A 758,800-nucleotide genomic window follows, 5' to 3' on the forward strand; every position below is an offset into this window, starting at 1 on the left:
GAACGCCTTGCATTATCAAGTTTTATTTCAGAACAGGATACGCAACTAGTAGAAAATATTACTCAGCGAGTTAAAGCAGAATATCCGGAGCTTGCAGAAGAAACACAAGAACGAATAGGGACGCTTGCATATTTTGCATATCAGCAATATCAACAGCAACCGGAAATTGCACCGCAACCGCAATTGGCAATGACACAAGTTGTAATGATGGGAGTTGCAACTCTAGAGTTTGGCACTTACCTGATCAATACGGCAATAACAGCAGCTGCAGCCTGGCAGCTTAGCAGTGGTGTTGAGCTGGACAAAATTGCTGCGGTTTTTCTTTCCTCAAATGAAAATGAGCATTATAATCAGATAATCCTGCAAAAGTGCAAACTTGAGCAAAACCAAGCTCCTCAAGTAAGTAAGTTCAAGGATTCAGCTATCTCCGGTATGCCTGATCCTGAGGATGAAGAGCACAAGGTAAGCCAAGAATCATTTAACCCAAGTAAGGAAGGAAATTTTGATAAAGTTGCAAGAGATAGTAGATATGGTAAGCTTTACCGGGATATAAAAAATGATAAAATATGGTACTCTAAAGAAAGAAGTGGTGATAGGGCGCATGGAGGAGAACATTGGAAACAATTTATTGAAAGAGATGGTGAGCTTCAGTGGAATGCTGATATAGATATGACTGGAAATGTTATGAGTAAATATAAGAGTAATGTTGGGAGAGCAATTGATATGAAAAATTTAATAGGAATTAAATAAAATGGCAGATGAAAAATCATCACATTGTTGCTCTGATATGGATTATTATGCTACTTCTCTTACAGAGGAGCATGAGTTATTAAGGTATCATCCAGAAAAAAGAAAGTACCGTTTTATTTTGCACGGCTATGATTTCGGTATGGAGCTGGAAATGTATTATTGCCCATGGTGTGGGGCTCAATTGCCAAAATCTTTATCAAAAGAATGGTGTAAAGTTATAAAAGAAAACTTTGGTCTAGATGATGTGTTTGCTCAGGAATGGGCAGAGTTACCAGAAGAATTCAAAACCGAAGAATGGTGGAAGAAGCGTGGATTGTAACACAACTGTAATGGACCTCTTCGGAAACTGATTCTTAGTTCAGATAATTCTGCAACTCTGGAGTTTGGCACTTACTTGATCAATTCAGCAATAACGGCAGCAGCGGCCTGGCAGCTTAGTGGTGGCGTTGAGCTGAATAAAATTGCTGCGGTTTTTCTTTCCTCAAATGAAAATGAGCATTATAATCAGATAATCCTAGAAAGGCGCAAACTTGAGCAAAACCAACTTCCTCAGGTAAGTAAGTTCAAGGATTCCACCATCTCCGGCATGCCTGATCCTGAGGATGAAGAACATAAGGTTGATCAAGAATCATTTAACCCAAGTAAGGAAGGAAATTTTGATAAAGTTGCAAGAGATAGTAGATATGGTAAGCTTTACCGGGATATAAAGAATGATAAAATATGGTACTCTAAGGAAAGAAGCGGTGATAGAGCGCATGGAGGAGAACATTGGAAACAATTTATTGAAAGAGATAATAAATTGTTTCATGAGGCGGATATTGATATGACAGGTAAAATTATGAATAAACATAAAAGTGATGTGGGAGCAGTAATTAATAAAAAAGATTTAATAGGTATTAAATAAAATGGTGTATTCAAAACAATTACACTGTTGTTCTAATATGGATTATTATTCTACTTCTCCCAGGGAAGAACATGAGTTAGTAAGATATCACTCTGAAACAAGGAATTATCATTTTATCTTACATGGTAATAATCTTGGTATGGAACAAGAAATGTATTATTGCCCATGGTGTGGGGCTAAATTGCCAAAATCTTTATCAGAAGAATGGTGTAAAGTTATAAAAGAAAACTTTGGTCTAGATGATGTGTTTGCTCAGGAATGGGCAGAGTTACCAGAAGAATTCAAAACCGAAGAATGGTGGAAGAAGCGTGGCTTATAACACAACTGTAATGTATGATTTTTACTAGCCTATTATTGTAAAATACTAGCAACAACAATCTAGATTTGTACTTTCTGGGTTGTCTCGCTATTTTGCATATCAGCAATATCAACAGCGACCGGAAATTGCACCGCAACCGCAATTGGCAATGACACAAGTTGTAATGATTAGAGTTGCAACTCTGGAGCTTGGTACTTACTTGATCAATTCAGCAATCACGGCAGCAGCGGCCTGGTAGCTGAGTGGTGGCGTTGAGCTGAATAAAATTGCTGCGGTTTTTCTTTCCTCAAATGAAAATGAGCATTATAATCAGATAATCCTAGAAAGGCGCAAACTTGAGCAGAACCAACCTCCTCAGGTAAGTAAGTTCAAGGATTCCACTATCTCCGGCATGCCTGATCCTGAGGATGAAGAACATAAGGTTGGTGAGAAATATAATGAATGTGAAAAATCAGAAAGTAAAGTGTGGCAAGAATTAGAACGCTATAAAACAATTGATGGCAAAAGCTCATCCCGAACTTGTTTCGGGATCTTATCAGAACTTCATAAGATCCCGAAACAAGTTCGGGATGACCCTTTGGTTCGAGATGGCATTCGTGTATTCGAGATCTGAAAGGATTGCATGAGATGCTGCTTGAAACAGCCACGAAGTGAAATAAATTCAGCATGACCTTGTTTGTAGCGATTAAAAATGATGGTAAAGGCAGCAGCCTGTCAGGCGTTGAGCTGGACAAGATTGCTGCGGTTTTCTTTCTTCAAGTAAAAATGAGCATTTTTACAATTCTTTGTCGTCAGCTCCTAACATCTGCAGTGAGGAGGAATGATAATGATATACTATTCTCCTTGAGCTAATGAAAATCCTTTCTTACCATCAAACTCAAACAAATTTTCTACCTTAATAAAATCAATATCAGCTAAACTTAAAGCCTCCAGTAATTTAGCCACTGTCACATGCTTAACTGCCTCACCCACTGTTTTAGACACAAAACGACAGCACCAATGATCGGACAACAACTCAAAACGCTCATCTCGTGGCCACAACTTCAACCCCTTACAAGCTACAGTTTGCAATTCCAGCCCTTGCAAGTTGATGCTTTGAATTTTAGCAGCCACATCATGAGCAGATGATACATTCATAGCAACAAAAATATCAGCCCCAACTAGCATTTTAACTTCTTTGGTATTAATTGTATAAACTCTAGTAGATTGCTCTAATTTTGGTGTTGATGAATAATCCACTACTTTTAAGGCACTTGGTACCTCGCCTAATCTTTTAATAATTGCTGCAGCGAACTCTTGTGTTCCTACTTTTTTAGAGCTGGTTTGATCATTATAAATATCTGTTGTATGAATTCCGTCTTCTATGGTTTTTTTCCAGGCATTCTCGATAGCAGCTGCTATTTTACCTTGCCCAATATGTACTAACATCATCACTGTAGCATTTAGCAATCCTGAAGGATTAGCTATATCCTTACCTGCGATATCAGGAGCTGACCCATGCACAGCTTCAAACATGGCATAATGTTCTCCAATATTTGCACTGCCAGCAAGCCCTACTGAACCTGAAATCTCTGATGCAACATCTGAAATAATATCACCATATAAATTTGATGTTACGATCACATCAAACAAATCAGGTGCTGTGGCCAACCGTGCTGTTCCAATATCAATAATATAATGTTCAGGTTTAATTTGTGGATATTCTTTGGCAACCTCATCAAATACCTTATGAAAAATACCATCAGAAAATTTCATGATATTATCTTTACTAAAGCAAGAGACTTTTTTACGGTTATTTTTTATCGCATATTCAAAAGCATATCTGATAATTTTCTCACTACCAATACGGCTAATTAATTTTACCGATTCATACATATTATGAGTATGACGATATTCTATACCTGCATATAAATCTTCCTCATTCTCACGAATAATTGTTAAATTCAGTTTTGGATGCAAAGTCTCAACAAATGGATGATAGGAGATCGAAGGACGTACATTCGCATAAAGCGACAGTGCTTTACGTAAGGTAACATTTAAACTTTTATAACCACCACCTTGGGGAGTTGTAATCGGAGCTTTCAGCAGTACCCTGGTACGAGCTAGCGATTCCCAGGTATCTCCAGCAATACCAGAGGTATAATTCTTCTGGTATAGTTTTTCTCCTATCTCAATAGCTTCAATACGTATTTTTGCTTCTGATTCCTTTAAAATGCGTAAAACCGCTTCCATAATTTCTGGACCGATACCATCGCCTCTTGCTACGGTAACTGCTGTAAATTCTGACATATTTTACCTCTGATACTTAAATAATTTAATGTCTATAGTTTCAGGATAACCGTATCGCTAAATATGAAATCTATATAAACTAACAATTAGAATAACATGCAGTTTTATGTGCTACCAAGTGAAATTGAGATAATAATTGATAAAATTCAATAAAGCGCTGTATTTAAGTAATGTTCTAAATTAATCATGGATAGTATAGCTTGAAAAGAATATGATGCTCATTATCTTATAAAAACAATTTTATGACCATTACAATAGATTTTCAACTTTTATCCAGCGGCTTGAATGATAGGCAGCGTGCGGCAGTATTTCATACCGAGGGTCCGCTCCTGGTACTAGCTGGAGCTGGTACCGGCAAAACCAAAGTATTAACCACCAGAATTGCTAATATTATTAATAAACAATTAGCAGAGCCACAAAATATATTAGCCGTAACTTTTACCAATAAAGCTGCAAAAGAAATGCACGAGCGTATTTGTGGTATGATTGACTGTTATGGCCTTAATATCGGTACCTTTCATTCGATCGCAGCAAAAATTCTCCGTAGCCATATTAGTATTTTCGCCTCTAATCTAAGCACTAATTTTACCATTATTGACCAGGATGAACAAACTAAGTTAATTAAAGATATTGCCATCATTAGTGGAATTGATATTAAAACCTATACTCCCAAATTACTGCAAATCATTATTGCTCGCTGGAAAGACCAAGGTTTATTACCAGCTAAGGTTTCAAATAGTGATCTAAAATCAGATGTACAAAAAATAGCAAAAAATATCTATATTACCTATCAAAACCAGCTAATCGCTGCCAATGCCGTAGATTTTGGTGATTTATTACTTTATAACAACGAACTTTTTATCAATAATCCTGATTTGTTGAAATATTATCAAAACAAATTTAAATATATTTTAATTGATGAGTATCAAGATACTAATGCTGTGCAATATTTATGGACTAGAATGTTAGCTTCTAATTCCAAGAATATATGTTGTGTCGGTGATGAAGATCAGTCCATATATAGCTGGCGTGGGGCAGAAATAAGCAATATCATGCGTTTCTCGCGCGACTGGGATAATGCCACAGTGATTAAGCTTGAACAAAATTACCGTTCTAGCTCAGAGATCCTGGCAGCAGCATCAGGCTTAATTAATAATAATAAAAATCGTCACGACAAATCATTATGGACAGAAAATAACACTGGCGAAAAAATTAAAATTATTTCCTGTTGGAATGATTTAGAAGAAGCAAGATTTGTAGTCAGTGAAACTGAAAAATTAATGTCAACTTGTGGTTATCAGGCAAATCAGGTAGCAATATTAGTCCGAGCTGGTTTTCAAACAAGAGCATTTGAAGAAGCTCTGATTAATAAGCTCCTGCCCTATCAGATCATTGGTGGTGTCAGATTTTATGAAAGGATGGAAATACGAGATGTCCTAGCCTATATTAGAATTACCTTAAACGATAATGATAATCTGGCTTTAGAACGTATTATTAACATCCCCAAAAGAGCGATTGGCAATATTACACTTAAAACTATCAAAGACTACGCGACAACAAATAATATTTCAATGTTGTATGCAATCAAACAAATGCTGCCACAACAAATTTTTAAAAATAAGATTCAAGAAAATTTAGAACAACTAACCACTCAAATAACTAATTGGGCGCAGCGAATGCAAAATGAATCAGCAGTAACTGTGACCTCGTCGATATTGGCCGAATCTGGTTATCTGGAGATGTTAAAACAAGAAAAAACCGAAGAATCTCGTACTCGCATCGAAAATATCAATGAAATGCTTAGCGCTATAGCGGTTGCTAATAATATATATGAGTTTCTGGAACATGCTAGTTTAGTGATGTCCAATGATTCATTAGCATCAAATTTTGGCGGAGCAATCAGTGTAATGACTCTACATGCTGCTAAAGGATTAGAATTTGAAGTCGTATTTCTACCTGGCTGGGAAGAAGGTATATTTCCTCATCAAAAATCACTGACAGAAGAAAAAGGTTTAGAGGAAGAGCGACGTATAGCCTATGTTGGCATTACTAGAGCTAAAAAATTATTATATATCACCTTTGCCGAACGACGAAGAATGTATAATGAAATACTGGACTCGTTACCTTCTAGGTTTTTGGCAGAAATAGCTGAAGAAGTCTGTATACGTTCTTCTTCTACCAACCAGTTAAATTATCTCGGTAAGAGAAGCGGCATATCACAATCTTATAAAGAAAATAAGTTTAATCAATTATTAAAACCACCAGAACATCTTCTTACTAATGAGCAGAATATGTTACGACCAGGATCCAAAGTTACACATATTAAATTTGGTACTGGGGTGGTGATTCGTCAAATAGATGATGTCCTGGAAGTAGTGTTTGCAAATGATAAAACTATTAAAAAAATCAAAAAAGATTTTTTGCAGTAATTGACATAATTCACTGAATTATGGTAATCATAATTTACGATTCCAGATCCAACGCACTGTTCTTAAAATAGGTGAATAAAAATCTTCACCTATCGGCATATTAATTTTGTTTAGATCCGTATCAGGAATTGATAAAAACTGAATCCTTGGTGCATCAGAGATAATAGCGATGGGAGTACACTCATTGCCCTCACCCATAACTAACACGGCAGCGACTGCTAAAGCGTCTAAATTGTTAATTACAGTCATTTTGATACCTCTACCAAAAATATCTTGCTTGCCTATATAACTGAACAATGGTTCAAAACCACAATATCCGATAGCAATTCCGGTTACTCCTCGACGCAGCGCTGTAATATTACTATCAGTAATTATTATCCCTAAATTACTAATATTATTTTTTGCACGCAAATATTGCCAAATCTTAGCAGCAATTTGTTGGATATCCAATGGATACAAAATGTAATGATTATTACCATTTGATTCATCAATTCCAGCAAACGGTACTAACATATTATTTTTTATCGTTAAACAAACTCTACCATCATTATACTCATCGGCAATATAAGCATCAGCTTCTTTTTTTATCAGATCATTTTTATTTGGCACGTCCGCACAAGCTAATATGCGATTCTGGCTTAGACTAATAATTTTGGAAGAAATAGCTATTATTGTACTTTCTGTGAGGGATGGCAGACAACGATCTAGTATCTCAGTAATTTCTTCACCTGAACTAACCGGAGCAGTTTTAACAGCCTGAATGTGCATTTGATATACTCCTGGTCATTCCATCCAGAAATTGCCATAATAATTTAGCACCATTTGTTGCTCCATCAATAACCGATTGCTGCTGTCTTGAGCCAAGCTCCTCAATAATTCTAGCACATTCGGCAGAATGCCATTCATCTGCTTCCAGATGTACTGTAAAAAATTTCAACGATCTTTGATCATTAACATCATAAAATTTCTGCAAACCTTCTATTTTTGACTTGGCAACCTCTGGAGTTTGGCGTTCATATGCATATAAAGCACCAAGACCAGTGGCAAAATCTTGATATACCAGCCTAAAATAGCCATCTACCAATAGCCTGGTTTCATTTAAGGTCGGCTCATTTAGCATATCAAGACGATTACAACCAAGCTTTTCAGCGAAACGTAACCATAGCTCTGGATGATTATCCTCACCCTGCTCTTCTTCAATCAAATTTTCTAATAATATCTGCCGATGAGGTAAATGCTCACATGAAGAATGAATAGCGCTAACATATCTTGGAAAAGCAGCTACATGCTTATAATATTCCTGAGCATATAATTGTAATGTCTCACTGCTTAAACAACCAGCGCTCCAAGATTGATAAAAATCATGTTTTAGCAAATTATATTGCTCTAATTCGTCATTTAATCTAGTAATAAAATTCATATCCTTACCCGGGGTTTAGAGGGTAGATGCAAACAAAACATTAATTGAATTTTTGCCTATTTTCTTATCTTTCTACTACAAATTTTATGATAATAGCACCACTATTATCATAAAATTTGCCTTGAAATATAAGAAAATATTCTAAAAATCATCTTAACGTTTTATTTGCATCTATCCTCTTAAATATTTATAAATGATAAAATCTTTATGCTCACTAATTATGTTATAAGACCAATTCTCAAGTAAATGCAATGGAAAAAATACATCTCCACCATAGACTCGTTTAAATTTAGTCAATATAAATTCTGCAATTAAATTATTTACTAAAAATAAATTTGTAATTTGCGCACCACCGATCATAAAACACTTATGGTCTCTATAATCGTTTATTAAAATCAAAAATTCCTGTAGAGAAGATACAAATACTATATTTTCTTTAATCTGAACTCTAGCTGTTCGCGAAAAAACTATATTCCACCTGTTCTCCAAAGCTCTCTCAGGCATTGCAGCAAATGTCTGATACCCCATAATCATTACATTACCGACGGTTGTTTTACGAAAATGTTCAAGCTCTTCTTCTGCATTCCATGGTAATTTATTATTTTTGCCGATGGCGCCCATTAAATCACAGGCCATAATTCCAGTTATTAATTGGTTGTGCATTCCTCACCTAAAGTCACCTCTGTCCTCTTGTCATCCAAAAAAAGTTGTCAATCATCCCGAACACATAACGTCATGTTGAGGATAACACTCAGTGTGTGTTCAGTATACATTTTAGACGTGATTTATAAAACCTTCTCAAAGAAATTTGATCTTAGGTACAAAACACCGCTTTTCTTGCTACAAAAAAGCGTTGATGTTTTTCGATGTCATGCACTCGTAAATAATCCACTCCTAGCTGAGATAGTTCCTGTGACACAGCTAACGTTTCTATATCTCGATCTACAGCTTGCGCTTTACAAAAACTAGTCATGTAGGACTTTCTTGAATGACCGACAAATATCTGACACTCCAACTCTTTTAGTTTTTGAGTAGCTCTGAATAACATTAGATTTTGATAAATTGATTTACCGAAGCCAATGCCAGGATCAAGAATAATCTGTTGCCTCGCAAAACCACAAGCAATCAAACGAGCGATAACTTTCTCTGTCCATAGTAATATAGTATCAATAGGAGGTATATTAAAATCTATGCAATTATTTTTATCTGGAGGTATAGAAAGTGAATGCATTACCACAATGTTACAGCCATGATCCGCTATAAACTTTAAAGTGTTATCATCTAACTCACATTTTTGATCATTGATCCAAGCAATATCATATTCTATTATTGTTCTATGGATCACTTCCGGTAAAAAACTATCGATACTGATAGTCAATTCATAACCGGACTCCTGTAGCTGTTTAATATTTTGTAAAACTGGCTGTAACCGCCTCCATTCTTCTTCTGCTCCTACCATTATCGCATTTGGACGCGTAGACTGAGCACCAATCTCAATGGTATAAGCCCCCTCCTCACTCAAAGCTAATATTTTTTGTGTGGCGATTTGTGGATCAAAATATAAACCACCATCAGAGAAAGAGTCTGGAGTGATATTGACAATAGCCACTAATTTTGGATTTAAGACTAAACTTCTTAGAAAACACTCTTCAACTCTTACATTTTGGTGAGCTATCTGAGCAAAATTCATACCATAATAATTACTATCAGCTTCTTGCCAGCGATATTGCACATTCATCATTGCCAGCAAATGTATTAAAAACGGCCGCAACAATAATTCCGGATGTGGCACTTTTAAGTCAGGCAGCTCTAAATTATGAGCATCCCATAATAATATGTCTAGATCTATTGGACGAGGAGCCCATTTTGTACGTAATTGATCTCTGCCACATAACACTTCTATTGCTTTAAGGTCAGATAGTAACTCGATTGGAGACTTAGTTGTGAGGCCTGCGACTATCATGTTAAGATAGGGTATATTCCAGGATTCTGGTGCATCTGCAGGCAGCAATGCTTTAGTTTCCAGAACAATTGATTCTTCCAACATTGTAAAACCATGCTTCTCTAGCTCCGTCACTGCTTTTCTTAAATACGCTAACCGATTACCTTGATTTGAACCAAGACTAAGATAAATCATTAAATCCAATTATTTTGGTGTTTTTTAGATAGTATTCAGTTAACTTGAACTTTGTGTCTAGGTAGTCATGCTGAACACACTTGATGTCATCCTGAGTTCAGGATGACTACCAGGATATTATAACTCGGATGAACAATCTGGAAGCTATTTTTTTCCGAAATAACTGAACGACACCCCTCCATACAACCCTGGTATTGGTGGCGATATTTTAGTAGCAACTACTTTAATTTGTAGATTATTATATCCTACTTCATTGATATAATTAAACAAGGCATCGTAAACACTTACAGTCAAATGCTCAATCAAATTAAACTCTTTGCCTTCGACAGTTTCTTGAATTAACTCTACTGCTTGTCGATAGCATATACTATCACTGATAAGATCAGTATATGCCCCCTTAGGAGCTGCTGGAAAAACAAAACTAGTGCTAATACTAACCGCCTGTGGATTTGCTCTTTCTTCAGCGCTACAGCCTAAATATACCCAAATTCGTAGGTCAGTAATTTTTAATTCAGGTAAATTAATTTGATCAGGCATATACTCCTTTTATCTTTTTGGTTCGTTCAGTAAATAATCTTCTTTCCATATTTCTCTATATAGCATTGGATCAATATTGCCGCCAGAAAGCAATACCAGAATCTTTTTTGAACCTTGTTGATTCTTCAACCATTGTTGTACACAAGCCATATTTAAGGCACATGATGGCTCACAAGCTACTTTGAGCAAATGAATGAGCCAAGCAGTCCAATAATATATAGCATATTCATCAGCTAGTAAGAATTGATCAAGCTTTTGAATATAGCGAAAGGTACGCATCGATAATGCTAAAGTTCTGAGACCATCAGCGACTGTATCAGGAGAATGTGTAAACGAGTATATACTACCCTGCTGCAAGGATAAAAAAGCATCATTAGCTTGCACCGGCTCACAGCCTATTAATAAGCTGGTAGGAGACAGTAATTCTTTAGCCAGATAAGTTCCAGAAATCAAACCGCCACCACCACAGGAAGCAAAAATAGCGTCAGGACTAAATTTCAATTGTTGTAAGGCTTCATAACATAAAGTCCCTCCCCCTGCTATGGTCGCATCGCTATCTGAAGGGTGTAAATAATAAAAGCCATTTGCAGCATCATTTTTTGCCTGTAGTTCTGCATCAATTCTAGTTTCAGTATAAATTACCTCAGCTCCATAATGTACTGCAGCTTGCTGTTTAACCTGGGTAGTATTTTGTGGCAAATATATCCGAGCATGAATTCCTAGTAGCCTAGCTACCCAAGCCAGCCCAATACCATGATTACCAGTACTGTAAGCGACGATTTTTTGTGGCAACTGATTTTGTTCCTGTAACTCCAACAAATGATTAAGTACTCCTCGTACTTTAAAAGCTCCGGTTTTTTGTAAAGACTCTGCTTTAAAATAGATCTCGGCATTTAATAATTCATTTAAAGTTTCAGAATGCAGTATTGGAGTTTCGTGCAAATATGCACTTATTCTCATATAAGCTTTAGCTACTACTGATGGTGATTGAATATAATCAAACATAAAAATTTATTTATAGTATATAATTGCTGGTAATCAAATAAGCTCTGCACCTTTGCTGAGTCAGATAAACGAAGGTTAAAATTGAAGAAGTGCTAGGAGTTCCTTCGTCTGCGAAGCGGAGCGTACACTTTGTTTGTTTCGCATCGCAGACTCTTCGAGAACGACAACGCAATTTTCAATTTTCACCGAGTATATCCTTGAAATGTAGAGTAATGCGGCTTATATAAGCTACAAGTTGAGAATTATAAAAATTCAAAATTATTTATCAAGGTTTTTACATGCAAGCATCACAAACACTACCATTACTTGCACTCAGAGATATAGTAATATTTCCAGGGATGATTGCTCCTATTTTTGTTGGACGCGAAAAATCTATTTTAGCACTCTCTGCAGCGCAAAAAGTTGAAGGTAGTCAATATATATTATTAGTTACTCAGATACAACAGAATGCTGATGATCCAAAACCTGGAGATCTTTATAAAATTGGAGTAATCGCCAAAATTATTCAAACGATTAAGCTACCCAATAACAATGCAAAAATTTTAGTTGAGGCCATTAATCGAGTCGAACTATCAAAAATTTCCAATCATGAATGGTTAATAGCCAACTATAATATTATGCCGGATCAAGAAGTTGATGATTTGGAAGAACTGAATATAGTCACATTAAATGTGGTAAATATTTTTAAAGAGTATGTACAGCAGAATAAAAAAATTAATCCTGAAATTTTAAATATAATTAATGAGCAAAAAAATCCAAGTTATATCTTAAATATTTTATCATCTCACCTAACCTGTGCAGTAGAAGTAAAGCAAACTCTACTTAATGAAGTAGATCTGCTGCAACGAGCAAATTTATTAATACAGATTATTGAAGCTGAAATGGCTCAAATCACTACCGAACAAGCATTGCAGCATAGGGTAAAAAAACAGATTGAAAAAACTCAGCGAGACTATTACCTGCACGAGCAAATGAAAGCTATCCAGAAAGAACTCGATGGTGGTGATGAAAAGTCTGATTTTTATGACATTGAGAAAAAAATTAAAGCCTTAAAAATGTCAAAAGAAGCTCAAACAAAAGCTGAAGCTGAGCTTAAAAAATTAAAAATGATGAACCAGATGTCAGCTGAATCTTCAGTGATCAGAAATTATCTGGATACGCTGGTAGCTTTACCTTGGGGAAAAATTGACAAAGAAAAAATAGACATCAAGAAAGCTGAAGCAATTTTAAATCGCGATCATTTTGGTCTAGAAAAAGTTAAGGAACGGATCATTGAGTATTTAGCAGTATTACAACGTTCTAAAAAAATTAGAGGACCAATATTATGTTTTATTGGACCTCCAGGAGTTGGTAAAACTTCTTTAGTGAAATCGATAGCTGAAGCAGTTGGTAGAAAATATACTAAATTTGCTCTTGGTGGTGTTAGAGACGAAGCAGAGATTCGTGGTCATCGAAAAACTTATCTCGGCTCAATGCCTGGCAAAATCATTAATTCATTAAAAAAAGCAAAGACTGATAACCCAGTAATGCTGCTTGATGAAATCGACAAAATGGGAGCTGATTTTAGAGGGGATCCAGCAAGTGCTTTACTGGAAGTACTTGATCCCGAACAAAATAGCACTTTTGTTGATCATTATCTGGAAGTAGAATATAATCTGTCAAATGTAATGTTTATTGCCACTGCTAATACTTATAACTTACCACGTGCATTACTGGATCGTATGGAAATAATAAGTATTTCTGGTTATGTGGAAGCAGAAAAAATGCAGATTGCAAAAAAATATCTAGTCCCCAAACAATTTAAGATGCATGGCGTTAAGCAAAATGAAATCCATATTACTGATGAGGTAATTCTGGAACTGATCAGATATTATACCAAAGAATCAGGGGTTCGTTCCTTGGAAAGAGAAATTGGCTCGTTAACTCGTAAAGGACTAAAACAAATTCTTAGTAATAAAAATATTCTGGAATTAACAATTACTCCGGATAATCTCGAAGAATATCTAGGAGTTAAAAAATATCGTTTTGGTTTAGCTGAAGCAAAAGATCAGATTGGTGCCACTACGGGTCTTGCTTACACTGAAGTTGGTGGTGATTTATTAACCATTGAAGCAGTATCTTTTCCTGGTAAAGGCGAGATCAAAACTACCGGTAAACTTGGTGATGTAATGAAAGAATCTGCCGCAGCTGCATATAGCTGTTTCCGCACTTGTGCTGATAGTTTTGGTTTAAAATATGAAGATTACAAAGATCTGGATATTCATATACATGTACCGGAAGGAGCAATTCCAAAAGACGGACCTTCTGCGGGGATTGCAATTTTTACCACAATAGTATCATTAATGACACGAAGACCAGTAAAATATACAGTAGCGATGACTGGAGAAATTACTTTAAGTGGTAAGGTTCTACCTATTGGTGGGTTAAAAGAAAAATTACTTGCTGCTAGTAGAGGTGGTATTAAAACTGTCTTAATTCCACAAGATAATGTTAAAGATTTAAAAGATATTCCGGCAAATATTAAAGATAATTTAGAAATCTTGCCAGTAGCAACTATTAATCAAGTTTTAGAATTTGCATTAGTGAAATAGATGGATATTTAGACCTTGCTGTGATTTTTTACGCTCAAAAACATCACTAGCATCGCTGGAGTATTGTATAACAATAGTTAAATCTACTATCTCTGTTGCCTTTGTTCCACCGCTGTCTTCTCGGCTCTCTTTTGCCATACCGAACACATGTAATGTCATCCTGAAACAAGTTCGGGATGACATTACATGTGTTCGGTATGGCAAAATTCGAGGTGACAAAAAAAACAGCGGTAGAACAAAGGCAGAGGGATGACAAAAACAGCGGGAATGACATCAGGGCATTGAATGTCATTAGTTAAGTTGTATAAACATCAAGTGTAATCGATTAACTATAATAACTCCAACATCTACTCAACAAGTTTTTAATTATATGTCAGATTTATTCAACTTTGATCAACAAAAGAAACTAAAAAATAAAGAGCAATCTTCTTATACTGCAAAAGATATAGAAGTCCTGGAAGGTTTAGAACCAGTCCGTAAAAGACCAGGTATGTATATAGGGGGTACTGATATTACTGCCATGCACCATTTGGTTTCCGAAGTATTGGATAACTCCATGGATGAAGCGGTGGCCGGCTTTGCAAATCTGATTAGCATTACTGTACATAATGATAACAGCATTACCGTTACTGATAATGGTCGAGGAATTCCGGTAGATAACCATCCCAAATTTCGTAATAAATCTGCACTTGAGGTAATTTTAACTACATTGCATTCTGGTGGCAAATTTTCTGATAATGTCTATCAAACAGCTGGAGGACTGCATGGAGTGGGTGTTTCGGTAGTTAATGCATTATCTGAGCATCTACAAGTTACGGTTTATAAACAAGGAACTGCTTTTACTCAAACCTATGCCAAAGGCCATCCTTTAACTACCTTACAAACTGCAGATGCGCCAAAACGATTGAAAGGCACTGCTATTACCTTTCGTCCCGACCAAGAGATTTTTGGAACATCTGCACGCTTTAGCCCGCAAAAATTATATGATCTGGCAAAATCAAAAGCCTATTTATATCAGGGTGTAGAAATAGAATGGGAATGCCATCCTGCTTTGATTAATGATTCCATAACTCCAACAAAAGCCATTATCCATTTTCCAGCAGGGTTGAAAGATTATTTAAGTTCCAAAATTGATCAGGATAAAATAATTGCTGGTAATATTTTCAGTGGTATCCACCGTGTCAATAAAGAGTCCATAAAACTTGAATGGGCTATTGCCTGGCATGATGACACTGGTTTTATCAAATCATATTGTAATACTATTTTTACCCCGTTAGGTGGAACTCACGAACAAGGAATAAAAACTGCTTTATTGCGTGGTTTGAAAACATATGGGGAGATGGTAGGAAACAAAAAAGCTCAGCATATAATAATTGAGGATATTCTAGATTCTGCGTGCATTATCATGTCAGTATTTTTTAAAGATCCAGTATTTCAAGGACAAACTAAAGAAAAATTAGTCTCACCCTCTATTAGTAAAATTATTGAAAATATTATCAAAGATCATTTTGATCATTGGCTCAGTAGTAATAAAGCAGCAGCAACAAGCTTATTAGAATTTATTATAAATACCGCTGATTTACGAATTAACCGTAAGAATGAAAAAAACATTGCTCGCAAAACCGTAATCCAAAAATTACGCTTACCTGGTAAATTAGCGGATTGCATAAAAGAAACAGCTCAAGGTACGGAATTATTTATTGTTGAAGGCGATTCTGCTGGTGGATCTGCTAAACAAGCCAGGAATCGTGAAAACCAGGCAGTATTACCCCTACGTGGGAAAATACTTAATATTGCCAACTCAACTATGGATAAAATTGCCAATAATCAAGAGATACAAGATTTAGAAATAGCGCTTGCCTGTGGATCGCTAAAGAATTTTCGTATTGAAAATTTACGATATGAAAAAATTATTATCATGACTGACGCTGATATTGACGGTGCCCATATTGCTTCACTGCTGATGACATTCTTTTATTTCAGAATGCCCAAATTAATCACCATGGGACATTTATATATTGCTCAACCACCACTTTATCGCTTGACACAGGGTAGTAAAACTTATTACGCTGCAAACGAAGAGCAGAAATCTATTTTAATAAAAAAATTATCGAAAAATAGTAAAAGCAAAATTGAAACTGGTAGGTTTAAGGGACTAGGAGAAATGACACCAGCACAATTAAAAGAAACGACTATGCATCCTGAAGGCAGGATAATGTTTAGAGTAAATTTACAAAATCAGGAAGAAGCGTTTACTATAGTAAATGATTTGATGGGCAAAAAACCAGAAAAGCGTTTTGAATTTATTCAAAACCAGGCTCTAATCAAGATGGGAAATATTATAAATAATTTAGATATCTAAAAAGTAGTTAAATATGTATTTACGCCTAATCACTTTTAATATTATTTTACTTATTTGCACATATGCACTTGCGGATAAACAAACATCCAATCAGCTTTATTATAAGCAATTTCAAGAAATCTTTGAACGCATCAATAAAGATTATGTACAAGATCCTGATAAACAAAAAATGACTGATTCTGCAATTAATGGGATGTTAACTTCTCTCGATCCTCATTCTGGCTATTATACTGATGAAGATTTAGAAGATTTTATTAATCAGACCAAAGGTGAATTTGGCGGTATTGGCGTTGAAGTAATGTATGATAATGGTGCAATCAAAGTAATCTCGCCAATTGATGATTTGCCAGCTGACAAAGCAGGTATTAAAGCTGGAGATTATATAGTTGGAGTCAATGATGAATTAGTTTCAACTATTGGTTTTAATAAAGCCGTCAAAGAAATGCGAGGCGAGCCTGGTACTAAAGTAAAGTTATTTGTCATTAAGAATGATGAAGTTAAGCCACAAGATATTGAATTAACCAGAGAAATAGTAAAAATAAAACCAATCAAGTCTCATTTAGAAGAAGGCGGTGTCGCTTATATAAGAATTGTTACATTTAATGAACACACTATACAAGAGCTAAAAAAAGCTTTTAAAAGCGTTGAGGCCAGTAGCACTGCTGCTGGTGGTATTAAAGGTATTATCCTTGACTTACGGAACAATCCAGGTGGCTTATTGGATCAAGCAATTGCTGTTAGTGAATATTTTATTGAATCAGGAGCGATTGTAAGTACTAAAGGTCGTACTGATGCTAATAATTCAGTGCTTACTGCTAGTAAATTTACTGCAAAAGCACCAAATGTTCCGATAGTAATTTTAATTAATTCAGGATCAGCATCTGCTTCTGAAATTGTTGCTGGTGCTTTACAGGATTATAAACGAGCAATAATTCTTGGTACTAAATCTTTTGGTAAAGGTTCAGTTCAAACCTTTGTACAAGTCAGCCCTAGAGCTGCAGTCAAGCTCACTACCGCTAGATATTATACACCTTTAGGTCGCTCGATCCAGGCTGAAGGTATTGAACCAGATATCATCATTGAGCCTGCAAAAGTTGAGTATCCTGGGCAAAAAAATGAAGAGAGACGTTTTTCTGAGTCTTCTTTAAAAAATTATCTAAAAAATGATAATAAAGACTTAAAAGACGATGATCAAAAAAAGGACAAGGAAAAACTTAAAAAAGATAAAGATAAAGATAAACCGGAATTAAAAATAGAAAAGGCTGAAAACTATCAACCGTCAGAGCTATATCAAAAAGATTACCAATTTGCTAGAGCTTATGATTTAATTCGTGGATTAATTCTAAGCAAAAATAAGTAATGTATATACCCTCGACTTCAAAAGTTGATAGGAAAACGAGCGGTAAGCACTTGCTGCACGTTACTTATACTTGAGGACATGCGAATCCCGAAGTTTGACGCACCAAATCTTGAAGTATTGCAGGTATTCGTTAAATTTTAAGAATTGACGTTGTCGTATTTGAAGATCTTTGTTACACAACAAACTAAAGCTGCAGACTTCGATGCTTTCGAGTGGATCTTAAAATTTAACTTCGTCTACTCTAAACTCAAGCTTAAAAGCACATAGTATATAATATGTACGCCAATAAAAAACGAATTAAAAATTATTTGATTATTATTAATATTTTGCTTGGCGGAGTAACTTTAGCACTATTAATATTTGGAGTATTTGTTGTTCAACCACAACAAGTGGCAACAGCCACTAAACTTCAGCAATACATATTTTTTGATTTAAAAAAGTTGGCAAAAAATAGTGTATCTGTTTTAAATCCTAGTGCAGAACAACACACTACTGAACATAAGGAAGCACAAATAGATGATAGAAATAAATTTATTCTCCGAACTCAACATCCCCGCATAGCAATAATTATTACTAATCTTGGATTAAATAGATTACTGACGGAGCTTGCTTTAACTATGCCACCTCAAATCGCTTTAGGGTTTTTACCATACACCACAAGCTTAAAACCTTTATTATATAAAGCTAAAGAAGATGGTCATGAAATATATCTGAATATCCCATTTGAAACAGATCGTTATAATAATCATGGACTTAATGCTAATTTCACTGCTGATGAAAATATTAAAAAGTTAAAAAATATACTAGCTACTTGTAGTGGATATCATGGAGTTTATAGTAAAAATCAGGAAAATTTCATTGATAACCATAATTTTATAGACTTAATATTAGAGGAATTGATTGTCAGGAAACTTATTTTCATAGTAGGTAAAGATATAAATACAGTTTTACCTAAATATATCTTAGGTAAAAAACAAATTATACCAACTAGTATAATAATTGACCAAGAAGCTGAAGCTGAAGAAATTAAGAAAAAGCTTGATTTATTAATAGAGCAAGCAAAAACAGATAATACTGCTATAGCATATGTGCATGGTTATGCTATTACTCTAGATATAGTAAAAGATTGGCTACCAACATTAAAGCAGCATAATATTGAATTAGTGCCAGTATCTGAATTATTCAAAGAGTCAGATCTGTGAATAATATAACGCAAAAAAATTACAGCAATTTACCATATCGACCAGGAGTCGGTATGATGATAATTAATAACAAAAATATGGTGTTTGTTGGTAAACGTGTTGATACTAGAGTTGAAGCATGGCAAATGCCTCAGGGTGGTATTGACCTTGGAGAAACTCCAAGTAGTGCGGCAATGCGAGAAATGGCTGAAGAAATTGGTTCTGATAAAGGCTATATTCTAGCAGAAAGTAAATACTGGTATAGTTATGATTTGCCTAAATTTTTAATTCCAAAATTGTGGAATGGTAGTTTTCGTGGACAGAAACAACGCTGGTTTTTGATTAGATTCACCGGATCTGACCATGATATTAATATTAGTGCCTATAATCCAGAATTTAGTGAATGGCGTTGGGTTAGTTTTGCAGAATTGCCAATAATCATTATTCCCTTTAAACGTAAACTATATCAAGCCGTCATTGATGAATTTTCTGAAGTATTATCTTCATTATTACTAGGTGCATAGATTCTATAATGTGAGCATTGTTCACAGTTTTTAAAATTGAACGTCAATATAAGACTTACAAAGCTGACAACCAAAGTCATTGCGAGGGCGTTGGCGAAGCAATCCAGTTCTTTGCGCTGGTTTTTCTGGATTGCTTCAGAGCTAAAGCTCTTCGCAATGACGATTTTTTCTAAAAATCGTGAATAACGCTCACTCTATAATAATATCTTTTATCTGTAATTGAACTTTTGTCACTTGTTGCCAGCTATTTAATTTTAGTGTGCCGATGACAGATAAAGTATAAGGTTTTGCATTTAGTAAAATATCAGCAATTGCACTATTAATCGCATTAAAAGCAATAGCACTGATCGGCTTATTATTATAACTATCTTTATTAGGAGCTAATAAACAACTAATATGGTTAGTGCCAACAATGTTTGCTTTTAAGACAAAGAGATTGGAAAACCTAAATATTGGCTCAGGATTACCATTACCAAATGGTTCCAGATGATTTACTTCTTCCATAAATGCTGTAGTTAGGCTTTTGCTAGTCAGCTCCGCATCATAATATACTATACTTTGTTCATCAAAACTCATCGCATCAAGCGGACACGCCTGGTTAAAATATTGTTGCAGTGCGGTTAATTGCTCTTGCATTACTGTAAAACCTCCAGCCATCGCATGACCTCCTCCATTTACAATTAGGCCTTGATGCTTAGCATTAATAATTTTACTACCAAAATCAATGTTTTTAATCGAACGACACGAAGCCTTACCCACACCATTATTTAATGCAATCACCGCTGTTGGCTTATTAAATCTATCTTTCAACCGGCTTGCGATAATACCAATAACTCCGACATGCCATCCTTCCCCAACAATAAACAACATATTTTCACTGCTTTGAGCCTCTGCTTTCGCGATTGCGTCAGAAAGTATCAGCAGCTCAATTGCCTTTCGTTCACTATTATATACTTCCAATTCCTGGGCAAATTTTATGGCGTCAGCCTCTATGTTAGTGGATAATAAATTTGCACCAAGACTAGCCTTCCCTACTCTACCACCAGCATTAATTCGTGGACCAATAACAAAACCTAAATGATAACAATTTAATTTTTCTGTGATATTAGTATTATCGCATAATGTTTTAAGACCGATATTCTGACGCTGCAGCATTATTTTGAGCCCTTGAGCCACAAAAGCTCGATTTAAAGCAATTATTGGCATAACATCACATACTGTCCCCAGCGCTACCAAATCCAGATATTGCATTAAATTTGGCGGCAATTGCTCCTTAAAATAACCATCATTTACCAGCCTTGTCCTTAATGCAATAATAAATAAAAACGACACTCCAACGGCTGCCAGATATTTATAATCACTAGTTTCATCAATACGATTTGGATTAACCACCGCAACAGCATCGGGTATTCCCTCAACACTTAGATGATGATCGATTACGATTACCTCAAGCCCGATATTATTGGCATGCTCCACTGCTTCAAAAGCTACCGTGCCACAATCTACAGTAATCACCAGTTCAGTACCTGAATCACGGATACGCTGCATCGCTGTCATATTTGGGCCATACCCTTCCAGAATTCTGTCCGGAACATAGATATCAACTGCTACACCAATATCTCGAAAAAATAATTTTAGTAAAGCACTAGAAGTAGCACCATCAACATCATAATCAGCAAATATACAGATTTTTTGCTGATTTTTGATTGCAGTAATTGTCCTAGTAACTGCTTTTTCCATATCTAGTAAATGTAGAGGATCTGGTAATAAGTCTCTGATTTTTGGCGATAAAAATTCTGAAGCTTCTATTAATGAACTGGTTCTAAACGACAATAATTTTGCTAGCAAATCACTGATTACTAACTGATTGCTTAAATCCCGAATATAATTTTCGTTTAATGGATTCTGTTGCCAAATTTTACCGCATACTGATTTTGTCATAATTATTACATCAAGCTCCTTAGCTTATATAATACTTCCAACGCCTCTTTTGGTGATAAATTATCTGGATTGATATTATCAAGTTCTTCTATTATCTTACTGTATTTCACAGTTTTTATTTCTTGAGCACTATTATTAAAATTAAATAAACTTAAATTATTGGATTCAGTACTTAATATCTTTTTTTCTTGTTTATCACTAATATTTTCAAATTTCTGTAAAATTTCATTAGCTCTTAATATTACTGCTGGTGGCAATCCCGCAAGCTGAGCCACATGTACCCCATATGATTTATCAGCATAACCTGGAATAATGTGGTGCAAAAATAAAATCTCATTGCCTGTTTCTTCGATAGCCATAGTATAGTTAGTCAAACCAGGCAATAATTTATCTAGTTTGATCAATTCGTGATAATGACTGGCAAACAAGCACCTACATCTTAAAGTATCATGTACATACTCAAGCACCGACCAAGCAATGGCAACACCATCATAAGTTGAAGTGCCTCTCCCGACCTCATCAAGGATAATCAACGACTTACTGGTAGCTTGCGCTAAAATTGCTGAAGTTTCTAGCATCTCAACCATAAAAGTAGACTGCCCTTTGAATAAATCATCGCCAGAACCAATACGACTGAAAATCTTATCAACTATGCCTATTTTTGCAAAACTGGCTGGCACAAAACTTCCGATTTGTGCTAGAATGGCGATAATCGCATTCTGTCTTAAAAAGGTGCTTTTACCAGACATATTTGGTCCGGTTAATAGCTGAATACGATTCTGTTCGGAAATAACACAATCATTATTGGTAAATGATTTGTTATTGATATTTTGACTTCTTTCTACTACTGGATGTCTACCAGCATTTATCACAAAACTGCTATCATCAACGATTCCAGGTTTTGTATAATTATATTCATCAGCAATATAAGCCAGATTACAAAATACATCAAGAGCGCTTAGGCTCTCGGCTAATTTAGTCAAAATAGTGGATTTATCAATAACTTGCTGGCATATTTTAACATATAACTCCTGTTCAAAAGCTACCACTAGACTACGCGCATTAACTATATCACTTTCCAGTTTCTGTAACTCAATAGTAGTATAACGCACCGCATTAGCAGTAGTTTGCCGGTGGATAAATTGTTCATCAGTAATTTTATTACTATGACGTGCAGTAATTTCAATAAACAAGCCAATAACGTTATTATGCGATATTTTTAAATTTTCAATACCGGTTTCCTGTTGATATTTTATTTTCAGTCTATCAATATGAGTTTTACTATCATTAATTAGCGTGTATAACTCTGCTACTCGCGGATGATATTCAAGGCGAATAATGCCACCTTCACTTAAACTATTTGGGGCAGTGTCCAGTATCGATTGACTGATTAGATCATATAATTCAGTATCTCCAGATAAAGACCCCGCTAAATGTTCTATATTATCCGCTAATTTTATACCAAAATTACTGATAAACAGTGCTTTAATTTCCAGAGCTGTAGCCATAGTATTTTTTATACCTAATAAATCTCTGGGTAAACTACGTCCCATGATTACTCTCGTCAAACAACGTTCAAGATCATCAATTTTCTTAAATAAGCTCCTGATTTTCACTGTTACTGCTAAATTATTATAAAAGAAATCAACTATTGCTAAGCGATTATTGATAGCAGTAATTTGAGTTAAAGGAGCGGATAGAAATTGATATAAAAGACGACTACCAGCTTTAGTAACAGTATGATCAATCACTCCTAAAACACTACCTTTAACATGGCCACTAAGATTTACCGTTAATTCCAAGTTACGCCTAGCAGCAATATCGATATTCATGAAATGATGGTAGTTTACAATTTTAGGGAAAGGCAACTGAGTTAAATGTTGTTTTTGTGTTAATGATAAATATTCAAGGATACTACCAATAGCACTGATCTGTAATTCTGAAACTTCACCAATAGCGCTGATGTCCGATATATTATAAAAATCCAAAGTGATTTTTAGGGTTTTATTAGTGCTAAAAAAACTATTAACCTGAAAAGTAATTGGCTGTAATAATCTATGAATTGCCTCAGCTAATGTTCCTCCTCTTAAGCTTTCACTTAATAAGATTTCTTTTGAAGCTAGCTTGGCCAACTCATTAACCACTTCCGATAACGGCAATTCGACTACAGCAATAAAGGAGGTTGACAGATCAACATAGCAGATTGCAGCTTTATCTTTTATAGTTACTACACTGGTTAAATAATTTGGCGTCGCCGTACTTACCAATACATCCTCAGTAATAGTGCCTGGAGTGATAATTCGCGTTACTTCTCTTCTAACTATTGCCTTGTAACCTCCTCTTTTTCTAGCTATTTCTGGAGTCTCAAGCTGCTGACAAATCGCAACTTTCTGTTCTGCTTCAAGTAATTTATTTAGATAATGTTCCAATGCATGCACCGGAACACCACACATGGCAATGGCATCTTCACCAATTTTGCCACGCCTAGTTAAAGTAATGCCAAGGATTTTACTGGCTAGAATTGCGTCTTCAAAAAATAATTCATAAAAATCACCCATTTGAAATAATAGCAAATAATCAAAATGAGCAAATTTGAGATCTAGATATTGTTGCATGACAATGGTCGATTGTTCATAACCATATTTTTGATGAAATTCAGCTAAATTCATGTTGGTTTCCATTTACCTTCACAGAGCCTAAGAGCTTTACTAATTTATTAGTTATATTTTGACGCATCTCTGAATCATAAGCTTTCTTATCACCACCAAAAACCGGCTGAGGCCAAGCAAGATCGTGGCTATATCTTGCTACAATATGTATATGCAATTGTGGTACTATATTGCCTAAAGCTGCTACATTTAACTTATCTGGAGCAAACGCATCAATCATCACTTGAGAAACTAAACTTATTTCTTCCATCAAGATTATTCTGTCTTGTTGATTTAAGTCGATTATTTCTTTTAAATTATTTTTTCTAGGTATTAACACAACCCATGGAAAGAAAGAGTTATTTACCAGCATTACTTTGCTTAATGCAAAATTTATCAGCTCAAAACTATCATTACTTAACCGTGGGTCAAGATAAAATATATTATTATTCATTATACCTCAAAATGGAGAATGTTTAATAAATTATACTCGTCATATTGTCATTCCTGTACAAAGCACTACTCATCATACTACCCTCAGTCATTACGAGGTGTACACACCCTGTCATAGCACACCGAAGGCGAAATTCAGTCCCCATCGTCATTGCGAGACGAAGTCGAAGCAATCCAGAAAATGAACAACATATTTACTGGATTGCTTCGAGCACTATTGTAGTCTCGCAATGACGGAGTGTGTACGCATCGCAATAACGTGAGGCGCCTGGATCGCTTCCGCCTTTTCTGCACTTGACGTATTATACTCTTGTATTAATAAAAAGCTTTTAGATATTGAATCGGATTTTCTAAATCTTGTAACCTGACATCAGTTGCTACTGTTGCGTTTTTTAATAATACCACGCGGTCGGCAATCCTGGTAATAAAGTCTAAATCATGCGAAGCGATGATCATGGTTACTTTCATATCACGTATAGAGCTTAATAAAGACACAACATCGATGATTGTCGCTACATCTAAACCAGAAGTGGGTTCATCACAAAGTAATATTTCAGGCTGCATCATTAAACTCCGCGCCAGTGCAACTCTTTGTTTTTGTCCACCAGATAATTGATGAGGAAAACACTCAGCTTTATCAACTATACCTAAATTCTGCAGTAACTTAATAGCATTATTATTATGATTCACTAGCGATTCTCTGTGATGAATATTTGGTGCATAAACCAAATTTTCCAATATAGTCATATGTGGAAAAAGCTGAAAATCTTGAAACATAAAACCACTTTTACCAGTAAATATAATTTCCCCTGAATCCAACTCTTCCAATTTTTGAATACATCTAAGTAAAGTTGATTTTCCACCACCAGAGGGTCCAGCAATACCAACAATACTATTTGTTTCTATGTTCAAGTTGATATTATTTAAGACTAAACTGGTACCATATCTCTTGCAAACATTATTAATGCTTAGCATAATTCCATCTCAATTCAAGTTTTTTACTAATATATTCAATTAATAAAACTAAGCCATAATAATAGCAGCCTGCTATACAAAGCGGTATAAAATAAGTAAATTGCTCAGCTGCTACTACTTGAGCCCTACGCAGCAGATCCATGCCGCCAATTGTTGAAATTAAAGCTGTTTCTTTAAGCAACCCAATTACTTCATTTACCATTGCTGGTAGGATATTTCTAGTAACTTGCGGTAAGATTATATCTTTCCACATATAAAAATTTGGAATTTGCAAAGTCTTTGCTGCTTCAAATTGTCCTTTTGATAAGCTTTCAATACCTGATCTTAGAATTTCTGTAATATAAGCAGAGCTATTTAATCCAAAAGTTAATATGCCAGCTACCAAAATGTTTAACTTAATTCCGATGATTATTGGTGCCAAAAAATACACAAAACTAAGTTGCAAGATTAATGGCGTACCACGTATAATTGAAATAAAACGATTGATGACAGCATTAGCAATATTGTTATATCGCAATATTGCCAGCAATGTTCCGAATAATAATCCGATAACAATACCACCAATTAAAAGCTGTAAAGTAAGTAAAATTCCACTACCGATAAACGAAACATGCTGAATTAATTCTTCCATTCAATATTCTCCACCCATTTTTCCTGCAGTTTTTTAATTTCGCCCCTCGCCTTTAAAGCTTTAAGAGCAAGATTTACTTTATCTTTTAACGACGAACCTTTATTAAAAGCCATACCGTAGCCATCACCTGATTCAGCAATAACCGCATAAGATAAACCGGGATTTTCTTTGCTAAATATAGCACCCTGCACGCCATTTACTAAAACAACATCGGCATTACCTGCTTTTAACATTTCTACAGCTTGATTATTATGATCCACAGCTATTATTTCTGCTTTAAGGATATTAGCCTTTAACCATATTTCCATGGTTGACCCAAACTGGCAGGCAACTTTCTTGCCTGATAATTGTGATTGATCAGTAATAGGTTGCCCATCCTTAAACAAGGTAGCAAAATTCTCGGTATAATAGGCTTCTGAAAAATCAAAATTTTGCTGACGCTCTTCAGTAATTGTGATAGTAGCAATTCCTATATCAATCTGCCCGCCCGTAAGAGCCGGTAAAATACTGCTAAATTGTATATTTTCAAAAACTGCTTCTTTTCCTAATTCCTTAGCAACTAATTTAGCCAAGTCAATATCAAAACCCTTGATTTCACCATGGTCATAATATTCAAATGGTGGATATTCGGCAGAAGTACCAAACTTAAGGATATTTGCGGATTCTTTATTATTGCAACCTGCAAAGAAAAACGTTGAAACAATTAGTAAACTGGTAATGTATTTTTTCATAATCTACCTATATTCATATTTTATTCACTTTATGAATATACAAATTATAACTTGCATTGTCAATGATTTATGAATATTATTTCAATAATAATGATTACATATTCACTTATTATACCAATCATTAGAATTAAACTAACACTAGGAAAACGAAGGTCGAGAAGCGCAAGCAGTCGTTTGGGTACGTGAGCAGCGCAAGTAATGAAGTTTGACAACGTGATAGTTAATTATAATGAATTGGTGCAGAGGTTTTAGATGTCACGCAGCAACGCAATAGATGGCCATATTTTAAGCATTATTCAGAGCCATGAAATTCATGAGCAAATAGATTTACAGAATATGCTAAAAGAGCGAGGTCATGATATTCCACAAGCAACTCTTTGCAGACGATTAAAGAAATTAAAAATTGCTAAGGTTAGTGGAGTATATAAAGCGATAGATTTAAATATGCCAACCTTGCCTATTGTACTCAATATTCAAATCTCAGAATTTGGCTTGATTGTATTGCATACTCACCCAGGAAACGCTAGCAGCCTTGCTTATTTTATAGACCAGAAATATGTAAGTTATCGTAATTCAGACTCTGGAATTCTTGGAACAATAGCAGGAGATGATACTATTCTTTTAATTATCAAAAGCAAAAATGATTTAAACAAAGTACTCAAACTTCTACAAGAAGAATTTCCATATTTAAGGATTGCTTAAATACGGAATTTTATGTTTAAGCAAATTTTGCTATAATCTGCCATCCCTAAACACACTAAAAGTCATCTCGACATACAACGTCATCCTGAACTCACAATGTCATCCTGAATTTATTTCAGGATCTTATGAAGTCCTGATGAGATCCAGAAACAAGCTCGGGATGACTATGTTAGTTGCGATGACTTAGCTTATTTATTAAGCTAAACTATTTTAACTATAATAAACGAGGTAAAAATGACAACAACAATCACTTGGGAAGAATTTGAGCGCGTTGATTTACGCTCTGGGACAATTATCAAGGTCGACACATTTCCACGAGCCAAAAAACCTGCTTATAAGATATGGGCTGATTTTGGTTCTGATATAGGCGTTCTTCAAACTTCAGCTCAGATCACTGTACATTACACGCCAGAATCTTTGCTTGGACGCACCATTGTTGGCTGTGTGAATTTAAGCGAAAAAAATATCGCAGGCTTTCTCTCTCAATTTTTACTAGTCGGTTTTGCCGATGCAAATGGTAGTATTTGTTTAATCGCTGCTGATCCCAAAGTACCAAATGGCCAAAAAATGCTTTAAAATGTTGTGTTACAATAAACTCACATTAAAAAATAACTTAATTATAAAACCTATTTTCCTACTTTGTTAGCTTAATTATATGTTAACATTTTAATTATAAATTAACTATATGGAGAGAATTTATGGCTGGTTGTTGGGAAGGTTTTACTAATATTGTAAAAAAGATTTGCACTTGCTGCAAACCTGTAATTGAGAAAGTAATAGAAGTAGGTGCTAAAATATTAGAAGCAAAATTAAATGAGGAATTAAGCAAACATAATATAGATGATGGGATTAAGCAGGCAATAAAAAAGTCTGCGGAAACATTTATTGACGGTGGCACAGTGGTTACAGAAAAAGCATTAAACGATTGGACTAAACAACATGTAGAGAACAATATAAAGCTTGCCAGACAACATACAAAACATACCGAGGTTCCTTTTGAACAATATAAAGTTCCTGAAAATGAAATTCCGGTTAATCTTGTTGGACAACATTCCAATGAAATTAATCTAGAGCTACAACAATAATACTTGCTAACAAAGGCCTCTCTCTCAAAGTAAATTTTGCGAGAGAGGCCTTTTATCTTCGTCTATTCAGCTAGAGAAGCTATAGTTCCTGCATGAAGAACTCCTGCCATCTCAACATAACTAAGCTCATTACTATTCAAGATAAGATCGTAATGCGATGTATGTCTTGGAGCAATTTCAACAATTTCCACTGTTTCATTAAAACCTAGATTTGATAAAAATTCCTTTAAGGAAAGTACCTTATCAATTGCAATTTGTTCATCTATAGGAAGAGGATGCAGCGCATCTCTAGCATATGCAATCATTTTATCAAATTGGCTATTATAGGCCTCCGTTACTTGAGCTCTAGTAAGTAGCTCCAACGTTTCTTCGGAGCTTTGTTTTTGCGTATAAATTCTGCTAAACTGATCAAGTGGCACTAAAGGATCACGAAAATTTTTAATATCACCATCTTGTTGTTGAGCCTGATTATTACGGTCTTCCAACCTTTTTAAAAGTTCTGTAAATGGACAGAATATCAACACTGATCTCAATGGCAAAATAATATTTTGCGTAGAAAGATACTCTAAAAAGCCACCGCTTCGATCAGCATGCATAATCACTGATCTTCCATTTAATGAATGATCAATAGCGTCACCAAACATTGCAAACTGCATCAATGGATCTGTTGGCTCTCGTGGATCACGGCGTAAATCAAGATCTTCTTCAAAACGATCTGGCTCTAACTCTTTTAAAGCTTTAACAATAGATGATTTGCCGACGGTTGAGGTTCCGGCAATGAGGATAAAATCTCCTTTACCTACATAGCAAGGAAAATAGTGAAACTCTGCTAATTGCGCTTGGAAGGATGACTCCATTAATAAATAATTAACAATAGACTCATTTAGAAATATACACTTCATATATTACCAGTATTTTATATTTTTATAATCAGCTTATAATATACAAATATAAACATATCAATAAATAACGTAAGTTGCCAATTAAAATACTTTTTAAACACCACAGAGACCAGTTCAAGCTGTCATTGCGAGAGAGCGCAGCGAACGTGGCAAAGGATAATTCAAGTAAAACCTGGATTACCACATTCGCTGCGCTCTCTCGCAATGACGTAGAAATGGGAGTTTTTAGCAGTTTTAATTGGCAACTCGCGTTAAATATTATGGAAACAGTTTACTTAAATTATTAGTTGTATTATATTTATAATTATTAATAAATACATTGCTTTTCTTTACTATTTATGATATTAATAGTCTTTAACTGAAATTTATTAAGAGATGATATATGACAATAGAAGATAGCGCTTGGGATTTTCTGCCATCTTACTCTAAAAATGGTAATATAGACAATAATGCTATTATTTGGCGGTTTACTCAATCAGTAACAATAGATTTATTAACCAATAACCTTGATCAAGAAGTTTACGATACCGCAAAAAGCTTTTTACACTCTAATATATTAGTAGAAGATGGAATTATAGTTACTTTTATCGGTAACACAGCAACAGAGCTAAATAATCATTTTCAACATGTTAATGTTAAACCAGGAGGCGCAATATATTATCGCAATAACGAAAATAATATATAGCTTCCCCAGTTGAACTATAGTTTCTATGGAGAATAACAAAAGCACTTAACTAAAAGCGCTACTTGTTATTCTTCATGCTGTGTTTTTATAATATTATTCGCTTCAAGTAATTCCTGTTGAGTATTTACACCAACTACAATTTGGTTATCAGTAGATAATAAATAAGATACTTTTTCATTATAATTCTGGCATACTTCAATTATATTTGTCAAATAAAACTCACTGGATAATTTTTGCTCTGGTATTACACAATACGGTATATATTTTTTTAATATACCCGGTGCAAACACCATAACTCCTGAATTACATAAAGTAATTTTCTTTTCTTCTTCACTCGCATGTTTAAATTCAACAATTTTAACAAAATTACCAAATTTATCAGTAACTATTCTTCCATATTGCCCAGGATCATCACGCTCAAATACTAAAGTACTTACAGCTGAATTTGTTAATATTAAATTATTTAATAATTCTTTGATAATTGACGAAGAAATAAAAGGATTATCACCATATACCACAATTACCGGTATGTGCTCTGCGATTAAATCTAATACACAATATACAGCATGAGCAGTGCCCAGGGGCTGTTCTTGTAAAGCAAATTTACAAAATTCTTGATAAGGAGCCAAATGAGGCTTTAGTTGCTCAGAATAAACTAAAATAATATCTTTAGTTACAGCACGAGTATTTAACAACACTCTTTCAATCATTGGTTTACCACCAACTTTATGCATTACTTTGGGCAAATCTGAGGCCATACGGCTTCCATTTCCTGCCGCCAAAATGATAATTTGACAACTCATATACTTAACCTAATTTAGTATTTCTAAACTTAAAATGTAGCTAGTACTTCATCTGATATTTGATAATTACCAAATACTCTTTGCACATCATCACTTTCTTCCAAAATATCCACCAATTTAAGTAATTTTTCAGCTGCAGCGTGATCATCAACAATAATGGTATCGTGAGGTTTCCAACCAATATATGATTCAATCGGTTCTCCATATTTTTGCGTAAAAAAATCAAGACAATCTGAAAATTTATCAATCTCAGTGTATATATAGTGATATGAATCGTCCGACACCACATCATTTGCAGCCATCTCAATTGCATCATTAAGTATAACATCATTGGTTGCAATTGCAGCATCATATTGTATCATTCCCAAATGATCAAACATAAAACTTACACTACCAGTTTCAGCTAAATTTCCACCAAGTTTGGTAAAAGCAGCTCGTACATCAGCCGCTGTTCGGTTTTTATTGTCAGTAAGAGCCTCAACAATTATTGCAATACCTGATTGCGCAAACCCTTCATATCGTATTTCGACATAATTATCAGCTTCAGTATCACTACTAGCTTGGTTTATAGCTCTTTCTATTCTTTCTTTTGGTAAATTATGAGTACGCGCCGCAATAATTACATTGCGTAACCGAGGATTATTTTGGACATCGCCTCCTCCTAATTTAGCTGCTGTAATTATTTCTCTTACTAATTTAGTAAACATCTTTGCACGTTTCTTGTCTTGCGCACCTTTACGATGTTGAATATTTTTAAATTTTGAATGCCCTGCCATATGCTCTCATTTAAAAAATTATCTCTCAGTTGAAATTTTAAGTGAATTTAACATATTTAAAGTTTCATATAAAGGCAAACCAATAACATTGGAATGAGAACCGGAAAGAAATATGACAAAAGATTCAGCAAAGCCACTCAGAGCATAACCACCAGCTTTATTTATTCCCTCGCCTAAACTACAGTAAAACGCAATATCCTGATTGGTCAGATTCTTAAACTTTACTATTGTTTGCACTAATTTTTGCCGTATCTGTAACTGATCGTTAAATTTCTTAATAATACAAACACCGGTATATACTCGATGACGCCTACCAGAAAGCTCTTGCAAACAATTTTTAATATCTTCATCATTCAAAGCTTTAGGCAATATCCTCCTACCAGTGGCTACTACGGTATCTGCAGCTATTACAATTCCCTGTTCTATTTGATTGGTAATTTTATTTGATTTGGCTAGAGCTAGCCGAGTTGCAAGATGAAGCGGTAATTCCTTACGCCTTTCAGATTCATCAATATCTGCAGCAATGATGCTATCAGGAATGATTCCTACCTGCTTAAGTAATGCTAATCTGGCAGGAGACTGTGATGCTAAAATAATTGGTAAACTAGACATGTACTATAATTCCGTATATGTTTTTGCTGAGTTAAGTTATAGTAGTAGACACTAAATGATAACAAAAATCAGTAAACTAAGGTAAAGAATTGGTTGGCGTTGGTTAAAAGTGCTGGGAGTTCTAGAATCGAGAAGCGCAAGCAGTCACTTGAGTTTGTTTTGCACCGCAGATCTTTGGATACGACAACGCAATTCTCAATTTTTACCGAGTCTACTAATGGCGATGAATAACTCGCCCCTTAGTCAAATCATATGGTGTCATCTCGATAGTCACCTTATCACCAATCAGTATCCTGATACGATTCTTGCGCATCCTACCTGAAGTATGAGCGATGATGATATGATCATTCTCCAATTTAACTCTAAATGTTGCATTGGGTAATAATTCAAGTACCGTACCCATAAATGTAATCAGCTCTTCTTTCGTCATCAAATGCCTGAAATAAATGTTGAGTTAGAATAGCGAAATCAAACATTAAAATCAACAACTTATATTAGACCTCTTCTTACAAACCCTACTTCCACAGATGATTTACGACAGACCAGGCACTCAAACCCGCAACAAGCCAAAAATACGCTGTGGTTTTGCCTCATCCCCTCTCTTCCTTCAAATCATCTCCCACGATTGAGTTTATTTAACACCAGTTGCCAATTAGAATTGTTAGAAACTCACGTTTCTACGTCTTGCTTGGAACTGGCCTCTGTGGTTTTAATAAAATATTTTAATTGACAACTCACATTTACTTAACACCCCTTCAAAACAAAATACCTTGTTTATCACTACCCAAGGAATACATAATAATATTTAGCTAATGAAATAAAAAACGAAAAAGCGTTGTTAACTAACAAGCTGACAGCATTAAAACAACAGCGCCATTATCTTTCTACTTCAAATTTTATTCTAATAGCACCACTATTATCATAAAATTTGCCTTGAAATAAAAAAATATTCTAAAAATTACCTTAACGTTTTGTTTACACCTACCATCTATTAAGCTTTATACTTTTACCGGCATAATCACAAAATAATCAGTTGGATTCTCGAGAACTTTAATTAAAGCCGGGGAGAAAGAATCTTTAAAATGTAATTCTACTTGATCACATTTAATAATATTTAATACATCACTTAAATATTTAGGGTTAAATCCTATGGTAATTCCGCTATTACCTTCAAAAACACAATAATTTTCTAATATTTCAGAATATGCCAATTGTTCCTTTGCTACTCCCCTTGCCTCACCTGAAGCGGTAACCTGCATAAATGCATCGGTTAAAGTAATTTTAATGGCACGAAATTTATCAATAGTGACAGTTGCCACCCGATCAATAATATTAGCTAATTCTTTAGGATTTACAGTTAACTTATGATTACTTTCAGTGGGAATAAAAGCAGAATATTCCGGAAACTGACCATCAATTAGTTTAGACACAATAATTACATTATTACAAACAAATTTTACTTTATTAATGGCCAAGGAGATTTCAATATCTGCATTCGCATATCTGGGATCTTTAATTAGTTTTAATAATTCATGCACGGTTTTACGCGGTAAAATAATACCAAACTCCTGTACTACCGCCCCTATTTCTACGGAAACTACCGACAATCTATGGCCATCAGTAGCAGCAGCGCAAAGATGATTTTCTTTTACATGCAAATAGATACCATTTAGATTATATCTAGTCTCCTCTGTAGACATTGCAAATTGCGTACAATCAATTAATCTAACCAGGCTGGAACAAGGGATAGTTAACACAATTTCTGCTTTTATTGTGTCCATCTCTGGAAATTGGCTTGCTGGTAATGTTGGCAAACTAAAAAAACAATTCTTACCGATCAGTTCCAACTGATTACCATCACTGGTTTGTTTGATTGTGATTTCCTTATCTGGTATTTTTCTGATAATATCAGTTAATACTCTGGTAGATACCGTAGTAACTCCTGAGCTTAATACTTGCGCGCCAATATTCTGACTAAGATATAAATCCATGTCTGTGGCTGCAATTTCCAGGCTATTATCCACTGTAGCTAATTTTACATTGCCTAATTCTGCTATTACATGCCTTTTTTCTACTACTGAATTGGCAAAAGTTAATACATGCACTAACTCTCTGGTTTCAACAATAATTTCTAGACCATTTTTATTCATTATTCCATACTCCTATGACATGAAAATTAACTTTGTAATATTCTAGTTAAGGTACTAACTTCTTCCCGAAATTCCACATCAAGCGCACATAATTCTTCAATTCTCTTGATCGCATGCATTACTGTAGTGTGATCTTTTTTACCAAATTTTTTGCCAATATCAGCCAAGCTTTTAGGAGTTAATATTTTTGACAGATACATTGCTAGCTGCCTTGGTCTTGCGACTGATCTTACCCTACGCGTGGAAGACATATCTGCCACTTTAATATTATAACGTTCAGCAATTTTTCTTTGAATATCTTCTATGGTGATAATTCTTTCATTAGAACGTAATAAATCACGTAATATATCCTGAGTATTGCTAAGATTAACCTCTCTGCTTACAAGAGTAGAATGCGCGATTACCTTATTTAAAGCTCCTTCTAACTCTCTAACATTAGAGGTTATTTTAGCTGCCAAAAACTCAATTACATCTTGTGGAATATGAATATTCATTTGTTCGAGTTTTGATTCCAGAATCCCTAACCGCAATTCATAGGTAGTACTATGGACATCAGCCACCAAACCCCAACCAAGCCTTGATTTAATGCGGTCTTCTATATCGTCTAAATCTGATGGAGATCGATCACAGGAAATAACCATCTGACGATTATTATCAATTAAAGCATTAAAGGTATGAAAGAATTCTTCCTGGGTGCTATCTTTACCGCAAATAAATTGAATATCATCAATCATTAACACATCTACCGAACGAAACTCTTCTTTAAATGACATCACATCTTTATTGCGCAAAGCTTTAACAAACTGATACATGAATTTTTCCGCTGACATATAAATCACCTTCCGCAAAGGATTATGATGCCTTATATACCATGCGATTGCATGCATTAAATGAGTTTTGCCAAGACCAACACCACCATAAAGAAATAACGGATTAGACTCAACTACTACGTTTCGTGATTCTGCCACTGCCCTTGCTGCTGCATATGCAAGTTCATTCGGCGGACCAACAACAAAATTCTCAAAAGTAAATCGTGGATCTAAGTTTGCAAAACTATTATCTGAACCCAATATCTGCTTATTACTATTTTCTACAACAATTTGTTCGTTCACATTAGATGATAGTAGTTCTTGCTCCTGAACTGATAACACCTTGGTAATGAGTTCAATAACTTTAATATTCTGGTCATAATGTTGCCAGAATTGCAAAATAACAGTTAAATAATGGGATTTAACCCAATCACGAATGAAATTTGTTGGAGTAGATAATACCACATTATGAGTTGTACACTCCATCAAATAGATTTTACTAAACCAACTTCTATGGATTGCTTCCCCATAGTAATCTCTTAGATCGCGAGATACTGAACACCAAATTTCTTGGTGCTTGTTATGCCCGATTACCGCTACTCCATTATTCAGCATAATATTTACAACACCTGCCAAGGTAAATTATTATTTTTCCAACCTTTTCCATGCTCACCACCCAAAAATCCATCGACTATATTATAGCAGTTTAAATAACCGTGATTGGTAATAAAATTTGCTGCCTCAAAAGACCTGACTCCACTGCGACACAAAAAAAATAAATGTGTATGATAATCATTAACTTTAATTGACATTTCTTCAACGAAACTCGGGTTTTGAACCATATCTGGTAATATTCTCCAGCTAAGCAGTAGTATAATATTATGTTTATTGTTTAATATTACACCATTTTCTTGCCATTCTTTATCCGTTCTAACATCAATAAGCATTGACCCCAAAGTTGTTTGCATCAATCCATATGCTTCTATAGAAGTAAGATTTCGAACTGTCATAAAATATATTGTAAGCTACATTGGTGGAATTAGAAAAGCAAAACTAATGATTATGTTATAAATATCAAAAATCATTAATCTTGTTGACTGATTTAATTTTATAATTTTATATTCTATGAATATATTATTATTGGAGATTTTTTTCAAGATTTATTAGCAAGAATAGTTAGGATTGCTTTCAATCCCTTTTATATAGCATTCATTCACGTGTGTTGGTACAAAAAGTTGCCCCCAGCTGTGCAACTAATGTAATCAACTCCTGTCTGAATCTTAGTGAATTTAACTATAGCATTTAATTGCTAATCATTTGAATATAATTTATTGCTATCATTATCAAGTCCCAATAATATAGCATTTTTAGAGCTCATTATACCTCCATTAAAATTAATAATAATTATGCTATCATGAACAGTCAGGATCTAAACTTGATTATTAAGAAATTATTATATAAAAGCAAGCATCGTGGTTGTAAAGAAACAGACTTAATACTTGGAAAATTTGCTGAGGAATTCATATTTAGTATGAATTCTACAGAATTGACTGAATTTACAAAAATTCTTGAACAAAATGATGCTGATATTTACGATTGGTGCTCAGGCAAGATCCCTCCACCATCGTCTCTTAATTCTAAAACAATGCATAAATTATTAGAATTTAGTATTAATATAATTAAATAATTTGTAGAAGTGGGCTTACAATTGCAACAATAGCAATTCGTTGCCACCTCGTCTGAGCTGAGGAACTTTAGTCACCATAGTCATTGCGAGGCTTCCAGCTGAAGCAATCCAGTTCCTGGATTCACTGGATTGCTTCAGCTGGAAGCCTCGCAATGACGAAAAAATTAAGCTATGGCGTGGTTCAAATGACTTTTTAGCTCATATTAAACACTCTAAATCAAATTAAGTATCAATGACTAAGCAAATTATTCCTTCATATGGCAAAAATTTCTTTGCATATGAATATTTTTTAAATAAACAACAAGATGTTTTACTACTAACTTCTGATGATTGTGATGCCACCAGAGCTTATCAACAAATTCAGTTTTTTCATCAGCAGCATCATTCTGGACAAGTTAGACCTCTTGTGAAACTCGCTTCTGAGAGGGGATTTGAAGGAGACACGGAACGCAGAACCGGAGCGCACTTTAGGGTGCGTGAGGATTCGAGTACCGGATCGACGTACAAATCATCCGCAGAAGTAGAGTTTCACAAGGGGTCTATTTTATATTTACCAAGTTTTGATACTATCCCGTATGACCGAGTATCACCAAAGCAGGATATATTATCCACTCGCGCTAAAGTCCTAACGAATTTAACTACGACCTCTAAAGAAGCAAAATTATTAATCACCAATAGTATCAATTTATTACATAAACTGCCACCGACAAAGATCTTTGCAGCCTCCTCGCTTGAACTATATAAAGGGATGAAGTGTACTACCGCCAAGCTAGCTAATTTTTTGGTTCTAAATAGCTTCAACCGTAGCAGCACCGCGACTGATCATGGTGAATTTGCTGTTCGCGGAGAAATAGTGGATATAGCGCTATCTGACGCCGCATATCGTATAAATTTTGCTTGGGGAGAGCAGATAGAATCAATCAAGCAATTTGATCTTGTTACTCAAATTTCTACTATTGAATGTAAACATATCGTAATTTACCCAGCAAGTGAGATTATTTTGAATCCAGAAACTATAAATAATTTTAAAGATAATTATTTATTAAATTTTGGCGTTAATCATACTAATCAGCCACTATATCAATCAATAATGGCCGCTAAAAAATTTGTCGCCTATGAACATTTACTACCATTATTCTACAAGGAATTAACTGGACTAATCGATTATCTCAAGAATCCAGTTATTATTTATGATCCTCTAGCTGTTCATGCTCTATTGGAATATGAAAATACTTATCGTGATCTATACGAATCACGCCTACTCTCCAATAAAACTAAGTTAACAACTTTCTATCCGGCATTACCACCAACGGAGTGCTGTATAACTTATGCTAAAATTAAAGAAATATTAGAGCAACCGTCTAATATATGCCTGGAATATGCCGGACTCACTGCATCACCGCTAAATTTGTCGACTACTAGTTTTATTGAACAAAAAACTATTTTTGAAAAGCTCTTTGAAATTATCTCTAGTAGTCCAACAAAAATTCCAGTGATCTTTTTTGAAAGCAGAGTTAATATGGAGAGGATCAAACAGATTATAAAAAACTATGACTACCTCCATGCTGATATTACTAATCTAGAACAAGCAAAAATAGGTATAGTAAATTTATGCTATGTTCCACTAACCCACGGATTTTATACTGAAAAATATTTATTTATTGCAGAACATGATATTTTTAAAACCAAACCACCAACTACCGCTACTGGCACTGCAAAACGTCGATTAAAAAATATCCTCACTGAATTAGATAATCTACAGGAAGGAGAGCTGGTAGTGCATACCGAACATGGTATTGGTCAATTTATTGCTGTAGAAACCATCTCAGTCGGTGGTAAACCACATGACTGCCTTAAAATTGTATATGCAGATAATGATCGGCTCTATGTACCGGTAGAAAATATTGAATTAATAAAAAAGTACGGTAGTTTTGAAGCTGAACTCGATAAATTAGGAAGTATTGGTTGGCAAAAACGTAAAGCAAAACTAAAAAACCGAATTACTGAAATCGCAACACAATTATTACAGTTGGCTGCCAGAAGAAAATTAATTTCAGCACCAATAATTACCTTTGAAACCCCCGAATTTGCTAAATTTTGTTCAGGATTTCAATATGTAGAAACTGAAGATCAGCTTAAAGCGATTGCAGATATTAAAGACGATCTAACTTCTGGACTATTAATGGACAGGTTAATTTGTGGCGATGTTGGCTTTGGCAAAACCGAAGTTGCTATGCGTGCTACATATATGACCATAGCAAACACTGATGACCCGCTATCACAAGTAGCTATTATTGCTCCTACTACTATATTATGCAAGCAACATTATCTTAGATTTACCAAAAGGTTTAAACCACATGGATTTAAGGTGGCACAGCTCTCTCGTCTAGTCAGCACTGGGGATGCCAGACAGAACAAAGAACTAATTAAGAATGGTGAAGTTAATATTATTATTGGCACTCATGCTTTACTGGCATCAGAAATAAAATTTCATAATTTGAAAATGATAATTATTGATGAAGAACAACATTTTGGCGTTAAACAAAAAGAGCGTTTGAAAGAGTTAAAATCTGATATCCATGTGTTATCACTCTCAGCCACTCCAATTCCTCGTACTTTACAAATGTCCATGGTCGGCTTAAAAGACCTTAGCTTAATCGCCACTCCACCAGTAGACAGATTAGCCGTACGCACGGTAGTTATGCCATTTGATCCGGTAGTGATCAGAGATGCTTTACTGAGAGAACGTTTTCGTGGTGGCCAAAGTTTTTATGTCTGCCCCAGAATTAAAGATATCGAATATGTCGAACAAAAACTAAAAGAAATGGTGCCAGAATTAAAATATAAAATTGCCCATGGCCAAATGCCACCATCAGCTACTGATAAAATTATGGAAGAATTTTATCATGGGCAATTTGACATACTATTATCGACAACTATTATTGAATCCGGCATTGATATTCCCACTACTAATACCATGATTATTCATAAAGCCGATCAACTTGGCTTAAGTCAACTTTATCAGCTACGAGGAAGAATTGGCAGAAGTAAAGTTCGAGCCTATGCTTACCTAACAATCGCAGATGATAAAAAAATTACCACTCACTCCGTCAGGCGTTTAAATATTATTCAAAATGCCGATGCTCTTGGTTCCGGATTTGTTATCGCCAGTCATGATATGGATCTCCGAGGGTTTGGTAATTTGGTTGGAGAAGAACAATCAGGACAGATAAAAGAAGTTGGAGTAGAGCTATATCAAGAAATGCTAGACCAACAAATCGCCAATTTAAAAGATCTACCAGAAAGTTCAGATAATTTTATGCCATCAATTAACCTGGGAGTACCAGTCTTTATTCCTAATGATTATATTGCAGATTCGGCATTAAAATTAGGAATCTATAAAAGAATAGGTAATTTATCGGCAGATCATGAGGTCGAAGAATTTTATGCCGAGATGTTGGATCGCTTTGGTTCAATACCAATAGAATTGGATAACTTATTAAATATAGTCAAGATAAAATATATTTGCCGTAAACTACAGATCGAAAGTCTGGATTCCGGCAGCCAAGGATTTGTCTTAAAATTTGCCAAAGGAGCAAATGTAGCAGATATTGTAATGAAATTTGTTGATCAGTATCCACGTCAAGCAAAAATCAAACCTGATAACAAACTAGTGTTTATCAAAGATTTAGACCCAACAACTATTATTAATGATGCTTCAATGATATTACAGCAGCTGGTTGCATTATCAGCTAAAGTCAGTTAGTTGGTGGTGCGACACTTTTATATTTTCTATTGACTTCAAGATTTATTATACCTGTTTTTAAGTGAGCTAGTTTTAAAAAAGTCGTCATTGCGAAGAGCTTTAGCTCTGAAGCAATCCAGTTCTTTGTGCTAGATTTTCTGGATTGCTTCAGAGCTAAAGCTCTTCGCAATGACGTTGATCGCCAGCTTTGTAAGTCGTATATTAACGTTCAATTTTAAAAACCGTGAATGCTCACAACTCACAACACTCATCTCAAAATGTTAATGAAAATACATATTTTTTTGAAATACAAATAAAATATTGACTTTTGCTTTGAAAAACATCATTATATTTAATATAAATTAATAAAGATATTAAGCATATGAAAGAAACTTATAACTTCCAGCAAAAAGATTCAATTATAGATATTACTTCCCTCATTGAGTTTACTAATTTTCTACAATCTAATCAAACAATAGATTTATCTGTAGAATATAAAGGTGAAAGACTGATAGATCACGTCCTAGCCAATAAATCAACTATAGAAATACAACAAATTTTTGATGCAATAATCGAACAAATTTTTCAAAACAAAGATTTGATCATTGACTTTAATACCCTTGATCAAAATGGTAGAAGCTTGTTTAGTAAATTATATGAGAAATATAGCGTTTCGCAATCAAATGAAATAGAAGGATTATTCAATCAATTATTAACGATTTCTAATTTTTCTAATAATCCAATCGATTGGAATCAGCATGTTGATGTAAATGGCAATAGCTTAATGCTTGCTCTAGCACAAAATCCTAATCAATATGCGCTTGTCAACCAGTTTATCGCTGCAAGAAATGCAGAAGGGTTACCATTGTTCAAGGTTAACCAAATCAATAATGTCGGTAAAAAATTGATTGATGTTTTTAAAGAGCAATTAGATGCAAATCAAGTAGTAGATATGTCAATATTTACTAAACTACGTGAATTAGGTTCTGGCGAGCCAAAATCGCTTTTTGTACCAGTTGCTGCTAAATTAGATGTGAATAATGTACATAATCTAATTAATGAACAACCAATTAAGAATATGCAACAAGAATTGCATGGCAAGTATAATGCTATGTCTGAATTGGATATTCAAAATGCTTTAATAGAAATCGAGCAATATATTAACCTCAATAAGAATGAAGAAAATATTATCAAATTACTAGACGGTGCTCTAGAAATTTCCGCTATTAATGCAGTTCAGCATTTAAATGAAATTAAAGGCAATAGTATGCTGCAAAACGACCATAACAATGCTTGGATCTTTCCTACAGAAATAGCTTATGTCTGGCAAGAAAGTAAGCAACTTGGATTACAAGAGTTATTTGTACAAAAACTAGCTGAACTTATGGGCTGTCCATGGGGTCATCTAGTAAACATGTACCAGACTCTTGAAAAAAATGAAATGGCTTTATATAAGCCGGTGATACCGTTTGAAAAACTATTTAGCGATGAGGCATTCTTGAATGAAATGACTGACAAAGCTTTCATTGAATTAAAAAAATTAGGTCTTTCTAAAGCTAATATCCAAAATATTGCTAATAATTGGTATAAAGAACAAATTAAAACTGCCAAAGATCATGAGCTTTCAGTGGAATCTGAATTATTATTAGGTATTTTTAATAAAATAGACCTCTTTCGAAACTGGACTAAATATGTTATAAAGTCGAATTTACTTAATTTAGAACTATATGAGATATAAAAATTTAAGCATTTTATCGGAAGAGCATTTTAGAAGATTAACAGGGGTAAGAAATAGTACATTTGAAAAGATGGTAGGGATTTTAAAGACAGAGAAACAAATAAATAGGAGGTACCAAGGTGGCAGAAGAGCTAGTCTTAGTATGGAAGACAGCCTATTAATGACACTTGAATATTTAAGGGAATACCGTACCTATTTTCATATAGCTAAGAATTATGGAGTTAGCGAAAGCAGTGCATTTAAAACAATTCGTTTTGTTGAAGACACTCTAATAAAACATCCGGATTTTGCTCTTCCAGGTAAGAAGGCTCTAGTTAAAAGCGGTATGGAGTATGAATTAGTTTTAATAGATGCTACAGAAAGCCCTATAGAGCGACCCCAAAAAAACAGAAATACTATTACTCAGGTAAAAAGAAAAGACATACGTTAAAGACTCAAATAGTAGTAGATAAGAAAAGCAAACGAGTCATATGCACTTCTTTTTCCAATGGTAAGCGTCATGATTTTAAATTATTTAAAGAATCAAGAACCCATATACTGCCTGAGGTTAAAGTGATTACTGATACTGGTTATCAAGGCTTACAGAAGATTCATACAAATTCTGAGCTACCAAAGAAAAAGAGTAAAAAGAATGCTTTAACTAAAGAAGATAAGAAAAATAATAGAAGTTTAGCAAGTGACAGAGTATTAAATGAAAATGTTATCGGTATGTTAAAGCGTTTTAAAATAATTGCTGATAAATATCGAAATAGACGCAAAAGATTTGGTCTTAGGTTCAATTTAATTGCTGGTTTATATAATTGGGAGCTTGGTAAATGAGTTTCGAAAGAGGTCTAATATTTAAGGAGATGGTAGGTAATGCAACGCTATATAGCCAAGATTATAAAGGATTTTTTACTCTAATGAATGGTGTAGTAGCAAATTACGAATATTTTGATCCAAACGATAATATATTTTACCAAATCTTGAAAGCATCATCTGAAGAAATAATAGAAGAAAAATTAAAACTAGAAGAGCAAGAGATAATTTTTGAAAAAAAACAAATAGTAAATAAAGAAGAGGAGTTAGAGATAATATTCGATAATTCTCAGAAGCTAGAATTGATTGATATTTCAGAAAAATCAAATGTATTGAAGATTATCGAAAAGCCAAACCAATTCTTTATCGAAGAAGAGACTAAAGAATTTGTTATCAAACAACCAATTAAACAAGAAGTAATGTTTGATTTTGACAATTTTGGCACAACAGTAATGGCTACGAAAACTCTGCTTCAGCAATTAAATGGTACAAATACAATAATGTTAATTACGCAATTTATCAAAGAAAATCAGTTTTTAGATCTAACTTTACCAGGACTACAGGATCGTCACGCTATCTTTGACTTGTTAAATAAAACCCAAATGATAGAAATCGCACAACTTATTGATATATTAACTACTAACCCAAATATTAAATTATATTGGGGGCTACAAGATATGTTTGGAAATACAGCGTTGATGAGGCTATATCAAAAAGCATGCGAAGCAGATCAAGTAGCAGCTTTTGATAGTGTAGCATATATTTTAATCAGTAATGCTGATATTGCAAATCAGTTATTAAATATACATAACAACGAAGGTAAGAATTTGCTCAATATTTTAAGTCAAGAGCATCAGATCGCTTATAAGGAAATGTTAACGTCCGGCTTAATAAATCAAAAAGAAATTTTTGAAGGATTTGGCTCTTTCTTAATTAACTCAGAACAGAATCAGACATTAAAACTGAAAGATATTTCACAAGATGGTACTGGTACGTTAGAAATTATTGACAATCGTCAAGATTTAGAAAAATTACAGATAATGGTATTTGAGCAACCCATGCAAAAACAAACCATTGAACTGATTAAGCAATTGAATGTGGGTAGTGCAGTTATCCAACTTGAGCAGTTTATTACAACAAACGGAGTACTAGATTTAACCTTAGTTGGAGAACAAGGAGCTCCTATTGTTTTCGATTTATTTAATAAAATTCAAGGGCCAGAAATTGTGCAAGTCACTGATATGTTAATTACCAACCCTAACGTTAAAATACACTGGCAGCAACAAGATTCACAAGGTAATACAACATTAATGCTTTTATATCAAAAAATGTCATTGATGAACCCACAGGAGGCACTTGATCCCATTACCTTAGTGTTGTTTCAACATCAAGATCATCTGCAAGAGATCATCGCTCCTCACAATGAAACTGGTCAAGGCTTATTAGAGCTGCTAACCATGGAGCACCGTAATCTATATAATGAAATGTTTAATGTAGATCTATCGGGTCAATTAAATATTATAGAACAACTCTAAATAATATAGACCTCTAGTTAACCTCAAGTTTTAACTTGAGGTTAACTACGCACTCAATTCCTCTAAACTCCATCTTGCTCGTGGACAGAAGTCCTTACCGTTAGTTAATCCAGCATTAAATCTTTCAAGCCCGGCATAAGCAATCATTGCAGCATTATCCGTACATAATTTTATCGGTGGTGCTACCAACATATAATCTACTTTAGCAGCACTTTCTCGTAAAATATTGTTAATATACTGATTGGCCGCTACTCCACCAGCAATAACAATAGTTTTCGATGTGTTGGATAGCGGCTGATAAAGAGCAATGGCTTTTGCCAGTTTTTTAGATAAAATTTCACCGACAGTATATTGAAAACTTGCGGCTAGGTCATTAATCGTTTGCTGACTCTGAAGATCAAGCGAAGGTAACAATGTCCTGACTGCAGTTTTTAAACCTGAGAAAGACATATCACAATTATTCTGATTAATAATCGGCTTTGGCAAAGTATATTTATGTGGATCGCCTAATTTAGCCAATTTCTCAATTTCTGGCCCACCAGGAAATGGTAATCCCAACATCTTAGCTACTTTATCAAATGCTTCTCCAACAGCATCATCAATAGTCCGACCTAAAATTTTATAGCACCCCAAAGCATGAACTTCCACAAATTGACAATGTCCTCCAGAAACTAGTAATAACAGATAAGGGTATGGGATTCCATGACTTAGACGCGCAGTCAACGCATGTCCTTCCAGATGATTAACCGCAATAAACGGTTTGCTTAAACTTGAGGCTAAAGCTCGGCCAAACATCGAACCGACGATAACGCCACCAATTAAACCAGGACCAGAAGTAGCAGCAATGGCATCAATATTTTCAATATTTAACTTTGCTTCTGCTAAAGCTGCTTGCACTGCATATTCCAAATTTTGCAAATGCTTTCTTGCTGCTATTTCTGGCACTACACCACAAAAAGGCGCATGTTCACTATTTTGTGAAATTACTATATTAGATAAAATTTGTCGTGGAGCAGCAACCACTGCTACCCCAGTATCATCACAGCTGGACTCAATGCCAAGAATTTTTATCAAATTTATAAACTCCACAAACTTAATCGTCATTGCGAGGCTTCAGCCGAAGCAATCCAGTGAATCCGGTATAAAGAACTGGATTGCCACGGTCGCGCATTGCGACCTCGCAATGACGATTGGAATGACAACGCCAATACGCAAGTTGCCCATAATTGTTACCTCACCTCAGGTGACCTACACTCGCTGCAAGACTAGCCGCCACAAATTTCTCCAAATCTCCATCAAGTACAGCTTGAGTATTGGAAGTTTCATAGCTTGTCCGCAGATCTTTAACCATTTGATAAGGCTGCAAAACATAAGACCTAATCTGGTGCCCCCACCCTATTTCAGTTTTGGTGGCATTGGTTGCATTTACTGCAACTGCTCTTTTTTGCAATTCCAGCTCGTATAATCTGGCTCTAAGCATGGTGAAGGCCTCTGCCTTATTCTTATGCTGTGATCGATCACTTTGGCACTGTACGGCGATATTAGTTGGTAAATGAGTAATTCGTACCGCAGAATCAGTAGTATTAACATGCTGCCCACCGGCTCCAGAAGAGCGATAAGTATCAATCCTTAAATCCTTCTCATCGATAGTAATTAAGATATCATCATCTAACTCCGGATAGACCCAACATGAAGCAAAACTGGTCATCCTTTTTCCGGCGGCATTAAATGGTGATATCCGTACTAACCTATGTACTCCTGACTCAGTCTTAAACCAACCATAAGCTTGATGACCATTAATTCTGATCGTACATGACTTGATTCCAGCTTCTTCTCCAGAAATTAAATTAATAATATCCGCCTTAAAGCCAAGGCGTTCTGCAAAACGCAGATACATTCTCATCATTATCGAAGCCCAATCATGACTCTCAGTACCACCTGCTCCAGCATTAATATCTAAGAAACAATTATTAGCATCAGCTTCTCCAGAAAACAGACATGCTGTTTCAAGTTTTTCAGCGACAATAGTTAATTGCTCCAACTCTCGTTGCACCTGATCTAACACTAATTCATCATTTTCTTCAGCAGCTAATTGCGCTAATTCTAGGTTATTGCTTAAATCATACTGTAATCCATCAACAGCACCTAATTTATCTTGCAATCCACTTTTTTCCTTGAGTATTTTCTGCGCCTGTTCGGGAGTTTCCCATAAATTCTGATCTTCAGACAATGTTTGTAATTCAGCAAGCCTTAACTTAGCATTATCAAAGTCAAAGTGACCTCCGCAATAAAGCTAAAGATTGCTCTATCTTATGGCAACAATTATCAATTTCTGCTCTCATTCATTTACTCCACTAACTGAAAGTAATTAGTATAAATCGACGTTACTTAAAACTCTACTTTTATTTTTTCTACTCTACCTGTATGATCATCATATTTAAATAATAATAACGATGACCAATCAGAATTACATCAGAAATTTTTCTATTATTGCGCATATTGATCATGGAAAATCAACGTTAGCCGATAGATTAATTGAATATTGCGGCGGATTATCACAAAGAGAAATGAGCCAACAAGTACTCGACTCCATGGATATTGAAAAAGAACGCGGCATTACCATTAAAGCTCAAACGGTACGTTTACATTATCAAGCTAAGGATAGCAACACTTATTATCTCAACCTCATGGATACTCCTGGCCATGTTGATTTTGCTTACGAAGTTAGCCGATCTCTAGCAGCTTGTGAAGGTTCACTGTTAGTAGTCGACGCTAGCCAAGGTGTAGAAGCGCAAACTCTTGCCAATGTTTATCAAGCTATCGATAATAACCATGAAATTATTCCAGTACTGAATAAAATCGACCTACCGGCAGCTGAACCAGATCAAGTAAAACAACAAATAGAAGATGTAATTGGCATTGATGCCAGTAATGCTCTACTGATTTCTGCAAAAAGCGGTATTGGTATTGCAGAAGTGCTTGAAGCAATTGTCAACAGATTACCAGCACCCAAGGGTAATGCTACTGGTAGCTTAAAAGCATTGTTGGTTGACAGCTGGTATGACCCTTATCTTGGAGTGGTGATTCTGGTACGAATTGTCGATGGTGTATTACGCAAGGGTAGTCGAATTAGAATGATGTCTACCAATGCAGTCTATAATCTTGAGAATGTTGGCTATTTCACTCCTAAAAAACATTTGTCTGATATACTTCATGCTGGAGAAATAGGTTTTTTTACTGCTTCAATCAAAACTGTTGCAGATTGTAAAGTAGGCGATACTATTACTGATGAAAAAAATCCTTGTACTACTGCCCTTCCTGGCTTTAAGCCTAATTTACCCGTGGTCTTTTGTGGATTATACCCAACTGATAGTTCACAATTTGAGTATCTTAAAGATTCTTTAAATAAACTACGGCTTAATGATGCAAGTTTTGAATTTGAACCAGAAACTTCTACTGCCCTTGGATTTGGCTTTAGATGTGGATTCTTAGGATTATTACATCTGGAAATTATTCAGGAAAGATTAGAACGTGAATTTGATCTTGATATGATTACCACTGCTCCAAGCGTAGTATATAAGGTACATCTCCGTGACGGTAGTATATTGGAGGTTCATAACCCAGCTGATTTACCGCCTGTACAAAATATTGAGTCTATTCAGGAGCCATGGATTAAAGCAACAATCATGGTTCCTGACAGCTTCTTAGGAGCGGTCTTAGCTTTATGTACCGATAAAAGAGGTGTACAGGTAGAATTAACTTATGTCGCTACTAGAGCGATGCTAGTATATAGGCTACCATTAAATGAAATAGTATATGATTTTTATGATCGTCTAAAAAGCTGTTCCAAAGGATATGCTAGCTTTGACTGGCAGCTAGACAGTTATGCAGAGAGTGACTTGATAAAATTATCTACTTTAGTCAATAGTGAGCTGGTTGATGCTTTGGCTATTATTGTTCATCGCTCGCGTGCTGAGAGTCGTGGCCGTGAATTATGTAAGCGCCTTAAGGAGTTAATTCCACAACAATTATTTCAGATTGCCATTCAAGCAGCAATTGGCAGCAGAATTATTGCACGTGAGACAGTTAAAGCATTACGTAAAGATGTCTTGGCAAAATGTTATGGTGGTGATATTAGCCGTAAACGAAAATTACTTGATAAACAAAAAGCCGGTAAAAAACGGATGCGTAATATTGGTAATATTGAAATTCCTCAGTCAGCTTTTATTGCGGCATTAAAAATAGGAGATGAATGACAGGTATAAAATGAGAGTGTTCGCGGAAACAAACCACGTATCAAGTTAAGGAAAAGAGACGATACTAACCACCTTTAAGCTTTGACATTCACATGTAAGCTAGGATATTTTTTATATTTCAAGGCAAATTTTATGATAATAGTGGCTCTATTAGAATAAAATTTGGAGTAGAAAGATAAGAAAATAGGCAAAAATTCAATTAACGTTTTATTTACATACACCCTCTTATGCTCTAGCATGAATTTAGTAGATTTTCTGGATTCCTGCCTTAGCTTAGAATGGCATCTAGTATATAGTAACACCACAACTCACAAACTTAGCATAAAACCAAAAAACCGTAAACAACGCTCACCTAACTAGACTTCATCAATCTAACTCATTTTGCAAAATATACCAATTTCTTTATGTTTCGAAATATATATCTAGCAATAATCATGTTCACTATTGCTAATCATAACACAACGAAAGCCTCAGCCTGGTTACCACAAGCTGGTAATTATAAATATCATGCTGCTATTCACGCTGTTGATCAACGATCTATAAAAAATAAAAAAAGTAGAGCAAAAACGTTCAGAGAAATTCAAGAAATTATTTATTCGCTGACAGAATATCGAAACAAAAACAAATTTTCTCCTAATTCAATTCAATATTTAGAAATACAAAAAGACATCGATTATTTGAGTAAAGAAGCAGCTCTACTTACCTCATATAATGATGAACAAATGTACTGCTCATCGGTAGAATATGGCTTATTAAATAGTAATATAAGCTTTGGTATCAAAGCACTACACAAAGACAACAAATTTGATTCAGGATCCACAAAATTTACAGCTTCCCACGCAAGTTCAGCGGATATATTCGCTAAATTCAAACTCTTAGAGCGTAATTCTTATATTTTTTCAATACAACCTCAAATTTATATTCATGAAGAGTCAACAACGTTCCAGGAGTTATTTTATGAAACTGCACTTCTGGCTGGTACCACTTCTACTAAGGGTAAATTTACATTTATTGTGGATAGTGCGATTGCACTTGGTCATGGAATCAGTTCAACCACTCATAAAAAACGTTATTACAGTTTTGCAGTCTCTGAGAGTATTAAATTACCATATGGTTTCATGCTAACCAATTTTTCTAAATATTATCTTCGAAATAATTACGGTTCTACCTATAATGACACTATTTATGAACAACTTTCAATTGCAAAAGAAATTAATTTTGATACTGTAAAACAAAATAGTTTTACTATCAGTTTTGGATATTTTTGGAACCGTAGTTTAAAATATAAGAGCTATAAAATATCTGGCACAGTATTTTCAATATGGACAGAAATATAATCAATAATCTAGATAATGAATTAACCATAAGCATGGTATCTCAAGAGTATGGTATCAAAGTTATTGATGCCACTATCCCTATTAAAGTTATAAATTATCAAAATATTGCTAAATATGTTAATCAAGGCTTTTTTGTTTATATTGATCATAATGGTCAACAGTTTATTGCTGTAAATGATTGTGATATATTACCAAATTTACTAAATTCTGAATCAAAAATTACATTAATCAGAAGAGATGATTTTTATCTAATTTTAGAGCAAAATTTCAGTCATTTAAATATCGTCAAAGCTAAATATTGGTTAGATTTTGTTACTTTTACTCCAACTACAAAAAATATTAATTTTTTAAAGATAATTATAGGCTTTAACATATTGTTTTTCTCATGTTTATTTCAATCAACTACCTTCTTCCATCTATTCAATAATCTTTGTTATTTCACTCAAAATATGTTAAAGATATTTTTGTTTAAACGAGCAATAATTAATAATTACGATCTTTTAATTCCAATATGTTCAAATGATAATATTCGTGGCAACAAATTACCAATATACACAATTCTAGTACCACTATATCAAGAAGCAGCAAAACTTGCTTCAATAGTTAAATCCCTTACCGCTTTAAATTATCCTAAACATCTACTAGATATAAAAATAATTATTGAAGCAGACGATTATTTATTAGTAAACCTACTTGCCCATTATAATCTACCATCTTATATCCAGGTACTGATTGTACCATACTCGATCCCACGTACTAAGCCAAAAGCTCTTAATTATGCTATTACCTATGCTAGGGGAGAATATATTACAATTTATGATGCTGAAGACCAACCTGAACCGGATCAGCTGCTGAAAGTAGTGAATGCATTTCAACAATTACCCAAAGAATTTGCTTGTATCCAAGCAAAACTAAGTTTTTATAATGCTGATGAAAACCTATTAACTAAATTTTTCAGTATTGAATATACTATCTGGTTTGAATATTTGCTTAAAGGTTTAAGCCTGTACAATTTTCCAGTACCATTAGGTGGAACTAGCAATCATTTTAAAGCAGATATCTTGCAGATGATTGGATATTGGGATGCGTATAATGTCACTGAAGATGCAGAGCTCGGTATTAGGTTATATGCACATGGTTATAAAACTCATATAATTGATTCATATACCTTTGAAGAAGCACCAATTACAATTGGTAACTGGATTAATCAAAGATCACGTTGGATCAAAGGATTTATTCAGACATTTGCCATCTTTGTTGCTTATAAATCTAAACGAACCACCTTTACTTACTTACAAATAATTGTAATTTATATTTTTATTGGACTTTCTACTTACAGCTTTTATTGCTTTCCTTGGTTGATTATGATTGTGATCATTAATAGCAACCCAACTATTAATTATTTATGGTTAATCAATAGTTTTTTTGCTTTGGTATATAGTTATAGTACTGCTTTATATGCTCTAAATTATGTCAGTCATAAATCTTCTTGGAATAAAAAAAGATTTCATCTGCTTGATTATTTAGGGCTAATATTTTGGCCATTTTATTTTATCTTGCATAGCGTGGCTAGCTACAAAGCGATGTGAGAAATTATCAGAAAACCCTTTGCCTGGAATAAAACCCAACATGGCATAAGCACTCAGGATAATAACAAATTACGTAGTATAAATATTGATCAAGATTCTTAGAGGGTAGATGTAAACAAAACGTTAAAGCCAATTACTCTCCCACTAGAAGTGGGAGTAAGGTAGTAACTTTTTTGATGCTGTTTGTAAGTGTTGTTCACGATTTTTTAAGTGTACCAGATGTCATTCCAAGCTAAGCAGGAATCCAGTTTTTTCTACTTAAATCTTAAGCTGGGCAAAAATCTACTAGATTTTTTGGATCCCTGCTTAGCTGGGGATGACATCTAGGGTATTTTACTCACAAACAGCATCAAAAAAGTCACTACCTTATCGATTTAAGTTATATAGCTAAACCCCTATAAAACGGTTATAACATGTACTTTTCAAACAGAGTGTCTACGTCACAGCGATATTTCCTTCTTCTAGATTTAGCTTGAGCCCATTTTGGTTCAATAGGATTCAAATCAGGAGAATAAGGCGGTAAGTACTCCAATATATGACCAGCTTTTTCTATCATAGTTTTTAAATACGGACTTTTATGGAAACTTGCATTGTCTGTCACAACCACGGAATTATTAGGTAATTTCGGTATTAAATCTTGTTCTACCCAGCTGTTAAAAATAACTGTATTAACATTGCCGTCAAAAATTGACACGGTTAGCAGCGATTTACCTACTAATGCCCCTATAACATTAGTTCTTTTTGACGGATGCCAATCATGAACACCATAACACCTCTTGCCTTTTGCCGAATATCCGTGAGTTCTAGGCGCGCTATGGACAAACCCGCTCTCATCGGTAAAGACAATAACTTTTTCCTCTGCCTCGTACTTTTTTATCTTATTCTGAAATTCTAACCTCTCTTCTTCTTTTGCCTTCGGATGTTTTAAAGCTTTTTTTATACGTAATGTTCAACTTCTTTAATGCTTTTTGTATTCCAGATTTACTCACTCCTAACCGCTCAGCTCTTTCATATTGATACGCGTCACTATATTGCACCACGTCTTCTCTCAATTTATCAATCGGTATTTTTTTCGAAGCTCTATTCCTATTCTTTAGAGGAGATATTTTTTTAGTCCATACAAATACCGTGTTTTTTCCTACTCCAAAACGTTTTGATATTGATTCAAAACTCATCTTCTCTTTTTCTTTGATAGCCAGTACTTTCTTTCTAAAATCTATCGAATATGTCATAACAATTATTTTAATTATACCCTTTGATTATAACCGTTTTATAGAGGTTTAGCTATACAATAGAACTGCTCAGCGAAAAGTGTAATGATTATCTTAATACAGCATTAGGCCAAACTTTTGCAGATTATCCTTTAACTGGAGATCATTATGATAGTAATTATTGGCCACAACACTGATTATGAATGATCTTATTTGTTATGAGCTCATTTTTTGAGAGTGTTCAATGCACTGTATTAAATCTTCTTACTTGAGACCACGATAGTGGTCTCGCAATCTGATATATCTCTACGAATTTGAAAGTGCTGAAATGCGTTATGTATCGTCTGAGCTGAGGAGTAGCCTTTAGGTTACGACGAAGCAATCCAGAAAGATTAACACAGTAAAAGCTGTGTCACTGTTATGATTTTTTTTCTGGATTGCTTCGTCCTGTGCTTACGCACATTCCTCGCAATGACGGGCTTTTGGAGTGTTTTTTAGCCACTTCAAATTCTAGGGATATATCAAGCTCGCAATGACGTGCTCTATTTTTATATTGCACAGTTCAGAGAATACTCTCATTTTTCTGCTAATATGTTTTAAAGTAGCATTTAAAATATATCTTACTTGAAAAATACACTGCTTTCCGCTAGTCTGAGGAGCTTAACACAACGAAATAGAATAAATTTGGTGGATAATACAGATCATAACAACTTTGTGCCGGTCAGTCTTGAAGAAGAAATGAAACGCTCTTACTTGGATTATGCAATGAGCGTAATTGTAAGCAGAGCTATACCTGACGTACGAGATGGGCTAAAGCCTGTGCATCGTCGCATTTTATACGCTATGCATGAAGCAGGTTTTATTGCCAGTAAACCGCACCGAAAATCAGCAAGAATCGTCGGTGACGTTATCGGTAAATACCATCCTCACGGTGATGGCGCCGTCTATGATTCTTTGGTACGCATGGCACAGGATTTTTCTTTAAGAGTACCATTAGTAGATGGGCAAGGAAATTTTGGTTCAATGGATGGCGACTCTGCTGCGGCTATGAGGTACACTGAGTCACGATTAGCTAAAATCTCTCATAATCTGCTTGCAGATATCGATAAAAATACTGTTGATTTTATACCAAACTACGATGGTTCTGAGAACGAACCATTGGTATTACCATCGATGTTTCCCAATCTTTTGGTTAATGGTGGTGGTGGAATTGCAGTTGGAATGGCCACTAACATTCCTCCACATAATCTAGGCGAAGTTATTGATGCCTGCTGTTTATATGTAGATAATAATGATATTGATATATTGGAATTATTATCAGTGATTAAAGGTCCAGACTTTCCTACTGGCGGTATAATTCTTGGCACCAACGGTATCAGATCTGCTTATCTTACTGGTAGAGGCAGTATCTTAATTCGTGGTCGCACTGAAATTGAAGAACAAGGTAATAGACAAGCGATAATTATTACCGAAATCCCATATATGGTCAATAAATCCAAACTGGTAGAAAAAATTGCTGAACTTGTGCGTGATAAACGTATTGAAGGAATCAGTGATCTCCGCGATGAATCAAATAAGGCCGGTGTCCGAGTAGTAATTGAAATTAAGAGAGATGCAGTAACAGAAGTAGTGAGAAGTCAGTTATACTCTTACACTCAATTACAAACTAGTTTCGGCGTCATTATGCTTGCTCTTGATAATGGCTTGCCAAAAGTTATGAATCTAAAAGATATTATCAGTAGCTTTATTAATTTTCGTGAAACAGTAATTACCAGAAGGACGATATATTTATTGAATAAGGCGCGGGATAAAGCACATATCTTGCTTGGGCTTAGAATAGCAGTTAATAATATCGATGAAGTAATTAGAATTATCAGAGCCGCTAGCGATCCGCTACAAGCAAAAGAACAGCTGATGCAAAGAGCATGGGATATAGCTGATATTATTGATCTAATAAAATTAGTAGATGATAAAGCTGAATTTACTACTGATAACGCCTGTAGCTTTACTGAAGCACAAGCAAAAGCCATTCTAGAGATGAGATTACAGCGCTTAACCGCAATGGAGAAAAATAAACTAGAACAAGACTTGACTGAGCTAGCGCAAGAAATTGCTGATTATCTAGAAATTTTAAGTTCAAGACCTAGATTGCTCGGCATATTAAAAGACGAACTTATTTTAATTAAGAATGAGTTTACCACACCTCGCTTGACCAGTATCGAAGAAGGTAATTTCGATACTGATATGGAAGAATTAATCCAACGTGAGGATATGGTAGTCACCGTAACTCATAGCGGATATATCAAGCGTGTACCACTGGCTACTTATAGAGCTCAAAATCGTGGTGGTAAGGGGAGATCCGGATTATCGATGAAGGACGAGGATATTACGACCCAGATTTTTGTTGGTAGCACTCATACCCCAATGTTATTTTTTTCCAATATCGGCCAGGTATATAGTTTAAAACTTTATAAACTACCTCTTGGTAATCCTCAAAGTAAAGGCCGCCCAATTATCAATATTCTACCGCTACAAACCGGAGAAGCTATTACCAATATCATGCCCTTACCTGAAAATGAAAATGAGCTTGATAATTTAAATATCATGTTTGTAACCAGCAAAGGTAACGTTAGACGTAATGATCTTTCTGATTTCAAACGTATCCAAGCTAACGGAAAAATTGCTATTCGATTAGACCAGGACGACACGCTGGTAAATGTTAAAGTATGCAAAGAAGATGAGCATATTTTACTTGCGACTAAAGCTGGTAAAGCTATTCGCTTTCCAGTCAATTCCGTACGTGTATTTAAGAGTCGTACTTCAGATGGAGTACATGGCATGAGATTAGCAGCAAATGATAGAGTGATTTCTATGACTGTACTAAAAGGTATATCCTGTACAATGGAAGAGAGACAAGCTTATCTATCTATTCCTATAGAGAATAGGCTTATAATAGCTACTGGAACAGATTTTGACCCTCAACAATTCGATGTTAATTTAAGCAAAGAACAAATTATAAATATGGCACTTGCTGAAGAACTGATTTTGACTGTAGCCGAAAATGGTTTTGGCAAAAGAACTTCTGCATATGAATATCGCATTACCGATCGTGGTGGCAGTGGCATAGTAAATATGGATTTGTCTGATAAAACTGGTAATGTAGTTGCAGTAATGCCCGCCGGAGTCACTGACGAATTAATGTTGATTACCAATAATGGTAAATTAATTAGATGTAAGCTTGAATCTGTACGCGTTACCGGACGTAGCACCAGTGGAGTTATTTTATTCAAGATGGAAGCTGGTGAAAAAGTATCCTCAGCTTCTCTCATTGTTGATTCTGCAGAAACAGAAGATACTGATATAAACGCCAGTGATGCATAAATTAGATCTATAACTTTCTCCATTCAATATGCTCTTGCGTGCAGAAATCTGCACGCAAAACCTACTACTCTACAATATATAATGAGGTAGAAATATGTTTTATTTCTACCTCTATTTCACCTCATTCTACTATCTTGTATAACATCAGTAAGTATTATTAAAATATCTTACAGCAATTCTCCGCTTCTTTTCCCAGTAAATCTGGCTCTTCAGTAGGCTTTGCAAAAACAGTTGCAAGACAACATAACAGCTCCCAGCAACAATTTTCCGCGTTGTTATCTACTTGAGGAATAGGAACAAAGTTCAACAATTGAAGAGGCTGTATAGATTGAAGAGGCTCTACAGCAATAGTTGCTAATTTAAATTCTTTAAAAATTGGTTGCTCTAGTTTGATTTTAGCAATTTTATTAAGGTAATATTGTGTGTTATTTTCATTATCATCATTTATTGACGGCTGGTAGCATGATACCATTTGTGGTCGTTGCGAATAGTTTTCCTTTGGTTTGATAGCTAATATCATTTTTTCTAATTCTTCTTCATTATTTTTCATACAAACCCTTAAAAGTTAAAAATTATTGCTCTGTAACCAAATAGAATTATAGTTAATATTAAAAATCAATATATCCACTTGGTTACTTATCAGTAAAATACATTAAATTAATTATTATTCAATATTGATTATTAATAATTAACTTTTGTTTGTGAAATAAAATCACTGCAGTTTTTCCTTTCACAAATAAAAATGAGCTTTATAATCAAACAATATTAGAAAACGTAAACCGATTTACATGAAAATCAAGTTCCTTTCAGAAAGTACCATCAATAAAATTGCGGCAGGAGAAGTCATTGAACGTCCAGCTTCAGTAATCAAGGAATTAGTAGAAAATGCCATTGATGCAGGAGCTAGTAAAATAGATATTATTTTAGAACAAGCAGGCAAAAATCTGATAATAATTGCCGATGATGGTTTTGGAATGTCACCAGAGAATCTTGAAATAGCCATACAACGACATACCACCTCTAAGCTTGATGAAACAGATTTATTGAATATTAATAGTTTTGGTTTTAGAGGTGAAGCATTGCCATCGATTGCTGCGATAAGCAAGTTGCTAATTACCTCTAAAACCAAAGAAAGTGACAAAGCTTTTCAAATACAGCTAATTGGTGGTAATCCAACGCCTGTGAAGCCAACCACTCATAATAACGGCACTAAAATTGAAGTACGTGACCTGTTCTTTGCTACTCCTGCTAGGTTAAAGTTTCTAAAAACTGATAGTGCAGAGCTTGCCGCTTGTGTTGATTGCGTCAAAAAGATCGCGCTAGCTCATCCGAATATCGCTTTTAATCTAAGCAATAATGGCAAAAATATCATTAAGGTAAAGCAAGCTCAGCATAATGTTCAAGAACAAGCATCAAAGCAAAGAATCACCGAGATTATGAGTGAGGCTTTTATCCAAAATGCCGCTACGATAAATTTACAGCACGATATATTAGCCATTACTGGTTATACTAGCATCCCAACCAACAATAAGGCAACTGCAAGCGAACAGTTTTTATTTGTAAATAACCGACCGATAAAAGATAAAATCCTGAATACAGCTTTACGTATAGCCTACCAAGATTATCTAGCCAGAGATCGTCACCCAATAGTAGTAATTTTTATGCAAATTGATCCGCAATTGGTAGATGTTAATGTTCATCCTGCCAAAAGCGAGGTAAGGTTCCAAGACCCTAATTTAGTACGTAATTTATTAATAAATGCTATTCGTGATGCTTTGTTTACTGCCAGCCATCAAGCATCCACAACAATAGCTGATGCAGCAATGAATCTATTCACTACACCACTACCTGCTAAAGATTACGTCCGTCAACAAAATGCTCGAAATCATCATGTTTTTGATCACGATAGTATTTATCGCAATATAAACGCACCAACACAGTTAGTACAAAGTAAGTTACTAACTACTACTCCTCAAGCGCTTATACCAACAGAAGCTGAAAATAATAATGATAATATAAATTATCCTCTTGGAGCGGCTAAAACTCAGTTGCATAACACTTATATTATCGCTCAAACAACTGATAGTATAATTATAGTGGATCAGCATGCTGCAGATGAACGTCTAGGGTATGAAAGAATTAAACAATCTTTAAATAATAATGGCGTAATCAAGCAAAGGTTGTTAATTCCTGAAATAGTAGAATTAGCCAGTGAAATATTCGCAGAGCAGTTTTTTGCTCATCAAGAAACTTTAGCAGCATTGGGTTTAACAGTCGAAAAATTCGGCGAGCGTTCAATTATTGTTTCAGAAATTCCAAGCCTAGTTGGAGACATTAATATTCAGAAACTAATCAACGATCTAGCAGAGCATATTGATGAAACTGGTGCACAATCAAATTTAACTGAATTAATAGAACATATTACCGAAACTTATGCTTGTCATTATGCAATCAGAGCTGGTAGAAAATTATCAATCACTGAAATGAATGAATTATTAAGACAAATGGAAAAAACACCATTTTCAGGTCAGTGTAACCATGGACGCCCTACTTATATTGAACTAAAACTTAAAGATATTGAAAAGCTCTTTGGTAGAAGGTAATTTTCTTGACCATGATCCACATAATATGTAAAACTATCCATTTCATTGCAGATAAAGAGACGTAATGCCTAATTACAATAATATTTTTATTACTCACATTAATCAAATTCAACAAGAAGGCAGGTATCGAGAATTTATAGCATTAAATAGGCTTGCTGGTGATTTTCCTAAAGCTCTTATTAATCACGTTAATAATCATGAAATTGTGATGTGGTGTATCAATGATTATCTTGGTATGAGCCAACATCAAGATGTTTTGGATTCGGCAGCAATAGCATTATCAAAACATGGTGTTGGTTCAGGTGGCACCAGAAATATTGGTGGTAATAATAATACCATTGTCGAATTGGAAAGTGAGTTGGCAGAATTACATAGTAAAGAATCAGCTTTGGTATTTACTTCAGGTTATGTCGCTAATGACACTACTCTCAGTAGTTTGAGCAAAATTATCCCAGGTCTTACGTTTTTTTCTGATGAAGCAAATCATGCTTCAATTATTGCTGGTATCTGTAATTCTAGGGCTGATAAATATATCTATCGACATATCGACATCTTGCATTTAGAAGAGTTATTACAAAAAGTTGATATTAATAAACCTAAAATAATTGTTTTTGAATCAGCATATTCAATGGATGGACTATTCTCGCCCATAGCAGAAATTTGTCAGTTGGCAAAAAAATATAATGCCTTAACTTTCATTGATGAGGTGCATACTGTTGGTTTATATGGTAACGGCGGTGCGGGGTTTGCTGATATGCAAGGATATGCCGCAGAAATTGATATTATTCAAGGAACCTTGGCAAAAGCATATGGTGCCATTGGAGGCTATATTGCAGCAAATCACACCATAATAGATGCAATCAGATTAACTGCACCAGGTTTCATCTTTACTACCTCCCTACCCCCTATTATTGCCAGTGCTGCATTGGCTAGTATCAGACATTTAAGAAACTCCGACATCGAGAGAAAAACCCATCAAATGGTGGTAGCAAAAGTAAAGAATATGTTTAAAAATGCTAAAATTAATTATTTTAAGAATGATAGTCATATTATTCCAATAATTATCGGTGATCCAGTTAAGACCAGACAAGCTTCTGAAATGTTATTAAAAAATTATGGAATTTATGTACAACATGTAAATTTTCCTACTGTACCAAGAGGAACAGAACGCCTCAGAATTATTCCAACTCCAAATCACACTGATCAAATGATTCAGGAATTGACCGATGCTTTAATAGCAGTTTTTAATGCATTAAATATAGAATATCAAAAGCAAGCCGCCTAATACTTGTTAAACTTTGAGAATTGGCGTTGTCGTATCTAAAGATCTGCGGTGCTCACGTACTAGAGTACGCTGCGCTCCGCAGACGGAGATACTCCGAGCGGATCTCAAAGTTTAACTTCGTCTACCAATTTTTAATTTCATAGAATATTAAGAAGTAAATGATAGCATTCCCTGACATTAATCCAGTGATCGTTGCTGTAGGCCCTCTGGCAATTTCATGGTATTCACTATCTTATGTCACTGGGATATTAATAGGATTAAATTTATCAAAAAGAATTGTAACTAAATTTTCTTTAAATATTGCCCATAAAAATCTTGAAGATTTTATTAGCTGGGCAGTCATAGGCATTATAATAGGTGGTAGGCTAGGTTATGTCTTATTATATGATCCTGTTAAATTTCTTACTCATCCCATTGATATTCTCAAAACTTATGAAGGAGGTATGTCATTTCACGGTGGCATTACTGGAGTTATTATAGTTGGATATATTTTTTGTAAAAAATATAAACTACATTTTTTACAGCTCACCGATATATTAGCTATAGTTGCGCCTATTGGATTATTTTTGGGTAGAATTGCTAATTTTATCAACGCAGAATTGTATGGCAGAGTTACAGATGTTGCGTGGGCAGTGATTTTTCCAAATAGCGATCAACGTCCACGCCATCCCAGTCAGATATATGAAGCTCTATTAGAAGGTTTGGTATTATTTATAATTATACTGTTTAGCGTTTTTCGTTGCCGTACTCTTAATAATCCTGGTAAAACATCCGCAATATTTTTAATTTTATATTCTATTTTTCGAATAATCATCGAAAATTTTCGTGAGCCTGATTTTCAAATTGGTTTTATTTTGAATTACATAACTATGGGGCAGATTTTATCCTTACCGATGTTATTTTTAGGATGCTATCTATTAATCAAACGCTAACATACAAAATTAATGCCAATCGATTCAACAATCAGAGAGCTAATCCAACGAAACGGTTATATTACCGTTGAGCAAATGATGCATCATGTATTAACTGCTAATCCTGGTTCTTACTATCAGCAACAAACAATACTCGGTGAAACAGGAGATTTCGTTACTGCTCCGGAGATATCACAAATATTTGGTGAAATCATTGGCATATGGTGCGTTGAGCAATGGTATAAGTTAAAATGCCCGACAAATATTAGCATAGTTGAGCTTGGGCCAGGGCGTGGTTTGCTGATGCGTGATTTATTGCGGACAGTACAGTTAGTTCCGGAATTCTATAATAATGTGAATATCCAGCTGGTAGAGATTAATCAGAACTTTATTAAACTGCAAAAAGAAAATTTATCAAAATTTGATGTGAATATCAAATGGTTACCTGCAACATACGCGATTGATGACTCTCCTGCTCTTATTATTGCCAATGAGTTTTTTGATGCCTTACCAATAAAACAATATACTAAAATAAAAAAAGATTGGTATGAGATAATACTTATTGTTGACCCTCTTGATGGTAAGATAAAATTTGATAAAATTTCCATGCACAAAGAGTTACAATCACAATTGGAACAGGATCATATTAATGCGCATGATGGTGCTGTTATTGAAGAATCTCTGGAATCATTGGCTATTATCAGATTTATCGCTAATCATTTCAAAAAACATGGTGGTGCTTCACTAATCATCGATTATGGTTATGATATTAAACTACCGCAGAGAAATAGATCGCATTATGGTAGTACGCTACAAGCTGTAAAAACGCATCAATACCATTCACTGCTTGAAAATTTAGGTGAAGCTGACTTGTCAGCCCATGTCGATTTCAATGCTTTAAGAAATACCGCTTTTGCACACGAACTGATAATAGATGAATGTATTTCGCAAGCAGAATTTTTAATCAAATACGGTATTCTCCAAATGGCTGACCGCTTGCGTAACCGTTTAGCCATAGATGAAAAACATATTATAGATCAACAGGTGCAGCGCCTAATTGCGCCATCACAGATGGGAAATTTGTTTAAGGTATTGGCTATGTCTAGAAAAAATTAGCATAATATTGAAGCATGCTTAAGATTTATGTGAGCGTTTACGAGCATTAGCTGAAGCAATCCAGTAAACATCTTTTGTTCATTTTCTGGATTGCTTCGACCATAAACAGTCTTGCAATAACAACTTGCTGGAGTGACCAGCTTCTTTTCCGTAACTTGACACGTATGTATTAGTGGCACGGACTTAAGTTTTTTTTATGTCGGAATTGATATTTTCTCTGTCTTTAATGCCACTATTAAACTTACTTTTGCAATTTTGAACGTAAGGTAGAATAGAAGTCAAAGACATAGGTAAGAATGCTAAAACAGCGAAAGCCACTGCCCAACCACCACAGAATATTGATAATAAGAGAGTAGTGATAGCTAAAAAAATTCCCAATGCCATTGCAAAACACTGCCCTCTTTTTATAGAACGCTGACTATTTTCAAGCGTAGCAAAATCTAGAGCATGCCGATGATGCTGTTCTTTTTCAGCCATGTCAATAAGACGCGCCAATGTACCTGGGTTCATAGTTTCATATTCACTCATGATATCTAGCGGCGGTAGAATATGCTCAAATTTTTTGCGATAGAAGCTATTATCCATTTCTCGTGGATTAGATAACCTACCATAGCCTTTATTCAGTCGATTGCCACTAGCAAAAAAAGTTTTAATTTCTTTCATAATTCTTGTCTTAATTTCTCAAAGGCGCTGTTTAAATCTTGCTCCATTTGAGCAAAATAATGAAGTGACGGCTCTTGCTTTTTCTTAGCGATTTCAGTGAATAAGTTCTGAAATACACCCATAAAGCCAGTTATAAAATATTTATTCATTTACACTCAAAAAATTATCTTCTGGAATCCAAGGTTCTCCTCTGAAATTTACTGCATTATTAAATTTATTGCAACAAGTTATAAATTTTTTATCGCAGCCAGCAATCAGTATTACCTCTTTATGTTCTTTTAAAACATCTGGTATAGCTTGATCAAGTTCAAGATTATTATCAAGCTGCTTTAAGATTTTTGCAATAAATTGGGTTTCTTTAAATACTAACTCACCATCATCAAAATAACCATTTTCTTTATTTAAATCTACGACTATCAATATATTACCAATAACTTCTGATATATTATAGCAGTGGCTATATAGTTGCTTATCAGCTTTACACCTCTTGTCACCAAAATTTGTTCGGCAAGTTTTACTAAATTTTTGCAACAATGATTGTTGATATTTTTTGCTTTCTGGTTCAAGATACAGGCGAAAGCCTAAATCGAATTTTGTATATACACTGCAATAATAAGTAAGCCAATGATAAGAATATCCGGAAAAATATAAAATGATTTTGACAGTAGCGGTAGTTAAATCCATTGTTGAAATAATACCATTAACTTCAAATATGCCATCAAGAATAATATTATTATAAGCAGAATCATTAAATTCTCCGCTAATCACTGTTATTCCTGAATTAGGCAAAAAAATTTGATTTTGCAAATTAATCGCTATACTAGCCGAAGTTAAATATAAATTTTGACCAGTGCTCAAAGTAATTTCAAAGCAATAGACAAAATTTTCACCAGCAGTAATTTTCTGCTGTATCTGTTCCGGTAAATCCCTCATGCTATTACCTCATAAAGTTCTATTTCAGCTAATTCAATAGAATTATCAGCTGCATAAGTATAAGCGAAACTATCACTGCTAAAACGTACACATACATCAAAAATAAAATCTGCCATTAATACTGAACCTGTAGCTAAGGCTTCAGAGATGATAATGATGCCGTTATTCTCATCAATTATAGCTTCAACCAGTTGATTTTCTATATAAACATTTACACTGTCTTTTACAGGTTTAGTAATTTTACGCCAGTATGGCAGCACTGGATCATCATATAATTTAATCAATGGAAACTTAGTGCTCTTACCATCGCCAATAGCAATAAACTGTTTTGCTACCTGACAATCAGCATGATCTCTAAAACGGAAAGAAAAATTCTGCCCGCGACGAGCTCTAAAAAAACTGTTAAAATGTTCAAATTGGCTTTGGCTTAATCGACAATTTTTGAGCAAATATTTTTGCCGCGCGGCTTCTCGCTCTAAGTTTCTAACCTCGCGTCCAGAAATAGTAGTAATCACCGAAGTGGCAAATTCTGGTTGCCCTAGTGCAAAAACCTCAATAAACTTTGGCAGTCGGACATCATGAAAATTCATAGATCAAACTCTTGTTTAATTAGTGCTTGGTAATGCATAATTAACTTTGTGGTAAGGAGATCCTGGCTACGTTCAAAATTAACTACAGTTGAACGTAAACCGGCAATGATATATCCGATAGCGCCAGGATTGATTGCATTTAATCCTTTGTTAATTAAGCTAGCGAGTATAGTCAGATTTCCTTGATTTTTATCACGAACAAAAACACAAATTTCAAATTCGATTTCATAGATCTGCTGATCAAATTTTGATAAATTATTTGCATCTATTATATTAATTAATAAAAAAGGGTATTTAGCATCTTGTACTACTGAGAGATAAATTTTATCCACTATTTGTTTAATCTCTTGCTCGTCATTAAGTGCATTATATAATTTAAGCTGAAAATCATGTAAAAAATTGAGCGACATATTATTGTTTAATTTTTATTTATATGTTTTTAATTAAGACTGGATTGCTTCGGGCTAAAGCCCTCGCAATGACGGTGGTGGGGGCTTTAGCCCGAAGCAATCCAGTTAAAATCTTCTACAAAATCTCTAAAGCAATTATTTGCAACCATTTATTTCGCTCATTCAAGTTTATTATCCTTTTTATTTCAAAACAACCTACTATTGAGGTCAATACGCAGTTTTATGGTAATGCCGGCGATAAAACGCAGCTTGAATAAAAATAAAGCCTCAGTCATCACATGATCAAAATTAAATTGTTCCAACATATTCAACCTATTATCACATGCTGGTTGAATATCAGCATAGGCAACCAATTTTGCTCGCCAATCTTCAAATTCTATTTCATGCAATGTAATATTTTCTAAAAACTTGATCTGATGTCTAAGATTTTTACTAGATGAGTATTGAGCCATTTTAAATCTTTAGCTGTCTGTATGATAAATATAAATTTCTAACAGCACTTGAGAAGGAATTCTCAAGTGCTGTTTCACGATCATACATTTCTGCAACATGCAATAAAACTCCATGCTTAATGGTAGATGGGATATTGCTACTGCTAAATCCAGAAATAGACCTCTTTCGAAACTCATTTACCAAGCTCCCAATTATATAAACCAGCAATTAAATTGAACCTAAGACCAAATCTTTTGCGTCTATTTCGATATTTATCAGCAATTATTTTAAAACGCTTTAACATACCGATAACATTTTCATTTAATACTCTGTCACTTGCTAAACTTCTATTATTTTTCTTATCTTCTTTAGTTAAAGCATTCTTTTTACTCTTTTTCTTTGGTAGCTCAGAATTTGTATGAATCTTCTGTAAGCCTTGATAACCAGTATCAGTAATCACTTTAACCTCAGGCAGTATAGCTAAACCCCTATAAAACGGTTATAACATGTACTTTTCAAACAGAGTGTCTACGTCACAGCGATATTTCCTTCTTCTAGATTTAGCTTGAGCCCATTTTGGTTCAATAGGATTCAAATCAGGAGAATAAGGCGGTAAGTACTCCAATATATGACCAGCTTTTTCTATCATAGTTTTTAAATACGGACTTTTATGGAAACTTGCATTGTCTGTCACAACCACGGAATTATTAGGTAATTTCGGTATTAAATCTTGTTCTACCCAGCTGTTAAAAATAACTGTATTAACATTGCCGTCAAAAATTGACACGGTTAGCAGCGATTTACCTACTAATGCCCCTATAACATTAGTTCTTTTTGACGGATGCCAATCATGAACACCATAACACCTCTTGCCTTTTGCCGAATATCCGTGAGTTCTAGGCGCGCTATGGACAAACCCGCTCTCATCGGTAAAGACAATAACTTTTTCCTCTGCCTCGTACTTTTTTATCTTATTCTGAAATTCTAACCTCTCTTCTTCTTTTGCCTTCGGATGTTTTAAAGCTTTTTTTATACGTAATGTTCAACTTCTTTAATGCTTTTTGTATTCCAGATTTACTCACTCCTAACCGCTCAGCTCTTTCATATTGATACGCGTCACTATATTGCACCACGTCTTCTCTCAATAGACCTCTTTCGAAACTGGACTAAATATGTTATAAAGTCGAATTTACTTAATTTAGAACTATATGAGATATAAAAATTTAAGCATTTTATCGGAAGAGCATTTTAGAAGATTAACAGGGGTAAGAAATAGTACATTTGAAAAGATGGTAGGGATTTTAAAGACAGAGAAACAAATAAATAGGAGGTACCAAGGTGGCAGAAGAGCTAGTCTTAGTATGGAAGACAGCCTATTAATGACACTTGAATATTTAAGGGAATACCGTACCTATTTTCATATAGCTAAGAATTATGGAGTTAGCGAAAGCAGTGCATTTAAAACAATTCGTTTTGTTGAAGACACTCTAATAAAACATCCGGATTTTGCTCTTCCAGGTAAGAAGGCTCTAGTTAAAAGCGGTATGGAGTATGAATTAGTTTTAATAGATGCTACAGAAAGCCCTATAGAGCGACCCCAAAAAAACAGAAATACTATTACTCAGGTAAAAAGAAAAGACATACGTTAAAGACTCAAATAGTAGTAGATAAGAAAAGCAAACGAGTCATATGCACTTCTTTTTCCAATGGTAAGCGTCATGATTTTAAATTATTTAAAGAATCAAGAACCCATATACTGCCTGAGGTTAAAGTGATTACTGATACTGGTTATCAAGGCTTACAGAAGATTCATACAAATTCTGAGCTACCAAAGAAAAAGAGTAAAAAGAATGCTTTAACTAAAGAAGATAAGAAAAATAATAGAAGTTTAGCAAGTGACAGAGTATTAAATGAAAATGTTATCGGTATGTTAAAGCGTTTTAAAATAATTGCTGATAAATATCGAAATAGACGCAAAAGATTTGGTCTTAGGTTCAATTTAATTGCTGGTTTATATAATTGGGAGCTTGGTAAATGAGTTTCGAAAGAGGTCTAATTTATCAATCGGTATTTTTTTCGAAGCTCTATTCCTATTCTTTAGAGGAGATATTTTTTTAGTCCATACAAATACCGTGTTTTTTCCTACTCCAAAACGTTTTGATATTGATTCAAAACTCATCTTCTCTTTTTCTTTGATAGCCAGTACTTTCTTTCTAAAATCTATCGAATATGTCATAACAATTATTTTAATTATACCCTTTGATTATAACCGTTTTATAGAGGTTTAGCTATATATGGGTTCTTGATTCTTTAAATAATTTAAAATCATGACGCTTACCATTGGAAAAAGAAGTGCATATGACTCGTTTGCTTTTCTTATCTACTACTATTTGAGTCTTTAACGTATGTCTTTTCTTTTTACCTGAGTAATAGTATTTCTGTTTTTTTGGGGTCGCTCTATAGGGCTTTCTGTAGCATCTATTAAAACTAATTCATACTCCATACCGCTTTTAACTAGAGCCTTCTTACCTGGAAGAGCAAAATCCGGATGTTTTATTAGAGTGTCTTCAACAAAACGAATTGTTTTAAATGCACTGCTTTCGCTAACTCCATAATTCTTAGCTATATGAAAATAGGTACGGTATTCCCTTAAATATTCAAGTGTCATTAATAGGCTGTCTTCCATACTAAGACTAGCTCTTCTGCCACCTTGGTACCTCCTATTTATTTGTTTCTCTGTCTTTAAAATCCCTACCATCTTTTCAAATGTACTATTTCTTACCCCTGTTAATCTTCTAAAATGCTCTTCCGATAAAATGCTTAAATTTTTATATCTCATATAGTTCTAAATTAAGTAAATTCGACTTTATAACATATTTAGTCCAGTTTCGAAAGAGGTCTAATATAGTGCACAACCAAGGTTGCTGAATTTATTGGTTGCAATAAATTCAAACTGCTTTGACTAGTATCAAAATAATATTGTTCATTAGACCTCTTTCGAAACTGGACTAAATATGCTATAAAGTCGAATTTACTTAATTTAGAACTATATGAGATATAAAAATTTAAGCATTTTATCGGAAGAGCATTTTAGAAGATTAACTGGGGTAAGAAATAGTACATTCGAAAAGATGGTAGGGATTTTAAAGACAGAGAAACAAATAAATAGGAGGTACCAAGGTGGCAGAAGAGCTAGTCTTAGTATGGAAGACAGCCTATTAATGACACTTGAATATTTAAGGGAATACCGTACCTATTTTCATATAGCTAAGAATTATGGGGTTAGCGAAAGCAGTGCATTTAAAACAATTCGTTTTGTTGAAGACACTCTAATAAAACATCCGGATTTTGCTCTTCCAGGTAAGAAGGCTCTAGTTAAAAGCGGTATGGAGTATGAATTAGTTTTAATAGATGCTACAGAAAGCCCTATAGAGCGACCCCAAAAAAACAGAAATACTATTACTCAGGTAAAAAGAAAAGACATACGTTAAAGACTCAAATAGTAGTAGATAAGAAAAGCAAACGAGTCATATGCACTTCTTTTTCCAATGGTAAGCGTCATGATTTTAAATTATTTAAAGAATCAAGAACCCATATACTGCCTGAGGTTAAAGTGATTACTGATACTGGTTATCAAGGCTTACAGAAGATTCATACAAATTCTGAGCTACCAAAGAAAAAGAGTAAAAAGAATGCTTTAACCAAAGAAGATAAGAAAAATAATAGAAGTTTAGCAAGTGACAGAGTATTAAATGAAAATGTTATAGGTATGTTAAAGCGTTTTAAAATAATTGCTGATAAATATCGAAATAGACGCAAAAGATTTGGTCTTAGGTTCAATTTAATTGCTGGTTTATATAATTGGGATCTTGGTAAATGAGTTTCGAAAGAGGTCTATTGTTAAGTACCGTTTTCTCTTCATCTTTCTCAGTAAATATCTCTTCTATTTTCTGTATCGGTTGATATTTTAGCACGAATTGCTGTTGTTTCTGTAACTTAGCTCGAAATTCTATATGCTTGTTAATTAAACTTAAACCGATAAAATTCTCAGCTGCCACCAGCGCAGTATCAATTAAATTAGTTATTAAATTATCATCATAATCGTCTGATATTCTCAGATAATTTTTGACTTCATTCAATTGCCATAATTCCTGCGGTAGTATTTCAATAATTTTAAAACTATTTTGGGTCAACATAAAATCGCACCATCACACCATATAATTAACTCTAAAATTTAGCAAATCTCAGTGCTTCAGGATTTACTACATCGCCGCCCACTCTTTTTACTGTATAGAACTTTACAAAAGGTTTCTCTGTGTACTGGTCGCGCATAATATTGACACCGCTGCGATCGACAATCTTATAAGCTGAGTCAAAATCTCCAAAAGCTATTGCGCATTTACCTACTTCAATTGACGGCATCTCTGCACAACAAACCACTGGTATACCAAAAATAGTATGCGACAATGACTCAGTAAAAGTTTGCTGCCAGATAAATCTGCCGGTTTCATCTTTAAGCTGTTGAATTGCTGATAAAGTTGTCCTATTCATTAAAAAACTTGCATTGGTTAAATATTCTTCATCAAGATCATTAATAAGATTGAGTAACAAATCCTGTAGCTTAATATCTCCAACATCTATGTTTTTGATTTTATGATCATCATGTAAAATTCCTTTCGGCTGTTTCTCACCACTACCATTAATAAAAGCTGCATTTTCTATTTTAATGAAACTATTTATCAAACATTTTACCAACCAATCCTCAATCTGAATCGCAGAATCATCAATTAACGCCTGAGTGGCTTTTGGTTGAGCATAAAGCTCGTGCACTAATATTCTTTTTTGCTTTAATTTTGGAGTTTCGGTGTCTTCACGTCGCTCAGCATCACCAATCCAACCACTGGTAAATTTACCGTCTTCAATGACTACATCAAGCGCATTAGTAGAGATGGTTTCTATTGATGCCAGTTGTCTCATTGGTGAACGTGCTTTTATCTCGCCAACAATTTTACTATATAGTGTCGGTACTAATAACACATCACCTTCACCAGCTGCACTACTTAGTGATTTCTGAATTAATGAATTCATATTACCTTTTCGAAGATAATCACCAAAGGCTGCTTTATATTCAATATTATTATTGTCGTTTCCCAGTTCTGGGCGCGCTAATACAGTTTGAATATTATTAATTTTATCCTCTAACATTTTGATTTGTTTAGTTATTTGTTCGGTATTCTCACTGTTTGTTGCTTCTATATTCATATGTTCCTGTTGATTGACGTTAACTATATTATAGATTTTAGCATGGGTATTTGCCGGGAAAGTAACAATGCTTACTTCCAGTAATTCGGCTTTTTCAATAACTCGCTGTCCCAAATGATTATAATATGCTGATTGTAAATTAAAGCCGATACTAAGGCCATCTACTGCACCTTGCTTTACCAGTTCAATAGCTTCACGACCTGATCTGATATTGCCATTAATTACCGCTTCTATTTGCAAACCGTAATTATCTTCATGCAAAGATTTTATAGCCCCAATTGGCTGAATAATATCATGCTGCCATAAAAACTTTACCGTTTGATTATCTGGACTTAAGAACGTTCCTTTAATAATAATATCATTCTGCTGATCCACAACGTTATAGACGCTGGCATAACCAGTGATTGTAATATTATTATCTGCGATGGATTTGATAATGAATTTTTGCGAGATCATCTGCACATAACTACCATAATTAAACACATCACTATGATATACATGATAGTATAGCTCGCGCTAAGAGTGTTAGCTCAAAAAATATATTTTATATTATTTTATTATTGTCATCAATTTAATTTGATAGTATATTATATCTAATGGATCTAAGACATAATAAATATATAGGTATAATATGAAAGATTTTTCACAAATATTAAGAAAAATTGATGATGGAAAAGAAAAGATTGTAATAGACAAAATAACGGAAGAACAAATACCAACATTTATTAGTAAGATTAACGGTAATACGTCAATAAAGTCCTTAACAATAAGTCGTTGGATATCAACCTGAATCTAAAGTAGTAATAAATGCACTAGCTAGTGTTTTACAAACTACACAAATCACTCAGCTTATACTAGTAGATATTTATCTGACAGGCAAAAACATACAAGCACTTGCCGTGGCTTTACCAAGTAGCAAAATTACTTACCTTACATTAGGAAATGCTAACATAAATAATGAACTTTTAGAAGCAATAGCAGCATTTTTACCAACTACTAAAATTACTCACCTTATGCTGTATAGTAATTATTTTAACAAAGTTGGGCTACAAGCATTAACTGATGTATTACCGAATACTCAGATTACAGGTCTTAATATAGAAGAGATAAAACCCATTTATAGTTTTGATTGTATATCAAGCTTACTCAATATTATACCTTATACTAAACTCACCGAACTTTCTTTCTCATTATGTAGTAGCACAGCTGCTGATGTAAGTAAGGTCATTGAATTTATTGCTTGTAGCAATATTAGCATTGCCATTCGCATGACCAACGGTCGATCTGATGTTTTAAATATTATTACAGCGTTTAACAAATCACTACAAGAAGGAATCATAGATAATGATCTGCTCCTTAAAGCTTGCTATAAATTGATAAATGATGATAGACTTAACGCGCTAAAGGGTTTTATAGCAACCCATGATATAGATTTGAACTACTTGATCGGTAACCAAACACTATTTGATCTGTTGATTAATTATAAACCTGTGATACGACCATTATTAGAAGAGATAAATACAGAATACAGCGCTAAAATTGTAGATACTACGGAATTGTATTTTAAATGTTCAAAACTAATAGAACAAGGTAATTATCTAGCAGTAAAGGAACTACTACTTGCTGAGAAGATTGATTTAGATAAACTTATTGCAAGCAATGGTCAATTATCTTTGACTTTAGAGGAATGGTTAGGATTTCTTAACGAAAATATTCATCCCGAAGCTCAAGATAGCTTTTCAAACATGTTAAGGGAAGTGAAAATCGAATTAGCGGGCTTGGCTGATAATAAAGGATATACAGATATTATTTTTAATGACCAATAATTTGCAGAGAAAATGTTTAAACTGTTGTTATAGTTAGATATCGAAGCAATAAACGTTAAAACCAGCATCATCAAGTTGCCTTAAGCATTATCTCTAAATACTACATATGACAAGCTGACAATACTGGTAAATAATTTATTTAAATAAACTTCAATAAATTATTTAATAATTAATCTAGTAATCTACCTGTTTCTTGCACTAGTCTATCGGCTAATACTACTGTAGCAATAGCACCTTTAATACGAGCTACTGACTCTTTAAAGTTATTTGAATCATCTTCATAATTAGTATTCAAATAACCATTAGCTGCATCATCCTGTACCTGAACAGAGTTTGATAAAGCAGCAGAAGCATTTTTCAAGCTTTCAATTTGTCCACCAATTGATGATAAACCATTGGTGACTAAATTGCCTACTGTAGTTGAGATAAGATTTTGAGCATTAGCTTGGTTAGCAGGGATTAACAGATCACCTGCGGCACCAGCATTTAACGTTGTGGTAAGTGCTTTTAGGCCAGGAGTACTAACTTTAATAATATCAGTCATTAATATCCCAACTCTAACGTTTAGCGGAGCATTAGCTACAGAGGTTGCAACGTTGTTATCAAAAAGAATTCTACCATCAAAAGTAGCTCCTACAAACTGGCGGTTAAGATCAGTAGTGTTAGCTGTATATAACGCATTTAGAGCAGCTAAAGTTGTAGGGTTTGCAGTATTAGCCTGAGCAATAATGTCCTGTAGTCCTACAAGCTGTTGCTTTCCTGCTAATAATATTGATTGTGCAACTTTAAGCAGATTAATACCATAAGAAGCACTTTTAGAGACGCTTTTAAGCACTGATGCTGTATCACGTAACTGAGAACCTACTACATAATCTACGATATTAGCTTTGCTTCTATCACCAGTAGCTAAACGCTCACCGCTTTCTCGTAATTTTGTGGTAGCCGCTTTCATTGCATAGCCAGCGATCTGGCTGATTGGATTCATAAAATCAGTCATATAACTTAATTCTCCTTTTAGTGTTTTTATTAATTATTAATTTAATAGGATTATATATATTTTTAATATAAATAAATAATCTTATTACTCATTAAGCAACATTCGTGCCAAATTTTGTTAATTTTTATCTAAGAAAGAAAAAGAATTATTTTAATAACAGAAAATTTATTTTAGTTGTGGTATTTTAACGCATATTTATAATGCCAGTTGCCAATTAAAATATTTTTTAAACACCACAGAGACCAGTTCAAGCCGTCTGAGCTGAGGGGAGCTCAGCTGCCGTAGCAAAGCTCCATCAGCTCAGACGTAGAAATGGGAGTTTTTAGCAGTTTTAATTAGCAACTCGCGTTATATAGCGAAAGCTAATTACTCCCACTTCTAGTAGGAGTAATTGGCTAGATTACCGCTGGAGCGAATTGACAACTCACTTATTCAATACAGATCTGGAATTTATTTGTTACTGAACTAATATATATTTTAAGCCACCCATAACATAAACTTGAATTACCAAACTAGAATGCTATGATTAGCTTAAGATCTCATAGCAAGTAAAATGAAGAGGTCTATTGGTTATATAATATACTTAAAAAAGGTAATCATGGCTGAACTTAGGCTCCCGCCAAACTCAAAAGTACTAGAAGGAAAAATGCATGTTGGACTTGATACTGCAAAAATTCCTCAAAAATTAAAGATTTATAGATATGATCCTGATACAAAAGAAAATCCAAGAATGGATACGTATGAAATTGACCGAGATCAATGTGGTCCGATGGTACTTGATGCTTTAATAAAAATTAAGAATGAGTTAGATTCAACTTTGAGTTTTAGACGTTCATGCCGTGAAGGTATATGCGGCAGCTGTGCTATGAATATAGATGGAACCAACACATTAGCTTGCATTAAACCAATAGACTCGATCCAGGGAGACATTAAAATTTATCCATTGCCACATATGCAGGTTATTAAAGACTTGATACCTGATATGACACATTTTTATGCTCAATATGAATCTATTCAACCATGGCTTAAAACTGATAGTCCAAAACCAGCAGGAAGTGAACAGCTACAATCTCCGGAGGATCGTGAAAAATTGGATGGGTTATATGAATGTATATTGTGCGCTTGCTGTTCTACCTCATGCCCAAGCTATTGGTGGAATAGTGAAAAATATCTGGGGCCGGCAGTATTATTACAAGCATATAGATGGATCTCTGACTCTAGAGATGAATATGCAGGCGAACGTCTGGATGATCTAGAAGATCCATTCAAATTATATCGCTGTCATACTATTATGAATTGTACAAAAACCTGTCCTAAAGGACTAAATCCGGCAAAAGCCATTTCAGAAATCAAAAAATTAATGGTTCAACGTCAAGGTGTTTAATATGAAAAAAAATCCTCAATCTAATAATAAACCAGAAAATACCGAGAGCTCATCAAATAACAATGGTTCTGCAGCATTGCCACCCTACCATATAAAACTACCACTACCGCTATTCCAAAAACTAATAAGTGAATTATACACCTATGAAACTGTAATCCTTGGACAACCAGCAAAAGAAGAAATGTCAGATGCAGATCACGCGAACGCTAAGCTTAACCAAGAAATATAAGCTTAATGCTGGAATATATAATAGTTACAATTTTTGGATTACTTATCGGTAATTTTGCGACGACCATATTTTATCGTTTACCACGAAATATTACTATTTGCGGTATTAATCAAAACTGCGACCAACCTCCATTCTGCTCTTATTGTCGCCATCTGCTTAAGCCCTATGAGTACTTACCATTACTAAGCTGGTTTAGTACATTTGGAAAATGCAACTATTGTAATTCTAATATTCCAGCTCAATATTTTATTTTAGAAATCAGTGCAGTCATTCTTTCCAATAGCTGTTTTTATTTATTTAATGGGATTACTGATTTATATATATTGATATTTGGCTTTGGAGTCAGTTGCTTGCTGAATATCCTTATTTATCGTGAACATAAGGCTATACCACAAATAATTATAATATCTATGTTATTTTGGGGAGCTATTTATCGTACTTTAACTGAACAAACTATTATACTATGGTTATCAAGTCTATCTATTGCTTTTATTATTAGTTTATTTTTATTAAACAATAAATTTAATAATACTCTTCGTTCTCAATGTATAATTAATATATTAATGTTAACCAGTGTTTGGTGTTCTCAAGAAGACTTAACATTATATATCATAATTATTGCAATATTATGTATTTTATGGAGTTTTTGGAAACAACTGGACTTATATTCATTAAGTATTCTTACCCTCTTCTGTATCACGATATCAGATGCTATTTTATTTCTGAATCAAACATAACATGATGGAAAAGCACAATGAATAACAAATATTATATTACTACCCCAATATATTATGTCAATGACGTACCTCATATAGGCCATGCTTATACTACTATTGCAGCAGATGTTATTGCTAGATTCAAGCGCTTAAGCGGTTGTGAAGTAATGTTTTTGACTGGCACTGACGAACATGGTCAAAAAGTTGAAAAATCTGCAGCTAAGGCTGGGCTTGATCCACAAAGCTTTACTGATCAAACTTCGGCAAGTTTTTATAAATTAATGACAGTAATGAATATTTCTAACGATGATTTTATTAGAACCACCTCATCTCGACATCAAGAAAGTGTTAAGAAATTCTGGCAACGATTAAAAGACAGCGGCAATATTTATCTAGGAACATATGATGGTTGGTATTCAGTTCGGGATGAGGCATTTTATGATCAAACAGAGCTGACTGCTGAAGGTAAGGCTCCGACAGGTGCTGATGTTGAGTGGGTAAGTGAACCAAGTTATTTTTTTGCTTTATCCAAATGGCAAGATCAATTATTAGCATTTTATGAAGCTAATCCTGATTTTATCAGACCATTATCTAAACGTAACGAGGTCATTAACTTTGTTAAAAGTGGATTACAAGATTTATCAGTATCCCGTACTAGCTTCAGTTGGGGAATAAAAGTACCTAATGATGAAAAACACGTAATTTATGTCTGGCTTGATGCACTCATTAATTATATTTCAGCACTTGGATATCCTGAGGATCAGGATGGCAAATATCAAAAATATTGGCCAGCAGATGCTCATATAGTAGGTAAGGATATTTTACGGTTTCACGCCATATATTGGCCGGCATTCTTAATGGCCGCCGGATTAGAACTGCCAAAATCTATTATGGCTCATGGATGGTGGACTAATCAGGGACAAAAAATTTCAAAATCTATTGGCAATGTCATTGATCCATTAAAGCTTAGCGATGAATTTGGCGTCGATCAGGTAAGATATTTTTTAATGCGCGAAATTACCTTTGGTGCTGATGGTAATTATTCACCAGAAAATCTAATTAACAGAGTTAATAGTGAACTGGCTAATAAAATAGGAAATTTACTGCAACGTACCAGTACTTTGGTACATAAATATATGGCAGGAAAAGTTCCGGAGATTAATTCAAATCAACTAGAACAGGCTTATAATTTACCAATTCTGATAATGGCAGCACAGATGCCTCAGTCTAATGCAATATTAATGGCATCGCTTGAAATAAATAATGTCTTAAATAATATCATAATTCTTAGCGAACAGGCAAATATTTACATTGATCAACAAGCTCCGTGGAAACTGGCTCTTACAGATATTAATCAAACAAAGCTAGTATTATTTGTATTACTTGAGACCTTAAGATTTATCGCTATTATGTTACAGCCATTTACCCCAGAGGCAGCTAACATAATGCTTAATCAATTGGGAATTCCCTCTTCGCAAAGAAACTTTGCCTACCTAAATAAAAATTATGCGATTACCTCTGGTAGTGAGTTATTACCTCCTACAGCTGTTTTTCCTAGAATAGGATAAATATCTTGTTAAACTTACTCCGATTAGTTAAGTTAACTTTCTTGACAACTAAAAAGCTTATATATACACTGTAATCACTAACAAAATTACCAGAGTAGTATACATATGAATAAAAGCGCCATAATTTTTATAACGTCATTATTATTTTTGTTTGGCTGCAGCAGCACAACAAAACCACTAGCCAAAGAAGAAATTGTTAAACAAAAAGCTGATCCCAAAGATTCTATAAGTAATAATGTTGATAGTATTAATCGTGGAGTAGCACAAAGAGTTCCGCGGTTTTAGCTAAATATTTAATAATGTTCAACAATTTGTAATTAGTCAGTGAACGTTGTTCACGTTAGTCATCCTGAACTCGTGTCAGGATCTCATCAGGACTTCATAAGATCCCGAAGCAAGTTCGGGATGACTTTATGCGCGTTCACGGGGTTTTAAGATTGAACGTTAGTACAGGACTTACAAAGCTACAACCACCGTCTGAGCTGAGGAGTGAAACGACGAAGCAATTCAGAAAATAGCAAAAAAACATTGATTTTAACTGGATTGCTTCGTCGTTTCACTTCTCGCAATGACGATTTTTTAATCCGTGAAACGCTCACACTTTATATGTCTAGGATGACTACCGTATCCTGCTTGAGACGAAGTCGAAGCAAGACGGTGTAGAGATGGATCAAAGCTTGACCTGTTCATATCGTCTCTTTTTCTTTAACTTGACTGTATGATTTATTAAACACTCTTAAAAATTCAAGCTACTCTCTTAATAGTAAAGCTCTTTTCTCAAAAGCTTCCATTAACTTCTCTACCGCTCTATAAAAAAATAAACCTATTAGTTTATCTAATAACAAAGACTTAAATTGAAAATTAATAGAAAACTCTACTACGCTAGTTTCCATTTCCTCATTATGAAACAACCATCTGTTTTGTAAATATTTAAATGGACCAGAAATTGCTTCAACTTCAATAATATATTCTCCTGTGGGTGTAATCGTATATATTATGCGTGATTGATATTTTTCTACAAAAGTTTTAAACTTGATTACTAATTCTGCGATAATTTGGCATTGGTCTTGTGAAACTATCCGAGCTGCTTGACACCATGGTAAGAATTGTGGGTAATCTTCTACTGCAAGCACCAAATCAAATAATAATTTTGGTGGATATGGTAGTATTTTAAGTTGATGAAAAGAATGCACAATTTCAACTAACCTTAGACATTTTTATATTTTTAAGTTTTTGGAAATCTGCTCCAGCATGATAAGATGAGCGAGTTAAGGGACTCGCTGATACCATCATGAAACCTTTGGTTTTTGCTACTCTTTCTAAATAGTTAAACTCATCAGGAGTAACATATCTTGCAATTTTTGCGTGTTTTGGAGTAGGTTGCAAATACTGCCCTATAGTTAAGAACTCTACTTCAGCTGCACGTAAATCTTCCATAACTTGAATGACTTCATCAGTCTCCTCACCGAGCCCGACCATCATTCCAGATTTTGTAAAAATTGTTGGATCAAGTTTTTTTACGGTATGTAATAAATTAAGCGAATGATAATAACGAGCTCCAGGCCTAATCGTTTTATATAAAGATGGTACAGTCTCAATATTATGGTTATATACATCAGGTTTTGCCTGCACCACAATTTCAATTGCACCAGTTTTTTTTAAAAAATCAGGGGTTAAAACTTCAATAGTAGTAGCAGGTGATAGCTGCCTAATTTTGGTAATGCATTCAGCAAAGTGCCCTGCACCACCATCATCAAGATCATCACGATCAACTGAGGTAATCACCACATGCTCTAACCCCAGTTTTTTTACGGCAATTGCCAACCTTTCTGGTTCATGTGGATCTACCAGATCAGGTCTTCCGGTTGCAACATTACAGAAATGGCAAGCGCGAGTACAAGTAGAGCCAAGAATCATCACTGTTGCGTGTCGCTTAGACCAACATTCACCGATATTAGGACACGCTGCTTCCTCACAGACCGTATTTAATTTCAGGTCAGTAATTAGCTGTTTGGTATTATGATATTCATAGGAATTCGGAGCTTTGACTTTAATCCAAGCTGGCCTTGTTTTAACCGTTCCTTCTTCAATTACTATATCTGGCATATTATTTTAATTATCTATGTTTCTGGATTGATATCTTCTAATGATTCTGTTAATTTTATATCACTAATACCCATTAGCTTTACAGAACCTATTAAATATCCATATTGATACTCAAAATCTTTGCATTTATACTTAAAATCTTCCTGCGCATTATTGTTAACTATTTCTTTTGCAAGAACAAATAAAACTTTTTGTTGTTGTTCTTCTGGTAAATAATTACTAATAAATTCAAAAATATGTGACCATGAATCACTTGATATACTCTTGGTGTCGTTTGATGTAAACACTATCAGTAATGTTTCTTTCAATAAATCTTTATATAAATCCGTTAGTTCTGTAATACTAATAATATTAATCAATAGCACAGTATCTGCTACTGATAAACTTTTGTTATCTAGCAAAGCTTTTGCTCTACCAATAATTTCACTGATTAAATATTTATACAAACATTCAGGAGCTTTATATTCTTTTGCTAAAGAAACGTTATATTTTATATTTTGCAGACTCTTTGAAATTTGTTGAGATATTATATTGTCATCATCAGTAATAATATCTTTTTCATGGCCAACTTCTTCTCCCTGCTTTCCAGTGGATAACACAGACAAATATCCAATATCACTAAAAAGTGCCTCTAAAGACTCACGTCTTAGTCCTTCTAAACAGTCACTAAACACATTTCTTAACCCGCTGCCGTTAACATAATCATCTAGTGGTATTTGTAAAATTGCTGGATATTTCATTATGTTACCTCACTTTCCGGCTAGGTTCTTAGCTATTTTTTGAGCATAATCAAGGAACCAATTTATATGTGGATCGCCCTCTCATAAGCCTGCAACACAGACTCATGCATCATTTCAGATAAAGTAGGATGTGGAAAAATCGTATTTATTAAATCTAGCTCTGTGGCCTCCAGGTTTTTAGCAATAACATAACCTTGAATTAATTCAGTAACTTCAGCACCAATCATATGTGCACCAAGTAACTCCCCGGTCTTGGCATCAAAAATAGTTTTAATCAAGCCATTCAACTCACCTAATGCCAAAGCCTTACCATTAGCTTGATAAGGAAACTTACCAACTTGCACCTGGTAACCAGCAGCTTTTGCTGCACTCTCGGTCAAACCAACGCTGGCAATTTGTGGATAAGAATAAGTGCAACCAGGAATATTATTCTTATTAATTGGATGTGGTTTTAGTCCTGCAATCATATTTGCTACTATTATTCCCTCATGACTGGCTTTATGAGCAAGCCATGGACTACCGGCAACATCTCCGATTGCATAAATCCCAACCTCATCAGTTTGCATAAATTCATCAGTAACTATATGACTATTAGCAACCTTAATCTTAGTGTTTTCTAAACCTATATTTTCAATGTTACCGCTAATTCCTACCGCCATCAATAATTTATCTGCAGTATGCAGGTGTTTTTTCTCTTCAAATTGTATATTAACTGAGATTTGACTTTGATTTATCTTATGATCCAGTAATTTTACATTAGTAAAAATTTTAATGCCTTGTTGTACAAAGATCTTTTGCGCTAGTGCAGAAATTTCTAGATCTTCTATTGGAAGAATTCGATCTTGAGCTTCTAGTATTGTAACATCTACTCCAAGAGTATTATAGAAAGAAGCAAACTCTACACCAATAGCCCCAGATCCAACAATAATTATTGATTTTGGTAAAGAGTCTGGAATCATCGCCTCGCGAGAAGTCCAGATTTGTTTGCCGTCTGGCTCAAATCCTGGTAATATTTTAGGCTTTGCTCCGGTAGCGATAATAATATTACTGGCTTTAATACTAAATTGTTCTTTTGAATTTTTAACCTCAATTATTTTATTCTTTGCTATTTGCGCCGTACCCTCAAATACATTAACTTTATTCTTTTTCAACAATCCTTTGATACCACCAGTTAATTGACTAGAAATACGCCGTGAACGCGCTACCATTTGCTTGATATCTATCTTATATCCAGCTATATCAATGCCAAAATCTTGTGCATGTTTAATATGATAGAGCATTTCTGCTGATTTAAGCAATGCCTTAGTCGGGATACAGCCCCAATTAAGGCACACACCACCAAGATGCTCCTTTTCTACTAGGGCAACTTTTTTGCCTAGTTGAGCACATCTGATCGCAGCAACATAACCCCCCGGCCCTCCACCTATTACTATTACATCATAATTTTCCATCCACACAATCCTATAATTTTCAGAAATATATCTTTTGCTGAGAATTATAAGAGATTGTGCGGTAGATATCCAGCCTTATTGAGAGGTAAGTATTTAAAAAATTTTATTTGGTTTAGCAGTGTTTCTAAAAATTACAAACAAATTGCTTAAGGTACTTTCAAGGCTAAAGAACAAAAGACTATGCTAATCAAAGCTTAGGTTCTCCGTTATTATAAGTTTATCATCGCCTGAAACCGACTTCCTCATACTCATTGCGAGCGCAGCGAAGCAATCCAGTCTTATAGTATCCTTCTCTCTTACTTGAGCTAATTTCTAGATCCTCACGAAAATTGTTGCTAAAGGATTTCACAACATTTAAAGCATGAAGAACTATCATCAACCATACTATGTGCACCTATTATAGCTAAATTCTGTGTATTCATATTAAATACATATGGTTCAACTGAAAACTGTTCATTACTTATTACTTCGATTTGACCTCCATTCTCATTTACCTTATTTGTTAATTTATTTAAATTTCCACTATTAACCGGCAATACGTATATATTGCTCTTATACATAACTAGTGCAGGACTGCGTTCCTGCACAACACCTATTACTATTGGGTTACTTGGAAGTGATATTTTAACTAACTTACCAATATCGTTGTAATTTATTGTAAAATAAGCTGAATCTATTTCGCTTATTCGTTGTCCGTTAGGCTGAGTTACCGCTAAGCTAATATTTATATTTTCTCCCGGTGGTACTATTGCTTTCGGTAGTTCAACTGATTGATATTGTGTAATTCTAACCTGATAGTGACTATATGGACTATGTACCATCAGTGTAAAATTAGTATTACAAATTGTCTTTTGCATTATTCCATATGCAAAATCCCCCTTTTGTATCACAGCAACTTTTGTATCACTAAAATCATTTTTCCATTCCAGCCCTTTTTCCCAACTATTATCATGAGTATGAGCTTGAACATTCATGTTCCTTACTTGAACTGAACCTGATAATTGATATTTTATCTCCAAGCCATCATTATACGCCGCTATTGCTTCAGATTGCATCTCAGTAGTAATGATACTATTGCCATATTTTTTTGCATTTTGTTTAATAAGTTCAACGCATTTCTGAACCGAATTGATACAAGAAATATCCTCTCCATTATGCCTAAGGGAATCCTTGTTGCTCATTTTAGCAACTCCAAATTCTTTAGCTATCATAACAAAAAACGTTGCTAAAGGTAAACCTGTAGGATATAGATCTAATAACGGTTCAAAAGCTCTTAATTCACCAAAAAGTAAAGCATATTTTAAATTATGTTCTGCAGTATCAAATCCGTTTTTCCGATAAATCGATTCCCTATCCGCACGCATAGATAAATTAAATATCTCCAACCCTTCTAAATAAAGTCCTTCAGGATTCAACATTACATCATTATAGATCGAGGCTTTATTTATCGCAGCTTTTAGCTTTTGTTCGTTTTCTTGTTTTTTCTTTTTTTCTATTTCAGCTTCTTTCTTGGCTGCTTTTGCTGCTCTATCTTGTGCCCGCGTATTAACACCGCTTGTATTGCTTGTTGCACTACTAGAGCTCTTTTTAGATCTAGAGATCTCTTCTCCCCATTGATCCCTATGAGAACCATAATATTTCATATTAACCTCGATTTCATAATATTATATTTATCTTTTTTAGAATATATCACACTTACAGCAATCTGCGAATATTGCACAACAGCCCAGACAAGAACACGCAATTTCTATACATTTAATACAATCGGCACAACTACACCCTGTAGTTTCAACGGTATGTTCGGCAACGATATTTGCATCAGGAGTGCTTCTTGGAGTCAGAGAATTCAAACTCGGTGATTCTGGTATTATTTTACCGTATGTAGGTGTAGTAGTATCACTTAAACTTCTATAGGTATCTTGCTCACTTTTCATATAATTACCTTTTTTACTATTGATTGGCAATTAGTATTACCAATATCAATATTAACATAAGATTATACAACCGCAAGTTAAATTGTATAGAATTATATAAAATAAACTAAACCAACATCAAAATAGGTCTCTCGATCAATTTTTTAAATGCTGCCAACAATTTTGCTCCAATGACACCATCTACTACTCGATGATCACAGGAAAGTGTTAGCTCCATCATCGTAGCAATTGTTATTTGATCATTTATTATAACCGGGCGTTTTACGCTTTCACCAACGGCCAGGATACAGCTTTGTGGTGGATTGATAATCGCGCTGAAATTTTTAATACCATACATCCCAAGGTTAGAAATGGTAAAACCACCACCTTGAAATTCTTCCGGCAATAATTTATTTTCTCTAGCTCTTTTGGCCAAATCCTTCACTTCATTAGACAAACTAATTATATCTTTTTTATCTGCTGATTTAATTACCGGAGTGATAAGTCCACCAGCAATCGCTACAGCTACTGAAATATCGACATTATTGTAATAATGTATTGCATCCAATTGCCAGCTAGCATTCGCCTCTCCTACTTCTCGCAGTGCTTTTGCCATTGCTAAAATTACAAAATCATTAACCGAAACCTTGTTAGTTGAATCATTGGTGCCGGCACTATTAAGCTCTTGCCGCAAAGCAAGTAATTTATCGACATTACATTCTATTGAAAGATAAAAATGAGGTATTGTTTGTTTAGATTCCAATAATCTTTTAGCGATAATTTTTCTGACATTACTATTAGGTACAGCACGATATTCTTCAGTATTCCTAGATAGTTTACTGTTAATTAAATTTTGCTCGCAATTATTTGATGAACTCTGCGCAGCCAATATATCTGATTTTATAATTCGCCCATGAGGGCCACTACCACTTATATTTGCTAGGTTAACACCGGATTGTGCTGCAATTTTTTTTGCTAAAGGCGATGCGAATATCCGAGGCACAGCAGTTTCAGTAATTTCTGCACTAGCAAGAATCTCAACAGGTTTTACTGAATCCCCGCCTGCACTAGGATTATCGGAAGCGCTGGAATGGCCAGCAACAGCTGATGCTGCTTGGATAAAACCTTCCAGCATACCAGCATCCTCTCCTTCCTCAAGTAATACTGCAATCAATGAATTAACCGCTATATTCTCACTACCAGCAGCACAGATAATCTTACCCATTATCCCTTCATCGACAGCTTCTACTTCCATCGTTGCTTTATCAGTTTCAATTTCTACTATTACTTCTCCTGAAGAAACCTTATCTCCTTCCTGCTTCAACCATTTTGTCAGATTGCCTGAGGTCATAGTCGGAGATAAAGCGGGCATTAAAATCTTTATTGGCATAATTTTTACTTATTGGTTGATGAGTGATGAGATCCACAAAATTTATTCAGGATGACAATCTCACAAAACTTCATAAATTTTGTTGAGCTGGATGGTTAGACGAAGGTATTAACCTCGAATTGCTAGGAGTTCTGGAGTCGAGGAGCGCAACGTATACTTAATACGTGAGCACCGAAGAACTCCAGTGACGACAACGCAATTCGAGGTTAATACCGAGTATAACAGACTTTTTTGGCGGCCATGACTATATCTTCTACACTCGGTAAAGCTAATTTTTCTAAATTAGCTGCATATGGCAACGGCACATCCTTACCTGTTACTATTGCTATTGGTGCATCCAAATAATCAAATGCCTCCTGCATTACCAGACTTGCAATAGTAGTACCTATACCACAATTAAACCACCCTTCTTCAACTGTCACTAAACAGTTGGTTTTTTTTACTGAGGTAATTATAGTATTAATATCTAATGGTCGAATGGTACGTAAATCTATTACTTCAACACTAATTCCATCAGCTTGTAAAATTTCAGCAGCTGCGAGAGCAAATTTTACCTGTAGCGAAAAAGTAACAATAGTAACATCACTACCAGTTGTTACTATTTTAGCTTGTCCAAATGGTATAGGCTCCAAACTATCCGGTATTTCAAAAGCTTGGCCATATAAAATCTCGTTTTCTAAAAAAATCACCGGATTATTATCTCGTATAGCCGTAACCAGCAAACCATATGCATCTTCTGCACTATAAGGTGCTATTACTTTTAATCCAGGAATGTGAGCATACCAGGCAGCATAATTTTGGCTATGTTGAGCTCCTACTCTAGCTGCCGCTCCATTAGGGCCACGAAACACTATCGGGCACTTTATTTCGCCGCCTGACATATAATGAGTTTTAGCTGCCGAATTAATAATCTGGTCTATAGCCTGCATCGCAAAATTAAAAGTCATAAACTCAACAATAGGCCTAAGTCCGGCAAAAGCTGCACCAATTGCAAGACCAGTAAAACCATGCTCAGTTATCGGCGTATCGATTACTCTCTTTGCACCAAATTCATCGAGTAAGCCTTGAGTTACCTTATAAGCTCCATTATATTCGGCAACTTCCTCTCCTATAATAAATACATTATTATCTCTCTGCATCTCTTCACGCATCGCTAAACGCAATGCTTCACGTACTGTAGTTCGTTTCATACTAAATATACTTCACTATAAAGTTCATGCTCCGCAGGTGCTGTCGACAATTCTGCAAAGCTCACTGCTTCCTGGATTATCTCTTTTACCTTTTTTTCTATCAATTTCAAATCTTCTGCTGATGCATATTTCTTGTCTAAAATTTTCTGCTTGACTTCAGCTAAAGGATCGCGATCTTTATACTGTTCAACTTCATCTTTACTACGATAAGTAGCGGGATCAGACATTGAGTGACCACGATAGCGATAAGTTTTCATTTCTAGAATCATTGGTCCATTCCCTGCTCTTACAAACTCTGTTGCCTGTCTGGTTGCAGCATATACTGCTTCAATATCCATGCCATCTACTTGCAATCCTTGAATAGCAAAAGATTCACCTTTTCTATATAAATCAGTCATGGCAGTGGAGCGCTCAACCGAGGTGCCCATTGAATATTCATTATTTTCGATAATGTAAATAACCGGTAATTTCCATAAAGCAGCCATATTCATCGCCTCATATACCTGCCCCTGATTAACCGCACCGTCCCCTAAAAAAGTAAAAGAAATGTTTGTTGATTCTAAGTATTTCTCGGCAAAAGCAAGCCCGGTACCGATTGGCACTTGTGCCCCTACTATACCATGACCACCATAAAATTTACCAGAAACATTAAACATATGCATCGATCCGCCCTTGCCTTTTGAGCATCCACCACTCTTGCCCATTAATTCTGCCAGTACATATTTAGGTTCAGTGCCGGATAAAATTATATGGGCATGATCACGATAACTGGTAATAGTACTGTCATTTGGCGATTTTACCATATCTATCCCAGTGATTACCGCTTCCTGGCCTATGTATAAATGACAAAAACCACCAATCAACCCCATACCATAAAACTGGCCGCATTTTTCTTCAAAACGCCTAAGTAATAACATTTGTTTATATGCTCTCAAATATTGAGCAGCATCTAATTTATATTTTTTTAAATTGATCATAATTGATAATTCTTAAGCTAAAAAATTATTAGGTTCTGTGCATAAATTTTATGGAACTGTGTCAAGCCGTCATTGCGAAACGTATTTTTAATTGACACAGTTCAGCTATTTCAAAAAATCTTGATTATTTTGCAGCAAAAACACATAAATAAGCCCACTAAAATTTTTGTACACAACGCCTAATACTATGCTTATGAATGCCTTATTTGTCAAACTGATTATCTAAAAAAACATTAACAATTTACTCATCTCCGTCGATAAGCAACATAGATCATTTTAAAATTAATAATTAATATTGTTAATGAAATTATTATTTATATTTTTAATCAATTCATCAATAAAGAGTTGTTGGCATATAATAACATGCATCAATTAGTATATAAAATATAAATATTAAAACTTAATGACAAATAATTATGATTGATTCCTACCTGTTTATGTCATGGTCTACAGACCAGAATGAAGCACTAGAACTTATTAATTTTGGTGCTTAAAGAAGTTAATTCTTAAAGCAAATCAGGCCGCAATGTTGGAGTTACAAAATTTGTATAAATCAAGCTGTGCGTAAGGTGAGTTTTTAAATTGAAACTCACAACGAGTTGTTTGTAAAATGACCTTTTAATTTCACAATTAGGTTCTAAAAATATATTTATTTTTACTTATAGTTGATTTTGTAAATACTTTTTTAATACTTATGTTGTATAAATTAGTTTAACCGGGAAACAAATGTATTTTTGTTTTAGGCTTAGTAGGTTTACAGGATTGCATACTTTTAAAAGTACCTAGGTTAATACTAATATTTTAAATTTATATTAATATTAAAGTGTGATCCTGACAAGTTTTGGATTTTCTGGATTCCAGCCTTAGCACGGTGTATACTGCATATATCTCAAGAATTGGATTCTAAAATGAGGGGCGAGCTTTGGTACGTAGGTCACTCTTGAGGAGTGGAGCTTCCGAAATTTTGAAAACCAATTCTTGAAAGATAAGCAGTATATAACCCCAGTTGCCAATTAAAATATTTTATTAAACACTACAGATGCCGGTTCCAGCCGTCATTGCGAGAGAGCTCCACTCCCTCGCAATGACGTAGAAATGGGAGTTTTTAGCAATTTTAATTGGCAACTGGCGTTATATAGGTTCAGCAACTCGGTTCCAAAATTATCTATGCAACTCCGAACCCATATATCACTGAGCTTTGTTGGATGAATTAGAATTTGAAAAAGTTGTTAAATTTTTGTCAAAAATCAGGCAAATTTATGACGATAAAGGATCTTAGGTTTGTAAGACATGCTCACCTTAAAAAGTAGTCATTTTAACGCTTTAACTTTACTATTTCCACTGCGCCACTGCTTTTTTTGCTTATTCAAAAATCCGATTCATACAAAGCCATTTTCTACAACTTCTTGCACCACTTTGTTTTTAAAAATCGCATGTTTATGAAGCCCCGAGGCTATTATTGCTGGAGCTAACTGCCTTATCATATCTAATGCTGCAGCTTTTTCTAGCGAAGAGGAGTGGAAATCTTCTAAAAAGTCAATATTCTTTAAAAAAGCTGCTATAGAGCCCTTACGCACAGTAATACCATTCAAATTTGCAAAATTTTCAGTATCAGCCAAAACGTCATCAGGGCTTACTCCTTTTATATTCATAAGACCACCTCATTATGGATTAAAAAAAGTAGTGGGATAGTAAGGTTAAAGAGTTAAAATGACCATTTTTAAGGTGAGGAAGCTCTACGTATTCTTATTTGTTTACACAACAAAATCCCTAACAAATTTTATGTCACCACGTAACTGACCGACAACTATCATGCTACCTACCTAATACATATATAAAAGTAAACAAAAATAACCATACTACATCAACAAAATGCCAATACCAGGCAGCAAATTCAAACCCTAGATAGCCATTACCTTTCGCGAAGTCTCCATTCTTAGCGCGGAAATAACAAACAGCAAGAAAAATTGTACCAATAATTACATGTAAGCCATGAAAACCTGTGGCTAAGTAAAAATTTGCCGCATAGATACCATCGCTTAATTTGAATTTGGCGTGATGGTATTCATAAGCTTGCATAGTAGTGAACAAAATACCCAGTAATACGGTATATCCTAATGCGGTAACACAGTCTTTTTGATTGTTTTCTTCCATAGCATAATGAGCCCAGGTAACCGTTGTTCCAGATAATAATAAGATTAAAGTATTAAGAAAAGGTATGTCCCATGGGTCAAAAGTTTCAATACCGGCAGGTGGCCAAACACCTTCTTTTACAACCCAAGCACCATCTAGAATACCTACTGGATCTAGATGAGCTTTAAAAAAAGATCCAAAAAATACCGCAAAAAACATTATCTCTGATAAAATAAACAACGCCATGCCAATACGAAGCCCTGTTCTTACTGGTATAGTATGGTGTTTACCAATAATACCTTCATGGACTACATCACGCCACCAGTGATATAAACAATATAATAATGAGCATACCCCCAGGCCAAGTACATATTCTCCAGTAAAGTAATGATGCATAACCATTACGCTACCAGAAGTAACTAATAACATTGAAAATGCTGTAAGAATAGGCCAGGGGCTAAGATCAACTAGGTGAAATGGGTGCTGTTTGTTTGCCATAAAAAATTTGTATATATTTAGATATAATAATGAAATGGATTACAGCAAAAGTCTATCATTATTTATGATTATTGACTTCACGAATCTTAAAAAAACTGTAAGATAGAGTGATAGTGTCAACAGCTGCCATTTCTGGATCATTCTCAAATTCTGGATCAATAAAAAACGAAACAGGCATCAGCAATTTTTGTCCTGCCAGCAATAATTGTTCTTCAAAACAAAAACAGTGAATTTTAACAAAATATCTTCCAGCTTTATTGGGGGTAACGTTGTAGACTGAAGTGCCGATAATATCAACATTACTGATATTTTCAGACTCATAAAAAACCAAAGTATTCTGTCCTGGTAATATTGAAACCCGTCGTTGCTTAGGTATGAAGCGCCATGGTAATGCCGGATCGACGTTTGCATCAAATTCTATAACCAGTTGTTTCTTACCTTTTTGCAAATGATAAGATTGGAACGCCTGTTGTGTGGTGCCACCAAATCCTGTAACTTTACAAAATAAGCTGTAAATCGGAACAGATGCAAAACTTAAAAATATCATGCTCACACTCAATCCCACCAAGGATAAAGCAAGTTTTCTGTTTGATGGTTTCATATATATTATATTTTTGTGCCTATATGCAAGAAGTATAGACGAAGGTTAAAATCAAGGAGTGCTAGGAGTATCAAAGCCGAGAAGCGCAAGCAGTTACTTAATACGTGAGCATCGCAGACCTTTAGATACGACACCGCAATCCGCAGATTTTCACCGAGTATAGCTGTGGCCAAGATAAACTTCTCGTACCTTATCACTATTAACTATTTCTGTCGGATCACCTTCCATTAAAACCTTACCATCATATATAATATAAGCTCGATCAACTATATCTAATGTTTCCCTTACATTATGATCGGTAATAAGAATACCAATATTACGCTTTTTTAAGTATTTTACTAAGTGTTTTATATCAATAATAGCAAGTGGATCAATGCCAGCTAATGGCTCATCTAGCATCACAAATTTGGGATTAGAAGCCAAGGCTCTAGCTATTTCCAGCCTGCGTCTCTCACCACCAGATAGGCTGATTGACGGTGAATTTTTTAAATGACTAATTGAAAATTCAGCTAATAAATCTTCTGCCTTTTGTTCTATTATTTCCTTATCGCATTCTGTAATTTCAATAACTGCCCGCAAATTATCAAATACCGATAAACCTCGAAAGATTGATGGTTCTTGAGGTAGATATCCTAATCCCATCTGTGCACGTAGATACATTGGTAAATTAGTAATATCATGATTATCAAAAAATAATTTACCTGAATCAGCTTTAACCAATCCGGCAATAATACTAAAGCAAGTAGTTTTACCAGCTCCGTTTGGACCAAATAATCCCACCACTTCTCCAAGAGTAACCTGCAGCGATACACCTCTGAGAATAGGTCTTTTGATGAATGATTTAGAAATATTTTCTATTCTTAAACTATTGGCCGGCGCTGTCAATGGTTGCTCGTTGCTGTTTGTTGTTATGGTGGTCAATTTTGTTTAACCTAGTATAATATAGTAATTTCTCAGTCTGAAGAATATGATCCTGATAAATAAATTTAATATTACCAGTCAATGTTAGCTCTTCCTGTTGATGATTATAAACCGCTGCATCAGCGATTATAGTATTTTGGTTAGATATTTTTAGTGCTGATAATTTATTAGGAATTATTATTTTATCTATTGTCTGTTTGCCCTTAGCGGAGCTGTTGTATAATATCTTTAATACAGAAGTCTTTAAAATCATATCATCAAACCATATGATGACTGTTCCAGAAAAATCTACTGTTCTACTATTTTTATCAAAAGTTACATTATCAGAATGAATATGTAAATTACTATTGTCACCATAAGCTGTTAATGAATAACAGCTCATAACTATAAGAGATATTTTGTAAAAAAGAATCATTACCAGATTCCATTTAGAAGTCTGAAATATCAATCCTTGCTCGAACATGACCCTGTAATTTCATGGTATTGAGGGTACCATCAGCGGCTAAATTATCAGCACTGATTCGTGAGTTGTTGTAATAAACAACTACTTTCTCATTGCTGGTAGCTTTATGATCAATCAAATTAACCAGTATCTCAGCAGTATAACATTGTAAGTCATTTAACATAATCTGGACATTATCTGTTAATGTAATTAATTTGATATCATTATCAATTAATGCGTGCCGTGCATTAATCAATATATCATTATCAAAGAATTTATATCGTGCAGCAATTTGCTTTAATTCATATTGATCTTCTGCAATTTTTACAGCTGTATCCGATATAATTTTATAAGGTTGCATATTATTGCTGATCCCTTCAAAAATAGAATTAAACATAGTAATTTCATAATTTTGCGATGGTGAGATAGCAGTATTTGATTTAGTAAATTTTGAATTATTTTCAATTGTCACTTGTGGTAAATTAACCCAAGAATAAAATAAAAGTAAAATGATGGTAATACCAATAATAAATATAAATTTGAATATACTTATTGTCCGTTGGTAATGTTTTATAAATGGCATTAGCTATATTTTTTGTTGGTAGTGGATAAAATTAACAACACTGCCAGTCCAGCAATTAAAATTACTGAGGTTTCACCTAGAGTATCATAACCTCTATAACTAGCTAGGATGCCAGCTGCTAGTGATGGCGTACCTATTTCAATTCTGGTGTTAGTAGTGTAATATTGGCCTAAATGAGTATGCAGAGCTGTACTCGGATCACCATATTCAGGTAAATCAAACATAACCCATATTAATGTGGCACTAAATAATAAGCATATAATAACAGCTGGTATAATTCTATTGTTTTTTATGATAATAGGAGAGGTTTTTAACATTTTAATAAAATTAAGTAATATGCAGGTTGCAAGGCAACTTCCAAGCGCCACTTCGGTCATCGCCACATCCGGAGCATCCATCAATAGATAACACAGACTAATCAGCAAGCTAAATACTGACATCAAAACTATATTTTCAAGTAAACTGAGGCTGATAATCAGCTTAATACTAATGATTATCAGGGTTGTAGTGACAATATATAATAAATAAACACTAGCATGAAAATCTAATGAGGATGGTATGGTAAACAAATTATCAAACATTAGACCTCATACATAACTATATCTGGTTTATAACTTTGTTGTCAAAATTTGACTCAAGACGCAACATGTACCCCTTAACTTGACACATATGCGTCACTAACTGACCGACCGCTGACCGCTATACAATAAATCCTCGTTCTATCCGTGATCCGCGTTATCATTATGTTGCATATATTGCCCTATTAACTCCAATTCCTTAAGTTCTTCTACCGTCAAGGGTATATTATTTTGCACAGGTTTTATTTTCAGCTGTTCTTGAGCTAGATCTACTTCATGGACTTGATCCTGTCTTGCACTTGCTCATTATCTTTATTGAACAATGCTATTTTCAAATAAGCGCATGCATCTGGCTTGAAGTATTTATTTACTTCTTTTAATTCTTTAAATGATATAACCTTTCCTAAATCTGGCTCATGACTTATTAGCAAATCTACAAAATCCTTATCTAATGCACCCCATTCTTGTTTCCATTTTTGTAATAGAGTTACAAAATTATCTTTATTAGCAACTTTACATTTAATTGTCTTAAAGTAGTCTTCCTTTGCTTTAAGAAGCTCGTTATTAATATAATTTTTGGATTCTTGATCTTCTATAGCTTTTGTATCAACATCCTGTTTCAAAGCTTTCAAAGCTGGTAATGGATACTTTAATTTGTTTAAAAAATTAGCTAAATTGCTTAACCCACCAAATCTGAAGTCGAAGTCAGTTAAAAGCGTCTCTATAGCTTCTTCTATTTGCGTAGCTTTTGCTTTGTCATATATCTCCCCCTCCTCAAGCTCACTAACTGCGTGAATTTTGTTCAATAGCGCTTCTTGGCTTATCATATCGATTTTTATAATTTCAATAATTTTTCCATCCAAGTTTTTTGAATTCTTTATGAATTCTTCTCTTATATTAGCAAAAATGTTATAATAGAAACTTTCAATTAAGTCCCCATATGTTATTTCATCATTTGTAATTTGATTATTGTTTATATAGAGTCCAAGATTGAAATTAAAGATTCCATGAAACAATTGGCTTTTCATATTCCACAGATGTGGTGCTTTTGCAGTAATATCCTCATACCATTGTTTTACAATATTATTTACAGCATTTTTAGCATTTATCTCAATGTTCAACATATGCAGAAAAAGATTCTTGACGCTCACATCACCAACATCTTTAATAATTCCCTTGATATCTTTAGAAAAACTCAATTCATGCCCAGCTGCAATATGATGCTGCAATGATTCATATAAACTTACTAATTTACCACATTCACAAGCATTCAAACCAGGGAATACCGCAACAAATTCTTCTTGAGCCTTCTCTCCTTGATCCTTTGCAAATCTCCATAAGCGAGCCAGTTCAGTTTTAAAATGCCATGTCAATCCTGCCGATTCCTTAGTTTGTTGTGCAACATCAATCAGGCGCTTAACTTCACTGATCATACCAGTCATGTCATTCTTACCTTCAGGGTCATACCTACCATAACTCATCAACTGGATTTGGGAGTTTTTATCAGTTTCACTGGAAATGTCAGAACATTTCTTAGCAATATACTTCTCCATAAACTTAAGTAAACTATCAATTTCATTGTTCGGATTTAACTTAGCAGCATACTCATACTTATCTTGTAATATTTTGATTAATTTTGGCAAACCCGCGTAATTTTTTGAATTTTCAACATTAGACCTCTTTCGAAACTCATTTACCAAGCTCCCAATTATATAAACCAGCAATTAAATTGAACCTAAGACCAAATCTTTTGCGTCTATTTCGATATTTATCAGCAATTATTTTAAAACGCTTTAACATACCGATAACATTTTCATTTAATACTCTGTCACTTGCTAAACTTCTATTATTTTTCTTATCTTCTTTAGTTAAAGCATTCTTTTTACTCTTTTTCTTTGGTAGCTCAGAATTTGTATGAATCTTCTGTAAGCCTTGATAACCAGTATCAGTAATCACTTTAACCTCAGGCAGTATATGGGTTCTTGATTCTTTAAATAATTTAAAATCATGACGCTTACCATTGGAAAAAGAAGTGCATATGACTCGTTTGCTTTTCTTATCTACTACTATTTGAGTCTTTAACGTATGTCTTTTCTTTTTACCTGAGTAATAGTATTTCTGTTTTTTTGGGGTCGCTCTATAGGGCTTTCTGTAGCATCTATTAAAACTAATTCATACTCCATACCGCTTTTAACTAGAGCCTTCTTACCTGGAAGAGCAAAATCCGGATGTTTTATTAGAGTGTCTTCAACAAAACGAATTGTTTTAAATGCACTGCTTTCGCTAACTCCATAATTCTTAGCTATATGAAAATAGGTACGGTATTCCCTTAAATATTCAAGTGTCATTAATAGGCTGTCTTCCATACTAAGACTAGCTCTTCTGCCACCTTGGTACCTCCTATTTATTTGTTTCTCTGTCTTTAAAATCCCTACCATCTTTTCAAATGTACTATTTCTTACCCCTGTTAATCTTCTAAAATGCTCTTCCGATAAAATGCTTAAATTTTTATATCTCATATAGTTCTAAATTAAGTAAATTCGACTTTATAACATATTTAGTCCAGTTTCGAAAGAGGTCTATTATCGTGAATAAGTCTAAGATCTTTTTTAATAATAGGATTTTTTGGTTCTAAAGAGCCATGGTTGCGCAGAAATTGCACCATTTCATTACTATTACCATTAAAACCGGAACGTGATATTAAGTATTCCAGCTTATCCATTAAGGTTTCTCTACCGTTAGTATAGTTAATATTAAATATCGGCAATTTGGTGTTAGGATTCGTAGTATTCAGCAACGCTTTAATTGCGTTCCATCGTTCTGCTTGATTACCATCAGCAAGCCATAATAATATATTATCTTTAGTATTTATACCAATTGCAATAATTAACGCGGTGGCCTAAAATGGATTTTTAACGGATAAAAGGTACTCAAATAGCTAAGTTAATATTGCCGCTAGGTTTTCATGATCATGATTTTATAAAAATGATGAAACATGAGCCGCATGGTCGGAATCGCATACGTTTATTGGCGATGTATCACCTTCAATTAGGCAAATCTTTTAAAGCCATATCTGCAATAGTGAAGTTGCACTGGAAAACCGTGCAATCATGGCTCAGAAGATTTAGAAATCATGGTTTTGAAGGTTTATTTGAATCACAAAGAAGCGGCGCTCCTAGGAAGATTAACACTCTACAAAAATCTGCTCTTTTTGATAAAATCAATATGCTCAGTGAAAGTGAAACTGGCGGTATATAACCGCAAAGGAGCTACATAACATGTTGCTTGAGGAATATGGCGCTAAATGCGCTTTAAAAACAGTCTACAATACTATGCATCGCCTTGGTTTTAGCTGGATTACTTCTCGTTCAATGCATCCAAAGTCAAATCAAGAGACTCAAAATACATATAAAAAAACTTCCCAGACATGTTAACAGAATTATTACCAAAAAATATCGATAGATGTAACGTTGATATATGGTCTCAGGATGAAACTCGAGTTGGGCAACAAGGTAGCTTAACTCGTATATGGGCTAAACGCGGCACTAGACCCCGTAAAGTTCGGCAACAGCAATTCATTTCAACATACATTTACGGAGCTGCTTGCCATGATACGGGAGAATCTTTTGCATTAATTTTACCATATGCCAACACACGGGCAATGAATAAATTCTTAGAAGACCTTTCTCTCACTACTCAAAGCAACCGACATATAGCTTTACTAATGGATAATGCAGGTTGGCACACAGCCAAAAAACTAACTGTTCCAAGCAATATCACTTTGATACCGCTTCCGCCTTATGCACCAGAACTTAATGCAATGGAACAAGTTTGGGAGTGGATCAAAAATCATTTCTTGTCTAACCAATGTTACGGTGCATATGAAGATATTGTCACTATGGCTTGTTACGCTTGGAATCAACTTGCTCAGAATGTAGATTTAGTAAAATCAATTATGTATAGAGACTGGATAAATACACCGTGTTAATTATTGCAATCGGTATTAGATCAATGGGTTTATTAACATCAAAAGCTGGATAAGCTGCTTATAACATACTTGACATTATTCTCAACTAACTTAAAATCATTCTTAGTTAACAACTTATCAATTATGGACTCAAAATTTGCTATCCCCCACTGATCTGCTAATTTTGCTAAATACTCAATATTTATTACACAAGCCGGAAGTTGAGTAAATATACTGATATCCAAAGAGCTTAGGTTAAGTGCAAAATATTGATTGGACGGCAGCTAGCATCAAGATGCTAAATAGTGAGATAATGTTTTATGATAAGTTGGTAGATTTTGTTAATTTCTTGCCGCAAGAAGTTGAATTCCTAAAAGATGTAGACGGTAAAACTTTAATTGGTACCTTGGTTAGTCGTGTAATGTCTCTTGAGGAATTTCAACAATTAATGTTAGTTTGCTATAATGGACTGAAATTTCAAGACAAATTTTTTACTAATTTTGTTTCCTATTTTAGGTTATTTTTAAGCTGCATGCTGCATTTTGCAAATAATCCAGATATACATTCATAGGTTTTTGATAAGCGATACTTGAATGAAATCTTTGATAATTATATTTATTCATATAATTTTTTAATACCATCTTTAAGCTCTTTAATGTTTTTAAAATCATTGATGAAGATGCAATTACATTTTAAAGTTCTAAAAAATCTTTCGATTACTATGTTATTAATGCTTCTACCTTTGCCGTTCATTGAGATTTGAATATTATTATTTTTCAATATCTCGGTATGATCATGTCCAGTATATTGACTACCTTGATCACTATTAAATATCTGAGGTGCGAGATATTTATTAAGCGCATCCTTTGCGAGGGAGCGCAGCTGCCGTGGCAATCCAGAGTGTACTTCAAATACCCATACACCCTACTCGCTATCTTACGTGTATCTAGAGTACATTTAACTTTTTATATACAGTTCTGTACACCTGTCTTAGATTATAAATATCCATATTGCACTTTTTTCTTTTAAAAGTAATCTATATAATTTATATCTTACTTTAATGACTATACTTTACTTTTTATTATAGTTTTACAAAATAGATACATGTTGTAAATACTTGCGTTTATGTGTATATTGTTATAATATCTTCACTATAAATATAATATGTTTTATCTATATGTATGTAAGCACGGTAACAATATCCTCTAAAGGGCAAATAGTTCTACCTAAAAAAGTTCGTAACGCTCTTAATACTAATATCATATCTTTAATTATTAATGATCAGAATCAAGTTCTAATTACTCCAATACATGAGTTGGGTAGTAGTCTTGCTTCTTATTCCAAAGATACAGATCTATCTTTGGAGGAAATAAGAGAAAAGGCTTGGAAAAATACTATTTTAGCTAAGACTAATGATTTTGCGAGTGAAGAATGAAATATTATTGTGATACTAATTTTGTTGTTCGTTACCTATTAGGCGATAACAAAGAAATGTTAGCAAAAACTAAAGAGGTTTTTACACAAGTACAAACCGGTAAAATATTTTTAATTCTTGAGCAAACAGTTTTTACCGAAATAGTTTTTGTCCTGTCATCATTTTATAAAGTTCCTAAAAATAAAATATCAGAAATATTATCTGAACTTCTCGCTTACAAGGGAGTTGTTTGTGAAGATAAAGCATCATTATTACTAGCTCTTGATCTTTATCATAAACAGAATCTGCATATAGTAGATTGTTTGCTTATTGCGAAAGCAGAGCTGGCTGGTCTAGATATTCTTTCTTTTGACCAAAAATTGATGAACGTTAGTAATAAAAAGGATAGGCTTTAAACTATGGCCAGAAAAACAGTAGGTTATATTAGGGTAAGTCACTTTGACCAAAATCCAGAGAGGCAGTTAGAAGGCATTAAGTTAGACAAAAAGTTTATAGATAAAGCTTCTGGTAAGGATACCAACCGCCCTGCTCTAGAAGAACTAATCGGCTATGTACGGGAAGATGATATAATTATCGTTCATTCTATGGATAGATTAACACGTAACCTTGATGACCTTAGAAAGATTGTAAAAACACTCACCTCACAAAACATACAAATTAAATTCATTAAAGAAAATCTAATCTTCGCCGGTGACGATTCCCCAATGGCTAATCTATCACTATCAGTAATGGGGGCATTCGCAGAATTTGAAAGATCTTTGATTAAAGAAAGGCAAATGGAAGGTATTAGCTTAGCAAAAAAGAAGGGACTTTACAAAGGAAGAGCCGCAGTCCTTAACCAAGAGCAGGTCACTCTATTACAATCAAAAATCACTCTCGGTATTCCAAAAGCTAAAATTGCTCGTAAACTTAACATTTCTAGGCGTACCTTGTATAATTATATTCCTGCTGAGCCGAGCAAAAGTGCAGATCATGTGTAAATATCATTTTAACTACAATTGAAATAAATATATTTATATGAAACTCAAAGATTTGAAAAAAATGGCCGCAATTTTAAGCCAATCTAATCAATACCGAGTTACTGAAAAATATCAAAGACCAGAATTTTACAATATCGGCGATTCTGATCCTAAATTAATTGGTGTATTTCTAGACATCGAAGCTACCGGCTTGTCCTCTGCACAAGACAAATTAATAGAACTGGGAATGGTCAAATTTGAATATTCAGAAAATGGCCGTATTTTTCGTTTGCTGGATGAATTCAGCAGATACCAAGATCCACACATGTCAATCCCCGAATATATTAGCAAACTCACCGGTATTACCGACGACATGGTAAATGGTCATCAAATAAACGAACATGAAGCAGCATCTTATCTACAGGAGGTAGATATAATCATTGCCCACAATGCTCAGTTTGACAGGACTTTCTTTGAGATGACTTTTCCTGCTATTCCCCCTAAAGCTTGGGGTTGCTCAATGTGCGATATCGATTGGAAAATCGAGGGAATCTCAAGTCACAAACTGGAATATATTGCCTACAAATACAATTTCTTCTATGAAGGACATCGTGCTGTTATTGACAGTTTAGCCGGAATACATATTTTAGCTCAAGACTTACCTAACTCTAAACAACCAGTTTTAAAACAGCTACTTGCCAATGCTCTACAATTAAAGTTTAAATTATGGGCAACTGATTCACCCTATGACAGTAAAGATTTATTAAGAGCACGTGGTTATAGATGGTCTAATCATCCAACCACTAATTATAAATCTTGGTCTATTGAACTTGCTGAAGATAAAGTTGCAGAAGAAATAGATTACTTGCGCTCGAATATTTATGGTGGCTCCACTCTTAATATGCCGGTAGAGATAGTTGATGCTTATAGCAGATTTTCTAATAACTACAAACATTTACAAAATGCTACAAAGTATCAGGATAAAATAGAGTGGATTAAAATGCTATGTTTAAAATAAGTTATTATAAAAATAATGAATATTTTTGTTACTGATAACTGCCCTACAATATCAGCGCAAGCTTTGGATAACAAGCGTGTTGTTAAAATGGTGTTAGAGACAGCCCAATTGTTAAGTACTGCCGTGTTCATAAATAGTACTATTACTAATAATATCTATAAACCAACCCACATAAAACATCCATGTACTATTTGGGCAGCAGCAACTATAGGAAATTGGGACTGGTTATTACGGCACTTTATAGCTTTATCTGAAGAGTATAGCTTTCGCTATAACAAGCAACATGCTTCAGAAAAAATATTACCATATTTATTGGAATATCGAACTAATATCAAGAGCGGGTCAATGACTCCTTTTGCTAATTGCACTAGATCAGAAGCTATGCAAATAGATTTCAAACATATAAACGACACTTGTGAAGCTTACAAAAAATATCTACTTGCAAAATGGTATCATGATAAATCACCACCTAAATGGATTAACAGAGAGCCACCTTTATGGTATAACCAGTAGGTTTAATAAACATATTTCATTCTGAACAATACTTAATTTAATACCTGACATATGCAATATCGTTGGCTAAAAGAAAATAAATATTATAACGTACATTTGCAGTTAAACTTATTTGGCGGCAACGGGTGTGATTTGTTCCTGAGGCAGTATTAATACCGATTGCAATAATTAACACGGTGTATTTATCCAGTCTCTATACATAATTGATTTTACTAAATCTACATTCTGAGCAAGTTGATTCCAAGCGTAACAAGCCATAGTGACAATATCTTCATATGCACCGTAACATTGGTTAGACAAGAAATGATTTTTGATCCACTCCCAAACTTGTTCCATTGCATTAAGTTCTGGTGCATAAGGCGGAAGCGGTATCAAAGTGATATTGCTTGGAACAGTTAGTTTTTTGGCTGTGTGCCAACCTGCATTATCCATTAGTAAAGCTATATGTCGGTTGCTTTGAGTAGTGAGAGAAAGGTCTTCTAAGAATTTATTCATTGCCCGTGTGTTGGCATATGGTAAAATTAATGCAAAAGATTCTCCCGTATCATGGCAAGCAGCTCCGTAAATGTATGTTGAAATGAATTGCTGTTGCCGAACTTTACGGGGTCTAGTGCCGCGTTTAGCCCATATACGAGTTAAGCTACCTTGTTGCCCAACTCGAGTTTCATCCTGAGACCATATATCAACGTTACATCTATCGATATTTTTTGGTAATAATTCTGTTAACATGTCTGGGAAGTTTTTTTATATGTATTTTGAGTCTCTTGATTTGACTTTGGATGCATTGAACGAGAAGTAATCCAGCTAAAACCAAGGCGATGCATAGTATTGTAGACTGTTTTTAAAGCGCATTTAGCGCCATATTCCTCAAGCAACATGTTATGTAGCTCCTTTGCGGTTATATACCCGCCAGTTTCACTTTCACTGAGCATATTGATTTTATCAAAAAGAGCAGATTCTTGTAGAGTGTTAATCTTCCTAGGAGCGCCGCTTCTTTGTGATTCAAATAAACCTTCAAAACCATGATTTCTAAATCTTCTGAGCCATGATTGCACGGTTTTCCAGTGCAACTTCACTATTGCAGATATGGCTTTAAAAGATTTGCCTAATTGAAGGTGATACATCGCCAATAAACGTATGCGATTCCGACCATGCGGCTCATGTTTCATCATTTTTATAAAATCATGATCATGAAAACCTAGCGGCAATATTAACTTAGCTATTTGAGTACCTTTTATCCGTTAAAAATCCATTTTAGGCCACCGCGTTAATTATTGCAATTGGTATAATAACAAGCAAGGTGGCTATAAAATAACTTTTTGCAATAATCAGCTAGAAGTAGATGCTACTTTAATAAACGCCAAAAGACTCGGGGCTATCAGAATTATGGATAGACTTATAATATTCCTCTTGACCTAAGCTTTAACTTCATAGATAAAATGCTCCTTATATTTAATTATTAATTATTATTAAGAGTAACCATGAATAAAGCTGAATTAATTGATTATATTGCAAATAGACAAGATTGTACCAAAGTTGAAGCTGAAAGAATAATCAATGTTTTTACCGATGCTATTACTGGAGCTTTAAGTGAAGGACAGGAAGTTGGGTTAATAGGCTTCGGTAATTTTTATGTCGCTGAAGTTGCAGCAAGAGAAGGACGTAATCCTAGCACCGGTTTACCATTATCTATTCCGGCTTATAAACAGCCAAAGTTCAAAACCGGCAAGAAATTAAAAGATGCTTGTAACCTTTAATAGCCGAGTCAAATGAGGTGGCATTCATATTGGATAAGACGCTGAAACTAAACTGGCTCTACTTGATCTTAATAGCTACTTCGCTACTATTGAACAGCAGTTAAATCCAGAATTACGTCAAACCTATCGTTGTATTACCGGTGATAACCGATGCTACTTGCACCATTGCAGCAAGTTAGATTTGAATTAGCGGCAAATTGGAGTAGGGCGTTTTTTTGCTCTTGTTGCAGCTTGTTCTTTTGTAGAGGCACGCAAATACCCATATACACGAAATTTTTAGTCATTTAGTCATACGTAAATAGTCTATTATAAGTCATGCAACGCTTTAAAATAGACGGGATTTTGTTGGTCTACGTGAGGTAACTCATAATGACATCAATGCGTAGAAATGATATTATATGCCGCTGTTTAACATCAATGCGGCTTTACGGTGAAATGTTAAGCGCTCGATCATAAAATCGGCTACTACCTCATCTCCTGCTTTTTGAGCTATTTCAAGCTCTTGCTGTAAAGTTTTTTGGATTACTGCCTGATCGGCCGCTAATTCTTCAATCATCTGTTGCGCAGAAATATTTTCATCGCCGGATTTAATCGAAGTATTTTTTATATAAGCATCAAACGTAGCCGGGGCTTTCTTACCTAAGCCCCTAATGAGTTCAGCCACCGTGTCAATAGCTTTTGCAAGATCAATGTACTGCTCTTAGAATAATAAATGAAGTTCTCTAAAATTTGAGCCCTCAACATTCCAGTGATAGTTTTGAGTTTTTCAATACAGAGCATAATTATCAGCGAGTATAATCTTAAGTGCTTCTACTACGGCTTCATCGGTCATAATACCTTCTTAGTCTTTAAGTTTTATAATTTCTTCGGTGGATAAACCGGTAGCGGTAGCTATAGTATTAATATCTATATTTTGAGATAATAAATTCTTAGCAATTTCTATATTTCGTTCAGCCTTACCTTCTTCCCTACCTTCTTCCCTACCTTCGGCTCTACCTTCTTCCCTACCTTTCTGTTCATATTTTTTTAAAGTATTAGCTTCTATCATAAGCCATTTAAGATGATCTTCATAAGCTTCTCTTTCTTCGGCAGTAAAATTCATTACATTAAGTACATTGATAGCTTTCTTGAGATCGGGATTATTTAATTCTTGGGGTAAGTTATCCGCAATGAGCAAGTCGTTTCTGGTGAGGAACGCCAACCACATGTCCAGTGCATTCTTTATCTTAAGGACAATATCAGCTAGTTCTTCATCGGAATTATCGCTAAATTTCTTAAGTTCTATAGTATGGAGCTCTAAATCTTTAAAATATAACAACCCGGTTTCTTTCTCGGTAATATGAAATACATTATGATACTTCTTTACCTCAGGTATAGAGGTAAAATTAAGTATATGAATACCTATGGCTTTTGAAAGCTTGGAATAATCTTCAGCTACCTTTAATTGCTCGGTATATATTTTAGCCCAATAATATAATGCTCTTTTATCATAATCGGCTTCATCGCTAATCTGAATTTCAATGTTGAATCTTTTGCCGTTCTGATTGGTAGCTTTAATGTCTAGTATTGACAGTTTATCAGTTTTAAAGTTTTTAGGATTATATGGATTAAGCAAAGTAATATCCAATACCTGATCTTCTGTTCCTACTATCGAATTAATCAAGGATATCAGTAAATCCTTGTTCTCCTCAACGCCGAAGATTTTCTTGAACGCGATGTCGACTCTAGGGCTAATTTTGTTCATAGGAACTTGTTCTTGCTGTATATAAATAGAGCTAAATTATAGTATAAATCGTACTAAAACACTAGTGAATAAGAGATATTAATTTTAATTTACAGTATATCTGAGCTTTAACTTTTCAGCTAGATAGTAGAAGTTATTTAGCAGAACTTAAAATTGGCATTTTACGTTGTATACGATCTATTGCATAAAAGTAATTTTAGCGAGTGAGTGCACCTAAAACACGCTAGCAAGCTCGTTAAAATTACTTTTAATTTGTATGCTTATAGTGTATTTCAATATTTTTGTTGCTAAATTCTTATTATAGCCATGGATCAAAATATGCTCTTTGGAAGGATCATATTTTTCATTCACTTCTTCATAAAGTGGGTTTTGATAAATTAATTCCACATACTTTTCATTTGGTGTTTTCCATCCTAAAGAGCTATGAGGCCTATCCCAGTTATAATAGTGCTCCCAGTACTCTAATTCCTCTTTGAGCTTAGGACTTTTGATGTCAATACTTGAATAGAACTGATCAAGATCCGTACGTTAGGTGCGTTCTACCTTTCCATTAAGGTGTGGAGAAGCTGGCTTAATTGGCCTGAATTTAATCCCATACTCCATTAATCTTTCTTGGACTTCATAAACAAAGAACTCCTGTCCCCTATCTGTCTGAATGCGTTGTATTCGGAAGGGCATACGTTCCATAACCTGTTCTAAAAATCAAGTGTATTTATCGCAGTTCGTCGTTTATATAAAGCTAGAACTTTGTATCTAGTGCAATCATCTATAGCAGTATATTGATATAAGCTACTTACAATTTTACAAACGTCCATCTGCACTCGTTCCACTGGAAGCTTGCAGTTATACCTTTTGGCTTGTTTACGATAATACCTTTTCTTTTGTAAGTACGGTATATTATTCTTCTTAAAGACTTTATGAATGGTTGCTAGTGATAGAGAAATATCATGCAATCTCTTAATCTCACTTTGTACCCTTCTAACCCCTAATTTACATTCATTACGTATAGATGACAAAAGTTTTTCTTGTTGATCTGATACTTTTCTTAGGAGAAGAATGAGGCTTGCGACTAAGCTCTTTTAATCCTTTTATACCTTCTTCTGCATAACGTTTTAACCATTTGCGTAAAGTAGGTCGAGAAATGCCACATCTGCTACATACAATCCCTGCGTCTTTTACTTCTTGATATAATTTAATCCAATCTAAACGCGTTTTTTGTAATTTATCCATTCATGGATTTTAGCACATCTAAAAATTGAAACAATGTCTGTGAATCTCACAACTGATACGCTCTCTCTATTGTGCTACCAGGTAGGAAATTAGAGTGCAGATATTCAAACGATTGTATCCGCTCTTCAACCGCCGCCCTTATCCGACAAAAAGATTTGTTCAGAGTACTCACCTATGTCCTGAATAATACGCTCAAAGCGATAATAGCAAGTCGCATCCTGGTTTATCTCTGATTGGCCGTATCCCTATAAAAAAGATTCTCTTCCTCAAGCGGGTACGCCCGCTGTCTCCAATACTGGTGCCAATGAACATTAGGTCGCGCTCGATGGGAGCAAATATTAGTGTATCCCAATCAACTACATACAACGCACCATCTTTATCAATCAATAAGTTCCATCCATGAATGTCCGTGTGGCATAAAATATACTCGAGTGGCTTTTTTGCAGCAAGCATGCAAGTTCTTCAGCGCGCTCAACAAGTTTAAGTATTTCCATGCTTTTGGATTTCATGAACAATGCCATTCTAGCTGCAACAGGTTCTCCAAAAACCTCATCTTCAATGCGTCTAAGAAATTCTTTGAAGGTTTTGCGCCATTTAGAGGAGAACATTTCTCGTGGCACACCATTTGTTATGGTGCTAGGAATATCGGTGCTGTGAAACTTTTTCATGGTGGCGCCAAATTCAATCCACTGCCGGTCTGATAGCTTTACTTCCATCCCATTATGTCCCTCTATGTAAGGATATAAAATCACCTTAAAGGATGCCAAGTTTGCCTAAAGCTGACCTATCCTGGTTGCTAGAGGTGGGATTACTTGTTTGAGACCCAGGTTGGTAAGATATTTTGGAACCATTACTACAGCATCAAAAAATTCCTCGCGTCGTAACTTTAGAAAGTAATCCACTTTGCTGCTTGTTGTAACGAGGTAGACAACCGTATTAAGATCGGCACCAAGTGGAAGGAAGGAGATTTTATCCACGTTCAATCCATACTCAATCCCGTAAACATCTGATGATTTCTTCATCTGCAAGATCAGGTTTTATCAGCATATCAGTTACCCTAAAATTTTCCTCATATAATAACGCTTATGACCTTTTGGGCAATCATCCAAAACGCCAAAAACTTCGTATCCCGCTTTCAGATAGAAATCTTTCGCTTGAAAATCAAAGGTATCGAGGTGAATAAGTCTGATATTCATGGATCGTGCTTCTTGTTCCATGGCATATAGTAACATGCTACCCAAACCTTGTTTTCTTTTATCCTCATCTATGAAAAGCACGCTGATATACAGGCATTCTCTGAGGTAAAAACATCCTTTGATGCCAGCAATAATATTATTTCTTTGATCTTTGATGAGATAATTTTTCTCAAGCTCAACATTACCAACAAACGATAGTTGTTCTGCATTGAATTTATCTATTTTTGTATTGAGGATTTCTGCTTGATCTAACGTTGCTTCAAAAAGTTTGTGGTTAGATTTTAAGACATCCGTATGGATTGCATTCGATAATTCATCCCCTATAAACTCAAATCTTTTTTGGATATTGCCATTTACTTCAACATTCTCCAGAAACATCTGAAGAGGTCGAACCCATATCCCAAAATCACCATAAAGCGTTCGATAAATAACCATATCTTCCAGGCTTTCAGAGTGCTTGGCAACATCAATAACTTCATACAAGTTACCTTTATAATGGCGGTACTTGCCTTTTGATATAGATGAATCTTTTTTCATATACTCTCTGCAAATCTAATTAGTTTCTTAAGTTCTTCAAATAGCATCCAAACCTCTTGTTTAAACCAATCTAGCCATTGAGCTTCGGAGATGGGGTATTCAGAAATACGAACCATGCCTACGTAAGTTTTAAGCTTTGCAAGAAGGTAGTTGATGCGCAAGGTCGTAAAATCCGCTTCATGTGCACGTATCTCTTTTAAGATAGTTTTTTCACATTCATTAAATGTGGAGATTTTCTCTACGAGAATATGCCGCACAGAACCACGGTTGATCACATACCCCCCAGCATGTTTTATGACCTTATTTTATGATGTCATATCTATTGAATCTTTTATTAGAGCATCCAACATCTGCACAGCCTTAGTAATCTTTGAGCTAGCAAATTTCGTATTGTCATGAGTGCTAGCAATCTGATGCAGATTTTTAAATCGCAATGGTAAACTGTATCCAACACCACGAGTATTGAGAACAAGGTTTCCTAAGCTTGGATATAATTTTTGAACAAACTGCTTGATTTCCGAGAGCTTACGGTGCATACGGGTAAGGTCTGAAATGATCAGATCATACTCTTTCAAAATTTCTATGATTTTTTCATAGAGAAGTGGATTTGGGTGCCTGTGAAACAGTTGATATAAGACAGATGCCATGAAAGGCTTAATCCTTGTTTCTCTAGGAATACCATCAATTTCAAGACGCAATACCAGGCTATCTGCATCAATCGTGATAACGTTTTGATTGTTGGTATCAATAAGCGATACAAGCTTCATGTCACCTCATAAGCAATACGCAAGCAATTGTTTTTAGCTTTGATCCTACTAATGTTCACATGTCTTATCTCACCTACAGAAGATAAATGTGTGCCACCACAAGGTACTGGCAACATATCACCTATTTGCATAGCCCGAAATTTCTTATTTTCAGGAATGTTATAAGACAACTTATAAAAGTGTTGCTCAAATGACTCGGGATCAATCTCAAAAACCTTTGTTTTGTCATTTTTTGCGATTGCTTCGTTTATTTCATTCTGGAGTGTCGTTGCATTTATTGCCTCATCACCTTGAAACTCAACATAAGCTTCGCCTGGAAAGGAATGTCCTTTAATTGCCTTTAGTTTTGGATACAGTATTTCTATGACATTTCCAAGTAAATGACCTGCTGTGTGATAACGAGCGTTTATCAACCTTCTCTCTTGGTTTACCAAGCAATACACTTTCGAGCCCACCGGGACTTCATTAGTCGTAGATGTTATATAGTGCTTTATTTCATTATTGAACTGTGTTACCTTAATGACATTAGCTTCAAAATGATCGTTTTTGATAATGCCATGATCGGAAGGTTGACCACCTCCCTGCGGATAAAATGTTGTTTGATCAAGGATTATAAAAATGCCTTTTTCATCTTTTCCTGCTTCTTGAATCAAACCTTCAAAATGAAACTGATATGTATCTTCAAGGTATAGTTTTTTAGTCATATATTTACCCTTAATTTGTTGTTACATATCAGTATTATTATATGAAACTCACAGGATAAGTATGACTATAATATCCTAAAACAAGGATATTAAGTTTTATTTATCTTAATAATATCCTGTAATTATCCTAAAATCAAATGATTTTCTAATTTCGAATCCTGTTTGTTACTCCATTTCGTTCTCTAAAAAAGGTAGGCTCTAAAAAGCCTACCTTCACAAACCAGTAAGATCAAGGGTTTTGGACATGCGTATCTTCGTGGTTGACGTTCGCATGTAACTTTGATGTAGAGAGTAAAATAAGAGATTTTACGGTGAAATTGGCTATTTTGTGATTCTCATCGTCAGCATGTGGTGCATGACTAAAAGGCGCTAAAGCCTATGAATACTGAAGTTTAAGGGCAGTTTGGGAATTTAAAAAATGACGCCGAAAAAGTTCAAGCGCTGCAAACTGGCGGATAGGGTGGGATTCGAACCCACGGTACGGTTGCCCGCACGCCAGTTTTCAAGACTAGTTCCTTAAACCACTCGGACACCTATCCAAGAGGATTCATACCAGATTCTACAAAATCTTGCAAGGAAAATAGTAATTTCATAGAGGCTTCTGTTATAAACTTTATTTTGTCGGCGCTTGAATAGTGTTAAGCTTTTAAAACTGGTCAAAGCACAAGGTTAACTGAGTTCTTTTGTACCTTATACTTAGAAATACTACCCATGATCTTTAATTTTGATAGAAGTTCCTTGAATGTTAAGTATAATTAATCTATATTAAATACCTAACACATACATAATCTTTAAGCAAACTCCTATAAATTGACTCAATATTTTATCCACAATAATATCAGATATGAAAGCTAAACTATTGAATTTTGTAGCACTTGATCTTGGCAGCAGTAAAATTGCAGCTATAGCGGCGCATATTGATAAAAAAGGTGAAATTAAAATATTAAGTCATAATTTACATCATGCCGTTGGTATTAAATCTGGAATTATTACCGACCTGCAGGCTGCTGAGTCTAGCATTATTAACGCTATTTACGCCATCGAAAAAGAATGTAACAAAAATATTAGACGAATAGCCATCTCATTATCAGGGACGGGTACCAAATCACATTATACAAATCATAAAATTAAGCTCTCCGGATCACAGATAACCATCCAGGATATTAAAAAACTATTACAAAAAATGTTAATAGAATTTAAGTTTAAAGATCAGGAAATCATCCATTATTTTCCAGTAGAATTTTTAATTGATGATCATCATATTGTTGAAAATCCGATTGGAATGTTTGGTAAAGAATTAAGTTGTAGATTACATATTATTACCGCTAACTCAAACGTATTAATTAACCTGACCAATTGCCTAGCTAAATGTCAGATTGAAGTGAGCAATATTATCTTATCAATATATGCCACTGGCATTGCTTGCTTATCAAATGATGAAAAAAACCTTGGAGCTATTATCATCGATATAGGTGCAAAAACTACTGCTGTTGGAATTTTTTTGGCTAATAAATTAATATATTCTAATTATATCACTATAGGAAGTTGGCACATAACCAATGATATAGCGAAAGTATTCTCTGTTAATATAAATACGGCAGAAAAGCTAAAAATATTATATGGTAGCGCCCTACTCTCACCTTTTGAAGCAGATATACCTTTACGCATCGAAGAATTTGAACCTGATAATCAATATAATCCTAATATGGTTATTAGCGTGAGTCAGTTAACTGCTGTGATCAATCCAAGAATAGAAGAAATTTTATCTATGGTTAAGCAGCAATGTGATCAAGCAGCTGTTGATCATTTAATTGCACGACGGATAGTATTAGCCGGAGGCGGTGCTGCACTTAAATCAATTAGAGAACTTGCAAGCACTGTTTTTGAAAGACCAGTACGTATCAGTAAACCTAATGGCCTAGCTGAAATTGAAACCTCTAACCTCGGAATGTATGCAACTGCTATCGGTATGGTTACTCATCACGCTCATAGGCAACAAAAGAATTCTTTGGATCTTCATAATATTAACGAAGATAGTGGCTGGTTTAAAAAAACCTTAATGTGGCTTAAGGCCAATCTCTAAGAGCCTGTCTGACACGTAGATATAAGAGAGGAATTTTTCAGACAAAAACGAAGTCGAGTACCCTAAGCAGTCTCTATTGTTTGTTGCGGAATGGAGACGAGAATAGTGATAGGAGTATCGAATTTAAGATCCGCAGTTATTTATAAATTACTCACATAACCAGCTGAACCTGATCCTAGTGTCCAACCACTTCCTCCATGGCCATAGTTATGTGTTATTATCTTACCATCAACAAATTCTAATGTCATCTTGGAAGAACCATGACGCATAGGACGATGGCAAACAATTCCTTACCCAGATTTTCTATTTCTAGCTTCGGTGGTGTAATTTTTCTAATTTCAGGTAATCCACTGGCCATCACTATAGCTGGTATAATGAACAGTAAAACGGAAATATCAATATGTCTTAACTTATCTAGTCTATATAAACCCATAATACACCTTGTATTGATTAGCCTTTTCACAAAAAGATATTATAATACAATTATTTAGTCGAGCGCTTTATATAATTATATTGATAGCCTATAGATTTATTCAATACAATCTATATATTTACCTTGATTATTAATATCTATTTTGCTATTTTGTAAATTCACGGTACCTTAGAAATACTATAACGACACTGGTTTGTTCCTAACCATTATCACGGACTCTTGCTTTGAGCCGGGAGTCCTGCTATTATATGATAGTGCCTTTGGCACAAAGGTAGCAGGGCATGAGTGTCGTCATGGTTTCTATGCTCCCGGCACCACAAATTCATTGTGAACATTCATGGTTTTTGCTGTCCTGAGCTGAAATTTTGTCAGAATAGTAAGATTAATGAATAATAATAAATCATGACACCAATGACACAAAAGAGTATCTCTGTTTGTATTATCGGCAAACCTAATGCTGGTAAATCATCATTGCTGAATAAGATTATTGGGCATAAAATTTCTATAGTCACCCCAAAAGTTCAAACTACCCGTTCAATGATCACTGGTATTGTAACCATCAAAGATACTCAACTTATTCTGTTTGATACCCCAGGTATATTTGAACCCTCAAGGCAGCTTGAGCGAGCAATGGTAAGATGCGCCTGGTCTAGCCTTCACGGCGCCGATCTGGTATTGCTGATTATCGATAATTTAACTCTATTCGATCAAAAAATGATTGGAATTTTTGAAAAATTACGCTCACTAAACATCAAACCGATTTTTCTTCTAAATAAAATAGATGTAAAAGAGAAACAAAAATCCCAAAATGAAGATTATTTAAAAGAACATTTTTATAATCCGGACATTTTTAAGATATCAGCTTTATCTGGAACTGGGGTGCAGGAACTAACAGACCATTTATGTATGATAGCCCCTCCTTCCCCATGGCTATATGAACAAGATGATATCACTACTCAACCTATGCGTTTCTTGGCCTCAGAAATTACTCGCGAACAATTATTTTTAACATTACGTGAGGAGTTACCGTATAACCTCACCGTCCAAACTGAAAGCTGGAATGAAGATAATAGTAAACCTCTTTCGAAACTCGCTCCTGTGGAACAAGTGCTAGAAGCATACGGAGCGGAGAACCGCAGCGTACATAAAGTACGTGAGGATTCGAGCCTAGGAGCGACGACGCAATTGTCCACAGGAGTAGAGTTCCAAAAGAGGTCTAATGCAATCACTATCCGACAAATCATTGTTGTATCACGTGAAAATTACAAAATTATGATTCTTGGAAAGAATGGTACAAAAATCAAAGAAATTGGCACTTTGGCACGTTTAGAAATGGAAAAATCTTTTGAGACTAAAGTACATTTATTTCTATTCGTAAAAGTTAGAGAATTATGGGAAAATATGCCGGAATTCTATAATTATATGGGACTCAAGCTTACCAAAGAGAAAAAGTGAGAATAAGCAAAGTAGGCCTCTATTGGAGCCTTTTAATCGAGAGTGTTTAGAACCCATATGCTATCAAGTTAACGCAAGTTGCCAATTAAAATGGTCAGAAACTCCCGTTTCTACGTCTTGCTTGAGACCATTTAACAGACCGTCATTGCGAGGCGTAAACCGAAGCAATCCAGAAAGACAACCCTTTTATAAACGGATTGCCACGGTTCACTAACGTGACCTCGCAATAACGGTTCGTATCGTCTCTTTTCCTTAACTTGACGCCGTTTCCGCGAATACTTTCGATTAATCTTCTCGCACCACCAATACCGAAACACCAGCATGCCTTACTATTTTAGAAGCATTTGGTCCAAGCATATAATCTCTAAGTTGAGGCCTAACTGCAGACACAATAATTAAATCAGCTTTAATTTCACTAGCATATTGAATGACTTTATCATAAACCGCTCCACGATCAACACGAAAATTTACCTTCATATCTTGTGGAAGATATTGCTGAATTAATGCTTGAATTTGCTCCTCATACTTCTTTTTTTGATCTTTGCTCCAATTTTTAGGCAAATAATCTTCTATAACTTTCATACCAAAATCTGGGATAATATGAATAAAATTTAATGTTGCATCAAAAGCTTGCACAAAATTAATTGCCACTGGCAATATAGCTTTAACTGATTGTTTATCTGCTAAATCTATAGGTATTATAATATTCTTGAACATATATACTCTAGTTTTATGAGAAATATTTTTGTTTATCTAAAGTACCCTCACTATGATCAACGATTAAGGTAATGGTGGCATCACCTGTAATATTAATCGTGGTACGCAACATATCTAATATTCTATCAATTCCTGCTAAAATAGCTACACCTTCTATTGGTAAATTTACTGAAGATAATACCATTGGTAACATAATTAGCGAAGCCCCTGGAATACCGGCGCCGCCTATAGAACCAAGCGTTGCTGTAATCACAATCACCACATAATCATGTGGCGCTAAAGTAACACCCATCATTTGAGCAAAGAATATAGTGCATAAGCCAAGGTTAATTGCAAACCCATCCATATTGATAGAAGCTCCAAGTGGCAATACAAAAGATGTACTCGATTCAGATACACCCATACGCTCTCTACATACTTGCATCGTTGTTGGTAGCGTTGCTTTACTACTTGAGGTCGAGAAAGCTACAACCTGATATTCTAAACTTTTTCTATAAAATGGCATCGGTGAAATTCGGCAACAAACATATATCAACACTCCAAATATCAAATATTGACACACCATAGCCATACTTACAGCCATTACTAATTTCGACAGGCTAATCATTACCCCTATACCTTGTGTACCAACTACCCAAGCTGTAAGCGCAAAAGCACCATATGGAGATAATAGCATAATGCAGGAAATCATTCTTAGAACCATTTTAGAAATAGCATGGCACAAATCTTTAATTTTTTCAGCACCTGTTCCTATTGTATTGATAGTAAAACCAGTAAATATCGCAAAGAATACTACTTGCAATACATTGCCTTCTGCAAATGCTCCCATAACATTATCAGGCACCATATTTATAAACATTTTGACAATATCAAACGATTTTGCTTCAATATTATTATTAGCTACTGCGCCAAAGTCAATATGCACCCCCTCGCCCGGTTTAATTACCAGCGCTACAGTAATACCAAATAACACTGCAAAAAAAGTTGTACCCCAAAATGCTACTACAGCCTTCATTCCCACTCTACCTAAAGAGCTTGGATCACTCATACTAGTAATACCAGAAACTAAACTAAAAAAAATTAATGGCACAATTACCATTTTAATCATCCGCAAAAAAACATCACCAACTGGCTTAATATAAGTAACGTATCCGGGAGCACTTAACCCGAATACTATACCCAGAATTAATCCTAAGATTACTTTGTGCCAGAGCTTTAATGTCATAGTATATCTCATTTTTTAAATGTACCAGTTACCCAATCTAAATAAGGTTGAAAACCGTCAGTAATATTAAATTTTATAATTTGTGGTAATTGATAATTATGTATAGCGATAATTGCTTGTTCTATTTGTTGATAATTGCTTGACTTGGCTTTAATCATTAATCGAAATTCTTTTTCATTATCTATCTTACCATCCCACTTAAAAATACTTTTTACTTCATCAATTTGCACACAGGCAGCTAAATCACTGAGGACTAACTCTTGAGCTAGTTGCTCCGCTATCTCTTTTAAGTTAGTAGTAGTTAGAATTATGCATACCTGTTCCATTAGACCTCTACAAAACAATTTGGGGTTTCAAATAATTTTAGCTTAACTATTTGGAAACTACTCTCAGTAAACAATTTAGGCATCACCTCCATTTTCAAATGCAAGGCAATGTTTTCTGCTGTTGGGTTATTTGCTAAATAATAAATTTTTTGCCCGGTATATTCAGCAATGGATTGACCAAGAATTTTATCTTTGCTGGATAAAATTACATTATGATCAAAATTATCATCAGTCCAACCTTTGACTATATTTTTTATTAGGCTAAAATCTACCACCATCCCTAGATCATTTAGTACTTCTGTCTGAGCAGTCACCTCCAACACATAACGATGACCATGTAAAAATTTACATTTACTATGATGATCAATAACTCGATGCCCGGCATCAAATTCTATTCTGCGAGTACAACTTATCATATCGTATAATATTATTAAGATTTTAGCAATAAAATTAACCAGTAATTATTGATTTATCGATTCCTAAATACTGAAAAGCACTTAAGGTAATTACCCTACCTCTTGATGTACGTTGTAATAGGCCTATTTGCATTAAATATGGTTCTATAGTTTCTTCAATGGCATCTCGATGTTCCGATAATGCCGCAGCAATAGTTTCAATACCTACTGGTCCACCATCATAGTGCATGGCAATAAATTTTAAATAGCGATAATCATTACTATCTAACCCAACTTTATCTACTTCTAAACGATTTAATGCTGAATCTGCAAGTATGGCATTAACCTCAGTAACACCATCTACTAACGCAAAATCACAAATTCGTTTCAATAGCCTTAATGCAATTCTAGGCGTTCCTCGCGCACGTTTTGCAATCTCAGCAGCTCCATCATCAACTAAATTAATATTTAATAGTGAACCACCTCTAACTACGATCTGCTTTAATTCGTTTAATTCGTAAAAATTTAACCGCAAAGGAATTCCAAATCGATCACGCAATGGGCTACTAAGTAAACCAAGTCTTGTGGTCGCCCCTACCAAAGTAAAATGCGGCAAGTTAATTCTTACTGATCTAGCTGTTGTACCTTCACCAATAATGATATCTAAAGCAAAATCTTCCATTGCGGAATATAATATTTCTTCAACATTAGTATTTAAGCGATGAATTTCATCGATAAACAAAACATCATTTTCTTGTAAATTGGTTAATATTGCCGCTAAATCAGCAGCTTTGGATAGAGCAGGACCAGAAACTGATTTTAAATTAACCCCCATTTCTTTAGCTATAATAGCGGCCAGTGTAGTCTTACCAAGACCTGGAGGACCATAAAACAAAGTATGATCTAATGATTCCTTACGACTCCTGGCTGCTTGAATAAATATTGATAAATTCTCTTTAATTTTTTGCTGCCCAACAAAATCTTTTAAATAACTAGGTCTTAAAGATGATTCTTGATCATTTGGCTGTGATTCTGTCGACAAAATATTATTATTAGACACTAGTATGTTACTCCGTAATCCATTACGAGTTTTAGTTGAATAGACGAAGGTCAAAATCAAGCGAGAATGTTCAAAGAACCATACACACCAAGTTTAAGGGAAATTGATGCTCAATCGTCATTGCGAGGGAGCGCAGCTGCCGTAGCACTCCAGTTAAATAGTCTTTCACATTTTCTGGATTGCCACGGGAGCAAAGCTCCCTCGCAATGACGACATAGGTGCTAAGCAAAACTGTTTATATTGTCTCTTTTTCCTTAACTACGCGTATGGTTCAAAGAACTGTAAATCTAATACAACACCGCTAATTCGATAAGCTTAACGAGTATATTTAAAAGCTAATCTAATCAACTCATCTATCGAAACATCAGGCTGTGAAACTAAAACTGTACTTACTATATTTTGGGCTTCGGTTTTGTTAATTCCTAAATTTACTAAAGCTGATATCGCATCCATCGCAATATTATTGTTACCATTACCACTTATATCCTCAAGTGATATAGGCATACCTGGCAATTTATCCTTTAATTCAATAATAATTCTTTCAGCCATTTTTGCACCTACTCCTGTAACGGCCTTAAATATATCTTTATCTCGCGCACTAATTGAAATACTAATTTGATAAGGAGTAAGATGAGATAGAATAGCTAATGCTAACCTTGGCCCTATGCCATTAACTGACAATAGCATATTAAAAGTATGTTTTTCATCTATCGATAAAAATCCGTAAAGATTTATGTGATCTTCCCTAACATGAGTCTCAATAAAAAATTGATAATATTCATTCTCAATTAAATTAGATAAATTTTTTGTTGAACAATATACTAAATACCCTACCCCGCTTACATCTACTATTACATGATCATCAGCACATGATACTTTACCGCGTAATCTGCCTATCATTTAGTCAACTATTGTTATTAATGCATATACTCAAGCAATGATAATAGCAACCAATCATACTTAAAGCAACTAAACATACAACTTTTTAAAGTATATTAAAATATAAAATGTACTAGCTAGTTACGTTATAGCTTTCCAGTAATTTTAAAGTAACGCGAGTTGCCAATTAAAATACTTTTTAAACACTACAGAGGCCAGTTCCAGTAGTCTGAGCTGCGTTCCCTCGCAATTGTAAAAAAAGAATATGGTATAATGAAGATAAGAGGGAAAGAACTTCTCTAAGATTAAGAGAGGAGTTCGCGGGCGTAAGCGACCGTTTCGCAATAGGTTGTTATAACCGTGTCGTCATCAAGGTACTTTAGCCCTTTCCCTCGAAACGTTTGAATAGTTGCTAGGGTTATAACGCCAGGTTACAATCGAAAACAAACTCAAAAATCTCGAGGTACTTATGACTCACTCGCTAAAATTACTTTTATGCAATAGATCGTACACAACGTAAAATGCCAATTTTAAGTTATTCTTACAATAGAACATAGGGACAAAAAATTGAAACTAATGTCTGTGAATCTCACAATTTTGGTAACATGATCAGCATGGCTTTAGCTGCTCCATTCCTTCCATTTCTACATATGTTACCACTACAGCTTCTTATTAACAACCTTTTATACGACATCTCAGAAATTCCTCTTCCTTTTGATAATGTTGAAGAAGATTATCTAAAAAAATCACATCAGCTTAAAATAAAATCAATATATAAATTTAGGTAATTATCCCTTGACAACAAGTAAGAAAAAATCTATACCTGATTAAGTACAAAAAGTATAGATGATTATGGATAAAATCAAAAAAGAAAAATTTACAATAAAACAATTCAATGAGAAATATATTGATGATAACGCTTGTTTGCATCAAATATTTTTAAACAGATATTCTTATTTAGAAAATTGCCCTAAATGCAATGATAAATTTAGTTATCATAAGGTAACAGATCGTAAATGTTATGCTTGTGCTTATTGTGGGAATCAGTTGCATCCTCTAGCAGACACAATATTTCATAAATCATCTACAAGCTTGAAAAACTGGTTTTATGCTATATTTCTTTTTTCTACTTCTAAAAACGGAGTATCAGCAAAAGAATTAGAAAGACAATTAGGTGTTACTTATAAATGTGCTTATCGTATCGCTAAGCAAATCAGAAAGTTATTTGATGAGAATGTAAGTATGCTAACCAATATTGTTGAAATAGATGAAACTTATGTGGGGGGTAAAGAAATAAATAAACATAAGCATAAAAAAACACCTAGCAATCAAGGTCGTTCACTTAAGACTAAATCCGCAGTTCTTGGAGCAGTTGAAAGACAAGGTAATATTATCGCCAAAGTAGTAAACCATACACAAAGCTCAATTGTAAAGCCTTTTGTTCGTGACAATATTTGTATTACTGCGGAAGTAAAAACAGATGAATACAAAGTTTATAACTCACTTAAGTTTATGGGTTATAGCCACGATACAGTTGACCATGGTAAGAAAGAGTACGTCAACGGCGATACCCACACCAATAATCTTGAGGGCTTTTGGTCGCAATTAAAGCGTTCTATTAACGGAACTTATCACTCTGTTAGCCCTAAATATTTACAAACTTATGTAAATGAGTTTGCTTATAGATACAACAGAAGAAATGATATTACGCCTTTATTTAAGTCTATGATTAAAAAGGTCTTGATGCTTGTTTAATCAAGGTATCAAAAACCGATTTGTCAGCTACCGGCTTAATTTCTTCTTCCAATTGCCAGATTTTGTTAATCTCTTGATTTATAAACTGTTTGTTTTCTTTAATTTTATCTTTTAACATTTGAATTTCTTTTTCTTTTTGTTGGATTGATTTTACTATTTTTTGTTGTTCTTCAAGAGAAGGAAGAGGGATATTTATATCTTGTAAACGCTGAATCCTAATTGATGGATACCCATCATTTAAACTAATATCCTTTGCATCTATACTTGATAATATATAATAAAGATATTCACATAATACTTTATTTTCATCAGGTTGAATAACTGCTAAATGTGAAGCTACATAACCATCGCATCCCATAATTGCACGATGGTTCAATAGGGTTGAAGCTCCGCTCTTTGGAAAAAGAATAGAATTTTTAGAAAATAACTTCAATCCTTTAGTTCCTTTATTATTTAATTTATCGCGAGTGCTAATTAAATTAGTAGATAAGTGTTCTTTAGCAACATCTGAGACTCTAAAAAATGGATATGTACCACCTTCAAATAATGAACTTTCTTGTGGAGCCGAGTTGCCGCTTTCAATTACGGCAATCTGTTGTAGCTTAACAAGAACAAAGTTAGCTTTGCTGTTATTATCTCTATAAACGTTTCCAACTAAGTTATAACCATTATTCTTAACCTTCTCTAAATCTATAATTTCAAAGCCTATTTCGAGCATATTGTCTTGTAAATCCAGCGTTTTATCTGGCTTTTTAATGTCTGAGCTTTCTATCTTCTTTAAATCATTATTTCCCTTAATTTTTCTTTTATGATTATCAAGAGTAACCCCTATATTTTTAGCTTCGAAAAACCAATAATTCTTTTGGTTATTAGGTCTGTGAGCATCGGTAAAATAAAGAATGTCCGTTTTTACTCCCGTATAAGGCAAGAAAGTTCCTTGAGGTAAAGAAAGGACACTCTGTAGCCTTGCTTTTGATAATAAAAACTTGCGCACGTTAGCGGTATCTTTCCTAAATAAAAAACCCTCTGGCACTACTAAAGCCATTCTACCACCATCTTTTAAGGCTCTAAGACAGTGTAAAACACAGGCAGCATCACCATTGTTTTTAGCAATTCCGTTGTAATAAAGAGGTGATATATTATTCTCTGTTTTAATTTTACCGTTTATACTAACCTTTCTTGTAATAGTTTGAGAAAAAGGCATATTTGTAACTATTACATCAAATTTTTTTATTTCTCCGTTTGGCAAAATATAATCAGGATTTATAAGAGTATTAATTTGTTGTATTCCACTATGTCCGTCTCCATGCAAAACCATATTCATCTTAGCAATTCTTGCGGTTGTAGTTATTTCTCTGCCGTAAAGTGTATTATATTTTAATCTTTTTAAATCTTCTTCACTTTCAATAATATTGTTTTCTTTTATGTAGTTAAATGCTTCTGTTAAAAATCCTCCTGTACCGCAAAATGGATCATAGACCGATTCCTTAAATTTAGGCTCAACAAGGCTGATTATAGTTTTTACAACATTTCTAGGCGTAAAATATTCACCTAGGTCATTTTCGGTCGAGGTTGTTTTTTCCAGAAAATATTCAAAAGCGTCGCCTTTTATATCCGTGTCTATTGTTGATAAAATTAGCGGGTCAATAGCGTCAATGATATGTCTAAGTGTTTGAGGATTTTTTATTGAAATAGGAGTAAAAACATCGCCTCCGTATTTATCCTGAATTTGCTCTATTACATAGCTGTTCACATATCCTATTATATCCTCGTTTGATTGTGATTTTATGGAATTCCACCAAGACTTTTTGTTGTCTTCGCTTAGCAATTTCAAAAACAGGATATTTGCAAATTCACTAAATCTTTCAATTCCAGCTCTCAATCCTTCACTTCTTAAAACATCGTTTAGATTTCTAAATTGAGATATTAGTTCATCTCTTGAAACTTTTACCTCTTGAGGAATTGTCCAAGTTTCGTTACTGTTAGCATTTAAGAATGCTAAAGCTTCCCTTTCTCTTAGTAATTCTCTTACCTCTTCACCATTTAAAATCAGCTCCTTATTATTTGGAACAAAACGAGTTTCACAATAAGCTCCATTCATCGCAAAAACTAAAGGAACATTTAAGGCCTTTGCGTATTCTGTACCTTGATTAAGAGCTGGCTCAAGATTTATTCCGCTTTTTTTAGCCTCTATTATTGCTATCGGTCTATTTGTACCTGTTTGGTAAAGTATGTAATCAGGCTTCTTACCTTTTAACTTCTTTTGCTGATCTGGATAAGGTGGTTTTTGGAAATATACATTTTTAAGTTTTGAATCTCCATCTATATGCCAACCTTTATTTATTAGATTATTATTTATTATCCATTCAGTTTGTTGTTCTGCAAGGGGTGACATTGTTGTTTTACCTTTTTTATCTTATTGAATAAGTTTTTTACTTCTAAAGTAAATAGAAATCCAATAAGATTACTAAATAAGAGCTAGATTAGTGCGATATTTTTATTATATCTTTTGATTACTTGTTGTCAAGGGATAATTACCTTTAATTTAACTGCTCCTTCAGTTAAAGTACCGGTTTTATCAGTACATAATATATTCATACTTCCTATATTTTGCATGGCTATTAATTTTTTAACTATCATCTGCTCTTTAGCCATGTTTCTTACCCCTACAGCCATAGTAACAGTTGAAATCATTGGTAATAATTCGGGGGTAAGGCCGACAGCTAAAGCAATAGCAAAGATAAATGATTCTAGTAATGTTTTATGAAGAATGAAGTTAACCAACAATACTAATAGAGTACCCAAAGTACTAATACGCATTAAAAACAACCCTAAATCTTTTATCCCAATCTCAAATGCTGTAGTATGAGTTCTAGAAGTAACGGTTCGAGCTATTTTGCCAAATTCTGTAGCAAGTCCTATACGACATACTATTGCTTTGGCTGTACCTGAGATAGCAACACTACCCATAAGTAACATATCAGCAAAATTTATAGTATTATTGCTATAATTAAGGTCTAAATCATATGCTTCTCCTGTAAAAGTAGATTTATTTACCGATAAATTTCTTGACTCAATTACTCTACAATCTGCAGGCACGATATCTCCTGCAACCAATAAAATAATATCTCCTGGCACCAATTGATCAGCATAAATTTCCTGTTTTTCATTATCTCTTATTACTGTACACTTTAAAGCAACAAGTTTTTTTAAGGATTCAATAGTATTAAAAGCTTTATATTCCTGATAAAAATCAAGAGTTACACTTACAAATGTAATTAAGGAAATAACAATAAAACTAGGAGTGTCTTTTAAATAGACCTCTTTCGAAACTGGACTAAATATGTTATAAAGTCGAATTTACTTAATTTAGAACTATATGAGATATAAAAATTTAAGCATTTTATCGGAAGAGCATTTTAGAAGATTAACAGGGGTAAGAAATAGTACATTTGAAAAGATGGTAGGGATTTTAAAGACAGAGAAACAAATAAATAGGAGGTACCAAGGTGGCAGAAGAGCTAGTCTTAGTATGGAAGACAGCCTATTAATGACACTTGAATATTTAAGGGAATACCGTACCTATTTTCATATAGCTAAGAATTATGGAGTTAGCGAAAGCAGTGCATTTAAAACAATTCGTTTTGTTGAAGACACTCTAATAAAACATCCGGATTTTGCTCTTCCAGGTAAGAAGGCTCTAGTTAAAAGCGGTATGGAGTATGAATTAGTTTTAATAGATGCTACAGAAAGCCCTATAGAGCGACCCCAAAAAAACAGAAATACTATTACTCAGGTAAAAAGAAAAGACATACGTTAAAGACTCAAATAGTAGTAGATAAGAAAAGCAAACGAGTCATATGCACTTCTTTTTCCAATGGTAAGCGTCATGATTTTAAATTATTTAAAGAATCAAGAACCCATATACTGCCTGAGGTTAAAGTGATTACTGATACTGGTTATCAAGGCTTACAGAAGATTCATACAAATTCTGAGCTACCAAAGAAAAAGAGTAAAAAGAATGCTTTAACTAAAGAAGATAAGAAAAATAATAGAAGTTTAGCAAGTGACAGAGTATTAAATGAAAATGTTATCGGTATGTTAAAGCGTTTTAAAATAATTGCTGATAAATATCGAAATAGACGCAAAAGATTTGGTCTTAGGTTCAATTTAATTGCTGGTTTATATAATTGGGAGCTTGGTAAATGAGTTTCGAAAGAGGTCTAATATAGAGAGATAACTCCAACTATTAATAATAGTAGTATTAATGGATTCTTAAAACGCGATAAGAACTGAATAATCAATATATATTTTTTGGAGCTTTTAATTATATTAGAACCAAATCTCTGAGCTAACTCTTTGACTTCATTAGTGCTTAACCCATTGTAATTATTAGTATTAATAAATTGCTTTAACTCGTCCATAGACATTTCCCACCAAGAAATATCAATCATATAGCCTTATCTCCCATATTATACTTCTAAGCTTATTAGATTTAGGTTTAGCTTAAACTAATAATAACTAACTTGATATATAAGCTTCAGGCATTAGTAGGCATCGTCAAATTGTTTGTAATTCACCGTTTAGAAAAATTTATAGTCAATTGGAAAATGTTATGCCTAGAATCTAGTAATTTACCACAACTTGATGGTATAGATTGCTTTCTATAAATAACTTAGTTAAAATAAATTAATACAACTTATGTCTTAACAATAAATATAAACTAAATAAGTATGCTTAGTCATTTGTTAAATTTATTGCTAGTAGTGAAGAAGGAAGAACTTACAAAATTCATCCTGATGGCAGCTTTGATTTTCTTTATTTTATTTAATTATAGCTGCATTTATTCTTTGAAAGAAAGTTTAATTGTATCGAGCTTTGGTGCTGAAGCTATAAGTTTTATAGAGTTATGGGTAGTATTGCCTACGATATTTATATTTACTCTAATTTATATTAAAATAAGCACTATGATCCAAGATAAAGAAAAATTATTTTACTTGATTTGTAGTTTCTTTCTTATTTTCTTTACCACCTTTTCTTTTCTATTATATCCAAATCTTGAGTATATTAGACCTGATCTTAATTTTACTAAAAAATTAATTAATGACTTTCCTCATTTAAAATGGTTTATCATTATCTATGGTAATTGGCCTCTAGCGTTATTTAATATTTTCTCTGATCTTTGGATCAATGTAATGTTAATGTTATCATTCTGGCAATATGCTAATAGCATAACTCCTACCGAACAAGCTAAGCGTTTCTACCCGATGTTTGGTCTTATAGGTAATCTTTCTTTTATCGGCAGTGGAATGATTTTAAAACAAATTGCCTTAAATAATGTCACTATTAAATCTATTTCTTATATTACTGTTTTAATAGTAATAGTAGGCTTGATATGTATGATATTATTTAAGTATTTACATATACTCTCCAAAAAAGAAAACTCTCTATTTGCAGGATCTGCTATAACACCCATAAGGAAACGACAACTTTCTTTTAGAGAAAGTTTAAAATTAGTATTTAGTTCTAAATATTTATGGCTTCTTGCAATAGCTGTTATGTCTTATGGTATTATTATAACTTTAAGCCAAGGATTATGGAAAGCACAAGTTGTAAGTTTATATCCTTCAACAAATGAGTATATTTTATTTATGGCTGATTACCAAAAATGGATTGGTATAGTTTCAGTAGTAATGATGTTAATTGGAAGTATAATGATAAGAAAACTGCCTTGGTTAACTTCTGCTATTATTCCTCCAATCATAGCGTTGATCACAAGTAGCATATTCTTTTGTTGGATTTTTCTAGATAAATTCTTAACTCAATTTATATCAGAGCATTTATATCTGGTATGGGCTGTTTTAATTGGTTCGATACATTTAATATTAATAAAGGCAACAAAATTTGCATTGTTTGATACAACCAAAGAACTTGCTTACATACCATTAAAAGAAGATTTAAAAGACAAAGGTAAAACAGCGGTAGATTTACTTGGTGAACGCATAGGAAAATCTGGCGGGGCTTTGCTGCAATCAACATTATTTATAATGATTCCCGGTGCCTGTTATAACCAATTTTCATTACTTTTTTTATTAATATCCATGTGTGTAGGAGGTTTTTGGGTAATTGCTATTATATTATTAAATAAACAATATATAGCAAAAACCCAAGGGTAAGTGTAGCGGTTTGCTTTCACAATGACATTGGATTATCTTACAATTACTTCGATTATAAACGGTCTCAAGCAAGATGGGTTATTCTTCATTTCCTTAACTTAACGCCTATGGTTTGTTGAACGTTCTCTACTGATATTTTGCCTTCATTCAACAATAGTGTTATTATGCATCTTAAGGATCTTATTAACCAACTTACTAATTCCCCTATGTATTTGAGTTAACGAGGCGTTTAACATAAAAGCAGGAGTAGTGACTAGTTTATTTTCTTTATCTATAACTATATCTTCAGCTAAACAAATTTCTTCTATTGCATCCAATTTAGTAATAAGTTCATTTTTGTCACCAAGAGTAATTCTAATTTTAGCCTGATTTTTTAATACCGCTGCTAAAATCGTAGGGGCAATACATATTCCTCCAATAGGCTTTGAGGATCTATGAAACTCGATAATGATCTTTTTCAAGTCTTCGATTACTGTAGCGTTTTCATTTTTAAAGGCTAAATCAGATAAATTTGTTGCTGCTCCAAAGCCGCCTGGCAATATTAAAGCATCAAAATCTTGTACCTGCAATTTATTTAGTGCTTCAATTTTTCCACGAGCAATGCGTGCCGATTCAACAAGTACATTCCGCTCTTCAGCAATTTCTTCTTTAGTTAAGTGGTTGATAACAGAATGTTGTTTTTGATCTGGAGCAAAAATCTTAGTATCTACATTATTTTTATCTAGCTCAAGTAACGTAAATACTGTCTCAAAAATTTCGGCTCCATCCAAAGCACCACAGCCTGAAATTACTACAGCAACTCTTATCATAATTTCCTCAACCAATTATTATATTCTTAAATGTGATTTTTTAGTATGCATTACTAGTGTAGTTAATATAGGCATAATTCCTAGTCTTATCGCAATATAGTACCGTTTAATTTACAGGTAATATTTAGGACATCTTGCTTATAGCCGTCCAATAATTTTTTACTAATATATAACTTGAGTAAGGATGAATCTTTGCTCCTATTAATATTCCTCCTGTTATAAGCCCTGAGGTGTAATTAGCAATTTTTTCCCTGGCAATACCCCATCTACGCAAGGCTTCCTCTAAGCTACTAGTATTATGAGTAATTCCTGGAGTAGTTAAATCTGCTGCCAATGGCCCTATCACCACTAAGCCTCCAATTCCAGGTAGAAGTAAAGTAGTTCCTACAGTCATTACAGCTATAGCAAATAAGCCTATAGCCGTGCTCCGAGCACCTTCCAATCCTTTACCCCTCATAGTTTTATTGTTATCAATTTTTATTGAGTTTTTACCGTTTAAGAAATATTTATCTCGAGTTTTCTCTAATAAAAAAACACTAATTTCCTTTTCTTTACATCCATTCTCAACTGCAAACTGATAGGCTTGTTCTGCTTCTTCACGACCTTTAAAAAGTGAAGTTAACAGTTCTCCATCAATATTTATTAATTCTGTGCTACTAGGTTTCATTGCCATTGAATTCCCCATTAACAGTTTAAATGGCATACTTCTTTTGCTTAATTCTGATAAGTAGGCCTTCTAGCCACAAACACTTTGTCGGAAATTTGGAGGGTTTGTGGCTAGAAGGCCTGACAGCAAAAATTTGAAAACGACATTTATGGTGCTTCTTCCATTTGACCCCTATAGGGATTAAGTAACGTTACTTCCGATACTTGATCATCAGCTCCTACGATTGAATTTATTAAAGAAATAAGTAGATCCTTGTTTTCTTCAACACCGAAGATTTTTTTGAAGGCTATATCTATTCTAGGAGAAATTCTTTCTGTCATTTGAAATGCAATATACTAATTATTGAAATTAATTATATAATTAGAGCAATTAATATACAAAACATTTACTCGATGGAAAAATGTATATTTTGGATATGCTGTCGATGATTTTTGTATATTAGACCTCTTTCGAAACTCATTTACCAAGCTCCCAATTATATAAACCAGCAATTAAATTGAACCTAAGACCAAATCTTTTGCGTCTATTTCGATGCAATTATTTTAAAACGCTTTAACATAATTTATCACCGATAACATTTTCATTTAATACTCTGTCACTTGCTAAACTTCTATTATTTTTCTTATCTTCTTTAGTTAAAGCATTCTTTTTACTCTTTTTCTTTGGTAGCTCAGAATTTGTATGAATCTTCTGTAAGCCTTGATAACCAGTATCAGTAATCACTTTAACCTCAGGCAGTATATGGGTTCTTGATTCTTTAAATAATTTAAAATCATGACGCTTACCATTGGAAAAAGAAGTGCATATGACTCGTTTGCTTTTCTTATCTACTACTATTTGAGTCTTTAACGTATGTCTTTTCTTTTTACCTGAGTAATAGTATTTCTGTTTTTTTGGGGTCGCTCTATAGGGCTTTCTGTAGCATCTATTAAAACTAATTCATACTCCATACCGCTTTTAACTAGAGCCTTCTTACCTGGAAGAGCAAAATCCGGATGTTTTATTAGAGTGTCTTCAACAAAACGAATTGTTTTAAATGCACTGCTTTCGCTAACTCCATAATTCTTAGCTATATGAAAATAGGTACGGTATTCCCTTAAATATTCAAGTGTCATTAATAGGCTGTCTTCCATACTAAGACTAGCTCTTCTGCCACCTTGGTACCTCCTATTTATTTGTTTCTCTGTCTTTAAAATCCCTACCATCTTTTCAAATGTACTATTTCTTACCCCTGTTAATCTTCTAAAATGCTCTTCCGATAAAATGCTTAAATTTTTATATCTCATATAGTTCTAAATTAAGTAAATTCGACTTTATAACATATTTAGTCCAGTTTCGAAAGAGGTCTATTAACGAAAATTAGACTTAAAATGAACAGTTATTTTGCCGAATTCTGTTCATTAAGTGATGTATTTTTTGGATATACCCAAAATATACATTTTATGACAAAAATCGGTTACGCACGCACATCAACTGTGGAACAAAATCTAGACTCTCAAATTATCGCACTTAAAGCAGCAAATTGTGAAATTATCCGAACCGAACAAAAAAGCGGAAATAATTTAGCAGATCGAAAAGAGCTAAATAATATATTGGATTTTATTCATAAAGATGAATACTTAGTAGTAACACGTATAGATCGTCTTGCACGTTCGTTAAAAGATTTACAAATTATAGTAGATCTACTCAAAGCAAAAGGCGCTCACCTCATTACCATAGAGCAACCGGTTGATACCTCAACTGCAACAGGCAAAGCATTCTTTGATATGCTCGGCGTCTTCGCCGAGTTTGAAACTAACTTACGCCGTGAACGACAAGCTGACGGTATTGCTGCGGCAAAAAGCAAGGGTATTTATAAGGGGAGGCCGCAGTCCATTGATCAGTACAAGATAAGCCACCTATCGGTGGCAGCTTAGCTTTTTACATCTCTTGCCAACTTCTGTTATCAAAGGTAATATGCAAGTCATTACAAATAATCAGAGTAAAAGATGGAAATAATCGGTAAAGGAATCTCTATAAAACATATTTTTCTTGATCGGGGTAATTGGCGTCGATTTCACTGAAAAATATAGCGAGCTGAGGTATGGTATTATCTTTAACGTTACTAAAGTTATATTGTGCGGAACGAAATATTTAGGATTTAAGAGTTATAGCTGCCCTACATGTGATCACGGTAAATCAGTAGTATTTAGTTGTAAAGGTAGATTTTGTTCTCGTTGCGGTAAGAAGCAAACAGATCAATGGATAAGTAAAGCTACCAATGTTCTACCAAAGACACGTTGGCAGCACATTACATTTACAATGCCCGACTCATTATGGCCAATATTTTGGCTTAATCGCAATCTGTTTGGATTAATTTCTGCTGTTGCCGCCGGAATTATTAAGGAAATAGCAACAAAGAAAAAGATTGTAGTCGCTATATTTACTGCCCTGCACACCTTCGGTAGAGATTTAAAACGTAATGTTCATATCCATTTATCGGTTACTTGCGGCGGTATAGATAGCAAGGGTAATTGGCGTAAATTATTTTTCCCTGCCGAGCCTATTAAAAAAATGTGGAGACATAGAATTCTTGAGTTATTTCGCTCAGAATACGCCTCAAGTAATTTGAAATTACCGTCGAAATATCAAAATGATGGCGATTTTAACAACTGGATGATCGGCCTATATGAAATCAGTTGGTATGTTTATTTGCAAAAACCATCAGACGATCATAAACGCAACATAAACTATTTAGGGCGATATATAAAACGACCTCCTATTTCTGAGGCAAGAATAGAGGAATATGATGGACTGCAAGTAACGTTTAGATTTCTTGACCACTACAATAACACGATTGATCACGTCACAATGCCTGTACTGCAGTTTATATCTAGCCTGATTATGCACATACCCGATCGTTATTTTCGAATAATAAGGTACTACGGCTTTTTATCTAACAGAACTAGAGGAATACAACTACCTATTGTATATAAGGCGATAAACCAAATTATACCTAAGAAAATCAAGTCATTGAACTGGAGATTAATGATTTGGTTAAACTTTAAAAAAGATCCGTTATCTTGTCCAAACTGTAATCAATTTATGAGCCTGAGACAGGTTTATTACGGTTTATCTCCACCCTTGTTATTAGTGAAGATCAATGAATTATTGTGAACGCCTCGGTGATATTCATATGGTGAACCGTTGCTTCACGCCACGTTAATATAATTTTAAAAAATTGGCCTATTTTGAGATAGATTTTAAGAGAAGATTTTTATACAAGTGTCAATAATTTCTAATATCACAATTTAACAACCAAATTTTTAAAGAAAATTTTAAAATTTTCAAAAAAATATTTTTGGTAAAATTTTTGAAATTCCTATACTATAAAATAGCACTATATGATTTTGGATGTCCCTCACAATGCAATATTTGATCCTTCTTTGCGCCTACTACTGCTATTACTGCTTTAGCAATGCCAATACTCAAATGCCCGTCAGTAGAATAAGTTCTAACTAAACTATTAATTATACTTTGACGTTGTGATGATTTTTCATTTTTATAAGCATGATAAGCATCACTAATCATTACATCGATCAGCTTGATTGCTCCACCTAACAAAGGAACTCCTTCAATTAATTTAGTACCATAATTTGCTGCCTTAGTTGCTAGCGTACTGATGCTAGTGACTACACCAAGTGCAGCACTACTAACTGCCTTTGCTTGCTCGACTCGGTCGCTACCTGCGTCACCTTGAATTAATCCGGTTTCCAAATTTCGGTAAGCACCAATATAATTGAGTAATACCCAATAGGCAGTAGTATAATAATTGTACAGTTTTGGTTCTGCTTTAAGTGACCCAAGCATTTGATTGACCGCTGCCATTTCTCTGACACCAGCGGCATCTAATACCTCGTGTATCTTTTTAACCTCAGTCTCTAATTCGCTGTTTTTAGTCATTAGTGCTTCAAGCTGACGCTGCATTACTACAAATCTCTCAGTCAATTCATCAAGACGGTCTGCGTCTAACGCAATTTGCGCTGCAGTATGTGGCTTTGGATCCATTGCCTCAACTGCATCATTAATAGCTTGTGTTTTTTCTGCTTTAGCTTGGTCAAATTCTTGAGTGATCTTATTGATATTTTCCTGTACGACCCTATCACTTATATTAAACGTTTTAAATCTACGCAATTTTTGTTCAACCTCAATCGAACTTTCTTGCAACTCTGTCAATTTTTTTAGTAATAGATTACGATCATGATCTAATGTTTCATTAATATGGGTAATGTTGCCTTTGGTTAGGTGGTTTAATTTACCCTCTTGTGCCAAACGATAGGCTTGATTAAAATCATCTAAAGCTCTTGCACTATCACCTAAACTATTGAAAGCTTTACCACGATTGCAGTAATATAACGCATTTTCAGGACTTAGGTTGATTGCCATATTGCAGCACTCAAGTGCTTCTTCTAACTTACCTAAAACCTTGAGAGCATTACCTTTGTTATTGTAATACGCTACATTGCTAGGATCTAAATTAATAGCAATATCATAACATTTTATTGCTTCTTTTTCTCTTCCTAACCTAGATAAAACAACACCTTTGTTGTAATAATAACTCGATTTATTATCATCTAGATCAATTGCATGATCATAACATTCTATTGCTTCATCAAAATTACCTAAATCATGGAGAGCATTACCTTTATTGTTATAGTTATTAGGATCATTAGGATAAAGTTTAATTACTGTATCGAAACACCGCTTCCCTTCTTCATACCTACCTGACTTAAACAAAGCCACACCTTTTACACTGTAAGTATCAGCGTCATTAGGGTCTAAATTAAGCACTTGATCATAACATAACACCGCCTCTGCGTACTTACCTGTCTCAGATAGAGCAGCACCCTTTTTGTAGTGATACATTGGGTGATTAGGCTTCAGCCTGATCGCCTCACTATAACAACTGATCGCTTCATCGAATTTACCTAGTTCAGATAAAGTAAAACCCTTATTATGATGAGCAGCGTCATTACTAGGGTTTAGCCTAATTGCTTCAGTATAAAGAGTGATTGCTTGATCAAGCTTCCCTAACTCAAAGAAAACCGCCCCCAAATTGGTGTAAGCATCAGCATAATTATTATCGAGTCTGATTGCAGTAATGTAACAATTGGCAGCTTCTTCTTTTTTACCTACAGTGTAGCACTTATTACCCTTACCAAACCAAAATTTCGGATCTTGTTCATTCTCCTCAATCATCCCACCGTGAAGACGTGGTTGGAGATCCAAGCTAAAATCACCGTTACTTAAAATGCTGACTCTGGCATAGGTGGTTGCAGCTGCAGTAATATGGTTAAATTCTTTTATATTAGTTACACTTCTTAGTACTGATGGCCAGTTTTCTCGCTTAAGATCATAACACATATCCTGCTCTCTATCGTATAGATATGTGGCGGCAACCTTCGCTGGCAAGTAAGTGAGTACTACTTGTTGCTGCTCACTTACAGGTAATATCCGCGTAATATCTTGCGGCAATGATGTTTTGGCCGAAAGCGGTGGTTGTGGTCTTAGCTGTCTAGAAAAATAGTTATTATAATTTTTATGATCAAATATTAGATTTAGCTTACTCATAACCCCTCCTGATTTAACAACAAAACCAGCATTCTCTAACAAAGATAATATTTTACCCTAAAGTATGCTTTTGTTAGATTTAATATACTATAAGTTGTATTTTTAGCAATTATTAATATATGAAAATATAACACATGAATTACATTTTTATATATTAATAATATTTATACCAATAATGTCGTCTCAGACACATTAAACGTCATCCCGAATACCTAATGTCATCCCGAACACGCAGTCGATAAAAATAATATTAATAAGACAAATAATACCGATTGCAATAATTAACACGGTGTATTTATCCAGTCTCTATACATAATTGATTTTACTAAATCTACATTCTGAGCAAGTTGATTCCAAGCGTAACAAGCCATAGTGACAATATCTTCATATGCACCGTAACATTGGTTAGACAAGAAATGATTTTTGATCCACTCCCAAACTTGTTCCATTGCATTAAGTTCTGGTGCATAAGGCGGAAGCGGTATCAAAGTGATATTGCTTGGAACAGTTAGTTTTTTGGCTGTGTGCCAACCTGCATTATCCATTAGTAAAGCTATATGTCGGTTGCTTTGAGTAGTGAGAGAAAGGTCTTCTAAGAATTTATTCATTGCCCGTGTGTTGGCATATGGTAAAATTAATGCAAAAGATTCTCCCGTATCATGGCAAGCAGCTCCGTAAATGTATGTTGAAATGAATTGCTGTTGCCGAACTTTACGGGGTCTAGTGCCGCGTTTAGCCCATATACGAGTTAAGCTACCTTGTTGCCCAACTCGAGTTTCATCCTGAGACCATATATCAACGTTACATCTATCGATATTTTTTGGTAATAATTCTGTTAACATGTCTGGGAAGTTTTTTTATATGTATTTTGAGTCTCTTGATTTGACTTTGGATGCATTGAACGAGAAGTAATCCAGCTAAAACCAAGGCGATGCATAGTATTGTAGACTGTTTTTAAAGCGCATTTAGCGCCATATTCCTCAAGCAACATGTTATGTAGCTCCTTTGCGGTTATATACCCGCCAGTTTCACTTTCACTGAGCATATTGATTTTATCAAAAAGAGCAGATTCTTGTAGAGTGTTAATCTTCCTAGGAGCGCCGCTTCTTTGTGATTCAAATAAACCTTCAAAACCATGATTTCTAAATCTTCTGAGCCATGATTGCACGGTTTTCCAGTGCAACTTCACTATTGCAGATATGGCTTTAAAAGATTTGCCTAATTGAAGGTGATACATCGCCAATAAACGTATGCGATTCCGACCATGCGGCTCATGTTTCATCATTTTTATAAAATCATGATCATGAAAACCTAGCGGCAATATTAACTTAGCTATTTGAGTACCTTTTATCCGTTAAAAATCCATTTTAGGCCACCGCGTTAATTATTGCAATTGGTATAATAATATTGACAAAATGTTAAAAAAATGTGATTATATATTAATATAAATAACATTAAATTAAACATATGAAACCATTTACTTCAGCTGCTCAAGCTATAGGTTATAGTAGCTTTTTTGTTGCTTTATCTGCTCTAATGAGCTACCTAACATATGATAATATTACTTCTAACGAACCAGAATATTATACTTATCCTGTTGCCACAACAGGAGCAGTAATAATTACCATAGGTACCATAGGTAACGCTATTGACTATTTTACTGGTGCTGGAGAGATAAAAAATTCGCTTCTAGATTCGGAATAGAAGGTTAAGTTTTTGCACATAATATATGTTCTATAAACATATTTCTAGCGACTGACTGCGGCTGACCATTATGAGAAAAATATCGATTGAAGAAATAGCTGGTGAGCTCTAGAGCTTGCCTCTTTGATTGTTCATCTATAACAAGTGGTATAGATGAAGATAAAAATCTTGGTAAAGGCAACAACTTGTCAGCATATTTTGCTCCTGAGCTAGTTGACACGGCTTTACCTGACTTTGGCGAAACATAAGTAAGATCATGGTTAACATTGGTCACTGCACAACGCTCTAATTGTAGCTCATAGCCTGAATGTTTTAATATCTCCAATTCAATTTTTATATATTCTAAAAAACTAAAGCTGGTTGCCAAATTATCTAAATATTGCTTTAATGGTAGAAAGAAATTATTATGTGGTTCACGCTCATGAAAAGCAAAGGTGATGATATTAATTATTGAATTAAAAGCATAGAGCTTGGTTTTATCAGCTATAAAATAATTACTATACGATTTTATTAATTCACATTTTGAGTTACCTATATGTTCTATCAATCTTGCTTTCCAGTAAAAATCCACCAAATTTCCTATTTGATAGATAGAACGTGATCTATACGAAGCCTCATTGATTACCCCTGAGTATAGACCATGCCCTTTAGTAAATAATAAAATAATACTACTACGCTCTTTCAAAGGCTTTTTTGCAATGATTATACCGATATCTTGAAAATTCATATCATCCGTAAAATACTCCCTTAAAACTTGGTAAACAAGAAATTAGCAAAGTATATGAGGATTCCCTGCTTAATTTTTCTAACAAAATTGCCTCTCAGAGTAAGTTTTGTTAGAAGATTATTGAACCTCTATACCTTTTATCCTACTATAGCTTACTTAAAAGATAACTTACTGTATATTTTTCACTAAGACAAGAAGTTTGGTACCATGACTATTAATGTCGTAAAATCTATCAGTATGCTACAAGTACCATTGTATATGTATAGTATTGTGAAGTTAATAATAGAGCTCATACATAACCTCATTCTAAGTAGTTACGCAAGAAATCTACTCATAATTTGTATAGTAGTTTTTATTACACCTATTAACAGAGCTGTGGCCGAAATGCCTACTATAATATTAGCTTCCGATCATCGTTGTCCTTATAGTTGTAATCCTCATGATCAAAATCCTGGATATCTAGTTGAAATGGCACAAAAGATTTTTGAGATTTATGGAATCAAGGTAGAATATAAACTAATGCCTTGGGCTGATGCCTTAAAGGCCGTAGAAGAAGGTAAAATAGATGGAGTGATAGGAATTAACGATATTGGAGGTAGAGATTTAATTATCTCAACTACCCCTCAAGCACTTACCGTAACTAGTGTATTCACTAGAGTTGGCGCTGATTGGGTGTATGATGAACCAGAATCGTTAACTGGCAAAAAAATTGCTATGGTGCTTGATTATGATATAAAAAATGCTTCCATACAGCAGTATATTACTACCAATTACTTACGTGATCCTTGGTCATTTGTAGTAGAAAGCGGAATTGATGCGGTAGCTGACTCTATAAATAGTATAGTCGATAAAACTTCTGATGTGTATATCGGATGCCAGGAAGTAGTAAATTATTATTTGGATAGTAACAACTTAAACTCAAAGATTAAAAACTGTGGTAGAATAGAAGAAAATTCCGTACCAATATATATTGCTTTCTCAGCTAGCTCGGCTAAAGCTATTGAATATATCAAAATGCTGGAAGACGGCATGATCTCAATTGATACTATAGGTGACCTTACCAGTTTAAAAAACAAATACCAAATTGCTCAATAATAGACCTTTTGCATAATCTAAAAATGGTTGAGGATTGTTGTTTAGACAAAATGTAGACGCGAATCGCCTACTGCGCCTTGAGTCAAATTTTGATAACAAAATTATAAATCAAATAAGCTATACAAAAGGTTCAATCTTTTTATGTCATTTAAAATTATCCCATATCAAAAAATCACTCCTAATATAGATCAAGAAGCGTATATTGCTGATGGGTGTGTAATAATCGGCACAGTAACTATTGGAACAAAATCAAGCATTTGGTTTAACAGTGTATTACGTGGTGATGTTGCCCCGATAGCAATAGGAAAAAACACTAATGTTCAAGATGGCAGTGTGATTCATACTTCCAGATTTAATGGCTCAGTAAAAATCGGTGATTTTGTTACTATAGGACATATGGCTCTTATCCACGCTTGCACTATACAAAACAATGCTTTCATTGGCATGCGCGCAACCGTAATGGATAACGTAGTAATAGAAGAGTACGGCTTTGTAGCGGCAGGTGCATTAATTACACCTAATAAATTAGTCAAATCAAAAGAATTATGGGCAGGAGTTCCTGCTAAATTTATTCGCTATATTACTGAAATAGAAATAGAACATATGCAAGCTACTAATGAGAATTATGTCAAACTTGCTAGCCTATACCAGAATACAGCAAGCACTCAATAATTATCTGAGAATTTAATTTATGAGTTGTTTGATTTATACACCTTATTATAATCCAATTGTTCAAAAAAGTTAAAACTAGCCGTTAGAAATCATTTGAAAACTTTCAAGAATCGAGAACGCTTGCCCCATGATTTAGATCACCAACAAGGTTAAGTGTTGATTCTTTTGGTAATTGTCCGTCTTGATTTCTATTACCATGGTATCCTGTACATTTTGTTGCTCATACTCAATCTCTCTGATTAAAGCATTGACTACCTTGCGATAATTTTTTGAATTAATTTGCATAGCTTTGTCGTAGGCTTGAATCACTTTTATTATCGAAATAATATTGAGCATCTTTTGGGTTGATCTCTGTTATTTTCATTCTAATACAATTAAATATTTTAAATCTGCACAGCACTCAAATGTAACGCAAGTTGCCATTAAACCAATTCACCCGGAGTATAAAACAAGCCTTAATATTTGCACGAAACCTTTGATACTCATAGAACTTACATTCTAATAAACTCTAGGAACGGCCCAAGGATAACCAAAGGTAAAAATGCTATTGCTCCAACCAACAATACAATAATTATCAGAAAAATACTTAGCTCACCACCAAACTGGCTTTCTTCTTGTCGCAGATTAACAATCTTTTTTTTGTTAGCAAAAGATCCACTTAATGCTAAAGAATAATATATTACTGGATAACGTCCAATTAACATTGCTATTGCTGTGGTATAATTAAAGTAATCATTAGCAATATTAATACCAGTGAGTACAGAGCCGTTATTAGTAAAAGTAGAAGCAAAATTATAAGTAATATCTGTTACTGCTTGCGAAGCGGGGTAAGTAATTAAAGCTTTACTTATAGGCAACAACAATGTGATACCAGTAAAAAATAATATACCAACTGGCACTAATAAAAATACGACTACCACATAATTTATTTCACGAATGCTAATTTTTTTGCCAAAAAAATTGGCATTATTACCAGTAATTAATCCGCGTAAAAATATTGCCACTACTAAATAAGCAAGCATTGCAAAGAAACCCGAACCCACCCCTTCCAGAACAAATTTACTTAATACTAAACTGGCAAACATTACTAATGTACTTAATGGCGAATAATTCTCCAAACAAGCATTAGCTGATCCTGAAGAACTGGTAGTAATCGATAATATCCACATTAAAGACGGAAATTTGTCATAGATCAATTCTTTACCAGTATAATTAAAAGTATCCTGCAGACTCTCCTTTGATAAAACCAGTGGTACACCATATTCATTTTCTCCAAGATTAATTAGCCACAAAGAAATAACCATGATAAATAACACTACTGCATATAATGACCAACTTAACTTAGGTTCTTTTAAAAGATAACCATAGGTAAATATTAAAGCTACAGGTAGCCATAACACTAAAAATAAGGAAAATATGACTACCACTCGATTCGGCGCTTCAAAAGGATGCGCTGAAGCACTGGCAAATAAAGAACCGCCATTAGCAACCAAATTTTTAATAGCCACCTGCCCGGCTACCGGTCCAATAAATAACTGCTGTTGATTACCAGTTAAATCTATATAATTTAACTGACCTACAAAATCAAAAGGGACTGACTGGCTAACTAAAAATAACGATATAACTAAAGAGATTGGTAATAATATTAAAAATATTGATTTAAAGAAATCTTCATAAAAATTTCCAAGCAGAGGGTTGTTATTGTTAATAATTCCTCTAGTGAAAGCGATAAACACAGCGATACCAGTCCCACCAGATAAAAAATTCTGTAAGGTTAACGCAAATAATTGGCTAAACATACTTAACTGGGTTTCAGGATTATGACTTTGCCAAAAGGTTCCGGTAGTAAATGAAACTGCTGCATTTAAACTTGCAGCTAACCCTAGCCCTTCTTGTAAATTACTATTTAATGGTAGATATTCTTGAAAATAGATAATAATAAAGGTAACCACAGTACATATGATATTAAAACACATTAAACTTCTGAAATATTGATCCCAAGTTTGCGGCTTTATATTCAATAGTGGAATTCTTAAATTATTAATTAGAGAATTAGCTTCATCTCTATAAACATAAGCTACATATTTACCTAGCAGAATAGCCAACCATGTTAATATAATAAAAAAAATTATGGCGGCCATTAGCATTCAGATTTCCTTGTAAACTTTGTCAATTTATGTACAAACTCAATCTTTCAACATATCTATTGGTAATATTTGGCTCTTCCAGAGGTTTTTTGATACCACATCCACAAATCATAAAACCTAGTAAGCACATCAGTAATTTTTGCTGCATATATATCAAATTTATTTATTAACAATATTCGAGAGTGTCCAGTCTTTAAGGTACGCTCCCCCCCCTTTACTCGAGCTTACTTCGATCACCATGGAGTCTAAGAGCTCCCGATGATGACGCCTTGTATAGTGGATTTTGCTACAGGCATTAGTAAGAATCAAGAACCAAAAAACACCTCGCCAGCCGATAGACTATATATTTGACCACAAGCAAGTTTAATTCGTATATTACCTGTAAGATCTATGTCCTGAAATCTACCGGAAATTCTGTTTTTACCGTCATCAATTGTAATTACTTTATTTAATTTATCAGCTTTCTTGAGCCATAATTGTCTAATCGGCATAAATCCTTGCTGTTGCCACATGGAAAAATACTTTTCAAAAAAACTTATAAACAAATGTAAGGTTTGATCAGAGCCTACTTTATCAATGCCAAAATTAAATAAATTTGTAGCTGGTTGATCAATATCTGATGGGTTAGATCGCAGATTAATCCCTACTCCTATGATTAAATAACCACTATTTGATAACTTGATTGATTCAAGTAAGATTCCAGCTATTTTTTTGCTATCAACTAAGACATCATTAGGCCACTTTAATCCAATTGTTAAAGTAAGATTTGCACTCTTAGCTATGGCTATAACAGTATCATAAACAGCTAATGCTGTGGCAAATGATAATTGTGGTTGTATTTCGATAGGAATATTTTTTTCAAGTAGTATACTGGCATAAAAATTACCAGGCTCTGAATACCATTTTTTAGAATATTTACCACGTCCGGCTGTCTGACTTTGAGCCCAGATGACAAAATTACCAGTTACTCCTGCTTTAGCTAACCTGATTGCCTCAGAATTTGTACTATCAATTTCATCAAAAATCAGTAAATTATATTTTTTAAGCCATGGCAGATGCATTATTCATCTCTTACTGTCTAGTATAATAATATGCTGTAGACTGGAATTACAACAACATAATTCCAAAGGAAGATTAAATAAAGTATACATTTAAGCTGTTAGTAATTCTAAATAATTAGCAGCAAATAATGAAAATAATAATAGGAAAGTTACCACAAGACAGGTAATAAATAATAAACCGTTACTAGTTGGTATTATTTCTATTTGCTTAATATTGTCAGCAAAATACATTGACCTAACAATCTTCAAATAATAATAACTAGCGATAATACTACTCATCATCCCAATAACAGCAAGCATTATTTCTTGTTGTTTGATTGCCTGGTAAAAAATATAATATTTACCAAAAAATCCTGCTAATGGCGGTAAGCCTATCATAGAAAACATCATCACTGCAATTGCTGCCGCAATCGCTTTTCTGTTTGTAGCAATACCGCTAATATCATCAAAAGTTGCTTCTTCAGCATTTTTTCCAAGCAACGCAATAAGACAAGCAAAAAAACCTAACGCTGCAATAATATAAATAACCATATAAACTATGGCTGATAAAATTCCAGCAACATTATGCAAAGATAAAGATATTCCCATTAAGACATAACCAACATTTAAAATTGTACTATATGCCATTAATCTTTTTATAGATTTTTGCATAATGGCTCCAAGTGAACCAATAACCATCGAAAATATAGCAACAATTTTAATTAAAGACACGGTAATTTGTGGATATTCTCCAATCATTAAAGTAAGTATATTCAGTAAAACAAATAGTACTCCTATTTTTTGCGCTGTTACAAAATAGGTAACAGTAGTTACTGATGACCCCTCATATACATCAGGAGTCCACATATGCAGCGGTGCCGCAGAAAATTTAAATAACAAACCACTTAACATTAATACAGCACCAATAATAATCCCTATATTAGGAAGCTGTGCTGCGTTATTAAACATCTCAAAGATTACTTTAAAGTCCAAACTGCCAGCAAAACCATATAAAAACGACATCCCTAGCAAAGTGATACAGCTAAGTAATGCTCCTAATACAAAATATTTTACTGCGGCTTCTGCAGATTTTATATCTAGGTTAAACCCTGCTAAAGCGTATCCAGCCAACGCAGTTAATTCTAATCCACAGAATAATAATAATAAATTACGTGATGAGATCGATAAAAAAACTCCAACTGTTGAAAATAATAACAAGGTTATATATTCCATTCTGATATTCACAGCAGATATTTTACAAAATTCATAATATATTACTATGCTCATTATTGTAAAGCCAAGTACCAGTAATTTGTAAAACGATGTACCAAAGTTACTAACAAATGATCCGTTACATCCCATACCATGAGAGCCTAATAATAGCACTAGTACTAACATCAAAAACATTAGTACCATAATCGTAATCTTAACAATTAAGTTTACACGTTCACGACAAAATACAGCCGCCAGCTGCGCCAATAGCGCAAGAACTGTCAATATAAACTCTGGCATTATTATCATAAAATGCGTTAACACAAATGTACTTCAATTAAATTCAACAATTCCAGTTTTTTACACTCATACAAGTGAAACTAGATAGCACGCATTAAAATATTTTATCAACACCCCAAAGGCCAGTTCCAGCTATCTTGCCTGAGGAAGCGCGAGTTTTTCGGCAATTTTAATTGGCAACTCGCGTTAGTATACCAGTGTAGATTTGTGTAAGATTATGCACTGGTAATTCTAGCGCTTCCATTATCCCACCAGGTATAATCCCAAAATAAATAATACAAATAATTAACGGCAGCAAAGCAAGAGTTTCATACCATCTCAGATCTTTAAAATCTACAATTCTTTGTCCAACAATCCCCAACATCACTTCCTTGTATAATTTTAACATATATACTGCACCAAATATTACTCCAGTTGCAGCAAAAATCGCTGCTATGATATTTATTTTCAAAATACCTACTAAACTAAAAAATTCTCCGATAAAACCACTAGTACCTGGTAATCCCACTGCCCCAAGCATACTAATCATAAATAACACTGCCAAGAGTGGCATTTTATGTGCAACACCACCATATTGATCAATCATCTTGGTATGATTTCTTTCATATAATACGCCAACAATCAAGAATAAAGCAGCAGACACAATACCATGACTGATCATCTGAAATATTGCCCCATTAATGCCAGCTTCAGTAAAAGTAAAAATACCAGCGGTAACATATCCCATATGAGCAACCGATGAATAAGCAATCATTTTTTTCATGTCCTGTTGTGCAAGCGCTGTAAATGAAGCATAAATTATAGCAAAGACACTAATGATCACCACATATATTGAAAATTCAGCTGAAGCGAGTGGTAGCATTGGTAAAGAAATTCTCAAGAAAGCATAAGCCCCTAATTTTAATAGAATACCCGCTAACATTACTGATCCTGCTGTCGGAGCTTGAACGTGAGCATCAGGCAACCATGTATGAAATGGCGGCATAGGCACTTTCACCGCAAAAGCAATAAAAGTTGCGATCCATAAGATTTTTTGTGTTGAATCACTAAATCCTGGAACAATATTGGCTAAAGCTGGAATACTAAAAGTGTGAGCATTGGCATAAATATAAATCAAGGCTAACAAGAAAAATACCGAACCAAAAAAAGTATATAAGAAAAACTTAAAGGCTGCATATATCCTGTTATCTCCACCCCATACTCCAATAATGAGATACATTGGTATTAAGATAACCTCAAAAAATAAATAAAATAATAATAAATTAAGCGAGCTAAATGCACCTATACAAAACGATTCTAGTAATAAAAAACATAATAAATATTCTTTTATTTGTTTCTTTATAGTAAAAACACTTGATATAATGCAGATCAAAGTAAGTAAGGCTGTTAGAAAGACAAAATATATCGATATACCATCAATACCTACATAAAATTCAAGCCCAATAGCATTAATCCAACTATACTGCTCAACAAATTGATAGTCAGGATTACTAGTATCAAACATCACTAGTATATATATAGTGGAAATTAAAGTTAGAATTGAGCTTAAAGTCGCCACATACATAGCATATAATTGCTTGTTAGCAGTTTGACTTTGGCTAATAAAAAAAGCAATATATAGCGCACTAGCTAATGGCAACAAAACACTAATGGATAATACTGGCAATTCTAACATTCCTAAAAGCTCTACAATACTTGTATGAAATTTATTACAAAAAATGTAACACACACCGTGATAGTCAGAATTATAACAAAAGCATAATTAAAAATATATCCAGTTTGTAATTTACTTACCACCCAACCACAACCATTAGTCAGTTTTGCAACAGCTCCTGGCCCTCCACAATCAATTACTCGCGAATCAAAAATAGCAGATATTCTAGCCAAGCAATTTACCGACTTGATAAGTGCATAATCATATAGCTCATCCACATAATACTTATTTTGTAAAATACGGTTTATAAAGCTAAATTGCTCTGCAATAGCTACAAACAGCTTGTTTTTATATATATAAATTCCTACTACAATACCTAATATTCCAACTAATAATGGCAATAGCTGAATCACTGAAGCAATGGAATCAGCAGGCGTATCATGAGGTAAATTGTAAATACTATCCAGAAAATAACCAGGTATTTTACCAATATCTAAAATATAATCACCAGCAGCTCCAGCACATATCGCACAAGCAACTAATATTATCAATGGTATGTTCATTATACCACTTGCTTCATGAGTATGAGCAAAAGCTTTTGCCGATAAATTAGTATTGCCGTGAAAAACCAAAATAATAATCTTCATCGAATAAATTGCAGTGAGAATAGCTGCAATAATTCCCAGAGCAAATACAATTTCGCCTGTACTGCCTGCCTCATAGGCAGATTCAAGAATCAAATCTTTGGAGTAATAACCAGCTAACGGGAAAATACCGATAATGGCTAATGAGCCGATTAAAAAATAAGCATAAGTAATTGGCATCTTGCTCCGCAGGTTCCCCATCTTAAAAATATCCTGTTCATGACAAGCATGAATTACATTGCCGGCGCATAAAAATAATAAAGCTTTGAATGCAGCGTGAGTAGCTAAGTGAAATATTCCTGCTTGATATGCAGAAACTCCACAAGCAACAAACATATAACCAAGCTGGCTGCAAGTAGAATAAGCAATGATTTTTTTAATATCACTTTGTGTTACCGCAATTGTCGCTGCAAATAAACAAGTAATGCCACCAATAATGGCAATAAACTGCAATATTGCTGGACTATATTCAAACAGATAAGAACATCTTGCCAATAAGAATACCCCGGCAGTTACCATGGTAGCCGCATGGATCAAAGCTGAAACCGGTGTTGGACCTTCCATAGCGTCCGGTAGCCATACGTGCAATCCAAGCTGTGCAGATTTACCCATACAACCAATAAATAGCATTGCACATATCACATCCAGTACCACAAACTGTAATCCAGCAATATTAATAAACATCTGAGATAAGGATTTTGCTTGGGCGAAAACATTGTTAAAATCAGCACTATCTGTATAAATAATGATTATTATCACTCCCAGAATAAATGCACAGTCACTAACTCTATTGGTAATAAAAGCTTTCACTGCCGCACTATTTGCTGAATCCTTATGAAACCAGTAACCAATTAACAAATATGAACATAATCCAACTCCTTCCCAACCAAAGAATAATTGAATAAAATTATCTGCCGCCACCAATGCCAGCATAAAGAAGGTAAATAACGACAAAAAACAAAGAAATTTTGGTAAATGCTGATCATCGTGCATATAGCCAAGAGAGTAAATATGGACAATGGTTGATACACCAAGAACCACTAAAAACATTATACTAGTAAGCTGATCAACGTAGATTGCCCAATTAACTTTAAACACTCCGAGTTCTATCCATCGCAACAATATTACATGGTGTATATTACCTTTAATTCCAACATCAAAAAATATAATACAAGCACAAATTGTAGCGGTTACCATTAGCAAACAGGCTATGGCACCAGCGCTTTTATGGCTAATATTACGACAGCACAAACCATTAATGATTCCAGAGAATAACGGTAAAGCTACTATCAAAATTGCTAATATCTGCACTCGCTTAACCTTTCATTTGACTAATTTCTGTTAATTGTACAGAACGCTTATTCCTAAAATACACTACTATTATTGCCAAACCAATTGAGGTTTCAGCAGCAGCAATTGTAAGAATAATGATACTAAAAATTTGTCCGGACAAATCTTGCAAATACACAGAAAACGCGACAAAATTGATATTAATGGATAATAACATTAGTTCTACTGACATTAAAATTGTAATTAGATTTTTACGATTCATGAATAGACCAGTAATACCGATGGTAAAAATCAAAGCCGCCAAAATCAGGTAATGCTCTAAGGTAATTATGTTAGTCATATTGTATTTCCTGAACTCCTTGTTTTACACCTAGCTTAGTAACATTCATACCACTATCTTTATTACGTTTTAATTGCTGGTGGATGTTTTGACGTTTTACAGTTGTTGATGGTCTTAAAGTCAGAGCGATACAAGCAACCATTGCCACAAACAGAATCAGACCAGCTGCTTGAAACGGCAATACAAAATCAGTATATAGTATTTTTCCAATAGCTAGAGTATTACTAATATTAGTTGGAGTTGTATATGCAACATTAGATATATTTATTGATTTAGTGCCCAATAAAATAATTAGTATAAGATCAGCAAACATAATAACAGCGATTATCGATGCAATTGATAAATTCTTTTTTAACTCCCCTTGCACTTCAGCAAATTTAATATCCAGCATCATTACCACAAACAAAAATAATACCGCTACCGCCCCAACATAAATAACTATTAACATCATTGCCAAAAATTCTGCACCTAATAGAATCATTAATCCCGAACCATTACAGAAGGCAAAAATAAGCCACAATACCGCAATAACCGGATTACGACTAGTCACTACGCAAATGCTGCTGATAATTATTAGACTGGCAAATAAATAAAAGAATATCATTGTAATTTAACCGATTTTATTGAGAGTGTTCAATGAACCGAAACGAAGTCCAGTCATTGCGAGGCGGCTTAGCCGCCGCGGCAATCCAGTAAAACGAGTTATATAACTGGATTGCTTCAAAACCTGACGGTTCCTCGCAATGACGACTTGACACAGTTTATTGAACACTCTCATTTTATAACTTTATATATTTAGTGCACTTGAATAGACGAAGGTCAAAATCAAGGAGTGCTAGGAGTCACGGAGCGCAGCGTATTTAAATACGTGAGCACCGCAGATCTCTAGTTGACGACACCGCAATCCACAGATTTTCACCGAGTATTCATCTGTATTGGTAATCTTTCTTCAACTTCAACGCCAATTCCTGTTCCCAAATATCACCATTACGAAGTAAACGTTCTTTATCATAAAGAAGTTCTTCATGAGTTTCAGTAGCAAATTCAAAATTAGAACCCTCTACAATTGCATCTACTGGGCACGCTTCCTGACATAAGCCACAATAAATACATTTCGTCATATCAATATCATATCTAGTAGTACGTCTACTACCATCATCTCTTTCTTCTGCTTCGATTAAAATTGCCTGAGCAGGACAAATTGCTTCACATAATTTACAAGCTATACATCTTTCTTCTCCATTTTCATAGCGCCTTAGCGCGTGCTCTCCTTTGAACCTAGGGCTTACCTTACTTTTTTCATATGGATAATTTATCGTAACTTTCGGCTTAAATAAATATTTAAGAGTTAAAGCTAGCCCAGCTATTATTTCAAACAGAAAAAATGACTTTAGATAATTATACATATTACAGCTCTTCTCTTAATATTAGTCATGCTGAACCTATCAGATATAACTGACAACACGAATCATCTTGTTTGAGACCTTTTATAGGCGTCTCCACCTAACTAACCGACGCTAATCGGTAAATTATCAGTATACATCAATACTGACGAAACTAACACCACCCAAAACAATGTTAATGGTAAAAATACTTTCCAACCAAGTCTCATCAACTGATCATAACGATATCGTGGCAAGGTCGCACGAATCCATAAAAAACAAAATAGCAATATAGTTACTTTAAAAATAAACCACACTACTCCTGGAATAACTCGTAAAATATCCAGATCAAACGGTGGTAAATAACCACCTAAAAAGAAAGTGGTAGTCATTCCACTAACCAAAATCATATTTGCATATTCACCTAAAAAGAATAAAGCAAAAGCCATTGAGGAATATTCAACATTATAGCCGGCTACAAGCTCTGATTCTGCTTCTGGCAAATCAAATGGTAAGCGATTAGTTTCTGCCAGTACTGAAATAAAGAATACTACCGCCATTGGTGCCAGCAATAAGTGCAGCCACCACGGAAAACCGCGCTGCACTTCAACAATTTCAGATAAATTCAAGGTGCCGGTAGTAAGTAATACCGTAATAATTACCAACCCCATCGATACTTCATATGAAATCATCTGTGCTGACGAACGAATTGCACCTAGAAAAGCATATTTTGAATTACTGGCCCATCCAGCCATAATAATACCATAGACGCCAAGCGATGATATAGCTAAAATGTAAAGTACACCGACATTAATATTTGCCAGCACCAGATCAGCATCAAAAGGTATTACCGCCCACCCAATAAGACTTAAAACAAAAGTAATCATCGGCGCTAATATAAAGATTGCTTTATTAGCTGGAGTTGGAACAATGATCTCTTTGAACATTAACTTGACAGCATCGGCAATAGGCTGCAATAGCCCAAAAGGCCCGACTATATTAGGACCTAACCTCATTTGCATGAGGCCAATAATTCGACGTTCTGCAAGAGTCAAATAGGCAACACATAATAGTAAAGGTATGGTAATACATACTATACGCACCACTATCATGAGAATAGGAACTATATACTCATAAAATAACTCCATCATGCAACGATCTCCTTATATTGTTGCAATGCTTGCGTACATTTCGCCATCGTTATTGAAGCACGACTAATAGTATCAGTCATGTAATAATTACCTTTGATCTTTAAAATAGAATTATTTGATAATTTATCCTTTTTAGAAAATTTTATTACTTTATTTGTAAGCAACTGATCAATATTTGCAAATACTGGACACTGCTCTGCTATCTGTTTTCTAATTTCACCTAAATCAGCATGTGCTTGATGAACACCAAGTTGCTCAGCTAGTGCTTGAATAATCACCCAATCGAATTTAGCTTGATACGGTGGCTGCACTGCTGCTCTAGCTAGTTGCACCCTGCCCTCCAAATTAACGTAAATCGCATCTTGTTCCGTATAGGCAGCTGACGGTAAAATTACATCAGCCCTGTTCGCTCCAGCGTCACCATGATGCCCTTGATATACTACAAAAGCCTCTCCCAGCTCTTTCATATCAATCTCATCAGCACCTAGCAAATAAACCAACCGAATCTCTCCAGTTTTTGCTTTTTGTAAAATTTCTTCAACATTATTACCTTTATTGCCTGGAGTAAAACCAATATCTAAGCTTCCTACCATCCCAGCATGATTATGCAATATATTAAAACCATTCCAATCTTGACGAACTAATTTATATTGCTCAACAATATCATGAATTATACTCAACAATGCATAGCCATCATTTCTAGAATAAATGGCGTCTCCGACAATAATCATTGGATATTTTGCATTCTTTAATATTTCAGAAAATTCATGCTTACCAGTAGCAAGCAATTTTAGAATATTCGGTTGATTACCAAGCTCCTGAATTTTATAAGTCTGATCATCTACCTCTCCTATTCGAGCTACAACCAACGCTCCTTGTCTTTGCATTTTACCGATACGTGCGTTTAAAACCGGAGCTGATTGTCTAGGGTTAGCGCCGATCAATAAACAGACATCAGCCTGTTCTATACCTTTGATCGTAGTGTTAAATAGATAATTTCCTCTGCTAGAAGCATCAAGCTTATAGCCATATTGATTAGCATCAATATTAAAACAGTTAAACTGCTGTAATAAATTCTTTAATAAAAACATTGGCTCAACTGCCGTTAGCGTGCCAGCTATCGCTGCTATTTTTTCTCCACTAACCATTTTAAAAAATTTCGCCACATGGGATAGCGCCTCATCCCACGAAGCTTCAACTAATTTGCCTTGTTTTTTAACATATGGACGATCAAGCCTCATATTCTTTAGGCCATCACAAGCAAATCTTGCTTTGTCTGATAGCCATTCTTCATTAATATCTTCATTTAATTTCGGTAATATTCTCATTACCTCCATCCCTCTGGAATCTATTCTAATATTAGATCCTAAAGCATCAAACACATCAATGGATTCAGTTTTTGCAAGTTCCCAACTACGAGCTTTAAAAGCATAGGGCTTTGATGTCAGCGCACCGACTGGACAAAGATCAATAATATTGCCCGATAACTCCGAAGTTAAAGTGCGTTCCAGATAACTAGTGACTTCCATATGTTCACCACGATACAACGCCCCTATTTCTGGTACGCCGGCTACTTCAGTGGCAAATCTTATACATCTAGTACAATGTATACATCTGGTCATGCTGGTTTTGACCAACGGCCCCATATTTTTATCCTGCACCGACCGCTTATTATCACTGAACCTGTTACCGCCACCACGCCCATATTTAAAAGCCTGATCTTGCAAATCACATTCCCCACCCTGATCACAAATAGGACAATCAAGAGGATGATTGATCAGCAGCAGCTCCATCACTCCTTCTCTTGCCTTTTTTACTTTTGGAGTATTGGTATGGACAACTATACCTTCACTTACTGGCATAGCACATGAAGCAACCAGCTTAGGCGATTTTTCCATTTCTACTAAGCACATACGGCAATTACCGGCAATATTTAATCTTTCATGAAAACAGAAATGCGGTATTTCTTTGCCAGCAATTTCACAAGCCTGCAAAACAGTTATACCATCTTCAACTTCAAGCGCGACGCCGTCAATGACTAGCTTTGGCATGGTTATTCCTTAAATTCTTTTTAAGTAACAATGCACAGAATGTTACATACTTATCTAATATATTAATGATTAACTCAAATTACTCCTATTTTCAAGCACAACCTGTTGCTGCTTATGGTGATTTCTAAATACTATTCGATAAACTGTGTAAAATTGTTATTTAGCACTTAATGGCATTATTGCTACCTCGTTTGTAGTAAATATCTTTTTGGCTCCTAGACATTCCGAGTTAGTATCAAGTTAACGTGAGTTGCTAATTAAAATACTTTTTAAACACCACCAGAGGCCAGTTCTAGCCGTCTGAGCTGAAGGAGTGCAAGCTCCACTCGCAATGACATAAAAACGGGAGTTTCTGACAATTTTAATTGGCAACTCGCGTAAGTTAAAATGAAGAATTAAAATAGATCACCAAATTAGTTTATAAAATACTTATATTTTTGTACTACGCTCACCGCATTAAGTTATTTTCATAAGTTAAAGATCTTAAAATATAAGATTAATTAAATTTAATTAACTAATATTAAATTTAATTTAATATTAGTTAATACAGCTTAGGTAAAGCTGTATTTTCTCAACGAATTATAGAATAATTGAATTTATTATGAAAGAAAAACAACTACCACCACACATACAAAAAGCACTAGACAGTCTTTACGCTCCCACTACCCTCCATTTTAATACTCCTCGCACTATCTTCCTTTTTAATAATAATAATAATCGTATAGACAATTTTTATATTGACAGGACTTACGCAAATCGCACGACAGGGCTCTTTAATTCCTGGATTAAATAGTTCCTTAATAACCCGCTCTTTAGCTGATATACGGTGCTAGAAGCAGCATTTGCAGCTTTTTTCAAACAATTCCAGACCATGATAGCGCAAGCTATATGATTTCTCTGTATTCTTCCTATTCTACATTGGCACTTTTCAATACCGGTGACTTGCTTGACTTCACGATGAAATTCCTCAATCTTCCACCTGAAGCCATACTCTTGTTGTACAGCATCAAGCGAATTTTGAGCCATGTCGTTTGTGACGACATAGTCAGTTCTGTTGGTAGAAACAGTTACTCTGAATAATTTCACTTTATGATCTTTAGGAAATTTATGAATCTTGATAATCTTACCGTTGCTAATATCATCAGTACTCCAATCCAAAGAATCAACTCTACAGTAAGCCTTATTACCGTTGCTATCGTCTACTAAACGATTACTTTTGATAGGACAATAGTAATATTTACCGATAGTTTCTATTTGAAGTAGAATCGAGGTTGTCGCATACCAACTATCCATAAGTACTGTGTTAAATGCAACCTTTTTGCTATAATGAGCATTACGCAGCATTTCTTTAACGTGATCTATTTTAGTTAAACCGTCTTTATCGGGATTGAATATCCTATAATCTATTATCCAAAACTTATTCTCTTCAGGATTAACATAAACACAGGTCACAATACCTATGCCTTTTATTACTTCCTTGGCATTGCCGCTATATTGATACCTGACTTCATCTATATTATTCGAGTAACTTTTATCTAATACGCTATCGTCAAATAGCAACTTGCCGTTAGCGCTGAAGATAATCTCTTCTTTACCGTGTTCCCATATTAATCTTGGTGATAATTTAGCATTCGCTAGATATCTTCTGACCCTGTCGTCGCTTAAACCTTCTACATGATCAGCAAAATTTGTAATAGTATAATTTGTCTGGCTCGATAATAAATACTGACAATAATCTATTCTTGTAGTCATCTTATACTCACAATCTAAATTACATTATACTCCCATAATATCTCGATTCTTATCTAATTTCATTAGTCTTGCGGAAGTCCTGATTGAAAACAATTTTTATAAAACACTAAAATTATTTAGATCTGAATTTTTCTCAGAAATCACAAAATTCATACAAACTGAACCACAAGACAAAGATATTGATATTACTAGTTTAGCTTTTCGTCAAAAGTTTATAAAATTCTACATCGTTTCTAAGTTTGATCTTAATAAACTTTTACAGTTCTTTTTATCAATCCCAAACACTGCTGATGTAATATCACATAAGGAAATAAATTTATTGATACTCAATGGAGCTTCATACGATCATCTTCCACAGATACAACAAGATAAAGCCTGTAGTTTACTACTAAAACTAATAGATTCAGATTCTTATACAATTGACCATTTGACTCAAAAAGAACAAATTACTTTGAGCAAAGAGATTATACAATTTCACAACGCCATCAACTCTGACCACTTAAACCTTGAGTTAGTAGAAGTAATGTTACAGCAAATGGATACCCAATATTGTGATTATGATATTAGTTTTTATGTAATTTTAGACAAACTAGCAGCAAAGAAAAACCAACAGCTACAGAAATTAGTATTTAATAATCTTGAACTAGCTGCTGAAAGAGAGGATTATCAATTAACAAAGAAAATCTTGCTTAGCACAGAAGACAAAGAGTTAACTCAAACTTCATATATTATAACACTAAATACTGCTATCACAGAAGGAAATATTATCTTACTGCGATTGATAAAGGCTCTCAATCCAGAAGGTTTAATTAATCTTTTAAATGGCACTAATAAAATTGGTAAACAGCAAGAAGAAAGTCCTTCCTTCTTAATAAATGCTGTAATAAATTCAGATAAATCTAACAAACATTTAAAATTTTTAAAAAAGTTCTTAATCTATAGAAGATATAGATGTAAATAAAGGTATTGTTGATATCGATGATGATACCATTACACCACTATTATTCAGTATTCCTCAGTCTAAGGTGGAAGCCTTTAAACTACTCTTGCAATGCCCCAATATTAAAGCTGATCCTAAAGAAGTACTTAGTACAATCGCCAAGGTATCTGATGAAAATATTCAAAAATCCATGTTTGATATATTTTTAGAAAATGATCAATATATAAGCAGCAAGTTTGAATTATCTATTAACAATGAAGTTGCAATAAAGTTTTTAGGACAAGATACTAATTATAATGACATGGCAGAGTGATTGAGTTAAAATAATACTTCTATTTTTTATAATTTAACTTTATAAATACAAATGCTATTCTAGACGGCATTGAGTTGGATATAATAAATAGGAATCAATGACAACATCAACATATAAGCGAGTATTACTAAAAGTTTCCGGTGAAGCCTTAATGGGTACCAAGCAATTTGGTCATGATTACAATACCATTAGAGCAATTGCCGATGATATTAAAGCGGTAGTACAGCTTGGTGTTGAGGTATGTATAGTTGCCGGCGGAGGAAATATCTATCGTGGCAGCGATGCTTCACTACTTGGTATGGAACGAGCTGCAGCTGATTACATGGGCATGCTAGCCACCATCATTAATGCTTTGGCTTTGCAAAGTATTATGGAAAGCATTAATATTCATACCAGAGTACTTTCTGCCATACCAATGGCCAGTATTTGCGAGCCCTATATCAGACGTAAAGCCAAACGTCATATGGAAAAAAAACGAGTAGTAATTTTTGCAGCAGGTACCGGTAATCCATTCTTCACTACTGATAGTGCCGCAGTATTACGAGCAATAGAAATGAATTGCGATTTATTGTTAAAAGGAACACAAGTCGACGGTATATACGATTCTGATCCTCTAAAAAATCCTGATGCTATAAAATATGATCGCATCACCTACTCTGATATTCTGAAAGATAATTTACAAGTAATGGATATGGCAGCAATTGCTTTAGCCAGAGAAAATAAGTTGCCAATTAAAGTGTTTTCCATCAAAGAAAAAGGTAATTTTTTAAAAGTGTTGCAAGGTCAAGGTGACTATACTAAAATTCAGTAATCTATACGAGACTAGTCTAATAATTTAATACCTATACCACATATTAGGGGATAAAAATCATGGATAAAACAACTATACGCAAAGAATTGACCACCAGGATGGAAGGAGCAATGAAAGTACTAGATCATGAATTAAAAGGTCTACGTACCGGTAGAGCATCAATAAATCTATTAGATCCGGTAGTTATTGAAGCTTATGGTAATAGAATGCCAATATCTCAGGTAGCAACGGTATCTACTCCCGATGCAAAAACCATTACTGTGCAGGTTTGGGATAAAACCATGGTCAAAGCAGTGGAAAAAGCTATTACTGAAGCCAATTTAGGGTTAAACCCATCATCAGACGGGCAGTTGGTACGGATGAGTCTTCCGCCATTAACAGAAGAACGTCGTAAAGAATTGGTTAAGCTTGCGCATAAATATGGAGAAAACACTAAAGTATCATTACGTAATGTAAGACGGGATGGTAATGAGGAGCTAAAAAAGCTAGAGAAAAATAGCGAAATTTCTAAAGATGAACATCATAATTTATCTGATGATATTCAGAAACTAACTGATGAGTTTAGCAATAAAATTGACTCGTCTATCAAGCAAAAAGAACAGGAAATTTTAACTATTTAATGAATATACAAAAGATGATATAATAATATTTATAGGATTGTTAAAAAAGAATAAAAATTATGGGAATAGCAGGTGCACATAGCTTAGTTAACAAATTAATGACAATTGGGCTTACAAACAATCAAGTGGAGTTGGTTACTGAGGTTGTAGATCAGTTTGTTACCAAAAGCGAATTTAACGATATAAGTAAAGTCTTGGTAACAAAAGCAGATTTAACTATAGCTACTGCTGAACTTAAGACGGAATTCAAAAGTGATATGGCTGATCTCAGGGCTGAGTTCAAAAGCGATATTGCTGAACTTAAGACTGAAATTAAAGGCGATATTGCTAATCTTAGAGCCGAATTAAAAAGTGATATGGCTGAACTTAAAACTGAAATTAAAGGAGATATCTCTAATCTCAGAACTGAATTAAAAAGCGATATTGCTACAATAAAGATTGATATGTTAAAATGGCTATTACCTTTTTTACTAACCATAATTGGATTAGTTATGTCTGTATTCATAAAATTAATTGTATAAATTAATCATATACAAATATGTCAATCCAAAATATTGAATTCACTAACGCTCTATCAGAACGTTACTTATCGTATGCCTTATCTACCATCATGTCACGCTCATTGCCTGATGTACGAGATGGCCTAAAGCCAGTGCATCGCAGACTATTATATGCGATGCTCCAATTAAAATTAAATCCAGATTCTGCCTATAAAAAATGTGCACGTGTAGTTGGTGATGTTATTGGTAAATATCATCCTCACGGTGACGTTGCGGTATATGATACTCTAGTACGATTAGCACAAAATTTTTCTCTACGCTATCCACTAATTGATGGTCAAGGAAATTTTGGTTCAATCGATGGCGATAATCCGGCAGCAATGCGTTATACCGAATCACGGATGACTGAAATTTGCACTTTCTTAATGGCCAATATTGATCAAGACACTGTTGATTTTCGCCTAACATATGACGATTCTGACCTTGAGCCAGTATTAATGCCAGCAATGTTTCCGAACCTATTGGCTAATGGCTCTGAGGGCATTGCGGTAGGCATGGCAACATCCATCCCCTCACATAATCTTCATGAGTTATGCGATGCGATGCTACATCTGATCGATAACCCTAAAGCTACTGTACTAGATATTTTAGAGTTTGTGCAAGGACCTGATTTCCCTACCGGTGGCATCATTATTGACGATGCTAACTCAATTAAACAAAGCTATGCTCTCGGTCGCGGTAGTTTTAAGGTTAGGGCACGTTTTCATACTGAAGCAATTAAAGACGGCAATTATAAAATAATAATTAATGAAATTCCTTATCAAGTTCTAAAATCCAAAATTTTAGAACAAATTGCTGCTTTACTTAAAGACAAAAAATTACCGTTAATCACTACTATACGTGATGAATCAGCAGAAGAAATCAGGATTGTTATTGAAACTAAAGCAAGCTACCCTGCTGAAGCGGTAATGGAGTCGTTATTTAAACTTACTAATCTAGAATCAAGAATTCAACTAAACATGAATGTCATCGGTGCTAATCAAATTCCACGAGTAATGAATCTACTCGAAGTATTACAGGAATTTCTAGCCCATCGACAAAATATTATTACCCGCAAATCCAAATTTTTAATTGCTAAAATTGAACATCGATTGGAGATTCTGCAAGGTCTAAAAATTGCCTACCTCAACTTAGATGAGATTATTACCATTATCAGAGAAGAAGATGAACCGAAACAGATAATGATTGATAAGTTTAATCTAACTGATATTCAAGTCGAGGCCATATTAAATATTAGATTACGTTCTTTAAGAAAATTAGACGAATATGAGATAATTAATGAATATAATAGTCTGCAAAAACAACATGCAGAACTGACAGAGATTCTAGCTAACCCAAAACAATTATGGAAAATAGTAAAATCAGAAATAAAAACTATCCAAAGCAAATTTGGCATTAGTACCACTCTTGGTAAGCGCCGAACCAGTTTCTCAGAATTATCCACTATCCCACCAATAATTGATGTTGATACTATATTGCGTGAACCAATAACTATTTTTTGCTCTAAAATGGGTTGGATTCGTTGCTTAAAAGGACATACTCATACTCAAGACTTATCTGTAATCAAATACAAGGAAGGTGATGCTGAGCAATTTATCTTAGAAATTTATTCAACTGATAAGATTATTTTTTGCAGTACCGAAGGACGAGTTTTTACCATTGCCGCCAATACTATCTATCAAGGAAAAGGACATGGAGAAGCGATAAAACTAATTGTGGATATTGGCAATCATTCCATCACTAACATGTTTATTTATACGCCGAACCAACAAATATTATTGGCATCTAGTTCAGGGAAAGGATTTATTGTACTGTCAAACGATTTACTCGCGCAAACCAGATTAGGCAAACAAATTATGACACTAGCTGATAACCATCAATGTATTGCTTGCTTACCAGTTATTGGAGATACTGTGGCTTGTACTGGATCAAATCGTAAACTGTTAATTTTCAGCTTAAACGAAATCCCGATCATGAAACGAGGGCACGGGGTAGTGTTACAAAAATTTAAAGATGCTTTATTAACTGATATCACTGTTTTTGATGCAGCGAGTGGCCTTAGCTGGCGTCACAACAACAAAATAAAAACAGAAAAAGACCTTGTAAACTGGCGTGCAAAACGCAGCAGCAGCGGCAAATTACCACCAACTGGATTTCCTAAAGATGGCAAGCCTTTTACAATTATTTAATAACCGCTCTAATTATTGCTTCCTCAAGATCGAGAATTCTTTTCTTGGATTCAATATAATTATTAGATACTATCACAAAACTATAAGGAGTATTATCACGATCAAATACATAACCGGCTAAAGAAGAAACCCCAGACATACCTCCAGTTTTTGCAAAAATTTGCACTCCCTTAAATCTATTAATTAGCGAACCATCTTCACCTGCCCTAGCCAACATCATCATTAATGATTTAAAATTATTCTGACGATAGAGCGCTGTTAAAAAACTATCAAATTGGGTAACTGTCAACATATTATAACGAGAAAGTCCTGAACCATCGACTATTACCGAATTTTTCAGATCAACTTTAAATTTATCAAATACTAATTGTTTTAATAAAACTCCAGTATCTCGCCAATCATCTTTAGCAAAGTCAGTAGCATATTCTGCAAATAAATAATCTGTTATATAATTATCAGAATTTTTTAGTGCACTGGATGCTATTTGAGCAAAATTTTTACTACGCTTCACCAGCTCTTGGCCGGTAGCTGGAGTATGACCCAACAAAATTTCACCAGTTACAGTGATATTATATTGATTCAATATTTTAGCTAACATCAGCCTTACATGAGCCAAATTATCGTTAACTACCGCTCCTATAGTAATTTTTCCACTAGCCTGATTAAGTGTGCCATCAACTATAAGTTGATCTTGAACAATATTAATATTAACCTTTGCTTTATGCTGGTCTAAAACTGTAACTGCTTTATTAATTAAATTATATGGAATCAACTCCTGTGTTGTCAGCTTGATTAAGTTACCTTGGGTATCAGCTGCATTTGCTACTATTCTTGTACAATTTTTATTCACATGTACTTTCGTTACCGGTGCACCATAGCAATAAATACCATCTATCACCATTTTATTTACAGTCACTGCTGGGATAGTGAATGTATGATTGATAATATAAAAATTGCCTTGAATCTCATTAACACCAGTTTGTTTTACCATAGATATTAAAAAATCTAGATCATTAATTAAAAAATCTGGGTCTTGGATATCAAGATAATAATCATTATTATCTTTAATAATTCTACTGACAAAATTATGATCAATTCCAAAATATTGTTGTAATGATAGAATAGTAATTAACTTTAAACTGCTGGCAAAGGTATAATATCGATCAACATTCTGAGCATATATTACTTTATTGTTCTTAAGATTCCTGATTTTTATTCCGATATTGAGGTGTGGCGCAACTTTGTTAATCTCTTCCTGAATGACGTGTGTGATATTAGCTTGAGCAGAGCTCCAATAACATAGGATAGATATTACAATGATAATAATTCTTGGCATCAGCCCTCTTATATGTACTCGCTGGTATAATTCTCACCTAGCGCATCAAGATGATAGATGAACAACTCTTGCAGTGGTTGAGAAAGTAATTCTATGACATTTGATGTGGCAGCAATCATAAACCCTGTTAATGGCACTTTAACCACAATGTTCTGATTTTTATCAGCATGACTCAATATAGTATCTATAGATTTATTTACTCTGATTATTTCTAAACGCCCTCCTGGAGGAATGGTAATCTCAACAAAACCGAAATCTGGAGCAAAAATATACTTTTCAGTACCTCCATCGCAATCAGGATGACTTATAATGAAAGCTTTTTTTTCATTATTTATCTTAGTTTCAAAAATAGTAAGTAATCCTTTAAGCTTTATCTCATCATCGCGATAATATGTCTCTTGCGCATTAGATTTGATAAGTTTTTCTAACAATTTAATTAATAATACTAACATACTATAACTTTGGGACAAGGTTAATCCATTATGATATCTGGTTTTTGTATCAAATCGCTATAAAATTCAATAATCTTTTGTTGTACTTGTACATAATCATTTGAACAATTTATAGCTCCTCGAAATTCGCCAGAATTAGCTAACCCCCCACTATACCAACCTATATGTTTACGGGCTAACTTCATACCAATATCATAACCATAATAATTTAGCATAGCCTCATAATGCTCTAAGATTATCTCAAGTTGAACGCTAAGTGCTGGTGGTGGTGTTTCTTCACCAGTCTTTAAATAATGAACAACAGCGGCAATAAACCATGGCTTACCATAAGCGCCACGACCAATCATAATACCATCAGCATTAGAGACAGATAAACAATCTTTGGCTTTTGCAAGAGAGGTGATGTCACCATTAGCAATTACCGGTATTTTTACCGCTTCTTTCACCTGCCTGATAAACGCCCAATCTGCACTACCACTATAAAATTGGCATCTAGTTCTGCCATGAACTGTAATCATCTGAATTCCAGCATTTTCAGCAATTTTTGCTAATTGTGGCGCATTCTTACTTTGGTCATCCCAACCCATACGCATTTTTAAAGTAACTGGAATTTTTACTGCCTTAACTGTTGCTGCCAAAATTTTAGCAGCAAGCTCCTCATCTCGCATTAATGCAGAACCTGCATATCCTCCAACTACTTTTTTTGCCGGACAACCAAAATTTAAATCAATAATTTTAGCTCCCATATCTTCATTCATTTTTGCTGATTCAGCAATTACATCTGGTTCACAACCAGCTAATTGTACACAAGAACCAGTATCATCATCATGGATAATTGCACTCTTCTTTAAAGATTGTCTAGTCTCCATAATCATTGCACGACTGGCTACCATTTCTGATACTACCAAACCAGCCCCCAACTTTTTAACTAATTTTCGAAAAGGAAGATCGGTAACGCCTGACATAGGAGCTAGTATTACTGAATGTGGCAATGTAATATTACCGATTTGTATGGTCATAGATTTTATTTTTATAATTATCATATTAAGCTCTTTCGCGTGAAAGAACCTAGATTCTGGGAACAAACCAATGTTCACCTATGTCAAGGGGCTTAAAAACTTTCAAGTCAATGCTATGCTTCTTTGCATGTTCAAAAAATGTTAGCAAGGCTTCCTCATAACCATCATCTGCTAAAGGAAAAGTTGAATGATGAGAAGGAACTGCATAAGGCATATTAAGATCCTTGAAAGCTAAAATTGCCTCTTCAGGATCCATATGACTATAACTCATAAACCACTTAGGTTTAAATGCTCCTATTGGCAATAAAGCTAAGCGAAAACTACCATGTTCTGCTAAAGAATTTCTAAAATACTTTCCTCCAGCATAACCAGTATCACCAGCAAAATAGATATTCCCTGAACTTGTTTTGATAATAAAAGAAGCCCACAGCGCCCTATTTGTATCATTCATACCACGCGCAGACCAATGTTGGGCAGGGTCTAAAATAATCTCAATATCCTTATTTATTTTTACCGATTCGAACCAGTCTCTAGCTGTTACTTGTATATTTCTATTATAATTTTTTATTATAGTATCATTACCGAGTGGAACAATGATTTTTGGTTTATCTCTTATCCATAAATCACCTAAAGTTTTAAGGTCTAAATGATCATAATGATTATGAGTAATTAATATGATATCTATTGGCGGTAGGTGCTCAAGTTGAATACCCGGCGCACATACACGCTTGGGGCCAGCCCAATTGAATGGACTAGCTCTCTCTGACCAAACAGGATCAGTTAGGATGTTTAGCTTAGTGGTTTGTAATAAGAAAGTAAGATGTCCAACCCAAGATACTCTTAACTCCCCGTTAGAAACTTGCCTAGGTGGCACATCTGTAAATTTATTAACTATTTCTTTTGGCCAAGCTTCTGCTTTTCTTGTGAGTCTCCATTTTAAAAAATTAGGAAATTTATTTGATGGTAAGATCCCTGGATTAAAAAAACGTTGGCCATTAAAGTGATCCGATACAGAACCTGAATAATATTGATTATAGTTTTTCATATTTAGCTAAACTTCAAAAATTGGTATTGTTAAGTATTTTAAGATCTGATCTTGATAAAAATTAGATATCACTTCACAATATTTAATAACATATTAACCATTAAATATCACTAATATACCTATGCACCCTAGAGACGAGTATGAATATCAAGCGTTAATTCAACTGATCTACATTAAGAGAAGTCTATTAGTTAATTCATTTGTCGGCTTTAACATTGATATTGGTACGCCAGATTATAGCTATGAATAATCCTTTAGCACGTGGCAAGATAATAATGGCCAAAATTAGCGCTAATCCTGGCCATACTATCATAGAAACCCATTCTGGCCAGGTTGTTCTTGGTGCAACAGTAAGTAAAATGGGAATAAGAATATGTCCAACCATAAATATAGTTAACCATGCTGGTCCATCATCAGCTTTAATTCGTCCAAAACACTCATTGCACGACATGCAATGCTCTACCTGTTTTAAATAAGTCGTAAACAAACGTCCTTTGCCACAACTTGGACAAAAACCAAACAACGCACGCCCTACTATAAGCCAAAAATTTTGTGAAGTTGGATTATTTGTTGATTTCATAAAATTTTTCTAGGCTTTTGCATAAACTTAAGGCTCTTGCGAACATTTTTCTATTTAAAAAAAATTATACTGATGCCCGTGGAGTGTTGTTCACGGATTTTTAAAAACCGTGAACGCTCACAATTATATAGCATCATAAATTGCGATCATTTCCTGTAAATGACCGCTACCATGTAATACAAAATGACAACCAGCAGCAAAAGATTGATGAGTAACTTCTATTAAGCTGCTAATAAATGTTTGATGTAAATGTTTATGCTGTTCATGAGTTAGCTCTTCAAGGTTTTTATGAGTAATAGTTTTGATACCAAGGTGGCTATGTAAAGCAAACATACAAATATCATCTGATACCAGCTTTCCAGTAAAACCTATTTCCTGTTTAATAAATTCTATTGCTGTATGAGATAATGTTACCGGTGTCTTAGGATCAAGAGCGTGAAATATTATATGAGCGGTCATTGCCCATTCTATTTTTGGATGTTTAGATAATTGTTGGAATACCGCAAAATCAGTAATCATTAAATCTTTGAGTGTTGCTGTAACAATTGGCAATTCCTGGTGGCTATCACAAGTGGCTCTGCCGTGACCTGGTATATGTTTAATTATTGCTATACCACCGGCGCTAGCAATACCATCGATTGCTGCCGAACATAAATCCACCAGCTGTTGTACGTCGCCACCAAAGCTGCGATCTCCAATTACGGCATCAGTATATGTATAACGCAGGTCAGCTACAGGAGCACAAGGAGAATCAATGCCTAAGCGTTTAAGATCTTGCATTAATATAGTGTAATTAGCTTGTACCGTCTGTAGCGCTAGAGCTTTATTATGGTGGTACAGCTTAGCAAAATATTCTGCTGCCGGATATTTTGTATCAATGATTGGTGGTTGTAGTCTAGCTACTCTTCCACCTTCCTGATCAATAAAAATTATTGGCTTGTAATCAGAATATAAATTTTTTAATTCAGTAATTAGTGATATTAACTGGGTGGTAGATACTATATTACGTTTAAATAAAATAAATCCTGAAATGGGGTGGCTACTCAAAAATTCTTTTTCTTGTTGAGTTAATATAGGGCCAGAAATACCAAATATTAGCGGTTTTTTTTGCATTAAGACCTATGTAATTTATCCAGGTTACTAAATTTGGAATAATGGCTATCGTAATAAATACGGACATTACCAATGGATCCATTACGATGTTTGGCTACTATAATTTCGGTAACATTTTTTATCTGCTCAAGTTTGCTTTGCCAGTCAATATATTTCTCACTTCCAGGAGTTGGTTCCTGTCTAGTCAAATAATACTCTTCTCGATAAAGAAACATTACGATATCGGCGTCTTGTTCAATACTGCCTGATTCTCTGAGATCTGAAAGCATTGGTTTTTTGTCTTCGCGTTGTTCTACAGCTCTTGATAATTGGGATAAGGCAATTACCGGTATATTGAGTTCTTTGGCAATTGCTTTTAAACCTTGAGTAATTTCTGAAACTTCAAGCACCCGGTTTTCAATTTTAGCCGAACCTCTGATTAATTGTAAATAATCTATAAATAATATAGCGAGATTATGTTTGCGTTTTAGCCGTCTTGCTCGAGTACGAATTGCTGAAATTGTTAAAGCTGGTGTATCATCAATAAAGAATGGTAACTCGGATAGTGCAATGGCAGCTTTGCGTATATCATTATACTGTTCTTCTTTGATAAATCCAGAACGTAAGCTTGCGGAATCAATAGCAGTATAACTTGAGAGTAAACGGTTAGCCAGTTGTTCTGAAGACATTTCCAGAGAAAAGAAGCCAACAGCTGCTGAAGCGCTCGGATCATTAGCTTTACTGTTCATAGCTTTACAAGCATTAATAGCTAGGTTAATTGCAAATGCGGTTTTACCCATTGACGGCCTACCAGCTATAATAACCAGATCTGAATTATGAAAGCCAGAAAGTTTCATATCAAGATCAAGTAAACCGGTGGTAATTCCGGTAACATGACTGGCATTTTTCATCGCACGATTGATGCTAGCTAATGAATCTGACACCGAATTTGCAATTTTAACAAAACTACGCTCATTAAAGCCTTCGGTCGCTAGATGATACAAGTTGTTTTCGGCTTGCTCAATTTGGCTGCTAGCTTCATTGGTGATAGCCTGGTCGTAGGCGGTATTAACTATATCTTCACCAATTTTTATTAAATTACGTTTTATGGCTAGATCGTAGATTAGTCGACCATAATCATATGGATTAATCACCATAATGGCTAGTGTTGCCAATTTAGTCAGATATTCTGATCCTCCTGAGGTTTGAAAATCTTCTTCACGATCAAGTATAGTTCTGATCGCTAATTGAGTAGGAGTTAAGCTTTTATCAGTAATAGCTATAATGGCTTTATAAATCTTTTGATGTAATATTTCAAAAAAATGTTCTGTTTTTAAAAACTCTATGACTTGGTTAAGCAAATCTGGGTTAATTAAAATAGCCCCAAGTAGCATTTGTTCTGCTTGTAAATTATAAGGTAAAGCACGATGGAGAACTTGCTTGTCTGATATTTCGTTTGTCATTTTATATGTACGATTATGCTGAATTTTTATAGATAAGTGAGTATCGTTCACTCAAATTGACAAAATTTGCAAAACCTGTGTCTCAAATTAAGGCAATTGGAGTAAATGTAAACCGTCATTACGAGCATAAGCGAAGCAATCCAGGAAACATTTACCGGATTTACCACGCCCGAAATGTGCTCAAGCAAGAAGGTGTAGAGTAGTTCAAGGATTCTCGCTCGTAGTGACAATTGAGCGTTAACTGTCCTTAATTGGAAATGCCTTAACCATTGTGAAGTCCACTTAGATATTTCTCGGCCTCAAGAGCAGCCATGCAACCAGTGCCGGCTGCAGTTACTGCTTGTCTAAATATTTTATCCTGTACATCACCAGCGGCAAACACACCTTCAATATTGGTTCTTGTTGAATCATGTTGGGTAATAATATAGCCCTCATTATCAATGGTAAGCTGCCCTTTAAATAAATCAGTGTTTGGTTTATGTCCGATGGCAATAAAAATACCATCACAGTTGAGTTCGCTAATCGCACCACTAATAGTATCCTGAATTTTTGCTCCAGTTAATATTTTAGGATTGGTATTACCTATAGCTTCAATTAGGGTATGATTCCAGATTACAGAAATTTTAGGATGCTTAAATAAGCGTTCTTGTAAAATCTTTTCAGCTCTAAAACTATCTCTTCGATGAATGATCGTAACCTTACTGGCATGATTTGTTAGGTACAATGCTTCTTCAACTGCACTATTGCCACCACCAACAACCAACACCTCTTTACCTTTAAAAAAGAATCCATCACAAGTTGCACAACCAGAAACACCATGACCTTGAAAAAACTTTTCTGATTCCATACCCAACCATTTTGCTGATGCTCCGGTGCAAATAATAATACTCTCTGCCTGGTAATGCTCACCTGATTCAGTAATAGCAATGAAAGGTTTCTTTGATAAATCAATGGTAGTTATGTGTTCATATGTAACTTTCGTGCCGACATGTTCTGCCTGCTTAGTCATTTGTTCCATTAACCATGGTCCTTGAATAATGTCTGCAAAACCGGGGTAATTTTCTACATCAGTAGTGATGGTAAGTTGTCCACCAGGTTGTGATCCTTGGAATAATATTGGTTCAAGTCCTGCTCTTGCCGCATAAATTGCTGCGCTAAGTCCTGCTGGACCGGAGCCAATAATAAGTACTTTAGTCGAAATGGTCATATATTTTGTTTTATAATTGTTGGTAATAAAGAATTAAATAGACGAAGGTCAAAATTGAAGAAGTGCTAGGAGTATCAAAGTCGAGGAGCGCAGCGTACTTTAGTACGTGAGCACCGCAGATCTTTGGATACGACAACGCAATTCTCAATTTTGACCGAGTATTATAGTATTGTTTTAATCCATGATCTTATAACCAATATCTGGTCATTTGTCATTAATGCTGGTGCATGCCCAGCATAATCCACTATATAAAGGTCAAAATCACGTGATTTTTGCATCTCTTTGATAGTACTATCTTGTAGAATATTTGATAGTGCGCCGCGAATAACCAGCAAAGGACATTCGATATTGCGCCATATTGGCCACATACTAACGTCTTTTAGTTTGGTGGGATCGGCAGCTACTCCATGTACTATCATGGGATCATAGTTCATTTGGTATTTGCCATCTATATTTAGTTTGAAACTATGTTGAGTTAAATAATCCCAATCTGCTTCATCAGAAATACCAAATTGGTTATAAATCATTTTTAAATGCTGTTTTGCACTACCAAGATCGTCAAGATAAATCACTTGACCAGCATATTTAATAATCCTGAGTAAAGCTTCTACTGGCAAAAAAGGTCCAATATCGTTAAGAATCATTCCTTTAAAAATATCTTTATATTTACTTGCTAGAGTCATCCCTATAATACCACCCATGGAAGTGCCAAGCCATATAGTATTATGAAGATTGTTTTTAATATTAAGTTTTTCTAGAACTAATAAAGTATCTTGCATATATACTTGGTAATTATAATGGTTCTTATCAGCAAAAAAATCACTGTCACCACGTCCTGGATAGCAGAGAGCAATTACTCGGTAAGTATCTCCTAAAGCAGTTCCTAATTTAGCAAAGTCATGGGCATTCCTGGTTAAACCATGAGCGCAAATTAAAATATTATGGTTATTCGGATCACCAAATTCAAGGTAAGATATTTGGTGTTTAGGAATTGATTGCGGATTGAGCCAAGTAGTGTATGGATCAATTTCAATTGAGTGTTTTTGTAATTTCATCAAATTATTAAAATTTTTTTTTACAGAGCTTACTACCAAATAGTGTTATTAAAATTCAATTTAATTAATTGATCTTTACTGATCAGGTTATATCCCAACACGCTAGCATGTGCTACGATTATACGATCAAACGGATCTCTAGTCCAATTTAGCATTAAAGCTTCCTTAATAATCCTACTCCACAATGTTTCATGATCAATTCTTAGTCCTATTCTAAAATGTAAGTCATTATATATTGTTTCCGAATCAACAGAGATTTTACCGATTTCGAAAAGATATTGAAGCTCAAGTAATATAATAGGACTAATCAATAATTCATTAGATTCTATGTGTTTTTGAGCCTTTGTAGAGACTTCTTCAATTGTGCCTGCATATAGCCATATTACTATATGAGTATCAATCATTATTTTTTTCATATTTCCACTCTTTAGCCCAATTGTTATATATCAGTTCTTTGGTAGAACAGTTAATAACATTGTTTCTTTTTACTAAAGATGATAATTTTGATTTTTTGCTTTCAAGAATTATTTTTAGTTTATGTCCATTTCGTTCAATTTCTATAGGTTGTCCTGTTTCGATTACTTTATCAATTTCGCCAAAAATCTTTTGTCTTAAATTAGTAACAGTTGTAACCATATTTTCCTCAAATATATGTACGTGCTATAGTAGTATAATGTACGTACAATCAGAAGTCAAATTCGATGTTTATTAGTTTAAATCATTTAAGAATATACTAACCATTACCGGCATGTATATTAATACAAATAATAATGAAAGTAGCACAGTGGCAGCAACTCTTTCGGGATGAAATTTTTGTAAACTAGCAATTACAATTATATTGGCAGCCATTGGCGCTGTTGATAGCAACTGCAAAGCAGTATAATAGTTTTCATCATACCACTTCATTATAAATCGATCTAAAAAAATAAAAATATTGATCGCAATTGGATAAAAAACAAATTTTGCAGTAAAAGTAGCCAGGGTAAATTTTAAATCTATTTCAAATTTATGCAATTTTGAAATACCTAGTCCTACCATAATCATTCCTAATATTGAATATGCGCCACGCATACTATAGATAAAATCATCAAGGAAGTCCGGTAATTCAAAATCAGCAAAGCTAAAGCAACATCCCAGAAAAAAGCTGTTTAAAGTAGGTAGTTTAAATATTTTTATAATACTGTCTTTAGTTGAGCTGAAACTTCTGGCGCAAAAATAATAACCTACAGAGGATTCATAAATAGTTATACCGATGATAGCCATCATATAAATACTTAAGGTATAATCGTCAAAAAGTGCTGCAGCAATTGGTAACATAAAATATCCAACATTGGCATTACCAGCTGAGAATGCAATGATGTTTCTAGTATGATCTTGCCAATATCTGCCAAAGAAATAATAAGAAAATATAGAGAGGCCGCTAGCTATCAGGAATGTTACTAAAGTTATGCTTAAAGCAGAAAAAGTAAGGGTGGTGCTTGCTGGAATTGCAAAAAATACTATTGGTGAGATAAAGTAAAATAAAAGTGAAGCTATGCTTTCTTTTTCAACATTGGAATACCTTCCTGCCAAAAATCCTATAACTACGCTTAGTAATACAGAAACAGTTTTTAAGAAAACTATGCTTATGATTGACATGAAATAGGCAGCTTTGCAAAAATGTTAAAGTAGACCTCTTGCATAAGCTAGAAACGGTTGCGAAACTTTTAGGAAAAATGCAGATGAGGATCGCAAGAGAACCGGAGTCAAATTTTGACGATAAAATTATGCAAGAGGTCTATTGCTAATTAATCTATTTAATATGTTTGTGCCAAAATAGCAATCAAATTCTTTTTGAGGTAATTTTTATGATTAAATTTTAAGAAATCAATCTCATGTTCGCTTAGTTTTGACAACAAAATCACCTCTCAAGATCAGTAAGGAAAGAAGTCTATTGAACTTAGTATAATTTAATATTATAATGCGCTTTTAAAACTGGAGAAAAATGATGAGCGAGATCTTAACTCTCCCAGCTGAAACCCGAGAACAACTTGGTACTGGTGCAGCTAGGGCTTTGCGTAGAAACGGAATGGTTCCTGCGATTATTTATGGTGTTGGTAAAAAAAATCTAGCAATAGCAATTCTAGAAAAAGAAATTACTAAACTTTACCGAAAACCTAATTTTATCTCAACGGTTATTCAGCTTGAGGTAGGTGGTAAAAAACATAAAATTTTACCTAAAGCAATTGAACTGCATCCTGTAACTGATATGGTTAGGCATGTGGATTTTATCTACCTGGATAGCAAAGTACAAAAATTAGAAGTGCCAATAGTATTTGAAGGAAAAGAACGCTCTGTAGGTGTTAAGCGTGGAGGATTTTTTAATATAGTTAAAAGAACAATTACCTTGGAGTGTGAAGTAAATCATATCCCAGCTTGTGTTACTATTGATGTAAGCGAGATGAGGGTGGGGAATTCTTTGAAAGCCAAGAATATTGAATTACCAAAAGGATGTAAGTTGTTTTGTAAGCCAGACCTGATCATAGCTTCGATAATTGGTAATAGAGGTGGTAAGGCCGATGATGAGAATGCTGCTGCCGCCAAGGCATAGTCTAAAATGCAGCTAATTGTAGGGCTTGGCAATTGTGGTAAAGAGTATTTAAATACTCGTCATAATGTGGGTTTTGCAGTAGTTGATTATTTAAGTAATAGTTTAGGGCTTTCTTGGAATAGCGATAAAAAAATGCAAGCTAATATAGCTTGTGGCATACTGGATAATAGTAAGTTAATTTTTTGTAAGCCTAATACTTATATGAATTGTTCCGGTATTGCAGTACTTGCTATTGTAAGCTACTACAAGATTAGGCCAGAGGACATATTAGTGATTCATGATGATATAGACCTGGAGTTAGGGAAGATCAAGGTAAAATTTGCTGGTGGTAATGGTGGCCATAATGGATTAAGATCGATAGATCATTTGTTAGGTAAAGATTATTATCGCTTACGAATAGGCATAGATCGACCAGTTAATAGCGAATTTTCAGTATCTGATTATGTATTAGGTAGCTTTACTGATGATGAATATAATTGTATTCTTAATTCTATAAAAATAGTTAGCGATAATTTTAGTCTATTAGCGCATGGTCAGATCGAGGATTTTAAACAGAAGATTTGATGATATACACGTTATATACATGCCAATTTTATGCTGATTTTAAGTTCTCCATTTTTTTACCAAAATTTGTTGTTATCCTGAACTAGCGATAGTCATCCCGAACTTGTTTCTGGATCTCGTCAAAATTGCACAAGATCCTGAAGTAAATTCAGGATGACTAAGATCTATCAAAAATATCTGAGAATAAACTTATGACATTAAAATGTGGTATTGTTGGACTACCAAATGTGGGTAAATCAACTTTGTTTAATGCCTTAACTGCTAGTCAGGCAGCTGCAGCAGCTAATTACCCATTTTGTACCATCGAACCGAACACTGGTATTACAGCTGTTCCAGATGAGCGCTTGGAGCAACTAGCCTCTATTGCTGGCTCAGGCAAGATAATTCCTGCTTATATAGAATTTGTTGATATTGCGGGACTGGTTGCAGGTGCTAGCAAAGGAGAGGGACTAGGTAATAAGTTTTTATCTCATATTAGGGAGGTCGATGCAATTTTACATGTACTACGTTGTTTTAAGGACGACGATATTACTCATGTACACGGTGCGATTGATCCGTTGCATGATGCAGAAATAATAGAAACAGAGCTTATACTTGCTGACCTTGAATCAGTCGAGCGTCGTTTAGCTGCTACCAAAAAACGTTTAAAAACAGGTGACAAGGCTTTGAATGCAGAACTAGATTTACTGCAAGCTATATACCAGCTTTTAAGTGCAGGAAAGCCAGCACGAGATTTGGTAGGGGCATATGACAAGAGTGAGATCAGTAAATTACAACTATTAACTGCAAAACCAGTGTTGTATGTCTGTAATGTTTTGGAACAGGAAGCATGTGATGGTAATGAATTTACCAATAATATTGCTGATAAAGCTAAAAAAGAACAAGCGGAATCTATTATTATTTCATCAAAAATTGAAGCAGAAATAGCTAACCTTGCTAGCGTACAAGAAAAAATTGAATTTTTAGATAGCATAGGATTAGCTGAAACAGGATTAAGCAAGATTATCAAATCTTCGTATAATCTACTGGATTTACAAAGTTTTTTTACCGTCGGTCCAAAAGAGGTGCATGCTTGGACTTTCAAGGTTGGTACGCTTGCGCCAGAAGCTGCTGGTATTATTCATACTGATTTTGAAAAAGGTTTTATCCGTGCTGAGGTGATATCATATAATGACTACATCTCTTGCAGAGGAGAGGTAAGAGCTAAAGAAATAGGTAAAATGCGTCTAGAGGGTAAAGAATATAGAGTACAGGGTGGTGATATAATGCATTTCAGATTCAACCTCTAATATACTCGGTGAAAATCTGCGTATTGCGGCGTCATGTCTAAAGATCTGCGCTCCTTGCTTATTTAAGATACGCTACGGTGCTCGACTTTGACATTCCTAGCACTCCTTGATTTTGACCTTCGTCTATCTCGAACCCAAACTCGTTCAATGAACTAATTAAAGTAAGATTCGTCATTGCAAGACTACGATAGTAGTCGAAACAATCCAGTAAAACATGTTCGTTTATTCACGGAATATATATGAAAATTATTGGGCAGATTCCACTTTGGATGCTACTTTGTTTATTTGCGTTATCGCATACTACTGAACTGGTGTATACGGCTGCGCTTCCAGATATTTCCAGTTACTTCAATATTAGCGGTGGAGTAGCGCAAGTTAGCTCGAGTATATATTTTTTAGGTTTTGCCTTAGGTATATTATCGTTAGGTAGGGTGTCTGATATTTTTGGTAGGAGACCTGTGGTACTGGGTGGTATGACCTTATATTTGATGTCGATAATTTGTAGTATTTTTGTAAGTGATATTCAGACATTAATGATATTACGATTTACTGCCGCATTTGGAGCAAGTGTTGGTTCGGTAATAGGTCAGGCCATGGCCAGAGATTCCTACGAAGGAGCAGCTTTGTCGTATGTTTATGCTAGTGTATCAATGTGGCTAGCATTAGCACCATCACTTGGTTCTGCCATTGGTGGATATGTGGTAGAATATTTTGGTTGGCGCTATATTTTTGTATTTTTGAGCGTAATATCTTCTTCATTATTATTAGCTTATATCAAATATTTACCGGAAACCAACCCTTATATTGGAGTTGCACAACGTAGTAAATATTCAATGGTGTTTAAGGTAGTTATAAGAGATCGAATAGTATTATTATACGCTTTTATTATTGGTGCTTTTAATGGTATGGCTTTTGGTTTTTATATGGAAGCACCGTTTGTATTTATCAATAAAATTGGTATGTTGCCATCACAATATGGCTGTTTAGCATTCTCACTTAGTTTTGCGATGGCATTTGGTAGTTTTAATGGTAGATATTGGATCAATAAAGGAGTTAGCGGTACCAAAATTATGGTTATCGGTTTATTGTTAAGTATTGTTGGTTGTGCATTACTGGTAATATCGTCTTATTTAATTTTAGATAAAACCACAAAGTATTTTGTAATAATCATAATCTTTGTGCCAATGGTACTACATATGATAGGTCATGGATTACTTATGCCAATGACTTTGCGATATGCTTTAGAGGATTACGCCAAAGTTACAGGAACAGCTGGTTCGATCTTTGGTTCGCTATATTACTTGCTTGTAGCGATAATTAGTTTTACAGTATCAAAATTACATAGTGAAGATATTAATAAATTTAGTATATTACTATTTAGTTTGAGTGCTTGTTGTAGTTTATCTTTTTATCTAATTCAAAGATGGAGTTTGAGTAAACAGAAATATAACTTTAACTAGGCGGCTTGTGAACATTTCTCTCTAATGGCTGATTTCTTCGTTGTTTTCGTCCTCGAATCCTCACGTACTTAAGTACGCTGCGGATCGAGAGGGCGAAAACTCCTATAAATCTGCTTATCATAGAGAATGTTCACAAGCCGCCTAGTTTAGGCCGGTATAGCTCAGTTGGTAGAGCGGCACATTCGTAATGTGTAGGTCGGGGGTTCGAGTCCTCTTACCGGCACCATTTGGAAAGCATTTTGTAAATTATTTTTTAAGTAAACAGGAGTCTTATTATGATCTATTCAACACATTCTAATCAAAATTCATATCCGTTTATTTTGCCGGAATTACCTTTTAATCGTGAAGATTTTCTTCCACATTTTACTGCAGAAACGTTCGAATATCATCACGGTAAACATCATCAGGCTTATGTAACAAATTTAAACAATTTACTGCAGAATAATCAGGAATTACAAGATAAGAGCTTGGAAGAATTAATAAAACTGACTCATTCTAAAAATCAGGCTTTATTTAATAATGCTGCTCAGATATGGAATCATAGTTTTTTTTGGCATTCAATTAAACCAAATGGCGGCAAGATTCCTGGTGAGAAGATGTTAAATCACATTAACAAAGATTTTGGTAGTTTTGAGAATTTTGTCACTGAATTTAAAACTGCAGCAGTAAGTCAATTTGGTAGTGGATGGGCTTGGCTTGTGTGTGAACAAGGAAAGCTAAAGATAATTAAAACTGCTAATGCTGATACGCCAATTACTCAAGATATTCAGCCTTTACTTGCTTGTGATGTTTGGGAACATGCTTACTATGTTGATTATCGCAATAAGCGCCCTGATTATGTTACAACCTATATTGAACATATGATTAATTGGGAATTTGCCGAACTTAATTGTAATGAATTACTAAAATAAAGTTATTATTATTAATGTTTGTAAATAAAATATTGCTATATTTGCAAATAAATGCTAATATAATATTATAAATATAAACATGGGTATAAGTTTATGAAAAGCATTTATGATTATAATCAGGAGATAGTTCAGAAGGTACAAGCTGACTTACAGATACAAAAAGCTCAGTTGATAAAAGGTGCTTCTCATGATGACAAGAGAGACAAAGGATCTTTACCATTAGATTTTCTAAGTATAAGATATGGTTTAGATGGAGAAGCAGGGCAGAATAACTTTAATCCATATAATTCCCAAGGGTTTACAAATTTTGAGTTTAAAAAACCTGAGGCTCCAAAGCAATTTGTTCCACAACCATTAAGTCAAGTAAATAGTGGATTACTGCAAATTGTTGCCGATTCTTATAGAAGAGGAGATGAGTCAATAAAGTTAACAGAAGGTACTTTAAATCAAATAAGAATTGCGCTTCAAGATTCTTCAACACTAGCAGCGCAGGACGCAATTTTTATCATAAATAAAGCTGTTGAAAAGGGAGAAAATGTTCCTGCAGATTTAATGAACGTAGCATTAATTACTAATAAACTAAATTATGGCAGTAATATAATCCCAACGCAAAAGCCAAGCTATAATTCACAGATCATTGCGGCAATAGCTAGTGGTTTTCAAGGTAATGAAATTGGTGTTACTAAATTCAATGAAATAACTCTTAATCAACTAAGAGCGGTGTTAACTGATCCATTTGCTGGTGCTAAAGTAAAGCAAGATGCTATTTTTATTGTTACTGAAGCTTTAAAGAAAGCAGGAACACTAGGTGCAGAAGAATTAGTAGTGCCTAATGATTTGGTTAAATTAGCTGGCTCGAGTAAGGAAATAGTCAAAACTCATTAAAGTTCTTTCGTTCATAATACGATTATTATAATTCCAATTGCTTCATAAATTTTAACCATTCCCTTCTCATCTCACTGTACGTTCAGTTTTCCCGAATACAGCGAACCGATAGTGTATTCATCTTAAATCATTCACAGGCTTTCGGATGTGTTCCAGCATTCCACTACCGATGTATATTATACCTTTGGTATATAGTTTGCTATTTGGATAGTGTTGCCATCCATAACCGTGGCCTTTTCTTCTACGGTGTAAATATCTCCGAAAACGTATATTGATGAACCTCTGTAGTTTCCTGAATGCTTGACTAGCATTAGTATGAAGATAGTAATTGCTCCATCCTCTTACCATTGTATTAATTTGTTCTACAAACTCTTCGGGTTGTATAGGGGCTCGCCATGATGTTTTATATTTTATACTATTTCTAATCTTTTGTTCAGACGACTTCGCTGGAAATATATATATGGTATTCTTTCCACTAGTAGGACTTTGTCGTTTTATAAAATTAAATCCTACAAAATCAAAACCTTCTATTAATCTTGTAACTTTTGTTTTACTTTGATTTAATTTTAGGCTTAATCTTTCGGTAATTTCCTGAAATTTCTTTAAAGCTTTATAACCATCTCGTTGGCACACTAAAACTACATCATCGGCGAAACGATGTAATTTCCAGGGGTATTGCATTTTATGCCATATTTGATCTATTAGATTTAGATAAATATTGCTATATAAAGGTGAAATAGGTGAGCCCTGTGGCACGCCTATCTTCACTCTTTTCTGATTACCAGACTTATCTATGTCAACTTTCAGGCTTTGCTTTATCAACCTCAACATAGCTCCATCACTTATTCTCTGCTTAATTAGTATTAGCAGGTTACCGTGAGGAATACTGTCAAAATATGATTCAAAATCTATTTCTACTACCGTAGCGGCTCGATCATATAAATCTTCTCTAATTGCTAGAGAAGCTTGTTTAGCATTTCGTTTCGGCCTATAACCGTAGGAGCAATCATGAAAATCAGCTTCGAATATTGGTTCAATGACTATCTTCATTGCTGTTTGCACTATTCGATCTTTTACCGTTGCAATTCCTAATAAACGTGTGCCGCCTTTAGGTTTTGGTATTGCTACTTGTCTTATAGATGAAAACTTGTAACTTTGATCTTTTAGCCCTTGCTGCAATTCCCTGATCATTTCTTCTTCATATCCTGTGGTTATGATCTGTTCAATCGTAACACCATCATTTCCTGCCGCACCTTTGTTAGCCTTAACTTGTCTCCAAGCTTCTTGCAATACATCTGTACGATAGACTTTATCATATAAACTATAAAATTTGTAATTTACCTCCTGCTTGGATTTAAGATATAGAATTCTCTGAAGTTGACTAACTTTACTTATTCCATTCCTAGCTTTTATGCAATTGGACACTCTCAACTCTTTTAAATTCAGCTACTAAAGTAGAGCCCCTTTTCTCTCAATATGTTTCCATATCGATACAAACGATACTATGGGCTCAGCGGACTTCTTGTATAACCGCTATGGATTTCGGCGTTACCTTATACTATAGCGTTCTTTCTGGCCAAGAAAATTATACAAGATCTCCCGACCTACGACGAAATACATTCCCAACGTGCAACCTCTTCTACTCCGGCACCCACAAGATAGTTCATATAACCATTTATCCCTATCCTTTACTAGCCTTCCCGTGACTACGATACAGTCGGCAAGTGCATTAATTCTTTTACGAAGCTAATTTGAGTTCACTTTTGTTGCAGCCCGTTGTTTTGCATACAGATCACTTAAGCCTATAAATCACTCTATAAACTCGACCCTTGCTAGACTCCCAAACGGTCAATTGGAGTCAGGAAGACTTTCACTTCCCTTGTAATTCGCCTGCATCGGCGTGCCATAGTCCAACCACAAGAACAAAATATTTAAGTACCAATTAATATATATAAGAATTTAGAATCTATAGCAAAGCTATTTGAAAGTGGTAAAAACATCAAATTAACTGCTCAAACCGTGGGGTTAATAACGTCTGCATTACAGCAAAATGCTCTACCGCAAGCTAAACAATATGCAGCTGATATAGTATTTGATACGGTAACGAAGGACAAGGGCTAATTACAGAGGAACTGCTAGAACTTGCTCAAGATATTGCATAAAAAGCATTTTTGACTATTTTTCATCAAGTTGGATTGATAAACCTTCTTATCATGAGTGTTCACGGTTTTTGAAAATACCCTGGTCACTCCCGATCCCTCGATGTCATCCCGGCGGGGGTCGGGATCCAGTTTTTTCTACTTGAAATCTTAAGCTAAGCAAAAATGTAGAACCCCAACTCTGGATTAGAATAAAATTTGGCGTAGAAGGATAAGAAAATAGGCAAAAATTCAATTAACGTTTTGTTTACATCTACCCTCTAAGAACCGTGAACAACGCTCACCCATCATTTATCACTTCAATAGCCGCAAAAGCGGCAATTTTGAGAATTTGGCTCGCACTGGATCCCATTGGCACTATTTGCACGGAATACTCAAACCCATTCAGTATTGGACCAATAAATACCCCAGCTCCCAGTTCTTGCAATAATTGAGTAGCAATGGCTGCCGAATGTAGATCTGGCATTATCAATACGTTAGCTGAACCAGATAAACGACAGAAAGGATAAATTTTATGTAACTCTGGATTTAAGGCAATATCTGCCGACATTTCTCCATCATATTCAAAATCTACTTTCATATTATCAAGTATTTTAACCGCTTCTTGGATACGACTAGCCTCTTCACGCATAGGATTGCCAAAATTTGAGAATGATAATAAAGCAACTCGTGGATAATAACCCATGTTCTTGGCAATTCCAGCCATTTGTATAGCAAGCTCTACCAATTCTTGAGAAGACGGCAGCTCATTAACAGCATTATCAGCAATCAATACTTGGTGTTCTTTAGCAAGCATTATTGAATAACTCAGGATTCTGTTGCCAACTTTTGGCTGTATTACTTTGGCAATATCTTCAAAATTATTAAAATAACTCTTATTGAGGCCAGTAACCACTGCGTCTGCATCACCACTAGCTACCATACATGCAGCAAACACATTACGATCAGTTTTAACTAATCTGGCGCAATCACGATATAAAAACCCTTTACGTTGTAATTTACTATACAGAGCATCAATATATTTTTTGAGATTTGGGTTAATTGCCGCATTCATTATGGCAATGCCTTCCAAATTATGTTCTACTCCCATATTATTGATCATGGGAGTGATTTTATGAGAACGTCCAACTAAAATGGGGTAACCAAGAGCATCATCACGCATCATCATTGCTGCCTTAATTACTTCTTCTTCCTCACCTTCAGCAAAAACAATTCTTTTCGGATGCTTATGAATTTTTTCAAATAAAAAATTCATATAGCTGGATGTCGGATTTAGTCTACTCATTAATTCAGCTTTATAAGCCTTACAATCAAGATTAGTAATCTTTGTCGCTCCACTGGCTATAGCAGCAACAGCCACTGCAACAGGGATAGTGCTAATTAATCGTGGGTCAAATGGTACCGGAATAATATATTCCGAGCCAAAACACATTTTACGATCAGGATAAGCTTTATATACTTCATCTGGAACAGGAGATCTGGCTAATTCAGCTAGCGCTTGACTTGCTGCAATTTTCATTTCTTGATTAATGGTAGTAGCACGTACATCTAATGCTCCACGAAAAATATAAGGAAACCCCATCACATTATTGACCTGATTATTATAATCAGAACGACCAGTTGCAATAATGGCATCACTGCGCACTGCCTTGATACTTTCTGGCGAAATTTCAGGTTCAGGATTGGCTAGAGCAAAAATAATAGGATTTAATGCCATAGCAGCAACCATTTCTTTTGTGACCGCTCCACGCGCAGACAAACCAAGAAAAACATCAGCACCATTCATTGCTTCAGTTAAAGTACGCAATTTAGTCTCAATAGCATATTTTTCTTTCCATTTATTCATTCCTTCAGTTCGCCCTTGATAAACCACTCCATTAGTATCACAAAGTGTAATATTCTGGCTGACAGCACCTAACGCTATTAATAATTCTATGCAAGCAAGTGCAGCAGCCCCTGCACCATTAACTACTATCTTCATCTCAGCAAAAGTACGATTTGTCAGATAAGCAGCATTGATTAATCCTGCACTAGCGATAATTGCAGTACCATGTTGGTCATCATGAAATACTGGTATCTGCATACAATTATTTAAACGCTCCTCAATAATAAAACATTCAGGAGCTTTAATATCTTCTAGATTGATACCACCAAAACTATAGCCCAAATATTTCACTACATTGATAAATTCTTCCGGATCAGTAGTATCAACTTCAAGATCAATTGCATCAATATCAGCAAAATTTTTGAATAGTACAGCTTTACCTTCCATGACTGGTTTTGAAGCAGCAGCACCTAAATTACCTAAACCAAGTACCGCTGTACCATTAGATATAACCGCAACTATATTACCACGAGCAGTATATTTATAAATATTATCCAGATTTTTTGCAATTTCAAGACAAGGAGCTGCTACTCCTGGCGTATAAGCAAGCGACAAATCCTGTTGGGTAACCAAAGGCTTAGTAGGAACAACAGCAATTTTACCAGGTCTATCTTGAGCATGATATTTTAGAGCTTTTTCATATTCTGACTTATTAATTTTATCCATATGCTGTACCTCTTATATTTTTCGATGCCGCAATAAATTCTCTATAATATACTAAAGAAAGTATTAATTCTTACTTTTATTAAATATAAAATCAACCTAAAATATACATTAAAATAGATAACGATACTACTGAAAAAATAGTCATAAATGTAATAATTGATGCCATTGACTCTGGGTCTCCGCCTAGTTGTCGAGATAAAGCATAAGCTGTACTAGCACAAGGTATACAACTATATAATATGCCAATTGACCGTTCCAAGTCATTAACAGACATTAACCACAGCACAACAAAAGTAACTATGGGTAGTAGCACCAATTTGATTAAGCTGGTATACAATATTTGTCGATAGTATTTTCTATATGCTATAAATTTTAAGCTAGCACCAACATTTAACATTCCAATAGCTAATGCTGAATCAGAAAGACTAGATATGGTTTTTTGTACCCCAAGATTTAGCTCTACCTCAGCATAATTGAAGATAAAACCTAAAATACTGGAGATAATAAGAGGATTAGTGAAAATAAGCTTTAATGATAATGTTACAAAATGTAAACCATGATGTTTTTCATTTTTCTGATTGGAAACAAAGCTGGCAAACACTAGTATAGATAACAAGTTAGTAAAAACAATCATATATGAAGAAATAACCGCAACTATCGTCAGACCAAAAGCATCAAACAACGCATTACTTACACTAAAAAAGATATAGTTATTATAACGTATTGAACCCTGAAAAATTGAAGTAAATTGTATTTTATCGCCATTAGTGTGCCTACGATGCAGGATTAAGGCGATAGATATAATACTTGTAGAGATAACCAATCCTAATATTAACTTGAATAGTGAGACTGATTTTAAATCAGCTGTTGAAATGTAATTAAACAATAATGCAGGAAACAATAAAAAATAAGATAGCTTCTCCAAACCTCGCCAAAACTCCTCTGAAACCAGCCATTTTCTTTTGATGATACTGCCAATAAGGGTAATCAAAAAAATTGGCAAAGTGCTGAAGAGTATGTCTTGCATTGTAAGATGTTTTAGAATTGCGCTGAATTTTGACTATTCGAAGAGTGTTCAATGAACTGTGTCAAATCGTCATTGCGAGGGCTCTGTCTGAAGCAATCCAGAAAAAACTCAGAATAATTGACTGAATTGCTTCGGCAACGCCTCGCAATGACGAATCTTACTTTAATTGACACAGTTCATTGAGCACTCTCACTATTCGACATAATATCACAATTTTGATATTTAAGCAAAGTCCTGCTTAAATAGACTTATCATTAAGCCAGTATTTACTGAAAGCAAGAAAATGATGATTTTCAAAATTATGCTTTCCGTATGTCAGCTGCTGCCCATGGAGATCGGTAATATTACCACCACTAGATATTATTAAAGCGTGCCCTGCTGCAATATCCCATTCCATCGTTTGTTCAAATTTTGGGTATATATCAGCACTTCCTTCTGCGATTAAACATAATTTGATTGAACTTGAAATATTTATTACTTTGCTAATATCATGGTTTTGTAAAAAAGTACTAGTATTTTTATCTAAATCCTGAGCGCCAACAACAGCAATATATTTATCGTTTCCTGGTAAGCGCTCATTTTGTTTTAGCAACAGTTGATTTTGCTCAATACATAAACCGTGATTACTATCAGTATAATAGAGCTTAGAGGTAGCTGGTTGATAAATTAGGCCAATAATAGGAATATTATCCTTAATTAGAGCGATATTCACAGTATAGCTCTCCTCTCTTCTGATATAACTTCTAGTACCATCTATAGGGTCTACCAACCAGAAAATATTAGTAGTTAATTGTTGCTTGAATCGCTCTTCACAAATAACCGTTATTTCTGGGGCAATCATTTGCAAACCCTGATAAATAAACTGGCTAATCTCCTGGTCAGCATTAGTAACTGGAGAATTATCTGCTTTATAATTAACAATAATACCAGAATCTTTTACCTTTAAAGCTATTTGACCAGCTTCGGTGATAAGTGTCTTGAGAGCATTGATTGAATTATACATATAAATCAGTAAGATGATGCTGCCTGCAACAAGCTTTTAAGGTGTTTGAGAGTAAGAAAGCAATGGTCATCGGACCAACTCCTCCAGGAACCGGTGTAATAAAACGTACTTTATCATACACATTAAAAAAATCGACGTCACCAACTATCTTTGGATTATCAGCAGATAGTCTGGTAATACCAACATCAATTACGATCGCAGTAGGATTAAAATACTTAGCAGATAACTTCGCAGGAATTCCGATTGCAGAGATAACTATATCGGCTTGAGAGGTGATATTTTGTAAATTCTTGGTTTTAGAATGACAGATTGTAACCGTACAATCCTCTTTAAGTAAGAGCGCAGCCAGCGGCCTTCCTACTATATTTGAGCGACCGATAATTACAGCATGTGCTTCTGCTAAAACAACATCACATTTTTTTATTAAGGCAAGACAGCCCAAAGCAGTAGGAGGAATAAAACCATCAAAAATTGCATTATTGTATAAACAACCAACATTTAATGGATGAAACCCATCAATGTCTTTATCCGGATTTATTGCTAAAGCAATATTTTTCTGATTAATATGAGCTGGCAACGGTAATTGCACAATTATACCTGATATAGTATGATTGTCATTTAATGCTGTAATACAATTTAGCAGTTCTACACTAGTAACCGTTGACGGCAAATTTACGGTAGTTGCGTTCATACCACAATCAGCTGCCGCTTTTAATTTACCACGAACATAAATTATACTTGCTGGATTATCACCAACTAAAATAACTGCAATTGTTGGAACAATATTAAACGAGAGCTTCAACAACTTAACTTTTTCTGCCAATTCTTTTAATATTGTAACTGCACACTGCTTACCATCAATAATATTAGATGGATATTGCTTCATCTTGGCAACCCCTTGGTTGTTGAGTACTCAAAATGCAATGCTTTACCATCAAACACCCGTGCATATGCATGATGCACTGCCTGCGCCGCATCTGAGAAACCAGTGAGAATCAATTTGAGCTTACCAGGAAACGTCGCAATATCACCTATCGCATAAATTCCATTAATATTAGTCATACAGTGCGGCGATGTTACTGCTATATGATGAGATTTTAACTGCAACTGCCATTCAGCAATTGGCCCAAGCGTTTGTAATAAGCCAAAAAATGGGCATAATATGTCCGCTTCAATGGTCTTAAGATTACCATCAAGGTCTTTGACCACTACCGCCTCCAGGTAACCATCGCTACCAATTAACTGATCAAGTTGATACCCAGTGATAATTGTAATTTTACCTGCATCAGCCAATTGTTTAATTTGCCTTAAGCTCTCCGGCGCTGCTCTGAATTTATCACGTCGATGCAACAAATAAACTTTGTCGGCAATCTCAGCAAGAGTTATTGCCCAATCTACCGCAGAATCCCCTCCTCCAGCAATTATAATTTTTTTATTAATAAAATCATTGCGACTTTTTATGAAATAAAATACTGATTTATTTTCAAACAATTCAATTCCCGCCAGCGGTGGCTTGTTAAAATCAAATGCACCAGCTCCTGCTGCAATTATTATAACGGTGGCTTGTATGGTTAACTCTTGAGAAGTTTTGATGATAAAATTATTATTTTCTGTGGTAATAAGCTCTATAACTCGTTGATTGAAATGATATACAGGATTAAATGGCGCCGCTTGATCCACCAATTGTTTAACTAGATCCGCTGCTAAAATTTTAGGATAGCCTGGGATATCATAAATAGGTTTTTCTGGATATAGCGCATAACATTGCCCCCCTGGTTGCTCCAGCGCATCAATAATATGACAACGCATACCTAGCATACCAGCCTGAAAGGCTGCAAACAACCCTACAGGTCCTGCTCCAATAATAACAACATCAGTGTGCATAGCTCATATCTCGATAAAATATAGAACAAGCACTATACATAACAAATTATTTATTTTGTGTAAAGAACGATAAAGCACTAATTAACTTTAAGGATCTTTTGTTGATCATCAGAGATTATTAGATTATATTGCTGGTTAAAAGTTTAATAAATGCCAGATTATATTATTCTCGAGCAACATGGTGAAGCCTTAAAAGTTCCAGTCCGACGAAGTCAGAAAGCAAAAAGAATTGGCATCAGGATTACTTACAAATCATCAGTAGAATTAGTGCTACCATCCGGAGTAAAACCGGAAATAGGTCATAAGTTCTTATTAAGTAAAGAACATTGGATTAGAAAAAAACTACAAAAAGCTATTATATCGTCACAAATTCCTAGTAATATTATTCCAATTCTTGGCAAATCATATAATATGCTTTGTCATCAAGCTGATGATAATTCAGTGAAGCTGCAGCATGAGTGCATTGAGGTATATTCTAGAGATAACAACTATCATGATGTTTTAAAAAATTTCTTAAAAGGCATATTATTACAAAAAATAATAATATTAGCAGCACCGATAATCACTGAATATAAACTACGCTACAATAAAATCAGAATTACGTCTAATGTCAGTAAATGGGGAAGCTGTTCCAGTAAAGGCAATTTATCCTTTAATTGGCGGCTTGTCTTTGCTCCTGAAGAAGTTCTGCAATACGTAGTAATCCATGAAATATGTCATCTTAAGGAAATGAATCATAGCAAAAATTTTTGGCATCTCGTATCCATCATTGAGCCTGATTATTTATTACCCAAACTATGGCTGAGAAAAAATGGACATTTATTGAATTACCACTTAAATGCAGCAATATCGTTATAAAATAACTATAGAATATTTAGGAACTGGACTAGCTGGATGGCAACGTCAGGCTAATAGTTTATCTATTCAACAAATATTAGAAGAGGCCATTTACTGCCTGACTAAAACAACCACTATCGTTGTTGCCGCCGGTAGAACAGATGCCGGGGTTCATGCATTAGGCCAAGTAGCTCATTTCGACCTGAGCCGCTACCTTGATCCATACCATATCATGCGTTCCTTAAATTATTTTATGAGACCACATTCAGTCGCAATTATAGATTGTCAAAATGTGACAAATGATTTTCATGCCCGATTTTCAGCAATAAAACGCCACTATATCTATAAAATTGTCAATAGACCTGGACAAGTAATACTAGACGCAGAACGATCTTGGTGGATTAGGTCTAGATTAGATATACCAGCAATGCAACAAGGAGCTTCTTATTTATTAGGTCACCATGATTTTACTTCTTTCAGAGCCAGACATTGTCAGGCGCAATCACCAATTAAAACCTTATCTAAACTTGAGATAATTAAATGTGATCAAGAACAGATTAATTTTTATTTATCAGCTCCATCTTTTCTGCATCATATGGTACGCAATATTGTTGGTAGCTTAGTATTGGTAGGGTTACAAAAATGGCAACCGGAAAATATTAAAGCAGCTTTGGATTCCAAAAAGAGAGAAGCAGCTGGTACTACTGCTCCAGCTAAGGGATTATATTTTGTTAAGGTTGATTATTGAACATCTTTAAATTACTATCTTGGTTATACAATAATAATTATTATTGACATATAATAATATCATTTGTATAACTTAATAAACAATTATGCGTCAAGTTAAAGAAAAAGAGTCAATATAATAGACCTCTCTCACAAACTCTACTTCTGTGGATGATTTGTACTTTGACGCGGTACTCGAATCCGAAACAAACCAAAAGTACGCTGCGGGTCAAGGTTCCGTGTCTCCTTCAAATCCTCTCTCTCTTCGCTGAGTTTCGAAAGAGGTCTAATGATCGTCATTGCGAGGGCGTTGTCGAAGCAATCCAGAATAGTTAAAAAATCTTAGCTTTTAACTAGATTGCTTCGATTTCTAATAAAATCTCGCAATGACGGCTGTGGAAAGACGAGACACAAGGATCACGCTTAAATAACATCTCAAAAAGCACGTTATTATCACTACAAATCATGAATTATGAAAATCAGTCAAGCTATTGCTTATGCTAATCAAAAACTGCAACAGGTAGGGATAAAGTCATTTTACCTAGAGAGCAGAATTTTGCTTAAGCACTCGATAAATAAACCGTTAGAATATCTGCTTGCAGCAGCTGACCTGGAATTGTCAAATACAGAGTTAACAATATTTCTTAATGCAATAGAAAGACGCCTCAAACTTGAACCTATAGCATATATTGTGGGTTATAAAGAGTTTTATGGTTATAAATTTGCTGTTGACAATAAAGTATTAATACCTAGAGCAGATACTGAAGTTCTAATCGATGCAACACTAACGTTAATGGACTCAAAAACATCATGCAGAATACTTGATCTTGGTACAGGTAGTGGCTGTATAATCATTACGTTACTATTACAAATACCACTAACAACTGCAACAGCCATAGATATAAGTATCGATGCTATCAAAATCGCTACCATCAATGCTGAAATTCATAATGTACTTCACAGATTGAAGTTAATTCACGGCGACTGGTTTAACAACATTGCTCCACAAAAATTTGATTTGATAGTCAGTAATCCTCCTTATATAGCTGATCACGAAACTTCCATTATGACTCCTGAAACCATACTTCATGAACCAACACTAGCTTTATTTGCTGAAAATGATGGCTATTCCAGCTATAATACAATTGCAGAAGTTGCAAAACATTTTTTAGCTCCAGGAGGCAAATTATTACTTGAGGTAGGTTATTCGCAAGCTGAGCAGGTTATTAAAATATTTACTCTGGCCGGTGGTTATAACCTATATCAAACTTATCAGGATCTTGCTGGTCATACACGAGTAATCTGCTTTAATTAAATCATCTCTCAAAAACACTATTATTTTCATGATTCTAGTATATAATCCGATGCAATAATGTTGATATATACTCGATGAACTTCAAAAACTGGCGTTGTCGCCTTTGAATATCTACGGTGCGAAACAAACTTAAGACTGCTTGCGCTCCTTGAATTCAAAGCTCCTAGCCCTTTTTGAAGTTGATCTTCGTATACCGACTCTTCATTTGCACGGAATATATAAAAGTGTTAAAAAATATGTCAAATAACGACCACGAAATAGATAAAGCAGATAATTATAGTGCCGACTCGATTAAGGTACTTAGAGGCCTGGATGCTGTCAGAAAAAGACCAGGAATGTATATTGGTGATACTGACGATGGTTCAGGGCTACACCACATGGTTTATGAAGTTGTCGATAATGCCATTGATGAAGCGTTGGCAGGTCACTGTGATGCTATTGTAGTCATCTTAAATAGTAACGGTTCTGTAACGGTACGAGACAATGGTCGTGGTATCCCAGTAGATATTCACGAGGAAGAAGGAATATCCGCTGCCGAAGTAATCATGACTCAATTGCATGCCGGCGGGAAATTTGATCAAAATTCATACAAAATTTCAGGTGGCTTACATGGTGTTGGCGTATCAGTAGTCAATGCGTTATCAGAGTGGTTGGAATTACGTGTTTGGCGGTCAAATCAAGAATATTTCATGCGTTTTAAAAACGGTGTAGCTGAGGCTCCGCTTAGTATTACTGGTGTTACTGTTGATAAAAAAGGAACGGAAATCACATTTTACCCATCAAAAGATACTTTTAGTACTTTGGATTTTAATTTTACCACTCTTGAGCATCGCTTAAAGGAATTAGCCTTCCTAAATTCCGGGGTGCAAATTTTATTGAGTGATCACCGTAGTAGCGAACCAAAACAAGTTGAGTTTGCTTCATCAGGTGGGATTACTGCTTATGTCAAATATATAGATCGAGCAAAAGTAGCGCTACATCATTGTATATCAGTAACCACATATACTCCTGAGACCGGCATTACCGTAGAGCTTGCCATGCAATGGAATGATTCCTATCATGACAATATCCTATGCTTTACTAATAATATCAGACAGCGCGACGGCGGTACTCACCTTATAGGATTTAAAGCAGGATTAACCAGAGTTTTAAGTGGATATATAGAAAATAATGGTCTGAATAAAAAAAATAAAATAAATTTTTCTGGTGACGATATTAGAGAAGGTCTATCTTGCGTATTGTCAGTTAAAGTGCCGGATCCTAAATTTTCATCACAAACAAAAGATAAGTTAGTTAGCTCAGAAGTGCGAACAGCTGTTGAAAATGCCACATATAGCAAAGTGCTACAATGGCTGGAAGAGCATCCTAATGATGCCAAAATTGTTATTAATAAAGTAATTGAAGCCGCTGTTGCTCGTGAAGCCGCCAGAAAAGCAAGAGAATTAACCAGACGAAAATCTGCACTTGAAATATCAAGTTTACCAGGAAAATTAGCTGACTGCCAAGAAAAAGATCCGGCAAAATCAGAATTATTTATCGTAGAGGGAGATTCAGCTGGTGGCACCGCAAAGCAAGGCCGTGATCGAAAATATCAAGCTATCTTACCGCTAAGAGGAAAAATCCTTAATATTGAACGAGCAAGATTTGATAAAATGCTTGGCTCTGAACAGATTGGCACCTTAATTACTGCGCTTGGAACTAGTGTCGGCAATGATGATTTCAATATTGCAAAACTTAGGTACCATAAAATAGTAATTATGACTGATGCTGATGTTGATGGTTCGCACATCAGGACGTTATTATTAACTTTCTTTTATCGTCACATGCGAGAATTAATGGATAGAGGTTATTTATATATAGCCCAACCACCATTATACAAAGCAAAAAGAGGCAGTGCTGAGTATTATTTAAAAAATGAGCAAGCACTACAAGAATATTTAATTAAGTCAGTAATTAATGATTCTGCTTTATTATTAGCCGACGGTAACCGGGTACAGGATCAGGAATTACAACAAATAATTGCTCAAATAGAAAAATTTGTTACAGCATTAGATCAAGTTAATATCAAATTCCCTAAAAATATTCTGGAATGTTTGGCTATAAATAATTTGCTGGATAATAATTTATTTGATGCAAGCAACAAAGAACAGGTTATGGCTCGCGTCAGCACTTTAAACCTTGGAGAATTTGAGCCAGGTAAGACAGATTGGCAAGTGGTGATGGGAGATAATTATATTGAATTTTTCCGCTTGGTTAGAGGATTAAAAGAAAGTAGAACTTTATCGAGCGAACAAGTTAATTCAGTGGAATTTAGGAAGATTAGAAACTCTGCCATAGCTTTACATGATATTTTTACTAAACCAGTACAATTGATAATAAAATCACAAGAATATAAGAATATTATTTTACCGACAATATTACTACATACCCTTCTCGGTCATAGTAAGCGTGGTATAACTATACAACGTTTCAAAGGGCTTGGTGAAATGAATTCCGAGCAATTATGGGAAACTACTTTAGATCCAATCCGTCGCACCTTATTACAGGTAAAAGTAGGTGAAACAGATGATGCTGAAGAAATCATCTCAACTTTGATGGGTAGTGTAGTAGAACCTAGACGTGAATTTATTCAAGAAAATGCTTTGAATGTAGTGAATTTAGATGTTTAGGCATACAGCACATAATAAGATATAAAGGAAAAATTATGCATCAATTACAATATAAAAATATTTTTTCAGTTATAGATGATTACGACGTATTTTTATTTGATCTATGGGGAGTCATTATTGAAGGTGATCAACTATATCCAGGAGTAGTTGATGTTATTAACGCTGTTTCTTCTGCTAATAAACAGGTATTTTTTGTCTCCAATGCCCCACGTTCAAAATTGTGGTCACATAAAATAGTAACTTCATGGGGCATTAAAACAACTCCAGAAATGGTAATAACCTCAGGAGAAGTTGCCAGACAAGTAATAAAAAATAGCGCCACAACACTTGGAATAGAGCTACCGGTAATTTATCACTTAGGAGCAGATCGTAACGATGATATTACTCAAGAACTGAATTGCCAGCTTACAACAGAAATAAATGATGCCAATATTTTATTATTAACTATATACCGCGATGAAGGCGAGGATACAAATCAATTTGATCAAATATTGGAGAGCGCAGTATCACGTAAAATAATAAATATCTGTGCTAACCCAGATATTATAATTCCAAGGCAGGAATCATATAGATATTGCGCTGGATATTTTGCTCAAAAACTAGAACAGCTGGGCGGCAAGGTAATATATACCGGAAAACCCTACACTGAAATATATGATCAAGTAACACTGCAATTACCATTAGTGCCTAAGAATCGTATTCTAATGATTGGCGATACTTTTGAAACCGATATTTTAGGAGCTAACAAAATTTGCATAAATTCGGCCTTAGTCTTGACCGGTAATGCCAAAAAATTCCATCAATCACATACTACTATAGAAGATAAATTGCATAGTATCTATCTGGGCGCAGTTAAGTTCGAAGCTCAACCAGATTTCGTTATTGATCTTACAGAATAATATACTCCATGAAGATTAATTTAATAATTTAATATAAAATTCTTCTTGAATATTGATATTATATTAAATATAGTTAAGTTTCAATTTTTATAATTAGGAGGCTATATATTTATGAAAACTCAAGAAGAAACTACAACTTTCAGTATGTTAGTCAATGGAGAATGTACTGATCAGAACTTATTAAATCAACATCTTTTTATTGAAAAGCCTGACTCTCAAATATTGAATATAAAATTTGTAGGACCAGGATTATTAATGATTGACTCTATGTACTCTCCTATCAATAAACAAGCACTACAACAAGAAAGCTCTACATTAGTTTTTGGACATAATTGGTATGGATGGAATGATATAGAAAATATATCTACTATTGCTACTCCATATATAGCGCAACATAATATAACTAAACTTAATATAATATTGCAAATGCATGGATTTGTGGAAGATAACTCTTACTATTTAGGCATGGAATACGACCCTACGGCAATTTGTGGAGCTCCAAAAAAGGTACTATCTAATCAGTTTATTAATGAGTTATCAAAATTAACTAACCTTGTTGAGAGTACCGACCTAATATCCATTGCTTGTTATGGTAAAAAAATGATAGAGCTAGGCGATCCAGAGATTATTCAACAGTTTAGTAACACAACATTTTGTTTTTTTTCTAAAGATGACGTGACTTGGCAAGGTGATATTTGCAATGGTTCACACCAATTAGATAGTTTTTTTCAATCCTGGCGTCCGAAGCACAAATCCCCGCCAATAAACCAAAATGCCCTGTATACTTTATATCTCTAGGTGTATAAGGTTGTTTTTAGGTTCTTTTGTAACTGTGCAATTATATCCTCAATATTTATTGTACTTTTCCCTTGTAGGAATACATATTTGCCAATAAAGTTTATGTGTTCCCACCTTACTGGTGATATGCTGTTTAAATAGTTTATTCCTTCTATATTTCCTTGTGCAATGCACTCTGCAAGTAGTTTATCTAGTATAATTGCATTGTATAATATTATAGAGTTTGCTAGTAATCTAGAGCATTGATTCCAGACCTCGTTCTCTAAAATGGTCTGTCCTCTGAACTTTCCACTATGCACTTTTGCTATAGCTCTACGTAGCTGGTGGTAAGACTCAACCCTGTTTAAAGCTTTACGAATTTGACTACGTAAAATATCATCATCTATGAAATCCAGTAAATAGATGCTTTTCAGTATTGAATCATATTCCCAAAGAGCTGTTTTAATTCTGCTATATCTTTTATGAGATGACAACTTACTTATGATTGTAGCTTGTGTTGATTCTTGGGTAGCGAGTGATACAAAAATTCTTTGAATATTTTCCCATTCCTCTGTGATAAGTTTTCTATTGGCCAGTTTAGTAGGTTTGATAAAGCAGTCTTTATAAAGGACCAGAGGTTTCATGCTCCTGAGACTTTTGACTTGTTCTTCTGGATCAGAAAAATTTGGCATAAATAATTTGCTTATGGAATCAAGCACAGCAAAATTGACTCTGTTGATTGAATGCATGTCTCCCGATACAGCGTCTGGATCAACGTCAGAAGTATTATTATATATAATGTCGTAGGTATAATGGCTCTCATGTTCATTGGCGCCAATAATCTTGCAATTGATCGGTACATGGTTGAGTACCATACTAAATGGGACAATACCTTTTTTTAAGCCAAAATATTTTGGAGAGTATCTAGCTTGCATAGTATCTAGCCTTGTTTCAAACTTTTGACCATCTACTGCAGCCAGTAACTTATCTGGTAAAATGTTCCACGAATTAAAAACCTTCAGACTTGCTATTTTGTTACTGATAATATCGTTAGCTTCTCGTAAATTCTCTAGGCTCAAAAAGTTTTTTTCTATATTACTCAGAGTGCTATAGCTTATATCACAACTTCGCGACATGCGATAAGTACCAAAGCTAAACCCGTTTGCTACAATGCATGCAATGATTCCTTCGTAATCAGCTTTTTGCTTAGAATAACGTGGTTTAATATGATCAAAAGCTTCACAGAAGTTGGTTTGTTCGTTGATAAAATATAGTAATTCGCTGATATTGATATTTGGCACTCCAGCAAAGAAATTGTCATCTTTCTCCTCTGTAGTAGGGTTGATTAAATGCCATTTGTGCTGTGTTTTCCCATCCTTATCAACTTTGTCATCTTTAGTCTTGCTCTCTTTTATTTTAATGTGACTGTTTTCTTTACTGGCAATTTTTCTATTCACTTCTAGAATTTTTGTATGAAGTTTTACCTCTAACTCATTAAGTCTTTGTTCTATGTTGACTGCGATATTAGGATAGTTCAGTTTTTGTAGGAGTTCGTCTTTATTTTGCCATACCTTATCAGAGACAAGATCTGCACTCAGGCTTTTGTATTTGATACTTTCGTTACAAAAAATATTTCCTTTATCAATTTCTTTCGCAATAGATTGATATAGATAAAACTCATATTTATCAGGATGATAAGCATTGATCTTGGTAGCTTTGTCTGAGTTTGTTCTTGCTTGCTTTGTACTTTCAGATTTAGCAGTACTATCATTTTTTGCAATATGTAGATACTTTCTGATATTTTTTGGGATAAATTTATCAGGAAATTTATCTGTAACTACTTTGCTCAAGGGCAAGTCTTTATCAAACACATCCTTCAAGAATGATATGGCTTGCATTAAATCATCATCCTTTTTAATGCTACAAAGCTCTATCGATCTGAATAGCATACGGAGATTGCCTTTGATACGCTTAGCCTTATTAACATAGAATTCCCATTTAGCAGACTCAAAATCAAAGGATTGTCCTGCAATATAGTCAGCGGTTGGTAGATATTGAGTTTTAGGAAGAATATTGTACGCAGATTTCCAAAAATTTGTATGGTCTATTTGCTCTGCATCTTCTCCCATAAATCTTAATAAGCTACTTACTTTTGGTAAATTGTTGTTATAATGGATTGTATGGAGTAAGAGTTGCTGATTAGCATATTCATTGGCTTCTTGAATGAAGTTGTTATTATAATAGACCTCTTTCGAAACTCATTTACCAAGCTCCCAATTATATAAACCAGCAATTAAATTGAACCTAAGACCAAATCTTTTGCGTCTATTTCGATGCAATTATTTTAAAACGCTTTAACATAATTTATCACCGATAACATTTTCATTTAATACTCTGTCACTTGCTAAACTTCTATTATTTTTCTTATCTTCTTTAGTTAAAGCATTCTTTTTACTCTTTTTCTTTGGTAGCTCAGAATTTGTATGAATCTTCTGTAAGCCTTGATAACCAGTATCAGTAATCACTTTAACCTCAGGCAGTATATGGGTTCTTGATTCTTTAAATAATTTAAAATCATGACGCTTACCATTGGAAAAAGAAGTGCATATGACTCGTTTGCTTTTCTTATCTACTACTATTTGAGTCTTTAACGTATGTCTTTTCTTTTTACCTGAGTAATAGTATTTCTGTTTTTTTGGGGTCGCTCTATAGGGCTTTCTGTAGCATCTATTAAAACTAATTCATACTCCATACCGCTTTTAACTAGAGCCTTCTTACCTGGAAGAGCAAAATCCGGATGTTTTATTAGAGTGTCTTCAACAAAACGAATTGTTTTAAATGCACTGCTTTCGCTAACTCCATAATTCTTAGCTATATGAAAATAGGTACGGTATTCCCTTAAATATTCAAGTGTCATTAATAGGCTGTCTTCCATACTAAGACTAGCTCTTCTGCCACCTTGGTACCTCCTATTTATTTGTTTCTCTGTCTTTAAAATCCCTACCATCTTTTCAAATGTACTATTTCTTACCCCTGTTAATCTTCTAAAATGCTCTTCCGATAAAATGCTTAAATTTTTATATCTCATATAGTTCTAAATTAAGTAAATTCGACTTTATAACATATTTAGTCCAGTTTCGAAAGAGGTCTAATAGATAAAACTGGTAATTAAATTATTGATGATTTCTTTGTATCTCTGATTAATGTAGCATAGCAAACATAGTTTTCTAAGAGACCTGCTAAGTTTTTCTAATCTGTAAATATTGTATTCATCTGCAATACCAGCGTAGTACCTAATACATTTAGGTGATATTTCAAGTTTATCTATTAGCTGTTTAGATAGTTTATAATATTCTGAATACGTAAGAGACTTAGCACATTCTGCTTTGAGCTCTAAATATTTAAAATTCTTTGGTTCTATCTTGAGTATTGATAAATTTACTGTAGAACCTGATTGAGTCATATTTGACAAAAAGGTCTCAAAGGCTTGAGATATATTACTCGTAAGGATATTGTCTATACGTTTAAATTCGATGCTGATTGCTAAACTTATGATGCCCTGTAATATAGTATAACTTGGCAATGTGATTTGTCTTATCTGAATCTGAGACAATAGTTCCCTAAAAATATCTAGATGATTTGCATGAATACGAGCTAAAAGTAGAGCTTGTTCTACAAGCTCTTTGTGTGCCTTATCGTTGAAATCTCGAAAATTCAGTAAAGCAAGAATCTTCTTATTGGTTTCGTCTTTTTTTGCCTTCAGCAATATACTTTTGTGTTTATTTTGGATAGTAAAATACTGAGTCAATACATAATCTAAGTCTTGTTGGACATCTTCGTAATTAAAAGAAAATAACCGACCTTTGGCTTTAAAATAGCCAAGTTGTAATATTGCATAAACTTTAGAAGAAATATCAGGAATTTTTTCAACAAACTGTCTCTCTTTCTTATTTAAAGTAAAGAAAACAATCTTTTCTTCTAATGTAAATTTTGGCAAAGAATAAAGATCATTGATTTCAGCTTCGCTTAAAATTTTGATACGTTTATAACCTGTAACCATAAAATTATAACTTTTTGTATAGGATAAAACGGCCGTTAAGAGAATGCTGTTTTGTAGGTGCGTTATATGTTATATAGTATATATACTATGTATAGTTTTCTTCTAATACTAGAGTTAAAACTTAACGGGCTAAAAAATGACCAAAATTATTGCTTATATTCGTACCTCAACAGATAAACAGGAATTAAATAATCAAAAACTTGCAATATTGGAATATGCACAAAAAAATAATTTAAAAATAAATGAGTTTGTTGAGATTCAAATGTCTTCTAGAAAAACTCCTAAACAGAGGAGAATCGAAGACGTCTTAGAAAGACTCTCTAGTTCTGATATGTTGATTGTAACAGAGCTTAGTAGACTTGGTAGAAGTACTCCTGAAGTTATAGAACTGGTCAATGCGCTAGTTGCAAGAAATGTCAGGGTGGTAATACTTAAACAAAACCTTGATATCAGCAAGCAGGATATGAATTCCAAAGTTACAATTACCTTGTTTGCATTATTTTCGGATCTTGAACGCGATCTGATTAGCTTACGTACCAAAGATGCCCTTGCACTCAAAAAGTCTCAAGGACAAATACTAGGTAAGCCAATTGGAACTCTACAAAAAAGTAAGTTTGACAAAGATGCCAGCAAAATTATAGAACTCTTAAAACTTGGACTTTCAATAAGAAAAATAGCAAAATTCTTTGGTTACAAGAATCATATCTCACTCAACACTTATATTAACAAAAGACATTTAAAAGACGGAACTTTAAATGATCAGAGCGGGGGCTTGAAAACAGCCTGAAACTCTATATCTCAAAGGGTGTAGAGAGTAGTTGGTTTATCGGCGGGGATTTGTGCTTCGGACGCCATCCTATAACATGAGTGTTATGGAACGTTGTTTACTTACATATGCTATGAATGTTAAAGAAAAATTGCATGTGCCGCATGTAATAAAAGCAGAGTTAGAAGTAAATTTCTCTGAAATATTAAGTACGTTATATATTTCAGAAAATATAGCCAACAATCCATTTATACAGACACTAATTAGCACAGATATTATAAATAGTGGAAAGACAGAAGAGTTATTAGGTAATGAAATTATTAGTGCTTTTCCTGATATTTCAGCATCGAGTTTTGGAGCAATATTAGGCGCATGTATATTTGATTATTTTCACCATGAGGCTTGAGGCAATACGAGCCACCAATAAAACAAGATATAGAATTGAGATAAGCGTTGTTCACGGTTTTTAGAAAAACCGTCATTGCGAAGAGCCTTAGCTCTGAAGCAATCCAGAAAATCTAACGTAAAGAAACTGGATTGCTTCGGCTAAAAGCCTCGCAATGACGATGGTTGTAACTTTGTAAGTCGTATATTGACGTTCAATTTTAAAAACCGTGAATGCTCACTTCAGAGATCTTTGGTAAAGGGATCCAAATAATATAAGCAATTGACACTATACCTAAAATATAACAATAATATACATGTGGTATAATACTAACTGGTGATAAATTGGCCAATGAGCTTACTAATAATATTTGCGCGCCATATGGTATTATCCCTTGAAATACTATTGAAAAAATATCTAACCAAGTAGCACTATAATGCGGAGGGATTTTGTACTTCTCCGCTATATCTTTTGCTATTTCTCCACTAAAAATAATTGCCACAGTATTATTGGCAAATAGCAAATCAAAGACCGAAACTATTTTAGCAATTACAAACTGTGCTGCCCGTTTATTGCCTCTCTTACGAATGACCTCAGATAAATAAAGAGCTATATCTTTACTACTTTTGCTGGCAAAGCCTGATAGTCCACCAACCATTAAAGAAAGCAACATAATTTCTTGCATATGGGCAAAACCCTTTACTATATCATTACTAAAATTAATTATGCTATAATCTTGATTTATATAGCCAATAATCCAGGTGAATAGTAAAGAAACCACCAGGCAAACAAATACATTTGTACCAAATAAAGGTAATGCTATTAATAAAATATAAGGCATAATTAAAATAACATTATACTCGCCTTCAGAAATTATAGTGCTGCTATGATGGTCATTACTTAACAATAATAAAATAACTACCGTAATTATTGAGGCAAAAAGAGAAACGATTGCGTTAAGCTTAAATTTTGCTTTTGGATCAGCTTTTTGCGACATTACTGCTGCAATCGTAGTATCAGAAACGATTGATAAACTATCACCAAACATTGCTCCACCAACCACAGTAGCCATGCCAATCTCTGCCGGAAAGGCACCATGTTCTATTAAATTAGCGGCAATAGGAGCGATAGTTGCAATTGTACCCATAGAGGTTCCAATTGCTGTTGAAATAAAAGCTGCTGTAATAAACACTCCGATTAGCAAAAACTGTGCCGGCACTAAAGATAATGCTAAATTTACTGTAGCATCTACGCTACCAATAGCTTTCGTTACAGCACCAAATGCCCCGGATAATAAAAATATTATACACATAGTGATGATATCGCGATGTCTTACTCCATCAAGAAAACAATTAATTTTTTCTTCAGTGGTACCACGATATAACGACCAAGCTAATGCAATTGCTGGAATAATTGCGACAATCGGTGAGACTTGATAAAAAGCATAATCAACACCAATAATAGTATAATATATTCCACTACCTACATAAAGTAGTACAAAAAATAAGATTGGTAAAAAATTAATTAATATATGCATGACTAAAACACTCGCTAATATATGATAATAAGAAATTTATAGAATTTTAAAATAAACCAGCAACCCATGAATTAAAACGACTACTACTTCAGATATTACAGTAATTTGAGTCAATTTAGCCAGGTTCCTTGAGTATCATTACGAGGAGTTATGACGACAGAACACTCAAGTCACCACTAGATCGCTTTGCTCCACTCGTAAAGCTGATCAGTATTTACCATTAATTCATGCGGAAAGGTTTGGTATTTAATATGAAATACACATTCGAAGCTGAGGATATTGAAACAGAATAGTTATTGACCAGGAAATCATTAGATATAATTTCTATATTAGACCTCTTTCGAAACTCATTTACCAAGCTCCCAATTATATAAACCAGCAATTAAATTGAACCTAAGACCAAATCTTTTGCGTCTATTTCGATATTTATCAGCAATTATTTTAAAACGCTTTAACATACCGATAACATTTTCATTTAATACTCTGTCACTTGCTAAACTTCTATTATTTTTCTTATCTTCTTTAGTTAAAGCATTCTTTTTACTCTTTTTCTTTGGTAGCTCAGAATTTGTATGAATCTTCTGTAAGCCTTGATAACCAGTATCAGTAATCACTTTAACCTCAGGCAGTATATGGGTTCTTGATTCTTTAAATAATTTAAAATCATGACGCTTACCATTGGAAAAAGAAGTGCATATGACTCGTTTGCTTTTCTTATCTACTACTATTTGAGTCTTTAACGTATGTCTTTTCTTTTTACCTGAGTAATAGTATTTCTGTTTTTTTGGGGTCGCTCTATAGGGCTTTCTGTAGCATCTATTAAAACTAATTCATACTCCATACCGCTTTTAACTAGAGCCTTCTTACCTGGAAGAGCAAAATCCGGATGTTTTATTAGAGTGTCTTCAACAAAACGAATTGTTTTAAATGCACTGCTTTCGCTAACTCCATAATTCTTAGCTATATGAAAATAGGTACGGTATTCCCTTAAATATTCAAGTGTCATTAATAGGCTGTCTTCCATACTAAGACTAGCTCTTCTGCCACCTTGGTACCTCCTATTTATTTGTTTCTCTGTCTTTAAAATCCCTACCATCTTTTCAAATGTACTATTTCTTACCCCTGTTAATCTTCTAAAATGCTCTTCCGATAAAATGCTTAAATTTTTATATCTCATATAGTTCTAAATTAAGTAAATTCGACTTTATAACATATTTAGTCCAGTTTCGAAAGAGGTCTATTATATAATGTGTTTTCATTCTAACTTTATTTATTATAATAAGTCAAGCAATATTTATTGTAGATTCTGGCATTGTTAAGTAAGTATAGATATAACTAATAAAGTAGGAATTGATATTATAGGAGTTGGTTAAGGAGATGTTTTGTTGTAAGCATTGTGGTGGTTACAAAGCAGTTAAGAACGGTTTTGTTAAGAACAAGCAAAGGTATTTATGTCAAGAATGCGGTAAACGTCTAGGCTTAGTGACGAAAGAGAGAAATACTCATGAGAGCAAAAGATAAAAGTAGTTGTACACGAAAGTATTGGTTATAGAGCTATAGAAAGATTAGAAAATATACCAGCTTCGTTGCTTGTAAGTTGGGTTAGAAGCTTTGCAAAAACTCTAAAAGAGAAACTATGTCTTACTCAAATTCCTAATAATCTGAAGGAAATTGAGATATTAGAGATTGACGAACTTTTTACTTATTATCAAAAAAAAGTAAAAGAACCTATGTGTGGATTGCTGTGGACAGGAACAGGAATCAAATTATTGATCTTACAGTAAGTAAAACAAGAAAGAAATCTTTGTATGTTAAAATAGACCTCTTGCATAACTATAGCTGGTTTATAATTTTGTTGTCAAAATTTGACTCCGGTTCTCATGTATTAGATATACACTGCGATCCTCGTCTGCATTTTTGTCTGAAAAATTCCCCAACCATTTTTAGGTTATGCAAGAGGTCTAATGGCTCAAAGATTAGAGAGCAAAGAGTGTACAATAAAGATTTTATGTACTGATGGCGCTCTATGAGGAGGTATGCGTGTTATCGCCTGGCAGAACGTCATTTGGTTACAAAATCTGAAACATCTTTTAGAATCAAAAAATTCTCTTATACGCCATTATTTAGCTAGATTTAACAGGAGGACAAAGAGGTACAACAAGGCTTTTGATATGATATTCTGGTCTTTGCTTTATTTGTTCAATAAATCTCTTTTACTATCTATACTTATTTAACAATGCTTAAATTTTGGTTTATTATATTTTATCTAATAATAAATAAAATTAACTTAATACTATCGTAATGCTGTAAGTTAGTAAAATTATTGCTTATTAATTAATTATATGTTAGAATTAATCTTTAAGAAAATGTAAACTATTTAAGGGTACAGATATTTATGCCAGAAGTTTTTTTTAATGGCCCATCAGGTCGCATCGAAGGACGATATACCGAATCCAGCAACAAGAAGGCGCCTCTTGCGTTGGTACTACATCCGAATCCTTCATATGGTGGCACGATGAATAATAAGGTAGTATATAATACCTACAAAGCTTTGGTTGAACACGGATTCACTGTACTCAGAGTCAATTTTAGAGGAGTGGGACGTTCCCAAGGAGTATTTGATAACGGTATTGGCGAAATGACTGATGCTGCCACAGCGCTAGACTGGTTACAAATTAATAACCAGTATAGTGATATAAACTTAATTGCAGGGTTTTCATTCGGTGCCTGGATTGCTATGCAACTTATTATGCGCCGGCCAGAAATTAACCATTTTATAGCAATTTCTCCACCTGTAAATAAATATGATTTTTCATTTTTATCCCCTTGCCCAATTCCAGGTCTTATAGTGCAAGGAGATCAGGACAGTATAGTTTCAGAAGAAGCAGTCGTAGAACTGGCAAATAAATTATCAAAACAAAGACATATACAAGTAGATTATAAGCTAATTAACGGAGCAGACCATTTTTTCCGTAATAAAATTGAAGAATTAACTCAAGTTCTAAGTGAGTTTTTGCAATTAAAATTCTCTAATCAGCCAAATAACCAGCAATTTGTACAATCAAACATCAGGGATATTGAAGAAACTATACAAGAAACAAAACGCCAGAAAGTGTTTCTTGATTAACCGCAGTAGTTGAAGGAAAAGTGCTAGGCAATTGCTTTAAATTACGAACCGCAAGGTAGGCAAAAGCCTGGGCTTCAATAAAGTCTGCGTCCAGACCAAGAGTTTTAATATTAAAAACTATATCGCCAATCTCTGCTCGCAAACCTGATAGGATAGTGCTATTATGCACCCCTCCACCACAAACATATATCTTCTCTGGTACTGTTGGCATTTGCTTTAACCCAACAACTATAGAAGATACCGTAAATTTTGTTAAAGTAGCAATAATATCTGCAGGATCAAGGTGATTAAATAATTGTTCGTTTTTGCTAAAATAATTTCTATCCAGAGATTTAGGCGGAAGCTCAGCAAAAAACTTATCCTCTAACAAGCTAGAAACTATCTGTTGTTGCGCTACACCATTTTTTGCAGTTATGCCATCTTCATCATATAACTCATTATAATATCTTAGCATCGCATCGTTGATCAAAGCGTTACCTGGACCAGTATCAAACGCAAGTAACACAGATTCTTCAATATAAGTTATATTTGCTACCCCACCTATATTTAATACTACCACCGGCTTTACTTCATTTTGCATTAAACATTGATGAAATATAGGAACCAGTGGTGCTCCTTGTCCTGCACAGGCGATGTCTCGTCTCCTAAAATCACTAACCACATTAATTTTAGTACGCTGAGCTAACAAATGGGGATTACCTATCTGCCAAGTAATTCCCTGAGCCGGATTATGATATATTGTTTGCCCATGAAACCCAATTACCGCTACTTGATTGGCTGGTATCCGCTCCCTATCTAATAGCGCCAAAACACAATTAATATGATAAATGGTAAGCTCATGCTCCAATTCCAACCAGTCACTTTTAGTTTCAATTAATAGCTTCAAGCGTGCTTGGAATTCAGCAGGATAAAAAAGATGAAAATTTGCAATGCGTTTAAAATAATATTCTCCATCAGTTTCTATTAAAGCGGCATCCACACCATCTAGAGCTGTACCACTCATTAATCCTATAGCTAACAATTATTTCTCCTTCAATACAGGCTCTCTGAGCTCCTGCTCAATATTTTTTTTACTGTGCTTACGTCTTTGTAAGTTTCTTTGTAAGGCATTAGATAAAATTTTTATACGCTTATCCACTTTAGGTGATTTGCTTTGTGGTTGCAATGTCATAATTATTCAAAAATCCATGAATTTAGAAAAAATACTATAGCCAGGTTCAACAGCTGCTTAAATTCTCCTTGACCTATCAATAAATATATGACAGAAATACACTCCCAGCAAGTGAAGAAATAGACGAAGGTCAAAATCGCCGCTATAGCTCAGTGGTAGAGCGCATCATTGGTAATGATGAGGTCGAGAGTTCAATTCTCTCTAGCGGCACCATATACATACTAACCTTTCATAGCTTTCCTAATTTTATTCAAAAATCTGTATGCTCTTCATATGCAGAATTATTATTAAAAGGAGGTAGTTATAATACCTCCTACAGTCTCTCTATAACTGAGTTACAGATGGAGGGGATATGCAGCAAGTATTAAACCACATCCCTACCTATAGTTGCAACAACGACAGTATTTTTTACCACTTTGTTGGTAATTTTGTACCGCCTGAGTGGCGAAATCTTACATATAATTTTAGCAAATCTTTAAGTAAAACTGCTAAACAACTTTTATCTTTAATAGTTTTATCGTATGCAGGTTTACGGTTGTCGAGATAATAATACAGATGAATTACAAGAAAGCTATTATTTTTTGAACAAGAGCTGGGAGTTTGTCAGCGTCGAGTGCGGCAGTGTCTGTTGGAACTGGAGCAAAGTGTGTTTATCCAGCAGGAACTTAAGACAGTAATTTTTAATTCTATCAAATGCCGTAATATTCTATGTATTAATCAGTATTCTTCCGCAATATCAACTTAAAAGAATGTTATTTTGAAGAAGACAAGTTTGGCTTTGTCAATTCCATGTATCGGCTGTTTATAATACCCGTACAAACTGCAGCTAATAAATGGCCTGAATTTGCTCCGTTTAGAGAAAAACTAGCCAAAATTCCAGATGAACGGCTAGAAATACTGCATGTAGTGCTGCCTAATAGCGACAAGAACAAAACTGGCAAACATACTTATACTTCAGAATATATTTATCTTAGTGAAGCAAAAATAATCACTGAATCAGGATATTCCTATTTCCCGTTTTTGGTTACGCGCTGGATCAAAGAAGAAGGTGAAGCCTATGGCTATGCTCCTGCGCACCATGTATTACCAGATATTAAGTTACTTAATAGTTTACGACAAATAACTCTCAAAGTAGCACAGAAACAATTAGACCCACCGTTATTAGTACCGAAAGACGGCTACTATCTACCACTATATACTACTCCCGGCAGTGTCAATTTTTACCGCAATGGCATGGCTGATAAAATAATCTCATAATATAATTACTCGCTGTAGTACATTATTTAGCCGCTTGGCGAATTCTCCAACATCGTTCACCGGTTCACCTTCAATAATACAAGCTTGATCAAAAATCAACCTAACTAATTCCTCATTATCATAATTATTTTTATCAGACAACACATCTTGATTTATTTTCTCAAGAATTTGATGCTTAGGATTAAGTTCCAGTATTTTTGCAGTTGTTGTCACCAGTTGTTTCTGCTCTATTAAAAACCGTTCCATCCGTATATCCATTGCCCCATCCCCAATAGCAAGACAGGCAGGACTTGCTGTTAGTTTTCGTGAAATTTTTACATCACGCACCAAGTCTCCTAATATCTGCTTAAAATATTGGATCAGCTGCTGATAATCTTCTGTAACTTCAACATTATCTTCGTCATTAGTGTTTGATGTTTTTTCCTGAGCTTCCGGCGTTTCCAAATTAATATCTGCTCTTGTAACTGATTTTATCTCATAGTCTTTATATTTACTATTTACATTTACCCAAAAATCATCAACAGTATCGGTAAATAATAATACATCTATACCTCGACTGATAAATCCTTCAATTTGTGGACTGGAACGTAATTTAACCGAATCATCTCCACTTAAGTAATAGATAGTTTTTTGCTCTGGATTACAGCGGCTGATATACTCATCCAGACTAATCATTTTATCAAGTTGATAACTTTTAAATATGCAAACTTCCAGCAACTTATCATGATCAGCCATTGCTTCACATAAGCCTTCTTTTAATACTCCACCAAAATTTGTCCAAAAATTGAGGTACTCTTCCGGAGCTTCCTCTTTTTTCTTCTTCAATTCATTGATTACTCGTTTAGTGATTGCTGATTTTATTTTCTCAATTATCGCATTATGCTGCAATGTTTCACGATTAATATTAAGTGGCAAATCTTCTGAATCAACTACACCACGTAAAAATCTGAGATAATGTGGAATCAAATCAATATTTTCATCCGAAATAAACACCCGTTTAATATATAATTTTACTCGGCGCCTACGATCAGGATGAAATAAATCAAAAGTCTTACTCGATGGAATAAATAATAAATTAGTAAACTCAGCAGCCCCCTCATTCTTATTATGCATAATCAACCATGGCTCATCAGCTGCATATGACAGGCTTTTATACAATTCCTGATATTGCTCTTTGGTAATTTCTGACTTAGGCCTTGTCCACAAAGCAGAACAAGAATTGACCTGCACCTCATTGTTTTGTGCATAAACAAAATATACTGGAACAGTGATGTGATCGGAATAACTCTTAATGATATGTTTTAATCGAAAATGATCAAGATAAGTATCTTCCTGAGCTTTAACCTGAATCACTATCTCAGTACCGCGCAAAAATTCCAATTCAGCTTCAGCAACAGTATACTCCCCTGCTCCATCTGAATGCCAAACATAAGCCTGTTGCTCTCCAGCTTTTTTTGAAGTGACACTAATAGCGTCCGCTATCATAAAAGCAGAGTAAAAACCAACTCCAAATTGTCCAATTAATAAATTATCTTTTTTAACGTCACCGGATAATTGTTCAGCAAACATTTGTGTTCCTGAACGAGCAATAGTACCAAGATTTTCGATTAAATCTGATTTATTCATTCCAATACCATTATCACGTATGGTAATAGTACGTTTATCCTTATCAACTTTGACTGTAATTTTAAAATTACTATCATCAGCAATTAAACTATGATCAAGCTGTGATAAATACCTTAATTTATCACAAGCATCTGATGCATTTGAGATTAGCTCTCTCATAAAAATCTCTTTATTGGTATAAAGAGAATGGATCATCAAATGTAAAACCTTGCCAACCTCTGCATCAAATTTCTTTTTTTCCTGAGACATACTGCACACCACCTTAATTATTTGTACCTATTAGATCTATTTCATATAGTGCTTTAAGATCAAATTTAAATAGTCAGGTTCAATATTTTTTATTGCTAAGATTTTAAAACTACTAGTTGACCCTCGAATAATTTCTAAATTTATTTTAGCGATCTTCCATTCATTTGCTAAAAAATCAACGATCTCTTTATTGGCCTTCCCATCGATTGGCACCGCTTGAATAGAAAGTTGTAAATAATTTTTACCATTAATTTCTATATAATTGCCAATTGCATTAGATTTTGCGCTCGCCTTAACCTTAAGACCGATCAATAGTTTCGTCATTAAATTTATCTGCCAGCTTTATGTAAGTCTCTTTAAATAATGGAACATAAGTAAGAATTCTTTGATAAATAATATCGGCCAAGTTTTCATCATAAGTATGAGAAGTAAGATTTCGATCTTTTAGCATTCGTAACCATTGCTCTTCATGATCAATAAGATATCCTTTATATGCTTCTCGTAAGATATCCTTTGGGTATAGAACTTCAACTCCTTTACTCTCTAGGATAGATTTCAAAAGTTTCCAGAAAAGTTCAATTGTAAACTCAAAACGTTGAATAGTTGCATCAATATTACTACGATCCTCTTGCAAAGGTTTTACAGCGATAATCTCAAGCGCATATAGTGCTTTTTGCAACTTTACAAAAGCTAATTTAATCTTGGATTCACTCATAAAGCTTGATTCCCTGATCGATAATAGATTTTTTGATTGGTGATATATCACTTAACTCATCAAGTCTAATACAATCAATTTTAAGAAGCGTATCTGCAGCCTCAATAATATCTAAAATTGTTAACCAATTGCTATCGCTAGCATCAGGACAATAAATAGCTAGATCAATATCCGCTCTCTCTTGATTATCACCACGTGCACGCGAACCAAATAACCATATTTCTTGTACAAAAGGAAGTTGTATTAATTGCTTAAAAAATTGATAATTCTTAATTGCCATTATTAATTACTTAAATTTATACGGTCTGTTTTTATCTAACAGATATTGGATGACCTTATGATTATTTTCATCAACTTCTATATAATCCATATAAGTTTCCCGATCAAAATGACCGTTTATCTCACGCTTAGACAATCTTGCTTTTTCAATGTCACTAAAAGAAAGCTGATAAGCCTCAGCTAAAGCATGTATTACTTCTAAAACATCAGCTAATTCAACTATAATATCTTTTACTTCTTGAGCTTGCGATACTTCTCCAGCTTCTTCAATAAGTTTACATTTCAATGCTTGACAAAATTCTTCATGGCTAAGAATTTTAGGGTGAATAACTACTCCCTCTTCAATCATTCTAACAGGCAGCTTATTTCTAATAAGCTTCTTAAATTCAAACCGTTTCATGAGCTTTATTTTGAGAGTTAATTATCGTGAGCGTTGCTTATATTAGCCATTCTGAACACATTAAAGTCATCCCGAACTTGTTTCGGGATCTTATGAAATCCTGATGAGATCCCGAAACAAGTTCGGGATGACTTTAAGCTCAAGAGAGTTGGTAACAGCAGATTATAACACAGTTTATTGAACCATCCATACTAAGTTAAGGAAAAAGATAAAGATATGAATCGTCTTGCTTGAGCTCCCCGCCGTCATTGCGAGGCGTTGCCGAAGCAATCCAGAAAATGGACAACATGTTTTACTGGATTGCTTCGACCACTATCGTGGTCTCAAGCAAGACGGCGAGAGTGGTTACTCGCTTCATTTCCTTCAGTTTATTGAATAGACCTCTTTCCCAAACCCATTTATGATGAGGAATTTTTAGGAGACACGCAGGCGAGCACCGCAAGCAGTATTATAGAAATACGTGAGGAGTGCTCGGCCTGCGTGTCGACAATAAAATTACCATCAGAAATTGAGTTTGGGAAAGAGGTCTACTAATTCACTGACGAATATATCTTAACATCGCTTCATATCTAGCTATATTGCTACAAATCAGATCCATATAAAGCTGATCATTAGCTTTTTCTAACTCAGCCTTATAATTATTAATTTTTTCTATTATTATATTTTTTTGTTCAACAGCTAAATTAACTGAAAATTCAGTAAGAATATTTACTGCTGTTTCTGTTACTTGCGCTATACCACCATCGACAAAATATCGCAAAATATCACCGTTTTTAGTAATTTTAACAATACCTGCAGATAAATTCGAAATTAACAACATATGTCTCGGCAACACGCCAAATTCTCCTTCTTCTCCAGGTATTATTACCATCGATGCTTGACAACTTACTAGCAAACTAGTAGGAGTAACAATATTAACTAGAATTGTTGCCTTCTTATCCATACCAGTCAAACCTATTTCTTATTTGCACTCTGCTTAAGCTTTTCCGCCTTTGCAATCACCTCATCAATGGTACCAGTCATATAAAAAGCCGCTTCCGGTAAATGATCATATTTGCCTTCAATCAAATCTTTAAATCCGATTATAGTATCTTTTAACTCAACAAATTTTCCTTTAGCGCCAGTAAATACTTCAGCAACAGTGAAAGGTTGAGATAAAAACCTCTGAATCTTTCTAGCTCGTGCTACCACTAATTTATCTTCTTCAGAAAGCTCATCCATACCAAGAATTGCAATAATATCTTGTAATGATTTATAATTTTGCAATATTTGCTGGACAGATCTTGCCACTGAATAATGCTCTTCTCCTACAATATCCGGATCCAACATTTGCGAGTTACTATCAAGTGGATCTACTGCCGGATAAATCCCTAGTTCGGCAATATTTCTACTTAATACTGTAGTAGCATCTAAATGCGTAAAAGAAGCAGCAGGAGCTGGGTCAGTTAAATCATCGGCTGGCACATATACCGCTTGAACAGAAGTAATAGAACCACTTTTGGTTGAGGTAATACGCTCTTGTAAGGCTCCCATATCTGTTGCCAGAGTTGGTTGATAACCAACTGCAGATGGTATCCTACCTAAGGTTGCTGACACTTCTGCACCGGCCTGGGTAAATCTAAAGATATTATCAACAAAAAATAATACATCTTGACCACCATCCAAATCACGAAAATATTCAGCCATCGTAAGACCAGTTAATGCAACTCTTGCTCTTGCCCCAGGCGGTTCATTCATCTGGCCATATACTAAACTAACTTTTGACTTAGTGAGTTCTTCTAAATTAATTACTCCAGAATCAATCATCTCGTGATATAGATCGTTACCTTCTCTAGTTCTTTCACCAACTCCAGCAAATACCGTAAAGCCACCATGTGCTTTAGCGATATTATTAATTAATTCCATAATTAACACAGTCTTACCAACACCAGCACCACCGAATAAACCAATCTTACCGCCTTTAGCATATGGAGTTAACAAATCAATAACTTTAATCCCAGTAACCAATATTCGTTTTTCTGTGGATTGATCAATGAATGCTGGTGCTTGCCTATGAATGGTTACAGTTTGCTTAGCATTAATGCTTCCTAAACCATCAATAGGTTCTCCGATTACATTAATTATTCTACCAAGAGTTTCAATACCTACCGGCACCTGAATTGGATTACCAGTATCTGTAACTAGCGTTCCTCGCACTAATCCTTCAGTAACTCCCATAGCAATACAACGCACCACATTATCGCCTACATGCTGAGCAACCTCTAAAGTTAGTTTATTGCCATTATTATCACACTCTAAAGCATTTAAAATTTGTGGCAACTTATGACCTTCTCCAAATTTTACATCCACTATTGCTGAAATAATTTGCGTAACTTTTCCAATATTATTTGACATTTATATACCTTAATATAAAAAATACTTGTTATATACTAGTTAAACTTTGTCTATTTATTTGAACATCTTTTGCGCCAAGTTGAAGAGAGCATTTATAAACTGTGTCAAGTTAAGGAATAAGGTCGATATGACTCGTTATTACGAGCTCCCCAGCGTCTGAGCTGAGACGCCTCCACGTCATTGCGAGACCACGTTAGTGGTCTCGCAATGACGGCCGTGGTGCACAAGCAAGACTGTTCATGTCGTCTCTTTTTTCTCACTTGACGTAGTTTATTGAACACTCTCAAGCAGAATAATATTATACCACCTCTGCCCCAGAAATAATTTCTATCAACTCCTTAGTAATAATTCTTTGTCTCGTTCGATTAAATTTTAATGTTAATTCATTCACAATTTTATTAGCATTCTTGGTTGCTCCATCCATAGCTGTCATTCTAGCTCCTTCTTCACTTGCCTTACTATGAACCAATGCATAAGTTAGTTGTCCCATAACATATAAATTAATAGCACTACTAATACATTTATCTCCTTCATACTCATGAGCTAATTTATCAACTGGTTGATAAGAGCCACTAACTATTGGAAATAACTGAGATTTGATAATCTTATAGGACATAGCATTTTGGAATTTATTAAAAAATAAATAACAATTACCAACAGCATTACTTCTTACAAAATTCATAATTTTTTGTTGCAACTGATATTGCATTAATTCAGCATTGTTTTTTGAAACATTAAGATAACTATCTATATACTTAGGATACCGGTTTTTTAAAGCCTCATACCCCTTCTTACCTACAATTATTAGTTTTATTTGTTGATTATGACGTTCTAAATTGATAATTTCCTGCTTTACCTGTTTAATTACCGTACTATTAAAAGCACCGCACAAACCACGCTCAGAAGTAATTAAAACTAATAAATTTGGTTTTTCAGAATCTGTTGTATCAAAAAAGACTTTTTCTTCTTTTAATGATTCCAATAAATCCACATTACTAGCTATGCTTTGCACCGTACCCACTATTAATTCCAAATAATGATCAGCATCAATAATATGAGCCCTCGCTCTCTTAAGCTTAGAAGCTGCAACCAGCTGCATTGCTTTAGTAATTTTCTGCGTCGATTTTATACTTTTTAAGCGGGTACGCAACTGCTTTAAACCTGACATATATACTGCTCATACTTCAAGAATTGTTTTTTGATTTTATCAGCGATTCGCATCCTCACGTATATATAACAGCTTGCGGGTGCTCACACCTCAAAATCAAATCCAATTCGCAGGTATTGAGCAGTATACCCCTATAAAACGATAAGTTTTCTAGGCTCCGCAATTCGTAGAAAGAAATGAGCATACAACCCTATTTTACTAAAAACTCATGAACAAATTTTTCTAACAGCAACTTTAATTGCTGCTCTGTACTCTCAGTAAGTTTTTGTTCATCTTTTATAGAGGTTAAAATATCAATAGACTTAAACCTTATTTCTTCAAGCAGTTTGTGTTCAAATTCTTTAACTTGAGCAACTGGAATCTGATCTAAATAACCTTTGACGCCAGCATATAAACTAATCACCTGCTCTTCTACCACTAACGGCGCATATTGTGGTTGCTTCAATATTTCCGTTAACCTGAGTCCACGCGCGATTAATGCTTGCGTCGATTCATCCAAATCTGATCCAAATTGTGCAAAAGCCGCCATTTCTCTGAATTGAGCTAAGTCAAGTTTGATTGATCCTGCCACCTGTTTCATAGCTTTTATTTGGGCAGCTGATCCTACTCTACTAACACTAATACCAACATTGACCGCTGGCCGAATTCCTTTATAAAACAACTCACTTTCTAAAAATATTTGTCCATCGGTAATTGAAATAACATTTGTCGGTATATAAGCTGAAACATCGCCGGACTGAGTCTCAATTATTGGTAACGCCGTTAACGAGCCTGCACCACACTTATCCGACATTTTAGCCGCTCGCTCCAACAACCTTGAATGTAAATAAAATACATCACCTGGATAAGCCTCTCGCCCCGGCGGTCTACGCAGCAACAAAGAAATTTGCCGATATGCCACTGCATGCTTGGTTAAATCGTCGTAGACAATCAGCGCATGCATACCATTATCACGAAAATATTCCCCAATACTGCACGCTATATATGGTGCTAAAAACTGTAAGGGAGCAGGATCAGAAGCTGTAGCAGCCACTACTACCGTATAATGCATCGCTCCAGCTTTGGTTAGCTTATCAACTACTCTTGCTACTGTAGAACGTTTTTGACCTATAGCTACATAGATACAATAAATTTTATTGTGCTCATCATCAGTTAAATGTCCATGCTTTTGATTAATAATAGTATCAATAGCAATGGCAGTCTTACCAGTCTGGCGATCTCCAATAATTAATTCACGTTGCCCTCTACCGATTGGGATTAAAGCATCTATTGCCTTGATTCCCGTTTGCACCGGCTCATGTACACTCTGCCGTTGAATGATATTAGGAGCCTGCACTTCAACTCTATTATAAAATTCAGTAACAATTGCACCTAGACCATCAACAGGATTTGCCATACCATCTATAACCCTACCAAGTAGAGCTTTACCCACCGGCACCTGTAAAATTTCTTTGGTTCTAGTAACGCGATCCCCTTGTTTAACCAAACTATCATCGCCCATTATTACAACACCAACAGCATCATTTTCAAGGTTTAAAGCTAGCCCCTTCACTCCAGAAGCAAACTCCACCATCTCACCAGCTTGTACATTTTCAATACCATAAACTCTGGCAACTCCATCACCAACTGCAATCACCTCTCCTATTTCCTGAATATCATTTAAACCAATACCAGCTATTTCTCGTTTTAAAATTTCAGAAAACTCGACAGCATTCAACTGCTTATTGCTACTCATATTTATTAACTACCTAATTATATTTGTAATTTTTTCTATTCTATTCAAAGCACCGGCAATTGAACAATCTAACAAATAATGATCATATTCTATAACCAAACCACCAACAATCTCTGGATCGAAATAAAATTTTATTTCTAATTGTGACTGTAACAATGACTCCAGATAATTCTTAACTTGATCTTGAATATTTAACTGTAAAACACCAGAAGAAGTAACTGCTGCAAGTTTAATATTTTTGCTGTCATTTAATAATTTATAATAAAAAAGTACAATATCAGAAAAGAGATTAAAGCGTGCATTATTAACTACTATAGCTAAAAACCTTTTGACCATAGAATCTGCAAGCAAATATTGGGTAATAATATTAACCAATCGTAATTTTTGCGTCTTGCTTACAACAGGAGTGCATAATAATAATTTACACTCCATATTTGCTATTAAAATTTTTTCAATTGCTTGCAGTTCAATCATAATTTTATCTTGTGCTCCGACGGTGACAGCACTACTAAATAAACTTACAGCATAATTTTTTACTAGCCTAGTATTGTCCATAACGTTATGAATTGAATAATGCTCTTAAATTAAATATGACTCTGTGTATAACTTAAAGATATACACAAGTCAAAGTTTGTCCTGAAATGCAAGACTAGCTATATCTTAAACTCAATTAAGCATATTTTTGCAAGCAAATAATGCATATGATGTTATGATTTTAAATTCATAATAAAAATTTGTTGATTCTAATCATTAATTCCAGTAAGATGCGCCATCACAATCAACTATAAGGATTATTATATTCACAAATTATAAAAAAGTTCTTTTTAGCTTACCTATCAAATTAACTATTGTTATTTTAAGTTGTCTTATCTTTGGCAATTTTATTCCAGAAACATTAAAAGCTCTTTTTCTCTCAGTAAGCTTATCTATAAAAAGCATATTACTATTCATACTTCCTATTATTATATTTTCTTTTGCATTTTATAGTTTTGCTCAGTTAAAGAATGGCTTGATGATGTTCACCATCTTACTATTAAGTATGATGTGTATCTCAAATTTAGTCGCTGTACTATGCTCCTATTATGTAGGAATGCTATCACAAGATATAATCGCAACAGTAATAAATGACGATGTAGTATCAGAAATAACCCTAGAGCCGCTGTTTGAACTAACTTTACCTAAATTATGTGATAATGCTGCAGGGCTTTTATTTGGAATATTACTAGGTATTTATACTAGCACTAAGAAAAACAATAGCTTACGACAAACGGCTAAAAAATTTGCTGATGCAGCCAACAAATTCTTACACCATATTTTTATTCCGGTTTTACCATTATTCATTTTAGGATTTATACTAAAACTTCAACATACCGGAGCTTTAAATATTTTATTTAAAAACTTTTTACCATTATTATTAGTATTAGTAATGTTGCACTGTTTGTATATCGGCACTGCCTATTTAATAACGATGAATTTTAATATGACCCGTATGATAGCAGCGATCCGTAATCTAGTACCAGCCGCTATTGTTGGGTTTAGCACAATGTCTAGTGCCGCAGCATTACCAGTTCTTACTGCAGGAGCTGTTAAAAACGTTAAAGATCAAGAATTAGCACAAACGATTATACCATCAATAATTAACACCCATATGCTGGGTGATGCATTAGGTATACCACTGATGGCACTGTCATTATATATGGTAGAATACCATAACCTACCAGAGTTTTCCGCCTATTTTGCTTTTGCTATTAGCTACGTGCTTGCAAAATTTGCTGCTGCTGGAGTGCCAGGAGGTACTATCATAGTAATGATCCCTGTCCTTGAATCTAATTTACAATTTACTCCAGAAATGAGCGGTATTATTTTAATGATGTATATATTGTTTGACCCATTTTGCACAACTGCCAACATATTTGGCAATGGCCTATTTCCAATAATATTTGAAAAAATATGGTGCCGTTTAAGGAAAAAAAATAAAAGCACCTAGATCTAATGTAGACATACCCATAAAGCAATGCTATTTCTAAAATAGTAATCTAGAGTTGAATTTAAAGAGCTAAAATAATAATTAATATGCTTAGTGCTAACGATAAAAAAATTCAAAATTTAACTACAGCCGTACATGAAGTTTTAAATAATAAGCAATTTGCAGCAGAAAATGAATATTTAATGACTAAGTTTAATATAAGCACCGAGGAAATAGTAGATGCTTATATAGAGTATGATTTAGATATTTTTTCTTACTCCAACGAAATTTATGGAGCAACTACAAACAGACTAGTGCTACATTTGCATAATCAGCTAAAAAATAGTTGGCATATAGATCGTCAAAACATTGTTGAAAGATTTATTCAAGAGCTAAATTGTCAACATATGGCAGATATTGGCTTTGGTGTACCGCAACAATACCTTAAAAATTTCCTGACCAAAGAGCAAAAAGATCAATTTGACTTAACAAAAACCATAACATTAATTGATTTTGAAAAATCAGCTTTGGAATTTGCAGCTACTCTCTTGCACTTATGGAATCCAACTTGGAGCCAATACATTAGTTTGCAACAACAAGACATGACAATATTATGCGAGCGTAAGCAAATACTTGCAGAATATGATTTATTAATTTTTCAAGATTCAATAGAGCATGTACCAGATCCTAGTACATGTTTAAAAAGCTTTGTAAGTAACTCAAAAAATTCTGCCAAATTCTTATTATCATTACCAATAGGATCATTAATACCCTCACATCACATTGAGTGGAAAGATATACCAGAGAGCAAAAACTGGTTAGCAGAATGTGGTTTGGCGGTAACAGATTATAGCTGCACTTCAGTCAATCCAGCTGTTGATTTATTTGCTGAACAATTAAACTATAACTTAACAAATTATATTGTAGTATGTCAAAAATTATAGAAATTTCATAAGTGTTCACGGTTTTTAAAAAAAGTCGTCTGAGCTGAGGCTTTTAGCCGAAGCAATTCAGAAGATCTAGTGCAAAGAACTGGATTGCTTCAGAGCTAAAGCTCTTCGCAATGACGTTGGTCGTCAGCTTTGTAAGCCGTATATTGACATTCAATTTTAAAAACCGTGAACAACGCTCACGACTATTTTAAAATCCGCGAACAATGCTAACCATAAATGTGATATTAGACCCCCTTTATCACAAATCTAGCTTTTCTTTGCAGAGTTGAATTTTAGGCTCTTACGTGCACAAGAAACCTAAAATAAGTAGCTTTAAACCTATACAGAAGGAAAACAACATTTAAGATAAATTTTAGAATATATTTTATATGATTCCTTCTGCCTCTGCTGCTACAACTATAGCATCTCTAACCCCGCGCACTGCATCAATTAGTTTTTGAGTATCTTCAATTATATCTTCTTCTATATTTAATTTTTCCATTTCCATGGAAGCTGAAAACAAAAATCGATCAAAATATCTCATAGTTTCGTTGCCATCTTCCACGTCAATCCCTGCACGTACTATATCAAAAATATCTGCAGCTTTTCTCAAACTTTTATATTTTTCTTCAATATCATTTTCTTGAGCCGACTTCTTTGCTTGATATAATTTTTTTATTACTTCATCAAAAATTAAAACAACCTGCTGAGTCTTATTAACATATTTTATGGCAACAGATTTATACTGAGCATATGGATCCATAAATATTTTCCTTCATTTAATTTTTATCTATTATCTAGCAATCCTTCAAGAAAATCATTAAATAACTCTGCTTGAATTTCTATCATCCTTAATTGAAACACATCTGCTGCTATTTTTTTCTGTTGCTCATCTAAAGCAGCTTCAGTTTTTTCTTTTTCTGTACTATACTTTGTGAGAGCTTCATTCGCCCTTGCTAACGCCTTATCGACAAGTCCTGTTGACGTAGTATTTACCAATCCATTCAAACCTATAGATAATCTATCACAAACACCTTGTACTATATTCACCGTATATTCTTCTGTTGCATTCATTGCAACATTGCCTGGATTCTGAAAAAATAAACTTACTCCTGCTAGATCTGTTCCTTCAAAAGTAATAAAACCGTTATCATAACCTGCAACATTAAATAGCACTCCACCATCTAATGAAAACCGAACTTCAGTAACAGCCCCACCTCCATCAACATCAACTTGAATTTGGATATCATGACCCACAAGATTAACCGGTAGCACTCTGCTACTATCCATATATAAAAGAGTTGAACCAGCATTTACTGTTGGAGTAATGACTGTATTATTTCTAAATAATTTATCCACCGCATCTAAATTATTTGTTATTGCATCAAAAAAACGCTCCTGATCTTTTATAGTTAATTGGGGTATTTCAGGAGTATCTCCATCAGCCGGAAGCATCCGCAACCCTAAACCAATACTACCAAGACCAGTTATACCTACAAGCCCAGGAACAATACTAAGCATATTTTTTACAATATTATCCGTAATTTGCATTTCTCTGTTATTTGCTTTGCCTAAAACAGCATCTTTAGCATAATCGTTTCCTTTCCAGTTTTGTTGAATGGCTGAGAATTTTATATAATCGTTATAAGCATTAAGTAGTCCTCCAATTTGTTCTGCTGCTTGCTTAACATCATCGATAACTCTTATTGTTTGTTTCTGACCCAGGTTATTAATTTTCCTTAGATCTAAATCAACTCCAGCTAAAACTCCTGTTAATTTATTGGAAGCACTAGTGATTACTACTCCATCTACCTCAGCACTAGCATTTGCGCCAGGTGTAGGAACAACTACTCCAATTGCTCCAGCTGCTCCACCATTTCCAAATTCAGCACCAAACTCGTCACCACCACCATTTACAGCAATCGTTCTAAGTCCAGTTACAGTACTTCTAAGAACTAAAGCTTGCTGATTAGTACCTACCTGTGTTACTAATTCTGCTTTTATATCCTCAGCATTTAACTGAGCATTTAACTTATTGCAAACAATTTGCAAAGTATCATTTTGTAGAACATTAACAATAATAGCTGGCACAACAGCGACTCCATTAGTAATATCTATCTGTATTGCTCTATCTTGGGTCATTGCATTATATCCCACTGCGAACAAGCCAGTCCTTACACTGGCAGCAGTAGCAAGTGCAGTAACTGTTACCTCTATGTCTCCTTTAGCTGCTTTTTTAGAATCAATAGTGGCAGTCACATAATCTCCAGCATTACCTACATCATTAGTAATTGCGTCAACGGTTTTTTGAGAAAATGCTTCACTCGTAGAATTTAATATACCTGCCTTAAACTTAGTGGATGCAATCTGCAAAGCACTTATTGATTGCTGTAGCTTATAAATAGCTTCAACTTCTTTATCACCAAACTCAATCTTATCATCTATTTTCTTAACTTCGTCTTGAAAAGGTTTTAGCCTTCTTTCCTTCATAGCGTCTATATCAAACATAGAGCTAAAATTTATTGGTCCGCTATTTGCTACTTTTGGCATTTTAATGTACTCCTAACTTTATAAATTATATTGTAATTATAATAACAAATTAATGTATTAAATTTCAAATGAAATTAGCATAATTGTCTATATTTAATCTAAATACAGCAATAATCATGCCAAAAATTTTAAAACAAGATAAATTAGTTAAATAATTTTCTTCAGTTTTATCGTCAATAATTGATCATGTAATTCCGCACTACTACTATAATCTGCTGATAAATCCACTGCAAATTCACTAAGAGTTTGGGTATTTATAAATTCTCCATGTATTTGCAACATCGCATCTAAATGAGCTTTATACCTCTTGAACTTCAAGATTTGGGGTGTCAAACTTCGGGTTTGCTCGTGCTCACGCACTATATCCTGCTTGCGCTCGCTCACCTCTAGTTCTCCTACCAACTCTTGAAGTTGAAGAGGTATACTTACAATTTCTAAATATACTCGGTCTGAAATCTCAAACCCTGCTTCTTTACGCGCTTGTTGAATAATTCGAATCAAATCCCGAGCCGTACCCTCTGCCTGCAACTCTGCAGAAATTTCTAAATCCAGAATTACCAGTCCGGAATTATCAGCTAAGGCTTTAGCGCCAAAAGCCGCTTTAGGTACCAATATAATGGCAAACTCCTCTGGATTCAATAATTCGCCTGCAACCTCGAGCTGTTTATCCTTAATCACCCAAATATTTGACTTACTTGCTGCGATAATATCTTTCATTTTATGCGGTAAACGCTTTCCTAGCATTGGAAAATTTATCGATAATTTTTTAGTGGCATATTGATCTAGATCTTGTCTGTGGATTATTGTTTTCACATTAATTTCATCTTTAATCAACTCATCAAATTCTGTTAATGATCCAGCGCCATCAGTAATTATAGTTAATGATTTCAGTGGCTGTCTGGTTCTAATATTTTCTAGATTTCGAATAAATAAAGCACTACTACAAATATCCTGTACTTTATCCATCTGCATCATTAAATTCTCATCAGTAATTAGCTGATCTAATTGTGGAAAATCAGTTAAATGAACGCTCTCTCCTCTTTCTACTCCCCCAGTTAGACCTAAATAAATTTCTTCAGTAATCAAAGGTAATAACGATGATATCGCCCGACACATTACCTCCAAACAAGTATAAAGTGTATTATAAGCATCAATCTTATCCTGATCCCGCTCACTTTTCCAAAAACGGTATCGGCTGCGTCGAATATACCAGTTATTTAACACCTCAAAAAAATCAGCAATCGCAGCATAGGCTGATTGTGTATCAAAATTATCAAGCCCTTGCTCAATTGAATTTACTGCAATTTTTAATTTTGTAAAAATATAACGATCTAATAAATCACTGGAGTTAAAAGTTAATTCAGCTTTAATACGGTCAGCATTAGCATATAAAATAAAAAAATGATAAGCATTCCAGATCGGTTTAATAAACAGCCGTAAAACCTCATAAACCATCTTACCGTCTTTATCAATCAGCAACTCCTGCCCCTTCACTACCGCAGATGATAACATTGTTACTCTTAACGCATCTGAGCCATATTTATCAAACAATTCCAGCGGATCAGCATAATTATTCAGCCGCTTTGATAATTTTTGGCCACTACTATCTAAAATTACTCCATGACAAATACAGTTTAAAAATGGCGGTCGATCAAAAAGCGCTGTTGATAATACCATCAATGTATAGAACCAGCCTCGAGTTTGAGCCGAATATTCGACAATAAAATCAGCTGGAAAATGAGTTTCAAACCATTCCTTATTCTCAAACGGATAATGCACCTGTGAATACGGCATCGATCCACTTTCAAACCAGCAATCAAAAACATCTTCAACGCGTCGCATCACCGATTTACCAGTTGGATCATCAGGATTTGCTCTAGTTAGGCTATCAATAAAGGGGCGATGTAAATCCTGGATCTTTACGCCAAAATCATGTTCCAGCTCAGCAATTGAACCATATACATCAATCCGCGGGTAATTTGGATCATCAGATTTCCAGATTGGAATCGGCGTACCCCAAAACCTATTACGACTAATTGACCAATCTCTGGCATTCTCCAACCATTTACCAAATAAACCATCTTTAACACTAAAAGGTATCCAGTTAATTTGTTGATTAAGTTCAACCATACGCTCTTTAAAACTTGTTACCTTCACATACCAGGACGGCACTGCCTTATAAATTAGCGGCGTGTCTGTACGCCAACAATGCGGATAATTATGAATATATTGTTCGGTTTTAATCCAATTACCCTGATTTTTCAGTTTGATAATAATTGCATCATTGGCATCAAATACCTGCATACCCACAAAATCTGCAACTTCACTGGTAAAAATACCCGCATTATCAACTGGACAAACCAGCTCAATATTATGTTGTGCACATAGATTATGATCATCTTCACCAAAAGCAGGAGCTATTGACACCACACCAGTACCATCAGTATCGGTAACAAAATTACCGATCAGAATCCTGAAGCTATTAGGATGATCACTAAAATATTCAAATAATGGCTGGTATGATAAACCTTCTAAATCACGACCAGTAATCACTTCAAAATCCTGCTCATCATTTATTGCCAGTTCTTTGGCATATTTAGCTAAGGCAGATTTAGCTAAAATATAACAAATTTTATCTTTAGGTACTAGCACATATTCAATATCAGCACCAACCGCTAAAGCAAGATTAGGTGGGAAAGTCCAGGGCATTGTCGTCCAGGCCAGTATCCTATACTCTTGATAATTATAATTACTTTGAAGATTACGTGGTTTCTCTTTTAAAATAAAACTAACAGTAACTGCTTTATCTAATTTTTCTCTATAAGCATTATCAAGCCTAGTCTCAAAATTAGATAATGGAGTTTCACATGCCCAGGAATATGGCATCACCCTCATCGCTTCATATACCAGACCTTTCTTATATAATTCTTTAAATGCCCAAAGTACTGATTCCATAAAATTAAAATCCATAGTTCGGTAAGAATTTTCGAAATCAACCCACCGCGCCTGTCTATTTACATATTCCTGCCACTCATTAGTATATTTCATTACTGATTTTCGACAATGATCATTAAATTTATCAATGCCAAATTCAGTGATCGCCAAACGCCCGGTGATACCGAGCTCTTTTTCTGCCGCCATTTCTGCCGGCAGCCCATGACAATCCCAACCAAAAATTCGTTCACATTTTTTGCCTTTACTAGTTTGATATCTTGCGTATAAATCTTTGATAAAACCAGTTAGTAAATGACCATAATGAGGTAAACCATTGGCAAAGGGTGGCCCATCATAAAAGATGAACTCGTCACTTCCTGCTCTATTATCTATAGATTTCTGAAAAATATTATTTTGCGCCCAATAAGCTAATATTTTTCGTTCTAATTCAGGAAAATTAACGTTTGAAGCCACATCTTGGTATATTTTCTCAGTCATGTTATTAATAATTAAAATTTATAAAATTTTATTCAGCATAAATTAAAAGGATGTAGACGAAGGTCAAAATCAAGAAGTACTAGGAATCACAGAGTCGAGGAGCGCAGCGTACTTTAGTACGTGAGCACCGCAGATCTCTGATGATGACGCAGTAATTCTTGATTTTCACCGAGTAAACAGTCTTAATATGGGAATACTACTTAACTCCGGTAACTTAGCAAAATTTTTTAATTTGGCTATATTGATAATATTTTCAAGAGCATCATCAATAAACCGGTCGGTATCAACAGCATTTTCTGATTCGTCAGCAATATAAAATAATATTGCTGATAAATATACAGAAACCAACAACCCTCTTTTGCTATAATGGTTAAAATCAGTAGCAGTATCTCCAGTATAATACCAGATTAAATTACAACTATTCCATGCCATTCTCATCGCAAAAAATATATTTTCTGGCAAGATAAAATAGGCATTATTTCTAATATGGATCAGTTTTGAGATATTTTTAATTCTAATCTGCAACGCAAGGGCAATTTTTTCTCTGATTCTCAATTGTGTGATTTGAGTCTGCTCCTGTAATTGCAACATCATTTTTTGATCTTGCCAATTTTCAAAAAACTCTACCACCTCTCTAACGCCATCGGGAAAAAGTAGATAATGATAATCCTTGTTAAAACCACAATGCTGACTAATATCCTCTAACAATGTTTGAGACCAGCAATTAAACAATAATAATTCTTGTGCTTCTGCTATAAATTGCTGTTTTTCTGCTGTATACTTTTCTTCTAGTAATGTTGTCATAATGCTTCTCAAAACTTGACACCAACCTATTATACATGTATCATGCCACTAGTTCAATAGATGAAAGGAGTATATTCTAGTGATATTAGTTAACGTTCATGCCGGTAACGGTGAGCAAGCAATAAAAACATTAAAACGTAAGATGCAGAGAGAGCTGATATTTCGCTCAATGAAAATGTCACGTTTTTATGAGCCACCTTCCGAAGCAAAAGTACGTAAACAACAGGAAACTGAAAGAAGAAAACGCAAAGTAGTACGTAAACAAATGATGGAAAGTTAGAATTTTGGAACTTTAATAATAGTTCTTTTTTTACGAATTATTACCTTCCATGATTATCTTTGTTGTTCGTAACTTTATGCTCATGTTCTTTGTTATTAGTGTGCTTTCCTGTATTCGGAGATACAGCACATTGGCTATGATCTGCACTGTGTAATTCTTTGTTAATTTTAAGCGCATCTAATTTTAGCTGATCTTGCTTGAATTGTGCTTTTAAATTTGCTCTATCTATTGGTGTATCTTTCTGCTCAACAGAACTTTTAGGTTTGTTATCTAAATCATCCATGCTACGAGTAATTGGTTTGTCCTTCTGCTTTGCACTTATCTCTAAAGATTCATTTTCCTTTCTAACTGCACTAGTTAAACCTGAATGCTCTTTAGTTTCGATTTCATTATTAGGATTATATTTACTATTTGGATTTAAAGCATCTTTAATACCCTGCCAAGCTCTAGCAAATGCACCCTGTGGTTTTGGTACTTCAGGAACATCCTTATTAACCTCTTGCTGTTTACTTTCAAATTTACTTTTTATCTGCTCAGGTTTAAGTTGATAAAAATTGCTTTCACGCATAGTCGCAACCATAGCCTTATTATCAACTTGCAACTGGCGAGTTTGTTCTTTTAATTCTTGTAAATTATCGTAACCAACATGCCCCATCTTTCTTTCAGAATTTATTAAATTCACTAATTGCTCTCTTACCTCTGGCTTCCCCTTTAGCGCTTCTTTTAGCATTTCACTGAATTCTTTGGCACCACCAACAGCTCCTGCTATTTCCGAAGTAGTCGCAACCAATTCAATCCCACTCTTTATTTTTTCAGCTGTTTCCAATCCGTGTTTAATATTATGAGCAGCTTCTATTCCTTTTGTTGGATTTAAAGCTACAGTAGCTATATCAAGTCCAGCATTAATCACCCCAACTATTTTTCCAGCCACCTCTAAAGTATGGTTATGTTTTAACTGCTCTTTATTACTTAATTTATCACTTTCTGTTTTATGTAAATTATCTTCCACCACTTTTAGTTTAGGTTGCAAATCCAATGTTTTTTGCTTAACGTAAAGCGCAGTCGCATAGTCAATTAATGCATCATTTTCCTTGTCAAGCGCACGCGTCTTCACAGCTTTTGCTGCATCGATCCCTGTTTTAACAACTTTTACCCCCAAAGCCACTGCTGCTATTGCTATAGGAGCTACTCCTCCCGTCACTACTCCAAGCGCTAACCCAACGGCAGCCGTAATCATCGCCCCAGTATTACTGGTCATCACTTTAAACGCAGCACCAGCTACTTTTTTTACCCCGTCCCAGGCTTTCTGATACCATTTTTTAGGGGCAGCTCCTTCTTTAGGAGCTTGCTCTTTCTTAGCAGACACTTCATTTACTTCAAAAGCTTTTTTTGGCGATTGAATTACCGAATCATCTTTTGTTTGGCGAATAATTTCAGCTCTTCTTTTTGCTTCTTCTTCTGTCTTCATATTTTTAACTGATCAATTAATATATACTTAATTATTAAGTATATATTAGATCGCCATTATCTAAAAAAATGAATCTTCTTTCAATAGTACAAATTACCATAGTGTAGTATTTATGACGTACAGAACCAGTATAAAATAGTTACATTACCTAGCTAATCACGAAACTGCTTTTAATATAATAATATACCAGGATTTTACTAATATATTATGCTTCTAGTGCCATAGTTGTTTTTAGCTATATATTAATGCCATAAATACTACACTGTCGTAATTCGTGCTATTGGAAGAAGATTCATTTTTTTAGATAATAGTGATCTAATATATACTTAATAATTAAGTGTATATTAATTGATCAGTTAAAAATATGAAGACAGAAGAAGAAGCAAAAAGAAGGGCTGAAATTATTCGCCAAACAAAAGATGATTCGGTAATTCAATCGCCAAAAAAAGCTTTTGAAGTAAATGAAGTGTCTGCTAAGAAAGAGCAAGCTCCTAAAGAAGGAACTGCCCCTAAAAAATGGTATCAGAAAGCCTGGGACGGGGTAAAAAAAGTAGCTGGTGCTGCTTATAAAATGGTAACAGGAAATGTATATTCGATTGCCATTGCGGCAGTAGGACTTGGGCTCGGCATAGTTACCGGAGGAGCAGTGCCTATCGCCATAGGAGCTGCAGCCCTAGCAGTTAAGTTGACCAAGACTGCTATAGATGCCGTTAAAGCAAGTAAAAGCCGAGCATTAGATAAAGAAAATGATGCATTAATTGATTACGCAACTGCGCTTTACGTTAAGCAAAAAACATTGGATTTAGCTCCCAAATTAAAAGCGGCAGAAAAAGATCTATATACACCAGATAATAATGACAAGATAAGCCACCTATCGGTGGCAGCTTAGCTTTTTACATCTCTTGCCAACTTCTGTTATCAAAGGTAATATGCAAGTCATTACAAATAATCAGAGTAAAAGATGGAAATAATCGGTAAAGGAATCTCTATAAAACATATTTTTCTTGATCGGGGTAATTGGCGTCGATTTCACTGAAAAATATAGCGAGCTGAGGTATGGTATTATCTTTAACGTTACTAAAGTTATATTGTGCGGAACGAAATATTTAGGATTTAAGAGTTATAGCTGCCCTACATGTGATCACGGTAAATCAGTAGTATTTAGTTGTAAAGGTAGATTTTGTTCTCGTTGCGGTAAGAAGCAAACAGATCAATGGATAAGTAAAGCTACCAATGTTCTACCAAAGACACGTTGGCAGCACATTACATTTACAATGCCCGACTCATTATGGCCAATATTTTGGCTTAATCGCAATCTGTTTGGATTAATTTCTGCTGTTGCCGCCGGAATTATTAAGGAAATAGCAACAAAGAAAAAGATTGTAGTCGCTATATTTACTGCCCTGCACACCTTCGGTAGAGATTTAAAACGTAATGTTCATATCCATTTATCGGTTACTTGCGGCGGTATAGATAGCAAGGGTAATTGGCGTAAATTATTTTTCCCTGCCGAGCCTATTAAAAAAATGTGGAGACATAGAATTCTTGAGTTATTTCGCTCAGAATACGCCTCAAGTAATTTGAAATTACCGTCGAAATATCAAAATGATGGCGATTTTAACAACTGGATGATCGGCCTATATGAAATCAGTTGGTATGTTTATTTGCAAAAACCATCAGACGATCATAAACGCAACATAAACTATTTAGGGCGATATATAAAACGACCTCCTATTTCTGAGGCAAGAATAGAGGAATATGATGGACTGCAAGTAACGTTTAGATTTCTTGACCACTACAATAACACGATTGATCACGTCACAATGCCTGTACTGCAGTTTATATCTAGCCTGATTATGCACATACCCGATCGTTATTTTCGAATAATAAGGTACTACGGCTTTTTATCTAACAGAACTAGAGGAATACAACTACCTATTGTATATAAGGCGATAAACCAAATTATACCTAAGAAAATCAAGTCATTGAACTGGAGATTAATGATTTGGTTAAACTTTAAAAAAGATCCGTTATCTTGTCCAAACTGTAATCAATTTATGAGCCTGAGACAGGTTTATTACGGTTTATCTCCACCCTTGTTATTAGTGAAGATCAATGAATTATTGTGAACGCCTCGGTGATATTCATATGGTGAACCGTTGCTTCACGCCACGTTAATATAATTTTAAAAAATTGGCCTATTTTGAGATAGATTTTAAGAGAAGATTTTTATACAAGTGTCAATAATTTCTAATATCACAATTTAACAACCAAATTTTTAAAGAAAATTTTAAAATTTTCAAAAAAATATTTTTGGTAAAATTTTTGAAATTCCTATACTACTAACATAGTTAATACTGGTTTGGATATAGCTGGAATAGCAATGGATCCAACCAAACTAATAAGCGCTGGTAAAGGCCTTGTAGCTGGAGCCGGTGTACCATTAAACGCATTTAACGCTGTAACCGGCGTAACGGATATAGTGGGAGCAACAGACGACCTTAAAGGATTATATGCATCAGCCAAAGAAAAAATAGCAAAATCTCCGGATTTGCAAGCAGAATTAAGAGAATTGATAAATTCTGAGCGTAAGAGAGGTAATGTCGGTTACGATAGTTTGCAAGAATTAAAAGAACAAACTCGCCAGTTGCAAGTTGATAATAAAGCCATGGTCGCAACACTACGTGAAGAAAATTTTTATCAACTTAAACCTGAGCAGATAAAAAATACCTTTCAGAGTAAACAACAACTACTAGAGCAGGAAGTTCCGGCAGTACCAAAACCAGAAAGCGCTTTTTCCAGAGCTTGGCAAGGTATTAAAGATGCTTTAAATCCAAATAGTAAATATAATCCTAATAATGAAATTAAAACTAATAAGCATTCAGGTTTAACTAGTGCAGTTAGAAAGGAAAATGAATCTTTAGAGATAAGTACGAAGCAGAAGGATAAACCCATTACTCGTAGCATGGATGATTTAGATATCAAACCTAAAAGCTCTGTTGAGCAGAAAAATACGCCGACAGATAGAGCAAATTTAATAGCGCAACTCAAGCAAGATCAGCTAAAATTAGATGCGCTTAAAATTAACAAAGAATTACATAGCACAGGTCATAGCCAAAGTAATACTGCTGCGTCTACAAACACAGGAACACATAAAGCTCAAAATACTAACAAAGATCATGGTAGACAATAAAATTCAAAGCGCCCCAGACCATCTACGCGTAGCAATCTATTTTTAAAAACTATTTTGCCAATATTATTTGTTTATCTGTTGCCAAATAAAAAGGTTCTTTCGCTGAAAAATTAGTATAAATAATACTTGGCAATGTTTTTACTACTACCGGCAACATCAATAATTTCTCTTGATTATCAGTCTGGAAACGATAAATCTCACCATCACTATTTAAAATATTTAACATTGATAGATCATCTTTTTTTGTTAAAAAAGGTGGAAACAAAAATGCTGCCTTAATCTTCTTCTTATCTTGCCCTCCTAAATCAGCTACCCATTTTATTTTACCACTGACTCGACTAACAGCAGCTACTTGTTTTGCATTATTAGTAATAAACAAACTGTTTCCAAACATTGCCATAGATTGTACATCACTCGCTATAGTAGTCCAAATTATAGCTCCAGTGCTAGCATGTAATTTCAGTAATTTATTGGTACTGCTAGCAATATATATATATTCACCATCTACTATTGGTGCGCAAGATAAAGTTACCGCCTCAAAACCAGGCAAAGCCACTTCATTACTTTGCGATAAATTTATTCCCCATCGTTCTGCTCCTGTATTTGTATCCAAAGCAAATATTTGACCAGAGCTATAATTAACAATAACATAGCCATCATATACTACTGGGCTTATATAATTATTCGATGATAATGTTTCAAACATCCCCTCATGTTGCCAAACAATATTTGTACTTACCGTATCATACGCAAACAACTGATTACTAATAGTCTGAACCAGTATTAAGTGATTATTTAGCATTACTGGTTTAGTTCTAATAATGTCCGGGAACTTTTTTCTAACAACTTCGTGACCAGTAGCACTATCTACAATAATTAAAAACCTTGATCCATTTGCAACATATAATTTATTTGCATTATATATTAACCCACCACCAAGATAGTATTGATCCAATGATTTATTGGTAACATCACTAAACCACAAATGTTTTTTAGTTTTTAAATCAAATGCAAAAACTGTACCCTTAGCATTAACACCATACATAATTTCATCAATAAAATATGGCTGAGAAATAAGTGAGCTCTTAGTTAAAGCTATGGCTTTATTTTTTGGTAAATTATCAATAAAATTATCAGATAGTGATAAATTATTACCAATTATTACAGGTTCTGCTGAATCTGCAACCAACTTAGGAGTAAGCTCTACAATGTTCTTGGTTTTTTTTGATCCTAAACCATTACACGCCATAAGAGCACAAGCAATAAATAGTACTGCAAATCGTTTGATCATATCTGTTCTACCTCTATTCAATTTTTGATAACAAAGCTTTCGCCTGTTCTTTAATTATCTGCGGAGTAGTATGAAGAGCCATAACCGCCTTTAGTACATTAAGAGCTGATTCTGGCTCTTCATTTCTTATATGCCATATAGCTTTAATAATACTTGCTGTACCAAAGAATTCTTTAGTTTCATTACTAAAATATTGCAAATATTTTTGCAATTTACTTTTATCTGAAGCAACTATTTTTTTCTGATCAATTACTAATCCTAACCAAACAATTCGAGCATAAGCTGTAGTGGTTTCATAATAATTCTCGTTATCAATAATCTTCTCTAGCAACACTTTAGCTGAGTCATAATCTTTAACTGCTATTTTTAAATTAACCTGCTTTAATGCCGCAATCTCTCTAACTCTATTATTATTTTTTGTGACCAAATTATCCAATGATTGTTGAATCAGCTTACTATCAACAGATTTTTCTAAAATCAAGTTATCCATTGATTTAATCAACATATCACCCATTTGCATATTATGTTGTGCACGAGTTCCCATATACCAACTAAAAATCAACATAGCAATTACTGATAATATGGTAATCAATATAACTACAGGCAAAGCCTTTTTAAAATAATATACCTTCTTTTCATAACTCTGATCACGCAAAACTTCTTCTAAAATATCAGTCATAAATCATCCAATGTGAGTGAAACATAAGGTAGCGAAGTTTAGTACTATAAAGCAATTAAAATTATCATAAATGTAAGTCATCTTGAACTAACGATAGTCATCCCTAACACAAGGAGTCATCCCTAACACAAGGAGTCATCCCGAACTTGTTTCGGGATCTCATGATAATAGAAGGAGATGCTGCTCTGAAACAGCTTAAAGTGAAATAAATTCAGCAAGACCTCTGTTAAACATATGGCACTGTAAACATTGTTATTATACTAGTTTAATGCAATGCTCAATTTTCACCTAGTATAGCTTCGTCTTCTTCTAATTCTTTATGATACAATTTATAATACTCGCCTTTTGCCGCCAACAATAACTCATGAGTACCTTGTTCTATCAACTTCCCTGATTTCATTACTATTATATTATCTACAAATGTAATGCTAGACAGGCGATGAGTTATAATTATTATTGTTTTACCTTGCCCGCGTAATACCGTCAACATATTCAATATTCTTTGCTCAGAACTGGGATCAAGAGCAGATGTAGCTTCATCTAGCACTAAAATAGGAGCATCTTTTAATATTGCTCTGGCAATAGCCAGTCGTTGACGTTGTCCACCAGATAAGGTAGTACCCTGAGTACCAATAACCGCATTATATCCACCAGGTAGATTACTAATAAACTCATCAGCATCAGCAAGCTTTGCCGCTGCTATAATTTGATCTTCACTAACATTTACCTGACCATAAGCAATATTCTCAGCAATAGTAGCATCAAATAATATTGTTTCTTGAGTCACTAAAGCAATTTGTTTTCTTAAACAATTGATAGTTAAAGCTTTAAGATCGTGTCCTCCAATTAAAATTTGACCAGTATCTGGATCATAAAATCTTACCAATAGATTAGCAAGTGAAGTTTTGCCACTACCAGAACGACCGATAATTGAGGTGATTTTCGCTTGTTCTAGCTTAAGATCGAGATGACGTAAAGCAATTTTTTTATCAAATTTAAGTTGGATATTCTTAAAAATAATATCGGTATTAGTAAAATCTACCGTTTTTGCATCTATGTCATCAGCTATAGTTGGCACAATATCCAAAATGTGAAACACACGCTTTGCTGCAGCAATCCCTTCCTGAAGATTAATATTCAATGATAGTAAGCTTTTAAAAGGACGATAGGCTGATACAAAGGCAGTAATAAAAGCAAACAAGGCTCCTGGAGTCGTTTTTCCTTCAATGATCATTAAACCACCATACCAAACAATACCACCAATAGATAACCCACTTAAGATTTCCATAATCGGTGAAGTTAAAGCATCAAATTTAGCGGTTTTTTTATAGAAATTCAGAATATTGCCAGTAATTTGCTGTGCTCTACTAACTTCCACAACTTCAGTAGCAAATGATTTGATAATTCTAATTGATTGAAAAGTTTCATCCAATCTAGCAGTATAATTACCTAATTCTTCCTGCGCCGCAGTAGAAATTTTACGAATCCTGCGCCCAAGTTGTTGTACAGGATAAACTGCTATAGGGAATGCCACAAATACTATTAATGATAATACTGGTTCCAACCTAAACATTACTATTATCAAAAATAATACTGATAGAAAATGCTTGGCACATCCTACAAGTAAATTAGATACCGCACCGCGCATCAATGAAATATCGTTAGTAAATCTTGAGATCAGCCTTCCTGAAGATTGCGACTGAATGAACGACCAATCAGCAGCAAGTAAATGACTATACATTCTCATTTGCAAGTCTGTTAGAATTCTCTGTCCAACATATTTAATCAAATAACTTTGATAGTACTCTGCTATACCTTTTAGCGAATAAACTCCTACCATAATTAATGGTAAAATTACCAGCATAGTGCGATCATGTGTCAGAAACACCTTGTCGATAGCAGGTTCTACCAATTTAACTATTGTCGCCGAACAACTTGCTACAATTACCATAAAAAATATAGCGCACGACAGTGGTTTACTATATGGCTTAACATGCTCTCGTAACAATCTTTGCAATACCTGTATTGCATTATATTGCGTTAGTAGATGTGAGTGCATTATGATGAACTAAATATTATAATTTGTTAAATTGCGTTTGTGAGAAGAGCTAATAGACCACTAGTGCTAAATAATTTAGTCTATTTCGCCTGGCAAATTCAAACAATAGCCACTAGAGCGTACTGTTTTAATAAAAGGTATTTCATCTTTCTCTAATTTCATCAAACTCCTTAATCTATTGACATGTACATCAACAGTACGTAATTCGATGACTTTATCAGATCCCCATACATAATCTATAATTTGTTCACGTGAATAGATGGTTTTTGGTGCCTGAATAAATAACTGTAAAATCTTAAATTCTGTTGGACCAAGATGGATTAATTTGTTACGACGAAATACTTTATAAGTTGCCAAATCCATACTGGCATCTTTATATTTTATGATTTTATCTTGAAAAATAGGTTGAGACTTTCTTAATAACGATTTGATAGCCATCATCAATTGATTAGGAGTGAATGGTCTATGAACTATTTCTACCAAATTATTATCTACCAATTGGTAGTTTTCTGCAGATTCAGATTCATCTATTAAAAACACTAATGGTAACTTGGATAATCTAATAATTGATCTAATATTATTAGCAACTTTTAAAGCATCGTTATTTTTAATTCTAGAACTAATTACAATAATATTAGGCGCAGTTACCACAGCTATTTTGTGAGCCTCAGCAGCATCATATACTCGCTCAACATTAAACCAATATCTTTCAATAGTATTACATACGGAGGCACTAAGATTTTCATCAGATTCTATAACTAAAACTTTTGGTGGTAATTTATCGGACATATACTTCCTTATGATTTTGCAGCAGCGGCATTTTAACTCGAAATAAAGTTACGACCAAGTAAAATATGATTAACCACTACATTTTTTTGCATTAAGCTCTATGAATACATTGATTTAGCAATAGACCTCTCTCACAAACTCTACTTCTGCGGATGATTTGTACGTCGATACGGTACTCGAATCCTCACATACTTAAATAAGCTGCGGTTCTGCGTTCCGCGTCTCCTTCAAATCTTCTCTCAGAAGCGAGTTTTGAAAAAGGTCTAATGATTATTTTCATATCGAATGCAGATTATGCTTGAATTAGGTAGTTTTAATTGTTATAAGTGACCTTAAATTTTAACCTATTATTTATTGTTTGGAGTTTGTGTAGATGGCTTTTTATGAATCAGTTTTTATTATACGTCAAGACATCTCTTCTTCTGATGTAGACAAGATTATTGATGATTTTACTAAAATTGCAAAAGAAAATGGCAGTACTATCATAAAAACTGAATATTGGGGACTAAGAACATTAGCTTATGAGATTAATAATAACACTAAAGGACATTATGTGTTTCTTGGCTTAGAAGCTAAAGCTGCCGCAATACAAGAGATGGAAAGAAAAATGAAATTAAGTGAAAACATTATCAGGTTTCTGACTATCAACGTAGAATCTATAAGCAGTGAACCATCTCCGATCTTAAGAAGTAAGCATATTGATAGTGAAGAAATAGTAGATGTTACAATTAGTAAAGATTAATAAAAATTGAGATAATATTATGTCTGATGATACTGCTGCTACGCCATCAATGCCTAGAACAGCCGACAGAACCAATAAAAAAGTCTTCTTTAGAAAACGTAAAGGATGCCCATTATCTGTACCTGAAGCTCCAGCTATTGATTATAAAAACCCTGATTTACTAGCAAAATTTGTATCAGAAGGTGGTAGAATGCTGCCTAGCCGTATTACTAACGTTTGTGCAAAAAAGCAGCGACAGCTAAAAAAAGCTATTAAAGTTGCCAGGATTTTAGCTTTATTGCGCTTTGTATTTCAAGGCTAAATAAATAAAAGTGTTTATTAAGCACTTTATCAACAAATTGTCGTTGTCACGCATTTTAATGCCGTAACGATCAAGAAAATATCCGAAAGAGTTATTAAGGTTTGAAATATGGAAGTAATTTTAGTAAAACATATAAAAAAACTTGGCAAAATTGGCGAGGTTGTAAAAGTAAAAGCTGGTTTTGGTCGTAATTACCTTTTACCTCAAAAATTAGCAATACGTGCTACAACATATAATGTTAAGTTACTGGAACAGCAACGAGAAGAGTTCGAAGAAAAAAATGCTAAGGCTAGAACTGAAGCAGAAAGCATAGCCCAGCTAGTCATTGGAAAAGAATTAGTTTTTATCAAACAAGCTGCTGATGATGGTAGATTATTTGGTTCAGTAAATAACAAAGAAATTGCCAAAGAATTATCAAAACTTATATTACATGATATTCCATATTCAACTATAGTTTTAGGATCTCCAATTAAGTCTTTAGGAGTATCTTCGGTTGAAGTAGCATTACATGCAGAAGTAAGCACTAATATAATTATAGTGATTGCTAGATCTGACTCAGAAGCTATAGAGGCCTTGCGCTCTTTTAAAATTACTAAAGAACTACAAGAAAATCAAGATTTGTAATATTAATTTTGATCTCATTCATGCACAGGCAGAAATATTCAGCTTTTTCTTAATCTTAGCTAAAGTAGCTAAAATATAGTAAATTCTGAGAGTGTTCGTGGAAAGTCTATGCGTCAAGTTAAGGAACAGAGAAAAACCCGTCATGCCGACTTCACTCGTCTTGCTTGAGACCACGTGACACTCCTACCGTCATTGCGAGACCACATAGTGGTCGAAGCAATCCAGTCAGTTTTTTAACACCGGGTTTTTTCTGAATTGCTTCGCCTTCCGGCTCGCAATGACGTATCTTATTTTTAATTGCACAGTTCAGCGAACACTCTCTAAATTTCTGGATTCCAGCTTAACTTGGAATCAGTTAAGTTCAGTGGCGAAGCTATCATCATCGATTCTTATTGTTAAAAAACCGAACTATCAAAGGCAAATTAATGCCAGTAAGGATAGTTATTATACCTATCAGATGAAAAAATTCAAATTGTTCTCCTAAAATCGTCACTGCCATAATAGCAGTAAATAATGGAGCTGCATAAAATAATATTGCTGAAAGATTTGCACCAATTTTTAATATGCTGAGATTCAATGACAACATTCCAATAATTGAGACACAAAAACCTAAACAAAAAATCACAACCATATTTTGTAAGTTTAATACTAATATATTTTTAAAATAAAATACATCTACCAAATATAGTGGAAAAATTAACATTGTACCTATAACAAAAGTAGCATAAACAAAACTAAGAAAAGTTAAATTATTAGGCTTAAATTTGACTGCAAATACATAAATTGCCCAACATATTGCCGCTGCAAGAGCTATGAAATCTCCGGTATTATTAAACAATTCAGAGAGACCATATAAAATACGTCCATGACTAACAATGATTACAACACCAACAAAGGAAAACATAATTGAATAAATTTGCAACTTTTTTGGTTTTTCTTTACTTATAATTATTCCAAAAGCCAATACCAATACCGGGAAAATACTGACAATAATCGAAATATTGGTAGAGCTAGTGTATTGCAAAGCATAATAAACAAATAAATTAAAGAGTGTTACTCCAGAAATTGCAATAATGGATAAAATTCGAATATTAGCCCTTATGTTTGAAATTTCAGCAAGAAAATGTTTGAATGCAAAAGGCGTTAAAATGATAAGTGCAACTAGCCACCTATAGAACAATAAGCTGATAGGCGAAACCTCATCATTTATTACATACTTGGATAGTACATAACTTACAGAACCCATAAAAGGTGGAATTAGAGCGATAATATAATACCACCATTTTATGTTAGTCTGCATATTCTACTTTCCACAAATTGTTATTTATATTTATTATAATATATTAAGGAATTTAATACAGGATAATAGTTGATCAATGATGATAGTTTATTTAATATATGCCTCATTAATAATTATAGCAACGGAATGAGTAAAAATCTCTTTATCAAAACTTACGGATGCCAAATGAATGTCTATGATTCCATCAGAATGCAAGACTTATTAGTACCATTCGGCTATCAAACCACAGAAGATATTGAAGCAGCCGATATGGTGATTCTTAATACTTGTCATATTCGTGAAAAAGCTGCTGAAAAAATGTATTCTGAACTTGGACGCATTAAGAAATTAAAAGATCGAAAAAAGAAAAATGGTAATAATAACATAATTATTGCTGTTGCTGGATGCGTAAGTCAAGCAGAAGGTGATGAAATTTTTGTAAGAGCTCCTTATGTGGATATCGTTGTTGGTCCACAATCGTATCATACCTTACCTGAATTACTGACAAAAATAGCCAGGCATGAAAAAAATGTAATTGAGCTAGATTTTATCCTGGAAGAAAAATTTGATAAACTACCAGAGCAGATGAGTGTACAAGGAGCTAGCTCTATAGTATCAGTACAGGAAGGTTGTGATAAATTTTGTACATTTTGTGTAGTACCATATACTAGAGGAGCAGAATTTTCACGCCCAGTAGCTCAGATTTATCGTGAAGTACTACAGCTAGCTTCATCTGGTGCAAGAGAAGTAACTTTACTGGGACAAAATGTCAATGCTTACCACGGTCGCAGTATAGATGATAATATTTGTAGTTTAGCTGATCTAATTAGCCATATTGCACAAATTCCGACTTTACAAAGAATCCGTTACACTACCTCGCATCCGATTGATATGACAGAAGATTTAATCTTGCTGCATGCAACTGAGCCTAAATTAATGCCTTTCTTACATTTACCAATTCAATCAGGTTCAGATAAAATATTAAAAGCGATGAACCGTAAACATGATCGAAATTATTACTTATCAATAATTGATCGTTTACGTGAACTACGTGCTGATATAGTATTTTCTTCTGATTTTATTGTAGGGTTTCCCGGTGAAACCGAAGAAGATTTTGCCGATACTATGGATTTAGTTAAAAAAGTAAGATATGGACAATGCTACTCATTTAAGTATAGTCCAAGACCAGGTACACCAGCGGCAATGAAAACTCAAGTGCCGGAATCAGTAAAAACGGAAAGACTAGCTATTTTACAGCAAGAGATTAATGCTCAGCAATTAGAATTCAACCAACAATGTGTAGGCAAAGTGATGCCGGTGTTATTTGATCGTGACGGTAAATTTGCCGGACAAATTATTGGCAAAACTCCTTATATGCAGTCGGTACACATCACTAATCAAGATGAGAATTTATATGGAAAAATAGTAGATATTCAAATTACCAGAGCACTTCCGAGTAGCCTGGCTGGAGAATATATTAGTTAAATTTTTGTAAAATATTATTTAAAACCCCTCTATGAGATTCCAGCGCTACGGAATGATAATACAATAAATGCTTAAGCTATTATCTTTTTATTTTAAATTATTGGTTATGCTGGGTCTAGTTGCTATAGCAGTCGCAGTATATATAGTCTATCACTATTCAAGAGATCTACCTGATTACTCACAACTTGCAAATTATCACCCACCTTCTGTAACCAGAATTTATTCACGCGACGGAAAATTAATAGAAGAATATGCAGTTGAACATCGAGTATTCGTTCCGATTGGCAGCATTCCGCACTCTTTAATTGAGGCTTTTATTGCTGCAGAAGACAAGAATTTTTTTACTCATCCTGGTGTTGATATTCTCGGCATTATTAGAGCTGCAATCACCAATATCTCCAATATGTTACAACATCGTCGTGTCGAAGGAGGATCAACAATTACCCAACAGGTAGTTAAAAACTTTTTATTGACGCCAGAGCGTTCATTAGAGCGTAAAGTAAAAGAAGCAATCCTTTCTTATATGATTTCACAAACATTCACCAAGGAACAAATTCTTGAACTTTATTTAAATCAATTATACCTTGGTCGTTCTGCTTATGGCGTTGCTGCTGCAGCACAAAGCTACTTTAACAAATCAGTTGAAGAATTAAATTTATGCGAATCAGCATTACTTGCCGGACTACCGAAAGCACCGTCAGCATTTAATCCGGAAAAAAATTATGCTAGAGCAAAAGAACGTCGAGATTATGTGATCTCAAGAATGTTAGAAGACGGCTATATTACTCAAACCGCTGCGCTTGAAGCGATTGCATTACCGATCACTTTAGTAAAACGTGATCGTACAGAAACAGTAACTGCTGGCTATTATGCTGAGAAAGTAAGAGACGAAGCTGTACAAATATTTGGTAAAGAAGATTTTTACAAAGGTGGGCTCACTATTATTACGGCATTAGATACTAAAATGCAGGCTTGTGCTGAGCAAGCACTAAGACATGGTATTAGAGAATATGATAGAAAACATGGTTTTCATGGTAAAATAACTAATATTAACCTTGATCACTGGCAAACTGCATTAGCCAAAATAGAGAAGCCACCTTCACTGCTTGAATATGAATTAGCTGTGGTCTTGGAGGTCTCAGATTTACAAGCAAAAATTGGTCTCCAGAATAGTAAAATTTCAATTATTCCATTAGCAGAAATGCAGTGGGCGGGAGCTAATTTAAAATCAACCAAATCTTTATTAAATAAAGGCGATGTAATAGTAGTCGAAGCCATTAAAAATAATCATGAGCTTCATGGATTAAGACAGATCCCACTAGTAAACGGCGCTATTATGGTGCTTAACCCCACTACTGGTGAAGTATTAGCAGCCCTTGGCGGTTATGATTTCAGCACCAGTAAATTTGACCGCGCTACCCAAGCGCTACGTCAACCAGGTTCATTAAGCAAGACATTCGTCTATTTAGCAGCTCTAGAAAATAACGTTCAACCAAATAAAATCTTTACCGATGGCCCTATTGAAATAAATCAAGGTGTCGGTATGCCCAGCTGGCGCCCTAAAAATTATAAAGGAGATTTCCTCGGTGAGGTTACTATGCGTACTGGTCTTGAGAAATCAAGGAATTTGGTAACAGTAAGGGTAGCTCAAACTGTAGGACTCAATAAAATCGCTGAAATAATCAAAAGATTTGGCATTAATAATGAACCTAAAAAAGTATACTCCATGGTACTCGGCTCAATTGAAACTACATTGGAGAAAATGACAACAGCATATGCAGTTATTGCTAATTCTGGAAAAAAAGTCGTGCCAAAATATATTGCATTAATTAAAGATCGTCATGGTAAGATAATTTATTGCAATAATACTGAAAAATGCGAGGGTTGCATAGTTGAGGATCAGCATTTACAAGACAATATACCACCAATTATCATATCCCAGGAACCACGTTTAATTACCGACGAAGCAAGCGCTTATCAAATCACATCAATGCTTACGGGAACAGTTGAGAGAGGTACTGCCGGGATTGCTAAAAAACTTGGTAAAATTATCGCCGGTAAAACAGGAACTACTAACGATAGTCTGGATACCTGGTTTATTGGCTTTACTCCACGAATCGTAGTTGGCACTTATATTGGTTACGATACACCTAAAACATTAGGTCGGACTGCAACAGGATCTAGTGTAGCTTTACCAATTTTCATTCATTTTATGGAAAATGCCTATACTGATATTCCTACACTAGCATTTAAGCTACCAGAATCCATAAGATTAGTAAATATTGATCCACGTACTGGTATCCCTACAACTAACACCGGTAGCATTACTGAAGCTTTTAAAATCCATGATATTATCAATGAATTACCTAACCTTCCTACTGAAGATAATGATGCATTTCATAATTTACCAACTAAAGACCAATCACAAGAAATATATTAGGCTCTATAAAATTTTCACAACACAAGAACCTAACTGAATATATCAGATTTTTACTCTCCAGCAATTTGACGGAACCGCTAAAACAACATATATTGTTTAACATTCAATCAAGTGTGAAAAAAGTTTATTGCACGACTTGAAGAAATATACTAAAAACTAACAAATATAATCTACAAATATTGAGCAAATAAATGACATTTTCTGATAAATCACCTGCTTCAAATAATTCATATGATGAATTTCCATATGAGAGTTACCCTTTTCCTCATACCAGACCTGAATATATGAGAACTATTGGGCTATTATTTGGCATGACTCCACCACCATTGAAAACTGCTAGAATTCTAGAATTAGGATGTTCTAATGGTGGTAATATTATTAATTTTGCTGAAACCTATCCTAAATCTTATTCGTTAGGAGTTGATTTATCAAAAACAGAGATTGAGCATGGGCATAAGCTAATACAGACGCTTGGGTTAAAAAACATTGAATTAAAACATATGTCTATTACTGACCTTGATGAATCATTTGGTAAATTTGATTACATAATTTGCCATGGAGTATTTTCTTGGGTACCTGATGCAGTTAAAGATAAAATTTTAGAAATATCTAATAAATTATTAAATAAAGATGGCATATCCTTTATCAGCTATAATGTTTTACCTGGTTGGAATATGCTCAATAACATACGTGATATGATGCTATTTCATTCATCCATTTTTGAAGATACTAATAATAAGGTCAACCAAGCCAAGTTATTCTTAGATTTTGTTAATGATTCGCTGCAGGATTCTACAGCTCCATACGCTAAATTTTTAAAAGAAGAAGCTCTAGCATTAGCTAAACATGAAGATCAATATTTGCGGCATGAATATTTGGCAGAAGAAAATACTCAATTTTACTTTCATCAATTTATGGATTTAGCACGCGCTCACTCTCTGAATTATCTTGGTGACGCTAACATTCAAACTATGTATTTAGGGAATTTACCGGCGAAGGCTTCAGAAAAACTTGCGGTAATTAATGACATTGTCCGAACTGAACAATATGTTGATTTTATTAATAACAGAAGATTTAGATGCACTCTACTAGTGGGTAAAGATACCGTCATTAATAGAGCTATTACTCCAGAAATCTTGGATCAATTCTATACCATGTGCACGTTATCTGCAGATAAACTAGAAAGCGATATAGACCTAAGCAATGCATTAGAAAGCATTACTTTTACTTTAGAGTCTGCCGCTTCAATCTCAACTTCTTCTCCGATTATGAAAGCTATCTTTTATAGCTACATAGATAATATAGGCAATCCATTGAAAATAAATAAATTATTACACGCTGCTTCAGCAAAATTACCACAATTTGCACTCAAAGACTTTACTCAAGAATTTAATAACAATATTGGAAAGTTGGTACTTAGCGGCTATATTAAACTTTTTGAAAGCAAACCTGCTAGTATTTTTGAGATTTCAGCAAAACCTAAAGCAAGTAATTTAGCGAGATATCAAGCCACTCACGCTTCAATCAATAAATTATGGATTACCACTCAAACTAATCAGTTACTAGCAATCCAACTACCTGATAAATATGTCCTTGAATTACTCGATGGCAATCATAATATAGAACAAATTACGGCAAAAGTTACTGATAAATTTGTTAAGGGTGAATTAGTTGCAGCAGATGGGGATGTCAAAATTACAGACAAGACTGCTTTAGGAAACCTCGCTTCAAGATGCGTACAATTGAGTTTAGAAAAATTTAGACGTAATTTTATTTTGGTTGCATAAGGTTTACACACACTTCCTTTTTAATCTTATTTATTAGGCAAATATTTATGTTAATTGATAAAATAGCTGCACAAAATTCACAAGATGAAATAAATGTAATTATTGAAATACCAATGAATGCACCTCCAGTTAAATATGAGTTTGATAAGGATTCTGGAGCTATTTTTGTTGATCGTTTTATCCAAACATCAATGTTTTATCCATGTAATTATGGCTTTGTTCCGCATACTTTATCTGGTGATGGTGATCCAGTTGATGTGTTGGTTATTTCAAACTATCCAGTGATCCCTGGTAGTGTCATAAGAGCTAGACCAATAGCAGTTTTAATGATGGAAGATGAATCAGGAGTCGATGAAAAAATAATTGCAGTGCCGGTATCAAAATTAGATTCTTCTTTTAACGCTGTACAAGATTTGGAAGACCTTAATCCAATTTTAAAACAAAAAATATCGCATTTTTTTGAACATTATAAAGATTTAGAAAAAGGTAAATGGGTTAAGGTCACTGGCTTTGAGGGAGCACAAAAAGCAATGGCTTTAATCAAAGAGGGCATAGTCCGTAAACTTAGCTGAAATCGTTTTTCAGTTTTGTCCTGGAAATTTATGAACTCTAATTTTTTCACACACTAACGTAAGTTGCAATTAAAATATTTTTTAAACACCACAGAGATCAGTTCAAGCCGTCTGAGCTGAGGGAGCTTTTAGCAGTTTTAATTGGCAACTCGCGTTACACTACGGTCATCTTTGCAACACTACTGTCATCCCCGGACACCCAAGTCATCCCGAACTTGTTTCGGGATATCTCATCAGGAACTACATAAGATCCCAGAAACAAGTTCGGGATAAAGTGGTACGGCGTCATTCATATGTGTTGATACAAAAATTTTACAAGTCTCAGCTGTGCGTAGTAGTCTACGCTCCGCAGCGAAGCTCTTAAATTTATTTTGTCTGAACCTTAATGAATTTAGCTATAAGTGTCTAGTAAAACGAGTATCTTAAAACTGAATTGCCGCGACCACTAACGTGGTCTCAAGCAAGACGGTTGTATCATCTCTTTTTCCTTAACTTGGCGCTCAGGTTTTCGCAAACACTATCTTGTATGCCAAGCTTTGTGTTGTTTTAATAAGTTAAAATGCTCTCGCAAAAACAGAATGCCTAACAATAAACTATCTTATATAAAAAAGCCCTTGTGTAAAACAAACTAATTTATAATATATAGATTAAGTACAATCATTGCTTTATAGTCATTATATTATGCTCAATAATTATCTTATCAGATTCTTACTAATCTTGCTGCCACTATCTGCTGAATCAAGTGTTGCTGCAAAAATTACCGAAATCGAAAGATTAAATGCTCCAGATGATGTTGCTTTTTTTGATGAAAATGGCCAAAAGCATTTTATTGCTGAATTTGATGGCAAAACATTATTACTTACTTTCTGGGCTACATGGTGTGCTTCATGTACTAAAGAAATGCCTGATCTTGATATGTTACAAAAAGATTTTCGTAAATTACCATTCGCAGTAATAGCGGTATCTCAGGATTTTCAAGGAATACCAGTTATCAAAAAATATTTTGAAAAAAATGAAATAAGATATTTAGATATTTACCATGATTACCGCAATCAACTTTTTAATGCCTATGCTGTTGTTGGATTACCTACCAGCTTTTTAATAAATCAGGAAGGTAAAATAGTGCTCAGCTTTACTGGAATCATCGATTGGTATAATGATGAGATAAGACAGATGATACTATCTCATATTCCAGGTGATCCTCCAGAACCCAAAAATAGCTATAAAGCCCCTGCCCTGAATCAAGTAATGAAGCCTAGCCTTACTACCAAAGATACGCAGCCTTCGCCTCAACCAGCTGCCGCTGAACAAACAAATAATCAGCTAGATACGCCACCACCTGCTACTAATACCCCACAACAGAATACAAAGGATAATAATGCAAAAAATCAATAATAAAAATCTCATTACGGTTGCTGATGACAGCATCGCCAAAACTGGACGCCAAATAAGTAAATTAGAACAAATACTTTCAATATTACCCTTTAAGTTTCAAAGCCAAAAACCAGTGATTGCGGTATTGTCATTAAGCGGCGTTATTGGTAAAGTAAGTAATTTAAAATCAGGTCTTTGTTTACATAGTCTTAATGAATTAATTGAAAAGGCTTTTGCCATCCCAAAATTACAAGCTATCTGCCTTAGTATTAATTCTCCTGGTGGCTCACCAGTACAATCAGAGTTAATTGCAAAACGCATTACCTCACTTGCCAAAAGCAAAAAAATCCCAGTCTATAGTTTTGTTGAAGATGTGGCAGCTTCAGGTGGATACTGGCTCGCTTGCGCTGGTGATGAAATATACGCTTCAAAGAGCTCAATAATTGGTAGCATCGGGGTCATTTCCAGTAGCTTTGGATTTCATGAGGCTATCAACAAAATCGGCGTTGAACGTCGTGTCTATACTGAAGGTCAAAATAAAGCTATTCTTGATCCATTTCAACCGGTTAAAGCAGCTGATATAAAAATTATCAAACAATTACAACAGCAAATTCATCAACATTTTATTGATTATATAAAAGAACGTAGAGCTGGAAAACTAACGCAAAGTGATGATATATTATTTAATGGCGAGTTCTGGGCTGGTGAATCAGCACATGATTTTGGTTTAATTGATGGTATTACTGATATGTATAGCTTTATTAACAATAAATTTGGTGACGATATCAAAATTGAATATATTGCTGGCAAACAATCATGGCTTAAGAAAAAACTTGGGATGACTAACAATAATCATAATCTGCATGAAGTAGCAGATTATTTTCTAGACGCTATTGAACATAAAATATTATATAAGAAGTTCGATTTACATTAATCATGGTGAACTGAATAAACAAGTCTTGACAATCTATTTACAACCGCAGAAGTAGAGTTTGTGAAAAATACCCATTGAATCAAACGTAAGAAGGAGTCATTATGCAATATACCAAGTTAAAAATTCCGGACATCGTTTTACTAGAACCAAAAGTATATTCAGATAATCGAGGGTTCTTTTTCGAAAGCTTTAATCATGCTAATTTTGAAAACGCAATTGCTCAGAAAGTGAACTTTGTTCAAGACAATCATTCATGTTCTGTCAAAAATGTTTTAAGAGGGTTGCACTACCAACTACCACCAAAAGCGCAAGGTAAATTGGTACGTATTATCAGTGGCAAAGTTTTTGACGTTGCAGTTGATATTAGAAAAAATTCACCAACATTTGGAAAGTGGGTTGGAGTAGAACTATCAGCAGAGAATAAAAAACAACTATGGATTCCAGCTGGCTTTGCTCACGGTTTTTTGACACTTACAGAGTCTGCTGAGACGTTATACAAAACTACTGACTATTATGCTCCAGATCTTGAAAAAAGTATTTTATGGAATGATAGCGATATTGGAATAGAATGGCCAAATATTGTAGATATTGTACAATCTACGGAAATCATAGTTTCCGATAAAGATTTGCGTGGTGATAAATTTTATATGATAGGAGATGGTATATAATTTATAATATTGATTATTGCTTGACTCTTAAGACACTATCAAAGTTGTTAGAACCTACAATTGTGATAGAACCCTTCTAATAATATCAATTCTTCTTCCGATTTGTTTTTCGTATGAATATAAATCTTTTATTTTTAAAGCACCCAGTTTGCTAATAGATTTTAGCTCACTAGGGTTGTTTAAATAAAACTCTATTTTCTCCACAATATCACTTGAATTAGGTTTTATTATTACAATTTCTTTGCCATTTACAAACCTACCTCTATTCATATTTAATTCATCAGTTGCAAACATCACCACTTCGTGTAATCCAGCTTCTGTTATACTTGCTGTCGGAAAACCGTCAAAAGATCCTGGAGATATAATAAATGGTATGTTAGGAGATATTATTATATCTTTATCTTTATAAAAATCTTTAAACCATTCTGTTGTTTGTAAGCCATAAAATTTGATTTTATTTCCAATTTTGCTTGTATTTATAACATTACTATCAAATGAACCTACTACATGCAATACTACATTATCATATTTTTCAGTAAGTATATGAGCTGAATCTATAAATTTATCGTATCCTTTATCTATACCGCATTCAGTATATTTGTGAGCTACAAAACAAATATCTAATATTTTTTTCTGAAAACCATACCTTTGTTTATTTTCAACTTTCATATCTAATAATTCTTGCGGAGTTACAACACCAAAAATTAGCTCTATTTTTTCTTTTGAACATAATTTATTTTTTATTAAATAATCATAAATAAACTCCTGAGTAACAATTACCTTTTTACAATAAGTGGATCCTAAGTATCTTTTTAGATCATCATCTACTTTTTTATCATTTACTTGTAGTGTTCCACCTGGGTATAAATTTATAATAAATGGAAATTTATATTCATAACCTAAATCAAAACGTCGCGCATTCCCTAAAAAATTTACATAAATCAGCTTAGGCTTATAAGAGGCTATAACTCTATAAATAGCTAATTTATTTTTAAATAAAGGAAATTTATTTAAAAATTCATCAATAACTTCTTGTAAAGTTTTAGTTTCTTTAATGCATCCTAAACATTCACCTGTTGCAGCTATTCTTATATTCTTAAAATGCTTTAAATATTCTATATATTCTGTATACCTAAAAGGTGATAACGGATGCGGAAAAACGTCATCAAAAATTAACAAGTCGGTCTTTAGTGGGTCAAACCATCTACTAATTCTAAATAGACTAGTGATTGTTTTATTTTTAATTTTGTTCCTCACTTGATTAATTCTAAATAAACTGACAATTGTTTTATTTTTAATTTTATTCTTAACTTGATTAATTAAGGATTTAATCAATGGCCTTAGCAGATAACTATTATTTTGATTAATAGTTTTTTCAAATACACTTTCAATCTTCGAGTATAAATCCCAAACTACTTTCTCTCCAAATGCTTCTTCAATATTGTTAAATAAATCTCGGTTACTAACATATTCTAAAAACACCTTGTTATACTTATAATTGAATAATGCACTTAATTTTTGTAAAACTAGATGTATTATTTTTTCTTTTTCCTTAGAGCTTTTTCCAAAATAATAACTATCTTGATTAGTATTATATACAGACATCACCTTGTCATAATAATAGCAACGTCCTTTTTCCAAATACAAATAGTAAATCCCTATATCAAAGGCTACAATAAATTTATCTATTTTGCTAAAATCAAAAACATTCTGATAAACCCTTGATGAAAAATGCAAATAAACTGGTATCTTATCGGTTTCTAATTTGAATTTAGTAGGGCAATATTTATATAAACCACTATGTGGATCAACAATATTTTTTGTTGATCCATCTTCGCCAGATATTCTAGTGTTATGTGCAAACATAATACAGTCTTTATTTTTTTCTAGTATATCAACAGCAATTTGTAATTTGTTTTCATCACACCAGTAATCGTCTCCTTCTATCTCTGCAAAATAGTGAGTGTTAACAGAACATAAGCCTTGATATATATTATCTACAATACCATAATTCTCTTTTCGCAAAATATGCTTTATCTTTTGAGGATATTGCTTTGCATATTTTTTAATTATATCACTTGTTCCATCAATTGAGTAGTCATCTAGAACTTTTATTATAAAATCAAAATTAGTTTTTTGAGCCAATATACTTTTAATAGATCGTTCTATATATTTTTCATGATTATAAGTTATCAGGACAACAGTTAACAATGGTACTTTCATTCATCCTCTTCATTTACAATAATTTTATTACATAACATATTATTCAATAATTAAGTTTTGTGCTTAAAACTATAAGGTGGTACTCTGATTTATGAATTTACCTGTTGTTGAATAACCTTAAGCTACTAGTAATAGAATGGCTCATTACATCTGTAAAAAACGCAGGGCTTTTTAGAAAAAATCAGAACAAATTATATTACTGCAGTACATGGATTCACTTAAAATAAAAGGTGTTTTTATAGATACAACAGGATCATATATAGCTTTTTTAATCAACCATTTGTAAAAATGGTTGATTAGTAACTTAGCTCCTTCTGTATTTAAATGATCATCATCATAGTAATATATGATATTATTTTTCTTTCCATAACATTTAATATCATCACAAAAAGCTGATATTGGATCATATACAAGTAGAGATGGAACTCGTTGTTGAATTTTAGCTACTAACTCACGGTATTCTTTTTGCCTTGCTTGTACTACGTCTCTATGAACTAAACAATCTGCAGCATCTTGTTTTGATATATTAATTGGCCTTTTGAAACAGGTTCTAGGGTCAACACCTAATTCTGGAATATCTATAGCAAATATCACCTTTTTGCCAAGAGAATGAAAATAATTAATTGTTTCAACATACCCCTCGACAAAAGCCTCCTGGCTAGTAATGGCCAATTGACCGCCTTGCACAGGCTCTATAACCCAACCATTAGCACTCTCATGTTGTTCTTCAATGCCAAAACCTTTGCTCGAGAAGTAGATGGATCCTCTGCTGACTAAAATGACGTACTTTACGCTAGTATAAAGTTGCATGGTGTTATTTATATATTCGATCTGTTGATTATGGAGGGTCAGCTGTTCGTTCTTTTTGATATAATTTGGACTATAAGCGACATAGTTTACAAATGGTAGTATACCACCCCCCGCAATTAATAGCATATCTAAATTATGTAGTACAGCTCCATACCCGAAAGCAAGCGCATGGCTATCACCTAGAATAGCAAAGTCTGGTTTTACTGAATTAGCTATTCTCCAAAAAGGATCGGAGATTTTTAAAGCTAAAAAGTCTTCATTAAGATGTATAGCCCATGGAAACGCCATACTCCCTGCCCGAAATGCATATCCTTTATGTTTACAAATTTGATAGCCAAAGATACCTATTAATAACAAAGTTGTAGATAATACAAAGACTATAAATGTCTTATTTTTTGTTGTTCTAATAGGTTTTTCTATAAATCTATAAGTTAGCCATGCTAGGAAAATGCTCAATAACAATATTATCCAAATCACCTTGCGCCCTAGAGTATGGTTTTCTAATATAGTAGCAAAAGACAATAACGGCCAATGCCACATATATAGTGGATAACTAATTAATCCTAACCATACACATATTTTATTAGATAATATTATTTTATTTATCCAAGCATCTTCTCCAGCAGCTAAAATCAATAAGGTGCCTAGCACCGGTAGGATTACAATAAAACCAGGGAAGTTAGTAGTTTTTTTGAGCAGGATAATACAAGACAGATTTAGCAGAAACCCTGCCATCGCAGCGCTATTTTTTAGCGTCATATCACCATCTAAAGGGTAATCCTTGTATACCGCTATATTAAGCCAATGATTTATTAATTTTTTAAGTTTCTCAACTATATTTATTCGATTCAAAGAAAAATACGCTAAACAAGCTCCACTAAGTAGCTCCCATATACGCGGTAACGGTAAGTAAAACGCTTCTATATTGTTTTTAGCTACAGTTTTTGTACTAATATAGAACGAACCTAATATTATTACCGTACAAATCGATATCAAATTAAACCCTTTCTTCTTGGCTAAAAAAAGTATTAGAGGCCAGAAAATATAAAATTGTTCCTCAATACATAAAGACCATAAATGTAATAAAGGTTTGAGGTTTGAGGTATTATCAAAATATCCGGCTTCGGAGATTAACACAAAATTAGTATAAAAAAATGCACTTGCTAACGCATGTTTTCCAAGTTGAGTGTATTCCATACTATCTAAAACAAACCAACCAAACGTTAAACACGAAAGCAGTATTAAAATTAATGCTGGAAAAATCCGCTTTACACGTCTAGCATAAAAATCATAGAGACTAAAATTGTTAGCATCAAAATTGCTAAGGAGTATTTTACTAATCAAATATCCAGAAAGAACAAAAAATATATCAACACCTATAAAACCGCCTTTAACCGCTTTAGGAAAAGCATGATATAAAACTACTGCAGCAACTGCCATACCTCTAAGACCATCTATATCGCTTCGATAATTAATACTAACATTTTGTGCTCGCATTGGTTATTTACCTTGTATGGGATTCTTGATTTATTAGACCTCTTCGGAAACTTTACTCGAGGTAATTTTGTTGTCAAAACTTGTCTCCGCTCCGAAACAAACTAAAGAGTACGCTGCGGTGCTCGCCTTCGTTCTTCCTAAAAATTCCTCTCTTACATGCAGTTTCCGAAGAGATCTATTATCATTTTTATATAATCATCAATTTAGTAGCTTTAAACTTCGAGCATTTTCGAGATTTGCTAAATGTTTTTTTCTTTGATGATTGCATATCATAATTTTGATCAAATTTCTATGATCGATATTAAATATTTCGATAGTTTAGCAATTCATGCAACAAAGCACTTAAAAGCTATCTAATCTTAAGTGAGTTTTGCTATATATTTAAAACTTTGATTTGACTTAGGTTTATGATATAAAACACTTAAAGTTAAGCTAGCCAAAGCTCAGACATTGAATTTTAATATGAATGACACTCTAATATTAAGCATCGCTCTTGTCACTTATAATTGCCAAAAATTTGTATCACAAGCTATGGATAGTATATTGATGCAAAAGATTAATTGTGATTATGAAATTATTGTTGCAGACGATCATTCTACCGATAACACTCTTCAAATTTTATTAGAGTATCAAAAACTTTATCCAAAGTTAATCAAAATTCTTAATTCTACTCATAATTTAGGGATCACAAAAAATTACCAAAGAGCTTTTAAAGAATGTAAAGGAAAATATATAGCCATACTTGAAGGTGATGATTATTGGATTTCTCCAAATAAAATTTCTAAACAAATTGAATTTCTAGAACAAAATAAAGATTGTAGTTTTTGCAGCCATAAAATTTTTATACACAATGAAATTAATAATAATGCTACCTTATTTGCACCATTAAAGAAACAGAAATTTACTACCAAAGATTTAATTATTGATAATTTTATAGGCAATTTTTCTACATGTATGTATAGGCAAGAAGTAATCAAAAAAATACCTTTAAAATTATATGATCTTCAGGTATATGACTGGATGTTTAATATTATTAATTCAACACATGGGACTATAGGTTACTTACTTGAACCTCTTTCAATATATAGACAACATGAAGGTGGAGTATGGTCTTCTGGTAATAAACTTAAGCAGAGAGTAGATATAGCCATTGCCATAGATAAATACAACTTGTTCTTAGATAAAAAATATGATAAGGAGTTTCATCTAGCAAAGTTTAAATATACTAAATCTCCAACATTGAAAACTATTCAAAATTTATTTTCTGTTGCGGGCATTAATTATATTTTACATTATATATTACCTCCAATTTGTATTATATTAATAAATAAATTTAGACATTACAAAAACCATAAATGAATAAATATAATACTAAACCTCTCTTACAAACCACTTATGAGAGAGAATTTACTAGAGACACAGAATCTTCTAGGCTTACAACATCCTCTAATCTTGTTGCGGATTCGAATCCCAAACTTGCATACAAATTATCACCAGAAATAACATTAGATAATGAACCTACCGTTAGTGTAGTAATTGCTTCATATAATCATGGGTTATATGTAGCGGAAGCGCTTCAAAGTGTACTGGATCAAACCTATCAGAACTTTGAAATTATAGTTACTGATGATGGTTCTACAGATAATAGCGTTGAAGTTATTAAAAAATTTAATGATCCTAGAATTAAACTTTTTGAATTTAAAGAAAATCAAGGTGCTTGTGCTGCAACTAACAACTCGATTAATAATTCTAAAGGAAAATATATAGCTATAATGAATTCTGATGATGTATGGGCTCTAGACAAACTTGAAAAGCAGATAAATTTTCTTGAACAAAATAAAAATATTGATGCTGTTTTTAGCTCAGTAGAGTTTTTAGACGAAAATATGAAGGAATTTTCCACCGAAAATCGACCTTATTTTTTTGAAATTTTTAAGCAACCTAATAGATCATCGGGAGAATGGCTTGCAACATTTTTCTTTCAAGGTAATTGCCTTTGTCACCCAAGTATCCTAATTAAAAAACAATGTTATAATATATTAGGATTATATGATAATAGATTTAGGCAACTTCCAGATTTTGACATGTGGATAAAATTCTGCAAAAATTTTAATCTTTATGTTTTAGCTGAAAATTTAGTAAAATTCAGACTTTTAAATAACCATAAGAATGCTAGTAGCCCAACTACTCAAAATCAAATCAGAGGAAGAAATGAGCATCATTTAATTATGCAATCTTTTTTTGCAGGAATTAAGTTAGAAACGTTTAAAGAAGGATTCTATAAACATCTAAAAAATAAAAGCTGCCAATCAGAGATAGAATATGAAATTGAAAAAGCATTTTTATACCTTAAAACAGCTCATAGCATTATCGGAATAGAAAAGTTATATAATTTTTTAGAACAAGATAATTATAGAAATATTTTAGATAAGCTTTACAATTTTAACGACAAAACATTTCAAACTGTGTCAGCATCTAGCAATGCTTTTGGAGTTCAAGATATCAACTCATTAATATCCACTTTATTTTTTAAGATTCGCCATTACCCAAAAATAAAGTTATTTAAAATATTAACTATAAGAACTCTCCTATATATTAAATCTAAGCTTACAATCAACTAACTAACTGAGGTTAATTATGTCTGTTACTACATTTGAATACACAAAAATAGTAGGTAAAGAAAATATTGAATTTGGTAACAATATTATAATCGATGATTTTGTTTTTATATATGCTAAAAATAAAATGAAATTCAGTAATTTTGTTCACATTGCTAGCTTCGCTACTATCATTGGAGTGGATTACTTTGAAATGCAAGACTTTACTGCTATATCTATTGGCTGTAAGGTCTTAACAGCTACTGATGACTTTAAATCATGGGGATTTGGGAATTCAACAATTAATGCAAAATATAGGAACGTCACAAAAGCGCCGGTAATATTAGAAAAATTTTCTATAGTTGGTGCTAATGCAGTTATCTTGCCAGGAGTAACAATTGGTGAAGGAGTAGCAGTAGGAGCCGGATCTATAGTCACTAAAGATTTAGCACCTTGGGGTGTTTATATAGGAAATAAAAGAGTAAAAGAGCGTGATAAAAAAGGGGTCTTTGATACTTACGAGAAATTTTGCCAAGAAAACAATTATTAAACTGTGAGCGTTTACGGTTTTTAGAAAAAACCGTCATTGCGAGATATTGTTAAAAATCGAAGCAATCCAGTCTTATAAGGCTCTCCCACTCGAGCTAATTCAGATCACCACGGAGCTTAACGGCTCCTCGTGATGACGCCTTGTATGGTAATACTAACGTTCAAACTAAAAAACTCGTGAACGCTCACAGTAAACTTACACATTTATAAAAATTTATAAAACCTCAAGAATTAATCTACTTATCTTGTATACGTCTTCATTAGACAAGCTATAGTACAAAGGTAAACATAAAACTCTGCTAGATATATCATCAGCAATAGGCATCTTAGATTCCTTTATATATGGTAGAGTGTGCAATGAGGGATAAAAATATCTTCTAGGAAATATATTATGATTATTTAATTTTTCTTTTACAGCAAGTAACGCTTTCTCATCTTCAAATAAAACAGGATAGTAAGCATAATTATACCTGGTATTCTTTCTGATTTCAGGTCGCGATATTTTATAATTAGCTAACAAGATACTGTCATATAAATCACAAATCTTTTTTCTTTGAGAAATTATATTTGGCACCTCCGGTAAGTTACAAAGCCCCATAGCTGCGTGAAATTCAGAATTCTTTCCGTTAATACCGATTCCAAAAAATTTTTCTTGACCATCATGACCAAAATTCCTCATATAGGATATTTTCTCTGCCAGCTCTAAGTTTTGAGTTATAACAGCTCCGCCTTCAACAGTCTGAAATAATTTAGTTGCATGAAAGCTTAAAGTAGATATATCTCCATAATTCACTATTGATTGCCCTTTATATTCTACTCCAAAACAATGAGCTGCATCATAAATAATTTTTAAATTATAATTATTAGCGATACTCTCAATAGCCTCAATATCACAGGGGTTACCATATACATGAGTTACTAAAAGTGCTGAAGTTTCCGGAGTAATAGCGGCTTCAATTTTATTAGGATCAATAGTTAGAAAACTAGGATCAATATCTACAAAAACCGGTACACACCCTTCCCATGCTATTGAAGAAGTTGTAGCCACATATGAAAAAGGTGTGGTAATAATTTCTCCTTTTAAATCTAAAGCTTTAATAGCTAACTGCAAAGCAATGGTGCCATTAGAAACATAAAAAAGATTTTGAGCATTACAATAATCTTTTAACTTAAGCTCCAACTCTTTTACTAAAGGCCCAGCATTAGTTAGATATTCTGCTTCCCATATTTTCTGAAGATATTCATTGTATTTGGTTATATCTGGTAAAAAAGGTTTGGTGATAGGAATCATGATAAAATTTTGCTACCTTTATAAATTGCTATAACTGAAACGAATAATAGTACTATAAGTACAAAGAATCTAGATTTTTATTTTAGTTTATTTAGCTTATAAGAAGCTCAATTAAATGACCTTTCTTCCTATACAAAACTAGTAATATGTCATACAATACTTGTCAGGCATTACATAATAAAAGTATAAATGAAAATATTATTATTTGGTAAAAATGGTCAAGTAGGCTTTGAGTTGCAGAGAACTCTTGCAACGCTTGGTGAAGTCAAAGCTCTGGGCAGCAAAGAGCTTGATATAACAAATTTCTTGGAATTAAGAAATTGTATTCGTCAGTATGCTCCTAATGTCATAGTAAATGCGGCGGCTTATACTGCAGTAGATAAGGCTGAGACAACCCCTGAACTAGCTTATCTTACCAATTCTGAAGCAATTACCGTGATGGCTGAAGAAGCAAAATTATTGAATGCCTGGCTAATTCACTATTCAACAGACTATGTCTTTAATGGAGCTAAAGCTTCTCCATATATTGAAAACGATAACACAGCACCTCTTAGTATTTACGGTAAAAGCAAGAAAGCGGGAGAAGATGCTATTATAGCATCTAACTGCAAACATTTGATCTTACGCACCAGCTGGGTTTATGCTACTCATGGGGCAAATTTTGCTAAAACGATACTGAGACTTGCCAAGGAAAGAGATAAATTATCAATTGTCAATGATCAATTTGGGGCTCCAACAAGTGCCGAATTAATATCAGACATAACTGCTTTGATACTGTACAGAATATTTTATGATCCAGATCTGACAGTAACCGCAGATACGGATCTCTCGTTTCAAAGCACTTCGGGTATATATCACTTAGTAGCATCTGGAAAAACCTCTTGGTATGGATTTGCAGTTAGGCTAATTGAAGACGCGATTGCCGAAGGTGCTGAGCTAAAATGTAGAGCAGATAACATAAAACCAATTTCTACGTCAGATTACCCTCTTCCAGCTAAGCGCCCCATCAATTCAAGTCTTGATACTAGCAAATTAAGAAAAAAATTTGGACTCACCATTCCTGATTGGGAGCTTCATTCCAAGCGATTTATATCAACTTTGTTAAGCAATTAGATTTTGCCGGAAAAAAATGCAAACACCAAACTTATTTCTTGAACAACAATGGCCTAAAGCAATCATAGCTGGAGTAGATGAAGCTGGGAGAGGGTCACTGGCAGGACCTGTAGTTGCCGCCGCCGTAATTATACAACAAGATCATCTTATTACAGGAATCAATGATTCCAAGAAGCTCTCACGCGCCACCAGAGAAAGCTTGTATAATCAAATCATTCATCATTATAGCTGGGCTGTGGGTATAGTTTCAGCCGCAGAAATAGATCAAACTAATATTCTTATTGCCACTAAAAAAGCTTGTATATTAGCTGTTGCCAATTTAAGCATCCTAGCTGATATTGTACTGATTGATGGTAATATGAAATTTACCGACGCCAGATATCGTAGTATTATCAACGGTGATAATTTGTCACTCTCAATCGCTGCAGCCTCGATTATTGCCAAAGTTACCAGAGATCATTTAATGTTTGAATTAGATCAGCAGTTTCCCCAATATTTATGGCATCGAAATGTTGGATATGGTACCAAACAACATATAAATGCAATTAAACAATATGGATTATCTTCATATCATCGAAAAAGCTTCAAATTAAAAAGCGGGATCTAATTATATTGTGGATGATAATGAATTAAATAATATTTTTGCTAGAATTAAAAAATTTCAAAACAACAAAAGCTCTACCAAAACACCAGACACAAAATCAATAAATCCTTGGATAATTGCCATAGAGTTGGTATCAGGTGCTATTGTGGGGATAATAATTGGACATTTTTTTGATAAAATATTTGATTCCAAACCATTATTTCTTATAATCTGCTTATCACTTGGGCTCATAGCAAGTTTTAAAACTATTTGGCAAAAGATTAATGACCGAAACCACTCATAACCCTTTATCTCAATTTAGCATTAAAAAACTAATTAATCTTGATTTATTCGGAGTTGATATTAGCTTTACTAATTCTGCTTGTCTAATGAGCATAGCTGGGATAATTGCCTTATCTTATTTAACTGTTGCATTACGTCCAAAGCAGCTAATTCCTTCAAAATTACAATTGAGTGCTGAACTATTATACAATTTAATAGCTTCAATGTTGGAACAAAATGTTGGAACTCAAGGTCGAAAATTTATACCGTTGATCTTTTCATTATTTATGTTTATCCTACTCTGTAATTTACTCGGTCTGATACCATATAGTTTTACCGTGACTAGTCATATCTCTATTACCTTTGCTCTAGCAATGATGGTCTTCTTTACCATAGTGATCATTAGTTTTGCCAATCATGGATTGAAATTTATGAAGATATTTCTGCCCCATGGTACACCGTGGTGGCTGGCACCGCTAATGATTATTATTGAATTATTTGCTTTTCTTGCACGTCCGGTAAGTCTATCTTTAAGACTTGCTGCCAACATGATCGCTGGCCATGTGTTATTAAAAGTGGTAGCTGGGTTTGTTATATCTTTAGGGTTATTGTTAAAGATTTTACCAATTCCATTTGTTGTGGCTTTGATTGGCTTCGAGGTTTTTGTGGCAATTTTACAAGCCTATATATTTACCATTTTAACATGTGTATATTTAAACGATGCTATTAATCTGCATTGACTATATAAATGTTTTCGAGAATTTTAATTTGAAGGGAGTAACATATCTATGGAAATGATGTCTATTAAGTTTATTGGAGTAGGATTAATGGCTTTCGGAATGCTTGGAGCTGCTATTGGTGTTGGTAATATTTTTTCTTCATTACTAAACGCAATCGCACGTAATCCTTCTGCTGCTGATCAACTACAGCGCCTTGCTCTTATAGGGGCAGGTTTAGCAGAAGCTATGGGCTTATTTTCCTTTGTTATTGCGATGCTATTAATTTTCTCTTAATAATATATCATGACGAAACTATTAATTGGCTACTGAGCTAACATGACTATCTAAGCACATACGTCATTCCGAACTTGTTTCGGGATGACTTTCTGTGTTCGTGGTGACATTGTATTGTATGTTCTGGGTGACCATTGCACTCAGGGAATGACCTATGCTCGAGATAGTAGTAGCCTCTAATTAGTTTAAAATGACAACCAACAACAGATTTGCCAAAAGCGTGATTGATTTCTTTTATGCCTCAGTTTGATATTTCTACCTATTCTTCACAAATCTTCTGGCTGGCAATCATATTTAGTTGCTTATATCTAGTGATATCAAAAATCATTGCACCAACTTCAGAAAAGATTTTAGCAAACAGACAGCAGATTCTTGATGAATATGCAAATAATGCTTTTACCGCAGCAGAAAATGTAAGAAGAATTCAAAAGGACTATGATAATAGTTTTAAACAAATTCTACTTGCTACAGAAAACATTAAGCAGGAAACTCTTTCAGCTATAGATCAATTAATGATTGCACAACGCGCAACTATTGATCAAGATTTAGCAAAACAAACAGCATTAGCTAAAAGTGAAATGGATCAAATAATTGTATTATTTGCATCAACCAAACATGAGACAATTATTGAATTGGCCAGCTCTATACTACAAAAAATTACCCAACAACCACCAGACTCACAACTACTTCAAGAATGTTATAAAAAGATTAAATGATGTCCTTCTTTAATGAAAGCTTTTGCCTGGCTATCTGTTTTCTTATTTTTCTATATTTTGCCTATAGGCCAATAAAAGCTTCTATTATCAAAGCATTAAATACTAGAATTGAGCTAATTAAAGCACAATTATTAGAAGCTCAATCATTAAAAAATGATGCAGAATTATTGTTAAACAAAACCGAACAACAACTAAGTCAACTTTCATCGATACGTGAAAAAATGATACTTGAAGCTAAAGCTTCCGCAGATTTTTTGTTTGCTAAGCAAAACCAGGAAATTGAGGCATTACTTGAATATAAGAAATCTGAGACTATAAATGCACTTAATAATCAAAGGCTCCAAGCTTACAATCAATTAAAAACTGAATTAATCACTGATGTAAAAAAACTGGTGACTGCATATTTCAAAGCTTCAAACAACGCATCCTTGTCTGATATAGAAATAGCAAAAAATCTTCATGGAAAGAATTGACCTCTCAAAGTGACCGTTCACGGTTTTTAAAATTGAACGTCAATGTACGACTTACAAAGCGACGACCAACGTCATTGCGAAGAGCGTTGCTCTGAAGCAATCCAGTTTTTTACGCTAGATTTTCTGGATTGCTTCAGAGCAACGCTCTTCGCAATGACGACTTTTTTTTTAAAACCGTGAACGCTCCCTCAAATGATAGTAAAGTGCCCACGATATGTTTTTTCCATAAGTGTATTGCGATGCTTAGCAATAATTTCTCGACATAATTCTGCTGATTCAATAGCACGTTGCTTTTTAGCAAATTTATGTTCTCTGGCAGTACAAAATTCAGCTATACTTACATTTTGCCATACCAGACCATCATATATTTTTGCTTTAATATAACCACTTACACTCATATTTTCATAATCACCAACAACCCCACTAATAGCATCATCATTTAATAAGAGCATTATATCTCCTATTTTAGGTTTAATAATCTCATCGATATATTTTATATATACGTTCCCAGTTAACTGGATACGATCAGGTATTCCCATATTATTTATACTCCGTGATATGAGCTTATAGCTTTCTCAGTTGATATACTGATATACGAAGGTCAAAATTGAAGAAGTGCTAGGAGTATCAAAGTCGAGGAGCGCAGCGTATACTTAATACGTGAGCACCGCAGATCTTTATATACGACAACGCAATTCTCAATTTTCACCAAGTATACCGGCGAAAAGACGACTTTCAAGCCTACGCCTACACACCAAACCAATTATTTTTTTTGATCCTGCATATACCCATTTCAAAAACTCTGTACCAGCTTCATCATAAAGTTGATAATTAATCTTCTGTCTTAGGGTTGAACGCTGCAATGCTCCGGCACCACAATTAAAGGTAAAAGACACTAACGCATCAAACTGATAATCTGATAATTCAACATCAATATAGCGCACCACTGCTCTTTCTGCACCAAATAAATCACTGATCAGAATTTGTTCTGCAGTTTCCTCAGACAAAGAATCATATTGCTCATTTGCAGCCAATTTATGACCATATCCTATAGTGGGACACCCTCCTGCACAAATATATGGCACTTTACTAAAACCTTCAAATTGCTTAATCAACATAATACCAGCACTACTAGTAAATCTATGCATTATTTGTTTTTCCATAATTTACTAAAGGTTCTCTGACCAAAATAAAAACTGATAATACCAGCAAAAATTGCCTGATCTTCTAAAGTCTAAATAATATTAATGTATTCTATCAATGGTGCCGTTGATAAAATCGTTTGATATTGGATAAATTTCACACTAGCGTACATGATAAAGAAACTGTAAGCAAGCACTGGTCTGACTGTAGCATTTAAGGCATCAACCCAACAAATGCCAGATTTATAAGTTGAATATAATGAAGCTTGTTCTAATATATCTTTGGATATCTGAATTTCTTCTAATGTTTGTGATTGACCATGTTTGCTATAAGCAATTTGGCGATCCATAATCTGCAATTCATGTTTTTTATCATTCTGATCTTTAAAAAACTTTAATATTTCCGGTACTATTGAACCAATAAAACCAACCATTGAAGCTAGTAATGTAATCATAAAATATATCTCCAATTACCAATTATAACCCTGCCCCACCACTACAGCCGCAAAAGACTGTGTTTCAACAATCCGATAAAAAGAAATAATATCCATCGCATTAGTCTGTGATGATATTTGATGTGACTGCCGTTGTTGCCACAGAATATTTTGTGGCCAAGTGATTTGGTATGAAACTGAATAATTTTGTTTCAATATTATGGTAAATTGATCGGTTTGCATCTGATCCAGAATGATCGCACAATTGTCATTTAAATATAAAGATATATATTTTATTGTAGCTGGCAGTGTAAATTGCTCAGCTATTCCGATAAAATTACTATCAGCAATAACTTCATGTTCACGTGCTGCTTGCACTGCAGTAGTTACCTTAAACCATCTGTGCTCATAACCAAAAATAAAAAAACTATTTTCTTCACTAACAAAAATAATCATCCCAGCTCTAGCTTTTAATAATTGCCAACCTTTTGCCAGATCAGCACAATAACATATATCTCCTTCATTTTCACCAAAGGCTAATATATATTTATCACCAACTACCAGAGTATCAGGGAGCTGCTCTATAAAATTACGAACAGTACTATTGCAAAAACTATCGATTTTTAATAGTGCCTCGTTAAATAATATTTCCTTATCAGTTTGCATCGGCGTCATTAGATCAATATTATAATGATGTGTTTTCATTTATACCTTTGTTATTTTAATATGCGAGAAATTGATTTTAGATTTACTGGATTCCTGCCGTGGCTCATAACCATTCCTGCGAAGGCAGGAATCTATATCATAATATTTATCAAATTCTCTTATATCCCCGAATATCTAAGATTCTCCTAATAGTAGTATCAGATGATTTGCGGTGAGTACCATGATCTTGAGCCATTATACTAATATTGACCTCACCACTAAGAGCTAATTCATTACAATTTATGATTAATTTTTGTTCTTGAGTAGTAAAGTAATGAGATTGATTTTCAGTGGTTACATTAATAGTAAATTCACATTTCTCATTAATATTAGCTGAGACCCAATCATCTTGACGACATGATCGCTGACGCCAGCTAACCTCAAGTTTTCCTGCGGTTAATTGGCAATGATCAATAAAAGGCGCTGGTAATTTTTGTGATTTATTGCTAAAAACTAATTGTTGCATTAGCTCCAGTCTAGCCAATTTAAATGATAAGGTTCTTTGTTCCAATGCTTTTGATACGGCAATTAATGATGCATAATTATTCAGTAAAACAAAATTTTCTCCGGCAAGATGAGTGTGGATATAGTTCTCGGTTGCAAAACACCCTCTAATAAGCTGACTGACTTGGTATAAATTGTCAGCGACTTGCGACCATTTATTGAATTTGATTATCTCCGCTCCGCATAAAGCTAAATTCCAACCAGCAGCAACATCTTTTTCAAAATCACGATAAAATATAGTGAAACTGGATAGCTCATCAATTAAGAAGATATTGGCAGACGATGTTATTTGTGCTGATGCTAACACGCCAATGCCACCACGAGGCATTAAATTGTTAGCAATATTTATATAATCAAGCTGTCGGCCATCAGCTAGTGCTAATGAAACATGTAATGATTGTTTAGTATTACTATATAAATATACGGCCACATAAGCCTCATGCAGCTGAAATTCCATCCCAACCGGTAAATCAACTACTAAAAATTTATGATCTATCGGCTCCTGATATGTTAAATCTAGCAACCCAATCATTACCGGCAAATAATAGCTGGTAAGATCATCAACAATGCCGGTTATTGTTAGTGAGAGCCTGTTAATGCTAATCGTAATTATTCTAATCTGATATTTTTGATTTAAATGAGAGAAGGTGATAAAGTCAACCGGCTCAAATATCAGACCATTGGTTATCGGCAGTATAAATTTTATGATCTTATCTTCGACTTGAGCATTCTTTAAAATTAATTTTCCTAATCTTTTAGCTTCAAAAACGGATAAAGCTATCGGTAATTTCACTACTGCATTACGCTTATTGCTTAAATATTCACTATTTATGTGACAATAACCATGATTATATAGCTAAACCTCTATAAAACGGTTATAATCAAAGGGTATAATTAAAATAATTGTTATGACATATTCGATAGATTTTAGAAAGAAAGTACTGGCTATCAAAGAAAAAGAGAAGATGAGTTTTGAATCAATATCAAAACGTTTTGGAGTAGGAAAAAACACGGTATTTGTATGGACTAAAAAAATATCTCCTCTAAAGAATAGGAATAGAGCTTCGAAAAAAATACCGATTGATAAATTGAGAGAAGACGTGGTGCAATATAGTGACGCGTATCAATATGAAAGAGCTGAGCGGTTAGGAGTGAGTAAATCTGGAATACAAAAAGCATTAAAGAAGTTGAACATTACGTATAAAAAAAGCTTTAAAACATCCGAAGGCAAAAGAAGAAGAGAGGTTAGAATTTCAGAATAAGATAAAAAAGTACGAGGCAGAGGAAAAAGTTATTGTCTTTACCGATGAGAGCGGGTTTGTCCATAGCGCGCCTAGAACTCACGGATATTCGGCAAAAGGCAAGAGGTGTTATGGTGTTCATGATTGGCATCCGTCAAAAAGAACTAATGTTATAGGGGCATTAGTAGGTAAATCGCTGCTAACCGTGTCAATTTTTGACGGCAATGTTAATACAGTTATTTTTAACAGCTGGGTAGAACAAGATTTAATACCGAAATTACCTAATAATTCCGTGGTTGTGACAGACAATGCAAGTTTCCATAAAAGTCCGTATTTAAAAACTATGATAGAAAAAGCTGGTCATATATTGGAGTACTTACCGCCTTATTCTCCTGATTTGAATCCTATTGAACCAAAATGGGCTCAAGCTAAATCTAGAAGAAGGAAATATCGCTGTGACGTAGACACTCTGTTTGAAAAGTACATGTTATAACCGTTTTATAGGGGTTTAGCTATATTCTTTGACGCGATCGACAAGATAAGCCACCTATCGGTGGCAGCTTAGCTTTTTACATCTCTTGCCAACTTCTGTTATCAAAGGTAATATGCAAGTCATTACAAATAATCAGAGTAAAAGATGGAAATAATCGGTAAAGGAATCTCTATAAAACATATTTTTCTTGATCGGGGTAATTGGCGTCGATTTCACTGAAAAATATAGCGAGCTGAGGTATGGTATTATCTTTAACGTTACTAAAGTTATATTGTGCGGAACGAAATATTTAGGATTTAAGAGTTATAGCTGCCCTACATGTGATCACGGTAAATCAGTAGTATTTAGTTGTAAAGGTAGATTTTGTTCTCGTTGCGGTAAGAAGCAAACAGATCAATGGATAAGTAAAGCTACCAATGTTCTACCAAAGACACGTTGGCAGCACATTACATTTACAATGCCCGACTCATTATGGCCAATATTTTGGCTTAATCGCAATCTGTTTGGATTAATTTCTGCTGTTGCCGCCGGAATTATTAAGGAAATAGCAACAAAGAAAAAGATTGTAGTCGCTATATTTACTGCCCTGCACACCTTCGGTAGAGATTTAAAACGTAATGTTCATATCCATTTATCGGTTACTTGCGGCGGTATAGATAGCAAGGGTAATTGGCGTAAATTATTTTTCCCTGCCGAGCCTATTAAAAAAATGTGGAGACATAGAATTCTTGAGTTATTTCGCTCAGAATACGCCTCAAGTAATTTGAAATTACCGTCGAAATATCAAAATGATGGCGATTTTAACAACTAGATGATCGGCCTATATGAAATCAGTTGGTATGTTTATTTGCAAAAACCATCAGACGATCATAAACGCAACATAAACTATTTAGGGCGATATATAAAACGACCTCCTATTTCTGAGGCAAGAATAGAGGAATATGATGGACTGCAAGTAACGTTTAGATTTCTTGACCACTACAATAACACGATTGATCACGTCACAATGCCTGTACTGCAGTTTATATCTAGCCTGATTATGCACATACCCGATCGTTATTTTCGAATAATAAGGTACTACGGCTTTTTATCTAACAGAACTAGAGGAATACAACTACCTATTGTATATAAGGCGATAAACCAAATTATACCTAAGAAAATCAAGTCATTGAACTGGAGATTAATGATTTGGTTAAACTTTAAAAAAGATCCGTTATCTTGTCCAAACTGTAATCAATTTATGAGCCTGAGACAGGTTTATTACGGTTTATCTCCACCCTTGTTATTAGTGAAGATCAATGAATTATTGTGAACGCCTCGGTGATATTCATATGGTGAACCGTTGCTTCACGCCACGTTAATATAATTTTAAAAAATTGGCCTATTTTGAGATAGATTTTAAGAGAAGATTTTTATACAAGTGTCAATAATTTCTAATATCACAATTTAACAACCAAATTTTTAAAGAAAATTTTAAAATTTTCAAAAAAATATTTTTGGTAAAATTTTTGAAATTCCTATACTACAAGATAAAATTAGATTTATTAAACGTGGGCAAAATAATTCATGCCCTATGGTTAATCAAATGCTGGTTAAATTATCTGATAATAGTTATCTCGAACAACAACAGGTGGCAAAAAATGATATAATCAGCAAATTAGAATTATATTTTATAGTATAGGAATTTCAAAAATTTTACCAAAAATATTTTTTTGAAAATTTTAAAATTTTCTTTAAAAATTTGGTTGTTAAATTGTGATATTAGAAATTATTGACACTTGTATAAAAATCTTCTCTTAAAATCTATCTCAAAATAGGCCAATTTTTTAAAATTATATTAACGTGGCGTGAAGCAACGGTTCACCATATGAATATCACCGAGGCGTTCACAATAATTCATTGATCTTCACTAATAACAAGGGTGGAGATAAACCGTAATAAACCTGTCTCAGGCTCATAAATTGATTACAGTTTGGACAAGATAACGGATCTTTTTTAAAGTTTAACCAAATCATTAATCTCCAGTTCAATGACTTGATTTTCTTAGGTATAATTTGGTTTATCGCCTTATATACAATAGGTAGTTGTATTCCTCTAGTTCTGTTAGATAAAAAGCCGTAGTACCTTATTATTCGAAAATAACGATCGGGTATGTGCATAATCAGGCTAGATATAAACTGCAGTACAGGCATTGTGACGTGATCAATCGTGTTATTGTAGTGGTCAAGAAATCTAAACGTTACTTGCAGTCCATCATATTCCTCTATTCTTGCCTCAGAAATAGGAGGTCGTTTTATATATCGCCCTAAATAGTTTATGTTGCGTTTATGATCGTCTGATGGTTTTTGCAAATAAACATACCAACTGATTTCATATAGGCCGATCATCCAGTTGTTAAAATCGCCATCATTTTGATATTTCGACGGTAATTTCAAATTACTTGAGGCGTATTCTGAGCGAAATAACTCAAGAATTCTATGTCTCCACATTTTTTTAATAGGCTCGGCAGGGAAAAATAATTTACGCCAATTACCCTTGCTATCTATACCGCCGCAAGTAACCGATAAATGGATATGAACATTACGTTTTAAATCTCTACCGAAGGTGTGCAGGGCAGTAAATATAGCGACTACAATCTTTTTCTTTGTTGCTATTTCCTTAATAATTCCGGCGGCAACAGCAGAAATTAATCCAAACAGATTGCGATTAAGCCAAAATATTGGCCATAATGAGTCGGGCATTGTAAATGTAATGTGCTGCCAACGTGTCTTTGGTAGAACATTGGTAGCTTTACTTATCCATTGATCTGTTTGCTTCTTACCGCAACGAGAACAAAATCTACCTTTACAACTAAATACTACTGATTTACCGTGATCACATGTAGGGCAGCTATAACTCTTAAATCCTAAATATTTCGTTCCGCACAATATAACTTTAGTAACGTTAAAGATAATACCATACCTCAGCTCGCTATATTTTTCAGTGAAATCGACGCCAATTACCCCGATCAAGAAAAATATGTTTTATAGAGATTCCTTTACCGATTATTTCCATCTTTTACTCTGATTATTTGTAATGACTTGCATATTACCTTTGATAACAGAAGTTGGCAAGAGATGTAAAAAGCTAAGCTGCCACCGATAGGTGGCTTATCTTGGATATAGTTTCTTCAAAAATAGGCAAAGAATCAACAAAATCTGTATTCTCATAATTAACTTGCTGTATACTTACTTGATCCTGTACCACATAAAGTAGGTTCATTAATTTACCCAGGTCACACATATGTAACTCACTTAAACAATGTATTAGTGAATTATACAACATCTCATCATTACTAGTACGAACTATATAGATTATTGAAGCCAGCACCGCCTTAAAATCCCAATTTTGTGGCAGACGATCATGAACATTATTCATTCCAGATAATAGATCTACTACTGCTGGTATAGTTAATTGGTTATGCACACTATGCCACTTACTATTAGTCCAACCACTAAAATCATTGCTTTTAAAGTCATTTATCTCCTGAGTGATTTGCTCTTCGGTTAGCGAAAATTTCTCCTGTAAAATTGTCAAGATTTCTGATGCACTAATTTGATTAAGTTCATAACCATCTAAACGGCCATTACTTAGATCTAACTTAATTATACTAGAGATAGGTTTTTTTGGTTCTACCGAACCTAAATTACGCAATGCTTTAATAATCTCAATCTCTCCATCCGCTAGATCAATTAACCTTTCTCCATTATCATTTTTATAATTTACATCAAATAACGGTATCTGTTGCTCATCTGTCTGCCTAAGTAGAGTCTTAGCAATACCCCACCTATCCCCAAAACAATAATTTTCTGATTTTAAAAAAGATAGTGGCAGGTTATTTTGTTCGTCACCGAACTTTTGAGTCCAATCTACCTGATGTTTGGACATAGCTTTAACAATACCGCCTAAGTTAATTGCGTGGATCCCATTACTAGTTGTTATTATATCCAAAACAGAATCACCATTTTGGCTTTTAGCATTAAGATCGATTATTATACCTTGGCCATAAAAAATATCTAAAATTAAATCTTTATAATACATAGAAAAATAAATAGATCCTGGAAATCCTCTCAATAGTGAGCAAGCAAGATCTTGTAAATCATATTTACCTTTTAGTTTCGTAATTATATTTGTTAATTGTTCACCTGCATCCGCAATAGCAGTAAGCACTTCTAAGTCGGTTGGGGGAATTGTTAATATAGCACCCTCTACCGCTGTTTGCAGTAAACGTTCAGTTGTTTCCTCAATTTTTCCATTGAGTTCTCTAAATCTTTCAGGAATATGCACATGTTTCATAATTTTATACCTTGTTGTTAAATGTATCTGATATAATAGTATCTATTCACTAATATGTCAATATTTTATTTTACTAAAATAGAATATATATTAAATTAATATGCAAAATCTTTACCAATTAAGGTAGTATCAAGTTATTTATCAAATAGAGATCTGGATAATAGACTTAATCACAATAAATTTCTGTGAGAGGATTTGAAAGAGATACTACAGCTTGATCCACAAGTGTATAGCTTCAATCTATAAGGTAGTAACTTTTTTTGATACTGTTTGTAAGTTCACGGTTTTTGAAAATACCCTCGATATCATTCCGGCGAAAGCCAAAAATCCAGAAAATCTAGTAGATTTTTATCAACTTAAGATTTAAGTAAAAAAACTTGATTTCGACGAAAGCCGGAATGACATCGGTATTTTTTAAACCAACTTTAGACAGTTATAAGTGAGTGGAGTGTTGTATTGACGGGTTTATATATCCTTCTTTTCCCTTAACTTGACGCGTATAGTTCGTATAGTTTCAGTTCCATCCTTTTTGCTTGAGAACAGGAGTTTCTGGCAATTTTAATTCTCGGTAATTCCTAAAATAGAATGATGGTTATTAATTTTAATTTTATTCTTTTGTCCAAAATATTGAATCATTTCTTCAATAACTCCTTGTTTTATATTGCTTGCAATATTCTCTCCCTTGCTTTTTTTAATATTTCGTATTTTTGCACTATCGGTTTTAATTGATTTTATGTGAGCAAAATATGCTTTGTTATTTTTAATAAATACTGGGGTATTGATGCCCAATTTGGTCTGAAAAATAACCATGTTAAGTTCAGTAGGCAAAGCATTATTATGATCTAAATCAGCTCTAATCATAAAAAACTTTGGATCTACTATGACCCCTAATAGTTTTAATTGTTGAATATCAATATTTTTAGGATTGTAGCTTACTGCGAGTTCATTAAATTTTTCTAAGTTTAACCCACGTAAATGCTGAGCTTGCCATAGCTTTTCTGCTTTTGTGCTAACTACTTCAAAAGCTTCGAGTATACTAGGGTTTATATTATTAATCTCAATTAATAATAAATCTCCGTCACTACCTACCTCTATTGGGTAAGATACTTCCTCTACAGCCATTTCAAAGATAGTAGCTGCTACTTCAGAGAGTAAAGCAGTTTTTCCATTAATAACATCATTATAGGTTACATTATCAATATTCTGTAAAGACAGGTTATATTTTTCTACAATTTCTTTTAAGCTAGCACCGCTAGCGACATCATCTTCTAGATTCTTATTAAACTCCATTCGTAATTCATCAAATTTCTGCTGCTTTAACGAAGCTGTAACCTGCTTTCTAGCTTTATCAAAATTTTTATTATCAAATTCATCAATATTCTCTTGGTAAAAATTCATTAATTCTTCATTAGTAATCTTAATTCTTTGTTTGATTATGCTGCTCGGAACTATAATGTAGGATAAATCACGCCTTTCTGGTAAAACAAATGAATCTTGATGATCATGATAAAACTGCGTCAACTGATCTCTAGTAGGTACTGGGGATATAAGCTTATTGTTGGTATTATCAAGATCAATTTGTACTAAATCTACATCTCTTTTTTCAGACATATAATCAATGACATTATTTACCATGATTTCTGGAACCTGAAAAGTATCTGAGAATACATTCAGTAAAGCACTTTTTAGAATTTCTTCTTTAAGACGTTGCAGGTATTCTTCTTCTTTCTGGTAAGAATTTCTAATCACCGAATGAAAAATCTGAATATCAAATTCTCCATATGAATTGTTAAAAATTGGTGCTTGTTTTATAAACTGGATTACGGTATTTTCGCTCAAATTAAGATCATAATATTGCGTAATATGATTGAAGATACTACTATTAATTAGTCTTTGTAGAATAATCTGATCAATTTCCAATTCTTTAATATCTTCATCGGTTAAATGAAGATTATTTTGCTTTTGTATAATCGCAATTTCCTCAGATTTTGCTTTTAAAAAAGCTTGTTCGGTAATATTCTTAGCATCGGAGAATGTTACTAAATCAAAATTATTGGTAGCTTGTAATACATCTTTTATGCCAAAGCCAATAAAAGCAAACACTACGACTCCTAAAAAGATACGTACGCCAATGTTATTGGCCATTTTTCTAATTTCACGTAACATAATAATTACAAATACCTATTTACTTATCTTTACAAACACCTAAAATAATTAGCATTCTCAATATCTGCAAGTGATTTCTCATCATGAAACCTTTTATTATCGCAAATTGGAAAATGCATTTTTCATTAGCTGAAGCAGTAGACATATGTTTTGACATTATCTCTCAAGATCTTCAGCATAATTTAATTATAGCAACACCAGCACCTTATCTTGCTTATCTTAGTAATAAGTTTGAATCGATAAAATTTTGCGCACAAAATGTAAGTCACTTTGCTGATCCTGGGGCATATACTGGCGAATTCTCGGCAATGATGCTAAAAAGCTCGAACATAGATTATGCAGTGATTGGGCATAGTGAGCGTAGAAATATATTTAGTGAAACTAATGAGTTAATTGCACAAAAAGTTCGTCACTGTATACAAAATAGAGTTACGCCAATAATTTGTATTGGTGAATCATTATTTATCAGAGATAAGTATGATTACAAAACTTTCCTCACAACACAATTAATCAATTCGATAGCTGATCTCAGTTTAATTCAACAGAGGTTTATTATTGCTTATGAACCAATATGGTCTATCGGTACTGATATGATCCCTACGAATGAGCAATTAATAGAAATCTTTACTCATCTCCACTCTATTTGTCATCAAACTCAGATTGCAAATAACATAAATTTGGTGTATGGTGGGTCGGTAAATTTAAATAATATACAACAGATATTAAACATACCATATATCCAGGGAGTATTGATAGGAAAAGCTGCTCTAGACTCCGGGGTATTATCACAAATGTTAAAAAATATTTAGGCATTGCCTAACAAAAAAATTCTGATTTTAATTTTAGTTTGGTACAACCATGAGTATATTACTTTTTGTTCATGTTATAATCGCTGTATTACTGATCGCTGTTATTCTACTACAACAAACCGGAACTGATGGATTAAGCGGGATTGGCGGTGGTAGCGGTGGAGGTAATATGGGAATGGTTACTGCTCGTTCTGCGGCTAACTTTCTGACAAGAACAACTATAATATTAGCTATACTATTCTTTATTAATGCCATTATTCTTGCTAATCTCTCTTCGCAAAAGCAAGTTGATCTTGATAAAAAAATCAATGAGTCGTTAATAAAAGAAGAAGGAACAACTTTACCAATGGCTAAGTAATGAACCGATTAATATGTTTGAAAATCCTCCTATACTAATACAAATACCATTTGCATCTCCAAATTGGTTGCTTAAAATGTTGCCTTGGATAAATATTGGCAATAGTGTTTATAAGGTTAGTTCAATAAATTTTGAAAAAAAACACCACAACAACGACTTACTATTCCAAAGAACACTAACATCATAACAGCAGCCGACTCTTATTTTTTATCAGATTTACTAAGATGTGTGTCTTTATTTAAACCTTTGCCGGAAGAACTAATAAAAGAAATAATACAGAATGTATATCAAAAAAATGTCAAAGTAGGAGATGTAATTGTTAAACAAGGTGATATTGCTAAAGCATTCTATATTGTTGTTAATGGCCAATATAATGTAACTAATAAAACTATTGATGATAAAGAGACGATATTAAATTCATTAACTAGCGGTGATTATTTTGGTGAAATGGCTCTTTTAAAAGAAATTCCACGGCAAGCAACTATTACGGCTGTCACTAAAGGAAGCCTCATTGTCTTAAATAAAGAAGCTTTTGACAAGATAGTAAGTGATTCGCAACTAAAGAAACAATTAGAGGAAATAGTTGAGGTAAGAAAAAAAGAATTAACAACAATAAAACAACCCAATGAAAATCTATCATTCGTAACAGAATTTGCAGAACCACCACATCCAGACAATTATCCAAATTTTATAGAAAATTCAACCGAGAATCAATTAGATATAATTCAAGCAACTATAACCTTAAATACAAAAAATAATGATGAGAATTATAGCCAACAATTAGATGAACAATTAGAAACTACTGCCAGAAAGATAGAAGATAGAGAAGAATGGGAAATTATTAATAATAAAAAATATGGATTATTACATAATATTTCTGCTGCTATGTCATGTGACGCCAAGCTAAAATCCTTAACCCCTGATAATTTCGACGATTTATTATCTTTAGTTTGGAATAAACCTTCTTTCTTTTTGGCAAATCCTAAAGCTGTAGCTGCATTTGCTAAAAAATGTACGCATAATCATATAGCACTTAAAACTGTTGATATACATGGTGCAAGCTTCATCACATGGCGTGGTGTTCCAATAATACCATCTAATAATATGGTGGTAGACAATAGCTTGGGCACTCAAAGTACTAATATTCTTTTAATGCGTATTGGTGAAAAAGAAAAAGGAGTAGTAGGCTTATATCAAGATAATAATAACCTTCATAAAATTTCAAGCTTAACTATTGAGCCTATAATCGACGCTAATGAAGATTTAATATCTAAATATAAAATAACCAGACATTTTTCTGTGTTTATATTATCTCTAGACGCTATAGCAGTATTAAGAAATGTTGCTTTAGGTTCTTGTGTGGAAATTTGAAAACAGTCAATTTTTCGTTATTTTGTTCTCGAATGCATTAGCCTTATAATTGATCCAGCTTTCAACAAAATCTTTGATTAAAAAATAATGACAGCTATCTCTATTCGTGGACTGAAAAAAACTTATAATAACGGTTTTAAAGCGCTAGATGATATTAATCTAGAAATACAACCAGGGGAGATATTTGCACTTCTTGGTCCAAACGGTGCGGGTAAGACCACACTGATCAGCGCTGTATGCGGCATTGTAAAAACTACTGCTGGTAGCATTAAGGTATTTGGTAACGATAATATAAAAGATTATCGCGCAGCCAGGTCGCACATAGGCTTAGTACCGCAAGAATTAACTACAGATGCATTTGAAAGTGTCTGGAACACGGTTAGTTTTAGTCGTGGTCTTTTTGGAAAACCAGCAAACTCATCTTATATCAAAGAGCTTCTAGAAAAATTATCGCTCTGGGATAAGAAAGATGAGCAGATCCGTATGTTATCTGGCGGCATGAAACGGCGAGTGATGATTGCCAAGGCACTGTCACATGAGCCAGATATTCTGTTTCTGGATGAGCCTACAGCTGGTGTTGATGTAGAATTACGCAAATCTATGTGGGCACAGATGTCTGTGCTTAGAGAATCTGGCGTGACTATTATTCTTACCACTCACTATATCGAAGAAGCTGAGGAAATAGCAGACCGTATCGGAGTAATTAATAAAGGAAAATTGATCATTACCGAAGAAAAAACAACGTTAATGAAAAAATTGGGTAAGAAGCAGTTAATAATAAATCTCCATGAACCTCTTGCAGGAATTCCGAAACAATTGTCAAAATTTAATGTACAGCTTGCTGAAGAAGGAAAACAGCTAGTTTTCAATTATGATCCATTGACAGAAGATAATGAGGTAGCAAATTTACTAGATAACTTAAAAGAAAATGCCATAAAGTATAAAGATCTAGCTACACGCCAAAGCTCACTTGAAGAAATATTCATACAATTAGTAGGTAAATCATGAATTACCACGGCATTTGGGCTATCTTTAAATTTGAAATGGTGCGAGCTTTTCGTACCATAGGACAGACCATTGCTTCACCGATTATTTCAACCATACTCTATTTTATTGTTTTTGGCTCAGCCATCGGCACGCATATCAAGGATATTGATGGAGTGCATTATGGTGCATTTATAGTTCCTGGATTAACTATGCTGACAATATTAGGGCAAAGCATTGCTAATGCATCCTTTGGTATCTATTTCCCACGCTTTACCGGGACGATCTATGAAATTTTATCAGCGCCGCTTTCATCTTTTGAGGTTGCTATTGGTTATGTTGGTGCTGCTGTAACTAAATCATTGATCATTGGTGCGATAGTGCTGCTGACTGCTGGGTTTTTTGTCCCTATTAAAGTTATGCATCCAGTGTGGATGGTATTTTTTCTGCTTATGACCTGTATTACCTTTAGTGTGCTTGGCTTTATCATCGGTATTTTGGCAGATGGGTTTGAGCAATTACAGCTGATTCCTTTACTGGTCATTGCCCCGCTAACCTTCTTGGGTGGAAGTTTTTACTCTATTAGTATGCTTCCGGAATTTTGGCAAAAAATTTCTCTTTTGAATCCTGTTGTTTACCTTATCAGCGGTTTTAGGTGGAGTTTTTATGAAAGTGCAGATGTTAGCTTAGGTATTAGTGTGGTGATGATATTAATCTTTATGACAATTTGTATTATGTTGATGGCCTGGATATTCAAAACTGGCTATCGACTAAGAAATTAGTAAAATAATCTGTGAGCGTTGATTCACGAGTTTTGAAGTTGTTATGGCACTTTTAAATTATTTTATTAACAGTGCCATAGTATGTATAGCAAAGCCAGTTGGATTATGGTACGTTAATAATTTCAGAGCGAGGTAGATTACTTTTGTTGCACACAGCTGAGACTTACAAAATTGACGTACCATAATCCAACTGGCTTTGCTATAACTTATTTTGATAAGTAACGAAGCCGATAAGCATTGTTAGTTACATTCTCCATTAGCCATTGATAAATTTTATCTGGCAAACCAAGAGGACAATGGTTCCAGTTTATAAATAAATCAGCTCTAATATCGGTAGCATTAATTGAATTCTCTATCGTTGTTAGGTCTAAAGCCCAATTAGGAAATAAATGCAAGTAATATGAAGATTGATCTTTTGAACAGCCCAGTAAAGTAATTGATGAATTACCAAAATATTTTTTGGCCTCGATTTTCACTGCTTCAAGCCATTCTTGATCTTTTTTAAAGTCATTGACAGGCGCAATAAAAACTCGTTTATTTTCTTTTTCAGTTAAATTTATACGAATCATTTGCTCTCTTTCGTGGACAGTAAATGGATTTTTAGAACTAAGAGGAGCATTGGCTGAACCTAAAATAACAAGGGTTCTTTGACAGTTCTTTAAACCATTCTGTAATATTTTTAGGTGTTCTTGATGAAATGGCTGGAAACGGCCAATAAAAATGCAGCCAGTTTTAGGATTATGGCTACAGCCAGTGAAAAATGCAAAAATTCCAACATAGCACAAACATTTAAGATTTTTAATGACTTGTAGCTTCATATATTATCCGCATATAGATAGAATATTTAATAACTTTGTGCTTGGCGGTTAAGCCAATTTTTGAGATAGCTTTCAGCAATCTGTTCATCTTCGATCAACACCAGATTTTCAGCATTACGCTGATCGGCTGCTTTGCTAAAATTGAAGCTGCCAGTAAGTACTTTACGCTTATCAATGACTATTACCTTGTTGTGAGCAATGCCTGGCACCTTATCTATCTTGACTTTAATTCCGGCATTTTGTAATTCAGTTATTTTAGAATGACGATCATCTAAATTGCTACGATCAAGCAATACTTGCACCTTTACTCCACGATTTATCGCTGCAATTAATTGATATATTATTGGCTGAGAAGTAAAGCTATAAGCTTGCACATAAATAGTATCTTTAGCTTTAGCTATTTCCTGAGCAATTAATGCTCCACAACCTGAAGGTGGAGTAAAACAGACATTAAATTTGTCTGTTTTAGGATGAAAATTATGCCAGGTACCTATGCCTACCATCTCTTCATATCCTATTCCAGCAGTAACTCCTAACATAAATATTCCGATTACAGATCCACGTATTCCATATAATTTTTTAATGGCTAGTTTAGTTTTTCTGTTAGTCATAATTTTTATTCTTTAATTTATATTATTAAGTATATAATCCGAGTAAATGAAAAGTTGGTAAATGTAACCAACATCATCCCGAACTTGTTTCTAGCTATTTCACATAAGTGTAAGCGTTCACAGGTTTTTAAGATTGAACGCAAGTCAGCGGCTTACAAAGCTACAACTACCGTCTGAGCTGAGAAGTGAAACGACGAAGCAATCCAGAAAATAGCTAAAAAACATTGATTTCAACTGGATTGCTTCGTCGTTTCACTCCTCAGCTCAGACGATTTTTTTAAAAACCGTGAACAACGCTCACGAGGGAGTTGTGCTCAAGTTCCGCGTAGTGACCTTTGTTTCGTACACTTGCATCCGAAATTTTAGAAAACCAATTCTTGAAAGATGAGCAGTATACTTAGTCCAGCATGCAACTAATGTTATAGTAATGGTTTGTTAATATAACATAAATGGTAAATAATGTTTGGAAAAATTTTTTCGATCTTAGGCGGAGCTATAGGTAGTAGTTTTGGTGGTGGAATATTATCAACTATCGGTCGTTTTGCTGGGAACATGCTGGGAACGTATTTGGAGCAATCTCAGCATAAAGTAGAAGAGCATCATCGTTTTAAAAATGTTAAAGATAGCTTTGCTTTATCCAGAGCAATGTATGGCGAGGTGATACCACTAATATTTGGTACTGCAAGGGTAGGTGGGAAGATTATTTGGGCACAACAGATTAAAGAGGTGCGCAATAATTCTACTGAAAAAAAATATTTCAAACAATTTCATCAAGTTAAAGAATTACATCATACTACCGAATGTGAGTATTATTTGTCATTTGCCGTTAGTATCTGTGAAGGTAAAATTGCTGATGTTATTAGGGTATGGGCTAATGATAGCTTAATTAATCTTAGCGATTATAAATGTCGACTCTATCTTGGTACTGAGGAACAATTACCGGATAGCTTGATTGTTGCTAGCACTGGTGGTCAGGCTCCAGCATTTCGGGGTTTAAGTTATATTATCTTCGAAGAATTACCATTAGCAGATTTCGGCAGTACCGTTCCTAATTTTTCATTTGAAGTTATAAGAAAAGCTAATATCCAAGCACAGTCAACAGTTGAAGATATTGTGAAATCAATAGTAATGATTCCGGGATCCGGAGAATTTGTTTATGACACGGTAGTACAACATAAGCGTATTGGCACTAATATTGCCAAAAAAATTATTAATTCTCATAATTATAAGAATATTGCCAATAGCGTCTATAGCTTGAATCAGCTACAGATAATATGTGAGAATGTGGAGTGGATAGCACCGGTAGCGTGCTGGTTTGGCGATAGTACAGATGCTATTGATTGTATAATCAAGCCGGCGATTGAGTTTAATGATCAGTATGTAAAATATTCCGAAGAATGGCAAGTTGGTAGATATTCGCGCTCAACAGCTAAGGAAATATCTAAAGATGAGGCCGGTAATCCCAGATATGGCGGTAGTGTCAATGATGCTAGTATAGTTCGTTATTTACAGGAATTAAAAAGACGTAACTTGAAAATAATGTTTTATCCGATGGTGTTTCTCGATATACAAAATAAGCCGTGGCGTGGTCACTTAACCGGTACTGCTGAAGCAATAGTTGAGTTTTTTAATAAAGAGGAAGGCTATAATAATTTTATCTTACATTATGCAGAATTAGTAAAAGATTATGTTGATGCTTTTGTTATCGGCTCAGAGCTTATTGGCTTAACCAAAGTGCAAAATACAGTGAGGCAATATCCGGCAGTAATTGAGCTCATTAAATTAGCAGAGCGAGTTAAAGCCATTGTCGGTAGTGTGTTAGTAACCTATGCCGCTGATTGGTCAGAATACCATCACACTACGGGAGGATGGTATAATCTTGATCCTTTATGGGCTTCGCCCTATATCGATTTTATTGGCATCGATGCTTACTTTCCAGTAACCAGAACCACCAATTCCAATATTAGTTTTGAGGATATGGTAGCAGGATGGCAAACAGGAGAAGGGTTTGATTATTATACGGATAATGAAATCCGATATGATCTGGCGCCAGAATATGCCTGGAAAAATCTGCGTCACTGGTGGGAAAATCGCCACCAGAATCCGGATGGCATGTTTACCGAGTGGCAGCCTCGGTTGAAACAGATCTGGTTTACTGAATTTGGCTTCCCATCAATAGATAAGGCGACTAATCAGCCGAATGTATTTTTTGACCCTAATTGTGTTGATGGCGGAGTACCGAGATATTCTTCTGGTGATATCGATTTTTCTATTCAGCGTAAAGCAATTAAAGCATTTATTGAATATTGGCAGTCGCAGGAATATATCGGGCAAATGTTTTTATGGACCTGGGATGCTAGGCCTTATCCGGCGTGGCCACATATGAATATATGGCGTGATGGATATTTATGGGAGAAAGGTCATTGGGTCAATAATAAATTTGGTGCTGCAAGCATTGCGGCAATTATTCTTGAATTATCAGAGCGGTGTGGTCTTAATCTTAATAAAATCGATGTGGTGACTTTGGATGATATTGTCGAAGGTGTTATATTTAACCGACCGATGACGATTACTGATGCTATTAATATTTTAAGAGTTGGTTATTTTTTTGATATTACAGCAAGTGCACAAGATAAGCCACCTATCGGTGGCAGCTTAGCTTTTTACATCTCTTGCCAACTTCTGTTATCAAAGGTAATATGCAAGTCATTACAAATAATCAGAGTAAAAGATGGAAATAATCGGTAAAGGAATCTCTATAAAACATATTTTTCTTGATCGGGGTAATTGGCGTCGATTTCACTGAAAAATATAGCGAGCTGAGGTATGGTATTATCTTTAACGTTACTAAAGTTATATTGTGCGGAACGAAATATTTAGGATTTAAGAGTTATAGCTGCCCTACATGTGATCACGGTAAATCAGTAGTATTTAGTTGTAAAGGTAGATTTTGTTCTCGTTGCGGTAAGAAGCAAACAGATCAATGGATAAGTAAAGCTACCAATGTTCTACCAAAGACACGTTGGCAGCACATTACATTTACAATGCCCGACTCATTATGGCCAATATTTTGGCTTAATCGCAATCTGTTTGGATTAATTTCTGCTGTTGCCGCCGGAATTATTAAGGAAATAGCAACAAAGAAAAAGATTGTAGTCGCTATATTTACTGCCCTGCACACCTTCGGTAGAGATTTAAAACGTAATGTTCATATCCATTTATCGGTTACTTGCGGCGGTATAGATAGCAAGGGTAATTGGCGTAAATTATTTTTCCCTGCCGAGCCTATTAAAAAAATGTGGAGACATAGAATTCTTGAGTTATTTCGCTCAGAATACGCCTCAAGTAATTTGAAATTACCGTCGAAATATCAAAATGATGGCGATTTTAACAACTGGATGATCGGCCTATATGAAATCAGTTGGTATGTTTATTTGCAAAAACCATCAGACGATCATAAACGCAACATAAACTATTTAGGGCGATATATAAAACGACCTCCTATTTCTGAGGCAAGAATAGAGGAATATGATGGACTGCAAGTAACGTTTAGATTTCTTGACCACTACAATAACACGATTGATCACGTCACAATGCCTGTACTGCAGTTTATATCTAGCCTGATTATGCACATACCCGATCGTTATTTTCGAATAATAAGGTACTACGGCTTTTTATCTAACAGAACTAGAGGAATACAACTACCTATTGTATATAAGGCGATAAACCAAATTATACCTAAGAAAATCAAGTCATTGAACTGGAGATTAATGATTTGGTTAAACTTTAAAAAAGATCCGTTATCTTGTCCAAACTGTAATCAATTTATGAGCCTGAGACAGGTTTATTACGGTTTATCTCCACCCTTGTTATTAGTGAAGATCAATGAATTATTGTGAACGCCTCGGTGATATTCATATGGTGAACCGTTGCTTCACGCCACGTTAATATAATTTTAAAAAATTGGCCTATTTTGAGATAGATTTTAAGAGAAGATTTTTATACAAGTGTCAATAATTTCTAATATCACAATTTAACAACCAAATTTTTAAAGAAAATTTTAAAATTTTCAAAAAAATATTTTTGGTAAAATTTTTGAAATTCCTATACTATAAAATAAAGTCAGTATTTGGCGAACAATCTGATGTTGCAGTGACAAAATGGTTTAGTGATATTTTAAACAAAGTAGCCCCTGAGAATTGGAAATGGTATACTACCAAGGTTCAAGGTATATTTAATGAAGTATTTACTTTTGCTGAGTCTGGGCCAGGATTTGATCCAGAAGATGATGTGAAAATTGATAGTTACCATTTTTATGGATTGAATGATCATATTATAAATAAATTAATTAATAAAATTATGCCTGGGCTTGAACATGATCGCCAAGTAGCTGATTGGCAAGAAGCTGTGTATCAAGGTTTCTCAGTTGAGGTGGCTGAATTTTTTGAACAAATGAAGCAAGGCACTATAGAAGAAATGAAAGCATTATTTGATTATATGCATTATAACTCCGAAAAATTATACGGTGACTTCACTAGTATAAAGCCTGATTTAATAAAACATTACTATCAACAAATGGAGCTTCAAGACCACGAGAAAGCTAATAAGTTTTTAGATTTGTTAAGAACTCATTGTGCTCTTAACCAAGAAACAAAAGAGTTGATAGATTTCGTAGATGCAACTAATGTTGTGACTGATCTAGTCAGTTACGTTGAGTTGCATGATAGTAAACTTGGTGGAGAGATTCAGGACTTAGAATCCAATGAGTTTTAGGTTGCAGATAAGTACTTTTATTCTGACAGATGAATTTTATGGCGGACCTGCGTAAGCATATATTTATGCGTAAAGGTGAGATCAGACAAATTCACTGTCATTACATAGTATCATAGGCTATAGTTGAGAAATGACAGTAAAACTTAAGATAGATTTTTTAAGTTTTACTAGACCTCTTCGAAAACTGCATGTAAGAGAGAAATTTTTAGGAAGAACGAAGACGAGCACCGCAGCGTACTCTTGTTTGTTTCGGAGCGGAGACAAGTTTTGACAACAAAATTACCTCTTATATCTACTGATCTGACATGCTCTTAGACTTGGATACTTTTTTGATTGTTGCAACAACGCCTTTAGAAATAGCTTAGTTACCAGATTTAACAATAACTTCTACGGTTTGTGTATCAGCATTTTCAAATAATAACTGCAAATTAAATTTGTCACCTACATTTAGCGCTTTTTGTAACCCGAAGAGCATAATATGCATTTTACCTGGTGCTAATGTTATAGTACTCCCAGCTGGAATAACAATATTATCTATCTTTATCATTCTACTAACTCCAGTTTGATCAACAAAACTATTGTGTAGTTCAATATTATTAGCAATATCTGTTGCTGCTGCGCTTATAAGTTTATAATCTTTATTTGAATTATTCTTTATAACTAAATATGCTGCAGAATTGCCTTGAGCAGACATTGATGGTCTAGCCCATGGAGATGTTATTTCTAGACCAGTATGTTGTGTTACTTTATTTTTACTCTGTGTAGTTTTTGGATTTAAATCATCAGCAAAAATGTTTGGTATAAAAGATAGAATAGCCAATAATAATAAAATTTTTTTGTACATATGACGTCACTCACTTATTAAATTTACGATAACATTATATTATATAACTCACCTTACGCAAGAAAAAGAAAAGCTGAATAAAAATATAAATTAGATATAATTCTACAAACAAAAATTGATTAGCATGCACGCGACACTAAATATTGACGTTGTTGCAAGAATCAAAGAAGTATCCAAGTCTAAGTGGCAATAGACGCCTTGCCACTTCCATACAAACGCTGTAATAAATTCAGCTAAATCAAACCAGCATATGGAGTTTTAAAAAAAAACTCTTGTCTATAAACCTATATGCCAAGATTGATATAAACAAAGGTTTATATATAGACAAAGATAACATTATAACACCGTGTTTAACTGCCATTTATGAAAATAACGTAGAAGCTTTTGAATTATTGATGAAGACAAGCGCTGCAAATACCCCAAAAATAGCTGCACAATACAAAATAACGCCCGAAATACACAAAGGCGTTATAAATAATCTTAAAGAAGTGCTTAATGCAATCACCGAAATATCTGATTAATTGCCAATCGTTACTAGCTGAGTAAGCACGAATTTGTAATATTGGTTGAACTCCTTCTCTAGACCATTTCATATGTTGCTTGCCTTTACATCTTTGATTAATCAGACTTTCGACAGTGCATTCAGCTAAATTACTCGTAAAAATAAGATTTTGATCTTGCCGAGTATTATAATCAACAATTTTTAACTCGTTATTGGCATTGTATTGCTTTAATTCACGAAGGTTTTTAGTAACTTAACATAAGGTCTACGATTTCTTTTGGTGCCATGATTTTACCAGAGATTATTACATCATTATTTATAAATCTACCTTCCAGATTTTTGTATTGCATTACTAAACGATATTCTTGCATGATTTTTGCGACTATTGATGTTATATTTTTTAATATAACTCACAACCTCCTACTCACAAAATATTTATACTTCCATATCCAATCCAACCTAATTTAATATAGCTCATATTTGGAATCGCTGCGAAAGCCTATAATACCAATATCTTAAAAAATGAATGAGCTAAAAATAAAATTTGCAATAAGTTAATAGTTAAGATATTATAATCTATATTAATAATTTAATAAGTAAAATTAATATGAAGAGCAGCACAAAAATGAAACAAATGATCCTCTAGTAAAAAAACTTAAAATACAAAATCCAGATGACCAGAATCAACTTGTTAGCATGGATATAATAATAGAAAGTCAAATAGATAAAAACAATATTTTCCATGAGAACGAGAGGCATGAAACTCCTATTATTGTTGCGATACAGCGTAACGACAATAAGAGTATTAAATTTTTGTTAAAACAAGCTTACGAATTGAACGTGTTAAACACAGTTCTTAAGCAGAAGCCATTGCATAATTTAAATGCTCCACTTTATGCAGCTTCATGTAGGAACTGGTATTTTATAGAAGAATTATGCGAATATATATTTAATAAATCAATATTGATACTTCAAGATATCAATAACAATAACAAAACAGCATTACACTATGCTGTTGAAGCTGGACACTTCCCAAGTGCTGAGAAATTGCTGAAGCACAACCAAGATCTTATTAAATTAAAAGACAGTAATGGATGGAATGCTTTACATAGTGCTGCTGCTAAAGGGTTCTTACCAATTGTTGAGTTAATTTTTGAGCAATCGCTAAAGCAACACCCAAAACTGATTAGAGTAGAAGATAACAACGGGCAAAATGCCATACATATTGCTGCTGCTGCAGGGCATTTACCAATTCTTGAATATTTGCTGGAGAAAAACCAAAAACTGATGACATTTGTAGATAACAATGGGTGGAATGCCTTATATCATGCTGTTGCTGGAGGGCATTTATCAATTATTGAGTATTTGCTAGAGAAAGACCAGAATCTTATTAACGCAAACTATAAGGGGCAGCATGTTATACATATTGCTGCTGCTGCTGGGCATTTACCAATTCTTGAATATTTGCTGGAGAAAGACCCAAAACTGATGACATTACAAGACAAGGATGGGTGGAATGCTTTACATCATGCTGCTGCTGAAGGGCGTTTACTAATTGTTCAAAAATTGCTGGAGAAAGACCAAAATCTTATTAACTCAAAGGTTAAGGGGCAACATGTCATACATATTGCTGCTGCTAAAGGCCATTTATCAATTGTTGAGTATTTGCTAAAGAAAGCCCCGGATCTTATTCAATTAAAAGACAATTATGGGTGGAATGCCTTACATCATGCTGTTGCTGAAGGGCGTTTACTAATTGTTCAGAAATTGCTGGAGAAAGACCCAACGCTGATAGACAATGAGAAGCATGTCTTAAATCTTGCTGCTTCTAAAGGGTTTTTACCAATAGTTGAGTATTTGCTAAAGAAAGCCCCAGATCTTATTGGATTAAAAGACTATAATGGGCAGAATGTTATAAAAATTGCTACTGATAAAGGATTTTTACCAATTGTTAAATTGCTGAAAGAGCAATTCAAAGACAATGCTGAACAGAATGTCACGAAGGAATTTATAAACAACTGTTTTTTAGATCTTAATAAGAAGGAGGCAAAAATTACTGAACTAACTTTTTATTCTGATGTAGACACAAATATTATTCAAGAAGAAGACTGTAATTTGCTAGGTAACACCACATATCTACAGAATGAGATTGAGCGATAATCAAATTTTGTGTATAGAGGAAAATTGGAAAATTTGAAGCGTGATCATAAAAGACTTGACAGCAATTACAAATCGGTTGGAAGTCCGTGGGTTGAAATTCAGATATTTATTTTAATTAAGATAATTAATTATATTTAATAATTAAAGCAAATATATAAAATTTTCTTGACCTTAAATGAAATCTTTGATAAAAAATAGCTAATTTTAAATGGAATTTTATGAAGCTAAAAATACAATCTTTAGGTAAACAAATAAATCGTGAACCACATCCTCGAAAAAGCAAAAATCTAGAAGAACTATTCTTATCAGACGTAGAAGAAGTCACCGAAAAGAACCAGATCAAAAAAAACGATCTTAATGAAGATAGCCAATTTTTCGAAGAGGCATCATATAAGACAAAGAAATCTTCGGACAAAAAAATTATCAAAGAAACGTCCGGTAAGTTAAAGAGTGTAAACAAAAGGCAAGAGTTTAAAGAATTAGAGAAGGGAAGAAAAAAACTTAAGATCGACACAACGAAAAATAAAAAAGAATTTTCTGAAGAAGGGTTATACGAGCCGGAGGAGCCTTCCGATAAGGAGATTATCGAAAAACAATCAAATGAGCCCCTTGTACTCATAGGTTCAAATAAATCCGATCCGCTTTCACGCGAAAGTCTCAAAAGCAAATTCGAGGACTTAAAACACAAATTAGAGAAAATTGGCGAAAACTTAACATATTCCTCTATCTCCAATCTAGGAACACGCCCACAATCTATTCTAAAGGTTTTAGATTTTTTTTGCGGCGAAAACGGTTTGTCCTTATTAAAGGCTATATTAAAATCCGAACTAGATTTTACTTTTTTTACCAACATTTCAAGAACGCTTAAAGTATTTAAAGAAGTATCCGAGGTTTTATACGTTAAAGATGAATCTGGATATGTGCCTTCAAAAATTTTCAAAGATTTATTAGAAAAGTTTAACGTTGACGTTTTATATGAATTTTCAAACTTATTTTATCGTCGCGGAACCGAAGCTGTGCAAGAAATATACGCCCTTCACTACTTATCTTTGGGTCAAGATAAAAAATACACGCATATGTTTGAAGCCTTCACGCAAAATAACATAGATCTAGCTTTGTTTATTCGTACCTTAGGAGTTGGGGGGATAAACGACTTTAAAGAATATTTTGATCGTTTTTTTATTAAGGTAGCCGAAACAAAATATTCGAAATCTAAAGAATTCAGATTTTTGGAAGATCAAGGCTGTGATTTTAACGAGATATCTGGAGTAATTAAAAGCAAAAAATGCACGGAAACATTAGAGAGATTTAAAGGTCTTTTAAGTCAAAAGGGCTTTATCCCTCCAAGCGATACAAAAGAAAAATCTTTTATAACAACAGAAGAAGCAGAGGAAATGGAAGAAGAATCTTCGTCTTTTTCAAAAGACGAAATATCAGAAAATCATTTAGATTTGAAGCTTCAAAATGAAAATATCGTTTCCAGAAATTATACTTTGGAAGAGTTAAAAGAATTAAAAAAAGAGTTGAACGCTAAAGAGCCGAGGGCTCTTAAATTTTGTAAGAGTTTATCTTCAAGAGAGTCGGTTCAACAAAATTTTTTAATTTTCTTTAGTGGAGAAGAAGGATTTGAAATGTTAAAGTTTGTTTTAGATTCTAAACAATATTGCACTTTATTTTCCCGCATCTTTCGTGCTCCGTACAATAATTGTTATTTAGAATTTGCCAAATTTTTTAAATTTTTATTTAAAACTGACCAAGGATTGAAAATTCTTGACGCTTTTAAGTCAATTTTTCCGGAAGGGATAGGTTTACTTGGAATATTGCTAAAAGGTTGCTACAAGAACGCTATCGAAGAAATGTCACGTTTCGTCAAATTAGTTTTTTCAAAGAACGAAGCGGAGGACTACGAAGTATCGCCTTTACTTACGGCTCTTAGAACTTTAGATTTGAACGGCTTGGCCACTTTTATAAGCGGTGGAAAAATCTTGGCTTTTGAAGAAACGATCGAGTTATTTTTCTATAAAGAAGATTCGGTTTATAAAGAATCGGAAGAATTAAAATTTTTTAAATCGCAAAATATAAGATTTTTGCAAATAAGAGATACTTACAAAGGCGGTTGGAAAGATAAATTTTGCTTGTTTCTAAAAGAAAAGGGCTTTAAAAAAGAAAATGACGAAAAAGACGTTATGTTTGACGAAACGGAGTCAATGGTCAAATATTCTTTTACCGCAGAAGATTTGAAGAAGCAGTTCGCCGATTTACAAGATAAATTAGGAAAAGAACTATCGCCAAAAATAGAATTTTCTTCTATATCTAATTTGGTTCGCGGAAATAAAAATATCGATTTTTTGCTTTTTTTGCAAACGGACAAAGGATTGCCGATCTTGACTTTTCTTTTAAAATCGAATTTCGACTTTAAATTTTTCTCCTCCTTAATCAATACCGTGGGGTCACGGGCTACGCAAGTCTTCGTCTCGGTTTTTCAAGTATTGTTTGAAAAAGACGTAGATACGTACAAAGAATCCGAAATTAATTCCGCATATAAGAAATTTGTTCCCGGCGGGTTTAAAACTGTCTTATCGCTTTTAAACAAGAGTATGGACAAGGCAGCCTATAACCTAGAAAACCTAGCCGATTTATTGTTTTCTAAAGACGAACAAACTAAACTTAAGCCTTCTCCTATTCTTCAAGCTTTCGAAAAAAATAAAGTAGATATCAAGAAATTTATTCTTATATTACGCACGACTGGAAAAGATTCGGTGGAACTTTTTGAAAAATTATTTAATCTATTATTTGAAAAGAAAAGCCAAAAATATGTAAAATCGCAAGCTTTTCACTTGCTTGAAAAAAAAGAAGGGTCTTTTGACAAGATAGTCGAAAAATATAAAACGCAGCCGACAAAGGCCTTAAATCGGATCGAACAGGATCTGGACGCTCTAGGTTTTGTTAAGCAAAAAGAATATTATAATAAAAAAATACAAAAAGAAAGCGCGTTTGACGTCACTTTAACGCATTATAATGATGAGCCGTACGAGGCGGAAGCGGTAAGTCTATTATCAGCCGACGAAAAAGATGTCGACGTATATTTAATAGGTTCGAACGTAGAAAACTCTAATTAGTTCAGCGTGGAACTCAGTTGTAGAAGTAGGCTTTGATACTGTCTTAAGAATCAAGTACTAAATGTGGATTAAATTGATTATTATTCTTAATTACTTCAAACACGACATGTAGCAGCTTACTGATCTTGTGATCTTGTATTAGTTTTCCGGACAGTGATCTAAAAAATGGTCATTTTATTAACTCTTTTACCTTACTATTTCTACAGCTTGTTTGTTTATTCAAAACTCGACTTTACCTCAAAATCCGATTCATGCAACAGCGCCCTCAATAATGCCTCATTGCTCATTCGTTAAGTCCGAAGGGTAAATTTTGTTTGATGTAATTTTAGCCTCTTCATTTTTGAGGTACTATATCATAAATTTTTGTTTCCGGAATTAGGTAAATATCCAAACCTCTCTACCTTTTCGGACACGCTCTTAACAAAAGAAGTTATAATAGATAAGAGCTACAAGCTTTTGATTTTTAAGAACAGCTACTTCTGCTGTTTTCTTAAGAAAGCTGGGATTTCATGAATGTTGTTAGAAGTTGAGCCAGTTGATGGTGAAACTTGATCTTTATAATAATCAATATCATCTGCAGTTCTAATTTTGTCATTAGACTTCAAAGAATTCCACATTTTGCTCAGCAATGAATTACGAGGATTACTATGATTTTGTGATGATCCAGCAGAGCCAGGCATCTCTGTTGTTCTAAAAGCTGTATTTGTGGTATTAATTGAAGGTTCAACAGCAGGTTGCGCAATATTTGTGCTGTCTGTCATAGTATAATTTCCAAATTGCGGTACTTCTTCTTCATAAATTGTGGGAGCGGATGTAGTTGGTGTTGTTGCTACTGTAGCTGTAGGTAATATAGTTTCTCCTACCGAGGAAGCTTTAGTTGATGCATATGTTGGTTTGATATGGGCTACATGATTCTCAGCGTCAATCCCTGTTGCTACTACTGATACTCTGATAATACCATTAAGTTCTGGATTAAACGTCGAACCAAAGATGATATTAGCTTCACTATCACCACCTACTTCTTCTCTTATTCGATTAGCAGCATTATCAACTTCAAATAAAGTCATATCACTACCACCAGTGATATTAATCAATACCCCTCTCGCTCCTCGCATTGAAGTATGATCAAGCAGTGGGTTTGATATAGCAGCTTCGGCAGCACGTACTGCTCTATCTTCTCCTGAAGCTTCTCCTGTCCCCATCATAGCCTTACCCATTTCACTCATAATCGTACGTATATCAGCAAAATCAAGATTGATTAATCCCGGCATAATCATTAAATCAGTAACACCTCTGACTCCTGCGTGTAATACATCATCAGCCATCTTAAATGCGTCAGCAAAAGTGGTGCGTTCGTTGGCAATACGAAACAAGTTTTGGTTAGGAATGACAATTAAAGTATCAACAAATTGTTGTAAATCATTCAAACCCTTATCGGCAGTTTTCATTCGATGAGCTCCCTCAAAATGGAAGGGTTTGGTCACAACTCCCACTGTAAGTATCCCTAGTTCCTTGGCAATGCGAGCGATTACTGGAGACGCCCCAGTGCCAGTGCCGCCACCCATCCCCGCAGTAATAAATACCATGTTACTTCCTTCCAAGTAACCCATGATTTCATTTACTGACTCTTCAGCAGCTAAAGCTCCTACCTCTGGAGCTGCTCCAGCTCCTAATCCTTTAGTGATTGTAGCTCCTAGCTGAATTCGATTATCACACAAGGAATGTTCTAATGATTGCGCATCAGTATTTGCTACCACAAAATTTGCGCCTTGTAAATTTGCTGCAATCATGTTATTTACCGCATTACCACCAGCCCCACCAATACCAAAAACCGTAATAATAGGCTTTAACACAATATTTTCTGGGGCTTTAAAACTTACACTCATAATTTTCTATTTAATTTTTAATTTGCAAAATTCAATATTGCCTCTGCTATTTCTGTAGCCGCAGATTTTCTTGAATATTGATGAGAAGTTATAGGCATTTTAATTTCTTGAAAATTTTGGTCTAATATTATTGTATTACCCGTAGCGGCTTCAGACATTATATGTTTTTTATGAGTTTTATTCATGGCGTTATTTTGGATAATAACAGTACGGCCATCCAAATTATCAATCGCTTCTGAAATCATTGACGTTGACTCTCCAGGTAAAAAACATTTACCATCTTTTGCATTTTTTATTACCCATAATCCTGCTTTATAAAAACCACCAACTTTATGATTAAAATCATATAATTTAAATGCTGATTTATCCATGTATTTTGCTAACTCTTCGATAAAAGCATTGGTAACTGGATCTATTTGTTTACCCTGATGAACCCATTCACGTTTTTTAAAAGTTTGAGGATCATATAGTCCAGTTCTTGCACCATTAAAGATCATTAAAGAATATTGTCCATTTTTACAAAAATTCCCAATATATTTGGCTGTTTTTTTAGCTTCAGCAACAGTATATATTGCTATTTTATTATCTTTTGCCGGCGCATCACCACCCAAAATTATCATCGCTATTTTAGGTTTTTTTGCTAACCAACTAAAATCTTTTTGATATTTTTTATAATGCTGCTCTAAAATTGTTGGAGTTGAATTATGAGCCACTCCTATGGTCTGGATAATTTTACTACCTTTTCGTTCTGCTGCTTGCAAAAAATTTGAGTCGATACTAGATGTCGGTAAAGCTATTAAATTGGCTTTACCCAATATTTGATTGTGCTCATCAAATATCAAGTGAGTAGTATTAACTATGAATATATTAGGACATGATTGACGGTAAATATTATTAATTATATTAGCTCCTTCTAAACCAGAAGTTAACAAAATAGTGTTGTTATTTTGTTTGCATTCACCATCAAGAATGTGTTTTAAAGACATTATTTGAGTGCTATGTATATACTGTATTGATTGTTTTGGTAATTTGGCAATAACTGCATCAGCTATACCGTATAGTTGGTTCTGATCTCCAATCTTACCCTCATTTAAAACTACAATAATATCTCCACTAAAAGCTATGGTTTTCATGGGTATTATTGCTAATAAGGCAGTATAAATAACGATAGTAAACCAATATCTATAAATCACCACATTAATTATCCAATATGTAATATGAGTTTTAAAATTATTGAAGAACACAGCTAACCTCAACGACAAAATCATCTTAAAGTTTTGCGGTATACACTCCCATGAAATTTATCATAATTACTACTATAATTCAATCTTAGTTTTGTACAAAAACTATCTACAATTTACAACCATTAATCATATAGATATAGCGTCAGTCAATTAGATGCTAACAGTCAAATTTGTTAGGATTCGTTGTGCGAAACAAATTAAAATATTGCTGCGTTTACTCACCCCCAAATTTAACTGTCACTATCTAAGAGCTTGTCAGATCAGTAGATATAAGAGAGGAAGTTTTAGGAAAAACGAAGTCGAGTACCGGCAAGCAGTCTTTTTGTTTGTTTCGGAAAGGAGACGAGTTTTGACAACAAAATTACTTCTTATATCTACTGATCTGACAGGCTCTAACTGACTCTAGCTATACTTCTATCCGTAGTTTAGTCATAAATTTATTGTATTAACAAAATAGATAAACTAGGATGCAATAAAATCAATATCTGACTAATATAAAAATTAAATGAAATTACAAAGATCTATAAAATTATTACCTTTGTTATTTACCATAATAACAGTGAGCATCTTGTTATTATTAGGGTTTTGGCAACTTCAGCGGTTACAAGACAAAAATTTGCTGCTTAAGAATATCGGTCATAACTTAAATAATCAACCGCTTGATATCCAATTGATGAGTCAAGCAAACATATATTCCAAAATTAATCTTCATGGTAAATTTCTGACTAACCATGATATCCATCTTTATCGACGTATAGCTAGTCAACATGGACAAGATGGTTATTATCTACTATCGCCATTTCAGACAAATAATAACCAACTTATTTTAGTTGCTAGAGGTTGGTTCAAATCAATGTATAAGTCTGAGATATCCATGGGTCTTTCGTCATCACCGGAACAGATAAGTGGAATAATACTTGCTGGTGAACAAAAACAGTTTTTTATTCCTGGTAACGATTTAAAAAACAACATCTGGTTTATTCTGGACTTAACTCAGATAGCACAATTTTTAAAATTAGAATTGCCTGAATTTTATTTACTACAACTAGAACCAGATGATTTACCAGATTTTGTCAAACCTATCCTTGCTGATAATCTTACTAAAATTAAAAATGACCATCTGGAATATGCGCTTACTTGGTTTATTTTAGCTATAAGCTTAATAATTATATTTATCGTTTATGCCAGGAAAGAATCAAATTAACGTAGACCTCTCTCACAAACTCGCACCAAAAGAACAAGTGCTAGAAGCACACGGAGCGCAGATCAGCAGCATACATAAAGTTTGTCCGGGAAATTAGCACTCAAACATGTACTCTTCTTACCAAGCTATTACCGGAGCATGATCAGAAGGCTTATGTTGCGCTCGCATGTCATAGTCAATATAACTATTCTGAAAATGACCGGCTGCTCGACCTGATGCAATTAACATATCAATACGCATTCCTTTATTTTGCTCAAATGCCCCTGCCCGATAATCCCACCATGAAAACTCTTGAGTATTAGGGTTAGCCAAACGATATAAATCATAAAACCCCATATTTAATATCGAACGCATTTTGTATTTCTCTTCCACTGTGCAGCAGGTAGTATTACTTAACTCTAGCGATGAATATATATCAATGTCAAATGGTGCAATATTGAAATCACCACCAATAATTAAAGATTCATCATATGCACGTATATTTTCTAAATAATTAATTAGTGCATCATAGAATTGGAGTTTAGTTTTAAATTTGTCGCTGTCAACTTCACCACCATTTGGAGCATATAATGAAATAAAACGACAAAAACCAATATCAGTGTTACAAGTAATTTCAATAAATCTGGATTGCTCAAAGCACGGATTGGCTGGAAAATTTGTAACTACTTCATTAGCTTTAAATTTAGATAAAATGGCTACTCCATTATATGATTTTTGACCATGTATATAATAGTTATATGGTGTTTCTAATTCTGTAAGAGCCCATTGCTCTGTTTCGCATTTAAGTTCTTGCAAAAACAAAATATCAGGATTTTCTTTTACAAGAAAGTCCTGCAATAGAGATATGCGCTGCCTTACTGAGTTTATATTCCATGTTGCAATTTTCATATTACTCTCATATTGCCTGACAATATTCACAATAATAACTACCTCTTCCAGCTAAAATTATTTTTCTTATTATATTGCTACAAATGAAGCATGACTTCCCTGCTCTGTTATATATTAATAATTCTTGTTGAAAATATCCCGGTTTACTATTAGCATTAATGAAATCTTTTAAAGTAGTACCACCTGCCGCTATAGAGCTGATTAATACATTCTTAATAGCAAGCACTAAATTTATAATCTCTGTTTGGCTAAGACTATAAGCAGGCCTTAAAGGATGTATTTTTGCCATGAATAAACTCTCAGAAGCATAAATATTACCCACTCCTACGACAACATTATTATCCATTATTACATTTTTGATTATTTTATGCCTTTTTGCTAACTTACTAGCCAAATATTCTGCGTTAAATTGCTCTGTTAAAGGCTCTAGCCCTAAAGCTTTAAATATTTGTTGATCTAATAATTTTTCTTGCGGTAATAGATAAATCATCCCGAACCGCCTAGGGTCGTTAAAAACCAACTGTTGTTGATTATCAAGATAAAAAATCACATGATCATGCTTTTGTGAAGAATAATTCACCTGCTGTATGGTAAAACTACCGCTCATGCCAAGGTGAACCACTATAGTAAAACTATTATCAAGATTAATAAGTAAATATTTTGCACGACTCATTATACTTAATATTCTAGCATTTAATACTATATCAAAATTATCGGACAATACTTGCCGTAAGGCCTTACATTTTTTTTCGTAATTTATAATGATTTTATTGATGATACATAATGCAAGACCAGTTTTTATGGTCTCTATTTCTGGAAGTTCTGGCACAAATTATAATTAATGATTGATGGTCTATAAGCCGGATTTTGTAAGGTGTAACCCTTTGCAGTTATTTGTCTAGGATAAATGTTACCATTTACCTCAAGCGATCTACCCGTGTGACCTCTAAACAGGGACATTTAGGAACTAAGTTCTAATCACACCTATTTGATCTTGCTCCTGATGGGGTTTACCATGCGTAACTTGTTACCAAGCGACCGGTGTGCTCTTACCACACCTTTTCACCCTTACCAAAATATATATTTTGGCGGTATATTTTCTGTGGCACTTTCCCTAGAGATTAATATCCCCGCTGGGCGTTATCCAGCATCATGTCTCTATGGAGTCCGGACTTTCCTCATAAAAAATAGTTTATCTAAACCACATTTCATGCAACTGCACGACCATCAAGCAGCATTATGAATAAATATTTGGTTAAGTCAACAGAGTTCTTACAATATTTTATATTGCAAGAACTCTGTTATTATGGATTATCGTATCATCTTATGAATAATTATCTGGCGCCGCTGCCTTATTTAGTTCCAGATCACGAGCTGCTGCTATCTTACGCATTTTATTCATGTAAAAACCTGTTCCTGCTGGAACTAGTCTACCTACGATTACATTCTCTTTTAACCCTCTTAATTCATCTACTTTACCGGCAATCGCTGCCTCAGTAAGGACTCTGGTGGTTTCTTGGAATGAAGCGGCAGAAATAAATGATCTCGTTTGTAGCGAAGCTTTAGTAATACCTTGTAATATTAAATGTCCTTGTGCAGGTTGCAAATTATTTTCAATCAATTTTGCATTCATTTCAGCAAATTCACGACGATCAATCTTCTCACCGACTAATAAAGTAGTATCGCCAACATTAGTAACTTCTATTTTTTGTAACATTTGGCGAATAATAACTTCTATATGCTTATCATCAATTTTTACTCCCTGCAGGCGATAAACGGCTTGAATCTCTTCAACCATATAACGCGCCACAGCTTCTACTCCCATTACTTTCAAAATATCCTGTAACACCGGATTACCATCAATGAGCATATCACCTTTTTTGACAAAATCTCCCTCACTAACTACCACATGCTTACCTTTTGGCAACATATACTCAAGAGGTTGAGATCCATCTGTAGGATGCAGTACTATGCGTCGTTTTGATTTATAATCTTTACCAAACTCCACTCTACCATCAACTTCTGCAATAATAGCATGATCTTTTGGTCGACGAGCTTCCACTAATTCAGCAACTCGCGGTAAGCCACCAGTAATATCTTTAGTTTTAGTTGATTCTCTTGGAATACGAGACAAAATATCTCCCGCTGAAACCATTGACCCATCTTCAACACTCAATACGGCATTTACCGGCAAGTAATATCGTGCTTCCAAACCATTAGACAACAATATCACCTGCCCAGATTCATCTAACAATTGTATCCTTGGACGTAGTTCTGCTCCTCGTGAATATTGTTTGGACTCAACAACAATTTTACTAGCAATACCTGTAGCTTCATCAACAATATCACGAACTGAAATACCATCTACCATATCTTTAAACGCTATTCTACCAGCTTTTTCTGTAATAATTGGTATAGTATAAGGATCCCATTCTACTATTTTTTGCCCTTTGAGCACAGTATGTCCTTCATCAATTAATAATCTGGCTCCATATGGTACTTTATGTCGAGATTTTTCCTGTCCTTTAGCATCAATCAATAATATCTCACAAGAACGACTCATGACAATCTGACGACCATCTGAATTCATTACCACATTACGGCCTAGAATCTTTACCTTCGCCTCATATGAGGCCTCTATTGCAGAAACCTCTGCTCCTTTAGTTGCTGCTCCACCAATATGGAAAGTTCTCATTGTTAACTGTGTACCAGGTTCACCGATAGATTGCGCTGCAATTACTCCTATTGCCTCACCTACTGCTACTAATGTACCACTAGCCAGATCTCTACCATAACATTTAGCACACATACCTTCGCCCAAACGACAGGTTAACACTGATCTTACTTTGATAGAATCAAGCCCGGCAGCTTCTATTTGCTCTAATTTGGCTTCATCAATCAATGCTCCAGCATTGATTAATAACTCATTAGTCATTGTGTGATAAACATCAATAGCAGTAGTTCGACCCAAAACTTGTTCTGACAGCGACACTATAACTTCTCCACCATCAATGATAGCTCCAACTTCTAGCCCATCATTGGTACCACAATCCATCTCAGTAATAATACAATCTTGAGCAACATCAACCAATCTTCTAGTAAGATAACCAGAATTTGCTGTTTTTAAAGCTGTATCTGCAAGTCCTTTACGAGCACCATGAGTTGAATTAAAATATTCCAATACTGTTAATCCCTCACGGAAATTTGAAATAATAGGAGTTTCAATAATTTCTCCTGAAGGTTTAGCCATTAATCCACGCATTCCAGCCAGCTGTTTAATTTGTGCAGCTGACCCTCTTGCACCAGAGGTGGCCATCATATAAATTGAGTTTAATCTTTGCTGACTTGTAGTATAACGATCTGAAGTTGAAGGCATTGCCACTTCTTTCATCATATCATTCGCTACTTTGTCAGTACATCTTGACCATGCATCAATTACCTTATTATACTTCTCACCATAAGTAATCAAACCATCAGAATATTGCTGTTCAAACTCTTTTACCTCATTCCCTGTAGTGTCAATATGAGCCCATTTGGATTTTGGTATTACCATATCATCCATACCGAATGATATGCCAGAAGAACAAGCATATTTAAATCCAAGCTGCATCAAATGATCAGCAAGAATTACTGTAGCCTTCTGACCACAATGACGATAAACAGCATCAATAACCCCTGAGATATCTTTTTTGGTCATTGGCTTATTTATTAATTGAAAACTAATATGCTGATTTTGTGGCAATAATTCGCCAATAATTAGACGACCTGCCGTAGTATCAGTTATTGCTTTAACGACCACTCCCTCAATATTTGTCACATTACAACGAAATTTAATTTTAGTATGAATAGTAATGGCCTTATGATACAACGCATGTTCAATTTCTGACATCTCAGCAAAGACCATTCCTTCTCCAGGTTCACCATCCAAAGCTAAGCTTAAATAATAAAGCCCAAGTACTATGTCTTTATCAGGGACAATAATCGGCCGTCCGTTTGCCGGACTTAGGATATTATTAGTTGACATCATTAACACCCTGGCTTCCAACTGCGCTTCAACAGATAGCGGAATATGTACTGCCATTTGATCGCCATCAAAGTCAGCATTGAATGCTGCGCACACTAACGGGTGTAATTGAATTGCCTTACCTTCGATGAGTAGAGGTTCAAATGCTTGAATACCAAGGCGGTGTAATGTCGGAGCACGATTTAACATCACAGGATGTTCTCTAATTACTTCTTCCAGCACATCCCAAACTTCCGGCTTCTCTGTCTCAACCATTTTTTTGGCTGCTTTAATCGTTGCCGCAATACCATATAACTCAAGTTTGGCATAAATAAACGGCTTAAATAATTCTAATGCCATCTTTTTTGGTAGGCCGCACTGATGTAATTTTAACTCTGGTCCAACTACAATTACAGAACGTCCAGAATAATCTACCCTTTTGCCAAGTAGGTTTTGACGGAAACGTCCTTGTTTTCCTTTTAGCATATCACTCAATGACTTAAAAGGACGTTTGTTAGTATTCTTTACTACTTTACCACGTCTACCATTATCAAACAAAGCATCGACTGCTTCCTGCAACATCCGTTTTTCATTTCTTACAATAATATCAGGAGCTTTAAGCTCTAATAATCGTCTTAAACGATTATTTCTATTAATTACCCGCCGATATAATTCATTGAGATCAGAAGTGGCAAACCTTCCACCATCAAGCATTACTAGCGGCCTGATTTCTGGTGGAATTACCGGTAGGATATTCATAATCATCCATTCTGGCTTATTACCAGAATCGACAAAATCTTCAACAAGCTTAAGACGCTTTACTAATTTTTTACGTTTTACTTCAGAGTTAGTTTCTGCAAGCTCTAACTGTAATGACTTACGTAACTCAGGTAAATCAAGCTCTGATAGCATCTGCTGTACTACTTCAGCACCTATTGACGCTACAAAATTATCCTCTCCATACTCATCTTGAGCGCGCTGCAAACCATCTTCTGATAATAATTCGCCTTTTTGTAATCCAGATAATCTAGGATCCATGACAATATAGCTTTCAAAATAAAGGATCTTCTCTAGATCTTTCATTGCCATATCTAATAAAATACTTATTCTTGACGGCAGTGATTTTAAAAACCAAATATGAGCCACTGGCGCTGCCAATTCAACATGCCCCATTCTTTCGCGTCTTACTCTTGCGCTCGTGACCTCTACTCCACATTTCTCACAAGTAACTCCACGATATTTCATTCTTTTATATTTACCGCAAAGACATTCGTAATCCTTTACTGGGCCAAAAATTCTTGCACAAAACAAACCATCTTTTTCTGGTTTAAATGTACGGTAATTTATTGTTTCAGGTTTGGTTACCTCTCCAAAAGACCAGGCAAGTACCTGTTCAGGACTTGCAATATTAATTTTTATTCGATCAAATTGTTGAGTGTTACTCAATTGTCCATAAAAATTAACTATTCCTGCCATAAATATTTTCCTCAACTTAACTCTTAATACAAATTCTTGATATCTTGACGAAATTCTCGAACATACTGCTCATCTTAACCGATCATTTCGAACATACTGCTCATCACGAACACAAACAGTCATCCCGAACTTGTTTCGGGATGACTGTTGTTTGCGCTCGGGATGACTATTTTTCTAGTGTGCACTAGAGAGTTCATCCTTGATTTGAACCTAAATGACATCATCGTGAACATGTCACATGGATAGACGAAGGTCAATTTCAAGAAGAGCTAGGAGTGTTGAAGTCCAGCAGCGCAGCGTACTTTAGTACGTGAGCAGCGCAGATCTTCAAAACACGACAACGCCAATTCTTGAAATTCACCGAGTATATCAGGTTGTGGTGCTATCCTCTAGCTGTACATTCAAACATAAAGAACGAAACTCTTTTATCATCACATTAAAGGACTCAGGGATTCCCGACTCAAAATTATTATCCCCTCTAACAGTAGATTCATAAATCTTTATTCTACCAGCAACATCATCTGATTTGACAGTTAGCATTTCCTGCAAAGTATAAGCCGCACCATAAGCTTGCAGCGCCCAACATTCCATTTCACCAAAACGCTGACCACCAAAATGAGATTTACCACCCAAAGGTTGTTGTGTCACCAAACTATAAGGACCTATAGAACGAGCATGTATTTTATCGTCAACCAAGTGATGTAGCTTTAATAAATATTTATAGCCAACCGTAATATTACGATCAAAATACTCCCCTGTACGCCCATCTATTAGCCTGGTCTGACCAGAAACATCTTGTTTTGCCAACTCAAGCATTGCTTTTACATCTTCCACTTTTGCACCATCAAATACTGGAGTAGCAAAATAAACTCCTTTTTTATTTGCATCACAAAAATCTATTATTTCTTCTTTTGACATTTGCTGAATTTTATTTACCAATAATTCAGAATTGAAAATTGTCGTAACAAAAGATTTAATTTCATCAATATTGATTTGATTACTACAATATTGATCGCATACATTTCCGATCTGTTTACCTAAATTGACCGCTGCCCAACCCAAATGAGTTTCTAGAATCTGCCCTACATTCATACGAGACGGCAAACCAAGTGGATTTAACACTATATCAATAACTGTACCATCTTCTAAAAACGGCATATCTTCCTCAGGCATGATCCGCGAAATCACCCCTTTATTTCCATGTCGACCAGCCATTTTATCTCCTGGCTGTAATTTATGCTTGGTAGCAATGAACACTTTTACAATCTTCAAAGCCCCTTGAGGTAAATCATCTCCGCTTTGAACTTTTTCCACCTTACTAGTAAAACGCTTATTAAGCATGTCTTTCTTTTCATCATAATGACGCTTGATCTGCTCTATTTCGTTCATAACGCCTGAGTCTTCAACAATAAACTGCCAAAATTGTCCACGAGACAAACTTTCAAACGTTTTTTCAGTAATGACAGTAGCACTCTTAATTGTTTTAGGACCACTAACTGCAGTTTGACCTATTAAAATAGCTTCAAGACGCATAAATACAAAATGCTCAATAATTTCAAGCTCGTCATCTCTATCCTTAGCTAATTTTTCAATTTGCTGTTTTTCAATTGCCAAGGCACGCTCATCTTTTTCTACTCCACGACGAGAAAACACTCTAACTTCCACCACAGTACCAGTAACCCCAGGAGGTACATGCAATGACGAATCTCTAACATCAGCAGCTTTTTCTCCAAAAATTGCTCTTAACAATTTTTCTTCGGGAGTCATTGGTGACTCACTTTTCGGCGTCACTTTACCAACCAGAATATCACCAGGTTTTACCTCAGCACCAACATACACTATTCCAACTTCATCAAGATGACGTAAGTTTTCATCACTGACATTTGGAATATCTCTGGTAATCTCTTCTGGCCCTAATCTGGTATCTCTAGCTACTACTTCAAATTCTTCAATATGAATCGAAGTATAAACATCATCTTTAACTATACGCTCAGAGATTAATATGGAATCTTCAAAATTATAACCACTCCAAGGTATGAAGGCTACTAACACATTTCTACCTAAAGCAATTTCTCCACAATCCGTACTTGGACCATCAGCAATTACTTCGCCTTTGCTAACATAATCTCCAACCTTTATTAACGGCTTTTGGTTAATACAAGTATTATGGTTAGATTTTTGAAATTTAAGCAAATTATATATATCCACCCCAGGAGAGCCATCTTTCTTTTGCTCAGTAGTTCTGACAACAATTCTTGTCGAATCCACTTGTTCTACTATACCATCATTTACAGCAACAATTGATGCTCCAGAGTCTCTAGCTACCACTCCTTCAATACCAGTACCAACCAATGGTGCATCACTTTTAATTAATGGCACTGCTTGACGTTGCATATTTGAACCCATAAGAGCTCTGTTAGCATCATCATTTTCTAAAAAAGGAATTAATGAAGCTGCCACTGATACTACTTGCATCGGCGTCACATCAATAAAATCAACTTCAGCAGGGGATATCATTACAAAATTACCGCCATCGGTACGACAATTAATGGCTTCATCCAGCAAATTACCATCCTTATCAACAGCAGCATTTGCTTGCGCAATTTTATATTTACCTTCTTCAATTGCTGATAAATATTGAACTTCCGTGGTAACTCTACCCTCCACTACTTTACGATAAGGACTCTCGATAAAACCATATTTATTAACTCTGGCGTACGTAGCCATCGAATTAATTAAACCAATATTTTGCCCTTCAGGAGTTTCAATCGGACATATTCTGCCATAGTGAGTAGGGTGTACATCTCGCACCTCAAAACCAGCTCGATCACGACTCAATCCACCCGGCCCTAATGCTGATAACCTACGTTTATGCGTAATTTCGGATAATGGATTAGTTTGATCCATAAATTGGGATAATTGCGAAGTACTAAAAAATTCTTTTATTACGGATACTAGCACTTTTGAGTTCACTAAATCATGAGGCATTACCGCATCGATATCAACTGCAGAAATTCTTTCCAGAATTGATTTTTCCATCCTTACCAAACCAATTCTAAACTGATTTTCAATCAATTCACCAACTGATCTTACTCTTCTATTACCTAAATGGTCAATATCATCGATTTGTCCTTTACCATCCTTGAGTGCAACTAGAACTTTAAGAATATGCTTTATATCATCTGTAGTTACAGTTGTAGTACTAGATGGTTCATCAAGTCCTAATCTGGCATTCATCTTGATACGCCCTACTTCAGATAAGTCATAGCGCTCAGCATTAAAAAACAAGCTGTTGAATAAGGCAAGTCCTGCATCAAAAGTAGCCGGCTCTCCCGGTCTTAGAACTCTAAATATATCTATAAGCGCCGAAAGTTGATCTTGATTCTTATCTGCAAACAAGGTATTTCGAATATAAGAACCTGATTGTGAACCAATCGCAAGCACAGCCAGAGATTTAATCTGTAACTTGTCAATGGCTTGCAACATATCTGCTGTAACCACTTCACCAATATCTGCTAACACCTCTCCACTTTGTGGATCTACCAAATCATCAGCCAAACATTTTTCAAGTAAGAATTCTTTTTCTACAAGGATATTCTTTACTCCATCTTTAGCAAATTTCTTGGCAAGTCTCGGAGTTATTTTTTGCCCAGCTTCAAGCACTACCACCCCGGTATCCGCATCTACTAAATCATTATTTAATCGATGCGCAGTTACTAATTCCGGTAAAAATTTTGTTGACCAACCGTTCAGAGAAGCATGATAGGTCATTGTATCATAATAAAATTTTATGATTTCATTAGCCGACATTCCAATGGCACGAAGCAACGTTGTAACGTACAATTTTCTTTTTCTATCTATACGAAAATACAAGATATCTTTTGCATCAAATTCAAAATCCAACCAAGAACCTCTATATGGTATTATTCTTGCTGAATATAAAAATTTTCCAGAAGAATGAACTTTGCCTTCATCATGATAAAAGAACACACCTGGAGAGCGATGCATTTGAGAAACCACCACTCTTTCTGTGCCATTAATTACGAATGTTCCATTTTGAGTCATTAATGGAATATCACCCATGTACACTTCTTGTTCTTTAATACCTTTAATCTCTCTAGCACCAGTACTTTCTTCGATCTCCCAAACACTAAGACGTAAAGTCACTTTTAACGGCGCAGCATAGCTCAAACCTCGTTGATGGCACTCTTCTACGTCATATTTAGGATTATCTAGTTCATATTTCACAAACTCTAAATTAGCTGTGTTAGCTGAATCATGAATCGGAAAAATAGAATTTAAAACAGCTTGCAGCCCTTTGTTTTCACGCTCACCATCTTTAATTCCAAGCTGTAAAAAGTTTTTTTGATAAGAGTTCTTTTGCACTTCAATAAGATTCGGTATTGAAGCTACTAGATTTATTTGACCGAAATTTTTTCTTATACGCTTATCAATCGACAAGGATTGCGCCATATAATCTCCAGAGTAAAATTTAATTATATCTTAAATACGACGTAGAACTATTATTACTGTAAAATTATAAAATAACTCATAGTAATAAATATAGAACGACGAACATTACTAAGATTGATGATTTATAGATTTATAAAATTGCATCTCAAAGAAGAATTTTATAAGTCTATAAATTAAGGATATATAAACCTATAGATATAAAGTAGTATAGCAAGAACCACTTGAATTGAACTTATAGAGCTACGCTTGCGCGGCGCAGATAATTCATGAGCAAACTCTAAACTCAGAAAATAGCTCAACCAAATTATATTAGACCTCTCTCACAAACTCTACGTTCTTGCGGATGATTTGAATTCTGGTGCGGCACCAGAATCCGCAACAAACCTAAAGCGTGCTGCGGGATCGAGTTCCGTATCTCCTTCAAATCCTCTCCCATGATTTAGTTTGTGAGAGAGATCCATTATTTACCAACAATGTAATTCTAAAACTTAAATAAGAATCCATGTAGATTTTTACTGAAGTACCGCTGCGCTGCTCAGACCCCAAAGTACGAAATAACAGCTTGATATAATTTATTGAATACTCCAGACATTCCACACAAATTTGCTACACTTAACTCAAGTGGTTTTTACTAGCCAACTATTTTATTTCAACTTTAGCACCAGCAGCTTCAAGCTTTACTTTAATTGCTTCTGCGTCACTCTTGTTGATACCTTGCTTTAATGGCTGCGGCGCTCCTTCCACTAAATCTTTAGCTTCTTTCAAACCTAAGCCAGTAAGCGCACGCACTTCTTTAATAATTTCAATTTTTTTATCACCAAAACTTACTAAAATAACATCAAATTCTGTTTTTTCTTCTACTACCGCAGCAGCTACTGGGGCACTTGCGGCAGCAACTGGAGCTGCTGCTGATACTCCCCATTTTTCTTCCAACAGCTTTGAGAGCTCTGCAGCTTGCATTACTGTTAATGATGATAGCTCATCTACAATTTTTGTTAAATTTGTCATAAATTTACCTCTAAAATTCTAATTGATTAATATTTATTTATCTGCAAATGCTTGCAACACTCTCGCAAGTCCTGTAGCCGGGGCTTGCAATACAGTAGCAATTCTTGTTGCGGGGGCTTGCAATACACCAATAATTCTACCCCTTAATTCGTCTAACGATGGCAGCTTAGCTATTAGCTTTACTTCATCAATATTTAACAGCTGATTATCTACTATACCACCAATAATCTTCAGCTGTTCATTTAACTTTGCAAATTCAACAATCGTCTTAGCTGCAATAATTGGGTCTTCTGAATAGGCTATAGCTGTAGGACCACAAAATAGCTCAGATATTTGTTTTATTCCAGCATTATTAGCAGCTATCTTCGATAGCGTATTTTTTACTATCTTAAATCCAGCCCCTTTTTCTCTCAAAGATCTACGCAACACCGTAATCTGCTTAACAGTAAGACCATGGTAATGAGTTACTATTAGAGACCCAGATTGCTGGTATACTTTTGCTAATTCTGAGACAAACTTCTGTTTTTCTGACCTTAACACCAAAATTCTCCTTTATACTATTTGCGATATAGTAGCTGTATCTATTTTTATCGAAGGCCCCATAGTTGAAGATAAATACATAGCCTTTAAATAAGTACCCTTTGCACCAGTTGGCTTAGCTTTAATTACAGCAGATATTACTGCATGCAAATTTTTCAACAAATCTTGAGCTAAAAACGATAATTTTCCAACCCCAGCATGAATTATCCCAGCTTTCTCAACTCTAAATTCTACCTGACCACTTTTTACATTCTTAATGGCTGTTACAATATCAGTGGTTACTGTTCCTAGTTTAGGATTAGGCATCAACCCCTTAGGACCCAAAATTTTTGCCACCCCACCAACTACTCCCATCATATCTGGTGTTGCTATACATGTATCAAAATTAATTTTACCAGCTTTAATTTCATCGATAATCTCTACAGAACCAGCTGAATCAGCACCAGCAGCAAGCGCATCTGCCACTTTATCATCTCTACAAATAACCGCAACTCTTACAATTTTACCAGTTCCAGCTGGCAAAGCAACAACCCCCCTTACCATTTGATCAGAATGACGCGGATCTACACCCAACTTCATGACAATTTCTAAAGTTTCATCAAATTTTACATAAGAACAGCTGCGTAAAACCTCTACTGCTTTTTCTAAATCATAAAATACTTGCTGATTTATTTGTTTGCGGGCAGCACGTAACTTTTTAGCCCCTTTTCTACCTTCTGTGTCTTTTTTATTCTTGTCTTCGTTAGCTTTCATAATCAATCCTGTTTCACTTCAATGCCCATAGAGTCTGCCGTACCACAAATAATTTTAACTGCTGCCTGCAAATCATTAGCATTAAGATCAACCATCTTGATTTTTGCAATCTCTGCGACTTGAGACATAGTTACTACACCAACCACAGCCTCTTTTTTAGTAGAAGCAGAACCCTTTGCAATCTTTGCAAATTGCTTTAAATAATATGATGCAGGAGGAGTTTTTGTAATAAAAGTAAAACTTTTATCCTCAAATGCAGTAATTACAACTGGCACCGGAGTTCCAGGATCCATTCCTTGCGTAGCAGCATTAAAAGCTTTACAAAACTCCATTATATTAAGCCCTTTTTGACCAAGAGCTGGCCCTATGGGCGGAGAAGGATTGGCCTTACCAGCAAGCACTGTTAGCTTAATATAAGCTGTAATTTTTTTTGCCATTCATTCTTCCTTTTAAATTTAACAATTAATACTTCACACAAAAACTAGAGTTTGATTGGTCAAAATCAAGAAGATTTAGGAATCACAGAGTCACGTAGCATACTCTAAATATATAAGCATCGCAGACCTCTGATAATACGCAGTAATTCTTAATTTTCATAGACCTAATTATTTAAGCTATACCTTTTTCACTTGATTAAAAGCCAAATCTATCGGTGTCGCTTTACCAAAAATTGAAATAGATACACGTAACCGTAATTTTTCATTATCTATATCATCTATAACACCATTAAAGCTGTCAAACGGCCCATCAGTCACTATCACAACCTCACCTATTTCATATAGTTTAGCTGAAGTAACCCCCTTCTTTTCCGACTCTAACTGCTCAAAAATATTCTTTACTTCTTTTGCGCTAAGTGGGTATGGCTTACTTTTTTCACCTAAAAATCCAGTAATTTTTGGTACGCTTTTCACTAAATGCCACGACTGATCGGTCATCTTCATCTTAATCAGAATGTATCCTGGCATGAATTTCTTTTCTGTCTTCACAGGCTTACCACGCTTTATCTCAGACACTTCTATTACTGGTACAACTATTTCCTCAAAAAATTCGGACATACTATTTTTAGCAATCTGATCAAGAATCATTTGCTTTACTCGTTTTTCAGAGCCTGATAAAGTATGTATAATGTACCATTCTCCCACAATTAAACTTCCTAAAATCAACTATTTTCCAATGTTCAGCAAAATACGCACTAAACCATGAATACCATAATCTAATATCATACAAATGACACTACAAATCAATACTGCAACAACTATTATAGAAGTGGAAGTAATTAATTCTTTTTTATTTGGCCACACAACCTTATAAGCTTCTTGCTTAACTTGCTCATAAAATTTTATAATCTTATTATCTTTTAACATACACCAAATAAAGCTAAGTGGCAGGAGCGACAGGGATCGAACCCGCAACCTCCGGTTTTGGAGACCGGCGCTCTACCAATTGAGCTACACTCCTATCATATTTTTATTATTTAATCAACATAATTTTACAACTAATACCATCTAACAAACAAAGGAAAAGATATTTGTTTATTTTTTAGACTTAATTGAATCTGCCACCAACTGCGGCACTTGATCATAATGAGAAAACAACATACTATATTGCGAACGACCTTGCGATAAAGAACGCAAACTATTCACATAACCAAACATCTCAGCTAAAGGAACATTGGCAGTAATCACCTGCGCATTACCACGTGGTTCCATATTTTGAATTTGCCCACGACGACTGTTCAAATCACCAATAATATCCCCCATATACTCATCAGGAGTAACTACCTCAACCTTCATTATCGGCTCCAACAATTTAGGACTCGCCTTTGGCATTCCTTCTCTAAACGCCGTTTTAGCAGCAATTTCAAACGCTAGCACACTAGAATCAACATCATGGAAAGCGCCATCAATTAAAGTAGCTTTAAAATCTATCATTGGATAACCAGCGATAACACCACTATCTTTGATGTTCTTTAGCCCTTTCTCAACCCCTGGGATGAATTCCCTCGGAATAGCTCCACCAACTATTTTACTCTCAAACACAAATCCTGAACCAGGCTCTAGCGGTTCGAATATTATTTTAACTCTAGCAAATTGCCCAGCACCACCAGATTGTTTTTTATGAGTATAATCGATTTCATAGACTTTAGTTATCGTTTCACGATATGCTACCTGCGGCGCCCCAACGTTAGCCTCTACCTTAAACTCACGCCTCATCCGATCAACAATAATTTCTAAATGCAACTCTCCCATACCTTTAATTACTGTTTGCCCGGTTTCCTGATCACTAGTCACTCTTAAAGACGGGTCTTCTGCCGCAAGCCTTGATAAAGCCAAAGACATTTTTTCCTGATCAGGCGTAGATTTTGGCTCAATAGCAAGCTCTATAACCGGCTCTGGAAATTCCATCCTTTCCAAGATAATTTGATTATCAACATCACACAAAGTCTCACCAGTAGTAGTATATTTTAACCCAGCTAGAGCTACAATATCGCCAGCAACAGCCAATTTAACATCTTCTCTGTCATTAGCATGCATTAACAACATTCTTCCAACTCGCTCTTTCTGCTCTTTGACAGTATTCATTACAGTAGCACCAGATTGAATTTGACCAGAATAAATCCTAACAAATGTCAGCGAGCCCACAAAAGGATCAGTCATTACTTTAAACGCCAAAGCAGCGAATTTTCCTGATGCTGAAATCACAAAATCCCGCTCTTCACCAGATTTCAGATCAATTCCTTTAACCTTACCAATATCCACTGGTGATGGTAAATAATCTATAACTGCATCTAACAACGGCTGTACTCCTTTATTTTTAAAAGCACTACCACATAACACCGGTACAAAAATACCAGCAATAGTTCCTTTCCTAATACAAGCCTTTATCTCTTCTTCCGTTAGCTCCACACCTGACAAATACTTTTCCAACAAAACATCATCAAGCTCTGCAGCCATATCAAGCAAATTAGTTCTATATTCCTTAACCTGCTTCAGCATATCATCCGGCACCTCTTCATACGAATATTCGGCACCTAAAGTTTCATCTTTCCAAATAATTGCTTTCATCTTAATTAAATCAACGACACCTTTGAAATTTTCCTCTATCCCCACTGGTAACTGAGTAACCAACGGATTAGCACCAAGACGATCTTTCATCATCTCAACGCATCTATAAAAATTGGCGCCCATTCTATCCATTTTATTTACAAAGCACATCCTTGGTACTTTATATTTATCAGCCTGTCGCCACACCGTTTCAGACTGAGGCTCAACTCCAGCCACTCCATCAAAAACTGCTACCGCACCATCAAGCACTCGCAACGAACGCTCTACTTCTATAGTAAAATCCACGTGCCCAGGCGTATCAATAATATTAATTCTTTGATCACGCCAAAAACAGGTAGTAGCAGCAGAAGTAATGGTGATTCCACGTTCTTGCTCCTGCTCCATCCAGTCCATGGTAGCTCCACCTTCGTGTACTTCGCCTATTTTATGAGACTTGCCAGTATAGTACAATATACGCTCTGTAGTTGTAGTCTTACCCGCATCAATGTGAGCACAAATACCGATGTTACGAATATCCGATAAGTCAAATTTTTTGGTCGACATATTTAACTACCTCTGGGTTCTGCGTGAGCTAAAATGTGAGAAGGCTTTATTAGCCTCAGCCATCTTATGAGTATCTTCTCTTTTCTTCATGGCTCCGCCACGATTATTAGCCGCATCAAACAGCTCTTCAGATAATTTGTCAATCATCGCCTTTTCTGAACGTTTAACGCTAGCCGCAATAATCCAACGACAAGCTAAAGCATACCCTCTTCTTTCATCAACTGGAGATGGAACCTGATAATTTGCCCCACCAACCCTAACTGAAGTTACCTCAAGATAAGGCTTAACATTATGCATAGCATTATTAAATGTTTCAAAAGGATCAGCACGATGTTTTTTTTCTATTCTATTTAAAGCTCCATATACTATCTTTTCAGCTAAAGCTTTTTTTCCTTCTTGCATGACATTATTTATGAACCTAGCCAACAACACACTGTTATACTTCATATCTGGCAAGATCACTCTTTTTTCTGCAGCATGACGACGCGACATTTTATTTCTCTCTAATGATTATTTAAAAAACTGATATTATTTTGCTTTCGCTGAAGTTCCATATCTAGAACGCCCTTGTTTACGCCCCTTCACTCCTTGAGTATCATAAGTTCCACGCACTATATGATATTTCACACCTGGTAGATCAGGCACCCTACCACCACGCACTAACACCGCAGAGTGCTCTTGTAAATTATGCCCCTCACCCGGAATGTAAGCATTAACATACTGCCCATTACTTAAACGAACTCTGGCCATCTTACGCAACGCAGAATTTGGCTTTTTTGGAGTAACTGTCTTAACTATAACACACACTCCTTTCAAAAAGGGATTGCCTCTTAATGCAGGTGATTTTGTTTTGCGTATCTTTGACTTCCGCCCAAAGCGGACCAGCTGATTATTCGTTGGCATTCAATTCCCCACATCTAAAATAAGTTAAAATTTCGGCTGAATATAATCAATTTTTCAAACAAAAGCAAGCAGCTTCTTTTGAAAAACACTGTTTACTACTTCAATACACATGGAATATATGGATTTCTAAGTATCAGATTGATAAATGCCATAGATTTATGTAAGAATGATAATAATATTCTGTCTCACAAGTTAATATTCTTTCCATACTAAACATTTCGATATTAAATAACAAAACAAAATATTTGATTTTACTAAAATAAACCCTATCCTTACGATACACTCCACACTAAATTATAGCTGTTAAAAAATAATAAAATGCAACCTATCGAATTTTCTAATATAGCTGAACAAGTTTTATTGTTTATAGCCGATACCATAGAATCACTTGATCATGATGGATCAATTGATATTGATTTTAACAACGATATGATCAATATCTCTACTAATAAAGGAATATTTGTTATTAACAAACATTCCGCCTCAATGCAAATATGGTTAGCTTCTCCTATTAGTGGCCCTTATCATTTCTCTTATACTAATGGCAAGTGGCGCTCTCATACCGGCTCAGAATTATTTGAGATTTTAACTAATGAATTACAAATTCAATTTAAGAAGTAAGACGTATAGTAATATATATCACATATATATGTAATAGTATGAAGAAGAAATCATGAATACCAAAATTACTAATCGCTCTTATATCTATGCAGTAATTTTTCTGAGCATATGTTGTTATTTAAGCGCTATAGCTCAAGCAACTCAAACAGTAATTTTGCATCATTCTTCTAATAAATATGGACCTATATGGGTTTATGATAGTGCTGATTTTAAGCGCTGTTTATCATTTGTACCACCTGGTCAGGTTATCCAAAGTTGTATGATGACATCAAAACCTGACAAACTAATTTTTGATTATGCAAAAATGGTGTTAGGTACTTTGTACTTGAATAAGAATCCTAAAAAAATTCTAATGATCGGCCTTGGAGGAGGAAGCGTTGCTAAAGCTTTATATACAATACTACCTTCAGTCAAATTAGATATTGTTGAAATAAATCCAGATATTCCGGCTTTAGCAAAGAAATATTTTGCATTTAAAGAAGATGATCATACACAAATCTTTGTTGAAGATGGTTTTGATTTTATTAAAAATTCTCATCATAATAGCTATGATATAGTTATTATAGATGCTTTTACTAAAGATTATGTCCCTCCATCTTTTTTAACATTAGAATTTATACAAAATGTTCAGAATATTTTAAAACCAAATGGAGTGGTAGCGGTCAATACCTTTAAAAACAACAACTATTATGAGCTAGAATCAAGGTTATACAAAGAAATATTTGGTAATTTCTTTAATTTAATAAGCTTAGAAACTCGTGTAATTATAGCAAAAAAAGGGAAGTTACCATCTTTTGCAAAAATTCAAAAACAGGCCATAAATTGGAAATTTAGTTTTACAAGATTGGATATTAACGAAGAATGGTTACTAGATAAATTTATTGAACAATAATAACGTGTGCTTACATAACGCTTGCAGCACAAGAACGAGTTTATGAGCTAGAGCTATGCTATATATTGTAGCCTAGGAACACCAACAAATAATTAACAATGTACACTCCCCAATTCTTAAAATTAATAAAATACATAAAACTCTATAAACAGGATATCATCATTGTAATGATATCCATAATATGTGTATCCGGATCTTTACTGATGCTTGGACAAGCATTCAAACAGCTTATTGATAATGGTCTAACTGCAAAATATATTTCCTCAGTCAATAATTCAATATTACTAATTTGTCTGCTGATCATCATCTTTGGTATCAGCAGTTTTTTTCGCTCCTATTTTATAAATAAAGTTGCAGAAAAAATTACCGCTAAAATTAGAAACGAAGCGGTTATCAACCTACTGCAGCTTGATATTTCCTATTTTGAGGACTCCAAGATCGGCAATATTATCTCCTGCCTTATTGCTGATGTTGAATTAATCGCAAAACTGATTATTGATCTACTATCATTTGTAGTGCGTAATTTGTTGATGCTAATCGGCAGTATGGGACTAATGTTTATCCATAACACTAAACTTTCTTTAATTGTACTCAGTGTAGTGCCACTATTATTGATACCGATATTAAAGCTTGGACGCCATGTGAGAGTTTTATCAAAAAATGCTTTAACTTTGCAAGGCAATATTGCTGCTAATTTAGCAGAAAATTTTACCAATATTCATACTTTATATGCATTTAATCAACAACAACACAAAATCAATGAATTCATTGATCAAACCAATATTTATCTCCAATATGCTTCACGTAGATTAAAAATTAGAGCAGTATTTTTTGCTGGCTCGATCTCGGTAGTGCTAGCTGCAATTACTCTAGTAATATGGATTGGTAGTAAAGATATTGTCACTAATACCATCACTTCAGGTCAAATGATTTCTTTTATTTATTATGCTATTATCGCTGGTATGAGTGCTGGCGGCATCGCAGAATTTATTGGCGAAGCACAAAAACCATATGCCGCAATAGAACGAGTGTTTGATCTGCTAAATTTAAAACCTCAACAACAATTGAATATACATAATAACATTGCTCCGGCAGCTACTGCAAATAATATAACATTCAATAATGTAAGCTTTTCCTATCCCAGTCGACCACTAATCCAAATATTAAATAATATTACATTTAAAATTCACGCTGGCCAGTTTATCGGGATTGTCGGCAGATCCGGAGCTGGCAAAAGCACTATAATGCAGTTACTATTAAAATTTTACCTGCCTACTAGTGGTAATATTATGATTGATGATCAGGATATTGCTGTAACAAACACTACAAAAGTACGTAAATTAATTGCATATGTACCTCAAGATCCTAGTATTTTTTCTGGTACGATTAGATCCAATATCGCTTTCTCCAAACCAGATGCACATGAAGAAGAGATAATTCATGCAGCAACCGTTACCGGTATTCTGGATTTTGTCAACGACTTAAAAGATGGGTTAGATACACAAATTGGCGAAAAAGGAGTTAGACTATCTGGTGGACAAAAACAACGCATAGCCATCAGCAGAGCTATCCTATACCAACCAGAAATTTTATTACTTGATGAAGCCACAAGCGCTTTAGATAGCGAAAGCGAACAAAGATTATTCGCTGAATTACAGAATTTCATGCGTGGTAAAACTATAATTTCAATTGCTCATAGAATTTCAACCATTGAAAATGCCGATGAAATATTGGTAATAGATAAGGGAGTTTTAAGTGCTAGAGGCACTCACGATCAGTTACTAGCAACCTCCAATATATATCGTATTCTATGTGAAGAACAAATAATCAGCTTTATCTAATAGTTTAATGACTATACCAGATCAATTATAATATTATTCTATCCTTGCATTATCACTCAAAGTAACCTATAGTTGAATTAAGCGAGAAATATCAAACCTTTCTTGCTTAGTTAATTACTAAAATATATTGAGGTTACTGCCATGAGAAAATATGACAATATTTCAAATATACTTAATACAATTCCAGGCTCTCATGTTACACCATATAAAGCTCAGCAACGAGCAAAAGAAGATGAAGTCATAGCCATATATCAAAAATATGGAATTTTCCCTTACTCCGGCACTTGTAAAACTATATCATTATATGACAAAGAAGTTACAGATATGAGTATGACTCTCTCTCAGAAAATATTAATAAAGCAATAAATACTTGTGTAACCATAAAAAAAGGGCAACAATATGATTCATGGGATTATAGCGCTTGGGAGCTTCGTGCAAAGATTTGTGATACACCGAATATTTAAATGTTGGTACATTTTCACCGCTTAATCCTTTAACTAATCTAACAACTGGCACTGCAGGAAGCGACAGATTTGGATCTAGCACCATCCGTTGACATCGGATCAAGTAGAGATTCTGCACTTAGTACCGCAGCTCGAATATACATGGAATCCAAAGTAGAACAGACCATCCTTAAAGATGTAAACGACAGGCAGCAAGAAAAAATTTCTAGAGAGTTGGAACAACTTCGTGAAGCACATTCGCGATTTTGTTAATATTCTATACTAAATCTAATATATTATTGAGAGATGGATAATGCAATTATGTTATTCATCTTTAAAAAAAAGCTAATGTAACGCCAGTTGCCAATTAAAATTGCTAAAAACTCCCATTTCTACGTCTGAGCTGAGGGAGCTCCGCTCCCGTGGCAATCCAGTTTTACTTAAGTATCATTATTTTCTGGATTGCCACGGGAGCGGAGCTCCCTCGCAATGACGGCTGGAACCGGCATCTGTAGTGTTTAATAAAATATTTTAATTGGCAACTGGGGTTAATGTAATATGGTGATCAAAGAAATTCAGAATCTTGATAAAGTTACCAGTTTTTTAGATATTACAATTATTATAGTGTTTTTGCTAATAAGCTTAATAACAGGATTATTAGCAAGTAAGCATATAAAAACATTGCAAGACTATGCCATTAGCGGTAAAAATTTTAGCCATCCAGTTATTATAATATCAATTATAAGCATGTTTAGTAGTGACTTTACCACGATAGCATCGATAATTCGCGATGGCAGCTCATATTTTATTGTATTTATTTTACTTGGAATATTTGTACCATTAACAACTATGTATTTTATTTCTACACCACACTTTTTGAGTAGTTTATCAATTGCAGAAGCTCTTGGAGAAATATACGGTAGATACATAAGGATTATCATTGCTGTGTTAGGTATTTGCCTATGTATATCTGTCGCTGTGTTTGGTATTAAATTATGGCGTTATGGTGTCATATTATTATTTCCCCAACATTTCTTTCATGATTTGAGTTTTTATATAACTTTATCTACCATATTAATTTCTGTTATTCATTCAACCTTTGGTGGTATTAGAGCGCTAATTCTTACTAATGCAACATATTTTCTGGTATTTTGTGTTACTATTATAACTTTAGTATTGGTAACACTATTTGCTATGGATAACCTTTATCAACTTCTCACCACTGTTCCACACTATTCTGTGGCTAAAGATCTACAACCAACTGAGCAAAGTTTTTTTAGCTTATTACTTTTTGCTATTATACCTAACTTATCTCCAATATCTTTCCAAATAATGATAAATCTTAAAGAAACCTCGCAAATTTCCCAAACACTTATCACTACAGCTATTATATGTATTTTTATGACATTAATATTTTGTGTATTAGGCGTATTATTACGAGATTATGATCCACTTACAGTTAACGTCAATATTTATGACGGAATAAAGGGCTGCATTATAATTGGATTAATGGCACAAATTATACCAATAATTACGGCTTGCATCAATTCCTCTGCCATTCTTTTTACTAATGACCTTTCTCAATTGCCAAATTTTAAATGTTTTAAGAACAAACTTTTAATTGCTCGTATTTTTTCTGTTTTTACTGGAACACTTATAATTGTTCTTGTGTTTAATAATTATAGTCAGATCAATTATATAATATACCTTGGTGCTGATCTATATATATGGGTAGTAGCAATATTATTATTGTTTATGATATTTAAAATTAATCTACCAACAAAGAAAAGATAATACCACCTATCATATCGCATCATTTTCCTAAACCCCGTACCACCCTACTCTTTTGTCTCACTAATTATAATATCATTGGCCTTGTACCAATTAGGAGAATGTAGCTTAAAGCCTTTGATTGCCGCACGAGCTAATCTTTGTGCTTCCGGCAAATTACCAGTCTTATATGCTAGCATTGCCAAGCTAAGTAGACTTTCTGCTTGACGCCCTGTTTGTTCATAATAAACAGCAAGATAATACAGCACTACTGGATTATCATTTTCTTTCTCTGCAATTCGCTGCAAACTTTGATAAAACGGCTGCATCTTTTCTGACTGATGTTCGTATATAGTAATACCGACAATAGCCTGACCGAGCTTAATCAATAAATCATTTGGCATTAATTTTGCTGCTATCGTATAAAAAGTTAAGGCTTCCTTTTTACCAAATTCGAATAAAATCTGCCCTTTTAGCTCATTATAAAAAGGATCATTAGGTTTTAATACTAATAACTGATCAATATGCAAGATCGAATTATTAAAATCACTCATTCGGAAATAGATAATGGCTTTAATATAATGCCTGATTTCCGAATTATATTCTTGCAGCTGATTATCAGATAATTTTTTAGGATCTATGGTAAAAGCCAATAATTTTGCTGCACTTCTGGCAAATTTATATTCTAAATCTGCAGCATTACTACTATTTTTAAATTTAGATTTTTGATAAAAATTTTGTAAAAGCACAAGTCGCTCACGGCTTGATGGATGGGTTTGATCATATGGATTAACAAAAGTGCCATGATGCTGTTGCTCCATATATTCAAAGAAACTAATCATCCCTTTACAACTATTGCCACTATTTTCAAGTAGCCTCAGCGCCGTTTGATCAGCTGCAGACTCAAATCCTCTAGAATAAGATAACAATGAACGCTCAGAAAAATGGATACCACCTAGTACCATTGCGCTAGCAAGCTCAACATTACCACTGAGGCTACTTGCCAAACCAACTGCAATAGAAGATAGTGCCACTTTATTATAAATATCAATATTCTCTGCTTGCCTAACTACATGTCGGCCTACTATATGCCCTATTTCATGCGCTATAACTCCACGAATTACATCTATCTCTGGAAATTTACTGATCAGGCCGCTATAAATATAAATTTGATTGCCGCCTGCAGTAAAAGCATTCAACTCATTACTATTTACCAGATAAATTTTGACTTCCAATTTTGCAGCTCTGATTATTGGCTCCGCAATTGCACGAATGGTTTCTTCTATTTCAGAATCTCTGATAATATTATTACCAATAGTCGTGATAGGCACAATAATGGCCAGAAGAAATAGTAATATATTTTGTAACATAGGCGTTTTGTACAAATTACTTGAAAAAGTATGAAATTTATATCAAATTTCAATTCATAATTAAAATGTCGAGTATTTATATATGTCTAAACTAGCAATAGTCACTGGTGGTACCAGAGGTATTGGTGCCGCTATTTCAATAGCTCTGAAAGAGCAAGGATTTATCGTAATAGCAAATTACCATAACAATCATGAGGCAGCAAATAAATTTGCAGCAGCAACAAATATTAAAATAAAAGATTGGAATGTGGCAAACTATGATGAATGTATAAAAACTGTACAAATCATTGAAACAGAATTCAATAAACCGGTCAGTATATTGATAAATAACGCCGGTATTACCAAAGATAGTATGCTGCATAAAATGTCTAAAGCAGATTGGCAAGATGTAATTAACATTAATCTTACCTCCTGCTTTAATATGTGCAGTGCCGTCATTAATCAAATGCGCAATCAAAATTATGGCAGGATAATTAACATAAGTTCAATTAATGGCCAAGCTGGTCAGTTAGGCCAAACCAACTATTCAGCAGCAAAAGCCGGTATTATTGGTTTCACTAAAGCCTTGGCTCGTGAATCTGCTACAAAAAATATTACCGTCAACTGCATCTCTCCCGGCTACACTCAAACAGAAATGGTAGAAAAAATGTCGATGGAGGTATTAGAAAAGATAGTTTCACTAATTCCAATGAAGCGATTGGGACAACCAGCAGAAATAGCGCGAGCCGCTGTTTTTTTATGCGCTGAGGAAGCAGGCTTTATTACCGGAGAAACTTTATCGATTAATGGTGGACATAACATGTTTTGAGGGTTCTAATATTGTCTCTTTCTACACATTTTGTTTGGACTACCAGATATGTTAGCAAGCTGTAATACAAGGTATTAGAGCGTAATATCTTTGTGTCGTCAAAACTCGCAATGAGTTGTCCAACCATTGACAAAATATGCTTTGGTAGTATATTAAATAGGGATGCATTCACTATCAATAAATGAGAGTAATTTATGAAAAAAGAATATTACGATGATAATTATTACGATGATAATTATGTAAACAACGTAGAGGAAAAACAGGAAGTAGTGATCACTCTCCATGGGATCGATCAATATCTACAGGCACATCAGCACGAAGATATAAAGCAAAAATTAAGTTCTATCTCCATCATTCCTACTTCTGCCAATGATTTTACTCGCACCTTAACTGCGCATAAGACAGACCCGAGATTTATACAAAATCTGCGCGCAGATGAAGCACTAGATTTAGTAGTAGAAAGCATCTTGTTTGGTGGTGATGAAGCACTAGATTTAATAATAGAAAGCACCTTAGTGGGTGAGGAAGTAATTATACCATTAGCACAAAGCATCTTTGAGTGATTATGTAGGTAATAGGAATGGTTTTGTTGCATGTATAATAAAGGTCTATAGGTAAGTAGAGAAACTGAGATTTTGGACGTCAAGCAAGTCTCCATAATTCTCCAACTACATCAACAGACCTCTTCCTTTTCTTTGTTGCTTAAATTATAAAAGGAAACTTATTAAAGTGGTTGGATATCAAAACAATAAAAAATTTGTGCCTATAGCTTCAGTATATTACAATATTATCAGTGTAGTATATTTTTTCGAGAATGTTCATTGAACATTCTCATTTTTTCAGTCTCTACTGTTGCACAGCACCACCTCATCTTAAACTTCACTATATTAACTTCTAAAGCTCAATATTGCTAGTTATTATAATCAAATAATATTTGACTTTAGCTATGGTAATTTATATACTGCAAAGCGAAATTTTAACTTATATAAGATGAGAAAGATACGTGACTAAAATAATCAAGTCTAAATATAAAGCAAGTAGAAGACTAGGAGTCAGCATCTGGGGTGATGGTAAGGACGCTTTCCATACCAAAAATTATCGCCCTGGTCAACATGGACAAAACGCCATGATTAAAGTATCAGACTATGGTTTGCATCTAAAAGCTAAGCAAAGACTTAAAGCTCATTATGGCCGAGTCAATGAAAGACAGTTTCGTAATATATTTACACTAGCTTTAAAAATGAAAGGGAATACTGGCGAAAATTTTGTTGGCCTTTTAGAGAGTAGACTAGATGCCGTAGTTTATAGAATAAATCTAGCTCGTAGTATCTTTGCAGCAAGACAATTAGTATCGCATGGACATATTACAATTAATGGCAAACGAGTTAACATACCTAGCCAGAGACTAAATGATGGAGATATTATAGAACTAAAAAATAACTCCAAACAAATTCCTATAGTTTTAGAAACTGCAACTAAAGCTGAAAGAACCATCCCTGGCTATTTAACTTTTGATCAAACTACAATGTCAGGAAAATTTGTTAGAGTTCCAATGATTTCTGACGTACCTTATCCTTTTGATCCTGATGTGCAGTTAGTGGTTGAGTTATATTCAAGATAATCGCTTATATAGGTTCAGCAACTCAGCTTCAAAATTGTTGAACCTAATGCAATTCTGTGCACATTAATGTCATCCCGAACACAAATGGTCATTCGACACAAAAGGTCATCCCGGAACTTGTTTCGGGATCTTATGAAGTCCTGATGAGATCCCGAAACAAGTTCGGAATGACTACTATATTTAGGATCGTATAGGTTTAGCACCATATTCCAGAATTAGAGGTCTAACTTGCATATTTGCCGATGGTTTAATTCAATTTTTCTTAAGTTCTGCATACAAAATTTTATAAAGATTAATTTATGGTAGTTTTTAGTCGAAAAATAACAAAGATTTTGTAGGAATAATATACCTATTTCAAAAAATCTATGTTATTTTGCAGACAAAAAACGCATAAATAAGCCCTTTAAAATTTTGTACGCAATGCCTAGTACTAAATCGCTGTTTTTCTTGATTAGTGGTCTACTGATACTATTAATATCAGTAACAGTTGCTGCCAAGACTACAATACCTACAGCTAAAACGCCAGCATTCATGGTTGCTGATTTTGTTGAGTATAACGCAACAGAAGAATTTATTTATGCACGTGGTAATATTAAAATCACTATGGATAATTACCTTCTTACTGCAGATAAGATCCTATACGATATAAACAATGACTTACTGTGGGCAGAAGGCAATGTTAAAATTCAAGATCATAAAAAGCAAGTCATCTATGGAACCACAGTTTTTCTTAAAGATAAATTAAAAGCTGGCCTCATTGCAGATTTTGTATTTAAATTTAGTGACAACACTGTACTTGCAGCTAAACTTGCAGAAAAAGTAAATCCTCAACAAACCATTTTAGCTAATACCTGTTTTACTCCATGCAACATACCATCAAGTGGTAAACCAATTTGGCAAATTTCTGCACAACAAACAATAATAGATCTTGACCGTCAAATCATTAGCTACAAAAATCTGTTCTTTGAAGTATATAAGATTCCCGTATTTTATACGCCCTATTTCTCTCACCCTACTCCACATGCCAGCGCTCAATCAGGAATATTAGTACCTGAAATTAAAAAAAATAAGCTAGGGATCCCACTGTATTTTAGAGCTAAGCCAAATCTGGATTTCACTTTAACACCTAGATTAGCCAAGAAATATAATTTGTTTGAGTTAGAAGCTCGTCATAAAATAAACAATGGTAGCTATATAATTTCGGGTAGTTATGGAAAAATCCCATATAATATTAGAGATCAAGGTAAAATAATAAAAAATAGTAATGTCAATCGGTATCACCTCTTTGCCTTAGGCACTTTTTCCAAAGATCAATATCAATATGGTTTTGATTTAAAACGCACCTCCGATAAAGCTTATTTAAGAAATTATTATGAAATGCATGACGCTTATTTAGCATCAAAACTATATCTTAATAATATACATAATAATAATTACCTATCTGTTGAGGGGCTACATTTCTATGGATTAAAAGTTGATGATTCTAAATCTACCGATCCATTGATTTTACCCAAAATTCGTACAAAAAATGTAATAAATTTAAATGATAATGAAGATTTGCAGCTAATTATCAACAATAATACTTCTATGTACCAACAACCAGGAGGTAAACAATTAACCCGTTCTGCCTTAAGGATAGCTGCAACCAAACAAATTATAACTAGCGATGGTCATTTATTTAATACTAATTTACAAACAAGAGGCGATGCCTATCTTATTAACAATATGCCTACACCAAATTTACCAGCCAATAGTTTAAGCTATAATAAGTCATATGTCCGGCATATCCCTGAATTGCAAGTAACTTGGAGAATTCCACTAATGAGTCATTTTGCTCTATATGGGCTTAGTATTGAACCGATCATCTCGACCACTATAGGCCGTGATTTCCAGTCCAACGACCATAAATTTGCATTCATTGATAATAATCGCTACGAATTATCAGAAAATAATTTATTTCTTGCCAATCGCTATAGTGGCCTTGATTATCATGAATTCGGCAAACGTATAAGTTATGGAGTGAATACAACCTTGCTTAAGGACACAAACTATTTCAATGTATTCTTAGGGCAATTATTGCATAAACATAACTTCACAAATACTGAAAATGCACAAAATGTTGGCCGATTAGCAATAAATATTAACCACGCAGAATTATTTTATAGATTTAGAAAAAATAAAAAATTTACAGCAATTATGGATGAGGTAGGAAATCGTTTTTATAATGATAAAATACAATATACTCTGAGTTTTATAAAATTAAATAATTTAAAACAATATTATTTAGTAGATAACAAACAATTATCTGCTAACACTAATAATATAAAACAAATTCATTCTGACATCCAATATCAATTAACACCATCCTGGTTGATTGGCTATGAAATACAAGTTGATATATCCACCAGAAAACCACAACTACTCTATAAAAGTATCAAGGTGACATATGCTTTTGATTGTGTTAGTATAACCGGCAAGTTATATGATGACTATACTTCAGACTATTCTAGAGGTATAACCAAGGTAAGAAGTAAGACTATATCTTTAGGTCTGAAAGTATTAAATATGTGAGCTTTGAAATGAACCAACCAACAAGCATCGATCTTAAGAAATTCTTAATCAGTACAAAACTAATTATGAGATATACTAGATATTTTTATATCTTATTAATACTATCCATATTTCTTATCATCAATTCAGCTAAAGGTTCACTTGCAAATATTGTAGCGTTAGTTAACAATGAACCTATTACTTTATATGAATTTCAGATGAGGAAAAAAATGGTTATAACGCTAAATAACGTGCATAACCCTGATGCTAAAGCTGATGCTCAAATTAATACAGCAGTGTTAAATAGTTTAATTGAAGAACAATTATTATTTCAACATTCAAAAAAAGTCGGTGGTAAAATTAGCGCCACTGAATTGGAAGAAGCAATTACCACCATTGCTCAAAGAAATAAAATGTCTAAAGAAGATTTGTTTAAATATCTATCCAGTCAAAATATAGATCCAGATAGTTTTCGTAAGCAAATAACAGCAGAATTGATCAAAATAAATATCTTATCTTATCTCTCTAGATCAGTGACAGTTACACCACAAGAAATTGATGCAGCTATTTTACTTAATAACAGCAAGGATGCCAAAATCTCTGCTCGTATTTTTACCTCAAAAGATAAAACAACACCAACATTACAAAAGATGTATAGTTTGCATAAAGCTTTAAAAACTTGTAATGAGGTAAGAGATGCTGCATACTCAAATTTTGCTACAGCTATTACCATTAACGAAAACCTTAGTACCCTAGATCATCAATTGCAAACTATTATAAGAGATCTAAGTATTAATCAGAAAAGCAGCGTATTTGAAACTGCCAAAGGATTCCAATTAGTATTAATGTGTACTAAGGTAATAGATAACATAACTTCAGCAGAGAATGATTACATTACTAATTTTTTAACAAACAAAAAAATGTCGCAAAAAGCACAAAAGTTTTTTGAGGATTTACGTAAAAAAGCATATATTAAAATAATGCTATAAAATTAGAAACTAAATATTTAGATTTTATGAATCATCAATCTAAAGTGTTAATTGTTGAAGATAATGAATTAAATTTAAAATTATTTCATGATTTGCTGGTAATTCAAAATTATGAAGTAATGACCTCTAAAAATGGTTTAGGTATTCCTGATCTTATTGAAAATGAACGTCCAGATCTAATCTTAATGGATATACAGCTTAATGGTATATCGGGTATAGATATCATTAAAGAATTAAAAAAAAATCCCGCCACTTCATCTATTCCAATTATAGCAATTACTGCTTTTGCCATGAAAAATGATGAAGCCAAGATATCTGCTTCTGGTTGCGACATGTATTTACCCAAACCAGTATCAATTGACTTGTTTTTTCAAGCTTTACACAAATTTATTGAACCAAATAATAAAAACTAATGACTGCAAATGTACTGATAGTAGATGATCTGGAACCCAATGTTAAGCTATTAGAGGTGAAACTACTTAGTGAGTATTATACTGTATTTTCTGCAAACAACGGCGTCAAAGCGCTTGATGTACTGGCAAATAATAAAATTGATGTCATTTTATTAGATGTAATGATGCCAGAAATGGATGGTTTTGAAACCTGTATAAAAATTAAGGCTAATCCTGAAACTACTCATATACCGGTGGTAATGGTTACAGCATTATCAGATATTGAAGACAGAATAAAGGGACTGGAAGCTGGAGCAGATGAATTTCTTACTAAACCAATAAATGATGTAGCGTTATTTGCTCGTGTAAAATCTCTATCACGAATGAAAACAATTATTGATGAACTAAAACTTAGAAATAAAACCAATGCTGCTCTTGGAGCTTCGACAATAGAAATAAAGGATAATTTTGTAGACAGTAAAATACTAATAATTAATGATGACGTAGTTCAAGCACGTAACTTAAGCAAAACATTACTAAAACTATCGCCGCAAATTAAGATTGTCACAAAAATAGAGGATATTGATAGTATAATTAACACTTATATTCCAGATGTAGTGATTATTAGTTGTCAATTAGAAGCAGGCGACCCTTTGCGCATTAGTGTAATGCTAAAATCAAAAGAAATTTTACGACATACTATGCTAATGCTGCTTGCTGAAGAAGAAAATATGCAAATGGTTATTAAAGGAATGGAGCTAGGTATAAACGATTATTTTATATATCCAGTTGAAGAAAACGAACTATTAGCACGGATTAAAACACAGTTAAGAAGGAAAAAATATCAGGATAATTTACGCAATGAACTCGAACAAAGTGTTAATCTTTCAATTAAAGATGGTCTTACAGGAGTTTTCAATCGCCGTTACTTCGATATTCATATTCAACAAATGATCAAGACTTCTACGGAAACTAACAAGCCATTATGTTTATTGATGCTGGATATAGATCACTTCAAGCAAGTTAATGATAGCTATGGGCATCAAGCAGGCGATGCCGTTCTAGTATCATTTTCAATGATTTTAAAAAATCTGTTTAGAGTTACCGATCTTATAGCAAGATATGGTGGTGAAGAATTTTCCGTATTACTAAGTGAAGCATATCTCAAAGAAGCCGTAACTATTGCAGATAGAGTACGCTCTACCATAGAAACAACAAATTTCGTTATACCTAATTACCCACCATTGACAAAAACCACCTCAATAGGAGTAGCTGAATATAAACATGGTGAGTCTATAAGTGATTTTATATCACGAGCAGATAAGTCATTATATGAAGCAAAATCGACTGGGAGAAATAAAGTAGTAGCTTCATAAAGTTCTGGTTTTACAGATTGCATTAGGTTCTAGAGCATTGCTGCTTTGTTGCATCAATCGAATTTTTGATACCCCTTTTCCCATGATTTGAGTTTATGCAACGCGCACAGAAATTGGCTTGCCAATCTCAAATATTTTGTTTAAAAGTTGATACTTGATTGTCACTTCATTTTTCACGTTATCATCACCTCTTGATAGGAATTTACTACCAACTCTCTTATCCATATTTATTCTTGTTCCTCCATACATGATATAGCTGAAACAGTTGAATTAGTTTAATATAGCTAAACCTCTATAAAACGGTTATAATCAAAGGGTATAATTAAAATAATTGTTATGACATATTCGATAGATTTTAGAAAGAAAGTACTGGCTATCAAAGAAAAAGAGAAGATGAGTTTTGAATCAATATCAAAACGTTTTGGAGTAGGAAAAAACACGGTATTTGTATGGACTAAAAAAATATCTCCTCTAAAGAATAGGAATAGAGCTTCGAAAAAAATACCGATTGATAAATTGAGAGAAGACGTGGTGCAATATAGTGACGCGTATCAATATGAAAGAGCTGAGGCGGTTAGGAGTGAGTAAATCTGGAATACAAAAAGCATTAAAGAAGTTGAACATTACGTATAAAAAAAGCTTTAAAACATCCGAAGGCAAAAGAAGAAGAGAGGTTAGAATTTCAGAATAAGATAAAAAAGTACGAGGCAGAGGAAAAAGTTATTGTCTTTACCGATGAGAGCGGGTTTGTCCATAGCGCGCCTAGAACTCACGGATATTCGGCAAAAGGCAAGAGGTGTTATGGTGTTCATGATTGGCATCCGTCAAAAAGAACTAATGTTATAGGGGCATTAGTAGGTAAATCGCTGCTAACCGTGTCAATTTTTGACGGCAATGTTAATACAGTTATTTTTAACAGCTGGGTAGAACAAGATTTAATACCGAAATTACCTAATAATTCCGTGGTTGTGACAGACAATGCAAGTTTCCATAAAAGTCCGTATTTAAAAACTATGATAGAAAAAGCTGGTCATATATTGGAGTACTTACCGCCTTATTCTCCTGATTTGAATCCTATTGAACCAAAATGGGCTCAAGCTAAATCTAGAAGAAGGAAATATCGCTGTGACGTAGACACTCTGTTTGAAAAGTACATGTTATAACCGTTTTATAGGGGTTTAGCTATAAGCTAATTCGTTCCGAATTATAGTTAAAATCTGTATCTTTCTATTAAAATAATGAAGATTGTGTAGCTATAGCTTAAATCGATAAGGTAGTGACTTTTTTGATGCTGTTTGTGAGTGTTGTTCACGATTTTTAAGGTACCAGATGTAATTCCAAGCTAAGCAGGAATCCAGTTTTTTCTACTTAAATCTTAAGCTGGGTAAAAATCTACTAGATTTTTTGGATCTCTGCCTGCGGCAGGGATGACATCGAGGGTATTTTACTCACAAACAGCATCAAAAAAGTCACTACCTTATCGATTTAAGCTATAGGCGCCGCGCGGAAATTTTGTGGGTGTTCAAGGTTTTTAGAAAAAGTCATCACAGATTTTGTTAAAAATCGAAGCAATCCAGTCTTTATATAAGTATGTTCCCCCTCCTTATTCGTGACGATGTCTTGTATGTGTCATACTAACGTTTAAACTAAAAAACTCGTGAACAACGCTCACTTTTGATAGATATTTTACATAATCTAGTTAAATTACGTTTAATTATGTAATATTGCTAATGTATAAGGTAGCCATAAATTTTATAGTTCATAAACTTCAGGAAAATATTATGAAAAAGAAATCACCTATACCTACCTCAGAACAAGAAAAAGAATATTATTTAAAAAAAATTGTAGAAATCAAACAAAATGGAGTTTCAGAGCAAGTAAAACTATTGGTTATAGCGATGATGCAAGGACAAAAGGTCAGTGTAGAAGAATTTGTTAAAACACTTAATGACCCAGTGGTAACTGCGCGCTTTAACTTAGAAAAAAATATCGAAAACAAAGAAAATAACCCGTTCTCAGCAAATATTTCAGGAAAAAACTCGCAAATACAATATGATGACGATCTAAATGATAACTAATTTTCTACTATTATAACTCTAGTATGACTATAACCATTATTATCAATGACCCGGATGATTTTTTTACCGATAGTTGCCTGCCATAAAAAGAATTCTGCTGCATAGGTTTTAGCAATAAATTGATCATCTACAAACCAGAATAGCGTTGCAACATTTGCATCAGTAATCGCTGAAAAAGTAATAAATTTACTGACTTTAAGTGAATAAACGACATTTTTCAGAGGAGAGGTAATTTCTGGTTTCTGGTAACTATTACTGCTAATTCCATAAACACTTGTAGTGGCCGACAAAAGATTTTTATTTATACTTATCTGGTTCAGATCACTAGACCAAAATTTGTTGATCTGATAAGAATTATTTTTGGATGTCAGTTGTCTCTCTTGTTTTCTATATATACCGCTAGGCTTAATTGGTGATTTGCCCGGAATAAACCAGCTATCAGTTTTAATAGGACATAAGTCATTATCTATATCGCCAGTATCCGCGCAAGCTAAAACCTTGGTAATTTTTAATGATGGCACTTTATAGCTAATTAAATCTTCAATCGGACTTATACCAGTTAAAGAATCGATAATATTAAAAAATAATGGTGCTGCCGTTTTTACGCCGATAAACTGCCCCTTAACTTTTCCCTGAAAATCACCGACCCACACTGCAAGCACATACTTACCAAATATACCTACAGCCCAACTATCCCGGAACGCACTAGAAGTTCCTGTCTTCCAATAAACTGACAAATTTATTGCTGTACTACCCAACATATTGGCATTTAATCCAGGTCTTGCAACGCTCTTTAATATGTCTAGAGTTATATAACTAGCTTCCGGTGATAATAGCGAACTAATACCAAAATTATTTGGCTGCACCTCTGTTACTTTCTTAAGTTCCTGATATACTCCCATATTTGCAAGCATAGCATATAATTTTACTAGCTCTTCCATGGTAACTTCTACTCCACCAAGAGCCAATGATAATCCATATTTATCTACAGGCAATAACTTGCCAACTCCAGATTTTTTTAAAAATTCATAAAAAGTTGGGTTGAACAATTTAGAAGCGAGATATAATACCGGAACATTTTTACTCTTAATCAACGCATCCTTAGCGCTAATAGGCCCGATAAAATCACCGTCAAAATTTTCTGGTAAATAATTACCATAATTATATGGTGTATCTTTTAATAGCGTTAGTGGATGAATTAACCCTTGATCAAAAGCTAAAGCATAGACAAATGGCTTTAAAGTCGAACCTGGGGAACGCCTGGTTCTTGTCCCATCAATCTGACCTTGAATAGTAACATCAGAGAAATTAGCTGAACCAACACTTGCTAGCACTTCCATAGTAGTAAAATCTATCAATAATGCAGCAGCATTTTTGATGCCATAAATTGTTGACGTATTTACGTAAACCTCAAGCTGACGAGCAATAAAATTCTGGATTTCTTTATCTATTGTAGTGGTAATATTACGATGATTATTAGTAGCAAGCATTCTTAACGTAAACTGCGGTGCTATAAACGGTAAATCTTGTATAGAATTAAATTTAGCTGGCAAATCAAATAATTTGTTATAAACTTTATCTTGCGGATGCAACTCCTGCCACTGCTCAAATAAAAATTTCCTGGCTAATAAAGTTTTATTATTAGCTACTCCGCTATTTGGAGCTCTTTTGAGTGGATTCTGAGGAATAACCGCCAGACTTAAACTTTCAAATAAGTTTAAGTCCTGTGCTTGACGACCTAAATATATATAGCTTGCTGCTCCTACTCCTTCAATATTCCTACCATATGGCACTAAATTTAAATAGGCTTCTAATATATCCTTCTTTGAATAATGTAATTCTAACTGCAGAGCTTTTACTATTTGCCAAATTTTGCCTAAGACATTACTAGATTTAATTTTGAATTTCAATCTAGCCACCTGCATAGTAATAGTGGAACCACCAACTTTACGATTACCTCCAAAATATGTCTGTACAAAAGCTTTATATAGAGCAATAGGATTAATGCCTATATGGCTATAAAAATATTTATCTTCATACAACAACACTGCTTCGATAAACTGCGGCGCTATATTATCTAGTGATGTATATAATCTATATTTCTGATCGACTGAAATAGTCAAACGCATTAGTTTTTTATTTCTATCTAAAACTATTCGAGAAAAATCTGTGTCTTCCAGTAATAAAGGCTTAGAAAGAATTATATACGACAACAAAATAGCTATCATCAATATTAGAAATCTAGTAAAAAACATGTGAAATTTTTTATAATTTTAATACAGCCTAAATTACTATTGACTCAAGCAGTCTATAGTATATACTACCTTAGTATTTTTAAAATGTAATTTGATTATTAATATGTTTGCAGTCATTAGAACAGGTGGAAAACAATATAAAGTTGCTAGAAATAGCAAAATAAAAATTGAGAAAATTGATGGTATTCCCGGGGCGAAAGTTGAATTTAATGAAATATTGATGATTGGCGAAGCATCAAAAGCATTTTTTATTGGCACTCCTATTGTTAAGGATGCACTTGTAACAGCTGAAATTACTAGCCAGCTTAAAGATGATAAAATACTAGTATTCAAGAAAAAACGTCGTCAAAACTATCGACGCACTGCTGGACATAGACAAGAATTAACAGAAATAAAGATTTTAGATATTACAAAGAAATAATATTTCGATTTTATTATAAATGGTATTGAAAGATGGCAACGAAAAAAGCTGGTGGTAGTTCTAGAAACGGCAGAGATTCCGCTGGTCGCAGACTAGGTGCTAAAAAATCTGATGGACAATATGTTATACCTGGTAACATTATTTTTAGACAACGTGGGACAAAATTTCATCCTGGCCAAAATGTAGGCATTGGTAAAGATCATACATTATTTTCCTTAATCGAAGGTAAGGTAGAGTTTACCCACAAAAAAGGACGTAAAATAATAAATGTACTTGCTGGATAAATAGTAGAGAATTATTTTATAAATAAACTTCTTTTCCAAACTCATTGTTGGTAGCAAAACTACTTTTCAGTTTTATTGCTATCTATAATCAAGTGATAGAATCACTTGACATTTATTCTTATGATTTTGTGAGTTTAAAAGGGCTAGTTTTTGACCTTCTGGAACAATCAACGCAAATTCGTCGCAAATCTTATTTGCCAACAAATCTACTTCCCCAATTTTTATCTTTGTTATTAAAATTATATTTTATAATAAGTTATTTATCTATAATTAAATTATTTAGTTAAGCAATCACAATGAGTACCATAACCGTTAACGAAGTAGCTAATATTACTGTTAGTAATAATTCTTCTATCTTTTCACTAATAGCTTCTGCAGATATTGTCAGTAAATCAGTGATGCTATTACTCATTATTGTCTCTATCTGGTCATGGACAATAATATTTGATAAAACTTTACGTCTAATTAAAATTAAAAAAAAAATCACTGCTTTTGAGGCAGTATTTTGGTCTGGACAAATTCTGGATCAGTTATATGAAAACATCAAGAACGCTGTTGACAACCCATTGTCCGCAATATTTGTTGGAGCCATGCATGAATGCAAGCGTAGTAGCAGAAAAAATCAAACGGACTCTTTCTTAAAAATTGGTCAAAAAGAACGGATTTTACAATCCATGCATTTAATACGAGACCGTGAACTAGAAAAACTGGAAACAAATTTGACTTTCCTGGCTACAGTAGGTTCAAGCGCAACTTTTATCGGATTATTCGGCACCGTATGGGGAATAATGCATAGTTTTCAATCCATTGCTGCTTCAAAAAACACTTCATTAGCAGTAGTTGCACCAGGAATAGCCGAAGCATTGCTTGCTACTGCGATTGGTTTGCTTGCGGCGATTCCTGCTGTAATTTTTCATAGCTATTTAATGAATAAGGTAATATCAATTAGTAATAAGATGGATGATTTTGTAGGAGAATTAAATACTCTGTTATCTAGAGCTATTGATGAAGAAAAAATATGATAGACTCGGTGAAAATTGAGAATTGCGTTGTCGTATTTGAAGATCTGTGCTGCTCACGTACTCAAGTGTACGCTCCGCTGCTCGACTTCAATACTCCTAGCACTTCTTCAATTTTGACCTTCGTCTATACCAACTCAAAATTTTGAGAATGTTCAATGAACAAGTCGTCATTGCGAAGGCTTTGCCTGAAGCTCTTCGCAATGACGAGAGAACCAATGACTGAGTGCAAGTGAGAGGTATGGTTTATCGAACACTTCAAATTCACGAGACATAAACTTGTTGTCCTCTTATATGATAAAGTTAAGGAAAAAGCATAATCTATGGCCTTTAAACTAGCAAATACACAATATAATAGACGCAGTAGGCGTAGCATAAGCTGCGAGATCAACATCACCCCGCTAGTTGATGTGATGTTGGTATTATTAGTAATTTTCATGGTTACTTCGCCAATGCTAGTGGCCGGTATTAACGTTGATTTACCGGAAACAAAAGCCAGTCCAATTTCAGGTCAAGATGAACCGCTAGTTTTAACTATTAACAAAAAAGGTGAACTCTTTCTAGTTGAAACCAAAATAGAACGTACCCATATAGCAGAAAAACTTACTCAAATCACCGCAGAAAAAAAAGATACCAGAATTTTTATCAGAGGTGACAAGGCAGCACCTTATGGCGAGATTGTAAAAATCATTGCTGAAATTCATGCTGCCGGTTTTTCAAAAGTAGCACTTATTTCTAATATTAAACACAATGAAAAATAATGATAATACTTCGCTTCTAGCATTATCATGTTCTCTTGCTGTGCATTTATTGGTGTTTTACATAGTAATATTTGGTTGGGCATTTGAAACTAAAGTACTTGAAGAAGAACAGGTGATCACCTTTGATATGCTACCAACTAGTGCTATATCAAACGTACCTACTAAAAAGGTTCAACAACCTGAACCAGAAAAAGTTGAGGACGCAAAAAAAATATTAAACACTAAAACCGATCCCGTTCTTGAAGTCCCAGCTCCAGTTGTAAAAAAAGAACCGACAGCTACTGCCACAGAAACTCCAAAACCTGCAATAGTAGAACCAGAATTACCAAAAGAAAATTCTATAGTCAAAGAAGAAGCTATTAACATTAAAAAACCAGAACCAATTCAAAAAAAAGAACCTAAACCTGAACCTAAGCCAGAAAAGCAAATTCCCAAAGAACCACTTAAGAGCCAAAAAAAGGAAAGCAAACCTACTGCAAAACCAGATAAAAAGAAAAAAATTATCAATGATAAAGATCTAGATTCACTACTTAAGACTTTAGAGCAATCATCTGATGGTAATAATAACAAATCAACTAAACATGCAAAAAAATCAGAACAAGGTGATGTAGACAAAGAATCAAAAGGTTCGTATGATGAGAACTTAGCTTTATCTATCAGTGAGATAGCTTTAATTAAACAACAAATTGAAAAACATTGGAATGTACCAGCTGGTACCGCAAATATTGAACAAGTTAGAATTACGTTATACATAGCTTTGAATAAAGATGGTACCGTAACGCAAGTACAAATCAAAAACAAATTTTGTGGAGCTGCGACACCAGACGCTTGTATGATGGTTGCCAATAGTGCCATGAGAGCAGTATGGCAAGTTAGTCCTTTTGAAAATTTATCAGCTGAACGTTATAGTATCTGGAAAGAATTTAATTTTCTTTTTGACCCTAGTGAGCTATTAAGATAAATATCCATGAGCCTTAGGCTCTACGAACAGAATTTGGAGTTATATTAAAATGATTCGCCTATTTTTTAGCATATTATTATTGTTAATTGCATTTAACAGTCAAGCCATCGAAACTATCACTATCAACCGTGGTCATGCAGATCCTATTCCGGTGGCAATTAATCATTTCAATGCGGATAATAGCGCAGATAATATAACCGGTGATAATATCACCAATGTTATTGCCAACGATTTAAAGCGATCAGGATTATTTAAGCCAATCTCTAGAGCAGCGTTCATTGAACATAAAATTGGCATTGAACATAAACCATTATTTGTAACTTGGAGACAAATAAACGCCAATTTATTATTAAATGGTGAAGTAACTCAAGGTGAGCATGGCAAACTGAAAGTTAGTTTTATTTTATGGGATACGGTGCTAGAAAAAGACATAGTTGGTGAAGTATTTGAGATACCTGCTAATTTATGGCGTCGAGTAGCACATAAAATTGCTGATAAAATTTATGAGAAGGTTACTGGTGATAAAGGCTATTTTGACACCAAAATTGCCTATGTTGCTGAAACTGGCACATACCTCAAACGAGTAAAGCGCATTGCGGTTATGGATTACGATGGTGCTAATCATCAATATTTAACTGATGGCAAAGATTTGGTATTAACGCCAAGATTCTCACCACAAAGTGATAGATTATTATATATTTCCTATGCTCGTAAAATTCCGCGGATTTATATGCGTAACTTAAAAACTGGCAAAGATACTGTTGTAGGCGATTTTCCTGGTATGTCTTTTGCCCCACGTTTTAATGCAGATGGCAGTAAAGCCTTAATGTCGATTGCAAAACATGGTTCTACTCACATTTTTTCTATAAATTTTCAAACAATGCGTATCACGCAACTGACTCAAGGATCCAGCATTAATACCTCACCCAGCTATTCTCCAGATAATAGTAAAATTGCATTTAATTCTGATCGCAGTGGCTCAAGACAGCTCTATATTATGAATGCTGATGGTTCAAATGTTGAGCGGATCAGCTTTGGCGGCGGGTTCTATACCGCACCATCATGGTCACCACGTGGTGATTATATTGCTTTCACTAAAATGACCAGAAGTGGAGGATTTACTATCGGGGTCATGCACCCGACAACAAATGCTGAAAATGTTGGTGAAAGAATTATTGCCAATGGTTATCTAGTCGAAGGTGCAACTTGGGCAGGTAATGGTCGAGTAATTATGTTTGCTAAAGGTGAACCACCAAGAGGAAATACTGCCGGCAAAAATCGAATATATTCCATAGATCTTACCGGCTACAATGAACTAGAAATCCCAACACCTAAGGATGCTTCTGATCCGGACTGGTCTAGAACTCTGCATTAAAACTTGCCATTGACAATATTTATATTCACTTATATATAGTTAATTAAACCTCTTTTGAAACTCAGCGAAGAGAGAGGATTTGAAGGAGACAGGATGCGCAAAACCGCAGCGTACTTTGGGTACGCGAGGTGAGTGCCGAACTGTATACAAATCTCTCTCTTCGCTGAGTTTCAAAAGAGGTCATTATTATCACCAGGGGTGCTTAAGAGCACTTATAGCTAAAAAAACTTAGTTATAAGTACTCTTAGGCTGAGAAAAACCCTTAGAACCTGTTCGGAGTAATGTCTGCGGAGGGAGAGTGTTGCTTTCATTAAATATCTGAGATGAGCTTCGTGCTCTTCTCAGCTCAGACTATTGATAAACAACCTCTGCCCTTCCCTCTGGTGATCAAAAACCAAAAGAGGGATACATGCGCGACCTTACCAAAAAAGACCTATCAATCTTGATCGGCAACAGTTTAGATCATTTTGACACTACTTTATATACTCTCCTAGCACCACATCTAGCTCCGCTCTTTTTTCCCAATACTGATAAAACAGTACAATTAATAATGGCCTACTCTGTTCTAGCTACTTCAATTTTTACTAGACCATTAGGAGCGATAATTTTCGGCACGGTTGCACGTCGTGCTCCAGATCTAGGTTTATATTATTCCTTGATTGGTCTGGCGATCACTACCACTATGATCGGGTTTCTAGCTGATTATAACACTATCGGGTGGTTAGCGCCAGCAAGCCTAATTATAATTAGACTTGTTCAGGGAATTTTTGCGGAAGGAGAACACGTTATCGCCAGATTATATATTCTGGAAGGCAAATCTGATGCTAAGGCACTACAAACTTCTTATATTAGACCTCTTTCGAAACTCATTTACCAAGATCCCAATTATATAAACCAGCAATTAAATTGAACCTAAGACCAAATCTTTTGCGTCTATTTCGATATTTATCAGCAATTATTTTAAAACGCTTTAACATACCTATAACATTTTCATTTAATACTCTGTCACTTGCTAAACTTCTATTATTTTTCTTATCTTCTTTGGTTAAAGCATTCTTTTTACTCTTTTTCTTTGGTAGCTCAGAATTTGTATGAATCTTCTGTAAGCCTTGATAACCAGTATCAGTAATCACTTTAACCTCAGGCAGTATATGGGTTCTTGATTCTTTAAATAATTTAAAATCATGACGCTTACCATTGGAAAAAGAAGTGCATATGACTCGTTTGCTTTTCTTATCTACTACTATTTGAGTCTTTAACGTATGTCTTTTCTTTTTACCTGAGTAATAGTATTTCTGTTTTTTTGGGGTCGCTCTATAGGGCTTTCTGTAGCATCTATTAAAACTAATTCATACTCCATACCGCTTTTAACTAGAGCCTTCTTACCTGGAAGAGCAAAATCCGGATGTTTTATTAGAGTGTCTTCAACAAAACGAATTGTTTTAAATGCACTGCTTTCGCTAACCCCATAATTCTTAGCTATATGAAAATAGGTACGGTATTCCCTTAAATATTCAAGTGTCATTAATAGGCTGTCTTCCATACTAAGACTAGCTCTTCTGCCACCTTGGTACCTCCTATTTATTTGTTTCTCTGTCTTTAAAATCCCTACCATCTTTTCGAATGTACTATTTCTTACCCCAGTTAATCTTCTAAAATGCTCTTCCGATAAAATGCTTAAATTTTTATATCTCATATAGTTCTAAATTAAGTAAATTCGACTTTATAGCATATTTAGTCCAGTTTCGAAAGAGGTCTATTTATGAAAGCTCTATTATGCTTGGTATTGGACTCGCCTCCATTGCTGCTTATTTAGTAGAACTATCTACATTCAAAGATGCCTGGCGTATTTGCTTCTGGTGTGGAGGTTGTACTGGATTGGCTGGTTATTATTTAAGACGATATTCAATTAATAAACGAGATGTTTTGCAAGCAGCCGCAAAAAGCAACTACTCGAATCTCTCTCAAGTTATGTGGCAGCACAAGTTAGTTATTGTACAAATCGCCGCTGTAATTAATATTTATTATCTTACCTATTGCATACCATTTATCGTAATGAACAGTTTTATCCCGTTAATTACAAATATTAGCGCAAGTACAATGCTAGCCCTGAATACCAGTTTATTAATCTTTGATATGCTATTCATCCCAATATGCGGAAAATATGCACAAAAATATCCTCCGGCGTTAATTATGAAAAATTCATGTATGGTGCTTGCGATTACTATTATTCCATTATGGTATAGTCTTAATCATGCTTCGCTATGGTATGTCACAGCAGTACGTCTATGGATAGTAATCTGGGGAATTATGTTTTTATGTCCACTAAATCTTTGGTGTAAGAAACTGGTAAATTCACCAGATCAATATTTGGTAGTAGGCATCGGCAATGCTTTAGCCTCAGCAACTGTAGGTCGACTTACTCCTGCAATCTGTTTGTCTTTATGGCATATTACCAATATCTCACTATCTATAGCATTGTACATTATTGTAATTATTATTGGTGCTATCTATGTAATCAATCTATTAGGCTCTGGAAAGGAAATTTTATAGAGCCTAACAAAAAAGTTCAGTAGACTTCTTATCTACTATTCTTGATTCTAACTAATTATACGCATATAGTAGTATTTATCTCAAATACTATTGAACTTATATAAAATGACCGAATATAAAAAAATTATTGCACAAAATAAACAAGCTTTATTTAATTATTTTATCGAAGAACGCTTTGAAGCCGGTATTATTTTAAAAGGCAGCGAGGTACAATCATTACGTCAAGGCAAAGGTAATATCACCGATAGCCACGCTACTAATGCCGGTAATGAGATATTTTTATATAATTGTCATATTGCCGAATATGATAAAGCTCATCAGTTTAATCATGATTCACGACGACCACGCAAACTATTACTACATACTAAAGAAATTAAAAAAATTATCGGTAAAGTCAGAGTAAAAGGTTACACTCTGATTGCATTAACCTTATATTTTAATAGCAAGAACATTGCCAAAATTGAGCTAGGACTAGCTAAAGGCAAAAAACTGCACGACAAAAGAGAATCCATTAAAGCCAAAGATTGGCAAAGAGAACAAGGAAAATTAATGCGCCGCAAATTTTAGGTAATATTCACACCAAATCAATATTACTCTAAGTCAATTATTATAATAAATTTACAACATGATATGCAATTATAAGTATTGTGTATGAACTATAATAAATTGTTGATTTATTAATATTCAAATTATTGATAAAATTTTTTGTTGTAATAATAGATTGGACAAAATATAAAAAATTAATGATCTCCACTACTATGCTAGGAACTATCACATTTTCAGCAACAACAGTGCTTGCTGATTCAGTACCACCTGACCCGGTTGTACAGTTATTTACCGTAGCAGCTGACGTAACAAAACTCATTTCTAATATCGTAAAACTCAAGAATGATCCGCTACCTCAAAAGGCTGGAGATGTTGTAGCTATAATATCTAATTTGATGGCGCTATCTAGGGATAGTAAGGGAATTGGCAATGCTTTTCAACACTATCCTGCAGTGGCCAAGACTTTCTTTGATACATTAGACCTCTTTCGAAACTCATTTACCAAGATCCCAATTATATAAACCAGCAATTAAATTGAACCTAAGACCAAATCTTTTGCGTCTATTTCGATATTTATCAGCAATTATTTTAAAACGCTTTAACATACCTATAACATTTTCATTTAATACTCTGTCACTTGCTAAACTTCTATTATTTTTCTTATCTTCTTTGGTTAAAGCATTCTTTTTACTCTTTTTCTTTGGTAGCTCAGAATTTGTATGAATCTTCTGTAAGCCTTGATAACCAGTATCAGTAATCACTTTAACCTCAGGCAGTATATGGGTTCTTGATTCTTTAAATAATTTAAAATCATGACGCTTACCATTGGAAAAAGAAGTGCATATGACTCGTTTGCTTTTCTTATCTACTACTATTTGAGTCTTTAACGTATGTCTTTTCTTTTTACCTGAGTAATAGTATTTCTGTTTTTTTGGGGTCGCTCTATAGGGCTTTCTGTAGCATCTATTAAAACTAATTCATACTCCATACCGCTTTTAACTAGAGCCTTCTTACCTGGAAGAGCAAAATCCGGATGTTTTATTAGAGTGTCTTCAACAAAACGAATTGTTTTAAATGCACTGCTTTCGCTAACCCCATAATTCTTAGCTATATGAAAATAGGTACGGTATTCCCTTAAATATTCAAGTGTCATTAATAGGCTGTCTTCCATACTAAGACTAGCTCTTCTGCCACCTTGGTACCTCCTATTTATTTGTTTCTCTGTCTTTAAAATCCCTACCATCTTTTCGAATGTACTATTTCTTACCCCAGTTAATCTTCTAAAATGCTCTTCCGATAAAATGCTTAAATTTTTATATCTCATATAGTTCTAAATTAAGTAAATTCGACTTTATAGCATATTTAGTCCAGTTTCGAAAGAGGTCTATTGTATGCCAAAATAAAAGATCCAACACAGCTGCCTGGAATTATAGCCGGACTGAAAGCTAATTCGACTAATCCAGACGCGTTTGGCAAGTATTTTTTATCATTAGGCGGCGTGTCTCCGGAAAAAGCAGCTGCAGAAATGGCGGCTATAGAGGCCTTTGTTAATATCAATGTAAAGCTTAAAAATACAATGGACGGATTATTTGTTAAGCTTGCTGCTGATTTACAAATAACACCGGCTCAAGCAGAACAAATGTTGATTAGTAGCGTTGCTAAACAAAATCCTGCCGCTGCAGAAATACTTAAAATATCCATTCAATATATCGATAGTACATATAAAAATTCAGAAAATCCTTTTACTATGGGTGCCGTTAAGAATTTCATATTTGATCCAAATGGTCCTATAGCTCAATCTTTATCAGGCAGTGATAAAGCCACTAAGTTAGCTGCTTTACCACCTGTACAAAAACCTGATACTACAAGTGTATATGCTGAAGCACTACGTAATACTGCTACAGACGTTTTACGTTTAGTAGATAATAGAATTGCTGTGCTTGCTATGAATGGTGGAAATCTGGCAGAAGGAGATGGAGTTGCTGCTGGTGACGGTATGTTTGACCATTACGGAGTTTGGGTTAAAGGTATGATCACTCAAGCACAACAAAAAGAATATGGCCTTATTCAAGCATATAAACTAAATCAGTCAGGCGTGACTGTAGGCGCTGATATTGGTAACACTCATAAACTGGGAGCAGCTTTTTCGTATACTCACACTACAGTTAATGGTAAAGGCGGTCATATCAGTAAAGATAGAGTAAGGAACTATATTGGTACTGTTTATGGATTATATGATTTCGAAAATAATATCTTTATCAGCGGTCAAGGTCAGTACGGAACTAGTAAGATGAAAAAATCAAGAGATACTAACGATTTAAATCATAATAATGCTTACGGAAAAACCAAAGGCACCATCTTCGGTGGTAAAATGGAAGCAGGCTATGATTATAAAACCAGCTATAATGAAAATTGGCACTTAATTCCAAGTACTGGTATCTCTTATAATAAATTAAATGTAAAGGGTTATCGCGAACAAGGCAGTGCTGACACCTTAACAAGACAAATAGACAAAAGAAATTCATATACAACATCAGCTCTGTTTGGAATAAAAACTAGTTATATTGTTAATATGCAAACTTATAATATAGTGCCAGAAGCACATATTAATATAAGTCAAATTCTCAAACAAAAAAATGGAGCTAGTGTTGTGTCAATTATTGATGCAATAGCTCCAACAACAACTCCATCAGCAAAAGCAGCAAAAACAACTTATGTATTTGGTGGCTCAGTCCAGATTTTACAGTTAAAAGCTTTTGATGTAACTTTAGGATATGATCATACTAGAAGTAAAAAATTCTACGCCAATACTGGATATTTAAACCTAAGGGTAAATTTTTAATTTCGAATATTATATTACTTACTCACCTTACGCAAGGAAAGGAAAAGTGGAATAAAAATGGGTAATCATTGTTCAGCGTGAGCGTTCACGGATTAAAAAATCGTCATTGCGAGGAGTGAAACGACGAAGCAATCCAGTTGAAATCAATGTTTTTTAGCTATTTTCTGGATTGCTTCGTCGTTTCACTCCTCAGCTCAGACGGTGGTTGTAGCTTTGTAAGCCTTGTACTAACGTTCAATCTTAAAAACCCGTGAACGCTTACTGTTCAGCAGTCTGGCAAAAAAACATAACAAAATAAACCTTAAGCAGTGCTAATAAATACTTTTACCACTTAAAATTTATTTTGTCATGCTTTTTTGCCAGACTGCTGAATGGTTACAAAAATGGTGCATTCGATTGGATTCGAACCAACGACCTTTGCCTTCGGAGGGCAATGCTCTATCCAATTGAGCTACGAATGCTATATATTAGACCTCTTCGGAAACTGATTCTTAGCGAGGAAGTTTTATTCGACCTGTAGTTGAGCACCGCTCAATATTTAATATATTTGAGAAGCGCAAACAAATTTCGACGACAAAATTACCACTAAGAATCAGTTTCCGAAGAGGTCTATTATAAAATAGTAATACCGCGAATACCTCCATGATAACAATCTAACTCAAATGAATTTGGATGTAATTTTTCACAACTATCACACGATCTTATATCAATAATATCCTGGTTATTATCAATAGTTTGCAATTGTAATAGTAATTTATGTAGAGATTCTACAGAACTTTCTGATTCATTACCACCTATTATATTCACCTTTATTAATCCAGAATCCTGAATATTATTGGGGTTAATTTCTGCAAAAAACTTAATTAATTGATCTTGATCCAAATTTCTTGCAAGAGCAACTTTTTCTAGTTTAGCAGAAAAAATACTATAAGCTATCTCTTGATTTAATTCTTTGGTATATAAAACCAATTCATCTTGCAGAGTAACAATTATATATTCTTTACTTTTTACTTCTATTCTTTTCATATATTATTTTCCAAAACTTTGATCTTTATTTTGATTTTGTTGACGATTTTGTGGAGTAGATGGTTGAGTGTTAGAATTAGATTTGCTCGGCGATTGGTTACGAAATTGCTCAACCTTTTTTATAGTTTCGGGAGAGTAAGTGGGTTTATCCAGCTCTTTTTGTTTAGCTTGATTTAGTTGAGGAGTATTTATCTCTTTTTGTAGCGATGCCACAGGTTGCTGAGGAGCATCCTTTTTTGGTTGCTGTGATTGTGCGGCCTTTCCTCCTGTGATAGTTTTCCAGGTGTTTTTTACTGCATCGACAATATTACTTGCTACTTCTTTAATGGCTTCCGCAATTTTTACCACTGCATTCTTAATCTTGCCCCAAGTGCTTTGCTCTTGTTGTGCTTCTACCGGCTTAGCTAATTTAGAGGTATTTTCTTTAATATTTTTTTCTAATTCTTGCTCTATTTTAGAAAAAGATTTATTAGGATCTTGCAGGGATTCTTTAACGTTACTCAATAAATTGCTTTTAATTTCTTGCCGTTGCTGCTCATTAATATTGATCTTTTGTTCTGATAAGCCTTGATTTAACTTATAATCCAAGTTTTTTTCTATAACAGCTTCAACTATTTTAGGATTGGATTGTCTAATTTTTTCTACTGTTTTAGCAAGTGGGTCATACATTATATAGCTAAACCTCTATAAAACGGTTATAATCAAAGGGTATAATTAAAATAATTGTTATGACATATTCGATAGATTTTAGAAAGAAAGTACTGGCTATCAAAGAAAAAGAGAAGATGAGTTTTGAATCAATATCAAAACGTTTTGGAGTAGGAAAAAACACGGTATTTGTATGGACTAAAAAAATATCTCCTCTAAAGAATAGGAATAGAGCTTCGAAAAAAATACCGATTGATAAATTGAGAGAAGACGTGGTGCAATATAGTGACGCGTATCAATATGAAAGAGCTGAGCGGTTAGGAGTGAGTAAATCTGGAATACAAAAAGCATTAAAGAAGTTGAACATTACGTATAAAAAAAGCTTTAAAACATCCGAAGGCAAAAGAAGAAGAGAGGTTAGAATTTCAGAATAAGATAAAAAAGTACGAGGCAGAGGAAAAAGTTATTGTCTTTACCGATGAGAGCGGGTTTGTCCATAGCGCGCCTAGAACTCACGGATATTCGGCAAAAGGCAAGAGGTGTTATGGTGTTCATGATTGGCATCCGTCAAAAAGAACTAATAGACCTCTTTCGAAACTGGACTAAATATGTTATAAAGTCGAATTTACTTAATTTAGAACTATATGAGATATAAAAATTTAAGCATTTTATCGGAAGAGCATTTTAGAAGATTAACAGGGGTAAGAAATAGTACATTTGAAAAGATGGTAGGGATTTTAAAGACAGAGAAACAAATAAATAGGAGGTACCAAGGTGGCAGAAGAGCTAGTCTTAGTATGGAAGACAGCCTATTAATGACACTTGAATATTTAAGGGAATACCGTACCTATTTTCATATAGCTAAGAATTATGGAGTTAGCGAAAGCAGTGCATTTAAAACAATTCGTTTTGTTGAAGACACTCTAATAAAACATCCGGATTTTGCTCTTCCAGGTAAGAAGGCTCTAGTTAAAAGCGGTATGGAGTATGAATTAGTTTTAATAGATGCTACAGAAAGCCCTATAGAGCGACCCCAAAAAAACAGAAATACTATTACTCAGGTAAAAAGAAAAGACATACGTTAAAGACTCAAATAGTAGTAGATAAGAAAAGCAAACGAGTCATATGCACTTCTTTTTCCAATGGTAAGCGTCATGATTTTAAATTATTTAAAGAATCAAGAACCCATATACTGCCTGAGGTTAAAGTGATTACTGATACTGGTTATCAAGGCTTACAGAAGATTCATACAAATTCTGAGCTACCAAAGAAAAAGAGTAAAAAGAATGCTTTAACTAAAGAAGATAAGAAAAATAATAGAAGTTTAGCAAGTGACAGAGTATTAAATGAAAATGTTATCGGTATGTTAAAGCGTTTTAAAATAATTGCTGATAAATATCGAAATAGACGCAAAAGATTTGGTCTTAGGTTCAATTTAATTGCTGGTTTATATAATTGGGAGCTTGGTAAATGAGTTTCGAAAGAGGTCTAATGTTATAGGGGCATTAGTAGGTAAATCGCTGCTAACCGTGTCAATTTTTGACGGCAATGTTAATACAGTTATTTTTAACAGCTGGGTAGAACAAGATTTAATACCGAAATTACCTAATAATTCCGTGGTTGTGACAGACAATGCAAGTTTCCATAAAAGTCCGTATTTAAAAACTATGATAGAAAAAGCTGGTCATATATTGGAGTACTTACCGCCTTATTCTCCTGATTTGAATCCTATTGAACCAAAATGGGCTCAAGCTAAATCTAGAAGAAGGAAATATCGCTGTGACGTAGACACTCTGTTTGAAAAGTACATGTTATAACCGTTTTATAGGGGTTTAGCTATAGTAATAACACAGAACTGTTCAGACATAGGTAGTAGATTCTGGTTTACTACAATATCTCTAATGGGAGTGTTCGGTGAACTGTGTCATTTTAAAAATCATCTCCTAAATTTTAGTCTGTCTGGGAAATAAATATCCAGCTGAGAAATTGCCAAAGCCCAATTTGGTACCGGCATATTCCATTTAGCTGTAATTTGTTTTATAGCGCAAAACATCAATTTAAACAAGGCGTTTTCTGATGTGAATGAGCCTTTAGTTTTGGTATATTTTCTGACTTGACGATGAAAACCCTCTATAGGGTTGGTAGTATAAATCAGCCTCCTTACCTCGTTCGAGTACTTAAAATAAGTGGTTAAATTATCCCAATTTTGTTGCCAGGATTTTATAACCATTGGATATTTTTTACCCCATTTTTCGTCAAGTTGTAATAGATTATACTCAGCAGAATCCTTACTTGCTGCCTGATAGACAGTTTTTAAATCTACCATGAATTCTTTTTGGTTCTTACTGGCAACATTTTTTAATGAATTACGAATTTGGTGTACTATGCAAAGCTGTACTTCAGTTCTAGGAAATGCCGTACTGATCGCTTCCGGAAAACCTTTGAGACCATCTATGCAGGCAATCAATATATCTTCAATTCCTCGTGCTTTTAAATCATTTAATACTGAAAGCCAGAAATGCGCTCCTTCTGATTCAGCGGGATAAAATCCCAGTATCTCTTTATATCCTGAACTGTTGATGCCCATAATATTATAGAGTACTTTAGTGATGACTTTATTATCCTGCTTTACTTTAAAAAACATTGCATCTAAAAACATCACTGCATATACCGATTCAAGCGGTCTTGCTCGCCATTCATTTAGCATTGGCACTAGTTTATCAGTTACACTAGAGATAGTAGCTGCCGATACTTCTACCCCATAAATTTCTTGTAAGTGATTAGCTATCCCATCATAGGATGTCCCAAGACCGTAAAGGGCTAGTATTTTATTATCAAGTTCCTCATTTAATATTGTTTGGCGTTTTTTAATTAATTGTGGTTCAAAACTACCGTTGCGATCTCTGGGTACTTCAAGTTCAAAGGCACCACTACCGGTTCTCATAGTTTTAGTAGCAACGCCATTTCTGCGGTTGCCGCCTTGCTCAAGCGTCTCTTCTTCTAAATGAGAATCCATCTCACCTTGCAAAGCTATTTGTGTTAAGTCTTTAACTAAATTTGTTAACAGCCCACCTTTACCAAGTAATGGTTTGCCTTGATAGAGACCCCTAACAATCTCGGCTAACGCCTCATTTTGTGTCGAAGGTAAATTTGTTACTTGCTGCGCTAAACTAACTTCAGTTAAATTATAGCTAAACCCCTATAAAACGGTTATAACATGTACTTTTCAAACAGAGTGTCTACGTCACAGCGATATTTCCTTCTTCTAGATTTAGCTTGAGCCCATTTTGGTTCAATAGGATTCAAATCAGGAGAATAAGGCGGTAAGTACTCCAATATATGACCAGCTTTTTCTATCATAGTTTTTAAATACGGACTTTTATGGAAACTTGCATTGTCTGTCACAACCACGGAATTATTAGGTAATTTCGGTATTAAATCTTGTTCTACCCAGCTGTTAAAAATAACTGTATTAACATTGCCGTCAAAAATTGACACGGTTAGCAGCGATTTACCTACTAATGCCCCTATAACATTAGTTCTTTTTGACGGATGCCAATCATGAACACCATAACACCTCTTGCCTTTTGCCGAATATCCGTGAGTTCTAGGCGCGCTATGGACAAACCCGCTCTCATCGGTAAAGACAATAACTTTTTCCTCTGCCTCGTACTTTTTTATCTTATTCTGAAATTCTAACCTCTCTTCTTCTTTTGCCTTCGGATGTTTTAAAGCTTTTTTTATACGTAATGTTCAACTTCTTTAATGCTTTTTGTATTCCAGATTTACTCACTCCTAACCGCTCAGCTCTTTCATATTGATACGCGTCACTATATTGCACCACGTCTTCTCTCAATTTATCAATCGGTATTTTTTTCGAAGCTCTATTCCTATTCTTTAGAGGAGATATTTTTTTAGTCCATACAAATACCGTGTTTTTTCCTACTCCAAAACGTTTTGATATTGATTCAAAACTCATCTTCTCTTTTTCTTTGATAGCCAGTACTTTCTTTCTAAAATCTATCGAATATGTCATAACAATTATTTTAATTATACCCTTTGATTATAACCGTTTTATAGAGGTTTAGCTATATTACTGTTTATATTCTTCTTCATGTCAAACTCTCTGCTTTCTGTACAGTTTATAAAGATAAATTACTTATTAATTTATCTTTATCCTGAATCGGTTGCAAAGATAATTTTTTATCATTAAAAAATTATCTTTCTAGGTTTGACACAGTTTGTTGAACGTCCTCAAAGTACATGTTATAACCGTTTTATAGGGGTTTAGCTATATTAGCATTCCATGTTTCTGAAGAATTACCAACGGTCGTGTTTTTAGGAGTATTTAAATGACGTTGTACCAATGATTCTTTGTCTAAATCGCTAAATACCGGAGCTTTCATTTCTGGAGATTTAGTTAAATCAAAAGCAAAATTCAATGGTGGCGTTAGATTATGTAATAATTTTCTTGCATCTGTGGTTTCATGGTGTTTGCCAGGTACTGCATGTTCTAGTTTAGCGGTTTGAGGACAAGATAAGCCACCTATCGGTGGCAGCTTAGCTTTTTACATCTCTTGCCAACTTCTGTTATCAAAGGTAATATGCAAGTCATTACAAATAATCAGAGTAAAAGATGGAAATAATCGGTAAAGGAATCTCTATAAAACATATTTTTCTTGATCGGGGTAATTGGCGTCGATTTCACTGAAAAATATAGCGAGCTGAGGTATGGTATTATCTTTAACGTTACTAAAGTTATATTGTGCGGAACGAAATATTTAGGATTTAAGAGTTATAGCTGCCCTACATGTGATCACGGTAAATCAGTAGTATTTAGTTGTAAAGGTAGATTTTGTTCTCGTTGCGGTAAGAAGCAAACAGATCAATGGATAAGTAAAGCTACCAATGTTCTACCAAAGACACGTTGGCAGCACATTACATTTACAATGCCCGACTCATTATGGCCAATATTTTGGCTTAATCGCAATCTGTTTGGATTAATTTCTGCTGTTGCCGCCGGAATTATTAAGGAAATAGCAACAAAGAAAAAGATTGTAGTCGCTATATTTACTGCCCTGCACACCTTCGGTAGAGATTTAAAACGTAATGTTCATATCCATTTATCGGTTACTTGCGGCGGTATAGATAGCAAGGGTAATTGGCGTAAATTATTTTTCCCTGCCGAGCCTATTAAAAAAATGTGGAGACATAGAATTCTTGAGTTATTTCGCTCAGAATACGCCTCAAGTAATTTGAAATTACCGTCGAAATATCAAAATGATGGCGATTTTAACAACTGGATGATCGGCCTATATGAAATCAGTTGGTATGTTTATTTGCAAAAACCATCAGACGATCATAAACGCAACATAAACTATTTAGGGCGATATATAAAACGACCTCCTATTTCTGAGGCAAGAATAGAGGAATATGATGGACTGCAAGTAACGTTTAGATTTCTTGACCACTACAATAACACGATTGATCACGTCACAATGCCTGTACTGCAGTTTATATCTAGCCTGATTATGCACATACCCGATCGTTATTTTCGAATAATAAGGTACTACGGCTTTTTATCTAACAGAACTAGAGGAATACAACTACCTATTGTATATAAGGCGATAAACCAAATTATACCTAAGAAAATCAAGTCATTGAACTGGAGATTAATGATTTGGTTAAACTTTAAAAAAGATCCGTTATCTTGTCCAAACTGTAATCAATTTATGAGCCTGAGACAGGTTTATTACGGTTTATCTCCACCCTTGTTATTAGTGAAGATCAATGAATTATTGTGAACGCCTCGGTGATATTCATATGGTGAACCGTTGCTTCACGCCACGTTAATATAATTTTAAAAAATTGGCCTATTTTGAGATAGATTTTAAGAGAAGATTTTTATACAAGTGTCAATAATTTCTAATATCACAATTTAACAACCAAATTTTTAAAGAAAATTTTAAAATTTTCAAAAAAATATTTTTGGTAAAATTTTTGAAATTCCTATACTATAAAATACAATTCCTGATGGAGCTCCTTTATCACCAATATCTGCGGATTTAATATTCACTGTCGCGTGTTTGCTTAACTCTCCCGTGACTCTTGCTATATTATCATCTGATACTGCTTTAGATTGTGGTGACCGATCTCGTCCTCCAACTAAATAAGCATCTAATTTTGTGCCTTCTGGAAAATTTGCGACTACATTTGCTAGTGATGTAGTGTCAGTAAATTTATCAACATGTGCTAAGGCGGTTTTTTTTGTGATAGGATCATGAAGAATAACAGCAACACATTGTTGTATATTATCAGTGCCTATTTTCTTATCTGAAAAACCAACTTCATGCTGTTCTACCCTATCCGCAGTATAATCGACCTTACCTTGTTGTAGATCATAACCAACTGCATAATGTTCTAACGCTTCTTTGTGATTACCTCGTGCTCTATTCACACCACCAAGCGCTAATCGTGCGCTTAATTCTGCAGATTGATCATTATTCTTTAAGCTATTCTCTAAGGAAGCTTGATTGTCTTTTTCATACTTCTCAAGAGTGCCATTTGCTTGATGAATATTCGCCAGACTTTTATAATCTATTTCAGCGCCAGAATAATCTTTAGCTTCCATACGTCCTGATGCACTCTTCTCAAAATTTGACGTAGCTTCTGTATAATTTCCTAGTGTAACCTGAGTTGTACCGATATTACGATATACATCTGCTAAGAATTGATTATTAGGGTGATCTTAGGGGTAACCTTTTCAACCTCTTGAAATTGCTGTAAGGCTTGTTGTGTTTGTCCTTTGCTTAAGAATTCGTAACCCTTGTTGTACAAATTACCGACTTCTTGAGGGGGAGTATAATATGGCTTGGCGCTTAAATACTCAGAAAAGCTAGATTTTAAAGATGATAATTGATTTAACATCTCAGTTTGAGTTGTTTCTGCAGCTTGTCCGTTAATTAACATATAAATCTATACCTATCTGAGAGAAGTGGTGTTGGGGATGGAAGCAGATCCGCTTATCCGTAAAATGTAGAAATTGTGAGAGAGGTTCTAATATAAAATATATATTCAAGCCATAGTACCGTCAACTAACAACCTAAAATTTTGTAAGATTTCAATGCTCATTTCTAATCTACTGCAAGTAATTTTGGTAAATTGTAGAAGAATCGCTACAAGAAAGTCTATTCTAAATCTGATTTATACGACAAATTCATGCCGTCCCATCGTTTTATAGTAGGAGTGTCAATATTAAATAAGTCTAGGACTCTGGCTACCGAATGATTTATAAGATCATTGATATTTTCTGGGGAATTGTAAAAAGCAGGCACAGGTGGAGCAATGATGGCACCATATTGTGATGCTTGTAGCATATTTTGTAAATGTCCAATATGTAAGGGGGTCTCTCTAGTCATTAAAACTAATCTACGTCTTTCTTTTAAAGTTACACCTGCTGTACGGCTAATCAAATTATCTTCGTAACTACTAGCAATTGAAGCTAAAGTTTTCATACTACATGGAGCAATTATCATGCCCATAGTTTGAAAAGAGCCACTAGCTATTTTAGAACCTATATCTGTGTAGTTATAAACATAAGTTGCCAAACTTTTTACTTGTTTAATTGAGTAGGTAGTTTCTTGAGTAATTGTTAGATAGGCAGATTTTGAGATAATTAAATGACTTTGTATATTATGACATTTTAAGTACTCAAGCGTTTTTATACCATAAATTGCGCCTGAGGCTCCTGAGATTGCCACTACTATTTGTGGGATATAGTTATTGTTCATTAGGCCTCTTGCATAACTTATTCTGATTGTTCATTTTGATGTCAAAACTTGGCTCTGGTTGCATGCGATCCGCATCTGCATATTATCTGAGAATTCTTAACTATCATAAGATGCATCAAAACTTGTTTCGGGATGACTCATCTGTCCGGGATGATATCTTCAGCTTATGCAAATGTATTGTATCTATGTTTTTTCAAGTTTTTTAAAAAAAGCTGTCTAATATTCTTAAGGATGTAGCATATGGAAAGGAGGAGCATTACTTGGTTAAAATTAGTTTTACGTTGTCCGTAATTCAAGATCTTAAGTTATTGTATCTTAATTATTAGTAAGTATACGCCGGCTCGTGTGTAAGACTTATACTCTTCTGCTTTTACAATTGTTTTTTGATTTTATCAGTGTTTCGTGTGCGAAACAAATTAATTTTGCGCACACTCACACCTCAAAATCCAATCCAATTGTTGAAATCCTTCGAGGATATTACACTCCGAGCAAATTCGGCGTCAATAAAACTTTAATCTACCTAACTCGTAGGATACAGGTGTGACATTAAAAAGACAAGATAAGCCACCTATCGGTGGCAGCTTAGCTTTTTACATCTCTTGCCAACTTCTGTTATCAAAGGTAATATGCAAGTCATTACAAATAATCAGAGTAAAAGATGGAAATAATCGGTAAAGGAATCTCTATAAAACATATTTTTCTTGATCGGGGTAATTGGCGTCGATTTCACTGAAAAATATAGCGAGCTGAGGTATGGTATTATCTTTAACGTTACTAAAGTTATATTGTGCGGAACGAAATATTTAGGATTTAAGAGTTATAGCTGCCCTACATGTGATCACGGTAAATCAGTAGTATTTAGTTGTAAAGGTAGATTTTGTTCTCGTTGCGGTAAGAAGCAAACAGATCAATGGATAAGTAAAGCTACCAATGTTCTACCAAAGACACGTTGGCAGCACATTACATTTACAATGCCCGACTCATTATGGCCAATATTTTGGCTTAATCGCAATCTGTTTGGATTAATTTCTGCTGTTGCCGCCGGAATTATTAAGGAAATAGCAACAAAGAAAAAGATTGTAGTCGCTATATTTACTGCCCTGCACACCTTCGGTAGAGATTTAAAACGTAATGTTCATATCCATTTATCGGTTACTTGCGGCGGTATAGATAGCAAGGGTAATTGGCGTAAATTATTTTTCCCTGCCGAGCCTATTAAAAAAATGTGGAGACATAGAATTCTTGAGTTATTTCGCTCAGAATACGCCTCAAGTAATTTGAAATTACCGTCGAAATATCAAAATGATGGCGATTTTAACAACTGGATGATCGGCCTATATGAAATCAGTTGGTATGTTTATTTGCAAAAACCATCAGACGATCATAAACGCAACATAAACTATTTAGGGCGATATATAAAACGACCTCCTATTTCTGAGGCAAGAATAGAGGAATATGATGGACTGCAAGTAACGTTTAGATTTCTTGACCACTACAATAACACGATTGATCACGTCACAATGCCTGTACTGCAGTTTATATCTAGCCTGATTATGCACATACCCGATCGTTATTTTCGAATAATAAGGTACTACGGCTTTTTATCTAACAGAACTAGAGGAATACAACTACCTATTGTATATAAGGCGATAAACCAAATTATACCTAAGAAAATCAAGTCATTGAACTGGAGATTAATGATTTGGTTAAACTTTAAAAAAGATCCGTTATCTTGTCCAAACTGTAATCAATTTATGAGCCTGAGACAGGTTTATTACGGTTTATCTCCACCCTTGTTATTAGTGAAGATCAATGAATTATTGTGAACGCCTCGGTGATATTCATATGGTGAACCGTTGCTTCACGCCACGTTAATATAATTTTAAAAAATTGGCCTATTTTGAGATAGATTTTAAGAGAAGATTTTTATACAAGTGTCAATAATTTCTAATATCACAATTTAACAACCAAATTTTTAAAGAAAATTTTAAAATTTTCAAAAAAATATTTTTGGTAAAATTTTTGAAATTCCTATACTATAAAATAATTAACACAATATTTAAAATATAACTATAAACTACTTACAATAAATTAGTTGCAAGCATCTTTCATCTTCTTTCCAGCTTTAAATACTGGTTGTTTATAGGCCGCAATATGCATTTTCTCACCTGTCTTAGGATTACGTCCTTCTCTTGCTTGTCTACTTTGCACTTGAAAAGAACCAAACCCTACTAAATTAATATCATGTCCTTTACCCAGAGCCATTATAACACTATCTGTTACGCTATTTAGAGCTCTTTCTGCATCTGCTTTTGAGTTACCTGAAAGCTCCGCCATAAGGCTAATCAGTTCTCCTTTATTCATAGATTACTCCTGTTTAATTTATTGACATGGATTTTTGTTATAATCAGGGATTAAATACTTAGCGCTGCCTGACTATGGGTGATGATATAACAGATAGGGCATTGATAGCAACTGGAACTGTTATGTTTGATATTTTAATAGATTATTTATCCATACGATTTAAATTGCATTGCTGCAATCTTGCATCATAGTGCAATTCTTAAGTGATTTAAGTCAATGTTTTTGCAAATTACTGGGCACTTCCCCGCACAGAAATTTTATAGAGATTATTTTCAGTAGGTTTTAGCCGAAAAATAACGGGAATTTTGCAGGTAAAATGTACAAAATAAGCCTATTAAAATTCCCGCGTAAGAGCCTAGAACTGATTTAGTAATTTAATGAGTTGATTAGTGTTGTTGAGATTAGCAAGTTCTTGGTAGCCACCTATAAAAACTTCGTTAATAAAAATAAATGGTACCGTTGATTGCCCCGTTTGGCTACATAATTTTGCGTATTGTTCTTTATCCCAAGTGATATCTATATCGATGTAAGGTATATCTTTATTATCAAGTAGTTTTTTGGCTTCAATGCAGAACGAGCATTCTTCCCTGCCATAGATAACAATTTTTCTTTTATATTCTCTAATATCTTTAGCTTTTAGGTCTTGACTGTATATTGTATATACAAGAAAGCAGAGTAATGCTACTATTGGTAGGTAGAAACTTTTTATCACTTAGCTCCTCCTGTATAACTTATTCTGGTTGTTAATTTTGTTGTCAAAATTTGGCTCCGGTTCTCATGCGATCCTCATCTGCATTTTTCCTAAAAATTCCTCAACCATTTTTAAGTTATGCAAGAGGTCTGTAGATAGTTGTATAATATAATTGTTGTTAATATATCACACTATATAAATCGTTGATATATTAAATATAGCAAAACTATTTCATTAAATCTACCTACACGAACAAAATAATATCAAATCCCATCATAATATTACCAAATTCTTGATTCAATATCAATTAATTATTAGATCCTATTATGCTTAGTTGAGACTAAAGACTCTTGAATGTTCAGAGTTACAATAATTCACACCAATATCAATTGATAATATATATGCAAAAGGATAAGATATTTATTACAAAAATCTGTATTTTCAGGCCAATTATTTAGTTATGGAGTATTTTGTAATTTATGATCTCTAAAAACATTGAAATTATCTTAAATAAGGCTTTAGCAATAGCTAATGAATATCATCATGAATATGCGACATATGAACATTTGCTGTTAGCATTGCTTGATGATAATGATACGCAAAAAGTATTTAAATATTATAAAATGGATGCTGATATTGTTGCAAACAAACTACGCCGGTATCTACAGCAGGATTTAGCAGAATTAGTGAACCGCGATAATCTGGAAGAGGTAAAGCCAACCGCCGGGTTTCAGCGTATTATTCAACGAGCAGCAATTCATGGTCAGGCTAATGGGCTGGCGCGTGTTAGTGGAGCTTATATGCTTGCCGAGTTTTTTTTAGAACAGGAAGCATATGCTGTTCATTGTTTGCGAGAAAGCAATATAACCAGACAGCATGTATTGAGTTATCTAGCAAAAAACAGTGGCAAAAAAGAATTGCGACAATCTCAGTCAGAGCCTTATTCAACTTTATTAGATGATAATAAAGCTAAGGTTGAAAAAAATAAGTGCACTCATGATAGTATTATAAAAAATAAAACGCAAATGCCAAAATCAACATCTCAACAGATAGAATTGGATAATTATTGTGTTAACCTAAATGTCAAGGCACGTGATGGTAATATAGATTGTTTAGTCGGTAGACAAAATGAAATCCAAAGAACTATAGAAATATTGTGTCGTCGTCGTAAAAACAATGCTTTGTTGGTAGGCGAACCTGGAGTAGGAAAAACAGCAATTGCTGAGGGGTTAGCACTCAGGATAGAGAAAGGAGATGTGCCTGACGTACTAAAAAAATCTATAGTTTATTCTTTAGACATAGGCAGTGTTGTAGCTGGAACAAAGTATCGTGGAGATTTTGAAGAAAGAATAAAGAAAATATTTACTGAGCTTAAAGCCAGACCAGAAATCATCCTATTTATTGATGAAATACATACAATAATAGGAGCTGGCTCGACTACTTCTGGTGCTTTAGATGCTAGTAATTTGTTGAAGCCTGCGTTTGCTAAAGGCGAATTACGTTGTATCGGTTCTACTACTTTTCGTGAATATCACAATTATTTTGAAAAAGATATGGCGCTTGTACGACGTTTCCAAAAAATTATTGTAGATGAGCCTGATGAACAAACTACAATTAATATTTTACAAGGTCTTAAAGGGTACTATGAGCAGCACCATAAGGTTAAGTATGATGATGCTGCTTTGACTGCTGCCGTAATATTATCCGTAAGATATATTAATGACAGACATCTACCAGATAAAGCAATAGATTTGATGGATGAAGCTGGAGCAAGAAAGAATATCAAAAATATGCCAGATAGCATTCCTATTGTCACGGTCAAAGATGTTGAAGAGTTAGTATCAACTATTGCTAATATTCCTAATCTTTCAGTTAGTGCAAGCGATATTGTCGGTTTAAGAGACTTAGAAGGAAATTTAAAAATTATATCTTTGGACAGGATGAAGCAGTCGCTAAACTGGTTGCAAGTATTAAATTATCACGAGCCGGTTTAAAAAAGAATACGCGTCCAACCGGTTGTTACCTTTTTGCTGGTACTACTGGTGTAGGCAAAACCGAGTTAGCCAAACAGTTGGCTAAATTTTGCAATATGGAACTTATTCAGTTAGACATGTCAGAATTTTCTGAAAAACATTCAATGTCTAGGTTATTAGGTAGCCCGCCTGGATATACTGGTTTTGACCAAGGTGGGCAGTTAACTGAGGAAGTAGATAAATATCAATATTCGGTAGTGTTATTTGATGAGATCGAAAAAGCTCACCCGGAAATTCTCAATTTATTACTGCAAATTATGGATGAAGGAACGATAACTGATAATACTGGTAAGGAAGTTAATTTTACTCACACCATTATTATATTAACTACTAATCTGGGTTCTGAAGCTTCAACAAAGACTCCTATGGGCTTTGGTAGCAATGATTATATTAAGAAGCATAATGCAAGCTTAGACGCTATTAATGCAGTGTTTACTCCTGAGCTTCGTAATCGTTTGGATAGTATTATCATATTTAATCCTTTAGATGATAAAATCATTAATATGGTTATAGAAAAGAATCTAAAAGAGCTAGCTACTCAGTTAATTGAACGTAATGTGCAAATTTCAGTTAATCAATCGGTGACTAAATATTTAGCAAATAATTGTTTGGCACAAGAAAATGGTGCACGTATTTTAGATCGAATAATTGATAATACTTTAAAACAGCCAATCGCTGATGAAATTTTGTTTGGTAAATTACAGCATGGTGGCAGTGTATCGATTACCGCAACTAAGAGCGGTGATTTAAAATTTAAATTTGTTGGTAAATCAAAAACTGAAACTACTAATTCACTAGAATATAGTGAGGAGGTCTAATATTATTCTTGACATATTATAGCGGGATAATGTATTTATTTCTCATGGATACTTAAAGACCTCTCTCACAAACTCTACGTTCTTGTGGATGATTTGCACGAAGGTGCGGCACTCAAATCTGAAACAAACCTAAAGTGCGTTGCGGGTCGAGGTTCCGTGTCTCCCTCAAATCCGCTCCCACGCTTGAGTTTGTGAGAGAAGCTTAAAGTCTAAATTAAAAATATAGAGTATTTAACGTGAAAACTTATTCTGCAAAGCCATCAGAAATTAATAAAAAATGGTGGGTCATAGATGCGAAAGATGTGGTTCTTGGAAGATTAGCAGCTGAAGTATCAAAGATGTTACGTGGTAAACATAAGCCTAGCTTTACTCCGCATATGGATTGCGGTGATTATATAATCATAGTGAATGCTGCTCAAGTACATTTAACTGGTAAAAAGTCTGATCTTAAGGACGGAAAGTTTTATCATCGGCATACAGGGTTCCCAGGTGGTATCAAAACTACTACAGCAGGCAAAATGTTAGTTGGAAAATACCCAGAACGTGTTATAAAACTCGCTGTAAAAAGAATGATAACCAGAAACGTTTTGGGCTCTAAACAAGTTAGCAATCTATATGTATATCCAGGCGAGAGTCATCCGCATCAAGCGCAGCAACCTGAAATATATGATTTTGCCCATCAAAATAATAAAAACAAGAAATAAATTCATATGACGATAAACACTAAAAATAGTACGACTACAAAACAAGAGCAAGGTAAAAGTAAACAAGCTTATGGGACTGGTAGAAGGAAAAATGCTATTGCCAGAGTATGGGTAAGTCATGGTACGGGAGCTATTATAGTAAATAAGAAATCATTGGATCAATATTTTCCGCGTGAGGCTCATGTAAAAACTATTATGCAACCATTAGCCGTGACCAAGATACTTGGTCAATATAATATTACTTGTACAGTAAAAGGTGGTGGTTGTTCAGGACAGGCAGGAGCAATAGTGCACGGTATGGCACGGGCTCTAAATGAATTTATTCCAGAGTTGCATCAGATGTTACGTAATGGCGGGTTCTTAACTAGAGATTCAAGAGTTGTCGAGCGTAAAAAATATGGTAGGCACAAGGCTCGTAAGAGTACTCAGTTCTCAAAACGTTAATAAGGTTTGAGCGATTGTTTATTAGGCTTCTCTCATAAATGCATGAGAGAGGATTTGAAGGAGAGACAGAACGCAGTTCCGTAACGTATTCTTGGTTTATTTCAGATTCGAGGACGAAAACAACACAAGATAAAGACCATTAGAGAGAAATTGTTCACAAGGCTTAGTGAGAGAGCTATAGAGAGCTATATTTAATATTTTATGGCGAGGTAGCTCAGTTGGTTAGAGCAGCGGAATCATAATCCGCGTGTCGGGGGTTCAATTCCCTCTCTCGCTACCATCCAGATATCTTATTTATATTATACCTCTGTGAGCGTTTACGGTTTTTAAGTTTAAACGTTAGTAAGCACATACAAGGCATCATCACGAGCTTATATCCCCACAAATTAAGACATGCTCTCTTTGATATATAGCAAAGCCAGTTGAATTTATGATACGTTAATTTTGCAAGCCTGGCTGTGCTCTCACGTAGTAATCTATGCTGTGAGCCCTCCGCTCTTCCCATAATTTCAACTGGGAAGCTATAAGTAGTGACAAAGGCTGTTTTATAGGGCTTATGACACTTAGCTTATTGAATTCGATATAAATTTTCCTAAAGTAAAATAGGAATATATTTTTTTGTTTGTGGTATCGAGGGTGTTCAATGAACTGTGTCAATTAAAGTAAGGTTCGTCTGAGCTAAGACCACGTTAGTGGTCAAAGCAATCCAGTCAATTTATTGACACGCCGAGTTTTTTCTGGATTGCTTCGCCTTCGGCTCAGCTCAGACGATTTGACACAGTTCATTGAACACTCTCGTGGTATCCGATTTTAAACTCACAACGCTCACCAATTTATGCACTATTTGAACAGAACTGACCTGTCATTGTGTCTAACGCGATTAATTTACTACCTTCGTATGGTAGATAATATTCAATAATAATTAATGACTTTGATATGCTTAGAATTTGAACATAATTAGGATATTCCCAATCAAATTTTCTTTTCCATAATACATTACTACATGTAATGACTGCTATTCCTTCGCTGTCAATAACAGCCATAACATATAAACCAGTTAATGTTGCAGCAGAAAAGTAAGGTGATATATTATAGTAATTTTGATTATTACTAAATAAAACATCACCGTAGCAATCAATAGCCATACATTTTCTGTCAATTATATCAAAACGATAAATATTACCCCTTGCATAAACAACTAAGATATGATTTGCTTCTGATAAAAAAAATGGTGGTTCCTGCTGAATACATTCTCCAGCACGAAAAATTACATAGTATAATTGTTCATCATTAGATATCTCCAATATGATATCACAATTAAAGCCGAAGAAAGTTGCCTGATAACTTTCTCTATAAGCTTCAACTTCTTTCTCTATGCCAACCACAGTAATAGATTTCATAATTATCCAAAATCTCGCGATAACTTACTATTTTAGCAGAGATTATCATACGAATACAACCTATTCAAGAAAGGTCTATTATTATCTTCAATACTTTCATCAAATTGATCAACTTAGCATTGAGAACCACAGCTTTAAAACCGCACCTGAGTTTGACATGTAATTCTGGATATTTTAACTGTAACTCCATATTTTGATGATAATTGCACTATTGTTTATTTCATTTTCTCAATCAAACAACTCAATGACTTGCTTAACATCTCCATCGCTTCTTTTATATCAACGTTAGGCACCCCCGTAGCCGTATTTGCTTGTGCTATAATGCCTGTCAAATTCACTTTAAATGGTTTTTCAAGAGTGCTTCTAGCGATGTCAAGCATACTTTGCCCCTTATCATTCCTAATTTTTGATTTAACCTCCTCTACTGGTTTATTATCTTGTAAATTAATTGAAGGAATAGAAGCTTGTTCTTGTTTATCAATTGACTGAGTATTGTTACCATTAAATTGTTTTGCGGCGTTAACCCGTAATGTATAATCATAATATTGTGCAAAAATTTCGTTTAATATTTTTGATTCTTTCTTAATGGCACTTATTGTTACTTTATCTTCTGGAAGAATAGACTTTTTTTTCAAACCGCTTTGTTGATCCTGTGTAACCGCTTTGTTTGCACTAACTGGATTCTCTTTATTACCATATATTCTCATAAACTATACCTACTTATTTCGTTAATTAATATTAACATATATTATAGATCTTTCACTATAAATTGTCAATATCTTTATAAAATTTGTATAGAATTATACCCTCCATTTTTCAGGAAGCCTTATCTTCTTCTCCTCTACCCACTTACGGAAGCCTTCTTTATTAATATAGATCTCGCTATCTTCTTTTCCTACAAATATTAACTCAGCATGTCTTTCAGCACTTAATGGCATAACCTCTACTCCTTCCATAGTAAGTAAATAATTACAACTATGAGTGATTTTTTTTATGACTGCATCATATGTAAACGTAGATTCCGGAGCAGCACAATTAACAAAATGTTCGACAAATTCACCTAGAGAGAGATCATCATTCTCTTCGAATATCTCACGAATAGCTGCATCAAAGTTATATTTAATATCCTCAGCCTCATCTTTTTCTAATACTAAATAATCTTTCTCATTAGCAGGATCATTTATCTGTTGAGAATTTAATAACTTATTGGCTTTGTAATCTCTTGCGTATTTAATGGTTAACAGGATAGCCGCCACAGTAAAACATAGGCTTGATAATATATCAGCATACACAAAATTCATAAAATCAAATCCTACTCCAAATAAGGTAAAGACAATAGGGTAAAGAGCATTTATACGAATTATCCAACTAATCATTATCCTTATCTGCTCTATAAAATGTTTAAACATACCTTTAATATATAATTTTAGTTTAATATAGCTTATTCCATACTAAAGTCTCTATTTTATCGATTTAAGCTATCCTCGATTCTTTAATGACTGGTCATACTCACGTGAATTGATTTCTATATTTAGCTTATGCAAATTTATGGCGATAAAGATCTTGAAGTTTGCCAGGCATACTCATCTTAAAAAATGGTCATTTTAACTCTTTAACCTTAACTATTTTCAGCGCTTTTTTATTTATTCAAAAACTTGATTTATCCCAGAATCCGATTCATGTAGTAAAGCCCTCATCGTATATACATCAAAATAAGAGACGCTTCCTAGTAATTTATGATGTTTTTAAGAGAGATATTTTTATTAAATCATAATGACCTAATATATACTTAGATTCTTAAGTTATATAGTTAAAACATGAAGACAACAGAAGAAGAAAAAGCAGCAAATAGAGCTGAAATCATTCGGCAAACAAAAGATGATTTTGCGATCCCATCACCAAAGAAGACCTTGGAAGAAAAAGAAATATCGCCAAAAAAAGAAGAAACTGTTGCTAAAGAGGATACACCTAAACAATGGTACCAAAAAGTCTTTGACGGAGTAAAAAAAGCAGCTAGCGCAGTTTATACAGCAGTAACAAGTAATGCATATTCCGTAGGCATGGGAATAGCAGCGCTAGTGGGCACCGTGGCTACAGGAGGAGCAGCTCTTATAGCCATGGGAGCTGCTGCTTTAACATTTAAGGTGACCAAGACTGCTATAGATGCTGTCAAAGCAAGTACAAGCCGTAGTTTAGATAAAGAGAATGATGCACTCATTGATTACGCAACTGCCTTATGTGTTAAGCAAAAAACATTAGAGCTAGCTCCTAAATTAAAAGCAGTAGAAAAAGATCTATATACACCAGATAATAATGATAAATTAAGCACCAAGGAGCAACATCAGTTTAATACTAAGCTAGATATTGCTGAAAAATTGACTAATATAATTAACACAGGTTTTGACATAGCTGGATTAGCCATGGATCCGAGTAAGATAGCTCGTGTTGGTAAAAATTTGGAAGTTGGAGAGAGCGCGGCTTATAATGTTACTACTGGTGCAGCAGATCTAGTAGGAATAGGTGATGACCTTAAGGGATTGGCTACAACAATTAAAGAAAAAATAGCAAATTCTCCAGATCTACAAGCAGAATTAAGAGAAGCGATTAATTCTGAACGTAAAAGAGATAATGTTGGTTATGATAATTTACAAGAATTAAGAGAACAAACTCGTCAATTGCAGATTGATAATAAAGCTATGGTTGCAACTCTACGCGACGACAATTTTCATAAGTTTACCAAAGAGGAGATATGCAATCAATTTGCGATTGAACAAAATCAAATAAATTCAGAGACCCCAGCGGTAAAAAAAGCAGAAAGCTTACTTTCCAAAAGTTTACATGCTATTAAAGATGCATTCGATCCAACCAGTAAATATAATCCCAATAATGACATTGATGCAAGTAAGCATTCAGGTTTAACTAGCGAAGTTAGAAAAGAAAATGAAGCTACAATAGAAAGCACAACACAGAAAGATAAGCCGATTACTCGAACTCAGGAGGCTCCAGAATTCAGCTCTAAAAGTGCTAATGAGCAAAAAAGTACCACAATGGATAGGATGGCTTTAAAAGAACAATTGACGCAAGATCAGCAAAAAATCAATGCTAACATGGATAAATTCATTAAATCGCATAGTGCATGCGCAGATCATCACTGTAATATATCCCCAAAGGCAGTAGTCAATAACAAGGCACAATCTAATGATAAAGAGGTCAAAAGATAGGAAAATCTTAGAATATGTAAACAAAGCTATTCATCAAAAGCAGGTTTACCTGGTAATTTTGAGTTAATATAATCAATGAAGCAAGTTGGTAGTAAGTTTACTAGTTTTAATAAAATATAGATGATTAAAGGAAAAGCTATCACTGCCTTGTCTTTCTGTACTCCTTGAATAATAATTCTTGCCGCCTTTGTTGCTGAAATTTTAAATGGCATTGGAAAGTCATTAACTTCAGTCATTGGGGTATCAATATATCCTGGTATTACTACACTAACTTTTACCTTGAACTGTTGTAGATACCCCCGTAATGCATCTCCAAAAATTTTTACCGCAGCTTTACTAGCAGAATAAGAAGGCGCACTAGATAAACCGATAAGTCCTGCCATTGAACTGATAATCACTATATTACCTGATTTATTTTTAATCATAAACGGTAATGCTGGTATAATCGTATGTAAACTACCATGCAAATTAGTGTTAAAGATTTTATTAACTTGGGTTGATGTTTCTGACCCTACTAAAGTTCCAGCTGATACTCCAGCACAAGCAATGATAATATCTATTTTGTGTTCTTGACAAATTCGAGTAATGGAATCATGCATCAATTGTTGATTCTGCACATCCATAATAACTATCCTTACTTCAGCATGACGAGCCTTACAATGCAATTCTACATTCAATAATTTTTTTTCTGATCTACCAAACAAGAAAAGTCTAACATTTATATTAGCGTATTCTATTGCCAGTGCAGCACCTAAACCACTTGAAGCACCAGTAATTATGATTGTTTTTTTTGCAATAGTCATTTATTATTCGTGTCTAGTTATACCTAATAGATTTTTGTCTTAACTTAAAGTAAAGATTAGGCTTTAGATAATATGTCATCCAGTTTACAGCAAGGTTTAATCTTTATTATTTCCTCACCTTCAGGTGGCGGTAAATCCAGCCTGACTAGAGCTTTATTAAAACTTAATCCTCAGCTACAATTATCAATATCTACCACCACACGCCCACCAAGACCAGGTGAGGTTAATGGCACTCATTATTATTTTAAAACTAAAGCAGAATTTCAGCAACTAATTGACCAGAATTTGTTACTAGAACATGCCAAAATTTATGACCATTATTATGGTACACTGAAACAGCCAATAGCAACAGCACTAACTAATGGTATCGATATATTATTTGATATCGACTGGCAAGGCACTCATGCGATAAAACAGCTTTTGCCAAAAAATACAATATCAATTTTTATTTTACCGCCATCTATGGATATTTTAAAACAGCGCCTACAACAAAGAGCTCAAGATACCGCAGAGATAATAGAACGAAGATTGCAAGCAGCAATTGAAGAAATTAAATGTGCCAAATATTATGATTATGTGATCACCAATGATCATTTTGAGACTGCTTTACAAACTCTACATGCAATATTTATCACAGAAAAGATAAAACAAAGCAAAGTTATTCAATTAGCATCATTCGACATTATATGAGCACCACTTCAAAAAACAAGATTATTGGTGCTTTACTTGGTACCATCGTTGAATATTATGATTACAGCCTGTATGGTTTTTCCGCTAGTGTTATAGCTGCAAAATTCTTTCCAAACACTGATCTCTTGACTAGTTTAGCTAATACTTTTGCTGTGTATGCTGTAGCTTATCTGGCTAAACCTCTGGGGGCATTAGTTTTTGGCCGTATAGGAGATTATCTTGGTCGAAAAGTTGCTTTAAATCTCACTATAATCGGAATGGTAGTACCAACTGTTTTAATCGGATTATTGCCTGAATATTCTACTTTTGGCATCTGGAGCACCGTTATTTTAGTTCTCTGTCGATTTATACAAGGTATTTTTATGGCCGGAGAATATGATGGAGCGGCAATTTACGTAATTGAACATTTAGGAGCCAAATATCACTATACCGCCTCAGCAATTACTAGAACTACCGGAGTTATTGGATTATTACTTGGTATTGGAGCCACCAATTTTTTTAATGCCCATATTTTTCCGGAATGGGGATGGCGTATACCTTTTTTATTAAGCTTACCTTTAGCGCTAATTACTTTATATTACCGTAGACAACTTACAGAAACTCCGGATTTTCAGGAGGCCAGAAAATTACAAACTCCATTGCGCAGCATAACTAATTTATGTCAATATCAGTGGCAAACCTTATTAATAGTGATTTTAATTGCCGGAGGATTTGGCGTTACCTATCAAGTTTCTATTGTGTTTATGAAGCAGTATTTGCCGATTGTATTAGCTCAAACCAACCTTATTATCAGTACTTTTTCCGTGTTATTAGTAATATGTTTAGGAGTCTCAATGCCTATTGCTGGTTTATGCGCAGATCGCTTCGGTGCAATGATTGTAATCAAAATTAGTGTATGTGCTACTATTATTGCTTGCATGTTACTCAGTATTGCAATTACATATAGCATGCTCAATCTAGCTTTAGCGGCTTGTTTATTACTTGCTACTTTTATCGCTCCTTTTAATGCATTAGCTCATGGCATTATTATTAAAGGCTTTCCGGTCAATGAACGTTACCGCAGCATTAGTCTAGGACATGCTATTGGTGGAATGTTAATGTCTGGTACCGCTAATTATATTTGCTTGATGTTTATGAAATCATTTGGATGGTATCTATTCCCGGTAATATACGTAGCTGCTTTTGCGATATTATCTTATGTAGCAATATCTCTTTATCAATATCAGCTTAAATCGGCAAGCAAAACCTCAAACATCCATAATAGCTATCAACCGGAAAATACCAGATGAATGCTGCCGAGAAATGCTATATAATTTTATGTACATTCTTTGCAGTGTTAGTGGTAACTGGAAATTTAATCTACCAAAAATTTGTTTATTTGCCCCTATCTTTTTATACTTTTGAGCTATCAGTAGGAGCAATTTTTTATCCTTTAACATTTTTAATCACTAACTTGATCACTGAATTTTTTGGTAAACAGAAAGCAAAATTCTGCGTACGACTAGCTATATTAATGAGCCTAAGCATTGCACTGATCATTACCATAATGAACAATCTTGAAGCAACCAACTGGTCTAAAATTGACGACCAAACCTTTAATGATGTCTTCGGGGTCTATGGTATTTCTTTAGCCGGCTCACTGCTTGCAAATTATACCGCTCAACTTCTTGACATCAGACTTTATTTATGGATAAGAAGAATCACTCATCATAAATTTCTTTGGGTCAGGAATCTTAGTACTGCAGTATCTTTACTGATAGATACGACTATAGTAATTGTCTTTATCACTATTTTTAGTAATTCCATACCATTTGAGCAAATGATCCCATTAATTATTAACAGCTATACATTCAAACTATTTTTTTCAATTTGCACTACTCCCCTATTTTATTTTTTAGTTTATGTAATTAAGTCAATTGTTGAATAACCGCTTCCTTGCACTCTTGCCGTATATAAAAATTAATGATACATTACAATTCCCACTTAAACATTAAGGAGTTTTATATGAAACAATTTTTCAAGAATTTTGAAAATCAATTTAAGCAAAATCAATAGACCTCTTTCGAAACTCATTTACCAAGCTCCCAATTATATAAACCAGCAATTAAATTGAACCTAAGACCAAATCTTTTGCGTCTATTTCGATGCAATTATTTTAAAACGCTTTAACATAATTTATCACCGATAACATTTTCATTTAATACTCTGTCACTTGCTAAACTTCTATTATTTTTCTTATCTTCTTTAGTTAAAGCATTCTTTTTACTCTTTTTCTTTGGTAGCTCAGAATTTGTATGAATCTTCTGTAAGCCTTGATAACCAGTATCAGTAATCACTTTAACCTCAGGCAGTATATGGGTTCTTGATTCTTTAAATAATTTAAAATCATGACGCTTACCATTGGAAAAAGAAGTGCATATGACTCGTTTGCTTTTCTTATCTACTACTATTTGAGTCTTTAACGTATGTCTTTTCTTTTTACCTGAGTAATAGTATTTCTGTTTTTTTGGGGTCGCTCTATAGGGCTTTCTGTAGCATCTATTAAAACTAATTCATACTCCATACCGCTTTTAACTAGAGCCTTCTTACCTGGAAGAGCAAAATCCGGATGTTTTATTAGAGTGTCTTCAACAAAACGAATTGTTTTAAATGCACTGCTTTCGCTAACTCCATAATTCTTAGCTATATGAAAATAGGTACGGTATTCCCTTAAATATTCAAGTGTCATTAATAGGCTGTCTTCCATACTAAGACTAGCTCTTCTGCCACCTTGGTACCTCCTATTTATTTGTTTCTCTGTCTTTAAAATCCCTACCATCTTTTCAAATGTACTATTTCTTACCCCTGTTAATCTTCTAAAATGCTCTTCCGATAAAATGCTTAAATTTTTATATCTCATATAGTTCTAAATTAAGTAAATTCGACTTTATAACATATTTAGTCCAGTTTCGAAAGAGGTCTAATATAAAAATGGTGTCATTGTTAACAATTTTGACGTTTCTGCAGCTGCAGCAAAGTTTCATGTACCAGAAACAGCAGGTGAATTTCTTGCCAAATGCCCAGGGGTGATGGATCCATTAGGTGACACTCCTGGTATTGACAAATCTTGGCTTTCTCCTTATTCAGGAGTTAAGGCTGATAAAGCAGAACGAGCTTCTAAATTTGTTAACGCTTTAATTACATCAACTTTATTATCTGAAAATAAAATTGAGCAAGCCCTAAATTCGATGAACCAATTAGATGTTCGCGGTAAAGTAATGCTATTAAATATCGTTACTAATCCTTTAAATAATCAATTATTTTCTGAGGTTGCAAAAGAAGTCATATTTTTCAATATTAATACAAATATTGATATTGGACATGTTAGTTATAGCCATGCTTCTCAAATAACAGATGGTCAAATTGCTGATCGATATTTTGGAAAATATTTGCCTAAACACGATAATCAGATTGAGCTACCCAATCTAATTGATATGCTGCCAAAAAGTGAAATCAAAAAAGACCCGCAGCAGCCTAACAAAATAGAGCTCTTGATGCTACAACAACAAGAGAAGAAACAGAAGCAATTGGAGGAGCAAAAACAGATTTCACAAGAAGATATAGTCAAAGCATTAATCGAGTCTGGTAGTGTAACATGTAAACTACTACCCAAAATTGCTCCTAAAAGTTTTTATGAAGAAATAGCAGATAAAATATGTCATTCAAAAGCCCCAGAGCTAGTAGTAGATAATATTTTAGAAGGTTTACTTGGCATTGTAGAACAGCTTCCTGAAGAATACTCTCAGTGCTAAACAAAGCACTGAATTTTATAGAGATTATTTTTAGTGAGTTCTGGTAGAAAAATGACAAAGATTTTATAGATAAAAAATACCTAAACTTAATCAAGCCATCACTGCGAGGAGTTTGCTAGGCAAATTTCTTGCAGTGATGGTTCCTTCGTAAGCGTTGTTCACGGTTTTCAGAAAAGTCATTGCGAGATTTTGTTAAAAATCGAAGCAATCCAGTAAATTATTTTTCTTAATTTGCACTACTCCCTTATTTTTTGGTTTATATCATTAAGTCAATCGCCAAATAAATATGCTTTAACCTATAGTTTAATTATTGCAAATTTATTTATACTATGATACTAATTGATTTACATTATCATATAAGGAGGAATATATGTCAAAAACTCTCTCACAATTTTTTAAAACAAATATGAATCAGCAAGAGATTGTTAAAGACGAATTTAACGTTTCTGCTGCTGCTCAAAGGTTTGGTGTAGCAGAAACAGCAGATAAACAATCATTTGTTATCGGCTGCCCTGGGATAATGAATCCACTTGAAGCTTCTCCTATTGAAAAATCTTGGATTTATGATCCATGTGTTAAACCTGATAAAATTAATCGAGGCGATCAATTTGTTAATGCTCTGCGTATAGCGGATTTCTTATCTTTAGAGAACTACGAAGGAGCTAGAGAGATAATGCAAACACTAGATATTAGAGGCAAAGTAATGCTATGCTCAATAATTACTAATGCTAATCGACAATTATTCTCTGACTTTAATTATGTAAAGAACCTAATAAATGATAATATTTGGCAAAATTTCGTACCAGATCATGCTAGTAGTCATGTATCTCAAGTAACAGATAATGAAATTGCAGATCAATATATCCACCCATATTTAGCTAAATTAAACAAAATAAACGTGGAGGCATTAGCTGGAACATTGGTTATTAGTGGTAGCATCGCTGGGTATGAGGATGTATTACAGGATTTAAGACAAACTAATACAGATGATTTCAGCTTGTTACCTATATTAGTGTCGTCTTTATCTACCCCAGAATCAGAGCTAAATGTTAATGCTGTCCTGTTGGGACTGGGACTGTATAATTTGAGTGAATGAACAACTCGCACATCATTCTGACATAATTGTATTACGTATGAGTGAGTGTCCACAGTTTTCAGAAAAGTCGTTATTGCAAAATTTTGTTAAAAATCAAAGCAATTGCAATTGTAAGATAAAAATATGATATAATAATAGACGCGAGAGGAAAAGGAGCCCCGAATGTTGATAAGACATTGGGGGCTACGAGCGTAGGCCACCAGGAAGCAATAGGGTTTTGTACCCGTTTACAATCTAAAATAAATAGTCTATTACGAGGTACTCATATCAGGATTGTATCATAATTTTATTGGAATTGACATCAGCAAAAATGATTTTGTGGTGGCAATTCATCAACAAAAAGCTACTTTTTTTTTTGCTAATAACGTTGAAGGAATCAACAAATTTATCAGTAATTTACATAAAAAAGTACAAAGCATGATAGTATTGGAAGGCACTGGTAGTTATGAAATGTTAGTATTAACCAGCTTAACTAAATCTGGTTTTGCCGGTGCACCGAGGCAGATGCTAAAAAGGTAAAAAACTTCATTAGATCACTAGGCAGTCTGCAAAGACTCATGCAATTGATGAAGGTGTTGATGCCTTGCTACCAGAACTTGGTAGCACTATCGTGGTCTCGCAATGACCAATGACAGTTCGTGTCGTCTCTTTTTCCTTAACTTGACACGTATGATTTGTTGAACGTTCTCGCTTATTATCTTACTCAACAGATTTGATCTAGTCTTAATAAAGTACGCTCTCCTTGCTCCTTACTCAAGCTGATTTCTCCTGGATGGATTCACCGATGGCCTCTCTGATGACGCCTTGCAGCGTCGAGGCAAGTTATGTTCAATTCAGTAGAATTTGGTGCTAGACGTGAGTAGTGAAGCCAATAATAGGTGAACTTTGATCAACAACGCACTTAAGTTCTAATCAATTGACTATAGGTAACAATAAACAGGATTCGGTTGTGCTCACCTAGAGTCCTTCCACCTTAAAATTTAACTGTTACCACCCAACTGTCTCTAGCTATATGATGATATACTAACGTTCAAACTTAAAAATTCGTGAATGCTGACAAAATTTAAATGATATATGAGGAGAGAATTTAAGAGAGTTTCAGATGGCATAAAATGTTTATGCCATCTGAATAGAGAGTAGAAATTAGAAGTTTACACGAACTTTTAAAGTACCTTGGTGACCAACATACTTATTAGCTAAGTGTGCATCATAGCCTGCACCATACTCAAACATCCCAGCTTTAGCAGTTAAACTACAACCAAGATTATAGAATGTTTTAGCAGGTTTATTAGATTTGGCAGTCAAAGGAGTTTGCATACCATCTAATCTAATATCCATTTTGGCAGATTTACCACGCATATCTTGTCTAATAAAGCCATGCAATTCTGGAGTTACAACAACACCACTCATTTCAGTGTTCATTGCTACTCTTGCACCAATAATTGCTTCAATCTTATCGTTTGACTTTTTACTGATAGACAAGTTTTGTACAGTAGTACCAGTTTCTTTATAACCATTATCATTGAACTTATTATAAGCTAAACCAAACATTGGTGTAACAGTTGCATTGTCAACAAAACGATAGTTATATCCACCTAATACTTCAGCACCATAAGTCATAGTATCGTACTTACCGGCAGCTGTTTGATTAGTAGTTGATGTAATACGCTTCTCAGTATTTTTAACTTTACCTGAACCAAATGACGCTACACCTTGGACAAACCAATTATCAGCAATTTGTTGTAAGCCATATACAGAGAACATCATCATATCAACTTTAGTTTTATCACCAGCTTTGATATTTTTATGTTTTACATCTGTTCTGAGAATAGTTAAAGCAGCTCCAACAGTCATACGATCATTAGCTTGGCAATCAAAACCAACAATACCACCAGTAGTTTTAGCTTTATAACCAGATACGCCTTTTCTCATTTTCTGAGTAGCTTGGCTATAGAAAGGCATAGCCCATGCACCATAACGTGCAGCCAATCCTTCATCACCAGCAGCAACACCTAATCCTTCAGCTTGTGTGTATTGTGATTGTTGAGCAGACCCGGCTCCAGCTCCTATAGCAATTGAAGTTAACTTAGAACTAAGTACATTTACAACTTCATTACTAGTATCACCTATTACCTTATTACCTGTATTAATTGGATCCTGCAATCTTGCAATAGCTTCACCAGCTTTCTTCGAATCACTAGTATTAATTACAGCTACATCATCTATGAAGGATTTTGCATCACCAGTGTTGTTTGGATTAGCAAAAGCTTCTATGTTTCTTGAATCAAATCCAGTAGCTTTAGCAATAGTTGTCAAAGCTTCTTTAGTGTTATCTGTTTGTTTAATGGTATCTTTGTCTAAACTCCACTTAACAAACGGATTATCACTTGGATTTCCTATCACTAATGTAAATTTAGAAAGGTCTGACACACTTCCACCATTAGCAGTACTAATCCACTTAAACTCTTTTCCAGCTGCAGCAACTCTGCCCACTACCATATTATAGAGAGTGATCGTTGGAGCAGTAGCTTTTGCAAAATCAACCTTAGCACCAGCACCATCTATTACTATATTACCAACATTTGTTCCATCATATGCAGTAACAACTGAGATATTACCACTAGCAGTAGAAGCAGTTGCACCTGTAACTTTTAAAGTATTGGTTGATAAAATAAATGTACTATCAGTTGCTTCGATCTTACCAATAGTTCTGGTTTGAGGAGTAGTAGAAGGTAATCCTACTATTACTGTTGATTTATTAAATTTCGTATTATCTGCAAAGATATTCGCATTTAATATTTCAAACTTCTTCCCATCATTATTTGCACTAAAATCTACTAATTGTAAATTTTTACCGCTTTCACCGATGTCTTTATTAACAGTAACACTATTATTAAATGTAGCTGTACTATTTGCAGCTTTACCTGTGACAATTGCACTATCTACTAATATAGAATCCAAGGCCTTTATATCATTTATTTCAGACAGCCGCAGTGTAAGATTGCTATCACTAATACCTAAAGCTGTAACTACCGCTTGTCCATCTTTTAAGTTGGCACCAGTAAATATAGCGTTCGCACTACCTGTAGTACCAAGAGTTAACTTATCTCCTGAAATACTACCAGTAAAGGTGGCTGTTTTAGTATCTGCAACAGCAGTATCTTTAGCATTAACAACATCAACTGTAGCATTCTCTTGGAATGTTGCCTTTTTCAACTGATTAGTTGCACCCAGCTTACCTATGACTAAACCATCCTTATTTAATATTACTGTAGCTTTTCCAGCTGTTGTAGTATCTACCACAGCAAAGAAATCTGCAGTAATTGTAATAGTGTCATCAGTAGCTAAGATTAAGTTTCCAAATGGATTAGCTTTACTACCGAAGGCTTTAGTGATGTTTTGATTACCTGACACTTGTATATTATGGTTCTTTTCAGTAGTCGACACAGTAGAAATCGCAACAGTACCAATATCAACACCAGCAGCTAATTTTACTGTAGAAGCAACCTTACTATTGGTAAATGCTAATGCATCTGCTCCGAAAGCTGCAGTAGTAAACTCAACGTCTTTATTTGAAATTTTAACAGTTTTTATTTGGTTAGCACCAGCAGCACCAATTGGTGCATCTACTTTTATATTGGCGTTATTGATAAACTCAACGACTCCTTCACCAGCGCCAGCTATAGCAGCATTCTTAGATTTTATATTAGCAGCATCAACATTACCAGCAAATTGTACTGTACCTTTATTAGCTATTGTAATATCACCAGCTTTTACATGATCATTAAACTTAACAATTTTAGTATCTCCACCTTGAATGTCGATATCACCTATTTTAGTAACAAAAACACCACTAACTTCTGAAGATCCAACAAAGGTTAAACTACCTTGACCAACAACAGCAACGTTTTTAAAGCCATCAACTGTAAATAGATTCACTCCATTTTCTACTGTCAAGACGCTTCCTACAGCTGTAAACTGGATCTCTTTTAATTTTTTGTCAGCTTTACTTAATACTGTTCCTTCTTTCAAGACTGTAGCACCAGCAGCAGCTGCAACTATTACAGTACCTTTACCATTATCATGGGCAAATTCTTCGATTTTATAATTACCAACATTGGATAATGTCAAAGATGAATCTTGTTTACCAATATCAATTTTCTTGATAGCAGCTGTACCACCAGTTAATACGATATTAGCTCCTCCATCTGCTTTTAATAATTTCAAAGCTTTATTAGGAGTACCAACATCACCAATCTGACCATTAACTGTTAATATCTTACCACCAGTAACTGCGCTTGCATCAATAGTACCCGTACCAGCTACAACTGCAGGCGTAATAGTAACAGCACCAGTAATGGTATGAGCTACATCATTGGTGAATGCAACTGTATTATCAGTTGTAAAAGTTATACCAGTAAGATTTCCTGTAATATTGGTTGTGGTTGGAGCTACAGAGTTCAGAATTAAAAGACCACCGATATTATTAGCAGTAAGATTTCCCTTAGTAACTGTTGTAGCACCTACATTACGAACAGTGTTCATACCAACATTAGTAGTATTGATCCCTACTGTACCAGTAACATCCGATGCTGCTACATCTCCTTTATATAACCCAGCTCCATTCACAGCAAGATTTCTAGCTATTGTTCCAGTTTGAGTTACTGTACCACCACCAACAATTACGTCTTGAGTTGCGTTACCTATAACCAAATCACCAGCAGTAGCACCAAGAGTAACATCAACAGCACCTACTGTATTCCTCATAGTCAAATTACCTTTAGTAAGTGTAACCGCAGCTGCATCCTGAAGCGTATTTATACCAGCATTAGTAGTATTAATCACTACTGTACCAGTAACATTCGATGCTCCAGCTGCTCCTTTATATAATCCATCTCCATTCACAGCAAGATTTCTAGCTATTGTTCCAGTTTGAGTTACTGTACCACCACCAACAATTACGTCTTGAGTTGCATTACCTATAATCAAATCACCAGCAGTAGCACCAAGAGTAACATCAACAGCACCTACTGTATTCCTCATAGTCAAATTACCTTTAGTAAGTGTAACCGCAGCCGCATCTCGAAGCGTGTTAATACCAACATTAGTAGTATTGATCCCTACTGTACCAGTAACATCCGATGCTGCTACATCTCCTTTATATAACCCAGCTCCATTCACAGCAAGATTTCTAGCTATTGTTCCAGTTTGAGTTACTGTACCACCACCAACAATTACGTCTTGAGTTGCGTTACCTATAACCAAATCACCAGCAGTAGCACCAAGAGTAACATCAACAGCACCTACTGTATTTCGCATGGTCAAATTACCTTTAGTAAGTGTAACCGCAGCCGCATCTCGAAGCGTGTTAATACCAACATTAGTGGTATCGATCCCTACTGTACCAGTAACATCCGATGCTGCTACATCTCCTTTATATAACCCAGCTCCATTCACAGCAAGATTTCTAGCTATTGTTCCAGTTTGAGTTACTGTACCACCACCAACAATTACGTCTTGAGTTGCGTTACCTATAACCAAATCACCAGCAGTAGCACCAAGAGTAACATCAACAGCACCTACTGTATTCCTCATAGTCAAATTACCTTTAGTAAGTGTAACCGCAGCTGCATCCTGAAGCGTATTTATACCAGCATTAGTAGTATTAATCACTACTGTACCAGTAACATCCGATGCTGCTACATCTCCTTTATATAATCCAGCTCCATTCACAGCAAGATTTCTAGCTATTGTTCCAGTTTGAGTTACTGTACCACCACCAACAATTACGTCTTGAGTTGCGTTACCTATAACCAAATCACCAGCAGTAGCACCAAGAGTAACATCAACAGCACCTACTGTATTCCTCATAGTCAAATTACCTTTAGTAAGTGTAACCGCAGCTGCATCCTGAAGCGTATTTATACCAGCATTAGTAGTATTAATCACTACTGTACCAGTAACATTCGATGCTCCAGCTGCTCCTTTATATAATCCATCTCCATTCACAGCAAGATTTCTAGCTATTGTTCCAGTTTGAGTTACTGTACCACCACCAACAATTACGTCTTGAGTTGCATTACCTATAATCAAATCACCAGCAGTAGCACCAAGAGTAACATCAACAGCACCTACTGTATTCCTCATAGTCAAATTACCTTTAGTAAGTGTAACTGCACCATTTGCATCCCTAATAGTGTTAATACCAGCATTAGTGGTATTAATCACTACTGTACCAGTAACATCCGATGCTCCTGTATATAAAGCAGTATCTCCACCACCAACTCCTCCTACAGAAAGATTTCTACCTACTGTTCCAGCTTGGACTACTGTACCTGCTCCCGTAATGGTTACATCACGAGCTACGTCATTTAATGCCGTAATTGCTCCATTGGTTATGATAACATCATTAGCCACGTTATTAGCTATTGCTGTACCACCGTTCACCTTCAGATCATGACCTGCATCATTCATCGTCAACGCACCACCATGTACGGTAACATCATGAGCAGCACCAGCAAGAACATCATTAAGGCCAATTACATTTCCTGCATTCACGGTAACGTGCATATTAATGTCTTGCCCCGCAAAATTAACGTCATGTCCTATAGTAAAAGTTTGTCCAAAATTACCACCGGCATCAACAGCAGGAGCCACAAATACTATATTACCTCCAGTACTAATATTAAACGCCCCACCCAATAGAAGACTATCAGCAGCTGAAGTAAAAGCTTTATTTAAATTACCGCCGCTGTTTGTTCCACTTATAATAATAGCGTCAGCACCGACAGTTGCAATAGCACCCAACGCTGTGCTATTTAAACCACCAGCGATTACTGCAATCGCTGAGGCGGTAGTTAGTAAGTTTTTAAGAAATTTTGGTTTCTTTTCCATAATTCTTTCTTCCTATTTAAAGTTAATTTATTTTGTTTGACGTTATTTCAAGTTTTGTCATTTTGTTCGATTATTTTTACAATCAAGTTGAATTGTTGCGTAAATTACTAAATTTGTTATTTGGTCATTTGTCATTGCGAGATTTTGTTAGAGATCGAAGTAATCCACTTGGATTGTGGATTGCCACAGCCTCTGACAAAGCCTCGCAATGACATTCTCTATTTAGTTAACTTACTTTAACACACCCGAATTGCAACAACTAAAGAGCGCAATCACTTAAAAATCGAGATAACGTTAAATTTATTTTATTCTAGAATAATTAATTTTTATTTCCACTACTTAATTTTGATTTTTACCGCTTTTACTAAATTTGTCCTCAAAGTCAATACAAAAAAACTCTCAACAATTGAACTACATTAGTTTTCATGAACTGCATTAACAACAATAATATCAACGTAAAATCTTAGTTATGTAGTATTAACAAGATATAATAAACCCTAGAATATACGACATGGTCGCAGTATAAAAGGCACTAGTAGACAAGTCTAAATAAATTGATAAGATTATATAGGCATTTTTATTATTGTGATTTATTTCACACAGTCGTTAATAACATCGTAACTAAATTAACTACCAGCAATGTCACTGCTTCACTAGATTGACTTCTCGCCCTCAGTGCGCATCCCTACATTAACGCAAGTTGCCAATTAAAATTGCGAGAAACTCCCGTTTCCGCGTCATCAACTATGATTCTAATAAAATTTTAATTGGCAACTCGCGTTACATTAATCTCGACACGCAACGTCATCTCGAACTCGTTTCGGAACCTCATCATAATTTCACAAGATCCCGAAACAAGTTCGGGATGACGTTGCGTGTTCTGGGATAATTAGGTTCCATAAACAGTGTTAAACAAAATATCAAACTTGAATATCATCATCAAACAAATTATTATACCAACCTTATACTAACCAACGATAACTAGCGCACCTAAGTGATAGAATATATCTTACAAGACGAAACAGAATCAGCAGCATGGGCAGGTAATTTTGCTACTACGCTTAAGGCGAGCAATATAGTTACTTTTTCTGGAGATTTAGGTAGTGGAAAAACATTTTTATGCAGAGAGATTATCAGATATTTTTGTGGAGCACAAACTAATGTTAGCAGCCCTACTTTTAATTTATTACAAACATATCAAAATATGAATCACGAGATAAATGGCAGTGGCGATGGCTTTACTATCTATCACTTTGATTTATATAGGTTAAAGCATAGCGATGAAGTTTTTGAGCTCGGAATCGAGGAAGCCTGGTATAATAATCTTTGTTTAATAGAATGGCCGGAAATTATCGAATCAATCTTGCCAAAAGAAACTATAAAAATTCATTTACAAGTGCTAGAAGGGAACAAGAGAGCATTATCGATAGGAAGTTAAAATAGGGAGAATGACACTCTCTACTCATAAAACTATAAAGTGAGAGAGGTCTAGTGTTCACGGTTTTTAGAAAAGTCGTCTTGTTTGAGATTTTATTAAAAATCAAAGCAATCCAGTCTTTTAAGGCGCGCCTTCCATTACTCAAAGATGATTTCTGGATCACTTTGAGCCTAACGGCTCCTCACCATCTGATATATCCCCACGAATTTGAAAGTGCTGAAATGCGCTATATATCGTCATTGCGAGGAGTAGTATTTAGGTTGCGACGAAGCAATCCAGAAAGATTAACACAGTAAAAGCTGTGTCACTGTTATGATTTTTTCTGGATTGCTTCGTCATGTGCTTACGCACATGGAAGCAATGACAGGCTTTTGGAGTGTTTTTTAGCCACTTCAAATTCGTGGGGATATATCAGCTCGTGATGACATCTCTATGTTTAGGCTCGTTACGACGCACCCTTATGCGAACGGTGCCTTGTTAAGCAATATCTAACGTTCAAACTTAAAAACTTGTGAACACTTGCATAAACAACTTAACCTTTGGTCGTACATTTTTTAGTAAATGCGTGATCAACATGTTCCGAAACACTATTACCCATCAATTGAAAAATCTCCATTGAAGCTTTCGACATCATATCCATAATTTCTTTAGAATTATTCATTGAATTTTCGATGGTTGATTTAATATATTGTTGCTGACATGCCGCCGCTTGCTCAATATTTTCAGCCGATAACATCTCCTTAACTGTATTAAACATTTCGCTAGCGCTATTCTGCAGCGCCTCAGCACTACGTTTAACCATGACTTGCGCACTATCTGAAGCCAACTGATTTGCAGTAGTTAATATCTCGGTATTCTTCTTTACTCCATTTGTAAATGAAGAGAAGTCCATAGTTGGTACATTCTTCATATTACCTAAAAAGGCTTCCGGGTTTATAAAAGATTTCATTGTATCAAAAAACTGTGTAGCTGATTGTGAGCCATTATCTTTATTCATTAAATCCTCCATTTATAATACATATATCATTACAACAAAGCTACTCTGAAAAGAAATACTAGTCAAGGATTTCTATTAAAAATTTATTATCTATTTAATGATTTAGATTTACTAACTTCTGCCAACTGCGCCTGCAACTGCAATACTATATGCTGCAATGCTTCAAACTCCTCACGCGACACATATTTTCCTCGCAATAAATTATCTTCAATAAAATCACGACTTTTATCAATCAAACCATTATTAGCTTCACCACAAACCGTGCCAATACCGGTTAATATTTTCATTACTTTACGCATTATCATTACTCCGTGATCTTACAGCTGACATTATTTCCTTCAACTCTTCTATAGATAAATTAGCAGTTTTCTTTTGATCAAATACGATATGTCCTTCATCTAAGATTATCAATCTATCACCATAATGTACAGCATCTTCTAAATGATGCGTGACCATTAACGTCGTAATTTTATTGGTGGCAATTGCTTTGCTGGTAAATTGCATCACCTCCCTCGCTGCCCTTGGGTCTAAAGCTGAGGTTGGTTCATCCAAAAATAATATTCGTGGCGGATGCGCAAGCACTAACGCCAACAGCAAAGCCTGTTTCTCACCACCAGATAAAGTCCGTACTTGTTGATGTAGATATTGCCCAAATCTTTCGGGATTTGAGGTTAATGCAATTATTTGTGCATGATTTAAGCGCTCCGCAGCGCTAAATCGACTTTCCCATAAATCAATATTTTCTGCTAAAGTCAATTCTACAAATAACCGATCTGCAGCTACTTGCGAAACAGTGATTAACTCTTTGGCTTTTTGCGATAAAGTCATGCTGGATAATAGCTGTTCTCCAATAAATACTTGCCCACTGGTTGGAATACGCTCTCCTGACAATACTTTAATCAAACTCGATTTACCACTACCATTATGCCCAAGGATGATCACAAATTCTTCCGGTAAAATAGTAATACTAGTCTCAAATAAAATCGGCGCTGCTCTATCGCTTGCTACAATTGCGATCTTTTCTGCGTAAACTTGAGCACTCATAATTTCTTACTCGGCACACGAACTTTCCTTAAAGCAAAAAATAATGCCATACCTAACAGCAATTTAAGATTGGCTGGATTTACTCCTATTCTTAATAAGCAACTTAAGCAAAGACAGTATAAAAATATACCAACAAAACAAGCCAACATTTCTTTAGCAACGCAAAACTTTATTTGTTGCCTAATTACCAAATGCCGCCCGATAACAATAGCTCCAATACATATCAACGCAATACCAAAACCCATATTAATGTCAGCAAAGCCATTTACCTGCGCCGCTAATGCCCCGGACAAAGCAGCCAATGCTCCACTTAAAGATAACCCAATCAACCGGTAATTCTCAACCGCTTTACCCAACACTCGCAATAACCCCTGATTATAACCAAAGGCTCTCAAAGTGAGGCCAAAATTACTTTTAAGCAGTATAATAAATAATATGACTAGAATAATAGCAAGGAAAGCTAATGGTATTAACCAAAGCTCAAATGGCGTTAATGATAAAATCGTGGGCTTCTCCAACACCGATAGATTCGGTCTGCCTAATACTTGCAGATTAACCGAATATAGCATAAAGCTGGCCAGAATCCCGACCACTAGATCTGAGATCATGTTATGTCGCTGCATGACACCAACTATATTACCAACTATAACTCCAGCAATCATACTAAAGATCATTGCTGGAATTAACCCTAAATCAATAGTCCTAGCAAACACCATCGCTCCTAAGACATAAGTGCCATCAACACTGAGATCAGTGATATTCAAGATATGATAACTTAAATAAATTCCTAAAATTAGCGGAAAAAATAATAGCGACTGCTCGAGCGCCGCAAAAATCAGAGTCATGATATATCCTCAGATTTTGCTAAATTGGATAAGCGAAGACGAGAGCGTTCGCTGAACTGTGTCAAGTCGTCATTGCGAGGCGTAGCCGAAGCAATCCAGAAAAAACTCATATAGCATATTAACTGGATTGCTTCGACCATAAATGGTCTCGCAATGACGACTTGACACAGTTCATTGAACACTCTCATGACATTATGTGTTCGAGATTGTGAAACGAAGTCGAAGCAATCCAGGAAATGATACTGATATTACTCAAAATTCTACCATAGGCAGTTGTAATATTGATATTTCTTCCTTAGAAAAGATATTCTGCTTCAACAACGCATTCTTATTAATGAAAAGCACCAAATCATCTATAGTCTGATAAGGTATATTACTTGGTTTATCACCAGCTAAAATAGCCTTTGCTATCACGCCTGATTTTATCCCGATATCTTTCTCTCTTACTCCTACAGCAATGGTGGCTCCACCTTTAATCGAACCCTCATCAGCCGCAATCACCGGAATCAAACGTTTGTTTGCTTCCTGCACAATTCCCTTAATCCCACTAACTATTAAGTGATCTTTTAAGATCACAAATGCTTGAACATCAGCAGCGGCGCTTTTTAGCGCTAATGGTAAATCAGCCAATGTTTGAATCATTAGCAAATGCAAATCAATACCCTCTTCTTCCGCAAAAGTTTTTAATAGCTCAATTTCCGGTGTTACTTTTTCACTAGCACTATAAATCACTGCTATTCTATGCAATGGCGGTAATTTGATTAAAAATTCAGTCACCGGAATCTCATCATTTACTCCGGTAACATTAGGATTATTCAATGGCTTTAAATCAGCAGCCACACAAATTATTGGTTTATTTTTAATATGAGCTATAGTCATTTGACTGGCAGTAGTGCCAATAGGCATAATAATGTCAATATCTTGTTGCTCTTGCAGTTGCCTAATTAATGCCGACATGATATTAGCATCGCCTTGAGCATTTTTTACAATAAGCTCACTATCATTGCCTTGCAAAGATTCACTGATGCCAGCCACAATTTGTGACATTGCTTCATGTTCTAGAGGAACAATAACCGCAACTTTTTTATTAGCTGCTTGTATGATACTAGGGAAGATGAGGATATTAAAGAATAAAAGAAAAATATATTTAGTAGACAGAAGTTTTAAGTAAGACATAGACCTAATACCGTAATTCAAAATTGATAAATTTGCAAATAACTAAAACAGATTATCAGCGCCAACGCCAACACCCATTAATCATCAAATAATCAACTCTAAAAAATAGCATAAATAACTGCATTAGTGATAAATTGGTACTACAAGAAATATAATAAACTTTTAGTGTACACTAAAAATACAAACGAATCAACAGTCAATTGACCCAAAACTTTATTTAATTGACTATTATTACTCCATTGTTATTATATATTTTCCGGTGATTGAAAACCACCACAACCATCAGCGGTATCCTGCCGCTACTATTAGGACTCCTTTAGCTTTAAGCTGGGAGTCCCTTTACCATATAATAGTGCCTTTGGCATAAAAGTAGAGGGACATGACTGATGGCATGGTTTTCAGCTCCCGGCACCAATTTTTGTGCTTTTACCAAGGAGTTACTATATATGGAATATAATTTAATAGCGGATTTTCTAGCTAAATTTGCTGCTTGTTCTGATCCAATCAAAGCTGTGATTATCGTCAATACCAGTATAATATCAGTCAGTTTCTTATATATCGTTAAACAAACCATTACTGAATCATTAAAATTGTTCAATAACTGAATCAAAACTGTTATCAATCGTTAACTTTAAAATAGCTATTATCCAGAACACAAAGGTCACCCCGAACACAACGCGAGTTGCCAATTAAAACTGCTAGAAACTCCCGTTTCTACGTCTGAGCTGAGGGAGCTTTGCTCCCGTGACAATCCAGTTTTACATTAAATATCATTATTTTCTGGATTGCCACGGGCAGCTGCGCTGCCTCAGCTCAGACGGCTGGAACCGACCTCTCTGGTGTTTAATAAAGTATTTTAATTGGCAACTCGCGTGAACACACAATGTCATCCCGAACTTGTTTCGGGATCTTGTCAGAACATCATAAGATCCTGAAACAAGTTCGGGATGAGATTAAGTGTTCGGAGGACCCTTGTGTTCGGATGACATATGCCTATAAGACGACATATACACATAAGTATTATATATCATATATGAAGTGTCAGTAACTTATCCACTATTTATACCGCTTAATTACTCGCTCGATTGCATCAAGACCACGAGTCAGCTCATCCATTGCGGGGCCAAAACTAATACGGCTATATTGATGAAACCGTGCATATGTTCGCCTTTTTTCTGGATTAACGTCAAAAAATATACCAGGTACCGTAATCACCTTTTCTTCTAGACCAGCCTCAAAAAACTTATAACCATCAGCTATTTTCGTCGGCAACCCTGATAAATTAGCCCAGATATAAAATGTTCCCTGCGGCTCTTTCTCTACTTTAATACCCATCTTGGTTAATCTATTTAGCATATAATCACGTTTCTTGATAAAACAACTTTGTAACGCCTTAGTCTCTTGGATGACATATTCTGGCTCAAGCAAAGAAAGCGCTTGTTGTTGAACCATATTATTTGCTCCACCATCGAGAAAAGAACCAGCACTAGTAACTACCTGAATTACATCTTTAGGAGCGACTGTCCAGCTTATACGCCAACCTGGATAGCGCCAATTTTTTGTAAGTCCATCAATAATAATTACTGGATCAGTATTGACATCCGTAACATATTTAGCTGCTGATATCATTGTAGGAGACTGACTATTAATATCCGTATAAATATAGTGAGAATAAAATTCATCAAGAATTAAGGAGCAATTATAATCTCTGCCTAATTCTACTAATTGCTGCAGTTGATTACCTGCTATAACTTGACCAGTAGGGTTGCATGGATTGCTTAACAATACCGCACTCAAACCACGACCAGTAATTTCTTGCTTGATATGCTCTAACGACACTTGATAACCACAGGTTACGTCCTGAATAATTGGAATCGGGACAAAGGCTTTGAATACCCCGAGCAATTCTTCGTAAGCGGTATAATCTGGAATAAAATGCCCCATATTAATGCTACCCATTGATGCAGCAATCCGCGTTAAGGCAATCCTTCCACCACCAGATATACTAACATTTTCCCATGTATATTGAGACGATTTACCCTGACGATATCTATAGTTATACAAATCAGCAACTTTTTGTCGTAATTCCAATTGACCTGAAGTTGGGCTATATTCATGCAAATGCAAAGGGATGTTGAGATTTTCCACTCTCTTGGGAGCATCTTCCAATATTCCAGCCTCAGGAGCACCCTGCCCCAGATTGGACCACAAAGGATCTCCAGCTTTCCAACCTTTTTCTGTTGCTCGTTGCATAACATAAATCACCCCAGTCTGCGGCAATTTTCTAAAACCAGGAATTTTTAAATAAGGCATATATAACTCCGTAAATTTCAATACTTCGTAAATTTTACTGAACAGATAGACGAAGGTCAAAATTGAAGAAGTGCTAGGAGTCACAGAACCGAGGAGTGGAGCGTATACTTTTAATACGCGAACACCGCAGGTTTCTGATGACGACAACGTAATTCTCAATTTTCACCGAGTGATAGAGTATAATTAGAAGTCGAGGTCTGCATACCCACCAGCCGGAACAAAACCAGCTACCTGATCTTGTAGCAACGGTCGAAAACTTGGCCTAGATTTCAAAATAGCATACCAATGACGCACTACCGGCCAATGATCCCAGTATATTTCACCAAAATAATCAATTACCGATAAATGACAGGCAGCAGCAATATCAGCACAAGTAATACGTTCAGCTATTACATAATCCTGCTTTTCCAATAAATTCGATAAATACTTCAAGTGATGAGTGAGATTTAACTTCATTGCTCGTAATCTCTCTGTTCTTGGCCCCCCTAAGTGAGATAATAATCTGATCACTTTTTCATCGATCAGAATTTTAGTCACCTCATGATAAAATTTATCATTAAACCAGTTAAGCAATCGTCGAATTTCACATTTAATTTCACTATCCTCATCCATAAAAACAAAATTTGGATATTTATCATATAAATACTCAGTAATAGGATAAATACCTGCAACCACTAACCCAAAAGATTCTGCTAATACCGGCAGTCCGCCAGCAGGATTAATGCTCATAAATTCAGGACGACGACACCAATATTCTTCCTTAATCAAATTAAAGGTAATATCCAACTCTTTTAAGTAAACTCTAACCTGCCTCGATAAAGGACATATGGGATAATGATAGAGCTTTCTCATCTTAAGCCAAATTTAAATGATTTATACTAATTATGACGTTTCTATATCAGAATCAAACCTAGCACCAGATAAATTAACATCAGATTAGTAATTCAGGAAAGTATCGACTAGCCATATTTTTCTTCCACATACTAATACTGACCGCTGCTTTAACTTAATTAAAATATCGATATTTGGAAAAAAAAGCAAATATATAAAAATATTAGATCTCTTCGGAAACTGCATGTAAGAGAGGAATTTTTAGGAAGAACGAAGGCAAGCACCGCAGCGTACTCTTGTTTGTTTCGGAGCGAAGACAAATTTTGACAACAAAATTACCCCGAGTAAAGTTTCCGAAGAGGTCTATTGATATTTCTCCATTTTATGTAGTGACATTAAAGAATCCGTACAATCTTTCTAATAAAACCTAAAATTCCGAGAGTGTTCAATGAACTGTGTCAAATCGTCTGAGCTGAGCCGAAGGCGAAGCAATCCAGAAAAAACTCGGCGTGTCAATAAATTGACTGGATTGCTTTGACCACTAACATGGTCTCGCAATGACGAGCCTTACTTTAATTGACACAGTTCATTGAACACCCTCAAAATTCCCTATCAAAAAAGTTAATAATAAGATAATTATTGTCATTTAAAAAATCTATTGCTTATATATATTACATTATGCTATTATAGTTAAATAAGGTTAATTAATTCAAATATTATAAGGATTGATATGAAAAGAATAGGTGAAGGACAAGACCAACAACCCCCAGTTAACAAACCTAATACAATGGTAAATGCTGCTTTGTCTATGCTGCCAAAAAGCCAGCAGGGAAAACAACCGGAGAAAATGCCTGATGAAGTAGTGCTAATTCAGCAATTTGCTCAATCAGTAGTAATTCAAGAAAAAAAACCAGTTAACTTAACTTACTCTCCACAACAAATCATACAAAAACAACATGAAGAAGAGTCAAAATTTAGCAAAATAGAACAGAAAAAACCTTTACAGCAGCAAGTTTTTAAACCGATTGTAATGAAAACCGGTGGCGCATTTCAAGCAATGCAACAAATAGACGAAGACCCAAGAATACAAGGTTTTAAGGATAGACTTATAAACACCCAAAATATTATAGATGAAATTAAACAAAAGAAAACTTTTTCACTTGATTATATACCTATAATAGAAAAAAGATTGCAGTTACCTAGTGAATATCTAAACATCGATGCTGAAGTGCTAACCAATAGTCCAATAGGAATGCAGTACCAAGATCAGGAAGGTTTTAATGTCGGTGCTTTCATGAGACGCTCTGGTCTTCAGCTGCTTAGTGCTGGTGTTAGACATGCTGATCACCAAATTGCTTCAAGCACTTTTAATGCATTAAATGTAGTGCTTCAAGATCCAATGTTAACTGAGGATTCAGAAAATATCGCCCTAGACACTCTAAAAGTTGCAGCTTCTAAAGGCCAGGTACTACCTACAGAAATATTGCAAACTGTAAGTAAACATTTTGCAAATCGTGAAGCGATTTACACCTATGTTATAGCCGCAAAAAATACTACAGCTGTGCTACCAAAAGCTGGCTTAGAAGCTTTAGGAACTGCATTAGCTAATCCTGAACTTCACGAACCTATCGCTATGACTTTTGCTTTTGTAGCACAGAAAGTAGGAAAACCAACATTATCACCAGATACAATATTCGCTTTAACTAAAATCGCAAAAGATCCTAATAGCAACCCAGCAGTTAGACAAAATGCGATTATTGCGCTAAAACTTAGAGAACCAGAATCACATACTTTAGTAGTTGAAACTTTAAGAGAATGTATTAAAACCAACCCAAACAACGCTGTAGGAGAAGTAGCGGGAAAAATATTAAAAGGGTTGGCCTTAGAGAACGAAATATTCTTTAAAGAGCAACTACAATCTCTAATAATAATAACTAGTAGACTAGAAAATGAGCTACAATTTGCACTCGATGAAATAGCAATACAAGCAGTAGCTGATACTCTTACACAACAAGTGCCAGCAGATATAACAGAAGCAGCTCTAGTTGTTTTTGGATTAGCTGCTCAGAAACAAGTGCTACCAGAAAACGTCTTACAAGCCATTGAACCACATTTATTCAGTGAAGATGTAGGAGTCTCAACTAGAGCCGTCTTAAGCTTAACGCTTATTGCAAAGCAACAGCCTCTACCTAATACGACTTCTGTAGCACTTAGTAACATGTTGCTTGATCCTATGTATGATCAAGCTGAAAATAGCAGCCTTAAGATTCTCATTTCCGAGGTTTTTGGGCATGGAAAATTTAAAGAGCAAGTTTCTGCTGAAGTAGCAACAAATTTACTGCAATTTGTACAAAACACAAAAGAACTGCCTTACATTGCAGCTCAAGACTTATCCTCTATGAAAGTAAATATTTTATGTGGATTAAGCAAACCATCAAATGAAATTAAAGAAATAGTATTGAATGGCTTGATAAATATTATAGAACAAAAGTCTGATGAACAAGTTGTAGAGATTGCTCAGAAAATATTTACTCACATTACTGAACAACTATAAATTTAACTCAATAGACCTCTTTCGAAACTGGACTAAATATGCTATAAAGTCGAATTTACTTAATTTAGAACTATATGAGATATAAAAATTTAAGCATTTTATCGGAAGAGCATTTTAGAAGATTAACTGGGGTAAGAAATAGTACATTCGAAAAGATGGTAGGGATTTTAAAGACAGAGAAACAAATAAATAGGAGGTACCAAGGTGGCAGAAGAGCTAGTCTTAGTATGGAAGACAGCCTATTAATGACACTTGAATATTTAAGGGAATACCGTACCTATTTTCATATAGCTAAGAATTATGGGGTTAGCGAAAGCAGTGCATTTAAAACAATTCGTTTTGTTGAAGACACTCTAATAAAACATCCGGATTTTGCTCTTCCAGGTAAGAAGGCTCTAGTTAAAAGCGGTATGGAGTATGAATTAGTTTTAATAGATGCTACAGAAAGCCCTATAGAGCGACCCCAAAAAAACAGAAATACTATTACTCAGGTAAAAAGAAAAGACATACGTTAAAGACTCAAATAGTAGTAGATAAGAAAAGCAAACGAGTCATATGCACTTCTTTTTCCAATGGTAAGCGTCATGATTTTAAATTATTTAAAGAATCAAGAACCCATATACTGCCTGAGGTTAAAGTGATTACTGATACTGGTTATCAAGGCTTACAGAAGATTCATACAAATTCTGAGCTACCAAAGAAAAAGAGTAAAAAGAATGCTTTAACCAAAGAAGATAAGAAAAATAATAGAAGTTTAGCAAGTGACAGAGTATTAAATGAAAATGTTATAGGTATGTTAAAGCGTTTTAAAATAATTGCTGATAAATATCGAAATAGACGCAAAAGATTTGGTCTTAGGTTCAATTTAATTGCTGGTTTATATAATTGGGATCTTGGTAAATGAGTTTCGAAAGAGGTCTAATATAAAAGAAAAAACACGCTCTCAAAATGGGAGCGTTCGCGGTTTTTAAAATTGAATGTTACTATAACAGTAAGTGTCCACGGGTTTTTAAGATTGAACGTTAGTACAAGGCTTACAAAGCTACAACCACCGTCTGAGCTGAGGAGTGAAACGACGAAGCAATCCAGAAAATAGCTAAAAAACATTGATTTCAACTGGATTGCTTCGTCGTTTCACTCCTCGCAATGACGATTTTTTAATCCGTGAACGCTCACCTATGACGTTCTCATGTCATCATTACGGGAAGTTTGCGCAAAACACCACGACGAGGCAATCCAGAAGATCTAGTGCAAAGAACTGGATTGCTTCAGAGCTAAAGCTCTTCGCAATGACCTTTGGTCGCCAGCTTTATAAGTCGTATATGACTTCAATTTTAAAAACCGTGAACGCTCACCTTTTCCTTAACTTGACGCGTAGGTTTCTGTAAAACTAATAAAATCAGAATTCATTCTCTAAACTGAAGATTAAGGCGCTGTGCTATTGTATGATAAGACTTTATGGCATTTGAGTCTCCAGCGACAAGAGTTTCAAATCCAAATTTTTCATTACTATGTATATCCCATAAACGACAGTTATCTGGGCTAATTTCATCAGCAATCATTGTTACAAATTTCTCTCCATTAAATACACGACCAAACTCTAACTGACATTCCACTAACCTGATTTCAACTCCAACAAACAATCCTGTTAAAAAATCATATGTCCTAATAGCATGATTCTTCACTTGTTTTATTTCTTGTTCGGTTAACCAACCAAAACTAATAATTTGATGTTCATTAATAATCGGATATTTTAGATCACTATTTTTAACTCTAAAATCAATTACCGGATAATCAAAAACATACCCTTCTTCCATGCCAAACTCACTGACATATCGTCCACAAGCTATTGTAGCAATTGATATCTGGATCGGGAACATATCAACGAGTTGCACTAATTGTTCTCGCATATTTATCTTTTCAATCAGATGGTTTTCTATCCCTACCATGTCTAATTTACTCATAATAAAGGATGATATGTTATTATTAATCACTCCTTTGCCAGGAATATCCATTTTAATTCCACCTTCAAGTCTAATCTCATCAGTAAATGCCATAATTAAAGCAAAGTCTTCTTCTGACTGATATAATACCTTGCTTGATCCTTGATAGATTTTGTTTTTCATATCTAAAATATTAGATTAAGGTGAAGAGTTGAGCTAACTGAACTATATCAAGTTCAACTTAAGAGTTTGAAGAACTTAACAAGTTGTAGATTATTTAGGTGCGTGAGACGCAGATTTTCGATGACACGGCACACTAATTTTTGATATTTAACAAATATATCGCTTCAGATCCTGACATAATTCTTCATAACCAATTGATTCTGATAGACAATTGCCAACAATAGATAAAGTTGGCTTCGTAGCAAAGATGTTTATAGCAATATTTTTAATATCTTCAATATTAGCTGCCATAATATGTTCCATTATTTCTTCCACTGATAAATATCTACCAAAAATTGCATAATACTTTCCCACTTCTTCAGATTTACGACTTGAACTTTCTTCTGACATATAGATACTAGCTTTAATTTGCGCTTTAGCTCTATTTAAATCTTCCAAACGTATGTTATATGTGATTTTCTTAATTTCTTCAACTAGAGAAGAAATCATGAAAGCTACTTTATCATGACTGGTAGCAGCATAGATACTAAATAAACCACTATCATGATAAGCACTAATGTAAGTGCCCACTGAATAAGCAAGACCGAGATTCTCTCGTATTTGTTGAAATAATTTCGAAGAAACTCCTCCACCAAGCATCAGAGATAAAAGCTGCGAGTGATATAGCGCCGGTAAATTTAAATATGACGTATTTTCAAAGCCTAAAATGACCGTAGTTTGCTCTAATTCCTTAGTTGTAAAACGATAGCCGCTGGTATATTCAGCGCTAACATAACTATTATCCTGTCCAGTATGTAATCCAGAGAATAGTAGTTCTGCTGACTTCATAATATTTTCATGAGTAACATGACCAGCTACAGACAAATAAATATTATTTGCATTATAGTGTTTACGTAAATAATCTTTAAAAGACTGATGATTAAAGCTATTTAAAATATGCTCTTCACCCAATATTGATCTACCTAATGGTTGATTACGGTAAGCTAAATTATAAAACACCTCTTGAGCGAGATCATCTGGGTCATCAAACACTTGTGCAATCTCTTGTAAGATTACTTTACGCTCTTTGACGATATCTTCTTCAGCAAACAATGAATTTTGCAAGATATCTGCAAGTATTTCAAGCGCTTGGTAACAATCACCATGTAATACTTTAGCATGATAGACTGTATGCTCACGACTAGTATAAGCATTAAAATGTCCCCCGATAGCATCGAAGTTTTCAGCGATATCGAACGCTGAACGAGTACTAGTTCCCTTAAAAGCCATATGTTCAAGAAAATGCGAAATACCTGAGGTTTCTATAGTTTCGTAACGACCACCAACTTTTACAATTAAATTAATGGCTACAGATTGCACCCCAGGCATCATATAGGTTACTACTGTCAAACCATTTGCTAACTTACTAACATTAAATGTCATATTTTACTTATTGTTTTAATAAAATTTGCCAAAAGTGGAGCCACTACTGCGGTAGTATATTTATCATTTACCCTCGCATACGCATTTTCGGCATATTTTTTTGCATCCATTGAGTTAATTAATAAATAGGCTAGTTTTAGCGTTAAATCGTCAACTGAGCCAGCAGTACATAATAATCCATCATGTCTATTACGTATAATTTCCGATGGTCCTTCAGTATTTGTAGAAACTATCGGCATACTATTCACCATCGCCTCCAAAATGATTATGCCAAACGGCTCATGTAACGACGGGACACAAAATATATCGACTTCATTAAAAAACTTTTCTTTATTATTTATCCATCCTACAAATGACACATATTGTTCCAACTTAAGTTCCTGGACTAATTTCAATAATTCGCCTTCTTCTTCACCACCACCACCTATTATCGCTTTAAAGTTATAATGTTGATCTCGTAACTTTGCTAAACTCTTTAGTAAAATATCCACACCCTTTTTTTTCACAAATCTGGTCATTGTTCCAATAACTACAGGGTTATGGAATTTACGCGCCACCAGATCTTTACGTATGTTTATCATATTTGGTATCACCTGGATACAGGATTCTTCAAAATGCTGCTTAATCAAATATTCTCTCATATGCTCAGTTAGAGCAATAATATAATTGCATTTTAATAAATCGGCTATCTTATAATTATGTGCTACACCAACTATTGGACAACGCTTCCCTACTTTACGAGCAAAGTTCACTGCTCTATTACCATGAACTATTATTAAATTAGGTTTAATAAAGATCACCAATATTATCAAATATAACATTGAGAAAAAATCCCAAGGCCCTAAGTTAGGTAACTTTATACTAGTAGCACTACTAGAGTTTATTTTTGCAAAAACACTAGTAATATTAATGACATTAATGTTTTGTGATTTTAAGGCAAAACTATAATCCAGAAAAGATTGTTCTATACCTCCGAGCTTACGACTAAGCATGATATTTAATACTTTCATTTAGGTCTCTTATAAAATTTTAGTATTATAATCTCATAAAACACTTGCGCGCAATATAATAATATTAATTATGCTTCAATATCGCCATAAGTTGCTCAAATTGTAATATGGATTCTTGAGTAGTATCAAGGTCTTTAAGCTTATAAATTGAACGTTCTTGCTCTTCGTCGCCAATAAAAATAACGTATCTTGCGTTTCGTGATACAGCACGTTGGATTCTTTTATTAATTTTACCTTGAGCATCCAGCATAATATTTACATCATTTTGGCGTAATTTATCTGCTAAAATCATACTTATATTAATATTATTTTCACTAATCGGTAAAATAAACACAGGCCTGATCGCTGGGATAAAGTAATTTTTTATTAAAGCAATTCGTTCAATTCCAGCAGCAAAACCAATTGCTGGAACATCAAGACCTTGCATCAATTTTGCCAGACCATCATAACGCCCGCCAGCAAGAACTGTAGATTGCGCTCCAAGCGCTGTGGTAGTATACTCAAATGCGGTATGACTATAATAATCAAGACCTCGCACCAACCGATCATTAATTCGATAACTCACTTGTAATAAATCAAGATATGCCAACACTTCAGAAAAATACTGTTTTGAAAAATCAGTGTAATATTCAGCTATGACTGGAGCGTCATTGATGATCAACCTGTCATTTTCATCCTTAGAATCCAGAATGCGCATCGGATTTTTACTAAGACGCACTACACTATCAGCAGACAACTGATTTTTATGGTCATTGAAGTATTCAAGCAATTTTTTTTCATAAATTAATCTTGATTCATGACAACCCAAAGAATTTATTTCTAAAGTAACCTGATCTGATATCTCAAGAGCCGCTAATAAATCAAATGCAAGTTTTATGGTTTCTGCATCAGAATATGCACCACTAGCACCAATATATTCAAAATTTACTTGATGAAATTGACGTTGGCGACCTGCTTGTGGTCGATCATACCGAAATAATGGTCCATATGAGAAAAATTTTACTGGTAGGTGATGCAGTAAACTCCCATGAATAACACTTCTCATAATTCCAGCAGTAAATTCTGGTCGTAGCGCGATGGTTTCATTACTTTTGTCAAGAAAACTATACATTTCTTTGCTAATTACGTCTGAAGTTTGACCTAAGGTACGATCAAACACTTGAGCATATTCAATAATCGGAGTACTCATAGGAGAATATCCATATAACTCTCCTACCTTTTGCGCACTATTGATGATATATTGGTGAATCTTAAAATTTTCTGGTAATAAATCTTTAGTACCACGTACTGGTTGTAGTTTATTCATAATTTTATTAAATTATCTTAAATAGATTTTAATTTCCTGGAGAAAGAAGTTGACATCATAGCTTTTTTACTAGATAAAGTAAAATGCATTCTGAGTATACTCGTTTTAGTTGAAGAATTGGCGTTGTCTGCCTTGCGATCTGCGGTGCGAAACAAACTTAAGTACGCTGCGCTCCTCGACTTGGCGCTCCGAGCGGATCTTCAACTAAAACTTCGTCTACCAACTTTTCATTTACGCGAAGTATACCATCAACATCAAAAAATCTAATGAATATCTTAAAGTCAATCAACCAATCCTCCGCTTGGCAACGTGTGCTAATTGGCATGATCGCTGGCATTATCATTGGGCTATACTTCGGTAAACAGGTCTCATCACTTTCATATTTAGGAATAATTTTTTTAAACCTAATTAAAATGGTTACCATACCATTAATATTCTTCACTATTATTTACGGAATTACCAGTATCGATAGTTCTGGTGGATTATATAGAATCAGCATCAAAGCAATAGCTACTTTTATTCTCACTGCTTTCATGGCGGTATGCGTCGGCCTAATAACTGCTAAACTGTTACAACCTGGACACAATATTGACCTAAGTATATTAATTAATAATGCTCCACCTCATTCACAGACCCAATCTCTAATCGATATATTAATAGGCATAATTCCAACTAATGTAATAGCAAGCTTAGCAGAAGGTCATATTTTACAGGTTATAGTCTTCTCATTCTTTGTTGGCGTTACGCTACACACCAAGCGTGATAGCTGTCAGGATCTGATAAAAATATGCCACCAAATCTCCAAACTATTATTTCAAATGATTGAAACAATAATGCGGATTGCTCCTATCGGCGTTTTTGGTTATATCGCGGCCATTGTCGGTAACGAAGGAATTACTATATTATTTACTATGGCTAAGTTAGTGCTAGCAATTTTTGTTGGCTGTATTATCCAATATATTTTATTTGGAGTAATGATTTTATTGTGGGGTAAAATGTCGCCAATGCCATTTTACCGTAAAATGCTGGAACCACAATTATTAGCTTTTTCTACTAGTAGCTCCAAAGCAACTTTAGTGCCGTTAATGAAAATAGCTGAATCACGACTTGGCATTTCAACCCAGAACAGCAAGTTTTTATTACCATTATCCGCTGCTCTTAATATGGACGGTGGCGCTATCTATCAATCAATTTGCGCCGTGTTTTTTAGTCAGGCTTTAGGTATTCATCTATCGTGGGCAGATTATGGCACTTTAATTATAATGTGCACGATTGCATCTATTGGTGGTGCTGGTATTCCTGGTGGAGTATTATTATTTTTAGGAATGGTATTACAATCAGTAGGGATACCAATTGATGGTGTATTAATCGTAGCCAGCGTTGACCGTATCTTGGACATGGTTACCACCATGATTAACGTTACTGGTGATGCTTGTGTAACTTTACTTATTGACCGCTCGGAAAATACGTTGGATAAGAAAGTTTATGATAGTTAAGTAATAGAACTAAGCCGTCTTCTTTTTGGTATCAAGAATTAAAATATCAGCTGGAATATTTAGATATTTATGCAATTTCCTGATCATTGGCAAGGTTAAATTTCTTTTTCTATTAAGAATTTCTGATATCCGCCCTCTAGATCCTATGCTTTCTTCTAAATCTTTGCGTGATAATCCCAGTTGTTCCAATCTAAAATTAATAGCTGCAATCGGGTCAGGCAGCTCCATTTTATAATGTTTATTTTCATAATCTTCTACTAAAATAGATAATATCTCTAACTGCTCTGCTCGTTCAGAATTCTCAGCAGCATCAAGTAATTGATCTATTATTTGCAATGCGTTTTCATATTCTTGTTCAGTTTTAATTGTATGTATTTCCATAATTCTATACCTCTGTAACATTAATTTTATCATATTCAGCATGAGTACCCACAAATCTTATATACATTATTTTTATGTCGTACCTTACATAAGTAACTAACCTATATTTATTGCCACAAATATTAAAAACAACACGATTATTACCAACAAAACTAGCGCTCGAAAATAATCGCTTTACTTCATTTGTGTTCTCAAAATTTCCTCGTTTTAAAATTTGATACCAGGCTTTTAAAGGTTGTTCAGAATCAGCATGACCGCTTTCCCAAAAATCTTTTAGCTTTTTTACTGAAATTATTCTCATAAATCTGAATCTTTAGCTAACTTAGGTAGTATACAATACTCCCATTATGGTATCAAGGTTTTTGTATACGTCAAAAATTTAGCGTAACTTCAAGCCAAATAAACAGCAAAAATGATATATACTATAACTACCATCCCTTGACTATTGATATTATTATGTTATTTTATATCTTCCAGGTGCTACAAACACCTTAAATCCCCACCGGCGGTTTGATTCCGCCGTAATATAAGGACTCCTACGGCTTTAAGCCAGGAGTCCCTCTACCATACAATAATGTCTTTGACATAAAAGTAGAGGGGGCATGACCGGTGGCATGTTTTGTAGCTCCTGGCACCAATTTTATTAAATTGAGTAGGAGTATACATATCGTGGAATACAATTTTATCGCCGACCTTCTTGCGAAGTTTGCCGCTTGTTCTGATCTAATCAAAGCAGTAATTATTATTAATATTGGCGTAATGTTTGTCAGTTTGTTATACTTTATTAAACAGAGTATCACTGAATTTATTAAATCAAGCAAAACTAATAATTAAAGGTGTACATAATCGAAAATATTAAAAATTATGACAATAATTAATACACATTCAGTAGTAAAAAATCTAATTGCACACGGTTGGACAGAGAATCAAGCGGAAGTTATGACTGACCTTTTCAGTCAATGCGCAACCAAGGATCAATTGGATGAAATAAAACAGACTATGGTTACTAAAGCCGAGCTCATGGAAGTAAAAACTAATCTTAAAGCTGAGATTATGGAAGTAAAAGCTGAGATTATGGAAGTAAGAACTGAAATTATTAAAATAGAAAATAAAATTACTGATATCAAGCTTGATTTATTGAAATGGACGATGCCAATGTTTATGACTACCATAGGGTTAATGGTTTCAATTCTGATTAAAATGACTTATGGATGAACGAACGCACAATCATAAATCCCGTATTCTCACCATCGTTGAGTAACGCGCTTCTTTACTAAAGTTGAGGCACTGACTAATTGAATCAATAATATCATCATTTTTAGAGTTAGGAAAATTTAATAATTCCTGTAACAAAACAATATTAAATCTTGATTTTTTAGGGATTAATATTTTACTGGCCTGAAACATAGGCACCACTGAAGCAAATCTAGTAACTTTATCCAGTTTTGGTTTAATGGCGATAATGTTCTTAAAACCATTAAATTTAAAATCTTGAATGATTTGCTGACCACTAGCTCTATCTTCAATCAGGATAAATTTTGGCTGATATTTTCCTGCTAATTGCTCAATATTTTTTTTTAAATCTGGATATGTTAATTTAGCTCGCAACATTGATACTAAATAATATATATTCTCAATCACCCCATAGACTGTACAAACACTATAATCTGCATTTTCGGAAACCTTGATTGCCGTATCCCAGCTTTGAATAAAATAGTCAAAACGATCAGGCATGGTCTCATAAAAATTAATGTCCTCTAGTGCCAGTAATGAGTATTTCTGCGGAATCGGTTCTTGCAAATATTGTGCTGCAAAAGCCTGTAAGCCAATTTCCTGCTCAAGCTTCAATAAATGTTCTGTTTGATCTCGTTCCTGGTGTAATACTTCTCCTGCTAAAAATTCATATTCTTTATTATTAATATAAAATTTAATATTCTCGCTGGCCTTAACCGGAATTTTTAAATGTTCCCAATGATCACTATTACTCAATAAATGCCCAGATAAATCTTCGCTATGCAATCTTTGCATTACCAAGATAATTGCGCCATTATTTTTGTCATTAAGTCTGGTGATAAAAGTTTGTTCAAACCATTCGATTACTCGATGACGTAATTTTGGTGAATTAACCTGCAATGGGTTATGAGGATCATCGATAATTAAAAAATCACCACCCTCACCGGTCGCAGAGCAACCAACCGAAGTAGCAAATCTAAAGCCATTAGCATCAGTCAGAAATTTACTTTTCTGATTATGCTTCTTACTTAAGATAGTTTGCGGAAAAATTTGTTTATACCAATCAGAAGCCATTACCAACCGACAATCCATGGAATGCTTGATACTTAATATTTGAGAATAGCTAGCCGCCATAATTCGTTTTGAGGGATCATGACCGAGCACCCAAGCCGGCCAAGCAACACTGATACATAATGATTTCAAACCTCTCGGTGGCAGATTAATAATTAATCTTTTAATCTGCCGATGATGCACTGCTTCCAAATACTCTGCAATCAACTCAATATGCCAGTTTGATTTATATTCTGTACCTGGATTAACGCTATTAAAAACCTTATTAATAAAACTACAAAAATCCTGACGTAATATCGCTTGTAACAAGCTCTCTGGATATTGCACAATTAATCTTTTTTAGAATATTTGCTCAGGAAATACTCAATAATTTCCTGATCTGCTGCCGGCATTATGGTTTTGACATTTAGCGATTCTTCTTTGCTGACCTTGTTTAACTGAATAATCAAAGTAACTAATTTATTCAAAGTATCAGTAATATTCTTTTTTACAGTTAGTGCACTCTTAGACTTATTCAGACGCAACTCATCTAATTCATCTTCAAGCATTAACACTAGTTTTGCAATAAAACTATATAGTTTCGAGATTGTTGGTTGAAGCATGATGTCTAATATTTTTACTGTTGTAGTTATTACGAATTCTCCTAGCCTAACCTCATGAGCTGATATATCCCCATGAATTTGAAAGTGCTGAAATGCGCTATATATCGTCATTGCGAGGATTCTCGTGCCAACAACTGATCGCCACCTGCAATAGCCTCCAACCCAAAAAAACTTCTTTTTTCATTAATCGTCATAAAATCTGCACTAGCAATTTTTGCCCATAAATTTTCACGTTTCTCGGTTAATGCCGAAATACTATCTCGATCAAAATCAATAATGATTTCATCCTGATACCAATGTGAAAACCAATGACCTAAAGCATCAGACAATTTATCCAACAGTGGAATTAAAGTTTCTTCCCATAACGCCAAACGTGCTTCTTGCATATTACTATAAGTATTATCACCACTGATGCCGAGCAATTGCGGAGGAACACCAAAAGCCAAGGCGATTTCTCTGGCAGCTGAATTTTTTAATTCAATAAAATCCATATCTTTCGGACTAATACTAATTTCCCGCCAATCAAGCCCTCCTTCCAATAACAAAGGTTTGCCTGCATTACGACTATTAGTAAATTTTTCATATAGTTGTTCCTGCAAACGAGCAAACTGTTCATCAGTTAGATATCCTGATCCATCTTTCATGATCAAAGCGCCACTAGGCCTGGCACCATTTTTCAATAATGAATTATTCCAGGTGGTAGCATGCTGATGTAATTCTACATGCGCACTTGCTGCCGATAAGCATGATAGACCGTAATATTTATTGGTAGGATGATAATTCTTTAAATGTAATATTTTACTTCTTCGACTTATTTGATCAATAATATAGGTTTTTGTATGAGTACTGGTGTTATATCTATAACTAACCGCCACATTCTGGTTCGTAACAACTTCAATAGCAGCAGCAGGTAACAAATATATTTCATATGGCGGCGAATCATTAAGTGCTGCCGATAAAATATAAGCATTACCATATAATAACTTACTGGCAATGACCTCACTAAAAAAATCTGCCCCGGCTTTTTCAGGGTTTGGTCGATGTAGCAGTCGATAAACCGGATGATCTTTACCAGCTCTTGTGCTGTGATGACCTTTATTGACTACCAAAGGTACATGCCCTGCTGACTGAGCAATTAAATTAACACAACGGTAAACTATGACATTTTTATGATAGGCCTCAACACCAACTGCTCGATCTGTGAATCCTTCGTAATTATAAGCCAAATCTATTAGATTATGTGACTTGTGAACTTTAGGTTTAAAAATTTTTTTTAAGTAACTTTGAATCATTTAAGTTATATTTTTATTCGAAGTGTGTTTATATCATGAATTATGTTAGCCACTAATACTTAATGCATAAATATCTTTGCAAGTTTTGAAATTTTGCAATACAATAAACATGTTAATATGGTGATATATAAAATGTCAGTTCAATTACTCGAATTACTGTTTTTTGCCGGTATAGCTTTTTTAATCATAAACAAATTAATTTCTACGCTTGGCACTACATCTGATGACGATCCGGCTAAACGTAATTCTTATTTTGGCGAAAATGCTTCGCTAAAAGATGTTACTAATACCGCAAATACCACGAATGTCGCGGGAAACATAATGAAGCCCAATTTTCTAAAAAAGAAAGTACAAGATACTATTAGCAATCTTCCTGAACTGATTATAATGGATAATGAACAAGCGATAATTCAGGGATTGACTGAATTACGTGATCGTATGCCATCTTTTAACCCCGGTAATTTTCTACGTAATGCAAAATCTGCGTTTAAAATGATCATAGAAGCTGGTGTCAACAATAATACAGCAATGTTGGAAGAGCTTGTTGACAAGAGATATTTGTCACTATTTGCTGATATAGTATCCAGTTATGGCAAAATTCAGGAAACTACTAATCTAGAAGCTAAAATTTCAGAAATTTATATGTTTGGTAATAATGTTTTCATTAAGGTAGTATTTAACGGTACTGAAGTGACCGATAATATCGCGAATTTATATGAAGAATGGACTTTTAGTAAGAGCCTTATTGCTATGAATAATAATTGGTATCTTAATAATATTGAAAGATTACAATAAATTTTATACAAGAGACCTATTTATTACAAACATAGTCGATTTACGGTTTTTTAAATGTACTCGAGTCATTCCCGAACACGCTATAATGTCATCCCGAACTCGTTTCGAGATCTTATGAAGTCCTGAGGAGATCCCGAAACGAGTTTTAGCTATTCCACACAATTTATGTGTGAGCGTTCACGGATTAAAAAATCGTCATTGCGAGGAGTGGAACGACGAAGCAATCCAGTTGAAATTAGCCATTTTCTGGATTGCTTCGTCGTTCCACTCCTCAGCTCAGACGGTGGTTGTAGCTTTGTAAACCTTTGACTTGCGTTCAATCTTAAAAACCCGTGAACACTACACTCATGAAACTAACGCTAATTTATCTTATCAAATTTTATCAGTTCTTTATTTCTCCATGGTTAGGTAAGAATTGTCGTTTTTATCCTTCCTGTTCTGAATACGCAAAAGATGCAATCATGGTACATGGTTGTTACAAAGGTATGTATTTAGTACTATATCGAATTATCAGATGCCAACCATTATGTAATGGTGGCTATGATCCGATACCACCATTACCGTCACTTGATCGAGATAATAGTAACTCAAACAAAAGTAACAGCGAGCCGTTGTAAGTTAAAAAACTCTCTCCTTTTATGAACAATAATGCCAGTATCACAGGTCACAATTTAATCAAATCCTTACTAGATTCTATACCAACTTTACCTGGTATATATAGAATGCTCGATTGCAACCAGCAGATTTTATATATTGGTAAGGCCAAAAATCTTAGAAAACGCCTAGCATATTATACTAAACAGGATCTAACTACTAAAATAACGATCATGATTGCCTTAATAAGTGATATTGAATACACAATTACAGGCTCGGAAGTTGAAGCTCTATTACTTGAAGCTCAATTAATTAAAAAATGGAAGCCCAAATTCAATATTTTACTAAAAGATGACAAGTCATTTCCCTACATAAAATTACGCTTAGATCATGATTATCCACAATTAATAAAATATCGTGGACAAGATTTAACCAATGGTAAATTTTTCGGACCTTTCATTTCTTCCAGTCAAATTGATATAACACTCTCAGAATTACAAAAGATTTTTAAACTAAGATCATGCACAGATAATTTCTATGCTAATAGAAAACGTCCATGCCTGCAATACCAAATTAAACGTTGCTATGCTCCTTGTGTCAATAAAATTTCGGCACCGGATTATGCTGATTTAGTACTCCAGGTTCAAGATTTTTTATGTGGCAAAACTCAATATTTACAACAACGATTGGCACAAAATATGGAAATATTAAGCACCAATCTGGATTTTGAAGCAGCAGCAGAAATCAGAGATAGGATCAAAGCACTAAGTTATATCCAACTTAAATCAGGAGCAAGCATTAGTGAGGATGCTGATGTAATTGCTATTGCAGAGATTCATGGTCATTATTGTATTGCAGTGTTTTTGTACCGAGGCGGCCAAAACTGCGGTAGTAAATCGTATTTTCCATATATTCCTGAGTATAATAGACCTCATTCGAAACTCAGCGAAGAGAGAGGATTTGAAGGAGACACGGAACGCAGATCCGCAGCGCACTTTAGGTTTGTTTCGGATTCGAGTACCGCGTCTTCGTGCAAATCATCCGCAGAAGTAGAGTTTCAAAAGAGGTCTAGTAATAAAGTTGAAGTACTAACAGCTTTCCTCAGTCAATTTTACCATACTCATTCTCCACCAAAAGCAATAATCTTGAGTGACGCTATTCCACAATCAAAATTACTTGTAGAAAGTATTAACAAGTTACACCAAACTAAATCAGCTATTATAATCCCTAAAGGCGGTATTAAACGTGATTTAGTCTTAAATGCCTATACTAATGCACAGCTGGCGCTAGAACAAAATATTCAAAAATCTATCAAACATCAGACAATCTTTGCAGAAATCAGGCAACTATTTGGGTTAAAAATTGTTCCTGATCGTATTGAAGTTTATGACAATAGTCATATTATGGGTGAATTTGCGGTTGGCGCCATGATAGTGGCAACTCCTAATGGTTTTGATAAAAAAGAATATAGATTATTTAATATTTTACAACAGAACTCTGGGGATGCCAAAGCTGGTGATGCCAAAATAGGTGATGACTACCAAATGCTAAGAGAAGTCATGACACGTAGATTAACCAGTCTACGTAAAGATCCCACGAAAACACCAAGCTTAATCATTATCGACGGTGGTAAAGGGCATTTATCAGTTGTCCAAAAGATCATGCACGAATTCAACTTATCTATACCCTTCGTTTGTATGTCTAAAGGTTTGATTAGAAATGCCGGACATGAACAGTTTCACCTACCAAATCAAGAAGCATTTACTTTAGATAATCAGACATCATTAATGAAATATCTTCAAATATTACGTGATGAGGCTCATAATTTTGCAATTATTGCGCATCGAGCCAAACGTTCAAATGCTATTAGAATATCTAAATTAGATGATATCCCTAATATTGGCCAGATAAGAAAAAGAGCTCTACTTAATTATTTTGGTTCATATCAAACTATCTGTGAAGCAACTATTGATCAATTATCACAAGTGCCAGGTATTAATCGCAGAGTGGCAACTACTATATTTAATAATTTACACCTATAGCGTCGGTCAGTTAGGTGATGATAGCTATATCTTCTTATGTTGTTGCATGCTGAAATTTTAATGTGGTTATTTATGATAAGGATGATTAGTTAAAATTGTTTGAGCTCGATAAATTTGTTCAAGCAAAATAATTTTTGCCAATTGGTGAGGAAAAGTCATAGTTGATAAACTAATTTTATTATCTATCGTCTCTAATATTGAAGCATCAAGACCAAAAGCTCCTCCGATAATAAAATCTATACCTTGCATTATCTGGCTATCTATTAAACCAGCAAAATCATAACTCGAAAGGCTTTTGCCATTACTATCCAAAATTATTCTGGATGATTTATGGCGATAACGCTGAGTAATTAATTTTGCTTCAAATTGCTTAATTTGTGTTGCCGGTAATTTTTGTGAATAGGTAATTTCTGCTGAGTTTATTTGCCATTTAATCATTTTCTGATAATCATCAGCAATATGTTGATAATTTTCTGATAATTTCCCTATTGAAATGATATTTATGATTTTACTCATTTACTTTAGGCTATCAGCTTTCAGTATGAAATCTAACATTAGGTATATTCAAATAATGTATTGCAAGTTTGGTGATAAAGGCACCACTGGCAATAAGAATAACCATATATCTGATAGTATCAGGATTTGGATTATGTGCATTCATATCTAGAAATATACTAAACACTAACCCCCATAATATCGCCACTTCAGCATTAAACCCTCCAGAGATACAAGAAATAATCCTATCTTGTCTTAATAAATCTCTTAAAATTCCACCACCATTTGAAGTCAAGAAAGCAAAAAATGGTCCCCATAACTCAACCGGTTCTATCCTCATCATAATTACTACCGAGACTCCAATTACTATCATTGCAGCTTGCCCCATAGCGTCACATACTATTAGTAAATTAGTCCAGAATTTTTGTATAAAATTATCGGCAGCAGAATTATTATTATAATAATTAAGTAATCTTACCGTAGCAAAACCAATAACCACAATAATCAATATATAATACATATATGATGGCGTCAGGATAATACCAACTGTTTCTCGATTTACTATAACATCACGCATAATTCCACCGCCTACTGATGGCAGCATAGCCAGCAAAAAAGTACCAAATAAAGTTAAATTTTCTTTAGCAGCTATCGCAATCCCTGAAATTGCAAAAGCTATGGTACCAATCATACCTACCATATAAAACCACTGCGAATCGATAGTCTGCAGTAATAATACCGGATATACATAATTTTTTACTATATTTTTATATTCAGGACTGATAACAAATTTTTGAATTTCTTGATTAAAATGATCGACTAATTCTAGTGGTACAGTTTGTTTACTAAACATGAAATGAATTGGTGTTTTAATATTTAACTGAAGCTCACGTACTTTATCTCCAGCACCACGGTTTAAAACTATAGCTGCACCAACAACCCGATCAGCCATAAACCCATCAATTTCACCACGTAACAATGCTCGTAATGCCTCTGTATCATTTTCATATTGAAATAATATGTCACTATTTGCGTTATCTGCTATAAATTCATTAATCTTTGCATCAGCATAAATAAAACTTTTAGTTACTCCCAAACGAAAATTTTGCAGTCTTATCTGCGCTAAATACTCTGAAATATTATAAAAAACCAATTTCTTTTCTGTATTCTTTAATACAAACAAAGAATTTTCTTCGAATCTATAAGGAATAGAAAAATATACGAATTGTGATCTTTCCTCAGTATAGGTTGCACCAGCAGCCATATCTCTTTTACCTTCTTTGAGCTCTCTTTGATGCCTGCTCCAAGTAATAGGATCATACTTGATCTCAACACCCACCCGCTCTGATATGGCTTTACCAAGCTCTATATCCATACCTGTTAGTGTATAACCACCAGAAGTAATTCGATTAAACTGATATGGCTCCCATAAATACCAACCATTGGTTAACATTTGTTTGTCAGAAGCATCTATACATTTATCCAAGCTAATGTCCTGGAGAGTAATAGGAGGCTTTGCAGCAACAGAGTACTCTGCACTAGCAATAGCAGTAAAATGCGGTAACATGACGAGGAACAGTGCTACAATTTTAATGTACTTATTAAACAATAGCACTTTCTTATAAACCACTCCTGCAAGAAGTTTAAGGAACACAAATTTCAAGAATTGTCTAATATTGATCATAGTTTATGATTAAATAGAAATTTGCTAAATTACATTATTTAAAGATGCTAGTTATCTCAAAAGCTTATTCAGAGTAGCTAAACAATCAGATTATTGAAATTGCGGACGCAAAACAAACAAAATCACTCTATCGTAAATAAAATAGTTATACTTTTGTTGTTCTCGGCACAATTAATGCAGTTTTTGCACCAAGAGCTCTCCGTCATGAAATTTAACACTAAATTTATCATCAAGAATAGCTTCTTGTCGCGAAGACACTATTTTACCACCATCAGTTTTAATTATAGCAAAACCACGCCTTAACGTATTATTATAATCTAAACTTGACAGTAATTGGGAATTTAAATGCAATTTATAATTATAATTATCAAAAATTTTATTAAACGATCTCGTCAGATTATCATGTAAATTATTTAGCCGTAGTGAACAATAATCAATATAATGCCCGGGGTTTAACCGATCTATAGTTAACTGAGTGATGATACTGGACTTGAATTGCAATAAATTTGGCATGGACTCTACCAGTCTTAAGCCCAGCTCATCAATTTTTTGCGCACCAGTTTCTATATAATATGTAGGATAACGCAGTACCTTAACATAACTTCCAATAACTTGTTGCTGATATTTTAACAACTGAATTACACTATTTAACAGCCTATTATAGTGCACCTTTAAAGTATAATGTAAGTCAGCAGCTACAGGCACAGCAAATTCTGCTGCAGCAGTTGGAGTAGGAGCTCTCTTGTCAGCAGCGAAATCTATAAGAGTGTAATCAGTTTCATGACCTACCGCAGAAATGATAGGGATCTTGGACGCAGCTGTACTTCTTACTACTATTTCCTCATTAAATGACCATAAATCTTCAATTGAGCCGCCACCTCTAGCAACGATAATTAAATCTGGTTTATGCTCATCATCCAGATTATTGAATCCAGAGATCGCTGACGCAATTTCAGCTGCCGAATTTTCTCCCTGTACAGTAACCGGCCAAATAATAATACTCGTCGGAAAACGATTGACAATACGATGAATAATATCTCTAATAACCACACCAGTAATTGAAGTAACAACCGCTATTTTCTTAGGCATGAAAGGCAAAGGCTTTTTATTTTCTGCAGCGAACAATCCTTCTTTTGCCAACTTTTCCTGACGTTGCGTTAAAATCTGCATCCATAAGCCATCTCCAGCAGCGTCAATTTTTTCTATAGATAATTGATAACGTGATTGTCCAGCATATGCAGTAACTTTTCCTGTAGCAATAACTTCCATACCATCTGCAAGCGGAACTTTGAGTCTTGCTAAAGTTGGACGCCAACAAGTACAGCCAAGAACAGCTAAATGATCTTTTAAATTAAAATAAGCATGTCCGGAACTAGCAATTTTTAGCCCAGAAATTTCTCCTCTAATTCTAACTACTCCCAGATTAAGTTCTAGCAATTCCTTAATAATATTTGAAATCTCATTTACTGAGAATTCTTTTAAGGATTGAGAATTTGTTAAACTATTAGCTAACACGATCATACCCTAGGATATAAATTGAATAGGCGAAGGAGATAATAGACCTCTTGCATAACCTATTCTGGTTGGTAATTTTGTTGTCAAATTGAGAGTGTTCAATGAACCATAGTAAATTTTATTTTTTACGCCAGTCATCTATACTCCTAAGTTTTCTAGTCGTAGGCATTTCGTCTGTATTTTTCTTATCCTTAGGTGGATATTCAGGCATATTGCTTTCTTTACGTTGCTGGTTAATTTCATCTACATGCTTGGCAATTTCTTCTGCGATTTGAGTCTTACGTTCTTCAATCTTTTCAAGAATTTGATTGCTATAGCTAAAATTATCAACAGATTTTGTTAAATCTTCTATTTCTTTTTTAGCTTTATGTACGTCTACAGTAATATCTTGATTATAATATTTTTCTAATAATATTGGTAATTCTTCTAGTTTAATATCATCTCGTTTATAATGATCTTTTAACAAATCATATTTTTCCTGAATATTCTCTACAGCTTTCTCATTCATGGCCTCATAATAATCTTCTTTACGTATATACCGATCATTATCTATTAATTCTTGGCGAATTTCATGAGCCCTGTCAATCATCTTCTGTGATTGAGCGTCTGTAGCTTTTTCACGCATAAACTTCTCACCCATTAATACTGGGTCTTCGCCTTCTGCTAATTTATTACGAACATCATATTCAAGTTTTTTCCTGGATAACTCCTGATAATGATTTAACAACTCGGTATTACCAGAAGCCTCAAGTTTTGCTAAATATTCTGGGCGCAGAACATCATCTCCCGCACTTATTGTTGCCTTATCAAGCTGCATTTTAAGTTCTTTATATTCCGTGTCTCGTTGCTGATCTCGCAAAGATTCATTATAAGTTCTAAGTCTAGGATCATTTAAATCAAAATCATGCCATACCGCCCCTACTTCTCCAACTCTATCTTTACCTACAACCGCAGCCATAGCATCTCTCTTTAATCCTTCATATCCTGAAAATAATTTTTCTCCAATACTGCGACGCTTGGCATCTTTTAATTTTTCACGCTCTTCCATACGATTATTAAGTTCTTGCATACTACGCAATGCAGAAAATCGCTTACCAATAAGACCCACTCCACGCTTTGACATTTCCTGATGTGCATTAACATAAGCTTTTTTGAAATCTTCGGTCGCCTTAGCATTAGCAGACAACTCTCTTAATGACTGACCGTCTTCCTGCTTTGTTTTTAACATACTATCTATTTCCTTTTTCTCGTCAGGCTTTAACTCACTATATTTCTTGCCTGGAAATTTCTCTGCTGCAAATTCATTATTAAGATCCTTAAAATTCTTAGTCGCTAACTTTCCTGCTTTTTGCTGTAGTTCTTGCTCATTAAGTTTAGGGTTAGCTTTAGCTAATTGTGCTTTTAAAGCATCTTTATACTCCTGAGGCGCTTCTGCTTTTGCATCCTTCTGCTCCATACCAGTAGTTCTTTTTACTTCAGCGAGTACTGAAGCACTAGCAGATTTTGGATCAAGAGCTTTGTTTGCCAATCTAGCTTTTTGCTTCTCTTCATACAAATCTGCAGCCGCATTAGAAACTCTATCTGGCAATCCTTTTACTGCTTTTGCTGCCTCAGAAACCTTATCAAAAGCTTTATTTACCGCAGGTATCTTCCTTAAAGCCCCTTCAACCTTATCACCAACAAATTTACCAGTAGATTTGACCATTTCGCCTACTCCTTTAGCGCTCTCATGGCCAACACTCTGCACATTCGTTAAATTTCCGGAAGTATTAGACAAGAATTTTGCTACTGATAAACTAAGACCATTAAATTTCTGTAATAAATACACCGCCACAAAAATGAGCAACAACCCATCAAATTGGATAAAATTCCCTTGGAAAAAATTATTAATTCTATCCTCATCCTTAGTGGGATCAAGGAATGGTAAATCTACATACCTCTTTTCAACGCAAGCATAAGCTTCACAAAATGTACCATCATCCTTTTCATAATCCTGAGGCACTGGAATTAGCACTTGATCAGGACGAGGATCAGGCCATTCGCCTGGCTCTGGAAACCACCAATAAAATATCGAATTCCCATGCTAAGATCCAAACTTTCAGTGAAACTACCAAATAAATCTCCTATAGGTCCCAAATTTGGGAAATCATACTTACATACTCTAAACCCCAAAGAAGAATATAATTCTGCTCTAATTATCATTGAAATAAACGCAAGACCGGTAAATAAAATTATTGGTTGCAACGCATATGATATTAGTTGTTTTAGCCAATTTTCAAATAATGAACGAGTAACCTGAAATAACAGGAAGCATATAAAAATAGGCCCCATGGTAATAATCATCCCAATAGCTATTAATGCTGTTAGATAAATTACCGCAGCCTCAAACATCATCATAATCACAAAATATAATGCTATTAAGAATAATATGATGTAAATAAAACCACGCCAATCAATAAAAAGTAAAGACCATAATTTAGCCATAGTCTGAGGAGCGGTCATCAACCCTATCAAACTTGATGATCCTGGTCCGCTCGCCCCAGCTTCTTGAATAATCTGTAATATTTGCTCTACCCCACCAACAAAATAAACGAATAAATAATTGTTAAAAAATGACCAACTATATTCTGCACTTAACAATGCTGAAACAATACTAAATTTCACTACCCTAACTATTAGCTCTGTATGAGTAATATTGATATTACCGGCTAAAAATGATAAAGCCGTAAACATAATATATAAAGATAACATGGCTGCTACAGCCATACGATATCCAGGATTCTTAATGATATTTAGATAGATGTTTCTAATTAGTCCATATTCTTTTTTATTACCATTATCGCTATATACATTAAGCGTAGGATCACTTTGCTTGAGAGACTTACTAATATCTGAATAGCTCTTACGATCTAATCCATAACTAGTACCACTAGTACCAAATAAATTATTTTTTACTAATAAGGTTAAAAATTGAATAGGATCAGGCCTATTATCACTTATACCAGATTTTATTACTACCCTATATTGCCCATTATTATCATCATAAAATTTATCCAAAATCTTAAAAAATAACTGACTATCCGCATATTCCTGTTTTTGATTCCCTGATCCTTGATATTTATAGACAATGCCACCAGCTTTTCTAGTTTTACCAGTCTGACTCACATCATAAAGACTATAGCCAGAAGTAGGTTCTCCTAGATGAAAAGTAATACCTTCTGGAGAACGTTGATCAGAAAAAGAGGCGTTAGGATCAGTGCCTCTCTTAGCAAGCAAAGCATAGAGCCCTACTCCATTTTTAAATAAACAAGGTGCATTGCCAATTCTAGCATCCTTAGTGCTGGTGCACATTTTCCCATTAAAAGTACATTCCTGCAATCTTTCACAAAATTTTGATAAAGTATTAAAGTTAGTGTCCATGCCATACCATGGACCCCAAGCAGATAATTCTGAAGCACGATTCTTATCTTCTCCATATTTCCATGTTTTAACAATCATAGTTAAAGGACGACCATTTACTCGATAACCACTATTAACCCACGGCGCTACCTGATTACCTTGAACCTGTGAATTTAATTCTTCTGGTTTATATCTGGAAGAAACAGTAAATTTTTGAAAACCAAAATCATCTGAATCAATGCAACGATCTCCTGTGCAAGCAGATAAGCACAATATACAAAATAAAATAGAAAAGATTTGATTAATTTTCACCTTTACCACCGCCTTTATCACCGCCTTTTACTGAACTATCTCCATCTCTTGATTGCAGTTTACCAGAATGATTTTTGGGCTTATCATCTCGCGCACCATAATTTTGATCAATTACTTTATCTTTGAATACTGAAGCTGCTCTCTTAACAGTATTGGTAACCGGGCTTACAGCTTTCTTCATATCACCAATGATCGAATCAGTAGGATTAGCTGCTGCCTGCACATTTCCTTCCTGCCGTGCCGGCATTACATTAGTAAGCTGCGAGACCACGATTGTAACATATTCAACTAACCCATATGACATTAAACAATATGAATAAAATAATAATGAAGATGTTACTAATTTCATAAATGAACCACTACCACCAATCACATCGTTTATATTACCAGGCGTTGCTATATTAGTAATATAAAATGGAATACCTTCTAGGAATGGTAGCTTAAATGAAAAACTTAATGGGATCCCTAAATGATTAAGATCAAGACCAATTTCAATCGGAATCAACCAACCCCAACAAGCTTTTGTAACTGCACTAGCTAACTGAGTTGATATAATCTGATCTATAAGCAGGAAAAATATTAATAATATTGTCGGTTGGATCATATAACTAAATAAAGTAGACATCCAATTATTGAATAAGCTTTTAGTTTGCTCAAACAACACAAAAGTAATAAAAAATGGCGCTAATGAAATCATTACTGCTAACCCTACAAATGCCAGACAATAATTAATTATCACCTCAAGCACAGCCCTAAAATATAATAAAATTGAGTAAATAGTCATAATGGCAAAAAACGTTAGACCATTATGAATTTGTAATAATTGGATTAATAATAATCCCCAAATTCTACCATCTGTATATTTATCAAAGATTGGATCAATAAATCCAAAAATATTTCCAGCTGAACTTGATATATCCACAACATTGGCCATCAGATAATCGCTACCATATACGAACATGTTAAATAGATTATCATTAAAAAAGTTCCAACTATTTTCACCAAATAATATAACTATGATACTAATTTTAATTACCCTCATTACAATATCTGTAACTGTAATTTTAGTAGCTCCAGCCAAAAAGAATAAGCCGTATAAAAGTATATATAAAATAAGCATTAACCTAGCAATACGTTGCAAGGTGGCATTAGTAACCAATTTGCTATAAAATTGCTTGGTTAATTTATTAAATTCTTTGCGTAAAGGAGTGATAACTTTTTTATATACAATATCTGAGAACCATTTTGTTCCAGTATAATTGGCAAAATTGACATTAATTGCACCTTGTACTTGAGAATTAGGATTAATAACTCGTAACCATAAATAACCGGCTTGCCCAGCATCAGCTCTAGTGGTCTGGCTAACTCCTGAGCCACTACTTGGAGCAGATAAAGAAGAAGAAATACCATATTCAACTTTTATAGCCGCTTGTTCTTCAAAACTTACACTCTGATCACCATTGCCTATCTCAATCTGCATGGTATATCGACCAAAATATAAAAATCTTGCTGATAGGTCTGCTACTGATTGATTAATGAGAGCAGATTTTAAATTTGATTCTTGCGAGTACGTGTTCCAACTACTCATTAATTGCTGTGCCTTGGTAAACATATCGGAAATTGGCCATGAGGTAAATGTTAAATCACTGGAGTTTTTAGAACTATAATAGATAAAATCTTTATTATTGAAGCTGGAATGCACAAAAATATCTTGCTCTTTTTTCACTACCTGCCCACCAATCTTAATACCCATTCCCCGCCCTTTATCATAAAAACATAGAGATTGCATATTATTAAAATCTGTTCCTAAAGCACAAGAATCTTGAAGATTACTTAACGGTGGTTCATACGGCCTACCCATCAATACATTATATATATTACCACTATTCTTATAGGTTCCATTATTACATATCACTGAACTATTGCCAGTACCTAAAAATTTACACCATATTCCTGCTGGAGCATAAATAATCTTATTATCCATACCAGCACTAACTGTATCAGGACTTACGCAAATCGCACGACAGGGCTCTTTAATTCCTGGATTAAATAGTTCCTTAATAACCCGCTCTTTAGCTGATATACGGTGCTAGAAGCAGCATTTGCAGCTTTTTTCAAACAATTCCAGACCATGATAGCGCAAGCTATATGATTTCTCTGTATTCTTCCTATTCTACATTGGCACTTTTCAATACCGGTGACTTGCTTGACTTCACGATGAAATTCCTCAATCTTCCACCTGAAGCCATACTCTTGTTGTACAGCATCAAGCGAATTTTGAGCCATGTCGTTTGTGACGACATAGTCAGTTCTGTTGGTAGAAACAGTTACTCTGAATAATTTCACTTTATGATCTTTAGGAAATTTATGAATCTTGATAATCTTACCGTTGCTAATATCATCAGTACTCCAATCCAAAGAATCAACTCTACAGTAAGCCTTATTACCGTTGCTATCGTCTACTAAACGATTACTTTTGATAGGACAATAGTAATATTTACCGATAGTTTCTATTTGAAGTAGAATCGAGGTTGTCGCATACCAACTATCCATAAGTACTGTGTTAAATGCAACCTTTTTGCTATAATGAGCATTACGCAGCATTTCTTTAACGTGATCTATTTTAGTTAAACCGTCTTTATCGGGATTGAATATCCTATAATCTATTATCCAAAACTTATTCTCTTCAGGATTAACATAAACACAGGTCACAATACCTATGCCTTTTATTACTTCCTTGGCATTGCCGCTATATTGATACCTGACTTCATCTATATTATTCGAGTAACTTTTATCTAATACGCTATCGTCAAATAGCAACTTGCCGTTAGCGCTGAAGATAATCTCTTCTTTACCGTGTTCCCATATTAATCTTGGTGATAATTTAGCATTCGCTAGATATCTTCTGACCCTGTCGTCGCTTAAACCTTCTACATGATCAGCAAAATTTGTAATAGTATAATTTGTCTGGCTCGATAATAAATACTGACAATAATCTATTCTTGTAGTCATCTTATACTCACAATCTAAATTACATTATACTCCCATAATATCTCGATTCTTATCTAATTTCATTAGTCTTGCGGAAGTCCTGTGTATATACTATTGATAAATACTCTCCTGGATCATCAAAATCACTAGTGAATTTATCAGAATTAGAAAAATACCCTCCTTTATCAATAAGAGTTATATTCACTACATCGCCAGCATATACAGGAATTCTTGATCTACCGTTAAAATTAAAATAATCGCTGTAATCAGTTGTCCTTTGTTGAAACAACATCTCTGGCTTCTTTTGGTATTTGTCTAATTGTCCATTTTTAAACTGATGAAAATCAGAAATATACTGACCTGATTGATAATCGAAGGTTTGAATAAATACTTGCGGCTCAATAAATCTAGGATCTATGCGATACATAACTTTATATTTCCGCGGACGTGTCTCTACCCCCTTAGTACTCCAATCAAACTTTATCATTTTACCGTTTTCAACTTGGCTACCAGTAGGCACCCATTTTCCAGACTCTGACAAGTTAAGAATTTTAGAGCCATAATGAAAATTACTAACTTCAGGAACTTCTAAACAACTTGAGAAGTTACTTGCTAATCCAATTAAACTAAGGGCTAACCAACCAGGAACTGCAAAAACCTTCATTGGTAATAATAAACAAGTGATAAATAAAATTAGCGATCTTATATTAGACCTGAGGATAGAGCTAACTTCACTAAGATTCAGACGCAATGAATTTAAATAGCCTAGGATACTTATGTAATGCATACACATCAAGTTAAGGAAAAAGAGACGATACAAATCGTCATTGCGAAGGCTTTGCCTGAAGCAATCCAGAAAACGAATAACTATAACTGGATTGCTTCGACCATAAATGGTCTCGCAATGACGATTGATGTAGGCTCTTTTCCTTAACTTGTCACATATGCTTGCGTAATGACGGTTGGATTTTATGCCGAGCCTTTGTGCGTGTATGTATAATACGTGCGCAAGGGCAAGACCCCTGAGGATTAAGATTTTTATAGTCTGCTTGATAAAATTACTATTACTTGCCATAACTATTTTTTTGTTTCAACTTTGCCTGATGATGCTGCTCTATCAGCTTTATCAGCAGCGTCTTTATTTTCACTTAAAGCTCCCTTTCTCTTAGCTCCTCGTTCCTCAGCATCTTTCTTATATCCATCTCTACTTTCCTGGTCTAACCCAACTTTCTTTAGCGCCCAATTTTCTTTAGCGCCCAATTTTCTATTGAGCCAGACATTGCATTACCAGCACTCGTTGCAGAAGGTCCAGCAGTACCAGTTAATTTTACCACCATCTTACTTGATAACTCTGCATAGCCATACATACAATAAGCAATAATAACCAACGCTATCATGTGCTGTAAATTTATGCCCATTGACCCAGAGCGATGATCAAATCCCCAAGGCGCAAACCAGTTGATACAAAATAATTCAACATCCGCAAAAGCAGGACTAAAGCCAGGAATGTTAGGAAATGGTAATTTTATTGGCAAAGCACATTTCCAACAAACACTATAGCCAACAGCAAAATCCAGATAAATTGTAAATAATTGAGTAAGAATAATGATCCCAGCCATCAGCACTACCGGCTCTACCATATATCTGAAAGTAAACCTGACCCAATTATCAAATAGGTATTTGGTAAAGTCAAATAACATAAAAGTAAGAAATAACGGTGCAAGACCTATTAATACCGCCACCGATAAAAACGCCATCATATAAATAGCAATCGCTCTAAAAGTCGTAATAATTAAAATAGCTAATGCAATAACTACAATGATAAAATATAACATTCCGCTAATACCCATGCCAATTAAAGCCAATAATTGAGCAAAAAAGGTTTGGGTAAAAAATATCTTACTCATCAATGCATCCATAAACATAAATGGATTTGTTATCTTATCACTAGTGGAAAACATACTAAATCCACTCATACTTGAAATTATTGAATCAGAGAACCCAGTAACAAAATCAAATACATAATTATTGAAAAAATCAAAAGTCTTATGACTCATTAACCCTGACACGAAAGCGATCTTAACCACCCGCGTTACTAAATCTAACTGACTAATCTGAACCATCCCCAATAAAAACATCATCCCGTATACCATGATATACAAGCTTAACACACCCTTAATATAAGTGAAAAAACTAATACATGATGAATATTCACTGGCGCCACCATCATAACAAGTCATGTTTTTAAAGACCTGTATTGACGCAGATTTGATCATATCTTTCATTAGACCTCTTTCGAAACTCATTTACCAAGCTCCCAATTATATAAACCAGCAATTAAATTGAACCTAAGACCAAATCTTTTGCGTCTATTTCGATATTTATCAGCAATTATTTTAAAACGCTTTAACATACCGATAACATTTTCATTTAATACTCTGTCACTTGCTAAACTTCTATTATTTTTCTTATCTTCTTTAGTTAAAGCATTCTTTTTACTCTTTTTCTTTGGTAGCTCAGAATTTGTATGAATCTTCTGTAAGCCTTGATAACCAGTATCAGTAATCACTTTAACCTCAGGCAGTATATGGGTTCTTGATTCTTTAAATAATTTAAAATCATGACGCTTACCATTGGAAAAAGAAGTGCATATGACTCGTTTGCTTTTCTTATCTACTACTATTTGAGTCTTTAACGTATGTCTTTTCTTTTTACCTGAGTAATAGTATTTCTGTTTTTTTGGGGTCGCTCTATAGGGCTTTCTGTAGCATCTATTAAAACTAATTCATACTCCATACCGCTTTTAACTAGAGCCTTCTTACCTGGAAGAGCAAAATCCGGATGTTTTATTAGAGTGTCTTCAACAAAACGAATTGTTTTAAATGCACTGCTTTCGCTAACTCCATAATTCTTAGCTATATGAAAATAGGTACGGTATTCCCTTAAATATTCAAGTGTCATTAATAGGCTGTCTTCCATACTAAGACTAGCTCTTCTGCCACCTTGGTACCTCCTATTTATTTGTTTCTCTGTCTTTAAAATCCCTACCATCTTTTCAAATGTACTATTTCTTACCCCTGTTAATCTTCTAAAATGCTCTTCCGATAAAATGCTTAAATTTTTATATCTCATATAGTTCTAAATTAAGTAAATTCGACTTTATAACATATTTAGTCCAGTTTCGAAAGAGGTCTATTTTCTCAAACAAAGGAGTCAGAATGAGCGCTGTAAACTGACCAGTAGCTTTCGAAGTAAAAAATTGCACTGTATATTGACCAAAACTCTCTGGATAATCAGCTTTGTTATTGTATACTCTCATCCACAAATAACCTTCAACACCGTCTGGCACTTTAATTTCTCCATTAGACCTCTTTCGAAACTCATTTACCAAGCTCCCAATTATATAAACCAGCAATTAAATTGAACCTAAGACCAAATCTTTTGCGTCTATTTCGATATTTATCAGCAATTATTTTAAAACGCTTTAACATACCGATAACATTTTCATTTAATACTCTGTCACTTGCTAAACTTCTATTATTTTTCTTATCTTCTTTAGTTAAAGCATTCTTTTTACTCTTTTTCTTTGGTAGCTCAGAATTTGTATGAATCTTCTGTAAGCCTTGATAACCAGTATCAGTAATCACTTTAACCTCAGGCAGTATATGGGTTCTTGATTCTTTAAATAATTTAAAATCATGACGCTTACCATTGGAAAAAGAAGTGCATATGACTCGTTTGCTTTTCTTATCTACTACTATTTGAGTCTTTAACGTATGTCTTTTCTTTTTACCTGAGTAATAGTATTTCTGTTTTTTTGGGGTCGCTCTATAGGGCTTTCTGTAGCATCTATTAAAACTAATTCATACTCCATACCGCTTTTAACTAGAGCCTTCTTACCTGGAAGAGCAAAATCCGGATGTTTTATTAGAGTGTCTTCAACAAAACGAATTGTTTTAAATGCACTGCTTTCGCTAACTCCATAATTCTTAGCTATATGAAAATAGGTACGGTATTCCCTTAAATATTCAAGTGTCATTAATAGGCTGTCTTCCATACTAAGACTAGCTCTTCTGCCACCTTGGTACCTCCTATTTATTTGTTTCTCTGTCTTTAAAATCCCTACCATCTTTTCAAATGTACTATTTCTTACCCCTGTTAATCTTCTAAAATGCTCTTCCGATAAAATGCTTAAATTTTTATATCTCATATAGTTCTAAATTAAGTAAATTCGACTTTATAACATATTTAGTCCAGTTTCGAAAGAGGTCTATTACCATCAGCATCAACTACAAGTCCTGCAGGAGTATAATTAGCACCATAATTAGTGCTAGATGATGAACCAGAAGAGCTTGCTCCAATGAGACTACAAGCTATAGGGCCTGCAGTAGGATAATCTTTATATAATTTGACGGGATTACTAAAGCATGAATAGTTGACAGTTTTACCGCCACCTGCATATGCAGTAATAGTACCATCAGGATATATCTTTACATCAGGCCCAAATGCATTTGTACTACCACTCATGATTTGTATAGTTCCATCAGCTTGAGTAACTGCGCTATAGCCACTAGTATTAACACTATTGTCTTTAGGGCCAAGATTTGGACTATCTCCATATTTTGTTATAATATATTGAACTCTACCACGATCAGTTGCCACTGGATCAGTTAAGCCAATACCATTAGTTCTACGGCATTTAGTGTGTTTGATAGAGAAGATATAACCACCAGTGTCATTAGGAAGCTTTTTACTGCGATCATATAGACGATATTGCAAATAAGCTTTATCTCCTTCCACATAAACATTATCATAGATAGTACGAGTTTCCTGATTAATAATAGACCTCTTTCGAAACTGGACTAAATATGTTATAAAGTCGAATTTACTTAATTTAGAACTATATGAGATATAAAAATTTAAGCATTTTATCGGAAGAGCATTTTAGAAGATTAACAGGGGTAAGAAATAGTACATTTGAAAAGATGGTAGGGATTTTAAAGACAGAGAAACAAATAAATAGGAGGTACCAAGGTGGCAGAAGAGCTAGTCTTAGTATGGAAGACAGCCTATTAATGACACTTGAATATTTAAGGGAATACCGTACCTATTTTCATATAGCTAAGAATTATGGAGTTAGCGAAAGCAGTGCATTTAAAACAATTCGTTTTGTTGAAGACACTCTAATAAAACATCCGGATTTTGCTCTTCCAGGTAAGAAGGCTCTAGTTAAAAGCGGTATGGAGTATGAATTAGTTTTAATAGATGCTACAGAAAGCCCTATAGAGCGACCCCAAAAAAACAGAAATACTATTACTCAGGTAAAAAGAAAAGACATACGTTAAAGACTCAAATAGTAGTAGATAAGAAAAGCAAACGAGTCATATGCACTTCTTTTTCCAATGGTAAGCGTCATGATTTTAAATTATTTAAAGAATCAAGAACCCATATACTGCCTGAGGTTAAAGTGATTACTGATACTGGTTATCAAGGCTTACAGAAGATTCATACAAATTCTGAGCTACCAAAGAAAAAGAGTAAAAAGAATGCTTTAACTAAAGAAGATAAGAAAAATAATAGAAGTTTAGCAAGTGACAGAGTATTAAATGAAAATGTTATCGGTATGTTAAAGCGTTTTAAAATAATTGCTGATAAATATCGAAATAGACGCAAAAGATTTGGTCTTAGGTTCAATTTAATTGCTGGTTTATATAATTGGGAGCTTGGTAAATGAGTTTCGAAAGAGGTCTAATATTTGCTACTTTGTAGTTACTACCTTCAGTGCTAGCGCTAGTTGGGCTTTCATTACCATCAAACCTGTATAAAATTCCACAAGCGTCACTTGCTGAACACCAAAACTTAGATTTCGGCGGCTGAGTTATGCTGCTTGAAGGATTTTGATACTCTGAAGGAAAATTTTGCGGGAATCGATCACATATATATTTTACTTCTTCTGGTGGATGTACACTACTTCTTTTAATTACTTGACCTGATGGCAATTTATACTTTGATTCTTCCATACTCCAGCTACCACTAGGACCGGCACATGTCATATTGGTTGAAATAGCAGAACTTTCTATATCCTTACCAGTTATAAAACCACTCGCATCAGACATATAAGCATAAGGACCAGTTTCTGTTTCCATTGCTGGATATACCGTTGCCTTAACCCAGTTCATTCTCTCGCCTATCTCTCCATGATTAAAACATGCACCAGAAGCCTTATATTCATCACAAAAAGTATCCCTCTCCCAATTATTCCTGCCCCAAATAAGCGAATCACAATCACAATCTTTTCGTAAATCACACTGAAAAGAACATTTCACCGGATATTTCACCCCATTATAAGGCGAATATCTACCACATATAGGACTGTATGTGGTATTACCATCAAAACAATTTACTGGTGGTTCAAGCTGTTTTGTAAAAATATTATATGCAGTAGTGTCTCCATTGTTACCTAAAGTCACTCGTATACGATCATTTCTATACATTTCAGTGATGTTCCGCCATTCACCAAGTGTTGCGCTAAAAATTAATGGTGTTGCTTCTTCATCTTCAACTCGTGGGATTGCTATCTTTTGATTATTTTTATCTAAATTGCTAGAGGAACCTAAATTATTCTTTGGTAAATATGCTTTGCAAAGAGAAACTTCTCCTTTGACTCTTAACTTGATAATTTGTCCAGATGAGACCGTCAAATTACTATTTAACCATTCGCCATAATGTAGCGGATCCTTAGTGATTATTGCTTTACCATCAGAATCAGTGCCACTAGTTGAAGTGTAGTTACTATCCGCCCGCAAAGTTATGGTATTAGTAATACTATCTGCGCTAACTTTTTTTTGACCATCCATAGAATATCTTTGGAAACAACCATCGGTAATTTTAACACCACCTATAGTTGCAAGAATTGCCATAATTAAACATACAATTAAGGCAATAATTGCGGCACCAGCTAAAACTTTTAATAAACCTTGATTCATATTTAACTTCTACTTTTAAGCCCCACCGCCGCCACCGCCACCGCTACCGCCACCAATCTTATCCGACGCTTCTTCAGCACCGCCACCGCCACCTTCGCCACCACCTTCACCGCTACCGCTACCTTCTTTTTTATCGTCTTTTTTCGCTGATTCAGCTAATTCTTTAGCAGCTTGTGGGTCTCCCTGTGAAGCTTTTACCGCGTTTTTAATAAAATTAGCAGCCTTAATTGCTGTATCCACTACTTTCTGTGGGCTTGCAGTTACTGAATCCATAATCGGTCCACCGGTAATATCAGCAGCAAACTGACTAAACGATTTTGAGAAATGGTAAAAAATATAGGTAAATACAAATACATAAACCATATTCACTAGTAATCCAAAAATATCTCTAATTGAATAAATTGGAAATAATATAACATTATACTTTTCCCATCCCTGACCAATATAATGTTTGAGTAACTTATATCCGGCACTATCTCTGCATTCAGTAGGATTACCTGCTGGTTCTCTTAACTCAAAAGTACTAAAATTAACACCACTTACTGTATAATCATGACGTTTAAATTGACAATTTTTATATATCGCCGAATCATACATCGTAAGTAGTAACGCTACAAACCCCGCCAATACTGCTGGCTGTAACGCACAAGACAACGTTACTTTCAACCATGAATCAAAATAACTCTTGGTCCGTTCAAATAAGGCCATGGTAATAAATATAGGCGAAATATAAGCCATAACATATAACGTAATTAAACATACTAGATAACTAGTAATGAATTGTAACATGATAGAAGTAAATATGATGACAAACACCAAGCCACAAATGACAATAATAATGTTACCAGCCATAAAGAAACCAAACATTACTGCGAAAAACGTCAAACCACCAACTGTTTTTAAAGCTTTTGTTCCATCTTTACCAGAAGACCCTAACTGTATTGCATTTCCAGAGTCACCTGACGATGAATTAGAACCTGATAAAGAATCTAAAACTGTAGACATATTATATAATAGCTGCATCCCAAGATAATAACCTATTCGACAGTCTATAGCATCCCATAATGCAAAATACTTATAGCCTTTTTCATACTTTGATTGATCAAATTCACATAAACCTTTTGAACCACCACTGCTAAAAACTATATAAGCAAAATCAGAAGTAGCACTGGTTAAAAATGGTAAAGCGAATTCTACCATCCCGTTTTTAGTAGTTAATTTACCTTCTTTAAAAAAGGCTGGACCAAGTCCTACTGCAAAATAACTGATAAATAGAAACTTCAATATAAACATTGCTACTTTGTCTAAATTGGCATATTCATGATTTAGCACTACTTTAAAACCATAAAATATTACATATATAATCAAAGCTGCACGAATAGATGTTTTTAAAGCCTCTTGAAAAGTTGCAAATGGACTAAGCGAAGTTAAAGTTACTTTAGTTCCAGGTTTACAAGTGTTATATTGAAAAAACACCTTATCTAGCGTTTCTTTTAAACAACTTACTGCCACCCCAGAAAAATTAAATAATAGACCTCTTTCGAAACTGGACTAAATATGTTATAAAGTCGAATTTACTTAATTTAGAACTATATGAGATATAAAAATTTAAGCATTTTATCGGAAGAGCATTTTAGAAGATTAACAGGGGTAAGAAATAGTACATTTGAAAAGATGGTAGGGATTTTAAAGACAGAGAAACAAATAAATAGGAGGTACCAAGGTGGCAGAAGAGCTAGTCTTAGTATGGAAGACAGCCTATTAATGACACTTGAATATTTAAGGGAATACCGTACCTATTTTCATATAGCTAAGAATTATGGAGTTAGCGAAAGCAGTGCATTTAAAACAATTCGTTTTGTTGAAGACACTCTAATAAAACATCCGGATTTTGCTCTTCCAGGTAAGAAGGCTCTAGTTAAAAGCGGTATGGAGTATGAATTAGTTTTAATAGATGCTACAGAAAGCCCTATAGAGCGACCCCAAAAAAACAGAAATACTATTACTCAGGTAAAAAGAAAAGACATACGTTAAAGACTCAAATAGTAGTAGATAAGAAAAGCAAACGAGTCATATGCACTTCTTTTTCCAATGGTAAGCGTCATGATTTTAAATTATTTAAAGAATCAAGAACCCATATACTGCCTGAGGTTAAAGTGATTACTGATACTGGTTATCAAGGCTTACAGAAGATTCATACAAATTCTGAGCTACCAAAGAAAAAGAGTAAAAAGAATGCTTTAACTAAAGAAGATAAGAAAAATAATAGAAGTTTAGCAAGTGACAGAGTATTAAATGAAAATGTTATCGGTGATAAATTATGTTAAAGCGTTTTAAAATAATTGCATCGAAATAGACGCAAAAGATTTGGTCTTAGGTTCAATTTAATTGCTGGTTTATATAATTGGGAGCTTGGTAAATGAGTTTCGAAAGAGGTCTAATGATTGACTCTTGGAAGCGCCATAACATGATTGCCCTATAGTTTTACAAGTATTATCCTCTGGAGCAGGTGGTGGTGGTGGAAGTTTTGTTTGTTTACAAGCTATAGGTAAGCTACCACGCGAGGTAGGCATAGTTAAACATATTATTGTCTCTAGTTGTCGAACGGTTAATACCATGTCTTTTAACACAGGACTTCCACCCAATTCTGAATTAGTATTCATACTACCAAGCGTTCTAGAATCACCGACTTTCATGGTAATGGGATTGCAAATTGGTGTCGCACCAGTAGCATTCTTTAAACAAAATGTAAAATCAGAATTATTAACATCACATGCATCTTCTACATATGCAGTCATATCAATATTACCAATTAAGTGCCCATATGCAGTATTAGCACGCAGATCATTATCAAGATTAGATGCGGGAATTGTCGTACATGAATCACCAAAATTAGCAAAAACCTCGCAAGACAGCATCAGCAATATGATCACCAGCAAAAATTTTATATGTAACAACCAACAAAAAGGCTTAGTAACAAACTCACGTAGAATGTCACCCTCGCATCCACTGTTATCCGAATACACGATGTCATCTGAACACCCACTGTCATCCCGAACTTGTTTCGGGATCTCCGGAATAATATTGTGCGTTCGAGTGACAGTGGACGCAAAGATAGTGAGCGCCGGAATGACAATGTATCGCAGGGATGGCATCGAATAAGTAACCTTATGTTTTATCACCACCTTCACCCTGATTTACGTTTGATTCTTTCGACTGATTTAAATCCTCTTTCTCTTTATCTTGATTTTCCTGAGATTCTGGCGCATTATTTTCTACAATAGTATCTTTTCTTTCTACAGTTTTTGATAATGACTCATCATCTTTGGTTGGTGCTTGTGTACTACTATCTTTTTCAGGCACTGATGAACTTTTCTTATCAACGCCGTCGACGTTATTACTACTATTTAAATTACCGAATTGCTTTAATTTTTCATCGATACTCCCTTCAGTTCTTTGTACAGAACCAAATAATTCCATAGCACCACCACCTTTATTAACATTACTATTTAGATCCTGGGCGCTATTTTGAGTAGGACTCATGGTAGATTTAACATCTTGTGTAGTTTGTGGTTTTACCACGCCCCCGCCACCACCCAGTTTTTGTTCCGGCTTTAATTCACTTAAGACACTAGCATTGATTTTAGCGATTTCTGCCTTTTGTGTTCCAGAAAACATTGATTCGATATTTTTAGCATAAGCTTCCTGGTGTCCATTCATCTTATCATTATTCATAGTATTTCTGAGTGCTGCTTCATATACTGACTTCACCTTAGCAAATTTTTTCTCTTCACTGGAAAAAGCCACATATCTTGAAAACTCTGATTTAGAAAAGCCAGTAAGCTTATCAGAGTCAATATTACGATCGCTAAAGAATTTCTCTAGATTTTCTCTAACCTCAGCTGTCTCTAGCTTCCTCATTGGCCCAGTATCGGCAACTGAAATATTTTGTTGTTGTACCTCAGTTTCTGATGATCTATTAGCATTTTGAGATCCAGTACCAGTATTTCCTCCAGAACCACTTTCAGTTTCACCACCAACATTTTCATTTGCGCTTCCACCACCGCCGCCAACATTACCACCAATCTTATCTCCGCCACCGCTGCCACCACCACCACCACCGCCAATATTTCCACCAATCTTATCGCCACCACCGCCGCTACCACCGCCAACATTACCACCAATCTTATCGCCAGCACCACCACCAGCGCCACCTCTCCCAGCACCGCCAGCACCACCTTTCATTGCCCCACCAACCGCACCAATAGCCGCCATTCCTGCTTTAAATATCGCTTGCGGTTTTATGGTAACCGCACTGAGAGAAACTCCTTCAGTCATATCCGCAGCAAATTCCGACAATTGCGCGCTAAAGTGGTACATCAAGTACAAAGTAAAACAAGCCGTAATTAATGCCAACACTAAATCTTTGATCTTTTCAAATAGCACCTTAGGCGAAATAAAAAACATTGCTGGTGAAAAAGTAATTGCACTTAAGAACTGAAATTTTGCCATATAATCATCAGTGCCACTTTGGGGTTTTACCATTTCTTCAACTGAAGATTTACCAAAATCGTACATAGCAGCTATGGGATTATTTAGCATAAACCCTAAGCTGTTTTTACATCCCTTAGCTTCATCGCCATCCTCACCACCATCATAACTAGCCCAATTGTTGCTAACGTAAAATATCCTTGTTTGTCGATCATTACTTTTTAAATCCTTTGAATCATACCTACAACTTCCATAAAAGCCAAAATCATAGACTGAAAACATCGTAACCATAAAAGTTGTTACTACCATAGGTTGCAACATAAATGATATCATTAGCTTTACCCAGCCATCAAAATAACCTCTAGTATATTGAAATAACAACATCGGTACAAATAATGGCGCCAACACTCCAAGGATTACTATTGAAATCATACAAATCACAGTGGCATTAACCATATAAGCACCAACTGAAATCACTAATAATGGGTACATTAAAGCAAGAGATACTAAAGTCATATTCCCAGTTATTACCGCTGGAATTAGTAAATAATAATATGGTGGTACCGAAAAGCTAAAGAAATCAAAATTTTTAAAATCATGAGTACGAGCTTGATTCTCTACTATCATAGTTTGGATAAAATCTAGTCCTAGATAATGACTTACTCTACAATCTAAAGCGTCCCACAAAGCAAGATGCTCAAGACCTTTTGCATAACTCATATCAAACTTACATAATTCAGAAGGAGAAGCATTCATGATCCAACTCGCCATTTGATTCATCCCACCAAGTAAAAACGGGAATGCCCACTGAATCATTCCATCCAACCTGCCATAGTCTGAAGCACTATAAGGCTGAATATTGATTCCTACTGAAAAATATGTAACAAAAATAACCTTTACGACAAAATTGACAAATTCGGCTTTTGGCGGCACATTTCCTGTCAATAAAATTTTAAATCCAAAGAAAATCACATATATGGTTAAAAAAGCAGTAACAGTTTTATGCATGTTTCGTTGAAACTTAAAAAATGAACTAGTTTCCCGCTTAGATGAATTCACTACCGACTTAATATCATCAAAAGTACAAACGTCACTACTTGCTAGCAAACGAGTAGCCATCTCTCGAATACATTCGATTAATGGACCAGAGATAATTACGGCAGTTTTAGAATTATTATACGCTCTTTGGTAACAACCGCCAGTATTACTACATTTCATTAACGCCATATCATCTTCAGCAGTATACAAAGAGCCAGATTGGTTTAAATCCATAAAGCTTGCATAAATTGATTGAGGATATGGTTCTTTTATATATTTACAACCTACTGGTATCCAACCACTAAATGCCTTAGTTGCAACACATAATTTATCATTCTCTCTTATCACCTTCCATGGAAACCAAGGCACTATCCCAATATCAATCATGTCACCTGAAGCATCTTCCTCTGTATTACTAAAATCTTCGTGGTAAGATAATTTTGGAAAATCCCATGATTTTTTGATATCCTCCCATGGACTTTTACCAGTAAACATTGACGCAGCAATGGCAATTGCAGATTTCGCTACCGCTTTCACACGAACTACAGCTAATTTAGTATTGCTACATACCGCAAAACTTAATTTTAGCTTGGTCTTTGGATCATCAGGTTTGCTTGGATTGGTTGAATCTCTTGCAAGCCTTGGGTCTATTCGATTTGGACGCTCACAAGCGTTTTTAAGAAATGGTATACCAGTATCACTAAGATCTGTTTCATTCATTTTTAAACGCAGCACTGAATTAGCATAAAGACCAGGTGACAAAATATTAGCCACCATAAAAGAAAAAAATGAAGCCGGAATACAAGTATGTGAGAATTCTGAACGCAGCAAATCTCCAACTCCTTGAGTCTCACAGGTAAGACCTGTAAGAACATCAATAATTGAATCCATAATATCTTTTGCGTCTGCTTTTTGTACATTACTCAAATTTACTACAGCAATTATCAACAACGCTGACACAATTTTAGATAAGCTGGAATATACAAGTTGCATTAGATCTCTTGCATGACCCATAAATAAATGAAAGATTTTTAGGAAAAATTGACTTGGCCGCCCTAGCATATATAGCCAAGAACACTTATGTAATGACAAAATCAGTTTATGCAGAAGGATTATATCACGTATTGTCATGACACCTTAATAAAGAGCTTCGTATGGTGAATTTTATAGCAAGACTAGACTTCTTATCTATGTCTACTCTCGCAAACAATTGTGTCACACTGTTTGCACAGCAAAGATCACTAAGGTTTTGACGCTGAATTTCAGGCCGGGCTTGCGCATGCAGATTTACCTTGAGCACAAATGAGCCGCACAAAATTTGGTGTCTTGAAGCTATATTGTAAAACATTTGTTTCCTTTACGTAAATACAACAAGCGTAAACGCGTAATAAACCCAAAGCAATTCTGTTGTCAATTGCTTCTCAGGAGCTATATAGCAAAGCCAGTTGGACTATGGTACGTTAATCTCAGAGTGAGGTAGATTACTTTGTTGCGCACAGCTGAGACGCAGCATATTTGATGTACCATAATTCAACTGGAGAAGCTATAGTGAACAAGTTTTTACTTGATCTTTATCCATAAAATTCCTCATCTCCATCAAGGTATAATAGTGAGAGTTCAATAGACTGTGTCACAAACCATCGCTTTATTAAGCAAAACAATCCAGGAAAAAAGCTGGCAGCGCTTAATTAAATTGCCACGCGAACCAGAGATTCGCTCAGCTCAGACGTGCTTTACTTACTTAATTAACACAGTTTGTTGAACAAACTCATATTATATTGCTTTTACTTCTTCATAAAATATCGGCAACCATTTTTCTGGGTTTTCCCCATACTCTGCTCGAATCCGATCAAGTAATAATACTGTTTCTGCCCTACCTGATAGTACATTAACTATATTAGTCATACCACTTAAATTAACCTTAGCCACTACAGCACTTATTCCTTGTTTTATTAAAAAATACCGAGATGCAGGATCGGTAGTCTTAATCAAAATATATTCTCTCTGACTTAACATAAAAGCACTACGATACACATCCGTTGCTTTAAGATTAGGTAAAAATATTTGTGTTGCCGTTTGTTGTATTAAAGTATCACTTATTCTACTTTTCGCAGCATCTTCCACACTCTGTGTAGCAAAAATAACAAAAGTATTTAATTTTCTTAGAACTTTTAACCAATCCTTGATTTTTGGAGCAAACACCGGGTTATCAATTAACGCCCATGCCTCATCAAGCACTATCATTGTTGGAAAACCATCCAGAGAAATATTAATACGGTGAAACACATACAATAATACTGGTGATAGACTAATAGTATCTTTCAATAATTCAGCCATTTCAAAACCAAACACTCTAGCTTTAGCCAAATCAATATTATCTTCCTCATTATCAAATATTTTTGCATGCGATCCCTTGCTGTGCCACATAGCGATTCTACCGGCCAAAGTACCTGGTCCATCGATACCCAAAAAAGGAACTATATTGCGTAATCTTCGATCTTTTTTGTTTAATCGATAATTGCCATCTAACGCTTGGGTTAATAATTTAATATCTTCAGCAGAAATAGTTTCTCCATTAGTGGTTACTAATATCTTAAACCAGTCTAATATAAACGACCTATTTTCTCCATTATCCGGTAATTGCAACGGATTAAAATTACATTGCTTACCAGGATCAATGACGGTATAAATACCACCAAGTGCACGAATAAAAATTTCACCGCCACGATCTTTATCAAAAAAGAACATGCGTGGCTTAAATTTCTGTGCCTGAGCACATAAAAAATTCATTAACACAGTTTTACCAGCCCCGGTAGGGCCAATAATTAAAGTATGACCAACATCCCTCACATGAAAATTAAAATAGAAAGGAGTGCCAGAAGTAGTATCCAGAATAGTTACATGCTCTCCCCAATGATTACCAGAAATTTTACCAATCGGATAATTATGCATCGAAGCAAACCCCGACATATTAAGTGTATTGATAGTAGATTTTCTAATTATATAATCTATATTGCCTGGCAACTGCCCCCAATAGCTAGGCTCGACATTTACTTTTTCACGTACTGGTTGCAGGCCACAGTTAGATAATTCTACCGAGGCCATGGATAATGCATTTTCTAAAGCTTTCAAATTCTCGTCTATACATAGAACAGAAAAATGATGTTCACCAAAACCAATATCTCCACTCATCGCCATATCAAGCGCTTGCGAGATCTCAGCAATTTGCGACACCGCCTTATCTTGAGCCTGAATCATTCGATTTTGTTGTAATGTCATCGCACTAATGGCTACAGTTCTGTTAGAAAACACAAAACTCTGGGTCATGATAAATTCAAAAGGCATTTGTAAAAAACCGTCAAACATCCCAGCTGAGGTACTAGGGCCATATTCCAATATACTTACTATACCAGCGTATTTTCGTCCACTTGCTCCACGAGCCTCAATTGAACGAGATCCAAAAAACAACCTATGAGTTGGTATATATTGGTCAATTTGTCCTCGTGGAACGATCATGGGCATTGATTGGCCACAATTTACTATAGTCCCTAAAAAGCCTAAAATTTCACAATTATAGCCGCTACTAGATTTTTCAATTCCTAGTAATTTTGCATCATAATCTCTAAATGTATTTAAAACTCTCGTACTCATTTCTTGGAGACTTTCTTTCATCTCCCGCATATCACTTTCCCAAGCTGATTTATTGGAACTCTGTTGTAATTTCTTTAACAAATGTTCTACTATAGCAGCACCGGCTGTATCTGGCTTATATAAAATACTAATATATAATTCGTTAAAAAATGAAGCGGCACCAGAATGTTTCTTTCTCCATTCATTAGACAGATATGCAATAAAATCATTAGGTACTTTTATGGTTGGATCAATGCTGTAATGCATCTTACTAACCACTGGTTTTCGTCTTCTGACCGTATGAAAATATAGAATAATATTACCTGACGCCATTGTCTTTAGTAATGAATTTCTCATACTTTTTCGGATATCTAAATCATCATCATCAGCAGTTTCGAATGAAAAACCACTAATCTTTATCACCTGAAGCAATTCATTTTTCTTGGTCAAAATAGTATTACTATCCCAATGACACTTATAAGGAATAAAGTGTGACACTGGTTTTTCTCGACGCGCCTTAGATTCTTTTGCGGCAGTAGTTTTAAATAATTTAATCACTAAAAAATACCATTTAACAAAAAATGCTGATTTCAGGTGGCTTATACATTCTATGAACTATGCTTGAGTTGATATAGATGATATTTTCCCATACCAAAGAGCTCAAACTATTCTCAAGACCAATATCTCAATATCAAATACTATATGAATTTGCACCATAAAAAGATTTATTAGGACATTGGTTACACTTACTACCTTTATTTAAATAAAGCTCCATAAACCTTGGTTCTTTAAAACACAATAAATACCCTACCAAGTGAACTGCACCAGCAATAAAAATAATACCTATACCCGAAGTTTGAATAAATGCTCCAACCGAAATCATCATATTCAACATCGCAAATTGGATACTGACGCCAAATATCATTGTAGGCCTGGTTAATCCTACAAACAATGGATCTGATGTTAATTGTCCCGCCATCTCTGTCTCCCTCAACTATTTTATAATTAACGCTATAGTAATTGAAAGTATCATAATAAATCAAACCTATAATACTAGCAATGCTGTAGGTTTTTCAGATGCGATACATATCAACATCAAAACAACCTAAAAACCACAAAAAAATTAAAAAAATTAAGGAAGCAAACAAGAATTCAGTTATCTTTTAGGGTATAACCAAGAACAGTTTAATTATTACAGATGGGTTTTATGCTGAGCCTGCGTAAACATACATATAATATATGTGTGCAAGGGCAAGATCAGGCAATTCACTGTCATTACAAAAGTAACACAGGTCATCCATATATTAGTGAATTTAGAGAGAGTGTTCAATGAACTGTGTCAAATCGTCTGAGCTGAACCGACGGCAAAGCAATCCAGAAAAAACTCGGCGTGTCAATAAATTGACTGGATTGCTTTGACCACTAACGTGGTCTTAGCTCATACTAGCCTTACTTTATTTAATTGACACAGTTCATTGAACACCCTTATTTTAGGTGGATTCGATGTTATAGCGACTAGATAATTTATACCGATTGCAATAATTAACACGGTGTATTTATCCAGTCTCTATACATAATTGATTTTACTAAATCTACATTCTGAGCAAGTTGATTCCAAGCGTAACAAGCCATAGTGACAATATCTTCATATGCACCGTAACATTGGTTAGACAAGAAATGATTTTTGATCCACTCCCAAACTTGTTCCATTGCATTAAGTTCTGGTGCATAAGGCGGAAGCGGTATCAAAGTGATATTGCTTGGAACAGTTAGTTTTTTGGCTGTGTGCCAACCTGCATTATCCATTAGTAAAGCTATATGTCGGTTGCTTTGAGTAGTGAGAGAAAGGTCTTCTAAGAATTTATTCATTGCCCGTGTGTTGGCATATGGTAAAATTAATGCAAAAGATTCTCCCGTATCATGGCAAGCAGCTCCGTAAATGTATGTTGAAATGAATTGCTGTTGCCGAACTTTACGGGGTCTAGTGCCGCGTTTAGCCCATATACGAGTTAAGCTACCTTGTTGCCCAACTCGAGTTTCATCCTGAGACCATATATCAACGTTACATCTATCGATATTTTTTGGTAATAATTCTGTTAACATGTCTGGGAAGTTTTTTTATATGTATTTTGAGTCTCTTGATTTGACTTTGGATGCATTGAACGAGAAGTAATCCAGCTAAAACCAAGGCGATGCATAGTATTGTAGACTGTTTTTAAAGCGCATTTAGCGCCATATTCCTCAAGCAACATGTTATGTAGCTCCTTTGCGGTTATATACCCGCCAGTTTCACTTTCACTGAGCATATTGATTTTATCAAAAAGAGCAGATTCTTGTAGAGTGTTAATCTTCCTAGGAGCGCCGCTTCTTTGTGATTCAAATAAACCTTCAAAACCATGATTTCTAAATCTTCTGAGCCATGATTGCACGGTTTTCCAGTGCAACTTCACTATTGCAGATATGGCTTTAAAAGATTTGCCTAATTGAAGGTGATACATCGCCAATAAACGTATGCGATTCCGACCATGCGGCTCATGTTTCATCATTTTTATAAAATCATGATCATGAAAACCTAGCGGCAATATTAACTTAGCTATTTGAGTACCTTTTATCCGTTAAAAATCCATTTTAGGCCACCGCGTTAATTATTGCAATTGGTATTATATTTCAGGATATATATAAAATGAAACCAATAGAAAGGTTTAAAGCATTGTATCTGTGCATCTTTTAGTAATCAATAATGATAATTTGCTATTATATTTAAGACAAAACACCGGATTTGGTGATGGTATGTATAGTGTGATATCAGGCCACGTTGACGGCAATGAATCAGTAACTACAGCAATGATAAGAGAAGCTAAAGAAGAAGCAGGCATTGACATAAAACGTGCTGATCTTGAAATTACCTATGTCATGCACCGCAAAACACCAAATCAGGAAGTAATAGATTACTTTATGAAAGTTACAAAATGGCAAAATAAAATTCAAAACTTAGAACCTACAAAATGTAAAGAATTGAAATTTTTTAACATAAATGATCTACCAGATAATATGATACCTTATGTTAAGGTTGCTATAGAACATAGCCTACAGGGAATTAAGTTTAGTGAATTTGGTTGGGATTAATTGTGCGTTGTTCACGATTTTTAAATGTCCCTAGATGTCATCCCGGCTCAAAGCTTGAAAACCAGAGAAAATCTACTAAATTCTTACTCAGCTTAAGATTTAAGTAAACGTTCATAATCTCTATCTCTTATTAAGGTTTTACAATCCCAACGGTACCATCAAGTTTTGTATTAACTAAAGATATAGTATCGATCAAACTATTACTAAAATCTAAATTAGTTAAATCAGCATAATCAAATTTTGTACGATATAGTATAGTAGATTTAAAATTGCTGCTGGTAAATCTTGAACCACTTAAATCTGCGTCAGTTAAATTAGCTCCAGTTAAATCAGCGTAATCAAATATACAGCTTTGCATTTTGCTTTTAGATAAGTCTGTTTGTTTAAATATAGTATTAGCAAAATTTATTTGCGGTTTAAAAGTCAAATTTGCCAAAGATAATTCTTGAAAATTCATATTAGATAAATTACTGACATTTTGTAAATCTTTTAAAGATAAAATATTGGTATCTGATTGAAATTGTTCAAAGCCTTCTGTGTTTAATATTAACGTTTTGGTTGCAGTAGAATTAATCAGATTGATTTTAGTCCCTCTAACATTATTAACTTGTGAATTGACTATTTGCGAAGAATCGAATGTTACTTCTTGTAGATTAGAGTCTGTAAAAGCTGATTGAGTGATATTACTTGAAGTAAATTTTACTTTAGTTAAATTTGTAGCTTTACTGAATATCTTATTAAGCTTTGACTGCTTAAATTGAGATTTATCAACTGATGAATTAATAAACGTTCCTCCGGTCAGATCAGAGTTAATAATTGTTAGATTATTAATGGTAGTATTATTTAGCATGATATTCTGAAGATTAGAATCTTCTATGGTAGTATTGGTAATTCCGGCTGTATGAAGGTTGCTGCTGGTAGCATTAACCTTTTTGATATTTACAGCTGACACGGTAGCTCCATTTAGGTTTGTATTTTGTAAATTACTGTCCGTAATTTTCGCTTGTTCAAAATTTACATTACTTAAGTCTGCATTTTGTAGATTGCACTGGGTAATAAGTGTTTTAATAAAATGAGCATGCTGAAAAGAAGTAAATAAAAAAGCGCAATTATTTATTTGAGCCTCTATAAGTTTAATTTCATCGAAAAGTGAGTGAGAAAAATTAGAATCGGTTAATGTGGCTAAAGTAAAATTAGCATTCGTTAAATCAGCAGATTCAAAATAACAATTTTGGATCTTGATACTATTTGCCTGTACATTACTTAAATCTGTACCATAAAAAACTGATTCAGTAATTTGTGCTTTTTTGAATTCACCTTGTCCCAAATTACTTTGTTGAAAATTACTATTATTAATATTACTTTGTTCAAAAATTGTAGCTATCAAGTTAGATTTTGTAAAATTGACTTGATCTAGTGTTGTTCCGGTAAAATCAGCTTCTTCAAAATTGCTATTAAAAAAATCAACATTTTTTATAGTTGCTTTCTCAAAGATAGAAGCTTGAAAATCTGCATATCTAGCATTTATATTATTAATGATAGTATTAGAGAAATCACTATCTTGAATTATTGACTTTTCTAAAATTACATCTTTAAAGGTTGTTGCTGAGAAATTAATACGTGACATCTGACAAAAACTCAGATCTATACCTGATAGATCTAAACCAGAAAGATTCACTCCTGTAAGCTTTAGACCTCTAAGATTTGAACCAAATTCTTTTTTTATATCAGGTTCTAATTTATTGTTACGGTTATTAACGATAAATTCTTTTACTTTATTACTTTGAGCATCGGTCAATAACCCATCACTATTTCTAGATTGTTCTGAGCATCCAGAAAAAAGCAGTAGTAAAATAACTAATATTTTCATATTTGAGCTTTACTTTTAGTATAAGAGAATAAATATGAAAATATTACTATTTTTACTATACCGCTAGGAATGAATACAATAAACCCATTATATATTGCATTATTAAGACTCATAAATTGGCTAAGCCAGGTAATACCAAAAAAATAAATTATAATATGTCCAATAAAACAGCAAAATGCGACAGGCCAAAATTTTTGTGATATATTAGACTCGCTTATGTGAGTAAATTTGTAGGAGAGAGGATATTCAAAACCGGAGCGCACTCTAAGTTTGTTTCGGATTTGAGCACTGCATCGGCGCACAAATTGACCACAGAAGTAGAGTTTCAAAAGAGGTCTATTTTTTATTATACTAATGATAGGAGCTGTAATCATACACCCCACCAAATATCCACCGGTAGCTCCCATTACATATTCTATTCCATAGTTATACTTGCTAAACACTGGTAACCCACATATGCCGCAAATTAGATAAATACCAACTGTAGCGAAAGCAAGATATGGTTTATATACTAGTCCAATCATGCTTACCATCATTGTAAGAAAAGTAATCGGCACTGGCTTTAGGGGAATGCTCAATTGACTACTAGCAGCTAATGCCAAGACACCAAAAATAATTTGTGATAAACTTGCATATTTTTTAAAAAGCAAATTGTAGTCACTGCTATAATAATTGCGTAACTCTCTCATAATTGTTCTTCTTGATATTCTTCATCTCTCATTTTTGCACTAGCTGTATGTATACTAAGTAGCTTTAATTTACGATGTAATGCCGAACGCTCCATACCTACAAACGATGAGGTTTTAGAAATATTGTTATTAAAACGACTCATCTGGGCTGATAAATATTGTCTCTCAAATACTTCTCGGGCTTCTCTAAGAGGCATAGACATCATATCAAGATTATTGTCGGGCTTGGTTATAGTTACCCCGTGATTTAAAATATCTGATGGTAGCATATCTGGTTTGATTATTTCGTAACCACCAACAGAGACAGGATTCATGATCAAAGTCCATTCTATCACATTTCTTAATTGACGAACATTACCTGACCAACTATAAGCCTGTAGCGCAGCCATAGTATCTTCAGAAAATTCACGTTCCTTAAGTCCTGAGAATTTGGCCAGCTGCTTTACAAAATATTTTACTAACAAAGGAATATCATCTTTTCTTTCTGATAAAGAAGGTACTTTAATCGGCACTACATTTAAACGATAATATAAATCCTGTCTAAAGCGACCTTGATTAATTTCATTTTGTAAATTTTTGGTCGTAGCGGTAATAAACCTTATATCTACTTTCACGCTTTTGCCAGTTGCAGGTTTTTCAAATATTTGATCTTGTAAAAATTTTAGTAGTTTTATTTGGATAGGCATTGCCAAGTCACCAACCTCATCAATATAGAGAGTACCATTATTAGCAGCTTCCAGCACGCTAAGGCGTTTGGTAAAAACACTATTAGTATCTTGGCGTTCAGGTTCTCCAAATAATTCTTGCTGCATTTTATCTGTAGACATACAAGTAGGGCTAAATACAATAAATGGACCATGAGCTTTTTTGGATTTTTTATGAATTAAACGCGCTGCTAATTCTTTACCACTACCCATTTCACCATGAATCATTACTCTACCAGAGGTGGGAGCTACTTTCTCAATATCAGATTTAAGTTTGACCGTAGAAGAGGAAGCTCCTACTAATTCTGTTTTATCTACTACTTTTGACTTTAGATCTAAGTTTTCACGTTTTAGTTTCGCAGCTTCACAAGCTCTTTTTAATACAATCATCAATCGATCATGGGTAAATGGTTTTTCTAGATAGTCATAAGCTCCCATTTTAATTGCACTAACTGCTGTTTCTATGGTACCGTGTCCGCTAATAACCACTACTGGCATTAATGGATAGCGTTTTTTGATAATTTCTAAAATGCCAAGACCATCTAAATCACTTCCTTGTAACCATATATCAAGAATTATTGCAGAAGGGACTTTTTCAGAAATTAATTTAAAGGTTTGAGTACTATTTGCAGCTACTCTTGAATTAAACCCTTCATCTTTTAAAATATCTGAAATCAGGTCACGAATATCAGCCTCATCATCAATTATAAGAACATCTAAAGACATAATAAATTACCTATATTATATAATGTGTATAAAGAATGGTTATTACTTAGCCAAATACAGATTCATTACGAACTGACTTAGAATTTGTCTTAAAAGTCTACTTTCAAGCCAAATTTTAGTAATTCCAAAAAGCTTTTAGGATCTATTCAAGATCTCTTATTAAAGAAGCTAAAATGAATTCATCGCTTTAACTACTGTACAGAGTAGCTATTCATAAAAAATAAAGCAACAATTTTTACTGTATTTTTGCCACATTAGCCTTTTTTCTTTACAAAAAAGTTAAAAATTAATATTTTGTAATCTATGTTGTAACTTAGATTTTAATTCAGTTAAGTTAAATGTTAACTTTATTAAAGCTCCGCCTTGTGGAGCATTGCTTATTTCCAGTGAGCCGAAATGGTCTTGAGTAATTTTTTTAACTATAGCAAGCCCTAGACCTGTGCCTTTTGCTCTGTTGGTAATGTAAGCTTCTGTAGCGCAGTTTAGCAATTCCGGAGTGAATCCAGGGCCATTATCTGCAACAATAACATATACTAAATCAGTAGTTTGGGTTATAGAAACGTCAATTATTTGCTGGGCTATTTTTTCTGTAGCTTCTTCGGCGTTTTTTAGCAAGTTAAGCATAATTTGATGAAGTTGCGTGATATCACCAACGAAATTTATTGCTTTTTCACTGCTGGATAATTTGTAAGTAATTTTATCGTTAATTGATTTTCTTGAATCAACCATATCTTTTATTAAGGACACTAATTCACACTTGGTAAAGGTAGGTAATGGCAATCGGGCAAAATTTACAAACTCAGAAACAATTTTTTTAATATCATTGATATGACGGGTAATAGTGTTTATGTATCGGTCGAATGCAGTTTGATCTGAAACTTCATGACGAAATTTTTTAAATAGCCTTTCTGCTGAAAGTTGTATTGGAGTGAGAGGGTTCTTTATTTCATGAGCTACTCTACGTGCTACGTCTGACCATGCAAGAGCTCGTTGGGCAATTAATAGATCTCGTTGCTGACGGTTAATCTGTTGAATCATTCTATTGAATGCAGAAGATAAAACCTTAATCTCGTCATTATTTAAATTTCCTTCCGGCACTTGAATAGTTAAGTCTCCATCTTTTACTTTCTCTGTCGCGATTACCAATTTATGGATAGGGCTAACTATTTGACCGGCAAAAATTGCGCCCCAACTTATTGCAGCTAATAATAGTAATAATGCTATAAAAATAAAGATCATAGAAAATTTGATCTGCATACTGGAGATATGGGTTTTAAGCTGGTAATAACTGCTAGCTGCACCATTGGTTTTATCAATATGGTCGATAATTTTGCTGTCGATAATTCTGCCAACTAATAAATAAGTATCATTATATTCTCGTAGTTTTATCAACATTCTAATTTTAGTGGGATCAGAAGTAATTTCAACTATTTCACCGCGGTCAGCCTTTTCAATTAGATGCATTGGTATGGTAGTAAAACTTAAGGAAAAGCTTAATGAAGTTTGAGCCAGAATGGTATTAGTAGTTTTTTGAAACACTATCGCTTCGTCTAAAGAACGCATTTCAGCTTCAGCATTTAAGGCTTTGGCAAAATAAGTCGGGTTGTGAATCAAATCATAATACATTTCACTAAGGTCATCTGCAGATGCTGCTGCACTTTCCTTTAAGCGTATAGTATGTTCTACAAGATATGATTCAGCAACGCTAATTGATTGATCCAGTACTGTAGATATTTTTTTATCAAACCATATTTGTAGGCCAAAATTAAAAAAATACGCTGAAAATACCGAAACAATTATCGTAGGAACAGCAGCCACTAGACTGAAAGCGACAATGATTCGGTTTTGTAATTTAGAAGTATTACTGGTAGATTTGTTGGCAGAATGTTTAAAGATTTTATATGATAAGACAATACCTAGAGCTAAGAAAATTATTAGATCAACTAAAATTAATCCTATAACTTTGCTTGGATCAGGTCCCAATACATTTGTTTCTTTGGTAATCGTGCTATATGTAAAAATTGATAAAACGATAGCCATTACTACTAAAAGCAATAATAATTTATTGCTTTTAGTATAGTGTTTTTTTAATAAGAGTATAAGGTGGTTAAACATTGAATGAGATATTATATTTAATATTTATAGTGTTATAGCGCCGATCAGTTAGGTGATGATAGTCAAATTTTAAGGTAAGGTTGTACCTTAAACGTAACGTAGTTATCTCGAACAAAGAACAGTCATCCCGAACTTGTTTCGGGATCTCATCAGGAGTTCATAAAATCCCGAAACAAGTTCGGGATGACATTATGTGTTCGAGAGCATTGTGTGCTCGGATATACCTAGATGACTAATGTTATAAGTCATTTCTGAAATCTTTGCTATATTCAGCTACATTATAAACCATTTTCTTAATTTAATCTAGATTCTGTAAAAATTTATTGCACGAGTTAAGAATTATGATATTAAAAATGGTGTATATTTGATCAACTTCATAAATAGTATTAAATGAGGTGTTGTAGATGAAGAAAATTATAATATCTGGAATGATTGGTAATGCCCTGGAGTGGTATGATTATGCATTATATGCTCAGTTTGCACCTATTATAGCCCAGCATTTTTTTCCTGATTCCGAGATTAAGGAAATACTGACATTTGCAGTATTTGCTTCTGGGTTTATTGTCCGGCCGTTAGGTGGCGTGTTATTCGGTAGTATTGGCGATAAATTCGGTAGGCGGATTGCTTTAGTAATTGGCATATTAACTATGGCAATTCCTACTGCAGGCATAGGATTGCTGCCAAGCTATGCGACCATAGGACTGGCGGCACCAATAATTTTGGTTATTATTAGGTTGATTCAGGGTTTTGCACTAGGAGGAGAATTTAGTGGCTGTATAGCCTATATAGTGGAACATGCCAGTATAAAACATCGTGGACTTGCTGGTAGTGCAGCTTTTGCTAGTATGTGTATTGGAATGTTGTTAGGTGTGATAACTGCAAATGCTTTTTCATATTTTATGTCTCAGGAAGCATTATTTGCTTGGGGATGGCGATTACCTTTTGTAGCTGGTTTGTTCATTGGTGGAATAGGTTTATATATCAGGAAAAATTTGTCTGAGAGCCCATTATATAGCGCAGCAAAAGAGAATGGTAATTTAGCAAGATATCCTTTGCGTGAAATCGTGACTAAATATCGAACTCAATTATTAGTAGCAATAGGGATTTATATTACGGTAACAGCTCCTTTTTATACCGCTACGGTATTTATTGAGAATTTTATGCAGACTCTAGGTTATACTCGCACTCAGAGTTCAATGGTGTGTGGAATAATTTTAACTACTATGATCATAGTTTTTCCGATTTCTGCTTTTGTTTCCGATAAAATTGGGCGTAAACCAGTTTTGCTTACTGGAATATTATTGATGATATTGTTAGTGTATCCAATATTCAAGCTACTTGGGTCAATGGATTATACTTTGGCGGTATTATCACAAATCCTATTTGCTGGAATAATAGCTATATATATGGGTCCAATTCCAACCTTATTAGTAGAGCTTTTTCCAACCAGAGTACGTTTCACTGGTGTTGCCTTATCATATAATCTGAGTGCAGCAATATTTGGTGGTTCAGCACCAATGGTGGGTGTGATATTAGTGGAATATACCAAGGATAAATATGCCTTATCATATTATTTGATGGTTCTTGCAGTGATTTCTTTAATAGTACTAAAGTTTTATAAAGAGACTTATAGAAAGAATTTAGCTGAAGAGATTACATTAGACCATGGAGAATCCAAGAATTTGCCACGAGAATATAGAGCTTTAACATAATGACATTTCAGGTACCAAATGGTGAAAAGAAGATATTAATGCACTCATGTTGCGCTCCTTGTTCTGGAGAACCAATGGAGAAAGTAATTGAGGCTGGTATTGCATTAACTATCTTTTTTTATAATCCTAATATTCATCCTAAGAAGGAATATGAAATACGTAAGCAAGAGAATATCAGATTTGCTGAAAAGATGGGCATACAGTTCATAGATGCTGATTATGATGTTCAAAACTGGTTTGCCAGAGCAAAAGGCATGGAATATGAACCAGAACGAGGCAAGCGTTGTTCTATGTGTTTTGATATGCGCTTTGAGCGCACTGCTTTATATGCCTATGAAAATGATTTTAAAGTCATTACCAGTTCGCTAGGGATTTCTCGGTGGAAGGACATGGAGCAGATTAATCAATCTGGACTTCGTGCTGCCTCTCATTATGATGGAATAACATATTGGACCTATAATTGGCGAAAAAATGATGGTAGTAGTAATATGTATAATATTGCCAAACGGGAGAATTTTTATAAGCAGGAATATTGTGGTTGTATTTATTCTTTAAGAGATAGCAATGAGTGGCGACGAGCTAATAATCGTGAAGAGATAGCTATTGGAGAACAGTATTATACCAAATCATTATAACAGATTGTGAGTTAATTTTCTAAGAACTTTTAATGGCTTATTCTACAACTGCTTTGTCTCCATCTAAAACTCGCACTAGACCTCTTGCGTAACCTAGAAATGATTGATCAATGAAATTTTTACTTTATAATCTCGAATTAGCACTATAATGAATTAATCTATATGGTAATTATAATAAATTTTATTACTTATTTCGGCACCGCACTATTATTAACACTCCTTTTCACGTGGTTATATGAAGGGATAACACCTTACAATAGTTTTAAACTGATAAAGGAGAATAATATCTCAGCAGTAATTAGCTTTGGTGGTGCGCTTATTGGTTTTGTTTTACCATTAGCTACTATTCTCATACATAGCCAGTTTATTGAGGAAGTAGTAGTTTGGGGCGTAGTAGCAGCTTCAATTCAATTGATGGTTTATGTTCTAGCACGTGTATTTATTCCGGCACTAAAAAAGAATGTTACTGAAAATAATATAGCTGGTTCGCTTTTCTTAGCTTTTATCTCTTTGATAGTGGGGATCTTAAATGCAGGATGTATGAGCTATTAACCATGAGAAGGTCAAAAAATATTTCATTATACCTTGTATGTAGTATATTTTTGACGAGTTGTGATAAACAAGCTTATCACGGTGTTCTTGATTGCAAAGAAGATTATAACATGATCATATGTGATACCGCGTACGCTAAAGCAGTGAATAAAGATTATGATAAAACTCCTACAACCCTCGAGCAATGTCAGCAACAATATGAACAATGTGAGATGTGGCTTGATGGATATGCACCGTCAATGAAAGGCTTCACTGTAAGTTTACCAGATGATGGATATCCTGTATATGAACAAAAATCGCAAAGAAGCTGGTGGGGCAGATCATCATGGTGGGGCAGCAACAGATCATCATGGTGGAGCAGCGGAGGATCATCATGGTGGGGCACGAAGCCACGATCAGGAGGTTTCGGTAAACACGGCTTTAGTTTCGGTGGATAAGCAATGGAACGCATAGTGATAAATCCAAGGCAGGGATGGCAAGATTTAGTTGAAAATTTAGGGTTTTATTTTCATACAATTGATAATGAAATTTATTGGGATGAGTCAGCATATTATCACTTGTCTTTAACACAAGTGGATCAATTAGAGCAGGCTACAGAAGTTTTACATAGTTTGTGTGAAAAAGCGGTGAGATTTATAATTGAAAATAAGAGATATGAAGGTTTTGGTTTTTCACCACTATCTATAGCTCTTATTGAGCAAAGCTATAATAGACCTCTTTCGAAACTCATTTACCAAGCTCCCAATTATATAAACCAGCAATTAAATTGAACCTAAGACCAAATCTTTTGCGTCTATTTCGATGCAATTATTTTAAAACGCTTTAACATAATTTATCACCGATAACATTTTCATTTAATACTCTGTCACTTGCTAAACTTCTATTATTTTTCTTATCTTCTTTAGTTAAAGCATTCTTTTTACTCTTTTTCTTTGGTAGCTCAGAATTTGTATGAATCTTCTGTAAGCCTTGATAACCAGTATCAGTAATCACTTTAACCTCAGGCAGTATATGGGTTCTTGATTCTTTAAATAATTTAAAATCATGACGCTTACCATTGGAAAAAGAAGTGCATATGACTCGTTTGCTTTTCTTATCTACTACTATTTGAGTCTTTAACGTATGTCTTTTCTTTTTACCTGAGTAATAGTATTTCTGTTTTTTTGGGGTCGCTCTATAGGGCTTTCTGTAGCATCTATTAAAACTAATTCATACTCCATACCGCTTTTAACTAGAGCCTTCTTACCTGGAAGAGCAAAATCCGGATGTTTTATTAGAGTGTCTTCAACAAAACGAATTGTTTTAAATGCACTGCTTTCGCTAACTCCATAATTCTTAGCTATATGAAAATAGGTACGGTATTCCCTTAAATATTCAAGTGTCATTAATAGGCTGTCTTCCATACTAAGACTAGCTCTTCTGCCACCTTGGTACCTCCTATTTATTTGTTTCTCTGTCTTTAAAATCCCTACCATCTTTTCAAATGTACTATTTCTTACCCCTGTTAATCTTCTAAAATGCTCTTCCGATAAAATGCTTAAATTTTTATATCTCATATAGTTCTAAATTAAGTAAATTCGACTTTATAACATATTTAGTCCAGTTTCGAAAGAGGTCTAATAAACAGTCTCGTAGTTTATATGGTAGGTTTGATTTAGCTTATGATGGTACCAATCCTCCTAAAATGCTTGAGTACAACGCTGATACCCCTACTGCGTTATTTGAAGCAAGTGTTATTCAATGGGAGTGGCTGCAGTCCTTAAAATTTAAAGCAGATCAATTTAATAGTATTCATGAAAAGCTCATTGAAGCGTGGCAAGAGCTTATTCCTTCAGGAGCATTGGTGCATTTTAGTGGTTTTTTAGATAACAGAGAAGATTATGGTACGCTAACTTATCTCGCCGATACAGCTCTTCAAGTGACAAAACAAGTAAAAGTACTAGAGTTACAGAATATTACTTTGCGTAGGAAGTGGTTTAAACAGCAGCTTTGTGATGAAGAAGGATTTAAAATTGCTTATTTATTTAAATTATACCCTTGGGAATGGATGGTAAAAGATGAGTTTGCTATTTATTTATTAGAATCAGATATAACGCTCTTTGAGCCCGCTTGGCGTATGATATTACAGAACAAGAACATTCTAACTATATTATGGGAGTTGTTTCCAGATTGTCCCTATCTATTACCTGCTTATTCTTCGCCAGAGAAGATAAAAAACACATTTGTGAGTAAGATAAAAGAAGGACGAGAAGGAGATGGAGTATTTTTCTGCCGCTCTATAGAAGCTATGGAATTGCCTAAATCTATAGTTGCCTCGGATTTTATTTACCAAGAGTGGTTTAATGTACCAAATTTTGAAGGAAACTATCCTACCATAGGAAGTTGGATTATTAATGGGCAGGTTGCAGGCATTGGAATTCGTGAGGATAAATCTCCTATCATTAAAAGGTCAAGTAGGTTTGTCCCTCATTGCTTTTCCTAATCATCTACTCTCTAGCTCTATAAATATTTGTCCATAAGTTATTCCCAGTCTATAACTTCCTTACTGTCAAACAAAAGCCATAAATAAAAAAATAATTATTAAACTTTTTATTATTAAATTTATCTTTAAGTTTTTTATAATATAATCAGTATTACAAAACATATATAGGTAGTTTTATGAATAAACTTATTCCAATTTTTCTAGCTCTAGCTTTCTCAACTGTTGCCATTGCTACAGACGGCCAAAAACATGAGGACAACACCAAAAAAGAACATCATGAGAATACAGAGCACCACAAAGAAAAACCTGAGCATAAATCTGAACATCCAGATAATAAACACGAAACTGAAAAACATAAAAAGCACAATTAAGTGTATTTAAGTAAAGAAATTTTTAATATCATAAAAATAATGACAAATGATCAATATTTTCACTTGAAGATTTCGCTTTTTATATTATAATTGCCATTACAAAAACAACGAGGTTTATCTTATGCACAAAATTATTACAATTCTTCTAGCCCTAGCCTTCTCAACCGCTGCTCTTGCTAGCACTGCACCAGCAGATGCATCAAAGAAGCCTGCTACTGCTAACCAAGCACAAGCTGGTGGACAAGTAGAAGCAGAAAAAGAAAAAGAAACTACTGAAGAAAAAAAATAAGCTATTATTTTTTTCTTTATCTTTGATAAGTTAACCGATAAATGTTTAATCGTTTATCGGTTTTTTTGTCAGTGTTTCTGGATCACTAACATATAGTTAGCGTTCACGAGTTTTTTAGTTTGAACGGTTTAGTATTCACACTATAGCAAAGCCAGTTGGATTATGGTACGTTAATGGAAGAGCTAGGTAGATTACTTTGTTGCGCACAGCTGAGACGCAGCATAATCCAACTGGAGAAAGCTATACAAGGCGTCATCACTAGGAGGCCGTTAGGCTCGTGGTGATCCAAATCAGCTTACGTCAAGAGGAGCTACTAAAAAAACTGGATTGCTTCGATTTTTAACCAAATCTATGACGATCTTTTCTTAAAACCATAAACAACACTCAAAGCTTGACGATTTTTCTCAAAATTCGTGACGCTCACAGCATATGAGGTCAGTCAAATATTTGAACTACCTCCTCTCTTAAAAGCAATTGCTCCAATTCTTTGTTGCTACTATATTCTAATATTATTTTTTCTTTCATTTGATGTCTAAACCAAGTACTTTGCCTCTTAGCATATTGTCTGGTTCGACACTGAGCAAGATTTAGTGCTTCAGCTAAAGTGATCTGGCCATCCAAATATTCAATAATTTCCTGCACACCCACTGCTTTAATGCTAGAATCTTTAATGCTAGATTTATTTTTTATCAACCGTTTTATTGCCTCTACTTCCGCTACTGCACCATGATCAAACATTTGTTGTAATCTTACATTACAGCTAGACACTAAAAAATTCCGTTCTGGATTTAATAAAATCACCTTAATTACCAAGCCATTTAGAGGTGCTATAGCTGTATTATTCTGAAAAGTTATAATTGACTGACCTGTTTGCTTATATACTTCATAAGCACGCATTGTTCGTTGTTTATCCAGCATATTTAATTTACTAGCAGCTATTGGGTCTAAATTTTGAAGATCCTCAAAAAATTTTACCTGTCCATACTCTTCATGCAACATTTTAACCTCTGATTTAATAATCTCAGAAATTGCTGGTATGCTACTATAGCCAAAGATTAAAGTATTAATATACAGGCCACTCCCACCAACTACTATAGGAATTTTATTTCTAGAATTTACCTCTTTAATTACTTGGGCTGCAATCTCAGCATATTTTACTGCTGAATAACTTTCTTCATTGATATCTAAAAAATTATATAATAAATATGGTAGATCTTTCTTTAAACTGTCGGCTGGAGATGCGGTAATAATTGGAATTTGTTGGTATAATTGCATCGAATCGGCGCAGATAATTTCTCCATGATATTTTTGAGCCAATTTATGCGCAAAATATGTTTTGCCACAACCGGTTGGTCCGCAAACTATGACGACCATGTTCATATATTTAATTTGAATTGAATTAACAGGTTATTTCTGCGCTAATAATCCATTTCACACAATATCATCTCAGCGCTTACTAAGTGCTTAATGCCATTTCGAACACGCAATGTCATCCTGAATTTATTTCAGGAAGGACTTCATAAGATCCCGAAACAAGTTCGGGATAACATTGTGCACGTTCTGGATGATATTGTGCGCGTCAGGAATGACATTAAGTGCCAGGATAACAAGGCATGGAGGTAATTATATTAAAGCTGAATGCCAAAAGGAGCAAGCATTGCCTTTACCTCAGTTTTGAGAACCATTAACCCTTCACTATTACATGATTCACAACGTATTATGATTGCTTCTTCTGTATTCGATGCGCGCATTAACCACCAACCATTATCAGTATTTACTCTCAAACCATCAACATCATTAAAACTAATGCTCATTTTGATCAGCTGTGTTTTAATATTGTCGAGAATAGTAAATTTCATAGCTTTTGGAATTTTTATCCTAATCTCTGGAGTATTATAAGTTTGCGGCAATTGACTAAGCATTTCATCTAAAGAATAAGAAGATTTTGATAATAATTCTATTAGACGAATGGCCGCATAAATTGCATCATCATAACCATAATATTTATCAGCAAAAAATAAATGTCCACTCATTTCGCCAGCAAGTAACGCTCCAACTTCTCTCATTTTATTTTTAATAAAGGAGTGTCCGGTTTTCCACATTAGTGGATTACCACCATGTAATCGTATCTGATCAAATACTACCTGGCTGGTTTTGACATCCATAATAATTGTTGCTCCTGGATTTAGTGCTAGTACATCTATAGCAAATAAACATAGCAGCTGATCACCCCATACTATACCTCCTGTTCTCGTTACAATCCCAATGCGATCAGCATCACCATCAAAGGCAATACCGCAATCACACCCCTGCTTCTGTACAACTTCAATTAATTGAGTTAAATTTGCAGCGACTGTAGGATCAGGATGATGATTGGGAAAATCTCCATCGATTTCACCATTAATTATGACATTGTCGTTAGTTAACCGACGAAGTAGTAATTTAATAGCTTTACAAGCTGCTCCATTTCCAGGATCCCAAGCAATTTTTAAGTTACTTTTGAGATTGGAGTGATCCAAGATTTCTGTAATATACTGCTCGTATATATCTATTTCTTGCACATCATAACTGGACGTAGACTGTAATAACTGCTCCCAATCGGTGTTATTTATCGTACTTAATAAATCCTGGATCTGCTCTCCAAAAAAAGATTTACCCTGGACAACCATTTTAAAGCCATTATCATCTTTTTGATTATGAGAGCCGGTAATCATAATACTAGCCGCGGGCATGAACTTTATGTCAGCAAAATATAATGCTGGCGTTGGCACTACGCCAACTGATATTACTTTACCTCCAGCTGTGATTATACCTTCTACTAAAGCTTGATAAAGCTCATCCGAACTATGTCTTCCATCTCTCCCTACACAAATCACGCTATTATTAGCAGTAATATTTTCTCTTGTAAAACAGAAACCTATCTTATAAGCTGCATCAGTGGTTACATCTAATTTAGCATCACCACGTATATCATATGCTCTAAAAATAATTGGGTTAATTATCAATCCTGGCATTATTCTTGGCATCTTTTATATTCTCATCTTAAATTTTATCCACGTTAATTATATAAGAGATTTGATGAAAATACTAGCATTCGATACTGCAAATAACATCGCAACGGTAGCAATCTCAGAAGGGCAAAAAATTCTTGCTTATATCGAAGAGCTAAGACCGTCAATGCAAGCTGAACGGTTAATTAACATGATTGAATCTGCCCTAGAATATTCAAAACTTGGATATCGTGATATTGATTATTTAGGAGTTACCAATGGGCCTGGAAGTTTTACCGGCATTAGAATAGGATTAGCAGCAGCAAAAGGTATTTTATTTAATAGTAAGATAAAAAGTACTGCTATTAGTAATTTTGAGGTAGCAAATTTTAGAGCAACTCTACAAGCCAAAAATTATCAACAAAGCATCATCTTGCTTGATGCTTACCGTAGTCAGCTATATGTACAGATATTTGATAATCATAATAACTCTAGCAGTAACCCTCTATTATTAGATTACGAAGCTGTCATTAACTTATTGCATCAACAACAAATCAGAACAATTTGCGCTGGTAGTGGTATAGTGCGTATATATAGCAAGATCAAGCATTTATCATATATTACAATCTTGCCAAGATTCAGCAGAGTTAAGTCAATATATCTATGCAGATATATTGATTTAACTCTAAATAAACGGAAATTACTACCGTTTGAGCCTTTATATATTAGAGGAGCTGATGCAAAACTCCAGAATAGATGATGTTGTTAATCAAATTGTTGACTATAGCAATTATTCTGCTATATTGTTAGGCTCCTAAGGTGCTTCAAAAAACACCATAAGAACAACCGGTTTATTTCAAACCGTTATGCCTCACTCCCTTAAGCTTCAAGCCGGGAGTCCCACTACTATACAATAATGCCTTACGGCTAAAGGTAGTGGGGCATGAGTTGTTCCATGTTTTTTGAGCTCCCGGTACCAGATTTTATCTAGATTTAAGGAGTTCATGTCGATGGAATATAATTTTATTGCTGATTTATTAGCTAAGTTTGCTGCTTGTTCTGATATCATTAAAGCTGCTATTCTCATTGATATTGGAGCGATATTAATTAGCGTATTCTATTTCATAAAACAGACTATTACTGAATCTATTAAATTAATAAAAACTCCACCTTATACTGATATCTAGAAGTAGAGCTGAGAATGTTCAATAAAATATGCGTCAAGTTAGGAAAAGAGGCGATATGAGCAGTACACTACCACACCTCGTCATCACGAGTTGATATATCCCACGAATTTGAAAGTGCTGAAATGCGCTATATATCGTCATTGCGAGAAGTAACCTTTAGGTTACGACGAAGCAATCCAGAAAGATTAACACAGTAAAAGCTGTGTCACTGTTATAATTTTTTTCTGGATTGCTTCGTCATGTGCTTACGCACATGGAAGCAATGACGAGCTTTTGGAGTGTTTTTTAGCCACTTCAAATTCGTGGGGATATATCAGATTGCGAGGGCTTTGCCCGAGGCAATCTAGCAAAACGAGTAACTATACTGGATTGCTTCGACCATAAATGGTCTCGCATGACGAGGTGTGGTAGTACTTGCTCATATCGTCTCTTTTCCCTAACTTGACGACGCATATGGTTTATTGAATACTCTCTACAATTCCACCTCTTCAATAACCACACTACCATCCGCTGATTTGGTAATTTTTTCGATTTTTAGTTTAGCTTCGTTTAATTTTTTCTCACAATGATCTTTTAACAATATACCCCTCTCAAAACTATTAATTGCCGCTTCAAGATCGTGCTGCCCAGAATCAATTTTTTTGACTATTTCTTCAAGTTCTGCTAAAGCTTGTTCGAAAGTCATATTTTCAATGGATTTTAATGTAGTCATGTACTAAAATATTTTTATTTAATAATAAACATTATATTGATATTTATGCAAGCAAGAATTTACAAGCCGGCTAAAGCAGCCACACAATCTGGTGAGAGTCAAACAGAATGGGTACTGGAATTCATCCCCAACAAAGAAGATAAGTTTATTGAACCGATAATGGGTCGCACTACTTCCAAAAATATGATGGACGAAGTGCGAATTAAATTTTCTAATTTAGAAGAAGCAGTCCATTTTGCTACTAACAAAAATCTTCAATTTGAAGTTATTCCTCCACAGCCACGAAAAATAATAAAAAAAAGTTACGCTAGTAATTTTAAGTAAATTTTGTTACCAACTAAGATTACTAATTTTTATTTCAAATGATTTATGACTGACTCTACTAATTCTTCTAATAACCATAAACATACACAAAATTTTGACAATAATCTCAAAAAAGCGTTTGATGATTTTGTCAGATCATTCAAATATTGGCGGATATTTTACTTAATCGGTATTAGTGATATACGAAAAAGATATGCTCGCTCCAGTATTGGACAATTTTGGTTGACTCTATCATTAGCAATTAATATCACAACTATTGGCATAATCTGGTCAGTGCTATTCAAAACTAGCCTTCCAGATTATTTACCTCATCTTGCTACCGGAATGCTGTTTTGGCTGTATATTTCCAGCTGTATTACAGATGGCAGCAATATCTATATCAGCTCTACAGGATATCTTATAGGACTCAGCCTGCCTAAATTATCTTATATTAATAGTTTATTTGTTAAAAATATAATAATATTAGTTCATAATTTACCAGTAATAGTAGTAACCTATCTAATCTGTATGCAAAAAATATCTATTGGCGCACTTTTTGTTGCTTTATCAGGATTCGTATGCACTTCCATTTTTCTCTTTCCAATAACTATAATTCTAGCCATTTTTAGTGTCCGTTTTCGTGATTTTCCTAATATTATTGCTAGTATTATCCAAGTTGTTTTTTATGCTACACCAATTATGTGGAAAATTGAATCAATACCATCAAGGTTTCATGATTATATTTTGCTTAATCCATTAGCCATATTTCTTTCCTTATGTCGCGACCCATTACTGGAAATTACTATTCCACACCAATATTGGTTAGCAGCAATCTGCTATATTATTACAAGCTGGATCATAGCTATACTATTCTTTAGCAAATTTAGACATAGAATAACCTACTGGTTATAATTTTGTACAATTCTATCACTTATAGCAAAGCCAGTTGAATTATGGTACGTTAATGGAAGAGCGAGGCTGCGCAGCGTAGATTACTTTGTTGCGCACAGCCGAGGCGCAGCATATTTGGCGTACCATAATTCAACTGGGGAAGCTATAATTATCCTCACGGAGTTACTGTGGCCTATATCAATCTCATTAATGCTGACGTAGTTTTTGCTGTATATAATAGTAAAACTCGTTCGGTACGCAATCAGCTCATTGGAGCAATTGGTGGTAAAATCAATGCCATTGATCATACAACCTATATAAGAGCTCTTAATAAAATTACTATTGAAGTTAAGGAAGGTGAGCGAGTTGGGCTAATTGGACATAACGGCGCTGGTAAAACAACCCTACTTAAAGTACTTGCAGGTATTTATGAACCTACAGAAGGCACCATCTACCTCGAAGGTCACATCTCTTCCTTAACAGATATTACTATGGGCATGGATCCAGAACTTAGTGGACACGACAACATAATTATGCGCTGCATATTTATGGGCATGAGTTTTAAGGAAGCTAAAAGTAAAGTAACCGAGATTATTGATTTTTCTGAATTACATGAGTATATCGATCTACCAACACGCACATATTCCACTGGCATGTACCTCCGGCTTGCATTCGCTATATCTACTGCTATAACTCCAGATATATTAATCATGGATGAAATGATTGGTGCCGGCGATGCTGCCTTTATCCATAAAGCTAGAACCCGTATCAGTGAATTAATAGAACGAACAAAAATTATGGTACTTTCCTCACATGATTTACAAATAATGAAATATACTTGTAATCGTGGCATCTGGATGGAGAAAGGGCAGATTCGTATGGATGGAAATATGGAAGAAGTTATTGAGGCCTATAAAGAATTTACTAATAGCTAGCAAGCGCTGTAGAAATTTTAATTTTATTTTGCCTTACGACCCGTTAAGTGAACTATAACAAGCTATAAAAGGCTATATCCTTTTCAAAGATATAGCCATTCTTTTAATTTGGAATATCTACGTAAAGTTTTATTATCCTTGACCGCTATAGCTAATGCTTTTTTCTCACCAATAATTATTACCAATTTTTTACCACGAGTAATCGCTGTGTAGATAAGATTACGTTTTAACATCATAAAACTTTGCATGGTCAGCGGAATAATCACGGCAGGATATTCTGAACCTTGGGATTTATGTATGGTGGTAGCATAAGCTAAAGTAATTTGGTCTAAGTCAGTATAATCATAGATAACATTACGATTATAAAAGTTTATAGTTACTTCCTGCTCTTGCTCATTGATATTATTGATGATGCCGATATCACCATTATATGTTTCTTTATCATAATTATTTTCGGTCTGCATTATTTTGTCACCTAAAGAAAAAATCTGACCAAACTTAACAATGCCGCTATTATAATTGGGGTTTAACGCCTGTTGCAGTTCTATATTGAGTGAGCGTACCCCGACACCACCTCTTTGCATGGGACATAATATTTGGATATCATTTACCGGATGGAGATTAAATTTCTTTGGTATCCGCTCTTTTACTAAATTAATTATTTTATTAGTAATATCATCGCCTTGTTCTGCTTCAATAAAATAAAAATCAGATTCTTCTTTAGTAAATTGTAAATTTGGAATAATGCCATTATTAACCCGGTGAGCAGTGGTGATAATGTTGCTACTAGCCGCTTGCCGAAATATTTCTGTTAGTTTAACAGTAGGTATAGCGGCAGAATTTATGATGTCATTTAAGACTTGTCCAGCACCAACAGAAGGTAATTGATCCACATCGCCCACTAACAGCAAAGCAACGTTTTGAGGTAATGCTCGGAGCAGCGAATAGAATAGGGAAACATCGACCATTGAGGTTTCATCGATAACCAGATAATCACACGGTAATGTTGATTGCTCATTATGCTTGAAGCCGCCATATTTATGGTCTATTTCTAATAATCTATGGATAGTAAGAGCTTCAAAACCGGTACTTTCGCTAAGACGTTTAGCGGCTCTGCCGGTAGGAGCGCAAAGCTTTATTCGCAATTTATTTGTTAGCAGTATCTTAAGTATAGCATTTACTAACGTTGTTTTTCCGGTGCCAGGTCCACCAGTAATTACTAAAACCTTGGTGCTTAATGCTTGTGTAATTGCTTCTTTCTGGTTTTGTGCTAATTCTATATTTAATTGTTGCTCTACCCATGGTATAGTTTTGGTTGCATCAATTTCCTCCCAAGATATATTTTGCTTAGCTAATGCAAGTAATAATTTTGCTATATTTTTCTCGTAGAGATAATAGGTATTTAAAAAAATACTATCAATATTATTAATGGTATCATTAATTAAAGTGCCTGCAGTAATCTCAGTTTGTATAGCAAGTTCAACTAAATTACTTTCTAAATCCAGTAATTTTTGGCTACTATCGATCAATGTTGCTAGTGGCAAGCCACAATGACCGTTGGTGGTGGCTTCAAGTAATAGATGAGCAACGCCTGCAGTAGCTCGGATTAATGAATTTCTTGCAATACCTAAATTAGCAGCGATAGTATCAGCAGAAATAAAACCAATACCTCTTATATCTTTAGCTAATTGATAAGGATTTTTAGATACCACTTCAATTGCTTGTTCACCATAGGTTTTATAAATTTTGGTGGCTCTGGTTGTACCAACTCCATGAGATTGTAAGAAGATCATGATTTCACGGATGATTTTTTGATCCTGCCAATTGGCGCAGATACTTTGTGCTCTGATGACCCCAATTCCGTCAACTGATGATAAAAGCTCCGGCTTAGTTTCAATCACTTCAAACACTTTATCACCAAAGGCGGTAATTAGCTTTTTGGCAAAATAAGCGCCGATACCTTTAATTAGACCAGAGCCAAGATATTTTTCAATTCCTTCTAAAGTATCGGGAGGTAGAGATTTTAAGAAATCAGCTTTAAACTGTTTACCATGGATACGATCATTTTGCCAAATCCCACTGCATTTGATATATTCTCCTGGTGATATAGAAGGGGTATTACCTATTACTGTTACTATATCTTTATGGTTTTTTATCTTAATGCGTAACACTACAAAACCGTTTTCAGGGTTATGATAGGTTACTCGTTCCACAGTACCTGCAAGATGTTCTTTATTACTTGCTTGCTTCATCTTTAATATACTTCACAGAAAATTTAGAAATTATATCAATCAACTGATATAATAGGATATTATTTTGCTTGTATCATTTGGTAGGTTCATACTGACGGTGCCTTCATTCTTCAACAATTGTTTTGGTGCAATCTAATAATTGTCAAGTTTTGAGTTTAATATAGTTACGTTCACTATATCCAGAACAAAAAATGGCGTTGATGCTTTAATGTTATAAGTATTAATAATATTTTCCAATATGTGTAAGGGTAATTTTCTGGCGATTGCTATCTTAGGGGCTTGGTTCATTGCCTCCTTTTTTGTAATGTAAGGATCTAGCATAGAGTTGGATGGAACAGACATTATAATATCGCTACCTATAGATTGATTTTTTACTGCTGGCGACAGTAATTTATTCCAAAATTCTTCATTATAAAGCGCAACGTTACACTGATCTTTAAAAATTAATTGTGGGCGACCATAAAAATATCCTTCTGATGCGTAAGATTGACTCAATAAAAAAGACCCTCTAACCATCCCATTTTTATCATGAATTAAATTTCCTTTAGCTTCATTAGGCCATAATTTATGCCCGACAGCGTAAATAATCAGGCTGTAACAAATAATCACTATAACCATCAATATAAATAGCAAGCTACTTATTATAAAATCTTGTTTCATACCAGGCCAAGCCAATGCACAAACATATCAATCATTTTTATAAAGATAAAAGGTGATAATATACCACCAAGACCATAGAGCAAGAGATTGCTCCATAAAGAGTGTTTACTATAATATATTGGGTTGCTAAAGACGATAGGTATCAATACTAGAGTTACCAAGGCATTAAACATTACCGATGATAAAATTACGCTATCCAGTGAATTAAAATAAAAAAGATTTAGTACAGATAAAGATGGAAAGGCGGTGGTGAATAATGCTGGAACTATAACAAAATATTTTGCTATATCAGCGCCTAGGGAGAATACTGTTAATGCGCCAAGCTTGATAGCCATAATTCTGCAAACATTGCGTATATCAAGTATATTGGCAATATTATTATTGGATAACACTACATTACTGGCACTCTTTACAGATTCAACACTACGATCAAAAGCAATGCCTATATCAGCTTGTGCAAGTGCGGCTATATCTCCGACACCATCGCCATACATTGCAACGGTATAACCTTGTTGTTGTAAATTTCTGATGAACTCTAATTTTTTTTCTGGTGTTACTTCGGCGTAATATGCATGCATACCTAGTTTTTTAGCAATATAGCCAGCAATATTTGCATTATCTCCTGTTAGCATAATGGTAAGGATACCATCATCCTGTATTTTCTGAATTTGTTTTTTTATCTGTTTTCTTAGTTTATCACGTAGATGGATGATCCCAAAAATCTTATGATTTAACGTTACTAATAAAACGGAGCCACATACCTCAGTGATATCTCTGATTGCCGTTCGTATATTCTCTGGCAGTAATTTTGGATACAGTCCAAGGTATTTACAAATTTCAGTAATACTTCCTTTGCGGATATCAAATTCTTGGTATAGTTTGTTTTCGTTTAAAAAACCAGGAGGATAATAATAATCGCAGCCACTAATAGGGTGAGTCGCAGCAAAAGGTAAATATTGGTATTTGGAGAAGTCGATATTGGGAACATCTTCCTCTAACTGATGTTCAGTAAAATGTTTTATACTTTCTCCTTCAGTAGTATCATCAAGGACAGAAGATAAATAAAGTATGGTATTAATGAATTTTTCTGATAGCTCCTGGTCTACAGCTATAAAATCAACCATCTCACGTTGTCCAACTGTTATCGTGCCGGTCTTATCTAAAACTACTACATTAACGTCTACGGCATTATCTAATGCTACTTTGTCACGAATGATAATATGTTTTGTCTTTAATGCGCCAGTACCATACATAATAATGGCATGTTGTAGTCCTGATAGAGTAGTAGGCAGTAAAATGACTACCATATCTAATAAGTAGATAATGGGTATTTTTATCCCAGAATAATCTGCAATTGCTGCAATACTAAATAATACAGAAATAAATAGTACCCCAAGCCCCCAAATAATCCTTTGTAAAGCTATTTCATTTGATCCTTGTTGTCGTTCAATATTGGAAAGTAATTTTGTTAATTTGGCGAAAAAGGATTTGCGCCCAGATAAAGTTACTTTCATTATTAGCCAATCACTGCTTTCGATAAAACTACCGGTAACTAGTCTATTGCTATAATCATCATGACTTTTTAATGTTGGTGATAGTGCTCCAGTGCTATCGGTCTCATTAACATACCCAGTTCCAGCAACAACTACCCCATCAAAAGGCACTATTTCTCCTGATAATAACAATATTAGATCGCCTGATTTAATACTGCTACATTTCACTTCTATATATTTTTTATGGTAATCATTATTGATATCATTAATGGCAAAGATTTTTTTTATAATTTTTTCTGATTTATTATCATTGTTAACCGAAGCATTTTTGCTCCATCTTATTTCTACTAATACTTCAGCTAATTTTGCAAAAAGTATAGTCATCCATAACCAAAAAGTAATTATCATCGATAATTGATAATTACTTTCTTTAGCATAATATTGAGATATTGTTAGTATAGTGGCTGTAAAAGCTATCACCCATACTATCATTAGTATAGGGTTACTACGTAGAAGCCACGGACTACTCATCTTAATCAATATACGTGAAATAATATCTATCACTTTTAGTCACGCAAGCATGAGGTTTTAATTATTTTTAGATTCTTCCTGGTCAGATTTATTGGTATTTGACGTGCTATCATCATTATTACTATTAGTGTTACCTTCTTGTGATGGTTGTTTATCGTCTGTTGCTGTACCAAGAGCATACACACACAGTTCTTCCAGAGAGACATTATTTTTATTAGCAAGTTCTTGTAATTTAGATATCGCATCCATTACGTCAGCTGGAACTGTCCCGCCACGTTGTTTTGATAACCAATCAGCTTGAAAATGCAAAGGATGATGAGCTGCTTCTGGTTGTCCAATATAAATTGAGAAAGGTGATAACTGACCGCCAAAGTCACAATTAATAGTAAATTTTTTCATAAAGTTTACACCGATGCAGTAAATTGTAGAATATTCAATAACACTGTAGTTAAGAATGTTCACGGAAACCTATGCTTCAAGTTAAGAAAAAGAAGCGAGCTGCCACCGTCGTCATTGCGAGACGAAGTCGAAGCAATCCAGAAAATGAACGACATATTTTACTAGATTGCTTCGACCACTATCGTGGTCTCGCAATGACGACGGTGGAGAGCTCAAGCAAGGCTGTTCGTATTGTCCTTTTTCTTCACTTGACGCGTAGGTTTTCCGCAAATTTTCTCCTGTTGTACAATTTTATTAAATAAAATTGTACAACACTATGTTAGATTAGAAAGTACTTTAAATAATAAGTGGTTTAATTTTTTCTATCAAATGGTTGTTTGAGGATAACATGCCGCATTTCGTTGGTATAAGCATACCGCCACTTTCTCGTATTATAAGGGAGAATGCTGCTTTTAAAGTGTAATCAGTAGTTGTGCTGTAAAAAATATCACATTTACCAGTAGCAAACATAATCAGATTATAACACTCAGAGCCAAAGCATCTAACGTTTTGTGATATCTTTAAACCAGTGGTTATATCATTAGTAACTACTACGGCTTGTTCTATATTACTGCAGCCAGAGGCGCGTAGTCTGGTAACTTTGCTACTAGTTCTAGAATCCGCTTCACTCCAAACGCCGCCACCTTTTTCAGCATAATAAACTTCATTAAGCACGGGAAAATTTATAATGCTAAAGATGGGAACAAATTCTTGCTGTATTTTTTTTAAATAGGTAACTGTAATTCCAAAAAACGGTAAGCTTTTACCAAGATTTTGTATTCCCTCTATAGGATTAACAAATACTATTATTGTTGCCTGGTCATTAACCGAATATTTTTCGTCGGCAAAAAATAAAAATTGATAATGTTTTTGTAATTCTTCTTTCAAGAAATTTTTAGTACGTAGATAAGAGTTTGTACAAAATTCTTGAGTACCGCGACTAGAGTTTTGTAGCATTTCCAGTTCAAAAAAATCTCTTTGTAAAAATTTTGTGGCTTTACGAGTTGCGGTGATTAGGGAGTTTATCGTTGGTTGCATCTATGCTCTTTAAAATAATAGTAAAATTGGGAGAGATCTATTGTTTTGCTCTCTCAACAAAAGTTACATCTTCCGTCTTAATAACAATCTTTTCGCCAGTGACTAGATATGAAGGCACCATTACTTTTACACCATTAGTTAAAATTGCTGGTTTATAAGAAGAAGTAACGGTAGATCCTTTTATTACCGGACCGGTTTCAGCAATCTCAGCAACGATGGTGTGTGGCAGTTCTGCCTTAATAGGGGTTTCTTCATAAAATTCGACTGTAACAACCATATTATCGCTAAGAAAAGGTAGTTTGTCTCCTAGGATTTTCTGGTTTATAAAAATTTGTTCAAAAGTTTCATTGTCCATTAACACTAGATTATCATCTTCTGTATATAAAAATTGTAAATCTCTTTGTTCCAGTTGAGCTCGTTCGACATAGTCAGAAGAACTAAATCTTTCAATAACTTTAGTTCCTGCTTTCAAGTTTTTCATTTCTACTTGCACATAGGCTCCGCCTTTACCAGGTTTGGTATGTTCTGGTGTTTTACTGACAACCCATAAATCACCTTCATATACTAAAATGTTACCTGCTCTGATTGAATTTGCTGAAATTTTCATGAAAAATCTATTATTTAGTTGCTTGAATTTTTAGATTAAATAAATCTCTAAATTAGTGTAATTATACTGCTCAACGCTTGCGAATTGATTTAAGATATTATGGTGGGCGATAGTGGACTCGAACCACCGACCTTTACGATGTCAACGTAATGCTCTAACCAGCTGAGCTAATCGCCCTAAACAGAACTAACTTCTACCGAAAACTTAGTAAAATTTCAAGTTTAATTTGCATTAAATAAAAAACTTGCTAAAAATACCTTAAAAAATACTATAATATGATAATACGCTTAAAAACTAGAGCCTTTGATTTGCAGCATCGTTTTGTTATCGCTCTTGATGGTCCTTCTGCTTCTGGGAAAGGGTTGATTGGAAAAATGCTTGCGCAATTTTTTAGCTTGCAATATTTTCAGTCCAGCCTGTTATATAGGGGGTTAGCATGGATGTGCATCAACGCGGGAATAGACCCGGAAAATAAGCTGGAGGTAATTAAATTATTATCAACCGATCCGGATATTTTGCTAGTTACGGCTAAAGCCGATTTAAGTGACGAATATGTCGGAGAATATGCCTCAAAAATTGCAACTATACCTGAGGTAAGAACAGAGCTGAATAAATATCAAATAAAATTAATTGCTGATATCCCTCGAATTATCATGGAAGGCAGAGATATTGCCACGGTGATTGCGCCAAAAGCTGATTTAAAAATTTTTCTCACAGCTGACGTTGCTATAAGAGCTGAACGACGATATAAACAGTTGCAGCTTGAGGGCAAAAAATATATACTTGATGAGATTAGGCATCAGTTGATTACAAGAGATTTACGAGATCAAGAGCGTAATATTGCGCCGTTAACTCAAACTGCTGATGCTTTAGTTATAGATACTTCAAATCTTATGCCGGATGTTGTGATTGCTAAGATTGAAGAATTTATTTTAACCAGATAGCTAAGTGCTGTCTTTGTATTAACCATTAATCACATTATGTATGTTAGCAGGCGTACTAACATATCAGAGAATAATATGCAAAAAATAAAAAAGAGATTCATTCCACAATTTGTACATCTTACTGAGTCTCAAGAGGGGCTAGAAGATTTTGCGGCTTTGCTTGAGCAAGTAAACACTAGTCATGTAAAAGAAGGGACGGTGGTTAAAGGGCAAGTAATTAGTGTCGAGAAAGATGTAATAGTAGTTGATGTTGGTTTGAAAAATGAGGGTAGAGTCCCTAAAGAAGAATTTGCACTATCAAAAAATCAACAGTTTCCACAAATTGGTGACATTGTCGATGTGTATGTTGAAAAAATTGAAGGTCGCAACGGCAGAACTATCTTAAGCCGAGAAAAAGCTATAAGAGAAGAATCATGGGTACATTTAGAAACCGCATGTGATAAGGGTGAATTCGTTGACGGCGTGATCTTTGGTCGGGTTAAAGGTGGTTTTACTGTCGATCTTTCTGGGGTTGTAGCGTTCCTGCCTGGAAGCCAGGTGGATGTGAGACCGATAAAAGACATGTCGGCACTGATGGGTATTGTTCAACCTTTCCAAATACTTAAGATGGATAAAAAACTTGGTAACATTGTGGTATCAAGGCGTGCTATTTTAGAAGAATCGAGATCAGAAGCTCGTGATGAAATGTTGTCGAAGATTAAAGAAGGTATGGTTCTTGAAGGCATAGTAAAAAATATTACCGACTATGGAGCTTTTATTGATTTAGGTAGTTTAGATGGGTTATTGCATGTCACTGATATTTCCTGGAGTAGAATCAATCATCCTTCTGAGATACTGGCATTAGGTCAGAAAGTAAAAGTTATGGTCATTAAGTTCCATGAAGATACCAAGCGTATTTCTTTAGGAATGAAACAGCTTGATGATAATCCATGGCAGAATATAAAAGAAGAATTTCCTGTCGGCAAAATTATGACTGGTAAAGTAGCTAATATTGCAGATTATGGTGCTTTTATTGAGCTAAAAGATGGAATTGAGGGGCTAGTACATTCTAGTGAGATTAGTTGGATTAAATCGACGCAGCATCCTAAAAAACTGTTAACTATTGGTCAGGAAGTGCAATTTATAATCTTGGAAATAGATACAGATAAACATAGAATATCACTAAGTATTAAACAATGTAATGAAAATCCTTTAGTGAAATTTGCCGTTATCCATCCTGTAGGTAGTATTGTACGTGCTCCAATTAGAAATATTACGGATTTTGGGATGTTTGTTGCAATTGATGAAAATATTGATGGCATGGTACATGAAACTGATATTAGTTGGGATGGTAAAGGCACGGAACTATTAAAATCTTACGCCAAAGGTGATGTAGTAGAGTGTAAAGTCCTGTCAATTGATATTGAAAAAGAACGTATTAGTTTAGGGATCAAGCAATTGAAAGAAGAGCTTGTTGAAGTTGATGAGTTGGATGAGTTTAAAAAGGGTCAAGCTCTTACCTGCGTCGTAACTGCGATTAAAGAAGATGGTATAGAAGTCAATATCAATGATAAAGCAAGCGGAGTGATTAAAAAAGCAGAACTTTCTAGCGATAAAATCGATCAAAAACCAGAAAGATTTGTAGCTGGAGATAGAGTGGATGCTAAAATAATTTCTGTCGATAAATCTTCACGTAAAGTAGTTTTATCAATAAAAGCGCTTGAGATAGAAGAGCGTACAAAAGCTATAAAAGAATATGGTTCTGCTGATAGTGGAGCAAGTCTTGGTGATATACTGGGGGTAGCATTAGGTAAAGATCACTAAGACTCGGTCAAAATCAGGAATTGGCGTTGTCGTTCCCGAAGATCTGCGGTGCGAAACAAACAAGTGTACGCTCCGCTCCTCGACTTCGGAACTCCTAGCTCTTCCTGATTTTGACCTTCGTCTTACCATCAATATGTTTCAAAGAGTTTGACGATTATAAATAAGGCGCGTCATTGCGAAATCAGCTTTGCTGATTGAAAATCCCCACAGGAACGACATGTTTTACTGAATTGCGGCCACTAGTGTAACCTCGCAATGACGTTTTATATCGTCTCCTTTCCTTAACTTGATGCGTATGCTCACGCATCACATCAATTGAGTATTTATGGATAGTATAGTTATTGTGGGCGGTACTCCACTTAAAGGTACTATAGAGGTGAGCGGTTCTAAGAATGCTGCTTTGCCAATTATGACTTGCGCAATGTTAACTGCAGACAAGTTAATATTACATAATGTACCTAGGCTTGCAGACATACGCACCATGAAAATTTTGCTTGAACAGCATGGGGCAATAATAGAAGTCCATAATAATCATAAGAGTTCAACCCTTATTATTGATTGTAGTACCATTAATAACCTTACTGCGCATTACGATATGGTGCGTAAAATGCGTGCTTCCATATGGGTGTTAGGGCCGTTGCTTGCTAAATTTGGTACAGCAGAAGTTTCGCTTCCTGGGGGATGTGCTATTGGTGCAAGACAAGTAGATCTACATTTAGCTATACTTGAGTCTATGGGTGCAATAATTGAGATAAAGCATGGATATATCTATGCTACTACCAATGGTCATAGGTTACGAGGAGTACATTTTTGTTTTAATAAAGTATCGGTAGGAGCTACTATCAATGCGGTTATGGCAGCAACTTTGGCAGAGGGGACAACCTTGTTGTCTAATTGTGCCCAAGAGCCAGAAATAGTTGATTTGTGCAACTGTCTAAACAAAATGGGAGCCAATATTATTGGTATAGGTACTAGTGAGCTGGAAATTATAGGCTCACTTTCATTACATGGTGCTGAATATAGAATAATGTCAGACAGAATTGAGGCCGGTACATATATGATAGCAGCCTCAATTACTAAAGGCGATGTAACTATTCGTGGTATAGATTATCATATAGTAGAAAATCTGGCGTTAAAATTAACTAGTGCTGGTGTGTTAGTTAAGCCAACTGATAATGGCATTATAGTACGATGCACTGATACGCTCAGATCAGTAGATATGCAAACTCAGGTCTATCCTGGATTTGCCACTGACCTACAAGCACAATTTATGAGTCTAATGACTGTGGCTCAAGGAGTATCGGTGATCACTGAGAATATTTTTGAAAACAGATTTATGCATGTTCCAGAATTAAATCGGATGGGTGCTAATATAACAGTTAACGCCAACACTGCTGTAGTGCGTGGAGTAGGTCATTTAAGTGCTGCTGAGGTAATGGCAAGTGATCTTAGAGCTTCAGTATCATTGATACTTGCTGGCCTTGTAGCGGTCGGAGAAACAAAGGTACGCCGTGTGTATCATTTGGATAGAGGATATCAAGCTTTAGAAGAAAAATTGGCTAGTTGCGGAGCTCAGATAAGAAGAGTAGCTGGTGATACAATATAGAAACCTCTTCGAACACGCAAAGTCATCCCGACACAATTGTGAACGAGCCGTAGGCGAAGTGCGGCAATCTAAAATAGCACGAAGAACTTTCTTTTATACTAGATTGCTTCGATTTCTCTAAATCTACAAGCAGGCAAGCGACCTTAGTATATCTAGAGTCAGTTAGGTGGTGACGATGCTATTATATTGGCTTTGATAGTTCTTTAGTTACTCTAAGAGTGCTTTGCAACAGTTTTACTTATTTTTAATATAATCTATTGTTAGATTACGAAATTTTTAAGACTATTGTGTCATTTTAAATTACAATGACTTAAGAAAAAATTTGTTAGAGACGGATATTATGAAGAGTAATAGTGAAGATAATAGTAATACATTACCAGAACCTAAAATTACCGAAGATAGGAGCTATGATAAAAAATCTCCAAAACTAGTGTTAGAGGAGCTGCGAGGAAAATCTTTTGCCCAAGAAATAGAGAATGACAAAGAAAAATCTGCAGTACTTTTGAATAGAGCAAAACAAGCTGAAGCATTACTTGGAGCGGATGATCCCATTACCAAGCAGGAACAAAAGTCAGTAGATGTTTATAAAAGAGCTTTGGCATTAATAGGATCTGGTGGGTTGCAAATTAATGGCAATAATGCCGGAGAGAAACAGTCGGGAGCTGAGAATAATTTACCAGTATCTTCATACTTAAGTCATGGAGCGCGGGTGATGATTGAAATTCCACCTGGTAGTGGTGATGATTTGATAAATTGGATGACTTCCGGTGATAAAGATAAAAGTGGAATGTCAAGAAAACAAAGTCAGCAAGGAGCAATTGATGAAGATAAAATTGTATATAACCGATCCGCTGCTACTCATGATGTTACTATTAAAGAAAAGGTAAATGAGAACGGAGAAAAAGAATTTTCTTTAAAAGAAGAAAAAGGTTTTACTATAGGATTAAGGGATTTTGTTGGTAATCAATTTGGTATGAAAACTAACCATTTTGGGGTGGATCTTGCGATGAATGCTGAATTTAACGGCAAGGATTCTGAGGGAAAAATTGTTGGTAGACCGGATGGAGATCATGGGCATTTATATATTCACTATATCGCACCAGAGGGTAATAAACCTGGAAGCATATTGATCGGTATTGAAGGTGGGGCTCCAACTTCACACAAACACTCCAAGACTGGAGCATCTGATCCACTAAGCCCGGTTGATAGTTCAAAGTTTGATGATGTGGCTACTAAAAAGGCTATTGCTGGTGAAAAAGAATATGAGAATACCCTAGTACCTAAAAAATATGGTGGTATGGTTGTTAAGCTAGATCAGGAGAAATTAAATGATATAGTGAAAATAAACGCCAAAGATCTTGATGGTGGATTAGCGTATGTTAAGCCAGGTACATCTCCTAAAGACTTTCTAAATAAATTAGAAAATAAAGAATATCATAAAACTCCGAAATTGCAAGAATCAAAAAAACAAGAGCCTACTTTAGAAAAGCCCTCAATGTGGAAGAAAATTGCCAATGTAGTGACTAAAGTTGTAACTTTAGGAATTGTAAAGCCATTTCAGAAAGAAATTGATGCGTATAATGCTGAGCACAAAACACTTAAAACTCAAGCTAAGGTTCAGGCAAAAGATAGTGATAGAGTTGGAGATAGAGCTAAAGTTGAACAACAAGAAAAATCTACTAATGTTAGTATCTCAAGTCCTGATTTAACAAAGGATAAGACTATAACGCGTTCCAACTCAATGGATTCGATAAGTACAGAGGCAAGCTCTTTGGGTGACAGATTACGTTCTGGATCACAAAGTCCTCCTGGTAATAATAAGGATAATGTTAAAAAAATGGACGAAAAAGTACAAAAAAAGGAACCTTCTTCTGATATAGGAGGTAGGTAGGCTTTAAAATTACGTAGATTGGGGCTTGGGTGGGTCGATGTCACTTATGTAATGATGGCGAATTTGTCTGGTTTTATCTTTGCACATGTATTAGTATATAGCAAAGCCAGTTGGATTATGGTACGTTAATGGAAGAGCGAGGTAGATTACTTTGTTGCGCACAGCTGAGACGCAGCATATTTGACGTACCATAATCCAACTGGAGAAGCTATACATAATATATATGCTTACGCAGGCTTGTCATAAAATCCGTCGGTCATAAACTAAAACGGCCTAGATTATATCAGTTGTTGGCAGCATTTTTAGCGATTTAAGTATAGTTGAGTTGCAAGTAAAATCAATTTTCACAGAGCCTAAGCTAATTATTTAGGTAATTTTTCATTATGGTGGTGTTGCATACCTCTATTATTACTCTCTTTCCAGAAATGTTCCCAGGATCATTGCAATATTCTCTAGCGGGACAAGCGTTGCGTAAAGGGATATGGTCGTATGAAACTATTAATCTTCGTGACTTTGGCATAAGTAAGCATAAAAATGTTGATGATGTAGCTTATGGTGGAGGACATGGTTTAATTATGAGAGCCGATGTGTTGGGTGCAAGCATCGATCAGGCAATGTCGAAATATCCTGATAGTAAAGTATATTATCCTTCTCCACGAGGTAAATTGTTGAACCATGGGTTAATACAGGAAATTATCAATGAAAAAGAAATAATAATTTTATGCGGGCGTTTCGAAGGGATTGACGAAAGGGTAATAGAAGAATATAATGTACGCGAAATAAGTATAGGCGACTATGTGCTTTCTGGTGGCGAGTTGGCGGCACTGGTAATTCTTGATTGTATGGTTAGATTATTGCCAGGCGTAGTTGAAAATCAAGCAACTTTGCAATCAGAGTCTTTTGAGCCAAGCGGTGAGTTTAATGGTTTGTTGGAATGCCCATTATATACAAGGCCTTTTGAGTGGAGAGGGCGTTGTGTACCTGAAGTGCTAGTATCAGGACATCACGAACGCCTTAGAGAATGGAAAAAAGAACAATCTACGTTAATTACCAGCAAACGTAGGCCAGATTTATTAAAAAACAAGTAAAAATTCAACTAATTATAATATGGCTGATATGGCTGAAGGAGAAAAAATAAATGAATATTATTGATCAGTTTGAGCAACAACAAATTACAAAACTTACTACAAATAAGGTGATACCTGAGTTTAAAGCAGGCGATACAGTAAATGTAAGTGTTAGAATAACAGAAGGGACTACAGAAAGATTACAATCATATGAAGGTGTGGTAATCGCCAGGAGAAATAGGGGGCTTACTTCTTCTTTTGTAGTGCGTAAAATTAGTCATGGTGAAGGAGTGGAAAGAAGGTTCATGATTTACTCACCATTGGTGCAAACTATCACAGTAGTTAAGCGTGGTATAGTAAGACGTGCAAAGTTATATTACCTCAGAGAAAGAAGTGGTAAGGCTGCTAGAATAAAAGAAAGACTTAGATAATTGGTGCGCTTAGTTAAGGTCTAGCAAATTGAGAATATTCGCAAACCTTAAGAAAAAGGACGATATAAACCGTCTTACTTGAGCTCACACGTCCTTTCTCTCAGCTCAGACGGATTTCCACTCGCAATGACGTTCATATCGTCTCTTTTTTCTTAACTTGATGCGCATGGTTTATTCACCAGAGCGGAACTTAGCTAACAATGATTGTTTTTAATAGAACTACAGATTTTGTAGCAATTATTGCCCCAGCCTCTAAATGTGATGAGGCAGAAGAAAAATTAAATAAGGCTCAAAAACTTCTTAGCTCTCAGGGTTTAAAATCAATATTTTTTCCAGATATTTTTTCTGGAGATATTTTTCCATTTTTTGCAGCAAATAAAAATATAAGATTAAAAAATTTACAACAAGCTCTACTGCATCCAGATGTTAAAATTATTTGGGCTTTTCGTGGAGGCTATGGATGTAGTCAAATAATTTTTGATTGCCTGGATTTATCACCTGTAGGTACAAAAATTTTAATTGGTTATAGTGATATAACAGCTCTACATTCATTATTTAATCAGCATTATAAAATACCAACTTTGCATGCTTCAGTATTAACCTCTGTATTATCAAAGCAACAGCATGATTTTGACTTGATCATGAATGCTTTAGCTGGCGGCGAGATTAAGATCAAATTAGAACCAGTCAATGTTTTAGATCATCATGATGTAAGTGGTGAAATCATTGGCGGTAATTTAACAGTGTTTTGTAACTTGCTTGGTACAAAGCTACATCCTGTAACTAATGACAAAATTTTGTTATTAGAGGATGTTAATGAAAGTGCCTATCGTATCCATCGATATCTTGTGCATTTAAAAAATGCTGGCATCTTCGATAGTTTAAAAGCAGTGATTTTTGCTGATTTTATTCATAAAGATCAAGATATTCAGCAAACAATTCAACATTTTTGTTTTAGTGAAATTAACAATATTCCAGCTTATCATGCTGGAGGTATAGGTCACGGTATTGTGAATTATCCAGTAGTTTTAGGAGAATTGGCCTGGATTAAAGATCAACAGCTTACTGTTAAGAACCCCTTTAGGTTAGTGTAATATGATTATTAGAATAGGCACCCGTAAGAGCAGATTGGCGCTGATTCAAACTGATCTTGTGATACAGCAGATAAAATCATCTTACCCCGAAGTAAAGTGTGAAATTGTAGCCATTACTACTACTGGTGACATGATTTTAGATAAGCCATTATATGAGATTGGTGGCAAGGCTTTATTTTTAAAAGAAATAGAAACAGCTTTGCTTAATTATAAAATTGATATTGCGGTACATTCATTAAAGGATGTACCAGGTCAGTTACCTTCGGGGTTAGTATTAGGAGCTGTATTAGTAAGAGAAGAAGCCAATGATGTATTAATTAGTCTAAAAGCTAGTTCAATAAAAGAGCTACCACAGCATGCAATAGTTGGTACTTCTTCCGTGCGTCGTAAAATATTTTTACAAAATCTTAGGCCTGATTTAAATATTGTAAATTTTAGAGGTAATGTTGAATCAAGGCTAAATAAGTTAATGCAAGGTGAAGTGGATGCAACAATTCTGGCTTTAGCAGGACTAAAGAGATTGGATATATTTAATAATAATTATTGTCATGTAATACCGATTGAGCAAATGTTGCCGGCGGTAGGGCAAGGAGTAGTAGCGGTTGAAATTAGAGAAAATGATAGGTTAATGCAAGAGGTTTGCGATAAAATTAGTCATCATGCTACTTGGCAATTAACGCTATTAGAACGGGCATTTATGGGGTATCTAGATGCAAGTTGTAAAACACCATTAGCCGCGCATGCTGTAGCTATTGATCAAGATCAGATGAATGCATATTTTATGTTGGCAGATATACAAGGAGATAACGTATTATTTCATCAGCAACAAGGTAAAATTAGCGAAGCTTTTGATATTGGCATTGCTAGCGCTAAACAATTGAGTAAACATTTGTGTCGTTATTAACATCATGTAGTCATTCTTAGAACCGCTCACCGCTGCTATATTATTTGCAAAATACACAAACTCTGGAGTTTTATAATTTAACGATTGATGCATTCTTTGTCATTATAAACTCACCACCTTACGCACGCCATCTACCCAAGCTGGAATTACAAAATTTATACAAATTAGCGGCTTGTGCGTAAGGTGAGTCAATAAGTACCTAGTGCTTACTCTCCAAAATCAATATAAACCTCAGCTTATATTGACCTCAAGATTTATTATATCCGATATTACTCCTTCATAATATATTCTTGAAGTTTATAATAAATCCTAATTAACTCTTGTGAAAAATAATAGGTTTGGTTTAAAAATAGCGCTGTCAGTTCCGGGTGTTCTGGGTATTCATGAGCTAGATTATTACGTAATTCTCGAATCGCTTGCCAAATATCTTTGTTTTCAATTATATTAAATTTTTCAAGCCTATGTAATTTATCAAGCATGGTCAAATTTTTATAATTCTCATTTGCTGTTTCAAAGAATAGATCGATTACTTTACTTCCTATATAATCCTGAAGTTTTGAGAAACGGTTAACCATTAATTCAATAACTAAAAACTCTTCTTCACTAAGATTTTGTATTTTTTCTGCAGTAAAAGGTATTAAATTAGATAATTTTTCCCGTGCATAAATTATCCTTTGTTTATGGATATCAGCAATTTTTATGATTTCATTTTTTATTAATTTATTCATGTAATTTAGGTGATATATAAGTAGTAACTAAGACTTATAAATAGCACTAGATTTATAAACATCAATAGCATAGCACAATAGTACTTTGATAATTCCAGCAATTGGTATCGCAAAAAATATTCCGATAAACCCAAATAAATTGCCGCTTGCGAATACTGAAAAAATAATCCACAATGGATGTAAGCCTATTTTACTGCCAATAATTTTGGGAGTCATAATATAGCTCTCCATAATATGTCCAACAACATACAGAGCAATAATATAAACAATTTTTATGGTGCAACCAAAAGTAAAATAGCCAATTGCAATAGCTATAGCTATAGAAATTACTGTTCCTATAATCGGAACAATGATTAATACCCCTGAAATAATGCCTAATAATAATCCAAAATCTATTCCGATAATCGATAATCCTATACAATAGAAAGCAGCAAGTAGAAAACAGATGTTTAACTGCCCTCTAACATAAGCAGATAATAATTGGTTTATGTTTGATAACAAAATATTTATTTGCTCTTTTTTAGCCAGTGGTAATAATCCTTCGAGATGTTTAATAATTTTTGGCCAGTCACGTAATAAATATAACAAAATAATTGGCACCAGAAAAAGTAGCACCAAGACATTAATGGTAGCCATAGTATACTCCCAAATGTTATTTACTATTTTTCCCAACATGCTCATAGTATTGTTAATAAAAGTTTGGCTAGAACTTTGAATTTTATCGGCAATAGTTGGATCTATTGTATGAAGTTTATTGGTAAGCTGTGGGATTAACTCGGTTTGTAAGTATGTTTTATATACTGGGATTTTACCAATCAGTAACGCAATTTGATGATATAATAATGGCAGCACTAGAGTTAGTAATATGATAACACTACTCAAGAAAATAATAAGAATAGTGTAAACAATTATTGGTCTTGGGAATTTATATTTTGTATATAAATTATCAATTAATGGTTCTAATATGTAAGCAAGAGTAAAAGCAATAAAAAAAGGTAATATAGTATTGGCAATTAATATAGAGAAAATTGTTAGCCCTGAGATAAGTAGTAACCAAAAGATTATCTTCAACTTAACCACCACCTTTTATTACATCTATTAAACTATAGAGATTTCCGTACATTTTAAAGCTAAGACCATTTAGATAAAAACTTTCTGCCAGTTTATAATCATTACTTTTAGTAAGAATAGTCACTTTATATTTTTCATCATAATTATGAGCTATTGAAAAGCTCTCAAGGTCACTAACATTTTGTAATTTATCTTTGATTCGAGTCAGCTCATCTTCAGTAAAAGCTTCAAGGTCTAGAATTATTGTTCTAATATCATCTTCTACTATCTTAGTAGTAACTAGTTTAGGTTTTGGTGCTTCGTTGTCAGAGATAATGACAAGATCTTGAGCATCATTATTGCTAAAGCGCCCATATTTATTCAGTACGTTTTTTAACACTGTATCTATTGTCTGCGTAACTTCACCCAGATTATTTAAAGGATAACTCTGGTTAGATGTGGTTTTACCATTATTATCAATTATTATATATTTTACGTCCATTACCGCAGCACCAGTATTAATATCGGTGAAATACTCGCAAACTATTAGCATAACTTTTTTTAGCAGTGTAGCAGGAAATATATCTAGAAAGTTCGAAAATGATAAAGTTAATACATTATCTGTATTAATCTTTTTTACTAAACTTATAGACGATTTTGGATAAAATAACTTTGCTTGATCTAAGATATTTCGATTTTTTGACCATTTCTTGTTCCACTCTTGATCAGCATCCCAAAGTGTTAGGATATTTTTTTGTTTTGAAATTGGTAAAATTAAATATTCATAAAAGCGATCTTTTACTGAATTATTGCCGTATTCAAATAATAGTTGCTGCACAGGATATAAATTATATTGGTAAGTTACAGTTGCTTTATACAGATTGTCAGTTTCTGTAACATTTTTAGCCGCTACAACAGTAAAAACATTTTTAAGTTTTAAATATGGGACAGCAGTTACAGCACTGGCGTTAATACCCAGCGTATCAGCAACCATAAAGAATGCTCGTTGCATGCCTTGATTTTGAGCCTTGATTTTTGACTCATATTTATTGTTTCCCTGTGCTTCAATATATAATTCTGAAACTTCAAGGCTTGCATTGGCAGCATTGATAAAAAACATGCATATACTAATAATAGTAAGCATATTAATTTTAGTATGCAGGATTATTTGTTTATATAATTTTTTCATTCATCAGCTTTTTTTGCGACTGTCACCATAGCCGGCCGTAGTAATCGATCTTTGATTTTATATCCGGCCTGCATTGTGCCAATTATATTATCGTGATTATATTCATCTGTCACTATTTGTGAAACTGCATGGTGTAAATTATAATCAAATTTCTCACCAGGAAGCGGAGCTATGGATTCTAAACCATATTTTTTAAATATTGACTCCAATTCCCGCTTAGTCATATCGACACCAGCAATAATATTCGATAGAGACTCCTTGTTTTCCTGAATTTTGTATTCCAACGCTCGACATAAATTATCCATAACTCCAAGCAAATCTTTGGCAAAATTAGTGATAGAATAGTCTTTGCTTTCTTCTAACATCCGATCATAGCGACGTCTTACATTCTCAGACTCAGCTACTGTACGTAATAACTGATCCTCCAACAATGCTATTTTATCCTGTAAGACATCAATTGTGTCCATGGATTCTGATTGATCTATTGAGTCAGAATTATTTTGATTATCCTCTTTACTTGCTGGTTCATGATCTTTTACTATTTCGTGATTTTTCATAGCTATCTGTCTTTTTTATTGCAACGATTTTTCATTCTAAGATATAGTACTGACTATTATATTTTCAAGTAGTTTTAACATGAGTAACGATTTTATGCGACATTTAGGCAGAAAAAACAACGAATTACGACCTGTAACCATTGAAACCTCAGTATTAAAACATGCTGAAGGCTCATGTTTAATAAAATGTGGGAACACTCATGTGCTTTGCTCAGCAACTCTTGATGCCACAGTTCCATCTTTCTTACGAGGACAAAATCAAGGTTGGGTGACAGCAGAATATAGTATGTTGCCAAGGTCAACAGAAACGCGTATAAAGAGAGAAGCAGCTTTAGGCAAGGTCTCTGGACGCACACAAGAAATTCAACGTTTAATAGGACGAGCTATGCGAGCCGCTGTGGATCTTAAGCTTCTTGGCGAGCGGCAAATTATCATTGATTGTGATGTAATTAATGCTGACGGTGGAACAAGAACCAGCGCTATTACCGGTAGTTATATAGCATTACATTTAGCTATAGCTAAGTTAATGGATAAAAAAATACTAAAAGTTAATCCTTTAACTCAGCAGGTAGCCGCAATTTCCTGTGGTATATACAATGATACTGCTATAGCTGATTTGGATTATATAGAAGATAGTAATGCTCAGGTAGATGCAAATTTTGTTTTTGCTGGTAATGGCAGCCTTATTGAAGTTCAGGCTACAGCAGAAAAAAAATTTTTCTCTGAGCAGCAATTAACTCAAATGCTGGAATTGGCAAAGTTAGCTACCTCGCAGCTATTTATGATTCAGAATCAAGTGTTATTGACAGTTTTGTAGCAGTGAGGCCATTTTCACGATTTTTAAAATTGAACGTTACTAGACGTTCTTATGTCGTCATTGCAAGAAAGTTTGCGCAAAACTACGACAAAGCAATCTAGAAATTAGCCCAAAGAGCTGATAAAGACTGGATTGCCACGCGAACCAAAGGTTTGCTCAAAGCTTGACGATTTTTAAAATGACACAGTTCAGTGAACACTCCCCTCACTTTAGATTTTTAACTAATTTACCACTATTATGATACTACGAATAAATATTATCTCATTTGTTAAAACACTATTTAGCCAATTATGGCTTTCAGTGAGTTCAGTTGATTTTTACCAAAATGTTTATCACTCATACAAAGGATACGGGTTAAAGTATATATTTACTCTCTCACTATTCTCGTCTTTAATTTATTGTGCTTTTTTCTTAAATTATGTTGTAGCTTTCAAAGAGTATTTTGTACATAACACAATATCAAAAGATACAGAAACCTTTGAGTACATAATGCAACAATTACCAGAACTTGTATATGACGGTATGAACATCAAAGCAGAAGCAGAAACCCCAGTATATTTAAAGGATAAAAATAATAATGTACTTGCAGTACTAGATCCTAATAATCAATTGCCACATGTTGATAAAGAAAAGATTCCAATAATTTTTACTAGTAGTAATATATTAATCTTCTTCTTTGAGGCTAATGATAAGAAACGTATATCTATTCCTATAGAATACTTCAGAATACTTGGTGTCGATGCCAAAATATTGAATGAAGCTACCTTAAAAAAGCATTTTGCCAATATTTTTGTTAATGCACCAACAATTTTTATCTATATATTAACGCCTCTTGTAGTATTAAAACGGTTTATTGGTATTTTACTAGATAAAAGTTTAACCATTGTTTTGGTTTACCTATTGACTAATTTATTAGGCCCTAGAACTAATATGAAAGCTTGTACACGTTTAGTACTGTTTGCTGGTGGAGCAACAACATTAATACAACCTTTGGTGTGGATGATTTTACCAGAGCTTGAGATTCTAGTTTTTATTTTGCAGATGTGGACTAATTTCTTATTGTTTTTAGGGATCGTCAGAATACGTTCTGCAAAGTAGCATCTGACTATTTTACTTCAAGTTCTTATGATTATGTCCATCCAGGCTAAGGTTAATATAACATTTATGTATGAGCCAACATTTGCTACTTTGATAGTTATATAAACTCCAGTTGCCAATTAATATGCGCAGCTAATTCATCTAACTGTAGCAAAGATTTAATTGAAGGCTTTTGTTCTAAGCAACTGATAATTGATTAGACATGCTACCATATGACTAAAAGCGTTTGTAGGCGATCTATGTCTTGAATGCTCCAGTTTATCAAGAAGTTTTATCCTGCCAATAACAGTTTCGACTAGAGTTCTTTTGAGTAACATTAATTTATCAGTTTTTCATATTCTTTTTGATTCTAGTCAAGCGAGGTAGATTACTTTGTTTCGTACAACCGAGACGTAGCATATTTGGCGTACCATAATTCAACTGGAGAAGCTATACATAAAATTTGTTTACATCTACCCTCTAAGCACAACGGTACAATTACCTGCAGAGGTAGAGTTTGTGAGAGAGGTCTTTACCTTTTAGCTTAAATTACCTGCTTCTATTTCAAGTTTTTCAAAGTGAAATACCGCGAATCCAAATCCAATACATACCGGAATCATAATAACCAGTAATCCCCAATGACCAAAATATTCAACTAAATAAACAAGGCCAAAAGAAGTGATAACATGCATTATAGCACGTGATAAAGCAAACATTAAGCCAGCATAAGTAAAACGTTTAAAAATAGGAATATGACTATACATAACAGACATCGCTGAAGCAGCACTAAGAATGAATAGCATGATAAATGACTGAATTAAAAACAAATCATTCGCAGTTTTAATATTAGATAACAAATATGGACAAATTAAGATAAATATTGAAAATATAATTAATTTTACTTTAATAATTTTTAATGGATGAATTCTATAGCTTAAATAAGTTATTATTAGATAGCCTAATAAATTCATCATTGACACTATAAAATTTTGATGAATAACCTGTTCAGCGCTATAGCCAAAAGAATCTTTAAGGATATGTCCACAGTGAATATATACAAAATAAAAGCATACGGGCCAGCTGCATTGTATTAGGAACAAGGAAAGTAGTGTAGTTTTATTGACTTTTTCTTGAAAAGTAGGATAATTTAGAACAGCCTCTATATGCTCCGGGGTTCGATTAAGCACTTCAAGATATTTTTTAGCTTTTCGTTTAAAATCAACAAAATCAGGAGTTTCTCTTAAACGAGTTCTGGCTATGGCTCCAATAACGGCAACACCTGCTCCAATCCAAAAGGCAATTCGCCAATTAAAACCAAAAGAAGTCACTAAAGAAGCAACTCCTAATGCAACATTTCCTCCTATAACAGAGAAAACCGCAATTAAGGTTGTAACCGGATATTGCACTGGCGGTTTAGTAATCTCAGTCATGTAAAGCTCAGCTCCTACTATTTCTCCCATTGAAGACATCCCTTGAACGACTCGGCATATCGTTACTATCCAAGCAGCGGTGATACCAATTTGTTCATAAGTTGGGAGATTAGCCATAACAACACAGGAACAAGCCATCATTGTTGTTGTGATAATAACAGTCGCTCTACGCCCTATATTGTCTCCTATGTAACCAAATAATAGCGCCCCTATTGGTCTGGTAACAAAAACAGAACAAAAAGCAAAAGCAGAGATTAATTTAGCTGCATGAGCATCTGTTGCTGGAAAAAATAACTCATTTAGAAGAACAGCCATATGCACATAGAGCATTAGGTCGAAATATTCTAGAAAAGTGCCTATTGATAATAATCCAATACATTCTTTTTGTTCTTTATTTAAACCTAGCATATCTGTATTTTTATTGATTATTAAATCGTAAGTTTAATATATAAGAAGAATTTAATCTAGTATAAAAATACATAATATTTAAAAAATTGAATTTATAGTTAAAACAGTTGAATTAGCTTTTAATTTTATGAAGTCATCATGATGAATTCATTAGACCTCTTCGTAGCTGTTCCAGAGCAGCATCTTATTAATTATCGATTTCGAACACGCAATGTCATCCGTCATCCTAATCATGCCTTGAACTTGTTTCATGGGTTGTTTCGGAACCATCAGTTCAAGGTGATATTATGCTAACTCAACCTAATCAACTATAATATAGCTAAAGTTAGAGTTAGAGTTAAATGGTGACAGTTAAAATAGGTGGGAAGCGCAGCAGTGATTTACTTTGTTTTGCATAACCAAATTCTGACAAATTTGACTGTCACCATCTAGGCATAAGATAGTTTTTAACTCTCTTGCTGTAGATCACAATAGAGAGGTCTATTCTACAACCTTAAACCATGCACAATATAAGGCTGGTAAAAACACTAGCGTAAGTATTGTAGCGACTGCAAGCCCACCCATGATAGCATAGGCCATAGGTCCCCAGAATACTGTGGGAGCAATTGGAATCATTCCTAGAATTGCAGCTGCCGCAGTCAGAATTACCGGACGAAAACGATGCATTGTTGCGGCAACAACAGCATCCCAGTGTGGCAAGCCATGAGCAATTTCAGTTTCAATTTGATCTATAATAATAACTGAATTACGAATAATCATACCAATCAAGGCAATAATTCCTAAAATAGCCACAAATCCTAATGGTTTGTTAGCAATCAACAGTATAGCAACTACTCCGATTAGGCCTAAAGGTACTACGCTTAGGACTAGAATAACACGTTGGATGCTTTGTAACTGTATCATCAGCAGGGTTACCATAATTATAGTCATTAATGGCACCACAGCCGCAACTGCAGCCTGAGATTTAGCACTCTCTTCAGTTGAACCACCGGTCTTAATATGATATCCAGCTGGTAATTGAGCATTAAGTTCTAAAATTTTAGGTTGTAGCCTTTTCACCACAGTTGCAGGTAAAACTGCTGCAGTAGTGTCAGCTTGCACAGTGATAGTAGGCAGACGATCTCGACGCCAAATTAAAGGATATTCCTGTTCATATTCCACCTTGGCAACTTGCATTAATGGAACCTTACGTCCACTTGAAGTGGAGATCTGTAGCGTACTTAAAGAATCAAGTGAGACACGCTGCGAAGCTTCTGCTCGAATTACTACATCTATTAAATAAATACTATCGCGTATTTGAGTAATTTTCATTCCAGACACTACTGCATTTAATGCAGCAGCCAGATTTTCTGAACTGATACCCAGAAGTTTTGCTTGATTCTGATCAACTTTGATTCGTAATACTCGCGCTGGTTCGATCCAATCAAAATTAATATCTTGAACTTGTGATTCTGAACCAATAATTTCAGCAAGACGATAAGCTATATCTCTGACTTGTTCCAAATCATGACCGCTTACTCGATATTGCAGTGGCCAACCAATAGGCGGCCCCATTTCCAAAGGCATGATGCGGCTATTTATTGCCGCAAATTTTTCTTTAAATTCTTTTTGTAAATAACTTCGCACACGTTCTCGTGCTTCGATATTTTTAGTTACAACTACTGTTTGAGCAAAAGATGGGTTTGGTTGAGCGGCATCTAGCGGTAAATAAAAACGGATTGCACCACGACCAATATAAGAGCTCCAACGCACAATATCAGGATTATTTTCCAGTAATTGTTCCAGTTTTGCTACTTCTGCAGTGGTAGCAAATATAGAAGAATTTTGTGGTAGTTGCATATTTACCAGCAGTTCTGGACGATCAGATGATGGAAAAAATTGCTGAGGAATATACTTCATACTTGCAATTGAGATTATAAATAATGCTACTGTGATACCGATAGTTCTTTTAGGAGCACGCATTGCCAACAATAAAATGGTACGAAAAAATTGTGATAATTTACTTTGTTGTTGATCATGATGTTGCAGCTTATCCGGAAGGATAACCAGACCAATTATTGGAGTAAACACTACTGCTACAAACCAGGAAGCAATCAAAGCAATACCAATCACCGCAAATAAGGAGAACACATATTCACCAGCAGAGCTACGAGAAAAACCGATGGGTATAAATCCTACTACCGTAACAAGTGTGCCAGTAAGCATTGGAAAAGCGGTGGAAGTATAAGAAAAAGTAGCTGCACGAACTTTATCCCAGCCTTCTTCCAGCTTCATAATCATCATTTCAACGGTAATCATTGCATCATCAACAAGTAACCCAAGGGCAATAATTAATGCTCCTAAGGAAATTCTTTGCAGATCAATAGACATAAGTTCCATCACCAGAAAGACTATGGCTAATACTAATGGAATCGAGCAAGCAACTACCGCTCCTGCGCGTAGGCCAAGGCTTAAGAAACTTACAAATAGCACGATCATGAAAGCTTCTTCTAATGCCTTCATGAACTCAGCAATGTTTTCTTCTACTACTGTAGGTTGATTAGCTACCAACTGATGTTCAATACCAATTGGTAAGTCAGCAGTAATGGATTGCATTGCTTCTTTAACATTTTCACCGAGAGCTAAAATATCTCCACCTGCAGTCATAGAAATAGCAAGGCCAATAGCAGCTTTTCCATTAAATTTAAATAGAGTTTGAGGAGGATCGATATAATCTCTTTTGATAGTTACAATATCACTTAATGGAAATAATTTACCGTTTATATTAATATTCACCTCACGTAGATCTGCCTCTGACTGGAATCCACCGGAAACTCGTAATAATATGGTTTCATTTTCTGTTTGCACCACCCCTGCTGGTTTTACAGAATTTTGTGCTTGTAACATTTGAATAAATTCCATTGGTTTGAGACCAAGGCCAGCCAGTCTCCTGGTAGAAAATTCAAGGTAAACCTTTTCATCCTGATTGCCTAAAATTTCTATTTTTGATACATCTGCTATTTGTAAAAGTTTGGAGCGTATATCTTCAATATAATCCGTTAGTTCGCGTCCAGAAAAACCATCGGCAGTAAAAGCATAAATAATGCCATAAGTATCACCAAATTCATCATTAAAGAATGGTCCTACTACTCCTTGCGGTAAAGTGACGGCGATATCATTAATTTTCTTACGCACTTGATACCAGCAGTCTGGCACCTTGGCTGCTGGAGTAGAGCCTTTTAAATTAACAAAAATAGTTGATGATCCTGGAGTAGTAAAGCTACGTACAAAATCTATATTAGGAGTTTCTTGTAGTTTTTTTTCTAAACGTTCAGTAATTTGGTTCATGGTTTCATCAATGGTGGCTCCAGGCCATTTTGCCTGGATCAGCATGGTTTTAATCGAGAAAACAGGATCTTCATTACGACCAAGGCGCTTATAGGACATAATCCCGGCGATTGTTAACATAATCATCAGGTACCATACCAGTTCGCGATGATTAATAGCCCATTGTGAGAGATTAAAGCGCTCTTTCATTATATTACTTACTACTGTCTAATAATTTAACTTGTTGTCCAGGGTATAGCGAGTGAACTCCTGCTGTTACCACGACTTCACCATTTTGTAGACCTTCAGAAACTATAATAGAATTCTGGGTATAACCAATTATTTTAATATTTCTTAAGAGCACTGTACTACTATTGGGATCAACTACCCATACAGCTGGGCTTGAACTAGATTTATTCAAAGACATTACTGGTAGCTCGATAGCCGAACCTTTGCTTAACACTACACTACCGGTAACCGTTGAACCAAGTTTCATTGCTTCTGGAGGATTAGTTAAGCCTACTTTAACGGTAAAGGTACGAGTAAGAGAATCTGCTTGTGGAGAGACTTCTCTGACACGTCCAATAGTTTTAATACGAGGGTCAAGGCTTAAAGATACTTCTACTGATAAATCACCATCAGGCTTATTTTGAAATAATTGTTCTGGCACATTAAATACAGCGTCTCGTCCTTCATCGGTAGCTACACGCATGATGGCTTGTCCGGTTCTCACTACTTCTCCAGCCTCGGACATAACTGCCGTTATTACCCCAGCTACATCAACTTGTAAATTAGTATATTCAAGACGGCTCTGTACTTGGTTTAAATTAGCTGTAGCTGCTTCAACTTTTGACTGTGCAGATTGTAATTGTGTGGCAGCATCCTCATATCTTGCATTGGTGACTACGCCTTTGCTTAGCAGGGTTTTTTGTCGTGCTTCATTACTAATAGCTTGTGTCAGTAAAGCTTGAGCCGCACTAAAATTTGATTTAGCAGTAATAAGATTATCTTTGGCATCTTGTGGATCAATACGAGCAACAGTTTGTCCTGGGGTAACCATATCGCCAACTGAAACCAAGCGTTCGATCAATTTTCCATCGATACGAAAGCCAAGTTCTATTTCATTTTTTGCTAAAATTTCGCCAGTTAAAGATAATGACTGTCCCGCAATTTTATGTTCAACTTTAATAGTGCGTACCGGGCGTACAACTTTTATGTCAGTTGGTTTAGGATGATTATTACCTGAATAAGTTATAGCTATTATAATTATGCAAGCGAGAAATATAATAATTTTACGCACGCCTATTTTCTGCACTAATTCATTATCAGTAAATTTATTAATTAAGCGGTAGCCATATTGAAGTAGTGGCATTTGGATAATGATTTTTTGATGATTAGCTGATAAAGATATCATTCTGAGGTTGAATTTCATCTTATTTTTTAGTTATATGGAGTAATTAATAATTTAGCTAAGCTAATGGTGGCAGAATTATTACAATAACTTATGGGAAAGGGAAATTAAAATTTATGCAGCTCTTAAAACTAAGCTTATTTTTAATGTTTGTCTTTAATAATTTTTATATTAATGCAGCCAACAAATCGTACAAAGGAAAAGGATTGGAATACCAAAAACTACAGCCTCTTACCCATGTAATCCATATTCTCACAATTGACCCAGCTCTTTACCGTCTTGAACTGGTTAAGGCTCATAATGGAGTGTTCGGAAGAGAAACAGTTCCGGCAATAGCGTTACGTAAAAATGCTGTTGCTGCGATAAATGCAGGGTTTTTTGAAATAGGTAATAGTGAAGATGGGCGTCCCAGTGGTAATTTGGTTATTAATGGTAAAATCTTGAGTGTAGCCAAAAATCCTCAAGCTTCACTGATATTAGCTAACAATAGCATTGATATTATGTTTATCCGTTCTAATGTTAAAGTTAAATTCAACAATAAAGAAATAAATGTCGATAAAGTAAATCAGTTTATTAAAGAGAATGAAACAGCTCTATATAATTCTCTATGGGGCTATAGTACATTAACGTCATATGACCGTGATGAATTTTTAATTAGCAATGAAAATATTATCGCTAAAATCTTTAAACATGGAGATAGCGTTATTCCTTCTTCTGGGTGGATATTGTCATTACCACATACTTATCAATTGCCTTTCGTTAAGGTTGGAGATCCAATTGAATTGGATCTTAATTTTGAACAAGAACAAGAGCAAGTTTATTTAACTGACAGTGTCATGGGAGTTCCTATATTAATCAATGAAGGAAAAATTGTAGCTGAATTAGAAAAATTTGGTAGCAAAAGCTTTACTTTACACCCTCATGCTAGGACAGCTATTGGTTTTCGTGCCGATGGGACTATTGTTATAGTGGTAGCAGAACATTTATACGCACAACCACTGCGAGAAGTTACCCTGGGACAAGTGCAGGATATGCTTAGAAGAGAAGGTTATTATGGTGAGAAATTAGCAACTACAAATATACTTGAGGCTTTAGCTGTGGTGGAGCAACAATTACAGAGCAAAACAATGGCTGTTGGCTTGACTTTACCAGAATTAGCAAAATTAATGATAGAATTAGGGTGTATTAAGGCGCTTAATCTTGATGGTGGTGGCTCATCAACAATGTTTTTAGATGGAGTAGTAGTGAATGCTACAGTTGGAGATAGTGATGAAGGAATGGGTAAAGCAGTACTGAGACCTGTTTCAGATGCTTTAGTTATCCTTAAGCGATAAGTTCCTCTCAACTTTTTCACAATTAAGTATGCTTATAAAACAAAAGTAAGTCTTGGTGACCCCTACGGGACTCGAACCCGTGTTTTCACCGTGAAAGGGTGACGTCCTAACCTCTAGACGAAGGGGCCTTTTAAACACTAAAAACCATCTTATTTTTTAGTGAAGGAAAAATATGTTATACATAATTATCAAATTTTTGCAAGCATCAATTTGTTTGTTGAATCATTTTATTCTGAAGAAGAATAATTGATGTAGCAATATTTTTCTTTAATTCTTGACATATAAAGATAATTGAATAAAATTGGCTCACTCATTGAAAAGACATATATATTAGCCGGCTTAATGCTATGTTTGTTAGGTGTTATTTGTTTTATAGCTATGTATGCTTATAGTCAATTCAGTAGAATTTGGTGCTAGAGCTGAGGAGTGAAGCCTATAAATAATAGGTGAACTTTGATCAATAACGCACCAAATTCTACTGAATTGACTATAGCATACAGCTATACGATGGGCTTGTAGCTCAGCTGGTTAGAGCGCACGCCTGATAAGCGTGAGGTCGGAAGTTCAAGTCTTCTCAAGCCCACCATTATATAAGAGGTCTATTGACTAATATATAATAATCTTATATAAGAATCGCTATATATGTTTCGCTTACTTTAAAGCTCAGCGAAATTATAGTTTGTGGGGATGTAGCTCAGGGGTAGAGCATCTGCTTTGCACGCAGAGGGTCGGGGGTTCGATTCCCTTCGTCTCCACCAATAAAATCCAAGCGCTATCCGTATGGAAGCGTGCTGAGTCAACGAATATACTTAAATTAAGCTAAGTTTTAGTATAACTGTTTTCCATTTATCTCCTACTCATCCGCTATGTATGGCAGCTCTTCTTTATAACAAAGAATTCAAGCCTTCTCTTGCCATCACACAACCTATTGATGTTATATAACCCTTCGAAGTGAGTGTTGTAAATTTAAACTATATATTTATGACGCTTAGATATTAATGGACAAACTATACTGGTAGAAGATACAAATAATAAAAGCCTAGATGCAAGAATAATTCTTGTTTTCATCTAGGCTCTTAAATATTTCTAAAACCTTCGTAAATTTTCTATTTCTTCAAGGCTTCTATACCATCTTTCAAGCCTTTATTTGAAATAGGTAAATTAACCTGTTTACCTTCATTCATAAACCCTAGCATGTTAGTAGCACTACTAAGTATAGTATTTAAATCCTTATCTGACAACTCTGCCACAGCATGACAACCAACAGCAGTACATAAACTGTATTTGCCTGGAGCGACTAGATTCTTCTCGTCACTAATAATTGAAGTACCAGCTTGTAAATTTACTCCCAACGGCAATATTTGGATCATTTTTAGCTTCTTTTCTTTATCGAAATAACCAACCTGGTATACAGCTATAACTTGTGCTTTATCATCCTTAGTAATGGATACTTGCTGACTTAGAAAACAAAGCTGTTTTTTTTGCTCATCTTTATTACAGACAATTGTCCAATCTTCAAATTTCTGGGCTTCTTTGACATCAGCATTGACCACCTGAAATTTACCAAAAAACACTCCACCACCTATAATAGCGAGTCCTGTAACAATAAATAGCCACTGTTTTATTTGAGTTTTCATAAATATAACTAAAGTTAAACGGGGTTGGTGGGCGATGACAGACTCGAACTGCCGACCACCTCGGTGTAAACGAGGCGCTCTACCAACTGAGCTAATCGCCCTATATAAACAACAAGGAATATGCACTAATTTTCCAAAAGAATCAAGCCATATATTTAGGCATTGCGTACAAAATTATTTCAAAAATCATTAGTTTTGCTAGGTTCTGCGAAGTTTTCTAAAAATCGCAAATTTTTTTGCTGATTCAAGTCAAATTGTCATCCTGAACTTGTTTCAGGATCTTTTTTCTTCGAAAGATGCTAAAAACTTGTTCAGCATGACAACAAAGTTAACAAAAAATTTATGATGTTTAGAAAACTTTACAGGAGCTAGTCACAGGAGCTAGAAATTCTAATCAACCTAATTGATTCAGTAATAGTCTGTTTAATAAAATAGAATAGACTGACCGATATTATACCAATATCAATAATAATGGCGGCTTTGATAAAATCAGAACAAATAACAAACTTGGCCAATAAGTCCGCAATAAAATTATACTCCATATCCAAAACTCTTTCACTAATCTTGATAAAATCTGGTGCCGGGAGCTGAAAAACCATGGATACACTCATGCCCCGCTACCTTTATGCTCAAGGCACTATTGTATAGTAGAGGGACTCCCAGCTTAAAGCCTAAGGAGTCCGGGGTAACGGTTCGGAATAAACCGGTGTATTTTATGGTGTTTTTCAGGCACCATTGGAGCCTATAGAATAGCAAAATCACAGAAAATAGTCAATAGCGTCCGTTACAAAACTACTACTTATGGTGTTTTTTGTTTTATTTTACTAATGAACATTGCAAAATCACGAGCACTACTAAAATCCTTATATACTGAAGCAAAGCGTATATAAGCCACCTGATCAATTTTTGCCAGCTCATTCATAATAATTTCACCAATTTTACGAGTTGGGATTTCCCGCAAATTACTACTTTCCAGCTCCAGAACTATTCTATCAGCAAGGGCAATAATCTGGTCATTTGATATATTACGTTTACGTAATGCTGTGGTAATAGATTGTTCTATTTTATGACGATTAAAAGGTTTTTTTACTCCCGTCCTTTTGACTACTAATAATTCACGCAACTGGATTCTTTCAAATGTAGTAAACCGCCCCTGACATAATTCGCAATAACGTCGACGACGCACTGTTTTTCCTTCTTCAGTATCTCTAGAATCTTTAACAAATGTATTTGGTTGATGACAAAATGGACATTTCATAATTCAATATATTAAATAGATTACTGATGCAGCGTCCTGAACCATACGTGTCAAGTTAAGGAAAAGAGACGATACTAACCGTCATTGCGAGACGAAGTCGAAGCAATCCAGTAAAACGAGTAACTATAACTGGATTGCTTTGGAGCTAAAGCTCCTCGCAATGACGAGGGAGCATCTCAAGCAAGACTGGATTACTTCATTTCCTTAACTTATGCGCGTATGGCGCTCTGAACTCTCTAAACTATAACTGGAATTGCTTAGTAAGTGTTAAAACTTTTTCCAGCACCTGATGTTCAATCGCAGAATTATCCTGAGTATTAGTTAGTCCATGTAAAATATCGCTAATCAACTCACCAATTTGGATAAATTCCTGTTCTTTAAATCCTCTAGTGGTACATGCAGGGCTACCTAACCTGATGCCAGAAGTGACAAAAGGTGAAGTAGTATCAAAAGGAATATTATTTTTATTACAAGCAATCCCAGCTCGATCTAATGATTCAGCAGCAATTTTGCCGGTAATATTCTGTTTCCGTAAATCGACAATAACCATGTGATTATCAGTACCACCGGTCAATATTTTATAACCATTCTTTTGTAAGGTTTCACCCAAAATTTTTGCATTAAGCAAAACCTGCTTAATATATTGCCGATAATCATCATGCAACGCTTCAGCAAAAGCCACAGCTTTGGCCGCGATTACATGCATCAATGGACCTCCTTGCAAGCCAGGAAAAAGTGCGGAGTCAATTTTTTTTGCAAATTCCTGATCATTTGATAAAATAATCCCACCACGTGGGCCACGCAAAGTTTTATGAGTAGTAGAAGTCACCACATCTGCGTACATTAATGGACTTTGATGAAAACCAGCAGCTATTAATCCTGCTATATGCGCAATATCAGCCATAAAATATGCCCCAACTAGATCAGCTATAGCTCTAAACTTAGCAAAGTCTAATTTACGTGTGTAAGCAGAATAGCCAGCAATGATTAATTTAGGACGGTGAAACTTTGCTAGAATCTCGACTTGATCATAATCGATTAATTCAGATTCAGGATCTACTCCATAATGGACTGCTTTAAACCATTTGCCGGACATATTAGGCAATGCCCCATGAGTTAAGTGTCCCCCACTATCCATAGACATACTAAGTATTGTATCTCCTGGTTGTAATAGAGCCAAAAACACTGCTTGATTAGCTTGCGAACCAGAATGCGGCTGGACATTTGCATATTCACAACCAAATAGTTTTTTCACTCGCTCAATTGCTAATTTTTCAATTTTATCTACTTCTTGACAACCGCAATAATAACGTTTACCAGGATAGCCCTCAGCATATTTATTAGTTAAGATTGAGCCTTGCGCGGCTCTTACCGCAGCGCTGGCAAAATTTTCTGAGGCGATCAGTTCAATACAATCACGTTGTCTTGCATATTCTAAATCAATGATCGCGGCAACTTCATGATCTACTTCAAGTAAACTCTGGTTTAGGTTATTCATATTTTATACTTCCATACTATCGCTTATAAATTTTAGAGCATACTCAATCCCACTAGCATCAATTGAATGCGTTAGATTTGGCACTGTTAAGCTTGAGTATTTTATATTATGCTTTGCTAGATAATCAACAATATTTGACATCTCACTAATATCCACCACCTCATCAGCATCGCCATGAATTAAACAGATCGGAGTTTTTTTATTCACGCAAGCAGCAGGATTGATCAACTTTCCTGAAAAGCCAATCATGCTGGCAAAAGGTTGCGCTTGTATTAACGTAAGATATAACCCAATCATCGTACCTTGCGAAAAACCAATAATTATGGTCTCACGATTAGTAAGATTCAGTTGTTGTTGTTTATCAATAATTATGTTCATCAATAATTCAGCACTGGGAATAATTAATTGCTGCATTTTTTCTAACGTCCGATTATTCAAACTGAACCATTGCCTGCCGTACGGCGCCATGTCAAACTGCTGCACCGCATGCGGTGAAATAAAATGACAATCAGGCAAAGCATCTTGCATTAAAGGTGCCAAACTAATCAAGTCATGGCCATCAGAACCAAGACCATGTAAAAATACTACCAATCTTTTCGCAGCATCTGTTATAGGTTTAATTTCTGGATATGGCAGAATTTCAAGATTTTTCATATGATTCTTTATTTTTAAAATTATTTGCTGTAAATTTTTTTATAATATTCACAATATTTCTGTATACAACAATTCTTACAGTCAGGATTACGTGCTTTGCAAATATACCGACCATGTAAAATCAATAAATGATGGGCAATTTTTTGCCATTTTAGTGGAATTACTTGTAATAACTCTACTCCCACTTGCTGATGCTGCTGTGCATGCGCCAAACCCAACCTTTTAGATACACGAAATACATGAGTATCCACCGCAATAGTTGGCTGATCAAATGCGCAATTTAGAATTACATTTGCGGTTTTAACTCCAACACCAGGCAATTTTATTAATTCTTCAAATGATGCTGGCACCTGCCCGTTATGCCTTTCAATCAGTGCTTGGCAAGTTTTTATAATATTTGCCGCCTTGGTATGATACAAGCCTATTGTTTTGATATAATTTTTGAGCCCATCTTCACCCAAAGCCAACATTTTTTCCGGGCTATTATAATATAAGAATAAATCACTACTTGCCTTATTCACACTCAAATCAGTAGCCTGCGCTGATAATACCACAGCAACTAATAATGTAAAATTATTGTTGTATTTTAATTCTGTAACCGGATTTTGGTTATGTTTATGGAGCTCACTAAATATTTGCTCAACGATTTTAACTTGCATAGTGATAAAATTTCTGGCAATTAAGATATAATCTTTATCATGGTTTTAATTATGACAGCAAATGAAAATTTTGATTATATCCAAAATGAAATTACCAACAACGATATAGTATTATTTATTAAAGGTACTGCAGATTTTCCGGAATGTGGGTTCTCCAGTGTAGTAGTATCAATATTTAAAAAACTTGGCGTACCGTTCAAAGACATTAATATACTAACTTCAGCCGATTTACGTCAAGCAATCAAAGATTTTAGCAATTGGCCTACTATCCCCCAAATATATATTAAAGGTGAATTTATTGGCGGTTGTGATATTATCAGAGAAATGTACGATACCAATGAGCTCGCCACATTGCTGAAAGCAAAAAACATTTTATCTTCATAAAAATCTTACTGTCCAAATAATCTTGTCTCTTAAAAAGCCTTGATTCCAAGGCTTTTGATCACATTGCAATCAAAATTCAGCTAGACTTATTGATCAATTATGCCGACAATGAATTTGCTAAAATACTACATTGAGGATAAATCTTTTCATCATTAGTCGAAAAACAATGAAGTTTGGCATGAGTTTTGCTTAATATCATTATGTTAAGATATTTACGCATTACCAAGTGATTTAATAATTTATTAATAAATTACCGAAAGTGCAAATTTAATATCTTAGTGAGTCAGTATAAATTCATTATTACATTAATAAATTTATAATGTCTCAATAAGTTTAATTATTATAAATCTTTAATAAGGAGAATAGGTAATATGACCGATTTTATTAATCCAATTAGCCAGATCGCTGGCTATGCAATGAAAGCAGCTACCGTAAAGTTACGTGAAAGCGGTGAGCGTTTAGCTACTGGCGATAGAAGTAAAGCTAATATCGTAGATTATGTAGTAGGTGCGCAATTACGTGATACAGCATCAGTGCTAAAAAGCGTCTCTAAAAGTGCTTCTTATGGTATTAATCTGCTTAAAGTTGCACAATCAATATTACTAGCAGGAAAGCAACAGCTTGTAGGACTACAGGATATTATTGCTCAGGCTAATACCGCAAACCCTACAACTTTAGCTGCTCTAAATGCGTTATATGTAGCCAATACTACTGATCTTAACCGCCAGTTCTTAGGAGCAACTTTTGATGGTAGGACTCTTTTTGATGGTAACGTTGCAACCTCTGTAGCTAATGCTCCGCTAAACGTTAGAGTCGGGATATTAATGACTGATATTATTACAGTTAGTGCTCCCAACCTACAACAAACTGTTTCAAAGTTAGATGCTGCTGCCGCAGGTAACTTACTAAACGCTGCTAACCAACTTACTGCTCAAACTCTTATTGCAACTACAGTAGGTGATATAGTAACTAATGGTTTATCATCAATTGGTGGACAAATTGAAAGCTTGAAAAACGCTTCTGCTGCTCTATCAAACTCTGTTCAAGTACAGGATGATGCAGCTAATGGTTATTTGAATACCAATTATGAAGATGATTCAAATAACTTTAAAGAGTCAGTAGCTCGTATTAAAGGTGCTATTGCTACCGTAGTATTAGCCGATAGATTAGTACAAGAAACAGGCAGATTACTAGATTAATTATTTAATAATCAGAAGTTTGATACGAGTTCTGCTTATTTTAAGTAATCTAAAGTTGTTTATAGATTACTGATAAGTGTAAATTAACGTCTTATTGAGCCATTATTAAGTTCATGCATAATAAATTTATAATGACTCAATAATAAATTTATAATGACTCAATAATAAATTTATAATAAGGAGAAATAGGAATATGACCGATTTTATTAATCCAATTAGCCAGATCGCTGGCTATGCAATGAAAGCAGCTACCGTTAAAGTTACGTGAAAGCGGTGAGCGTTTAGCTACTGGCGATAGAAGTAAAGCTAATATCGTAGATTATGTAGTAGGTGCGCAATTACGTGATACAGCATCAGTGCTAAAAAGCGTCTCTAAAAGTGCTTCTTATGGTATTAATCTGCTTAAAGTTGCACAATCAATATTACTAGCAGGAAAGCAACAGCTTGTAGGACTACAGGATATTATTGCTCAGGCTAATACCGCAAACCCTACAACTTTAGCTGCTCTAAATGCGTTATATGTAGCCAATACTACTGATCTTAACCGCCAGTTCTTAGGAGCAACTTTTGATGGTAGGACTCTTTTTGATGGTAACGTTGCAACCTCTGTAGCTAATGCTCCGCTAAACGTTAGAGTCGGGATATTAATGACTGATATTATTACAGTTAGTGCTCCCAACCTACAACAAACTGTTTCAAAGTTAGATGCTGCTGCCGCAGGTAACTTACTAAACGCTGCTAACCAACTTACTGCTCAAACTCTTATTGCAACTACAGTAGGTGATATAGTAACTAATGGTTTATCATCAATTGGTGGACAAATTGAAAGCTTGAAAAACGCTTCTGCTGCTCTATCAAACTCTGTTCAAGTACAGGATGATTCAGCTAATGGTTATTTGAATACCAATTATGAAGATGATTCAAATAACTTTAAAGAGTCAGTAGCTCGTATTAAAGGTGCTATTGCTACCGTAGTATTAGCCGATAGATTAGTACAAGAAACAGGTAGATTACTAGATTAATTAAATTATTAAATAATTAATCTAATATACTCTATTAAATAAAAGGTTCTGCTGCTTAAAGCAGAGCCTTTTATTTTTATTTAAATTTAACAAGTGACAAAAATAAAATTTACGGATAATATCTAAATATTAAATATTGTAATTAACTTAATTGATTAAACTTATGTCATCAAAAAACCGTGCTGCCCAAAAATTAATTTCTTTCGTCGACAATCCTGCTGATTTAGAACGTATTAAAAAAGATATGGATGACGGTTGGAATATCATTAGTTTAGTACGTAATACAAACTGGTATGTTGGGATTATGGAAAAAACACCAAGTAATGATGATGTACCGACTGAAGATAAAACCGTCTTTATTCCTCCAAGAAAAAAGTTTAAAATATCGTATTAGCTAGTATCCAACCAAAACTGTTCTTAAAATTTAACTCCACAAACTCTAGTTTATAGAACTCGTGAGCATTTGAGGTTTTTTAGATGCTCTTGATGTCATTCCGATCTAGAACCAAAACTGAAAAACCTTGAATCAACACTCACCAGAACTCAATTACAAAAGACTAACCACCACAGTTGCCAACTATAGCAAAGCCAGTTGGATTATGGTACGTTAATGGAAGAGCTAGGTAGATTACTTTGTTGCGCACAACTGAGACGCAGCATATTTGACGTACCATAATCCACTGGAGAAGCTATAAACCCACACAAGACTCTAGCTTTTATGCCTGAACCGAGGCAGCTTTAACCTTTGTGTTAATCAAGTATTTACTTAAATCATTATTTTTTGCTGGATTCCCACATTTGCTGTGCTCTCAGAATGACGGTTAAAACTGATATCATTGACGAGCTTTCATAAAACATTTTAATTAGCAACTGAGTATTATATACAACCTCTTAGCATTAAGCTAAAAATCGCTATATTATAACTTCAATCTTATACAAATTATACAACTAAAGATTATTTTACTTTTATAAAAATACACTATAGATTACATAAATTGTATACTATAATGTTATTCAAATTTATTAGCGGATATTATTATGTCAAATGTAATTAAATCCCAAGCTCCTTTCGAACGCTTAAAATCATATGAAGCTTCCCCTGATATTAGTTTGCGAAAAGCAATTATTACCCAAGCAATCATTGATGCTACTAACACTTCAAATCTTCGCGAAGCAAAAAAACTGGAAATGGAAGCAAAAGCCTGGATTTTTGGTGGAAGTGAATATTTTCAAGAATTATGTATTGAAGCTGGTATAGAACCATCATTTGTAATTAAATTAGCTAAAAAAATTATTAAATTACATAAATCTCAAACCAAATCACCTAAAAATCATCAATACCACGTAAAGAGCAAAGACCGCAGTGGTAAAAATAATGATATAAGCAAAAAATTAGAAATTATAATTTGAAGTATTTTCAGTAATTGATGTATAGTGTCATAAGTGATGCTAGAACTGAAAGAACTACATAAATTTTAAAGCTTTATTAGAGGGTAGATGCAAACAAAACGTTAATTGAATTTTTGCCTGTTTTCTTATCTTTCTACTTCAAATTTTATTCTAATAGCACCACTATTATCATAAAATTAGCCTTGAAATATAAAAAAATATTCTAAAAATCATCTTAACGTTTTACCTACATCTACCCTCTTAAATAAAAATCTAAAAATATCCAAATTATGCATTTTATTGATGAGGCTAAAATATATTTAAAAGCAGGCGATGGTGGGAATGGCTGTATTAGTTTTCGTCGAGAAAAATATGTTGATATGGGCGGGCCTGATGGCGGTGATGGTGGTAGTGGTGGTAGTATTATATTTGAAGCAGATCTGCATTTAAATACTTTAGTAAATTTTCGTTATAAACAGCATTTTAAAGCAGAAGACGGTAAAAATGGCAAGGGTGCAAACAAAACTGGTAAATCAGGTCAACCATTAATACTTAAAGTACCAATAGGTACTCAAATTTTTACTGATGATGGTTTGTTATTATATGATTTGGTGACTGCTAATCAATGTTTTGAGATCTTAAAAGGTGGAACTGGGGGATTAGGCAATAGCCATTTCAAATCTTCAATCAATCAAGCACCACGTCGAAGAACTGAAGGAGAAATTGGCTGCGAGTTACCAGTTCAACTCCGACTTAAAATATTATCTGATGTAGGTATCGTCGGACTACCTAATGCCGGCAAATCAACATTCTTATCGGCAGTAACTGCTGCCTCCCCTAAGATTGCCGACTATCCATTTACGACTTTGGTACCAACGCTTGGAGTAGTTTATCTAGACGATGAAGAATTTATATTAGCTGATATTCCAGGTTTAATTGAGGGGGCTCATACTGGCCATGGCCTAGGAGATAAGTTTTTAAAACACATAGAGCGCTGCAGTGTATTAATTCATTTAATTGATGTGATAAGCGAAGATATAGAAAATGATTACCAAATTATTAGACATGAATTAGCTTCATATTCAGAATCCATTAAGAATAAAGATATTATAATTTGCTTAAATAAATGTGATGCTTTACTAGATGACGAAATTCAGCAAAAAATTGTATTATTACAAAAAATAACTGGCCATAAAGATATATTCGCAATTTCAGCGATTAGCAAAAATGGTATTACTCCATTACTACGTTTAGCTTTAACAAAGATTAAAAATGGTAAACTGCTTGCGCCATAATTCTTTTTTATTAGTAAAGCTAAATTGCTGTTGACAAAAATGGCATGGTATCATAGAAGAGGTTTAGTTTTACAAGTGAGCTTGATCATAAAGTGCTACTAAAAATAGTTGATCTTTTTTAAATCCGTTAATTTAAGAGCCTGTCTTAAAAGTAGAATAAGAGAGGAATTTTTTAGACAAAACGAAGTCGAGTGCCTCAAGCAGTCTCTTGTTTGTTGCAAAACGGAAGACGAGTTTTAACGACAAATCACCTCTTAGATGCACGTGTCAGACAAGCTCTAAGTTGCTCACAAAGGAACGTATTCATAGTGGATGTACATTCGTATTTATTTAAGAACCGATTCAGAAGGATTTTTTGGCCAATACACCATCATGAACTTGGAAAATTTATACCAATCTCTGGACTAATGTTTTGTATTTTATTTAATCAAAATGTACTCAGAATTCTTAAAGACAGTATCCTGATCTCAGAAATTAGCGCTGAAGTCGCTAGTTTTGCTAAGGTTTATTGTGTCACTCCAGCAGCAGCCATCTTTGTAATTATTTACGCAAAACTAGTTAACCATTTAAACTTTGAAAAAATCTATTACTACCTTATTAGTGTCTTTATTGGATTTTTTGCTATTTTTGCATTTATATTATATCCTAATATTAGCTACTTTCACATGGATGCCACTGCACTAGATCAGCTAATGTCTGCTCATCCTCATTTAAAGTGGTATATAGCATTAGCTGGAAACTGGGGCTATATTATTTTTTATACTTTAGCTGAGCTATGGCCGAATATTTTTTATGTTTTATTATTTTGGCAGTTTGCTAATGAAATTACTACTACCGAAGAAGCAAAAAGATTTTATACTTTGTTTTCTTTATTTGGTAATTCATCACTAATATTTGTAGGATTATTAATGATGAATTTAGCTTCTGAACGTACAATCATGCAATATTTTATCCAGGTTGCCAACAGCAAAGTAGTTTTAACACAGGTATCGGTACTTTGTGTAGTAATCTTTGCATTATTATCATGTTTGTTGGTAAGATTTATTGGCACTAATGTCATGACCAACCCAACATTTTATAATAGAGCTAAAGCTCCAAGATCTACGAAAGAAAAAATGAGCATCATGCATAGTTTTAGATATATTGCAAAATCAAAATATCTATGGTTAATGCTAGTTTGTTCAGCGGCTTTTGGGTTCGCAATTAACTTGGTTGAAGCGGTATGGAAAGCAAAAATCAAAGAATTATACCCTACAGTGAATAGTTATGCTGAATTTAATAGCTTATATATTCTTTGGACTGGCGTTGCAATCATTGTCATGACTATCATCAGTAACAATATTATGCGTAGCCATAGTTGGTTTGCAGCGGCTGTAATATCTCCAATTATAATTATGATTACAGGAATTGCTTTTTTTCTTCTGGTAGTATTCGATCACCAAATATTAAGCTTTTTTGATGGCGCGATAATAATGACCCCATTAGCACTTGCTGTCTCAATTGGAGCATTACAAAATATATTGGCAAAAGGTAGTAAATACTCGATCTGGGACACTTCCATACAAATGCTTTATATACCCTTAGATGATGAACTAAAAACCAAAGGTAAAGCTGCTGTAGACGTTGTTAGTTCTAAAATAGGAAAATCATCAAGTGGTTTGGTACAATCTCTCATCTTTACAATATTTCCAGCCGCTACCTTTACTTCTATTTCACCAATATTAATGGTGATTTTTACATTAGTATGTGTTCTTTGGATTTACGCTGTAAGAAAAGTTTATTTTGAATATTTAAAAATTGTGTAGTTAATAGACTTCTCTCACAAGCAAGTAGTATATATTTAAACCCCACTTTAGGTGAATTAGGCGCTTTAGCTAAAATTTATATCAAAATCAAGTAATTCCTTAGATTCACGTAACCCTAAGCATAAATCAAAAAGTTGATTTGTATATTTTTCTTTGACAATATGCAGGCTATGCAACTGTAATCTACGTAATTCTTTTGTAGTTATAGGCAAAGAGTGGCAAATTTTTATCAAATCATCATCGGTAGCGAAATGCCTTTTAGGGATATTGATATTGATTGCACAGCTTTCACGGAAAGCAGCAATTATTTGCATTCGACAAATAAAATCTTTAGAACGGTTTTGAAATTTCACCTTTTTCCAGGCCTCAGTAAATTTTACAGTGTAATTTTCTGTTCTCAACAAAGTGATAATTGTATTATTATAAATATCATTTAAGTGATGAAAATCTATAATGTTCTGTAAATATTGATAAATTGCGTGCAGATATTCTACATCTATAATTGCGTATTGTAACATTTGATGTGGTAGTGGGCGTTGTAGCCAGTTAGCTGTTTGATAAGTTTTATCGATATCAACACCACAAATCATTTTGCATAAATCACCATAGCTTAATGCAATTCCTAGTCCAGCCACTCTAGCAGCAAGTTGCGTATCAAAAACGTTCTTTGGCAATTTTTTAAATAGCTGGTAAAAAATTTCAAAATCTTCTCGTGGAGAATGAAATATTTTCAAAATTTGATCATTTAACAAGATACTTTTGATTTTAGTCAGATTTAAACCAGCGAGCGCGTCGATCACTAGCTGATGGTTATTGCTAATAATTTGGATAATGCTTAACTCTGCGTAATATGTATGTCTACGCTCAAACTCAGTATCAATACAGACTATTTTTGAGTCATTAATGATGATATCACAAAATTCATCTAATTGTTGTTGAGTATTAATTAGTATCATTTGGTTTGAATCAATCTAATTAATATTAATTGGAATCTTCCATTATACTGTTTTCTCCGGTAACTGATATTTCTGTAGTATCTATCAGTACATGCAAGTAATTGATTGGTTCGACGATGATATTCTTTCCTATTTTTAAATGCTTTACATAAGTTGCTCTTTGTAAAATTAGAGTAGCATCATGTTCAATTATTAAATGGCAGATAGGAATCAATTTAGTGCCATATGCTTTCCATGGCAAGATCCATTTTTTATTAGCTGTAATATGGATATCCGGCAGTGGTATTGCTATATTCGCTATTTTAAGTGGTATAGCAATACCCTCTCTATCTTTTGTCATGAAAATATATCAATCAATTTGCAAATAATTTAATATTTATAATATTGCCAATAGTTTTAAGCAGATTTTGTGTTAACAATCCATAAATTACATTACCAATCATAATTACCAAAATAATAATCAAAAAAGAATAAAGAATATCTGCTGGATAATGCATTGCTAAAGTAATTCGTGATAAACCAACCATCAACACTATGCCAGCAGCAAAGAGCTTTTGTTTGATGTTCAGGTATGACCAAGTACAATATGCTATCAATAAAGCAAGGCCTGTATGAGCACTAGGAAAGCTGGACAGACATCTTTCCGTACTAATGTCAGTTATAGTGACAAAGCTTATTGGTGGTAATGAGCAAAATGGCCGAGGTAAATTAAAAGAGAATTTAAGCAAACTATATACCAGGCCAAAAACTATATACATTATCGCAATTTTTGCCAGTTCATTATAAATAAACCAAAATTTTAAATTTCGTTGAGTGATGTCAGAAATTTTTTGTAATTTTAGATAAAAATAAGTAGCACTGACTATATAATATACAGCAAAATTACCAATAAAAAAAGACCAGGTAATAATTTGTAAAAAATATGGCAATATACCAATATTAGTGTTAAGGTTTATCAGTATAAATAATTTTTGATTCCAACCGTAAAAGTTATAAAATATTTCAAACATTTTGTTGTATCTATATGTTTCATGTAACAGTGTTAGGTTGTGGAGGGTCAGTTGGTGTACCGATGATTGGTTGCAGCTGTAATGTTTGTAAATCAAATTCACGCTACAATAAAAGAACTAGATCCGCAATATTTATTAGTGATGAGAATAGTAAAATCCTGGTAGATTTTGGCTTTGACATAAAAGATCAAATAGTGCGAGCTGGAATCAATAAACTAGATGGGGCAATATTAACGCACGATCATGCAGACCATGTTGCTGGGATTGATAATTTAAGGTTGTTCACACGAATTCAGCAACAACCTTTAAATATTTATACTGATCATACTACAGCTACAGCAGTTGAGCATCGCTATCAGTATTTATTTGCTAATAAGCAGTTGATCATGAATGAGGTGGGTTTCTTTGATAGATTGGATATAGGAAATCTTAGCTTACAGCTATTCCGACAACATCATGGACCAATTGACAGTATCGGAATTAGGATTAGAAACTTTGTATATTCCAGTGATATAGCTGATTTTCCGGTAGAGTCTAAACAATATTTGTATAATATTGGGATTTGGGTTTTAGATTGCACTGGTGATCAATCCACTAAAACTCATGCTGGGCTTGATAAAATATTACAATGGAATGAAGAATATCAACCGCAGCAAATCTTCTTAACCAACATGCAACATACTATTGATTACCATGAAATATCAACCAGACTACCAAAAAATATTAGGCCATTATACGATGGTTATCAGTTTATAGTCAATTAAGCATAAATTTGACTGTCGCTACCGTGAGTGTTTTTAGAAAAAGTCTTCATAGATTTTGTTAAAAATCGAAGCAATCCAGTCTTTATTAAATACTCTCCATACTTGAGCTGCAATTGGATCACCACGAAGCCTAACGGCTCCTCGTTATCTGATATATCCCCACGAATTTGAGCGTTCACGGATTAAAAATCGTCATTGCGAGGAGTAAAACGACGAAGCAATCCAGTTGAAATCAATGTTTCTTAGCTATTTTCTGGATTGCTTCGTCGTTTCACTCCTCAGCTCAGACGGCGGTTGTAGCTTTGTAAGTTCTGTACTAATGTTCAATTTTAAAAACTCGTGAACGCTTACTTACCACCTAACTGACCAATGCTATAAGTGTTCTTAGTGTTCTTGGCTATATATTCTCTGACATTAATCATTTATTCCATATTCAATTTTATAGTATAAGCTGCCACCGCCTGTAACATTTAACTCAAATTTAATATTATTAAATCCAGGCTGGAGTTTACTTTTAATGTCTATAGTACCTAAGTCGCTTCTATACTGACCAGAGTCAGCTTTTGTCAAATCAATATCGAGCAATTTAAAATCTTTTTGTCCTGCTACAAAATTACCGTTAACTTTTACCTGTACCCAATCATCATAACCAATTTTTGCAATGCGGAAATAACTTACTTTTGATAGATCTTGAATATTAAATTGTAAAGTTGAGGTGAATGTATTAGGTCCTCCTACAGTATTGCTCTTATCTGTACCAAATTCATAGCTATTAGCTGTCTTCTTTTGAGCATATGAAGCAGGGAATGTGTGAGTGTTACTAAACTGCACTGCTCCTGGCATACAACTTATAGTATTACCATCAGCATCTTTATCCAATTTTTCAAACGCAACCGTCATCTTGCTGGCATTAGCAATACAATAACGTGTAAGCGGCGCAAAAGTACTATATCCAGATGGGCATTTTCCTACAGCTTGCATACCAACATCAGTTTCAGGCCAAGTTGCACCAGCACCATTTGCCCAATCAGGACTAGTAATCGCTTGACATTTTGGCCGTGGTATCGTTGTGCATAACCCTAGCTCCACCGGAGTCTTATCACGAAGAACGTATTTTGTTTTATCATATCCGGCTCCCGGGCTGCCATTTAAATCGTAAAAATCATTATCTGATAATGAAGCACCTATATTATAGTTTGGATCTGGCTTATACCTTTCATTATTTAATAAACCGACCTTACAAACTTCTCTACCTGAGTTTTTATCGTTTGTGTAACAAAATGTACCGCCTGGACAAGATTTTATGGTGATACCAGCGCCGCCATTTATACCTGGTAACGAACCCACTTCAAGGACACATAATAATTTCTCTAAGAGACCAGGTGTGCTATCACACAAATGTAACTTACCAACATATTCAGGTGACTGTGCTTTATTAGCAAAATCTACACAATTTACTGTATCTTCCTCCAATAACTTGGCCAGCACGCAACTAGTAGTATTCGCTGCACTACAGCGATCCATAGTAGATACTTGCAGGCAAGTGAATGTTCCACCCTGAATATATTTTCCCTCTCGTATATCAGGTTTCTTTGGGTCATTGTCATTACCACCAACATATTCAAGACCAGTTAAATATACTCCGTCTACTTCTTTAAGACTGCCATCCCCTTGCACAACATAAGGAGCAGGTGTTTTATCATCTGGACCCGGTTTATAATCACCATAAATACTTGATGGATTAATTGATTTAAGGCCACTAAAAGGTTTCTGTGTAAACTTGTCATCAGTAACATTCGAGGTAAAATCATATCCGGCTAAGTTCACTCTATAATTATAAATATCAAAATTATTAACTGACAATGGCTGCATTACTGCACTGGTATAATCTTTTCCACTTTTTAAAACCACTATAAAAGCCGGTTTAAAATAATCATTCTTACACTTTGATCTTAATTCAGAAGATATACTAACATCAGGATCTTGATTTGCCTCCTGACAACCAAGTACCTTAGGCGTTGAAGATATGCCACTACAACTCACTTCCATACCAGAAGGAGATGTGCATTTTAAAGCAGAATTGGTACAAACGTTACTACTATTATCTTGACAACTTACGACATCGCCTGATGATGATATACAGAAAGCACCAGCATTCTGACAAGTTGCGTCAGCACTAGCTTTGCACATTACAGCTGTAGGCGAAGGACAAGCTTGCATTGCAGAGGAAGTAGTGATTATTTTACCACAAACAGTACTACTTATACTTTGATAATCTACCGTACCTTGATACTGTGTCCCAGACGATGAGGTACAAGGTTTGCCATCATTCTGACAAACAAAGTAACCAGAATTTAATGATGATGCACATTTACTCTTGACTTTAGGTTTCATCGTTATTCTGTTTTCACAACCAACTAAATCGTTATCGTCTCCAAAAACACAAATTTGCTTCGGATCCTGTTGGAATGTTTCAGATCCTCGTGGCATATCAGCTATAGCAGTAGATTGTCTACGTATTACCACAGATAACTTTCTGGCATTACCATTTGTGTCATTTAAAGAAACATCTTCTTTTAGAAGAGTCATATTATAACCATCTTCTATTTTAGGAAAAATTAGAGAAACATCTATGAATGCTCCAGTATTTACTCCCCATACTTTCTGACATGTACCACCACTATTTTCATCACAACCAACCAAACCATTAATAAAATAATTACTAGGAACAGATGTTTTGCCGGTACTCGATCCGTAAGCCACTCTAAATCCAGATAAACACCAGCTGTTAGCACCAGGATTACACTGCGGCGCTTTAATCTTAGTACGAACACAAACAGAACCAGGACTATCCGTACATGAAGGAATGACATCCCAAAATCCACTAGCAGTATGTATACCTTTAGCCGAACCACTAAATGGCCCTGATATTTCAACACATTTGTCTGTTTTTGTTGGATCTTCTTTATTCCGACAAAGTGGCACAAAATTATCAAAACTTATCCGGATACTATTGCGTACAAAATTGTTGACCAACTGTGATACTACACATTTATGATCCGAAGTTGACATCAGAGGAATTACGGTATTATTAGAATAGCCCCCTACTTCACAAATAGCATTTGTTGTAGGTGATGGTATAAATGGTGTAAGCTGTGGACAATAAGGTGGAGGATATGGTCCTACCGGCACTTCAACACAACCAAACTTATAAGAATCTACTACCCTATTAAATTGTCCAAATTCTTTAAGGATAGCTATAAAAATACTTCCTATATAATCCATGATGGCATTTATAGCATCAAAAATTACCTTAAATAAATCAAGTCCAGGAATTATTACTCCGCCTATTGCATCTAATAAAGAGCCAATCATATCGCGCAAAGAATTCCCAGTGTTAATTACTGTAGTTACCAAAAAAATTAGCACTTTAGCAATTGGATGAAGTTCTCCAGTATTATGCATAGCCTGGTTGGTAGGATTCCAATCCATTAAGTCTACCCCTAACGCACCAAGCGTTGTTACCGTATCTACTAATGATGGATCTTTATAAGCACATAATTTTGGTTTAGTTAACATAACAGACTTACCGTCATCACCAGGAAATTCTTCATCAGCTTCTTCAGCCCCATATGTATTAAGATGCCTACCTTTAGTATAACCAGGATCTGCAGGCAAAGGATCGCCAAGATCGGCTGGAGTTTCAGGCACTGCAATACGAGCGCAGATCCTTAACAGTGGAAGCGCATAAGCTGTCGGCCAATTAACGCAGTCACCGTCCCAATTTAAAGTTGTAGAATTAGTCCAGCAAGCAGCTATATTACAGGCTTGATATCTGAGGCGAATTTTTGGAGAAAAATAAGTACTTTCATTTGTTGCTTCCGCACAATGCTTCAAATACCATGCAATAAATACTCCAGGATAATCAAACTGAGTTAAACAAGTATTATCATCACGTCCTTTATTCCATGGTGGACATAGTGGATTCTCATCGCCTTTGTCTTTACTTTCCCGATTCCACAACTCATATTTTGTACCATAACCACAGTTACACGGATTTTTTAAACACTTCGCTATAGCACTCCAAAAAGACGCACTGCAATTTAGCGACCAAAACATTATTAATAATACAAGACAATATTTTTTTATCACTGCTATTTTTAACTCTAAAATTATATTCCAATTTATACTTTATAGTTATTTGATTTTATAGATGTCATTCCAAACTCAACAGCGTCATCTCGAACTTGTTTCGGGATCTTATGAAGTCCTGATAAGATCCCGAAACAAGTTCAAGATCTCATCAGCTCAAAATGATATTATGCTAATTCAACCTAAACAACTACTAACAACTATAATCTATGAAACACTCACAAATTGGATACGAAGGTCAAAATCAAGGAGTGCTAGGAGTCACAGAGTCGAGGAGCGCAGCGTATATTTATACGTGAGCACCGCAAGATCCGAGTGACGACGACGCAATCCGCAGATTTTAACCGAGTATATTATTGGATGTTATCCAAAGCCTCATACAAATGATCAATCCAATTATCAGGATGACCTGGGTATTTTTCTAATATTTGCTGATATACGGCTAATTCCTCCGTATCAGCGGATAATATCCTTACCATTCCGATAAAACCCCCTATGCTTAATTCGGCAGCAATAGCTTGTGCACCTTGTTTAACCAAAAACATCCTTGAAGCGAGATTAAATGTCAATAATTTATCAATTTCAGCTTTACTTAAACCAAGCAACTCACCTGCATCATCCATTCTAACGTCAAAAGGTAAAATAAAACTGGTATCAATCAATTTAACCCATTCTTTATACAACTCAGCTTCTGGTGATTGTAGAACTCCTAAATTTAAATTACTAGACATTACACCGTTATTTTTAGCCAATTTGTCTAAAATATCTGCTACAATATTACTAAAATATTTAGGATCTAACACCTATTCCACACCATCTATTACTAATATCTTAGGAGCATTATTATTAGTAATAAAATAATAACTGAGTGCATAGATTAATCCCATACGCACGCTGTTATTTTGTTGCAACTTGTCCGTGAACTGATTTACTAATTTTGGATCTTCAGGCCAAAATTCTTTGGTAAAATATTGAGCACTAAACTTATATAAGTTAACTCCTATAATAGCTTCTGAGGATACTTTAATTGTTTCACTTTTATCAAAGATACCATAAAATAATCCACCTTCATTAAAAATCTCTAATCTAGATTTTATTAATTCTCCACCAGCAGCAGAAAAATCTGCATCTTTTAAAATTGTAGATAAATTACGGTTTGAAACATTTATAGTAAAGATATTATTGATTAATATATTTAAGAAAGAATCTTCTTGCTCGTTTAATGGCTTTACATAATGATTACAAATAACTCTTAGAAATTCATAAATAAATGTACGCGTCTCTTTGGTGTCATCATATAACAAGGGGTTGATTAATGATTTCTCAGTTTCCCACCATTGACCTTCAAGAGCCTCAATAAATATTTGTGAATCATTGTTATGTACAAAATATAAAATAGTTGGATTATATTTTGTAGCCTCAGAAACTAAAAAATTAGTCAATACAGTTTTACCAGTTTTAGTCGCACCATAAATACAGTTATTTACTTTATTACCCTTGGTATGTAAATTCATAAAATATGGAGTACTTTTCTCCGTTCTAAGCAAGGTCACAGCACGTCCCCATGGATTATACTGTTCACCACTAGGAAAATTATGTAGCGAGGCAAGCGCTGCCGTATTTTGCAAAATAGTAGGAGTCATTCTCCGCAAGAAAACAAAATTTCCTGGTAACTGCGCCCAAAAAGTTTGTTCTAAATTAATATCTTCTCTGACATGTACTATGCCAATCTTGGATAATTCTTGAGATGCATCATGGATGTCTTCTTCTAATCTATCAACATCATCTCCTATAATAGCAATGGAAATTTGTTGACGACAAAATTTACTTTTAAATGCTCCATCCACATCCATAATTTGTGTAATGCCCTTTATATTATTTAAATCACTATCTCCACTAACTCTGAGTATATTATCTTGCTCTGTAAATGCAGAGGTTATTTCTTTTTTATTAACAAAATAAAAAACCTCTGTAGCGATCATTTCAATTGGTAACTGCAAAAAAACATCTATCGCTTCCGAAGAAATTTCGTGATATTCCTTAATCGAAAGCATTGCTGCAAATTTCTTGCCCTGTTCATCTATAACCTCAAGTTTATCTCCTCCCACCGCATATTGATGAGATGCCAAAGCAGAAGATAAATCAGTAACTGGCGTCAAACAATTATCTTCGTTAAGATGCACAATCCGACGATACAAAAACATGGGATCAGAAAAACTACTTTCTCCTTCAAATCTTATTGGCTCTTCCGTAGTTCCTGTGGTTTTATGCAAAGGCCTTATATCCTCTAAGATCAAGAAACAATCTTTGAAAAAATGATGTGGGTTTTGATATTCCGTAACACCTCCTTTTGAGGACTTTAATTTTGTTATTAAGCCCTTCGACAAACCCGCTATTTTTTCTACTTTTAAAATAATTGAGAATGTTTGCTTTATATCTTTCCAGTGTTTTTATAAACCCGTCAAAACAAGTAAGATTGTTATTTTGGACGCTTTGAATCCATCGGCTTATCTGCGTCAGAGCCATTTTACGATTATGATGCGCATTAAAAATATGAGTTAACTTGATAGCCATTTTGTGAACTTCTTTAAGCAATGGTGAATGTATGTACATAAATTCCAGTATTGCTTTTTCCTGGATAGAAAGGCACTCGTGTTTTTTTCGAACAACCCACATCATACCTTCGAGCTTTGCATAATCCTCTGGAGTTAACAGAGATTTCAGACGCTTCATTTCTTCAATACGAACCCTGTCAAGCGGCTCTCTATAAAGCTTTGATACATGATATCTGTCAATAACAACAAGTCGTTTCCCAAATACCTCTTCTGCAGATTTGACAAATCCATCATACATGTCGGTACAGATGGATCTTACGGTCTTCTTTAAATGACCTGGTATTGATTCTAAAAACATTTTTACGGTTTCTTTTAATCTATCCGGCAAGACGGCGATCACCGATAACTCACCAGATTTGTCTTTAACGCTGACGATCGTTAAATAATCGTTGTGACCTTTTTTTACAGCAATTTCATCAATTCCTATTGTTTCCAAATTAGTATACATCGCCCAATCCACAATCATATTAACGCTCCTGTTAAGAGCAGACTCTACGATTTCAGAGCTAATCTGTTCTTTTTTACCGACATCCTCGATAGTACTATGAATTAGTTGGCGGTTTATATATTTATCAAGACCTTTGGTTGTTTTAGATTTTCTTTCACACCAGTCATACTGTTCCGACGTAACCGGATGATCATCACAATGTTGGCATTCATATCGAGCAACGCGTATACGCAAGTATACCGGTGTGTCTAGGATAGACAGGTGGCGTACTGTTATTGTTTCGCCAAAACCATACCGTTTATTTGTTAATTGTCCGCACTTATGGCAGGCTGTTTCCTTCTTTGTGCTTTCTACGTCAAAGATGATATTCCCTTGCGTATCAATGGTTTGAGCTATTATTTTTAGAGAATCTATATCTAAGGGGAGTGTAAAATTTGACATTTTGACGGCTATTATTGAGGATTATATATTTATCCATACCCTATAACCCATATTCTCATTGATTGCTATCCCACAGGAACTACGGAAGAGCCGGATTTACCTCAGGTTACCAAGATTTTTCCCTTGTTACTAGATAAACCTGTAGTACTACAAGAAGTCTTTAATCAATTTCAAAAAGGTAACTACCCAGAAATGGTTAAAACGTTGCTGTCTAACGTTAAAGACAACCCAAATATCGAAAAATATTTCTCTGAAAACAGGGATCTGTTTGTTAATGTGTTAAATACAACCATTGAGCAAACTCCTGCTCTCAAAGGGATGGGACTTAAAGGAGAATTGTATGACATCGTACCAGCTCTGTTGAAACATCCAAAGGAACTGATCGAAATTATTGATGCTCAAAAAACTGGCAATTATACCGAGATCACTCAAAAATTTAGTGAATTGGCAAAAGATCCTGCGCTTAAAGGAACTCTTGCTAAAGCCGGAGTAGAGCTCACAGCAAAAGCGGTGGAAGCAACAATAGGAGTAAAAGTTACAGATGATATTGGTCGAATCTTTGGAATATTAATGGAAAATAACCAAGCTAAAGGAAAAGTTCAAGAAATTGTCGAAGCTTATCAACAAGGAAAATGGACTAATGTTGCCAAAGAAACATGTAGGTTACTCGAAAATCCTGAATTAAAACAATATATCGAAAACAATACGGAAAATTTAAAACAAATAGTGAATAAGGTAGTCGGTGAATTAAAGAAAGATCCGGAATCAGTGGTTTCAAAATATCTTGCTGGAGCTGATGTAGGGCAAATTGCTAACACTATATTACAAAATCCAGAACCAATGAGAAATTTAGTACAAGCATATGATGACGGTAATAAAACAGCGATGGCTCAACACGGAGCAAAAATTCTTGCTACTATAGCATATAATGACCCTACATCTGCATTAAATGTCACAGCTAATGTTGCCACACAAGGTGCACGAGCTTTATATAACTGGGCAACCGGAACTGGAAGTCAATCAGCTGAAGCAAAAGAACAACAACAAGCTTGGGTAGCGAATATTTTAAAAGACGTGGTTTATGCGTATCGAGATACTGAAGCGCCGCTAAAACTCAATGATTATCTAAAAAAGGATCTTGAATCTGAGCTAAAAGCAAATCCAAATTTAATGAATAGCTTATTGCAGAATATGACAATAGGTAAGAGCGTAGATGAAAAATTAAAACTAGAAAATCTAGTAATTGAAGGAAATAGTTTTACTAATTCCAAGCTAGAAAATGTCTCATTTAAGGACACAGAATTTAAAAATGTAGATTTTACTGGTGCATCTTTTAAAAATGTAAATTTATCCGAAGCAACTATAGATGCCGCTACTTTCAAAAGCATGCTAAATGAAGTAAAAGCAGGTCATATTTCTTTAAATGGTGCAAAAATAATTGGAGATTTATCCGGGATGGATTTATCCGGGCTAGCGTTAAACGGTGCTGATCTTAGCAAAGTAACTGGCATGCAAAATGTGAATCTAAAAGATACAAACATAACTGATGCTAAATTGCCAGAGAGTAAAGTGCTAGCGGATACTTATAACCTTGATAAGGCAGTTGTTACAAGTATAGCCGCTGATAATAAACCAATTACTCAATCTGCGATTGCTGCAGGTACAATTCCCCAGGAAACAATTCAAGCTCAACAAGATAAGTTTATTGATAAAGCAGTAGAGCAACTTTCCAGAGTTATTGAAGATAGGCATGAACCGGTAATGACCGATGCTCAAAAAACTGCTCTCAGCACTAATATCAAAGGACTTATTCGAGATGGTGGCACTGTTGGTGAGTATATAAAAAAGGGCTTGGAAGCAACCCCTGAAGATGTATTGAATAAAAAATTCCCAATTGATCCGAAAAGCATAACTCACGTTGCTGATTATGCTGGTAAAACCAATAATCTAATGACTATTCTTCTAGAAAATAAAACTAGTGATGTCGAAACAATTAAGGGGGTTATAACAGCTAATTATATAGCTGATAACGTAACCAAAGAATTATTCAAAGAAGGTGGTAATAGAGGTCAAGACGGTCTAACTATTAAACAAATAACACAGCAAGCAGTCACTAAGTTTATTCAAGAAAATCCCGAAGCTAAAACTGGGCTAATTAAATCTTTAGAAGAACCAGGACAAAAACTGATGAATAGCATTAGTGAAACGATAATAAATACCGCAGTAGAAAAAACCTGGGCAGGAACATTAAGACGAGATGAAGACAGAATTCAGCTCAAAACAAACATTCCAATTGCAGAGGTAGCAAATAAGGTCAAAAGCGAAATGAATTATGTTTGTGGTTCAAGTAAGTTCAATAAGCAAGAATTAGATAATATCGAAGCTATGGCAAGTAAAATTGGTACAGAGTTATTTGATGCAGGCTATGCTAGCAATCCTGGCAGAGTGAGTGATGTTAAGCTTATTGAGCAACAGTTAAAAGATACTTTTTATCAGGTTAAAGTAGAGAATAAAGTGGTTGATATCTCTGAGATGATAGATCAACATATGGATAAAATGGTTGGAACAAAACTGGATAGGGGAACTTTTTCTGATACTCCGGGAACAGGACTTGCTGGAATATATAGTGCACGAGATGCAGCACCTTATACTGCGGCTGGCAAGGTTACTGGTGGTATACAGCTTGATCACGCTGTAGTTGCCACGCTTGAAACCTCGATAAAAACAACCATCAAAGATGCGCTGCAATCATCTTCATTAGCAACACAAATCCCAACCCCAGAAATCCAAGGTACAACCCCAGAAATCCAAGGTACAACCCCGCCTCAAAAACAAGATATATCAGTTGTGAGTCAGGATTTAGTAAAAGAAACCCCGGCAATTAAAATACAACCCCAAATACCTATAGCTGATCCTGTGCAAAAGCAAGAATCCGTAAGCCAGAATATAGCAACTGAAGCTCCAGCACTCAGGATAAAGCCCGAGTTGGATGGTGTTGAGGCTATAGCAAAGACAATTGGTATAAAATTATTTGGCGCAGGTTACACTAGCAATGGTGGCAGAGTAAATGACGTTAAGCTTATTGAGAGTGGTTTAGAAGCTATTATTACTAAAATTGAAGGAGAGAATAAAGAAATAAATATCTCAAAGGTAATGACAGAAAAAAATGCAGAGCAGATTATTGAAACATTAGCAGAAAAGCTCACCACACAATATCGTGACAAAGGCTTACAAAGCACCTATGCTGGCTGGATTTCAGGTGGTAAACAACTTGACCAAGCTAAAATCGCCAGTAATGAATTTAAAACTTCAGCAACTGAAATAGTAAAAACTGCAGTAGAACCGCTATTATTAGCAGCACAAGCGCAAGAAATCAAAAATATTCCTGTAAGCCAGGATGTGGCGACTACAACTAGACAAGAACAATCAATAAGATCGGCACCCGATCCTTATCCGCTAAATCAGAAAGAGCACGAAGGTATAGAAACTATAGCCAAAATAATTAGCACAAATTTATTTAAATCAGAAGCAGAAGAAAATGGCGCAAGATTTAGTGACACCAAAATCATTGAAAATGCATTAAAAAATGTTATTCATCAGATTAAAATAGAAAATGAGGGAAAAGATATCTCAGAGGTAATGACCCCAAAAAATGCGCAGCAGATTATTAAAACATTAGCAAAAGAACTTGAACCGGAATTTCGTAAAAGTACAGAGGAGATTGTCGATCACAAGAATCGGAGCACTGGTGACATACAGCTTGATCAAGATAAAATCGTTACCGGTGATTTTAAAACTAAGTTACAAGAAAAAATAAGAACTTTAGTAGATCCAATATTAACGACAGCAAAAAACCTTGACGTTATACAAGAAGCTGTAAAAGGTATAACTAACCCAAAAATAGTACCTACAGAGAAACGTCCCGCTGTTACTCAGAAAGTTAATCAAGGTCATGGTGTGGGGTAGATGCTAGGTTGAAGAAAGAAGTGATTAACAAGACCATAGGCGTCAAGTTAAGAAAAAGAGACGAATAACAGTCAAGCTTTGAGGCTTTAACCAAGACAATCCTAGTAAAACGAATAATTATAACTGGATTGCTTCGATCATAAATGATCTCGCAATGACGGTTCGTGTCGTCTGAACTGCAGGTAAGTGAAGCAGTGCGCAACATCGTCATTGCGAAGGCTGAAGCCCGAAGCAATCCAGAAAATACGAAACATTGCACCTTGCTGGGCAATCCAGTGATAGATCCTTGTTTACTAGATTGCTTCGGCACGCCTCAAGCTCAGACGGTGGTAGGAGGCTCTAACTGACTAACGCCATATCAACCAGAATAGGTTATACAAGAGATCTAAATATGAAAAGAACAATTATAACATTAGTGGTATGTATAACATTGGTTGGTGGTCTGTTTGGAGCACTATTTTTTATTGATTATAAAAGTATTTGTGTAAATTTCTTAGCAAAACAAAAAACTGTAGAATTTGACAGTCAAGCCATTGGTAAGGTTAAATTGGTTGCACTTCCCTGGCCTACTTTAGTTATTGACACTATTGCAAATCAAGAATTGGAGTTACAAGATATAGAATTCAGGTTTTCTTTCATATCCTTACTAAAATTTCAACCAAAAATTAATTTTATTAAAATATCAAATGCAAAACTAAATTTACCTAATATCAAATTTAGCGTTAGTACTCATGATCGACTAATTACAAATTTAGTTAATTATGTGCAAAAGGATATTGACATTAATATTAACCATTTAACATTTATTGACCCAACTAATAACTCCATCATTAATATCGACAATTTTATAGGGGCTGCAGATAATAGTTTTAGTGGCAATATAGAAGAAATAGCATTTTCTGGATTTTTTCGTAGCACAACAGATTCATTGGATATAACACTTAACCTCAATACCCCTGGATATGAGCTGCAATTATCAGAAACATATAAAGACAACCGCCTATCTTCAGGTACCGTTACAGCTAAAATTAAGAGTTTACCGGAATTGATAAACTATCATTTACCAGATGCTAGTCCATTATTAGCTAAAATTACTCAAAATGAACCTATAGCCATAAATTTTGATATAGTGGCTGATGAAAATTTATTACAATTTAAGGCTATTAATATTAAAGCTAACTCTGTTATCGGCAGTGGTGAGATTACTTTAGCTAAGAATGATAATGCAACTAATGTAATAGCGCTGAAATTTGCAAAAATTGATCTCAAATCTTTATTAAGTCCATCAACAAATGATCAAAACACCAGCTATAAGAGTCAAGAAAGATTCATTTTTGCCAATAATTCTTTAAACGCAGTAATCGAGATTGATCAAATTATCTTAAGTAATGATGATATCATCAATCAGTTTAAATTAATTACAGATTTGCAACAAGGACAATTATTAATCAGTGATTTTTCTGGAATTATTGCCTCTGGTGGCAGATTCCAGCTAAATGGTATAGTCACTCAAAATAGTGTACGTAGCATATTTAATGGTAAATTTACATTGCAGCACAGTAATTTCAATACCATACTTTCTTTACTAGGTTGTACAAATGCTACTGTAGAAAGAGTTATACCATTTGCGCTATCAGCTGAGGTAAAATGCACCCCTATAGATTTATCACTACAAAATCTTCTACTAAAAACCAATGATCTTGAGATTACAGGTAGCATTTCCAGTAAATTTATTGGAGTCATACCGCGTATCAAATCATTTCTCCGCTTTTCACAGCTAGACTTAGATCAGACTCTATACCCTGTAATTACACCAATGTTAAATTTTGCTAAAAGCCTGACAGAAAACATGAAAGCAGCAGATTATTTAAGTAAATTTGTGCCAATTAGAGCCTTATCATATTTAGGGAACTTTGATGTTACTATTGACAATTTAAAACTTGCTCAAAAAGATTTGGGCTTAGCAAATATAGTGTTATCTATTACTCCAGCAAAAATTATAGTTAATAATTTATATACCAACAAAGGACAAGATTATATACGCGCTACTGGAAAGCTACTTACTGATGGCCTTAGTCCACAATTAGTAATACAAATCACTGATGCTGTAATCCCAGTGAGTTTTTTGTCTCCAGGATTTCTTCTTGAACTGCGTAACAATTTATTAAATAACTTCAGTCTGGATAAAATATTACTACAGCTAGATTGTTTTTTTTCCAAGATCTACCAAAATGATCTGGTTTTAGAAAAAGTAACATTCTCCACTAAAAACGACAATACTCTGTTTAAAATCCCTACCTTAAAAGCGCAACTTCTTAATGGAACTATAGAAGTGGAAGGTAGTGTGCTACTAGATCCGTATACCTGGAATTTAGTATATGCATTGAATACTATTGACGTGGCTGCATTATCAAAAATACTACCAGTTGGTTGGCTTAACTCTGATGGTTCTGCTAGTGTTAACGGTATGATTACTACTAATGGTGATAGTATAGAAAAATTGTTATATAATCTTTATACAAAATCTTCGTTTGTTGCTAAGAATGTAAAAATAAATAATTTCTCTATTGATACATTAATAGCAAATATAAGCCAACCTAACTATGATATAACTCAGTTCAAAACAGATCTGAATAATGCCTTATCTACTGGCCAAACACAAATCAACTCTCTCAGCAGTGATCTTGAATTAATTCAAGGAGTAGCAACTTTAAAAAACACAACATTACAAACCAAATATGCCAATGCAGCTGTTGTTGCGGCTATCAATATCTATGATTTACAACTGAATTTATCATCTCTATTCTCATTTTATGCATTTTCACCAGCTCCGAATGGTAGTAAGTACAATTCTTCTGTGCCAACATCATTAGGAATTAAGTCTGCTGGCACGATAATAGCTCCACAACTGACCGCTGATTCTACTTCATTGACTGAATTTTTACAAAAACAACAGATAAATAATAAAAATACTAATAATAACTCACCAACACAACAATAGCTCAATTAATATGTATTCAAGCTATAAAGCCCTTGTTTTTTTTGTGTTATTATTAATTACTAAGGTAGTCTTTGCTGATTTTCAGCAAGATAATGCAGACTTCCTTAGATTATTAAAAAACACACCAATTACTATAGTCGCTCCTGCATCTGGCACAGATGATGCCTCATTGGAGAAGTTACGCAATATTTCATCATTAAAATTACTGTTACCTAACAATTGTTTTGATGGATCAAAATCACTTTTTCATGCTCATACTGATCAAGTTAGGTTTGAATGTTTAAAAAATGCATTGTTTGATCAATCTTCACAGATAGTTTGGTGCTTGCGCGGAGGGTATGGTGCAGCAAAAATAATACCATTGTTAAAACGATTAAAAAAACCAGCTAAAGATAAGTGGCTTATTGGATTTAGCGATATTACGGTATTACATATTTTTCTGACTCAGGAGTGGGGATGGAAAACCATCCATGGAAATGGTATTGTCGAGATATTAAACCAAGACAAGAGACGAACGAATTTTACAAAAATAGCAGAAATAGTGAGTGGCAAAGTAAAGTCAGTTACTATCAAAGGATTGCTAGCGATTAATAGTTTGGCTGATGAGCAGAAGAAGCATGTCAAGGGGGTGCTTACTGGAGGTAATTTAACTATTGTTGAAACAAGTATTGGTACAGAGTGGCAAATAAAAACCTCCAATAAAATTCTTTTTTTAGAGGATGTAGGGATTAAGCCGTACCAGCTAGATCGAGCCTTAACTCATTTACTGCAGGCTGGTTTGCTAGTAGAAGTAAAAGCTATAATATTTGGTGCTTGTGGTAATGATGATCAAAATATAATGGCAGCGCTAAAAGATTTTGCTGCAACCGTAAATATTCCGATATTCAAGAGTAATAGATTTGGACATGAGCAAGTAAATGACCCTATAATTTATAATACTGAAACCAGGATTGTTACGACTAAGGATGGTAAGTTTGATTTAATAATAGACCTCTTTTGAAACTCTACTCCTGACGGTAACTGCTGCGTTGCTCCGGTGCTCAGATGCTCATGTACTATATGTACACTGCGCTCTTGCGCTCCGTTGCTCCTAGCATTTCCTCGTCAGGAGCGAGTTTCAAAAAAGGTCTAATAAATAACACCGGAATTGTTAATAAATAAAAAGGTAAAATTATGACGACATTAAATATTGATGATATAGCTCCGGATTTTACCATGCCAATCAAAGATGGTACAGAAATCACTCTGTCCAAATTGAAAGGTAAAATAGTAGTATTATATTTTTATCCTAAAGATGATACTCCAGGCTGCACACTGGAAGCACAAGCATTTAATCTTTTAAAGCCCGAATTTGCAAAAGCAAATGCAATAATTATTGGAATCTCCAAGGATAATATCAGTTCTCATAATAAATTTCAGGATAAATATTGTCTAAAATTTGATCTTGCTTCTGATGCTGACTCTGATACTTGTGAGCGTTATGGAGTATGGGTAGAGAAATCAATGTATGGTAAAAAATATATGGGAATCAATCGAACAACTTTTCTTATTAATCAAACTGGTAAGATCAAGCATATCTGGCCTAAAGTATCAATAAATGGTCATGCCCAAGAAGTATTGGATTTTTGCAAAACTTTATAAAATAGACCTCCCTCACAAACTCTCTATTTTAACTCAATAACACTCACATTTCGAAAAGAGGTCTAAGAAGGTAGATGTAAACAAAACGTTAATTGAATTTTTGCCTATTTTCTTATCTTTCTACGCCAAATTTTATTCTAATAAAGCCACTATTATCATAAAATTTGCCTTGAAATATAAAAAATATCCTAAAAATCATCTTAACGTTTTGTTTACATCTACCCTCTCAGACGATTGAGTGTCAATTTTCCTTAACTTGACGCTTATGGTTTGTTGAACGTTCTCAAAAACGTCCACAATAACATGATCTATTGCTAGAATTTAACGAGTGTATGCAAGTAAATCCTGTGCTGCCTTAACACTATTTTCAGTAATTGTTTTACCGGCAATCATTTGTGCCAGCGCTTGTATTCTTTCTGGTTCGGTAAGGATACGAACAATAGCCTTTGTTTGTTCATTGAGGTGTATTTTACTGACTAAAAGATGTTGATCTGCTTTTGCAGCTACCTGAGGCTGGTGAGTGATTACTATAACTTGAGAAACTTTGGCTAATTGTTTTAAACGATTACCGATACTATCTGCCACTATACCGCTAACGCCAGTATCAATTTCATCAAAAATTACTAATGGTATCGCATCATTAGTTACAAGAGTTGATTTTAATGCCAACATAAAACGTGATAATTCTCCACCTGAAGCAATCTTATCTATTGCAATATATGGCATTCCTGGGTTAGTAGAAGCGGTGAACCGCACTTCATCAATACCGGTAACATCAGCTATCGGTTTAATAGTAAGCTCTACCTTGAATAACACTTTCTCCATTTGTAACAGCGCCAGCTCCTGTTGTATACTTGCTTCCAGTGCTAAGGCTACTGCTGCACGTTTTGTGGATAGTGTTTTGGCTAGATCTAAATATTTACTTTCTAGTGTTTTAAGTTGTTCATGCAAGTTGCTACTATTAGCCATTTTTTGCTGTAACCCTAATAATTTTAATTTTGCATTTACAAGAAAATCAGGCAATTGATTACCTGATGATACTCCATATTTACGCACTAGCCCTTTGATGGTAAATAACCTTTCTTCTATTGTATCAAGGTTGTGCTCGTCAACTGATAGATTAGCGATAATATCTTGTAATTGTTGTTTGGCTTCTGCCAGATTATTGTCAGCTTCTTCTAATTGTTGACGGATATTGAAAAAACGCTGATCTTCTTGGTTGATACGACTAATAATGCGGTTAGCACGACTAATTGCTTGAGATAGTTCTGGAGTTTCCAGCTGTGATAAAAGATCAAAAAGCAGTTGTAGCTCCTTATCTCGATTTTGTAAGCTACGTCTTAAATCAGCCAGATGCTCCTCTTCATCAATTTCAATGTTTATTGTTGATAATTCATCAGTAATAAATTGCAAATAATCAATTTCATGCAGGGCTTCTTGTTGCTGATCAGAGATTTCTCTAAGCTGAGATTTTATATTATGTAACTTATTATATTCACTGGCCAGTGTTTTACGTAAATCAGTAAGATTACCGTAATCATCAAGATGATTTATGTGTGACGATGATTTTAGTAAAGCAGTATGAGTATTCTGCCCATGTAATTCAAATAAAATATCAGCAATCATAGTTACAGTTTTAGCAGTAACTATTTGATCATTGATTAAAAATTTTTTACGATTATCTAATGTTTGGCTACGCCTTATTACCAGCTCATCTTCACTTTCAATTTGCAGCTGCAGCAATAGCTCTTTAATGTTTTTAGATAATGCAAAGCTAGCAATAACAGTGCAAGAATCAGCGCCATGTCTAATGATATTATCAGTTGACTTACCATTCAAACAAAAAAGCAATGCTTTTAACAGAATAGATTTACCGGCGCCAGTCTCACCTGTGATTACGCACAATCCTGACTGAAATTCAAGATCTAACTCTTCTATCAAGATAAAGTTTCTAATAGAGAGGTTATAGAGCATTTATTTTTCCTTAGTTACCAAAGCATAGGCATGCTTATACCACGTACTTGCTGGATAATTATGTCCTAGTACCGCAGCATATTTTTTAGCATCCTCATTTAATCCAAGTGATTTATAACCTAAAACCAGACGATATAGAGCTTCGGAAGTATGAGAGGTAGTTTGATATTGCTCTATTACATTTTGGAATCTGAGAATGGCTGCAATCGGGTTCTTAATGCGTAAATAATAGCGCCCTACTTCCATCTCTTTTCCAGCGAGATGATCATTTACCAGATCAATTTTTAATGCTGCATCTATAGCGTATTTAGTTCCAGGAAAACGTTGGATCACATCATCAAAACTTGCCTTGGCTAGGCTTGTTCTAGATTGATCAAGGTGGACGTTGGAAATTTGCATATAATACGATAATCCTTTAAGATAATATGCATATGCGATGTCCAGGTTCATTGGATGTAATTTGATAAACGTATCTAATACATCAACAGCTTCTTCATATTCGGTTGCTAAAAACAAAGAATAAGCATGCATCAACTCGGCTTGTGGTGTAACTAAGTTTCCTGGATGCTGTAAAAACACTTTGCCAAATTCGTTGGCGGCATCATTATATTTATTCTTCTCCAATAGAACCAAAGCATTACCATATAGTTCTGCAGCAGGAACAATAATGTCGTTATCTTTTTTTTTGCTTTTACAACCAATAAGTAATAACCCTAATATGAATAGGTAAGAAAATTTCATCTTCATCACTGTATAACGCTCTCCTAAGTATCTTTAGCCATATTTATACACGAGATGAATAACTTCAGACAAGAAAAATTTAACTTGACTGTAATCTCGCCAAAAAATGGTGAGATTACAGATGAAAATATCGATGATTATTAGTTTGTTTACATCTACCCTCTAAAAATTTAAATATTGTCACATATTGAACGCTAATTTAGTTATTATAATAATAACTAAATTCCAATGGATGAGGGAATTGCTCGATGGCAGTCACTTCTTTCCATTTCATCTCTAAATAGCTCGCTAATAGTTCCTTACTAAAAACTTCTCCAATCAATAAATAATTATTATCCTGCTCTAAAGCAACTAGAGCTTCTCTTAGCGAACCTGCTACGCTTGGCAATGTTTTGGCAATCTCTTTATCTTCAAATAAATCTTCATTATGGCTTTCTCCTGGATGAATTTTATTTTGAATACCATCAATACCAGCCATAATCATTGCAGCAAAGGCCAAATAAGGATTAGCAGTTGGATCAGGAAATCTTATTTCCACCCGTTTTGCATTAGGTGAATTTTCAACCGGTATTCTGCAAGCAGCTGATCTATTACGCATGGAATAAGCACAAATTACCGGCGCCTCAAAACCTGGCACTAAACGCTTATAGCTATTGGTGGTCGGGTTAGTAAATGCATTTAAACTTTTTGCATGTTTTAAAATACCACCAATATAATATAGTGCTATTTCAGATAGGCCTGCATATTCCATACCTGCAAATAAGGAATTACCATTAAGCCATAATGATTGATGAACATGCATCCCAGAGCCATTATCAGCAAATACTGGTTTTGCCATAAAACTTGCTGTCTTACCACAACTACGAGCCACATTACGAACCACATATTTATAAATTTGTATTGCATCAGCACTATGTAATAACGACCTATATTTAATACCGATCTCATGCTGAGCTGGCGCCACCTCATGATGATGTTTTTCTACCTCCAACCCCATCGTTTGCATATCTATTAACATTTTAGAACGCATATTGTGCATCGAATCCAATGGTGCTACTGGAAAATAACCACCTTTGGCCTTTGGCCGGCATCCATGATTATTATCTGTCATAGCACCATTATTATGAGTAAATTCATCAGATTTGATATTATAGAAACAATGCTCAGCATTTGACTGAAAATGAACACTATCAAAAATAAAAAATTCTACTTCTGGACCAAAGTAGGCAGTGTCTGCAATCCCAGTTTGTTGTAGATATTTTTCGGCTTGTTTTGCGACATAGCGCGGATCTTTTTTATACGGCAATAAATTTAATGGATCAAATACATCACATGTAACAATCACTGTAGCTACATCTGCAAATGGATCAATTGCGATGTTATCCAGGTTTGGTGATATATCTGGTATTAACAACATATCTGACTGATTAATAGCACACCAATATTGAATTGAGGAGCCATCAAAAAAGATACTACCATTTAGTAATTCTTCATTAATCATCGATACTGGATAAGTTATATGGTGCCATACACCATGTAAATCAGTGAAACGAAAATCGACAAAATAGATTTGATGTTGTTTAAGGTAGTTTAAAAAGTTCTGATAGTTGGCCATAGATCCTCTATGTATTAAATTGGAATTTAATAGTTATATATCAAAAAAACTTTAAGAAATAATTAGCAACATCAGAAATTTTATAAAAATTTATTTAATAGCTACATTTCAACACTTAAATTATGCTGCTGATAATACTCCATGCCCCAAATCCAGCAAGAATCAAGGCCGACAAGTAACGAATACGAGTCATAGAATTTTCTGATAAATGAATTTTTACTTTTATTATAATCAGACCCAGTGTCAACCACCATGCCATTGAGCCAATTACTATACCTACAACCATAATGATTGCTTTGTTGGTGTTAACATCTCTATCTGCAAATCCGGCAAATATAGCGATAAAACTTAGTATGGTCATGGGATTGGAAATGTTAAGGCAAAAAGTCTGTATTACCAATTTAATGAATTTTTTATAGTGATTGGAAATTACGCTATTATAAATATGCTGTACCTTAAATTCTTTAAAAGCCAGATATAATAAAAATATTCCACCAATTTTTTTAATCAAGTTAGCTCTTTCAAGTAAGAAATTTGAAATTACCGCTAATCCTGCTGCTCCAATAAAAGCATAAATACCATCTGCGATTGCGGCGCCTATTCCTACAGCAACAGCGCCGATAAATCCACGCTCTAGAGTTTACGGATACAAAACATACCTATAGGACCTACCGGAGCTGCAACGGCTATTCCTATGGCTATAAATATTAACAACTCAATTAACATTTCATTCTAGGCCTTATAGACAATAATTTTTTACGGCTTAACAAGATGAAAAAACATATTTCTCTTTAGATGAATTATAAATAATATAATAAATATCGTTGTTATAATAATTACATGAGCAAATGTTGCTGGTGTGCCATCATAAGAGTAGCTGGCTATCCAAGTAAGAGTAGAGCACAACACATAGCGCATACTCATGATTGCAGATGAAGCTGTACCTTTGAGTTCAGGAAATATCTCAATTGAACGCACAAAAATTATAGGATAAAAAATAGCTGCTCCAATACCACAAATACTGAGGCTGAAAGTTACAACATAAGGTGAATTGGCAAACAAAGTCATAATTGAGCCAATAATATATAAAACTAAACCTAAATAAATCGCGTTTATTGTACCAAGTTTCTTGATTAGCCACCCTGAGCCTAGGCTGACAATCGCAAAAACTGCAATAACTACTCCCTGATGTAGAGTATAATTTAACATACCAAGCTTAAATGTCTGCATATATAAAAATGGCGAGATAGCAATAAAAGCCATATAAACACCATAACATAAACTTGGAACCGCCGAAGCGCTGAGGAAGATAGGATTAGTTAATAATGTCTTGTAATCTACAAAAATAGATTTAATATCGAGAGGCGTTTGTTTCTTTAATGTTTCCGGCAAGAAAAAATATAACAATATTAAAGAAATTAAACATATAATGGCAACACAAGCATAATTTCCACGCCAGCCAATTTCCTTATTAATAAACCCTCCGATTATTGGTGCTAACGCCATTATAGTAGTAAAAATAGCATTCATTATTCCATATAATTGTGTGGCTTTATCAATACCATAGCTGTCGGCAATAATTGCCGATACCACTACAGCAGAAGTTGCAGCACCTATACCCTGGATAAATCTAGCCATTAATAATCCTTCAATAGAAGGAGCAAAGACACAACCTATAGCACCAATTGCTAAAATTACATTGCCAATTAGCATGATTTTACGACGTCCATAACTTTCTGATAATGGCCCATAAATTAATGCTGCAAGACAAAAGCCAAATAAATTATAAGTAATAGTCAGTCCTACCATAGAATATGGAACTTGCAACTGTTCAGCAATATCTAGAAAACTAGGAGCAGATATCTCTAATTCAATACAACTGTTAATAAGCGCTACTATCAATAAAAATGGTAAATATTGTGCCTTCATGAATAAATCATCTTTAAACTCCAGTAATATTTAATTTAGACTTCTTACAAACGAGGGTGTTCAATGAACTGTATCAATTAAAGTAAGGCTCGTCATTGCGAGCCGAAGGCGAAGCAATCCAGAAAGTGAAACGACTATTTAACTTGGATTGCCACGACCACTATCGTGGTCGGTCTCGCAATGACCAATGACGGCTCGTGTCGTCTCTTTTTCCTTAACTTGACGCGTATGGTTCATTGAACACTCTCACTCTTCCTGCTAAAGATGGTATTTCTATGGCAAAACCATTAAATACCCAAATTACAAATAAGAAAATGATGCTTATCTTCTTCATATTAACTTAACTGCCTTAAGCGGATAATTTTAATTATATCGTGTTTCTTCATATTTCCCAAAGATTAACTAAGAATTTCTTGCCTTTAATGTAGCCAGCAAGTCAGTTTAGCAAGAAGTCCATTATATAATACTTGGCTGAATTACTAGAGTAATATGACATTACTTTGTAGCAGAATAGGTTATGTTAGGATCAAGAGTAATTGAATATATAAAATTAAGTAATTCTCAGAGGTCAACATCGAAAATATTTAGAATCTATAAAACATAGAGCACGATAATCTTGTCTATACTTAACGAGTCAGGTATAGAGATGAGTATAATCAAGGATAAAGGCTGGGGAAAGAGGGGCGAAGTTTTTAAAGGACACAAAAGTGGTAAATACTATCAAAGAATCAAGATAAGCCACCTATCGGTGGCAGCTTAGCTTTTTACATCTCTTGCCAACTTCTGTTATCAAAGGTAATATGCAAGTCATTACAAATAATCAGAGTAAAAGATGGAAATAATCGGTAAAGGAATCTCTATAAAACATATTTTTCTTGATCGGGGTAATTGGCGTCGATTTCACTGAAAAATATAGCGAGCTGAGGTATGGTATTATCTTTAACGTTACTAAAGTTATATTGTGCGGAACGAAATATTTAGGATTTAAGAGTTATAGCTGCCCTACATGTGATCACGGTAAATCAGTAGTATTTAGTTGTAAAGGTAGATTTTGTTCTCGTTGCGGTAAGAAGCAAACAGATCAATGGATAAGTAAAGCTACCAATGTTCTACCAAAGACACGTTGGCAGCACATTACATTTACAATGCCCGACTCATTATGGCCAATATTTTGGCTTAATCGCAATCTGTTTGGATTAATTTCTGCTGTTGCCGCCGGAATTATTAAGGAAATAGCAACAAAGAAAAAGATTGTAGTCGCTATATTTACTGCCCTGCACACCTTCGGTAGAGATTTAAAACGTAATGTTCATATCCATTTATCGGTTACTTGCGGCGGTATAGATAGCAAGGGTAATTGGCGTAAATTATTTTTCCCTGCCGAGCCTATTAAAAAAATGTGGAGACATAGAATTCTTGAGTTATTTCGCTCAGAATACGCCTCAAGTAATTTGAAATTACCGTCGAAATATCAAAATGATGGCGATTTTAACAACTGGATGATCGGCCTATATGAAATCAGTTGGTATGTTTATTTGCAAAAACCATCAGACGATCATAAACGCAACATAAACTATTTAGGGCGATATATAAAACGACCTCCTATTTCTGAGGCAAGAATAGAGGAATATGATGGACTGCAAGTAACGTTTAGATTTCTTGACCACTACAATAACACGATTGATCACGTCACAATGCCTGTACTGCAGTTTATATCTAGCCTGATTATGCACATACCCGATCGTTATTTTCGAATAATAAGGTACTACGGCTTTTTATCTAACAGAACTAGAGGAATACAACTACCTATTGTATATAAGGCGATAAACCAAATTATACCTAAGAAAATCAAGTCATTGAACTGGAGATTAATGATTTGGTTAAACTTTAAAAAAGATCCGTTATCTTGTCCAAACTGTAATCAATTTATGAGCCTGAGACAGGTTTATTACGGTTTATCTCCACCCTTGTTATTAGTGAAGATCAATGAATTATTGTGAACGCCTCGGTGATATTCATATGGTGAACCGTTGCTTCACGCCACGTTAATATAATTTTAAAAAATTGGCCTATTTTGAGATAGATTTTAAGAGAAGATTTTTATACAAGTGTCAATAATTTCTAATATCACAATTTAACAACCAAATTTTTAAAGAAAATTTTAAAATTTTCAAAAAAATATTTTTGGTAAAATTTTTGAAATTCCTATACTACTAGAACAATTTTGTGAGTGTCGATTCACGATCTTTCGGTTGTCTGATTTTATATACACCGGTGTCATTCTTGCCTTAAACTTAGAATGACATCGAGTACATTTAAAAACCACTCACCTAATTTTTATAACATGTTAATGGCATGTTCAAGATATAATCCCAAGTAGCTTCCCATCCCTTAGTATGCTGTGCCACATCAAAAATATGCTGATGCACACAAGTGGAACCACTAGCCTGAACAAATTTATCAGCTATAAAAGGAGGCACTGTAGTATCTTTTCCTCCGGATATATGTAACTGCGGTATATTACGTATTTTTGTTGCATAATCAATAGGATTGAGTGAACCTAGCATTGGAGTAGTATTATGATATTTGTTAAAGCCAATATGATCGAGATTTCCTGAAATAGTAATAATGTCCTTGACCAACTTATTTCTAGCAGCAATTAATACTGCGATGCCACCACCACCTGAGTAACCAACTAAACTAAATGGCAACTCATTATTAGTAACATTGATGACTTTATCCAAGGAAGTCACCACTTCATCAGACATTCTTAAATTAGTCCAATAAGACTGATTACAGTTTGGATTCAAATTCATAGGGGTAAATTGGCATGGACGTGCTATATACACAACATTAGGTCTATTATCTAAAGCAGCCAGCTTTAATAACATTGGACGTACAGGAGTTGGATTATCAGAAATACTATAGCGTCCCATAAAAGCTAAACCATCGCCTTCAATATAAAATACGTATGGTAAGTGTTTATTACTGATTCTTTGATAAGTAGTAATCCAGAAATTACCACCCTTGACTAATTTTTTGGTAAAGCCATTTGAATTACCAACAAAATCCGAATCAATATTTCTGGTTATAACATTAGTAGTATGGCAAGCAGACAACAGCATGCTGCCAATCATTAAGGTGATAAATATCCTTAATGATTTATTAAGAAAGCTAGAGGCGCTCGCGTGAAATAACGAGTATATATTAAAAAGGTATTTCATCATCAAGCTCACTATGATCAAAATTGCTATTATTATTCTTTACTGATACTGACTCCGGGCTATTACCAGGATTCTTAGCATCAAGCAAAATCAGATTAGCATTAAAATTTTGTAAAACAATCTCAGTAGTATATTTTTCCTGGCCAGCTTGATCAACCCACTTACGCGTTTGTAAACTACCTTCTATATATATTTTACTGCCTTTTTTTACATAATTCTTGATAATACCAACTAACCCCTCATTAAATACTACAATACGGTGCCATTCCGTTTTTTCTTTGCGTTCACCAGTAGCACGATCTTTCCAGGATTCACTAGTTGCAAGGCTTAAAGTTATTATTTCCTTGCCTTCACTAGTAGACCTTACCTCTGGATCACGCCCTACATTACCAATTAATATAACCTTATTTAAACTATTAACCATAAATTTATATCGACCCAATAAAAAATTAGCTATCTAAACTATTAGCAAACAACTATATTATTTTTAATAGCTATTGCAATAGTAAAAGAAATTCTCCTATAATGCCATAGGTTTTTTAACTACCAATTCAAGTTATGCAAGAATATATCAAAGTACGTGGAGCAAAGCAACATAACCTTAAAGATGTTAATGTTGATATTCCACGTAACCAACTAGTTGTAATTACCGGACTTAGTGGATCTGGGAAATCTTCACTTGCATTTGACACTATTTATGCAGAAGGACAAAGGCGATATGTTGAAAGCTTATCTTCATATGCCAGACAATTTCTCCACCTGCAAAATAAACCAGATGTTGAATCAATCACCGGCTTATCCCCAGCCATTGCCATTGATCAAAAAACCACTTCTAGGAATCCTCGTTCCACAGTAGGAACTATCACTGAAATTTATGATTATCTGCGGTTATTATATGCCAGAATCGGTATACCTTATTCTCCGGCAACAGGATTGCCCATAAAAAGTCAAACTATCTCCGAAATGGTGGATATAGTGCATAACTTGCCACCAGGAATCAAGCTTTATATTTTGGCACCAATTGTTAGATCACAAAAAGGCGAATTTCGTCATGAAATGTTAACTCTGAAGAAGCAAGGGTTTCAGCGATTAATCATTGATGGCATAGTATACAATATTGATGAATTACCCAAACTTGATAAAAACAAAAAACATAATATTGAGGTAATTATTGATAGAATTATGGTAGCAGATGATCTTGGTAACAGAACAGCTGATAGTATTGAATTAGCGCTGAAACTTGCAGATGGGATAATTTGTATTGAGATTGTTGAAGCGCCAGAACGTATGGATGGATCACAAAATTTAGCTGAGTATACTCAAGGCGATAGGATAATTTTTTCTGAAAAATATGCTTGTCCTATTTCTGGATTCCAAATTGCTGAAATTGAACCACGTATTTTTTCATTCAATAGTCCATTTGGTGCTTGTACCCACTGCGAAGGTTTGGGTAAGGAAATGTTCTTTGATCAAGAATTGATAGTGCCAAATCCAGCCTTAAGCATTAAGAGTGGTGCTATTGCTCCGTGGGGGAAAGAACTATCCAAAATTTTCTTGGATACTATTACCGGCTTAGCCAATCATTATCAATTTTCAGTAGATACACCTTTTGCCAATTTACCTGAAAATATCAAAAAAATGCTATTTTATGGTTCTGATGGCGAAATAATTAATTTTAAATATTATGATGGTGTCAAGTCACAACTAGTAGCTCAACCTTTTGCTGGCATTATCCCTAGCCTAGAGGAAAAATATCGTAAAGCTGATTCCGCTTGGCTAAAAGAAGATCTGATAAAGTTTAAAACTGAATATAATTGCAGCATTTGCAATGGCTACCGATTAAAAGCAGAATCTTTATGCATAAAAATAGCTGATCTAAATATTGGCCAAGTTACCAAGATGACTATAGTTGAAGCTAAACACTGGTTTGGGCAGCTGGAATTCAAATTAAGTAGCAAACAATTATTTATTGCAGAGCAAATTTTAAAGGAAATCTCTGAGCGATTAACATTTTTGTTAAATGTTGGACTTGACTATCTGAATCTATCACGAGAATCCGGGACTTTATCAGGTGGTGAGAGTCAGCGTATACGTCTAGCATCGCAAATAGGTTCAGGTTTAAGTGGTGTGCTATATGTACTTGATGAACCATCAATCGGCCTGCATCAGCGTGACAATGCCAGATTGATTGCTACTCTTAAAAATCTTCGTGATCTTGGTAATACGGTACTGGTGGTAGAACATGATGAAGAAACCATGATTGAATCTGATTATATTATTGATGTCGGTCCTGGAGCTGGTATTCATGGTGGGCATATAATTACCCAAGGTACTATTGAAACAATCAAGGCTTGCACTGCTAGCATTACTGGACAATATTTAAGCCGACAAAAATACATAGCTACAAGAATTAGCAACAATATTAATCGTCACGATAAAACTATAGAATTACTAGGTGCCACCTCCAATAATTTACAAAATGTTAATCTTACCATTAAACTGGGTACTTTTACGGTAATTACTGGGGTTTCAGGTAGTGGTAAATCAAGCTTGATTATCCATACACTTTATAAAGCAGCATTAAAATATTTGGAACCCACTGCCAAAATCCACCCAGGACATTATGAAGTGATTAAAGGGCTGGAACATGTAGATAAAGTTATTGATATTAACCAATCTCCTATAGGCCGTACACCAAGGTCTAACCCAGCTACTTACACTGGTGCCTTTACCTTTATTCGAGATTGGTTTACTGATCTGCCAGAGTCGAAAGCGAGGGGTTATAAGGTCGGTCGATTCTCGTTTAACGTCAAAGGTGGACGATGTGAGGTATGTCAAGGAGACGGAGTAATTAAAATAGAAATGCATTTTTTGCCAGACGTGTATGTTAAATGCGACGGATGTAATGGTCATCGCTACAATCGAGAAACACTGGAAGTCAAATATAAAGATAAATCGATCTCTGATGTTTTAGAAATGACCGTTGAAGATGCAATGAATTTTTTTGAAAAAGTACCAGCGATATATGAAAAACTATCCACTTTAAACGAAGTGGGACTAGGCTATGTTAAAATTGGTCAATCAGCTACCACATTATCAGGTGGAGAAGCTCAGCGCATAAAACTGGCAAAAGAATTATCAAAACGCTCTACTGGTAAGACCTTATACATATTAGATGAACCAACTACAGGTTTACATATTGACGATATCAGCAGATTACTTAAAATTTTGTATAAATTGGTTGATATGGGTAATACTGTGCTAGTGATAGAACACAATATGGATGTAATCAAAACTGCTGATCATATTATTGACATTGGTCCAGAGGGAGGAGACAAGGGTGGTAAGATTGTGGCTACTGGTACTCCAGCTGAAATTGCCGCTTGTGCTGAGAGCATTACCGGGCAATATTTGAAACATTATTTATAAAATATAGAATACATCCAGCACAAGCTTAACTTCATATTCATCCGTGATAAGACGAATCTTTATCCATAAATTACATCCTCAATAATTCTTTTTTGTATGAGTGCTTCAAGGCTATTTTTATCTGCTATCTGGCACAATTCAAAAGTTGCCTTCCATAAGACCCAGGCTTTTGCGCGAAGCCAAGTACCTTCATCTAATGCCATTTCTCGAATGAATATATCTCGCGCATTGTCTTTAAGAAAAGTCCAGGCAATAACCAAATCGCAAGCAGGATCACCTAAAGCCATACCGCCAAAATCGATAATGGCCGAGAGTTTACCATCCAAAAGCAACATATTACCGATCGCAAAATCACCGTGAATCATGATTTGAGGTTTATCCCATTTTGTCTTGCAGGCACGCTCCCACAGATCTATCGCGCATGCCCCATTGATAACAGTTGATAGTTCTAAAATTTGTTCTCTGGCACCTTATCGTAAACACTGACATTACACCCGCGCCACCAATTATGCTGGCCTGGAACTGACCCATCAACATCATCAATGCTTTGTAATTCCTTTAAAAACTTTACTAAATCAAACGCAAGCTTTTCGACGGCATAATTATCCAAAACTAGAAGGTTAATACTCGCTCCTGGGAGCCATTTATAAATGGAGAATGGGTATGGATAATCTCCAGACGCAGCACCCATTTTGATTGGAACAGGAATACTGACAGTTAAGTGAGGCGCTAGCTTCGGTAATAAGGCTTGTTCTTTAGGTACTTTCAAAGCATAAGATTTCGCAGTTGGCATACGAATTAACATGTCCGACCCTAATCGGTAAGTGCGGTTGTCATGACCTTGTTTTTCAACTGATGTAATTGGCAAATGAGCATATTCTGGAAATTGTTCAGCTATGAGCTGATGCGCAAGTTCAGGGGTGATACAAACGATTTCATTTACTCTTGATCTTAGGTTCACTGCTGTATGGCTTTGTTGACATTTTTTCTTGATCTTGATATATTATATCTCTAGTTCAAGTTAATTTACTATAATCTTAAATCCTATTCAAGCAACAACGCCATTCGTTCATATTGACTTCAAGATTTATTATACCTTATTTTAAACTTACAACACTCACTCATATGTTATAAAAATTTGTCCATAAAGCTTAAATCATCGATAAAATACTTGCTCTTTTATTTTTTTTTAGTTAGTGTATCGCTGTATTTAAATTTAAGCTTTTGTAGATTTAAAGCATATTTATAATGTGCCCGCGTGATGGAATGGTAGACATAACGGACTTAAAATCCGTGGGGCGTAAGCCCTTGCCGGTTCAAGTCCGGCCGCGGGTACCACTATAAAACTGAACTCTTACCAAATCAATGCTACTGTATTAGCAGTAAATCATCCAACTCACGCTCTAAAGCATCTTGTAACTCCGGATTAATTTGGCGTTTAGGGGCTATATCGTTGTACTTTCTTGTATTATCTAATTTCAGGCCATTATTAATAGCTTTATTAGACTTTGGTAGCGCAATCGATTCTAAGAAATTAATCGGTATAAAAGATATTAAGCCACCGCTTGTTTGTTCAAGATAAGGCGAAGTCAGAGACTGAGTTAACCATTTTGGATATTTTTTACTATCACAATGTTGGATAATATCTGCCATTGTCTCTGCTTTTAGATAACTAGTTGAAGCGAATATTGTGATAATTATAAATATTATTACAACAATGATGCCACCTCTAATAAACCCCGCTACTAATCCAAGAAATCGATCAACGATTCCTCCGCTAATATTTTCTACCATTATATAAAGTTTTGATGTAACAATACCTAATATAAGTAACGATATAAGGTATGAGCTGATACTACTAAGAATCATGATCACTATAGTACTATCAAGATATCTGACTAATATTAATTCTACAAAAGGATATAAAAAATACGCTGCCAGAAATGATAGCATAAATGCTATAAAACTAATACTGAGCTTTATCAAGCCCCGATACATTCCTAGCATCGATGATGTAGTGATAATTGTTAGAACTATTATATCAAATATACTAAGATTCATGTTTTTATTACATATTGATCAGTAATGACATAATCTAGCTTATGATCAAATGTTTCATAAGGCACATATTCCATCAACCATTGATGAAAACATATTCCAACTGTGATTACAGCATTAGATGCTTTAATTCTACTTAAGTAACGATCATAATATCCTTGCCCAAACCCTAAACGATATCCACTAATGCTAAGCGCAAGACTAGGGATAATAATAATATCTGGAAATACTTCAAAGGTTGCTGTTGGTTGATATAAATTAGGTATTAAACTTTGAGAAACTGGATCACCCAGATGATATTTGGCAAATATCATCTGTTGAGTTTCTAATATTTTAGGCAGCCCCATATAACCATTAGCAATAATAGCAATCCTTAATAAGTCTGGTTCTCCTTTAAGTGGCCAGTATAGGCCTATATAATGTCTATTAAATTCTGAAGCTTTGGTATCATCAAAAAATTTTGGACATCTATTACTAATTACCGCTAATGTATTTTTGTAAATTTTATTATTAGCTTGTTGATATTGATATTCATCGAATGTCTTACGTTCTCTAATTATTTGTTCTCTGATAAGTTGTTTATGCAGCTTGCTATTATTTTTACTTACTAATTGTGTATATACCTGCGATACTTCAAAATTTGCTACGTCAAACTTCGAGATTCGTATGCTCTCACGTATAAGAATACGTTGCGAGTGTTCATCGCTTATTTTCTTACCAACTTTTGAAGTATCGAAGGTATACATATATTTTCAAAACTAATTATAACCAACTTGATGGTACAACGAGTTTTGTTAAAAAATTATTATGATTTTCTAGCTCTGTTCTAGTAGGTGATATTACTTTAAGCTTCGCTGAGTCAACATTATAAGAAGTAATAATGGCCATAGCAGATTTTTGCTGTTGATTGGTGTTAGTGATTTCAAAAAATCCTTGCTTTCCTCCCAATAATTCTACATAGACCTCAGCAAGCAATACTGCATCCTTTAATGCTCCATGGAACTGACGTGCAGAATTATCAACATTAAATCTTTTACATAGCGCATCTAAGCTGACCTTCATTCCGGGAAACATTTTCCTGGAGATTGCAAGAGTATCAATGGTATTATTAAGCTCAATTGATGGTTGATTGATTAATGACAGTTCATGATTAAGAAACTTGACATCAAATTGCGCATTATGAATAACTAACTTACTATCCGAAATAAATTGTAAAAATTCAATGGCCACATCTTTAAACAATGGTTTATTCTTAAGAAATTCACCTGAGATACCATGAATCCTGTATGCTTCAGTAGGCATATCACGTTCAGGATTAAGATAAAAATGAAATTGAGCGCCGGTTAACACTCTATCAATCATTTCCAGAGCCCCAATTTCTACGATACGATGCCCACTCCTTGGGTCAAGACCAGTGGTTTCAGTATCAATTATTATTTCGCGCATATTCATGACATTTTTGTATTAATTTATGAATTTGTGATTCTAATTCTATAAGATTGGTATCAGTATTGATAATAAAATTTGCTTTTTTAATCTTGTAATCTTGTGGTAATTGAATGGTTTCAATATGATCATAAATTTGCTGATCAAAATTAACTCGCATTTTTGCACGTTCTAACCGTGATTGTTCAGAGCAAAAAGTTGTAACTATTAAATCAAAATAGCACTCAAAGTGAGATTCAAATAATAATGGAATCTCAGCAAAAAGCAATAAATCATCTTTATTTTTTTGTTTAAATGCCAATAATGCCTCTATCACCAAAGGGTGAATAAAATTCTGTAATCTCTCTCTAATTTTATCATTGTGATAAATTAATTTAGCTATTTCGACTTTATCAAAAACCTTCAATTCTGGTATTAAGTTTAAAATTTGCTGTTGAATAAACTGATCTTTATACAAATTCTTAACGAATTCATCAGCAGAAAAGATGTGAAACTTCATAGAAGATAGATAGTTTAAAACAAAACTTTTACCAGAAGCGAAACTACCGGTGATACCTATTGCAATCATTAGACCTCTTGCATAAATATATCTGGTTTATAATTTTGTTGTCAAATTTGACTCAAGGTACAGCATGCGAATCCCGAAATTTGACACACCAAATCTTGAAGTGTCGAAGGTATATATTAATTAGTTAATACTGTACAGCGCTGCTGTGATTTAGCAAGCTGTTTACAGATATTTTTTGCCTGATTTAAGTTATTATATCCATTCACCAACAATATATAGTAAAATTTACCCTGATTATCCTTAATTTTTTGCATACTCATCCTGTCCGTCATGAGTAATTTAGGATGTCGTTTTTTCAGTTTTTCCCATAAAGCTATACCCTCTACTTCAGATTTAACTGAAGCTAATTGTATTTTGTATTTATGTTGTACTTTGTTCTGGATTAATGTTTGATCTAGTTTTTTTGTTTTTTCGGTAACTTTAATAATATTCAAAGAGCTAGTAATAGTTGACGATTTTGTCATAGTAGAAGATTGCTCCTTATTACCAGTCACAATATCAGTAATTATAATATCTATTGGATCTATATATTCCTGTTTATGAGAAAGTAATGATTCAATATTCAACGGTTGCTCTGGCTCAGGGAGCAAATCAATTTTCTTATTATAATTATGTTGTGTTGGTGTTATAAGGTCGGTTAAATTATTTGGAGAATGTAGAGAGTCCTCACTGGTACGCAAAGGTTTGATTTTAGTTTCTGTATTATCAGGATAAATAGTAATAATTTCATTGATAGAAGACGCAAAATAGTTATTATAAATAAAATAACTACTCATACTAATTAGGATAATAGAAAATATAGTTTTTAATAAGCGAATGTTATAATTTTTGTTTATGGAATAAATTTCTCGCATATTTACTCGACGCTTCTCGAAGTATAAGTTTAACATGACTCAACACACTAGGTTCTCGCTATAGTAAACTAAGTTGAATTAGCATAATTTTTATAGAAGCCATGCTGAATTCATTTTAACATCTTATGCAATTATCAAAATCATCCCGAACAAAGACAGTCGTCCTGAAACTATATACCTAAACAATTTAGAAAATCCCGTAATTCTTGCCTAGCTGCCACATGCGATAAAGCTAGTGGCTTTCCGAGATTTGCAGTGGTTAAGTCGAGTAATGTTAAGCCATATAAAAATAATTCTCGAAATACTACACGTTCACTAAAGCCAGGAGCAATCTTAAAACTAATTCGTTTTGCTAATTTTTCGAGTACATACCCTACATTACGTTTATTTACTGCATCAATCTGGCTTAATCGGTTACGCATTACTATCCACTCTATTGAGCTCTGATCTCGCGCTGCCCGCTGCATTTTTTGTTCCCAAACCATCTGGCTATAAATAGATGGACTAATAATACTAAGATCATCAGGATTTATTTTAGCCATGACGTCCAGATCCATAAAACTATCATTAATAGGTGTAATGATGGTATCAGCATAAGAATGAGCTAATTTTGATAATGATGAATGATAACCAGGAGTATCAATTACTATATATTTCGCTAAATTGCGCGCATCATTTAATTTTTGTTCAAACAACAACTGGTTTGCATCTTCATCTTTTTCGTCGTTAGTCGTTAAATAAAAATGACAAGATTGTGGTACTGATTTATCGGGATTTTTCTGATTATATAATTCTCGATTTTTTATATAATTAGTAAGTGAGAGCTGACGTAAATCTGTATCTATGCTGGCAACTTTATACCCTTGATCAAGGAGAGCACTAATTAAATGCATCGCACAGGTAGTTTTACCTGCACCCCCTTTTTCATTGCCAATTACAAATATGCGAGACATATTTCTATCTTGGATAGGCTAACAAAGCACAGATAGATAGTAACATATAAAAAAGTAAGACAGCTGTATTAATAGATGAGTACAGCATAATCCTGCTAATTTGTGTGTTAATAGCTGGCTGCGCTTTGCTATACTTCATAATTATCTTGGATAAATTGATTTAACAACCGTACCCCATAACCAACGGCACCTTTTGGACAAATAGCCTTACCATTTTTTTCCCAAGCCATACCTGCAATATCAAGATGAGCCCAAGCAGTACCTTCATTAACAAAACGAGCAATAAAATGTGCTGCGGTAGAACTACCAGCACCATTACCGCTACTTATATTAGCCATATCAGCTATATCAGATTTCAACATCTTGTCGTAATCTTTATGCAACGGCATGCGCCATAATTTCTCATTGACCTGATCTCCAGCTTTAATCAACTGTGAAGCTAGTTCTTCGTTATTAGAAAAACAACCAGCGTAAACATTGCCCAAAGCTACGACAATTGCTCCAGTCAATGTTGCAAGGTCGATGATGCATTTTGGTTTGAATCTATCTTGCGTATACCAAATAGCATCAGCAAGCACTAATCTTCCTTCAGCATCAGTATTAAGTACTTCTGCAGTTTGACCAGACATGGTCTTAACTATATCACCTGGTCTTTGAGCATTACCAGATGGCATATTCTCGACTAAACCAATTACACCGACAACATTGACTTTTGCCTTACGTAAAACCAGCGCTTTTATCGCTCCAACGCAAGCAGCAGAACCAGCCATGTCATACTTCATATCTCCCATACCAGCTGCTGGTTTGATCGAAATACCGCCTGAATCAAAAGTCACGCCCTTACCTACGAAAGCCACTGGCGCTATGCTGTGATCACTCTCACCAAAATAGTGCATCACTACTAATTTAGATTCATTTTGTGATCCTTGCCCCACACCAAGCAAAGCTCCCATACCGAAATTGCGCATTTCTCGTTCGCCATAAATCTCCACCTTAATGCCCAGAGGCTCAAGATCATGCTGTATCATCTCTGCATAAGATGCTGGATATAGAATGTTAGGAGGTTCACTAATATAATTTCTGGCACTAAATACCCCAGTTACTATAGCTTTTTTTTCAATAAATAATTTTTCTGCAACCGCAATATCATCAACCAAAATTTCTACTGCATTTACAGAATTCTTATCTTCATCTTTTTTCTTGGTGAAGTATGAATCAAATTGATAAGACCCTAATAATATCCCACTGCTTAATAAAGCTGCAGCAACTTCACACTGGAAATCACCAATTTTACCGGTTAACATTATACCAATACTTACTGCCTTAGTTGAATTAGCTAGAGACAAAACCTTTCCCCCTAATTCTTCAAGACAAGAAGCTTTCAGCTTTGATTCATCACCGATACCAATAATAATTAAATGCTTAACTGCACCGGCTTTATTGGTAGTAGTTAATATCTTACTTTGACCAGATTTACCGGAAAAACCACGTGCATCCTGGATGGTCTTTGAGATCAAGCCATGATGCTGCTGATCGAATATCATAGTTGCATTATCAAGTTTTAACCGTTCGTCAATAAAGATAACTTCAACTTGATTATCAGATAAAGTATGTTTTGAAAATTTTATATTTAGCATGCTGACACTCATCAATCAATTGTCTAAAGTAAAATTAGGTAATAATTTTGGCGCGCCCTGGAGGATTCGAACCTCCGACCTACAGATTAGAAATCTGTTGCTCTATCCTGCTGAGCTAAGGGCGCTAATATATGGCTTCCTCAGTTGAATTATGTATGTCAAATATGCTGCGCCTCAAGCTTACGCGCAACAAAGCAATCTACCTCGCTGTTCCATTAACATATCATAATTCAACTAAGCGACGCTATAACTCGAAAATATTAGATCTCTTGCATAACCTACTTACTACCGGAGGAGATAGGACACACCATCATCATAATTTGTTTACCTTCCATCCTGGGCTCCGATTCAATTTTGGCTACTCCTTCAAGACTTGCAATGATCCGATTAAACAGCTGCATCCCTATATTTTGGTGCATAATTTCCCTACCTTTAAACCATAAAGAAATCTTTACTTTATCCCCTTCACTAAGAAACTCTTTAATTTTACGTAACTTAGTATCAAAATCACCTTGACCTATATTAAGCTTAAATTTCATTTCTTTAATGACTGTAATTTTCTGCTTTTTCTTGCTATCGTGAACTTTTTTCTTAGATTCATATTTAAATTTACCAAAATCCAATATCTTACATACTGGCGGTTCAGCAGTAGGCGACACCTCAACTAAGTCTAACGCAGCTTTCTCAGCACGCTCCAAAGCCTCATGTATAGTAACTACACCACACATTTCACCATTTTCATCTACTAATCTAACTAATTTAGCTCTAATATCTCTGTTAGCTTTAGGGAAATTATTATCTTTTGTTCCAGAAATAGCCTTACTCCTTAAAATAGTTAATACTTATACTTCATGAACATTACTTCGTGAACATTGGATAGACGAAGGTCAAAATTGAAAAAGAGCTAGGAGTATCTCCGTCTGCGGAGCGCAGCGTACTTAAGTACGTGAACACCACAGATCTTTAGATACGACAACGCCAATTCTCGAAGTTTAACAAGTATATTTGTTGTTCTCAAGCAATACAAACTGTATTAAATCCATTACACTCATTACTTTCTGTTCACTTGAACCTAATGTTCGTAATGTTATAGTGCCATCGAGCACTTCCTGCTTACCGACGACTGCTATCAGTGGCACTTTTTTACTTGAGAAATTACGTACTTTATAATTCACTTTTTCTGCAGAAATGTCAAGTTCTGATCTTACACCATTTTCGACTAACAGCTTATTCACTTGAGCTGCATATTCATCACTATCATTAGTAATAGTAAGCACCGCAACCTGTGTAGGCGCTAGCCACAAAGGAAATTTACCAACATATTCTTCAATCAAAATGCCAATAAATCTCTCTAATGACCCTAAAATTGCTCGATGTAACATTACTGGGCGCTTTTTTTCTCCACCAGCTGCAATATAAATAGCATCTAAACGCTCAGGCAAGACAAAATCCACTTGTAAGGTTCCGCACTGCCAATCTCTGCCAATAGCATCTCTTAAATGAAATTCCAACTTTGGTCCATAAAATGCTCCATCACCAGGATTTAAAGTGTATTCCAGCCCAGCAGCAACCACTGCTTTCTGCAATGCAGATTCTGCTTGATCCCAAACTTCATCAGCTCCAGCTCTGAGCGCAGGGCGATCAGAAAATTTTACGTTAACCACATTAAAACCGAAATCGCTATATACTTCTTGTAATAATTTACAAAAATTTACTGTCTCACTAATTATTTGATCATTAGTACAAAAAATGTGAGCATCATCTTGCACCATAGAACGTACTCTCATTAAACCATGTAATCCACCAGAAGCCTCATTACGATGGCATAGACCAAATTCCGCCATTCGCAAAGGTAAATCACGATAACTCTTGGTACCTTGTTTAAATATTTGTACATGACAAGGACAATTCATTGGCTTTAAAGCTAATATTTTCTCATCAGCTTCTAAAGCAAACATATTTTCTCTAAATTTTTCCCAATGTCCTGAAGCCTCCCAAAGGCTCTTATCTAATAGTACTGGTGTTTTTACCTCAATATATCCAGCCTTTCTAATTTTAGTTCTAATATACTGCTCAATGGTACGATAGATGCTCCATCCCTTATCATGCCAGAAAGGCATACCTTGAGCTTCATCTTGAAAATGAAAAAGGTCAAGCTCACGACCAACTTTTCTGTGATCACGTTTTTCAGCTTCTTCTAGCATATTTAAATAATCATCAAGCTGACTTGCCGTAGCCCAGGCCGTACCATATATACGCTGTAACATCTGATTCTTACTATCGCCACGCCAATAAGCGCCGGCAATTTTCATTAGCTTAAAATGTTTTACTTTACCGGTAGATGGGCTATGTGGACCACGACATATATCAACAAAATTACCTTGCTTATAAATAGTAATTTGTTGATCCACAGCTATTGATTCTATTATTTCTGCCTTGTAAGGTTCTTTCTGCTCACGAAAAAATTTTATTGCATCATCTCTATTCCAAACTTCACGAGTAATTTTTTCATTACGCTTAACAATCTCGTGCATTTTTTTTTCAAGAGCCGTCATATCTTCTGGAGTAAATGGCTTAGTAGTAGCAAAATCATAATAAAAACCATTTTCAATCGCTGGTCCTATAGTCACTTGGATATCTTGAAACAACTCTTTTGCCGCTTCTGCAAGAATATGTGCAGCATCATGACGCAAGACTTCCAGGCATTCTTGATCTTTGGCAGTTAAAATTCTGATGCTAGCATCAACATTAATTGGCAAACTTAAATCTTTGAGCTCACCATTTACTTCAATCACCAACGCTTCTTTAGCTAGTGAAGATGATATTTTACTGGCAATGTCAAAGCCTGTAATGCCAAGCTCAAATTGCATCTTAGTTTTATCTGGAAGTTCTATATTAATCATATCTAATTTATTTAACTTTAATTAACAGATGTTTTTTCTTACCTGATGATAATTTCAAATAGCTTTGATCAAACAACAAGCTACTATTCACTACCATATTTTCATCACTGACCAGATGATCATTAATTTTTGCACCACCACCTCTAATTAATCTACTACCCTCAGATTTTGAACTAGCCAAATTAGCGACTACCAACAATTCACAAATAGGAATACCGTTTGCAAGTTGATCAATCGTGATAAAAATAGTAGGTAAGTTAGCATCTATCATCTTGTGTTCAAATAGTTTAGTGGCAGTTGTTAATGCATCCACTGCTGCTGCCTCGCCATGACAAATAGCAGTTAGCTTAAAGGCCAGCTGCTTTTTTGCAGCGTTAATATCGCTGTCAACTAAATGATTAAATTCACTAAATTCAGTATCAGTGAATTCAGCATATAATTTTGTAAATCTTGTTAAATCAGCATCAGCACAATTGCGCCAGAATTGATAATATTCATATGGGCTTAACATTTCTTCGTTTAACCAAACAGCACCATTAACTGACTTACCCATTTTTTGACCAGAACTTGTGGTCAGTAAAGGCGTAGTAATACCATACACTTCCTGTTTAGAGAACTTATGACATAAATCTACACCCATAACGATATTACCCCACTGATCGCTTCCACCAATTTGTAATACACAACCATATTTCTTATTTAGCTGACAAAAATCATAAGCTTGTAATAAAGCATAATTAAATTCTAAAAAAGTTAGCGCTTGTTCTCGATCAATTCGTGCTTTTACTGAGTCCAGCGTCAGCATCCGATTAACCGAGATCAATCTACCATAATCACGTAAAAATCCAAGATAATTTATATGCTCAAGCCATTCTGAATTATCTAATATTATGGCATCACTTGCACCATCACCAAATTTAATAAATTTAGCCAGTGAATTTTTAATACCATTAATATTTTTTGTTAGCTCTTCCTGATTAAGGATTTTTCGTAAATCATCGCGACCAGTCGGATCGCCAATCTTAGTAGTCGCTCCGCCAATAACAATAATAGGCTGATGCCCATAGCGCTGCAACAGGCGTAAGATCATAATTTGTAGCAAATTACCTACATGCAATGAAGAAGCAGTACAATCAAAACCTACATAAGCAACAACTTTCTGAGTAGCGAATAATTGGGTCAATTTATCTAAATTTGTACATTGGTACATGTAGCCACGAGCTACAAAATCTTTAATAAAACTCATCTTACAAATATTTGTATTTTGTATTTATATAATAACCAATTATGATTGTGGTAAAATTAGCAATAGTGTCAAGTTAAAATATCATATTAATTAACCAAAAGTTAGAGCAAGATTTGTAATTATATTTTGTGGGCGAAATTATTTATGATATTATAACCAAGGAATAATAAGCTGGAATTTAAATTATATGGCTATGACCGATGAAGAATTGCCACTAACCGAAGAATTAAAGCAACTGGAACAAGAACATACTAACTTAAATCAGTTAATAGATGATTGCTTGCATCAGGGAGAAAGTGATTTAGATCAACTTACCATGCAAAGACTAAAAAAGCGTAAACTATTGATAAAGGATCGTATTGCATATATCAAGTCAATCTTATATCCTGATATAGTAGCTTGAATTTAATTATTATAGCTATGGCAGACTGAATCTTAATATTTAGAGTAAATACCCTATGTTAATTCGTACTGAATATACCCCCAACCCACAAGCAATGAAATTTTTACCTGGGATCATTATTGCCGGTAGTCAACCAATACATTTTAGTGATCCTAGTCATGCCAAAGCAAAAAGTAGCTTGGCTTTAAAATTATTCGATATTGAAAATGTGACAGCAATATTTTTTGGCGATGATTTTATTACAATAACAAAATCCACCACCAGCGATTGGAGCGTGCTTAAACCAGAAATCTTGATGACCATGATGGATCATTTTACCATGGACTTGCCCATATTTGATTGCGCCGCAGAAAAATTATACTCAAGCGAATTAGAAGGCGTCTCTGATATAGAAAAACAGATAATTGAAATTATAGAAACACGAGTACGGCCGTCTGTTGCTATGGATGGTGGCGATATAATATATCGTGGCTTTAAAGATGGAGTGGTTAAACTGGAATTACATGGAGCTTGTTCCGGTTGTCCAAGTTCAAGCATCACCCTAAAAAATGGCATTGAATCAATGCTACAACATTTTGTACCAGAAGTAAAATCTGTAGAAGCGGTTTCAGAATGATATGAAGATTAGGCTCTGCACGTAGCTTATTGACAATATTAAAAAAAGTGTGAAATTCACACAATACTACTAACTAACATGATTTAGATATAGTTTTGCTATAAAAAATAAGAAAATAGTTTATCATATAGACTCTAGTGTACAACCTAATTAATTCTATAATTAATTAGGTTAAATGATAAGTCTTTAAAAGTTATTTTATTATTAATCAGATTTATGGAGATAAATTTATGCCAGGCACATTAACACAAAATTTAACAGCAGAATTAGGTTCAGCACTTCAAGGCATATTAACCGAAAAAGTAAAATCACTAGTGCCTACAGAAGCTGTAGATCAATATCAAGGTTTAGCTAATGAGAAAATAAAAGAAATGGGCACTAAAATTACCGACGTTTCTCATGGCGCAATCGACACGGCTACTACATGGCTAGAAGGTAGTATTAATAAAGGAATCGATAAATTACCTTTTGGAGATACAGTTAAAGATACTTTAAAAGAAGTAAATAGTGGCTTGTGCGCTACTATAAATGTTGTTGGTAAGGCGTTGGTAGATACCGCGATTGAGTCAGGAAAAAAGATAGTTACTAACGTAGTAGAAAGCTTGGGTAGTGCAGCAAAAAGCATATGGAGTGGTGTTTGTAATTTTTTATCCGGTAAAGAAACTAAAGATCAAGTGCTAGAGGATGCAAAAAAAACTGTGAATACTGCAGTAGACAATATTAAAACTGGTACTATAAGCGCAGCAAAAGAAGGAGCCAATAAAATAACAAGTACTGCAAAAACTGGGGTTGAGGAAATAAGTGGACAAGCCAGTAAAGGTGTGCAAAAAGCAGCTCATGAAGTAGTTGGGGGATTTACTAAGAAACTAGAGGAAAGCAGAAGTAACCCTCCAAGTACGGACAAAGGTAAATTTTAATAAAATTAAATAGATAGATTATTATACTAGTGTTTGTTCACAAGCTTTTAAAATTGAACATAGCATGCCTGGTACAACCTTATTGCGGACGAAGCCGCAGGGCTAGTGTGGTCATTTACAGTCAGCGTTCACGGTTTTGAGAAAAAGTCGTCTGAGCTGAGATTTTGTTAAAAATCGAAGCAATCCAGAAAATCTAGCGCTTTGACTGGATTGCTTCAGAGCCAAAGCTCTTCACAATGACGTTGGTCGCCAGCTTTGTAAGTCGTATATTGACGTTCAATTTTAAAAACCGTGCACACTCACAATCTATAAATAAGTAATCAAACAAAATAGCTTGTTTATTTATATCTCGCAATGACACAGACAAAACTCGTCAGCAATAGTTGTAAATTCACAGTTTATTCTTAAACATTAACCAAATAATAAAGCAAATTACTAAAAACTGTAGCAACATTACTCCATCATAGGTTATCCATTTAGCTAAATATTGTCTAAAAAATTGTAACAGCCCCAAAGGTAGTGACATTATACAAATTTTGATAATACTATTATTATTCATTTTTTATCATATATTCATAGTTTACAAATTAACCAAAAATGCTTAATCATAAGCGTCAAGTGTGACGTGTGTGTGGTAGCTCAAAGCTTGAGTTTTATCTCAGAGCATGTCAGATCAGTAGATATAAGAGGTAATTTTATCGTCAAAACTTGTCTCCGTTCCGAAACAAACAAAGAGACTGCTTGCGGTACTCTATTTTGTTTTTGTCTGAAAAATTCCTCTCTTATATCTACTGATCTGACCTGACATGCTCTCAAACACTAAAAGAATTACCACAACCGCATTTACCAGTTGCTTTTGGGTTTTTAATCTCAAAGTAAGAATTGCCTAACTCTTCGATAAAATCTATGATACATCCAGACATATATAGCAGGGACACTTCATCTATAGCAATTTTAATGCCATCTTGTGCGATAATATAATCTTCTTTTGTAATTTCTGATACAAATTCATATTTATACTGAAACCCTGAACAACCGCCACCATCTACGGAAATTCTAAGAATCATCCCAGCATCAGGCTGCAAAAACTTTATTCTTTTAAATACATTGTTGGTAGCTGTGATCTGCATATATTATAGTTTTTCCAGTTGCAATTAGATCATAGTCAATATGAGAAGAATTACAGAAACCTGTTATACTTAAAAATTCTATTGTTGAAAAGTATCTCATCTAGTTCTATATTAGTAGTAATTCATGATATTTCAAGTTAGAACGTAGACATTTTTAATTATTTTTCATAAAATTTACATCTATGATCTTTCACGAAATAATTAAGCCTGCTGTTCTGAAGCCCGTACTAATCTTGGATAAACCAGTTATACAAACTTAGCATTATTAATATTTTGCTAAAAATTTAGGAGTATTTTAATGCTTGCTTCATATGCCTGTGACCCAATAAATACAAAAGGTAGATTATATCCTGAGCAATCAACACCTTATAGAAATGAATTTGAACGTGATCGCGATCGCTTAATCCACTCTAATGCTTTTAGAAGGTTACAATATAAGACTCAAGTGTTCGTTAATCATGAAGGAGATCATTATCGAAATCGTCTTACACATTCGATAGAAGTATCCACGGTAGCGCGTTCAATCGCCAAAGCTCTTGATCTCTGCGATGATCTGGCAGAGAGCGTCGCACTCGCGCATGATTTGGGTCACACCCCATTTGGACATGCAGGAGAAGAAGCTTTAAATGAGTGCGTAAAACAGCATCAGAAATTTTCGCATAATGCGCACTCCTTAAAAATTCTTACTCGGCTAGAGCATAAATATGCAACATATGATGGATTGAATTTAAGTTGGGAAATATTAGAAGGTATCGTAAAACATAACGGACCATTAATTGACGACATACCAGAATATGTATTAGAATATAATGCCATCAATGATCTTGATTTGCAGAATTATTCTTCGGCGGAAGCTCAGCTTTCATCATTATCTGATGATATAGCATATATTTGTCATGACTTGGAAGATAGTGTACGTGCCAATATTATAGATTTCAATCATTTATCAGAACTTACATTAATTGATCAATATATTTTTGAGATTAGATCAAAATTTAATGATATAAAACCGTCACGATTAATTTATGAAGTAGTAAGAAAATTAATACATCATTTTATAGAAAGCTTATTATCTCAAACTAAAACTAATCTAAAATTATACAAAATCGAAACTGCTACCGACATACGAAACTTGGGTCATCAACTAGTAGATTTTACAGATCCTATAAAAGATGAAATAGTACAAATCAAGCAATTCTTACTGGCAAAAGTATATAAACATCCCAAAGTTGTATCAGTCACTCTAAAATGTCAAAAAATTATCTCTGAACTTTTTGCACTATATATAGATAATATTAATTTATTACCTTATAGCTGGCAAGCGCTAATTGACACGCAATGCCCTAAATCCAAAGCTTTAACCGTAGCAGATTATATTGCCGGGATGACTGATCGTTTTGCCATCAATGAGTATAAAACACACTATAACATTAATTTTGACAATATATAATTATGAATATTTTTAATCAATTAAAACAAGACATTATTCAAGCCGGGCAAAAAATATCTACAGATCATACTCTATTAGCACTGACCAATATTGAAATACCCAAAGATCATTTGAATGGTGATTTATCAACAAATATTGCCATGATCATAGCAGCGAAGGAAGGAATAAATCCTAGAGAAGTAGCAATAAAATTTAAGGAATTAATGTCAAATATTCCATATATTGCACATCTTGAAATAGCCGGCCCTGGATTCATTAATTTTACAATCAAAGCAGATAGATGGCATAATTGTATTCAACAAATTTTAAGTGATGATGAAGAATTTATCAGTATTAAGATTAGTGAAGGTGAAAAAGTCAATATAGAATTTGTTTCTGCTAATCCAACTGGCCCACTACATATTGGCCATGCACGTGGAGCTGTTTATGGTGATGCTCTTGCCTGTTTGCTGGATAAATGCGGATATAAAGTTACCAAAGAATATTATGTGAATGATGCTGGATCGCAAATAGATATTTTAATACAAACCGCTATCTTAAGATACAAGCAAGCATTAACTGGCGAGGAGATTTTGATTCCAGCCGGGCTTTATCCTGGTGAATATTTGATACCAGTTGGAATTAAGCTTGCCGAAGAATTTGGCGACAAACTGCTAACACTAGCTGATAGTGAATGTAATAACATAGTCAAGCAATTTGTAGTCACCGCAATGCTTGCAATTATAGCGAATGATTTGCATGCTTTAAAGGTTGAACATGATATCTTTTTCTCTGAGCAATCTTTACATGATCATGATCTAATAAGCACTACCGTAAACTCCTTAAGAAAGACAGGATTGGTATATGAGGGAGTCATTCCTCCACCAAAAGGTAAGATCGACCCAAATTGGCAAGAACGTACTCAACTACTGTTTAAATCAACGATGTTTGGCGATGATCAAGATCGACCACTGCAAAAATCTGATGGCTCATGGTCTTATTTTGCAGCTGACCTCGCTTATGCCCAAGATAAAATACGGCGTGGTTTCACTAATTTAATTTATATATTAGGAGCAGATCATAGCGGCTATGTAGCTCGAATAAAAGCAACTATCCAAGCTGTCGGTGAGGGCAAGATTAAACATGATATAAAAATTTGTCAACTGGTCAACTTTGTTGAAAACAACGTCCCTATTAAAATGTCAAAACGCAAAGGGAGTTTTACCACCGTCAAAGATGTTATCGAAGAAGTTGATGTCGATATTATCAGATTTATAATGTTAACACGTAAAAATGATGCAATACTTGATTTCGACTTAGCCAAGGTTAAAGAGCAATCAAAAGAAAATCCAGTATTCTATGTCCAATACGCTCATGTTAGAATCGTCTCTATCCTAGCCAATGGTGCTGAACATACTCCACAAGCATATGAAAAATTTATCAACAAACAATTTGATTTATCATTGCTAGCTTCTGAGGAAGAGATTGGATTAATCAAATTACTAGCTTCATGGCCAAAAATACTTGAAGGAGCAGCAAAACATTTTGAACCACATCGAATAGCTTTTTATTTATTAAACGTTGCCGCAAGATTCCACGCCCTCTGGAATCTTGGCAAGGAAAACAATGATTATCGTTTTGTACTTGAGGGTGACATTGAACTAACAGCTACACGCCTGGCTCTAGTAAAAGCTATACAAAAAATTATCGTTAATGGGTTGGAAATTATAGGAATTCAACCAATGGATAAGATGTGACGGTGAGCGTTATTCACGGATTTAAAAAAAAATTGTCATTGTGAGGTCACAACTGGCCGTAACAATCCAATAAATAGTCGTTCCACATTTTGGTTGTCAGCCTTGTAAAGATCTTATAAAGACTGGATTGCTTCGATTTTTAACGAAATCTCGCAATGACTTTTTCTAAAAACTGTGAACGCTTACAAGCTCATTACTAGTAGACTGATCCCTTTTTCATCAATCAGAGTTTGAAGAGTTGTTTATGCTCTGTTACATCTGTTATCAGTAAACTTGGAATTTGGTGTAACAACGTAAAAAACTGTTTATATCTATCGCTTCACTGACTGGTATTATTAACTCTAATAAAATCTATGATCTCTTCAGCGCTAGAGCTAAAATAAAAATGCTTGAGATATTGCCCATCTTTATCCAACAAATAAACAAATGATGAATGGTCAATCATATAATTCTTATTACCTTCTGCAGCTTTATTATCCATCGATCTAGCATAATATACTTTAAATTTATCAGCTACCTCTCTGATTTGCTTGACATTTCCAGTTAAGCCAATAAATTTTGGATGAAAATGAGGCAAATATTCCTTTAATACCCCTACAGTATCACGTTCAGGATCTATAGTGATAAATACTGGAGTGATATTTATTTTATACTTATCGAGCGTATTTAAAACTTCTGTTAATTTATAAAGGGAGGTCGGGCAAATATCAGGACAGTAAGTAAAACCGAAATATATCATACTTAAATGCCCTTTTAACATCGAACTATTGAAACTCTTACCATTAAAATCAGTGAGTTCAAAATCCCCACCTATTTGTGCATCATCTTTAATATTATTACCATGCCCTGCCAGAGGTTTAACTGGCGCTTCAATGGACAATAATAGATATAACGCAATTATTAACACCATAGCGCCAACTGCTATAATTATTTTAATAGTATTACTAATAGCTTTTTCCTCAGAGTTCATATTTTTACTTACCTTTGACCTAAAATTTCAGCAAACTCTAAAGCTGCATAGCTAATAATAGCCGAAGCCCCAGCTCGCCTAAACGCAATGAGAGACTCCATCATACTTTCCTGCCAGCTAATTGCTCCAGCTAAAGCACCAAATTTTAGCATCGCATATTCACCACTAACTTGATAAGCAAAAATACTTGACTCAAAATTAGTTGCTGCTGCGTGAATTACATCCAGAAACGGCATTCCAGGCTTGATCATCACCATATCAGCACCTTCCATCAAATCTTGCTCGATTTCACGCATCGCTTCTTTAACATTACGTATATCCATTTGATAAGTAGCTTTACTTAAATACAACCCTTTACTACTACCCACTGCATCACGAAAAGGAGAATAAAAACTGGAAGCATATTTAGCGGCATACGCTAGAATATTTACATTGATAAATCCTTCATCATCCAATCCCTCACGTATCGCTGCTATTCTACCATCCATCATATCTGATGGGGCTACGATATCAGCTCCTGCTTTTGCTAATACCAAAGCTTGATTACATAGAGCTTCGACTGTTTTATCATTATCAACATCACCATCATCACCTACAATACCATCGTGACCATGAGTAGTGTATGGATCCAGTGCGATGTCACATATTACTCCTATATTAATTCCAGCATTCTTTAAGCTCCTGATAGTTCTACAGAGCAAGTTATCCAAGTTATAGGCTTCATCTGCATCATCGCTCTTTAATTCCTGCTCAATACAGGGGAATATTGCAATTGCCTTAATCCCAGCTTTTGCTGCTTTTTGCGCAGTTACTATTACCTGGTCTATTGAGTATCGATAAACACCAGGCATAGTTTTTATTTCCTGCTGTTGATTTTTACCTTCGGTTACAAATATTGGTAATATCAAATTAGCTGGAGAAATGGTGGTCTCTGCCACTAATTCTCGTAACCATTCGACCTTTCTATTACGCCTTAATCGTACTGTTGGATACATAAATTCTCTCAATTTATTGAATATACCTTAATAAAGCTAAAAGGCAGCCTCTACTAGTCCTTTAAATATAGCAAAATCTATATCATTTTCATTTAAATATTCAGGATGCCACTGTATTCCTAATACAAATTTATGCTTTGTCGACTCTATTGCTTCAACAATATTATCTGCTGCGGTTGCTGTTATAATCAAACCATCGCCTATCTTACCAAGAGCCTGATGATGATTTGAGTTTACCATCACCTCTTTATTAGACCTCCTCACAAACTCTACTCCTGTGGACAATTGCGTCGTCGCTCCGGTGCTCGAATCCTCACGTACTATATGTACGCTGCTGTTCTCCGCTCCGTATGCTTCTAGCACTTGTGTCACAGAAGCGAGTTTGTGAGGAGGTCTATTTTCTATTAACTTCGATAATATACTACCTTCAACTATATTAATATTATGGGCTGGTGTATGTTTAGTATCTGGTTGTTTATGGTTAATCGTAGAACTTATGTAATCAGGTATATGTTGGATCAGATCGCCACCCAAAAATATATTTAATAACTGCATCCCATGACATATTCCTAGAAATGGCAAATCTCGTTCTATAGTCTTTTGCAAAATTGCTAGTTCGAAATCTGTTTTCTGATCATCATTTCTTACCTCAACATATTTAGAATTAATCTCTTGGTGGTAAAATTTAGGATGAATATCTTCATCACTTCCTGGAATAATTAATCCATCTACCAGATCAAGAACCTCTTCTATTGCCTCAATTTGATAAGGTATCATTATTGCTATTCCACCAGCCTTAGTGATACTTTCTATATAATTCTGCCTTAATACATACCACGGAAATGATGAATATCTGTATTTTTCAGAATCTTCAGCCAAATCTAAAACAATGCCGATTACTGGTTTTTTTCTCATAAAACAATTACCTCAATTTACCTCAATTAAAATTACACTGCATATTTCAAGCAAGTTGATTGGTGGGACGAAGTTAAACTTTGAGAAGAGCTAGGAGTTCTGAAGTCGAGCACCGCAGCGTATACTTAAATACGCGAGGAGCACAGATCTTCAAGAATGACGACGCCAATTCTCAAAGTTTAACGAGTACCATGGCAGTGCTTGTATTTCTTTGCCGACCCACAAGGACACAGCTCATTTCGCGCGATCTTACCCCAGCTGGTGGGATCATCTTGCACTCTATCCTGAGGATCAACGTAAGCTTTAATCGGTTGCAACGACGTTTCTATACTAGCCCCAGAATTATACTTAGAAAATGCTGGATCCTCTCTGGTTTCACGCATTTGCTGTAGCCGCTTATGCGCTAGTGACAGCGCATTACGATCTAGATGTTGTGCATCTATATGTAAATAGCTTACTCTCTGGACAAAAAGCTCTCTTAAACATACTAGCATATTTTCAAACAGCGTAAAAGCCTCTCTCTTATATTCATTTAGAGGATCTTTCTGGGCGTACGCTCTGAGCGAAATTCCTTGTCTTAAATAATCAAGATTATGTAAATGATCCTTCCAAACCTGATCAAGAGTGGTAAGTAAAATATACTTGACCGCATCCCGCATAATATCGACACCATAATTACTACGTTTCAGCTCATAAAGATCATTAACCATCTCGGTAATTTTTTTGATAATTTCGACTTCAGTGACACTCTCATTTTGAATAGTTGCAATATCAAATTTTATAGAAAATATACGTAATAACTCACCAGCTAAAGCGTGCAAATCCCAATCTTCTCGATATGATTTTGGTTTAATAAATGATAAGACTATACTTTCTATTGCCTGCTCCATCATGTTATCCAAGAAATAGCTAGCATCATTGGCTAGAATAATTTCATTTCTCTGTTCATAAACTATTTTTCGTTGATCACTCATCACATCATCAAAACGCAAAAGATTTTTACGAATCTCAAAATTATGCGCTTCTACTTTTTGCTGTGCTTTTTCCAGTGAACGACTAATCATTGGATGATGGATAGCTTCTCCTCCCTTTAAGCCCAATGTACGGAGGATTCCAGAAATACGATCTGAAGCAAAAATACGCATTAGATCATCTTCTAGTGATAAGAAAAATTTAGTGCTTCCTGGATCTCCCTGTCTACCGGATCTACCTCTTAACTGATTATCGATTCTACGGCTTTCATGTCTCTCAGTACCAATAACAAACAAACCTCCAGCTGCAATTACTTGTCGTTTATCTTCCATTATTTGTTGCTTAATTTTATCTACCGTCGCTTTATATTCTTCTGCTGCTAAACTCTGTGCATCTAGTTGATCTACTAGCATATCCTCATTACCACCAAGCCTAATATCAGTACCGCGTCCGGCCATGTTAGTAGCAATGGTTACTGCTTTCAGCCTTCCTGCTTGCGCAATAATATAAGCTTCCTGTTCATGAAATTTTGCATTTAATATGTTATGTTTAATTTTATGCTTCTTGAGTATTGCCGATAATTCTTCTGATTTTTCAATACTGACAGTACCAACAAGAACCGGTTGCTCACGTTCATAACAATCTTTAATCAATTTTAAAATTGCTTCATACTTATCTTGCTTGCTACCATAAATCTCATCATCATAATCAATCCTCTGTACCGGATGATGAGTAGGTACTGCCACTACCTCAAGATTATATATATCTTTCAATTCTGCCGCCTCGGTCATTGCCGTACCGGTCATTCCTGACAGTTTAGGATACATTCTAAAATAATTCTGAAAGGTTATGGAAGCTAATGTTTGGTTTTCATTTTGAACCTTAACTCCTTCTTTGGCTTCAAGCGCCTGATGCAGGCCTTCCGAATATCTCCTCCCTTCCATTATCCGACCAGTCATTTCATCAATAATCATTACTTTGCCTTCTTGCACGATATAGTCGACATTGGCATTAAATAACGTATGAGCTTTAAGTGCCTGATTAACATAATGAACCAAACTTAGATTCTCAAAGTCATATAGGCTACTACTACCATTAGTAATCAAATTTTGTACAATCATTGCTGATTCCAACTGATTAATGCCGCTCTCAGTTAAATTCACTGTTCGCAGTTTTTCATCTTTTTCATAATCAGCAGACGTTAACTGTCGCACCAACGTATTAATTTCATTGTAAAGTGTGGAATTATCATCTACAGGCCCTGAAATAATTAATGGTGTCCGCGCTTCATCAATCAGAATTGAATCTACTTCATCAATAATCGCAAAATTACAGGCACGCAGAACTCTAGTTTCCTCACTATATTTCATATTATCTCGTAAAAAATCAAACCCCAGCTCATTGTTGGTAGCATAGGTGATATCCTGTAAATAAGCATGACGCCGGTCTGCATCACTCATATTGCTAATAATACACCCCACAGATATACCAAGAAATTCATAAATCTTACCCATCCATTCAGAATCACGTTTTGCCAGATAATCATTTACCGTTACAATATGCACTCCCTTACCAGTCAAAGCATTTAAATATGCCGGCAATGTTGATACCAGAGTCTTTCCTTCACCAGTACGCATTTCTGCCACCATATTTTGATGCAATATTAACCCACCAATTAACTGTACATCGAAGTGTCTTGTCCCGTGCACTCGCCTTGCTGCCTCTCTTACTACTGCAAATGCTTCATAAATCAAGCTGTCTAAAGTATTGCCTTGCGTAAGCCTATGTTTGAATTCAGCAGTTTTATCTTTTAGTTCTTGATCTGATAATACTTGTATTTGAGGCTCTAATTGATTAATTTTAATAACTTCTGGACGTAATTTTTTAATTATCCGGTCATTAGCGGTGCCGATGAATTTTTTTAGTATTGAAAACATTAATTAATCCTGTATTTACAAAATAACCATATTAAAATATGGTATTTTGCAAATTTAGCAAACAAATTGTAAATAGCTGTTGACGAATGCAACATATACTTCTAAAAGAACTAATTATATTTAAATAAAATTAACAGATAAATATGAGCCAAAAAATGAAAAAATTAGCCATAATTCTCTTATCAGCTAGCTTAACATACAACACAGCTTTTGCAGATGATGCTGTTGTTGCTACTTATAAGGGTGGAGAAGTACGTGAATCCCAAATAATGCAACAATTTAAGCCAGCATTAGATATGCAACCTGGAAATAAGGATAAAAAATTCTCAGAATTTGATCCAAATTTACAGGAAGCACTAGTTCGTGGCTATATCAATGTCCAGCTTCTTAATCAGGAAGCCAAAAATCTTGGCATTGAAACTGCAAAAGAATTTCAGGAAAAATTAAATAATGTTAAAACTCAGCTACTGCAACAAGAACTTATTGAGCGTCATGTAAAATCCGCAGTTACTGATGCAATGATTGATGCTGAATTTAAAAAACTAGTTGATAGTTTAAAAGGTCAGGAAGAAATAAAAGTTAGCCATATCTTAGTTGATAGCGAAGAAAAAGCTAAAGAAATCAAAAAGAAATTAAGTAAAGGCGCTAAATTTTCAGCATTAGTCAAAGAGTTTTCAAGTGACGAAGGCTCAAAAGTAAATAACGGTGAACTTGGCTATATTACCAAAGGACAATTAGTTCCTGAGTTTGAGACCAAAGCTTTTTCAATGAAAGTTAAAGAAATTTCTGATCCAGTAAAAACTCAATTTGGTTGGCATATCATTCAAGTGCTTGATAAAAGAGCTGCGCAAGCGCCTACAGCAGAGACTGAAAAACCTAATATCACCTCTAGACTTAGTAGAGAAGCTGTAGAAAAATACTTTGCAGATTTAGCAAGTAAAGCTGATATCAAGTTAAATTTACCAAAATCAGAAGCTAAGCCGGCTGCAGATAAGGCGGCACCAGTTCCAGCTGCTGCTGAGCCTACAAAGTAAGATAGTATTCAATGACTGAACTGTGTTAAAATTTGGTTCACTTAGCAACAAGTCATCTGAACAACTATGGTCATTCGTGATGACCCTTTGGTTGTTCGTGATAACTATAGTTATAAAGTGATGTAGTTTATTGAACCATACGCACCAAACGTCATTGCGAGGCGCAGCCCAAGCAATCCAGTAAACCGAGTATATCTTTTGGATTGCTTGGGCTGCGCCTCGCAATGACGTTTATATTGTTTCTTTTTCCTTAACTTGACGAGTGTAGTTTATTGAACATTTTTAAAGTAAAATAACATCGCAATATTTAATTATTATCCCTCCTGCTTCAGCAGGTGTACATTACCTCTCAGTTGTCGAAGCTTTCAGCAACTATTAGGTATCCAACCTCAACAAAAATCTCGAGAGTGTTCAAACTCAATTATCCTAAATTCTGGTATAACAAAAATATTGTAGCTTGCTTATTATGGTTACCAAGTAAACTCTATTTTATCCTTGGAGTAATTAGGCGTTATTTTGCAAAGCCGATAACATTTCCAGCAACAGTGATTTGTGTTGGTAATGCTAGCATTGGCGGCACTGGTAAGACTCAAATAGTAATTTGGTTAATTAAATTGCTAAAAGCAAAAAATATTAATACCATAGTAATTACAAAAGCTTATAAAAGCTCAGTAAAAACCGCGCTTTTAGTTCAAAAACACCACACTGCCTATGATGTAGGCGATGAATCGTTACTAATTTCAAAATATGTTACAGTTATTGCAGCAGCAAAAATCCAAGACGCTTTAGTTCTTGTTGAATCCTTAAATCCTGAAGTGATAATAGTTGATGATGGTCTGCAGAATCCAAATTTCACTAAGGATTTCACTATTTTATCAGTTGATGGTTATCGAGGGTTTGGTAATGGTTGGCTTATACCAGCAGGTTCGCTACGTCAATACCCGTCTGCAGCTTTTGATATCGCTGATGTGGTCGTTATATTGGAAGATACTGGTAATATTGCATTACAACAAACGATGCTCTCCTGTAGTAAACCAATATTTAATGCTACTAGTATTGTTAACATTGATTTAGATAAAACTAAAACTTATTTTGCTTTCTGTGCTATAGGCAATCCTGATCGTTTTTTCAACACGCTTCAAGCAAACGGACTAAGGCTTGCAGGATTCAAGACATTCCCAGATCATCATCATTACTCCGATGATGATTGTAAATATTTACAAAATCAAGCCTGTAACTTACATGCTACCTTAATTACCACTAGTAAAGATCATGTTAAAATCTACAATAAATTATTAGCTGAGAATCTTGAAATTAAATTATCTATTAACAATCAAGAACTATTACAAGATTTAATATATGAAAAAATTTTTAAGAAAGATAAAACATATAATTGAATATGTTTTATTCTTAGCAATCATAAACTTGCTTAAGCTTTTGGGTATCGATAGGTCAGCAAATTTATGTAGTAACCTTGCCAAAAAAATTGGACCATTATTACCAGTAACTCGTATTGCCAAAAAAAACCTACAAGCTGTATTTAGTGATAGTATAAATCATCAACAAGTCATTAATGAGTTGTGGGATAATTTTGGCCGTTTTATCGGTGAATTTCCTTATATGCCAGATATTTCTGAAATTGAAATCTCAAAAAGAGTGCAAATAGAAGGGATAGAGCATATAGCAGAGCTACAAAGATTATCTAAACCTTTTTTGCTATTTACCGGACATTTTGCGAACTGGGATTTTGCACTTAAGATTATCAATAAATTATATTATAAATTTGCCATAGTTTATCGAAAAGCAAATAATCCATATATTAATCGTACAATTAATAATTGCCGGGCTAGTAATAATATAGCTTTGATCGCCAAGGGACCACAAGGAGCAAAAGATCTAATTCGAGCAATGAAATCCGGGCATTCAATCGCCATGCTCGTCGATCAAAAAATGAACGATGGCATTAAAGTACCTTTTTTTGGTAAGCCAGCAATGACCGCTCATGCTATTGCTAAGTTTGCTCTACAGTTTAAATATCCCATTGTCCCTTGCCAAATTATCAGGACAACTGGCAGCTATTTCAAAATTATTATCCATTCCCCATTACAATATGAACAAACAAACGATCTCAATATTGATTGTTATAACATCATGTTAAAAATTAATCAGATACTGGAAGAATGGATCAAACAACGCCCTGGTCAATGGTTCTGGTTTCATAATAGATGGTGAGACAATAAGTGAACCGTATTTACAATACCAACGTACTGCCCATATGATTATATCGTATTTAAAGTGGCGCCCTTTGAACAAGTTCATATAAGATCATAGTTTTCTCTGAAGCATATCTACAAAACCAGAATTTGCAACAGTGCCATTTTATGGCTTGTTGCGTTCAAGTGAAAAAGGGGCAGCGCAGGGCTTAATTAAACGTTGGATTAGTCAGAATAAGTACCTAGAATCTTTAGTGGGGATCTATGAACTAGATGCTTCTTTTTTGAAATTAATATATGCAAAAGCTAAGAGTACAAATAATTTTCAGTTATTAACACAAATATTAAATCTTAAAGAGGTTAGTAAACCTTTTAAATTAGAAATAATTGAGGTGTTTACAAAAAGTAAGGTTCCATTAGATCCAGGCGTTTTGTATGCTTTAATTAAAGATCTAGATAATTCACATTTGGATAAAATTCTCGATAACTTATTATGCATCAAGGAGCTAAAAAATGATTATTTATACTATATAGAAAAAATTGCTGCTAAAAGGCCAGCAATTATAATACCGTTTTTCCAAAAAGTATTTGATACTGATTCCACTATAACTACATATGACTTTCAAGAAGTATGGGCTATAGGAGAGTGCCTTACAGAATCGTTAGATAACCTTGATCTTTATACAGATCTAAGTCCCAAATTATTCAGCTTCCTTTTTTCTATAAAAAATAAGAAAGTACAAAATTTGTTACATAAATTAATTGATACTAGGGATAAAATAACTTTTATAGTTAAGCTTTTTGGTTGGTATGAAAAACGTGATTTAAACGCTAATAATAATATAGAAGAAATGTTAAACGTAGTGTACTATTTATTAATATCCAACAATGAATTAAGTTGCTCGATAATTAAAGAACTAGAGGGAATGATTACTTTTGTATCTAACTCTACGGTTGGTAATTCGGTAGTAGTGAAGCATATAAATCCAGGCAAGTAATCATAGAGAAATGGCAAAAATGCAATACCCGAGTAAAGGATTTTGCCGAATCTGTAGACAAAAAATTGAACCAGATTGTAAAATCTAAGAGATCTCGTGAGGAACTGCAAGTTATAATGAACTAAAAGTTTAATATAGATATAAATAAATTTTGGTGGGTTCATTTTAGTTTTTAGCTATACGTTAATAGTCTATTATAAGCGGCTCTATAATACTGGTCTATTATAAGTCATGCAACGCTTTAAAATAGACAGGATTTTGTTGGTCTACGTGAGGTAACTCATAATGACATCAATGCGTAGAAATGATATTATATGCCGCTGTTTAACATCAATGCGGCTTTACGGTGAAATGTTAAGCGCTCGATCATAAAATCGGCTACTACCTCGTCTCCTGCTTTTTGAGCTATTTCAAGTGCTTGCTGTAAAGTTTTTTGGATTACTGCCTGATCGGCCGCTAATTTTTCAATCATCTGTTGCACAGAAATATTTTCATCGCCGGATTTAATCGAAGTATTTTTTATATAAGCATCAAACGTAGCCGGGGCTTTCTTACCTAAGCCCCTAATGAGTTCAGCCACTGTGTCAATAGCTTTTGCAAGATCAATGTACTGCTCTTAGAATAATAAATGAAGTTCTCTAAAATTTGAGCCCTCAACATTCCAGTGATAGTTCTGAGTTTTTAAATACAGAGCATAATTATCAGCGAGTACAATCTTAAGTGCTTCTACTACGGCTTCATCGGTCATAATACCTTCTTAGTCTTTAAGTTTTATAATTTCTTCGGTGGATAAACCAGTAGCGGTAGCTATAGTATTAATATCTATATTTTGAGATAATAAATTCTTAGCAATTTCTATATTTCGTTCAGCCTTACCTTCTTCTCTACCTTCTTCCCTACCTTCTTCCCTACCTTTCTGTTCATATTTTTTTAAAGTATTAGCTTCTATCATAAGCCATTTAAGATGATCTTCATAAGCTTCTCTTTCTTCGGCAGTAAAATTCATTACGTTAAGTACATTGATAGCTTTCTTGAGATCGGGATTATTTAATTCTTGGGGTAAGTTATCCGCAATAAGCAAGTCGTTTCTGGTGAGGAACGCCAACCACATATCCAGTGCATTCTTTATCTTAAGCACAATATCAGCTAGCTCTTCATCGGAATTATCGCTAAATTTCTTAAGTTCTATAGTATGAAGTTCTAAATCCTTGAAATATAATAACCCGGTTTCTTTCTCGGTAATATGAAATACATTATGATACTTCTTTACCTCAGGTATAGAGGTAAAATTAAGTATATGAATACCTATGGCTTTTGAAAGCTTGGAATAATCTTCTGCTACCTTTAATTGCTCAGTATATATTTTAGCCCAATAATATAAGGCTCTTTTATCATAATCGGCTTCATCACTAATCTGAATTTCGATGTTAAATCTTTTGCCGTCCTGATTGGTAGCTTTAATATCTAGTATTGATAGTTTATCAGTTTTAAAGTTTTTAGGATTATAAGGATTAAGCAAAGTAATATCCGATACCTGATCTTCCGCTCCTACGATTGAATTAATCAAGGATATCAGTAAATCTTTGTTCTCTTCCACGCCGAAGATTTTCTTGAAAGCGATGTCTACTCTAGGGCTAATTTTGTTCATATGGACTTGTTTTTGCTGTATATCATAGAGCTAAATTATAGTATAAATAGCATTAAAACACTAGTGAATAAGAGATATTAACTTTAATTTACAGTATATCTAAGTTTTAACTTTTCAGCTAGATAGTAGTAGTTAGCTAGCAGAGCTTTAAAAAATTGGTCAAGGCGAATTACTTAGTCGTGTCGACTAGTAATTGCCTACGCCTGCGGCTTGACAAGTTTATTTAAGTTCTGCTAATTACACTTTATAAAATGAAAAAGGGCGAGATAGTAGTTTAAAGAAATCTTATTCTCTGGCGTTTAAGAGTTTGGTAAGTGTGAATTGCAATCAATTTTTGACCCCTTTGGGACAAAATTATAATGAGAATTAACTCTCTCATTTAATCACAGTAAAGCCAAATAGAGTATAGCTTACAGAGTTTTATTTTTTAATTTTAGTAGGGTTAATTTTGATTACAATAGGGGGTCAAAAGTTGATTCCCAATCTACACCGATTTTACTAGCCAATTTTTCGGTAATTACAGTTGTCGGTAGACATACATGACGCATCTGTTTGCGGATTAGATAAAAAGGTGGTATAAGAGCCAAAAAAGTACTTGTGTTTTTTTTACAGAGTAATACTCTACCAAATAATTGTCTAATTTGTAGTTCAAAAACTTGATTTATCTAAAACAGTTTGCCATGAAAAATATTAAAATAAATTATATTGCTGGTGTTGTACTGATAGTATATCCGTTAATAATATGTTTTTTAGGATTCCTTTACTGGAATAAATTCGGAATTTCTACGTTTGAAATTATATGTATTATTGCCTCTTTTTATACTTTTTGTATTTCTGTGGGGGTAGGAATACATAGGCTATGGGCGCATGGATCTTACAAAACAAACAAATTTATCGAGTTTGTTTTAGCAGTAGTATCAGCTGGAACCTTGCAAGGACCAGTGCTTGCTTGGGTTTCTGATCATGATAAACATCATTCATATACTGATGTGTTAGGAAAAGATCCACATACTCCTCTAAAGTACTGCCTGCTAGAAGAAAATAAGAATGAGTATTCAACTAAAGGAAAATTAAAAGGGTTTTTTTGGTCGCATATAGGATGGATGTTAGATGGCAGAGCGCCTAGAAAACAAATAGAGAGGAGTGCTTTAAAGAGGTTAGGAAAAAACAAAATCATTATGTGGCAATTTAAAAATTATTGGAGTATAGCAATAATAGTGAATACATTAGTTCCATTTTGTATAGGTTATGCTATAGGTGGTAGTTTGCAATATTCCCTAGCTGGATTCATATTTATTGGTATTGGAAGAGCCATCCAGCAACAAGCAACTTTCTGTATTAATTCTGTAGTGCATTTTTTTGGAAGCAAGGAATATGTAAACAGTACTGCAGGCGATATACCATCTTTATTTTTTGTGTTTCTTGGAGAGAATTGGCATAATTTTCACCACGCCTTTCCACGTGATTATAGGAATGGACATAAATGGTATCAATTAGATGTGCACAAATGGATAATAGCGCTAATGGAAAAGTTAGGTTTGGCAAACAATGTTGTGAGAACACCTCGTGAACGGATTAAGGCAAAAGTTGAACTGACAAAACAGCAATTCTCTACTAACATAAAAAAGCAATTAAATGATATAGATACTCTGTTAATTAAGTTAATTGAAACTTTAACAAAAGAAATGGACAAACATCTTAGTCAAGTTAGCACAAACGTAAGTAATAAATTAATAAAATTCAAACAGAAAGCTTTGTTTCTTGAAAAAAGAATGGAATATTTAATAAATAATTCTAATTCTATAAAACAAAAAGAAATAGAAAAAATTCTAATAAAACTTAAGCGGTTGGAATTAGATTCTGGCAAGTATATTGCAACTCATTGCGAGTTTCGTTTTAAAATTTGATCAAAAATTTGTAATGCACGATAGGAATTGCAGATTCTAAAAAAAACTTACTATTGGATTATTTATATGAAACAAAGTTTGTTTGACGCTTTATTTGACATAAAACATAACATAATAGGAATGTTTTGTACAAAAGAATTGATTGCTAAAGCTAAAACTGTAGATAACATTACAGAGACCAAGACGTTACAAACGTTTAATTATCTCTTTCAAAATCAAGCTAAAGAATTAGATTTACCAGAAAGTTTAGATGTACTTACTGTTGAAAATCAGGAGTTAGCAAGTAACGCTATAAACCAAAAAATACACTCTGAAGTATTAACACTCTTTGATTATGTGGAGTATCAGGATACTTCACCACTCACCCCATTTCTTTCTTCGAAAAGCCATATGCTGATTGAAACTCTGAAAAAACTAGAGATCCTCAGTTCTTTGGCTTGCTATATGACTGCTGATAATACTGTTTTACAGATACTAAATGATGTTTTTTTGGAATATGCTCAAGAAGTCAATTTGGCACAAAATTTAAATATACTTACTGTTGAAAATCAAGAACTAGCAAATAAAGCTATGGATGTTACCGAAATTCAAATAATAACATTTGAACTAAATAAGCTTTTCCAATCGGCGGTATCGGCAGAAATAACATGTAATGGGTTACTCTTAGCGATTAATTACGCAAATTATGCTAATAACAATACATTACAAGCACTCAATAACGTCTTTCAAGAGCAGACTAAAGGGGTTGATGTATTTAAAGGCTTGGATTTATTTACTGCTGAAAATCGTAGCTTAGCAGAATACCATATATCTGAGCTACTTGGGTCTTGTGATGGAGTAGTTGAGATTTGATCTGACAGACTTAACAAACCGTCTCTCATTGCTTGTTCCCTGGGTTCACGAGATGTCTAATATGTGGCATGAGGTCTGTAGCAAGCATCCCTCTTTCTCCTTCTAAGGCCGCAATATCAGCTGCAAATGAGTGCACATATACACCAAGTATTGCTGAGGTTGTGGCGCTATATCCTTGAGCCATCAATCCACCTATAACTCCGCTTAAAACATCTCCCATACCAGCACTACCCATTCCTGGGTTGCCATATTCACATAAAACAGTCATTTTGTTGTCTTGCTCTCCTAGAATTAAGCTGCCTGACCCTTTTAGTACAATACATTTGCCATATTTTGCTCGAAGAGCATGGATTGCATGCAATCTGTCGTGTTGTATCTCTAAACTCGAACAACAGAGCAGTCTTGCAGCTTCACTTGGATGTGGTGTGAGGATACAGTGATCACTCAGAACTCCTCCTGACTTAGCTAGTATATTTAATCCATCTGCATCGAGTACTGTATGAAGGTTAGCTTTGAGCGCAATATTAAACATCATCTGAGCCCATGCACTTTGTCCAAGACCTGGCCCTATATGATTGTTGTAGCTTTTTCAAGTAACGCCTGTAGCGTACTTGCCTCCTCTACTGCGTGACACATTACTTCCGGCCGATAGGACGTAATATAAGATGCATGTTCTCTTCTAGTTGCTATACTGACAAGTCCTGCACCTACTCTTAGCGCTGCCTCTGCAGCCATTATTGCAGCTCCTATAAATCCATAATCTCCACCAATCACAACTACATGCCCATTATCTCCTTTATGACTCAGACGTGATCTTGGATGCAAGATTACCTTCAGATTATCAAATGTATATTTGATACATCCTTCAGCTACTTTTTCAAAATCTATATTTAATATATCCATATACTTTTTGACTTAGTGATTTTGCTTACTTCTCTATAGAAAAGCGTTGATTACTATTCTTTTATTTCGCTCAAATTCCTCAGCCTAATATCTCATTTTTTATAATTATAACAGCAGTACCGTAACAAAATATTTCCGTGGCATAAAACCCTTTCCCGCTAGTTTCAGACGTATCATATTTAAATCCTATAATGGGGTTCTAAGCGTAAACCTCAGATTTTTCCGATACAGTCTTGCGTTGATCTAAATATCTAATATTAGCAGCTTGATTACCTCATCCAAATCAATAATATTTTCAGCTGAATTAATTGTCTACCGACAACTATAATTACCAGAATATATAAATAAGTTGTAGTAATTTTTTTCTATTAAAGATCCAAAAACAAGCAAGTAAAGGCAAGCTTATCCATATCTATAACAAATTAAAGTCTGAGCTATAAAAAATTGCAATAATGATAATTGCTCCTAAATCATCAAATATAGCAATAGACAATAAAAAAATACTTTTATTGAAGTAGGAAGAGCTCCTCCAATTAAGTTAAACAAACAAATTGCAAATGCAATATCGGTAGCGCAAGGAACGGCAAAACCCGGATAGTTTTCCGATAGTTTATGTTAATTAAAAGGTAGAGCACTGCCGGTACAACCATCCAGCCTATTGCTGCCACAAGAGGTAATACTACTTGTCTTTTGTCGGATAAAGATCCTTCGTGAAATTCATACCTTAATTCCATACCGATGTAAGAGAAAAAAATTACCATTAATATATCTTTTACAATCGACTCTAATGATTGTTCTAGGTAAAAAAAACTGAAGAAAGCTTGATAGGAGAACTGATAAATTCGTAATACCAATCAGTAGTATTTGATAATATGAGAGTGCTCCACATAGCTGCAATGGCACTGTTGCAAATTCTGGTTTTGTAGATATGCTTCAGAGAAAACTATGATCTTATATGAACTTGTTCAAAGGGCGCCCATTATTTTTTACTTATGTATATTAAAATAGGGGATGCTTCCGTTAATATAACATAAAAACCGCTACTATATATTTATAATATCTAATCAAATATTTAAATTATAGTGCGTTAGCAATATATTAACCTCTATTACTTTAAGCTTTTTTGTAGTCATATTAATTCCATAAAAAGCATTATGCCTTATAAAAAATTGTTCAAGCTATTGACTTATACTACCACTTTACTAACTAGCGCTGTATCTCAAGCGGCTGGTTTGGTAGAAGTTATTAATAACTCTAATTTAAGCAGTGGAAGTGGTTTTAAAAACCCTGCTTCTTTTATCACTGGATCCACTATAAAAATCGATCCTTCTGCTCAAATAATTTTGAATAGCCGAATAGTATTTGGTCCTAATAATTATACGACCGTAGACCATTGGCAAATACACCATAACGGTGGAGGTTTAGTAATAGATGGCTTTGATGGGCCAGATGGAGTAGATTTTGATTCGTATCTATACTTGTTTAGCTTAAATAGCGATGGCTCTATAGGTACGCTAATAGCTGATGATGATGATTCAGGTGAAGGATATCAATCAAAAATAACCCAGAATAACCTTCCTGCTGGAGATTATATAATCTCAATTGGAGCTTTTGAATTAAGTGAAAGTGAAGCAAGAGATACTATTAATGATTATCCTAATAATAATAGCTCAGAGGGACTTTGGGTACCTCAAAGAGATGGAGATTATATACTTAACTTAATGGGAGATACTACAGTTACTAAAGGCCCTAGAGACCCTCAAGGTACTTCTTTAAATGGATATTTAATTAATGTAGATATTCCTAATGTGGAGATAAGAGCTATAAACATAAATGGTACTCCTGGTAAGCTCATGGTAAATGAAAATTTAAGCTTAGGTTCAGTAGTAGACAACTCAGGAATAGGTATAAAAATACCGATTGTTATAGCTGAAAATAAGATCCTAGCACTAACCGGAAAAAGTAGTACCATAATAGAATACGGCTTTGATGCTAATCCTAATGATTATAGTGCAGTAGAGTCTATCAATTATGACAACAAAAACGGGCTATTAAAAATAAGCAGTACTAATAGTAGTCCTATTCTGCTGAACAACAGGTTTCTTAATGCAGTAAACGGGAATTTACAAATAATAACTCCTTTAACAGTTACAGATAGTTCTATAGGAAATATCGGAAAGGTAAATATAGGAACCGCCTCCTCTCCATCTACCCTTACTGTTAGCTCAGCTGATAATATTTCCATACCTAATACGGCTTTTAATAACTCTAATTCTATCCTAGTTTTAGATAGTACAAATGTCACGAGTAGCACTATTACATTAACTGTTAATCTTGGAGGCCAAATTTATGACGATAACACCGGTGTTAATACTAATACAGATTTAGCTGGTATAATTCGACTTAATGCTAATAATAAGCCGCTCACATTAACTGCTGGAACTAGCAATAAATCTTTAGGAATTGACCTTACTTATAGATTAAAAGAATTACAAATTACCGGCAATGCTCAAACAAATGTTGATTCATCAATCTTTAGTAAGCAATTAACTTTTAATACTAGTGCACCAGTCCGTTTTAATCAACCGGTAGCTCTTGGTGCTAATGGTGTAGTTGCTTTACAAGCTGATACTAAGTTAATCTTCGACAGCAGTGCGGTAGCAGCCGGAGCTATTCTTACTGCAGCAGATACAGCAATCGGTGGTAGTGTGTATGATGTTCTTGCTGCAGCCAACGTTGACACTGATCTGGCCGGCATCATTCAACTCAACGCTAATAATAATCCGCTGACTATAAGTGTTGGGTCACTTGGTGTTAATGATAGCCATCGGTTAAAAGAATTACAAATTACCGGCAATGCTCAAACAAATGTTGATTCATCAATCTTTAGTAAGCAATTAACTTTTAATACTAGTGCACCAGTCCGTTTTAATCAACCGGTAGCTCTTGGTGCTAATGGTGTAGTTGCTTTACAAGCTGATACTAAGTTAATCTTCGACAGCAGTGCGGTAGCAGCCGGGGCTATTCTTACTGCAGCAGATACAGCGATCGGTGGTAGTGTGTATGATGTTCTTGCTGCAGCCAACGTTGACACTGATCTGGCCGGCATCATTCAACTCAACGCTAATAATAATCCACTGACTATAAGTGCTGGGTCACTTGGTGTTAATGATAGCCATCGGTTAAAAGAATTACAAATTACCGGCAATGCTCAAACAAATGTTAATTCACCAATCTTTAGTAAGCAATTAACTTTTAACACTAGCGCACCAGTCCGTTTTAATCAACCGGTAGCTCTTGGTGCTAATGGTGTAGTTGCTTTACAAACTGATACTAAGTTAATCTTCGATAGCAGTGCGGTAACAGCCGGAGCTATTCTTACTGCGGCAGATACAGTGATCGGTGGTAGAGTTTATGATGTTCCTACTGCAGCCAACGTTGACACTGATCTGGCCGGCATCATTCAACTTAACGCTAATAATAATCCACTAACTATAAGTGCTAAGTCATTTGGTGTTGATGATAGCCATCGGTTAAAAGAATTACAAATTACCGGCAATGCTCAAACAAATGTCAATTTACCAATCTTTAGTAAGCAATTAACTTTCAACACTAGTGCGCCAGTCAGTTTTAATCAACCGGTATCCCTGGGTGTTAATGGTGTGGTTGCTTTACAAACTGATACTAAGTTAATCTTCGATAGCAGTGCGGTAACAGCTGGAGCTATTCTTACTGCGGCAGATACAGTGATCGGTGGTAGAGTTTATGATGTTCCTACTGCAGCCAACGTTGACACTGATCTGGCCGGCATCATTCAACTTAACGCTAATAATAATCCACTAACTATAAGTGCTAAGTCATTTGGTGTTGATGATAGCCATCGGTTAAAAGAATTACAAATTACCGGCAATGCTCAAACAAATGTTAATTCACCAATTTTTAGTAAGCAATTAACTTTTAATACCAGTGCACCAGTCTGTTTTAACCAACCGGTAGCTCTTGGTGCTAATGGTGTGGTCACGCTATTGCAAGACGTCAAGATACATGACCTTGTTGCTGGTGGAAGTACTATCTCTGGTATTTCTCCGACGGTAAATCTCAGAACTAATGAATTATACCAATTGCAATAATTAACACGGTGTATTTATCCAGTCTCTATACATAATTGATTTTACTAAATCTACATTCTGAGCAAGTTGATTCCAAGCGTAACAAGCCATAGTTACAATATCTTCATATGCACCGTAACATTGGTTGTAAGCGTCCAGGGAAGGCGGTCTAGTAAAATAAAAAACTTGGAGTAATATTTCTTAATTAACAAATCGAGAAATATTATGAGTTTTAAAAGAACGAAAGTATCACGCGAGATCAGGGAGCAAGTGCTACACGAGTCGATGCAAGTTGGTTGCGATGTCGAATTACTTGCTAAAAAGCATAAGTTATCACCGCAAACAATCTGTAAATGGCAGAGAAGTTACAGGAAGCAACAAAAAGTCGAGAATTTAGAGCAACTGAGAAGTCAATTTATCGAATTACCCGTGCTTCCTATTACAAAACCCTCTAGCCTTAAAAAAGTAGAATTACTATTTGATAATTATTCTTGCTGTATTGAAGGTAGAATGAATAGCGCCCAGCTTCTAAAATTAGTTCAATTATTAGAAGGTGAGCCATGCTAAATGTAGAAAGCGGCAGCAAGATTTATCTCTGCACCGGTCACACCGACATGAGAAAAGGAATTAACGGCCTCTCTCTACTTGCACAATCGGTAATATCTGATAAATTAAATACAGGCGCTCTTTTTGCTTTTCGAGGAAAAAGAGCTGATAGAATAAAAGTGTTATGGTGGGACGGTCAAGGTTTTTGCTTGTATTATAAATGTTTGGATATCGGCAAATTTGTCTGGCCGAAACTTGATGAACAAAAATCGTTAACAATTACACGAGCTCAGCTAGCAATGCTAATCGAAGCAATTGATTGGAGGAACCCCGTTCGTCATGACGCCCCTTTATGCGCTGGTTGAGAAGTTATTGAATGCAAATTGATATTGATAAATTACCTACGGAAATAGAATTATTACACAAAATAATTGCTACTTTGCATGATAAGAATCATTTACTCTCAACGGAAAACGGTGAATTATTAGATCGCATCAATATCCTCAAAGAACAATTAGCAGTTCTTAAAGCTAAGAAATTCGGTAAATCTTCTGAAAAACTAGATAGACAAATAGATTTGGTAGAAAAAGCTTTAGAAGAACAAGAATCTTTGCTTGGCTTTGAGTTAAAGGGCGATATTACCTTGGAAGAAGATTCGCAAGCAAAAGGTAAGGCTAAAAGAAAAAAGCTGCCGGAACATTTACCGCGAGAAGATGTAATCTTAGAACCGGAGTCTAAATGCGCAGCATGCGGCGGAGAAAAATTCCGTACTATCGGCGAAGATATTTCGGAAGTCCTTGAACACATACCGGAATCCTTCAAGGTTATTAGATACATAAGACCGAGATGTGCTTGCGCTACTTGCGACAACATTGTTCAAGCATATACACCTTCAAAAGTGATAGACAAAGGGAAACCCGGCCCGGGATTATTAGCTCATATATTTGTACAGAAATTTTGCAATCATTTACCTGCATATCGCCAATCACAAATATACTCAAGAGAAGGGATAGAATTATCAAGATCAACTATATCAAGTTGGTTAGGGCAAGGTGCTAAGCTACTAGAACCGTTAGCGGAGAAAATCAGGGAATACATATGCGCGGCTAATCAAATTCACGGTGACGATACTCCGGTTAAAGTGCTGGATCCCGGCAAGGGTGAAACCAAGACCGGAAGAATTTGGGTATATGTAAAAGACGGCAGACCTATCAACGACACATCACCTATTGCCGCATGTTATTTTTATAGTCCCGATCGCAAAGGTGCAAGACCCGAGGAACATCTCAAAGATTTTACCGGTACGCTGCATGCGGATGCTTACTCAGGATATAATAAATTATATATTAACGATGATAATCCCGATGCAACGATTAATGAGGCAGGATGTTGGGCGCACGTGCGACGTAAATTCTATGATATTACTATTGCCAACGACAAGGCTAATATTGCATTTGCGGTACTTGAAAAGATTGGAGAAATTTATCAAGTAGAGTCTGAAGTAAGAGGATTAGATCCCGGGAAAAGATTAAAAACTCGACAAGAAAAATCGGTAAAATTAGTAAACGAACTATTTGCCGGATTTAGAAAAGCATATAGTCAACTGCCTAAAAAAAGCAGTACGGCTCAAGCTATTGCATATGCTACTAATAACGAAAAAGCTCTCAAAAGATTTGTAGATGACGGCAATATCGAGATTGATAATAATGCAGCGGAGCGGGCGCTTCGGTCTGTTGCGGTCGGTCGTAAGAATTGGTTATTTGCAGGTTCCGATAACGGTGGCAAGACCGCTGCTATTATTTACACCTTAATTGAAACAGCTAAGCTCAATGATATCAATCCGGTAAAATATTTGCATAAAGTGTTTGACGTGATACAGGATTATAATTCTACCAAGATGGAAGATCTTCTGCCCTGGAATATTAAATTGGAATAATTTTAAAAATCAAGAGCGGGTTGCCCGGACGCTTACCATTGGTTAGACAAGAAATGATTTTTGATCCACTCCCAAACTTGTTCCATTGCATTAAGTTCTGGTGCATAAGGCGGAAGCGGTATCAAAGTGATATTGCTTGGAACAGTTAGTTTTTTGGCTGTGTGCCAACCTGCATTATCCATTAGTAAAGCTATATGTCGGTTGCTTTGAGTAGTGAGAGAAAGGTCTTCTAAGAATTTATTCATTAGACCTCTTTCGAAACTCATTTACCAAGATCCCAATTATATAAACCAGCAATTAAATTGAACCTAAGACCAAATCTTTTGCGTCTATTTCGATATTTATCAGCAATTATTTTAAAACGCTTTAACATACCTATAACATTTTCATTTAATACTCTGTCACTTGCTAAACTTCTATTATTTTTCTTATCTTCTTTGGTTAAAGCATTCTTTTTACTCTTTTTCTTTGGTAGCTCAGAATTTGTATGAATCTTCTGTAAGCCTTGATAACCAGTATCAGTAATCACTTTAACCTCAGGCAGTATATGGGTTCTTGATTCTTTAAATAATTTAAAATCATGACGCTTACCATTGGAAAAAGAAGTGCATATGACTCGTTTGCTTTTCTTATCTACTACTATTTGAGTCTTTAACGTATGTCTTTTCTTTTTACCTGAGTAATAGTATTTCTGTTTTTTTGGGGTCGCTCTATAGGGCTTTCTGTAGCATCTATTAAAACTAATTCATACTCCATACCGCTTTTAACTAGAGCCTTCTTACCTGGAAGAGCAAAATCCGGATGTTTTATTAGAGTGTCTTCAACAAAACGAATTGTTTTAAATGCACTGCTTTCGCTAACCCCATAATTCTTAGCTATATGAAAATAGGTACGGTATTCCCTTAAATATTCAAGTGTCATTAATAGGCTGTCTTCCATACTAAGACTAGCTCTTCTGCCACCTTGGTACCTCCTATTTATTTGTTTCTCTGTCTTTAAAATCCCTACCATCTTTTCGAATGTACTATTTCTTACCCCAGTTAATCTTCTAAAATGCTCTTCCGATAAAATGCTTAAATTTTTATATCTCATATAGTTCTAAATTAAGTAAATTCGACTTTATAGCATATTTAGTCCAGTTTCGAAAGAGGTCTATTGCCCGTGTGTTGGCATATGGTAAAATTAATGCAAAAGATTCTCCCGTATCATGGCAAGCAGCTCCGTAAATGTATGTTGAAATGAATTGCTGTTGCCGAACTTTACGGGGTCTAGTGCCGCGTTTAGCCCATATACGAGTTAAGCTACCCTTGTTGCCCAACTCGAGTTTCATCCTGAGACCATATATCAACGTTACATCTATCGATATTTTTTGGTAATAATTCTGTTAACATGTCTGGGAAGTTTTTTTATATGTATTTTGAGTCTCTTGATTTGACTTTGGATGCATTGAACGAGAAGTAATCCAGCTAAAACCAAGGCGATGCATAGTATTGTAGACTGTTTTTAAAGCGCATTTAGCGCCATATTCCTCAAGCAACATGTTATGTAGCTCCTTTGCGGTTATATACCGCCAGTTTCACTTTCACTGAGCATATTGATTTTATCAAAAAGAGCAGATTTTTGTAGAGTGTTAATCTTCCTAGGAGCGCCGCTTCTTTGTGATTCAAATAAACCTTCAAAACCATGATTTCTAAATCTTCTGAGCCATGATTGCACGGTTTTCCAGTGCAACTTCACTATTGCAGATATGGCTTTAAAAGATTTGCCTAATTGAAGGTGATACATCGCCAATAAACGTATGCGATTCCGACCATGCGGCTCATGTTTCATCATTTTTATAAAATCATGATCATGAAAACCTAGCGGCAATATTAACTTAGCTATTTGAGTACCTTTTATCCGTTAAAAATCCATTTTAGGCCACCGCGTTAATTATTGCAATTGGTATTATTACTAGCAGATGGTACTTTACGTTTTACTGGATCGCCAATAATTAACACTACCTTTGATAGCGCAAGCAATAAAGGTGGACATATTATGATAGGCGATGGGAATAATGCTGTTACGTTTGATTTCTCTGGCTCTGACAATATGCAAATAGTATTAACTGCAAATAGTACATTGCCTGCAGTTGGTAATAAATATCAATATACTTTATTTGCAACTAAGAATAATGGTATAGTAACTCCAATTATAGATAATAGTAAAATATCTTTTATTGCCAATGAACAACATCGATACCTCACCTGGTTCTATAATCCTAGTACTTATGTAATCTCAAGTCAAACTGATGTTAGTTCGTTACCACAAAATGTAGCAAATAATAATGGCTCTTCAGCTGCTCAAATATAGCTCAAGCATTAGTAACTTCTGTTAATAGTCAAGACAAGGTATCTCAAGCAGCAAGCATTCAAATCATCAATAATTTAGGGCTAATGACTTCTGCAGCAGAAACAACCGCTATAGAAAAGATTGTGCCTAACAGTAGTGGTGCTGTAGCTCTAATGGAAGCAAGTGATATTAGTGGACGTGATATTAGCGATAGAGTTTTAGGTAGTATTCCAATAGATATAAATCTAACTGAGGGTGAAGGGGTTGCAGCAGGTGATCATGACATTACTAAATATGGAACGTGGATTAGCCCATTCTATCAGAAGGCAATCCAGAAAAAATATAATAACAATCCCGGTTATAAGGTAGAGAATTATGGAGGTACAATAGGTTTTGATACTATGGTAAGTGAACACTTAACATTAGGACTTGCGTGGTCTTATGTTAAAGCCGATCTTAAACATCAAGGGATAGACGGTACAGATAAGGGGAATACTACTACTAACCTATTTTCCTTATATGGCTTAACTGATATGGCGCATAATTATTTTATTTCAGGGCTAGCAGCTGTAGGCTTTAGTAAAGTTAATAATCTTGAAGAACGTCGGATTACCAATAATCTAGTTCAAATGGCTCAGAGTAAATATAATTCAAGAATTTATTCAGGCAAAATCTTGGGTGGAAAACAATGTAAATTAGGAACCACCAAATTTACTGCGGTTCCAATGTTAGGATTAAGATATTCAAATTTTAAAGACGGTAGTTACCAAGAAACTGGAGCTTCAATACAGAATTTGTCAGTTGCCAAGAAATCAAGCTATAACTTTGAATCAATAATAGGAGCTAAAATTATTACAAGCTATACCACTAAAAATAATTTTATACTTACTCCAGAAGTATCAGCATTTACCTATATTAACCTTAAGAATAAAGCTCCTATAACTCATATATCTAATGCTGCATTCTCTAATTCTGTAAGACTTGAAGGAGCAAAAACCAGCAAAGCTTGGTATAGCCTAGGCACAGCATTGGGCATTACTAAAAATAGAGTGGAATGCAACATTGCTTATGAAGCGCAGTTAGATAAGAAATATATTGGTCACCAAGGTATATTAAAAATCAGAGTAAACTTTTGACAGCTCTGTCGCATCTGTAAAGCGTCTTCTGCCTTAATCGACAAAACTAGAGAACGTTCAACAAACTGTGTCAAACCAGAAACAATAATTTGTAATAATAAAAAATGGCGCTGTTGCAAATTCTGGTTTTGTAGATATGCTTCAGAGAAAACTATGATCTTATATGAACTTGTTCAAAGGGCGCCACTTTAAATACGATATAATCATATGGGCAGTACGTTGGTATTGTAAATACGGTATTAGTTATAGAGATTTAGAAGAAATGCTAACCGAACGTGGTGTAGAAGTAGATCATTCTACAGTTTACCGCTGGGTTCAATACTATGCTCCTAAGATACTGAGCAAGCTCAAGTGGTACTAGAAACCTAGAACAGGTTTGAGCTGGAGAGTTGATGAGACTTATATTAAAGTTAAAGGTAAGGGAGTTTATCTTTATAGAGCTCTAGATAAAACTGGAGATACTATTGATTTTTATCTATCTTCTACTCGCAACGCAAACGCAGCTAAGCGTTTTTTAGGCAAAGCCTTAAAATCTATCCCTGAATATGCCCATCCAAAAACTATCAACACAGATAAAAACCCTTCTTATGGCAGAGCAATTACCGAGCTAAAAGCAGAAGGAAGATGCCATATGGGCCTAGAGCATAGACAAGTAAAATACCTAAACAATATTATCGAATCTGACCATGGTAAACTGAAAAGGCTGATCAAACCTACTTTAGGATTCAAGTCAATGAAAACAGCTTATGCTACCATAAAAGGATTTGAGATAATGCGTATTTTTAAAAAAGGCAGGTTTAATCACTGGAAATATGGCCAAGGAATTCAAGGAGAAATTCGTATCATCACTGATAATCTATTGGGTTATTAAAAGGCTCAATCACTACTATAATTCCTAACTCCTAAATATTTGCAACAGCGCCTTTCAATTTAATAGCAATTATTTGTAAGCGCTGTCATGATCCGTATGTAAAGTGAGCAGGCGCAGATAAGAATCTTCTCTTAGAGCTAGAACTCTATATTTTTGCGAGAATCTAAAAGAGTAAATGCGATCATTATTTTTTGTAGTTTTGGATATAATAGCTTCCCACTTTAGTCCTTGATCGCGATATAACTCATCCCAATTAAGATTACTTATTTTTCTTAAAGTTTTGATCAATGCTAGTTGCTCATTCTTTTGAAGAAAGAATAAATCTTTTTGAAAGTCAGGATTGTTTAAGTCTATTTTAATTTTTGTCATTTTCAATTTTTCTAGCTATTTCTTCCAAATTGTTGCTTGGCTTATTATTTTCTGCCCAAGATAAGGCTTTATCTAATTTAGCTAAATTATTTGCCTGATATAACCATTTTTCTGAATCTGCGATAAATTCTCCCTTTTTTATAAGCCAAGTGCCGTTATCTAATTGGTCTATTAATACCATTTGACCAGCAAATTCTTTACCGAGAGATAACTGACCGTTATTTCCTATTACTTTTACTTGTTGATGTTGAGACATGATAAAACTCTAATATAATACTTTAGGAATTTACTATAGCACAATTATACTAAATTAACAATCTCAATGTAGCAAAAACACAGGATTTTGATATCTCAAAACAAAATTGCATTTTCTAAGTATTTTATTCTAAAAACCTATTTCAAAACTACTGCCAATAGACTTTATAGAAAAAAACCAAAGCATTTATGTTTTTGGAGCATATTTTTATAAAATTCTAAAGCGTATCATTTACATATTAACAATCAGATATTTCGTAGTTAGTCATTAAACAATTTATCAGAATTAGACAAACTATCAGACATTTGTTTGTGGACAAAGCAATCTTCCATATGATCATTTACCATACCGGTAGCTTGCATATGCGCATAAATAATTGTTGAGCCAACAAAACTCATGCCACGTTTTTTTAGGTCTTTGGATAATAGATCAGATTCTAAGGTACGAGCAGGTAAATCTTTTATTGTTCTAGGAAAATTACACTTAGGTTTACCATCAACAAATTGCCATATATAATCATCAAAAGAACCAAATTCTTTTTGGATAGTAAGAAATACTTGAGCGTTCTTTCTAGCAGCAAATACTTTAAGCCTATTTCTGATAATTCCAGTATTTGTAAGTATAGATTCCAACTCTTCATCATCCATAAGAGCTACTTTGTTGGGATCAAATTGTTTAAACAACTCGCGATAATGCTCACGGCGTTTGAGTATAGTGTACCAACTCAAACCTGCTTGTGCTCCTTCAAGAATTAGCATCTCAAAATGTTTATTGTCATCATGTACCGGCACTCCCCACTCTAGGTCGTGGTAATCTATATAATCAGGCTTATCTAAAGGTACCCACGAACATCGGTTGTTTGGAACATTAATTGTAGACTTAGATGTATCTAATGCCACGAGAGATGGAATTAAGTTTTTCTGATTTTTCATTTTTATCGATAATTATAGGTACTAGTTAAGATGATATTTACACATGATCTGCACTTTTACTAGGCTCAGCAGGAATATAATTATACAAGGTACGCCTAGAAATGTTAAGTTCGCGAGCAATTTTAGCTTTTGTAATACCGAGAGTGATTTTTGATTGTAATAGAGTGACCTGCTCTTGGTTAAGGACTGCGGCTCTTCCTTTGTAAAGTCCCTTCTTTTTTGCTAAGCTAATACCTTCCATTTGCCTTTCTTTAATCAAAGATCTTTCAAATTCTGCGAATGCCCCCATTACTGATAGTGATAGATTAGCCATTGGGGAATCGTCACCGGTGAAGATTAGATTTTCTTTAATAGACCTCTTTCGAAACTGGACTAAATATGTTATAAAGTCGAATTTACTTAATTTAGAACTATATGAGATATAAAAATTTAAGCATTTTATCGGAAGAGCATTTTAGAAGATTAACAGGGGTAAGAAATAGTACATTTGAAAAGATGGTAGGGATTTTAAAGACAGAGAAACAAATAAATAGGAGGTACCAAGGTGGCAGAAGAGCTAGTCTTAGTATGGAAGACAGCCTATTAATGACACTTGAATATTTAAGGGAATACCGTACCTATTTTCATATAGCTAAGAATTATGGAGTTAGCGAAAGCAGTGCATTTAAAACAATTCGTTTTGTTGAAGACACTCTAATAAAACATCCGGATTTTGCTCTTCCAGGTAAGAAGGCTCTAGTTAAAAGCGGTATGGAGTATGAATTAGTTTTAATAGATGCTACAGAAAGCCCTATAGAGCGACCCCAAAAAAACAGAAATACTATTACTCAGGTAAAAAGAAAAGACATACGTTAAAGACTCAAATAGTAGTAGATAAGAAAAGCAAACGAGTCATATGCACTTCTTTTTCCAATGGTAAGCGTCATGATTTTAAATTATTTAAAGAATCAAGAACCCATATACTGCCTGAGGTTAAAGTGATTACTGATACTGGTTATCAAGGCTTACAGAAGATTCATACAAATTCTGAGCTACCAAAGAAAAAGAGTAAAAAGAATGCTTTAACTAAAGAAGATAAGAAAAATAATAGAAGTTTAGCAAGTGACAGAGTATTAAATGAAAATGTTATCGGTGATAAATTATGTTAAAGCGTTTTAAAATAATTGCATCGAAATAGACGCAAAAGATTTGGTCTTAGGTTCAATTTAATTGCTGGTTTATATAATTGGGAGCTTGGTAAATGAGTTTCGAAAGAGGTCTAATGAATTTAATTTGTATGTTTTGTGAGGTGAGTGTTTTTACAATCTTTCTAAGGTCATCAAGGTTACGTGCTAATCTATCCATAGAATGAACGATAATTATATCATCTTCCCGTACATAGCCGATTAGTTCTTCTAGAGCAGGGCGGTTGGTATCCTTACCAGAAGCTTTATCTATAAACTTTTTGTCTAACTTAATGCCTTCTAACTGCCTCTCTGGATTTTGGTCAAAGTGACTTACCCTAATATAACCTACTGTTTTTCTGGCCATAGTTTAAAGCCTATCCTTTTTGTTACTAACGTTCATCAATTTTTGGTCAAAAGAAAGAATATCTAGACCAGCCAGCCCTGCTTTCGCAATAAGCAAACAATCTACTATATGCAGATTCTGTTTATGATAAAGATCAAGAGCTAGTAATAATGATGCTTTATCTTCACAAACAACTCCCTTGTAAGCGAGAAGTTCAGATAATATTTCTGATATTTTATTTTTAGGAACTTTATAAAATGATGACAGGACAAAAACTATTTCGGTAAAAACTGTTTGCTCAAGAATTAAAAATATTTTACCGGTTTGTACTTGTGTAAAAACCTCTTTAGTTTTTGCTAACATTTCTTTGTTATCTCCTAATAGGTAACGAACAACAAAATTAGTATCACAATAATATTTCATTCTTCACTCGTAAAATCATTAGTCTTAGCTAAAATAGTATTTTTCCAAGCCTTTTCTCTTATTTCCTCCAAAGATAGATCTGTATCTTTGGAATAAGAAGCAAGACTACTACCCAACTCATGTATTGGAGTAATTAGAACTTGATTCTGATCATTAATAATTAAAGATATGATATTAGTATTAAGAGCGTTACGAACTTTTTTAGGTAGAACTATTTGCCCTTTAGAGGATATTGTTACCGTGCTTACATACATATAGATAAAACATATTATATTTATAGTGAAGATATTATAACAATATACACATAAACGCAAGTATTTACAACATGCATCTATTTTGTAAAACTATAATAAAAAGTAAAGTATAATCATTAAAGTAAGATATAAATTATATAGATTACTTTTAAAAGAAAAAAGTGCAATATGGATATTTATAATCTAAGACAGGTGTACAGAACTGTATATAAAAAGTTAAATGTACTCTAGATACACGTAAGATAGCGAGTAGGGTGTATGGGTATTTGAAGTAGACTCCAAATACTCAGTATTTTTGGAATTGTTGTCCTTTGTTAAGAGGGAGGTTTTTTGGAGAATTGCTAGGAGATATCTGGGCTCTTTCAGCAATAGTAGAATGGCTAAATTTTTGGATCATTTGTTGTGCTTGTTCTTGGGGCGGTATAATTTTGTTTGTTGCGAATTTCCTTTATCCATAGTTTGGAATGGCTGTGTTTATCATGTCTTGAATTTGCTTCTCTTGCATTTTTAAAGCTACATCAAGGATAGCTGGATCTTTGTATAGCTCATTTCGATCATTTATTAAGCTTTGAATTTTCAATTAATTAAAAGTAGATCACATTGCCTAGCAATATTTAAATTGCTGCAATCTTTGTCAATCATATTTTTTCTAATTTCCAAGTCCAAACAATGCAGATTTTTTAGCCAGTCACGCTCAACGCTTAACTGACCTATTTGTTCATATAATTATTTTATCAATTCTTGATTGTTCGGATCCTTTGTTGCCGGCTTAATTTGAAAACCGCTGACTAAATTTTCTATACTTCTTTTTTCCACACTTGTATTTGCGTTGCATGAACACCGTATTTGCTGCTAATTTGAGCTATCGTCATTTCAGCTTGTATTGCTTCTAAAACAATTTTCGTTTTTTCTGTTGCACTATATTGCTTTGCTTTTTTAGATATATAATTTCCTTTTTTTTGTCTTGAAATTATATCTCAATTTACAATTTTAGTAGTCCAGTTTCTGGGTACCATTATAGCCTTATTCTGGGCATGAATCTAGGCAATCGCTAGAGATACACTCAAAACTCTCGCTTGCTGATTCTCAAGAAGCATATAATGAAATTATTGGCAAATCTCCTGTAAAATAAAATAGAAGACATTAGACGGTGTTAACAAAGGTAGTATTTGATACGAAGAAATAAAAGCAATAGAATATAAAGTTAAAAATATGCTACAATCTAAATATTATATTAATAATCCGAGAGTATATTATGGCTGATGATAATTTTCTAAGAAACACAGACGGGCTAATTATTGGGGTTGATGAAAAGAATAATTTTTACAGGGTTGCAGGTTATCAACATATTTTTTTAATGGCTCCAACTGGTAGCGGTAAAGGCGTGAGTTTTGTATTACCAAATTTATTATCTTCACAGGAATCGGTAATTGTTCATGATATCAAAATGGAAAATTATGTTATAACAAGCGGTTGGAGAGCTTCACAAGGGCAAGCAATTTATATGTTTGAGCCATTAAATCCAGAAGGCAAAACCCATTGCTATAATCCTTTGGATTTTATCAGCAAAAACTCTGATCAAATGTTTAATGATATTCAAAAAATTGCTCATATACTGCTACCTGATCATTGTCATTCTTGCCATGCAGAGATTAGAAATTTATTTATCGCTATTGTTTTATATATTATGGCTTCTCTTGAGAAAACTAAGTCATTCGGAGAAATTTACAGAATTCTTATGGGAAACGTGTCTGAAGAATTAACAGCGGCTTTAAAACTAAAAATATCTAATGCAGGCCTAGATTTGATAAATAATTTTTTAAATAAAGAGAAAGATGAACGCACTCATATTACTAGCTCTCTTGCGTCTCATATTGAACTCTGGGGCAATCCATTAATAGATTATGCAACATCTAAATCAGATTTTAATCCTGCTGATTTTAGAAAAGAAAAAGCTACTCTTTATGTGGGGCTGCATCCTGCGGATATAAAGAGGCTTCGTCCTTTGATGCAATTTTTTTACCAACATATAGCACAAAGCTTTTGTGCGTCTTCAAATAGTGAAAAAGATACTCATGGCGTTTTGTTTATATTAGATGAGTTTCCAACTCTTGGGAAAATGGATATATTTACTGATTCTATTCCATATTTTAGAGGGTACAAGGTTAGATTACTAATGATAGCTCAGAATTTAAACGATGTTAAAGCTAGCTATTGCGAGAAGGGGGCAAATAGTCTTTTATCAAATTCTACTTTTAAAGTTGCTTTTACAGCAAATAATATTGATACTGCGAATTTTGTATCAAATCTAGCTATAGATAGGGTAAAAAAAGAGGTTTCTATATCGTGGCAAACTGTTATGAGTATAGGCCTAGATGAGCAGATTATAATTACAGATAATGAGCAACCGATTATTTCAAAAAAACTACGCTATCATGATTTTCCTGAGTTTAAAGATAGAGTAATTGAGCCGGCTAAACTTAAGTTTTAGATATAAGTAAAATATTTGACCTTGCCCCAGTTTTTCATTAGAAGAGGAACTATTAATGTTAAGAACCACAATATTTTATGGTTTTATCCATCACATCATAGACTAAAACAAATAAAGTGACAACTACAAAAGTAAAAAGGGAACGAGTTGCCAGAAAAATAGAGCTACCGTCACCGGAGGCCGAATAGTTAAGTTTACTCATGTTTATATAATCTCGGTTTTCTGTGGGATAGGGCTTTACTATGAGCCTATTTGTAGGTTTATTAGCATTCCCGGATTCTGCAACTCAGAGTTTAGCTAAAATAGGAGTGATAGTAGAGTCTTTAAGTTCGGTAGTTCTAGCAATTTTATTTAATACAATAGAAAAATACGTATTTTTTGATTATCTCATCCAAATCAGTATCAAAGTCATTACTCTATCCCACTATATTTCAGCAAGGCATCTACTTTTGGTTTTCTCCCTCGAAATTCTATAAACAAATCGATAGGTTTACGAGAGCCACCTTGCTCTAATATACTCTTTAGGAATAATTGACCCGTTTTTTTATTCCATATCCCATCTTCTTCAAACTTACTAAACGCATCGCTAGATAGTACCTCAGCCCATTTATAGCTATAATAACCAGCAGCATAACCACCAGCAAAAATAAGCGAGAAACTATTTTGGAAACGATTGTAGCTAGGAGGCGGTAACACAGACACTTCGCTCCTAACATCCTCTAGCACTTGCCCAACGGTTTTTTCTGAATCCTTACTTCCATGCATGTGAATTCTAAAATCAAATAGAGCAAACTCTAGTTGTCTTAGCATTGTTATTGCGGAATTATAGTTTTTAACTGCAATCAATTTATCGAACTCACTTCTAGGTAAAGGCTTACCAGTTTCAACATGCCCTGACATAGATTCAACAACCTCCCATACATAAGTCCAATTTTCCATAAATTGACTTGGTAATTCTACAGCGTCCCATGGCACATTTGTTCCTGCTACGCTAGGGTAATCAACCGTTGTCAGTGTATGGTGTAGCATGTGTCCAAATTCATGGAACAAAGTTTTAATTTCGTTATGAGAAAGTAAAGCCGGCTTACTACTGTTTGATGGAGGGAAATTGGTTACCAAGAAAGCAACTGGTATTTGCATTAAACCACTATATTTCATTCTTGAGACAAGGCCAGACTGCCAGGCGCCGCTTTGCTTGAAATTTCTAGTAAATAAATCAACGTAAAATTTGCCTCTTAAATTCTGCTTATTGTCATAAATTTCAAATAGTCTGACAGATTCATCCCATTTACTGAAATCCTCTACTTCCTTGATGTTAATGTCGTATAAGCGATTCACCAAATTAAATAAACCTTTAAAAACCTTATCTTCTGAAAAATATGGTCTTAAATCTTCTTCAGAAAAGTTGAAATGTATTTTTTTATAACAAGCTGAGTAATAGGTATAATCCCAAGGTGAAAAATTGGTGATACCATCATGTTCTTGTGCAAACAGCTTAAGGCTTGCAATCTCTCGAATACCTTGGGGTTTTAAGCGATCAGCAAGATCTTTCAAGAAATCCATTACTTCTTTAGTCGTGTCAGCCATCTTAGGGGAGAGGGAATATTCAGCATAATTTTTATAGCCAATTAACTGAGCTTTCTCTTGCCGCAATGCTAGAATTTTATCTATTAAATCACTATTATCGAATTGCTTTGCTTCTGCTTCCTGTGAAGCGCGAGTATTATATGCACGGTAAAAGATCTCTCTTAAATCCCGATCTTTAGCGTAGGACATAACTGCTTCATAGCATGGATAATCTAATGTCAGCACCCATCCGTCTTTGCCATCTGTTTTGGCTTTAGCAATAGCTGCCTCGATAATATGTTTCGGTAAACCATCAAGCAGAACTTTTTTTTCAGTAGTAATATGATACGACCAACTTTGCGTAGCATCTATTACGTTTTTAGAGAAATTATTACTAAGTTCGCTTAAAGCACTGTTTATTTCTTTAAGGCGAGCTTTCTTCTCTATATTTAAATCTATGCCCGCATCTTTGAAGTTTCTGATAGCGTTATCTATGCTAGTTTTTTGTGCATCATTGTAAGAGTTAAATTCCGTGCTGTTTCTAAGATTTTGAAATAAGTCATATAATTCTTTGTTTTGGCTTAAGTCAGTATAAAAATCAGAGAGTTTTGGTAATATTACCTCGTAGGCGTTTCGTAGCTCGTCTATATTGTTTACAGCATTAAGATGGCTAATCACGTTTTTGGCAAAACCTAATCTTGCTCCTTCTTCATCTAACCTTTGTATAGTATTAGTCCATACAGGCTTTGTTACCTTACTGACGCTGTTTAGCGTGTTTTTAAAAGATTTTATTAATTCATCGATAGCAGGAGCAAAATGCTCTGGTTTGATTTCGTTAAAATCAGGCAGTTCACCGTGGGTTAATAAAGGGTTCATATTAGGCTCTTTAGATTTTGCAAATGTGGTTAGGCTTAAAGTAAAAAAGAAAACAAGGAGAGTTTTCAATATTTTCATAAGCTGTATCCGACAGTGAATATTCTCATATTTCTTTAGTCTTTATATAATTTTGAAGAAAAAAACTACTAATGACATTGCTTCGTATTTTGATTGAAGATTCAAGGAGTAGAACAGAATTTATAAATGTTTCAGTCCTTTATGATTTCAAAACAAATTTTGTTTTTAGTTTTTAGTCGCAAATAATTAACAGTCTATTATAATTGGTTTTATAATAATGGTCTGTTATAAATTGTACAACGCCTTAAAATAGACCGGGGTTTGCTGGTCTACGTGAAGTATACTCATAATGACATCAATACGTAGAAATAGTGTTATATGCTGCTGTTTAACATCCATGCGGCTTTACGATGAAATGTTAAGCGTTCGATCATAAAATCGGCTACTACCTCATCTCCTGCCTTTTGAGCTATTTCAAGTGCTTGTTGTAAAGTTTTTTGGATTACTGTCTGATCGGCTGCTAATTCTTCAATCATCTGCTGTGCAGAGATATTTTCATCGCCGGATTTAATAGAAGTATTTTTTATATAAGCTTCAAACGTAGCCGGGGCTTTCTTACCTAACCCCCTAATAAGTTCAGCTACTGTGTCAATAGCTTTTGCAAGATCAATGTACTGCTCTTCGAATAATAAATGAAGTTCTCTAAAATTTGAGCTCTCAACATTCCAGTGATAGTTTTGAGTTTTTAAATACAAAGCATAATTATCAGCAAGTACGATCTTAAGTACTTCTACTACAGCTTCATCAGTCATAATACCTTCTTAGTCTTTAAGTTTGTTAATTTCTTCTATAGTTAAGCCGGTAGAAGCAGCAATCAAATCATTTGTTAATCCTGACTTAAGCAAATTTTTGGCTATTACGATCTTTTCTTCAGCCCTACCTTCAGCTCTAGCCTTTTCTCCATATTTTTTTAGACTATTAGCTTCTATTCTAAGCCACTTAAGGTGCTCTTCATAAGCTTCTCTCTCAGCATCGGTAAAGTTCATCACTTCCAGCACGTTGATAGCTTTTTTAAGCTCAGGATTGTCTAATATTTTAGGCAAGTTATCGGTTCTTAATAAATCATTTCTCGTTAGAAATGCTAGCCATACGTCGAGGGAGTTTTTTACTTTTACGATTATATCAGATAATTCTTCATTAGAGTTATCGGTGAATTTCTTAAGCTCAATAGTATGAAGCTCTAAATCTTTAAAGTAGAGTAAGCCGCTATCTTTTTCGGTAATATGAAACACGTTATGATACTTGGCTGCATCAGGAATTGAAACAAAATTAAGGATATGGATACCTATAGCTTTAGAAAGCAAAGAATAGTCTTCGGCTACTCTTAACTGTTCGGTATATAATTTAGCCCAGTAATATAAAGCTCTTTTATCGTAATCTGCTTCGTCACTAATTTGAATTTCAATATTAAATCTTTTACCGTCAATACCTTTTGCTTTAATGTCTAGCACCGATAACTTATCTCGGTAAAAGTTTTGTGGATTGTATGGGTTAAGTAGAGTTAAATCGACTACTTGGTCTTCGTTGGATACGATAGAATTTATTAGAGAAATAAGCAGGTCTTTATTCTCTTCTACTCCGAAAATTTTCTTGAACGCGACATCCACGCGCGGCGAAATTCTATTCATAATTAACTTATTTTACTGTATATAAACATGGCTCTAGTATAGCATAGGTAAGCCTTATAAGCTAGAGAATAACAATAAGTTTATGTATCAAATTAATAATTTGAAAGAAGTAAAGTAAGCAATATATAAAAATCAAGAATTAGCAAAGTATTAATAAAAAATCAATGCACGCTTACGCTGTAAACGCATTGATTTTTTATTAATGCTTCGCTTTTGCGCTTGAAAGAAAAAGGCAAGCCTTTTTTAAGGGCGCTGCTAGAACAACCTTAACCTAAGCACAGGGTACTATGATAAAAACAACTAATAATACAGCAAACCAACAATCAAACTATAAAGGTAAGTTCATCAGCTTTGAAGGAATAGAGGGCAGCGGAAAATCTACTCAAGCAAAAATGTTGGCAGAGTACCTAGAATCTAAAGATGTTCAAGTAACATTAACTCGAGAAATCGGTGGTGTAGATACTGCTGAATCCATTAGAGAGAGGACGTTCAACAAACTGTGTCAAACCTAGAAAGATAATTTTTTAATGATAAAAAATTATCTTTGCAACCGATTCAGGATAAAGATAAATTAATAAGTAATTTATCTTTATAAACTGTACAGAAAGCAGAGAGTTTGACATGAAGAAGAATATAAACAGTAATAATTTAACTGAAGTTAGTTTAGCGCAGCAAGTAACAAATTTACCTTCGACACAAAATGAGGCGTTAGCCGAGATTGTTAGGGGTCTCTATCAAGGCAAACCATTACTTGGTAAAGGTGGGCTGTTAACAAATTTAGTTAAAGACTTAACACAAATAGCTTTGCAAGGTGAGATGGATTCTCATTTAGAAGAAGAGACGCTTGAGCAAGGCGGCAACCGCAGAAATGGCGTTGCTACTAAAACTATGAGAACTGGTAGTGGTGCCTTTGAACTTGAAGTACCCAGAGATCGCAACGGTAGTTTTGAACCACAATTAATTAAAAAACGCCAAACAATATTAAATGAGGAACTTGATAATAAAATACTAGCCCTTTACGGTCTTGGGACATCCTATGATGGGATAGCTAATCACTTACAAGAAATTTATGGGGTAGAAGTATCGGCAGCTACTATCTCTAGTGTAACTGATAAACTAGTGCCAATGCTAAATGAATGGCGAGCAAGACCGCTTGAATCGGTATATGCAGTGATGTTTTTAGATGCAATGTTTTTTAAAGTAAAGCAGGATAATAAAGTCATCACTAAAGTACTCTATAATATTATGGGCATCAACAGTTCAGGATATAAAGAGATACTGGGATTTTATCCCGCTGAATCAGAAGGAGCGCATTTCTGGCTTTCAGTATTAAATGATTTAAAAGCACGAGGAATTGAAGATATATTGATTGCCTGCATAGATGGTCTCAAAGGTTTTCCGGAAGCGATCAGTACGGCATTTCCTAGAACTGAAGTACAGCTTTGCATAGTACACCAAATTCGTAATTCATTAAAAAATGTTGCCAGTAAGAACCAAAAAGAATTCATGGTAGATTTAAAAACTGTCTATCAGGCAGCAAGTAAGGATTCTGCTGAGTATAATCTATTACAACTTGACGAAAAATGGGGTAAAAAATATCCAATGGTTATAAAATCCTGGCAACAAAATTGGGATAATTTAACCACTTATTTTAAGTACTCGAACGAGGTAAGGAGGCTGATTTATACTACCAACCCTATAGAGGGTTTTCATCGTCAAGTCAGAAAATATACCAAAACTAAAGGCTCATTCACATCAGAAAACGCCTTGTTTAAATTGATGTTTTGCGCTATAAAACAAATTACAGCTAAATGGAATATGCCGGTACCAAATTGGGCTTTGGCAATTTCTCAGCTGGATATTTATTTCCCAGACAGACTAAAATTTAGGAGATGATTTTTAAAATGACACAGTTCACCGAACACTCCCATTAGAGATATTGTAGTAAACCAGAATCTACTACCTATGTCTGAACAGTTCTGTGTTATTACTATAGCTAAACCCCTATAAAACGGTTATAACATGTACTTTTCAAACAGAGTGTCTACGTCACAGCGATATTTCCTTCTTCTAGATTTAGCTTGAGCCCATTTTGGTTCAATAGGATTCAAATCAGGAGAATAAGGCGGTAAGTACTCCAATATATGACCAGCTTTTTCTATCATAGTTTTTAAATACGGACTTTTATGGAAACTTGCATTGTCTGTCACAACCACGGAATTATTAGGTAATTTCGGTATTAAATCTTGTTCTACCCAGCTGTTAAAAATAACTGTATTAACATTGCCGTCAAAAATTGACACGGTTAGCAGCGATTTACCTACTAATGCCCCTATAACATTAGTTCTTTTTGACGGATGCCAATCATGAACACCATAACACCTCTTGCCTTTTGCCGAATATCCGTGAGTTCTAGGCGCGCTATGGACAAACCCGCTCTCATCGGTAAAGACAATAACTTTTTCCTCTGCCTCGTACTTTTTTATCTTATTCTGAAATTCTAACCTCTCTTCTTCTTTTGCCTTCGGATGTTTTAAAGCTTTTTTTATACGTAATGTTCAACTTCTTTAATGCTTTTTGTATTCCAGATTTACTCACTCCTAACCGCTCAGCTCTTTCATATTGATACGCGTCACTATATTGCACCACGTCTTCTCTCAATTTATCAATCGGTATTTTTTTCGAAGCTCTATTCCTATTCTTTAGAGGAGATATTTTTTTAGTCCATACAAATACCGTGTTTTTTCCTACTCCAAAACGTTTTGATATTGATTCAAAACTCATCTTCTCTTTTTCTTTGATAGCCAGTACTTTCTTTCTAAAATCTATCGAATATGTCATAACAATTATTTTAATTATACCCTTTGATTATAACCGTTTTATAGAGGTTTAGCTATATAAACATCAATAATTAATCTCTCTCTGTTGCTTAAGTTTCAATAGTGCTGTTTTTTATCAAGCAACCTTTTTTGTAATAGACCTCTTTCGAAACTGGACTAAATATGTTATAAAGTCGAATTTACTTAATTTAGAACTATATGAGATATAAAAATTTAAGCATTTTATCGGAAGAGCATTTTAGAAGATTAACAGGGGTAAGAAATAGTACATTTGAAAAGATGGTAGGGATTTTAAAGACAGAGAAACAAATAAATAGGAGGTACCAAGGTGGCAGAAGAGCTAGTCTTAGTATGGAAGACAGCCTATTAATGACACTTGAATATTTAAGGGAATACCGTACCTATTTTCATATAGCTAAGAATTATGGAGTTAGCGAAAGCAGTGCATTTAAAACAATTCGTTTTGTTGAAGACACTCTAATAAAACATCCGGATTTTGCTCTTCCAGGTAAGAAGGCTCTAGTTAAAAGCGGTATGGAGTATGAATTAGTTTTAATAGATGCTACAGAAAGCCCTATAGAGCGACCCCAAAAAAACAGAAATACTATTACTCAGGTAAAAAGAAAAGACATACGTTAAAGACTCAAATAGTAGTAGATAAGAAAAGCAAACGAGTCATATGCACTTCTTTTTCCAATGGTAAGCGTCATGATTTTAAATTATTTAAAGAATCAAGAACCCATATACTGCCTGAGGTTAAAGTGATTACTGATACTGGTTATCAAGGCTTACAGAAGATTCATACAAATTCTGAGCTACCAAAGAAAAAGAGTAAAAAGAATGCTTTAACTAAAGAAGATAAGAAAAATAATAGAAGTTTAGCAAGTGACAGAGTCAGGACTTCCGCAAGACTAATGAAATTAGATAAGAATCGAGATATTATGGGAGTATAATGTAATTTAGATTGTGAGTATAAGATGACTACAAGAATAGATTATTGTCAGTATTTATTATCGAGCCAGACAAATTATACTATTACAAATTTTGCTGATCATGTAGAAGGTTTAAGCGACGACAGGGTCAGAAGATATCTAGCGAATGCTAAATTATCACCAAGATTAATATGGGAACACGGTAAAGAAGAGATTATCTTCAGCGCTAACGGCAAGTTGCTATTTGACGATAGCGTATTAGATAAAAGTTACTCGAATAATATAGATGAAGTCAGGTATCAATATAGCGGCAATGCCAAGGAAGTAATAAAAGGCATAGGTATTGTGACCTGTGTTTATGTTAATCCTAAAGAGAATAAGTTTTGGATAATAGATTATAGGATATTCAATCCCGATAAAGACGGTTTAACTAAAATAGATCACGTTAAAGAAATGCTGCGTAATGCTCATTATAGCAAAAAGGTTGCATTTAACACAGTACTTATGGATAGTTGGTATGCGACAACCTCGATTCTACTTCAAATAGAAACTATCGGTAAATATTACTATTGTCCTATCAAAAGTAATCGTTTAGTAGACGATAGCAACGGTAATAAGGCTTACTGTAGAGTTGATTCTTTGGATTGGAGTACTGATGATATTAGCAACGGTAAGATTATCAAGATTCATAAATTTCCTAAAGATCATAAAGTGAAATTATTCAGAGTAACTGTTTCTACCAACAGAACTGACTATGTCGTCACAAACGACATGGCTCAAAATTCGCTTGATGCTGTACAACAAGAGTATGGCTTCAGGTGGAAGATTGAGGAATTTCATCGTGAAGTCAAGCAAGTCACCGGTATTGAAAAGTGCCAATGTAGAATAGGAAGAATACAGAGAAATCATATAGCTTGCGCTATCATGGTCTGGAATTGTTTGAAAAAAGCTGCAAATGCTGCTTCTAGCACCGTATATCAGCTAAAGAGCGGGTTATTAAGGAACTATTTAATCCAGGAATTAAAGAGCCCTGTCGTGCGATTTGCGTAAGTCCTGAGAGTATTAAATGAAAATGTTATCGGTATGTTAAAGCGTTTTAAAATAATTGCTGATAAATATCGAAATAGACGCAAAAGATTTGGTCTTAGGTTCAATTTAATTGCTGGTTTATATAATTGGGAGCTTGGTAAATGAGTTTCGAAAGAGGTCTAATGTAGATGCATCGACCACTTACAACTTTCCAACTATTTAATGCTGTTATAAGCTTGTAGAGCTTTCTCTCTTGAATATTTCAGGTCAATTATAGGGTTGGGATAATTCTGTCCTAATGTAATTCCTGCTTTTTTTAAGACAGAGCTTGGTGCTTCCCAGATATTAAAAAGAAATTGTTTCGGCAATTTATTTAATTCAGGGATAAAGCGGAATATATAACTCCCTTCCGGATCAAATTTCTTTCCCTGTAATGTTGAGTTAAATATTCGAAAATATGGAGCAGCATCAACGCCAGAACCTGCAACCCACTGCCAACTAGCACTATTATTGGCAAGGTCGGCATCTAATAAGCAGTCCCAAAACCAGTCTCTTCCATGATGCCAGGGTAAAAGTAAATTTTTAACTAAGAAAGAGCCAACAATCATACGAACACGATTATGCATATAGCCGGTTTGCCAAAGTTCACGCATTCCAGCGTCTACAATAGGATATCCAGTTTCTCCTTTTTGCCATGCACTTAATAAAGTTGTTTGATCTCTCCAAGGAAAATAATCAAACTTAGATTGAAAGTTTTTGTCCGGCAATTCAGGAAAATGGTATAGTAGATAATAAGAAAATTCCCGCCAGGTTATTTCACGTAGAAAATGTTCTAGATTTCTATTGCTTACTTTGTTGTGAATATTGTAAACGATTTGCCGTGGTGAAAGTTCTCCAAAATGTAGATGGGGAGAAAGATAAGAAACATTTTGTTTATCAGGAAAATCTCTTCCTTCTTTATAATCATTAATGCCGTTTTGTAAAAAATATTCTAGCTTCTTATAAGCCGCTTCTTCCCCTATTTGCCAATGAGATATTACTCCCTCGCTCCAGGTTGATGTTGGTAATAATTTTAGAGAGTCTAGGTCTAAACATTCTATCCTTTGGTTAGATATCATTAATTTATATGGTTTACTAATTGGGTTGCCGGTAAGAAAACCTTTTAAATAAGCCTTTTTATAAAACGGAGTAAATACTTTATAAAAACTATCATCTTCTTTAAGTAGCTCCCATGGTTCTATTAACAAGGATCCATTAAAACTATGAGCTTCAACCCCTAATCGTTTTAGCATTTCTTTGATAGCTTGGTCACGCTTGATTCGCCAAGGTTCGTAACAACGATTCCAGTATACTGCCGAGATATTATGTTTTTGTAAAAGCTGAGCAATAACTTCTTTAGCATCGCCTGTGAAAATACGTAATTTATACTCTAAAGATTCGTTGAGTTTTTCTAAAGAATGATGTAACCATATACGGCTAGCAGAACCAATTTTATATTTACCGGCGTTTTCGTTATCAAGTATATATATAGGAAGAATTTCCCCTTTATTCGCAGCTGCAAATAAAGCAGGGTTATCAGATATTCTTAAATCTTGACGGAACCATTGGATTATTAAGCTCATATAGTAGTTTTACTTGTCATTTCTTTATATGTTTCATTACATAATATATGTAAATTATTTCTAAATAATTAGATATTGGCTTTACATATTATCAAATTTAGATAACCAGCAAAGCTCACCCACACTATATAAGGAATTAAAGTATATGCTATTAGTCGGTAATTGCACCATGATTTAAGGATTATACATAGAGTTATAAAAAATATTATTATAATAATTACGAGAGACCAATACGTTAAGTGCAAGCCAAAAAAGACTGGAGTCCACAGCCAATTAAATACTAATTGGCTAAAATAAGATATTAAGAGGTGAGATAAAGCCGGTACTTTTCTGTTAGACCAGAGGTAAGCCCCTAATAAAGCTAGTAAAATATATAACAGATTCCAGACTATAGGAAACGCTAGATTTGGCGGGGTAAAAGAAGATTTAGTAATAGAATCATACCATTCCAGATTAGCCTTGCTTATTTGACCTAGGCCGAAACCTATCAATTGAAAAATAAAGACCCATAATAGATAATAGTTTAATTTTCTCATTTTCCCTTTTAAGAGTTGATTATAATCATCTAGAGCTCTGCCATCATTCGAAGTTAGGTGTGCTACTTATTAATTTGTTTTACCTTATAAACCATACCTCGTGATATTTCTAAATCTTTGGCAATTTGAGTAGGGCGCTTACCCTCGAGCAGATGTTCTCTTATTACTGATCAATGGACGGCGGCCTACCCTTATAAATACCCTTGCTTTTTGCCGCAGCAATACCGTCAGCTTGTCGTTCACGGCGCAAGTTAGTTTCAAACTCAGCGAAGACGCCGAGCATATCAAAGAATGCTTTACCTGTTGCAGTTGAGGTATCAACCGGCTGCTCTATGGCAATCAAGTGGTGTCAACGCAAAGTTAAAATGTCAGGTTATGGGCAATACAGAAATGTCGTGTTTCTACTTTTTTGAGTATTATTTAAGTTAATAGAATCCCAGGTTCTATTAACTATGCCACTAAGTCATTCTTAAAATCATCTCTTTTACTCCATGGTACAGGAATAATCTGATAATTTTTTAAAGCATCCTGAAAATTTTCAGAAATAGGTTTTTCACTATCATTTATAAACGTATATGCCTTGGCATCAGGCGCACGAACTTCTCTGGTATCAAACCAATCTCCCATAATACTGGTCGCTTTATTTTTATTGGGAGTATTCACTACCTGAATCATACGTTCAGGGGCATATTTTGATTTTGGAATAAGAAAATCAAAGTGCCTAAGATAACCAGATTGACCTAAAAATGCAACCCTTTCAGAATATCGGATATCATAACTATCCAGCCACATTTGCACATTTTCATAAAATAACGCAACAATATTAGGTCTAGCCAGGTAAAACATATCGTTAACAGCAAGAATTGCTTGAATAAGATTATGTTTATTTAAAGCAAAATTTGGTGATTGGTTTTAACAAACATTTCATTATTATTTTTATGTACACCAAAACCATTAAGAGTTACTTCCAGAAATTTTTGTCGTTTATCAGAATCCAATATACAGCCAGACTGTTCTAAATCATCAATAGTCCAGCTATCATCAGTAAGAATATAACTATCTCCTTCCTGCTTTAGATAAATTTGAATGTAATCGTTATGACAATCAAGATAAGGAGTAGTGATCTCAACCCAATCTTTTAATTCTTTCCAGGCTGTTTTATCTTTTAACCATCTATAGTAATCATTCAAAAGATGTTCTATATTTAAGGTCATGAGAATAACCCTTTGCTAAAATTTGGTACTTCAATAATTTTGCAATATCGCATAAAGTCATGTAAAGTTTGCCAAAAATCATTTATATCCTGAAAAATATTATCTGGAATGGTAAATGCCCACTTATCACCATATCCTTCTCTATATAAGTGTAAATGTGGAATACCTATTTCTTCACCATTAGGATTCCTGTGAGGGCTTCCAAGATCAAGACGTGCGAGTATTATAGCATCTCTAGCTCGATTTTGATATTTCTGCCGCTTAAGATTTATTTTCCCTCTACTAATATCAAGCATAAAATGTTCTCTTTTATCAACAGATATTAAAGGCACTTCTATTTTACCACCAAGATCTGGGAGACCCCAAGGATTGTCATCTATTTTGATTTTTTCCATTTTAAAAAGAGAATCAGCTTCATCTTGAGTAATGTTAAGCTGTGTCATTTTTAGAACTTAATTTTTTTATAGAATACAAGTTATAGTATTTATTATAAAGTTTATATTAATAATAATCGTAAAAAATTTCTCATTAAACTAAGCCTTAAGCTATATGCTCTAGATGAGTTCGCGTAGGTGAACAACTGCTACGCTTTTTTGCTGGTAGTAGCTGTTGTCTACTCTGAGCATATTCCAGTATATCAGCAAGATAAGCCACCTATCGGTGGCAGCTTAGCTTTTTACATCTCTTGCCAACTTCTGTTATCAAAGGTAATATGCAAGTCATTACAAATAATCAGAGTAAAAGATGGAAATAATCGGTAAAGGAATCTCTATAAAACATATTTTTCTTGATCGGGGTAATTGGCGTCGATTTCACTGAAAAATATAGCGAGCTGAGGTATGGTATTATCTTTAACGTTACTAAAGTTATATTGTGCGGAACGAAATATTTAGGATTTAAGAGTTATAGCTGCCCTACATGTGATCACGGTAAATCAGTAGTATTTAGTTGTAAAGGTAGATTTTGTTCTCGTTGCGGTAAGAAGCAAACAGATCAATGGATAAGTAAAGCTACCAATGTTCTACCAAAGACACGTTGGCAGCACATTACATTTACAATGCCCGACTCATTATGGCCAATATTTTGGCTTAATCGCAATCTGTTTGGATTAATTTCTGCTGTTGCCGCCGGAATTATTAAGGAAATAGCAACAAAGAAAAAGATTGTAGTCGCTATATTTACTGCCCTGCACACCTTCGGTAGAGATTTAAAACGTAATGTTCATATCCATTTATCGGTTACTTGCGGCGGTATAGATAGCAAGGGTAATTGGCGTAAATTATTTTTCCCTGCCGAGCCTATTAAAAAAATGTGGAGACATAGAATTCTTGAGTTATTTCGCTCAGAATACGCCTCAAGTAATTTGAAATTACCGTCGAAATATCAAAATGATGGCGATTTTAACAACTGGATGATCGGCCTATATGAAATCAGTTGGTATGTTTATTTGCAAAAACCATCAGACGATCATAAACGCAACATAAACTATTTAGGGCGATATATAAAACGACCTCCTATTTCTGAGGCAAGAATAGAGGAATATGATGGACTGCAAGTAACGTTTAGATTTCTTGACCACTACAATAACACGATTGATCACGTCACAATGCCTGTACTGCAGTTTATATCTAGCCTGATTATGCACATACCCGATCGTTATTTTCGAATAATAAGGTACTACGGCTTTTTATCTAACAGAACTAGAGGAATACAACTACCTATTGTATATAAGGCGATAAACCAAATTATACCTAAGAAAATCAAGTCATTGAACTGGAGATTAATGATTTGGTTAAACTTTAAAAAAGATCCGTTATCTTGTCCAAACTGTAATCAATTTATGAGCCTGAGACAGGTTTATTACGGTTTATCTCCACCCTTGTTATTAGTGAAGATCAATGAATTATTGTGAACGCCTCGGTGATATTCATATGGTGAACCGTTGCTTCACGCCACGTTAATATAATTTTAAAAAATTGGCCTATTTTGAGATAGATTTTAAGAGAAGATTTTTATACAAGTGTCAATAATTTCTAATATCACAATTTAACAACCAAATTTTTAAAGAAAATTTTAAAATTTTCAAAAAAATATTTTTGGTAAAATTTTTGAAATTCCTATACTATAAATTATTGATGATTTCTTTGTATCTCTGATTAATGTAACATAGCAAACATAGTTTTATAAGAGGCCTGCTAAGTTTTTCTAATCTGTAAATATTGTATTCATCTGCAATACCAGCATAGTACCTAATGCATTTAGGTGATATTTCAAGTTTATCTATTAGCTGTTTAGATAGTTTATAATATTCTGAATACGTAAGAGACTTAGCACATTCTGCTTTGAGCTCTAAATATTTAAAATTCTTTGGTTCTATCTTGAGTATTGATAAATTTACTGTAGAACCTGATTGAGTCATATTTGACAAAAAGGTCTCAAAGGCTTGAGATATATTACTCGTAAGGATATTGTCTATACGTTTAAATTCGATGCTGATTGCTAAACTTATGATGCCCTGTAATATAGTATAACTTGGCAATGTGATTTGTCTTATCTGAATCTGAGACAATAGTTCCCTAAAAATATCTAGATGATTTGCATGAATACGAGCTAAAAGTAGAGCTTGTTCTACAAGCTCTTTGTGTGCCTTATCGTTGAAATCTCTAAAATTTAGTAAAGCAAGAATCTTCTTATTAGTTTCCTCTTTTTTTGCCTTCAGCAATATACTTTTGTGTTTATTTTGGATAGTAAAATACTGAGTCAATACATAATCTAAGTCTTGTTGGACATCTTCGTAATTAAAAGAAAATAACCGACCTTTGGCTTTAAAATAGCCAAGTTGTAATATTGCATAAACTTTAGAAGAAATATCAGGAATTTTTTCAACAAACTGTCTCTCTTTCTTATTTAAAGTAAAGAAAACAATCTTTTCTTCTAATGTAAATTTTGGCAAAGAATAAAGATCATTGATTTCAGCTTCGCTTAAAATTTTGATACGTTTATAACCTGTAACCATAAAATTATAACTTTTTGTATAGGATAAATCGACCGTTAAGAGAATGCTGTTTTGTAGGTGCGTTATATGTTATATAGTATATATACTATGTATAGTTTTCTTCTAATACTAGAGTTAAAACTTAACGGGCTAAAAAATGACCAAAATTATTGCTTATATTCGTACCTCAACAGATAAACAGGAATTAAATAATCAAAAACTTGCAATATTGGAATATGCACAAAAAAATAATTTAAAAATAAATGAGTTTGTTGAGATTCAAATGTCTTCTAGAAAAACTCCTAAACAGAGGAGAATCGAAGACGTCTTAGAAAGACTCTCTAGTTCTGATATGTTGATTGTAACAGAGCTTAGTAGACTTGGTAGAAGTACTCCTGAAGTTATAGAACTGGTCAATGCGCTAGTTGCAAGAAATGTCAGGGTGGTAATACTTAAACAAAACCTTGATATCAGCAAGCAGGATATGAATTCCAAAGTTACAATTACCTTGTTTGCATTATTTTCGGATCTTGAACGCGATCTGATTAGCTTACGTACCAAAGATGCCCTTGCACTCAAAAAGTCTCAAGGACAAATACTAGGTAAGCCAATTGGAACTCTACAAAAAAGTAAGTTTGACAAAGATGCCAGCAAAATTATAGAACTCTTAAAACTTGGACTTTCAATAAGAAAAATAGCAAAATTCTTTGGTTACAAGAATCATATCTCACTCAACACTTATATTAACAAAAGACATTTAAAAGACGGAACTTTAAATGATCAGAGCGGGGGCTTGAAAACAGCCTGAAACTCTATATCTCAAAGGGTGTAGAGAGTAGTTGGTTTATCGGCGGGGATTTGTGCTTAGAACCCCATAATAACGGAGTACTTATTAGTTGGATTAGGAGGGGCGTTAGGGGCTATATGTCGGTTTGCCGTCAGTAGAGCGTTGCCTGAAGTTGTCTTTGTGCATTTTCCGCTGCAAATCTTTTTAATCAATATAGTCGGTTGTTTGATGATGGGATGTGTAGCCGAATTATTAGAAAAGTTGTTAGAATTATACTTAACAGCTCAAGCTTCTACCATCAGGCTATTCTTGGCCACTGGTTTTCTCGGAGGGTTTACTACTTTTTCTTCTTTTACATTAGAATTCGGAAATTTGCTGGCTAAAAACTTAGATTTATTAGCAATATTGTACGTGATACTTAGCGTCTGTACTGCAATATTAGGTTTTTTTATTGGTAGTAAAATCACTCATTTATTAATTTCATACCTATTTCCCTAAATTTACAATAAGCGTTCATGGTTTTTAGAAAAAGCCGTCATTGCGAGATTTTGTTAAAAATCGAAGCAATCCAGTCTTTTATAAAAGTTACGCCTCCTCCATTACTCGAGCTAATTTCTGGGATCACTTTGGGTCTAACGGCTCCTTGTGATAACGCCTTGTGTGTGGAATAGTTCAACTAAAAACTCGTGAACGCTCACAATTTATAGCTTTTCCAGTTGAATTATGCAGCAAATAGCGTCTCAGATGACGCATGTAGCATCAACCACCATATATTAAAAATGTGTTGAGAATTTTATATGGAAATGTTGTTTATCATCATACAGTTTTTTTCTTATCGGTATTGCCCAATCTATCCTAATTGGTGCGATTCTAGTAATCCATATTATCCCAAAGCCAGCAGAGGCGCGCATTGATTTATCATTATAAAATTCATCACGTCTATATTGACTTCTTGGATTTAGTTTAACTCCCCAAACACTACCTATATCAGAAAACACTGCACCAGTAACATTAAACTCTTCCGGTAATCCAAGGGGAAAATTGAGTTCTGTGGTAAGACTATAGTATTGTTGTCCACCAAGACCTTCTTTAGTTTTTTTATCTCTAGGACCAACTCCACCGAAAGCAAAACCCCTTAAAGTATAATCACCTAAATTAAAACGATCGGAAATTCGCACCGTTTTACCGCCAATACCTCTAATATCGCCTGCACTACCAGCTAATTTAAGAGTTAACTTATTATTATTAAAAGATTTAAAATATTTTCCATCTAGCTCATGCTTTAAATATTTGTTATTACCACCAACACCGGCATATTCTTGAGAACCACTAATGATATAACCATTCTTAGGAATAATTCTACTGTCGGTCTGATCATATGTTAAAGTTTGACCAATGGCAGAGGTAGTAAATTTACCCATCTGTTCAGTAAGAAATCGTGAACTTGAAGCTTCGGGGGCATTTAACTTATCTTGTTTAATCAAGTAATCAATATCATGAGTTAAATCCTCGGTGATATCATAACCAAGGGATGTTTTTAACCCTACAGATTTCAAGGTATAATTTTGTTCTACCTGACCAAAACCTCCACTACGACCACTATGATTTTTAAATACATTACCACTTAGCGATAAATCACGATCAAGAAAATGAGGTTCCGTTAACCCACCATAATAGCTAGTGCTTCTTTTGCCCCCCTGGATACCGGCTGTCAGGTATTTGCCTGTGCCTACCAAGTTACGTTCTATAAATGATAAACGTCCAAAAGCTCCACCAGCAGTATTATAACCAACATCAAAACCAATAGATGCTGTAGATTTTTCTTCTACTTGCAGATTAAGGTCATATTTATCTTTTTTTCTGGTTGGAGTAATCTGAGTATGTATTTTCTCAAAATAGTCAAGGTTACGCAAGTTTTGCTCTCCTTTTTCAAGATAAGAGCGATTGAACAGATCACCTTCAGCAATCCGGAATTCACGCCTGATGATTTTATCCTGGGTTTTTAGGTTACCCTCAATATTAATTTGTCCAATAAATATCCGATCTGCTTTATCAATTATAAATTTGACATGAGTGATCCCTAGTTCTTTATTGCTTATATCCGGATATACAGTTATTTGCGGATACCCACGGCTAGCCAAATGAGCAGTAATTTTTTCAGCTATTTTATCAAGAGCTTTCATGTTAAAGATTTGACCGGTTTTGACATTGATCAATTTTGATAGTTGATTGGTATCAACATCTGCAAGTTTATTATCAATGCTAATTTCACCAAAATTATATTTTTCTCCTTCCTCTATAGAGTAGGTGATAGTAAAATGTTCTTTTGTTTTTGATAATTCGGCTACTGCTGAGATCACCCTGAAATCTGCAAATCCAACTGATTGATAGAATTCTCTAAGTAATTCCTTATCATATTCTATTCGATCAGGGTCATAAGTGTCATTAGTTTCCAAGAAACGAAACCACCGTGATTCCTTAGTTAAAACTATAGTACGTAGTTCACCGTCACGATAATTCTCGTTGCCAACAAAATAAATATGTCTGATGCCAGTTTTTGGACCTTCAGCTATATCAAATAATACTTTAACTCGTTCATTTTCCTGAGGTATAATTTTTGGTTCTATGATTACTGAAAAACGCCCTGATCTTTTATAAAGTTCCTTAATTCTTTCTACATCAGTTTGAATACTGGCTTTACTTAATGATTCGCCAGCTTGTGTAAGTAATTCTCTGGATAGGACATTGTTTTTAATTTTTGAATTTCCTTTAAAATCTACTTTACTGACAAAAGGCGGTTCAGTTACGGTAACCATCAGCGTACCGTTGATAAACTTAATATTTATATCTTCAAACAACTCGGTGGAGTATAGGCTTCTGATGGCTTCGTTTTGCTTCACTAAGTTATATTCATCACCAATTTTAAAGCCTAGGTAATTTTGAATAGTAGATTGCTCTATCCGCTTATTTCCGACAATAGTAATATGATTAATATGATCGCCAGCTGCAAAAGATGAGACGCCATAAAGTATAGTGGTCGTAAGAATTACAATTTTTATTTGGGCTTTAATCATATTTAATACCAGATTTTATAGAAAGCGTTCAATATTGCTGTATCAATTTATCGTGTTGGTTATCCTGAGCGACAAGTTCGGGATGACCTTGTCGCTCAGGATAACCAACACGATAAATTGATACAAGTCTTTGCACACTCTCAAAATATTAGACTTTTTATATCATTTGAGACAGAAATTACAATAAGAAAAGTAATAATTATCATTCCTGTCTTTAATAAAATATTTTGTATTAGCTGACTTGTAGGCTGCCTGGTGATAGCTTCACATAGTATTATTACTAAATGTCCGCCATCTAATATAGGTATAGGCAATAAATTAATTAGCCCCAGGTTAATTGACAGCATTGCCACAAATAATATAAAATCCAATATACCTGCCGATAGTGATTTACCTGATTCCTGCGCAATGGTTAATGGGCCGGAGATTTCGTCAATTGATCTTTTGCCAACAATAATTTGTCCCAACGCTTTAAGTGTAAGTAAAGATATATCTACCACATCCTGCATAGCTTGATAACTACTTACTAAAACATTCATTTTAATATAAGTTGGATCCTGTTTGCTGGTAATACCAATATAACCAATTTTTATTCTACTATTAGCGTCGGTTGAGTTGGTTTTTGGAGTAACCATCAATGTTAGCTGTTGGTCATCTCGTTCAATTAACAAAGGAATCTGTTGATTAGCATTGATCATGATAATCTTCTGCAACTTGCTAAAATCACTGATACTGTTACCATCTGCTTCGACAATTTTATCTCCTGCTAATAGTCCGCCTGTAGCGGCAGGGGAATCCTGAATCACTGTATCTATTATTGCAGGTATTTGTGGCTTGCCAAAATATAAGTAGAAACAGCTGAGGATTAAGATAGCCAACAGATAATTTGCCATAGGTCCTGCAACAACTATCAGGAATTTTATATACCAAGGCTTATGGTAAAATGAAAAATCTGGTGCTGCTGATGTAACTTTAGCAGTACTGGTAATATCACGATCACCATACATCTTGACAAAGCCGCCTAATGGTATTGCGCAGATTTTCCATCTAACGCCATTTGTATCTATTTTAACAAATAACTCTTTACCAAATCCGATTGAAAATTCTTCGATTTTAACGCCAAATGTTTTCGCTATATAATAATGACCAAATTCATGGACAAATACCAATAATCCCATTGCTAATATAAATCCAGTAATTGTAAGCATAAATTATATTTTATGTATCTATTTGCGTTGCCAGGAATTATTTAATATTCTATATTACTGAAGTATTACACAATCTCCTCAAGTGTCATGCTGAATTTATGCATCTCAGTTAGGTTCTGACGAGATCCTGAAACTTTGTTTGTATAATGAGACCTCGTCACTTTTCTTCACAGAATCTAGCATCAACAATTTGTTTATATTTTAATTTATAATGACTATACATAAAATTAATACAAAAACCATAGCTAGAATAGCTGCCATACAGACATTTTATCAATATCAATTGGATAACGACCATGATATTGATTTATTAATGAATAAAACTATTGGTTTTTATCAAGATAAGGAATTTCTTTTAGATTTAGATTTAAGTGCAGATAATCGCATTAAAATTAAACCAAGTGTCACTTATTTACGAGAACTGGTTAAATTAACGTCGGAGAATATTTCTGTAATTGACCAAGTAATAATTGATCATTTAACCGACAATAATACAATGGCTAATTTATCAATATTATTATTGGCATTGCTGCGTATTGCTGTTTGTGAGTTAAAATATTTTCCTGAGATACCACGTAAAGTTATAATTAATGAATATACCGACATCGCTAGTGATATGATCACTGAACACGAAGTTGGGTTTGTCAATTCTATGTTAGATAATATAGCTAAGGACATTAAAATAGTTCAAGAGGGATAATGCTACTCGATCGTAATAAATCAGTGAAACTAAAATCAGCTAGAACTCGTAAAGCTTCTTCGAATCAATGGTTACAACGCCAATTAAATGACCCTTATGTAGCGAAAGCAAAGGTTGAGGGATATAAATCAAGAGCAGCATATAAGCTATTAGAAATTCACCATAAATTTAAACTATTTAAACCAGATGCTAAGATAGTTGATCTTGGAGCTGCCCCTGGCAGTTGGAGTCAAGTGGCGGCACGAGTATCTAGGTCAACAAAGATAAATCCAAAGTGTAATAATATAGTAGCAGTAGATTTATTGCCGATGGAAACAATTCCAGGAGTACTATTTATCCAAAAAGATTTTCTTGATGCTGATACTCCAGCAATAATTATAGATAATTTACCTGATGGTGCTGATGTGGTTATAAGCGATATGGCTGCAAATACTACTGGGCATAATGCTACTGATTATGTACGTACTTTGTATTTATGTGAATGTGCGTTGGATTTTGCTTTAACTATATTAAATCCAGGCGGACATTTTATATCTAAAGTATTTCGTGGTGGAACAGAGCATGAATTATTGCATAAAGTAAAACAGAATTTTAAGATAGTTAAACATTTTAAACCAGCTGCTAGTAGAAAGGAATCCAGAGAATATTATCTTGTAGCATTAAATCGTAAAACTAACTTTTGACTTTTATCATTGAATTCTGTAAAACAATTAAGTATAAAACGCCATATTTATGCGTTAAGTTGGATAGACGAAGTTAAACTTTGAGAAGAGCTAGGAGTTCTGAAGTCGAGGAGCGCAGCGTATACTATATACGTGAGCACCGCAGATCTTCAAGAACGACAACGCCAAAGTTTATGCGTTAAGTTGTTGGATAGACGAAGTTAAACTTTGAGAAGAGCTAGGAGTTCTGAAGTCGAGGAGCGCAGCGTATACTATATAGGTGAGCAGCACCGCAGATCTTCAAGAACGACAACGCCAAAGTTTATGCGTTAAGTTGTTGGATAGACGAAGTTAAACTTTGAGAAGAGCTAGGAGTTCTGAAGTCGAGGAGCGCAGCGTATACTATATAGGTGAGCAGCACCGCAGATCTTCAAGAACGACAACGCCAAAGTTTATGCGTTAAGTTGTTGGATAGACGAAGTTAAACTTTGAGAAGTGCTAGGAGTTCTGAAGTCGAGGAGCGCAGCGTATACTATATACGTGAGCACCGCAGATCTTCAAGAACGACAACGCCAATTCTCAAAGTTTAACGAGTATATCGCCCCTGTGGTGAAATTGGTAGACACGGCAGACTCAAAATCTGCAGCTTTTATTAGTGTGCTGGTTCAAGTCCGGCCAGGGGCACCATTATTGTTTTTTTGGTTCAGCGCCAGTTCTACCTATTTGTGAGCCATGACAAACTGATTCACCAGCTTTAAGCTTTTGAGTAATTCAGCCATGAGTTCAGGGGTTAAATCCTCAAAATAATCATCATTGATCTGAACTATCGGAGCATTCACGCAAGCGCCCAAACACTCCACCTCAACCAGACTAAATTGTTTATCTGGAGTGACCTCTCCCAAGTGAATCCCTAGTTCATTATGACAAACTTTAGTAATTTCATCGCTACCACGTAACCAGCATGGAGTGGTGCCACATATTTGTATATGGTGTTTGCCTACTGGTTTTAAATTAAACATAGTATAGAATGTAGCAACTTCATACACCCTGATAAAAGGTAGATCTAAGAATTTTGCGACATATTCTATAGCTATCTGTGGCAACCATCCACCAATCTGAGATTGTGCTAAATTTAACAAGGGTAATACCGCGCTTCGTTGCTTACCATCCGGGTAATGGCTGATAATCTCTTGTGCTTTTTGTAAATTATCTTTATTAAAACTAAATTCTAAAATTTCGTTTGGGGTCATCTATCAACCTCGCCAAATACTATATCAAGACTAGAAATAATAGTGACGACATCAGCCATCATGTGTCCTTGTGTCATAAAATTTATTCCTTGTAAATGTGCAAAACCTGGAGCTTTAATTCGGCATCTATAAGGTTTATTTGAGCCATCAGCATATAGATATACGCCAAATTCTCCTTTTGGTGCTTCAACTACTCCATATGACTCTCCATTAGGTACATTATAGCCTTCAGTATATAGTTTGAAATGGTGAATTAACGCTTCCATAGACTCTTTCATATCTTTTCTTGAAGGAGGAGCAATCTTACCATTGCTGGTTTTAATTGCTCCCTCAGGTATTTGATCAATACACTGCCTGATAATTCGTAAAGATTGATACATTTCTTCAACCCTGATTAAATATCGATCGTAACAATCACCATTTTTACCAACAGGTACATCAAAATCCATTTCTGCATATACATCATATGGATTAGATTTACGCAAGTCCCAAGCTATACCTGATCCACGCAACATCGGTCCAGAAAAGCCCCAATCCATTGCCTGTTTCTGACTAACAACCCCAATATCAACAAGTCGCTGTTTCCAGATACGGTTATTATTTAACAATGCTTCAACATCTTTTAATTTGTCTGGAAATTGTTGCAACCAAGTTTCTATATCTGCTAATAACCCTTCGGGTAAGTCTTGTGCTACTCCTCCTGGTCTAAAGTAATTGGAATGCATCCTAGAACCAGAAACACGCTCATAAAATTCCATTATTTTTTCACGTTCTTCAAATAGCCATAACATTGGCGTAGTGGCACCAACATCAAAAGCTTGAGCGGTGATGTTCATAATGTGATTTAAAATACGAGTTAATTCCGAAAACATAACTCTGATAAATTGTGCACGCCTTGGTACTTCACAAGCTAGTAATTTTTCTACCGCTAGTGCAAAAGCATGTTCCTGACACATAGGTGATACATAGTCCAACCGATCAAAATACGGAATAGCTTGCATATAGGTTTTATGTTCTATTAATTTTTCTGTACCTCGATGTAATAACCCGATATGAGGATCAGCTTTATTAATAACCTCGCCATCAAGTTCTAAAATTAACCTTAACACTCCATGGGCGGCTGGATGTTGCGGACCAAAATTTAAGGTCATATGTTTTAAGGTAATGTCATTTGCCATATTTATTGCTCAATCGTGGTTTTTAGACTTGTACTTTGGAGAGTGTTTGCTGAACTTTGTAATTAAAAATAAAGCCTGTCATTGCGGGGCGTTGTTGAAGCAATCCAGTAAAACATGTAGTGCATTCCTGGATTGCTTCGATTATAAATAGTCTTGCAATGACGTGGAGGAGTGGCTCACAAAGATGGTTCATATCGTCTCTTTTCCTTAAACTTAACGCATATGAAATCGAAAAGTGCTAGAAAGATCGAAGTTTGCGGAGCGCAACGTAGTTTAACTTACGTGAGCACCGCGATCTTTAGATACGGCGACGCAATTTTTGATTTTCATCGAGTATACCTGCTTTTTCATCTCCTGGCAGCGGATAATCCATTCCTCCCCCCCATGGGCTACAAAAATCAAACATCCTAAATTCTTGCTCAAGCTCTACTGGCTCATAAATCACTCGCTCCAATGATTGATCATATCTAACTTGTAAATGCCCAGTTACGGGAAAATCTTTTCTTAATGGATGGCCAACAAAACCATAATCAGTAAGGATACGCCGCATATCTGGATTATCAATAAAATTCACGCCGAACATATCGTATATTTCACGCTCATACCAGGTGGCAGCGCTAAATATCTGGGCAATCGATGACACAGGTTCATCTTCTGCACATTCTAGTTTTAGTAAAAGTCTGGTATTTAATTTAAGACTAAGTAAATTATAGACTAGCTCAAATCTTTGATTACGACTGGGAAAATCAGCAGCAAATAAGTCGGTTAGAATGGTAAAACGTAGCTCTTCTGATGTTTTCAAGAATAATAACAGGGTTGACAACTGTTCTTTTTTAATTTTATAAGCAATAAAATCTTTTATATCCAGATTTATTACCTGTAGTTGTTTAGTTGCAATAAAATTATCAATAATTTTTAATAGTGTTTGTTGTGGCATAGCTAAAACTATCCTTTAAATCTGGTAGTACGTCTAATTTTTTTTTGTAATTGTAACACCCCATACAATAAAGCTTCAGCAGTTGGCGGACAACCAGGTACATATACGTCCACCGGCACTACTCGATCACATCCACGCACCACAGAATATGAATAATGGTAGTAACCACCACCATTAGCGCAACTACCCATGGAGATCACCCATTTTGGATCAGCCATCTGATCATATACTCGACGTAATGCTGGTGCCATTTTGTTGGTTAAGGTACCAGCGACAATCATTAAATCAGACTGTCGTGGACTTGGCCTGAATAACATACCAAAACGATCTATGTCATAACGGCTGGTTGCTGTTTGCATCATTTCTACCGCACAGCAAGCCAAACCAAAGCTCATCGGCCACAGTGAATTAGATTGTGCCCAGGCCATTAATTCATCTACTTTACTTAAAACAAATCCCCTATTAGATAATTCATCGTTAAACAACAGATCCTGATCTTGCAGGAGGTCACTATGTATATCTTTATTCACCAGTCTAATGCTCCTTGTTTCCATTCATAGATAAAACCTATAGTCAATACCAATAAAAAGAACATCATTGAGAAGAAGCCAAATTTACCAATAGTACCTAAGCTAATAGCCCATGGTACCAGAAAAGTAACTTCAAGATCAAAAATAATAAATAAGATCGCTACCAGATAAAATCTGATATCAAATTGTCCACGAGCATCACCAAATGCATCAAAGCCGCATTCATATTCCTTCAATTTATCTTTATTTGGTTTTTGTTGTGCCAGTATTACTGGCAACATTATTACTACCAAGGATAAAAATACCGCAACACCAAAAAATATGGCGATAGGCAAATATTGTTGCAAAAAATCCGAAGACTGCAATATATGATGCGTTGTCATACTATCTTTCTACTCTTTTCTCTCACGCTAAAATTGATACAGTTTGTTAATTTATACATCGAACTGTATCAATTAAACAAGATCCGTCATTGCGAGGTCACGTATAGTGACCGAAGCAATCCAGTTAGTCGTTCACTTCTTGGATTGCTTTGACTTCGTCTCGTAATGACGATGTGTATCGTCTCTTTTCTTTACTTGAAGCGTATAATTTGTTGAACACTCTAACTTGGAATACACTTAAATTATATTAATTGACGATGAAATTAGCAATGGAAAACAATGTTTATCCAAAACGAAATTATAAATCAACTCTCATCAGTATGATATACTCCTCCTATGATAGCAACATGATGTCCATTATTATGTAAATTACTTAAGTCAATAAGTTGCTCAGGTAAGCAAATTTGAGTAAACTGTCCTACAACATGATCACCGATAAAATTAGACCCCAAATTAAGTATGCTTATATTGGTATGTGGAAGGCAGCCAGCTATCTCCTTTGCTCCATGATCACCAATATAACATTCCTTTAACGAAAGTATCTTTATATTGGTTCCAGGCAATTCTTGTGCTAAAAATATTGCTCCCAAGTCACCTATAGTATTCTTATCTAATGAAAGTCCAATTATATCAGTGTCAGGTAAAATCCTTGCTAACTCATTCACTCCAGCATCAGTTATATCATTACTCCCCAGGTCAATTATTTCTACATTGCTATTTGGCAATATATCACCTATAATTTCTGCTCCTTCATCTTTTATGTGGTTATGTCCCAGAAACAAAGCCTTTATTGGAGTCTCTGGTAATAGGTCAGCCAAGATTTGTGCTCCTTCTGCTTTTATATAATTATACCTTAAATCTAACAATTGTAACTGGCTATGTACCAGCCCGTTAGCTAATATCTTTAATGAATTATCATCAAAATTAGCAGCATTGATGTGCAGCTCTTGAATCTCAGTAGCTGCTACGGTTGTAAAAAATGTGGATAATGCTTGTATAGCTGCCATACTCATCTTGCTTTCTGAAAAACAGAGTTTGGTTACCTCGTAGTCTTCATCATGAGTAAGCGTTGTAGTGAACAATTCCATTCTATTGACATTTAAGTCATGATTAGTAACAGAAAACGTTCCAGTATAAAATGCATTTAGTAGTGAATTAGATATAGGATTAAGGGAATGCTTCATAAAAAATAACCATATTATTATATGCGCTAACATATATTATTATACAATTATCATTGTCAAACAAACCTTTCATATTTTATTTTTTATCAAGATTGATCGTACTACATAAAGCATAAATACCACAGCTAACCAATATACGATCATTTTACCTGGTGTTGATAAATTGCCACTATTATCAATAAATTGTTTGAATAAAAGATACATGGAAGCAATAAATGCAGCCGGAGCTACAATAAATACCGCTGGACATGTAAAAGACCTGCTGACATTAGGTAGTTTAAAGCGAAATAACATTACTATTATTACTATAACAATATAATCAATCAACGCTCCCATGCTTGATAATTGTCCTAAAATTTCAAAAGGACACAAAGCTCCAAGCAAAGCAGAAATTGTCGAAAATATTCCGATAGTCACATAAGGACTATCATGTTTAGGATGAAGTTTTGCCAGAGATTTTGGTAACAAACCATCACGAGCTATTACGTAAAAGATACGAGATATACCATACAAACTAATCATAATTACGGTAGTCATTCCACAAATAGCACCGGTAGCCACAATCGCTGACCCAATATTACTATCATTGATCGCTAACGCATGAGCTAAAGGATGCTGATTATTTAATTCAGAAAAATTGATGATGCCGGTAACCAATCCACCGATTAAAACATATATTAACGTTGCCAGCACCAAAGATACGATGATTCCGATCGTTATATCACGTTTTGGATTTTTACATTCTTCGGCAGAAGCCGCAATATTACTAAAACCAGTAAAAGCAAAAAACAATATTGAGGCGCCCATTACCATATTATCAAAGCCAAAAGGCATAAAATCAGCCCAATTACTGACCTTAAAATGAGGAGTAGCAGAAAATACAAAAGTAAATATTGCACCCATTTTAATAAATACTAAAATAGCATTGATTTTGACACTATCTTTATTACCAAAATACAATATGACCCCAACAATTGCTACGATACAGAAAGCCGGTAAATTCATGATGCCACCATCAGCCGGCACCTTAACCAGGATGTTCGGAATGGTAAAACCAGCTGTTTTAAGTATCGGCTGTGCATAACCAGACCATCCAGCTGATACTGCTGCCGCCATAAAGCATAATTCCAAGATCATTATGCCACCCATTAACCAGGCAATGACCTCACCGAATGCTACATATGAGTAGGTGTATACACTGCCTGAGGTTGGCAGCATAGTCGCAAGTTCGGTATAGGCTAAGGCGACAAGAATGCAAGTTCCACCGGCGATAATATATGATAGCATTACTGCTGGACCAGAATATTTAGCCGCAACTAAACCAGTGAGTACAAAGACTCCGGTGCCAATAATACCACCTAAACCAAATAATATGAGATCAAATGCTCCTAAATTTTTATTTAAGCCGCCAACATTAGCAATTTCTTTTACTGATTCAAAGCTTTTTTGCTTAAAAAAATTCATTTTACTATCCAGCCTCCGCCAAGCACTCTACTGTCATCATAAATAACACAAGCTTGACCTGGTGCTACAGCTTTTTCTGGAGCAAGCAAAGTTATACGCATTTGATTGTTATCTATTTTATTAATATAGGCAAATTCTCCTGGACGTGTAGATCTAATTTTAACCTTCACATACTTAGTCTCTGTTATATCATCCGTCAGCCAATTAATATCTTTAATAATAAACTCACTGGCCGCTAATGCACTTTCAGGACCTACATACACTATTCTGGTTAAAGGATCAATTCTTATTACATATAACGGACTCGGAAATGCAATCCCAAGTCCTCGGCGTTGACCAATGGTGTAATTAATAATTCCTTGATGCTGACCTAATTCAAAACCATCAATGTGCATTATTGTTCCAGCTTGATTTGCCTGAGGCCTGAGCTTATTTACTATATTTCTATAATTACCATCAGGCACAAAACAAATATCCTGGCTATCTGGTTTATCTGCTAAAAACAAACCAAATTTAGTAGCCATAGTTCGTGTCTGTTCTTTAGTCAACTCACCGAGTGGAAAGTGCAAATACTCTAATTGTTCTTTGGTAGTTGAAAATAAGAAATAACTTTGATCTTTTTGTAAATCAAGTCCAGTATGCAGCTCAGCACCTGTTTTACCATTAATTTTACGTACATAATGACCAGTTGCTAGCGCAGAAGCACCTAAATCCTTTGCTACTTTTAATAAATCCTGAAACTTTACTGATTGGTTACATCGTACGCATGGTAATGGTGTTTCACCACGTACATAGCTATCAACAAAATCACCAATCACTGATTCTTTAAATTTACTTTCATAATCTAGAACATAATGTGGAATATTTAATTTTGCGGCTACTTGGCTTGCGTCATAAATATCTTGACCAGCACAACAAGCACCTTTTTTCATTATGCTGCTGCCATGATCATATAACTGTAAGGTAACACCAATGACTTTGTACCCTTCAGTATGTAACATTGCTGCCACAGTTGAGCTATCAACGCCACCGGACATCGCTACCACTATCGTTTCCTGGGTTTTGTGTGTATTAACCATAAATAAAATATATATGCATTAAAAATATGAACTTAGAGAGTGTATGCAGCAGTAACATAGTAGATAATTTTGAGTTTGGTATTATAAAGCGAGAATGTTCAAAAATTTGTGTTAAATTTGATCCCAAACAACTAAAACAGTCATCCCGAACAACGCAACGTCATCCCGAACTTGTTTCGGGATCTTATGAAGTCTTGATGAGATCCCGAAACAAGTTCGGGATGACCACTGTATACGTTAGGCTTTGAGACGAAGTCGAAGCAATCTAGTAAAACGAATCTTCTGAATTGCTTCGACCATAAATGGTCTCAAAGTTTGACGGTTCTCACTCACAATGACAATTCATATCGTCTCTTTTTCCTTAACTTGCTTTATAGGTTTCCGTGAACGACCCTCATAAATTTTATACGCAATGCCTAGAATGAGAAGATCATGGAGTATGTAGCGGTAATATAGTAGATAATTTTGAGTTTGCCCGATAAAGTTTAACGGAGTTACTTTAACGGTTTCTTTGCATTCCAGCTAACAGCAGTATAGCAACGCTTATCATCTTGCAATTTCAGGTATATAATTGTCTGTTCTTGAAGAGTAAAACCTACATACCATGCACCTACAAAAGGTGGTTCCGGAATTTCGTGCCAACAGGCAACAATAGTATCTAATGGACTAAAATGACCTTTGATGGTTTTAGTAACTTGTAGCCAGGCATTATACCTGGCCACTTTTATTCCTTTGTACGTACTTTTATCATCTTCAGTTGCTATTACTCCGAGTACTTTAACTTCTCCGACAAAATCACTTGACTCCAATAATTCTTTATCATTCATTGGTGCAGGTAGTGCGCTGGCATTAGTGATAGTCATTAAGAATGTTATAAATAACAGAACTCTTGAGTAACCCATAAACATTAGTGAACGAATCTTTAAGATAATATTTTAACTTTAAAACTATGTGGAATTAAGGAAGAAAAGCTACTATTGTCTCTATCAACTAAGCGGCTATTCTTTTTTCCTTAAGAATTTCAACTAGTTTGCTAATAGCATCTTCTGAATTAATGCTTTCAAGAATAGCTAATTCGCCAGCAAGTCTATTTAATGCTGATTCATAAATAGTACGTTCACTATAAGAGCGATCACTATCTACATTTTTGTATAAGTCACGTACTACTTCTGCAATAGCAACAACATCGCCAGAGTTAATCTTTCCCTCGTATTCTTGAGCTCTTCTACTCCACATTCTATTGCCTTGTTTAGGTTTTCCCTGTAACGTAGAATATATTTTACCTAAATCACTTTTGCCGACAAGAGTTCTTAAGCCAGCAGCAGCAGCACGATTAACTGGTACCTTAAGAGTCATTTTGTCTTGAGGAAATGATATGACATACACTTGTATAGCTGTGCCACCAATAGTTTGGGTGTCAATATTCACTATTTCACCAACTCCGTGTGATGGATATACAACTCTTTCGCCTATTCTAAAATCAGGTGCGATTGGCATCTATACCTCTCTTTTCTTTAAATATTAAATAATAAATTTAAGTGTTTAGAAAGTTTGAAATGACGCTTTACTTTACATGCTTTTCAGCGTACAACGTTGCTTTGATTAAAGTTTAAAAACAGACCTATTGCATCACCTCAATTCTAAATGGGTTATGCAATAACCTGATAACAACTTGACATTGTATCACATTTTTATCAGTTCTCCAAGAGGGTTTTAGTACTATTATTCTTCCGGTAATAAGATTTCTCGCTTTCCAGCATGATTAGGGGCGGCAATAATACCTTCACGCTCCATTCTGTCAATAATATCTGCCGCACGGTTATACCCTATCCGCAGACATCTTTGAATATAGCTGGTAGAAACCTTACGTTCAAGTCGTACGATTTGCACTGCTTTTTTATACATATTTTCATTGTCACTACCATTAATATTAACTTCTTCTGCTTCTACAACATCTTCATCTGCTAATGCTGTTACTGCTGAGATGTATTCTGGAGTTCCAGCAGCTCTGAGATATTCTGCAACTTTCTCGACTTCCGAATCATCTACAAAAGGTCCATGTACTCTAGTAATTCTAGCCGCATTACCCATATATAACAGATCGCCCAATCCTAGTAATTGTTCTGCGCCTTGTTCTCCCAAAATGGTTCTACTATCAATTTTCGAAGTAACTTTAAAACTGATACGGCTTGGAAAATTGGCTTTGATCACTCCAGTGATCACATCCACAGATGGACGTTGGGTAGCCATAATAATATGAATTCCAGCAGCCCTAGCCATTTGTGCTAAACGCTGAATTGAAGATTCAATATCTTTGCCAGCGACAATCATCAAATCAGCCATTTCATCGACGATCACCACAATAAATGGTAATTTCTCCATATTAATGGCCATAGATTCGTAAATGGGAACACCTGTTTCTGGATCGAATCCCACTTGAACTGTGCGCTCCAATGTCTTGCCTGCTTTAATTGCTTCGATGATTTTAGCATTGTAACCACTAATATTTCTAACTCCAACATTTGACATTAGTCTATATCTATTTTCCATTTCTTTTACCGCCCATTTTAGCGCCACTACTGCTTTTCCAGGTTCGGTGACTACAGGCGTCAATAAATGCGGAATGTTGTCATATACTGATAGCTCCAACATCTTGGGATCGATCATGATTAGGCGGCATTCTTCTGGGGTATAGCGATAAAGTAAAGACATGATCATTGCATTAATAGCCACAGATTTACCGGAACCAGTGGTACCAGCAACCAATAAATGTGGCATCTTGGCCAAATCGGCAATAAAAGGTTTGCCAGCAAGATCCTTACCCAGTACTAAAGGTAAGCTAATGTTACTATCTCGATATTCAGCTGTTTCGATTAATTCTCGTAAGCAAAAGAAAGCTCGTTGTTTGTTTGGTAGTTCAATTCCTAAGACGTTTCTGCCTGGAATTACTGCAATCCTGGTCGAAATAGCTGATAATGACCGAGCAATATCATCTGAGAGACCAATGACTCTTGAAGATTTGGTGCCAGCGGCTGGCTCAAATTCGTATAAAGTAACTACCGGTCCTTGACTAATATCGATAATCTGTCCCTTAACACCAAAATCACCTAATACTCTTAATAAATTTTCTGCATTCTGTTTTAATTCTGCTTTAGTTTCAGTTCTAATTTGTTGGTTATCAGGATTTTTTAGCAAATCAACTGGAGGAATCGTAGTAGACAAATTAGCTGTTTTGCCCTCAGCAATTAACTTAGCTTTAGCCTTAGGTGCAATATGATGGGGTGCTAAAGGTGCTTCTTCTTGCGGATAATACTCTATTTCATTGTTTGTAATAGCAGGGGCTTGTCTAATTATAGCTGGTTTTATTGTTTTGCTGATTTTGGTATAGCTAATATATTTGCTGATTTTGGCAACTACACTAAGAATACTCATTAATTTTGTAAAGATAGTGAAGTAAGTACGTGAATTAATTCCAAGACAAGTAAAAAATAATATTATAGAGAACAGAAAGAGCATCGTATCAGCTATAAAGCCATATTCACTAATTAATGGATGTAACATTATCCCAACAGCGCCACCGCCACCTGCGGGTAACGTCTTGATCTTAAAATCTGCGCAAGCTATTGAAAATCCAATACTGGCAACAATGATAACCATAAATCTAGCGATAAACCATGGTAATTCTCCGGTTCTATACAAAATAATTGCCCAAATCATACAAGCTAAAGCTGGTAAGAAAGAAGATAAGCCTAAAAATTGGTACAATAAGTCTGATAAATATGAACCAAAATATTTACAAAAATTGCTTGGATATCTATGAGTTACCAAATTGAACGAAGGATCTCCTTGGTTATAAGTTATTAATGAGGTGATGGTTATTATACCAATCACCATCAGTAATAATGCCTGGATCTTATTATGCAAAAACCATTTTTGTAAATAATATAACACCTACTTATATCTCCGTGGGCTTTTATAGCAAAGCCAGTTGTACTATGTACGTTAATTTTTTCGCTTCGGCTAATGCCGCGCAGTGATTACTTTGTTTCGCACAGCCGAGACGCAGCATATTTGGCGTATCATAGTACAACTGGAGAAGCTATACTGAACGTTCATAAACGACCTTGGTAACACAAAGATCAGACCACACGTTTAATGCGGTTTCAACCATATCAATTACCGCGTAAAACGGTAAAATAATTCCCATCAAATTTATAGGTACTCCTTGAGCTGCAAGTAAACTTGCACTCAAAAAGAAACAGCCCATAGGTACTCCAGCATTACCTATAGCTGCTATGGTTGCGATAATAATCCAGCTGACCATGGTAGTATAGTCAATTATCATACCATTACTTTGCGAAATATAAATAACAGTTGTAAAAATAAATGCCGCACAACCATTCATATTAATTGTCGTACATAGTGGCAAAATAAACTTGGCGACTGTTGGTGAAATACCAAGCCTATTTTGAGCACAATCAATAGTTATTGGCAATGTCCCAGAAGATGATTTTGAAAAAAACGCAATGGTTAATGCCGGCATAGCGGCAGCAGCAGTAGAGAGTGGTGAGATATTATGCCACTTTAACCATAACGGTAAAATGACTACCCCTTGCACCACATTAGCTAAGATAATAACTAATAAATATTCTATTATACTACTAAAATCCTGGCCGCCTTTAAGCTCAATTACGCTAACAGCAATAAAAGCGTATAATGCCAATGGAATAATTTTTACCACCCATTTTGTCAGCACCATGAAAATATCGTGCCACCCCTGGAAAAAATTTATTATGGCACTTCTAGCCTCAATATTGTTAATCTTACGTGTAGCAATAGCAATAGCTATGGACATTAATAGTACACTAATTACTCGATGCTCCAAAAAAGGTTCAAATAGATTAATGGGAATTAGATGCAGTAAATGATTTTTGAAATCATTACTCTCGGCTGTTAGTGCAGCGGATTCTATCATGCTAGCATCTGGTAATTTTGGCGCAATTAGTATATATAGTACACAAGCCACTGTTGCTGCGATTATAGTAGTACCAAAAGTATATTGTAAAGTCTTACTACTTAACGATTTCATATCACCATCAGTTTTATAAGCAGTAATAGTCACAATAAGAGCTAGTGCAATTAGTGGCAGACTTAAGAAATTAAATATTCTCATGAATGCGTCAGTAATCAAGTGTACTATTTGATGCAGAAAACTAATTTCCGACAAACCACTAGCTATTCCAAGACTAATAGCAAGAACATACAATAATAATTTTTGCTGCAACAATAGTTGTTGCAATTTAGAGTAAATACTCATTTTTCCTCACATCAGTAAAATTTAAGAAAATAAAATAAATAAAGTTAAATTATAAGGATATTGAGAGAGTGTCCGATGAACTGTCAATTAAATAAGACTCGTCATTGCTTGAGACCACGACAGTGGTCGAAGCAATCCAGTTATCGTTCATTTCCTGGATTGCTTCGGCTGCGCCTCGCAATGACTGGTGGGTGCGAGTGTCTCAATGACGTTCGTATCGTCTCTTTTCCTTAACTTGACGTCTAAGTTTTCGCAAACACTTTCGATATTTGACTATTATTTACAACAACAACATAAAGATGAGTTAACTAGAGGCAGCATGGCAAAAAGACTTTGCAGAAGATGATTGATAATATTGATATGTTTAGTAAACATAGAGATAAAAACTTTTGAATGTTGTTGATTTCTAACATAGCTTCGGCTTAGAGTCAAGAAGGATATTTTATTTGTTAATATATTTACTAATAATTTCTAAATAACTCGCTAATATTTGTTGATGTTTCTGGATAAACGTCGTTGTATTATTTTTAGGTGCTTGAACCTCATGCTCCAGATAATATTGCAGTCTGTTTAACAACTCTTCCTGCCTACTTATTTGTACTGCAGCCTGAGAATCTATCATTTCATTGGCGATAATTTGACAATTACTCATATCTGGACCAAAAATTATTATTTTACCAAAATGAGCAGGCTCTATCGGATTATGTCCTCCTTGTTTGAATGAACCACCAACAAAGACAATATCAGCAATACTATAAAACAAACCTAACTCACCAAAACTGTCGACAATATATAAATCACTGGCTAGTGAGGGTAATAGAGTCTCTGATCTAACGCTAACACTTAAATTTAAGTTCTGACAAAATTTCACCACCTCATTCTTCCGCTCTGGATGGCGTAAAACAATAATCAGATAACAATCTGGAAACTGAGCTTTTAGCTGATGAACTAGCGGTAGAATTACTTGTTCATCTTCAAAATGAGTGCTGCCAGCTACTATTATTTTTTTGCCTTGTAGATGTTCAGTTATTTTTGCATATTGCTGCTGATCAACAGCCGGTTTTTCATTGGCAAATTTTATATTTCCCAGGTTAATGATATTATTGCTCGCTCCAAGAGCCTGAAATTTTTTAAAATCTATACTACTTTGCACGATGATATCACTAAATTTAGCTATAATAAATTGAAAGAATCCGCTAAAATTTTGCCATTTTTGAAACGAGTAATCTGAGATCCGAGCATTTACCCATAATAATTTACAGCTTTTGCTGCCTTCATTAATTAAACATGGCCATAATTCTGACTCGACTATAATTCCTAGGTCTGGCCGCCAGTGCTTAAAAAACTTTCTAATCAATATAATGTTATCAAAAGGTAAGAATTGGTGAATGGCATTGGTCGGTAATTTACTTGCTAATATCTTAGCTGAGGATACAGTGCCAGAGGTCACCAAAAAATTATGTGAAGAGATGCTGTTTATTGCATTAACTAAAGTCATTGCTGCAATTGATTCGCCAACGCTTGCAGCATGTACCCAGATCAATTTACCAACTGGTCTTTGTTGATCAGAAAATGCAAAACGCTCGAATATTCGTGATATAATTTCTTTCTGTTTAAATATTCGAATAATCAATACAACTATATATACTGGCATTAGTAGAATAGTTAGCGTATTATATATATAAAGCATTTGTAATTTACATAATTGTATAAATTCAAGGTTATAGCACTAATTAATAGTCTAAGAGAGGGTGTTCAATGAACTGTGTCAATTAAAGTAAGGTTCGTCTGAGCTAAGACCACGTTAGTGGTCAAAGCAATCCAGTCAATTTATTGACACGCCAAGTTTTTTCTGGATTGCTTCGCCTTCGGCTCAGCTCAGACGATTTGACACAGTTCATTGAACACTCTCGTCTAAGAGGGTAGATGTAGGTAAAACGTTAAGATGATTTTTAGAATATTTTTTATATTTCAAGGCAAATTTTATGATAATAGTTATGCTATAAAATTTGAAGTAGAAAGATAAGGAAATAGGCAAAAATTCAATTAACGTTTTACCTACATCTGCCCTCTAAGAACCCTCCGAAATTAATCAACGTCAATGTTATATAAACAAGCATATTGGTGGATCATACTGCATGAAAAATCTAGAGCAACTAATAAATCAAATACAGAACAAAGAGATTACAAACACTGTTGAATTTCCATTGATTCCTATGGGAATAGTTGAAGTTCAGCGTCTACTTGCAGCTATCAAGCTTAATGGTACTATAACTTCCCTAAATTTATGGGCTAATAACATTGGAAAAGACGGGGCAAAGCTTATTTTTGAAGCTTTACCTAATTTGTCAATAACTGCTATTGCTATTTCTGAAAATCAAATAGGAGATACTGGAGCTGGCTTTTTAGCTGACACATTAGAGAAAGCAGAATCACCAGTAACTTTCGTTAGGTTATGGGGTAATGATATAGGAAATCTGGGAGTCAAGTTATTAGCTCAGCCGTTGATGCAGCTAGGTTGTAAGATAAAGTGCCTGGATTTAAGTTATAATGGAATAGGTGATCTTGGAGCTGACTATATAGCAGCGGTCTTGTTTGCAAATTCATCTATAGAGCTCATTGATTTATCTGGTAATTTAATCGGTAATCTCGGGGCGCTAACCATAGCTAAAGCTATAGCAAGTAATAATTCACTAATTTCTCTTAATTTACATAATAACCAAATAACTGCTATTGGTGCCGAACCTTTTACCATAGCTCTACACAAGAATACTACACTAACCTCTTTAATTTTAGACTTTTTTAAATCTGGTAATATATTTTGCAAAATAATGGCTTTTAATAAATTAGCTGCTCCAGATAAACAGGACATTGCTCATGCATTAACTATAGAAGTTTTTTCTATATTCATCATACAAGATTGGTATGAAGCTTTAGAATATTATTTTTCCGATCTTGATCTAAATGTCAGTGACGAAAAAGGAGCAACATTATTTGCTCGATTTTTTAATGAACTAGCAACAAACAAGATTTCTAAAGTATTGAAAGTACTATGGCCAGTTATTGAAAAGCAGAATGTTAAGGTTGATCAATCATTAGCTGATAATGCTGGTACCATCTTGCACAAATTAGCTTACGGTGGAAAGTGGGAAACAATAATATGGTGCATTACTAAAGCTAAAGATTCAGGTGAATTATGGTTTAACGTCAATAAACTTGATGCAAACGGCGATAGGCTAATAGATTTGTCGACTAAAGTCAAAAATTATGACTTAATGGAGGTATTGCGTGCTTATGGTTCAGTCGAGCCTAAAGGCGGATTTGGTATCATTGAAAAATTGAATATTAGTGGTACTCATCCAGACACGCCGGATAATATAATTAATGCTCTTAAAATTCTAAGTAAACTATACTATGATTTTCCATTAACCAGTGAAACTGAAATTGATAATCACATTAATTGGTTAAAAATGCAGGATTTTGGTGATTTATGTAACGATCAATGGAGCTCAAATCAATCGCTAGCCATAGTACAGATCATTGATAAATTATCGGCGATGCGTACAGAAAATGATCGTGAGTTAGAAAATTTTGATTTTAAGCAAGCACTTGCTCAAGTGATTTATGTTGTTCGTAGCAGCAATGATTATTTACTGCTTGACGCATTAATAAACTGTTTGAGTGTACTTAATATGTGCCCACTCGGTAAGTTAATAATGCTAGTATCTGTAATTCAGGATAAAATTTTAGAAATACCATCAATTGACTATAGTGTTGTGAAGTTCGCCGATTTTGCTGGGGTCTTAAGTTTGGTAACAGAGCAAGCAGAAGCGATGTTTGAAGAGCAAATTAGAGAAGCTGTTAGTCGATGGTTTTATGATCTTTACTGTAATGCAGTTAAACCTGAGAATTGGCATTATCATACATTGCAACTGCAAGGAATATTTAATGAACAATTTTTGGATTTAAATCCTGCTTGGGATAAGATAGCGAGTTATCACTTCAAACAGCTACGAGTTATATTGATAGATCCACTACTTAAGAGAATAGATTCTGGTTGTGATAATGACAGCAGGACTTCCGCAAGACTAATGAAATTAGATAAGAATCGAGATATTATGGGAGTATAATGTAATTTAGATTGTGAGTATAAGATGACTACAAGAATAGATTATTGTCAGTATTTATTATCGAGCCAGACAAATTATACTATTACAAATTTTGCTGATCATGTAGAAGGTTTAAGCGACGACAGGGTCAGAAGATATCTAGCGAATGCTAAATTATCACCAAGATTAATATGGGAACACGGTAAAGAAGAGATTATCTTCAGCGCTAACGGCAAGTTGCTATTTGACGATAGCGTATTAGATAAAAGTTACTCGAATAATATAGATGAAGTCAGGTATCAATATAGCGGCAATGCCAAGGAAGTAATAAAAGGCATAGGTATTGTGACCTGTGTTTATGTTAATCCTGAAGAGAATAAGTTTTGGATAATAGATTATAGGATATTCAATCCCGATAAAGACGGTTTAACTAAAATAGATCACGTTAAAGAAATGCTGCGTAATGCTCATTATAGCAAAAAGGTTGCATTTAACACAGTACTTATGGATAGTTGGTATGCGACAACCTCGATTCTACTTCAAATAGAAACTATCGGTAAATATTACTATTGTCCTATCAAAAGTAATCGTTTAGTAGACGATAGCAACGGTAATAAGGCTTACTGTAGAGTTGATTCTTTGGATTGGAGTACTGATGATATTAGCAACGGTAAGATTATCAAGATTCATAAATTTCCTAAAGATCATAAAGTGAAATTATTCAGAGTAACTGTTTCTACCAACAGAACTGACTATGTCGTCACAAACGACATGGCTCAAAATTCGCTTGATGCTGTACAACAAGAGTATGGCTTCAGGTGGAAGATTGAGGAATTTCATCGTGAAGTCAAGCAAGTCACCGGTATTGAAAAGTGCCAATGTAGAATAGGAAGAATACAGAGAAATCATATAGCTTGCGCTATCATGGTCTGGAATTGTTTGAAAAAAGCTGCAAATGCTGCTTCTAGCACCGTATATCAGCTAAAGAGCGGGTTATTAAGGAACTATTTAATCCAGGAATTAAAGAGCCCTGTCGTGCGATTTGCGTAAGTCCTGGACAGCCATGATTTGCAACAATGGCATAGTTGGAAAGAAGATGGATTGATAATAATCGCTGAAGAATTTTATGAGAAAGCTTTAAGTGCCACTACAAAGCAACAGCTGTCAGAATTACTTAATGCCTTCCAAAGTCCTAAATATACTTTTGGTGAGTTCACTCCATATCTACCACCAGCTCCGATTGAGGCGCTGCTACATACGTATAATAAAATGCAGTCGCATGAAGCCAAAGATCTATTCTTAACATTACTAGAACAATTTTTTCCTCTCGAATATGGTACAAGAGATTTTATCATTGCTAAACATTTTGACCAGCTTCTTGGTCAATCTTTTGAATTACCTGATGATTCTATATTTATATAATACTAATTTTAGATTTAGCCTGGTTTAAAAATATATTGTCAGTTAAGTATTTCATTAAAGTGGATATTTCATTTTTGATATTGGGAGGGTTGATTACCAGCAAACCACATTGATGCATATTATTCGGAGAGTCTAACAACATAAAATCTATCGTTAGAGCTTCTTTGAAACCAATAATTTGGTAGTCTTGATAAAATTTTTTTATTTCAGCAGTATTTTTAATCGGATACCAAATTAATACACAAATATTACTAGCTCTATGTTTGATAATTTTTAAGGCTTCTATTAATTTGCTAAATTCATCTTTGCGTTCAAAAGGAGGATCAATAAATACCAATCCTCGATTTTCAGTGAAAGGCAAAAAGGCTTTTATAGCAAGGTAGGCATCCAGTTGATGAATAGATATATTGTTAGTGCGAGTAAATAATGTTTTTAAGCTCTTATAGTCTTCTGGATGCAGTTCACAAGCAACCAGGCGGTCATACATCCGCAACAGTTGATGAATAATTCGTGGTGAACCGGGATAAATAGATTTTTGATTTAAAGAGATAATATTTAGAAATTTTTGGATTAACTCAGGCCTGATCTTTTGTGAATCAGCATATTGCAGTAATTTTTGCACTCCATTTATATTTTCATTGGTTTTTAAAGCCTCAACTGACAACAGATCATATTGACCAATACCTGCAAAAGTATCAAGTACTGCGAATGGTTTTTTTTCTTTTTTAACTGTTCAATAATGGCTATCAAAGTTAAATGTTTTACGACATCAGCAAAATTTCCAGCGTGGTAGATATGTCTATAGTTCATTTTTTGCCATTAGACCTCTTTCCAAACCCTACTCCTGACGGTAGCTGCTGCGTCGCTCCGGTGCTCAGATGCTCATGTACTATATGTACACTGCGCTCTTGCGCTCCGTATGCTCCTAGCATTTCCTCGTCAGGAGCGAGTTTGGAAAGAGGATCTAGTAATTCCAGAATAATGCTTGCAGCACGCATCGAGGGTTGATTATTTGAGTTGAAACCAAGTGTATTTAAAACCTGCTTGCTTGCTTGAAGTTGTCTAGTAGCAACGTTAGGACTAGTTAAAATATTAATTAACTCATTTGCTATGGATTCAGGATTACAATCAGATTGGATGAATTCCGGTAAAATTTCCTGATTAGGAATAATATTAATTAAGGAGGCGTATTTTATCTTAATTAATAGCTTTATGAAGGCATAGCTCATTATATTTAGCTTATATGCTACTATCATCGGAGTTGATGATGCTGCAATTTCTAAAGTATTAGTACCAGATTTTGCTAGTGCCACATCTGCCAACGCAAAAGATTTGAGCCGATCCAGAGAAAATTTAAAATCAAAATTAACGCCTGTCAGTAGCTTAGTGATCAATGTTTGATGGCTATGATCATTAATTACAAATAATGCCTGTATGTCAGGATAGAGTTTACTTACAATATTAAGTGCCTGACAAAAAATAGGGGTATGGCGCATGATTTCACCGACACGACTACCGGCGGTGACGCAAATAATTTTACGTACTAGTGGTATATTTTCTTTAGTCCGTAGTTCCGTCTTTGCACTATAAAAATCTTGTTCAGTCACCGGATGACCAATGTAAGAACAAGGTAATCCTACTGTTTCAAAATATGGTGGTTCAAATGGTAATAATGCTAGCAAATGATTATATAATTTAGCATATTTCTTGGCTCTACCTGGCTTATAAGCCCAAACTGATGGTGCAACAATATGCAACATTTTTAAGTATGGCATCTTTGTACGAACTTTTTGTGCTACACGATAAGTAAATCCTGGTGAATCAATTGTAATCAGTAGATCTGGAGCTTGGTTAATAATATCATCAGCAGTATATTGGATTAATTTTTTTAATCTTGGAATATGTGGAATAATCTCCCAGAATCCCATAATGCTAATTTCATTGATTGGGAACAAACTGTGTAATCCTTGTTCACTCATTAACTTGCCACCGACACCAGCAAAGTTTAGAGCAGGCTGTAATGATTTTAAGTTGAGCATTACACGACTGCCAATAAAGTCTCCTGATGGTTCGCCGGCGATAATATAGATATTAGTCATTGACCCCTACTTACATAAACTTAATTTCTGATCAATAATCTCAGAGTGAATACCTAAACAATCCAATACTGAGTGGAACACATAATCATGACTAATCTCTTGAGCACGATGAGCTTTGATTGCAGTAGTAAATTCAGGGTAATTTTTAGTAAATTGATCGGAGGTCCAGATGATAAAAGCTATTTCAGTTTGTTCAGATGTAATATCTCCACCATGACCATATCTGCCATTTTCTCCAAGCTGTTCAGCGTGATCAGCAGCATAAATTAGCAAGGCATTTTTGTTTTTAAGCAATTCTATTAAATTGAATAAAAAAAAATCGGTATATAAAATTGAGTTATCATAAGTATTGATTAAACCTTCATGACCACAGCTGCTTTGATCAACTTTTCCGCTAACATTACAACCAGGCTTGAAGTAATTGAACTCTGCTGGATAGCGGTTAGCATAACTCCAGTGGCTACCTGAAGTATGTACCACCAAAAATTGTTTGCCGCTATTGTTGAGGATATTTTCAATATAAGGCAGCATAACACCATCATGATCGTTCATGGCAAATAAAGCAGAGCCACCAGGAATAATGGCAAAACCTACTTCATCATAGACGGTTCCCAAGTGAGTATTATTTAAGTATTTCATTAATGATTGCGTGCCAATCCAGGTGGTGTTAAACTTAAGATGGGTGAGAATAGATAATAATCCAGTTTCTTCCAGGGCTTGACCTGGATCAAGAGATGAATGGCGAGATAGTAAGCACGGCACTGATAAATAAGTGATATTAGAGCATGAATGTGCTTTAAAAGATAATAAGTTATTTACGGTTTTTAGCTTTGGTGTTGTTTCTCGATTATAGCCATTAATGCCAAAATTGCTGTATCTTGCAGATTCTCCGATTACTAAGACCCCAACAATATCTGAAGCAGAATTATCAATAAAACTAAATTGTTGACTAATATCATTGCGAGTTGAAGTGCGCCACATCTCAGTAAAATATAAATAAGTGTTATGTAGGTACTGGATCGGAAAGTAGCTGCCTAGAACCTTGTAAGGTGGAGAGATGATAGAGTTGATAGTTAATAACAAACAAATCGCCGCCAATAATTTAGTAATAAAAAGCTTGCTAGTATTTATTCCAAAATGCTTAATAGTGTATATACAAATAGATATGCTAAAAACTAACCATACTATTAGATTAGTACTTGCTAACTCAAAGGCTTCATTAAGATTAGTACCAAATAATGCTTTTATTATTTCTTTAGTTGGCGCAATCTTAAAAAAATATAAATAATAACTGGATAATGCTCCACTTATAAAAAGTAATATGGTGGTAATTAAGAATAATGTGCGATGAATGGCGCAGCCAAAAAAGAAAATAAATAAGGTGAGATATATATAAATAAAGTCTTTGCTTAATTCTATAATGGCCAGAATTCCGCTAACTTTATAATAGTCAAATTTATAGATAAAAACAGCTGAATTAAAAAGGAGCATATAGATAATAGCTATTATTGCTGCTATCTTGATTAAGCTAAACTCTAAGTGTTTTTGTAATATTTTAAACATACTAGATTATATATATTCTGAATAAGCTTTAACTATCATGATAAGATCTAATCTACAAGAGATATATCTCAAACTAATATATTCACCATTAATCTCCGTGCATATGAAAATTACTATTGAAATTGCTCAGCGCTGTAAATATTGGAATAATCATAAGCAGCTAAATAAAAGGATAATGGCAAAAATTTGTCGAAATATTATTGCTAGGTTTGCTAACTTAAAACAAGTAAAGATTTTTGAATTATCAATTTTACTTACAGATAACACAGAGATATTAGAGTTAAATAATAAATTTCGTAGAAAAAATCAAGAAACTAATGTATTATCATTTCCAGATATTCTATTAGATTGGAAGCATATACTTGAATTTCAACCTGATTTAAATTATATGTATTTAGGAGACATGGCTTTTAGTTATCAGCAGCTAGTGCATGAAGCGGCAGAGCAGCACAAGCTATTTGAGCATCATTTTCTACATCTTTTTGTACATAGCATGTTGCACCTACTAGGCTTTGACCATCAAAAAGAGGAAGATGCAGTAATAATGGAAAATTTGGAGATCCAGATATTACAAGATTTTGCCATAAATTCTCCATATTTTTAGCAAAGCCAGTTGTATATGATACGTTAATAGAAGAGCGAAGCAGTAACTTACGTGAGAGCACAGCTAGACTTACAAAATTGGCGTACATGATGCAACGGGGAAAGCTATATAACCTATTAAGAGCTATACTAATGTGTATTGACAAATGTAATATTAAAATTTATGCCTAAACCTTCATCTTCGGAAGAATCATCTCCCTCGTCTACTACACGAGCAAAAGTTACTAATACTAAGAAAAAATTTAGCTTGAGCGCTGTACTATTAGCGTTATGTGGGTCTGTTTTAAAGTTAATAAACAGAAAAAAAACAATCATCAACGCTAACGCTGCTCCCATACATCTAGATCCGCATAAAATAAACGGTATTATCAATGAGCAAGAAATACTGAATAATTTTTTAACTTTCAGTAATAAAACTGTTGAAGATGCAATGATCCCTAGGTCAGATATTGTTGCGGTAAAGCATGATATTAATTTGACTGAACTTTTTGAGCTAATCATCAAAACTCATCACACCAGAACTTTGGTATATGAAGGTACATTGGATAATATTATCGGCTTTGTTCATATCAAGGATTTATTCATGATTCTGGCACAAAACAAGAATTTTCAGCTCAAAAAGATCATTAGGAAGCCTATTATTTCAGCACCATCGATGAAATTAACTGATCTTTTAATCACTATGCAACGGCAACGTACTCATATATCAATTATCGTAGATGAATATGGTGGCACCGATGGTATTGTCACCATTGAAGATATTATGGAAGAAATTGTTGGACGTATCGATGATGAACATGATGATAAGTTGGAAAGTGATGCTTATCAAATACTTGATTCCAGCACTGTGTTATCGAGTAGTAGGGTGGAGGTTGAAGATCTGGAAAGAATATTAGGGGTGAAGCTCAAGGATGATAAAGATGAATTTGATACAATCGGTGGTCTAGTGTTAGCTAAGGTCGGTAATGTACCATCTCCAGGCACTAAGATTGAGATTTCTCATCAAGTAGAACTTGAGGTGATAGATGCAAATGCCAGAACCTTAAAACAGGTTAAACTTACATTAAAGAATGCGCAACACATACCTACAAAATTTACGTCTTGAAAATTATCGCAATTTTCAAACATTTGCTCTAGAAAGTGGCAATAATCCTATAATTTTGATAGGAGAAAATGGCATTGGTAAAACTAATATTCTGGAGGCAGTTTCTTTACTTTTTCCTGGTCGTGGTATTAGGGCGGCTAAATTAGAAGATATCGGCAAATCAGGCGAGAAATCATGGTCAATTGCAGCGAAATTGCAAAGTAAAATTGGTATTGCGGAGCTCTATACAGTTTTTAATGCTAATATCGGCAAACGCTATATAGAATTTAATGGCGCCAAAATACCTAATAGTGAGCTCAGCATGTTATCCAGTATGTTATGGCTTACTCCACAAATGGAAGGTATATTTTTAGCAGCCAGTAGTGATAGACGAAAATTTCTGGATCGCATAGTTTTTACTTTTTATCATGAGCATGCAACAAAAGTGAGCAAATATGAATATTATATGTATGAAAGATCCAAGATTTTACAACAGGAGTCAATAAATTCAAGTTGGCTACAAATAATTGAAAATAAAATGGCAGAATTATCGGTGGTAATTGCTACTAATAGGATTAATGTTTTAGCTTATTTACAAAGCGCCATTGATGAATTAGATAGTGAATTTCCTAAAGCCATATTAGCTATTGAGGGAGTAGAATTACAAATAGATAGTACAAATATCGTAGAATTGATTCAACAACAATTTGAGAGCAGGCGTAATCAAGATAAACTATCTGGTAGAACTACTTTTGGCACTCATCGCAGTGATCTTATCGTAAAACATAAGCTAAAAAATATACCGGCGCAGTTTTGTTCCACTGGTGAACAAAAAGCGATGTTGATTACGATAATGTTAGCTCAAGTAATTAGTATTATCAAAATAACCTCTACAGCACCTATATTATTATTAGATGAAGTTTTTGTACATCTAGATTCAATTAGAAAACAATATTTAATTAATTTTTTGATTACAGTTAAGTTACAAATATGGATTACTGCAACTGATTTAGATGGCATTGAGGAGTTGGTGAACTATGCAGAATTAGTAAATTTAGACAGCTTAGCGTCGGTCAGTTAGATGGAGACAATCAAATTTGTCAGGATTCAGTTGTGCGAAACAAATTAAGATATGTGGAGCTTCCTCACCGTAAAATTTAACTGTCACCATCGACTCTAGCTATATATAGCAAAGCCAGTTGGATTATGGTACGTTAATGGAAGAGCGAGGTAGATTACTTTGTTGCGCACAGCTGAGACGCAGCATATTTGACGTACCATAATCCAACTGGAGAAGCTATGCTCGTCAAGCTTCGTCTACTCAACACCTGTAAATGAGTGTCGTTAATAAATTATCTAACTTTTACGCAATGCCAATGACGCTATATATTGAGTTTTGCTAATACACCATTAGCCCATGATGAGATACTGCCAGCGCCCATCATTACTATCAAATCTCCAGGAGCAGCATTATTCTTAATGACATTAGGGATCATATCTGGCGTTGGTAAAAAATGAACATCGTTATGAGATAAGGTCTCTGTCATCTGTTGTACTAAAGTGATCCCAGAAATACCTGTTATCGGTTGTTCGCCTGCAGCATACACGTCTGTAATATATACTTTATCTGCAAAGTCAAAACAGGTGGTAAATTCTTTAAATAAATTTTCTAACCGAGAAAATCGGTGTGGTTGAAAAATAGCGATTACTTTGCCATTTTGCTTGCGTGCTATAGTCCATGCAGTATTAAGGGTTGCTATAACTTCGACTGGATGATGAGCATAATCATCAATAATGCTTGCGCCCAAATATTCTCCTACTTTGGTAAATCTTCTTTTGACACCATGAAAATTCTTAAATCCGTTCTTAATTACCTTAATTCCAAAATCAAGTTCTATGCCGACAGCAATAGCGGCCAGTGAATTTAATACATTATGTCGACCTGGAGTTGGTATAATAATTTGCTCTATTATGGTAGCACCATTAATTTGCGGAAGGTCAATTTTTACGGTAAAGGTAGAAGATGTTATATCTGAGTGAATATCAAAAGCTTTTATATGGGCATCAGTAGAATCAATGCCATAAGTAATAATCTTACGTTCGGTAATAGTATTTACTAATTTCCTAACTACTGGATGATCAATACAAGCAACAGCAAATCCATAAAATGGTAAATTTGTAATAAAACTTCTAAATGCCAGAATTAAGCTGTCAAAATCGTTGTAAAAATCTAGATGTTCGGCATCGATGTTAGTAATTATACCAATAGTAGATGGTAATTGGATAAAAGTTGCATCAGATTCGTCAGCTTCAGCTATGAGGTAATCACCAGAACCAAGATAGGCATTAGTTAATCTATTGTTGATTATTCCACCATTAATTACAGTGGGATATAGTCCAGCAGCCTCAAATAAGCAGGCGACTAATGAGGTGGTGGTAGTTTTACCATGTGATCCGGAAATAGCAACTGAGCATTTAAGGCGCATTAATTCTGCGAGCATTTCAGCACGTTTGATAATAGGAACTCTGCTCGTTAATGCTGCTTGCACTTCCGGGTTATCATATTTAATAGCTGAAGATACTACTACATAGGACACATTAATAATATTAGTGGCAATATGCTCATAAAATATTTTAATGCCATTAGCAGCCAACCTTATAGTGTTATAATTTTCGGCTATATCTGATCCTTGTACTTTATAGCCAAGATTATGCATAATTTCAGCGATTCCACTCATACCAATGCCACCGATGCCTATAAAATGGATAGTATCAAGTGAGCCATTAAGTTTTTTTCGTTCAAGTAGTAACATAAATTCTCTATAAAATAATGTGGGTGTTAAGTAAATATAGCTAGTTGAGGAGCGTATAACCGAAACAATCGAATTAGCTTAATAAACTGAGTCATCCCGAACTTGTTTCGGGATCTCATGATGGTTTCAAGAGATGCTGAAATGAATTCAGTATTACTTCATAAGATTAAAAACGGCATTCCTTAAAATTTAACGAGTATATAGCTAGAGTCAGTTAGGTAGTGACAGTTAAATTTTAAGGTGAGGAAGCTCCGTGTACATTAGTTTGTTTTGCACAACCGAATCCTGACAAATTTGACTGTCACTACCTAACTGACCGACGCTATGCTGACTACGGCAAATGCGATAGCTATAGGATAATCATCTGAAATAGATAAATCAATTTTAAATTTACCAAGATCTTTAATTTTTGTGGAATGGATAGTAGCAAAAGGTTTGCCTAAATTATCATTAAATATTTTAATATTTTTAAACTGTAGACTTTGTCCAATACCACTACCTAGAGCCTTACTAATAGCTTCTTTTGCTGCAAAACGCTTTGCAATAAAAGCCGCATGTTTATTTGGAGATAAACGAGAGACTAAATCTATTTCTGATAAACTCAGAATTCTTGATTTAAAAACTTCACCATATTTTGCTAATAGCTGCTCAATTCGGTAAATTTGTACTATATCTGTACCAATGCCAATAATCATGATTTATATCTTTCTACTTGCGAAACAACCGGTTTACTTTGTAAAATATTAATAATATCCGCAATATGCTGTGCGTCTTGAACTTCTATATCTAAAATAATTTCAAAAAGATTAACTGTGCGATTAGTAATTTTAAAGTTGATAATATTACCTTGTTTTTTTGCAATTTCAGAGCATAGTATTGCCATACTACCTAGTTCATTTAATATGGTAATTTTTAATCTACAAATAAAAGGTATATTTGATTTATCACTATCCCAAGTCAGAGGAATTAATCGTTCTGGAATTGCACTAATATTACTAAGCATACCACAATCTGCAGTATGCACCGTGACCCCATTACCAGTATGAACTACACCAACAATTTTATCACCAAGCAAAGGGCTGCAGCAATTAGCAAGATTAATAGCCATACCTGCTATTAATCCTTGAATTGGTAAGGCAGTATCTTGTAACGCCTGGTTAGTTAATTTTTTACTTTTATTGAATTTTAATAAAGATAAGGTGGAGCTAATTTTACTTTGTTTAGGAGTAACATATTTAATTAACTCTTCACAGCTTATGCTGCCCTCTCCAATAGCATATAACAGATCCTCAACTCCTTGTTTTTTTAAAAATACACATGCTTTGTCTAAGGCACTTGCCTCATCCACTATATTTAAAGAGCTAAATGCTCTATCAACTATTGCTTTGCCTAATTTTATATATTGTTCTTTTTGTTGGCTACGGGTAAATCTTTTTATTTCAGAGTGAGCCTTGCCGGTAATAACAAATTTTTGCCAGCTGGGAGAAGGGGTTTTGTTTTTTGAAACAATAATTTCTACTTGATCACCGTTCTCTAATGTAGAGCGCAAAGGTACGATACAACCATTAATTTTTGCTCCTACACAATGATGTCCAACATCTGAATGTACAGCATAAGCGAAATCGACGCAAGTAGCTCCTTTGGGCAAGGCAATCAGATTACCTTTGGGAGTAAAACAAAATACCTGGTCATAATACATTGCCAGTTTTGTGTTCTGTAAAAAATCCTCTGGATCACCTGCTTGCTCTAGTATAGCCAACAATTCACGTATCCACCGATATTGAGTACCGTCTGCCACATCATGATCATGGTATTGCTGTTTATAGCGCCAATGTGCGGCAACTCCAAGCTCAGCAATATCATGCATATCATCAGTACGAATTTGCACTTCAATTTTTTGTTGTAGTGGTCCGATAATCACTGTATGCAAAGATTTATAACCATTGTTTTTTGGGGTACTAATAAAATCTTGAAAGCTATCTGGAACCATTTGATATTTAGTATGAATTATTCCAAGTGTCTGGTAACAATAGGAAATGGTATCTACTATAATTCTAAAGGCAATAATATCTGATAATTGTTCTAATCCGATATTTTTTTGCTGCATTTTCATCCAAATTGAATAGGGTGTTTTATGCCTACCATGCACGACAGCCTTTATACCAGCGTTTTTTAGAGTATTGGTAAACTCTGCGATAACGTTATCAACAAGATTACCTTCATTGGCTGAGATTTTATGCAGCCGATTTAGAATAGATTCTCTTGCTTCTGGCTGTAATATTCTGAAACAAATATCTTGAAGTTCTACTTTGATTTGCTGGATGCCTATTCTTTCTGCTAGAGGTGCATATATCTCCATTGTTTCTACTGCAATACGCGTGCGTTTTTCTAGAGATTTTATAGAATCTATCGTGCGCATATTGTGCAATCTATCAGCAAGCTTAATCAATAATATTCTGATATCATCGCTCATTGCCAGCAATAATTTGCGGAAGTTTTCTGCCTGACGAATATTATCGGGCATAAACTCAATTTTTGATAATTTGGTTACTCCATCGACAAGTTTACTAATGGTACTACCAAAATGTTGCTCAATTTCACTTAAAGTGAGATCTGTATCTTCAATAGTATCATGCAATAGCCCTGCGATTACCGAATCACTATCAAGGTGCATGTCAGTAATAATTTCTGCAACCTCTAATGGGTGATAATAATATGGTTCGCCTGATTCTCTAGTTTGAGCCCCATGATAACGGATAGCAAAATCGATGGCTTTATTTATTTGGGCTTCGTTACAATTTGGATCGTAGGATTTGACAGCTCTGACAATATCCTCTTGGTTCATTAGACCTCTTGCATAACCTATTTTGGTTGGCATATAGCGTCAGTCAGTTAGGTGGTGACAGTTAAATTTATCAGAATCCGGTTAATTGCTCACGTATTTTAAAGAGTACGCGGAGCTTCCTCACCCTAAAATTTGACTGTCACCACCTAACTGACTCTAGCTATATTATCTGATTTCAAAAATGTTTTTTGATTTTATCAGCACTTTTTCGCAATTAACATGCTCACTCACACCTCAGACAGGCTCTCAAAATCAAATCCAATTTTTGAAATCATTTGAGTACAATTTTGTCGTCAAAACTTGACTCCGGTTCTCATGCAATTCTCGTCTGCATTTTTCCTAAATATTCCTCAACCATTTTTAGGTTATGCAAGAGGTCTATTGCTGAAATTCCTTAATCTTCTATATCTGAAACATCATCACTAAATATCTGTTCTTCGTATCCAGAATCAGCATCTTCAATATAAAAATCTGAATCAGCTACATATTCAAAGTCTTCTGAATTCTCAGCATTTTCTACAGCCGGTAGATCATCATCTATATGGTCAATTTTATTACGTGTTTGTAACCGTCTTATCAATTCTTCTCTTAAGATTGCAGGTTTAATATTCTCATTTGCAATTTCTCGTAAAGCAACTACTGAATCTTTATCATCTTCTCTATCTACTGTAATATTGATGCCTGAACCAATGTCTTTAGTTCTTTGAGCAGCAAGAGCCACAAGTTCAAATCTATTTTCTACTTTATCAGTACAATCTTCAACGGTTACTCTAGCCATAATCTTACTCTTTAAGTTCAAATAATTATTATTAATATTGATTATATTATAAGACAGAGTGGAGCAAGTTGCAATTTATATAATACTATATTTACGCAAATCATTAATATGGAGGCACGTAGATCTTAAAGTTTATTGATATTACTACCCTCTTAATAGCTCATTGATAGCTGTTTTTTTGCGAGTAGATGCATCAACCTGTTTAACGATGACCGCACAATACAAAGCTGGTTTAGTAACATCAGTAGCTGGAAGCGTTCCAGAGACCACTACAGAATATGCCGGTATTCTACCATAAATAACATCACCAGTTTCACGATTGACGATTTTAGTAGAAGCTCCAATAAACACCCCCATTCCGATTACTGCTCCTTCTTCAACTATCACTCCCTCTACAACCTCGGATCGCGCTCCAATAAAACAATTGTCTTCAATGATTACCGGGTTATTTTGGATAGGCTCTAATACTCCGCCAATTCCAGTACCACCAGAAATATGACAATTTTTACCTATTTGAGCGCATGAACCGATTGTAGCCCAGGTATCAATCATTGACCCTTCATCAATATATGCTCCAATATTTATGAATGATGGCATTACCACAACATTACGAGCGATATATGCGCCAGTCCTAATAAACGCGCCTGGTACAATTCTACATCCGTAATTTTTGAATTCTTGTTCATCACTAGCACTACTAAATTTAGGTGGTACCTTATCGTACCACTTAATGGAATCACCGCTATAAATTTGTGATTTATTAATTTGAAAATATAATAAAATTGCCTTTTTTATCCATTGATGTACCACCCAATTATTATTACGATATTCACATACTCTAATAATTCCTAGATTTAGTAAATCGATGACATGGCTCACTTTTTGCTGTGCTAATTGCATTTCCAAAGAATCGTGCACTAATTTATCACGTGTTTGCCAAATTTGTTCTATTAGATTAATATCTTGCTGCATAATTTGATCTGACAGGCTCTTAGACTTTTTAGCAAAAACTTCATTCTAAGGATGATTTTTCTAAAAATTCTCTCCTAGACGAAGTTTTTATAAGAAGTCTGTTGATAAAAACTGTAAAAAACTTTATTTTTTAGATCCTAGGTTCTATAAAAGCCTAAGATGGTCGATGTAAACAAACGTTAAGATAATTTTTAGGATATCTTTTTATATTTCAAGCCAAATTTTATGATAGAAGTCTAATTAACGTTTTGTTTACATCGACCATCTAAAACATTATTAATTTGCTATTGGCATAATCAATGTATATTACTTGCCCCAAATGTGGTACTCAATTTTTAGTACAACCAGAACAAATAGGCCATTTTGGCAGAAAGGTAAGATGTTCAAAATGTGCAAACATTTGGCATCAACAATTAAAGGACGATATAAAATTAGAGCCAGTAATTGCAAATCCAAAATTCGCTTACAAAAGCCAGGTAGGTAGTGGTATTAATTTACCGGCATTACTTCCTATAAAAATACCACAATATTTATATACTTTACCAATGTTATTTATATGCTTAATAATTATATTGTCGATAATTTTATTTCAGGATTTTTGGAGCTTCAATTCTTCGGATGCAGCAAAATTATTAAGCATTAATGATATACATATAACAAATAATAAGGATGCCGGTAAAATTACCATTACCTATAAAATAATAAATTCATCCACTCAAATTTTACCAATGCCCTTAGTACGGGTAAGATTATTTGATAAAAATGACACAGCTTTAAAGTCTCATGTTGCTGATCAGACAGATATTGCCTTATCACCTAAACAATCTGTTAGTATCAGAACTGAGTTTTCATCAGTTCCAGATATAACTGAGAAAATAGATATTACGCTAGGTAGTAGGCTAGCTTTTATATTACGCTAGTATACTCGGTGAAAATCTGCGGATTGCGGTGTCGTCATAAGAAACCTTCGGTGCTCACGTATTATTATACGCTGCGCTCCTCGGCTCGAAGACTTCTAGCATTTCTTGATTTTGACCTTCGTCTACCTACTCTACTAAATTAAAGTTTATGGAATAATAATGAAAAGACAAGTTGTTTACCCACGGTTGATTCCAAGGCTTTTTGCAACCACAATTGATTTGTTTTTATTAGCAATCTTTGCTACACCAATTATGAATTTTTTTTCTCCAAAGATTTTTCTTTTATTTTTTCAAGATTTTTTTATTCAACACCATGTTGACCTTGCAGATGCACAGGCTATAGCTAAGGCTACAAGTTTACCAGAGTTTATGCAGCACATAACTGTTGGCAAGTTTTTAGGCTATTTAGCCTCATTATTTGCTTTGCATGCAGTGATAATGGGAAGTTTCTTTATTAGCTTTTGGATATACAAAGGAGCAACGCCAGGTAAAATGATTTTGGGCATAAGAATAGTGGATGCAGAAACATTATTGAAACCTAAAACTAGTCAATTTGTGAAAAGATTTTTTGCTTACCTAACTGCTTTATTTGGTATCTGGTATATTCTGCTCAATGAACGGCATCAAGCATTGCATGATAAAATTGCCGGGACAGTCGTCATTAAACGTTAATTAAATGTTTGGATTTAAAATTCATATTCTATTACTTCTCCTATGATTCCTCCAATTAGATCTTTAGCCTCATTATTATAGCATCTAGTATCCAGAAATTTAATTGTTGATGGGGTGTTCAGTTCGATAAGAGTTATTCCTTCTTTATGAGAAAAATTGCCACTTACGTTTAAATATTCTATTTGTGTCTTAGGTAGTACTAAGGATAATTTTTTGAATCCGATTGTAGTAATGGCATTCTGTCTAAGATCTAGAAATGTAATTTTAGTATCTGGTAATTTTGCAGTGAGAGCAGCAAGTCCGGCATCACCAAATTTATTATCTCCTATATTTAGCGAGCGAATAGATTCTGGCAAGTTGGAAAATATGGCTATGATACCCTCGTCTTCTATCAAGTTGCTACTAAGATTTAAGTTTTCTATCTGAGAAACCTTTAATATTCCTGCTAGTGTTATTGCTAACTTATTGCCCAAACAGTTTAAATGTAAATTAAGCTTTGTAACAGGTGAACAGATTAGTATTTTAGCATATTCCCTTAGATTTTTTTCATTAAATTTTTTGAATGACAAGTCTAAGTAATTTACTGAATAGTCAATTGGAAATAATGTATTTATCGTTTTTGAATTAGTTAGTGTGTTTGTATTCTCAGTAATTACTTCTGTAGCTTGTTCTTCATATTCATTGGTGTTAGAAGATAGACACTTACAAAAATTGCGCAATTTTTGTACAAGCGAGGTTTTATTATTTGTAGGTTGTAATTTTAGTTTAGACATATATTAACCTCAGACTAATTATATAAATTATCATCACAATTATTAATTAAAACCAAAAGCTGTGCGACTCAATTTTGCAAACTTAAAATCAACTATTGACTTTAATTATAACCAACATTATTTTCCTTAATAAAATTAAATGATTATTTAATTAAATTATAGGTCTCTAATGAAGGAGTTATCAACACATAGTTCTATTACAGCTCCATCTTTTTCTCAATTACTAAAATTGTATGCTGCCTATAATTTTGGCGGTCGCAACCTTGCCGGAGGCTTAGCTTCTACTCTATTGATAGATCAAATAGTTGGTAAAAAATTTGCCGTAACAAAAAATTATGTCAGCCTATCCGGATTTTGGGGATATATTGCTTATAAAGCTATTTCACAGATCATCGAATCAAATAAAATAGATGTTAAATACAAACCATTATTATATCTTTTATTTTCTGGAATATCTGTTGGCATGGTTTGTCTAGGCAAAGATATTTTTGCAGATAAGCATGATACTAACAAAATGTTAAAATCTATAGCTTTAACTTCAGGTTTTTTTGATGAAAACGCTGTAATTTCAGGACTTACTGCTGCATATAATAAAAGTTATTGGAGTGGCATAAAATATACCGTAACTCACCTTAAGGAAATAATAACAAATAAATTTATTATCCACACCTTAGGTCAGCAAGGTTTAGATGTAGCTAAATTATTTCTTATGGAAAAATTTTTTCAAGCTCCATTGTTTGATAAAATTTCGATATTGCTAGCAATAAAGCAGGGCAATGCCTTTGAAAAGATAACTAAATTAGCATCAACATTTTTTGCCGGGCAGCTTTTAGCAATAGTGCACCAAAAACTTACAGATAAACTAACAAATGATATAAAGAAAGATATCAATTTAAAGATTGCTAAACTTGCCTTTTGCGATAAGAAAACAGCAATAGTAATGAAACTTGATAATATAAATCAAATTTCGCAGCAAATGTCAACAACTTACAGCGACGCATCAGTTGATTTATCTTCTATAATCAAAGATTTGTTGCTTCCTATTATTAGCGTAAAGGATAATAAGGGAGAAGCAGTGATTACTAAAATATTCAATTGTTACCCTTCATTATTTTTGCTTGAAGGACTAATCGAAACAATCTTTAGCCAATCTAACTTAAATAGGTTAACAACTTATGTTGAAAACAAGGTATTTGGATCACCTGATAGTAATACAAGTGAAGATAGCGAAGTAACTACACAAAAGATGGGTGGATGTACTATAAATATTCGTACTACCCAAGAGCAATATGCTTATGCTAATATTCAGGAAATCGCTAAATTAGGAGGGAATCAATTTATATTAGATAAATTAGTAAAATATATAAAGACTGGGCAGCCTAATACTGGTTGTCAAACAAAAACTGTTACCGTAGTAATATTAGAGTTATTAAAAAATATAATTCATAGCTTAAGTTATGCTAGTCAGCTTACTGCTTTGGGGATCACTGCTGAACAAATATCTACTATTGAGTATAATCTTCAGACGACATCAGAGATGTTAGGATTAACTAGCCAAGTCTATCATGGTGCTACAGTTTTGGAAGGAGCAGTGGATCAACTTCGCCATACTCTAAATGCATTACAGAATGTAAAAAAAGAAGGCCCAGATCGTGAATTAAGCGAAGGTATGGTTTTATCTTTAGCGAACTATCACCTCAAAAAAGCAGCAGAAGAAAATGAAATGCTGTTCATTGATAATTTAGAATTTGTTCCTCGGCATATATATGCAATTACCGGGACTATAGGTACCGGTAAAACTACGTTGTTAAGTGATATTGCAGAATGTTTAACTGCTGCTTTTAATAGTAATGGACAGATTTTTTACCCTTGTTACCAGGGACAAGTGATAGCAAAGATATTTTGTGGCACCATCTCTTTTGCTCCTCCTGCAACGACTTTGTTCGAAAGATTAACCTACAGACTACCTGCTGAGCATCGAGAAACATATAAACAGCAATTAATAGCTAAAGCATTGGAGTTATTTAATATTTTCGGTCAGCATGATTTTAATGACGAGAAATTACTAACCAAGAGCAATAATCAATCGTTGGGCTTAAGTACTGGTCAAAGTAAAATTGCGATACTTATTAGTGCTATTTTATACAAATTATACTTAAACCAACCGGTATTATTTGCTATTGATGAAACTTTGGCAAATTTAGATACTAAAACAACAAAATTAGTGTGTAACGCCATAAAAGATATATTTAATGATTCAATTATATTATCAGTTGATCATCAAGCCGAAGGCAACACAGGATTTTATGACACATTTATTGATTTAGAGCAGTATAGACCTAAACCTCTGGAGATTGCAATCATAGGTGAGAATATTGAAGAAAATTTATAGACCTCTCTTAGAGGGTAGATGTAGACAAATCCTACTCTAAAATTGCTTTGGAGCATAAAAAATATGTGAGTGGTTTTAAAAAAAGTCGTCATTGCGAGGCTTCAGCCATCTCCGTCATTGCGAAGAGCTTTAGCTCTGAAGCAATCCAGAAAATCTAGCACCTTGACTGGATTGCTTCGGCTAAAAGCCTCGCAATGACGTTGGTCGGCAGCTTTGTAAGTCGTATATTGACGTTCAATTTTAAAAACCGTGAACGCTCGCAAAAATATTCTAAAAATCATCTTAACGTTTTGTTTACATCGACTATCTTACAAACTCTATTTTTGCGGATGATTTGAACTTTGGTGCAGTTATCGAATCATTGGGATGATTACATCAGTGTCTGGTGACAACTGATAACAAATTTGATAAGTGTGAGCACCACCGAATTCGAATAAGCTTTGACTACGCTGCGGATCTGCTGGCAAAATGTGCCCTAGCCAGTTTTTATGCGTTCCTCAATTTCACCACGAAAATGCCTGATTAAACCTTGAATTGGCCAAGCAGCTGCATCTCCTAATGCGCAGATAGTATGTCCCTCTATCTGTTGACTAACATCTAACAATTGATCAATATCTTTTACTTCTGCGTTTCCCTGCACTAACCGCATCATCATCCGCCACATCCATCCTGTACCTTCTCGGCAGGGAGTGCATTGCCCACAAGACTCATGCATATAAAATTTGCTAAGTCTAGCAATAGCATAGATAATATCCGTAGATTGATCCATGACGATCACTCCTGCTGTGCCAAGACCTGAACCTGCTGCCCGTAAAGAGTCAAAATCCATAGTCACAGTTTCACAAATGGACTTTGGTAACATAGGTACTGAGGATCCTCCGGGAATAACAGCTTTGAGATTTTTCCAACCACCGCGCACACCACCAGCATGCTTTTCTATCAATTCTTGTAATGGAATGCCCATCGCTTCTTCTACATTACACGGAGTATTAACATGACCAGATATACAGAAAATTTTTGTACCGGTATTGTTAGGCTTACCAATAGACGCAAACCAATCAGCTCCTCTTCGCAATATTGTTGGCACTACCGCTATCGATTCAACGTTGTTAATAGTAGTGGGGCATCCATAGAGACCAACTCCTGCTGGGAATGGTGGCTTTAATCTAGGCATACCTTTTTTCCCTTCCAGGCTTTCTAGTAACGCTGTTTCTTCACCGCAAATGTAAGCTCCAGCTCCACGATGTAAATAGATATCAATATTATTACCTGAACCACACGCATTCTTCCCGATTAATCCGGCGCTATAGGCTTCGTCTATCGCTTTCTGGACACTTAGTGCCTCATTATAGAATTCACCACGTATATAGATATAACAAGCTTGTGCCCCAATGGCGTAGCTACCAAGCAAACAACCTTCTATCAGTTTATGTGGTTCAAATCTTAAAATATCACGATCTTTACAGGTGCCTGGTTCAGATTCATCGGCATTTACCACCAAATAACTTGGCATTAAACTGTTTTTAGGCATAAAAGACCATTTCACACCGGTAGAAAAACCAGCGCCCCCACGGCCACGTAACCCAGATTTTTTTACTTCAGCAATAATCCAATCCCTGCCTTGATCAAGTAGGTTTTTGGTATTATCCCAATCAGAACGCTTTCTTGAGCTGCTTAAGTCAGCTCCTTCTTGGCCATAAAGATTTGAAAAGATTTTATCAGATGTAGATAACATAATAATTAAATATTATATGATACTCTGCAAAATGCATGAGCTAAATGAAATTACAACTATACAACAACTTAATAGATTTAAGAAACACGAATTGCTATAGTATTAAAATAAAACCCATAGACACTTGAAAAAAATGTCATTCCAGCTTGTGCTGGAATGACAACAGGTACTAAATAGTGTGTAAATTTATAAAATCACCTTGGTGCCATAAGCGCAGAACTGATGATTTCGCAGATGGTTTAAGATACTGGGCAAGTAGCTAAAGCTGCATCACCAGATAAGAAACCTACCAATTTAGGTGCGCTAAATATTATACCAACACCAGCAGCAGTAGCAGCGGCTATACCCCAGTTAAGCTTACCAAGGAACAAGCCAACACCAACCGCAAAAATAGCTAGAGTTGCAATACCACGTGCGATACCACCGGATAAATTTTTGACCAAACGACATAATGTTGCACCTACTACGTCATTCGGATCCATAGACGTACTAGCGCTTGCTAATGCTACATCGCTCATCATTAACACTAAACTAATTGCACAAAGCGCCAAGAACAGATGCCACACTAGATCACGATCTAGTTCCAGGCGAAAATTTAAAAAATTCATACTTAAACCTCATAGAAGGATTGATTAATAATGCAAAAATCATTTTATTATGCGAGACATAAGCAATCAAGATATAAACCGAAACTACATAGGTTAGAAAAAAATTTAATAATAAAATAGGTGTTACAGTGGTCTTTTGGCAACAATAGACTACTTTCGAAACTCAAGCATGAGTGAGGATTTGGAGGAGATACCGTGCCTCGACCCGCAGAGCACTTAGGTTTGTTTTGGATTCGAGCACCGGATCTGTATCAAATCATCCGCAGAAGCGAGTTTCAAAAGAGGTCTATTAAATCAATAGTCATTCAATGGCTATAGCTTAACTAGTATATATCAAATTTTATTTAAAACCTTGGTGACTATAAATTTAGTTTCTCGTATAATTAAATGGTTAAATAATTTTATTAATTAATTTGTTAAAAATATTCAAATGTTACGTAAGCTAATCTTAACTTTTGTTATTATATTGGTTTCAATAAATAGTAATGCAGCTTGGCAAAAACCAATATTTATCAAGCCGGTAATTGTATGTTCAGCGGAGCTATTTGATAAATTCAATGTTGCTGGTCTCCTTCGTAATGAAAAAAATCATGATTATTATGCTAATGTTGCAGGGACCGTTGATTTTATTTCACCACAACAGGGGCAGAAAATTACAAAAAGCAATTTAATCATTAGCATTGATAGTGCACTTGCTGAAACTGTTCATAGTAAGGCTCAAGCGGCCTTACATCTAGCAAATATATCGTACGCACGTGATCAGGCTTTATTTGCAAAGAAAGTGATTAGTTTTGACACGCTGGATAAATCAAAGCTTGCTCTTGAGCAAGCTAAATTTGAGCTGGCCACAGCTATGAACACATATAATAATATGATCATTACTGCTCCATTCGATGGAGAAATTGGTGTTTCAAAACTAAGAGTGGGTGATCATGTTAATGTGGGTGATTACTTGTTTAGTATAGTAGCAGGTCAAGCACAAACTATTATATTAGAGTTACCAGAATCTCTGCGTAAAGCAGTACACACTAATACCGAAGTAAAAATTACCGATAGTTTGGGTAATGTAGCCACTAGTAATGTCAGCTCAATTTCACAATATTTATCTGAGAATGGTACGGTGAGAATACAAGTTAATCTTAATGATAAACCTCAATTTACTCATGGTAGCTATGTGCAGGCAGAATTAACTATCAATAAACACCGAGGATTAGCGGTACCTTCGCCTGCTGTGCTGCAAAATGAAAATGGTGATTTTGTTTATCAAATTGGTGATAATAATTTAATAAAACAAGTATATGTTAAACTTGGTACTCGTACTAATAATTTGATAGAAATAATTTCTGATAATTTAAACGAGGGTGATCAAATCGTGCTTGAAGGACTAACTAAAGTTCAAGATGGTGTAACGGTTAAAATATTGGATTAAGAATGTCGTTATCTGAAATTTGTATAAAGAGGCCAGTATTTGCTACCGTTTTAAGCTTAGTTATTGTTACTTTAGGCATCATATTTTTTACTAAACTACAAATTAGAGGAATGCCGGACATTGATCCACCAATTATTACGGTGATCGCAAATTATGAAGGTGCAAACGCACTATATATGGAACAACAGGTTACCACCAGGATTGAAAAAGCTCTAAAAACGGTTAAGGATATTGATTTTATTAGTTCTCAAAGCTCAGTGGGTGAGAGTGTAATTACTTTATCTTTTAACTTATCGGCTGATATTGAAGTGGCGCTTAATGATGTACGTTCAAAAGTTTCGGATATCAGCAATTTATTACCGGAAGATATGAAGGCGCCGGCGGTAGCTAAAATGGATTCTGATAATTATCCGAGCCTGTGGTTAAGTGTGAATAGCGATCAATATGATCAGCTGGAACTCACCAAAATTACTGAAGACCGGATCAGAAGCGTCTTGGAGCGTTTACCTAGTGTTGGCCGAATAGTCATGCATGGCGCAAAATATTATACTATGCGTATAGAGCCTGATTTTGTACAAATGTACCAACATCAAATCGCCCCAAGTGATATTGTCGATGCGGTCAGTAAACAAAATAAGGATTACCCGGCTGGAGTGATCAAAACTGAGGCTCGTGATTTTATCGTTAAGTTGAATGGTAAATTAAGTTTAGTGCAAGAATTTGAGAATATAATCTTAAAGACTGACAATAATAATCTGCTGAAGTTGAATAATGTCGCTAAGGTGCATTTGGCACCCGATGAAAATGATACTATATTGCGGTATAATGGTAGTAGATCCATGGCCATTGGGATTGTAAAACAATCAAAGGCCAATGAGATCGAGTTATCTGATGATGTTCGTACCGCTTTAAAGAAGATTAGCAAAAACTTGCCGCAATCAATTAAAATTGAAGTGGCGCATGATCGAGCTATTCCAATCAATGCTTCTATCAAAGCGGTATTCATTACTATTTTTGAAGCGTTAATTTTGGTAATTATCGTAGTATATTTATTTTTATCTTCCATCAGAATTACCCTGATACCGTTTGTAACTATTCCGGTATCTTTGATCGGTACATTTACCGTAATGCATTTCTTTGGTTTCTCAATTAACAGCTTTACCTTACTAGCAATGGTTCTGGCCATTGGTTTGGTAGTTGATGATGCTATAGTAATGCTTGAAAATATTTTTAGGCATCATGAACTTGGTAAATCAAAAATGGAAGCAGCGCTAAATGCTGCTGCTGAAATCCGTTTTGCGATAATTGCCATGACTATAACTCTTGCGGCTGTATTCCTGCCAGTTGGGTTTATCGAAGGTTTTATGGGTAAATTATTTATTGAATTTGCCTGGACCCTAGCATTTTGCGTACTTTTTTCAGGATTTGTAGCTTTAACTTTGACGCCAATGATGGCAAGTAAGATGATCAGCAGCAGCCATAAGACCGATTCATTACCAATTTGGCTTACCAAATTCAATTATTACTTAAAATACAGCCAAACCAAATATTCCTATTACTTGAATTTTGCACTTGATCATCAAAAACAGCTATTAATGACCATTGCTCTATCAATTGTAACTCTGATTATTAGCTTGCTGTTGGTGAATAAAACTTTTTCTCCTGAAGAAGATAATGGTTTTTTGCAAGTAATGTTTACAGGCTCGGAAGGCTCAAGCAAAAAACAGACTGAGCAAGTGGTAATACAGGCTGAGCAGGTACTCAAATCATATAAGGATATTTTAGGATTCTTTGCGGTAATCTGGGAAGGCAGTAGCGCATTTGCTTTTGTGCCGCTTAAGGATTGGAGTATACGTTCTATGAGTGCCAAGGAACTACAACAGGATTTAAATAAAAAACTTGACCGGATACCGGGTATGTCAATTTCTGCCATGAACCCAAATCCTATGGGTAGAGGAGGTTCGGGGAAACAGATAGAATTTAACCTACAAACTTTATCAGAATATGATGGTATCGATCAACTATCGCAAAAATTTATAGAAAAAATGAAACAAAATCCACTTTTTGAAAATATAGAACGTGATTTTAAATCTTCTACACCAACGTTGGATGTTGTGGTTGATCGGGATAAAGCTTATTTTTATGGAGTAAGCCTTGATAATATTGGTTCAACTATTCAATATCTTATTGCCGGTAAACCGATCGGTGATTTCATGATCGGCAATGACGTCTATGATGTGATCTTACAATATAAACCTAATGACCGGGATAATGTTAATCGCCTAAAAGAAATTTTGGTGAAAGCAAAGAATAATCAGATGATACCGCTTGCAGTGGTTGCTCTCGTCACGGAAAAAATTACTGTAAAATCATATTGGCATTATAATAATGCCAAATCTATTACTATTTCTGCTGATTTAACCAATAAGAGTAATGTTAAAGGGGCAATCAAAGCTATCAATATTATTGCTGAAGAATTATTAGATAATAGTGATAACACTCTTGAGTATTTGGGAGAAGTTAAGCAGATGCAAGAATCTGAATCTAATTCGATCTTTACTTTTTTGTTAGCATTAGTATTTATCTATCTAGTACTAGCAGCACAATTTGAAAGTTTCTTTGATCCATTGTTAATTCTAGTGGCAGTACCGTTCTCGATTACTGGTGGGGTATTAGCACTGTTGATTGCTGGTGATAGCATTAACATGTATAGTAATATTGGCTTAATTACCTTAATCGGCCTAGTTACCAAAAATTCAATTATGATTGTTGAATTCACTAATCAATTAAGGGAGCGTGGAGTGCAAATAAGAGCAGCAGTTTTTCAGGCGGCTGAATTAAGATTAAGACCGATTTTGATGACTAGCTGTGCAACAATTTTTGGATCGATACCGCTAATTTTTGCAAGTGGTGCAGGAGCTGCTGCTCGCAACTCTATTGGTTTAGTGATTGTTGGTGGTATGATTATTGGTACGTTGTTTACTATTTTTGTGATACCAGTGTTGTATTATAAATTTAAGAAAGTGTAGAACAGGGCTCTGAAGTTGATTTAACTGGATTGCTTCGGCTGAAGCCTCGCAATGACGGGGAGTGAGTGCGGAGTTCCCTTTCAGGCCGTCATTGCGAGGCTTCAGCCGAAGCAATCCAGTTAAATGATGTCAAATAATAAATAAGCTAGTTTATAATAATTTTGAATTTTAAATAGTCAACCCGAGCTTGTTTCGGGATGACTATTTAATAACAAAATTTGCTTTCTATAAATACAAAAACTAGTTGTCAGATTAGGACTTTTGAATTAAATTACTAACGTTAGGAACTAATATTCTTAATATTATGTGACAGGGCTTGATAACCCTCTACATATACCTCTTTAGGAGGCAGGTATTCATAAAACGTCTTCCCTTTTGCCGGGAGGACGGTGAAATATAATACCGCTTGCGGAAACGCCGTGGGCTGATGTAGGCTTTATCAACCGCCCGGCGCCGTATTTGGCGCTCTCGGCAAAATGCTCTGTTACTTAACTGTAATAACCAATAATTTAGAGCATTTATGATCAAAGCAATCACCGCAATAATATTCTTTATCTTTTTTTCTTCTTGCAGCCGATCTGAAATTGACCAACAAAATAAAATCAAAGAGCACGCAATAAATGATGCTCGGAATGCCAATTCTGAGATTCATCAAGCTTACTTGCAATGTTATGCTCTGAATCATCAAGACAAAAATGGTTGCGTAAAAGAACTGGCTAGTATAAATATTCAACAACAATGGAAAGACAATCATCATTATACTAAAGCTTTTCAATATGAAGCTGAGAAACTTGGCTTTGTTAAGTTTTTACGTAATCATGATTTGTATTGTGAGGCTATTGATTACAGTCCGGAGTTTGTTGCCACTGCTAAAGCATATTTGATTACTTGCCGTAATGGTAATGATTATTTTATGCAGTTTGACTATTTTAAGAAAGAGTGGAAGCTGGTGAACGATAAAGAAAAAATTAAATAAAGAGTATTAATGACCTTAAGCAGCCGTGATCGTGCCCTGATCTGGCATCCATTTACCCAAGAACAAACCGCAGAATTGCCAATAGTAATTACTAAGGGGCAAGGGTCATATTTGTATGATGAGCATAATAATGCTTATTTAGATTTAATCTCCAGTTGGTGGGTGAATTTACATGGGCATGCCAATATTGCGATTGCCAATGCCATCCACCAACAAGCACTAAAGTTAGAGCATGTGATTTTTGCTGGATTTACTCATGAACCGGCCGTAGAACTTTGTGAACGCTTAAAAGCTTTGTTACCACCGCATTTAGCACGTTTCTTTTTTTCGGATAACGGTTCTACTGCGGTTGAAGTAGCAATGAAGATGGCATACCAATATTGGCAGAATAAAGGTGATTTTAAGCGCAATAAATTTGTAAGCTTTGTTGGTGGGTATCACGGTGATACTTTTGGCGCCATGAATGTTGGAAGGCGTTCAGGATTCCATGATCAGTTTCAGGAATTATTTTTTGAGAGTGTAACCATTAGCTACCCGAATACGTGGGATGGAGATGCAGAAGTAGAGCAGAAAGAGCATGAATCATTAATGCAATTACAGCAGCTTCTTGTACAAGAGCACCAGCAGATAGCAGCTTTTATTGCTGAGCCATTGGTACAAGGAGCTGGCGGTATGCGGATGTGCCGGCCTTATTATTTAAAACAAGTAGTGAGCTTGCTGCGGGAATATAATATTTTAATCATCTTTGATGAAGTAATGACTGGTTTTGGTCGTACCGGAGCTAATTTTGCTTTTGAAATTGTAGGCTGCGTACCTGATTTTTTATGCCTGTCCAAAGGATTAACCGGAGGATTTTTACCACTCGCACTAACTATTACCAGCAATCATATTTATGAAGCGTTCTTAAGTAATGACTTTAATACAGCCTTCGCTCATGGCCATTCTTATACAGCGAATCCCTTGGGATGCGCAGCAGCAAAGGCATCACTTGATTTGTTACTTACAACTAAAACACAATCTGCGATTCAAACTATTAATAGTTGCCATCTAAAATATTTACCAGATTTAATGCAACATTGTAAATTTTTAAAGAACTCAAGAGTGCGGGGAACGATAGCTGCATTTGAACTAGATACTAATTATGCTTATTCGATTAAGGATTTGAAGGAACAATTTTTAGCTAAAAGGTTGTTATTAAGACCATTAGAGAGTACTATTTATTTATTACCACCATACTCAATAACTGCTGATGAATTAAATGATGCTTATTTAAAAATAGCTAGCATAATTACCAAGCATTTTTAATAATTATCGGTAATTTATACGGTCTGACAATCGCCAGATCAAATCGAATTTGATAATACTGATATTTTGGATGACGTGCTAGGAAGGCTTCAGCAGCTCTAGTAATTCTTTTTTGTTGTTGATGATGTAATATTTTATCATAATCACCATCTGTACTTCTAGCTTTGACCTCAATAAATACAATATTTTTGCCGCGTAATGCTATTAAATCAATTTCTCCGGCGCAATTTCTCATTCGGTGTTGTAAGATTTGATAAAATTTCAGTTTATAAAGAAGAATAATGAAATATTCAGCTGCTAGTCCAAAATAATAATGCTTCATTTATTCATAAATTTAACGAGTATATAGTAATGCCTAGTCTTTAACCAGAGCTCTGATAACATGACGCATGTAATAGATAATAATCAGGAACAAGCTGGAAGTAGTCATGATATAAAATGCTGGAGCATAAAAGAGTCCTGTAATCTCTACCAGCCAACGAGAAATAATAGCTGAGGTGCCACCAAACATTGCGATTCCTAAATTATAACTAAATGCTACCCCAGAGTATCTTTGTTCAGGTTTAAATAGAGAAATAACAAAAATATATGCAGTACCGGCTATGCCCCCTCCCAACATCCCTAAAACAGTTAGAGCCAGAATTTGTTTCCACGGTGTAATTGCAGACATGAATAATAAAGTCGGTAGAGCAAAAAGTAAGATTGCGATACTGGATAACACTATCATTTTAAACTTGCCGATCCTATCGGCTATCGCCCCTGATATTGGTAACGCGATCATTAATACCACTGAAGCATAAGATAAATACATTAACGCAGTGGTATTATCCAGATGCAATACATTAAGATAGAAGACATTTACATAAGTTTTTACTAAATATACTACGCTACTGGCAACACCACCTAAGCAAAAGGTAATGATCATTGCTGGCCAAGCTGTTTTTATTACATTAGAAAATGGTGCTTTTAAAGTCTGCTTTTTCTTAGCGAGTAATTTAAAAATTGGAGTTTCAGATACTTTAAGACGTAAATATAATCCAACAATCCCCATACATCCACCTAATATAAAAGCGAATCGCCATGCAAAATCAATGTGAGAAAAATATTGTTCTATCATTATTCCAATAAAAGAAGCAATTAAAGTGCCGGTAATGTTAGAACCATGCACTAATCCAGTAGTAAAACCTGGTTTTAAATTGCGATAATGTTCCAGAATGAAAATTGCAGTACCAGCTCCTTCGCCACTAATACATAATCCCTGGATCAGGCGTAGAATTACTAATAATAGCGGTGCGTAATAGCCAATATCTTGATATCCAGGTATCAGTCCCATAGTAAAGGTAGGAATAGTCATGCCTAGCATGGAGATGATTAATGCAACACGTCTCCCATACCTATCACCAATATAACCAAAAAATATACCACCAATAGGACGAGTTACAAAGCCGACAGCGAAGACGGCTAAACTAGATAAAGTTTGTATAAATTCTGATTCTCCAGGAAAAAATGTACGACCAATCGTTGACGCAAACACTGAATATACTGTGAAATCATAATATTCCAATATATTGCCTGAGATAGCGGCTAAGAAAACAGATTTTGTTTTGCTCATCAAGTAGCTATATAGTTAAATAATATAAATTATAATTCTGAAGTTATTATGGATATACGAAGATCTTAATCTGCGAAGTGTTAGGAGTCACAGAATCGAGTCGTCTAATGACGCATAATTCGCAAATTTTTACTGAGTATATCAGTTTTTATTTAATAATTCAATATTTCCGCCTACCGCAGTTAAATTAATTGTTATGGTTCTCTCAGTAATAAATCTTAATAAGTAATGTGGCCCCCCAGCCTTAAAGCCAGTACCTGATTTATTTTCCCCACCAAAAGGTTGAGATTCAACTTTAGCTCCTATTATCGAACGATTAGCGTAAATATTACCAACACGTATTTTGGTGCAGATATATTCAATTTTGCGTTCTATCCGTGAATGAATACCAAAAGTTAAGCCAAAACCACAAGCATTGATTTCATCTAATACTGCGTCTAATTCATTAGCCTTATAACGGACGACATGTAATATAGAACCAAATTTTTCCTCTGGTATATCATTAATTGAGGTAATTTCTATAATATGAGGGTAGAAAAAATAGCCATCCTGTTGCTGTCCAACTTGTGGATGATGAGCAACTAAGTTGAAACCTTTATCAATCATATTTTTTACATGCTCATTTAAAGCCAATAGCGATTGTTTATCAATCACTGGACCAATATCAGTAGCAAAATTACTAGGATCTGCGATGGTCAACATAGCCATCGCATCTTTAATCATCTTCAGCAGCGGTTCATATATTTCATCTTGAATATAAATTATTCTCAGTGCTGAACATCTTTGACCACTTGAGCCAAAAGCTGAATTTAATACATCATCTGTAACTTGTTCAAGCAAAGCAGAACTATCAACAATCATTGCATTTTGACCGCCGGTTTCTGCAATAAATGGTACTATTCCATTGGTACGTGCTGCTAGGTTTAAATTAATGATTCTTGCAGTAGCGGTAGAGCCGGTAAACACCACTCCAGAGATGCGTTCATCGCTGATTATGTATTTGCTAATATCACTACCTGAGGCAATAATAAGATGTAAAGCTGATGTAGGCACTCCAGCCTGATGCATTAATTTTACAGCAATGCTTGCAATTACTGGAGTTTGCTCTGCTGGTTTTGCAATTACGCTATTACCGGTTACTAGTGCAGCTGCTATTTGTCCGGTAAAAATTGCTAATGGAAAATTCCATGGGCTAATACAAAGAAAAATGCCTCGTGGATGCAGTGTCAGCATATTACTTTCACCAGTAGGAGAAGGTAATGTTAAACCTGAAAATAATATCTCTGCTTGATTAGCATAATACCGACAAAAATCAATAGCTTCCACTACTTCAGCAATAGCATCTTTTATTGTTTTTCCAGCCTCTTCTATTAATAATGCATATAAATAAAACTTATTTTCTTCATAAAGATCAGCAATTTTTCGCAAAATATCGGCTCGAAGCTTAATGTCATATTTTGACCATTGGTTAAAACCATTAGCAGCACTTAACGCTACCATACTGATCTCAGTAGTGGTTGCTCGAGAAATATCAACAAATTTTTTCAATGATTTTGCTGGAGTTGAACGAGTAGTCACTGTAGCACTGGTTAGTATTTTACCATCTATGATAGAGCTAACCTGATGTTCTTGCCCATAAAAACCACTTACTGCTTGGTAGATATTATGATAATCAGCTTGATAGCCTAATTCGTAACCGATGGGGTTCTCTCTATTGGGATAGATATCCTTTGGCAATATTATAGGTTGATCATCAGTGTTATGTAAATGCTTTACATGTTCATATAAATTATATGCCAGTTTTGCTGATGGCGTTGCAGCATTCTTTACTTGATTAACAAAACAGCTATTAGCGCCATTTTCTAACATTCTACGCATTAAATATGCCAGTAAGTCATTCATTTTACCAATTGGTGCATATATTCTTACTGGATGATTTTTGTTCAATGTATTATGTAAAGCTTTGCCCATACCATGTAATTTTTGAAATTCAAAAGCCTGGCCTTGTGCAAGTTCGATAATGGTAGCTGCGGTTAAAGCATTATGGGTAGCAAATTGTGGAAATATATATTGGCCATGCTCTAACATCTTTTTTGCACAAGCAATATAGCTAGCATCGGTATATTCTTTTTTAGTGAATACTGGATAGAATTTTAAACCTTGTTCTTGTGCTTGCTTAATTTCCAGATCCCAGTATGCCCCTTTTACTAATCTTATTGGAATTTGCCTATCTTGTGTTTTGGCAACTGCAATAATCTCATCCAATACCTTGTATGCCCTAGTTTGATAGGCTTGTAATACTAAACCTATGCCATTGAAGTTTTTAAATGAGTGGTCATTAATGATCTGTAAAATCGTATATAAATAAATATCCAGCCTTTTTGCTTCTTCTGCATCAAAAGTAATGGTTAAATTATTATCTCTAACTTTTTTAACTAAAGTAATTAACTTTGGTAGCAGGTAATTATCGATGTCATGTTTTTTGCTAAACTCAAATCGTGGATAAAGTGCTGTAAGCTTTACTGATAAATTTGGTTGATGCCAGAGATCGACATTGGGATTAAAAGAGTTGCTTGCAGCTATTTGTTCAATCGCTGTAAGATATTGATTATAATATTCTTCTGCCTGTTCTAAAGTGTGAGCTGATTCACCCAATAAATCAAATGCAAATCTATTATTAGGGTAGTTTTTTATGGAAGCCAAGGCAAGAGGTACATCATGGCCAAAGATAAACTCTTTCCCTAAAAATTCAATTGCACGTTTTAAAATAGTTAAGAATACTGGTTGGCTAATATTATTAACCATATTAGTTAAAACGTTGTTGATACTAGCCATGTCAGCTAGTTTACCTGAAATATATAAACCATAAGCTACAAAACCTGCCTTAACCGATTTTGATTTATTTAAATGAAGTTGCCAGTTTTTGTCGGCTAATTTATCAATTACTAATGCTGCTGCAATTTCTTTGTCAGGTATACGTAACAACCCTTCAGCCAGACACATGATTGCTACACCTTCAGCTGTCGACAAGCTAAACTGTTGAATGAATTCTTCGATACCAAATTCATGATCTTGTCTGATGGTACTAATTAATTGTTGAGCTGAATTAATGACTGCTTCTTGGTTGGCAGCAGACAATTTAATAGCTGGCAGCAATATATTAATTATATCTTTTTCGTTCTCTAAACTAGTGACAAGCATGATTATTTATTAGACCTCTTTCGAAACTGGACTAAATATGTTATAAAGTCGAATTTACTTAATTTAGAACTATATGAGATATAAAAATTTAAGCATTTTATCGGAAGAGCATTTTAGAAGATTAACAGGGGTAAGAAATAGTACATTTGAAAAGATGGTAGGGATTTTAAAGACAGAGAAACAAATAAATAGGAGGTACCAAGGTGGCAGAAGAGCTAGTCTTAGTATGGAAGACAGCCTATTAATGACACTTGAATATTTAAGGGAATACCGTACCTATTTTCATATAGCTAAGAATTATGGAGTTAGCGAAAGCAGTGCATTTAAAACAATTCGTTTTGTTGAAGACACTCTAATAAAACATCCGGATTTTGCTCTTCCAGGTAAGAAGGCTCTAGTTAAAAGCGGTATGGAGTATGAATTAGTTTTAATAGATGCTACAGAAAGCCCTATAGAGCGACCCCAAAAAAACAGAAATACTATTACTCAGGTAAAAAGAAAAGACATACGTTAAAGACTCAAATAGTAGTAGATAAGAAAAGCAAACGAGTCATATGCACTTCTTTTTCCAATGGTAAGCGTCATGATTTTAAATTATTTAAAGAATCAAGAACCCATATACTGCCTGAGGTTAAAGTGATTACTGATACTGGTTATCAAGGCTTACAGAAGATTCATACAAATTCTGAGCTACCAAAGAAAAAGAGTAAAAAGAATGCTTTAACTAAAGAAGATAAGAAAAATAATAGAAGTTTAGCAAGTGACAGAGTATTAAATGAAAATGTTATCGGTGATAAATTATGTTAAAGCGTTTTAAAATAATTGCATCGAAATAGACGCAAAAGATTTGGTCTTAGGTTCAATTTAATTGCTGGTTTATATAATTGGGAGCTTGGTAAATGAGTTTCGAAAGAGGTCTATTTAATAAATTTTTTAAATTACTAATAGTGGTCATCCCGAACTTGTTTTGGGATTTTATGAAGTCCTGCTGAGATCCCGAAACAAGTTCAGGATGACCCATTGCGTTCGGTATGACATCGTGTATTTGAGAGCATAGCTATAATATTTAATAGCGTTTATTTGAATGCGTTTTTAAATAAAATCAAACACCCATAATATAAGTTCACCTGCTATACTCTGAAGCTATTTGCCCTTTTCCATCTGCAAACACCTTACCAGCACCAGGTTTTTTGGTAGATTCATCAATAATGGACTCCATAGAACGGTCTTTATAAAAATATAAAGCTATCAGGCTCATCACTGCACAACCAACTATATAATAGATGCAAGAAGTAAATTTACCGGTATGATACACCAGAAGTCCAAGTGCGTACGGGGTTGTTCCGCCAAATAGGCTGACAGCGGTATTATACGAGACAGATAAAGCAGTGTTTCTGACATTAGTCGGATAAAACTCTGCTTGCAGAGCTGGTTCTGGTCCGATATAAGCTGCTGCTAAAATTGATAAAATAATCTGAGCCACGATTACAGCGGCGAAATCACCGGTTTCACAAATATTGATTAAAGTCGGAGTAGCTATAATAATAATAATTAAGACAATGGCAAAAATCTTCTTGCGGCCAATTAAATCTGATAAATAGCCAGTGAGTAAAGTTACAAAAGCCATAATAATGTAACAGACATTTACTAAACTAGTGACATCACTCTCTGAAAAATGTCTATTTATTTGTAAATAAGACATTAAATAAATTGCCTGCAAATAAAATATCACTGATCCTGTAGAATTAATTAAAATTGAGACTAGCATATCAGTCCAGTGTTTTTTGAACACTTGTTTAAGAGGAGAGCGTATGATATTACCACTATCTTTGATTTGTTCAAAAAGAGGAGTTTCTTCGGTATAATTTTTTATGTAAAAACCAGCAAACATAATTAAAACACCTACTAAAAAAGGTAAGCGCCAACCCCACTCTTCAAATTGCTCAACAGATAATGTTGATTTTACGATATAAGATGCAGTAGAACCTAACAAGATGCCGACACAGATACCAGACATTGCAATGCTACCAGTAAAACCACGGTGCTTTTTTGTCGTATGTTCAATAACAAAAGAAATTGAACCAGTTAATGCTCCACCCATTGATAATCCTTGTAACATACGGACGCAGATCATTAGGGTAGTAGCAGTAACACCTATACTATCATAAGTTGGGAGGAGTCCCATAATGACTGTAGGAATAGACATACACACCACTGCGGCACTAAGAGCAGCTCTACGACCAAAGCGATCGCCTAATATTCCAAAGAAGATGCCACCTATTGGTCGCATCAGGTAGCCAATGGCAAAAGCTAGGAACGCATGTAATAAAGAAGCGCTGGGGTCGGCATCAGGAAAAAATTTTTGTCCTATAATTGGAGCAAAATGCCCAAACAAGGCATAATCATACCACTCAAACGTATTAGCAATCCCGCTTGATAATATTAATCTACGTGTATTCATTACTTTTGTCATCTACTTCTGTGGTACTTTTCTGGGTTATTATTTTTTTCTCGGAATAAACTATAAATAATGTTGATGGAATGACAATCAAAGCGCCATAAATAGTGCTTTGTTCTGGTAATTCTTTGAAAATAAAAAATGCTGCAAGCGCAGAAAATATTAACTCAAAATACCGATAAGGTGCGACGGCCGTCGCATCTATCAGCTTAAATGCTTTTAACAGAAAGAATAAAATTAAATTTGCGCTCATGCCTAATATAAAAAGTAAAGATACTTCCAGAATAGTTGGGGTTTGCCAATATAAAGCTGCTGGAGGTGCTGAGAGTATAGCAGTAATTAACGCTGAATAAAATAACATACTGATCATTGACTCTTTAATTACAAACCTTTTGTTAATAATATCTAACATTGCAAAAGCAACAGCCGCTGCTACAAATATCAATATTTTGGGATCAAAGTCTGATGCATGTGGCTTCAGGGTAACCACTATTCCTAAAAATCCGATGATAGTAACAACCCATCTTTGCCAAATTATATTTTCACTAAGGAAAAAAACAGCCAATACCAAGGTAAACAGAGGTATAGCAAAGCTTATGACGGTACCAGTTGTAATCGGTGCTATAGTTAATCCATAAGTCCATGATGTCATACCAAAGAATAGCAAAACTCCGCGTATTATGTGGATAAAAGGATTGCTGGTCTTCAAGGTATCTTTACCATAATACCAGATAAAAGGTATGAGGGTGATTGTACTGAAGAAAAATCGAAAGAATGCCACTTCAAAACTTGGCAAACGCAAACCGGCATATTTTGAAATTACGTCATTTAAGGTACTACTAACTAAACTTAAAATAAACCATCCAATACCGATAAAATAAATACGTAATTTGTCATTCATATTGCCTCACGTAAACTATAGTTCGACAGAAAATACATTTATTTCTCAAAAATAGCAAAAAAGTTTTTTGTAAATTAAGTGATTGTGGCAATTATCACACTGAGATTAACCTTCAAGCAATTATTGACTAGTATTACAATACTGATTAGACATAAGTTCGTATATAATGCAGAAGCATATTTAAGTACTAAATAAAAGGGTTAAGGATACTAGGTTATGAAACATATCACAAAATATTTTTTTTCTATCTGTCTAATGCTAGCCATAATGATAAGCGCTGTTGTAGCTGCTGAAAAAAATACCGAAAAAAACATAGATGATAATTATGATGCAGATTACTATAATGATGAAGGAAAGCTTTTGTTTAAGGTCAGAGGTTATGGTATAGCTTCCAATGCTAAACAAAAAGGGTTGCCGAAATCTTCTGTTGCCGCACCAGCTTCAACAAACCCTTTTATAGCAAATGGTTATGGTGGAGATACAGCAACAACCATATTCTTTGGTGATAATATGGCCGCAGAATTATCTTTGGGTTTTGGAGTTTTAAATACAAAATATTCTACCTTAAACAATGTGGGGTATAATTATGGTGGTCAGAATACTGCCGGCAAAAAAAAGAAAATATATATGATTCCTTTAACTGGCACTGCTCAATATCATTTTGCACCATATGGTGCTATTAGGCCATATGCTGGTGTTGGTTATCATGGTGCATATTTGTTCACTAAAGCTAAAGAATTTAAAATAAAAAATGGCCACGGTGCAGTGCTACAAATTGGTGTAGATTTTGTGGCAAAAGATGATACGTTCATTAATGTTGATATCAGGAAGTATTTTTTGAAAGCAAAAGTAACCTATAAAGGAGCGTTGGTAAGGAATGTTACCACCATATCATCTACGGCTAAAATTGATCCTTTGGTTATTTCTGCAGGTATAGGGTTTAAATTGTAAAAGGTTAAGTTCGTTGACATTAAGTAATAAACGTCAAGCTTTGAGCGAAACCTTTGGCTCGGTGGCAATTTAGTCTTTATCAGCCCTTTGGGCTGATTCCTAGATTGCTTCGTTGTGGCTTTGTATGGGCTCGCAATGACGACATGAGAACGTCATAGTAACGTTTAATTTTAAAAACTGTGCAAATCTCCAGCAACGCTGAACTCTGAAAGTTTGATGACTCCTTATGGTGACAGTTAAACTTCGGGATGATTTGGTTTATTAGACTCAAATTGCTTCAAAGCCAGTAAATTATCATTATTTAAATAAAAATTTCCTGGCAACTCAACTTTGGCCATAAAACACTCGTTAACTTGTAAAAGCAAACAAATTTCTGCATTAGTTTGTTCAGCATTATCAACAATTCTTAGTATATCTACAATTTTACTTAATTCTGAATAATTTCTAGAATAAAGCTTTAGATTAAGTTTGGTATTACTCACAAGATCATTTAAGGCTACAAAATGTTTTGCTGTTAATTTAATGCCACCATCGTCTTTAAAAGCATCGCAGCTGACCACTACCAGTGTTTGTAGTTCTAATAGCTGAATATTATTCTTTATAACTTCTTCATTGTAGATAGTTACGTCAAAAATGCTAAACTGATCTGATAATTGTAAGCTAATAAACCTACCGCGTGCAGACATTCTGGAATCTTTCTTTTGTAGCACGCCAGCAATTTGAATTTGACTAACTCCTTGAGCTAAAGAATGCAGAGTATCTGAATTATAGATGCCATTCTGCTGCAATATATCATAATATTCTGATAATGGATGGTGCCTGGTAAATAACCCCAATACTTCAAATTCTTGAAATGATAAAGCGCTGGCAGTTAACATTGCTGTTTCCTGGAGAATATAGCTATTGCTATGATCAGCTCTCAGCAAACTAAATTGATTAGCTACCTTTTCCTGGTGGTAAGACACTGCATATCCCATCAATTTTGAAATACTAGATAGTAATTGATTACGATTTAAATGCATTAAGTCAAAACAACCAGCTTTAATAAGGTTTTCCAGCAAACGACGGTTGAGTGATTTAGGTTCTATTCGTTCTACAAAATCAATAATATTTTTAAAAGCACCGTTTTTTGCTCTTTCATTACTCAACATCTCGCCAAAAGCTGGTGGTACATTCTTAATTGCGCCCAGTGCGTATATTATTGCTTTTTCTGCTGAGATAGAAAAATAACCACGGGCAATATTAATATCTGGGGGAATAACCTTGATTTGGTTGTTTTTGGCCTCTTGAATAAATAAATTAATTTTATCAAAATTATCAAGCTCAAGATTTAAACAGGTTACCAAAAATTCTAAGGTGAAATTAGCCTTTAAATAGGCTGTTTGATAAGAAATTACCGCATAAGCAGAAGCATGAGCTTTGTTAAAACCATAACCGGCAAATTTGGCTACTGTAGCAAAAATTGATTTTGCATGTTCAATTGTTATACCTTTTGTTCGCGCCCCGTTGATAAAAATTTCTTCCTGAGCCTGCATTTCTTTTTTGACTTTCTTACCCATAGCCTTACGTAACAAGTCTGCGGCTCCAAGGCTATATCCAGCAAGAGTTTTAGCAATTTCTAACACCTGTTCTTGATAAATAATTACGCCATAAGTATATTCCAGAATAGGTTTTAACAATGGGTGTAAATAATCAGGCTGTTGTTTACCATGTTTACAAGCTATGTAGGTTGGAATATTTTCCATTGGCCCTGGGCGATATAATGAGCCAAGAGCGATTAAATCTCCTATACAATCAGGCTGTAAACGCTTTAAAGTATCTTTCATCCCGATACTTTCAAACTGGAACACACCAGTGCCAGCCCCTGTAGACAACATTTGATAGGTTTTGTGATCATCGAATGGAATATGATCTAAATCTATCTGGGTACCACGAGTTCTTAATAATTCTAGACATTTAGCAATTACAGTAAGAGTTTGCAGTCCTAAAAAATCAAACTTCATTAATCCAGCTAAATCTGCATATTTCATTGAATATTGCACTATTAGCATATTAGAATTAAGATCTTGATATAGCGGCACTAATTCTATTAGATCAATCCCAGCAATAACTACTCCGGCTGCATGCACTGAGGTATGGCGATGTAAACCTTCTAGAACCAGCGCAGTAGACAATACTTGTTTGATTGCTTCTTCTTCTCCCGGTAAATTATACAAGCCATTACCACTTGCCGCAGCCTTTAATTCTGCAACTGATGCAATCGCTGCTTCCAATGTTACTGGATTTACTGCATTAAATGGCACCAACTCAGTTAAATAATCAGCATATCTATATGCTAACCCCAATACCCTAGCAACATCTTTAATTACTGCTTTAGCTTGCATTTTACCAAAGGTAATAATCTGTCCTACTCGATTATCTCCATATTTAGTACGTACATAATTTATAACTTCTTCGCGCCGTTCCTGACAAAAATCAATATCAAAATCAGGCATTGAAATTCGTTCAGGATTTAAAAAACGCTCAAACAGCAAACCAAATTTTATTGGATCAAGATCCGTGATTAATAAACTCCAGGCCACTATTGATCCTACTCCAGATCCCCTACCTGGTCCTACTGCAATTCCTTGCTCCTTACTCCATTTAATGAAATCAGCTACGATCAAAAAATAGCCGGCAAAGTTCATTCGACAAATAATATCTAGCTCATATTCTAATCGCTCAAAATATACCTGCGATATCTCATCTGCAGGATTTTCATATCGTGATTTTATTGCTAATCTTGAATTTAAACCAGCTATAGCTTCTTGACGTAATATATCAACTTCCGCAATCTCCTTATTGGTACTGAAGCTTGGCAACATTGGAGAGCGAGTTTCAGCCATGAAATAACAACGCTTAGCTAAACAAACTGTATTTTCTATTGCTGATGGTAAGTCTGCAAATAATGCAATCATTTCAGCTTTTGATTTGAAATAGCACTGATTACTAACTCTCTTGCGATGATCATGATCTTTAGTGACGCCGCCAGCGATACAAAGCAGCACGTCATGTGCGTCATGCATTTCAATATTGCTGAATAATACATTGTTGGTAGCGAGCAAGGGTATGCCGAGATCTGCGGCGATATTAATATAATTAGCCTCAATTAGGCGCTCTTTCTCAAGATGATGACGCATAACCTCAAAATAAAAGCGATCACCAAAAATATTTTGTAATTGGCTGGCCCAACTAATCGCTTGATTTAAGTCATTGCTAAGTAAACTTTTGCCAATAACACCTTCGGTATAACAAGACAAGGCGATAATACCATCGCTATATTCAACTAAATCATTAAGCGTAATATGATTACAAATTTTACGTTCATTCTTAATAAAACTATAACTGACTAATTTTAATAAATTATGATAACCAATATCATCTTTAGCAATTAATAAAATTTCTGCAAACTGCTTTTCTGCAATAGCCAAATTCAGGATGGCACCATGTATTGGCTGCAGACCATAGTTACTTGCACTGATGGCAAATTCCAGTGAACCAAACAAATTACCACGATCGGCCAAACAAAGTGCCGGCATAGAAGCAGTTTTAGCCAAACCGACTATGTTGTCTATGGTCAGAGCACTTTCCAGCATTGAATAGGAGCTTTGTACCCTGAAATGGACGAACGACTTAGTCGCCATGATGTCTACCTACCGCATAATATTTAAAGCCTTTTTGTTGAAGGCTAGTAACATCTAGGATATTCCTTAAATCAATAATAATCGGTGTTTTTAATTGTTGATAAATAATATCAAAATCTAATTCCTGAAATTCTGGCCATTCAGTAGTAATAATAATTGCATCAGCATTCACACAAGCTTCAACAGCAGAATTCACACATTCTATTCCAACCAATGGCAATGAGATTTGCGGATCATAGACTCTAATAATAGCGCCTTCAGCTTGCAATAACTGAATAATTTTAATAGCTGGACTATCTCTTGTATCATCTGTACCTGCTTTAAAGGTAAGGCCAAATATTGCAAAAACTTGCCCTTGGAGCTTTGTTCTGGTTATACTGCAAATTTTTTTGACCATATCGTGAGATCGAAGGTTATTAGCTTTAATTGTTGCATTCAATACTAAGCAATCAAGATCGCAATTTTTTGCCACCTGAGATAATGCTAAAATATCTTTAGGAAAACACGACCCACCGAAACCAGGACCAGCTTGCAAAAATTCTGAGCCAATTCTATGATCAGATCCCATACCTAGACTCAATTCTGTAATATTCGCATCTATTTTTTCACATATATTGGCCATCTCATTAATAAAAGCTATTTTAGTAGCTAGGAAAGAATTGGCAGCATACTTAATTAACTCGGCGGTTGTTAAGTCAGTCCATATAAAAGAAATGTCACGTGCAAGCAAAGGCTGATAAAGCGCTGCTAAAATTTGTTTGGCATGATCATCACTAGTGCCAATAACTACTCTATCCGGTGTTAAAAAATCTTGTACAGCACAACCTTCTCGTAAAAACTCGGGGTTGGAAACAATGTGGTATTGTTTGCCTTTTATTCGCAGTGCATTGCTAATATTACGACAGGTTTCAGGAGGTACAGTAGATTTAATGACAATCACACTATCTTGATTAATGTTATTTTGAATATGGTGAATTGCATCCAAGACACCACTTATGTCGGCAGCACCAGATGCTAGCGACGGAGTACCTACTGTGATAAAAATAACCTCTGCTTTTTTTAGCTCTAAATATTGAGTGGAGAAATTTAATTTACCGGAACACAATTCCGCCTTGAAATATTCCTCTAAACCTGGCTCATAAATTGGCAATACGCCTGCTTGGAGCTGTTCAATCTTCAAAATATCAGTATCGATACAAGTAACATTATGACCTAAATAACTCATCATTACCCCAGATACTAAACCAACATATCCTACGCCGATAAATGCAATATCCATTAGCTTACTTTTTTAAATCCGTATATATTCTAGGTTCTGTGAACATTTCGCTTTAAAATGTTCACAGAACCTAAATTTTGTAATTGACCAGAAGAACTTAACTTAAAATTCCTAGAATGAATCTGTTTTATAGAATCTTGCTTACGCTGACAATGTTATTATGCATAACAGCATCAATAATATTCGGTGCATATTATGGCTATTTTGATCGCTATATTCAAATAGCTCTTGAATCTTATCTAAGTAATCAGCATCGCCAGATCACCATTGCAGAACTAAAAACAACAGCAGGTGTCATTAATATTAATAAATTATCTGGAACATTCTATGGCAATACTGTGCTAGAAGTTTTTGATGTTCAAATAACTACAAAGTTATTTAACACCAAGAACATAACCTTAAATCTCAATATTAATTTCAATAAGTTGCTCTTAAGCGCCAACGATAAGCAGCAAATTGTTCAAAGCAATGTCTACATCAACTACGATTTTAAATTACTACAATTAGTTGCTGATGCACAGATTATATTTGATCAGCTAGATCTTTCCACTCTCTTAAATACCCATCAAGATTTATCAACCGCTAGCTCTGTTGTATGTCAATATAGTTATAATGTGCAAAACAAATTAAGTGCTACAGATTGCAATTTGCAATTAGGTCACCAATCTTATTTATCAATTAATAGTATTATCGGCTCTAACAATATTGTAGTTAATGGAACTGTCGAAAATATACCATTAATACTATATAAAATCATTGGAAGAATTCTTCCTGACAATGAAGTCATATCATTCATCGACGAATATAATAAAGCTGGCGATCTTACTAATGGTAAATTTAATTTAAACCTTGATGATCAGTTTTTTACTAAACATATTATAACTCCAGATAATTTATCCGGCAAATTTAACGTACAAAATGTTGAATTTAAGTATGACAATGTATTTCCTGCGCTTAAAGACGTAGATCTTGAAATTTTACTTTCCGGCTATGACTTGCAGATACTACTTAAACAGGCTTATTCAAGCAAGAGCTTAATCAATGGTCATATTAATCTCGATTGGCAGCATCCAGATTCTGCTAAAGTGTTAGTAAATGCTGTTAGCAAAGGTCCGGCTGTAGATCTAATAGATTTCGTTTCCAGTGAAGCCATAAATGAATTAAAAACCTCCGCTATTGATTTAAGAAAATTAAGTGGTGTTGCGAATTCAGTGATTGAGATGATAATTCCACTTAATCCACTAATTAAGAATTCTTACAATATTGCCACTGAGATCTCAGGCGCTAATTTAGAAATTTTTGACAATAATCTTAAAATCAGCAATAGCCATATTAAAGGAAAATTTGATGGAAGTACGGTAATTTTAAATGGTAAAGGTAAAATCAATAATTTTGATAGTAGCTTTAATTATCAGCATAATCTGATTAATCAACAGGAATTCTCAAATCTATTACAAGTAAAGACTGTCATCAGCGGCTCAAATCATAAGATAGGATTCGTTAATCTCTTATCAGGCAATGCCATCATCAATCTTGAATATAAGAGCAACCATGATCATGCTAATGTTAGCCTTACTTCTGATCTCAAGAATCTAGAATTTTATTTGGATAAAATATCAATACATAAACTTGTCGGAGAAAAAGCTAATTTAAAACTAACGACTAATCTACTTAAACCTAAGCGTATTATTGAATTCAAGGTAATTGGTGACAACAACTTGAATCTTACTGGATCAATTAATATCAGTGGCAAAAAATATCAATTACTATTACCAATAATTACCCACCATGATACTAATATCAAAGGAGAAGTTAATATTGAACCAGGTGATTTTACAGCAAAAATCCAAGGTAGCCGACTTGATTTATCTCAAGCAAATATGCTCCAGTTTCTAGAAAAGAATAAAGAAAACACCAATACTAATCTTAAAGTAGAAATAGATCGAATCAAGCTTAAACACAATGTATGGCTTGATGATGTAATTTTGAAAGTTAAGTGTGATCAAGTAAGATGTTTTAAAGGCCATCTAGATTCAAAAATTGGTAGCAAATTCTTGAAAATGTTGCTTAAAACTTTTGATAACAAGGAGGAATGGGTTATTACTTCCAACAATGCCGGTGCAGCCTTTAAAAGTATGGGAATATTTAATGATATGAAAGCTGGCACTATGTTATTAATCTTAACTACTAGCCGACAACAGGTGAAAGTTGGTGAAATTATACCTATTCTGGATGGTAGTTTTACTTTCAGAAGATTTGTAGTAACTAATGTGCCATTTTTAACCAAGGTAGTTTCATTTGTGTCCTTGCCTGGATTTATTAACTCTATCACTAATAACAAAGATATTGTTTTTGCCGATATGACTGGTAATTTTAATTATCAAAATAATATTATTAATATCAGTGATGCTGTAGCTGATGGACCATATTTTGATTTTACGATGGCCGGTAATATTGATATAAATAATCATAAAATCAAGCTCAGAGGTCAAGTAATACCATCCTTATTTGGTATTAGTACTATTATAAAACATATACCAATACTTGGCTCTCTTCCGGTTAAAGGACATCATAGAGGTATTTTTTCTGCGCCTTATGCTATTGAGCACAAATACTAACATATTATATACTCGGTGAAAATCAAGAATTGGCTTCATCATTCCTGAAGATCTGCGCTCCTCACGTACTAAAGTAGTACGCTGCGGTGCTCGACTTCGGAATTCCGAGCGGAACTTGATTTTGACCGAGTATATTCATGTTTTATGGAGTTATCATTTTTTATCCTAACAAATCCTTGCGTTTTAGTATAATATTAGGTAATAAATAGTGTATATACAAAAGGGAATAGAGAGCGTTCAATAAACTGTGTCAATTAAGTTAAAATATGTCATTGCGAGGTCACGTTAGTGACCGTGGCAATCCAGTTTATAAAGAGTTGCAAGTCTTTCTGGATTGCTTCGGCTTACGCCTCGCAATGACGGTCTAACACAATTTATTGAACACTCTCAAGGAATATACCTATGGCTAGGTAGCAAAGTGGTAATGCCGTGGACTGCAAATCCTCAATGCGCCGGTTCGATTCCGGCCCTGGCCTCCAATCTTCTTACAATCATTATGGAATTTACTGAGCAGTTTTTAGAAATGATGATGGCTGAGCGAGGGATTGCTAAAAATTCTGTGCTTGGGTACAAACGTGATTTATTAGATTTTAGTATTTTTCTAATTGATAAAAAATTATCGGCATTAAATGTCAATATAGAGCATATTAATGGCTTTATTAGATTTTTAGCGGCAAAAAATCTTCAAGCCCGGTCGATCAATCGTAAATTATCCACTATAAAAACTTATTATGCCTTCTTGGTTAGTGAGAACTATACTACTCACAATCCGGTGCTGATAGTAGACTTACCAAAATATTCCTCTAAGCTACCTTTGATATTGCAGGTAGCTGAAATCAAAGAGTTGTTAAATTGCTGTGACCTAGATAAAACTCCTGAAGGATTACGGTTAAAGGCAATGATTCATCTACTATATGCCAGTGGATTACGTGTATCAGAACTAGTAAGTTTAAAGCTTTCAAACCTATTAAGAAGTACCAATAAATCTGAAATCAAAAAAATATTTACTATTGAAGGCAAGGGCAATAAAGAAAGACATGTAGTAATTAATGATCAAGCAATCTCCAGCATTATGGAATATTTACTAGTACGTAACTTGTTTGTTGGTTCACATAAACCCAAGAACATACTATATTTATTTCCTTCAATAGCTGAGTCTGGATATATGACTAGACAAAATTTTGCTATTTTATTGAAACAACTCGCTATTAAGGCAGGCCTTGATCCAAATAATATATCACCACATGTACTGCGTCATAGTTTTGCTAGTCATTTGCTGGAAGGTGGCGCTGATCTTAGGGTGATCCAAGAATTACTTGGTCACGCCGATATTAGTACCACGCAAATTTATACACATTTGCAAACTAATTATCTCAAAAAAATCTTAAATGAATGTCATCCATTAAATAAAGCTATTGATGATTATGAATAGATCTCTTTCGACTTATCTTAAATCGATCTTTTTTCGCTATAAAATATATTTTTGCTCATTATTTATGATTGCGATCATTGGTTCTATGTTCAATGTTGTAGTCGATTATCAAATAAAAGAAATTATTGATACTATTGCCTTGAATCAAAATGCCAATGTTGAAGCGTTGTTGTTGCTATTTGTTTTTTATAAATTTATGCATCATGGTCTATTTTTCATTAGGCGGTTGCTAGATATGAAATTTAAGCCCATACTTCTTTCTGAGACTGTAACTGATATGTACACCAATACTTTTGGGCATTCATTGCATTGGTTTGATTCTCATCTATCTGGTGAAATCTCAAATAAAATTTCGGATTTTCAAAGTAATATACTTACTTTAATCACTCACTGCTTTAATGCATTACACAGTATGGGTGTTATTATTATGGGCATATTATTTTTGTTTAAGGTCAGTGCGTTACCAGCTATAACAATTCTCGTCTTTGTGATGATTTATACACCGGTAATAACGCTACTATTAAAAAAGCAAATGTGCTTACAAGAACAATATGTCTCTGCTAGACAGGAAACCTTGGGAATCATCAATGATTCAATCACTAACATCTTTGGTATAAAAATTATTGGCAACATCAAGAGTGAGTTTAAACTCAAACTGACTCCTGCATTGCTAAATTGGAGTGATTGGGAGAAAAAGACTCGTAAGTTTGATGCTTACTTTGTTGATAATGCTGATACTATTATGGTGCTCATCCAAAGTGCAACGCAAATTTATTTACTCAGCTATCTCTATAAAACTGACCAGATTACTGCCGGTGTCTTTGCTTTTGCGGCAATGATCATGCTTAAAGTACATCACACACTTGATGAATTTTTAGAAAATTTATTATTCAACATTAATCCAGGAATTGCTTCAATCAAAGCATCCTTCGACTTTATTAATACTAAATATGATACTCCAGATTCCCCAAACGCCAAACTCCTAACTAATGTATGTGGTGATATTAAATTTAACAATGTTAGTTTTGCTTATAGTGGCAGTAAAACTGACGTATTACATAATTTTAATTTACATGTAGAAGCTGGTCAAAGAATTGGCATTGTTGGAACTTCTGGTGCTGGCAAAACTACTTTAATCAAATGTTTGTTGAGATATTTTGATGTAAGTAGTGGTGAGATTATGATTGATGAGCAAAATATAATCTCTGTAACTCAGGAATCTTTACGAGCAAATATATCGGTTATCCCACAAGATATTACCATGTTTCACCGCTCTATTTTAGAAAATCTACAACTTGCAAAATATGATGCCAGCTTTGATGAAATTGTCAGTGCCTGTAAAAAAGCCAGAGTGCACCAAGATATTATGCATATGGCGCATGACTATCATTCAATCGTCGGTGAACGCGGCGTCAAGGTCAGTGGCGGCCAGCGGCAACGTATTGCGATAGCTAGAGCAATTCTCAAAAATGCTCCAATTCTGATTTTAGATGAAGCTACTTCTGCACTCGATACGCCTACAGAAAAATTAATTCAGGAATCACTAAATGAAATGCTTGAAACCAGCAATGCTACTACCATTGTCATCGCTCACCGTTTATCAACTCTATTGCATATGGATCGAATCTTGGTCTTTGAACAAGGTAAGATTATTGAGATGGGTACTCATCAGGAATTGCTGGCAAGTGCCGGTCTCTACAAGACCCTCTGGGATGCCCAAGTTGGTGGCTTCTTGCCTGAGAAAAAAGAAGAAAAACTGCAATAGCATTTATATTTTTAGGTTTATATATTTTTTTAGATGTTTAGTCTCAATATCTGATGACCTGGTTTTAAACAAATTTGGCTTTGTGAAGAAATGGTAATAGTAAAAAAAGATATTGTAATATATCAATTTTTTATATATATTAGTATAGAAGCTGACTTATGTAGCTAGATGACCAACGCTACTATAGTTAGTATGATCTCAAACAATAATGATACTTACTCCTAATGCAAAGTTTTTTGTATTTAACATTTCTTAATCCTTCTATTATTATTGGCGGCTAGCCGCCATCATCTTTTTTTCTATTTATTTACCCCCATCTATATATTACAACTCTTAAGAAATTTAAGGATAATTTTATGTTTTACAATAAACAACAAGGTGTCTTGCCTTTTGTAATGTGGTTATTTCCACTAAGTTTTTTACCTATCAATTTATATTGCGCCTATGGCCAGGGTTAATGATGCAGCAGATTATGCAGCAATTTATGATTGATGCTACAGAATTTGGTCTGCTCGCTTCTTGTTATTATTACGGCTATGCTGCTATGCAAATTCCAGTAGCGATGGCTTTGGATCGTTATTCACCAAGATATGTAGTGTTTTTAAGCGCATTAGTCTGCGGTATTGCTGCTGCTACACTGAGTTATACAGAAAACTGGTATATTGCTCTTATTAGTCGTTGTTGTATCGGAGCTGGTTCTGCTGTTGGATTTTTAGGAACTTCAAAAGTAGTATCACAATGGTTTGGCTCAGAACAATATGCACGAATGATTGGCTTTAGTTTTACTATTGGTTTAATGGGGGCAATATATGGTGGTAAGCCGGTGAGCATAATGGTTACGTCTCTAGGTTGGTATAAAGTAAGTATTATCTTGTCTTCAGTAGCGGTGATCATTGGTATATTAACATATTTATTTTTACGAGCACCAACTATAGCTACCAATTTAACGGAGCCAACGACACTATTACAAATTCGTGATTTCAAAAAACTAATTAATTCTCCGGTAATGTGGATTTTAGCTATTGCCAATTTATTAATGGTAGGGTCATTAGAGGGTTTTGCCGATGTTTGGGGAGTGCCATATTTGATGACCACATATCATATCGCTAAAGGTGAGGCAGCAGAATTAATATCGTTTATCTTTTTAGGAATGCTTGTTGGTGGCCCAGTACTGGCGTTATGCGCTAAAAAATTAGGCAATTATTTAGTAATTAGTTTATGTGGTATGATTATGGCTGTCATATTTGCTCAATTATTATGGTTAAGTAATAGTGAGATTAGTCTCTTATTATTAAGATGCTTGTTTGTCATTATAGGAATAATGTGTTGTTACCAGGTATTAATTTTTGCTATCGGTTGTGAATTGGTTGAAGCAAAGCTCTTGGGTGTAACTGTAGCGTTCTTAAATTGTATTAATATGCTAGGCGGAGTATTTTTTCATACCTCAATCGGCTTTATCATGGATTTATTTTGGACTGGTAAGATGCAAGATGATCTTCGTATTTATAGTATAGAATCATACTCTTATGCATTGAGCGTTATTCCACTTTGTGCATTAATAGGAGCGAGCATGGTTTTGTTGGTTAGGATGATAATAGCCAAAAGAAAATAGGAGGCTCTTCCGTATTTCTTCGTGATAAATTGATAGCAGCATTTAAAGATTATGCCATTGTCAAAAGCGATTAGCCAATTAGATATTGCTTTATTTTGTGTGTTTCATAGAATTCCAAGTTTGTTATTCATGAGTGTCGTCAATGAAAGATTTATTAGCCGTACAAGAGCAATATCAGGACTATCCTTATCCGCTTAGAGATCCAGAGGAAGAAACGCAGCGCCTTTTACAGGTGGTTGGTGGGCAGTTGCCAGAATTAAATCATTGGTTATATCGAGGAAAAGAAAATTTTAAATCAGGATTCCGTGTTTTGGTAGCCGGTGGTGGCACTGGTGATGCCTCAACCTTTCTTGGTGAACAGTTAAAAAACACTAATGCTGAAATCGTCTATTTGGATTTTAGTTTTGCCAGCATGGAAATAGCGCAAAAGCGAGCAGAAGTGCGTGGCTTGAAAAATATCACCTGGATTCATGACAGTATACTAAATATTCCAAAACTTAATTTAGGTAAATTTGATTTTATTAATTGTTCCGGAGTGCTTCATCATCTCGCATCTCCTGATGAAGGATTGCAGATATTAAGTGATTCCTTGTCGATCTGTGGTGGTATGAATTTGATGATTTACGCTAAATATGGACGTGCTGGTGTTTATCAAATACAACATCTGATGAAAGTAATTAACTCTGATGTTAATAGTATGGCAGAAGAAATAGAAAACTGTAAAGCTATAGTTGAGATTTTACCAGCTACTAATTGGTATACAAAGTCACAAGATTTTATAGCTGATCATATATTATTTGGTGATATTGGGTTATACGATTTGTTTCTGCATAAGCAGGATCGAGCTTACTCGATCCCAGAAATGTATGAGTTTGTTAGTAAGGCTGATTTGCATTTTGTGCATTTTACATCACCAAAACAGCGATTGGAATTAGAAATAGAAAAATATATAAAAGATACTGATTTGCTGCGTCAGATCAAGCAACTAGATATTCGCGTTCAACAAGCAATTAGTGAATTAATTGTAGGAACGGTGGTAAAACATGATTTCTATGTATCTAAAGTCAAGGATACTGTTGCGGATTTAGCGTGTTTGACTAACGTACCATATTTTTATCCCGAAACCGATTTAGCAACGCAGATTTATAATTTTATTGATAACGGTCAAGTATCTATAGGTCAAGAGCTCAAGTTTAAATTAAATTGTCGATATGTACAAGATGTAGACATTAATATTCATGTGTCTAAATACACAAAATATATATTTAAAAATATGATAGAAGGTTCGAAAAGCTTGCAAGAAATTTTTGATGCTATAAGAAAAGAGTTTAAATGGAATATATTAGATGCGGTATTAATTAATGAATGTAAAATTATATTTACTCAGTTTTTTAAGATCGGAATTTTATTTCTTCGTGATAAATCGATAGCAGCATATAAAGAGTGTATTTAGATGGTAGATGTAAACAAAACGTTGATTGAATTTTTGCCTATTTTCTTATCTTTCTACGCTAAATTTTATTCTAATAGAGCCACTAGTATCATCAAATTTGCCTTGAAATATAAAAAAATATCCTAAAAATCATCTTAACGTTTTGTTTACATTTACCATCTTAGTGATTCAGTATAGTTTTTGATTTTATAGGTAATCTAAATGAAAGATTTATTGGCGGTACAAGAACAATATCAGGAATATCCATATCCGCTAAGGTATCCTGAAGATGAAAATAAGAGGTTGATTTCAACAATAGGTGATTGTTTAGCGGTATTAAACCATTATTTGTATCGAGGAAGAGAAGATTTTAAATCAGGATTTCGTGTTTTGGTAGCTGGTGGTGGTACTGGTGATTCTTTAATCTTTCTTGGCGAACAGTTAAAAGACGCTGGTGCTGAAATTACCTATCTGGATTTTAGCTTTGCCAGTATGGAAATAGCGCAAAAGCGCGCAGCAGTGCGTGGCCTGAAAAATATCACCTGGATTCATGACAGTATACTAAATATTCCAAAACTTAATTTAGGTAAATTTGATTTTATTAATTGTTCCGGAGTGCTTCATCATCTAGCATCTCCTGATGAAGGCAGGACTTCCGCAAGACTAATGAAATTAGATAAGAATCGAGATATTATGGGAGTATAATGTAATTTAGATTGTGAGTATAAGATGACTACAAGAATAGATTATTGTCAGTATTTATTATCGAGCCAGACAAATTATACTATTACAAATTTTGCTGATCATGTAGAAGGTTTAAGCGACGACAGGGTCAGAAGATATCTAGCGAATGCTAAATTATCACCAAGATTAATATGGGAACACGGTAAAGAAGAGATTATCTTCAGCGCTAACGGCAAGTTGCTATTTGACGATAGCGTATTAGATAAAAGTTACTCGAATAATATAGATGAAGTCAGGTATCAATATAGCGGCAATGCCAAGGAAGTAATAAAAGGCATAGGTATTGTGACCTGTGTTTATGTTAATCCTGAAGAGAATAAGTTTTGGATAATAGATTATAGGATATTCAATCCCGATAAAGACGGTTTAACTAAAATAGATCACGTTAAAGAAATGCTGCGTAATGCTCATTATAGCAAAAAGGTTGCATTTAACACAGTACTTATGGATAGTTGGTATGCGACAACCTCGATTCTACTTCAAATAGAAACTATCGGTAAATATTACTATTGTCCTATCAAAAGTAATCGTTTAGTAGACGATAGCAACGGTAATAAGGCTTACTGTAGAGTTGATTCTTTGGATTGGAGTACTGATGATATTAGCAACGGTAAGATTATCAAGATTCATAAATTTCCTAAAGATCATAAAGTGAAATTATTCAGAGTAACTGTTTCTACCAACAGAACTGACTATGTCGTCACAAACGACATGGCTCAAAATTCGCTTGATGCTGTACAACAAGAGTATGGCTTCAGGTGGAAGATTGAGGAATTTCATCGTGAAGTCAAGCAAGTCACCGGTATTGAAAAGTGCCAATGTAGAATAGGAAGAATACAGAGAAATCATATAGCTTGCGCTATCATGGTCTGGAATTGTTTGAAAAAAGCTGCAAATGCTGCTTCTAGCACCGTATATCAGCTAAAGAGCGGGTTATTAAGGAACTATTTAATCCAGGAATTAAAGAGCCCTGTCGTGCGATTTGCGTAAGTCCTGGAAGGATTGAAGATATTAAGTGATTCCTTGTCAATGTGTGGGGGCATGCATTTGATGGTTTATGCTAAATATGGACGTGAAGGGGTATATCAGATGCAGAATTTAATGCGTTTGATAAATTCGAATGTTCATAGCAAAGTGCAAGAAATAATAAATTGCAGATCTCTTCTTAGTTCTTTGCCTAATACTAACTGGTTTAAAAAAGGCGAAGGATTATATCATGATCATGCAGAAGATGGGGGATTGTATGATCTACTTTTGCATAAGCAGGATCATGCTTATTCAATTCCTGAAATGTATGAGTTGGTTAGTAATGCTGGTCTACATTTTGTAGAATTTAGCATGTTAGAAAGTTTATTGTTATTGGAATCAAAAAATTATATTCGGAACCCTGAACTATTGATTAAGATCAAAAATAAGGATGTTATTAATCAACAAGCAATTTATGAACTAATTACAGGCAAGATAACCAAGCATGAATTTTTTGTGTCTATAAAACAGGAAACAATGGCCTCTGTCGTTGATTTGGATAATATTCCTTATTTTTACTATAATACTTCTTATATTCCGAAGCATGCTTATGATTATATAGAAAATAATAAGCTGATAGCTGGTATGGACGTAAATTTTGGTTTTAATATTGCTCAAAGATGTAATGTTAACATATTGCTTTGTATATCAGATTATACAAAGTATATATTCAAAAATATGATTGATGGCGCGAAAAGTTTGCAGGAAATTTTTGATACCATTAGGCAAGAGTTAAATCGTGATCTTTCAGATGAATTATTAATCAATGAAGCTAAAACAGCCCTGGCTCCATTTTTTGAAGCCGGGATATTATTTCTTCGTCACAAATCAATCAATCCATACACAGATTATGCACTGGCAAAATTATGAATTCATCAAACTTAATTTCTAATTACCAACAGTTAACTCAATGGCAGGTAAGTCACTAGCTTAGTGACTTTTGCTATTCTGGAATTCAGGATGGCAAATATTGAAAACTTTGGTTTCAGTAGATAAAGACTTGACTTGCCATTTTATTTGCTGCTATGTAACATAATCGTTATTTCATAAATTGCATACATAAATAATTTTAATAAACAAATGGTATGTCTTCAAAATCAAAATCTAAAGCTCTGACAAATAAAAATGATTTAACTGCGGTGCAGGCGCAGTATCAGCAACTGCCATATCCAATGCGCGATCCTGAAGAGGAAAATACCAGACTGCTTTCTATAGTAGGTGAGAGTCTGGCAGAATTAAATCATTGGTTATATCGAGGAAAGGAAAATTTTAAATCAGGATTCCGTGTTTTGGTAGCTGGTGGTGGCACTGGTGATTCTTCAACCTTTCTTGGTGAACAGTTAAAAAACACTAATGCTGAAATCGTCTATTTGGATTTTAGTTTTGTCAGCATGGAAATAGCGCAAAAGCGTGCAGAAATACGTGGCTTAAAAAATATCACCTGGATTCAGGACAGCATTCTAAATATTCCAAAACTTAATTTAGGTAAATTTGATTTTATTAATTGTTCTGGAGTGCTGCATCATCTAGGATCTCCTGATGAAGGATTGCAGATATTAAGTGATTCCTTGTCGATGCGTGGCGGTATGCATTTGATGGTCTATGCCAAATATGGTCGTACTGGGCTTTATCATATTCAGGATATGATGAAAATAGTAAATGAAGGGGTAACTAATATTGATGTAGAAATCAAGAATGCTAAATCCATACTCTCCGCATTACCGACTACTAACTGGTTTGCAAGAGCGCAAGAATTAATAAGTGATCATGTGAACTTTGGTGACATTGGCTTATATGACATGTTTCTACATAAACAGGATCGTGCTTATACAATCCCTGAATTATATCAATTTGTTGAACATGCTAGTTTACATTTGGTGGAATTTGCTGTGCCTGAAAGTAGATTATTGCTAAAACCACAAAGTTATATTAAAGATCTTGAATTATTGACTAAAATTAAGGGTATGGATATTATTAAGCAGCGTACTATTTGTGAGCTTATTTCCGGTAAGATTATCAAACATGATTTTTTTGTATCGAAGCAGAAAGATAGCATTGCTTCGGTTGTGGATTTAGACAATATCCCTTATTTTTACTATAACACTGGGCACATACCGCAGCAAATGTATGATCATTTTGAAAATAATAACATAGTAGCTGGTTCAAATATCAACTTTAATTTGAACTTCCCAGCAGTGCGTGTTAATGCTGACATCAACATTAATACTTCACAATGTACAAAATATATATTTAAACATCTGGTTGGTGGTACGAAAACTTTACGAGAAATTTTTGATGCAATCAAACAGGAATTACAGGTGGATATAGAGGATAAGCTATTGGTTAATGAGCTCCAAATTACACTAGCACCATTTTTTGAAGTTGGAATATTATTTCTTCGTCACCAATCAATTAATCCATACACAGATTACACAGTGGCAAAATTATGAGTTCATCAAACTTGATTTCTAATTACCAGCAGTTAACCGCCAAATTTGAGCAAATTGGGCGTTTGAACAATTTGCTTGGCATTATTCATTGGGATTATTCAGTTAATTTACCAAAAAAATCTGCGGTCAGTAGACAACAGGAGATCACCACTCTTTCTGCTGTAGTCCATAAGCTATTAACTTGTGAAACTACAGCTAATTTAATTGCGGCAGCGGAGCAAGAGACTACGGCTCTTGATATGTGGCAACAGGCAAATTTTAGAGAGATGAAGCGCCGTTTCTTACATGCCAGTTGTGTCAGTGCGGAATTACAAGCGCGCCATTGTCATACGGTATAGCTAAACCTCTATAAAACGGTTATAATCAAAGGGTATAATTAAAATAATTGTTATGACATATTCGATAGATTTTAGAAAGAAAGTACTGGCTATCAAAGAAAAAGAGAAGATGAGTTTTGAATCAATATCAAAACGTTTTGGAGTAGGAAAAAACACGGTATTTGTATGGACTAAAAAAATATCTCCTCTAAAGAATAGGAATAGAGCTTCGAAAAAAATACCGATTGATAAATTGAGAGAAGACGTGGTGCAATATAGTGACGCGTATCAATATGAAAGAGCTGAGCGGTTAGGAGTGAGTAAATCTGGAATACAAAAAGCATTAAAGAAGTTGAACATTACGTATAAAAAAAGCTTTAAAACATCCGAAGGCAAAAGAAGAAGAGAGGTTAGAATTTCAGAATAAGATAAAAAAGTACGAGGCAGAGGAAAAAGTTATTGTCTTTACCGATGAGAGCGGGTTTGTCCATAGCGCGCCTAGAACTCACGGATATTCGGCAAAAGGCAAGAGGTGTTATGGTGTTCATGATTGGCATCCGTCAAAAAGAACTAATGTTATAGGGGCATTAGTAGGTAAATCGCTGCTAACCGTGTCAATTTTTGACGGCAATGTTAATACAGTTATTTTTAACAGCTGGGTAGAACAAGATTTAATACCGAAATTACCTAATAATTCCGTGGTTGTGACAGACAATGCAAGTTTCCATAAAAGTCCGTATTTAAAAACTATGATAGAAAAAGCTGGTCATATATTGGAGTACTTACCGCCTTATTCTCCTGATTTGAATCCTATTGAACCAAAATGGGCTCAAGCTAAATCTAGAAGAAGGAAATATCGCTGTGACGTAGACACTCTGTTTGAAAAGTACATGTTATAACCGTTTTATAGGGGTTTAGCTATAACTAATTGTGAATTTGTTTGGCGGGAAGCGCGGCAAAACAATGATTTTAATTTATTAAGGCCGTATTTGCAGCAGGTAGTAGATTTAACTAAAGAAATAGCGGGAATCAAAGCGGAATATTTTAATATGTCAAAATTTGATGTACTGATTGATAGCTATGATCCGGATAGTAGTAGTGCAGGGATAAAATCGGTATACACTGTATTAAAACAACAATTGCCTCAGTTATTAGAAAAAATTTTAGCGAAACAACAACAAGAAAAATCATTGCCGATTACTGAGTCTATGAGTGTGCTTGAACAAAAAATGCTGGGCAAGAAAATCATGGAAGCTATGGGTTTTGATTTTGAGCGTGGCCGGCTTGATGAATCTACTCACCCTTTTTGTGGTGGTACTGCTGATGATGTCAGATTAACTACTAGATATGAGGAAAATAATTTTTTATCTGGGTTGTTAGGAGTAATTCATGAAACTGGTCATGGATTATATGAGTTGAATTTACCATTTGAGTATCGTAATCAACCAATTGGTGAAGCAAAGGGGATGGCGTTTCATGAGAGCCAATCACTGATTATGGAAATGCAGGTGGCAAAATCCAAAGAATTTACCGAGTTTTTAGCAAAAACCTTGCGTGATGAATTGGGATTACGTGGTGCAGAATATTCAGGAGCAAATATTTATCAGCTGCTCACCTTGGTGAAGCCGGATTTTATTAGAGTAGATGCTGATGAAGTTACCTATCCACTGCATGTAATCATGAGATTTGAATTGGAAGAAGCTTTTATTGAAGGTGATTTAACAGTGAATGATTTACCAATGTTATGGAATCAGAAAATGCAGGAATATCTTGGTATTATTCCAAATTCATATCAAGAAGGGTGCTTGCAGGACATACATTGGCCATGGGGAGCTTTTGGCTATTTTCCATCATATACTAATGGAGCTATTATCGCTGCGCAACTAATGGCAAAAGCAAAAGAAGTATATCCTGATATTCCTAGTGCTTTACAAAAGGGTGATTTTAGCTCTTTGAATTTATTTTTAACGCAAAATTTAAGACAATATGGTTCTTTGAAAACTTCAAAGGCTCTTTTACAAGATGCTACCGGATACGATACTATTCAACCTGGGATATTTATGCAGTATTTAACTAATAAATATTTGTAACTCAATGGTAGGTATGCTCCTAATTTGACTAAGCAATTCCACACGCAACGTCATCCCGAACACGAACGTTACCACGAACACATGACGTCATCCCGAACTTGTTTCGGGATCTCATCAGAACTTCATAAGATCCCGAAACAAGTTCGGGATGACGTTAATGTAGAGATGGTTGTATTAAAATTTATTAAACATTATCCTACTTTGTAGAGGGCGACAACGCCAATCAGTATCAGTTTAATGAGTATATCTATGCATGGTTGGTTAAATATTTATAAGCCCTTAGGTGTAAGTTCTGCAAAAGTAGTCGCTATAATCAAGAGAGCTTTACGTGGTAGTAAAGTAGGTCATTGTGGTACTTTGGATGTGGAGGCTGAAGGGGTGTTGCCGCTAGCAATAGGTGAAGCCACAAAGTTGGTGCGGGTATTAGTTGATGCTAAAAAAACCTATGTTTTTACGATCAAATTTGGTGCTAAAACTGATACAGCAGATGCTAGTGGGCAAGTCATTGCAACTACCGCTAACTTCCCAAATAAAGATCAATGTGTTGATGTATGTAATAAGTTTATTGGTTCTATCACGCAAGTACCACCAAAATTCTCAGCATTAAAAATTGGTGGAGTTAGGGCATATACATTGGCAAGACAAAATAGTCAGTTTGAGATATTGCCGAGGACAATTCAAATTTATATTTTAAAGTGCCTAGCAGTTGATGAACAAAAAAATAGTGCTAGCTATCTAGCGCAATGTTCTAAAGGCACGTATATCAGGACATTAGCAGAGGATATAGCTTTATCCTTGCAAAGTTTGGGTTTTGTGATAGAATTGCGCAGGACTCAGGTGGGGCAGTTTTTTATTTACAACTCATCACACGTGGAAGAATTTATTGAATTATCTCCACTAGTTCTTCAAGATTTTCTTGAAACAAAAATGCTAAAGACTGAAGCAGTGCTGGACGACATCCCGGTATTGGAAGCTACTTTAGAGCAAGTAAAGCAAATCAAATTTGGCATCAAATGTATATTTGAGTATGGTCACGATCTTGGGCTGTGTTGGGTTCGGCATCAAAATATATTGATAGCGATTGGTAGTTTAAACAATAATTGCTTTAAGTCTTCAAGGGTATTTAACTTAAATTAATTAAAAGGAGAAAGTACGATGTCGATTACAGCAGAGATTAAACAATCTTTAATAAAAAAATATGCCACTAGTGAGAATGATACTGGTTCTGTTGAAGTGCAGTGTGCTATTCTTACAGAAAGAATCAATAATTTAACCTTGCATTTTAAGACTAATCATAAGGATTTTGCCTCAAAGCGTGGTTTGTTGATGTTAGTTGGTCGCAGGCGTAGGCTATTAAATTATATTAAGAAGCAGAGCTTGAGTAAGTATTTATCACTTATAGGTGAGCTAGGAATCAGAAAATAGGTATACTCGGTGAAAATCTGCGGATTGCGTTGTCGTCATTTAGAGATCTGTGGTGCTCACGTACTCAAGTGTACGCTGCGCTCCTCGACTCTATGACTCCTAGCACTCCTTGATTTTGACCGAGTATACCCTACTCAACTTCAATTGTCATTTTGCGGCACGAAGCACGATCTAGGGGAGTGTTCAATAAACTGCGTCAATTAAAAAGGCTCGTCATTGCGAGACGCAGTCGAAGCAATCCAGTCGCTATATGATTTTTCTGGATTGCTTCAGGCAGAGCCCTCGCAATGACAAGCTTTATTTAATTGACACAGTTTATTGAACACTCTCGAATCTAGTCAAGTTTGCTGGTCAGCATATTTAGCTATGCTGACCTTGGGTGGTTAATGGTGATTTAATGCCTGTTATTGAGTGTTCTCATTTTCATATATCACTAAAAAATAATATTTTAAGGAATAATAAATAATGTTTAACGAAATTGTTAAAAAAATTGAATGGGACGGTAAAACTCTGGAACTTAGAACCGGTAAAATCGCTCGTCAGGCGGATGGGGCTGTGTTAGTTACTATGGGTGATTCAGTGGTGCTATGCACTACTGTTAGTAATAAAGAAATAAAAGAAGGGGTGAGTTTTTTCCCCTTAACCGTGCATTATAGAGAAATGGCTTTTGCTGCTGGTAAAATTCCTGGCGGTTTCTTGAAGCGTGAAGGTAGAGGCTCTGAGCGTGAGGTTTTGGTATCACGTTTAATTGATCGACCAATCAGACCGCTATTTCATCCAGCGTTTTTTAATGAAACCCAAGTAATTTGTACTGTACTTTCATACGACCCTGAGTGTAATACCGATATTCTGGCAATTATTGGCAGTTCTGCTGCTTTAGCCTTATCTGGTGTGCCATATTTAGATGTTATTGCAGCTAGCAGAGTAGGTTTGGTCAATGAAAAATTTGTTTTGAATCCATCATCAGAAATATTAAAAAATAGTAAACTTGATTTAGTGGTGGCCGGTACTAGCAGTGCGGTAATGATGGTAGAATCTGAAGCAGATTTATTATCAGAAGCGGTGATGCTTGAGGCGATAAAGTTTGGTCATGAGGCTTTTCAACCAGTAATTCAAATGATTAATGAGTTAGTAATTGATGCTGGTAAACCAAAATGGGAGATTTGTGAATTATTTCCAGTTACACTAAAAGAACAAATCAGAAAAATGAAAGAAACAGCGATTCGCGATGCTTTTGCTATTAGTAGCAAACATCAAAGAATGCGTCAGTTGCAGTTGATTGTAGGGCAGGTGATAGAGGAAATACAGAATAACCCAGAAACTCAATTTTCAGAGTTGCAGATTAAGTCTGCTTTTGAAGAAGTAGAGGCTGAGGTTTTACGTAATGATCTTTTGGAAAAAAAGATTCGGATTGATGGTAGAACACCAACAGATATCAGGCAGATAGATTGTCAGGTGGCATTTTTGCCTAAAACTCATGGTTCTGCATTATTTACTAGAGGGGAAACGCAAGGCTTGGTTGTAGTTACTCTTGGCACTAATCAAGATGAACAAATAATAGATGGCTTAGAAGGTGAATATAAAGAAAGTCTGATGCTTAATTATATTTTTCCCCCTTATTCAGTTGGTGAATCTACGCCACTAAGAGCGCCGGGGCGTCGAGAAGTTGGTCATGGTAAGCTGGCGTGGCGTGCTCTGAATAAAGTAGTGCCAACAAAAGAACAATTTCCATATTCTATTAGGATAGTATCCGAAATTACCGAATCTAATGGCTCTTCTTCGATGGCCACAGTATGTGGGGCATCGATGGCACTTATGGATGCTGGAGTACCCATTAAAGAACCGGTGTCAGGTATAGCAATGGGATTGGTCAAGGAAAATGGACGCTTTATAGTATTATCTGATATTTTAGGAGATGAAGATCATCTTGGTGATATGGATTTTAAAGTGGCTGGTGGTCATGAAGGGATTACTGCCTTACAAATGGATATCAAAGTAAATGGTATTACTTTTGAAATTATGGAGCAAGCGCTGGCGCAAGCAAAAATTGGCCGTATTCATATTTTAGAGCAGATGTGTAAGACTATTGCTAGCTCAAGCCTTGATGTTAGTCAGTACGCACCAGTAATCAAAACATTCAAAATTGATAAGGATAAAATACGTGAAGTCATCGGCTCTGGTGGTAAAGTAATTCGTGAAATTTGTGATAGTACGGGGGTCAAAATTGACATTGCTGATGATGGTACTATTTCAGTATCAGCAGTTGGTAAGGCTAAAATTGATGCAGCAATTATCAGGATTGCAGCGATTGCCTTTGATCCACAGGTTGGAGATGTTTTTGATGGTACGGTAGTTAAAATTTTAGAAGCTGGAGCTTTTGTAAATTATTTAGGAAACAGAGATGGCTTTGTTCATATTAGTGAAATTTCTCATAGCAAAATCAAATCTGTTGAACAGGTATTAAGCCATGGTGAGGTTGTCAAAGTTAAAATTGTTGGTTTTGATAATAAAGGCAAGGCAAAATTGACTATAAAAAATGCCAGTGACCAAATAATAGCAGCGCCAACTGAAGAAGCGATAGTAGCACCAGTGCCAGCAGCTGTTGATGATAATATTAGAGAGGATAATAAGGATAATAAACAGCCATCAAATAAAAAATGGCAACAAACTCCAGAAGAGCAGAATACAACAAGGGAGCGTAAGTATTTCACTTAAGTAATATTTTGTTTTTTTAAGAGGTTTAGTTATATGGTGCTGAATTCTGTATACATTTCATGAGCATTCACAGTTTTTAAATGCTCTCACTGTCATTCTTGTGTTATTCATTAGTGTCTGGGATCCCGATTCGTACTGTCATCCCGAACACATAACGCCATCCGAACACATAACGTCATCCCGAACGCAAAGGGTTCATCCCGAACTTGTTTCGGGATCTCATCAGGACTTCATAAGATCCCGAAACAAGTTCGGGATGACGTTATGTGTTCGGATGGCGTTATGTGTTCGGAATATTGCGTGTTCGGGAGTATGTATATAGGTTCAACAATTCTGGAATTGAGTTGTTGAACCTATGCAGGAATGACATCAGTGGTATATAAAAATATACATAGTACCTAGTTTTAAATAAATTCTTATAATGTTATTAATTTACAAACGTTATCTTGTTAGGAGTATTTTACCACCGTTAATTATAATTACTTTTGTAATTACTGGAGTAGTATGGATAACTCAAATATTAAAATTATTATATTTGATTGATAAAGGTATAGCACTAAAACATTTTTTATATTTAATTATCCTAATAATTCCGTCTTTGTTATTTATTATCTTGCCATTTGTAACGGTGCTTGCAGTTATTTATACTTATCATCGTTTTAATGAAGAAAGACAGCTCATAACTTTAAGAAATGCTGGTCTTAGCAATGCAAAACTTGCGACTCCTGCATTATTAATTGCTATTATTGTAACGTTGTTTTCGTATTATATTGCAGCGCAGCTAATGCCATCGGCTTTTATAAAATTGAAATCGGATTTGAGCTTCATAAAAAATAATTATGCTTCTAATATTATTAGTGAGAAAACCTTCAACCAAATTTCAAAACTAGTAACTATTTATGTCGATAAAAAATTACTTGATGGTAGTCTACAAGGTATTATTTTATTTGATAATCGTGAGAGGGGACTAAAACCAGCGATATTATTTGCAAATTCCGGCTATTTTCAGATATTGGATAATAATCCTTTGCTTCAATTAGAGAAAGGTAGTAGACAGGCTTATGATAAACAAGGCAATTTAACTAGATTGGCATTTGATAGCTTAATCCTTGAATTAAAATATAATAGTTTAATTTCAGTAGAAAAAGATGCCTATAATCGTGATATTAATGAGTATTATATTGATGAATTATTATCACCAGACGCTAGATTGCCTGAATCAAGAAGAATAAAATTGCGAGTGGAAGGACATCAGAGATTGATTTGGCCGTTATATAATTTAATATTTACTTTTGTTGGGTTAGCAGTTTTTTTGAAATACCCTTATAACAAAAAATCTCAGTTCAAACAATTATTGACCACTGCATTAATAATAGTAATTATTGCTTTCTACCATTTTACCATACAAAATATTGCATCACGAGATTTTAATTTTATTTATATTTCATATATTAATTGTCTAATAAGTATATTAGGTGGTATTTTTCTGTATACTAGGTAAAAATCAATGTCAGAAGTAGAATCGTCATGGCGAGGAATGCTTGTGTGTAGAGTTTGATTTTGACCAACCCAACGCCCTCCAATTTTTCATGTCACAAGAATTTACATAGAAGTAAGGTGAGTATGAATTTTTATGATTTACCACAATTTTTAAAATTCTTGGAACAAAAGCAACAACTTAAACGCATTAGTCATCCGGTGCAAGCGCATCTTGAGATTACTGAAATCAGTAAAAGATTTTTAGAAGCTAATGGTCCAGCTTTATTGTTTGAGAATGTAATTAAGCAAGATGGAACATCATCGACAATTCCGGTATTAACCAACTTATATGCTAGTACCGAGCGCATTGCCATGGGTCTTGGGCTAAGTAATTCAACAGAATTAAAAGAATTAGGACAATTGTTGGCAATGTTAAAGCAGCCTTCGCCACCATCATCAATAAAATCAGCATTCTCAATGTTGCCAGTATTTAAAAGAATATTAGCAATGTCTCCTAAAAAAATATCAAGAGCACCATGTCAGGAATTAGTGATTAGAGATCCGGATCTAACAATATTGCCGATTCAAACATGTTGGCCAGCGGATGTTAGTCCGCTTATTACTTGGCCGATTATTGTAACCAAGGGACCAAGTGATGCTTTAATTGATAACTATAATCTTGGTATTTACCGGTTGCAGCCGGTAGGTAAGAATAAATTAATAATGCGTTGGTTAAAGATGCGTGGCGGTGCAGAGCATCACAAACGCTGGCGAGAGAGTCGTAGCCAACCATTTCCGGCGGCAGCAGTAATTGGCGCTAGTCCTGCAATTACTATGGCAGCCACTATGCCTTTACCTGATAATGTTTCAGAATATCATTTCGCCGGGTTATTAAATAATAAAAGAATAGAGTTAGTGAATTGTATAAGTATAGATTTGCAGGTTCCGGCCAGTGCTGAGATAGTTCTTGAAGGTGAGGTTAGTTTAGATGAATATTTACCGGAAGGACCATTTGGTGATCATACCGGTTATTATAATGATGTTGAATGTTTTCCGGTGTTTCACGTCAAAGCCATTACCATGAAGCACAAGCCAATATATCTCAGTACTTATACTGGTAAACCACCAGATGAGCCTTCAATTATTGGTGTTGCATTAAATGAAATATTTTTGCCGATAATTCAACAACAATTTCCAGAAATTACTGATTTCTGGTTGCCTCCAGAAGGGTGCTCGTATCGAGTTGCGGTAGTCTCGATTAATAAGTCATATCCAGGGCATGCCAAAAGAATTATGATGGGTATTTGGTCGTATTTAAGACAATTTATGTATACGAAATTTGTAATTATCGTAGATCATGATATTAATATACGTGAATGGAAAGAAGTGATTTGGGCGATATCTACTCGCAGTGATCCTTATCGGGATACGGTGTTTATTCAAAATACGCCTATAGACTATTTGGATTTTGCTTCGCCGGAATCAGGATTAGGTAGTAAGATGGGAATTGATGCCACCAATAAGATGTCACCAGAGACTAGTAGAAATTGGGGAGAAAAAATTAGCATGAGTGCAGAAGTTATTAATAAAATTGATAAAATCTGGCATATTATTAATTCTTAATAGCATTAGAATAAATAACAATGTTGATTTGATATTGACTTTGAGCTAATTATCACGTATTATGAACTTATACGAGTTTTTCATAGTACTCTTTGCATGTATAATAAGCTACTTACTAGCGGTTGCAGCCTGTATACTAAATAGGTATACAACGCTCTTTTCGCAGTTAATTACGATAGCGTTTTATTAAGGAGTAGAGTCGGTACTATATCTTATCTATCCAGTTCAAGTAGAAAAGATATAATATGCCGAGAGAAAAGCTCTTTGTCCTTTTTATAGTGAAAAGGCAATAACGCTAGATGTCGTAGGAGACAAGAATGGCAAATGGTACTGTAAAATGGTTTAACCCAACTAAAGGTTTCGGCTTTATTCAACCTGAACAAGGTGGACAAGATGTATTTGTTCATATTAGTGCAGTTGAGCGTGCTGGACTTTCAATGTTAAATGAGGGGCAGCGTGTAAGCTATGAGCTTGCGACCAGCAATAATAAAACCTCTGCTGCTAATCTCAAATTATTAAATTAGTTAGTAAACACAATAGACCTCTCTACAACTTGCTTAATAGAAACAAAATGCAAAGAGGTTTAAGTATGCAACTAGAATGTGATAGACCTCTTCGGAAACTGCATGTAAGAGAGGAATTTTTAGGAAGAACGAAGGCGAGCACCGCAGCGTACTCTTGTTTGTTTCGGAGCGGAGACAAGTTTTGACAACAAAATTACCTCTTAGATAAGTTTCTAAGAGGTCTAATGGTTCAAGCGCATAAATCGATGCAAGTGTTGTCTAGAAAGAAAGTTTCTTAAGATGGTCGCTGATTTTTCTTACTTTTTCTATTTATGCTATTATAGCAAAACCAATTGCATCACGTGTAGTAAGTTTTAGTTTCGATTGTGCTTGGTGTTACACTACATTGGCGCAGTCAAAACGAGAATCTACTGCTCGTGATTCAGTTTTGCTGTATAAATTCACTTGTGTTACCGTCTAAATAATTCTAGCTAATTTGATCTAATACGTCCAGTGTGTAGCTAAGTTCACTAAGGTTCAGACAAAGTGAATTGAAGAGCGAGGTTACGGAACGTAGATTATTTTGTTGGCCATACACCGGCAAAATTCTTTTGTATCAACCATTCTGTAGCAATAGGCTTCTTTTCAGACTGATTGATGATGATGGTTTTTATTCGACCTAGCTCTGCGCAAATTTTGACAGTAAAGTTACTGTCATAAAAATAATTTGAAAAGAAGTCTATCGTTATTCTATATCGACATGTCAGAATACATGATCTAACTAAAAATAAGCTAAGTCCCAGAACAGAGTTAGTATTACGTTTAAATTAAAGTTTTTTATATTTTTTGTGTATAGTCAATTGATTAGAACTTAGTGTGTTTGTTTAATCAAAGTTCAGCTATTATTTATAGGCTTTCTTCACGTTTAGCACCCAATTATACTGAATTGACTATAGCTATACGATAATTTTTATAATTTTATATATATTTTAAGGAGTTATTTATGCAAAATTTTGATGCGTTGGGATTGCCCCAGCCGCTTCTATACTCATTGGAGTGCATGAAATTTAATGTACCGACACCAATTCAGGCGGAAGCTATACCTCCAGCTTTAAAAGGTAGAGATATTTTGGGATCAGCCCAAACCGGCACTGGAAAGACTGCGGCTTTTGGCATACCTCTTGTAGCAAATCTCTTGGTAAATACACTTAGTTCAGCGCTAGTATTAGTACCTACTAGGGAACTTGCTGGACAAGTTATGGCTATGCTAGAACAATTGCTTGGCAAAGGAAGTTCAATTAAAACCAGCTTGTTAATAGGTGGAGACTCGATGTCTAAACAACTTCTGCAACTAAAAAGACGTCCTAGGTTGATAGTAGGTACCCCAGGTCGAGTCAATGATCACTTAACTCGAAATAGCCTGACGTTACATAATACTAGTTTTTTAGTACTAGATGAAAGTGATCGAATGCTTGATATGGGATTTGGTATACAACTAGACAAGATAGCTAAGTTTTTACCACTACAGCGTCAAACTTTGATGTTCTCTGCAACTTTACCAGCTAATATTGTTAAACTTTCAGAGAAGTATTTAAAGCAACCTGTGCGTGTATCAGTGGGTTCTACGATCATACCAGCTGCAAACATAACGCAAGAAGTCATAAATACTACTGAAACCGATAAATATCAACAATTGCTTAAACAATTGGATGCTCGGGAGGGGTCAATTTTAGTATTTGTAAAAACTAAACATGGAGCAGAAAAACTTGCGATTAAATTACGTGGTGATCAACATAGTGCTGATGCGATTCATGGTGATTTACGTCAAAACAAACGTGAACGTGTTATTCATGGATTTCGTACGAGTAAGTATCGGATTATGGTGGCAACAGATATTGCGGCACGTGGTTTGGATATTCCTCATATTGCACATGTAATAAATTATGATCTGCCTCAATGTCCAGAAGATTATATTCATCGTGTTGGACGGACAGCTAGAGCAGGCGCAGCAGGTGCTGCTGTAAACCTGATTACTCCTCAAGATGGGCTAAAATGGAAAGCAATTCATAGGTTGATGCATCCTGGTGAAAAGATGGAGCGTAGTAGTATTAGTCATTTAACTGAGCATAAGCGACCAGGTTTTGATAGAAAGCCAAAGCATAAACATAATACAAGTGCTCCACGAAGTAGTGCACCACGAAGTAATACTCCGCGAAGTAGCGCACCACGAAGTAATACTTTACGAGTTGATGCTTCTAGAAAATATAGCTAGAGCCATCAGTGGTTCACTAATAGTGAAGTCATCTCTGTGAACATTTCTCTGTAATGAGTAGGTTTATAGCTATTTAAATCTTAAAGTTCCATGTTTAACATGAAAAAGGACTATAAGATCGAAATAGCGCACGATAAAGCCATTACAGAGAAATCTATGTTTGTTAGAGCCGTCAGATCAGTAGATATATAAGAGAGGAATTTTTAGAAAAAACGAAGTCGAGTACTGCAAGCAGTTTCTATTGTTTGTTGTGGAACGGAGACGAGTTTTGACAACAAAATTACCTCTTATATATAATTTCAAGACAGGCTTTTAGTGTGAGAAGTGAATGATTATATAGGTAAACCGCTACGGTCGTTGGCTTATAAATCCTTACAGAACGTAAGATAAGGTGGGTGCCATATTTCTGTGCCACGGCAACAAAAAGAGACAGCTCCCCAAAAAAATTTAATTATTGTTCTCAAGCTTATTATAAACCTTGCGAACTCAAGCAGCCTACCCAAAATCTAGCTTATCATTTACCAATCTTTTGTGCAAGACTTTCTAAGTAAGTAGCTATACTACTTAAAGTTTCTGCAAATTGCTCTCGCTCATTATAGTTATTATCCACTTCAGAGAAGCCAAGTTTATCTTGTAAATTATCTATTTCTTGTTGTAAACTTAATGTAGTTAATATTAATAATAACTCGAAAGGTGCGGATTGGTTAGTTGTTTTTAACTGCATCATTTTGTCGTTTATCGTAGTGGCTAAACTATGCAATAGCTCTTCTGAGCCATCGTTACAAAATAGTTTAAAATTTTTATTATTTAGAGTTATGGTAACTATCGGCATAATAACTTCTTATCTGCTCTAATTCAGCAACATATTTTTCTATTTGATCAACTGTTTGCTGACAATAATATTCAAGCTGTTGATTTTTATTTTTTAATTGTCTTATTTCTTCCTGTTGAGATGCAAGTTGCATCAATAATTCATCCACTCTTTGGTCGATGTTTTGCATTAATAATTGTAACGATTCATAATTGATGTTCATTTTGATTTCAGTGTTTCAATATACTTCTCTTAACACTTGTCTTAAAAGTAAGCATTTTGTACAAAATGCCTAGATATAAGTGAGGAATTCTATAGTTCATAATTTCTTTTTAAGTATAGCAATTAACGCGGCAATATCATTATTAGTCAATATACTGTCAAATTCAGATTTTTGAGAATTAATCATACTAATGCCCTCAGTAATAACATCCGCAATAAGAAATTTTGCTGGAGCTTTATTAGCTATATTTTTAACAAGATAATCAACCTTAATTGAAGGTTGTCCGTTAGTTTTTATTACCTCGGTTTTCACAATAAATTCATTTGCATCAAGTGTTTCAACCTGTTTTATTGTAGCTTTTTCTCCTTTGTAATTTTTTATCAAATCAGCATAGGTTTTAATGACATATTGAGAATAACTACGAATAAACTCTTGCTGTTCTGCTTCAGTTAATTGTTTTTTATACCGACCCAAAGTATATTTAGCCATCCAATTTAGATCCAAATTTGCTGCAATCAAGGTCTTAGACTTATTACCTCGTTCTTCATCTGTCAACTTGGTGTTATTTAGCACTATTTGTGCATCATTAACTAATTTATCAATATATTGATTGACTGCTTGATGTTGTTCGTTGGCAAGAGCCGGCATTACAACGCAGATAAAAGAAATACAGATTAGTCTAATTATTTTGCTCATTATTACTCCTTGCTTTATTTGTATCTACCTTCTTATAAGATCGACATTTAAACCATTTTGGATATTGTTTTTTTGATTCACGATTTTGAAAAATAGCTGTTCTCACAGCAGTATAATAATCTATGGAATTTTGTTCCAGGAAATCAGAAAATGACAATAATATTGCTCGATCATGTACTATTTTCAAACCAGTTAAAGAAAAATTAAGGTTTTCTGGCATACCAACCATCAAATTAAAGCCATTATTAAGCAATAATGTATCGAATATATCTCTACCCATGGTACTACCAAAAAAAGGAAGCATCAAATATAGTCCAGGATCTGCCCCGGCATATGCCAACGTATCACTAAAAGTTTGAGGTGATGGCGTTAAATCAATTTTACTGGCAACATCAAAAAGTCCACCTACTCCAAAAGTAGTGTTAATTAAAAACCGCCAGAAGCTTCTCATGCCTTCATTAAAGCGCATTTGCAATGCGTAATTAACTGTAGTAAGTGGTGTGCTGACATTTTCAAAAACGCTACCTACTCTAGCTTTTATGTAATTGTTAGTTATAGCATTGTAACCTAAGGCCAGTGGCTTTAATAATAAACGATCCAAAGTAAGATTAAAAATAAATATTTTTCGATTTAATTTTTCATATGGATCATAAACTTCATTACACCTATTGTCGATACCGTAACTATACTTATATTCATTATCTTCTTGTAAAGTATCACTCGCCACCACATTGAATATTACTAACCAAAATAATGATCCAATAAAAAATCTCATGCGTACATTCATGGTGATTCAAGCTATTTTTTGACAAACAAAAATCGCATATTTATTATTTTCTTTTAAAATGATCTCTGATATATCTAATATATTAAATTTCTTTTTATCAATTGCATTTTCTATATCTAGCACGGCAAAGATGAATTCTTTGCGCTTTGTGGAATAAATAGTGGTATTATTAATCGGCAGACAAAAAGCTAAATATCCCTGATTATTCAACTTAGTCGCTATACTATCAAAACAATCACTTAAATCCTTGGTATACGAAAAACCACATAAGCTTAAAATGACATCGAAGGTTTCAGAAGTGTGATTAATCACCTCCTGCAGATCATCCTGGATTAACATATCATAAATTTTTATCTTTTGATAATATGTGTTGGATAATTCAATCATCCTTTCAGAAATTTCAACGCCTTTTAAAATAAAAGAATCTGGAAAGCGTTTTCTAATCTCATACCCCGCTAAACCTATATTACTCCCTAACTCTAATATATTATATTGATTTGGTAATTCCTTAATGTGATATAGTACTTTTTGGATAAAACGATAAGGTAAATGAATATCATCACTATAAAAATTATGGGTATAATGTTCGGCAACAAAATCTCGATATTGTTGCCATATTGCTACAGGCACATTGTCAAGGCGCGAGTGATTTTTAACAAAATCTTTTAATAATATTTCATCAACGTTACCAGCTTGTGCTAAATGAGATGAAGCTTGCTCATAGTTATCTTTTAAAAAATAGCACCATCCAAGCCAATAATGAGCTACTTTGTTTTCTTTATCTAAAAATTTGGTAACTAACTTAAATCGCAATATTGCATCATTTATCTGAAGCTTATTAAGATGATAAATTCCAAGGTCGAGATTGGTTGTGCTTAAATTATTTAATCGATAGCGAAAATCCTTGATATATGTCTTGGAAAAGTTAATTTTTGCTTTATACCAATTAGGTAAGTTAATGATAAAATGATAGCATGCGCTAATGAATTTTTTTAAAAAATTATAAATAAAAGAAATCATTCTGGTGATAAACATCGTATCTAATGCCTTGTTGTGATTATTACTACAATATAGTTGTTGGAGTTAAAAATGAGTTTGGCACATGACTTCATCATTTTACTTAAGTCATATAATCAAGAAAAGCATTTTAGCAGAATTTCTTATAAGTAGCTAGAATATATGAGTTCTAGTTTGATTTTTGCAGTGCAGATATACTCGCTAACGCTAATTCCTGGAATTTAACGAACATGTAAGGTCGATTCTATATCAACCACATCATCAGGCGTAGTCGCATGATACCACTTGCATTCCGGGATAACTACTCCATATACAAGCTGATCATTTAAGTAATATTCTCGTAACGAAAACACCTGTAATGGATTATTATTAATGAAATCAGGTTTTAGTATACTAATTCCTGAATATATATAGCTATAGTGCTCTCTGGTCTTAACTCTAGATAATTTACCATTAGCTAGTAACTCGAAATCTCCATTTCCTTTATAACCTACCGCAGTTTCATAAGGTTGCATTGCAAGTAAAAAATTCATCTTAGCAGAATCCCATGATGACACCAACAGGTCAAAAATATTATGTGGCGACTGAATAATTACATCACTATTACAAGTAAAGATTGGCTTGTTGCCAAGAGCAAGGTAGGCATTTTTAATTCCTCCACCTGTTTCTAATAGATATGGTTCGTGAATTAATATAATTTCTGCATTAACTATATGTTGTAGTTTGAATTCATTAATAGAATCTACAATTTGCTGATGACAATAATGAGTATTAATGACTATCCTTTTAAAAGGATAAGTAAGTACTAGCTGTAATACATAATGTAATATCGGCGTACCTAAAATAGGAATTAAAGGTTTCGGGCTGGCAATGGTTAAATGCTGCATTCTTTTACCATAGCCTGCAGCAAATATCATTATAGTATCGATCGGGTATTTTTCTTGATCCATTTTGCTACTTGATTTAAGGATTCATGAGCTAAATCTTGCTCTAAATAAGATAAAATTCTTGGTATATATTGTAAGTAACCTTTTTGCTGGTCACGCATTGCTTTTCTTGCAAAAACTCCAAGAATTCTGCTGTTACGCTGCGCTCCTAATAGATGATATAGTAAATAACTATCTGTTTTATTTAAATGTGAATTTTGTAAAAGATAATATTCTAAACATTCATTGGCAAATTTTTGATCTACTTCTATCCTTGCGTCTTCCAATACTGAGACCACATCATATAATGGAGAACCAATAACTGCATCCTGGAAATCCAGCAGTCCAATAGCGTTAATACCTGCTCGATCAAGCAACATCATATTTTCAACATGATAATCTCGCAGTACTGTAGTATATTCTATTGAGTTTAAGTGTTGCTGAATTACAGCTCGCCATAATTCTAAAAACTCTGCCTTCAGCTCTCCATGCAGTGGATGATTAGTAACAAAAGGTATATACCAATCAGTATATAGTTCCAACCCCTGCAGCAACATATCTGTTGTATGAATATTTAGCTGGCTAATAGGGGTGATCGATTGTAATTTAACCAACAAATCAATAATTAATCGATAAATTCTTACCTTATTATTATAATCATCATGCTGCAGTAAATGCTTGCCAATATTCATATCGCCAAAATCTTCTAATAATAAAAATCCATGTGGAATATTAGCTTGATAAATTTGTGGAGCAGAAAAATTATTATCGCTCAAGAAACAAGCTATACGGATAAAATCTTGTAACTTATAATATTCTGGTGGTGAATCCATTAATATCATTTTAGCTTTATTGCAAACAATTCGATCATACTTACGAAATGAAGCATCAATAGGTAAGGCTTGTAGGTGAAATTGTTGGCCATGAAAATAATTGCTTAAAAATTCATTTTTTAGTTCAGTGCGTTGAATATTCATATTATTTGTATATTGACCCCAATTTATTGAGCCATACGCGTCAAGTTAAAGAAATGAAGTAATTCCGTCTTGCTTGAAATGCTCCCCAGTCATTGCGAGCCGAAGGCGAAGCAATCCAGTAAAACAAGTAACTATAACTGGATTGCTTTAGAGCTAAAGCTCTTCGCAATGACGAGGGAGCGTCCCGCAAAGACAATTAATATTCTTAATTTGAAGCATATGATTTATTGAGCACTCTAGGCTCTATGCATTCCATAGGAGTATATAATAGATTTCTTCTGTCATTTCATCTAGATTTTAACCTTTACACAAATTTTATAGTTTTATAGTATGAAAAATTCTTTGTTTATTTTTGGATTAGGATATTCAGCCAGTGTATTAGCTAAAAATTTAGCTGCAAAAAATTGGCATATCTCTGGTACTTCACGTGACTACAATAAACTTAGGGATTATCAATTCCTTGGCTATGAAATGTTTGATTTTGCTGATACTAATATTCAAAGAGCCTTGATTAAGAGCACACATCTGCTGATTTCCATACCACCAACAGAGCAAATAGATCCTATTCTTGAGTTATATGGTAATTATTTACGCAGTAACCTTAATGGCTCTTCTTTGCAATGGATAGGATATCTTTCTAGTACCGGAGTTTATGGTGATCATCAAGGAGCATGGGTTGATGAAGATACTTTATTAAAACCCAGTAATAATAAACGTACAGAACAGCGCATAGCAGCAGAAATTGCCTGGCTAACTCTTGGTCAAGAACTTAATATTCAGACTAGTATATTTCGTTTAGCCGGTATTTACGGACCAAATCGTAACGTCATTCAGCAATTAAAACATGGACAAGCGCAGTGTATCTTTAAGGAAGGACAAGTGTTTTCTCGCATTCATGTAGACGACATTGCAAATATACTGGAAATATCTATGCATGGATTAAGAGCTGGTACTATCTATAACATAAGTGATGATGAGCCAGCATCATCACATGAGGTTATGCAATACGCAGCTTCATTACTTGGTCTGCCACCGCCAAAAATTATTCCATATAATCAAGCGACTTTATCAGAGATGGCACAAGAATTTTATAGTAATAATCGTCGTATTAAAAATGATCGCATCAAGAATTATTTGGGTGTTAAACTGCAATATCCTACTTATAGAGAAGGGTTAGCAGCGCTTATAGCGTCGGTCAGTTAGGTGGTGACAGTCAAATTTGTCAGGATTCGGTTGTGCTCACGTAGTAAATCTACGCGGAGCTTCCTCACCTTAAAATTCAACTGTCACCACCTAACTTACTCTAGCTATATGCATACAGAAGTTTGACAAATTCCTAATTATAATTATTAGTACTATTTGTTTTTAGTTTTTCCCAATACATCTCATATATATTAATCACTTTTCCTAAATCTTCATGAAATAACCCATTTTTAATCACTTCTTTTGGTGGAAAAATGGCTTGATTATTTCTTAAATCTGGATCAATAATTTCTAACATTGCCTGATTTGGTACGCTATACCCTAATTCTTCAGCAATTTGCTTGGCAATCTCAGGCTTATGAATAAAACTAATAAATTTATAAGCATTGTCTAAATTTTTTGCACCAACCGGTATAGAAAAATTATCTAATGATAAAACTGCACCTTCTTTGGGGTAAATAAATTTTAAATTAGGATTTTCTTTCATCGCAATATAAGCTTCACCATTCCAATTCATACCAATCATTACTTCTTCACTAATATATGGTACTTTAGTAGATTCAGAAGAAAATAACTTTACGTTAGGAATCAAGCTTGTCAGTTTTTCATATGCTTGCTTTATGTGGGTTTCATTCGTTTCGTTGCCGCTATATCCCAATAAAGTTAAAGCGGTATGAAAAACTTCTCGCATATCATCAACTAACATCAGCTGACCTTTATAATTAGGATTGAATAAGTCTCCCCAACTGTCGATATTATCTTTAATATAAGCAGTATTATATAATATACCGGTATAAGAAAACATAAATGGTATGCTATATTCATTATTAGGGTCGAATGATTGATTAAGCGCATTGGGGTCAATGTTTTTAAAACTAGGAATTTTACTTTTATCTATTAATTGCAACAATTTATCTTGCTTCATTTTGCCAATAAAATAACTTGAAGGACAGACAATATCATAGCCTGCTTTATTACCTAAAAGCTTCAGTTTTGAATACATTGATTCATTATTATCATAAGTAGATAATACTACCTGTATCCCAGATTCTTTAACAAACTCATCTATAACTTTTTGTGGCAATTCTTCAGCCCAACAATATATATATAATTTCTGCTCATTTGCTTGAGCTGAGATCGAAATCACTGAAAGCAGAACAATAAAAAGTAATTTCTTCATTTTTTATTCCTCATAATTAATAATTGGGCGGTCACTATTAAACTAATAGATAAAAATAAAATAATTGCACAAATAGCATTCACTTCTGGCTTAACCCCTACCTTAGCCATGGAATATATCACTAATGGTAAAATTTCAAAAGTTGGACCAGTAACGAAATGGCTTACTACAACGTCATCAAATGATATAATAAAAGCAAGCAACCACGAAGATAAAATAGTCGGAAAAATTATCGGTACGATAATTTGCCATAAAATACAAAAATCACTAGCTCCTAAATCTTTTGCCGCTTCAATAATATTTTTATCAAAAGATTTTAGCCTGGTCAGGATCGTAATTACCACAAACGGTAAACAAAAAGCGATGTGAGCAATCAATAAAGTGATGAAACCTAATGGCACTTGCAGCACCATGAAACAAATTAAAAAACTTATACCCATAACAATCTCAGGCATAACTAGCGTTAGATAAATCAAGGCCTTTGAAAGCTTCTTGAAACGATAATCATATTTAAAAAAACTAAACACTGAGATACAGCCGATAATTGTTGCCAATGTTGCTGCAATTGTGGATACGGTTAATGAATTAATTGTTGCTTTAATTAAAGCTGGGTTGTGCAAAAACCTTTGATACCATTCTAAGGTAAAACCACCCCAATTTATTCCATATTTTGAAGCATTAAACGAATTAGTAATCAGTACCATGATCGGAAAATATAATGCTAATAAGAATAATATGGTATAGATAAATTTACAACACCTAATCATTAGACCTCTTGTATAACTATTCTTAGCCGGTAATTTTAGAGAGTGTTCGCTAAACTGTATCAAGTCGTCTGAGCTGAGGGCTAAAGCCCGAAGCAATCCAGAACTTATATTGGATAATTGACTGGATTGCTTCGGGCTTTAGCCCTCGTAATGACTGGTCTTATTTTAAATTGACACAGTGCAGTGAATACCTCTAATTTTGTCATCAAAGCAAGTACAAGCTCCTCAAATATATTTAATATCCTGCGTGGCTTGTCAGCGTTTTTCCTTCATAGAACCTAAAATTTCCTCATTAAAAATGGTTTCCGAAGAGGTCTATTTTGTTTTATCCATATTATCTTTAGATAACACCACCCAGAATGCCATCATTATAAATAACGTCACACAAATCACCGAGCCTACTGGCCAGTTACGTACAGTTAAAAACTGATTTTTAATTAAATTGCCAATCATCATGTTTTTTGCTCCACCAAGGATATCTGATATGTAAAACATCCCTAAAGCCGATAGAAAAACAAACATACATCCAGAGATAATACCAGGATAGCTCATGGGAAAAATAATTCTCCAAAAAACCTGAAACTTTGAGGCGCCAAGGTCAAGCGCTGCTTCAATATACATGCGATCTATCTTTTCTAAGGCTAGATATAAAGGTAAAATCATAAAAGGAATTAGCGCATAAACCAAGCCTAGCACTACCGCATGATCATTATATAATAAACTAATAGGTTGTTCGATAATCCCTACTTTAAGCAATAATTTATTGATAAAACCGTTGGTTCTCAATATTGGAATCATTGCATAGCACCTAATCATTGAACTAACCCAAAAAGGGATCATTGCAAACATTAAGCATAAATTTTTAACTACACTGTTTTCAATGCGAGAAATAATATATGCAAATGGATAGCCGCAAATTAGGCTATAGATAGTAGCAAGTGCAGCAATCTTAAAAGAATATAAATAGATACTGAGGTAGGTATTAGTAAAAATTACCTGATAATTTTCTAAAGTAAATTCAAAGTTAATTAATTGTAGTTCGTCATATTTTAAAAAACTGGTGAATAATATCAGGCTGTTAGGGATTAATACGAATAGCGACACCCAGAATATGGTAAGAGATATAGCGCTAGACTTAAATGAAATTTTACTAATCATCGGCTAAAATCACTTCCCAGTTGGATACCCAACTGACAACTACTTTTTGTCGACTAGTATATTCAAAATTTTCAGCATCTTCGTCAAAAAATTCACTAGCCTTTATCTTCTTGCCATTGGCTAATATAATTAGAGAATCAAGCGTAGCACCTTTATAAATAGTGCTCTCAACAACACCAATGATTTTATTGCTGGTGTTTGACGTTTCAGCCAATGTTTCTATTCTAAGATCTTCAGGTCGAAGTAATATTTTTATATTATCGCCTGCTTTAAAGTCATGAACGTTTGGTAGAGTATAATTAATCATATTCTCAATGATTACCTTAAGGTTATCACCATCAACTTCCGCAACTAATCCATCAAAAACATTAATCTCTCCAACAAATTGTGCCACAAAAAGATTATTGGGCGATTCATAAACTTCTCTAGGATTGCCAATCTGTTCTATTTGACCCTTACTCATTACTACTACTCGATCTGCCATCGACAAAGCTTCTTCCTGATCGTGAGTGACAAACACAAAGGTAATGCCAAGTTTTTTATGGATCTGCTTCAATTCGAACTGCATTTCTTGCCTAAGCTTATAGTCTAAGGCACTTAGTGATTCATCCAATAATAATACTTTTGGTTGTTTGATTATTGCTCTCGCAATTGCTACTCGTTGTTGTTCCCCACCAGATAATTGACTCGGCCTGCGCTCAGATAGTCCGTCAAGCTTTACTATCTTACATACCTGATCAACACTAGTTCTAATAAAATCCTTGCTTTTACCCTCAATGGTTAAGCCAAAAGCAATATTTTCATATACTGACATATGAGGAAAAAGAGCGTAATTCTGAAAGACTGTATTAACTTTTCTTTGGTTAGGCGGGACTTTATTTACATTATGACCATCAATGATAATATCTCCTGAATTAGCGTTTTCAAAACCAGCAATCAACCTAAGTATAGTGGTCTTACCACTTCCAGAAGGTCCAAGTATCGAAATAAATTCACCCTCATGGATGGCGAGAGTCAAATTCTTGATAATACTTGTGTTGTAATAACTTTTACTGATATTGATCAGCTCGATTACCGGAGTTTGCGTGTTCAATTCTTAATTATCCTCAATATAATTTGATTTTTACTATTCATAACAGGTGAGCTGTGATGATGCGTGAGTCGAGATGAGTGTGGGTACCCCTGTAAAGCGTAAATATGCTCTCGAATCTTCTACCTTTAGAATGGCTTACAAAAGACTTTACTATATTTGTTAAAATCAGTAAATGAGTAAGTATGGGTGCATCAATAAAAAAAGGACGCTAAATAAATTAGCGTCCTCAAACATACTTAATTAAAGATGATTAAATATCAAATCTGATACCAAGCAACAAATTATGTCCTTTGTAAGCAGTTGTACCACTTGCTTCTTGACCTTTTTTAGCTTTTGTTTTACCAAAATCGATCCATCTATAAGCGAACTCAGCATTAACTCCAGGAGCTACTTCAGCAGCAGTACCCAATGTTAACTGATAAGCAGCATTATTCTTTTTCTTACTTGAAGCATTTCCATTAACTCTATCAGTCATTTTTTCTTTAACTTGAGCCCAACCAACACCAGCACCAATAAATACTTTAGCAACACTAATATCAAACAAATCTACGTAACCATTAGCCATTAATGCATAAATCGTTCCTTTATGCTTTACTGTAGTACTAACTCCATCATTAGCCTTACCAGTTTTTTTCATTTCAGGATTTACTGGCGTAACGAAAGTCAAATCAACTCTGGTATTATCCATAACATAATAACCAACACCTAAATCAAAGATTGCAGCTGTTTTTCCTTTCATTTTTAGACCGGTATATTTATCTTTAGCTTTGTTTAGGATTATCCCACCAACATTAGCTTTGACATAAAACATATTTTCAGTACCAGCTAGTGCCGTTGTAGACAAAGCAGCACATACTGCTGTAGCTATAAGTAATTTTTTCATAAAATATCTCCTTAAAATCTATTACTGTGTAATTAAAATCATAGTTAAGAAACTTAGCATAACTAAAACTGTCCTCTATGAATCACCAGCAATAAATATCATTATTATTTAAATAATGATAGTATCAACACTAAAGATCAATTATTTGTTGGTATTTATAAATAGCAATAGTGATAAAAAGGCAACTAAATTACGTTGAAAATTAATGATTATAAATCATTGGATATATATTTTTTGAATTTATTTTGTTCATGTTGATATTTTTCAGCATCGGGCAATGCGGCCTTCGTACTCGTAATATTAGGCCAGGTTTCGGTAAATATTTTTGCCCGCTCTACCCATTCTATTAATTCTGCTGATTCCGGCTTAATGGCGTCGATTGGACATTCAGGTTCACACACTCCACAATCTATGCACTCATCCGGGTTAATTGCTAACATTAACTCTCCTTCATAAAAACAATCCACCGGACACACCTCAACGCAAGTAGTATATTTGCATTTAACACAACCATCAGTTACTACATAAGTCATCGCAGCATCCTATTTAATTTTAGTTGATTTAACAAAATTTGAGTTCTTATAAACAATATTAGTAAGAAATAACATACAAAGCTGATAAACATCAACATTAACGGTAATAACATTGAACTATGAATCGTTGGGCTACCTAATCGTAAAACGCTTGCTGGTTGATGTAAGCTATACCATATATCTACAGAAAATTTTACAATTGGTACATTGATAAAACCTATAAGCGCAATTACCGCGGCTGGTTTTTCAGCTCTAGAGATATTGTCACCACTATTGACCACCGCCAAGTAACTAAGATATAAAATTAGCAAGATTAACATTGAGGTCAATCTTGCATCCCATACCCACCAGGCTCCCCATATTGGTTTTCCCCATAAAGAGCCGGTAACCAGAGTAATCAAAGCAAAGGCAGCGCCAGGTACAGCGGCAGCAATGGCTAACAAATATGATAATTTGGTATTCCACACTAGATTGACTAAACTACAAATGGCAATAAAACTATATATTGTCAGAGACATCCATGCTGCCGGTACATGAATATACATCATTCTCACCATTTCTCCTTGTTGATAATCAGCCGGTGATACTATTAGAGCTTGATACAGACCAAAGGTTAAGGACACTATTAGCATACACAATAAAATAGGCACCAAGCGCGCTGTAAATTTAGAAAAGAAATATGGATTTAATAATTTCAGCATTACTTAAGGATTATTGTTGATAATATACTATGTTGTAAACTCTTGCCTAAATGACAAGATCTTCTGTAACTTGGATATTTAGCAGGAGAAGTATAGGTATCTTCTGATATTTTAGTGATTTGATTAACTCCGGATGCTAATAACTTCATTTCTACAAATGATGGTAAATCAAACATATAATGGTCAGCTTTGGTTGACGGAATAAAAAATCGCTGATAATTTGACTGCTGGTTAACAAAATCTTGATAATATTGTTGATCAACCTCATATGAAGATTGTTGGATAGCCGGACCAATAACAGCGGCAATTGCATCCGCTCCTGTTAGTCGCATTTGCTCGACCAAATTGATGATTATATCTGCTTTCGCACTTTTCCAACCGCAATGTGCCACTCCAATTACTTTTCCTTTAGTGCAATAGAGTAACACTGGAGCACAATCTGCTGTTTGTATTGCTAATGCCAAATTATTGGTAGTAGTAATTGCAGCATCTCCTTCAGGTTCATGTTCGCTGATGCTCTGTATGATGTCAGCATCAATTACTGTATTTCCATGAGTTTGGTTTAAGATTAAAATATTATCTACTGCTAATTCTGCTAATATTACTTTTAAATTATTATCTATTTCAGCTTCATTGCTATTAGATTTGTATTTTGCATAAACATGGCTAGACTCAGTAAATTCTCGATCAAAAATTCGATAATATACTTTATCAGTTACTAATTCTTTAAGCATGTTAAATACACATATTAATTCTATAGCAAAATTATCAGATCACTTACAAAAACACAAGCTGTTAGAATATATAGCCACTCAATTTATCAGGGAATATAAGCTAATCCCATGCATTGGTGTGGAAATAGAATTTTACTTAAGTGATCAAATCAATATTGTTGAATTTGAAAATAGGCTGGGTATCAGCATAAAAAAAGAAAAAGGTAAAAATCAATTTGAAATAGATTTGGCGCCAACTACAGAGTTAATAAACTATATTCAGCAAATAAATTCTCTTCGAGTTAATATCAGTAACATCGCCTCGCAATTAAATGGTCATGCAGATTTTCGTAGCAAGCCTTTTATTGACGATTATGGTAATGCCATGCATTTTCATATAAGTTTTATTGATACACTTCATTATTATCCCTGTACGGGGAAGCAATTGAAAACAGATGAGCGTTTTTTTACGCACGCAGCCAGAAGTCTATGTCACTTTATGCTTGATAGTTTACTGATTTTTCTGCCAGAAGAAGAGGATTATTTACGCTTAAATAGAAGATTTATGGCACCAACGCACGTGTCATTTGGTGGTAATAACCGGACGGTAGCCGTCAGAATACCTGATTCACTACCTAGAAGACTTGAGCATCGGCTTGCAAGCTCATTGGTTAACCCTTATATTGCCATTTTTACTATTCTAAAATCAATATATCGTGGCTTACAAGATCCACAAACTATTAAAAATATATCTAAAGTATATGGCAATGCTTTTGATGAACAATATAATCTGACGCCATTACCAATAAGTCGTAAACATGCTCAAGAAATTTTTGACCTTTCGTTTTTTTTAAGTGAGGCTGTTTAAAACCTTAGTCATCCTGAATTTATTTCTAGTTGTCCAATGATGGATTAAAAACACCGATGTGATCATGGCTCAAGGAGGGATCCAGCTTTTTTATCGTTAGCAGTACAAATATGTAGTAGATTTTCTGAGAGTGTTCAATAAACCATACACGTCAAGTTAAGAAAAAGAGACGATACGACCCGTCATTGCGAGACGAAGTCGAAGCAATCCAGAAAATGAACAACTTTTACTGGATTGCTTCGACCACTATCGTGGTCTCGCAATGACGAGTAGCGGCTCGCTTCTTTCCTTAACTTGACGCGTATGATTTATTTAACACTCTCGATTTTCTGGATTCCAGCTTACTGGGAATGACATTGGACAGTTATAAATTTAGTTCGTGTGAGAAATAGTTTGCCCTACTTTTTAATAAACACCCAATCAAATTCTGAAGATACATGTGCATTAAACTGGTATCCGCCGCCAATAAATGTTTTTAGTACTTCCAGTGTATCAATAGCATTTTTAATGATAAAATCAATCATTAAACCTCGAGCTTTCTTGGCGTTTAGACCGATTATTCGTAATTTACCATTGTGCTCTTCTTTAAAATAAATATTTGTCATCGGATAAATAAGTAGATTCTTATCGATTACATTAGCATATTCCATGGAAGACAAATTAATTAAATATGGTGTCTGGTGTTGTTCCAGCAACAAATTAATATGTGTGGTGATGGTAGTTTGCCAGAAATCGTATAAATTAGTATTCGGCAATAGTTGTGACATTTCAAGTCGATATGGTTTAATATAATCTAGTGGTCTCAAAGCTCCGTATAATCCTGAGATAATAAGAATATGTTGTTGCAGAAAATCTGCTTGCGTAGCTCCAATTGCTGCTTTATCTATCTTTTTATATAAATCACCATCATACGCAAATATTGCTTGCTTGACCGGTAGATCAGCAAAATCAGAGAATCTGCGGTAGTTCAATTCAGCAATTTTATCGCTGACATTCATTAATTGTTGTAACTGAGATACCGATAATTGCTGGATAATTTCTACTAATTGAGTGGTTTGTTCAGTAAATAGAGGTTCTGTGGCTGTTGATAGTGTAACGGTAGATTTCAAGTCTAATGATTTTGCCGGTGAAATTATACTGATCATGCAATAGCTCTATTCTTCATCAATAAATAATTAAACTCTGCTCCATAAATAAAAAGCATATTAATTATATAAAAAAAGATTAAAGTTACAATGATGCTTCCCAAAGAACCGTATACTACACTCAATTGATTATAATAAATAATATTGCTGGATAATAAATGTCCACTAACTACCCAAAGAAATACTGTTAATACTGATCCCGGCAGCACATCAACAAAATTTATGCTTACATTTGGTATAATATAATATAAAGTAGAAATACTGATAAAAAGTGCAATTAAGATAAAACTGTACCTAAAAAGATTTAATACTGATTCATAACCTTTAACAATTTCCAATATACTAGGTATCTTGGCCAAACCTATTGGTATAATTACTAATAAAAACATCGTAAATGTAATTAATAGACTAATTATTAAGAATTGCACAATGCTAAGTAATCGACGTCTTATATAAGTTGGTGGCGAGGTAATTTCATGTACTCGATTTAATATTGTGCGTAAACATTCGACAAATGACGATGCAGTCCAGATACTGCCGACGATAGCTAGAGTTAGCAGGCTTTGCGGTGGAATTTTACTCAATTCATTTAGTCTGCTTTTAATAATATCAGTGGTGTTTTCAGGCATATTTACCAGTAAAAAATCAATGAAATTCTGCCCTAATTCCGAGGCTCCAACAAAACTTGTCAACGCTAGAAAAAAAATCAAGAATGGAAAGATAGATAATAATATCATAAATGACATATACCCAGCATGTTCGACTCCATCATGGTCTATAGTTCTTACTGCCGCTTGATACAAGCAGCTGATAATTTTTTTCATGTTTAATAATATAATACTTCTCAGATGGAATAATCTCAGAAGTCTATTATAATTTTAGTTAAAACACAACTAATCAATAGCTCCATGGATCTTAGCTCTTAATACTTAAGAAAATGGTTATGATTGCACTGTAATCATTAAAAAATATTAAATAATTATTGCGTAAGTACTTTAAGTATAGTAGATTTACATCTATAGTTTGATTTTACAATATTCTAACTATTTATTAATTAATTAATCGTAATCGCTTGGAGGCTGTGATGGCTAGAAAAAATAATTATATTCAAGAAGTTGATCGCTTTATTGGTGACAAAATTTATGCATTAAGATTAGCCAAAGGCTTATCTAGACAGCAACTCTCAGAAGTAATTGGCGTTACTCATCAACAATTACAAAAATATGAAAAAGGTACTAATAGAATTTCTGTTGGCAGATTAGTACTAATTGCCAAAGCATTAAATAAAACTACAGAATATTTCTACAATGGACTGGACGATCAAAATACGGAACCAATGCTGACTCAGCATCAACGTATGTGTATTGAAGTATCCAGAAATTTTATGAGAATACGTAGTGCTGAGCACCAAAATGCAATAAACGCACTAGTTAAATCTTTAGTTAAAGAATCAGCATAAGCTGATTCTTTAATATACCTCTCTTAGAGGGTAGATGTAAACAAAACGTTAATTGAATTTTTGTCTATTTTCTTATCTTCCTACTCCAAACTTTATTCTAATAGCACCATTATTATCATCAAATTTGCCTTGAAATATAAAAATATCCTTTAAAAACCGTGAATCAACATTCACTATTTGACGTACATAATTCAACCTGGAAAGCTATTCATCTCTTGATGAACATTCGAATCTATACCCATCAGTAACTCTAGAGCCTGCAAATTTTCATTATCACAAATTTCTTCAACAAAATCTTTGCAATTAATACTAAGCTGACTCATTAAGCTAATTAGCTGTGATGTAACTTTGTTATCATGATAATTTGAGAACTTTTTTAATAACTTAGGATAATTTAGCAGTATATTATCATATACAATTTCAATTACACTAAATATATTACATGCAGCGATATTATGAGAGGAGTATTCCATCTCATTTATGTTTGGCGTTATTAAATGATCAGTAGTATAGGTATATTTGCTTATAGAGTTAGCTAGTTGAGTGGCGATGCTTTCTGTAGATTTTTTGTCAACATATATGTTATCTTTAGTTATAGCATATATGACCTTTAAGGCATCTATGTAACCTAATATTAAAGGGTTAGTTTCATAAATTTTGCGGTTAATATCAACTTTAAAAATTTTGTCAATTTTATCTGATAGAGACTGATACTTCCAGCAAGCAATTTCTTTGTTATCGTGAGTTGCTATATATTCTATTTCTTGTTTTTTCCATATGGTTATCTTTTCAGCTGTAGTTTTTAATACTTCATGCAATTTATCTGGATCTAAGATAAATTTCATAAGCTTTGCAGTGTCAGCATTAATTATATTGCTTTTTGCTGTAGTGCTAATTGCCTTTATTACTTTTCCACTATTAGGCACTATAAAATCTAAAACAGCAAATAAAGCTTTCATAGAAATGGGTATATTAGTTGATATAAGCAATTGTTGGCTTGTAATTACTCCTGCGGTATTAAACATATGATGTAACTTATTGTATAAAGATGAATAGTAACTATATAATAATTCATCGCTCTTAAGTTCATTGCATGGAGCTAACTTGTCTTCAAGTGTTAAGTTTTTTATTTTAAGGCTTTCTTCTAGTGATTTCGAAGAATGTCTGGCTAGCTGTTGTACATGTTCAAAATGTATCTTATGCGTTATATTATTAAAGCCGCAAATTTCAGCAAATTTTGAGTGTTTACAGCTAAATTGATGAGCTAAATAAGAAAAAAAATTTGCCCCAATATTGTTTTCTAGCTCTGTGCGTATATTATTATACGCAAACTCTGTCATTGTCAGTGATTTTTGTTTTAATTGCAGATGAAGGAATTTTTTAGCTATAATTTCTTTATCTGCAGCGAAAAGAGACAAAGTATTATAAAAAGCAGAGTAACCATTATTATTACATTGAAAGGGGTTAGCCCCGTAAGTAAGTAATATATCTATAATATTGTTGTTGTCATGTGTTATTGCGTGATTTAACAAATGAAACAAAATCCCTTCTGAGTATGTATAATAAGAATTCAGACCTTCTATTGATTGATATAAGATACTAGTTTCTTGTAAAATTACTTGCCGATTTACAGAATTACTTTCTAGCACCAAGTTGATTAAGCTACTTATATTAGTATATACATTGCTGGGCGGTTCTAAGAATTTACTTAAGTTGAATATAAATCTAGTTTCTTCTAAAGTTAATGATTCAATTTGCTGTTTTTGTATTAGTGCTAGCATTTTATTGCGTACATGGGATACAGTTTGTGCTGTATTATCTATGATGGTAGTAAGATCTATGTGTTCATTATGTTCTAGTACTTCTAATGTTAACCACGCTACATTATGCTTAAGTATGTTATATTGATCTTTAATAAAGTTATAATTTAGTATAATTTGTTTATATTGCCCATGCGTAGTTTTCATACATCTACCCTCAATGAAAGTAATAATAAAATTATAACTCTTTTCGTAATGATCAGGACTTACGCAAATCGCACGACAGGGCTCTTTAATTCCTGGATTAAATAGTTCCTTAATAACCCGCTCTTTAGCTGATATACGGTGCTAGAAGCAGCATTTGCAGCTTTTTTCAAACAATTCCAGACCATGATAGCGCAAGCTATATGATTTCTCTGTATTCTTCCTATTCTACATTGGCACTTTTCAATACCGGTGACTTGCTTGACTTCACGATGAAATTCCTCAATCTTCCACCTGAAGCCATACTCTTGTTGTACAGCATCAAGCGAATTTTGAGCCATGTCGTTTGTGACGACATAGTCAGTTCTGTTGGTAGAAACAGTTACTCTGAATAATTTCACTTTATGATCTTTAGGAAATTTATGAATCTTGATAATCTTACCGTTGCTAATATCATCAGTACTCCAATCCAAAGAATCAACTCTACAGTAAGCCTTATTACCGTTGCTATCGTCTACTAAACGATTACTTTTGATAGGACAATAGTAATATTTACCGATAGTTTCTATTTGAAGTAGAATCGAGGTTGTCGCATACCAACTATCCATAAGTACTGTGTTAAATGCAACCTTTTTGCTATAATGAGCATTACGCAGCATTTCTTTAACGTGATCTATTTTAGTTAAACCGTCTTTATCGGGATTGAATATCCTATAATCTATTATCCAAAACTTATTCTCTTCAGGATTAACATAAACACAGGTCACAATACCTATGCCTTTTATTACTTCCTTGGCATTGCCGCTATATTGATACCTGACTTCATCTATATTATTCGAGTAACTTTTATCTAATACGCTATCGTCAAATAGCAACTTGCCGTTAGCGCTGAAGATAATCTCTTCTTTACCGTGTTCCCATATTAATCTTGGTGATAATTTAGCATTCGCTAGATATCTTCTGACCCTGTCGTCGCTTAAACCTTCTACATGATCAGCAAAATTTGTAATAGTATAATTTGTCTGGCTCGATAATAAATACTGACAATAATCTATTCTTGTAGTCATCTTATACTCACAATCTAAATTACATTATACTCCCATAATATCTCGATTCTTATCTAATTTCATTAGTCTTGCGGAAGTCCTGATGATTTAAAGAGTTATAGTTTTATCAAGTGAGATGAATTATTATTTTCTGAATGATTTTTGTTACTGATTATTATTTATATATCAAAATCAAGTAATTCCTTAGATTCACGTAGGGCATGTGATAACAATGGTCTCTAATCTTTTCGTAATATCTTTTTGCAATCAACGGTTGAATTGTATCATAGTTATTTAACTAATCAAGCGTATAAATAATTATTCTATTATTTTTGCTGCTTGTTTTATAATGTCCTGTGAAACATTGATACCAAGTTTTTTTGCTGCGTTAAGGTCAAGGTACAATTCGGTGCTTTCTGGAAATTCCACAGCTGGTAATGCGTTATCTGAATCTTGTGCAATACGCACAATCATTTTTCCTGTTTGCCACCCTACCTGATATTGATTGGGTCCAAGAGCGGCTACTGCTCCACTGCCTATTGCATCAGTATCACTAACAAACACCGGTATGGTGGCTTCATTTGCAGCCTTAATGATACTTTGCATGGCACTCAAAGCCGTATTATCGTTACTGATAAAAATTGCTTCGCTACTCTCTGCCAGCTTTGTAGCGCTTTGTGCTACATCTGCAGTTTTACTTGCGGTTTGTTTAATTAAAATCAGGTCAAATTTTGGACAAAGTTTTTCTAATTTTTGCACAATACTTACAGAATTTGCTTCACCTGGATTATATAAAATGCCAAGTTTTTTTAGTGACGGCAACAGCTTTTTAAATAACTCTAATTGCGGCTCTAACTGCACAAAATTTGATACACCTGAAATATTACCACCAGGTTTTTGAAGGTCATTAACTAGTCCTGCTCCTAATGGATCAGTAACTGTGCTAAACACCATCTTTATTTGACCAAGTTTAGCATATTTAATAAAACTTTGAGCAGCAACAGTGCCAACACCGACTACAATAGTTGGTGCCTGACCAACAAATTTATTGGCAATCTGTTGCGAGAGTGTTGCCATCCCTTGGGCTGATTCAATTCGTAAATCTAGATTATCATTGGCTTTATAACCGGAATTAGCTAATGCTGCTATTATTCCCTTGGTTGTGGTATCTAATGCTGGGTGATCGGTAGTTTGATTAATATATACACTTATTTTCTTTGGCTTATCATCGTTAACAGCAAAAGCCGATATATTCAACGACCAGCAAAAGACTGCAATAATAGAGGTAATAAATAATGATTTTTTCATTTTAGGCTCCTAAATTTATCTAGCATGAGTTGATATCCTTGGTTATGTTCTTCTCTTAAAAATCTAGCCACTCTACCTATGGTAGTAAGGCTAGCGCCGGTAATAGCATGAATTTCTCGGTAAGAAAATTTATTTTGATCTAATAGTTGTGCCACCTTCCATCTTTCTTTTAATGCTTTTATTTCTTGTGGAGTACATAAATCCAAAATAAATCTCATAGCTTCATTTTTGTTGTCTAATTGTGCCAAAGCATCAAATAATTCGATTATAGTATGGTGATCCTCATCTTTCATTTCAAACTATTCCCCGTTAAGATGTAATACTATACTACTACAGTAGTACAATATTGTCAAGACAATATTGTAAAATATCTTTCGGTTTCTTAAGCTAATGCGAGTTTCTGGCAATTTTAATTGGCAACTCGCGTTATTTAGGTTGATTACTTATTGGAATTTATACTATAGTGATTTTCTATTTTATATCTAAATTTTCTTGCCTATAATCCTTACTTGATAAGATCTACAGCCTTAACTTGACGCGTAGATTTCCGCGAACACTCTATAACTAACGTTTAAACTTAAAAACTCGTGAACGCTCCAACCAAGAAGTCTAAGATAAAAGCCGTGATAAAACAAATTCAGCTATAGCAACATCTTGCGCACTAATGCCAGAAAAATCTGCGATTATTGTTTTTACGTCTGCAGCGACACCTAATTTCAAGGCATCTCCAAGCTCTATCAGCGAATTTAAGGTGACAACGCCAGATCCCCTATAGCCTTTGCCACATCACCTAATTTCATAGCTTGCTCTTTGCTATCCACAATCACTAAATCGCTTTTGGCAAAAACGTCAACTGACAGCTCGCTTTTATGGGTATCATCACTACCAAAAGCAATGATAGCTTTATTGGAGTCTTTGTTAATATCGTGAATAATTGGGTTGGTTGATGAAGTAGCAGTAAAAATCACATCACATTTTGTGACCAATTTCTCTATTGAATCACATACAGAGTCAGTAATATTTCTAGCTTTGCTTTGGTCTCTAGCGTAGAGCATGATGTTGCTAGTTGGGTATTTTATACGCAATAAATCATAAAGCATTGTTCCCAAATTCCCGCTACCAATAATTCCAATATTTTTTAGACGCCATGGAATCCACTCGCTTACGATGATCCCTACAATGGCTGTTCTTACGCCAGTAAGAAAACCCTCATCGTACAAGATAACTTTGGGTACCCCAGTATCGGCAGCGAAAACTAGTATAACACCATTACCACCAAATGGACTACCGTTGGCAATTTTAATTACTAAATTGTTACTGCCTTGTTTGTATCCGCCTTTAATATGGCAATCGCTACCATAATTAGGAAAAACAAATTGCATAGGCGGTGGCACTTCATAAAGCCCAGATGCGAAATCAATAAAAGCAGATTTGTGTGAGCGAATCAGTTCTTCTAAGTCTGCAGTGAAATTAATGGCCTGCTTGATTTCTTTAAGTGCAAATATTTTCATGACGCAAGAACTCTTTTAGTCTTTCAAGACACTCTGGCATATTTTTTCTACCAAATCCAATTCTGAAGTAGTTGCCTTGATGGCTATAGATTGATGCGGGCATCAACAGAACACTTTGTTCTTGTAGCAATCTATCACAGAAGGAATCTATAACTTCCAAGCCTTTATATTTCACAAAACCCACGCATCCTCCTTGCGGTTTCACCCATTGAAATAAATGACCATATTCTATAAAGAGTTGATCTAGAATTTTTAAATTCTCTTCTACAATTTTGTTGTTGCGCTTAAGGATATAATCCTTATTGTGTAGGGATATAAGGCTTAGGATTTCAGCCGGTGCACTGTTACATATGGAAGTGTAATGCTTCATATGCTCTATCTTCTTCAAAATAACTTGATCCTGACATGCAATCCAGCCAATTCTGAGGCCTGCCATGCCAAAGGCTTTGCTCATCACTCCAGTGATAGAGCCTTATCATATAAACATGCAGCAGGAGGAGCCCATGGTTTATTCATGTCTCCAAGAAGTCTATAGACCTCATCTGAAAACAACCAAATACCCTTCGACTACAGATATCAATTAAACCTTTTAACTTATCCTCCTCTATCACTTGTCCTGTGGGATTATGAGGGAAGTTGATGACTATGCATTTTGTGTTTGGCTGGAGCGCATCTTGAATAGAATTTAAATCAATACACCAGTTATCTTCTTCTTTTAACGAAACTTCTGATATATCTGCCCCTTTCAATTTTGGAATTTCAAGAAGTGATTGATAGCAAGGTGTTAAAACAATGACATGATCACCAGCTTCAATCAAAGTATGAAGTGCACAAAATATAACTTCTTCAGCACCAGCAAACATGAGGATATTATCTACTTCAAGACCGCTGTAGAGCTCATCTGCTACCGATTTACGTAAAGCAGGTAACCCCGGTGCTTCTGTATAACTAAGACGTAAATTATCCCATAATTTTTTATCTTCAGGAGATGCAAAGCTCAAAATCTCTGACATTTGAAAGCTTTCTGCATCCGAGCAGCATAGCAGATATTTAGCCGAGAACTCGTGACGTGATAAATATTCTTCCAGTTTAAATGGATTTATGCTCATTATTTTCTCAATTCTTTTAGATATTTAAAAACAGTAGGCTCTACCAAGACCCAAATTTTTGCTACATAATCGGCAGCGTTTTTTTATTAAAAGCACCTAAGTGAAACCAATACTTTCACTAAAGCTTTTTTATCTGCGTTACCTAGATCATATAGTAGTTATTGTGACACTTACCTAAAAACCTTATAATCTATTGATTACATTATTAATATTGGACGAGAGTTGACAAAATTTATGCATCAAAATATCTATTTGATTAATTATAGTATTATGATCCAAATTAAATAGATTATAAGAATGCTCTTTGACTCTGGTTTTAATTAATGCGATATTTTGTTGAGTATAATATCGTCGGCCTTTAATTTTAGTAACAGTAAAATTTGGTAAAACCTTCTCCAAATAACGTAACTGATGAGCAGGTATATGGAGCATGGTTGTTACTTCAGCAATTGAATAGTATTTTTTACATTGTAAATTTTCAATCATTTTAGTTCATGATGATCATTAATTATATTCTTTAAATATTTAGCAGGAGAAAAACTGATAACGCTTCTTGGCTCAATAATAATCTGAGTTTTGGTCTGCAAATTTTGACCAGGTCTTGCTTTTTTATTATTGATACTAAAACTACCAAACTTCTGCAATACTAACTTCTGCTCACTTTTTAAAATAACTTGCATCTGGTTAAAAATTTGATTTACTATTTCTTCACAGACCATGCCAGAGAACCCTACTTTTGATTTTAGCATGGAAGTGATCTTTTCCTTGGTAATAGTAATAGAATTTTGATTTGTAGTATTCATAATATTTTACTCTACTTTTTTACTCAAGAACGACAACGCAATCTAGTTATAAAATACTCGTTTTACTGAGAGCGTTTAATAGCATACGATCAGGTGAAGGAAAATTGACGCTCAATCGTCTTGCTTGAGCTACTCAACCCGTCATTGCGAGGGAGCTCGCTCCCGTGGCAATCTAGAAAATCCGTATAGCCTAATTGTGGATTGCTTCGACTTCGTCTCGCAATGACGCGCAGTCGAGAGCTCACAATGATGCTTAAGAAGTGCCCAAGCAAGACGACGGTACCGTCTCTTTTCCTTAACTTGACGCGTATGGTTCATTGAACACTCTCGTTTTTACCGAGTATAGCTTTGAGCGATAAGCTAGTGATATTAAATTTTGTAGGACTCGCTTGTGCTCACGTACTTTTGTACACTCCGCAAGCTCGCCTTTAAATTCAACGTCACTAGGCTTATCGCTCTGTGCTATACATCACCAACGGATTAACGCCGATCCCCAAGTTAACCCTGCTCCAAAAGCTGTAAAAAGGATAATATCGCCTTCGTTTAATGAACCTGATGATTTTAACTCAGAGAGAGCTAATGGAATTGACGATGCCGAGCAATTCGCGTGTTTAGCTATTGTTTTTATTACTTTATTTTCGTCGACATTAAGTCGGTCAATAATTGACTGAATAATTCTGAGATTAGCTTGATGAGGTATCAAATAACTAATATCAGCAATAGTTAAATTGTTTTTTGCTAAAATCTCGATCATTGAATCAGTCATTTTTTCAACGGCATTTTTAAATAAAGCTGGACCTTTCATCTTAATTTTACCGCTTTGGCCGTTAGAACTCACCCCACCATCAGTATATAGCAGCTCACCATAACTACCATTGGAATATATCTGACTATCAATTACACCAGAATTCACCTCTATTTTAGGTGACGCAAATAAAAATCCATTATTATCAACGCTCTTACGTTGTAGAACCACTGCTCCGGCACCATCACCAAATAACACGCAAGTATTTCGATCACCCCAATCTAGTAAAGATGACATTTTTTCGGCGCAAATTAGTAATATGGTGTTATATTTCCCAGATGCTGCTAAACTATCAGCTACCTGCAGCCCATAAATAAAACCCGAACACACTGCTTGTAAATCAAATGATGGGATATTTCCTAATGCAAAATATCCTTGTACTTTGGTGGCGGTAGAAGGAAAGCTATTATCTGGCGTTGTCGTACAGACAATGATTAAATCAATATCAGTTGGTAGCAAATTAGCATCTTGCAAAGCATGTTCGGCAGCTTTGTATGCCAAATGTGAGGTATATTCATCACTTGCTGCTAGATGTCTTTGTAAAATTCCAGTTCTTGATTTTATCCACTCATCTGTAGTATCAACAAACGACTCTAGATCTAGGTTAGTTACTATGTTTTTTGGTAAATAACCACCACATCCAATAATCTTACACGCCATATAATCTTACACACCATTTAGAGCCTGTCTTTAAAAGTGCATCTAAGAGGTAATTTTGTTGTCAAAACTCGTCTCCGTTCCGCAATAAACCAAGAGTACACTGCGGTACTCGACTTCTTTTTTCTAAAAATTCCTCCCTTATATGCACTTTAAAGACAGGCTCTTAGACCTATAAAATCAGGATTCACTGATAGCAAATTGCTATCAAACTGCTTCATCAGTATCTATTTTTTTAGCAATCACTAATCGTCCATTATATGTTCCGTCAATTAATGACGCATGATGCGGTAGTTTATATTCACCGGTACGACTATCCACCATCACATTGATCTTACCTAGTGCATGATGAGAACGACGCATGTTACGACGTGATTTTGATGTTTTCTTTTTTGGTACTGCCATTAAATCCTCAATTTACTCAATATTAGTATAATATTCTTCTATATTTTAACTGGCTTTTTATAGTACTAATTGTTATCCACGCAACAATTTACTAAAGCCGATCAAAAAGTATTTGTCAAAGACCCGCGCAGTGTACTATATTTCAATTCTGAAATCTAGATTATATTTAAGTGACAATATGAAAATTTTTATTCCTATACTAGCCTTGCTATCAATGTTGTTATTTACTACTAGCTGTCAAACACTGGACGTAAGGGGACAATATGTTGACGATAGTACTATCAATAAATTAGAAAACAAGAATCTAACTAAAGCAGAGGTAGAAGAGTTAATCGGTACTCCGACTATCATTCCGGATTACACTCCAGATACTTGGTATTACGTACACAGGTTTATGGGAAAACGTGCATGGTTCCAACCAAAAACGATCGAACAACGAATTGTAAAAATAAAATTTACTAAAGATAATATTATCGAAGAAGTAGTAGTATTAAATGATGATCATTCAGAAGATATTGAAGTGGTAAGTGAATATACTAAAGCTTATGGTACAGAACAGAATGGCATCCAAACTTTTATCAAGAATATTGGTAGATTTAATAAGACTACTGATGGCAAGAAGAAACGTAGTAAAAAATAAAGGTATAAATGATTACTCCTAACGACGTTACCAAAATCGCAAAATTAGCCAAATTACATTTTACTACTGACGAGATAACAAATTTTGCCGAAGAATTGACTGAGATCATGAAGATGATAGATACATTAAATGAGGTAGACTGCAGTAATATTACTCCATTAACTTCTGCTTGTGATATGACACCAAGAATGCGTAAAGATGTTGTTACTAGTGTCAGTATTGCCGATGAATTGTTTGCTAATGTTCCTGATAATAATGCAAATTTTGCCAAAGAGATTAAGTGTTATATAGTCCCTAAAATACTAGAGTAAATTAAATAGCATTTTAATCATAGGCATCAAGATATTTAGGAAACGAACTGGCAGTATTCCTATTCATTATGAACAAGCTCGTCATTATTTATGAACAGGTCTCGTCATTGCGAAGGCTTTGCCTGAAGCAATCCAGCTCGTATGGCAAATGACTGGATTGCTTCGACCTTAAATGGTCTCGCAATGACGTGTCTACTTAGTGACCTATATTTTTGAATTTACCATAAAAGAAGTTGCAATATGGATGAACTGACAAAATTAACGATTAGCCAAGCTTTAAGTGGTTTGCAAAACAAGCAATTTTCAAGCGTAGAACTAACTGAAGCTCATATTGACCGGATAATTCAACAGCGACAATTGAATTCCTATATTACAGAGACATTCGAGCTAGCTCTGGAGCAAGCCCATATCGCTGATCAGCATTACCGGATTCAGCAAGCCCGTAAGCTTGAGGGTATTCCCATAGCCGTCAAAGATTTATTTTGCACTAAAGGAGTTAAGACTACTGCTGGTTCCAAGATGCTTGCTAATTTTGTGCCAACATATGAATCCAGAGTTAGTCAGAATATTAGAGATCAAGGGATAATTATGCTGGGTAAAGCTAATATGGATGAATTTGCTATGGGTTCAGCGAATATTACCAGTCATTTTGGCAATGTTATTAATCCATGGCGAGCAAATAATATTACTCAAGATTTGGTACCAGGCGGATCCTCAGGTGGTTCTGCCGCTGCTGTCAGCAGTTTTACTGCCATGGCCGCGCTTGGTAGCGACACTGGTGGTTCCGTTCGTCAACCGGCAGCATTTACTGGTATAGTTGGGATGAAACCTACATATGGTCGCTGTTCAAGGTGGGGAATGATCGCTTTTGCAAGCTCTCTTGATCAGGCTGGGATTTTTACCAGGACTGTAGAAGATACCGCTAGAATGTTGGAAACAATGATGGGATTTGATGACCGAGATTCAACTTCGATAGATATAGCAGTGCCTGAACTTGTATCCGCATGTAATAAGTCGGTAAAAGGCTTAAAGGTAGGAGTGCCGATGAGTCTGATGACTGCTCCAGGAATTGCAGCAGAGATTATTAATATGTGGCAGGAAACCATTAACGCCCTTAAACAAGAAGGGGTAGAAATTATTAATATCGATCTATCTCACTCCAATTACGCCATCCCTACTTACTACGTTATTGCTTCTGCTGAAGCCTCATCAAATCTTGCCAGATATGACGGTATTCGCTATGGTCATCGAACGAAAAAGGAGCGGATAAATATTGATGAACTTTATGCTTTAACACGCTCGGAAGGTTTTGGTGCTGAAGTAAAGCGTAGAATAATGATTGGCACTTATGTATTATCGGCAGCATTCATGGACGCTTATTATTTAAAAGCACAAAAAGTACGCAGGTTAATTGCCAATGATTTTAAAACAGCCTTTACCACAGTCGATGCAATAATATTACCGTCAGCACCTTCAGCTGCTTTTGGCGTTGACGAAAAACAAGATAACCCGGTAACTATGTATTTAAACGATATCTTCACTATTCCAGCAAGTCTTGCTGGTTTGCCATGCATCTCTGTACCAGCTGTGCTTTCTGCAGATGGGCTGCCACTTGGAATGCAAGTTATTGGCTCTACTCTTGATGAGTATAATGTTCTCAAAGTGGCTGCAGCCATTGAGCGCACAAGGAGTAATGTCAATTTTATACCGGGAGGATTCTAATGGCTTATGTCATCGGAGACTGGGAATATGTAATCGGGCTTGAAGTTCACGCACAAATATCATCTAAATCCAAACTTTTTTCAAGCAGCTCTACCTCATTCGGTGCAGCGCCAAATTCACAAGTATCATTAGTAGATGCAGCAATGCCAGGAATGTTACCAGTATTAAATGAATATTGTGTATATCAGGCTATCAAAACCGGTTTAGCCTTAAATGCCAAAGTTAATTTATATTCAGTATTTGACCGTAAAAATTACTTTTACCCGGATTTACCTCAAGGTTATCAAATTTCACAATTTTATCAACCGATAGTACAGAATGGTCAAATTACTATTATTCTTGAAGACGGAACAGCAAAAATTATCAGAATAAATCGTTTGCATCTTGAACAAGATGCAGGCAAAAGCTTACATGATCAGTCTCCTACTTCAAGCTTTATTGATTTAAATCGCTGTGGTATTGCTTTAATGGAAATAGTTACTGAACCAGATATGAGTTCACCATTTGAAGCTGCGGAATATGTAAAGAAACTTAGAAGTATATTACGTTGCATTGGTAGTTGCGATGGCGATATGGAAAAAGGGTCACTACGTTGTGATGCCAATGTATCAGTACGCAAAGCTGGCGCACCACTCGGCACTAGATGTGAGATCAAAAACATAAATTCTGTGCGCCACATTGCCAAAGCCATAGAATTTGAAGCGCTGCGTCAAGTAAGTATTTTAGAAAATGGCGGTATAATTGCTCAAGAAACCAGGTTATTCGATGCCGATACCGGTGAGACCAGAACTATGAGATTAAAGGAAGATTCTCAGGATTATCGTTATTTTCCTGATCCTGATTTATTACCAGTAAGATTATTACAAGAGCTAGTTGATGATATTGCAAAAACATTGCCAGAATTACCTGATGCTAAAGTAACTAGATATGTCAAAGAGTTGGGTATTAGTAATTATGATGCTGAAGTGATTGTAATGGATGAAGCGGTAGCTAAATATTTTGAAACGGCGATAAAGATTGGTAACCCCAAAATCACAGCTAACTGGATCACTAGTGAATTATTCGGCAAGCTCAACAAAAATAATATAGAACTATCAGAGTGTAAGATTACACCCTTAATGCTTGGGAATATGGTTAAATTAATCGAAGGTGAGGTGATTTCTGGGAAAATTGCCAAAACTGTCTTTGAAATCATGTTTGATACTGGCGCATCGCCACAACAAATTATTGAAGAACAGGGGTTGGTACAAGTTTCCAATCAAGATGAGATTTTGTTGATTATTAACCAGGTGTTAGAAGAGAATGTAGAATCTGTAACTGCGTATCGAAATGGTAAAGAAAAGCTATTTGGCTTTTTTGTTGGGCAAATAATGAAAAAAACCGACGGCAAAGCAAATCCTACGTTAGTTAATAAGTTGTTGAAAGGTCAATTGCATAGTTGATAAAAATATATACAAACCAGATCCGATCTGACTATAATAAAATTAGCAACAAAATCAGTTAATTTTATGAAATCAGTAAATGTTACTGCTGCGAAAGCGCACTTATCCGCTCTACTTAAAGAACTGGAAGAAAAAGATGAAGAAATAATAATAGAAAGAGCTGGTAAACCTATAGCTAGAATTCTCAAATACAAAGCTATCAAACATTTTAATAGATTAGGGATGTTTAAAAATAAAATTACTTTTTCTGAAGACTTTGATCAATGGCCAGAGGATATTGCTATTAAATTGGGTATCAAGGATTAAATATGAGAGTACTGCTTGATACTCATACTCTTATCTGGGGACTATGTGAACCAGAAAAACTAAATGTTGAGACTAAAAAATTGCTTATTAATGTTGATAATATTATATTTGTTAGCGTTGCTTCTTTATGGGAATTACAAATAAAGAAGTCATTAAATAAAATTAGCTTACCAGATAAGTTTGCATCTCAATTACAGGAACATGGATATGAATTATTGAATATTACTCATGAGCATATTGCAAAGTTAGATGATCTACCCATGATTCATAGAGATCCATTTGACCGAATGTTAATAGCCCAGAGTATATATGAAAACATACCTTTAATTACTAAAGATGCAGAAATAGTAAAATATAATATACAAATAATTATTCCCTAGGATTAGAAGATAAGTTATGAAAAAAGCTATTTTATTTTTAAGTGCCATGTTGTTATTTAGCACTCCAGCAATGGCAGAAAGAAAATGCTTTTTAGTTAAAGAAAATAACAAAGTCATTAAACAAGAAGGAGATTGCGGGACGCGCTATGCTCCTGAATCCACCTTCAAGATTCTGCTCAGTCTGATGGGTTATGATGTAGAGGTTTTGGAAGATGAAACTCATCCTGAGTGGCCGTTTAAAGAAGGTTATGATCTTTTTATTAATGTTTGCAAGGGAGCTCATAATCCTAGAACATGGATGAGAGATAGTTGCGTTTGGTATTCTCAAGTTTTAACACAAAAACTTGGAATAGAGAAATTTACAGATTATGTCGTAAAATTTAACTATGGAAATCAAGATGTTTCAGGAGACAAAGGTAAAAATAATGGACTAACCAACTCGTGGCTGTCAAGTTCTCTTGAAATTTCACCATCCGAGCAAACGATATTCTTACAAAAATTAGTTGATAATGCATTGCCTGTAAGTACAAAATCTCATTCCATGACAAAAAAAATCATGTTTAGAGAAGAATTGTCAGGCGGCTGGAAGCTTTATGGAAAAACAGGAAATGGTCGGCAGCTAAACATGGATAGAACTAAAAAATTAGAGCTGCAGCATGGCTGGTTTGTTGGCTGGATTGAAAAAGACGGACGAATCATTATATTTGCAAGCCATATTGCAGATGATAAAAAACAAGACACTTTTGCCAGCTTTAGAGCGAGAGACGAAGCAAGAAACAAATTGTGGAAATTAATTGATGAGTTAGAAAAATAACTTGAGAGGTCAACTAATGGCTATTACGATTCATTCTGCAGAAGATTTTGCTAAGATGCGAGTAGCAGGAAAATTAGCTGCAGAAACATTAGATTTTATTACTGATCATGTGTATCCTGGAGTAACAACAAATCACCTAAATGATTTGTGTCATGATTTTATTATTGCTCGCAAAGCTATTCCAGCACCATTAAACTACCGTGGATTTCCAAAATCAATTTGTACCTCAGTGAATCACGTGGTGTGTCATGGTATTCCAAATGATCGCCAATTAAAAGATGGTGATATTGTTAATATTGATGTTACTGTTATCGTTGATGGTTGGCACGGAGATAATAGTCGGATGTATTATGTTGGCAATATTGGTATTAAACAAAAACGTTTGATTCAGATTACTTATGAAGCGATGATGCTAGGCATAGAACAGGTAAAACCAGGCGTACATCTTGGTGATATAGGACACGCAATCCAGAGCTATGCTGAAAAGAATAATTATTCCGTAGTCAGAGATTATACAGGTCATGGTGTTGGGAAGATCTTTCATACTGAACCAACAGTATTTCACCACGGAACAAAGGGTACCGGGGCAATTTTAAAGGAAGGTATGTTTTTTACCATTGAGCCGATGATAAATACTGGGGCTCCTGATACTATCTTAAGTCGCTTAGATGGTTGGACTGTAACTACACGTGATAAATCTTTGTCAGCACAGTTTGAACATACTATCGGAGTAACTCAAACTGGTTACGAAATATTTACCTTATCACCAAAAAATTTGCATTATCCTCCATATGCAAGATAATCAATTGCAACCCCATTATATTGGCCACCGATCACGGTTACGGCAAAAAGTTCTGGATCATCAGTTAGACAGTTTTGCCGATTATGAATTATTGGAATTATTATTGTTTACAGCTATTCCTAGACGAGATGTTAAACCTATCGCCAAAAAATTACTAAACCAATTTGGTAGTTTGTCTGGGTTAATTAATGCTGATAAAGATAAATTATTACTAATAGAAGAAATTAACAAAAATTTTTGTATTAACCTTTATGTAGTGCGTGAACTCATCAATAGAGTATTAAAACAAAAAATTGTGAATAATAATATTATTGGTTGCTGGAGCGACCTACTTGACTATTTAAAATCAACAATGGGAAGTTTAAAAATTGAGCAGTTTAAAGTGCTATTTTTAAATAAAAAAAATATTTTGATTGCCGATGAGTTAATGTCGGTAGGTACTATTGACCAAGCAGCAGTATATCCTAGAGAAATCATTAAACGTGCTTTATTTCATGAGGCTGGAGCAATTATACTGACTCATAATCATCCAAGCGGTAGCCCCACACCATCAAAAAGCGATTTGGAACTAACCAAAAAAATAGTAGAAGTTTGTAGTGCCGTTAGTATTTCCGTCCATGATCATGTCATTATTGCCGGTGGAGAATATTATAGTTTTAAATCAAACTTATTATTATGAACTCTTCTATTATACAATTAAGTGTATTGTTCTTGCTAGCTCTAGCAGGATCTTTTATCCTGACCAAACTACTAATTCAACAATTATGGTTATTTGGCATAGTAGATAAGCCTGATAATCGGAGAGTTCATCAGGTAACTACGCCACGCGGTGGTGGTCTTGCTATAGTACTGGTACTGGTTGTTTTGGGAAGTGCATTCGAGTATTTCTTCTTCAATCAAATGACTGGTATTTTTAAGCTATTACCATTATTTTTAGTAATTGCGCTGGTGTCATTTTTAGACGACATCAGAGCAATTTCTGTATTAACAAGGTTTATCATCCATTTAATTTGTTCAGCATCAGCAATCTTGTTATTTTTATACCCAACAACTTTATTGCATCAAGAAGTACCTGTATTTGTAGATTTTATCTTTGCAACAATAGCGCTCACCGCATTTCTTAATATTTACAATTTCCTGGATGGCATTGATGGTATCACTGCGGTGGAATCAATCCATTTATCAATAACAATATTATTACTCTGTTATTTGAAATATGAGATAATCCTCAACGCAAAACTTATAATAGTTATTGCAGTAATATTACTTGCTTGTTCTATAAGTTTTTTAATATTTAACTGGTCTCCAGCTCAAATATTTATTGGTGACGTTGGTAGTATTAGTCTTGGTTTTCTAATAGGAGTATGTCTGCTATTAATTTCGGCTTCAAGTGCACGCCTATTTGCTGCAGCAAGCATTGCCAGCCTTTATTATTTAGCTGATGGCGGTTTAACTATACTAATTAGACTGATTAATGGAGAAAAAATTTGGCAGCCACATTTAAAACATTTCTTTCAACAAGCAATAAGGAATGGTTTTAGCAATAAGCAAGTGGTGTGGCGAATAATATTTTGCAACTTATTATTAATGGTGTTTGCGATTAGTGCATTATATTATCCGGCATTATCTATTATGTGTGCCATACTAGTAGTAATGACTACTCTAGTTGGTTTTAGTAGCAAAAAATAAGATATAAGAGGAAGATCTAGTGGTAACAAAAACGATTAGTACTTTTAGTAGTAGACCTCTCTCACAAACTCTACCTTTGCAGATTAATTTGCGCAACAGTTCAGTACTTGAACTCGGAACAATATGATACTTTCTTCGTTCAGACAAAAATTTGGATATTTTGAGATATAATTCTCATAGATTAAATTAATGTTTTGTTTGAATTTTATTATAAATAAGCTACATTAATGCAATTAATATATAAAGCGAGTATATGTCATGGATAGATGGCCGCGGAAGCTGGGTGTTGTTTTAGGGATACTTTTTATTATCGGTTTTTTCTGGTTTGTTTGGTCAGGTCTGGAATTTATAACTATTTCCCTGTTTGGAGCAAAAGTTGCTGGCTATGTAGATAAAATAATAGGGTTTAGCATACTGGCTTTGTGGGTAGCTCATACAATGGATAAAATAAACTCTCGGTTAGATAAAATTGAGCAGGATATACAAGACATCAAATATGGCAAAAATTAAAATTCAATCATTATATAAATCGTTTGGTCGGCATACGGTGTTAAACGGTATTGACTTGGATATTAAACAAGGGAATTCGTTGGTTATTTTAGGTGGCTCTGGTACTGGTAAATCAGTTCTAATTAAAACTATTATCGGGTTGATTGCTCCTGATAGTGGTAGTATTATTATTGATAGCATTGATACTACGTCTATGTCTAGCCAAACTAGATTTGATATTATGAAGAAATGTGGATTCTTATTTCAGAATGGTGCTTTGTTTGATTCATTGACAGTGCAGGATAATATCACTTTTTTTGCTGAAAGATTATATCAGCTTTCAAAGAGTGATAAACAATCTATGGCAGTAGATAAGCTTGAATCTGTAGGCTTATCAGAAAAAATATTAAATTTTTATCCCGCTGAATTGTCTGGTGGAATGCAAAAACGTGTTGCTCTTGCTAGAGCCATTTGTAGTAATCCAGAAATCATTTTCTTTGATGAGCCTACCACTGGGCTTGATCCAATTATGGCAAATATTATTAATGAGTTGATTATTAAGGTTAGAGCAGAACTTGGGGCAACTACTATAACTATTACCCACGACCTTAATAGTGCGGCGATAATAGCGAACGATGTGGCGTTAATTTATCAGGGTAAGATTATCTGGTATGGCTCAAAAGAAGAAATGGAAGATGCAGATGATCCTTATCTTCATCAATTTGTCCATGGGCTTACTGAAGGACCTATCCAGTACACCTAGATTTGCGCAATATCTAGCTGTATCTCGGCCACACAGAAGGTCATCCCGAACTTGTTTTCGGGATGATGGTTTCTTCGTTCGGGATCTGTCGACAATTGCATAAGATACTGAAATGAATTCAGTATAACTTCTATAAAACTATCCTAATTCATCATAATTTACTGTATATTCTCCGTGAGTAAAATTGAAATATATCTGCTGTTATTTACCGATAGTTTTGTTAGTGGTTTGGCGATTAATACCAGCAAGGAAATTATGGTTTATACCATCAAAGCCTTTAACACTGCTAATAGAGAAATCACTATTATTGTGGTAACAGTTGCTAGTTTGGTAGCAAATTTTGCTAATTATTTTTTTGGCAAAGTATTGTATAATATTTTTGATCGAACTGGAATAGAGCAACAACAGCTTGTACGCAATAATAGGTTATTAAAATTAGCAAAATATAATAGAATATTTCTATTATTAAGTATAATTCCTTTTTTTGGTAAGTTTGTACCAGTGATTGCGGGCTTTAGTAAATTTCCTATGGTTAGTACGATATTGATCTGTAGTGGATTGAAATTTGGTTATTATATATACTTAATGATGATGTAATTTTTATGATTAATCAAGATGATCCATCAACATCAACTAATTTTGGGTTTAAGAAAACTAGTGACTCTATAAAGCAAGGTCTAGTTAATGAAATTTTTACAGATGTTGCCACTAAATATGATCTGATGAATGATCTGATGAGTTTTGGTATTCATCGTTTATGGAAAGATGAATATGTAAAAAAAATTCCTAACTTAAACGCTAATATTTTAGACGTTGCTGGTGGAACTGGCGATATTTCATTTCGTATTATTAATAGGGCAAAAATTAGACAACAGCATCCGCAGATAGTGATTTGTGATATTAATCAAGAGATGTTAAAAATTGCTTTAGCTAGAGCTATTAATAATAATATAATTCATGGATTGGAGTATGTATGTGCAGATGCTGAACAGCTACCATTCGCAAATAATAGTTTTGATTATTATACCATAGCATTCGGTATCAGAAATGTGAAGCAGATACAACAAGCGTTAACTGAAGCTTTCCGAGTGCTAAAGCCAGGCGGAAAATTTTTGTGTCTGGAGTTTTCTAAGGTGAAATCTGATTGTTTGCAACAATTATATAACCTTTACTCCTTTAATATTATCCCCAAAATTGGCCAAATAGTTACCGGTAACCAAGCAGCATATAATTATTTAGTCGAAAGCATCAATATGTTTCCGGATCAACAAACTTTTAGCGAAATGATATCACGAGCTGGTTTTAGTAAGGTGCATTATCAGAACCTTAGCTTTGGTGTGGTTGCTATTCACAGCGGTTATAAATTATAACTTATAGTGTAGCCTTAATGAGAATCATATTTGACTTATTGCGTATATTAGTCATTGTAAGCAGATTACAATTATTCACTCATTGTAATGGGGTGACATTCCCTATTTATATCAAAATCCTAGGAAAATTACTTGAATTAATATTTTATCCTCTAGGGTTAATCAAAAAACCAAAGGCTAGTTTTGGCAAACGTTTAACTACTTGCTTTGAACGATTAGGGCCAATTTATATCAAACTTGGTCAGACACTATCGACTAGACCTGACTTAGTTGGAGTTGCAGTAGCAGAGAATTTGAAATATCTGCAGGATAGTTTGCCACCATTTAGTAGTGCTATAGCTAAGCAAATGATTAAACAGTCTTTGGGGGTAAGCACGGAAGAATTATTTGCGGTGTTTGAAGATAAACCATTTGCAGCAGCCTCTATTTCACAAGTACATCAAGCAATATTACCAACTGGGGAAAAGGTCGCGGTAAAAATCTTGCGGCCGCAAATTTATACGAAGTATAATAATGATATTAAGTTGTTATATTTCTTTGCTCGAATATTACCAATAATTTTTATAAAATTGAAACGGCTAAAGATTGTTGAAGTTATCGATGTGTTTAAATCCAGCATGTTATCAGAGCTAGATTTAAGATTGGAAGCAGCTGCGGCTTCAGAAATGTCAGACAATTTTAAAAATGATCTGGATGTATATATACCAAAAATTTACTGGGCAATGACTGCACAACAAGTGATGGTAACCGAATGGGTAGATGGTATATCTATATATAATATGGAGCAATTGATTGCTGATCGGTTAGAGCCAGATCTTATTTCTAGAAAAATTGCAGTATTATTTTTTAATCAAGCTTATAGAGATGGATTTTTTCATGCTGATTTGCACCCTGGTAATATTTTAGTAAGAGCAGATGGTAGTATCGGATTATTAGATTTCGGTATTATGGGAAGGTTGCCAGAGAAAGATCGCCTTGCTATTGCTGAGATTTTATTTGCTTTTTTACAACGTGATTATAAGACTGTCGCCAGAATTCATTTAAGAGCCGGTTATATTCCTCCGCATTGTAATATCGAATTATTTGCTCAGAGTTGTCGAGCTGTTTCTGAACCGATTATTGGCTTGCCAATCAAGGAGATTTCGATAGGCAAGCTATTGGCGCAGTTATTCAAAATTACCGAAGATTTTGGTATGGAAACTCAGCCTCAGCTTTTATTATTACAAAAAACGATGGTAGTAGTAGAGGGAATAGGTCATAGCTTGGATCCTGAGATTAATATGTGGCAACTTGCTGAGCCATGGATCAAAAAATGGGCAGCAAAAAATACTAGTCCAGAAGCTAAAATGTTACGCTTAGTAAAGCGGATAGTAACGGCAGCATTAGATCAGCTATAGCGTCGGTCAGTTAGGTGGTAACAGTTAAATTTTAAGGTAAGGTTGTGCGAAAAATAAATTAAGTATATGTGGAGCTTCTTCGCCTTAAAATTTAACTGTTACCACCTAACTGACTCTAGCTATACATAAATAGAATTATCTTTAATGAAAATAGTTACTTGGAATATTAATTCCATCCGTTTAAGAATGGTTTTACTTAAACACTTAGTGAGTGTGCATAATCCTGATGTTATCTTGTTGCAGGAAACTAAAGTTAGTGATGACTTATTTCCATATAATGCACTGCACGAGATAGGTTACCGCTACCTCTATTATCAGGGACAAAAATCATATAATGGTGTAGCTATCCTATCAAAGCTACCTATTGATGCAAGTTTCTCTATTAAGTTATATAACGATGATAAAAGGCACGTAGCAGTAAAAATTGCTGATCTTGAAATTCATAATTTTTATATTCCTGCTGGTGGTGATATCCCAGATATTAACGAAAATCCTAAATTTAAACATAAGTTGGAATATGTGCAATTGATTCAGGAATGGTTTAAAGCTAATCGCGATCAAGAGAGTAAAATTATTTTGGCAGGCGATTTAAATATTGCGCCATTAGAGCATGATGTATGGTCCAGCAAACAATTATCCAAGGTGGTTAGTCATACTGACATAGAACGTGCTGCCTTAATTAATTTACAAAATTCTTTAGGTTTGATTGATAGTGCCAGGTATTTTGTTCCAGTACATGAAAAATTTTATACTTGGTGGAGTTATAGAAGTATTGACTGGCAAAAATCCAATCGTGGACGCAGGCTTGATCATATTTGGGTAAGTAATAATCTCCAGAACAGATTAATAGCGATAGAGGCAGTTGTCGATGCAAGAAATTGGCAACGACCATCGGATCATGTGCCGTATATTGTGCAGATTGCTGATGAATATGAAGGCGGTGGTACTGTGGTTATTTGAGACGTTATCGAAGCTAAGCTATATAGTTGCTTTTTTGCCTAATTATTAGTAATTCATATTTGATATTATGAACTAATTCATACTTATTTAATTTTTGCGTCATATACTTGCCTAATGACGCCAAGAATTTTTAAATTATAGCTTTTGCCAGTAAGGTAGTGACATTAAATTTAATGTCACTACCTACTGCTCTTTGCTATACATAAACTGGCGCTAAATCCAAGATAAGCCACCTATCGGTGGCAGCTTAGCTTTTTACATCTCTTGCCAACTTCTGTTATCAAAGGTAATATGCAAGTCATTACAAATAATCAGAGTAAAAGATGGAAATAATCGGTAAAGGAATCTCTATAAAACATATTTTTCTTGATCGGGGTAATTGGCGTCGATTTCACTGAAAAATATAGCGAGCTGAGGTATGGTATTATCTTTAACGTTACTAAAGTTATATTGTGCGGAACGAAATATTTAGGATTTAAGAGTTATAGCTGCCCTACATGTGATCACGGTAAATCAGTAGTATTTAGTTGTAAAGGTAGATTTTGTTCTCGTTGCGGTAAGAAGCAAACAGATCAATGGATAAGTAAAGCTACCAATGTTCTACCAAAGACACGTTGGCAGCACATTACATTTACAATGCCCGACTCATTATGGCCAATATTTTGGCTTAATCGCAATCTGTTTGGATTAATTTCTGCTGTTGCCGCCGGAATTATTAAGGAAATAGCAACAAAGAAAAAGATTGTAGTCGCTATATTTACTGCCCTGCACACCTTCGGTAGAGATTTAAAACGTAATGTTCATATCCATTTATCGGTTACTTGCGGCGGTATAGATAGCAAGGGTAATTGGCGTAAATTATTTTTCCCTGCCGAGCCTATTAAAAAAATGTGGAGACATAGAATTCTTGAGTTATTTCGCTCAGAATACGCCTCAAGTAATTTGAAATTACCGTCGAAATATCAAAATGATGGCGATTTTAACAACTGGATGATCGGCCTATATGAAATCAGTTGGTATGTTTATTTGCAAAAACCATCAGACGATCATAAACGCAACATAAACTATTTAGGGCGATATATAAAACGACCTCCTATTTCTGAGGCAAGAATAGAGGAATATGATGGACTGCAAGTAACGTTTAGATTTCTTGACCACTACAATAACACGATTGATCACGTCACAATGCCTGTACTGCAGTTTATATCTAGCCTGATTATGCACATACCCGATCGTTATTTTCGAATAATAAGGTACTACGGCTTTTTATCTAACAGAACTAGAGGAATACAACTACCTATTGTATATAAGGCGATAAACCAAATTATACCTAAGAAAATCAAGTCATTGAACTGGAGATTAATGATTTGGTTAAACTTTAAAAAAGATCCGTTATCTTGTCCAAACTGTAATCAATTTATGAGCCTGAGACAGGTTTATTACGGTTTATCTCCACCCTTGTTATTAGTGAAGATCAATGAATTATTGTGAACGCCTCGGTGATATTCATATGGTGAACCGTTGCTTCACGCCACGTTAATATAGCTAAACCTCTATAAAACGGTTATAATCAAAGGGTATAATTAAAATAATTGTTATGACATATTCGATAGATTTTAGAAAGAAAGTACTGGCTATCAAAGAAAAAGAGAAGATGAGTTTTGAATCAATATCAAAACGTTTTGGAGTAGGAAAAAACACGGTATTTGTATGGACTAAAAAAATATCTCCTCTAAAGAATAGGAATAGAGCTTCGAAAAAAATACCGATTGATAAATTGAGAGAAGACGTGGTGCAATATAGTGACGCGTATCAATATGAAAGAGCTGAGCGGTTAGGAGTGAGTAAATCTGGAATACAAAAAGCATTAAAGAAGTTGAACATTACGTATAAAAAAAGCTTTAAAACATCCGAAGGCAAAAGAAGAAGAGAGGTTAGAATTTCAGAATAAGATAAAAAAGTACGAGGCAGAGGAAAAAGTTATTGTCTTTACCGATGAGAGCGGGTTTGTCCATAGCGCGCCTAGAACTCACGGATATTCGGCAAAAGGCAAGAGGTGTTATGGTGTTCATGATTGGCATCCGTCAAAAAGAACTAATGTTATAGGGGCATTAGTAGGTAAATCGCTGCTAACCGTGTCAATTTTTGACGGCAATGTTAATACAGTTATTTTTAACAGCTGGGTAGAACAAGATTTAATACCGAAATTACCTAATAATTCCGTGGTTGTGACAGACAATGCAAGTTTCCATAAAAGTCCGTATTTAAAAACTATGATAGAAAAAGCTGGTCATATATTGGAGTACTTACCGCCTTATTCTCCTGATTTGAATCCTATTGAACCAAAATGGGCTCAAGCTAAATCTAGAAGAAGGAAATATCGCTGTGACGTAGACACTCTGTTTGAAAAGTACATGTTATAACCGTTTTATAGGGGTTTAGCTATATAATTTTAAAAAATTGGCCTATTTTGAGATAGATTTTAAGAGAAGATTTTTATACAAGTGTCAATAATTTCTAATATCACAATTTAACAACCAAATTTTTAAAGAAAATTTTAAAATTTTCAAAAAAATATTTTTGGTAAAATTTTTGAAATTCCTATACTACAAGGAGTTTGTTATATGAAGGAAAAAGAAATAGAAGAAAATTTTGAAGAAGGAAGCCTACCATTATCAAAAAAAGATAGCCAAGAAAAAATAATAAAAGATGAGAATGATACAAGTATAGTATTACATGAGAAGCCAAAAGACTTGACAGAACAACTAATTGAAAAGTTAGTGTTACAAGAGAAACCAGTGCAAGAGAAGCAAGAAGAAGGATTATTGTCAGAAAATTTAATTAGCAGTACTATTTTACAACAGAAACAAGATTTACAACAGAACCAAGGTGAAGAAGGGTTCAAAGAAGTAGATTTGATAGAAGATAAAACTATCATTCCACATGATGAAGTAAAATTAGGTGGTGAAATAATAGATCAAAAAGGTGGTGCTGAGGATTCAGTCGATAAAATTGAGTAAATTACTAAATTTAATTTAACAAAGAACTGGTCTTATCATAGTTTTGGATAGTTAACTATAGGTAAGACCAGTAAGTTTTTTACCTATAATTATCTCTCTTTCACAAATTCTATTTTTGCAGTTGATTGTATATCGGTACCGTGCTTGAATTCTCAGCATATATTTATACTCCTTGCTTTTTTATTCTATATACACATAGTTAAGATAAGAAATTTAGTGAGATCTTATCAGTGACGTCCAATAATATTTCGATATATATACATTGGCCATTTTGTTTAGCTAAATGCCCATATTGTGATTTTAACTCTCATGTGGCAGAAGCTATTAACCATGATGTTTGGTTAAAGTCATATTTGCAAGAGCTTGACTATTTTTCCAGTATTTTTGGTGGTAAATATATAAAATCAATTTTTTTTGGTGGTGGAACGCCGTCTTTGATGGAGCCTAGAGTAGTAGAAGGAATTATAGAAAAAATATCTTCATTAGCTATTATTGATAATAATACCGAGATTACTTTAGAAGCCAACCCCACTTCGTTCGAGATAAATAAGTTTAAAGAATTTAAAACATCAGGGATTAATCGAGTATCAATAGGGGTTCAGGCTTTAAAAAACAAGGATTTGCTTAAACTTGGTCGTCAACATGATATAGTTGCGGCAAAGCAAGCTATTATCCAGGCCAATAATATTTTTGATAAAGTATCATTTGATTTAATTTATGCTAGAAGTGGTCAAACTCTAAAAGAGTGGCAAATGGAATTAGTGGAAGCATGTGAACTTGCTTCCGGACATATTTCATTATATCAATTGACTATTGAAAAAGGTACGGCATTCTATAAATTATTTCATGATGGAAAATTAGCGCTGCCAAATAATGATTTAGCAGCGCAAATGTATGAATGGACTACGGAATACCTTGCGACACAAGGTTATACAAGATACGAGATTTCAAATTACGCTAGAGACTCTTATGAATGTGTGCATAATTTGACTTATTGGAATTACCAGAGTTATCTAGGTATTGGTCCTGGAGCTCATAGTAGGATTATATCCAAGAATTCTGTGCGTAGCATAATGATGTATTATAATCCAGCAAAGTGGTTAAGTGCTGTGCTGAACTCTAAAACTGGTATCCAGTCATCAGCTAATTTAAGCGCAACAGAAGCGATCACTGAATGTGTGATGATGGGGCTACGTTTAAATGAAGGGATTAATATTAATAATCTTTGGTGGTTAAGCGATTGCATCGAAATGAAAGATGTAATCAACATGGAGATGGTGAAGTATTATTACAACTTAGGACTGTTAATATATTCGGATAAGCATATTTATTTTACTAATCAAGGCTTAATATTACATAATTATTTAGTGCCAAGGTTATTGGTATCTGAGTATAAGTTAATAGAATAAATGTTTTTAGTAAATTAAGATTTAATATAAATTAAAATTATTGACACTTAGGATTTTATTAATTAATATTCGTGATTCTATAAAAAATGAAACTACTTTAAATTTTAAATTAAGTTAATGAGGATATATGAAGGAAAAATTAGATAATCTTTTGCAACAGGAAGATGTTGTATTATTGAGAGAAGCTTTAGAAGAAACTCCAGGAGCTGGGCTAGTATGGGTGCCAGAAATTGATCTAAAAACTATTATACAAAATGGGAATAATGATTTAGCGCAGCTTCTTATTGAGAAAGTAAGGCATGTGAATGTTAATCAGATTTTAGATAATGGTCTGCCGTTACTGGCGAATGCTATTAATCCGATGAACCTTCCAACACCGCTATTAGTACAAGCTCTAATCGCAAGAGTTGACCTAGATCATAATGCTCATTTTAATGGTACAACTATATTTGCTTATGCAGTAGAGTATCTGAGACCAGACGTAGCGATACAATTGTTGACTTATGGGCCAATAAATTTTACTGAGATAGTAACTTCTGTGCTTAATAATAACCAAATAAATACTATAAGTTTAGCAATTAAATCTGGTGATCTAGGATTGGTAAACACAATATTAGCATATCAGCAGGTAGATGCAGGATTCTTGAATATGAATGCGGCAAATACAGTATTGTTTAATACACCGCAAGCGGTAGCGACAGCATTGGTAGATAAGGGATTAAGTGTAAATCTAGATGGAATAATCCAAGTTAATCCACAATTTGCCCAAACTTTAATAGAACATGGTGTTAATGTAAATCAGCTAGTAAATGGACAAAAATTGTTTGAATATGCAATTGATCATTTAGGTCAGATTTGCCCAACCTTGATGAATACGATTCTAGCTAGTGATAATTTAGACCATATGCAGATTAATCACGCAGAATTGTTTGCTTATGCAATTACCCATGATCGAGTTGATCTAGCGCAGCAATTATTGACTTTGGCGCCAGTAGATTTAATGCAAATGCCTTATGGTAATAATGTAATTACTACAGTAATCAACTCTGGTGATCTAGGATTGGTAAACACAATATTAGCATATCCACAGGTGAATGCGCAGTTCTTGAATATGAATGCAGTAAATACAGTAGACCTCTTTCGAAACTCATTTACCAAGCTCCCAATTATATAAACCAGCAATTAAATTGAACCTAAGACCAAATCTTTTGCGTCTATTTCGATATTTATCAGCAATTATTTTAAAACGCTTTAACATACCGATAACATTTTCATTTAATACTCTGTCACTTGCTAAACTTCTATTATTTTTCTTATCTTCTTTAGTTAAAGCATTCTTTTTACTCTTTTTCTTTGGTAGCTCAGAATTTGTATGAATCTTCTGTAAGCCTTGATAACCAGTATCAGTAATCACTTTAACCTCAGGCAGTATATGGGTTCTTGATTCTTTAAATAATTTAAAATCATGACGCTTACCATTGGAAAAAGAAGTGCATATGACTCGTTTGCTTTTCTTATCTACTACTATTTGAGTCTTTAACGTATGTCTTTTCTTTTTACCTGAGTAATAGTATTTCTGTTTTTTTGGGGTCGCTCTATAGGGCTTTCTGTAGCATCTATTAAAACTAATTCATACTCCATACCGCTTTTAACTAGAGCCTTCTTACCTGGAAGAGCAAAATCCGGATGTTTTATTAGAGTGTCTTCAACAAAACGAATTGTTTTAAATGCACTGCTTTCGCTAACTCCATAATTCTTAGCTATATGAAAATAGGTACGGTATTCCCTTAAATATTCAAGTGTCATTAATAGGCTGTCTTCCATACTAAGACTAGCTCTTCTGCCACCTTGGTACCTCCTATTTATTTGTTTCTCTGTCTTTAAAATCCCTACCATCTTTTCAAATGTACTATTTCTTACCCCTGTTAATCTTCTAAAATGCTCTTCCGATAAAATGCTTAAATTTTTATATCTCATATAGTTCTAAATTAAGTAAATTCGACTTTATAACATATTTAGTCCAGTTTCGAAAGAGGTCTAGTATTGTTTAACACACCGCAAGCGGTAGCGACAGCATTGGTAGATAAGGGATTGAATGTAAATCTAGATGGAATAATCCAAGTTAATCCACAATTTGCCCAAACTTTAATAGAACATGGTCAGGACTTACGCAAATCGCACGACAGGGCTCTTTAATTCCTGGATTAAATAGTTCCTTAATAACCCGCTCTTTAGCTGATATACGGTGCTAGAAGCAGCATTTGCAGCTTTTTTCAAACAATTCCAGACCATGATAGCGCAAGCTATATGATTTCTCTGTATTCTTCCTATTCTACATTGGCACTTTTCAATACCGGTGACTTGCTTGACTTCACGATGAAATTCCTCAATCTTCCACCTGAAGCCATACTCTTGTTGTACAGCATCAAGCGAATTTTGAGCCATGTCGTTTGTGACGACATAGTCAGTTCTGTTGGTAGAAACAGTTACTCTGAATAATTTCACTTTATGATCTTTAGGAAATTTATGAATCTTGATAATCTTACCGTTGCTAATATCATCAGTACTCCAATCCAAAGAATCAACTCTACAGTAAGCCTTATTACCGTTGCTATCGTCTACTAAACGATTACTTTTGATAGGACAATAGTAATATTTACCGATAGTTTCTATTTGAAGTAGAATCGAGGTTGTCGCATACCAACTATCCATAAGTACTGTGTTAAATGCAACCTTTTTGCTATAATGAGCATTACGCAGCATTTCTTTAACGTGATCTATTTTAGTTAAACCGTCTTTATCGGGATTGAATATCCTATAATCTATTATCCAAAACTTATTCTCTTCAGGATTAACATAAACACAGGTCACAATACCTATGCCTTTTATTACTTCCTTGGCATTGCCGCTATATTGATACCTGACTTCATCTATATTATTCGAGTAACTTTTATCTAATACGCTATCGTCAAATAGCAACTTGCCGTTAGCGCTGAAGATAATCTCTTCTTTACCGTGTTCCCATATTAATCTTGGTGATAATTTAGCATTCGCTAGATATCTTCTGACCCTGTCGTCGCTTAAACCTTCTACATGATCAGCAAAATTTGTAATAGTATAATTTGTCTGGCTCGATAATAAATACTGACAATAATCTATTCTTGTAGTCATCTTATACTCACAATCTAAATTACATTATACTCCCATAATATCTCGATTCTTATCTAATTTCATTAGTCTTGCGGAAGTCCTGATGGTGTTAATGTAAATCAGCTAGTAAATGGACAAAAATTGTTTGAATATGCAATTGATCATTTAGGTCAGATTTGCCCAACCTTGGTGAATGCGATTCTAGCTAGTGATAATTTAGACCATATGCAGATTAATCATACAGAATTATTTGATTATGCAATCCTGCATCAGCGGCTTGATTTAGCGCAGCAATTATTGACTTTGGCGCCAGTAGATTTAATACAAGCACCTTATGGTCATAATGTAATTACTGAAGTAATCAACTCTGGTGATCTAGGATTGGTAAATAAAGTCTTGACATATCAGCAGGTAGATGCACAATTCTTGAATCAGAATGTTCTGCATATTGTAAATGCTCAAACATCTACTAACATTGCAGTAGCACTAGTGGAGCATGGTTTACTTGTCGATCACAATGATTTAGTTATTATAGATCAAACTAATCATGATCTTGCTGTGCTTCTTGGGCAAATACAACATATTGACCTTTAATATAAAAAGGAAGTTTGTGTAGAAATATGCAGACTTTGATTTTATTATTTAAAGCTCTATATCTAGAAATAAGGCCTAATAGTTATTTACTAGGCCTTATTTCTAAAAAATAATAAGATAGAAAAATCTATTGATTCTGTTGTTGGTGTATAGGGTTAGATCAATTAGTAGAATTTGGTGTGAGGGCTGTAATAGAGTAAAGTCTATTGAGAGGTGGCTGAGCTTGATCAAACAACACACCAAGTTTATTGATAGAATTTATTATAGATCTTTAGCACTTACCCAGGTATAGGCTTGATTATCACTAAAAATTTTATGTAGTAATTCGTTGTTAAGTTGATGACCAGTTTTCAGAGCATTAAATGAAGCTATAATATTAGCTGTTGATGTGTATAAATCACCTACCATATCTAAGGCTTTATGCCTAACGAATTCATCGTCGTATCTTAGTCCATCATGATTTAGTATAGTATCACGATCAATTCCTATAGCATTATCCAGAGAAGCACCTTGTGCTAATCCTCGATCTTTTAAATAGTCTAGCTCATTTAAAAAACCAAATGTTCTGGCGTTGGCTAAATTTTCTTTAAAAGAATTTATTGTTTGAGAAAATAATAAATTTTGCTTGCCAATAACTTTGCTGTCAAACTCTATGGTTAAATTTATGTGCATTGTTTTTGACTTCGACACTGTAATTTCACGATTTTGATCGCTGACCCGAATTTCTTTCAGAATCTTTAGATATTTTTTTGCTACATTTTGTAGTTTTTTACCAGCACATTCAATCATAAAAACAAAAGCTTTACTGCTGCCATCCATAATAGGTACTTCAGAGCCATCTAATTCAACAATCACATTATCAATTCCACATCCCCAAAGTGCTGCCATTAAATGTTCTATGGTGCTAACACGAATATTATGCTGATTTTGTAAGTTAGTGGACATTGCTGTATCAGCCACATTTAAGTATGAAGCTGCGATATAATTACTCTCTGACTTAACATCAGTACGTACAAAAATAATGCCAGTGTTTGGTTTCGCGGGTTTTAAAGTTAATTGTATATTTTGTCCAGAATGCACCCCTATGCCATAACAACTAATTGGATTAATTATTGTAGATTGTTCGTACAAATGTTTGGGCATATAGGATAGGTGGTAGTAAATTAATTGCATAGCGTCGGTTAGTTAGAGCCTGTTAAATTTGTTAGAATTCGGTTGTACGAAACAAATTAAGTAATTGCTTGCGCTTCTTCATCTTAAAATTTAACTGTCACCTAACTGACTCTAGTTACAGAATTCTAAAATCAATGAATGTTAAAAGCAAATTACATTATATTACAAAATATTTCATGATATTAATTTTATAGCGTCACTTTGTTGAATTATAATATTACAAATCACAGAGTTTAGCTTTTATAGCGTTAACAACATTCTCGGCAGTTAAAGCAAAGTGTTCATATGCTATTTCGGCAGGAGCTGATATCCCAAATTGATTGATGCCAAAGAACATACCGTTTACTCCAATAATTTGGTGCCAACCAAAAGCACAACCAGCTTCAATTGCTACGCATAATGTTGTGGGTTTTAGAATGGCACTGATATATTGCGGATCTTGTCTAAAAAATAATTCAAAACAAGGTATGGAAATGACCTGCACTTTGAGATTGGCAACGGTCAAAGCTTCTGCCGCGTTCAATGCTAGCTGGACTTCAGAACCGGTAGCAAATATACAAACGTCAAAATTACTATTAACATCTAATTGTGGAGTTATTACCGAAAGTACATATGCGCCTAATGATGCGTTTTTCCAGTTAGGAGATGTTTTGATTTGCGGGACATTTTGTCTGGTTAAGACCAGCATGTGCGGTCTGGTTTGATCAGATAGAGCTATCTGCCAACATTCAATGGTTTCAGCGCAATCAGCCGGACGCAGTACTTGCAGATTAGGGATCGCGCGCATTCCTGCTAATTGTTCAATCGGCTGGTGGGTAGCACCATCTTCACCGACTCCAATTGAGTCATGGGTCATTATATAAATTACCTGTTGTCGCATCATTGCTGATAAGCGTACTGCTGGTTTCATATAATCAACAAAAACAAAAAATGTTCCTCCTATTGGTAAGAATCCTGATAAAGCAAGACCGTTCATAATTGCAGCCATTGCGTGTTCACGAACACCATAATGAATAAAATTGCCACTGAAATCATTTTTGGTGATAACAACACTCAAGGAATTTTTGATATTATTCGAGAATGATAAATCAGCCGAGCCACAAATTACTTTAGTTGAAACTTTAAGTAATTCCTGAATGACGCGTCCTGACGATACTCTGGTTGATTCTGGTTGAGTTGCTAGTTGGATGCTATTTAAAAAGTCAGTATTAATTTTAACTGGAGTTAAATATTCCTGTTCTGTTGGTGATAATTGAACATAATAATCTTGCCAAGTTTTATAATTTGATTTATTGCGTTGCCAAGCTGTTTTCCAGATGGTTTGTAATTCTTCTGGAATCTCGAATGCAGCATCTGGCATTTGCAGCTGAGTTTTTAATAATTTGACCTCAGCGCTTCCTAAGGGTGAGCCATGTGCAGTTTCAGAACCAACTTTATTCACACAGCCTTTGGCAATTAAAGTGCGACAAGCTATCAATTGTGGTTTATCGGTATTTTGTGCTTGGTTTAAACTAGAGTTAATTTGTGTAAAATCATGGCCATCAATAGCATTAACTCCCCACCCAAGAGCAGTAAACACACCTAAATGATCCTCAGATACGGCAAGGCTGGTTTTACCATCAATAGAAATTTGGTTATCATCAAATAAAACTATCAAATTATCAAGTCCTAAATGACCAGCAAGTGAAGCAGCTTCATAGCTTATTCCTTCCATTAAACAACCATCACCAACTATACAATAAATTTTATAGTTACTGATCTTATTACCAAGAACATGTTGATATTTCTTGGCAGCAATAGCCATTCCGACGGCATTAGCGAAGCCTTGTCCTAGTGGTCCAGTGGTAGTTTCAATTGCTTGATAGGCATCATATTCTGGATGTCCTGGGGTTTTTGAGTGTAGTTTACGAAAATTTTTTAGATCCAAGATGGTGAAATCAGTATAGCCAGTCAGATAATAAAAAGCATAAAGTAACATTGAGCCATGCCCAGCTGATAATACCAAGCGATCTCGATTAAACCACGAGGGGTCGTTAGGATTAAAGCATAAGAAATCAAAAGCTAGAATTGTCATTACATCAGCCATACCCAGTGGCATTCCAGGATGACCAGATTTAGCATGTTCAACTGCATCAGCAGCTAATACTCTAATGCAGTTGCTTAATTTTAAATATGAATGTTTAGTCAACATAGTGATGGGGTATATATTATGTTAAAGTTTTTATAAAACTTCTTTGTTCGACAGCATGGTTTATTGAGCATTCTCAATTCTTAAAACATCCTAAACTAAATCTTGGATAATGACAATAATTTATCAATGGCATGATTATTGCTAGGTAGTTAATGTTATTAATATTCTTTTAGTAATAAAAATCACTAATTAATAAAACAAAAAACTTGATTATTAAGTATATATTAATGTATGTTAGTAATTATATCCAATGTTAGAGGCAAAATTTTATGAAAAATTTTAGAAATTTAAATAATTTAACTGAATTAAAACAGTCGTTACAAGAGTTGAAGGGTGAAAATATCAATTTATTAGATATTTATAATCAAACAAATAATAGTTATTTTGCAGATTTATTAACTTCACCATTCATGACTGCTACACAAAAACCCGCTGAAATTCTGCAAGCAATATCTAGCGCAGGAATGGCTTTTAACATTAGCGCTAATCCGCAACTGTTACAAAATTTATTCATGAATAATTTTTTTATGGTTTCTGTAAAAAAACAGCATGATCAAGTTGTAAAGATTTTGGCAGAAGATTTTCAACTAAATAGAACTGATCAAATTCAAGTAGGTCAGACTGTTGCGGAAAAATTTGTCCAGCAAACATCTGCTCCTAGATTAGTAAAAACATTAAAAAATTTGGTTGAAGCAAATTTGCTGCCAGATGGTGTTGCTGTACAAGATGCATTGCCGCTGTTACCTTTAAATATAGCTGCACCTTTAGCTACTAAAATTACTGATAATGGGCAATTAAAAGAGGTGATTAATTTATAGTATAGGAATTTCAAAAATTTTACCAAAAATATTTTTTTGAAAATTTTAAAATTTTCTTTAAAAATTTGGTTGTTAAATTGTGATATTAGAAATTATTGACACTTGTATAAAAATCTTCTCTTAAAATCTATCTCAAAATAGGCCAATTTTTTAAAATTATATTAACGTGGCGTGAAGCAACGGTTCACCATATGAATATCACCGAGGCGTTCACAATAATTCATTGATCTTCACTAATAACAAGGGTGGAGATAAACCGTAATAAACCTGTCTCAGGCTCATAAATTGATTACAGTTTGGACAAGATAACGGATCTTTTTTAAAGTTTAACCAAATCATTAATCTCCAGTTCAATGACTTGATTTTCTTAGGTATAATTTGGTTTATCGCCTTATATACAATAGGTAGTTGTATTCCTCTAGTTCTGTTAGATAAAAAGCCGTAGTACCTTATTATTCGAAAATAACGATCGGGTATGTGCATAATCAGGCTAGATATAAACTGCAGTACAGGCATTGTGACGTGATCAATCGTGTTATTGTAGTGGTCAAGAAATCTAAACGTTACTTGCAGTCCATCATATTCCTCTATTCTTGCCTCAGAAATAGGAGGTCGTTTTATATATCGCCCTAAATAGTTTATGTTGCGTTTATGATCGTCTGATGGTTTTTGCAAATAAACATACCAACTGATTTCATATAGGCCGATCATCCAGTTGTTAAAATCGCCATCATTTTGATATTTCGACGGTAATTTCAAATTACTTGAGGCGTATTCTGAGCGAAATAACTCAAGAATTCTATGTCTCCACATTTTTTTAATAGGCTCGGCAGGGAAAAATAATTTACGCCAATTACCCTTGCTATCTATACCGCCGCAAGTAACCGATAAATGGATATGAACATTACGTTTTAAATCTCTACCGAAGGTGTGCAGGGCAGTAAATATAGCGACTACAATCTTTTTCTTTGTTGCTATTTCCTTAATAATTCCGGCGGCAACAGCAGAAATTAATCCAAACAGATTGCGATTAAGCCAAAATATTGGCCATAATGAGTCGGGCATTGTAAATGTAATGTGCTGCCAACGTGTCTTTGGTAGAACATTGGTAGCTTTACTTATCCATTGATCTGTTTGCTTCTTACCGCAACGAGAACAAAATCTACCTTTACAACTAAATACTACTGATTTACCGTGATCACATGTAGGGCAGCTATAACTCTTAAATCCTAAATATTTCGTTCCGCACAATATAACTTTAGTAACGTTAAAGATAATACCATACCTCAGCTCGCTATATTTTTCAGTGAAATCGACGCCAATTACCCCGATCAAGAAAAATATGTTTTATAGAGATTCCTTTACCGATTATTTCCATCTTTTACTCTGATTATTTGTAATGACTTGCATATTACCTTTGATAACAGAAGTTGGCAAGAGATGTAAAAAGCTAAGCTGCCACCGATAGGTGGCTTATCTTGTTGAAAGGCAAATACAACCTAAATGAATTTGCTTGTGCCGTATTAAATAGTGGAGTGCCGACAGATTTAGTTTTGGAGGCTTTTAGTAATGAAGGAATAAAGATTGATTTTAATTTACCAAGTCAAGATGGAGTCAGTGGTACTGTATTGCAAATTTTAGTAAATAAAAACGTACCATATCATGATATAGGTCGTGTTCTCGATGCAATGCCAGAACATACTGTGGATTGGGCGCAGAATTTTAATGGTGGAATACATAATGGGCGCAATTTTATGACGGCGTTTTTTCAGCAGAATAATTGGATGACACCAGAACAGTTATTACCAACAGTTAAGGCATTTGCTAAAAATAAAATAGATCTTAGCATAAAAGATCAACATAATCATATAGCACTTAATGATATTGTTAATAAGATTAATCATGGTGCTGAGATTAATAAATATTTTGTTCAAGAAATTGCAAAAAGTGGAACCGCATTTAAAGATGTATTTATTGCATTTCGAGAGAAAGTAAAAATTTCTGATATGTTAAAAGCTTATGAAGGTCAGGAAATAGATTTTAACGCTCCATCTCAAGAATTGGGAGTAGCAATGATGTATCCCGCAGGATCTATTATTCCTATGGGTATGTTTGCACCAACGACTACTTTGTTTAAAGAACTATTTAATTATGTAAATGATCAACAACAATTCAAGAAGGTGATAAAGTTATTAAAAGCTTATGAAAATATTGATTGGAGTCAACCATTAAATGGTATGAATGGTGATAATATTCTTAGTAAAATTGCTGGTTTTGAGAATATACAAAATAATATAGTGCAACTATTGCAAACTGCTAAAGATGAGTATGGTTTGAGCTTCAAATTAAATAGCACAGCATTATTAACTCAGATTGTAGATCAGATAAATTATAATCAGGAGCCTGCGGAAATAATTAAGACAATTGAAGAATTAGAATTTAAAGTTAATAAAGGACTTATGGCAGTTGTTTTTGCAAATAATAAGAATATTGCTTTATCAGTAGCAGCAGATTTATTTCCCGGAGCACAACTTGCTGAGGTCTCTATTCAAGATTTGCCAATGGTTGCTAGGATGATAACTAAAGATAATAATCCTTGGAGCATACAAGCAAGTTTTAATAAATTGATAGCTTTAGGATTTAACCAATGGACAGCTGACTTTGGTAATGGTCAACAGTTTTTAGGAAATATAGTACAGAGTTGTATCGATTTACAGCAAGTGGAATGGGTATTATCCATCTTGAGTAAAGCTGGAGATGTGCCTTGGGATTTTAGTCATAAAGGTACTGATAATCTAAATGTTTTCGATATCATGTTCATGAAACAAAATTTTCAAAATATTCCACTAGCTAATATTATAAAATCATTAGCTAAATTTGAGAATATTGACTGGGCAGAGGCTAGTAACAAGATTCTAAATAGCCCAATGATTAACATGAATCTTATGAATTTGGTAGATTTTGTTAATCTTTTGCCGGAAGAAAAAGTTGATTTACTAAAAGTAGTAAAAGGCAAAACATTAATTGGTAATTTGGTTGCTCGTGTGACGTCTCTTGATGAATTTCAGAATTTAATGTTAGTTTGTCGAGATAAATTTAATATAAATCTTAATAACAAAATTGGAGTTAATGAAGATAATATTCTAACTTATTTACCAAAGCATTTATTAAATATAGCTAATCTACTGCAAGTTGCCAACAATTTAGGGATAAATATAGATTGGAAAGCTGTTAATAAAGATGGAGTTAGCTTGCTGGCTAAAATAATAGAAAAAACAGATAGCGCTTTCATTAAAGCTAATGTTGAATATTTAATGACTAATGTATTATACCAATTGCAATAATTAACGCGGTGGCCTAAAATGGATTTTTAACGGATAAAAGGTACTCAAATAGCTAAGTTAATATTGCCGCTAGGTTTTCATGATCATGATTTTATAAAAATGATGAAACATGAGCCGCATGGTCGGAATCGCATACGTTTATTGGCGATGTATCACCTTCAATTAGGCAAATCTTTTAAAGCCATATCTGCAATAGTGAAGTTGCACTGGAAAACCGTGCAATCATGGCTCAGAAGATTTAGAAATCATGGTTTTGAAGGTTTATTTGAATCACAAAGAAGCGGCGCTCCTAGGAAGATTAACACTCTACAAGAATCTGCTCTTTTTGATAAAATCAATATGCTCAGTGAAAGTGAAACTGGCGGGTATATAACCGCAAAGGAGCTACATAACATGTTGCTTGAGGAATATGGCGCTAAATGCGCTTTAAAAACAGTCTACAATACTATGCATCGCCTTGGTTTTAGCTGGATTACTTCTCGTTCAATGCATCCAAAGTCAAATCAAGAGACTCAAAATACATATAAAAAAACTTCCCAGACATGTTAACAGAATTATTACCAAAAAATATCGATAGATGTAACGTTGATATATGGTCTCAGGATGAAACTCGAGTTGGGCAACAAGGTAGCTTAACTCGTATATGGGCTAAACGCGGCACTAGACCCCGTAAAGTTCGGCAACAGCAATTCATTTCAACATACATTTACGGAGCTGCTTGCCATGATACGGGAGAATCTTTTGCATTAATTTTACCATATGCCAACACACGGGCAATGAATAAATTCTTAGAAGACCTTTCTCTCACTACTCAAAGCAACCGACATATAGCTTTACTAATGGATAATGCAGGTTGGCACACAGCCAAAAAACTAACTGTTCCAAGCAATATCACTTTGATACCGCTTCCGCCTTATGCACCAGAACTTAATGCAATGGAACAAGTTTGGGAGTGGATCAAAAATCATTTCTTGTCTAACCAATGTTACGGTGCATATGAAGATATTGTCACTATGGCTTGTTACGCTTGGAATCAACTTGCTCAGAATGTAGATTTAGTAAAATCAATTATGTATAGAGACTGGATAAATACACCGTGTTAATTATTGCAATCGGTATTAGACATTAATTGGAACGAAGGTTTAGATGCGCAAGAGAATAATTTACTATTGTTAATAGCTCAAGGCGATGAATTACAACGTTGGGATTTGGTTAAAGAGCTAATTATAAGAGTTGATGGAGATGGTAAGCTAATATTTAATGTTAATTATAAAAATCAGCAAGGTGATTCAAGTGAAAGATTAATTGATAAAGCTAAATATTTGATGGATATAGCTTCATTGGATATAAATAAACAGGCTCTTGTCGTTCAGATGCAAGAAATGATAATAGCATTACGCAATCAAGGCTCAGTTGAGCCACGAGAGTTTATTATTAAAGATAATTTAATGTTAAACAAAGATCAGATGGAAACGGCACAGAATTATCAGGCATTACCTAAACTACGTGAAAAATTGCATGCTAAGTATAATTTAAATCAAAATCAAATTACTGATGCAGTAAATGATCTGAAAGTTGCAATGGAAGTATATATTACTCAGAACTGGCAGTCTCAAGAGGATCGCAAGTTAATGCGTGAAGGAGATAATGAAGTTAGTGTTACCGGTTTAATTACTGAAGCCAATCGTTTGATCAATCTAGGACAACAGCATAAAAATGCTCAGGGTATTAACTTGAACTGGATCCCAAAAACAGAATTAGCATATCTTTGGACTTGTGCTAAAGCAAATGGGTGTGAGATTAAGTTTATGGAAGTATTCTCCGGTTTGAATGCTTGTGAATGGGGACGTTTGGTGAACTTATATATTCCACTAACTAAGGCTATTATGGGGCATGGAAATGATGCCACTGATTATACTAAGATAGTGAATGATATTTCACCAGTAGTACAACAGGAAGTTGTTGATGTTTTACTAAACAAGTTTGCAGACAATAAACCTCAGGTAACTAAAATTATTGTTGATGCTTTTCTTGATTTCATGGAATGTCGTAATGAGCTAGGGGGAATTATACCTGAACAGTGGAAAATGGAAACGCAAATGGTGATTGGCATGTTTAATCAAGTATTTACACAAAATATGTCAAAGTTTTTAAATAAACCAATGAATGGTTTGATTGAGAGTTATCATTATCAACAGTTTAATCAATATGTTATTACTGCAATAATATCTGAGCCAGAGTTGTATAAAGGTATAATGACCAATATCTTTATTGATGAAAAAATATTAATCTCAGATAATCTATTGAAAGCCTTGCTAGCTCAAAAAGAAGGTAACCCAATAGATATTATAGCAGAATTTCAAGAACAGCATGAGTTAATGTTAGATTTGCAGTTCATACCAGCAGAAAATATGTTTAAGTTTTATGATAATTTGGAAGCAAAACGGCTTTCTGTGTTAAAAGCTTTTAATAGTAGCAAGTTAAAGGTAAATATAGATTTTGAAAAGTTCATGCAAAAAGAGCTGACTGTAACTAAAATCAAAGAATTTAAACTAGCTACTGAGGCTCAGCTTGATGGGAATAATTCTTTGTTGAAAAACTTTGGTGCAGCATGGGTTTTGGATAAAGAAACCTTTAATACTATTGTTGATCAGCTTAATACCGAAGAGGTTCAGCTATTATTACCAAAGATTAATTATTGTAAACAAACACAAGAAACAACTGTTTTGTCAAAAGAAATATTGACCAAAGCAAAAGCTGTTAATAGTGAAAAGTTGATAAATCAGGTGGTAGAGAATCTTGAAGATGCTGATAAAATCATTAACGAATTCATTGGAAAATTTGGTGCTATGGATTTACGAGTATGTGTTGTAGATCAAATAATGCAGTTACTTAACACCAATAATGAGGCATTAGTGCATCGATTAGCTACTGATGAAAATATAATGATAGACTGGGTGGCTGTTATTGATCAAAATAAGCACACTTTGTTATCATACTTTTCTCATATGGAAGAAGGTAAGTATGCTCTAGATGCAATTGAAGTATATAAGCATAATGCTGAAGATTGGCAACAAACAATATCTCATAATATTGTAGAAATGGGAGGAAAAGTTGATGGCCAGTTTGGTGATGTGATTTAATAGTTAAATCGTACTTAATAGTTGGATAAGAATTTAAATTCTTATCCAACTATAGCTATCTATAATATCTTATTTTAAACTTACAACAACTCTCTCGTCACAGGCTATATCCAATAGTTGTTGCTTGGTTATAGTAAAATCGCTATCCATCCATAAAGACTTAAGCTTTGAGAGCATGGCACCTAAGACCTTACCATGAAGACCAATTTTTAATAAATCATTACCAGTAATAGGAAACAGCGGTTTTGTGGTGTTAATATGTTTTGCTATAAATTCTTTGGCAATTTCGGAGTTGCTATAACTCGTCGCTATGACTGCTGTAATATATTCTGGGTAATTGTCAAAATCTTGCCATAATTTTTTTAACATAGAATATATTGGCAGATGCTTCGATTCTTGAATTAACTTCAAGATATTTAATATTTTTTCTGAATCATGTTTGGAAAATTTGAAGTTAAGTAATTGTTGACTGGTTAAAGAGATTTCAGTATGAAACAATATGCTGTACTGAATACTTCTTGTGAGTTTAATACCAATATTTTTAGCGAAGTCTTTTCCTTTTGCTAAGGCGTCATGATCCCATGCCCATGGAAAAATATATGGTAGTATATTTTTATTATTCATTTGTTGTAGGATAGTAGGTGCATTATTTGAGTCGATTAAACGATCAATTTCTGCTTTAATTCGTTCAAAAGATAGAGTGCTTAATTTGTGCTTTAATTCAGCACAGGCTTTTAAGCCATCAGGATCAATTTGTTTAGCGTAATCACATGAGAATCTAAAAAAACGTAATATTCTTAGGTAGTCTTCCTGGATGCGTTGCTGTGGCATACCAATAAATATCACTTTTTTAGCTGATATATCCTGAATACCATTAAAATAATCATAAATAGTTTCTGTAAACGGACAGTAACTAAGTGCATTAATGGTAAAATCACGCCTTGCAGCATCCTGTCCAAAATCTGTGGTAAATACTACTTTGGCACGTCGGCCATCGCAGCTTAGATCTTGGCGTAAGGTAGTAATTTCAAAGCGCTCATTATCTATAAACGCACTAATCGTACCAAAGGCTACTCCTGTTGGTACGATCTTAATATTATTTTTTGTTGATAAAACAGACATTACCTGTTCAGGTAATAAGGTAGTATTAATATCAATATCGAAGTTCGGTTTACCAAGTATAGCGTCTCTAACACAACCACCAACTAATCTAGCAACACCACCAGTAGAGTTTAAATATGATAAGATTTGCTTGTAGTAGCTAGATTGTATAGTAAGCTGTTTATATATATACACATTTATCTGAATTACAGTAAACTCCTATCATTGCGGGCTAAATTAGAGAATATCAAATATTTTTTGCCAAGTGTTGAGTTCTAACTTTAATAGTTTTAAGGAAAATCCCAAAATATCTTGAGCATTTTTAACGGCTGCGGCAATTTCTGGCTGATCACGTTGAAATACCTCGGTTATGGTCTGCATATTTCGTTTTGATAAGGTATCATTGGCTATTGTGGCAGCTTTAAGCTTTTCCTGTTCTATACCATTCAGCGCAATTGCTTGACCAAGCAATGCAATTGCTTGATTTAAAGCATCATCTATTTCTACTAGATTAGGGAGAGGGGCTTTTAGCCTATTCATAGCTCCTATTGCTTGTGCAATTCCTGGCATACCAGCATGTATATTTCCAAATGTTACTTTACCTAACGCAGATACTTGTACTTCTATTGGATTTGGTGCAGAGCTAGTATAATTAGTTGTAACCTCACCATCAGGATCAAGATTACTGATTAGCAAGTCGCCACAAGGCTTATCTTGAGAATCAACCCCACCAAATAAATATGCACCATTGACAATTTGAGTATTTACTAGGTCTTGAATTTGTGGTAATGCAGCATTTGCCTTGTCAGTAAATGTACCGGCTGCAAGTGCATTATCAGGTATAGCTTCTCTTAAATGCGTTATTACGTTTACGATCTGAACTAGAGCAGCTCGTTCTTCTCCTAATCTTATAGTAGCTGCGGTGATGTTCAATGTATAACCAGCTATTGCAACAGAATCAGCGATAATTCTGTGATATTCACTATATGTACCAGCTTCACGTAAAGCAACTTGTGTTGGATAGCAATTTGTATCGGCTTTACTAGCTTCAACGAAGGCTTGCTTTGCTCTGGTAACTGCTCTTGAGTTGTTATTCAGAGTAGCATTTACTATATCTAATATGCGGAAAGAGTTATTCATAATGGTTTTCCTAAATTATGGTACTATACTATTTATTATCTTTTCATTAATATTGTTAAATATTCTGATTGTTGCAGTAATAGCGTTAAGAAGGTCTTGTAAAGTAAGCTCTTTTAAATATTCGGTGTGTTTATCGATACCGCTAGTATCATTACGTAGCTTGGTCATAGCTTCTAATACATTTTCTGCAACTTTTAGATCATTTACAGTTGTTCCTAATTGTCCAGCTAAACTACTGGCAACTATAGTTACCACTCCATTCATTGTAGCAGAAAATGTTGGAAATAACGCTGTTCTTTCTACAGTTATCATTTCTCCGTCTAATTTGCTTAATAGTTGCAACAGTTGCGTTGAAGCATTACCAATTCTGCTACTATTTATGGTAACATTTTCATTTTTATCAGTACCGCCTCCTAAAATACTTGCAGGGTTAATAGCTGGTCCAACTGCTACAGCAGCGCCATTAGTAAGAGTAACATTTATTCCTGCAATATTAACTGTAACTGCAACTGCTATAAGATTGCCAGATTGGCCAGAATTCTTTGCTGTTAAAATAATGGTACCGGCTCCATTAGATACAGCGCTTACTAACAAACCATTAGTGGCAGTAATTGTAGCTGCTAGATTGTCTATAGTAGCGTGTAAGTTAGGGCCTATTGGAACCTCATTTGCAGCAAAAGGACCAGCGGCTCTAAAAATAAAAGTCTGTCCAGCAATAGTAACCGTATCACCACCTACAGGATTCCCCCCTGCAAACAACATATCCATCGTTGCAGGAGCGTCGCCTACTTTAATAGTCTCTACTCTTCCACCTAAGCTTACTTTCCCCATTGATAATTTATTTACGTCTGTGGCAATTTCAGGATTAATTTCTATCTCACCAGATTTTTCATTCCATTCAAAGTAATTATTAAAACCAAAAAAATGACCAAAGCCTCTATCCGTGGCTAATTGTCCAGTACCAAAGCCTAAATCCTTACTATTGCTACTATCAATTACTAAAGCAAGATCTTTACCGGTGGTTTCGATTTGCAAATAGCCTTCGGTATACATATCATTATCATTTATTCTGCTACCATCTGCTTTTACTAATCTGGCAGTAGCAATAGGTCGATGAGTTATCAAGTTCGGTTGGCGCATATCTCCACCGTGAGCTACCCCTACTACTCTTTCATTGATCATATCTGGGTTTGCTGCATTAACGGTAAATCTAGCAACACCTTCTTGTACCGTGCCATTCTTTCCAATTACTCTTATTCGAACATCGATATTATGTATAGCATTAATACCATTAACAGTAATTGCTTGGTTAGTACGAACATGCGTACCTTGTGCTAAATTAAATGGTTCTGGTAATTGGCTTTCGCGAGCTCCGCCGCCGTCAACCAGCACTTCAAGAATCTCAACTTCACTATCAGAATACTGACTACCATCTATGTCAAAATCAAAGGTAAATTTTCCAGCATTAATACCAGCATTATCGATATTTGATCTACCGACTAATTTTATGTCATTTACTAAATACTGATTTGGAATTGCCACTCCTATTGGTTGTTGATCAAACACTTCTCCAATTCCTAGCCGATTACTACTTATTCCTGAATTCAATGATTCATTCAATTCTTTGATAATATCAGCGATTCTAGGTTTACCGGTGCCATTTAAACTTGGTAGTTTTCCTAAATTTATTTCTATATCTCTTATCGGACCGGAAGAACCATCAATTTCATTTCCTCGGTCACTAACAACTGCAATTTTAACATTTCCCTCCCAAGAGCTAATGTCAGATAAACTTACCAACTTATTGCTGGTAAATTGAGTTTTTGGTGGAAAGGGTGAACCACTATTATGAATTTTATTTACCCTATCAGATATAGTTTTGGTCAATGATTTAAGAGCTTCTTTTGAATCTGGCAGAATCTGATCACGTAACTTAATGTTAGCGCTTATTGTACCACCAGCAATTTGAGAAGCCGCTAAATTGCTGGTATTTATTACTTCGGTACTGCTTAATTTTTTATCAGCACTATTATACCAATCAAGGTTTACCGGATTTAACGAAGCTCCGCTAATCATGGCTTCTTGTGACAACAAGCCATCATAGCTAAGTTGTGCATATCCACCAGTTTGATCTAAAATACGTGCACCGCCATTATTGCTGGAAATAAATGCTTCTCCTTTATTTCCATATCTTACTCTAACATTAAAATGAGTCGATAACTGATTTAGCAATCTATTTCGTTGGGCAAGCAGCTCAAAAGAACCACTGATACTTATTTTCTCATTAAGTGTTTTTAACTCTCTGATAATTTGATTTGCTTCCTGTAAAGCGCCTGTTACATTTTGGTCGGCAACATATCTTAATTCATCAATTTTTGTTGTAATATTAGAAATTGTATCGGCTAATTTGATAGAGTTTGTAATAAAAAATTGTTTTGTTGCAGGATCCTGATTAGCAGCTAATGATTTAGCGCTACTGGTAAAAGCTACCATCCTCGCCACTAAAATTGATTTAGGGGGATCATTAGGATCACTAAGTACTTGTTGTAGAGATTGTAAACTTCGTTCAATTACTCCAGCCCCAGAAACTTTAGTTATACTATCACGAAGCTCTTTCATTATTCTAGGATCTTCGCTAGGTACGGATATACATCTAACGCCTGAAAATTTACCACCTTGTACCTCGTCAAGCATCTGATAGTCAGTACGAATGGCTTGAGGTACCTCAGATTTTTGTATATTTTCAGCAGTAACTGTCATAGCTTCTCGAGTTGCTTGTAGAGATTGCGCATAGTTATTAACTTTCATTTTTATACCTACATTAAGTTTAGATTTTATTATTTACGTTAATTGCCGGCATAATTTTTTCGAGATTTTGCGCAGCCGCAATCTGACCATCTTTATTATATCCGTACTGATTAACTAGCTGGTCGACTCTAGAAGAATTATATATTTCCACTATTTTTTCGCCTATTTCAATATTGCTGCGCAATAAAATTTCATTCTCCTGCATTAAATCACGTAACGAATTATATTTTATTTTTACTTTCTCAAACATTCCTTTCACTTGTTGATCATTTGCAATATCATGCTCTTGTAAAGAAGAGTGAAGCTCTGATTCAATATTTTGAAAATTGACTAAGATTTCATGTTTCTTGTCCAGCATCTTTGCGGCATTGTTAACATCGCCTTGTAACAATAATTTATTTTCTTTCTTTAAGAAGATAATGAATGAATCAATATGGCTAAGCAACGAATTTAGTAAAATATTGATACTTTTTGACTTTATCTTTTGTTTATCATACATAATAAATACTATTTATTTTTTATTTCCTCGAGTATATCTTGCTCAACCTGAGTTACTTCGTGATTATTTTCAACCAAAGCTTGTATCAGCTGTTCCTGATAGAGCTTTACTCCAGGATCTTCAGATCCTTTAAATATCTCGACAGTATTAAACATTTCTTGCCATAGAGCAGTAAGAACCCATTTTGCTAGTTGTCCTGCTAATTCTTTTTTTTGCTCTAATTCTTTAGAAGCAATATTCGTGCCATTCTTGTCAAGGTTAGGCGTTTTTCCTTTATTGATCCCAGAAATTTGTGACGATTGAGTATTTAAGTTTTTTTTCAACAATGTATTAAAATCATTCACTTTATTCTGTGAACTATTTACCTGCCCAGTAGTAGTAGAATTGACATTGTTAATTTTTTGTTTTTGCTGCTTATGTAATTCATGATAACGATTTGCTTCAACTTTTGTCGGAGTGGGATTTACACCTAAGGAATTACTGAGTGGCATATATATAACTTCATGAACATATGTAAAATTGGAGACTGGATTGCTTCGTCACCTAGCGGCTCCTCGCAATGACGGGCTTTTGGAGTGTTTTTTAGCCACTTCAAATTCGTGAGGATAATCAGCTCGCAATGACGATTCAAATCGACTCTTTTGCTCTAACTTGACTCACAGGCTTTTGCGAACACTTTTGTAAAATGCGGTATACGAAGGTCAAAATTGAAGAAGTGCTAGGAGTCGTAGAGTCGAAGCGCGGAGCGTACATATGGTACGCGAGCACTGGAGAGCTCTGACGACGACAACGCAATTCTCAATTTTCACCGAGTATAATTATCTTATTTCGATGACAGCATCTAAAGCACCCACAGATTTCATATTATGTAGGATACTAATAATGTCACGTGGCCAAACTCCAAGCTTGTTAAGACCAGATACTAATTCACTTAGTGTTGCTCCTTCGTTTAACTCGTGAACAGCTCTACCACGTTTGTCATTTACAAATTTGTTGACCAGATCCTGTTTAGCTTCAGGCATCGTTGGGCTCAATTTATCGTAATCCAATTGTCCTACATTTACTACTAAATTCCCTTGTGCGATTGCTACTGATCTTATGTGAACCTTATCTCCAATAACCACAGTGCCTGTAGCTTCATTAATCACAATTTTAGCTTTATAATCAGGTTTAACTTTTAATTTTTCAACTTCTGCAATAAATTCAATCATATCATCCTTACGGTAACTAGGTACGGTTACTTGTATTGTTGCTGCATCCAGTGCTACTGCGGTATTACCAGGTATATAATTATTAATTGCTTCAGCAACAGAAATTGCTGTGCTAAAATCTGGCGAATATAATGAAAATTTAATATGAGTTAAAGAGGAAAATTGAAAATCAATTTCATTTTCTACTATTGCTCCGCTTTGGATATACCCAGTAGTTTCTACAGACATATTTTTAGTTTTTACTTCTGCTGCAGCTGGAGTAAATTCAGAGATTGTAACTGAACCTTGGGCAACAGCATAAACATTGCCATCAGCACCAAGCAATGGCGTAGCCAACAAAGTTCCACCTTTTAGACTTTTTGCATCTCCTAACGCACTAACTTTTATATCAATTCTTGATCCTTGTCTGGAAAAGGGCGGTAAATTTGCTGTAACAGTTACCGCAGCAATATTTTTAGTTTTGATATTAGTATCGCCTTGGGTATTAATTCCTAAACGCTCTAAAAAATCTGTTAAACCTTGCTTGGTAAATATGGCGTTATTTAGATTATCACCACTACCATTTAGTCCGGCAACTAATCCGTAACCTACTAGCAAGTTTTCACGCACACCTTCAATGGCAGCTATATCTTTAATTCTTGTTTCACTGTAAGTAGTAAAACTCATTAATATCATAGCAACACTTGATAGTGTTTTCGAGAGAGGTCTAAGTATTTGCCACATAATGTTTTTATTATTTGTTAGTTCAAATTATTTCCACTTGGAGTGTATTTCAGGTCGATAATTTTAGCAAATTATAATATTCAATTGCTTTATTTAAATCATCTATTGTATCTACTGAAATAGGTATATCATCAACATAACATATACCTATATCTATGTCATATTGTAAAGCTCTTAACTGTTCTAATTTTTCTTGTATTTCCAATGCTGATTGCGGCAATTTTACAAATTTTTTGAGAGTATCTTTATGGAAACCATAGATACCAATATGATATAGGAATTCTGTGGCTCCGTAGGGAATCATACTACGAGAAAAATATAAGGCTTTGTCGTTGTTATCTACCACTGCCTTAACATTACTGCTACTGCTGGCAATATCAATACCCACCTTAGCTACCGGGGTTACGATACCATATTGTGATTTTTTTAAGCATGCTATTACATTTAAGATTACGGAGGCTTTGATAAAAGGCATGTCGCCTTGTACATTTATCACATATTTTAGCTGCTGGCGGTGGTCAAGATTTTGTAAAGCTTCATAAACTCGATCTGTTCCTGATGAGCAATCAATATTAGTCATAATATATTTCCCGCCAGCTGCAATTACCTCATTGGCAACGAGTTCGGAATCGGTAGCAACGTAAATGTTTTTTAGGCCAGTAGCTTGCACCTGATTTACTACATGTGCAATCATGCTTTTATTACCTATAAGCTGTAGTGGTTTTTGTTTCAGCCGCTCCGATCCTAGTCTTGATGGAATAATAACAGCAACGTCGGAGTGAGCGGAGTGAGTATACATTTTACCTTTAATCTAAAATAATAATTGACATGGTAGCTTTTTTGTCCGATAAAGTAAAACCAAATTATGGTGTTTTTAGACCTAAATTTAATATTTATAAATTTAATATCAACCACCATAATTAATGAATAATGAGCCCGTAGCTCAGTTGGTAGAGCACTTGACTTTTAATCATGTGGTCCCGGGTTCAAGTCCCGGCGGGCTCACCACATCTATATAAATTTAAAACTGGATTGCTTTGTAAATGTACTGGCAGCGAATTTTTTAGGATTCGGCTGTGCAAAACAAAGTAATTACTGCGCAGCATCAGCCGAAGCAAAAAAATTAACATGGCTTTGCTATACGTGGGAATCGCAAGTTTTATAATCATCTAGAATATGTACCAAGAAATTAACAGGCGATCTATGCCTGGTATGCTCTAGATATCATATTGTGCTTTAATATATTAAACACTGATTCAATTAGTGATCGTTTACGTAACATAATTTTATCATCCAACTCAAGTAGATGATTCTTCATATCCTTACGAATACCGGTAAATAATCTTAAATTTCTAGCATAAAGCTTATCCCATGAATTCTTGGATATATGCCTTTATCACCAAACAATTTACCCTGTAATCCTGTTGTAATAGCCTCAACTATTGATAAATCACTTGTGTTTGTTTTTGTTACTCATGCCAATTTTAGCAGTTCTATCAAACACTTATCGAGAAACAAAACTACCTAAATTTTTCAGTCCACCATAATCTCATGTAAACAACTTCCATTACCGATCATTTCTATCTCTTCTACATCAAGGTTTAGCTCGTATGGAAGCTCGTATGGAAGTTCAATAATAGTTTTCCCGAAACCTATCCACTCTTTTATCACTGAATCTAATAGATCATTTATAAGCTCATCCGGTAAATCCTGAATAGGCTTTTGTTTTTCTTGTTGCTCTTTGAATTTTTGAGCTCTTTTCTGTTGTTCAAGCAGAGCCTTGTTGTAAAGCTGCTGTTCTTCCTCATTTAATTCGTCGGATTTACACTCAGTGGCAAATTTCTTTATAGTTTTTGTTTGACGTAACACATCAAGCATAATTTTGTATTCTTCTCCAGAAGGATTTCTGCTACCATATCCAGGTAAATATTTGCTGATACATGTCTTAAATAACGTGTTTATTTCAGCAAATACTTTTTGTTGTATATATGTGGTTTTACTAAAGTCTTCATCCATATAACATGATACAAATTGCAGAAGCTCTTCTGTTAGTTGCTTTTGTTCGCATATTTTTATTAGTTGATCAGAAATGTCTGCAGTATATTGTTCAATATTAATCCTGGTAATTATATGCTTTATTCCACCCTCAAATTTTGCAAGCTCATCTATAAAATTTTTATCAATCAGTGGCAAAGTATGAATAATTTGAGTAAAAGTACCCATCTTACACGCTGTATTATTATCTCTATAATTGGTTGCTGCTACAAATAATTGCGTAGTAAGATCAGTAAGTTTATTTATTTCTAGTACTTGTCCTATATCAAAATTAAATACGTTCTTAAATAACTGAGCAATAAGTGCTTTTGATACCTTATTATCATTTAATAATTGATGATAGTCAGCAGCTGTCTTAAATTTTTCTATAGCAATAATATCAGTCAATTTTAATACTTTGCGTATAGCGTTTATGGCTGTTGTTCGTGAATGTACGTCGGTAGTTATCGTAAAATACTTATGTAAGCCAGAAACGCATAATTCTTGTAATTCCTGCTGCGTTGGTACTGATTTTTTAATAAATGACCAAACTGCACCAATAGCTTGAGGTAATGATATATTTTTATCCTCATCATAATAATATTGATAATTTGCATACTCACCAGAATAGCCCACTTTATCATTATCCCATTATATATATATATTCATTAGCGCTTCACGAGCTTTGTCACATATAGTGTCAATAGCTAGCTCTGGATTCTTGAAACACTCATCTTTCAGCTCTAGGTTTATTTTTTTAAAAATATCTTCCTTTTGCTGTAATGATAAATTAAGCATGGTAAAAGGTAGAATTTTATTCTTGTTAATCAAAAGGCTTAATTGTGCTATTTTACCCATAACATCTGACGCTTCGATATCCCAATTTTGCAAGTCGCTAAATTGTTGAAGCAGTAGCTTAGTATAAAAATTTGTAGCTCGTACTACTTCACTATTATGAACGGACTGAGCATCATTAATAATAACATTTAAATCAATATTTAAATCACCTTTTAATAGTTCATTGCCACGCGGAATATAACCATTTTTAAATAACCACTTCTGCATTTCTGGTTCATGGCTGAAAAAACTTGCCAAACTATGACCTTCTTTGTCCGTAGCATTTATTGAAAATGGATATTTCTTATTAGTGTTATTAAGTAGAAATTGGATTAAGTCACAGGACGCACCATCTCTTGCTAAATCAAGTAAAAATTTATCCAACACTTGTTGATTAACCTCAGTATTGCATTTGTTAATTTCAGTAAAAAAATCAATTATTGTTTGCCATGATTCTGTATTATCCCCACACACCTTTTGGTCTTGAGCTTCTATTTTCATAGTAATATTAGGGTTAATCATAACGACTTCTAGCAAAGCCTTTGCTCCTTTATCACCGATGTGCATGTTGTATTCTAAATTAACAGAAGTAATGGTCTTGTTGATCTTAAGTGCTTCTGCTAAGGCTATTGCTCCTTCATCACTGATGGCGTTCCGTCCTAAATTAATAGAAGTAATAGTCTGGTTGATCTTAAGCGCTTCTGCTAAGGCTATTGCTCCTTCATCACCGATGAAGTTCGCTGCTAAATTAACAGAAGTGATGGTCGTGTCGATCTTAAGCTCTTTTGCTAAAACCTTTATACCAATTGCAATAATTAACGCGGTGGCCTAAAATGGATTTTTAACGGATAAAAGGTACTCAAATAGCTAAGTTAATATTGCCGCTAGGTTTTCATGATCATGATTTTATAAAAATGATGAAACATGAGCCGCATGGTCGGAATCGCATACGTTTATTGGCGATGTATCACCTTCAATTAGGCAAATCTTTTAAAGCCATATCTGCAATAGTGAAGTTGCACTGGAAAACCGTGCAATCATGGCTCAGAAGATTTAGAAATCATGGTTTTGAAGGTTTATTTGAATCACAAAGAAGCGGCGCTCCTAGGAAGATTAACACTCTACAAGAATCTGCTCTTTTTGATAAAATCAATATGCTCAGTGAAAGTGAAACTGGCGGGTATATAACCGCAAAGGAGCTACATAACATGTTGCTTGAGGAATATGGCGCTAAATGCGCTTTAAAAACAGTCTACAATACTATGCATCGCCTTGGTTTTAGCTGGATTACTTCTCGTTCAATGCATCCAAAGTCAAATCAAGAGACTCAAAATACATATAAAAAAACTTCCCAGACATGTTAACAGAATTATTACCAAAAAATATCGATAGATGTAACGTTGATATATGGTCTCAGGATGAAACTCGAGTTGGGCAACAAGGTAGCTTAACTCGTATATGGGCTAAACGCGGCACTAGACCCCGTAAAGTTCGGCAACAGCAATTCATTTCAACATACATTTACGGAGCTGCTTGCCATGATACGGGAGAATCTTTTGCATTAATTTTACCATATGCCAACACACGGGCAATGAATAAATTCTTAGAAGACCTTTCTCTCACTACTCAAAGCAACCGACATATAGCTTTACTAATGGATAATGCAGGTTGGCACACAGCCAAAAAACTAACTGTTCCAAGCAATATCACTTTGATACCGCTTCCGCCTTATGCACCAGAACTTAATGCAATGAAACAAGTTTGGGAGTGGATCAAAAATCATTTCTTGTCTAACCAATGTTACGGTGCATATGAAGATATTGTCACTATGGCTTGTTACGCTTGGAATCAACTTGCTCAGAATGTAGATTTAGTAAAATCAATTATGTATAGAGACTGGATAAATACACCGTGTTAATTATTGCAATCGGTATTACTCCTTCCTTGCTGAGTTTGCCTAACCTTAAATTAGTAGGATTGGACTGATCATAATATGTCTGTAATATAGTCAGGACTTCCGCAAGACTAATGAAATTAGATAAGAATCGAGATATTATGGGAGTATAATGTAATTTAGATTGTGAGTATAAGATGACTACAAGAATAGATTATTGTCAGTATTTATTATCGAGCCAGACAAATTATACTATTACAAATTTTGCTGATCATGTAGAAGGTTTAAGCGACGACAGGGTCAGAAGATATCTAGCGAATGCTAAATTATCACCAAGATTAATATGGGAACACGGTAAAGAAGAGATTATCTTCAGCGCTAACGGCAAGTTGCTATTTGACGATAGCGTATTAGATAAAAGTTACTCGAATAATATAGATGAAGTCAGGTATCAATATAGCGGCAATGCCAAGGAAGTAATAAAAGGCATAGGTATTGTGACCTGTGTTTATGTTAATCCTGAAGAGAATAAGTTTTGGATAATAGATTATAGGATATTCAATCCCGATAAAGACGGTTTAACTAAAATAGATCACGTTAAAGAAATGCTGCGTAATGCTCATTATAGCAAAAAGGTTGCATTTAACACAGTACTTATGGATAGTTGGTATGCGACAACCTCGATTCTACTTCAAATAGAAACTATCGGTAAATATTACTATTGTCCTATCAAAAGTAATCGTTTAGTAGACGATAGCAACGGTAATAAGGCTTACTGTAGAGTTGATTCTTTGGATTGGAGTACTGATGATATTAGCAACGGTAAGATTATCAAGATTCATAAATTTCCTAAAGATCATAAAGTGAAATTATTCAGAGTAACTGTTTCTACCAACAGAACTGACTATGTCGTCACAAACGACATGGCTCAAAATTCGCTTGATGCTGTACAACAAGAGTATGGCTTCAGGTGGAAGATTGAGGAATTTCATCGTGAAGTCAAGCAAGTCACCGGTATTGAAAAGTGCCAATGTAGAATAGGAAGAATACAGAGAAATCATATAGCTTGCGCTATCATGGTCTGGAATTGTTTGAAAAAAGCTGCAAATGCTGCTTCTAGCACCGTATATCAGCTAAAGAGCGGGTTATTAAGGAACTATTTAATCCAGGAATTAAAGAGCCCTGTCGTGCGATTTGCGTAAGTCCTGATAGTTTTCATAAGTAACTCTTAATAATTAACAATTAATAATTAATATTAACAGATTGTTAATAAAATGCAATAAGATTGTTAATTATTTTGAGATTTGGTGTTGCGAAATAAGCAATACGCCCCATGCCACTTTTTGCCAGGATTGATCAGGAAATACTGTGTTTTTAAAGTACCGAATAAATAGTTGTGAGAGAATAAAATAACGTTAGTAAAGTTTCCGAAGAGGTCTAGTACTTAGTACAAGACAAAAAGGTTAACATAGAAATAATGGGTGAGATTCACATAGATCGTTTCAATTTTCTAAGTGCTAGTTCCGTTTTATAATTCTGTTCCTGGATGTGCTCTTTTGATAAATCATATGCGACGATAACATCTTTCCAAAGAGGGGTTTTATCTCCTAATGCTCCACTATTCCTAAACTGGCGTTAGTAAGCCATTATGTAGTATAGAAATGTATCTATTTAACGGCAGTTGCCAATTAAAACTGCTAAAAACTCCTGTTTTTACGTCATTGTGAGGGAGCTTTGCGACGAAGTCGAAGCAATCCAGAAAAATGAAAACATATTTAACTGGATTGCCGAGATCACTAACGTGATCTCGCAATGACGGCTGGAATGGAACCGATCCCTGTAGTGTTTAATAAAATATTTTAATTGGCAACTGTGGTTAATCACTGCGCAACATTAGCCGAAGCAAAAAATTAACGTATCATAATTCAACCGAGCGACGCTATATATGAGAATCGCAAGTTTTATAGTCATGATGATTAATATTGGTTAGCTTCTCCAATTACGGCCATATCAGTATCAGCATTGTATTGAACAATCATTTGCTCTATTTGTACTATCTCTAATAGATCATTATCTCTTATGCGCATGATTTCTAGGTCATCGGCTTTAAGTGCAAGTATTTTATTTAAATACTCAACCTTTTGTGCTAATAGATCATGCTTTAGTTGTAAATTTTGTTGGGCTTCGCTTTGTTGTTGCTCAAGCTGTGCAATTCTAAGATGTAATATGTTGCCTTGAGCCTCATGGGCTTCATAAGCATCATCAGGTAGTAATGTTAGTACTTGCTGGTAGCATGCAGTAGCTAGTGCTATGTCTTCTGATCCACCTGATTTAACAAGTGCTACGGCTTTATCAAAGTAAAGTTCAATATTGTCAGGCGCTAATTTTATTGCTTGTTCAAAAAATAGCGCTGCTTTTTTATACTGGCCTGACAAACAGAGAGCGTAGCCACAATTTTTATAAGCACTAACATTAGTTTGATCATACTGAATTGCAGTCTGAAAATACTCAATCGCTTGACTATAATCCTGTAAACCACTATGAGCTAGAGCTAGATTGTAGCAAGTATCAACATATTTTTTAGCATCTAACATTGTTTTTATATTCTGATTATCTACAAGTGCCTTATTATAATATCCTATTGCTTCTGAATATTGCTCTAATTGTTGCAAAGTATATGCCATACAAAAAGAAATAGGCTGATACTCAGGTGATCGTTGATAGTCGGTGTTAAACTCTTCTATAATTTGAAAATGTTTAAGTGCTTCAGCAAAATCGTTGGCATTAAAGAGTTCTTGAGCACTGTTAAATAGTAGGTTAATAATCTCAGTTTGAGATTCGATAATTCCGGGATAGTTAAATCCTAAATTATGCCGTAGTACATCGAAACACTCATTTATTTTTACTAACATATTACATTGCAATTGTAGATCATTTGGTGGGAGCTTGCTTTGTTGCCTAATATCAGATATTAGTTTTTGATACGTACCATCATGCTGATCGCTATAATGACCATAATTCTTCATACCAGTAGTAAGTATTGCTATCGTGTCCGCTAAACATTCAAGTACTTTGTCAATTTTGTGTAACTTACAATAATTTTGAATGATATTAGTATGAATAGAATGATTGTCATAATCTAACTCACGTGCTTTGTATAGGAAACCAAGTGCTGATTGATAATCACCCAAATGCATAAGGAGCTCAGCATAGCTTAAATTAGCACCGGCATGACTAGGATCATACTCAGTTACAATCTTAAAATACTTCTCTGCTGTTTCGTAATCTTGCAAATTAATATAAGTCAGAGCTACATGGTAACAAATATCAGCATATTTCTCTTTATCTAGCTTTGTTATTATATGCTTACTCTTTATTTGTGTACACGCCTTATTATAATATTCTAGTGCATTTGAATATTGCTCTAACTCTGAGTAAGTGCATGCAATATTAAAAGAAACAAATTGATATTGAAATGTTCGTTGGTAATTAGGATAGACGTTATCTATAGCTTGATAGAACTTAAGTGCTTTGTCGAAATTACCAGAGTTAAAGAGTTCCTCACCTTGGCTATATAGCAAATTTGTAAGATAATTATCATCTTCTTTAAAATGAGAAAGGTCAATTTCAGGTACAAGTGCAAGCATGGAATCACGATACTCATTGATCTTTTCATATTGCTCAGAAAATTTGCAAATATTTATGGCATAAAGACAGGATTTAGCAGAAAGTTCGAGATGTGTATTAAGTGTAATTACTTTGAGATAACATTCTTGTGCCTTATCATATTGTTTTATAGCTTCATAAGCATTAGCCATATTAAAATGAAGCATGCTATCTTTACTAGTAGACACTGGCATTAGCTGAGCTAACTCCTCATAGTAATCAATTGCTTGTGCATAATTGCCTAAACTTAGTTGAAGATTTATAAATTCTAGATACTCATTATACTTATTGTTGCTTGTGTTGGATTTACTCATAATAATTTAACCTTATATTTATTTTATATTAATATATAATAAATATAAACTTTATGCAATATAATTATAACATTATTATTAATAATTTTTAAAGTTTCTGAATCTTTTGCGTAATTTACGCAAGTAAGATATAAGCCAGTGTTAAGAAGGTAAAGAATCCTGATGCATCGGTAATAGTTGTCAGAAATACGCCAGAGGCTGTAGCGGGATCAATGTCGAGTTTTTCTAAGGTAATTGGGATCATTGCGCCAAATAATCCAGCAATAATAAAATTGATGAATATAGCACTACCAAAAATGATGCTAAGATATAAATCTGTAAAGATTGCTAAACTGGCGCTGGCGCTGATACATGCAAAAAGAAATCCATTCAATCCACATACCATAGTTTCTTTTAAAATCACTTTGATTATATTGGTATGATTGATATCTTTGTTAGCTAAGGCACGGACGGTGACGGTCATGGCTTGAGTGCCAGCGTTTCCTCCCATGGAGGCCACTATCGGCATAATTACTGCAAGAGTAATTAATTGCTTTAAGGTAGCGCTAAATTGTCCAATAATCATGGATGTAATAAAAGCAGTGATTAAATTGATGAACAACCAGGGAAAGCGGTGCCGAGCTGTGTGAAAGATAGTAAGAAAGGTGTCTCTAGTATGAATCCCACCAAGTTGCATAATTTCTTTTTCTGTTTGTTGGTCAACAATATAAATCATGTTATTTACAGATACGCTGCCGATTAATTTACCGCTCTTACTTACCACTGGTACAATAGTTAGAGCATACTTCTTAAATATAAAAGCAATGTCAGTAAGTGGCGTCAAAGTGTTGGCCACTTTGAATTCACTATTCATAATTTCTCTAATCATGGTGCGCCTATAATATTTAAGCAAGGTGCTAAGTAAAATATTGCCTACAGGACGATAACGGTTGTCTACTACGATTGCTGCGTGAAAATCACGTTGTGGATGAGTTTGACGAATAAAATCAATTGCCTGGCCAACTGTCCAATATTCTTGAAAAGAAATGAAATTTCTTTCTACAATCCTACCTACAGTATTTTCTGGATAAGTAAATCCTTCGATAATTTGTTGTTGTTTGTCATTATTGAAATTAGCGACAATTAGTTGTTTGACTTGATCATCGATAGTTTCTATAACTTCAATAGCATCTTCTATCGCTAATTGATCAAGTAGAGCACAAGATTTTTCAATGCCCAGTACCTCGATTACCGAATGTTTTGCACTATCACTAAGCCATAGCATGGTTTCTGGTTTGATATTGTCACTTAAAAGCGGTAAGATTCTTTTATGGAGTTTATCATTAGCATTATCTAAAAAATCTGCAAGCTCTGAGTAATGCAATGTAGTTAAAATAGCTGTTGCTTGCTCTAACCTGTTGTGATTAATTAAATGAATAATATGCTCGAAAGTTTCGATGAATGCTTCATAATTATCAGTCGATATTTTTTCTGGTGCATACATATTTTTGACGCTAGGCATTTTGCATAAGTAAATCACCAGCCTCGCTCTGCCATTAACGTATCATATTTAACTGAGCGACGTATAGTGCGTAAGAAGATAAGTTTTCAATTAAAATGTGATTAATAGAGAGTGTTCGCAAAAATCTATGCGTTAAGTCAAGGAAAAAGAGACAATACAAACCGTCATTGGTCATTGCGAGACCACGATAGTAGTCGTGGCAATCCGGGTTATAGTCACTGTTTTACTGAATTGTACTTTTCGGCTTTCGCCTCAGCTCAGACAGCGTTGAGGTGCCAAGCAAACTGTTTGTATGGCATCTTTTTCCTTAACTTGACGCAGTTCAGTGAACATTCTCACTTAATAAGTAAAATATATATTTATTTTAAATACTTGGTGCGGTCGAGAAGATTTGAACTTCCACTCTGAGTCAGAACAGCACCCTCAATGCTGCGCGTCTACCATTCCGCCACGACCGCTTAATATTATTTAAGTACTCGTTTATAGCAAATTATCTAGCTATAATCAACAACAGTGACGAGATATATTCATAGTTACAGCTTTTTTGCTAAAAGCCTGCCTTGAAAGTCTATCTAAGAATTTAAGTGCAAATTTTGATTGATAATGCGTGTAGTCCGTTACTAAACTCATCATCTAATAACTTATTAATGATGCTGTGTTGTTCTAAGCGGGTTTTTTCTTTAAGTATATCAGCTGATATTTTGATGGAAAAATGAGTTTCAGCAGAGCCGTCAGCATGTTCGGCATGTCCAACATGTAAAGATGTTTGATCAATAATTTCGAGATAATGAGGTTTTAGCGCAGCTAATTTTTGCTTTATCCGTTCGCTGCGTTGCATATTTGATTACTTACTATTAGATTTTTGCTAGTATACTATATAATGTATCAACAAATACAGATATACCTGCGATACTTACAAAATTTGGTGTGTCAAACTTTAAAGTTTGCATGTCTTCGTGTATATTAAGAATATGTTGCGGATGCTTACCATTAGTTTTCCTACAAACTTTTAAAAACATCTTTTATAGTAGGTCTATTGTTTTGATGGGTATTGTATAGACTTCGTATCTAGCTGTGAAGAGGTATATTTAAAAATTTATGTTAAACATAGAGTCAACAGAAGATATCCAAATACAAATTAATGATATGCAATCTGGTTATTGTGTATTAATTAAATTGATTAATTATGATGAGTTACAAGCTATTAGTGGATTTGCTACCGCTAGGCATATAATGGATGATCTTAACAAAATTATAAGGCAAGTTTGTCACGAGATGACAACACCAGCTTATAGTAAAATTGAATATAATAAGGTGTTAGTGATCTTACCTAACGTTGATCATGAGTTAATCAAGAAATTTGTCTATAAAGCTTACACAGTATCACAGTTATATACCAATGAACAGATTGCATTCGCTTATATGAATTGTAAAATTGCTAGCATTGATTTTCCTGGGGCTAGTAATAATGCTGATGAGATATATGCTCTTTTGGCCGGATTATTGGCTCATGATAAGGATCGTGGTTGTTATTATAAATCTTATAACAGCCGATTACATAATTTAGAAATTATTAGAACCTCTAATAAGAGGCTAAATAAGCTAAGGAAGGCTCTGGAGAATAATACGGTGGTCTTTGCATATCAACCAATAATAGATCGTAAAACTGGTCATACACATTACTATGAATGTCTACTTAGAATGCCTGATGATCATAATAATTTAGTATCTGTAGGCGGGGTGATTCAAGATGCAGAAAATAAAGGACTAATTAATATAATTGATCAAACTGTGTTCAGAATGGCAGTGAATGAATTGGTAAATGCGTCTGAGATTAGTTTGTCAGTTAATATATCAAATATTGGTATTTTAGATAGTTATTTACTTGAAATAGCAGAGGGTTTATTAAGACAACATAGTGATGTAGCATCGCGATTAATTATTGAGATTACTGAAACATCAATAAATGAAGATTATGAAAACACCAAGATGTTTATTGATAGATTGCATAAGTTCGGTTGCAGGTTTGCTTTAGATGATTTTGGTTCTGGCTTTACTTCATTCAAGCAACTCCAAAATTTGCCAATCGATATTATTAAGATTGATGGTAGTTATATACGTAACGTAATTAATGATCGACATAGTCAATATTTTGTTGAGACTTTAGTTAGAATTTCTGAAGAGCTAGGTATAAAAACTGTTGCTGAATTTGTTGAAAATGGTGAAATTGCTAAATTTTTGATTGATATAAAAGTAGATGGCATGCAAGGTAACTTCTTTTCACCGGCTTCTAGTAAAAGAAATTTATGAAATGAACATTAGACTTCTCTCATTTGATGTAAAAGAGCGCTATTAAATCTTCTCCTTAAGGAATGACATATTATGGATATTATCTCTGGTTTTGAGTGTCTACGGCAGCAAATTGAAGATATTAACTCATTGAAAATTTATGGTAAAGTTATATCGATTAAAGGTATTCTGATTGAATGTAATGGCATTAATGATTTCGTGGCGATTGGTTCAAGATGTAAAATACGTGGCATTCAGAAAACACAAGAAATTCTTTGTGAAGTAGTGGGTTTTAATAATGATACAGTATTATTAATGTCATTTAATGATACTGAGGGTATGGGTCCTGGTGCTTTAGTTGAAGTATATCGACATGATAACGTTGTAACTCCGGATATATCATGGCTTGGGCGGATAGTTAATGCTTTTGGCGAGCCTATAGATGATCTTGGTCCATTAAAAGTTGGTGGATCAACTTACCAGTTGAAGGCTCAGCCACCGGCTTCACAAAAACGTGGTCGGATTGGAGCTAAAATTGACCTTGGAGTCAAAGTAATAGATACGTTTGCCAGTTGTTGTTATGGCCAAAGAATGGGAATATTTGCTGGTAGCGGTGTTGGTAAATCTGTATTAATTTCGATGCTTACAAAATATGCAGCGACAGATGTCAAGGTGATTGGGTTAGTAGGAGAGCGTAGTAGAGAGGTAAAGGAATTTATAGAAGAATATTTAGGGGCAGATGGATTAAAGCAGGCGGTGATAGTTGTTGCTACTGGTGATGAGTCGGCGCTACTACGTAAACGAGCAGCCTATACGACGATGGCTATTGCTGAATATTTCCGTGATCAAGGCCTCGAGGTTTTATGTATTATTGATTCAATTACGAGATTTGCCATGGCTCAGCGCGAAATAGGCTTAGCTATCGGAGAACCGCCAACCACTAAAGGGTATACACCATCGGTATTTAGTGAGTTACCTAAATTATTAGAAAGAGCGGGTCCCGGGGTTAATGGTGTAAATATCACTGGTTTATTTGCTGTACTAGTTGAAGGTGATGATCAGAATGAGCCGGTTAGTGATACAGTACGTGGTACAGTTGATGGTCACATAGTAATGGATAGGAGCATAGCTGAACGAGGAAGGTTTCCGGCTGTAGATGTGTTAAAAAGTGTGTCTAGAGCGATGCCTCACTGTAATTCAGATTTAGAAAACAAGCAGGTCAATTTTGCCAAACGAATGTTGTCAATTTATCATGATATGGCCGAAATGATTAGGTTGGGTGCTTATAAAAAAGGTACAGATCCTGATGTGGATTTAGCTATTAATTATTATAATAAGCTTGAGACTTTTCTTAGTCAAAAACCGAATGAAATCTGTGCTATGAGCGAAAGTTATCGGCAGTTAGGGGATATATTGGGCATTAAAGAATAGACCTCTCTCACAAATTCGCTTCTGTGTAGGTGTTAATATACTAGTCTATTTTGTTCGGTATAAAGTTAATACGTGATTATTAGATTCTTAAGATTGTTCAAAGAACCATACGACGTCAAGTGTAAGGAAAAGAGACGATATAAACCGCCGCACTCCGTCATTGCGAGGTCATTTATGGTCGAAGCAATCCAGTTTTAAGAACTCTACCAGATTGCTTCGCTTTAGGTGTGCTATGACGATTTGATACAGTTCATTGAACACTCTCGAATTCTTGGATAATTAATAGACACAGTATAGAGTTTATAATCGATGGTAGCAAAAAAAATTAAAACTTTTAAAACGTTAATTAGGCTTCACGAGGACAAACTCAATGGGTTGCGTCGTAAAATTAATGATTTAGATACTGAGAGAAGTAATTTAAATCAATCTTTAACGGAGCTTGTAAACCAAGCTGTTATAGAAGCCAATAAATATACAGGTAGTGAATATGCGTTTATTCTAGATACTTATTTAAAACATGTTGAAAACAGTAGAAAACGTTTGCTTGAACAAATTTACTCTTTAGATTATAGAATTTCGCAGTTGCAGTTAGAATTATCAGTACAGTTTGCAGAGTTAAAAAAATTTGAAATTGCTCAGCAAAATCGCATTAATATCCACCAAGAAAAAGCTAGGCAGGCTGAAACTAAGTTTTTCGATGAATTAAATGTTACGAAAATAAATTCTAAATTATAAACCAGATAAGTTATGCAAGAGAGCTAATGATAATACTTGGTATTGATCCTGGTTTAGTTAGAGTAGGGTGGGCTGTAATCACAGTGCAATCTTTAAATATGAGATATATAGCAAGTGGAGTAATAAAAACTACTGCAACGAAGCCAATTGAACATAGATTAGCGATGATTGTCAGCAAAATTGAAGAAGTAATTTTTGTTCATAAACCTATTATTGTCGGTATGGAAGAGACTTTTATTAATGCTAATGCTGTCTCTTCACTGAAATTAGGTTACGCTAGGGGTGCGATTATGGCTTTAATTGGTAAATGTAATTTAAAATTACAGGAATTTAAGCCAA

General features: G+C 34.5%; 699 protein-coding genes, 17 tRNA genes, 1 other RNA gene, 30 pseudogenes and 1 riboswitch (2 of these 748 only partly in view). Of the genes and pseudogenes, 330 read left to right on the top strand and 417 right to left on the bottom strand.

The window, feature by feature from the left end:
- The 6 genes from R2I74_RS01795 to R2I74_RS01820 form a co-directional block, all read left to right on the top strand.
- A protein-coding gene (locus R2I74_RS01795) for a tetratricopeptide repeat protein (RefSeq protein ID WP_316353414.1) crosses the window boundary here: on the top strand, window positions 1-750 show its final stretch. The gene continues 957 nt to the left of window position 1, outside the view; only the last 750 of its 1,707 coding nucleotides appear in the window; its start codon lies beyond the left edge, outside the window; the stop codon is at window positions 748-750.
- A gap of 1 nt (window position 751) precedes the next feature.
- The gene (locus R2I74_RS01800; RefSeq protein WP_316353416.1) at window positions 752-1,069 is read left to right on the top strand and encodes a DUF6980 family protein; all 318 of its coding nucleotides are present in this window, start codon (window positions 752-754) and stop codon (window positions 1,067-1,069) included.
- 75 nt (window positions 1,070-1,144) lie between these two features.
- Window positions 1,145-1,654 (top strand): hypothetical protein, encoded by a 510-nt coding sequence (locus R2I74_RS01805; protein WP_316353418.1) that lies wholly within the window; start codon window positions 1,145-1,147, stop codon window positions 1,652-1,654.
- A gap of 1 nt (window position 1,655) precedes the next feature.
- Window positions 1,656-1,973, top strand: a complete 318-nt coding sequence (locus R2I74_RS01810) for a DUF6980 family protein (RefSeq protein WP_316353420.1) — start codon at window positions 1,656-1,658, stop codon at window positions 1,971-1,973.
- 79 nt (window positions 1,974-2,052) lie between these two features.
- Entirely contained in the window at window positions 2,053-2,211 is a 159-nt protein-coding gene (locus R2I74_RS01815; RefSeq protein WP_316353422.1) for a hypothetical protein, read from the top strand.
- A gap of 153 nt (window positions 2,212-2,364) precedes the next feature.
- The gene (locus tag R2I74_RS01820; protein ID WP_316353424.1) at window positions 2,365-2,586 is read left to right on the top strand and encodes a hypothetical protein; all 222 of its coding nucleotides are present in this window, start codon (window positions 2,365-2,367) and stop codon (window positions 2,584-2,586) included.
- 221 nt (window positions 2,587-2,807) lie between these two features.
- Here R2I74_RS01820 and R2I74_RS01825 read toward each other — a convergent pair whose 3' ends face one another.
- Window positions 2,808-4,262, bottom strand: coding sequence for an NADP-dependent isocitrate dehydrogenase (locus R2I74_RS01825; RefSeq protein WP_316353426.1), 1,455 nt, complete (start codon window positions 4,260-4,262; stop codon window positions 2,808-2,810).
- Between the two features lie 242 nt (window positions 4,263-4,504).
- Here R2I74_RS01825 and R2I74_RS01830 point away from each other — a divergent pair, with 242 nt between their 5' ends.
- Window positions 4,505-6,691: a UvrD-helicase domain-containing protein gene (locus tag R2I74_RS01830; RefSeq protein ID WP_316353427.1), complete on the top strand. Its 2,187-nt coding sequence runs from the start codon at window positions 4,505-4,507 to the stop codon at window positions 6,689-6,691.
- Between the two features lie 27 nt (window positions 6,692-6,718).
- Here R2I74_RS01830 and R2I74_RS01835 read toward each other — a convergent pair whose 3' ends face one another.
- The 6 genes from R2I74_RS01835 to R2I74_RS01860 form a co-directional block, all read right to left on the bottom strand.
- The gene (locus R2I74_RS01835) at window positions 6,719-7,459 is read right to left on the bottom strand and encodes a coenzyme F420-0:L-glutamate ligase (protein WP_316353430.1); all 741 of its coding nucleotides are present in this window, start codon (window positions 7,457-7,459) and stop codon (window positions 6,719-6,721) included.
- The gene (locus R2I74_RS01840) at window positions 7,440-8,111 is read right to left on the bottom strand and encodes a CADD family putative folate metabolism protein (RefSeq protein ID WP_316353431.1); all 672 of its coding nucleotides are present in this window, start codon (window positions 8,109-8,111) and stop codon (window positions 7,440-7,442) included. The genes R2I74_RS01835 and R2I74_RS01840 overlap by 20 nt, the downstream gene beginning before the upstream one ends.
- Before the next feature lie 171 nt (window positions 8,112-8,282).
- Window positions 8,283-8,774 carry a dihydrofolate reductase gene (locus tag R2I74_RS01845; RefSeq protein ID WP_316353434.1) on the bottom strand — a complete coding sequence of 164 codons (492 nt, stop codon included), beginning with the start codon at window positions 8,772-8,774 and terminating at the stop codon, window positions 8,283-8,285.
- A 151-nt stretch (window positions 8,775-8,925) separates the two neighbouring features.
- Complete coding sequence (folP, locus tag R2I74_RS01850) at window positions 8,926-10,248, bottom strand: dihydropteroate synthase (RefSeq protein WP_316353438.1); 1,323 nt, start codon at window positions 10,246-10,248, stop codon at window positions 8,926-8,928.
- 144 nt (window positions 10,249-10,392) lie between these two features.
- Window positions 10,393-10,785: a dihydroneopterin aldolase gene (locus R2I74_RS01855; RefSeq protein ID WP_316353442.1), complete on the bottom strand. Its 393-nt coding sequence runs from the start codon at window positions 10,783-10,785 to the stop codon at window positions 10,393-10,395.
- Between the two features lie 9 nt (window positions 10,786-10,794).
- Window positions 10,795-11,790 (bottom strand): serine/threonine dehydratase, encoded by a 996-nt coding sequence (locus R2I74_RS01860; RefSeq protein ID WP_316353444.1) that lies wholly within the window; start codon window positions 11,788-11,790, stop codon window positions 10,795-10,797.
- Window positions 11,791-12,068: 278 nt separating this feature from the next.
- On the opposite strand from R2I74_RS01860, the gene lon reads away from it, so the two are divergent.
- Complete coding sequence (gene lon, locus R2I74_RS01865) at window positions 12,069-14,381, top strand: endopeptidase La (protein ID WP_316353446.1); 2,313 nt, start codon at window positions 12,069-12,071, stop codon at window positions 14,379-14,381.
- Here lon and R2I74_RS01870 read toward each other — a convergent pair.
- The gene (locus R2I74_RS01870) at window positions 14,370-14,564 is read right to left on the bottom strand and encodes a hypothetical protein (RefSeq protein WP_316353449.1); all 195 of its coding nucleotides are present in this window, start codon (window positions 14,562-14,564) and stop codon (window positions 14,370-14,372) included. The two genes, lon and R2I74_RS01870, sit on opposite strands and share 12 nt — an antisense overlap.
- A gap of 187 nt (window positions 14,565-14,751) precedes the next feature.
- Here R2I74_RS01870 and parE point away from each other — a divergent pair, with 187 nt between their 5' ends.
- The 4 genes from parE to R2I74_RS01890 all read left to right on the top strand — a co-directional run bounded on the left by parE (window position 14,752) and on the right by R2I74_RS01890 (window position 19,808).
- On the top strand, window positions 14,752-16,743 hold the full coding sequence (parE, locus tag R2I74_RS01875) for a DNA topoisomerase IV subunit B (protein ID WP_316353451.1): 1,992 nt from the start codon (window positions 14,752-14,754) through the stop codon (window positions 16,741-16,743).
- 13 nt (window positions 16,744-16,756) lie between these two features.
- Complete coding sequence (locus R2I74_RS01880) at window positions 16,757-18,103, top strand: S41 family peptidase (protein ID WP_316353453.1); 1,347 nt, start codon at window positions 16,757-16,759, stop codon at window positions 18,101-18,103.
- 275 nt (window positions 18,104-18,378) lie between these two features.
- On the top strand, window positions 18,379-19,305 hold the full coding sequence (locus tag R2I74_RS01885; RefSeq protein WP_316353455.1) for a divergent polysaccharide deacetylase family protein: 927 nt from the start codon (window positions 18,379-18,381) through the stop codon (window positions 19,303-19,305).
- 5 nt (window positions 19,306-19,310) lie between these two features.
- Window positions 19,311-19,808, top strand: coding sequence for an RNA pyrophosphohydrolase (locus tag R2I74_RS01890; protein WP_394355845.1), 498 nt, complete (start codon window positions 19,311-19,313; stop codon window positions 19,806-19,808).
- Between the two features lie 189 nt (window positions 19,809-19,997).
- On the opposite strand, the gene recJ is transcribed toward R2I74_RS01890, so the two are convergent.
- The 6 genes from recJ to R2I74_RS01920 all read right to left on the bottom strand — a co-directional run bounded on the left by recJ (window position 19,998) and on the right by R2I74_RS01920 (window position 27,187).
- Window positions 19,998-21,749 (bottom strand): single-stranded-DNA-specific exonuclease RecJ, encoded by a 1,752-nt coding sequence (recJ, locus tag R2I74_RS01895; protein ID WP_316353458.1) that lies wholly within the window; start codon window positions 21,747-21,749, stop codon window positions 19,998-20,000.
- Between the two features lie 5 nt (window positions 21,750-21,754).
- Window positions 21,755-24,418, bottom strand: a complete 2,664-nt coding sequence (gene mutS / locus R2I74_RS01900) for a DNA mismatch repair protein MutS (protein ID WP_316353459.1) — start codon at window positions 24,416-24,418, stop codon at window positions 21,755-21,757.
- A complete protein-coding gene (locus R2I74_RS01905) occupies window positions 24,405-24,851 on the bottom strand; it encodes an HIT family protein (protein WP_316353461.1) in 447 nt (148 codons plus the stop codon). Before R2I74_RS01905 ends, mutS begins: the two co-directional genes overlap by 14 nt.
- A gap of 314 nt (window positions 24,852-25,165) precedes the next feature.
- Entirely contained in the window at window positions 25,166-25,825 is a 660-nt protein-coding gene (locus tag R2I74_RS01910; RefSeq protein ID WP_316353463.1) for an amino acid ABC transporter ATP-binding protein, read from the bottom strand.
- Entirely contained in the window at window positions 25,812-26,456 is a 645-nt protein-coding gene (locus R2I74_RS01915) for an amino acid ABC transporter permease (RefSeq protein WP_316353465.1), read from the bottom strand. Before R2I74_RS01915 ends, R2I74_RS01910 begins: the two co-directional genes overlap by 14 nt.
- Window positions 26,444-27,187 carry a substrate-binding periplasmic protein gene (locus tag R2I74_RS01920; RefSeq protein ID WP_316353467.1) on the bottom strand — a complete coding sequence of 248 codons (744 nt, stop codon included), beginning with the start codon at window positions 27,185-27,187 and terminating at the stop codon, window positions 26,444-26,446. The genes R2I74_RS01915 and R2I74_RS01920 overlap by 13 nt, the downstream gene beginning before the upstream one ends.
- Before the next feature lie 252 nt (window positions 27,188-27,439).
- Between R2I74_RS01920 and R2I74_RS01925 the strand changes: the two genes are divergently transcribed.
- The 3 genes from R2I74_RS01925 (at window position 27,440) to R2I74_RS01935 (ending at window position 28,974) form a co-directional block, all read left to right on the top strand.
- Window positions 27,440-27,889 (top strand): arginine repressor, encoded by a 450-nt coding sequence (locus R2I74_RS01925; RefSeq protein WP_316353469.1) that lies wholly within the window; start codon window positions 27,440-27,442, stop codon window positions 27,887-27,889.
- A gap of 234 nt (window positions 27,890-28,123) precedes the next feature.
- The gene (locus R2I74_RS01930; protein ID WP_316353470.1) at window positions 28,124-28,465 is read left to right on the top strand and encodes a tRNA-binding protein; all 342 of its coding nucleotides are present in this window, start codon (window positions 28,124-28,126) and stop codon (window positions 28,463-28,465) included.
- A gap of 122 nt (window positions 28,466-28,587) precedes the next feature.
- Window positions 28,588-28,974 carry a hypothetical protein gene (locus R2I74_RS01935; RefSeq protein ID WP_316353472.1) on the top strand — a complete coding sequence of 129 codons (387 nt, stop codon included), beginning with the start codon at window positions 28,588-28,590 and terminating at the stop codon, window positions 28,972-28,974.
- 62 nt (window positions 28,975-29,036) lie between these two features.
- Here the strand turns inward: R2I74_RS01935 and R2I74_RS01940 are convergent, their stop codons facing one another.
- On the bottom strand, window positions 29,037-29,876 hold the full coding sequence (locus tag R2I74_RS01940; protein ID WP_316353473.1) for a DEAD/DEAH box helicase family protein: 840 nt from the start codon (window positions 29,874-29,876) through the stop codon (window positions 29,037-29,039).
- Window positions 29,877-30,258: 382 nt separating this feature from the next.
- Between R2I74_RS01940 and R2I74_RS01945 the strand changes: the two genes are divergently transcribed.
- Window positions 30,259-30,561: a hypothetical protein gene (locus R2I74_RS01945; RefSeq protein WP_316353475.1), complete on the top strand. Its 303-nt coding sequence runs from the start codon at window positions 30,259-30,261 to the stop codon at window positions 30,559-30,561.
- A 65-nt stretch (window positions 30,562-30,626) separates the two neighbouring features.
- Here R2I74_RS01945 and R2I74_RS01950 read toward each other — a convergent pair whose 3' ends face one another.
- The 7 genes from R2I74_RS01950 to R2I74_RS01980 form a co-directional block, all read right to left on the bottom strand.
- Window positions 30,627-31,364: a sugar phosphate nucleotidyltransferase gene (locus tag R2I74_RS01950; protein ID WP_316353476.1), complete on the bottom strand. Its 738-nt coding sequence runs from the start codon at window positions 31,362-31,364 to the stop codon at window positions 30,627-30,629.
- Between the two features lie 29 nt (window positions 31,365-31,393).
- Window positions 31,394-32,140, bottom strand: coding sequence for a YebC/PmpR family DNA-binding transcriptional regulator (locus tag R2I74_RS01955; RefSeq protein WP_316353478.1), 747 nt, complete (start codon window positions 32,138-32,140; stop codon window positions 31,394-31,396).
- A gap of 18 nt (window positions 32,141-32,158) precedes the next feature.
- Window positions 32,159-32,752: a Maf family protein gene (locus R2I74_RS01960; RefSeq protein WP_316353480.1), complete on the bottom strand. Its 594-nt coding sequence runs from the start codon at window positions 32,750-32,752 to the stop codon at window positions 32,159-32,161.
- A gap of 214 nt (window positions 32,753-32,966) precedes the next feature.
- Window positions 32,967-33,182: a translation initiation factor IF-1 gene (gene infA, locus R2I74_RS01965; RefSeq protein WP_316353481.1), complete on the bottom strand. Its 216-nt coding sequence runs from the start codon at window positions 33,180-33,182 to the stop codon at window positions 32,967-32,969.
- Between the two features lie 568 nt (window positions 33,183-33,750).
- Window positions 33,751-34,902 carry a DNA polymerase III subunit beta gene (dnaN, locus tag R2I74_RS01970; RefSeq protein WP_316353482.1) on the bottom strand — a complete coding sequence of 384 codons (1,152 nt, stop codon included), beginning with the start codon at window positions 34,900-34,902 and terminating at the stop codon, window positions 33,751-33,753.
- Window positions 34,903-34,928: 26 nt separating this feature from the next.
- The gene (gene dnaA, locus R2I74_RS01975; protein WP_316353483.1) at window positions 34,929-36,326 is read right to left on the bottom strand and encodes a chromosomal replication initiator protein DnaA; all 1,398 of its coding nucleotides are present in this window, start codon (window positions 36,324-36,326) and stop codon (window positions 34,929-34,931) included.
- A gap of 5 nt (window positions 36,327-36,331) precedes the next feature.
- Window positions 36,332-36,721, bottom strand: a complete 390-nt coding sequence (locus tag R2I74_RS01980; protein WP_316353484.1) for a rhodanese-like domain-containing protein — start codon at window positions 36,719-36,721, stop codon at window positions 36,332-36,334.
- Window positions 36,722-37,125: 404 nt separating this feature from the next.
- On the opposite strand from R2I74_RS01980, the gene R2I74_RS01985 reads away from it, so the two are divergent.
- From R2I74_RS01985 to R2I74_RS02005, 5 genes are all read left to right on the top strand, one after another.
- A complete protein-coding gene (locus R2I74_RS01985; protein ID WP_316353485.1) occupies window positions 37,126-37,398 on the top strand; it encodes a succinate dehydrogenase assembly factor 2 in 273 nt (90 codons plus the stop codon).
- 232 nt (window positions 37,399-37,630) lie between these two features.
- On the top strand, window positions 37,631-41,164 hold the full coding sequence (gene mfd / locus R2I74_RS01990) for a transcription-repair coupling factor (protein ID WP_316353486.1): 3,534 nt from the start codon (window positions 37,631-37,633) through the stop codon (window positions 41,162-41,164).
- A gap of 361 nt (window positions 41,165-41,525) precedes the next feature.
- Window positions 41,526-42,881, top strand: a complete 1,356-nt coding sequence (locus R2I74_RS01995) for a hypothetical protein (protein WP_316353487.1) — start codon at window positions 41,526-41,528, stop codon at window positions 42,879-42,881.
- Window positions 42,871-43,700, top strand: a protein-coding gene (locus tag R2I74_RS02000; protein ID WP_316353063.1) for an IS5 family transposase whose coding sequence is annotated in 2 segments (ribosomal slippage) — window positions 42,871-43,261 and window positions 43,261-43,700 — 831 coding nt in all. Because the reading frame shifts where the segments join, the coding sequence is not laid out codon by codon here. Before R2I74_RS01995 ends, R2I74_RS02000 begins: the two co-directional genes overlap by 11 nt.
- Window positions 43,701-43,783: 83 nt before the next feature.
- Window positions 43,784-45,214, top strand: a complete 1,431-nt coding sequence (locus R2I74_RS02005) for a hypothetical protein (protein WP_316353489.1) — start codon at window positions 43,784-43,786, stop codon at window positions 45,212-45,214.
- A gap of 45 nt (window positions 45,215-45,259) precedes the next feature.
- Here R2I74_RS02005 and tsaD read toward each other — a convergent pair whose 3' ends face one another.
- The gene (tsaD, locus tag R2I74_RS02010; protein WP_316355250.1) at window positions 45,260-46,288 is read right to left on the bottom strand and encodes a tRNA (adenosine(37)-N6)-threonylcarbamoyltransferase complex transferase subunit TsaD; all 1,029 of its coding nucleotides are present in this window, start codon (window positions 46,286-46,288) and stop codon (window positions 45,260-45,262) included.
- A gap of 160 nt (window positions 46,289-46,448) precedes the next feature.
- Window positions 46,449-47,556 (bottom strand): peptide chain release factor 2 gene (gene prfB, locus R2I74_RS02015; protein WP_316353491.1). Its coding sequence is split into 2 segments (ribosomal slippage): window positions 46,449-47,486 and window positions 47,488-47,556, totalling 1,107 coding nucleotides; the frame shifts between segments, so codons are not numbered across the junction.
- 111 nt (window positions 47,557-47,667) lie between these two features.
- Here prfB and lepA point away from each other — a divergent pair.
- From lepA to R2I74_RS02030, 3 genes are all read left to right on the top strand, one after another.
- Complete coding sequence (gene lepA, locus R2I74_RS02020) at window positions 47,668-49,470, top strand: translation elongation factor 4 (RefSeq protein ID WP_316353493.1); 1,803 nt, start codon at window positions 47,668-47,670, stop codon at window positions 49,468-49,470.
- A 404-nt stretch (window positions 49,471-49,874) separates the two neighbouring features.
- A complete protein-coding gene (locus R2I74_RS02025; RefSeq protein ID WP_316353495.1) occupies window positions 49,875-50,807 on the top strand; it encodes a hypothetical protein in 933 nt (310 codons plus the stop codon).
- Window positions 50,792-52,396, top strand: a complete 1,605-nt coding sequence (locus R2I74_RS02030) for a glycosyltransferase family 2 protein (protein ID WP_316353496.1) — start codon at window positions 50,792-50,794, stop codon at window positions 52,394-52,396. Before R2I74_RS02025 ends, R2I74_RS02030 begins: the two co-directional genes overlap by 16 nt.
- A gap of 406 nt (window positions 52,397-52,802) precedes the next feature.
- Here the strand turns inward: R2I74_RS02030 and R2I74_RS02035 are convergent, their stop codons facing one another.
- Window positions 52,803-53,336 carry an IS630 family transposase gene (locus R2I74_RS02035; RefSeq protein ID WP_316355231.1) on the bottom strand — a complete coding sequence of 178 codons (534 nt, stop codon included), beginning with the start codon at window positions 53,334-53,336 and terminating at the stop codon, window positions 52,803-52,805.
- Window positions 53,275-53,628, bottom strand: a complete 354-nt coding sequence (locus tag R2I74_RS02040) for an IS630 transposase-related protein (protein WP_316353116.1) — start codon at window positions 53,626-53,628, stop codon at window positions 53,275-53,277. Before R2I74_RS02040 ends, R2I74_RS02035 begins: the two co-directional genes overlap by 62 nt.
- Before the next feature lie 666 nt (window positions 53,629-54,294).
- Between R2I74_RS02040 and gyrA the strand changes: the two genes are divergently transcribed.
- Window positions 54,295-56,988, top strand: a complete 2,694-nt coding sequence (gene gyrA, locus R2I74_RS02045) for a DNA topoisomerase (ATP-hydrolyzing) subunit A (protein ID WP_394355846.1) — start codon at window positions 54,295-54,297, stop codon at window positions 56,986-56,988.
- 157 nt (window positions 56,989-57,145) lie between these two features.
- Here the strand turns inward: gyrA and R2I74_RS02050 are convergent, their stop codons facing one another.
- Window positions 57,146-57,538, bottom strand: a complete 393-nt coding sequence (locus R2I74_RS02050; protein WP_316353498.1) for a hypothetical protein — start codon at window positions 57,536-57,538, stop codon at window positions 57,146-57,148.
- A 238-nt stretch (window positions 57,539-57,776) separates the two neighbouring features.
- On the opposite strand from R2I74_RS02050, the gene mutL reads away from it, so the two are divergent.
- The 4 genes from mutL to R2I74_RS02070 all read left to right on the top strand — a co-directional run bounded on the left by mutL (window position 57,777) and on the right by R2I74_RS02070 (window position 62,903).
- Complete coding sequence (mutL, locus tag R2I74_RS02055; protein ID WP_316353499.1) at window positions 57,777-59,591, top strand: DNA mismatch repair endonuclease MutL; 1,815 nt, start codon at window positions 57,777-57,779, stop codon at window positions 59,589-59,591.
- Window positions 59,592-59,655: 64 nt separating this feature from the next.
- Window positions 59,656-60,876: a 5-aminolevulinate synthase gene (gene hemA, locus R2I74_RS02060; RefSeq protein ID WP_316353500.1), complete on the top strand. Its 1,221-nt coding sequence runs from the start codon at window positions 59,656-59,658 to the stop codon at window positions 60,874-60,876.
- A 161-nt stretch (window positions 60,877-61,037) separates the two neighbouring features.
- Complete coding sequence (lgt, locus tag R2I74_RS02065) at window positions 61,038-61,808, top strand: prolipoprotein diacylglyceryl transferase (protein WP_316355252.1); 771 nt, start codon at window positions 61,038-61,040, stop codon at window positions 61,806-61,808.
- 12 nt (window positions 61,809-61,820) lie between these two features.
- The gene (locus tag R2I74_RS02070) at window positions 61,821-62,903 is read left to right on the top strand and encodes a class I SAM-dependent methyltransferase (protein ID WP_316353501.1); all 1,083 of its coding nucleotides are present in this window, start codon (window positions 61,821-61,823) and stop codon (window positions 62,901-62,903) included.
- Between the two features lie 354 nt (window positions 62,904-63,257).
- Here R2I74_RS02070 and R2I74_RS02075 read toward each other — a convergent pair.
- The 9 genes and pseudogenes from R2I74_RS02075 to R2I74_RS02115 all read right to left on the bottom strand — a co-directional run.
- Window positions 63,258-63,566 (bottom strand): annotated as a pseudogene (locus R2I74_RS02075) (DUF2335 domain-containing protein); the annotation flags it as partial.
- Window positions 63,563-63,715 carry a hypothetical protein gene (locus R2I74_RS02080; protein ID WP_316353503.1) on the bottom strand — a complete coding sequence of 51 codons (153 nt, stop codon included), beginning with the start codon at window positions 63,713-63,715 and terminating at the stop codon, window positions 63,563-63,565. The gene R2I74_RS02080 and the pseudogene R2I74_RS02075, both read right to left, overlap by 4 nt.
- Window positions 63,708-64,499 carry a DUF2163 domain-containing protein gene (locus tag R2I74_RS02085; protein WP_316353504.1) on the bottom strand — a complete coding sequence of 264 codons (792 nt, stop codon included), beginning with the start codon at window positions 64,497-64,499 and terminating at the stop codon, window positions 63,708-63,710. The genes R2I74_RS02080 and R2I74_RS02085 overlap by 8 nt, the downstream gene beginning before the upstream one ends.
- Entirely contained in the window at window positions 64,496-65,089 is a 594-nt protein-coding gene (locus tag R2I74_RS02090) for a DUF2460 domain-containing protein (RefSeq protein WP_316353506.1), read from the bottom strand. The genes R2I74_RS02085 and R2I74_RS02090 overlap by 4 nt, the downstream gene beginning before the upstream one ends.
- On the bottom strand, window positions 65,086-65,499 hold the full coding sequence (locus R2I74_RS02095; protein WP_316353507.1) for a hypothetical protein: 414 nt from the start codon (window positions 65,497-65,499) through the stop codon (window positions 65,086-65,088). Before R2I74_RS02095 ends, R2I74_RS02090 begins: the two co-directional genes overlap by 4 nt.
- Before the next feature lie 185 nt (window positions 65,500-65,684).
- A complete protein-coding gene (locus R2I74_RS02100) occupies window positions 65,685-65,951 on the bottom strand; it encodes a head-tail adaptor protein (protein WP_316353508.1) in 267 nt (88 codons plus the stop codon).
- A 173-nt stretch (window positions 65,952-66,124) separates the two neighbouring features.
- A pseudogene (locus tag R2I74_RS02105) lies at window positions 66,125-66,403 on the bottom strand (transposase family protein); the annotation flags it as partial.
- Between the two features lie 27 nt (window positions 66,404-66,430).
- Window positions 66,431-66,964 (bottom strand): IS630 family transposase, encoded by a 534-nt coding sequence (locus tag R2I74_RS02110; RefSeq protein WP_316355231.1) that lies wholly within the window; start codon window positions 66,962-66,964, stop codon window positions 66,431-66,433.
- Complete coding sequence (locus tag R2I74_RS02115) at window positions 66,903-67,076, bottom strand: IS630 transposase-related protein (protein ID WP_316353322.1); 174 nt, start codon at window positions 67,074-67,076, stop codon at window positions 66,903-66,905. Before R2I74_RS02115 ends, R2I74_RS02110 begins: the two co-directional genes overlap by 62 nt.
- Before the next feature lie 63 nt (window positions 67,077-67,139).
- Here R2I74_RS02115 and R2I74_RS02120 point away from each other — a divergent pair.
- Window positions 67,140-67,969, top strand: a protein-coding gene (locus R2I74_RS02120) for an IS5 family transposase (RefSeq protein WP_316353063.1) whose coding sequence is annotated in 2 segments (ribosomal slippage) — window positions 67,140-67,530 and window positions 67,530-67,969 — 831 coding nt in all. Because the reading frame shifts where the segments join, the coding sequence is not laid out codon by codon here.
- On the opposite strand, the gene R2I74_RS02125 is transcribed toward R2I74_RS02120, so the two are convergent.
- Together R2I74_RS02125 and R2I74_RS02130 are read right to left on the bottom strand one after the other, a co-directional pair.
- A complete protein-coding gene (locus tag R2I74_RS02125; protein WP_316353509.1) occupies window positions 67,943-68,167 on the bottom strand; it encodes an IS630 transposase-related protein in 225 nt (74 codons plus the stop codon). The two genes, R2I74_RS02120 and R2I74_RS02125, sit on opposite strands and share 27 nt — an antisense overlap.
- 55 nt (window positions 68,168-68,222) lie before the next feature.
- A pseudogene (locus R2I74_RS02130) lies at window positions 68,223-68,770 on the bottom strand (transposase family protein); the annotation flags it as partial.
- A gap of 211 nt (window positions 68,771-68,981) precedes the next feature.
- Here R2I74_RS02130 and R2I74_RS02135 point away from each other — a divergent pair.
- Window positions 68,982-69,811 (top strand): IS5 family transposase gene (locus tag R2I74_RS02135; RefSeq protein WP_316353078.1). Its coding sequence is split into 2 segments (ribosomal slippage): window positions 68,982-69,372 and window positions 69,372-69,811, totalling 831 coding nucleotides; the frame shifts between segments, so codons are not numbered across the junction.
- Here the strand turns inward: R2I74_RS02135 and R2I74_RS02140 are convergent.
- Together R2I74_RS02140 and R2I74_RS02145 are read right to left on the bottom strand one after the other, a co-directional pair.
- Window positions 69,768-70,127, bottom strand: coding sequence for a head-tail connector protein (locus R2I74_RS02140; RefSeq protein WP_316353510.1), 360 nt, complete (start codon window positions 70,125-70,127; stop codon window positions 69,768-69,770). The two genes, R2I74_RS02135 and R2I74_RS02140, sit on opposite strands and share 44 nt — an antisense overlap.
- 31 nt (window positions 70,128-70,158) lie before the next feature.
- The gene (locus tag R2I74_RS02145) at window positions 70,159-71,676 is read right to left on the bottom strand and encodes a phage major capsid protein (RefSeq protein ID WP_316353511.1); all 1,518 of its coding nucleotides are present in this window, start codon (window positions 71,674-71,676) and stop codon (window positions 70,159-70,161) included.
- A gap of 416 nt (window positions 71,677-72,092) precedes the next feature.
- Between R2I74_RS02145 and R2I74_RS02150 the strand changes: the two genes are divergently transcribed.
- Window positions 72,093-73,019, top strand: coding sequence for a hypothetical protein (locus R2I74_RS02150; RefSeq protein WP_316353512.1), 927 nt, complete (start codon window positions 72,093-72,095; stop codon window positions 73,017-73,019).
- 169 nt (window positions 73,020-73,188) lie between these two features.
- Here the strand turns inward: R2I74_RS02150 and R2I74_RS02155 are convergent, their stop codons facing one another.
- Window positions 73,189-74,016, bottom strand: a complete 828-nt coding sequence (locus R2I74_RS02155; protein WP_316353514.1) for a hypothetical protein — start codon at window positions 74,014-74,016, stop codon at window positions 73,189-73,191.
- Between the two features lie 598 nt (window positions 74,017-74,614).
- Here R2I74_RS02155 and R2I74_RS02160 point away from each other — a divergent pair.
- The 5 genes from R2I74_RS02160 (at window position 74,615) to R2I74_RS02180 (ending at window position 78,198) form a co-directional block, all read left to right on the top strand.
- Entirely contained in the window at window positions 74,615-75,400 is a 786-nt protein-coding gene (locus R2I74_RS02160) for a succinate dehydrogenase iron-sulfur subunit (protein ID WP_316353516.1), read from the top strand.
- Window position 75,401: 1 nt separating this feature from the next.
- Complete coding sequence (locus R2I74_RS02165; RefSeq protein WP_316353518.1) at window positions 75,402-75,629, top strand: hypothetical protein; 228 nt, start codon at window positions 75,402-75,404, stop codon at window positions 75,627-75,629.
- Between the two features lie 5 nt (window positions 75,630-75,634).
- Window positions 75,635-76,366, top strand: coding sequence for a prepilin peptidase (locus R2I74_RS02170; RefSeq protein WP_316353519.1), 732 nt, complete (start codon window positions 75,635-75,637; stop codon window positions 76,364-76,366).
- Window positions 76,367-76,383: 17 nt separating this feature from the next.
- Window positions 76,384-77,913, top strand: coding sequence for a methionine--tRNA ligase (gene metG / locus R2I74_RS02175; protein WP_316353520.1), 1,530 nt, complete (start codon window positions 76,384-76,386; stop codon window positions 77,911-77,913).
- A 105-nt stretch (window positions 77,914-78,018) separates the two neighbouring features.
- Window positions 78,019-78,198, top strand: a complete 180-nt coding sequence (locus R2I74_RS02180) for a hypothetical protein (RefSeq protein ID WP_316353522.1) — start codon at window positions 78,019-78,021, stop codon at window positions 78,196-78,198.
- A 464-nt stretch (window positions 78,199-78,662) separates the two neighbouring features.
- Here R2I74_RS02180 and R2I74_RS02185 read toward each other — a convergent pair whose 3' ends face one another.
- The 18 genes from R2I74_RS02185 to R2I74_RS02270 form a co-directional block, all read right to left on the bottom strand.
- Entirely contained in the window at window positions 78,663-79,106 is a 444-nt protein-coding gene (locus R2I74_RS02185; protein ID WP_316353524.1) for a type II toxin-antitoxin system RatA family toxin, read from the bottom strand.
- 4 nt (window positions 79,107-79,110) lie between these two features.
- Window positions 79,111-80,019, bottom strand: a complete 909-nt coding sequence (gene lipA / locus R2I74_RS02190; RefSeq protein WP_316353525.1) for a lipoyl synthase — start codon at window positions 80,017-80,019, stop codon at window positions 79,111-79,113.
- Between the two features lie 14 nt (window positions 80,020-80,033).
- Window positions 80,034-80,759 carry a hypothetical protein gene (locus R2I74_RS02195; protein WP_316353526.1) on the bottom strand — a complete coding sequence of 242 codons (726 nt, stop codon included), beginning with the start codon at window positions 80,757-80,759 and terminating at the stop codon, window positions 80,034-80,036.
- Between the two features lie 62 nt (window positions 80,760-80,821).
- The gene (gene lpdA / locus R2I74_RS02200) at window positions 80,822-82,210 is read right to left on the bottom strand and encodes a dihydrolipoyl dehydrogenase (RefSeq protein WP_316353527.1); all 1,389 of its coding nucleotides are present in this window, start codon (window positions 82,208-82,210) and stop codon (window positions 80,822-80,824) included.
- 335 nt (window positions 82,211-82,545) lie between these two features.
- Window positions 82,546-83,853: a hypothetical protein gene (locus R2I74_RS02205; protein WP_316353529.1), complete on the bottom strand. Its 1,308-nt coding sequence runs from the start codon at window positions 83,851-83,853 to the stop codon at window positions 82,546-82,548.
- A 397-nt stretch (window positions 83,854-84,250) separates the two neighbouring features.
- Entirely contained in the window at window positions 84,251-85,513 is a 1,263-nt protein-coding gene (locus tag R2I74_RS02210) for a pyruvate dehydrogenase complex dihydrolipoamide acetyltransferase (protein WP_316353531.1), read from the bottom strand.
- A gap of 206 nt (window positions 85,514-85,719) precedes the next feature.
- Window positions 85,720-86,703 (bottom strand): pyruvate dehydrogenase complex E1 component subunit beta, encoded by a 984-nt coding sequence (locus tag R2I74_RS02215; protein WP_316353534.1) that lies wholly within the window; start codon window positions 86,701-86,703, stop codon window positions 85,720-85,722.
- Window positions 86,700-87,683, bottom strand: a complete 984-nt coding sequence (pdhA, locus tag R2I74_RS02220) for a pyruvate dehydrogenase (acetyl-transferring) E1 component subunit alpha (protein ID WP_394355847.1) — start codon at window positions 87,681-87,683, stop codon at window positions 86,700-86,702. The genes R2I74_RS02215 and pdhA overlap by 4 nt, the downstream gene beginning before the upstream one ends.
- A gap of 1,376 nt (window positions 87,684-89,059) precedes the next feature.
- Window positions 89,060-89,332 (bottom strand): hypothetical protein, encoded by a 273-nt coding sequence (locus R2I74_RS02225; protein WP_316353538.1) that lies wholly within the window; start codon window positions 89,330-89,332, stop codon window positions 89,060-89,062.
- A gap of 163 nt (window positions 89,333-89,495) precedes the next feature.
- On the bottom strand, window positions 89,496-90,311 hold the full coding sequence (locus tag R2I74_RS02230) for a cytochrome c oxidase subunit 3 (protein ID WP_316353540.1): 816 nt from the start codon (window positions 90,309-90,311) through the stop codon (window positions 89,496-89,498).
- A 58-nt stretch (window positions 90,312-90,369) separates the two neighbouring features.
- A complete protein-coding gene (locus tag R2I74_RS02235; RefSeq protein ID WP_316353542.1) occupies window positions 90,370-90,912 on the bottom strand; it encodes a cytochrome c oxidase assembly protein in 543 nt (180 codons plus the stop codon).
- Window positions 90,913-91,062: 150 nt separating this feature from the next.
- Window positions 91,063-91,797: an LPS export ABC transporter ATP-binding protein gene (gene lptB, locus R2I74_RS02240; protein WP_316353544.1), complete on the bottom strand. Its 735-nt coding sequence runs from the start codon at window positions 91,795-91,797 to the stop codon at window positions 91,063-91,065.
- Window positions 91,778-92,215: an LptA/OstA family protein gene (locus tag R2I74_RS02245; RefSeq protein WP_316353547.1), complete on the bottom strand. Its 438-nt coding sequence runs from the start codon at window positions 92,213-92,215 to the stop codon at window positions 91,778-91,780. Before R2I74_RS02245 ends, lptB begins: the two co-directional genes overlap by 20 nt.
- Before the next feature lie 46 nt (window positions 92,216-92,261).
- Window positions 92,262-92,858 (bottom strand): LPS export ABC transporter periplasmic protein LptC, encoded by a 597-nt coding sequence (lptC, locus tag R2I74_RS02250; RefSeq protein ID WP_316353550.1) that lies wholly within the window; start codon window positions 92,856-92,858, stop codon window positions 92,262-92,264.
- A complete protein-coding gene (locus tag R2I74_RS02255; RefSeq protein WP_316353553.1) occupies window positions 92,858-93,439 on the bottom strand; it encodes a DUF4040 domain-containing protein in 582 nt (193 codons plus the stop codon). The genes lptC and R2I74_RS02255 overlap by 1 nt, the downstream gene beginning before the upstream one ends.
- A 266-nt stretch (window positions 93,440-93,705) precedes the next feature.
- Window positions 93,706-95,079 carry a hypothetical protein gene (locus R2I74_RS02260; protein ID WP_316353556.1) on the bottom strand — a complete coding sequence of 458 codons (1,374 nt, stop codon included), beginning with the start codon at window positions 95,077-95,079 and terminating at the stop codon, window positions 93,706-93,708.
- Window positions 95,080-95,125: 46 nt separating this feature from the next.
- A protein-coding gene (locus R2I74_RS02265; RefSeq protein WP_316353063.1) for an IS5 family transposase occupies window positions 95,126-95,955 on the bottom strand; the annotation gives its coding sequence in 2 pieces (ribosomal slippage) (window positions 95,126-95,565 and window positions 95,565-95,955; 831 coding nt in all).
- Between the two features lie 38 nt (window positions 95,956-95,993).
- Complete coding sequence (locus R2I74_RS02270; protein WP_316353560.1) at window positions 95,994-96,203, bottom strand: hypothetical protein; 210 nt, start codon at window positions 96,201-96,203, stop codon at window positions 95,994-95,996.
- Window positions 96,204-96,385: 182 nt separating this feature from the next.
- Between R2I74_RS02270 and R2I74_RS02275 the strand changes: the two genes are divergently transcribed.
- From R2I74_RS02275 to R2I74_RS02285, 3 genes are read left to right on the top strand one after another with little or no spacing between them, the layout of a single operon-like run.
- Complete coding sequence (locus R2I74_RS02275; RefSeq protein ID WP_316353007.1) at window positions 96,386-96,694, top strand: helix-turn-helix domain-containing protein; 309 nt, start codon at window positions 96,386-96,388, stop codon at window positions 96,692-96,694.
- A gap of 20 nt (window positions 96,695-96,714) precedes the next feature.
- Complete coding sequence (locus R2I74_RS02280) at window positions 96,715-96,870, top strand: helix-turn-helix domain-containing protein (protein ID WP_316353265.1); 156 nt, start codon at window positions 96,715-96,717, stop codon at window positions 96,868-96,870.
- Window positions 96,864-97,424 carry an IS630 family transposase gene (locus R2I74_RS02285; protein ID WP_316353004.1) on the top strand — a complete coding sequence of 187 codons (561 nt, stop codon included), beginning with the start codon at window positions 96,864-96,866 and terminating at the stop codon, window positions 97,422-97,424. Before R2I74_RS02280 ends, R2I74_RS02285 begins: the two co-directional genes overlap by 7 nt.
- 38 nt (window positions 97,425-97,462) lie before the next feature.
- Here the strand turns inward: R2I74_RS02285 and R2I74_RS02290 are convergent, their stop codons facing one another.
- The gene (locus R2I74_RS02290; protein WP_316353561.1) at window positions 97,463-97,648 is read right to left on the bottom strand and encodes a hypothetical protein; all 186 of its coding nucleotides are present in this window, start codon (window positions 97,646-97,648) and stop codon (window positions 97,463-97,465) included.
- Between the two features lie 14 nt (window positions 97,649-97,662).
- Between R2I74_RS02290 and R2I74_RS02295 the strand changes: the two genes are divergently transcribed.
- A complete protein-coding gene (locus tag R2I74_RS02295; RefSeq protein WP_316353564.1) occupies window positions 97,663-97,974 on the top strand; it encodes a hypothetical protein in 312 nt (103 codons plus the stop codon).
- On the opposite strand, the pseudogene R2I74_RS02300 reads toward R2I74_RS02295, so the two are convergent.
- Window positions 97,916-98,270 (bottom strand): annotated as a pseudogene (locus tag R2I74_RS02300) (transposase); the annotation flags it as partial. The gene R2I74_RS02295 and the pseudogene R2I74_RS02300 overlap by 59 nt on opposite strands.
- 310 nt (window positions 98,271-98,580) lie before the next feature.
- Here R2I74_RS02300 and R2I74_RS02305 point away from each other — a divergent pair.
- Genes R2I74_RS02305 through R2I74_RS02325 form a run of 5 tightly spaced genes read left to right on the top strand, consistent with a single transcriptional unit; the run spans window position 98,581 to window position 101,328 of the window.
- Window positions 98,581-98,838 (top strand): AbrB/MazE/SpoVT family DNA-binding domain-containing protein, encoded by a 258-nt coding sequence (locus tag R2I74_RS02305; RefSeq protein ID WP_316353565.1) that lies wholly within the window; start codon window positions 98,581-98,583, stop codon window positions 98,836-98,838.
- Window positions 98,835-99,233 (top strand): PIN domain-containing protein, encoded by a 399-nt coding sequence (locus tag R2I74_RS02310; RefSeq protein WP_316353566.1) that lies wholly within the window; start codon window positions 98,835-98,837, stop codon window positions 99,231-99,233. The genes R2I74_RS02305 and R2I74_RS02310 overlap by 4 nt, the downstream gene beginning before the upstream one ends.
- 3 nt (window positions 99,234-99,236) lie before the next feature.
- Window positions 99,237-99,818, top strand: coding sequence for a recombinase family protein (locus R2I74_RS02315; protein ID WP_316353568.1), 582 nt, complete (start codon window positions 99,237-99,239; stop codon window positions 99,816-99,818).
- Window positions 99,819-99,855: 37 nt separating this feature from the next.
- A complete protein-coding gene (locus R2I74_RS02320; RefSeq protein WP_316353569.1) occupies window positions 99,856-100,815 on the top strand; it encodes a 3'-5' exonuclease in 960 nt (319 codons plus the stop codon).
- Window positions 100,816-100,830: 15 nt separating this feature from the next.
- A complete protein-coding gene (locus R2I74_RS02325; RefSeq protein ID WP_316353572.1) occupies window positions 100,831-101,328 on the top strand; it encodes a pyrimidine dimer DNA glycosylase/endonuclease V in 498 nt (165 codons plus the stop codon).
- A 168-nt stretch (window positions 101,329-101,496) separates the two neighbouring features.
- On the opposite strand, the gene R2I74_RS02330 is transcribed toward R2I74_RS02325, so the two are convergent.
- A complete protein-coding gene (locus tag R2I74_RS02330) occupies window positions 101,497-102,057 on the bottom strand; it encodes an IS630 family transposase (RefSeq protein WP_316353004.1) in 561 nt (186 codons plus the stop codon).
- Window positions 102,051-102,536 carry a helix-turn-helix domain-containing protein gene (locus R2I74_RS02335; RefSeq protein WP_316353080.1) on the bottom strand — a complete coding sequence of 162 codons (486 nt, stop codon included), beginning with the start codon at window positions 102,534-102,536 and terminating at the stop codon, window positions 102,051-102,053. Before R2I74_RS02335 ends, R2I74_RS02330 begins: the two co-directional genes overlap by 7 nt.
- A gap of 273 nt (window positions 102,537-102,809) precedes the next feature.
- On the opposite strand from R2I74_RS02335, the gene R2I74_RS02340 reads away from it, so the two are divergent.
- Window positions 102,810-103,085, top strand: coding sequence for an HU family DNA-binding protein (locus R2I74_RS02340; RefSeq protein ID WP_316353576.1), 276 nt, complete (start codon window positions 102,810-102,812; stop codon window positions 103,083-103,085).
- A 394-nt stretch (window positions 103,086-103,479) separates the two neighbouring features.
- On the opposite strand, the gene R2I74_RS02345 is transcribed toward R2I74_RS02340, so the two are convergent.
- The 10 genes and pseudogenes from R2I74_RS02345 to R2I74_RS02385 all read right to left on the bottom strand — a co-directional run bounded on the left by R2I74_RS02345 (window position 103,480) and on the right by R2I74_RS02385 (window position 109,802).
- A complete protein-coding gene (locus tag R2I74_RS02345) occupies window positions 103,480-103,776 on the bottom strand; it encodes a ferritin-like domain-containing protein (protein WP_410520591.1) in 297 nt (98 codons plus the stop codon).
- A 150-nt stretch (window positions 103,777-103,926) separates the two neighbouring features.
- Window positions 103,927-104,829 (bottom strand): Rpn family recombination-promoting nuclease/putative transposase, encoded by a 903-nt coding sequence (locus R2I74_RS02350; RefSeq protein WP_316353580.1) that lies wholly within the window; start codon window positions 104,827-104,829, stop codon window positions 103,927-103,929.
- Window positions 104,830-105,042: 213 nt separating this feature from the next.
- A pseudogene (locus tag R2I74_RS02355) lies at window positions 105,043-106,059 on the bottom strand (IS481 family transposase).
- Between the two features lie 192 nt (window positions 106,060-106,251).
- Window positions 106,252-106,512, bottom strand: a complete 261-nt coding sequence (locus R2I74_RS08160; RefSeq protein WP_394355812.1) for a phosphotransferase family protein — start codon at window positions 106,510-106,512, stop codon at window positions 106,252-106,254.
- On the bottom strand, window positions 106,443-106,775 hold the full coding sequence (locus tag R2I74_RS02360) for a hypothetical protein (RefSeq protein ID WP_316353583.1): 333 nt from the start codon (window positions 106,773-106,775) through the stop codon (window positions 106,443-106,445). Before R2I74_RS02360 ends, R2I74_RS08160 begins: the two co-directional genes overlap by 70 nt.
- 336 nt (window positions 106,776-107,111) lie before the next feature.
- Window positions 107,112-107,792 carry a GNAT family N-acetyltransferase gene (locus R2I74_RS02365; protein WP_316353586.1) on the bottom strand — a complete coding sequence of 227 codons (681 nt, stop codon included), beginning with the start codon at window positions 107,790-107,792 and terminating at the stop codon, window positions 107,112-107,114.
- Window positions 107,789-108,067, bottom strand: a complete 279-nt coding sequence (locus tag R2I74_RS02370) for a hypothetical protein (RefSeq protein ID WP_316353589.1) — start codon at window positions 108,065-108,067, stop codon at window positions 107,789-107,791. The genes R2I74_RS02365 and R2I74_RS02370 overlap by 4 nt, the downstream gene beginning before the upstream one ends.
- A gap of 30 nt (window positions 108,068-108,097) precedes the next feature.
- A complete protein-coding gene (locus tag R2I74_RS02375) occupies window positions 108,098-108,559 on the bottom strand; it encodes a hypothetical protein (protein ID WP_316353591.1) in 462 nt (153 codons plus the stop codon).
- Window positions 108,556-109,263 (bottom strand): alanyl-tRNA editing protein, encoded by a 708-nt coding sequence (locus R2I74_RS02380; protein WP_316353594.1) that lies wholly within the window; start codon window positions 109,261-109,263, stop codon window positions 108,556-108,558. The genes R2I74_RS02375 and R2I74_RS02380 overlap by 4 nt, the downstream gene beginning before the upstream one ends.
- A gap of 449 nt (window positions 109,264-109,712) precedes the next feature.
- Window positions 109,713-109,802: transfer RNA gene (locus R2I74_RS02385), tRNA-Ser, on the bottom strand.
- Window positions 109,803-110,107: 305 nt separating this feature from the next.
- On the opposite strand from R2I74_RS02385, the gene ftsA reads away from it, so the two are divergent.
- Entirely contained in the window at window positions 110,108-111,346 is a 1,239-nt protein-coding gene (ftsA, locus tag R2I74_RS02390; protein ID WP_316353597.1) for a cell division protein FtsA, read from the top strand.
- Window positions 111,347-111,486: 140 nt separating this feature from the next.
- Here ftsA and R2I74_RS02395 read toward each other — a convergent pair whose 3' ends face one another.
- Window positions 111,487-111,615, bottom strand: a complete 129-nt coding sequence (locus R2I74_RS02395; RefSeq protein WP_316353601.1) for a hypothetical protein — start codon at window positions 111,613-111,615, stop codon at window positions 111,487-111,489.
- A 566-nt stretch (window positions 111,616-112,181) separates the two neighbouring features.
- On the opposite strand from R2I74_RS02395, the gene era reads away from it, so the two are divergent.
- Entirely contained in the window at window positions 112,182-113,234 is a 1,053-nt protein-coding gene (gene era / locus R2I74_RS02400) for a GTPase Era (protein ID WP_316353604.1), read from the top strand.
- 285 nt (window positions 113,235-113,519) lie between these two features.
- On the opposite strand, the gene R2I74_RS02405 is transcribed toward era, so the two are convergent.
- From R2I74_RS02405 to ruvA, 6 genes are all read right to left on the bottom strand, one after another.
- Window positions 113,520-113,951 (bottom strand): universal stress protein, encoded by a 432-nt coding sequence (locus R2I74_RS02405; protein WP_316353607.1) that lies wholly within the window; start codon window positions 113,949-113,951, stop codon window positions 113,520-113,522.
- Between the two features lie 13 nt (window positions 113,952-113,964).
- Window positions 113,965-115,188, bottom strand: a complete 1,224-nt coding sequence (locus tag R2I74_RS02410; RefSeq protein WP_316353610.1) for a dicarboxylate/amino acid:cation symporter — start codon at window positions 115,186-115,188, stop codon at window positions 113,965-113,967.
- Window positions 115,185-115,502 carry a divalent-cation tolerance protein CutA gene (gene cutA, locus R2I74_RS02415; RefSeq protein WP_316353614.1) on the bottom strand — a complete coding sequence of 106 codons (318 nt, stop codon included), beginning with the start codon at window positions 115,500-115,502 and terminating at the stop codon, window positions 115,185-115,187. The genes R2I74_RS02410 and cutA overlap by 4 nt, the downstream gene beginning before the upstream one ends.
- Window positions 115,502-115,918 (bottom strand): 6-pyruvoyl trahydropterin synthase family protein, encoded by a 417-nt coding sequence (locus R2I74_RS02420; protein ID WP_316353616.1) that lies wholly within the window; start codon window positions 115,916-115,918, stop codon window positions 115,502-115,504. The genes cutA and R2I74_RS02420 overlap by 1 nt, the downstream gene beginning before the upstream one ends.
- Window positions 115,919-115,952: 34 nt before the next feature.
- Complete coding sequence (gene ruvB, locus R2I74_RS02425) at window positions 115,953-116,957, bottom strand: Holliday junction branch migration DNA helicase RuvB (RefSeq protein WP_316353619.1); 1,005 nt, start codon at window positions 116,955-116,957, stop codon at window positions 115,953-115,955.
- Window positions 116,958-117,272: 315 nt separating this feature from the next.
- Window positions 117,273-117,857: a Holliday junction branch migration protein RuvA gene (gene ruvA / locus R2I74_RS02430; protein ID WP_316353623.1), complete on the bottom strand. Its 585-nt coding sequence runs from the start codon at window positions 117,855-117,857 to the stop codon at window positions 117,273-117,275.
- An 831-nt stretch (window positions 117,858-118,688) separates the two neighbouring features.
- Between ruvA and R2I74_RS02435 the strand changes: the two genes are divergently transcribed.
- Window positions 118,689-119,591, top strand: a complete 903-nt coding sequence (locus R2I74_RS02435) for an IS1595 family transposase (protein ID WP_316353625.1) — start codon at window positions 118,689-118,691, stop codon at window positions 119,589-119,591.
- Here the strand turns inward: R2I74_RS02435 and R2I74_RS02440 are convergent.
- Both R2I74_RS02440 and R2I74_RS02445 read right to left on the bottom strand, forming a co-directional pair.
- On the bottom strand, window positions 119,566-121,986 hold the full coding sequence (locus R2I74_RS02440; RefSeq protein ID WP_316353628.1) for an N-6 DNA methylase: 2,421 nt from the start codon (window positions 121,984-121,986) through the stop codon (window positions 119,566-119,568). The genes R2I74_RS02435 and R2I74_RS02440 overlap by 26 nt on opposite strands.
- Window positions 121,987-122,114: 128 nt before the next feature.
- On the bottom strand, window positions 122,115-122,951 hold the full coding sequence (locus tag R2I74_RS02445) for an HAD-IC family P-type ATPase (protein ID WP_316355253.1): 837 nt from the start codon (window positions 122,949-122,951) through the stop codon (window positions 122,115-122,117).
- A gap of 19 nt (window positions 122,952-122,970) precedes the next feature.
- Between R2I74_RS02445 and R2I74_RS02450 the strand changes: the two genes are divergently transcribed.
- A protein-coding gene (locus tag R2I74_RS02450; RefSeq protein ID WP_316353063.1) for an IS5 family transposase occupies window positions 122,971-123,800 on the top strand; the annotation gives its coding sequence in 2 pieces (ribosomal slippage) (window positions 122,971-123,361 and window positions 123,361-123,800; 831 coding nt in all).
- Window positions 123,801-123,814: 14 nt separating this feature from the next.
- Here the strand turns inward: R2I74_RS02450 and R2I74_RS02455 are convergent.
- The gene (locus tag R2I74_RS02455; RefSeq protein WP_316353629.1) at window positions 123,815-124,045 is read right to left on the bottom strand and encodes a cation-transporting P-type ATPase; all 231 of its coding nucleotides are present in this window, start codon (window positions 124,043-124,045) and stop codon (window positions 123,815-123,817) included.
- A 279-nt stretch (window positions 124,046-124,324) separates the two neighbouring features.
- Here R2I74_RS02455 and R2I74_RS02460 point away from each other — a divergent pair, with 279 nt between their 5' ends.
- Entirely contained in the window at window positions 124,325-125,767 is a 1,443-nt protein-coding gene (locus R2I74_RS02460; protein WP_316353632.1) for an Npt1/Npt2 family nucleotide transporter, read from the top strand.
- A gap of 143 nt (window positions 125,768-125,910) precedes the next feature.
- Here the strand turns inward: R2I74_RS02460 and elbB are convergent, their stop codons facing one another.
- The 4 genes and pseudogenes from elbB to R2I74_RS02480 all read right to left on the bottom strand — a co-directional run bounded on the left by elbB (window position 125,911) and on the right by R2I74_RS02480 (window position 128,529).
- The gene (gene elbB / locus R2I74_RS02465) at window positions 125,911-126,576 is read right to left on the bottom strand and encodes an isoprenoid biosynthesis glyoxalase ElbB (protein ID WP_316353634.1); all 666 of its coding nucleotides are present in this window, start codon (window positions 126,574-126,576) and stop codon (window positions 125,911-125,913) included.
- Between the two features lie 124 nt (window positions 126,577-126,700).
- The gene (locus tag R2I74_RS02470; RefSeq protein ID WP_316353637.1) at window positions 126,701-127,279 is read right to left on the bottom strand and encodes a hypothetical protein; all 579 of its coding nucleotides are present in this window, start codon (window positions 127,277-127,279) and stop codon (window positions 126,701-126,703) included.
- A 110-nt stretch (window positions 127,280-127,389) separates the two neighbouring features.
- A complete protein-coding gene (locus tag R2I74_RS02475) occupies window positions 127,390-127,563 on the bottom strand; it encodes a PD-(D/E)XK nuclease family transposase (RefSeq protein WP_316353640.1) in 174 nt (57 codons plus the stop codon).
- A 136-nt stretch (window positions 127,564-127,699) separates the two neighbouring features.
- Window positions 127,700-128,529 (bottom strand): annotated as a pseudogene (locus R2I74_RS02480) (IS5 family transposase).
- An 84-nt stretch (window positions 128,530-128,613) separates the two neighbouring features.
- Between R2I74_RS02480 and R2I74_RS02485 the strand changes: the two are divergent.
- Entirely contained in the window at window positions 128,614-129,159 is a 546-nt protein-coding gene (locus R2I74_RS02485) for a recombinase family protein (RefSeq protein ID WP_316353643.1), read from the top strand.
- Window positions 129,160-129,274: 115 nt separating this feature from the next.
- Entirely contained in the window at window positions 129,275-130,399 is a 1,125-nt protein-coding gene (locus R2I74_RS02490; protein ID WP_316352999.1) for an IS91 family transposase, read from the top strand.
- Window positions 130,400-130,609: 210 nt separating this feature from the next.
- On the opposite strand, the gene R2I74_RS02495 is transcribed toward R2I74_RS02490, so the two are convergent.
- The 3 genes from R2I74_RS02495 to R2I74_RS02505 form a co-directional block, all read right to left on the bottom strand.
- Window positions 130,610-132,853 (bottom strand): tetratricopeptide repeat protein, encoded by a 2,244-nt coding sequence (locus tag R2I74_RS02495; RefSeq protein WP_316353646.1) that lies wholly within the window; start codon window positions 132,851-132,853, stop codon window positions 130,610-130,612.
- Between the two features lie 281 nt (window positions 132,854-133,134).
- Complete coding sequence (locus tag R2I74_RS02500) at window positions 133,135-133,695, bottom strand: IS630 family transposase (RefSeq protein WP_316353004.1); 561 nt, start codon at window positions 133,693-133,695, stop codon at window positions 133,135-133,137.
- Window positions 133,689-134,174, bottom strand: a complete 486-nt coding sequence (locus R2I74_RS02505; RefSeq protein WP_316353080.1) for a helix-turn-helix domain-containing protein — start codon at window positions 134,172-134,174, stop codon at window positions 133,689-133,691. The genes R2I74_RS02500 and R2I74_RS02505 overlap by 7 nt, the downstream gene beginning before the upstream one ends.
- A gap of 146 nt (window positions 134,175-134,320) precedes the next feature.
- On the opposite strand from R2I74_RS02505, the gene R2I74_RS02510 reads away from it, so the two are divergent.
- On the top strand, window positions 134,321-134,557 hold the full coding sequence (locus R2I74_RS02510; RefSeq protein WP_316353650.1) for a hypothetical protein: 237 nt from the start codon (window positions 134,321-134,323) through the stop codon (window positions 134,555-134,557).
- A gap of 4 nt (window positions 134,558-134,561) precedes the next feature.
- Here the strand turns inward: R2I74_RS02510 and recO are convergent, their stop codons facing one another.
- Window positions 134,562-135,284: a DNA repair protein RecO gene (gene recO, locus R2I74_RS02515; protein ID WP_316353654.1), complete on the bottom strand. Its 723-nt coding sequence runs from the start codon at window positions 135,282-135,284 to the stop codon at window positions 134,562-134,564.
- Between the two features lie 207 nt (window positions 135,285-135,491).
- Between recO and R2I74_RS02520 the strand changes: the two genes are divergently transcribed.
- Window positions 135,492-136,379, top strand: a complete 888-nt coding sequence (locus R2I74_RS02520; protein ID WP_316353658.1) for a transporter substrate-binding domain-containing protein — start codon at window positions 135,492-135,494, stop codon at window positions 136,377-136,379.
- Between the two features lie 141 nt (window positions 136,380-136,520).
- Window positions 136,521-137,051: a gamma carbonic anhydrase family protein gene (locus tag R2I74_RS02525; RefSeq protein WP_316353661.1), complete on the top strand. Its 531-nt coding sequence runs from the start codon at window positions 136,521-136,523 to the stop codon at window positions 137,049-137,051.
- A 132-nt stretch (window positions 137,052-137,183) separates the two neighbouring features.
- On the opposite strand, the gene R2I74_RS02530 is transcribed toward R2I74_RS02525, so the two are convergent.
- The 12 genes from R2I74_RS02530 to R2I74_RS02585 form a co-directional block, all read right to left on the bottom strand.
- Window positions 137,184-137,387 carry a hypothetical protein gene (locus tag R2I74_RS02530; protein ID WP_316353665.1) on the bottom strand — a complete coding sequence of 68 codons (204 nt, stop codon included), beginning with the start codon at window positions 137,385-137,387 and terminating at the stop codon, window positions 137,184-137,186.
- A 155-nt stretch (window positions 137,388-137,542) separates the two neighbouring features.
- A complete protein-coding gene (locus tag R2I74_RS02535; protein WP_316353667.1) occupies window positions 137,543-139,192 on the bottom strand; it encodes a potassium-transporting ATPase subunit KdpA in 1,650 nt (549 codons plus the stop codon).
- Window positions 139,193-139,503: 311 nt separating this feature from the next.
- Complete coding sequence (locus R2I74_RS02540; protein ID WP_316353670.1) at window positions 139,504-140,259, bottom strand: biotin--[acetyl-CoA-carboxylase] ligase; 756 nt, start codon at window positions 140,257-140,259, stop codon at window positions 139,504-139,506.
- A gap of 90 nt (window positions 140,260-140,349) precedes the next feature.
- Entirely contained in the window at window positions 140,350-141,759 is a 1,410-nt protein-coding gene (locus tag R2I74_RS02545) for an NADH-quinone oxidoreductase subunit N (protein ID WP_316353674.1), read from the bottom strand.
- A 160-nt stretch (window positions 141,760-141,919) separates the two neighbouring features.
- The gene (locus R2I74_RS02550) at window positions 141,920-143,425 is read right to left on the bottom strand and encodes an NADH-quinone oxidoreductase subunit M (protein WP_316353677.1); all 1,506 of its coding nucleotides are present in this window, start codon (window positions 143,423-143,425) and stop codon (window positions 141,920-141,922) included.
- Window positions 143,426-143,436: 11 nt separating this feature from the next.
- Entirely contained in the window at window positions 143,437-145,359 is a 1,923-nt protein-coding gene (gene nuoL, locus R2I74_RS02555) for an NADH-quinone oxidoreductase subunit L (protein WP_316353680.1), read from the bottom strand.
- A 4-nt stretch (window positions 145,360-145,363) separates the two neighbouring features.
- Window positions 145,364-145,678: an NADH-quinone oxidoreductase subunit NuoK gene (gene nuoK, locus R2I74_RS02560; protein WP_316353682.1), complete on the bottom strand. Its 315-nt coding sequence runs from the start codon at window positions 145,676-145,678 to the stop codon at window positions 145,364-145,366.
- Window positions 145,671-146,282: an NADH-quinone oxidoreductase subunit J gene (locus R2I74_RS02565; protein WP_316353685.1), complete on the bottom strand. Its 612-nt coding sequence runs from the start codon at window positions 146,280-146,282 to the stop codon at window positions 145,671-145,673. Before R2I74_RS02565 ends, nuoK begins: the two co-directional genes overlap by 8 nt.
- A 322-nt stretch (window positions 146,283-146,604) precedes the next feature.
- Window positions 146,605-147,084, bottom strand: a complete 480-nt coding sequence (gene nuoI / locus R2I74_RS02570) for an NADH-quinone oxidoreductase subunit NuoI (RefSeq protein WP_316353688.1) — start codon at window positions 147,082-147,084, stop codon at window positions 146,605-146,607.
- 101 nt (window positions 147,085-147,185) lie between these two features.
- Window positions 147,186-148,211 (bottom strand): NADH-quinone oxidoreductase subunit NuoH, encoded by a 1,026-nt coding sequence (nuoH, locus tag R2I74_RS02575; protein WP_316353692.1) that lies wholly within the window; start codon window positions 148,209-148,211, stop codon window positions 147,186-147,188.
- Window positions 148,208-150,262 carry an NADH-quinone oxidoreductase subunit NuoG gene (gene nuoG, locus R2I74_RS02580; RefSeq protein WP_316353696.1) on the bottom strand — a complete coding sequence of 685 codons (2,055 nt, stop codon included), beginning with the start codon at window positions 150,260-150,262 and terminating at the stop codon, window positions 148,208-148,210. Before nuoG ends, nuoH begins: the two co-directional genes overlap by 4 nt.
- A gap of 747 nt (window positions 150,263-151,009) precedes the next feature.
- Window positions 151,010-152,014, bottom strand: a complete 1,005-nt coding sequence (locus tag R2I74_RS02585) for an IS701 family transposase (protein WP_316353273.1) — start codon at window positions 152,012-152,014, stop codon at window positions 151,010-151,012.
- A 319-nt stretch (window positions 152,015-152,333) separates the two neighbouring features.
- Here R2I74_RS02585 and R2I74_RS02590 point away from each other — a divergent pair, with 319 nt between their 5' ends.
- From R2I74_RS02590 to parC, 6 genes are all read left to right on the top strand, one after another.
- Window positions 152,334-152,975, top strand: a complete 642-nt coding sequence (locus R2I74_RS02590; RefSeq protein WP_316353699.1) for a hypothetical protein — start codon at window positions 152,334-152,336, stop codon at window positions 152,973-152,975.
- A gap of 64 nt (window positions 152,976-153,039) precedes the next feature.
- A complete protein-coding gene (locus R2I74_RS02595) occupies window positions 153,040-153,267 on the top strand; it encodes a hypothetical protein (protein WP_316353700.1) in 228 nt (75 codons plus the stop codon).
- Window positions 153,268-153,364: 97 nt separating this feature from the next.
- Window positions 153,365-154,078, top strand: coding sequence for a UMP kinase (pyrH, locus tag R2I74_RS02600; protein ID WP_316353702.1), 714 nt, complete (start codon window positions 153,365-153,367; stop codon window positions 154,076-154,078).
- 59 nt (window positions 154,079-154,137) lie between these two features.
- Complete coding sequence (gene frr, locus R2I74_RS02605) at window positions 154,138-154,698, top strand: ribosome recycling factor (protein WP_316353703.1); 561 nt, start codon at window positions 154,138-154,140, stop codon at window positions 154,696-154,698.
- Between the two features lie 59 nt (window positions 154,699-154,757).
- Entirely contained in the window at window positions 154,758-155,219 is a 462-nt protein-coding gene (locus R2I74_RS02610) for a coiled-coil domain-containing protein (protein WP_316353705.1), read from the top strand.
- Window positions 155,220-155,236: 17 nt separating this feature from the next.
- On the top strand, window positions 155,237-157,447 hold the full coding sequence (parC, locus tag R2I74_RS02615) for a DNA topoisomerase IV subunit A (protein ID WP_316353707.1): 2,211 nt from the start codon (window positions 155,237-155,239) through the stop codon (window positions 157,445-157,447).
- On the opposite strand, the gene dacB is transcribed toward parC, so the two are convergent.
- From dacB to R2I74_RS02675, 12 genes are all read right to left on the bottom strand, one after another.
- A complete protein-coding gene (gene dacB, locus R2I74_RS02620; RefSeq protein ID WP_316353709.1) occupies window positions 157,440-158,783 on the bottom strand; it encodes a D-alanyl-D-alanine carboxypeptidase/D-alanyl-D-alanine endopeptidase in 1,344 nt (447 codons plus the stop codon). The two genes, parC and dacB, sit on opposite strands and share 8 nt — an antisense overlap.
- A gap of 8 nt (window positions 158,784-158,791) precedes the next feature.
- On the bottom strand, window positions 158,792-159,235 hold the full coding sequence (locus R2I74_RS02625; protein ID WP_316353711.1) for a hypothetical protein: 444 nt from the start codon (window positions 159,233-159,235) through the stop codon (window positions 158,792-158,794).
- Window positions 159,236-159,255: 20 nt separating this feature from the next.
- Entirely contained in the window at window positions 159,256-160,278 is a 1,023-nt protein-coding gene (gene dusB / locus R2I74_RS02630) for a tRNA dihydrouridine synthase DusB (protein ID WP_316353713.1), read from the bottom strand.
- A gap of 25 nt (window positions 160,279-160,303) precedes the next feature.
- Entirely contained in the window at window positions 160,304-161,299 is a 996-nt protein-coding gene (locus R2I74_RS02635; RefSeq protein ID WP_316353716.1) for an MBL fold metallo-hydrolase, read from the bottom strand.
- Between the two features lie 196 nt (window positions 161,300-161,495).
- On the bottom strand, window positions 161,496-161,879 hold the full coding sequence (locus R2I74_RS02640; RefSeq protein WP_316353719.1) for a DUF983 domain-containing protein: 384 nt from the start codon (window positions 161,877-161,879) through the stop codon (window positions 161,496-161,498).
- 123 nt (window positions 161,880-162,002) lie between these two features.
- Window positions 162,003-162,992 carry a glycoside hydrolase family 3 N-terminal domain-containing protein gene (locus R2I74_RS02645; protein ID WP_316353721.1) on the bottom strand — a complete coding sequence of 330 codons (990 nt, stop codon included), beginning with the start codon at window positions 162,990-162,992 and terminating at the stop codon, window positions 162,003-162,005.
- Complete coding sequence (locus R2I74_RS02650; protein ID WP_394355848.1) at window positions 162,992-164,458, bottom strand: replicative DNA helicase; 1,467 nt, start codon at window positions 164,456-164,458, stop codon at window positions 162,992-162,994. Before R2I74_RS02650 ends, R2I74_RS02645 begins: the two co-directional genes overlap by 1 nt.
- Before the next feature lie 238 nt (window positions 164,459-164,696).
- Window positions 164,697-165,641 carry a thioredoxin-disulfide reductase gene (trxB, locus tag R2I74_RS02655; protein WP_316353725.1) on the bottom strand — a complete coding sequence of 315 codons (945 nt, stop codon included), beginning with the start codon at window positions 165,639-165,641 and terminating at the stop codon, window positions 164,697-164,699.
- A gap of 161 nt (window positions 165,642-165,802) precedes the next feature.
- A complete protein-coding gene (locus R2I74_RS02660) occupies window positions 165,803-166,696 on the bottom strand; it encodes an alpha/beta fold hydrolase (RefSeq protein ID WP_316355254.1) in 894 nt (297 codons plus the stop codon).
- A gap of 32 nt (window positions 166,697-166,728) precedes the next feature.
- Window positions 166,729-167,100 (bottom strand): type II toxin-antitoxin system VapC family toxin, encoded by a 372-nt coding sequence (locus R2I74_RS02665; RefSeq protein ID WP_316353728.1) that lies wholly within the window; start codon window positions 167,098-167,100, stop codon window positions 166,729-166,731.
- Window positions 167,093-167,332, bottom strand: coding sequence for a hypothetical protein (locus tag R2I74_RS02670; protein WP_316353730.1), 240 nt, complete (start codon window positions 167,330-167,332; stop codon window positions 167,093-167,095). Before R2I74_RS02670 ends, R2I74_RS02665 begins: the two co-directional genes overlap by 8 nt.
- A 72-nt stretch (window positions 167,333-167,404) precedes the next feature.
- Window positions 167,405-168,334, bottom strand: coding sequence for an AEC family transporter (locus R2I74_RS02675; RefSeq protein WP_316353732.1), 930 nt, complete (start codon window positions 168,332-168,334; stop codon window positions 167,405-167,407).
- A gap of 349 nt (window positions 168,335-168,683) precedes the next feature.
- Between R2I74_RS02675 and R2I74_RS02680 the strand changes: the two genes are divergently transcribed.
- The 7 genes from R2I74_RS02680 (at window position 168,684) to R2I74_RS02710 (ending at window position 174,395) form a co-directional block, all read left to right on the top strand.
- Entirely contained in the window at window positions 168,684-169,286 is a 603-nt protein-coding gene (locus R2I74_RS02680) for a 50S ribosomal protein L25/general stress protein Ctc (protein ID WP_316353735.1), read from the top strand.
- A 6-nt stretch (window positions 169,287-169,292) separates the two neighbouring features.
- Window positions 169,293-169,850, top strand: coding sequence for an aminoacyl-tRNA hydrolase (gene pth, locus R2I74_RS02685; protein WP_316353737.1), 558 nt, complete (start codon window positions 169,293-169,295; stop codon window positions 169,848-169,850).
- Window positions 169,851-170,041: 191 nt separating this feature from the next.
- The gene (gene ychF, locus R2I74_RS02690) at window positions 170,042-171,139 is read left to right on the top strand and encodes a redox-regulated ATPase YchF (protein WP_316353738.1); all 1,098 of its coding nucleotides are present in this window, start codon (window positions 170,042-170,044) and stop codon (window positions 171,137-171,139) included.
- A gap of 239 nt (window positions 171,140-171,378) precedes the next feature.
- Window positions 171,379-172,599: a Bcr/CflA family efflux MFS transporter gene (locus tag R2I74_RS02695; protein ID WP_316353739.1), complete on the top strand. Its 1,221-nt coding sequence runs from the start codon at window positions 171,379-171,381 to the stop codon at window positions 172,597-172,599.
- A 150-nt stretch (window positions 172,600-172,749) separates the two neighbouring features.
- Window positions 172,750-172,825, top strand: a tRNA-Thr gene (locus tag R2I74_RS02700).
- A gap of 49 nt (window positions 172,826-172,874) precedes the next feature.
- Window positions 172,875-173,510 carry a superoxide dismutase gene (locus tag R2I74_RS02705; protein ID WP_316353741.1) on the top strand — a complete coding sequence of 212 codons (636 nt, stop codon included), beginning with the start codon at window positions 172,875-172,877 and terminating at the stop codon, window positions 173,508-173,510.
- Between the two features lie 93 nt (window positions 173,511-173,603).
- Window positions 173,604-174,395, top strand: coding sequence for a hypothetical protein (locus tag R2I74_RS02710; protein ID WP_316353743.1), 792 nt, complete (start codon window positions 173,604-173,606; stop codon window positions 174,393-174,395).
- Window positions 174,396-174,512: 117 nt separating this feature from the next.
- Here the strand turns inward: R2I74_RS02710 and ltrA are convergent, their stop codons facing one another.
- The 6 genes from ltrA to R2I74_RS02740 all read right to left on the bottom strand — a co-directional run bounded on the left by ltrA (window position 174,513) and on the right by R2I74_RS02740 (window position 183,019).
- A complete protein-coding gene (gene ltrA, locus R2I74_RS02715; RefSeq protein WP_316353746.1) occupies window positions 174,513-175,820 on the bottom strand; it encodes a group II intron reverse transcriptase/maturase in 1,308 nt (435 codons plus the stop codon).
- A 1,014-nt stretch (window positions 175,821-176,834) separates the two neighbouring features.
- Entirely contained in the window at window positions 176,835-179,105 is a 2,271-nt protein-coding gene (locus R2I74_RS02720; protein ID WP_316353749.1) for an NADP-dependent malic enzyme, read from the bottom strand.
- 91 nt (window positions 179,106-179,196) lie between these two features.
- The gene (locus tag R2I74_RS02725) at window positions 179,197-180,132 is read right to left on the bottom strand and encodes an AEC family transporter (protein WP_316353752.1); all 936 of its coding nucleotides are present in this window, start codon (window positions 180,130-180,132) and stop codon (window positions 179,197-179,199) included.
- Window positions 180,133-180,370: 238 nt separating this feature from the next.
- Window positions 180,371-181,135 (bottom strand): 3'(2'),5'-bisphosphate nucleotidase CysQ family protein, encoded by a 765-nt coding sequence (locus R2I74_RS02730; protein WP_316353755.1) that lies wholly within the window; start codon window positions 181,133-181,135, stop codon window positions 180,371-180,373.
- Window positions 181,128-182,021 (bottom strand): bifunctional 5,10-methylenetetrahydrofolate dehydrogenase/5,10-methenyltetrahydrofolate cyclohydrolase, encoded by an 894-nt coding sequence (locus R2I74_RS02735; RefSeq protein ID WP_316353759.1) that lies wholly within the window; start codon window positions 182,019-182,021, stop codon window positions 181,128-181,130. The genes R2I74_RS02730 and R2I74_RS02735 overlap by 8 nt, the downstream gene beginning before the upstream one ends.
- Window positions 182,018-183,019 (bottom strand): NAD(P)/FAD-dependent oxidoreductase, encoded by a 1,002-nt coding sequence (locus R2I74_RS02740; RefSeq protein WP_316353762.1) that lies wholly within the window; start codon window positions 183,017-183,019, stop codon window positions 182,018-182,020. The genes R2I74_RS02735 and R2I74_RS02740 overlap by 4 nt, the downstream gene beginning before the upstream one ends.
- Window positions 183,020-183,169: 150 nt before the next feature.
- Between R2I74_RS02740 and R2I74_RS02745 the strand changes: the two genes are divergently transcribed.
- The 6 genes from R2I74_RS02745 to R2I74_RS02770 all read left to right on the top strand — a co-directional run bounded on the left by R2I74_RS02745 (window position 183,170) and on the right by R2I74_RS02770 (window position 190,263).
- Complete coding sequence (locus tag R2I74_RS02745) at window positions 183,170-183,877, top strand: M48 family metallopeptidase (RefSeq protein WP_316353764.1); 708 nt, start codon at window positions 183,170-183,172, stop codon at window positions 183,875-183,877.
- The gene (gene truA, locus R2I74_RS02750; protein WP_316353768.1) at window positions 183,858-184,604 is read left to right on the top strand and encodes a tRNA pseudouridine(38-40) synthase TruA; all 747 of its coding nucleotides are present in this window, start codon (window positions 183,858-183,860) and stop codon (window positions 184,602-184,604) included. Before R2I74_RS02745 ends, truA begins: the two co-directional genes overlap by 20 nt.
- A gap of 450 nt (window positions 184,605-185,054) precedes the next feature.
- Window positions 185,055-185,897: a peptide chain release factor N(5)-glutamine methyltransferase gene (gene prmC, locus R2I74_RS02755; protein WP_316353772.1), complete on the top strand. Its 843-nt coding sequence runs from the start codon at window positions 185,055-185,057 to the stop codon at window positions 185,895-185,897.
- 236 nt (window positions 185,898-186,133) lie between these two features.
- Window positions 186,134-188,566 (top strand): DNA topoisomerase (ATP-hydrolyzing) subunit B, encoded by a 2,433-nt coding sequence (gyrB, locus tag R2I74_RS02760; RefSeq protein WP_316353776.1) that lies wholly within the window; start codon window positions 186,134-186,136, stop codon window positions 188,564-188,566.
- Window positions 188,567-188,601: 35 nt separating this feature from the next.
- Window positions 188,602-189,465: a TIGR01459 family HAD-type hydrolase gene (locus tag R2I74_RS02765; RefSeq protein WP_316353780.1), complete on the top strand. Its 864-nt coding sequence runs from the start codon at window positions 188,602-188,604 to the stop codon at window positions 189,463-189,465.
- Window positions 189,466-189,576: 111 nt separating this feature from the next.
- Complete coding sequence (locus tag R2I74_RS02770) at window positions 189,577-190,263, top strand: hypothetical protein (protein WP_316353783.1); 687 nt, start codon at window positions 189,577-189,579, stop codon at window positions 190,261-190,263.
- On the opposite strand, the gene R2I74_RS02775 is transcribed toward R2I74_RS02770, so the two are convergent.
- The 3 genes and pseudogenes from R2I74_RS02775 to R2I74_RS02785 all read right to left on the bottom strand — a co-directional run bounded on the left by R2I74_RS02775 (window position 190,260) and on the right by R2I74_RS02785 (window position 194,302).
- The gene (locus R2I74_RS02775; protein ID WP_316353785.1) at window positions 190,260-192,371 is read right to left on the bottom strand and encodes a Tn3 family transposase; all 2,112 of its coding nucleotides are present in this window, start codon (window positions 192,369-192,371) and stop codon (window positions 190,260-190,262) included. The genes R2I74_RS02770 and R2I74_RS02775 overlap by 4 nt on opposite strands.
- 129 nt (window positions 192,372-192,500) lie before the next feature.
- Window positions 192,501-193,330 (bottom strand): annotated as a pseudogene (locus tag R2I74_RS02780) (IS5 family transposase).
- Window positions 193,331-193,390: 60 nt separating this feature from the next.
- Window positions 193,391-194,302 (bottom strand): DUF4158 domain-containing protein, encoded by a 912-nt coding sequence (locus tag R2I74_RS02785; protein ID WP_316353788.1) that lies wholly within the window; start codon window positions 194,300-194,302, stop codon window positions 193,391-193,393.
- Between the two features lie 136 nt (window positions 194,303-194,438).
- Here R2I74_RS02785 and R2I74_RS02790 point away from each other — a divergent pair, with 136 nt between their 5' ends.
- Window positions 194,439-195,089 (top strand): recombinase family protein, encoded by a 651-nt coding sequence (locus R2I74_RS02790; RefSeq protein WP_316353392.1) that lies wholly within the window; start codon window positions 194,439-194,441, stop codon window positions 195,087-195,089.
- Window positions 195,090-195,174: 85 nt separating this feature from the next.
- Entirely contained in the window at window positions 195,175-195,474 is a 300-nt protein-coding gene (locus tag R2I74_RS02795) for a hypothetical protein (protein WP_316353790.1), read from the top strand.
- A gap of 199 nt (window positions 195,475-195,673) precedes the next feature.
- Here R2I74_RS02795 and R2I74_RS02800 read toward each other — a convergent pair whose 3' ends face one another.
- Both R2I74_RS02800 and R2I74_RS02805 read right to left on the bottom strand, forming a co-directional pair.
- Window positions 195,674-196,990 (bottom strand): Na+/H+ antiporter NhaC family protein, encoded by a 1,317-nt coding sequence (locus tag R2I74_RS02800; RefSeq protein WP_316353792.1) that lies wholly within the window; start codon window positions 196,988-196,990, stop codon window positions 195,674-195,676.
- 347 nt (window positions 196,991-197,337) lie between these two features.
- Window positions 197,338-198,167 (bottom strand): IS5 family transposase gene (locus R2I74_RS02805; RefSeq protein ID WP_316353063.1). Its coding sequence is split into 2 segments (ribosomal slippage): window positions 197,338-197,777 and window positions 197,777-198,167, totalling 831 coding nucleotides; the frame shifts between segments, so codons are not numbered across the junction.
- 200 nt (window positions 198,168-198,367) lie between these two features.
- On the opposite strand from R2I74_RS02805, the gene R2I74_RS08280 reads away from it, so the two are divergent.
- Window positions 198,368-198,511, top strand: a complete 144-nt coding sequence (locus R2I74_RS08280) for an IS1/IS1595 family N-terminal zinc-binding domain-containing protein (RefSeq protein WP_458693309.1) — start codon at window positions 198,368-198,370, stop codon at window positions 198,509-198,511.
- An 874-nt stretch (window positions 198,512-199,385) separates the two neighbouring features.
- Window positions 199,386-200,117, top strand: coding sequence for an alpha/beta hydrolase (locus R2I74_RS02810; protein ID WP_316353795.1), 732 nt, complete (start codon window positions 199,386-199,388; stop codon window positions 200,115-200,117).
- Here the strand turns inward: R2I74_RS02810 and R2I74_RS02815 are convergent.
- Complete coding sequence (locus R2I74_RS02815) at window positions 200,077-201,138, bottom strand: anhydro-N-acetylmuramic acid kinase (protein WP_316353799.1); 1,062 nt, start codon at window positions 201,136-201,138, stop codon at window positions 200,077-200,079. The two genes, R2I74_RS02810 and R2I74_RS02815, sit on opposite strands and share 41 nt — an antisense overlap.
- Window positions 201,139-201,426: 288 nt before the next feature.
- Between R2I74_RS02815 and R2I74_RS02820 the strand changes: the two genes are divergently transcribed.
- Window positions 201,427-201,501: transfer RNA gene (locus R2I74_RS02820), tRNA-Thr, on the top strand.
- Window positions 201,502-202,023: 522 nt separating this feature from the next.
- On the top strand, window positions 202,024-202,545 hold the full coding sequence (locus tag R2I74_RS02825; RefSeq protein WP_316355255.1) for a portal protein: 522 nt from the start codon (window positions 202,024-202,026) through the stop codon (window positions 202,543-202,545).
- Here the strand turns inward: R2I74_RS02825 and htpG are convergent.
- From htpG to atpH, 10 genes are all read right to left on the bottom strand, one after another.
- Window positions 202,540-204,420 carry a molecular chaperone HtpG gene (gene htpG, locus R2I74_RS02830; protein ID WP_316353802.1) on the bottom strand — a complete coding sequence of 627 codons (1,881 nt, stop codon included), beginning with the start codon at window positions 204,418-204,420 and terminating at the stop codon, window positions 202,540-202,542. The two genes, R2I74_RS02825 and htpG, sit on opposite strands and share 6 nt — an antisense overlap.
- 36 nt (window positions 204,421-204,456) lie before the next feature.
- Window positions 204,457-204,744: a DUF167 family protein gene (locus R2I74_RS02835; RefSeq protein ID WP_316353804.1), complete on the bottom strand. Its 288-nt coding sequence runs from the start codon at window positions 204,742-204,744 to the stop codon at window positions 204,457-204,459.
- A complete protein-coding gene (locus R2I74_RS02840) occupies window positions 204,719-205,135 on the bottom strand; it encodes an HI0074 family nucleotidyltransferase substrate-binding subunit (protein ID WP_316353807.1) in 417 nt (138 codons plus the stop codon). Before R2I74_RS02840 ends, R2I74_RS02835 begins: the two co-directional genes overlap by 26 nt.
- Window positions 205,128-205,415 carry a nucleotidyltransferase domain-containing protein gene (locus R2I74_RS02845; protein ID WP_316353811.1) on the bottom strand — a complete coding sequence of 96 codons (288 nt, stop codon included), beginning with the start codon at window positions 205,413-205,415 and terminating at the stop codon, window positions 205,128-205,130. The genes R2I74_RS02840 and R2I74_RS02845 overlap by 8 nt, the downstream gene beginning before the upstream one ends.
- A 6-nt stretch (window positions 205,416-205,421) precedes the next feature.
- On the bottom strand, window positions 205,422-205,814 hold the full coding sequence (locus tag R2I74_RS02850; RefSeq protein WP_316353814.1) for a nucleoside triphosphate pyrophosphohydrolase: 393 nt from the start codon (window positions 205,812-205,814) through the stop codon (window positions 205,422-205,424).
- A 535-nt stretch (window positions 205,815-206,349) separates the two neighbouring features.
- Complete coding sequence (gene atpC / locus R2I74_RS02855; RefSeq protein WP_316353819.1) at window positions 206,350-206,757, bottom strand: ATP synthase F1 subunit epsilon; 408 nt, start codon at window positions 206,755-206,757, stop codon at window positions 206,350-206,352.
- 11 nt (window positions 206,758-206,768) lie between these two features.
- The gene (atpD, locus tag R2I74_RS02860) at window positions 206,769-208,208 is read right to left on the bottom strand and encodes a F0F1 ATP synthase subunit beta (protein WP_316353822.1); all 1,440 of its coding nucleotides are present in this window, start codon (window positions 208,206-208,208) and stop codon (window positions 206,769-206,771) included.
- 298 nt (window positions 208,209-208,506) lie between these two features.
- Entirely contained in the window at window positions 208,507-209,376 is an 870-nt protein-coding gene (gene atpG, locus R2I74_RS02865; RefSeq protein WP_316353824.1) for an ATP synthase F1 subunit gamma, read from the bottom strand.
- Window positions 209,377-209,566: 190 nt separating this feature from the next.
- Window positions 209,567-211,111, bottom strand: a complete 1,545-nt coding sequence (gene atpA / locus R2I74_RS02870) for a F0F1 ATP synthase subunit alpha (protein WP_316353826.1) — start codon at window positions 211,109-211,111, stop codon at window positions 209,567-209,569.
- 9 nt (window positions 211,112-211,120) lie between these two features.
- Window positions 211,121-211,666, bottom strand: a complete 546-nt coding sequence (gene atpH, locus R2I74_RS02875) for an ATP synthase F1 subunit delta (RefSeq protein WP_316353828.1) — start codon at window positions 211,664-211,666, stop codon at window positions 211,121-211,123.
- Between the two features lie 292 nt (window positions 211,667-211,958).
- On the opposite strand from atpH, the gene R2I74_RS02880 reads away from it, so the two are divergent.
- Window positions 211,959-213,098 (top strand): cation:dicarboxylate symporter family transporter, encoded by a 1,140-nt coding sequence (locus tag R2I74_RS02880; protein WP_394355850.1) that lies wholly within the window; start codon window positions 211,959-211,961, stop codon window positions 213,096-213,098.
- An 86-nt stretch (window positions 213,099-213,184) separates the two neighbouring features.
- The gene (locus R2I74_RS02885) at window positions 213,185-214,021 is read left to right on the top strand and encodes a methyltransferase domain-containing protein (protein ID WP_316353830.1); all 837 of its coding nucleotides are present in this window, start codon (window positions 213,185-213,187) and stop codon (window positions 214,019-214,021) included.
- A 373-nt stretch (window positions 214,022-214,394) separates the two neighbouring features.
- On the opposite strand, the gene R2I74_RS02890 is transcribed toward R2I74_RS02885, so the two are convergent.
- The 4 genes from R2I74_RS02890 to R2I74_RS02905 form a co-directional block, all read right to left on the bottom strand.
- Window positions 214,395-214,772, bottom strand: a complete 378-nt coding sequence (locus tag R2I74_RS02890; RefSeq protein ID WP_316353833.1) for a flagellar protein FliS — start codon at window positions 214,770-214,772, stop codon at window positions 214,395-214,397.
- A gap of 23 nt (window positions 214,773-214,795) precedes the next feature.
- Window positions 214,796-216,559 carry a flagellar filament capping protein FliD gene (fliD, locus tag R2I74_RS02895; RefSeq protein WP_316353836.1) on the bottom strand — a complete coding sequence of 588 codons (1,764 nt, stop codon included), beginning with the start codon at window positions 216,557-216,559 and terminating at the stop codon, window positions 214,796-214,798.
- Between the two features lie 147 nt (window positions 216,560-216,706).
- Window positions 216,707-219,991, bottom strand: coding sequence for an isoleucine--tRNA ligase (ileS, locus tag R2I74_RS02900; RefSeq protein ID WP_316353838.1), 3,285 nt, complete (start codon window positions 219,989-219,991; stop codon window positions 216,707-216,709).
- Between the two features lie 165 nt (window positions 219,992-220,156).
- Entirely contained in the window at window positions 220,157-220,795 is a 639-nt protein-coding gene (locus R2I74_RS02905) for a COQ9 family protein (protein WP_316353841.1), read from the bottom strand.
- Window positions 220,796-220,874: 79 nt separating this feature from the next.
- Here R2I74_RS02905 and rpsU point away from each other — a divergent pair, with 79 nt between their 5' ends.
- Window positions 220,875-221,075, top strand: a complete 201-nt coding sequence (rpsU, locus tag R2I74_RS02910; protein WP_316353843.1) for a 30S ribosomal protein S21 — start codon at window positions 220,875-220,877, stop codon at window positions 221,073-221,075.
- A 40-nt stretch (window positions 221,076-221,115) separates the two neighbouring features.
- Here rpsU and R2I74_RS02915 read toward each other — a convergent pair whose 3' ends face one another.
- Window positions 221,116-222,543 carry a hypothetical protein gene (locus R2I74_RS02915; protein ID WP_316353845.1) on the bottom strand — a complete coding sequence of 476 codons (1,428 nt, stop codon included), beginning with the start codon at window positions 222,541-222,543 and terminating at the stop codon, window positions 221,116-221,118.
- Between the two features lie 364 nt (window positions 222,544-222,907).
- Between R2I74_RS02915 and R2I74_RS02920 the strand changes: the two genes are divergently transcribed.
- The 3 genes from R2I74_RS02920 (at window position 222,908) to R2I74_RS02930 (ending at window position 225,736) form a co-directional block, all read left to right on the top strand.
- Entirely contained in the window at window positions 222,908-223,432 is a 525-nt protein-coding gene (locus tag R2I74_RS02920) for a hypothetical protein (protein ID WP_316353847.1), read from the top strand.
- Between the two features lie 115 nt (window positions 223,433-223,547).
- A complete protein-coding gene (locus R2I74_RS02925) occupies window positions 223,548-224,672 on the top strand; it encodes an IS91 family transposase (RefSeq protein ID WP_316352999.1) in 1,125 nt (374 codons plus the stop codon).
- Between the two features lie 254 nt (window positions 224,673-224,926).
- Window positions 224,927-225,736, top strand: coding sequence for a hypothetical protein (locus R2I74_RS02930; protein ID WP_316353849.1), 810 nt, complete (start codon window positions 224,927-224,929; stop codon window positions 225,734-225,736).
- Between the two features lie 49 nt (window positions 225,737-225,785).
- Here the strand turns inward: R2I74_RS02930 and R2I74_RS02935 are convergent, their stop codons facing one another.
- From R2I74_RS02935 to R2I74_RS02950, 4 genes are all read right to left on the bottom strand, one after another.
- Window positions 225,786-227,027, bottom strand: coding sequence for an outer membrane protein assembly factor BamB family protein (locus tag R2I74_RS02935; RefSeq protein WP_316353851.1), 1,242 nt, complete (start codon window positions 227,025-227,027; stop codon window positions 225,786-225,788).
- 13 nt (window positions 227,028-227,040) lie between these two features.
- Entirely contained in the window at window positions 227,041-227,706 is a 666-nt protein-coding gene (locus R2I74_RS02940) for a DUF2659 family protein (RefSeq protein WP_316353853.1), read from the bottom strand.
- A 277-nt stretch (window positions 227,707-227,983) separates the two neighbouring features.
- Window positions 227,984-229,768 carry an ABC transporter ATP-binding protein gene (locus R2I74_RS02945; protein WP_316355259.1) on the bottom strand — a complete coding sequence of 595 codons (1,785 nt, stop codon included), beginning with the start codon at window positions 229,766-229,768 and terminating at the stop codon, window positions 227,984-227,986.
- Window positions 229,769-229,840: 72 nt separating this feature from the next.
- Window positions 229,841-230,554 (bottom strand): winged helix-turn-helix domain-containing protein, encoded by a 714-nt coding sequence (locus R2I74_RS02950; RefSeq protein WP_316353855.1) that lies wholly within the window; start codon window positions 230,552-230,554, stop codon window positions 229,841-229,843.
- Between the two features lie 373 nt (window positions 230,555-230,927).
- Between R2I74_RS02950 and rpsF the strand changes: the two genes are divergently transcribed.
- From rpsF to rplI, 3 genes are all read left to right on the top strand, one after another.
- Complete coding sequence (rpsF, locus tag R2I74_RS02955) at window positions 230,928-231,296, top strand: 30S ribosomal protein S6 (protein ID WP_316353857.1); 369 nt, start codon at window positions 230,928-230,930, stop codon at window positions 231,294-231,296.
- A 19-nt stretch (window positions 231,297-231,315) separates the two neighbouring features.
- The gene (rpsR, locus tag R2I74_RS02960; RefSeq protein ID WP_316353859.1) at window positions 231,316-231,597 is read left to right on the top strand and encodes a 30S ribosomal protein S18; all 282 of its coding nucleotides are present in this window, start codon (window positions 231,316-231,318) and stop codon (window positions 231,595-231,597) included.
- Between the two features lie 108 nt (window positions 231,598-231,705).
- On the top strand, window positions 231,706-232,221 hold the full coding sequence (gene rplI, locus R2I74_RS02965; RefSeq protein ID WP_316353861.1) for a 50S ribosomal protein L9: 516 nt from the start codon (window positions 231,706-231,708) through the stop codon (window positions 232,219-232,221).
- Between the two features lie 379 nt (window positions 232,222-232,600).
- Here the strand turns inward: rplI and R2I74_RS02970 are convergent, their stop codons facing one another.
- Window positions 232,601-233,521: a DMT family transporter gene (locus tag R2I74_RS02970; protein ID WP_316353863.1), complete on the bottom strand. Its 921-nt coding sequence runs from the start codon at window positions 233,519-233,521 to the stop codon at window positions 232,601-232,603.
- A gap of 126 nt (window positions 233,522-233,647) precedes the next feature.
- Here R2I74_RS02970 and miaB point away from each other — a divergent pair, with 126 nt between their 5' ends.
- The 7 genes from miaB (at window position 233,648) to rfbC (ending at window position 242,760) form a co-directional block, all read left to right on the top strand.
- Window positions 233,648-234,985 (top strand): tRNA (N6-isopentenyl adenosine(37)-C2)-methylthiotransferase MiaB, encoded by a 1,338-nt coding sequence (gene miaB, locus R2I74_RS02975; protein WP_316353866.1) that lies wholly within the window; start codon window positions 233,648-233,650, stop codon window positions 234,983-234,985.
- Window positions 234,986-235,052: 67 nt separating this feature from the next.
- Complete coding sequence (locus tag R2I74_RS02980) at window positions 235,053-237,425, top strand: penicillin-binding protein 1A (RefSeq protein WP_316353868.1); 2,373 nt, start codon at window positions 235,053-235,055, stop codon at window positions 237,423-237,425.
- A gap of 191 nt (window positions 237,426-237,616) precedes the next feature.
- Window positions 237,617-239,212 (top strand): class I SAM-dependent methyltransferase, encoded by a 1,596-nt coding sequence (locus R2I74_RS02985; RefSeq protein WP_316353870.1) that lies wholly within the window; start codon window positions 237,617-237,619, stop codon window positions 239,210-239,212.
- Window positions 239,213-239,259: 47 nt separating this feature from the next.
- Window positions 239,260-239,784 carry an inorganic diphosphatase gene (gene ppa, locus R2I74_RS02990; protein WP_316353872.1) on the top strand — a complete coding sequence of 175 codons (525 nt, stop codon included), beginning with the start codon at window positions 239,260-239,262 and terminating at the stop codon, window positions 239,782-239,784.
- A 681-nt stretch (window positions 239,785-240,465) separates the two neighbouring features.
- Window positions 240,466-241,179: a TlpA disulfide reductase family protein gene (locus R2I74_RS02995; protein ID WP_394355813.1), complete on the top strand. Its 714-nt coding sequence runs from the start codon at window positions 240,466-240,468 to the stop codon at window positions 241,177-241,179.
- Window positions 241,163-242,092 carry a S49 family peptidase gene (locus tag R2I74_RS03000; RefSeq protein WP_316353873.1) on the top strand — a complete coding sequence of 310 codons (930 nt, stop codon included), beginning with the start codon at window positions 241,163-241,165 and terminating at the stop codon, window positions 242,090-242,092. The genes R2I74_RS02995 and R2I74_RS03000 overlap by 17 nt, the downstream gene beginning before the upstream one ends.
- 101 nt (window positions 242,093-242,193) lie before the next feature.
- Window positions 242,194-242,760, top strand: a complete 567-nt coding sequence (rfbC, locus tag R2I74_RS03005; RefSeq protein ID WP_316353874.1) for a dTDP-4-dehydrorhamnose 3,5-epimerase — start codon at window positions 242,194-242,196, stop codon at window positions 242,758-242,760.
- 54 nt (window positions 242,761-242,814) lie between these two features.
- Here the strand turns inward: rfbC and R2I74_RS03010 are convergent, their stop codons facing one another.
- Entirely contained in the window at window positions 242,815-244,983 is a 2,169-nt protein-coding gene (locus R2I74_RS03010; protein ID WP_316353875.1) for a glycosyltransferase, read from the bottom strand.
- 171 nt (window positions 244,984-245,154) lie between these two features.
- On the bottom strand, window positions 245,155-247,290 hold the full coding sequence (locus R2I74_RS03015; protein ID WP_316353877.1) for an acyltransferase family protein: 2,136 nt from the start codon (window positions 247,288-247,290) through the stop codon (window positions 245,155-245,157).
- A gap of 450 nt (window positions 247,291-247,740) precedes the next feature.
- Here R2I74_RS03015 and R2I74_RS03020 point away from each other — a divergent pair, with 450 nt between their 5' ends.
- From R2I74_RS03020 to R2I74_RS03030, 3 genes are read left to right on the top strand one after another with little or no spacing between them, the layout of a single operon-like run.
- The gene (locus R2I74_RS03020) at window positions 247,741-248,649 is read left to right on the top strand and encodes a glycosyltransferase (protein ID WP_316353880.1); all 909 of its coding nucleotides are present in this window, start codon (window positions 247,741-247,743) and stop codon (window positions 248,647-248,649) included.
- Window positions 248,646-249,911: a glycosyltransferase family 2 protein gene (locus R2I74_RS03025; protein WP_316353881.1), complete on the top strand. Its 1,266-nt coding sequence runs from the start codon at window positions 248,646-248,648 to the stop codon at window positions 249,909-249,911. The genes R2I74_RS03020 and R2I74_RS03025 overlap by 4 nt, the downstream gene beginning before the upstream one ends.
- Window positions 249,912-249,927: 16 nt before the next feature.
- Complete coding sequence (locus tag R2I74_RS03030; protein ID WP_316353882.1) at window positions 249,928-250,437, top strand: acyltransferase; 510 nt, start codon at window positions 249,928-249,930, stop codon at window positions 250,435-250,437.
- A gap of 213 nt (window positions 250,438-250,650) precedes the next feature.
- Here R2I74_RS03030 and R2I74_RS03035 read toward each other — a convergent pair whose 3' ends face one another.
- Entirely contained in the window at window positions 250,651-251,727 is a 1,077-nt protein-coding gene (locus tag R2I74_RS03035) for a DegT/DnrJ/EryC1/StrS family aminotransferase (RefSeq protein ID WP_316353883.1), read from the bottom strand.
- Between the two features lie 189 nt (window positions 251,728-251,916).
- Between R2I74_RS03035 and rfbD the strand changes: the two genes are divergently transcribed.
- From rfbD to R2I74_RS03070, 7 genes are all read left to right on the top strand, one after another.
- Window positions 251,917-252,840 (top strand): dTDP-4-dehydrorhamnose reductase, encoded by a 924-nt coding sequence (gene rfbD / locus R2I74_RS03040; RefSeq protein ID WP_316353885.1) that lies wholly within the window; start codon window positions 251,917-251,919, stop codon window positions 252,838-252,840.
- A gap of 16 nt (window positions 252,841-252,856) precedes the next feature.
- Window positions 252,857-253,447, top strand: coding sequence for a ribonuclease HII (locus R2I74_RS03045; RefSeq protein WP_316353888.1), 591 nt, complete (start codon window positions 252,857-252,859; stop codon window positions 253,445-253,447).
- A gap of 7 nt (window positions 253,448-253,454) precedes the next feature.
- Entirely contained in the window at window positions 253,455-253,727 is a 273-nt protein-coding gene (locus R2I74_RS03050) for an AtpZ/AtpI family protein (RefSeq protein ID WP_316353892.1), read from the top strand.
- On the top strand, window positions 253,708-254,445 hold the full coding sequence (locus tag R2I74_RS03055; RefSeq protein ID WP_316353895.1) for a F0F1 ATP synthase subunit A: 738 nt from the start codon (window positions 253,708-253,710) through the stop codon (window positions 254,443-254,445). The genes R2I74_RS03050 and R2I74_RS03055 overlap by 20 nt, the downstream gene beginning before the upstream one ends.
- 48 nt (window positions 254,446-254,493) lie before the next feature.
- Complete coding sequence (locus R2I74_RS03060) at window positions 254,494-254,718, top strand: F0F1 ATP synthase subunit C (RefSeq protein WP_316353898.1); 225 nt, start codon at window positions 254,494-254,496, stop codon at window positions 254,716-254,718.
- 236 nt (window positions 254,719-254,954) lie between these two features.
- Window positions 254,955-255,434 carry an ATP synthase subunit B family protein gene (locus tag R2I74_RS03065; protein ID WP_316353901.1) on the top strand — a complete coding sequence of 160 codons (480 nt, stop codon included), beginning with the start codon at window positions 254,955-254,957 and terminating at the stop codon, window positions 255,432-255,434.
- Window positions 255,431-255,907, top strand: coding sequence for a F0F1 ATP synthase subunit B family protein (locus tag R2I74_RS03070; protein WP_316353903.1), 477 nt, complete (start codon window positions 255,431-255,433; stop codon window positions 255,905-255,907). Before R2I74_RS03065 ends, R2I74_RS03070 begins: the two co-directional genes overlap by 4 nt.
- Window positions 255,908-256,095: 188 nt before the next feature.
- Here R2I74_RS03070 and R2I74_RS03075 read toward each other — a convergent pair whose 3' ends face one another.
- The 5 genes from R2I74_RS03075 to R2I74_RS03095 all read right to left on the bottom strand — a co-directional run bounded on the left by R2I74_RS03075 (window position 256,096) and on the right by R2I74_RS03095 (window position 259,524).
- Window positions 256,096-256,446: a hypothetical protein gene (locus R2I74_RS03075; RefSeq protein ID WP_316353905.1), complete on the bottom strand. Its 351-nt coding sequence runs from the start codon at window positions 256,444-256,446 to the stop codon at window positions 256,096-256,098.
- Window positions 256,447-256,605: 159 nt separating this feature from the next.
- Entirely contained in the window at window positions 256,606-257,070 is a 465-nt protein-coding gene (locus R2I74_RS03080; protein WP_316353908.1) for a lysozyme, read from the bottom strand.
- Between the two features lie 71 nt (window positions 257,071-257,141).
- Complete coding sequence (locus tag R2I74_RS03085; RefSeq protein ID WP_316353910.1) at window positions 257,142-257,504, bottom strand: hypothetical protein; 363 nt, start codon at window positions 257,502-257,504, stop codon at window positions 257,142-257,144.
- Window positions 257,505-257,519: 15 nt separating this feature from the next.
- Window positions 257,520-258,188 carry a hypothetical protein gene (locus tag R2I74_RS03090; protein ID WP_316353912.1) on the bottom strand — a complete coding sequence of 223 codons (669 nt, stop codon included), beginning with the start codon at window positions 258,186-258,188 and terminating at the stop codon, window positions 257,520-257,522.
- Window positions 258,189-258,297: 109 nt separating this feature from the next.
- The gene (locus R2I74_RS03095; protein WP_316355261.1) at window positions 258,298-259,524 is read right to left on the bottom strand and encodes a GTA baseplate fiber-binding domain-containing protein; all 1,227 of its coding nucleotides are present in this window, start codon (window positions 259,522-259,524) and stop codon (window positions 258,298-258,300) included.
- 76 nt (window positions 259,525-259,600) lie between these two features.
- Here R2I74_RS03095 and R2I74_RS03100 point away from each other — a divergent pair, with 76 nt between their 5' ends.
- The 3 genes and pseudogenes from R2I74_RS03100 to R2I74_RS03110 all read left to right on the top strand — a co-directional run bounded on the left by R2I74_RS03100 (window position 259,601) and on the right by R2I74_RS03110 (window position 261,738).
- On the top strand, window positions 259,601-259,954 hold the full coding sequence (locus R2I74_RS03100) for an IS630 transposase-related protein (RefSeq protein ID WP_316353116.1): 354 nt from the start codon (window positions 259,601-259,603) through the stop codon (window positions 259,952-259,954).
- A gap of 1 nt (window position 259,955) precedes the next feature.
- Entirely contained in the window at window positions 259,956-260,426 is a 471-nt protein-coding gene (locus R2I74_RS03105) for an IS630 family transposase (RefSeq protein WP_316355238.1), read from the top strand.
- Window positions 260,427-260,613: 187 nt separating this feature from the next.
- Window positions 260,614-261,738: pseudogene (locus tag R2I74_RS03110) on the top strand (IS91 family transposase).
- Window positions 261,739-262,312: 574 nt separating this feature from the next.
- On the opposite strand, the gene R2I74_RS03115 reads toward R2I74_RS03110, so the two are convergent.
- The 3 genes from R2I74_RS03115 to R2I74_RS03125 all read right to left on the bottom strand — a co-directional run bounded on the left by R2I74_RS03115 (window position 262,313) and on the right by R2I74_RS03125 (window position 266,927).
- Entirely contained in the window at window positions 262,313-263,437 is a 1,125-nt protein-coding gene (locus R2I74_RS03115) for an IS91 family transposase (RefSeq protein ID WP_316352999.1), read from the bottom strand.
- A 115-nt stretch (window positions 263,438-263,552) separates the two neighbouring features.
- Entirely contained in the window at window positions 263,553-264,761 is a 1,209-nt protein-coding gene (locus R2I74_RS03120; protein WP_316353915.1) for a hypothetical protein, read from the bottom strand.
- A gap of 558 nt (window positions 264,762-265,319) precedes the next feature.
- Complete coding sequence (locus tag R2I74_RS03125; RefSeq protein ID WP_316353918.1) at window positions 265,320-266,927, bottom strand: peptidylprolyl isomerase; 1,608 nt, start codon at window positions 266,925-266,927, stop codon at window positions 265,320-265,322.
- Window positions 266,928-267,010: 83 nt separating this feature from the next.
- Between R2I74_RS03125 and R2I74_RS03130 the strand changes: the two genes are divergently transcribed.
- The 5 genes from R2I74_RS03130 to R2I74_RS03150 all read left to right on the top strand — a co-directional run bounded on the left by R2I74_RS03130 (window position 267,011) and on the right by R2I74_RS03150 (window position 271,231).
- Entirely contained in the window at window positions 267,011-267,736 is a 726-nt protein-coding gene (locus R2I74_RS03130; protein ID WP_316353922.1) for a triose-phosphate isomerase, read from the top strand.
- A gap of 49 nt (window positions 267,737-267,785) precedes the next feature.
- Window positions 267,786-268,094 (top strand): preprotein translocase subunit SecG, encoded by a 309-nt coding sequence (secG, locus tag R2I74_RS03135; protein ID WP_316353923.1) that lies wholly within the window; start codon window positions 267,786-267,788, stop codon window positions 268,092-268,094.
- 228 nt (window positions 268,095-268,322) lie between these two features.
- On the top strand, window positions 268,323-269,465 hold the full coding sequence (locus R2I74_RS03140) for a cyclic nucleotide-binding domain-containing protein (RefSeq protein WP_316353924.1): 1,143 nt from the start codon (window positions 268,323-268,325) through the stop codon (window positions 269,463-269,465).
- A gap of 87 nt (window positions 269,466-269,552) precedes the next feature.
- Window positions 269,553-270,473 carry an ABC transporter ATP-binding protein gene (locus R2I74_RS03145; RefSeq protein ID WP_316353926.1) on the top strand — a complete coding sequence of 307 codons (921 nt, stop codon included), beginning with the start codon at window positions 269,553-269,555 and terminating at the stop codon, window positions 270,471-270,473.
- Window positions 270,470-271,231, top strand: coding sequence for an ABC transporter permease (locus R2I74_RS03150; RefSeq protein WP_316353928.1), 762 nt, complete (start codon window positions 270,470-270,472; stop codon window positions 271,229-271,231). Before R2I74_RS03145 ends, R2I74_RS03150 begins: the two co-directional genes overlap by 4 nt.
- A gap of 206 nt (window positions 271,232-271,437) precedes the next feature.
- Here the strand turns inward: R2I74_RS03150 and R2I74_RS03155 are convergent, their stop codons facing one another.
- Together R2I74_RS03155 and R2I74_RS03160 are read right to left on the bottom strand one after the other, a co-directional pair.
- Window positions 271,438-272,049: an adenylyltransferase/cytidyltransferase family protein gene (locus R2I74_RS03155; RefSeq protein ID WP_316353929.1), complete on the bottom strand. Its 612-nt coding sequence runs from the start codon at window positions 272,047-272,049 to the stop codon at window positions 271,438-271,440.
- Window positions 272,050-272,075: 26 nt separating this feature from the next.
- On the bottom strand, window positions 272,076-272,660 hold the full coding sequence (locus R2I74_RS03160) for a phospholipase D family nuclease (RefSeq protein ID WP_394355814.1): 585 nt from the start codon (window positions 272,658-272,660) through the stop codon (window positions 272,076-272,078).
- Window positions 272,661-273,119: 459 nt separating this feature from the next.
- Here R2I74_RS03160 and R2I74_RS03165 point away from each other — a divergent pair, with 459 nt between their 5' ends.
- The 3 genes from R2I74_RS03165 (at window position 273,120) to R2I74_RS03175 (ending at window position 277,433) form a co-directional block, all read left to right on the top strand.
- Window positions 273,120-275,408 carry a baseplate megatron protein TIM-barrel domain-containing protein gene (locus R2I74_RS03165; RefSeq protein WP_316353930.1) on the top strand — a complete coding sequence of 763 codons (2,289 nt, stop codon included), beginning with the start codon at window positions 273,120-273,122 and terminating at the stop codon, window positions 275,406-275,408.
- A 26-nt stretch (window positions 275,409-275,434) separates the two neighbouring features.
- The gene (locus tag R2I74_RS03170; RefSeq protein ID WP_316352999.1) at window positions 275,435-276,559 is read left to right on the top strand and encodes an IS91 family transposase; all 1,125 of its coding nucleotides are present in this window, start codon (window positions 275,435-275,437) and stop codon (window positions 276,557-276,559) included.
- Window positions 276,560-276,755: 196 nt separating this feature from the next.
- Window positions 276,756-277,433: a hypothetical protein gene (locus tag R2I74_RS03175; protein WP_316353931.1), complete on the top strand. Its 678-nt coding sequence runs from the start codon at window positions 276,756-276,758 to the stop codon at window positions 277,431-277,433.
- Between the two features lie 361 nt (window positions 277,434-277,794).
- Here the strand turns inward: R2I74_RS03175 and R2I74_RS03180 are convergent, their stop codons facing one another.
- Entirely contained in the window at window positions 277,795-278,277 is a 483-nt protein-coding gene (locus R2I74_RS03180) for a copper chaperone PCu(A)C (RefSeq protein WP_316353933.1), read from the bottom strand.
- A gap of 272 nt (window positions 278,278-278,549) precedes the next feature.
- Between R2I74_RS03180 and R2I74_RS03185 the strand changes: the two genes are divergently transcribed.
- Window positions 278,550-278,798, top strand: coding sequence for a hypothetical protein (locus R2I74_RS03185; RefSeq protein ID WP_316353934.1), 249 nt, complete (start codon window positions 278,550-278,552; stop codon window positions 278,796-278,798).
- Window positions 278,799-279,024: 226 nt separating this feature from the next.
- Here R2I74_RS03185 and R2I74_RS03190 read toward each other — a convergent pair whose 3' ends face one another.
- Window positions 279,025-279,150, bottom strand: coding sequence for a hypothetical protein (locus R2I74_RS03190; protein WP_316353935.1), 126 nt, complete (start codon window positions 279,148-279,150; stop codon window positions 279,025-279,027).
- 325 nt (window positions 279,151-279,475) lie between these two features.
- Here R2I74_RS03190 and R2I74_RS03195 point away from each other — a divergent pair, with 325 nt between their 5' ends.
- Window positions 279,476-280,939: an ankyrin repeat domain-containing protein gene (locus R2I74_RS03195; protein ID WP_316353937.1), complete on the top strand. Its 1,464-nt coding sequence runs from the start codon at window positions 279,476-279,478 to the stop codon at window positions 280,937-280,939.
- 218 nt (window positions 280,940-281,157) lie between these two features.
- Window positions 281,158-284,058 carry a hypothetical protein gene (locus R2I74_RS03200; RefSeq protein ID WP_316353938.1) on the top strand — a complete coding sequence of 967 codons (2,901 nt, stop codon included), beginning with the start codon at window positions 281,158-281,160 and terminating at the stop codon, window positions 284,056-284,058.
- A 769-nt stretch (window positions 284,059-284,827) separates the two neighbouring features.
- On the opposite strand, the pseudogene ftsZ reads toward R2I74_RS03200, so the two are convergent.
- Both ftsZ and R2I74_RS03210 read right to left on the bottom strand, forming a co-directional pair.
- Window positions 284,828-285,944 (bottom strand): annotated as a pseudogene (gene ftsZ, locus R2I74_RS03205) (cell division protein FtsZ); the annotation flags it as partial.
- A 17-nt stretch (window positions 285,945-285,961) separates the two neighbouring features.
- Complete coding sequence (locus tag R2I74_RS03210) at window positions 285,962-287,140, bottom strand: hypothetical protein (protein WP_316353940.1); 1,179 nt, start codon at window positions 287,138-287,140, stop codon at window positions 285,962-285,964.
- A 553-nt stretch (window positions 287,141-287,693) separates the two neighbouring features.
- On the opposite strand from R2I74_RS03210, the gene R2I74_RS03215 reads away from it, so the two are divergent.
- Window positions 287,694-288,392 (top strand): SURF1 family protein, encoded by a 699-nt coding sequence (locus R2I74_RS03215; protein ID WP_316353941.1) that lies wholly within the window; start codon window positions 287,694-287,696, stop codon window positions 288,390-288,392.
- 117 nt (window positions 288,393-288,509) lie between these two features.
- On the opposite strand, the gene xth (R2I74_RS03220) is transcribed toward R2I74_RS03215, so the two are convergent.
- The 15 genes from xth (R2I74_RS03220) to rpsL form a co-directional block, all read right to left on the bottom strand.
- Window positions 288,510-289,280, bottom strand: coding sequence for an exodeoxyribonuclease III (xth, locus tag R2I74_RS03220; protein WP_316353943.1), 771 nt, complete (start codon window positions 289,278-289,280; stop codon window positions 288,510-288,512).
- Between the two features lie 7 nt (window positions 289,281-289,287).
- Complete coding sequence (gene mutM, locus R2I74_RS03225; RefSeq protein WP_316353944.1) at window positions 289,288-290,109, bottom strand: bifunctional DNA-formamidopyrimidine glycosylase/DNA-(apurinic or apyrimidinic site) lyase; 822 nt, start codon at window positions 290,107-290,109, stop codon at window positions 289,288-289,290.
- An 11-nt stretch (window positions 290,110-290,120) separates the two neighbouring features.
- Window positions 290,121-290,512: RNase P RNA component class A (gene rnpB / locus R2I74_RS03230), an RNA gene on the bottom strand.
- A gap of 92 nt (window positions 290,513-290,604) precedes the next feature.
- The gene (gene rpoC, locus R2I74_RS03235) at window positions 290,605-294,759 is read right to left on the bottom strand and encodes a DNA-directed RNA polymerase subunit beta' (protein ID WP_316353945.1); all 4,155 of its coding nucleotides are present in this window, start codon (window positions 294,757-294,759) and stop codon (window positions 290,605-290,607) included.
- Between the two features lie 369 nt (window positions 294,760-295,128).
- On the bottom strand, window positions 295,129-299,232 hold the full coding sequence (gene rpoB / locus R2I74_RS03240) for a DNA-directed RNA polymerase subunit beta (protein WP_316353946.1): 4,104 nt from the start codon (window positions 299,230-299,232) through the stop codon (window positions 295,129-295,131).
- A gap of 639 nt (window positions 299,233-299,871) precedes the next feature.
- Entirely contained in the window at window positions 299,872-300,240 is a 369-nt protein-coding gene (rplL, locus tag R2I74_RS03245; RefSeq protein WP_316353948.1) for a 50S ribosomal protein L7/L12, read from the bottom strand.
- Between the two features lie 33 nt (window positions 300,241-300,273).
- Entirely contained in the window at window positions 300,274-300,780 is a 507-nt protein-coding gene (gene rplJ, locus R2I74_RS03250; protein ID WP_316355265.1) for a 50S ribosomal protein L10, read from the bottom strand.
- 12 nt (window positions 300,781-300,792) lie between these two features.
- A complete protein-coding gene (gene rplA, locus R2I74_RS03255) occupies window positions 300,793-301,533 on the bottom strand; it encodes a 50S ribosomal protein L1 (protein WP_316353949.1) in 741 nt (246 codons plus the stop codon).
- Window positions 301,534-301,535: 2 nt separating this feature from the next.
- Window positions 301,536-301,970 (bottom strand): 50S ribosomal protein L11, encoded by a 435-nt coding sequence (rplK, locus tag R2I74_RS03260; RefSeq protein WP_316353951.1) that lies wholly within the window; start codon window positions 301,968-301,970, stop codon window positions 301,536-301,538.
- Between the two features lie 177 nt (window positions 301,971-302,147).
- Window positions 302,148-302,675 (bottom strand): transcription termination/antitermination protein NusG, encoded by a 528-nt coding sequence (gene nusG, locus R2I74_RS03265; protein ID WP_316353952.1) that lies wholly within the window; start codon window positions 302,673-302,675, stop codon window positions 302,148-302,150.
- A gap of 21 nt (window positions 302,676-302,696) precedes the next feature.
- Window positions 302,697-302,897, bottom strand: coding sequence for a preprotein translocase subunit SecE (secE, locus tag R2I74_RS03270; protein ID WP_316353953.1), 201 nt, complete (start codon window positions 302,895-302,897; stop codon window positions 302,697-302,699).
- Between the two features lie 18 nt (window positions 302,898-302,915).
- Window positions 302,916-302,991: transfer RNA gene (locus R2I74_RS03275), tRNA-Trp, on the bottom strand.
- 74 nt (window positions 302,992-303,065) lie between these two features.
- A complete protein-coding gene (gene fusA / locus R2I74_RS03280) occupies window positions 303,066-305,141 on the bottom strand; it encodes an elongation factor G (RefSeq protein WP_316353954.1) in 2,076 nt (691 codons plus the stop codon).
- A 6-nt stretch (window positions 305,142-305,147) separates the two neighbouring features.
- The gene (gene rpsG / locus R2I74_RS03285; protein ID WP_316353956.1) at window positions 305,148-305,633 is read right to left on the bottom strand and encodes a 30S ribosomal protein S7; all 486 of its coding nucleotides are present in this window, start codon (window positions 305,631-305,633) and stop codon (window positions 305,148-305,150) included.
- Window positions 305,634-305,669: 36 nt separating this feature from the next.
- On the bottom strand, window positions 305,670-306,044 hold the full coding sequence (rpsL, locus tag R2I74_RS03290; protein WP_316353957.1) for a 30S ribosomal protein S12: 375 nt from the start codon (window positions 306,042-306,044) through the stop codon (window positions 305,670-305,672).
- Between the two features lie 318 nt (window positions 306,045-306,362).
- On the opposite strand from rpsL, the gene cyaY reads away from it, so the two are divergent.
- The 4 genes from cyaY to R2I74_RS03310 all read left to right on the top strand — a co-directional run bounded on the left by cyaY (window position 306,363) and on the right by R2I74_RS03310 (window position 309,764).
- Window positions 306,363-306,665 carry an iron donor protein CyaY gene (gene cyaY / locus R2I74_RS03295; protein ID WP_316353958.1) on the top strand — a complete coding sequence of 101 codons (303 nt, stop codon included), beginning with the start codon at window positions 306,363-306,365 and terminating at the stop codon, window positions 306,663-306,665.
- Between the two features lie 52 nt (window positions 306,666-306,717).
- Window positions 306,718-307,557: a spermidine synthase gene (locus R2I74_RS03300; protein ID WP_316353959.1), complete on the top strand. Its 840-nt coding sequence runs from the start codon at window positions 306,718-306,720 to the stop codon at window positions 307,555-307,557.
- Window positions 307,558-307,655: 98 nt separating this feature from the next.
- A complete protein-coding gene (locus R2I74_RS03305; protein ID WP_394355815.1) occupies window positions 307,656-309,398 on the top strand; it encodes an ABC transporter ATP-binding protein in 1,743 nt (580 codons plus the stop codon).
- 141 nt (window positions 309,399-309,539) lie between these two features.
- Entirely contained in the window at window positions 309,540-309,764 is a 225-nt protein-coding gene (locus R2I74_RS03310; protein WP_316353961.1) for a hypothetical protein, read from the top strand.
- On the opposite strand, the gene R2I74_RS03315 is transcribed toward R2I74_RS03310, so the two are convergent.
- Window positions 309,750-309,947 carry a hypothetical protein gene (locus R2I74_RS03315; protein WP_316353963.1) on the bottom strand — a complete coding sequence of 66 codons (198 nt, stop codon included), beginning with the start codon at window positions 309,945-309,947 and terminating at the stop codon, window positions 309,750-309,752. The two genes, R2I74_RS03310 and R2I74_RS03315, sit on opposite strands and share 15 nt — an antisense overlap.
- A 452-nt stretch (window positions 309,948-310,399) precedes the next feature.
- Between R2I74_RS03315 and R2I74_RS03320 the strand changes: the two genes are divergently transcribed.
- Complete coding sequence (locus R2I74_RS03320; RefSeq protein WP_316353965.1) at window positions 310,400-311,635, top strand: hypothetical protein; 1,236 nt, start codon at window positions 310,400-310,402, stop codon at window positions 311,633-311,635.
- A gap of 44 nt (window positions 311,636-311,679) precedes the next feature.
- Here R2I74_RS03320 and R2I74_RS03325 read toward each other — a convergent pair whose 3' ends face one another.
- Window positions 311,680-312,996, bottom strand: coding sequence for a M48 family metalloprotease (locus tag R2I74_RS03325; protein ID WP_316353967.1), 1,317 nt, complete (start codon window positions 312,994-312,996; stop codon window positions 311,680-311,682).
- 67 nt (window positions 312,997-313,063) lie between these two features.
- Between R2I74_RS03325 and R2I74_RS03330 the strand changes: the two genes are divergently transcribed.
- The 10 genes from R2I74_RS03330 (at window position 313,064) to R2I74_RS03375 (ending at window position 322,795) form a co-directional block, all read left to right on the top strand.
- Window positions 313,064-313,789 (top strand): SDR family oxidoreductase, encoded by a 726-nt coding sequence (locus tag R2I74_RS03330; RefSeq protein WP_316353968.1) that lies wholly within the window; start codon window positions 313,064-313,066, stop codon window positions 313,787-313,789.
- 194 nt (window positions 313,790-313,983) lie between these two features.
- Window positions 313,984-314,352 (top strand): hypothetical protein, encoded by a 369-nt coding sequence (locus R2I74_RS03335; protein ID WP_316353969.1) that lies wholly within the window; start codon window positions 313,984-313,986, stop codon window positions 314,350-314,352.
- Between the two features lie 440 nt (window positions 314,353-314,792).
- Entirely contained in the window at window positions 314,793-315,410 is a 618-nt protein-coding gene (gene rpsD / locus R2I74_RS03340; RefSeq protein WP_316353970.1) for a 30S ribosomal protein S4, read from the top strand.
- 420 nt (window positions 315,411-315,830) lie between these two features.
- Complete coding sequence (locus R2I74_RS03345) at window positions 315,831-317,981, top strand: LPS-assembly protein LptD (protein ID WP_316353971.1); 2,151 nt, start codon at window positions 315,831-315,833, stop codon at window positions 317,979-317,981.
- A 65-nt stretch (window positions 317,982-318,046) separates the two neighbouring features.
- Window positions 318,047-318,949 carry a SurA N-terminal domain-containing protein gene (locus tag R2I74_RS03350; protein WP_316353972.1) on the top strand — a complete coding sequence of 301 codons (903 nt, stop codon included), beginning with the start codon at window positions 318,047-318,049 and terminating at the stop codon, window positions 318,947-318,949.
- Between the two features lie 26 nt (window positions 318,950-318,975).
- Window positions 318,976-319,362: a response regulator gene (locus R2I74_RS03355; RefSeq protein WP_316353974.1), complete on the top strand. Its 387-nt coding sequence runs from the start codon at window positions 318,976-318,978 to the stop codon at window positions 319,360-319,362.
- Window positions 319,362-320,717, top strand: coding sequence for a PleD family two-component system response regulator (locus R2I74_RS03360; protein WP_316353976.1), 1,356 nt, complete (start codon window positions 319,362-319,364; stop codon window positions 320,715-320,717). Before R2I74_RS03355 ends, R2I74_RS03360 begins: the two co-directional genes overlap by 1 nt.
- Window positions 320,718-321,053: 336 nt before the next feature.
- The gene (locus R2I74_RS03365) at window positions 321,054-321,305 is read left to right on the top strand and encodes an IS630 transposase-related protein (RefSeq protein WP_316353977.1); all 252 of its coding nucleotides are present in this window, start codon (window positions 321,054-321,056) and stop codon (window positions 321,303-321,305) included.
- Window positions 321,306-321,409: 104 nt separating this feature from the next.
- Complete coding sequence (locus R2I74_RS03370; protein WP_316355238.1) at window positions 321,410-321,880, top strand: IS630 family transposase; 471 nt, start codon at window positions 321,410-321,412, stop codon at window positions 321,878-321,880.
- Between the two features lie 567 nt (window positions 321,881-322,447).
- Window positions 322,448-322,795, top strand: coding sequence for a hypothetical protein (locus R2I74_RS03375; protein WP_316353979.1), 348 nt, complete (start codon window positions 322,448-322,450; stop codon window positions 322,793-322,795).
- On the opposite strand, the gene pbpC is transcribed toward R2I74_RS03375, so the two are convergent.
- The gene (pbpC, locus tag R2I74_RS03380; RefSeq protein WP_316353980.1) at window positions 322,792-325,050 is read right to left on the bottom strand and encodes a penicillin-binding protein 1C; all 2,259 of its coding nucleotides are present in this window, start codon (window positions 325,048-325,050) and stop codon (window positions 322,792-322,794) included. The two genes, R2I74_RS03375 and pbpC, sit on opposite strands and share 4 nt — an antisense overlap.
- A 103-nt stretch (window positions 325,051-325,153) precedes the next feature.
- Between pbpC and rplU the strand changes: the two genes are divergently transcribed.
- The 7 genes from rplU (at window position 325,154) to R2I74_RS03415 (ending at window position 330,781) form a co-directional block, all read left to right on the top strand.
- A complete protein-coding gene (rplU, locus tag R2I74_RS03385; RefSeq protein ID WP_316353981.1) occupies window positions 325,154-325,471 on the top strand; it encodes a 50S ribosomal protein L21 in 318 nt (105 codons plus the stop codon).
- Window positions 325,472-325,503: 32 nt separating this feature from the next.
- The gene (gene rpmA, locus R2I74_RS03390; protein ID WP_316353982.1) at window positions 325,504-325,755 is read left to right on the top strand and encodes a 50S ribosomal protein L27; all 252 of its coding nucleotides are present in this window, start codon (window positions 325,504-325,506) and stop codon (window positions 325,753-325,755) included.
- 296 nt (window positions 325,756-326,051) lie between these two features.
- A complete protein-coding gene (gene tolQ / locus R2I74_RS03395; RefSeq protein WP_316353983.1) occupies window positions 326,052-326,777 on the top strand; it encodes a protein TolQ in 726 nt (241 codons plus the stop codon).
- 320 nt (window positions 326,778-327,097) lie between these two features.
- Window positions 327,098-327,535 (top strand): protein TolR, encoded by a 438-nt coding sequence (gene tolR / locus R2I74_RS03400; protein ID WP_316353984.1) that lies wholly within the window; start codon window positions 327,098-327,100, stop codon window positions 327,533-327,535.
- Window positions 327,525-328,496, top strand: coding sequence for an energy transducer TonB (locus tag R2I74_RS03405; RefSeq protein WP_316353985.1), 972 nt, complete (start codon window positions 327,525-327,527; stop codon window positions 328,494-328,496). Before tolR ends, R2I74_RS03405 begins: the two co-directional genes overlap by 11 nt.
- Before the next feature lie 52 nt (window positions 328,497-328,548).
- Window positions 328,549-329,871 carry a Tol-Pal system beta propeller repeat protein TolB gene (gene tolB, locus R2I74_RS03410; RefSeq protein WP_394355851.1) on the top strand — a complete coding sequence of 441 codons (1,323 nt, stop codon included), beginning with the start codon at window positions 328,549-328,551 and terminating at the stop codon, window positions 329,869-329,871.
- Window positions 329,872-330,055: 184 nt separating this feature from the next.
- A riboswitch (TPP riboswitch) is annotated at window positions 330,056-330,185 on the top strand.
- Between the two features lie 95 nt (window positions 330,186-330,280).
- Window positions 330,281-330,781 carry an MFS transporter gene (locus R2I74_RS03415; RefSeq protein WP_316353989.1) on the top strand — a complete coding sequence of 167 codons (501 nt, stop codon included), beginning with the start codon at window positions 330,281-330,283 and terminating at the stop codon, window positions 330,779-330,781.
- On the opposite strand, the gene R2I74_RS03420 is transcribed toward R2I74_RS03415, so the two are convergent.
- Window positions 330,738-331,567 (bottom strand): IS5 family transposase gene (locus R2I74_RS03420; RefSeq protein WP_316353078.1). Its coding sequence is split into 2 segments (ribosomal slippage): window positions 330,738-331,177 and window positions 331,177-331,567, totalling 831 coding nucleotides; the frame shifts between segments, so codons are not numbered across the junction. The genes R2I74_RS03415 and R2I74_RS03420 overlap by 44 nt on opposite strands.
- A gap of 80 nt (window positions 331,568-331,647) precedes the next feature.
- Between R2I74_RS03420 and R2I74_RS03425 the strand changes: the two genes are divergently transcribed.
- From R2I74_RS03425 to R2I74_RS03435, 3 genes are all read left to right on the top strand, one after another.
- The gene (locus R2I74_RS03425) at window positions 331,648-332,424 is read left to right on the top strand and encodes an MFS transporter (RefSeq protein ID WP_316353990.1); all 777 of its coding nucleotides are present in this window, start codon (window positions 331,648-331,650) and stop codon (window positions 332,422-332,424) included.
- 105 nt (window positions 332,425-332,529) lie between these two features.
- Window positions 332,530-332,991 carry an SsrA-binding protein SmpB gene (smpB, locus tag R2I74_RS03430; RefSeq protein WP_316353991.1) on the top strand — a complete coding sequence of 154 codons (462 nt, stop codon included), beginning with the start codon at window positions 332,530-332,532 and terminating at the stop codon, window positions 332,989-332,991.
- A gap of 125 nt (window positions 332,992-333,116) precedes the next feature.
- On the top strand, window positions 333,117-333,491 hold the full coding sequence (locus tag R2I74_RS03435) for a hypothetical protein (RefSeq protein ID WP_316353992.1): 375 nt from the start codon (window positions 333,117-333,119) through the stop codon (window positions 333,489-333,491).
- Here R2I74_RS03435 and R2I74_RS03440 read toward each other — a convergent pair.
- Window positions 333,465-334,294, bottom strand: a protein-coding gene (locus R2I74_RS03440; protein WP_316353078.1) for an IS5 family transposase whose coding sequence is annotated in 2 segments (ribosomal slippage) — window positions 333,465-333,904 and window positions 333,904-334,294 — 831 coding nt in all. Because the reading frame shifts where the segments join, the coding sequence is not laid out codon by codon here. The two genes, R2I74_RS03435 and R2I74_RS03440, sit on opposite strands and share 27 nt — an antisense overlap.
- A gap of 63 nt (window positions 334,295-334,357) precedes the next feature.
- Between R2I74_RS03440 and R2I74_RS03445 the strand changes: the two genes are divergently transcribed.
- Window positions 334,358-335,812, top strand: coding sequence for an autotransporter outer membrane beta-barrel domain-containing protein (locus tag R2I74_RS03445; protein ID WP_316353993.1), 1,455 nt, complete (start codon window positions 334,358-334,360; stop codon window positions 335,810-335,812).
- 384 nt (window positions 335,813-336,196) lie between these two features.
- On the opposite strand, the gene R2I74_RS03450 is transcribed toward R2I74_RS03445, so the two are convergent.
- The 3 genes from R2I74_RS03450 to R2I74_RS03460 all read right to left on the bottom strand — a co-directional run bounded on the left by R2I74_RS03450 (window position 336,197) and on the right by R2I74_RS03460 (window position 337,507).
- Window positions 336,197-336,273: transfer RNA gene (locus tag R2I74_RS03450), tRNA-Arg, on the bottom strand.
- Window positions 336,274-336,424: 151 nt separating this feature from the next.
- On the bottom strand, window positions 336,425-336,838 hold the full coding sequence (locus R2I74_RS03455; protein WP_316353994.1) for a hypothetical protein: 414 nt from the start codon (window positions 336,836-336,838) through the stop codon (window positions 336,425-336,427).
- A 3-nt stretch (window positions 336,839-336,841) separates the two neighbouring features.
- On the bottom strand, window positions 336,842-337,507 hold the full coding sequence (locus tag R2I74_RS03460) for a hypothetical protein (RefSeq protein WP_316353995.1): 666 nt from the start codon (window positions 337,505-337,507) through the stop codon (window positions 336,842-336,844).
- A 59-nt stretch (window positions 337,508-337,566) separates the two neighbouring features.
- Between R2I74_RS03460 and R2I74_RS03465 the strand changes: the two genes are divergently transcribed.
- The 3 genes from R2I74_RS03465 to R2I74_RS03475 all read left to right on the top strand — a co-directional run bounded on the left by R2I74_RS03465 (window position 337,567) and on the right by R2I74_RS03475 (window position 339,303).
- On the top strand, window positions 337,567-337,920 hold the full coding sequence (locus R2I74_RS03465; protein ID WP_316353116.1) for an IS630 transposase-related protein: 354 nt from the start codon (window positions 337,567-337,569) through the stop codon (window positions 337,918-337,920).
- 210 nt (window positions 337,921-338,130) lie between these two features.
- A protein-coding gene (locus tag R2I74_RS03470) for an IS5 family transposase (protein ID WP_316353063.1) occupies window positions 338,131-338,960 on the top strand; the annotation gives its coding sequence in 2 pieces (ribosomal slippage) (window positions 338,131-338,521 and window positions 338,521-338,960; 831 coding nt in all).
- Window positions 338,950-339,303, top strand: a complete 354-nt coding sequence (locus tag R2I74_RS03475; RefSeq protein ID WP_316353996.1) for a transposase — start codon at window positions 338,950-338,952, stop codon at window positions 339,301-339,303. Before R2I74_RS03470 ends, R2I74_RS03475 begins: the two co-directional genes overlap by 11 nt.
- A 119-nt stretch (window positions 339,304-339,422) precedes the next feature.
- Here the strand turns inward: R2I74_RS03475 and R2I74_RS03480 are convergent, their stop codons facing one another.
- The 3 genes from R2I74_RS03480 to R2I74_RS03490 all read right to left on the bottom strand — a co-directional run bounded on the left by R2I74_RS03480 (window position 339,423) and on the right by R2I74_RS03490 (window position 341,522).
- On the bottom strand, window positions 339,423-340,601 hold the full coding sequence (locus R2I74_RS03480; protein WP_458693310.1) for an IS256 family transposase: 1,179 nt from the start codon (window positions 340,599-340,601) through the stop codon (window positions 339,423-339,425).
- 95 nt (window positions 340,602-340,696) lie between these two features.
- Window positions 340,697-341,230: an IS630 family transposase gene (locus tag R2I74_RS03485; RefSeq protein WP_316355231.1), complete on the bottom strand. Its 534-nt coding sequence runs from the start codon at window positions 341,228-341,230 to the stop codon at window positions 340,697-340,699.
- On the bottom strand, window positions 341,169-341,522 hold the full coding sequence (locus R2I74_RS03490) for an IS630 transposase-related protein (RefSeq protein ID WP_316353116.1): 354 nt from the start codon (window positions 341,520-341,522) through the stop codon (window positions 341,169-341,171). The genes R2I74_RS03485 and R2I74_RS03490 overlap by 62 nt, the downstream gene beginning before the upstream one ends.
- A gap of 338 nt (window positions 341,523-341,860) precedes the next feature.
- On the opposite strand from R2I74_RS03490, the gene R2I74_RS03495 reads away from it, so the two are divergent.
- On the top strand, window positions 341,861-342,016 hold the full coding sequence (locus tag R2I74_RS03495) for a hypothetical protein (RefSeq protein WP_316353997.1): 156 nt from the start codon (window positions 341,861-341,863) through the stop codon (window positions 342,014-342,016).
- A 149-nt stretch (window positions 342,017-342,165) separates the two neighbouring features.
- A complete protein-coding gene (locus R2I74_RS03500) occupies window positions 342,166-343,290 on the top strand; it encodes an IS91 family transposase (protein ID WP_316352999.1) in 1,125 nt (374 codons plus the stop codon).
- Between the two features lie 170 nt (window positions 343,291-343,460).
- On the opposite strand, the gene R2I74_RS03505 is transcribed toward R2I74_RS03500, so the two are convergent.
- The 3 genes from R2I74_RS03505 to R2I74_RS03515 all read right to left on the bottom strand — a co-directional run bounded on the left by R2I74_RS03505 (window position 343,461) and on the right by R2I74_RS03515 (window position 345,276).
- Entirely contained in the window at window positions 343,461-343,943 is a 483-nt protein-coding gene (locus R2I74_RS03505) for a hypothetical protein (protein ID WP_316355267.1), read from the bottom strand.
- 266 nt (window positions 343,944-344,209) lie between these two features.
- Complete coding sequence (locus R2I74_RS03510) at window positions 344,210-344,455, bottom strand: hypothetical protein (RefSeq protein ID WP_316353998.1); 246 nt, start codon at window positions 344,453-344,455, stop codon at window positions 344,210-344,212.
- Window positions 344,456-344,673: 218 nt separating this feature from the next.
- Window positions 344,674-345,276: a UbiX family flavin prenyltransferase gene (locus R2I74_RS03515; RefSeq protein WP_316354000.1), complete on the bottom strand. Its 603-nt coding sequence runs from the start codon at window positions 345,274-345,276 to the stop codon at window positions 344,674-344,676.
- A 701-nt stretch (window positions 345,277-345,977) separates the two neighbouring features.
- On the opposite strand from R2I74_RS03515, the gene R2I74_RS03520 reads away from it, so the two are divergent.
- Entirely contained in the window at window positions 345,978-347,102 is a 1,125-nt protein-coding gene (locus tag R2I74_RS03520; RefSeq protein WP_316352999.1) for an IS91 family transposase, read from the top strand.
- Window positions 347,103-347,367: 265 nt separating this feature from the next.
- Here the strand turns inward: R2I74_RS03520 and R2I74_RS03525 are convergent, their stop codons facing one another.
- Window positions 347,368-347,640, bottom strand: a complete 273-nt coding sequence (locus R2I74_RS03525) for an HU family DNA-binding protein (RefSeq protein WP_316354001.1) — start codon at window positions 347,638-347,640, stop codon at window positions 347,368-347,370.
- Between the two features lie 355 nt (window positions 347,641-347,995).
- The gene (locus R2I74_RS03530) at window positions 347,996-348,352 is read right to left on the bottom strand and encodes a glutaredoxin family protein (protein WP_316354002.1); all 357 of its coding nucleotides are present in this window, start codon (window positions 348,350-348,352) and stop codon (window positions 347,996-347,998) included.
- A 458-nt stretch (window positions 348,353-348,810) separates the two neighbouring features.
- Between R2I74_RS03530 and R2I74_RS03535 the strand changes: the two genes are divergently transcribed.
- From R2I74_RS03535 to R2I74_RS03555, 5 genes are all read left to right on the top strand, one after another.
- Window positions 348,811-350,325, top strand: a complete 1,515-nt coding sequence (locus tag R2I74_RS03535; protein ID WP_316354003.1) for an AAA family ATPase — start codon at window positions 348,811-348,813, stop codon at window positions 350,323-350,325.
- A complete protein-coding gene (locus R2I74_RS03540) occupies window positions 350,301-351,182 on the top strand; it encodes an AAA family ATPase (RefSeq protein WP_316355269.1) in 882 nt (293 codons plus the stop codon). The genes R2I74_RS03535 and R2I74_RS03540 overlap by 25 nt, the downstream gene beginning before the upstream one ends.
- Before the next feature lie 236 nt (window positions 351,183-351,418).
- The gene (gene rplM / locus R2I74_RS03545; protein WP_316354004.1) at window positions 351,419-351,886 is read left to right on the top strand and encodes a 50S ribosomal protein L13; all 468 of its coding nucleotides are present in this window, start codon (window positions 351,419-351,421) and stop codon (window positions 351,884-351,886) included.
- Window positions 351,887-351,892: 6 nt separating this feature from the next.
- The gene (gene rpsI / locus R2I74_RS03550; RefSeq protein WP_316354006.1) at window positions 351,893-352,330 is read left to right on the top strand and encodes a 30S ribosomal protein S9; all 438 of its coding nucleotides are present in this window, start codon (window positions 351,893-351,895) and stop codon (window positions 352,328-352,330) included.
- A gap of 203 nt (window positions 352,331-352,533) precedes the next feature.
- A tRNA-Met gene (locus R2I74_RS03555) sits at window positions 352,534-352,610 on the top strand.
- 553 nt (window positions 352,611-353,163) lie between these two features.
- On the opposite strand, the gene R2I74_RS03560 is transcribed toward R2I74_RS03555, so the two are convergent.
- From R2I74_RS03560 to R2I74_RS03570, 3 genes are all read right to left on the bottom strand, one after another.
- Entirely contained in the window at window positions 353,164-353,730 is a 567-nt protein-coding gene (locus tag R2I74_RS03560) for a hypothetical protein (protein ID WP_316354008.1), read from the bottom strand.
- A 215-nt stretch (window positions 353,731-353,945) separates the two neighbouring features.
- Window positions 353,946-354,437, bottom strand: a complete 492-nt coding sequence (locus tag R2I74_RS03565) for a hypothetical protein (RefSeq protein ID WP_316354009.1) — start codon at window positions 354,435-354,437, stop codon at window positions 353,946-353,948.
- 93 nt (window positions 354,438-354,530) lie between these two features.
- Complete coding sequence (locus R2I74_RS03570; protein WP_316354010.1) at window positions 354,531-355,139, bottom strand: hypothetical protein; 609 nt, start codon at window positions 355,137-355,139, stop codon at window positions 354,531-354,533.
- A gap of 408 nt (window positions 355,140-355,547) precedes the next feature.
- Between R2I74_RS03570 and R2I74_RS03575 the strand changes: the two genes are divergently transcribed.
- Window positions 355,548-356,951 carry a hypothetical protein gene (locus tag R2I74_RS03575; RefSeq protein WP_316354011.1) on the top strand — a complete coding sequence of 468 codons (1,404 nt, stop codon included), beginning with the start codon at window positions 355,548-355,550 and terminating at the stop codon, window positions 356,949-356,951.
- 26 nt (window positions 356,952-356,977) lie between these two features.
- Here the strand turns inward: R2I74_RS03575 and R2I74_RS03580 are convergent, their stop codons facing one another.
- Window positions 356,978-357,754 (bottom strand): SDR family NAD(P)-dependent oxidoreductase, encoded by a 777-nt coding sequence (locus R2I74_RS03580; protein WP_316354012.1) that lies wholly within the window; start codon window positions 357,752-357,754, stop codon window positions 356,978-356,980.
- Between the two features lie 72 nt (window positions 357,755-357,826).
- Here R2I74_RS03580 and gmk point away from each other — a divergent pair, with 72 nt between their 5' ends.
- The 3 genes from gmk to R2I74_RS03595 are packed head-to-tail and all read left to right on the top strand — an operon-like array spanning window position 357,827 to window position 360,371.
- Window positions 357,827-358,444, top strand: coding sequence for a guanylate kinase (gmk, locus tag R2I74_RS03585; RefSeq protein WP_316354013.1), 618 nt, complete (start codon window positions 357,827-357,829; stop codon window positions 358,442-358,444).
- Window positions 358,441-359,733: an MFS transporter gene (locus tag R2I74_RS03590; RefSeq protein ID WP_316354015.1), complete on the top strand. Its 1,293-nt coding sequence runs from the start codon at window positions 358,441-358,443 to the stop codon at window positions 359,731-359,733. The genes gmk and R2I74_RS03590 overlap by 4 nt, the downstream gene beginning before the upstream one ends.
- Complete coding sequence (locus R2I74_RS03595) at window positions 359,730-360,371, top strand: queuosine precursor transporter (protein WP_316354018.1); 642 nt, start codon at window positions 359,730-359,732, stop codon at window positions 360,369-360,371. The genes R2I74_RS03590 and R2I74_RS03595 overlap by 4 nt, the downstream gene beginning before the upstream one ends.
- 142 nt (window positions 360,372-360,513) lie before the next feature.
- Here the strand turns inward: R2I74_RS03595 and R2I74_RS03600 are convergent.
- A pseudogene (locus R2I74_RS03600) lies at window positions 360,514-361,343 on the bottom strand (IS5 family transposase).
- 169 nt (window positions 361,344-361,512) lie between these two features.
- On the opposite strand from R2I74_RS03600, the gene R2I74_RS03605 reads away from it, so the two are divergent.
- The 3 genes from R2I74_RS03605 to R2I74_RS03615 all read left to right on the top strand — a co-directional run bounded on the left by R2I74_RS03605 (window position 361,513) and on the right by R2I74_RS03615 (window position 363,850).
- Entirely contained in the window at window positions 361,513-362,235 is a 723-nt protein-coding gene (locus tag R2I74_RS03605; protein ID WP_316354020.1) for a hypothetical protein, read from the top strand.
- Between the two features lie 370 nt (window positions 362,236-362,605).
- Window positions 362,606-363,331, top strand: a complete 726-nt coding sequence (locus R2I74_RS03610) for a hypothetical protein (protein WP_316354021.1) — start codon at window positions 362,606-362,608, stop codon at window positions 363,329-363,331.
- 273 nt (window positions 363,332-363,604) lie between these two features.
- Complete coding sequence (locus R2I74_RS03615; protein WP_316354023.1) at window positions 363,605-363,850, top strand: IS110 family transposase; 246 nt, start codon at window positions 363,605-363,607, stop codon at window positions 363,848-363,850.
- A gap of 624 nt (window positions 363,851-364,474) precedes the next feature.
- On the opposite strand, the gene R2I74_RS03620 is transcribed toward R2I74_RS03615, so the two are convergent.
- Complete coding sequence (locus tag R2I74_RS03620) at window positions 364,475-370,225, bottom strand: autotransporter domain-containing protein (RefSeq protein WP_316354024.1); 5,751 nt, start codon at window positions 370,223-370,225, stop codon at window positions 364,475-364,477.
- A gap of 994 nt (window positions 370,226-371,219) precedes the next feature.
- Between R2I74_RS03620 and tsaE the strand changes: the two genes are divergently transcribed.
- Entirely contained in the window at window positions 371,220-371,663 is a 444-nt protein-coding gene (tsaE, locus tag R2I74_RS03625) for a tRNA (adenosine(37)-N6)-threonylcarbamoyltransferase complex ATPase subunit type 1 TsaE (RefSeq protein WP_316354025.1), read from the top strand.
- A gap of 532 nt (window positions 371,664-372,195) precedes the next feature.
- Here tsaE and R2I74_RS03630 read toward each other — a convergent pair.
- The 5 genes from R2I74_RS03630 to R2I74_RS03650 all read right to left on the bottom strand — a co-directional run bounded on the left by R2I74_RS03630 (window position 372,196) and on the right by R2I74_RS03650 (window position 375,725).
- The gene (locus R2I74_RS03630) at window positions 372,196-372,660 is read right to left on the bottom strand and encodes a phasin family protein (RefSeq protein ID WP_316354026.1); all 465 of its coding nucleotides are present in this window, start codon (window positions 372,658-372,660) and stop codon (window positions 372,196-372,198) included.
- 86 nt (window positions 372,661-372,746) lie between these two features.
- The gene (locus R2I74_RS03635) at window positions 372,747-372,959 is read right to left on the bottom strand and encodes a hypothetical protein (protein ID WP_316354027.1); all 213 of its coding nucleotides are present in this window, start codon (window positions 372,957-372,959) and stop codon (window positions 372,747-372,749) included.
- Window positions 372,952-373,704 (bottom strand): ATP-binding cassette domain-containing protein, encoded by a 753-nt coding sequence (locus R2I74_RS03640; protein WP_316354029.1) that lies wholly within the window; start codon window positions 373,702-373,704, stop codon window positions 372,952-372,954. The genes R2I74_RS03635 and R2I74_RS03640 overlap by 8 nt, the downstream gene beginning before the upstream one ends.
- Window positions 373,701-374,549 carry an ABC transporter permease subunit gene (locus R2I74_RS03645; protein ID WP_316354030.1) on the bottom strand — a complete coding sequence of 283 codons (849 nt, stop codon included), beginning with the start codon at window positions 374,547-374,549 and terminating at the stop codon, window positions 373,701-373,703. Before R2I74_RS03645 ends, R2I74_RS03640 begins: the two co-directional genes overlap by 4 nt.
- 252 nt (window positions 374,550-374,801) lie before the next feature.
- Window positions 374,802-375,725: an ABC transporter substrate binding protein gene (locus R2I74_RS03650; protein WP_316354031.1), complete on the bottom strand. Its 924-nt coding sequence runs from the start codon at window positions 375,723-375,725 to the stop codon at window positions 374,802-374,804.
- 386 nt (window positions 375,726-376,111) lie between these two features.
- Between R2I74_RS03650 and R2I74_RS03655 the strand changes: the two genes are divergently transcribed.
- The gene (locus R2I74_RS03655; RefSeq protein ID WP_316354033.1) at window positions 376,112-376,330 is read left to right on the top strand and encodes a hypothetical protein; all 219 of its coding nucleotides are present in this window, start codon (window positions 376,112-376,114) and stop codon (window positions 376,328-376,330) included.
- A gap of 451 nt (window positions 376,331-376,781) precedes the next feature.
- On the opposite strand, the gene R2I74_RS03660 is transcribed toward R2I74_RS03655, so the two are convergent.
- Both R2I74_RS03660 and R2I74_RS03665 read right to left on the bottom strand, forming a co-directional pair.
- On the bottom strand, window positions 376,782-378,038 hold the full coding sequence (locus tag R2I74_RS03660) for a pyridoxal phosphate-dependent aminotransferase (protein ID WP_316354034.1): 1,257 nt from the start codon (window positions 378,036-378,038) through the stop codon (window positions 376,782-376,784).
- Window positions 378,039-378,221: 183 nt separating this feature from the next.
- The gene (locus R2I74_RS03665) at window positions 378,222-378,890 is read right to left on the bottom strand and encodes a glutathione S-transferase family protein (protein WP_316354036.1); all 669 of its coding nucleotides are present in this window, start codon (window positions 378,888-378,890) and stop codon (window positions 378,222-378,224) included.
- Between the two features lie 709 nt (window positions 378,891-379,599).
- Here R2I74_RS03665 and R2I74_RS03670 point away from each other — a divergent pair.
- Both R2I74_RS03670 and R2I74_RS03675 read left to right on the top strand, forming a co-directional pair.
- A complete protein-coding gene (locus tag R2I74_RS03670; RefSeq protein ID WP_316354038.1) occupies window positions 379,600-381,423 on the top strand; it encodes a HEAT repeat domain-containing protein in 1,824 nt (607 codons plus the stop codon).
- Window positions 381,424-381,497: 74 nt separating this feature from the next.
- Window positions 381,498-382,327 (top strand): IS5 family transposase gene (locus R2I74_RS03675; protein WP_316353078.1). Its coding sequence is split into 2 segments (ribosomal slippage): window positions 381,498-381,888 and window positions 381,888-382,327, totalling 831 coding nucleotides; the frame shifts between segments, so codons are not numbered across the junction.
- Window positions 382,328-382,829: 502 nt separating this feature from the next.
- Here R2I74_RS03675 and R2I74_RS03680 read toward each other — a convergent pair.
- The 5 genes from R2I74_RS03680 to R2I74_RS03700 all read right to left on the bottom strand — a co-directional run bounded on the left by R2I74_RS03680 (window position 382,830) and on the right by R2I74_RS03700 (window position 387,711).
- On the bottom strand, window positions 382,830-383,549 hold the full coding sequence (locus tag R2I74_RS03680) for a phosphoribosylaminoimidazolesuccinocarboxamide synthase (protein ID WP_316354039.1): 720 nt from the start codon (window positions 383,547-383,549) through the stop codon (window positions 382,830-382,832).
- 147 nt (window positions 383,550-383,696) lie between these two features.
- Complete coding sequence (locus tag R2I74_RS03685) at window positions 383,697-384,971, bottom strand: M16 family metallopeptidase (protein ID WP_316354040.1); 1,275 nt, start codon at window positions 384,969-384,971, stop codon at window positions 383,697-383,699.
- The gene (locus R2I74_RS03690) at window positions 384,968-385,981 is read right to left on the bottom strand and encodes a glycosyltransferase family 4 protein (protein ID WP_316354041.1); all 1,014 of its coding nucleotides are present in this window, start codon (window positions 385,979-385,981) and stop codon (window positions 384,968-384,970) included. The genes R2I74_RS03685 and R2I74_RS03690 overlap by 4 nt, the downstream gene beginning before the upstream one ends.
- A gap of 64 nt (window positions 385,982-386,045) precedes the next feature.
- A complete protein-coding gene (gene hisS, locus R2I74_RS03695) occupies window positions 386,046-387,290 on the bottom strand; it encodes a histidine--tRNA ligase (RefSeq protein WP_316355272.1) in 1,245 nt (414 codons plus the stop codon).
- A gap of 154 nt (window positions 387,291-387,444) precedes the next feature.
- The gene (locus R2I74_RS03700; protein ID WP_316355365.1) at window positions 387,445-387,711 is read right to left on the bottom strand and encodes a hypothetical protein; all 267 of its coding nucleotides are present in this window, start codon (window positions 387,709-387,711) and stop codon (window positions 387,445-387,447) included.
- Here R2I74_RS03700 and R2I74_RS03705 point away from each other — a divergent pair.
- Window positions 387,611-388,783 (top strand): dicarboxylate/amino acid:cation symporter, encoded by a 1,173-nt coding sequence (locus R2I74_RS03705; RefSeq protein WP_316355274.1) that lies wholly within the window; start codon window positions 387,611-387,613, stop codon window positions 388,781-388,783. The genes R2I74_RS03700 and R2I74_RS03705 overlap by 101 nt on opposite strands.
- A gap of 9 nt (window positions 388,784-388,792) precedes the next feature.
- Here R2I74_RS03705 and R2I74_RS03710 read toward each other — a convergent pair whose 3' ends face one another.
- Entirely contained in the window at window positions 388,793-389,164 is a 372-nt protein-coding gene (locus R2I74_RS03710; RefSeq protein WP_316354042.1) for a helix-turn-helix domain-containing protein, read from the bottom strand.
- Between the two features lie 4 nt (window positions 389,165-389,168).
- Window positions 389,169-389,465: a type II toxin-antitoxin system HigB family toxin gene (locus tag R2I74_RS03715; protein WP_316354043.1), complete on the bottom strand. Its 297-nt coding sequence runs from the start codon at window positions 389,463-389,465 to the stop codon at window positions 389,169-389,171.
- A gap of 368 nt (window positions 389,466-389,833) precedes the next feature.
- Between R2I74_RS03715 and R2I74_RS03720 the strand changes: the two genes are divergently transcribed.
- Both R2I74_RS03720 and R2I74_RS03725 read left to right on the top strand, forming a co-directional pair.
- Window positions 389,834-389,998, top strand: coding sequence for a hypothetical protein (locus R2I74_RS03720; RefSeq protein WP_316354045.1), 165 nt, complete (start codon window positions 389,834-389,836; stop codon window positions 389,996-389,998).
- 30 nt (window positions 389,999-390,028) lie between these two features.
- The gene (locus R2I74_RS03725) at window positions 390,029-390,379 is read left to right on the top strand and encodes a coiled-coil domain-containing protein (protein WP_316354046.1); all 351 of its coding nucleotides are present in this window, start codon (window positions 390,029-390,031) and stop codon (window positions 390,377-390,379) included.
- Between the two features lie 12 nt (window positions 390,380-390,391).
- Here the strand turns inward: R2I74_RS03725 and terL are convergent, their stop codons facing one another.
- Genes terL through R2I74_RS03740 form a run of 3 tightly spaced genes read right to left on the bottom strand, consistent with a single transcriptional unit; the run spans window position 390,392 to window position 393,362 of the window.
- Window positions 390,392-391,795, bottom strand: coding sequence for a phage terminase large subunit (gene terL / locus R2I74_RS03730; RefSeq protein WP_316354048.1), 1,404 nt, complete (start codon window positions 391,793-391,795; stop codon window positions 390,392-390,394).
- 2 nt (window positions 391,796-391,797) lie between these two features.
- On the bottom strand, window positions 391,798-392,181 hold the full coding sequence (locus tag R2I74_RS03735; protein WP_316354049.1) for a hypothetical protein: 384 nt from the start codon (window positions 392,179-392,181) through the stop codon (window positions 391,798-391,800).
- Window positions 392,178-393,362 (bottom strand): phage portal protein, encoded by a 1,185-nt coding sequence (locus R2I74_RS03740; RefSeq protein ID WP_316354050.1) that lies wholly within the window; start codon window positions 393,360-393,362, stop codon window positions 392,178-392,180. Before R2I74_RS03740 ends, R2I74_RS03735 begins: the two co-directional genes overlap by 4 nt.
- A 132-nt stretch (window positions 393,363-393,494) precedes the next feature.
- On the opposite strand from R2I74_RS03740, the gene R2I74_RS03745 reads away from it, so the two are divergent.
- The 3 genes from R2I74_RS03745 to uvrC all read left to right on the top strand — a co-directional run bounded on the left by R2I74_RS03745 (window position 393,495) and on the right by uvrC (window position 396,793).
- The gene (locus R2I74_RS03745; RefSeq protein ID WP_316354051.1) at window positions 393,495-394,157 is read left to right on the top strand and encodes a TIM44-like domain-containing protein; all 663 of its coding nucleotides are present in this window, start codon (window positions 393,495-393,497) and stop codon (window positions 394,155-394,157) included.
- A 347-nt stretch (window positions 394,158-394,504) separates the two neighbouring features.
- Window positions 394,505-394,774 carry a membrane protein insertion efficiency factor YidD gene (gene yidD, locus R2I74_RS03750; RefSeq protein ID WP_316354053.1) on the top strand — a complete coding sequence of 90 codons (270 nt, stop codon included), beginning with the start codon at window positions 394,505-394,507 and terminating at the stop codon, window positions 394,772-394,774.
- 21 nt (window positions 394,775-394,795) lie between these two features.
- Window positions 394,796-396,793 (top strand): excinuclease ABC subunit UvrC, encoded by a 1,998-nt coding sequence (gene uvrC / locus R2I74_RS03755; protein ID WP_394355816.1) that lies wholly within the window; start codon window positions 394,796-394,798, stop codon window positions 396,791-396,793.
- 66 nt (window positions 396,794-396,859) lie between these two features.
- Here the strand turns inward: uvrC and R2I74_RS03760 are convergent, their stop codons facing one another.
- The 13 genes and pseudogenes from R2I74_RS03760 to R2I74_RS03815 form a co-directional block, all read right to left on the bottom strand.
- Complete coding sequence (locus tag R2I74_RS03760) at window positions 396,860-397,309, bottom strand: 23S rRNA (pseudouridine(1915)-N(3))-methyltransferase RlmH (protein ID WP_316354054.1); 450 nt, start codon at window positions 397,307-397,309, stop codon at window positions 396,860-396,862.
- A 13-nt stretch (window positions 397,310-397,322) separates the two neighbouring features.
- Window positions 397,323-398,972 (bottom strand): transporter substrate-binding domain-containing protein, encoded by a 1,650-nt coding sequence (locus R2I74_RS03765; protein WP_316354056.1) that lies wholly within the window; start codon window positions 398,970-398,972, stop codon window positions 397,323-397,325.
- A 171-nt stretch (window positions 398,973-399,143) separates the two neighbouring features.
- Complete coding sequence (xseA, locus tag R2I74_RS03770; RefSeq protein ID WP_316354058.1) at window positions 399,144-400,493, bottom strand: exodeoxyribonuclease VII large subunit; 1,350 nt, start codon at window positions 400,491-400,493, stop codon at window positions 399,144-399,146.
- A gap of 112 nt (window positions 400,494-400,605) precedes the next feature.
- Window positions 400,606-404,198: pseudogene (locus R2I74_RS08270) on the bottom strand (TrbL/VirB6 family protein).
- Window positions 404,188-405,255, bottom strand: a pseudogene (locus tag R2I74_RS08275) (TrbL/VirB6 family protein); the annotation flags it as partial. The pseudogenes R2I74_RS08275 and R2I74_RS08270, both read right to left, overlap by 11 nt.
- A 950-nt stretch (window positions 405,256-406,205) precedes the next feature.
- Window positions 406,206-407,210, bottom strand: coding sequence for an IS701 family transposase (locus R2I74_RS03785; RefSeq protein WP_316353273.1), 1,005 nt, complete (start codon window positions 407,208-407,210; stop codon window positions 406,206-406,208).
- Between the two features lie 49 nt (window positions 407,211-407,259).
- Entirely contained in the window at window positions 407,260-407,976 is a 717-nt protein-coding gene (locus R2I74_RS03790; RefSeq protein WP_316354061.1) for a hypothetical protein, read from the bottom strand.
- A gap of 290 nt (window positions 407,977-408,266) precedes the next feature.
- On the bottom strand, window positions 408,267-408,449 hold the full coding sequence (locus tag R2I74_RS08180) for a hypothetical protein (protein ID WP_394355818.1): 183 nt from the start codon (window positions 408,447-408,449) through the stop codon (window positions 408,267-408,269).
- A pseudogene (locus R2I74_RS03795) lies at window positions 408,428-409,477 on the bottom strand (TrbL/VirB6 family protein); the annotation flags it as partial. The gene R2I74_RS08180 and the pseudogene R2I74_RS03795, both read right to left, overlap by 22 nt.
- Before the next feature lie 14 nt (window positions 409,478-409,491).
- A protein-coding gene (locus tag R2I74_RS03800) for an IS5 family transposase (RefSeq protein WP_316353063.1) occupies window positions 409,492-410,321 on the bottom strand; the annotation gives its coding sequence in 2 pieces (ribosomal slippage) (window positions 409,492-409,931 and window positions 409,931-410,321; 831 coding nt in all).
- Window positions 410,311-410,508: a hypothetical protein gene (locus tag R2I74_RS03805; RefSeq protein WP_316354062.1), complete on the bottom strand. Its 198-nt coding sequence runs from the start codon at window positions 410,506-410,508 to the stop codon at window positions 410,311-410,313. Before R2I74_RS03805 ends, R2I74_RS03800 begins: the two co-directional genes overlap by 11 nt.
- 61 nt (window positions 410,509-410,569) lie before the next feature.
- Window positions 410,570-411,399, bottom strand: a protein-coding gene (locus R2I74_RS03810) for an IS5 family transposase (RefSeq protein ID WP_316353063.1) whose coding sequence is annotated in 2 segments (ribosomal slippage) — window positions 410,570-411,009 and window positions 411,009-411,399 — 831 coding nt in all. Because the reading frame shifts where the segments join, the coding sequence is not laid out codon by codon here.
- Window positions 411,400-411,437: 38 nt separating this feature from the next.
- Entirely contained in the window at window positions 411,438-411,989 is a 552-nt protein-coding gene (locus R2I74_RS03815) for a hypothetical protein (RefSeq protein WP_316354063.1), read from the bottom strand.
- A 104-nt stretch (window positions 411,990-412,093) separates the two neighbouring features.
- On the opposite strand from R2I74_RS03815, the gene R2I74_RS03820 reads away from it, so the two are divergent.
- Window positions 412,094-412,923 (top strand): IS5 family transposase gene (locus R2I74_RS03820; RefSeq protein ID WP_316353063.1). Its coding sequence is split into 2 segments (ribosomal slippage): window positions 412,094-412,484 and window positions 412,484-412,923, totalling 831 coding nucleotides; the frame shifts between segments, so codons are not numbered across the junction.
- Here R2I74_RS03820 and R2I74_RS03825 read toward each other — a convergent pair.
- Entirely contained in the window at window positions 412,880-414,175 is a 1,296-nt protein-coding gene (locus R2I74_RS03825) for a hypothetical protein (protein ID WP_316354064.1), read from the bottom strand. The two genes, R2I74_RS03820 and R2I74_RS03825, sit on opposite strands and share 44 nt — an antisense overlap.
- Window positions 414,176-414,190: 15 nt before the next feature.
- A complete protein-coding gene (locus tag R2I74_RS03830; protein WP_316354066.1) occupies window positions 414,191-415,687 on the bottom strand; it encodes a TrbL/VirB6 family protein in 1,497 nt (498 codons plus the stop codon).
- Window positions 415,688-415,768: 81 nt separating this feature from the next.
- Here R2I74_RS03830 and R2I74_RS03835 point away from each other — a divergent pair.
- A pseudogene (locus tag R2I74_RS03835) lies at window positions 415,769-416,598 on the top strand (IS5 family transposase).
- Here the strand turns inward: R2I74_RS03835 and R2I74_RS03840 are convergent.
- The 6 genes from R2I74_RS03840 to R2I74_RS03865 form a co-directional block, all read right to left on the bottom strand.
- Window positions 416,572-417,201 carry a hypothetical protein gene (locus tag R2I74_RS03840; protein WP_316354067.1) on the bottom strand — a complete coding sequence of 210 codons (630 nt, stop codon included), beginning with the start codon at window positions 417,199-417,201 and terminating at the stop codon, window positions 416,572-416,574. The pseudogene R2I74_RS03835 and the gene R2I74_RS03840 sit on opposite strands and share 27 nt — an antisense overlap.
- A 142-nt stretch (window positions 417,202-417,343) precedes the next feature.
- The gene (locus tag R2I74_RS03845) at window positions 417,344-420,697 is read right to left on the bottom strand and encodes a TrbL/VirB6 family protein (RefSeq protein WP_316355276.1); all 3,354 of its coding nucleotides are present in this window, start codon (window positions 420,695-420,697) and stop codon (window positions 417,344-417,346) included.
- A 780-nt stretch (window positions 420,698-421,477) separates the two neighbouring features.
- Window positions 421,478-423,889: a VirB4 family type IV secretion/conjugal transfer ATPase gene (locus R2I74_RS03850; RefSeq protein WP_316355279.1), complete on the bottom strand. Its 2,412-nt coding sequence runs from the start codon at window positions 423,887-423,889 to the stop codon at window positions 421,478-421,480.
- Window positions 423,890-424,025: 136 nt separating this feature from the next.
- Window positions 424,026-424,313, bottom strand: a complete 288-nt coding sequence (locus R2I74_RS03855; RefSeq protein WP_316354068.1) for a VirB3 family type IV secretion system protein — start codon at window positions 424,311-424,313, stop codon at window positions 424,026-424,028.
- A 563-nt stretch (window positions 424,314-424,876) separates the two neighbouring features.
- Window positions 424,877-425,437 (bottom strand): IS630 family transposase, encoded by a 561-nt coding sequence (locus R2I74_RS03860; RefSeq protein ID WP_316353004.1) that lies wholly within the window; start codon window positions 425,435-425,437, stop codon window positions 424,877-424,879.
- The gene (locus R2I74_RS03865) at window positions 425,431-425,916 is read right to left on the bottom strand and encodes a helix-turn-helix domain-containing protein (protein ID WP_316353080.1); all 486 of its coding nucleotides are present in this window, start codon (window positions 425,914-425,916) and stop codon (window positions 425,431-425,433) included. The genes R2I74_RS03860 and R2I74_RS03865 overlap by 7 nt, the downstream gene beginning before the upstream one ends.
- 136 nt (window positions 425,917-426,052) lie before the next feature.
- Between R2I74_RS03865 and R2I74_RS03870 the strand changes: the two genes are divergently transcribed.
- Window positions 426,053-426,460 carry an NUDIX hydrolase gene (locus R2I74_RS03870; RefSeq protein ID WP_316354069.1) on the top strand — a complete coding sequence of 136 codons (408 nt, stop codon included), beginning with the start codon at window positions 426,053-426,055 and terminating at the stop codon, window positions 426,458-426,460.
- 130 nt (window positions 426,461-426,590) lie between these two features.
- Here the strand turns inward: R2I74_RS03870 and R2I74_RS03875 are convergent, their stop codons facing one another.
- The 4 genes from R2I74_RS03875 to R2I74_RS03890 all read right to left on the bottom strand — a co-directional run bounded on the left by R2I74_RS03875 (window position 426,591) and on the right by R2I74_RS03890 (window position 432,564).
- Complete coding sequence (locus tag R2I74_RS03875) at window positions 426,591-428,330, bottom strand: pentapeptide repeat-containing protein (RefSeq protein ID WP_316354070.1); 1,740 nt, start codon at window positions 428,328-428,330, stop codon at window positions 426,591-426,593.
- Window positions 428,327-429,019 (bottom strand): biotin transporter BioY, encoded by a 693-nt coding sequence (locus R2I74_RS03880; protein WP_316354072.1) that lies wholly within the window; start codon window positions 429,017-429,019, stop codon window positions 428,327-428,329. Before R2I74_RS03880 ends, R2I74_RS03875 begins: the two co-directional genes overlap by 4 nt.
- The gene (gene ntrX, locus R2I74_RS03885) at window positions 429,016-430,452 is read right to left on the bottom strand and encodes a nitrogen assimilation response regulator NtrX (RefSeq protein ID WP_316355282.1); all 1,437 of its coding nucleotides are present in this window, start codon (window positions 430,450-430,452) and stop codon (window positions 429,016-429,018) included. Before ntrX ends, R2I74_RS03880 begins: the two co-directional genes overlap by 4 nt.
- A gap of 276 nt (window positions 430,453-430,728) precedes the next feature.
- Complete coding sequence (locus tag R2I74_RS03890) at window positions 430,729-432,564, bottom strand: sensor histidine kinase NtrY-like (RefSeq protein ID WP_316354073.1); 1,836 nt, start codon at window positions 432,562-432,564, stop codon at window positions 430,729-430,731.
- Between the two features lie 404 nt (window positions 432,565-432,968).
- Between R2I74_RS03890 and R2I74_RS03895 the strand changes: the two are divergent.
- The 5 genes and pseudogenes from R2I74_RS03895 to R2I74_RS03915 form a co-directional block, all read left to right on the top strand.
- Window positions 432,969-434,207: pseudogene (locus tag R2I74_RS03895) on the top strand (MFS transporter); the annotation flags it as partial.
- Window positions 434,208-434,275: 68 nt separating this feature from the next.
- On the top strand, window positions 434,276-434,911 hold the full coding sequence (locus R2I74_RS03900) for an epoxyqueuosine reductase QueH (RefSeq protein ID WP_316354074.1): 636 nt from the start codon (window positions 434,276-434,278) through the stop codon (window positions 434,909-434,911).
- Between the two features lie 162 nt (window positions 434,912-435,073).
- Window positions 435,074-435,463: a DUF350 domain-containing protein gene (locus R2I74_RS03905; RefSeq protein ID WP_316354075.1), complete on the top strand. Its 390-nt coding sequence runs from the start codon at window positions 435,074-435,076 to the stop codon at window positions 435,461-435,463.
- A 285-nt stretch (window positions 435,464-435,748) separates the two neighbouring features.
- Entirely contained in the window at window positions 435,749-435,916 is a 168-nt protein-coding gene (locus R2I74_RS03910) for a hypothetical protein (protein ID WP_316354076.1), read from the top strand.
- The gene (locus R2I74_RS03915) at window positions 435,904-436,233 is read left to right on the top strand and encodes a glutathionylspermidine synthase family protein (RefSeq protein ID WP_316354077.1); all 330 of its coding nucleotides are present in this window, start codon (window positions 435,904-435,906) and stop codon (window positions 436,231-436,233) included. The genes R2I74_RS03910 and R2I74_RS03915 overlap by 13 nt, the downstream gene beginning before the upstream one ends.
- On the opposite strand, the pseudogene R2I74_RS03920 reads toward R2I74_RS03915, so the two are convergent.
- Window positions 436,190-437,019 (bottom strand): annotated as a pseudogene (locus tag R2I74_RS03920) (IS5 family transposase). The gene R2I74_RS03915 and the pseudogene R2I74_RS03920 overlap by 44 nt on opposite strands.
- 29 nt (window positions 437,020-437,048) lie before the next feature.
- Between R2I74_RS03920 and R2I74_RS03925 the strand changes: the two are divergent.
- From R2I74_RS03925 to R2I74_RS03935, 3 genes are all read left to right on the top strand, one after another.
- A complete protein-coding gene (locus tag R2I74_RS03925) occupies window positions 437,049-437,945 on the top strand; it encodes a glutathionylspermidine synthase family protein (protein ID WP_394355852.1) in 897 nt (298 codons plus the stop codon).
- A gap of 176 nt (window positions 437,946-438,121) precedes the next feature.
- Window positions 438,122-438,316, top strand: coding sequence for a hypothetical protein (locus tag R2I74_RS03930; protein ID WP_316354078.1), 195 nt, complete (start codon window positions 438,122-438,124; stop codon window positions 438,314-438,316).
- Between the two features lie 121 nt (window positions 438,317-438,437).
- Window positions 438,438-438,605, top strand: a complete 168-nt coding sequence (locus R2I74_RS03935) for a hypothetical protein (RefSeq protein ID WP_316354079.1) — start codon at window positions 438,438-438,440, stop codon at window positions 438,603-438,605.
- Window positions 438,606-439,040: 435 nt separating this feature from the next.
- Here the strand turns inward: R2I74_RS03935 and miaA are convergent, their stop codons facing one another.
- Window positions 439,041-439,985 (bottom strand): tRNA (adenosine(37)-N6)-dimethylallyltransferase MiaA, encoded by a 945-nt coding sequence (miaA, locus tag R2I74_RS03940; protein WP_316354080.1) that lies wholly within the window; start codon window positions 439,983-439,985, stop codon window positions 439,041-439,043.
- Between the two features lie 248 nt (window positions 439,986-440,233).
- Window positions 440,234-441,610: a phosphomannomutase/phosphoglucomutase gene (locus tag R2I74_RS03945; protein WP_394355853.1), complete on the bottom strand. Its 1,377-nt coding sequence runs from the start codon at window positions 441,608-441,610 to the stop codon at window positions 440,234-440,236.
- 73 nt (window positions 441,611-441,683) lie between these two features.
- On the opposite strand from R2I74_RS03945, the gene tsaB reads away from it, so the two are divergent.
- A complete protein-coding gene (gene tsaB / locus R2I74_RS03950) occupies window positions 441,684-442,355 on the top strand; it encodes a tRNA (adenosine(37)-N6)-threonylcarbamoyltransferase complex dimerization subunit type 1 TsaB (RefSeq protein ID WP_316354082.1) in 672 nt (223 codons plus the stop codon).
- Between the two features lie 250 nt (window positions 442,356-442,605).
- On the top strand, window positions 442,606-442,782 hold the full coding sequence (locus R2I74_RS03955; RefSeq protein ID WP_316354083.1) for a hypothetical protein: 177 nt from the start codon (window positions 442,606-442,608) through the stop codon (window positions 442,780-442,782).
- A gap of 472 nt (window positions 442,783-443,254) precedes the next feature.
- Here the strand turns inward: R2I74_RS03955 and R2I74_RS03960 are convergent, their stop codons facing one another.
- Window positions 443,255-443,494 (bottom strand): exodeoxyribonuclease VII small subunit, encoded by a 240-nt coding sequence (locus tag R2I74_RS03960; RefSeq protein WP_316354084.1) that lies wholly within the window; start codon window positions 443,492-443,494, stop codon window positions 443,255-443,257.
- Window positions 443,495-443,539: 45 nt separating this feature from the next.
- On the opposite strand from R2I74_RS03960, the gene R2I74_RS03965 reads away from it, so the two are divergent.
- The 3 genes from R2I74_RS03965 to R2I74_RS03975 all read left to right on the top strand — a co-directional run bounded on the left by R2I74_RS03965 (window position 443,540) and on the right by R2I74_RS03975 (window position 445,623).
- Window positions 443,540-443,818: an NADH dehydrogenase ubiquinone Fe-S protein 4 gene (locus R2I74_RS03965; RefSeq protein WP_316354085.1), complete on the top strand. Its 279-nt coding sequence runs from the start codon at window positions 443,540-443,542 to the stop codon at window positions 443,816-443,818.
- A 45-nt stretch (window positions 443,819-443,863) separates the two neighbouring features.
- Window positions 443,864-444,709, top strand: coding sequence for an ABC transporter permease (locus tag R2I74_RS03970; RefSeq protein WP_316354087.1), 846 nt, complete (start codon window positions 443,864-443,866; stop codon window positions 444,707-444,709).
- A 269-nt stretch (window positions 444,710-444,978) separates the two neighbouring features.
- Window positions 444,979-445,623 (top strand): ABC transporter ATP-binding protein, encoded by a 645-nt coding sequence (locus R2I74_RS03975; protein ID WP_394355854.1) that lies wholly within the window; start codon window positions 444,979-444,981, stop codon window positions 445,621-445,623.
- An 83-nt stretch (window positions 445,624-445,706) separates the two neighbouring features.
- On the opposite strand, the gene recD2 is transcribed toward R2I74_RS03975, so the two are convergent.
- From recD2 to R2I74_RS04010, 7 genes are all read right to left on the bottom strand, one after another.
- On the bottom strand, window positions 445,707-447,875 hold the full coding sequence (gene recD2, locus R2I74_RS03980) for an SF1B family DNA helicase RecD2 (protein WP_316354089.1): 2,169 nt from the start codon (window positions 447,873-447,875) through the stop codon (window positions 445,707-445,709).
- A gap of 132 nt (window positions 447,876-448,007) precedes the next feature.
- Complete coding sequence (locus R2I74_RS03985; RefSeq protein ID WP_316354090.1) at window positions 448,008-448,535, bottom strand: potassium-transporting ATPase subunit C; 528 nt, start codon at window positions 448,533-448,535, stop codon at window positions 448,008-448,010.
- Complete coding sequence (locus R2I74_RS03990; protein WP_316354091.1) at window positions 448,532-450,559, bottom strand: HAD-IC family P-type ATPase; 2,028 nt, start codon at window positions 450,557-450,559, stop codon at window positions 448,532-448,534. The genes R2I74_RS03985 and R2I74_RS03990 overlap by 4 nt, the downstream gene beginning before the upstream one ends.
- A gap of 57 nt (window positions 450,560-450,616) precedes the next feature.
- The gene (locus R2I74_RS03995) at window positions 450,617-450,958 is read right to left on the bottom strand and encodes a DUF2610 domain-containing protein (RefSeq protein WP_316354092.1); all 342 of its coding nucleotides are present in this window, start codon (window positions 450,956-450,958) and stop codon (window positions 450,617-450,619) included.
- 336 nt (window positions 450,959-451,294) lie between these two features.
- Window positions 451,295-452,035, bottom strand: a complete 741-nt coding sequence (locus R2I74_RS04000) for an inositol monophosphatase family protein (protein WP_316354093.1) — start codon at window positions 452,033-452,035, stop codon at window positions 451,295-451,297.
- Between the two features lie 37 nt (window positions 452,036-452,072).
- Window positions 452,073-452,642, bottom strand: coding sequence for an elongation factor P (efp, locus tag R2I74_RS04005; protein ID WP_316354094.1), 570 nt, complete (start codon window positions 452,640-452,642; stop codon window positions 452,073-452,075).
- Window positions 452,643-452,742: 100 nt separating this feature from the next.
- A tRNA-Val gene (locus R2I74_RS04010) sits at window positions 452,743-452,819 on the bottom strand.
- A gap of 101 nt (window positions 452,820-452,920) precedes the next feature.
- On the opposite strand from R2I74_RS04010, the gene cmk reads away from it, so the two are divergent.
- The 8 genes from cmk to hemC all read left to right on the top strand — a co-directional run bounded on the left by cmk (window position 452,921) and on the right by hemC (window position 462,382).
- Complete coding sequence (gene cmk, locus R2I74_RS04015) at window positions 452,921-453,586, top strand: (d)CMP kinase (RefSeq protein WP_316355286.1); 666 nt, start codon at window positions 452,921-452,923, stop codon at window positions 453,584-453,586.
- A gap of 75 nt (window positions 453,587-453,661) precedes the next feature.
- A complete protein-coding gene (locus R2I74_RS04020) occupies window positions 453,662-455,389 on the top strand; it encodes a 30S ribosomal protein S1 (RefSeq protein ID WP_316354095.1) in 1,728 nt (575 codons plus the stop codon).
- A gap of 325 nt (window positions 455,390-455,714) precedes the next feature.
- The gene (gene murA, locus R2I74_RS04025) at window positions 455,715-456,995 is read left to right on the top strand and encodes a UDP-N-acetylglucosamine 1-carboxyvinyltransferase (protein ID WP_316354096.1); all 1,281 of its coding nucleotides are present in this window, start codon (window positions 455,715-455,717) and stop codon (window positions 456,993-456,995) included.
- Window positions 456,996-457,335: 340 nt separating this feature from the next.
- Window positions 457,336-458,886, top strand: a complete 1,551-nt coding sequence (locus R2I74_RS04030; protein WP_316354097.1) for a hypothetical protein — start codon at window positions 457,336-457,338, stop codon at window positions 458,884-458,886.
- Between the two features lie 383 nt (window positions 458,887-459,269).
- The gene (gene trmD, locus R2I74_RS04035; protein WP_316354098.1) at window positions 459,270-459,974 is read left to right on the top strand and encodes a tRNA (guanosine(37)-N1)-methyltransferase TrmD; all 705 of its coding nucleotides are present in this window, start codon (window positions 459,270-459,272) and stop codon (window positions 459,972-459,974) included.
- A 50-nt stretch (window positions 459,975-460,024) separates the two neighbouring features.
- On the top strand, window positions 460,025-460,384 hold the full coding sequence (rplS, locus tag R2I74_RS04040; protein WP_316354099.1) for a 50S ribosomal protein L19: 360 nt from the start codon (window positions 460,025-460,027) through the stop codon (window positions 460,382-460,384).
- 200 nt (window positions 460,385-460,584) lie between these two features.
- Window positions 460,585-461,478 (top strand): S66 peptidase family protein, encoded by an 894-nt coding sequence (locus tag R2I74_RS04045; protein WP_316354100.1) that lies wholly within the window; start codon window positions 460,585-460,587, stop codon window positions 461,476-461,478.
- Between the two features lies 1 nt (window position 461,479).
- Window positions 461,480-462,382 carry a hydroxymethylbilane synthase gene (gene hemC, locus R2I74_RS04050; RefSeq protein ID WP_316354101.1) on the top strand — a complete coding sequence of 301 codons (903 nt, stop codon included), beginning with the start codon at window positions 461,480-461,482 and terminating at the stop codon, window positions 462,380-462,382.
- A gap of 269 nt (window positions 462,383-462,651) precedes the next feature.
- On the opposite strand, the gene R2I74_RS04055 is transcribed toward hemC, so the two are convergent.
- The 4 genes from R2I74_RS04055 to grpE are packed head-to-tail and all read right to left on the bottom strand — an operon-like array spanning window position 462,652 to window position 465,906.
- Window positions 462,652-463,110 (bottom strand): hypothetical protein, encoded by a 459-nt coding sequence (locus R2I74_RS04055; RefSeq protein ID WP_316354102.1) that lies wholly within the window; start codon window positions 463,108-463,110, stop codon window positions 462,652-462,654.
- Window positions 463,111-463,137: 27 nt separating this feature from the next.
- Window positions 463,138-464,181, bottom strand: a complete 1,044-nt coding sequence (locus R2I74_RS04060) for an AI-2E family transporter (RefSeq protein WP_316354103.1) — start codon at window positions 464,179-464,181, stop codon at window positions 463,138-463,140.
- A 1-nt stretch (window position 464,182) separates the two neighbouring features.
- Window positions 464,183-465,349 (bottom strand): hypothetical protein, encoded by a 1,167-nt coding sequence (locus tag R2I74_RS04065; protein ID WP_316354104.1) that lies wholly within the window; start codon window positions 465,347-465,349, stop codon window positions 464,183-464,185.
- A complete protein-coding gene (grpE, locus tag R2I74_RS04070; protein WP_316354105.1) occupies window positions 465,346-465,906 on the bottom strand; it encodes a nucleotide exchange factor GrpE in 561 nt (186 codons plus the stop codon). The genes R2I74_RS04065 and grpE overlap by 4 nt, the downstream gene beginning before the upstream one ends.
- 94 nt (window positions 465,907-466,000) lie before the next feature.
- Here grpE and rph point away from each other — a divergent pair, with 94 nt between their 5' ends.
- Together rph and R2I74_RS04080 are read left to right on the top strand one after the other, a co-directional pair.
- Window positions 466,001-466,723, top strand: a complete 723-nt coding sequence (rph, locus tag R2I74_RS04075; RefSeq protein WP_316355288.1) for a ribonuclease PH — start codon at window positions 466,001-466,003, stop codon at window positions 466,721-466,723.
- 237 nt (window positions 466,724-466,960) lie between these two features.
- On the top strand, window positions 466,961-467,821 hold the full coding sequence (locus tag R2I74_RS04080; RefSeq protein WP_316354106.1) for a DUF1189 family protein: 861 nt from the start codon (window positions 466,961-466,963) through the stop codon (window positions 467,819-467,821).
- Between the two features lie 97 nt (window positions 467,822-467,918).
- On the opposite strand, the pseudogene R2I74_RS08285 reads toward R2I74_RS04080, so the two are convergent.
- The 4 genes and pseudogenes from R2I74_RS08285 to R2I74_RS04095 form a co-directional block, all read right to left on the bottom strand.
- Window positions 467,919-468,178, bottom strand: a pseudogene (locus tag R2I74_RS08285) (transposase); the annotation flags it as partial.
- Between the two features lie 161 nt (window positions 468,179-468,339).
- On the bottom strand, window positions 468,340-469,638 hold the full coding sequence (locus tag R2I74_RS04085) for an MFS transporter (RefSeq protein WP_316354107.1): 1,299 nt from the start codon (window positions 469,636-469,638) through the stop codon (window positions 468,340-468,342).
- Window positions 469,639-470,118: 480 nt separating this feature from the next.
- Window positions 470,119-473,154, bottom strand: coding sequence for an efflux RND transporter permease subunit (locus tag R2I74_RS04090; protein ID WP_316354108.1), 3,036 nt, complete (start codon window positions 473,152-473,154; stop codon window positions 470,119-470,121).
- A 4-nt stretch (window positions 473,155-473,158) separates the two neighbouring features.
- Window positions 473,159-474,376 carry an efflux RND transporter periplasmic adaptor subunit gene (locus R2I74_RS04095; RefSeq protein ID WP_316354109.1) on the bottom strand — a complete coding sequence of 406 codons (1,218 nt, stop codon included), beginning with the start codon at window positions 474,374-474,376 and terminating at the stop codon, window positions 473,159-473,161.
- Window positions 474,377-474,471: 95 nt separating this feature from the next.
- Here R2I74_RS04095 and R2I74_RS04100 point away from each other — a divergent pair, with 95 nt between their 5' ends.
- Window positions 474,472-475,689 (top strand): phosphodiester glycosidase family protein, encoded by a 1,218-nt coding sequence (locus R2I74_RS04100; RefSeq protein WP_316354110.1) that lies wholly within the window; start codon window positions 474,472-474,474, stop codon window positions 475,687-475,689.
- 53 nt (window positions 475,690-475,742) lie between these two features.
- On the opposite strand, the gene R2I74_RS04105 is transcribed toward R2I74_RS04100, so the two are convergent.
- Window positions 475,743-475,817: transfer RNA gene (locus tag R2I74_RS04105), tRNA-Glu, on the bottom strand.
- Window positions 475,818-476,198: 381 nt separating this feature from the next.
- Between R2I74_RS04105 and R2I74_RS04110 the strand changes: the two genes are divergently transcribed.
- A tRNA-Ile gene (locus tag R2I74_RS04110) sits at window positions 476,199-476,275 on the top strand.
- A gap of 97 nt (window positions 476,276-476,372) precedes the next feature.
- Window positions 476,373-476,447, top strand: a tRNA-Ala gene (locus R2I74_RS04115).
- A 348-nt stretch (window positions 476,448-476,795) separates the two neighbouring features.
- On the opposite strand, the gene R2I74_RS04120 is transcribed toward R2I74_RS04115, so the two are convergent.
- From R2I74_RS04120 to nth, 7 genes are all read right to left on the bottom strand, one after another.
- Entirely contained in the window at window positions 476,796-477,326 is a 531-nt protein-coding gene (locus tag R2I74_RS04120) for an invasion associated locus B family protein (protein WP_316354111.1), read from the bottom strand.
- 25 nt (window positions 477,327-477,351) lie between these two features.
- A tRNA-Val gene (locus R2I74_RS04125) sits at window positions 477,352-477,427 on the bottom strand.
- Window positions 477,428-477,694: 267 nt separating this feature from the next.
- The gene (locus R2I74_RS04130) at window positions 477,695-477,937 is read right to left on the bottom strand and encodes a hypothetical protein (RefSeq protein ID WP_316354112.1); all 243 of its coding nucleotides are present in this window, start codon (window positions 477,935-477,937) and stop codon (window positions 477,695-477,697) included.
- Window positions 477,938-478,125: 188 nt separating this feature from the next.
- Window positions 478,126-478,584, bottom strand: a complete 459-nt coding sequence (nrdR, locus tag R2I74_RS04135; RefSeq protein ID WP_316354113.1) for a transcriptional regulator NrdR — start codon at window positions 478,582-478,584, stop codon at window positions 478,126-478,128.
- Window positions 478,585-478,825: 241 nt separating this feature from the next.
- Entirely contained in the window at window positions 478,826-480,082 is a 1,257-nt protein-coding gene (gene glyA / locus R2I74_RS04140) for a serine hydroxymethyltransferase (RefSeq protein WP_316354114.1), read from the bottom strand.
- A 3-nt stretch (window positions 480,083-480,085) separates the two neighbouring features.
- A complete protein-coding gene (locus R2I74_RS04145) occupies window positions 480,086-480,736 on the bottom strand; it encodes a prolyl oligopeptidase family serine peptidase (protein WP_316354115.1) in 651 nt (216 codons plus the stop codon).
- 20 nt (window positions 480,737-480,756) lie between these two features.
- Window positions 480,757-481,395, bottom strand: coding sequence for an endonuclease III (gene nth, locus R2I74_RS04150; protein ID WP_316354116.1), 639 nt, complete (start codon window positions 481,393-481,395; stop codon window positions 480,757-480,759).
- Window positions 481,396-481,446: 51 nt separating this feature from the next.
- On the opposite strand from nth, the gene grxD reads away from it, so the two are divergent.
- The 7 genes from grxD (at window position 481,447) to R2I74_RS04185 (ending at window position 488,489) form a co-directional block, all read left to right on the top strand.
- Window positions 481,447-481,779, top strand: coding sequence for a Grx4 family monothiol glutaredoxin (gene grxD, locus R2I74_RS04155; RefSeq protein ID WP_316354117.1), 333 nt, complete (start codon window positions 481,447-481,449; stop codon window positions 481,777-481,779).
- 371 nt (window positions 481,780-482,150) lie between these two features.
- The gene (locus R2I74_RS04160; protein WP_316354118.1) at window positions 482,151-482,978 is read left to right on the top strand and encodes a hypothetical protein; all 828 of its coding nucleotides are present in this window, start codon (window positions 482,151-482,153) and stop codon (window positions 482,976-482,978) included.
- Between the two features lie 356 nt (window positions 482,979-483,334).
- Complete coding sequence (locus R2I74_RS04165) at window positions 483,335-484,000, top strand: hypothetical protein (protein ID WP_316354119.1); 666 nt, start codon at window positions 483,335-483,337, stop codon at window positions 483,998-484,000.
- Window positions 484,001-484,163: 163 nt separating this feature from the next.
- A complete protein-coding gene (locus R2I74_RS04170; protein WP_316354120.1) occupies window positions 484,164-484,394 on the top strand; it encodes a DUF2674 domain-containing protein in 231 nt (76 codons plus the stop codon).
- A gap of 644 nt (window positions 484,395-485,038) precedes the next feature.
- Entirely contained in the window at window positions 485,039-485,410 is a 372-nt protein-coding gene (locus R2I74_RS04175; RefSeq protein WP_316354121.1) for a hypothetical protein, read from the top strand.
- Between the two features lie 269 nt (window positions 485,411-485,679).
- Window positions 485,680-486,684 (top strand): GTPase ObgE, encoded by a 1,005-nt coding sequence (gene obgE, locus R2I74_RS04180; RefSeq protein ID WP_316354122.1) that lies wholly within the window; start codon window positions 485,680-485,682, stop codon window positions 486,682-486,684.
- A gap of 308 nt (window positions 486,685-486,992) precedes the next feature.
- Window positions 486,993-488,489, top strand: a complete 1,497-nt coding sequence (locus R2I74_RS04185) for an Npt1/Npt2 family nucleotide transporter (protein WP_316354123.1) — start codon at window positions 486,993-486,995, stop codon at window positions 488,487-488,489.
- Between the two features lie 65 nt (window positions 488,490-488,554).
- On the opposite strand, the gene R2I74_RS04190 is transcribed toward R2I74_RS04185, so the two are convergent.
- Genes R2I74_RS04190 through R2I74_RS04200 form a run of 3 tightly spaced genes read right to left on the bottom strand, consistent with a single transcriptional unit; the run spans window position 488,555 to window position 490,455 of the window.
- Entirely contained in the window at window positions 488,555-489,445 is an 891-nt protein-coding gene (locus R2I74_RS04190) for a ribonuclease D (protein WP_316354124.1), read from the bottom strand.
- Window positions 489,446-489,470: 25 nt separating this feature from the next.
- On the bottom strand, window positions 489,471-489,785 hold the full coding sequence (locus tag R2I74_RS04195) for a hypothetical protein (protein WP_316354125.1): 315 nt from the start codon (window positions 489,783-489,785) through the stop codon (window positions 489,471-489,473).
- A gap of 13 nt (window positions 489,786-489,798) precedes the next feature.
- Complete coding sequence (locus tag R2I74_RS04200; RefSeq protein WP_316354126.1) at window positions 489,799-490,455, bottom strand: phosphatase PAP2 family protein; 657 nt, start codon at window positions 490,453-490,455, stop codon at window positions 489,799-489,801.
- A 14-nt stretch (window positions 490,456-490,469) separates the two neighbouring features.
- Here R2I74_RS04200 and R2I74_RS04205 point away from each other — a divergent pair, with 14 nt between their 5' ends.
- A complete protein-coding gene (locus tag R2I74_RS04205) occupies window positions 490,470-491,219 on the top strand; it encodes an MBL fold metallo-hydrolase (RefSeq protein ID WP_316354127.1) in 750 nt (249 codons plus the stop codon).
- 414 nt (window positions 491,220-491,633) lie between these two features.
- Here R2I74_RS04205 and R2I74_RS04210 read toward each other — a convergent pair whose 3' ends face one another.
- From R2I74_RS04210 to R2I74_RS04225, 4 genes are all read right to left on the bottom strand, one after another.
- Window positions 491,634-495,371, bottom strand: a complete 3,738-nt coding sequence (locus tag R2I74_RS04210; protein WP_316354128.1) for a hypothetical protein — start codon at window positions 495,369-495,371, stop codon at window positions 491,634-491,636.
- A 353-nt stretch (window positions 495,372-495,724) separates the two neighbouring features.
- Window positions 495,725-496,174, bottom strand: coding sequence for a hypothetical protein (locus R2I74_RS04215; protein WP_316354129.1), 450 nt, complete (start codon window positions 496,172-496,174; stop codon window positions 495,725-495,727).
- Window positions 496,175-497,644: a VirB4 family type IV secretion/conjugal transfer ATPase gene (locus R2I74_RS04220; RefSeq protein WP_316354130.1), complete on the bottom strand. Its 1,470-nt coding sequence runs from the start codon at window positions 497,642-497,644 to the stop codon at window positions 496,175-496,177. It abuts the gene before it with no gap.
- A complete protein-coding gene (locus tag R2I74_RS04225; RefSeq protein WP_316353355.1) occupies window positions 497,637-498,875 on the bottom strand; it encodes an ISL3 family transposase in 1,239 nt (412 codons plus the stop codon). Before R2I74_RS04225 ends, R2I74_RS04220 begins: the two co-directional genes overlap by 8 nt.
- A 123-nt stretch (window positions 498,876-498,998) precedes the next feature.
- Here R2I74_RS04225 and R2I74_RS04230 point away from each other — a divergent pair, with 123 nt between their 5' ends.
- From R2I74_RS04230 to bcp, 4 genes are all read left to right on the top strand, one after another.
- Entirely contained in the window at window positions 498,999-502,841 is a 3,843-nt protein-coding gene (locus R2I74_RS04230; protein WP_316354131.1) for a pentapeptide repeat-containing protein, read from the top strand.
- Window positions 502,842-503,232: 391 nt separating this feature from the next.
- Window positions 503,233-505,842, top strand: a complete 2,610-nt coding sequence (locus R2I74_RS04235; protein ID WP_316354132.1) for an AsmA-like C-terminal region-containing protein — start codon at window positions 503,233-503,235, stop codon at window positions 505,840-505,842.
- Between the two features lie 10 nt (window positions 505,843-505,852).
- A complete protein-coding gene (locus R2I74_RS04240) occupies window positions 505,853-506,842 on the top strand; it encodes an LD-carboxypeptidase (protein ID WP_316354133.1) in 990 nt (329 codons plus the stop codon).
- A gap of 173 nt (window positions 506,843-507,015) precedes the next feature.
- Window positions 507,016-507,483: a thioredoxin-dependent thiol peroxidase gene (bcp, locus tag R2I74_RS04245; RefSeq protein WP_316354134.1), complete on the top strand. Its 468-nt coding sequence runs from the start codon at window positions 507,016-507,018 to the stop codon at window positions 507,481-507,483.
- Between the two features lie 321 nt (window positions 507,484-507,804).
- Here the strand turns inward: bcp and recN are convergent, their stop codons facing one another.
- The 5 genes and pseudogenes from recN to R2I74_RS04270 form a co-directional block, all read right to left on the bottom strand.
- Complete coding sequence (gene recN, locus R2I74_RS04250) at window positions 507,805-509,457, bottom strand: DNA repair protein RecN (protein ID WP_316354135.1); 1,653 nt, start codon at window positions 509,455-509,457, stop codon at window positions 507,805-507,807.
- Window positions 509,458-510,204 carry an outer membrane protein assembly factor BamD gene (locus R2I74_RS04255; RefSeq protein ID WP_316354136.1) on the bottom strand — a complete coding sequence of 249 codons (747 nt, stop codon included), beginning with the start codon at window positions 510,202-510,204 and terminating at the stop codon, window positions 509,458-509,460.
- Window positions 510,205-510,397: 193 nt separating this feature from the next.
- Window positions 510,398-511,813 (bottom strand): type I glutamate--ammonia ligase, encoded by a 1,416-nt coding sequence (gene glnA / locus R2I74_RS04260; protein ID WP_316354137.1) that lies wholly within the window; start codon window positions 511,811-511,813, stop codon window positions 510,398-510,400.
- A 115-nt stretch (window positions 511,814-511,928) separates the two neighbouring features.
- Window positions 511,929-512,438 (bottom strand): annotated as a pseudogene (locus tag R2I74_RS04265) (LysE family translocator); the annotation flags it as partial.
- Between the two features lie 131 nt (window positions 512,439-512,569).
- Window positions 512,570-513,742, bottom strand: a complete 1,173-nt coding sequence (locus R2I74_RS04270; RefSeq protein WP_316354138.1) for a multidrug effflux MFS transporter — start codon at window positions 513,740-513,742, stop codon at window positions 512,570-512,572.
- Between the two features lie 875 nt (window positions 513,743-514,617).
- Between R2I74_RS04270 and R2I74_RS04275 the strand changes: the two genes are divergently transcribed.
- Entirely contained in the window at window positions 514,618-515,742 is a 1,125-nt protein-coding gene (locus tag R2I74_RS04275; RefSeq protein ID WP_316352999.1) for an IS91 family transposase, read from the top strand.
- Between the two features lie 330 nt (window positions 515,743-516,072).
- Here the strand turns inward: R2I74_RS04275 and R2I74_RS04280 are convergent, their stop codons facing one another.
- Window positions 516,073-516,879: an alpha/beta hydrolase gene (locus R2I74_RS04280; protein WP_316354139.1), complete on the bottom strand. Its 807-nt coding sequence runs from the start codon at window positions 516,877-516,879 to the stop codon at window positions 516,073-516,075.
- Window positions 516,880-516,949: 70 nt separating this feature from the next.
- On the bottom strand, window positions 516,950-517,390 hold the full coding sequence (gene ssb, locus R2I74_RS04285; RefSeq protein ID WP_316354140.1) for a single-stranded DNA-binding protein: 441 nt from the start codon (window positions 517,388-517,390) through the stop codon (window positions 516,950-516,952).
- Window positions 517,391-517,524: 134 nt separating this feature from the next.
- On the opposite strand from ssb, the gene uvrA reads away from it, so the two are divergent.
- On the top strand, window positions 517,525-520,395 hold the full coding sequence (uvrA, locus tag R2I74_RS04290; RefSeq protein WP_316354141.1) for an excinuclease ABC subunit UvrA: 2,871 nt from the start codon (window positions 517,525-517,527) through the stop codon (window positions 520,393-520,395).
- A 59-nt stretch (window positions 520,396-520,454) separates the two neighbouring features.
- Here uvrA and R2I74_RS04295 read toward each other — a convergent pair whose 3' ends face one another.
- A complete protein-coding gene (locus R2I74_RS04295; RefSeq protein ID WP_316355290.1) occupies window positions 520,455-520,850 on the bottom strand; it encodes a phosphotransferase in 396 nt (131 codons plus the stop codon).
- Entirely contained in the window at window positions 520,844-521,356 is a 513-nt protein-coding gene (locus tag R2I74_RS04300) for a phosphotransferase (RefSeq protein WP_316354142.1), read from the bottom strand. Before R2I74_RS04300 ends, R2I74_RS04295 begins: the two co-directional genes overlap by 7 nt.
- Before the next feature lie 291 nt (window positions 521,357-521,647).
- Here R2I74_RS04300 and R2I74_RS04305 point away from each other — a divergent pair.
- A tRNA-Leu gene (locus R2I74_RS04305) sits at window positions 521,648-521,733 on the top strand.
- A gap of 30 nt (window positions 521,734-521,763) precedes the next feature.
- Here the strand turns inward: R2I74_RS04305 and R2I74_RS04310 are convergent.
- The 11 genes from R2I74_RS04310 to tyrS form a co-directional block, all read right to left on the bottom strand.
- Window positions 521,764-522,456 (bottom strand): CvpA family protein, encoded by a 693-nt coding sequence (locus tag R2I74_RS04310; protein WP_316354143.1) that lies wholly within the window; start codon window positions 522,454-522,456, stop codon window positions 521,764-521,766.
- Window positions 522,453-523,199 carry a 5-formyltetrahydrofolate cyclo-ligase gene (locus tag R2I74_RS04315; RefSeq protein WP_394355821.1) on the bottom strand — a complete coding sequence of 249 codons (747 nt, stop codon included), beginning with the start codon at window positions 523,197-523,199 and terminating at the stop codon, window positions 522,453-522,455. The genes R2I74_RS04310 and R2I74_RS04315 overlap by 4 nt, the downstream gene beginning before the upstream one ends.
- A 16-nt stretch (window positions 523,200-523,215) precedes the next feature.
- Complete coding sequence (dnaQ, locus tag R2I74_RS04325; RefSeq protein WP_316354144.1) at window positions 523,216-523,905, bottom strand: DNA polymerase III subunit epsilon; 690 nt, start codon at window positions 523,903-523,905, stop codon at window positions 523,216-523,218.
- Entirely contained in the window at window positions 523,880-524,467 is a 588-nt protein-coding gene (coaE, locus tag R2I74_RS04330) for a dephospho-CoA kinase (RefSeq protein WP_316354145.1), read from the bottom strand. The genes dnaQ and coaE overlap by 26 nt, the downstream gene beginning before the upstream one ends.
- A 116-nt stretch (window positions 524,468-524,583) precedes the next feature.
- Complete coding sequence (locus tag R2I74_RS04335) at window positions 524,584-525,243, bottom strand: SPOR domain-containing protein (protein WP_316354146.1); 660 nt, start codon at window positions 525,241-525,243, stop codon at window positions 524,584-524,586.
- A gap of 248 nt (window positions 525,244-525,491) precedes the next feature.
- Entirely contained in the window at window positions 525,492-526,289 is a 798-nt protein-coding gene (locus R2I74_RS04340; protein ID WP_394355855.1) for a division plane positioning ATPase MipZ, read from the bottom strand.
- A gap of 113 nt (window positions 526,290-526,402) precedes the next feature.
- The gene (locus tag R2I74_RS04345) at window positions 526,403-527,911 is read right to left on the bottom strand and encodes a leucyl aminopeptidase (protein ID WP_316354148.1); all 1,509 of its coding nucleotides are present in this window, start codon (window positions 527,909-527,911) and stop codon (window positions 526,403-526,405) included.
- Between the two features lie 48 nt (window positions 527,912-527,959).
- Window positions 527,960-528,036 (bottom strand) — tRNA-Arg (locus R2I74_RS04350).
- Window positions 528,037-528,189: 153 nt separating this feature from the next.
- On the bottom strand, window positions 528,190-528,726 hold the full coding sequence (gene infC / locus R2I74_RS04355) for a translation initiation factor IF-3 (RefSeq protein WP_316355294.1): 537 nt from the start codon (window positions 528,724-528,726) through the stop codon (window positions 528,190-528,192).
- Between the two features lie 177 nt (window positions 528,727-528,903).
- The gene (gene thrS, locus R2I74_RS04360) at window positions 528,904-530,814 is read right to left on the bottom strand and encodes a threonine--tRNA ligase (protein ID WP_316354149.1); all 1,911 of its coding nucleotides are present in this window, start codon (window positions 530,812-530,814) and stop codon (window positions 528,904-528,906) included.
- Between the two features lie 7 nt (window positions 530,815-530,821).
- Window positions 530,822-532,060, bottom strand: a complete 1,239-nt coding sequence (gene tyrS, locus R2I74_RS04365; RefSeq protein WP_316354150.1) for a tyrosine--tRNA ligase — start codon at window positions 532,058-532,060, stop codon at window positions 530,822-530,824.
- A 187-nt stretch (window positions 532,061-532,247) separates the two neighbouring features.
- Between tyrS and R2I74_RS04370 the strand changes: the two genes are divergently transcribed.
- From R2I74_RS04370 to R2I74_RS04380, 3 genes are all read left to right on the top strand, one after another.
- A complete protein-coding gene (locus R2I74_RS04370) occupies window positions 532,248-532,463 on the top strand; it encodes a YdcH family protein (protein ID WP_316354151.1) in 216 nt (71 codons plus the stop codon).
- A 55-nt stretch (window positions 532,464-532,518) separates the two neighbouring features.
- Window positions 532,519-533,079, top strand: coding sequence for a NifU family protein (locus tag R2I74_RS04375; RefSeq protein WP_316354152.1), 561 nt, complete (start codon window positions 532,519-532,521; stop codon window positions 533,077-533,079).
- A 230-nt stretch (window positions 533,080-533,309) separates the two neighbouring features.
- Entirely contained in the window at window positions 533,310-533,996 is a 687-nt protein-coding gene (locus R2I74_RS04380; protein ID WP_316354153.1) for a hypothetical protein, read from the top strand.
- 391 nt (window positions 533,997-534,387) lie between these two features.
- On the opposite strand, the gene R2I74_RS04385 is transcribed toward R2I74_RS04380, so the two are convergent.
- Together R2I74_RS04385 and R2I74_RS04390 are read right to left on the bottom strand one after the other, a co-directional pair.
- Window positions 534,388-534,555 (bottom strand): hypothetical protein, encoded by a 168-nt coding sequence (locus R2I74_RS04385; RefSeq protein WP_316354154.1) that lies wholly within the window; start codon window positions 534,553-534,555, stop codon window positions 534,388-534,390.
- A 253-nt stretch (window positions 534,556-534,808) separates the two neighbouring features.
- Complete coding sequence (locus R2I74_RS04390; RefSeq protein ID WP_316354155.1) at window positions 534,809-535,126, bottom strand: HesB/IscA family protein; 318 nt, start codon at window positions 535,124-535,126, stop codon at window positions 534,809-534,811.
- A gap of 298 nt (window positions 535,127-535,424) precedes the next feature.
- Here R2I74_RS04390 and R2I74_RS04395 point away from each other — a divergent pair, with 298 nt between their 5' ends.
- Window positions 535,425-536,576: a deoxyguanosinetriphosphate triphosphohydrolase gene (locus tag R2I74_RS04395; RefSeq protein ID WP_316354156.1), complete on the top strand. Its 1,152-nt coding sequence runs from the start codon at window positions 535,425-535,427 to the stop codon at window positions 536,574-536,576.
- A 2-nt stretch (window positions 536,577-536,578) separates the two neighbouring features.
- Window positions 536,579-538,312, top strand: a complete 1,734-nt coding sequence (gene argS, locus R2I74_RS04400) for an arginine--tRNA ligase (protein ID WP_316354157.1) — start codon at window positions 536,579-536,581, stop codon at window positions 538,310-538,312.
- Between the two features lie 319 nt (window positions 538,313-538,631).
- Here the strand turns inward: argS and R2I74_RS04405 are convergent, their stop codons facing one another.
- The 4 genes from R2I74_RS04405 to secA form a co-directional block, all read right to left on the bottom strand.
- Window positions 538,632-539,282, bottom strand: coding sequence for an SCO family protein (locus R2I74_RS04405; protein WP_316354158.1), 651 nt, complete (start codon window positions 539,280-539,282; stop codon window positions 538,632-538,634).
- Between the two features lie 8 nt (window positions 539,283-539,290).
- Window positions 539,291-540,277 (bottom strand): porphobilinogen synthase, encoded by a 987-nt coding sequence (hemB, locus tag R2I74_RS04410; RefSeq protein WP_316354159.1) that lies wholly within the window; start codon window positions 540,275-540,277, stop codon window positions 539,291-539,293.
- Between the two features lie 36 nt (window positions 540,278-540,313).
- Complete coding sequence (locus R2I74_RS04415) at window positions 540,314-541,192, bottom strand: gamma-glutamyl-gamma-aminobutyrate hydrolase family protein (RefSeq protein ID WP_316354160.1); 879 nt, start codon at window positions 541,190-541,192, stop codon at window positions 540,314-540,316.
- A gap of 179 nt (window positions 541,193-541,371) precedes the next feature.
- Entirely contained in the window at window positions 541,372-544,101 is a 2,730-nt protein-coding gene (gene secA, locus R2I74_RS04420; protein WP_316354161.1) for a preprotein translocase subunit SecA, read from the bottom strand.
- A 155-nt stretch (window positions 544,102-544,256) separates the two neighbouring features.
- On the opposite strand from secA, the gene R2I74_RS04425 reads away from it, so the two are divergent.
- From R2I74_RS04425 to R2I74_RS04435, 3 genes are all read left to right on the top strand, one after another.
- On the top strand, window positions 544,257-545,135 hold the full coding sequence (locus R2I74_RS04425; RefSeq protein ID WP_316354162.1) for a peptidylprolyl isomerase: 879 nt from the start codon (window positions 544,257-544,259) through the stop codon (window positions 545,133-545,135).
- Between the two features lie 407 nt (window positions 545,136-545,542).
- Window positions 545,543-546,532, top strand: a complete 990-nt coding sequence (gene lpxK / locus R2I74_RS04430) for a tetraacyldisaccharide 4'-kinase (protein ID WP_316354163.1) — start codon at window positions 545,543-545,545, stop codon at window positions 546,530-546,532.
- Window positions 546,495-547,367 carry an LpxL/LpxP family acyltransferase gene (locus R2I74_RS04435; protein WP_316354164.1) on the top strand — a complete coding sequence of 291 codons (873 nt, stop codon included), beginning with the start codon at window positions 546,495-546,497 and terminating at the stop codon, window positions 547,365-547,367. The genes lpxK and R2I74_RS04435 overlap by 38 nt, the downstream gene beginning before the upstream one ends.
- Window positions 547,368-547,379: 12 nt before the next feature.
- Here the strand turns inward: R2I74_RS04435 and R2I74_RS04440 are convergent.
- A pseudogene (locus tag R2I74_RS04440) lies at window positions 547,380-547,454 on the bottom strand (IS6 family transposase); the annotation flags it as partial.
- A 52-nt stretch (window positions 547,455-547,506) separates the two neighbouring features.
- Between R2I74_RS04440 and R2I74_RS04445 the strand changes: the two are divergent.
- Complete coding sequence (locus R2I74_RS04445; RefSeq protein ID WP_316354165.1) at window positions 547,507-548,346, top strand: hypothetical protein; 840 nt, start codon at window positions 547,507-547,509, stop codon at window positions 548,344-548,346.
- Between the two features lie 310 nt (window positions 548,347-548,656).
- Here R2I74_RS04445 and R2I74_RS04450 read toward each other — a convergent pair.
- Window positions 548,657-549,094 (bottom strand): annotated as a pseudogene (locus tag R2I74_RS04450) (Dps family protein).
- A 9-nt stretch (window positions 549,095-549,103) separates the two neighbouring features.
- Window positions 549,104-549,994, bottom strand: coding sequence for an Rpn family recombination-promoting nuclease/putative transposase (locus tag R2I74_RS04455; protein WP_316354166.1), 891 nt, complete (start codon window positions 549,992-549,994; stop codon window positions 549,104-549,106).
- Between the two features lie 680 nt (window positions 549,995-550,674).
- Between R2I74_RS04455 and R2I74_RS04460 the strand changes: the two genes are divergently transcribed.
- Window positions 550,675-551,901: an acyl-CoA desaturase gene (locus R2I74_RS04460; RefSeq protein WP_316354167.1), complete on the top strand. Its 1,227-nt coding sequence runs from the start codon at window positions 550,675-550,677 to the stop codon at window positions 551,899-551,901.
- 66 nt (window positions 551,902-551,967) lie between these two features.
- On the top strand, window positions 551,968-552,753 hold the full coding sequence (locus R2I74_RS04465) for a hypothetical protein (protein WP_316354168.1): 786 nt from the start codon (window positions 551,968-551,970) through the stop codon (window positions 552,751-552,753).
- Window positions 552,754-552,778: 25 nt separating this feature from the next.
- On the opposite strand, the gene R2I74_RS04470 is transcribed toward R2I74_RS04465, so the two are convergent.
- From R2I74_RS04470 to R2I74_RS08200, 5 genes and pseudogenes are all read right to left on the bottom strand, one after another.
- Window positions 552,779-553,288: an ADP-dependent NAD(P)H-hydrate dehydratase gene (locus tag R2I74_RS04470; RefSeq protein WP_316354169.1), complete on the bottom strand. Its 510-nt coding sequence runs from the start codon at window positions 553,286-553,288 to the stop codon at window positions 552,779-552,781.
- A 32-nt stretch (window positions 553,289-553,320) separates the two neighbouring features.
- Window positions 553,321-553,656, bottom strand: coding sequence for an NAD(P)H-hydrate dehydratase (locus R2I74_RS04475; protein ID WP_316354170.1), 336 nt, complete (start codon window positions 553,654-553,656; stop codon window positions 553,321-553,323).
- 412 nt (window positions 553,657-554,068) lie between these two features.
- Window positions 554,069-554,149 (bottom strand): Na+/H+ antiporter NhaA, encoded by an 81-nt coding sequence (locus R2I74_RS08190; protein ID WP_394355856.1) that lies wholly within the window; start codon window positions 554,147-554,149, stop codon window positions 554,069-554,071.
- A pseudogene (locus tag R2I74_RS08195) lies at window positions 554,122-554,247 on the bottom strand (Na+/H+ antiporter NhaA); the annotation flags it as partial. The gene R2I74_RS08190 and the pseudogene R2I74_RS08195, both read right to left, overlap by 28 nt.
- Window positions 554,190-554,510 (bottom strand): Na+/H+ antiporter NhaA, encoded by a 321-nt coding sequence (locus R2I74_RS08200; RefSeq protein ID WP_394355822.1) that lies wholly within the window; start codon window positions 554,508-554,510, stop codon window positions 554,190-554,192. The gene R2I74_RS08200 and the pseudogene R2I74_RS08195, both read right to left, overlap by 58 nt.
- 300 nt (window positions 554,511-554,810) lie before the next feature.
- Here R2I74_RS08200 and R2I74_RS04480 point away from each other — a divergent pair, with 300 nt between their 5' ends.
- The 4 genes from R2I74_RS04480 to tnpC all read left to right on the top strand — a co-directional run bounded on the left by R2I74_RS04480 (window position 554,811) and on the right by tnpC (window position 560,247).
- Window positions 554,811-557,786 (top strand): DVUA0089 family protein, encoded by a 2,976-nt coding sequence (locus R2I74_RS04480; RefSeq protein WP_316354171.1) that lies wholly within the window; start codon window positions 554,811-554,813, stop codon window positions 557,784-557,786.
- A gap of 204 nt (window positions 557,787-557,990) precedes the next feature.
- Window positions 557,991-558,332, top strand: a complete 342-nt coding sequence (locus R2I74_RS04485) for a transposase (RefSeq protein ID WP_316354172.1) — start codon at window positions 557,991-557,993, stop codon at window positions 558,330-558,332.
- On the top strand, window positions 558,326-558,676 hold the full coding sequence (gene tnpB, locus R2I74_RS04490; protein WP_316354173.1) for an IS66 family insertion sequence element accessory protein TnpB: 351 nt from the start codon (window positions 558,326-558,328) through the stop codon (window positions 558,674-558,676). The genes R2I74_RS04485 and tnpB overlap by 7 nt, the downstream gene beginning before the upstream one ends.
- A gap of 11 nt (window positions 558,677-558,687) precedes the next feature.
- The gene (tnpC, locus tag R2I74_RS04495; RefSeq protein ID WP_316354174.1) at window positions 558,688-560,247 is read left to right on the top strand and encodes an IS66 family transposase; all 1,560 of its coding nucleotides are present in this window, start codon (window positions 558,688-558,690) and stop codon (window positions 560,245-560,247) included.
- Between the two features lie 32 nt (window positions 560,248-560,279).
- Here tnpC and R2I74_RS04500 read toward each other — a convergent pair whose 3' ends face one another.
- The 5 genes from R2I74_RS04500 to R2I74_RS04520 all read right to left on the bottom strand — a co-directional run bounded on the left by R2I74_RS04500 (window position 560,280) and on the right by R2I74_RS04520 (window position 562,116).
- Window positions 560,280-560,492, bottom strand: coding sequence for a transposase (locus R2I74_RS04500; protein ID WP_316354175.1), 213 nt, complete (start codon window positions 560,490-560,492; stop codon window positions 560,280-560,282).
- A 17-nt stretch (window positions 560,493-560,509) separates the two neighbouring features.
- Window positions 560,510-561,339, bottom strand: a protein-coding gene (locus tag R2I74_RS04505) for an IS5 family transposase (RefSeq protein ID WP_316353078.1) whose coding sequence is annotated in 2 segments (ribosomal slippage) — window positions 560,510-560,949 and window positions 560,949-561,339 — 831 coding nt in all. Because the reading frame shifts where the segments join, the coding sequence is not laid out codon by codon here.
- A complete protein-coding gene (locus tag R2I74_RS04510; RefSeq protein WP_316354176.1) occupies window positions 561,329-561,577 on the bottom strand; it encodes a hypothetical protein in 249 nt (82 codons plus the stop codon). The genes R2I74_RS04505 and R2I74_RS04510 overlap by 11 nt, the downstream gene beginning before the upstream one ends.
- A gap of 54 nt (window positions 561,578-561,631) precedes the next feature.
- On the bottom strand, window positions 561,632-561,787 hold the full coding sequence (locus R2I74_RS04515) for a helix-turn-helix domain-containing protein (RefSeq protein ID WP_316353265.1): 156 nt from the start codon (window positions 561,785-561,787) through the stop codon (window positions 561,632-561,634).
- Window positions 561,788-561,807: 20 nt separating this feature from the next.
- Window positions 561,808-562,116, bottom strand: coding sequence for a helix-turn-helix domain-containing protein (locus tag R2I74_RS04520; RefSeq protein WP_316353007.1), 309 nt, complete (start codon window positions 562,114-562,116; stop codon window positions 561,808-561,810).
- Between the two features lie 66 nt (window positions 562,117-562,182).
- On the opposite strand from R2I74_RS04520, the gene R2I74_RS04525 reads away from it, so the two are divergent.
- The 3 genes and pseudogenes from R2I74_RS04525 (at window position 562,183) to R2I74_RS04535 (ending at window position 564,585) form a co-directional block, all read left to right on the top strand.
- Complete coding sequence (locus R2I74_RS04525) at window positions 562,183-562,599, top strand: hypothetical protein (protein ID WP_316354177.1); 417 nt, start codon at window positions 562,183-562,185, stop codon at window positions 562,597-562,599.
- Between the two features lie 83 nt (window positions 562,600-562,682).
- Window positions 562,683-563,714, top strand: a complete 1,032-nt coding sequence (locus R2I74_RS04530) for an autotransporter outer membrane beta-barrel domain-containing protein (RefSeq protein WP_316354178.1) — start codon at window positions 562,683-562,685, stop codon at window positions 563,712-563,714.
- 163 nt (window positions 563,715-563,877) lie between these two features.
- Window positions 563,878-564,585: pseudogene (locus tag R2I74_RS04535) on the top strand (IS6 family transposase).
- Window positions 564,586-564,654: 69 nt separating this feature from the next.
- Here the strand turns inward: R2I74_RS04535 and R2I74_RS04540 are convergent.
- The 4 genes from R2I74_RS04540 to R2I74_RS04555 all read right to left on the bottom strand — a co-directional run bounded on the left by R2I74_RS04540 (window position 564,655) and on the right by R2I74_RS04555 (window position 566,584).
- On the bottom strand, window positions 564,655-564,954 hold the full coding sequence (locus tag R2I74_RS04540; RefSeq protein ID WP_316354179.1) for a hypothetical protein: 300 nt from the start codon (window positions 564,952-564,954) through the stop codon (window positions 564,655-564,657).
- Window positions 564,941-565,210 (bottom strand): hypothetical protein, encoded by a 270-nt coding sequence (locus R2I74_RS04545; RefSeq protein ID WP_316354180.1) that lies wholly within the window; start codon window positions 565,208-565,210, stop codon window positions 564,941-564,943. Before R2I74_RS04545 ends, R2I74_RS04540 begins: the two co-directional genes overlap by 14 nt.
- Before the next feature lie 260 nt (window positions 565,211-565,470).
- Window positions 565,471-566,109 (bottom strand): DNA-3-methyladenine glycosylase I, encoded by a 639-nt coding sequence (locus R2I74_RS04550; protein ID WP_316354181.1) that lies wholly within the window; start codon window positions 566,107-566,109, stop codon window positions 565,471-565,473.
- Between the two features lie 70 nt (window positions 566,110-566,179).
- Complete coding sequence (locus R2I74_RS04555; RefSeq protein WP_458693311.1) at window positions 566,180-566,584, bottom strand: recombinase family protein; 405 nt, start codon at window positions 566,582-566,584, stop codon at window positions 566,180-566,182.
- Here R2I74_RS04555 and R2I74_RS04560 point away from each other — a divergent pair.
- Window positions 566,557-567,386: pseudogene (locus tag R2I74_RS04560) on the top strand (IS5 family transposase). The gene R2I74_RS04555 and the pseudogene R2I74_RS04560 overlap by 28 nt on opposite strands.
- Here the strand turns inward: R2I74_RS04560 and R2I74_RS04565 are convergent.
- From R2I74_RS04565 to R2I74_RS08205, 4 genes are all read right to left on the bottom strand, one after another.
- Complete coding sequence (locus tag R2I74_RS04565; protein WP_458693308.1) at window positions 567,343-567,672, bottom strand: recombinase family protein; 330 nt, start codon at window positions 567,670-567,672, stop codon at window positions 567,343-567,345. The pseudogene R2I74_RS04560 and the gene R2I74_RS04565 sit on opposite strands and share 44 nt — an antisense overlap.
- A gap of 3 nt (window positions 567,673-567,675) precedes the next feature.
- Entirely contained in the window at window positions 567,676-568,074 is a 399-nt protein-coding gene (locus tag R2I74_RS04570; RefSeq protein WP_316354182.1) for a PIN domain-containing protein, read from the bottom strand.
- Window positions 568,071-568,328: an AbrB/MazE/SpoVT family DNA-binding domain-containing protein gene (locus R2I74_RS04575; protein ID WP_316354183.1), complete on the bottom strand. Its 258-nt coding sequence runs from the start codon at window positions 568,326-568,328 to the stop codon at window positions 568,071-568,073. The genes R2I74_RS04570 and R2I74_RS04575 overlap by 4 nt, the downstream gene beginning before the upstream one ends.
- 797 nt (window positions 568,329-569,125) lie before the next feature.
- Complete coding sequence (locus tag R2I74_RS08205) at window positions 569,126-569,302, bottom strand: transposase (RefSeq protein WP_394355857.1); 177 nt, start codon at window positions 569,300-569,302, stop codon at window positions 569,126-569,128.
- A 281-nt stretch (window positions 569,303-569,583) separates the two neighbouring features.
- Between R2I74_RS08205 and R2I74_RS04580 the strand changes: the two genes are divergently transcribed.
- The gene (locus R2I74_RS04580; RefSeq protein WP_316354184.1) at window positions 569,584-570,819 is read left to right on the top strand and encodes a type IV secretory system conjugative DNA transfer family protein; all 1,236 of its coding nucleotides are present in this window, start codon (window positions 569,584-569,586) and stop codon (window positions 570,817-570,819) included.
- Window positions 570,820-571,061: 242 nt separating this feature from the next.
- Window positions 571,062-571,295 carry a hypothetical protein gene (locus R2I74_RS04585; protein ID WP_316354185.1) on the top strand — a complete coding sequence of 78 codons (234 nt, stop codon included), beginning with the start codon at window positions 571,062-571,064 and terminating at the stop codon, window positions 571,293-571,295.
- Here the strand turns inward: R2I74_RS04585 and R2I74_RS04590 are convergent.
- From R2I74_RS04590 to R2I74_RS04600, 3 genes are all read right to left on the bottom strand, one after another.
- Window positions 571,231-573,261 carry a M3 family metallopeptidase gene (locus tag R2I74_RS04590; protein WP_316354186.1) on the bottom strand — a complete coding sequence of 677 codons (2,031 nt, stop codon included), beginning with the start codon at window positions 573,259-573,261 and terminating at the stop codon, window positions 571,231-571,233. The two genes, R2I74_RS04585 and R2I74_RS04590, sit on opposite strands and share 65 nt — an antisense overlap.
- Before the next feature lie 392 nt (window positions 573,262-573,653).
- Entirely contained in the window at window positions 573,654-574,091 is a 438-nt protein-coding gene (locus tag R2I74_RS04595; RefSeq protein ID WP_316354187.1) for a Dps family protein, read from the bottom strand.
- Window positions 574,092-574,100: 9 nt separating this feature from the next.
- Complete coding sequence (locus tag R2I74_RS04600; RefSeq protein WP_316354188.1) at window positions 574,101-574,967, bottom strand: Rpn family recombination-promoting nuclease/putative transposase; 867 nt, start codon at window positions 574,965-574,967, stop codon at window positions 574,101-574,103.
- A 287-nt stretch (window positions 574,968-575,254) separates the two neighbouring features.
- Here R2I74_RS04600 and R2I74_RS04605 point away from each other — a divergent pair, with 287 nt between their 5' ends.
- Window positions 575,255-575,479 carry a dTMP kinase gene (locus R2I74_RS04605; protein WP_394355823.1) on the top strand — a complete coding sequence of 75 codons (225 nt, stop codon included), beginning with the start codon at window positions 575,255-575,257 and terminating at the stop codon, window positions 575,477-575,479.
- A gap of 109 nt (window positions 575,480-575,588) precedes the next feature.
- A complete protein-coding gene (locus R2I74_RS04610) occupies window positions 575,589-576,863 on the top strand; it encodes an IS256 family transposase (protein WP_316354189.1) in 1,275 nt (424 codons plus the stop codon).
- 119 nt (window positions 576,864-576,982) lie between these two features.
- Here R2I74_RS04610 and R2I74_RS04615 read toward each other — a convergent pair whose 3' ends face one another.
- Window positions 576,983-577,516 (bottom strand): IS630 family transposase, encoded by a 534-nt coding sequence (locus R2I74_RS04615; protein WP_316355231.1) that lies wholly within the window; start codon window positions 577,514-577,516, stop codon window positions 576,983-576,985.
- Window positions 577,455-577,808: an IS630 transposase-related protein gene (locus R2I74_RS04620; protein ID WP_316353116.1), complete on the bottom strand. Its 354-nt coding sequence runs from the start codon at window positions 577,806-577,808 to the stop codon at window positions 577,455-577,457. Before R2I74_RS04620 ends, R2I74_RS04615 begins: the two co-directional genes overlap by 62 nt.
- A gap of 197 nt (window positions 577,809-578,005) precedes the next feature.
- On the opposite strand from R2I74_RS04620, the pseudogene R2I74_RS04625 reads away from it, so the two are divergent.
- The 3 genes and pseudogenes from R2I74_RS04625 to R2I74_RS04635 form a co-directional block, all read left to right on the top strand.
- Window positions 578,006-578,703, top strand: a pseudogene (locus tag R2I74_RS04625) (IS5 family transposase); the annotation flags it as partial.
- 81 nt (window positions 578,704-578,784) lie between these two features.
- Window positions 578,785-579,789, top strand: coding sequence for an IS701 family transposase (locus R2I74_RS04630; RefSeq protein WP_316354190.1), 1,005 nt, complete (start codon window positions 578,785-578,787; stop codon window positions 579,787-579,789).
- 6 nt (window positions 579,790-579,795) lie between these two features.
- A pseudogene (locus R2I74_RS04635) lies at window positions 579,796-579,933 on the top strand (IS5/IS1182 family transposase); the annotation flags it as partial.
- Between the two features lie 50 nt (window positions 579,934-579,983).
- On the opposite strand, the gene R2I74_RS04640 reads toward R2I74_RS04635, so the two are convergent.
- The 6 genes from R2I74_RS04640 to R2I74_RS04660 form a co-directional block, all read right to left on the bottom strand.
- Window positions 579,984-581,390, bottom strand: a complete 1,407-nt coding sequence (locus R2I74_RS04640; protein WP_316354191.1) for a cryptochrome/photolyase family protein — start codon at window positions 581,388-581,390, stop codon at window positions 579,984-579,986.
- Between the two features lie 68 nt (window positions 581,391-581,458).
- A complete protein-coding gene (locus tag R2I74_RS08210) occupies window positions 581,459-581,926 on the bottom strand; it encodes a TspO/MBR family protein (RefSeq protein ID WP_394355824.1) in 468 nt (155 codons plus the stop codon).
- Window positions 581,927-582,089: 163 nt separating this feature from the next.
- On the bottom strand, window positions 582,090-582,269 hold the full coding sequence (locus R2I74_RS04645; protein ID WP_316354192.1) for a recombinase family protein: 180 nt from the start codon (window positions 582,267-582,269) through the stop codon (window positions 582,090-582,092).
- 107 nt (window positions 582,270-582,376) lie between these two features.
- Window positions 582,377-582,772, bottom strand: coding sequence for a DUF1829 domain-containing protein (locus tag R2I74_RS04650; protein WP_316354193.1), 396 nt, complete (start codon window positions 582,770-582,772; stop codon window positions 582,377-582,379).
- Between the two features lie 41 nt (window positions 582,773-582,813).
- A complete protein-coding gene (locus R2I74_RS04655; RefSeq protein WP_316354194.1) occupies window positions 582,814-583,140 on the bottom strand; it encodes a DUF1828 domain-containing protein in 327 nt (108 codons plus the stop codon).
- Window positions 583,137-583,583, bottom strand: a complete 447-nt coding sequence (locus tag R2I74_RS04660; protein ID WP_316354195.1) for a DUF6978 family protein — start codon at window positions 583,581-583,583, stop codon at window positions 583,137-583,139. Before R2I74_RS04660 ends, R2I74_RS04655 begins: the two co-directional genes overlap by 4 nt.
- Before the next feature lie 129 nt (window positions 583,584-583,712).
- On the opposite strand from R2I74_RS04660, the gene R2I74_RS04665 reads away from it, so the two are divergent.
- Window positions 583,713-583,901 carry a hypothetical protein gene (locus tag R2I74_RS04665; protein WP_316354196.1) on the top strand — a complete coding sequence of 63 codons (189 nt, stop codon included), beginning with the start codon at window positions 583,713-583,715 and terminating at the stop codon, window positions 583,899-583,901.
- Between the two features lie 26 nt (window positions 583,902-583,927).
- On the top strand, window positions 583,928-585,052 hold the full coding sequence (locus tag R2I74_RS04670) for an IS91 family transposase (RefSeq protein WP_316352999.1): 1,125 nt from the start codon (window positions 583,928-583,930) through the stop codon (window positions 585,050-585,052).
- Window positions 585,053-585,262: 210 nt separating this feature from the next.
- On the opposite strand, the gene R2I74_RS04675 is transcribed toward R2I74_RS04670, so the two are convergent.
- On the bottom strand, window positions 585,263-586,156 hold the full coding sequence (locus R2I74_RS04675; RefSeq protein WP_316354197.1) for a DUF4158 domain-containing protein: 894 nt from the start codon (window positions 586,154-586,156) through the stop codon (window positions 585,263-585,265).
- Window positions 586,157-586,292: 136 nt separating this feature from the next.
- Here R2I74_RS04675 and R2I74_RS04680 point away from each other — a divergent pair, with 136 nt between their 5' ends.
- Together R2I74_RS04680 and crcB are read left to right on the top strand one after the other, a co-directional pair.
- Complete coding sequence (locus tag R2I74_RS04680) at window positions 586,293-586,943, top strand: recombinase family protein (RefSeq protein ID WP_316353392.1); 651 nt, start codon at window positions 586,293-586,295, stop codon at window positions 586,941-586,943.
- Between the two features lie 69 nt (window positions 586,944-587,012).
- The gene (gene crcB / locus R2I74_RS04685; RefSeq protein WP_316355296.1) at window positions 587,013-587,420 is read left to right on the top strand and encodes a fluoride efflux transporter CrcB; all 408 of its coding nucleotides are present in this window, start codon (window positions 587,013-587,015) and stop codon (window positions 587,418-587,420) included.
- A 275-nt stretch (window positions 587,421-587,695) separates the two neighbouring features.
- Here crcB and bamA read toward each other — a convergent pair whose 3' ends face one another.
- Entirely contained in the window at window positions 587,696-589,996 is a 2,301-nt protein-coding gene (bamA, locus tag R2I74_RS04690; protein WP_316354198.1) for an outer membrane protein assembly factor BamA, read from the bottom strand.
- A gap of 140 nt (window positions 589,997-590,136) precedes the next feature.
- On the bottom strand, window positions 590,137-591,204 hold the full coding sequence (gene rseP / locus R2I74_RS04695; protein ID WP_316354199.1) for an RIP metalloprotease RseP: 1,068 nt from the start codon (window positions 591,202-591,204) through the stop codon (window positions 590,137-590,139).
- Between the two features lie 211 nt (window positions 591,205-591,415).
- On the opposite strand from rseP, the gene nusB reads away from it, so the two are divergent.
- The 3 genes from nusB (at window position 591,416) to R2I74_RS04710 (ending at window position 593,253) form a co-directional block, all read left to right on the top strand.
- A complete protein-coding gene (gene nusB / locus R2I74_RS04700) occupies window positions 591,416-591,904 on the top strand; it encodes a transcription antitermination factor NusB (RefSeq protein ID WP_316354200.1) in 489 nt (162 codons plus the stop codon).
- Entirely contained in the window at window positions 591,904-592,587 is a 684-nt protein-coding gene (locus R2I74_RS04705; protein ID WP_316354201.1) for an RlmE family RNA methyltransferase, read from the top strand. The genes nusB and R2I74_RS04705 overlap by 1 nt, the downstream gene beginning before the upstream one ends.
- A 579-nt stretch (window positions 592,588-593,166) precedes the next feature.
- Window positions 593,167-593,253 (top strand) — tRNA-Leu (locus R2I74_RS04710).
- A 32-nt stretch (window positions 593,254-593,285) separates the two neighbouring features.
- On the opposite strand, the gene nuoE is transcribed toward R2I74_RS04710, so the two are convergent.
- The 13 genes from nuoE to waaA form a co-directional block, all read right to left on the bottom strand.
- Window positions 593,286-593,816, bottom strand: coding sequence for an NADH-quinone oxidoreductase subunit NuoE (gene nuoE, locus R2I74_RS04715; RefSeq protein WP_316354202.1), 531 nt, complete (start codon window positions 593,814-593,816; stop codon window positions 593,286-593,288).
- Window positions 593,813-594,982 carry an NADH dehydrogenase (quinone) subunit D gene (gene nuoD, locus R2I74_RS04720; RefSeq protein WP_316355299.1) on the bottom strand — a complete coding sequence of 390 codons (1,170 nt, stop codon included), beginning with the start codon at window positions 594,980-594,982 and terminating at the stop codon, window positions 593,813-593,815. Before nuoD ends, nuoE begins: the two co-directional genes overlap by 4 nt.
- A 310-nt stretch (window positions 594,983-595,292) precedes the next feature.
- Window positions 595,293-595,931 (bottom strand): NADH-quinone oxidoreductase subunit C, encoded by a 639-nt coding sequence (locus R2I74_RS04725; protein ID WP_316354203.1) that lies wholly within the window; start codon window positions 595,929-595,931, stop codon window positions 595,293-595,295.
- 8 nt (window positions 595,932-595,939) lie between these two features.
- Window positions 595,940-596,449, bottom strand: a complete 510-nt coding sequence (locus tag R2I74_RS04730) for a NuoB/complex I 20 kDa subunit family protein (protein WP_394355858.1) — start codon at window positions 596,447-596,449, stop codon at window positions 595,940-595,942.
- Window positions 596,450-596,457: 8 nt separating this feature from the next.
- Window positions 596,458-596,829: an NADH-quinone oxidoreductase subunit A gene (locus R2I74_RS04735; protein ID WP_316355304.1), complete on the bottom strand. Its 372-nt coding sequence runs from the start codon at window positions 596,827-596,829 to the stop codon at window positions 596,458-596,460.
- A gap of 320 nt (window positions 596,830-597,149) precedes the next feature.
- On the bottom strand, window positions 597,150-598,061 hold the full coding sequence (locus R2I74_RS04740) for a leucine-rich repeat domain-containing protein (protein WP_316354205.1): 912 nt from the start codon (window positions 598,059-598,061) through the stop codon (window positions 597,150-597,152).
- A gap of 36 nt (window positions 598,062-598,097) precedes the next feature.
- On the bottom strand, window positions 598,098-599,492 hold the full coding sequence (locus tag R2I74_RS04745) for an amino acid permease (RefSeq protein ID WP_316354206.1): 1,395 nt from the start codon (window positions 599,490-599,492) through the stop codon (window positions 598,098-598,100).
- Window positions 599,489-600,571 (bottom strand): tRNA 2-thiouridine(34) synthase MnmA, encoded by a 1,083-nt coding sequence (mnmA, locus tag R2I74_RS04750; protein WP_316354207.1) that lies wholly within the window; start codon window positions 600,569-600,571, stop codon window positions 599,489-599,491. The genes R2I74_RS04745 and mnmA overlap by 4 nt, the downstream gene beginning before the upstream one ends.
- A 494-nt stretch (window positions 600,572-601,065) precedes the next feature.
- Window positions 601,066-601,479 (bottom strand): hypothetical protein, encoded by a 414-nt coding sequence (locus R2I74_RS04755; RefSeq protein ID WP_316354208.1) that lies wholly within the window; start codon window positions 601,477-601,479, stop codon window positions 601,066-601,068.
- Between the two features lie 82 nt (window positions 601,480-601,561).
- The gene (locus R2I74_RS04760) at window positions 601,562-602,068 is read right to left on the bottom strand and encodes a CarD family transcriptional regulator (RefSeq protein WP_316354209.1); all 507 of its coding nucleotides are present in this window, start codon (window positions 602,066-602,068) and stop codon (window positions 601,562-601,564) included.
- A 225-nt stretch (window positions 602,069-602,293) separates the two neighbouring features.
- Window positions 602,294-604,522, bottom strand: coding sequence for a DNA translocase FtsK (locus R2I74_RS04765; RefSeq protein WP_316354210.1), 2,229 nt, complete (start codon window positions 604,520-604,522; stop codon window positions 602,294-602,296).
- 148 nt (window positions 604,523-604,670) lie between these two features.
- Window positions 604,671-605,888 (bottom strand): dicarboxylate/amino acid:cation symporter, encoded by a 1,218-nt coding sequence (locus R2I74_RS04770; RefSeq protein WP_316354211.1) that lies wholly within the window; start codon window positions 605,886-605,888, stop codon window positions 604,671-604,673.
- 442 nt (window positions 605,889-606,330) lie between these two features.
- On the bottom strand, window positions 606,331-607,578 hold the full coding sequence (waaA, locus tag R2I74_RS04775; protein ID WP_316354212.1) for a lipid IV(A) 3-deoxy-D-manno-octulosonic acid transferase: 1,248 nt from the start codon (window positions 607,576-607,578) through the stop codon (window positions 606,331-606,333).
- A gap of 448 nt (window positions 607,579-608,026) precedes the next feature.
- Between waaA and R2I74_RS04780 the strand changes: the two genes are divergently transcribed.
- From R2I74_RS04780 to R2I74_RS04790, 3 genes are read left to right on the top strand one after another with little or no spacing between them, the layout of a single operon-like run.
- Window positions 608,027-610,018, top strand: coding sequence for a leucine-rich repeat domain-containing protein (locus R2I74_RS04780; RefSeq protein ID WP_316354213.1), 1,992 nt, complete (start codon window positions 608,027-608,029; stop codon window positions 610,016-610,018).
- Window positions 610,019-610,042: 24 nt separating this feature from the next.
- Complete coding sequence (locus R2I74_RS04785) at window positions 610,043-611,047, top strand: IS701 family transposase (RefSeq protein ID WP_316353273.1); 1,005 nt, start codon at window positions 610,043-610,045, stop codon at window positions 611,045-611,047.
- Window positions 611,048-611,065: 18 nt separating this feature from the next.
- Window positions 611,066-611,419, top strand: coding sequence for a hypothetical protein (locus tag R2I74_RS04790; protein ID WP_316354214.1), 354 nt, complete (start codon window positions 611,066-611,068; stop codon window positions 611,417-611,419).
- Here the strand turns inward: R2I74_RS04790 and R2I74_RS04795 are convergent.
- From R2I74_RS04795 to R2I74_RS04805, 3 genes and pseudogenes are all read right to left on the bottom strand, one after another.
- Window positions 611,412-612,229 (bottom strand): annotated as a pseudogene (locus R2I74_RS04795) (23S rRNA (adenine(2030)-N(6))-methyltransferase RlmJ). The gene R2I74_RS04790 and the pseudogene R2I74_RS04795 sit on opposite strands and share 8 nt — an antisense overlap.
- A 137-nt stretch (window positions 612,230-612,366) precedes the next feature.
- Window positions 612,367-613,518 (bottom strand): annotated as a pseudogene (gene lpxB / locus R2I74_RS04800) (lipid-A-disaccharide synthase); the annotation flags it as partial.
- 6 nt (window positions 613,519-613,524) lie between these two features.
- Complete coding sequence (locus tag R2I74_RS04805) at window positions 613,525-615,081, bottom strand: phosphoethanolamine transferase (RefSeq protein WP_316354215.1); 1,557 nt, start codon at window positions 615,079-615,081, stop codon at window positions 613,525-613,527.
- 103 nt (window positions 615,082-615,184) lie between these two features.
- Between R2I74_RS04805 and ybeY the strand changes: the two genes are divergently transcribed.
- The 3 genes from ybeY (at window position 615,185) to recF (ending at window position 617,849) form a co-directional block, all read left to right on the top strand.
- Window positions 615,185-615,685 carry an rRNA maturation RNase YbeY gene (gene ybeY / locus R2I74_RS04810; protein ID WP_316354216.1) on the top strand — a complete coding sequence of 167 codons (501 nt, stop codon included), beginning with the start codon at window positions 615,185-615,187 and terminating at the stop codon, window positions 615,683-615,685.
- Between the two features lie 162 nt (window positions 615,686-615,847).
- A complete protein-coding gene (locus R2I74_RS04815) occupies window positions 615,848-616,789 on the top strand; it encodes a hemolysin family protein (RefSeq protein WP_316354217.1) in 942 nt (313 codons plus the stop codon).
- Window positions 616,755-617,849 carry a DNA replication/repair protein RecF gene (gene recF, locus R2I74_RS04820; RefSeq protein WP_316354218.1) on the top strand — a complete coding sequence of 365 codons (1,095 nt, stop codon included), beginning with the start codon at window positions 616,755-616,757 and terminating at the stop codon, window positions 617,847-617,849. The genes R2I74_RS04815 and recF overlap by 35 nt, the downstream gene beginning before the upstream one ends.
- A 301-nt stretch (window positions 617,850-618,150) precedes the next feature.
- Here recF and murC read toward each other — a convergent pair whose 3' ends face one another.
- From murC to dapD, 5 genes are all read right to left on the bottom strand, one after another.
- Window positions 618,151-619,581 (bottom strand): UDP-N-acetylmuramate--L-alanine ligase, encoded by a 1,431-nt coding sequence (murC, locus tag R2I74_RS04825; RefSeq protein WP_316354219.1) that lies wholly within the window; start codon window positions 619,579-619,581, stop codon window positions 618,151-618,153.
- A gap of 308 nt (window positions 619,582-619,889) precedes the next feature.
- Window positions 619,890-620,276 (bottom strand): holo-ACP synthase, encoded by a 387-nt coding sequence (gene acpS, locus R2I74_RS04830; RefSeq protein ID WP_316354220.1) that lies wholly within the window; start codon window positions 620,274-620,276, stop codon window positions 619,890-619,892.
- Complete coding sequence (locus tag R2I74_RS04835) at window positions 620,273-622,426, bottom strand: RelA/SpoT family protein (RefSeq protein WP_316354221.1); 2,154 nt, start codon at window positions 622,424-622,426, stop codon at window positions 620,273-620,275. The genes acpS and R2I74_RS04835 overlap by 4 nt, the downstream gene beginning before the upstream one ends.
- A 394-nt stretch (window positions 622,427-622,820) precedes the next feature.
- Window positions 622,821-623,225 carry a DNA-directed RNA polymerase subunit omega gene (rpoZ, locus tag R2I74_RS04840; protein ID WP_316354222.1) on the bottom strand — a complete coding sequence of 135 codons (405 nt, stop codon included), beginning with the start codon at window positions 623,223-623,225 and terminating at the stop codon, window positions 622,821-622,823.
- Window positions 623,226-623,348: 123 nt separating this feature from the next.
- Window positions 623,349-624,176 carry a 2,3,4,5-tetrahydropyridine-2,6-dicarboxylate N-succinyltransferase gene (gene dapD / locus R2I74_RS04845; RefSeq protein WP_316354223.1) on the bottom strand — a complete coding sequence of 276 codons (828 nt, stop codon included), beginning with the start codon at window positions 624,174-624,176 and terminating at the stop codon, window positions 623,349-623,351.
- Window positions 624,177-624,475: 299 nt separating this feature from the next.
- Here dapD and R2I74_RS04850 point away from each other — a divergent pair, with 299 nt between their 5' ends.
- Window positions 624,476-625,096 carry a zinc-ribbon domain-containing protein gene (locus R2I74_RS04850; protein ID WP_316354224.1) on the top strand — a complete coding sequence of 207 codons (621 nt, stop codon included), beginning with the start codon at window positions 624,476-624,478 and terminating at the stop codon, window positions 625,094-625,096.
- A gap of 159 nt (window positions 625,097-625,255) precedes the next feature.
- Window positions 625,256-625,768, top strand: coding sequence for an RDD family protein (locus R2I74_RS04855; protein WP_316354225.1), 513 nt, complete (start codon window positions 625,256-625,258; stop codon window positions 625,766-625,768).
- 14 nt (window positions 625,769-625,782) lie between these two features.
- Here R2I74_RS04855 and R2I74_RS04860 read toward each other — a convergent pair whose 3' ends face one another.
- Complete coding sequence (locus R2I74_RS04860) at window positions 625,783-626,541, bottom strand: leucine-rich repeat domain-containing protein (protein ID WP_316354226.1); 759 nt, start codon at window positions 626,539-626,541, stop codon at window positions 625,783-625,785.
- Window positions 626,542-626,710: 169 nt separating this feature from the next.
- Here R2I74_RS04860 and R2I74_RS04865 point away from each other — a divergent pair, with 169 nt between their 5' ends.
- Window positions 626,711-628,933, top strand: coding sequence for an ATP-binding cassette domain-containing protein (locus R2I74_RS04865; RefSeq protein ID WP_316354227.1), 2,223 nt, complete (start codon window positions 626,711-626,713; stop codon window positions 628,931-628,933).
- Between the two features lie 475 nt (window positions 628,934-629,408).
- Here R2I74_RS04865 and nuoF read toward each other — a convergent pair whose 3' ends face one another.
- Window positions 629,409-630,668, bottom strand: coding sequence for an NADH-quinone oxidoreductase subunit NuoF (nuoF, locus tag R2I74_RS04870; RefSeq protein WP_316354228.1), 1,260 nt, complete (start codon window positions 630,666-630,668; stop codon window positions 629,409-629,411).
- Between the two features lie 239 nt (window positions 630,669-630,907).
- A complete protein-coding gene (locus R2I74_RS04875; RefSeq protein ID WP_316354229.1) occupies window positions 630,908-631,276 on the bottom strand; it encodes a TrbC/VirB2 family protein in 369 nt (122 codons plus the stop codon).
- 430 nt (window positions 631,277-631,706) lie between these two features.
- Between R2I74_RS04875 and R2I74_RS04880 the strand changes: the two genes are divergently transcribed.
- From R2I74_RS04880 to bioA, 4 genes are all read left to right on the top strand, one after another.
- The gene (locus R2I74_RS04880) at window positions 631,707-632,705 is read left to right on the top strand and encodes an efflux RND transporter periplasmic adaptor subunit (protein WP_316354230.1); all 999 of its coding nucleotides are present in this window, start codon (window positions 631,707-631,709) and stop codon (window positions 632,703-632,705) included.
- Between the two features lie 2 nt (window positions 632,706-632,707).
- The gene (locus R2I74_RS04885; protein ID WP_316354231.1) at window positions 632,708-635,734 is read left to right on the top strand and encodes an efflux RND transporter permease subunit; all 3,027 of its coding nucleotides are present in this window, start codon (window positions 632,708-632,710) and stop codon (window positions 635,732-635,734) included.
- Between the two features lie 520 nt (window positions 635,735-636,254).
- On the top strand, window positions 636,255-636,710 hold the full coding sequence (locus R2I74_RS04890; protein ID WP_316354232.1) for a hypothetical protein: 456 nt from the start codon (window positions 636,255-636,257) through the stop codon (window positions 636,708-636,710).
- A gap of 9 nt (window positions 636,711-636,719) precedes the next feature.
- The gene (gene bioA, locus R2I74_RS04895) at window positions 636,720-638,015 is read left to right on the top strand and encodes an adenosylmethionine--8-amino-7-oxononanoate transaminase (RefSeq protein WP_316354233.1); all 1,296 of its coding nucleotides are present in this window, start codon (window positions 636,720-636,722) and stop codon (window positions 638,013-638,015) included.
- Here the strand turns inward: bioA and R2I74_RS04900 are convergent.
- The 3 genes from R2I74_RS04900 to putA all read right to left on the bottom strand — a co-directional run bounded on the left by R2I74_RS04900 (window position 637,999) and on the right by putA (window position 642,828).
- Entirely contained in the window at window positions 637,999-638,337 is a 339-nt protein-coding gene (locus R2I74_RS04900; protein ID WP_316354234.1) for a YraN family protein, read from the bottom strand. The genes bioA and R2I74_RS04900 overlap by 17 nt on opposite strands.
- A gap of 33 nt (window positions 638,338-638,370) precedes the next feature.
- On the bottom strand, window positions 638,371-639,627 hold the full coding sequence (locus R2I74_RS04905) for an MFS transporter (RefSeq protein ID WP_316354235.1): 1,257 nt from the start codon (window positions 639,625-639,627) through the stop codon (window positions 638,371-638,373).
- A gap of 141 nt (window positions 639,628-639,768) precedes the next feature.
- A complete protein-coding gene (gene putA / locus R2I74_RS04910; RefSeq protein ID WP_316354237.1) occupies window positions 639,769-642,828 on the bottom strand; it encodes a bifunctional proline dehydrogenase/L-glutamate gamma-semialdehyde dehydrogenase PutA in 3,060 nt (1,019 codons plus the stop codon).
- A 73-nt stretch (window positions 642,829-642,901) separates the two neighbouring features.
- On the opposite strand from putA, the pseudogene R2I74_RS04915 reads away from it, so the two are divergent.
- Window positions 642,902-643,731 (top strand): annotated as a pseudogene (locus R2I74_RS04915) (IS5 family transposase).
- 220 nt (window positions 643,732-643,951) lie between these two features.
- On the opposite strand, the gene R2I74_RS04920 reads toward R2I74_RS04915, so the two are convergent.
- Window positions 643,952-645,289 carry an MFS transporter gene (locus R2I74_RS04920; protein WP_316355306.1) on the bottom strand — a complete coding sequence of 446 codons (1,338 nt, stop codon included), beginning with the start codon at window positions 645,287-645,289 and terminating at the stop codon, window positions 643,952-643,954.
- A complete protein-coding gene (locus R2I74_RS04925) occupies window positions 645,276-646,187 on the bottom strand; it encodes a DMT family transporter (protein ID WP_316354239.1) in 912 nt (303 codons plus the stop codon). The genes R2I74_RS04920 and R2I74_RS04925 overlap by 14 nt, the downstream gene beginning before the upstream one ends.
- Window positions 646,188-646,403: 216 nt before the next feature.
- Between R2I74_RS04925 and R2I74_RS04930 the strand changes: the two genes are divergently transcribed.
- Complete coding sequence (locus R2I74_RS04930) at window positions 646,404-647,138, top strand: OmpW family outer membrane protein (RefSeq protein ID WP_316354240.1); 735 nt, start codon at window positions 646,404-646,406, stop codon at window positions 647,136-647,138.
- A gap of 236 nt (window positions 647,139-647,374) precedes the next feature.
- Here R2I74_RS04930 and dnaE read toward each other — a convergent pair whose 3' ends face one another.
- Both dnaE and R2I74_RS04940 read right to left on the bottom strand, forming a co-directional pair.
- Window positions 647,375-650,821, bottom strand: coding sequence for a DNA polymerase III subunit alpha (gene dnaE, locus R2I74_RS04935; protein ID WP_316354241.1), 3,447 nt, complete (start codon window positions 650,819-650,821; stop codon window positions 647,375-647,377).
- Window positions 650,811-652,100 carry a UDP-glucose dehydrogenase family protein gene (locus R2I74_RS04940; RefSeq protein WP_316354243.1) on the bottom strand — a complete coding sequence of 430 codons (1,290 nt, stop codon included), beginning with the start codon at window positions 652,098-652,100 and terminating at the stop codon, window positions 650,811-650,813. The genes dnaE and R2I74_RS04940 overlap by 11 nt, the downstream gene beginning before the upstream one ends.
- A gap of 116 nt (window positions 652,101-652,216) precedes the next feature.
- Here R2I74_RS04940 and R2I74_RS04945 point away from each other — a divergent pair, with 116 nt between their 5' ends.
- From R2I74_RS04945 to R2I74_RS05045, 21 genes are all read left to right on the top strand, one after another.
- The gene (locus R2I74_RS04945; protein ID WP_316354245.1) at window positions 652,217-654,718 is read left to right on the top strand and encodes an AsmA-like C-terminal region-containing protein; all 2,502 of its coding nucleotides are present in this window, start codon (window positions 652,217-652,219) and stop codon (window positions 654,716-654,718) included.
- Window positions 654,719-655,122: 404 nt separating this feature from the next.
- Window positions 655,123-655,197, top strand: a tRNA-Cys gene (locus R2I74_RS04950).
- Between the two features lie 17 nt (window positions 655,198-655,214).
- Window positions 655,215-656,150, top strand: coding sequence for a site-specific tyrosine recombinase XerD (locus R2I74_RS04955; RefSeq protein ID WP_316354247.1), 936 nt, complete (start codon window positions 655,215-655,217; stop codon window positions 656,148-656,150).
- 64 nt (window positions 656,151-656,214) lie between these two features.
- Complete coding sequence (locus tag R2I74_RS04960; protein ID WP_316354248.1) at window positions 656,215-657,915, top strand: ABC transporter ATP-binding protein; 1,701 nt, start codon at window positions 656,215-656,217, stop codon at window positions 657,913-657,915.
- A gap of 397 nt (window positions 657,916-658,312) precedes the next feature.
- The gene (locus R2I74_RS04965; RefSeq protein WP_316354250.1) at window positions 658,313-659,527 is read left to right on the top strand and encodes an MFS transporter; all 1,215 of its coding nucleotides are present in this window, start codon (window positions 658,313-658,315) and stop codon (window positions 659,525-659,527) included.
- A gap of 142 nt (window positions 659,528-659,669) precedes the next feature.
- The gene (locus R2I74_RS04970; RefSeq protein ID WP_316354252.1) at window positions 659,670-660,980 is read left to right on the top strand and encodes a class I SAM-dependent methyltransferase; all 1,311 of its coding nucleotides are present in this window, start codon (window positions 659,670-659,672) and stop codon (window positions 660,978-660,980) included.
- Between the two features lie 201 nt (window positions 660,981-661,181).
- Window positions 661,182-661,664, top strand: coding sequence for a class I SAM-dependent methyltransferase (locus R2I74_RS04975; protein ID WP_394355825.1), 483 nt, complete (start codon window positions 661,182-661,184; stop codon window positions 661,662-661,664).
- Window positions 661,665-661,688: 24 nt separating this feature from the next.
- The gene (locus R2I74_RS04980) at window positions 661,689-662,693 is read left to right on the top strand and encodes an IS701 family transposase (RefSeq protein ID WP_316353273.1); all 1,005 of its coding nucleotides are present in this window, start codon (window positions 661,689-661,691) and stop codon (window positions 662,691-662,693) included.
- Window positions 662,694-662,705: 12 nt separating this feature from the next.
- On the top strand, window positions 662,706-663,599 hold the full coding sequence (locus R2I74_RS04985) for a hypothetical protein (protein ID WP_316354254.1): 894 nt from the start codon (window positions 662,706-662,708) through the stop codon (window positions 663,597-663,599).
- 215 nt (window positions 663,600-663,814) lie between these two features.
- Entirely contained in the window at window positions 663,815-665,179 is a 1,365-nt protein-coding gene (locus tag R2I74_RS04990) for a class I SAM-dependent methyltransferase (RefSeq protein WP_316354255.1), read from the top strand.
- Window positions 665,176-665,517: a hypothetical protein gene (locus R2I74_RS04995; RefSeq protein WP_316354256.1), complete on the top strand. Its 342-nt coding sequence runs from the start codon at window positions 665,176-665,178 to the stop codon at window positions 665,515-665,517. The genes R2I74_RS04990 and R2I74_RS04995 overlap by 4 nt, the downstream gene beginning before the upstream one ends.
- 52 nt (window positions 665,518-665,569) lie before the next feature.
- Window positions 665,570-665,923, top strand: coding sequence for an IS630 transposase-related protein (locus R2I74_RS05000; RefSeq protein ID WP_316353116.1), 354 nt, complete (start codon window positions 665,570-665,572; stop codon window positions 665,921-665,923).
- 1 nt (window position 665,924) lies between these two features.
- Window positions 665,925-666,395, top strand: coding sequence for an IS630 family transposase (locus R2I74_RS05005; RefSeq protein WP_316355238.1), 471 nt, complete (start codon window positions 665,925-665,927; stop codon window positions 666,393-666,395).
- 21 nt (window positions 666,396-666,416) lie between these two features.
- Complete coding sequence (locus R2I74_RS05010; protein WP_316355308.1) at window positions 666,417-667,586, top strand: carboxypeptidase M32; 1,170 nt, start codon at window positions 666,417-666,419, stop codon at window positions 667,584-667,586.
- A gap of 249 nt (window positions 667,587-667,835) precedes the next feature.
- Entirely contained in the window at window positions 667,836-668,723 is an 888-nt protein-coding gene (truB, locus tag R2I74_RS05015) for a tRNA pseudouridine(55) synthase TruB (RefSeq protein WP_316355311.1), read from the top strand.
- Window positions 668,724-668,741: 18 nt separating this feature from the next.
- Window positions 668,742-669,011 (top strand): 30S ribosomal protein S15, encoded by a 270-nt coding sequence (rpsO, locus tag R2I74_RS05020; RefSeq protein WP_316354257.1) that lies wholly within the window; start codon window positions 668,742-668,744, stop codon window positions 669,009-669,011.
- Window positions 669,012-669,476: 465 nt separating this feature from the next.
- Entirely contained in the window at window positions 669,477-671,726 is a 2,250-nt protein-coding gene (pnp, locus tag R2I74_RS05025) for a polyribonucleotide nucleotidyltransferase (RefSeq protein ID WP_394355826.1), read from the top strand.
- 421 nt (window positions 671,727-672,147) lie between these two features.
- Window positions 672,148-673,227 carry an LptF/LptG family permease gene (locus R2I74_RS05030; RefSeq protein ID WP_316354258.1) on the top strand — a complete coding sequence of 360 codons (1,080 nt, stop codon included), beginning with the start codon at window positions 672,148-672,150 and terminating at the stop codon, window positions 673,225-673,227.
- A gap of 122 nt (window positions 673,228-673,349) precedes the next feature.
- Complete coding sequence (locus R2I74_RS05035) at window positions 673,350-674,828, top strand: UbiD family decarboxylase (RefSeq protein WP_316354259.1); 1,479 nt, start codon at window positions 673,350-673,352, stop codon at window positions 674,826-674,828.
- A 317-nt stretch (window positions 674,829-675,145) separates the two neighbouring features.
- On the top strand, window positions 675,146-675,352 hold the full coding sequence (locus tag R2I74_RS05040; protein WP_316354261.1) for a cold-shock protein: 207 nt from the start codon (window positions 675,146-675,148) through the stop codon (window positions 675,350-675,352).
- 982 nt (window positions 675,353-676,334) lie between these two features.
- Complete coding sequence (locus R2I74_RS05045) at window positions 676,335-677,603, top strand: DEAD/DEAH box helicase (RefSeq protein ID WP_316354263.1); 1,269 nt, start codon at window positions 676,335-676,337, stop codon at window positions 677,601-677,603.
- Window positions 677,604-678,117: 514 nt separating this feature from the next.
- Here R2I74_RS05045 and R2I74_RS05050 read toward each other — a convergent pair.
- The 7 genes from R2I74_RS05050 to R2I74_RS05080 all read right to left on the bottom strand — a co-directional run bounded on the left by R2I74_RS05050 (window position 678,118) and on the right by R2I74_RS05080 (window position 683,040).
- Entirely contained in the window at window positions 678,118-678,435 is a 318-nt protein-coding gene (locus R2I74_RS05050; protein WP_316354265.1) for a cell division protein ZapA, read from the bottom strand.
- Complete coding sequence (locus R2I74_RS05055; RefSeq protein ID WP_316354267.1) at window positions 678,407-678,637, bottom strand: hypothetical protein; 231 nt, start codon at window positions 678,635-678,637, stop codon at window positions 678,407-678,409. Before R2I74_RS05055 ends, R2I74_RS05050 begins: the two co-directional genes overlap by 29 nt.
- A gap of 96 nt (window positions 678,638-678,733) precedes the next feature.
- Window positions 678,734-679,333, bottom strand: coding sequence for an MlaC/ttg2D family ABC transporter substrate-binding protein (locus R2I74_RS05060; protein ID WP_316354269.1), 600 nt, complete (start codon window positions 679,331-679,333; stop codon window positions 678,734-678,736).
- On the bottom strand, window positions 679,317-680,108 hold the full coding sequence (locus tag R2I74_RS05065; RefSeq protein WP_316354270.1) for an MlaA family lipoprotein: 792 nt from the start codon (window positions 680,106-680,108) through the stop codon (window positions 679,317-679,319). Before R2I74_RS05065 ends, R2I74_RS05060 begins: the two co-directional genes overlap by 17 nt.
- An 18-nt stretch (window positions 680,109-680,126) precedes the next feature.
- Complete coding sequence (locus R2I74_RS05070; RefSeq protein WP_316354272.1) at window positions 680,127-681,155, bottom strand: methyltransferase; 1,029 nt, start codon at window positions 681,153-681,155, stop codon at window positions 680,127-680,129.
- 203 nt (window positions 681,156-681,358) lie between these two features.
- Window positions 681,359-682,087: a sugar phosphate nucleotidyltransferase gene (locus R2I74_RS05075; protein WP_316354273.1), complete on the bottom strand. Its 729-nt coding sequence runs from the start codon at window positions 682,085-682,087 to the stop codon at window positions 681,359-681,361.
- Window positions 682,054-683,040, bottom strand: a complete 987-nt coding sequence (locus R2I74_RS05080) for an aminoglycoside phosphotransferase family protein (protein ID WP_316354275.1) — start codon at window positions 683,038-683,040, stop codon at window positions 682,054-682,056. The genes R2I74_RS05075 and R2I74_RS05080 overlap by 34 nt, the downstream gene beginning before the upstream one ends.
- A gap of 330 nt (window positions 683,041-683,370) precedes the next feature.
- Here R2I74_RS05080 and R2I74_RS05085 point away from each other — a divergent pair, with 330 nt between their 5' ends.
- Window positions 683,371-684,243, top strand: a complete 873-nt coding sequence (locus R2I74_RS05085; RefSeq protein WP_316354276.1) for an SDR family oxidoreductase — start codon at window positions 683,371-683,373, stop codon at window positions 684,241-684,243.
- 133 nt (window positions 684,244-684,376) lie between these two features.
- Here the strand turns inward: R2I74_RS05085 and R2I74_RS05090 are convergent, their stop codons facing one another.
- The 8 genes from R2I74_RS05090 to pgeF form a co-directional block, all read right to left on the bottom strand.
- Complete coding sequence (locus R2I74_RS05090) at window positions 684,377-685,423, bottom strand: ABC transporter substrate-binding protein (RefSeq protein ID WP_316354277.1); 1,047 nt, start codon at window positions 685,421-685,423, stop codon at window positions 684,377-684,379.
- Complete coding sequence (potC, locus tag R2I74_RS05095; protein WP_316354279.1) at window positions 685,420-686,190, bottom strand: spermidine/putrescine ABC transporter permease PotC; 771 nt, start codon at window positions 686,188-686,190, stop codon at window positions 685,420-685,422. Before potC ends, R2I74_RS05090 begins: the two co-directional genes overlap by 4 nt.
- A gap of 315 nt (window positions 686,191-686,505) precedes the next feature.
- Window positions 686,506-687,348 (bottom strand): ABC transporter permease, encoded by an 843-nt coding sequence (locus tag R2I74_RS05100; RefSeq protein WP_316354281.1) that lies wholly within the window; start codon window positions 687,346-687,348, stop codon window positions 686,506-686,508.
- On the bottom strand, window positions 687,341-688,441 hold the full coding sequence (gene potA, locus R2I74_RS05105; protein WP_316354282.1) for a spermidine/putrescine ABC transporter ATP-binding protein PotA: 1,101 nt from the start codon (window positions 688,439-688,441) through the stop codon (window positions 687,341-687,343). Before potA ends, R2I74_RS05100 begins: the two co-directional genes overlap by 8 nt.
- A 250-nt stretch (window positions 688,442-688,691) precedes the next feature.
- Window positions 688,692-689,324 carry an outer membrane protein gene (locus R2I74_RS05110; RefSeq protein WP_316354284.1) on the bottom strand — a complete coding sequence of 211 codons (633 nt, stop codon included), beginning with the start codon at window positions 689,322-689,324 and terminating at the stop codon, window positions 688,692-688,694.
- 209 nt (window positions 689,325-689,533) lie between these two features.
- Window positions 689,534-689,857, bottom strand: coding sequence for a ferredoxin FdxA (gene fdxA, locus R2I74_RS05115; protein ID WP_316354286.1), 324 nt, complete (start codon window positions 689,855-689,857; stop codon window positions 689,534-689,536).
- Window positions 689,854-690,558, bottom strand: coding sequence for a heme ABC transporter permease CcmC (gene ccmC / locus R2I74_RS05120; protein WP_316354288.1), 705 nt, complete (start codon window positions 690,556-690,558; stop codon window positions 689,854-689,856). Before ccmC ends, fdxA begins: the two co-directional genes overlap by 4 nt.
- Entirely contained in the window at window positions 690,558-691,292 is a 735-nt protein-coding gene (gene pgeF, locus R2I74_RS05125) for a peptidoglycan editing factor PgeF (protein ID WP_316354290.1), read from the bottom strand. The genes ccmC and pgeF overlap by 1 nt, the downstream gene beginning before the upstream one ends.
- Between pgeF and R2I74_RS05130 the strand changes: the two genes are divergently transcribed.
- Window positions 691,291-692,139, top strand: coding sequence for a type I glutamate--ammonia ligase (locus R2I74_RS05130; protein WP_316354292.1), 849 nt, complete (start codon window positions 691,291-691,293; stop codon window positions 692,137-692,139). The two genes, pgeF and R2I74_RS05130, sit on opposite strands and share 2 nt — an antisense overlap.
- Window positions 692,140-692,537: 398 nt before the next feature.
- Here R2I74_RS05130 and R2I74_RS05135 read toward each other — a convergent pair whose 3' ends face one another.
- Window positions 692,538-693,284 carry a YaaA family protein gene (locus tag R2I74_RS05135; protein ID WP_316354294.1) on the bottom strand — a complete coding sequence of 249 codons (747 nt, stop codon included), beginning with the start codon at window positions 693,282-693,284 and terminating at the stop codon, window positions 692,538-692,540.
- Window positions 693,281-694,108, bottom strand: a complete 828-nt coding sequence (locus R2I74_RS05140) for a YihY/virulence factor BrkB family protein (protein ID WP_316354295.1) — start codon at window positions 694,106-694,108, stop codon at window positions 693,281-693,283. The genes R2I74_RS05135 and R2I74_RS05140 overlap by 4 nt, the downstream gene beginning before the upstream one ends.
- Window positions 694,109-694,368: 260 nt before the next feature.
- Between R2I74_RS05140 and R2I74_RS05145 the strand changes: the two genes are divergently transcribed.
- The gene (locus tag R2I74_RS05145) at window positions 694,369-694,743 is read left to right on the top strand and encodes a helix-turn-helix domain-containing protein (protein WP_316354296.1); all 375 of its coding nucleotides are present in this window, start codon (window positions 694,369-694,371) and stop codon (window positions 694,741-694,743) included.
- A 191-nt stretch (window positions 694,744-694,934) separates the two neighbouring features.
- Here R2I74_RS05145 and R2I74_RS05150 read toward each other — a convergent pair whose 3' ends face one another.
- The 11 genes from R2I74_RS05150 to rpmF all read right to left on the bottom strand — a co-directional run bounded on the left by R2I74_RS05150 (window position 694,935) and on the right by rpmF (window position 704,351).
- The gene (locus R2I74_RS05150; protein ID WP_316354298.1) at window positions 694,935-696,710 is read right to left on the bottom strand and encodes a hypothetical protein; all 1,776 of its coding nucleotides are present in this window, start codon (window positions 696,708-696,710) and stop codon (window positions 694,935-694,937) included.
- A 59-nt stretch (window positions 696,711-696,769) separates the two neighbouring features.
- Window positions 696,770-697,774 (bottom strand): IS701 family transposase, encoded by a 1,005-nt coding sequence (locus tag R2I74_RS05155; protein ID WP_316353273.1) that lies wholly within the window; start codon window positions 697,772-697,774, stop codon window positions 696,770-696,772.
- Window positions 697,775-698,071: 297 nt separating this feature from the next.
- A complete protein-coding gene (locus tag R2I74_RS05160) occupies window positions 698,072-699,061 on the bottom strand; it encodes an ABC transporter substrate-binding protein (protein ID WP_316354301.1) in 990 nt (329 codons plus the stop codon).
- Complete coding sequence (locus R2I74_RS05165; RefSeq protein ID WP_316354303.1) at window positions 699,058-699,354, bottom strand: YerC/YecD family TrpR-related protein; 297 nt, start codon at window positions 699,352-699,354, stop codon at window positions 699,058-699,060. Before R2I74_RS05165 ends, R2I74_RS05160 begins: the two co-directional genes overlap by 4 nt.
- 453 nt (window positions 699,355-699,807) lie before the next feature.
- On the bottom strand, window positions 699,808-700,572 hold the full coding sequence (locus R2I74_RS05170) for a Rossmann-fold NAD(P)-binding domain-containing protein (protein WP_316354305.1): 765 nt from the start codon (window positions 700,570-700,572) through the stop codon (window positions 699,808-699,810).
- Window positions 700,553-701,026, bottom strand: coding sequence for an aminotransferase class I/II-fold pyridoxal phosphate-dependent enzyme (locus tag R2I74_RS05175; RefSeq protein ID WP_316354308.1), 474 nt, complete (start codon window positions 701,024-701,026; stop codon window positions 700,553-700,555). Before R2I74_RS05175 ends, R2I74_RS05170 begins: the two co-directional genes overlap by 20 nt.
- 58 nt (window positions 701,027-701,084) lie before the next feature.
- On the bottom strand, window positions 701,085-701,681 hold the full coding sequence (locus R2I74_RS05180; protein WP_316354309.1) for an aminotransferase class I/II-fold pyridoxal phosphate-dependent enzyme: 597 nt from the start codon (window positions 701,679-701,681) through the stop codon (window positions 701,085-701,087).
- Window positions 701,682-701,864: 183 nt separating this feature from the next.
- Window positions 701,865-702,167, bottom strand: coding sequence for a MerR family transcriptional regulator (locus R2I74_RS05185; protein WP_316354311.1), 303 nt, complete (start codon window positions 702,165-702,167; stop codon window positions 701,865-701,867).
- Window positions 702,164-702,484, bottom strand: a complete 321-nt coding sequence (locus tag R2I74_RS05190) for an HU family DNA-binding protein (protein ID WP_394355827.1) — start codon at window positions 702,482-702,484, stop codon at window positions 702,164-702,166. Before R2I74_RS05190 ends, R2I74_RS05185 begins: the two co-directional genes overlap by 4 nt.
- Window positions 702,485-702,953: 469 nt before the next feature.
- Window positions 702,954-703,949, bottom strand: a complete 996-nt coding sequence (locus R2I74_RS05195) for a beta-ketoacyl-ACP synthase III (protein WP_316354314.1) — start codon at window positions 703,947-703,949, stop codon at window positions 702,954-702,956.
- A gap of 204 nt (window positions 703,950-704,153) precedes the next feature.
- On the bottom strand, window positions 704,154-704,351 hold the full coding sequence (gene rpmF / locus R2I74_RS05200) for a 50S ribosomal protein L32 (RefSeq protein ID WP_316354315.1): 198 nt from the start codon (window positions 704,349-704,351) through the stop codon (window positions 704,154-704,156).
- A 178-nt stretch (window positions 704,352-704,529) separates the two neighbouring features.
- On the opposite strand from rpmF, the gene R2I74_RS05205 reads away from it, so the two are divergent.
- The 22 genes from R2I74_RS05205 to R2I74_RS05310 all read left to right on the top strand — a co-directional run bounded on the left by R2I74_RS05205 (window position 704,530) and on the right by R2I74_RS05310 (window position 723,039).
- The gene (locus tag R2I74_RS05205) at window positions 704,530-704,991 is read left to right on the top strand and encodes an outer membrane protein assembly factor BamE (protein ID WP_316354317.1); all 462 of its coding nucleotides are present in this window, start codon (window positions 704,530-704,532) and stop codon (window positions 704,989-704,991) included.
- A gap of 8 nt (window positions 704,992-704,999) precedes the next feature.
- The gene (gene gatC / locus R2I74_RS05210) at window positions 705,000-705,302 is read left to right on the top strand and encodes an Asp-tRNA(Asn)/Glu-tRNA(Gln) amidotransferase subunit GatC (RefSeq protein ID WP_316354318.1); all 303 of its coding nucleotides are present in this window, start codon (window positions 705,000-705,002) and stop codon (window positions 705,300-705,302) included.
- A gap of 240 nt (window positions 705,303-705,542) precedes the next feature.
- Complete coding sequence (gene gatA, locus R2I74_RS05215) at window positions 705,543-707,024, top strand: Asp-tRNA(Asn)/Glu-tRNA(Gln) amidotransferase subunit GatA (protein ID WP_316354319.1); 1,482 nt, start codon at window positions 705,543-705,545, stop codon at window positions 707,022-707,024.
- Entirely contained in the window at window positions 707,024-708,466 is a 1,443-nt protein-coding gene (gatB, locus tag R2I74_RS05220; RefSeq protein WP_316354321.1) for an Asp-tRNA(Asn)/Glu-tRNA(Gln) amidotransferase subunit GatB, read from the top strand. The genes gatA and gatB overlap by 1 nt, the downstream gene beginning before the upstream one ends.
- 66 nt (window positions 708,467-708,532) lie before the next feature.
- Window positions 708,533-708,772, top strand: a complete 240-nt coding sequence (locus tag R2I74_RS05225; protein ID WP_316354323.1) for a type II toxin-antitoxin system Phd/YefM family antitoxin — start codon at window positions 708,533-708,535, stop codon at window positions 708,770-708,772.
- Window positions 708,773-708,774: 2 nt separating this feature from the next.
- The gene (locus tag R2I74_RS05230) at window positions 708,775-709,152 is read left to right on the top strand and encodes a type II toxin-antitoxin system VapC family toxin (RefSeq protein ID WP_316354325.1); all 378 of its coding nucleotides are present in this window, start codon (window positions 708,775-708,777) and stop codon (window positions 709,150-709,152) included.
- 16 nt (window positions 709,153-709,168) lie between these two features.
- Window positions 709,169-709,966 carry a class D beta-lactamase gene (gene blaOXA / locus R2I74_RS05235; RefSeq protein ID WP_316354327.1) on the top strand — a complete coding sequence of 266 codons (798 nt, stop codon included), beginning with the start codon at window positions 709,169-709,171 and terminating at the stop codon, window positions 709,964-709,966.
- Between the two features lie 16 nt (window positions 709,967-709,982).
- Window positions 709,983-710,768 carry a type I methionyl aminopeptidase gene (gene map / locus R2I74_RS05240; protein WP_316354328.1) on the top strand — a complete coding sequence of 262 codons (786 nt, stop codon included), beginning with the start codon at window positions 709,983-709,985 and terminating at the stop codon, window positions 710,766-710,768.
- Window positions 710,758-711,447, top strand: coding sequence for a RadC family protein (gene radC / locus R2I74_RS05245; protein WP_316354330.1), 690 nt, complete (start codon window positions 710,758-710,760; stop codon window positions 711,445-711,447). The genes map and radC overlap by 11 nt, the downstream gene beginning before the upstream one ends.
- A complete protein-coding gene (locus R2I74_RS05250) occupies window positions 711,444-712,457 on the top strand; it encodes an MraY family glycosyltransferase (protein WP_316354331.1) in 1,014 nt (337 codons plus the stop codon). Before radC ends, R2I74_RS05250 begins: the two co-directional genes overlap by 4 nt.
- Before the next feature lie 258 nt (window positions 712,458-712,715).
- Window positions 712,716-712,967 carry a hypothetical protein gene (locus tag R2I74_RS05255; RefSeq protein WP_316354332.1) on the top strand — a complete coding sequence of 84 codons (252 nt, stop codon included), beginning with the start codon at window positions 712,716-712,718 and terminating at the stop codon, window positions 712,965-712,967.
- Complete coding sequence (locus R2I74_RS05260; protein WP_316354334.1) at window positions 712,954-713,709, top strand: ABC transporter ATP-binding protein; 756 nt, start codon at window positions 712,954-712,956, stop codon at window positions 713,707-713,709. The genes R2I74_RS05255 and R2I74_RS05260 overlap by 14 nt, the downstream gene beginning before the upstream one ends.
- 174 nt (window positions 713,710-713,883) lie before the next feature.
- Window positions 713,884-714,306: a hypothetical protein gene (locus R2I74_RS05265; RefSeq protein WP_316354336.1), complete on the top strand. Its 423-nt coding sequence runs from the start codon at window positions 713,884-713,886 to the stop codon at window positions 714,304-714,306.
- Window positions 714,307-714,311: 5 nt separating this feature from the next.
- Entirely contained in the window at window positions 714,312-715,079 is a 768-nt protein-coding gene (gene ubiE / locus R2I74_RS05270) for a bifunctional demethylmenaquinone methyltransferase/2-methoxy-6-polyprenyl-1,4-benzoquinol methylase UbiE (RefSeq protein WP_316354338.1), read from the top strand.
- A 17-nt stretch (window positions 715,080-715,096) separates the two neighbouring features.
- Window positions 715,097-716,476: a 2-polyprenylphenol 6-hydroxylase gene (gene ubiB / locus R2I74_RS05275; protein ID WP_316354340.1), complete on the top strand. Its 1,380-nt coding sequence runs from the start codon at window positions 715,097-715,099 to the stop codon at window positions 716,474-716,476.
- A 144-nt stretch (window positions 716,477-716,620) separates the two neighbouring features.
- A complete protein-coding gene (gene xth, locus R2I74_RS05280; RefSeq protein WP_316354342.1) occupies window positions 716,621-717,436 on the top strand; it encodes an exodeoxyribonuclease III in 816 nt (271 codons plus the stop codon).
- A gap of 366 nt (window positions 717,437-717,802) precedes the next feature.
- Entirely contained in the window at window positions 717,803-718,927 is a 1,125-nt protein-coding gene (locus R2I74_RS05285) for an IS91 family transposase (protein WP_316352999.1), read from the top strand.
- A 106-nt stretch (window positions 718,928-719,033) separates the two neighbouring features.
- Window positions 719,034-719,387, top strand: a complete 354-nt coding sequence (locus tag R2I74_RS05290; protein WP_316353116.1) for an IS630 transposase-related protein — start codon at window positions 719,034-719,036, stop codon at window positions 719,385-719,387.
- A gap of 1 nt (window position 719,388) precedes the next feature.
- Window positions 719,389-719,859, top strand: a complete 471-nt coding sequence (locus R2I74_RS05295; RefSeq protein ID WP_316355238.1) for an IS630 family transposase — start codon at window positions 719,389-719,391, stop codon at window positions 719,857-719,859.
- A gap of 201 nt (window positions 719,860-720,060) precedes the next feature.
- Window positions 720,061-720,456, top strand: coding sequence for a hypothetical protein (locus R2I74_RS05300; RefSeq protein ID WP_316354344.1), 396 nt, complete (start codon window positions 720,061-720,063; stop codon window positions 720,454-720,456).
- Window positions 720,457-720,677: 221 nt separating this feature from the next.
- Window positions 720,678-721,865: a radical SAM family heme chaperone HemW gene (hemW, locus tag R2I74_RS05305; protein ID WP_316355315.1), complete on the top strand. Its 1,188-nt coding sequence runs from the start codon at window positions 720,678-720,680 to the stop codon at window positions 721,863-721,865.
- Between the two features lie 127 nt (window positions 721,866-721,992).
- Entirely contained in the window at window positions 721,993-723,039 is a 1,047-nt protein-coding gene (locus R2I74_RS05310) for a hypothetical protein (RefSeq protein WP_316354346.1), read from the top strand.
- Here the strand turns inward: R2I74_RS05310 and R2I74_RS05315 are convergent.
- A protein-coding gene (locus R2I74_RS05315; protein WP_316353063.1) for an IS5 family transposase occupies window positions 723,013-723,842 on the bottom strand; the annotation gives its coding sequence in 2 pieces (ribosomal slippage) (window positions 723,013-723,452 and window positions 723,452-723,842; 831 coding nt in all). The genes R2I74_RS05310 and R2I74_RS05315 overlap by 27 nt on opposite strands.
- Window positions 723,843-723,908: 66 nt before the next feature.
- Here R2I74_RS05315 and R2I74_RS05320 point away from each other — a divergent pair.
- The gene (locus R2I74_RS05320; RefSeq protein ID WP_316354348.1) at window positions 723,909-724,061 is read left to right on the top strand and encodes a hypothetical protein; all 153 of its coding nucleotides are present in this window, start codon (window positions 723,909-723,911) and stop codon (window positions 724,059-724,061) included.
- Here the strand turns inward: R2I74_RS05320 and R2I74_RS05325 are convergent.
- Complete coding sequence (locus R2I74_RS05325; RefSeq protein WP_316353273.1) at window positions 724,032-725,036, bottom strand: IS701 family transposase; 1,005 nt, start codon at window positions 725,034-725,036, stop codon at window positions 724,032-724,034. The two genes, R2I74_RS05320 and R2I74_RS05325, sit on opposite strands and share 30 nt — an antisense overlap.
- A 165-nt stretch (window positions 725,037-725,201) precedes the next feature.
- On the opposite strand from R2I74_RS05325, the gene R2I74_RS05330 reads away from it, so the two are divergent.
- Complete coding sequence (locus tag R2I74_RS05330) at window positions 725,202-725,609, top strand: hypothetical protein (RefSeq protein ID WP_316354350.1); 408 nt, start codon at window positions 725,202-725,204, stop codon at window positions 725,607-725,609.
- Window positions 725,610-725,870: 261 nt separating this feature from the next.
- Here R2I74_RS05330 and lpxC read toward each other — a convergent pair whose 3' ends face one another.
- Window positions 725,871-726,752 (bottom strand): UDP-3-O-acyl-N-acetylglucosamine deacetylase, encoded by an 882-nt coding sequence (gene lpxC / locus R2I74_RS05335; RefSeq protein WP_316354352.1) that lies wholly within the window; start codon window positions 726,750-726,752, stop codon window positions 725,871-725,873.
- A 247-nt stretch (window positions 726,753-726,999) separates the two neighbouring features.
- A complete protein-coding gene (tkt, locus tag R2I74_RS05340; protein ID WP_316354354.1) occupies window positions 727,000-728,973 on the bottom strand; it encodes a transketolase in 1,974 nt (657 codons plus the stop codon).
- Window positions 728,974-729,242: 269 nt separating this feature from the next.
- Between tkt and R2I74_RS05345 the strand changes: the two genes are divergently transcribed.
- The gene (locus R2I74_RS05345; RefSeq protein WP_316354356.1) at window positions 729,243-729,791 is read left to right on the top strand and encodes a hypothetical protein; all 549 of its coding nucleotides are present in this window, start codon (window positions 729,243-729,245) and stop codon (window positions 729,789-729,791) included.
- Between the two features lie 210 nt (window positions 729,792-730,001).
- Here R2I74_RS05345 and R2I74_RS05350 read toward each other — a convergent pair whose 3' ends face one another.
- Window positions 730,002-731,126 carry an IS91 family transposase gene (locus R2I74_RS05350; RefSeq protein WP_316352999.1) on the bottom strand — a complete coding sequence of 375 codons (1,125 nt, stop codon included), beginning with the start codon at window positions 731,124-731,126 and terminating at the stop codon, window positions 730,002-730,004.
- A 146-nt stretch (window positions 731,127-731,272) separates the two neighbouring features.
- Between R2I74_RS05350 and R2I74_RS05355 the strand changes: the two genes are divergently transcribed.
- From R2I74_RS05355 to R2I74_RS05370, 4 genes are all read left to right on the top strand, one after another.
- The gene (locus tag R2I74_RS05355; protein WP_316354357.1) at window positions 731,273-733,135 is read left to right on the top strand and encodes a hypothetical protein; all 1,863 of its coding nucleotides are present in this window, start codon (window positions 731,273-731,275) and stop codon (window positions 733,133-733,135) included.
- Window positions 733,136-733,198: 63 nt separating this feature from the next.
- A complete protein-coding gene (locus R2I74_RS05360) occupies window positions 733,199-733,684 on the top strand; it encodes a helix-turn-helix domain-containing protein (RefSeq protein ID WP_316353080.1) in 486 nt (161 codons plus the stop codon).
- Window positions 733,678-734,238 carry an IS630 family transposase gene (locus R2I74_RS05365; protein WP_316353004.1) on the top strand — a complete coding sequence of 187 codons (561 nt, stop codon included), beginning with the start codon at window positions 733,678-733,680 and terminating at the stop codon, window positions 734,236-734,238. Before R2I74_RS05360 ends, R2I74_RS05365 begins: the two co-directional genes overlap by 7 nt.
- 3 nt (window positions 734,239-734,241) lie before the next feature.
- Window positions 734,242-736,278 (top strand): hypothetical protein, encoded by a 2,037-nt coding sequence (locus R2I74_RS05370; RefSeq protein WP_316354359.1) that lies wholly within the window; start codon window positions 734,242-734,244, stop codon window positions 736,276-736,278.
- 69 nt (window positions 736,279-736,347) lie between these two features.
- Here R2I74_RS05370 and R2I74_RS05375 read toward each other — a convergent pair whose 3' ends face one another.
- The 7 genes from R2I74_RS05375 to R2I74_RS05405 form a co-directional block, all read right to left on the bottom strand.
- Complete coding sequence (locus R2I74_RS05375; protein WP_316354361.1) at window positions 736,348-737,574, bottom strand: CCA tRNA nucleotidyltransferase; 1,227 nt, start codon at window positions 737,572-737,574, stop codon at window positions 736,348-736,350.
- A gap of 42 nt (window positions 737,575-737,616) precedes the next feature.
- Window positions 737,617-738,519, bottom strand: a complete 903-nt coding sequence (locus R2I74_RS05380; protein ID WP_316354363.1) for a hypothetical protein — start codon at window positions 738,517-738,519, stop codon at window positions 737,617-737,619.
- Between the two features lie 15 nt (window positions 738,520-738,534).
- Window positions 738,535-741,327, bottom strand: coding sequence for a FlgK family flagellar hook-associated protein (locus tag R2I74_RS05385; RefSeq protein WP_316354365.1), 2,793 nt, complete (start codon window positions 741,325-741,327; stop codon window positions 738,535-738,537).
- 19 nt (window positions 741,328-741,346) lie between these two features.
- Window positions 741,347-741,826 (bottom strand): hypothetical protein, encoded by a 480-nt coding sequence (locus R2I74_RS05390; RefSeq protein WP_316354367.1) that lies wholly within the window; start codon window positions 741,824-741,826, stop codon window positions 741,347-741,349.
- 8 nt (window positions 741,827-741,834) lie between these two features.
- Entirely contained in the window at window positions 741,835-742,317 is a 483-nt protein-coding gene (locus tag R2I74_RS05395) for a hypothetical protein (RefSeq protein ID WP_316354369.1), read from the bottom strand.
- Window positions 742,318-742,644: 327 nt separating this feature from the next.
- A complete protein-coding gene (locus R2I74_RS05400) occupies window positions 742,645-743,703 on the bottom strand; it encodes a flagellar basal body P-ring protein FlgI (protein WP_316354371.1) in 1,059 nt (352 codons plus the stop codon).
- A 106-nt stretch (window positions 743,704-743,809) separates the two neighbouring features.
- Entirely contained in the window at window positions 743,810-744,559 is a 750-nt protein-coding gene (locus R2I74_RS05405) for a 3-deoxy-manno-octulosonate cytidylyltransferase (RefSeq protein ID WP_316354374.1), read from the bottom strand.
- Window positions 744,560-744,692: 133 nt separating this feature from the next.
- Between R2I74_RS05405 and R2I74_RS05410 the strand changes: the two genes are divergently transcribed.
- A tRNA-Lys gene (locus R2I74_RS05410) sits at window positions 744,693-744,768 on the top strand.
- Between the two features lie 162 nt (window positions 744,769-744,930).
- Here the strand turns inward: R2I74_RS05410 and R2I74_RS08290 are convergent.
- The 4 genes and pseudogenes from R2I74_RS08290 to R2I74_RS08220 all read right to left on the bottom strand — a co-directional run.
- Window positions 744,931-745,233, bottom strand: a pseudogene (locus R2I74_RS08290) (transposase); the annotation flags it as partial.
- Window positions 745,234-745,293: 60 nt separating this feature from the next.
- Window positions 745,294-746,430 (bottom strand): hypothetical protein, encoded by a 1,137-nt coding sequence (locus tag R2I74_RS05420; protein WP_316354376.1) that lies wholly within the window; start codon window positions 746,428-746,430, stop codon window positions 745,294-745,296.
- Window positions 746,431-746,445: 15 nt separating this feature from the next.
- Window positions 746,446-747,153, bottom strand: coding sequence for a hypothetical protein (locus R2I74_RS05425; protein ID WP_316354378.1), 708 nt, complete (start codon window positions 747,151-747,153; stop codon window positions 746,446-746,448).
- Window positions 747,154-747,195: 42 nt separating this feature from the next.
- Window positions 747,196-747,447, bottom strand: a pseudogene (locus tag R2I74_RS08220) (hypothetical protein); the annotation flags it as partial.
- Window positions 747,448-747,509: 62 nt separating this feature from the next.
- Here R2I74_RS08220 and R2I74_RS05435 point away from each other — a divergent pair.
- The 3 genes from R2I74_RS05435 (at window position 747,510) to R2I74_RS05445 (ending at window position 749,727) form a co-directional block, all read left to right on the top strand.
- Window positions 747,510-747,995: a helix-turn-helix domain-containing protein gene (locus R2I74_RS05435; RefSeq protein ID WP_316353080.1), complete on the top strand. Its 486-nt coding sequence runs from the start codon at window positions 747,510-747,512 to the stop codon at window positions 747,993-747,995.
- A complete protein-coding gene (locus R2I74_RS05440) occupies window positions 747,989-748,549 on the top strand; it encodes an IS630 family transposase (protein WP_316354382.1) in 561 nt (186 codons plus the stop codon). The genes R2I74_RS05435 and R2I74_RS05440 overlap by 7 nt, the downstream gene beginning before the upstream one ends.
- A gap of 173 nt (window positions 748,550-748,722) precedes the next feature.
- Window positions 748,723-749,727, top strand: a complete 1,005-nt coding sequence (locus R2I74_RS05445) for an IS701 family transposase (RefSeq protein ID WP_316353273.1) — start codon at window positions 748,723-748,725, stop codon at window positions 749,725-749,727.
- 774 nt (window positions 749,728-750,501) lie between these two features.
- Here R2I74_RS05445 and R2I74_RS05450 read toward each other — a convergent pair.
- From R2I74_RS05450 to R2I74_RS05465, 4 genes are all read right to left on the bottom strand, one after another.
- Window positions 750,502-752,505 (bottom strand): tetratricopeptide repeat protein, encoded by a 2,004-nt coding sequence (locus R2I74_RS05450; RefSeq protein ID WP_316354383.1) that lies wholly within the window; start codon window positions 752,503-752,505, stop codon window positions 750,502-750,504.
- A gap of 115 nt (window positions 752,506-752,620) precedes the next feature.
- Window positions 752,621-753,988, bottom strand: coding sequence for a magnesium transporter (gene mgtE / locus R2I74_RS05455; protein WP_316354384.1), 1,368 nt, complete (start codon window positions 753,986-753,988; stop codon window positions 752,621-752,623).
- 391 nt (window positions 753,989-754,379) lie between these two features.
- Window positions 754,380-754,464: transfer RNA gene (locus R2I74_RS05460), tRNA-Leu, on the bottom strand.
- A gap of 122 nt (window positions 754,465-754,586) precedes the next feature.
- Window positions 754,587-754,844, bottom strand: a complete 258-nt coding sequence (locus R2I74_RS05465) for a BolA family protein (protein WP_316354387.1) — start codon at window positions 754,842-754,844, stop codon at window positions 754,587-754,589.
- Between the two features lie 260 nt (window positions 754,845-755,104).
- Here R2I74_RS05465 and R2I74_RS05470 point away from each other — a divergent pair, with 260 nt between their 5' ends.
- From R2I74_RS05470 to ruvC, 4 genes are all read left to right on the top strand, one after another.
- On the top strand, window positions 755,105-756,316 hold the full coding sequence (locus R2I74_RS05470) for an EAL domain-containing protein (RefSeq protein ID WP_316354390.1): 1,212 nt from the start codon (window positions 755,105-755,107) through the stop codon (window positions 756,314-756,316).
- Window positions 756,317-756,388: 72 nt separating this feature from the next.
- Window positions 756,389-757,726, top strand: a complete 1,338-nt coding sequence (gene fliI, locus R2I74_RS05475) for a flagellar protein export ATPase FliI (protein WP_316354392.1) — start codon at window positions 756,389-756,391, stop codon at window positions 757,724-757,726.
- A 309-nt stretch (window positions 757,727-758,035) separates the two neighbouring features.
- A complete protein-coding gene (locus R2I74_RS05480) occupies window positions 758,036-758,461 on the top strand; it encodes a hypothetical protein (RefSeq protein ID WP_316354394.1) in 426 nt (141 codons plus the stop codon).
- Between the two features lie 26 nt (window positions 758,462-758,487).
- Window positions 758,488-758,800, top strand: the 5' portion of a protein-coding gene (gene ruvC, locus R2I74_RS05485; RefSeq protein WP_316354396.1) for a crossover junction endodeoxyribonuclease RuvC. 164 nt of this gene lie beyond the right edge of the window; the window shows 313 of its 477 coding nt (coding positions 1-313); its start codon is at window positions 758,488-758,490; its stop codon lies beyond the right edge, outside the window.

Origin of the sequence: Candidatus Trichorickettsia mobilis (genome assembly GCF_963422225.1) — a bacterium.
Classification (GTDB): domain Bacteria; phylum Pseudomonadota; class Alphaproteobacteria; order Rickettsiales; family Rickettsiaceae; genus Trichorickettsia; species Trichorickettsia mobilis_B.

Coding starts and splice junctions, on each gene's coding strand:
- R2I74_RS01800 (WP_316353416.1), top strand. CDS start 752: ATGGCAGATGAAAAATCATCACATTGTTGCTCTGATATGGATTATTAT.
- R2I74_RS01810 (WP_316353420.1), top strand. CDS start 1,656: ATGGTGTATTCAAAACAATTACACTGTTGTTCTAATATGGATTATTAT.
- R2I74_RS01820 (WP_316353424.1), top strand. CDS start 2,365: ATGCCTGATCCTGAGGATGAAGAACATAAGGTTGGTGAGAAATATAAT.
- R2I74_RS01825 (WP_316353426.1), bottom strand. CDS start 4,262: ATGTCAGAATTTACAGCAGTTACCGTAGCAAGAGGCGATGGTATCGGT.
- R2I74_RS01830 (WP_316353427.1), top strand. CDS start 4,505: ATGACCATTACAATAGATTTTCAACTTTTATCCAGCGGCTTGAATGAT.
- R2I74_RS01835 (WP_316353430.1), bottom strand. CDS start 7,459: ATGCACATTCAGGCTGTTAAAACTGCTCCGGTTAGTTCAGGTGAAGAA.
- R2I74_RS01840 (WP_316353431.1), bottom strand. CDS start 8,111: ATGAATTTTATTACTAGATTAAATGACGAATTAGAGCAATATAATTTG.
- R2I74_RS01845 (WP_316353434.1), bottom strand. CDS start 8,774: ATGCACAACCAATTAATAACTGGAATTATGGCCTGTGATTTAATGGGC.
- folP (WP_316353438.1), bottom strand. CDS start 10,248: ATGATTTATCTTAGTCTTGGTTCAAATCAAGGTAATCGGTTAGCGTAT.
- R2I74_RS01855 (WP_316353442.1), bottom strand. CDS start 10,785: ATGCCTGATCAAATTAATTTACCTGAATTAAAAATTACTGACCTACGA.
- R2I74_RS01860 (WP_316353444.1), bottom strand. CDS start 11,790: ATGTTTGATTATATTCAATCACCATCAGTAGTAGCTAAAGCTTATATG.
- lon (WP_316353446.1), top strand. CDS start 12,069: ATGCAAGCATCACAAACACTACCATTACTTGCACTCAGAGATATAGTA.
- R2I74_RS01870 (WP_316353449.1), bottom strand. CDS start 14,564: ATGTCATCCCGAACTTGTTTCAGGATGACATTACATGTGTTCGGTATG.
- parE (WP_316353451.1), top strand. CDS start 14,752: ATGTCAGATTTATTCAACTTTGATCAACAAAAGAAACTAAAAAATAAA.
- R2I74_RS01880 (WP_316353453.1), top strand. CDS start 16,757: ATGTATTTACGCCTAATCACTTTTAATATTATTTTACTTATTTGCACA.
- R2I74_RS01885 (WP_316353455.1), top strand. CDS start 18,379: ATGTACGCCAATAAAAAACGAATTAAAAATTATTTGATTATTATTAAT.
- recJ (WP_316353458.1), bottom strand. CDS start 21,749: ATGACAAAATCAGTATGCGGTAAAATTTGGCAACAGAATCCATTAAAC.
- mutS (WP_316353459.1), bottom strand. CDS start 24,418: ATGAATTTAGCTGAATTTCATCAAAAATATGGTTATGAACAATCGACC.
- R2I74_RS01905 (WP_316353461.1), bottom strand. CDS start 24,851: ATGAATAATAATATATTTTATCTTGACCCACGGTTAAGTAATGATAGT.
- R2I74_RS01910 (WP_316353463.1), bottom strand. CDS start 25,825: ATGCTAAGCATTAATAATGTTTGCAAGAGATATGGTACCAGTTTAGTC.
- R2I74_RS01915 (WP_316353465.1), bottom strand. CDS start 26,456: ATGGAAGAATTAATTCAGCATGTTTCGTTTATCGGTAGTGGAATTTTA.
- R2I74_RS01920 (WP_316353467.1), bottom strand. CDS start 27,187: ATGAAAAAATACATTACCAGTTTACTAATTGTTTCAACGTTTTTCTTT.
- R2I74_RS01925 (WP_316353469.1), top strand. CDS start 27,440: ATGTCACGCAGCAACGCAATAGATGGCCATATTTTAAGCATTATTCAG.
- R2I74_RS01930 (WP_316353470.1), top strand. CDS start 28,124: ATGACAACAACAATCACTTGGGAAGAATTTGAGCGCGTTGATTTACGC.
- R2I74_RS01935 (WP_316353472.1), top strand. CDS start 28,588: ATGGCTGGTTGTTGGGAAGGTTTTACTAATATTGTAAAAAAGATTTGC.
- R2I74_RS01940 (WP_316353473.1), bottom strand. CDS start 29,876: ATGAAGTGTATATTTCTAAATGAGTCTATTGTTAATTATTTATTAATG.
- R2I74_RS01945 (WP_316353475.1), top strand. CDS start 30,259: ATGACAATAGAAGATAGCGCTTGGGATTTTCTGCCATCTTACTCTAAA.
- R2I74_RS01950 (WP_316353476.1), bottom strand. CDS start 31,364: ATGAGTTGTCAAATTATCATTTTGGCGGCAGGAAATGGAAGCCGTATG.
- R2I74_RS01955 (WP_316353478.1), bottom strand. CDS start 32,140: ATGGCAGGGCATTCAAAATTTAAAAATATTCAACATCGTAAAGGTGCG.
- R2I74_RS01960 (WP_316353480.1), bottom strand. CDS start 32,752: ATGTCTAGTTTACCAATTATTTTAGCATCACAGTCTCCTGCCAGATTA.
- infA (WP_316353481.1), bottom strand. CDS start 33,182: ATGACGAAAGAAGAGCTGATTACATTTATGGGTACGGTACTTGAATTA.
- dnaN (WP_316353482.1), bottom strand. CDS start 34,902: ATGAATAAAAATGGTCTAGAAATTATTGTTGAAACCAGAGAGTTAGTG.
- dnaA (WP_316353483.1), bottom strand. CDS start 36,326: ATGCTGAATAATGGAGTAGCGGTAATCGGGCATAACAAGCACCAAGAA.
- R2I74_RS01980 (WP_316353484.1), bottom strand. CDS start 36,721: ATGACAGTTCGAAATCTTACTTCTATAGAAGCATATGGATTGATGCAA.
- R2I74_RS01985 (WP_316353485.1), top strand. CDS start 37,126: ATGAACAGTCAGGATCTAAACTTGATTATTAAGAAATTATTATATAAA.
- mfd (WP_316353486.1), top strand. CDS start 37,631: ATGACTAAGCAAATTATTCCTTCATATGGCAAAAATTTCTTTGCATAT.
- R2I74_RS01995 (WP_316353487.1), top strand. CDS start 41,526: ATGAAAGAAACTTATAACTTCCAGCAAAAAGATTCAATTATAGATATT.
- R2I74_RS02005 (WP_316353489.1), top strand. CDS start 43,784: ATGAATGGTGTAGTAGCAAATTACGAATATTTTGATCCAAACGATAAT.
- lepA (WP_316353493.1), top strand. CDS start 47,668: ATGACCAATCAGAATTACATCAGAAATTTTTCTATTATTGCGCATATT.
- R2I74_RS02025 (WP_316353495.1), top strand. CDS start 49,875: ATGTTTCGAAATATATATCTAGCAATAATCATGTTCACTATTGCTAAT.
- R2I74_RS02030 (WP_316353496.1), top strand. CDS start 50,792: ATGGACAGAAATATAATCAATAATCTAGATAATGAATTAACCATAAGC.
- R2I74_RS02040 (WP_316353116.1), bottom strand. CDS start 53,628: ATGACATATTCGATAGATTTTAGAAAGAAAGTACTGGCTATCAAAGAA.
- R2I74_RS02050 (WP_316353498.1), bottom strand. CDS start 57,538: ATGAAAAATAATGAAGAAGAATTAGAAAAAATGATATTAGCTATCAAA.
- mutL (WP_316353499.1), top strand. CDS start 57,777: ATGAAAATCAAGTTCCTTTCAGAAAGTACCATCAATAAAATTGCGGCA.
- hemA (WP_316353500.1), top strand. CDS start 59,656: ATGCCTAATTACAATAATATTTTTATTACTCACATTAATCAAATTCAA.
- R2I74_RS02070 (WP_316353501.1), top strand. CDS start 61,821: ATGCCAATCGATTCAACAATCAGAGAGCTAATCCAACGAAACGGTTAT.
- R2I74_RS02080 (WP_316353503.1), bottom strand. CDS start 63,715: ATGAATAAATATTTTATAACTGGCTTTATGGGTGTATTTCAGAACTTA.
- R2I74_RS02085 (WP_316353504.1), bottom strand. CDS start 64,499: ATGAGGGATTTACCGGAACAGATACAGCAGAAAATTACTGCTGGTGAA.
- R2I74_RS02090 (WP_316353506.1), bottom strand. CDS start 65,089: ATGAATTTTCATGATGTCCGACTGCCAAAGTTTATTGAGGTTTTTGCA.
- R2I74_RS02095 (WP_316353507.1), bottom strand. CDS start 65,499: ATGTCGCTCAATTTTTTACATGATTTTCAGCTTAAATTATATAATGCA.
- R2I74_RS02100 (WP_316353508.1), bottom strand. CDS start 65,951: ATGGCTCAATACTCATCTAGTAAAAATCTTAGACATCAGATCAAGTTT.
- R2I74_RS02125 (WP_316353509.1), bottom strand. CDS start 68,167: ATGACATATTCGATAGATTTTAGAAAGAAAGTACTGGCTATCAAAGAA.
- R2I74_RS02140 (WP_316353510.1), bottom strand. CDS start 70,127: ATGTTGACCCAAAATAGTTTTAAAATTATTGAAATACTACCGCAGGAA.
- R2I74_RS02155 (WP_316353514.1), bottom strand. CDS start 74,016: ATGACTGATTTTATGAATCCAATCAGCCAGATCGCTGGCTATGCAATG.
- R2I74_RS02160 (WP_316353516.1), top strand. CDS start 74,615: ATGGCTGAACTTAGGCTCCCGCCAAACTCAAAAGTACTAGAAGGAAAA.
- R2I74_RS02165 (WP_316353518.1), top strand. CDS start 75,402: ATGAAAAAAAATCCTCAATCTAATAATAAACCAGAAAATACCGAGAGC.
- R2I74_RS02170 (WP_316353519.1), top strand. CDS start 75,635: ATGCTGGAATATATAATAGTTACAATTTTTGGATTACTTATCGGTAAT.
- metG (WP_316353520.1), top strand. CDS start 76,384: ATGAATAACAAATATTATATTACTACCCCAATATATTATGTCAATGAC.
- R2I74_RS02180 (WP_316353522.1), top strand. CDS start 78,019: ATGAATAAAAGCGCCATAATTTTTATAACGTCATTATTATTTTTGTTT.
- lipA (WP_316353525.1), bottom strand. CDS start 80,019: ATGCCAGATATAGTAATTGAAGAAGGAACGGTTAAAACAAGGCCAGCT.
- R2I74_RS02195 (WP_316353526.1), bottom strand. CDS start 80,759: ATGAAATATCCAGCAATTTTACAAATACCACTAGATGATTATGTTAAC.
- lpdA (WP_316353527.1), bottom strand. CDS start 82,210: ATGGAAAATTATGATGTAATAGTAATAGGTGGAGGGCCGGGGGGTTAT.
- R2I74_RS02205 (WP_316353529.1), bottom strand. CDS start 83,853: ATGAAATATTATGGTTCTCATAGGGATCAATGGGGAGAAGAGATCTCT.
- R2I74_RS02210 (WP_316353531.1), bottom strand. CDS start 85,513: ATGCCAATAAAGATTTTAATGCCCGCTTTATCTCCGACTATGACCTCA.
- R2I74_RS02215 (WP_316353534.1), bottom strand. CDS start 86,703: ATGAAACGAACTACAGTACGTGAAGCATTGCGTTTAGCGATGCGTGAA.
- R2I74_RS02225 (WP_316353538.1), bottom strand. CDS start 89,332: ATGAATATAAAAGGAGTAAGCCCTGATGACGTTTTGGCTGATACTGAA.
- R2I74_RS02230 (WP_316353540.1), bottom strand. CDS start 90,311: ATGGCAAACAAACAGCACCCATTTCACCTAGTTGATCTTAGCCCCTGG.
- R2I74_RS02235 (WP_316353542.1), bottom strand. CDS start 90,912: ATGAAACCATCAAACAGAAAACTTGCTTTATCCTTGGTGGGATTGAGT.
- R2I74_RS02245 (WP_316353547.1), bottom strand. CDS start 92,215: ATGAGCTGTTATTCATTAACAGCTTATGGTGACAATAGTAATTTACAT.
- lptC (WP_316353550.1), bottom strand. CDS start 92,858: ATGCCATTTATAAAACATTACCAACGGACAATAAGTATATTCAAATTT.
- R2I74_RS02255 (WP_316353553.1), bottom strand. CDS start 93,439: ATGTTTGATAATTTGTTTACCATACCATCCTCATTAGATTTTCATGCT.
- R2I74_RS02280 (WP_316353265.1), top strand. CDS start 96,715: ATGTTGCTTGAGGAATATGGCGCTAAATGCGCTTTAAAAACAGTCTAC.
- R2I74_RS02285 (WP_316353004.1), top strand. CDS start 96,864: ATGTTAACAGAATTATTACCAAAAAATATCGATAGATGTAACGTTGAT.
- R2I74_RS02305 (WP_316353565.1), top strand. CDS start 98,581: ATGTATGTAAGCACGGTAACAATATCCTCTAAAGGGCAAATAGTTCTA.
- R2I74_RS02310 (WP_316353566.1), top strand. CDS start 98,835: ATGAAATATTATTGTGATACTAATTTTGTTGTTCGTTACCTATTAGGC.
- R2I74_RS02315 (WP_316353568.1), top strand. CDS start 99,237: ATGGCCAGAAAAACAGTAGGTTATATTAGGGTAAGTCACTTTGACCAA.
- R2I74_RS02320 (WP_316353569.1), top strand. CDS start 99,856: ATGAAACTCAAAGATTTGAAAAAAATGGCCGCAATTTTAAGCCAATCT.
- R2I74_RS02325 (WP_316353572.1), top strand. CDS start 100,831: ATGAATATTTTTGTTACTGATAACTGCCCTACAATATCAGCGCAAGCT.
- R2I74_RS02330 (WP_316353004.1), bottom strand. CDS start 102,057: ATGTTAACAGAATTATTACCAAAAAATATCGATAGATGTAACGTTGAT.
- R2I74_RS02340 (WP_316353576.1), top strand. CDS start 102,810: ATGAATAAAGCTGAATTAATTGATTATATTGCAAATAGACAAGATTGT.
- R2I74_RS02350 (WP_316353580.1), bottom strand. CDS start 104,829: ATGAACAAAATTAGCCCTAGAGTCGACATCGCGTTCAAGAAAATCTTC.
- R2I74_RS08160 (WP_394355812.1), bottom strand. CDS start 106,512: ATGCTTGCTGCAAAAAAGCCACTCGAGTATATTTTATGCCACACGGAC.
- R2I74_RS02360 (WP_316353583.1), bottom strand. CDS start 106,775: ATGGAAGTAAAGCTATCAGACCGGCAGTGGATTGAATTTGGCGCCACC.
- R2I74_RS02365 (WP_316353586.1), bottom strand. CDS start 107,792: ATGAAAAAAGATTCATCTATATCAAAAGGCAAGTACCGCCATTATAAA.
- R2I74_RS02375 (WP_316353591.1), bottom strand. CDS start 108,559: ATGAAGCTTGTATCGCTTATTGATACCAACAATCAAAACGTTATCACG.
- R2I74_RS02380 (WP_316353594.1), bottom strand. CDS start 109,263: ATGACTAAAAAACTATACCTTGAAGATACATATCAGTTTCATTTTGAA.
- ftsA (WP_316353597.1), top strand. CDS start 110,108: ATGAAAGCTAAACTATTGAATTTTGTAGCACTTGATCTTGGCAGCAGT.
- R2I74_RS02395 (WP_316353601.1), bottom strand. CDS start 111,615: ATGCGTCATGGTTCTTCCAAGATGACATTAGAATTTGTTGATGGTAAG.
- era (WP_316353604.1), top strand. CDS start 112,182: ATGACACCAATGACACAAAAGAGTATCTCTGTTTGTATTATCGGCAAA.
- R2I74_RS02405 (WP_316353607.1), bottom strand. CDS start 113,951: ATGTTCAAGAATATTATAATACCTATAGATTTAGCAGATAAACAATCA.
- R2I74_RS02410 (WP_316353610.1), bottom strand. CDS start 115,188: ATGAGATATACTATGACATTAAAGCTCTGGCACAAAGTAATCTTAGGA.
- cutA (WP_316353614.1), bottom strand. CDS start 115,502: ATGGAACAGGTATGCATAATTCTAACTACTACTAACTTAAAAGAGATA.
- R2I74_RS02420 (WP_316353616.1), bottom strand. CDS start 115,918: ATGATAAGTTGTACTCGCAGAATAGAATTTGATGCCGGGCATCGAGTT.
- ruvA (WP_316353623.1), bottom strand. CDS start 117,857: ATGATAGGCAGATTACGCGGTAAAGTATCATGTGCTGATGATCATGTA.
- R2I74_RS02435 (WP_316353625.1), top strand. CDS start 118,689: ATGGATAAAATCAAAAAAGAAAAATTTACAATAAAACAATTCAATGAG.
- R2I74_RS02440 (WP_316353628.1), bottom strand. CDS start 121,986: ATGTCACCCCTTGCAGAACAACAAACTGAATGGATAATAAATAATAAT.
- R2I74_RS02455 (WP_316353629.1), bottom strand. CDS start 124,045: ATGATTGATATTTCTTGGTGGGAAATGTCTATGGACGAGTTAAAGCAA.
- R2I74_RS02460 (WP_316353632.1), top strand. CDS start 124,325: ATGCTTAGTCATTTGTTAAATTTATTGCTAGTAGTGAAGAAGGAAGAA.
- elbB (WP_316353634.1), bottom strand. CDS start 126,576: ATGATAAGAGTTGCTGTAGTAATTTCAGGCTGTGGTGCTTTGGATGGA.
- R2I74_RS02470 (WP_316353637.1), bottom strand. CDS start 127,279: ATGCCATTTAAACTGTTAATGGGGAATTCAATGGCAATGAAACCTAGT.
- R2I74_RS02475 (WP_316353640.1), bottom strand. CDS start 127,563: ATGACAGAAAGAATTTCTCCTAGAATAGATATAGCCTTCAAAAAAATC.
- R2I74_RS02485 (WP_316353643.1), top strand. CDS start 128,614: ATGAACAGTTATTTTGCCGAATTCTGTTCATTAAGTGATGTATTTTTT.
- R2I74_RS02495 (WP_316353646.1), bottom strand. CDS start 132,853: ATGAGTAAGCTAAATCTAATATTTGATCATAAAAATTATAATAACTAT.
- R2I74_RS02500 (WP_316353004.1), bottom strand. CDS start 133,695: ATGTTAACAGAATTATTACCAAAAAATATCGATAGATGTAACGTTGAT.
- R2I74_RS02510 (WP_316353650.1), top strand. CDS start 134,321: ATGAAACCATTTACTTCAGCTGCTCAAGCTATAGGTTATAGTAGCTTT.
- recO (WP_316353654.1), bottom strand. CDS start 135,284: ATGAATTTTCAAGATATCGGTATAATCATTGCAAAAAAGCCTTTGAAA.
- R2I74_RS02520 (WP_316353658.1), top strand. CDS start 135,492: ATGACTATTAATGTCGTAAAATCTATCAGTATGCTACAAGTACCATTG.
- R2I74_RS02525 (WP_316353661.1), top strand. CDS start 136,521: ATGTCATTTAAAATTATCCCATATCAAAAAATCACTCCTAATATAGAT.
- R2I74_RS02530 (WP_316353665.1), bottom strand. CDS start 137,387: ATGCTCAATATTATTTCGATAATAAAAGTGATTCAAGCCTACGACAAA.
- R2I74_RS02535 (WP_316353667.1), bottom strand. CDS start 139,192: ATGGCCGCCATAATTTTTTTTATTATATTAACATGGTTGGCTATTCTG.
- R2I74_RS02540 (WP_316353670.1), bottom strand. CDS start 140,259: ATGCATCTGCCATGGCTTAAAAAATATAATTTACTGATTTTTGATGAA.
- R2I74_RS02545 (WP_316353674.1), bottom strand. CDS start 141,759: ATGATAATAATGCCAGAGTTTATATTGACAGTTCTTGCGCTATTGGCG.
- R2I74_RS02550 (WP_316353677.1), bottom strand. CDS start 143,425: ATGTTAGAATTGCCAGTATTATCCATTAGTGTTTTGTTGCCATTAGCT.
- nuoK (WP_316353682.1), bottom strand. CDS start 145,678: ATGACTAACATAATTACCTTAGAGCATTACCTGATTTTGGCGGCTTTG.
- R2I74_RS02565 (WP_316353685.1), bottom strand. CDS start 146,282: ATGATATTCTTTTATTTATTTGCCAGTCTAATAATTATCAGCAGCATT.
- nuoI (WP_316353688.1), bottom strand. CDS start 147,084: ATGTATAATTATCTAAAGTCATTTTTTCTGTTTGAAATAATAGCTGGG.
- nuoH (WP_316353692.1), bottom strand. CDS start 148,211: ATGATGGAGTTATTTTATGAGTATATAGTTCCTATTCTCATGATAGTG.
- nuoG (WP_316353696.1), bottom strand. CDS start 150,262: ATGCCAAAGCTAGTCATTGACGGCGTCGCGCTTGAAGTTGAAGATGGT.
- R2I74_RS02585 (WP_316353273.1), bottom strand. CDS start 152,014: ATGACTACAAGAATAGATTATTGTCAGTATTTATTATCGAGCCAGACA.
- pyrH (WP_316353702.1), top strand. CDS start 153,365: ATGACAACATCAACATATAAGCGAGTATTACTAAAAGTTTCCGGTGAA.
- frr (WP_316353703.1), top strand. CDS start 154,138: ATGGATAAAACAACTATACGCAAAGAATTGACCACCAGGATGGAAGGA.
- R2I74_RS02610 (WP_316353705.1), top strand. CDS start 154,758: ATGGGAATAGCAGGTGCACATAGCTTAGTTAACAAATTAATGACAATT.
- parC (WP_316353707.1), top strand. CDS start 155,237: ATGTCAATCCAAAATATTGAATTCACTAACGCTCTATCAGAACGTTAC.
- dacB (WP_316353709.1), bottom strand. CDS start 158,783: ATGCCAAGAATTATTATCATTGTAATATCTATCCTATGTTATTGGAGC.
- R2I74_RS02625 (WP_316353711.1), bottom strand. CDS start 159,235: ATGTTAGTATTATTAATTAAATTGTTAGAAAAACTTATCAAATCTAAT.
- dusB (WP_316353713.1), bottom strand. CDS start 160,278: ATGATAATTATAAAAATAAAATCTATGACCATACAAATCGGTAATATT.
- R2I74_RS02635 (WP_316353716.1), bottom strand. CDS start 161,299: ATGAAAAACTATAATCAATATTATTCAGGTTCTGTATCGGATCACTTT.
- R2I74_RS02640 (WP_316353719.1), bottom strand. CDS start 161,879: ATGAAATCAACAAATAATCCAACTTCACAAAATTTTTGGCTTATAGTA.
- R2I74_RS02645 (WP_316353721.1), bottom strand. CDS start 162,992: ATGCAAAAAAAACCGCTAATATTTGGTATTTCTGGCCCTATATTAACT.
- trxB (WP_316353725.1), bottom strand. CDS start 165,641: ATGACCATTTCGACTAAAGTACTTATTATTGGCTCCGGTCCAGCAGGA.
- R2I74_RS02660 (WP_316355254.1), bottom strand. CDS start 166,696: ATGAAATTACAAAAACACTCAATTGAAATTGATCCATACACTACTTGG.
- R2I74_RS02665 (WP_316353728.1), bottom strand. CDS start 167,100: ATGATTGATACTCATATAGTAATATGGCTATATGCAGGCACAATTGAA.
- R2I74_RS02670 (WP_316353730.1), bottom strand. CDS start 167,332: ATGGTTACAACTGTTACTAATTTAAGACAAAAGATTTTTGGCGAAATT.
- R2I74_RS02675 (WP_316353732.1), bottom strand. CDS start 168,334: ATGTCAATCATAAGCATAGTTTTCTTAAAAACTGTTTCTGTATTACTA.
- R2I74_RS02680 (WP_316353735.1), top strand. CDS start 168,684: ATGAGCGAGATCTTAACTCTCCCAGCTGAAACCCGAGAACAACTTGGT.
- pth (WP_316353737.1), top strand. CDS start 169,293: ATGCAGCTAATTGTAGGGCTTGGCAATTGTGGTAAAGAGTATTTAAAT.
- ychF (WP_316353738.1), top strand. CDS start 170,042: ATGACATTAAAATGTGGTATTGTTGGACTACCAAATGTGGGTAAATCA.
- R2I74_RS02695 (WP_316353739.1), top strand. CDS start 171,379: ATGAAAATTATTGGGCAGATTCCACTTTGGATGCTACTTTGTTTATTT.
- R2I74_RS02705 (WP_316353741.1), top strand. CDS start 172,875: ATGATCTATTCAACACATTCTAATCAAAATTCATATCCGTTTATTTTG.
- R2I74_RS02710 (WP_316353743.1), top strand. CDS start 173,604: ATGAAAAGCATTTATGATTATAATCAGGAGATAGTTCAGAAGGTACAA.
- R2I74_RS02720 (WP_316353749.1), bottom strand. CDS start 179,105: ATGGATAAAATTAATAAGTCAGAATATGAAAAAGCTCTAAAATATCAT.
- R2I74_RS02725 (WP_316353752.1), bottom strand. CDS start 180,132: ATGCAAGACATACTCTTCAGCACTTTGCCAATTTTTTTGATTACCCTT.
- R2I74_RS02730 (WP_316353755.1), bottom strand. CDS start 181,135: ATGTATAATTCAATCAATGCTCTCAAGACACTTATCACCGAAGCTGGT.
- R2I74_RS02735 (WP_316353759.1), bottom strand. CDS start 182,021: ATGAAGCAATATCCATCTAATATTATTGATGGTAAGCAGTGTGCAGTT.
- R2I74_RS02740 (WP_316353762.1), bottom strand. CDS start 183,019: ATGCACACTGATGTTGTTATTATTGGAGCAGGACCTGTAGGGTTGTTT.
- R2I74_RS02745 (WP_316353764.1), top strand. CDS start 183,170: ATGCCAGATTATATTATTCTCGAGCAACATGGTGAAGCCTTAAAAGTT.
- truA (WP_316353768.1), top strand. CDS start 183,858: ATGCAGCAATATCGTTATAAAATAACTATAGAATATTTAGGAACTGGA.
- prmC (WP_316353772.1), top strand. CDS start 185,055: ATGAAAATCAGTCAAGCTATTGCTTATGCTAATCAAAAACTGCAACAG.
- gyrB (WP_316353776.1), top strand. CDS start 186,134: ATGTCAAATAACGACCACGAAATAGATAAAGCAGATAATTATAGTGCC.
- R2I74_RS02765 (WP_316353780.1), top strand. CDS start 188,602: ATGCATCAATTACAATATAAAAATATTTTTTCAGTTATAGATGATTAC.
- R2I74_RS02770 (WP_316353783.1), top strand. CDS start 189,577: ATGAAAACTCAAGAAGAAACTACAACTTTCAGTATGTTAGTCAATGGA.
- R2I74_RS02775 (WP_316353785.1), bottom strand. CDS start 192,371: ATGGGAGAAGATGCAGAGCAAATAGACCATACAAATTTTTGGAAATCT.
- R2I74_RS02785 (WP_316353788.1), bottom strand. CDS start 194,302: ATGGTTACAGGTTATAAACGTATCAAAATTTTAAGCGAAGCTGAAATC.
- R2I74_RS02790 (WP_316353392.1), top strand. CDS start 194,439: ATGACCAAAATTATTGCTTATATTCGTACCTCAACAGATAAACAGGAA.
- R2I74_RS02795 (WP_316353790.1), top strand. CDS start 195,175: ATGGAACGTTGTTTACTTACATATGCTATGAATGTTAAAGAAAAATTG.
- R2I74_RS02800 (WP_316353792.1), bottom strand. CDS start 196,990: ATGCATATATTAATTAATTTTTTACCAATCTTATTTTTTGTACTACTT.
- R2I74_RS08280 (WP_458693309.1), top strand. CDS start 198,368: ATGTTTTGTTGTAAGCATTGTGGTGGTTACAAAGCAGTTAAGAACGGT.
- R2I74_RS02810 (WP_316353795.1), top strand. CDS start 199,386: ATGCCAGAAGTTTTTTTTAATGGCCCATCAGGTCGCATCGAAGGACGA.
- htpG (WP_316353802.1), bottom strand. CDS start 204,420: ATGTCTCAGGAAAAAAAGAAATTTGATGCAGAGGTTGGCAAGGTTTTA.
- R2I74_RS02835 (WP_316353804.1), bottom strand. CDS start 204,744: ATGACGAAACTATTGATCGGTCTTAAGGTTAAGGCGAGCGCAAAATCT.
- R2I74_RS02840 (WP_316353807.1), bottom strand. CDS start 205,135: ATGAGTGAATCCAAGATTAAATTAGCTTTTGTAAAGTTGCAAAAAGCA.
- R2I74_RS02845 (WP_316353811.1), bottom strand. CDS start 205,415: ATGGCAATTAAGAATTATCAATTTTTTAAGCAATTAATACAACTTCCT.
- R2I74_RS02850 (WP_316353814.1), bottom strand. CDS start 205,814: ATGAAACGGTTTGAATTTAAGAAGCTTATTAGAAATAAGCTGCCTGTT.
- atpC (WP_316353819.1), bottom strand. CDS start 206,757: ATGGATAAGAAGGCAACAATTCTAGTTAATATTGTTACTCCTACTAGT.
- atpD (WP_316353822.1), bottom strand. CDS start 208,208: ATGTCAAATAATATTGGAAAAGTTACGCAAATTATTTCAGCAATAGTG.
- atpG (WP_316353824.1), bottom strand. CDS start 209,376: ATGTCAGGTTTAAAGCAGTTGCGTACCCGCTTAAAAAGTATAAAATCG.
- atpA (WP_316353826.1), bottom strand. CDS start 211,111: ATGAGTAGCAATAAGCAGTTGAATGCTGTCGAGTTTTCTGAAATTTTA.
- atpH (WP_316353828.1), bottom strand. CDS start 211,666: ATGGACAATACTAGGCTAGTAAAAAATTATGCTGTAAGTTTATTTAGT.
- R2I74_RS02885 (WP_316353830.1), top strand. CDS start 213,185: ATGCTTAGTGCTAACGATAAAAAAATTCAAAATTTAACTACAGCCGTA.
- R2I74_RS02890 (WP_316353833.1), bottom strand. CDS start 214,772: ATGGATCCATATGCTCAGTATAAATCTGTTGCCATAAAATATGTTAAT.
- fliD (WP_316353836.1), bottom strand. CDS start 216,559: ATGCCAAAAGTAGCAAATAGCGGACCAATAAATTTTAGCTCTATGTTT.
- ileS (WP_316353838.1), bottom strand. CDS start 219,991: ATGACTGAGAAAATATACCAAGATGTGGCTTCAAACGTTAATTTTCCT.
- R2I74_RS02905 (WP_316353841.1), bottom strand. CDS start 220,795: ATGACAACATTACTAGAAGAAAAGTATACAGCAGAAAAACAGCAATTT.
- R2I74_RS02915 (WP_316353845.1), bottom strand. CDS start 222,543: ATGAAGACAGAAGAAGAAGCAAAAAGAAGAGCTGAAATTATTCGCCAA.
- R2I74_RS02920 (WP_316353847.1), top strand. CDS start 222,908: ATGAAGACAGAAGAAGAAGCAAAAAGAAGGGCTGAAATTATTCGCCAA.
- R2I74_RS02930 (WP_316353849.1), top strand. CDS start 224,927: ATGGATCCAACCAAACTAATAAGCGCTGGTAAAGGCCTTGTAGCTGGA.
- R2I74_RS02935 (WP_316353851.1), bottom strand. CDS start 227,027: ATGATCAAACGATTTGCAGTACTATTTATTGCTTGTGCTCTTATGGCG.
- R2I74_RS02940 (WP_316353853.1), bottom strand. CDS start 227,706: ATGACTGATATTTTAGAAGAAGTTTTGCGTGATCAGAGTTATGAAAAG.
- R2I74_RS02950 (WP_316353855.1), bottom strand. CDS start 230,554: ATGTCCGATAAATTACCACCAAAAGTTTTAGTTATAGAATCTGATGAA.
- rpsF (WP_316353857.1), top strand. CDS start 230,928: ATGGCTTTTTATGAATCAGTTTTTATTATACGTCAAGACATCTCTTCT.
- rpsR (WP_316353859.1), top strand. CDS start 231,316: ATGTCTGATGATACTGCTGCTACGCCATCAATGCCTAGAACAGCCGAC.
- rplI (WP_316353861.1), top strand. CDS start 231,706: ATGGAAGTAATTTTAGTAAAACATATAAAAAAACTTGGCAAAATTGGC.
- R2I74_RS02970 (WP_316353863.1), bottom strand. CDS start 233,521: ATGCAGACTAACATAAAATGGTGGTATTATATTATCGCTCTAATTCCA.
- miaB (WP_316353866.1), top strand. CDS start 233,648: ATGAGTAAAAATCTCTTTATCAAAACTTACGGATGCCAAATGAATGTC.
- R2I74_RS02980 (WP_316353868.1), top strand. CDS start 235,053: ATGCTTAAGCTATTATCTTTTTATTTTAAATTATTGGTTATGCTGGGT.
- R2I74_RS02985 (WP_316353870.1), top strand. CDS start 237,617: ATGACATTTTCTGATAAATCACCTGCTTCAAATAATTCATATGATGAA.
- ppa (WP_316353872.1), top strand. CDS start 239,260: ATGTTAATTGATAAAATAGCTGCACAAAATTCACAAGATGAAATAAAT.
- R2I74_RS02995 (WP_394355813.1), top strand. CDS start 240,466: ATGCTCAATAATTATCTTATCAGATTCTTACTAATCTTGCTGCCACTA.
- R2I74_RS03000 (WP_316353873.1), top strand. CDS start 241,163: ATGCAAAAAATCAATAATAAAAATCTCATTACGGTTGCTGATGACAGC.
- rfbC (WP_316353874.1), top strand. CDS start 242,194: ATGCAATATACCAAGTTAAAAATTCCGGACATCGTTTTACTAGAACCA.
- R2I74_RS03010 (WP_316353875.1), bottom strand. CDS start 244,983: ATGAAAGTACCATTGTTAACTGTTGTCCTGATAACTTATAATCATGAA.
- R2I74_RS03015 (WP_316353877.1), bottom strand. CDS start 247,290: ATGCGAGCACAAAATGTTAGTATTAATTATCGAAGCGATATAGATGGT.
- R2I74_RS03025 (WP_316353881.1), top strand. CDS start 248,646: ATGAATAAATATAATACTAAACCTCTCTTACAAACCACTTATGAGAGA.
- R2I74_RS03030 (WP_316353882.1), top strand. CDS start 249,928: ATGTCTGTTACTACATTTGAATACACAAAAATAGTAGGTAAAGAAAAT.
- R2I74_RS03035 (WP_316353883.1), bottom strand. CDS start 251,727: ATGATTCCTATCACCAAACCTTTTTTACCAGATATAACCAAATACAAT.
- rfbD (WP_316353885.1), top strand. CDS start 251,917: ATGAAAATATTATTATTTGGTAAAAATGGTCAAGTAGGCTTTGAGTTG.
- R2I74_RS03045 (WP_316353888.1), top strand. CDS start 252,857: ATGCAAACACCAAACTTATTTCTTGAACAACAATGGCCTAAAGCAATC.
- R2I74_RS03055 (WP_316353895.1), top strand. CDS start 253,708: ATGACCGAAACCACTCATAACCCTTTATCTCAATTTAGCATTAAAAAA.
- R2I74_RS03060 (WP_316353898.1), top strand. CDS start 254,494: ATGGAAATGATGTCTATTAAGTTTATTGGAGTAGGATTAATGGCTTTC.
- R2I74_RS03065 (WP_316353901.1), top strand. CDS start 254,955: ATGCCTCAGTTTGATATTTCTACCTATTCTTCACAAATCTTCTGGCTG.
- R2I74_RS03070 (WP_316353903.1), top strand. CDS start 255,431: ATGATGTCCTTCTTTAATGAAAGCTTTTGCCTGGCTATCTGTTTTCTT.
- R2I74_RS03075 (WP_316353905.1), bottom strand. CDS start 256,446: ATGGGAATACCTGATCGTATCCAGTTAACTGGGAACGTATATATAAAA.
- R2I74_RS03080 (WP_316353908.1), bottom strand. CDS start 257,070: ATGGAAAAACAAATAATGCATAGATTTACTAGTAGTGCTGGTATTATG.
- R2I74_RS03085 (WP_316353910.1), bottom strand. CDS start 257,504: ATGATTACATTACTAGCTTCAATGGTTGGTTTTATTGGTTCAATAGTA.
- R2I74_RS03090 (WP_316353912.1), bottom strand. CDS start 258,188: ATGAAAACACATCATTATAATATTGATCTAATGACGCCGATGCAAACT.
- R2I74_RS03100 (WP_316353116.1), top strand. CDS start 259,601: ATGACATATTCGATAGATTTTAGAAAGAAAGTACTGGCTATCAAAGAA.
- R2I74_RS03120 (WP_316353915.1), bottom strand. CDS start 264,761: ATGAAACATGTGCATATTCCTGAAAGATTTAGAGAACTCAATGGAAAA.
- R2I74_RS03125 (WP_316353918.1), bottom strand. CDS start 266,927: ATGTTACGTGAAATTAGAAAAATGGCCAATAACATTGGCGTACGTATC.
- R2I74_RS03130 (WP_316353922.1), top strand. CDS start 267,011: ATGAAACCTTTTATTATCGCAAATTGGAAAATGCATTTTTCATTAGCT.
- secG (WP_316353923.1), top strand. CDS start 267,786: ATGAGTATATTACTTTTTGTTCATGTTATAATCGCTGTATTACTGATC.
- R2I74_RS03145 (WP_316353926.1), top strand. CDS start 269,553: ATGACAGCTATCTCTATTCGTGGACTGAAAAAAACTTATAATAACGGT.
- R2I74_RS03150 (WP_316353928.1), top strand. CDS start 270,470: ATGAATTACCACGGCATTTGGGCTATCTTTAAATTTGAAATGGTGCGA.
- R2I74_RS03155 (WP_316353929.1), bottom strand. CDS start 272,049: ATGAAGCTACAAGTCATTAAAAATCTTAAATGTTTGTGCTATGTTGGA.
- R2I74_RS03160 (WP_394355814.1), bottom strand. CDS start 272,660: ATGACTAACAGAAAAACTAAACTAGCCATTAAAAAATTATATGGAATA.
- R2I74_RS03165 (WP_316353930.1), top strand. CDS start 273,120: ATGTTTGGAAAAATTTTTTCGATCTTAGGCGGAGCTATAGGTAGTAGT.
- R2I74_RS03180 (WP_316353933.1), bottom strand. CDS start 278,277: ATGTACAAAAAAATTTTATTATTATTGGCTATTCTATCTTTTATACCA.
- R2I74_RS03190 (WP_316353935.1), bottom strand. CDS start 279,150: ATGCAAGAATATCGTTTAGTAATGCAATACAAAAATCTGGAAGGTAGA.
- R2I74_RS03195 (WP_316353937.1), top strand. CDS start 279,476: ATGGATATAATAATAGAAAGTCAAATAGATAAAAACAATATTTTCCAT.
- R2I74_RS03200 (WP_316353938.1), top strand. CDS start 281,158: ATGAAGCTAAAAATACAATCTTTAGGTAAACAAATAAATCGTGAACCA.
- R2I74_RS03215 (WP_316353941.1), top strand. CDS start 287,694: ATGAAATTACAAAGATCTATAAAATTATTACCTTTGTTATTTACCATA.
- xth (WP_316353943.1), bottom strand. CDS start 289,280: ATGAAAATTGCAACATGGAATATAAACTCAGTAAGGCAGCGCATATCT.
- rpoC (WP_316353945.1), bottom strand. CDS start 294,759: ATGGCAGGAATAGTTAATTTTTATGGACAATTGAGTAACACTCAACAA.
- rpoB (WP_316353946.1), bottom strand. CDS start 299,232: ATGGCGCAATCCTTGTCGATTGATAAGCGTATAAGAAAAAATTTCGGT.
- rplL (WP_316353948.1), bottom strand. CDS start 300,240: ATGACAAATTTAACAAAAATTGTAGATGAGCTATCATCATTAACAGTA.
- rplA (WP_316353949.1), bottom strand. CDS start 301,533: ATGAAAGCTAACGAAGACAAGAATAAAAAAGACACAGAAGGTAGAAAA.
- rplK (WP_316353951.1), bottom strand. CDS start 301,970: ATGGCAAAAAAAATTACAGCTTATATTAAGCTAACAGTGCTTGCTGGT.
- secE (WP_316353953.1), bottom strand. CDS start 302,897: ATGTTAAAAGATAATAAGATTATAAAATTTTATGAGCAAGTTAAGCAA.
- fusA (WP_316353954.1), bottom strand. CDS start 305,141: ATGTCGACCAAAAAATTTGACTTATCGGATATTCGTAACATCGGTATT.
- rpsG (WP_316353956.1), bottom strand. CDS start 305,633: ATGTCGCGTCGTCATGCTGCAGAAAAAAGAGTGATCTTGCCAGATATG.
- rpsL (WP_316353957.1), bottom strand. CDS start 306,044: ATGCCAACGAATAATCAGCTGGTCCGCTTTGGGCGGAAGTCAAAGATA.
- cyaY (WP_316353958.1), top strand. CDS start 306,363: ATGCAACCTATCGAATTTTCTAATATAGCTGAACAAGTTTTATTGTTT.
- R2I74_RS03300 (WP_316353959.1), top strand. CDS start 306,718: ATGAATACCAAAATTACTAATCGCTCTTATATCTATGCAGTAATTTTT.
- R2I74_RS03305 (WP_394355815.1), top strand. CDS start 307,656: ATGTACACTCCCCAATTCTTAAAATTAATAAAATACATAAAACTCTAT.
- R2I74_RS03310 (WP_316353961.1), top strand. CDS start 309,540: ATGAGAAAATATGACAATATTTCAAATATACTTAATACAATTCCAGGC.
- R2I74_RS03315 (WP_316353963.1), bottom strand. CDS start 309,947: ATGGTGCTAGATCCAAATCTGTCGCTTCCTGCAGTGCCAGTTGTTAGA.
- R2I74_RS03320 (WP_316353965.1), top strand. CDS start 310,400: ATGGTGATCAAAGAAATTCAGAATCTTGATAAAGTTACCAGTTTTTTA.
- R2I74_RS03330 (WP_316353968.1), top strand. CDS start 313,064: ATGTCTAAACTAGCAATAGTCACTGGTGGTACCAGAGGTATTGGTGCC.
- R2I74_RS03335 (WP_316353969.1), top strand. CDS start 313,984: ATGAAAAAAGAATATTACGATGATAATTATTACGATGATAATTATGTA.
- R2I74_RS03345 (WP_316353971.1), top strand. CDS start 315,831: ATGCCTAGTACTAAATCGCTGTTTTTCTTGATTAGTGGTCTACTGATA.
- R2I74_RS03350 (WP_316353972.1), top strand. CDS start 318,047: ATGAGATATACTAGATATTTTTATATCTTATTAATACTATCCATATTT.
- R2I74_RS03355 (WP_316353974.1), top strand. CDS start 318,976: ATGAATCATCAATCTAAAGTGTTAATTGTTGAAGATAATGAATTAAAT.
- R2I74_RS03360 (WP_316353976.1), top strand. CDS start 319,362: ATGACTGCAAATGTACTGATAGTAGATGATCTGGAACCCAATGTTAAG.
- R2I74_RS03365 (WP_316353977.1), top strand. CDS start 321,054: ATGACATATTCGATAGATTTTAGAAAGAAAGTACTGGCTATCAAAGAA.
- R2I74_RS03375 (WP_316353979.1), top strand. CDS start 322,448: ATGTATAAGGTAGCCATAAATTTTATAGTTCATAAACTTCAGGAAAAT.
- pbpC (WP_316353980.1), bottom strand. CDS start 325,050: ATGTTTTTTACTAGATTTCTAATATTGATGATAGCTATTTTGTTGTCG.
- rplU (WP_316353981.1), top strand. CDS start 325,154: ATGTTTGCAGTCATTAGAACAGGTGGAAAACAATATAAAGTTGCTAGA.
- rpmA (WP_316353982.1), top strand. CDS start 325,504: ATGGCAACGAAAAAAGCTGGTGGTAGTTCTAGAAACGGCAGAGATTCC.
- tolQ (WP_316353983.1), top strand. CDS start 326,052: ATGAGTACCATAACCGTTAACGAAGTAGCTAATATTACTGTTAGTAAT.
- tolR (WP_316353984.1), top strand. CDS start 327,098: ATGGCCTTTAAACTAGCAAATACACAATATAATAGACGCAGTAGGCGT.
- R2I74_RS03405 (WP_316353985.1), top strand. CDS start 327,525: ATGAAAAATAATGATAATACTTCGCTTCTAGCATTATCATGTTCTCTT.
- R2I74_RS03415 (WP_316353989.1), top strand. CDS start 330,281: ATGCGCGACCTTACCAAAAAAGACCTATCAATCTTGATCGGCAACAGT.
- R2I74_RS03425 (WP_316353990.1), top strand. CDS start 331,648: ATGCTTGGTATTGGACTCGCCTCCATTGCTGCTTATTTAGTAGAACTA.
- smpB (WP_316353991.1), top strand. CDS start 332,530: ATGACCGAATATAAAAAAATTATTGCACAAAATAAACAAGCTTTATTT.
- R2I74_RS03455 (WP_316353994.1), bottom strand. CDS start 336,838: ATGAAAAGAATAGAAGTAAAAAGTAAAGAATATATAATTGTTACTCTG.
- R2I74_RS03460 (WP_316353995.1), bottom strand. CDS start 337,507: ATGTATGACCCACTTGCTAAAACAGTAGAAAAAATTAGACAATCCAAT.
- R2I74_RS03465 (WP_316353116.1), top strand. CDS start 337,567: ATGACATATTCGATAGATTTTAGAAAGAAAGTACTGGCTATCAAAGAA.
- R2I74_RS03490 (WP_316353116.1), bottom strand. CDS start 341,522: ATGACATATTCGATAGATTTTAGAAAGAAAGTACTGGCTATCAAAGAA.
- R2I74_RS03510 (WP_316353998.1), bottom strand. CDS start 344,455: ATGTTAATTAACGGACAAGCTGCAGAAACAACTCAAACTGAGATGTTA.
- R2I74_RS03515 (WP_316354000.1), bottom strand. CDS start 345,276: ATGAACAATAACTATATCCCACAAATAGTAGTGGCAATCTCAGGAGCC.
- R2I74_RS03525 (WP_316354001.1), bottom strand. CDS start 347,640: ATGAATAAAGGAGAACTGATTAGCCTTATGGCGGAGCTTTCAGGTAAC.
- R2I74_RS03535 (WP_316354003.1), top strand. CDS start 348,811: ATGATCTCTAAAAACATTGAAATTATCTTAAATAAGGCTTTAGCAATA.
- rpsI (WP_316354006.1), top strand. CDS start 351,893: ATGACGATAAACACTAAAAATAGTACGACTACAAAACAAGAGCAAGGT.
- R2I74_RS03560 (WP_316354008.1), bottom strand. CDS start 353,730: ATGAAATCTATTACTGTGGTTGGCATAGAGAAAGAAGTTGAAGCTTAT.
- R2I74_RS03565 (WP_316354009.1), bottom strand. CDS start 354,437: ATGAGAATATATGGTAATAAAGAGAATCCAGTTAGTGCAAACAAAGCG.
- R2I74_RS03570 (WP_316354010.1), bottom strand. CDS start 355,139: ATGTTTAAACATTTTATAGAGCAGATAAGGATAATGATTAGTTGGATA.
- R2I74_RS03575 (WP_316354011.1), top strand. CDS start 355,548: ATGAAGACAACAGAAGAAGAAAAAGCAGCAAATAGAGCTGAAATCATT.
- R2I74_RS03580 (WP_316354012.1), bottom strand. CDS start 357,754: ATGACTATTGCAAAAAAAACAATCATAATTACTGGTGCTTCAAGTGGT.
- gmk (WP_316354013.1), top strand. CDS start 357,827: ATGTCATCCAGTTTACAGCAAGGTTTAATCTTTATTATTTCCTCACCT.
- R2I74_RS03590 (WP_316354015.1), top strand. CDS start 358,441: ATGAGCACCACTTCAAAAAACAAGATTATTGGTGCTTTACTTGGTACC.
- R2I74_RS03595 (WP_316354018.1), top strand. CDS start 359,730: ATGAATGCTGCCGAGAAATGCTATATAATTTTATGTACATTCTTTGCA.
- R2I74_RS03605 (WP_316354020.1), top strand. CDS start 361,513: ATGGATCCATTAGGTGACACTCCTGGTATTGACAAATCTTGGCTTTCT.
- R2I74_RS03610 (WP_316354021.1), top strand. CDS start 362,606: ATGTCAAAAACTCTCTCACAATTTTTTAAAACAAATATGAATCAGCAA.
- R2I74_RS03620 (WP_316354024.1), bottom strand. CDS start 370,225: ATGGAAAAGAAACCAAAATTTCTTAAAAACTTACTAACTACCGCCTCA.
- R2I74_RS03630 (WP_316354026.1), bottom strand. CDS start 372,660: ATGAATAAAGATAATGGCTCACAATCAGCTACACAGTTTTTTGATACA.
- R2I74_RS03635 (WP_316354027.1), bottom strand. CDS start 372,959: ATGCGTAAAGTAATGAAAATATTAACCGGTATTGGCACGGTTTGTGGT.
- R2I74_RS03640 (WP_316354029.1), bottom strand. CDS start 373,704: ATGAGTGCTCAAGTTTACGCAGAAAAGATCGCAATTGTAGCAAGCGAT.
- R2I74_RS03645 (WP_316354030.1), bottom strand. CDS start 374,549: ATGACTCTGATTTTTGCGGCGCTCGAGCAGTCGCTATTATTTTTTCCG.
- R2I74_RS03650 (WP_316354031.1), bottom strand. CDS start 375,725: ATGTCTTACTTAAAACTTCTGTCTACTAAATATATTTTTCTTTTATTC.
- R2I74_RS03655 (WP_316354033.1), top strand. CDS start 376,112: ATGGCATGGTTTTCAGCTCCCGGCACCAATTTTTGTGCTTTTACCAAG.
- R2I74_RS03660 (WP_316354034.1), bottom strand. CDS start 378,038: ATGCCTTATTTAAAAATTCCTGGTTTTAGAAAATTGCCGCAGACTGGG.
- R2I74_RS03665 (WP_316354036.1), bottom strand. CDS start 378,890: ATGAGAAAGCTCTATCATTATCCCATATGTCCTTTATCGAGGCAGGTT.
- R2I74_RS03670 (WP_316354038.1), top strand. CDS start 379,600: ATGAAAAGAATAGGTGAAGGACAAGACCAACAACCCCCAGTTAACAAA.
- R2I74_RS03680 (WP_316354039.1), bottom strand. CDS start 383,549: ATGAAAAACAAAATCTATCAAGGATCAAGCAAGGTATTATATCAGTCA.
- R2I74_RS03685 (WP_316354040.1), bottom strand. CDS start 384,971: ATGACATTTAATGTTAGTAAGTTAGCAAATGGTTTGACAGTAGTAACC.
- R2I74_RS03690 (WP_316354041.1), bottom strand. CDS start 385,981: ATGAAAGTATTAAATATCATGCTTAGTCGTAAGCTCGGAGGTATAGAA.
- R2I74_RS03705 (WP_316355274.1), top strand. CDS start 387,611: ATGATCGCTGGCATTATCATTGGGCTATACTTCGGTAAACAGGTCTCA.
- R2I74_RS03700 (WP_316355365.1), bottom strand. CDS start 387,711: ATGGTAACCATTTTAATTAGGTTTAAAAAAATTATTCCTAAATATGAA.
- R2I74_RS03710 (WP_316354042.1), bottom strand. CDS start 389,164: ATGGAAATACATACAATTAAAACTGAACAAGAATATGAAAACGCATTG.
- R2I74_RS03715 (WP_316354043.1), bottom strand. CDS start 389,465: ATGAGAATAATTTCAGTAAAAAAGCTAAAAGATTTTTGGGAAAGCGGT.
- R2I74_RS03725 (WP_316354046.1), top strand. CDS start 390,029: ATGACAATAATTAATACACATTCAGTAGTAAAAAATCTAATTGCACAC.
- R2I74_RS03735 (WP_316354049.1), bottom strand. CDS start 392,181: ATGACGATATATAGCGCATTTCAGCACTTTCAAATTCATGGGGATATA.
- R2I74_RS03740 (WP_316354050.1), bottom strand. CDS start 393,362: ATGATTCAAAGTTACTTAAAAAAAATTTTTAAACCTAAAGTTCACAAG.
- R2I74_RS03745 (WP_316354051.1), top strand. CDS start 393,495: ATGTCAGTTCAATTACTCGAATTACTGTTTTTTGCCGGTATAGCTTTT.
- yidD (WP_316354053.1), top strand. CDS start 394,505: ATGAAACTAACGCTAATTTATCTTATCAAATTTTATCAGTTCTTTATT.
- uvrC (WP_394355816.1), top strand. CDS start 394,796: ATGAACAATAATGCCAGTATCACAGGTCACAATTTAATCAAATCCTTA.
- R2I74_RS03760 (WP_316354054.1), bottom strand. CDS start 397,309: ATGAGTAAAATCATAAATATCATTTCAATAGGGAAATTATCAGAAAAT.
- R2I74_RS03765 (WP_316354056.1), bottom strand. CDS start 398,972: ATGATCAATATTAGACAATTCTTGAAATTTGTGTTCCTTAAACTTCTT.
- xseA (WP_316354058.1), bottom strand. CDS start 400,493: ATGATCGTGTTAGCTAATAGTTTAACAAATTCTCAATCCTTAAAAGAA.
- R2I74_RS03785 (WP_316353273.1), bottom strand. CDS start 407,210: ATGACTACAAGAATAGATTATTGTCAGTATTTATTATCGAGCCAGACA.
- R2I74_RS03790 (WP_316354061.1), bottom strand. CDS start 407,976: ATGCATTACATAAGTATCCTAGGCTATTTAAATTCATTGCGTCTGAAT.
- R2I74_RS03805 (WP_316354062.1), bottom strand. CDS start 410,508: ATGAGAGTATACAATAACAAAGCTGATTATCCAGAGAGTTTTGGTCAA.
- R2I74_RS03825 (WP_316354064.1), bottom strand. CDS start 414,175: ATGAATCAAGGTTTATTAAAAGTTTTAGCTGGTGCCGCAATTATTGCC.
- R2I74_RS03845 (WP_316355276.1), bottom strand. CDS start 420,697: ATGCAACTTGTATATTCCAGCTTATCTAAAATTGTGTCAGCGTTGTTG.
- R2I74_RS03855 (WP_316354068.1), bottom strand. CDS start 424,313: ATGGCGGGACAATTAACATCAGATCCATTGTTTGTAGGATTAACCAGG.
- R2I74_RS03860 (WP_316353004.1), bottom strand. CDS start 425,437: ATGTTAACAGAATTATTACCAAAAAATATCGATAGATGTAACGTTGAT.
- R2I74_RS03875 (WP_316354070.1), bottom strand. CDS start 428,330: ATGAAAATATTAGTTATTTTACTACTGCTTTTTTCTGGATGCTCAGAA.
- R2I74_RS03880 (WP_316354072.1), bottom strand. CDS start 429,019: ATGAGAGAGTTACGCAATTATTATAGCAGTGACTACAATTTGCTTTTT.
- R2I74_RS03890 (WP_316354073.1), bottom strand. CDS start 432,564: ATGTTTAACCACCTTATACTCTTATTAAAAAAACACTATACTAAAAGC.
- R2I74_RS03900 (WP_316354074.1), top strand. CDS start 434,276: ATGACATTTCAGGTACCAAATGGTGAAAAGAAGATATTAATGCACTCA.
- R2I74_RS03905 (WP_316354075.1), top strand. CDS start 435,074: ATGGTAATTATAATAAATTTTATTACTTATTTCGGCACCGCACTATTA.
- R2I74_RS03910 (WP_316354076.1), top strand. CDS start 435,749: ATGAACAAAAATCGCAAAGAAGCTGGTGGGGCAGATCATCATGGTGGG.
- R2I74_RS03915 (WP_316354077.1), top strand. CDS start 435,904: ATGGAACGCATAGTGATAAATCCAAGGCAGGGATGGCAAGATTTAGTT.
- R2I74_RS03930 (WP_316354078.1), top strand. CDS start 438,122: ATGAATAAACTTATTCCAATTTTTCTAGCTCTAGCTTTCTCAACTGTT.
- R2I74_RS03935 (WP_316354079.1), top strand. CDS start 438,438: ATGCACAAAATTATTACAATTCTTCTAGCCCTAGCCTTCTCAACCGCT.
- miaA (WP_316354080.1), bottom strand. CDS start 439,985: ATGAACATGGTCGTCATAGTTTGCGGACCAACCGGTTGTGGCAAAACA.
- tsaB (WP_316354082.1), top strand. CDS start 441,684: ATGAAAATACTAGCATTCGATACTGCAAATAACATCGCAACGGTAGCA.
- R2I74_RS03955 (WP_316354083.1), top strand. CDS start 442,606: ATGGAATATAATTTTATTGCTGATTTATTAGCTAAGTTTGCTGCTTGT.
- R2I74_RS03960 (WP_316354084.1), bottom strand. CDS start 443,494: ATGACTACATTAAAATCCATTGAAAATATGACTTTCGAACAAGCTTTA.
- R2I74_RS03965 (WP_316354085.1), top strand. CDS start 443,540: ATGCAAGCAAGAATTTACAAGCCGGCTAAAGCAGCCACACAATCTGGT.
- R2I74_RS03970 (WP_316354087.1), top strand. CDS start 443,864: ATGACTGACTCTACTAATTCTTCTAATAACCATAAACATACACAAAAT.
- recD2 (WP_316354089.1), bottom strand. CDS start 447,875: ATGAAGCAAGCAAGTAATAAAGAACATCTTGCAGGTACTGTGGAACGA.
- R2I74_RS03985 (WP_316354090.1), bottom strand. CDS start 448,535: ATGAAACAAGATTTTATAATAAGTAGCTTGCTATTTATATTGATGGTT.
- R2I74_RS03990 (WP_316354091.1), bottom strand. CDS start 450,559: ATGAGTAGTCCGTGGCTTCTACGTAGTAACCCTATACTAATGATAGTA.
- R2I74_RS03995 (WP_316354092.1), bottom strand. CDS start 450,958: ATGAAAAAATTTACTATTAATTGTGACTTTGGCGGTCAGTTATCACCT.
- R2I74_RS04000 (WP_316354093.1), bottom strand. CDS start 452,035: ATGCAACCAACGATAAACTCCCTAATCACCGCAACTCGTAAAGCCACA.
- efp (WP_316354094.1), bottom strand. CDS start 452,642: ATGAAAATTTCAGCAAATTCAATCAGAGCAGGTAACATTTTAGTATAT.
- R2I74_RS04020 (WP_316354095.1), top strand. CDS start 453,662: ATGCAAAAAATAAAAAAGAGATTCATTCCACAATTTGTACATCTTACT.
- murA (WP_316354096.1), top strand. CDS start 455,715: ATGGATAGTATAGTTATTGTGGGCGGTACTCCACTTAAAGGTACTATA.
- R2I74_RS04030 (WP_316354097.1), top strand. CDS start 457,336: ATGAAGAGTAATAGTGAAGATAATAGTAATACATTACCAGAACCTAAA.
- trmD (WP_316354098.1), top strand. CDS start 459,270: ATGGTGGTGTTGCATACCTCTATTATTACTCTCTTTCCAGAAATGTTC.
- rplS (WP_316354099.1), top strand. CDS start 460,025: ATGAATATTATTGATCAGTTTGAGCAACAACAAATTACAAAACTTACT.
- R2I74_RS04045 (WP_316354100.1), top strand. CDS start 460,585: ATGATTGTTTTTAATAGAACTACAGATTTTGTAGCAATTATTGCCCCA.
- hemC (WP_316354101.1), top strand. CDS start 461,480: ATGATTATTAGAATAGGCACCCGTAAGAGCAGATTGGCGCTGATTCAA.
- R2I74_RS04055 (WP_316354102.1), bottom strand. CDS start 463,110: ATGAATAAATTAATAAAAAATGAAATCATAAAAATTGCTGATATCCAT.
- R2I74_RS04065 (WP_316354104.1), bottom strand. CDS start 465,349: ATGAAAAAATTATATAAACAAATAATCCTGCATACTAAAATTAATATG.
- grpE (WP_316354105.1), bottom strand. CDS start 465,906: ATGAAAAATCACGAAATAGTAAAAGATCATGAACCAGCAAGTAAAGAG.
- rph (WP_316355288.1), top strand. CDS start 466,001: ATGCGACATTTAGGCAGAAAAAACAACGAATTACGACCTGTAACCATT.
- R2I74_RS04080 (WP_316354106.1), top strand. CDS start 466,961: ATGATACTACGAATAAATATTATCTCATTTGTTAAAACACTATTTAGC.
- R2I74_RS04085 (WP_316354107.1), bottom strand. CDS start 469,638: ATGCTAGGTTTAAATAAAGAACAAAAAGAATGTATTGGATTATTATCA.
- R2I74_RS04090 (WP_316354108.1), bottom strand. CDS start 473,154: ATGAAAGAGCGCTTTAATCTCTCACAATGGGCTATTAATCATCGCGAA.
- R2I74_RS04095 (WP_316354109.1), bottom strand. CDS start 474,376: ATGAAATTCAACCTCAGAATGATATCTTTATCAGCTAATCATCAAAAA.
- R2I74_RS04100 (WP_316354110.1), top strand. CDS start 474,472: ATGCAGCTCTTAAAACTAAGCTTATTTTTAATGTTTGTCTTTAATAAT.
- R2I74_RS04120 (WP_316354111.1), bottom strand. CDS start 477,326: ATGAAAACTCAAATAAAACAGTGGCTATTTATTGTTACAGGACTCGCT.
- R2I74_RS04130 (WP_316354112.1), bottom strand. CDS start 477,937: ATGAGTGTATCCATGGTTTTTCAGCTCCCGGCACCAGATTTTATCAAG.
- nrdR (WP_316354113.1), bottom strand. CDS start 478,584: ATGAAATGTCCATTTTGTCATCAACCAAATACATTTGTTAAAGATTCT.
- glyA (WP_316354114.1), bottom strand. CDS start 480,082: ATGAATAACCTAAACCAGAGTTTACTTGAAGTAGATCATGAAGTTGCC.
- R2I74_RS04145 (WP_316354115.1), bottom strand. CDS start 480,736: ATGAAAAATCTTGAAATTCTGCCATATCCAGAAATTAAACCTATAACA.
- nth (WP_316354116.1), bottom strand. CDS start 481,395: ATGCAAGTTAAAATCGTTGAGCAAATATTTAGTGAGCTCCATAAACAT.
- grxD (WP_316354117.1), top strand. CDS start 481,447: ATGACAGCAAATGAAAATTTTGATTATATCCAAAATGAAATTACCAAC.
- R2I74_RS04160 (WP_316354118.1), top strand. CDS start 482,151: ATGACCGATTTTATTAATCCAATTAGCCAGATCGCTGGCTATGCAATG.
- R2I74_RS04170 (WP_316354120.1), top strand. CDS start 484,164: ATGTCATCAAAAAACCGTGCTGCCCAAAAATTAATTTCTTTCGTCGAC.
- R2I74_RS04175 (WP_316354121.1), top strand. CDS start 485,039: ATGTCAAATGTAATTAAATCCCAAGCTCCTTTCGAACGCTTAAAATCA.
- obgE (WP_316354122.1), top strand. CDS start 485,680: ATGCATTTTATTGATGAGGCTAAAATATATTTAAAAGCAGGCGATGGT.
- R2I74_RS04190 (WP_316354124.1), bottom strand. CDS start 489,445: ATGATACTAATTAATACTCAACAACAATTAGATGAATTTTGTGATATC.
- R2I74_RS04195 (WP_316354125.1), bottom strand. CDS start 489,785: ATGACAAAAGATAGAGAGGGTATTGCTATACCACTTAAAATAGCGAAT.
- R2I74_RS04200 (WP_316354126.1), bottom strand. CDS start 490,455: ATGTTTGAAATATTTTATAACTTTTACGGTTGGAATCAAAAATTATTT.
- R2I74_RS04205 (WP_316354127.1), top strand. CDS start 490,470: ATGTTTCATGTAACAGTGTTAGGTTGTGGAGGGTCAGTTGGTGTACCG.
- R2I74_RS04225 (WP_316353355.1), bottom strand. CDS start 498,875: ATGTCAAATTTTACACTCCCCTTAGATATAGATTCTCTAAAAATAATA.
- R2I74_RS04235 (WP_316354132.1), top strand. CDS start 503,233: ATGAAAAGAACAATTATAACATTAGTGGTATGTATAACATTGGTTGGT.
- R2I74_RS04240 (WP_316354133.1), top strand. CDS start 505,853: ATGTATTCAAGCTATAAAGCCCTTGTTTTTTTTGTGTTATTATTAATT.
- bcp (WP_316354134.1), top strand. CDS start 507,016: ATGACGACATTAAATATTGATGATATAGCTCCGGATTTTACCATGCCA.
- recN (WP_316354135.1), bottom strand. CDS start 509,457: ATGCTCTATAACCTCTCTATTAGAAACTTTATCTTGATAGAAGAGTTA.
- R2I74_RS04255 (WP_316354136.1), bottom strand. CDS start 510,204: ATGAAGATGAAATTTTCTTACCTATTCATATTAGGGTTATTACTTATT.
- glnA (WP_316354137.1), bottom strand. CDS start 511,813: ATGGCCAACTATCAGAACTTTTTAAACTACCTTAAACAACATCAAATC.
- R2I74_RS04270 (WP_316354138.1), bottom strand. CDS start 513,742: ATGAAGGCACAATATTTACCATTTTTATTGATAGTAGCGCTTATTAAC.
- R2I74_RS04280 (WP_316354139.1), bottom strand. CDS start 516,879: ATGATTGGCAGCATGCTGTTGTCTGCTTGCCATACTACTAATGTTATA.
- ssb (WP_316354140.1), bottom strand. CDS start 517,390: ATGGTTAATAGTTTAAATAAGGTTATATTAATTGGTAATGTAGGGCGT.
- uvrA (WP_316354141.1), top strand. CDS start 517,525: ATGCAAGAATATATCAAAGTACGTGGAGCAAAGCAACATAACCTTAAA.
- R2I74_RS04310 (WP_316354143.1), bottom strand. CDS start 522,456: ATGAATCTTAGTATATTTGATATAATAGTTCTAACAATTATCACTACA.
- R2I74_RS04315 (WP_394355821.1), bottom strand. CDS start 523,199: ATGTATACCTTCGATACTTCAAAAGTTGGTAAGAAAATAAGCGATGAA.
- dnaQ (WP_316354144.1), bottom strand. CDS start 523,905: ATGAATATGCGCGAAATAATAATTGATACTGAAACCACTGGTCTTGAC.
- coaE (WP_316354145.1), bottom strand. CDS start 524,467: ATGATTGCAATAGGTATCACCGGTAGTTTCGCTTCTGGTAAAAGTTTT.
- R2I74_RS04335 (WP_316354146.1), bottom strand. CDS start 525,243: ATGAGTAGTTATTTTATTTATAATAACTATTTTGCGTCTTCTATCAAT.
- R2I74_RS04345 (WP_316354148.1), bottom strand. CDS start 527,911: ATGCTAAATATAAAATTTTCAAAACATACTTTATCTGATAATCAAGTT.
- thrS (WP_316354149.1), bottom strand. CDS start 530,814: ATGATTAATATAGAACTTCCAGATAAAACTAAGATGCAATTTGAGCTT.
- tyrS (WP_316354150.1), bottom strand. CDS start 532,060: ATGAGTTTTATTAAAGATTTTGTAGCTCGTGGCTACATGTACCAATGT.
- R2I74_RS04370 (WP_316354151.1), top strand. CDS start 532,248: ATGGCTATGACCGATGAAGAATTGCCACTAACCGAAGAATTAAAGCAA.
- R2I74_RS04375 (WP_316354152.1), top strand. CDS start 532,519: ATGTTAATTCGTACTGAATATACCCCCAACCCACAAGCAATGAAATTT.
- R2I74_RS04380 (WP_316354153.1), top strand. CDS start 533,310: ATGCCAGGCACATTAACACAAAATTTAACAGCAGAATTAGGTTCAGCA.
- R2I74_RS04385 (WP_316354154.1), bottom strand. CDS start 534,555: ATGAATAATAATAGTATTATCAAAATTTGTATAATGTCACTACCTTTG.
- R2I74_RS04390 (WP_316354155.1), bottom strand. CDS start 535,126: ATGCAGATCACAGCTACCAACAATGTATTTAAAAGAATAAAGTTTTTG.
- R2I74_RS04395 (WP_316354156.1), top strand. CDS start 535,425: ATGCTTGCTTCATATGCCTGTGACCCAATAAATACAAAAGGTAGATTA.
- argS (WP_316354157.1), top strand. CDS start 536,579: ATGAATATTTTTAATCAATTAAAACAAGACATTATTCAAGCCGGGCAA.
- R2I74_RS04405 (WP_316354158.1), bottom strand. CDS start 539,282: ATGAACTCTGAGGAAAAAGCTATTAGTAATACTATTAAAATAATTATA.
- hemB (WP_316354159.1), bottom strand. CDS start 540,277: ATGTATCCAACAGTACGATTAAGGCGTAATAGAAAGGTCGAATGGTTA.
- R2I74_RS04415 (WP_316354160.1), bottom strand. CDS start 541,192: ATGAGAAAAAAACCAGTAATCGGCATTGTTTTAGATTTGGCTGAAGAT.
- secA (WP_316354161.1), bottom strand. CDS start 544,101: ATGTTTTCAATACTAAAAAAATTCATCGGCACCGCTAATGACCGGATA.
- R2I74_RS04425 (WP_316354162.1), top strand. CDS start 544,257: ATGAAAAAATTAGCCATAATTCTCTTATCAGCTAGCTTAACATACAAC.
- R2I74_RS04435 (WP_316354164.1), top strand. CDS start 546,495: ATGAAAAAATTTTTAAGAAAGATAAAACATATAATTGAATATGTTTTA.
- R2I74_RS04455 (WP_316354166.1), bottom strand. CDS start 549,994: ATGAACAAAATTAGCCCTAGAGTAGACATCGCTTTCAAGAAAATCTTC.
- R2I74_RS04460 (WP_316354167.1), top strand. CDS start 550,675: ATGAAAAATATTAAAATAAATTATATTGCTGGTGTTGTACTGATAGTA.
- R2I74_RS04465 (WP_316354168.1), top strand. CDS start 551,968: ATGAAACAAAGTTTGTTTGACGCTTTATTTGACATAAAACATAACATA.
- R2I74_RS04470 (WP_316354169.1), bottom strand. CDS start 553,288: ATGATGTTTAATATTGCGCTCAAAGCTAACCTTCATACAGTACTCGAT.
- R2I74_RS04475 (WP_316354170.1), bottom strand. CDS start 553,656: ATGGATATATTAAATATAGATTTTGAAAAAGTAGCTGAAGGATGTATC.
- R2I74_RS04480 (WP_316354171.1), top strand. CDS start 554,811: ATGCCTTATAAAAAATTGTTCAAGCTATTGACTTATACTACCACTTTA.
- R2I74_RS04485 (WP_316354172.1), top strand. CDS start 557,991: ATGAGTTTTAAAAGAACGAAAGTATCACGCGAGATCAGGGAGCAAGTG.
- tnpB (WP_316354173.1), top strand. CDS start 558,326: ATGCTAAATGTAGAAAGCGGCAGCAAGATTTATCTCTGCACCGGTCAC.
- tnpC (WP_316354174.1), top strand. CDS start 558,688: ATGCAAATTGATATTGATAAATTACCTACGGAAATAGAATTATTACAC.
- R2I74_RS04500 (WP_316354175.1), bottom strand. CDS start 560,492: ATGAATAAATTCTTAGAAGACCTTTCTCTCACTACTCAAAGCAACCGA.
- R2I74_RS04510 (WP_316354176.1), bottom strand. CDS start 561,577: ATGAAACTCGAGTTGGGCAACAAGGGTAGCTTAACTCGTATATGGGCT.
- R2I74_RS04515 (WP_316353265.1), bottom strand. CDS start 561,787: ATGTTGCTTGAGGAATATGGCGCTAAATGCGCTTTAAAAACAGTCTAC.
- R2I74_RS04530 (WP_316354178.1), top strand. CDS start 562,683: ATGACTTCTGCAGCAGAAACAACCGCTATAGAAAAGATTGTGCCTAAC.
- R2I74_RS04540 (WP_316354179.1), bottom strand. CDS start 564,954: ATGACAAAAATTAAAATAGACTTAAACAATCCTGACTTTCAAAAAGAT.
- R2I74_RS04545 (WP_316354180.1), bottom strand. CDS start 565,210: ATGTCTCAACATCAACAAGTAAAAGTAATAGGAAATAACGGTCAGTTA.
- R2I74_RS04565 (WP_458693308.1), bottom strand. CDS start 567,672: ATGGCCAGAAAAACAGTAGGTTATATTAGGGTAAGTCACTTTGACCAA.
- R2I74_RS04570 (WP_316354182.1), bottom strand. CDS start 568,074: ATGAAATATTATTGTGATACTAATTTTGTTGTTCGTTACCTATTAGGA.
- R2I74_RS04575 (WP_316354183.1), bottom strand. CDS start 568,328: ATGTATGTAAGCACGGTAACAATATCCTCTAAAGGGCAAATAGTTCTA.
- R2I74_RS04580 (WP_316354184.1), top strand. CDS start 569,584: ATGGCTGATGATAATTTTCTAAGAAACACAGACGGGCTAATTATTGGG.
- R2I74_RS04585 (WP_316354185.1), top strand. CDS start 571,062: ATGAGCCTATTTGTAGGTTTATTAGCATTCCCGGATTCTGCAACTCAG.
- R2I74_RS04590 (WP_316354186.1), bottom strand. CDS start 573,261: ATGAACCCTTTATTAACCCACGGTGAACTGCCTGATTTTAACGAAATC.
- R2I74_RS04595 (WP_316354187.1), bottom strand. CDS start 574,091: ATGACTGATGAAGCTGTAGTAGAAGTACTTAAGATCGTACTTGCTGAT.
- R2I74_RS04600 (WP_316354188.1), bottom strand. CDS start 574,967: ATGAATAGAATTTCGCCGCGCGTGGATGTCGCGTTCAAGAAAATTTTC.
- R2I74_RS04605 (WP_394355823.1), top strand. CDS start 575,255: ATGATAAAAACAACTAATAATACAGCAAACCAACAATCAAACTATAAA.
- R2I74_RS04610 (WP_316354189.1), top strand. CDS start 575,589: ATGAAGAAGAATATAAACAGTAATAATTTAACTGAAGTTAGTTTAGCG.
- R2I74_RS04620 (WP_316353116.1), bottom strand. CDS start 577,808: ATGACATATTCGATAGATTTTAGAAAGAAAGTACTGGCTATCAAAGAA.
- R2I74_RS04630 (WP_316354190.1), top strand. CDS start 578,785: ATGACTACAAGAATAGATTATTGTCAGTATTTATTATCGAGCCAGACA.
- R2I74_RS04640 (WP_316354191.1), bottom strand. CDS start 581,390: ATGAGCTTAATAATCCAATGGTTCCGTCAAGATTTAAGAATATCTGAT.
- R2I74_RS08210 (WP_394355824.1), bottom strand. CDS start 581,926: ATGAGAAAATTAAACTATTATCTATTATGGGTCTTTATTTTTCAATTG.
- R2I74_RS04650 (WP_316354193.1), bottom strand. CDS start 582,772: ATGTTTTACCTGGCTAGACCTAATATTGTTGCGTTATTTTATGAAAAT.
- R2I74_RS04655 (WP_316354194.1), bottom strand. CDS start 583,140: ATGACCTTAAATATAGAACATCTTTTGAATGATTACTATAGATGGTTA.
- R2I74_RS04660 (WP_316354195.1), bottom strand. CDS start 583,583: ATGACACAGCTTAACATTACTCAAGATGAAGCTGATTCTCTTTTTAAA.
- R2I74_RS04675 (WP_316354197.1), bottom strand. CDS start 586,156: ATGGTTACAGGTTATAAACGTATCAAAATTTTAAGCGAAGCTGAAATC.
- R2I74_RS04680 (WP_316353392.1), top strand. CDS start 586,293: ATGACCAAAATTATTGCTTATATTCGTACCTCAACAGATAAACAGGAA.
- bamA (WP_316354198.1), bottom strand. CDS start 589,996: ATGATTAAAGCCCAAATAAAAATTGTAATTCTTACGACCACTATACTT.
- rseP (WP_316354199.1), bottom strand. CDS start 591,204: ATGCTTACAATTACTGGATTTATATTAGCAATGGGATTATTGGTATTT.
- nusB (WP_316354200.1), top strand. CDS start 591,416: ATGACTATACATAAAATTAATACAAAAACCATAGCTAGAATAGCTGCC.
- R2I74_RS04705 (WP_316354201.1), top strand. CDS start 591,904: ATGCTACTCGATCGTAATAAATCAGTGAAACTAAAATCAGCTAGAACT.
- nuoE (WP_316354202.1), bottom strand. CDS start 593,816: ATGACCCCAAACGAAATTTTAGAATTTAGTTTTAATAAAGATAATTTA.
- R2I74_RS04725 (WP_316354203.1), bottom strand. CDS start 595,931: ATGCCACAACAAACACTATTAAAAATTATTGATAATTTTATTGCAACT.
- R2I74_RS04740 (WP_316354205.1), bottom strand. CDS start 598,061: ATGTTAGCGCATATAATAATATGGTTATTTTTTATGAAGCATTCCCTT.
- R2I74_RS04745 (WP_316354206.1), bottom strand. CDS start 599,492: ATGAATTTTTTTAAGCAAAAAAGCTTTGAATCAGTAAAAGAAATTGCT.
- mnmA (WP_316354207.1), bottom strand. CDS start 600,571: ATGGTTAATACACACAAAACCCAGGAAACGATAGTGGTAGCGATGTCC.
- R2I74_RS04755 (WP_316354208.1), bottom strand. CDS start 601,479: ATGTTTATGGGTTACTCAAGAGTTCTGTTATTTATAACATTCTTAATG.
- R2I74_RS04760 (WP_316354209.1), bottom strand. CDS start 602,068: ATGCCAATCGCACCTGATTTTAGAATAGGCGAAAGAGTTGTATATCCA.
- R2I74_RS04770 (WP_316354211.1), bottom strand. CDS start 605,888: ATGAGTATTTACTCTAAATTGCAACAACTATTGTTGCAGCAAAAATTA.
- waaA (WP_316354212.1), bottom strand. CDS start 607,578: ATGCTTTATATATATAATACGCTAACTATTCTACTAATGCCAGTATAT.
- R2I74_RS04780 (WP_316354213.1), top strand. CDS start 608,027: ATGAAAAATCTAGAGCAACTAATAAATCAAATACAGAACAAAGAGATT.
- R2I74_RS04785 (WP_316353273.1), top strand. CDS start 610,043: ATGACTACAAGAATAGATTATTGTCAGTATTTATTATCGAGCCAGACA.
- R2I74_RS04805 (WP_316354215.1), bottom strand. CDS start 615,081: ATGTTTAAAATATTACAAAAACACTTAGAGTTTAGCTTAATCAAGATA.
- ybeY (WP_316354216.1), top strand. CDS start 615,185: ATGAAAATTACTATTGAAATTGCTCAGCGCTGTAAATATTGGAATAAT.
- R2I74_RS04815 (WP_316354217.1), top strand. CDS start 615,848: ATGCCTAAACCTTCATCTTCGGAAGAATCATCTCCCTCGTCTACTACA.
- recF (WP_316354218.1), top strand. CDS start 616,755: ATGCGCAACACATACCTACAAAATTTACGTCTTGAAAATTATCGCAAT.
- murC (WP_316354219.1), bottom strand. CDS start 619,581: ATGTTACTACTTGAACGAAAAAAACTTAATGGCTCACTTGATACTATC.
- acpS (WP_316354220.1), bottom strand. CDS start 620,276: ATGATTATTGGCATTGGTACAGATATAGTACAAATTTACCGAATTGAG.
- R2I74_RS04835 (WP_316354221.1), bottom strand. CDS start 622,426: ATGAACCAAGAGGATATTGTCAGAGCTGTCAAATCCTACGATCCAAAT.
- dapD (WP_316354223.1), bottom strand. CDS start 624,176: ATGCAGCAAGATATTAATCTAATAGAACAAATTTGGCAAACACGTGAT.
- R2I74_RS04850 (WP_316354224.1), top strand. CDS start 624,476: ATGTATATTACTTGCCCCAAATGTGGTACTCAATTTTTAGTACAACCA.
- R2I74_RS04855 (WP_316354225.1), top strand. CDS start 625,256: ATGAAAAGACAAGTTGTTTACCCACGGTTGATTCCAAGGCTTTTTGCA.
- R2I74_RS04860 (WP_316354226.1), bottom strand. CDS start 626,541: ATGTCTAAACTAAAATTACAACCTACAAATAATAAAACCTCGCTTGTA.
- R2I74_RS04865 (WP_316354227.1), top strand. CDS start 626,711: ATGAAGGAGTTATCAACACATAGTTCTATTACAGCTCCATCTTTTTCT.
- nuoF (WP_316354228.1), bottom strand. CDS start 630,668: ATGTTATCTACATCTGATAAAATCTTTTCAAATCTTTATGGCCAAGAA.
- R2I74_RS04875 (WP_316354229.1), bottom strand. CDS start 631,276: ATGAATTTTTTAAATTTTCGCCTGGAACTAGATCGTGATCTAGTGTGG.
- R2I74_RS04880 (WP_316354230.1), top strand. CDS start 631,707: ATGTTACGTAAGCTAATCTTAACTTTTGTTATTATATTGGTTTCAATA.
- R2I74_RS04885 (WP_316354231.1), top strand. CDS start 632,708: ATGTCGTTATCTGAAATTTGTATAAAGAGGCCAGTATTTGCTACCGTT.
- R2I74_RS04890 (WP_316354232.1), top strand. CDS start 636,255: ATGATCAAAGCAATCACCGCAATAATATTCTTTATCTTTTTTTCTTCT.
- bioA (WP_316354233.1), top strand. CDS start 636,720: ATGACCTTAAGCAGCCGTGATCGTGCCCTGATCTGGCATCCATTTACC.
- R2I74_RS04900 (WP_316354234.1), bottom strand. CDS start 638,337: ATGAAGCATTATTATTTTGGACTAGCAGCTGAATATTTCATTATTCTT.
- R2I74_RS04905 (WP_316354235.1), bottom strand. CDS start 639,627: ATGAGCAAAACAAAATCTGTTTTCTTAGCCGCTATCTCAGGCAATATA.
- putA (WP_316354237.1), bottom strand. CDS start 642,828: ATGCTTGTCACTAGTTTAGAGAACGAAAAAGATATAATTAATATATTG.
- R2I74_RS04920 (WP_316355306.1), bottom strand. CDS start 645,289: ATGAATACACGTAGATTAATATTATCAAGCGGGATTGCTAATACGTTT.
- R2I74_RS04925 (WP_316354239.1), bottom strand. CDS start 646,187: ATGAATGACAAATTACGTATTTATTTTATCGGTATTGGATGGTTTATT.
- R2I74_RS04930 (WP_316354240.1), top strand. CDS start 646,404: ATGAAACATATCACAAAATATTTTTTTTCTATCTGTCTAATGCTAGCC.
- dnaE (WP_316354241.1), bottom strand. CDS start 650,821: ATGGCGACTAAGTCGTTCGTCCATTTCAGGGTACAAAGCTCCTATTCA.
- R2I74_RS04940 (WP_316354243.1), bottom strand. CDS start 652,100: ATGGATATTGCATTTATCGGCGTAGGATATGTTGGTTTAGTATCTGGG.
- R2I74_RS04945 (WP_316354245.1), top strand. CDS start 652,217: ATGAATCTGTTTTATAGAATCTTGCTTACGCTGACAATGTTATTATGC.
- R2I74_RS04955 (WP_316354247.1), top strand. CDS start 655,215: ATGGAATTTACTGAGCAGTTTTTAGAAATGATGATGGCTGAGCGAGGG.
- R2I74_RS04960 (WP_316354248.1), top strand. CDS start 656,215: ATGATTGCGATCATTGGTTCTATGTTCAATGTTGTAGTCGATTATCAA.
- R2I74_RS04970 (WP_316354252.1), top strand. CDS start 659,670: ATGAAAGATTTATTAGCCGTACAAGAGCAATATCAGGACTATCCTTAT.
- R2I74_RS04975 (WP_394355825.1), top strand. CDS start 661,182: ATGAAAGATTTATTGGCGGTACAAGAACAATATCAGGAATATCCATAT.
- R2I74_RS04980 (WP_316353273.1), top strand. CDS start 661,689: ATGACTACAAGAATAGATTATTGTCAGTATTTATTATCGAGCCAGACA.
- R2I74_RS04990 (WP_316354255.1), top strand. CDS start 663,815: ATGTCTTCAAAATCAAAATCTAAAGCTCTGACAAATAAAAATGATTTA.
- R2I74_RS04995 (WP_316354256.1), top strand. CDS start 665,176: ATGAGTTCATCAAACTTGATTTCTAATTACCAGCAGTTAACCGCCAAA.
- R2I74_RS05000 (WP_316353116.1), top strand. CDS start 665,570: ATGACATATTCGATAGATTTTAGAAAGAAAGTACTGGCTATCAAAGAA.
- truB (WP_316355311.1), top strand. CDS start 667,836: ATGCATGGTTGGTTAAATATTTATAAGCCCTTAGGTGTAAGTTCTGCA.
- rpsO (WP_316354257.1), top strand. CDS start 668,742: ATGTCGATTACAGCAGAGATTAAACAATCTTTAATAAAAAAATATGCC.
- pnp (WP_394355826.1), top strand. CDS start 669,477: ATGTTTAACGAAATTGTTAAAAAAATTGAATGGGACGGTAAAACTCTG.
- R2I74_RS05030 (WP_316354258.1), top strand. CDS start 672,148: ATGTTATTAATTTACAAACGTTATCTTGTTAGGAGTATTTTACCACCG.
- R2I74_RS05035 (WP_316354259.1), top strand. CDS start 673,350: ATGAATTTTTATGATTTACCACAATTTTTAAAATTCTTGGAACAAAAG.
- R2I74_RS05040 (WP_316354261.1), top strand. CDS start 675,146: ATGGCAAATGGTACTGTAAAATGGTTTAACCCAACTAAAGGTTTCGGC.
- R2I74_RS05045 (WP_316354263.1), top strand. CDS start 676,335: ATGCAAAATTTTGATGCGTTGGGATTGCCCCAGCCGCTTCTATACTCA.
- R2I74_RS05050 (WP_316354265.1), bottom strand. CDS start 678,435: ATGCCGATAGTTACCATAACTCTAAATAATAAAAATTTTAAACTATTT.
- R2I74_RS05055 (WP_316354267.1), bottom strand. CDS start 678,637: ATGAACATCAATTATGAATCGTTACAATTATTAATGCAAAACATCGAC.
- R2I74_RS05060 (WP_316354269.1), bottom strand. CDS start 679,333: ATGAGCAAAATAATTAGACTAATCTGTATTTCTTTTATCTGCGTTGTA.
- R2I74_RS05065 (WP_316354270.1), bottom strand. CDS start 680,108: ATGAGATTTTTTATTGGATCATTATTTTGGTTAGTAATATTCAATGTG.
- R2I74_RS05070 (WP_316354272.1), bottom strand. CDS start 681,155: ATGTTTATCACCAGAATGATTTCTTTTATTTATAATTTTTTAAAAAAA.
- R2I74_RS05075 (WP_316354273.1), bottom strand. CDS start 682,087: ATGGATCAAGAAAAATACCCGATCGATACTATAATGATATTTGCTGCA.
- R2I74_RS05080 (WP_316354275.1), bottom strand. CDS start 683,040: ATGAATATTCAACGCACTGAACTAAAAAATGAATTTTTAAGCAATTAT.
- R2I74_RS05085 (WP_316354276.1), top strand. CDS start 683,371: ATGAAAAATTCTTTGTTTATTTTTGGATTAGGATATTCAGCCAGTGTA.
- R2I74_RS05090 (WP_316354277.1), bottom strand. CDS start 685,423: ATGAAGAAATTACTTTTTATTGTTCTGCTTTCAGTGATTTCGATCTCA.
- potC (WP_316354279.1), bottom strand. CDS start 686,190: ATGATTAGGTGTTGTAAATTTATCTATACCATATTATTCTTATTAGCA.
- R2I74_RS05100 (WP_316354281.1), bottom strand. CDS start 687,348: ATGATTAGTAAAATTTCATTTAAGTCTAGCGCTATATCTCTTACCATA.
- R2I74_RS05110 (WP_316354284.1), bottom strand. CDS start 689,324: ATGAAAAAATTACTTATAGCTACAGCAGTATGTGCTGCTTTGTCTACA.
- fdxA (WP_316354286.1), bottom strand. CDS start 689,857: ATGACTTATGTAGTAACTGATGGTTGTGTTAAATGCAAATATACTACT.
- ccmC (WP_316354288.1), bottom strand. CDS start 690,558: ATGCTGAAATTATTAAATCCATATTTCTTTTCTAAATTTACAGCGCGC.
- R2I74_RS05130 (WP_316354292.1), top strand. CDS start 691,291: ATGTTAAATACACATATTAATTCTATAGCAAAATTATCAGATCACTTA.
- pgeF (WP_316354290.1), bottom strand. CDS start 691,292: ATGCTTAAAGAATTAGTAACTGATAAAGTATATTATCGAATTTTTGAT.
- R2I74_RS05135 (WP_316354294.1), bottom strand. CDS start 693,284: ATGATCAGTATAATTTCACCGGCAAAATCATTAGACTTGAAATCTACC.
- R2I74_RS05140 (WP_316354295.1), bottom strand. CDS start 694,108: ATGAAAAAAATTATCAGCTGCTTGTATCAAGCGGCAGTAAGAACTATA.
- R2I74_RS05145 (WP_316354296.1), top strand. CDS start 694,369: ATGGCTAGAAAAAATAATTATATTCAAGAAGTTGATCGCTTTATTGGT.
- R2I74_RS05150 (WP_316354298.1), bottom strand. CDS start 696,710: ATGAAAACTACGCATGGGCAATATAAACAAATTATACTAAATTATAAC.
- R2I74_RS05155 (WP_316353273.1), bottom strand. CDS start 697,774: ATGACTACAAGAATAGATTATTGTCAGTATTTATTATCGAGCCAGACA.
- R2I74_RS05160 (WP_316354301.1), bottom strand. CDS start 699,061: ATGAAAAAATCATTATTTATTACCTCTATTATTGCAGTCTTTTGCTGG.
- R2I74_RS05165 (WP_316354303.1), bottom strand. CDS start 699,354: ATGAAAGATGAGGATCACCATACTATAATCGAATTATTTGATGCTTTG.
- R2I74_RS05170 (WP_316354305.1), bottom strand. CDS start 700,572: ATGAAAATATTTGCACTTAAAGAAATCAAGCAGGCCATTAATTTCACT.
- R2I74_RS05175 (WP_316354308.1), bottom strand. CDS start 701,026: ATGAGCAAAGCCTTTGGCATGGCAGGCCTCAGAATTGGCTGGATTGCA.
- R2I74_RS05180 (WP_316354309.1), bottom strand. CDS start 701,681: ATGAGCATAAATCCATTTAAACTGGAAGAATATTTATCACGTCACGAG.
- R2I74_RS05185 (WP_316354311.1), bottom strand. CDS start 702,167: ATGATTGAAAATTTACAATGTAAAAAATACTATTCAATTGCTGAAGTA.
- R2I74_RS05190 (WP_394355827.1), bottom strand. CDS start 702,484: ATGAATACTACAAATCAAAATTCTATTACTATTACCAAGGAAAAGATC.
- R2I74_RS05195 (WP_316354314.1), bottom strand. CDS start 703,949: ATGGCGTGTAAGATTATTGGATGTGGTGGTTATTTACCAAAAAACATA.
- rpmF (WP_316354315.1), bottom strand. CDS start 704,351: ATGGCAGTACCAAAAAAGAAAACATCAAAATCACGTCGTAACATGCGT.
- R2I74_RS05205 (WP_316354317.1), top strand. CDS start 704,530: ATGAAAATTTTTATTCCTATACTAGCCTTGCTATCAATGTTGTTATTT.
- gatC (WP_316354318.1), top strand. CDS start 705,000: ATGATTACTCCTAACGACGTTACCAAAATCGCAAAATTAGCCAAATTA.
- gatA (WP_316354319.1), top strand. CDS start 705,543: ATGGATGAACTGACAAAATTAACGATTAGCCAAGCTTTAAGTGGTTTG.
- gatB (WP_316354321.1), top strand. CDS start 707,024: ATGGCTTATGTCATCGGAGACTGGGAATATGTAATCGGGCTTGAAGTT.
- R2I74_RS05225 (WP_316354323.1), top strand. CDS start 708,533: ATGAAATCAGTAAATGTTACTGCTGCGAAAGCGCACTTATCCGCTCTA.
- R2I74_RS05230 (WP_316354325.1), top strand. CDS start 708,775: ATGAGAGTACTGCTTGATACTCATACTCTTATCTGGGGACTATGTGAA.
- blaOXA (WP_316354327.1), top strand. CDS start 709,169: ATGAAAAAAGCTATTTTATTTTTAAGTGCCATGTTGTTATTTAGCACT.
- map (WP_316354328.1), top strand. CDS start 709,983: ATGGCTATTACGATTCATTCTGCAGAAGATTTTGCTAAGATGCGAGTA.
- radC (WP_316354330.1), top strand. CDS start 710,758: ATGCAAGATAATCAATTGCAACCCCATTATATTGGCCACCGATCACGG.
- R2I74_RS05250 (WP_316354331.1), top strand. CDS start 711,444: ATGAACTCTTCTATTATACAATTAAGTGTATTGTTCTTGCTAGCTCTA.
- R2I74_RS05255 (WP_316354332.1), top strand. CDS start 712,716: ATGGATAGATGGCCGCGGAAGCTGGGTGTTGTTTTAGGGATACTTTTT.
- R2I74_RS05260 (WP_316354334.1), top strand. CDS start 712,954: ATGGCAAAAATTAAAATTCAATCATTATATAAATCGTTTGGTCGGCAT.
- ubiE (WP_316354338.1), top strand. CDS start 714,312: ATGATTAATCAAGATGATCCATCAACATCAACTAATTTTGGGTTTAAG.
- ubiB (WP_316354340.1), top strand. CDS start 715,097: ATGAGAATCATATTTGACTTATTGCGTATATTAGTCATTGTAAGCAGA.
- xth (WP_316354342.1), top strand. CDS start 716,621: ATGAAAATAGTTACTTGGAATATTAATTCCATCCGTTTAAGAATGGTT.
- R2I74_RS05290 (WP_316353116.1), top strand. CDS start 719,034: ATGACATATTCGATAGATTTTAGAAAGAAAGTACTGGCTATCAAAGAA.
- R2I74_RS05300 (WP_316354344.1), top strand. CDS start 720,061: ATGAAGGAAAAAGAAATAGAAGAAAATTTTGAAGAAGGAAGCCTACCA.
- R2I74_RS05310 (WP_316354346.1), top strand. CDS start 721,993: ATGAAGGAAAAATTAGATAATCTTTTGCAACAGGAAGATGTTGTATTA.
- R2I74_RS05325 (WP_316353273.1), bottom strand. CDS start 725,036: ATGACTACAAGAATAGATTATTGTCAGTATTTATTATCGAGCCAGACA.
- lpxC (WP_316354352.1), bottom strand. CDS start 726,752: ATGCCCAAACATTTGTACGAACAATCTACAATAATTAATCCAATTAGT.
- tkt (WP_316354354.1), bottom strand. CDS start 728,973: ATGTTGACTAAACATTCATATTTAAAATTAAGCAACTGCATTAGAGTA.
- R2I74_RS05345 (WP_316354356.1), top strand. CDS start 729,243: ATGAAAAATTTTAGAAATTTAAATAATTTAACTGAATTAAAACAGTCG.
- R2I74_RS05365 (WP_316353004.1), top strand. CDS start 733,678: ATGTTAACAGAATTATTACCAAAAAATATCGATAGATGTAACGTTGAT.
- R2I74_RS05380 (WP_316354363.1), bottom strand. CDS start 738,519: ATGAATAACTCTTTCCGCATATTAGATATAGTAAATGCTACTCTGAAT.
- R2I74_RS05385 (WP_316354365.1), bottom strand. CDS start 741,327: ATGAAAGTTAATAACTATGCGCAATCTCTACAAGCAACTCGAGAAGCT.
- R2I74_RS05390 (WP_316354367.1), bottom strand. CDS start 741,826: ATGTATGATAAACAAAAGATAAAGTCAAAAAGTATCAATATTTTACTA.
- R2I74_RS05395 (WP_316354369.1), bottom strand. CDS start 742,317: ATGCCACTCAGTAATTCCTTAGGTGTAAATCCCACTCCGACAAAAGTT.
- R2I74_RS05400 (WP_316354371.1), bottom strand. CDS start 743,703: ATGAGTTTTACTACTTACAGTGAAACAAGAATTAAAGATATAGCTGCC.
- R2I74_RS05405 (WP_316354374.1), bottom strand. CDS start 744,559: ATGTATACTCACTCCGCTCACTCCGACGTTGCTGTTATTATTCCATCA.
- R2I74_RS05425 (WP_316354378.1), bottom strand. CDS start 747,153: ATGATTAACCCTAATATTACTATGAAAATAGAAGCTCAAGACCAAAAG.
- R2I74_RS05440 (WP_316354382.1), top strand. CDS start 747,989: ATGTTAACAGAATTATTACCAAAAAATATCGATAGATGTAACGTTGAT.
- R2I74_RS05445 (WP_316353273.1), top strand. CDS start 748,723: ATGACTACAAGAATAGATTATTGTCAGTATTTATTATCGAGCCAGACA.
- R2I74_RS05450 (WP_316354383.1), bottom strand. CDS start 752,505: ATGAGTAAATCCAACACAAGCAACAATAAGTATAATGAGTATCTAGAA.
- mgtE (WP_316354384.1), bottom strand. CDS start 753,988: ATGTATGCACCAGAAAAAATATCGACTGATAATTATGAAGCATTCATC.
- R2I74_RS05465 (WP_316354387.1), bottom strand. CDS start 754,844: ATGCAACGCAGCGAACGGATAAAGCAAAAATTAGCTGCGCTAAAACCT.
- R2I74_RS05470 (WP_316354390.1), top strand. CDS start 755,105: ATGTTAAACATAGAGTCAACAGAAGATATCCAAATACAAATTAATGAT.
- fliI (WP_316354392.1), top strand. CDS start 756,389: ATGGATATTATCTCTGGTTTTGAGTGTCTACGGCAGCAAATTGAAGAT.
- R2I74_RS05480 (WP_316354394.1), top strand. CDS start 758,036: ATGGTAGCAAAAAAAATTAAAACTTTTAAAACGTTAATTAGGCTTCAC.